The sequence below is a fragment of the Paenibacillus sp. NPDC058174 genome (assembly GCF_042883865.1).
Taxonomy (GTDB): Bacteria; Bacillota; Bacilli; order Paenibacillales; family Paenibacillaceae; genus Pristimantibacillus.
In genome coordinates this window covers 745,780-1,668,525 of record NZ_JBHVUY010000001.1, presented here as the reverse complement: position 1 = coordinate 1,668,525, position 922,746 = coordinate 745,780, and the positions used below count along the sequence as shown (strand labels likewise).

852 protein-coding genes, 1 other RNA gene, 11 pseudogenes, 3 riboswitches and 2 other annotated features (1 of these 869 only partly in view) are annotated in these 922,746 nt (G+C 48.3%); of the genes and pseudogenes, 660 read left to right on the top strand and 204 right to left on the bottom strand.

Annotated features, from left to right (window positions below; genetic code table 11):
* Positions 1–304, bottom strand: partial view of a MerR family transcriptional regulator gene (locus ACFVVF_RS07665; RefSeq protein ID WP_387806860.1) — the 5' portion only. It extends 137 nt beyond the left edge of the window; only the first 304 of its 441 coding nucleotides appear in the window; its start codon is at positions 302–304; its stop codon lies beyond the left edge, outside the window.
* A 452-nt stretch (positions 305–756) separates the two neighbouring features.
* Between ACFVVF_RS07665 and ACFVVF_RS07660 the strand changes: the two genes are divergently transcribed.
* From ACFVVF_RS07660 to ACFVVF_RS07650, 3 genes are read left to right on the top strand one after another with little or no spacing between them, the layout of a single operon-like run.
* On the top strand, positions 757–2,115 hold the full coding sequence (locus ACFVVF_RS07660) for an ammonium transporter (protein WP_387806858.1): 1,359 nt from the start codon (positions 757–759) through the stop codon (positions 2,113–2,115).
* A 41-nt stretch (positions 2,116–2,156) separates the two neighbouring features.
* Positions 2,157–3,224, top strand: coding sequence for a DUF294 nucleotidyltransferase-like domain-containing protein (locus ACFVVF_RS07655; protein ID WP_387806857.1), 1,068 nt, complete (start codon positions 2,157–2,159; stop codon positions 3,222–3,224).
* 17 nt (positions 3,225–3,241) lie between these two features.
* Positions 3,242–3,976: a 3'-5' exonuclease gene (locus ACFVVF_RS07650; RefSeq protein WP_387806855.1), complete on the top strand. Its 735-nt coding sequence runs from the start codon at positions 3,242–3,244 to the stop codon at positions 3,974–3,976.
* Here the strand turns inward: ACFVVF_RS07650 and ACFVVF_RS07645 are convergent.
* Positions 3,950–4,399 (bottom strand): M67 family metallopeptidase, encoded by a 450-nt coding sequence (locus ACFVVF_RS07645; RefSeq protein WP_387806853.1) that lies wholly within the window; start codon positions 4,397–4,399, stop codon positions 3,950–3,952. The two genes, ACFVVF_RS07650 and ACFVVF_RS07645, sit on opposite strands and share 27 nt — an antisense overlap.
* Positions 4,400–4,520: 121 nt before the next feature.
* Between ACFVVF_RS07645 and ACFVVF_RS07640 the strand changes: the two genes are divergently transcribed.
* The gene (locus tag ACFVVF_RS07640) at positions 4,521–5,051 is read left to right on the top strand and encodes a TlpA family protein disulfide reductase (RefSeq protein WP_387806851.1); all 531 of its coding nucleotides are present in this window, start codon (positions 4,521–4,523) and stop codon (positions 5,049–5,051) included.
* A 50-nt stretch (positions 5,052–5,101) separates the two neighbouring features.
* On the opposite strand, the gene cimA is transcribed toward ACFVVF_RS07640, so the two are convergent.
* Positions 5,102–6,715, bottom strand: coding sequence for a citramalate synthase (cimA, locus tag ACFVVF_RS07635; RefSeq protein WP_387806850.1), 1,614 nt, complete (start codon positions 6,713–6,715; stop codon positions 5,102–5,104).
* Positions 6,716–6,930: 215 nt separating this feature from the next.
* Here cimA and ACFVVF_RS07630 point away from each other — a divergent pair, with 215 nt between their 5' ends.
* From ACFVVF_RS07630 to ACFVVF_RS07620, 3 genes are all read left to right on the top strand, one after another.
* Positions 6,931–8,208, top strand: coding sequence for a DNA polymerase IV (locus ACFVVF_RS07630; RefSeq protein WP_387806848.1), 1,278 nt, complete (start codon positions 6,931–6,933; stop codon positions 8,206–8,208).
* A 132-nt stretch (positions 8,209–8,340) separates the two neighbouring features.
* Positions 8,341–8,577, top strand: a complete 237-nt coding sequence (locus tag ACFVVF_RS07625) for a ferredoxin (RefSeq protein ID WP_042162825.1) — start codon at positions 8,341–8,343, stop codon at positions 8,575–8,577.
* A gap of 131 nt (positions 8,578–8,708) precedes the next feature.
* Positions 8,709–10,073, top strand: a complete 1,365-nt coding sequence (locus tag ACFVVF_RS07620) for a L,D-transpeptidase (protein WP_387806846.1) — start codon at positions 8,709–8,711, stop codon at positions 10,071–10,073.
* On the opposite strand, the gene ACFVVF_RS07615 is transcribed toward ACFVVF_RS07620, so the two are convergent.
* Positions 10,074–10,214 carry a hypothetical protein gene (locus ACFVVF_RS07615; RefSeq protein WP_387806845.1) on the bottom strand — a complete coding sequence of 47 codons (141 nt, stop codon included), beginning with the start codon at positions 10,212–10,214 and terminating at the stop codon, positions 10,074–10,076.
* Positions 10,215–10,390: 176 nt separating this feature from the next.
* Between ACFVVF_RS07615 and ACFVVF_RS07610 the strand changes: the two genes are divergently transcribed.
* The 4 genes from ACFVVF_RS07610 (at position 10,391) to ACFVVF_RS07595 (ending at position 14,815) form a co-directional block, all read left to right on the top strand.
* The gene (locus ACFVVF_RS07610) at positions 10,391–11,488 is read left to right on the top strand and encodes a quinone-dependent dihydroorotate dehydrogenase (RefSeq protein ID WP_387808900.1); all 1,098 of its coding nucleotides are present in this window, start codon (positions 10,391–10,393) and stop codon (positions 11,486–11,488) included.
* Positions 11,489–11,505: 17 nt separating this feature from the next.
* On the top strand, positions 11,506–12,309 hold the full coding sequence (yjbM, locus tag ACFVVF_RS07605; RefSeq protein WP_387806843.1) for a GTP diphosphokinase: 804 nt from the start codon (positions 11,506–11,508) through the stop codon (positions 12,307–12,309).
* A gap of 100 nt (positions 12,310–12,409) precedes the next feature.
* Positions 12,410–14,071 carry an RsmB/NOP family class I SAM-dependent RNA methyltransferase gene (locus tag ACFVVF_RS07600; RefSeq protein ID WP_387806841.1) on the top strand — a complete coding sequence of 554 codons (1,662 nt, stop codon included), beginning with the start codon at positions 12,410–12,412 and terminating at the stop codon, positions 14,069–14,071.
* Positions 14,072–14,074: 3 nt separating this feature from the next.
* Entirely contained in the window at positions 14,075–14,815 is a 741-nt protein-coding gene (locus ACFVVF_RS07595; protein WP_387806839.1) for a pseudouridine synthase, read from the top strand.
* A 388-nt stretch (positions 14,816–15,203) separates the two neighbouring features.
* On the opposite strand, the gene ACFVVF_RS07590 is transcribed toward ACFVVF_RS07595, so the two are convergent.
* On the bottom strand, positions 15,204–16,940 hold the full coding sequence (locus ACFVVF_RS07590; protein WP_387806837.1) for a DEAD/DEAH box helicase: 1,737 nt from the start codon (positions 16,938–16,940) through the stop codon (positions 15,204–15,206).
* A 130-nt stretch (positions 16,941–17,070) separates the two neighbouring features.
* Here ACFVVF_RS07590 and ACFVVF_RS07585 point away from each other — a divergent pair, with 130 nt between their 5' ends.
* From ACFVVF_RS07585 to ACFVVF_RS07575, 3 genes are read left to right on the top strand one after another with little or no spacing between them, the layout of a single operon-like run.
* Entirely contained in the window at positions 17,071–17,268 is a 198-nt protein-coding gene (locus ACFVVF_RS07585; RefSeq protein ID WP_387806836.1) for a YwbE family protein, read from the top strand.
* Between the two features lie 12 nt (positions 17,269–17,280).
* Entirely contained in the window at positions 17,281–17,580 is a 300-nt protein-coding gene (locus tag ACFVVF_RS07580; RefSeq protein ID WP_387806835.1) for a hypothetical protein, read from the top strand.
* 40 nt (positions 17,581–17,620) lie between these two features.
* Positions 17,621–18,082, top strand: coding sequence for a VanZ family protein (locus ACFVVF_RS07575; RefSeq protein ID WP_387806833.1), 462 nt, complete (start codon positions 17,621–17,623; stop codon positions 18,080–18,082).
* A 42-nt stretch (positions 18,083–18,124) separates the two neighbouring features.
* Here the strand turns inward: ACFVVF_RS07575 and lplA are convergent, their stop codons facing one another.
* On the bottom strand, positions 18,125–19,117 hold the full coding sequence (gene lplA, locus ACFVVF_RS07570; RefSeq protein WP_387806831.1) for a lipoate--protein ligase: 993 nt from the start codon (positions 19,115–19,117) through the stop codon (positions 18,125–18,127).
* 164 nt (positions 19,118–19,281) lie between these two features.
* Here lplA and ACFVVF_RS07565 point away from each other — a divergent pair, with 164 nt between their 5' ends.
* The 3 genes from ACFVVF_RS07565 to leuS all read left to right on the top strand — a co-directional run bounded on the left by ACFVVF_RS07565 (position 19,282) and on the right by leuS (position 23,618).
* Positions 19,282–19,839 carry an RNA polymerase sigma factor gene (locus ACFVVF_RS07565; protein WP_387806830.1) on the top strand — a complete coding sequence of 186 codons (558 nt, stop codon included), beginning with the start codon at positions 19,282–19,284 and terminating at the stop codon, positions 19,837–19,839.
* The gene (locus ACFVVF_RS07560; RefSeq protein WP_387806828.1) at positions 19,836–20,810 is read left to right on the top strand and encodes a DUF4871 domain-containing protein; all 975 of its coding nucleotides are present in this window, start codon (positions 19,836–19,838) and stop codon (positions 20,808–20,810) included. Before ACFVVF_RS07565 ends, ACFVVF_RS07560 begins: the two co-directional genes overlap by 4 nt.
* An 84-nt stretch (positions 20,811–20,894) precedes the next feature.
* Positions 20,895–21,110 (top strand) — a binding site (T-box leader).
* Positions 21,111–21,173: 63 nt separating this feature from the next.
* Entirely contained in the window at positions 21,174–23,618 is a 2,445-nt protein-coding gene (gene leuS, locus ACFVVF_RS07555) for a leucine--tRNA ligase (protein WP_387806826.1), read from the top strand.
* Between the two features lie 45 nt (positions 23,619–23,663).
* On the opposite strand, the gene comER is transcribed toward leuS, so the two are convergent.
* Positions 23,664–24,503 carry a late competence protein ComER gene (comER, locus tag ACFVVF_RS07550; RefSeq protein WP_387806825.1) on the bottom strand — a complete coding sequence of 280 codons (840 nt, stop codon included), beginning with the start codon at positions 24,501–24,503 and terminating at the stop codon, positions 23,664–23,666.
* A gap of 172 nt (positions 24,504–24,675) precedes the next feature.
* Here comER and ACFVVF_RS07545 point away from each other — a divergent pair, with 172 nt between their 5' ends.
* The 7 genes from ACFVVF_RS07545 to holA all read left to right on the top strand — a co-directional run bounded on the left by ACFVVF_RS07545 (position 24,676) and on the right by holA (position 35,162).
* Positions 24,676–25,455, top strand: coding sequence for a ComEA family DNA-binding protein (locus ACFVVF_RS07545; RefSeq protein ID WP_387806823.1), 780 nt, complete (start codon positions 24,676–24,678; stop codon positions 25,453–25,455).
* 137 nt (positions 25,456–25,592) lie between these two features.
* A complete protein-coding gene (locus tag ACFVVF_RS07540) occupies positions 25,593–26,894 on the top strand; it encodes a homocysteine synthase (RefSeq protein ID WP_387806822.1) in 1,302 nt (433 codons plus the stop codon).
* Between the two features lie 453 nt (positions 26,895–27,347).
* The gene (locus tag ACFVVF_RS07535; protein ID WP_387806820.1) at positions 27,348–27,881 is read left to right on the top strand and encodes a deoxycytidylate deaminase; all 534 of its coding nucleotides are present in this window, start codon (positions 27,348–27,350) and stop codon (positions 27,879–27,881) included.
* Between the two features lie 718 nt (positions 27,882–28,599).
* The gene (locus ACFVVF_RS07530; protein WP_387806818.1) at positions 28,600–31,203 is read left to right on the top strand and encodes a DNA internalization-related competence protein ComEC/Rec2; all 2,604 of its coding nucleotides are present in this window, start codon (positions 28,600–28,602) and stop codon (positions 31,201–31,203) included.
* A gap of 1,175 nt (positions 31,204–32,378) precedes the next feature.
* Positions 32,379–32,927, top strand: a complete 549-nt coding sequence (locus tag ACFVVF_RS07525; protein WP_042162806.1) for an RNA polymerase sigma factor — start codon at positions 32,379–32,381, stop codon at positions 32,925–32,927.
* Entirely contained in the window at positions 32,924–33,901 is a 978-nt protein-coding gene (locus ACFVVF_RS07520; protein WP_387806816.1) for an anti-sigma factor, read from the top strand. The genes ACFVVF_RS07525 and ACFVVF_RS07520 overlap by 4 nt, the downstream gene beginning before the upstream one ends.
* A 91-nt stretch (positions 33,902–33,992) precedes the next feature.
* Complete coding sequence (holA, locus tag ACFVVF_RS07515; RefSeq protein ID WP_387806814.1) at positions 33,993–35,162, top strand: DNA polymerase III subunit delta; 1,170 nt, start codon at positions 33,993–33,995, stop codon at positions 35,160–35,162.
* A gap of 861 nt (positions 35,163–36,023) precedes the next feature.
* Here the strand turns inward: holA and rpsT are convergent.
* Positions 36,024–36,296: a 30S ribosomal protein S20 gene (gene rpsT, locus ACFVVF_RS07510; protein ID WP_042162805.1), complete on the bottom strand. Its 273-nt coding sequence runs from the start codon at positions 36,294–36,296 to the stop codon at positions 36,024–36,026.
* Between the two features lie 206 nt (positions 36,297–36,502).
* On the opposite strand from rpsT, the gene gpr reads away from it, so the two are divergent.
* The 12 genes from gpr to ACFVVF_RS07450 all read left to right on the top strand — a co-directional run bounded on the left by gpr (position 36,503) and on the right by ACFVVF_RS07450 (position 48,645).
* The gene (gpr, locus tag ACFVVF_RS07505) at positions 36,503–37,510 is read left to right on the top strand and encodes a GPR endopeptidase (protein WP_387808897.1); all 1,008 of its coding nucleotides are present in this window, start codon (positions 36,503–36,505) and stop codon (positions 37,508–37,510) included.
* 220 nt (positions 37,511–37,730) lie between these two features.
* Positions 37,731–38,960, top strand: a complete 1,230-nt coding sequence (locus ACFVVF_RS07500) for a stage II sporulation protein P (protein ID WP_387806812.1) — start codon at positions 37,731–37,733, stop codon at positions 38,958–38,960.
* Between the two features lie 14 nt (positions 38,961–38,974).
* A complete protein-coding gene (locus tag ACFVVF_RS07495) occupies positions 38,975–39,415 on the top strand; it encodes a hypothetical protein (protein WP_387806810.1) in 441 nt (146 codons plus the stop codon).
* A gap of 91 nt (positions 39,416–39,506) precedes the next feature.
* The gene (lepA, locus tag ACFVVF_RS07490; RefSeq protein WP_387806809.1) at positions 39,507–41,324 is read left to right on the top strand and encodes a translation elongation factor 4; all 1,818 of its coding nucleotides are present in this window, start codon (positions 39,507–39,509) and stop codon (positions 41,322–41,324) included.
* Positions 41,325–41,456: 132 nt separating this feature from the next.
* Positions 41,457–42,641 (top strand): radical SAM family heme chaperone HemW, encoded by a 1,185-nt coding sequence (gene hemW / locus ACFVVF_RS07485; protein ID WP_387806807.1) that lies wholly within the window; start codon positions 41,457–41,459, stop codon positions 42,639–42,641.
* A gap of 94 nt (positions 42,642–42,735) precedes the next feature.
* Positions 42,736–43,215: an N-acetyltransferase gene (locus ACFVVF_RS07480; RefSeq protein ID WP_387808896.1), complete on the top strand. Its 480-nt coding sequence runs from the start codon at positions 42,736–42,738 to the stop codon at positions 43,213–43,215.
* A 173-nt stretch (positions 43,216–43,388) separates the two neighbouring features.
* Positions 43,389–44,414, top strand: a complete 1,026-nt coding sequence (hrcA, locus tag ACFVVF_RS07475) for a heat-inducible transcriptional repressor HrcA (RefSeq protein WP_387806806.1) — start codon at positions 43,389–43,391, stop codon at positions 44,412–44,414.
* Positions 44,415–44,427: 13 nt separating this feature from the next.
* The gene (grpE, locus tag ACFVVF_RS07470) at positions 44,428–44,970 is read left to right on the top strand and encodes a nucleotide exchange factor GrpE (RefSeq protein ID WP_387806804.1); all 543 of its coding nucleotides are present in this window, start codon (positions 44,428–44,430) and stop codon (positions 44,968–44,970) included.
* A gap of 62 nt (positions 44,971–45,032) precedes the next feature.
* Complete coding sequence (gene dnaK, locus ACFVVF_RS07465) at positions 45,033–46,865, top strand: molecular chaperone DnaK (RefSeq protein ID WP_387806802.1); 1,833 nt, start codon at positions 45,033–45,035, stop codon at positions 46,863–46,865.
* Between the two features lie 111 nt (positions 46,866–46,976).
* The gene (dnaJ, locus tag ACFVVF_RS07460; protein ID WP_387806800.1) at positions 46,977–48,125 is read left to right on the top strand and encodes a molecular chaperone DnaJ; all 1,149 of its coding nucleotides are present in this window, start codon (positions 46,977–46,979) and stop codon (positions 48,123–48,125) included.
* Positions 48,126–48,258: 133 nt separating this feature from the next.
* The gene (locus ACFVVF_RS07455; protein WP_387806799.1) at positions 48,259–48,432 is read left to right on the top strand and encodes a YfhD family protein; all 174 of its coding nucleotides are present in this window, start codon (positions 48,259–48,261) and stop codon (positions 48,430–48,432) included.
* Positions 48,433–48,441: 9 nt separating this feature from the next.
* On the top strand, positions 48,442–48,645 hold the full coding sequence (locus tag ACFVVF_RS07450; RefSeq protein WP_387806797.1) for a hypothetical protein: 204 nt from the start codon (positions 48,442–48,444) through the stop codon (positions 48,643–48,645).
* 94 nt (positions 48,646–48,739) lie between these two features.
* Here ACFVVF_RS07450 and ACFVVF_RS07445 read toward each other — a convergent pair whose 3' ends face one another.
* The 5 genes from ACFVVF_RS07445 to ACFVVF_RS07425 form a co-directional block, all read right to left on the bottom strand.
* Complete coding sequence (locus tag ACFVVF_RS07445; protein ID WP_387806796.1) at positions 48,740–49,585, bottom strand: ABC transporter ATP-binding protein; 846 nt, start codon at positions 49,583–49,585, stop codon at positions 48,740–48,742.
* Between the two features lie 33 nt (positions 49,586–49,618).
* The gene (locus ACFVVF_RS07440) at positions 49,619–50,728 is read right to left on the bottom strand and encodes a taurine ABC transporter substrate-binding protein (RefSeq protein WP_387806794.1); all 1,110 of its coding nucleotides are present in this window, start codon (positions 50,726–50,728) and stop codon (positions 49,619–49,621) included.
* 35 nt (positions 50,729–50,763) lie between these two features.
* Positions 50,764–51,534 (bottom strand): ABC transporter permease, encoded by a 771-nt coding sequence (locus tag ACFVVF_RS07435; RefSeq protein ID WP_387806792.1) that lies wholly within the window; start codon positions 51,532–51,534, stop codon positions 50,764–50,766.
* Positions 51,535–51,553: 19 nt separating this feature from the next.
* Positions 51,554–52,690 (bottom strand): FMNH2-dependent alkanesulfonate monooxygenase, encoded by a 1,137-nt coding sequence (gene ssuD, locus ACFVVF_RS07430; protein ID WP_387806790.1) that lies wholly within the window; start codon positions 52,688–52,690, stop codon positions 51,554–51,556.
* A gap of 192 nt (positions 52,691–52,882) precedes the next feature.
* Positions 52,883–53,476, bottom strand: a complete 594-nt coding sequence (locus tag ACFVVF_RS07425) for a TetR/AcrR family transcriptional regulator (RefSeq protein WP_387806788.1) — start codon at positions 53,474–53,476, stop codon at positions 52,883–52,885.
* A gap of 178 nt (positions 53,477–53,654) precedes the next feature.
* Between ACFVVF_RS07425 and prmA the strand changes: the two genes are divergently transcribed.
* From prmA to ACFVVF_RS07400, 5 genes are all read left to right on the top strand, one after another.
* A complete protein-coding gene (gene prmA, locus ACFVVF_RS07420) occupies positions 53,655–54,647 on the top strand; it encodes a 50S ribosomal protein L11 methyltransferase (protein WP_387806786.1) in 993 nt (330 codons plus the stop codon).
* Between the two features lie 4 nt (positions 54,648–54,651).
* Entirely contained in the window at positions 54,652–55,326 is a 675-nt protein-coding gene (locus ACFVVF_RS07415) for a site-2 protease family protein (RefSeq protein WP_387806784.1), read from the top strand.
* A gap of 50 nt (positions 55,327–55,376) precedes the next feature.
* Positions 55,377–56,159 carry an RsmE family RNA methyltransferase gene (locus tag ACFVVF_RS07410; RefSeq protein WP_387806782.1) on the top strand — a complete coding sequence of 261 codons (783 nt, stop codon included), beginning with the start codon at positions 55,377–55,379 and terminating at the stop codon, positions 56,157–56,159.
* Between the two features lie 6 nt (positions 56,160–56,165).
* Positions 56,166–57,530, top strand: coding sequence for a tRNA (N(6)-L-threonylcarbamoyladenosine(37)-C(2))-methylthiotransferase MtaB (gene mtaB, locus ACFVVF_RS07405; RefSeq protein ID WP_387806780.1), 1,365 nt, complete (start codon positions 56,166–56,168; stop codon positions 57,528–57,530).
* A gap of 130 nt (positions 57,531–57,660) precedes the next feature.
* Positions 57,661–58,092, top strand: coding sequence for an NUDIX hydrolase (locus ACFVVF_RS07400; protein WP_387808893.1), 432 nt, complete (start codon positions 57,661–57,663; stop codon positions 58,090–58,092).
* Here the strand turns inward: ACFVVF_RS07400 and ACFVVF_RS07395 are convergent.
* Complete coding sequence (locus tag ACFVVF_RS07395; RefSeq protein ID WP_387806778.1) at positions 58,089–59,063, bottom strand: Na/Pi cotransporter family protein; 975 nt, start codon at positions 59,061–59,063, stop codon at positions 58,089–58,091. The two genes, ACFVVF_RS07400 and ACFVVF_RS07395, sit on opposite strands and share 4 nt — an antisense overlap.
* Positions 59,064–59,202: 139 nt before the next feature.
* Between ACFVVF_RS07395 and ACFVVF_RS07390 the strand changes: the two genes are divergently transcribed.
* Both ACFVVF_RS07390 and ACFVVF_RS07385 read left to right on the top strand, forming a co-directional pair.
* Positions 59,203–60,579, top strand: a complete 1,377-nt coding sequence (locus tag ACFVVF_RS07390; RefSeq protein ID WP_387806776.1) for a class I SAM-dependent rRNA methyltransferase — start codon at positions 59,203–59,205, stop codon at positions 60,577–60,579.
* A 1,293-nt stretch (positions 60,580–61,872) separates the two neighbouring features.
* A complete protein-coding gene (locus ACFVVF_RS07385; RefSeq protein ID WP_042162782.1) occupies positions 61,873–62,094 on the top strand; it encodes a hypothetical protein in 222 nt (73 codons plus the stop codon).
* Between the two features lie 144 nt (positions 62,095–62,238).
* Here the strand turns inward: ACFVVF_RS07385 and ACFVVF_RS07380 are convergent, their stop codons facing one another.
* Positions 62,239–62,568, bottom strand: a complete 330-nt coding sequence (locus tag ACFVVF_RS07380; RefSeq protein WP_387806775.1) for a hypothetical protein — start codon at positions 62,566–62,568, stop codon at positions 62,239–62,241.
* A gap of 183 nt (positions 62,569–62,751) precedes the next feature.
* Here ACFVVF_RS07380 and addB point away from each other — a divergent pair, with 183 nt between their 5' ends.
* From addB to ACFVVF_RS07220, 32 genes are all read left to right on the top strand, one after another.
* A complete protein-coding gene (gene addB, locus ACFVVF_RS07375) occupies positions 62,752–66,288 on the top strand; it encodes a helicase-exonuclease AddAB subunit AddB (RefSeq protein ID WP_387806774.1) in 3,537 nt (1,178 codons plus the stop codon).
* Positions 66,272–70,126, top strand: a complete 3,855-nt coding sequence (gene addA, locus ACFVVF_RS07370; protein WP_387806772.1) for a helicase-exonuclease AddAB subunit AddA — start codon at positions 66,272–66,274, stop codon at positions 70,124–70,126. The genes addB and addA overlap by 17 nt, the downstream gene beginning before the upstream one ends.
* Before the next feature lie 26 nt (positions 70,127–70,152).
* A complete protein-coding gene (locus ACFVVF_RS07365) occupies positions 70,153–70,746 on the top strand; it encodes a hypothetical protein (RefSeq protein ID WP_387806770.1) in 594 nt (197 codons plus the stop codon).
* Between the two features lie 197 nt (positions 70,747–70,943).
* Positions 70,944–71,285, top strand: a complete 342-nt coding sequence (locus tag ACFVVF_RS07360; protein WP_387806768.1) for a histidine triad nucleotide-binding protein — start codon at positions 70,944–70,946, stop codon at positions 71,283–71,285.
* A gap of 98 nt (positions 71,286–71,383) precedes the next feature.
* Entirely contained in the window at positions 71,384–71,557 is a 174-nt protein-coding gene (rpsU, locus tag ACFVVF_RS07355; RefSeq protein WP_005547957.1) for a 30S ribosomal protein S21, read from the top strand.
* Between the two features lie 15 nt (positions 71,558–71,572).
* Positions 71,573–72,016, top strand: a complete 444-nt coding sequence (locus ACFVVF_RS07350) for a GatB/YqeY domain-containing protein (RefSeq protein ID WP_387806767.1) — start codon at positions 71,573–71,575, stop codon at positions 72,014–72,016.
* Between the two features lie 101 nt (positions 72,017–72,117).
* Positions 72,118–73,527 carry an NfeD family protein gene (locus tag ACFVVF_RS07345; protein ID WP_387806766.1) on the top strand — a complete coding sequence of 470 codons (1,410 nt, stop codon included), beginning with the start codon at positions 72,118–72,120 and terminating at the stop codon, positions 73,525–73,527.
* 38 nt (positions 73,528–73,565) lie between these two features.
* Positions 73,566–74,564, top strand: coding sequence for a flotillin-like protein FloA (floA, locus tag ACFVVF_RS07340; protein WP_387806764.1), 999 nt, complete (start codon positions 73,566–73,568; stop codon positions 74,562–74,564).
* 73 nt (positions 74,565–74,637) lie between these two features.
* The gene (locus tag ACFVVF_RS07335) at positions 74,638–75,120 is read left to right on the top strand and encodes a hypothetical protein (protein ID WP_387806762.1); all 483 of its coding nucleotides are present in this window, start codon (positions 74,638–74,640) and stop codon (positions 75,118–75,120) included.
* A gap of 129 nt (positions 75,121–75,249) precedes the next feature.
* Positions 75,250–75,528 (top strand): sporulation protein YqfC, encoded by a 279-nt coding sequence (gene yqfC, locus ACFVVF_RS07330; RefSeq protein ID WP_042162767.1) that lies wholly within the window; start codon positions 75,250–75,252, stop codon positions 75,526–75,528.
* Positions 75,529–75,539: 11 nt separating this feature from the next.
* Complete coding sequence (gene yqfD, locus ACFVVF_RS07325; RefSeq protein ID WP_387806761.1) at positions 75,540–76,733, top strand: sporulation protein YqfD; 1,194 nt, start codon at positions 75,540–75,542, stop codon at positions 76,731–76,733.
* Between the two features lie 6 nt (positions 76,734–76,739).
* The gene (locus tag ACFVVF_RS07320) at positions 76,740–77,711 is read left to right on the top strand and encodes a PhoH family protein (RefSeq protein ID WP_387806759.1); all 972 of its coding nucleotides are present in this window, start codon (positions 76,740–76,742) and stop codon (positions 77,709–77,711) included.
* Positions 77,712–77,728: 17 nt separating this feature from the next.
* Positions 77,729–79,987, top strand: coding sequence for an HD family phosphohydrolase (locus ACFVVF_RS07315; RefSeq protein WP_387806757.1), 2,259 nt, complete (start codon positions 77,729–77,731; stop codon positions 79,985–79,987).
* Positions 79,984–80,481, top strand: coding sequence for an rRNA maturation RNase YbeY (ybeY, locus tag ACFVVF_RS07310; RefSeq protein WP_387806755.1), 498 nt, complete (start codon positions 79,984–79,986; stop codon positions 80,479–80,481). The genes ACFVVF_RS07315 and ybeY overlap by 4 nt, the downstream gene beginning before the upstream one ends.
* Positions 80,481–80,846 carry a diacylglycerol kinase family protein gene (locus tag ACFVVF_RS07305; RefSeq protein WP_387806753.1) on the top strand — a complete coding sequence of 122 codons (366 nt, stop codon included), beginning with the start codon at positions 80,481–80,483 and terminating at the stop codon, positions 80,844–80,846. The genes ybeY and ACFVVF_RS07305 overlap by 1 nt, the downstream gene beginning before the upstream one ends.
* A 19-nt stretch (positions 80,847–80,865) precedes the next feature.
* A complete protein-coding gene (gene cdd / locus ACFVVF_RS07300) occupies positions 80,866–81,312 on the top strand; it encodes a cytidine deaminase (RefSeq protein ID WP_387806751.1) in 447 nt (148 codons plus the stop codon).
* Positions 81,313–81,337: 25 nt separating this feature from the next.
* Positions 81,338–82,267 carry a GTPase Era gene (era, locus tag ACFVVF_RS07295; protein WP_387806749.1) on the top strand — a complete coding sequence of 310 codons (930 nt, stop codon included), beginning with the start codon at positions 81,338–81,340 and terminating at the stop codon, positions 82,265–82,267.
* Positions 82,268–82,365: 98 nt separating this feature from the next.
* On the top strand, positions 82,366–82,527 hold the full coding sequence (locus tag ACFVVF_RS07290; protein ID WP_387806748.1) for a YqzL family protein: 162 nt from the start codon (positions 82,366–82,368) through the stop codon (positions 82,525–82,527).
* A gap of 48 nt (positions 82,528–82,575) precedes the next feature.
* The gene (gene recO, locus ACFVVF_RS07285) at positions 82,576–83,322 is read left to right on the top strand and encodes a DNA repair protein RecO (protein ID WP_387806746.1); all 747 of its coding nucleotides are present in this window, start codon (positions 82,576–82,578) and stop codon (positions 83,320–83,322) included.
* 103 nt (positions 83,323–83,425) lie between these two features.
* Positions 83,426–84,991 (top strand): MDR family MFS transporter, encoded by a 1,566-nt coding sequence (locus tag ACFVVF_RS07280; protein WP_387806744.1) that lies wholly within the window; start codon positions 83,426–83,428, stop codon positions 84,989–84,991.
* A 357-nt stretch (positions 84,992–85,348) separates the two neighbouring features.
* Positions 85,349–86,236, top strand: a complete 888-nt coding sequence (glyQ, locus tag ACFVVF_RS07275; protein WP_387806742.1) for a glycine--tRNA ligase subunit alpha — start codon at positions 85,349–85,351, stop codon at positions 86,234–86,236.
* Positions 86,229–88,310, top strand: coding sequence for a glycine--tRNA ligase subunit beta (gene glyS, locus ACFVVF_RS07270; protein WP_387806740.1), 2,082 nt, complete (start codon positions 86,229–86,231; stop codon positions 88,308–88,310). The genes glyQ and glyS overlap by 8 nt, the downstream gene beginning before the upstream one ends.
* Positions 88,311–88,400: 90 nt before the next feature.
* Entirely contained in the window at positions 88,401–89,216 is an 816-nt protein-coding gene (locus ACFVVF_RS07265) for a pyruvate, water dikinase regulatory protein (protein WP_387806739.1), read from the top strand.
* 73 nt (positions 89,217–89,289) lie between these two features.
* A complete protein-coding gene (locus ACFVVF_RS07260) occupies positions 89,290–89,760 on the top strand; it encodes a YaiI/YqxD family protein (RefSeq protein ID WP_387806737.1) in 471 nt (156 codons plus the stop codon).
* A gap of 36 nt (positions 89,761–89,796) precedes the next feature.
* The gene (gene dnaG, locus ACFVVF_RS07255) at positions 89,797–91,650 is read left to right on the top strand and encodes a DNA primase (RefSeq protein WP_387806736.1); all 1,854 of its coding nucleotides are present in this window, start codon (positions 89,797–89,799) and stop codon (positions 91,648–91,650) included.
* An 18-nt stretch (positions 91,651–91,668) separates the two neighbouring features.
* Positions 91,669–92,802, top strand: a complete 1,134-nt coding sequence (gene rpoD, locus ACFVVF_RS07250) for an RNA polymerase sigma factor RpoD (protein ID WP_042162754.1) — start codon at positions 91,669–91,671, stop codon at positions 92,800–92,802.
* 80 nt (positions 92,803–92,882) lie between these two features.
* A complete protein-coding gene (locus ACFVVF_RS07245; protein ID WP_387806734.1) occupies positions 92,883–93,740 on the top strand; it encodes a hypothetical protein in 858 nt (285 codons plus the stop codon).
* A complete protein-coding gene (locus tag ACFVVF_RS07240) occupies positions 93,740–94,540 on the top strand; it encodes a tRNA (adenine(22)-N(1))-methyltransferase (RefSeq protein WP_387806732.1) in 801 nt (266 codons plus the stop codon). The genes ACFVVF_RS07245 and ACFVVF_RS07240 overlap by 1 nt, the downstream gene beginning before the upstream one ends.
* A complete protein-coding gene (locus ACFVVF_RS07235; RefSeq protein ID WP_387806730.1) occupies positions 94,507–95,628 on the top strand; it encodes a Nif3-like dinuclear metal center hexameric protein in 1,122 nt (373 codons plus the stop codon). The genes ACFVVF_RS07240 and ACFVVF_RS07235 overlap by 34 nt, the downstream gene beginning before the upstream one ends.
* A gap of 119 nt (positions 95,629–95,747) precedes the next feature.
* Positions 95,748–96,152, top strand: an RNA gene (rnpB, locus tag ACFVVF_RS07230) — RNase P RNA component class A.
* 139 nt (positions 96,153–96,291) lie between these two features.
* Entirely contained in the window at positions 96,292–96,846 is a 555-nt protein-coding gene (locus ACFVVF_RS07225) for a hypothetical protein (RefSeq protein ID WP_387806729.1), read from the top strand.
* Positions 96,847–97,314: 468 nt separating this feature from the next.
* Positions 97,315–97,461 (top strand): hypothetical protein, encoded by a 147-nt coding sequence (locus tag ACFVVF_RS07220; RefSeq protein WP_387806727.1) that lies wholly within the window; start codon positions 97,315–97,317, stop codon positions 97,459–97,461.
* Between the two features lie 322 nt (positions 97,462–97,783).
* On the opposite strand, the gene ACFVVF_RS07215 is transcribed toward ACFVVF_RS07220, so the two are convergent.
* Positions 97,784–99,400, bottom strand: a complete 1,617-nt coding sequence (locus ACFVVF_RS07215) for a S8 family peptidase (RefSeq protein WP_387806725.1) — start codon at positions 99,398–99,400, stop codon at positions 97,784–97,786.
* Between the two features lie 404 nt (positions 99,401–99,804).
* Between ACFVVF_RS07215 and ACFVVF_RS07210 the strand changes: the two genes are divergently transcribed.
* From ACFVVF_RS07210 to ACFVVF_RS07200, 3 genes are read left to right on the top strand one after another with little or no spacing between them, the layout of a single operon-like run.
* Positions 99,805–100,305 (top strand): YpuI family protein, encoded by a 501-nt coding sequence (locus ACFVVF_RS07210; RefSeq protein ID WP_387806723.1) that lies wholly within the window; start codon positions 99,805–99,807, stop codon positions 100,303–100,305.
* 55 nt (positions 100,306–100,360) lie between these two features.
* Complete coding sequence (locus ACFVVF_RS07205; RefSeq protein ID WP_042162746.1) at positions 100,361–100,567, top strand: DUF1540 domain-containing protein; 207 nt, start codon at positions 100,361–100,363, stop codon at positions 100,565–100,567.
* A gap of 6 nt (positions 100,568–100,573) precedes the next feature.
* Complete coding sequence (locus ACFVVF_RS07200) at positions 100,574–101,026, top strand: hypothetical protein (protein ID WP_387806722.1); 453 nt, start codon at positions 100,574–100,576, stop codon at positions 101,024–101,026.
* 563 nt (positions 101,027–101,589) lie between these two features.
* Here the strand turns inward: ACFVVF_RS07200 and ACFVVF_RS07195 are convergent.
* A complete protein-coding gene (locus ACFVVF_RS07195; protein WP_387806720.1) occupies positions 101,590–102,219 on the bottom strand; it encodes a GTP pyrophosphokinase in 630 nt (209 codons plus the stop codon).
* Between the two features lie 174 nt (positions 102,220–102,393).
* Here ACFVVF_RS07195 and ACFVVF_RS07190 point away from each other — a divergent pair, with 174 nt between their 5' ends.
* Both ACFVVF_RS07190 and ACFVVF_RS07185 read left to right on the top strand, forming a co-directional pair.
* On the top strand, positions 102,394–103,194 hold the full coding sequence (locus ACFVVF_RS07190; protein WP_387806719.1) for an ABC transporter ATP-binding protein: 801 nt from the start codon (positions 102,394–102,396) through the stop codon (positions 103,192–103,194).
* On the top strand, positions 103,179–105,500 hold the full coding sequence (locus tag ACFVVF_RS07185; protein ID WP_387806717.1) for an alpha/beta hydrolase: 2,322 nt from the start codon (positions 103,179–103,181) through the stop codon (positions 105,498–105,500). The genes ACFVVF_RS07190 and ACFVVF_RS07185 overlap by 16 nt, the downstream gene beginning before the upstream one ends.
* Before the next feature lie 59 nt (positions 105,501–105,559).
* Here the strand turns inward: ACFVVF_RS07185 and ACFVVF_RS07180 are convergent, their stop codons facing one another.
* On the bottom strand, positions 105,560–106,255 hold the full coding sequence (locus tag ACFVVF_RS07180) for a queuosine precursor transporter (RefSeq protein ID WP_387806715.1): 696 nt from the start codon (positions 106,253–106,255) through the stop codon (positions 105,560–105,562).
* 207 nt (positions 106,256–106,462) lie between these two features.
* Here ACFVVF_RS07180 and helD point away from each other — a divergent pair.
* Positions 106,463–108,810, top strand: a pseudogene (gene helD / locus ACFVVF_RS07175) (RNA polymerase recycling motor HelD).
* A gap of 41 nt (positions 108,811–108,851) precedes the next feature.
* Here helD and ACFVVF_RS07170 read toward each other — a convergent pair.
* Positions 108,852–109,748: a helix-turn-helix domain-containing protein gene (locus tag ACFVVF_RS07170; RefSeq protein WP_387806713.1), complete on the bottom strand. Its 897-nt coding sequence runs from the start codon at positions 109,746–109,748 to the stop codon at positions 108,852–108,854.
* A 665-nt stretch (positions 109,749–110,413) separates the two neighbouring features.
* Here ACFVVF_RS07170 and glgB point away from each other — a divergent pair.
* The 5 genes from glgB to ACFVVF_RS07145 all read left to right on the top strand — a co-directional run bounded on the left by glgB (position 110,414) and on the right by ACFVVF_RS07145 (position 118,102).
* Positions 110,414–112,321 (top strand): 1,4-alpha-glucan branching protein GlgB, encoded by a 1,908-nt coding sequence (glgB, locus tag ACFVVF_RS07165; RefSeq protein WP_387806711.1) that lies wholly within the window; start codon positions 110,414–110,416, stop codon positions 112,319–112,321.
* 16 nt (positions 112,322–112,337) lie between these two features.
* Positions 112,338–113,504 carry a glucose-1-phosphate adenylyltransferase gene (locus ACFVVF_RS07160; protein WP_387806709.1) on the top strand — a complete coding sequence of 389 codons (1,167 nt, stop codon included), beginning with the start codon at positions 112,338–112,340 and terminating at the stop codon, positions 113,502–113,504.
* Entirely contained in the window at positions 113,501–114,613 is a 1,113-nt protein-coding gene (gene glgD / locus ACFVVF_RS07155) for a glucose-1-phosphate adenylyltransferase subunit GlgD (RefSeq protein WP_387806707.1), read from the top strand. Before ACFVVF_RS07160 ends, glgD begins: the two co-directional genes overlap by 4 nt.
* Before the next feature lie 64 nt (positions 114,614–114,677).
* Positions 114,678–116,141 carry a glycogen synthase GlgA gene (gene glgA / locus ACFVVF_RS07150; RefSeq protein WP_387806705.1) on the top strand — a complete coding sequence of 488 codons (1,464 nt, stop codon included), beginning with the start codon at positions 114,678–114,680 and terminating at the stop codon, positions 116,139–116,141.
* Positions 116,123–118,102, top strand: a complete 1,980-nt coding sequence (locus ACFVVF_RS07145) for a glycoside hydrolase family 15 protein (RefSeq protein ID WP_387806703.1) — start codon at positions 116,123–116,125, stop codon at positions 118,100–118,102. The genes glgA and ACFVVF_RS07145 overlap by 19 nt, the downstream gene beginning before the upstream one ends.
* Before the next feature lie 82 nt (positions 118,103–118,184).
* Here ACFVVF_RS07145 and ACFVVF_RS07140 read toward each other — a convergent pair whose 3' ends face one another.
* The 6 genes from ACFVVF_RS07140 to ACFVVF_RS07115 form a co-directional block, all read right to left on the bottom strand.
* On the bottom strand, positions 118,185–118,310 hold the full coding sequence (locus ACFVVF_RS07140) for a sporulation protein YjcZ (protein WP_188887519.1): 126 nt from the start codon (positions 118,308–118,310) through the stop codon (positions 118,185–118,187).
* Between the two features lie 131 nt (positions 118,311–118,441).
* Positions 118,442–118,876 carry a spore germination protein GerPE gene (locus ACFVVF_RS07135; protein WP_387806701.1) on the bottom strand — a complete coding sequence of 145 codons (435 nt, stop codon included), beginning with the start codon at positions 118,874–118,876 and terminating at the stop codon, positions 118,442–118,444.
* Positions 118,876–119,112 (bottom strand): hypothetical protein, encoded by a 237-nt coding sequence (locus tag ACFVVF_RS07130; protein ID WP_387806699.1) that lies wholly within the window; start codon positions 119,110–119,112, stop codon positions 118,876–118,878. The genes ACFVVF_RS07135 and ACFVVF_RS07130 overlap by 1 nt, the downstream gene beginning before the upstream one ends.
* A 42-nt stretch (positions 119,113–119,154) precedes the next feature.
* Complete coding sequence (gerPC, locus tag ACFVVF_RS07125; protein ID WP_387806697.1) at positions 119,155–119,805, bottom strand: spore germination protein GerPC; 651 nt, start codon at positions 119,803–119,805, stop codon at positions 119,155–119,157.
* 17 nt (positions 119,806–119,822) lie between these two features.
* Positions 119,823–120,026 carry a spore germination protein GerPB gene (locus tag ACFVVF_RS07120; protein ID WP_387806695.1) on the bottom strand — a complete coding sequence of 68 codons (204 nt, stop codon included), beginning with the start codon at positions 120,024–120,026 and terminating at the stop codon, positions 119,823–119,825.
* Positions 120,023–120,262 carry a spore germination protein gene (locus ACFVVF_RS07115; RefSeq protein ID WP_387806694.1) on the bottom strand — a complete coding sequence of 80 codons (240 nt, stop codon included), beginning with the start codon at positions 120,260–120,262 and terminating at the stop codon, positions 120,023–120,025. The genes ACFVVF_RS07120 and ACFVVF_RS07115 overlap by 4 nt, the downstream gene beginning before the upstream one ends.
* A 135-nt stretch (positions 120,263–120,397) precedes the next feature.
* On the opposite strand from ACFVVF_RS07115, the gene ACFVVF_RS07110 reads away from it, so the two are divergent.
* The 10 genes from ACFVVF_RS07110 (at position 120,398) to ACFVVF_RS07065 (ending at position 128,291) form a co-directional block, all read left to right on the top strand.
* On the top strand, positions 120,398–120,826 hold the full coding sequence (locus tag ACFVVF_RS07110; protein ID WP_387806692.1) for an Hsp20/alpha crystallin family protein: 429 nt from the start codon (positions 120,398–120,400) through the stop codon (positions 120,824–120,826).
* Positions 120,827–120,980: 154 nt separating this feature from the next.
* Positions 120,981–121,181 carry a hypothetical protein gene (locus ACFVVF_RS07105; protein WP_188887524.1) on the top strand — a complete coding sequence of 67 codons (201 nt, stop codon included), beginning with the start codon at positions 120,981–120,983 and terminating at the stop codon, positions 121,179–121,181.
* A gap of 32 nt (positions 121,182–121,213) precedes the next feature.
* Entirely contained in the window at positions 121,214–121,438 is a 225-nt protein-coding gene (locus ACFVVF_RS07100) for a hypothetical protein (RefSeq protein ID WP_387806690.1), read from the top strand.
* Between the two features lie 147 nt (positions 121,439–121,585).
* Positions 121,586–121,993, top strand: coding sequence for a Fur family transcriptional regulator (locus ACFVVF_RS07095; protein ID WP_387808889.1), 408 nt, complete (start codon positions 121,586–121,588; stop codon positions 121,991–121,993).
* A complete protein-coding gene (gene yidD, locus ACFVVF_RS07090; protein ID WP_387806688.1) occupies positions 121,993–122,262 on the top strand; it encodes a membrane protein insertion efficiency factor YidD in 270 nt (89 codons plus the stop codon). The genes ACFVVF_RS07095 and yidD overlap by 1 nt, the downstream gene beginning before the upstream one ends.
* A gap of 395 nt (positions 122,263–122,657) precedes the next feature.
* A complete protein-coding gene (metG, locus tag ACFVVF_RS07085) occupies positions 122,658–124,661 on the top strand; it encodes a methionine--tRNA ligase (protein ID WP_387806686.1) in 2,004 nt (667 codons plus the stop codon).
* Positions 124,662–124,887: 226 nt separating this feature from the next.
* Positions 124,888–125,877 (top strand): metal ABC transporter substrate-binding protein, encoded by a 990-nt coding sequence (locus ACFVVF_RS07080; RefSeq protein ID WP_387806684.1) that lies wholly within the window; start codon positions 124,888–124,890, stop codon positions 125,875–125,877.
* Between the two features lie 66 nt (positions 125,878–125,943).
* Positions 125,944–126,759, top strand: a complete 816-nt coding sequence (locus tag ACFVVF_RS07075) for a metal ABC transporter ATP-binding protein (RefSeq protein WP_387806682.1) — start codon at positions 125,944–125,946, stop codon at positions 126,757–126,759.
* Positions 126,743–127,552 carry a metal ABC transporter permease gene (locus tag ACFVVF_RS07070; RefSeq protein WP_387808886.1) on the top strand — a complete coding sequence of 270 codons (810 nt, stop codon included), beginning with the start codon at positions 126,743–126,745 and terminating at the stop codon, positions 127,550–127,552. The genes ACFVVF_RS07075 and ACFVVF_RS07070 overlap by 17 nt, the downstream gene beginning before the upstream one ends.
* Positions 127,553–127,574: 22 nt before the next feature.
* A complete protein-coding gene (locus ACFVVF_RS07065) occupies positions 127,575–128,291 on the top strand; it encodes a cytochrome c biogenesis CcdA family protein (RefSeq protein WP_387806680.1) in 717 nt (238 codons plus the stop codon).
* Positions 128,292–128,301: 10 nt separating this feature from the next.
* On the opposite strand, the gene splB is transcribed toward ACFVVF_RS07065, so the two are convergent.
* Entirely contained in the window at positions 128,302–129,372 is a 1,071-nt protein-coding gene (gene splB, locus ACFVVF_RS07060; RefSeq protein WP_387806678.1) for a spore photoproduct lyase, read from the bottom strand.
* A 202-nt stretch (positions 129,373–129,574) separates the two neighbouring features.
* On the opposite strand from splB, the gene mntR reads away from it, so the two are divergent.
* The gene (gene mntR / locus ACFVVF_RS07055) at positions 129,575–130,000 is read left to right on the top strand and encodes a transcriptional regulator MntR (protein WP_387806676.1); all 426 of its coding nucleotides are present in this window, start codon (positions 129,575–129,577) and stop codon (positions 129,998–130,000) included.
* A 77-nt stretch (positions 130,001–130,077) separates the two neighbouring features.
* On the opposite strand, the gene ACFVVF_RS07050 is transcribed toward mntR, so the two are convergent.
* Entirely contained in the window at positions 130,078–130,380 is a 303-nt protein-coding gene (locus tag ACFVVF_RS07050; protein ID WP_387806675.1) for a hypothetical protein, read from the bottom strand.
* Between the two features lie 19 nt (positions 130,381–130,399).
* Positions 130,400–131,371, bottom strand: a complete 972-nt coding sequence (locus tag ACFVVF_RS07045; protein ID WP_387806673.1) for a DUF1385 domain-containing protein — start codon at positions 131,369–131,371, stop codon at positions 130,400–130,402.
* Positions 131,372–131,590: 219 nt separating this feature from the next.
* Between ACFVVF_RS07045 and ACFVVF_RS07040 the strand changes: the two genes are divergently transcribed.
* From ACFVVF_RS07040 to ACFVVF_RS07020, 5 genes are all read left to right on the top strand, one after another.
* Positions 131,591–132,112 carry a YqhR family membrane protein gene (locus tag ACFVVF_RS07040; RefSeq protein ID WP_387806671.1) on the top strand — a complete coding sequence of 174 codons (522 nt, stop codon included), beginning with the start codon at positions 131,591–131,593 and terminating at the stop codon, positions 132,110–132,112.
* A gap of 92 nt (positions 132,113–132,204) precedes the next feature.
* Entirely contained in the window at positions 132,205–132,657 is a 453-nt protein-coding gene (gene aroQ / locus ACFVVF_RS07035) for a type II 3-dehydroquinate dehydratase (RefSeq protein WP_387806669.1), read from the top strand.
* 18 nt (positions 132,658–132,675) lie between these two features.
* The gene (locus tag ACFVVF_RS07030; RefSeq protein ID WP_387806667.1) at positions 132,676–133,749 is read left to right on the top strand and encodes a M24 family metallopeptidase; all 1,074 of its coding nucleotides are present in this window, start codon (positions 132,676–132,678) and stop codon (positions 133,747–133,749) included.
* Positions 133,750–133,785: 36 nt separating this feature from the next.
* Complete coding sequence (gene efp / locus ACFVVF_RS07025) at positions 133,786–134,343, top strand: elongation factor P (RefSeq protein ID WP_387806665.1); 558 nt, start codon at positions 133,786–133,788, stop codon at positions 134,341–134,343.
* Positions 134,344–134,474: 131 nt separating this feature from the next.
* A complete protein-coding gene (locus tag ACFVVF_RS07020) occupies positions 134,475–135,728 on the top strand; it encodes an aspartate kinase (RefSeq protein WP_387806664.1) in 1,254 nt (417 codons plus the stop codon).
* Positions 135,729–135,826: 98 nt separating this feature from the next.
* On the opposite strand, the gene ACFVVF_RS07015 is transcribed toward ACFVVF_RS07020, so the two are convergent.
* Positions 135,827–136,543, bottom strand: coding sequence for a 2-phosphosulfolactate phosphatase (locus ACFVVF_RS07015; RefSeq protein WP_387806662.1), 717 nt, complete (start codon positions 136,541–136,543; stop codon positions 135,827–135,829).
* A 166-nt stretch (positions 136,544–136,709) separates the two neighbouring features.
* On the opposite strand from ACFVVF_RS07015, the gene ACFVVF_RS07010 reads away from it, so the two are divergent.
* From ACFVVF_RS07010 to ACFVVF_RS06870, 29 genes are all read left to right on the top strand, one after another.
* Positions 136,710–136,976, top strand: a complete 267-nt coding sequence (locus tag ACFVVF_RS07010) for a YqhV family protein (RefSeq protein WP_387806660.1) — start codon at positions 136,710–136,712, stop codon at positions 136,974–136,976.
* A gap of 93 nt (positions 136,977–137,069) precedes the next feature.
* Positions 137,070–138,146, top strand: coding sequence for a stage III sporulation protein AA (gene spoIIIAA, locus ACFVVF_RS07005; protein WP_387806658.1), 1,077 nt, complete (start codon positions 137,070–137,072; stop codon positions 138,144–138,146).
* Positions 138,143–138,661 (top strand): stage III sporulation protein SpoIIIAB, encoded by a 519-nt coding sequence (spoIIIAB, locus tag ACFVVF_RS07000; protein WP_387806657.1) that lies wholly within the window; start codon positions 138,143–138,145, stop codon positions 138,659–138,661. The genes spoIIIAA and spoIIIAB overlap by 4 nt, the downstream gene beginning before the upstream one ends.
* Before the next feature lie 15 nt (positions 138,662–138,676).
* Positions 138,677–138,880 (top strand): stage III sporulation protein AC, encoded by a 204-nt coding sequence (gene spoIIIAC / locus ACFVVF_RS06995; protein ID WP_042162702.1) that lies wholly within the window; start codon positions 138,677–138,679, stop codon positions 138,878–138,880.
* A 32-nt stretch (positions 138,881–138,912) separates the two neighbouring features.
* Positions 138,913–139,308 (top strand): stage III sporulation protein AD, encoded by a 396-nt coding sequence (gene spoIIIAD, locus ACFVVF_RS06990; protein ID WP_387808883.1) that lies wholly within the window; start codon positions 138,913–138,915, stop codon positions 139,306–139,308.
* A gap of 4 nt (positions 139,309–139,312) precedes the next feature.
* The gene (gene spoIIIAE / locus ACFVVF_RS06985; protein WP_387806654.1) at positions 139,313–140,584 is read left to right on the top strand and encodes a stage III sporulation protein AE; all 1,272 of its coding nucleotides are present in this window, start codon (positions 139,313–139,315) and stop codon (positions 140,582–140,584) included.
* A 52-nt stretch (positions 140,585–140,636) separates the two neighbouring features.
* A complete protein-coding gene (gene spoIIIAF, locus ACFVVF_RS06980) occupies positions 140,637–141,392 on the top strand; it encodes a stage III sporulation protein AF (protein ID WP_387806653.1) in 756 nt (251 codons plus the stop codon).
* Positions 141,393–141,433: 41 nt separating this feature from the next.
* Positions 141,434–142,066 carry a stage III sporulation protein AG gene (gene spoIIIAG / locus ACFVVF_RS06975; RefSeq protein WP_387806651.1) on the top strand — a complete coding sequence of 211 codons (633 nt, stop codon included), beginning with the start codon at positions 141,434–141,436 and terminating at the stop codon, positions 142,064–142,066.
* Positions 142,067–142,118: 52 nt separating this feature from the next.
* Positions 142,119–142,727, top strand: a complete 609-nt coding sequence (locus tag ACFVVF_RS06970) for a SpoIIIAH-like family protein (RefSeq protein WP_387806649.1) — start codon at positions 142,119–142,121, stop codon at positions 142,725–142,727.
* A gap of 212 nt (positions 142,728–142,939) precedes the next feature.
* Positions 142,940–143,281: a hypothetical protein gene (locus ACFVVF_RS06965; protein ID WP_387806647.1), complete on the top strand. Its 342-nt coding sequence runs from the start codon at positions 142,940–142,942 to the stop codon at positions 143,279–143,281.
* A 766-nt stretch (positions 143,282–144,047) separates the two neighbouring features.
* Positions 144,048–144,548 (top strand): acetyl-CoA carboxylase biotin carboxyl carrier protein, encoded by a 501-nt coding sequence (accB, locus tag ACFVVF_RS06960; protein WP_387806646.1) that lies wholly within the window; start codon positions 144,048–144,050, stop codon positions 144,546–144,548.
* Positions 144,549–144,596: 48 nt separating this feature from the next.
* Positions 144,597–145,940 (top strand): acetyl-CoA carboxylase biotin carboxylase subunit, encoded by a 1,344-nt coding sequence (accC, locus tag ACFVVF_RS06955; protein WP_387806644.1) that lies wholly within the window; start codon positions 144,597–144,599, stop codon positions 145,938–145,940.
* Positions 145,941–146,050: 110 nt separating this feature from the next.
* Positions 146,051–146,458, top strand: a complete 408-nt coding sequence (locus ACFVVF_RS06950) for an Asp23/Gls24 family envelope stress response protein (protein WP_387806642.1) — start codon at positions 146,051–146,053, stop codon at positions 146,456–146,458.
* Between the two features lie 97 nt (positions 146,459–146,555).
* A complete protein-coding gene (gene amaP, locus ACFVVF_RS06945) occupies positions 146,556–147,113 on the top strand; it encodes an alkaline shock response membrane anchor protein AmaP (RefSeq protein WP_387806641.1) in 558 nt (185 codons plus the stop codon).
* 14 nt (positions 147,114–147,127) lie between these two features.
* Entirely contained in the window at positions 147,128–147,358 is a 231-nt protein-coding gene (locus ACFVVF_RS06940; RefSeq protein WP_387806639.1) for a DUF2273 domain-containing protein, read from the top strand.
* A 133-nt stretch (positions 147,359–147,491) separates the two neighbouring features.
* On the top strand, positions 147,492–147,953 hold the full coding sequence (gene nusB / locus ACFVVF_RS06935) for a transcription antitermination factor NusB (RefSeq protein WP_387806637.1): 462 nt from the start codon (positions 147,492–147,494) through the stop codon (positions 147,951–147,953).
* 39 nt (positions 147,954–147,992) lie between these two features.
* Complete coding sequence (gene folD, locus ACFVVF_RS06930) at positions 147,993–148,853, top strand: bifunctional methylenetetrahydrofolate dehydrogenase/methenyltetrahydrofolate cyclohydrolase FolD (RefSeq protein WP_387806635.1); 861 nt, start codon at positions 147,993–147,995, stop codon at positions 148,851–148,853.
* A gap of 7 nt (positions 148,854–148,860) precedes the next feature.
* The gene (xseA, locus tag ACFVVF_RS06925; RefSeq protein ID WP_387806633.1) at positions 148,861–150,231 is read left to right on the top strand and encodes an exodeoxyribonuclease VII large subunit; all 1,371 of its coding nucleotides are present in this window, start codon (positions 148,861–148,863) and stop codon (positions 150,229–150,231) included.
* Positions 150,215–150,469, top strand: a complete 255-nt coding sequence (gene xseB, locus ACFVVF_RS06920) for an exodeoxyribonuclease VII small subunit (protein ID WP_387806632.1) — start codon at positions 150,215–150,217, stop codon at positions 150,467–150,469. Before xseA ends, xseB begins: the two co-directional genes overlap by 17 nt.
* Positions 150,466–151,380 carry a polyprenyl synthetase family protein gene (locus ACFVVF_RS06915; protein ID WP_387806631.1) on the top strand — a complete coding sequence of 305 codons (915 nt, stop codon included), beginning with the start codon at positions 150,466–150,468 and terminating at the stop codon, positions 151,378–151,380. The genes xseB and ACFVVF_RS06915 overlap by 4 nt, the downstream gene beginning before the upstream one ends.
* Before the next feature lie 119 nt (positions 151,381–151,499).
* Positions 151,500–153,398 carry a 1-deoxy-D-xylulose-5-phosphate synthase gene (gene dxs / locus ACFVVF_RS06910; RefSeq protein ID WP_387806629.1) on the top strand — a complete coding sequence of 633 codons (1,899 nt, stop codon included), beginning with the start codon at positions 151,500–151,502 and terminating at the stop codon, positions 153,396–153,398.
* 17 nt (positions 153,399–153,415) lie between these two features.
* On the top strand, positions 153,416–154,249 hold the full coding sequence (locus ACFVVF_RS06905; RefSeq protein WP_387806627.1) for a TlyA family RNA methyltransferase: 834 nt from the start codon (positions 153,416–153,418) through the stop codon (positions 154,247–154,249).
* Positions 154,250–154,445: 196 nt separating this feature from the next.
* Complete coding sequence (locus tag ACFVVF_RS06900) at positions 154,446–154,904, top strand: hypothetical protein (RefSeq protein ID WP_387806625.1); 459 nt, start codon at positions 154,446–154,448, stop codon at positions 154,902–154,904.
* 20 nt (positions 154,905–154,924) lie between these two features.
* On the top strand, positions 154,925–155,377 hold the full coding sequence (gene ahrC / locus ACFVVF_RS06895; RefSeq protein ID WP_387806623.1) for a transcriptional regulator AhrC/ArgR: 453 nt from the start codon (positions 154,925–154,927) through the stop codon (positions 155,375–155,377).
* A gap of 37 nt (positions 155,378–155,414) precedes the next feature.
* Positions 155,415–157,133 carry a DNA repair protein RecN gene (recN, locus tag ACFVVF_RS06890; RefSeq protein ID WP_387806621.1) on the top strand — a complete coding sequence of 573 codons (1,719 nt, stop codon included), beginning with the start codon at positions 155,415–155,417 and terminating at the stop codon, positions 157,131–157,133.
* 123 nt (positions 157,134–157,256) lie between these two features.
* Positions 157,257–158,606: a SpoIVB peptidase gene (gene spoIVB / locus ACFVVF_RS06885; RefSeq protein ID WP_387808880.1), complete on the top strand. Its 1,350-nt coding sequence runs from the start codon at positions 157,257–157,259 to the stop codon at positions 158,604–158,606.
* A 272-nt stretch (positions 158,607–158,878) separates the two neighbouring features.
* Complete coding sequence (gene spo0A / locus ACFVVF_RS06880; RefSeq protein WP_387806619.1) at positions 158,879–159,688, top strand: sporulation transcription factor Spo0A; 810 nt, start codon at positions 158,879–158,881, stop codon at positions 159,686–159,688.
* A gap of 177 nt (positions 159,689–159,865) precedes the next feature.
* The gene (locus ACFVVF_RS06875) at positions 159,866–161,827 is read left to right on the top strand and encodes an ABC1 kinase family protein (RefSeq protein WP_387806618.1); all 1,962 of its coding nucleotides are present in this window, start codon (positions 159,866–159,868) and stop codon (positions 161,825–161,827) included.
* A 379-nt stretch (positions 161,828–162,206) separates the two neighbouring features.
* Positions 162,207–162,530, top strand: a complete 324-nt coding sequence (locus ACFVVF_RS06870) for a YtxH domain-containing protein (RefSeq protein WP_042162691.1) — start codon at positions 162,207–162,209, stop codon at positions 162,528–162,530.
* Between the two features lie 300 nt (positions 162,531–162,830).
* Here ACFVVF_RS06870 and ACFVVF_RS06865 read toward each other — a convergent pair whose 3' ends face one another.
* Genes ACFVVF_RS06865 through ACFVVF_RS06855 form a run of 3 tightly spaced genes read right to left on the bottom strand, consistent with a single transcriptional unit; the run spans position 162,831 to position 164,545 of the window.
* Positions 162,831–163,610 carry a sigma-70 family RNA polymerase sigma factor gene (locus ACFVVF_RS06865; protein WP_387806616.1) on the bottom strand — a complete coding sequence of 260 codons (780 nt, stop codon included), beginning with the start codon at positions 163,608–163,610 and terminating at the stop codon, positions 162,831–162,833.
* Positions 163,607–164,050 carry an anti-sigma B factor RsbW gene (gene rsbW, locus ACFVVF_RS06860; protein WP_387806615.1) on the bottom strand — a complete coding sequence of 148 codons (444 nt, stop codon included), beginning with the start codon at positions 164,048–164,050 and terminating at the stop codon, positions 163,607–163,609. The genes ACFVVF_RS06865 and rsbW overlap by 4 nt, the downstream gene beginning before the upstream one ends.
* Before the next feature lie 39 nt (positions 164,051–164,089).
* Positions 164,090–164,545, bottom strand: a complete 456-nt coding sequence (locus tag ACFVVF_RS06855) for a DUF948 domain-containing protein (RefSeq protein WP_387806613.1) — start codon at positions 164,543–164,545, stop codon at positions 164,090–164,092.
* Positions 164,546–164,677: 132 nt separating this feature from the next.
* On the opposite strand from ACFVVF_RS06855, the gene ACFVVF_RS06850 reads away from it, so the two are divergent.
* Together ACFVVF_RS06850 and ACFVVF_RS06845 are read left to right on the top strand one after the other, a co-directional pair.
* A complete protein-coding gene (locus ACFVVF_RS06850; protein ID WP_387806611.1) occupies positions 164,678–167,422 on the top strand; it encodes a response regulator in 2,745 nt (914 codons plus the stop codon).
* Complete coding sequence (locus ACFVVF_RS06845; protein WP_387806609.1) at positions 167,419–168,291, top strand: CheR family methyltransferase; 873 nt, start codon at positions 167,419–167,421, stop codon at positions 168,289–168,291. The genes ACFVVF_RS06850 and ACFVVF_RS06845 overlap by 4 nt, the downstream gene beginning before the upstream one ends.
* Positions 168,292–168,354: 63 nt before the next feature.
* Here the strand turns inward: ACFVVF_RS06845 and ACFVVF_RS06840 are convergent, their stop codons facing one another.
* From ACFVVF_RS06840 to ACFVVF_RS06810, 7 genes are all read right to left on the bottom strand, one after another.
* Positions 168,355–168,783, bottom strand: a complete 429-nt coding sequence (locus ACFVVF_RS06840; protein WP_387806607.1) for an ATP-binding protein — start codon at positions 168,781–168,783, stop codon at positions 168,355–168,357.
* A complete protein-coding gene (locus tag ACFVVF_RS06835; protein WP_387806605.1) occupies positions 168,780–169,112 on the bottom strand; it encodes an STAS domain-containing protein in 333 nt (110 codons plus the stop codon). Before ACFVVF_RS06835 ends, ACFVVF_RS06840 begins: the two co-directional genes overlap by 4 nt.
* A gap of 88 nt (positions 169,113–169,200) precedes the next feature.
* The gene (locus ACFVVF_RS06830) at positions 169,201–169,683 is read right to left on the bottom strand and encodes a hypothetical protein (RefSeq protein ID WP_387806603.1); all 483 of its coding nucleotides are present in this window, start codon (positions 169,681–169,683) and stop codon (positions 169,201–169,203) included.
* A gap of 69 nt (positions 169,684–169,752) precedes the next feature.
* The gene (locus ACFVVF_RS06825; protein WP_387806601.1) at positions 169,753–170,904 is read right to left on the bottom strand and encodes a SpoIIE family protein phosphatase; all 1,152 of its coding nucleotides are present in this window, start codon (positions 170,902–170,904) and stop codon (positions 169,753–169,755) included.
* Positions 170,905–171,008: 104 nt separating this feature from the next.
* On the bottom strand, positions 171,009–171,413 hold the full coding sequence (locus ACFVVF_RS06820) for a YflT domain-containing protein (protein ID WP_387806599.1): 405 nt from the start codon (positions 171,411–171,413) through the stop codon (positions 171,009–171,011).
* Between the two features lie 56 nt (positions 171,414–171,469).
* Positions 171,470–171,631 (bottom strand): DUF1328 domain-containing protein, encoded by a 162-nt coding sequence (locus ACFVVF_RS06815; RefSeq protein ID WP_387806598.1) that lies wholly within the window; start codon positions 171,629–171,631, stop codon positions 171,470–171,472.
* Between the two features lie 182 nt (positions 171,632–171,813).
* Entirely contained in the window at positions 171,814–172,416 is a 603-nt protein-coding gene (locus tag ACFVVF_RS06810; RefSeq protein WP_387806597.1) for a nitroreductase family protein, read from the bottom strand.
* A gap of 283 nt (positions 172,417–172,699) precedes the next feature.
* On the opposite strand from ACFVVF_RS06810, the gene ACFVVF_RS06805 reads away from it, so the two are divergent.
* The gene (locus tag ACFVVF_RS06805; protein WP_387806595.1) at positions 172,700–173,554 is read left to right on the top strand and encodes an alpha/beta fold hydrolase; all 855 of its coding nucleotides are present in this window, start codon (positions 172,700–172,702) and stop codon (positions 173,552–173,554) included.
* A 233-nt stretch (positions 173,555–173,787) separates the two neighbouring features.
* A riboswitch (cyclic di-AMP (ydaO/yuaA leader) is annotated at positions 173,788–173,959 on the top strand.
* Positions 173,960–174,107: 148 nt separating this feature from the next.
* A complete protein-coding gene (locus ACFVVF_RS06800; RefSeq protein WP_387808876.1) occupies positions 174,108–175,934 on the top strand; it encodes an APC family permease in 1,827 nt (608 codons plus the stop codon).
* 58 nt (positions 175,935–175,992) lie between these two features.
* Here ACFVVF_RS06800 and ACFVVF_RS06795 read toward each other — a convergent pair whose 3' ends face one another.
* Positions 175,993–176,286 (bottom strand): DUF2627 domain-containing protein, encoded by a 294-nt coding sequence (locus ACFVVF_RS06795; RefSeq protein ID WP_387806593.1) that lies wholly within the window; start codon positions 176,284–176,286, stop codon positions 175,993–175,995.
* A gap of 164 nt (positions 176,287–176,450) precedes the next feature.
* On the opposite strand from ACFVVF_RS06795, the gene lpdA (ACFVVF_RS06790) reads away from it, so the two are divergent.
* From lpdA (ACFVVF_RS06790) to lipB, 5 genes are all read left to right on the top strand, one after another.
* A complete protein-coding gene (lpdA, locus tag ACFVVF_RS06790; RefSeq protein ID WP_387806591.1) occupies positions 176,451–177,878 on the top strand; it encodes a dihydrolipoyl dehydrogenase in 1,428 nt (475 codons plus the stop codon).
* 138 nt (positions 177,879–178,016) lie between these two features.
* Positions 178,017–179,048 carry a thiamine pyrophosphate-dependent dehydrogenase E1 component subunit alpha gene (locus ACFVVF_RS06785; RefSeq protein WP_387806589.1) on the top strand — a complete coding sequence of 344 codons (1,032 nt, stop codon included), beginning with the start codon at positions 178,017–178,019 and terminating at the stop codon, positions 179,046–179,048.
* 3 nt (positions 179,049–179,051) lie between these two features.
* Entirely contained in the window at positions 179,052–180,035 is a 984-nt protein-coding gene (locus ACFVVF_RS06780) for an alpha-ketoacid dehydrogenase subunit beta (protein WP_387806587.1), read from the top strand.
* Positions 180,036–180,106: 71 nt separating this feature from the next.
* Positions 180,107–181,384, top strand: coding sequence for a dihydrolipoamide acetyltransferase family protein (locus tag ACFVVF_RS06775; RefSeq protein ID WP_387806585.1), 1,278 nt, complete (start codon positions 180,107–180,109; stop codon positions 181,382–181,384).
* A gap of 39 nt (positions 181,385–181,423) precedes the next feature.
* Positions 181,424–182,146, top strand: coding sequence for a lipoyl(octanoyl) transferase LipB (lipB, locus tag ACFVVF_RS06770; RefSeq protein ID WP_387806583.1), 723 nt, complete (start codon positions 181,424–181,426; stop codon positions 182,144–182,146).
* On the opposite strand, the gene ACFVVF_RS29200 is transcribed toward lipB, so the two are convergent.
* On the bottom strand, positions 182,123–182,221 hold the full coding sequence (locus tag ACFVVF_RS29200; protein WP_483875023.1) for a stressosome-associated protein Prli42: 99 nt from the start codon (positions 182,219–182,221) through the stop codon (positions 182,123–182,125). The two genes, lipB and ACFVVF_RS29200, sit on opposite strands and share 24 nt — an antisense overlap.
* 82 nt (positions 182,222–182,303) lie before the next feature.
* On the opposite strand from ACFVVF_RS29200, the gene ACFVVF_RS06765 reads away from it, so the two are divergent.
* On the top strand, positions 182,304–183,437 hold the full coding sequence (locus tag ACFVVF_RS06765; RefSeq protein ID WP_387806581.1) for a M20/M25/M40 family metallo-hydrolase: 1,134 nt from the start codon (positions 182,304–182,306) through the stop codon (positions 183,435–183,437).
* 88 nt (positions 183,438–183,525) lie between these two features.
* On the opposite strand, the gene mciZ is transcribed toward ACFVVF_RS06765, so the two are convergent.
* Positions 183,526–183,663, bottom strand: a complete 138-nt coding sequence (gene mciZ / locus ACFVVF_RS06760; protein ID WP_387806579.1) for a Z-ring formation inhibitor MciZ — start codon at positions 183,661–183,663, stop codon at positions 183,526–183,528.
* 115 nt (positions 183,664–183,778) lie between these two features.
* Between mciZ and ACFVVF_RS06755 the strand changes: the two genes are divergently transcribed.
* The 3 genes from ACFVVF_RS06755 (at position 183,779) to fur (ending at position 185,620) form a co-directional block, all read left to right on the top strand.
* Positions 183,779–184,339 carry an NUDIX hydrolase gene (locus tag ACFVVF_RS06755; protein ID WP_387806577.1) on the top strand — a complete coding sequence of 187 codons (561 nt, stop codon included), beginning with the start codon at positions 183,779–183,781 and terminating at the stop codon, positions 184,337–184,339.
* A gap of 51 nt (positions 184,340–184,390) precedes the next feature.
* A complete protein-coding gene (spoIIM, locus tag ACFVVF_RS06750) occupies positions 184,391–185,071 on the top strand; it encodes a stage II sporulation protein M (RefSeq protein WP_387806575.1) in 681 nt (226 codons plus the stop codon).
* Positions 185,072–185,158: 87 nt separating this feature from the next.
* Positions 185,159–185,620, top strand: a complete 462-nt coding sequence (gene fur, locus ACFVVF_RS06745) for a ferric iron uptake transcriptional regulator (RefSeq protein ID WP_042162640.1) — start codon at positions 185,159–185,161, stop codon at positions 185,618–185,620.
* 58 nt (positions 185,621–185,678) lie between these two features.
* Here the strand turns inward: fur and ACFVVF_RS06740 are convergent, their stop codons facing one another.
* On the bottom strand, positions 185,679–186,890 hold the full coding sequence (locus tag ACFVVF_RS06740) for a S8 family peptidase (RefSeq protein WP_387806572.1): 1,212 nt from the start codon (positions 186,888–186,890) through the stop codon (positions 185,679–185,681).
* 233 nt (positions 186,891–187,123) lie between these two features.
* Here ACFVVF_RS06740 and ald point away from each other — a divergent pair, with 233 nt between their 5' ends.
* The 7 genes from ald to ACFVVF_RS06705 all read left to right on the top strand — a co-directional run bounded on the left by ald (position 187,124) and on the right by ACFVVF_RS06705 (position 193,640).
* A complete protein-coding gene (gene ald / locus ACFVVF_RS06735; protein WP_387806570.1) occupies positions 187,124–188,266 on the top strand; it encodes an alanine dehydrogenase in 1,143 nt (380 codons plus the stop codon).
* Positions 188,235–188,588 carry a DUF4227 family protein gene (locus ACFVVF_RS06730; protein ID WP_387806568.1) on the top strand — a complete coding sequence of 118 codons (354 nt, stop codon included), beginning with the start codon at positions 188,235–188,237 and terminating at the stop codon, positions 188,586–188,588. The genes ald and ACFVVF_RS06730 overlap by 32 nt, the downstream gene beginning before the upstream one ends.
* Before the next feature lie 110 nt (positions 188,589–188,698).
* Positions 188,699–189,589: a site-specific tyrosine recombinase XerD gene (xerD, locus tag ACFVVF_RS06725; RefSeq protein WP_387808873.1), complete on the top strand. Its 891-nt coding sequence runs from the start codon at positions 188,699–188,701 to the stop codon at positions 189,587–189,589.
* Between the two features lie 60 nt (positions 189,590–189,649).
* Positions 189,650–190,846 carry a phosphopentomutase gene (gene deoB / locus ACFVVF_RS06720; protein ID WP_387808870.1) on the top strand — a complete coding sequence of 399 codons (1,197 nt, stop codon included), beginning with the start codon at positions 189,650–189,652 and terminating at the stop codon, positions 190,844–190,846.
* 49 nt (positions 190,847–190,895) lie between these two features.
* A complete protein-coding gene (locus tag ACFVVF_RS06715) occupies positions 190,896–191,720 on the top strand; it encodes a purine-nucleoside phosphorylase (protein WP_387806566.1) in 825 nt (274 codons plus the stop codon).
* Positions 191,721–191,791: 71 nt separating this feature from the next.
* A complete protein-coding gene (locus ACFVVF_RS06710) occupies positions 191,792–191,998 on the top strand; it encodes an aspartyl-phosphate phosphatase Spo0E family protein (protein WP_387806565.1) in 207 nt (68 codons plus the stop codon).
* Positions 191,999–192,344: 346 nt separating this feature from the next.
* Complete coding sequence (locus tag ACFVVF_RS06705) at positions 192,345–193,640, top strand: thymidine phosphorylase (RefSeq protein ID WP_387806563.1); 1,296 nt, start codon at positions 192,345–192,347, stop codon at positions 193,638–193,640.
* Positions 193,641–193,779: 139 nt separating this feature from the next.
* Here the strand turns inward: ACFVVF_RS06705 and ACFVVF_RS06700 are convergent, their stop codons facing one another.
* From ACFVVF_RS06700 to ACFVVF_RS06615, 18 genes are all read right to left on the bottom strand, one after another.
* A complete protein-coding gene (locus tag ACFVVF_RS06700; RefSeq protein WP_387806561.1) occupies positions 193,780–194,664 on the bottom strand; it encodes a peptidoglycan recognition protein family protein in 885 nt (294 codons plus the stop codon).
* Between the two features lie 31 nt (positions 194,665–194,695).
* A complete protein-coding gene (locus tag ACFVVF_RS06695; RefSeq protein ID WP_387806559.1) occupies positions 194,696–195,187 on the bottom strand; it encodes a phage holin family protein in 492 nt (163 codons plus the stop codon).
* A 48-nt stretch (positions 195,188–195,235) separates the two neighbouring features.
* The gene (locus ACFVVF_RS06690) at positions 195,236–196,921 is read right to left on the bottom strand and encodes a DNRLRE domain-containing protein (protein WP_387806558.1); all 1,686 of its coding nucleotides are present in this window, start codon (positions 196,919–196,921) and stop codon (positions 195,236–195,238) included.
* A 32-nt stretch (positions 196,922–196,953) separates the two neighbouring features.
* Positions 196,954–198,630: a hypothetical protein gene (locus ACFVVF_RS06685; RefSeq protein WP_387806557.1), complete on the bottom strand. Its 1,677-nt coding sequence runs from the start codon at positions 198,628–198,630 to the stop codon at positions 196,954–196,956.
* 36 nt (positions 198,631–198,666) lie between these two features.
* Positions 198,667–199,908 carry an SPRY domain-containing protein gene (locus tag ACFVVF_RS06680; RefSeq protein WP_387806555.1) on the bottom strand — a complete coding sequence of 414 codons (1,242 nt, stop codon included), beginning with the start codon at positions 199,906–199,908 and terminating at the stop codon, positions 198,667–198,669.
* A 31-nt stretch (positions 199,909–199,939) separates the two neighbouring features.
* Positions 199,940–200,734, bottom strand: a complete 795-nt coding sequence (locus ACFVVF_RS06675; protein ID WP_387806554.1) for an SPRY domain-containing protein — start codon at positions 200,732–200,734, stop codon at positions 199,940–199,942.
* On the bottom strand, positions 200,734–201,765 hold the full coding sequence (locus ACFVVF_RS06670; RefSeq protein ID WP_387806552.1) for a galactose-binding domain-containing protein: 1,032 nt from the start codon (positions 201,763–201,765) through the stop codon (positions 200,734–200,736). The genes ACFVVF_RS06675 and ACFVVF_RS06670 overlap by 1 nt, the downstream gene beginning before the upstream one ends.
* The gene (locus ACFVVF_RS06665; RefSeq protein WP_387806551.1) at positions 201,765–202,379 is read right to left on the bottom strand and encodes a hypothetical protein; all 615 of its coding nucleotides are present in this window, start codon (positions 202,377–202,379) and stop codon (positions 201,765–201,767) included. Before ACFVVF_RS06665 ends, ACFVVF_RS06670 begins: the two co-directional genes overlap by 1 nt.
* Before the next feature lie 79 nt (positions 202,380–202,458).
* Positions 202,459–202,923, bottom strand: coding sequence for a hypothetical protein (locus ACFVVF_RS06660; protein ID WP_387806549.1), 465 nt, complete (start codon positions 202,921–202,923; stop codon positions 202,459–202,461).
* Between the two features lie 16 nt (positions 202,924–202,939).
* Positions 202,940–204,106 carry a hypothetical protein gene (locus ACFVVF_RS06655; RefSeq protein ID WP_387806548.1) on the bottom strand — a complete coding sequence of 389 codons (1,167 nt, stop codon included), beginning with the start codon at positions 204,104–204,106 and terminating at the stop codon, positions 202,940–202,942.
* Between the two features lie 16 nt (positions 204,107–204,122).
* Positions 204,123–204,596 carry a PAAR domain-containing protein gene (locus ACFVVF_RS06650; protein WP_387806546.1) on the bottom strand — a complete coding sequence of 158 codons (474 nt, stop codon included), beginning with the start codon at positions 204,594–204,596 and terminating at the stop codon, positions 204,123–204,125.
* A gap of 48 nt (positions 204,597–204,644) precedes the next feature.
* Positions 204,645–205,283, bottom strand: a complete 639-nt coding sequence (locus ACFVVF_RS06645) for a hypothetical protein (RefSeq protein WP_387806545.1) — start codon at positions 205,281–205,283, stop codon at positions 204,645–204,647.
* A gap of 11 nt (positions 205,284–205,294) precedes the next feature.
* Complete coding sequence (locus ACFVVF_RS06640) at positions 205,295–205,930, bottom strand: hypothetical protein (RefSeq protein WP_387806543.1); 636 nt, start codon at positions 205,928–205,930, stop codon at positions 205,295–205,297.
* A gap of 24 nt (positions 205,931–205,954) precedes the next feature.
* Positions 205,955–206,548, bottom strand: a complete 594-nt coding sequence (locus ACFVVF_RS06635; RefSeq protein ID WP_387806541.1) for a distal tail protein Dit — start codon at positions 206,546–206,548, stop codon at positions 205,955–205,957.
* A 29-nt stretch (positions 206,549–206,577) separates the two neighbouring features.
* Positions 206,578–206,853 (bottom strand): HU family DNA-binding protein, encoded by a 276-nt coding sequence (locus ACFVVF_RS06630; protein WP_387806539.1) that lies wholly within the window; start codon positions 206,851–206,853, stop codon positions 206,578–206,580.
* A 270-nt stretch (positions 206,854–207,123) separates the two neighbouring features.
* Complete coding sequence (locus tag ACFVVF_RS06625) at positions 207,124–207,921, bottom strand: SPRY domain-containing protein (protein WP_387806537.1); 798 nt, start codon at positions 207,919–207,921, stop codon at positions 207,124–207,126.
* A gap of 279 nt (positions 207,922–208,200) precedes the next feature.
* On the bottom strand, positions 208,201–210,780 hold the full coding sequence (locus ACFVVF_RS06620; RefSeq protein ID WP_387806536.1) for an RNA dependent RNA polymerase: 2,580 nt from the start codon (positions 210,778–210,780) through the stop codon (positions 208,201–208,203).
* A gap of 233 nt (positions 210,781–211,013) precedes the next feature.
* Complete coding sequence (locus tag ACFVVF_RS06615) at positions 211,014–211,247, bottom strand: hypothetical protein (RefSeq protein ID WP_387806535.1); 234 nt, start codon at positions 211,245–211,247, stop codon at positions 211,014–211,016.
* 192 nt (positions 211,248–211,439) lie between these two features.
* On the opposite strand from ACFVVF_RS06615, the gene ACFVVF_RS06610 reads away from it, so the two are divergent.
* From ACFVVF_RS06610 to ACFVVF_RS06460, 31 genes are all read left to right on the top strand, one after another.
* Positions 211,440–212,777 (top strand): DNA sulfur modification protein DndB, encoded by a 1,338-nt coding sequence (locus ACFVVF_RS06610; protein ID WP_387806533.1) that lies wholly within the window; start codon positions 211,440–211,442, stop codon positions 212,775–212,777.
* Between the two features lie 14 nt (positions 212,778–212,791).
* Positions 212,792–213,772 (top strand): phage lytic cycle repressor MrpR family protein, encoded by a 981-nt coding sequence (locus tag ACFVVF_RS06605; RefSeq protein ID WP_387806532.1) that lies wholly within the window; start codon positions 212,792–212,794, stop codon positions 213,770–213,772.
* Between the two features lie 209 nt (positions 213,773–213,981).
* Positions 213,982–214,560 carry a 3D domain-containing protein gene (locus ACFVVF_RS06600; protein WP_387806530.1) on the top strand — a complete coding sequence of 193 codons (579 nt, stop codon included), beginning with the start codon at positions 213,982–213,984 and terminating at the stop codon, positions 214,558–214,560.
* 50 nt (positions 214,561–214,610) lie between these two features.
* The gene (locus tag ACFVVF_RS06595; protein ID WP_387806529.1) at positions 214,611–214,805 is read left to right on the top strand and encodes a hypothetical protein; all 195 of its coding nucleotides are present in this window, start codon (positions 214,611–214,613) and stop codon (positions 214,803–214,805) included.
* A 93-nt stretch (positions 214,806–214,898) separates the two neighbouring features.
* Positions 214,899–215,276, top strand: a complete 378-nt coding sequence (locus tag ACFVVF_RS06590; protein ID WP_387806528.1) for a hypothetical protein — start codon at positions 214,899–214,901, stop codon at positions 215,274–215,276.
* A 561-nt stretch (positions 215,277–215,837) separates the two neighbouring features.
* Complete coding sequence (locus ACFVVF_RS06585) at positions 215,838–217,016, top strand: D-alanyl-D-alanine carboxypeptidase family protein (RefSeq protein WP_387806526.1); 1,179 nt, start codon at positions 215,838–215,840, stop codon at positions 217,014–217,016.
* A 140-nt stretch (positions 217,017–217,156) separates the two neighbouring features.
* Complete coding sequence (gene spoIIAA, locus ACFVVF_RS06580) at positions 217,157–217,510, top strand: anti-sigma F factor antagonist (RefSeq protein ID WP_387806524.1); 354 nt, start codon at positions 217,157–217,159, stop codon at positions 217,508–217,510.
* Between the two features lie 14 nt (positions 217,511–217,524).
* Positions 217,525–217,953: an anti-sigma F factor gene (spoIIAB, locus tag ACFVVF_RS06575; RefSeq protein ID WP_387808866.1), complete on the top strand. Its 429-nt coding sequence runs from the start codon at positions 217,525–217,527 to the stop codon at positions 217,951–217,953.
* Between the two features lie 19 nt (positions 217,954–217,972).
* Positions 217,973–218,728 carry an RNA polymerase sporulation sigma factor SigF gene (gene sigF / locus ACFVVF_RS06570; protein ID WP_387806522.1) on the top strand — a complete coding sequence of 252 codons (756 nt, stop codon included), beginning with the start codon at positions 217,973–217,975 and terminating at the stop codon, positions 218,726–218,728.
* A gap of 106 nt (positions 218,729–218,834) precedes the next feature.
* Positions 218,835–219,485, top strand: a complete 651-nt coding sequence (locus ACFVVF_RS06565) for a stage V sporulation protein AA (protein WP_387806521.1) — start codon at positions 218,835–218,837, stop codon at positions 219,483–219,485.
* Entirely contained in the window at positions 219,475–219,906 is a 432-nt protein-coding gene (locus tag ACFVVF_RS06560; protein ID WP_387806519.1) for a stage V sporulation protein AB, read from the top strand. The genes ACFVVF_RS06565 and ACFVVF_RS06560 overlap by 11 nt, the downstream gene beginning before the upstream one ends.
* A 35-nt stretch (positions 219,907–219,941) precedes the next feature.
* The gene (locus ACFVVF_RS06555) at positions 219,942–221,594 is read left to right on the top strand and encodes a spore germination protein (RefSeq protein ID WP_387806517.1); all 1,653 of its coding nucleotides are present in this window, start codon (positions 219,942–219,944) and stop codon (positions 221,592–221,594) included.
* Between the two features lie 143 nt (positions 221,595–221,737).
* Positions 221,738–223,069, top strand: a complete 1,332-nt coding sequence (gene lysA, locus ACFVVF_RS06550) for a diaminopimelate decarboxylase (RefSeq protein ID WP_387806515.1) — start codon at positions 221,738–221,740, stop codon at positions 223,067–223,069.
* 54 nt (positions 223,070–223,123) lie between these two features.
* Entirely contained in the window at positions 223,124–223,555 is a 432-nt protein-coding gene (locus ACFVVF_RS06545; RefSeq protein ID WP_387806513.1) for a peptidylprolyl isomerase, read from the top strand.
* Between the two features lie 221 nt (positions 223,556–223,776).
* Positions 223,777–223,980: riboswitch (FMN riboswitch) on the top strand.
* 158 nt (positions 223,981–224,138) lie between these two features.
* Positions 224,139–225,245 carry a bifunctional diaminohydroxyphosphoribosylaminopyrimidine deaminase/5-amino-6-(5-phosphoribosylamino)uracil reductase RibD gene (ribD, locus tag ACFVVF_RS06540; RefSeq protein WP_387806511.1) on the top strand — a complete coding sequence of 369 codons (1,107 nt, stop codon included), beginning with the start codon at positions 224,139–224,141 and terminating at the stop codon, positions 225,243–225,245.
* Positions 225,246–225,260: 15 nt separating this feature from the next.
* Entirely contained in the window at positions 225,261–225,941 is a 681-nt protein-coding gene (ribE, locus tag ACFVVF_RS06535) for a riboflavin synthase (protein WP_387806510.1), read from the top strand.
* A 44-nt stretch (positions 225,942–225,985) separates the two neighbouring features.
* Positions 225,986–227,230 carry a bifunctional 3,4-dihydroxy-2-butanone-4-phosphate synthase/GTP cyclohydrolase II gene (locus ACFVVF_RS06530; protein ID WP_387806508.1) on the top strand — a complete coding sequence of 415 codons (1,245 nt, stop codon included), beginning with the start codon at positions 225,986–225,988 and terminating at the stop codon, positions 227,228–227,230.
* 45 nt (positions 227,231–227,275) lie between these two features.
* Positions 227,276–227,746: a 6,7-dimethyl-8-ribityllumazine synthase gene (gene ribH / locus ACFVVF_RS06525; protein ID WP_387806506.1), complete on the top strand. Its 471-nt coding sequence runs from the start codon at positions 227,276–227,278 to the stop codon at positions 227,744–227,746.
* Between the two features lie 31 nt (positions 227,747–227,777).
* Positions 227,778–228,557: a segregation and condensation protein A gene (locus tag ACFVVF_RS06520; protein ID WP_387806505.1), complete on the top strand. Its 780-nt coding sequence runs from the start codon at positions 227,778–227,780 to the stop codon at positions 228,555–228,557.
* Positions 228,526–229,152: an SMC-Scp complex subunit ScpB gene (gene scpB, locus ACFVVF_RS06515; RefSeq protein WP_387806503.1), complete on the top strand. Its 627-nt coding sequence runs from the start codon at positions 228,526–228,528 to the stop codon at positions 229,150–229,152. Before ACFVVF_RS06520 ends, scpB begins: the two co-directional genes overlap by 32 nt.
* Before the next feature lie 61 nt (positions 229,153–229,213).
* Positions 229,214–229,903, top strand: coding sequence for a DUF2953 domain-containing protein (locus ACFVVF_RS06510; protein WP_387806502.1), 690 nt, complete (start codon positions 229,214–229,216; stop codon positions 229,901–229,903).
* Positions 229,904–229,997: 94 nt separating this feature from the next.
* Positions 229,998–230,456 (top strand): GerW family sporulation protein, encoded by a 459-nt coding sequence (gene ytfJ, locus ACFVVF_RS06505; protein WP_387806500.1) that lies wholly within the window; start codon positions 229,998–230,000, stop codon positions 230,454–230,456.
* 139 nt (positions 230,457–230,595) lie between these two features.
* Positions 230,596–231,777 (top strand): D-alanyl-D-alanine carboxypeptidase family protein, encoded by a 1,182-nt coding sequence (locus ACFVVF_RS06500; RefSeq protein WP_387806498.1) that lies wholly within the window; start codon positions 230,596–230,598, stop codon positions 231,775–231,777.
* 18 nt (positions 231,778–231,795) lie between these two features.
* Positions 231,796–232,491, top strand: coding sequence for a nucleoside recognition domain-containing protein (locus ACFVVF_RS06495; protein WP_387806496.1), 696 nt, complete (start codon positions 231,796–231,798; stop codon positions 232,489–232,491).
* Positions 232,484–233,017, top strand: coding sequence for a spore maturation protein (locus ACFVVF_RS06490; RefSeq protein ID WP_387806494.1), 534 nt, complete (start codon positions 232,484–232,486; stop codon positions 233,015–233,017). The genes ACFVVF_RS06495 and ACFVVF_RS06490 overlap by 8 nt, the downstream gene beginning before the upstream one ends.
* 54 nt (positions 233,018–233,071) lie before the next feature.
* Complete coding sequence (locus tag ACFVVF_RS06485) at positions 233,072–233,812, top strand: pseudouridine synthase (protein WP_387806492.1); 741 nt, start codon at positions 233,072–233,074, stop codon at positions 233,810–233,812.
* A 96-nt stretch (positions 233,813–233,908) separates the two neighbouring features.
* The gene (gene resA, locus ACFVVF_RS06480; RefSeq protein ID WP_387806491.1) at positions 233,909–234,439 is read left to right on the top strand and encodes a thiol-disulfide oxidoreductase ResA; all 531 of its coding nucleotides are present in this window, start codon (positions 233,909–233,911) and stop codon (positions 234,437–234,439) included.
* Between the two features lie 12 nt (positions 234,440–234,451).
* Complete coding sequence (gene resB, locus ACFVVF_RS06475; protein ID WP_387806489.1) at positions 234,452–236,116, top strand: cytochrome c biogenesis protein ResB; 1,665 nt, start codon at positions 234,452–234,454, stop codon at positions 236,114–236,116.
* Positions 236,113–237,372, top strand: coding sequence for a cytochrome c biogenesis protein CcsA (ccsA, locus tag ACFVVF_RS06470; protein ID WP_387806487.1), 1,260 nt, complete (start codon positions 236,113–236,115; stop codon positions 237,370–237,372). Before resB ends, ccsA begins: the two co-directional genes overlap by 4 nt.
* 56 nt (positions 237,373–237,428) lie before the next feature.
* Positions 237,429–238,145, top strand: coding sequence for a response regulator transcription factor (locus tag ACFVVF_RS06465; protein ID WP_188887603.1), 717 nt, complete (start codon positions 237,429–237,431; stop codon positions 238,143–238,145).
* Positions 238,145–239,605 (top strand): ATP-binding protein, encoded by a 1,461-nt coding sequence (locus tag ACFVVF_RS06460; RefSeq protein ID WP_387806485.1) that lies wholly within the window; start codon positions 238,145–238,147, stop codon positions 239,603–239,605. Before ACFVVF_RS06465 ends, ACFVVF_RS06460 begins: the two co-directional genes overlap by 1 nt.
* Positions 239,606–239,805: 200 nt before the next feature.
* Here the strand turns inward: ACFVVF_RS06460 and serA are convergent, their stop codons facing one another.
* A complete protein-coding gene (serA, locus tag ACFVVF_RS06455) occupies positions 239,806–241,398 on the bottom strand; it encodes a phosphoglycerate dehydrogenase (protein ID WP_387806483.1) in 1,593 nt (530 codons plus the stop codon).
* Positions 241,399–241,671: 273 nt separating this feature from the next.
* Between serA and ACFVVF_RS06450 the strand changes: the two genes are divergently transcribed.
* The gene (locus tag ACFVVF_RS06450) at positions 241,672–241,998 is read left to right on the top strand and encodes a rhodanese-like domain-containing protein (RefSeq protein ID WP_387806481.1); all 327 of its coding nucleotides are present in this window, start codon (positions 241,672–241,674) and stop codon (positions 241,996–241,998) included.
* 3 nt (positions 241,999–242,001) lie between these two features.
* Here ACFVVF_RS06450 and ACFVVF_RS06445 read toward each other — a convergent pair whose 3' ends face one another.
* Entirely contained in the window at positions 242,002–242,919 is a 918-nt protein-coding gene (locus ACFVVF_RS06445; RefSeq protein ID WP_387806479.1) for a hypothetical protein, read from the bottom strand.
* Between the two features lie 107 nt (positions 242,920–243,026).
* On the opposite strand from ACFVVF_RS06445, the gene ACFVVF_RS06440 reads away from it, so the two are divergent.
* On the top strand, positions 243,027–243,623 hold the full coding sequence (locus tag ACFVVF_RS06440) for a CPBP family intramembrane glutamic endopeptidase (protein ID WP_387806477.1): 597 nt from the start codon (positions 243,027–243,029) through the stop codon (positions 243,621–243,623).
* A gap of 5 nt (positions 243,624–243,628) precedes the next feature.
* The gene (locus tag ACFVVF_RS06435) at positions 243,629–243,862 is read left to right on the top strand and encodes a hypothetical protein (RefSeq protein ID WP_387806475.1); all 234 of its coding nucleotides are present in this window, start codon (positions 243,629–243,631) and stop codon (positions 243,860–243,862) included.
* Here ACFVVF_RS06435 and ACFVVF_RS06430 read toward each other — a convergent pair whose 3' ends face one another.
* The gene (locus tag ACFVVF_RS06430) at positions 243,863–244,705 is read right to left on the bottom strand and encodes a polysaccharide deacetylase family protein (RefSeq protein ID WP_387806473.1); all 843 of its coding nucleotides are present in this window, start codon (positions 244,703–244,705) and stop codon (positions 243,863–243,865) included.
* A 156-nt stretch (positions 244,706–244,861) separates the two neighbouring features.
* Between ACFVVF_RS06430 and ACFVVF_RS06425 the strand changes: the two genes are divergently transcribed.
* From ACFVVF_RS06425 to ACFVVF_RS06190, 48 genes are all read left to right on the top strand, one after another.
* Positions 244,862–245,185: a hypothetical protein gene (locus ACFVVF_RS06425; protein WP_387806471.1), complete on the top strand. Its 324-nt coding sequence runs from the start codon at positions 244,862–244,864 to the stop codon at positions 245,183–245,185.
* Between the two features lie 199 nt (positions 245,186–245,384).
* The gene (locus ACFVVF_RS06420; RefSeq protein WP_042162601.1) at positions 245,385–245,999 is read left to right on the top strand and encodes a genetic competence negative regulator; all 615 of its coding nucleotides are present in this window, start codon (positions 245,385–245,387) and stop codon (positions 245,997–245,999) included.
* Between the two features lie 136 nt (positions 246,000–246,135).
* Positions 246,136–247,386: a Glu/Leu/Phe/Val family dehydrogenase gene (locus ACFVVF_RS06415; RefSeq protein WP_387806469.1), complete on the top strand. Its 1,251-nt coding sequence runs from the start codon at positions 246,136–246,138 to the stop codon at positions 247,384–247,386.
* A 55-nt stretch (positions 247,387–247,441) separates the two neighbouring features.
* Entirely contained in the window at positions 247,442–248,140 is a 699-nt protein-coding gene (gene prsW / locus ACFVVF_RS06410; RefSeq protein WP_387808863.1) for a glutamic-type intramembrane protease PrsW, read from the top strand.
* Between the two features lie 50 nt (positions 248,141–248,190).
* Positions 248,191–248,346, top strand: coding sequence for a hypothetical protein (locus ACFVVF_RS06405; protein WP_387806467.1), 156 nt, complete (start codon positions 248,191–248,193; stop codon positions 248,344–248,346).
* 72 nt (positions 248,347–248,418) lie between these two features.
* Positions 248,419–249,777: a germination protein YpeB gene (gene ypeB, locus ACFVVF_RS06400; RefSeq protein ID WP_387806465.1), complete on the top strand. Its 1,359-nt coding sequence runs from the start codon at positions 248,419–248,421 to the stop codon at positions 249,775–249,777.
* A 60-nt stretch (positions 249,778–249,837) separates the two neighbouring features.
* Positions 249,838–250,491: a flagellar brake protein gene (locus ACFVVF_RS06395; RefSeq protein WP_387806463.1), complete on the top strand. Its 654-nt coding sequence runs from the start codon at positions 249,838–249,840 to the stop codon at positions 250,489–250,491.
* A gap of 63 nt (positions 250,492–250,554) precedes the next feature.
* Positions 250,555–250,776: a hypothetical protein gene (locus ACFVVF_RS06390; protein ID WP_387806462.1), complete on the top strand. Its 222-nt coding sequence runs from the start codon at positions 250,555–250,557 to the stop codon at positions 250,774–250,776.
* Positions 250,777–250,926: 150 nt separating this feature from the next.
* The gene (gene cmk, locus ACFVVF_RS06385) at positions 250,927–251,622 is read left to right on the top strand and encodes a (d)CMP kinase (protein ID WP_387808860.1); all 696 of its coding nucleotides are present in this window, start codon (positions 250,927–250,929) and stop codon (positions 251,620–251,622) included.
* A 3-nt stretch (positions 251,623–251,625) separates the two neighbouring features.
* Entirely contained in the window at positions 251,626–252,207 is a 582-nt protein-coding gene (locus ACFVVF_RS06380) for a lysophospholipid acyltransferase family protein (RefSeq protein WP_387806460.1), read from the top strand.
* 113 nt (positions 252,208–252,320) lie between these two features.
* On the top strand, positions 252,321–253,565 hold the full coding sequence (rpsA, locus tag ACFVVF_RS06375; protein ID WP_387806458.1) for a 30S ribosomal protein S1: 1,245 nt from the start codon (positions 252,321–252,323) through the stop codon (positions 253,563–253,565).
* Between the two features lie 144 nt (positions 253,566–253,709).
* Entirely contained in the window at positions 253,710–254,351 is a 642-nt protein-coding gene (locus ACFVVF_RS06370) for a YphA family membrane protein (RefSeq protein WP_387806457.1), read from the top strand.
* 78 nt (positions 254,352–254,429) lie between these two features.
* Positions 254,430–255,752 carry a ribosome biogenesis GTPase Der gene (gene der, locus ACFVVF_RS06365; protein WP_387806455.1) on the top strand — a complete coding sequence of 441 codons (1,323 nt, stop codon included), beginning with the start codon at positions 254,430–254,432 and terminating at the stop codon, positions 255,750–255,752.
* A 12-nt stretch (positions 255,753–255,764) separates the two neighbouring features.
* On the top strand, positions 255,765–256,373 hold the full coding sequence (gene plsY, locus ACFVVF_RS06360) for a glycerol-3-phosphate 1-O-acyltransferase PlsY (protein WP_387808857.1): 609 nt from the start codon (positions 255,765–255,767) through the stop codon (positions 256,371–256,373).
* Between the two features lie 4 nt (positions 256,374–256,377).
* Positions 256,378–257,412 (top strand): NAD(P)H-dependent glycerol-3-phosphate dehydrogenase, encoded by a 1,035-nt coding sequence (locus ACFVVF_RS06355; RefSeq protein WP_387806454.1) that lies wholly within the window; start codon positions 256,378–256,380, stop codon positions 257,410–257,412.
* A gap of 115 nt (positions 257,413–257,527) precedes the next feature.
* Positions 257,528–257,806, top strand: a complete 279-nt coding sequence (locus ACFVVF_RS06350; protein WP_387806452.1) for a stage VI sporulation protein F — start codon at positions 257,528–257,530, stop codon at positions 257,804–257,806.
* Between the two features lie 140 nt (positions 257,807–257,946).
* Entirely contained in the window at positions 257,947–258,126 is a 180-nt protein-coding gene (locus ACFVVF_RS06345) for a DUF2768 family protein (RefSeq protein ID WP_387806450.1), read from the top strand.
* A gap of 46 nt (positions 258,127–258,172) precedes the next feature.
* Complete coding sequence (locus tag ACFVVF_RS06340) at positions 258,173–258,469, top strand: 2Fe-2S iron-sulfur cluster-binding protein (protein WP_387806449.1); 297 nt, start codon at positions 258,173–258,175, stop codon at positions 258,467–258,469.
* 15 nt (positions 258,470–258,484) lie between these two features.
* Positions 258,485–259,081, top strand: coding sequence for a nucleotidyltransferase family protein (locus tag ACFVVF_RS06335; protein ID WP_387806447.1), 597 nt, complete (start codon positions 258,485–258,487; stop codon positions 259,079–259,081).
* Positions 259,078–259,428: a 2Fe-2S iron-sulfur cluster-binding protein gene (locus ACFVVF_RS06330; RefSeq protein WP_387806445.1), complete on the top strand. Its 351-nt coding sequence runs from the start codon at positions 259,078–259,080 to the stop codon at positions 259,426–259,428. Before ACFVVF_RS06335 ends, ACFVVF_RS06330 begins: the two co-directional genes overlap by 4 nt.
* A gap of 45 nt (positions 259,429–259,473) precedes the next feature.
* Entirely contained in the window at positions 259,474–260,214 is a 741-nt protein-coding gene (locus ACFVVF_RS06325; RefSeq protein ID WP_387806443.1) for a hypothetical protein, read from the top strand.
* Positions 260,215–260,486: 272 nt separating this feature from the next.
* Complete coding sequence (spoIVA, locus tag ACFVVF_RS06320) at positions 260,487–261,965, top strand: stage IV sporulation protein A (protein ID WP_042162578.1); 1,479 nt, start codon at positions 260,487–260,489, stop codon at positions 261,963–261,965.
* A 286-nt stretch (positions 261,966–262,251) separates the two neighbouring features.
* Positions 262,252–263,361: a sugar ABC transporter substrate-binding protein gene (locus tag ACFVVF_RS06315; RefSeq protein ID WP_387806441.1), complete on the top strand. Its 1,110-nt coding sequence runs from the start codon at positions 262,252–262,254 to the stop codon at positions 263,359–263,361.
* A gap of 38 nt (positions 263,362–263,399) precedes the next feature.
* On the top strand, positions 263,400–264,911 hold the full coding sequence (locus ACFVVF_RS06310) for a sugar ABC transporter ATP-binding protein (protein WP_387808854.1): 1,512 nt from the start codon (positions 263,400–263,402) through the stop codon (positions 264,909–264,911).
* Entirely contained in the window at positions 264,911–265,897 is a 987-nt protein-coding gene (locus tag ACFVVF_RS06305; RefSeq protein ID WP_387806439.1) for an ABC transporter permease, read from the top strand. The genes ACFVVF_RS06310 and ACFVVF_RS06305 overlap by 1 nt, the downstream gene beginning before the upstream one ends.
* Positions 265,898–266,064: 167 nt before the next feature.
* Entirely contained in the window at positions 266,065–266,340 is a 276-nt protein-coding gene (locus ACFVVF_RS06300; protein ID WP_042162571.1) for an HU family DNA-binding protein, read from the top strand.
* 393 nt (positions 266,341–266,733) lie between these two features.
* Positions 266,734–266,973 carry a trp RNA-binding attenuation protein MtrB gene (mtrB, locus tag ACFVVF_RS06295; RefSeq protein WP_387806437.1) on the top strand — a complete coding sequence of 80 codons (240 nt, stop codon included), beginning with the start codon at positions 266,734–266,736 and terminating at the stop codon, positions 266,971–266,973.
* Positions 266,974–267,216: 243 nt separating this feature from the next.
* A complete protein-coding gene (locus ACFVVF_RS06290; RefSeq protein ID WP_387806435.1) occupies positions 267,217–267,798 on the top strand; it encodes a hypothetical protein in 582 nt (193 codons plus the stop codon).
* A gap of 188 nt (positions 267,799–267,986) precedes the next feature.
* Complete coding sequence (locus tag ACFVVF_RS06285; RefSeq protein ID WP_387806433.1) at positions 267,987–268,850, top strand: heptaprenyl diphosphate synthase component 1; 864 nt, start codon at positions 267,987–267,989, stop codon at positions 268,848–268,850.
* Positions 268,851–268,865: 15 nt separating this feature from the next.
* Entirely contained in the window at positions 268,866–269,582 is a 717-nt protein-coding gene (locus ACFVVF_RS06280; protein WP_387806431.1) for a demethylmenaquinone methyltransferase, read from the top strand.
* Positions 269,579–270,454 (top strand): UbiA-like polyprenyltransferase, encoded by an 876-nt coding sequence (locus ACFVVF_RS06275; protein WP_387806429.1) that lies wholly within the window; start codon positions 269,579–269,581, stop codon positions 270,452–270,454. The genes ACFVVF_RS06280 and ACFVVF_RS06275 overlap by 4 nt, the downstream gene beginning before the upstream one ends.
* Positions 270,448–271,113: a UbiX family flavin prenyltransferase gene (locus tag ACFVVF_RS06270; protein ID WP_387806427.1), complete on the top strand. Its 666-nt coding sequence runs from the start codon at positions 270,448–270,450 to the stop codon at positions 271,111–271,113. The genes ACFVVF_RS06275 and ACFVVF_RS06270 overlap by 7 nt, the downstream gene beginning before the upstream one ends.
* Complete coding sequence (locus ACFVVF_RS06265; protein ID WP_387806425.1) at positions 271,064–271,942, top strand: menaquinone biosynthesis protein; 879 nt, start codon at positions 271,064–271,066, stop codon at positions 271,940–271,942. Before ACFVVF_RS06270 ends, ACFVVF_RS06265 begins: the two co-directional genes overlap by 50 nt.
* A gap of 8 nt (positions 271,943–271,950) precedes the next feature.
* Positions 271,951–272,925 (top strand): polyprenyl synthetase family protein, encoded by a 975-nt coding sequence (locus ACFVVF_RS06260; protein ID WP_387806423.1) that lies wholly within the window; start codon positions 271,951–271,953, stop codon positions 272,923–272,925.
* 23 nt (positions 272,926–272,948) lie between these two features.
* The gene (gene ndk, locus ACFVVF_RS06255; protein WP_042162556.1) at positions 272,949–273,392 is read left to right on the top strand and encodes a nucleoside-diphosphate kinase; all 444 of its coding nucleotides are present in this window, start codon (positions 272,949–272,951) and stop codon (positions 273,390–273,392) included.
* A 48-nt stretch (positions 273,393–273,440) separates the two neighbouring features.
* Entirely contained in the window at positions 273,441–274,226 is a 786-nt protein-coding gene (locus tag ACFVVF_RS06250; RefSeq protein WP_387806421.1) for a CheR family methyltransferase, read from the top strand.
* A gap of 67 nt (positions 274,227–274,293) precedes the next feature.
* A complete protein-coding gene (locus ACFVVF_RS06245) occupies positions 274,294–274,467 on the top strand; it encodes a hypothetical protein (RefSeq protein WP_387806420.1) in 174 nt (57 codons plus the stop codon).
* A gap of 169 nt (positions 274,468–274,636) precedes the next feature.
* Complete coding sequence (gene aroB, locus ACFVVF_RS06240) at positions 274,637–275,731, top strand: 3-dehydroquinate synthase (protein ID WP_387806418.1); 1,095 nt, start codon at positions 274,637–274,639, stop codon at positions 275,729–275,731.
* A gap of 5 nt (positions 275,732–275,736) precedes the next feature.
* Complete coding sequence (aroH, locus tag ACFVVF_RS06235; protein ID WP_387806416.1) at positions 275,737–276,105, top strand: chorismate mutase; 369 nt, start codon at positions 275,737–275,739, stop codon at positions 276,103–276,105.
* 543 nt (positions 276,106–276,648) lie between these two features.
* Entirely contained in the window at positions 276,649–278,214 is a 1,566-nt protein-coding gene (gene trpE / locus ACFVVF_RS06230; protein WP_387806414.1) for an anthranilate synthase component I, read from the top strand.
* Positions 278,211–279,263: an anthranilate phosphoribosyltransferase gene (gene trpD, locus ACFVVF_RS06225; protein WP_387806412.1), complete on the top strand. Its 1,053-nt coding sequence runs from the start codon at positions 278,211–278,213 to the stop codon at positions 279,261–279,263. The genes trpE and trpD overlap by 4 nt, the downstream gene beginning before the upstream one ends.
* Positions 279,253–280,047, top strand: coding sequence for an indole-3-glycerol phosphate synthase TrpC (gene trpC / locus ACFVVF_RS06220; RefSeq protein WP_387806411.1), 795 nt, complete (start codon positions 279,253–279,255; stop codon positions 280,045–280,047). Before trpD ends, trpC begins: the two co-directional genes overlap by 11 nt.
* A complete protein-coding gene (locus ACFVVF_RS06215) occupies positions 280,047–280,721 on the top strand; it encodes a phosphoribosylanthranilate isomerase (protein WP_387806409.1) in 675 nt (224 codons plus the stop codon). The genes trpC and ACFVVF_RS06215 overlap by 1 nt, the downstream gene beginning before the upstream one ends.
* A complete protein-coding gene (gene trpB / locus ACFVVF_RS06210; RefSeq protein ID WP_387806407.1) occupies positions 280,718–281,923 on the top strand; it encodes a tryptophan synthase subunit beta in 1,206 nt (401 codons plus the stop codon). Before ACFVVF_RS06215 ends, trpB begins: the two co-directional genes overlap by 4 nt.
* Positions 281,910–282,716, top strand: a complete 807-nt coding sequence (gene trpA / locus ACFVVF_RS06205; protein ID WP_387806406.1) for a tryptophan synthase subunit alpha — start codon at positions 281,910–281,912, stop codon at positions 282,714–282,716. The genes trpB and trpA overlap by 14 nt, the downstream gene beginning before the upstream one ends.
* A gap of 142 nt (positions 282,717–282,858) precedes the next feature.
* Positions 282,859–283,956, top strand: a complete 1,098-nt coding sequence (gene hisC, locus ACFVVF_RS06200) for a histidinol-phosphate transaminase (protein ID WP_387806404.1) — start codon at positions 282,859–282,861, stop codon at positions 283,954–283,956.
* A gap of 4 nt (positions 283,957–283,960) precedes the next feature.
* The gene (locus tag ACFVVF_RS06195; RefSeq protein ID WP_387806403.1) at positions 283,961–285,049 is read left to right on the top strand and encodes a prephenate dehydrogenase; all 1,089 of its coding nucleotides are present in this window, start codon (positions 283,961–283,963) and stop codon (positions 285,047–285,049) included.
* 400 nt (positions 285,050–285,449) lie between these two features.
* Entirely contained in the window at positions 285,450–286,607 is a 1,158-nt protein-coding gene (locus ACFVVF_RS06190) for an eCIS core domain-containing protein (protein ID WP_387806401.1), read from the top strand.
* Between the two features lie 368 nt (positions 286,608–286,975).
* Here ACFVVF_RS06190 and ACFVVF_RS06185 read toward each other — a convergent pair whose 3' ends face one another.
* Together ACFVVF_RS06185 and ACFVVF_RS29195 are read right to left on the bottom strand one after the other, a co-directional pair.
* Complete coding sequence (locus ACFVVF_RS06185; protein WP_387808851.1) at positions 286,976–287,281, bottom strand: MarR family winged helix-turn-helix transcriptional regulator; 306 nt, start codon at positions 287,279–287,281, stop codon at positions 286,976–286,978.
* Between the two features lie 115 nt (positions 287,282–287,396).
* Positions 287,397–287,534, bottom strand: a complete 138-nt coding sequence (locus ACFVVF_RS29195) for a hypothetical protein (RefSeq protein WP_483875029.1) — start codon at positions 287,532–287,534, stop codon at positions 287,397–287,399.
* A gap of 776 nt (positions 287,535–288,310) precedes the next feature.
* Here ACFVVF_RS29195 and ACFVVF_RS06175 point away from each other — a divergent pair.
* From ACFVVF_RS06175 to lepB, 7 genes are all read left to right on the top strand, one after another.
* A complete protein-coding gene (locus ACFVVF_RS06175; RefSeq protein WP_387806399.1) occupies positions 288,311–289,735 on the top strand; it encodes a DHA2 family efflux MFS transporter permease subunit in 1,425 nt (474 codons plus the stop codon).
* Positions 289,736–289,839: 104 nt separating this feature from the next.
* Complete coding sequence (locus tag ACFVVF_RS06170) at positions 289,840–291,024, top strand: FAD-dependent oxidoreductase (RefSeq protein ID WP_387806397.1); 1,185 nt, start codon at positions 289,840–289,842, stop codon at positions 291,022–291,024.
* Between the two features lie 49 nt (positions 291,025–291,073).
* The gene (locus ACFVVF_RS06165; RefSeq protein WP_387806395.1) at positions 291,074–291,757 is read left to right on the top strand and encodes a TetR/AcrR family transcriptional regulator; all 684 of its coding nucleotides are present in this window, start codon (positions 291,074–291,076) and stop codon (positions 291,755–291,757) included.
* 623 nt (positions 291,758–292,380) lie between these two features.
* Positions 292,381–292,644: a hypothetical protein gene (locus ACFVVF_RS06160; RefSeq protein ID WP_387806393.1), complete on the top strand. Its 264-nt coding sequence runs from the start codon at positions 292,381–292,383 to the stop codon at positions 292,642–292,644.
* A 380-nt stretch (positions 292,645–293,024) separates the two neighbouring features.
* Positions 293,025–293,564 carry a hypothetical protein gene (locus tag ACFVVF_RS06155; protein WP_387806392.1) on the top strand — a complete coding sequence of 180 codons (540 nt, stop codon included), beginning with the start codon at positions 293,025–293,027 and terminating at the stop codon, positions 293,562–293,564.
* A 14-nt stretch (positions 293,565–293,578) separates the two neighbouring features.
* Positions 293,579–294,211 (top strand): hypothetical protein, encoded by a 633-nt coding sequence (locus ACFVVF_RS06150; protein WP_387806391.1) that lies wholly within the window; start codon positions 293,579–293,581, stop codon positions 294,209–294,211.
* A 73-nt stretch (positions 294,212–294,284) separates the two neighbouring features.
* The gene (gene lepB, locus ACFVVF_RS06145; protein WP_387808848.1) at positions 294,285–294,956 is read left to right on the top strand and encodes a signal peptidase I; all 672 of its coding nucleotides are present in this window, start codon (positions 294,285–294,287) and stop codon (positions 294,954–294,956) included.
* Between the two features lie 519 nt (positions 294,957–295,475).
* Here the strand turns inward: lepB and ACFVVF_RS06140 are convergent.
* Positions 295,476–297,095, bottom strand: a complete 1,620-nt coding sequence (locus ACFVVF_RS06140) for an FAD-dependent monooxygenase (protein WP_387806389.1) — start codon at positions 297,093–297,095, stop codon at positions 295,476–295,478.
* Positions 297,096–297,217: 122 nt separating this feature from the next.
* Here ACFVVF_RS06140 and ACFVVF_RS06135 point away from each other — a divergent pair, with 122 nt between their 5' ends.
* Positions 297,218–297,892, top strand: coding sequence for a MarR family transcriptional regulator (locus tag ACFVVF_RS06135; protein ID WP_387806387.1), 675 nt, complete (start codon positions 297,218–297,220; stop codon positions 297,890–297,892).
* Between the two features lie 163 nt (positions 297,893–298,055).
* Here the strand turns inward: ACFVVF_RS06135 and ACFVVF_RS06130 are convergent, their stop codons facing one another.
* A complete protein-coding gene (locus tag ACFVVF_RS06130) occupies positions 298,056–298,607 on the bottom strand; it encodes a TetR/AcrR family transcriptional regulator (RefSeq protein ID WP_387806385.1) in 552 nt (183 codons plus the stop codon).
* Positions 298,608–298,751: 144 nt separating this feature from the next.
* Between ACFVVF_RS06130 and ACFVVF_RS06125 the strand changes: the two genes are divergently transcribed.
* On the top strand, positions 298,752–299,852 hold the full coding sequence (locus ACFVVF_RS06125) for a hypothetical protein (protein WP_387806383.1): 1,101 nt from the start codon (positions 298,752–298,754) through the stop codon (positions 299,850–299,852).
* A gap of 632 nt (positions 299,853–300,484) precedes the next feature.
* Here ACFVVF_RS06125 and ACFVVF_RS06120 read toward each other — a convergent pair.
* The gene (locus tag ACFVVF_RS06120; protein ID WP_387806381.1) at positions 300,485–301,372 is read right to left on the bottom strand and encodes a DMT family transporter; all 888 of its coding nucleotides are present in this window, start codon (positions 301,370–301,372) and stop codon (positions 300,485–300,487) included.
* A 167-nt stretch (positions 301,373–301,539) separates the two neighbouring features.
* On the opposite strand from ACFVVF_RS06120, the gene ACFVVF_RS06115 reads away from it, so the two are divergent.
* Positions 301,540–302,412, top strand: a complete 873-nt coding sequence (locus ACFVVF_RS06115) for a LysR family transcriptional regulator (protein ID WP_387806379.1) — start codon at positions 301,540–301,542, stop codon at positions 302,410–302,412.
* Between the two features lie 178 nt (positions 302,413–302,590).
* Here the strand turns inward: ACFVVF_RS06115 and ACFVVF_RS06110 are convergent, their stop codons facing one another.
* Entirely contained in the window at positions 302,591–304,102 is a 1,512-nt protein-coding gene (locus ACFVVF_RS06110; RefSeq protein WP_387806377.1) for an MFS transporter, read from the bottom strand.
* A gap of 115 nt (positions 304,103–304,217) precedes the next feature.
* On the opposite strand from ACFVVF_RS06110, the gene ACFVVF_RS06105 reads away from it, so the two are divergent.
* The 8 genes and pseudogenes from ACFVVF_RS06105 to ACFVVF_RS06070 all read left to right on the top strand — a co-directional run bounded on the left by ACFVVF_RS06105 (position 304,218) and on the right by ACFVVF_RS06070 (position 313,139).
* Positions 304,218–305,036: a MerR family transcriptional regulator gene (locus ACFVVF_RS06105; RefSeq protein WP_387806375.1), complete on the top strand. Its 819-nt coding sequence runs from the start codon at positions 304,218–304,220 to the stop codon at positions 305,034–305,036.
* Between the two features lie 223 nt (positions 305,037–305,259).
* A pseudogene (locus ACFVVF_RS06100) lies at positions 305,260–305,363 on the top strand (transcriptional regulator); the annotation flags it as partial.
* Between the two features lie 423 nt (positions 305,364–305,786).
* Positions 305,787–306,977, top strand: coding sequence for an MFS transporter (locus ACFVVF_RS06095; protein ID WP_387806373.1), 1,191 nt, complete (start codon positions 305,787–305,789; stop codon positions 306,975–306,977).
* A gap of 485 nt (positions 306,978–307,462) precedes the next feature.
* Complete coding sequence (locus ACFVVF_RS06090) at positions 307,463–308,821, top strand: SMI1/KNR4 family protein (protein WP_387806371.1); 1,359 nt, start codon at positions 307,463–307,465, stop codon at positions 308,819–308,821.
* 16 nt (positions 308,822–308,837) lie between these two features.
* Positions 308,838–309,659: an ankyrin repeat domain-containing protein gene (locus ACFVVF_RS06085; RefSeq protein ID WP_387806369.1), complete on the top strand. Its 822-nt coding sequence runs from the start codon at positions 308,838–308,840 to the stop codon at positions 309,657–309,659.
* Positions 309,660–309,926: 267 nt separating this feature from the next.
* Positions 309,927–310,247: a hypothetical protein gene (locus ACFVVF_RS06080; RefSeq protein ID WP_387806367.1), complete on the top strand. Its 321-nt coding sequence runs from the start codon at positions 309,927–309,929 to the stop codon at positions 310,245–310,247.
* Positions 310,248–311,063: 816 nt separating this feature from the next.
* Positions 311,064–312,131 (top strand): Gfo/Idh/MocA family protein, encoded by a 1,068-nt coding sequence (locus ACFVVF_RS06075; RefSeq protein WP_387806365.1) that lies wholly within the window; start codon positions 311,064–311,066, stop codon positions 312,129–312,131.
* An 18-nt stretch (positions 312,132–312,149) separates the two neighbouring features.
* Positions 312,150–313,139: a zinc-dependent alcohol dehydrogenase gene (locus tag ACFVVF_RS06070; protein WP_387806363.1), complete on the top strand. Its 990-nt coding sequence runs from the start codon at positions 312,150–312,152 to the stop codon at positions 313,137–313,139.
* Between the two features lie 19 nt (positions 313,140–313,158).
* Here ACFVVF_RS06070 and ACFVVF_RS06065 read toward each other — a convergent pair whose 3' ends face one another.
* A complete protein-coding gene (locus tag ACFVVF_RS06065) occupies positions 313,159–314,223 on the bottom strand; it encodes a LacI family DNA-binding transcriptional regulator (RefSeq protein WP_387806361.1) in 1,065 nt (354 codons plus the stop codon).
* Between the two features lie 128 nt (positions 314,224–314,351).
* Here ACFVVF_RS06065 and ACFVVF_RS06060 point away from each other — a divergent pair, with 128 nt between their 5' ends.
* On the top strand, positions 314,352–316,676 hold the full coding sequence (locus ACFVVF_RS06060; protein ID WP_387806360.1) for a glycoside hydrolase family 95 protein: 2,325 nt from the start codon (positions 314,352–314,354) through the stop codon (positions 316,674–316,676).
* A 788-nt stretch (positions 316,677–317,464) separates the two neighbouring features.
* On the opposite strand, the gene ACFVVF_RS06055 is transcribed toward ACFVVF_RS06060, so the two are convergent.
* Entirely contained in the window at positions 317,465–317,983 is a 519-nt protein-coding gene (locus ACFVVF_RS06055) for a DUF3231 family protein (protein ID WP_387806358.1), read from the bottom strand.
* A gap of 738 nt (positions 317,984–318,721) precedes the next feature.
* Here ACFVVF_RS06055 and ACFVVF_RS06050 point away from each other — a divergent pair.
* The 3 genes from ACFVVF_RS06050 to ACFVVF_RS06040 all read left to right on the top strand — a co-directional run bounded on the left by ACFVVF_RS06050 (position 318,722) and on the right by ACFVVF_RS06040 (position 320,634).
* Complete coding sequence (locus ACFVVF_RS06050; protein ID WP_387806357.1) at positions 318,722–319,156, top strand: RrF2 family transcriptional regulator; 435 nt, start codon at positions 318,722–318,724, stop codon at positions 319,154–319,156.
* A 96-nt stretch (positions 319,157–319,252) separates the two neighbouring features.
* Positions 319,253–319,546, top strand: coding sequence for a DUF1330 domain-containing protein (locus tag ACFVVF_RS06045; RefSeq protein WP_387806355.1), 294 nt, complete (start codon positions 319,253–319,255; stop codon positions 319,544–319,546).
* A 290-nt stretch (positions 319,547–319,836) separates the two neighbouring features.
* Complete coding sequence (locus tag ACFVVF_RS06040) at positions 319,837–320,634, top strand: DUF2935 domain-containing protein (protein ID WP_387806353.1); 798 nt, start codon at positions 319,837–319,839, stop codon at positions 320,632–320,634.
* Between the two features lie 81 nt (positions 320,635–320,715).
* On the opposite strand, the gene ACFVVF_RS06035 is transcribed toward ACFVVF_RS06040, so the two are convergent.
* A complete protein-coding gene (locus ACFVVF_RS06035) occupies positions 320,716–321,234 on the bottom strand; it encodes a DUF3231 family protein (protein WP_387806351.1) in 519 nt (172 codons plus the stop codon).
* 215 nt (positions 321,235–321,449) lie between these two features.
* Positions 321,450–322,238 (bottom strand): MBL fold metallo-hydrolase, encoded by a 789-nt coding sequence (locus ACFVVF_RS06030; RefSeq protein WP_387806349.1) that lies wholly within the window; start codon positions 322,236–322,238, stop codon positions 321,450–321,452.
* Between the two features lie 123 nt (positions 322,239–322,361).
* On the opposite strand from ACFVVF_RS06030, the gene ACFVVF_RS06025 reads away from it, so the two are divergent.
* Entirely contained in the window at positions 322,362–323,216 is an 855-nt protein-coding gene (locus ACFVVF_RS06025) for a manganese catalase family protein (RefSeq protein WP_387806347.1), read from the top strand.
* A 65-nt stretch (positions 323,217–323,281) separates the two neighbouring features.
* On the opposite strand, the gene ACFVVF_RS06020 is transcribed toward ACFVVF_RS06025, so the two are convergent.
* Positions 323,282–323,620 carry a hypothetical protein gene (locus tag ACFVVF_RS06020; protein ID WP_387806345.1) on the bottom strand — a complete coding sequence of 113 codons (339 nt, stop codon included), beginning with the start codon at positions 323,618–323,620 and terminating at the stop codon, positions 323,282–323,284.
* A 160-nt stretch (positions 323,621–323,780) separates the two neighbouring features.
* Between ACFVVF_RS06020 and ACFVVF_RS06015 the strand changes: the two genes are divergently transcribed.
* The 10 genes and pseudogenes from ACFVVF_RS06015 to ACFVVF_RS05970 all read left to right on the top strand — a co-directional run bounded on the left by ACFVVF_RS06015 (position 323,781) and on the right by ACFVVF_RS05970 (position 336,691).
* The gene (locus ACFVVF_RS06015) at positions 323,781–324,104 is read left to right on the top strand and encodes a metal-sulfur cluster assembly factor (RefSeq protein WP_387806343.1); all 324 of its coding nucleotides are present in this window, start codon (positions 323,781–323,783) and stop codon (positions 324,102–324,104) included.
* Entirely contained in the window at positions 324,101–324,379 is a 279-nt protein-coding gene (locus tag ACFVVF_RS06010) for a hypothetical protein (protein WP_387806341.1), read from the top strand. Before ACFVVF_RS06015 ends, ACFVVF_RS06010 begins: the two co-directional genes overlap by 4 nt.
* A gap of 16 nt (positions 324,380–324,395) precedes the next feature.
* Positions 324,396–325,269, top strand: a pseudogene (locus ACFVVF_RS06005) (alcohol dehydrogenase catalytic domain-containing protein).
* A gap of 400 nt (positions 325,270–325,669) precedes the next feature.
* The gene (locus tag ACFVVF_RS06000) at positions 325,670–326,575 is read left to right on the top strand and encodes a metallophosphoesterase family protein (RefSeq protein ID WP_387806339.1); all 906 of its coding nucleotides are present in this window, start codon (positions 325,670–325,672) and stop codon (positions 326,573–326,575) included.
* Between the two features lie 297 nt (positions 326,576–326,872).
* Complete coding sequence (locus tag ACFVVF_RS05995) at positions 326,873–328,249, top strand: glycoside hydrolase family 30 protein (RefSeq protein WP_387806337.1); 1,377 nt, start codon at positions 326,873–326,875, stop codon at positions 328,247–328,249.
* A 106-nt stretch (positions 328,250–328,355) separates the two neighbouring features.
* Positions 328,356–330,671, top strand: a complete 2,316-nt coding sequence (locus ACFVVF_RS05990; protein ID WP_387806335.1) for a helix-turn-helix domain-containing protein — start codon at positions 328,356–328,358, stop codon at positions 330,669–330,671.
* 211 nt (positions 330,672–330,882) lie between these two features.
* The gene (locus tag ACFVVF_RS05985) at positions 330,883–331,830 is read left to right on the top strand and encodes an ABC transporter permease (RefSeq protein ID WP_387806334.1); all 948 of its coding nucleotides are present in this window, start codon (positions 330,883–330,885) and stop codon (positions 331,828–331,830) included.
* Positions 331,831–331,840: 10 nt separating this feature from the next.
* Entirely contained in the window at positions 331,841–332,716 is an 876-nt protein-coding gene (locus ACFVVF_RS05980; protein ID WP_387806332.1) for a carbohydrate ABC transporter permease, read from the top strand.
* 111 nt (positions 332,717–332,827) lie between these two features.
* The gene (locus ACFVVF_RS05975) at positions 332,828–334,363 is read left to right on the top strand and encodes an ABC transporter substrate-binding protein (RefSeq protein WP_387806330.1); all 1,536 of its coding nucleotides are present in this window, start codon (positions 332,828–332,830) and stop codon (positions 334,361–334,363) included.
* Positions 334,364–334,414: 51 nt separating this feature from the next.
* A complete protein-coding gene (locus tag ACFVVF_RS05970; RefSeq protein ID WP_387806328.1) occupies positions 334,415–336,691 on the top strand; it encodes a carbohydrate-binding protein in 2,277 nt (758 codons plus the stop codon).
* A 113-nt stretch (positions 336,692–336,804) separates the two neighbouring features.
* Here the strand turns inward: ACFVVF_RS05970 and ACFVVF_RS05965 are convergent, their stop codons facing one another.
* Positions 336,805–337,836, bottom strand: a complete 1,032-nt coding sequence (locus ACFVVF_RS05965) for a YheC/YheD family endospore coat-associated protein (RefSeq protein ID WP_387806326.1) — start codon at positions 337,834–337,836, stop codon at positions 336,805–336,807.
* A 232-nt stretch (positions 337,837–338,068) separates the two neighbouring features.
* Here ACFVVF_RS05965 and ACFVVF_RS05960 point away from each other — a divergent pair, with 232 nt between their 5' ends.
* From ACFVVF_RS05960 to ACFVVF_RS05900, 13 genes are all read left to right on the top strand, one after another.
* The gene (locus ACFVVF_RS05960) at positions 338,069–338,725 is read left to right on the top strand and encodes a collagen-like protein (RefSeq protein WP_387806324.1); all 657 of its coding nucleotides are present in this window, start codon (positions 338,069–338,071) and stop codon (positions 338,723–338,725) included.
* 261 nt (positions 338,726–338,986) lie between these two features.
* A complete protein-coding gene (locus tag ACFVVF_RS05955; RefSeq protein ID WP_387806322.1) occupies positions 338,987–340,534 on the top strand; it encodes a spore germination protein in 1,548 nt (515 codons plus the stop codon).
* Between the two features lie 43 nt (positions 340,535–340,577).
* Positions 340,578–341,684, top strand: a complete 1,107-nt coding sequence (locus ACFVVF_RS05950) for a GerAB/ArcD/ProY family transporter (RefSeq protein ID WP_387806320.1) — start codon at positions 340,578–340,580, stop codon at positions 341,682–341,684.
* Entirely contained in the window at positions 341,671–342,837 is a 1,167-nt protein-coding gene (locus tag ACFVVF_RS05945; RefSeq protein ID WP_387806318.1) for a Ger(x)C family spore germination protein, read from the top strand. Before ACFVVF_RS05950 ends, ACFVVF_RS05945 begins: the two co-directional genes overlap by 14 nt.
* A 94-nt stretch (positions 342,838–342,931) precedes the next feature.
* Positions 342,932–345,130, top strand: a complete 2,199-nt coding sequence (locus ACFVVF_RS05940) for a helix-turn-helix domain-containing protein (RefSeq protein ID WP_387806316.1) — start codon at positions 342,932–342,934, stop codon at positions 345,128–345,130.
* 141 nt (positions 345,131–345,271) lie between these two features.
* Entirely contained in the window at positions 345,272–346,231 is a 960-nt protein-coding gene (locus tag ACFVVF_RS05935) for an ABC transporter permease (protein ID WP_387806315.1), read from the top strand.
* 14 nt (positions 346,232–346,245) lie between these two features.
* On the top strand, positions 346,246–347,142 hold the full coding sequence (locus ACFVVF_RS05930; RefSeq protein ID WP_387806313.1) for a carbohydrate ABC transporter permease: 897 nt from the start codon (positions 346,246–346,248) through the stop codon (positions 347,140–347,142).
* A 26-nt stretch (positions 347,143–347,168) separates the two neighbouring features.
* Positions 347,169–348,848: an ABC transporter substrate-binding protein gene (locus ACFVVF_RS05925; protein WP_387806311.1), complete on the top strand. Its 1,680-nt coding sequence runs from the start codon at positions 347,169–347,171 to the stop codon at positions 348,846–348,848.
* A 178-nt stretch (positions 348,849–349,026) separates the two neighbouring features.
* The gene (locus ACFVVF_RS05920) at positions 349,027–349,248 is read left to right on the top strand and encodes a hypothetical protein (protein ID WP_387806310.1); all 222 of its coding nucleotides are present in this window, start codon (positions 349,027–349,029) and stop codon (positions 349,246–349,248) included.
* 32 nt (positions 349,249–349,280) lie between these two features.
* Positions 349,281–349,790 (top strand): collagen-like protein, encoded by a 510-nt coding sequence (locus tag ACFVVF_RS05915; RefSeq protein WP_387806309.1) that lies wholly within the window; start codon positions 349,281–349,283, stop codon positions 349,788–349,790.
* A 122-nt stretch (positions 349,791–349,912) separates the two neighbouring features.
* On the top strand, positions 349,913–351,241 hold the full coding sequence (locus ACFVVF_RS05910) for a spore germination protein (RefSeq protein ID WP_387806307.1): 1,329 nt from the start codon (positions 349,913–349,915) through the stop codon (positions 351,239–351,241).
* Positions 351,238–352,335 (top strand): GerAB/ArcD/ProY family transporter, encoded by a 1,098-nt coding sequence (locus ACFVVF_RS05905; protein WP_387806305.1) that lies wholly within the window; start codon positions 351,238–351,240, stop codon positions 352,333–352,335. Before ACFVVF_RS05910 ends, ACFVVF_RS05905 begins: the two co-directional genes overlap by 4 nt.
* Positions 352,336–352,344: 9 nt before the next feature.
* Positions 352,345–353,445 carry a Ger(x)C family spore germination protein gene (locus tag ACFVVF_RS05900; RefSeq protein ID WP_387806303.1) on the top strand — a complete coding sequence of 367 codons (1,101 nt, stop codon included), beginning with the start codon at positions 352,345–352,347 and terminating at the stop codon, positions 353,443–353,445.
* A 38-nt stretch (positions 353,446–353,483) separates the two neighbouring features.
* Here the strand turns inward: ACFVVF_RS05900 and ACFVVF_RS05895 are convergent, their stop codons facing one another.
* A complete protein-coding gene (locus ACFVVF_RS05895; RefSeq protein WP_387806301.1) occupies positions 353,484–354,011 on the bottom strand; it encodes a GNAT family N-acetyltransferase in 528 nt (175 codons plus the stop codon).
* A gap of 89 nt (positions 354,012–354,100) precedes the next feature.
* Positions 354,101–355,009, bottom strand: a complete 909-nt coding sequence (locus tag ACFVVF_RS05890) for a LysR family transcriptional regulator (protein ID WP_387806299.1) — start codon at positions 355,007–355,009, stop codon at positions 354,101–354,103.
* A 77-nt stretch (positions 355,010–355,086) separates the two neighbouring features.
* Here ACFVVF_RS05890 and ACFVVF_RS05885 point away from each other — a divergent pair, with 77 nt between their 5' ends.
* The 6 genes from ACFVVF_RS05885 (at position 355,087) to ACFVVF_RS05860 (ending at position 360,789) form a co-directional block, all read left to right on the top strand.
* A complete protein-coding gene (locus tag ACFVVF_RS05885) occupies positions 355,087–356,298 on the top strand; it encodes a YbfB/YjiJ family MFS transporter (RefSeq protein ID WP_387806297.1) in 1,212 nt (403 codons plus the stop codon).
* Positions 356,299–356,300: 2 nt separating this feature from the next.
* Positions 356,301–357,380: an NAD(P)H-dependent flavin oxidoreductase gene (locus ACFVVF_RS05880; protein ID WP_387806295.1), complete on the top strand. Its 1,080-nt coding sequence runs from the start codon at positions 356,301–356,303 to the stop codon at positions 357,378–357,380.
* Between the two features lie 180 nt (positions 357,381–357,560).
* Entirely contained in the window at positions 357,561–358,589 is a 1,029-nt protein-coding gene (locus ACFVVF_RS05875; RefSeq protein ID WP_387806293.1) for an NAD-dependent epimerase/dehydratase family protein, read from the top strand.
* Positions 358,590–358,638: 49 nt separating this feature from the next.
* Positions 358,639–358,938, top strand: a complete 300-nt coding sequence (locus ACFVVF_RS05870; RefSeq protein WP_387806291.1) for an immunity 53 family protein — start codon at positions 358,639–358,641, stop codon at positions 358,936–358,938.
* 83 nt (positions 358,939–359,021) lie between these two features.
* Positions 359,022–359,753: a helix-turn-helix transcriptional regulator gene (locus ACFVVF_RS05865; RefSeq protein ID WP_387806289.1), complete on the top strand. Its 732-nt coding sequence runs from the start codon at positions 359,022–359,024 to the stop codon at positions 359,751–359,753.
* Between the two features lie 142 nt (positions 359,754–359,895).
* Positions 359,896–360,789 (top strand): DMT family transporter, encoded by an 894-nt coding sequence (locus ACFVVF_RS05860; RefSeq protein WP_387806288.1) that lies wholly within the window; start codon positions 359,896–359,898, stop codon positions 360,787–360,789.
* Positions 360,790–360,876: 87 nt separating this feature from the next.
* Here the strand turns inward: ACFVVF_RS05860 and ACFVVF_RS05855 are convergent, their stop codons facing one another.
* Positions 360,877–361,311: a hypothetical protein gene (locus ACFVVF_RS05855; protein ID WP_387806286.1), complete on the bottom strand. Its 435-nt coding sequence runs from the start codon at positions 361,309–361,311 to the stop codon at positions 360,877–360,879.
* A gap of 234 nt (positions 361,312–361,545) precedes the next feature.
* Here ACFVVF_RS05855 and ACFVVF_RS05850 point away from each other — a divergent pair, with 234 nt between their 5' ends.
* Genes ACFVVF_RS05850 through ACFVVF_RS05835 form a run of 4 tightly spaced genes read left to right on the top strand, consistent with a single transcriptional unit; the run spans position 361,546 to position 365,742 of the window.
* A complete protein-coding gene (locus ACFVVF_RS05850; protein ID WP_387806284.1) occupies positions 361,546–361,953 on the top strand; it encodes a BlaI/MecI/CopY family transcriptional regulator in 408 nt (135 codons plus the stop codon).
* On the top strand, positions 361,950–364,205 hold the full coding sequence (locus ACFVVF_RS05845) for a M56 family metallopeptidase (protein WP_387806282.1): 2,256 nt from the start codon (positions 361,950–361,952) through the stop codon (positions 364,203–364,205). Before ACFVVF_RS05850 ends, ACFVVF_RS05845 begins: the two co-directional genes overlap by 4 nt.
* Positions 364,206–364,220: 15 nt before the next feature.
* Positions 364,221–365,471, top strand: coding sequence for a hypothetical protein (locus tag ACFVVF_RS05840; protein ID WP_387806281.1), 1,251 nt, complete (start codon positions 364,221–364,223; stop codon positions 365,469–365,471).
* Between the two features lie 25 nt (positions 365,472–365,496).
* Complete coding sequence (locus ACFVVF_RS05835; protein WP_387806279.1) at positions 365,497–365,742, top strand: hypothetical protein; 246 nt, start codon at positions 365,497–365,499, stop codon at positions 365,740–365,742.
* A gap of 49 nt (positions 365,743–365,791) precedes the next feature.
* Here ACFVVF_RS05835 and ACFVVF_RS05830 read toward each other — a convergent pair whose 3' ends face one another.
* The 5 genes from ACFVVF_RS05830 to ACFVVF_RS05810 are packed head-to-tail and all read right to left on the bottom strand — an operon-like array spanning position 365,792 to position 369,378.
* Entirely contained in the window at positions 365,792–366,583 is a 792-nt protein-coding gene (locus tag ACFVVF_RS05830; protein ID WP_387806277.1) for an energy-coupling factor transporter transmembrane component T family protein, read from the bottom strand.
* A gap of 9 nt (positions 366,584–366,592) precedes the next feature.
* Positions 366,593–367,471 (bottom strand): ATP-binding cassette domain-containing protein, encoded by an 879-nt coding sequence (locus ACFVVF_RS05825; protein WP_387806275.1) that lies wholly within the window; start codon positions 367,469–367,471, stop codon positions 366,593–366,595.
* Positions 367,456–368,295 carry an ATP-binding cassette domain-containing protein gene (locus tag ACFVVF_RS05820; protein ID WP_387806274.1) on the bottom strand — a complete coding sequence of 280 codons (840 nt, stop codon included), beginning with the start codon at positions 368,293–368,295 and terminating at the stop codon, positions 367,456–367,458. Before ACFVVF_RS05820 ends, ACFVVF_RS05825 begins: the two co-directional genes overlap by 16 nt.
* Positions 368,296–368,297: 2 nt before the next feature.
* Complete coding sequence (locus ACFVVF_RS05815; RefSeq protein WP_387806272.1) at positions 368,298–368,810, bottom strand: CD3072 family TudS-related putative desulfidase; 513 nt, start codon at positions 368,808–368,810, stop codon at positions 368,298–368,300.
* Positions 368,797–369,378 carry a CD3073 family putative ECF transporter S component gene (locus ACFVVF_RS05810; RefSeq protein WP_387806270.1) on the bottom strand — a complete coding sequence of 194 codons (582 nt, stop codon included), beginning with the start codon at positions 369,376–369,378 and terminating at the stop codon, positions 368,797–368,799. Before ACFVVF_RS05810 ends, ACFVVF_RS05815 begins: the two co-directional genes overlap by 14 nt.
* Before the next feature lie 606 nt (positions 369,379–369,984).
* On the opposite strand from ACFVVF_RS05810, the gene ACFVVF_RS05805 reads away from it, so the two are divergent.
* The 3 genes from ACFVVF_RS05805 to ACFVVF_RS05795 are packed head-to-tail and all read left to right on the top strand — an operon-like array spanning position 369,985 to position 371,492.
* Positions 369,985–370,437, top strand: coding sequence for a MarR family winged helix-turn-helix transcriptional regulator (locus tag ACFVVF_RS05805; RefSeq protein WP_387806269.1), 453 nt, complete (start codon positions 369,985–369,987; stop codon positions 370,435–370,437).
* Between the two features lie 40 nt (positions 370,438–370,477).
* On the top strand, positions 370,478–370,951 hold the full coding sequence (locus ACFVVF_RS05800; RefSeq protein WP_387806267.1) for a GNAT family N-acetyltransferase: 474 nt from the start codon (positions 370,478–370,480) through the stop codon (positions 370,949–370,951).
* Positions 370,944–371,492: a GNAT family N-acetyltransferase gene (locus ACFVVF_RS05795; RefSeq protein WP_387806266.1), complete on the top strand. Its 549-nt coding sequence runs from the start codon at positions 370,944–370,946 to the stop codon at positions 371,490–371,492. The genes ACFVVF_RS05800 and ACFVVF_RS05795 overlap by 8 nt, the downstream gene beginning before the upstream one ends.
* Positions 371,493–371,561: 69 nt before the next feature.
* Here the strand turns inward: ACFVVF_RS05795 and ACFVVF_RS05790 are convergent, their stop codons facing one another.
* On the bottom strand, positions 371,562–374,684 hold the full coding sequence (locus ACFVVF_RS05790; RefSeq protein WP_387806264.1) for a hybrid sensor histidine kinase/response regulator: 3,123 nt from the start codon (positions 374,682–374,684) through the stop codon (positions 371,562–371,564).
* Positions 374,685–374,880: 196 nt separating this feature from the next.
* On the opposite strand from ACFVVF_RS05790, the gene ACFVVF_RS05785 reads away from it, so the two are divergent.
* Positions 374,881–375,162 (top strand): hypothetical protein, encoded by a 282-nt coding sequence (locus tag ACFVVF_RS05785; protein ID WP_387806262.1) that lies wholly within the window; start codon positions 374,881–374,883, stop codon positions 375,160–375,162.
* 76 nt (positions 375,163–375,238) lie between these two features.
* On the opposite strand, the gene ACFVVF_RS05780 is transcribed toward ACFVVF_RS05785, so the two are convergent.
* On the bottom strand, positions 375,239–375,727 hold the full coding sequence (locus ACFVVF_RS05780; RefSeq protein ID WP_387806260.1) for a DinB family protein: 489 nt from the start codon (positions 375,725–375,727) through the stop codon (positions 375,239–375,241).
* A gap of 188 nt (positions 375,728–375,915) precedes the next feature.
* Between ACFVVF_RS05780 and ACFVVF_RS05775 the strand changes: the two genes are divergently transcribed.
* Positions 375,916–376,596 (top strand): phosphatase PAP2 family protein, encoded by a 681-nt coding sequence (locus tag ACFVVF_RS05775; protein ID WP_387806258.1) that lies wholly within the window; start codon positions 375,916–375,918, stop codon positions 376,594–376,596.
* A 374-nt stretch (positions 376,597–376,970) separates the two neighbouring features.
* On the opposite strand, the gene ACFVVF_RS05770 is transcribed toward ACFVVF_RS05775, so the two are convergent.
* Positions 376,971–377,345 carry a MerR family transcriptional regulator gene (locus tag ACFVVF_RS05770; protein WP_387806256.1) on the bottom strand — a complete coding sequence of 125 codons (375 nt, stop codon included), beginning with the start codon at positions 377,343–377,345 and terminating at the stop codon, positions 376,971–376,973.
* 166 nt (positions 377,346–377,511) lie between these two features.
* On the opposite strand from ACFVVF_RS05770, the gene ACFVVF_RS05765 reads away from it, so the two are divergent.
* Both ACFVVF_RS05765 and ACFVVF_RS05760 read left to right on the top strand, forming a co-directional pair.
* Entirely contained in the window at positions 377,512–378,540 is a 1,029-nt protein-coding gene (locus tag ACFVVF_RS05765; protein WP_387806254.1) for an SDR family NAD(P)-dependent oxidoreductase, read from the top strand.
* Between the two features lie 95 nt (positions 378,541–378,635).
* Positions 378,636–378,986, top strand: a complete 351-nt coding sequence (locus ACFVVF_RS05760; RefSeq protein ID WP_387806252.1) for a hypothetical protein — start codon at positions 378,636–378,638, stop codon at positions 378,984–378,986.
* Between the two features lie 89 nt (positions 378,987–379,075).
* Here the strand turns inward: ACFVVF_RS05760 and ACFVVF_RS05755 are convergent, their stop codons facing one another.
* On the bottom strand, positions 379,076–379,891 hold the full coding sequence (locus ACFVVF_RS05755) for a UTP--glucose-1-phosphate uridylyltransferase (protein ID WP_387806250.1): 816 nt from the start codon (positions 379,889–379,891) through the stop codon (positions 379,076–379,078).
* Positions 379,892–380,095: 204 nt separating this feature from the next.
* Here ACFVVF_RS05755 and ACFVVF_RS05750 point away from each other — a divergent pair, with 204 nt between their 5' ends.
* The 5 genes from ACFVVF_RS05750 to ACFVVF_RS05730 all read left to right on the top strand — a co-directional run bounded on the left by ACFVVF_RS05750 (position 380,096) and on the right by ACFVVF_RS05730 (position 385,747).
* Positions 380,096–381,379, top strand: coding sequence for a UDP-glucose dehydrogenase family protein (locus ACFVVF_RS05750; protein ID WP_387806248.1), 1,284 nt, complete (start codon positions 380,096–380,098; stop codon positions 381,377–381,379).
* Positions 381,376–382,314 (top strand): NAD-dependent epimerase/dehydratase family protein, encoded by a 939-nt coding sequence (locus tag ACFVVF_RS05745; protein WP_387806246.1) that lies wholly within the window; start codon positions 381,376–381,378, stop codon positions 382,312–382,314. Before ACFVVF_RS05750 ends, ACFVVF_RS05745 begins: the two co-directional genes overlap by 4 nt.
* Before the next feature lie 17 nt (positions 382,315–382,331).
* Positions 382,332–383,588 (top strand): glycosyltransferase family 4 protein, encoded by a 1,257-nt coding sequence (locus tag ACFVVF_RS05740; protein ID WP_387806244.1) that lies wholly within the window; start codon positions 382,332–382,334, stop codon positions 383,586–383,588.
* Positions 383,589–383,594: 6 nt separating this feature from the next.
* The gene (locus tag ACFVVF_RS05735; RefSeq protein WP_387806242.1) at positions 383,595–384,599 is read left to right on the top strand and encodes a CotS family spore coat protein; all 1,005 of its coding nucleotides are present in this window, start codon (positions 383,595–383,597) and stop codon (positions 384,597–384,599) included.
* A 197-nt stretch (positions 384,600–384,796) separates the two neighbouring features.
* Positions 384,797–385,747 carry a VanZ family protein gene (locus tag ACFVVF_RS05730; RefSeq protein WP_387806240.1) on the top strand — a complete coding sequence of 317 codons (951 nt, stop codon included), beginning with the start codon at positions 384,797–384,799 and terminating at the stop codon, positions 385,745–385,747.
* A 60-nt stretch (positions 385,748–385,807) separates the two neighbouring features.
* Here ACFVVF_RS05730 and ACFVVF_RS05725 read toward each other — a convergent pair whose 3' ends face one another.
* The 3 genes from ACFVVF_RS05725 to ACFVVF_RS05715 all read right to left on the bottom strand — a co-directional run bounded on the left by ACFVVF_RS05725 (position 385,808) and on the right by ACFVVF_RS05715 (position 389,031).
* Positions 385,808–386,770: an alpha/beta hydrolase gene (locus ACFVVF_RS05725; RefSeq protein ID WP_387806238.1), complete on the bottom strand. Its 963-nt coding sequence runs from the start codon at positions 386,768–386,770 to the stop codon at positions 385,808–385,810.
* Positions 386,771–386,989: 219 nt separating this feature from the next.
* Entirely contained in the window at positions 386,990–388,360 is a 1,371-nt protein-coding gene (locus tag ACFVVF_RS05720; protein WP_387806236.1) for a sensor histidine kinase, read from the bottom strand.
* Positions 388,357–389,031, bottom strand: coding sequence for a response regulator transcription factor (locus ACFVVF_RS05715; protein WP_387806234.1), 675 nt, complete (start codon positions 389,029–389,031; stop codon positions 388,357–388,359). Before ACFVVF_RS05715 ends, ACFVVF_RS05720 begins: the two co-directional genes overlap by 4 nt.
* 170 nt (positions 389,032–389,201) lie before the next feature.
* On the opposite strand from ACFVVF_RS05715, the gene ACFVVF_RS05710 reads away from it, so the two are divergent.
* The 12 genes from ACFVVF_RS05710 (at position 389,202) to ACFVVF_RS05655 (ending at position 399,398) form a co-directional block, all read left to right on the top strand.
* Positions 389,202–389,969, top strand: coding sequence for a YHYH domain-containing protein (locus ACFVVF_RS05710; RefSeq protein WP_387806232.1), 768 nt, complete (start codon positions 389,202–389,204; stop codon positions 389,967–389,969).
* Positions 389,970–390,157: 188 nt separating this feature from the next.
* Positions 390,158–390,730 carry a TetR/AcrR family transcriptional regulator gene (locus ACFVVF_RS05705; protein ID WP_387806230.1) on the top strand — a complete coding sequence of 191 codons (573 nt, stop codon included), beginning with the start codon at positions 390,158–390,160 and terminating at the stop codon, positions 390,728–390,730.
* A 1,205-nt stretch (positions 390,731–391,935) separates the two neighbouring features.
* Positions 391,936–392,532, top strand: a complete 597-nt coding sequence (locus ACFVVF_RS05700; RefSeq protein ID WP_387806228.1) for an RNA polymerase sigma factor — start codon at positions 391,936–391,938, stop codon at positions 392,530–392,532.
* Positions 392,533–392,561: 29 nt separating this feature from the next.
* Positions 392,562–393,134: an anti-sigma factor family protein gene (locus ACFVVF_RS05695; RefSeq protein WP_387806226.1), complete on the top strand. Its 573-nt coding sequence runs from the start codon at positions 392,562–392,564 to the stop codon at positions 393,132–393,134.
* Positions 393,135–393,300: 166 nt separating this feature from the next.
* Positions 393,301–394,491 (top strand): hypothetical protein, encoded by a 1,191-nt coding sequence (locus ACFVVF_RS05690; protein WP_387806224.1) that lies wholly within the window; start codon positions 393,301–393,303, stop codon positions 394,489–394,491.
* Between the two features lie 165 nt (positions 394,492–394,656).
* Positions 394,657–394,839, top strand: coding sequence for an IDEAL domain-containing protein (locus tag ACFVVF_RS05685; protein WP_042162387.1), 183 nt, complete (start codon positions 394,657–394,659; stop codon positions 394,837–394,839).
* 159 nt (positions 394,840–394,998) lie between these two features.
* Positions 394,999–395,427, top strand: a complete 429-nt coding sequence (locus ACFVVF_RS05680) for a DUF2487 family protein (RefSeq protein WP_387806222.1) — start codon at positions 394,999–395,001, stop codon at positions 395,425–395,427.
* Between the two features lie 230 nt (positions 395,428–395,657).
* The gene (locus tag ACFVVF_RS05675; RefSeq protein ID WP_387806220.1) at positions 395,658–396,188 is read left to right on the top strand and encodes a QcrA and Rieske domain-containing protein; all 531 of its coding nucleotides are present in this window, start codon (positions 395,658–395,660) and stop codon (positions 396,186–396,188) included.
* Between the two features lie 15 nt (positions 396,189–396,203).
* Entirely contained in the window at positions 396,204–396,875 is a 672-nt protein-coding gene (gene qcrB / locus ACFVVF_RS05670; RefSeq protein WP_387806218.1) for a menaquinol-cytochrome c reductase cytochrome b subunit, read from the top strand.
* 18 nt (positions 396,876–396,893) lie between these two features.
* Positions 396,894–397,769: a c-type cytochrome gene (locus ACFVVF_RS05665; RefSeq protein WP_387806216.1), complete on the top strand. Its 876-nt coding sequence runs from the start codon at positions 396,894–396,896 to the stop codon at positions 397,767–397,769.
* Positions 397,770–397,856: 87 nt separating this feature from the next.
* Complete coding sequence (locus ACFVVF_RS05660; RefSeq protein WP_387806215.1) at positions 397,857–398,489, top strand: DUF1405 domain-containing protein; 633 nt, start codon at positions 397,857–397,859, stop codon at positions 398,487–398,489.
* 42 nt (positions 398,490–398,531) lie between these two features.
* Positions 398,532–399,398: a sporulation protein YpjB gene (locus ACFVVF_RS05655; protein WP_387806213.1), complete on the top strand. Its 867-nt coding sequence runs from the start codon at positions 398,532–398,534 to the stop codon at positions 399,396–399,398.
* Between the two features lie 34 nt (positions 399,399–399,432).
* Here the strand turns inward: ACFVVF_RS05655 and ACFVVF_RS05650 are convergent, their stop codons facing one another.
* Positions 399,433–400,299: a YitT family protein gene (locus tag ACFVVF_RS05650; RefSeq protein ID WP_387806211.1), complete on the bottom strand. Its 867-nt coding sequence runs from the start codon at positions 400,297–400,299 to the stop codon at positions 399,433–399,435.
* 148 nt (positions 400,300–400,447) lie between these two features.
* On the opposite strand from ACFVVF_RS05650, the gene ACFVVF_RS05645 reads away from it, so the two are divergent.
* From ACFVVF_RS05645 to ACFVVF_RS05545, 21 genes are all read left to right on the top strand, one after another.
* Complete coding sequence (locus ACFVVF_RS05645; protein WP_387806209.1) at positions 400,448–400,783, top strand: nucleotide pyrophosphohydrolase; 336 nt, start codon at positions 400,448–400,450, stop codon at positions 400,781–400,783.
* 54 nt (positions 400,784–400,837) lie between these two features.
* Entirely contained in the window at positions 400,838–401,383 is a 546-nt protein-coding gene (locus ACFVVF_RS05640) for a tetratricopeptide repeat protein (protein ID WP_387806207.1), read from the top strand.
* Positions 401,384–401,388: 5 nt separating this feature from the next.
* Positions 401,389–402,189 carry a 4-hydroxy-tetrahydrodipicolinate reductase gene (dapB, locus tag ACFVVF_RS05635; RefSeq protein WP_387806205.1) on the top strand — a complete coding sequence of 267 codons (801 nt, stop codon included), beginning with the start codon at positions 401,389–401,391 and terminating at the stop codon, positions 402,187–402,189.
* A 31-nt stretch (positions 402,190–402,220) separates the two neighbouring features.
* The gene (locus ACFVVF_RS05630) at positions 402,221–402,643 is read left to right on the top strand and encodes a methylglyoxal synthase (RefSeq protein WP_387806203.1); all 423 of its coding nucleotides are present in this window, start codon (positions 402,221–402,223) and stop codon (positions 402,641–402,643) included.
* Positions 402,643–403,335, top strand: coding sequence for a bacillithiol biosynthesis deacetylase BshB1 (gene bshB1, locus ACFVVF_RS05625; RefSeq protein ID WP_387806201.1), 693 nt, complete (start codon positions 402,643–402,645; stop codon positions 403,333–403,335). The genes ACFVVF_RS05630 and bshB1 overlap by 1 nt, the downstream gene beginning before the upstream one ends.
* A 93-nt stretch (positions 403,336–403,428) precedes the next feature.
* Positions 403,429–404,589, top strand: a complete 1,161-nt coding sequence (gene bshA, locus ACFVVF_RS05620) for an N-acetyl-alpha-D-glucosaminyl L-malate synthase BshA (protein ID WP_387806199.1) — start codon at positions 403,429–403,431, stop codon at positions 404,587–404,589.
* Positions 404,590–404,676: 87 nt separating this feature from the next.
* The gene (locus ACFVVF_RS05615) at positions 404,677–405,960 is read left to right on the top strand and encodes a CCA tRNA nucleotidyltransferase (RefSeq protein WP_387806197.1); all 1,284 of its coding nucleotides are present in this window, start codon (positions 404,677–404,679) and stop codon (positions 405,958–405,960) included.
* Positions 405,947–406,924 (top strand): biotin--[acetyl-CoA-carboxylase] ligase, encoded by a 978-nt coding sequence (locus ACFVVF_RS05610; protein ID WP_387806195.1) that lies wholly within the window; start codon positions 405,947–405,949, stop codon positions 406,922–406,924. Before ACFVVF_RS05615 ends, ACFVVF_RS05610 begins: the two co-directional genes overlap by 14 nt.
* A gap of 259 nt (positions 406,925–407,183) precedes the next feature.
* Positions 407,184–408,116, top strand: coding sequence for a 3-methyl-2-oxobutanoate hydroxymethyltransferase (gene panB / locus ACFVVF_RS05605; RefSeq protein WP_387806193.1), 933 nt, complete (start codon positions 407,184–407,186; stop codon positions 408,114–408,116).
* Positions 408,091–408,987, top strand: a complete 897-nt coding sequence (panC, locus tag ACFVVF_RS05600; RefSeq protein ID WP_387806190.1) for a pantoate--beta-alanine ligase — start codon at positions 408,091–408,093, stop codon at positions 408,985–408,987. Before panB ends, panC begins: the two co-directional genes overlap by 26 nt.
* On the top strand, positions 408,980–409,363 hold the full coding sequence (gene panD, locus ACFVVF_RS05595) for an aspartate 1-decarboxylase (protein ID WP_387806188.1): 384 nt from the start codon (positions 408,980–408,982) through the stop codon (positions 409,361–409,363). The genes panC and panD overlap by 8 nt, the downstream gene beginning before the upstream one ends.
* A 131-nt stretch (positions 409,364–409,494) precedes the next feature.
* Positions 409,495–410,265, top strand: coding sequence for a hypothetical protein (locus ACFVVF_RS05590; RefSeq protein ID WP_387806186.1), 771 nt, complete (start codon positions 409,495–409,497; stop codon positions 410,263–410,265).
* A 17-nt stretch (positions 410,266–410,282) separates the two neighbouring features.
* The gene (gene dinG / locus ACFVVF_RS05585; protein WP_387806183.1) at positions 410,283–413,159 is read left to right on the top strand and encodes an ATP-dependent DNA helicase DinG; all 2,877 of its coding nucleotides are present in this window, start codon (positions 410,283–410,285) and stop codon (positions 413,157–413,159) included.
* On the top strand, positions 413,156–413,812 hold the full coding sequence (locus tag ACFVVF_RS05580) for a redox-sensing transcriptional repressor Rex (RefSeq protein ID WP_387806180.1): 657 nt from the start codon (positions 413,156–413,158) through the stop codon (positions 413,810–413,812). The genes dinG and ACFVVF_RS05580 overlap by 4 nt, the downstream gene beginning before the upstream one ends.
* Positions 413,793–415,100, top strand: a complete 1,308-nt coding sequence (locus tag ACFVVF_RS05575) for an amidohydrolase (protein WP_387806178.1) — start codon at positions 413,793–413,795, stop codon at positions 415,098–415,100. Before ACFVVF_RS05580 ends, ACFVVF_RS05575 begins: the two co-directional genes overlap by 20 nt.
* Positions 415,101–415,691 carry a cell wall elongation regulator TseB-like domain-containing protein gene (locus tag ACFVVF_RS05570; RefSeq protein ID WP_387806176.1) on the top strand — a complete coding sequence of 197 codons (591 nt, stop codon included), beginning with the start codon at positions 415,101–415,103 and terminating at the stop codon, positions 415,689–415,691. It begins immediately after the preceding gene.
* A gap of 118 nt (positions 415,692–415,809) precedes the next feature.
* The gene (locus ACFVVF_RS05565; protein ID WP_387806174.1) at positions 415,810–416,355 is read left to right on the top strand and encodes a hypothetical protein; all 546 of its coding nucleotides are present in this window, start codon (positions 415,810–415,812) and stop codon (positions 416,353–416,355) included.
* Positions 416,348–417,844 (top strand): AAA family ATPase, encoded by a 1,497-nt coding sequence (locus tag ACFVVF_RS05560; protein ID WP_387806171.1) that lies wholly within the window; start codon positions 416,348–416,350, stop codon positions 417,842–417,844. Before ACFVVF_RS05565 ends, ACFVVF_RS05560 begins: the two co-directional genes overlap by 8 nt.
* Before the next feature lie 171 nt (positions 417,845–418,015).
* Positions 418,016–418,891 (top strand): 3-hydroxyacyl-CoA dehydrogenase family protein, encoded by an 876-nt coding sequence (locus ACFVVF_RS05555; RefSeq protein ID WP_387806169.1) that lies wholly within the window; start codon positions 418,016–418,018, stop codon positions 418,889–418,891.
* Positions 418,891–420,096, top strand: coding sequence for an acetate/propionate family kinase (locus ACFVVF_RS05550; RefSeq protein ID WP_387808845.1), 1,206 nt, complete (start codon positions 418,891–418,893; stop codon positions 420,094–420,096). Before ACFVVF_RS05555 ends, ACFVVF_RS05550 begins: the two co-directional genes overlap by 1 nt.
* Before the next feature lie 22 nt (positions 420,097–420,118).
* Complete coding sequence (locus ACFVVF_RS05545) at positions 420,119–420,799, top strand: DnaD domain-containing protein (RefSeq protein WP_387806166.1); 681 nt, start codon at positions 420,119–420,121, stop codon at positions 420,797–420,799.
* Between the two features lie 42 nt (positions 420,800–420,841).
* On the opposite strand, the gene ACFVVF_RS05540 is transcribed toward ACFVVF_RS05545, so the two are convergent.
* The 9 genes from ACFVVF_RS05540 to ACFVVF_RS05500 form a co-directional block, all read right to left on the bottom strand.
* Positions 420,842–421,828 (bottom strand): MerR family transcriptional regulator, encoded by a 987-nt coding sequence (locus tag ACFVVF_RS05540; protein ID WP_387806164.1) that lies wholly within the window; start codon positions 421,826–421,828, stop codon positions 420,842–420,844.
* A 144-nt stretch (positions 421,829–421,972) separates the two neighbouring features.
* Positions 421,973–422,623, bottom strand: coding sequence for a methylthioribulose 1-phosphate dehydratase (gene mtnB / locus ACFVVF_RS05535; protein ID WP_387806161.1), 651 nt, complete (start codon positions 422,621–422,623; stop codon positions 421,973–421,975).
* Between the two features lie 69 nt (positions 422,624–422,692).
* Positions 422,693–423,352, bottom strand: coding sequence for a 2-hydroxy-3-keto-5-methylthiopentenyl-1-phosphate phosphatase (locus ACFVVF_RS05530; protein WP_387806158.1), 660 nt, complete (start codon positions 423,350–423,352; stop codon positions 422,693–422,695).
* Positions 423,352–424,572 (bottom strand): 2,3-diketo-5-methylthiopentyl-1-phosphate enolase, encoded by a 1,221-nt coding sequence (locus tag ACFVVF_RS05525; protein ID WP_387806156.1) that lies wholly within the window; start codon positions 424,570–424,572, stop codon positions 423,352–423,354. The genes ACFVVF_RS05530 and ACFVVF_RS05525 overlap by 1 nt, the downstream gene beginning before the upstream one ends.
* Positions 424,569–425,450 carry a pyrroline-5-carboxylate reductase gene (gene proC, locus ACFVVF_RS05520; RefSeq protein WP_387806153.1) on the bottom strand — a complete coding sequence of 294 codons (882 nt, stop codon included), beginning with the start codon at positions 425,448–425,450 and terminating at the stop codon, positions 424,569–424,571. The genes ACFVVF_RS05525 and proC overlap by 4 nt, the downstream gene beginning before the upstream one ends.
* A gap of 47 nt (positions 425,451–425,497) precedes the next feature.
* Positions 425,498–426,748, bottom strand: coding sequence for a glutamate-5-semialdehyde dehydrogenase (locus ACFVVF_RS05515; RefSeq protein WP_387806151.1), 1,251 nt, complete (start codon positions 426,746–426,748; stop codon positions 425,498–425,500).
* Between the two features lie 45 nt (positions 426,749–426,793).
* Complete coding sequence (gene proB / locus ACFVVF_RS05510; protein WP_387808843.1) at positions 426,794–427,900, bottom strand: glutamate 5-kinase; 1,107 nt, start codon at positions 427,898–427,900, stop codon at positions 426,794–426,796.
* A 390-nt stretch (positions 427,901–428,290) separates the two neighbouring features.
* A complete protein-coding gene (locus tag ACFVVF_RS05505; RefSeq protein WP_387806149.1) occupies positions 428,291–429,481 on the bottom strand; it encodes a pyridoxal phosphate-dependent aminotransferase in 1,191 nt (396 codons plus the stop codon).
* Positions 429,482–429,642: 161 nt separating this feature from the next.
* Positions 429,643–430,083, bottom strand: coding sequence for a hypothetical protein (locus ACFVVF_RS05500; protein ID WP_387806147.1), 441 nt, complete (start codon positions 430,081–430,083; stop codon positions 429,643–429,645).
* 136 nt (positions 430,084–430,219) lie between these two features.
* On the opposite strand from ACFVVF_RS05500, the gene ACFVVF_RS05495 reads away from it, so the two are divergent.
* Complete coding sequence (locus tag ACFVVF_RS05495; RefSeq protein ID WP_387806145.1) at positions 430,220–431,014, top strand: carbon-nitrogen family hydrolase; 795 nt, start codon at positions 430,220–430,222, stop codon at positions 431,012–431,014.
* Between the two features lie 1,239 nt (positions 431,015–432,253).
* Here the strand turns inward: ACFVVF_RS05495 and ACFVVF_RS05490 are convergent.
* Positions 432,254–433,144, bottom strand: a complete 891-nt coding sequence (locus tag ACFVVF_RS05490) for a LysR family transcriptional regulator (protein ID WP_387806142.1) — start codon at positions 433,142–433,144, stop codon at positions 432,254–432,256.
* Between the two features lie 212 nt (positions 433,145–433,356).
* On the opposite strand from ACFVVF_RS05490, the gene leuC reads away from it, so the two are divergent.
* The 11 genes from leuC to purT all read left to right on the top strand — a co-directional run bounded on the left by leuC (position 433,357) and on the right by purT (position 450,159).
* Entirely contained in the window at positions 433,357–434,772 is a 1,416-nt protein-coding gene (gene leuC / locus ACFVVF_RS05485; protein WP_387806141.1) for a 3-isopropylmalate dehydratase large subunit, read from the top strand.
* Between the two features lie 31 nt (positions 434,773–434,803).
* On the top strand, positions 434,804–435,403 hold the full coding sequence (gene leuD, locus ACFVVF_RS05480) for a 3-isopropylmalate dehydratase small subunit (protein ID WP_387806139.1): 600 nt from the start codon (positions 434,804–434,806) through the stop codon (positions 435,401–435,403).
* Positions 435,404–435,631: 228 nt separating this feature from the next.
* Complete coding sequence (locus tag ACFVVF_RS05475; RefSeq protein ID WP_387806137.1) at positions 435,632–437,086, top strand: N-acetylmuramoyl-L-alanine amidase family protein; 1,455 nt, start codon at positions 435,632–435,634, stop codon at positions 437,084–437,086.
* Between the two features lie 20 nt (positions 437,087–437,106).
* The gene (locus ACFVVF_RS05470; protein WP_387806135.1) at positions 437,107–437,661 is read left to right on the top strand and encodes a GerMN domain-containing protein; all 555 of its coding nucleotides are present in this window, start codon (positions 437,107–437,109) and stop codon (positions 437,659–437,661) included.
* Between the two features lie 54 nt (positions 437,662–437,715).
* Positions 437,716–440,211 (top strand): S-layer homology domain-containing protein, encoded by a 2,496-nt coding sequence (locus ACFVVF_RS05465; protein ID WP_387806132.1) that lies wholly within the window; start codon positions 437,716–437,718, stop codon positions 440,209–440,211.
* Positions 440,212–440,344: 133 nt separating this feature from the next.
* Complete coding sequence (nth, locus tag ACFVVF_RS05460; RefSeq protein WP_387806130.1) at positions 440,345–441,046, top strand: endonuclease III; 702 nt, start codon at positions 440,345–440,347, stop codon at positions 441,044–441,046.
* Between the two features lie 5 nt (positions 441,047–441,051).
* A complete protein-coding gene (locus ACFVVF_RS05455; protein ID WP_387806127.1) occupies positions 441,052–441,321 on the top strand; it encodes an NAD/NADP transhydrogenase alpha subunit in 270 nt (89 codons plus the stop codon).
* Between the two features lie 3 nt (positions 441,322–441,324).
* The gene (locus ACFVVF_RS05450) at positions 441,325–445,008 is read left to right on the top strand and encodes a dynamin family protein (protein ID WP_387806125.1); all 3,684 of its coding nucleotides are present in this window, start codon (positions 441,325–441,327) and stop codon (positions 445,006–445,008) included.
* 290 nt (positions 445,009–445,298) lie between these two features.
* A complete protein-coding gene (locus ACFVVF_RS05445) occupies positions 445,299–447,083 on the top strand; it encodes an ABC transporter ATP-binding protein (RefSeq protein WP_387806123.1) in 1,785 nt (594 codons plus the stop codon).
* On the top strand, positions 447,080–448,912 hold the full coding sequence (locus ACFVVF_RS05440) for an ABC transporter ATP-binding protein (RefSeq protein WP_387806120.1): 1,833 nt from the start codon (positions 447,080–447,082) through the stop codon (positions 448,910–448,912). Before ACFVVF_RS05445 ends, ACFVVF_RS05440 begins: the two co-directional genes overlap by 4 nt.
* A 65-nt stretch (positions 448,913–448,977) precedes the next feature.
* A complete protein-coding gene (purT, locus tag ACFVVF_RS05435) occupies positions 448,978–450,159 on the top strand; it encodes a formate-dependent phosphoribosylglycinamide formyltransferase (protein WP_387806118.1) in 1,182 nt (393 codons plus the stop codon).
* Positions 450,160–450,290: 131 nt separating this feature from the next.
* On the opposite strand, the gene ACFVVF_RS05430 is transcribed toward purT, so the two are convergent.
* Entirely contained in the window at positions 450,291–451,022 is a 732-nt protein-coding gene (locus ACFVVF_RS05430; protein WP_387806115.1) for a TylF/MycF family methyltransferase, read from the bottom strand.
* Positions 451,023–451,385: 363 nt separating this feature from the next.
* Between ACFVVF_RS05430 and parE the strand changes: the two genes are divergently transcribed.
* Entirely contained in the window at positions 451,386–453,356 is a 1,971-nt protein-coding gene (parE, locus tag ACFVVF_RS05425) for a DNA topoisomerase IV subunit B (RefSeq protein WP_387806113.1), read from the top strand.
* An 11-nt stretch (positions 453,357–453,367) separates the two neighbouring features.
* Positions 453,368–455,824, top strand: coding sequence for a DNA gyrase subunit A (gyrA, locus tag ACFVVF_RS05420; protein WP_387806111.1), 2,457 nt, complete (start codon positions 453,368–453,370; stop codon positions 455,822–455,824).
* Here gyrA and ACFVVF_RS05415 read toward each other — a convergent pair.
* A complete protein-coding gene (locus ACFVVF_RS05415) occupies positions 455,815–455,982 on the bottom strand; it encodes a hypothetical protein (RefSeq protein WP_188887772.1) in 168 nt (55 codons plus the stop codon). The genes gyrA and ACFVVF_RS05415 overlap by 10 nt on opposite strands.
* Before the next feature lie 211 nt (positions 455,983–456,193).
* Here ACFVVF_RS05415 and ACFVVF_RS05410 point away from each other — a divergent pair, with 211 nt between their 5' ends.
* Entirely contained in the window at positions 456,194–456,598 is a 405-nt protein-coding gene (locus ACFVVF_RS05410; RefSeq protein WP_188887773.1) for a MarR family winged helix-turn-helix transcriptional regulator, read from the top strand.
* A 94-nt stretch (positions 456,599–456,692) separates the two neighbouring features.
* On the opposite strand, the gene ACFVVF_RS05405 is transcribed toward ACFVVF_RS05410, so the two are convergent.
* Positions 456,693–457,721 carry a CapA family protein gene (locus ACFVVF_RS05405; RefSeq protein ID WP_387808840.1) on the bottom strand — a complete coding sequence of 343 codons (1,029 nt, stop codon included), beginning with the start codon at positions 457,719–457,721 and terminating at the stop codon, positions 456,693–456,695.
* A gap of 26 nt (positions 457,722–457,747) precedes the next feature.
* On the opposite strand from ACFVVF_RS05405, the gene ACFVVF_RS05400 reads away from it, so the two are divergent.
* On the top strand, positions 457,748–457,957 hold the full coding sequence (locus ACFVVF_RS05400) for a hypothetical protein (RefSeq protein ID WP_387809053.1): 210 nt from the start codon (positions 457,748–457,750) through the stop codon (positions 457,955–457,957).
* A gap of 96 nt (positions 457,958–458,053) precedes the next feature.
* Here ACFVVF_RS05400 and ACFVVF_RS05395 read toward each other — a convergent pair whose 3' ends face one another.
* From ACFVVF_RS05395 to ACFVVF_RS05385, 3 genes are all read right to left on the bottom strand, one after another.
* Complete coding sequence (locus ACFVVF_RS05395; RefSeq protein ID WP_387806107.1) at positions 458,054–458,794, bottom strand: RluA family pseudouridine synthase; 741 nt, start codon at positions 458,792–458,794, stop codon at positions 458,054–458,056.
* Positions 458,794–459,660, bottom strand: coding sequence for a class I SAM-dependent methyltransferase (locus ACFVVF_RS05390; protein ID WP_387806105.1), 867 nt, complete (start codon positions 459,658–459,660; stop codon positions 458,794–458,796). Before ACFVVF_RS05390 ends, ACFVVF_RS05395 begins: the two co-directional genes overlap by 1 nt.
* A gap of 264 nt (positions 459,661–459,924) precedes the next feature.
* Positions 459,925–460,254, bottom strand: a complete 330-nt coding sequence (locus tag ACFVVF_RS05385; protein WP_042162292.1) for a helix-turn-helix domain-containing protein — start codon at positions 460,252–460,254, stop codon at positions 459,925–459,927.
* A gap of 113 nt (positions 460,255–460,367) precedes the next feature.
* On the opposite strand from ACFVVF_RS05385, the gene ACFVVF_RS05380 reads away from it, so the two are divergent.
* Complete coding sequence (locus ACFVVF_RS05380) at positions 460,368–460,559, top strand: hypothetical protein (protein WP_387806103.1); 192 nt, start codon at positions 460,368–460,370, stop codon at positions 460,557–460,559.
* A gap of 62 nt (positions 460,560–460,621) precedes the next feature.
* Here ACFVVF_RS05380 and ACFVVF_RS05375 read toward each other — a convergent pair whose 3' ends face one another.
* Together ACFVVF_RS05375 and ACFVVF_RS05370 are read right to left on the bottom strand one after the other, a co-directional pair.
* Positions 460,622–461,836, bottom strand: coding sequence for an MFS transporter (locus ACFVVF_RS05375; RefSeq protein ID WP_387806101.1), 1,215 nt, complete (start codon positions 461,834–461,836; stop codon positions 460,622–460,624).
* A 16-nt stretch (positions 461,837–461,852) separates the two neighbouring features.
* Positions 461,853–462,308, bottom strand: a complete 456-nt coding sequence (locus tag ACFVVF_RS05370) for a MarR family winged helix-turn-helix transcriptional regulator (protein WP_387806100.1) — start codon at positions 462,306–462,308, stop codon at positions 461,853–461,855.
* Between the two features lie 141 nt (positions 462,309–462,449).
* On the opposite strand from ACFVVF_RS05370, the gene pdaA reads away from it, so the two are divergent.
* Positions 462,450–463,241, top strand: a complete 792-nt coding sequence (gene pdaA, locus ACFVVF_RS05365; protein ID WP_387806098.1) for a delta-lactam-biosynthetic de-N-acetylase — start codon at positions 462,450–462,452, stop codon at positions 463,239–463,241.
* Here the strand turns inward: pdaA and ACFVVF_RS05360 are convergent.
* The gene (locus ACFVVF_RS05360) at positions 463,216–464,328 is read right to left on the bottom strand and encodes a branched-chain amino acid aminotransferase (protein ID WP_387806096.1); all 1,113 of its coding nucleotides are present in this window, start codon (positions 464,326–464,328) and stop codon (positions 463,216–463,218) included. The genes pdaA and ACFVVF_RS05360 overlap by 26 nt on opposite strands.
* A gap of 114 nt (positions 464,329–464,442) precedes the next feature.
* Between ACFVVF_RS05360 and ACFVVF_RS05355 the strand changes: the two genes are divergently transcribed.
* Positions 464,443–465,333, top strand: coding sequence for a LysR family transcriptional regulator (locus tag ACFVVF_RS05355; RefSeq protein ID WP_387806094.1), 891 nt, complete (start codon positions 464,443–464,445; stop codon positions 465,331–465,333).
* 118 nt (positions 465,334–465,451) lie between these two features.
* Here ACFVVF_RS05355 and greA read toward each other — a convergent pair whose 3' ends face one another.
* The 5 genes from greA to ACFVVF_RS05330 form a co-directional block, all read right to left on the bottom strand.
* Positions 465,452–465,919 (bottom strand): transcription elongation factor GreA, encoded by a 468-nt coding sequence (gene greA / locus ACFVVF_RS05350; protein ID WP_387806092.1) that lies wholly within the window; start codon positions 465,917–465,919, stop codon positions 465,452–465,454.
* 162 nt (positions 465,920–466,081) lie between these two features.
* On the bottom strand, positions 466,082–466,507 hold the full coding sequence (locus ACFVVF_RS05345) for a VOC family protein (protein ID WP_387806090.1): 426 nt from the start codon (positions 466,505–466,507) through the stop codon (positions 466,082–466,084).
* Between the two features lie 132 nt (positions 466,508–466,639).
* Positions 466,640–468,979, bottom strand: coding sequence for an MMPL family transporter (locus ACFVVF_RS05340; RefSeq protein ID WP_387806089.1), 2,340 nt, complete (start codon positions 468,977–468,979; stop codon positions 466,640–466,642).
* A 74-nt stretch (positions 468,980–469,053) separates the two neighbouring features.
* Positions 469,054–469,671: a TetR/AcrR family transcriptional regulator gene (locus tag ACFVVF_RS05335; protein ID WP_387806085.1), complete on the bottom strand. Its 618-nt coding sequence runs from the start codon at positions 469,669–469,671 to the stop codon at positions 469,054–469,056.
* A gap of 546 nt (positions 469,672–470,217) precedes the next feature.
* Positions 470,218–470,817, bottom strand: coding sequence for a DJ-1/PfpI family protein (locus tag ACFVVF_RS05330; RefSeq protein WP_387806082.1), 600 nt, complete (start codon positions 470,815–470,817; stop codon positions 470,218–470,220).
* Positions 470,818–470,871: 54 nt separating this feature from the next.
* Positions 470,872–470,952, bottom strand: a riboswitch (ZMP/ZTP riboswitch).
* Between the two features lie 126 nt (positions 470,953–471,078).
* On the opposite strand from ACFVVF_RS05330, the gene ybaK reads away from it, so the two are divergent.
* The 12 genes from ybaK to ACFVVF_RS05270 all read left to right on the top strand — a co-directional run bounded on the left by ybaK (position 471,079) and on the right by ACFVVF_RS05270 (position 489,574).
* Positions 471,079–471,564 (top strand): Cys-tRNA(Pro) deacylase, encoded by a 486-nt coding sequence (gene ybaK / locus ACFVVF_RS05325; RefSeq protein ID WP_387806080.1) that lies wholly within the window; start codon positions 471,079–471,081, stop codon positions 471,562–471,564.
* Positions 471,561–473,534 (top strand): GTP-binding protein, encoded by a 1,974-nt coding sequence (locus ACFVVF_RS05320; RefSeq protein ID WP_387806078.1) that lies wholly within the window; start codon positions 471,561–471,563, stop codon positions 473,532–473,534. Before ybaK ends, ACFVVF_RS05320 begins: the two co-directional genes overlap by 4 nt.
* 120 nt (positions 473,535–473,654) lie before the next feature.
* Entirely contained in the window at positions 473,655–474,554 is a 900-nt protein-coding gene (locus ACFVVF_RS05315) for a LysR family transcriptional regulator (RefSeq protein WP_387806076.1), read from the top strand.
* 903 nt (positions 474,555–475,457) lie between these two features.
* Complete coding sequence (locus ACFVVF_RS05310) at positions 475,458–475,973, top strand: HPP family protein (RefSeq protein WP_387806074.1); 516 nt, start codon at positions 475,458–475,460, stop codon at positions 475,971–475,973.
* Between the two features lie 266 nt (positions 475,974–476,239).
* Positions 476,240–478,048, top strand: a complete 1,809-nt coding sequence (locus ACFVVF_RS05305; protein WP_387806072.1) for a sensor histidine kinase — start codon at positions 476,240–476,242, stop codon at positions 478,046–478,048.
* Positions 478,023–479,444, top strand: coding sequence for a response regulator transcription factor (locus tag ACFVVF_RS05300; protein ID WP_387806070.1), 1,422 nt, complete (start codon positions 478,023–478,025; stop codon positions 479,442–479,444). The genes ACFVVF_RS05305 and ACFVVF_RS05300 overlap by 26 nt, the downstream gene beginning before the upstream one ends.
* A 184-nt stretch (positions 479,445–479,628) precedes the next feature.
* A complete protein-coding gene (locus ACFVVF_RS05295) occupies positions 479,629–480,537 on the top strand; it encodes an ABC transporter permease (protein ID WP_387806068.1) in 909 nt (302 codons plus the stop codon).
* Positions 480,537–481,466, top strand: a complete 930-nt coding sequence (locus tag ACFVVF_RS05290) for a carbohydrate ABC transporter permease (RefSeq protein ID WP_387806066.1) — start codon at positions 480,537–480,539, stop codon at positions 481,464–481,466. Before ACFVVF_RS05295 ends, ACFVVF_RS05290 begins: the two co-directional genes overlap by 1 nt.
* A 52-nt stretch (positions 481,467–481,518) precedes the next feature.
* Positions 481,519–483,159, top strand: a complete 1,641-nt coding sequence (locus ACFVVF_RS05285) for a type 2 periplasmic-binding domain-containing protein (protein ID WP_387806063.1) — start codon at positions 481,519–481,521, stop codon at positions 483,157–483,159.
* An 85-nt stretch (positions 483,160–483,244) separates the two neighbouring features.
* Positions 483,245–484,927: an alpha-1,3-galactosidase-related protein gene (locus ACFVVF_RS05280; protein ID WP_387806061.1), complete on the top strand. Its 1,683-nt coding sequence runs from the start codon at positions 483,245–483,247 to the stop codon at positions 484,925–484,927.
* A 45-nt stretch (positions 484,928–484,972) separates the two neighbouring features.
* Positions 484,973–487,348 (top strand): glycoside hydrolase family 95 protein, encoded by a 2,376-nt coding sequence (locus ACFVVF_RS05275; RefSeq protein ID WP_387806059.1) that lies wholly within the window; start codon positions 484,973–484,975, stop codon positions 487,346–487,348.
* 111 nt (positions 487,349–487,459) lie between these two features.
* Entirely contained in the window at positions 487,460–489,574 is a 2,115-nt protein-coding gene (locus ACFVVF_RS05270) for a DUF5054 domain-containing protein (RefSeq protein WP_387806056.1), read from the top strand.
* A gap of 78 nt (positions 489,575–489,652) precedes the next feature.
* On the opposite strand, the gene ACFVVF_RS05265 is transcribed toward ACFVVF_RS05270, so the two are convergent.
* A complete protein-coding gene (locus ACFVVF_RS05265; RefSeq protein WP_387806055.1) occupies positions 489,653–490,321 on the bottom strand; it encodes a hypothetical protein in 669 nt (222 codons plus the stop codon).
* A gap of 154 nt (positions 490,322–490,475) precedes the next feature.
* Between ACFVVF_RS05265 and iolD the strand changes: the two genes are divergently transcribed.
* The 34 genes and pseudogenes from iolD (at position 490,476) to ACFVVF_RS05095 (ending at position 528,260) form a co-directional block, all read left to right on the top strand.
* Positions 490,476–492,341 (top strand): 3D-(3,5/4)-trihydroxycyclohexane-1,2-dione acylhydrolase (decyclizing), encoded by a 1,866-nt coding sequence (gene iolD / locus ACFVVF_RS05260; RefSeq protein WP_387806053.1) that lies wholly within the window; start codon positions 490,476–490,478, stop codon positions 492,339–492,341.
* Between the two features lie 18 nt (positions 492,342–492,359).
* Positions 492,360–493,271 (top strand): myo-inosose-2 dehydratase, encoded by a 912-nt coding sequence (gene iolE, locus ACFVVF_RS05255; protein WP_387806051.1) that lies wholly within the window; start codon positions 492,360–492,362, stop codon positions 493,269–493,271.
* 1 nt (position 493,272) lies between these two features.
* A complete protein-coding gene (gene iolC / locus ACFVVF_RS05250) occupies positions 493,273–494,283 on the top strand; it encodes a 5-dehydro-2-deoxygluconokinase (RefSeq protein WP_387806049.1) in 1,011 nt (336 codons plus the stop codon).
* A gap of 60 nt (positions 494,284–494,343) precedes the next feature.
* Positions 494,344–495,789 carry a CoA-acylating methylmalonate-semialdehyde dehydrogenase gene (locus tag ACFVVF_RS05245; RefSeq protein ID WP_387806046.1) on the top strand — a complete coding sequence of 482 codons (1,446 nt, stop codon included), beginning with the start codon at positions 494,344–494,346 and terminating at the stop codon, positions 495,787–495,789.
* Positions 495,790–495,819: 30 nt separating this feature from the next.
* Positions 495,820–496,692, top strand: coding sequence for a class II fructose-1,6-bisphosphate aldolase (gene fba, locus ACFVVF_RS05240; protein ID WP_387806043.1), 873 nt, complete (start codon positions 495,820–495,822; stop codon positions 496,690–496,692).
* Positions 496,693–496,697: 5 nt separating this feature from the next.
* A complete protein-coding gene (gene iolG / locus ACFVVF_RS05235) occupies positions 496,698–497,711 on the top strand; it encodes an inositol 2-dehydrogenase (protein WP_387806041.1) in 1,014 nt (337 codons plus the stop codon).
* A 24-nt stretch (positions 497,712–497,735) separates the two neighbouring features.
* On the top strand, positions 497,736–498,551 hold the full coding sequence (gene iolB, locus ACFVVF_RS05230) for a 5-deoxy-glucuronate isomerase (protein WP_387806039.1): 816 nt from the start codon (positions 497,736–497,738) through the stop codon (positions 498,549–498,551).
* A gap of 109 nt (positions 498,552–498,660) precedes the next feature.
* A complete protein-coding gene (locus ACFVVF_RS05225) occupies positions 498,661–499,671 on the top strand; it encodes a LacI family DNA-binding transcriptional regulator (protein WP_387808837.1) in 1,011 nt (336 codons plus the stop codon).
* Between the two features lie 17 nt (positions 499,672–499,688).
* Entirely contained in the window at positions 499,689–500,216 is a 528-nt protein-coding gene (locus ACFVVF_RS05220) for an HAD family hydrolase (protein ID WP_387806037.1), read from the top strand.
* Between the two features lie 179 nt (positions 500,217–500,395).
* On the top strand, positions 500,396–501,883 hold the full coding sequence (locus tag ACFVVF_RS05215) for a spore germination protein (RefSeq protein ID WP_387806034.1): 1,488 nt from the start codon (positions 500,396–500,398) through the stop codon (positions 501,881–501,883).
* A 38-nt stretch (positions 501,884–501,921) separates the two neighbouring features.
* A complete protein-coding gene (locus ACFVVF_RS05210) occupies positions 501,922–503,118 on the top strand; it encodes a Ger(x)C family spore germination protein (protein WP_387806032.1) in 1,197 nt (398 codons plus the stop codon).
* Positions 503,119–503,126: 8 nt separating this feature from the next.
* Positions 503,127–504,221: a GerAB/ArcD/ProY family transporter gene (locus tag ACFVVF_RS05205; RefSeq protein ID WP_387806031.1), complete on the top strand. Its 1,095-nt coding sequence runs from the start codon at positions 503,127–503,129 to the stop codon at positions 504,219–504,221.
* Positions 504,218–504,421 carry a hypothetical protein gene (locus ACFVVF_RS05200; protein ID WP_387806029.1) on the top strand — a complete coding sequence of 68 codons (204 nt, stop codon included), beginning with the start codon at positions 504,218–504,220 and terminating at the stop codon, positions 504,419–504,421. Before ACFVVF_RS05205 ends, ACFVVF_RS05200 begins: the two co-directional genes overlap by 4 nt.
* 115 nt (positions 504,422–504,536) lie before the next feature.
* Positions 504,537–505,217 carry a DUF7002 family protein gene (locus ACFVVF_RS05195; protein ID WP_387806026.1) on the top strand — a complete coding sequence of 227 codons (681 nt, stop codon included), beginning with the start codon at positions 504,537–504,539 and terminating at the stop codon, positions 505,215–505,217.
* A 323-nt stretch (positions 505,218–505,540) separates the two neighbouring features.
* On the top strand, positions 505,541–507,325 hold the full coding sequence (locus ACFVVF_RS05190; RefSeq protein WP_387806023.1) for a glycosyl hydrolase family 8: 1,785 nt from the start codon (positions 505,541–505,543) through the stop codon (positions 507,323–507,325).
* 357 nt (positions 507,326–507,682) lie between these two features.
* On the top strand, positions 507,683–508,036 hold the full coding sequence (locus ACFVVF_RS05185; protein WP_387806021.1) for a hypothetical protein: 354 nt from the start codon (positions 507,683–507,685) through the stop codon (positions 508,034–508,036).
* Positions 508,037–508,762 carry an 8-oxoguanine DNA glycosylase gene (locus ACFVVF_RS05180; RefSeq protein ID WP_387806019.1) on the top strand — a complete coding sequence of 242 codons (726 nt, stop codon included), beginning with the start codon at positions 508,037–508,039 and terminating at the stop codon, positions 508,760–508,762.
* Positions 508,759–510,030 carry a PfkB family carbohydrate kinase gene (locus ACFVVF_RS05175; RefSeq protein ID WP_387806017.1) on the top strand — a complete coding sequence of 424 codons (1,272 nt, stop codon included), beginning with the start codon at positions 508,759–508,761 and terminating at the stop codon, positions 510,028–510,030. Before ACFVVF_RS05180 ends, ACFVVF_RS05175 begins: the two co-directional genes overlap by 4 nt.
* A complete protein-coding gene (locus ACFVVF_RS05170) occupies positions 510,017–510,658 on the top strand; it encodes a 7-cyano-7-deazaguanine synthase (protein WP_387806015.1) in 642 nt (213 codons plus the stop codon). The genes ACFVVF_RS05175 and ACFVVF_RS05170 overlap by 14 nt, the downstream gene beginning before the upstream one ends.
* A gap of 194 nt (positions 510,659–510,852) precedes the next feature.
* A complete protein-coding gene (locus ACFVVF_RS05165) occupies positions 510,853–511,395 on the top strand; it encodes a guanylate kinase (RefSeq protein WP_387806013.1) in 543 nt (180 codons plus the stop codon).
* A gap of 13 nt (positions 511,396–511,408) precedes the next feature.
* Positions 511,409–512,728, top strand: coding sequence for a deoxyguanosinetriphosphate triphosphohydrolase family protein (locus ACFVVF_RS05160; protein WP_387806011.1), 1,320 nt, complete (start codon positions 511,409–511,411; stop codon positions 512,726–512,728).
* 323 nt (positions 512,729–513,051) lie between these two features.
* Positions 513,052–514,221, top strand: coding sequence for a GntR family transcriptional regulator (locus ACFVVF_RS05155; protein WP_387806009.1), 1,170 nt, complete (start codon positions 513,052–513,054; stop codon positions 514,219–514,221).
* A gap of 166 nt (positions 514,222–514,387) precedes the next feature.
* Entirely contained in the window at positions 514,388–515,887 is a 1,500-nt protein-coding gene (locus tag ACFVVF_RS05150) for a Vps62-related protein (protein ID WP_387806008.1), read from the top strand.
* 74 nt (positions 515,888–515,961) lie between these two features.
* A complete protein-coding gene (locus ACFVVF_RS05145; RefSeq protein ID WP_387806006.1) occupies positions 515,962–518,085 on the top strand; it encodes a DUF5054 domain-containing protein in 2,124 nt (707 codons plus the stop codon).
* Positions 518,086–518,365: 280 nt separating this feature from the next.
* Positions 518,366–520,318 (top strand): ABC transporter substrate-binding protein, encoded by a 1,953-nt coding sequence (locus ACFVVF_RS05140; protein WP_387806004.1) that lies wholly within the window; start codon positions 518,366–518,368, stop codon positions 520,316–520,318.
* Positions 520,319–520,331: 13 nt separating this feature from the next.
* Complete coding sequence (locus tag ACFVVF_RS05135) at positions 520,332–521,414, top strand: ABC transporter permease (protein ID WP_387806003.1); 1,083 nt, start codon at positions 520,332–520,334, stop codon at positions 521,412–521,414.
* Between the two features lie 4 nt (positions 521,415–521,418).
* Entirely contained in the window at positions 521,419–522,564 is a 1,146-nt protein-coding gene (locus ACFVVF_RS05130; RefSeq protein WP_387806001.1) for an ABC transporter permease, read from the top strand.
* A gap of 42 nt (positions 522,565–522,606) precedes the next feature.
* On the top strand, positions 522,607–523,650 hold the full coding sequence (locus ACFVVF_RS05125) for an ABC transporter ATP-binding protein (RefSeq protein ID WP_387805999.1): 1,044 nt from the start codon (positions 522,607–522,609) through the stop codon (positions 523,648–523,650).
* Complete coding sequence (locus tag ACFVVF_RS05120) at positions 523,647–524,678, top strand: ABC transporter ATP-binding protein (RefSeq protein WP_387805997.1); 1,032 nt, start codon at positions 523,647–523,649, stop codon at positions 524,676–524,678. The genes ACFVVF_RS05125 and ACFVVF_RS05120 overlap by 4 nt, the downstream gene beginning before the upstream one ends.
* Before the next feature lie 42 nt (positions 524,679–524,720).
* Positions 524,721–525,773: a LacI family DNA-binding transcriptional regulator gene (locus tag ACFVVF_RS05115; RefSeq protein ID WP_387805995.1), complete on the top strand. Its 1,053-nt coding sequence runs from the start codon at positions 524,721–524,723 to the stop codon at positions 525,771–525,773.
* A gap of 15 nt (positions 525,774–525,788) precedes the next feature.
* Complete coding sequence (locus tag ACFVVF_RS05110) at positions 525,789–526,292, top strand: MgtC/SapB family protein (protein WP_387805993.1); 504 nt, start codon at positions 525,789–525,791, stop codon at positions 526,290–526,292.
* A 311-nt stretch (positions 526,293–526,603) separates the two neighbouring features.
* The gene (locus ACFVVF_RS05105; RefSeq protein WP_387805991.1) at positions 526,604–527,080 is read left to right on the top strand and encodes an NUDIX domain-containing protein; all 477 of its coding nucleotides are present in this window, start codon (positions 526,604–526,606) and stop codon (positions 527,078–527,080) included.
* 36 nt (positions 527,081–527,116) lie between these two features.
* Entirely contained in the window at positions 527,117–527,515 is a 399-nt protein-coding gene (locus ACFVVF_RS05100) for a hypothetical protein (protein ID WP_387805990.1), read from the top strand.
* Positions 527,516–527,627: 112 nt separating this feature from the next.
* Positions 527,628–528,260: pseudogene (locus tag ACFVVF_RS05095) on the top strand (hypothetical protein).
* Positions 528,261–528,431: 171 nt separating this feature from the next.
* Here the strand turns inward: ACFVVF_RS05095 and ACFVVF_RS05090 are convergent.
* Entirely contained in the window at positions 528,432–528,989 is a 558-nt protein-coding gene (locus ACFVVF_RS05090; protein WP_387805988.1) for a sugar O-acetyltransferase, read from the bottom strand.
* Positions 528,990–529,205: 216 nt separating this feature from the next.
* Between ACFVVF_RS05090 and ACFVVF_RS05085 the strand changes: the two genes are divergently transcribed.
* Complete coding sequence (locus tag ACFVVF_RS05085; RefSeq protein ID WP_387805986.1) at positions 529,206–530,090, top strand: protein kinase family protein; 885 nt, start codon at positions 529,206–529,208, stop codon at positions 530,088–530,090.
* Positions 530,091–530,187: 97 nt separating this feature from the next.
* Here the strand turns inward: ACFVVF_RS05085 and ACFVVF_RS05080 are convergent, their stop codons facing one another.
* From ACFVVF_RS05080 to ACFVVF_RS05065, 4 genes are all read right to left on the bottom strand, one after another.
* A complete protein-coding gene (locus tag ACFVVF_RS05080) occupies positions 530,188–531,573 on the bottom strand; it encodes an MFS transporter (RefSeq protein ID WP_387805984.1) in 1,386 nt (461 codons plus the stop codon).
* Positions 531,574–531,684: 111 nt separating this feature from the next.
* Positions 531,685–532,335, bottom strand: coding sequence for a TetR/AcrR family transcriptional regulator (locus ACFVVF_RS05075; protein ID WP_387805982.1), 651 nt, complete (start codon positions 532,333–532,335; stop codon positions 531,685–531,687).
* Positions 532,336–532,422: 87 nt separating this feature from the next.
* Positions 532,423–533,880 (bottom strand): MDR family MFS transporter, encoded by a 1,458-nt coding sequence (locus ACFVVF_RS05070; RefSeq protein WP_387805980.1) that lies wholly within the window; start codon positions 533,878–533,880, stop codon positions 532,423–532,425.
* 62 nt (positions 533,881–533,942) lie between these two features.
* Positions 533,943–534,182 carry a hypothetical protein gene (locus tag ACFVVF_RS05065; RefSeq protein ID WP_387805978.1) on the bottom strand — a complete coding sequence of 80 codons (240 nt, stop codon included), beginning with the start codon at positions 534,180–534,182 and terminating at the stop codon, positions 533,943–533,945.
* 472 nt (positions 534,183–534,654) lie between these two features.
* Here ACFVVF_RS05065 and ACFVVF_RS05060 point away from each other — a divergent pair, with 472 nt between their 5' ends.
* From ACFVVF_RS05060 to ACFVVF_RS05030, 7 genes are all read left to right on the top strand, one after another.
* Complete coding sequence (locus tag ACFVVF_RS05060; RefSeq protein WP_387805976.1) at positions 534,655–535,419, top strand: class I SAM-dependent methyltransferase; 765 nt, start codon at positions 534,655–534,657, stop codon at positions 535,417–535,419.
* A 36-nt stretch (positions 535,420–535,455) separates the two neighbouring features.
* Entirely contained in the window at positions 535,456–535,893 is a 438-nt protein-coding gene (locus ACFVVF_RS05055) for an NUDIX hydrolase (RefSeq protein WP_387805974.1), read from the top strand.
* Positions 535,894–536,029: 136 nt separating this feature from the next.
* Complete coding sequence (locus ACFVVF_RS05050) at positions 536,030–536,722, top strand: hypothetical protein (protein ID WP_387805972.1); 693 nt, start codon at positions 536,030–536,032, stop codon at positions 536,720–536,722.
* Positions 536,723–536,770: 48 nt separating this feature from the next.
* The gene (locus ACFVVF_RS05045; protein ID WP_387805970.1) at positions 536,771–537,484 is read left to right on the top strand and encodes a cytochrome c biogenesis CcdA family protein; all 714 of its coding nucleotides are present in this window, start codon (positions 536,771–536,773) and stop codon (positions 537,482–537,484) included.
* Positions 537,485–537,505: 21 nt separating this feature from the next.
* Positions 537,506–538,084 carry a TlpA disulfide reductase family protein gene (locus tag ACFVVF_RS05040; RefSeq protein ID WP_387805968.1) on the top strand — a complete coding sequence of 193 codons (579 nt, stop codon included), beginning with the start codon at positions 537,506–537,508 and terminating at the stop codon, positions 538,082–538,084.
* A 19-nt stretch (positions 538,085–538,103) separates the two neighbouring features.
* Positions 538,104–538,799: a response regulator transcription factor gene (locus ACFVVF_RS05035; protein WP_387805966.1), complete on the top strand. Its 696-nt coding sequence runs from the start codon at positions 538,104–538,106 to the stop codon at positions 538,797–538,799.
* Positions 538,750–539,865, top strand: a complete 1,116-nt coding sequence (locus ACFVVF_RS05030; protein ID WP_387805964.1) for a sensor histidine kinase — start codon at positions 538,750–538,752, stop codon at positions 539,863–539,865. The genes ACFVVF_RS05035 and ACFVVF_RS05030 overlap by 50 nt, the downstream gene beginning before the upstream one ends.
* Before the next feature lie 155 nt (positions 539,866–540,020).
* On the opposite strand, the gene ACFVVF_RS05025 is transcribed toward ACFVVF_RS05030, so the two are convergent.
* Complete coding sequence (locus ACFVVF_RS05025) at positions 540,021–540,896, bottom strand: aminoglycoside phosphotransferase family protein (RefSeq protein ID WP_387805962.1); 876 nt, start codon at positions 540,894–540,896, stop codon at positions 540,021–540,023.
* A 191-nt stretch (positions 540,897–541,087) separates the two neighbouring features.
* Here ACFVVF_RS05025 and ACFVVF_RS05020 point away from each other — a divergent pair, with 191 nt between their 5' ends.
* The 10 genes and pseudogenes from ACFVVF_RS05020 to ACFVVF_RS04975 all read left to right on the top strand — a co-directional run bounded on the left by ACFVVF_RS05020 (position 541,088) and on the right by ACFVVF_RS04975 (position 551,131).
* Positions 541,088–542,470, top strand: coding sequence for an FAD-binding oxidoreductase (locus ACFVVF_RS05020; protein ID WP_387805960.1), 1,383 nt, complete (start codon positions 541,088–541,090; stop codon positions 542,468–542,470).
* Positions 542,471–542,690: 220 nt separating this feature from the next.
* Entirely contained in the window at positions 542,691–543,257 is a 567-nt protein-coding gene (locus ACFVVF_RS05015; protein WP_387805958.1) for a nucleoside/nucleotide kinase family protein, read from the top strand.
* Positions 543,223–543,900, top strand: a complete 678-nt coding sequence (locus tag ACFVVF_RS05010; protein WP_387805956.1) for a DUF4304 domain-containing protein — start codon at positions 543,223–543,225, stop codon at positions 543,898–543,900. The genes ACFVVF_RS05015 and ACFVVF_RS05010 overlap by 35 nt, the downstream gene beginning before the upstream one ends.
* A 283-nt stretch (positions 543,901–544,183) precedes the next feature.
* Positions 544,184–545,470, top strand: coding sequence for a leucine-rich repeat domain-containing protein (locus ACFVVF_RS05005; RefSeq protein WP_387805954.1), 1,287 nt, complete (start codon positions 544,184–544,186; stop codon positions 545,468–545,470).
* Positions 545,471–545,649: 179 nt separating this feature from the next.
* Complete coding sequence (locus tag ACFVVF_RS05000) at positions 545,650–546,057, top strand: VOC family protein (protein ID WP_387805952.1); 408 nt, start codon at positions 545,650–545,652, stop codon at positions 546,055–546,057.
* Positions 546,058–546,297: 240 nt separating this feature from the next.
* A complete protein-coding gene (locus tag ACFVVF_RS04995; RefSeq protein WP_387805950.1) occupies positions 546,298–546,729 on the top strand; it encodes a hypothetical protein in 432 nt (143 codons plus the stop codon).
* Positions 546,730–546,975: 246 nt separating this feature from the next.
* The gene (locus ACFVVF_RS04990; RefSeq protein WP_387805948.1) at positions 546,976–548,958 is read left to right on the top strand and encodes an ABC transporter substrate-binding protein; all 1,983 of its coding nucleotides are present in this window, start codon (positions 546,976–546,978) and stop codon (positions 548,956–548,958) included.
* A 122-nt stretch (positions 548,959–549,080) separates the two neighbouring features.
* Positions 549,081–549,269 carry an NUDIX hydrolase gene (locus ACFVVF_RS04985; protein WP_387805946.1) on the top strand — a complete coding sequence of 63 codons (189 nt, stop codon included), beginning with the start codon at positions 549,081–549,083 and terminating at the stop codon, positions 549,267–549,269.
* Between the two features lie 449 nt (positions 549,270–549,718).
* A pseudogene (locus ACFVVF_RS04980) lies at positions 549,719–550,300 on the top strand (nucleotidyltransferase family protein).
* Between the two features lie 309 nt (positions 550,301–550,609).
* Positions 550,610–551,131, top strand: a complete 522-nt coding sequence (locus ACFVVF_RS04975) for a hypothetical protein (protein ID WP_387805944.1) — start codon at positions 550,610–550,612, stop codon at positions 551,129–551,131.
* 455 nt (positions 551,132–551,586) lie between these two features.
* Here the strand turns inward: ACFVVF_RS04975 and ACFVVF_RS04970 are convergent.
* Positions 551,587–551,673: pseudogene (locus ACFVVF_RS04970) on the bottom strand (IS3 family transposase); the annotation flags it as partial.
* A 110-nt stretch (positions 551,674–551,783) separates the two neighbouring features.
* Between ACFVVF_RS04970 and ACFVVF_RS04965 the strand changes: the two are divergent.
* The 3 genes from ACFVVF_RS04965 (at position 551,784) to ACFVVF_RS04955 (ending at position 553,852) form a co-directional block, all read left to right on the top strand.
* Positions 551,784–552,347 (top strand): sigma-70 family RNA polymerase sigma factor, encoded by a 564-nt coding sequence (locus ACFVVF_RS04965; protein ID WP_387805942.1) that lies wholly within the window; start codon positions 551,784–551,786, stop codon positions 552,345–552,347.
* Positions 552,337–552,840, top strand: coding sequence for a DUF3600 domain-containing protein (locus ACFVVF_RS04960; protein WP_387805940.1), 504 nt, complete (start codon positions 552,337–552,339; stop codon positions 552,838–552,840). The genes ACFVVF_RS04965 and ACFVVF_RS04960 overlap by 11 nt, the downstream gene beginning before the upstream one ends.
* A gap of 178 nt (positions 552,841–553,018) precedes the next feature.
* The gene (locus ACFVVF_RS04955) at positions 553,019–553,852 is read left to right on the top strand and encodes a hypothetical protein (RefSeq protein ID WP_387805938.1); all 834 of its coding nucleotides are present in this window, start codon (positions 553,019–553,021) and stop codon (positions 553,850–553,852) included.
* Between the two features lie 61 nt (positions 553,853–553,913).
* Here the strand turns inward: ACFVVF_RS04955 and ACFVVF_RS04950 are convergent, their stop codons facing one another.
* The 3 genes from ACFVVF_RS04950 to ACFVVF_RS04940 all read right to left on the bottom strand — a co-directional run bounded on the left by ACFVVF_RS04950 (position 553,914) and on the right by ACFVVF_RS04940 (position 556,380).
* Complete coding sequence (locus tag ACFVVF_RS04950; RefSeq protein ID WP_387805936.1) at positions 553,914–554,525, bottom strand: hypothetical protein; 612 nt, start codon at positions 554,523–554,525, stop codon at positions 553,914–553,916.
* Between the two features lie 486 nt (positions 554,526–555,011).
* Complete coding sequence (locus tag ACFVVF_RS04945) at positions 555,012–555,725, bottom strand: M24 family metallopeptidase (RefSeq protein ID WP_387805934.1); 714 nt, start codon at positions 555,723–555,725, stop codon at positions 555,012–555,014.
* Positions 555,726–555,759: 34 nt separating this feature from the next.
* Complete coding sequence (locus tag ACFVVF_RS04940) at positions 555,760–556,380, bottom strand: class I SAM-dependent methyltransferase (protein ID WP_387805932.1); 621 nt, start codon at positions 556,378–556,380, stop codon at positions 555,760–555,762.
* A gap of 286 nt (positions 556,381–556,666) precedes the next feature.
* Here ACFVVF_RS04940 and ACFVVF_RS04935 point away from each other — a divergent pair, with 286 nt between their 5' ends.
* The 5 genes from ACFVVF_RS04935 to ACFVVF_RS04915 all read left to right on the top strand — a co-directional run bounded on the left by ACFVVF_RS04935 (position 556,667) and on the right by ACFVVF_RS04915 (position 566,025).
* Positions 556,667–557,584 carry a putative RNA methyltransferase gene (locus tag ACFVVF_RS04935; protein ID WP_387805930.1) on the top strand — a complete coding sequence of 306 codons (918 nt, stop codon included), beginning with the start codon at positions 556,667–556,669 and terminating at the stop codon, positions 557,582–557,584.
* 222 nt (positions 557,585–557,806) lie between these two features.
* Positions 557,807–558,946 carry a glycoside hydrolase family protein gene (locus tag ACFVVF_RS04930; protein ID WP_387805928.1) on the top strand — a complete coding sequence of 380 codons (1,140 nt, stop codon included), beginning with the start codon at positions 557,807–557,809 and terminating at the stop codon, positions 558,944–558,946.
* 339 nt (positions 558,947–559,285) lie between these two features.
* Positions 559,286–563,266, top strand: a complete 3,981-nt coding sequence (locus ACFVVF_RS04925; protein ID WP_387805927.1) for an AAA domain-containing protein — start codon at positions 559,286–559,288, stop codon at positions 563,264–563,266.
* Positions 563,267–563,309: 43 nt separating this feature from the next.
* Positions 563,310–564,110, top strand: a complete 801-nt coding sequence (locus ACFVVF_RS04920; RefSeq protein WP_387805925.1) for a DUF6602 domain-containing protein — start codon at positions 563,310–563,312, stop codon at positions 564,108–564,110.
* A 520-nt stretch (positions 564,111–564,630) separates the two neighbouring features.
* Positions 564,631–566,025 carry an MATE family efflux transporter gene (locus ACFVVF_RS04915; RefSeq protein ID WP_387805923.1) on the top strand — a complete coding sequence of 465 codons (1,395 nt, stop codon included), beginning with the start codon at positions 564,631–564,633 and terminating at the stop codon, positions 566,023–566,025.
* 1,257 nt (positions 566,026–567,282) lie between these two features.
* Here ACFVVF_RS04915 and ACFVVF_RS04910 read toward each other — a convergent pair.
* The 5 genes from ACFVVF_RS04910 to ACFVVF_RS04890 all read right to left on the bottom strand — a co-directional run bounded on the left by ACFVVF_RS04910 (position 567,283) and on the right by ACFVVF_RS04890 (position 570,239).
* Complete coding sequence (locus ACFVVF_RS04910; protein WP_387805921.1) at positions 567,283–568,176, bottom strand: NAD(P)-dependent alcohol dehydrogenase; 894 nt, start codon at positions 568,174–568,176, stop codon at positions 567,283–567,285.
* A gap of 36 nt (positions 568,177–568,212) precedes the next feature.
* Positions 568,213–568,437 (bottom strand): helix-turn-helix transcriptional regulator, encoded by a 225-nt coding sequence (locus tag ACFVVF_RS04905; protein ID WP_387805919.1) that lies wholly within the window; start codon positions 568,435–568,437, stop codon positions 568,213–568,215.
* Between the two features lies 1 nt (position 568,438).
* Positions 568,439–568,876, bottom strand: a complete 438-nt coding sequence (locus tag ACFVVF_RS04900) for a hypothetical protein (RefSeq protein WP_387805917.1) — start codon at positions 568,874–568,876, stop codon at positions 568,439–568,441.
* Between the two features lie 226 nt (positions 568,877–569,102).
* Positions 569,103–569,759 carry an MBL fold metallo-hydrolase gene (locus tag ACFVVF_RS04895; RefSeq protein ID WP_387805915.1) on the bottom strand — a complete coding sequence of 219 codons (657 nt, stop codon included), beginning with the start codon at positions 569,757–569,759 and terminating at the stop codon, positions 569,103–569,105.
* Between the two features lie 51 nt (positions 569,760–569,810).
* Entirely contained in the window at positions 569,811–570,239 is a 429-nt protein-coding gene (locus ACFVVF_RS04890; protein WP_387805913.1) for a MerR family transcriptional regulator, read from the bottom strand.
* 649 nt (positions 570,240–570,888) lie between these two features.
* On the opposite strand from ACFVVF_RS04890, the gene ACFVVF_RS04885 reads away from it, so the two are divergent.
* The gene (locus tag ACFVVF_RS04885; protein ID WP_387805911.1) at positions 570,889–572,817 is read left to right on the top strand and encodes a hypothetical protein; all 1,929 of its coding nucleotides are present in this window, start codon (positions 570,889–570,891) and stop codon (positions 572,815–572,817) included.
* A gap of 231 nt (positions 572,818–573,048) precedes the next feature.
* Here the strand turns inward: ACFVVF_RS04885 and ACFVVF_RS04880 are convergent, their stop codons facing one another.
* Together ACFVVF_RS04880 and ACFVVF_RS04875 are read right to left on the bottom strand one after the other, a co-directional pair.
* A complete protein-coding gene (locus ACFVVF_RS04880) occupies positions 573,049–574,548 on the bottom strand; it encodes a helix-turn-helix domain-containing protein (protein ID WP_387805910.1) in 1,500 nt (499 codons plus the stop codon).
* Positions 574,545–576,413: a cache domain-containing sensor histidine kinase gene (locus ACFVVF_RS04875; protein WP_387805908.1), complete on the bottom strand. Its 1,869-nt coding sequence runs from the start codon at positions 576,411–576,413 to the stop codon at positions 574,545–574,547. Before ACFVVF_RS04875 ends, ACFVVF_RS04880 begins: the two co-directional genes overlap by 4 nt.
* 57 nt (positions 576,414–576,470) lie before the next feature.
* On the opposite strand from ACFVVF_RS04875, the gene ACFVVF_RS04870 reads away from it, so the two are divergent.
* From ACFVVF_RS04870 to cyoD, 9 genes are all read left to right on the top strand, one after another.
* Positions 576,471–577,790, top strand: a complete 1,320-nt coding sequence (locus ACFVVF_RS04870; protein WP_387805906.1) for an ABC transporter substrate-binding protein — start codon at positions 576,471–576,473, stop codon at positions 577,788–577,790.
* A gap of 111 nt (positions 577,791–577,901) precedes the next feature.
* Positions 577,902–578,846 carry a carbohydrate ABC transporter permease gene (locus tag ACFVVF_RS04865; RefSeq protein WP_387805904.1) on the top strand — a complete coding sequence of 315 codons (945 nt, stop codon included), beginning with the start codon at positions 577,902–577,904 and terminating at the stop codon, positions 578,844–578,846.
* Between the two features lies 1 nt (position 578,847).
* Positions 578,848–579,660, top strand: a complete 813-nt coding sequence (locus tag ACFVVF_RS04860) for a carbohydrate ABC transporter permease (protein ID WP_387805902.1) — start codon at positions 578,848–578,850, stop codon at positions 579,658–579,660.
* Positions 579,661–579,696: 36 nt separating this feature from the next.
* Complete coding sequence (locus ACFVVF_RS04855) at positions 579,697–581,625, top strand: hypothetical protein (protein ID WP_387805900.1); 1,929 nt, start codon at positions 579,697–579,699, stop codon at positions 581,623–581,625.
* A 39-nt stretch (positions 581,626–581,664) separates the two neighbouring features.
* Positions 581,665–584,349 carry a carbohydrate binding domain-containing protein gene (locus ACFVVF_RS04850; protein ID WP_387805898.1) on the top strand — a complete coding sequence of 895 codons (2,685 nt, stop codon included), beginning with the start codon at positions 581,665–581,667 and terminating at the stop codon, positions 584,347–584,349.
* Positions 584,350–585,390: 1,041 nt separating this feature from the next.
* The gene (cyoA, locus tag ACFVVF_RS04845) at positions 585,391–586,356 is read left to right on the top strand and encodes a ubiquinol oxidase subunit II (protein ID WP_387805896.1); all 966 of its coding nucleotides are present in this window, start codon (positions 585,391–585,393) and stop codon (positions 586,354–586,356) included.
* A gap of 18 nt (positions 586,357–586,374) precedes the next feature.
* Positions 586,375–588,366 (top strand): cbb3-type cytochrome c oxidase subunit I, encoded by a 1,992-nt coding sequence (locus tag ACFVVF_RS04840; protein ID WP_387805895.1) that lies wholly within the window; start codon positions 586,375–586,377, stop codon positions 588,364–588,366.
* On the top strand, positions 588,366–588,995 hold the full coding sequence (gene cyoC, locus ACFVVF_RS04835) for a cytochrome o ubiquinol oxidase subunit III (protein WP_387805893.1): 630 nt from the start codon (positions 588,366–588,368) through the stop codon (positions 588,993–588,995). Before ACFVVF_RS04840 ends, cyoC begins: the two co-directional genes overlap by 1 nt.
* Positions 588,996–589,322: a cytochrome o ubiquinol oxidase subunit IV gene (gene cyoD, locus ACFVVF_RS04830; protein ID WP_387805891.1), complete on the top strand. Its 327-nt coding sequence runs from the start codon at positions 588,996–588,998 to the stop codon at positions 589,320–589,322.
* A 72-nt stretch (positions 589,323–589,394) separates the two neighbouring features.
* Here cyoD and pdxR read toward each other — a convergent pair whose 3' ends face one another.
* The gene (gene pdxR, locus ACFVVF_RS04825; RefSeq protein WP_387808835.1) at positions 589,395–590,840 is read right to left on the bottom strand and encodes a MocR-like pyridoxine biosynthesis transcription factor PdxR; all 1,446 of its coding nucleotides are present in this window, start codon (positions 590,838–590,840) and stop codon (positions 589,395–589,397) included.
* Between the two features lie 285 nt (positions 590,841–591,125).
* Here pdxR and ACFVVF_RS04820 point away from each other — a divergent pair, with 285 nt between their 5' ends.
* The 8 genes from ACFVVF_RS04820 to ACFVVF_RS04785 all read left to right on the top strand — a co-directional run bounded on the left by ACFVVF_RS04820 (position 591,126) and on the right by ACFVVF_RS04785 (position 600,523).
* Entirely contained in the window at positions 591,126–592,082 is a 957-nt protein-coding gene (locus tag ACFVVF_RS04820) for a carbon-nitrogen hydrolase family protein (RefSeq protein ID WP_387805889.1), read from the top strand.
* A gap of 1,305 nt (positions 592,083–593,387) precedes the next feature.
* Positions 593,388–594,161 (top strand): SDR family NAD(P)-dependent oxidoreductase, encoded by a 774-nt coding sequence (locus ACFVVF_RS04815; RefSeq protein WP_387805887.1) that lies wholly within the window; start codon positions 593,388–593,390, stop codon positions 594,159–594,161.
* A gap of 46 nt (positions 594,162–594,207) precedes the next feature.
* Entirely contained in the window at positions 594,208–595,122 is a 915-nt protein-coding gene (locus tag ACFVVF_RS04810; RefSeq protein ID WP_387805885.1) for a fumarylacetoacetate hydrolase family protein, read from the top strand.
* Between the two features lie 16 nt (positions 595,123–595,138).
* A complete protein-coding gene (locus tag ACFVVF_RS04805) occupies positions 595,139–596,014 on the top strand; it encodes an NAD-dependent epimerase/dehydratase family protein (RefSeq protein WP_387805883.1) in 876 nt (291 codons plus the stop codon).
* A 51-nt stretch (positions 596,015–596,065) separates the two neighbouring features.
* On the top strand, positions 596,066–597,247 hold the full coding sequence (locus tag ACFVVF_RS04800) for an extracellular solute-binding protein (protein WP_387805881.1): 1,182 nt from the start codon (positions 596,066–596,068) through the stop codon (positions 597,245–597,247).
* A gap of 39 nt (positions 597,248–597,286) precedes the next feature.
* Positions 597,287–598,054: an SDR family NAD(P)-dependent oxidoreductase gene (locus ACFVVF_RS04795; protein ID WP_387805879.1), complete on the top strand. Its 768-nt coding sequence runs from the start codon at positions 597,287–597,289 to the stop codon at positions 598,052–598,054.
* 61 nt (positions 598,055–598,115) lie between these two features.
* A complete protein-coding gene (locus ACFVVF_RS04790; RefSeq protein WP_387805877.1) occupies positions 598,116–599,213 on the top strand; it encodes a mandelate racemase/muconate lactonizing enzyme family protein in 1,098 nt (365 codons plus the stop codon).
* Positions 599,186–600,523, top strand: coding sequence for an alpha-L-fucosidase (locus ACFVVF_RS04785; RefSeq protein ID WP_387808832.1), 1,338 nt, complete (start codon positions 599,186–599,188; stop codon positions 600,521–600,523). Before ACFVVF_RS04790 ends, ACFVVF_RS04785 begins: the two co-directional genes overlap by 28 nt.
* A 120-nt stretch (positions 600,524–600,643) precedes the next feature.
* On the opposite strand, the gene ACFVVF_RS04780 is transcribed toward ACFVVF_RS04785, so the two are convergent.
* Positions 600,644–601,615, bottom strand: coding sequence for an arsenic resistance protein (locus tag ACFVVF_RS04780; RefSeq protein ID WP_387805875.1), 972 nt, complete (start codon positions 601,613–601,615; stop codon positions 600,644–600,646).
* A 161-nt stretch (positions 601,616–601,776) separates the two neighbouring features.
* Between ACFVVF_RS04780 and ACFVVF_RS04775 the strand changes: the two genes are divergently transcribed.
* The gene (locus tag ACFVVF_RS04775; RefSeq protein WP_387805873.1) at positions 601,777–603,180 is read left to right on the top strand and encodes a hypothetical protein; all 1,404 of its coding nucleotides are present in this window, start codon (positions 601,777–601,779) and stop codon (positions 603,178–603,180) included.
* A 71-nt stretch (positions 603,181–603,251) separates the two neighbouring features.
* Here the strand turns inward: ACFVVF_RS04775 and ACFVVF_RS04770 are convergent, their stop codons facing one another.
* On the bottom strand, positions 603,252–604,601 hold the full coding sequence (locus ACFVVF_RS04770) for a hypothetical protein (protein WP_387805871.1): 1,350 nt from the start codon (positions 604,599–604,601) through the stop codon (positions 603,252–603,254).
* A 264-nt stretch (positions 604,602–604,865) separates the two neighbouring features.
* Here ACFVVF_RS04770 and ACFVVF_RS04765 point away from each other — a divergent pair, with 264 nt between their 5' ends.
* On the top strand, positions 604,866–605,282 hold the full coding sequence (locus ACFVVF_RS04765; RefSeq protein ID WP_387805869.1) for a FixH family protein: 417 nt from the start codon (positions 604,866–604,868) through the stop codon (positions 605,280–605,282).
* 62 nt (positions 605,283–605,344) lie between these two features.
* Here ACFVVF_RS04765 and ACFVVF_RS04760 read toward each other — a convergent pair whose 3' ends face one another.
* Entirely contained in the window at positions 605,345–606,235 is an 891-nt protein-coding gene (locus tag ACFVVF_RS04760; protein WP_387805867.1) for a LysR family transcriptional regulator, read from the bottom strand.
* Between the two features lie 185 nt (positions 606,236–606,420).
* Here ACFVVF_RS04760 and ACFVVF_RS04755 point away from each other — a divergent pair, with 185 nt between their 5' ends.
* From ACFVVF_RS04755 to ACFVVF_RS04745, 3 genes are all read left to right on the top strand, one after another.
* Positions 606,421–606,900 (top strand): GlcG/HbpS family heme-binding protein, encoded by a 480-nt coding sequence (locus ACFVVF_RS04755; protein ID WP_387805865.1) that lies wholly within the window; start codon positions 606,421–606,423, stop codon positions 606,898–606,900.
* A 318-nt stretch (positions 606,901–607,218) separates the two neighbouring features.
* Complete coding sequence (locus tag ACFVVF_RS04750) at positions 607,219–608,427, top strand: M20 metallopeptidase family protein (RefSeq protein ID WP_387805863.1); 1,209 nt, start codon at positions 607,219–607,221, stop codon at positions 608,425–608,427.
* Between the two features lie 717 nt (positions 608,428–609,144).
* Complete coding sequence (locus tag ACFVVF_RS04745; protein WP_387805861.1) at positions 609,145–609,810, top strand: YdcF family protein; 666 nt, start codon at positions 609,145–609,147, stop codon at positions 609,808–609,810.
* Between the two features lie 112 nt (positions 609,811–609,922).
* Here ACFVVF_RS04745 and ACFVVF_RS04740 read toward each other — a convergent pair whose 3' ends face one another.
* Entirely contained in the window at positions 609,923–610,354 is a 432-nt protein-coding gene (locus ACFVVF_RS04740) for a pentapeptide repeat-containing protein (protein ID WP_387805859.1), read from the bottom strand.
* Positions 610,355–610,480: 126 nt separating this feature from the next.
* Entirely contained in the window at positions 610,481–611,368 is an 888-nt protein-coding gene (locus tag ACFVVF_RS04735; protein WP_387805857.1) for a LysR family transcriptional regulator, read from the bottom strand.
* 125 nt (positions 611,369–611,493) lie between these two features.
* On the opposite strand from ACFVVF_RS04735, the gene ACFVVF_RS04730 reads away from it, so the two are divergent.
* A complete protein-coding gene (locus ACFVVF_RS04730; RefSeq protein WP_387805855.1) occupies positions 611,494–612,420 on the top strand; it encodes a DMT family transporter in 927 nt (308 codons plus the stop codon).
* Positions 612,421–612,473: 53 nt separating this feature from the next.
* Here the strand turns inward: ACFVVF_RS04730 and ACFVVF_RS04725 are convergent, their stop codons facing one another.
* The gene (locus ACFVVF_RS04725; RefSeq protein ID WP_387805853.1) at positions 612,474–613,061 is read right to left on the bottom strand and encodes a TetR/AcrR family transcriptional regulator; all 588 of its coding nucleotides are present in this window, start codon (positions 613,059–613,061) and stop codon (positions 612,474–612,476) included.
* 181 nt (positions 613,062–613,242) lie between these two features.
* On the opposite strand from ACFVVF_RS04725, the gene ACFVVF_RS04720 reads away from it, so the two are divergent.
* The 6 genes from ACFVVF_RS04720 (at position 613,243) to ACFVVF_RS04695 (ending at position 620,428) form a co-directional block, all read left to right on the top strand.
* Positions 613,243–613,983, top strand: coding sequence for an SDR family oxidoreductase (locus ACFVVF_RS04720; RefSeq protein ID WP_387805852.1), 741 nt, complete (start codon positions 613,243–613,245; stop codon positions 613,981–613,983).
* A gap of 991 nt (positions 613,984–614,974) precedes the next feature.
* Positions 614,975–616,162, top strand: a complete 1,188-nt coding sequence (locus ACFVVF_RS04715; RefSeq protein WP_387805850.1) for a carboxylate--amine ligase — start codon at positions 614,975–614,977, stop codon at positions 616,160–616,162.
* Between the two features lie 56 nt (positions 616,163–616,218).
* Entirely contained in the window at positions 616,219–617,766 is a 1,548-nt protein-coding gene (locus ACFVVF_RS04710; protein WP_387805848.1) for a UDP-N-acetylmuramoyl-L-alanyl-D-glutamate--2,6-diaminopimelate ligase, read from the top strand.
* 1 nt (position 617,767) lies between these two features.
* Positions 617,768–618,553, top strand: coding sequence for a cysteate racemase (gene cuyB, locus ACFVVF_RS04705; protein ID WP_387805846.1), 786 nt, complete (start codon positions 617,768–617,770; stop codon positions 618,551–618,553).
* Between the two features lie 213 nt (positions 618,554–618,766).
* Positions 618,767–619,540, top strand: coding sequence for an SDR family NAD(P)-dependent oxidoreductase (locus ACFVVF_RS04700; RefSeq protein ID WP_387805844.1), 774 nt, complete (start codon positions 618,767–618,769; stop codon positions 619,538–619,540).
* Positions 619,541–619,615: 75 nt separating this feature from the next.
* A complete protein-coding gene (locus tag ACFVVF_RS04695; protein ID WP_387805842.1) occupies positions 619,616–620,428 on the top strand; it encodes an SDR family NAD(P)-dependent oxidoreductase in 813 nt (270 codons plus the stop codon).
* Between the two features lie 51 nt (positions 620,429–620,479).
* Here the strand turns inward: ACFVVF_RS04695 and ACFVVF_RS04690 are convergent, their stop codons facing one another.
* From ACFVVF_RS04690 to ACFVVF_RS04675, 4 genes are read right to left on the bottom strand one after another with little or no spacing between them, the layout of a single operon-like run.
* Positions 620,480–621,589: a GerAB/ArcD/ProY family transporter gene (locus ACFVVF_RS04690; RefSeq protein ID WP_387805841.1), complete on the bottom strand. Its 1,110-nt coding sequence runs from the start codon at positions 621,587–621,589 to the stop codon at positions 620,480–620,482.
* A 25-nt stretch (positions 621,590–621,614) separates the two neighbouring features.
* Positions 621,615–621,857 carry a hypothetical protein gene (locus ACFVVF_RS04685; protein WP_387805840.1) on the bottom strand — a complete coding sequence of 81 codons (243 nt, stop codon included), beginning with the start codon at positions 621,855–621,857 and terminating at the stop codon, positions 621,615–621,617.
* 3 nt (positions 621,858–621,860) lie between these two features.
* Positions 621,861–623,030: a Ger(x)C family spore germination protein gene (locus ACFVVF_RS04680; RefSeq protein ID WP_387805838.1), complete on the bottom strand. Its 1,170-nt coding sequence runs from the start codon at positions 623,028–623,030 to the stop codon at positions 621,861–621,863.
* On the bottom strand, positions 623,027–624,574 hold the full coding sequence (locus tag ACFVVF_RS04675) for a spore germination protein (protein WP_387805836.1): 1,548 nt from the start codon (positions 624,572–624,574) through the stop codon (positions 623,027–623,029). Before ACFVVF_RS04675 ends, ACFVVF_RS04680 begins: the two co-directional genes overlap by 4 nt.
* Before the next feature lie 240 nt (positions 624,575–624,814).
* Between ACFVVF_RS04675 and ACFVVF_RS04670 the strand changes: the two genes are divergently transcribed.
* The 11 genes from ACFVVF_RS04670 to ACFVVF_RS04620 all read left to right on the top strand — a co-directional run bounded on the left by ACFVVF_RS04670 (position 624,815) and on the right by ACFVVF_RS04620 (position 639,386).
* The gene (locus ACFVVF_RS04670) at positions 624,815–625,504 is read left to right on the top strand and encodes a response regulator transcription factor (RefSeq protein WP_387805834.1); all 690 of its coding nucleotides are present in this window, start codon (positions 624,815–624,817) and stop codon (positions 625,502–625,504) included.
* 3 nt (positions 625,505–625,507) lie between these two features.
* Positions 625,508–626,917 (top strand): sensor histidine kinase, encoded by a 1,410-nt coding sequence (locus ACFVVF_RS04665; RefSeq protein WP_387805832.1) that lies wholly within the window; start codon positions 625,508–625,510, stop codon positions 626,915–626,917.
* Positions 626,918–626,980: 63 nt separating this feature from the next.
* The gene (locus ACFVVF_RS04660; protein WP_387805830.1) at positions 626,981–627,514 is read left to right on the top strand and encodes a hypothetical protein; all 534 of its coding nucleotides are present in this window, start codon (positions 626,981–626,983) and stop codon (positions 627,512–627,514) included.
* Between the two features lie 160 nt (positions 627,515–627,674).
* Positions 627,675–628,793 carry an FtsW/RodA/SpoVE family cell cycle protein gene (locus ACFVVF_RS04655; RefSeq protein WP_387805828.1) on the top strand — a complete coding sequence of 373 codons (1,119 nt, stop codon included), beginning with the start codon at positions 627,675–627,677 and terminating at the stop codon, positions 628,791–628,793.
* 36 nt (positions 628,794–628,829) lie between these two features.
* Entirely contained in the window at positions 628,830–629,852 is a 1,023-nt protein-coding gene (locus tag ACFVVF_RS04650; protein ID WP_387805826.1) for an LCP family protein, read from the top strand.
* A 148-nt stretch (positions 629,853–630,000) separates the two neighbouring features.
* A complete protein-coding gene (locus tag ACFVVF_RS04645; protein WP_387805824.1) occupies positions 630,001–630,522 on the top strand; it encodes a hypothetical protein in 522 nt (173 codons plus the stop codon).
* A 22-nt stretch (positions 630,523–630,544) separates the two neighbouring features.
* Positions 630,545–633,700, top strand: coding sequence for a GNAT family N-acetyltransferase (locus ACFVVF_RS04640; RefSeq protein WP_387805822.1), 3,156 nt, complete (start codon positions 630,545–630,547; stop codon positions 633,698–633,700).
* 1 nt (position 633,701) lies between these two features.
* The gene (locus ACFVVF_RS04635) at positions 633,702–634,580 is read left to right on the top strand and encodes an amidohydrolase family protein (RefSeq protein WP_387805820.1); all 879 of its coding nucleotides are present in this window, start codon (positions 633,702–633,704) and stop codon (positions 634,578–634,580) included.
* Positions 634,581–635,099: 519 nt separating this feature from the next.
* Positions 635,100–637,472 carry an SEC-C metal-binding domain-containing protein gene (locus ACFVVF_RS04630; protein WP_387805818.1) on the top strand — a complete coding sequence of 791 codons (2,373 nt, stop codon included), beginning with the start codon at positions 635,100–635,102 and terminating at the stop codon, positions 637,470–637,472.
* 179 nt (positions 637,473–637,651) lie between these two features.
* On the top strand, positions 637,652–638,521 hold the full coding sequence (locus tag ACFVVF_RS04625) for a hypothetical protein (RefSeq protein WP_387805816.1): 870 nt from the start codon (positions 637,652–637,654) through the stop codon (positions 638,519–638,521).
* Between the two features lie 190 nt (positions 638,522–638,711).
* On the top strand, positions 638,712–639,386 hold the full coding sequence (locus ACFVVF_RS04620) for an MFS transporter (protein ID WP_387805814.1): 675 nt from the start codon (positions 638,712–638,714) through the stop codon (positions 639,384–639,386).
* A 57-nt stretch (positions 639,387–639,443) separates the two neighbouring features.
* Here the strand turns inward: ACFVVF_RS04620 and ACFVVF_RS04615 are convergent, their stop codons facing one another.
* Positions 639,444–640,250 (bottom strand): lipase family protein, encoded by an 807-nt coding sequence (locus ACFVVF_RS04615; RefSeq protein ID WP_387805812.1) that lies wholly within the window; start codon positions 640,248–640,250, stop codon positions 639,444–639,446.
* Between the two features lie 166 nt (positions 640,251–640,416).
* On the opposite strand from ACFVVF_RS04615, the gene ACFVVF_RS04610 reads away from it, so the two are divergent.
* The 9 genes from ACFVVF_RS04610 to ACFVVF_RS04570 all read left to right on the top strand — a co-directional run bounded on the left by ACFVVF_RS04610 (position 640,417) and on the right by ACFVVF_RS04570 (position 650,195).
* Entirely contained in the window at positions 640,417–641,421 is a 1,005-nt protein-coding gene (locus tag ACFVVF_RS04610) for an alpha/beta hydrolase (protein ID WP_387805810.1), read from the top strand.
* A 189-nt stretch (positions 641,422–641,610) separates the two neighbouring features.
* On the top strand, positions 641,611–642,777 hold the full coding sequence (locus tag ACFVVF_RS04605) for a hypothetical protein (protein ID WP_387805808.1): 1,167 nt from the start codon (positions 641,611–641,613) through the stop codon (positions 642,775–642,777).
* Between the two features lie 76 nt (positions 642,778–642,853).
* Positions 642,854–643,750, top strand: a complete 897-nt coding sequence (locus ACFVVF_RS04600) for a Swt1 family HEPN domain-containing protein (protein WP_387805806.1) — start codon at positions 642,854–642,856, stop codon at positions 643,748–643,750.
* A 394-nt stretch (positions 643,751–644,144) separates the two neighbouring features.
* The gene (locus ACFVVF_RS04595; protein ID WP_387805804.1) at positions 644,145–644,759 is read left to right on the top strand and encodes a hypothetical protein; all 615 of its coding nucleotides are present in this window, start codon (positions 644,145–644,147) and stop codon (positions 644,757–644,759) included.
* 71 nt (positions 644,760–644,830) lie between these two features.
* Positions 644,831–645,073, top strand: a complete 243-nt coding sequence (locus ACFVVF_RS04590; RefSeq protein WP_387805802.1) for a hypothetical protein — start codon at positions 644,831–644,833, stop codon at positions 645,071–645,073.
* Positions 645,074–645,361: 288 nt separating this feature from the next.
* On the top strand, positions 645,362–646,528 hold the full coding sequence (locus tag ACFVVF_RS04585) for a hypothetical protein (RefSeq protein WP_387805800.1): 1,167 nt from the start codon (positions 645,362–645,364) through the stop codon (positions 646,526–646,528).
* Between the two features lie 49 nt (positions 646,529–646,577).
* The gene (locus ACFVVF_RS04580; protein WP_387805795.1) at positions 646,578–648,140 is read left to right on the top strand and encodes a trypsin-like peptidase domain-containing protein; all 1,563 of its coding nucleotides are present in this window, start codon (positions 646,578–646,580) and stop codon (positions 648,138–648,140) included.
* 211 nt (positions 648,141–648,351) lie between these two features.
* The gene (locus ACFVVF_RS04575) at positions 648,352–649,170 is read left to right on the top strand and encodes a hypothetical protein (RefSeq protein WP_387805793.1); all 819 of its coding nucleotides are present in this window, start codon (positions 648,352–648,354) and stop codon (positions 649,168–649,170) included.
* A gap of 161 nt (positions 649,171–649,331) precedes the next feature.
* Positions 649,332–650,195, top strand: a complete 864-nt coding sequence (locus tag ACFVVF_RS04570) for a YwqG family protein (RefSeq protein ID WP_387805791.1) — start codon at positions 649,332–649,334, stop codon at positions 650,193–650,195.
* Positions 650,196–650,385: 190 nt separating this feature from the next.
* Here the strand turns inward: ACFVVF_RS04570 and ACFVVF_RS04565 are convergent, their stop codons facing one another.
* Positions 650,386–650,940: an SMI1/KNR4 family protein gene (locus ACFVVF_RS04565; RefSeq protein ID WP_387805789.1), complete on the bottom strand. Its 555-nt coding sequence runs from the start codon at positions 650,938–650,940 to the stop codon at positions 650,386–650,388.
* A 104-nt stretch (positions 650,941–651,044) separates the two neighbouring features.
* Here ACFVVF_RS04565 and ACFVVF_RS04560 point away from each other — a divergent pair, with 104 nt between their 5' ends.
* From ACFVVF_RS04560 to ACFVVF_RS04525, 8 genes are all read left to right on the top strand, one after another.
* Complete coding sequence (locus ACFVVF_RS04560) at positions 651,045–652,022, top strand: hypothetical protein (RefSeq protein WP_387805787.1); 978 nt, start codon at positions 651,045–651,047, stop codon at positions 652,020–652,022.
* 214 nt (positions 652,023–652,236) lie between these two features.
* Entirely contained in the window at positions 652,237–652,584 is a 348-nt protein-coding gene (locus ACFVVF_RS04555) for a DUF2294 domain-containing protein (protein WP_387805785.1), read from the top strand.
* 251 nt (positions 652,585–652,835) lie between these two features.
* Positions 652,836–653,912, top strand: a complete 1,077-nt coding sequence (locus ACFVVF_RS04550; protein WP_387805783.1) for an ABC transporter substrate-binding protein — start codon at positions 652,836–652,838, stop codon at positions 653,910–653,912.
* A 63-nt stretch (positions 653,913–653,975) separates the two neighbouring features.
* Positions 653,976–654,911, top strand: a complete 936-nt coding sequence (locus ACFVVF_RS04545) for a nucleoside hydrolase (protein ID WP_387805781.1) — start codon at positions 653,976–653,978, stop codon at positions 654,909–654,911.
* Between the two features lie 27 nt (positions 654,912–654,938).
* Positions 654,939–655,760 (top strand): ABC transporter permease, encoded by an 822-nt coding sequence (locus ACFVVF_RS04540; RefSeq protein WP_387805779.1) that lies wholly within the window; start codon positions 654,939–654,941, stop codon positions 655,758–655,760.
* 5 nt (positions 655,761–655,765) lie between these two features.
* Positions 655,766–656,554: an ABC transporter permease gene (locus ACFVVF_RS04535; protein WP_387805777.1), complete on the top strand. Its 789-nt coding sequence runs from the start codon at positions 655,766–655,768 to the stop codon at positions 656,552–656,554.
* Between the two features lie 15 nt (positions 656,555–656,569).
* Complete coding sequence (locus tag ACFVVF_RS04530) at positions 656,570–657,631, top strand: ABC transporter ATP-binding protein (protein WP_387805775.1); 1,062 nt, start codon at positions 656,570–656,572, stop codon at positions 657,629–657,631.
* Between the two features lie 27 nt (positions 657,632–657,658).
* Positions 657,659–659,380, top strand: coding sequence for an adenine deaminase (locus ACFVVF_RS04525; RefSeq protein ID WP_387805773.1), 1,722 nt, complete (start codon positions 657,659–657,661; stop codon positions 659,378–659,380).
* 81 nt (positions 659,381–659,461) lie between these two features.
* Here the strand turns inward: ACFVVF_RS04525 and ACFVVF_RS04520 are convergent, their stop codons facing one another.
* A complete protein-coding gene (locus ACFVVF_RS04520; protein ID WP_387805771.1) occupies positions 659,462–661,381 on the bottom strand; it encodes a glycosyl hydrolase family 18 protein in 1,920 nt (639 codons plus the stop codon).
* A 182-nt stretch (positions 661,382–661,563) separates the two neighbouring features.
* Here ACFVVF_RS04520 and ACFVVF_RS04515 point away from each other — a divergent pair, with 182 nt between their 5' ends.
* From ACFVVF_RS04515 to ACFVVF_RS04500, 4 genes are all read left to right on the top strand, one after another.
* On the top strand, positions 661,564–662,268 hold the full coding sequence (locus ACFVVF_RS04515) for a methyltransferase domain-containing protein (protein WP_387805769.1): 705 nt from the start codon (positions 661,564–661,566) through the stop codon (positions 662,266–662,268).
* Between the two features lie 14 nt (positions 662,269–662,282).
* A complete protein-coding gene (locus ACFVVF_RS04510; RefSeq protein ID WP_387805767.1) occupies positions 662,283–663,476 on the top strand; it encodes an NAD(P)/FAD-dependent oxidoreductase in 1,194 nt (397 codons plus the stop codon).
* A 19-nt stretch (positions 663,477–663,495) separates the two neighbouring features.
* Positions 663,496–664,011, top strand: a complete 516-nt coding sequence (locus tag ACFVVF_RS04505) for an SRPBCC family protein (RefSeq protein ID WP_387805765.1) — start codon at positions 663,496–663,498, stop codon at positions 664,009–664,011.
* A gap of 64 nt (positions 664,012–664,075) precedes the next feature.
* The gene (locus ACFVVF_RS04500; RefSeq protein ID WP_387805763.1) at positions 664,076–665,308 is read left to right on the top strand and encodes a beta-ketoacyl-[acyl-carrier-protein] synthase family protein; all 1,233 of its coding nucleotides are present in this window, start codon (positions 664,076–664,078) and stop codon (positions 665,306–665,308) included.
* A gap of 101 nt (positions 665,309–665,409) precedes the next feature.
* Here ACFVVF_RS04500 and ACFVVF_RS04495 read toward each other — a convergent pair whose 3' ends face one another.
* Together ACFVVF_RS04495 and ACFVVF_RS04490 are read right to left on the bottom strand one after the other, a co-directional pair.
* Positions 665,410–665,691: a YxcD family protein gene (locus ACFVVF_RS04495; RefSeq protein WP_042161942.1), complete on the bottom strand. Its 282-nt coding sequence runs from the start codon at positions 665,689–665,691 to the stop codon at positions 665,410–665,412.
* Positions 665,691–666,125: a hypothetical protein gene (locus ACFVVF_RS04490; protein WP_387805761.1), complete on the bottom strand. Its 435-nt coding sequence runs from the start codon at positions 666,123–666,125 to the stop codon at positions 665,691–665,693. Before ACFVVF_RS04490 ends, ACFVVF_RS04495 begins: the two co-directional genes overlap by 1 nt.
* Before the next feature lie 154 nt (positions 666,126–666,279).
* On the opposite strand from ACFVVF_RS04490, the gene ACFVVF_RS04485 reads away from it, so the two are divergent.
* Positions 666,280–666,819, top strand: coding sequence for a DUF309 domain-containing protein (locus ACFVVF_RS04485; protein ID WP_387805759.1), 540 nt, complete (start codon positions 666,280–666,282; stop codon positions 666,817–666,819).
* 33 nt (positions 666,820–666,852) lie between these two features.
* Here ACFVVF_RS04485 and ACFVVF_RS04480 read toward each other — a convergent pair whose 3' ends face one another.
* The gene (locus tag ACFVVF_RS04480; protein WP_387805757.1) at positions 666,853–667,425 is read right to left on the bottom strand and encodes a beta-class carbonic anhydrase; all 573 of its coding nucleotides are present in this window, start codon (positions 667,423–667,425) and stop codon (positions 666,853–666,855) included.
* Between the two features lie 34 nt (positions 667,426–667,459).
* Positions 667,460–667,780: an iron-sulfur cluster biosynthesis family protein gene (locus ACFVVF_RS04475; protein ID WP_387805755.1), complete on the bottom strand. Its 321-nt coding sequence runs from the start codon at positions 667,778–667,780 to the stop codon at positions 667,460–667,462.
* 139 nt (positions 667,781–667,919) lie between these two features.
* Between ACFVVF_RS04475 and ACFVVF_RS04470 the strand changes: the two genes are divergently transcribed.
* The 20 genes from ACFVVF_RS04470 (at position 667,920) to glnA (ending at position 694,801) form a co-directional block, all read left to right on the top strand.
* Positions 667,920–669,434 (top strand): carboxypeptidase M32, encoded by a 1,515-nt coding sequence (locus ACFVVF_RS04470; protein WP_387805753.1) that lies wholly within the window; start codon positions 667,920–667,922, stop codon positions 669,432–669,434.
* A gap of 1,336 nt (positions 669,435–670,770) precedes the next feature.
* Positions 670,771–671,781, top strand: a complete 1,011-nt coding sequence (locus ACFVVF_RS04465) for an ABC transporter substrate-binding protein (RefSeq protein ID WP_387805751.1) — start codon at positions 670,771–670,773, stop codon at positions 671,779–671,781.
* Positions 671,782–671,802: 21 nt separating this feature from the next.
* On the top strand, positions 671,803–672,606 hold the full coding sequence (locus tag ACFVVF_RS04460; RefSeq protein ID WP_387805749.1) for an ABC transporter ATP-binding protein: 804 nt from the start codon (positions 671,803–671,805) through the stop codon (positions 672,604–672,606).
* Complete coding sequence (locus tag ACFVVF_RS04455; protein WP_387805747.1) at positions 672,599–673,462, top strand: ABC transporter permease; 864 nt, start codon at positions 672,599–672,601, stop codon at positions 673,460–673,462. Before ACFVVF_RS04460 ends, ACFVVF_RS04455 begins: the two co-directional genes overlap by 8 nt.
* Positions 673,463–673,532: 70 nt before the next feature.
* A complete protein-coding gene (locus tag ACFVVF_RS04450) occupies positions 673,533–674,501 on the top strand; it encodes an aromatic acid exporter family protein (protein ID WP_387805745.1) in 969 nt (322 codons plus the stop codon).
* A gap of 107 nt (positions 674,502–674,608) precedes the next feature.
* The gene (locus ACFVVF_RS04445; RefSeq protein ID WP_188892833.1) at positions 674,609–675,178 is read left to right on the top strand and encodes an outer spore coat protein CotE; all 570 of its coding nucleotides are present in this window, start codon (positions 674,609–674,611) and stop codon (positions 675,176–675,178) included.
* Positions 675,179–675,320: 142 nt separating this feature from the next.
* Positions 675,321–676,772, top strand: a complete 1,452-nt coding sequence (locus ACFVVF_RS04440; RefSeq protein WP_387805743.1) for a putative amidoligase domain-containing protein — start codon at positions 675,321–675,323, stop codon at positions 676,770–676,772.
* 1,045 nt (positions 676,773–677,817) lie between these two features.
* Positions 677,818–680,520, top strand: coding sequence for a DNA mismatch repair protein MutS (gene mutS, locus ACFVVF_RS04435; RefSeq protein ID WP_387805741.1), 2,703 nt, complete (start codon positions 677,818–677,820; stop codon positions 680,518–680,520).
* A gap of 33 nt (positions 680,521–680,553) precedes the next feature.
* Positions 680,554–682,860, top strand: a complete 2,307-nt coding sequence (gene mutL, locus ACFVVF_RS04430; protein ID WP_387805739.1) for a DNA mismatch repair endonuclease MutL — start codon at positions 680,554–680,556, stop codon at positions 682,858–682,860.
* Positions 682,857–683,645 (top strand): class I SAM-dependent methyltransferase, encoded by a 789-nt coding sequence (locus tag ACFVVF_RS04425; protein WP_387805737.1) that lies wholly within the window; start codon positions 682,857–682,859, stop codon positions 683,643–683,645. Before mutL ends, ACFVVF_RS04425 begins: the two co-directional genes overlap by 4 nt.
* Positions 683,638–684,636 (top strand): tRNA (adenosine(37)-N6)-dimethylallyltransferase MiaA, encoded by a 999-nt coding sequence (gene miaA / locus ACFVVF_RS04420; RefSeq protein ID WP_387808830.1) that lies wholly within the window; start codon positions 683,638–683,640, stop codon positions 684,634–684,636. Before ACFVVF_RS04425 ends, miaA begins: the two co-directional genes overlap by 8 nt.
* Complete coding sequence (gene hfq, locus ACFVVF_RS04415) at positions 684,633–684,875, top strand: RNA chaperone Hfq (RefSeq protein ID WP_387805735.1); 243 nt, start codon at positions 684,633–684,635, stop codon at positions 684,873–684,875. Before miaA ends, hfq begins: the two co-directional genes overlap by 4 nt.
* 153 nt (positions 684,876–685,028) lie before the next feature.
* The gene (locus ACFVVF_RS04410; RefSeq protein ID WP_387805733.1) at positions 685,029–687,560 is read left to right on the top strand and encodes a PBP1A family penicillin-binding protein; all 2,532 of its coding nucleotides are present in this window, start codon (positions 685,029–685,031) and stop codon (positions 687,558–687,560) included.
* 58 nt (positions 687,561–687,618) lie between these two features.
* The gene (locus ACFVVF_RS04405; RefSeq protein WP_387805731.1) at positions 687,619–688,257 is read left to right on the top strand and encodes a peptidylprolyl isomerase; all 639 of its coding nucleotides are present in this window, start codon (positions 687,619–687,621) and stop codon (positions 688,255–688,257) included.
* A gap of 181 nt (positions 688,258–688,438) precedes the next feature.
* Positions 688,439–688,996 (top strand): ribonuclease FAU-1 family protein, encoded by a 558-nt coding sequence (locus tag ACFVVF_RS04400; RefSeq protein ID WP_042161911.1) that lies wholly within the window; start codon positions 688,439–688,441, stop codon positions 688,994–688,996.
* 251 nt (positions 688,997–689,247) lie between these two features.
* Positions 689,248–690,243 carry an AAA family ATPase gene (locus ACFVVF_RS04395; RefSeq protein ID WP_042161910.1) on the top strand — a complete coding sequence of 332 codons (996 nt, stop codon included), beginning with the start codon at positions 689,248–689,250 and terminating at the stop codon, positions 690,241–690,243.
* Between the two features lie 21 nt (positions 690,244–690,264).
* The gene (gene hflX / locus ACFVVF_RS04390; RefSeq protein ID WP_387805728.1) at positions 690,265–691,560 is read left to right on the top strand and encodes a GTPase HflX; all 1,296 of its coding nucleotides are present in this window, start codon (positions 690,265–690,267) and stop codon (positions 691,558–691,560) included.
* 103 nt (positions 691,561–691,663) lie between these two features.
* Positions 691,664–692,950, top strand: coding sequence for a methionine gamma-lyase family protein (locus ACFVVF_RS04385; protein WP_387805726.1), 1,287 nt, complete (start codon positions 691,664–691,666; stop codon positions 692,948–692,950).
* A 62-nt stretch (positions 692,951–693,012) separates the two neighbouring features.
* A complete protein-coding gene (locus tag ACFVVF_RS04380; protein ID WP_042161905.1) occupies positions 693,013–693,423 on the top strand; it encodes a MerR family transcriptional regulator in 411 nt (136 codons plus the stop codon).
* A gap of 49 nt (positions 693,424–693,472) precedes the next feature.
* Positions 693,473–694,801 (top strand): type I glutamate--ammonia ligase, encoded by a 1,329-nt coding sequence (gene glnA / locus ACFVVF_RS04375; protein ID WP_387805724.1) that lies wholly within the window; start codon positions 693,473–693,475, stop codon positions 694,799–694,801.
* 69 nt (positions 694,802–694,870) lie between these two features.
* Here the strand turns inward: glnA and ACFVVF_RS04370 are convergent, their stop codons facing one another.
* Both ACFVVF_RS04370 and ACFVVF_RS04365 read right to left on the bottom strand, forming a co-directional pair.
* Entirely contained in the window at positions 694,871–695,494 is a 624-nt protein-coding gene (locus tag ACFVVF_RS04370) for a hypothetical protein (protein ID WP_387805722.1), read from the bottom strand.
* 182 nt (positions 695,495–695,676) lie between these two features.
* Positions 695,677–695,931: a hypothetical protein gene (locus tag ACFVVF_RS04365; protein WP_387805720.1), complete on the bottom strand. Its 255-nt coding sequence runs from the start codon at positions 695,929–695,931 to the stop codon at positions 695,677–695,679.
* A 121-nt stretch (positions 695,932–696,052) separates the two neighbouring features.
* On the opposite strand from ACFVVF_RS04365, the gene ACFVVF_RS04360 reads away from it, so the two are divergent.
* Both ACFVVF_RS04360 and ACFVVF_RS04355 read left to right on the top strand, forming a co-directional pair.
* Entirely contained in the window at positions 696,053–696,274 is a 222-nt protein-coding gene (locus tag ACFVVF_RS04360) for a WYL domain-containing protein (protein ID WP_042161900.1), read from the top strand.
* Positions 696,256–696,621 carry a YhjD family protein gene (locus ACFVVF_RS04355; protein WP_387805717.1) on the top strand — a complete coding sequence of 122 codons (366 nt, stop codon included), beginning with the start codon at positions 696,256–696,258 and terminating at the stop codon, positions 696,619–696,621. Before ACFVVF_RS04360 ends, ACFVVF_RS04355 begins: the two co-directional genes overlap by 19 nt.
* A gap of 81 nt (positions 696,622–696,702) precedes the next feature.
* Here ACFVVF_RS04355 and lexA read toward each other — a convergent pair whose 3' ends face one another.
* Positions 696,703–697,323: a transcriptional repressor LexA gene (gene lexA / locus ACFVVF_RS04350; protein WP_387805715.1), complete on the bottom strand. Its 621-nt coding sequence runs from the start codon at positions 697,321–697,323 to the stop codon at positions 696,703–696,705.
* Positions 697,324–697,483: 160 nt separating this feature from the next.
* Here lexA and ACFVVF_RS04345 point away from each other — a divergent pair, with 160 nt between their 5' ends.
* From ACFVVF_RS04345 to ACFVVF_RS04330, 4 genes are all read left to right on the top strand, one after another.
* Positions 697,484–697,861, top strand: a complete 378-nt coding sequence (locus ACFVVF_RS04345; RefSeq protein WP_387805713.1) for a LysM peptidoglycan-binding domain-containing protein — start codon at positions 697,484–697,486, stop codon at positions 697,859–697,861.
* Positions 697,862–698,021: 160 nt separating this feature from the next.
* A complete protein-coding gene (locus ACFVVF_RS04340) occupies positions 698,022–698,207 on the top strand; it encodes a DUF896 domain-containing protein (RefSeq protein ID WP_387805711.1) in 186 nt (61 codons plus the stop codon).
* Between the two features lie 129 nt (positions 698,208–698,336).
* Positions 698,337–698,843 (top strand): hypothetical protein, encoded by a 507-nt coding sequence (locus ACFVVF_RS04335; RefSeq protein ID WP_387805709.1) that lies wholly within the window; start codon positions 698,337–698,339, stop codon positions 698,841–698,843.
* 27 nt (positions 698,844–698,870) lie between these two features.
* The gene (locus tag ACFVVF_RS04330) at positions 698,871–699,659 is read left to right on the top strand and encodes an HAD family hydrolase (RefSeq protein ID WP_387805707.1); all 789 of its coding nucleotides are present in this window, start codon (positions 698,871–698,873) and stop codon (positions 699,657–699,659) included.
* 67 nt (positions 699,660–699,726) lie between these two features.
* Here the strand turns inward: ACFVVF_RS04330 and ACFVVF_RS04325 are convergent, their stop codons facing one another.
* Positions 699,727–700,266: a 1,2-dihydroxy-3-keto-5-methylthiopentene dioxygenase gene (locus ACFVVF_RS04325; RefSeq protein ID WP_387805705.1), complete on the bottom strand. Its 540-nt coding sequence runs from the start codon at positions 700,264–700,266 to the stop codon at positions 699,727–699,729.
* A gap of 174 nt (positions 700,267–700,440) precedes the next feature.
* Between ACFVVF_RS04325 and metH the strand changes: the two genes are divergently transcribed.
* The 9 genes from metH (at position 700,441) to ACFVVF_RS04280 (ending at position 712,993) form a co-directional block, all read left to right on the top strand.
* Positions 700,441–703,860, top strand: coding sequence for a methionine synthase (metH, locus tag ACFVVF_RS04320; RefSeq protein WP_387808827.1), 3,420 nt, complete (start codon positions 700,441–700,443; stop codon positions 703,858–703,860).
* Between the two features lie 49 nt (positions 703,861–703,909).
* The gene (gene rnz / locus ACFVVF_RS04315; protein ID WP_387805703.1) at positions 703,910–704,836 is read left to right on the top strand and encodes a ribonuclease Z; all 927 of its coding nucleotides are present in this window, start codon (positions 703,910–703,912) and stop codon (positions 704,834–704,836) included.
* A gap of 512 nt (positions 704,837–705,348) precedes the next feature.
* Positions 705,349–707,598 carry a DEAD/DEAH box helicase gene (locus ACFVVF_RS04310; RefSeq protein ID WP_387805701.1) on the top strand — a complete coding sequence of 750 codons (2,250 nt, stop codon included), beginning with the start codon at positions 705,349–705,351 and terminating at the stop codon, positions 707,596–707,598.
* 85 nt (positions 707,599–707,683) lie between these two features.
* A complete protein-coding gene (locus tag ACFVVF_RS04305; protein WP_387805699.1) occupies positions 707,684–709,027 on the top strand; it encodes a ribonuclease H-like domain-containing protein in 1,344 nt (447 codons plus the stop codon).
* A complete protein-coding gene (locus tag ACFVVF_RS04300) occupies positions 709,028–709,846 on the top strand; it encodes a TIGR01457 family HAD-type hydrolase (RefSeq protein WP_387805697.1) in 819 nt (272 codons plus the stop codon).
* 39 nt (positions 709,847–709,885) lie between these two features.
* Positions 709,886–710,701, top strand: a complete 816-nt coding sequence (locus ACFVVF_RS04295; protein ID WP_387805695.1) for an Fpg/Nei family DNA glycosylase — start codon at positions 709,886–709,888, stop codon at positions 710,699–710,701.
* A 3-nt stretch (positions 710,702–710,704) separates the two neighbouring features.
* Positions 710,705–711,544 (top strand): deoxyribonuclease IV, encoded by an 840-nt coding sequence (locus ACFVVF_RS04290; RefSeq protein WP_387805693.1) that lies wholly within the window; start codon positions 710,705–710,707, stop codon positions 711,542–711,544.
* A complete protein-coding gene (locus ACFVVF_RS04285; protein WP_387805691.1) occupies positions 711,541–711,876 on the top strand; it encodes a cyclic-phosphate processing receiver domain-containing protein in 336 nt (111 codons plus the stop codon). The genes ACFVVF_RS04290 and ACFVVF_RS04285 overlap by 4 nt, the downstream gene beginning before the upstream one ends.
* Before the next feature lie 100 nt (positions 711,877–711,976).
* A complete protein-coding gene (locus ACFVVF_RS04280) occupies positions 711,977–712,993 on the top strand; it encodes an SAM-dependent methyltransferase (RefSeq protein ID WP_387805689.1) in 1,017 nt (338 codons plus the stop codon).
* A gap of 1,092 nt (positions 712,994–714,085) precedes the next feature.
* On the opposite strand, the gene ACFVVF_RS04275 is transcribed toward ACFVVF_RS04280, so the two are convergent.
* The 3 genes from ACFVVF_RS04275 to ACFVVF_RS04265 all read right to left on the bottom strand — a co-directional run bounded on the left by ACFVVF_RS04275 (position 714,086) and on the right by ACFVVF_RS04265 (position 717,190).
* The gene (locus ACFVVF_RS04275) at positions 714,086–715,222 is read right to left on the bottom strand and encodes a saccharopine dehydrogenase family protein (protein ID WP_387805687.1); all 1,137 of its coding nucleotides are present in this window, start codon (positions 715,220–715,222) and stop codon (positions 714,086–714,088) included.
* Between the two features lie 25 nt (positions 715,223–715,247).
* On the bottom strand, positions 715,248–716,675 hold the full coding sequence (locus ACFVVF_RS04270; RefSeq protein ID WP_387805685.1) for an MFS transporter: 1,428 nt from the start codon (positions 716,673–716,675) through the stop codon (positions 715,248–715,250).
* Positions 716,676–716,743: 68 nt separating this feature from the next.
* Positions 716,744–717,190, bottom strand: coding sequence for a MarR family winged helix-turn-helix transcriptional regulator (locus ACFVVF_RS04265; protein ID WP_387805683.1), 447 nt, complete (start codon positions 717,188–717,190; stop codon positions 716,744–716,746).
* Between the two features lie 265 nt (positions 717,191–717,455).
* On the opposite strand from ACFVVF_RS04265, the gene ACFVVF_RS04260 reads away from it, so the two are divergent.
* The 8 genes from ACFVVF_RS04260 to ACFVVF_RS04225 all read left to right on the top strand — a co-directional run bounded on the left by ACFVVF_RS04260 (position 717,456) and on the right by ACFVVF_RS04225 (position 726,844).
* Entirely contained in the window at positions 717,456–719,087 is a 1,632-nt protein-coding gene (locus tag ACFVVF_RS04260) for a serine/threonine-protein kinase (protein ID WP_387805681.1), read from the top strand.
* A 167-nt stretch (positions 719,088–719,254) separates the two neighbouring features.
* The gene (locus tag ACFVVF_RS04255; protein ID WP_042161853.1) at positions 719,255–719,953 is read left to right on the top strand and encodes a response regulator transcription factor; all 699 of its coding nucleotides are present in this window, start codon (positions 719,255–719,257) and stop codon (positions 719,951–719,953) included.
* Entirely contained in the window at positions 719,950–721,305 is a 1,356-nt protein-coding gene (locus tag ACFVVF_RS04250) for a HAMP domain-containing sensor histidine kinase (protein ID WP_387805678.1), read from the top strand. Before ACFVVF_RS04255 ends, ACFVVF_RS04250 begins: the two co-directional genes overlap by 4 nt.
* Before the next feature lie 15 nt (positions 721,306–721,320).
* Positions 721,321–722,181, top strand: a complete 861-nt coding sequence (locus ACFVVF_RS04245; protein ID WP_387805676.1) for a carbon-nitrogen hydrolase family protein — start codon at positions 721,321–721,323, stop codon at positions 722,179–722,181.
* Positions 722,182–722,206: 25 nt separating this feature from the next.
* Positions 722,207–722,890 carry a GNAT family N-acetyltransferase gene (locus tag ACFVVF_RS04240; protein WP_387805674.1) on the top strand — a complete coding sequence of 228 codons (684 nt, stop codon included), beginning with the start codon at positions 722,207–722,209 and terminating at the stop codon, positions 722,888–722,890.
* 25 nt (positions 722,891–722,915) lie between these two features.
* Positions 722,916–723,590, top strand: coding sequence for a GNAT family N-acetyltransferase (locus ACFVVF_RS04235; protein ID WP_387805672.1), 675 nt, complete (start codon positions 722,916–722,918; stop codon positions 723,588–723,590).
* Positions 723,587–724,378 carry an MBL fold metallo-hydrolase gene (locus ACFVVF_RS04230; protein ID WP_387805670.1) on the top strand — a complete coding sequence of 264 codons (792 nt, stop codon included), beginning with the start codon at positions 723,587–723,589 and terminating at the stop codon, positions 724,376–724,378. The genes ACFVVF_RS04235 and ACFVVF_RS04230 overlap by 4 nt, the downstream gene beginning before the upstream one ends.
* A gap of 453 nt (positions 724,379–724,831) precedes the next feature.
* The gene (locus ACFVVF_RS04225) at positions 724,832–726,844 is read left to right on the top strand and encodes an endonuclease MutS2 (RefSeq protein ID WP_387805668.1); all 2,013 of its coding nucleotides are present in this window, start codon (positions 724,832–724,834) and stop codon (positions 726,842–726,844) included.
* A 46-nt stretch (positions 726,845–726,890) separates the two neighbouring features.
* On the opposite strand, the gene ACFVVF_RS04220 is transcribed toward ACFVVF_RS04225, so the two are convergent.
* Positions 726,891–727,535 carry a thiamine diphosphokinase gene (locus tag ACFVVF_RS04220; RefSeq protein WP_387805666.1) on the bottom strand — a complete coding sequence of 215 codons (645 nt, stop codon included), beginning with the start codon at positions 727,533–727,535 and terminating at the stop codon, positions 726,891–726,893.
* Between the two features lie 216 nt (positions 727,536–727,751).
* Between ACFVVF_RS04220 and ACFVVF_RS04215 the strand changes: the two genes are divergently transcribed.
* Genes ACFVVF_RS04215 through ACFVVF_RS04205 form a run of 3 tightly spaced genes read left to right on the top strand, consistent with a single transcriptional unit; the run spans position 727,752 to position 729,713 of the window.
* Positions 727,752–728,438 (top strand): trimeric intracellular cation channel family protein, encoded by a 687-nt coding sequence (locus tag ACFVVF_RS04215; RefSeq protein WP_387808824.1) that lies wholly within the window; start codon positions 727,752–727,754, stop codon positions 728,436–728,438.
* Complete coding sequence (locus tag ACFVVF_RS04210; RefSeq protein ID WP_387805664.1) at positions 728,435–728,947, top strand: low molecular weight protein-tyrosine-phosphatase; 513 nt, start codon at positions 728,435–728,437, stop codon at positions 728,945–728,947. The genes ACFVVF_RS04215 and ACFVVF_RS04210 overlap by 4 nt, the downstream gene beginning before the upstream one ends.
* A gap of 34 nt (positions 728,948–728,981) precedes the next feature.
* On the top strand, positions 728,982–729,713 hold the full coding sequence (locus tag ACFVVF_RS04205) for a class I SAM-dependent methyltransferase (protein WP_387805663.1): 732 nt from the start codon (positions 728,982–728,984) through the stop codon (positions 729,711–729,713).
* An 81-nt stretch (positions 729,714–729,794) separates the two neighbouring features.
* Here the strand turns inward: ACFVVF_RS04205 and ACFVVF_RS04200 are convergent, their stop codons facing one another.
* Together ACFVVF_RS04200 and ACFVVF_RS04195 are read right to left on the bottom strand one after the other, a co-directional pair.
* Positions 729,795–730,211 carry a cupredoxin domain-containing protein gene (locus ACFVVF_RS04200; protein WP_387805661.1) on the bottom strand — a complete coding sequence of 139 codons (417 nt, stop codon included), beginning with the start codon at positions 730,209–730,211 and terminating at the stop codon, positions 729,795–729,797.
* Between the two features lie 1,567 nt (positions 730,212–731,778).
* On the bottom strand, positions 731,779–732,516 hold the full coding sequence (locus tag ACFVVF_RS04195) for an alpha/beta hydrolase (protein ID WP_387805659.1): 738 nt from the start codon (positions 732,514–732,516) through the stop codon (positions 731,779–731,781).
* A 280-nt stretch (positions 732,517–732,796) separates the two neighbouring features.
* Between ACFVVF_RS04195 and pdhA the strand changes: the two genes are divergently transcribed.
* The 11 genes from pdhA to ACFVVF_RS04140 all read left to right on the top strand — a co-directional run bounded on the left by pdhA (position 732,797) and on the right by ACFVVF_RS04140 (position 745,527).
* Positions 732,797–733,876: a pyruvate dehydrogenase (acetyl-transferring) E1 component subunit alpha gene (gene pdhA / locus ACFVVF_RS04190; RefSeq protein ID WP_229692413.1), complete on the top strand. Its 1,080-nt coding sequence runs from the start codon at positions 732,797–732,799 to the stop codon at positions 733,874–733,876.
* 56 nt (positions 733,877–733,932) lie between these two features.
* Positions 733,933–734,910, top strand: a complete 978-nt coding sequence (locus ACFVVF_RS04185) for an alpha-ketoacid dehydrogenase subunit beta (protein ID WP_387805657.1) — start codon at positions 733,933–733,935, stop codon at positions 734,908–734,910.
* An 85-nt stretch (positions 734,911–734,995) separates the two neighbouring features.
* The gene (locus ACFVVF_RS04180; protein WP_387805655.1) at positions 734,996–736,321 is read left to right on the top strand and encodes a dihydrolipoamide acetyltransferase family protein; all 1,326 of its coding nucleotides are present in this window, start codon (positions 734,996–734,998) and stop codon (positions 736,319–736,321) included.
* A 3-nt stretch (positions 736,322–736,324) separates the two neighbouring features.
* On the top strand, positions 736,325–737,740 hold the full coding sequence (gene lpdA / locus ACFVVF_RS04175) for a dihydrolipoyl dehydrogenase (RefSeq protein WP_387805653.1): 1,416 nt from the start codon (positions 736,325–736,327) through the stop codon (positions 737,738–737,740).
* A 117-nt stretch (positions 737,741–737,857) separates the two neighbouring features.
* Positions 737,858–738,346 carry an acyl-CoA thioesterase gene (locus tag ACFVVF_RS04170; RefSeq protein WP_387805651.1) on the top strand — a complete coding sequence of 163 codons (489 nt, stop codon included), beginning with the start codon at positions 737,858–737,860 and terminating at the stop codon, positions 738,344–738,346.
* A 75-nt stretch (positions 738,347–738,421) separates the two neighbouring features.
* Positions 738,422–739,381 (top strand): thymidylate synthase, encoded by a 960-nt coding sequence (locus ACFVVF_RS04165; protein ID WP_387808821.1) that lies wholly within the window; start codon positions 738,422–738,424, stop codon positions 739,379–739,381.
* Between the two features lie 18 nt (positions 739,382–739,399).
* Positions 739,400–739,915 carry a dihydrofolate reductase gene (locus ACFVVF_RS04160; protein ID WP_387805649.1) on the top strand — a complete coding sequence of 172 codons (516 nt, stop codon included), beginning with the start codon at positions 739,400–739,402 and terminating at the stop codon, positions 739,913–739,915.
* Between the two features lie 188 nt (positions 739,916–740,103).
* Positions 740,104–741,588: a glutamate synthase subunit beta gene (locus tag ACFVVF_RS04155; RefSeq protein ID WP_387805647.1), complete on the top strand. Its 1,485-nt coding sequence runs from the start codon at positions 740,104–740,106 to the stop codon at positions 741,586–741,588.
* A gap of 98 nt (positions 741,589–741,686) precedes the next feature.
* Entirely contained in the window at positions 741,687–742,010 is a 324-nt protein-coding gene (locus ACFVVF_RS04150; protein WP_387805645.1) for a hypothetical protein, read from the top strand.
* 50 nt (positions 742,011–742,060) lie between these two features.
* Positions 742,061–743,206: a hypothetical protein gene (locus ACFVVF_RS04145; protein WP_387805643.1), complete on the top strand. Its 1,146-nt coding sequence runs from the start codon at positions 742,061–742,063 to the stop codon at positions 743,204–743,206.
* Positions 743,203–745,527: a type IA DNA topoisomerase gene (locus ACFVVF_RS04140; protein WP_387805641.1), complete on the top strand. Its 2,325-nt coding sequence runs from the start codon at positions 743,203–743,205 to the stop codon at positions 745,525–745,527. The genes ACFVVF_RS04145 and ACFVVF_RS04140 overlap by 4 nt, the downstream gene beginning before the upstream one ends.
* Before the next feature lie 48 nt (positions 745,528–745,575).
* On the opposite strand, the gene ACFVVF_RS04135 is transcribed toward ACFVVF_RS04140, so the two are convergent.
* Complete coding sequence (locus ACFVVF_RS04135) at positions 745,576–746,316, bottom strand: HAD family hydrolase (protein WP_387805639.1); 741 nt, start codon at positions 746,314–746,316, stop codon at positions 745,576–745,578.
* Between the two features lie 146 nt (positions 746,317–746,462).
* On the opposite strand from ACFVVF_RS04135, the gene ACFVVF_RS04130 reads away from it, so the two are divergent.
* Positions 746,463–746,603 (top strand): hypothetical protein, encoded by a 141-nt coding sequence (locus tag ACFVVF_RS04130; RefSeq protein ID WP_387805637.1) that lies wholly within the window; start codon positions 746,463–746,465, stop codon positions 746,601–746,603.
* A 41-nt stretch (positions 746,604–746,644) separates the two neighbouring features.
* Here ACFVVF_RS04130 and ACFVVF_RS04125 read toward each other — a convergent pair whose 3' ends face one another.
* On the bottom strand, positions 746,645–746,869 hold the full coding sequence (locus tag ACFVVF_RS04125) for a hypothetical protein (protein WP_387805635.1): 225 nt from the start codon (positions 746,867–746,869) through the stop codon (positions 746,645–746,647).
* A 161-nt stretch (positions 746,870–747,030) separates the two neighbouring features.
* On the opposite strand from ACFVVF_RS04125, the gene ACFVVF_RS04120 reads away from it, so the two are divergent.
* The 10 genes from ACFVVF_RS04120 to ACFVVF_RS04075 all read left to right on the top strand — a co-directional run bounded on the left by ACFVVF_RS04120 (position 747,031) and on the right by ACFVVF_RS04075 (position 757,001).
* A complete protein-coding gene (locus ACFVVF_RS04120) occupies positions 747,031–747,756 on the top strand; it encodes a phosphonate ABC transporter ATP-binding protein (RefSeq protein WP_387805633.1) in 726 nt (241 codons plus the stop codon).
* Positions 747,757–747,836: 80 nt separating this feature from the next.
* Complete coding sequence (locus ACFVVF_RS04115; protein WP_387805631.1) at positions 747,837–748,448, top strand: DUF3298 and DUF4163 domain-containing protein; 612 nt, start codon at positions 747,837–747,839, stop codon at positions 748,446–748,448.
* A gap of 55 nt (positions 748,449–748,503) precedes the next feature.
* Entirely contained in the window at positions 748,504–748,803 is a 300-nt protein-coding gene (locus ACFVVF_RS04110) for a hypothetical protein (protein WP_387805630.1), read from the top strand.
* Positions 748,804–748,885: 82 nt separating this feature from the next.
* A complete protein-coding gene (locus tag ACFVVF_RS04105) occupies positions 748,886–750,502 on the top strand; it encodes an amino acid permease (protein WP_387805628.1) in 1,617 nt (538 codons plus the stop codon).
* Between the two features lie 328 nt (positions 750,503–750,830).
* Positions 750,831–751,493, top strand: coding sequence for an MOSC domain-containing protein (locus ACFVVF_RS04100; RefSeq protein ID WP_387805626.1), 663 nt, complete (start codon positions 750,831–750,833; stop codon positions 751,491–751,493).
* A 38-nt stretch (positions 751,494–751,531) separates the two neighbouring features.
* Positions 751,532–752,542 (top strand): phosphotransferase, encoded by a 1,011-nt coding sequence (locus ACFVVF_RS04095; protein WP_387805624.1) that lies wholly within the window; start codon positions 751,532–751,534, stop codon positions 752,540–752,542.
* Positions 752,543–752,580: 38 nt separating this feature from the next.
* Entirely contained in the window at positions 752,581–753,504 is a 924-nt protein-coding gene (locus ACFVVF_RS04090; protein ID WP_387805622.1) for a polysaccharide deacetylase family protein, read from the top strand.
* Positions 753,505–753,582: 78 nt separating this feature from the next.
* Entirely contained in the window at positions 753,583–754,542 is a 960-nt protein-coding gene (locus tag ACFVVF_RS04085; protein ID WP_387805620.1) for an AAA family ATPase, read from the top strand.
* A gap of 33 nt (positions 754,543–754,575) precedes the next feature.
* Positions 754,576–755,664, top strand: a complete 1,089-nt coding sequence (locus ACFVVF_RS04080) for a DUF58 domain-containing protein (RefSeq protein WP_387805618.1) — start codon at positions 754,576–754,578, stop codon at positions 755,662–755,664.
* The gene (locus ACFVVF_RS04075) at positions 755,661–757,001 is read left to right on the top strand and encodes a DUF4129 domain-containing protein (RefSeq protein WP_387805616.1); all 1,341 of its coding nucleotides are present in this window, start codon (positions 755,661–755,663) and stop codon (positions 756,999–757,001) included. Before ACFVVF_RS04080 ends, ACFVVF_RS04075 begins: the two co-directional genes overlap by 4 nt.
* A 19-nt stretch (positions 757,002–757,020) precedes the next feature.
* Here the strand turns inward: ACFVVF_RS04075 and ACFVVF_RS04070 are convergent, their stop codons facing one another.
* Positions 757,021–757,998: a YpdA family putative bacillithiol disulfide reductase gene (locus tag ACFVVF_RS04070; RefSeq protein ID WP_387805615.1), complete on the bottom strand. Its 978-nt coding sequence runs from the start codon at positions 757,996–757,998 to the stop codon at positions 757,021–757,023.
* Between the two features lie 142 nt (positions 757,999–758,140).
* Between ACFVVF_RS04070 and ACFVVF_RS04065 the strand changes: the two genes are divergently transcribed.
* From ACFVVF_RS04065 to ACFVVF_RS04055, 3 genes are all read left to right on the top strand, one after another.
* Positions 758,141–758,674: an ADP-heptose synthase gene (locus ACFVVF_RS04065; RefSeq protein ID WP_387805613.1), complete on the top strand. Its 534-nt coding sequence runs from the start codon at positions 758,141–758,143 to the stop codon at positions 758,672–758,674.
* 72 nt (positions 758,675–758,746) lie between these two features.
* Positions 758,747–760,495, top strand: coding sequence for an ABC transporter ATP-binding protein (locus ACFVVF_RS04060; RefSeq protein ID WP_387805611.1), 1,749 nt, complete (start codon positions 758,747–758,749; stop codon positions 760,493–760,495).
* A gap of 12 nt (positions 760,496–760,507) precedes the next feature.
* Positions 760,508–762,313 (top strand): ABC transporter ATP-binding protein, encoded by a 1,806-nt coding sequence (locus tag ACFVVF_RS04055; protein ID WP_387805609.1) that lies wholly within the window; start codon positions 760,508–760,510, stop codon positions 762,311–762,313.
* Here ACFVVF_RS04055 and xerS read toward each other — a convergent pair.
* A complete protein-coding gene (xerS, locus tag ACFVVF_RS04050; RefSeq protein WP_387805607.1) occupies positions 762,310–763,455 on the bottom strand; it encodes a tyrosine recombinase XerS in 1,146 nt (381 codons plus the stop codon). The two genes, ACFVVF_RS04055 and xerS, sit on opposite strands and share 4 nt — an antisense overlap.
* A gap of 252 nt (positions 763,456–763,707) precedes the next feature.
* On the opposite strand from xerS, the gene sleB reads away from it, so the two are divergent.
* Positions 763,708–764,370: a spore cortex-lytic enzyme gene (gene sleB, locus ACFVVF_RS04045; protein ID WP_387805605.1), complete on the top strand. Its 663-nt coding sequence runs from the start codon at positions 763,708–763,710 to the stop codon at positions 764,368–764,370.
* Positions 764,371–765,004: 634 nt separating this feature from the next.
* Here sleB and ACFVVF_RS04040 read toward each other — a convergent pair.
* On the bottom strand, positions 765,005–765,391 hold the full coding sequence (locus tag ACFVVF_RS04040) for a hypothetical protein (RefSeq protein WP_387805603.1): 387 nt from the start codon (positions 765,389–765,391) through the stop codon (positions 765,005–765,007).
* A 245-nt stretch (positions 765,392–765,636) separates the two neighbouring features.
* On the opposite strand from ACFVVF_RS04040, the gene ACFVVF_RS04035 reads away from it, so the two are divergent.
* The 14 genes from ACFVVF_RS04035 to ACFVVF_RS03970 all read left to right on the top strand — a co-directional run bounded on the left by ACFVVF_RS04035 (position 765,637) and on the right by ACFVVF_RS03970 (position 775,531).
* Complete coding sequence (locus ACFVVF_RS04035; RefSeq protein WP_387805602.1) at positions 765,637–766,095, top strand: NUDIX hydrolase; 459 nt, start codon at positions 765,637–765,639, stop codon at positions 766,093–766,095.
* A gap of 19 nt (positions 766,096–766,114) precedes the next feature.
* Complete coding sequence (locus tag ACFVVF_RS04030) at positions 766,115–767,356, top strand: hypothetical protein (protein WP_387805600.1); 1,242 nt, start codon at positions 766,115–766,117, stop codon at positions 767,354–767,356.
* Between the two features lie 48 nt (positions 767,357–767,404).
* The gene (locus ACFVVF_RS04025; protein ID WP_387805598.1) at positions 767,405–768,064 is read left to right on the top strand and encodes an HAD family hydrolase; all 660 of its coding nucleotides are present in this window, start codon (positions 767,405–767,407) and stop codon (positions 768,062–768,064) included.
* 60 nt (positions 768,065–768,124) lie between these two features.
* Entirely contained in the window at positions 768,125–768,901 is a 777-nt protein-coding gene (locus ACFVVF_RS04020) for a ferritin-like domain-containing protein (protein ID WP_387805596.1), read from the top strand.
* Positions 768,855–769,559, top strand: coding sequence for a class I SAM-dependent methyltransferase (locus ACFVVF_RS04015; RefSeq protein ID WP_387805594.1), 705 nt, complete (start codon positions 768,855–768,857; stop codon positions 769,557–769,559). Before ACFVVF_RS04020 ends, ACFVVF_RS04015 begins: the two co-directional genes overlap by 47 nt.
* A gap of 16 nt (positions 769,560–769,575) precedes the next feature.
* A complete protein-coding gene (locus ACFVVF_RS04010; protein ID WP_387805592.1) occupies positions 769,576–770,058 on the top strand; it encodes a RidA family protein in 483 nt (160 codons plus the stop codon).
* Positions 770,055–770,912: a GNAT family N-acetyltransferase gene (locus ACFVVF_RS04005; RefSeq protein WP_387805590.1), complete on the top strand. Its 858-nt coding sequence runs from the start codon at positions 770,055–770,057 to the stop codon at positions 770,910–770,912. The genes ACFVVF_RS04010 and ACFVVF_RS04005 overlap by 4 nt, the downstream gene beginning before the upstream one ends.
* Positions 770,913–770,987: 75 nt before the next feature.
* Entirely contained in the window at positions 770,988–771,107 is a 120-nt protein-coding gene (locus tag ACFVVF_RS04000) for a VOC family protein (protein ID WP_387805588.1), read from the top strand.
* Positions 771,108–771,181: 74 nt separating this feature from the next.
* On the top strand, positions 771,182–771,850 hold the full coding sequence (locus tag ACFVVF_RS03995; RefSeq protein ID WP_387805586.1) for a glycoside hydrolase family 25 protein: 669 nt from the start codon (positions 771,182–771,184) through the stop codon (positions 771,848–771,850).
* 24 nt (positions 771,851–771,874) lie between these two features.
* Positions 771,875–772,420 (top strand): GNAT family N-acetyltransferase, encoded by a 546-nt coding sequence (locus ACFVVF_RS03990; protein WP_387805584.1) that lies wholly within the window; start codon positions 771,875–771,877, stop codon positions 772,418–772,420.
* A gap of 14 nt (positions 772,421–772,434) precedes the next feature.
* Positions 772,435–773,001, top strand: a complete 567-nt coding sequence (locus tag ACFVVF_RS03985; RefSeq protein ID WP_387805582.1) for a GNAT family N-acetyltransferase — start codon at positions 772,435–772,437, stop codon at positions 772,999–773,001.
* Entirely contained in the window at positions 773,002–773,169 is a 168-nt protein-coding gene (locus ACFVVF_RS03980; RefSeq protein ID WP_387805580.1) for a hypothetical protein, read from the top strand.
* A gap of 57 nt (positions 773,170–773,226) precedes the next feature.
* Positions 773,227–773,475: a cold-inducible protein YdjO-related protein gene (locus ACFVVF_RS03975; RefSeq protein WP_387805578.1), complete on the top strand. Its 249-nt coding sequence runs from the start codon at positions 773,227–773,229 to the stop codon at positions 773,473–773,475.
* Positions 773,476–773,557: 82 nt separating this feature from the next.
* Complete coding sequence (locus ACFVVF_RS03970) at positions 773,558–775,531, top strand: ATP-dependent DNA helicase (RefSeq protein ID WP_387805576.1); 1,974 nt, start codon at positions 773,558–773,560, stop codon at positions 775,529–775,531.
* A gap of 56 nt (positions 775,532–775,587) precedes the next feature.
* Here the strand turns inward: ACFVVF_RS03970 and ACFVVF_RS03965 are convergent, their stop codons facing one another.
* Positions 775,588–776,034: an effector binding domain-containing protein gene (locus ACFVVF_RS03965; protein ID WP_387805575.1), complete on the bottom strand. Its 447-nt coding sequence runs from the start codon at positions 776,032–776,034 to the stop codon at positions 775,588–775,590.
* A gap of 512 nt (positions 776,035–776,546) precedes the next feature.
* On the opposite strand from ACFVVF_RS03965, the gene ACFVVF_RS03960 reads away from it, so the two are divergent.
* From ACFVVF_RS03960 to ACFVVF_RS03905, 12 genes are all read left to right on the top strand, one after another.
* Positions 776,547–777,485: a tyrosine-type recombinase/integrase gene (locus ACFVVF_RS03960; RefSeq protein WP_387805574.1), complete on the top strand. Its 939-nt coding sequence runs from the start codon at positions 776,547–776,549 to the stop codon at positions 777,483–777,485.
* Between the two features lie 223 nt (positions 777,486–777,708).
* Positions 777,709–779,451, top strand: coding sequence for a WG repeat-containing protein (locus tag ACFVVF_RS03955; protein WP_387805572.1), 1,743 nt, complete (start codon positions 777,709–777,711; stop codon positions 779,449–779,451).
* A gap of 137 nt (positions 779,452–779,588) precedes the next feature.
* On the top strand, positions 779,589–784,157 hold the full coding sequence (locus ACFVVF_RS03950) for a DEAD/DEAH box helicase (protein WP_387805570.1): 4,569 nt from the start codon (positions 779,589–779,591) through the stop codon (positions 784,155–784,157).
* 4 nt (positions 784,158–784,161) lie between these two features.
* On the top strand, positions 784,162–785,916 hold the full coding sequence (locus ACFVVF_RS03945; protein WP_387805569.1) for an ABC transporter ATP-binding protein: 1,755 nt from the start codon (positions 784,162–784,164) through the stop codon (positions 785,914–785,916).
* 94 nt (positions 785,917–786,010) lie between these two features.
* Positions 786,011–787,771, top strand: coding sequence for an ABC transporter ATP-binding protein (locus ACFVVF_RS03940; protein WP_387808818.1), 1,761 nt, complete (start codon positions 786,011–786,013; stop codon positions 787,769–787,771).
* Positions 787,772–787,847: 76 nt separating this feature from the next.
* Positions 787,848–789,122, top strand: a complete 1,275-nt coding sequence (locus tag ACFVVF_RS03935) for a stalk domain-containing protein (RefSeq protein WP_387805567.1) — start codon at positions 787,848–787,850, stop codon at positions 789,120–789,122.
* Positions 789,123–790,185: 1,063 nt separating this feature from the next.
* On the top strand, positions 790,186–791,064 hold the full coding sequence (locus tag ACFVVF_RS03930; RefSeq protein ID WP_387805565.1) for a radical SAM/SPASM domain-containing protein: 879 nt from the start codon (positions 790,186–790,188) through the stop codon (positions 791,062–791,064).
* A gap of 191 nt (positions 791,065–791,255) precedes the next feature.
* Positions 791,256–791,960 (top strand): response regulator transcription factor, encoded by a 705-nt coding sequence (locus ACFVVF_RS03925; RefSeq protein WP_387805563.1) that lies wholly within the window; start codon positions 791,256–791,258, stop codon positions 791,958–791,960.
* Positions 791,957–792,940, top strand: coding sequence for a sensor histidine kinase (locus tag ACFVVF_RS03920; RefSeq protein ID WP_387805561.1), 984 nt, complete (start codon positions 791,957–791,959; stop codon positions 792,938–792,940). Before ACFVVF_RS03925 ends, ACFVVF_RS03920 begins: the two co-directional genes overlap by 4 nt.
* Positions 792,941–793,070: 130 nt before the next feature.
* Positions 793,071–793,841: an ABC transporter ATP-binding protein gene (locus ACFVVF_RS03915; RefSeq protein WP_387805560.1), complete on the top strand. Its 771-nt coding sequence runs from the start codon at positions 793,071–793,073 to the stop codon at positions 793,839–793,841.
* On the top strand, positions 793,816–795,765 hold the full coding sequence (locus tag ACFVVF_RS03910; protein ID WP_387805558.1) for an ABC transporter permease: 1,950 nt from the start codon (positions 793,816–793,818) through the stop codon (positions 795,763–795,765). Before ACFVVF_RS03915 ends, ACFVVF_RS03910 begins: the two co-directional genes overlap by 26 nt.
* Before the next feature lie 142 nt (positions 795,766–795,907).
* Positions 795,908–796,777: an undecaprenyl-diphosphate phosphatase gene (locus ACFVVF_RS03905; protein ID WP_387805556.1), complete on the top strand. Its 870-nt coding sequence runs from the start codon at positions 795,908–795,910 to the stop codon at positions 796,775–796,777.
* Here the strand turns inward: ACFVVF_RS03905 and ACFVVF_RS03900 are convergent.
* Positions 796,767–798,002 carry a chloride channel protein gene (locus ACFVVF_RS03900; protein ID WP_387805554.1) on the bottom strand — a complete coding sequence of 412 codons (1,236 nt, stop codon included), beginning with the start codon at positions 798,000–798,002 and terminating at the stop codon, positions 796,767–796,769. The two genes, ACFVVF_RS03905 and ACFVVF_RS03900, sit on opposite strands and share 11 nt — an antisense overlap.
* 121 nt (positions 798,003–798,123) lie before the next feature.
* Between ACFVVF_RS03900 and ACFVVF_RS03895 the strand changes: the two genes are divergently transcribed.
* The 6 genes from ACFVVF_RS03895 to ACFVVF_RS03870 all read left to right on the top strand — a co-directional run bounded on the left by ACFVVF_RS03895 (position 798,124) and on the right by ACFVVF_RS03870 (position 803,429).
* Entirely contained in the window at positions 798,124–799,179 is a 1,056-nt protein-coding gene (locus ACFVVF_RS03895) for a M42 family metallopeptidase (RefSeq protein WP_387805553.1), read from the top strand.
* An 86-nt stretch (positions 799,180–799,265) separates the two neighbouring features.
* On the top strand, positions 799,266–800,594 hold the full coding sequence (locus ACFVVF_RS03890) for a sensor histidine kinase (protein WP_387805551.1): 1,329 nt from the start codon (positions 799,266–799,268) through the stop codon (positions 800,592–800,594).
* Positions 800,591–801,208, top strand: a complete 618-nt coding sequence (locus tag ACFVVF_RS03885; protein WP_387805549.1) for a response regulator — start codon at positions 800,591–800,593, stop codon at positions 801,206–801,208. The genes ACFVVF_RS03890 and ACFVVF_RS03885 overlap by 4 nt, the downstream gene beginning before the upstream one ends.
* Before the next feature lie 125 nt (positions 801,209–801,333).
* On the top strand, positions 801,334–801,795 hold the full coding sequence (locus ACFVVF_RS03880) for a thiol-disulfide oxidoreductase DCC family protein (protein WP_387805547.1): 462 nt from the start codon (positions 801,334–801,336) through the stop codon (positions 801,793–801,795).
* On the top strand, positions 801,796–802,719 hold the full coding sequence (locus tag ACFVVF_RS03875) for a DoxX-like family protein (RefSeq protein WP_387805545.1): 924 nt from the start codon (positions 801,796–801,798) through the stop codon (positions 802,717–802,719).
* The gene (locus ACFVVF_RS03870; RefSeq protein WP_387805543.1) at positions 802,719–803,429 is read left to right on the top strand and encodes a DUF4166 domain-containing protein; all 711 of its coding nucleotides are present in this window, start codon (positions 802,719–802,721) and stop codon (positions 803,427–803,429) included. The genes ACFVVF_RS03875 and ACFVVF_RS03870 overlap by 1 nt, the downstream gene beginning before the upstream one ends.
* Before the next feature lie 108 nt (positions 803,430–803,537).
* On the opposite strand, the gene ACFVVF_RS03865 is transcribed toward ACFVVF_RS03870, so the two are convergent.
* Positions 803,538–803,759 (bottom strand): hypothetical protein, encoded by a 222-nt coding sequence (locus tag ACFVVF_RS03865; protein WP_387805541.1) that lies wholly within the window; start codon positions 803,757–803,759, stop codon positions 803,538–803,540.
* A 109-nt stretch (positions 803,760–803,868) separates the two neighbouring features.
* On the opposite strand from ACFVVF_RS03865, the gene ACFVVF_RS03860 reads away from it, so the two are divergent.
* A complete protein-coding gene (locus ACFVVF_RS03860; protein WP_387805540.1) occupies positions 803,869–804,765 on the top strand; it encodes a glycerophosphodiester phosphodiesterase in 897 nt (298 codons plus the stop codon).
* Between the two features lie 77 nt (positions 804,766–804,842).
* Entirely contained in the window at positions 804,843–806,072 is a 1,230-nt protein-coding gene (locus ACFVVF_RS03855) for an MFS transporter (RefSeq protein WP_387805539.1), read from the top strand.
* A gap of 104 nt (positions 806,073–806,176) precedes the next feature.
* Here the strand turns inward: ACFVVF_RS03855 and ACFVVF_RS03850 are convergent, their stop codons facing one another.
* Positions 806,177–807,289 (bottom strand): ParB/RepB/Spo0J family partition protein, encoded by a 1,113-nt coding sequence (locus ACFVVF_RS03850; RefSeq protein ID WP_387805537.1) that lies wholly within the window; start codon positions 807,287–807,289, stop codon positions 806,177–806,179.
* Positions 807,290–808,005: 716 nt separating this feature from the next.
* Here ACFVVF_RS03850 and ACFVVF_RS03845 point away from each other — a divergent pair.
* The 4 genes from ACFVVF_RS03845 (at position 808,006) to ACFVVF_RS03830 (ending at position 813,349) form a co-directional block, all read left to right on the top strand.
* Positions 808,006–809,478: a sensor histidine kinase gene (locus ACFVVF_RS03845; RefSeq protein WP_387805535.1), complete on the top strand. Its 1,473-nt coding sequence runs from the start codon at positions 808,006–808,008 to the stop codon at positions 809,476–809,478.
* Between the two features lie 7 nt (positions 809,479–809,485).
* Positions 809,486–810,172 (top strand): response regulator transcription factor, encoded by a 687-nt coding sequence (locus tag ACFVVF_RS03840; RefSeq protein WP_387805533.1) that lies wholly within the window; start codon positions 809,486–809,488, stop codon positions 810,170–810,172.
* Positions 810,173–810,306: 134 nt separating this feature from the next.
* Positions 810,307–811,782 carry an S-layer homology domain-containing protein gene (locus tag ACFVVF_RS03835; protein WP_387805531.1) on the top strand — a complete coding sequence of 492 codons (1,476 nt, stop codon included), beginning with the start codon at positions 810,307–810,309 and terminating at the stop codon, positions 811,780–811,782.
* A 388-nt stretch (positions 811,783–812,170) separates the two neighbouring features.
* Complete coding sequence (locus tag ACFVVF_RS03830; RefSeq protein ID WP_387805529.1) at positions 812,171–813,349, top strand: glucosaminidase domain-containing protein; 1,179 nt, start codon at positions 812,171–812,173, stop codon at positions 813,347–813,349.
* Here ACFVVF_RS03830 and ACFVVF_RS03825 read toward each other — a convergent pair.
* A pseudogene (locus tag ACFVVF_RS03825) lies at positions 813,336–814,208 on the bottom strand (bifunctional 3-deoxy-7-phosphoheptulonate synthase/chorismate mutase); the annotation flags it as partial. The gene ACFVVF_RS03830 and the pseudogene ACFVVF_RS03825 sit on opposite strands and share 14 nt — an antisense overlap.
* Before the next feature lie 624 nt (positions 814,209–814,832).
* Here ACFVVF_RS03825 and ACFVVF_RS03820 point away from each other — a divergent pair.
* Positions 814,833–815,780: an EamA family transporter gene (locus ACFVVF_RS03820; RefSeq protein ID WP_387805527.1), complete on the top strand. Its 948-nt coding sequence runs from the start codon at positions 814,833–814,835 to the stop codon at positions 815,778–815,780.
* Between the two features lie 162 nt (positions 815,781–815,942).
* On the top strand, positions 815,943–816,245 hold the full coding sequence (locus ACFVVF_RS03815; protein ID WP_188889777.1) for a DivIVA domain-containing protein: 303 nt from the start codon (positions 815,943–815,945) through the stop codon (positions 816,243–816,245).
* 104 nt (positions 816,246–816,349) lie between these two features.
* Here the strand turns inward: ACFVVF_RS03815 and clpP are convergent, their stop codons facing one another.
* Positions 816,350–816,934, bottom strand: a complete 585-nt coding sequence (clpP, locus tag ACFVVF_RS03810; RefSeq protein WP_387805525.1) for an ATP-dependent Clp endopeptidase proteolytic subunit ClpP — start codon at positions 816,932–816,934, stop codon at positions 816,350–816,352.
* Positions 816,935–817,091: 157 nt separating this feature from the next.
* On the opposite strand from clpP, the gene ACFVVF_RS03805 reads away from it, so the two are divergent.
* Positions 817,092–817,847 (top strand): RNA polymerase sigma factor, encoded by a 756-nt coding sequence (locus ACFVVF_RS03805; protein WP_387805523.1) that lies wholly within the window; start codon positions 817,092–817,094, stop codon positions 817,845–817,847.
* Between the two features lie 104 nt (positions 817,848–817,951).
* Positions 817,952–818,608 (top strand): SDR family NAD(P)-dependent oxidoreductase, encoded by a 657-nt coding sequence (locus tag ACFVVF_RS03800; RefSeq protein ID WP_387805521.1) that lies wholly within the window; start codon positions 817,952–817,954, stop codon positions 818,606–818,608.
* 132 nt (positions 818,609–818,740) lie between these two features.
* Here ACFVVF_RS03800 and ACFVVF_RS03795 read toward each other — a convergent pair whose 3' ends face one another.
* Entirely contained in the window at positions 818,741–822,085 is a 3,345-nt protein-coding gene (locus ACFVVF_RS03795) for a DEAD/DEAH box helicase (protein WP_387805519.1), read from the bottom strand.
* Between the two features lie 225 nt (positions 822,086–822,310).
* Between ACFVVF_RS03795 and ACFVVF_RS03790 the strand changes: the two genes are divergently transcribed.
* From ACFVVF_RS03790 to ACFVVF_RS03730, 13 genes are all read left to right on the top strand, one after another.
* Complete coding sequence (locus tag ACFVVF_RS03790) at positions 822,311–822,772, top strand: hypothetical protein (protein WP_387805517.1); 462 nt, start codon at positions 822,311–822,313, stop codon at positions 822,770–822,772.
* Position 822,773: 1 nt separating this feature from the next.
* Positions 822,774–823,709 (top strand): hypothetical protein, encoded by a 936-nt coding sequence (locus tag ACFVVF_RS03785; protein ID WP_387805516.1) that lies wholly within the window; start codon positions 822,774–822,776, stop codon positions 823,707–823,709.
* A 135-nt stretch (positions 823,710–823,844) separates the two neighbouring features.
* On the top strand, positions 823,845–824,354 hold the full coding sequence (locus ACFVVF_RS03780) for a hypothetical protein (RefSeq protein WP_387805514.1): 510 nt from the start codon (positions 823,845–823,847) through the stop codon (positions 824,352–824,354).
* A gap of 180 nt (positions 824,355–824,534) precedes the next feature.
* A complete protein-coding gene (locus ACFVVF_RS03775) occupies positions 824,535–825,494 on the top strand; it encodes a hypothetical protein (RefSeq protein WP_387805512.1) in 960 nt (319 codons plus the stop codon).
* Between the two features lie 117 nt (positions 825,495–825,611).
* A complete protein-coding gene (locus ACFVVF_RS03770; protein WP_387805510.1) occupies positions 825,612–825,992 on the top strand; it encodes a tellurite resistance TerB family protein in 381 nt (126 codons plus the stop codon).
* 142 nt (positions 825,993–826,134) lie between these two features.
* The gene (locus ACFVVF_RS03765) at positions 826,135–827,289 is read left to right on the top strand and encodes an acyl-CoA dehydrogenase family protein (protein WP_387805509.1); all 1,155 of its coding nucleotides are present in this window, start codon (positions 826,135–826,137) and stop codon (positions 827,287–827,289) included.
* A gap of 14 nt (positions 827,290–827,303) precedes the next feature.
* Positions 827,304–828,476, top strand: a complete 1,173-nt coding sequence (locus ACFVVF_RS03760) for an acetyl-CoA C-acetyltransferase (RefSeq protein WP_387805507.1) — start codon at positions 827,304–827,306, stop codon at positions 828,474–828,476.
* 29 nt (positions 828,477–828,505) lie between these two features.
* On the top strand, positions 828,506–829,357 hold the full coding sequence (locus ACFVVF_RS03755; protein ID WP_387805505.1) for a 3-hydroxybutyryl-CoA dehydrogenase: 852 nt from the start codon (positions 828,506–828,508) through the stop codon (positions 829,355–829,357).
* Positions 829,358–829,467: 110 nt separating this feature from the next.
* Positions 829,468–830,598, top strand: a complete 1,131-nt coding sequence (locus ACFVVF_RS03750; RefSeq protein WP_387808815.1) for an acyl-CoA dehydrogenase family protein — start codon at positions 829,468–829,470, stop codon at positions 830,596–830,598.
* 21 nt (positions 830,599–830,619) lie between these two features.
* Positions 830,620–831,519, top strand: a complete 900-nt coding sequence (gene prpB / locus ACFVVF_RS03745) for a methylisocitrate lyase (RefSeq protein WP_387805504.1) — start codon at positions 830,620–830,622, stop codon at positions 831,517–831,519.
* Positions 831,506–832,630, top strand: a complete 1,125-nt coding sequence (locus ACFVVF_RS03740) for a citrate/2-methylcitrate synthase (protein WP_387805502.1) — start codon at positions 831,506–831,508, stop codon at positions 832,628–832,630. The genes prpB and ACFVVF_RS03740 overlap by 14 nt, the downstream gene beginning before the upstream one ends.
* Before the next feature lie 13 nt (positions 832,631–832,643).
* Positions 832,644–834,086, top strand: coding sequence for a bifunctional 2-methylcitrate dehydratase/aconitate hydratase (locus tag ACFVVF_RS03735; protein ID WP_387805501.1), 1,443 nt, complete (start codon positions 832,644–832,646; stop codon positions 834,084–834,086).
* A gap of 1,271 nt (positions 834,087–835,357) precedes the next feature.
* A complete protein-coding gene (locus ACFVVF_RS03730) occupies positions 835,358–835,921 on the top strand; it encodes an NUDIX domain-containing protein (protein WP_387805499.1) in 564 nt (187 codons plus the stop codon).
* Positions 835,922–836,020: 99 nt separating this feature from the next.
* Here ACFVVF_RS03730 and ACFVVF_RS03725 read toward each other — a convergent pair whose 3' ends face one another.
* Positions 836,021–836,500: a LysM domain-containing protein gene (locus tag ACFVVF_RS03725; RefSeq protein ID WP_387805497.1), complete on the bottom strand. Its 480-nt coding sequence runs from the start codon at positions 836,498–836,500 to the stop codon at positions 836,021–836,023.
* 187 nt (positions 836,501–836,687) lie between these two features.
* Here ACFVVF_RS03725 and ACFVVF_RS03720 point away from each other — a divergent pair, with 187 nt between their 5' ends.
* From ACFVVF_RS03720 to ACFVVF_RS03625, 20 genes are all read left to right on the top strand, one after another.
* Positions 836,688–838,217: an FAD-dependent oxidoreductase gene (locus ACFVVF_RS03720; RefSeq protein ID WP_387805496.1), complete on the top strand. Its 1,530-nt coding sequence runs from the start codon at positions 836,688–836,690 to the stop codon at positions 838,215–838,217.
* 135 nt (positions 838,218–838,352) lie between these two features.
* Complete coding sequence (locus ACFVVF_RS03715; RefSeq protein ID WP_387805494.1) at positions 838,353–839,135, top strand: squalene/phytoene synthase family protein; 783 nt, start codon at positions 838,353–838,355, stop codon at positions 839,133–839,135.
* 288 nt (positions 839,136–839,423) lie between these two features.
* Positions 839,424–840,239, top strand: a complete 816-nt coding sequence (gene modA / locus ACFVVF_RS03710) for a molybdate ABC transporter substrate-binding protein (protein WP_387808812.1) — start codon at positions 839,424–839,426, stop codon at positions 840,237–840,239.
* A 223-nt stretch (positions 840,240–840,462) separates the two neighbouring features.
* On the top strand, positions 840,463–840,678 hold the full coding sequence (locus ACFVVF_RS03705) for a hypothetical protein (protein WP_387805492.1): 216 nt from the start codon (positions 840,463–840,465) through the stop codon (positions 840,676–840,678).
* 28 nt (positions 840,679–840,706) lie between these two features.
* Entirely contained in the window at positions 840,707–841,438 is a 732-nt protein-coding gene (locus ACFVVF_RS03700; RefSeq protein ID WP_387805490.1) for a hypothetical protein, read from the top strand.
* On the top strand, positions 841,435–842,649 hold the full coding sequence (locus ACFVVF_RS03695) for a glutathionylspermidine synthase family protein (RefSeq protein WP_387805488.1): 1,215 nt from the start codon (positions 841,435–841,437) through the stop codon (positions 842,647–842,649). The genes ACFVVF_RS03700 and ACFVVF_RS03695 overlap by 4 nt, the downstream gene beginning before the upstream one ends.
* Positions 842,646–843,275, top strand: coding sequence for a signal peptide protein (locus ACFVVF_RS03690; protein ID WP_387805486.1), 630 nt, complete (start codon positions 842,646–842,648; stop codon positions 843,273–843,275). Before ACFVVF_RS03695 ends, ACFVVF_RS03690 begins: the two co-directional genes overlap by 4 nt.
* The gene (locus ACFVVF_RS03685; protein WP_387808808.1) at positions 843,269–843,661 is read left to right on the top strand and encodes a DUF350 domain-containing protein; all 393 of its coding nucleotides are present in this window, start codon (positions 843,269–843,271) and stop codon (positions 843,659–843,661) included. Before ACFVVF_RS03690 ends, ACFVVF_RS03685 begins: the two co-directional genes overlap by 7 nt.
* 101 nt (positions 843,662–843,762) lie before the next feature.
* The gene (locus tag ACFVVF_RS03680) at positions 843,763–845,319 is read left to right on the top strand and encodes an ABC-F family ATP-binding cassette domain-containing protein (RefSeq protein ID WP_387805485.1); all 1,557 of its coding nucleotides are present in this window, start codon (positions 843,763–843,765) and stop codon (positions 845,317–845,319) included.
* 228 nt (positions 845,320–845,547) lie between these two features.
* On the top strand, positions 845,548–846,849 hold the full coding sequence (locus tag ACFVVF_RS03675; protein WP_387808805.1) for an Nramp family divalent metal transporter: 1,302 nt from the start codon (positions 845,548–845,550) through the stop codon (positions 846,847–846,849).
* 212 nt (positions 846,850–847,061) lie between these two features.
* Complete coding sequence (locus ACFVVF_RS03670) at positions 847,062–847,778, top strand: YebC/PmpR family DNA-binding transcriptional regulator (protein WP_387805483.1); 717 nt, start codon at positions 847,062–847,064, stop codon at positions 847,776–847,778.
* A gap of 30 nt (positions 847,779–847,808) precedes the next feature.
* A complete protein-coding gene (locus tag ACFVVF_RS03665) occupies positions 847,809–848,081 on the top strand; it encodes a DUF2277 domain-containing protein (RefSeq protein ID WP_387805481.1) in 273 nt (90 codons plus the stop codon).
* A 155-nt stretch (positions 848,082–848,236) separates the two neighbouring features.
* Positions 848,237–849,469, top strand: coding sequence for an MFS transporter (locus tag ACFVVF_RS03660; RefSeq protein WP_387805480.1), 1,233 nt, complete (start codon positions 848,237–848,239; stop codon positions 849,467–849,469).
* A 287-nt stretch (positions 849,470–849,756) separates the two neighbouring features.
* Entirely contained in the window at positions 849,757–850,692 is a 936-nt protein-coding gene (locus ACFVVF_RS03655; RefSeq protein WP_387805478.1) for an alpha/beta hydrolase, read from the top strand.
* 285 nt (positions 850,693–850,977) lie between these two features.
* On the top strand, positions 850,978–852,438 hold the full coding sequence (locus ACFVVF_RS03650) for a sensor histidine kinase (RefSeq protein WP_387805476.1): 1,461 nt from the start codon (positions 850,978–850,980) through the stop codon (positions 852,436–852,438).
* A 2-nt stretch (positions 852,439–852,440) separates the two neighbouring features.
* Positions 852,441–853,136: a response regulator transcription factor gene (locus ACFVVF_RS03645; RefSeq protein ID WP_387805474.1), complete on the top strand. Its 696-nt coding sequence runs from the start codon at positions 852,441–852,443 to the stop codon at positions 853,134–853,136.
* A gap of 177 nt (positions 853,137–853,313) precedes the next feature.
* Positions 853,314–854,099 (top strand): ABC transporter ATP-binding protein, encoded by a 786-nt coding sequence (locus tag ACFVVF_RS03640; protein ID WP_387805472.1) that lies wholly within the window; start codon positions 853,314–853,316, stop codon positions 854,097–854,099.
* Complete coding sequence (locus ACFVVF_RS03635) at positions 854,044–854,787, top strand: ABC transporter permease (RefSeq protein ID WP_387805470.1); 744 nt, start codon at positions 854,044–854,046, stop codon at positions 854,785–854,787. Before ACFVVF_RS03640 ends, ACFVVF_RS03635 begins: the two co-directional genes overlap by 56 nt.
* Before the next feature lie 63 nt (positions 854,788–854,850).
* Complete coding sequence (locus tag ACFVVF_RS03630) at positions 854,851–855,630, top strand: COG4705 family protein (RefSeq protein WP_387805468.1); 780 nt, start codon at positions 854,851–854,853, stop codon at positions 855,628–855,630.
* A gap of 119 nt (positions 855,631–855,749) precedes the next feature.
* Positions 855,750–856,679: a hypothetical protein gene (locus ACFVVF_RS03625; protein WP_387805466.1), complete on the top strand. Its 930-nt coding sequence runs from the start codon at positions 855,750–855,752 to the stop codon at positions 856,677–856,679.
* Between the two features lie 298 nt (positions 856,680–856,977).
* On the opposite strand, the gene ACFVVF_RS03620 is transcribed toward ACFVVF_RS03625, so the two are convergent.
* Positions 856,978–858,384, bottom strand: a complete 1,407-nt coding sequence (locus ACFVVF_RS03620; protein WP_387805464.1) for a glycosyltransferase family 4 protein — start codon at positions 858,382–858,384, stop codon at positions 856,978–856,980.
* A 293-nt stretch (positions 858,385–858,677) separates the two neighbouring features.
* Between ACFVVF_RS03620 and ACFVVF_RS03615 the strand changes: the two genes are divergently transcribed.
* From ACFVVF_RS03615 to ACFVVF_RS03595, 5 genes are read left to right on the top strand one after another with little or no spacing between them, the layout of a single operon-like run.
* Entirely contained in the window at positions 858,678–859,952 is a 1,275-nt protein-coding gene (locus ACFVVF_RS03615) for a nucleotide sugar dehydrogenase (RefSeq protein WP_387805462.1), read from the top strand.
* A 13-nt stretch (positions 859,953–859,965) separates the two neighbouring features.
* On the top strand, positions 859,966–860,928 hold the full coding sequence (locus tag ACFVVF_RS03610) for an NAD-dependent epimerase/dehydratase family protein (protein WP_387805460.1): 963 nt from the start codon (positions 859,966–859,968) through the stop codon (positions 860,926–860,928).
* A gap of 33 nt (positions 860,929–860,961) precedes the next feature.
* Positions 860,962–862,182, top strand: coding sequence for a glycosyltransferase family 4 protein (locus tag ACFVVF_RS03605; RefSeq protein WP_387805458.1), 1,221 nt, complete (start codon positions 860,962–860,964; stop codon positions 862,180–862,182).
* Positions 862,179–863,528, top strand: coding sequence for a glycosyltransferase family 4 protein (locus ACFVVF_RS03600; RefSeq protein ID WP_387805456.1), 1,350 nt, complete (start codon positions 862,179–862,181; stop codon positions 863,526–863,528). Before ACFVVF_RS03605 ends, ACFVVF_RS03600 begins: the two co-directional genes overlap by 4 nt.
* Positions 863,529–863,558: 30 nt before the next feature.
* Entirely contained in the window at positions 863,559–864,794 is a 1,236-nt protein-coding gene (locus ACFVVF_RS03595) for a sialidase family protein (RefSeq protein WP_387805455.1), read from the top strand.
* A 69-nt stretch (positions 864,795–864,863) separates the two neighbouring features.
* Here the strand turns inward: ACFVVF_RS03595 and ACFVVF_RS03590 are convergent, their stop codons facing one another.
* The gene (locus ACFVVF_RS03590) at positions 864,864–865,322 is read right to left on the bottom strand and encodes a hypothetical protein (RefSeq protein WP_387805453.1); all 459 of its coding nucleotides are present in this window, start codon (positions 865,320–865,322) and stop codon (positions 864,864–864,866) included.
* A gap of 124 nt (positions 865,323–865,446) precedes the next feature.
* On the opposite strand from ACFVVF_RS03590, the gene ACFVVF_RS03585 reads away from it, so the two are divergent.
* A complete protein-coding gene (locus ACFVVF_RS03585; protein ID WP_387805451.1) occupies positions 865,447–866,085 on the top strand; it encodes a class I SAM-dependent methyltransferase in 639 nt (212 codons plus the stop codon).
* 93 nt (positions 866,086–866,178) lie between these two features.
* Here the strand turns inward: ACFVVF_RS03585 and ACFVVF_RS03580 are convergent, their stop codons facing one another.
* Complete coding sequence (locus tag ACFVVF_RS03580; RefSeq protein ID WP_387805449.1) at positions 866,179–867,093, bottom strand: NAD-dependent epimerase/dehydratase family protein; 915 nt, start codon at positions 867,091–867,093, stop codon at positions 866,179–866,181.
* Positions 867,094–867,720: 627 nt separating this feature from the next.
* Here ACFVVF_RS03580 and ACFVVF_RS03575 point away from each other — a divergent pair.
* From ACFVVF_RS03575 to ACFVVF_RS03510, 14 genes are all read left to right on the top strand, one after another.
* A complete protein-coding gene (locus ACFVVF_RS03575) occupies positions 867,721–868,737 on the top strand; it encodes a LacI family DNA-binding transcriptional regulator (RefSeq protein ID WP_387805447.1) in 1,017 nt (338 codons plus the stop codon).
* Positions 868,738–868,756: 19 nt separating this feature from the next.
* Complete coding sequence (gene rbsK, locus ACFVVF_RS03570) at positions 868,757–869,671, top strand: ribokinase (RefSeq protein WP_387805445.1); 915 nt, start codon at positions 868,757–868,759, stop codon at positions 869,669–869,671.
* Between the two features lie 141 nt (positions 869,672–869,812).
* Complete coding sequence (locus ACFVVF_RS03565) at positions 869,813–871,324, top strand: sugar ABC transporter ATP-binding protein (protein ID WP_387805443.1); 1,512 nt, start codon at positions 869,813–869,815, stop codon at positions 871,322–871,324.
* Positions 871,321–872,283 carry an ABC transporter permease gene (locus tag ACFVVF_RS03560; RefSeq protein WP_387805441.1) on the top strand — a complete coding sequence of 321 codons (963 nt, stop codon included), beginning with the start codon at positions 871,321–871,323 and terminating at the stop codon, positions 872,281–872,283. Before ACFVVF_RS03565 ends, ACFVVF_RS03560 begins: the two co-directional genes overlap by 4 nt.
* Complete coding sequence (locus tag ACFVVF_RS03555) at positions 872,280–873,218, top strand: ABC transporter permease (protein WP_387805439.1); 939 nt, start codon at positions 872,280–872,282, stop codon at positions 873,216–873,218. Before ACFVVF_RS03560 ends, ACFVVF_RS03555 begins: the two co-directional genes overlap by 4 nt.
* Before the next feature lie 5 nt (positions 873,219–873,223).
* Complete coding sequence (locus ACFVVF_RS03550; RefSeq protein WP_387805438.1) at positions 873,224–874,261, top strand: autoinducer 2 ABC transporter substrate-binding protein; 1,038 nt, start codon at positions 873,224–873,226, stop codon at positions 874,259–874,261.
* 30 nt (positions 874,262–874,291) lie between these two features.
* Positions 874,292–874,801, top strand: a complete 510-nt coding sequence (locus tag ACFVVF_RS03545) for an ureidoglycolate lyase (RefSeq protein WP_387805436.1) — start codon at positions 874,292–874,294, stop codon at positions 874,799–874,801.
* 103 nt (positions 874,802–874,904) lie between these two features.
* Entirely contained in the window at positions 874,905–876,215 is a 1,311-nt protein-coding gene (locus tag ACFVVF_RS03540; protein ID WP_387805434.1) for an ArgE/DapE family deacylase, read from the top strand.
* Positions 876,216–876,298: 83 nt separating this feature from the next.
* A complete protein-coding gene (locus ACFVVF_RS03535) occupies positions 876,299–877,030 on the top strand; it encodes a glutamine amidotransferase (RefSeq protein ID WP_387805432.1) in 732 nt (243 codons plus the stop codon).
* Between the two features lie 145 nt (positions 877,031–877,175).
* A complete protein-coding gene (locus ACFVVF_RS03530) occupies positions 877,176–878,717 on the top strand; it encodes a spore germination protein (protein ID WP_387805431.1) in 1,542 nt (513 codons plus the stop codon).
* Between the two features lie 30 nt (positions 878,718–878,747).
* The gene (locus ACFVVF_RS03525) at positions 878,748–879,974 is read left to right on the top strand and encodes a Ger(x)C family spore germination protein (protein WP_387805429.1); all 1,227 of its coding nucleotides are present in this window, start codon (positions 878,748–878,750) and stop codon (positions 879,972–879,974) included.
* 43 nt (positions 879,975–880,017) lie between these two features.
* Entirely contained in the window at positions 880,018–881,118 is a 1,101-nt protein-coding gene (locus tag ACFVVF_RS03520) for a GerAB/ArcD/ProY family transporter (protein ID WP_387805427.1), read from the top strand.
* 25 nt (positions 881,119–881,143) lie between these two features.
* On the top strand, positions 881,144–881,341 hold the full coding sequence (locus ACFVVF_RS03515; RefSeq protein WP_387805426.1) for a hypothetical protein: 198 nt from the start codon (positions 881,144–881,146) through the stop codon (positions 881,339–881,341).
* Between the two features lie 321 nt (positions 881,342–881,662).
* On the top strand, positions 881,663–881,839 hold the full coding sequence (locus tag ACFVVF_RS03510; RefSeq protein WP_387805424.1) for a hypothetical protein: 177 nt from the start codon (positions 881,663–881,665) through the stop codon (positions 881,837–881,839).
* 973 nt (positions 881,840–882,812) lie between these two features.
* On the opposite strand, the gene ACFVVF_RS03505 is transcribed toward ACFVVF_RS03510, so the two are convergent.
* From ACFVVF_RS03505 to ACFVVF_RS03480, 6 genes are all read right to left on the bottom strand, one after another.
* Positions 882,813–884,096 (bottom strand): hypothetical protein, encoded by a 1,284-nt coding sequence (locus ACFVVF_RS03505; RefSeq protein ID WP_387805422.1) that lies wholly within the window; start codon positions 884,094–884,096, stop codon positions 882,813–882,815.
* A 67-nt stretch (positions 884,097–884,163) separates the two neighbouring features.
* Positions 884,164–885,144, bottom strand: coding sequence for a hypothetical protein (locus ACFVVF_RS03500; RefSeq protein ID WP_387805420.1), 981 nt, complete (start codon positions 885,142–885,144; stop codon positions 884,164–884,166).
* On the bottom strand, positions 885,141–887,027 hold the full coding sequence (locus tag ACFVVF_RS03495; protein ID WP_387805418.1) for an AAA family ATPase: 1,887 nt from the start codon (positions 887,025–887,027) through the stop codon (positions 885,141–885,143). The genes ACFVVF_RS03500 and ACFVVF_RS03495 overlap by 4 nt, the downstream gene beginning before the upstream one ends.
* Before the next feature lie 1,385 nt (positions 887,028–888,412).
* The gene (locus ACFVVF_RS03490) at positions 888,413–889,063 is read right to left on the bottom strand and encodes a lysozyme inhibitor LprI family protein (RefSeq protein WP_387805416.1); all 651 of its coding nucleotides are present in this window, start codon (positions 889,061–889,063) and stop codon (positions 888,413–888,415) included.
* A gap of 687 nt (positions 889,064–889,750) precedes the next feature.
* Positions 889,751–891,517, bottom strand: coding sequence for a CBM96 family carbohydrate-binding protein (locus ACFVVF_RS03485; RefSeq protein ID WP_387805414.1), 1,767 nt, complete (start codon positions 891,515–891,517; stop codon positions 889,751–889,753).
* A 68-nt stretch (positions 891,518–891,585) separates the two neighbouring features.
* The gene (locus tag ACFVVF_RS03480) at positions 891,586–894,192 is read right to left on the bottom strand and encodes a CBM96 family carbohydrate-binding protein (protein WP_387805412.1); all 2,607 of its coding nucleotides are present in this window, start codon (positions 894,190–894,192) and stop codon (positions 891,586–891,588) included.
* Between the two features lie 225 nt (positions 894,193–894,417).
* Here ACFVVF_RS03480 and ACFVVF_RS03475 point away from each other — a divergent pair, with 225 nt between their 5' ends.
* Positions 894,418–895,284 (top strand): helix-turn-helix transcriptional regulator, encoded by an 867-nt coding sequence (locus ACFVVF_RS03475; RefSeq protein WP_387805410.1) that lies wholly within the window; start codon positions 894,418–894,420, stop codon positions 895,282–895,284.
* 373 nt (positions 895,285–895,657) lie between these two features.
* On the opposite strand, the pseudogene ACFVVF_RS03470 reads toward ACFVVF_RS03475, so the two are convergent.
* From ACFVVF_RS03470 to ACFVVF_RS03450, 5 genes and pseudogenes are all read right to left on the bottom strand, one after another.
* Positions 895,658–895,927, bottom strand: a pseudogene (locus tag ACFVVF_RS03470) (CDP-alcohol phosphatidyltransferase family protein); the annotation flags it as partial.
* A 1,037-nt stretch (positions 895,928–896,964) separates the two neighbouring features.
* Positions 896,965–897,291, bottom strand: a complete 327-nt coding sequence (locus tag ACFVVF_RS03465) for a hypothetical protein (protein WP_387805409.1) — start codon at positions 897,289–897,291, stop codon at positions 896,965–896,967.
* A 21-nt stretch (positions 897,292–897,312) separates the two neighbouring features.
* Positions 897,313–897,585 (bottom strand): hypothetical protein, encoded by a 273-nt coding sequence (locus ACFVVF_RS03460; RefSeq protein WP_387805407.1) that lies wholly within the window; start codon positions 897,583–897,585, stop codon positions 897,313–897,315.
* 155 nt (positions 897,586–897,740) lie between these two features.
* Positions 897,741–899,600, bottom strand: a complete 1,860-nt coding sequence (locus tag ACFVVF_RS03455) for an alanine--tRNA ligase (RefSeq protein WP_387805405.1) — start codon at positions 899,598–899,600, stop codon at positions 897,741–897,743.
* A gap of 113 nt (positions 899,601–899,713) precedes the next feature.
* Positions 899,714–899,957, bottom strand: a binding site (T-box leader).
* A 127-nt stretch (positions 899,958–900,084) separates the two neighbouring features.
* On the bottom strand, positions 900,085–900,720 hold the full coding sequence (locus tag ACFVVF_RS03450) for a class I SAM-dependent methyltransferase (protein WP_387805403.1): 636 nt from the start codon (positions 900,718–900,720) through the stop codon (positions 900,085–900,087).
* A gap of 158 nt (positions 900,721–900,878) precedes the next feature.
* Between ACFVVF_RS03450 and ACFVVF_RS03445 the strand changes: the two genes are divergently transcribed.
* Positions 900,879–901,610: an aminotransferase class I/II-fold pyridoxal phosphate-dependent enzyme gene (locus tag ACFVVF_RS03445; protein ID WP_387805401.1), complete on the top strand. Its 732-nt coding sequence runs from the start codon at positions 900,879–900,881 to the stop codon at positions 901,608–901,610.
* A 687-nt stretch (positions 901,611–902,297) separates the two neighbouring features.
* Positions 902,298–902,561: pseudogene (locus ACFVVF_RS03440) on the top strand (cupin domain-containing protein); the annotation flags it as partial.
* Positions 902,562–902,604: 43 nt separating this feature from the next.
* Here the strand turns inward: ACFVVF_RS03440 and ACFVVF_RS03435 are convergent.
* Positions 902,605–904,689 carry a catalase gene (locus ACFVVF_RS03435; protein ID WP_387805399.1) on the bottom strand — a complete coding sequence of 695 codons (2,085 nt, stop codon included), beginning with the start codon at positions 904,687–904,689 and terminating at the stop codon, positions 902,605–902,607.
* A gap of 143 nt (positions 904,690–904,832) precedes the next feature.
* Positions 904,833–905,846 (bottom strand): phosphotransferase, encoded by a 1,014-nt coding sequence (locus ACFVVF_RS03430; RefSeq protein WP_387805397.1) that lies wholly within the window; start codon positions 905,844–905,846, stop codon positions 904,833–904,835.
* A 471-nt stretch (positions 905,847–906,317) separates the two neighbouring features.
* Between ACFVVF_RS03430 and ACFVVF_RS03425 the strand changes: the two genes are divergently transcribed.
* A complete protein-coding gene (locus ACFVVF_RS03425) occupies positions 906,318–906,800 on the top strand; it encodes a hypothetical protein (RefSeq protein ID WP_387805395.1) in 483 nt (160 codons plus the stop codon).
* Positions 906,801–906,867: 67 nt separating this feature from the next.
* Here ACFVVF_RS03425 and ACFVVF_RS03420 read toward each other — a convergent pair whose 3' ends face one another.
* The 12 genes and pseudogenes from ACFVVF_RS03420 to ACFVVF_RS03365 form a co-directional block, all read right to left on the bottom strand.
* Entirely contained in the window at positions 906,868–908,460 is a 1,593-nt protein-coding gene (locus ACFVVF_RS03420; protein WP_387805394.1) for a SagB family peptide dehydrogenase, read from the bottom strand.
* A 57-nt stretch (positions 908,461–908,517) separates the two neighbouring features.
* Positions 908,518–910,455 carry a TOMM precursor leader peptide-binding protein gene (locus tag ACFVVF_RS03415; RefSeq protein ID WP_387805392.1) on the bottom strand — a complete coding sequence of 646 codons (1,938 nt, stop codon included), beginning with the start codon at positions 910,453–910,455 and terminating at the stop codon, positions 908,518–908,520.
* Positions 910,452–912,401, bottom strand: coding sequence for a putative thiazole-containing bacteriocin maturation protein (locus ACFVVF_RS03410; RefSeq protein WP_387805390.1), 1,950 nt, complete (start codon positions 912,399–912,401; stop codon positions 910,452–910,454). Before ACFVVF_RS03410 ends, ACFVVF_RS03415 begins: the two co-directional genes overlap by 4 nt.
* A gap of 139 nt (positions 912,402–912,540) precedes the next feature.
* The gene (locus tag ACFVVF_RS03405; RefSeq protein WP_387805388.1) at positions 912,541–912,771 is read right to left on the bottom strand and encodes a hypothetical protein; all 231 of its coding nucleotides are present in this window, start codon (positions 912,769–912,771) and stop codon (positions 912,541–912,543) included.
* 477 nt (positions 912,772–913,248) lie between these two features.
* Positions 913,249–914,304, bottom strand: a complete 1,056-nt coding sequence (locus ACFVVF_RS03400) for a serine hydrolase domain-containing protein (RefSeq protein ID WP_387805386.1) — start codon at positions 914,302–914,304, stop codon at positions 913,249–913,251.
* 185 nt (positions 914,305–914,489) lie between these two features.
* A pseudogene (locus ACFVVF_RS03395) lies at positions 914,490–914,966 on the bottom strand (DinB family protein).
* Positions 914,967–916,043: 1,077 nt separating this feature from the next.
* Positions 916,044–917,297, bottom strand: coding sequence for a pyridoxal phosphate-dependent decarboxylase family protein (locus tag ACFVVF_RS03390; protein ID WP_387805384.1), 1,254 nt, complete (start codon positions 917,295–917,297; stop codon positions 916,044–916,046).
* Positions 917,298–917,686: 389 nt separating this feature from the next.
* Complete coding sequence (locus ACFVVF_RS03385) at positions 917,687–918,229, bottom strand: DinB family protein (RefSeq protein ID WP_387805382.1); 543 nt, start codon at positions 918,227–918,229, stop codon at positions 917,687–917,689.
* A 68-nt stretch (positions 918,230–918,297) separates the two neighbouring features.
* A complete protein-coding gene (locus ACFVVF_RS03380; RefSeq protein WP_387805380.1) occupies positions 918,298–919,245 on the bottom strand; it encodes a helix-turn-helix transcriptional regulator in 948 nt (315 codons plus the stop codon).
* Between the two features lie 149 nt (positions 919,246–919,394).
* Entirely contained in the window at positions 919,395–919,772 is a 378-nt protein-coding gene (locus tag ACFVVF_RS03375; protein WP_387808802.1) for an SRPBCC family protein, read from the bottom strand.
* Between the two features lie 21 nt (positions 919,773–919,793).
* A pseudogene (locus ACFVVF_RS03370) lies at positions 919,794–920,210 on the bottom strand (NUDIX hydrolase); the annotation flags it as partial.
* A 167-nt stretch (positions 920,211–920,377) separates the two neighbouring features.
* A complete protein-coding gene (locus ACFVVF_RS03365; RefSeq protein WP_387805379.1) occupies positions 920,378–920,953 on the bottom strand; it encodes a dihydrofolate reductase family protein in 576 nt (191 codons plus the stop codon).
* A 422-nt stretch (positions 920,954–921,375) separates the two neighbouring features.
* Between ACFVVF_RS03365 and ACFVVF_RS03360 the strand changes: the two genes are divergently transcribed.
* Positions 921,376–921,813, top strand: coding sequence for a hypothetical protein (locus tag ACFVVF_RS03360; protein ID WP_387805377.1), 438 nt, complete (start codon positions 921,376–921,378; stop codon positions 921,811–921,813).
* A gap of 133 nt (positions 921,814–921,946) precedes the next feature.
* Here ACFVVF_RS03360 and ACFVVF_RS03355 read toward each other — a convergent pair whose 3' ends face one another.
* Positions 921,947–922,588, bottom strand: a complete 642-nt coding sequence (locus tag ACFVVF_RS03355; RefSeq protein ID WP_387805375.1) for an HAD family hydrolase — start codon at positions 922,586–922,588, stop codon at positions 921,947–921,949.
* Positions 922,589–922,746: the final 158 nt, after the last annotated feature.

Genomic DNA, 922,746 nt, shown 5'->3' with positions numbered 1-922,746 from the left:
CCCGCTCCAGCTGGCTCAAATGCTGCTGCAAATCCATCAGCTTCTGAGAAACCTGCTCCTCTGCCGTGACATTGCCCCAAGCCTCTAAGTTTGCTTTGATCTCATCAAGCGTGTATTTTTCTTTCTTCAATTTTTCAATACGTTCCAGACGAAGCAAAGTTTCATCATTATAGAGGCGATAGTTTTTGGCCGATCTTTCGGACGGTTCGATTAGGCCCATGGACGTATAGAAATCAATTGTACGGGCACTAATATTCGCCAGTTTAGCGAGCTCTCCTATGCGGTACAGCTTAATAGCCTCCATGCAACCACCTTCCTTCCTTTTTCATTTCTTTAATATAAGTATGTATAGGATTCTTTTATATACAGGCACTTATATTTCGAAGCGGTAAGCTTCGCTGCTCAGAGGGGCGTTGGGGCGTATTGCCTATACTCTAATGATAATCGTAAAGCAACCATACAGTCAAACGTGTTACATTGCGATGTAATTTAGTGGAATAAATAAGCTTGTACCCAGGCCTATAGTAGGTCAAATAGATTCAATAGAAACAAAATGCGAAGAATAGGGGGTGAGGAGGAGTAAAAATGCTCCCGATTTGTGAAAAAACTTAACATTAAGGTCTTTTGGAGACACGAACGTTAGATTATTTTTGATAAAATGAATAAATTGTATTGTCAAACTGAGCACTTCTGACTATAATGACATTAAGTCTTTCCTAGAATGTAAGGAAACATAACACTAAGGGAGTGGTCGTCGTGGTCAAGAAGTTATTAGTAACATTAGGTGCACTCAGTTTGGTATTCCCGGCAATGGCATTTGCCGATGAACCATCCGTAAAATCATTGGATGTTGGAATCAACTCACTCTGGGTCATGATCGCATTCGTACTCGTCCTGCTTATGCAAGGCGGATTTATTCTTCTTGAAACGGGCTCCACCCGGATGAAAAACGCCGGACACGTTGCTGGCAAAACCATTTTCACTGCAGGTCTTGCGGCACTTATTTATTGGGCAATCGGATATGGCATTGCATTTGGCGGGGACGGCAACGGCTTTATCGGCTGGGGCGATTTCTTCTTCAATCCCGGTTATGCCGGTGATGGCGAAGGCGTACCGCAATCGGTATTCTTCCTGTTCCAACTGGCATTTGCTGCCGTGTCACTTTCCATCGCATGGGGCGGCTTCGCAGAACGCGCCAAATTGTCTTCCTACTTAATTTTTACGGTTATATTTATTGCTGTTATTTATCCGGTAGTCGCTCACTGGATCTGGGGCGGCGGCTGGCTTGCTGAAGACGGCGCGCAAGATTTCGCCGGCTCGACAGTCGTTCACTTATCAGGCGCTCTTGCCGCTTTCGCAGCAACGGTATTGCTCAAGCCGCGTATCGGCAAGTTCAATAAAGATGGTTCCGCGAATGAAATTTCGGGTCACAACCAAGTATTTACGGCATTGTCCGTATTGCTTCTGTGGGTTGGCTGGTTTGGATTTAACGCAGGCAGCACACTTGCTATCGGTGACGGATTCTTCGGTTATGTAGGCTTTACGACGATGCTCGGCGCAGGTGCCGGCGCATTCGCCGCTCTTCTAATCTCTTGGGCAGTACTAGGCAAAGCAGATATTACGACGACTTTGAACGGTACGCTTGCAGGTCTGGTAGCCATTACGGCATCTTGCGCATTCGTTGAGCCTTGGGCTGCTGTAGTTATCGGTTTGGTTGCCGGCGTACTGATCTTCTTCAGTGCTAAGTTTTTCGAAAAAATCAAAGTCGATGATCCAATCTTCGCTTTGTCTGTACACGGTGTTGCCGGTATCTGGGGTACACTCGCTAACGGCATCTTCGCTACTCAAGAACTGGCTGAAAAAGTGGGCGTTGGTCAAGGCGGCCTAATCGATACAGGAAGCTGGAAGCAATTGTGGGTGCAATTCGAATCCGTTGTCGTAGCTGGCGCATTCGTACTTGCAGCATCGTTCCTTGTATTGGGTGTTATGAAGCTGATCATGGGCTTCCGCGTAACAGAAGAGCAAGAAATTATCGGTCTTGACCTCAGTGAGCATGGCGCTTATGGTTATCCTGAGCAATTGAAAAAAGCAGGTCAAAACAATATTCAAGGTTAATCTATTAAACGACGGGCTGACTGAGAGGAGAGGACGAGGGAATGGCTGATCCGGTCCGAATGCAGCTGCTGAAGCAAATCGGCAATGCCGATCATGTGGAGATGCTGCGCGAACTGCGGGATCAAGTACACGAGCAGATGGAAGCTCTTCTCTGGGCGAGTCCAGTCGAACAATTTAATGAGCAATTAAACGAAGTGCATGACGCCTTTATCCGGCGCACCATCGTTATTGCAGAAGCGGAAATGGCACGGTCGGGGAAGGGTTCTCCCCCCGTGCCTTACGCATATTTATTGTTCGGCAGCGGAGGACGGAGGGAGCAGACATTGTCCAGTGATCAAGACAGCGGAATTGTCTATCAAGATCCAGTGTCAGATCCGGCGGCCACTCAGCATTATTTTCGGCAATTATCCGAATTGATCGTGAACATGCTTCAAACGAACGGCTACCCTCCATGCGAAGGCAATGTGCTTAGCAGCACTCCAGAGTGGTGCATGTCCTCCAGCGAATGGAAGCAGCAGTTGAACGGCTGGTTTCAAGAACCGGTATGGGAATCAGTCCGTCATTTGCTTATTATGGCAGACGGACGATCTATTCACGGCAGCACCCGGCTGCTTGACGAGCTAAAGGAGCATTTTTTCACCGATATGCTGAATCATCCGATTATCGTCAAACGGATGCTGGACAATACGATGAGACATAAAGTGCTGTTAGGCATTTTCGGCCATTTGCTCAAAGAGCAGTACGGGGAGGATGCGGGCAGTCTCGATATTAAATATGGCGCATATATACCGATGGTTAATGCGATCCGGCTGCTTGCCATTCAAGCGGGTATACGTGATACGTCAACTTTAATGCGCATTCGCAGGCTGGTAGAGCTGGAGGAATTGCATTCGCCAGAGGCGGCGGCGTATGAGCAGGCTTTCCGCCTTGTAATGAGGCTTCGTCTCATGACAACAGAGCATTACGAGAATGGGCTCTATGGCAATAATGGCAAGCTGCCCAGCAGGAAATTAACGAAGGAAATGACGGAAGAATTAAAGAGTGCCCTCCGGTTGGGGAAGAAGCTTCAGCGCAAAGTATACAAGCAAACGATGGGAAGGCTTACGTAAGGCGGTGGCAGATACTTATGAAGGAACCTAAAGGTGTCGGCAGAATGTGGAACTTATATAAAATGGGCGGATTTACGCCCGCAATCGCTTCGATGCTGGGTTCGCAAAATGCGCAGCAGATGGCGTTTATTCGTTCCGTCAACAGGGAGCAGCGCAAGCAGTCGATGCTGAACACACCGCTTATCGAGCTAGAAGTGGTCATATTCGATTTGGAGACGACAGGCTTCTACCCGTCGAATGGCGATGAGATTATTTCCTTTGGCGCTGTGGTCATGCGCGGAGTTGAAATTTGCGAGCAGGAATCCTTCTACAGCCTTGTCAATCCTAGAAGAAGAATTCCCCGGGCTATCGTTGAGCTGACCGGCATTACGAATGAAATGGCAGAAGACGCTCCTGATTTGATGCAAGTGCTGCATGATTTTATGGAGTTTATCGGCAAACGGCTGCTGATTGCCCATGCATCGGGCCACGATAAGCAATTTCTGAATGCGGCGCTTTGGCGCACGTCCAAGATCAATTTGAACCATCGGGTGCTCGATACGATGCTGGTAGCCAAGTGGCTTGATCCGAGAAGGGCATCCTATGCGCTGGATGATTTGCTTGAGGATGCCGGGATTCCGATTACCGAACGGCATCATGCTCTCCAGGACTCCGTTATGACGGCGCAGTTGTGGCAGCATTATTTACGCCGGATTTTGGAGCGGAACATTACAACTCTAGGCGATCTATATGCTTATCTTAGCAAACATTAAGGGATACGGCATAAACTGCCCGTTCATACGGATATATGGTTGTACGGCCGGAGCAGCGTTTTGAAGCGAAACGATCCAATAACAGAGACCGTCCCCGGCAAGCGGCAGTCCTATTTCATCTTCATGAGAAGGGCGCGCTTCCGATGTGGGATGAGAGTGGAAGAGGCCGGCAATGCGTTGCCGGTTTTTTTGCGTTTCGAAGAAGGCGTTCATCCAGGAGGAGGGCTCGAACAAAAAAGCCTGCTGCGGACGCTCGTGCGCATTAACGATTTCATGAACGCCAGTAATGATCTGCTTTTGCCCGCCGTAATCGGCTGTTAACAATAATCCGCAAGCTTCGTTCGGCAAGGAACGGCTGCAAATGGCAAGAAGATCGTCATGAGCTTCCCTTGTTATAGGTATAAAAGCATTCGTTTGAGCCATAGTGATAACATGCACCTCTCAGACGGCATTGGTTTTCACGGAATTGCCATGGGCGTTGCTTGAGCTTGCATGCCTGACATGGTAACATGTAGGCAATGAATGGACGGAAAGAAGGGACAGCATGAAACGCGCCTCGGCGTTATTTATTGTAGCATTTGTATTGGCAGGGCTGGCTATCTATCAATACATATCCAAGGACGGCTCCTCTACAGCTGCAGCTGTAGATTTCAAGCCGAAAGCAGGATCCGTAGCTGCCGAATTTCAACTGCCCGGACTCGATGAGAAGGATTATGGAGTAGGGGGCAAGCAGGATAAGCTGAGCTTCGTCAACTTCTGGGCCTCCTGGTGTGGTCCATGTGAGCTTGAGGCACCTGACCTGCAGGCGCTTCAAGAGAAATACGGCGACGAGATGAATTTGTATGGCGTGAATGCGACCAAGTTTGATAAAGAGCGGTCTGCCCGTGAGTTCGTGAAGGAGCATGAATTTACGTTTCCGATTCTAATGGACAGAGAAGGAGACGTGACGAAGCAGTATAAAGTCAACACATTCCCGACCACGTTCCTGATCGATTCGGAGGGCGTTATCCGGGAAAGAATCAATGGCGTCATTCCGATTGCGGAATGGGAGCGTCTCATCGCGAAATATAAATAAACGACAACGCCCGACGGAGCAATGGCTCCTGCCGGGCGTTGTTTATGTTATTAATGATTGACAAGTCCAATGCGCTCCAGGCTGTCAGCAGGAGCCGCCGAAGACTTCGGCATGCTGAGCAGGGCATAACGCAGGCTGTCAACGAGAGCTTCCCAGCTGGCTTCGATTACATTGCTCGATACGCCAACAGTGCTCCAAGTCGATTCTGAATTTGTCGATTCGATCAGCACGCGAACTTTAGCAGCCGTTGCATCCTTTTCGTCAAAGACGCGAACCTTATAGTCGGAGAGGTGGATTTCCTCCAGCTTTGGATAATAAGGAATCAGCGCTTTGCGGAGCGCATTGTCCAGCGCGTTAACCGGGCCGTTGCCTTCTGCGGCAGTATATACCGGATGCCCGTCAACATTGAGCTTGACGATCGCTTCAGACATCATATTGCCTTTGGAACTTTCAACGAGCATTTTGAACGAATCGACCTTGATCGTTTCCTTCGTCTCGCCAAATGCTTCCCGAAGCAACAGCTCCAGCGAAGCGTCAGCACCTTCGAACTGATAGCCCTTGTGCTCCAAGTCCTTGATATGATCCATAATTTCTTTCGTTTTCTCATTGTTGGCATTGATATCAAGGCCAAGCTCTTGAGCTTTGGAAATGATATTGCTCTGTCCCGCAAGCTCAGACACGAGAATACGCTGCTTGTTGCCGACGAGTTCCGGCTGAATATGCTCATACGTCTTGGAATCCTTCATAATAGCAGATACGTGAATACCGCCTTTATGCGCAAATGCTGCGTTGCCGACGTAGGCCTGACCTACCGGCATGCTCACATTGGCGATTTCACTCACATATCTCGCTGTTCCAGTCAATGCCTTGAGCTTGTCGTCGGATAGGCAATCGTAGTTCATTTTGAGCTGCAGGTTCGGAATGATCGAGCAGAGGTTGGCATTGCCACAACGCTCGCCGTAGCCGTTAATCGTGCCTTGCACTTGACGGGCTCCTGCTTGTACGGCTGCCAAAGTGTTGGCAACAGCCAGCTCACAGTCATTATGGGTGTGAATGCCGATTGGAGCGGAGAGCTCCTGGCGAACCCGGCTGACGATTTCATGAATTTCTCCCGGCAGCGTTCCGCCGTTCGTGTCGCACAGAACGAGCCAGTCAGCGCCTGCTTCTTGTGCTTTGCGCAGCACAGCCAGCGCATAGTCCGGATTGTTCTTGTAGCCGTCGAAGAAATGCTCGGAATCGAACATCGCTTCCATGCCTCTTTGCTTCAGGAACGCGATGGAGTCGTAGACCATCGCAAGATTTTCTTCCAGTGTCGTTTGCAGCGCAGTGTGGACATGAAAGTCCCATGACTTGCCGACAAGCGTTGCAGCCGGCACGCCAGATTCAGCGATACGCAGCAGGCTCGCATCTTGCTCAGCCAAGCTGAACTTCCGGCGGGTGCTGCCGAAAGCCGTAATTTTCGCTTGCAGATTTAAGCCTTTTACCCGTTGGAAAAACTCGATATCTTTGTTGTTGCTTCCTGGATTGCCGCCTTCAATATAATGAACGCCCAATGCGTCGAGTTTTTGCGCAATTTTCAATTTATCATCCGCTGACAGGCTGATCCCTTCGCCTTGTGTTCCGTCACGCAGCGTCGTGTCAAATATCGAAATGGATGTTGTCATTGCCGGGACGCCTCCTTCACTGATAGCCTTTACAAATCATAATGTATTATTATAACACTTGTTGCACGGAATGTAGAGAGGATGATGCAATTTATTTTCCTTTGCGAGCTTGTCTGCAAGGGCTGCTGCATTGACGCGAACAAGTGATCGGTTGTATGCTGGATATAACTAATTATGACAGTAAGTCGTTCCTCTGTTAACGGTGGTGGCATACAATGAATGTGGAACAAAATTATCCGGCAAAGGGACGGGTCATTCTCCATTTGGATATGAATGCGTTCTATTGCTCTGTCCATGAGGCGGAGAATCCGGAGCTATATAAAGGAAAAGCGACGGCGGTAGCCGGCAGCGTCGAGCTCCGAAAGGGCATTATCGTTACCTGTTCTTATGCAGCCAGAGCTAAGGGTGTAAAAACCGGAATGACGGTGAGGCAAGCGACCAAGCTTTGTCCAGCTCTTATTATTATTCAGCCGGATTTCTATTTATATCGGAAATATTCCCGGGGCTTCATGGCAATTGCGCGGGAATATACGCCGCTTGTTGAACCGATCTCGATCGACGAATGCTATATGGACATTACCGGCTCCAAAATTTTCGGAACACCGCTGGAAATTGCAGAGACGATCCAGAAGCGTATTCAAAAGGAATGGGGTCTGCCCTGTTCCATTGGCGTGGCTCCCAATAAGCTCCTTGCCAAGATGGCGTCCGACATGTTCAAGCCGAACGGCATGACGGTGCTTCGCATACGCGATGTGCCTGGCTTGCTGTGGGAGAAGCCAAGCGACACGCTGTTTGGCATCGGCAAGAAGACGGCGGAGAAGCTGAAGCGGCTTCATATTCATACGATCGGGCAATTGGCGGCTGCAGACGAGCATATGCTGTCGAAGCAATTCGGCGTTATGGGCTCATGGATGAAGGCTGCTGCACACGGCATCGACCATTCCGAGGTCAATCCAGATCGCGGCAGCAATAAATCGATCGGCCATACGACCACACTGCCTCATGACGTGACGGAGCGGGCTGATGTACACCGGATTATGCTCAATTTGGCGGATCAGACGGGCCGAAGGCTGCGCCGGCAAAAGCTGATGGCAGCTACTGTACAGATTACAATCCGCAAACCGGATATGTCGACGATTACACGCTCCAGCACGCTGCGCTCGCCCACTAACACAGCCGATGATATTTATCGGGAAGCCTGCCGGTTATTCGATGAGCACTGGCGCAGCAAAGAACCGGTAAGGCTTCTGGGCATTACGCTGCAAAACTTGTCTCCGCAAGCCGAAACGGCCGTGCAGCTTGATTTATTCGACTATGAACAGCAGCCGCGCAAAGAGGCGCTCACCAAAGCGATGGACCTCTTGCGCGATAAATTTGGCGAGGATGCGGTGCTGACGGCAGGCATGCTGGGAGACGATCCTTCCGCTCTGATCCGCAACAAACGGCTCCGCGGAACCTCCCTGCAGCGAGACGAAGGAGATCCCGTAAATTAACGGTCATTGTTGCCAACAAGCGATAGTTGTTATATATTGATGAGTGAAGGTTTACACTATTCATAAGCAAGCGGAAGACAAGCATATATATGTACTGTATCCGTTTATCATTGCTCGGGAGGGAACTATACGATGGCTAAGTTTACATGGGTAGAGAAAGATACCTGTATCGCGTGCGGCGCTTGCGGCGCAACTGCGCCTGATATTTATGATTATGACGATGAAGGCATTGCGGAAGTTATTTACAATAATGACGGCAATACCGGCAACACAGCAATTCCTGAGGATCTGTTCGATGATCTTCAAGATGCTTGCGACGGATGCCCTACGGATTCCATTAAAATCGCGGACGAACCGTTTAATATGTAATTATTGTATCGGAAAAGCTTCTCGTATAACCGGCAACAGCCGGCTGCGGGAAGCTTTTTTTTGCCGATAAGGATCAAAAGTTCCGCCTGCCTGCCGATATATAAAGATATACTCGGTTTGGAGGGATAGGCGTGGAGACGACAGACGATACACTATATATGAAGCAATATGTCAACCAGCATCCCGATAACAAGATGGCATGGTACTTGCTGGGGAAGCAATATATGCTGCGCGGAATGGATGCAAAAGCGAATTACTGCTTTCTGCAATCCGGTGAAATTTACGATGCGTATGAGAGAAAACGGCATCCGCTGGCGGAGCAGCCGCAAGAGATGCTGCAGCACTGGAATAAACGCCAGCAGCGAAAAAGGCTGGTGCGCCGGGTTGCAGGACTGGCCGCTGTATTTTTGCTGTTCGTCCTCTTGATGCCATCCAACACAGAACGGGTGGAGACGGTAACGGATGATGCAATTGCGATGCAGCCGGTTGCGCCTCCTATTGGAGTTGTGCTCGTTAAGCTGGGGGATCGCGGTCCAATCGGAAGCGCATGGAACGGTATCTTGGCATGGCCGGAGCAGCCCAAGCTGGCTTTGGCCGTCAGATTAGAGGAAGAGGACGGCTGGCGCAAATGGACGGGAACGAAGCGGATTCTGATGTCCGTCAACCGGGAAGAGGGAAGCTCCGCGATGAATGTCCGGATGCATGACTCGGCTGCATGCAACTGCCAGCCTGCTGATTCATCGGTCGCCAAGAAAGAGCTGGACAACTGGGCAGAGGAGCAGGAGCTTCGCTGGACGCTGGCAAGCGCGATTTATCAATATAACCGGATGTATGGCGGCTGGCCGCAGAAGCTGGAGCAGCTGACACGCTCATATCCGTATAATGTCTTATCTGGAGACACGCCGGAGATGCGGGTGATGTTCAGCGCAGTACTGGCAGCGGTGAAGGCAGATCGGGAAGAGAAGGATTCCGGCAAAGGCCAAGTTGATGGGAAGGGACAAGAGCAGACAGCGATGTTCGTGCCCGGAACGGAAGCGGTGCATAAGCAGTGGAGGCAGCCGCTGCAGATTGTCGTAGACAAAGCAACGCATAGACTGGCGGTTGTGAGCGGCGATATTATCGTACGCAGCTACCCCGTCGGGTTAGGCGGTGATGAGACGCCGGAAGGCTCTTTCTACATTAGCGAGAAGGTGCGGAATCCGAATGGCAAGAAGGATGGCCCGTTTGGCAGCCGGGGCATGACACTGTCGAATACGCTGTACGCGATTCATGGCACAGATGAACCGGACAGCATTGGGCTGGACAAATCGCTTGGCTGCATCAGAATGGGGAAAGCCGATGTGGAGGAGCTGTTTGACCTGGTGCCGCTGGGAACGGCTGTCACAATAAAAAACGGGACTCTGCCGTCTAAAGCTGCGGCGCCTGCAGAACGTTTCAAGCTGGAGCCGCAGGCCAATGAAAGCAATCCCGCTAAAGTGTATCGATGGTTGAATTGATTAATTGCTGACAATAAGAAGGACGGCTACAGCGATCACGACGACGCCAATGATGGAGCCGATCCAGACTAGCGCCTTTTTGTTAACCTCTTCTTTAGGTTTGGTTTTCAGAGACGGAGGCATTCTTTTTGCAGAGCTCATCGACATTCAACCTTTCTATTAATAAAGTAGAAACATTACACCTACATTGTAATCGTTTTCGCGGATATCCGCAATGATGGAAGCTTGTCAACATAGCTGACAAGCTCTTTTCTTTTTCATCCAAAAAAGATAAACTGTTCGTTAGGACATACAATTGGGAACGGATGTGAATGCAATTGCTTTATTCTTCATTACTTAAACCTGTACTTTTCCGGATGGACCCGGAGAAAGCCCATCACCTGATCATTGACGGCTGTCATACAGCCGGGAAAATTCCCGGTGTGAATGGCCTCATGAATGCGATGTATGGCGTGAGCGAGGCTCCTGAGCTGGAGGTTAACCTCTTTGGCTTGCGCTTCCCGCATCCGGTTGGCCTTGCAGCGGGACTGGATAAAAACGCGAAGGCGATCGATACGTTTTCCAGCATTGGCTTCGGATTCGCTGAAGTCGGCACCGTCACGCCAAAGGGCCAGCCTGGCAACGAGCTGCCGAGACTGTTCCGGCTTCCGACTGACGAGGCGCTGATTAACCGGATGGGCTTCAACAATGACGGAGCGGAGGCGATGGCCCGTCAATTGGCGCGCCGCACCATTCACCGTGTGCCGGTCGCGGTCAATATCGGGAAAAACAAAGCGACGGCCAATGAACTTGCGCACGAAGATTACCGCGCCTGCATAAAAGTGTTATATCCGCATGGCGACTTTTTTGTCGTCAACATCAGCTCGCCGAACACGCCTGATCTTCGGGCGCTGCAGCATGGCGACGAGCTGCGTACGCTGCTGTCCGAGGTGCTGGAGGAAATGAAGCTTCAGGCAGCCAAGACGGGAGCACAGCCGAAGCCGGTGCTTGTGAAAATTGCGCCGGATATGACGGACGAGCAGCTTGAGCTGACGGTAGCGACCATTAAGGAAAGCGGCGTGGCCGGCATTATCGCAACTAATACGACGTTATCCCGCGAAGGCTTGACTCATGCCAATGCCGGCGAAATGGGCGGTATGAGCGGCTTGCCGCTTAAAGAGCGTTCGACGGAAGTGATACGAACCGTATATAAGCTGACGGAGGGCAAGCTTCCGATCATCGGCTCCGGCGGTATTTTTACAGCGGAGGACGCATACGATAAAATTCGCGCAGGGGCGTCGCTCGTCGAAATTTATACTTCATTTATATATAAAGGACCGGATGTATTGCGTGAATTGACGAATGGTCTGAAGGAAAAATTGCGAAAGGACGGCTACCGCAGCATAACGGAAGCAGTAGGCGCAGATCATCGATAGGAACAGGAGGCGGCCGGATGGACGGAAGAGACTGGAATCTTTTTTTGCAGCCATATGAACAAGCGGTTGAAGAGCTGAAAGTAAAGTTTAAGACGATGCGGGTAGAGCTCAAAATGAGGGAGGCGTATGCCCCAATCGAATTCGTCACCGGCCGGGTGAAGAAAATATCGAGCGTACTGGAGAAGGCAAAGCGTCTAAACGTTCCGGCGGATCAATTGGAGACCGGAATTGAGGACATTGCCGGCATTCGGATTATGTGCCAGTTCGTGGACGACATCCGCCGTGTGGCGGAGCTTATCCGCTCGCGCAAAGACTTGTCCCTCGTATACGAGAAGGATTACATTACGAATTATAAGGACAGCGGCTACCGCAGCTACCATATGATTGTCGAATATCCGGTGCAAACGGCGCTTGGCCAAAAAATCGTGCTGGCGGAAATTCAAATCCGGACGCTGGCGATGAACTTCTGGGCAACGATTGAGCATTCGCTCAATTATAAGTATAAGGAAAGCCTGCCGGAGGATGTGAAGGAAAGGCTGAAGAAAGCGGCGGAGGCGGCTTTTCAGCTGGATACCGAAATGTCGAGCATCCGGCATGAAATATTGGATGCGCAGCGGGGCTTCGAGGAAGGGGCCAATGTGGTCTCCAAGGTGCTGAGCAGCATTCAGGATCTCTACTTCTATCACCGGATCCGGGAAGCGGCGCAATTTCAAATGAAATTCAATGAGCTGTGGGAGCAGAATGATATGTTCGGCTTGAAGCAGCTGGCGATGGATATTGAGGCGGCCATTATTCGCGCCAAGAAGAATAACCAGAGCTGAACGGCTTAAGGCTATTCTTGCTTACCCCCTTGTCATGCCATGCGGCGCGTCGAGGGGGTTCTTTATGGATGGCTTGACCAAATCATCAGGAGGAACTTATATGGCTGGCTTTTTGCCGCTTGCATTTACTAATAAGATGGAGAAGCTGCTCGGCGGCAAGGAATACGAAAGATTCATCGATTCGTATCAGGCTCCGCGCGTTTATGGTCTCCGTATTAACCGGCTGAAGCTGGATACGGCGCATTGGAAAAGTCTGTCCCCGCTTGGCGAAGCCGTTCGGCCGATTCCGTGGGCAGAGGACGGCTTTTATTACGCAGAAGGGGAGAGACCCGGGAAGCATCCGCATTATCATGCCGGCCTGTATTATATCCAGGAGCCAAGCGCGATGGCGCCGGTTGAGCTGCTGGATGTGCAGCCGGGACACCGCGTTCTCGATCTATGTGCGGCACCAGGCGGCAAATCGACGCAAATTGCCGGGAAGCTGCAAGGAAGCGGCGTCATTGTCAGCAATGACAACGCGAAGGAGAGAACGAAGGCATTGGCGAAAAATATCGAGCTGGCCGGTGTTCGTAATGCCGTTGTTCTGAATGAGGAACCTGCTGCGCTTGCCCGAGTGTTCAGCAGTTGGTTCGACCGGATACTCGTCGATGCTCCATGTTCTGGCGAAGGCATGTTCCGCAAGGACGAATCGATGATCGCGGAATGGGAAAAGCATTCCATCGAGCGCTGCTCGGTCATGCAGTGCTCCATCTTGAAGGATGCGGCACAAATGCTCGCTCCCGGCGGGAAGCTGGTCTATTCGACCTGTACGTTCTCACCGGAGGAGAACGAAGCGCAGATTGCATTGTTTTTGGCGGAGCATCCGGATTTTGAAGTGGTGCCGGTTAAGCCGCAGTATGGGTGGACAAGCGGACAGCCCGATTGGCTTGCGGAAAGCGAAACGGCTGGCCTCTCTGATGAGCGGCTTGCGTTTATTGGCGGAACCGTCAGGCTGTGGCCGCAAAACATTGAAGGCGAGGGCCATTACGCCGCTCTGCTTCAGCGTAAAGACAATGGCGAAGGCGGCAGCAGCCGTGAGTTGGAGCTGGAGGAAGCCGGCGATGTATCGTTTGAGCCGCGGCCTTCGCATGGAAAGAGGGCTGACCATCGCGGAGGCAGAGGAGATAACGGTGCCGCGTTGCGGGCATCAGAGAAACGCGGCGGCTCCGGGAAAGACGGCAAGCTTCGCAAGACGGCTGGCGGCAAAGGGAGCGGTGCGTCCCGCCAGTCAGACACGGCCTTGGACCCGTTGGCCGCTTGGCGGGCTTTTGCAGAAGCGCAGCTCTCCGGCGTATTTGATGATGGGACAGCCCGGCTTCAAGCCTACGGTTCCCGTATATATTTACAGCCGCAGGGGCTGCCGCCGCTGGATGGTCTTCGCGTCATCCGCGCAGGCTGGTTCATTGGCGAAATGAACAGCCGCGGGGTGTTCGAGCCGTCGCAGCCGCTGGCAATGGGCTTGCGCCAAGAAGAGGCGCTGCGTACACTCAATTGGAGCGCGGACGATCCGAGTGCGGTACGTTATTTGAAGGGGGAAACGCTATTTGTAGAGCCTCCTAAGTTGAACGTATCCGCGGATGAGGAGAATGAGCGCGGAATTAATACACCCCCTTTTAAAGGCTATGTGCTCGTATGCGTGGATGGATTCCCGCTGGGGTGGGGGAAATATGCCGATGGCAGAATGCTCAAAAACGAGCTCCCGGCAGGATGGAGGTTGATCTAGGCAATGGCGAAGAAAATGAGGCTGGACAAGCTTCTTGCTCATACCGGCTACGGTTCGAGAAGCGAAATTAAAAAGCTGGTTAAGCAGGGCGTTATACAGGTGGACGGAAAAACAGCCAAGGACAGCGGCTTGACGGTTGATCCGGAGGTGCAGGAAGTAACGGTTGACGGAGAGGCTGTCGTCTATCGTGAATTTATTTATTTGATGCTCAACAAACCTCCGGGTGTTATCTCAGCGACGGAGGACCGGCGGGAGAGAACCGTAATTGATCTGCTTGAAATCGACGATCAGATTATGGAGCCGTTTCCTGTCGGCCGGTTAGATAAAGATACAGTTGGACTGCTGCTGCTGACGAACGACGGTCAATTGGCACATGAGCTGCTTTCGCCGCGAAAGCATGTTCCTAAGACCTATGAGGCTCGCGTTGAAGGAGACGTTGGCGCCTCGGATCAAGAGGCTTTTGCAGCAGGCGTAACACTTGATGACGGTTATGTGACGATGCCGGCAGAGCTCGCTATTAACGGCAAGGAACAGGCGGGTGAGAGCGTCGTGTCTTCTATTTCCTTAACGATCATGGAAGGCAAGTTTCATCAAGTAAAGCGGATGTTCGAAGCGGTCGGCAAAAAAGTGATCCACTTGAAGCGGGTGTCGATGGGGCCGCTTGCACTCGATGAGCAGCTTGAGGAAGGGGCTTACCGCGAATTGACGGAGGAGGAGCTGGAGCTTCTTAGGAGGCGCGGCTAAAGGCTTATCAAACCAAAAAAACCGCGGGGAGCTAAACTCCCTGCGGTTTTTTCGCATGTTTTGAGTTCAGAGGGGGTGCTTACCAAATCCCTCTGGAGATGATAACCAGAAGAATGAACAGGACCAGGATGAACCCTGCTGCCGAGCCTCCATGTACACCAGACATGCAAATTCCTCCCCGTACATAAATTCCGGCGGTTATGCAGTCGACGCCTTGCCGCTCGGTATACTCTATCATATGTAAAAAGCCCGGTTTCGAATGGACGGATATCACGGTTCCAATACATTTGGGCATCTGGGGGAGAAAGAGGAGCAGCGTTTCGGGGCAGGGAACTTAAGGACAAATGAACGGGCTCGGCAATTGTACCGAGCCCGTTGTTTGATGTTATTAACTGCGTCCGCGGCGATTGCCGGATGGGCCGGACGGGCGTGTGCCCCGGCTGCTGGAGCGCGGGCCGCCTGACTTGCCGCCGCCGCTACGGCTGCCGCTGGAGGAGCGTTCGCTGCGCTCCTTGCTGGAGCTGCGTGTACCGCCCCATGATGCTGGCCCCTCTGGCGATCCGGCGCTGCGTGCGCCTCTGCCATCACGTGCAGGAGCACCGCTGTTGCGTACGCCCCGGCCTTCGCGTGCAGAAGCGCCGCTTTCGCCGCGCGAGCCTCGTCCTTCACGTGCAGGAGCACCGTTCCGGCCTCCACGGCCAGCAGCGCCTGCGCTGCGCGAACCTCTGGCGGTTTCGCGCTCTTGCTGCCAAGGATTCTCGCTTACGCCGGATACTTCGGCTTCGCTGCGTTTGTTCCTGCTGCTGCCAGTTCCAGTCCGGTTGTCGCGTGCGGTTCTGCCGCCGCTTCTGCCAGCACTGCTGCCGCCGCGACCACGGCCGCGATCATTCGCGCCTGCTTTCGCATTGCGCTCTCCGCCTCCGCGGCGTCCGCCGCGCTCTGCACCGTTGCCGCCTTTGTCGGAAGCTTTGGCTGAAGCTCTCGGCGTGCTGCTTGCAATAAGATTGCCTTCCGAGTCGATTGCTCTCCGTTCGAGAACGGCATTAATGCTGCGCTCGATGTGCTGAATCGCCCCCCGGTCATACGGCGATACGAGCGTTACGGCAACGCCTCGTTGTCCCGCGCGGCCGGTACGGCCGATCCGGTGGATGTAAATTTCCGAATCCTGCGGCACATCGTAGTTGAAGACGTGGGTCACGCCTTCAACGTCAAGGCCGCGGGCCGCGACATCGGTCGCAACAAGAATTTGGAGTCTCGCGTCACGGAACCGCTTCATGACTTGCTCGCGTTTCGCTTGCGTCAGATCGCCGTGCAGCTCATCGGAAGCGAAGCCGTGATCCTGCAGCGCTTCATTAAGTTTTTTCGCGCGTACCTTCGTCCGGCAAAAGACGACCGCCAAGTAAGGGCGGTGCTGCTGAATCAGGTGAATAAGCGCATCCTGGCGTCCGCGGTCGGTCGTTTCGACGACAAGCTGTTTAATGCTGTCCAGCGTAACGTTCGCGCTTTTGATCCGAATGTCGACAGGCGTCTTCATATAATTTTCCGCAAGACGTTTAATGGCGTCCGGCATCGTTGCGGAGAACAGCATCGTCTGGCGCGCGCGAGGCGTTTGATCGATAATGCCTTCAACCTCCGACAAGAAGCCCATATGAAGCATTTGGTCCGCCTCATCAAGTACCAGCATGCGCAGCTTGCCGAGACTGATCGTCTCGCGTTTCATATGATCGATCAGGCGGCCCGGCGTCGCTACAACGATATGTGGCGCATTGTTCAGCTTGCGGATTTGGGCGACGACATCTTGGCCGCCGTATGCGGCAAGCACCTTAGCTCCAACTACAGGTGCAAGCTTTTTTAGCTCGCTCGTAATTTGAATCGCCAGCTCGCGAGTCGGCGTTAAGATGAGAGCCTGCACCTGCTCCTTCGTTACGTCGATTCGTTGCAATATCGGCAAGGCAAACGCGATCGTTTTGCCTGTTCCAGTCTGTGCTTGGGCAATGACGTCTTGTCCTGCAAGCAGCACGGGAATTGCCTTCTGCTGCACGGGAGTCGGCGTTGTAATTCCTTCGTGATGAAGCTTGTCCGTAAGCTCGGGAATGATGCCCATGGTCGTGAATTCGGTTGACATTAGTTTAATTTCCTCATTTCATCTGTTTCGTATGGTGTTTAGTATAACAGTTGTCTTCTAGATGTGCATCTTTTGGCAGCATATGCTATGCTGTTTTTCATAAAATGCTAGCTGTAAAGGAAGGATTGCCGTGAACGGAACAGAACGCGCCCATGTAAAGCCCGGGCTTGAGGTCGATATTGTATTGAAGCAGGATCAGCGGACAGGGAAGCTGACGCGGGGAATCGTTAAAGATTTGCTGACGAAATCGGCGAATCATCCGCATGGAATTAAAGTGAGGCTGGCAGACTTTCAAGTCGGCCGCGTTAAGCATATTCACGGGTCATAAGGAGCGAGCGGCGTGGCATTCGGAATTAAGAGAGCCGAGATGAATGAATGGAAGCGAAAGGTGTCTCAAGGCGAGATTGCATACTTGACCCATTATTGGCTCGATCCCAGGTTCCCAAATATGAAGACCGTCACGAAGGTCGGGTGTTCCGATCTCGACAAGCTGGCGGCGTGGTGCAGAGACAACGGGCTTAATCCCCGTTATATTCATGCCAGAGAAGAATATCCGCATTTCGATCTGCTTGGGCCGAAGCAGATCGAAATTTTGAAGCGCGAGAAACTATTCGACCAGCTGGAACGTTTTCACTTGTAGTTAACAGAGCTTGGACGAGCATACGGAAGTGGGTGGGCGAATGAGAATCGTAGTACGCGCTGCGGCTGCGATCGCAATTTTCTTATATACGTTTCTGTTAGTATATTGGATGTTTGTCGGGTTTGGCAGGCAGGCGAGAAGAGGCGGGGAAATGATGTATAACCTCATGCCGCTGTCCACGATCAAAAACTATTTTATTTACTTTGACCACTATAGCTTTACTACTTGGCTGATTAATATAGGCGGCAATGTGCTCGTCTTTATTCCGTTTGGCGTTTGCTTGCCGCTGGCATTCGGGTGGGGCTTCAAGAAAATGATGATTAATTTCATTGTGTTTATCTCGACGCTGGAAGTGCTGCAGATGGTAACCAGGCGAGGCAGCCTGGACGTAGATGATGTGTTGTTGAACAGCTTGGGTGCGGCGATCGGCTACGGCGTGTACAAGCTAGTCTTCGGAACGCGGTTTATTCCGCAAAAAACCGGACACAGCCGTAAAGCTTGACGCTTTGCGGTTTGTGTCCGGTTTTTTTTGCTGGAAAAGCTATTAAATAAGAAGCTCCAGCCATTGCTCTGGCGTTACGGGTCCGAAGTAGTAAGGCAGGTCCGTATCGGATAAAACGGCCTTTAAAGCTTCAGCATCGTAACGCACGCCGACCAGCTTGTCTGCAAACTCGCTGCTGTCGCCGCGGCCGAAAAAGTCGCCATATACGGAAGCGCCGGCAATGACGCCTTCCTCAACTTGGAGGCGAACGTCGAAGGTACCAGCCCCCTCGATCCGTTTGGTCTGCCGCATATTGAAGGCCGGGGAACGGCCGTAATTCCATTCCCAGCTGCGATAGCGGTCTTCCGCCAGCTTCCGCACATTGGCCTCGTCCTGCTCGGTCAGCTCATAGAACGGAATCTCTTGCTCATCTTCGAAAATCGAAGCGAGAATGCTTTGACGGAACTGCTCGATCGTAATCGGCTCGCTTAAAAATTCAGAAATATTCGCTACGCGGCTGCGAATCGATTTGGTCGATTTAGATACATATTTCTCTGCATTCACTTTCAGCGCCGAGACGACATTTTCGATTTCGGAATCGAACAGCAGCGTGCCGTGGCTGAACATTTTACCCTTTGTGGAGAACTGTGCATTGCCGGAAATTTTCCGTTCTCCGACTTGCAGGTCATTCCGGCCCGTCAATTCAGCTTCAACACCCAGCTTGCGGAGCGCCCGCACGACAGGCTCGGTAAATTTTTTGAAATTATGAAAGGACTGGCCGTCATCCTTCATAATAAAGCTGAAGTTCAAGTTGCCCAGATCATGATAGACGGCGCCGCCGCCGGAAAGCCGGCGAACGACATGGATGCCGTTTTCCTTCACATAATCCGCATTGATTTCCTCAACTGTATTCTGGTTCTTGCCGATAATGATAGACGGTTCGTTTATGTAGAACAGCAAATAATCGTCGTCGTCCGGCAGCGACCGCAGCACATATTCCTCCAGTGCCAGGTTAAGCGTCGGGTCGGTAATGCCTTTGTTGCTAATGAAACGCATATCGGTCTCTCCTTTTTGTATATAAGTCAACAAGCCTTCATTTCAATAGTATAACCTTCCTTTGTCTATATTGCATTTATTAGATGGACACAAGGCACGGTGAAAATAATTATGGTTCAACGGGAACTTTTATTGCTCTTAACCAGACTTAATAATGGGAGGTGTTGAGGCTGGAGACGCATTATTTGCAGCATTTGGCGGCCGGCTATGACCGCGGCGCCGTACTGGAGGAGCTCATGGGGCAATACGGCGGCGATTTGTGGCGCTTCGCTTATTTTCTGACGAAGCGGGCAGATGCGGCGGATGATGTTGTGCAGGAGGTGTTTCTTGCCGTTTATGAGCAGATATATGCTTTTCGCGGCGAAAGCTCGGTGCGCGGGTGGCTGCTTACGATGACAAGAAATAAAAGCTATTCCTATTTGAAAACGGCCTTTGTCCGAAAGGTGACGCTAATGGACGTAATGGACTTCGGCTCCACATCGCCGTCTGCGGAGAACGAGCTGCTGCTCCGGGAGGATGTTCGAGAGCTGTGGGATTCCGTTATGGAGCTTCCGCTAAAGTTTCGCGAGGTGCTCATTCTGGATTACCACTATGGCATGTCCATCCGGGAAATGGCATCCCTTCTTCACTTATCGGAGGGGACGGTCAAATCGAGAAGCCATCGTGCTAAAGGAAAGCTAGCCCGCTTATTGAAGGCGACCAAAGGAGTTGATCGAATATGAAGGACGACAATCAGCCCGGCATACCTGAATGGAGCAGGCGAATGAAGGAGTCGCCGTTCCTGCAGGAGCCTTTTACCGAAAATTTGAAAGAAAAAATTCGGAGCGAAACGGCGAAAGGGACCGTTCGCAAAAAGAAGGCAAACCGGTTACGCTGGCGTGTTGGAGGAATTGCGGCGGCAGCTGCGCTGATCGTTTATGCGGTGTGGCTTGCACTGCCTAATCAGATTGGGCATTTGCTAATTGCGACGTCGGATCCGGTACAGCTTGAACAACGTACAACCTATGCTCGCGAGGGCAGGGAGCTGCTGGAGATGCTGCCTGGCGGCGATTTCGAAGCAGGCACTCCGCAAGGGCTTATCATTTCGTTCAAAGAGCCGTTTAAGGTCTACGAGGGCAAGACGATCTCGATAAAAGCCATACATGCCGAGTCTGGCATAGAGGAGACAATCGTTGCAGGCGATAAAATAACGGAGCCAAGCAGCGGCTACGACACGCTTTCCCGGTACGCGATTGCCGGAGCGGGGGTTCCTTTATCGGGGTATTGGCGGTTTACGGTGGAGCTGGACAGCGTATTTTACGGTGATGCCGTGCTTAAAGCGACAGAGCCTGCATGGGAGGAAAGTCAGACCTTCGTCTCGGGCTCTTATTCGGTACGAGGCATACCTGGACGGCTGGGTGTGACGGATTATCCATTTGTCGCCGGGCAAGCGAATAAATATATGTGGTGGCTATGGGGCGAGGAAAGCGAGCTGCAGGGCGAGTTCAAGGCGGTAGCGGCAAAAGAAGGGGGAACCGGGTTGATTGAGCTGTTCTCTATCCCTAGTACGGGATCCTCCGTAGCCGATTACGCGGACCGGTATTTCCCGTCATCGCTCATGCTTCCAGAGGCCGGCAGATGGCGCATTATGGCGTATGTCGACGGCAAACTGCTGGGCAGTATTACAGTGACGGCTGAGGAGCCGGAGGAATAACGCTGATTGCTTGTCCGATATCTTGACATGAGCGCGCCGCTTCTTTAATATATAAGAAAGCTAAGCTAATTTTTTTGAAAAATATAATTGGCGTTGAAGAGGAACAGTAATGTCGTGTTGCAAGGCTAAGAGAGCCGGCGGATGGTGCAAGCCGGACCTGCAGCGATATGAACTCGCCTTGGAGCCGCGCGTGAACAGCGCGCCGTCTCGGCCTGCGTTAAAGGCATTGAGTGAGCGGAAGGCAAAGCATGCCGGCCGTTAACTAGGGTGGTACCACGGGAGCAATCTCTCGTCCCTAGCGATAATACGCTAGGGGCGGGAGTTTTTTTATTTGACCAGCAGATATGAGAGGAATGTGTGACAATGAGTCAGGAAAAGCAGCAATTTCACAGCTATAATCCGCTTACGGTTGAGCCGAAGTGGCAAAAGTTCTGGGACGACAACAAAACGTTCGCAACGACAGAGGACCCGGGAAAACCGAAGTTCTATGCACTGGATATGTTCCCTTATCCTTCCGGAGCAGGCTTGCATGTAGGCCATCCGGAAGGTTATACAGCTACCGATATCGTATCCCGCTATAAGCGGATGCGCGGTTACAACGTATTGCATCCGATGGGCTGGGACGCATTCGGATTGCCAGCGGAGCAATACGCGATGCAGACGGGAAATCACCCGCGTGATTTCACGGTAGAGAACATCAACAATTTCCGCCGTCAGATTAAAGCATTGGGCTTCTCCTATGACTGGGACCGTGAATTCAGCACGACCGATCCCGATTATTACAAATGGACGCAATGGATTTTCATCCAGTTATATAAGAAAGGTCTTGCTTATGTAGCCGAAGTTCCGGTCAACTGGTGCGAAGCGCTTGGTACGGTTCTGGCGAATGAGGAAGTCATCGACGGCCTTAGCGAACGCGGCGGTCACCCGGTAGTCCGTAAGCCGATGCGCCAATGGATGCTCAAAATTACAGAATATGCGGACCGGCTGCTTGACGATCTGGAAGAGCTCGACTGGTCGGAGAGCATCAAGGATATGCAGCGCAACTGGATTGGCAAATCGACTGGCGCAGAAGTCACCTTTGCGATTGACGGTCATGAAGCTTCGCTCGTCGTATTTACAACCCGTCCGGACACGCTGTTTGGCGCTACTTACTGCGTACTGGCTCCGGAGCACGAGCTGGTTGAGCAAATTACGACGGAAGCACAGCGTCAAACCGTTGTCGACTACCAAAAGACGGCATCGCATAAAAGCGATCTGGAGCGCACGGACCTGGCGAAGCATAAAACCGGCGTATTTACCGGTGCTTATGCAATCAACCCGGCTAATGGCGTAAAAACGCCAATATGGATCGCTGACTATGTACTGGCCGGTTACGGCACAGGCGCTATTATGGCGGTTCCTGGCCATGACGTTCGCGACTGGGAGTTCGCGAAGCAGTTTGATCTGCCGATTATCGAAGTTGTACAGGGCGGCGATGTAACGCAAGAGGCTTATGCAGGAGACGGTCCTCACGTCAATTCCGATTTCCTTAACGGATTGAATAACGAGGCTGCAATTGCAGCAATGATTGAGCATCTGCAGGCTTCCGGCAAAGGACAGGGCAAAGTGACCTACAGACTGCGCGATTGGCTGTTCAGCCGTCAGCGTTACTGGGGTGAGCCGATTCCGGTTCTTCATCTGGAAGACGGAACGATGAAGACGGTGCCGGAAGATCAGCTGCCGCTGGTACTGCCGGATGTCGATGCGATTAAGCCGTCAGGCACAGGCGAATCGCCGCTTGCGAATGTAACGGAGTGGGTTAATACGATCGATCCGGAGACGGGCATGAAAGCGCGCCGCGAGACGAACACGATGCCGCAATGGGCGGGAAGCTGCTGGTACTACCTGCGCTTTATCGATCCGCACAACGACAAGGAAATCTGCTCGCCTGAGAAACAGAAGGAATGGCTGCCAGTCGACTTGTACATTGGCGGAGCCGAGCATGCGGTGCTTCACTTGCTGTATGCGCGCTTCTGGCACAAAGTGCTCTATGATATCGGCGTAGTCAACACGAAAGAGCCGTTCCACAAGCTTGTCAACCAAGGGATGATTCTGGGCACGAACAATGAGAAAATGTCCAAATCCCGCGGCAACGTCATTAATCCGGACGATATCGTCAACGAATTCGGCGCAGACACGCTGCGGATGTATGAAATGTTCATGGGGCCGCTGGAGGCGACGAAGCCTTGGAACACGAACGGGGTGGAAGGCAGCTACCGCTTCCTCAGCCGTGTATGGCGTCTCTTCATTAATGAAGAGGACGGCAGCCTGAATGCGAAGGTCGATGCCGGAGAGCCAAGCGAAGCTTTCAAACGGGCATGGCACCGCACAATTAAGAAAGTTACCGACGACTTCGAAAACTTGAGATTCAATACGGCGATCAGCCAATTGATGATTTTTGTCAACGAAGCGTATAAATCCGAAGCGCTGCCGAAGCAGGCGATGATCGACTTTGTACAAATGCTGTCGCCGCTTGCACCGCATATTGCCGAAGAGTTGTGGGAAAAGCTCGGCGGTACCGGATCGGTAACGTATGAAGCATGGCCGCAATACGAAGAAAAATGGACGGTTGACCAAGAGGTCGAAATCGTCGTGCAAGTGAACGGAAAAATCGTTGAACGCCTGGCGATCGCCGCTGACACGAATGAAGCGGATATGGAGCGTTTGGCCAAAGAAAACGACAAGGTGCGCGAACTGATAGAGGGCAAAACGATCCGCAAAGTCATTGCGGTCAAAGGCAAGCTCGTCAACATCGTCGCCAATTAATACGGCAAAAAAATGAAGAGGTGGACGGTCGAGCAGCTTTAGAAGCTACTGACCGTTCACCTCTTCGCCGTAGAAGGCGATGGAAACTTTGGCGACATCCTCATTATATTTCGCATGCGTTGTGCGGACAAGCCGGTTGAATACGCCGTCGGTTTCTCTGCGGAGCAATTGAAGCGCTTGAGCGGTAATGCCGCCAGGCACGGCTACCTTGGCTTGGACGTCAGCCAGCGACAAGCCGCCTTCCGTCAGCAGCAGACCTGTGCCGAGCAGCATGGAGGCGACAACCTTGCCTGCTTCCTCCCGCGATATGCCGGTCTCTTCTACAGCGGCGTCTACAAATTGCTCCATCAGACAGCTTACAAAGGCAGGTCCGCAGCTGGACAGGTCGGAGACGATTCGGGTATAAGGCTCTTCGATTTGAAGCGGTTTGCTGATGCGATTAAGCAATACTTCCAGCTTGGCTTCGTCTTCGGCAGACAGTCTGCTGCCATATACGCAAAGCGTAGCTCCGCTAAGTACGGAATTCGTTACGCTGGGGATTACTTTTGCTATTTTGCAAGGCAGCAATTCTTCCAGATGAGCGATTAATACAGGGCTCGTGATGGAGACGATCAATTGCTCAGGACGAATAACCGGCAGCAGCTCGTCGACAACTTTTTTGAATTCGAGCGGTTTGACGCACAGAAAAATAATATCGCTGTTCGCAGCGCAAGCCGCATTCGTAGGTACGGCGCTTATTCCGATAAAACGGCCGGCCAAAGCCAGCGCTTTCGTGTAGGTGCGATTGCTGACGGCGATTTGGCTCGGCTCGAGCGCTCCAGACGTGACGAATGCTTCGATAAGCAGGCTTCCCATCGTGCCCGTTCCGATGAATCCGACCTTCATGTCCAGCCCTCCCGTAGTTGAATGATTTAGCTGAAGCGGATGCGTGTCATTCGCCAGCATCGTGTTCGCTCTTTTACTCTATTCATCAAGACTTGCCCGATATGTCATGATTTCGACCATTTTTTTACTTTTTTATGAAAGGTGGATGACGGAGATGAAAATGAAGGCATCAATGAACAGGAGGACAGAGCGGACTAAGATGTACATTTTGGCTGCTTTGTTCGTATTGGCCGCAGTTATGTTTACGGTTGCTTTTGCACTGCCCAAGGAGGAGAAGGCCAGAGGCTGGGAGCCGCTGAACCGGCCGGTTGAGCAAGCGCTGCTGGAGCTGGAGCCTGATGCAAAGGCGCTGAAGAGCGGGGGAGTGCAGGCTGGAGAGAGTGCGGATAACCAGAATACGGTGAGGGGGCAGGCTGGGGACGGCGCGGAGACCCAAAATACAGGGAGAGGGCAAGCTGGAGAAGACGACGAGGTTTTAAATGCTGGGAAAGCGCAAGCTAGTGGCGGCGAAGACAGCTCAAATGCCGGGAAAGTACATGCCGGGGCGGATGAGGATGATCAGAATGTGCAGAAAGCTCCGCATGGCGATGGAAAGGCTGAAGGCGTTTCCTTCGGGCAGCCCGATACGAAGGGCTCTGGAGGGAAAGAACCGGCTGGACAAGCTGCAGCCGGCGGTGTGAACGGAGAGCAGAAGGCAGCGAATGGGCAAGCGGGCAATAATTCCGGCACTGCCGAAATTGCCGACGCGGATCGCGGGAAGCTGGATATCAATCGGGCGACGGTCGAGCAATTGAAGGGGCTGAAAGGGATTGGTCCGGCCAAGGCGCAGGCGATTGTGAATGAACGGGAACAGCGGGGATTTTTCTCCTCGGCAGATGATCTGCTCCGGGTAAAAGGAATAGGTCCAAAGCTGCTTGCAGGATTGAAAGATAGCATTGTAGCCCGTCCATAAATATGAGAGAATAGGAGAAGGCTGGAGGAAATGTATCCCAGTCCAACCGCGTTCCGGGCAAGGCGCATAGCGTCAAGCGTAGACAGCTGAAATGTCTGTCAGGATCAGCACAAATTATGTTTGAGGAGTTGTCAGTGATGTCAGAACAAGAACAACGCAAGCTCTCACTCGAAACGCTTTCCGTTCACGGAGGCCAGGAAATCGACCCGACTACTTTTTCTCGTGCGGTGCCAATCTACCAAACGACTTCTTACGGTTTTCGGGATACCGATCATGCGGCGAATTTGTTCTCGCTGCAAGAGTTCGGCAACATTTATACCCGTATTATGAACCCGACAACGGATGTATTCGAGAAGCGCGTCGCATTGCTGGAAGGAGCTCCGGCCGCTCTGGCTGTAGGTTCGGGCCAAGCAGCGATCACGTACTCGATTTTAAATATCGCCGGTGCAGGCGACGAAATCGTATCGGCAGCCAGCCTTTACGGCGGAACGTACAACCTGTTCTCCACTACGCTTGCCAAGCTGGGCATTAAAGTAACTTTTGTAGATCCGTCTGATCCGGAGAACTTCCGTGCAGCGATTACGGACAAGACGAAAGCGCTTTACGCTGAGACGATCGGCAACCCGCGCGGCGATATTCTTGATGTAGAGGCAGTTGCTGCCATTGCGCATGAGAACGGCATTCCGCTCATCGTCGACAGCACGTTCTCCAGCCCGTATTTGCAGCGTCCAATCGAGCAAGGCGCGGACATCGTCGTTCATTCGGCGACGAAGTTCATCGGCGGACACGGTACGTCCATCGGCGGCGTTATCGTTGACGGCGGCAAGTTCGACTGGAAAGCAAGCGGTAAATTCCCTGGCTTGACTGAGCCGGACCCAAGCTACCACGGCGTTGTGTACACTGATGCAGTAGGTCCAATCGCTTACATCATCAAAGCAAGAGTACAGCTGCTTCGCGATATGGGCGCTGCGCTGTCGCCATTCAATTCCTTCCTGCTGCTGCAAGGCTTGGAGACGTTGCACCTGCGTATGGAACGCCACAGCTCCAATGCGCTGGCAGTTGCGAAATACCTGGAAACGAATGAAGCGGTAGAGTGGGTTAGCTATCCGGGTCTGGAAAGCCATCCTTCCCACGAGCTAGCGCTCAAATACTTGCCGAACGGCCAAGGCGCGATTCTGACCTTTGGCATTAAAGGCGGGGTTGAAGCCGGCAAAAAAGTAATCAATTCCGTGAAGCTGTTCTCGCACCTCGCGAATGTGGGCGACTCCAAGTCGCTGATCATCCACCCTGCGAGCACGACGCATCAGCAGCTTTCCGCTGACGAGCAGATTTCGGCTGGCGTAACGCCAGGTCTGATCCGCCTTTCGATCGGCACAGAAGGCATCGGCGACATTTTGGCCGATCTGGAGCAAGCGCTTCGCATTAGCCAAGAAGGCTAATCAGCTATTATAATAGTAATAACTAAGCGCAAGCAGTGTCATCTAGAATAGATTTCCGGCGGGCAGCAGGGCTGAAAGAGGCTGAAGGCTAATTGGCTGGCTGGCAGTTATGAGCTGAGGTAAAGAGCTGATGGCTGGGGCTGGAAGCAATAGCTTATGCAAGGGCACCAGCAGATAATCTTAAGCTAAGAGTAGGCCGGAAGCAATCGCTTAGATGAAGTGCAAAGGCGAAGAGCGAGAGCTAAGTGCCAAGAGCGAGAGCTAAGTGCTAAGAGCGAGAGCTGAAAGCCAAAAGCCAAAAGCCAAAGCCCAAAGCCAAAGCCCAAAGCCCAAAGCCCAAAGCCCAAAGCCCAAAGCCCAAAGCCCAAAGCCCAAAGCCCAAAGCCAAACACTTACAGCCGCCTGCTGCCCCTACTGGAGATCTAGCGCAACATGGAAAGGAAGTCGATTCAAATGGCAACGGGTCGTTCGCAGGAAGCGGAACGCAAAGATTGGGACACCTATTTTATGGATATCGCTTATATGGTCTCGACCCGCTCTCGCTGCTCACGCCGTCATGTCGGCGCTTTGCTGGTACAAGGCAAGAAGCTTCTTGGCACCGCATATAATGGCGCGCCAATGGGCGTGCCTGACTGCTCGGAAGCGGGCTGCATGATTGCAGAGGAGCTGGAAATGACTATCGAGAATGGTCAGGAGAAGATGATCAAGAAGCAGCGCTGCATCCGTACGATTCATGCCGAGCAAAATCTGCTATTGTTCACGGATCCGGTAAATCGGGAAGGCTCATCAGTGTATGTGACGGACCAGCCTTGCTGGACCTGCGCGAACATGCTGGCCAACAGCGGCGTCCAAGAAATTGTGTACCATCGGCCGTATCCGAAGGATAGCGATAAAGTATCGCTTCTAATGGAGCAGAAGGGTATTGTTTTCCGCTCCGTTACGGATTACGAACCGCCGCCTCAAGCGGCAATGAGCGTCATATCGTAGCCGGATCGATTCCGGAACCTAACAGTTAACAGAGGAAGAACCTCTGAACCGTCCAAGCGAAAGCTTTGGCCGTTCGGGGGTTCTTTTTTTCGTGCTGAGGGGTAGAGAAGATTTGAGATGTCTGTAGGTAGGGGGGCAGCCAGGCTTGGATTGGCTGGAGGCAGGTTCGTTGCCCTCTGTGCGTTTGGAGTGAACGAATAAGTTGGCTTGATTGTCCGCCCGGCCTTCTGTTGTCCACCATTTGGAGGCGAAGTAAGCCGAAATTCGAGGTAAGCAGTTACATTATAGGCGGTGAGCGGCTTCAAGAGAGAATCAAAATGTAAAAGTACATTTTGATTAGACGAAAATTGCAGAAAAGCACCGTCAAAATGTAAAAATACATTTTGTTTCTAGAAAAAGTCCACTTTTGGCTGTTTTTGTGCTCAACAAACTGTGTTTTTGCATTTTGAAGCGGTAAAACGGCTATTTAAAGCTTTTCAAAATGTACTTTTACATTTTGTTTTGGGATACGTAAGCTAGTGGAGCCGGATATAAGAAAGAGAGACTGTGACGTTGGTGGATTAAGGGTAGTGGTGAGAGAGAATGGGATTGCTTAAGTGAGATGGGGTAGGGGTAGGGGCAAGGGCCGGAGCAGAATCAGGGTAGGGCCGGAGCAGAGCAAGAGCAAGAGCAAGAGCAAGAGCAAGAGCAAGAGCAAGAGCAAGAAGGAGTGAATGGGATGTTGAACCGAAGACCGATTGTATGGTTCGCCGTCTGCTGGGTGTTTGGCAGCGCGGCTGCGGCGGCAATGTCAGCAGCCGCGATGGGGCTTGCAGTTGCAGCGCTAGTTGTAACAGCGCTGGCGCTTGTGCTTTGCAGGCAGGCGACGCCGCGTCTAGCCGTCGTATGCCTGCTAGGCTGCTCGGTCGCCGCAGGGGAACGGTTGTGGGCGGATGCCCGCAACGTGACGGCGCTGCCAGAGCTGCTCTCCGCCGCAGAGGCGGCAACGCCAAGCACTTCCTACCAAGTGGAAGTGCTTGGCGTCATAGGGTCGCCGGTCGAAATCGACGGCGACCGTGCGATGTTTCGCGTGACGGCGGAGACCGTCAGCGTTGGAGGCGAAGCGGCGCCGCGGCAGCTGCGCGAGCGCCTGCTTGTGCATGTGCGGCTGGAGCAGCAGCCGCACCAGGCGGTCGCCGCCGAGTGGCAACGCGGCGACCGCGTGCGCATAGCCGGCGAGCTTACGCTGCCGGCAAGCTCATCCAACAGCGGCGGCTTTGATTACCGCCGCTATCTGAGCAGCCAGAAGATACACTGGCTGCTCAAAGCAAAGGGCATCGGCGCCGTCGAAGTGTCGCCGGGCCCCGGGTGGTCCGCGGCCGCGCTGCTCGGCCGCGTAGACCAAGCGCGCGGATGGCTGGGCGCACGCCTTGGCAGCATGTATCCGTCCGATCAGTCCGGATACATGCAAGGCCTGGTCCTCGGCATTCGCGAGGACCTTGATCCCCAGCAGTTCCAGCAATTTTCACGCCTCGGCTTAACGCATATACTGGCTATCTCTGGTCTTCATGTCGCTGTGTTTATGTACGTGCTTGGAGCTGTCCTGCGCTTTATGAGAATGACTCGGGAGCGTATGCTTGTGACGCTTATGTTCGCCGTACCGGTCTATGTGATGCTTGCCGGGGCATCTCCTTCCGTCATAAGGGCCGGTCTGATGGCAGTGCTCGGATTGCTGGCCGCGCGTATGGACAAGCTGAAGGACGGTCTGCATCTACTTGCGGCAGCAGCGGTTCTGATGCTGGCATGGGAGCCCTACTATATCGGAGATGTCAGCTTCCAGTTAAGCTTTATTGTAACGGCAGGGCTGATTATCGGCGTACCGCGACTGCGAAAAACGATGCCCGATTGGAAAAGGGGAAGATGGCTGCTTGATTTGACAGCCGTAACCGTTGTCGCCCAAGCAGCTTCGTTTCCGGTTTCCATCTATTATTTTAACCAGTTTCATGTGCTCTCGCTGCCCGCAAATTTACTGCTCGTCCCGTTTATTAGTTCCATCGTTATGCCGATTGGCGCGATAGCATTATTCATTGGCTCATTCTGGTATCTGGGCGGCAAGCTGCTGGCGATAGCAAGCATCTATGGAAATAATGTTACCTTCTGGCTTGTCGATCAAATGGCTCAAGTCGACTTTTTACGCTCGATATGGGCGACTCCGCCAATTTGGTGGATTGCAGCCTGGTATGTACTGTTTATAGCTGCTGTCAGGCTTCTCCCGTCAACTAAGACCAGCTTACAAGCTCAAATGGAGCAGCCGGAAGAAACAACAGATCTTTCTCTCCCGGCTGAAGAGCAAGAGGCGCTTACCGCACATCCAGGCACGAAATGGCGAAGCCGAGCTTTATGGCTGGTCGGATTAGGAGCAGCAGTCCTTCTTTTTTACGCTTATTACCCTGATATGCTGAACCGGGACGGCACAGTGCACATACTTGACGTTGGCCAGGGAGATGCCATTTATGTTCGGACGCCAGAAGGGAAAAGAATGCTGATTGACGGGGGAGGCACGTTGAGCTTCCGCAAGCCGGGCGAGGAGTGGCGGGACAGAAGTGACCCGTTTGAGGTTGGAAAAAAGGTGCTCGTTCCTTTGCTGATGAAACGCGGTGTACATAAGCTCGATCTGCTCGTCATTTCTCATTTGGACAGCGATCATATTCGGGGTTTGACGGCGGTGATCGAGACGATTCCGGTAAAAGGAATATTGTGGAACGGAAGCATGAAGAAGGTTGAGGATGCACAAAGCCTGCTGAAGCTTGCGGTAAAGCAAAAAATTCCGTTATACCGTGCAGAGGCCGGCCAGCAATGGAAGCTTGGAGATGATACGGCATTAACAGTTTTGTGGCCTGAAGCCGTCTCTCCAAACGAGCAAGCAGATATTCCAATCGAGAAGGATCAAAATCCGCGAAGCGTTGTCCTGCATTTGAGCATGTATAACAGTAGCTTCCTATTGACGGGCGATATTGATTCTCCGACTGAAAGCGCCATTAATCGTCTATGGCGCGATGCGCCGCCAATATCGGGTAATTGCTGCAGCAGCGTTGATGTGCTGAAGGTTGCCCATCATGGCAGCCGATATTCAACTTCAGATGAATGGCTCCGATTTTGGCATCCGTATCATGCAGTGGCCTCTGTTGGCGCAACCAATACTTACGGTCATCCTCATCCCGATGTTATCGGCAGGCTAAAATCCGCAGGCAGCGATTTTTTGCGAACCGATGTCTATGGAGAAGTTAGTTATAAAGCCAATAAGAAGGGACTGTTCGTCAGCACAATTAAAAATAGCAACTAGCCGAGCCCGGATTTTGGCATTTGAGGATTTATTGAGTATGTCTCGTGTGATCAGCTTATTGTAACAAGCTGCTTTATTAGCGTGGATTGCCGTTTTTTGACGATAAAATCGTGTTATTAGTCTGTGAGCAACCAAGGGGCTGCACCGCGCGCCTCCAGGCGCGGTTTTCTGTCACGCGTCGGCTGTCAAACCAGCATAGCACTTGAATCAATGGTTTAAACCTTAACGGCGATCGGAACATCCTTGAACAACCGATAGCGAAGCTGATTCGCTATACAACGAATGAAAATTCGTTATCGAGAGTGCTTGCACCCCTCAATTTCTCTGTAACGAATCAAATTTCGCTATTCATGAACTTCGATTCGCGAATAGCGAAAATTAATTCGTTCTCTTGGGGATCGTTGGTAATATTCTGGGCACTAACGAATTCGGCTTCCTTAAATAGCGAACTGGGTTCGCTCCATAATAATCTCACCCATCAGCAACATCACTCCAATCCAAAAAAGTCCATTGAATGGACATCAGCATTAAAATAAGCCTGATATAAGAGATTTGACCACCGCCGACATGCGACTGAGCACCATGTGCCGCGATAGTATTGCTCGCCGGGAGAGCACATGCTGCACGGAAAACGACATTTTACACGCCATGAATCATTCGATATGCCCCAATGATCGCTCTAAATGCTCGCCAATACAGATCTGACGCATCTGGATGGCAATATCATTCACCTTGGCAAAAGTCATGAGATGCTCAGTACAGCACGTTCAACGCAAATTCATGATCATATATGTACAAACATGTCTGGTGACGTTTACTAAAAATGACTGCCGTATCTTGCATACCATGCACGATATACTATCTACAACACACCTATCACGAGTGCACAATATGTCCGCCTTCGCTTCCATAATAAGCTCCAGAAGACAATTTATAGCTTCATTACGCCTTTTCCACTAGCAACTCCCTCTATACGGAGTTGTTTTTTTTTGATATCCTTTACTGTGGAGTTTTCTATTTAGTACAGCACAAAACGAGCCTATTGAACTAGATTTCTCGTTTGAATATGCAATCCATAACATAGGACTAAATAAAATAAAGTAATAATTCATTCATTAGTGCAACATTCATTGCAGCCTGCTCGTCAAAGAGGTTGCAAGAGAGGAGGAGCCCTCGTGGTGGAGCCGGATCTCATTAGAGCCGCTCAGTCGGGTGATCGCGACGCTTTAATTACTCTTTTGCGAGAGATTGAAACCCATGTTTATCGGACAGCCTACTATATATTAAATAATGAGCAGGATGCGATGGATGCAGCGCAGGAAGCGCTGATTCGAATTTATACGAAAATCGGCTCATATGAGGAAAAGGCTCAGTTCAAAACATGGATACAACGAATAGTAACGAATATTTGTATCGACAAGTTTAGAAGAAGCAAGCCAACCGTATCCATCGAGGAGCATGATATGGTTTTTCGAGAAAAGCAAAATGTGGAGAACGAGGTTATGTCCGCATATGCAATTCAAGATATTCGAACTGCCATTGACAAGCTGCCTGAACATCATCGTGCTGTCGTCGTCCTTCGCTATTTGCAGGACTTCTCTTATAACGAGATTGCAGATTCCCTTGATCTGCCGTTGAATACGGTCAAATCCTACTTATTCAGAGCTAGGCAACAGCTTCAAACGTTACTTCAAGATTATCAGAAAGGTGGTGTCCGGGGATGAATTGCCAAGAGGTGATTGAATTAATGCATAGGCAGCTTGACGGTGATCTTGACGAACAAGAGCATCAGCTTTTACTCAAGCATACCAGGCAATGTCCGGACTGCGCTGCGATGTTTGAACGGCTTAAGAAGCTGTCGTCCGAGCTTGAAAATTTACCTAGAGTAATGCCTAGCTATAGTTTGGTCGATGCGATTATGCCGCAGTTGGAACAGCTTGAATCTCACCGCATTTCGGAAGCGGCATCCATGGAGACTTCTGAAGTGAAGCCGGGCGGCAGAAATTCGGCGCCAAGGCGAAGAAAACCGGGATGGCGGATGTGGAGCGGTGCAATCGCAGCAAGTGTAGTGGCAGGTATGTTTATCGTCTCTTATAATGCAGGACTATTTGACAACAGTTCGAGCGATAATATGAGCCTCAGCAATACTGTAGCGGATTCAGCTACTGCTGATTCAAACAAATCACTTTCGCGAGAAGTGAAGAAGTATGCGTTCGATGAGCAGGCGGCTGGCGAAGTGAACGTAGAATCCTTCAATCATGAAGCTGCTAATGCGCCGGCTAGCAAAGAGAATCCGATTCCAGAGTATCCACAGAAAGATGATACTCAGAAGATTTTTACAGGTGGCGTGATCGACAAAAGCGGCGGCAATTCTTCTTCTAATGGCGGAGGAACCGGAGACGCAGCTGGTAGCGAGCAGGGACAAAAGCCAGAGGGACTTGCACCCGACAACTCTGCACTGCTTACAGCAGCTTCGGCAGACGGTGTCTATGTCGCACAGTCATCAGGCTTTGTGGTTCGTATTTCGAAGGCGGACGAAGTTGTATTTGAAACGCCGCGCAAAAACGGACAAATATCGAAGATGACCTGGTCGGAAGACAATAATCAATTGACTTACGAAATTCAGCTGGATCAAGGCGGCATGGAACGCTATGTCGTGGACGTAGCACAGTTGAAGGAAACGAAAGCGGATCATTGATTTGAAGAAAACGGCAGGTTATTCGCACACTTTTCGGTTCAGGCGCGTATAGTGTAGAACAAAGAAGTCTGCGGCGAACCTTGATCGTCGTATGACCATCCGCAGGGACGGTACCATGGACCTGCCTGCCGGTGTTTATATAGATGTTCAGGGACAAAGGGATGAGGCCGAACAGGCGCATCCCTTTGTTGCCGTTCAATTGCAATTGAAGGGAGTAAGCGGCGAAATGGATGCAAAAGAAGCGTTGAAGGAAATAAAAAACGGCAAGTTTCGTCCGGCCTACGTGCTCTACGGCAGTGACCGGTACCGGATACAGCAGTTCGCCGATACGCTGGCGGAAGCGATGTTCACGCCGGATGAGCGGGAGTTTGGCATCGTTAAATTCGATACGTCGGAGACGCTGATTGATGAAGCGGCTCTTGAGGCAGAGACGCTTCCATTTTTCGTTGAGCGCAAGCTCGTTATCGTTAAGGACGCGGCCGTATTTGCTGCTGGCGGCAAAGAGGGCGGCAAACTGGAGCATAAGACGGAACGGCTGCAGCAATATCTCGATATTCCTTCGGAAACGACGGTTATGCTGTTTATCGTGAATGCTGAAAAGCTGGACGAGCGCCGCAAGCTCGTGAAAATGCTGAAGGACCGCAATGCGCTGCTGCCATTCCAGGAGCTGGATGCCTCAGAGCTGAAACGCTGGGTCGTGAAGCGGGCGGAAGAGCAGCATCGCAGTATGACTCCAGATGCGGCTGACCTATTGCTTGCCCGGGTTGGCGCACATATGCAGCAGCTGGCGATTGAAATGGACAAGCTCTGCCTGCATGCCGGGGAAGGCGGCGTTATCGGTGTTGAACAAGTTGAACTGTTAACCGCTTCTACCGTTGATGAGGATGTTTTTGCGCTTGTAGATTCCATTGCGGAGCTGCAGGTGGACAAAGCGCTGCGTTTGTATCGTTCATTGTTGTTGCGGCGTGAGGAGCCGATTAAGATCGCAGCCCTTATCGCCAGGCAGCTCCGCATTATGCTGCAGATTAAAGAGCTGGAGCAGCATCGCTATACGCCGCAGCAGATGGCGGGACAGTTGGGGCTCCATCCATATGCGGTGAAGCTGGCAGCCGAGAAAAGCCGCAAGTTTGCGGTGTCGCGCCTTGGCGTCCTGCTGGCATCCATAGCCGATCTCGATTTTCGAATGAAAACCGGTGCTGTAGACAAAGTATTGGGTCTTGAACTCTACTTACTGGCGCTTGGGACGAAGCAAGGGGCTTAGCAGACAGCTGCAGCTAGGCTTGTTTAGATTGCGGAGAAACCGGCACATTACGAATTTATCTTGTTTTAACGAATGTCGGGCAAATGAGCATTACAAGTGCCATGGCTTAAAACGGCATGAAGCGGGGGACAAACAGGGTATCACTGACCTCGATTAGCGCGCAGCAGACATTCAGATGTGAAATCTAGCCACACTACCGGTCTCTCCCGCTATCAAAATGCAAAAGTGCATGCTGATCAGCCTAAAAAGGCCTAAAACAGCGCTCAATGAAATGACTCGATTTCATGTTTTAACAGGTTTTTGAGCCAATCAAACTGCACTTTTGCATTTTGATGCGGAAAATCGTCGAAATATGAGCCGACAAACTGCAGATTTACATTTTGATTTTTCCACACCTTGTGCCTCCCGAAGAGAGGTGCCATCACGACACGAAGCTTGGTCGCACGTCGGCAGTCAAACCTTTGTTTTGTTATCCCTGTTATCCCTGTTAGCCTTAGCTAGCTTTGCAATAAAGCAAACGATAATGGCTCCCAGCGCGAGGGTTGACATTACATAACGGTGGTCCGTCACATGTTGGATACCAAACAGATGGCGGTAAATCACATATACATATTGATAAGGTTGAACGTTTATCGCCTTAGAAATTGTCACAGCAGATTCTATCCAAGCAATATCTGCGCGAAAATCCGTCTCACAACAATCAGAGCCTAGCCGCCAGCTAGGCTCTTTTCTTCTGCGCAGAAACAACCGCATGCGCTGCTAATCCTTAAAACATCCTGCCCGACTCAATCAAACTAAAAAAAGGCTTCACATCTCGGTAACCCGGGATGTGAAGCCTTTTCCGTAAAGCGGTATCGCTTATTAAGCTTGTGCCGAAAGGGCGTTCAGCTTTTTAGCAAGACGAGATTTTTTGCGGGAAGCCGCATTTTTATGAATCAGGCCTTTAGTAACCGCTTTGTCCAATTTTTTCGTTGCAGCGACGAGAGCAGCTTTAGCTGCGTCTACATCAGTGCCAGCGATTGCTTGGTCAGCAGATTTAACAGCCGTACGAAGCGCGGATTTTTGGGAAGCGTTCAAAGCGCGACGTTTTTCGCTCGTTTTAACGCGTTTGATTGCGGATTTAATGTTTGGCATCGAGTTTCACCTCCTACATAGTTTGCCGAAAAAGCATAGTGCGTAAGTTGGTTCTATTCTAAGTAAACAACTTAAAATATATTACCATGCGCACGTCTTAAAAGCAAGAGCTGGAAGGATGTCTAAGGTGAAAGTATGAAATGCCGCCACTTGCAAACAATAACGGAAGACACTTCGCACTTCTTCGAAGGGAGACAGACATTATCGTGAGCAATCTGGACTTGCAGCAATATAATGTACGCACCGATCTGGCGCTGGAGGCAAAGGAAATAGCGGAGCAGTCGGGCGCTAGCGGCCCGATACCGGGCATCGTATCCAAGACGTTTGAGGATAATGGCATTACGATTACAGAGCTTGAGGTGCAAACAGAGCAGGGCTCGCAAGCTATTGGCAAAGTGCTCGGCAACTATGTAACGCTGGAGGTGCCGGAGCTTCGCAATCAGGATACGGAGCTTCAGGACCGGGTAGCTACACATTTCGCCAAGCATTTCGAAGCATTTCTGCAGCGGGTGAATGTAGGCAAGACAGCGAAAGTACTGATTGTTGGTCTCGGCAACTGGAACGTAACACCGGATGCGCTAGGACCACTTGTTGTGGAAAATGTGATGGTTACCCGTCAGTACTTCGAGCTGATGCCCGATCAGGTTGCACCCGGATATCGTGCGGTCAGCGCCGTAGCTCCTGGCGTGCTTGGCATCACGGGCATTGAATCCAGTGAGATTGTGCATGGCATCGTCGAGAAAACGAAGCCTGACGTCGTGATTGCGATCGATGCCTTGGCATCCCGGTCGCTGGAGCGCGTCAATACGACGATTCAAATTGCCGACATCGGCATTCACCCCGGCTCCGGCATCGGCAACAAGCGGAAAGGGCTGACGAAGGAGATTTTGGGCATTCCGGTCATTGCGATAGGTGTTCCGACGGTGGTCTATGCGTCCACGATCGTGAACAGTGCAATTGAGCTGATGCGCGGGCATATGGCTGCCAACAAAGCGGACAACAATCAGGTGTTTGGCCTCATGAATCAGATGGATGAAAGGGAAAGGCTGCAGCTTGTAAAAGAGGTGCTGCATCCGATCGGTCATGACCTGCTTGTGACGCCAAAAGAGATCGATCAGTTTATCGAGGATATCGCCAATATAATTGCCAGCGGCTTGAACGCCGCCTTGCATGATGCGGTAGATACCGATAATGTAGCTGCATATACGCATTAAACGTTCAGTTAATTATTCTACTAACGATCCAGCCGGCGCCCGTTGCAACAGCATACGGCAACGTCGGTTTTTTGCCGTACTGACCTATGCTTGCAGCTAGCTGCTGTATATGAATCTATTAAAATTTCATTTTTACTATATTCGTATATTCAGTTCTATCAGCCCGCCGAAGTTCATAGATTAATAGCATCTAACCTATGGACAACGGCGGGAGGTCATTATGAGACGAATTATGTTGCTGGATGTTGCGCGGGAGAGCAGAAGACTGCGCCAGTTGCTTGTAACGGGAAAAACGTTTGTCATCTTATCGTTTTGCTCGATGCTGTTTTTTGTCGCGATTGGACTAGCCGGTATGGCGCATCAACGGTCGGATGCGGCGCCGATATCTTCGATGAAAGGTTTCGCAGCAGCTGTTTCAAGCGGCCTTTTTGGGGACATGCTGGAAATGGAGATGCCTGCTTTTCAAAGCGAGACCAAATCGGAACCGTTGAACAATAAACAAATCAGCAGCTTTCTTATTCGGCTGATGACTGATATTAATCCAAGCGATCCGAAGAGCCTGCTGGCCGGAGAAATGCCCGGCATGGGCGCGAATAAATCATTTCTGATCCGCAAGGGTGTTGGTACGGATACGGCAGTCGGTCCGGAAGACAATGTCCCGATTCCCGGCACGGAAGGGGATGGCAGCGAAGTTGCCCAGCCTGATCCTGGCGATTCTACTGATCCGACGACACCTCCGGTTCAGACACCGGAGCCAACTGAATCGCCTGATCCCGAGCCTAACAGCAGCGGTCATTCGACGAACGGGCGAAAGATCGCCTTCATCTATCATTCTCATAACCGTGAATCCTGGTACCCGGAGCTGAAGAGCACGGCGAAGGACCCTAATTCCGATACGAAAAACATTACGCTCGTCGGCAAACGACTGGCTTCCAAGCTGGAGGAGCAGGGCGTTGGGGCGATGCATTCCGACACCGACTATCCGACAGCGATTAAAGATTACCGCTGGGAGCTTTCCTACAAATATTCGATGAAGACAGTCAAGGAAGCGATGGCAAGCAGCAAAGATTTGAAGTTCTTCTTCGACATCCACCGCGATTCGCAAAAAAGGAAGTATACGACGGTCGATATCGGCGGCAAAAGCTATGCTCAGGTCTACTTCATTATCGGTCATAAAAATCCGGACTGGCAGCAAAACGAAACGTTTGCGACCCAAATTCACGATAAGCTGGAAAAGCAATATCCTGGCATCTCGCGCGGAATATACGGCAAGACAGCTGCTACCGGCAATGGCGAGTACAACCAGTCGCTTGCCGAGGACAGCGTTCTGATTGAAATCGGCGGCGTCGACAACACGCTGGAAGAGAGCTACCGGACGGCCGATGTGCTGGCCAAAATCATTGCGGATATTTATTGGGACGCAGAGAAGGTAACTGCGCCAAAAAGCTAAGAGGGGGCTTGGATATGAAACGGAGCGCGATAAAGTGGGCAATAATGGGAGGAGTGCTCGTTTTTATCGTTCTGTATGCGATGGAAATGTCGCAAACCGGCATCGAACGGATTTATGGGCCGATCGAGGGCGGACAAACCTCTGTTACCTTGCCGTCAGCACAATCTCCGGGTAAGGGCTCAGGCGTTGAAGGTGTAGTTGACGGCAGCTCGTCTTCCCCCTCCGGCATGTCGGCGGCCGCCGAAAAGAAGATCGCCAAGCTGGAGAAGGAATTGGCGGAAGTAAGAGAAATCGCAGAGCGCGGCAGCCGCCGGGAGAGGCTTCCCGGCATTGACGGCGGGTCGAATGAGCCGGCTGTCAATAAGCTGGCGGACGGCACCTCGGGCTTCCTGCAATCCATCACGACCGGAGGCATTAAATTCGTCGTTTCCCTGTTCGATTCTGTAACGAACTAACCTCAGCCAAATCGCATTATGTAATGCGCATTGCTGGCAAACCTCCGAACTGATATAATAGATGGAATATTGGACTGTGTGGGGGTTAGGCATGACTGACGTTCGTGACCGGCAAAAGAAAATAAGAAATTTTTCAATTATTGCTCATATTGACCATGGCAAGTCTACGCTTGCGGACCGTATTCTCGAGTTTACCGGGGCTTTGACCTCGCGCGAGATGCAGGAGCAGGTATTGGACCAAATGGATTTGGAGCGGGAACGCGGCATTACGATAAAGCTGCAAGCGGTTCGTCTTACATACAAGGCGGATGACGGTGAAGAATATTTGCTCAACCTGATCGATACGCCGGGGCATGTCGACTTTACTTATGAAGTATCCCGAAGCATGGCTGCCTGTGAAGGCGCACTGCTCGTCGTGGATGCGGCGCAAGGGATTGAAGCGCAGACGCTGGCTAACGTATATTTGGCTCTGGAGAGCAACCTCGAAATATTGCCTGTAATTAATAAAATCGACCTTCCAAGCGCCGAACCGGAGCGTGTGAAGCAAGAGATCGAAGATGTAATTGGCCTTGACGCCAGCGACGCTGTGCTTGCCTCGGCTAAAGCCGGTATCGGCATTAAGGAGATTTTGGAGCAGGTCGTTCAGAAGGTTCCAGCTCCAACTGGCGATCCGGACAATCCGCTCAAAGCGCTTATTTTCGACTCGCACTACGACCCTTACAAAGGGGTAATCGTTTACGTACGGGTTATTGACGGCAGCATTAAAGCGGGTAAAAAAATCCGCTTCATGGCAACTGGCGCTGAGTTCGAAGTCATCGAAGTAGGTGCGTTCAAGCCGCGCATGTCGATTGTCGATGAGCTGGCTGTTGGTGACGTTGGATTTGTCGTCGCAGGTATTAAGAACGTTAAGGACACTCGCGTTGGTGATACGGTTACAGAGGCGAAGCGTCCTGCACCAGAGGCGCTGCCGGGCTACCGGAAAATCAACCCGATGGTATTCTGCGGTCTGTATCCAATTGAGACTCAAGATTACAATGATCTTCGAGAAGCGCTGGAAAAGCTGGAGCTTAATGACGCATCTCTCCGCTACGAGCCGGAGACGTCTACTGCGCTTGGCTTTGGCTTCCGCTGCGGCTTCCTCGGATTGCTCCACATGGAGATTATTCAGGAACGTATCGAGCGTGAATTCAACATTCCGCTCATTACGACAGCACCAAGCGTTATTTACCGCGTGACGCTGACGAACGGAACGGTTATTGATATCGACAATCCGTCCAACTATCCGGAAGCGGGCAAGCTGGAATATGTCGAAGAGCCATATGTTAAAGCAGCTATTATTGTGCCTAATGATTTTGTTGGCGCCATTATGGAGCTTTGCCAAGGCAAACGCGGCGAATTCGTTAATATGGAATACTTGGATACGAACCGCGTTACGCTCACGTATGAGATTCCATTGTCGGAAATCGTTTACGATTTCTTCGATCAATTGAAATCCAGCACGAAAGGCTATGCTTCCTTCGATTATGAATTATCGGGTTACCGTCGTTCCAATCTGGTCAAAATGGACATTATGCTCAACAGCGAACAGGTTGACGCCTTGTCCGTTATCGTTCACCGCGACCGTGCCTATCACCGCGGACGGATTATTTGCCAGAAGATGAAGGAGCTCATTCCGCGTCAAATGTTTGAAGTTCCGGTTCAGGCTTCGATCGGCACGAAGGTTATTGCCAGAGAGACGGTCAAAGCGATGCGTAAAAACGTATTGGCCAAATGTTATGGCGGCGACATCAGCCGGAAGCGGAAGCTGCTCGATAAGCAGAAGGAAGGCAAGAAGCGCATGAAGCAGGTAGGCAGCGTTGAGGTGCCGCAGGAAGCGTTCATGGCCGTTCTGAAGATCGACGAGGATTAAACTTAAGGCATACAATCAACAGGCTTACGGGAGAGCAGATTGCGGCCTCTCCGTAAGCCTGTCGTTTTTTTCATATCCAAAGAAAGCAGCAAGCAGCCGGTTAAGGCTGTTCGGAAGAGAGGAGGATTTGCAATGACTGCGATTCATACAGCGCCTAGAGCGCTTTATATTCACATACCGTTCTGTACGAACAAATGCCACTATTGCGATTTCACTTCCTATGTTCTTAAGGGCCAGCCCGTCGATGAATATTTGGATGCGCTCGAAAGAGAGATGGTCCTGACGACCGCTGCCCTGCCTCCGCAAACCATCGATACTGTCTTCGTTGGTGGCGGTACGCCGACGGTTCTGACACCGCCGCAAATGGAGCGTTTTCTCGCTTCAGTCAAGCGGCATTTCCCGCTGTCTGAGCAAGCGGAGTTTACGATGGAGGCCAATCCGGGGACGACAGATCCTGAGAAGCTGGCTGCCATGTTCGCCGGCGGGGTGAACCGGATCAGCTTCGGGGTACAGTCGTTCAACAACGCTTTGCTGGAGAAGATCGGCCGTATTCATAATGTGGACGATGTCTATAGAAGCTTGGAGAACGCTCGCGCGGCGGGCTTTACGAATTTATCGATCGACTTGATGTTCGGATTGCCGGGTCAAACGGTGGAGACGCTGGAGGACAGCGTCGAGAAAGCGCTGGCACTCGACCTTCCGCATTATTCGCTGTACAGCTTGAAGGTAGAAGAAAACACGCTGTTCCATAAGCTCTATCAGCGTGACGAGCTGCCGCTGCCGTCGGAGGACGAAGAGTTCTCGATGTATACGCATCTGATGGACCGTCTGAAGGGTGCCGGCTATCAGCATTATGAGATCAGCAACTTCGCCCGTCCTGGCTACGAGGGCCGGCACAATTCCACGTACTGGCGCAATGAGCCGTATTATGGACTGGGAGCCGGAGCTCATGGCTATGCGGGCAGAGAGCGTCATATTAATGTAAAAGGCGTTCAGCCTTATATTGATTATACGCAGACGAAGCTTCCTCGGCTGGAGACGAATGCCGTATCCGAGCTGGAGGCGATTGAGGACTTTATGATGGTTGGCTTGCGGCTGCTTGAAGGCGTACGCGCCTCGAGCTTCGCTAAGCAGTTCCCAGGCAAGACGCTGGAGCAAATTTTCGGGCCGATTATCGATAAGCTGTTGAAAGACGGCTTGCTGGAACGCATTGAAGAGGCTGAAGATTATGGCTACAGACTGACGGAAAAAGGCGTTTTATTCGGCAATGATGTGTTTGGCTCTTTCATCGGATTGGAAGAGGAAGCAGCCCGCTAAATTTTTGTGAAATTGCCTCTTGATAAAACATGCGTACCGCTGTATATTTATTCAATAGATTAAATATGCACCGGGTGGAGGCGAAGGCGGAGTGATGGCAACGGAAAGTTTGCAGGCAGTATGCAGAGTCGCGACAGCGGACGATGTGGAAACGTTATTTGAATTAATTAAAGGCTACGCGGAACAGGGAATCATGTTGCCCAGGTCCAAGGAGGCGCTCCTGCGTCAGATCTCAACCTTCGTTGTAGCTGAGGTCGGACAAGAGGTTGTCGGCTGCGGCGCGCTTACCCGGCTCGGATCTGAGCTTGTAGAAATTCGCTCGCTTGGCATGACGGAAGGCTATAAGGGGCTTGGGATCGGCAGCAAGCTGGTCGACTTTCTTATTGCGCAAGCCAAAGAGCAAGGCATTCCAAAAATTATGGCATTAACCTATGCAGTTCCGTTCTTCTTGCGGAATGGCTTCAGTATCGTCGATAAAGAGATTTTCCCGGAGAAGGTATGGACCGATTGCGTCAATTGTCCGAAGCAGCATGCCTGTGATGAAATTGCGGTGCTGCGGGTCCTTAGCGAATAGATAATTAGCCATGTGAAAATCGGATAAAAGGCCAAAATGCCGAACCGACTTGACAATCGTCAAGCTGGTTTGGTATTTTTGTATTAATGATTAGCACTCGACTTTAATGAGTGCTAACGATGAGGCGAGAACGGCCGAATTGAAATAGGCATATAATTGGGGAGGGAATTGGAATGTTGACGGACCGGCAACGAATGATACTGAATGCGATAATCGACGACTACATCCGCTCGGCGGAGCCTGTCGGATCACGAAGCATATCTAAAAGAGGCGACGTTGGCTTCAGTCCTGCTACGATTCGCAATGAAATGGCGGATCTGGAGGAGCTGGGCTTTCTGGAGCAGCCGCATACGTCGGCAGGCCGTATTCCCTCGACCAAAGGATATCGCTATTACGTCGATCATCTCGTCAATTTGAATGAAGTCAATGAACAGGACCTGACGAAAGTACGTTCTTTTTTCTCTGAAAAAGTGAATGAAATGGAGCAGGTCATCCAGCATGCTGCCATGATTTTGTCTAATCTGACGAATTATACGTCGATCTTGCTTGGACCGGAAATGTTCAGCACCTCGCTTAAGCATTTCAGTCTGGTGCCGCTCGACGCTAGTTCGGCTGTAGCGATTATCGTTACGAATACCGGACATGTGGAGAACCGGACGATCCAAATTCCGCCGGGCGTCAGCATGGAGGAAATGGAGAAGGTCGTACGGATCTTGAACACGAAGCTGGTAGGCGTTCCGCTTATTCGCTTGAAGTCCAAGCTGCATGCCGAAATGGGGCAAGAGCTGGACCGTTACATCGATCATTGCGAAGAAGTGCTGGGCGTGCTCGACAAGGCGCTGCAAAGCGACGATGAGCACCGCATCTTTCTTAGCGGAACGACGAATATGCTGACGCAGCCGGAGTTCAAGGACGTCGACAAGGTGAAGACGATTCTGGATTTGCTGGATGAAAGACCTGCGATCATGAAAATGTTTTCTGCGCTACCCTCGGGTATACAAGTGCGCATCGGAACAGAAAATGACCAAGAGGCAATTGCGGACTGCAGTCTGATTACGGCCACCTATTCGGTAGACGGCCAGTCGCTTGGCACGATCGGCATTCTTGGACCAACAAGAATGGAATACGGGAAAGTCATTAGCTTGCTTAACATTATTTCAAAGGATATGGCGCTAATGCTAGGCCGTTGGTATAAATAAGGAGGTGAATTGGGTGAGTAACGAACATAACGAAGCGGTTGAGGAAACCGTAACGGAGCAGGAGCAAGCAGGACAGGAAGCAGAGGCGCAAGCCGGGCTTCAAGAGGATCCGCGCCTCTCTGAGCTTGCACAGCAGGCAGAAGAGAGCCAGCAGCGATACTTACGCGTGCAAGCGGATTTTGATAATTTCCGCCGCCGCACCATGAAGGAAAAAGAAGAGCTGGGACAATATGCATCGATGAAGCTGATCGGGCAATTGCTTCCGGTTGTTGATAATTTTGAACGGGCGGTTGCAGCAGCTTCTGTCAATGGCGATTATGAATCGCTTTCGAAAGGCGTGGACATGATTTTCCGCCAGCTGGAGCAAACGCTGCAGCAGGAAGGCCTGCAAGCGATGAATACGGTAGGCGAGCCGTTCAACCCTGAATTCCATCAAGCCATTATGACGGTGGAATCCGATGAGCATGAAGAAGGCATCATTGTTGAAGAAGTGCAAAAAGGCTATGTACTGAAAGATAAAGTGCTTCGTCCTGCAATGGTTAAAGTCAGCGGTTAATGCTGCTGTTCAATAATAATAATCAGGCTGATGACAGCCTATAAATTAGGAGGAAACTGACGATGAGTAAAGTAATCGGTATTGACCTGGGTACAACAAACTCTTGCGTTGCAGTAATGGAGGGCGGCGAAGCCGTCGTTATTCCGAATCCGGAAGGCAACCGTACGACGCCATCCGTTGTAGGCTTTAAGAAAGATGGAGAGCGTATTGTCGGCGAAACGGCAAAACGCCAAGCGATCACGAACCCTGACCGTACGGTTAGCTCGGTAAAACGCCACATGGGCACGAACCACAAAGAAACGATTGACGGCAAAGACTTCACGCCGCAAGAAATTTCGGCAATTATTTTGCAAAAGCTGAAATCCGACGCAGAAGCTTACCTGGGCCAGCCTGTAACGCAAGCTGTTATTACGGTTCCTGCTTACTTCAATGACAGCCAGCGTCAAGCGACGAAGGATGCGGGTAAAATCGCAGGTCTGGAAGTGCTGCGTATCGTCAACGAGCCAACAGCGGCAGCTCTTGCTTACGGCATGGAGAAAACAGAAGACCAAACAATTCTCGTCTATGACCTTGGCGGCGGTACGTTTGACGTATCCATCCTTGAGCTGGGCGACGGCTTCTTCGAAGTTAAAGCAACGAGCGGCGACAACAAGCTCGGCGGCGACGACTTTGACCAAGTGATCATCGACTATCTCGTAGCTGAGTTCAAGAAAGAGCAAGGCATCGACCTGTCGAAGGACAAAGCGGCTGTACAACGCTTGAAAGATGCGGCAGAGAAAGCGAAGAAAGAGCTTTCCGGCGTATTGACAACTACAATCTCGCTTCCGTTCATCACGATGGTTGACGGCGTTCCTCAGCATTTGGAGACGAACCTGTCCCGTGCGAAATTCGAAGAGCTGTCCGAAGGACTTGTAGAGCGTACAATGGCTCCAGTTCGCCAAGCTTTGAGCGATTCCGGCTTGTCCACAAGCGAAATTAATAAAGTCGTTCTTGTAGGCGGTTCGACTCGTATTCCAGCCGTTCAAGAAGCGGTTAAAAAACTGATCGGCAAAGATCCGCATAAAGGCGTTAACCCGGATGAGGTTGTAGCGCTTGGCGCGGCTGTTCAAGCCGGCGTTCTTACTGGCGATGTTAAGGATGTCGTATTGCTCGACGTTACGCCTTTGTCCCTCGGTATCGAGACTGCAGGCGGCGTATTTACGAAAATGATCGACCGCAACACGACGATCCCTACAAGCAAATCGCAAGTGTTCTCGACGTATGCTGACAATCAGCCGGGCGTAGAGATCCACGTGCTGCAAGGCGAGCGTCAAATGGCTAACGGCAACAAAACGCTTGGCCGCTTCACGCTTAGCGACATTCCGCTCGCGCCGCGCGGCGTTCCGCAAATCGAAGTAACCTTCGACATCGATGCGAACGGTATCGTTAACGTATCGGCTTTGGATAAAGGTACAGGCAAAAGCCAAAAAATTACGATTACTTCGTCCGGCGGCTTGAGCGAGGAAGAAATCGAAAAAATGATGAAGGATGCTGAGCTGAACGCTGAGGATGACCGCAAACGCCGTGAGCTGGTTGAAGCGAAAAACGCAGCTGACCAACTTATCTACTCGGTTGACAAAACGATCAAGGATCTGGGCGACAAAGTTGACGCTTCCGAAATCGACAAAGCGAATGCAGCAAAAGAAAAACTGACTGCAGCAGTCGCTGCAGACAACATTGATGAGATCAATGCTGCTTCAGAAGAGCTGACGCAAATCGTTCAAGCGCTGTCCGTTAAGCTGTATGAACAAGCACAGCAAGGCGCAGAAGGTGCAGAACCGCAAGACGGCGGAGCAGCTCCGAAAAAAGACAATGTCGTAGACGCAGACTACGAAGTGGTTGACGACAACAAATAATTAGCTTAAGCTTGCTACCGAGGTGAGGTCAAAGTCAGGGGCTTCCTGTCTTTGACCTTCTTCGCGCACTTATAGCTTTTGCAATGGAACATGGGTGGAGGTGAGAACCAGTTGGCAGACAAACGCGATTATTATGAGGTGCTTGGCTTAGGCAAAAGCGCTTCCGATGATGAAATTAAAAAAGCGTACCGGTCGCTTGCGCGCAAGTACCATCCGGACGTGAATAAAGAAGCGGACGCAGAGTCGAAGTTCAAGGAAGTCAAAGAGGCTTACGACGTGCTCAGCGATGAGGGGAAACGGTCGACCTATGACCGTTACGGCCATGTAGACCCGAATCAGGGCATGGGCGGCGCCGGCGGCTTCTCCGGAGACTTTGGCGGAGGCGGCTTCGGCGATATCTTTGATATGTTCTTCGGCGGAGGCGGCGGCCGCCGCGATCCGAATGCTCCTCAGCGGGGCAATGACCTGCAATATACGATGACCGTAGAGTTTAAGGAAGCCGTATTCGGCAAAGAAACCGAAATTACGATTCCGCGTACGGAAACTTGCGATACTTGTACGGGATCGGGTGCGAAACCGGGCACGAAGCCGGAAACTTGTACCGTCTGCAAAGGCAGCGGCCAGCAAGAGGTTGTGCAAAATACGCCGTTTGGCCGTATGGTCAATCGCCGTGCTTGTACGAACTGCTCCGGTACAGGTCGTGTCATCAAAGAAAAATGCGGAACCTGCCATGGCGCAGGCAAAGTGAAAAAACAGCGTAAAATTAATGTCCGCATTCCTGCGGGTGTTGATGATGGCGCTCAAATCCGTCTCTCCGGCGAGGGTGAAGGCGGCCTTCGCGGCGGTCCTTCCGGCGATCTCTATATCGTGATCCGCGTGAAATCGCATGAGTTCTTCGAGCGTGAGAACGACGATATTTACTGCGAGGTTCCGCTTACCTTCGTGCAAGCGGCGCTGGGCGATGAGATTGAAATCCCGACGCTGACGGAAAAAGTGAAGCTGAAAATTCCTGCGGGAACTCAGACGGGCACTTATTTCCGCCTGAAGGGCAAAGGCGTGCCGAAGCTTCGCGGCTACGGCCAAGGCGATCAGCACGTGAAGGTAACGGTCGTTACACCAACGAAGCTGAACGACGAGCAGAAGGATTTGCTGCGTCAGTTTGGCGGCGGAACAGCAACGACCAGTTCGGTTGCCGAAAACAATACCGAGCATCATGAATCGATTTTCGATAAAATGAAGAAAGCGTTCCGCGGCGAATAGCCCGGAACGTTTTTTCTTTTCTTTTTAAATCGGGGTATGACGGGATGGAAACGAATAATTAGGGATGATTAGGCAAAAGCTAGGCGGGTTGGTTTCTATCCAATGAATCTAGAAAATAAAGGAGCTGCCAATCATGCCACAAAATAATGAGCAAAACGAGCTGGAAAAGCAAAACTTCGCAACCTTGCCGATCGGTGAAAACGAGGATGTAGAGTTCTCGGAAGAATTGGCCGACGAAGCTGACCGCAAAGCTGCGCAGCGTGCCGCTCAAGCGGATCAGCGCGCGCACGAACAGCAGCAAGAGTAGGACTTCCAGATGAATCAAATTGAACTCCGGGCGAATTTCTCCGGGCCGGAAGCGGCGCAAGAGGCGCTGCATAAGCTGCAGGCGCTGCGCGCATTTGAAGTGAACGGCTTGTATGAACACGGATGGCTGACGGCCACGGTGGATGCGGATATCGTCGACCGTGCCGTTCATCTGATCGAACAGATTGGCGGATCAACGGAAACAATCGGTTAATTATCAGTGTTTACAAACAAAACAGGGCAGTTCGAAGGCCGGCGACGACCTTTGAACTGCCCTGTTTTGCTTGATAGACTGCTATGCATGCCGCTCAATCCTGCCAGCCCTGGCCGGAAGGACGAAGCGCTTTGAGCAGTTGCTCTCGCGTCTCCCCATAGCGCAAGTGCTGGCGGGCGAATGCGAACGGCTCCGATGCCCGGTTGAGGCTGTTCGGCATATCGATTTCGATGCGGCCGGGGCCGCCTTTCATTACGATCAACCGGGAGCCTAGCAGCAGCGCTTCCTCGACATCATGCGTAATGAATACAATCGTTTTACCGGTCTCTATCCAAAGCTTGCGAAGCAAGTATTGCAGCGACTCCCTCGTAATGGCGTCAAGTGCGGCAAAGGGTTCATCCATGAGCAGCAGAGCCGGATTGGCCGCTAGCGCACGGGCAATCGCGGCGCGCTGCTTCATCCCTCCCGACAACTGATGCGGCAGCAGGGAAGCGGCGGAGCTCAAACCGACCTGATTCAAGGTTTCGGCGGCTATTTGGCTCCGTTCGGCGCGTTTTAATCCGAGCATTTTCAGCCCGAATTGCACATTCCGGTTCACGGACAGCCAAGGGAACAGATTGGCATGCTGGAAGACGACGCCGACCTTCGGGTTAGGACCGGGATGCGGCTGGTCATACAGCGTCACTTCGCCTTCCGTGGGCTTCTCGTAACCGGCTCCAAGTTTAAGCAGTGAGGTTTTGCCGCAGCCTGACGGTCCGAGTATGCAAACAAACTCCCCCTCCTGAATTTGAAGCCGAACCGAGCTGAGCACATCTGCACTGCTGGCCGCTTTGCCGCCGTAACGAAGGGAGACGCTATTGAATACAACGGCATCCTTAGCAGATACTTCGCATTGCTCCCCGGACTTCCAAATCTCATCATCAATAGCGGCTTCTATCATTCGCAAGAGCTCCTTTCGTTATTGGCGTTATGGTTACTTGCCCGTCAGCGCTTCGTTGTAGATGCCCTGCTGATAGACCGCCGCATCCGGCGCGGAAGGAATCGTCTGCTGCTCCACGAGAAACTCGCCTGTCGCTTGAAGGACCTCCGCAAATCCGCTGACACCCGTTCCTGAGCCCAAATAGCTGTCTGCCGATTGCTCGGAGGATAAGAGCCATACAAGCTCATTCATTTGCGAGAGCGTGTCGGCTTCAGGCTGGCTAAGCAGCGGAGCAAGCGACTTGGCCGCTTCGTTCGGGTTTGTACGGTACAGTTGCACGGCCTCGTCCAGGAGACCAACGTAATCTTTCAGAAACTGCGGATACTGCTTCGCAAATTCGCTGCGTACAACGCCGACATCTGCCGTAATGCTGCCTTTCTCGGCCAGCGCTTTGGCTGAGATGATAATTTTGCCGTCGTCGGCGACGAGCTTCGCCAGCGAAGGCTGCCAGACGAAGGCGCCATCGATATCTTTGCGCTGCCATGCCGCTACAATATCGGGTGGCTGCAGGTCGAGAATCGTAACCGACTTCGGATCGACGCCTTCTTGTTTTAAGGCAGCAAGCAGGCTGAAGTGAGTAGTCGAGCCGAACGGAACGGCGATTTTTTTGCCGGCCAAATCTTTGACCCCTGCTATATTGGAGCTGTTCCGGACAGCCAAAGCCTCATTGTCACCGATAACATCATGCAGGAAATACACTTGGTAAGGCAATTGGCTCGCAAGTCCGATCGCAACGGGAACGGAGCCCGCTAAACCGAGGTCGATGCCGCCGGATGCGATGGCTGTGTTGACGTCCCGGCCGGAATCGAATTGCAGCCACGTTACTTTAATATCGGGAAATTTCTTCTCGACAAGTCCTTGTGCTTTCACAAGAAGCTCGGCGTTAGGAATGATTTGAAAGCCGATTTTGACTTCTTTAGGCTGCACAGGAGCAGCTTCCGCCGGTTTTTCTGACTCCGCTGCCGGTGAAGGCGAAACTGTAGCAGCAGCAGCTTCTTTTGCCGGCGTATTGCTGCTCTTATCGGCTCCGCATCCGGCAAGCATGCTTGCCAATACGATTAGAATGATAGACAAAACGGTAAAATTCCGGTGCTTCGATCTCATAATTAATTCCACTCCTATTTATTATTGGCTCCGGTCTATTCTTTGCCGCCCCATGGCACCCATCGCCGCTCCATCCAGCGGATCATGGAGTCAATGGCAATGGCGATGAGGCCCATAAGGATGATTCCGGCAAATATAATATCGCTTCTTAAAAACTTGCTCGCATCGAGCACCATCCAGCCGATTCCGGAAATGGCCGCCACCATTTCAGCGGCGACAAGCGTCGTATAGCTGACTCCAATCGCTGTGCGAATGCCGGTGAAAATTTCCGGAAGCGCGGATGGGAGCAAAATATAGACGAACAGCTTGCGCCGGTTGGCGCCCAGCGATCTCGCCGCATGAATGCGGTCCAGCGGCACTCGGCGTACGCCTGCGACGACGGCGATGTACAGAGGTGCAAAAGCTGCCAAGTAGAGCAAAAAGACTTTGGAGGAGTCGCCGATGCCGAGCCACAGCACGAGAATGGTGTAGTAGGCGAGCGGCGGCAGCGGCCTGTAAAACTCAATGAAAGGGTCAAGCAATGATCGAACGACAGATGATGATCCGCTGATGAGTCCAAGCGGGATGGCTGTTACAAGCGCCAGCGCAAAGGCGCATCCCAGCCGGAATAGGCTGGCCAGCAGGTGGTGAAGAAGGGAGGTGCCTTTATATCCGTCATGGAAGATTTGGATAAAGGCCGCCCATACTTTGCCCGGAGAAGGGACGAATAGCGGGTTGACCCAATTCCTGCTTGTAATCAGCCACCAGAGAAGCAGAACGAGCAGTACCGATAGCGCAGAAAGTGCGGGGCTATATATTTTTTTCAATAGGGAGTTCCTCCTCCGCCTAACGATGGCTTCCAGGCTTGTAGCTGTATGCGATCATTTCGCCGCTTGGCCTGTCTAGGTGAGAGCCTGGCAAAGCGTCTCCTGCAGCAGTGCGAAGCTTCGGAAACAGCAGCTCAGCGACCCGGTACGATTCTTCCAAATGCGGATAACCGGATAAAATGAAAGTATCAATGCCAAGCTCCCGGTATTCGTTCATCCGCTCCGCTATCGTATCGGGATCTCCGACAAGCGCAGTGCCCGCGCCGCCGCGGACAAGACCGATGCCGGCCCACAGGTTGGGTGCGATCTCCAGGCTGCTGCGGCTACCGTTGTGCGCAGCCGTCATGCGCTGTTGGCCGTGGGAATCCATCCGGGCGTATACTTGTTGAGCTTTGGCGATCGTCTCGTCATCCAAATGCCGGATCAGCCGGTTAGCTGCAGCCCAAGCTTCTTCAGCCGTCTCCCGGACGATGATATGCAGCCGGATGCCGAATGTAACAGTTCGTCCTGCTGCTTTCGCTCTTTCCTTAACGAGAGCTACTTTCTGCTTGACTTGCTCAGGCGGCTCGCCCCAGGTCAAGTAACAGTCAGCATGTCTTGCAGCAACGCTGATCGCAGCCGGCGAGGAGCCCCCGAAATAAACGGGAGGGTGAGGCTGCTGTAAAGCCGGCAATAGATTGACGGCCTGAGTGACCTGCAGATGCTTGCCGTTCAGCGTAACCGTCTCCTGCTGCAGCAGCCGGCGCCAGATGGCCATGAATTCATCCGTAAGCTCGTAGCGCTCGTCATGATTAAGATAAAGCCCATCCGCCTCCAGTTCGACTGGATCGCCTCCGGCGACGACGTTAATGAGGAGTCTCCCTTCGGAGCTGCGGTCGAAGCTCGCTGCCATCCGGGCGGCTAACGTCGGGGATACGAGGCCGGGCCGCACAGCGATGAGAAATTTTAGCCTTTTGGTAACGGGTATCAGCGTCGAAGCGGTCACCCAAGGATCGTCGCATGAGCGGCCTGTTGGCAGCAGAACGCCGTCATAGCCAAGATCGTCCGCCGCAACGGCGATTTGCCGGTAGTAGGCTGGGGATGTCTCTCTAGCCCCGATGCCGGTGCCGAGATAGCGTCCGTCTCCGTATGTCGGAATGAACCAAAACAGCTTCATTGTGCACATCCTGTTCGTCAGATTGTTTAATTATTCCCATTGGTTAAGTTGGTTTAAAGGATATAAAAAAAGCATAACAACTCTTTTAAATAAAGTAGTCGTTATGCGCCTCCGGCCTTCCGGTAGGCTGACGATGAATAATTATTCACTATGTAAGCATGATAGCAGCAATTGCCATTAATAGTCAATCTTTTATTTCAACAGCAGGGCTATCATTTTCTCCGGAGTTAAGCTGGCGATTTCCCGAATGCCAGGAATGTCATGCAGAATTAGTCCTTCCATCATGGAGACATACATGAGTGCAAGCTCCATGCTGTCGCCGGCTTTGAAAATGCCGGAATGCTGACCCTCCGCTATAATAGCGGCCATGGGGCGTAAATTGTCGATAAACCTTGCGCTTACCGCTTGGGTCAATTCCTCGGGAACCGCCTCGGACGTCCGGGCGTATTGCAAAATAACGGTAATGGCCCAGCCATTGCTATAGGTCAGCCAATTGCTCGTGTACCAATGAAGCTTGTCATAGGAGGAAGCGGGAAGAGCAAGCGCTTCTTCTACAAATTCACGGTATTCGCGCTGCCCGCTCTCAACAAGAGCGCGGAAAATTTCATCCTTGGAGCTGAAAGATTTATAGACATTGCCTACGCTGATGCCGGCGGCAGCGGCAATATCGGCAATTTTGGTGGCGGGAAGACCTCGTCTGGCAATTACATGCATGGCCGCGTCCAGCAGCTGGCGCTTGCGTTCGTCGCGAAGCTTCTGATCCTTAATGACGTTGCGGGGTGACATATCGGCTAGCCCTCCTGAATGCTGCGTAATGGGCGGGATGAGAAGCGGCCCGCTATATTTTCCAACAATTAGACAATATTGTAGCACAACCATTGCAAGGGCGCTGCAATCCCTTTTTGTGCAAGCATGCCGATTAGTGTACAATAGATGTTAGTTTTTCACACTGGAGGGTAATAAAATGAAATGGCATGAAATTACAATTTCGACAACAGAGCAGGCGATTGAGATGATCTCGAACTTCCTGCATGAAATGGACGCAGGCGGCGTATCCATTGAAGAATCGGGAACGCTGAACAAAAAGCGTGACACCTCGCTTGGACAATGGTATGAAACTCCGCTTAACGATATACCGGAAGGCCATGCTGTAATCAAAGGCTACTTTGTTGAAGGCGTCGACGGAGATGAGCTGGAGAAGGCGCTCAGACCCCGAATTGATCAGCTGCGGGAGTTTGGCATCGATCCCGGCGATTACGAGATCAGCTCCAAGCTTGTTGACGAAGAAGATTGGGCAAATGCATGGAAGCAATATTTTAAACCGATCCGCGTGTCCGACAAGCTGACAATCAAGCCGACATGGGAGCATTATGAGGCGGCACCGGATGAGAAAATTATCGAGCTGGACCCGGGCATGGCGTTTGGCACGGGCACGCACCCGACGACTGCACTTTGCTTGAGAACGCTGGAATCGGTAGTTCAAGGCGGCGAAGAGATTATCGACGTTGGTACGGGTTCTGGTATTCTCGCAATCGGGGCGATTAAACTGGGAGCAAAGCGTGTACTCGCGCTTGACTTGGATCCGGTAGCGGTCACTAGCGCAACTGAAAATGTACGGCTGAACGGATTGTCCGATACGATTGAAGTGGCCGAGAGCGATCTGATGGGCGTGCTGGGCGGAAAAGTGGTGTTTGAGGCCAATGAAAGCGAAGCGCGGCAAACGTCTGTAACGCTGCCAGTTGACCTTATCGTCGCTAATATTTTGGCAGACATTATTTTGCTTTTCACCGACGATGTATACGCAGCGCTTAAGTCAGGCGGTATTTATATTGCATCGGGTATTTATAAAAACAAAGAGACGGATGTTGAAGAAGGCCTTATCCGCTCCGGCTTTGAGATTGAGCATAAACACCGTGACGAGGACTGGATTGCATTCGTCGTACGAAAGCCGAGGTGAGTAAATGAACTGGGACAGCATTCTCGCTTATCCGCTGCAAGACCTGCCGTTTGTTGCACTTGTTCTTATTATCGCGTTTACGGTGCATGAATTCGCTCATGCCTACAGCGCCTATAAATTTGGTGACAATACGGCTTATGATGCTGGCCGAGTTACGTTGAACCCGCGGGTACATATCGATTGGCTGGGAGCTATTCTGATTCTAATTGCCGGATTCGGCTGGGCGAAGCCTGTGCCGGTCAACCAGAACCGATTCAAACATCCGCGCTTGATGGGTGTAGTGGTGTCGGCTGTCGGGCCGCTCAGCAACCTTGTAATCGGCATTATCGGCTTGGTGCTTTTGTACGCACTGGATTCTTCAGGTGTGCTTGCCAGCAGTTCCAGAGGTGTAAGCCTTGCCCTTACTACTTTTTTAGGTTATTTGATCAGTCTCAATTTCTTGCTGTTTGTATTCAACTTGATTCCGCTGCCGCCGCTGGACGGCTACCGGATCATTCAAGACCTTGTTCCGCTTAAGGTTCGTTATAAAATGGATCAGAATGTCCAGTGGGGCGTGTTCTTTTTCTTGCTTATCGTTTTCATTCCGCCTTTAAGAAAAGTGACGCTTGACCCGGTGCTGGGCATGATTAGTCCATTGATCGATTTTTTTGCTAGTATTATCCGGCCGATGTTCTATTAAGGACTCATGGATTTTGACCGCTAAAACATGCTATGATGAAGGATGATTGTATGCAGCGATATTTTGTAGCCGCGGAGCAGTTCGACGGCTCCGGCGTACGCTTGTTGGGCGAAGACGCCTTTCATGCCGTTCGCGTCATGCGGATGAAGGAAGACCAGAAATTTATCGTCAGCGACGGACAGTCACGCGTTGCGCTTGCGGCTGTCGTAGAGGCTAGTGCGACCGAGGTTACAGCCCGGATCGTGGAGGAGCTTCCGATGGACAGCGAGCCTGCATGGTCGGTTACGATCGCACAAAGCTTGCCCAAGGGCGATAAAATGGAGCTCGTCATTCAAAAAGGAACCGAGATCGGCGCTTATTCGTTTGCGCCATTTCAGTCCGAGCGGATGATTGTGCAGTATGACGGCAAAAAAGAAGCGAAGCGTCTGGAGCGCTGGAGCAAAATCGCCAAGGAGGCGGCGGAGCAATCGCACCGCTGCCGGGTTCCGGCGATCGAAGCAGTACGCAGCTGGCGCGAGCTGATTGATTCGATATCGAATTATGATTTAACGTTGTTTTGTTATGAACGGGAAGGCGACGGAGCAGCGGGCAAGGGCGTAAGGGATGCGCTGCTGGAGTGGAAGCAGGCTTCTGGAGGGCAACTGCCAGCCAATCCCAAGCTGCTCATCGTCGTTGGTCCCGAAGGCGGCTTTACGGAAGCAGAAGCAAGCGGCGCGGAGGCGGCCGGCGCGGTCGTCGTCGGTCTGGGCAAACGGATATTGCGGACCGAGACCGCAGGCATCGTGGGCTTGACCTGCTTGCTGTACGAAGCCGGAGAAATGGGAGGAGCGTAAGCGATTATGCCATCGGTAGCATTTTACACCTTAGGATGCAAAGTTAATTTTTACGACACAGAGGCCATTTGGCAGCTATTTAAAAACGAAGGCTACGAGCAGGTTGATTTTGAATCGACTGCCGACGTCTATCTGGTCAATACATGTACGGTAACGAATACTGGCGACAAGAAAAGCCGCCAGATTATTCGCCGTGCCGTTCGGCGCAATCCGAACGCTGTCATTGCAGTAACCGGGTGCTATGCGCAAACGTCGCCGGCTGAAATTATGGCGATCCCGGGCGTAGATCTTGTTATCGGTACACAGGACCGCGAGAAAATTATTTCATTTGTCGATCAGATTCACGCTGACAGGACGCCGGTGAATGCTGTTCGCAACATTATGAAGACGCGTCAATTCGAAGAGCTGGACGTGCCTGATTTCTCAGAGCGTACCCGTGCTTTTCTGAAAATTCAAGAAGGCTGCAACAACTTCTGCACCTTCTGCATTATCCCTTGGTCACGGGGCTTGTCGCGCAGCCGCGAGCCGCAAAGCGTAATCGAGCAAGCGAAGCAGCTCGTCGCTTCCGGCTACAAGGAAATTGTGCTGACGGGCATTCATACAGGCGGCTATGGCGATGACATGGAGAACTACCGTTTGACTGATCTGCTGTGGGATCTCGACAAGGTGGACGGTCTGGAAAGAATCCGGATCAGCTCCATCGAAGCGAGCCAGATTGACGATACGATGATCGACGTCTTGAAACGTTCGTCCAAAATGTGCCGTCATCTTCATATTCCGCTGCAAGCGGGGGAAACCTCGGTGCTTAAGCGGATGCGCCGCAAATATACGACAGAGGAATTCGCTTCGAAGCTGCAGCGGATTCGCGAAGCGATGCCGGGCGTTGCGATTACGACAGACGTTATCGTCGGCTTCCCTGGCGAGACAGATGAGATGTTCGAGGAAGGCTACAAATTTATGGAAGCCGTCGGCTTCTCTGAAATGCACGTTTTCCCTTATTCGAAGCGGACAGGAACGCCTGCCGCAAGAATGGAGGATCAGGTCGATGAAGAAGTGAAGAACGAACGCGTTCATAAGCTGATTGATCTGTCTGAGAAAATGCAGCTCCAATACGCGCAGCAGTATGTCGGTACAGTTCTTGATATTATTCCGGAACGCGACTACAAAGGTGCGCCCGGAACTGGACTTGTAATGGGCTACTCCGATAATTACCTGCAGGTTATTTTCGAGGGCGATGAGTCGCTGATCGGGAAGCTCTGCCGCGTTAAAATTACGGAAGCGGGCGTCAACGAAAACCGCGGCCAATTGATTCGCGTGCTGGATGAGAGCGGGCTGAGCAATTTCGGACATCCGGAAGCGCTGCGGGCTTAATCTTACTGCGGTAATTGCCGTTAAAGAGAATGATAGCGAGGTTTCCGGCCCAGCCGATTGTCGGCTGGACGAGGGAGCCTCGTTGTTGCATAAAGCAAAAGAATGCCAAGCAGGACAGGGGGAAGCGGGCGTGAAGGAAATTTCTGCTGGCGGCGTCGTCTACCGCCGCACGGAAGCGGGAGAGCTGCAAATTCAGCTCATACAGGATCGGTATGGGAAAGTATCGCTTCCTAAAGGGAAAATGGAGCCCGGCGAAACGGTCGAACAGACTGCGCTTCGGGAAATTGCAGAGGAAACCGGCTTGACCGGCGTCATCGTCAAGCCGATTGATCAAATTAAATATCAGTATCATGACGAGGCAAAAGGAACGGTGGACAAAGAGGTTCATTATTATTTAGTGGAAGCGGTCGGAGGTTCACTTCAAGCGCAGGTTGAAGAAATTCGCGGCGTCGACTGGTTTGAGCCGATGGACGCCTGGCGCCGTCAAAAGCAATCCGGCTACGATAACAATAACCGGATTTTGTCCGGCGCGCTGCACCTGCTTGGCTTGAAAACGGATTAAGCTGCCTGAAGTCTTCGGAAGACTGGCAGATAGCATAAGGGAAGTGCGATCAGCGAGCTTGCGATGTTGAACAGCGTTTGCGAATGGGCGATCTGGCTCGCGGGCGAATGGGCAAGCCATCCCGATGCCGCGGCAAGCTCGCCGATGAACGGCATGAACAGCAAGGCGCCGCCTGCATTCAGCGCTACGTGAGACCAGGCGACAAGCTGGCCGCTTTTGGAGCCGCCGATGGAGGCGAGCAGCGCCGTGACGCAGGTGCCGACGTTGGCGCCCAGCACGACGGCAACGCCAAGCTCCAGCGGCATTGCGCCGATGCTGGCGAAGCCCATGATGATGCCAATGACGGCAGAACTGCTATGGACGACGGCAGTAAGCAGGGCGCCAGCGGCAAGTCCCCACCATAGGCTGGTTTGCGATTGATCCAAAAACCAGCTGAACATGCTGCTTTGCTGTACGTCCGGACCAACCGATTGCATGACGGCCATTCCAGCCAGCAGCATGCTGAAGCCTCCGAGTGCGACAGAGCTGGAGCGGATGATTGCCAGCCTGCGCAGGGCGGTGCTGCGTAAGGAAGCTGCCCGAAATTCGGTAAGAGGCACGGTTATTAGCCATATGACGAGAGAAACAGCAAGGAGCGGCAACGCCAGCTTATTTAAGCTAAGGCCGATTAGTTCGGTCGTGAGACAGGTGCCGATGTTCGTGCCTAATATAATGCCAAGCGTTCGCGGAAAAGTGAGCAGACCGGCATTCACGAGTCCGATGGCAATGACCGTGACGGCAGTACTGCTCTGCAAGAAGGCAGTCGTGGCGGTGCCGACAGCGAGTCCGTGCAGCGGTGTTGCGGTGGAACGGTGCAGCACCCGGTTCAAATGCGGTCCGGCCAGCTGTTGAAGCGCGAGCTCCATCAGCTTCATTCCGCTAAGAAAGATGGCGAAACCAAGCGCCATCGGAAGCGCAATTGCGATTAACATGAATATGAGCTCCTTTGAACAGCGTCGCTTTTTAGTATCTATACATATGCTTTTACAAGGACAGGCATGACAAGCGCCGGCTATGTGAGGCGGCGCTGCACTGCAGTAACAACAGTGCAGCGGGACAGAGAGAGGAAGAATGAGTGAAGTGAGCGAAAATAAAGCAAAGATTTGGCTGCAGCGGGGCCGGAAAAACAGGCTGGAGCTTGGCCATCCATGGATTTATGCGAATGAAATCGAACGGGTGGAGGGCGATGCGGCCCCGGGCGATATCGTCGACGTCGTTTCTCATAAAGGAAAGTATCTAGCATCGGGCTACTATAATTCCCAGTCGCAGATTACCGTTCGTATCGTATCGTACAAGCCTTTGGCGGAGATGGATGCTGATTTCTTTCGCGAGCGGCTGCAGCAATGCGCCGATCATCGCAGCCGGTTCGTACCGGATCGCGATTGCAGACTCGTGTACGGTGAAGCTGACTTTTTGCCTGGATTGACGGTGGACCGGTTCAACGATGTACTGGTCGTTCAATTGCTGACGCTGGGCATGGATATAAGACGCGAAGCATTAATAGAAGCGCTTATTGATGTGTTTCAGCCGAAGGGCATCTACGAGCGCAGTGATGTTGGCGTAAGACAGCTGGAGGGCTTGGAGCAGCGTACTGGTGTGCTTTACGGCGATTGTCCGCCGATTATCGAGATCGAGGAAAACGGCTTGAAGCTGGAAGTCGATATTGTTGAAGGGCAAAAAACGGGTTATTTCTATGATCAGCGTGAAAACCGCGCTTCGATTAAGCCGTTAATGACCGGCTGGGGCGCCCGCAGCGGCATTCACCTGCAGCAGCAGGAGGCTGGGGACGGACAGTTCCGGTCGATACCAGTTAATGCGAATGGCAAAGAAGTGACGTTCCCTTATTGGGACGGAGCTACCGTGCTGGAATGCTTTGCCCATACGGGAAGCTTTACGCTGCATGCTTGCAAATATGGCGCAAAGCGCGTAACCTGTCTGGACGTATCGCAGCATGCGATCGATACGGCGCAGCGGAATATGGAGCGCAACGGCTTTACGGACCGTGTCGAATTTGTCGTAGCTGATGCCTTCGAGTACTTGCGTACGCAGGTTAAAGGCTTGGAGGAAAAGGCGGAGCGGAACCGGGCTGGATCGGATACGTCGAAGCCGCTCAGCGGCAACGGCCGTACGTGGGATGTTGTCATTCTCGATCCGCCGGCATTCGCGAAGACGAAAAGCGCCGTGCCGGGCGCTTGCCGAGGCTACAAGGATATTAACCTTCACGGACTTAAGCTTGTTAATGAAGGCGGGTATTTGGTGACAGCGAGCTGCTCCTACCATATGCGGCCGGATCTGTTCCTGGAGACGATCCAGGAGGCGGCATCCGACGCTGGTAAGCTGCTAAGACTGGTAGAGTGGCGGGCAGCGGGCAAAGACCATCCGCAGCTTCTCGGTGTGAGCGAGGGCCATTATTTGAAATTTGCGGTTTTTGAGGTTCGGAGCAAATAAAATTTTGATTTAGTTCGGCTGTCGAGATTGTCTCGGCAGCTTTTTTTATATGTGGGATGCGATCGGCTGCGCGTCTTGGTTCATGCTGCCATGCTTGATTCCATTTACCCTGAGGGTAAATGGACAGAATCTGCACAAAGTCATCCTGAACTCAAGACGCTCCGCTCCTCTAAATGCCGCAAAACCAGCCAATAAATCAAAGAAAAACAAAATAAATTCACAAACAAGACGAACTCGTCAAACAAGAGGAACTCATCAAGCAAGTCTAACTCATCAAAAGAGTCGAACTCATCAGGCAAGGCGAACTCACAAACAAGTCGAACTAATCAACGAGATGAACTCATCAGGCAAGACGAACTCATCAAGTAGCAAAATGAACTCATCAAACGAGAAAGAGCGATAGGCATTCACAACCAATCAAATGCATAACGCCCAGTGACACAATACCGTCTAACAAAACTCATATGCAGCGAACTTTGATACATTGTTTAGTGAAGGAAGTTCGTTAAAGGGAGCCGCTTCACCAATCAAAATGTAAAAATACATGTTGTTCGCCGGAATTTCGGCGATTTACTGCTTCAAAATGTAAAAGTGCAGGTTGATTGGCTCAAAAAGCCCCAAATAGACGAAATGGAGTGATCTCAAATGTACTTTTGCATTTTGAGGGCTGTTTTGGCTGATTTTTGGGGTTTCAAAATGCACTTTTGCATTTTGTTCACTTTCTTAGCCGTTGGATAAGTGTTAGGGGTTACTCATGTCAACAACTGTTGGAGTGAGGAAGTAGGGAGTTGCTCAGTTACCCTATGTGCTAGTGCAGCAGGAGGGTTAAATAGGGAGTGTGAATGCTTTTTGAAGTGGGAAAGGATAGTGCAGGTATGTGAGAGTAAGTGCCTTTATGCAGCGGAAAGGATAGTGCAGGGTATTTACTTGTGTTAGAGAAGAAGAGTAGGCTGATGTTGGTCTAGGAGCTAGTCAACCCTGGTTCTGTTATTGTTTCGCCATTTAGCGTGGTGTATTAGTTTCAAGCCTGTCGTCGTTTGGGAGGTGGAGGCAGGCTGGTGTAGAAAGTAAGTAAAAAGCTCTTTTTGTATGTGCCCTCGAAGGTTTCTTTCGCTATAAATCCGACAAAAGAAATAAACCCAAGGGGAATTATTGGTTAACCCGAAATATTTAATAATAGCACAGAACAAATTTCGAAAGCAATCTTTTTTTGAAAAAAGTATTGATTTTTATCTGGGAATGGGATATCCTTCTAATTGAGCAAAGGAAATGAGCGGAAAGGAGGCAACAACGATGGAAATGATGAGCATGAAGATGATGATGACGATGTGCATGGAAGAAATGATGTGCAAGATGAACAACATGAAAATGATGATGGACGGCATGATGGAAATGAAGCAAATGGACATGATGGGTATGGACATGGATCAAATGATGGCTAACATGCAGCAATGCGACGAAATGATGACGATGATGATGGGCATGATGCGTGAAATGAAACAAACCGCTATGTAATTAGCCCCCACGGCCTACATAACGGTTTTATAGAAATGGATGATGTCCGGCAAAGCGGTCGACCGCATGCGGGATTTTTTTATTTTTGCAGATTACTATTGAAAACCTCACTAGGCCAAAAAGCGAAGCAGGATGGACCTGCATTTACGCTTGCTGCTTCAGCAAATTGCTAAGCTCCAGCCGTTTCAGCTTCAGCGCCCATACTTCCTCTTTCAGCGAATGAATTTCTACGGCGTCATTCGTGCCTCTCAATTGGTTGTACAGCTCCAGCATTTTTGCATTAATACGGTCGAACTGCCGCCAAAGCTCCTCAGCCTTTACGTTCATTACGAGCTCTTTCGTCTGCTGCTCGGATTGCTTAAGCACTTCTATGATTTCACGCTGCCACTCGGCATCGCCAATTTGTCTAGCATAATTTAACAGGTCCAGGTGGTCATCGACCCATTGCTTTACGATTGCTGTTGTCGAGCGCATCTTCCGCATCCCCATTCTGTTTATCTATTTACCAAGTATTATACTCGGAATATTTGGAATTTCAATAGGGTATGATCCGATTTCGAAAAAATATTCCAGAACATACGTTTGTTCTCGAAGTGAAAAAAAGCCGCTAATATGATACTATAGTAGATTATGAGAATGTAACGGGAGGTGGCGGACTTGGCGCTTCGATTCGTGCTGGGCCGATCCGGTTCGGGAAAAACAACCTATTGTCTCGAAGAAATTCGCGGCAGGCTGCGGAAGGAGCCCAAGGGCTCGCCGCTTATTATGCTTGTGCCAGAGCAAGCGACCTTTCAGACGGAATATTCACTGTTGAAAGAAAGCGGCCTTGACGGCGCAGTGCGTGCACAGGCATTGAGCTTCAGAAGGCTTGCGTTCCGGGTCATGCAAGAGACGGGCGGTACGGCGCTTGTACCCATCGGCGACACAGGCAAGCATATGCTGCTGTACAAAATCGTTCATCGGCTCGGCAATGATCTGGAGCTGTTCCAAAGCGGCGCCGGTCAGCCGGGCTTTATCGAGCGTCTGGGCGAGCTGTTAACCGAATGGAAGCGTTACGGAATCGATGCTGACAGCGTCGACGGAGCGTTGTCGGATCAAGGCTCGCAGTTGGCAGAGTCTTCATTGCTGCGGCGCAAGCTGCATGATCTGCAGTTAGTATATGGACAGTTAGAGCGGGAATTGACGGGGTTGTATATCGATTCCGAGGATTATTTAACGAGGCTGACTGAGGGTTATGCTTCGGCTTCCGCTATGCGGGGAGCAGAGCTTTGGATCGACGGCTTCCACGGCTTTACGCCAAAAGAATACGAGGCGCTTGGCGCATTGATCGCCAGCTCGGCTGAAGTGACGGTCGCGCTAACGCTGAATCGGGCTTATGCGGAAGGGGAAAAGCCGCATGAGCTGGAGCTGTTCCATCCTACTGCGGATACATACGGCAAATTGCTGGCGCTTGCCTCGCAAGCCGGTGTAGAAGTGCTAGAGCCAATTGTGCTTGGCGAATCATCCATACATACCCGATACGCCGATAGCCCGATGATGGCCCATTTAGAGCGGCATTATGGCAATCGGGTGCCGATGCTTTTGCCTGATCCGAGCTTGCTGGAGGCCGAAAATCCAGCCTGCGGCTTGTCGCTGCATGCAGCAGCCAACCGCCGTGCTGAGGTTGAAGCCGTTGCACGTGATATCGTCCGGCGAGCAAGAGAGGAAGGGCTCCGCTGGCGGGATATGGCTGTAATGGTACGGAACGCTGCCGATTATAACGACTACATCGAGGCGGCATTCCGCGATTATGAGATTCCGTATTTCCTCGATCAGAAAGAATCTGCCGTCCATCATCCGCTCGTCGAATTTATCCGCTCTGCATTGGAGACGGTGCTGCATGGCTGGCATTACGAAGCGGTGTTCCGCTGCATCAAGACGGAGCTGCTGTTTCCATTTGACGGCAGCATGACGCGGGAGCGGTTCGACCTGCTGGAAAATTACGTGCTGGCAGCGGGAATCGACGGCTGGAAGTGGCAGGACCGGAAAAGCTGGCGGCCGATTATGGTTCAATCGCTGGAGGAAGAAGCGGCTGCCGAGCCTAGCGCCAGAGCGGCGCGAGAGCTGGAAGCTGTAATGGAAGCGCGCGAAGCGATTGTGCCGCCGCTGCGGCGATTCGGCAATGCGCTGAAGCAGGCGCCGGATGTGAGGACGATGTGCGAGGCGCTTTACCGGCTGCTTGACCATAGCGATGCCGCCGACCGGTTGGAGCGATGGAGCCGGGAGGATGCAGCAGCAGGCAGGACACAGCGTTCCCGCGCTCATCGCCAGCTTTGGGACGGCGTGATGCAGCTGCTGGACCAGCTTGTTGAGATGGCGGGCAGCGAAGCGATGCCGCCTGAGCTTTTTGCCGGCATGGTGGAGACGGGACTTGAGAGCTTGAAGCTGTCTGCTGTTCCTCCGGCAATCGACCAGACGCTGGTGGGCAGCATGGACCGGACAAGGTCCGGCGACGTCAAGGTATGCTATGTACTAGGCGCGAACGACGGCGTGATGCCGAAGCGCATTCAGGAGGACGGCATCCTGACGGAGCAGGAGCGGGAGCGCCTTGCGGACGAAGGACTGACGATGGCTCCTGGCGTAAGGAGAAGGCTGCTGGACGAGCGGTTTATCATTTATAACGCGTTGACGACGCCAAGCTCTCATTTGTGGATCAGCTGGGCGCAAGCCGATGAAGAGGGCAAAAGCCTGCTTCCGTCCGAAGTGATCCGTCAGGTCAAGCAGCTTTTTCCCGGCATTCCGGTGGGTGAGGCGAATGGAGAGCCGACGCCGGGTATGGCGGAGAAGGAGCAGCGGAGCTACATTGCGCATCCTAACCGGACGATTTCCCATCTTATTACTGAGCTTCGGGCTTGGCGGCAGGGAGCCGATATTGCGCCGTTCTGGTGGGATTTGTACAACTGGTATGCGATCCGCCCGCAATGGCAGGACAAGCTGTCACTGCTTGCGGCTTCGCTTGGATTTTCCAATCAAGAGGAGGCTCTTACCGTCGATACGGCGAGAGAGCTGTACGGTGAGCATTTGAAGGCAAGCGTGTCGAGAATGGAGCGTTTCGTCTCCTGTCCGTTCCAGCACTTCGCCATTCACGGCCTCAAATTGCGCGAGAGGCAGCAGTACCGGCTGGAGGCCCCAGATATGGGCCAGCTGTTCCACGCGGCGCTCAGTCGACTGGCTGGCGGTCTTGGAACACGCTTTGGTTCGATGGCGGAGTCGGATATTCGTGCGGAAGCGGCGAAGACAGTCGATGAGCTTGCACCGCGGCTGCAATCGCAAATCTTGCTTAGCAGCGGACGCTTCCAATACATTGCCCGCAAGCTGAAAGAAATCGTTGCGCAAGCTGCTGTCATGTTAAGCGAGCATGCTAGACGAGCACAATTCCAGCCAGTAGGGCTAGAGGTTGATTTTGGTCCGGACGGCACGCTTCCATCGCTCGTTATTCCGCTTGCGGACGGCCGCTCGATGGAAATTATCGGCCGGATTGACCGGGTTGATGCGGCCGAGACGGAGCAGGGTCTGCTGCTTCGGGTGCTCGACTACAAATCGAGCGCGACGCAGCTGCGGCTGGAAGAGGTGGCGCACGGGCTGTCGCTTCAAATGCTCACTTATTTGGACGTGTTGATTACGCATGCCTCGGAATGGCTGGGCCAGCCGGCTTCACCTGCCGGGGTGCTGTATTTCCACGTACATAATCCGCTTCTGGCTGTCTCTAACGGCATCAGTGGTGCGGAAGTGAACGCCAAGCTGCTGAAGCGTTTCAAGCTGCGCGGGCTGGTGACGGCTGAAGCGGAAACGGTCCGGCTTATGGACGACCAGCTGGAAACCGGGTATTCGGAATTGCTGCCCGTTGCGCTGAAACGGGACGGCGGGTTTTACAGCAGCTCTTCGGTCGTTACCGATGGCCAGTGGGATGTGCTGAGGAGCTCGGTCAGACGCACAATCGCAAGAATCGGAACAGATATCGGCTGCGGCAAAGTGTCAATTGAGCCTTATCGGCTGGGAACGAAATCCCCTTGCCAATATTGCGATTACAAGCCGGTATGCCATTTTGATCCGTTATTTGACGGCAATTCTTATGTGAAGCTGAACAAGCCAGCCGGAGAGGAAGTTTGGCGGCAGCTGGAAGGGAAGGAGGACGAGCATGGAGAGAACGATTGATATGCCGGCAAAACCGGAGAACAGCACATGGACGGATGACCAATGGCAGGCGATCGTAACGGAAGGCTCGGACGTCCTTGTCGCAGCTGCCGCCGGCTCTGGGAAGACGGCAGTGCTTGTCGAGCGGATCATTCGGAAGATCTCCTCCTCGTCCGACGTGGACCGGCTGCTCGTTGCTACCTTTACGAAAGCGGCCGCGGCGGAAATGAAAGACCGGATTCGCCTGGCGCTGGAGAAAGAACTGGAGCGGCAGCCGCAATCCGAGCATTTGCGCCGTCAGCTTGCGCTTATGAACCGCGCGTCAATAACGACACTCCATTCCTTCTGTCTAGACGTAATTAGACGGTACTATCCGCTGATTGGTCTTGATCCCGGCTTCCGCATCGCGAATGAAACGGAAAGCGAGCTGATGCGGATCGATGTTCTTGATCAGCTGTTTGAGGATAAGTATGAAGGCGCCGGCGATGGTGGCGCGTTTCTGCGTCTTGCCGATCGATTCGGCGGCGAGCGCGGCGATGAGCCGTTATACCGGCTTGTCCAGCAGCTGTATGATTTTGCGCAAAGCCACCCTTGGCCTGCCCATTGGCTGCGACTGATGGCGGCCAGCTTTGATGTGAGCGGAATTGATGCGCTAAGGGGAAGCGAGTGGATTGCCAGCTTGCGGCTTGATGTCGAGCTAACGCTTGCGGGTGCTGAGTCGCAGCTGCTGCAGGCGCTGGAGCTTACGAAAGCGCCTGCTGGTCCCTCGCCTTACGCGGTAACATTTGAGGATGATCTGCAGCTCGTGTCGGGCTTGCTGGAGACAGTGCGGTCGTCGGATTGGGAGCAATGGTTTGAGCCGTTTCAGGCGGTTGCCTTCGGGAAGTTGAAGGCGATGCGCGGCGATGATTATGATAAATCGCTGCAGGAGCAGGCGAAGGAGCTCCGTGAGCAGGCCAAGAAGCTGGTTGGCTCATTGGCGGACGAGCTGTTTGGCCGTTCGGCAGAGCAATTTGCGGCAGAGCTGCAGGAGCTGGCGCCGTTAATGAGCGCGCTGGCGGAACTGGTCATTGATTTTGGCATCCGCTACGAGTCGGCAAAGCGCGAGAAGGGCCTGCTTGATTTTGGCGATCTGGAGCATTACTGCCTGCGCATTTTGCGCGATCCGGCATCGACGCCGGAGCAAGCCGTGCCTTCCGCTGCTGCGCTGGAATATCAGCGGCAATTCGATGAAATATTGCTGGATGAATATCAGGATACGAATATGGTTCAGGAAGCGATCGTCTCCTTGATCGCTAATCCCGAAACCGGCAACCGCTTCATGGTTGGCGACGTGAAACAGAGCATCTACCGGTTCCGGCTGGCCGAGCCGGGACTGTTCATGCACAAGTACCGGACTTACGGCACGGGCGGCAGTCACGGTCTGCGCATCGATCTGGCCCGCAATTTCCGCAGCCGGCAAGAGGTTGTTGACGGCGTCAATGACGTTTTCAGAGCCATTATGCGTGAGTCGGTGGCAGAGATGGATTATGACGAGCGGGCAGAGCTGGTGTGTGGCGCTTCCTATCCTGAGCCTGCAAGGAAAGACAGCTTCGAGGTGGAGCTTGCTGTTATCGACAAATCCTCCTCTATGCCCGACAGCGAATTTGAAGAGCCGGCAGCAGATGAGGAGGGGGATGCCGAAGGCGAAGGCGAAAACCGGCAGGATTCGGCGGCCGATCTGCAGACAGCGCAGCTCGAGGCCCGCTGGATTGCACAGCGAATTCGTTCCCTGCTGGACGAAGGCTTCCGGGTCTATGACGGAAAGAGACGGGAGAGTCGACCGCTGCAATGGCGTGATATCGTTATTCTTCTTCGTGCAACGCAGCAATGGGCGCCGATTATGATCGAAGAGCTGCAGGCGGCCGGTATTCCGGCTTATGCCGAGCTCAGCAGCGGTTATTTCGACGCAACGGAGGTCGAGACGATTCTGTCGCTATTGAGGGTCATTGACAACCCCTATCAGGATATTCCCCTTGCAGGCACGCTTCGCTCACCGCTGTTTGGCTTGAATGCGGAAGAGCTGGCACTCATACGGATCAGCGGCGGACGCGCCTCCTATTACGACGCGGTACAGCAAGCGACAGCGGATATGAGGCTGCCGGAAGAGACGAGGCGCAAGCTGATGCTCTTCCTGGAGCGGCTGGAACGGTGGCGCGGCGAAGCCCGGCAGGGAGCGTTGGCCGATCTGATCGCCAGCATCTACCAAACGACCGGCTATTCCGATTTCGTTGCCGGACTTCCTGGTGGAGCCCAGCGGCAAGCCAATCTGCGGGCGCTTTATGACCGGGCACGGCAGTATGAGGCGACATCCTTCCGCGGCTTGTTCCGCTTCCTGAGGTTTATCGAGCGGATGCGCGACAGCGGCGGCGATCTCGGTACGGCAAGAGCGCTGGGCGAGCAAGAGGATGTTGTACGGATCATGTCGATTCATAAAAGCAAAGGGCTGGAGTTCCCGGTCGTATTTGCTGCGGGGCTGGGCAAAGGCTTTAATCAGCAGGACTTGCGGGCCGCTTTTCTGAAGCATAAGCAGCTCGGCTTTGGTCCCAAATTTATCGATCCTGATCTGAGGATCAGCTACCCGACCTTGCCTTATCTCGCTATACGGCGGCGTATGAAGCTGGAAATGCTGGCGGAGGAGATGCGGATTCTATATGTCGCATTGACCCGGCCTAAGGAAAAAATGTTCCTTGTCGGAACGGTGGCGGATGCGGCAACGAAACTGCGCCGCTGGGAAGCGGCGACCGATGCTGCAGGCCGTATGACGGATTTCCGCATAGCAGCAGTGACCACTTATCTTGACTGGCTTGGTCCCCTCGCGTCTGCAAGGTTCGAACGGCTGGATGAAGCGGATCAGCAAAGTAGGGCTGGACAAACCGAATCCGGCCAAGTCCATGCCTTTCAATGGCGGGCCGGCGTGCTGGAAGCTTCGATGTTCGGCATCGAAGCGGCGGCAGGTACCGAGCCGGGGGATGTTTGGGGGGACAGCCGCGAGTCCACCTTGCAAGGCGTCACTTCTCTTGCGCAGCTTGATGGAATCCAGCAGGACGAAGAGCTTCGGCGCAGGCTGGAATGGTCCTATCCGTATGCGGCTACTGCGGGCATTCCGGCAAAAACCTCAGTTACAGAAATGAAACGGCTTCATGCGGAAGCGCTGGAATCGATGGAGGAGAGTGCCTTTACTGCAGGTCTGCTGCCCCAGTCGCCGCTGCCTGCGGCAGATAAATCCGAGAAGTCAGCTGGCGGCAGCAGCGGAACGTTCCGGCTTCGCCGGCCCCGGTTCATGGAGGAAGAGAAGCTTACCGCAGCGGAAAAAGGAACGGTCAGCCATTTGCTGATGCAGCATATTCCGCTTCAGAGCGGAACGGTGGACGAGGCGCTGCTGGCCGAGACGATTGCATCCATGAAAGATCGCAAGCTGCTCACCTCGCATCAAGCGGAAACGATTGATCTGAAGGCAGTCGCTGCGTTTTTTGCAGGCCCGCTCGGACAGCGGCTGCTTGCTGCACAATGGGTGCAGCGCGAAGTTCCGTTCAGCTGCATGCTGCCGGCAAGCCGGGTTTATCCGGGTGCCGCCGGGGCAGAGCAGGAGCCGATTCTCATTCAAGGTGTTATCGACTGCTTGTTTGAAGACGAAGCGGGACTGGTGCTGCTCGATTATAAAACCGACCGGATCTACATGAAGGAATGGGAGCGGGCTGCCGAGCGGCACCGCTTCCAGCTGGAGCTGTACGCCGAAGCAATCAGTGCCGTTTTGAAGCGGCCCATTGCGGAATGCCATGTTTTCTTTTTCGATGGGGGACAGTCGGTCAAACTTTAATACGATGAAGGCGGGGAATAAAGACCATGGAAGAACAAGCAGCGGGGAAACGATCCCTCGCGCTGCCAATTACGCTAGTGCTTCTTGTGTTCAGCTTGATTGGCAACGTATTTTTCTACTCGCAGTATTTGCAAGGCAAGCAGGATACGCGCTACCGTACCGGACAGCATATCATTGAAACGGCAGTGCTGACGAAGGTACAGTATGAGACGCTGCTGAATGAAGCAAACCGTTTGCTGGAGCTGAATGAGCTTGGCGTGCTTCCAGGAGCAAGCGCGGGGAAAGGCGATTTGACGACGATCCGGAGCACCGCGGATTCGGCTTTTATTGCTGAAGCTTACCTGCTCAAGGGTAAGAAGCCAGACTTAGAACGCGTCGATTCCTATTTTCAGCGGATTCGCCAGTCGCTCGATGAGCTGGAGCATCTCAAGCAGCCGATGACCGAGCAGCAGATCACTGAGCTGACTAAGATCAAAGAAGCTCTGAGCGCGCAATATGAAATCATTCAAAAGTTTAACTTCGATGCAGCGGAGACCCGCATTTCGACTATACAAGTTGCAAGCGGCATTGACTGGCTGGAGCTTGCTGATCAGCTTGAAGCGAGCATAGTAAGCCAGTAGCGGCTGTCAAAATGCAGTCGGACGCCCAGTGCTGCAAACGATGCAGCAGATAGGAACATCGTTTATTTCGTATCGTTTGATTGAACGCTCATGCAGGCCGGCTTAGGAACAGCCGCAGTCAGCCGGCTTGATGCAGCGGGACGAGTCCATTATAATAATGAAAACAGGACATAATAACGGAGGAGGAAGCGGCAATTATGGATTGCATTTTTTGCAAAATTATTGAAGGTTCGATCCCGTCGACCAAAGTGTATGAGACTGAAACCGTACTGGCGTTTAAAGATATCCAGCCTGCGGCCCCCGTACATACATTAATCATTCCGAAAAAGCATATTCCGACGATGAATGACGTAACGGCGGAAGACGGACCGGTCATTGCGGAACTGTTCGCGGCAGCAAGAGAAATCGCCAAGCAGGAAGGGATTGACGAGGCGGGATACCGGCTGATCAACAACGTGAACAGCGATGGCGGCCAGGTCGTTTATCACCTGCACGTCCACCTTTTGGGCGGCGAAAAACTTGGTGCGCTGCTGCCTTAATAACGTAAGTTGACCTGCCATTTGTTTTGACATATAATGAAATTTGATAAACCGTGTTTAATGCTCTGGACGGTCTGTTTCGGAGGGAGGGAAAACTGGTGTCTGAAACTAAAGTTCGCAAAAACGAAACTATCGATGCTGCGCTTCGCCGCTTTAAACGTTCCATCGCAAAAGATGGTGTTTTGGCTGAGGTGAAAAAACGCAAGCATTATGAAAAGCCAAGTGTAAAGCGCAAGAAAAAGTCCGAGGCTGCGCGTAAGAGAAAGTTTTAGGAGGATCTATTTATAATGAACCTGAGCGAACGATTGAACGACGATATGAAAACAGCCATGAAAAATCAGGACAAGTTCAGACTGACCACGATTCGTATGATTCGCGCGTCGATCAAAAACTTGGAGATTGATTTGAAACGTCCTGTTGAGGATGTTGAAGTGCTGGAAATTCTGGGTCGTGAGGTCAAACAACGTAAAGATTCCCTCCAAGAATTTAGCAAAGCCGGCCGTGATGATCTGGTTACAGATCTTCTCGCAGAAATTGAAATTATTAGTCAATACCTTCCCGTTCAGTTGACCGAAGAAGAGATAAAAGCAATTGTACAGCAGACCATCCAGGAACTCGGTGCTTCTTCTAAAGCCGAGATGGGAAAAGTTATGGGTGCACTTTTGCCAAAAACGAAAGGGCGCGCTGACGGTAAACTAGTAAATCAATATGTACAACAATTTCTGCAATAACATATGCATATGTTCGGACGAAAACACCCCTTTACGGGGTGTTTTTTTGCTATTTCCGCCGAAAATGAAACGAAATGGCCATATTTGCGTATTAGGGTATAATGAAAAGAAAAAGGGAGGAGCCTTATTTGCAGATGATAAGGTGGCGCAAACGAGTAGCCGCATTCATCCCGATGCTGATGCTGGCAGCGTTGATGCTTACTGCGGCAGGCAGTCTGATTGTTGTTCCCTCGCAGGCGAAAGCCGAGACCACAGCCGATATCGGCACCGCCGTCTACGTCGTTCCAGTGAAGCAGACTGTAGAATCCGGCTTGAAAGCGTTCTTAGAACGGGCTTACAAGGAAGCAGAGGAAGCAAAAGCCGAACGGGTTATTCTGGTTATTAATACGTTTGGCGGAAAGGTTACAAGCGCGGAGGAAATTGGCGAGCTTATCCGCAAGAGCAGCGTTCCCACTACAGCTTACGTAGAAAGCAAGGCTGTATCAGCGGGAACCTACATTGCACTAAATGCGGACAGCATCATTATGGAGCCGCACAGCATGATTGGCTCTGCGTCTGTTGTGAACGGCTCAGGCGACCTGATTCAGAATCCGAAGATCATTTCGCACTGGGTGAGCGCAATGAGTGAAGCGGCGAAGATGAACGGACGCAATCCGGACGTCGCAGCGGCGATGGTTGATCCCGATATTGTGCTGAAGCTGCCGGAAATCGGCCGTGACAAAGCGAAAGGGCAAATTCTTTCACTTTCAGCAGACGAAGCCGTTAAGCTCGGTTATGCGGAGCATCAGGCTGGCTCCGTCCAAGAATCAATAAAGCTGCTTGGACTGGACAATCGGAGAGTCGTTGATTTTGAGCCTTCGCTTGCCGAGAAAGTATCGCGATTTCTGGTTAATCCTTATGTCATGACCGCGCTGCTCGTATTGGGCATAGCGGGAGTAGCGTTAGAAATGATCATACCAGGCTTTGGAGCTCCGGGAATCGTAGGCATTTTATCATTCGGTTTATACTTCTTCGGTCACTACATTGCCGGGTTCGCCGGTATGGAATCGGTCGTTCTCTGTGTAGTGGGCTTCGCGTTTCTTGTGATTGAGGTATTTATTTCGAGCTTCGGCATATTGGGCATTCTCGGAAGCATCGCTCTCGTTGCAGGCGTCGTTACGGCTTCGCCGGATCCGATGAACGCGTTCATCTCACTTGTCGTAGCATTAGTGCTTGCAGTTATCATTTTGTATTTCGTAATCCGCAAATACAAAACGAAAGGCATTTGGAACAAATTTATTTTGCGCGAGAAGCTGACTACCGAGCAAGGTTATGTGTCGGCGGACAGCAAGACGGATTGGCTTGGGCAAGAGGGTATTGCCGTAACGCCGCTTAGACCGTCAGGTACAGCGCAGATCGGCGACCAGCGGATTGACGTTGTGACTGCGGGCGAGTTTATCGCATCCGGAAAACCGGTTAAAGTGGTCAAGGCGGAAGGAACATGGGTTGTTGTAAAAGAAGTATTAGAATAAAGCATTCTAGAAAATAGAAAAACGGAGGGTTATCGCTTATGGGATTGGATCCAATTGTAATGGTATTAATTATTGCGGTTGCAGCGATCGTCATTTTATCAGTATTTTTCAGCTTTTTCCCGGTTATGCTCTGGGTGTCGGCGATCGCTTCCGGCGTTCGCGTCGGCATTATTACGCTCGTCGCGATGCGTTTGCGGCGCGTCGTTCCAAGCCGTATCGTCAATCCGTTGATCAAGGCAACAAAAGCGGGACTTGGCCTTAATATTAATCAGTTAGAGAGTCACTTCCTGGCCGGCGGCAACGTTGACCGAGTCGTCAACGCACTGATCGCGGCACAGCGTGCCAACATTCCGCTCGTATTCGAACGTGCGGCGGCAATCGATCTTGCAGGCCGTGACGTGCTTCAAGCGGTACAAATGAGCGTTAACCCGCGTGTCATCGAGACACCAACTGTCGCAGCTGTAGCGAAAGACGGTATTGAAGTAAAAGTTAAAGCGCGTGTAACGGTACGTGCCAACATTGAAAGACTGGTCGGCGGCGCCGGCGAAGAAACGATTATCGCCCGTGTCGGCGAAGGTATTGTAACGACAGTAGGTTCGGCAAATTCGCATAAAGACGTTTTGGAAAATCCGGACCTCATCTCGCGTACGGTGCTTGGCAAAGGTCTTGACGCTGGAACTGCGTTTGAAATTCTGTCGATCGATATTGCGGACGTAGACGTAGGCAAAAACATCGGCGCACATCTCCAAACGGAGCAAGCGGAAGCCGACAAGCGGATTGCCCAGGCGAAGGCTGAGGAACGCCGCGCAATGGCTGTCGCGCAAGAGCAGGAAATGAAGGCCCGCGTCGTTGAGATGCGCGCTAAGGTTGTAGAGTCGGAATCGCAAGTTCCGCTTGCTATGGCTGATGCTCTTAAAAACGGAAAAATCGGCGTAATGGATTATATGAACTTGAAAAATATCGAAGCTGATACGCAAATGCGGAGCTCGATCGGCAAGCCGGAATCGGCGTCCAACGATCCGAAAAATGAAAACTAAGGAGCTCTGGCATTGTAAAGCTAACTAATTTCATGCCAGGTTTCCGAGGCTTCATTTTGGAGGTGAAGACAGCTTGAAACTGATTGAGTTTTTACTAAACAACATTTACTTTGTCGTCATCATTGGCGGGGTGCTGTTCTCGATCTTCCGGAAGGTTGGAGGGTCGGCCCGCAGCGGCAATCCGGCAATGCCTACTTTCGGCGGCGGCAGAGGAGGCGAGCCCCCCCGCAGGACAGAGGAGTATGAGGAAGAGGAGCAGCCGCAGTGGATAGATGGGCGTTACGCCTCTTTTCCCGAGCCAGAACCTGCACCTGCACCTGAGCCTCCTAAGCCGGTCATTATCCGTCAGCAGGAACGGGCTGAGAACGCCCCTGCGGGCGCTCAGCGTCCTCGTTCACCATTCCCTTCGCCTACTGCGGCTCAGGGCGGTGGAGCCTCACAGCGGCCTGCTAAGGCTTCCTTGAGCGCGCTGTCTGAAACCGACGAGCTTAAGAAAGCGATTATCTGGTCGGAAATACTTGGTCCGCCAAGGTCGAAGCGGCCATTTGGCAAATAAAATGAAGAAGCGTCAGTACGCGCAACCTTGCGCCGTGCTGACGCTTTTTTCATATTTGCCGCCTGCCCCGCATATTTTGAAAGGTAACAAGGTTTGCAGACACTGCAGCAAGGGGGCAAAAGACTGACTATGGGCCGTATTAACCGTAGATTGCGCAAGTGGACCGCGGATGTATTGGATTTGCCCCAGGATGTCGTATACGACCTGCCGCGGCTCACGATGATCGGTGACCGCCAGCTGTACATTGAGAATCATCGCGGCGTCATTCATTTCTCAAGCGAGAAGCTGAAGCTTGCACTCAGCAAGGGGGAGCTTGAGGTGACCGGGACGTCGCTCGTCATACGCACGATTTGGACGGAAGAAGTGTTTATCGAAGGCACAATTAAAAGTATCGAGGTAAGAGAATAGGAGGGGTTCGAATGGACGGGCAATGGCTGCAGTGGATTAGAGGTATGGTGACGGTTCAAATCCGGGGCGGACAGCCGGAGCAGTTGGTTAACCGGGCGCTGGAGGGAGGGCTGCAGCTGTCGTCCATCCAGTGGACAAGCACGGACAGGCTGCAATTTGAGCTGTCGGTCAACGACTTCTTCCGTTTGCGCAAGTATTTGAAAAAGACGGGCTGCCGCGTGCATGTGACAAGAAGATCAGGTCTGCCGTTCTGGCTCGTTAAAATGCAGAAAAGAAAGCTGTTCGCGGCCGGTATTCTTCTCTTCTTCGTCGGCGTCTACTTGCTCTCGTCGCTTGTATGGTCGGTAGAGGTGAAAGGAAATATGAAGCTGACCGATGAGCAAATATTTGCCGCTGCTAAGCAGGAAGGGCTGTATCCGATGCAATGGACGTTCCGGCTGCAGGATGCCGGCTTGTTGTCCAAGCGTCTGGTGAACAAGCTGCCTGGAGCGACGTGGATCGGCGTTGAACGAAAGGGAACCAAGGTCATCATTCAAGTCGTGGAGACGACTGAGCCGGACAAGCAGGAGCTGCAAAATCCAAGGCATCTGGTCGCATCCGCCGACGCTGTTGTCACGGAAATCTATACCGAGAAAGGCCGGGCGGTCGTTAAGAAAAATATGAAGGTCCGGGAAGGACAGACGTTAATCTCCGGCACAATTGGCGGAGGCGCTTATACACAGACCGTTGTAGCGAAGGGCTCAGTCCGCGGGCTGGTCTGGTACGAGTACGACATTGCATCGCCGCTGACGCAGCAGACTAAGGTCTATACCGGGGAGAAAAAGACCAAGTGGTATGCGATGATCGGCGGCAGAGCGCTGCAGGTCAGCGGCTTCGGGAGCAACCCGTTCGAGAAGTTCGAGACCGTCGTCTACGAGGAGCAGGCCGCATGGCGCAGCTGGCATCTTCCTCTCGGAAGAATGAAGAAAACGATCATGGAAGTGCGGGCAGAGGAGCGGGAGCTGACCGAAGATGAGGCGAAGAGCGCGGGAATGCTGCAAGCCAAAGCCAATGTCATGTTGAAAGCGGGCGCGGATGCGGTCATCCGGAACGAAATTGTTTTGCATGAAAAGACGGACAATGGTAAAGTTTATATGAAAGTTCATTTTGAGGTCGAGCAATCGATTGTGAAAGAAATGCCCCTAGTCCAGATGCAAGGAGAATGAGGTTGTTTGCAGAGTGAGACGAGAACAGTCAAAATTCCGCTCCTGAACGCAGCGGAGGGACTAGCGGTTTTTGGTCCCCAGGATAAGTTTTTGAAACTAGTGGAGCAGCAGATGGAGGCTTCCATTTCGTCGCGCGAAGCGGAAATCGTAATTTCCGGCGAGAAGCAAGAGGTGGATTCGCTGGAACAACTGTTCAACGTGCTGCTGCAGCTTTTCCGCGGCGGCTACAATCCTTCTGAACGCGATATCATGTATGCGCTTGATCTGGCCCGGACGATGCAGGCTGAAGAGCTGCTAGACTTGTTTAAGGCCGAAATTACGAGCACATTCAGAGGCAAGCCGATACGTGTTAAGACGATTGGACAGCGCCATTATGTGAAAACAATTAAGAAGCAGGATATCGTATTTGGTATCGGCCCTGCCGGAACAGGTAAAACCTATCTGGCCGTCGTGCTGGCGGTTGCTGCTTTGAAGGAAGGCTCCGTCAAGCGTATTATGCTGACGCGCCCTGCAGTCGAGGCGGGAGAAAATCTCGGTTTTCTGCCGGGAGATTTGCAAGAGAAAGTAGATCCATATCTGCGGCCTTTATACGATGCATTGCATGATGTGCTTGGCCCGGATCAAACGGCTAAAGCATTCGAACGCGGCACCATTGAGATCGCGCCGCTCGCCTATATGCGCGGACGGACGCTTGACGATTCTTTCATCATTCTGGATGAGGCTCAGAATACGACGCCCGAGCAGATGAAGATGTTTCTTACGCGTCTTGGTTTCGGCTCCAAAATGGTCATTACGGGCGACGTGACGCAAATCGATTTGCCGCGGGGCAAAAACTCCGGCTTAATCGAAGCGCAGCGCATTTTGCGAGACATCGAGGAAATCGGCTTTATCTTCTTCTCCGAGCAAGATGTCGTCCGCCATTCGCTAGTCCAGAAAATCATAGTCGCTTACAACTGGGACGCCGATAACAAAGCATAGAGAGGAATGTCCGCTCCATGAACCAGAACCAGAATCAGAATCAGGTCGGTAAACAGGGGAACTTGCAGTCGTTAAGAACTGCGGGGTGGAAGCAGAGCGCGGCGGTACGCCTCGTGCTCTTGTTTCTGTTTGTATTGCTGTTTTATTTCAGTTTAGCACCGCATGTCGTGCCTGAGACTTATAACATTCAAGAGGGAGCGGCCAGCGAGAAAGATATTCTCGCTCCGTTCCAAATCTCGGACAGCAAAGCGACGCTGCAAGCGCAAGAGGAAGCGGCGAATCGCATAGATTCAAGCTACTCGAACGTCGCTTTGCGCAGCGACCAGCTTCTGGACCAAATTTTGCTGCGGATTGAGCAGCTGAATTTGGACGACCAGGTAAGCCAGCAGAACAAAATCGACATCTACCGCAATGAAATTCCAGGGCGCTACGGCGAGTTCGTCGAAAACTTTGTCAAAAAGAACGCCGGTGGCGGCACCTATAACGATACGCTGCTGACCGAAATGGCGGAAGTCATTAAGGAGCAGGAGTACACGATCCCTGAAGAAACCTTTTACAAAATGCCTAGGCTCACATCCGAAGAGATAGCAGACATGAGAAGCGTTGGACAAGAAATCGTCCGCAAGCTGATGGGCGAGCAGCTCCGTGATGCGGAGACGGCTAGAACACGGGTTGCGGAGCTGGTAAACGGCAGCAAGCTGTCCGGCCGGACAAGCCGTGAAATTGTTCAGGAGCTGGCGCGGTTTGCGATTATGCCGAATCGTTTCATCGACAAGGAAGCGACGGAAGAGGCCAAAATCCAAGCGAAGAAAAATACGCCTCCGGTCATGATTCAGGAAGGCGATCTCATTGTAAAGCGCGGGCAAATCATCACACCTGAGGTGTATGAGCTGCTTAAGGATTCCTCGCTGCTGCATGACAAGCGCAATTACTGGCCGCAGCTTGGACTGCTGCTCATGTGTTTGATGCTCATTCTTGGCATTTATGCTTATCTGCATCAATCGGGCGGCAAGGACGGCTTGAAGCCGAAATACAACAACTCGCAGCTGTTTATGCTATGGCTCATTTATTTAATTAATATTTTAACGATGCAGGTCATTTCGCTGACTCAGACGCATGCGGCTCCGTATGCCGGATATTTGGCACCGGCAGCGCTCGGAACGATGCTGATTGCATTGCTGCTTGATATGCATCTTGCGCTAATCAGTTCTATTATTTTCTCGCTGATCGGCAGCGTTGTGCTGAATACGCAGCAAAATCAAATTTTTGATTTTAATTTCGGCTTTGTCTTTATCGTCGTGTCGATCGCCGCGATTTTTTCCATTCACCGTGCGAGCCAGCGGTCAACGATATTAAAGGCCGGTATTATGGTCAGCCTGTTCGGATCGGCTTCGGTGCTGGCTCTTATGTTTCTGAGCGAGCAGCTCGATCAAGGCCCGCTTATTTATTCACTGGCATTCGCCTTTGCGAGCGGACTGCTGACGGCAATTCTCGTAATTGGCCTTATGCCGTTTTTCGAGATTACGTTCGGCATTTTATCGGCATTGAAGCTGGTAGAGCTGTCGAACCCGAACCATCCGCTGCTGCGCAAGCTGCTGACGGAAACGCCGGGAACCTATCACCACAGCGTAATGGTCGGCAATTTATCAGAAGCTGCAGCAGAGTCGATTGGGGCGGACGGACTGTTATGCCGCGTAGGCTCGTTCTATCATGATATTGGCAAGACGAAACGGCCAAACTATTTTATCGAAAATCAGACGAATATCGAGAATCCGCATGATACGATTGATCCAAAGCTGAGCAAATCGATTATCGTCGCCCATGCCCGCGATGGCGTGGATATGCTCAAGGCGCATAACATACCGAAGCCGATTCGGGATATTGCGGAGCAGCATCACGGGACGACATCGCTGAAGTTCTTCTACATCAAAGCGTTGAAGCAAGCCGAGGAGCAGGGTGCCGAAGTTAATTTCACCGAGGATGATTTCCGTTATCCGGGACCGAAAGCGCAGTCGAAGGAAGCTGCTGTTGTCGGCTTGGCAGACTGTGTAGAGGCAGCTGTTCGCAGCTTGAGAAACCCAACGGTCGAGCAGGTGGAAGCGATGATTCAAAAAATTATTAAAAGCCGCGTTGACGACAATCAATACAATGAATGCGACTTGACGATGAAGGAACTGGACAAGATTGCGCACTCGCTGAAAGAAAGCGTAATCGGCATTTTCCACTCGCGTATTGAATATCCGGAAGATGTGAAACCAAAGGAGCGTATGGCATGAGCTTGCAACTCGACTGGAGCAATGAGCAGACTAAATTTGAAATTCCCGAGCAGTGGATTGAACGCTTGCAAGAGCTGTTAAAGCTTGCAGGCGAAGTTGAAGGAATGGAGGACGGCGAAGTAACGCTAACCTTCACCGACAATGAGCAAATCCATCAATTGAACCGCGAATACCGCGGAATTGACCGGCCGACGGACGTTCTGTCATTCGCTATGCAGGATGACGGAACGGACGAGCTGGACATTATTTTTGAGGTGGAGAGCGAAGACGAGCTTGATCCGATATCCGGCATGCTTGGCGACATCGTGATCTCGGTTGAGAAAGCGAAGGAGCAAAGCGAGGATTACGGTCATTCGCTGGAGCGTGAGATCGGGTTTTTGTTCGTACACGGTTTTCTTCATCTGATCGGCTACGATCATCAGGATGAGGAGAGCGAAGCGGAAATGACGGCCAAGCAGGAAGCCGTGCTTCAAAAAGCCGGCTTATCGCGATAATGCTCGCGAAGTTCATCCGCAGTTTAGGCTATGCATGGTCAGGGATACGGTTCGGCATCCGGACGCAGCGGCATGTGAGATTTCACTTGCTGACTGCGTCTGTCGTGTCCATTCTGGCGTCCTTTCTTTCGTTGACACGAATGGAATGGGCGGTGCTGCTTCTCACCTTCGCATTGGTTATTGCGGCTGAGCTTGTGAACACTGCGATTGAGCAGGCGGTCGACCTCGCCAGCCCCGGTCTGCATCCCGTCGCCAAGGCGGCAAAGGATGCGGCTGCCGGAGCTGTATTGGTAACGGCCGTGGCTGCTGTTATAATAGGGCTGCTCATTATTGGGCCGCCCTTATGGCATATATTGATGAAGTAGATGAGAGGAGAGCCGGAGAATGACATTGGCGTATGAAGGACTGTCCGAAGACTACAGCGCACTGCTGGCGGATGCGAGAGAAGCGATGGCGAGAGCCTACACGCCTTACTCGCAGTTTCAAGTCGGCGCAGCGCTGCTAGACGACCAAGGACGTATCCATTACGGCTGCAATATTGAGAATGCTGCATACGGGCCAACCAATTGTGCCGAGAGAACTGCGTTGTTCAGCGCAATTGCAGCCGGTCTTCGTCCCGGACAATTCAAGGCTATCGCAGTCATCGGGCGTACGGACGGGCCGATTGCGCCATGCGGCGTTTGCCGCCAGGTGCTCGTCGAGCTTTGTCCGCCGGACATGCCGGTTGTCATGGGCAATCTGCAGGGCGATTGGTCAATCGCCACAGTAGCAGAGCTGCTGCCGGGCGCATTTACGCCGGCTTCTCTGGAGACAGATTCAAAAGGGTTATGAAACGAAAGGGGCAATTAAGTTCACAATGAGTCAACCAACATCCCAAGGCCGTGACGGCGACAAACAGAAGTTCAAATCAGGCTTCGTAGCGATTATCGGCAGGCCCAACGTCGGCAAATCGACGTTAATGAATCACTTGATTGGGCAAAAGATCGCGATCATGTCCGACAAGCCGCAAACGACACGCAACAAAATTCATGGTGTATACACGACGAATGATTCGCAAATCGTCTTCCTCGACACGCCGGGCATTCATAAGCCGACCTCCAAGCTGGGCGACTATATGATGAAAACAGCGGAAAGCGCCTTGAAAGAAGTAGAGGCGGCTCTGTTTCTCGTTGACGTAGCGGAAGGAATCGGCGGCGGCGACCGTTTTATTATCGAGCAGCTGAAAAAGGTAAATACGCCTGTATTTCTTGTGATGAACAAAATCGACAAGGTCCAGCCTGAGCAGCTGCTGCCGATCATTACGCAATATAAAGATCTGTATCCGTTCGCGGAAATTATTCCGATTTCTGCGCTGAACGGCAGCAATGTGGAGACGCTGCTGGCGCAGCTGACGAAATATTTGCCAGAAGGGCCACAGTATTATCCTGCCGATCAAGTGACGGATCATCCGGAGCAATTCGTCGTAGCGGAGCTTGTACGCGAGAAGATTTTGCATATGACGCGTGAGGAAGTGCCGCATTCCATTGCTGTCGGCATCGAGGATATGCGTGTACAGGAGAATGGCGTAGTCTACATTGGCGCGGTTATTTTCGTCGAGCGTGATTCGCAAAAAGGGATCATTATCGGCAAAAAGGGCGCCTTGCTGAAGGAAGTCGGCAAGCAGGCCCGCAAAGATATCGAAGCGCTGCTCGGCTCCCGGACATTCCTTGAGCTTTGGGTTAAAGTGAAGAAGGACTGGCGCAACCAGGAACGTGTGCTGAAGGATTTCGGCTTCAGGCATGATTGATCATTTTGACGTAATTTGTAAAGCATAGCATTCGGCTAATTATCGCATCCTATTATCGTCTGGAGCTTCATTTCCGAGGCGGAAAGGGATGAATACGAATGCGAAATTTTTCGTGGAAGTATTTTACGTTGACCGGTGATGTGGAGTCTTATATGCTCTACAAGGAAATGGATCAGTTTGGCGATAACGGTCATCCGAATGATGTGCCTGATGACGCTGACGAGCTGGCCGTAGAGCTGGAGCAGCAGTCTGCACCATAAGGGTGACGCAGCAGCCGGCTGTAGCGGTTCAAGCATGGGGGAGAGCAAATGCTTTATCGCGTGGAAGGCATCGTAATCCGCAGCATGGATTACGGAGAAGGCAATAAAATCGTTACGCTGCTGACGAAAACAAACGGCAAAGCGGGTGTCCTCATCCGCGGCGCGAAAAAAGTGAAGAGCAGGCATGCTTCACTCGCGCAGCCGTTTACATACGGGGAATTTGTTTTTTTTCGAAAGAGCGGTTTAGGCACGTTGAATCATGGCGAGATTATCGAATCCCATCATCGATTGCGTGAACAGCTGGATTTGGCGGCATACGCCTCGTATGCCGCTGAACTAACCGATAAGGCGCTTCAGGAGGATGAATCCGGTTCTTTTCTGTTCGAGCAGTTTCATGCCGGCTTAACAGGTCTGGAGGAAGGCAAAGATCCGCAAATCATATCTCATTTGTATGAAATGCGGATATTGGAAGCGTCGGGATATGCGCCTGAGCTCGATTTTTGCGTGAATTGCGGCAATGAACAGGGGCCGATGCGTCTAAGTCCATATGCGGGAGGGGCGTTATGTCCGCGCTGTACGGGACAGGATCCCCATGCGCTTAAGGTTGGGGAAGGCGCCTATAAGCTGCTGAGATTGTTCCGGCGAATGGACTTGCGAAGATTAGGCGCTATACAGGTAAAGCCAGAGACAAAGCAGGAGCTGAAGAAAGCGATGCGTGCCTTAATGGATGCTCACTTGGGCATTCCGTTAAAGTCGAGGTCGTTTCTGGATCAGCTTGACAAATATAACCTATGAAAAAACGAACGTGCTCAGTCTGCAGACTGAGCACGTTTTATTTGGAATCGGTTATGATTATCCGTGTTGGTTTTGAGGAGAGATTACGGGAGGGAATAAGGACATGAACGCACAAGCGCAGCAAAGCCGGTTAGGCTTTGTCGTAGCCGGGCTTTTGCTCGGCATTCTGGTCGCTTCGATCGACAATACGATCGTTTCGACCGCTATGGCTACCATCGTTAGCGATCTGGGAGGCATGGACAAATTCGTATGGGTAACGTCAGCTTACCTCGTAACGGAAATGGCAGGCATGCCGATTTTCGGCAAGCTGTCGGATATGTACGGAAGGAAACGGTTTTTCGTATTTGGTATTGCGGTGTTCCTGCTTGGTTCGATATTGTGCGGAACGGCGGAGACGATTACACAGCTCAGCATTTACCGGGCGATTCAGGGCATTGGCGGCGGAGCGATGATGCCAATCGCTTTTACTATCGTATTTGATATTTTTCCGGCGGAAAAAAGAGGCAAAATGGGCGGATTGTTCGGAGCGGTATTCGGCACGTCCAGCTTGTTCGGACCGCTTGCCGGCGCTTATTTCACCGATCACTTGGACTGGCGCTGGATTTTTTACATCAACATCCCTGTCGGGATCGTAGCTCTGCTCTTTATTATTTTGTTCTACAAGGAATCGCATGAACATTCCAAGCAGCGGATCGACTGGTGGGGAGCTGCAACCTTGGTTGGCGCGATCGTCTGCCTCATGTTCGCACTGGAGCTTGGCGGCAATGAATATGCTTGGAATTCGGCACAAATTATCGGCTTGTTCGCCGGGTTTGCGGTATTGTTCCTTGCTTTCCTCTTCATCGAGTCGAAGGTAGAGGAGCCTATCATTTCTTTCGCTATGTTCCGGAAGCGGCTGTTCGCTGCTAGTACAAGTGCGGGATTGTTTTACGGGGCAGCTTTCATTACTGCAGCGCTGTATATCCCGATATTTGTTCAAGGCGTATTTGGCGGCACTGCGACAAGTTCCGGCTTGATGCTGCTGCCGATGACGCTGGGTTCAGTGTTTGCAGCTCAAGCGGGCGGTATTTTGGCGAATAAAATGCCTTACCGGAACGTTATGATTTTATCGGCCGTCATTTTTATTACCGGTGTCGCACTACTGTCGACGATTACACCGGATACGACGAAATTCGTATTGTCGATCTATATGCTCGTTACCGGCTTCGGCATCGGTTTCTCGTTCTCCGTTCTCGGCATGTCGTCGATCCATAGCTTCGATATGCGCCAGCGAGGCTCGGCCAATTCCACGATGGCATTCATCCGGTCATTGGGCATGACGGTAGGCATTACGATCTTCGGTATCATTCAGCGCAACAGCTTCTCAAGCGGCATGGCAGAATCCTTCAGCGGCGCAGGCACAACAGGTGCGCCTATGTCCGACAACGCCCGCCAGTTGCTTGCACCGGAGAGCAGAGCGGAGATTCCGAAGGAAGTCATGGATAAAATTATCGATGTGCTTTCGGGCTCCATATCGACGACTTTCTTATGGTCGATCGTTCCGGCTGCATTGGCTCTCGTCTGCGTATCCTTGATGGGCAAAGCTTCGATGAAGGATTTGATACAGCAAAATAGAAAACAGAAGCAGGATGCAAGCGGAGAGACAGCGGCTGAAGTACACGGCCACTAATTCGCCGTATTATATTTTCGTTTTCGTTTGACTTTGTCATTAAAATTATTTAATATATATGAATATGAATATCGGGCAATGATGGAGAAAGTAGCCAATCCGGCCGGCAAAAGAAGCGATTCGGGGATAGTGTGAGCCCGGACAGGTCGATTAGCGAAAAGGCACTCCGGAGTCATGTTGAACAAAGCGGATTTTCCCGCAGCACTGATAAGATGCTGCACAACAGGAAAATCAAGTAGGGTGGAACCGCGGGAGCTCACAGCTCTCGTCCCTATGTCTGGAAGCAGGCGTAGTGACGGGAGCTTTTTTGCGTCCATGCAACGCCTAGCATTATATGAAAAAGGAGCGGGGACGGTTATGAATTTTCAAGGTATGATATTGACGCTGCAGCAGTTTTGGGCAGAGCAGAACTGCATTCTCGTGCAGCCTTATGATGTGGAGAAAGGCGCGGGAACGATGAATCCGATGACGTTCCTGCGTTCAATTGGCCCTGAGCCGTGGAACGTAGCTTACGTAGAGCCTTCCCGCCGTCCGGCAGACGGACGTTACGGTGAGAACCCGAACCGGCTGTATCAGCATCACCAGTTCCAGGTTATTCTTAAGCCATCGCCGGATAACATTCAGGAGCTGTATCTGGAAAGCTTGAAGCGGCTCGGCATCGATGCCAAGCATCATGATATCCGCTTTGTTGAAGACAACTGGGAATCGCCGACACTGGGCGCTTGGGGTCTTGGCTGGGAAGTATGGCTTAACGGCATGGAAATTACGCAGTTTACGTACTTCCAGCAGGTTGGCGGCATTGACGCTAATCCGGTAGCGGTTGAAATTACGTACGGTATGGAGCGTCTTGCTTCTTATATTCAGGAGAAGGAAAACGTATTTGATCTGGAGTGGCTAGACGGCGTCACTTATGGCGACGTGTTCCTGCAGCCGGAATATGAGCATTCGAAATATACGTTCGAAACATCCGATGCTTCGATGCTGTTCTCGCTGTTTAATATGTACGAGGAAGAAGCGAAGAAGACGATTGCCAACAAGCTGGTATTCCCGGCTTATGACTATGTATTGAAATGCTCGCATGCATTCAATCTGCTTGATGCACGAGGCGCAATCAGCGTCACGGAGCGTACCGGCTACATTATGCGCGTCCGCAATTTGGCTCGCGCTTGTGCAGCAACCTACTTGGAAGAACGGGAAAGACTCGGCTTCCCGCTGCTGAAGAAAGGAGTGGAGCAAAATGGCTAAAGATTTATTGCTGGAGATCGGTCTGGAAGAAGTGCCTGCCCGTTTCGTACGCGGCGCAATGAACCAGCTTCAAGAGAAAATGGTTAAATGGCTGGCGGATTCCCGGATCGGCCATCAAGCCGTAGAAGTGTTCGCTACACCAAGACGTCTTGCCGTGCTCGTGCATGGTCTGGAAGAAAAGCAAGCTGACGTGAACGAGCAAGTGAAGGGTCCTTCTCGTAAAATCGCTTTGGACGATCAGGGGAATTGGAGCAAGGCCGCTTTGGGCTTTGCCAGAAGCCAAGGCGTAGAGCCGGAGCAGTTCTTCTTCCAAGAGCTTGCTGGTGTTGAATATGTCTATGCGAATAAAAGCAGCGTAGGTACGGAGACGGCTTCTGTCTTGCCGGAAGGCTTGACGACCCTCATAACCTCGATGTCTTTTCCGAAAAATATGCGTTGGGGCAATTACGAGCTGAAATTCGTCCGTCCGATCAAATGGATGATCGCGCTGTTCGGGCAAGATATCATTCCACTTGAGCTTGCTGGCGTAACAAGCGGCAATGTAACGCGCGGCCACCGTTTCCTTGGCGGCGAGACTGTCGTTAGCCAGCCTTCGGAATATAAAGAGCGTCTGCGTGAGCAGCATGTCATTGCTGATGTTGCGGAACGCGAAGCGCTGATCGTATCGCAAATCAAAGGGCTGGCGGAAGAGCAAGGCTGGGAAATTGCCATTAAAGAAGATTTGCTGGAGGAAGTGCTGTTCCTGGTCGAGTACCCGAATGTATTGTTCGGCAAATTCGATCCTTCCTTCCTGGACATTCCGCAGGAAGTGCTGATTACCTCCATGCGCGAGCATCAGCGTTATTTCCCGGTGCTTAATGCGGAAGGCCAGCTGCAGCCGTTCTTCGTAACGGTCCGCAACGGCGACCGCACATCAATTGAGCAGGTAGCCAAAGGCAATGAGAAGGTGCTGCGCGCCCGTCTGTCCGATGCGAAGTTCTTCTATCAAGAGGATCAGAAGCTGCCGATAGCAGATGCGCTCGCCAAGCTGGAAAATATCGTATACCACGAGGAGCTGGGAACGGTTGCGGATAAAGTGCGGCGCATCCGCGATACGGCCGACCGTATTGCAGGCCTGTTGAAGGCAGATGCCGACACCGCTGCATTCGTCAGCCGCGCTGCTGATATTTGCAAATTCGATCTTGTCACTCAAATGGTCTATGAATTTCCTGAGCTGCAAGGCATTATGGGCGAGGATTACGCGCTTAAAGCCGGCGAGAGCCAGACAGTTGCTCAAGCGATTAACGAGCACTATCAGCCACGCTTTGCCGGGGATCAAGCGCCAAGCAGCCTGACGGGAGCGATCGTTAGCTTGGCTGACAAGATCGACACCATTGTTGGCTGCTTCTCGATCGGCATTATTCCGACAGGCTCCCAAGATCCTTACGCGCTGCGCCGTCAAGCTGCAGGCATCGTTCAGATCATTCTGGCACAAGGCTTGAACCTGAAGCTGGAGGAGCTGTTCGAAGCCGCGCTTGCCGTACATCAAGCCCGCGGGATGAAACGAAGCGAGGAAGAAGTGCGTAAAGAATTAGGAGAGTTTTTTGCACTGCGTGTGAAAAACGTGTTGTCCGAGCAAAATGTACGATATGACGTAGTCGATGCGGTTATGGCATCGGGCTATGACGATCTTCGTCTGACTGTAGAAAGAGCTTCGCTGATTCAGTCATTGGCTGCTGGCGGGGAGCGTGCTGAATTCAAGCTGACGGTTGATGCATTCAACCGCGTATGCAATCTGGCTTCGAAAGCGGCAACCCGTTCCGTCAATCCGGCTCTGTTCGCGGAAAGTGCGGAAGGCGTGCTTCATGAAGCGTGGAAGACCGCTCATCCGTCGGTTGTTCAAGCGTTGGCTGCTGGTGATGTGACAGCTGCGCTTGCGCAATTGTCTGCTCTAAGAGAACCGATTACCGGCTATTTCGATGGCGTTATGGTTATGGCGAAGGAAGATGATGTCCGGGAGAACCGCCTGGCTACTCTTGCTCTGATCGCCGACGATATTGCAGGCATTGCCGATTTCGCCAAGCTGGTCTGGTAGTTTGATGTCTTTGCATGACAAGCACGCTAGCTTTAACGAGCGAATCAGCGATGTCAGTCTCTCCGATCTGAAATTGAGGAGGTTGATGGAATGACGGCTAAGATGAACGATGTAATTATTTATGTCATATCCGACGCGGCGGGCGACACGGGGGAACTCGTCGTCCGCGCAGCGGTTGCCCAATTCCATCCCCTGCATGCAGAAATCCGGCGCGCTCCATTCGTAACGGACATTCCGACCATCGAACGGTTTGTCCGGCTGGCGAAGGAAGCAGACGCAATCGTGCTGTATACGCTCGTTATCCCGCATCTGCGGGAAGGACTGCGCAAGCTGGCCGAACAGTATGAGGTTACCGCCATCGATCTGCTGGGTCCGTTAATTGAAAGTCTGGAGAGGCAAACGGGAAGACAATCCAGGCATGAGCCAGGTTTGAACCATGTGCTTGATGAGGATTACTTCCGGAAAGTCGATGCTGTGGAATTTGCCGTCCGTTATGATGACGCCAAAGATCCGTCCGGCGTTCTGAAGGCCGATATTGTGCTGGTCGGCGTATCGCGAACGTCAAAAACGCCGTTGTCGATGTATTTGGCCCATCAGAAATATAAGGTGGCCAACATTCCGTTGGTGCCGGAAATCAAACCGCCGCAGGAGCTGTTCCTCGTTCCGCGCCGGAAGATTATCGGACTTACGATTGGCGTGCCTTATTTGAACATTATCCGCAAGGAACGGTTAAAGGCGCTGGGACTTCCCAACAGCGCATCTTATGCCGCAGAAGAACGGATTGAAAGAGAGCTGCTGTACGCCGAATCGATTATGAAACAGCTGGACTGTGTCGTCATCGATGTCTCCCACCGGGCGGTAGAGGAGACGGCCAGTTTAATTATGGAGCATATTCGGGCTTTCTAAGGCGTATGAGGCAGGAGTTTTGGATTATTTGCCGTATATATAATTCGAACGAGAAGAATGAGCGGTGATCCGGATGCAAGCTAATAAACCGACAATTGTTGTCGACGGCGACGCTTGTCCCGTCAAATCGGAAATCGCGCAAGTCGCCAGGGCGCATGAAACTCCGGTGCTCATGGTCTCTTCTTATGATCATCGGCTTGAGGCTCAGCCTGGCGTTGAGGTCGTGCAGGTCGACAGCAGCAATCAATCGGTCGATCTGTATATCGTCAATCATATTGTGAGGGGCGATATCGTCATTACCCAGGACTTTGGGCTTGCTTGCATCGCGATCGGCAAAGGCGCTGTCGTTTTGTCGAACCGGGGAGAAACCTACTCGGACGCCAACATTGATTACTTGATGGAACGCCGGCATGAGTCGGCAAAAAAACGGCGCGGCGGAGGCAAGACGAAGGGTCCCAAAGCGATGAAACAGGACGATCGGGACCGGTTTCAACAAAAGTTGACAAAAGTTTTACACGACTTGCAGGAGAAACAGGACATTTAGCGAATATTACTTACGTATTACTAGAGGTGATGAACGATGGCGACATACGGTAAAATACCGGAGGATGTCATTGAAGCGGTTCGCCGACACCATGATATCGTAGATACGGTTGGAAAATACGTTCATCTCTCGAAGCAAGGCAAATATATGAAAGGGCTCTGTCCCTTCCATTCTGAGAAGACGCCTTCCTTTACCGTAACCCCGGAGCTGCAAATCTTTCATTGCTACGGATGCGGGAAATCGGGGAACGTCATCCGGTTTGTGGAAGAGCTCGAAGGTTATTCTTTTCCTGAAGCGGTCCGTGTGCTCGCAGAGGATGCGGGAATTCCCGTTACCTGGGCCGGATCGGACGGCAGCAAGCCGTCGGCTGAAGATACAGAGCGGACTGTCTTGATCGAGGCGCATGAACTGTCGGCCAAGTTTTACCACTATCTGCTGAACAACACGCAGCATGGCAAAGCGGCCAAAGATTACTTGCGCGAGCGCGGTTTGGGTGATAAACTAATCGATCACTATATGATTGGTTATGCCCCGGAGCAATGGGATACGCTCAGCCGGTTTTTGGACAATCGCAAATTTGATCCGGCATTGATGGAGAAGGGCGGTTTATTGTCGGCCAAGCATGACGGAAGCGGCTATGTCGACCGTTTTCGAAGCCGCATTATGTTTCCAATTTGGGATCGGGACGGTAAAGTAACAGCTTTCGCAGGACGCATCATCGGCGATGGGCAGCCGAAGTATTTGAACTCTCCGGAGACGATGCTGTTTACGAAAAGCCGTACCTTGTACAATTTGCATCATGCGCGGCCGGCCATCCGGAAGCGCAAGCAGGTCGTTATTTTTGAAGGGTATATGGATGTTATAAGATCTTGGAGTGCAGGCGTTAAAAATGGCGTTGCGACGATGGGAACGGCATTGACGGCAGAGCATTGCCAGGTGCTCGGAAGGCAGGCGGATGAAGTCCTCATTTGTTATGATGGCGATGACGCTGGACAAGCCGCCGCAATGAAGTCAATTCCGATGCTGGAAGCAGCCGGAATGAGAGTCATGGTGTCCATGCTGCCAAAGGGCAAGGATCCGGATGAATACATTGCCGAATACGGCCCGGAAGCTTTTATGCGGGAAGCGATTGACGAGCCTGTCTCCGTAACAAAATTTAAGCTTATATATTCGAGAAAAAACCATATACTGCTAAAAGAAGAAGGACGAAAAAACTATCTGCTTGAAGCTGCCGGAATTGTGGCGGAGCTTGATTCAGCTATTGAACGCGAAATTTATTTGCAGGAATTGTCCCGCGAATTTGAAGTTCCGCTTGAGGTATTGAAGCAGGATTGTCTGATTAAGTATCAGGAACTGCAAAAAAAGAAGCCGCAAAGGGATAATAACGACAATTCGTGGAATAATGGTAGGAATGAAAATCGCCGCAAATCGGGTACCCCTGCGGTATTGCCTGCTTACGTCAAGGCGGAGCGGCGTTTGCTTCACGTCATGATGCGTGATAGCGAAGTTGCCCAGACGGTGCACGACAAATTAGGCGACGCGTTCAATATAGAGGATCATGCAGCGCTTGCTGCTTATTTATATGCATTTTACGCGCAGGGCTATGATCCGGATGCCGGCAGATTCATCGCAACCCTTCAAGACGAGCGTCTGGAGAGAGCGGCTGCCACTATTTTAATGATGGACGGCGATTTCCCCTTTAATGAAGACATACTGGCTGCCGATATACAAGATATCGTTAAAGTGCCGCAATTAAGGGAAGTCGACCGGAAAAAAGAAGAAATGGTGCAGGCAGAACGTGCCGGAGATCACCTGCTTGCTGCGCAAATGTTAAGTGAGATTATAACCCTAGAAAGACAGCTCAAAGGTCGACAGGACGATCGGTTCTAGGGAGGAGGGAGTCGGAAGATGGCGAATGATCAGCATACTGAACTAGAAGCCGAGCAAAGATTAGATCATGTGAAGGATCAGTTAATTGAACAGGGCAAGAAGAGAGCCTCTTTAACGTATAAAGAAATTATGGAGAAGCTTTCGCCTTTCGATCAGGATCCGGAACAGATTGATGAATTTTTCGAACAGCTCGATGATTTGGGTATCGAGGTACTGAACGAAAATGATGAGGAACGCGATAATCCGCTCCGCAGCAATGACGATCAAGAAAGAGAACAGGACGAATTCAATTTCGATGACGATCTGGCTCTTCCTCCAGGGATCAAAATCAATGATCCGGTTCGGATGTACTTGAAAGAAATCGGGCGTGTTCCGCTTCTTTCGGCAGATGACGAAATTGAATTGGCAAGAAGAATTGAGAACGGGGACGAGGAAGCGAAACGCAGACTTGCGGAAGCCAATCTACGTCTCGTTGTCAGCATCGCGAAGCGTTATGTGGGACGCGGCATGCTGTTCCTGGATTTGATTCAAGAGGGCAATATGGGCTTGATCAAAGCGGTTGAGAAATTCGATCACCAAAAAGGCTTCAAATTCAGTACGTATGCGACATGGTGGATTCGTCAAGCCATTACACGGGCTATTGCCGACCAGGCGCGGACGATCCGGATTCCGGTTCATATGGTGGAAACGATCAACAAGCTGATCCGCGTTTCCCGTCAATTGCTGCAAGAGCTGGGGCGCGAACCAACGCCTGAAGAAATTGCGGCTGAGATGGAATTAAGCACGGACAAGGTTCGGGAAATTATGAAAATCGCACAAGAGCCGGTATCGCTCGAGACGCCTATCGGCGAAGAGGACGACTCCCATCTGGGCGACTTCATTGAGGACCAAGAAGCGCTCGCTCCTGCGGATGCGGCAGCTTATGAGCTGCTGAAGGAACAGCTGGAGGATGTGCTCGATACGCTTACTGAGCGTGAAGAGAATGTGCTCAGACTCCGTTTCGGTCTGGATGACGGACGTACAAGAACGCTCGAAGAAGTCGGCAAAGTGTTCGGCGTTACGCGCGAACGGATTCGCCAAATTGAAGCGAAGGCGCTGCGCAAGCTTCGTCACCCGAGCCGCAGCAAACGGCTTAAAGATTTCCTCGAATAAAATTAAATGTATCGATAACGACCTTCTGCTCATGCAGCAAGGTCTTTTTTTCCACAAAACCGAGAGGAACCTATTCGGCCATGAATGAAGAGCGCAGGCAAATCATTGTGAAAGAAATCGAGCATTGGAGCAGAAGCAAACTATTACCCGATCAATATTGCGATTTTTTATTAAATCTGTATGCCGATCAGGAACAAAGGGAGCAGGAAGGGAAAAAGCCGGGCGCTAGACGCGAATCGTCTTATGCGGTTGCCAAAGCCTTAATGGCGGCACAGCGTGCATCCGGTAAGTACTGGCTCCTTACATTTGGTTTTTTTACCTTAATTTCCTTTGTTGTGCTTTATTTTAACGCTTTTCATCCGCTATTGCAAATTGGGGTTTCGCTCTTGGGCGTTTCCGGTTTGATGTGGGCTGGCAGCCGGATACGGCGGCGCAGCGAGGCGGGCGGATTGGCGTTATCCGGTGCAGCTATGCTGCTTCTGCTGGGCTCAGGCCTCTATATGCTGGAGCTGCATGAGTTGAGTGAATGGGGCTGGAAAACAGCGCTGCTGGCTTTTTGCGCTATATTTTGGATCATATATGGCATTGCAGCGAAAATTCAGACCTTCCATTTTTGCGGCTGGATTGCGGCTGTTCTAGTCTATGCCTGGCTGCTTTCCTCTTTCCTGGGAACGCCTTCTTGGTACGAGCCGCAGCTCTATTGGCTGCCGATTGCCGGGATCTTCGGATGGGCAAGCTGGTTTATTCACCGGTCGTCCAAGCCGGTATCGGCTGTGCTATTTGCGATGTGTGCAGTGCTCTGGTTCATGCCGGAGCTGTATGCGATGTTGTTTATTGATGAACCGATTTTATTGCAGATTCAATTGCTGTTAAAAATCGCGATTGGCGGAGGACTGCTGTTCGCCTTGCGAAAACAATGGATAGTGTGGGTTGCCTAATGTTAAAAATATCTAAGCGTCTGCAGACGATTGCAGACTTCGTTACACCAGGCTCGCGTACAGCTGATATTGGCTCCGATCACGCGATGCTTCCGGTTTATCTGCTTCAGACAAACAGGGTTCCTTCGGCAATTGCCGGAGAGCTCAATCAAGGCCCTTACGAGGCGGCGCGCAAGCAGGCTATGGATGCAGGACTGCTGAAGCGGCTTGATGTACGCCGCGGAGACGGCTTATCCGTCCTGCAGCCGGGAGAAGCCGATACGGTTACGATTGCCGGCATGGGCGGCGCTCTGATGAGCGACATTTTGGAAGCGGGTTATGGACAAGGCAAGCTGGAAGGCGTCCGGGAGCTTGTGCTCCAGCCTAATGTAGGCGAGGATATCGTTCGGAACTGGCTGATAAAGCGCGGCTGGTATTTGCAAGCGGAGTTGATTTTAGAGGAAGACGGCAAGATCTATGAAGTGCTGCATGCGGTGAAGCTGCAAGACGACCCGACAGGAGCTGCTCTAACGGCTCTCGAGGAGCGTCTCTATGACAGTTCCTTTTTGCCCATTGAGCTGAATGCTGAGCAAGGCAAAGCGCTGCTGCTGCAAATGGGGCCGCATTTGCTGCGTCAGCCTACTGATGTGCTTGTGGACAAATGGCGTTTGGAGCTGGAGAAGCTGGAGAGAATTTGCGCACAGCTGGCGCTTTCTGAACTGCCGCAGGCAAGTGAAAAGAGGGAGCAGTTCCGTGCACAAATGAAAGCAATTGAGGAGGTGCTGCATTGTTTGCCAACGGTCAAACGGTCGTTCAGTTAATGGAGCAGCTTGCTCCTAAACATTATGCAGTCGAGAATGATAAAATCGGCCTGCAATTAGGTACCTTGAATAAAGAGGTCAAGAAAGTATTCGTTGCGCTGGATGTGACGGAAGAAGTCGTAGATGAGGCGATTGCGGCAGGTGCGGAGCTTATTATCGCGCATCATGCGATCATCTATCGTCCGCTGGCGAAGCTGGATACATCAACGGTTGCGGGCAAGCTTTACGAGAAGCTGATCAAGAATGATATTGCCGTATATATTTCGCATACGAATCTGGATGTAACCGATGGCGGCATCAATGACTGGATGGCGGACATGGTTGGCATCGTGCCTGATGCACGTCAATGCCTCGAAGAGATACATACAGATAAGCTATACAAGCTGGTCGTCTTCGTACCAGAGAGCCATCATGAGACAGTACTGAATGCAATGTTCCAAGCTGGTGCCGGAGCCATCGGCAATTACAGTAAATGCAGCTTCAATATTGAAGGGACCGGCACATTTCTTCCGGGCGAAGGGACGTCCCCTTTTATCGGAACGGCAGGAAAGCTGGAGCGAACGGCGGAAATCCGGATCGAGACGATCGTTCCACACAGCGTTCACCGCAAGGTGGTGCAAGCTATGCTGAAGGCACATCCTTATGAGGAGGTAGCCTACGATCTGTATGCTGTCGATTTAAAAGGACGTTCCTTCGGTCTGGGACGGGCAGGAAAGCTGAAGGATGCTGTGACGCTTGGAGAACTGGCTGAACGCGTTAAAGCGGTATTCGACGTGCCTATGCTGCGTCTGGTAGGTGAACCTGACCGGATCATCCGCAAAGCAGCTGTACTTGGGGGCTCCGGATCGAGATACATCCGCCATGCGATGTTCGCCGGTGCTGACGTCCTCATTACAGGCGACATTGATTACCACACCGCGCATGATGCGTTAGCCGCAGGGCTGGCGATTATTGATCCCGGACATAATGTGGAGAAAATTATGAAGCAGCGTGTTGCAGACTGGCTTAACGGCGAGCTGGAGCAGCGCAAATACCAAACGGCAGCTGTGGCGTCTGCGCTGAGCACAGAGCCTTTCCGTTTCGTATAAGCTAAGCTAAGTAAAGTAAAATAAAGAAATAGGCTTATGTAAAATTAACGGATTTACATTGGCAACATATTTAAGGTTGAGCTTTTGCTCAATACCTTGTATACTTATTCGTGCATCGGAAAGTTTGACAGACAATCGCTGGCGGCCTTGTTGCCGCGAGAGGAAAGTCCGGGCTCCACAAGGCAGGATGCTGGATAACGTCCAGTCAGCGCGAGCTGAAGGATTAGTGCCACAGAAATGGACCGCCGATGGCCGGCTTAGCCGGTACAGGCAAGGGTGGAACCGTGGTGTAAGAGACCACGAGGAATGCAGGTGACTGCATACCTGGTAAACCCCATCTGGAGCAAGACCGAGAGAGCGCAGCAGCCTAGAGCTGCAGCCTTAGCCTGAGGCGCGTTCGGGTTGGTTGCTGGAGCCGTTCAGTAATGACCGGCCTAGATAGATGATTGTCGCTTCGTCGTGGGAGGGTCGTTCCCGTTTGGACCACTGGAAGTACAGAACCCGGCTTAAGGCAAACTTTCCGCACGGAACAACAAACAAGCACCTCTTGGCGATAGCGCCTGGAGGCTTTTTTGTATTTGTGTGCGGGAGCGGGGACAAAGAGATTTTTTCGCTGTCCATCCGTGCGCAAAAGATGTGTTGAAATAGGAGATGACTTCATTTATGACCTTATTCTATTATATAGCTTCGGCACATGAGCTGCCGACAGGCTCATTTGGGCAGAACAAAACTGTTATGACGCTTATTGATTATGTTACCCATGTGAATCCTGCGGCGAAGGAACAACATTTTACACAATTGATGCTGGAAAGAAATCCACTTAAACTTACGGAGGTTTATGATACGGAGGAGGATGCTGCGGGTTTGTACATAGCAGGGCCAATGACCGGACAAAACTATTCACATTTATTCGATCATCCTTACGTTTACCAGGTAAACGCTGAAGCAGGAGATTTCAAGATTGATGATGAAATGAAGCAGTCGTCTCCACAGCATTATCAGACAAGCATAAAGTGCTTAACCGAACTACTCGATTATTTACGCTCAAATTTGAGAACAGGAGAGTACTTAGAGCTGTTTTCCTGCTGGACGGATGGGATGGACCGCTTCAAGAACGCATCGAAGAAAGAAATGGATCTCGAACTCGATCTTTCATCTTTCCAATTGGGGAATGAGTTTGAGTGGAAAGAATGTCAGTACATAAAAGTAATACGATGAAGCTACAAGCTGAAGGTAACAAGATGAAGGGAACAAGCTGAAGGAACAAGATAAATTAAGCAGAATGCTCATTAAAGACAGGCAAGATCCCATTGCATGTGAGGAGAAGACTCAACGTAATGGAAAAGAGTGTCCCAAGGGATATATAAATCTTTAAGAGGATTGCGGCCATCTTCCTCATTTTGAGAAGGCTGGCCGTTTCGCCAAAGATGTCATTCAATTTGTTTTGGAACGAAATTATTAGGGTGATATCGAGGGCTTTGTATGTCTTCAACCGCGAAGGAGCGAAGCGAAACGAGTTCATGCTGACTTTTCGAAGATTCACAAGATGTTCCAAAGCGGGAGCGAGGGAACAAGGAATCAAGAACGGCAGCATGAACCGGTTCGCGCAGTGACTGGCCTTGTAATTGTCCATTGAACCGCCAAGGAGCGAAACGAGTACATGCTGACTTTTCGAAGATTCACAAGATGTTGCAAAGCGGGAGCGAGGGAACAAGGAATCAAGAACGGCAGCATGAACCGGTTCGCGCAGCGACCGATCACTACACAAAGCGTCAAAATGCAAAAGTGCAGGTTGTACGCCGGTTTTTTGCCGATTATCGCATCAAAATGTAAATATGCAGTTTGATTGGCCTAAAATGACTCAATTGAGCGAAAATGAGCGATTTCAAATGCACTTTTGCATTTTGAGAGCTGTTTTGGGCTTTTTGGGGCTCATCAAAATGTACTTTTACATTTTGTCTCTCTCTCTGGGCGTGAAGAGGGGAGTAAGACGCAGTATAAGCTCGCACATCGAGATATGTGGCTGTAAACCCCGGCCGCTCTAAAAGTCTAAAAGGACCTCAAATCCCGCTTGCAGCGGAATTGAGGTCCCTTCATTTTATACGGATGATATTCAGCTGTTATGTGAGTACGTTCAAGACAGTCTGTTCAAGATTTACTGCTTGCTGTATTTTTGGGTAATGGCATTGAGCCGTTTCTTCACCTGCATCGGATAGGTTTGTAGCGACGCTGCCCCGTATTGGGATGCGGCTTTCAACGCTGTATCAATATCGATAAGCCCATAGCCGAAATAGTTGTCTTTGCCGGCTTCGCCCAAATCCTCAGCCGATTTGCGCATGATGTCCATGACCTCGACATTGGTCAAATCGGGATTGACCGACCGGATCAGACCAGCCAGCGCAGCTACATGGGGAGTGGCCATCGAAGTGCCGGATAAAGCGGCATACTGGCCGCCAGGATAGGTGCTGGCGATGCTGTCCCCAGGCGCGGCAACGTCGATGTAATCACCGTAGTTCGAGAAAGAAGCTCTTTGTTTTTTGGCATCGGTGGCTGCGACCGCGAAAACTTCCGGATAGGCGGCAGGGTAGCCTGGACGCTCCGTGTTGTCGTTGCCGCTGGCTGCAACAAGAACGACGTCGTGATCATAGGCGTATTTGACTGCATCATGAAGGAAATCAGCTTGCGCGTAGTTGCCCAGACTCATGTTAATAACCTTTGCGCCATGATCGGTTGCCCAAATGATGCCTTGAGCAACGGAATAGGCCGAACCGGCGCCGCTGCTGTCCAGCACTTTGACCGGCATCACTTTGTTGTACCACGAAAGCCCTGCCACGCCTTCTCCGTTGTTGACGGTGGCGCCTATAATGCCGGATACGTGAGTGCCATGGCCTACATCATCATTAGGAGCAGCCGCACTGTCTACGATGTTCGTTCCGCCACTGAGCTTACCTTTAAGATCCGGATGATCGGCCTGAACCCCTGTATCCAGCACTGCCACGAGTACATGGTCATTGCCTTTGGATATGTCCCAGCCAAGCTCTGTTTTAATGGAGGGCAGATTCCATTGGTATTCGGAATAAAGCGCGTCATTAGGCGCTGCCTCATTTGTCATATACAAGTAATGCGGCTCAACATATTCTGTTTTCCAGGACTTGCGGAAATATTTAATCATTTTCTCCGCATCCATGCTTTTTGAACGGAATACATACGTATCGCCAATTTGCTGAACCGCATGGGCATTAATTTTAGATTTAATTTGTTTCATTTGCTGCTCAGACGGCTTATTGGCAAAATGAACGACGACGTCGCGTACATGGTAGTGACTGGCATTGCCATTGTCTTCACCGGTCCGTACGGTTATGTCGGTCGTTGAATTCGGCTTGACCGACTCAATCCGGTAGTTGCCTTCCGCCGGATACGGAACAAGCCGCAGATTGCGTTTTTGATGCCTTTCCACCTGTGTGACGATATCCTGCTTAATGACGCCGATTACGGCAATCCCTTGATGCTTCGAATCAGGTACGCCAAGTACGATGAATCGGCTGCCATTTTCTCCGACAAAAGCTTTAGAAACATATTTATGTCCTTGTTTGACATGGGTCTTCGCTTCAGTCACATAACGTTCCGCTATTTTGTCTGATGTTTTCGGCAAAGTGCCCCGATCGACGCTGCGGTCTCCGGAAAGCCAGCTGATGTAGGACATATGCTTATGGGTGTCCATCATCTGATCAATTTTGCCTGTTTTTCCTTTGCCGCCTTCGGTTGAGGACATAAGTTTGTAAAATTCTTTAGAGCATTCGCTTGTACAAAGCAAAGATGTAGCTTCCATATCGTTGTTTAATGTTTTAAGTTTTTGTGCGTGTTCGTGCTTCACCGATAAAGTTGACGACTTTGGCGCTGTGGGTGTTCGATCAGGAATAAATAGGGGGGCTGCAGGTATAAGCAGCGTAGCTGCTGCCAATACCGAGAATACGCCGATCCACTTTTTTTGCATGTTTGTACGGCACCTCCTGTGCAGATAACGATTATGATCGCTCTCCCTATAGATTCCGATTGCGCAAGCAAAAATATGCGGCCACATTGTCTGAAACGCCAGTACCATCCGAAAGCAATTTGTGGTACTATGTTGATGCCTGAGTTTTTTTGTTTTGGATGAAGAAAGGGGAACTACTTACGATGCCATCGACAAATACTAAAGCGCTTAGCGAAGCGACAAGAAGCAAGCTGAAGGATGCAATCAATGGGCTGGAACCGTTTCTAAACCAATACGCGCTCAATCAACTGGCCGGTGATGATAACGGCGACGAAGCACAAACCTTTTATAAAGGACTGCTGTCCGATCTGAGACATTTGCTGGTGTTTTCTGAAGTTTCGGTTGAGAAACTTGGCGTATTGCTCAGAAGACCCAATTTCGATAATGACTTTGCAGAGCGTGCGTTGTATGAAGTGTATCATCAATGCGTCAATGCGTTTTTCTATCCGAAAAACGAATGCTACTCCGAAGACGGCCGTTATGCATACACGGGCCAAGATGCGATTCGCTTCCGCTTCAAGCCGGTACGCGAAGCGCGCAATATCGTGCTGAGCATGTCCAAAATATACGAAGAGCTGCGAGATGAATTGGCCTACTATGAGAATGACTACATGACGCAGCGCCGTATGCAAGGGCAAAAATAAGGCAGAATGAATCACCTCCGATCAGGGAAACTTGATACCGGAGGTGATTTTGATTATGCCAAAAGGCGTAACCTGCAGCGTATCGAATTGCTCGTTCTGGAAGGAAGGAAATAATTGCAACGCTGAATCTATTTCCATCGATATTGATCAGCATGCCGGATTCGGCGAAGAATTTGCTTCTGACGATCTGGGACTGTTTCATCAGGATCAAGCGACTCAATCGTCCGCGACTTGTTGCGACACATTCAAACCGAAGGGGTGACCAGGAATGGCTACAGACCGTAGGGATGAACGCGAGAAGGACTGGAACGACGAAGACCGGCCCGAAAAGACAGATTTTCCGACTTATAATGTAGCAGCTCCCAACGGGCTGCCAGGCATAAGCAATAATTATTATAATGATCTTAATGAAGAGATGGCTTCCGACTTCGCTGTCGGCAGCACCGTCTCCTATGTGCCACGGGAAGAAAAGCAGCAAAGGGAAGACACGGTTGTCGCGAGAGAAGCAAGCGGCGGGACAGCGCTGGGATGGGTTTCACTGGTGTTTGCAGTCGCATCCTGGTTCCTGTGGCCGATTCTGATGGGCTTATCATCAGTTGCTCTTGGCTATATGGCATATCGTCAAGGAGCCCGAGCGCTTGGCGGCTGGGCGATTGCGATCGGCCTAATTGCTGTATTGCTCTCCGCCGTTATCGTCCCGCTTTATTACGCCGTGACCTAAGTTGAAGTTCAGGTCAACGTTATTCCGAAGCCCATAATGGCTTCAACGTATAAATGTTTCTAACCAAAAAAAAACCCTGCGTTCGCAAAAACGCAGGGTTTTTTTTGATTGGAAATTGTCTTTGTAACACGCCATTAAGGTTCGAAAAACAATCAAAATGCAAAAGTGCAGGTTGATAAACCCCAAAATGCGAAAAACACCGATCAAAATGTAAAAGTACATTTAAAAAACGCTCAATTAAGCTAATTCTGTGCTTTTTAAGCCGATCAACCTGCACTTTTACATTTTGAAGAGATAAATCGTCGAATAATAGCTGAACAGCATGTACTTTTACATTTTGACTGTTATCAATTCGCGCAAACCCTGCTCGTTATGGCTCAAACCCAGTTCGAAGGTCTGTGTCGTTCAGGGCCGGCCTAAGGGAGAGCGGAGCGCTTTGAGTTCAGGATGACTTTTTGCCGATTCTATCCATCATTCATCGTGTAAGCGATAGGAGATGGAATCAAGAATGGCAGCATGAACCAAAGCGCGCAGCGACCCCTGGGTTAGCTCGAATGCTCCGATTACTCAATCGTAAGCGCAAAATGCTGAAGCACCTTCTCGTTCAACGAAAGCATCCGCTGATCGAGCGCACTGATCATGTCCGCCGATTCCTTCAGCTGTTGTCTAATTTCCGGAGGGATGCCCTCATGAAATTTGTAATAAATTTTATGCTCCAGACTGGCCCAGAAATCCATCGCACTTGTCCGGATTTGGATCTCCACTAAGACATTTTCCATACGATTTGTAAGAAACACAGGAATCTCTACAATCAGATGAACGCTTTTGTAGCCATTAGGCTTTGGATTTTTGACATAATCCTTCACTTCAATAACCTTGACGTCGGATTGCTTGCAGATCATGTCGAGAATGTGGTAGATGTCGTTGGAGAAAGAACAAATGACCCGTACTCCGGCAATGTCCCGAATGTGGGATTTAGCATTTTCCAGCGAAATATCGAGATTTTTGCGTCTAAGCTTTTCCATTACACTCTCTGGCGTCTTGATCCGCGTCTTTACATGCTCAATCGGGTTGTAGTCATGAATGAATTGAAATTCCTCGTTCAGTATGTTGAGCTTCGTCTCAACTTCATCAAGTGCAAATTTATACGTAAGAAAAAAGTGCGCCCATTGCTTTAACTGATTTGGCTTCATCGTAAAGGTTCACTCCTAAATAATTTACTTCGAATCTATTCTGTACGCTCTATTGTACCATGTTCCCGGACAGATTTCCTTTCTGCCGAAAACGCGTTCCTGTATTGACATTAAATTTGGATTGAATGGTCTGCGAAATTTACCTATAATTCTCTATATGGGAGGGAACGGACGATGATAATTGATATTCATAATGCTTGTTGGGAACGCAATGATGAAAAGATATTAAAGGATGTAGACTGGCAGGTTAAGGATGGCGAGCACTGGTGTCTGCTTGGTCTTAACGGATCGGGCAAAACGACGCTGCTCAATATGATTAATGGATATATTTGGCCAACGAAAGGTCAGATTGAAGTACTTGGCAAAAAATTCGGCGAATACGATTTGCGCGAGCTTCGCAAAAGCATCGGCTGGGTCAGCACATCGCTTCAGCAAAAGCTGTATGGCAGCGAGACAGCGCTTCATATCGTGCTTAGCGGAAAATTTGCCACGATTGGTCTATATGACCAGACGGATGAAGCAGATAAGGAGCAGGCGCTGTCATTGATGACAAGCCTTGGCTGCGCATCGCTTGTCAGCCGCACCTACGATACGCTGTCCCAAGGACAGCGGCAGCGGATTCTGATTGCGAGAGCTTTGATGGCGAAGCCTCAATTGCTTATTTTAGATGAACCTTGTACAGGTCTGGACGTGTTTGCGAGAGAGCAATTGCTGGGGATGATCAATAAAGTCGTCGCTCGCGAGGATGCCCCAACTGTCATTTACGTTACCCATCATGTAGAGGAAATATTGCCTTGCTTCAATAAGACCTTGCTGCTGAAGCAAGGAGAGGTGTTTGATTCCGGTGCAACGGAGCAGGTATTAACGTCGGATGTTATGAGCCGTTTTTTTGATGTACCAGTAGAAGTGGAGCGCAGAGACGGGCGCAATTGGCTGTTTGTCAAACAAACGGAGCCGTTATGGACCTCCAGCTAAATCTAGCTCCGCCAAGAAAAAAGAGATTTGCGCACTGGCTGAGCAATCGGATCGCCAACCGTCTGGAGCATGACAGCTATATTTGGCGATGCAGCTCGGCTGCACTGCTCATTTTCAGCTCGTTTATATCCGGTCTTGCAGCGCTTGGAATGCCCACGGGCTTTGGCGCAGTTGCTGATATTGGAGCGTTTGTTCTGGCAAGCGGGTTCGTGCTTATTTTTGCTACCCAAGCGATTGCCATACTGCTGTCATTGATGTACTTGCCGGTGCCGCGGTTATTTCTCGGATTTCTAGGCTATACGGCGACTTTAGCTTATTTCGTCTTCTTCCACTTATCATTTGGCGTCTGGCCTTCCATATGGATGGCCGGAGCTTTTGCCATTGTAGGCGCGTTTATCGGCATTGCAGCGGGCTGGATCTGGCGTTATAAGCTCAAAGGCGTGAAGTGGGTAGCTGCAGCAGCTGCGATATCAGCCGTTTCGGCGGCCGCTATCCTATATCCGCTGGGAGAAGGAGTAGCAGAGCCCTCTTCAGCCATCCAGCATGATGCTGATTCAGCAGCGGCAGACGTTAGCGTCCCGGCGGTTATCGGACCGGAGCACCTTCAGCTGGCGGATCCTTCGGAGCCCGGGAGCTTCCAATACCGGGAGTTTACTTACGGCAGCGGTGATGATCGCCAGCGCAAGTCATTCCGCAGCGGTACAGAGCTTATTACCAGCTCTGTAGATGCTTCCGGCTATATAACAAAGTGGCCGTGGCTGAAAGAGCTGTTTTGGGGATTTGACGAGGAGAAGCTGCCTGTAAACGGTACGGTCTGGATGCCAGAGGGAGAAGGAGAGTTCCCGCTGGTTCTGATCGTTCACGGCAACCATCTGATGGAGGACTTCTCTGATGGCGGCTATCGCTATTTGGGTGAGCTGCTGGCAAGCCGGGGGATGATCGCTGTTTCGGTAGATGAGAATTTCCTGAATTATTCCGCGTGGTCGGGCATTCCGGATCAAGATTTCAAAGTCCGGGCGTGGATGCTGCTGAAACATTTGCAGCAGATTCAGACGTTTAACGAGCAGCCGGACAGCGCTTTTTACGGGAAAGTCAATTTGGAGCAGGTTGCGCTTATTGGCCATTCCAGAGGAGGCCAAGCGGTAGCGATGGCCGCAGACAGGAACCAATGGTTCGCTGAGGACAAGTCCTTGGATAGTCTGGATTCGCTCCATATTCAATCCGTTGTCGCACTGGCGCCAACGGATAAGGAAATTGATGATAAGCTGGCAATGCTTCAGGATGTCAATTATTTGACGCTGCAAGGTGCGCGCGATGCCGATGTGAACAGCTTTTATGGCGACCGGCAATACAGCCGGACTAGTTTCTCCCAAGAGACAGCGAATCACTTCAAAGCCTCGTTATATATTGCAGAGGCCAATCATAGCCGGTTCAATTCGGATTGGGGTACGATGGATGAAAGCTTGCCGGGAGGCTTGCTGCTAAATCAGAAAGGAATGCTGAAAGCCGAGGAGCAGAGGCAAATTGCCAAGGTTTATGTATCTGCCTTTCTCGAAACGACATTGAACGGTCAAGAGGGCTATGAACCGTTATTCCAGGATTATCGTTCTGGAGCGGATTGGCTGCCTGCATCGACCGGGTATGTGAGCCGTTACGAGGATTCCAGCTTTGCCGCAGCCGCAACATTCCCCGAAGATTCGAACAAGGCAAAGCTTCCGGCAGGCGGAAAGCTTGAGACCGACGGCATGCTTCAGATGTCGGATTCCAGCTTGATGGATGATGGCAGTAAAGGGTCAAAAGGCGTCGTTATCGAGTGGGAGGACAGCGGATCTTTGACATTAAATCTTCCTGAATCGTACAGTACTGCAGTCGCGGAGGAGGAACAGCATGTTCTTACGTTCTCGATTGCCAATCTTGCGATGGAACTGGAGATGGAGAGCCCGGGAGAAGCGTCTGCGGACAGCGCGGTGGATACCGCTGCGGCATTACCGCCGCAGCCAAACATCGCGATCGAGATTGTCACGACTGATGGCAGCACCGTAGAACTGCCGCTCGATCAGTTCATGGAGGTTCCGAATCCGTTCGATTCTACCTATCTGAATATTCCTTGGCTGGAGAAGCGAATTAAAGACGGCAAGTACAAAGATTCCGCAGAACCAGTGTTCCAAACCTACCGGTTGCCGCTGGCTCACTTTGCCGAAGAAGCGGGAGTTCCATTATCCGATCTGCAGGTCTCTGAAATTTCGTTCCGTGTGGAAGAAGGCCCGGGCAAGGTAGTGCTGGGCGATATCGGTTTTTCACAATAAACAGCAAAAAGGCAATTCGTCGCAATGACGGTTGCCTTTTTTTGGATACACGGGCCGTTCTACTGCCCCTCTTTGAACTTAAAGCTCCTAGCCGCATAGAGGAATGGAGTAGAGCAAACCGAGACGAGGAATTTAATGATGTAGGTGGATAAAAATACGGACAGCCACACCTTCATCTCATACATGCCAGCGAATGCAATCGTGCAGAAAATAAGCGTATCGACAAGCTGACTGACAACGGTGCTTCCGTTATTTCGAATCCAAAGCTGATTAGGCGCGGGGAAAGCCCGCTTCAGCATGGAATAAATACGAACGTCAAGAAACTGGCTGACAAAATAAGCGCATAGGCTGCCAAGCGCAATTTGCGGCAGCAGGCCAAAGATCGTCTGCATCGCATCTTGCGATTGCTGCGCCATTTCATTGGAAGACGGCTCGAACAGAAGAGCCAGCTGCATAATGGCTGTTGAAGCGAGCAAGGTGAAGAAGCCGAACCATACCGCTTTTTTGGCTGCTTTCTCGCCATACTTCTCGTTCAGCAGGTCGGAAGCCAAATAGATCGTGCCGTACATCGTATTGCCGAGTGTAATGACGATGCCAAAAGGCATATCAATCGTCTTGACTACTTGAATATTAGCCAGCACAGTGGCCATGCCAATCCAGGCGTAGACGCCGATCCGGCCGAACAACCGGTAAGACAGAAGAAAAAGCGAGAAATGGACGAGCATAAAGAAGACACCTAACGACAAATTAAACATAGTGAAACGAAACCTCCTAGTTTTGATAACGCGGGAGTTTGCGAACCGCGGCTTGCTGTGGCACAGAGCAACGTGTATGATAGTATTTCTGCCCTAGTCATTATAATCGCTCGTCCGGTTAGGGGCAATAGCAAAATCCTTTCCTTAGGACAAATCGGCAATGATACAATATTTCAATACTTAGGCATAAAGGAGCGATTAGGAACGATGGAGGATGAACAGATTAAGGCAGAACAGAAACGCGTCGACCGGGTCGTTGGCTGGATAAGCGAACAAATTAATACGCTGCGGGAGCAGACTGGCGAAGTGCGTACAGATATAGTCGACATTAGGCGTGATTTCTGGGACGACGTGACCGTCAACTTCGAAGATGCCGCAGAAGCAGCGGAGACGGCGGCCAGCTTGAAGCAGCAGGCAGAGGTGCTTATCGAGCGCGAGCACGCGCATGGACGCGCGGAGCGCCAGCTGAAGCTGCTGCTGAAGCTGGAGCAATCGCCTTACTTTGGCCGTGTCGACTTCGTTCAAGAAACGAATGGGGAAGACGAGGCTGAGCTTGAGTCCATTTATTTAGGTGTCGGATCCTTGCTTGATGAGAGCGGAACGAATTATTTGATTTATGATTGGCGGGCACCTGTGTCCAGCCTGTATTACGATTACTCGCCGGGTCCGGCGAAATACGATACGCCCACAGGGGAAATTGAAGGCGAGATGACGCTGAAACGGCAATATGTCATCCGTCGCGGCAATATTGCCGGCATGTTCGACACCGGTGTTACGATCGGCGATGAGCTGCTGCAAGAGGTGCTGGGCAAACAGTCGGATGCGCAAATGAAAAGCATCGTCGCTACCATTCAGCGGGAGCAGAACCTAATTATCCGCAATGAGCGGGCAAAGCTGCTGGTCGTGCAGGGAGCGGCTGGCAGCGGAAAAACATCGGCGGCACTGCAGCGGATTGCCTACTTGCTGTACCGTTACCGTGATACGCTGACGGCTGATCAGGTCGTTTTGTTCTCGCCGAACCCGATGTTCAACAGCTACGTATCGACTGTATTGCCGGAGCTTGGCGAGCAGAACATGCAGCAGACGACGTATCAGCAATACGTGGAACACCGGCTGGGCCAGTCGTTTGCGCTGGAGGATCCTTTTGCTCAAATGGAATATACGCTTGGCGCGATCGGCCAGCCGGAGTATGAAACGCGGCTGGCTGCGATCCGTTATAAAAGCGGCGCATCGTTTATGTCGCTGATTGTCCGTTACGCCGATTCGTTGAGCGGCACTGGACTAAGGTTCAAGGCGATCAAATTCCGCGGCCGGAATCTGATCTCCGCAGAGGCGATACAGGAGCGGTTTTATAGCTTGAACGGCACGCTGTCGCTGTCGAACCGGATTCGGATGGTCTCGGAATGGCTGCTTAAGGAGCTGACCATTCTGAGCCGCAAAGAGCGCAAGAAGCAATGGGTCGAGGATGAGATGGAGCTTCTGGACAACGAAGCCTATATGCATGCATTTAATGAGCTGCTCCGTAAGGAACAGCTGACGGACGATTCCTTCGGCGATCTGGACCGGGAGAAGGATATACTGGCCGCGATGATCGTTCAAGAGCGCTTCAAACGGCTGCGCAGCAGAGTGAAGAAGCTGAAGTTCATCGACCTGCCTTCGATTTATCGCGAGCTGTTCGCAGATCCGGCCAAAGCGAGCAGCCTGTTGAATGACGAGCAATCATCGATTCCTGAGAACTGGAAGCAAATTTGCGGGCTAACGCTTGATCAGCTTGCTGCAGGCGTTCTGCATTATGAGGACGCAACGCCATACTTATATCTGAAAGATTTAATCGAAGGGTTCCAGACGAATACTTCAGTCCGTCATGTATTCATTGACGAGGCGCAGGATTATTCGCCGTTCCAATTTCATTACTTGAAGCGCATCTTCCCAATGGCTAAAATGACGGTGCTCGGCGACGTCAATCAGTCGATCTTCGCCCATGCAACGGTTTTCAGCCGCTTTCCGAACTATTCACCGAGGCAGAGACGGAGAAGATTATCCTGAATCGCAGCTATCGCTCGACTCGGGAAATCATTGACTTTACGAGCCTTATAATCGAGGACGGAGAACAGATTATTCCCTTCAACCGGCATGGTGAAAAACCGGCCTTTACGGTTGTACATGACAAGAACGAGCAAATCCGTCTGATTGGGGAGAAAATTGCCGAATTCCAGAAGGACGGGGCGCAGTCGATTGCGGTCATTGCGAAGACGGCTAAGGAAAGTGGGGAGGCTTACGAGGCATTAAAGGCGGCGAACCCTGAACTTCGCCTTATTGCCAAAGAAACCGTCACCTTTGAGCAAGGGACGGTCGTTATTCCTTCGTATTTGGCAAAGGGCGTGGAGTTTGACGCGGTCATTATTTTCGATGCTTCGAATGATGTCTATAACCAAGAAAGCGAACGGAGACTGTTCTATACCGCTTGTACCCGGGCGATGCATGACTTGCATATATTTAGTACCGGCGAGCCGACAAGGTTTTTAGACCGTGCGCTCCCAAGCTTAGCTCTATAGCACATGGGATGAGAGCGGGATGGCCGGAGCTGCAGGGCGGATTAGCGGCCGCGCCGCACCTCCGGCCATATTTCTGCCACATCCACTTTAAGCTCCGAAGCGATCAGCTCAGCTGTGAGCCGCTGGGGCTTTTCAATTTTCCCGTTTCTGAGCTTTGATATCGTCTGAAGCGAAATGTGGGTAGCTGCTGATAATTGATTTGCACTCATATCACGTTTCGCCATCCATATTTTCAGCCGCATAGAGGAATCGACACCTTCGCTAACGGGCTTCAGATCCCAAATGATGAATGCATATTCCTTGACGCTGCCGAAGCCGTCGTAAATAGGGGTGAACGTGATCGAGAGCTCAAACTCGACCCCGCCAAGCTTGTTCGTCTTCACTTTAATATTATTCGCTTTTTTTAATTTGCCGGCGGTTTCCAGCGCTTTCTGAATCCGTTCAAATTCCTGCTCGGAAATAAACTGCAAATAGTTTTCGTCTTCCAGACTATTTTCCGGCTTAAGCAGCAGCGGCGCGTAGAAATCTCTCAATATGCGGATGTGATAGGTAGAGTCGACAATTCCGCTGATGAGCACTTTAGTGTGCTCAAATTGCTCTTCGATCCATCTCTGCGCGCTAAGATCCTCGACTTGGAGGAGGGACAGGCAGCCTGTTTCCCCGCTAATGCCGGGCAATGGCGTATGATCCATGCGGATTGGCGTGCGGCGCTTGCCTGTGCAGAGATAGGTTTCCCTTTGATAAGGCCGGGCAGCAGCTTGTACGGAATACTGCTCAATGATGCTGCGTGCACAGTGCCCTTTCAATTCTTCTATCGAACAGCCCATTAAACGGCTGAAAGCATCGTTGGCTTCGACTAAGCTTGCGGTATTGTGCAGATTGCGGATGATGGCCATCGGCCGGTCCAGAATTAAAAAAATATGATGATACAAATCCAAAGACAGCCTTCCTCCCAGTTTCGTTTATTACTAAACGAGTATAAGAGAAGTTATACCCCTATACAAGTAAATTGAATTAATTAGCGGGTTTAACAGGAATTTCATGACCGCTTGTTTAATTATTTAAACTTAGGAGCTTCAGAGGCAAGCTGTCGCCGGAAAAACAGCGGCTTATGCGTTATAAGTGGTATTTTCCGCTTTTTGAACACTTTATTTCCTCTTAACATCCTTATACTATTGTTAGAGACAGAGATGTTTTGTACATAATTGGAGGGGTAGTCTTACAACATGGATATTTGCAGCATGGAAAATTGCAACAAACCGATCAAAGCAAAACAGTTATGTTCCATGCATCACCAAAGAATGCTTAGACATGGTGATCCGATGACCGTAAGACCAAGAAAGGAGAAAATCAAAACGACCTGCAAATGGGTCAGCTGCACGAAGGAGGCAGCGACAAAGGGTTACTGCGCCAAACATTATTACATACAGAGAGTGATGGCGAACGGTAAAGGTTAGATTAATGTGAGTTAATCTGACACGTTTTGAAAATGGGGTGTCATTTTTCAAGGGAAGATGTATAATGGTATTAAATCAGTCTTGCTTTATAGGTATATCATCCTGATACTGCAGTACAAATCAAACTGCGGAGGTGAACGTCCAACTTGATCCAAACGGCACCTTACGGCTTGTCTATGAGCGATTTGTATTTGTTCAACGAGGGAAGCGCCTATCACAGCTACCGGTACATGGGCGCGCACCCGATTGCATTGAACGGCGTTTATGGCGTCAGATTTGCAGTATGGGCTCCTAATGCCGCTGAAGTTCATATCGTTGGCAGCTTTAACGATTGGGACAGCGGTATTCACGCTATGGAGCGAATCGGCACCACCGGTATTTGGGCTTCTTTCATTGCCGGCATTGGCGAAGGCGAGACTTATAAGTACGAGATTACAACCCCGAGCGGGGAGCGGCTGCTTAAAGCTGATCCCTATGCTTTTCTGGCGGAGAGGCGGCCCTTGACCGCCTCCGTCATTACCGATTTGAACGATTTTCCTTGGCGTGACGAGCGATGGGTCAACAGCAAGGAAGGACGTTCCGCGTATACAAATCCGCTGCTTGTATATGAAGTGCACGCCGGATCGTGGAAGACGAAAGGCAAGGAGGTTTTCCTCACTTATGATGAGCTTGCATCCGAGCTGGTTCCTTATGCGGCCGAAATGGGCTATACGCATATTGAATTAATGCCGCTTGCCGAACACCCTTTCGATCAATCCTGGGGCTATCAAATTACGGGCTTTTATGCTCCGTCCAGCCGTTTTGGCAGGCCCAAGCAGCTTATGCATTTCGTCGACTGCTGCCATGAGCGCGGAATCGGCGTTATTCTGGACTGGGTGCCCGGTCATTTCTGCCGGGACGATCACGGGCTGCGTCTATTCGACGGCATGCCGATTTTTGAAGGGCCTGACGAAAAGCTTGCCGATAAGCCGCTATGGGGGACATTGGCTTTTGATTTTAGCAAAAACGAAGTAGTAAGTTTCCTGATTTCCAATGCTGTCTATTGGATGGAAATGTATCATATCGACGGCCTTCGGGTCGACGCGGTTGCCAGCATGATCAATCTGCATATGGACAAACCGCGGGAGCAATACACCTGGAATAAGCTTGGCGGTACGGACAATTTGGACGCGCTGCGCTTTTTGAAACGATTGAACGAAACGGTATTTCACTATTTCCCTCACACACTGATGCTTGCAGAAGATTCTTCCGCATGGCCCGCAGTCACCTCTCCTACATACTTAGGCGGGCTAGGATTCAATTTCAAATGGAATATGGGCTGGATGAACGATATTCTCCGTTATATGTCGCATGATCCGGCTGACCGCCCGCAATACCACCACTTAATTACTTTCTCTCTGCTATACGCTTTCTCTGAAAACTATTTGCTTCCGCTTTCACATGATGAAGTTGTACACGGCAAACGCTCGCTGCTTAACAAAATGCCCGGCACTTATGAGGAGAAATTCGCTCAGCTCCGGTTGTTTTACGGGTATTGGATGACTCATCCCGGCAAGAAGCTGCTCTTTATGGGCGGTGAATGGGGACAATTCGATGAATGGAAAGATGCCGAAACGCTAGACTGGATGCTGCTTGATTATGATTTGCACGGGAAAATGAAGCACTACGTCCAGACGCTCAATACTCTCTATGTATCGGAGCCTTCGCTCTGGGAAAGAGACTGCGATGCTGCGGCATTTCAATGGATTGACGTTCATAATGCTCAGCAATCTATCATATCCTTTATTCGTTATGGCAAAAAAAGATTTTCCATCATCGTAGCGAATTTCTCTCGCACCGGCTACGCCAGCTATCGGATCGGAGTTCCGGAGGCAGGCATATACCGGACGATTATGAACAGTGATGATGAGCGCTTCGGAGGCTATGAAACTCAGCATTCGCTGAAATTCGTCAGCGAGAACGTTGCTTGGCACGGCTACAACCAAAGCATTTCACTACATCTCCCCCCTCTATCCTTCCAATTACTCAGCTATGATCTGGGGGACACACATTAAGAAGGAGTTGGTGTCCATGGGCCGTAAAGAAATGGTTGCAATGCTGTTGGCCGGAGGAGAAGGAAAAAGACTTGGCGTATTAACCAAGGATCTGGCCAAGCCAGCCGTCTACTTCGGAGGGAAATACCGGATCATAGATTTCACGCTTAGCAATTGCGCCCATTCCGGGATTGATACGGTAGGGGTGCTGACGCAATACCAGCCGCTTGAGCTGAACCGCTATTTAGGTATCGGCACGCCGTGGGGACTTGACCGCAAGGATGGCGGGATGGCTATTTTGCCTCCTTACGTGAAGCAGAAAGGCGGTGTCTGGTATACGGGAACCGCGAATGCCATCTATCAAAATATGGCGTTTATCGAGCGCTACAATCCGGGCTATGTGCTCGTCATTTCGGGTGATCACATTTATAAAATGGACTATGATCTGATGCTGCAGCATCATAAACGCAGCGGCGCGGATTTAACGATAGCGGGAATTGAAGTGGACTGGAAGGAAGCGAGCCGCTTTGGCGTCATGCATGTAGACGACGAGGATCGGATTACAGCCTTCGAGGAGAAGCCGAAAGCGCCAAAAAGCAATATCGCTTCGATGGGCGTCTATATTTTCTCATGGGCGCTGCTGCAAAAATATTTGGTGTATGACGAAGCGAACCGCAGCTCCAGTCATGACTTCGGCAAAGATATCATTCCGGCAATGCTGAAGGACGGCTTGCATCTTAGCGCTTATTCCTTCAAGGGTTATTGGAAGGATGTGGGTACGATCGAGAGCTTATGGGAGGCCAATATGGATTTGCTGGCCGATGAGCCGTCGCTCGACCTCGCCGATCCGGAATGGCGCATTTATTCCGTCAGCCCTAACCGGCCGGCGCAGTTCGTCTCGCCCGATGCGAAGCTGTCGGCGTCGATGGTGACGGAGGGCTGCATTATTGAAGGGAGCATCGAGCGCTCCGTGCTGTTCTACGGCGTTCATGCGGGGAGAGACAGTGAAGTAAGCGAATCGGTTGTCATGCCAAACGTAAGGATAGGCGAGGGTGCGAAAATATACCGCGCCATAATCGGAGAAGGAGCCATTATCGAGGACGGCGTCACGGTCGGCAATCCGGAGGATGATTCTATTACGGTTGTGGCGGTAGGTGAATTTGTCGGGAATGACCATATGCTGCTGGAGGTGGAGCCGTCATGAAGCACCGGGTGATGGGCGTCATTAATTTGATTCATGAGACGGATGAACTGGAGCGGCTTACGCAAAGCCGCTGCCTTGCAACGGTGCCTTTTGGCGCCAGATACAGATTGATCGACTTTGCGTTGTCCAGCATGGTCAACTCCGGCATTCATAAAGTAGCGATTTTTGCCCATAAAAAGTACCGCTCGCTAATGGATCATGTAGGCTCCGGAAGCCATTGGGACTTGAACAACCGCCAAAGCGGCTTGTTCCTGCTGCCGCCGGCAACCGATGATATTCAGGAAATCAGCCGCGGCGATCTCTACCATTTCTATCAGCACCGCGATTACTTTAACCGCTCGACACTGGAGTATGTCGTGATTACGCGCAGTCATATGGTATGCAACGTCGATTTTGGCCCGATTATCGAATACCACCAGGAGCGGGAGGCCGATATTACGATCGTCTGCAAGGAACAGGCCGAACAGCTGCTCGGAAGAGCGCGTAAGGTAAGGATGGACGACGATGGCCGGATTACAGCCATTCAGGATCACTACGGCCGGATGCTGAGCGACACCATCTCTATGGAGATGTACATTATGAAGAAGGAACTGCTGATGGAGCTTGTGGAAACTTCACTGGCACAGGGGCAGGATCATCTGGTCCGGCATGCGATTTTCTCCCGGATCGACCAGCTTCGTATTTACGGTTACAAGTATGAGGGCTATCTGGGCGTCGTCAATACGCTGGCCAGCTACTACGATCATAATATGAGCCTGCTGCGGCCGGACGTATGGCGAGAGCTGTTCTTCCAGCCCGGGACCGTATTCACGAAAGGGAAGGATGAACCGCCCGCCCGCTATCTCGGTACCTCGAAGGTGGTCAATTCCCTTATAGCCAATGGCTGCCGGATTGAAGGGACGGTGGAGAACAGTATTATTTTCCGCGGTGTCCATATTCGAAAAGGGGCTGTCGTCCGCAACAGCATCATTATGCAAAATGGCGATATCGGTGAAAACAGCATCGTGCAGTACAGCATTCTGGACAAGGATGTCCGCGTGCAATGCGACCGTGATATCCGCGGCACGATGACGAGTCCGTTTCTGGCAGGCAAGCGTAAAATTATATAGTTCCAGGCTCGCTTGATGTGGCAATAGGCGGCCAAACGATTGCGGACATAACGGGGTGAATGCAATGAACCTATTATTTGCAGCTTCAGAGGCGGTGCCGCTGGCCAAGACGGGCGGACTCGCGGACGTAGCCGGGGCGCTTCCGAAGGCTTTGCGGGAAAGCGGAGCGGATGCGAGAGTGATCATGCCGAAATATGAGGAAATCCCGACGGTCTACATGGATCAATTCGAGCGGATTGCGGAGTTTAACGTGTCGTTCAGCTGGCGCAACCAATATTGCGGCCTGCTGAGGGCGGAGATTGACGGCATTATCTATTACTTAATCGATAATGAGCACTATTTCAAACGCAGAGGCTTGTATGGCTATGGCGACGACGCGGAGCGGTTCGTATTTTTCTGCTTTGCAGTGATGGAGGCTTCACGTTATCTGGATTTCCGGCCGGACATCGTTCATTGTCATGACTGGCAGACAGGGCTCATTCCTTTCCTGCTCCGGACAAGATATGCATACGATCCAGCCTGGGCAGGAGTGAAGTCGGTATTTACGATCCACAATCTCAAGTACCAGGGCTTGTTCGGAATCGATCTGCTGAAGGATTTGCTTGGCGCCGGAGATGAGTTGTTCGGTCCGGACGGCCTTGAATTTCACGGGGCTGCCAGCTGCATGAAGGGCGGACTTGTGTATGCGGACAAGCTGACGACGGTTAGCGAGACCTATGCGAAGGAGATACAGGGCTGGGAGTACGGTGAGCTGCTGGACGAGCTGCTACGCTACCGGTCGGGCGACTTGAGCGGCATCCTTAACGGCATCGACGAGCAGCTGTTTGATCCGATGAATGATGCTGCTCTGCATACACCGTACCGCAATTCATTGAGCCGCAAGCGGAAAAACAAGCTGGATCTGCAGCGGGAGATGAACTTGCCGCAATCGGAGGATGTTCCGCTTATCGGCGTTGTGACCCGTCTTGTGGAGCAGAAGGGATTTGACCTCATTGCGGCCAAGCTGGAGCTTCTTATGCAGGAAGACGTGCAGCTCGTTGTACTCGGCTCGGGAGAGCCGCAATACGAAGCGTTGATGAACGATACGGTCCGCCGTTATCCGGACAAAGCGGCAGTATGGCTCGGTTATAACGACCGGCTTGCGAGAAGGATATACGCCGGCTCCGACTTGTATCTGATGCCATCCCGCTTCGAGCCTTGCGGATTGAGCCAGCTGCTGGCGCTGCGCTACCGCTCTGTGCCTATCGTTCGTGAAACTGGAGGGCTGAAGGATACGGTTCGCGCCTTCAATGAATATACTGGCGAGGGGAACGGTTTCAGCTTTACGTATTACAATGCAGACGATTATTGGCATACCGTCAAGAGAGCTCTGCAATTCTACAGGGATGAGAAGGCTTGGAAGCAGATTGTCGCCAATGCGGCAAAAGAGGACTATAGTTGGAACCGTTCGGCTAAAGCCTACATGGCACTGTATGAACTACTTCTTGCGGATCGAAAGGGGAAAGAGCTATGGCCCGTCATCTCGTAATCGGCAACGGCAAGCTGCTGCTAAATCTCGATCAACACTGTTATATCCGGGATATTTATTATCCCTATGTCGGACAGTTGAATCATGTGGGCGGTCATTATTGCAGATTCGGCATTTGGATCGGGGGGCAATTCTCCTGGCTGGATGAGCCGGAATGGAGGTTCGAGCTCGACTATATCGAGGATTCGCTCGTTACGAACATTATTGCAAGGCATGACGGGCTGGACGTCGAGCTTCATATGAACGACGGCATCCATCAGCGGGAATGCATCTATATCAAGCGTGTCGTCATCCGCAACCGGAGAAGCGAGCCCCGTGAAGCCAGACTGTTTTTCCATCAGGATCTGATGATTGAAGGCTCTGAGGTAGGAGATACGGCGGCTTATTATCCGGAAAACAATACGTTATTCCACTACAAGCGGTCGAACTATTTCATGTTCAGCGGCTCTACCGACGAAGGCGGAATGATGCAATATTCAACCGGCATCAAACGTTTCCACTCAGCAGAGGGGACGTGGCGGGATGCTGAGGATGGCGTGCTGATGGGCAATACGATTGCACAAGGCTCGGTCGACAGTACGATCAGCTTCCGCACGATTATTCCGCCAAACGGAGAAAAGACGATCTATTATTGGATGTCGATCGGCAAAAATCTCGAGGAAGTCAAAGCGCTGAACCAATATGTACAAGACAATAATCCCGAGAAGCTGCTCAGCCGAATGGTTATCTATTGGAAGCATTGGCTGCGCCGTGCGGAGACGGAGCTTGGCGATTTGCCGAAGCCGATCGTACGTGCCTTCAAGCAAAGCCTGCTGCTCGTCCGGACACAGGTGGATGAACGGGGAGCAATACTGGCTGCCAATGATACCGATATCCTGCAATACAACCGGGATCATTACAGCTATATGTGGCCGCGTGACGGAGCGCTGATTGCGGAGGCAATGTCGCTTGCCGGATATCAGAGCGTGATCGCGCCCTTCTTCCAATTTTGCGCGCAGGCGTTGTCTCCGGAAGGCTACTTGTACCACAAGTACAATCCGGACGGAACGGTTGGCTCAAGCTGGCATCCGTACATTGTGCAGGGCAGCCGCAGACTGCCGATTCAAGAGGATGAAACGGCGCTTGTCCTGTTTGCGCTCTGGCAGGATTATTCGCGGAATCAAGTGATTGAGCTGCCGCAATCGCTGTACAGCAATCTCATTCGCAAGGCGGCTTCCTTCCTGAGCGAATATATCGATCCGTCGCTTTCGCTGCCGAAACCAAGCTATGATCTGTGGGAGGAACGCTATGGCATCTGGACGTATACAGCCTCCTCAGTATATGCGGGTCTGATGGCGGCAGCCTTCTTCACCGAGCTGTTCGGCGATTATGAACGGAGCGATCATTACAGAGATACGGCAAGCACGATTAAACAGGGCATTCTAACTCATCTGTGGGATGAAGAGTCCGGCAGATTCGCCCGCGGACTTATTCAGAAGGATAACCGCTGGGTGAAGGATATGACGCTGGAGAGCAGTGTGTTCGGCATCTGGGAATTTGGCGTGCTGCCGGTGCATGACGACAAAGTGTCCAGGACGATGCGCGCGATTAAGGATGGTCTGCAGATTCGGACGGATATCGGCGGAATCGCCCGCTACACCAATGATTATTACTTCCAGCAATCGGGCGAGATTGATAAAGTTCCGGGCAACCCGTGGATCATCTGTACGTTGTGGGTAGCCAACTATGAGATTGAATCGGCTTTGACGCTCGCGGATCTTGAAGGGCCGAAGCGGACGCTGCAATGGGTTGTCGATCATGCGCTGCAAAGCGGTTTGCTGCCGGAGCAGCTGAATCCGTATGATGGAACGCCGTTATCCGTTGCGCCGCTCACATGGTCGCATGCGACCTTGGTGCAAAGCGTCAGCAAATATGCGGAGAAATATAAGGAGCTGCAAGGGAAGCAACAACCACAGGAGTAGCACAGCAGCTGTACCATAACAAAAAGCCGTCCCGGCTGGAAACGCCGGGACGGCTTTTTGTTATACCTGTATAGTTATTGAATTAGAACAGCCAAGAGCGCGATATGATGACGAGCAAAATGAAAAGAACGAGAATGATGCCTGTACTCGTCCAGAGACCGCCTACCGGTACGCAACCTACATTAGCACCTGCTACAGGGTATCCCACCGTTCATAACCTCCCGAATGTGAATTTTGCGATGCAGTGAAGCACATCACATGGTTAATGTATGAAGGCGGCGCCCGTAATTATTGGACGTTTGTACCGGTACAAATGTAATTGTGGCAAATGCCCAGTGCTTACCTTCGGCCCGGAGACTGCGGCTTCCTCCGAAATTGGCGGATATGCTTAATCCGGGCTTCAGCTACCGTTTCCATCGTATTGCCGGCCTGCACGCTGGAGGAGGCGCCGACCGCAGTAACGAAGATGCAGCCAACATTAATGCGTGGAGAGCAGTTGGTTCGATGGATAACGACAGCTTCTTCTGCTTCGAATGCTGGATCATTCAAAACCGGGAGCGGCCGCTCAAATATTTCGTATGACTCGAAATAGACCGAGCCAGCCGTTTCATGTCCTTCCTCCCGCTGTACGGCAAGCGCCCGGAGTTTGGGTGTATAGTATCCCCGATCACCCAGTTGAATGATAGAAGACAACGAGACATCAATGAGGGCAAGGCCGCAAATCTCTGCTGTCCGTACGGGGTAGCCGGCGTCTTGACGGTTGTCTGGCGGCATCAGGATTCGTTTTCCGATTCCGGCTCTGCCGTTTCGCCGATAGCCTGCGAAGCTCCCTCTGGGCTTGGGAAAGGGACGAGCGGGCCGACGATGACGGATTCCGGTGGTGTATCGAACATGGAATATAGCGTCATATAATCAGTATCCCCCACTTGCAGAGAGGAGGAGCTGGCAACACCAAGCACTTCGATGGAGCCAACGACAAGTGCATGGTTATATACGTGGAAATGGATCATTGTGAGCGACCTCCATATTGCATATTCAAGATCAGGCCGATGCTAGGAGCTTTGCAGCTGGCGTAAGTACTGCTGCAGGGCCGCGTCGGTGTCACGGGATGTTTTGGCAATGACATCCGCTTTGAATGCGGCCTCGCTTTCGGCGTTAAGCGGCGCTCCGTCTTGCTCTTTGGCTGCCGTCTGCATATAGTAGTGAATCCGGGTAGGCAGCTGCTTGCGAATATCGTTAATAATTAAACGGCGGTGGTACGGATCAAGAGATAGCCCCATATCGGATTCCATCTGCATCAGCTTCTGCGGAGCAGTTGTTTCTAAATATTGATTCATTTGCGCCTGCACATCGCTGAAAGGGCCTCCTGGAGGCGGCGGCGAGATGCCCGGTGCGGCTGAAGGGAAGACGTTCTGTTTGGCTGCAGAAAGCTGCTCGATTTCCCCCGGGGGCGACTCTGAGCCCGGCGGTGTCATGCCGATATTGAGCGTACCCTCCAGCTTCTCTACCTTCAACTGATCGAAATGGTATTGCAGGTTTTCGATCTTGTAGGTTGGTTTTGCTTCCAGCTGCTGCAGCTGCTCACATACGGCGGACAGCTTCGATTCAAGGGAATGGATTTGCTCCTCCTGCCGGCTAAGCTTGGTTTGAACTTCATGCAGCCAAGCATGCCAAGGGGAGTAGCCATTCGGTTGCTGCTGCATGTTGGATGGCCTCCTGTCTATGAGGGATTAGGCAGCGGAACGAAGGAAAGCGGATTCTCCTGGCCAAGCTGCGCGGCTGGACCCGTAAAGCCTCCCGTATTATAAAGCTGGGACAATGAACGGATCGAACCTGCGCTCCCGATCTGAAGCACAGAGCTGTTCGAGACGCTGTCGACACGCAGCTGCTTAATCGTAATCGTCTGATGAATCGTCCAGTTCATATAACGTTGACTCCCGTGCCGATCTCGTTCTGTGTGCTGTCCTGTACGTCAGGATCAAGCGTATTGGTTGCGCTGACAGCGTTGTTCGCATTGGCGAGGCTGCCTGTCAGGAAGGAGCCGGAGCCGGCATAGGTTTTGGAAGTGCTTGATGGCGATAGCTGTACGGAATCGCCGAATTGTACGATAGAGCTGGAGCCTGTGCTGACGATTTTGACAAAACCGACGATGGATGGCATGCGCGTTCACTCCTTTTACGGTATTACGGTATGCTACATCGTATGCGGCATTCGCCTAGAGGTTCCGTGAGTCCGATGCTGTAATGTGGCGCTAACGCCCAGACCGGCATATGTTGTGAGAGGGAGGTGAATGCGATGACGTCCAAGTGGGATGATCTTGAACGATGGATGGAGGGGCAAAAGCTCCCAAAAGGGTTCGACGTGCTCAAAGAGCCTGATTGGGTGGAGCAATTTGTCCGTAAAATGATGACAAAAGCGCTGCCTGAAGCGGCTGGAGTGATGACTAGCCAAGCGGATGATCCTTCTTTTTTTGAAACCCATCACTTCGTCATCGTTAAATTTCCTTTGCCGCCCGGTGTGAAGCGCGATGAGATGAAGCTTTATGTAAGGGAGGACCGGATTCGCATTGAGGGACTGCCGGAAAACCGGACCGAGACGGTGAAGCTGCCGAAGCCTGTGAAACCAAGAATATGCCGGGCACTGGTTAAAAACGGCATTTTGCAGGTGAAGCTGCGCAAGCGCCCGGGCGCCCGCACTTATTATGAAGCGGATATTCGCTGGTAGCGTGGCTATAGCTGCTAAAGCTGCTCATACTGTCACGAAATCTACCGGATTGCGGCTGGATAAACCTTGCATAATCCCTTATAATGCTATATAGCGAGCGGAACGGCAAAGGCTTACAAAGCCGTTTCTATCATTACATAGGGGAGTGTAGGGCGTGTCTTTAGTCGATGTCAGCAGCGTATCGGCGACTTTATTCATACTTGGGGTCGTCTTCTTATTGCTTATATTCGGATTGCTTAGCTTTGGAATATTGCGAATGTTCCAGCAGCGCTTCCGCGCGGGGTGGATCAGCTTCGCAGGCGCTATCGTCAGCTTTGTCGGGTTTATGCTCATATTAAACAAGTGGTTCCTGTGACGGACCCGTCTTGCTGATTGGAGGGGTCAACTATGCTATGGACGGCTATATGGTTTTTCATTAATATACTGTTTGTCGTCTCCCTGATCATGTTCTTATTCATGCAGCGCTCCGTATCGGAAGCGGCGGCGAACACAAGCGAGCCGGACAAGCTGCAGCGTGCCAAGGCGCGCCGCAATGCGACGGCGATCGTCTCCATCGCCCTGCTGATTGCGATGAGCGCCAGCTTTCTGATCAATATGCGGCTTAACGGGTAGCGTTATTAAAAGGCCGCGGAGGTCTATGAAAAGAGTTTTACGGAGGGCTCTCATTGACGAGAGTCTTTTTTTTCGTCATTATGGAGAGAGAATATCTATATGCGGAGGTTTTATTCATTGCATACGTATGAAGAAATCGTGCAGAAGATGGCAAGCCAAGGGCTGCGCATAACCGATCAACGAAAAACGCTGGCGAAATTGTTCGCGGAGTCTCCGGGATATTTGGCGCCTAAAGCCGTTTACGAATATATGGGCAAGTCCTATACCGGACTCAGCTTCGATACCGTCTATCGCAATTTGCGCGTGATGGAGGAACTGGGCGTACTAGAGCAGGTAGTGTTCGAGGAGGGCGTCAAGTTCAAGCTGCATTGCCGGGAGCATGACCATCACCATCATATGATCTGTTTGCAGTGCGGCAGAACGTATCCGATTACGTACTGCCCGATGGAGCAGACGATTGTGCCGGATGATTTCAAAGTTGTAAAGCATAAGTTCGAGGTGTTTGGCTACTGCAAGGATTGCGGGCAAGACGAGCCGGCTCAGGGAGAAGGCTAATGTCCGGGCAGCCGAAAGCGAGAAGGGTGCTGCAGGCGCCGATCGTCTTTTACCGCAAGGTGCTGTCCCCCTTGAAGCCCCCGACGTGCCGGTTCTACCCCACTTGCTCCGCTTACGCGCTTGAAGCGCTGGAGAAGCATGGCGCCGTCCGCGGGTCATGGCTTGCGGCGAAACGGATCGCACGCTGCCATCCCTTTCATCCCGGCGGCTTCGACCCGGTCCCGCCGGCACCCGGCGAGGAGCAGCCGAATGGCCATGAGGGAGCTTGACAGGCTTGCAGGTTGCGGTTATATTTTGAACTATAAAGGTTAATAATTGCAAAATAACAGTCCGATGAACGGATAAGTACGATGATGATTGTGAATGATCGTCCTAGAACAGAGAGCCGGGCAAGACGCTGCAAGCCGGTATAGGACAACATCGGAAAATGGTCCCGGAGGAATCATTTTCGAGCCGCGATGGCGTGGTAAGGGAATGGCGCTAAGCCAGTGATAAAGGCTATGCCGTCTACATCGACGGCACACGAAGCAATGATGCGCGGTTTATCCAAGCGGATAGGCACGCATGATTGGAATTTGGGTGGTACCGCGTGAGTTCGTAACTCTCGTCCCATGTTGGACGGGAGTTTTTTGCGTTCTGTTTTTAATATTAAGGAGGAATAGAGATGACGGAATCTAACAAAAGCTTTTATATTACGACGCCGATTTATTACCCAAGCGACAAGCTTCATATCGGTCACGCCTACACGACTGTGGCAGGGGATGCAATGGCCCGCTACAAGCGGCTGCGCGGTTATGATGTCTGGTATTTGACCGGTACGGATGAGCATGGACAAAAAATTGAGCGCAAAGCAGAAGAGAACGGGAAAACGCCGCAGCAATTCGTTGATGACATTGTCGTTGGCATTAAAGAGCTGTGGGCAAAGCTGGAAATTTCCAATGATGATTTCATTCGCACGACAGAGCCGCGCCATAAAGTCGTTGTAGAGCGAATTTTCGAGCAGCTGCTCAAGCAGGATGATATTTATAAAGGGGAATATGAAGGCTGGTACTGTACACCATGTGAATCGTTCTTCCTGGAACGCCAGCTTGTGAACGGCAACTGTCCGGACTGCGGACGTCCTGTTGAGCTTGTGAAGGAAGAAAGCTATTTCTTCCGGATGAGCAAATATGCAGACCGCCTGCTGAAGCTGTATGAGGACAACCCTCAGTTCATTCAGCCGGAATCCCGCAAAAATGAAATGATCAACAACTTTATTAAGCCGGGCTTGGAAGATCTGGCCGTATCGCGGACGACCTTCGACTGGGGCGTTAAAGTGCCGGGCGATGCGAAGCATGTCATCTATGTATGGATTGACGCGCTCTCCAACTATATTACGGCATTGGGCTACGGACAAGAGGGCGAGGAAAGCGCGAAATATGCGAAATACTGGCCTGCAGATGTACATCTTGTGGGCAAGGAAATTGTACGCTTCCATACGATTTATTGGCCGATTATGCTGATGGCGCTTGGACTGCCTGTGCCAAAAAAAGTGTTTGCTCATGGCTGGCTCCTTATGAAGGACGGCAAAATGTCGAAATCGAAGGGCAACGTCGTTGATCCGGTGACGCTGATCGACCGCTACGGTCTGGATGCGGTTCGTTACTACCTGCTGCGAGAAGTGCCTTTTGGCGCGGACGGCACGTTCACGCCTGAAAACTTTGTCGACCGGATCAACTTCGATTTGGCGAATGACCTTGGCAATTTGCTTAACCGGACAGTGGCGATGATCGACAAATATTTTGATGGTGCAATTCCGGCATTCGCAGGCAAGGTAACCGAATTCGACGAGCAGCTGCAGCAGCTTTCCGTACAGACGGTAGAGCAAGTAGAGGCGGCGATGGAGAACATGGAGTTTTCCGTGGCGCTTGCTGCGATCTGGCAGTTTGTAAGCCGTACGAATAAATATATCGACGAAACACAGCCTTGGGCGCTTGCGAAGGATGAAGGCAAGCGGGAAGAGCTTGCTTCGGTTATGCATCATTTGGCGGAATCGCTCCGTATTGCCTCGATCCTGCTTCAGCCGTTCCTGACTCATGCGCCGCGTGAGCTGTGGAAGCAGCTTGGCCTGGAAGCGGGAGAGCTGACAGAGTGGGAGAGCGCGAAGCAATTCGGGCAGCTGCCTGGCGGTACGCAGGTTAGCAAAGGCTCACCGATATTCCCGCGCTTGGAATCGGCTGAAGAAGTGGCCTACATCGCAGCAGCGATGGGGGGAGGCGCTTCGGCTCAGGCGGAAGCTCCGGCTGCCGCTCAAGCTTCTGCGGCTAATGGCGCTGCGGACGAAGAGGAAGAGATCGAGCATAAAGAAGAGATTGGCATTGACGAATTCGCCAAGGTGGAGCTTCGTGTAGGGCAAGTTATCTCTGCCGAGCCGGTGAAAAAAGCCGATAAATTGCTGAAGCTGCAATTGGATCTGGGCTATGAGCAGCGTCAAGTCGTATCCGGCATTGCTAAGTTCTACACACCGGAGCAGCTGGTTGGCCGCAAGGTGATCGTCGTAACGAACTTGAAGCCGGTCAAGCTTCGCGGAGAGCTGTCGCAAGGGATGATACTGGCGGCATCCAAGGGCGAGCAGCTGACGCTTGCTACGGTACCGGATGACATGCCTAACGGCGCAATCGTGAAGTAAATCGTAATCGCAACTAGCAGCCGTCAAAGGGGCAGAAGCTCCTTTGACGGCCTTTTTTTGCCTAATTCTAATTGTATGGTGCGAAGTGTATAGGCTGGAATGGAGGCGAGTATAGTAAAAATAGTTATGAGATTTAGGGTTGACAGTGTCTATTAGCCGCTTATATAATGTAAATCGTAATAGTAACGATTACTAACAAGAACATAGAAATGGGAGAAGCCTACTTATGAGAAATAAAACTGCAAGCTCAATTCGAATTTCTGCAGCTGCGATGCTGCTGGCTGCTTTTGCACTTGTTATTGCCGCATGCGGCAGCGGCTCGGGCGGTAAAATAGTGGAAGGCAAGACAAACGTGGTTACGACCTTTTACCCGCTCTACTACTTAGCTTCCGAAATCGGAGGCGACAAGGTAAATGCCGTCAACTTGGTGCCGGCTGGTGTGGAGCCGCATGACTGGTCACCGAAGAGTCAGGATTTAGATCTTTCATCCAAGGCGCAGCTGTTCCTGTATAACGGTGCCGGACTTGAAGGCTGGACTGATAATTTTCTTAAAGGCTTGTCGAAGAAAAGCGAGCTCGTGACGGCCGAGATGAGCAAGGGCATTACGCTTATTAAAGGCAATCCGGAGGAAGAGCACGAAGAGGAAGGGCATGAAGGCGAAGAGCATGACGACCACGGACACAGCCATGATCTCGACGTTGATCCGCATACATGGGTAAGCCCGAAGTCGATGATGCAAATGGCGGAAAATGTGAAAAACAGCCTCGTCGAGGTAGATCCGGCCAACAAAGCAAGCTATGAGGACAATTACGCTGCGCTGCATGCGAAGCTTGAAGCGTTGGATCAGCAATTCCAGACAGAGCTGTCCAAAACTTCGAAGAAAGATATCGTAACGTCTCATCAGGCGTTTGGTTATCTGGCTAGAGATTACGGCTTGAGACAGACTGCGGTTATGGGACTGTCCCCGGATGCGGAGCCGAGAGCGCAGGATTTGCTCCAAATTGCGAAATTCGTCAAGGAAAATGATATTCGCTACATTTTCTTCGAGGAGCTGGTGTCCCCGACGCTTGCGAATACGCTGGCAAGCGAAGCAAAGGTCGATACGATGGTCCTTAATCCGATCGAAGGCCTGACACCGGAGCAGGAAAAGCGCGGAGATGACTACATTACACTTATGGAAGCCAATTTGCAAAATTTGATTAAGGCATTACAATAGGATGATAGGACAAAACTCGGCCGACGCGCCGGGTTTGTCTGCTTTGAATAGAGAAAGAGGTGTACTATGCTGCAAAATCAAACGGGCGATGCCTGTCATCAAGATATCATTTCACTCGAAGGCGTAACCTTCTCCTACCAGCAGCAGCGGGTCATTACCGGCCTCGACTTCTCAGTCAAGGAACGGGATTTCGTCGGTTTAATCGGCTCTAATGGTGCTGGCAAAACGACGCTGCTCCGCATGATCGTCGGACTGCTGAAGCCGGAGAGCGGCGTTATCCGCCTGTTCGGCGAGCCCGTCTCGCGCTTCAAGGCCTGGGACCGCATCGGCTATGTGCCGCAAAAAAATTCGTTCAACCCGCTGTTTCCGGCCACGGTTCGCGAAGTGGTGCTGTCGGGACTATACGGGCGCAATAAAATATTCCGTTCGATCGGCAAAGCCGATCAAATCAAATGCGAGGATGCGCTGCATGCGATGAATATTGAAGATCTGGCAGGCAAGCGGATCGGCCAGCTTTCCGGAGGACAGCAGCAGCGTGTCTTTCTGGCAAGAGCTCTGATCAACAATCCGTCTCTGCTCATTCTGGATGAGCCTACAGTCGGCATCGATACCGAAACGCAGGAAGGCTTCTTCCATATGATCAAGCATATGCATCAGCATCATAATATTACGTTTCTGATGGTATCCCATGATATGGATATGATCCGTTCTTACTTGGGAGAAAGACCGGTTGCCGAAAGCGGCAAGCTGAAATTTTACAAAAAGCATTCTCATGAGCTTCAGGATTGTGTGGAGAATGATTTAACGCATAGCTTGAGAGGGCTGCGTCAGCAAATGGAGAGCAGGAAAGAGGTAGTTGCGGTTGTTGGAGATATTGGGTAGTGAGTTTTTTCAGCGTGCGCTCATCGGAGGCGTGCTGATCGGTATTACAGCGCCGTTGATCGGCATTTTTTTAGTGCTTAGACGGTTGTCGATGATCGGCGATACGCTGTCTCATGTATCGATAGCAGGGGTAGCGCTTGGTTTTCTAATCGGCGTCTATCCGGTTGCAGTCGGCTTGCTGTTCGCCATCGCTGCTTCCTTCGCCATTGAGAAGCTGCGCAAAGCTTATAAGACATATGCAGAGCTGTCCATTGCCATTATAATGTCAGGCGGCGTTGCGCTCGCTTCGATTTTATTTACGCTTGGCAAGGGGTTTAACGTCAACGTCAACGGTTATTTGTTCGGCAGCATCTACACGCTCGGCAATATTGACATTGTCACGATCGCGATCGTGACAGTTGTTGTTCTTGTTGCCATGCGGACGCAGGTCAAAGAGCTGTTCCTGCTTACGTTTGACGAGGACGCAGCAGCTGTAAGCGGCTTGCCCGTCCGGTTCTATAATGTTATGATTAGCGTGCTTACCGCGCTCGTTATTAGTGCATCTATTAAGATCGTTGGCGCCTTGCTCGTATCGGCATTGCTGACGATTCCGGCAGCATGCAGCCTTATTATCGCCCGCAGCTTCCGGCAAACGATCTTTGCAGTTGTTATCATCGGAGAGTTGGCTGTTGTCTTTGGCCTTCTGATCGCCGGAGTATGGAATTTGGCGCCCGGCGGCACAATTGTACTGCTTTTGATTGCAATTTTACTCGTCCTGATCCTGTTCAAGCCAGGCCTGAGGACGGGCAGTTAACTTCGACAGAGGTGCATAACCATTGAGTGACATCAATATTTGGCTGGCGTTCGGCGCCGGCTTGGCTTCTTTTATCTCGCCATGCTGTCTGCCCTTGTATCCGTCTTATTTATCTTACATAACCGGTATTTCTGTAAGTGATCTTAAGCAAAATCAGCAGACGAAAAAAATGCGCATCCGCACGATGACGCATACGCTTTTTTTCATTCTCGGATTTTGCACCGTCTATTACACGCTGGGCTACGGCTCTAACGTGTTCGCGGAGTTTTTCAGCGAATATGCAGATGTCATTCGCAAGCTGTCCGCGATTCTGATCGTTTTAATGGGGCTGTTTCTCGTTGGCATTTTCCAGCCGCAGGTTCTGATGAAAGAGCGGAGATTTAACATCGATCCGAACAAAAGATCCGGCTTTATCGGCTCGTTTATTTTCGGAATCGGCTTCTCTGCTGGCTGGACACCTTGTATTGGTCCTGCACTTACTGCCATCCTGGCGCTTGCCGCATCAGAGCCGGGCACTTGGTTCCAGTTGACGACGGCTTATGCTTTGGGCTTTGCCATTCCGTTTTTTGCATTGGCCTTTTTCCTCGGCTCCGCCCGCTGGCTGCTTAAATATTCTTCGCTCGTTATGAAGATTGGCGGCGGTGTTATGATTCTGATGGGTATTTTGCTGTTCACGAACCAAATGACCAAAATCACCATCTGGCTGAATCTGGTTACACCAGATTGGCTTAAGTTTTAAGACCGGCAAGCTATGTGAAATACTCGATCTTCGCGTTCGGGAAATACTCGAATATGCGCTCCGATATAAACATGCGGAGCGCATAGGCTTGTTCATCAGGGTATACATATTTGCCCTGCCCCCAGCGCCCCCACTTATACTTCCGCTTCTCGATATCCATCTCCAGCTTCGTCTTCGGATAACGCTTCTCAATTACATTTTTCGCAGTCTTTGTGAACCGGTGCTGAATAAGCTCAAAGGTCAGGTCGCCGTTTTTGGCTTCTTCAGGAAGCGCCTCGGCTAATGTCTTCAGCAGCTCGGCATAACCCTCTTCCCAGCCGTCATGCCAAATAATCGGCGCGATTATAAAGCCCATCGGATACCCTGCTTTGGCTACTTTGGCAGCTGCTTCAATCCGCTGCTCGAAGCGGGAGGTCGCAGGCTCGAAATGCTTGATGACATATTTGGAATTGACGCTGAAACGGATACGGGTATGCCCGTTATGCTTGGCATCCAGCAGCGAATCAACATGATGGAACTTGGTCACGAACCGGAGACGGCCGAGCGGCTGCTCTCCCATATATTCGATCAGCTCGCGCAGACTGCCGGTAATGGGCTCCAGACCGACAGGGTCGGAGGTGCAGGCCGCTTCGAAACGGGTAATTTCCGGTTCACGCTCGTCGATATATCCTTGAGCCGCTTGCAGAATCTCATCGATATTGACGTATACGCGAATGTAAGGCTTGGAGCCTAACGTCGTCTGTAAGTAGCAATAATGACAGTGCCCCATGCAGCCTGTCGCGATGGGAATCGCATATTCAGCGGAAGGCTTCGATTGATCGAATTTCAACGTTTTCCGCACGCCGACAACAAGCGTTCGTTTGGCAATGCGGTATTGCTCCAGCTCGCTGTCGCCTGGCAGGTTCGTTATCCGGTTATGGGAGGTGGTCATCCGGAAGGGGATGCCTTCCTTTTCAACCCATGCCATAATCCGCTTGCCCTTCGGGTATTCCAGCGCACCTGGCTCAAAGTAAACAAGATCGGGAATGAAGGAAAGCTCGCTTCGGTCGACGTTTGGCTTTTCAATTACAGTTGTTGCCATCGGATACCCTCCCGTTAAATAAATGATTTCTTTAGTGTGGGACGCCAGCGCCTTTGGCAAACAGGGAGTTACAAGAAATAACGCTGTCGGCGAAATGGCAGCCAATTGAGAATAAGTTGCAGAGCGGATTGAAAACGGTGTATGATACTAAGAGTAACGCCTGAGAGACAAGGTGTAAGAAGTTGGGTTAGGGGGTTCTTCATTGCCGACTCCGAGCATGGAAGACTACTTGGAACGTATTTATAAGCTTATCGACGAAAAGGGGTACGCACGCGTATCAGATATCGCGGAAGGGCTTGAAGTTCATCCGTCGTCTGTTACGAAGATGATCCAGAAGCTGGACAAAGACAACTATTTAATTTACGAGAAATATCGCGGGCTTGTTCTTACGAGCAAAGGGAAGAAGATGGGTAAGCGTCTGGTTGACCGCCATCAACTGCTGGAGTCGTTTCTGACGCTGATTGGCGTACAGGAAGAGAACATTTATCGCGACGTGGAAGGCATTGAGCATCATTTAAGCTGGGATTCGATAACCTGCATTGAGACGTTGGTTGAATATTTCCACCGCGATCCGGCCCGTATGGAAGAATTAAAGGGCATTCGCGAAGAGCTGGAAACCTCAGAATAGCGATGACAAAACGAAAGAAGCCTGCCGGATTGGCAGGCTTCTTTCGTTTTGTCATGTGTAACGCTTCTTGCGAAGCATCAATGATATTTCGGCGTGTCGTCATCGTCCTTGCCGCCGTTAATGACACGAAAAGGAACGGTGCGGGATTTCGGCTTTTGCCGCGGCTGTGTCCGGTTCTGCTTCACATACGGCTGCTTTGGATTCGCGCCTCTTCCCCAACTGGAGGGAGGGAATTTATAGAGCAGGAAAATACCGCCCAGCACGACGATCGGAATGAGATATGCTGCAGGGTTCGACGTGAAGCTGTCTAACAGCCCGATCGCGAACAAGATGACGACGATGACGGTCGTAATACTCCACCCTCGCGGAAGATTAGCCATATGCTTCCCGTCCTTTGCCTTAGTTTTTAGTCATTTGCTGGTCAAGCTCACGCATCCGGTTGAAGGAAGCGATGGATACTGCAACCTGATCGTCCTTAGGCTCTTTAGTCGTAAGAAGCTGGAGCCAAAGTCCAGGATAGCCAAGGTAACGCAGTACAGGCGTTTCACGCAGTGCGTTCGTCCATCTCAGCACCTCGTAAGAAATGCCAAGTACAAGAGGGAGCAGCAGAATGCGGATATAAATCCGTTCCCAAATCGTATCCCAAGTGAAAATCGGAAGCGAGTAGATAATTACGCCTACGATAACTGTGAAAATAATGAAGCTGCTGCCGCAGCGATAATGGAGACGGCTGTATTTTTGCACATTTTTAACCGTTAAATCCTCGCCTGCTTCGTAGGCTGTAATGACTTTATGCTCAGCACCATGATATTGGAACAGCCGTTTGATAATCGGCGTCATCGACATCAGGTAGAGGTAGGAGAGCAGCAGAATGATTTTAATAAGTCCTTCTAACAAATTATGCCCGACTTTGTTTTCGAATACATTCTCGAACAGAAGACTTTCGAGCGCAGCCGGTACCGCCGTGAAGATGAGCTTGCCGAATACGAAGGACAATACGCCTGCGACGGCTACGCCGACAAGCATGCTGAGACTCCAGCCCGAGCCTTCTTTTTTCTTCTCGGCTTGTTTCGCTGCCGCTTCCGGGTTTTTCGCTGCTTCATCAGCGGCTTCATCCTCCGCATAGTTCTCCATAGAGAAGTTCAAATGCTGCGAGCCCTTGGCGCTGGATTCGATAATGCCAACCACACCGCGTACAAGCGGAATTTTTTTCAATCGCTGTACCCAATTACGAGTCGTTCTCGGAACCTCAAGAAAGACGATTTCGTCATTTTTACGCCGAACCGCCGTTACATTCACATGTTTGCCTGCGAACATAACGCCTTCAATTACCGCTTGTCCGCCGTAAATGCTTTTGGAGTTTTGAGACAAGAGACAGGTCACCTTCCTTAAGTTGCTTGAATCCCGAACGGAACACAAGTTATCGTTGTCATTATTGCTTTGCTTCTATTGTACTTGATCTATAGGCCAATTGCCAACGGCATCGTTTGGCTTGCGGGGCGCTGCGGACTTTCCTTCCAAACGGTTAGCCGACTATCGTTTTTCACATAATAGGGCTATAACCTTTAAACGGAAAGCAGGGATACATACATGGCTAACAAAGCTGCTGACCGGAAATTGGCGGGAAGCAAAGAAGACAGGCTGCATCACCATACGAACCCTTTTCTGTTCGAACTGACGATCGGTTTTTTTGCCGGACTAATCTGGGGCCTGATCCGCTGGATGCTGTACGAATTCAAATTTACGAAAGAGCTGCCGGGCATTATGGCGGATCCTTTTTTCCGCAGCAGCTTTCTTAAGACGTATTGGGGGATGGCTGTAGGTATTGGCTGCTACATCCTATTCTCTATTATTGCCGCACATTTGTATTACTTTTTATTCCGCAGGCTGCGCGGTCCATGGCCGGGTGTACTGTACGGCTTCCTGTGGTGGATCATCATTTTCGTGTTTGCCGGTCCCATGCTCCATATTTCTCAGCCGATCAGGATGGCGGGCTGGAATACGTTTGTAACAGAGCTGTGCGTATTTCTGCTGTGGGGATTGTTTATCGGCTATTCTACGGCCTTTGAATTTACCGATGAAGCTTCTCGTGAGCCTGTTGGAGCGTACTAAACAGTTTCAGCTTCTCAAGCGGCGGGCATTTGTGGTAAAATGTCTTGTGATCTTTGGCGACAGGCCATAATCGGCTGGTTGGGGGTGCGAGTATGCTGAAAATTGTAGTATTGAACGGACCGAACTTGAACATGCTGGGCATTCGCGAGCCTGGCGTATACGGGACGGAGACGCTTGCCGAGATCGAAGCCGCGCTGTTAAGCCAAGCTTCCGAGCTGGGCGTTGAGCTGGATTTTTTCCAGTCCAACCACGAAGGCGCGCTCATTGACCGGATACATAGCGCATTTGGCAATGCCGACGGCTTCCTGATCAATCCGGGAGCGCTGACGCATTACAGCTACGCGTTAAGAGATGCTTTCTCGACAGTGGCGCTGCCCGTCGTTGAAGTGCATCTGTCTAACATTCATAAACGGGAAGCGTTCCGGCATACGTCGGTTATCGCGCCCGTTGCCGTAGGCCAGATTGCCGGCTTCGGCGGACAAAGCTACGAGCTGGGACTGACGGCGCTTGTACGCAAGCTCCAGCAGGATCGGAATACAGCTTAAGGAAGGAAGGGATAGCAAATGGCGAATGCGAGAGTCGAACGACTGCGTCAATCGATGGCTGAGCAGGGCTTTGAAGCAATCCTCATCGGCAGCAGCCACAATCGGAATTATTTAAGCGGCTTTACGGGATCTTCCGGTACTGTGGTCATCACGAATCAGGACAGTTTTTTGCTGACCGACTTCCGGTATATGACGCAAGCTCCGCAGCAAGCGGCCGGGTTCAAAGTCATTGAGCATGGACCGCGTGTTATGGACAGCGTACGCGAGCTGCTTGCAGCAAGCGGAATTTGCGAGCTTGCGTTTGAGCAAGATCAGGTGTCATATGGCGAATATGCTGCCTGGAGCGAGCAGCTTGACGGAGTTGTGTTAAAGCCGGCGGCTGGTCTGGTAGAGCAGCTTCGGATGATTAAGGATGAAGATGAGCTGCGCATTATGAAAGAAGCGGCGGATTTGGCCGATGCGGCATTTAGCCATGTACAAAAGCTGCTTCAGCCGGGAGTCAGAGAGTCTGACATCGCACTGGAGCTTGAAATGTACATGCGCAGCCATGGCGCTTCGTCAACCTCGTTCGAGACGATCGTAGCGTCGGGAGAAAGATCAGCGCTGCCTCATGGCGTTGCAAGCGACCGGCTGATCGGCAAGAATGAATTCGTAACGCTCGACTTTGGCGCTTATTACAGGGGATATTGCTCGGACTTGACCCGTACGGTCGTCGTAGGCGAACCAACAGCTAAGCACCGGGAAATATACGGCATCGTGCTGGAAGCTCAATTGCATGCGCTGGAGCATATCCGGCCGGGCATGACAGGCAAAGAAGCGGATGCGCTCGCAAGAGACATCATTGCGAAATACGGCTATGGCGATCAATTCGGGCACAGCACCGGACACGGCCTTGGCATGGAAGTGCATGAGCAGCCTAGATTGTCCAAGCTTAGCGACATGATTTTAACCCCCGGCATGACGGTGACGGTTGAGCCCGGCATCTATCTCCCCGGCTTCGGCGGAGTACGGATCGAGGATGATATCGTCATAACGGAATCCGGTATTAAAATATTAACCTCATCCCCGAAAGAGCTTCTTACTCTGGGTTAAGGACTATTCCAAGCAAATATCAGGAGGGAAATACAAGTGATTTCAGTAAATGATTTTAAAACAGGCTTGACCGTCGAAGTGGACGGCGATATTTTCTCGGTAACTGAGTTCCAGCACGTTAAACCGGGCAAAGGCGCAGCATTCGTGCGCTCCAAATTGAAAAACCTGCGCAACGGCAACGTTGTGGAGAAAACTTTCCGTGCGGGCGAAAGCATTGGCCGTGCCATCATCGAAAACCGTGAAGTACAATACCTGTACAACTCGGGCGATGAGTACACGTTCATGGACAACGAAACTTACGACCAGTTCGCTCTGAGCCAGAAGCAGCTGGAATGGGAGCTTAACTTCCTGAAAGAAAATATGAACGTAAATATTTCCAGCTACCAAGGCGAAATTATCGGTATTCAAATGCCGAACAGCGTTGAGCTGAAAGTAACAGAAACAGAGCCAGGCGTTAAAGGCAACACGGCGCAAGGCGCTACGAAAAGCGCGAAGGTCGAAACTGGCCTGAACGTTCAAGTGCCGCTGTTCATCAACGAAGGCGACGTTCTGTTGGTCGATACACGCGAAGGCAAATACATCTCCCGCGCTTAGTATCGGGGGCAGTGACCGTCCAATCCTGAGGATTGGGCGGTTTTTTTATAGTTGCATATACCCAGACAGGCGGTTAATGTGATATAATATCGACTTGTATGTATATGTCAAGGTTGGGGAGTGAATCAGCTTTGTCGTTGATAGTGATGAAGTTTGGCGGAAGCTCGGTAGGAACACCGGAGCGGATGCAGCGGGTTGCAAAACGGATAATTGAAAGCCAGCAGGCGGGTAACCGCGTCGTGGTTGTCGTATCCGCAATGGGAGATACAACGGATGATTTAATTGACCAGTCTAAGCTGCTTAATCCGAATCCGCCGGCGCGTGAGATGGATATGCTTCTTACGACCGGTGAACAAATATCGGTTGCGCTTTTGTCGATGACCATTCATCAGCTTGGCCATAAAGCGGTATCGCTGACTGGCTGGCAAGCGGGCATCCGTACGGAAGCGGTACACAGCAAGGCGAAAATTACGGACATTCGTCCGGAACGTTTGCACAAGGAGCTTGATCAAGGCAATATCGTCATCGTGGCAGGCTTCCAAGGCATGTCGGAGGATGGCGACATTACGACGCTCGGACGCGGCGGCTCCGACACGACTGCAGTTGCGCTTGCGGCTGCTGTTGAAGCGGATGTATGTGAAATTTTTACAGACGTCGACGGCGTTTATTCGACAGACCCGCGCGTCGTGAAATGCGCACGCAAGCTGAATGAAATTTCGTATGACGAAATGCTGGAGCTGGCCCATCTCGGAGCGGCGGTATTGCACCCCCGCGCGGTGGAATATGCGAAGCATAACAATGTAAAGCTTGTCGTTCGTTCCAGCTTTACGCATAACGAAGGTACAAGTGTGAAGGAGGAAGCGGTCATGGAGCAGGGAGTTGTCGTTCGAGGCATCGCATTTGACAAAAACGTAGCAAGAATCAGCATTCTCGGCGTTCAGGATGTTCCGGGCGTACTCGCAAATGTATTCGGCGAATTGGCGAATAACGGAATTGATGTAGACATTATCGTGCAAAGCGGTGTGCAGGACGGCAAAGCCGACTTCTCCTTCACTTTGTCCCGCGACGACAAGGAAAGAGCGGTTGAAGTCATTTACAGCATCCGCGAGAAGGTGCCTTTCCGTGAAGTAACCTCGGAGGACGATCTGGTGAAAATTTCGATCGTTGGCGCTGGCATGGTCAGCAATCCTGGCGTTGCTGCAACGATGTTCGCAGCGATTTCCGAACTGGGCGTTAGCATTAAGCTGGTCAGCACGTCGGAAATTAAAGTTTCCTGTGTAATCGCATCTGAGCCGCTGGTTGATGTTGTGCGCGCGCTGCACACGGCTTACGGCCTGGATACGGCAGAGCAAGCTTTCGTCGGCGGACCGCAAGACCGCAGATAATTGGAATGAAATAAAGAAGAGGCCATCCGCTTGCCGCGGGTGGCCTCTTTTTTCGCTTCTGATGCGCAGCTTCCGGATCGCCGGACCTTTCGTTCCGTTTAGCCGCAATTGCTTATCAACATATCGCCGTAAAGTCTCGGCACCTCTTGATAACGGTCGATGGCGGCGCAGCTCTCCAAATCTTTGCGCAAGCCGAGCTTCAGCAGTTTTTTGCCGGTCATCCCCTGTTGAATCGTCTCTTTGACGGCATGGGAGCGGTCGCCGTATAGCGCGAGCATGGCACAGCCAAAATCGTCGAGCTCAAGCGCTCCCCCCGTCATCCCCTGCAATCTCTCCAGCAGAAGACCGGCGCAAAGTCCGTCCTCCAATGCAAATTCATCATTGCTGCCCGCACATAAAATAACGATATCCCGCCGAAGCTCCAAAGCAGCTTTTGCGCAAGCCGAAGCATTAAGAAGTGCTCCTGCCAGTACAAAATCCGCTTTTGCCGATTTCACTATGGCGCGGGTTCCGTTTGTCGTCGTTAAAATAATTTTCCGGTCCCGCACCTCTGGACTCGTATATTCATCTGGAGAAGAGCCAAGGTCGAAGCCCGGGATTTTCCGGCAGAACCGCTCTCCTCCCAGCAAATCGCCAGTCTGCCGCGCTGCCCGTGCCTCTAGGACTGTCTCTACCGGAACGACGCCGATGGAACCTGCCGCCAAAGCGGTAACGATGGCGCTGGATGCGCAAAGCACATCGACGATGAGTGCTGTTTTATGGTGAAATTGCGCCGAGCTCGCTTCATTGACGCTTGAAATGACCTGAACCCGCATTTCAAAGATCCGCCTTTCTCTTAATGGCATTTGCTATGATCCCTTTCATACAATACGAATCATGCAAGCAATATATGCAGGTTTTGCTGGGCATGTGCCCGTTATTATCGGAATGAATAGGAGACAAGCCCGCATAGAGTAATAGAGAAGGAAGGAGGACAAGGCAATGCTGAATAAAATTGTGCTCAGTATGGCATCGCTTCGCATTACTTCAGGAATGATCGAAATTTGTGCCGCGCTTATTATGCTGAGGCTGAATCAGATTGACAAGGCGCTGCTCGTCAATTCCTCGCTTGCTCTGGTAGGCCCGCTGATACTAATAGCGACGACAACAATCGGCTTAGTCGGCCTGTCGGATAAGCTGTCATTCGGGAAGCTGGCTTGGATTGCCGCGGGAATCGCCTGCCTATTCATCGGCATTTTGAAAAAATAATAGAATCGATTCTAGCAAATAGGTGGACATATTATTGGGGTCCAAGCATACAAATGTAACTACGAAGGACAAACATCCGGGAGTGATGAGGGGATGCTGAACCGAGTGGTTCATTTGCTGCCATTGGAGTTGAAGGCGGTGCTTGAGAAGCTGCCTGAGACGGCTCTTGCGCAATTGGAGGAGATCCGGATCCGGGAAGGCCGGCCGCTGGAGCTTGGGCTTCGGGGCCAGTCCCGGTTTGCCGGAACTGACGGCACGCTGCGCATGACGGCTGATGGGGCTTACAAGCCAACGGGAGATATTTGCCGCAAGCTGCTTGAACGCATTACGAACTATTCGTTATATGCAATGGAAGAAGAGCTGAAACGAGGGTTTATAACCGTCGCCGGCGGACATCGCATTGGACTGGCTGGCAGAACGGTGTTGGACAGCGGAAGCGTTCGGGGCATCCGCGATATCGGCGCATTCAATATTCGGATTGCCCGGGAGGTAATCGGCTCAGCCAATCATTTGCTTCCTAAGCTGCTCGACCGAAGCCGGAAATCGGTTCACTCGACACTTATACTTGCTCCCCCTCAACAGGGGAAAACAACGCTCGTACGTGATCTTGCCCGTTCGATCAGCTATGGCTTATGGGGGCAAGGCGAGGGGGCCGGCTGGCAGGGGAGGAAGGTTGGCGTGGTGGACGAGCGCTCTGAAATTGCGGCTTGCGTACGCGGCATCCCAACCTTTGACATCGGTCCGCGAACCGATGTCATGGACGCTTGCCCGAAGGCTGAGGGCATGATGATGCTGCTTCGGTCGATGTCGCCCGAGGTAGTTGTAGCGGACGAGATCGGACGGGATGAAGACGGGGAAGCGATCCGGGAAGCGAGCCACGCAGGCGTGAGCGTCGTCGCCACTGCCCATGCTTATGACGTACAGGATGCGCTTGGCCGTCCGGTGCTTCGCCGCCTGCTGGAGGACGGCTCCTTCCAGCAGATCGTCGAGCTGCGCCGGACGACTGCAGGCTTTATGCATCGGATTATTAGCGCAGAGTCTGCGGTCCGGAGTCCGGCCGCCAGGGAGCCAACAGCAGCGTTGACTGCTGCTTCGGCTTCCACGTTCAGGCGGAGCAGTGCGGATCCCTCACCGGTCGAGAGCGGCCTGCAAAGAGGCGGTGCGAGTTGATCAAACTGCTAGGTGCCGTTCTCATCCTGTTTGCCGGAACGCTGATCGGCTTCCAGCAGGCGGCGAGATTTGCCGCAAGGCCGCGCCAGCTTCGCCAACTCGCCCATGCGCTGCAGCGGCTGGAGACTGAAATCGGCTATGGCCATACGCCATTGCCGGAGGCGCTCGGCCGGATCGCAGCGGTTGTGCCGTCACCTATCGCAGATCTGTTCTTGCTGGCTGCGGAGGGTGTTGCGCATGACGACGGCTTGTCTTTTCGCGAAAGCTGGGAGCAGGCGATGAGGCAAGGATGGGAGGCAACCGCGATGCGGGCAGGCGAGCAGGCGGTCATGCTGCGGTTAGGCTCCGCGCTTGGCATAAGCGACAAGGACGATCAGCTGAAGCACTTGAAGCTGGCGCTGCTTCAGCTGAAGGCGGAAGAGGACGCAGCCAAGGAGGACCAGGGACGCTATGAGAAGATGTGGAAAAGCCTTGGCGTGCTGATCGCTGTGCTCGTCGTCATTTTGATGGTTTAGTGGGGTGCCGCGGAAATGAACATGGATGTGAGCGCCATCTTCCAAATTGCAGGCATTGGCATCATTATCGCCATGATTCATACGGTGCTGAAGCAGATGGGAAAAGAAGATATGGCGCATTGGGTTACCGTAATCGGATTTGTAGTCGTGTTGTTCATGGTCGTTCGGCTGCTGAACGATTTGTTCCAGGAAATTAAGACGATTTTTTTGTTTCAGTAAACTTTTAGGGAAGCCGCGAGTAGGTGAACGAAGTGGAAATCATTCAAATCGTCGGACTTGCGCTGATCGCGACCGTCCTGATTCTTGTCGTTCGAGAACAGAAGCCCATGTTCGCTTTCCTGCTTGCGGCCTTTACCGGCATTTTTATCTTTCTCTATCTGATCGGCAAGATCGATACCGTCATAACGGTATTGGAAGATTTAGCGAACCGATCCGGCATTCCGTCCATTTACTTGAAGACGATACTGAAAATTATCGGAATCGCTTATATCGCCGAATTCGGCGCACAGATTGTCCGGGATGCCGGTCAGGAAAGCATAGCTTCCAAAGTAGAATTTGCCGGCAAGGTGCTCATTCTCGTTATGGCGGTGCCGATTATTAGCGTCATTGTAGAAACGGTAATCGGATTGCTGCCGGCGGGGGGGTAAGAGAATGATTCACGCGACGAGCAAGGGAAGCACGTCCCGTATGATCCGGTTTGTCATTGCCGTATTCGTCATTTGGCTCCTGACCGCTGCGCTTCCCTTTGGCAATCCGGAACAATCGGCCTTTGCAAATGAGGAGCCGGAGGCTAGCGCCGCCGGAGCGCCGGCTGGGCAGCAGGACGTGCTGCCTGAGGGGCTGATCGGCAACGGAATGGACGGGGTCAGTACCGATGCGGTGGAATCCTTTTGGAAAAAGCTGAAGGATGAATACGGCGGTTACTTTCCTGACCAGCAGATGCCAAGTTTTATGGAAATGATTATGCCGGGCGGTGAAGGGCTCAAGCTGGAAACGGTTATTAAAGGATTGCTGAGCTATTTCCTGCATGAGATTCTTTACAACGGAAAGCTGCTGGTCACGATCGTCATGCTCACCGTTTTCAGCATGGTGCTGGAGACGCTGCAGAACGCATTTGAACGCAATACGGTCAGCAAGGTGGCTTACTCGATCGCTTATATGGTTCTGGTCATCTTGGCGGTGAACAGCTTTCACGTCGCTATCGGCTATGCGAAGGACGCCATCGGCGGCATGATCCAATTCATGCTCGCGATGATACCGCTTCTGTTGACGCTGCTGGCATCGATGGGCAACGTTGTTACCGTCTCGGTGCTGCATCCCTTGATCATTTTCATGATACATGCCGTTGGCACTTTGATCTATACAGTCGTCTTCCCGCTGCTGTTCTTCTCTGCGGTCCTTCATATCGTGAGCGCCCTGACGGAAAAGTTCAAAGTTACGCAGCTCGCTAATCTTCTTCGCAATATAGGCGTTGGCGTCATGGGCATACTCGTGACCGTGTTTCTAGGCGTCATTTCGGTTCAAGGAGCGACCAGCGCAGTGACGGACGGCATTACGATGCGGACAGCGAAATTCGTCACAGGCAACTTTGTTCCTGTTGTGGGCCGGATGTTTTCTGATGCCGCGGACACCGTGATTTCGGCTTCCATGTTAGCCAAAAATGCCATCGGCATTGCAGGCGTCATCATCTTGCTGTTTCTATGTGCTTTTCCAGCGATCAAAATATTGACGCTTGCGCTCATTTACAACGTAGCTGCCGCAGTTATGCAGCCGCTTGGAGATTCGCCTATCGTGGAGTGCCTGCAAACGATCGGCAAGACGATGATCTACGTATTTGCCGCGCTGGCAGCCGTCAGTTTAATGTTTTTCCTGGCTGTTACGATCGTGCTTACCGCCGGCAATGCGGCGATTATGGCGCGTTGACGACGGGTACGGGCGTGAAGCGGGACGGGCCTTTCGGAAAGGAGCTGCTGCTTTGGTTACATGGCTGGGCGATTGGCTGAGAGATATTATTGCGGTTATTATGCTCGCCGTCTTCATGGAGCTGCTGCTTCCGAACAAAGCCATGCAGCGTTACGCCAGACTCGTCATCGGGCTGCTGATCCTGCTTACCATTCTCTCTCCGATACTGAGACTGCTTCAGGGTGATTTCAGCGCCAGGCTGGGTGACAGCGTCCGGCAATGGGAAATGGGCTCTGGAACGCAGGAGATCAAAATGCCGACGCTGCAGGACATTCAGAAGGATGCGGAAAACCTCAGCAAGCAGCGGGACAACCAAGCGGCTGCACTTACACAGCAAACGCTGGAGAAAGCGATGGCTAAGGCGGTTGGGGAGCGGACGAAAGCAAAGGTGCAGCAGGTGGATGTCGAATTGAAGTGGGCGGTGGAAGGCAGCCGGCGAACACCTTACTTGAACAAGGTGACGGTTACGCTGGCGGCAGCTGAGGCTGCGCAGTCTGGCAAGGGTGATGCAGGCGGGGATGCGAATCGGGGGGGCCAGGTGGATGAGGTACAGCCGGTCGATGTGACGGTCAAGGTAGACGCTGGGGCAGCAGAGGGTTCTAGTGGTGCGGGCGGAGCAAGCGGAGGGGATACGAATGTGGATGCGGATGCGGAAGAGGCTTGGGTCAAGGTGAGCCCTGCTTTGGGAGACAAGGTGCGCAGCGTACTGGCCGACGGCTGGGGAGTCAGTCCGGAAATTGTACTTGTCCGTCAGCCGGCTGCCGGGTGAACGAAGGCATATAGAAGACGCAGCAAAGGAGGGTTAGGCAGTTGGCCAAATGGTTGCAAGGGCTGGAGTCACTCATTGGCGGGGGCGGACCTGGCGGGAAGAAGCGCATAAAGACGCTGCACATTCTGCTCGTTATAGGCTTGATTGGCGCGGCTTTGATGGTGATGAACTCCTTTCTCTCCTTTAATAAGGTCGAGCCTTCGGCACATGATCCGAACCCGGCACCAACCGAGGAAGCGGCATGGAGCGCCGGCGCCAAGGAGGGCAGCACATTCGATTTGATCGAGCAGCCGCTGGAGCAAAGGCTGAAGGAAATTCTGGAGAAAATCGTCGGTGTCGGCACCGTCGACGTTCTCGTAACGGTTGATTCCACCGAGGAAATCGTCGTGAAGGAGAATGACAAGGAGTCGCAATCGGTTACAGATGAGAACGACAAAAATGGCGGCCGCCGTCATATCACCTCCATAACGAAGGAAGGACAGGTCGTCATAACCGAGGTGTCGGGCGATCAGAAGCCCATCGTAACGAAGACGATAAACCCGCGTATCCGCGGCGTGCTCGTCGTTGCCAAAGGCGCGGAGAATGCGACCGTAAGACGCTTAATTATAGACGCGGTGGAAAAAGGCGTGAACGTGCCGGCAAATCGGATATCGGTTGCGCCAAGCAAGCAGTAGCCAGCAGCTTTTAGCAGTGCAAAAATTAATTTGAATTGGGGAGGGTGTTCTCATGAACACGAAAAGACAAACGATTTGGCTCGTATCGATGCTTAGCCTGATGGTGGTATTATCTGCTTACTATCTGTTTACACAAGACGGCAAATCGCCGGATTTGGTAACGGACGGCTCGCAAACGCAGCAAAAAGGCGGGGACGCAACAGAGGTGGCAAAAGGGGATAACAGCATTATCATCAATGAAGTGGAGCACAAAGACAGCGGCGCGAAAACGGATAAGGAAGTTATCGAACAGTTGGAGAACGGAGGCGGAGCGGCAACGAGCGTATTTGCTGAGGTACAGGAGAAACGCCAGCAGCAATTCAATCAGGAAGAGGATAAACTGTATACGACAATTTCCAATACCCAAACGAATCCGGAGGAATCGTCTGAAGCGATGAAAGCCCTCAACTTGCTGGAAGAAAAGCGGGAGAAGCTGAACACGATCGAATCCGAGCTGATGAAGCAATTCCACACGGCGATCGTGGACGATCAGAATGAACGCTATAAAGTAGTTGTTGAGAGCGAGAAGCTGGATAGGGCGCAGGCGGTTGGCATCATCGATCTGGTCATGAAAACGATGGACGTGAAGGCCGACCAAGTGACAGTACAGTTCGTGCCTTAAGCTGCGGCCGACAGCTGACAGCTGATAGAGACCGGAAGCGGATGCTTCCGGTCTTTTGGTTGTTAGGGATGCATGGTGGGGGAGAGGCGGTCTGTTGATTATTAAATGTGAAGGCGGGTAGGTCGCCCTCTTGAATAAAGTTTTACGCTGCAATTATTACGTTGGAAAAATCCAACGTAAAAGCGGAAAAGCAGCAAATAAAGCGTCCCACGTTGGAAATATCCAACGTAGAAGCGGAAAAGCAGCAAATAAAGCACCCTACGTTGGAAATATCCAACGTAGAGGTGGAAAAGCGGCAAATAAAGCACCCTACGTTGGAAAAATCCAACGTAGGGGTGGGTAAGCAGCAAAGAATGCACCTTACGTTGGAAATATCCAAAGTAGAGGCGGGAAAGCAGCAAATAAAGCACCCTACGTTGGAAATATCCAACGTAGAAGCGAGAAAGCAGCAAGTAAAACGTCCTACGTTGGAAAAATCCAACGTAGAAGTGGAAAAGCAGCAAAAAAGAATACGCCCTACGTTGGAAAATTCCAACGTAAAGGCGCTAAACTAGCTGAGAATAAGTCCTGCAGCAGCAGGCCCGATATATGCTTTTACATTTAACAGTGCATGTTATTGAATGGGAAAAAAGATATTGGTGTATTGAAATAATTCTAACTGCAGATTATCATTTTGATAGGTCAGCTGTAGGTTTGTTTACCTTATCGGAGTAGAGGGAGCGAAAAGCAGGAAAGTATGTTTAATTATGAGATAAGGTTATTAGTAATACGATTGTATGCTACGTACTGCTGAGGGAGTAATAACATAATGCGCTCTTTCTTTAACCCTTTATTTTACAAGAGAATAGGGCCAAAATAGCGTGAAAACGGGGCGTATAAAAAATTGGTTCGTGTTCGCTAAGGTTTATGATATAATGTTAAACGTTATGTAAAAGAAAATGGGTAAAATGGGCTTATGAGCCGCAATGGCCGCCCGACTAAATGCCCGAATTTACGGAGCAATTTGCCCGGGCATCGGCAAGCTTGTCCATAAGGAGCTATTTGCTGTCGCAGTACTGCAAGAAAGCGGAAGCTGACAGAGTAATTTTGCTATCGCAAATTTACGAGCTAGTACTTATGGAGTAGTCTTGCTGCTGCAAAGATTAAGCGAATGTTAACAGAGCAAATCTTGTTACCGCAAAATCAAGCGAATGCTAACGGAGCAAATCTTGCTGCCGCAAAATCAAGCGAATGCTAACGGAGCAACTTTGCTACGCAAACTCAAGCAAAAGCTAACGGAGCGATTTTGCTACCGCAAAATTTAAGGAGTGAAAATAATTCATGTTCAAATTGAGCGAGATTAAAGAATTGATCAAACTGGTTGATCAAACTTCCGTTCATGAGCTGGAGATTGAAAATGAAGGGGCACGCCTGCTCATCCGCAAACCCGGCAAAACAGAAGTGGTGAATGTACAAGCAGCCCCAATCACCCATACATATTCGCCTGCGCCGGTTCCAACTGCTGCGCCGCAAGCTTCTGCAGCACCTGCTGCTCAGCCAGCTGCGCAAGAAGCGCCAGCCGCAAGCCCAAGCAAGGAGAATCTCCATTCCATTACTTCGCCGATGGTGGGTACGTTCTACAGCTCGCCATCACCTGACGCTTCCGAATTCGTAAAAGTAGGCGATCGCGTCAACGAGAAGAGCGTCGTGTGCATTCTTGAAGCAATGAAGCTTATGAACGAGCTGGAAGCAGAAGTTCGCGGAGAAATCGTTGAGATTCTCGTTACGAACGGTCAACTGGTTGAATACGGACAGCCGCTTTTCCTCGTTAAGCCGGAATAGCATTTTTCTCCCTGATTGGAGAATCTGTCGCCTGAAAGGAGTAACCACGTGAAATTTCAAAAAGTATTAATCGCCAACCGCGGCGAGATTGCAGTTCGCATTATTCGTGCCTGCAGAGAGCTTGGAATCTCGACGGTAGCCGTTTATTCCGAAGCTGACCGTGATTCGCTTCATGTTCGTCTGGCGGATGAGGCTTACTGCATTGGGCCTACTGCTTCTAAGGACAGCTATTTGAATTTGACTAACCTGATGAGCGTTGCGACGATCACAGAATGTGATGCGGTTCATCCGGGTTACGGCTTCCTTGCCGAAAATGCGGATTTCGCTGAAATCTGCGAATCCTGCAATATTACGTTTATTGGCCCTTCGCCTGAAGCCATCAGTAAGATGGGCGACAAGGCTGTTGCCAAAAAGACAATGCAAGCAGCGAACGTTCCGGTCATTCCAGGCTCTGACGGCCTGGTTGAAGACATGGACGAAGCGATTACAGTTGCACGCAGCATCGGTTATCCCGTCATCATTAAAGCTACAGCAGGCGGCGGAGGCAAAGGCATCCGTATAGCCGATGACGAATCGGCACTTGTCCAGCAAATTACGACGGCTCAGCAGGAAGCGCAAAAGAATTTCGGTAATGGCGGCGTCTATCTGGAGAAGTACTTGACTGGCATGAAGCATGTCGAAATTCAAATTATGGCTGACAAGCATGGCAACGCGGTTCATCTGTTTGAACGCGACTGCTCTGTACAGCGCCGCCGTCAGAAGCTCGTAGAGGAAGCGCCGTGTCCGGTATTGAAGCCGGAGCAGCGCGAACAGATGGGCCAAGCGGCTGTCCGCGCCGCGCTTGCGGTTAACTATTCAGGAGCGGGCACGCTGGAGTTTTTGCTGGGACCGGACGGTAATTTCTATTTCATGGAAATGAACACCCGGATTCAGGTCGAGCATCCTGTTACGGAAATGATTACAAACGTTGATCTTATCAAAGAGATGATCTCCGTTGCGGAAGGCAATCCGCTGTCCTTTAAACAAGAGGATCTGCAGATCAACGGCTGGGCGATTGAATGCCGGATCAATGCTGAGGATTCCGAGCGTAACTTTATGCCTTCGGCTGGTCACATTCCGTTCTATCTTCCGCCAGGCGGAACTGGGGTACGGGTTGACAGCGCGGTATATCCGGGCTACACGATCTCGCCGCATTATGATTCCATGATTGCTAAGCTGATCGTATGGGGCAGAACGCGGGAAGAAGCGATTGCGCGGATGAAAAGAGCGCTATCCGAATTCGCAGTGGAAGGCATCAAGACGACGATTCCTTTCCATCAGAAGCTGCTGAATCACCCGAAATTCGTTGAAGGCGACTTCGACATTAAGTTTTTGGAAGACCATGAAATCTAAGCCGGACAACTGTTTGTCATAATTCGCGTCGAATGTTATAGTATAGAAATAAGATGCGGTAGAAGCTTTGATAGGCTGAGAGCGCAACTTTAGGGAGGTGTACAACCATCATGAATACGATTGCTGCAGATTATGAGAAGACGGACATTGGCACGATTCAAATCGCACCGGAAGTTATCGAAGTCATTGCTGGACTAGCTGCCGTTGAAGTCAAGGGTGTAGCAGGTATGAGCGGCGGGCTGGCAGGCGGTATCGCTGAGCTGCTCGGGCGTAAAAACTTGTCCAAAGGTGTGAAGGTAGAAGTCGGACAGCGTGAAGCTGCGGTTGATGTTTCGATTATCGTGGAGTACGGCAACCGAATCCCGGAAATCGCCTCGGAAATTCAACGCAATGTGAAGCACTCAATTGAGATGATGACAGGTCTTCATGTCATTGAAGTGAACGTACATATTCACGACGTCCATTTCAAGGCAGCGGAGAAGCCGGAAGAAGAAGAAAGCCAACTGCGCGTGAAATAGTATAGCAGGTACAGAATTGATTATAACCCCCTCGTGATGGGCATGCCGCATTCGCGCAAGGGGGTTTTCATTCGCTCAGACGAAAGGAGGCGTTTCGTTGATTAGAATCGTGGACAAGCTGCTTTTATTTTTTTACAGCATCATTGTTGGCGCATTATCCGTTTTTATCGCATGCATCGGATTCAAATGGATATCGATCGACGATTTGAATGGTATTTTTGATAATGTGTATCGAATTTCTTCCATCCAAATTACAGTCATCGTCATCGGATTGCTGCTGCTGCTTATGAGCCTCCGTTTCTTTTTTGTATCCTTGTATCGCGGATCTGCTGCTGCGCCGTCCATCGACCAGCGCACCGATTTTGGCGACATTCGCATTTCGATCGACACGATTGAGAATCTGGCTCTGAAGGCGGCTTCCAAGCATCGCGGTGTGAAAGATTTGAAGGCGCGTATCCGGGCAACGGATGCCGGCTTGGATATCGTACTGCGGGCGGTAGTTGACGGAGAAAGCTCGATTCCGGCGTTGACCGAAGAGATTCAGCGTGCTGTGAAAGAGCATGTCGAAGATATTGCGGGCATACCGGTAACCAATGTTGCCGTCTTTGTCGCTAATGTCATCCAGTCCGGAACGATTAAGAGCCGAGTGGAATAGAGGTGAATTTGCCGATGTGGAGAGAGTTCTGGGCAACCTATGGGAAACGTACGGTCGGCGCAGCGGCTGGACTTTTTTTCGGATTCGTGTATTTGTTTGCCGGCTTCTGGGACATGCTGTTTTTCATACTGCTCGTCTCGATCGGATATTGGATTGGCAAACGCAAGGATTTGCGGGAAGAACCTGTTTTCCAGTGGCAGCGGATTTGGAATTGGTTGATGGAAAGATACAGACCGTTTAGATGATCCTGTGGTCTCCTCCGTACTCCGGAAGCCGGAATGCCGCCAGTTTTCGGGCAGGGAGGAGATCATAGTTTTTTTTTGGTGCTAGAGAAGAATTAATTCAGCTAGGCACAGCTCAAAATGCCATGGAGGTTGTATGAAACGAAGATTAGCAAGAGAAATAGCAGTATCCAGTCTATATCAAATGGAAATGAATGAAGTAACGGCGGCTGAAGCAATTGATATGCTGATGGAAGAAGCGCGCTCTGAGAACGAGATTGGCGCTGAATTTGTTGAGAATGAAAATACGGACAGCTACGTACGTGAACTCGTAAACGGGGTAGCAGAGCGTAAAGCGGCTATCGACGATATGCTGCAGCAGCATTTGACCGGCTGGCAGGTAGATCGTCTGTCCCGCGTTGACCGGCAAGTGCTGCGCCTTGCATGCTACGAGATGGTTTTCCGCGACGATATCCCTCACAAAGCTTCCATTAACGAGGCGATTGAGCTCGCGAAGCATTTCGGAACGGATGAATCGGGGAAATTCGTAAACGGTGTGCTAGGCAAGCTAATGCAAAGTCTGGAAGAAGCGAATAAGGATACGGAAACGAATCATTGATCGCCGTTCATTGACGGATCGGCAGAAGGGGAGAGAAGTATGAGCGCACAAATTATCGAGGGTAAAAAAATATCGGATTTGATTAGAGAAGAAATCAAACGGGACGCGGAAGCGTTGAAAGAGCAAGGTGTCGTACCCGGCTTGGCGGTTGTGCTTGTCGGCGAGGACCCGGCTTCCAAAGTTTATGTAGGCTCGAAAGAAAAGGCATGCCAGCAGCTTGGCTTTTACTCTGAGGTACACCGCCTGGCGGAAAACACTTCGGAATCCGAACTGCTTGCCTTGATCGACAAGCTGAACAATCAAGCTTCGATTAACGGTATTTTGGTGCAGCTTCCGCTGCCTAAGCATATCAATGAAAAAGCGGTTATTGATGCAATTGACGTCAATAAAGACGTTGACGGCTTCCATCCGGAAAGTGTCGGCAACCTCGTTATCGGCGATGACAGCCTGCTTCCATGTACACCTGCTGGCGTTATTGAACTGATTAAGCGCAGCAGCGGCGATATTTCCGGCAAGCATGCTGTCGTAATCGGACGCAGCAACATTGTCGGCAAGCCTGTTGCAATGCTGCTGCTGAGAGAAAATGCGACGGTAACGATCTGTCATTCCCGTACGGCAAACATGGAAGAGATTGCGAAGCAGGCTGATATTCTAGTCGTTGCCATCGGCAAAGCGAAAGCGATCGGAAGCAAGTATGTGAAACCGGGTGCAGTCGTTATCGATGTCGGCATTAACCGTCTGCCTGACGGCAAGCTTGCCGGAGATGTCGATTATGAAGATTGCCTGGAGACGGCAGGATATATTACACCTGTACCGGGCGGAGTAGGTCCGATGACGATAACAATGCTGATGTCCAACACGATTACAGCGGCGAAAAGAGCTAATAAAATCGGGGAGTGACGCTCAAATGGCGAATCAGCCTCGCATTTACACGATAAAAGAAATTAATCGATATATCGGGATGAAGCTGGAGTCGGATTCGCTGCTCGGAGACGTATGGCTGCGGGGTGAAATTTCAAATTTCACCCACCATTCCAGCGGCCATATGTATTTTACGCTTAAGGATAAAGACAGCAGGCTGAAATGCATCATGTTCGCATCACATAACCAGCGTCTCCCTTTCATTCCTCGCGAAGGCACAAAGGTGATGGCTAGAGGCAATGTGGCGGTGTATGAACGGGACGGAAACTACCAGTTCTATGTCACGGCGATGCAGCCGGACGGAATCGGAAGCCTGTACCTTGCTTATGAGCAGCTGAAGAAAAAGCTGGAAACGGAAGGCTTGTTTGCCGAATCGCGCAAACGGCCCATTCCGCGTTTCCCGAAAGCAATCGGCGTCATCACATCGCCTACAGGGGCGGCGGTTCGAGATATTGTGATTACGCTTCAGCGGCGTCATCCATCGGTGCCTGTCTACATAATGCCTGTGCTTGTACAAGGCAATCAAGCTGCACCGTCAATTGTGAAAGCGATTGAATCGGTGAACCGTTTTGGCGAAGTCGACGTATTAATTGTAGGTAGAGGCGGCGGTTCACTGGAGGAGCTGTGGGCTTTCAACGAGGAATCAGTTGCGAGGAGCATAGCGGCTTCGGCGATTCCGGTTATTAGTGCAGTTGGACATGAGACCGATTTCACCATTTCGGACTTTGTGGCTGACTTGCGTGCTGCAACTCCAACGGCAGCTGCCGAGCTGGCTGTGCCGCATGCGGCGGAACTGCGTCAGCATATTGAGCGCCAGCAGCAGCGTCTGGAGCATGCGCTTCGTAAAATGCTGCAGGGAAGAAAAGAAAGACTGCTTCGTGCACGCAGGTCGCCATTTTTCGTTCATCCGCGTAAATACTTGCTGGAGCAAGCGCAAAGGCTGGACCGGCTGCAGGAAATTTTGCAGCAGCGAACGCTGCGTACAGCTGAGAAAGGCCGGTTCAGGCTAGAGCAATTAAGCCGGTCTTTGCAAGCGAACCATCCAGGCGAGCAAGTGGCGTTTGCAGCCAATAGGCTGCAGGCAGCTGTCAAAAGACTGGAACAGGCGATGAGCGCGGCGGTGAAAGTGAAAAAACTGCAGCTTCATGGCAATATCCGTCAGCTTGATGCGTTAAGTCCGCTGAAGGTGATGTCCAGAGGCTACAGTCTTGTATATAACGAACAGGAATCACGACTGATCAAATCGATCGGGCAAGTCCAGCCGGGTGATCTGATTAAAGTTAAAGTAGCGGATGGTCAACTGGACTGCCATGTCTGGTCGATGAAAGGAGAGGGAAACGATGGAAGCAGCGAATGAGCTAAGCTTTGAAGAAGCGATGGAGCAGTTGGAGCAAATCGTGGAACAGCTGGAGAGCGGCGATGTACCTCTGGAGAAGGCGATCGATCTGTTCCAGCAAGGCATGAAGCTGTCACAGCTTTGCGGCGGAAAGCTTGAGCAAGTGGAGAAAAAGATCGAGCTTCTGATCGAAAGCGAGCAGGGCTTTCAGAAAAAACCGTTTGCTCCGGTAAACGAGGATAAAGGGGAATCATTTTGAGCGACGTTACGGAAATCAAATCCTACTTAAATCATTGCGCGTCGCTCGTCGAGCAAACGCTGGCAACGGCGCTTCCTGCGGAATGGGATGTTCCTGGTCTGCTTCGCGAGTCGATGATGTATTCGCTTGAAGCGGGTGGCAAACGTATCCGTCCCGCACTTGTGCTGGCAGCAGCTGAAGCGATACAAGGAAATGCAGCAGCAGCGGAAAACGCTCTGTCGATTGCAGGCTCTATCGAATGCATCCATACGTACTCCCTTATCCATGATGATCTGCCTGCCATGGATAACGACGATTACCGCCGAGGCAAGCTGACGAATCATAAAGTGTTCGGTGAAGCGATGGCGATTTTAGCTGGAGATGCGCTTCTGACCCACGCCTTTCATTTGATTCCGCAAGCAGCTCGCAAAGGGAAGCTGGATCCTCAGGTAGCGCTTGATATCGTTGAGGATCTGGCGAAGTTTTCCGGGGCGAGCGGTATGGTCGGAGGCCAAGTTGCCGATATATTGGGAGAACAGGGGATAACCTCAATTGAAGATCTCGAGTATATTCATTTGCATAAAACGAGCGATTTGGTCGTATTCTCCGTTAAGGCAGGCGCGAGGGTTGGCGGGGCTACGGAGAGCCAGCTGCAGCTGCTCGAGCAATATGGCCGCAATATCGGCCTTGCTTTTCAAATCCAGGACGACATTCTTGATTTGATCGGCGACGAGGCGAAGCTGGGCAAAAAAACGAACAGCGACGTCGCACAGCAGAAAGTGACTTATCCGTATTTGATCGGCATCGAGGAAAGCAAGGCGCAAGTGAAGCGTCTTACCCGCGAAGCGAAAGCGGCTGTACTGGACGCAGAGCTCGCAATGCCGCAGCGGCTGCTTGAAATCGCCGATTATTTGGTACAACGGGATTTTTAAAGGACAGATTCCCGAAGCGTCGATTGGGAAAAGAATAAGCAATATGTTATAATTGTTGCATTATTCGACGTCTTTGGACAATGGAATGCATGATGCATTTCAGAAAGCGAGGAAGTAACGTGCTGCTTGACCACATTAACGGACCTCAGGATTTGAAAGGTCTCACTATCCAGGAGCTCCAGCAGCTGGCTGAGGAAATTCGCCAGTTTCTGATTGAAAAGCTTTCTGTTACGGGCGGTCATCTCGCTCCTAACCTGGGTGTAGTGGAGCTTACGCTTGTGCTCCATTATTTGTTTGACAGCCCGAAGGATAAGTTTATTTTCGATGTGGGCCACCAATCCTATGTTCATAAAATTTTGACCGGCCGCATGGACCGGTTCGATACACTGCGCAAATATAAAGGGTTAAGCGGTTTCGTCAAACGCTCGGAGAGCGAGCATGACGTATGGGAAGCCGGCCATAGCAGCACCTCTTTGTCTGCTGCGATGGGAATGGCGCTTGCCAGAGATCTGAAGGGCGAGAGCAACCGGGTCGTGGCTGTAATTGGCGATGGCGCTCTTACTGGCGGGATGGCGCTGGAGGCGCTTAACCATATCGGCGACGAGAAGAAAAACTTGATCGTCGTGCTTAATGACAATGAGATGTCGATCGCGCCAAACGTTGGCGCCTTGCATCATTATTTGAGCAAAATCCGTACCGACCGGCATTACCAGAAGGCTAAGGATGAGTTGCAGCATTTTCTGAATAAAATCCCGGCAATTGGCGGTAAGCTGGCCAAAACTGCAGAGCGCTTCAAGGACAGCTTGAAGTATTTGCTCGTCAGCGGCATTTTATTCGAGCAATTCGGCCTCACCTATCTGGGTCCGGTTGACGGGCATGATATGGAGCAATTGCTTGAATTGATGAAGCAAGCGGATTCCATTGAAGGACCGGTGCTCGTTCACGTCATTACGGTTAAAGGAAAAGGGTATTCCCCGGCGGAAGAGGATTCCTTCAAATGGCATGGAGCTACCTCCTACAAAATCGAATCCGGACAAATGCTTAAGGCAGTTGGTCCGCCGATGTACACGGAAGTATTCGGCAGCACGCTGATCGAGCTTGCGGAGAAAGATGAACGCATCGTTGCGATAACGCCGGCAATGCCAGGCGGCTCAGGCTTGCTGAAGTTTGCCGACCGTTTTCCGGAGCGGATGATTGATGTGGGCATTGCCGAGCAGCATGCCGCTACGCTGTCGGCAGCACTTGCAATGGAGGGATTAAAGCCGGTATATGCGGTATATTCGACCTTCTTGCAGCGCGCTTACGATCAAGTTGTTCATGATATTTGCCGGCAGAACGCCAATGTTGTATTCGCGATTGACCGGGCGGGATTTGTCGGGCCGGACGGCGAAACGCATCACGGCGTTTACGATATCGCTTTCCTGCGCCATGTCCCGAATCTTATCATTATGATGCCTAAGGATGAGAACGAGCTGCGCAGAATGATGAAAACGGCAGTTGATTATAATGAAGGTCCGGTCGCAATTCGTTATCCGCGTATTAACGGTCTCGGCGTACAAATGGATGAAGAGCTGCTGCCTTTGCCGATCGGCAAATGGGAGACGGTAAGAGAAGGCGATTCGGCGGTTATTTTGGCCATTGGGCCGATGCTGCAAATCGCTCATGATACGGCGGAGCTTTTGAAACGGGAAGGTTTGAACGTTAGAATTATCAATGCCCGTTTTATTAAGCCGCTGGATGAGCAGATGCTGCTTGAGCTTGAAGAAGAAGGCAAGCCGATTGTCGTACTGGAGGAAGGCTCGGAGCTTGGCGGCTTCGGCAGCTCCGTACTTGAGTTTTATTCGCTTCGGGGGCTGTATGGCGTGCCGGTTCGCATTATCGGCATTCCGGATGAGTTCATCGAGCATGGCTCCATTAAAGAGCAGCAGGCAGAGGTCGGATTAACGACTGACCGTGTTGCTGCTGAATTGAAAAATATGCTGCCAAGCCGCAAAAAGCGTGCTTCAAGCCAGCATTAGTAAGCTAGAGGAGAACAATGACGACAACACCGAAAGAAAGAATAGATGTTCTTCTCGTGGAACGTGGCTTTTATCCAAGCCGGGAGAAGGCAAAAGCCGCGCTTATGGCGGGACTGGTGCTGGTTGATGACGAGCCCGTCGATAAGAGCGGAACGAAAGTGGCACGCACGTCGGAAATCCGGGTGAAGGGCGCTGTCCACCCTTATGTCAGCCGCGGGGGATTAAAGCTGGAGAAAGCGATCAAATCGTTCGGAATCGAGCTGAAGGACCGCGTTATGCTGGACATCGGGGCATCAACAGGAGGCTTTACCGATTGTGCGCTGCAAAACGGAGCTTCATTCGTCTATGCGATTGATGTAGGGTATAATCAGCTGGATTGGGCGCTGCGGCAAGATGAGCGTGTAAAGGTGATGGAACGGACTAATTTCCGCTACATGACACCGGCCGATCTGGATGGACCGCCGCCAACCTTTGCATCGATAGACGTATCATTTATTTCCTTAAAGTTAATTTTACCCGCGCTGGGAACGCTGCTGTCGGAAGGTTCGGGCGTCGTTGCGCTCATCAAACCGCAGTTTGAAGCAGGCAGGGAGCAAGTCGGCAAGTCGGGCGTCGTTCGCGAGCCTAAAGTTCATGCTCAGGTGCTTCGGGGCGTATTGGCCGCAGCATCGGAAATCGGCTTTGAGCTGAAGAATTTGACCTTTTCCCCGATAACGGGCGGAGAAGGAAACATTGAATTTCTTGCGCATTGGAGCTGGGCGAATCGGCCGCTTGCAACGCTGCCTGACGAGAATCTGATCATGGCTGTCGTAGAAAGCGCAAGCGAGACGTTTACCGTTAAGAAAAAATAAACTGTAGAGTCTTGTCGCTTAGATGGCACAGACTCTTTTTTTTTTCGCATTTTGGACTTTACAGAACGGGTGTTCGTTTGATAAACTAGGGTTACCAAACACGCGTTCGCTTTATGCGTGGAATTCGGAAAACAGGATTTTCCCCTATCCGCATCGAACATTTTAGGATGGTTTCAAATGTGATGGGGGGATGCATATGGACAAATTCGGAGAATGGTTCGTTATGCTTGTCGCTGGCTTGCTGCTTGTGATTTGGCTGTACCGATCATTTTACCGATGGCTGCATACGCCTTTGGCCGTTAATCGCTTAACGCTTGGCAAAGGCGGAGAATTGGATGCTAATGATGAGAATATTACTTTTTTGGAGCAGGCGGGATATGAGGTCATATCCGGAAAGCACCGGGTGCCAATCGGCATCGAGCTGGACGGACAACCGCTGGGCAGCCGATTGTATATCGATTATATTGCCGAACTTGACGGCACAATGTATATAGTAAAGATAGCGCGCGAACGCATGCCCATGGATTGGACGGGAAGCGGCGTGAGGGACAGGCTGCTGGTCTATTCGCTGCTATTGCCGGAATGCGCCGGTGTCCTATTTGTGGATGTGAAGGAGAAAGCGATACGAACGATCCACTTTCAGGTGGGGGAATAGAAAAATAACGGAGGAATGTTATGAAGGGCATCCGACAATATCGAATTAAAGAATTGATATCCAATCAAATTATTGAGACGCAAGAGGAACTCGTTGAGGCGCTTCGGGAAACCGGCTTGCAAGTGACGCAGGCAACGGTATCACGGGATATGAAGGAGCTTATGCTGATCAAGACTCCGGCGGGAGACGGCAAGTACCGGTATGCTTTGCCGCAGGATCAGCAGCGTCACAATCCGATTAACAAGCTGAAGCGGGCATTGCTTGACCATTTTGTCCATATCGACTTTACTGACAATCTGGTCGTTATGAAGTGTTTGCCTGGCACAGCGAATGCGATCGGCGCCCTTATCGACAATATGGAGTGGGGCGAGGTAATGGGAACGATCTGCGGAGACGACACCATTCTTATTATTTGCCGGAACAAAGAAACGAGCAATGAGCTTGTGGATAAACTTTTGGATCTGTTGAATTAACATAATTAGCACAAGATGCTTAGGAGGTATTTGAACCATGCTGCGTGAGATGTCCATTCGGAATTTAGCGGTTATTGAAGAAGTAAACGTTTCGTTTCATCATGGATTTCATGTGTTGACGGGTGAGACTGGAGCGGGAAAATCGATTATTATCGATGCGCTTAGCTTAATCGTCGGGGGGCGCGGCTCCGCAGATATGGTCAGATACGGCTGCGACAAAGCAGAGATGGAAGCAATGTTTGATTTGAATCGCAATCATCCGGTATGGCGTGTGCTGGAGCGTCTAGGCGTTCATGCTTCGCCTGATGAAATGCTCGTCGTCCGCCGGGAGCTGTCGTCGCATGGGAAGAGCAGCAGCCGGGTAAACGGTCAGCTCGTTACCATGACGATGCTGCGCGAGATTGGCGAATGTCTTGTTAACATTCACGGCCAGCATGAGCATCAGTCACTGCTGCGTACAGAGCAGCATATGGAATGGCTCGACATGTTTGCAGGAGATTTGCTAATTGAGCGCAAACAATCTTATCGTCAAGTGTACCAGCAGCTGATGAAAGTGAAAGCGGATCTTCGCGAGCTGGAGGAAACGACGCGGCATAATGTGCAGATGCTTGATTTGTACCGGTTTCAGATCGAGGAAATTACGAATGCCAAATTAAAGCCAGGCGAAGATGAGCGCTTAACGGAAGAGAAGCGCAAGCTTCAATACGCGGGTAAGCGGATGGACAGCGTCTCGGAGGCTTATAATTTGCTGCACGGGGGCAAAGGACTGGATGCGCTTAGCAAAGCAATAACGAAGCTTACAGACATTCAAGCCTATGACCCGAGCCGTATTGCACCGCTTCTGGAGCAGCTGCAGTCGGCCTTTTATCAAGCGGAGGATGCAGCATTCCAATTGCGTGATTACCGCGACGGGATTGATTCCGATCCGGAGCAGCTTGCTATTATTGATGACCGTCTGGATCTCATCCACAGCTTGAAGCGCAAGTATGGGGAATCCATCCCCGATATTCTTGCCTACCTGGAGAAGACATCCCTGGAGCGCGACAAGATCGAAAACCGAGACGAATATATAGACAAGCTGCGTCAGGAACAGCAAGTTTTGTACGAACGCGCATTGGAGCTCGCAACAGAACTTTCTCAGCTTCGGGCACATGCTTCCAAGCGGCTTTCCGAATCGATTGAAAGCGAGCTCAAGCAGCTGCAAATGAACAATACGATATTCTGCGTACATATGGAAAGAATCGGCGGGAATAATACGCATAGCATATCGGAGTACGTTCAGTTGAACAGCAACGGCATGGATGAAGCCGTGTTCATGCTCTCCACTAACCCTGGAGAACCGTTGAAGCCGCTTAGCAAGATTGCTTCGGGCGGGGAAATGTCGCGTATTATGCTGGCATTGAAATCAATATTTGCTGAAATCGATCAAATTCCTGTTCTTATATTTGATGAAGTGGATACTGGTGTCAGCGGCCGTGCAGCACAGGCAATTGCTGAGAAAATGTCGCATCTTTCTGCCCGCTGCCAAATTTTTTCGATTACTCATTTGCCGCAAGTCGCCTGCATGGCGGATCATCATTATGAAATAAGCAAAAGTGTCGTGGGACAAAGAACTTGCACTTCAGTAGCGATGCTTAATTTAAATACACGGATTGAAGAACTCGCCCGTATGCTGGGCGGTGTGGAAGTAACGGAAAAAACCCGGCATCACGCACAAGAAATGCTTGATTTGGCGAGCCGGCAGAAAGGAGCCTAATGGAAGGCATTCAGGGAATGTTTTTGCGGTCATAAAACAAACGGTGCAGGGTAACTTAAAGGTACGCCAATGGCGACAATGCCTTTCTCGTCATGCGATGGAATAACAGGGAGCGTGAAATCATTGAACTCCAGCTCAAGGAAGAGATGGTTTGGCCTGGTTCTCGTCTTCTTCGTCTGCATGGTCGGGCTCTCCGCACCGTTTCAGCATTTTGCCGCATTTCCGAATGAACTCCGTTTATTCTCCGGCCAATTGAAACGACTACAATATGGAGTACCCGTACATGCCGAAGTAACGGTGGACCCACATATGCTTCAAGTTAACGGATCAACCAATCAATCACTGTCCGTGAACCTGAATGAACCGTTGTCGCTTCAGCCGCATCATAGCGGCACAACAAGCATGAAAGTGAAATTATTTGGTAAAATCCCATTCAAGACCGTCAAAGTAAATGTAATGCCCGATTTAAGGGTTATTCCAGGCGGTCAGACGATCGGTGTGAAAGTGAAATCAGCTGGCATTTTAGTTGTAGGTCATCATCAAGTTTCATCTGATAATGGCGCGAAGAAATCGCCGGGGGAAGAAGCAGGATTGCGATTAGGCGATCTGATTGTGAAGATTGACGGCAAACCGATTAATGAAGTACGTAAGATTGCTGATTTGGTGGAACAAGCGGGTAATGCGCATCGGCCCCTAGCAATTACTTACAAGCGAAATGGCACATATGCCGAGACGCAGCTGAATCCGGTTATGGATGCTCAAGAGCATAACTGGAGGCTTGGCCTCTATATCCGCGACTCAGCAGCAGGTGTAGGTACATTGACTTTTTACGCTCCTGAACAAGGCGTGTACGGTGCATTAGGTCATGTCATTACCGATATGGACACTCAGACGCCGATTGAGGTTGGTGAAGGGCAAATTTTGCAATCCAGTGTTTCCTCCATCAACAAAAGCCAAAATGGCGATCCAGGTGAGAAACGGGCCAACTTCGTTAAAGACAGCAAGGTGTTAGGCAACATTGAACGAAATACGCCATTTGGCATCTTTGGTAAAATGCACGAGAATCCGAATCACAGCTACAGTGACAAATCGATTCCAGTCAGTTTTGCTGAAGAGGTAAAAGAGGGACCAGCTCAAATATTAACCGTTGTGAACGGGCAACGAGTGGAACGGTTCGATATTGAAATATCGCATGTAACGAAGCAACCTGCTCCTGCCACTAAAGGCATGGTCATTAAAATTACGGATAAACGTCTGCTCGATAAAACGGGCGGCATTGTCCAAGGCATGTCGGGCAGTCCAATTATTCAGAACGGAAAATTGGTCGGCGCAGTTACTCATGTATTCGTAAATGATCCATCTTCCGGCTACGGATGCTTTATTGAATGGATGCTGCAAGATGCAGGAGTATTGATGAAATCAAATGAATCCAAAACCGAAAATAAACCTTCTGCGACCGGTACGGCCGCATGACATAGATGACCGCTGATGGCTTAATTTACAGCTATCAGCGGTTTTCTTTTTGTGAGGGACAAAACGACATTTTCACGCTGATGATGTCGAAATTGTACGAACGAAATCAATAAATGTAATAAATTATTTATTATAACGAAAAACGGTAAAAAAATAAAGAGAAATAATTTTCGACAGAAGGAATTTGATTTAGCATGTCGAAACCTTAAAGCAAGACAACTAGGGGAAGGTAATCGTGATTTTAATCTAACCATTTAAGGGAGGACCAGACCTTGCACAAGATCGAAGTATTGTTGGCAGATGACAACCGTGAGTTCACTAACCTGTTATCGGAGTACATATCAGAACAAAATGATATGAGCGTATGCGGAGTCGCGTACAACGGAGAAGAAGTTTTGGCTCACCTTGAAGAGACGGGCAAGATTCCGGATGTGCTTATTCTCGATATTATCATGCCTCATTTGGATGGACTCGGTGTACTGGAACGTTTGAAGGAAATGAATTTGTCGCCAATGCCTAAAATTATTATGTTAACGGCATTTGGCCAAGAAAATATTACGCAAAAAGCGGTGCAGCTTGGCGCTTCGTATTATATTTTGAAGCCATTTGATATGGAAATCTTGGCTAACCGGATCCGCCAGCTCGTCGGCAATTCGACTTTCTCGACGGCTTCCTACGGCTCCAGCTCGACAACGATCAAATCGAATGTCGTACCGCTCGCGAAAGGTAAAAATCTTGACGCGAACATTACGAGCATCATTCATGAAATCGGAGTTCCTGCACATATTAAAGGATATCAATATTTACGAGAAGCTATTACGATGGTGTACAACAACATCGAAATTCTTGGCGCTATCACCAAGACACTGTATCCGGCTATTGCTGAAAAGTTCAAAACGACGCCTTCCCGCGTTGAACGCGCAATCCGCCATGCAATCGAGGTTGCCTGGACACGGGGCAACATCGACAGCATTAGCCATCTGTTTGGCTATACGATCAATATCAGCAAGTCGAAACCAACCAACAGTGAATTTATCGCGATGGTTGCCGACAAGCTGCGGATTGAGCATAAGGTTTCTTGAAAGGGTAAGGAGCAATTGACGTAGCTTTGAACAGCAAATACCGTCTCATTATTGGTTTGTTAGAATCCAATAATGAGACGGTATTTTTTTATTAGAGATGTAGAGTCGACGGCCCAAGTGCAGATTACCAAAATCATGTATAATAGGTGGATGATCTTGTAATCTGGGAGTGAATCCATGTATTTTCAGTATATGCTGCTCGCTGTTATTATGATTTTCATTATCGGGCGCTTGATCGGGACAAATATTAGCTTTAAGAAACAAGTGTTGGCCTCGCTTTTCAGCGTTATCGTAACCTCTACCGTATACTGGTATTTGTATTTACGTGGCCGCGAAGATACCGATACCTTTGGAATTGAAGGCTGGTTATGGCTGCTGAGCATGGCTGTCTTCTCATTGATTTCCTATCTATTGTTTGAAATATTTGACCCCATACCGTTTGGCGAGCGGGGTGAGCGTCTATCAGATACAAGAAATCCAATTCGCAGAGTAAACGCATGGTTTCGGCGGCAGCGCCGTTATATGCAAGTGCTGTTGATCGCGATCAGGCATGGTGTAGGCAAAAACCTGGCAGTCAAACGGACGCCAGCCTCTGATTTAAAGCTGGCTGTTTCCTTTCGCAAGACGTTAGAGAGCTGCGGCGGTTTTTTTATCAAATTTGGACAGGTGCTGTCGACCCGATCAGATCTGCTGCCCCATGCCATCATTGAAGAGCTGTCACATTTGCAGGAAAACGTCGCCCGCTTGACGCAAGACCAAGTAAAGGAAATATTGGCTAAAGAGCTTAATAGACAGCAAGACGAAATTTTTGAGCATTTTGAAATGGAGCCTATTGCTGCTGCTTCTATTGGACAAGTCCACCGGGCTACGCTGCGAGAAGGAGGACAGCAAGCGGTCGTTAAGCTGCTTCGCCCTGATTTATCTTCAAAGCTTCAGCTTGATTTGGATATTTTGGTACGCTTCGCAGCTTGGACCTCTAAGAAATCGTCCTGGGCCAGAAATATAGGTTTTCTTGATTTAGCGAAAGGCTTCTCTGCAGCGATGAAGGAAGAGACTGATTTCCGTATTGAGGCTAGAAATTTCGCACAAGTATCCGCTTCGCTAGAAAATAACGGTTCAAAGGTGAAAATACCTCACGTATATCGGGAGCTTAGCAATGCAAAGGTTCTCGTTATTGAATATTTGGAAGGGGCAAGCGTTAAGAGCGGTGCAGCTATTTTGGATAAACGCGGCATTGACCGGCTGGAGGTCGGGCGCCGGATTTTCGATTGTATGCTGGAACAAATTTTTATCAAAGGCATTTTCCATGCCGATCCTCATCCGGGCAACGTTTATATTTTGCATGACGGAACGCCTGCACTGCTGGATTTTGGTTCAGTCGGAAGGCTAGGAACGCTTCAATTGGAGGGGCTCAAGCGATTGCTCCTCGGATTCGAACAACGTAATCCTTATATCATTATGGATGCGTTGATGCAGCTGGTCGAACCGAGGACAGAGCTGGACGAAACAGGAATGGAGCAAACGCTCAGCCAATTGCTGGTTCAGACGGCTTACAATACGGCTGGAAGCACGGATGCGTTCATTCAAGGATTGTTCCGCATGATCAGGGAATATGGTCTAACGTTCTATCCTAATGTGGCGGGTGCGTTCCGCTCGTTAATTACATTGGAGGGCACGATGCTGCAACTGAACCCTTCGTTTAATCTGATGGAGGAATCGCGCCGTTTTGCGCAAGAGCATCCAACGGAGTTTATTGCTGTCGGTGAGGTCTCGGATTTGAAAAAGACGGCGACGAATGAACTGTTGGAGCTGCTGACTGTGATCAGGCGGCTGCCAAGAAGGCTCGATCATATTGGCTCGATGCTGGAGAAAGGCGACATGTCCGTAAAGGTCGGCTTTTTCTCCGACAAGGCGAATACATCATTCGTGACCAAATGGATTTCGCAGGCTTTGCTGGCGTTCGTCGGCACAGCAATTGGCGGCATCTCCATCGGGTTGTTAAGCTTAAGCGGCCTTTCTTTCGGAAGCGACATCCAAATCGTGACGATGTTCGGTTATGCCGGAATATTAATCAGCGCGATTTTGCTCATCCGGGTTGCGATCTATGCCGTACGCAATCTGAAGCAAATTAAGGAGTAGGAGCAGACAGTATGCTAGCGCTGGAACGAATCAAAATGTAAATGTGCATGTTGTCAGCTGCTTTAAGGACGATATATTGCTTTAAAATGCAAATGTGCATTTTGATAGGCCGAAAAATCGACATTTGAGCTGAAATGAGTATTTTCAAATGTATTTTTGCATGTTGATCGTTATTTCGGGCCATTATGGGCTCATCAAAATGCACTTTTGCATTTTGTGCTTCGCGCAGCTCAGACTAGTAAGCATATGGAGACCGGGACACACTGTCCCGGTTTTTTTCGTTTCCTTGTTTCAAATTGGCCTTATCGGTTTAATACCACTCAAGAGGTTATGGACCTTATGATCAATGATCAAGTTGACGAAAAAGGAGAGATATCACATGCCAAAGGAAAACACAGGCAACGGAATTTTACTCGGTACACTGATCGGAACTGCGGTAGGCGCGGCGGCAGGACTGCTGCTAGCCCCTAAATCGGGTGCTGAGCTGCGGGAGGATATTTCGAACAAGGTTCAGACGCTCAGCAGCAAAACGCAGGAGCTGGCTTCAACCGTCGGCAGTAAGACGAAGGAGCTTGTCGCGGATGTGAAGGAAGAGGTTACCGGGCTCGCCGATCATGCGAAGGAATCGAATCAGAACATTAAAGATTCGCTAGCTTCGAGCACAGATGAAATTAAGGAACAGCTCAAATCATCAGCCAACTAACTTTATAAAAATAGCAAGCAAACCGGAGGAGACAAAACCTCCGGTTTTTTATGTGCCGACTACAAATTGAAAAAGTATTAAATGCCGATAAGGGCAGCCTTGTTGTATATGCACAAAAAAGGGGCTAATTACGATATGAAAAAAGGCTAGACTCGTCTTACGGGAACGAGTGCCAGCCTATTCAAGAGAAACGGAGGGGACTTGCCAGTATTGTTTTTGCTCAAACAACGCAAGCCCTTGCCCTAGGAAGGATAAGAGCTATCAGGAGGACGGCTCTCCAGGTAAGGATGGCTTCTCATTTCAGCCATCCTCACTCCCCGTTCGGTCCTGGAGCAGCCGCTTTAGCTTCTCCAGTGCCCGCTTCTGGAAGCGGGACACGCTCATTTGCGAGACGCCCAGCTGATCGGCGATATCACGCTGAGATTGCCCATGCTGATAGGAGAGGATGAGAACCGTCCGTTCTTCATCCTTCAAATGAGCGAGAGCTTGCTCCAGATCAAGCCGCTTTTCAACGAGGCCATAGTCGTCCTGCTGATCGCCGATGACGTCACCGATCGTTGCACTATCGGCTTCACTGGAAAGCGGCGTATCCAGCGAGACGTAATGATAAGATTCACGCGAGGACAAAATCTCGATCGTCTCCTCCTCAGAGAGCTCCAGACGGCGAGCAATCTCATCAATTCGAGGCGAACGTTCAAGCTCGGTCGTCAGCTGGTCGATAGCCTTCTGAATGAGAAGACCCTTTTCTTTAATTCGCCTTGGCACCTGGATGTACCAGGATTTATCGCGCAAATAGTTTTTAAGATGACCGATGATGCTTTTCATCGCATAGCCTTCGAACGGAATTTCTTTGGAACGGTCGAATTGCTTAAATAGACGAAGCATCGACAGCTGGCCGACCTGATAGAGATCCTCATACAGATCGGGCCGGTTCCGTGACATTTTGGCCGCTGCTATTTTCACAATAGACTCATAATGGGCTAACAGCGCAGTGGCTGCATCATTGCAATTAAACTCTCTATATTGATTCATCATTTCCAGCGTTTGCTGCTGATTCAGGCAGGATGCATCTGAATTCATGCCATCTCCTCTTTCCTTGCGAGCCGCTTAGTGAGAATCACCTCGGTGCCTAATTCGGTTCGAACTTCTACTTGATCCATTAATGCATGCATCAAGTAGATGCCGAGACCTCCGGCATTCGCTTCGCTTAATGACCTGTTGTGCAGAGAGGCCGCTTTATTCACTGCTGGATTGTATGAAAAGCTTTCTCCCGAATCTTTTATCCGAATATGAATGCTATCAGCTATATGCTCGAATACAATTTCAATCACGCCGGTTTGTCCGTCCTCATAGGCATGAAGGACAGCATTGTTGCAGGCTTCGGTTACTGCTACTTTCATATCTTCGATGTCTTCATAGGAGAAGCCTGCTTTGTTTGCAAAGCCAAAAAGCGCCAATCTGACCATATCGACATATTCGGCCTGAGCCGGAATCGTCAAACTTATCCACGGTTTTATCATTTGTTTTCTACCCTCTCTATTCCTGATTCCTATTATAGCTTATATTTTTTTGATTTTATTCCAGATTCGCAACGAGGAAGAGACGCCATCGATAACGGCACTAGCCAGTGAATGGGAGGTGTCCTGCCGCTCTCTGCCGGATTCCAGGGCTGCCGGGCGGTCATCCGCTTTAATTGAAGAGACGACGCTGGCCGCCGATTGCTTGATGACGCCTGTGAAGCTGTGAAGCGCTTGTCCAATATCATTTACGGTAGTAAATACGACGTCTAATGCACTTAATTTGCCGCGGACGTCCAGCGTCATCGCATTCGTATTATGAATCATCTCTTTCACGTCTACTGTAATTTGAGAGACATCCGTTCGCAGCTGTCCAACGGTCAGCCGCAGTTCGTCGAGCGTTGCTTTCAGCACTTTCATCGTCTGGATAACGGAGTACATGAGGATGATGAAGGCGACGGCGATAACGGCAACGCAAATTTGAATGAATAGATCCATTTGTGCATCACTTCCTCTTTTTTCATTAGTTACCCGCAGGGAAAGGTTTTGAAACAGCAAGAATTAGGAGGCAGTTGGTGGTATACTGGAAGGACAAGTCTGGACTATGAAGGAGAAGCTATGTTTCGGAATATGAAGTTCAATATCCGCACCAAAATTGCAATCGGATATTTCCTGATCATTTGTTGTCTCGGAGTAGCTATAGTAGTCGTGACCGACCGTATCTCCGCTTTGCAGAATGAAGTGGAGACGATAACGAGCCGGGATATCGACATTCATAATTTCATTGCATCCATTCAATATGATGCGATAAGCATGGAATCCGGCCAGCGCGGCTATATTTTGACCGGGGATGAAGCGTACTTGTCGCCCTATAATAAAGGGAAATCCCAATGGGAGGCCAATTATAACAGCCTCTATGCATTTCTGGCCAATGATCCCGCCAGGCAGCGGGACTTGGAAGAAATCAAGCTGACGATCGTGAATTGGATCAACACGGCTGCCGAGCCTACCATTACGATGAAAAAGCAAAACCGGACGAATGATATCGTTGCCTTTTTTCAGGAGGATGTCGGGAAAACGTATATCGATCAGCTGAGAAGCCAGTTCGAATCGTTAAGAAGTAAACAAATTCAAACGACGAAGCTGCATATCGTTGCGTTGGAAAACCGCAATCAATTGTTGACTATTGGCATTTATATCATGCTTATTATCGTTACGGTCATCGCTTTCATGATCGTTGCAGTCGTCTCCGGCTCCATTGTCAAGACGATTAAGCAGGTGGCTAGAACGATTACCGAAATTGCTTCGGCCGGCGGAGATTTAACCGCTAGAATCAAGGTGAACACGAGGGATGAAATTAAGGAGCTCGGCGATGCAACCAACCGCCTGCTTGCGAGCCTGGAATCGCAAAGCTGGATTCAGACGAAGGTGGCCGAAGTGGCCACGATGAATCAGGGCATTAATGACTTAACGACGCTGGCGGAGTCTTTTCTAACGAGAGTGGCTCCAATGGTTAATGCTTCTTACGGAGTGTTTTATTTGCGGAAGGGCTCTGGCAGCCAGCAGCTGCTGGTCAAAACAGCCTCTTACGCCAGCTATGGCGACGAGAAGGGCATAGCGAGCTTTCGGATGGGAGAGGGGCTCGTCGGACAATGCGCGCTGGAGAAGCGTGTCTTTCTGCTCAATCAGCCGGAGAACCATTCTGCAATCATTACTTCAGCGCTGGGTACTATAGAGCCGCAGAGTATTCTAATTGTTCCGATTGAATTCGAAGATAAAGTGGAGGCCGTCATCGAATTTGCTTCGATACAGCCGTTCACTGCACAGCATTTGAAGCTGCTGGAGGAAATTGAGAAGGACTTCGGCATTGCGGTTAACAATGTGACGGGCCGGATGGAGGTCGAAAGGCTGCTAAGCGAGTCTCAAGTGCTGACGGAAGAGCTTCAGGCACAGACCGAGGAGCTGCAGACGCAGTCGGAGGAGCTCCAAATGCAGCAGGAAGAAATGAAAATGACGACCGAGCATCTGGAGGAGCAGAACCTGTTCGCCGAGCAGAAGACGAAAGAGCTGGAGAAGGCGAAGCGGGAGCTGGAAATTTATTCGGAGAAATTAAAGCAAAGCAGCCAGTACAAAACGAATTTTTTGGCGAACATGTCGCATGAGCTGCGAACACCGTTGAACAGCATATTGATCCTATCGCAGCTGCTCACTGAGAATGAGCACGCTCATTTAAGCGAAGATGAAGCAGGCTATGCCAGTGTTATCCATACATCGGGCCAGGACTTGCTGAAGCTGATCGACGATATTTTGGATTTGTCGAAAATCGAGGCGGGCAAGGTTATTCTGACGGTAGACGAAGTTAATTTGACGGAAATACCGGAGCTGATAAAGCCTGTATTTGATCCCATTGCTGCTCAGAAAGGGCTGGCGTTCAATGTTCATGCCGAGCCTGGACTTCCAAATCTATGGCAGACAGATGGGCAAAGGCTGCAGCAGATATTGAACAATTTATTGTCCAATGCATTCAAATTTACCGAAAGCGGTTCAGTGGAACTGAAGCTAGCGTTGGCTGATCCCATTAAGGCGGGCCAACTGCGGAAGGGGCAGGACGGCGATGCATGGCTGGCTATTTCGATAACGGATACGGGCATTGGTATTCCTGCCGACAAGCAGCAGCTTATATTCGAAGCGTTCCAGCAGGTGGACGGCGAGACAAACCGTCAGTATGGCGGTACAGGACTGGGACTGTCCATTTGCAATGAGTTTGCTAAGCTACTGGGCGGCAGCATTCAACTGGAGAGTGAGCTTGGCAACGGCAGCACCTTTACGCTTTATTTGCCTCGGATGAACCGTGATGCTGTCACGGAAATGATGAGCGCCAGCCAGGAAGCGACGATAGCTGCCGATTATGCTCGTACACATGAATATGAGGCATCTCTCCAGGCAGATCTGAATCCGTTGGGGACGGAACAAGGGGAAGCATCGATTTTCAGCGGGAAAAGGGTACTGCTTGTAGAGGACGACGCAAGGAATGTATATGCGCTGTCGAGTGCGCTGGAGCAGCAAAACATCGAAGTGACGGTAGCGGGCAACGGCAAGCGCTGTATGGACATTTTGGAGCAGGACAAAGATTTTGATCTGGTGCTTATGGACATTATGATGCCTCTTATGGACGGCTTCGAGACGATGCGGGAAATTCGCAAGCAGCCGCTTCTGCAAGAGCTGCCGATCATCGCGCTGACGGCGAAAGCGATGAAGAGCGACCGGGAAAAATGTCTGGAGGCGGGAGCTTCGGATTATATTAGCAAGCCGATCCAGATAGAGCAGCTATTCTCTCTAATGAGAGTATGGCTGACGAAGCAGGTGGGCAAATGAGTGAGTCTGATTTCATAGAACCTAGCCATGAACTAGAGGAAAATGAAGAGGAACAGCAGCATCATTTGGAGGAGATCGAAATTCAGCTGCTGCTGGAGGGCATTTATCTCGCTTACGGCTATGATTTCCGCCACTATTTACGCTCCTCAATCCACAGAAGAGTGCGCAGCCGCGTCAATCTCGACAATTTGCCGTCGATAACGGCTCTCTTGGATAAAGTGCTGCATGAGCCCGAGTATTTTCATCTGCTGGCCAATGATTTTTCGATTAAAGTAACCGAGATGTACCGGGATCCTCATTTTTTTCGGCTGTTTCGAGATCAGGTTGTTCCACTCTTACGCAATAAATCTGAAATTCGGATTTGGCATGCGGGCTGCTCGACCGGTGAGGAAGTGTACTCGATGGCTATTTTGCTGCTGGAAGAGGGGCTGCTTCACCGGACGAAACTTTATGCGACGGATATGAATGAACAGGCGATCCAGAAAGCGAAGCTGGGGAAATTTCCGCTTAAGCGTATGCAGTCTTTTACGAAAAACTATTTGCAGGCAGGCGGAGTGAAGGAGTTTTCTTCCTACTACACGACAGACCGGGAGTACGCAATCTTTCATCCGGAGCTTGCCGATCACATCGTATTTGCCCAGCATAACCTGGCTACGGACAGTACGTTTAATGAGTTTCATGTCATCCTTTGCCGCAATGTGCTTATTTATTTCGATGCCACACTGCAGCAACGCGTACATCAGCTGTTCTATGAGAGCCTGGGGGAAGGCGGCATTTTGGGATTAGGCAGCATGGAGTCTTTGCTGGCCGCCTATAAGCCAAGCTATGAAGAGCTTGCCCCGGCGGAACGGATATTTCGCAAACGATAAGCGGGAAATCAAAAAGAGGGTGACCCTAGGAGCCTGTCTATGGCTTCAGGGTCACCCTCTTAATTACGAGGAAGGCGCGTCCAAATATTTGGTCAGCACAACTTCCGTTCCATGGTCAATCGCAATGACATCCACTTCGTCCATCAGCGCTTGCATGAGATAAAGCCCTAATCCGCCAACACGCAAATCGCCGACTTCGTCAGCTTGAATCGGTGATGCTCCGTTAATGGCGTCCGAATAAACAAAAGGAGGACCCTCATTGCTGATTCTTATGGTCAAAGAGGTCTCGTCAGACAGGAAGGAGATCGAGATCATGCTGTCAGGCTGAGCACCATGAAGCACCGCATTATTGCATGCTTCTGATACGGCGACCTTCATATCTTCGATGGCTTCGTAAGAAAATCGCAGCTTGGAAGCCAAGCCATAAAGGCAAACCCGGACAATATCGATATAATCTGCATGAGCAGGGATTTGCAGCCGAATTTCACTCATGCCTTATTCTCGGTCCCTTCCGTCAAATAGGCAGAAATGCCGGTTAGATCAAACAGCCGCTTAATCGAAGGCGGAATATGTTGTACGGCGAAAGGGGCATTCAAGCCGTCGCGGATTTTCAGGACGGATACGATAATGCCAATGCCGGTACTGTCAATATACGTTAAATCCTGCAGATTCAGGATGAGCGCCCGATCCGTCTGATGGACGACCGGTTCCAGCACCGCTCTCAGTTGAGGAACGACGGACAAGTCCAATTCTCCGCGTAACGATAATAAATAAGCATTCGTTGTTTCTTGTTGTTCAATCTGAAACGGTTCGACTCTCATTCATTTCACTCCGGTCTCAATAGTTTAATAAATCATACCAAATCGATTGCAAGATGCACAAGCGCAAGGCAGCATTGCAGCTGCCTTGCTATACAGAAGCGATATGATAATAGGCAATCGATTGCAGCTTACCCGTATCCGGGTCGATAAACAGCTTAAGCAGCGCTTCACCCCGTTGAAAGACGATCCCGTCCTCCGCGATAAAGTCCGGCTCGCCAAGCGCTTCCTTGATGGCAGCCTCCGTTGCCGACAATTCATTATCGTCTATCTGGAGTTTATTTGCGCCCCCGGCAATCTCGACATAATCAAACCATCCGTCACGGAATGCAATATCCATGTCTGGATATTCGTAAACTTGCAGCTCCGGCAGCCATTCATCCTGCACAACGCTTTGCGGCTGGCCGAGCTTGTCTGCCACAGCGGCCGGATCATCGTCGAGTGTAAGTCCGTTCACGGAATGAAGCGGGTATGGCTCTCCCTTACTTGCCTGCAAAGGGGGCATGGAAGCGGATGCCGGTAGTTGGCTGACAAGCGCGCCTAACAGACAACCAATCAGAATGATATTCTTCATATGCAATTCCTCCCGCAGCGTAATGGGTTGCTGTTAACTACTTAACCCGTTCTGCTCCGCTTGAAACAATTATTCCGGAATCATTGCTTTGGTCTGCAGCCTGACGAGGCAAATATCATCTTTTTGAATACCGTTGCAAGGCTCGGGAACGATGGTTCGTACGAGTTCATTGGGCTCTGTTTGACGTCCATCGGCGAACTGCTTGACGAGCCGCCCGATCGGAATCTCTTTGCCGTTGTCTATAGCATCGGTTAGACCGTCCGTATACAGTGTGATAGCAACCTCTTGATCGTAATGGAGCTCTTTTTTTTCGACGTTCAAGCTGTCAAACAAGCCAATTGCCCCGCAGCTTTGCTCCAGCAGAACTGTTTCGCCATCAACGAAGGCGACGCCGGTCGGATGACCCGCATTGACGTATTCCATCGTTTTACGCTCCGTATCCAGCACCAGATAGATCGCCGTAAAATAATAATTGATCAGCTCATCCTTCATATGAAGCTGATTCATATACCGGTTCAGCTCCAGCATCACCTGCTCCATATCGGAAATGCGGGTAATCGTGTCCCGCAGCACGGAAGAGATGTACATGCACACAAGGGAGGAGGAGATGCCATGTCCCATCATATCCAGCAAAATAACGCCGTAACGATGCTTATCGATGCGGTACCAGGCATAGAAATCGCCCGCCAGCTCTGATGAGGGCTGATAGGCAGCATAGATCGAGACATTCTCATCGTCGATCGGCTTGCTTAACACGCTAAGCTGAACCTGCTTGGCAAGCTCCAGCTTATACTTCATCCGTTTGTCCCGCTCTTTATGCCAGTCGATTTCTTTCTTCAGCCGCAGCGCCGAACGGATACGGGCCAGCAGCTCCATCCGATTGATTGGCTTCATGACGTAATCGCTCGCGCCGGCATCCAGAGCCTCTGCCATCTTGTTGGAGTCGCCGACAGCAGTAACGAAAATAATCGGCACATCCTTATAACGTGCGTCCTTCTGAATGACCCGGCAAGCTTCAAGACCGTCAATGTCCGGCATCATCATGTCCATGAGAATCAATTCAACATCGGGTTCTCTCATGACGGCGGAATGGATGCCCAGCATCTCGTAAAGCTCGTGAGCGGAAGAAGCGGTTTTCAGCTGGGAGTAACCGGCTTTGTTTAATATTGTTTTAATAATGAGCTGATTAGTGGCATTGTCGTCTACGATTATGATGCTCATAGAAAGGCCCCTTTGGATTGGAATCTGTCTTCTTACTATATCATAGTACAAAGACCTACCCCGGGAGGATAGGTCTTTGCTCCGGAAATGGATTTGGAAGGGGACTAAATCATATAGTGCGGATAGTAGTAGACGGCAGGGTCAAATTCATCTCCGGCATATTCCCGTCCGCCCCAAGCGATGACCAGAATTTTGTCGCGGTCCATTTCCGATTCGAGATGCTCGGCATACTGCTTAGAGATGCCAAGCGATCTCATCTTGGCACGAAGCTCGTCGCCGCTGGAGCGGAAAATGTTGGCGATTGCCGTGCCTAATCCTTCCGCAGATACGCCGATTTTCTCCGCGTCCGTATTGTCGGCGATGCGGGCCGTCCGGTCTTTGTCATGGGTCAATACGAAAATGTTGTCTTTCAGGTAGCCCTCCCGCTGGAAGCGGTAAACCTGCTCTTGAACCTCAACAATGCTGTTCACTGTGTGCACCTTCGTCTGAGTCGTTGTTTGTGTTGTCATTGTAATTCCTCCTCATAGGATTGATTAGTTAGTTGCGCCTGTTACGGTTATTGCGGTTAAACTCGTCGTCTTCCCAGAATAAGCGATGCAATGAAAAGAACGATGAAGACGATAAACAAGATCTTGGCTATTCCCGCCATGGCGGAAGCTATGCCGAGAAAACCGAATATGCCTGCGACGATTGCGAAGATGAAAAATAATAATGCCCATCCCAACATTGGAACCACCTTTCTTTCTGTTTAAGTTGCCTCTGTGTTGTGGTGTTGCTTGCTTTGTATTAACCGCTAGGGTGCAAGTTGAAACTATTTTCTTAGCGCTCTATAAAAAAATAGCCTCCATCCCGTTCAGGATGAAGGCTATTTGAGGTTAAACATTCTATTCATAAGTCATGAATCTACAATTACTTATAGGAACCTTCGAACACGACTTCGCTTAGCGATTTACGGCCGCTTGGTACTTCTCTTTCTTGAATCGGAACAGGCAGGCTGCTCTTATCGCCCTGGTAGCCAATCGCAATAACGGCATGAAGCTCATATTGCTCCGGCAAATTCAAGGCTGCTTTCGCTTGCTGACGGTTAAATCCGCCAATCGCGTGTGTTACCAGTCCTTTGAGCGTCGCTTCAAGCGCCAAATGTCCCCATGCTGTTCCTGCATCAAAGGCATGTGCGCCGTTCGGATCGCCATTCTCGCGTTTGGAATCGGAAGCAACGAGTACGAGCACAGGCGCTTTTGTAGCCCAAATCTGGTTGAATTCACCCAAAAAATTATGGAATACAGCGAGCTGCTCTTCTGTCTTAGCCACTACAAACCGCCATGGCTGATCATTAAAAGAGGAAGGTGCCCAATGAGCGGCTTCCAAAATCGCGTTTAAATCTTCGTCCGCCACTTTGCGGCTGTCATAGGCGCGCGGCGACCAGCGATTGAGAAACAAGGAGGATACACCATGCTCGGCGTTGCGATGAGACTGTACAGCTTCAGAAACCTGTTCTACAATATGGGTCATTTAAGACACACCTTTCCAATGGGAATTATTTGTTTTATTCTATTCTAGCATTTTGATTTTGATAAAACAAGATTACCTATTATGTACCGGTTACAGCGAATAAAGCAATCGGTTTATCCATTGAGATGAATCACATTCCTTCATATTAAAGTAATCTCCTGAATAAAGGCTAGCAATTATGAGTCGCATTTTTGACTTGAAGAATAACTGTTTCAATGCAGCCTGAATCGTTTAAGAGAATGTACAATCGCATAACCAAATTAGAGAAGGATGGTGTTCATCGATGGAAAAACATACGGTTCATGTTAATGGCATCGATATGGTCTATGAAGAGTGCGGCAGCGGCAACAAAAAAACGGTTATTTTACTGCACGGCTTCTGCGGTTCTTCTCGTTACTGGCATAAAGTTTGTCCTTTGTTAAGTGATAACTATCGCATTATTATGCCGCAGCTTCGCGGCCACGGCGAGACAACCGCCCCTGAAGGTGCTTATACAATGGAACTGATGGCAGACGATGTTTTATGCCTGATGGACAAGCTCGGCATACACAAAGCATCACTGTTTGGCCATTCTCTGGGCGGGTATATTACGCTTGCCTTTGCAGACCAGTATCCCCACCGGCTTGCAGGACTTGGTCTCATTCACTCGACAGCACTTCCGGATTCGGAGACGATGAAGCAGAAGCGTCTGGAAGATATTGATACAATTCGCGAAGGCGGAATCGCTGCCTATATCAGCGAGCTCATTCCGAAGCTGTTTTTGGAATCAAAGCGCGAAGAAAAGCAAGAGGATGTGGATGAATTCATTAGGGCAGGCAAGCGGATGAAGCCCGAGGGGGCGATTCATACGCTTGAAGGGATGATGCAGCGTCCGGATCGAAGCAAAGTGCTGGCGAAAGCGAACTTTCCGATATTGCTGGTCGCGGGTGCAAAGGATGATGTTATTTCACCGATTGCGACATTTTCCCTGACGGAATCGGGCGCCTACAAGTCGACGTACGATTACCCGCATATTTCGGAAAATACGTTTGAAGGCGTCGCGCATATGAGTCTGGTGGAGGCGCCGGATCAGTTGTCCCGTGTGATCGCAAACTATTTGAAAACGCTTAATGAGAAGGAAACGGTACGGACAAAATAACCGCTAGCGGATTGCGCCGCCGGGTTCGGGATGGATGGAATACTCCCGAACCCGGCGGCGTTGTTCATAGACTGCGAGAAATCGCAATAATTGGAGCTTTGGAGCGCGGCATTAGTATGTAAGCGCTTTTCCGTATGCTTTCTAATCCGAATTGAACGAAAAACGAATTAAAGCAGGTTTTACATTAGTTGGCTGCAGGCGTAATATTAGTCCGTAATCAATCGAATAGGGTTCAATTCTAATCGCTAAATTTCCGTTCAGGAAAACGGGGGAACCAATCATGATGCGGCTTCATTTGAAGCTGTGCCATACGGGGTGAATCCTTATGCTTACCAGCATGGGGTAGGGCGACTCTCGCCGTCCGAATCCGTCAGCTAACTTCGTCAGCGTTGAATGAGAGAGGGTTGTGAACCGGTGTGAAAAACACAGGCTTCCTGCCTGTGTTTTTTGTATGCAAAAAAAGGGATACGTCGATTGGGGGATGGCGCGCTCTGGATTGTTCATTCAGGTAAAGGGAATTATAAAAAAACTAAACTATGCGGCGGTGAAAGAAGTGCTATCTTCCCTTAAACGATTTCTAATTGGAAGACCGTTAAAATCAACACAATTGGGCGAGCAAAAGCTGAACAAAACAAAAGCGCTCGCTATTTTATCTTCAGACGCGCTGTCATCTGTCGCTTACGGGCCGGAGCAAATCCTGATCGTACTCATGACAGTAGGCGCTGCAGCCTTCTGGTATTCGATTCCGATTGCCATCGGCGTGCTGGTGCTGCTGCTCGCTCTTATTTTGTCTTACCGGCAAATTATTTTCGCATATTCGCATGGCGGAGGCGCTTACGTCGTATCCAAGAACAATCTCGGGATGTTCTCCGGTCTTGTTGCCGGCGGCTCGCTGCTTGTCGACTATATATTGACCGTGGCCGTCAGCGTATCGGCGGGTACAGATGCGGTTACATCGGCTTTTCCAAGCCTGCATCCTTACAACGTGCCCATTGCTATTCTGTTCGTCCTGTTCATTACGACGCTTAATCTGAGGGGCGTAACGGAATCCGCATCCATATTAGCTTATCCCGTATATTTGTTCGTATTAGCATTGCTGATCTTGATTGGCGTTGGCCTCTTTAAAATATTGACGGGTCAAGTGTCACCGGAGCTGCATACTGCAATTGGAACGCCGGTTGCCGGTATTGGATTATTCCTTATCTTAAAAGCATTCGCCTCCGGCAGCTCGGCTTTGACCGGTGTTGAAGCAATATCGAATGCGATTCCGAACTTCAAACAGCCGTCACCGAATAATGCGGCCAAAACGCTAATCGCCATGGGCTCGCTGCTGGCTATTCTGCTCTCGGGCATTGTTTTTCTGGCCTATTATTACGGCATTAGCCCGAGGGTGGAAGTAACCGTCGTATCGGATATTGCCGAGCAGGTATTCGGGCGCCACTTTATGTATTACTTCATCCAGGGAACGACAGCTTTAATTCTGATCCTGGCGGCCAACACCGGCTATTCAGCGTTTCCGCTGCTGGCTGTGAACTTGGCGAAGGATAAATTTATTCCGCGAATGTTCACGATTAGAGGAGACCGGTTGGGCTATTCCAACGGCATCATTAGTCTGGGACTGCTCTCGATTCTGCTTATTCTGGCATTCGAGGGACGTACCGATCAGTTGATTCCGCTCTATGCAGTAGGCGTGTTTATTCCATTCACCCTGTCGCAAACGGGCATGATGGTGAAGTGGCTGCGGGAAAAACCAGCCGGCTGGGTGCCGAAGTTCATTATCAATACGACGGGAGCGTTAATCAGCTTACTCGTCAGCCTGATGTTTTTTCTGACGAAGTTCGGTCAAGTCTGGCCGATTCTGGTGTTCCTGCCGCTTATTCTCTGGTTCTTTTACCGGATTAGAAAGCATTATGAGGCTGTTGCCGATCAGCTGCGGATAACGACCTGCGAGCCGGCTATTCCAATTGAAGGCAATGTCATCATCGTGCCCGTAGCGGGAATTACTCATGTCGTCGAAAATTCTTTAAATTATGCAAAATCATTGTCTGCGCATCAAATTATTGCCGTCCACATTCCGTTTGAGCGGGAGGAGGAAGCGATCTTTGAGGAGAAATGGAGCAAGTGGCAGCCCGATGTGAGGCTGGTTACACTGCATTCCCCTTATCGGAGCCTGATCGAGCCGCTGACTAAATTTATCGATACGGTACAGCGCAAAGCGGGAGAAGCGAACTATCAGGTCACAGTCATTATTCCGCAGTTCATTCCGAAGAAGGCATGGCATAACATTTTGCACAACCAATCCAGCTTTTTGCTGCGGGCTCACTTGCTGTTCAGGCGGGACGTTATCGTAACGACAGTTCCTTATCATTTAAAGAAATAAAGCAAACAAAAAAACGGGCCGCAGCAAAAGTCTGCGATCCGTTTTTTTAACGTACATATTAAGCTTGCGGCTTAGGCGGACGCGGGCGTTTCTGCTTGAACCGGGGGGCAACATAGTTGCGCTTGCGGTCGCGGAAAAAAATCCAGCCGCCGATAAAGCCGACCCCGGCGAGGAACATGACGAGTCCGAGCAGAAAGCTAAGCCATTGAAAGTCGGGAACGACGGCATCATTGCCGAATTCGGAAAAGTAATGAAACAAATCATTTTTCATCCGAAGAAAGCCAAAGCAGGCAAGCAAGCCTGGAATGACAAGAAATAGGACGGCGATCAAACGGGCAGCTACCAATTTCATGAAACGCTATTCTCCTTGTGACTATGTAATAGCATTATGATACCTTTTTCACCGGAGACTGTCTATTTCAGTTAAGGGGCAGCCGCAAATAGGGATGAAAATAACTATGAAAAAAGGTACAATAGGTGAAGTGACCATACGTAAATGAGTGGAGGTAATCATAGATGGCGATACAAGTAGATGTAGCAATTCTTGGCGGCGGCGTAGGCGGATACACAGCAGCGATTCGCGCTGCGCAATTGGGTAAAAGCGTGGCACTCGTAGAGGCGGACAAGCTGGGCGGCACCTGTCTTCATAAAGGGTGCATACCAAGCAAATCGCTGCTTCGCAGTGCGGAAGTATATGCGACGCTGCTCGAAGCGGATACATACGGCATTACTTTACAAGAGGGCGCGGTTGCGCTCGACTTTGCCAAAGTGCAGGGACGCAAGGAAGCGACAGTTGACCAGCTCTATAAAGGGCTGCAGCATTTGATGAGAAAGAACGGCATTCAAGTTATTCAAGGCAAGGGACGAGTGATCGGCCCTTCGATATTCTCCCCCCGCAGCGGCTCGCTTGCGGTAGAGCTGGCGGACGGAGAGATGGAGTCGGTCGTGTCAACCAATCTCATCCTTGCGACAGGCTCCAGGCCGCGGACGCTGCCAGGTATTACACTTGACGGGGAAACGATTCTGACTAGCGATGACGCGCTGCGGATGGAAGAGCTGCCGGAATCGATCCTGATTGTCGGAGGCGGAGTGATTGGTGTCGAGTGGGCTTCGATGCTGCAGGACTTTGGCGTTCAGGTGACGCTCGTAGAGTCCGGTATTCGATTGCTCCCTGGGGAAGATGCGGAAGTTTCAGCCGAGCTGACCCGATTGCTCAAGCGCCGGGGCGTTCGCGTGCTGACAAGCGTACAATTAATTACAGAGGAGCTGGCAGCCGGCGAGGGCGGCATAACGGTTCCTGCTGAGACATCGGACGGCAAGGTGCTGCTGACGGCGGACAAACTGCTGCTTTCCGTAGGCCGCCAGGCGAATATCGAAGGCATCGGCCTCGAAAATACCGATATTAAAACGAAGGACGGCTTTATTCACGTCAATGAATTTGGCCAGACGAGCGAGCCGCATATTTATGCGATCGGCGATGTGATCGGCGGCGTTCAGCTGGCTCATGCGGCAGCCCATGAAGGCCTGCATGCGGCGGAGCATATCGCCGGCGAGAAAAAAGCAGCTGTGCCTGCTCATCTCATCCCGCGCTGCATCTATTCCCGGCCTGAGATTGCCTCTTACGGCTTAACGGAGGACGGCGCAAGAACGAAAGGCTATGATGTGAAGACGGGCAAAATTCCGTTCCAAGCGATTGGCAAAGCGATTGTTCTTGGCGAGACTGACGGCTTCGTTAAAGTAATCGCTGATCGTAAAACCAATGACATTCTAGGCGTTCATATGATTGGCGCTCATGCGACGGACTTAATATCGGAAGCGGCGCTGGCGGGCGTGCTTGATGCGACGCCATGGGAAGTCGGAAGCATGATTCACCCGCATCCAACGCTGTCAGAGGCGCTTGGCGAAGCGATGCTGGCGGTTGACGGCAAGGCGCTCAACTTCTAATTTTGCACAGTCCCATGATAAGTGCAGGTTAAATCTATTACATTTGTCAGGTTTTCTTTTTCGCCTGAATGGGTTTATAATATATAACATCAAGTCTTAGTACCTGGTTATAAATGTAGGTTAAAGGAGGCATTCCTCATGACCCAATCCGGATCAACCAAACAAACTTTTCAACATACGGAATTAGGCCTTTCACATGAGCAAGCCATAGAAATGTATGCCACCATGCAGCTCGCCAGAAAATTTGACGAGCGCAATTTATTGCTGCAGCGGGCAGGCAAAATCAATTTCCACGTGTCCGGCATCGGACAAGAGGTCGCACAGGTTGCAGCCGCATTTGCGCTGGACCGGGAGAAAGACTATTTCCTGCCGTACTATCGGGATTACGGCTTTGTCTTGGCCGTTGGCATGACGGTTAAGGAACTGATGCTTTCGGTATTTGCCAAAGCGGAGGACCCGAACAGCGGCGGCCGCCAAATGCCGGGCCACTTCGGCAGCAAGAGGCTGCGCATCGTAACGGGCTCCAGCCCGGTGACGACGCAGGTGCCGCATGCCGTAGGCATCGCGCTCTCTGCCAAGATGAAGAAGCAGCCGGTCGTTACCTTCGTCACGTTTGGCGAAGGCTCAAGCAATCAAGGCGACTTTCATGAGGGCTGCAATTTCGCAGGCGTTCATAAGCTGCCGGTCATTCTGATGTGTGAGAACAATCAGTATGCGATTTCGGTACCTGCACACAAACAATTAGGCGGACGTGTGGCGGACCGCGCAATCGGCTACGGATTCCCGGGCATTCGCGTGGACGGCAACGATGCGCTTGAAGTATATCGAATTGTGAAAGAAGCCCGTGAGCGTGCCATTGCCGGCGAAGGGCCAACGCTTATTGAAGCGATGATGTACCGTCTGTCGCCGCATTCCACTTCTGATAATGATCTGGCTTACCGGACGAAGGATGAAGTGGACGAGAACCGGTCGAAGGACGGCATTCCAAAATTCAAGCAATATTTGATCGATTGCGGCATTTGGGATGAAGAGCGCGACGCGGAGCTGCTTGCGGCGATCCGCAAGCAAGTGGATGAAGCGACCGAATATGGCGACAGAGCGCCGTTCCCGGCGCCTGAGTCGGTACTGCACCATGTGTATGCCGATGATGCCGGTCAAGGGGAGGGATAACGGATGGCCGTTATGGAATATATTGATGCAATTCGTCTTGCGATGAAGGAAGAGATGGAGCGGGACGAGGATGTATTCGTGCTTGGCGAGGATGTTGGCGTTAAGGGCGGCGTGTTCACGACAACGAAAGGGCTTCAAAATCAGTTTGGAGAATTGCGCGTAATGGATACGCCGCTGGCAGAATCGGCGATTGCAGGCGTTGCGATTGGCGCGGCTATGTACGGCATGAAGCCGATTGCGGAAATGCAGTATTCGGACTTCATGTTCCCGGCGACGAACCAGATTATTAGCGAAGCGGCCAAAATCCGTTACCGCTCAAATAACGACTGGAGCTGTCCGGTCGTCATCCGTGCGCCAATCGGCGGCGGTATCTTCGGCGGCTTGTATCACTCGCAATGTCCGGAGTCGGTGTTCTTCGGAACGCCTGGCCTGAAGATCGTTGCGCCTTACCGGGCATACGATGCCAAAGGGCTGCTGAAAGCGGCCGTTCGCGACCCGGACCCCGTCATCTATTTCGAGAACAAGAAGAGCTATAAGCTCATTACCGGCGAAGTGCCGGAAGACGATTATATCGTGCCGATCGGCAAGGCCAACGTGCTTCGCGAAGGCGAAGACATTACGGTCATCGGGTACAGCATGCCGCTCCTGTTCGTGGAGCAAGCAGCTGAGGAGCTGGAGAAGGAAGGCATCAGCGCTCATATTCTCGATTTGCGTACGATTCAGCCGCTGGATAAAGAAGCGATTCTTGAAGCGGTACGCAAGACAGGCAAAGTGCTGATCGTTCACGAAGACAATAAAACCGGCGGCGTAGGCGCTGAAGTGTCAGCAATTATTGCGGAAGAGCTTCTGTTCGAGCTGGACGCCCCGATTCAAAGACTTTGCGCACCGGATGTGCCGGCAATGCCGATCAATCCGCCGGGCGAGAAGTTCTATATGCTGAATAAAGAAAAAGTGTTGGAAGCAATGCGCAATCTAGCATTATTTTAAGTTAAAAACCGCATGGCAGACCGGAAGTATTCGCATGTTTACCAGACTGCGGGTTGGGAGATGGATGTTTAATGAAGGTAGAGAAGGAAATCGTCATACCGCAGCTTGCCGAATCGCTCGTATCCGCGACAATTGACAAGTGGCTGAAGCAGCCCGGCGATCATGTCGATCTATATGAACCGATTTGCGAGTTAATAACTGACAAAGTCAGTGCGGAGCTGCCTTCCACGGTATCCGGCACGCTGACTAAAATCGTCGTCGGAAGCGGAGAAACGGTACCGGTGGGCACCGTCGTCTGTTATATTGCGACGGAGAGCGATGAAGCAGCGCCTGCAGCATCGGCTGCAGCTGCTGCAACTGGCCGACACGAAGACGGACCTTCCACGGAAGCCGCCGAAGAGGGAGGCTCTATGCGCAACCGCTATTCCCCTGCGGTACAGACGCTTGCTGCTGAGCATGGCGTCCGGTTGGCTGACGTGACTGGGACAGGCATGGGGGGACGCATTACGCGCAAGGACGTGCTTGCCTATGTCGCTTCCGGCGTCCCAAGTGAGAGCAGCGTCGATATCTCGAAAGCGGATGTACGTTCTTCGGGCCTGCATCTGGCGGAAACGCCGCGCATCCCGACTGTACAGCCGACCGAGCAGGGACGCGGCGAGGATTACATCGATGTTACGCCGATTCGCGGCGCGATTGCCCGCAATATGAAGCAAAGCGTTACGGAAATTCCTCATGGCTGGATGATGATCGAGGTGGATGTGACGAATCTGGTTGCTCTGCGCAACAAGCTGAAGGATGAATTTATGAAACGGGAAGGCGTCAATCTGACCTACCTCGCTTTTGTCCTGAAGGCGGTCGTCAATGCGATCAAGGATTTCCCGATTATCAACTCCATGTGGGCTGCCGACAAAATTATCGTGAAGCGGGATATTAATATTTCGCTGGCGGTGGGTACAGAGGAATCGGTAGCAACGCCGGTCATTAAAAATGCCGACCACAAAACGATTGCCGGACTTGCCAAAGAAATCGACGATTTGGCCCGCCGCGGGCGAGAAGGCAAACTGACGCTGTCCGATATGCAGGGCGGTACGTTTACCGTCAACAATACAGGTTCGTTTGGTTCCATTATTACGAATCCGATTATTAACTATCCGCAGGCGGCTATCATTACATTCGAATCGATCGTGAAGCGTCCTGTTGTCATTAATGATATGATTGCGATACGTTCGATTGCGAATATGTGCTTCTCGCTTGATCACCGTATTCTGGACGGCATCATTTGCGGCCGTTTCCTGCAGCGTGTGAAGGATAATTTGGAGAGCTTCAATACGGATACGAAGCTGTATTAAGCGAAGCTATAGTCTGAAAGACAGAAATGGGGTATACAGATGACTGACGCAGCTAAGCAGCATGGCGCGAGGACGACACTGGAAGCCCGTTATATTTCGCTGATCGATTATGCCCAGGCTTGGGATTTGCAAAAATCGATCGTAGCGCAAGTTGATAAGGAGGAGCGTCCAGAGACGCTTCTCCTTCTTCAGCATCCCCCTACTTATACGCTTGGCTCGGATCGCCATCCGGAGCACTTGCTCCTGGATGAAGAGCAACTGAAGGAACGGGGTATAACGGTATTCGAGATTGACCGGGGCGGCGATATTACCTATCACGGGCCGGGTCAATTAGTTGGTTATCCGCTGCTGTTTCTTCAAGCAGAAGGACTTGATTTGCATGGCTATCTGCGAAGCGTGGAGCAGGTTCTCATTAATTGGCTGGCCGAGTACGGTATAGAAGCGGGAAGAAAACCTGAATATACCGGTGTCTGGGTTGGCGATGAGAAGATTGCGGCAATCGGGGTAAAATTCAACCGTTCCCGGGGGCGGAAAGGCTTCATTACGTCACACGGCTTTGCCTTGAATATTGAATCGGGCATCGGCCAGACGGGGTTTAGCGGTATTATCCCATGCGGGATTGAACAGTATGGCGTAACGTCGTTTAACGATTTAACGGGGAAGAATATGACGGTGGCCCAAGCGGCACGGGAAATCGTGCCGCATTTCAGCTCTGTATTTAAGTATGGGCAGCATACACTAGTAGAAGAGCCAGCCGAGTGAGGCAATAACCGTGGATAGCAGAACCGCGCCTGCGACAATCATCGCTACGAGGCGGATCATTTTCTGTGAGTTCATCTTAAAGCGCTCCTTTCCTGAGATTGGACGTGCTTCTTTAAACAAGTCTATTCTATTTTAAACGAAAACGGCGAAGGAGGAAATGGCTGTGGTCAATGAGGAACGAATTGTGAAGGAGTTCATGGAGCTGGTGCAGGTCGACAGCGAGACGAGACATGAGCAGGAAATCAGCCGCGTGCTTCGCAAAAAATTCGAAGAGCTGGGTCTTACTGTAGAAGAGGACGATGCAGCGGCCCGAACCGGGCATGGCGCAGGCAACCTGTTTCTGCTGCTGGAGCCGTCCGGCGCCGAGTCTGCACCAACGATATTGTTCACCTGTCATATGGATACCGTAACGCCCGGCGTTGGCATTAAGCCGCAGCTGGACGATGACGGGTATATCCGCAGCGATGGCACGACCATTCTGGGCGCTGACGACAAAGCCGGAATAGCTGCGCTGCTGGAGGCCATTCGGGTGCTGAAGGAGCAGCAAATTCCGCATGGGCGCATTCAGTTCGTCATTACGGTTGGCGAGGAATCCGGTCTAGTAGGCGCTGCGGCAATTGATCCGGCGAGACTGCTGGCGGATTTCGGCTATGCGATCGACTCGAACGGCGCAATTGGCGATATCGCGATCGCCGCTCCTGCACAAGCGAAGGTAACGATTAAGCTGCATGGCAAGTCTGCGCATGCCGGCGTCAATCCGGAGGATGGCATAAGCGCTATTCAAGTGGCCTCCAAAGCGATCAGCCGGATGCCGCTTGGCCGGATCGATAAGGAAACGACGGCCAATATCGGACGTTTCGAGGGCGGGGGCGCAACGAACATCGTCTGCGACTTCGTGCGGCTGGATGCGGAGGCGCGGAGTATCGTGCAGGAGAAATTAGAGCGCCAGCTGGATGCGATGCGTGAAGCGGTAGAGAGTGCAGCTAAAGATTGCGGTGCGAAAGGCGAGTTTGAGAGCAGCATCGTATATCCGGCCTATGCGCATGACGAGCAGTCGCATGTCGTGCAAGTGGCGCAAGCTGCCGCTCGAGCGATTGGCTTGGAGCCGCGCGGCTTTCATTCCGGCGGCGGCAGCGACGCCAATATTTTCAACGGACTGGGGCTGCCTACCGTCAATCTAGCTGTCGGCTATGAGCATATCCATACGACCAAAGAACAAATAAAGGTATCGAATCTGGTCAAAGTTACCGAGCTTGTCGTCTCTGTCATTCAACAAGCGGCAAAGGGCTAAACTTGTTTGATATGACAAAAAGGCTTCCCGTCCATGCGTGAGCACGGGGCGGAGAAGCCTTTTTTTATTGGATCCAGCATTATGGTCACTACTCTTGTTTCGCTGCCAGCAGCTTGCGAAGTGTCTGTTCTGGGGCGTGAGTGGCGGTCAGCTTGCGAAGCTTGTGACGTACTTCCCAGGCCTTTCCTACCAATCGAAGCTCTTTGCCGCTCATATATTGTTTCATCCTTATCGCACCCCTCGTCATTTGATATAATGATAACTATGTCCAGAGCGGACAAGTTATACCCATTAAATGCAATGAATACATCAAGGATTTGAAAAATAAGGAGCGGATTGAATTGGGACAAGATGAGCTGAAGCAATGGCGCGAAGAGACGGTAAGCACGGAATCTATTTTTGACGGGAAAATTATTTCGTTGCAAGTAGATACGGTTGCACTGCCTGACGGCAAGACGGCAACGAGAGAAATCGTGAAGCATCCGGGCGCTGCAGCTGTCATGGCGCTGCTGGACGGCAAGCTGCTTGTCGTGGAGCAGTTCCGCAAGCCGCTCGAGAAATTCCAGATCGAAATTCCGGCCGGCAAGCTTGATCCCGGAGAAGATCCGGCAGTTGCCGCTGCGCGCGAGCTGGAGGAGGAGACTGGCTATCGGGCAGAGGAGCTGAAGCTTGTCAGCGCCTTCTATACGTCGCCAGGGTTCGCTGACGAGAAGCTGTATCTGTATTTTGCCGACAAGGTCGTTCCTGGTACTTTAAATCCGGATGAGGATGAATACTTGGAGATCGAGGCCATTACGCTGGAGCAAGCGGAGGCCTATATCGCTGAAGGACGCATCAGCGACGCGAAGACAATACTGGCTGTATACGCCTGGAAGCTGTACCTGGCAAACGGCAGCATCTAATAGATTAGGTAGGGCAAGCTCCCGTCATAGAAATGGACATCGGATCATACAATGAACGTATATCTTGTCCGAAGGGAGTGGCTGATTTTGCGCACCGCTATGCTGCAGGGAAATGGCAGAAATCCGATTACGCTGTATGTTTTTGTCGCGGTATTATTCGTTGTGGGCGTCATTTTTGGCGGGCTGATGGTTCAAGCGCTGACGCTGGAGCAGCAGCAGGATCTGGCCTCCAACGTCAATCAATATATTCATTTGGTCAATAACGGAACCGTTGCGGACGAGGCCCATTCCTTCTGGGAACGGTTTATGTTTTACGGCAAATGGCTACTGCTGCTGTGGTTGCTTGGCATAACGGTAGTCGGGATTCCTTTTGTGCTGGCGCTTGATTTTCTAAAAGGGGTGCTTGTTGGCTTCTCCATTGGCACTTTAATTAGCCAGCATGCCTGGGAAGGACTGCTGTTCTCGCTTGTTTCCGTAGCGCCGCCGAATCTGATCGTCGTTCCCGCTCTGATGGTGGCGAGCGTCGCTGCCATCTCGTTTTCGACATATGTCATCAAAAACCGGCTGTTCCAGCAAAAAGGCAGTCTGGCGCCGCAAATAGCAGCTTTTTCATCAACCGCGCTGCTTATGCTTATTCTGCTCGCTGGCGCGGCGCTGCTGGAAGCCTACGTTTCGCCTGTTCTGATGCAGTGGGTAGCCCCGATGATGACAGCAGCCGACTCGGCGTTATAAAGCCAAAACGTTTGACTTTTTCCGCCATTAACCCCTATAATGAAAGCAAACCGGAAGTTGGCGCAGACATGTGGTAGGGGGGAAATCATGGAAGCCCGGATTGAGAAGATCAAACAACAGTTGCAGTCGCAGGGCTACAAATTAACCCCGCAGCGTGAGGCAACAGTTCGAGTATTGCTCGAAAACGAAGACGATCATTTGAGTGCAGAAGACGTATTCATGCTCGTTAGAGACAAAGCGCCGGAAATCGGTCTAGCTACCGTTTACCGGACATTGGAGCTGTTGAGCGAAATGCATGTGGTGGAGAAGCTGAACTTTGGCGACGGCGTTGCCCGTTACGACTTGCGTACGGACAGCAGCAAACACCACCATCATCACTTGATATGCGTGCAGTGCGGATCTATGGATGAGATCAAAGAGGATTGGCTTTTGCCGCTTGAAGAGCGCCTTGAGCAGGAGTTCGGCTTTACCGTACTCGATCACCGACTTGATTTCCAAGGCATTTGCCACCGCTGCAACGCAAAAAACGACAAACCTAACGAACAATAAACGGCTTTGCTGCCCAGTTAACTGGACGGCGAGCCGTTTTGGCGTTTTTAGAGGATTTTTATAGAAAATCAAGCTTCAGCAGACCGGAGCCTTGTGCAAAAGAAGGGAATCCGTCTAGTGTGAGCGCCTGCTTCTTCAACAACGCTTTGATCTCGCTTGGGCTGAGGCCGGGTTTAAGCGCCAGCAGCAAAGCAGCTCCTCCCGTTACATGAGGTGAAGCCATGCTCGTTCCCGACACGGTCAAATAATTTCCATTCAGCCAGGTTGAACGAACATCCTCACCCGGCGCCGCAATTGCGATCCCGTTGCCTCTATTGCTGAAATTCGCAATCCGGTTTTCTCTTGTCGTTGCCGCAACGGCGATCGTCTCCGAGAAGGCGGCTGGTTCATCCAGCCGGAACGTATTTGGACCGGAATTGCCGGCAGAGGCAACGACGACAATGCCTTTTCGGACCGCTTTCTTAATCGCGTTATGAAGAGCTTCGCTCGAATCTCCTCTCTCTAAGCCAAAACTCATATTAATAATCGACATTTTGTTGCGGATACACCATTCGATCCCGTCGATAATATCGGATACATAACCAGCCCCCGCATAATCGAGAGCTTTAACGGCATACAGCTTCACTTTCGGTGCTACCCCTTTGCAGCCTCTGGCGCCGGTTGCCGCTGCGATGCCTGCTACATGCGTGCCATGGCCATTGTCATCGGCATAGCTGCGGCCGTCAACGGTATTGATTCCGCCGGCAATACGCAGGCTGGGATGCGGGGAAATGCCGGTATCAATGATCGCAATTTTCACGGAATCGCCGTCTGAGCGTTCCCATGCTTTATGCGCCTCGATCGCACATAAGTTCCATGGCACATCTGCCGGACAAGCATCCGACAGCACCGAGGCGCGAGTATTTCTTCGAGCGCTGTGCTTACTTGCCGATTTTAACCGCGGTGTACGGGCCGGTCTGGACTTTCCTGATGCTGATGCTGTTGCAGGGCGAGTTGGCTGAATGGCATGTGTTCTTATTTTTTGATCCGGTTCGATCAGTTTGACGCTGGGATGCTGTTTTAGCTTCTCCCATGACAGCCGGCTGTCGAAGAGACAGCCAATAAGTCTGCTTCCGGGAATACGTTTAAAAGGCCGAATGCCGCTCAGCCTCAAATGCCGGATACAGCGTTTATAGGAATTACCCGTCTTAAAAGCGATAAGCTTACGAACAGTATACTTTGAGGGAGCTCTCCTGGAGTGAATGGTGAGCAGTTGTTCAAGTCTGGGCATTGAAGGGAACCTCCTTGTCATTGTCCGCATTAGTTTCAGATTATGAACGGAGGCAACCGGACGGCAGGGGTATACGTCCAAATGCACATAATTTGCATGAAAATAAGACAGCATATGGGTGGCTGACGCCAATTGGAGAGCATCGGATTCTGCTTTATTTACATGCAGAATGGACATTCAGATAGAACGAATCATAAATCATATTAAGACCACTACGGAAGGCGGGTCAGATTATGAAAATCGGGATACCCAAAGAAATTAAAGCGAGCGAGTACCGCGTCGCCTTGACGCCGGCAGGTGTTACGATGCTGACGGCCGCAGGCCACGAAGTGCTCGTGGAGACGGGAGCCGGCGAAGGAAGCGGCTTTGAGGACCGGGACTATGAACGGGAAGGAGCAGTCATCCAAGCGACAGCTTCGGAGGTATGGGCGCAGGCCGATATGATTATGAAGGTGAAGGAGCCGCTTGCTGCTGAATTTGGCTATTTTCGCGCAGGTCTTCTATTGTTCACCTATCTTCACCTGGCGGCAGCTCCGGATTTGACGCGGGCGCTTGCCGACAAGCAGGTGACGGCGATTGCTTATGAGACGATTCAGCTGGCGAACGGGAGCTTGCCGCTGCTTACGCCGATGAGTGAAGTGGCGGGCCGGATGTCGGTTCAGGTCGGTTCGCAGTTTCTTGAGGCGTTCAACGGAGGGCGAGGCGTTCTGCTTGGCGGCGTACCGGGTGTGCCTCCCGCAGATGTTGTCATTGTCGGTGGCGGTGTCGTAGGTACGAACGCAGCTAAAATCGCTATGGGCATGGGTGCTAATGTTGTCATTTTGGAGAAGAGTGCTGATCGGATGCGTTATTTGGATGATATTTTCGGCGGCAGAATCAAAACGGTGATGTCAAGCCCTTATCATATAGCGGAAGCGGTCAGCAGAGCGGACTTGCTGATAGGGGCCGTGCTCATTCCGGGCGCCAAAGCGCCTCATCTCGTCACGGATCAAATGGTGCAGGGAATGAAGAAGGGCGCTGTTATTGTCGACGTAGCTGTTGACCAGGGAGGTTCAATCGCAACGGTCGACCGGCCGACGACGCATACCGATCCGATCTATATTAAGCATGGCGTTATTCATTACGCTGTAGCCAATATACCGGGTGCTGTTCCGCGCACATCGACGTTTGCCTTGACGAATGCCACGATTCCTTATGCGCTGGATCTTGCTAACCGCGGCTGGGAGGCTGTAAAGGGCAGCGTGCCGCTGCAGAAAGGCGTTAACACGCATGCAGGGGCTGTCACCCATGAGCAGGTTGCCGCCTCGACGGGGATGGCCTATACGCCGCTGGAGCGCTGGCTGGATGCGATTGCTTACGACCGGCTGGAGCCATAGTTCGAACATAATGCGGCTCCCTTTTTCATATGGTGGTACGGACGAGCATTTTTTTTCAACCGTACAATGGAAAGGGGAGCTGCCGATTATGGTGCTGTCGCTTCGCAAATGGGTTAGCCGCATAGTATTCGCTATCATCTTCTCGATGCTGCTTATACTTGCAACCGGCGGATACAGCTGGCTTGTAGATGTGATATCGCCGGTGCATCCGTATCATAAGCCGAAGGGCGCTGCAATGAAAGTGTTTCAAGCCGATCCGACGATTCCGGGCAACGGAAGCTTAGCGGACCGGCTTCGCTGGTTTTATTGGTATGGAGAATAACGGGCGGCATCCGGTTCTTAGAAAGCAGGATTTGCACGGTTTGGCGTGGAATATATGGATAGCATTTTTTATAAGCCATAGGAACGCCGATGAAAGGAATTGCCATTGCAATGGAAGATTATGTACAGTCGTTTATTCGGCATTTAGCGGTGGAACGGTCACTGTCGCCAAGCACGCTTGAATCATATGGACGTGATTTGAGCGGCTTGGTGGACTACTTGTCAGAGTTTGACGTTAGCCGTCCGGCTGATGTGCAGCGGCATCATCTGTCTCATTATATGCTGCAGTTAAAGGAGACCGGCCGCAAAGCGGCTACTCTGACGAGACATATCGTATCGATCCGTGCTTTTTTTCATTATTTGGCGCTGGAAGGCGTCATTGCGCATAACCCTGCGATTTATTTGGAGTCGCCCAAGCAGGAGAAGAAAGCGCCTAGCGTGCTATCGGTAGAAGCGGCTGGCCTGCTCCTGGACGCACCTCAGCCGGTAACGACGGCGGGCATTCGGGACAAGGCGATGCTGGAGCTGCTGTACGCAACAGGCATTCGGGTGACGGAATTAATTATGCTGAACCTCGACAGCGTCAATCTTCAGCTCAATATTATCCGGTGCGTGGGAAGCGGGATGAAGGAGCGGATTATTCCGTTCGGCCGCATGGCGAAGGATGCGCTTGAGCACTATTTGGAAGCTTCAAGGAGCGAATTGCTTAAGAGGTCGCCCGGCGAGGAAGCGCTGTTTCTTAATGTGCTGGGAACGAGAATGACGCGGCAGGGCTTTTGGAAAATGATCAAAAAGTATGCAAAAGCAGCAGGAATCGTAGAAGATATTACGCCGCATACGCTGCGTCATTCCTTTGCCGCGCATCTGCTGGAGAACGGGGCTGATCTGCGCGCTGTTCAAGAGCTGCTTGGTCATGCGGACATATCGACTACTCAAAGATATACCCGGCTTGCAAAGGTACGGATGAAGGATGCCTATACGCAGGCGCATCCGCGCGCTTAATTTGCTGTCAGGCATTAGGATTGTTATACATACATAGCGGGAAGGGAAGTAGCTATGCCAATGAAATTTGACCGTATCGCAGTAATTGTACTGGACAGCGTAGGCATCGGGGAGCTTCCGGATGCAGAGTCTTTCGGAGACAAGGGCTCCCATACGCTTGGACATATCGTAGAGCGCGTTCCTGCAATTCAGCTTCCGAATTTGCGCCGCTGGGGGCTGGACCGGATCGCTCCAATCAGCGGGTGGGAGCCTGCTCAGGGAGAAGCGGATGCTTATTACGGCAAAATGGCGGAGGTGTCCGTCGGCAAGGACACGATGACCGGCCATTGGGAGCTGATGGGCCTGAAGCTGACGGTGCCGTTTCAGACTTTCCCCGGAGGCTTTCCTGAGGAGCTTATCGCTGCTTTCGAGGAGCGTACGGGGCGTAAGGTGATCGGCAACAAGCCGGCAAGCGGGACGGAAATATTGGACGAGCTTGGCGCACAGCAGATGGAGAGCGGCGATTGGATCGTGTATACGTCTGCGGATAGCGTTTTTCAAATTGCGGCGCATGAAGATATCATCCCGCTTGAGGAGCTGTACCGTGCCTGCGAGATCGCCAGAGAGCTGACGCTGGATGAACGCTATGCCGTCGGACGCGTCATTGCCCGCCCTTATATCGGAGCGCCAGGCGCTTTCCAGCGGACGCCAAACCGACATGATTATGCCGTAAAGCCGCCTGAGCCAACCGTCTTGAACGCATTGCAGGACGGCGGTTATGCAACGATTGCTGTCGGCAAAATCAATGATATTTTTGACTGTGAGGGCATCGGGGCGGCGACGCCGACCAAAAGCAATGCCGACGGCATCGCCAAAACGCTGGACGCGCTCGACAAACCGTTCAAAGGGCTGCTGTTTACGAACCTGGTCGACTTCGACTCGCTATATGGACACCGCCGTGATCCGGAAGGCTACGCTAGAGCGTTGGAGCAATTCGACCTTGCGCTGCCGGAGCTGGAGAAGCGAATCGGGGAGCGTGATCTGCTGATCGTGACGGCCGACCATGGCAATGATCCCGTTCATCCGGGAACCGATCATACCCGTGAATATGTGCCTCTGCTGCTCTATAGTCCGTCATTCAGCCAACGCGGGCAACTGCAGACGAGAGCGACCTTTTCAGATTTGGGCGCCACAATTGCTGACAATTTCGGCGTACAAGCTCCGCCTAACGGAACAAGCTTTCTGGATCTGTTGATTACGGATACGAATACGGAATGAGGACTGAAATTTACAGAAAATTGGGAATAGAGAGGTAGAGGTGAATGCGATGCAGCCATTGACAGCAGTGCAAATTAAGGAGGCGGCAGCCTATATTGCCGGCCTTACTCCGCTTAAGCCGGACATTGGCCTCATTATGGGCTCAGGTCTCGGCGTTCTTGGTGATCATTTGGAGGATGCTGTCGTCATCCCTTACGAGAGCATTCCGCATTTTCCGGTATCAACTGTTGAGGGTCATACAGGAGAGCTGCTAGTGGGAAGCTTGTCGGGACGGCCCGTTGTGCTTATGCGCGGACGATTTCACATGTACGAGGGTTATGGGCCTGAGCTGACGGCTTTTCCGGTTCGGGTGATGAAATCTCTTGGTGCGAAGGCGCTGCTGGTAACGAATGCCGCAGGCGGCGTTAATACGAGCTTCGAGCCAGGCGACTTGATGGTCATTTCCGATCATCTGAACCTGACAGGCAAAAACCCGCTCGTTGGTCCTAACGACGATGAGCTCGGCGTACGATTCCCGGATATGTCGGAGGCCTACAGCAAACGATTGCGTTCGGCAGCGCGGGAGATTGCGGCAACGCAGGGTCTAACGCTGCGGGAGGGTGTATATGCCGGTCTGCTTGGGCCTAACTATGAGACGCCGGCCGAGATCCGGATGCTGCGTATACTGGGCGCGGATGCGGTCGGAATGTCGACGGTTGCTGAGGTTCTCGCCGCCAGACATACGGGTCTTGAGGTGCTCGGCATCTCCTGTATAAGCAATATGGCAGCAGGTATTTTGGACCAGCCCTTGTCGCATGACGAGGTAATGGAGACGACTGAACGTGTGAAATCGCAGTTTTTAGCGCTTGTTAAAGCCATAATCCCTCGATTTTAAGATTTTGTAACACAATTGTAATATTTGCCTCGACTTATTGTGACAGTTTTTGTGATGGCGCTCGTCGTATAATGTCCATGATTACAGAACGATGGAGTGAAGTGGACATGGACAAGCAATTGCTCTTCGAAATGGAGAAATTGCGCGGAAAAATGGTGGAAACGGCGTTATTGAAGCAAAATTTGCTGAATCGTGAGGTGCTTCTGCTAAGCCAATCTTTGGACAAGCTCATTGTCCGGGCGCAAGTAGAGCAGCGGGAATTGGCAAAAATGAGATGAGACTTGACTTCAAGTTCTGCGGACGGGAGAGAATGACCGGGGCTATTGCAAAGGCGATTTTCCTGATTAACCAGATGTCGGTCTGGGCGATGGCCGTTCTCATTCGCTGTAGGTAGGAGGGTATGATTACTCTGCTGAATCTCTAGGCGGATTAAGAGTTCCGATTCAGCTCTTAATCCAAATCAGAATTTATCTGTTTTATCTAAACTTATTATGTAAATTTACTCAAATATGCCTTATACAAAATGGCGAATTTGAGTTTATTGATAGGTGTTGATAAAATATTTGCAATAATATTTGGAATTTGAACAACTAGACAGCTGCAAAGGGTGTGAAAAGCTTGAGAATGATTGATTTAATTCAAAAGAAGAAAGATGGACAAACGTTAACTTTTGATGAAATCCAATTCTTCGTTAATGGCTATGTGTCAGGTGAAATACCCGACTATCAGATGTCTGCGATGTTAATGGCAATATGCTTTAATGATTTATCTGCTGATGAATCTTATTATCTAACGAAGGCTATGGTGGAATCAGGAGAAACAGTTGATTTGTCCGAAGTAAAGGGTGTTAAGGTTGATAAACATTCCACCGGCGGAGTGGGGGATAAAGTATCCCTTATCATTGCTCCGATAATTGCTTGCTTTGATGTTTCTATGGCTAAGATGTCCGGCAGAGGCCTGGGCAGCACCGGAGGAACCATCGACAAGTTGGAATCCATTCCAAATTTTAAGGTTGAACTATCCAGAGAAGATTTTATTTCGGTAATCAATCGGATAGGATTTTCAATAATCGGCCAATCGGGAAATATTGTTCCGGCAGATAAGAAATTGTATGAGCTGCGGGATGTTACTGCAACGGTTGATTCGATACCATTAATCTCTAGCTCAATTATAAGTAAAAAAATAGCGTCGGGTGCGGATGCTATTTTACTTGATGTTAAGTTCGGCAGCGGGGCGTTCATGAAAGATGTTGATTCAGCGCGATTGCTGGCAGACTCAATGATCAAGATCGGAACGAAATTCGGCAAAAAGTTCATGGCAGTGCTTACAGATATGAATCAGCCATTAGGACGTATGATCGGAAATTCGCTTGAGATTTATGAAAGCATGGAAATATTAAGCGGTGAGGGTGACACTCGATTAAGAGAGTTTTGTGTGGACATTGCTGCTCATTTATTGGTTCTTGCCAATAGTTATCTGAACTATGATGATGCGGTTGCAGCGATTAATAAAGTGATTAGCCAAGGGCTTGCCTACAATAAATTTATTGAATTTATAAAGGCCCACGGCGGTAATTCGGAAGTTTTGCAAGATAAGAAGTGGTTTTTTGAGTCGGGTGACAAAATAGAGGTACTCGCGCAGCAAGAAGGATATCTTGCGTCAATTGACGCAAGCATTATTGGCCAAGCGGCAATGCAGGCAGGAGCAGGCCGGAATAAAAAAGGCGATCAAATTGATTATAAGGCTGGCATCGAGTTGAAGAGGACAGTTGGCGACAAAGTAGCTGCAGGAGATGTTTTATGTCAGGTGTATACGAATAAAAAGAGAGAAGACATTAACATTGAATATTTAGAATCTGCATTCATACTGTCAGCAGATGACGTTGGCAAGCCTGACTTAATTTTTGACGTTATTAAATAATCGGGTAATGAGACCTGATTATCAAACGTATTAGACCGATGAGCAGGAATGAAAAATCTCCCTCAAGCATTTAATTCTTATTTGTAACTAGGATGACATTTTGCTTGAGGGAGGAGAAAACTTATTTTGGATGACAATTTTAGATTAATTTTTTACGGTAGAGTACGGTTAGCAAGCGATAGAAATCTTCCGAGCCTTTGTTAGGTGTGTCGATAATTTTTGCGTTAACAGCTGATTCGACAGCTAATTCAGCCCAAGAAGGGATAGGCATCTCATGCTTATCATTCAATTTTGACACTTGATCGATTAAATTATTTAGTACCTTGGCTTGTGCGGTTACAAGCGCTTTTACAGCCTCAAACTCCTTTTTTTCCTCGCTGGTCATTGATTGATCTGCCTCCGTTTTAGTTTTGTCACATTCTCTAATTTTAGGTATAAAGTTTTTTTGTGCATCAAGCACCGTATTCCCGCCAAAGAATTGAGTTCCAGGACATGATTTTGCAGAAATTCCAGACAGCTTCTTTCCTGAAACAAAATCATATACTCTAGTTCCGTCTGTAGAGTACCAGTGATGGTAAACGACGTGAGCGGTATCAATGGGCAAGTTGAATTTTATGCATAACAGATAATTTAGCTGTAGAATAGCCTCTGAATGCTGATCATTCATAATGTCTCCATTGGCATCAAAGTTACCAAAGTGTTCAATGCAAATACCTTGTGAATTCGCACCTTTAATTCCAGCCGGCGCTGTATTGAATGGTCTCTTTATTGAGTAAGCAATTGTACCGTCAGGGAACGTGGTAAGATTTTGGGCGATGTCGGTAAAACTTCGTTCTTTCATATGAAACGACCTCATGGATTCAAGCCGTTCGAAATGGTTTCTTCCATTGAAGTTAGAGTAATCCGGTTTCCAGGTGTGGTGGTTCTGGATCCATTGAATGGTTCTAGACACTTTCTCATGCTGCAGCCAATTATCGAATTCCACATGGTTTTGAAATAAGATGAAATTTTCGTTTGATTGCATTTGTTCGCTCCGTTTCTATACAGCAATGCCTTTATGTATTTTCGTTATTTTGATCCTTATTTTCTAATGCTTTGCCTTTGAAAATAGAGATTTTATCTTTAATGACATCGGGCATAGGAAGCCCCAGACGTGCATAATTTTCAGTTAACGAAATGACCTCATTTGCTACCCAAAACCAGATCGAGCCGATCATGACTCCGTTCATGCTTAAGGCTAGATCGATATGATGGGCAATCAGAATCGACAGCAGCATTAAGCCTTTTTTCATTAAGCCCCAAAAGGACAGTGCACTTTTAATCCCTTTTTGCTCTTTCAAACTTGCTAAAATACCGGTAATGTAATCCGCACCAATAAGAATACAAAATAGCGTAAACAATGGGCTCCACCCTCCAAATAACTGCGCAATATAGCCTCCTATTAATGCTATGGAGCCGTACACACTTAACTCTTTTATTGTCAAAAATCTAATATAGGTATTTACTTCATACATAGATATAGCTAGCTTAATATTTGACCAAATCAAAAAATATCACTCTCCGTTTTATTAAAAAAGAGCGTCTTATCGACGCTCCTACATGATATAAACATAACCGCCTGCAAGATTATCTCCGCCTACAGTGATAGTGCCGTTAATCTCTTTAATATATTTCGCTCTAACTTTCATGGTGGCGATTCGATCATCTTGACCATATGCAGGAATGACAATTCTACTCCTGAGATAGCCGGAAAGAACCTTCATTTGGGATGGAATGTGGTCAGCATAGACGATATCTATCTGCCCAGGCAGGTTTTTTCTTTCCGGAATGGTAATATGACCGTCCATATGATCCGTTTGTTTTACATGGAGGCTGCCATTCACATGACGTGAATAGGATACGATAAGACTTCCAATTACATCAGGTCTGTTGATATGAATAGAAGAGTTTAAATGTTTATGTAATTTAGGCTGAATGGATCCCGTGATGGAACTGCTGTCTTTTTGCCTAATAATGATACTAGATTTTACTAAGGTTTTGTTTATTGTGATTTTTGAGTTTAATTGCCTATAATCCTTGCTCCATACTCTTACATGAATCTGCGAAGGGATTGAACTATTAGAAGGTATTCTAATTTTACCGATTTGGTCTCTTGCATTAACGATAATTTTGCCAATCCGATTATCGCTTGGTAAATACCCCCCCTTCACCCTCACACTAAGTGTTGATGGAAGTGCAGAATCTTCTTTCTGTCTAATCGAGATTCTCGATGGTAGACTCGGTTTGTTAATAATGATCGATTCTTCAAGCATCCAATTCAAGTTTCTGACATGGATGCGAGAATCTAAATCGCTACTAGAGTTATATTGAGGGATATTGATTGTACCTTTAATCGTTGAACTGCCTACAGCTTTAACGAAAATTGCAGAATTGATATCGCTTCTGCCAAAGCTGTATATAATGTCAAGCTTATATGTAATCTCGAGTAGAGGTTTGTTGACAGGGCTCTCTCGAGTCGAAAACTGTTCGCTTTGACCATAGTTTTCATTCATTGCTTTTATAATAAAGCCGTTGTTGCTTTCATTGTTACTATACCAGTCTAGAACTCTGTCCGTAACATCGAAGCTGGCATACCCAATTTCCCCTATACGCGAAATCGAAACAATATCTTTTATTGCAGGCTGATTAGCCCAGGTCACACCATATTCATCCCAGGGGGTAGACGAAGTGAACACACCAACTTGATGAACACCGGAATTAACACGATTGTTATAGAGCTTTAAGGCGGCATGTTTAATTTTCGCATTGGGAGGAATCTGAGAGATGTCGAATTGAACAAGCGATCTGAATTTTTCATCATTCTGTATGGAATAACCGACTACCATGGACTGTTCTGTGCCATAGTTTAGAGTTGCAATGTTGCTCCTGATAAATGCATCTTTTTTCGCATCCAGCTCCATATGGTAGGTAGGAGGTTCGATGACGGTTACCTTAGCACTCATTTTATTTTTCGGGCTTATTGAGATCGTGCTTGAAACATCTTTCCGAAAAGGAATACGTATTGATCCTCTTTTCTGATTACCCAATGTTGGGGGATAGGATGGATTAATAACGATCTGATCACTATAGACTACTAATTTACTTGTCAGATCTATATAATTAGCAACTGTAATTGTTGATCGAATCTCACTCATGCCTAATCCGATAATTCGAACTTTACCTGACATCCGGTTGCTAAGCGGAATGAAAATTTTATCTGACACATTTTCTATATCATTCAAGAATATACCTCCAGTTTCATTGTATTGAAACCTTAAACAGGATCAGCTTCCACTTTAATATCGAACGTACCATCGCCAACTGCAGTCTCTTTCACATTTAATCGAACATAGAACTCAAGCTTGTCATCAAACACTAATGGTTGATCATAGGTAAGTGACTGCTTAGCTATAAATGGATTGTTTGATTTGCTAATTTCCACATTCACATCGCTGATATTATTATCTACAAGTAATTTAATATTTTTAACGTCAAAAGGATATGTGTTAGTTAAAATAACTTTTAAATCCAGAGACGCTTGTCCAGCAATTAGTGTACCAAAATCAAGATACTTCAGGATTTCTCCGATGGAGGTTGAGTAATATTGTTGAGACGTGTCCATGAACATGAGTCCGGAATATTTCTCGTCTAATTGATTGTAATTGATCGTTAATGCAGACAGAGTTGGTGTTTCTCTGCTTGTTGTTGCTATTGCATATAGTTTGGTTAATGATGCAATATCATCTATATCAAATTGAGACATGTAGTAAGCAATTCGAAAAGTTTGATTCGGAAATAAACTTTTAAATTCTTCTGCAGTCAGCAACGATAGAGTAGAAGGTGAGGCACCATATTTTTTTACATTATCAATATTTAAAGTTTGGATTGGATTTATCGTATATTTACCTTCTTCTTGGTAATGCTTAATCGTATTCCAGGTGAGGCCCTTGTCATAACTAAAAACAAATTTAACTACACCTGGGTTAGACATAGATGACATTAAATGAAAACTTTTGGGTAGTATGGACAGATTAACATCATGTAATGGAATAATTAATTGTGGTTTTGGCACAGCGTCTATAGATATTGTCTTGCTAGCTTGGGTATTATCTTGTCCCCATATTAATAGGGTAGGATCATTTAATTCATCTATTGGAGAATAGTTCGCTTTTAGCTGCATAGTTGCGGAAGTCTGGATAGGGTTATCCGAATAGTAAAGAACATCAATATCTTGACCAAATGAATCATATAATGTAAATGGATCAGTTTTTATTGAGTATGTAAGATATTTTGTAGTTTTATCGTAAAGATATGAATAAATATCAATACTCCCGTGTAGTTTTTCCCATGCACTTTCCGGTATCTCTTCTAAATCCTCTATATGCATTCCATTTCTATAGTCCTCGGCTGTAGGCTCGGAACCCGTTACAGTATGCCAGTTGTTTGATGAAAACTTTTTATAAACACCTTCATGTTTAATAAAGGCAGTGCCAATTAGACCTTGAAACAGTTCCATTTCGCTGATGTTTAAGTAATTTCCGCCATTAACATTAATAACATTCAATCTATACTTTAAAAATTTTTTCTTATTGTCAAAATCAAAAAATTTCTTTTGTTGTGCACTAAAAGTTTGATTAACTTTAGTATCTAGAACAAACCAATTAACTCCATCATTACTGCCTTCAAATCTCCAGTCTTTTGGTGTTAAAGCAGGGAGAGTATGATGTGCTGTAATCGAATATCTGACAATAAGAATAGACACAGGAAACTCATATTCAATCCAACCAGACGTAACGGAATCATTCGTTGTCCAGCCAAATCCATCAGCCGTTACTCTGTCAAAACTCTTCCACGCAGGAAAGTCAGATTTAAAGGAGCTGCAGCGAACTTTCCCTGAAGGAGATTCATTTGAAGTCATCTGAGGAATAGCATTCTCAACTGAGATAATCATTTATTATTCCCTTCTTAATCGACCCTGAATAAGTATTCAGTTGATTACTATTTTTTTTATTGGAGTTTCATTTACATTAATTTGGTGCTGAAAAACAATTCCGGAATCTAATACATTGCTTTGGGATGAAACATATAATTTATTATTCATATATTCTCCGGGGAGCAGCGCAACATTATTCTGTAAACCCCAATCAAGAAAAGTGTTTTCTGTTAGGTCCTTCGTGTCTAGTTTAATAAATCTAAATAATCCTTCATATAATTCTAATAGTTTTATGGCTACACGGCCATTTGGAGTAGCAGTAACATTTAATCGATACGACTTATATTTTTTACTACTATTGATTACATATTCTTTTTTCTCTCCGCTAGTAAATATTATATTGCTCTTAGCGTCTATTACATCCCAGATTGAATTGTCATTTAAACCTTCAAAGGTCCACATTTTAGGTGATTCATTTGGGTTTGTATGTCCTGTAATAGAATATTTGCCTATAAAAATATTTTTGTCGAAATCATAAGATAACCAGCCTTGTGATGCAGTAGTAGAGGCCCATGCAGAAGTCTGAAGTCCGTCAAAGGCTTTCCATGGTTCATATCCTGACAAAAAACTGCTGGCATTTACTGATCCACTCGGCATTTTATTTGAAGTCATTATAGGTACTGCGTTATTTTTGTAGCTTGAATAAATCAACGAATAAAGTTCGTTTTCCTTTGTGGTGAATATAATTCTACTTTGTGCTCCGTATTGACTTCCATCATAGGAAAAATACCCCAATGGAATTTTATATACAAAAGGAGATGCTCCAAAGTTTATGGTGCAGATATCACTGCCTGATGATGAACCTCTCTCAATGGCAGGATAGAGGGTACCCATTGATTTAAGATCAGTATAGGCTACGCCTTGGCTGATTCCATTGTTCCAGAATTCAATTTTTCCGATATCTAAATCGATTAGCACGCTGACAGTACTACCTGCCAGAACGGGAGCCCCGTATGCTGATGTAGTTGGATACTTGTTTCCGTTGACATTAAAATAATAGCGTATATTATTTGTACTATAATTGTTTGCTGCCAATAATGCGCTGTTATTAGCCACACCCATAAGAAGAGAACTTTGAGTATTACATGTTATTTCCCAATAAAATTTACCTGTGGATCTGCCTAACGAGGCTCTTGCAAAAGAGTTTGCAACACCTGATGTACTATAAGTCAGGTTATTATTGGACAATGCAACAGCAGTCCCTTTATTAACTGTATCCCATGTTACCAAGGGCATACGAATTCACCTCCATATTTATGTTGTCATTCTAGTTTGTAATATTAATTCCCAGTAAATCGAAATATTTACTTAGATTAATGTTACCTTTAAAGACCTTACCAGAACCAAATATATCCCCACCAGCGCTGGATGCATTCATTGGAATACCTATAGTTGTCAGAGTTCGATTAATAACAGATAGTTCGATCCCATAAGTATCAAACATTTCTTTTGTGACCGGAATACTGCCAACATTTTGTAGCGTGTTGTTGTTGTACGTGAATAGTTGAGAACCTTCCATAAATAATGCCTTTTCATCATGTGCATATGGACGATATCCAGTTGGAACAGCATATTTAAAAGGCTTGTTCCCAAAATTCACATTCACTATTCCACCGCCACTACCAGAAGCAGCGGTTACAGAAGGAAATACTATTCCCATTGTTAACAAATCTGAAAATGCAATGCCAAAGCTTGTGTTATTTTTTAAAAACTCTATCGTTCCAATTTGTAAGTCAAGAAGAATTCCTATCGTGTCAGAAGTACCATAACTCGATCCATAGGGTTGGCCTGTAGGCCCACCCATTTTTAATCCACTGTAAGAATAGAAGCCCCTATGATTGGTTGAGGAAACTGTTGATGCTACGCCGGCGGCTAAATTAACTATACCAACCACAATATTAGTTAATGCACTAAAAGAAATTTCCCAATACCATTTGCCTGAATTTCTGCCAAGTGAAGCTCTTGCCGTATTATTATAGTTAGGAATACTTGCGGTCATATTATTATTAGTTAACGTTACTGAACTCCCTTTATTAACGTTATCCCATGTAACAATAGCCATTAGATCACCTCAATTTTGTTGACTTTAAAATAAGTACCTTTATTCAAATTTAATTGATACAACAAACCAGATTCATTCCACGTACTATCGTTATTCAAAGTTTTAATGAAATTTGTTTTTAATTGCAAATCTCCATTGAAAACAACAAAGGGATTAGGTTCATATTTGCTGCTATCGGCGGAGTAAAAGGTATTAAAGTCAATAGTGTCTTCCAAACCTATTCCATTAAATTCGATCTTAATTTTTATATATCTGGCTCTTGGAGATGTAGCATTTCCATTCGAATCTATTGGATACCACTCTGAAAAATCATAGATAGTTTGGGATGAAGAAGTAAATATAACCATAGAAGTATTTGGAGAAACATTTAAATCCAATTGAACTTTTGTAGTTCCAACCTGATATCTGCTTAAATCAATAATGTCTGATTCATAATGCCCATTGTCGATGTATTGCAATATTTTCTGTTCTTCAAAAAGTTCAAATTCGTAAATATATGCACCAACCCCACTACCTTGCACTACATCAGATATTAAAATTCGATAAGATAAATAGGCTTTGCGATTTTTGAAGCGAAAAGTCTTTTTCTCACTAATTCCCCATGTTGCTTCAGTAATCGAGTGTAAATCATCCCAGACTTGACTGTCGCTTGAGCCTTGAAGAATCCAATTTTTAGGAGGGATAAGTGTAGATGCTGCACCACTTCTGATACTGTATTGAACAATTACTTTTGGAGATGTAAAGGTATAGGCCAGCCAATGTGAACCACCCCAACCATCTGTTCTCCACAAACTATTGATATTGTTATCAAATGCTCTCCAGGGCTGGCTATTATTATCATAGGATGCATTTGCGCTTGCTATTCCATTTGGTGTTGTGTTAGAGGTCATTATAGGAACAGAGGTCTTGTCAGGTATAATATTTGCTTCTCCAACTACTTTCAGGGTCAGTTTTGAATCATCGAATACAGTATCAATATGCAGTCCTTTACTTAAATCCAATTTTTGGGATTTGTTTAATATGACAGCCATTATGTCACCTCCCAATTCAGTTCATAAGTCTCGTTGGCATTCATGGCTGCAGCAAGTTCAAAAATTTCTGCTCCATTTTTTTTGATCATAATAATGCCATTATTAAAAGCTCTATCAGCAACGAGGTGGAGATTAAGGTATATATTTCGTCCATATGGAACACCGCAGATAGCTTTAAAATAGAAATTGATATCATGTATATTTAACTGCTGTTTATAACCAAAATTGTATTGTGTGATTTGGGAATCAAGATTTCCTCTATTATCTGACGGGTTGAAGATAGCTTCTGCATTTTTGAACTGAATAATATCGTTGTAGGTTACCATAGGTTGTCCAGTCAGATTGTACTGTTTCCCCGTAGCATTGTCTTGATAGAGTATTTCAATTCTTCTACCAGCGATATTAAAAATACCTGACATCACATCAAAGTGCATATTCATGCCCATACCGATTAGACCAAATCGAAGCAGTTTAGTTCTATCAATATCTTGAAAGTTATTTTCATTCACACCATCATAGGAGATTTCAGGAAAGAAGGTCGCATCCTTATATTCGGCCAGCCAAATGAAATCCTGTGTATCTACAGGACTATTCAATAGCGAGTTATAGCTCATGTAAATTATCCTCCATTGTATTGAAGTTTAAATAAAGTAAGGACTAGCCAGGCTAGTCCTTGACCGTAGTAAGTTATACTTATTGGAAGGTATACGATAGCCGCAACAAGAAGTCCAGTTTGCCAGCCGTTGCTGTTACAGAGGGAATAGCATAAGCGGTAACCTTGGCAAAGTTGGAAGGAGAGTTTTCCATGACTCCGTCATTAATTGCGCCGCTAATGACGCCTGCAGGAGCTGAACCACCAGCCTTAACTGCCCTGGTAGCTGTTCCTCCAACTCCTGTAAAACCAATTTCAGACATTGTATCGACTCTTACTTTGATCCATTTTTCAGTGACTAGGTCTCCAGTATCGCCTCCGGCAATATCCTTAGTTGTGATTGTACAAGTTTCAGCATTTTTTACTGCTGTAGATCCGCCTCTGTTATTCCAAATTAAGAAAGTTTTCGAGGAAGATTGAGAGCCAGCGTCAACAGTACCAATATCCCAATTTTTAATACTGTCTGTATTCGTTTCATTCATCCAACTGATTTGCGGGTTTGCCATAATAAATTACCTCCGGTTATTTTATCGTTTTAATGTCTAATTGAACGGTTATTCCTTTGATGCTATTGTCGAATTGAGAGATGTTTATTCGAAACAAATCTCCTTTTGTACAGATTGTATCTTCGATTACTCCGCCAGACGAACTATGTTCACCAGCTGGAATGTTTATATTTGTTTTGAAAATATTGTCCCAGATCCCTGACGATACAAAGTCTTGTTCGGATATTTTTTCGATGGAAATTTCTGTTCTATCTAAGAGTCCTTTTTCTACACAATAGGCCTGTGCTTTTATGAGCTGACCGTCGAAGGGGATTTTTCCAAGTCCAATCGTTTGAACGCCTTGAGACAGTACTTTAGGTATGGAGAAAAACATGCTTCGCACAATAAAATTCTGATAGTCTTCTTTGTGGAGGAGGCCATCTGAAGTTTCCGAGGCAAAGGGAATTGTTCCTCCCAAATAGTTGCCTACCAGCTCCCACGTACCTGAATGACCACTGTAACGATAAATATCTCCCGTAGTATTAATTGTAACTTGCCAGCCATTCTCAGGCTCAGGATAGACTGTAGCCAGATCTTTATAGGTATCGACTGGATCTTTCCGGATTACGATCGCACTGTTTGCTGCTTCGATAGCTGCGATTGTCGCTTTCTCTGTTTTTTCAGTAGCTGCTTTGGCATTGTCGGTTGCAACATTGGAGTCAGTCGTTGCTTGTATAGCGTTTTGGATAACTTGGTTTACTTCAATTATTTTTAGATCCAAGTTATAGTTGATGCTTTGAAGTTCATTTATGTAGTCTTGTAGAGTAACTACAATATCGGGCTTTCTTTGAACCATTGCATAGATCCGTGAAGCAGGGTAGGAGATAAGCCCACGGCCATAATAGGAGCAAGCGAAGGTTTTGCCTTCATGACTAGGATGAAATTGAATACTCCCGTTCGAATAGTTCACCAAGAACTCATTATCATTTAAATGTACAAGGTTTCGATACCGGTCCATCGAGATCTCGGTAAGGCCATGGATTTGTACTTTATGAAGCTCCGAGGGAACCTCAAATAGAGTTATGACATTATTAATAACGGGAAGGGAGTCAGTTCTTTGTTTAAAAGGATCATCCGGAGTACCAGCTCGATGAACAATTAAGAGCGGATCATTGTACTCCAGAAAGGTTTGTAAGCTCGCCAAATATTTTTCACCTCCTTTAACTGTTGAAACTCAGTTTTGAATTTCCATTCGAGATTGTGGTCTCTGTTCCGAGCATCGTCCTTACTTGGGAACCAATTAGTGCAATAGGCTGCCCGTCAAGCTTGCCCTTTGAACTGCCAGTAATGATTTGACCTTCACCGCTGCCTGATGTTGCTCCTCTTGTTGTATATATAGTGTCATTTGTATTTGCTGGAATAGGGGGATATACAACCCAGGTTTCGATTGTTTTATCACCGACTTTAGCTATACCTGCTCCGTTAAGTTTCATATTGGAGGATGAAGCTTTCACTGTTCCAGTTATTTTTGCATCTCTTGGTGGTAACGGAGAAGGGGATGTCCAATAGTAAGAATCACATAATCCTGTTTCTTCATCATAATGACCACATTGCCTATACTGAACGTAGTATTCTACATGATTAGGTTTTATCGACTCCACAATAGTCGCTCCGTGCAAGGCTACTCCTGTCATTTAATCACCTCCAACTGGAATGAAATAAAATGTTTTATTCCAATTAATTTAGATAAGCTTAAATTGCGAACGCCATTGAACTTTTGCTGAACCATTGACTCTAAAGAGGTTAACACCGGCAGGCAACGACAAATAATGATCGTTAAAGTTTTTATAACGGTAGATCGTATTAATATCTGACTGAATATATTCTTTTTCATTATTTACATAGACGGTTTCATTGGCGATTAAGCCTTTGAACTCAAATACCTCACTGCTGTTACTTAAATTAGTTAATTTGAAGTCGCCATTTTCATTCATCGTAATCCAGATTTCAGGGCGGCAAGCGGTGTCGCCCTCGTTCACAAAAATAAGCACAGGTTCAAATTCCAATTTGATTTCCTTCAGCAAAGGCAAATCTAGCGGCTCAGTCGTTTGTACAAACGCCCGATATCGTAATAAGGCATTTCTTAATGGGAGCGTGGCAGTGATGTCTGGAACTTTGCCGCCGTTGTCAGCCTTTTTCCACTCCGACCAATCATTTCCTCCATTAAAGGATAGGGAGGTATAGATCGATACGGAGTGGTTCGGACTCACAGACTGCGACCAGGTGATGACTGATAGGGTGCCATCGCCCTCCAAGGACACCGGAATATTTTCCGATTGATAGTAGCCTTTCATTCCTGCCAGTTCAAGCCAGGTTGTCATGGATGCATCACCTACTCAATCTTGCCAAACGGTCTGAAATTGACGGATGGTCCCGATTCTTTCCATTTCACGATACGATATGACATCCAAACGACTCCGCGATCGGAAGTAGCTATTCCATCTTGAGCAGCCCAATCGGGTTCATTTGTACCCGAAGTTCCTGCTACTGTACAGACATAAAACCTGTCATTTGGCACACTTGGAATAACGATATCATATAGCTCATACGCCTTTGTCGGCTCCCAGTAGCTCTTATTTTTCGTATCTTCTGTAATCGTTCCGGAAGCAACAAGCCATGCTGGTTCATAAGGAGAGCTATGTCCAGCTTGAATGCAAGTATAATAGTGACCGTTATTTGCTGTAGGCGTAATTTTTTGTCCTGTTGTATAGGCAGTCAAAGAATCCCAGACAGGTGCAGCTTCACCAGCTCTAATATTAATGGCACCTACAAAGCCGCCAACAAAAGTGTTTGTATAATAAACACGTTGATTGATTTTCCAAGCTCCTGAAGTAGGAGTACTTGAAACAGTCGTTTCCAGTGCATCGTCAATGATTTGAAAATTATTTGCTAGATCTAATATCGTTTGATGAATATGATCGCTAGTGCCAGGTTTAGCTAAATTGTATTTTTTAGTAGTAGTCGACATGTGATATACCTTCCTTTCTTAAAATTAATAATCGCTCCACAGGGCGGATGAAGGGAGGCTGCCCCAAGTAGGCGATGCTGTAGCCAATGTAATCTGATCATCCGTATTTAGTACGACACCATTTAATTGTCCATTGTTAAAACGCTTCTGTGTGATGACCAAAGGAGATTCATCCCAATCATAAATAGGGGAGAGCATTAATGGCGAGTAGGCATAAGCGTCATTACAACGGAAATTAATGGTTATGTAGCCTTGAGATAATGAATTATGCAGAAGCTCAGGCTCATCTACATATAGCGCATAATAAATCTTTTCATTGTTATTCGAAAATTTAAGTGGGGCATAGTAGGTGGGCTCAGTCAGCCATTTTCTTATGCTGCGTAGGCTGGTCTCATCCCAGCCTTCTTCAAAAGCAAATGTAACACTAATTTTCAAAGGATCCTTTTCAACACTTTGAAAATAGGATTTCGTTTTCCCTCTGATTTTCACTTCGTTGATGGATTGAGAGGAGGCAAAGTACTGGTTATGCATGCCTCCATCTAGATTTACATTTAGCATTTTTAATTCTTTACTCTTAATTCCATCAAATTCAAAATAAAGCGAATCATGAATGGTCATGTTTTTCACCCCCTTTCACGAGATTCGTCTTAATATTTAACTGAATTTTTCAGTGCGCTGTAAGGAGTGATTTTTAACTTTTGTCTGTTAGGGATATTTAAAGATTCTCCTGTTCGTGGATCTCTTGCAATACGTGCTGGCATTTCTTTTGGCTCAAACTTTGCAAATTTAGCGATATCAACCTGTTCTCCAGCTTGAAGTGTCTCGATAATGGTTTCAATAAACGCTTTAAGTGCTTTTTCGGAGTCACCTTTAGTCAAATTTGTTTTCTCTGCAACTTTGGAAGCTAGTTCAACTTTATTCATTTGCATAATCCCCCTTTGCTTTAGAAGTAATTGATAAAGATAATGTTTGTTTAAGTGAAAATAAATTGTATGTTTTCCTTTAAAGAGTGTTTTATTTTTAATAATTTAAATGATTAACTCTTAAACGAGACGCATTTTATATGATTATTAAGAAGATAATTTATCTGATGGTAAAGAAGAGAGAAGGGATAAAATATTCAATGTTTTTATGGTTACTTTAGTTGATTTTCTAAAGCGTTACACATTCTAAATGAGTCAAACTTTATACAGTTATATGTCCTTTATGCTTATTCCTTTTATGTCAATAAATTTATTTAAATCTATTTTCTTTTTGAATACCTTGCCAGATCCGAGTAACTCAGTACTAATATTGCTTTTATCCATTGGGAAGCTTAAAGTAGTTAAGGTTCTATTTATAGCTGCTAATTCAACGCCATAAGTAGAAAACATATCCTTAGTGACTGGAGCATCACTGACATAATTAAGAGTTTTATTTACGTAGGAGTATATATTCTTACCCTCCATAATCAGGACTCTTTCATCAATTGCATAAGGACTATATCCTAGAGGAACAGTATATTTAAAAGGTGTTGCCCCGAAATTTGCATTCACTGTACCTCCACCACTGCCAGAAGCAGCTGTTATTGAAGGATATACTGTTCCCAGAGTTAACAAATCAGAGAAGGCGATCCCAAAGCTTGTGTTATTCTTTAAAAATTCTATTGTTCCCTGATCCAAGTTAAGTAAAATTCCTATAGTGTCAGCAGCGCCAAAACTGGAGCCATATGGTTGACCAGTGGGACCAATAATCTTGTTTCCGCTAAAAGAATAAATGCCTCTATGATAGATAGAGTTGTACGTTTGTTCTACTCCTGCAGCTGAATTTACAATTCCAACCATAACATTGCGTAATGCGTTGAAAGTAATTTCCCAATACCATTTTCCGGAATTTCTACCGACAGATGCTCTCGCTGTGTTAGACAGGTTGGGAACCATAGCTGTCATATTATTATTGGTTAACAAGACAGAGCTTCCTTTATTTGTTATATCCCATGTAACCAGAGTCATAAAATCACCTCAATTGTAATTTTCTTTCACGATTTTTCTATGACGTCATATCTGTGATTGAGTGTAATTCAGTCCAGAGATGTCCGTCACTTGAACCTTGAAAAATCCAGTCTTGTGGAGGAGAACCTAAGGATCTTGCGCTCCTTATGCGACTTTAAGCAAGCTATTGCTGCAACAGATAGGGGACAGTGTTATATTCGATAGGTTCACCTCCTTTTAGTGAATTGCAGAGTTGGTCATTGTAATTGTTGATTTGAAAATTTAATTATTCTATACTTTCTATTTTTGTCTGTGATATTGAACTCTTCTTCTAGTCTGCTCTCTGCTTCGCTCCTTGGAACAAGTTTCGCAGTACTTAATTCGACTGTTTATTTTTGTTATTTTTAATCCACAAACTTCACATCTATTTAGAAGCCCATTTGCGTGATCAGATATATTTGAAGAAATATTTTTAACGATAATATCGCCAAAACTGGACCATAGAGTAGTTTTGTAATTGCTTTTTTTGTATAGGTATAAATATTTAACAAGAACATCAACAATATAATCAATGCTAAATTGCTTAAAAGTTTCGGTTATTTCATTTCTGATCTTTGTATATATATATAGGTTGTCTCCAGTGTAGTACTCTTTTTCAGTTTTATTGTTATTACTTATAAACTTTTTATTCAAATCCAACTTAGTGTACATTTCCACTATATTCTCATTGATACTGACTTCTTTATTTTTCATAAGAACACTATAATCAAATTCTCCAAGATTCATTGTTTTAAATTGCAATCGGGGATTCGTAATGATCTTCTCTAACCTGTTCATAGTGCTGGTGTTCCATTTTTCAAACTGAGCATCATTTTCGTTATTTGCATGTTTTAAAAAATATGGTGACTTATTTCTAGTATATGAACTAATAATTATCTTTTTCTCTTTTGGCCTAGTGGGTTTATACAGTGTTTTGGCAAAGTCTATCGTGTAGTTATTTTCTGCGCAAAGCCATTTAATAGCATCTAGATTTATAGATTCACTATTCCATATTTTTGTTATGTCATTGCTGATAGTGCCAATGTTTCCACCAGTATATGCAGTTACTAGTCCATCATATATATTTGCATGGTTCAATTGTTGTTGTTGAGAAACTTTCATATCATAGAGAAGGGGAACAACATCCTTCATATTTCTTTTAGCAACGGAAACTAGCGTTTCATCGGAACACACTAAAGCCTGATCTCCGTCGACATCAAATTGAAGCAACTTACTGATTAAATCATGAGAACTTGTATATAATCCCTTGGTTATAAACCATTTTTTTTTATTGTCATCAACGACGTTGCATCTAATTGCATGTTCTTTATAGAGATGAGGACTTCTTAAACAATCGAGTTCAGTTTCACTTTCATACAAGGAACAAAATACTTCCCCGTCATTTAAAAGACCATTAGGCTTTTTTTGACCAGTGAATAGATATTCACAAAATGCATATAAATCAGGACAAATAAATGTATACTTTCCGTCAATGTGAATCTTACCTAGTTTGGCCTCAGAGACTAGACTCTTTTTTATTTGTTTAAGAATTGCTCTACTATAGGTGTCAGTTAATATTTCTGGATAGATATTCACAGCTTGTTGGAAATGATTTAGTGATGGTTTTGTTTTGTCGACACCTAGAACCTTTAACATCGTTTTATAGTTTGTTCCAATACTCTTAATTTCGTTTCTTGATTTTTCACTTATCTGTACTAATTCTTCATCTGTGAAGTCGGATAATGTTTGGATCATTTGATAATTAATTCTCTTGTTATGTATATGTGATTCTTCTTCGTTGCACTTAGCAGCATGACATTGAAATTGTTTGAAGTAAGTTTTGTATTCATCCCATGACTCGTAATATTTATGCATTTTAAATTGACTTCGAGTAAGAATAATTTGAATATCGTCCTTAATTACATCATATTCTTTTCCATAAATATCTTTTACTCTTGATGCGTTCACGCCTTGCTCCTTAATAAACTTGTCAAAAGGAAAAGCTACTAAAAGCCCTTTAACCCACGGTAATCGTATCATAAAGTTTTTCTTACTGATTTTTGGCAACATCATTCCACAACCATCTGTGTGGTTGATAAGGACATTCATTTTCTTTCTGGTTATGTCGTAAGTTTCGTTGTGTATATAGTCAACAACACCTGTAACCATAGTTTCCATGTCTTCTACAACTATCGTTTTATCAATATTGAAATGATCCCAAATTTCCGTAGTACTGTTACATAAAGCAAGATAAGCTAAAAACTTATTAATATTAACCCCATTCATATGATTTATTTTGTTATTTGATAAACCACACATAAGAGTTTCCGAATGCTTTAAATAAGAACTTTCCTTAATAAATAATGTTTTCTTAGTTCTTATCTGACCCGCACTTGCTGTGAAGAATATGTATTTTTCATTGTTGTAAGTAAATCCATTATAAATAATATCCTTTAGGATGTTAAAATGATAAGTTTGAACCACAAACAAATCTTTCGTTAAAATATTTGCAGGTAATTCAAGTGTTCTAGTCAGAACGGATTCAAATGCAGAAATAATTTTATTATCTTGCAGATTATGATCGTGAAGCACTCTTATATTTTTGTTTTCATTAAATTGATTGATAAGAAGTTCCTTCTTAGATTTAATTCTCTTATTTAGATTAGTACGATATCGACTAGCTTTTTCTTTTTTTTCTTCTAGCATATTAGTTTGATTTATTATTTTTTTTAAATAGCTTCGATAGAAATAGTATCGAGAAAGTTTTTTGTGGATTTTTAACTCACTTTCATTATAAAAGTCGCTAGTATCCAAACTATAAAGCTGGATCTGTTTATTCAAACTGTATTCAACTCCTATGGCAGTAATTAATGATGATAATTTAGAATTGCAATATTTAATCTTTTTGAAACAGTGGGAGTCATATGTACTGATAATTAAATTATCATTTTAAATTATTAATAGTCAAGTAAATTGTTTTTTTAACATTTTTTATTGTTTATGAGAAGACAGTTTGATCAGTGAAACAGGAATATGAAGATAGAGGGCAAGTATGAGAACATGCCCTCTATACATTAGATAATCTCTTCTTGGTCAATAACATCATACCATTCGATTCTTAACCTATTAGCTAGTATAGGATATTCTTTTCCATCCCAAGTAGATAGATCTCCTTGTAAAGTTGCGATAGTAGCATTATTTAATAGAGTTTGAGCATGAGTTAGAGCAGCGTTGCTATCTGTATTAGATACTTCCATGTAAATTGGAATTGTAATGCTTCCAGTAGCGTAAAGTTTGTTTTTGTTCACATAATCATCTCCCAATGATAAAGTAACTAGTAGTTAACGGTATTATAAATACCATTCTATCACAATTACCGAAAAAATCAAACATATGTTCTCATACGGAAAATACCTTTCCGCTTATTGTTTTCATATATATAATCCATATGTTATAATCAAATTTAGGATAAATAATTGTATTTTTAAGGAGTGATTGCATTGGCAGTAGGTATCAAGAGTGCAGATGATCTTTATGTGATCTTGCTGGATACATTAACTGAAATCGCCAAACATAGGGATCAACAAAGAGCGATTGAAGATTTTCTTGCGGAAAATCATAAAATGCCAAGAGGAACATTTTTAGAGTTGGTTGCACAACCTGACAAGGTTAGCAATTTTGAGAGAGAAGAGCTTGCTGCTATCATAAATGCTGTTTTTGCAATCACTCAAAATGATGACATTAATCCGGAACATTTTTTAAAAAGTAAAGAAATTAAAGATTTAAATCAATTTGAATTTGAAAGACCTTTTGAATATCGTTTTCCTTTTACATTCGCACCCACGATCAGGGTCACAGACGAGGACTATTTAACGGCTGTTTCGTTCAAACAACTGGCAGCGCTTGAAGTGAACGGATTATTAACGTACAATTTCGACACCCAACGTTTGGCTAAAAAATCAGTTTCGAAAAGAACAGGCGAAGTAAAGAAGAAAAAGAATATTAAAAACGCTAGTGTTAATAATATTGTTAAATTGATGAAAGAGGGAGTATATAACCCTTCTACTTTATTATTCAATGTTCTAGTTGATGGAAAGAGCAGTATTAGCTACTCTGACGGAGAGTTAACGATTAATGAAGGTTCAACTCTTAATATTATAGATGGTGCACACAGGCTGGAAGCAATTGTGCGGATAATTGAAGAAGATCCTGATTTTGATGGTTATATGAATATCGATATTAAGCACTATCCGCTTGAAAAAGCACAGCATTTATTAGCAACGACGAATACAGTCAATCCATTTGATAAAACACTTGTTAAATATTATGGCGGAAATGAGTACGGACAAGAGATTACAAAGTATTTGATGACGTTGCCTGTTCTTCGAGACAGAATTGAAATAAAAACGGCTCTCAGCAAGGGAATTTCGATTACGAACTTTGCTATTATTTCTGAAGCTATACAATCCATTTTTGATCCAAAGGACACAAAGGATAAATATGATGTCCAAGATGTAATGAAAAAAATGTATGAGTATTTAATTCCTTCGTTTCAGGATGAACTCATCAAAAATAGAGTGGAGCATTTGAAGGTTAGCTGGTTTCCGCATCATAATATGCATGTTGGCTTTGTTGTCATTGCTAAAAAATTGTTTGACAAGTATGGCAAGGATTATCCTGTAGATAAAATTATTGAGATTATCAACCGTATAAACTTTAATAAGAGTGATTCACCTCTAACTGAAATTATGAGCGGTCAGGGTAAAACCAATTCAGATAAAGTTAAAGTGCAAATTAAAAACTTTGTTAAATCAGAGGTAGACAAAATTTTAGAATAAGGGGGAGCAAGTTCATGTCGAATACCATCTTCGATGATAAGATGTATAATGAATCTATTAAATTAGATTATATGTCGATTCATAAAGACGGCTATCGCAATAATCTTAAGCGAGTGTTCAAAATAACTCGGAGTGCTGAAGAAGACTATAATAAAGATTTATATGCGTTCACAAGAGAAGAGCTAAGAAAGCTTTTTTACACGTTCATGGCTACAACCCCAACAACCTCCAAAACCTATGTGCAATATGTGTCTGGTTATATCGATTGGGCTATAGAAGAAGGACATTACAAAGGCACGAATCCTTTAGAGATTGTAGACACGGCTTGGAAGAAACAGTTTGTAATCAAACCTGAAAAGGTGCATCTTACGGATATCGAAGTAAAAGATATGTTGAAGAATATTGTTGAACCTCAAGTCGCTGTGGTTTTTTATGCTCCATATCTTGGTATAAGGAGCTCGAACAACTCAGAGATCGTGAATTTGAAAAACGGCGATATTGACACTGTCAATAAAACAGTTAAGGTTTATGATGAGAACAAGAATGAAAGAACTGTAGAGATTGACGATCAGTTCATTGATCTTTGCAATGACGCTATGAAGAGTAACGAATATACAAAAAGTAACGGTAATCCAGATAAAAACTTAAGAGCACAAGAAACGGCTGATTTGATATCGAATCAATACGTAGTACGAGCTGTGGATACAGCTACTACAATTAATACAGATGAATCGGATGGAGCTGCCGTATACAGAAGGTTCCAGACTATTCAAAAGGTATTCGACGAAATGGATATGAAAATCACGCCCACTATTATTATGCAATCTGGAATGATTGCAATGGCTAAGGATTACCTGTTGTCAAATGGAAAGCTGGATGAAACTCTCTACAGTAAAATTAAAACCCAATACAACTTAAATGATCTGGCTCTAAAGCGTATAAAAAACGAATTTTTAAATAAAGATTTTGTTAGTACTTTGTATGAAATATCCTAGGGACCATCCCTAGGATATTTCATTTGAGATAAAAATATTATTTTTTCAAACTTATTGACCTTATTGGATGGTAGATGTTATATTGATTTTGCTTGGAAATTGTTGTAGCACAGGACTACACTTTTGAAGTGCCAGTTATTTTTACTATAGTTTTATGAAAAATATTATTATGATAAGGCAGGTGTTCAAAGAGATAATTGGTGTCGAATGTGAATGAAAGATTTAAAGATTTAGAAATACATAAGAGAGTGAAGTGTGTAAATAATCTATATTTAGCAGGGAAATTGTGTATGTCTATAGCAATGTTAGTTCTAGCAGGCGGTTTATCGATAAAATCTTTTGATAATAGGATTGAGTTTAGTCAGTATACAGAATCACTTATACCTATTTCCTTAAAAACGTCTGTCGCTGACGATAACACATCTTTAAAAGAATTGATAGTTCCGGATAAAAGGGTATTTTCCGATGATGTAAAGCATGATAAATATGATATTTATGAAATAACAGCATATACTTCAGGCAAGGAAAGCACTGGAAAGACTCTCTCTCATCCGGAATACGGAATAACCGCTAGTGGCAGCAAAGTTAAGGAAGGCAGAACAGTTGCTTGTCCAAGGTCCATAGCTTTTGGCACAAAAGTTTATATCCCATCTCTAAATAAGGTCTATGTGTGTGAAGATCGTGGAGGGAAAATAAGAAATAAACATTTAGATATATATATGGATAACTTATTGGAGGCAAAGGAATTTGGACGTAAGAAACTAAAAGTTATATTTCTTTATGATTAGTTGAGGGCCGCAGTTTTATTAATTTGAAACATAAGGAGAGGATGATCAATTTGTATGAGCAGCAGCTTAAAGAAGCTATCCTTAATCTGCTATTTAGTTACAGTACAAAAGAGTTTGAAAAGCCTTCAGTATATGAAGTTATGTCTGTCGAGCAGGCTCTCCCCTATATTAAGAATGATATGGATGAGGCTACCTACAGAAGCTACACGGAGTGGATTAATCGCTACAAGGAAATTGAGTCGTAGATTAAAGGGATAAAGATTTTAATTTATTAAAAATATATAGGAATTTGAATGAGTTTATTACTATACTAAAGTACTTATAGGAGGATTAATTTAATGGCAATTAGCTACGGTACACAAGTGTGGGGAACAGCAGATTTGAATGGAGATATTGTAATTGGTGATAATAATAATTCATTTGCATTTAATGTGGATGATAGCCTGGTATCTATTATTATTCCACAAGGCACTTATAAAGGTAATCGGGATCACTTTGTATCGGATATTATTTCGCTAATCAATACAGAAGTTCAAGCGGTGAATAATAATGTTTTTGTGAGATTAGGCGGAGTCCACTTGGATAACTATACGAATGTTTTAATAATTGAACACAATGATAAAAATAATTCGCATTCGATTAGCAACTTCGCAGGTACGGCTATGAGTACTATTTTTGGATCGGTTCAATTTTCATTAGCTCCCCGGACAGTTTGATAAAGAGAAAAGGAGTTAACAAATAATACATAGATTCAAGCGTAGATTATTCTACGCTTTTTTTATCAATATTTTTTTATAGGAGGGGATGTTTTATGGGGTTTGTTTGCAGCAAGTGCGGTAGTATATACCTAAGAGAAGAATTAATGACCCAATGCAGGGATAGAACGATCGATAAACCGTTAATTAATCTTGGGAAAATATTAATATCAACATTATATGGGGTAGAAACTGCATTAAGATGCTATGGGATTAGTCTTAGAGGACATAGTATTATGTACTATTTTGAGTCACAGAATGAAGTAGGGCAGTGGGTATCTGCGTTTGTCGTAAACGGCAATCATTGTTTGCTTAAAAATTTTCAAAGTCAATTAACTTAAAGTATGAAACTTGTAATGGAATGAGGTCGCTAGCAAATGCTAGCGGCCTTTTTTACATATTCCACTCCCCGATATTATTTCAAACGTGGAATAATTTTCTACAAACAAGCCGACACTGTAGAGGAAAAATTAGCCGAATTGCGGTCATGACTGGCCGCATCATCTTTTGGAGGGACCTGCCATGAAAAAACGATGTATGAGACTATTTATGCTAGCAGCCGCACTATGTATGGCGATGCCTGTTGCGGCATTCGCTGAAGAGAAAGCACCGGCGAATGCGGGCTCGGCCGCCGACCTGGCTCCTTCCGCTAGATCAGCGATCTTGATGGATGCAGACAGCGGTACGATCATCTATGAAAAAAACAGCAATGATAAACTGCCGCCTGCGAGTATTACGAAAATAATGACGATGCTTCTTATTATGGAAGCCATTGATGACGGAACGATTAAGCTGACAGACAAAGTTCAGGCCAGCGAATATGCATCCTCGATGGGCGGATCGCAAATTTTTCTCGAGCCCGGCGAGGAAATGACGGTAGACGACATGATTAAAGGAATTGCGCTGGCATCCGGCAATGACGCATCCGTTGCGATGGCGGAGAAACTGGCCGGTACGGAGCAGCAATTTGTGGCGAAAATGAATGAAAAAGCGCAGCAGCTTGGACTGAAGGACACACATTTTGCCAATTGCAACGGCCTGCCGACCAATGATCATTACTCTTCCGCTCATGATATTGCGGTAATGTCGAGAGAATTGCTCAAGCATTCGGAAATTACGAAATATACGGGTCTCTACCAGGATTACCTCCGGAAAACATCGGAGAAGCCATTCTGGCTTGTGAATACGAACAAGCTGGTCCGCTTTTATAGCGGGGCAGACGGGTTGAAAACCGGCTTTACGAGCGAGGCGAAATTTTGTTTGTCCGCAACAGCTAGACGCGACGATCTGCGGATCATTGCCGTCGTAATGGGCGAGCCCAATACGAAAACAAGAAACAACGAAGTGGCTCAAATGTTCGATTATGCTTTTGCCCAGTATATGACCCATTCGATCTTTAAAGAAGGCGATCCGATGGGCAATGTCAACATCGAGAAGGGCGCTGTCGCACAGATGCCGATCGTTGCCAAGCATCCGTACAGCGTGCTGTTGAAAAAAGGAACACCGACGACGGATATCCGTTACGAGTTGCAGCTTGAGCCGCTGAAAGCGCCGGTGAAGATCGGCCAGCCGATTGGCAAGCTGATTGTGTTCCAAGGCGATCAAGTGCTTAAGGAGTTTCCTGTGGACGCGCCGCAGTCGGTTGACAGAGCGGGCTGGTGGAAAATGTTCCAGCGTTCCTTAGGCGGATTATTCACTTAAAATCCTGACCCATTTTCCGGCGTAAATTGTCGCCTTCTAGCGGTATGCTTCTAGTTTTGTCGCCATGCAGGAAACCGGCTCCAGCTTGGAGAAATGCTAGTTCGATCCAAATGCGTAGCAGAAGGAGATGAACAGCGATAATGAGTTTGCAAGCGGAATTGGAGCATTACCGGAACGTGCTTATCGTACGTCTGCGAGGTGAGCTTGACCATCATACCGCCGATATTGTCCGGTTCAAAATGGAGGAAGCGATCGCTCGCGGCTCGAGCGTTCATATTCTCTTAAGCTTGAAAGAGCTGCAATTTATGGACAGCTCCGGGCTCGGCGTCATCCTCGGCAGGTACAAGCAGGTGAAAAGCAAGGGCGGCAAGATGGTCGTCTGCGATGTAAATCCGAATGTGTATCGGCTGTTCGAAATGTCAGGCCTGTTCAAAATATTGGAGATTCATGACAATGAGCGAACAGCGATATCAAGTCTGGAGGTGGTCTCGTGAACGGACGGAATGAAATGACGCTGACCTTTAGCGCGCGCTCAGAGAACGAAGCTTTTGCGCGTGTCGCCATCGCGTCCTTCGTATCTCAGCTTGATCCGACTCTGGAGGAGCTGAATGATTTAAAAACCGCGGTGTCGGAGGCGGTGACCAATGCCATAATTCATGGCTATGACAGCGACCCTGCCGGCAAAGTAACGATTGAAGCCTCGATTGAAGGCGACTCCGTCTCCATTATCATCAGCGATAATGGACATGGCATTGAGGATTTGGATTTGGCCCGCCAGCCGCTTTATACGTCAAAGCCGGAGCTCGAGCGCTCGGGCATGGGATTTACGATTATGGAAAATTTTATGGACCGTTTCGACGTTTCCAGCGATCTTGGCGGGGGCACCCGTCTGTCGATGCTGAAACGAATCGAATCGAAAAAAGCGCTATACAACTAGCGCATAGGGGTTGAACCTCATGGATGTCGATTTGAAGCAAACGGCTCAGCCGTATTTGGATGACGCAGAAGTAAAGCGGCTTATAGCGCTAAGCCAGTCTGGCGACACGTTGGCAAGAGATACGCTCGTGCAATGCAATATCCGGCTCGTATGGTCGGTCGTGCAGCGGTTTATCAACCGCGGCTACGAACCGGAGGATTTGTTCCAGATCGGCTGTATCGGACTGTTGAAGTCCGTGGACAAATTCGATTTGTCCTATGACGTGAAGTTTTCTACCTATGCGGTTCCGATGATTATCGGGGAAATACAGCGGTTTTTGCGCGATGACGGTACGCTTAAGGTGAGCCGCTCGCTGAAGGAAACCGCGAACAAAGTACGGAAGATGAAGGATGAGCTGTCCAAGACGCTTGGCCGCCTGCCGACGATTAGCGAGGTAGCGGAGCGCCTTGGAATCACCCCGGAGGATGTCGTGTTCGCCCAAGAGGCGAATAAGCCGCCAACCTCGATTCACGAGACGGTATTCGAGAATGACGGCGATCCGATTACGCTGATGGATCAGATTGCGGACGATTCCCAGGAGCGCTGGTTCGATAAGCTGGCGCTGGTAGAAGCGATCGAAGGCCTCAACGAGCGGGAGCGGCTGATCGTCTATCTCCGGTATTACCGGGATAAGACACAGTCCGAGGTTGCCAGCAGGCTTGGCATTTCTCAGGTGCAGGTATCGCGTCTGGAGAAAAAAATATTGCAGTCGATTCGAGACCAGATCGCCCAATAGGCGGTTTGGTCTTTTCAATTTTTTACCTAGATAAGCATGACTATCCGCCGCCGCCTTTTCTCATACTAAAAGGGAAGTGAATCCAATACGTTAGGAATGATGACAGATGGACGTACCCCGTCAATCGGCTCTCTATCTGCGTCTCAAAAAACGAATTTCGATTCGTCCCGGACATCAAGTAACGCTAGGACAAGTAGCCCGGCTGCTGGCTGCGAGTGACGAGCAGGAGCAGCGGCTTGCGGACCTGGTGCTGTATCGCCATGCGAAGGCGGACGGCAACCGGGTCGTTATCGACCTGCTGCAAATCGTCAGAGCGATTCGAGAGGCTGAACCCGGTCTTTCCGTCGAAGCATACGGCGATCCGCAAGTGCTGATCATGGTATCCGAGAAGCCGGTGAAGCCGCGCATTGTTGTGCTGCTGTTCGCCTGGCTGTTGTTATTTTTCGGTGCGGGGCTGGCGATTATGAATTTTCACACTGATGTCAGTATGAGAGAGGTTCATATTCGGATCGTGGAGCTCATAACCGGTGAAAGAACAGAGCATCCTCTCTGGTTTCAAATTCCTTATTCGCTCGGCATCGGTCTTGGGATGATCCTGTTCTTCAATCATTTGTTCCGCAAACGTTTCAATGAAGAGCCGAATCCGCTTGAGGTGGAGTTGTATACGTATCAGGAAAATGTAAATGCCTACGTCATCGCCGACGAGATGCGCAAAAAAAATACGATGAGCGAAGGGCAAGCTGCCGATGATCATTGATCTTGCCCGTAATTTGCTGGCTGCGCTAATCGGCTTGTCCGGCGGACTAGCTGTTGGCAGCGGGTTAGTAGCACTGCTAATTGTATTTGATCTGGTTCCGCGGCTGGCGCAGGTGGCGAGAGCCTACCGGATGTCGGCTTGGTTCGAGACCGCGATTGTCGGAGGCTCGATGTACTGGACGTTCGCCGATTTTCTCGATTGGCGGCTGGCGCTGCCTAAAGCAGCTTTTCTAATCCCATCGGGTCTGCTGGAAGGCATTTTTGTCGGCATGCTTGCCGCAGCGCTCACGGAGGTCATGAATGTGCTGCCGATTTTGGCCAAACGAATGAATCTCTCCGGCTATTTAGTCAGTCTCGTGATGGCGATGGTGCTTGGCAAAACGCTCGGTTCATTGTTTGATTGGCTCTACTATCAATGGTAATTTGCAGGATGACGAAATGAAGGGGGCTAAGCAGCATGACGGATTTCGATAAAGAGCGGCAAGGCAATGACACGGACTCTATGCCGCCGGCAGGCTATGTGCCAAGGGAGCAGCTGAATGAGGAGACGGGCTTATCTCCTGGGGCAGCCCAGTATTCTCAATCCGAATATAAGCAAACGAACGGCCCATCTAGAGGCGGCAGTCAAAGCGGAAGCAAGGAAAAGAAGGGCTCAGCCATTCCTAGCAGCCTGGATGAGGTGCTGGAACGGTTGACCCATGATATCGGCTATAAAACAAGCTTTGACATTGTCGTCCGCGAGATGACGTTCGGGGAGCACCGGACTGCGATGTTTTTCATGAACGGCCTTTCGCAAAGCGTGCTGCTGACCGACATTTTGAAGAGGCTGACTTATCTGCATCCGGATGAGCTGTCCGGCCATGCCTTCCGATCCTTCTTTGACCTGTATGTTCCAGCCGCGCAGGTGACGCCTGTCGACGATTGGAATGATGTGCTGACCCATGTTATGTCCGGCGACACCGCTTTTTTCATTGACAAGGAATCAACCGCACTCGTTATTGATGCCAAAAACTTTCCGTCACGAGGCCCGGAGGAGCCGTCTCTTGAACGGGTAGTGAGGGGGAGCAGGGACGGATTTACGGAGACGCTGATGGTTAATATTTCGCTCGTGCGCAGAAGGCTGCGCGATACCCATCTTCGCTATGAGCTCGTAAGAGTAGGTGAACGGACGCAATCGGACATTTGTATCGCGTACATCGACGATCTGGTTGACAAAGAGCTGCTGAAATCGATTAAAGACAAAATCAGCCTCGTCGAAATCGACGGATTGCCGCTCGCGGACAAGCAGCTGGAGGAGGCTACCGTGAAGCGGGGCTGGAACCCTTATCCGCTAGTCCGTTATTCGGAGCGGCCGGATGTCGTCGCTGCACATTTGCTTGAAGGCAACGTTACGGTCTTTGTCGACACGTCGCCCAGCGTCATGATTTTGCCGACGACATTCTTTGATCTGGTGCAGCATGCGGAAGAAAACCGGCAGACGCCTTTTATCGGAACCTACTTGCGCTGGGTTCGTTTTCTCGGGATTTTCGCCTCGCTGTTTCTGCTGCCGATGTGGCTGCTGTTCGTCATGCATCCGGAGCTCAAGCCGGCCGTTCTTTCTTTTCTAGGTCCGCAAAAGACGGGCATGATGCCGCTTGTCCTCCAGTTTCTGCTCGTGGAGATCGGCGTCGACTTGCTGCGGATGGCTTCCGTCCATACGCCAACCTCGCTGGCAACGGCGATGTCGTTGGTTGCAGCGATCATGATCGGGGACATTGCGGTAAAAACCGGGCTGTTCATAAATGAGGTTGTACTCTATATGGCCATCGCTGCAATCGGCATGTTCGCTACGCCAAGCTATGAGCTTGGTCTTGCCAACCGCATCGTCCGGCTCATCTTGATTGTTGCTGTCGCCGCCTTCCAGGTGCCGGGCTTTATGATTGCTACGACTGCTGTCATGATGGTGCTGTGCATGGAGCGCTCGTTCAACAGACCTTACATGTGGCCGTTCATTCCATTCGATCCAAGGGCAATGTGGAACATTATCGTACGCCAGCCGGTGCTGAAAAACCGGACAAGGCCAAATCTGCTTCGCCCGCAGCAGATGGACAAGATGCCTCGCCGCAGATGATTAAGGCTAAAAAAATGCAAATGAATTGTGAAATTATCCATTTCTCTCGGCGATATATTGCGATATACTGTTGATATTCGTTCGAATCGCATCGATTCGTACTCTATCCATTGGGATAGAAGAAATCCGAGGGGGATAATTAAATGTATTTGCATGGAACGAGCAAAATCAATGCCAAAGGGCATTTGGAAATCGGCGGTGTCGACACAACCGATCTGGCGAAGGAGTTCGGTACGCCGCTATATATCGTTGACGAAGCGCTTGTGCGCCAGCGCGCATCCGAATACGTGGAGGCGTTCAAAGCTTCCGGCCTGAAATTCCAGGTTGCTTATGCGAGCAAAGCGTTCAGCGTTATGGCAATGTGCGCGATTGCTGAGCAGGAAGGACTCTCCCTTGACGTCGTATCCGACGGCGAGCTGTATACGGCTCTGCAAGCCGGCTTCCCGGTTGAGCGTATTCACTTTCACGGCAACAACAAAACGCCTGACGAGATCAACATGGCGCTTGAAGCGGGCATTGGCTGCTTCGTTGTCGACAACTTTGTCGAGCTGCACCTTCTCAACGCACTGGCTGCGGAAAAAGGTCTGACTGTTAAGATCCTGCTCCGTATTACGCCAGGTGTAGAGGCGCATACACATGAATACATTTCGACGGGACAACAGGATTCCAAGTTCGGCTTTGACCTTGCGAACGGCGCAGCTAAGAAAGCGATTCAAGAAGCGCTTTCTCTTGCCAATCTTGAAGTGCTTGGCGTTCACTCCCATATCGGATCGCAAATTTTCGAAGTGGACGGCTTCCGTATGGCTGTAAACAAAGTTTCGCAGTTTGCAGTTGAGATCCGCAATGAACTGGGCCTGACTTTCCAAGTTGTCAACCTTGGCGGCGGCTTTGGCATCCGTTATGTGGAAGGCGACACGCCGCTTCCAATTGCCCAATATGTTGGCGCAATTACCGATGCCATCATCACGAACTTCACGGCTGCAGAATTCCCGCTTCCTGAAATTTGGGTCGAGCCGGGCCGCAGCATGGTTGGCGACGCCGGCACGACGCTGTACACAGTCGGCACAGCGAAGGAAATTCCTGGCGTGCGCAAATATATCGCCGTTGACGGCGGGATGACAGACAATCCGCGTCCGGCACTGTACCAATCCGTATATGAAGCGATACTGGCGAACCGCGCTAACGAAGCGAATGAAGAGACTGTAACGGTTGCAGGCAAAGCTTGCGAGAGCGGTGACAAGCTGATTATTGATCTGGAGCTGCCGAAAGCAAATATCGGCGACCTGCTCGCTGTATTCTGCACAGGCGCATACAACTATGCGATGGCGAGCAACTACAACCGTATCCGCCGTCCGGCTGTCGTATTCGTTAAAGACGGGCAAGCTGACCTGGCTGTTCAACGCGAATCACTCGACAACATTGTCGTTAACGACGTTATTCCTGCACGCCTTCGCAAAGCAGAACTTGCGAAGTAAGGGCGAAATTTGGTAACGTAGAGTTATTCGATGCAGAAAGGTTGATGTTTACACATGGCAAAACAAGCAAAAATCACATTAGAAAACGGCGCAGAGGTCGTAATCGACCTGTTTGATCAAGACGCTCCCAACACAGTAGCTAACTTCGAGAAGCTGGCTAACGATGGTTTCTATAACGGTCTCGTATTCCACCGTGTTATTCCGGGCTTTGTCGCGCAAGGCGGCTGCCCTAACGGTACTGGTACTGGCGGCCCTGGCTACCAAATCAACTGCGAGATCAACCCGAATAAGCATGAGCGCGGAAGCCTTGCAATGGCGCATGCCGGCCGTAACACTGGCGGCAGCCAGTTCTACATCGGTTACCAGCCGCAACCGCACCTGGACGGCCAACATACCGTTTTCGGCAAAGTAAGCAAAGGCATGGAGCATGTAGATGCATTCAAAGGCCGCGATAAAATGCAAAAAGTTGAAGTGTACGAAGTTTAATTCACTTTAACAAATGTTTAAATAAGACTGTGACGTGAGGGGACAACCCTTGCGTTGCAGTTTTTTTGTTAGCAACTAAACTTTCGAGAGATGAAAAACCTTGCAATTTCATTTTTACAGTGGTAACATTTCATCAATGTAATCGTTCTTGTTGCAGTTTGACTTTTACGCTGCAGAAAGGCATGATTTTAACATTAGCAGTATCAATTTAAAAAATAGCAGTTTTCCTTCGGGGTCGGGTGAAAGTCCCAACCGGCGGTGATCGGGCGATGCGGGCATTTGAGGTCAACCTCTATGCGGCGGCGCTCGTCAGTCCGTGACCCGGGCTGTACCAGATTGGAGCGCTAGCGCGCACACTGGCACGGAACGGTGGACCTGGTGCAAATCCGGGACCGACAGTAAAGTCTGGATGGGAGAAGGAGATCTGATTCGCATGCATATCCATACATGCTTATTTGCTTGTGCCGGTTTTCACAAGTGACATAGGTTTGTTTGAATTGATCTATTCGTTATGCAATCGAAGCAGTCTCATCACCTGTCACCCCGTTTGGCGAACTCAGCCGATTGGGGTGTTTTTGCGTTCATGGAAGTTTTGAATGATTCTTACTATATGGGCCTAGCGCTTGAGCTTGCGGCCAAAGCGGCGGGACAGACCGGCATTAATCCGGTTGTTGGCTGCGTAGTTGTGAAAGAAGGACGAATCATCGGGGTAGGCATGCATCTGAAGCGGGGAACCGGGCATGCCGAGGTGCACGCCCTGCAGATGGCGGGTGACGAGGCAGAGGGAGCAACTGTCTATGTGACGCTGGAGCCTTGCAGCCATTTCGGCAAAACGCCTCCATGCTGCGAGCGGATTATTGCCGCCAAAGCAGCCCGCGTCGTCGTTGCCGCTACAGACCCTAACCCGCAGGTAGCAGGCCGCGGACTGGAAAGGCTGCGGGAATCGGGAATTGAAGTGACGGTGGGCTTGCTGGAGGAGAAATCTCGTTCGATGAACGAGAAATTCAACAAGTACATTACGACAAAGCTGCCTTTCGTCACGTTGAAGACGGCGAGCACGCTGGACGGAAAGATCGCTTCCCGTACTGGCGACAGCCGCTGGATCACCGGCGCTGCAGCCCGGGAGCAGGTTCATACGCTGCGCCATCAGCATGAAGCGATTATGGTCGGCATCGGAACGGTGCTTGCTGACGATCCGATGCTGACGACAAGGGCGGAGGTGCCGGCGATTCATCCGGTACGCATCATCGTCGACAGCAAGCTGAGACTTCCATTGGACGCTAGAGTGGTTACCGACCGTTCGGCACGAACTCTTGTGCTGACGACAGAAGGAGCGGATCAAGCTAAAGGAGCTGCGCTTGAAGAGGCTGGAGTAGAGCTTGTAAGAGCTGGCGAAGGCGAGCATGTTGATTTGAAGGAAGCGATGAGAAAGCTAGGCGAAGCGGAAATCGGCTCGATCCTGCTAGAGGGCGGAGGCAAGCTGAACGGCGCGATGCTGGAAGCGGGACTTATCGACAAAATCATGATCTATATGGCAGCCAAAATTATCGGCGGTCTGCAAGCTCCGGGAACCTTTACGTTCGACGGCTTCGAGAAAATGGCGCAAGCCATCGAGCTGGAACGTGTAGCAGTGGAGATGGCAGGCGAAGATATATGTATTGCCGGTTATCCGGCGTACAGTCAACACTAGTTAGGAGGGCTGCCCATGTTTACGGGGCTTATCGAGGAAGTCGGCACGATGCGTCAGGCGTCGAAGCGGGGCGAAGCGATGGTGCTGACGATAGAGGCTTCCATCGTAACAGACGGCGTGGCTCTGGGCGACAGTATATCGGTTAACGGCGTATGTCTGACTGTGACGGAATATGCCAAAGGCTCTTTTACGGCAGATGTTATGCCGGAAACGTACCGCAAATCGAATCTGGACCGCCTTCGTCCCGGGCAGGCTGTCAATTTAGAACGGGCAATGCTTGCGGGCGGCCGCTTTGGCGGACATATCGTGCAAGGGCATGTGGACGGAACCGGTATTATAACGGGCCGGGAGCCTTATGCTAATGCCGTCGTGTTCACGATCCGGCTGGCGGACAGCGACCTGCTGCGCTATATCATTCCGAAGGGCTCCGTCACCATTGACGGCATCAGCCTGACGGTCATTGACGCCGGGAAGGATGGCTTCTCGGTTTCCATCATTCCGCATACGCTTAAGGAGACGGCGCTTCTCGGCAAAAAGCCGGGAGAGACAGTCAATATCGAATGCGACGTTATCGGCAAATATGTCGATCATCTGCTTCATTTCGGCAGAGGCGATTCGCATGGGGCCGCATCTCCGACCAAAAGCGGAAACGGAAAACTGACGGCTGCTTTTTTAAGCGAAAACGGATTTATATAAGAGAGACGGGTTGCAGAAGATAGAGGGACGAGGAGGGATGCAGAATGAGCCGACAAGAAGAAGGGCTGCAAGAAGGCTTGTTTGATACGATTGAAGCAGCATTAAAGGACCTGCTGGACGGTAAGCCTGTTATCGTTGTAGATGATGAAGATCGCGAGAATGAGGGCGATCTGATCGCCTTAGGCGAGAAAGCGACACCGGAAGTTATCAACTTTATGATCACGGAAGCAAGAGGGCTTGTATGTGTGCCGCTGACACAGGAACGCGCCGAACTGCTCGATCTGCCGCCGATGGTTGCTCAAAATACGGATTATCACGGCACGGCCTTTACGGTATCGGTCGATCATATTTCGACAACGACGGGAATCTCGGCATTTGAACGGTCGGAGACGGTTAAATCGCTGCTTAATCCGGAGACGAAAGCTGGCGACTACCGGAAGCCGGGACATATTTTCCCGCTTATTGCGAAGGATGGCGGAGTACTCAGAAGAGCTGGACATACAGAAGCTGCAATCGATTTGGCGAAGCTTTGCAATTCCGAGCCGGTAGGCGTCATCTGTGAAATTATTAACGAAGACGGCACGATGGCTAGAATGCCTCAGCTTGCCGCGTTTAAAGAAAAGCATGGCCTGAAGCTCATTACGATTCAAGGGCTGATTGAGTATCGCAATGAAACAGAAAAGCTTGTGGAGCGTGCAGTTGAAGTAAACCTGCCGACCGATTTCGGCGTATTCCGCGCAGTCGCTTTCACGAATGAGTTAGACGGTAAAGAGCATGTTGCGCTCGTGAAGGGCGAAATCGATAGTTCGAAGCCTGTACTCGTCCGTGTACACTCGGAATGCTTGACCGGAGACGTCTTTCATTCACACCGCTGTGATTGCGGTCCGCAGCTGGACGCAGCTCTGAAGCAAATCGATGCAGAAGGCTCGGGCGTGCTGCTTTATATGCGCCAGGAAGGCCGGGGAATTGGCTTGATCAATAAGCTTAAGGCTTATGCGCTTCAGGAGCAGGGACTCGATACAGTCGATGCGAACTTGAAGCTTGGTTTTGCGCCTGATTTGCGGGATTATGGTATCGGTGCACAAATACTAAAGGATCTCGGCGTGCGCAAAATGCGATTGCTGACGAATAATCCTCGCAAGATCAAAGGGCTTGAGGGCTACGGACTCGAGGTTGTAGAGCGGGTGCCGATTCAGATGGAAGCCAATGAGAGCAACAACGGCTACTTGCGCACCAAGCAATCCAAGCTGGGGCATCTGCTTCGTTTTGAAGGGCAAGAACAGCAATAACGGGTTAACACTACAATAAAAGTGATTAATAGGAGGAAATTAATTATGCCGCATGTTTATGAGGGACATTTAGTATCGGAAGGTTTGAAGTTTGGAGTTGTAGTAGGCAGATTCAATGAGTTTATTTCCAGCAAGCTGCTGAGCGGAGCGCTTGACGCATTCAAGCGCCACGGCGCACAAGACAGCGATGTCGAGGTTGCTTGGGTACCGGGAGCTTTCGAAATTCCGGTGATCGCGCAAAAAATGGCGGAGAGCGGCAAGTACGATGCCGTTATAACGCTTGGCGCTGTTATCAGAGGATCAACACCGCATTTCGATTTCGTCTGCAATGAAGCGGCGAAAGGTGTAGCGGCGATTGCGCTGAAGACTGGTGTACCGACAATTTTCGGCGTGCTGACAGTCGATTCTATCGAGCAAGCGATCGAGCGCGCGGGGACAAAAGCCGGCAATAAAGGCTATGAAGCAGCAGCATCTGCAATTGAGATGGCAAATTTAACGAAAATGCTGCATAATTAAGGGATAGACGATTGCCGGGAGGAAATACGAAGTGACAGTGCTTTACAAGCTTGAATCATTCGAAGGGCCGCTCGATTTGCTGCTGCATCTCATCGACAAGGCTGAGATTGATATCCATGAAATATCGATCAGCGAAATTACCGATCAATACATGGAATATTTGCATGCAATGAAAGAGCTGGAGCTGGACGTGACGAGCGAATTTCTTGTGATGGCAGCCACGCTGCTGTCGATGAAGAGCAAGCAGCTGCTGCCGAAGCCTCCCGTATTTGAGGATGAATATGAAGATTGGCAGGATGACGGACTTGATCCGCGCGATGAGCTGATCCAGAAGCTCGTGGAGTACCGGAAGTTCAAGCAGATTGCCGAACAGCTCCGGGAGAAGGAGCTGGAGCGGAGCCTCGTCTATTCACGCGAGCCTGACGATATGACGCCCTACCTGAAGAAGGAGGACGTGAATCCGCTTGAAGGGCTTCACGTCTCTGATATTGTCGCCGCGTTCCAGCGGGCGATGCGCAGAGCGGCACGCCGCAATATCGTAGCGACTGTTCAAAGGGATGAAATATCGGTCAAGGACCGCATTCGCGATATCGTTGAGGTGCTGCGCCAGTTTGAGACGGTGCGATTCTCGAAGCTTATCCGTGAGAATATGGACAAGCATGAGGTGGTCGTTACGTTTCTAGCCATTCTGGAGCTGATGAAAATGAAACATATTCGCTGCTTCCAGCACACTTTATTCGAAGATATCGTCATTCATTGGAGAGGGGAAGCTGCGGACAGTGGATTATCCGAAATTGAAGTCGATTATTGAGGGCTTGCTCTTTATGGCCGGCGACGAGGGATTGAACAAGCGCCAGTTGGCCGATATTATGCAGCTGGACGCCGATTTGGCAGCCGATCTCGTGTACGAGCTTCACCGGGATTTGGCAAGAGAAGAGCGGGGCATTCAAGTCGCGGAAGTTGCCGGTTCCTATCGGCTTACGACGCACCCGGATCATGCCGCTTATTTCGAACGGATGGCTTACACGCCTACCCGTTCCCAGCTGTCGCAAGCCGCGCTGGAGACGCTGTCAATTGTAGCTTACAGACAGCCGCTTACGCGCATCGACATCGAAGAGATTCGGGGCGTTAAGAGCGACAGAGCGATCCAGTCGCTCGTATCCAAAGATTTAATTGAAGAAGTAGGACGGGCAGAGGCGATTGGACGGCCGATTCTTTACGGAACGACGAAATCATTTTTAGATTATTTCGGCCTGCCAAGCATTAAGTCATTGCCCGAACCGAAACAGGTGGACATGGAAGAGGCGCTGGAAGAGCAAACGCAAATGCTGTTCGAGCGTCTAGGCGAGAGACAGACGACGATTGATGAATTTATACCGATTACCGGAAACAAGCCCGCTGAATAAAGCGGGCTTGTTTTTTATCATACTAAGATAAATCCAATTTCGGAAAACGGAGGAAGCATGGATGTACGGTTCCCTTTACGGCTGGATTGCGGCGGCCGTTCTTTTTTTGCTGATCCTCTTAACGATTGTGTACGTTTCTCCAATCGTGATCCACGGGCATTTCCGGAAGACAGGCAGCAATGACGATATCGAATTTGATGTAAAAGGTTTGTTTGGACTGGTCAGCTATCAAATGCATATCCCGACTGTAGAGTTCTATGGACGTGTGTTCAAGCTGCATCAAGAAATGACGGGCAGCGGAGCGGGAATGGTCAGCAAGCAGGAAAAGGATGACGAAGTAGGAATCGAGCGGATTATGAAAAGCATAGAAACATTTAAGCAAATCGTCCAATTGACGCGCCACTTGCCAAGCTGGGTGAAGCAGACGTTAAGCAAGGTGCAGCTGAAGCAATGGTACTGGTCGACAGAGATCGGCGTCGGTGATGCAATGTGGACAGCGATGGCGACAGGAGGCGTGTGGTCGGTCAAAACGACGATGCTTGGCGTTATGTCGCAATTGCTTAGATTGAAGACAGATCCGCAGCTGCAGGTTCAGCCAAACTACAGTAAAGCTTCATTTTCGACGGAATGGTCCTGTACGGCGCAAATCCGCTTTGGCCATGCCATCGTGGCAGGCATCCATTTGCTTAGAAGTGCGAAAAAGTCAAAAGGCGGTATGAAGGAGTGGCAGAATATATTGTCCAAAGCTTAAACGCAAACGTACATACTCCGTCCCAAACTGTGCACAATACAAAAAGCGTAGGTAAGTCCTTATCCTATAAGCGCAAAGAGGAGGCTTCAACAACATGGCTGCTGAACATCCAATTCAAGGCTTGATGCAAACAGCAATGGAAAACATTAAGGAAATGGTGGACGTAAATACGATTGTTGGCGATCCGGTACAGACGCCGGACGGCAGCATTATTATGCCAATATCCAAGGTTGGCTTCGGTTTTGTCGCCGGCGGCAGCGATATCCGTATGGACGGCTCCGAAGGCGCGTCTCACTCGGACGGGCATAACCATAATGCTTCTGTTTCCCTTCCTTTTGGCGGGGGCAGCGGCGGCGGTGTTTCCATTACGCCAATCGCTTTTCTTGTCGTAGGCACGCAAGGCGTCAGAGTCGTTCCGCTGGACAATCAAACGCATTTGCTGGAGCGTATTATCGATTCTGCGCCGCAGGTATTCGATAAAGTTCAATCGATGATGAAGTCGCCATCCCGGTCCCATGATTATATATCGGACGGAAGCGACACCCTTATCTGAATGAGGGAATGACTGCCCGTAAGGGCAGTTTTTCATTTCAAGATCGCGGCAAAGTCTGTTTTCGCCCCATAATGCATATAGATGTACAAGACTCTTAATTTTGCACCCGAGAAATGACAACGAAAGGAGCTGCAATACGATGTTGCGAAGACAGCTGCGGCGGCTGCCCATCTTATTTCTTGCAGCGCTGCTTGCCGGGACAAGCTTTCAGAAGACGGCAAACGCTGAGATCAAACCGCTCAAGACAAATGCCAAGGCTTCCGCTTTGATAGACGTCAATTCAGGGAGACTGCTCTACAGCGAAGAAGGAGATAAGCAAATGCGCATTGCCAGCTTAACCAAAATTATGACGGCGATCGTTGCGATCGAGCATGGCAAGCTGTCAGACACGGTTAAGACCAGCAAACGCGCAGCGCACCGGGAAGGCTCTTCGATTTATTTGGAGCTGGGGGAAGAAATGACGCTGCTTAATATGCTGTACGGGCTCATGCTTCGTTCAGGCAATGATGCAGCGACAGCGATTTCTGAGCATGTCGGCGGTTCGGAGGAAGGCTTCGTGCTGCTGATGAATGAGAAGGCCCAAATGCTGGGATTGGAAAATAGCCAGTTCAAAAATCCTCATGGGCTGGATGAGGACGGGCACTATTCGTCTGCTAACGATTTGGCCAAGCTGACGGCGTATGCGCTGCGTAATCCGGTATTCGCCGAGATCGTCAGCACGAAGGTGAAGACGGCACCGAATCCGCATGAAAATTGGCAATACAGCTGGAAGAACAAAAATAAAATGCTGACTATGTACGAAGGTGCTGACGGGGTCAAAACCGGATATACCAAGCTAAGTTTTCGGTGTCTGGTCAGCTCCGCAACACGCAACGGACAGCAGCTTGCCGCAGTAACGATTAATGATGGCGATGATTGGAATGATCATCGGGCGATGCTCGATTGGGGGTTTAACTATTACCCTCTGATGGAAATCGCCAGCAAAGGGCAAGAATTGGCTGGCTATCCGTATATAATCGGTCAAACCTTTAAATATCCGCTGGCTGAAAATGAAACGCTGCAATCTAAACTGGTTGTCGAGGATACGAGTTCAACACGCTTTGCGTTAGGGGAACGGGGCGCTATTGAATGGTATCTGAATGGGGGTAAGGTCGCGGCGATTCCGATTTACGAGAACGGCAGCAGACGTCTTCATTTGCCGGAAAAGCAGCCGATGACCAAATCGGCGCTTGCGGATTATAAGAAAGCGCAATACAGCAGCAACGGGAAACCAGCATTTATTCAATCGCTGGCGTCTGTCGTTAACGCATTATTTGGCTAATCGGGGGAGGCGGCCACATTGGTAAACTGGATATGGTTGTTTTTTATTGTAGTAAGCGTAATAGCGGCGGCGGCGAACGGTCAGATCGACGCCGTTACGCAAGCTGCGTTCGATGGCGCCAAGTCGGGCGTCACGGTAAGTTTTGGGCTTATCAGCATTATGGTGTTTTGGCTGGGCATGATGCGTATTGCCGACGATGCAGGGTTGCTTAAGAAGCTGGCACGGCTGCTCAGCCCTGTCGTCCGGCTGCTTTTTCCGGATGTACCGAAAAATCATCCCGCTTTAGGCTACATTATGAGTAATTTGAGCGCCAACTTATTTGGACTTGGCAATGCGGCTACGCCGATGGGAATCAAGGCCATGCAGGAGCTGCAGAAGTTGAACCCGGATCCTCAGACCGCCACGCCTGCCATGTGCACGCTTCTGGCGCTTAATACATCCAGTATAACGCTCATCCCGACCACGTTAATTGCGATCCGGATGAATTACGGCTCTGCCAACCCGACTGAAATTGTCGGTACAACGCTTGCTGCTACGATTATCGCTACCGGAGCGGCGATTGCCGCCGACCGCTGGTACCGCAGCCGCAGTAAATCGGCACCGCCGCCTTCCATAAATAAAAAGAAGACAAAGCTGGACAAGAAGCATGCTGCACCGCATCCGGCAGCCGATAGTCTGTCCGCCGCCTCGCCGGGAGGTGGAACAATTGCTTGAGCTCTTTACACGGGCCTCTTCATGGCTAATTCCTGCTATTATCGTATTCATTCCTTTATATGCGGCTTTCCGCAAGGTTCCCGTGTACGAAACCTTTGTAGAGGGAGCCAAAGACGGCTTCGGTACGGCGATTAATATTATTCCTCATCTGGTTGGCATGATGGTTGCCATCAGCATGTTTCGCGCATCTGGCGCGATGGATATGATGCTGGGAGCCGTTCAGCCTCTGTTCGACTGGCTGCATGTTCCTAGCGAAATATTGCCGCTCGGCATTCTTAGGCCGCTGACTGGGGCGGGATCACTTGCTTTTACAGCAGATCTTATTCAGACGCATGGTCCCGATTCCATGATCGGCCGCATCGCTTCTACGATCCAAGGAAGCACGGATACTACACTTTATGTATTGACCGTATACTTCGGAGCGATTGGCATCCGAAAATCGAGATATGCTCTCAAAGTCGGCCTTTTTTCCGATCTTGTCGGATTTATTGCGGCAATTGTGATTTGCTTGTACATATTTGGTTAACGGTGCTTGTGCTTTGCTCTCCATATCGGTATGATGGAGTTTGAGGTGAAAGCATTGGAACGTTTACAAAAAATATTAGCGCAAGCGGGCATCGCATCCCGGCGCAAATGCGAAGAAATGATTTTGGCGGGCCAGGTGGAAGTGAATGGAGAGAAAGTAACGACCCTTGGCGTCAAAGCGGATTCGGCAACTGATATGATTACCGTTAATGGCAAGCCGATCCGAAGCGAGAAAAAAGTTTATTTGATGCTCAATAAACCTAAAGGTGTCATCACAAGCGCAAAGGATCCGCAAGGGCGCAAAGTGGTGGCTGATTTTTTGCCCGGCATTAAAGAGAGAGTCTATCCGGTAGGGCGGCTCGATTATGATACGGAAGGGCTTCTGCTGCTTACGAATGACGGCGAATTCGCCAATCTGCTGACGCATCCGAGCCATCATGTACCGAAGACGTATTATGCAACGGTAGAAGGCGTACCGCATGGTTCTCTGCTTGACCAGCTGAAGAAGGGTGTAATGCTTGAAGACGGCATGACGGCACCTGCTGAAGCGGAATATCAGGACGTTGATCCTGAAGGAAAGCAGTCCACAATCCGGATTACGATCTATGAGGGGCGCAACCGTCAGGTACGCCGGATGTTTGATGCGATCAAGCACCCTGTTATCCGGCTGCGGAGGGTGAAATTCGGAGATCTGGGCCTCAATAACATGGCTCGCGGGCAGTTCCGGCACTTGACTCCGGTAGAAGTGAAAGAGCTGCGGGAAGCGGCGCGCAAGACACACAAAATTCATAAATAGTAAACGGCGGCAACGGTAATTGCCGCCCAATTTTCGTTATAATGGAACTATTCAAATTGCAAAGCTGACAAAGAATGAAATGCAGGTGAAGGCAAGATGGGCAAGTACCGAAGACCCGTTCAAATCGTTATTTTGCTTGCCGTATTAATAGTCGGAGGTTATGCGATCGGCACAAGCCTGTTCGCAGCCAAAGAGGACGGCATACCGAAGGTCGGCGGAACGCCGCCGGACTTTACGCTTGTCGATTTGCAAGGCAACACGCATCAATTGTCGGACTACAAGGGCAAAGCTGTCGTCATCAATTTCTGGGGCACCTTTTGTCCGCCATGCGTAAAGGAGATGCCGGAGTTCGAGCGCCAATTCGCCAAATGGAAGGACGAGGGTCTGGAAATATTGGCCATCAACTTGAGCGAGGATACGCTGACGGTTAACAATTTCGTCCGCCGCTTCGAGCTGAACTATCCCATCTTAAGAGATATCAACAAGAAGACGGAACGCAGCTACGGGCTAAGGTCGTATCCAACGACATTTTTCGTGAAGCCTGACGGAAAGATCATGGAGATCAAGGTCGGCGGCATGACGGAACAGGATATTGATGAGCGGGTTATCGAGCTGCTGAAGTATTAGGAGGTTTCACAGGTGTTATCGCTACATAACACGAAATGCGAATGCGGGCATCAGAATGCTGTAGGCACGGTGCTCTGCGAAAGCTGCGGCAAGCCTCTGATGGAGAATGCCGAATCGGATACACCTCTTGAGATGCGTTATGACGGGGTTGCCCGCCGATCGCAGAAGAGCAATCCAAGCATCATCGACCGGGTCTGGAATTTCTTCTCCTCGGTCAAAATCGCCGTTTATTTAATTGTATTGACGCTCGTCTCTGCAACTCTTGGAACGATCTACCCGCAAGAGGATTCGTTCTTGAACAATTTCGAGCCGTCCACCTACTATAAGGAGCAATACGGCATTCCTGGCCAGATTTATTATAAGCTCGGATTGTCGCATACTTATGAATCCTGGTGGTTCATTACGCTGCTCGTAATGATCGGAACCTCGCTCGTCATTTGCAGTCTCGACCGTGTCCTGCCGCTGTACCGTGCGCTTAGCAAGCAGCAGGTCCGCAAGCATCTGCGGTTCATCAATCGTCAAAAGACGGTGTATGCCGCTCAAATTGACGGCAGTGCAGAAGAGTGGGTGCAAAGCTTCGGCAATAAGCTAAAGCGTAAGCGCTACCGGATCTACTCGGACGGGACGGCGCTGCTGGCAGAGAAAAACCGTTTCAGCAGATGGGGACCTTACATTAACCATATCGGCCTAATCCTATTTCTGCTGGCTATTCTGGCAAGAGGGATTCCCGGCTGGCAGATGGACAGTTATGTAACGATACCCGACGGCGATATCGTTCATATCGATGGTACGAATTATTATGTGAAGAACGAGAAGTTTACAGTGACCTATTACTCCGATGACGAGCTGCCGGAGGAGCTGCAAGGAAAAGCCCGCGCCAAGCTTTATGAGACGAAAGCGGTGCTTTACACCTGCGAAAGCCAGTGCGGAGATCTATCAGCCAAGCCTGAATTGCGTGAGGTTGAACGGCATGATATTGTGGTCAACAGTCCGCTTCAGTATAATGGCTTGAAGCTCTATCAGTTCGATTATGACGTAACGCCAAAGCTGAAAGGAGTCAAGCCGGTACTGATTAATAAAGCAACTGGCGAGACGTATGGACCTTTCGATTTGCCGATGAAGGATGCGCCGCTCGAGTATGATCTGGGCGCCTATCATTTGAAGCTGGTGGCGAACTACATGGAGTTCGCGGTAGGGGACGACGGCGAGCCGGTAACACTCAGCCGCGAGCCTAATGCCCCAGCCTTTATATTCCTGATTACCGGACCGGGCTTGCCTGAGAAGGGACAGCCTTATATGTACTTCCCGATGCAGAAGGATAAGGAAAAGTTCGGTCAGGATCAATTGAACGCCTCGATCGCGGACAAGCTGGAGATCAAAGTGCAGGGCATGGAAAATGTAGATTTCTCAGAAGCTTCCACGTATTTGAACGTCCGTATGGATAAAGCTCTGCCGTACGTATGGATCGGCGCGGCGATTTCTATGATTGGATTGCTGATGGGTTCGTACTGGCAGCACCGGCGCATTTGGCTCCGCATTGACGAGGGCCAGTTGTCTCTCGGCGCACATACGAACAAAAACTGGTATGGGATGCGCGCGGATGTCGCGGCAGCACTTCGCCAGCAAGGCATTACTGTAGATCCAAAGTCGCTTGATAACGGAGGGAACAACGCGTGAGTTTAATCGATTTCAGCAGTGATGCGTTTGTCGCTGCATTCTTCCTATACTGCTTTGCATTTCTGTTCTACGTTATTGCAATTGCAGGCAAGAAATGGAGCAATCGCGACCCTGAGAAGCACGAGAAAAAATGGGGGCGCATCGCCTTTATCACTTCCTCGCTTGGTCTGGTTGGCCATTTAACCTTTTTCTTTACCCGTTGGATCGGAAGCAAGCAAATTCCAACGAGCAATATGTATGAATTCATTACGTTTCTAGGCATGGCCATTATGATCGCATTCACGATCGTCTATGCGATTTATAAAAAACCGCTGCTCGGGATGTTCGCTTTGCCTTTGACCGTTATCGTCATCGCTTATGCGGCGGTGTTCCCGCAAGAGGTTCAGCCGCTTATTCCTGCGCTTGACAGCATTTGGCTGAAGATTCACGTTACGACCGCAGCGCTCGGCGAAGCGTTCTTCGCAGTCGGCTTTGCGGCTGGCCTCATGTATCTGCTTCGCGTCATTGATTTTACCGACAAGTCGAAGAAAGCGAAACGCGGGCAGTTCTGGGTAGAGTTTTCTCTTTATACGATTATTGTCGTCGTCGGTTTCGTCGTTGCGGTATTCGCATTCCGGGGAATGGGCTATGAAGCGCATTTTGTCCAGGAAAAGTCGATCATTGACAGCAAGGGCGTTGAATCGACGAAGAAGGAGACTGTAGACTATACGCTCCCTCCGATCGTGAAGCCTTACAACAGCCAAGCTGAATCGGTGGATTCCTTTTTAGGAATGGATAAGGCCGTATTTGAAGCACCCTATTGGATGAACGGCGTGAATGCCGGACGCAAGCTGAATACGGTAATCTGGTCTGTCATTGCGGGTTCGATTCTTTACGGTCTGCTTCGTCTGGCTTTCCGCAAGCCGCTTGCAGCTGTCATCCATCCGCTGATGGACGGCATTGACCCGGAAGATTTGGATGAAATCAGCTATCGCGCTATTGCAATAGGATTCCCGATCTTTACTCTAGGCGCTCTCATCTTTGCAATGATATGGGCCGAGAAAGCGTGGGGCAGGTTCTGGGGCTGGGATCCGAAAGAGGTCTGGGCGCTCATCTCCTGGCTGTATTACAGTGCCTATTTGCACTTCAGACTGTCTCGCGGCTGGCAGGGGAAACGCTCCTCGTGGCTGGCGGTTATCGGCTTCGTCGTTATTTTGTTCACACTGATTGGCGTTAACCTTATTATTGCAGGCTTGCATTCCTATGCAGGCGTATAGAACTTACAACGAAAACTTACAACTAACTTGAGAAGAATGGAAAGGAGCATTCCACTATGTCCGACTTTGCCAGCCGTATTCTGGTCGTTGATGATGAGGAACGGATTCGCCGCCTGTTGAAAATGTATTTGGAGAAAGAAGGCTATGTCATTGATGAAGCGGAGGACGGAGAAACAGCGCTGCGCCTCGCGACAGCAACGGACTACGCCCTCATCCTGCTTGACGTCATGCTTCCGGGCATTGACGGCGTGGAGGTATGCTCCAGACTGCGCCAAGTAAAAGCGACTCCAGTCATTATGCTCACCGCAAAAGGCGAGGAGATGAACCGGGTCCAAGGCTTTGAAGTAGGCGCTGATGATTACGTTGTGAAGCCGTTCAGTCCTAGAGAAGTCATCTACCGGGTGAAGGCGATACTGCGCCGCTCGTCGGCTACCGCTTTCTTGACGAAGGAGATCAACTCCAGCAATAATATCGTGTTCCCGCATCTCGTTATCGAGCATGATGCGCACCGGGTAACAGCTGGGGGCCAGGAAGTAAGCCTGACGCCGAAGGAATACGAGCTGCTCCATTATTTGGCAGTATCGCCTGACAAAGTGTTCTCGCGTGAAGAGCTGCTGAAGGATGTCTGGAACTATGAATTTTTCGGCGATCTTCGTACGGTAGATACTCATGTTAAAAGACTTCGCGAGAAACTGAACAAGGTGTCGGCGGATGCAGCTTCGATGATTACGACGGTATGGGGCGTCGGCTATAAGCTTGAGGTTCCGAAGTAATGGGTTTTTTCCGTAAAAGCTGGCTGGGCAATTTGCTGCATAGCGTCGTAGGCAAGCTGTGGGGGACGATTATGCTGCTCGTTGCCCTTGTCCTCATTATCCTTGGCGTGTTCCTTCTGCAATATATCGATATTGCGTTTGTGGAGGATCAGCGGAAAATTAAAGTTGTGTTTATCGTGGTCGGCATTATCGGCTTTCTATTGTCGACCTTCTTTGCCTTCTTCCTATCTTCCAAAATCCAGCAGCCGCTCCTTCAATTGAAGAAGGCTGCTGATTCCATTTCGCAGGGTGATTACCGGACCCGCGTGAACATCGTATCCTCTGATGAAATCGGCCAGCTTGCCAATACGTTTAACCATATGACAGGCCAGCTCGATAAGCTGATCCATGACTTGAGCCATGAGAAGGAGCATTTGTCAAGCATACTGCGTTCGATGGGGGATGCGGTTATTACCTTTGACGCAGAGGGGAAAGTGATCCTGACCAACCCGCCTGGACAAATGCTGCTCGGCAGATGGTCCGATATCGAACGCTCCTGGCATGATGATATGGAAGACGGCGAATTTGCCGATGTGCCGGGGCCGCTCAGGGATACGTTCCAGACCGTGCTTCAAGAAGGCCGGGACACTGCACACAAGGTTCAAGTCCATAACAACGTCTGGTCTGTAGCGATGGCGCCATTGAAGACAGACGGCATTAGCCGGGGCGCAGTTGCTGTAATCCGGAACGTGACCGAGGAGCATAAGCTGGAGAAGCTGCGCCGGGATTTCGTGGCCAACGTATCGCATGAGATTCGAACACCGCTGTCTATGCTTCAAGGCTATAGCGAAGCGCTGCTGGACGACATCGTCGCAACGCCAGAGGAGCGGAAGGAGCTTGTTCAAGTCATCTATGACGAATCGCTGCGTATGGGCAGGCTCGTTAATGACTTCCTCGACATGGCGAGGATGGAAGCCGGTCATGTCGAGCTCAATCTGCAGCAGGTCGATTTGCGGCAAATTGTAAAACGGGTTCACCGTAAATTCCAGGTGTACGCGAAGGAGAGAGACGTTTCCCTCGTTGCCGGATTACCGGAACAGCCGCTTGCTGTCATGGGCGCGGACGAAGACCGGATCGAGCAAGTAATGACCAACCTGCTGGACAACGCATTGCGTCACACACCTCCAGGCAAGTCGATTACGATCTCAGGTGAACAGGCGGATATTAACGGACTCGGTTATGTGCTGCTGAAGGTGAAGGATGAAGGACAGGGCATTCCAAGCGAAGACGTGCCTTATATATTTGAGAGGTTCTACAAGGCGGATAAAGCCCGGAAACGCGGTTCATCGGGCGGCACAGGCTTGGGGCTGGCCATTGTTAAGAACATTATTACGCAGCATCACGGCCGCATAGAGGTAGACAGCGTCCTTGGGAAAGGTACGACCTTTACGCTGCTGCTGCCTGTCGAAATTAGACAATAGCTGTCATGGCGCTCCTTGCGAGGAGCGCTTTTTTGTTGAAACGACAGAAATAATCTTGTTGCTCGTGGAACAAACCCTCCGGAAATGTGACAGATCGACGCATGATTGGAACGTAAAAAGACATCGCTCGCATAGGCTAGCTTATTGCAAGCTTGGCCCATGCGAGCGATGTCTCGTCATGCCATCTATTCAAATCTTAATTATTTCAGCGTAATTTCTTTCGCCGAGTTCAGGTCAGACAAGGATACCAATTGCTCCAGAATCGCTTTGTCAGCGCCTTTATCGACGGTCAGAACCATGATAGCGGATCCGCCGACAAGCTGGCGGCCTACTTGCATCGTCGCGATGTTCACATCATTCGTGCCCAGCAGCGTGCCAACGCGGCCGATAATGCCCGGTTTGTCGTTGTGCGAGATCAGAATCAGGTTGCCTTCCGGTGTAACGTCTACAGGGAACTTGTCGATCTGTACGATACGCGGACCGTAGCCAGTCAGCAAAGTGCCTGCTGCATTGCGTTCTTCTTTTTTCGTGCGAAGCGATACGGACACAAGGTTCGTAAAGTCTTTCGCAACATGCGATTTATTAACAGTGATGTTAACGTCACGTTCTTTCGCCAAATGCATGGAATTGACGACGTTGACATTCTCGGCGCCCAGATGATGCGACAGCACGCCTTTCACAATGTAACGGGTCAGCGGCTGCGTATCAACCTCAGCAAGCTCACCGGAGTAGCCAACTGTAATTTCTTGAACAGCGCCATCCGTAATTTGAGCGACGAAGTTGCCCAGTTTCTCGCCTAATGCATAGTAAGGCTGAAGCTGGCTTGCAAGGTTCGCTGGGATCGGAGGCATGTTGACAGCGTTGCTGAACGGCTCGTCACGCAGAATGTGAAGCACTTGCTCCGATACGTCGATCGCTACATTTTCTTGAGCTTCAACGGTCGAAGCGCCAAGATGCGGAGTCACGATGATCTTCGGATGTGTCAGGAACGGGTGGTCAGCAGCCGGCGGTTCAACCTCGAATACGTCGAACGCAGCGCCAGCAACAATACCATTGTCAACCGCTTCAACAAGCGCAAGCTCGTCGATGATGCCGCCGCGTGCACAGTTGACGATACGCATGCCTGGTTTCATAACTTCAAATTGTTTTTTGCCGATCATATGGCGCGTTTCAGCCGTCAGTGGCGTGTGCACCGTCATAAAGTCAGCATTCCGTACGATTTCATCTACAGTTGCAAGCTTGATGCCAAGCTTCTCTGCGCGTTCTTCTGTCATGAACGGGTCATAGCCCATAATTTCCATACCAAACGCTTTAGCGCGAAGCGCAACCTCGCTGCCGATACGTCCCATGCCCAGTACGCCGAGCACTTTGTTGCGGAGCTCTACGCCGAGGAAGGATTTACGATCCCAAACGCCGCTTACCGTTTTGGCATAAGCTTGCGGGATATGGCGGGCAACGGCCATAATCATGGCGAAAGTATGCTCGCAAGTTGTAATCGTGTTGCCGTCAGGGGCATTGATAACGATGATGCCGTACTGTGTCGCGGCTCCCAAATCGATATTGTCGACGCCAACGCCAGCACGTCCAACAACTTTCAATTTTTTGCCGGCTTCCATGATGCGTGGCGTAACGCGCGTCTGGCTGCGAACGAGCAGGGCGTCATATTCACCAATAATGGCGACGAGCTCATCTTCGCTTAGACCGGGTTTTTTGTCGACAGTGACATCCGCTGCTTCAACAAGCTGTTGAATGCCTAAATCGCTGATCGGATCGGATACAAGAACTTTAAACATATGCAGATTGCCTCCTAAACGTTTTGCATGAATTCAAATTAATTTCATATGAAAGGCGAGAAAACAAAAAATCCCGTCTCTGCACGAAAATGTGAGAGCCGGACAAAAAGGTTCGCCTTAAATAACCGTCATAGTTCGACCTAAATCGTTATGGACAACCTTTTCTATTTTATAGCAATAGGGCGTTCAATTGCAATGCTCAACTTGCTCAAAAATGAAATTTTCGTTATGATTCAACCATTATACCTCCCTAAAATGAAAGGAAGTGACGAAATGAATGAATGGCAAGATATAAGCGCAGGCGAGCTGTTGAAGCTTATGGATGAAGGCAAGCTGCAGCAGGAGCAGGTAATCGATGTGCGCGAGCTTCATGAATGGGAATATTATCATTTGGAATCGTCGCTTCTCATTCCGATGAACACAATACCGCATCGCCTTGGCGAGCTGGATGATGACAAGCCTCTATATATCGTATGTGCACACGGTGTGCGAAGCGCTGCCGTATGCCGCTACTTGCAAGAACAAGGCTACGGCAGTCTCCATAATGTTGAGGGAGGAATGGCTGCCATAGCCTTGCTTCAGGGATTTCAGTATGATTAAGCTTTATTCGGCTTCAGCATAAAAGAAAGGCAGCTGCGGGAGCGTCTCTTTCTCATATTGCGCTGCTTTGCTGGCCGTAAAGTCGCCGCTGCGAACCGCTTTGGTATTGACCATAAGCTCTGCAATTGCCGAGATGGAGCGAACCTTCATCTCAGATTGCTGACCTGTTTGAATGAATTCGTCCACACGGCTGGTCAAGTCTTGCGGATAAAAGGCTGCCAGCTGATTTCTCTTCTGCAGATGATCGGCCATCAGCTTGTTTTTAACGATTAACGGAAGCTTCTTCCATTGATTGATCTCCATGATGTTCGGAGAAGTGAAATCACGAGGGATGTCCGGATTAACCGTAGCGCCCCATTTCAGCATTGCGTTAAAATAAGCTTGCTGGGCGTCGAGCGTGCTATTTACCGCCTTTTGGTAGGAAGTTTCTTTTTCGATAGCATCAATAAGCGGTTTGTTTTTTAATGTTTTCGCATGGACGGCTGCTTTGCCGGCAGCTTGCTCGAATTGTTCCAGGCTGCGAATCATGCTGGCTTGCGCTTGTCCAAGCAGCGGTGATTTTTGCATATCAAAGGAAGAAACTTCCTTGCTTTTCCGATTTGCGAGATCGCCCAGCCCTTTGAAAATAGCGACGGGTTCACTCAACTGGCCTTGCTGCAATTTGTTGATGGATTTGATCCATTCCGTTTGAAATTCACGGTAAGGCAAAAATACGGTATGATAGAATGATACAAGGTCTTGCTGTTGATAAGGAACCGCATTTTCATTGGACTGGCTTTTCAACTGTTTCATCTCATACTTGGTTTCGGCTTTGTCCGTTCCGATCTTCAATCCGAAGAAGAAGGCGCCGGCAGCGAAAGCGACCATAAATACGAAGCCAACGCTGAAAAACATAGCGGTTCTAGTTAATCTTTTCTCCATCACAAATCTCCTTCTATGTAATAAATGGATGCTGTCGTTTGTGCCCTACCAGTATAGGCGAAATGATCATAAAAGGAAATATGAACCTTCAAGACAGGCGGGAAGACATGAAAAAATTCGACATCCGTAAAATACGCGTGCGCAAGGTGAGCGTAGATGAGCTTGACGACCGTATGCTGCTCATCAATTTGTACATGACCCAGGCACTTACTCTTATTATCGGTTTGATCTGGGTATTATTTCAGCGTCAGAACATAATTCATTTATTTCATATTCCGCAAAACCTTCAATTTGTATGGTGGGGACTAGGTTTGGCAGGGGCTGTAGTCGCAGTTGACCTGTTAATCTCAAGATGGGTGCCTGAGGAAGCGGGCGATGACGGCGGCGTTAACGACCGGATCTTCCGATTGCGACCTGTCTGGCATATCGCCGTAATATCTTTTATAGTTGCTGTCTGTGAGGAAATGCTGTTTCGCGGAGCCATTCAGCATTCAATAGGGGCCTATTGGACTAGTATTGTGTTCGCAGCAATCCATGTCCGGTACCTAAAGCACTGGATACCAACGGGACTTGTCTTTTCGATCAGCTATGGGTTAGGCTGGATTTATACTATGACGGACACTTTATGGGCGCCAATTATTGCGCATTTTATGATCGATTTCATAATGGGGCTCATTATTCGTTTCAGGAGGGAGCAAGAATAGCAGTCATGAGCAGGGTAGAAAAATTCGGGAGGTCAAGGAGAAGACAACAGCATGAGAAGGCGGCAGCGCCGCCTCGCAACGACACCGTAACGAATGCCGAGGCGCAGCTGCCGCCTAGAAGAAAAAAATTCCCTTCCCAAGCTCCAAAGATTACGAAATGGTATTATAATGTATTGTTTCTTTTATTCGTGTCGCTTGTGGCCGGATTGTTCTGGTACGGCATCAAATATACGCAATAATCAGGATTGGGCCGGCAGCTCAATGGTTGCAGGATCGATGAAGCCGTAGCCTTTATCCTCCAGCTTCGTCAGCAGCCCGTCGAGCGCTTCCGCCGTCCATTTCAATTCATGCATTAATATATTTGCGCCGGGATGGAGCTGCTCCAGCACGTTGGCGATTACTTTATCGGGATCGCCAGGCGACTTTTGCTCCCAATCCAGCGAACCATTCGACCACGTCATGAACAACAGGCCGTGGTTTTTTGCTATCTCCTTCACTTTATCTCCTCCGGAGCCGTATGGGGGACGGAAGAATCGCGGCGGTTCGCCCGTGATGGCCTCTACATCCTTTTGCACGTCACCGATTTGCTGATCGATCTTCGCTTCGTCTTCCTTCTTCAGATCGATGTGATCCCAAGAGTGATTGCCGATCGTCTGTCCGCGCTCGTGAATAAGAGTCAGCAGTTCAGGATGTTCTTTCACCCGGTAGCCGTTCACGAAAAATACCGCTTTCGCATGATGCTTGTCGAGCGTATCGAGAAGGCTGGTCAACACTTCTTTGTTATGCGGGCCGTCATCAAAGCTGAGCAGTACAACTTTCTTATCCGTCGTTTCTTCGATTGGGACAAAACGGTAAACGTTGTTCATTTTGTAGAGTGTCTTAACTTCTGCTGCAGCAATCGTCTCGGTCGCCGTAGGAGATGGCAGCGGAGAAGCAGTCTCCTGCGCCGGGGTGGCCGTAATTGCCGGGGCGGTGTGCGCTGTGTTGTTGTCTTTGGATACTGTACTGCCGCATGAGGCGAGAAGAAAGGCCGCAGCGGCTGCGGCCGCGATGGCTCCAATTGATTTCACTGCTGCGTTCATAAGTAAGGGATCCCTCCGGTGCTTGTATACTCGATTCCATTGTAGCATATTCGAAATTCGCTGCCGTTAAGCAAGTTTCCTTTATTTTAGCAGGATGGCTTACAGCCTGAAGAGCCAAAATATCGGGGAAACGATATTTATAAGGAGGTTTGCTTAATGAGGCTAAGGGGTTTTATAGTCGGTGGCGCAATTGGCGCAGCTGCGGCGCTCTATATGGCACGCAAGCGCCCGGGTACGGCAGCATGGCTGTCGGCGACGATGTCGAACGGGCTAGCGAAGCTGGGACGGAAATCATTGTCGATGATGATGATGAATGACTGGAAGACGAAGGCGGTTGTATCCGCCCCAAAGCATACAGACGGTACCGCCGCAAAATCAGAAGGAAACTGGGAACGGATTGAAGCGATCATTAACAGCGACCCGAAACTGAAGGAGCAGGCGAATCAGGTTATGGCGGAATCGTCGTCCCGCATGCATTAATTAGGAACGGAAAAGATGGAATCGCTTGAACGGGCAACGATGCTGCACGTTTCAACCGATTCTTTTTTTGCCTAATTTAGGTGCAATCCATGGTTAGACATGATAAAGTAGTTACATAGCACGATTTGATCAATTTGATCACATCTTCTCAATAATTTCATACGCTGTTACAACAGATGCTGCAGAGGAGGATCCTGTCATGAAAATCGAGCGGCTTAGTCAGGACAAGATTCGGATTTTCCTGACGTTCGACGACCTGCTGGAACGTGGGATCCAGAAGGAAGACATGTGGCGCGAAATTCCAAAGGTACACGAGCTATTCAGCGAAATGATGGACCAAGCATACAGTGAACTTGGATTCGATGCCAGCGGCCCGTTAGCGGTCGAAGTATTTGCCTTGCCTGCCCAGGGAATGGTCGTCATTGTAACCCGTGGCAAAATGAACGGTCAATCCGACGAGCGGGCAACCGACGATGAAGACACGGAAGACGAGATATACGAAATGGAAGTGACGATGGAGCAAAGCGATATCGTAATGTATTCCTTCCGGGATTTTGAAGACGTCATCAGCGTTTGCAAGCAATTGCAGGCTGCCGGTCTGACGGAGGATGGACGCTTATATTCCTATAACGGGAAGTGGATATTGGCGCTGGAGCCAGCACTGATCGATTCTTCCCGCCATAACGCCGTAATCGCCTTGCTGGCGGAATACGGCGAAGCGACATCGGTTACTTACGCGATGCTCGAGGAGTATGGAAAGGTCATCATGCCGTCGGACGCTGTACGGGAAGTTTGCACTCATTTTTATAACTGAGAAGCACATGGAGAAGAGCATCGGAGGACCATATTTGTCCCCCCGGTGCTCTTCTTGCTTTAAAAAATTAAAATAATCGAATATGGTCGGGGCTGCTAGTTCATATTACATGTAGACAAAGGCGGTGAGCTTCATCATGGCGGATATACATGCACATGATATTTTGAAATCTACACAAGTAGTAATTGAACAAGCATTGCGCAAGCTTGGACATCAGGACTCAATGATTGAGCTGCTGAAGGAGCCAATGCGCGTCCTGACGGTACGCATTCCAGTAAGAATGGATGACGGGACCACGACCATATTTACGGGATACCGTTCCCAGCATAATGATGCTGTGGGGCCAACCAAAGGCGGTGTAAGATTTCATCCTGGCGTAACAGAGCTGGAGGTTAAGGCGCTTTCGATCTGGATGAGTCTCAAATGCGGCATTGCTGATCTGCCTTACGGCGGGGGCAAGGGCGGCGTTATTTGTGATCCGCGAAAAATGTCGTTCGGCGAGCTGGAGCGGGTAAGCCGCGGTTATGTTCGAGCTGTCAGCCAGATTGTCGGCCCCACCAAGGATATTCCTGCGCCTGATGTGATGACGAATTCACAAATTATGGCCTGGATGCTGGATGAATACAGCCGGATCCGTGAATTTGACTCGCCTGGCTTTATTACCGGCAAGCCGATCGTGCTTGGCGGATCAAAGGGGCGGGAGACTGCGACAGCTAGAGGCGTCGTAATTATGATTGAAGAGGCGCTTGCGCTCAAAGGGATCGAGATCAAGGGTGCGAGAATCGTCATTCAAGGCTTCGGCAATGCAGGCAGTTATTTAGCCAAATTTATGCATGAGGCCGGTGCGCGCGTAATTGGTATATCCGATGTGAACGGAGCGTTGTATAATGAAGAGGGACTGGATATCCCCTATCTGCTTGACCGCAGAGATTCATTCGGCAATGTTACGAATTTATTCCCGCAGACGATTACGAATGATCAGCTGCTGGAGCTGGATTGCGACGTGTTGGTGCCGGCTGCAATCGAGAATCAGATTACGGAAGCCAACGCTCCGAATATTCGCGCCTCTATTGTTGTCGAAGCAGCCAACGGCCCTACGACGCTTGAAGCGACGCAAATATTGACGGATCGGGGCATTCTGATCGTGCCTGACGTTCTGGCAAGCGCTGGAGGCGTCATCGTCTCTTACTTCGAATGGGTTCAGAACAATCAAGGCTACTATTGGGATGAGAACGAAGTGGATTCGAAGCTGCGGATCATGATGATCCGGGGCTTTAAGCAAGTATATGAGCTTCATCAAACGAGAAACGTCGATATGCGGCTTGCCGCTTATATGACGGGGGTTCGCAAAATGGCGGAGGCGGTTCGTTACCGCGGCTGGGTATAACCCGGCTTGCCGCCAGGCGTTAGGCGCGGCCCCGATGCTGGAGGTGATCGACGAAATGTTCTTGTTTTCCGTGTTAACGGCAGCGGTGGCGCCCGGCGTTTCGCTGCTCACCTATTTATATCTGAAGGACCGCTACGATTCCGAACCGATTCATATGGTCGTTCGAATGTTTCTGCTGGGCGTATTGATCGTAGTGCCCATCGTCGTTATTCAACGCGGACTGCAGCTCTGGTGGGGAGAATCACCTCTCGTGCTCGCTTTTGCCGAATCGGCAGGCGTAGAAGAGCTTGTGAAATGGTTCGTGCTGTATCATATTATTTATAATCATACCGAGTTCGACGAGCCCTACGACGGTATCGTCTATGCAGCCTCCATCTCGCTTGGCTTTGCGACGCTTGAGAATATTATGTATGCCGTATTCTCGCCTGCGACCTTCGGTACGCTGCTCATGCGTGCGCTGCTTCCGGTGTCCGGGCATGCGCTATTTGGCATCATGATGGGCTACTATGTAGGCAAGGCCAAATTTGCAATCAGCAAGCGCAAGCGCAATTTGTATTTGGCTATCTCGCTGCTGCTTCCGTTCGGACTCCATGGCACGTACGACTACATCATGATTACCCAGCAGCAGAACTGGATGTACTTCATTATTCCGTTCATGGCGGTGCTTTGGGTATGGGGATTGCGGAAAATGCAGCGCGCCAACGAAAGGTCGCCATTCCGGTTTCTATCCCGTGAGGACGAGATTAAATTGTAACCGATCCGTCCATACTGACTTCTAAAAGGCTACCCGCTTAGGAGGTAAGGATGGAAGCGAGAGTGAAAGTAACAATCAGGTGCAATGTATGCGGAGAGAAGTTCGTGCTGCGCGGCCGGCGCGATAAAGGCTCGATCGACACGGGCTTCAAGCAGTGTATTTGCAATAACACCAACGACCTCGATGTCGAAGAACACAGTATTTAGAACAGATGTATAAAGCTCCCTTGCTGAAACCAAACTAACGCTAGGTTTCGACAAGAAAGGAGCTTTTCTGTTATGTATAAACGACTCAGCGCTGTGCTGTTCCCCATCATGACCCTCTTATTGATTGGTGCCGCTTATTGGGGCTATCAGGAGCATCAAGAGAAGAATGCGATATTGCTCAAAGCCGAAAACCAATATCAGCGGGCCTTCCACAATCTAACCTATCACGTTCAGCAGCTGCATCAGCAGCTGGGCAACACGCTGGCCGTGAACTCAACCTCCCAAGGTTTTCACCGCAAAGGGCTTGTCAACGTATGGCGGCTCACAAGCGAAGCGCAAAACGAAATTAATCAATTGCCGCTGACGCTGCTTCCGTTTAATAAAGCGGAGGACTTTTTATCGAGAATTTCAAACTTTGCTTATAAAACCTCAGTACGCGATTTGACGAAGCAGCCTTTGTCCAAGGATGAATTCAACACGCTTAAGACGCTTTACGCCAAGTCGGAGGAAATATCGAATGATCTGCAGGGGGTTCAGGAGCAAGTGCTGGGCACGAAGCTGCGCTGGATGGACGTTGAGACGGCCCTCGCTGCACAAAACTTGAAAGGCAATAATGGCATTATCGACGGCTTCAAGACGGTTGACAAAAAAGTCAGCGAATATCCTGAGATCAACTGGGGGCCTTCCGTCAGCAGCATGTATCAGAGCCGTACGGTTAAAATGCTGGGCGGCAAGCTCGTTACCGCCGATGATATCAAGAAGCATGTAGCCGAATTTGTCGGCAAAAACGCCGGCGAGATTAAAGTAATAGAGAACGGCAAAGGAACGGAGTTCGCATCCTACAGCGCAACGGTGACAGAGCCGAAGAACGGCAAAAAGCTGCAGATGGACTATACGCAAAAGGGCGGCCAGCTGATCTGGTTTATGGATTCCCGGGACATCGGGGAGCAGCGGCTGGACACGGCGAAAGCTAAGGAAGCAGCTGATAAGTTTTTGAATGATCATGGCTTTAAAGGGATGCAGGCGGTCACCTATGATGCCTTCAACAATGCCGGCACATTAACTTACGTCGCCAGCCAGAACGGTGTGCTTATTTATCCCGAGAAGCTGACGGTGAAGATTGCGCTCGATAACGGCGAAACGGTTGGCCTCCAAGCTAATGATTACGTCTATGAGCATCATGAACGCAACATCAAGGCTCCGAAAATTACGCAGGCTGATGGGCGCAAAGCGCTTAATCCGGAAATGAAAGTGTCCAAGGAGCAGAAAGCGATAATTCTGAATGACCTGGGTCAAGAAGTGCTCTGCTATGAATATACGGGTAAAATAAACGGAAGCATCTACCGCATCTATATTAATGCGGATACCGGTATGGAAGAATCGATCGAGGAAATGTCTCCGCAAGATCGAACAGCTGCTGCATCTAAATAATGATATGGCTCCCCTCAAATTGAGTGTGATATAATGACACCATTATGGGAGGGGAGCCAATTGTTGCCTAGAGTAAACCAAATGTTGTTTTTCGAGATCGCTTCCTCGGATGAAGCGGAAGCAGCCGTCGAGTACAAGGCGAGAATCGCCGACGAGCTTGAAGACGGGCTGTTGATCGAGACTCCGTTGAACGAAAGTACGGGCCGTATGAAGAGACTTTATCTGGGGGACGAGCTTTCCGTTCATTTTGTGACGGAGGACGGCATTAAGAACTACTTTGATTCGCATGTCATCGGTTTTCGCGAGGATACGATTAAGCTGATCAAGATCCGCAAGCCCGATCCGGACCGAATCACGAAGGTACAGCGCCGCCATTTTCTGCGCGTGCCTGCCGAGCTGGAAATTGCAGTTACCGCTATGGGGCAGATTCGTTTCGTGACCCATACTGACGACGTCGGGGGCGGCGGCATCTCATTTCTGTGCGACGGCAAGTGGGCGATCACCCGCGAGATGGAACTGGATTGCTGGCTGCTCGTCCCTTACAAGAACGGATCGCTGGAGCATGCTTCATTCAAGGCGGAGGTTGTTCGCGTCGTCGAGCATACGTCAGGCCGGAAGCAGGTTATGATTAAATTTGTGAGCATCAGTGATTCGGAACGGCAAAAAATCATTCGTTACTGCTTTGAAAGGCAGCTGGATTTTCGTAACCGGTAATGAATAATCTGTCCGCAGCATAGGCATGCTAACTTGATAAGGGAAATAAAGGAAGTGTGCCGGATGCCAGACAGAAGCCATAGAACAAAGGATAAGATAAGTCGCGGAAAGAAGCGGGGGTTCCGCTACTTCCGCGACTTGTCGGACGCTGTCAGCAGCAGGCTTGCCAAGCTGGCGATCCTGCTGCTGATTGCTGTCGTTTTAACGCAAATCGCGCTGCAAAACGACACAATAAGACGGTGGATAACCGATATAGAGCGTTTGGAAGGGACGGCTCCGGAGTGATGGAAGCCTTTCGTTCTTTTGCATCTATGTCCATAGTGTGGTATAATTTTCACGTTCGCAGGCAAAGCCTGCTTTTTTCTTGAGAGGTTTGAGTCGCAATTGCTTCAAGCATCGGCCAGCCGTCTCTATTAAGGGGGTTGACTGTTCGTGATGCAGCAAGACGGTGACAGCGACCGGATTAACATTGCTATCGACGGCCCTGCAGGCGCAGGGAAAAGTACGGTTGCACGCAAGGTTGCCGAACAGCTAGGGTACATTTATATCGATACCGGGGCGATGTATCGGGCCGTAACGCTTAGTGCGCTTAAGGCTTCCATCGAGCCGCAAGATAGCAAGGCATTGGCAGCGCTGGCAACATCGCTGGACATTGAATTGCTTCCCGGTGACAAAGGGCAGACCGTATTGCTGAACGGTGAGGACGTAACGGATTCCATCCGCTCCCGTGAAGTAACGCTTATCGTCTCCTTAATCGCAGCAAATGAAACCGTAAGAGAAGTGTTGGGCGCCATGCAGCGCAAGCTTGCTGTCAGGAAAGGCGTCGTTATGGACGGACGGGACATCGGCTCGCATGTATTGCCGAACGCGGAGCTGAAAGTTTTTCTGACCGCAACCGTAGAAGAACGCGCATCTCGCCGATTCAAGGAAATTTCGGGCAAACAGGACGTAACGCTGGAGCAGCTGGCTCAGGAAATTGCTGACCGCGACCGGCTGGACGAGCAGAGAGAAATCGCTCCGCTCATTTGCGCACCGGATGCGCTCGTCATGGACAGTACCGCGATGACGATTGATGAAGTCGTCGGGGCAATTGTCAAATTAAGCCGAACCAAATTGGCGGAGGCGAAGTAAACTATGTTATACCGCATTTGCAGATTCCTTCTCCTCGTCATCTACAATGTAATCTTCCGGCTAGAGGCGGTAGGCAAGGAGAACATACCGGCGGAAGGCCCGGTTGTGCTTGCCTCGAACCATCTGAGCAATTTTGATCCTCCAACCGTAGGTATTAAGTTGAAGCGGAAGGTTCATTATATGGCGAAGCAAGAGCTCTTCGACGTTCCGGTATTCGGTCCGTTGATCCGGGAGCTTGGCGCATTTCCCGTGAAGCGGGGCGGCGTCAGCAAGGAAGCGATTCGTTCTGCCATCGGACTTCTTCAGCAAGGCGAAGTGATGGGCATTTTTCCCGAAGGAACGAGAAACAGCGCGGAAGGCGCAGCAGCCAAGAAAGGCGCTGCTATGATTACGATGCGCAGCGGAGCGACAGTTGTTCCAGTAGCGATTATCGGAAGCTACAAGCCTTTTCGCAAAATGAAAATCATTTACGGCAAGCCGGTAGATCTTACTGCATTTATTGATGATTCATCACCGGATATGCTTGAGCGCGTGACGGAGGCCATTATGGTCCGCATCCGCCAAATGATTAAAGAAAATCAATAATTCCCGTCAGGGAACCGGCGAAAGCCATTTGCGATGTTTTAAATGCTGTACGCCGTCAGGGACGGCTGCAGGTTTAAATAAAGTTGGGGTATGAATTGAGGAGGTTATTTCAAATGTCAGAAGAAATCAATGTTCAGGACTCCGTAGCTCAAGAAAATCAAGAGGCTATGGACAATTTTGTGTCTTTGAAAAAAGGCGATACCGTTAAAGGCACGATCGTCAAAATCGAAGATAACCAAGCTTATGTAAGCCTTGGATATAAATATGACGGTATCATTCCGATTCGCGAGCTTTCCGCAGTTCAGCTTGAAAATGCATCCGATGCGGTTCAAATCGGTCAAGAGGTTGAGCTGAAAGTGGTAAGCATCGACGACGAGAAAGAAAAACTCGTTCTGTCGAAGCGCCAAATCGACGGAGACCGCGCTTGGGACGTGCTGCAAAGCCGTTTCGAAAGCGGAGAAGTATTCGAAGTTGCAGTAGCTGACGTTGTTAAAGGCGGCCTTGTCGCTGACGTTGGCGTACGCGGTTTCATCCCTGCTTCCATGGTTGAGCGTCATTTCGTTGAAGATTTCAGCGATTACAAAGGCCGTACGCTCCGCGTGAAAGTGAAAGAAATCGATCGCGAGAACAACAAAGTGATCCTGTCCCAGAAAGAAGTTCTGGACGCTGAGTTCGAGCAAAGCAAACAACAAGTTATGAGTTCCCTGCAAGTGGGCCAACAACTCGAAGGCACTGTACAACGCCTGACGCCATTCGGCGCATTCGTTGATATCGGCGGCATCGACGGTCTGGTACACGTATCGGAGCTTTCGTGGCAGCATGTCGCTCATCCGAAGGATGTTGTATCCGAAGGTCAAGCGGTAACGGTTAAAGTGCTGAAAGTTGATCCGGCTGCGGGCAAAATCAGCCTGAGCTTGAAAGCTGCTCAACCTGGTCCTTGGGAGTCGGCTAACGGCCAATTCGCAATCGGCGATATCGTTACAGGTACTGTACGCCGTATCGTAACGTTCGGCGCATTTGTTGAAATCGCTCCTGGCGTGGAAGGCCTTGTGCACATTTCCCAAATCGCACACCGCCACATTGCAACGCCTTACGATGTTCTGAAAGAAGGGCAAGAAGTACAAGCGAAAGTATTGGACTTCAACCCTGCTGAAAAACGCGTAAGCCTGAGCATCAAAGAAACAGAAGAAGCTCCAGAGCAACCGGCTGAGCAAGCGCCACGTTCGAGCAAACCGCAACGCGAGCGTTCGCCTAAGCAAGAGGATCTGGGCAACAACCCGAATGTTAGCTTGAGCAACCAAAGCATGAGCTACTCCTTGGCTGAGCGTTTCGGCGACAAGCTGAGCAAATTGAAATAATATCAGGATCTAAGATATATGGCAAACAGGCTGTACCCGTGTACCGGGTACAGCCTGTTTTTTTTACAACATTTGCATATAGTCCGGCATAGCCGTTCCCGCTTGGGTGCATAATAGGTCGATGAGAGTGAGAGGTGAGGACTTGTGAATCCAGGATATATATCGTTATGGATTGTCATGATCTTATTCATATTAATGGCAACAGGCTGGTCGGAATGGGTAGGTGCAGCAAGCTTTAACAAGCGGATATTAGCAATAATCGCAGCGGGCTGCATCATATTGCAGCCTCTACAGCATACGACAGCAATCGGGAATGTCAGCGTCGTATGGCATGCCAGTGCGATCTTGCTTATGCTTGCGGCCCTATCTGCCGTTCATGGACAAAGCTTGGCCGAATCGAAATGGTATTTGCTTCTATGCGCCTTGTTGACAGGCGTTATTTGGGGTTGCCTGCAAAAGATGTATTTGGCTGATCCTGTATTTTATTGGCTTGATCCGAGATGGGATGCCCCCTTGCTTGGCGGATTATTGGCCGCTGCATTTTCCTCCAAGGCTAAACATCAATTTGCAGTACTCGTGTTTTCCGCTGTCTTTGCAGAAATAAATTTCGCAGTGCTGAGCGGAGGAAGGTATATCGGAGGAGTTGGCGAATTAGCATGGTGGGACGGCTTATGGATTGCATTCGGCGCAGCAAGAGTTTTAAGCTTATCTTTCGGCATTTTACGATCGGTTATGGAAAATTTAGCTGTTTTCTTCATGAAAAACAAGCGAAGCAGCCCGGAATAAAGATGAAAAGTTAGCCAAGTACGTCGTTTTTTGCTATGATGTTAAACGTGAGTATTTCTGAAGGAGTGAACATCAACTATGGCAAGACCCGTTATCGCCATCGTCGGGCGTCCGAATGTGGGCAAATCAACCATATTCAACCGTATAGTCGGCGACCGGCTCGCAATTGTAGAGGATAAACCGGGGGTTACCCGCGATCGATTGTATAGCGCCGGTGAATGGAACGGCGTCGCTTTCAGCATTGTAGATACCGGTGGTATCGAAATCGACGGCGAAGATGAAATTATGAAATCAGTCCGCATGCAAGCGGAGCTGGCTATTGAAGAGGCGGACGTCATTATTTTCATGGTGGATGCCAAAGCAGGCCTGACGCATTCGGATGATGAGGTTGCGCAAATGCTTTTCCGTTCCCGCAAGCCTATCGTGCTGGCGGTTAATAAAGTAGATAATCAGGACCGGATGGATGAGATTTATGAGTTCTACGGTCTCGGATTTGGACAACCGATTGCTATTTCCGGCGCTCATGGTATCGGAATTGGCGATTTGCTTGATGCCGCGGTTGAGAAGCTGCCAATTCTTGAGGATGACGGCTATGATGACGATGTGATCCGTGTTGCGCTGATCGGTCGTCCAAACGTAGGCAAGTCCTCGCTCGTCAACGCTTTGCTTGGTGAAGAGCGCGTTATTGTAAGCAACGTGGCCGGTACAACCCGCGATGCGATCGATACGCCGTTCGAGCGTGACGGCCAGCGTTATGTTCTGATCGACACTGCCGGCATGCGCAAACGCGGCAAAGTGTATGAAACCACGGAAAAGTACAGCGTGATGCGTGCGATGAAAGCAATTGAACGAGCGGATGTCGTGCTTGTGCTTATTAACGGAGAAGAAGGCATCATCGAGCAGGACAAGCATATTGCCGGTTATGCGCATGAAGCGGGGAAAGCTTCGATCTTTGTCGTCAACAAATGGGATGTCGTCGACAAAGACGATAAGACGATGAACGCTTTTACGCAAAACATTCGTGATCATTTCCTGTTCATGACCTATGCACCGGTCGTATTCCTGTCGGCGCTTACGAAGTCGCGTCTTCATAAGCTGCTTCCGGTTGTTAATCATGTATCGCAGCAGCATGCGATGCGCATTCAGACGCATTTGCTGAACGATGTCGTTGCTGACGCGGTTGCCTACAATCCGCCGCCTACCGATAAGGGAAGACGTCTGAAAATCAATTATGTAACGCAAGTGGCGACGAAGCCACCGACGATCGTTATTTTTGTCAACGATCCGGATATGATGCATTTCTCATATGAGCGCTACTTGGAAAATAAAATCCGTGCGGCTTTTGACTTTGAAGGCACGCCGGTTCGTCTGTTTACACGGAGGAAGTCTGACGAGGATTAGGGGAGAATGATTTTGCTGAACGCTATTATTGCGGTTGTCGCTAGTTATTTATTAGGTTCGATTTCATTCAGTATCGTAATTGCAAGACTGGTTAAGGGGATCGATATCCGGGAGCATGGGAGCGGCAACGCCGGAGCGACGAATACGATCCGGGTTCTGGGCAAAGGGCCTGGACTGCTCGTATTCTTTCTGGATATCGCCAAGGGTATCGCAGCGGTCGTAATAGGGTGGCTGCTGGGTCCTGATGATTTGGGCGACTGGACAGCAGTACTTAGCGGTCTTGCTGCCATTGTCGGCCATAACTGGCCGGTATGGTTCCGCTTCAAAGGCGGGAAGGGCATTGCAACTACGGTCGGTGTCATGGCGACTTTGGCCTTTGTACCTGCGCTTATCGCCGGAGTTATTGCGATCGCATCGATTGCCATCACGCGTTACGTAAGCTTGGGATCGCTGCTGTTTGCGGCTTTTGTACCGTTATTGATCGGCCTCATTCATTATTCATTGCCTTTATTGCTGGTCAGCTTATTGCTTTGCGTATTTGCCTTCGTCCGCCACCGGACCAATATCGTCAAGCTTGTGCAAGGAACGGAGAACAAGCTTGGCGCCAAAAAAGGAGCCTGACAAGATGACGGAAACTAAAGCGCAGGCGGGACGCCGCGCGGCTGTGTTCGTTGCCGGGAGCTGGGGCACGGCTCTGGCTTCCGTCTTGGCGCAAAACGGATTTGACGTGCTGCTGTGGACACGTAATGCTGAACAGGCGGAGCAAATAAACACAGTGCATGAGAATTCGAAGTATTTGCCTGGCGTGGAGCTTCCTCAGTCGCTGCGGGCGACGACGGAAATGAAAGAAGCGCTGCAGGATGCCGAGCTGGCTCTGTTTGTTGCGCCTTCCGCTGCGATGCGCGAAGTAGCAAAGCAGGCGGCGCCTTTTATGAAGGAATCGACATTGTGCATTCATGCGACGAAAGGCTTTGAGACCGGCACGCTGAAAAGAATGACCACGGTGCTGGCCGAGGAGCTTGGCCGTTCGCCGGATCAGATTGCCGTATTGTCCGGTCCAAGTCATGCTGAGGAAGTCATCCGTAAGCAGCCTACGACGGTTGTCGTCGCATCTGCTGATCAGGAAGCGGCTGAACAGGCTCAAGACGCGTTTATGAACGGATACTTCCGGGTTTACACGAATCCGGACGTTGCCGGTGTAGAGGTCGCAGGCGCAATCAAGAACATTATTGCGCTTGGCGCCGGTCTGTCCGACGGCTTGGGCTTTGGAGACAACGCCAAGGCTGCGCTTATTACTCGGGGGCTGGCCGAGATCAGCCGGCTTGGCACAGCGATGGGCGCTAATCCGCTCACATTCGCGGGTCTGGCTGGCGTTGGCGATCTAGTCGTTACTTGTACAAGCAAGCACAGCCGCAACTGGCGTGCCGGGTCGATGCTTGCAGACGGCTCACCGCTTGATGAAGTGCTGGAGCGTATGGGAATGGTTGTAGAGGGCGTGAAGACGACCCGCGCCGCCTATGAGCTTGCCAGCCGCTATGAGGTAGAAATGCCGATTACCGCGCAGCTTTATCAGGTACTGTTCGCGGGCAGTTCACCGCGCACGGCCGTCGAGAATTTGATGGGCAGACTGAAGACGCATGAGATTGAACAGATCGAATAGTCCCGTTCAGGCGGTATGACCGCCTACACCAATCCCAGACCCCTCTCATATGATGGTTTTAGGCAATGCTTACGAGTTAGGTATGCTGAAGCGATCGCTGCGGGAGGGGAGAAGCATGGAAAAGAAAAGTCTTTCCAAAGATGTGCTGGGGGCAATCAACAAAAAAACGGGCAAAAACATTACCGAAAACTCTGTGAAGAAGCTGGCCAGTACTGTAACCAACACAACGATGCAGAACGAAGCGGAGCTGCGCAAGCTTATTAAGCAGGTTTCGGAGATGGCCAAAGTTCCCGTGTCGGATTCGACAATGAATGATATTGTCAAAGCCGTAAAGGCGAGCGGGATGAATATGAACAATATCGAATCGTTAATGAAAATGATGATTAAACGATAACGTATGATCGGATACGGCGCTCCGGACGAAATTTGTATTTCATCCGGGGCGCCATTTTCCGTTTTTGTCCTTTTTTGCTGTCGATGCTATAATGAAGGCTGCAAGATTTATTATTTTGTAGATTAGGAGAAGATAGACACATGGATCCAATGTCGAAAATGTGGGTTTCTTTTATCGGTATCGGACTGATGGCTATTGCCGCAGTCATCATTACATTCGCCCGTTTGAAGACCAAGGGCGTCGTGAAATTTATTTTATCGCTGATTGCGTTCTTATTGCTCGTATTCGGCTTTATTTACGGTCTTTTTTCCATCATATAAGCAGCAAGAAGAATGCCATACATAAGCAGTAGAAAGGATTATTGAAATGATCGAGCTGAAGGGAAGAACAAAGACGGCTGTCGCGGAACCGGAAGTCGGCGAGACGCTGCTTCGTTTGGCGCTCAAGTATAAGGTCGACTGGTCCTCTTCCTGCACGCGGGGCACCTGCGCTCGCTGCCGCTGCATGGTTACGGAAGGTTCGGAAGCGCTCGAGGGCATCACGGACGCCGAATGGGACCGTCTGGAGCCGGAAGAGTTCGAGGAAGGCTATAGACTGGCATGTCAGGCTGTCATTAAAGACAGCAGCGTTGTCATCAAAGCATACAACAAACCTTATTTCTAAAAGGAAGTGCCAAATATGAGCGTTAGAGGTCGACTCGAAAGCGCACTCGCTTCTGTCGCACAATTGGGCAGCGGGATCGATTGGGTTGTCGGAGGCAGCACGGGATTAATGCTGCGGGGTCTGCCGCTGGCCAGCGAGCCTAATGATCTGGATCTATATATCGATGAGGCCGATTTCGATCGTCTTTACAACCTGCTGCGCCCCTATGCGATCGACAAGCCAGTGCTGAGCGAGACCGATATATACCGGTCGACGTTATGCCATTTTGAGCTGGAGGGGGTGTCCGTTGAGCTGGTAGGCGGATTTATCGTGAGCGCACATGGATGTCGTTATGAGACCAAGGTCGCGGAATTGTTGAAACCGCTAGCAGAGCGGGTCATCGTGGACGGCAACTATTTCGTTCACACTGTACCTCTCGCTCACGAGCTATGGTTTAATGTGCTGCGGAATCGTCCTGACCGTTATCAGCTCATTATGGACGCTTTCGTACAAGATGAAGCGAAGCATGGAGAAGCGTTGAAGCAGCTGGAGTCTCATCATACATTTACGCCGGAGATGGTTCGGAAGGTGCATCAGATGATTGCGGAGAAGCGGACTGGTGTGCTGCGATGAATGGTGAGGTCCGGTTTTTGCCATCCGGCAAAACAGTCAAAGTAAGACGGGGAACGACGCTGCTGGATGCAGCGAGGCAAGCAGGATTGACTATTCGTACGCGATGCGGCGGCAAAGCGGCTTGTTTCATGTGTAAAATGAGCGTGCTGCCTGGCAGCGAGCTGCTGCCGATTGCAGACAATGAACGGCATAAGCTGGCCGGGCTGGAAGGCGAACATATCCGCTTGTCCTGCCAAGCCAGGGTCGCCGGAAAAGTGACCGCAGAAATTCCGCCTGATCCGCTCCGCTCCGCCGTAGAGAAATTGCTGGCCAAGCAAGCGGAAGAGCTGGACGACAAGCTGTGGTAAGTTTGATCGGCGGTTGCCAATTCTGAAATTAGGAGGACAACGGAAATGATGAATCATGCAATGCGGCGCGGCATCCGTTCCGCGCTGCTCGTTATGGCTGCTGTGACCCTGGTGGTGCTTAGCGGCTGTATGTATCCTAAGAAACAGTTGAAAGAAAACCTGATTCCGCCAAAGGAAGCAGTCCGCAATGTTCAGGCGGCAATCGAGCAATATCAGTCCGAGACGGGAGTGCTGCCGATCAAGAACAGCACATCGGATACTCCCGTGTATGAAAAGTTTCAGATCGATTTCCATATGCTTCAAACGCAAGGCTACATAAGCGACATTCCATCAGCAGCTTTCGAAAAGGGCGGCAATTATTATTTTCTGATTATTAATGAAGATACGGAGCCTGCCGTTAAATTGATGAATCTGGTCAATTTCCAGCAGCTCGTCGATATTCAGACAGCGGTGCGCACGTATTCAAGCAGCCATAACGGTGAAGTGCCAAAAGGCGGGGCAGCTTATCCGGGTTTTCACTATATCGATTTTGATGCGCTGAAGCGGAAAGCGCCTGCTCTGCGCAGCGAGTTTTCCGGCCAGTCGCTTGCCTTGATGACGGACGAGAAGGGCAATGTGTACGCTGATTACGGCCCAGATCTCATGCAAGCTGTACAGAAAAGCGGCAGCGTGCCCGCTGAAGGAGCAGATGCACGAGAGGTGCTCGTAGCCTCCGATCTGTTCGTGCCGGTCAAATCGCCTGTCTACCATTGGAAGGACGGCGAGCCGCTGGCAATCGCTCCATAGCCTATTAAAGCAAAAATCCTCATTGACCCCTGCGAAGGGCGTTAATGAGGATTTTTTGGTATAGAAAACCTTCCGCCCTCATATAACTCAGTCTTGGAAGGGCAAGAGGTGTGACCCGATTAAAAAGATTTCTAGAAAGGAATCGGCATAATCGGAGAGTATGGACAATATGCTATTACTAGTCCAAAAAGCTGTACGAGTTGCGTCGCTGGCCTGCCCTCTTGTCCGGTGGAAGGCGGCGAACCGGAAAATCAATTGGGAGGGGATATTCAGTGGAGAAAGTGGACATTTTCAAGGACATTGCCGAACGTACCGGCGGGGATATTTACCTCGGGGTAGTAGGGGCAGTCCGAACGGGCAAATCAACGTTTATCAAACGGTTTATGGAGACGGTTGTGCTTCCTAACATTGCTAGTGAAGCCGAGCGTGTTCGTGCCGTTGACGAACTTCCTCAAAGCGCCGCAGGTAAAACGATCATGACAACCGAGCCTAAATTTGTGCCGAATCAGGCAGTTCAACTACGTGTCAGCGAAGGCCTTGAAGTCAATGTAAGGCTGGTTGATTGTGTAGGCTACGCAGTCGAGGGCGCCAAAGGCTATGAGGACGAGAACGGTCCTCGCATGATTACGACACCTTGGTTCGATGAGCCGATCCCGTTCCAGGAAGCAGCCGAGATCGGCACTCGCAAAGTGATACAAGAGCATTCGACGCTTGGCGTCGTCGTGACGACCGATGGTACGATCGCAGAAATTCCGCGCAGCTCCTATGTGGAAGCGGAAGAACGGGTTATCAGCGAGCTGAAGGAAGTCGGCAAGCCATTCGTGCTGATCATCAACTCGACGAGACCGCGAAGCGAGGAAGCGCTCAACCTGCGCGGCGAGCTTCAGGCCAAGTACGATATACCGGTTATTACGCTCAGCGTAGCTACGATGGGAGAAGAGGAAGTAGTCTCCGTGCTTCGCGAAGTGCTCTACGAGTTCCCGGTACATGAAGTGAATGTGAACCTGCCAAGCTGGGTTATGGTTCTGAATGAGCAGCACTGGCTGCGCAGCAATTATGAAAATTCCGTTCGCGATACGGTCAAGGACATTCGCCGTTTACGGGATGTTGACCGCGTCGTCTCGCAGTTCATGGACTACGACTTTATCGCAAGAGCCGGCCTCAGCGGCATGAACATGGGGCAAGGCGTTGCGGAGATCGATCTGTACGCACCGGACGAATTGTACGATCGCATCTTAATGGAAGTCGTTGGCGTCGAGATTCGCGGCAAAGACCACTTGCTGCAGTTAATGCAGGAGTTCTCGCATGCCAAGCGGGAATACGACCGTTTCGCTGAAGCGCTAGAGATGGTGAAGGCTACAGGCTACGGCATCGCTGCTCCTACATTAGCGGAGATGGCGCTCGACGAGCCGGAGCTGATTCGTCAAGGCTCACGCTTTGGTGTAAGGCTGAAGGCGACTGCCCCTTCGATTCATATGATCAGGGTCGATGTTGAGTCCGAGTTTGCACCGATTATCGGTTCAGAGAAGCAGACGGAAGAGCTGGTGCGTTACCTGATGCAAGACTTCGAAGCCGATCCGATTAAAATTTGGGAATCTGACATCTTTGGCCGTTCGCTGCACTCGCTGGTCCGGGAAGGCATCCAGGGCAAAATCGCAATGATGCCGGACAACGCGCGCTACAAATTGCAGGAAACGCTCGGCAGAATTATTAATGAAGGCTCCGGCGGCCTCATTGCAATCATCTTGTAATTCATTCAATAAGGGCTGTCTCTGAGATCTTACAAGATCGATGGGGCGGCCTTTTTGTTGAGGTTGCGGACACATAATAAACGTCTGCAAGGAGGCTGTTTTTTAAAAAATGAGTTGTGTATCGGCTCACATCGGTTTTATAATGACATATGTCACTTTGATTCGCTATTATTCGACATCATTTTCTTATATCCCGAAATTCCGATTGACATAGTAGGAGAAAATGATATGATAGCAAAAGAATAGCAATTTATTACTAGGTAAATAGTAGGGGAGAGAGAAAGAAATGAAGAAACAGAGTAAGGTTTATTTAACAGTTCTGCTTGCAGCTATGCTATTGGTATTGGCAGCTTGCGGCGCGAAACAATCAAATGAAGGAACTAACGCTCCAGCGGCGACAGAGCCTGCGGCTACGGAGCCGGCAGCGAACAATAATGATATTTCTTCACTCAAAGGCAAAAAAGTTGCACTCGTTATGCAATTCAATACAGGAACATTCTCTTCGCAATACGTGGAAGGCGTAAAGGAACAAGTTGAGAAATTCGGCGGCAAAGTAACGGTATTTGCTTCGGATAATGATCTGGGCAAAATGGCTTCCAACCTGGATGCAGCGATCAACCAAGGCTTTGACGGCATTCTGATTGACCATGGACAAGCATCTGCACTGGAAGCAGGCGTTAAAAATGCGGTTGCCAAAGGCATCTCGGTCGTTGTATTCGATGCTGACGTGAAGGTCGAAGGCGTACCTGTCCTACAGCAGGATGATAAGAAAATGGCGGAGCTTACGCTGGAGCAGCTTGCTAAAGATGCTGGCGGCAAAGGCAAGATTGTAAAGGTTTGGGTTGCAGGCTTTGCACCAATGGAACGCCGCCAAGTGGCATACAAAGAGTTCCAAAGCAAGTATCCGGAAATTACAGAAATCGCAGCGTTTGGCAATGCCAACAATCCTGCCATCGATACACAAGCTCAAATGGAAGCCATTCTGAAGCAGAATCCGAACAAAGGCGACATTACTGCGGTATGGGCTGCATGGGATGAATTTGCAAAAGGCGCAGCACGCGCTATTCAACAAGCAGGAAGAACTGAAATTAAAGTATACGGCATCGATATGAGTGACGAGGATCTGCAAATGATTCAAGATCCGGCTAGCCCATGGGTAGCTTCGGCAGCGGTAGATCCGAAAGATATCGGCCGCATCCAAGTGCGTGCGCTGTACAAAGAATTTAAAGGCGAAGAAAATGAGCCGGTTATCGTACTGAATCCGGTCTACGTACAACGTGACGCTTTGCCAACTGAGAAAGTAAACACGACGCAGCTTGCACAGTATATCGAAGGCTGGGGCAGCAGCGAGCAAGGCTATGAAGAATGGATGAAAGAGCTGGAAGGCGCGAAGTAAACCCGTTAACGGGACGTTGGAGAGGTGCGGTTGACCAAATGAGTACAAAGCAATTGCAAATGAAGGGGATCCGGAAAGCATTTTCCGGCGTCCCCGCCCTCCGCGGCGTTGATTTTACAGTACAAGGCGGCGAGGTGCACGCACTGCTTGGAGCTAACGGAGCGGGCAAGAGCACGTTGATGAAAATATTGTCTGGAGCTTATACGCAAGATGAAGGAGCCATTGTAGTTGATGGTTCGCAAGTTCATATCGCTTCGCCTGGGGATGCCAAAAAAATGGGCATCCATTGTGTTTATCAGGAGGTAGATACCGCTCTTGTTGCGGAGCTTAGCGTAGCGGAAAACGTTATGCTGGATCGCATCTCAGCGAAAGGCAGCCGGTTGTGGCTCAACTGGGGTAAGCTGGAGAGGGAAGCGGAAGCGACGCTAGCAAGACTTGGAGCTTCTATTCCTGTACGCAAGAAGGCGGGCGAGCTGAGTCTCGCTGAAAAACAGCTGGTGCTTATAGCCCGGTTATTGACGGAGCAAGCGAAATACGTTATTTTCGATGAGCCGACCGCCCCTTTGAGTCTGGATGAAGCGGAGCGGTTGTTTCGCGTCATCGAGCAATTGAAAGAGGAAGGCATCGGTATCGTTTTCATCTCCCACCGTCTGCCGGAAGTGTTCCGGATTTGCGATGGGATTACGGTAATGCGGGACGGTGAACGGGTATTCACAGAGCCGACTGCCGGTACAAATGTGGATGAAGTCGTACATGCGATGCTGGGCCGCGTGTTTGAGGAAGAGTACCCGAAATCGGACGTCCTGATCGGTGACATCTTGCTTCAGGTGGATGGGCTTGTCAGGGGCAGAAGCGTTCGCAATGTTAGCTTCGAGGCGCGAAGCGGAGAAATCGTAGCCATTGTTGGATTAGTTGGCGCCGGGAAAACAGAGCTGTCGCGTCTGCTGTTTGGCGCTGACCGGGCGGATGCCGGAACAGTGAAGGTATCGGGCCGTCAAGTTCGAACTACGGAGCCAGCGGATGCGATTAGAGGCGGTATTGCATTAGTGCCTGAAGAACGAAGAACGCAAGGCATCTTGGTAGGCGATACCGTTCAGCATAATTTAAGCTTGCCTCTGCTCAACGCCTTTTCCCGATTCGGCTTTATGTCAGGGAAGAAGGAGAGCAATAACGCGCATGCCGTTATCGGCAAGCTGGGCATTAAAACCTCTTCGCCTCAGCAGCAGACTGCTTTCCTTAGCGGGGGCAACCAGCAAAAGGTTTCTATTGGCAAATGGCTGCCGACGGAAGCATCTGTCTACCTGTTCGACGAGCCTACTAAAGGCGTTGATATCGGGGCGAAAAGTGATATATTCCGCATCATCGGCCAATTGGCGGAGCAAGGTAAAGCAATCGTCTACTTAACATGCGAATTTACCGAAGCAATCGGTATAGCCGACCGGATATTGGTTATGTGCGACGGGGCGCTGGTGAAACAATTTATGCGCGGCGAAGCGACGCAACAGCAGCTGCTGCTGCATGCCAGCGGCGGCAAGGGGGAGCAAGCATAATGGATAAGGCTTTGCATTTTATTTTCAAATACGGGTCGCTGATCGTTATCGGCCTCGTCATTTTGTTTTTCTCGCTGTGGGACAAGCACTTTTTTACCTACGCGAACATCTCGGACATTTTGCGTTCGATCTCAATCGTTACGTTTGTAGCAATCGGGGTTACGTTTTCCTTAACGGTTGACGGCTTTGATTTGTCAGTTGGTTCTACCGTGTCGCTGACAACCGTTCTGACGGCTGCCATGATGGTGTGGTATCAGCAGCCGGTCGTATTCGTCATTCTGGTCGCACTTGCTTCTGGCGCAGTTGTAGGACTTCTTAACGCGCTGCTCATTGTGCGTGTCCGAATTCCCGACCTATTGGCTACACTGGCTGTCATGTATATTATCGCGGGCATTCATAAGACTTACACGAAAGGCTACTCGATCTACAACAATATGCCGATGCCTGACGGTTCCACAGCACCAGGTACTTTCGACCCTGCTTTTCTATGGCTCGGTCAAGGGAAGCTGCTTGGTGTGCCGGTACCGGTTATATTAATGATTGTTGCAGTAGCGGCGGTGCATCTCTTCTTCAAATATACGAAGTGGGGACGGCAAATGCATACGACTGGCGGCAATGAAGAGGCTGCCCGGTTGTCCGGCATCCGGGTTCGCCGCATTCGTACATTTGCTTACGTCGCATCTGGTATTTTCGCAGCAATTGGCGGCATTTTGTATGCGGCTCGTGTAGGCACAGGGCAGATTGACGCAGGCGCACCTATGATGATGGAGGCGGTTGCGGCCGTATTCGTCGGATACTCTGTATTTGGCGCAGGCAAGCCGAATGTCATCGGTACGTTCTTCGGGGCGATTCTGATCGGCGTGCTCTTGAACGGTATGACGATGATGAAGGTTCAATACTACGCGAATGACATCGTAAAAGGAACGGTGCTCGTTCTGGCGCTGGCGGTAACCTTTATCCATTTGAACAGACGGCGGAACGGATAGCCCTTTCTTATGCAAATGGAATGAAAACAGCGGAATCCGATTCAGCTACTTGAAATTGCGAATCGGCTGTATTACTATAAGTTTGTTCAAGAAAGGTATATTTTTGAAGTTTTCAGTTAATAAGAGGGATAAGATGACTCTTTATTGTCTATTAGGGAGGTGAAACAATGAACAAAACTGATTTGATCGCCAAAGTGGCTGAACTGTCCGATCTTTCGAAGAAAGATGCGACTAAAGCAGTTGACGCTGTATTCGACGCTATTTCCGATGCGCTGCAAAGCGGTGATAAAGTACAACTGGTAGGTTTCGGGAACTTTGAGGTTCGCGAGCGCCAAGCCCGTAAAGGCCGCAACCCGCAAACCGGCGAAGAGATTGATATCGCGGCAAGCAAAATGCCTGCATTCAAACCGGGTAAATCTCTTAAGGATCTCGTTTCCAATTAAGCATACACTAGCAAGCCAGAAAGCGTCCGGACCTACTGTTCGGGCGCTTTCGCTGTCTATTGGGCTTTAGTATTAGCTTTCCTTTACAAGTAGAAAGCTCCCTCTTATAATAAATAAAGCATTGTTGTTGCATATACATAGCAAGTTTTATTTTGTAAAACTGAGCGTATGCTTACGAAGTAAGTTTTACTTCGCAAAACTGAGCGTATGCTTACGAAGTAGTTTGCGTAGTAAATTTAAGTTAAGCTTGCGTAGCCACTACGCAAACTGAGCATATGCGCTTACGAAGTAAGTTTTACTTCGTAAAACTAAGCTTATGCTTACGAAGTAGTTTGCGTAGTTAAATTAAGATAAGCTTGCGTAGCCACTACGCAAACTTTTAGGAGGAACCAGATGGAAACCAACCCTAGCGCTAATAACAATCATGGCGAATACGTCGTGATTAAAGCGAAAGACCATGGCGTACAAGTCATCGGCCTGACACGCGGACAAGATACAAAATTCCATCATACCGAAAAGCTGGACAAAAACGAAATTATGATTGCCCAGTTTACGAATCATACCTCGGCGATAAAAATTCGCGGCAAAGCGATTGTAATGACGAAGTACGGTACGATGGAGACCGATCAGTAAGATGAGCCGGCTCCCTTTCTGCGAATAGGCAGAAAGGGAGCTTTTTCGTCAGCAAAGCGGATATAACCTCTCGAAGAGTTCATCAGCTTACACTCCGCATATTCATTCCCTTCTTAGTGAGACCTCTCTTTTAATAACAGGCATAGCCTGACTCATTTGTTTGTACAATGGGGTATGAGGTTATCGCGGATCGTCCAAACTTGAAGTACAAAGCGGATGGATCCCGCAAGGGAGGGAACGGCAATGAACATGAGGATGGCAAAGCCTTATTTGGCGGGCTTGCTTGCAGCGCTGGCAGTAACGCTCGTATTGGCCTGGCTGCCCCATTTACATAAAGAAACGGGCAGGGACGTGTCGGTGTTTCATCCGACTCCTGCTACGAAGCTGACGAACAGCAATCTCGTTGATGCTATGGTAGGCTTGCAGCTCTCGGGGCAATTGGCAAAAATAGAATGGAAGCAAACGATCTTGTCGGTTGAAATGAAACTGCCGGATGATGCCGGTCAAAGCCAGCGCTGGGCGGAAGATATGGAGAAGCTGATCCGTCTTTCTTTTCTGCAGATGGACAATGTCAGCCGTATCTTGCTTCGTTATGTAGAGGGAGACGGACAAGGCACATCCCGATTGCTGTTCGCCATAGATGTCAGACGGGGCGACAATTGGCTGCTGGAAGATATCGATCAATTGAGTCAAGCCGATCCGATTCATGACGAGCGCTGGAGAGAACGGCTCCGCATCAGCTTTACCTCGGCATGGGAGCAGCGCTTTGGGCCTGCCGACAGCTACACTGCCGTACCGCTGCAGAAGCAAGAGGCAGCGGAGTAGCGGACGGCAGCTTCGCTTTGCTCGCAATCGTATGCTCATTTCTAAAGTTGTGCTATAATAGTTTAGATTATTGAACGGACGTTTCGTTTTTTATACGTGCTGCAGGAAATACAACATTTTATCATCGGAGATAAGAAACAACTTTGCCGCACTAGGCGGCATAATGTTAGGCTTGGGAGGCTTACCCCATGATACCAAATCGTATCCATGAAATCGCGAAGAAATATGTCGAGTACGACATGATTCAGGCGCATACGGAATTGCCGGCTTTTCCCGATTTGCGGGTGCGATTGCTTTTCGCAATTTTGAATCAACAATCGGTCGCCCAAAGCGAGCTGTATTCCTTGGTCGTATCGCTTGTACAGCTTGGAATGGACACTCATGATCTGATCGATCTTGAAACGGATAAACGATCGGAGAGCGAAATGCGCTCAAGGCAGCTGAAGGTGCTGGCCGGCGATTATTTCAGCTCGCAGTTCTACCGCTTGCTTGCACAGGCCGGACAGACGGACATGATAGCCGCAATTAGCGCTGCTGTATGTGAAGTAAACCGGATGAAAGTGAAATTATACATCATGATGAGCCGGTCGGATGTGACGGCAGAAGATTATTTCGCTTGGATGGCCGGAATGAAAAGCAAGCTGTTCGAGGTGTTTGCGGGCAAGATGGCAGGCCAGGCATCAAGCCATTGGCCGGTGTTGCTCCAAGGGATGTGCCGGTGTGAGGTAGCTCTGGACGAAATGGAAAGATGCGAGTCGCCGACCCGGTTTTATCAAAGCTGGGCCTATTGGCATGTCTTGGAGAATGGCAATGAAGAGGAGCGCGAAGCGCTTGAACAGCAGCATCCCGATCCGGCTTTTCTTTCCAGTCTTCTGAAAAAGTATGAGTTTCGAGGCAAGCTCGGCGTGATGCTGAATGCAGCAGCTGATGAAGTTCAGGCAGCGGCAGCAGGCTTAGGTGCGGACATGCATGTGCAGGAGCTCCTCCAGACGCTGGAGTCGTACACAGGCAGATGGGCGGGAGCGGTTCCCGCCCTTAACGAGACAAGATAAGGGGACGAGAAAGCGATGGAAGCAGATTCCAAACAGCATGTGCATGCCGTATTTGAGAGCATCGCACCGAAATATGATTTGATGAATGATTTGCTAAGCATGCGCAGACATAAAGCTTGGCGCAAATTTACGATGAAAAAGATGAATGTGCAGCCCGGACAGACGGCACTTGATCTTTGCTGCGGAACCTGCGATTGGACGATTGCACTGGCGAAGGCAAGCGGAAGCGGCAAGATCGTCGGTCTGGATTTCAGCCAGAACATGCTGGATGTCGGCGCAGCCAAAATCAAGGAGCAGCAGCTCGAGCGTCAAATTAAGCTCGTTCAGGGCAATGCGATGGAGCTGCCTTTCGAGGATAATTCCTTCGATTACGTGACAATCGGCTTCGGACTCCGGAATGTGCCGAATTATTTGCAGGTGCTCAAGGAAATGGAACGTGTCGTGAAGCCAGGCGGTCAGGTTGTATGCCTGGAATTGTCCAAGCCCGGCTGGCAGCCGTTCAAGGCGGTCTATTACTTGTACTTCCAGCAAATTCTGCCTCTCCTCGGCAAGCTCGTGGCGAAACGGTTCAAAGAATATAAATGGCTTCCGGATTCTTTAAAATTATTTCTCGACATTAAGCAGCTTAGCGAACTGTTCAAAGAAGCAGGGCTGCAAAACGTAAAAGCATATGCATTGTTTGGCGGTGTCGCCGCGCTGCACATCGGCAAAAAGGAGATTAATCAGCAATGATCCGCAAAATTCGCATTATTTTGGAAATGATCAAGTTTGAACATACTGTATTTGCTTTGCCGTTTGCCTTTTTGGGCGCTATTCTGGGAGCGGTTGTCATGCAGGGGCATCTGCCATCGTGGGCGCAAATCGGCTGGGTTACGCTCGCCATGTTCGGCGCACGCAGCGCAGCGATGTGTCTAAACCGTCTCATTGACAAAGCGATCGATCTGCGTAATCCGCGGACAGCATCTCGTGCGCTGCCTGCCGGATTGCTAAAGTCGGCGGAGGTGCTGCTGTTCACGCTTGTGTCCTTAGCTTTAATGTTCATTGCGACAGCCAATCTGGCTCCGATTGCGATGAAACTAATGCCAATCGCAGTTGCAATGCTCGTTCTGTACTCTTATACGAAAAGATTTACATGGCTGTGCCATGTGGTGCTGGGATTGACGATTGGTCTTTCTCCGCTTGGCGCATGGGTGGCCGTAACCGGTGAGTTCCATCCGGCAGCGTGGCTGCTTTATATAGCAGTTACCTTTTGGCTAGCCGGCTTTGACATTGTATATGCCACGCAAGATTTCGAATATGACCGCGGTGCGGGGCTGCACTCGATTCCTGCAAAATTCGGCATTGCCGGCGCATTGTGGATTGCACGCTTCTTCCATGTCATCACGGCGATTTGCTTTATTGCGCTCTTCTGGACGACGGGATTGAGCTGGGCTTATTTGGCGGGAACGATTATCTCCATTGCAATATTGTTTTATCAGCATTGGCTCGTCCGTCCAAATGATTTGTCCCGTGTTCAAATTGCCTTCTTCGGGATGAACGGGACGCTGAGCGTCTTGCTGTTTGTGTTTGCTTTTGCAGATTTGGTGGTGCTGCATCAATGGTAGAGACTGTGAAGAAAAAAAGATGGGTCGTAGGCATTACAGGCGCAAGCGGCGCCATTTATGGCATCCGATTAATCGAAGAGCTGATCAATGCCTCGTATATTGTTCATCTGGTTGTTACCGAAGCCGGCTGGCGGGTGCTTAAGGAAGAGCTGGGCTGGGAAACCTCACGCAGGCAGGCAGCACTTGAGCATCGTTTTGCCGAGGAGATGGCTTCCGGTCAGCTCGTCTTCCATCCGAACGCCGACATTGGCGCGACGATTGCAAGCGGCTCTTACCGGGTGGAAGGGATGGTCATCATTCCTTGCTCCATGGGTTCGCTCGCCACGCTTGCGAACGGGATATCGGATGATTTGCTGGCGAGAGCCGCAGACGTCATGCTGAAGGAAGGCCGTCCGCTGCTGCTGGTGCCGCGCGAAACGCCGCTCCATGCGATCCATTTGGAAAATATGCTGAAGCTGTCCAGGCTGGGCGTTCGCATCATTCCGGCGATGCCGGCTTTCTATTATAAGCCGCAATCGATGGAGGAAATGATCAATTTTCTAGTCGGCAAAGTGCTGGATAGCATGAACATTGAGCATTCGTTGTATAGAAGATGGGGAGATGAACAGCTTGAACAGCAAGAGCATGCGGAACGAAACGGTAAACTTAGAGAATCATAAGGACACGCTCACAGTAGGACGGATCGATTATGCCAATGCATGGCCGCTGTTTCATCATCTGGCAGCCCCGAATATGGAGATCGTCTCGAGAGTGCCGTCGGTGCTGAACCGTCTGCTTCAGGAGGGCGACATTCAGGTGTCGGCGATTTCTTCTTTCTCCTATGGAGTCAATGCAGATAAGTATTTGCTGCTGCCGCATCTGTCCGTAGGTTCCGAAGGCAAGGTCAATTCGATCTATTTGTTCCTTAAGGAGCCGCTTGAGAAAGTGAAGCCAAAGCGGATAACGGTAAGCGCGACCTCTGCGACCTCCGTCAATCTGCTCAAAATCATTATGTCGAAGCGCTTCGGCCTGCAGCCGGAATACGAAACCGCCGAACCGGTGCTGGAGGATATGCTGGCACATGCTGATGCCGCGCTTCTGATCGGTGATCCGGCAATTCATGCTTCATGGGAGCAAAATGGCCTGTACCGCATGGATTTGGGTGAGCTGTGGAATGAGTGGACCGGTCTTGCGATGACGTTCGCTGTCGTAGCGGTCCGTAAGGAAGCGGCTGATGCGGCTCCGGAAGCGCTCGCTGTGATCTATAAGGCATTTCTCGAAGGCAAGCGGCAGAGCCTCGCCGACCTGCAGCCGTTGATCGATAAAGCCTGTACAGAATTGGGCGGCGAAGCTGCCTACTGGCAAATGTATTTTACAAGTCTTCAGTATGATTTTGGACCCAAGCAGCAAGAAGGTTTGGCTTTATATTTCCGGTACGCGAAAGAGCTTGGGCTGCTGGAGCATGATGTGGAGTTAAGGTTTTATCAGTATGATCAATCTGCCGAATAGGTGAACGCATGAAACTACTAGACATTTTTGCAAAATTAAAAGGGGATATCAACCAAATTGAGCGGGAGCTTGAGCGGAGCGTTACGTTTGATGACGAGCTGCTCAGCGAAGCGTCGCTTCACCTGCTTAAAGCGGGCGGGAAGCGGCTCCGTCCCGTATTTGTGCTGCTTGCCGGCAAGTTTGGGCATTATAACCTTGACGTTCTGAAAAAAATAGCGGTACCGCTTGAACTTATACATATGTCTTCTCTCGTGCATGATGACGTAATCGATGATGCCGCCACCAGACGGGGCCAGCAGACGGTAAAGTCGAAGTGGGACAACCGGGTGGCGATGTATACGGGCGATTATATTTTTGGCAAGGCACTGACGATTGCGACGGAGCTGAACAATCCGTTCATTCATCAGATGCTGTCCAAGGCGCTCGTACAGATGAGCATCGGCGAAATGGAGCAAATTCGCGATTTCTTCAATACGAAGCAATCAATCCGCAACTACTTGCTCCGCATCCGGCGCAAGACGGCGCTTCTGATCGCGATCAGCTGCCAGCTGGGCGCAGCGGCCGCTGATGCTGACCGGCAGACGGTAAACCGGTTGTACCGGTATGGCTATAACGTAGGGATGGCGTACCAGATTCGCGATGATTTGCTTGATTTGTTCGGAACGGAAAAGCAAATCGGCAAACCGCCAGGGTCGGATATCCGCCAAGGCAACATTACGCTGCCTGTCATTCTGGCTCTCCAGGATGATAACGTTCGTGAGCCGCTATTGAAGGAAATCGACGCCATCATGCAATCCAATGGCACGTCGGATACGTCGGCTGCGATCAAAATGATCAAAGCTAGCAGCGGCATTGAGCTCGCAGACAGGCTCGCAACCCGATATATTGAAAAAGCGCTTCATGCTTTAGAGGGATTGCCTGGTATCGGGGCGAAAAAGAACTTGATCGATATCGCGTACTTCACGGGTAAGCGAAATTACTGATAAATAGAGAGGGATGGATAACGATGGAAAGAACTTTTCTGATGATTAAACCCGATGGCGTACAACGCGGCTTGATCGGTGAAATCGTAGGCCGATTCGAGCGCAAAGGGCTGAAGCTGGTCGCTGCGAAGTTTATGCAGGTTGACCGCGAGCTGGCAGCCAAACATTATGCCGAGCATGAAGGCAAGCCGTTTTATCCGCCTCTGATTGATTTCATTACCTCGGGTCCCGTATTTGCAATGGTATGGGAAGGCGATAACGTTATTGCATTAACGAGAGCGCTTATTGGCAAGACGAATGGCGTAGACGCTGCGCCAGGTACGATCCGTTCGGATTTTGCCGTTCATACGAATTTGAATCTGATTCACGGCTCCGATTCTCCGGAGAGCGCTGAGCTTGAGATCAACAATTATTTTGCGCCAAGCGAGCTCGTCAGCTATGAGCAGACGATTCAACGCTGGGTTTAAATACCGCCTCGCAAGCTAAAAGCAACATCTACATAACAGGAGGCGGCTATGACCGAGGATCGCGACTTTTCATTGTTTATTCAACGCATGAAGGATAAGACGAAAATCGATTTGGCTCAATATAAGGAAGCGCAGATGAAGCGAAGGCTGACGACTCTGCGAATGAAGCATGGCTATGATACCTTCGAGCAGTATTGGGCGGCAATTGAGCAAAACCGCGCGCTGCTGCATGAATTTCTGGACCGGATGACCATTAACGTCTCCGAATTTTGGCGCAACCCGAACCGGTGGGAAGTGCTGCAAAACCGCTTTTTGCCCGAGATGCTGAAGTCTGGCGGACGGCTTAAGCTATGGAGCGCCGCTTGCTCGACAGGAGAGGAGCCCTACACGCTTGCAATGATTTTGGCGGAGATGGGTGTGCTCAACCGGGTGTCGATCGATGCGACGGATCTGGATGCTATCGTGCTGCAGAAGGCTATGGAAGGGATCTACCTGGAGCGCTCGCTGCGGGATGTCCCGGCCGTTATGCGGCAAAAGTATTTCAAGTCCGACGAGGGAGCCTTTGCCGTCGCAGATCAGTTGAAGCAAGGCATTCGCTTCAAGCAGCAGAATTTGCTGCACGACACGTTCGACGAATCCTTCGATCTGATCGTATGCCGGAACGTTATGATCTATTTTACCGAGGAAGCCAAGCACTTATTGTATCATAAATTCGCCAAAGCGCTTCGTCCTGGCGGCCTGCTCTTCGTGGGCAGTACGGAGCAGATTTTCTCGCCGGCGCAATACGGATTCGAAACGGCTGACACGTTCTTTTACCGACGATTGCCTCAATAAGGTATACCGGTATCTATCTTCTCCTATACTAAGGACAATGGACATGTTAAGGAACGGGAGGATAGGAATGGATAAGCGGAAAGTAATTCACGCATACCGGAGCGGTTACATATCGATTCAGGAATGCGCGCAAATCATCGGGCTGGACAGCCGTCAAATTCCAGGGCTTCTGAGCGGTATGCCGGCAGCCGATGAGAAAGCCGGTAAAAGAAAGATTCCTGTAACGGGAGCTACCAGCTAGAGAAGCGGCGATGCCATAGAAATGCGGGATGCAGCGGGCAGGGGCATCCCGCTTTTTTTATGGCGAAAAAGGCTTTGTGCTGCGGGGGTGGCGATTGTCAAACCGGCAGTGCTGTACTATAATGAGCAAAGATGTTTAGGCTGTTGACAAGCAATGGGAGAGGTAAATTATGAGAGAATTAATGGTTGATTTAGGCGAACGCTCTTATCCGATTTATATTGGCGAGGGTCTCCTGCCGGAGGCCTCCTCCTATTTCTTGAAGCATGGAATTAGTACGAAATCTCCGCTGTTGATCGTGACGGACAGTGAGGTTGCCACACGTCATTTGAGCACGCTGGAGGACAGCTTGCGCAGCGGCGGCTTCACGGTTGCCAGTGCAATCGTGGATTCGGGCGAAAGCTCCAAATCGTTGGCTGTATTGGAGAAGCTGGTAACGAAGGCGCTGGAAGCAGGCTTGGACCGCAAGTCGACGATCGTCGCGCTTGGCGGCGGAGTAGTAGGTGATCTGGCGGGCTTCGTCGCTGCGTCCTATATGCGCGGTGTGAAGTTTGTTCAAGTACCAACGACAATTCTTGCGCATGACAGCAGTGTTGGCGGCAAGGTAGCGGTCAATCATCCGCTGGCGAAAAATATTATCGGCGCTTTCCATCAGCCGGAGCTGGTGCTGTATGATCTGAATACGCTTCAGACGCTGCCGCCAAGAGAAGTGAAAGCGGGACTTTCCGAAGTCGTAAAGCATGGACTGATCTGGGATGCGGAATTCGCGCAATGGTGCGAGGATCATGCGGAAGAGCTGCTTGCGCTTGATCCGGACGCACTCGGATATGCGCTCTATAAAGGCTGCAGCGTTAAAGCTGCTGTTGTATCGCAGGATGAGCGGGAGAATGATCTTCGCGCCATACTGAATCTCGGCCATACGATCGGTCATGCGCTGGAGGCCGTTGCGGGCTATGGCGAGCTGCTGCACGGCGAAGCGATCTCTATCGGGATGATTGGCTCGGCAAAGCTGGGGCTGCGCTATGGAGCGCCTGAGGACGTCTATACGACAACGAAGCGTGCATTGTCCAAATGCGGCTTGCCGGTGAAGCTGCCGGAGCATTTCGACGTTGATGCGATTATGGAAGCCATGATGCATGATAAGAAATTTAGCGAGAATACGATGGTATTCGTCGTGCCTACTGCAATCGGAACAGTCGAGATCAAGAAGGATGTACCGACAGCTTGGGTGCGGGAAATTGTTGAGCAATTGAAACTGGAGGCGTAAACGGGATGAAAGTCAGAGGAATTCGCGGCGCGATTACGGTTGATGTCAATGAGAAGCAGCCGATTTTGCAAGCAACCATTGAACTGTTGAACGGGATTGTGCAAGAAAATGGGATTTTGCCCGAAGATATTTGCAGCGTGATGATTACGGTCACTCATGATCTGGACGCTGCGTTCCCGGCGGCTGCAATTCGCCAGCTGAATGATTGGGAGCTTGTGCCGCTGATGTGCGCGCTGGAAGTGCCGGTTAAAGGAAGCCTGGAGCGCTGCATCCGGTTCCTGCTCCACGTCAACACGGACAAAACGCAAGCCGAAATCAAGCATGTATATCTCGGCGGAGCGCAAGTGCTTCGTCCCGATTTGTCCAAAACATAAAGTTGACGCAGCGCTGTTACTTATTGTATAGTGAAATCAGTTAAGAAGAGTGTAGACTAGGTTTTATAGCGAAGATAGTGAGCGAGCAGGTTTTTAGTTGAGTAGAGTCGAGCAGAGCAGAGTTGAGCGTAGTTGAGAAGAGAGTGAGCTCCTTGGGGAAGGTGTATTTGCCTGATGCCCTGATGCAGCTTTATTCCTTATTCACTTGCCATCCATTTCGGCGTACTTATTTCAACTAATCAAGCCCCTGCTGCTGCAGGGGCTTTTCTTATGTCCCTCCCGCAACGCTCGTTGAAAGTTCCATCCATCCCACAACGAAAAAAGGTTATGCTTTTGCATGGCAGGCATCTGTGTGGAGCGGAGGAGCGGGCTGATCGTTCTGAAGAAGCGTGAGCGTTCGTTTTTGTGAACAGATTGGAATCCGGTTATCCGCTTAGGATAAGAAGGGATCTGTGAGCAATACGATCGGAAGAATGATCAGCCGGCGCAGCCGAATCCCGTTACAGAGCAATCATGCAGTGCATCACATTTAGGAGGCCCTCTATGTACAGTGAAATTCAGCAAGTTAAAAAGCTGGCAGGCCAATACAATCTCATACCGATCGTCCGTCACATTATGGCGGACACCGAGACGCCAATCCGGCTGTTCCAGCATTTTGCCAAGGAAAAACACGCCTTTCTGCTGGAAAGCGTAGAGGGCGGCGTGAAATGGGCGCGCTATTCGTTCATCGGAACGGACCCGTTCATGATGCTGTACGGCAAAGACGGTAAAATGGTGCTGGAGCATAACGGCAGCGCTCAGACATTCGACGACCAGCCGATTGATCTATTGAAGGCGCATTTGCGTTCCTTCCGCAGCCCGGCCATTCCGGGACTCCCGCCGTTCACGGGCGGAGCGATCGGATTTTTCGGCTATGATCTCCTTCAATATTATGAGAAACTGCCAAAGCACCGGGTAGACGATCTGCAAATGAATGATCTGCAGTTCATGTTCTGCGATCAGGTTATCGTCTTCGATCACTTCAAGCAGCAGCTGCAAATTATTGGCAATGTTCATATTCCTAAGGTCGCAACAGAGTCAGCTGTAGAGGAAGCTTATGCACAAGCGGCAGCTAAAATCGATGCAACGATCGAAAGATTGCAGCAGCCGATCGCCATCCCGGTCATGTCTGGCGCATCGGTGACGGTTGACCCGGATCTCGGCGATGTGCAGTCGAATGTGACGAAGGAGCAATTCATCGCCAATATCGAACGGTCGAAGGAATATATTCGCGCCGGCGACATTTTCCAAGTGGTATTGTCCCAGCGCTTCAGCATTGAGACGGACATCGATCCGCTGCATGTATACCGCGTTCTGCGCACGATGAATCCTTCTCCTTATATGTACTATTTGAAAATGGGAGACGAAGTGATCGTCGGTACGTCGCCAGAGGCGCTCGTGAAAGTCACTAACGATAAAGTGGAGACCCGTCCAATCGCCGGCACGCGCCCAAGAGGGAAAACGCCGGAAGAGGATCTGGAGCTGGAGCGTGATCTGCTGGCCGACGAGAAGGAACGAGCAGAGCATCTGATGCTAGTCGATCTGGGCCGCAACGATATCGGCCGCGTCTCGGAGTTTGGCTCCGTTCATTGCGATTCCTTTATGGAGATTGAAAGGTATTCACATGTGATGCATATCGTCTCCAACGTGTCCGGCAAGCTTCGGGAAGACAAAGATTTCTATGACGCGTTCCTGTCCTGCTTGCCGGCTGGTACGGTATCCGGCGCGCCAAAGCTGAGGGCGATGGAGATTATTGCAGAGCTTGAGAATGAAGCACGCGGCGCCTATGCCGGCGCGATTGGCTACTTGGGCTTTGGCGGCACGCTCGACACTTGCATTACGATCCGCACGATTATTTTCAAGCATGGCAAAGCGTATGTGCAAGCAGGGGCGGGCATCGTGTGGGATTCCGTTCCGGAGAGCGAATATATGGAGACGGTCAACAAAGCGAAGGCGAGCTTGAAGGCGATTCGCACAGCCGAGCAAATATTCGGCACGAAGCGCTCACATGAGCAAAGCGCAGTCAATACCGACTATTACGTTCAGGCGGGAGAGGGGAAAGGGCAATGACATTCGTAACGGAACCAATGACGATGCAAAGCGCGCTGAATCAATTGATCAGCGGCGAGAATCTCTCGAGAGCTGCAGCGCGCTCGGTCATGGAAATTATTATGAACGGCGAAGCTACTCCCGCTCAAATCGCAGGTGTTGTAACGGCTTTGCGGATGAAGGGCGAGACGAAAGAGGAAATTACCGGCTTTGCCGAAGTGATGCGCGCTTTCTCCAGCCATGTGCAGACGAGACAGGAAGGGCTGCTGGATACTTGCGGAACAGGCGGTTCGGGCATTCATAAATTCAATATTTCGACCGCTTCTTCCATTATTGCATCTTCGGCTGGCATTCGCGTGGCGAAGCACGGCAATCGGGCAATGTCGGGCAAGGCGGGCAGCGCTGACGTGCTGGAGGCGCTGGGCGTGCAAATTACGCTGACGCCGGAGCAGGCTTCGGAGTGCTTGAACCGCATCGGCATCTGCTTTATGTTCGCACAGCTGTATCATCCGTCGCTGCGCCACGCCGCTGTACCGCGCCGTGAGCTTGGCGTTCGTACAATCTTCAATATGCTGGGCCCGCTGACCAATCCGGCAGGGGCTGATCGTCAGCTGCTCGGCTTGTATGACCGGACGAAAACAGAGACGATCGCATCCGTGCTCAGTGAGCTTGGCGTGAAGCGGGCAATGGTCGTGAGCAGCAACGACGGCTTGGACGAGATTAGCATTTCTGCTCCAACGCGCATTTCGGAGCTGCTGGACGGCGAAGTTCGCACGTATGAGCTGACGCCGGAGGAGCTCGGCTTAAGCCGTTATCCGATCAGTGAAGTCATCGGCGGCGACCCGCAAGTGAATGCAGCACTGATCCGGAAAATATTCAGCGGCGAGCAGCGTGGTGCTTACCGCGACATCGTGCTGGCGAATGCCGGGGCGTGTATTTATGTAGGAGGCTTGGCTGGCTCTCTCCGCGAAGGAGCGGAAATCGCAGCCGAAATGATCGATTCCGGCAAAGCGGAGCAGCAGCTTCATTCGCTTATTCAAACGACAGGAGAGTTGGCGCATGTTTCTTGATAAAATTGTAGCAACCAAACGGAATGAAGTAGCAGCACTGGCCGAGCAATTTCGATTAGCGGAGTACGAGAAGCGGATTTCGGAGCTTGCGGCATGCCGCGGCTTCGAGAACGCTTTGAATGCGGGCCGCAAGCGGGATATGGGGCTTATTGCCGAAGTGAAGAAGGCATCGCCTTCGAAAGGGCTGATCCGCGCGGATTTCCACCCGGCGGAGCTGGCAGCGGCCTATGAGAAAGCGGGAGCGGACTGCATCTCGGTGCTGACGGACCGGGATTATTTTCAAGGCTCGAATGATTATTTGACGCTGGTGCATGAGACGGTGTCTGTTCCTTTGCTCCGCAAAGATTTCATTATCGATTATAAGCAAGTGTATGAAGCCCGTGTTATTGGTGCGGATGCCGTGTTGCTGATTGCAGCGATCTTAACGAAACAAGAGCTGAGCGAACTGTACGATATCGCGAAATCACTGGGAATGGACGTATTGGTCGAGGTACATGACCGCCAGGAGCTGGAGCAAGTGCTGGAGCTGGACAAGGCGTCGCTCATCGGCGTCAACAACCGTGACTTGAAGTCATTCGTTACGGATCTGGCCACAACGGAGCAGTTGATTGCTCTGATGCCGGACAACGTTACGGTCATAAGCGAAAGCGGCATTGCAGGCCGCAAAGATATGGACTACTTGCAGTCGATAGGGGCGCAAGGCGTGCTGATCGGCGAGCACTTCATGCGCCAGCCTGACGCTGGAGCTGCCGTCATCGAGCTGATGGGTCCGGTGAACGCGTAATGAAAGATCGGCCACGGATTAAAATTTGCGGCTTGAAGGATGCGGACACGATAGGCTTGATGGACGGCTTGCCGTTCCATGAAATGGGCTTCGTGTTTGCACCCAGCAAACGACAGGTTGCTCCTGAGGATGCTGCGCTGCTCGTGCAGGCAGCCAAGCAGCTTCGCGCCGCTGGTGATCAACCACCTCAGACGGTTGGCGTATTCGTTAATGCCAGCGTGGAGGAACTGCGTCATGCAGTCAGCACGGCCGGACTGGACGTCGTTCAGCTGCATGGTGAGGAGTCCGCTGCCTATTGCCGCAATGTCAAGCAGGAGCTCGGCGTGGATGTGTGGAAGGTGTTCTCGATCAAGCCTGAATTGTCGGCTCCGCAGCAAACAGCTTCCGAGAAGCTGGCGCCGTATGAAGGAGCAGTTGATGCGGTGCTGATCGATACGGCTGGCGGCGGAACCGGCGTCGCATTTGATTGGGAAGTGATCGCCGAATACCGCGTTGCTGCGAATGCAATCGGTGTTCCCCTCTATGTAGCAGGAGGCCTGCATCCCGGCAATGTAAACGAGCTGCTGGACGGCTATATGCCGGATGGCATCGACGTATCCAGCGGTGTGGAGACGGATGGGCATAAGGATATTGATAAAATCAGATTATTCGTTGGAAAGGTGATAGAGCGATGAACCAAGTACCCGATGAGAAAGGGCGTTTTGGCAAGTTCGGCGGACGTTACGTTCCCGAGACGCTAATGAACGCACTGCTTGAGCTGGAAGAAGCGTATAACCATTATTCGAAAGATCCGGAGTTTCAAGAAGAGGTCCGTTATTTGCTTCATAAATATTCGGGCCGTCCAACTTCGCTTTACTATGCAGAGCGTCTGAGCAATCACTTGGGCGGTGCAAAGGTTTACTTGAAGCGTGAGGACTTGAACCATACCGGTGCTCATAAAATCAACAACACAATCGGCCAGGCCGTATTGGCGAAGCGTATGGGCAAGACGAAGATTATTGCGGAGACAGGAGCAGGCCAGCATGGGGTTGCTTCGGCAACAGTAGCGGCTCTCCTTGGCCTCGAATGCAAGGTGTTTATGGGCGAGGAGGACATGAAGCGGCAGCAGTTGAACGTGTTCCGGATGCAGCTGCTCGGCGCTGAAGTTGTTCCGGTTACTTCCGGTACGAGAACGCTGAAGGATGCTTGCAATGAAACGCTTCGTTACTGGGTCAGCCATGTTGAAGATACGTATTATATTCTCGGCTCGGCAACGGGCCCTCATCCGTACCCGATGATCGTACGTGATTTCCAGCGTATTATCGGCGACGAAGCGCGGAAACAGATCGTTGAGAATGAAGGCCGTCTGCCGGACTATGTCGTTGCAGCGGTTGGCGGCGGCAGCAATGCGATCGGCATTTTTTATCCTTTCGTAGGGGACGAATCGGTTCGTTTGGTCGGTGTAGAGGCTGCTGGACGCGGTGTGGATACGAATGAGCATGCTGCTACGATGACGAAAGGCAGCCATGGCGTATTCCAAGGATCGCTCAGCTACTTGCTGCAGGACGAATTCGGCCAGGTACAGCCGGCTCACTCCATCTCGGCTGGACTGGACTATCCGGGTATCGGACCTGAGCATGCTTATTTGAAAGATTCGGGACGCGCGCAATACTTCCCGATTACCGATGCGGAGGCGCTGGAGGCGCTCCAGCTTCTCTCGCGTACGGAAGGCATCATTCCGGCGCTGGAATCGGCGCATGCTATCGCTCAGACGATGAAGCTTGCACCAACACTGTCGAAGGATGAGATTATCGTGGTCAGCTTGTCTGGCCGCGGCGACAAGGACGTAGAAGCAATTATGGGTTATCTCGGAGGTGAGCAGCATGAATCTCATTGATCAGACATTTGCCAAGTTGAAAGAAGAAGGCAAGACCGCACTTATTCCGTTTCTGACGACGGGAGATCCCGATCTGGAAACGACGATCGCCATCATTCAGCAGCTGGAGCAGTCAGGTGCCGATCTCATTGAGCTCGGCGTTCCTTACTCCGATCCGCTTGCGGACGGACCAGTTATTCAGAGAGCTTCTGAGCGGGCGCTGGTGAACCGCATTTCGATCCGGGACTGCATCGACACAGCGGAAAAAGCCCGTCAAGCTGGCGTGAAGCTGCCATTCATTCTGTTCACTTACTTCAATCCGGTGCTGCAATTTGGCCTTGAAGCGTTCATGGAGCTTGTCAAAGCGAAGGGAATCAGCGGCCTCATTATTCCGGATTTGCCGATTGAGGAGGATGAAGATGTCCGCACGCTGGCGGAAGCGGCAGATATTCATCTGATTCCGCTTGTTGCGCCAACGTCGAAGGACCGCGTCGTGCGTATTTCACGCAAGGCTAGAGGCTTCGTCTATTGCGTATCTTCGCTTGGTGTAACTGGCGTTCGGGCTGAATTCCACAGCGGCATTGACGACTTCCTCACTACTGTACGTGAAGCGACGGATCTGCCGATTGCCGTAGGCTTTGGCATTTCGAGCCGCGAGCAGGTTGAGCGGTTCTCCAAATCCTGCGACGGAGTCGTAGTCGGAAGCGCCATCGTGCGCAAGATCGAAGAGGCTTTGCCGCTGCTGGCTGATGCTGGCAAACGTGAAGCGGGACTTCGTCAAATCGGCGAGTTCGTATCCGAATTAAAGGTTTAATCGTATAGGACTGCCTCGAAGGTTCGAAAGAACCCCGGGGCGGTCCTTCTTTTCTAATGCGAACCCTTTCAAACAGCAGGAAGATGTGAGACAATAGATGACATGCAATAGACAGTTAATTCGATGAAGAGGTGAACGGCACATGCAGCCAAAAAGCAATATCGTGCATCTTCCCGTCTACCAGCCGGGTAAACCGATTGAAGATGTAAAGAGAGAGCTTGGTCTTACAGAAGTCATTAAACTTGCTTCCAACGAAAATCCGCTGGGCTGTTCCGAGCAGGCTCGGGCGGCGGCGATCCAGGAGCTGGGGCAATCTAATATTTATCCAGACGGCGCAAGTGTCGAGCTGACCGCTGCGCTTGCTGAGCATCTGTCCGTTCAGACGAACCAGATTATTTTTGGAACGGGCTCCAGTGAAATTATTCTAATGGCTGCCCGCGCTTTCCTCGCCCCGGGCGATGAGACGATTATGGCGGATGAGACGTTCTCCCAGTATAAACATAATGCCGAAGTCGAAAACGCGAGATTGATTGAAGTTCCGCTTGCAAACGGCAAGCATGACCTCCCTGCAATGCTCGCGAAAGTAACGGACCGTACGAAAATCATCTGGGTATGCAACCCCAATAACCCGACAGGTACAATCGTATCGAAGGACGAGCTTGTAGCCTTCCTTGATCAAGTGCCTAAACATGTGCTGGTTATTCTCGACGAGGCATATTGTGAATTTGTAGAAGACCCTGACTTCCCGGACGGGCTGCAGCTGCTGGACAGCTACCGCAATTTGCTCGTATTGCGGACGTTCTCCAAAATTTACGGACTTGCTTCGCTGCGGATCGGTTACGGTGTGGGACATCCGGACGTCATCAAGTTTATCAATCAAGTCCGCGAGCCGTTCAATACGACACGTATGGCGCAAGCGGCAGCTAAAGCGGCAATTGCCGACCAAGCGTTCATCGACCGCTGCCGTCAGCAAAATGCAGAGGGCATTGCCTTTATGGCAGGCCGCTTCGACGAGCTTGGCCTTGCTTACTTCCCGGCACATGGCAATTTCATTATGGTAGACGTGAAACGTCCATCGATGGAGATGTTTGGCGCTCTGCTGCGCAAAGGCATCATTACTCGCGCAGGCTGGACTTATTACCCTACTCATATTCGCGTCTCGATCGGTACGAAGGAGCAGAACGAGAAGTTTATGACAGCATTGGAGCAAGTGCTTCAGGAATCGGCGGTGCACGGATAATTTTATGGCGAAAATAGCGATTTTTGGCGTAGGCTTGATCGGCGGCTCACTGGCATTATGCTTTAAAGGGAAGCCGGAACTTACAGTTGTCGGCTATTCCAACCGCGAGTCGTCGGTACATAAATATATGGAGCGCGGCGTCGTCGATTATGCGACGACCTCGCTTAAGGAAGCGGCAGAAGGTGCCGATTTTATCTTCCTCTGCGTGCCGGTAGGCATGCTGGAGCAATATGTAGATGAGCTTGGCAAGCTTGATTTGAAGCCCGGCTGTATCGTGACGGACGTTGGCAGCACGAAGGCCTCCGTCGTGGAATGCGGCCGCCGGCTAAACGGGCGGGGTGTATCGTTCATTGGCGGGCATCCGATGGCCGGCTCGGAGAAATCCGGCGTAGAGGCGGCTACGAGTATCCTGTTCGAGAATGCTTTCTATGTCCTGACACCTGATGCCACAACGCCGCAGGAAGGACTGGACAAGCTGAAGGCGCTGCTCGTGCATACGAAGGCGCATATCGTGTCTGTCGATGCGGAATCCCATGATGAGATCGTCGGTGCGATCAGCCATTTGCCTCATATCATTGCGGTAGCGCTTGTCAATCAGATCCGCGGCTACAACGAGGAGAACGGACTCTACGAATCGCTCGCGGCAGGAGGCTTTCGGGACATTACCCGTATCGCATCCAGTGATCCAGTCGTATGGCGGGATATACTTATTAACAATCGGACGGTGCTCTTGAAGCTGTTGAAGGACTGGCAGGCGGGTACGGAGAAATTCGTACACATTCTGGAATCCGAGGACGGCGAAGCGATCGAGGAGGAATTCAAGATCGCTGGAGAATTCCGCGGCCGGATGCCGGAGCGCCGTAAAGGCATTATTTTATCCACCTACGAATGTTATGTTAATGTGGCGGATCATCCTGGCATTATCGGCTCGATTGCGACTGAGCTTGGCAACGCCCGTATTAACTTGAGCAATATTCGCATTATCGAGAGCAGGGAGGATGTTCCCGGCGTGCTGCGATTGTCTTTCCGCACCCAGGAGGATCTCGACCAAGCGCTCGTGCTGCTTTCTCCAAATTACTCTGTTCATCTTTAAGATGAACAGAGTAATCGTTTTCAAAAAAAATGAAAACGCTTATTGACAATTTGGAAGCGTATACATATAATAAAAGTACAGTATGGTTTCTCTCCACTCCTATCCAAATCTATAGCGCTCATCATGAGCGCTGACCACTCCTCTTGGAGTGGTTTTTTTTTGTGTAAAAATAGCACCTCAGATTTGTATTTCGTTGAGGTGGTAAATTTGTATTTCTTTCTTGATCCTTGTTCATAGCAGAACAACAGTATATTTTTTCAATTTTGCGTGATTTAAGTCGGTGAAAATATGCACTGCCTGTAAGAAAATTACATAAGACATTTACAACGAGACCGGCGGGGTGGGACAAAAGACGAAATGTTGCCGACAAGAAGGAGAAACAGCGACCGCGGTAGAAGTAGTGACAAAAAACGTACCGCATGAAGGGAGAAGTTTGATGTTCACCTCATCACGGAAACCGGCGAGAGCCTCGCAGGCGCCGGCGGCGCAGCTATGCTCTACACAAAATAAAAGCATTGGGGCGAGTGCAGGGCTTACGTCGTCCAGCATCGTGCAGATGCAGCGAGCGTTCGGCAACCGGGCAACCATGCAACTCATCAAGTCGCAAGCGCAAATGCCTGTTAAGCCACAGTCCACAGGCAAAACCGGCATACCGGACGAATTGAAAACCGGGTTGAAGCACTTGTCGGGCATGGACTTGTCTGATGTGCGCGTGCATCGGAATTCACCGGATCCGGCCAGGTTGAACGCACTCGCTTACGCACAGGGCAGCGATATCCATCTGGGCCCCGGTGAAGAAACGCATCTTCCGCACGAAGCGTGGCACGTAGTTCAGCAACGGCAAGGGCGCGTAACGCCATCCATGGAGATGGGTGGCATCGCGGTTAATGACGACGCGTCATTGGAACAGGAAGCCGATACAATGGGAGCCCGGGCGAGCGCGATTGGCATGAAAGGTGCATCGCCGTCCGGCAAAGGGACGACCGACGGAGCTGATAAGGACGAGCAGACGAATGCGCTGGCTCAGGTAAACGGACAGGCGACGGCTCAGTTAATGTGGAACGGCCTGGGCAACAAAAAAATCGAATCTTTGGTCGACCTGAATGCCGAATTAACGCTGCTAAGCGTGTCGAACTTGACGCAGGCGGATTTCAACGGGGCAACGCCCGCTGCCATCGACAGCTTCATTGCCGCATCCGATATGAATGCCTATGCAGTGCAGGATGAATTGGCGGCTGCCGTTGCCGATCATTTTGTACCACCGGCAAATTGTACGCTTGAAACGCACGCCGGAAAGCAGGCTTGGGTGAATGCGACCAACAAAAATGTTACGGCCAAAGCATTGAATGATTTAGTCGACATCGCGAACGGCGACAATACCAAAATCCACAGGTCAGAAAAAATGAAAGGCGCCCCCAATCAAACGCCGTATGTACATGATTTGGGCAACAATTACGTATGCACCTTCACGATTCTTGGCACCAATTGGGACGGGCACCCGATCATCCAGGTCGATCTGGACGGCGACGTCAATAACGGCTTTCATCGCTTCAGTTAAAGGAGCAACCGAGAGGACTCTCTTCCTTGCAGGGCGAAACGCTGCATTTCAGCCGTACGGAAATTCACCAGCATTCTAATCGTTATGCCGTAGCCGTGTCGATATCTGAATAATTTTGTCCCTTAGTTGGCAATGGAGGTATCTAAAAATAGGTGCACTAAATCTGCAAATGCTAGAAGGTTTTCTTTTTGGATGATAAATATGCTAATTAAGCTAAGTCGAGCCAGGCCTTTGGAACTCGGGTGGCAGAACAACAGATGATGCAAGCTATCTTACCATAAATTGCTCCAGTAGCCTGCATCATCTGTTAGTCCAACTTCTATCCAAATCTATAAGTATGAAAAAAGATCCCTATAGAAGGGATCAATTCATAAGAGTAGTTTGTTTATAAGCTGTCTTAGTTTTGACAGTTCTTCTGCGGAATATTCGGTGAATAGTCCTTCTATATCGGCGTAATATGCCTTCAGAATGGAATCGGTCGAAGTTTGCCCTTTCTCCGTAACTAGGATCTGAAAGCTTCTGCGACTAGTCGGATGGGGTTGGCGGGTTATCAGCCCTTGTTCCTCCAGTTTGTCTAACAGATACGAAACGGCTCCGCGAGTCAGTCCCACCTCACCTGCAATATCCACAGCTATTAAATCGGGCTTCTTCAGAAGCAACTCCAACGTATCCATCATTACCGGCGATATTTCATAATGGGATCTCCCGGTGCTTTTGATTTTCTTGTGATTCAAATAGTTCCTTTATTTATCCCTTGCATTGAGGGTGGATTTATGCAAAATAGAACCATTATGCTAATCGACCGCCAATCATTTTACGCATCGATAAAGAAGGCTGCTCATCCTGAATATAAAGACGCTCCAGTTGTGGTTGCAGGCGATCCCTCCCGCCGAGGCACATAGCTTCAGGCAACAACTCTACTTTCATGGTTTTGGGCTTCGCACAAGTTTTCGCCTTTTGGGTCGAAGCTTGTATCGGCGATCTAAAAAAATACAACTCCGATTCCCTTGCCTTTGCGGCCTTTCTGGCAATCATATTATCATGATGAACTAGAATGGCACTTAGATAAGCCTTTTGAAGGCTGCCCTATTTGAACTCCGTTATATCGGTTAATCACTTCTCAATCGTTGCTACGGTATGAAATTCGCGGTTTAACCGATTCTCAATAACCTGGACAGGACCCGATGGGGTACAACGTCTATTCGACGGCTCCAAGGGCGAAATTTTACTTTGTTGGAATTTTCTACCAACTCTCCCTTCGCTCTCTTTCCGAATTATCGAATGAAATTGATTCAATTGCAGATTATTTCATTTGATTACTACAAATATTCTAGTCATTTCCTAAATTTCATTCTAGATTACAGGCTAAAAACTTTTACAGTACACGTACTTCGTTATCCTAAAGTATCCTGCAATCATAAGATTCTTGAAGCAGTCCCTTCATTATCAGTCCAATTCGTCGTCTTGAAACAACGTTTGAAATGGTACCCTACATTCTTTTAATATCACTTATTGTTTTGGCTGTTTGGAATAAGTAATGAAAAAGTGTGAAATTAAAAAACATTGTTCTTTACGAACTATGTTCGTTGTGTTATAAATGAGTAGTAAATTCTTTTACCTACAGCAGAGGGGGTTGAAAAATAATCATTGAATGGATAATCTTGATTGAATGGTAAATACTAAAAAGGAAAGGGGAAGGTACGTTGAACACACAAGCAAAAAGTGAACAAGCTTCATTTTCAATTAAGTCAATATTGCCAATCTTACTAACTGTAGCTATAGGCATGTTTCTAATCATTTTGGATAGTACCATCATGAACGTAGCGTTACCAAAGTTGGTCAGTGCCTTTAACTCTAATTTAAGCACAATTCAATGGGTGATTACATCCTATACTTTGGCACTTGCGGCCATCATCCCACTTGCTGGATGGTTCTCAGATCGCTTTTCACCGAAACGAATATTTTTAACTAGTATCTTGTTATTTGTCCTTGCATCAGCGTTATGTGCAATAGCACAAACCCCCGAGCAACTGATTGCTTTTCGTATTCTTCAAGCTTTGGGTGGAGGTATGGTTACTCCAATTGGTATTGCTACCGTTTTTAAAGTATCGCCCCCAAATAAGCGAGGCGCTGTTATGGGGATTCTTGGTATTCCTATGCTGCTTGCACCTATTCTTGGTCCGGTCTTATCGGGCTGGCTAATCGAATTTATTAATTGGCATTGGATTTTTCTAATTAACCTGCCTATTGGAGTAATTGCTTTTTTCATGGCTTGGAGGTATTTTCCAGCGTCAAAACCAAGTAACAAAATGAAACTTGATGTAATAGGAGCATTATTAGCGCCAATAGCATTTTCTTCTTTGATTTATAGTGTACATCAAGCAGGAGAATCAGGTTGGTCAGATCCTTGGACACTTGGCTCCTTGCTGGTAGGAATTGTGGCTTTACTTTTGTTTATATGGAATGAATTAAAACAAAAGGAGCCATTGTTAGAACTCCGAGTATTTCGCTCACGTGCCTTTACACATGGGATTATTCTAGCCTGGATGAATCAAATATCTTTATTCGGAAGCATTATTTTGTTTACTTTGTTTCTGCAACAAGTAAAGGGATTATCTCCTTTAGAAGCAGGGCTATATGTTATTCCTCAGGCAATTTTGTCAACTATTGGGATAAATGTTGGAGGCAAGCTTTTTGATCGATTTGGTGTTCGACTCGTTGCGATATTAGGAGTACTGTCTATATCTGGAGCTTTGGTTGCTCTTGCGTATATTACAGCTTCGACTAGTGCACTTTATATCATGACCAGTTTCGCTTTTATCGGATTAGGTCAAGGTTTAACTATGATGCAAATTAATACGCATGTATTAAAGTCAGCTCCAATAGAACTTATGAATCGTGTAACTCCAATTACAACGTCGGCCCAGCAGATTATGTCCTCTTTCGGTGTAACAATGATCATTACCTACCTAACTGGAAAAATTAAAGAGTTACCCCTACAACATTCTACCGAACAATTGGGGCCTGCTTTCGCAAATTCGTTTTTGCTTGCATTGCTTTTTTCGCTTATCGCTTTGTTACTTAGTATTTTCCTAAAAAGCGCTAATGAAGTTCAAGAAAAAACCTGAAGATAGCTTATAGAAAAAAATTTTTTATTCTATGTTTTACAATAAAACGAACATAGTTCGTAAAGAATTGTGTTCTGAAAATCACAAAAGAGGAGCTTGATACTATGTCCACAACAATGACGAACAGAAAAAAAATTGCAATTATTGGCGGGGGTCCTGGAGGCTTAACACTTGCTTTAATTTTACAAAAAAATGGAATTCAACCTATCGTATATGAAAAAGAAACTCATGACCTTAGTCATGAAAGAGGAGGCTCTCTAGATCTTCATGAGGAATCAGGTCAAAGGGCGCTTAAAGAAGTGGGATTATATGAAAAATTCAAAATCCATGCTCGTTATGAAGGACAAGAATTTAAAGTAGTCAATAAAGACGCTAAGGTATTTATCGATGTTGATGAAGAATCAAAAGGACACTCGCACGAAGCAACAGATGGTGGTCGTCCCGAAATTGATCGTGGTATCCTGTGTGATATGTTGTTAGAAGCTCTTGCACCGAATACTATTCAATACGGACATAAGCTTAAAAAAGCTGTTTTGCTTGACGGGGGTAAAACTGAACTTCATTTTGAAAATGGCATTGTAGATATAGTAGATTTGCTAGTCGGTGCGGACGGGGCCTTCTCTCGTGTTCGTCCGTTACTTACTGAGGTTGATGTAGAGTATTCTGGTCTTACCATGATTGAATTAAACATTGATAATGCAGTAGAAGAACATCCAGAAATAGCAGCTTTTAATAAGCGCGGCTCTATGTTTGCCCTTGATGAAAACAAAGCTATTATGGGTCAATTTAATGGGAATGGACGAATACGGATATATGTCAACCTAATGGTAGAAAAGGACTGGATAGAAAAAAGCGGCATACCTTTTGATCAGCCCGTAGAGGCTAAAAAACATTTACTTGATATGTTCCATGACTGGAATGAACAGATAACAAACTATATTGTCTCTGCCGGGGATAAAATTGTTACAAGACGAATCTATACATTGCCAATCGGATTTCAATGGGCTCACAATCCTGGAGTTACCTTAATTGGTGATGCTGCACATGTTATGTCTCCTTTTGCTGGAGAAGGTGTGAACATGGCTATGTTTGATGCATTGGAACTTGCACTTGGGATTGTTGCCCATCAAGATGATTATGGAAAAGCTCTTCAGCAGTATGAAGAAAAAATGTACGCTACATCTAAAGAGAAAGCTGAAGAGTCTGCTAAAGGGCTGGAACTTTGTTTCTCCGATAATGCTGCATCTAATATGAGATCATTTATGGACTCTGTAATGGAACAGCACTAACAGGGATAAATATGTTGCTATTTGTTGCAGGTTGTACTATAAAAGAAGTATGAAAAATACAAATCGTGTAATCGTTAGTCGACGCGGACGACCAGCAAAAGAACCACTTAGCCGCGAGCTCATTATTCAAACAGCTTATGAGCTTCTAAAGCAGTACGGTATTGATGGCATGAGCATGAGAAAGATAGCAAAAGCACTTGATACAGGACCTGCTTCATTGTACGTTTATTTTCAAAACCTTGAAGAATTAAGCTCGTATGTTTTCGACTATGGGCTCGGAAGCTTACAATTACCCGTTGATAATAATGATAGCTGGAGAGAGAAATTGATTGAGGCACTAACGATGTATTTCCAACTACTTATTGATCAGCCTGGCCTTGCAGAAATCTCTTTTACAACCATGCTCAGAGGAGAGCGGTATATTGATTTATTTGAATACCTTCTAGCGCAGCTGTTAGAAGGGGGAATGACACCTACTGCAGCCGCATGGGGGGCGGATGCGATTTTACTGTTTGTAAATTCACATGCTTACGAAAAGTATTCTTGGAAAAAACACCAAGTTGCAACACCAGCGGATGTAAAGGAGGAATTTAAAAAACTTAATCCTGATCGTTTTCCGCTTTTTCATCGTTTGAATGAACATTTATTCTCAATGAAGTCTGTAAATATTGATCGTTTTCGTTGGGGACTTGAAGTATTTCTCGAGGGCATTAAACTAAATCCTTTAGAATAGTTGTTAATTGTTTATGAGATGTTTTCAATTAAAAAGGCGAAATTACGTTCAGATTAGGACGGAATTTCGCCTTTTTTATTCTTATACCTTAATTCTTTTATTAAAGTAATGATGATTCATTTAGAGCCGCACTCAGGTACTATTAGTTCATCAACACGAATATGGCTGATCGTAATCATTATAACCCATTCAGCATCACTGCTTGATTTCATTCGCTCACCACAACCCGAAATTGGAAATGCCAGTAAACATAAGATTAAGGTCATAATTGACCTTTTCATTTTCGCACCCAACTCCTTTCGGTGTCCGTGCATTAAGATAGACGTAATAAAATGACAATGGAGTTGCGCCTTCCTGACCGATTTCCACATCTGGACCAAGCCTATTCAAGAAATATTTGGAGTGGGCTCGCGTATGACGGCTCATTTTCATCAGATGGGCATTTATACAATCGGTGACCTTGGCCGTATGGCACTCGTTGATTGCACGACCGATATAACATCAAAGAGCTCAATAATTTACAAATTGATCTGATATGCAAATTAAGCGATACCGATGCCGAACGATTTAAAGCAGTAAATGATACGCTATTTAGAATATCAGAACACCTACCAAATGCCATTATGACTGACAATGAACTAGTTGATATTATTCATAATGCCAATCAGAACCTTTTGGATTTTAATATACTGTTCTCTAAAAATGAAAATCTGGATAAAAGTATTTATGTAATTGTTATCAATTCGCACTTAGAGGGAATCGTCAAAAAATGCAAAGCGATTCAGCAAGAAATTATTGATACTAGAAGAACAGGACGTAGAAAATATAAAATTAACTTATCATTTTTTATTAGAAAAAAAGATAAACCCGAAACGACCTCTAATTAAGAGAGGTCGTTTTTATTACTTGGGCAGTGGTTATATGAATTCATAAATAGTGAGCATGTTACCAAATTTGAAGGCGTTATTATTATTGGAAAATATAGAAAGTTGTAAAACAGGAATGAGGAATTTAAAGAGCATCTTCCTTAACAAAATTATTCGACAATAGCAAGCCTATATAAGAATAATAGTAAGGACTCAAGACAACTGATAAAATGATTCTTGAACTTATTGATCTTAAGTAAGAAAAATGTCGATCAATAAGTTCTTTTGGCTTATTCCATTGCACTTAAAATATACTAATAATGATATTATAGGAAATTAAAACTGAAAATGGAGGTATATGATATTATTATTTATTCTTGAGAAAGAGGGAGGTACTGAAAATGAAAAAAAGATTTGTAAGTTTACCCTTAATTTTATTCTTGCTGCTATTATCCGGAAATGTTTTTGCTGCAACGTCAAACCCCGCCGAAACAATTCCCTATCCTTATGGTCAATATGACTGCGGAAGTCTTCCACAACGACAGTGTGAGTATTATTATGCTGAAACTCATTTTGATGGGAAAGTGGCATGGAATGGTGTTGCACCTACAACAAAAATTAATATTTCAGAAGTTAGAGGAACTTATACATCATCCACTAGCACATATGATACATGGGAGCTTGAGAGAGTTTCAATTTATGAATATGGAACTCTAATACCTCCGACATTGCCTACTTTGAAATATGATAGTACAGCCCATGATGGCGAAAAGCTAAGAGATTCATATTCAAGTAATTGGGTGAAATATTACCCAAATACAGTAGTTGCTAATGTTAATAACAGAGTGATTCTATACTATGAACTCAGGCTTTACACTATTGCTGGCTCACCTAATCAAACCTTATTTCCCAAAAGAACAGTTTCAGGTATTACTCTTTAATGGGAGGCATTAAAATGAGATTAAATAAAAAAATTATACTTTCTTTATTCGTAACGTTATCAGTATTATCAGCTATTGGATTTACAACCCATGTTTATAGTAAAGATAAAGAGTCGAAACTTCCATACTATTCTAAACACATCAAATTTACAGAAAAAACACTTCAAAGTGATGGTAATTATCTTGCTGTCGATTATGAAGCTTGGATCAATGATGTAGGTGAATTTAGATTTAATGTCGTATCTGGTCCGTTAGCAGGGGATTACCAAGTATGGGATGGAATTAAATATTACCAGTATTCAAAATCATTTAATGATTTAATGATAAGGGATTTCTATAATGATGGAGATAAAGGAGTTCCCATTCCACATGAATTTTTAAGTGAGCAGGCAAGAGTCGCAATTGTTGATGGAATTAAAAATCAAAACCTGCGAAAAGTAGAAGGAAGACATTACATTAATAAGACTGATAGGGGTAAAATGGATTTCATTATAAATAATGAGAATATGGTGATACAATCAAGCTATGAGGTCGATGGAAGACAAGTTCATGAGATAGTAGCGCCTATCGTTGAACAAATAGATAAGTTTGATAAGAGCCTACTAAGTGTAGATGCAAAAAATGCTAAATTAACCTATATGAAGTAGTTTTATTGAAGGGCGGATAATATTCCGCTCTTACTTATTTATTCATAAGTTTTAGGAGGCTATAGACTTGAAAATGAAAATAAAGCATCTTAAATATATACTATTTTTAATTCTATGCTTTTGTTTATTTACATTAGGTTGTCGTAATGTAAACGAAACACAAGTTCAATTTGAATACCCTTCAAGTGTCGAAGTCAAAGATGGAATGTATACAATTAATAATGATTTGGATTCAATGACATTAACAAAAACAGAATATTTATCTTCTCCAAATGGAGAATTAGTAATAGACCCGAATTATTATCAGACCCACGAACTGAAAAGAGGAGACGTGATCTATTATAAGACCCCTGCTAATTTCCTTAACGAATTCTCATCTATTAATTATCCACAAAAAAATATAGCTCGTATTGTTGGTCTGCCCAATGAAAAATTTGCAATAGGAAAAGGGCAAATATATATTCATAACAAAAAATTAGAAGCTTTCTATGGAAAGGCATTAACAGCAGGCCTTTATAAGAAAGAGTTCCTTAAAATGATTAAAACAGCTCCCGGTAAATGTGAGGTAGACTGTTTATACTCCTATAAACAAACCTTTGATTTGGACTTAGAAGAGTTTTTAATACCTAATGATGATGTTTTTATCATAGGTGATAATTGGTCAAGAAGTCTCGATAGCAGACTGTTTGGTTCATTACCTGTTGATCATATATTAGGAAAAGTTATGGGCTATAAGAAAACTTAGATATTGGAACAAATTATTAGGGGCAATCTAAATCATCTGATCTTCATCTAAGAATTATTCGAATAGAATAAAAAGCACTTTCTTGTTTAACTTCTAATCGTTATGCCGTAGCCGTGTCGATATCTGAATAATTTTGTTTCTTAGTTGGCAATGGAGGTATAGTAAAAATAGGTGCACAACAGGCTTCAGTTACCAATACGAGTGATGGTCTTATGGATCAGTCGCTCTCGGAGCTTTAAGTCCACAAAAGTGACGTGAAATATTAAGTGAAAAAATTACAGTTTCAGGATAGGACTCTCTCCACTCCTATCCAAATCTATAGCGCTCATCATGAGCGCTGACCACTCCACTTGGAGTGGTTTTTTTTTGAGAAAAATAGCACCTCAGATTAGTCTTCAAAGAACTATTCAGTATTGAGTCACTATCTAGTTCATACTAGAAAAATCGCTATTTGTGACAGTGAGACTTGCTCTATTTGAGTCTTTCTTGCGAATATCAGAGGAAGTGTGCCGTACTGGATCATGATGGAGTAATCATACTCTTCATTTTATCGAAGGCTGTTAACCAATCCGTCATTATAATGCTTCCAATGTAACCGTCTGGTCGAATCAACACCAATGTGTCGCAATAAATACCGTAGATGCTTGTTAGTTTACCAGTTGTGTCCTTGAGATATTCGTGTTCCACTTGCTGCTCTGTACTCACAGAATAGCGGCGTAATTCGGCTCCACTGTTGGGCCAGGTCAATTCAGAGAGAGCCATAGAGGCATGGATACCGAAGGCCACCAACGTGAAATGCGGCCCCTGGAACACGTCGAACAGCCGTTTAATCCCACCGGGTCCTGTGCAGGCCGCATCTGGCGCTCGGTCTCCTACCTTTAAGGTCTTTGTAGCAGGGGTATCAATGCGGGCAAGTGGGCCAGCGTGGTAAGAGATTCCGAGTTGTCGCTCCTCATCTCCACGCTTGAGGCTGGAAAGACGCTGCTTATCGAGACCGGAGTACAACTCGCTGGACTTCCCAAGGACGCGTGCAGCGATTGGCTGCCTTTCGGCCTGATAGCTGTCTAGGAGGCTGTCGGGTGCTCCTGTGATAACCTGTCCAAGTTTCCAACCGAGATTGTAAGCGTCCTGCACGCCGGTATTGAGGCCCTGCGCGCCAGCGGGGGTATGAACGTGTGCAGCGTCGCCGATTAGAAAGACACGATCCATGCGGTAGTTCTCAACGAGCCGGACATTAGGCCGGAATACCGACGTCCAGGTAATATCATGGAGCTTGTAGCCAGTGAGCGTCTTGAACTGAGCAGCCATCGCCGCTTCGTCAAGTTCTGATGATTCGTCTGCGTTCAGACGTATCATGATTTGGAACTGGTCGGAGTGGGGCAGTGGACATGCTCCAACCGATTTGCCGTGTGTGCGTGGCCACATATGCCACCGATTGCGTGATAATCCATCAATCGTGCCGTCGATTATAAGTGTACGATCGGAGTTGTCGGTTTCTCCTACGAACCGTATGCCTGCGCCTTTGCGGACGGTGCTCGAACCGCCGTCGGCCCCGACCAGATATCTGCTGGTGACCGTTTCTCCTGAAGAGAGTGTCGCCGTTACTCCATCTGCATCCTGTTCGAAACCAACTAATGCGGTGTCGAACTCGATACGCAAGCCAAGGCGAAACAGCAAGCGGTGCAAGATGGCGTCGGTGTGGTGTTGAGCTAGCAGAAGAATATTCGGATATGGCACGTCGGACGTAGCCCTGTTCCGCTTTTGCATCCGCCAAGGTATAGTGAATGGTCCAAGATGGAAACCCGCGAGAGGGTATGGGGCACCCTCCTCGTGAGCCTCATCTAGGATACCGAGATCTTCGAAGACTTCTTGTGTGCGTGGCTGGACTCCCTTGGCACGTGAGCCCTTGAAGGCATGCGGTGCTTTGTCAATTAGCCGAACTCGAAGTCCCCGCCTTAGTAAGTCTGCCGCTAACGTAGAGCCGGAAGGACCAGCTCCGACGATGAGCACATCAATGTCGTGTTGTTTTGTCATGTAAATCGACCTCGTTTCATCTTGAATTTTATAGTAGCCATTTTCTTTTTTGTTTCTATAAAACAATAAGTTTCCTAGAAATAATAATGAGTGATTCGCCTTCACTTGTCAATATTGTTTCGAGGAAACTTTAGTTGTGACTTTCTCTTTGGTATACTGATATTAAATCAACTATCGGAGGGGAATTAATCATCTGTTACTCAAAAGAAAAGCAGAATAAAGATTATTTGATTAAAGAATTTCTGGAAACTGCAAATGAAATACAGCGTAGATTCCAAACAGAAGACGATGAAGAGAAGCAATGGATGATCCAGAATAGTCCTAATCCTGTTATTGCAGAGTTGATGAAAGATTTAACCGTTTTGAGTCTTCATGTTCTGGACGCGATTGGCAAGCTTGAGCCTGTAAACGGCAATACTATTTCAAAGCAATTCGGCATTCCCAAAGGGAGTGTCTCCAAAATTACGAGAAAACTTGCTGATCGACAAATCATCCTAATTGAACATCTTCCGGATAACAAAAAAGAAATTTTATTCCGTACTACCTCATTGGGCAGAGAGATTTACTTTTTGCATGCAGCATTACATAATCAAATTGATAGCAATGTGAATCGTTTCATGCGGCGTTATGAAGAAGATGAATTGAGACTTATTGTGAATTCTATAAGAGAAATTGCTCATACATCATGGATTCATCCAAACACAATTGTGGAATCAAGCGCTCCTAGTCAAAATAATTCACTCATAAATGAAGATATAGAACGAAACCTAAATCTTCATTCGTTAGTGGTCAATCAGGATATGAACGAAATTATGGTGATGCTTGGCAGGTTAGATTCACGAAGCTTAAAGAAGGCAAAAACGATTCTTAACGATGTGTTTTTTACCGTTTATGAGGGTTAGGATCACGAAAGTCTAAACTAGACTGAGCGACACATCAATTTAAATAAACGCTATGCTTAGGATGTAAGTGACGGTCGTTATAAATAAAAACAGCAGGATTCTTTGTGTATACAAGAATCTTGCTGTTTTCTATTACGTAATGCTTTAATCCAAACAAAATTACTTAAGAGTTGCTCTTCTCTATAAAATCATCAGCATTAAGAATATCACTTACCAACAATGCCAACTGTTCAATTGGCATTGTTTTATTGTGTTTAAACCAATATACGAGCATTCCCACTAAACCGGAGGAAATAAAAGCTGTCGCATAATCGGAATGACTTTGGTTATGCTTAAGAACATTATGAATTTCGCTTAAATAAAAATGAAACTTTTGATTCAAAATGTTGATTAAGTCATTTTCAATAAGTTGATGAATGAAATTTTCGTTATTGTGAAAGAAAAGAAAATATAACCTAGCTAACTCGGTCGTAGTTGCGACTTCTAAACTTTGTATTTCAACAAGATATTCATGAAATAAATGATCGAGGTGGTATTCTAGAATTTCTTCTTTGGAATTAAATAATTTATAAAATGTTTGTCTTGCAAGATCCCCTTGTTCAGTAATTTCTTTTATAGATATTTTTTTATATGGCTTTTCCTTCAACAATTGCAGCAATGAATCTCTAATCCATTTTTGTGATCGTATTGCTGATGGGTTATTTCCAGTATACAAGACAATTCCTCCAATCTGTCATACTTGTCAGATAACATTGACATATGTCACCCTTTGTAAATATACTTTATCCATAACAGTTACACATGTCAATTTTATGGCGATTGTAAGGGAAGGAAATATAGACATATGGAGGTTAATGTGATGGGAAAAACCTTTGAAAAAGCAAGATTAGCAAACTCGGATTCCGATTACAAAAAATTAAATATTTTGCCAGGCCAGGTGCAGCCTAGAGAAGATGGAATGAGAACTAAAGGTCGTGAAGGTTCTTATGAATGGTGGTACACTGATGCGGAATTTGAAGACGGAACGACAATCGTCACTATTTTTTATACTAAAAATTATTTTGACGTGCCTGGTCCCGCTCAACCGACTGTGGATATTGATATTACGCATCCTGACGGAACAAAGACTTCGAAGTCTTTTCAAGAATCTAAGGGGATGCTTATCAACGCTCATACAGAAATATGTGACGTTAACATAGGTAACTCTTATCTAAAATATATTGACGGAAACTACATCTTACATTTTGAAGAAGGGGATATTGAATATCATGCAATCATGACTTCAAAAATACCCATGTGGCGTCCAGATACAGGACATTGGTATTATGGTGATCAGGATGAGTATTTTTTTGCGTGGTTCGTAGCTCAGCCTGCTTCTGTAGTTGAAGGTAATTTAACAATTGGGAATAGTACAATTAGGCTTAAAGGAACGGGCTATCACGATCATAACTGGGGAAATATCGGCATGAATAAGTTGATGAACCACTGGTATTGGGGGCGTGCAAAAGTAGAGGGCTTTGATATTATTGCTTGTGACATTATTGCAGAGAAAAAATATAATTACAAACGTTTGCCTGTATTCATGATTGCAAGAGATGGTAAAATCTTATCCGATGATCAATCTCAAACTCAAATTACAAGGCAAGAAACATTCGAACATCCTAAGACTAAAAAATTTATGGATAACCATTTAATTTATAAACAACCAATTTCCAATAAGGAAACTTATACGGTTGAATTTATCAGAAAAAGAGATATTATCTCGGTAAGTCTTTTGGGTAAAGTCGCGCGTCTTAAAGCTACAATCGCAAAATTATTAGGCGCGAATCCAACTTATACCCGTATCCTTGGTGAAGTTCGTTTGACTCATGACAAGAATGGAGTAAAGACTGTTTATGTACACGAAGGTTTATGGGAACAAATGTTTTTTGGTAACAACAAAAACTCTAATATTAATTGAATAATTACCAAGACAAAAAAAAGTCAATACCATGCGAGAAAATTAGGAATTGAACAAATCGTGCACACCTCGTTCGCCACCAGCAATTTATTCTTTGGTGGGATAAATATGAGTTAATCGTTCAGACTTATGTGAATAAACACGTAATAAGAAAGCTAGGTAACGGCGGTTTCCCATAATGAACGATTATACATCCTTGCTGGTTGATGGAGAATTTATTGGAACCTCATTCAGACTACATGGCACTGTAACTTAGTATGGAGTTTTGTTTGGCACAATGAAAGCAGAATCCTTGAAATTGAATTCCGCGGAGGATACAGCCTAATTCTATCGTGCAGCTTTTTACATGTTATCCCTTACAAATTGAACGTTCTTTAATGATCACATTGTTGGTTAATCAAAGAATACAGTTTCAGGATAGGACTCTCCACTCCTATCCAAATCTATAGCGCTCATCATGAGCGCTGACCACTCCTCTTGGAGTGGTTTTTTTTGATGTAACCCTCTGAAAAGCACGTACTGCTTCTCCTAATATAAGATGAGCAAGGATGATAGCTAGCACAGGTTCAAATAACACCCGCAGAAACTGTAGTTGCACCGATAGACAGCATAATTCATTGTTGTGAATGCCTTTAAAGGGTTCGTAATCCCCGTCTTTTTTTCTTCTCTCCGCCTGCTTCACTTATCCATATGGAGCCCAGCAGTAAGACAGCGCCGATAAGTTGTTGCACAGTCATCCTTTCTCCTATAACAAGAGTTGAAATAATTAGTGAAGTTAGCGGATCGATGTAACTCAATATAGCGATGCTTTGACCGTTAAGTCCTTTCATTCCAGCAAAGAAAAGATAAAATCCAATACCGCCATGAACGAAACCCAGTACTAGCATCAATAGAATGGTGGAACTGCTGAATGCAAAGAAATTGATGCCATCCGTAAATAGAACAATTGGGAACAGTATCATAACCGACAAACCAAGCTGCAACAGTGTATTTGCCAGTCCATCCAGATCCCGAATGAATTTGTTAACCAGTGTTAGTGCAGCATAAAAAAACGCTGCAGTTAATCCATAGCAGATACCTAGTAAATGGAGTCCGGTCGTTTCCAGCTTTCCGTTTTGTAAAATGAAGAACAAACCCATAAGAGCAATACCGATACAAACCGCCTTTCTGAGAGACAGCTTTTCTTTCAATAGGAGAGGCGAGAGCAAAATGACCAGAACGGGTGCAAAATAGTAGCTTAATGCAGCATTTGCAATCGTTGTTACTTTAAATGCTTGAAACAGAAAAATCCAGTTGCCGATCAAAGCAATGCTTGCAATCACTAGAGCGGCTGCGTTCTTCTTTATCGCAGTCCAAGATATTTTTTGCTTCGTCCATACAAAGATGAAGAATAGAACCAGAGCACCAATGAAGCATAAACACAATGCAATTGTACTTGAAGGCATATCGATATATTTTGCAAATACGCCTATTGCACCGAAAATGATCATCGATAACATGAAATAAATTTTTGATTTCATTTGTAATTCCTGCTTTCCACGAAGTGATTGATGAAATCTGTTACATACAGTTTTTCTTTACAATTGAGCTCAATTGCGTTTTAGTGTATCATCCTATTTATTATTACAAAAGCGAATGTTTATCATGAATATGATGAGAAAACCAGATAGTTAAAGGTGGGCATAATATGGAAAAGAATATCCAGAAATATTTAGCACTAGTTCATACAGTAGAGCACGGAAGCTTTACCAAAGCGGCGGAGGTATTAAATTATTCACAATCGGGAATTAGCCGAATGATTAGCGATTTAGAAGCGGAATGGAGAGTATCGCTCCTTGTACGCGGACGCTCTGGAGTAAGTCTGACCTCTGAGGGGATGAAGGTACTTCCTTACGTCAAAAGTGTGTGTAATGAGTATCAGAAGCTGCATACGCAAATTGAAGATTTACATGGACTCCAATCAGGATTAATTCGAATTGGGACATTTTCAAGTGTAGCTACCCATTGGCTGCCGAATATCATCAAAGAATTTCAAAAAAAATATCCGAACATTGATTATGAGCTATTGCTTGGCGACTATACGGAAATTGAGAGTTGGATTTGGGAAGGACGTGTGGATTGCGGGTTTCTCCGGCTTCCCGCACAAACTAAACTGGATACAATTTATTTGGATAAAGACAAGCTGCTTGTAATCTTGCCTGAAAATCACCCGTTTGCAGATTGTGATCGTTTTCCTTTCAAACAATTAGGCGATGAGCCATTTATGCTCATGGAAAAAGGTGCAAAGGCTGAAATATCGGAAATATTTGAGCAATATCATATTACTCCAAAGGTACAGTTTACGACGTGGGACGATTATGCCATTATGTCGATGGTGGAAAGCGGTTTAGGTATTAGTATTTTACCGGAGCTTATTTTGAAGCGTATTCCCTACCGAATTGTAGTGAAAGAGCTTGAAATACCGGCTTACCGTCAGATCGGCTTGGCTATGAAAGATAGGAAATCCGTATCACTGGCGGTCAAGCGGTTTTTAGATTATCTACAATACAGGAGCATCTAAGAAGTATTTCCGATTACAGGTTTATATTTGTGGTCGAAACGGGAGAATAATCGGCGTCTCAAAAAAATACAGTGAAACTTAAGATGCGGTCACTGTTCCTATTCATGCAACCAGCCTATCCCCTTGCAGCAATATAGATTTATTGCTTGTTTGACATTGAAGTTCTGTACAGCGTGCCCTAAACTTCTCTTTTCGAATTCTTTGTATGTGTATGAATAGAATAATTGCCGAGCCGGTAAATCACTATTGATGTAACCGCAAGAAATATAGCTACTCCTGTCACGACTATAAAAAAGGATTCATTAAAAGCATTCCGGCCGGCTTCTTTTAATATTTCAGAGACGTTTGCAGGCAACGATTCTGATACAATTAAAGCTTCATCCAAACTATCTCTCACTTTATGCGTAACGTTCAGCTCGTTAGGAATCTTCATAGCTAGAGTATAAATAAAGCCGGATAGACTTCCTATAATTGCGATACCCGAAGCCCCGCCTATTTCAAAAGCGACTTCTTCTATAGAAGCAGCCATACCTGCTTTTTGTGACGGGGCAGCGTTCATTATCGAGTGAGAAGATGTCACTGTTGTTGCTCCTAGGCCTGCTCCAATAAAGGTTAAACCAATCATCTGTCCGGCAATACTTGATTCTAAATGAGCAAGATATATTCCTATTCCGAAAGCTGCGATCAATAACGCTGTGATTTTAATGTGCAGAACATTAAATCGATGCATCATCATGCCTGCTATTGGGCCAGTAATTAAAGATGCAATAGGCATACCTAGTATAAAAATTCCAGCCTGTAGCGGACTTAGTCTATCAACCAATTGGAGCTTCTGCGTAATTAAATATTGGATTCCGATTAATGTAAATGAACTCATGACCGCTGTAATAAATCCAACAGTAAATGGGGAGGACTTGAACAGCGACAGATCGATAAGCGGATCAGATAATTTTCGCTGACGTCGTATGAAAATGATAAATGCGATGATCCCAATAATTGCAGCGATAACTGCCAATATAGTTGAACCGCCACGCCGTGTAATTTCTTTAATGGCATATACAATCGTCACTAAGGCTATCATGATTTGAATGGAGCTTAACAAGTCCCACTTTTTATCTTTGTTACCGTTATGCTTCGGAATGTAAATAAGTGTTAATGCAAGTGCTATTAAAACGATAGGGACATTAACCAAAAATGCAGAGCCCCACCAGTATCGTTCCAAAAGGAGTCCGCCTAAGACCGGGCCTAGTCCAGCGCCTCCGGCTGATACAGAGCCCCAAATACCGAGAGCCAATCCTAGCTCGCGTGCTTCTGTAAAGGTTACTCTGATAATAGATAGAGTTGCCGGCATCATCATGGAGGCTCCTACGGCAAGCAGCACACGTGATGCTACCAGAATACCAGGTGTGGGGGAAAATGCAGCTATTAAAGAAGCCAAGCAAAATACAATCAAGCCCAGTATGAATATCTTTCTATAGCCTAAACGGTCACCTAGTGTACCCATAGCAGGTAGCAGACCAGCCATGACAAGTGAATATCCATTCAAAATCCATAGCTTCTCCGATGCTGATGCACCCAAATCATATACCAGGTTAGGTAAAGCAGTATAAAGAATGGTCATATCCATTACGATTAATATTAGTGCACTGGAAACGATAACCAGTATCATCCAGCGTTTAAAAGTAGACATGCTTGTTGTTCCCCCACATGATTTTTATGTTGTATTTCGAATGTAAACTATAGGGTAACCCTATAGTCAAGACTGAATTTAAAGCGGTACAATAGAAATCAAGGAGTGATGAGTTATGTCAAATATGCAACCCCAGTTTTTTACAACTAATGAGATGGCCAAAATATGCGGAGTTACGAAGCACACCCTTTTTCACTATGATGAGATTGGACTACTAAAACCTGAGTTTATTAATGGCAAGGGTTATCGTTATTACACCACTAAGCAGTGTTTCACTTTGGATATTATCAACGTACTCAAAAAAGCCGGAAGTTCCCTTGAAGAAATCAAACAATTTTTTGAAGATCACAATACAGAGAAGTTTGTAAATCTTGTTCAACAGAAGCAGTGCGAGCTTGAAGTTGAGCAGCTAAAAATAAAACGTATGCAAAATTTTCTCAGGAGTGCAGTCGAAATGCTGGAGAAAGTGAAGAATGATTCGAGGGACACTCCAGTGATAGAGATATGTGAAGCGTATTATTTTATAACGACGGCAGTGGGTGATCAAAGTAACGATCATGAATATGCTAAGAGACTAAGTGAGCATCGGGATTATTGCGAGAAAAATATTATTATGAATGAATTTTCATTGTGGTCGATTATAAATAAAGATAACTTTATAGCTAGTAATTACTTTCCAAAATTCATAGCCAATAAACTGATTGATCCGATAGATGGAAACAAGGTAGTGGTAAAACCTAAAGGCACTTACGTCGTAATGGATCACAAAGGATCATGTGAAACGAAGTCCAGCACCTATTCGAAAATAAAACAATTCATCAAAGAAAAGGGGCTGATTATAAGTGGGGATGTATATGAAGTGGAAATAATGAATCATCTCGCAGAAGAAAATCCAGATAAATATGTGATCAGAATTTCAGTAGGGGTCTCTTGAATATAAATACGGAACGTTGTTTAGATTTGATTTTGTTAATCGACTAATGTTTTCTTATTGGTTTTGAAATGGGAGACAACTTTTATAAGCGACAACATTTTTTCACTATTTACATTCCAAAAAAGGTGTGATACATTACTTCCACACACATAGAAATAACTCAATTTGGAAAAAGGTGTATGTACGATGGCAGAAAAGTGCGAACGTGACTCAAGCTGTTTAAGTATACAAAGCGCTTGGAGAGCCCACGAGAATCAAAATTGCACTACTCATTACTGAGGAGGTAATTTGTGTTGCTCGAATATCGGATTCAAGCTGGAATCAGTGGGGAAATAGCACATAAATATGCGCCTTATTTGCTGGAGTAATTTTTTTCTGTTGTATTTCTATGGGTTTAGAAATATCGAAACACTTTGTAGTGGAGAGAGGAGCTTGGCTTGTATGTCCAACACATGATGAATTTTCAATGACAGAAAAAAGTGCGAACTTGAGTCAACTATTTAAAGTTTACAAAGCACTCGGAGAACTCAGAGAATCAAAAATTGCCCTGCTCCTTATTAAGGGTTAATTTGTGCTGCTCTTCTATCGAGTTCAAACTGTAATCAGTGGCCGAAGTAACAGAGTTTAAACCACGAAATGGGACAAAAGATGCGCTATATTTGTTTGTTAGAGTAATTTTTTTGACTATGATTCTATAATTTTAGAAATATAGAAATAATATTTTTTAGTGGAGAGAGGAGTTTTACTTATATGTCGAATACATTGAAAATTTATATGCTGGCTATGATCTGCTTTCTTGTTGGGACATCTGAATTTATTATTGCAGGAATTTTGGATAAGGTGGCTGCAGATTTAGGTGTATCCGTGTCGGCAGCCGGTCAGCTGATTACCGTTTTTTCACTGGCTTATGCCATCGGTACACCGATCCTCATGGCAGTCACCGCACGTATGGAGAAACGCAAGCTTCTGCTTTATGCACTTACTGTATTTGCGGTAGGCAATCTAATTGCCGTCGCGTTACCCGGCTTTACATTCTTGCTCGTATCACGTATTGTTCTCGCGATTAGTACCGGTGTATTTGTCGTAACCTCATTGACAGTTGCCGCTCAGATTGCTGCGCCTGGCAAACAAGGAGGCGCGATTGCAACCCTTATAATGGGCTTCAGTATCTCCTTAATTATCGGTGTTCCTCTTGGAAGAGTTGTCGCTTCGGTCTATGATTGGAAGCTGATTTTCGGCGTCATCGGTCTGCTGGGATTGCTTTCAATGTTGATTATCGTATTTACCATTCCCCGTTCTAATGGTGAGGCGCCTGTTCCTATTCGCAAACAACTCGCGTTGCTGAAGCAGCCCAAAATTGCGATCGCACTTGCTGTCACCTTTATGTGGTTTGGTGGTTATTCGGTTGTCTACACCTATATTTCTCCCTACTTGCTAACTATAAATAAATTAAGCGAGCAAGGTGTAAGTATCGGCCTTTTCGCTTTCGGTATCGCCAGCTTGTTTGGCTCAAAATTCGGAGGCTACAGTACCGATAGATGGGGAGCTCCCCGCACATTAGTCAGCGGTTTGCTGTTTCATAGTATTGCGCTTTTGCTGCTATCGTGGGCTGGACAATCACCATACATTGTATTCCCGTTGCTGATGTTATGGTCTTTCTCAGCGTGGTCTACTGGTCCTACCCAACAGTTTCATTTAATATCGCTTGTTCCAGAGGCTTCTGGTATTATGCTAAGTCTGAATACTTCCGTGATTCAGCTCAGTATGGCTGCAGGTGCTGCACTTGGGGGTGTTGTTGTTGAACAGGTATCACTCAGTTCTATCAATTGGATTGGTGCAACAATTGTCATTTTAGGTGCTGCAATTGCCGCTACATTCTTCCGTATTTCCTACTCGCGCAAACGCCGCGAAGAAATGAATTGCAAGCTCGTCGAGACGTAAGCGTAATTCCAAGTGTTAAAACGAGTGGCCGTACCATAAGCTAAGCAATCAGCGAGCGCCGATTCTCAAGGCTCTCGCTGATTGCATATCAACTACTGATTACTGGAGAAGGTAAAATTCTTCATATTAATAATTTGAAAAAAGGATTAATGAAAAAGTTATCCATGGATGTATAGCAGCTAAAGAAGCTCATCCAGTTTCTAATGGGAAGGAATACAGTTTCAGGATAGGACTCTCCACTCCTATCCAATCTATAGCGCTTATCATGAGCGCTGACCGAATGCTTTAAAAAGCATGCTTTTTGACATTGCGATAAAATGCTAGTTAACTTAATGTAGAATATCTCATTTCCAAGTCACAATTATTGAAATAAAATAGGGTTTGAAGAATATGGATGACTTGATGACGGTTCGCTGCGTTTGTACGTGGTGTGCCGTGGCGGGTAAACGCTTCAAGCTTGAAAATTGAAATAAGGAAGTGACGAAATGTCAAAAGAAAGATTGGACACGCTGCAAAGCTGGTATGCTGACGATCAGCACGACAAAATTGTTGAAGCGGTCGAGCAGCTGCCAGAATCGGAGCGGGATTACGAAATAGTGGGGCATTATGGCCGAGCACTTAACAACTTAGGGCGCTACATGGAAGCGTTGCAGCAGCTGCTGTCAGTAGAACATCAAGGAAGACAGGATGCAACATGGAATTGGCGCATCGGCTATTCTTATTTTTACCTGCACCAATGGGAAAAGGCGCTGTCCGCATTCGAGCAGTTTGATCGTTTGGAGCCTGGCGATGCAGATGTGGATCAGTACATAGAGGCATGCCGCGATTTTATGGAGAGACAAGCTGTGGCGGTCAAGGAGATCGCCCGTGTTCCTTTTCGCGAGCGCGACTTCAGTCAGTTCTGGGAAACCAGCGATTATGCAGACAAAAGTTATGTAGAGGCACCGCCTACTGCCGAGATGATTGTTTCTATTGAAGAGGAACTGGGATACAAGCTTCCGGCAGACTATATTTGGCTGATGCAGCAGCAGAATGGCGGCGTACCGGTCAATACTTGTTTTCCGACTGCTGTTTCGACCTCCTGGGCGGAGGACCATGTAGCCATTACGGGTATTATGGGAATCGGGCGCGAGAAAGATTATAGCCTGGGCGGCAGTTTGGGCAGCCGTTTTATGCAAGAAGAATGGGGCTATCCAGATATTGGGGTTGTCCTGTGTGATTGTCCGTCAGCAGGGCATGATGTCATTATGCTGGATTATCGTGTATGCGGCCGGGACGGCGAGCCTGCAGTTGTACATGTGGATCAAGAGGCTGGTTATTGGGTTACCTTCCTTGCGCCTAACTTTGCGACCTTTATAACTGGACTGGTCAATGAGGAAGTATTCGACACCTCGGAGCAGGACAAGCTCGATGATTTGGACAAGGTGGAGCATGCGCAATTCTCTTCTTTATTGCAATCTTTATGCGAGAAAGCCGGCGGAATAGATCGGATTGAAGCGGTCATTCGCAATATTTGTACCCGGATCGTAGAGGACAAAGGCTATTTCGCTTTTCATGCGGACGAGTTGTCGATGCTGATGTATGATATTCAGTTCTGGTTGTACACCGGGTCAAACCCGGAAGTGACGCGAGCGCACTATTTAGCGGAGTATGAAAAGATGATCGCTTTTGCGCAAGGCTTTAGCACTGGGGGCTACGCACCGGATTTTGTTTCTGGCTGGCTGGATGAACGAATTAAACAGGGAGCTATCGTAGACAGGGGAGGTGTGCTGAGCTTTACAGCGGTTGCAAGGGAGCAGCTAGTGGATAAGCTGACAGCGATCGAATCCGGCTTAGGTAATTAAGGGGGAACAACTACAGATGACAGAAACCACTAATAATGAAACCTTGCATCATGCTTGTTATAACCAAAATGTGGATCGGGTACGAGAGTATGTAATGAACGCGAAAGCGAATAGCCTAAATAAAAAACTAACGGATTATTCGAATCCGGTAAATGGAACCCCCTTGCAAATCGCGTGCAGAGTAGGGAATTTGGATATCGTGAAGCTGCTAATCGAAGCAGGGGCGGATAAAGAAATGAAGGATGTCGGCAGACAATCGCCCTTATCCATTGCCATTAGTAACAATCACTTTGAAGTAACTCGTTATTTAATTGAAGCAGGGGCCGATGTCCATTCGAAAGGGCCGAACAATCTGCAACCGATACATTTTGCATGTGAACGCGGAAGTAAAAAAATGATTGAATTACTATTATCGCAAGGAATTGATATCAACCAACTGGATAGTCTCAAAAGCTCGCTTCTTGATTTCACAACAAATCTGAATGGAGGAAATCTGGAAGCGGCAAAAACGCTTATCGAAAATGGAATCGATCAGAAATATACTTCTGCAGCGTTTAAATGGGCCTGCTGGAGAAATAATGTGGAAATCGCTGCATACTTACTCGAAAATGGAGCGGATTATGAGAGTCAAACAACCCCGAAGTCCGAATTGTTATTTTGGATTTGCGGGTTAGGTTACAAAGAAATAGTGAAGCTGTTGCTTGGAGCAGGTGTCAACTTTACTACCCCCGTTAAATTTAAGGGCAAAATGCGGTCATACAATGGCAGCCCGCTGGAAAGAGCTATTGAAACACAACAATATGAAATTGTAGAAATCATTCATTCTTTTAAAAGATAACAGGCTCTTTTTTTGCTGAATTCACGTCGAATCTCCTAGATACCGTAATAAAATCCATGATACAATTATCCTGGTTTCGCATCCAAGAGTGAGAGAGGTGACTAGATGAAACTGTACACCAAAGCTGCAACAGCTGATTATTTTAGCGTATTTGGTTGCGGAGATGTTTGGTGGAATCAGTCTACTTATACATAAAGCAGTTGAGGAGATTTACGAGAATCTAGAAATTAATTTGGAATTTATAACTTACTAAGAGGGTGTAATCGATTGTCAACAAATATATCTTATAAATTGCCCTGCGGCTCAAAAATGAACTACCCTGAAAAATTAGGGTATCTGACACGTAAAGGGAATCTAGTCGTTTTTCATAGTACGTCATCAAAGGATTATGAGTCCTACCTAATCGTACCTACAACCAAAGGTATTCATATAATGAAAAAGGGCTCAATGCTTGAAATCGCCTTACTATACGAAAACTTGCCTTTAGAGGAGTCTGAAGTCAAAGACTCTTCCGGTGTGTTTAACTATAAGCTCGGGACAACACTTGAGGAATTACAGGACTTGTTGGCTCAATCTTTTGCAAACTAGAATATTCAATCCGGCCAATGAGCCGGATTTTTTTGTATCTTGCGTAAAATCGTTGATCTTTATCGTTTTGGAATCTGAATAGATTGGAAAAAGGGTCTGTTGCAATGATTATCTGAATCTGCATTCCATCGTTCAACAGTTTCAATGTTGGAGAGATAGTATGTGTTCCCTCATGTGGAGTTGGGCAAGAGTCACATCATACGACTTCTCGGAGTAGTAGCAGCTGCTTGCAAGTTGCTACAGATCAGATGAAGAATGCTGAAGTTACTTTAAATTATTTATAGATACAGTTTCAGGATAGGACTCTCCACTCCTATCCAAATCTATAGCGCTCATCATGAGCGCTGACCACTCCTTTGGAGTGGTTTTTTTTGGATAAACAACACCTCTGATGTATTTTCGTTGAATGTGGTCATTTGACTGAAAGCACACGTTCCGATAAAAAGTAGCTGGCTGACAGGATTTTTTCATTTCAAATGCAGAAAATATTGGATTGACGGGAATCCTGCCTCCTGGATGAATAAGTAAATCATGTGCTGATTGGATATGTCCGTATACGTAGTTAACCCGAGAGAACTGAAGTTTGTAATTGGTTGGACAGGAACTTTATATGTTCGGCAAGTTAAGGTACATAGAGAAACATCGTCTCCTCTGGCTCAATAAATTAATCTTTTAACTTTAGTAATAGGGGGAAACTTTTTTACTTTACAAATGTAAAGTAGATTATTATAATAACAAGTAAGAAATGAAGTTTTGTCAATTGTTTTGTCAATTATTTCGTAAAGTAAATTAGATGAAATAATAGGAGGAATAAAATTGATCAAATTAGCAATGCTTGGATCAGGAATCATTACCGAATGTCATTACTTCGGACTGACAGACGCCGACGCCCAGATCGTCGCGATCGCTTCCACAGATAAGGAACAGGCAACGGAAGCTTGCACAAAGTACGGTGCAAGGTACTATTCGGATTATCACGAATTGCTGCAAGCGGAGAAAGGCCAAGTAGATGCGATTATCGTCGCTTTGCCGAACTTCATGCATTATGAGGCGTGTATAGCCGCGATTAACATGGGCTACAAGAACATTCTCTGCGAGAAGCCTATGTGTACGCGCGAGGAAGACGCAGACAAACTCGCTGCACTTGTCAAACAGGAAGGCGTCTTTTTTCAAACGGGATACATGAAACGGTTTAATCCTGGATTTCAGCGAGTGAAATCCGCGCTGGAAAACATAGGAACGCCGAGCTTTGCGACCTTCAGCATTTATTTCAGTTCGCCAGAGCCGGATCCGAATCCGCAGAAAGGTGAGCCAGGAAGCTGGTACGGGGTCGTCGAGAAAACAGGGGGGGCTGCATTAACACATAACGGAAGCCACCATATCGATCTCATGCGCTATATGTTCGGCGATGTAACAGCAGTTACAGCTAAAATGCGATACGATGTACACAGCGGCGGAGAATACTATATTAGTGCGAAGCTTGAAATGACTGACGGCGTTGAAGTAGACATGCGTATAGGAAGAGTGGACGTTCCGAATATGGGGCCTGATTTCTCCGTATTCCGCGATGGCTGGAATGAAACGGTGGAGGTTATTGGCTCGCGAGGCTATATTAAATGCGAAAATCCGACATGGCAAGGGTATGAGTCTCTCCAGGTTAAAGAGTGGCGGCAGCACGCACCTGGACCAGAAACTATCTATCTGGAGTGCAACGAGCAGTGGAAAAAAGAACTGCATGCATTCGTGGAAAGTGTAAAAACCGGTAAATATGATCCAGCTGCATCTACTGTTATAGATGGCTATCGTACGGATGCGATTATTGCAGCGATGCACCGAAGCGCCAAGCAAGGCGGTCAACGGACCATGCTTGATTACAAGCATTGAGTAAAGGAGAGATGGCCATTGATAGCAGCCATAGTTAAAGGTAACTGTTTAGTAGAAATCGCTGAGATTGCAGAACCATCGATTGCAAAACCTACTGAAATTAAAATTAGAGTCATTTCTGGCGCGATTTGTAACACCACTGACAATAAAATTTATGCAACAGATCATCCGGAAAAGAACTGGCCGTTTAAGTCGTTTCCGTTTGTGCTTGGTCACGAATGTAGCGGTGTTATAGTCGAAGCAGGCGAAGAGGTAAATGAACTAAAGGTTGGCGACCGAGTGGTCTATTGGACTGTGGAGGGCGGTGCGTTTGCCGAGTATTTGATTCTGGATACCGCCGATTCAACCGTGAGCAAGATTAACGATGCCGTTGAAGACGACACTGCCGCGATGATGGAGATGGTCATCGGCAGTGCTAGGCTGCTGTTCTCCGCTAATGGAGAACAGTACATTAATCAAGACAGCACAGTGTTAGTTATCGGACTAGGACCGGCTGGACTAATTTACACGCGCTTAGCTTTACTCATGAATGCGCGCCGAGTGGTATGTGCGGGACGTGGAGAACTTCGGATCAACACAGCAAAGTCGCTAGGGGCAGATGCTGTTATTGACGTGAACGCGGAAGGGTACCTCGATCACCTTCATGAGTCACTGGAAGGCGGGGCGGACATCATCATCGACGCCACGGGAGGCGATGTTGTTTCCCTAATGACAGCTATGGGTAAAAAAGGTGCTCGAGTCATTCCTTATGGCATAACACCGTTTGATTGGAATGATCGTTTGTCTGAGTTGACAAAGGCAGGACTTCTCAGCCCTGATTTCTCAGGTCATGAAACCGCGCGTCATGCGATTCGTTGGTGTGTTGAGAAAGCGGAAGCCGGACTGCTTGGACTCTCATCTATTATTTCTCATCGACTGCCTCTAGATCAGGTCGGGAGGGGCTTGGACCTCTGCCGATTGGAGAAGGACAAGACTCTAAAAGTGATCATCCAAATTTCGGAGTTTTGATACAAGTGTTAAAGCGTTTTTAATTCTGTTGCAGGTCTTTCACGGAGTCCCCTTGTACTAATTCACATATAACGGATACTGTGACCGGATGCCATTGCTCAGGATGGTTGATATGTTTAATCAACAAATCCACTGCTTGACGACTTAAGACATCGCGTTTTGTATCCATTGTTGTCAATGTTGGTCGCACGATAGAAGCATGTTCTGTTCCGTCAAAGCCTGCAAAAGAAATTTCATCAGGAACGGATATATTGCGTCGTTGGCATTCATTAATCAGCGAGACTGCTAATGCGTCATTTCCACATAACCATGCCGTTGGTCCGTTTTCTAGAGTTAGCATTTTGTCTACGAAGGCACTTATCTCATCACTGGTCAACGGACGGCTGTCGCCGGGGTGTATAGTGGGACTGTAGTTGATTTCCGTAACTATCGAATGTTCAGGTACAATTGGCAACCCAGCGGTGTGCATGGCAATCTGATAGCCCTGCCACCGCTGATAAAAGCTGCGGTAGCTGTACAGATATGAAATGTAGCCTATTTTACGATGTCCCATTGAGATCAAATGGTTTACAATTTGAAAAGCGCCTTGGACATTGTCGGACAATACAAAATCTGTCTCTATATTCATAACTTGATTTACAAGCATCACCAGTGGAAAGTTTAAATCCATAATTTTCTGCAAGTAAGCATCGTTTAGCAACCCCATTGACAAAACACCGCAAACTGGAAACTCATAAATAATATTTGGCAAAGCAAGGTCTTTTTGCATCTCTCTCGTAACTCCTGAAATAAGTACTTGATAACCCTGCTGATGCGCATAGTTCATCACTTCGGAAAATATCGGATAATAAAAACCGTCGTGAAACTGTATGAACTCATCAACCACAAATAGAATATACATTTCATTCTTTGCGGACGATTTGGCGGCCAAGTAGCCCATCCGCTCAGCGGTGGCCACGACGAGCTTGCGTACATCTTCGCTGACGCCGGCTTTCCCAGAGAGTGCTAGCGATACAGCATTTTTGGAGATGTTGAGTTCGTCTGCGATAGTCTGCATTGAGACGCTTTTACGATGTCTTGCCATGTAAACCCCGCCTATTTCTCATTTTTTTGTATTATACATTTGTCAAGTTATTTTGTCAAGTGATCGAATGGTTGATTTAAATCAAATATCGTCAAGAATGCTACTTCACATCTGAAAGGAAGGACATTATGAATGATATTCTTTGGTACAAAACTCCAGCAACTAATCTCCATGAAAGTCTACCTGTTGGCAATGGACGCATAGGAGCGATGGTTTTTGGAGGCGTTTACAACGAGATCATACAGATCGACGAATCCACATTCTGGTCAGGCAGCGCCTCGGAGAACGATGACCGTGAAGGCATGCAGGAATTGTCTGATCAGTTGCGCAAACTTCTTCTAGCCGGGGAATACGACGAGGCCGACAGACTGGGTCATCACTTCATTGGCAACAAAGGGAATTATGGAACAAGTCTGCCCATAGGACATCTCCACATCAATCTAGCTGGCTCTTTAACTCAAACGAATAGGATATTTAGCGATTATCGAAGGCAACTCAACTTCAGATCAGGTCTTGCGATTACTGAGTTCACCTTAGCTGGTACATTGCACACTAGAGAGACGTTCGTCTCCAATCCTGCTGGGATTTTTGTAACCCGTTATTATGCAAATGGAGCGGTCTTTGATCTTGAAATATGCCTTGAAGGAATAGAAAATAATGTGAAAATAACTGGATTTTCTGGAGATAACTACACCATTTCCGGGGACGCATTTGAAGAGCTTCACAGCGACGGTAAGACGGGTGTTCACTTGACTGGGAGCATACGTCTGAAATCGGACGGCCTTCTAAAGTTTAACGATAGAGCTTCGGTGACCGCAGCTACTTATGTTGAAATCTATTTGGATATGGCGACAACCATGTTTACAGCCACGCCTGAAACCGAGTGCAAAGCTAGACTAAACGCAGCCTATGCCATGGGGTATGAGACCCTTAAGACCCAACACATCGCTGACCATACATCGTTATACAGCCGTATGGAATTTCACTTGGAAGATGAGGATCTTTCTTATCTAACAACAGACAACCGACTAAAAAGATTGGTTGACGGAAGCAGGGACTTAGGTCTTATCTCTACTTTGTTTAATTATGGACGCTATTTGCTCATCGCAAGCTCCCGTGAAGATTCACCATTACCTACACATATGGGCGGAATCTGGAATGACAATATATACGCGCGTGCCGATTGCGCTCAGGACATGCACATCGATATGAACTTGCAAATGCAATATTGGCTGGCCAATCCGTGCAATTTGAGTGAATGCTCAACGCCGGTTTTTCGTTGGCTCCGTGACATCGTCGTGCCCAAGGGGCGGGTCACTGCGGACAAAACGTATGGCGCGAATGGTTTCGTGGCTCATGTCGTTTCTAATGCGTGGGGTTATACGGCGTTAGGCTGGTCATATAATTGGGGGGTGTGGGCGTTTGGAGGCCTTTGGACGGCAACGCTTTTGTGGGAACATTACCGATACACTCAGGATGAGAAATTTTTAAAGGAGGATGCATTTCCGATTCTATTCGAAGCAGCCCGGTTCGCGTCAGATTACTTGTTTTATGATGAAAAATCTGGTTATGCTATGTCAGGACCGGCATATTCTCCTGAAAATCATTTTATTTATGATGGCAAAGCATATTGTCTGTCAGTGTCCAACACCTGTGATATTCTCATGATAAGAGAAATTTTTAACATCGTCCTACAGGCGGCACCTTTGGTTGACGATCAAGAGAACCCGATAGATCATGACGTTCTGTTGAAAATACAAGATCAACTTATAAAACTTCCTCCCTATCGCGTAGGTAAGAATGGGCAGATACAGGAATGGTATTCTGATTTTGAAGAGGCAGATTCGGGGCACAGACATACGTCACATCTGCTTGGACTGTATCCGTTCCAGCAAATTATTCCTGAAAGGGACTTAGAGCTTGCACAGGCAATTCACGTTACACTTCAGCGCAGATATGCAGACTGTGAGCTTTCATCCTGGACGATGGCCTTTTTCATCAGCTACTATGCCCGTCTTCTGGATGGTGAGAATGCGTATGAAATGCTTCTTAATACTTTTAACCGAACTGTTGAGCCTAACCTTACGTCTACAATGGGCAAAGCGCTTGAAATGTGGGGTAATACCTGGGAACTCGATGGAAACACCGGCTTAACTTCCGCAATTTGCGAAATGCTTCTACAGACGATTCCCGCTGAGGACGGGGATACTGATACACTGCTGCTCCTGCCTGCGCTCCCGAGCGCTTGGGATAACGGTCATGTCCACGGAATATGTGCTGCTGGAGGTTTCGAAGTGAGTATGGAGTGGCAAGACGGGCAGCTTACTAAAGTTAAGCTGCGTGCGAATTCTGCCAGACATATTAGAGTACGATATGGTGAAAATTGTTGTTTGTTGACAACAGAAGCCGGCGGTTACTACATCGGGGGGCCTACACTGGTTTTTGGAAATTGAATATATATATATATATATAAATGGAATAAATAGTTTTAAATCTATAGCACTCAATATGATCGCCGATCACTCCTATGGAGTGGTTTTTTTTGGATAAAATAACACCTCTGATGTAAATTTCACTAATCCAGGTTAAACAACCTGCCGTTCGGCCCGCACTCCAATTTGATGGATAATTCGAATAAGCAGGAAAATATAGGAGAAGCTATAAGACAGATAACTTATGATGAACAAACAGTTTCATTATTGCGGTTGAAAATGGAATCTGACGGAAATTAGGGCTGTATCTAGATGTTTACGACTATGATATGAACTTACTGCGTTCTGTTGACGTGTCAGCGATTCCATCCAATTCTACTGATTCTCCTGAGATTTTCGGGTTTATTTTATCAATCGTTTAGCAAAAACAATAACTTATATCTACTAAATTACGCAGACGGCACATTAAGAAAAACGACGTTTAATGCGGATGACGAAAGGTATTACCTGATTAACATTGCGAGAAATACAAATGACAATCTCTTAATTACAATGAAATATAGTCACCCCGACACAGGAGAGGAACTTGAGCCCAAGTTATACTATGTTAATTTGTCGGATTTGGAATTTTCAAAAGAAGATCAATTGAGGAATCTAGGGGCCAGCGTGCAGGTTGCAAAACGGTAATCCGGAAGCCGTAAGCTGGAGTTATTGAAGATGAGGCGTGGTCGGGACGCCACTTTGATTGGGTGGAATTGCTCTTGCAGGGTCCCGCCAACGCCGCTTAACAACATACGATCTGCTCTAACCTATACTTTGGCTGTCTCCGGCCGTTTTACTTGAAGCGGGGGGAAGATGAGCCATCCTTTTTCTTTAAGCATTTCCAGTATTTTAACGCCTTGAGCTGCCTTGGCGAGATGATATTTAGCAAACAGTGCACCGATATCTATTCTGATCGATTGACCCATAGCTTGGCTGCATGCAACGATGCCCATAGATGTGTCTGTGGCAATTTTGATAGCGATCTCAGGATCAGTAAATCTTGCACCAGCAGGAATATCTTCGAGCTTAACAGTTGGTCTTTCTGGCATAGTAGGAGCTGGAGTGATTCCATTGTTAATCAGCAAAGCATCAAGCTCTTTACTTTCTGTCTGGGCTTGATCGATAAGGTCCTCCAAAATTTTTTTCAAATCTTTATCGCCGGAGTGGTTCAAATATGCTTGGTAGCACGAGATTGCGCCTTTAGCTGCTGATGAGGCCATAAATACATTAGAAATTTCGCCGTAATGCATAGGCTCATCTTTTGGATTACCGCTTAAAATGCCCATTAATTTCAGCTCCTCTTAATTTAAGTGTGAACATCAGAGTTATAGTGCCCAGGAAAAAGAAATTAAATTAAATTAAATGTAAGGTGAATTTTCTTATCCAAGTCGGCATGAGCCATAATGAATAGGGCACAATTTAATGAACGTTCTGGAACCTTGTTAGTTACAGGACATTCATTATCAGTGCCAATTGATGCGGAAATTATTAGACGGAAAGGCGCTGTTTAATGTCTACAGCGAAGCTGATTCGCTATATTAAGAAGCCAAATTCGCTATATTTTTAAAAACATCAGCATGTAGTTCAATTAGCGAAGTAATCTTCGCTTTTCATGAACCTTGGTTCGCCAATTGCGAAATTCGCTTCGCTCCGCTACCGTAACGATCCGCATTGCCTCCTGTGACGAAGTTCTTTTCGCTAATTTGCGAAGCTGCTTCGTTGCAGACTAATCGGAGGGCAGCCATTTTCTGTAGGTTGTCACAAGGTTAAAAATATACAAGTTCAACTTGAAGATCCTTCAATTGTTGAAGTCCACGACGAAATGTATAAGAAAGGCTAGATGTTAGCGAGAGTCATGACAGCGGGAGATAGGTTATTCTTTGACTAAGTTCCATGATTGTCTGCTCTTATATGAATATTAGTAATAGATTTTATGAAAATTATAAATTGGACGCACAGGCTGGTAAAGCTTAAAATGTTCCTAATCATCCTAACTAACCGTAGAGGATTTGGAGAACATAACAATGAATTCGAACAATCGGGCTAGCCAAATCGGACTAACGCGTTTCTGTATTGCTTTACATGCTCTCTTTTGGCTTGGGCAAAGAAAATGTGTTGTACCAAGTGCCTCCATTGCCTATGAAGTTAATTTGCATGCCACTGTTTTACGTAAAGTAATGAAAAGGCTGGTGCAAGCCGGAATCGTTGAAGCAAAAGAGGGGCGAGACGGGGGATACCTGTTGAAAGTGCAGCCCAATAAATTAGCTCTTGCCGACGTGTATGTTGCGATGAAACTAGATGCTGCAGAGATGGAAAGTACAATAAACGGCGGGGAATCAAGCAAGAAAGCCGAAGTCATATTGGTGGAACTCATGCAGGAGATCGAAGGTAACACGATTGCGTTCTTATCGGACTATACGCTTGCGGATCTAATGAATCGGTGTGACGAGCTTATCTGAAGAGAGTAATAATTTGATACTGCACTTTTGACTGCGTGGATATACAGAAAATTCTGGTTGAGTGTTATGAATAAAATAAAAAGGAGCTGTCGATACATGTCAGCATACATCGTTTTTGTAAGAGATAAAATAAATGACCCTGAAGAATTAGATATTTATGCTAAACTCGCACCCCCTAGTCTAGCTGGACATCCAGTGAAGCCTCTAGCAGCGTACGGTACACATGAAGTAATTGAAGGTCCGCCAATTGAAGGAGCTGCTATACTGGAGTTTCCGAGCTTCGAGGAGGCCAGAGCTTTTTATTACAGCCCTTCTTATCAAGAAGCAGTGAAACATCGACTAAAAGGAGCGGCATACCGGAGCTTTATCATCGAAGGAGTTTCCAAATAAGTCAGTTATTTCGGCAAATAAGCAATAAGTACAAGTAAGGATACAGTTTGTGGATAGGACTCTCCATTCCTATCCACAAACTGTATTGCTCATCATGAGCGCTGACCACTCATCTGGTTTTTTGTGGAATAAAGTACTTAGCAAATCGGCATCAGACTTCCCGATGTAGGCTCCGGTACTTCGTTTTTTATCCTTAGGCACTCTTGGGCCTAGATATGATTTGTAAGTACTAACTAAATGAATTTTGTCATACCTTTCCTTAGCGACAATCCTAAAGGAGGGATCTGAGTTTGAGTCAAGCTGCATTATTTGAGAATCGATTTTGGCTGCAGATTTTAGGGGATCATGCCAGGTTTATTTATAACACCCTTTCGCCATCTGAAAAGCAAGATATTCAAATCGCAGCTTATTATATTCCAGCTTTCGATCAGCTATTAGAACAGGCTCGAAGTGTAAGCTCAGAAGCGGAGATCAGCAATCTAAATAAACAAGCTTACGAGCTGACTGTTGAATTTAGAAAGTTTAAGCTGGATTTACTTAGCAGAGCCATTCTCGGGAAAGTTAAGATCGGACTAACACCAACATTTATCAATCATATGGTGAATGAGCTGGAAGAGTATCTGCGTATTTTGACCGAACTGGTTGCTGGGAGACCCGTTCCTGTTTTTGATGCTTTGCATCATGATTTTCTTTGGTTGCCCGATGCTGCCGGCCATGCCGCAGCGATTGCAAGTGATCTGGATATGGTAGAGAAATCATTGCTGAATCGAAGTAACCATTTCGAGAAGCATTTTCAAGACTTGTATTTAAAAAGCATTGAGATGGCTGGTTATATGAGAACCAATCTTAAGGATTTTCCTGCATTCCGTCGATTGCACAAGGAAGTTAATATTGAGATGAAGCTGTTCATGGGATTCTTGAATGAACTTGAAGAGATGGAATTAACGGCTGAAGTATTAGATCGGATAAGTCCGTTAATGCCGGACCATATGTATAGAGAAGAATGTTATTTTTTAGGTAAATTGGCCGAATTGGACTTAGTTCCGAATCCAAACTGTCAGGCGGATAAACCAAGAATTCAAGATTAGATATGGTCAGAAGCATAGCAGTAAAAAAAGCAGTGGCCTATGGGTCACTGCTTTTTTGCGGATTTTTAAGTGTAAACGATTTTACACATTAACACTTTCCGGACGCTTAATTTGTAATGGAGGTGGTATGAGCCATCCTTTTTCTTTGATCAATTGAAGAATTTTCAAACCCAATGCGGCATTGGTCAAGTGATATTTGGCATATAATGCGCCAACATCCTCTCTAATTGATTGTCCCATTACCTGACTGCAAGCAACTAGACCTAAAGAAGTATCCGAAGCGATTTTTGCAGCTATTTCCGGGTCAGTGAATCGGGCGCCAACGGGAATGTCTTCGAGTTTTACTGGTGGTCTATCAGGCAGTATAGGAGCTGGAGAAATGCCATTGTCGGTCAGCAAGGCATCACACTCTTTTATTTCTAGCCTAGCTTGATCAATTAATGCCTCCAAAATTTTCTTCAAATCTTTGTCTCCTGTATGATTTAAATAAGCTTGGTAACAGGAGACTGAACCTCTTGCTAATGTCGAAGTCGTCCATATACTGAAAATTTCACCGTAGTGCAATGGTTCGTTTTTAGGATTGCCGCTAAGAATACCCAATTTAGTCTAACTCCTTCTCATATTTTATTTTTATAGTATCTCTTTTTTTCATCTATTAAGGTGTCCTTTATTGTAGGGGAATATTCAGCTAATTGAATATCATTATGTCAACGAACTTTGATAATGTTGCATATGTAGCACTTATAATTCTTCCCTTTTATTTGTTTTATGTTATCGCAATAAATACATTTCATCTCTAAATTACCTCCGTATTATTATCTAGGTATGGCCATACGATCAAACTCTTCTGCTAATCGCTGTAAGCCTGCTTGCAAATCGCCTCCGAACATAGGATGTCCATGTCCAGTTATTGCTGTTAGGGGGTTCAACTCCGCTAATTTTCTAACAGAAGCCCACGATTGTTGCCAATTGAATGTAAAATAGGCCGGAGGCCCATGAATTTCTTTCTCTTGTGTCAGAACTGCCAATGCAGATTCTTGTTTTACTGTTATAAATGCGTCACCCGCTATAATTATTCCGTCACGCTTACGAAACAAGGAAACATGCCCTTCGGTATGTCCGGGTGTATGCAGCCATTGCCATTCGGGAAGTCCAGGAATAACACCGTTATCCGGTAATGGTTGCAGCCAGAGTCGGACATCTATACCCTTATGCGGATATAATGGCGATAAAGCAGCCATTAGCCCGCCTCCGACGGAAGGATTTCCAGGCGGATAATCTGCTGTACCATTCAAAAAAGGTACCTCTAGAGGGTGTGCGTAAACGGGCACATCCCAGTGTTTAAGTAAATCAACTAATGAACCTACATGATCAAAATGTCCGTGTGTTAATAATATAGCCTTGGGTTTGCTTGAACTGAACCGTTTGGCTGCGAAGCTTCTGATATTGTCACCAAAGGTAGAAATTCCGGTATCGACTAATACCCAATCCTCGGAACCAGGAGCTCCGATAAAAATCACATTGGATATAGCTGCTCTAAGGTAATCAACATCTTCAGGCATACTATTCATTAATTTTTTTGTCTCCTTTCCTTTCTTGCTCATTAAAATACGATATTAATTTTCCCTTTAAAGTCGAGAATATCCAACTTAACTATTTTGAAATTTGAATAGTGATATCGTATCGAGGTCATTTTAAGACAAAGAAAGATGAAGGAGGAATCAGAGATGTACTATTATAAAGAAGAATTGATCAACAAAATCGTGGTTGACCAACCTGATCCAGCAGCTGCAAAAGTATTGCAGGAAACACTGGGTGGACAATTCGGTGAAATGAGGACAATGATGCAATACTTTTTTCAAAGCTCCAATTTCAGAGGGAAAGAGAAGCAATTCCGCGATTTGTTACGAGGAGTTTTCCTAGAGGAGATTGCCCATGTTGAGCTTGTTCAGAATACGATTAATCAGCTGCTTAATGGAGCTGGAGAATCCATACCGGGTAACGCTGGAGTGGATTCGGCACCTATAGATGAGGCGATTAAGCATGCGAATCCGCATCATTTCATTATGGGGGCGAAAAGTTCCCTTCCAATAGATGCAGGCGGGAATCCATGGAATGGATCATGGGTTTACAGCCACGGGAACCTCATTAGTGATATGTTGAACAATGTCGTTCTTGAATCAACAGGTGTATTGCAGAAAACAAGAATTTATGAGATGAGCTCCAACAAGTCATTTCGTGAAACGCTTGGTTTCTTAATTGTCCGCGATAATGCACATCAAAATGCATTTGCCAAAGCTCTAGAAATATTGGGAGTGGACTGGGGTAAATTATTCCCTGTTCCTAATTACGATATCAACAAATATCCGGAATGCCGTAAATATGTAGATATGGGCTTCCATAATGTTCAGTTTGATTTTAGACTCGATCAATCCCGGATTTCCGAAATTTTTAATGGCAAAACCCCTAGCAGGAATGGCGGGGAGCTAAAGGTGACTCCACCGCCTGTCGGTTATGAAGTTCCTCAGCTTCCGGATATGCCAAACGAGCATAGCCCAGGCTTAGTTGACATGTTTAGGTAGTAAACATTTAAGAAGGACGCCAAAATTTTGGCGTCCTTTTTTCAATCGATGACTTCAATTAATACTTATTGAAAACCTCTTGTGTATTGGGTGGAGTAATTTGTTTGAGGCTGGTTGAATGTTGAAGTTAAATTGCTTTGAACGGATTGTTCAAGCTGTCTACACAGCTGGGAAATTTGCTGCATTTGCTGCATGGCTACCTGATGGCCGTGAAGAGCTGTTTGGATAGTCTGGGATGCTTTTTGTTCTCTTTGCGCCAGTTCTTCCAACGTTCTTGCATTTTGTTGTTCTTGTTGAAGTAATTGCTGATACATTTGCGATGCTTGTTGAGTTTGGTTCATCATTTGCTGGATAATGTTTTCACATTGATTAATTTGGGAAGACAAATTTTGATTCTGGTACATTTCATATTCCTCCAATTTATGTTGTTTGTGGCACTGGCTATTCTTTTCTTAGCTTCTCTTTATTATTCACAAGTTGAATATTATTGGCGATTCAGGTAAGCATACAATAGTAGAATAAAACCGTATTATTCAGATTAAAAAAGAAGGAGGCGAGCTGATAATGAACAGTGAGAATGCGATATGGGGAGCCTTAGAAGAAGTAATTGATCCTGAGGTTGGAGCCAATATTGTCGATTTAGGACTTATTTATGACATAAAAGTCGACAAAGAAGGTAAGGCGAACATTCAAATGACTCTTACTATCCCTGAGTGTCCACTCGCTGATGTGATTGTCAAAGAAGTGAAGGAGAAAGCATCGGCAGTAGAGGGTGTTAATAATGTGGATGTTCATTTAGTTTGGGAACCGAGGTGGTCGCCTGCAAAGATGAATGATCGGGCTCGTGAAGAAATTAGAGCACGTCAATCTTTGGAGGGGATTTTATGAGCGAAAAATTTTTGAATGAAGAAAGAAAAAGCTATACGGATTTATCAACAGTTGAATCACAACGAAATGATCTAACATTTGAAGAATTTCCTGAAGGACCATATGGATCACCAATCAATAGCGAGCGGCTTGGGAAAAGCTCTCCCTGGCGTATTGATCAGCGATCGGCATCAACCCGTTTTGATTATGAGAACCATCAGCTTCATGAAAATTTACAACGTGAATATCCTGGACAAGATGTATTTGAAGAAACGGAGACTGTTCCGGATGAATGAATAAGGGGGTTATAACATGAAAGCCGTCACGTATCAAGGGCCACAGAATGTTGTTGTTAGTGAAGTGAAGGACGCTGTGCTCCAAAAAAAGGACGATATTCGATATTCTCGTTAAAATTACAAGCACTGCAATATGCGGGTCAGATCTGCATCTTTATCAAGGGAATTTTCTGTTACCAGAGGGTTATGTCATTGGTCATGAGCCAATGGGTATTGTAGAATCCGCATTATGATTCAGGCGGCTACTTTGGGTATTCGGAGAAGTATGGTAATTACCCTGGCGGTCAAGCTGAGTATTTGCGGGTTCCGTTTGGTAACTTTACCCCTTTTGTTATCCCGCCATCCTGCGAACTTGAAGATGAATCCTTACTTTTGCCGTCGATTATTTGAAGTACAGGCTGGAGCATGCCAAAAAAATGAATCATGTTGAAGTTTTTGATTTTACCGAATATGACGATATGGGTGAGCATATGAAAGAAATTACGCATGGAGGAGCAGATGTAGTTATTGATTGCGTGGGCATGGACGGTAAAAAATCCCCGCTTGAATATATAGAGCAAAAATTGAAGTTACAGGGAGGCACTTTAGGTCCGATTCAAATCTCGACGAAAGCAGTGCGCAAGTTTGGAACCGTACAAATAACAGGCGTATATGGAGGCAATTATAATGTCTTCCCGTTAGGTGCTTTTTTTGCACGTAATATTATGCTAAAAATGGGGCAGGCACCCGTTGTTCATTTCATACCGGAACTTTACGAAAAAATTATCTCCGGAAAATTCGATCCGAAGTCAATCATTGCGCATCGCATGACATTAGATCAGGCCGGGGAGGCTTACCGCTTATTTAACAATCGAGCAGATGATTGTATTAAGGTGATATTAAAGCCTTAATGCAGCCGTACCGATCTCTTTGGGATGGATAGAGCATGGTGAAACTTTAGGAAGGGTACTAATTAAGCGGGTTCTGTAAAATAGCAATGACCTCCCATCTTTTTGAAGGGGGGTCATTGCTATTTTTGAGAGCGTCTTAGAAATTATTATTTTCTGTATACTTAACTACTGCAATGGGGGGAGGAGCCAGTTAAACCTAATGCAGTATCTTTTTGTTTGCAGTAAGCGTTGCGTCTTATTATACTTTATTTCTGAGCCGCTATTGCATCACCCACTGCAGATTATCTAACGGTTTTTTTTCCTGCCATCTGTACGGTTTGAACATGCAAGCGCTTTCGAATGGAATGGTGTGTCCATTATAGCGATAGCTGGCGGATTATTTAATAAGGAGGCATACAGCTTGAATAATGAACTGAAATTTCGTCCGGACGGGACCTTTAAAATTGTACAGCTGACCGATTTGCATATTGGAGATGAACACGCGAAGGAGCGGGCTGATGATGATAGAACGGTACAGCTTATCGAACAAATTTTGACCGCGGAACAGCCGGATCTTGTCGTGCTGACAGGCGATCTGAACTGGAGCCATGATATAACGGACCCGCTGATTTCGTGCCGTAAGGCGCTTGAGCCGGTTGTCCGTTCGGGAATCCCTTGGGCTGGCGTATTCGGCAATCATGATGCTGAAGCAGGTGTAACTAGAGAGGAACTCCTGGCTGTCCAGCAAGAATATGCCGGCTGCTTGACGGTGGCTGGACCTGCCGGGATCCATGGAGTGGGCAATTATACGCTGCCTGTGAAGCATTCAGAAGGAGGCGGCGACAGTTTGATGTTGTACTTTTTCGACTCTGGCTCGTATGCGCCTGAGCGGATTGGCGGATACGAATGGATTCATCATGATCAGATTCATTGGTATATGGAAAAGTCCCATCAGTATAAAGAGCTTAATGGAGATCCTCTGCCTGCACTTGCATTTTTTCATATCCCGTTGCCTGAGTACGAATTGGCATGGACGGGAGAGCAGGTTACCGGAGTAAAGGGAGAAGACGTTGAATGTCCGAAAATCAATTCTGGATTATTCAGTGCGATGGTTGAGATGGGTGATGTGATGGGAACCTTTGTTGGTCATGATCATGATAATGACTACTGCGGAACATGGCAGGGCATACGTATGTGCTTTGGCAGATCGACCGGGTATAACGCTTATGGCAATCTCCAAAGAGGGGCGAGAGTCATTAACCTTCAAGAAGGCAAGCATTCATTTGACACCTGGATCAGACAAGATGATGGAGAGATAATTCGATAAATGTTGTTTTGGTTCAAACATGGACATCAAATGGAAAAAGGGGTAGAGTGTCTCGCTGAGAGCCGTCGTCCATTTTTATGAAAGGAAAGCTGCCGCTACGTTAGCTTTCCTTTTTACTACCATTTTGAATGAAATCGATTTCAGAATGTGTGCCTTCTTCTAGATCACTTTTTACTATATAGTGAAGTGCTAAAGTAGAGAAATATACAATTTGAGCAGTAGCCCAGACCTCTCCATGCTGTCATGCTGGGAAGAGAAAACAGAATTCATCCCTTGTAAAGGTAAAAGGAGATTAAGATGACAGCAACTAAAGTCGAGGTATGGTGGAGCTCTGAGCTGGAGCCGAGAGATCGCAGCTGGTTTTACGAATCTAAGGAAATTGAGTATAAAGGTGAAGCAAGACCTCCGCTATGGACACATGCTCCGCGTCCGGAGAACCGGACGACCATTACAGTCTTTCCGGAGATGAAATATCAGGAGATGCTTGGAGTTGGATCCTCCATGGAGGAAAGCACGGTATACAATCTGGCACGCATGTCTCCTGTGAAGCAAGAGGAGGTTATTTCCTTTTTGCTTGATCCGGTAAACGGCGCGGGTTTTTCGTTTATACGGCTTACGCTCGGTACCTCTGATTTTACAGCACAAGCCTTCTATAGCTATAACGATCTGGAAGACGGAGAAACGGATTTTGCGATGGAACGGTTCTCGATCCGCAAGGATATAGAGTTTGGCATTATTCCGATTGTCCAGCGAATGCTGACCGTTAAGCCGGATCTGAAATTTTTCGCATCCTCTTGGTCACCTCCGGCCTGGATGAAGACCTCGGGCAGTTTGTGGCGGGGAGAGCTTAAGGAAGGAAAGGCCTATATCGACGCCCTGGCTCTTTATTACCGTAAAGCTATTCAGGCTTACAAGGAGCAGGGGATCGAGCTCTATGCAATTACGGTACAGAACGAGCCCTTGCTGGAGATCGATTATCCAAGCTGCTATATGAGCCCGGAACAGCAGAGAGAGCTGATTATCGCGCTCCGAAAAGAACTGGATGCGCATCAGCTGGACACAAAGATCTGGATCTTCGATCATAACTTTCAGGATGCGTGGATGTACGCTTGCCCGATTCTTAACGATAAGGAAGGACGTTACGCCTCAGACGGCATAGCCTTTCACGATTATGAAGGCGAGCCTTCCGTCATGACCGAGCTCAAAGCCGCTTATCCCGATCAGACGATCCATATGACGGAGAGGTCGATTTGGGGAGTGGCTGCAGCCGACCGGATTGCGCAATATTTTCGCAACTGGGCCTCCAGCTACAACGCATGGGTGACGATGCTCGACAGCCGGATTGGCAAGCATCAGTGGGTAGGCATTCCGGATCCAACGCTGCTGGTGCTGCATGCAGACCGTCCGGATGAATATTGGATGACACCGGAGACTTATATGACGGCTCAGTTTGCCCGATATATTCAAAGAGGGGCTTGGAGAATTGAGAGTAACTATGGTTCTCCAGATACGGTAACGAATGTGGCATTCTTGAACCCGGATGGTCATGTCATCGTAGTTGTCATTAATCAGACGCTGGAGGAGCAGCCCATACGTGTTGTATGCGAGGGCAGGCAGTTTGAGGCCAATGTCCCGGCCAAAAGTGTTGCGACTTACCGCTTTTCACAGCGTTGATTCGAATGAATTGCATAAGGTAATTTTTCAAGGGCTGTTCCCTGCCAGGGATAGCCCTCTATGCTTTAGAAAGCGATGACTTCAGTCTGCCAGGAGGAATTGTAAGATGTTGATTTCATTTCGTTCCCGCAAATATTTGCAGCGTATCTTATGGTCTCTAATTGCCTTTATTGTCGCTATTCTATGTGTATTCGCTTCTACTTTATATTGGAATATGAAGAGTTCGACGCTCCGTATCCAGACCGAGGCGAACCGCAAAGTACTCGCGCAGGTCAAGTATAACGTAGAGTACATGGATGAAATTTTGAAAAATTTAATGATGTCCCTTTACTTTGACAATGAGGTCATCCCGATTTTATATAGCAAGACATTTAGTTATGAGGATATTGCCATTAAGCTGGCGAAGCTGGACAAGGTGGCCGATTCCTCTACTTATTTGTATTCTATTATTCTGTATAACTGCTATACCGATACTTATCTGTCCACTAACCGCAAATTCCAGGATAATCTGCATGGCGAAATCGAGCGGTTCGAAATGCAGCTGGGCAATAAATCCAATTTGCAGAAAATGCGGCTTGTCCCGATGAAGATTACGGGAGATTCGCAGGCAGCTATCGATTTCTTCTCCTATATGATGTATGACGATAAGGCCAATCAGACGGAGCAGAGCAAGCTGATTCTGAATGTAAAGCCGGAATGGATTTTTAACAACATCAAAGTCATTAACGATCTGGCTTATGACAAAAGCAGCTCGGTGCTGCTGATGGACGGCAATGGCTCGCTTTATTCCAACGATAACCGGTTGGCGGATTTCCTGCCTGATCGTATTACGAGCCGGATTCAGGAAAGCGAAGCGGAGTTCGAGACGTTCACCTATGGCCGGGGAGACAACAAGTCAATCGTGACCGTCATGTCGCTTGGCAAATACAATTGGAAGGCGATCAGCATCCAGTCCTATGATTATGCGTTCCGCGAGCTGTATGGAGTCCGCAACATGCTCATTGTTGTAACCGCTTTATTTTTGCTGATGTCAGCGATAATTGCTCTTATTATTTCAACAAGGCTTTACCGTCCGGTTGATACGATGGTGAGGCAGGTACGGGGAGCACTTCCTCCGGAAGCCAAATCCGGTCTGCAAAAGGATGAATGGTCTTATCTTGCCGCCAGCTACGCCTCTATGGCTGATAAGGCGGACAGCGCGGAACGGCATCATGTCCGAAACCGGAAAATTATCGAGGATTTTCACATTCGCAGTATATTGAGCAGAGGCTCCGGGCTAACGGAAGTGAGATTCAGACAGCTGCTTGAGGAGTATCAGCTCCCTTTGGATGCAGAAGGGCCGTTTCTCATCGGAATTTGCAAAATTGATCAGTTCGAGCAATCTATGCTACAGGCGAGCACGGAGGAACAGCGAATTTACCGGTTTGCGCTGGGCAATATCACCGATGAGCTGCTGTCCCGGCATGGGAAGCCAGCATGGATTGAGATGGGGGATAACCAGTTTGTTTTTATTGTCTCTCTATCAAGGAATGCAATAGAACCGATTAAAGCGGCCATTAGTGAAATGCAGGATATCATTCAAAGTTATTATAAGCTGTCTACGACGGTGTCGCTTGCCCGTCCATTTGAGAGCTGCACGGAGATAGCGGGGGCATACCTTGAAGCGCAGCAATTGATGCAATACCGGATGCTGCTGGGCAGCTCTGTCCTTATTACAGCGGATTTGGTGAAGACAGAGGAGCGGCATGAGGATTTGCATCAGGCGACTCACATTGAAAAGCTGATGACTGAGCATCTCCGTATGGGGAACAGCACGGAGCTGACTAAAGATTTTGATTCCTATTTCGCATACGCTTCGATGCTGACCTACACGCAGTTTATGAATGCTGTTATGCATATGACGGTGACCGTAACGAAGACGATCAGTGAAATGAATGAACACAGGCTGCGGCCTCTCGAAATCGATATCCGGGCTTTCCACCTGGAAGTGCTTAAGCAGGAAACGGCGGAGGAGATCAAGGCTTTGTTCCAGTCTCTTGCACTGCAGCTGTCCGAGCAGGATAATCCGGCAGAGGCGGAAAAGGCTGACATTCTGGCCCGGACGATGAAGGATATGATAGCCGAGAACAGTATGGACCCGGACTTCAGCCTCCATGCGATGGCTCAGCTGCTTAAGATGTCTTCTGCATATATCGGAAGGCAGTTCAAACAAAGCACGGGAATGACCGTTACTGAATACCTGAATGATTTCCGTCTGGAGCGAGCCCTCGAGCTGCTTGAGACGAAGGATATCACCATCAATGAAGTGATGGAACAGGCGGGCTACCGCTCGCAAAGCTATTTCTTCAAACTATTTAAGAGCAAATACGGCACCTCGCCGAAAAACTACAGGCTCCGCAAAGTCATTGCGCCTGATAAATAACGATCTGTAAGCCCTGAATCTCAATAGAATCGCGAGAATTCAGGGCTTCTTTTTCCCCTCGCAAGAGATAGGAGAAATATGTCGATAGTGCAAGCCAAAACAGAGTAAAGTGCAATATGTTCAGTAGAAGAAAAGCCCTCCCGTCTGCTTAAATGGGCCTATGACAGCTGCGGATTTCAAATATGGCAGCAAGGGGAGGTGAATGTAAAACGTGAAAAACGAAGCGATCATACTCAGCAAGCCCAACAAGCCGAATCGCAAAGGGCATTTCCGCAGGAACAGGGATCTCTTTATTCTGAGCCTGCCGGCGCTGCTGTTTAAGTTGATTTTCAGCTACTTGCCTTTGATTGGACTAATTGTTGCATTCAAGAAGTTCCGGTTCGACAAGGGGATTTTCGGGAGCGAATGGAACGGCCTTGATAATTTCCGTTTCTTCTTTATTTCCGATAATGCGTGGAGAGTTACCCGTAATACCGTGTTGTACAACAGCGGTTTTATTCTCATTACATTAGTGTGCGCGCTGCTATTGGCCTTGCTTCTGAATGAGATGAGCGGCAAGGCGGTGAAGTTCTACCAAAGCGCGTTGTTCCTTCCTTACTTCTTGTCTTGGGTAGTGGTCGGCTATATCGTGCTGGCTTTCCTTGAACAGGACCGGGGGCTGCTGGATCATATATGGAAGCTGTTCGGACATGAGCCAGTCAGCTGGTATCAGGAGCCTGGCCGCTGGCCGTATATTCTGAACGCTGTTAACTTATGGAAGACGTTGGGCTTCTCAACGCTTGTCTATTACGCCGGAATGATCGGAATAGACCCGAGCTATTATGAAGCGGCGAAAATCGACGGAGCGAACCGGCTGCAGATGATCCGCAAAATTACATTGCCACTACTGACGCCATTAATTGTCGTACTGCTTATCGTGGCGATTGGAGGAATGTTCCGGGCAGATTTTGGTCTGTTCTATTTCATTCCGAACAATTCGAGCTTCCTTTATTCGACGACGGATGTTATCGATACGTATGTGTTCCGTGCGTTAAGGACGGTTGGCGATGTCGGAATGTCGGCGGCTGTAGGGCTGTACCAGTCGCTTGTTGGCTTTGTGCTTGTCATTGCAGCCAATACGATTATTAAGAAATCGAATTCGGATCACGCATTGTGGTAGGGGTGTTCTTATGAGAAAAAATGTCGCTCGCCTGTTAAGCCATGCCATTCTGGTGATCGTGGCTGCCATCATGATCTATCCCTTGCTGCTGGTTGTATCTATTTCCTTCTCGGAGGAAGGTTCCGTGGTCAAGCATGGTTACCGCTTCATCCCAGAAGAGTTTAGCCTTGACGGATATGCAGCTGTATTCAACAACCCCGGCATTCTGCTTAATGCCTACAGTATAACGATTGCGGTAACGCTTCTCGGAACAATAATGGGTCTGCTGCTTACAGCAATGATTGCCTATGTCATGTCCCGCAAGGAGTACCGCTATAGAAAGGCGACAACTTTATTTGTCGTATTCACGATGCTGTTTAACGGCGGTCTCGTTCCATTCTATATTCTCGTTGTAAAATATTTGCATCTGAAGGATACGCTGTGGGTGCTCATTATTCCGTATTTGATTAATCCGTTCTACGTCATGATTATGAAGGGCTTCCTTGACCGGATGCCGGCGGAAGTCATCGAATCTGCCAAGATAGACGGGGCCAGCGAGTATCGTGCTTTCTTCACGATCGTATTGCCGCTGTCCACTCCGGCGCTTGCAACGGTTGGCTTGTTCATCTCTTTCATCTATTGGAATGACTGGTGGCTAGGGCTGTTGTTCATCGATCAGGATCGTCTCGTTCCGCTGCAGCTGCTCTTATACCGGATTATGAGTACGATTGAATTCTATGCCGTGAATTCACAGCATCTTAGCGGCAGTGTGGATGTCACTAAATTTCCTAGCTTAACAACCAGGATGGCATTAGCGGTTCTTGGAGCGGGACCGATGCTTTTTATTTTCCCGTTCTTCCAGCGTTATTTTGTCAAAGGGCTGACTGTCGGCTCGCTTAAAGAGTAATTAGCACTCGGGAACACACGGCTTGGACTTGACCATGGCTTGTCCACAGCCGTATTCCATAAATAGTTGGGGAGGTCATCAATAAAGATGGGATACAACAACAGAAAAGGCATGAACAGAAAAGCTATGCTTGCGTTTATGATCGGGTTAATGCTGGTGCTGTCTGCATGCAGCAGCGGAAACAACGCGAGCAGTCCCGCAAGCAGCAACAAGCCGGCAAACAGCACTCAGAGCACGGCGGGATCAGAAAGCCCAAAGCTTAATCCGGTACAGCTCACCTGGTATTACCCGCAATGGAGTACACAGCCGGGTACGAAGGAAGTAGAGGATGCCATCAACAAAATTACACAGGAGAAAATTAACGCCACCATCAAGCTGATGCCGACAGACGGAGGAAGCTACGAGCAGAAGCTCAATACGATGGTTGCCGCCAATGAGGAATTCGATATCGCTTGGACCTCGTTCTGGATGTTCAACTATGCGCAGAATTCGCGGCGCGGCGCGTTTGTCGAGCTGGGACCGCTGCTGGATAAGAATGCACCTGAGCTGAAGAAGCTGTTCCCGGATATGGTATGGGAAGCGCTGAAGGTGGATGGTAAAATCTACAGCATTCTTAACTACCAGACGATTACGAACAAAGAGGGCTTCCTCATCCAGAAGCGCTTCGCGGACAAGTACGGCCTCGATCCAAGCGCAATCAAGTCCATTAAGGATATCGAGCCATTCCTTGTGAAAATCAAGGAGAACGAGCCGGACATCATTCCGTTTGGCATAACACGCGCCGGCAACTTCGAGAATATGAAGACAACCTACAACAACATCGAATATATCTCGAATGAAGCTATCGTGGGTCTCTATCGGGATGACGCCCAGTCCAAGGTCATGGACGTCATTCAATCACCGGAGTATAAGGAGTATCTGACTCTGATGCATGACTGGTACAGCAAGGGTCTGATTAATAAGGATGCGCCTACGGTGAAAGCGCTGGATGACCGGAAGAAAGCAGGCCAGATCGCCGTATCCTTCCATAACGTGCTGAAGCCGGGCCGTGAAGTCGAAGAGAAGAATGCTTCCGGCGGACAGGATATTGTCATCGTTCCTACTTCGGAGCCGTTTGTCGGAACAAATACGATTATTCAGTCGATGCAGGCCATTAGCCAAACGTCGAAAAATCCGGAGCGCGCTCTTATGTTTCTGAACCTTCTCAATACGGATAAAGAGCTGCTCAATCTGGTGAGCTACGGGATTGAAGGCAAGCATTATACCAGAATCTCGAATGACATGATCAAGATGAATGAGAACAGCAGTTATAACCCGAATATCACTTGGGTGTTTGGCAATACGTTCCTCGCAGATATGCAGGAAGGCCAGGATGCAGCGGTGCGCGAGCAGACGCTGAAGGAAAATAATGAAGCGAAGTCTTCCCCGATTCTGGGCTTCACCTTTGACCCGGAGCCGGTGCAGACGGAAATCGCCAATATTCAAGCCGTCAACGACGAATTTGGACCGCCGCTGAACACGGGGGCAGCAGACGTCGAGCAGAAGCTGGCTGAATATATCGAGAAACGTAAAAAAGCAGGCATCGAGAAGGTGGTAGCAGAGGTACAGAAGCAGTTGGACGACTGGAAGCAAAAAACGGGCAAATAAGGCATCAAAGCTTCTCAATCATTTGCAGTAACAAACAAAGGAGGCAATAAAATGGCTAATTTGTTTAAAGGTATGGCTGCGGCAGCACTGGTCACCTCGTTGCTGGTAACTTCATTATCGCTTGCAAAGCCGGAGATAGCAGCCGCGGCAGGAGAAACGGTAAGCGTATGGCGTACGAATGAATCATTAACGGAAAAGCTGGCCCCGCAGAGCAATCTGACATTTGCAGCGGACACAGCCTCGAGTACAAATACCATCTTTGTGGATGAAAATTCGACCTTTCAGACGATTGACGGCTTTGGCGCTTCTATTACCGACTCCTCGGCTTATCTGATGAATCAGAAGCTTACAGCAGCCAATCGCAATACGCTGATGACGAATCTGTTCAGTCCGACAAGCGGGATCGGAATCAGCTGGCTTCGTCAGACGATAGGTGCATCCGATTTCTCCCATGTTGGCAACTACAACTATAAGCCGACACCGACTTCAACATTCTCGATTGCGCAAGACGAGATCGATATTATTCCTCTTCTGCAGCAGGCGCGGACATTGAACAGCAATCTGAAGATCGTTGCCAGCCCATGGAGCCCGCCAGGCTGGATGAAAAACAATAATTCCATGCTTGGCGGAGATACGGCTACCCTGAAAACGGAGCATTACGGTGATCTTGCTGCCTACTTTGTTAACTTCATCGATGCCTATGCGGCCAAAGGCGTGCCGATCTATGCAGTGACCCCTAATAATGAGCCGCGCTGGGCTTCAACGGGATATCCGGGCATGTATATGACGCCGCAGGAACAGGCCAATTTCGTGAAAAATAATTTGGGTCCGGCGCTCAGCGGCAAAAACGTCAAAATCTTCGCTTTTGACCACAACTGGGATATCGATTTTGTTCCTGCTTACTATAGCGATTCGGCTGCCGCAAGCTACACTGCCGGTACCGCATGGCATTGCTACGGCGGCGAAGCAACGATTATGTCGACCATGCATTACTTGTTCCCGACCAAGGACACGTATGAGACCGAATGTACAGGCGGTACTTGGACGGATACCACAACAGGTCAGTTTGACGTGGATATGAAAAACTTGACGAAGACGCTTCGCCATTGGTCCAAAAACTTTATTGCATGGAATATGGCACTGGATACAGCTAATGGCCCGACAAACGGCGGCTGCACTACATGTACAGGACTGGTTACGATTAACCAAGGCACGGGTGCAGTAACATATGGACCTTCGTATTATGCAATGGGTCACCTCAGTAAATATATCGTTCCAGGAGCGGTGCGAATCGCCTCCACCGGCTATGCCAATGGTATTCATAACATAGCAGCGAAAAATCCGGACGGCAGCAAAGTGCTTGTCGCATATAATGAAACGACTTCCAACAATACCTTTAAAGTGAAATGGGGCGGCCAGTCCTTTACTTACACGCTGCCTGGCAAATCTGCCGTAACCTTCAAATGGTCCGGAACGCAGTCGACAACACAAACGATTATTCCGAACACGTATGGGTTGAAAGCCTCGGCATATAACGAAGCATTCTCGATCAAACCGGAAGCAACAAGTGATACAGGCGGAGGCCTGGATATCGGCAATGCATCCAACGGCAGCTGGATTATGTTCAAAAATGTCGATTTGAACGGGGTAACAGGCGTTAGCGCACGTGTTGCAAACGGTTATACAACGGCTACTTCGCTTGAGATTCGTACAGGAAGCCCAACTGGAGCCTTGCTCGGAACGGTGCCTGTAGGCGGAACTGGCGGTTGGCAGACTTGGGCAACGAATAGCGCAGCCTTGACCGGAGCAGCCGGTACGCAGGATGTCTACGTCGTTTATAAAGGAGCATTAAATCTGAACGGCATTGGTTTTACGGCATCCTCTTCAACGTCGAATCTGCTGCTCAATCCGGGATTCGAAGCAGGAAGTTTGAGCAATTGGAGTGAATGGCGTCCAACTGGCCAAGCTGTTGCGCAAAGTGTAGATACAGATACACCACGTACAGGTTCCTATAAGCTGACGCACTTCGCGGCAACCGCGTATCAGCAGACGACTTTCCAAGCTGTATCGGTGCCTAACGGTACGTACAAAGCATCGGTATGGGTGCGCTCCAGCGGCGGTCAAAGCGCTCTTCGCCTGGAAGCAAGCAATTATGGCGGATCGACTGTCTACAGCACGAACCTGACTGCAGCTTCCACGGGCACCTGGGTGGAGTTAGTAATCGACAATATTAATGTAACGACCGGCACGATTACCATTGGGGTTCACTCCAATGCCGCAGCAGGCAATTGGGCTGCATTTGATGACTTCACGTTAATTAAAAAATAACAAAAAAAGCAGCTGGTTCTTCGGAATCTGCTGCTTTTGTCTGCAATTAATGAAGGAAGTAAAGGCATGTAACCATGCCAAGCCTGTAACCATATAATGGCGATTAGGAATGCTCAATGTGTACGTAAATAGTGAGCATATTCCAATGGCCGCTTAAATACCTCAACCTGGTTGCGGAGTCCATTATATAAATTTTTTTGCGGCTGACCGTTTAATTCAATAATCCAGGGATGTTCGTCTTTGTCCAACGTAAAATCTACACTGAATTCTCCAAGATGATAGCTGGTATTTGAATCTATAATTTCAGCTGCCTTTAAGCTTATGTCATGAATAGAATCGAGAATTGCTTTAACCTTATCCGGTGGGTACAGGCGACTAAGGATATCAATCGTTAAACAAACCTGTTCGCAAATGCTAGTATTATAGCTGCCTGCATATGCTATACGGCTAATAATATTGGTTACTTTCCACATGCCTTTTTCATTTTTTTGCAAGAGAGCCCGGATATCAAAGCTTTGTTCGTTTATTTGCTGAACATCGACACCTTGTTGAATGATGTAGCGAGTTGAACCGATCAGCTTTTGAATGTTGTCTTGGAATTCTGACAGGTCTCTTACTATTATTTTGGGCGAAAAATAATGGTGACATAGGTGGATTTCATCTGAATCTTTCATCTCCACACGATAGACCCCTTTTCCTTTATTCCCGAAGCAAGGTTTAAGGTAAAGGGTTTTGTGAGCTTCTAGCAGTTGGACTGCTTGCTCCTTATCGTAGGTAAAGGTTTCTGGTAAATAGTCTGCGAGCAAATCTTTTAAATGGTTATAAATTTCAATTTTATTGAATTGATTAATCCGGTTGAAGCATTTACGACTTCCGATTACGGCTCTCAATCGTTCAATTGTTTCTTGATTTGTGTCATAGCATCGGTTGTACACAACCTGAGGGAAAGGGAATCTGCTTAGCACCAATCTCCCATTTACACGATGAAGTCCAAGTATACTTTTGCTTTTCCACCGGATGGACGAGGGAGTGAAGCAAAATATTTTCATTTTGGTTGTATTGTGTTGATGATACAGCTTAAGAACATTTTTTCTTTGAATACGGTTTGCAACTAGAATACCTACCAAACCGTTTTTATTGTTCATTATATGCCTCCAATATTAGTAAAGAGAGTCGTAGTAGTAGAGTATGTAGCTAAAAGAGAAACGTATGGACAACAATACAACTACATAATAATTTTTTGATCAAAGATATTTGCACGAACTGGTATCTACTGGAATAACATGGGTTGGAATACAAAAGGGGTGAGCGGTTATGCCGGTTGTCAATTTTTAATCGGCCACCGATCCTCAGTACATTAAAGGAGTGTGTGCAAAGATGGGTAGATTACCGGGGCCTCCAGGCCCTCCGGGTCCCCAAGGCCCACAAGGTCCACAAGGTCCTCAGGGGCCGCAAGGTGTTTGTCCTCCATGTCCTCCGGGAGCACAAGGTCCCCAAGGTCCAGCCGGTCCTGCTGGTCAAACGGGTCCGCAAGGCCCTCAAGGTCCCCAAGGTCCGCAGGGTCCGCAAGGTCCTGCTGCAGTAGCATCTTTTGCTTTTCTGTGCAGCACTGTGGATCAAGCTGTTGAAGCGGCACCAGCTCCCGGCGGTCAAGGCGGAGCGGTTACCTTTAACGATTCTTTAATTAACTCAACTGCACTATCTTTCACTTCACCATCTACCATTAATATTTTACAAAGCGGATTCTATCGGGTTACATGGGAAGTATTCCCTATGGCAGGGAACTCTGCATTTGGATTGTTCTTTGATCCGGATGGCGGAGGGCCAGCTGCAGCATCTTTGGTTCATTGTAGCAACTATGGATCAGGGGCAGGCAATAATCCGTATCCCGGTCAAGTTATCGCCCAATTAACAGCCGGAGGCACGTTAACATTAAACCGGATTGATAATACAGGTGCTCAAACCTTACAGGGAAGTATTGGCGGAGGAACGCCTACCGTTAGTGCATCTATCATTATTGAGAAATTAGCGTAAAAAAATATAGGGCTGCTTCAAAAGGTTGTAAAAATCCTCTGGGCAGCCCTGCTACTATTATGGATCAAATAAGGGTATGCAGACGTCGAAAGGCGATGCTTGCATACCTTTTTTGCGTGATGCAGAGAACGTCATACGCTGGCGTATCTGTACATGCTTACTTACATGAAGAATGGAATTCCATAAATGGGTTAAGCTAACAAAACAAATTGAGGAAAGAGCTGCAAGTTGTAATGCCAAGCTGACAGGGGGAGGTGCCTTATGGCTAAGGGGGAAAACATCCATAGAAATGACGATGTGCCAGAGCAGCAATTAAATCCCTCGCTTTACCAAAATGAAGCCTATTTGAAAGAGATTTTTCAAAACTGCTCGGATGTCGTATTTCGTCCTCTCCATATCGAAGGCAGAATGCATGTGCTGGTCATTTATGTAAATGGTTTGGTGGACACAAAGGGATTAGAGGAAATGCTTCTGCAGCCAATTGTTACAGCAGGACATAATCCGGAGTTGAACAAGCTATCTTTCTTTAAAGAGTTAATTGCTCACCAGGCGCTCGCCATCCGGCAAACTGCGCTGGTAAGCGACACCTCGCTTGTCGTACAAGGAATCCTCAATGGACAAATCGCTCTGCTTACCGAGGGAGAAACAGAAGCTCTGCTTGGCAACATGAGTGAATATGAGAAGCGTCCCATCGGGGAGCCGGGTACGGAATCCGTCGTTCGGGGTCCAAGAGAAGGGTTTACGGAATCAATATTTACCAATATAACACTAATACGCCGCAGAATGCGCAGTTCAAAGCTGAAATTCGAAATGACCACTGTCGGTGAGATGTCGCAGACCGGAATTTCCATCGCCTATATAGAGGGAATAGTTAAACCTAGTATATTGCAGGAAGTACGCAAGAGGATTGCCCGCATCAAGACAGATGCCATATTAGACTCGGGATATATTGAGGAATTTATCGAGGATACGCCGCATTCGCCTTTTCCTTTAGTTCAAAATACGGAGCGTCCGGATGTTGTAGTTGCGAGCTTGCTGGAGGGCAGAATTGCCATTATGGTGGATGGTACGCCCTTTGTGCTGATCGTTCCGATGACCATCTGGTCTGCGATCCATGCTGCTGAGGATTACTATGAGCATTTCATCTATACAAGCGGTATTCGCTTACTGCGCTTTATCCTGCTCAGTGTCTCCTTTCTTCTTCCGTCTCTTTATGTTGCGACCTCAACCTTCCACCCTCAGCTTATTCCAGAGGCGCTGCTGTTAACAATCGCTGCCGCTCGCGAGAATGTTCCTTTTCCGACTGTCGTTGAGACGCTTCTAATGGAAGTTATTTTTGAAGCGCTGCGTGAAGCGGGAATTCGGCTGCCCAAGCCGGTTGGCTCTGCTGTAAGCATGGTTGGGGGGCTGGTTCTTGGAGAATCTGCAGTACGTGCAGGGATCGTATCAGCGCCTACTGTAATTGTGGTTGCTTTTACCGGGATTGCATCGTTCTCTTTGCCTCGGTACAATCTGGGATTAGCATTTCGGCTGTTACGGTTTCCTCTCTTACTGCTGGCTGGCAGCTTGGGCATTTACGGAGTGGGTTTTGGCGTTATCGCACTCATTATCCATTTAGTCAATCTCAGCTCGTTCGGGGTTCCCTACTTAGCGCCTGTTGCACCTAACTTATCCAGCAATTTGAAGGATATTTTTATTCGTATGCCCCGCTGGAACATGAATAAAAGGCCTGCTTTTCTAGTTGATGAGAACATAATCCGTACACCGGCAGGACAAGATCCCGCTCAGAACAAAGAGAGCCGAAAATAAAGCTAGGGTGCAAAGTAACATCAAAGAGAGGAGAACAGCAGATATGCAAATATCCGGCAGGCAGTTGTTTTGGCTCGTCTTCAGTATTGAAATCGTGCTGACGATGCTCTATGCGGTATCTGCCGCAGCGATAGAAGCGAACCAAGATGCATGGATTTCCATGCTGCTTGCCGGACTTATGGGATTCGGAATTGTATTCCTGATTGTGAAATTGAGCATGAGGTATCCTCAGCAAACCTTTGTACAATACAGTCAGACGATTTTGGGCAAATGGGGGGGCAAAATCGTTATTTTGCCTTACTTTATTATGTGGATGTACTTGAACAGCATGGTGCTGCGCAATTCTGCTGACTTCGTCTACATAACTTTGTTTACGAAAACACCGTTATACGTCATTATGGTAACCTTGCTTATTCTTGTTATCTATGTGATTTTTGTTGGAGGACTGGCGGGGATTGCGCGCTGCGGGGAGCTGATGGGACCCATCATTTTAGTCGTTATTGTGGGTACATGCCTGCTCAGCAGCAATCATTTGGACTGGCATCATTTGACGCCCGTATTCATAGATAGCGGCTGGAAGAACATCATAAAGGGATCGATTTCGGGCGTTGCTTTCTATGGCGACATCATTATGTTCACGATGATTTTTGCTTTTATGTCCAATTCGAAGCAGGCATTACCGATAACGATGTGGGGAATGGCTCTTACAGCTGTGTTAGTAGTGGCGGCTTCAATGATGGTTATTATGACATTTGGCCCTATTTTACCTACGCGTATGTGGGCGCCTTTTTTTGGGATGACCCGTTTTATATCGGTTCTCGGGTTTATCCAGAACGTCGATATTCTCTTCGTTATCATTTGGCTGTTCTCCGCTTTTATCAAACTATCGTTATTTCTATTTATAACCGTGTATGGGACGGCCCAATGGCTGAACATAAAAAACTGGCGAATCTTATTATGGTTTTTTGCCCCGATTATGCTAGTGCTGGCGCTGCTGCCGCAGAATGCGACGGCCCCCATTAAAGAATATGTCCAGCATTTCTGGATTCCGTTTGTCATACCAGTCAATGTGATAGGCATTCCGCTGTTATTATTGCTGGTTTCCGTCATACGCGGCAAGAGTATGCAGAGAAAGGATGAGTCAAATTAAACTGGGCTGGCGATGGATGACTCTTATCATTCTAGCATTACTCCTTACAGGCTGCTGGGATCGCAGGGAACTGAACAATCAAGCGCTCATCTTTGCTTGGGGAATGGACTTGAAGGAGGATGGCAGTTATCTGGCTACTGCGCAGTTTCCGATCCCGCGAGAATTGGGGGACAGTGAATCGGCAGCCGGGAAAGCTTCATTCACTATTACGGGAAGCGGGAATAGTGTCTACGAGGCAGCTAAAGATCTTCAAACGAAAGTATCCCGTTCCTGGTTTGCCGGCCACCGGCGTGTCATCCTTGTTGGCGAGACACTGGCAAAGAAAGGTCTCTCCAACATCATCGATGAATACAGCCGCAACCCTATTGTTCGCCTGCGTACGGATATTCTTGTTGTGAAGGGAAATACGGCTGCGGAGCTATTATCATTCGAATATCCGTTGGAGCAGGTGCCTGCCAATGCTTTCTTCAGAATTCATGAGGCAGCAGGCACAACTCCTGATTTAACTTTGCTGAAGTTTTTAATGGCGAGTGCAAGCGAGGAAAGCTGTCCGGTGTTACCCGTTATTACAACGCAAAATGATTCGAATTCGAAGCTGAAGCTGTGGGGAACAGCTGTTTTTAATAAAGATACCAAACTAGTAAGTTATTTGACCTTGAAGAAAGGCATGATTGTAGAATGGATCAAGGGAGAGCTTGACAGTACGATCCGCACAGTCAAAATTCCTTCGGAAGAGGGAAATATCGTGGTGGAAATCAACCATTTATCGGCTAAAATTCAAACTTCAGCAGATGAGAATGACAACATTGGCATTCATGTCGTGCTTGGCGCTAAAGGCGTTCTGAGAGAAAACAACACGCATCTCGATTTATTTCAAACGAAAAATATTGCAATGGTGCAGCAGTACTTAAATGAGCAAACCTCATCCGAGGTAAAGCGTGTGATACAGGAAATACAAGCGCGCAAAACAGACATTCTCGGGTTTGGCGTGTCCGTACACCGTCAGCATCCCCGGCAATGGAAGTTGTTGAAGAAGGAATGGCCGCAGCTGTTTCAAGACGCAAAGGTTGAAGTCGAGGTTAATATTAACCTGGAGGAGTCAGGAATGACAGGCCCTTCGATTGGTCAAAAGAAAAGCGAAATCCGTTCATAGGTTGACAATTACATCTCTCCCCGATACGATGCTGTTAGTTCATATATATAGTCTAAGCAAGAGAACATGGACTTGGAGGGGGAAACGTTTAAATATGAATCAAGTCATCGGCAAGCATGTTTGGTTTATGCGTCTTCTGGTGCCGTATATGCTATTCTTGTTTCTTGCTTTGACGCTTGGCTGGCTGATTTACAATAATACGCTGGAGCTGCTGGACAATGAAGCAAGAAGAAACAACCTGCATATGCTTGAACAGGTCAAAACAACGCTGGATGGAAGATTTACTGAAATCGACACCATTGTAAAGAAAGCGGCCAACGATCCCAAGCTTCTTCGTTTTCAGCAAGTGAAAGAGCCATTCGAAGGAACGAATACGTATAAACTGCTGGCTACACAAAAGGATCTTTATAATTTCAGCATTTTCAACAAATATATTGTGAACTACATGATTTATTACCGGAATAGCGATATCGTCATTTCGCCTTCCCAATTATACAAAGCGGATCAATTTTATGAGCAAGTGCTGAAGTATGACGATATGAGCTACGAGCAATGGCATCAGTTGTTTTTTGAAGGGGAAAATAGTAAGCGCTTTCTTCCTGCTGCAGATGCGCTCTACCTTCACAAGCCCAAATCTGTTATCACCTACAGCTATCCATTAGGTCTCATCCCCAGTCTATCACAAGGAAGCATTGTCGTTCTGATTGACAACAATGAGATCTTGAAGCTTCTAAGCGGACTGGACATCAAGGACGGCGGCTGGGCTTATATCGCGGACGACAAAGGAAATATTATTTCTTCTACGGGTGAATACAACAAGCTGGACCTAGCAATGCTTAGCCAGAACAAAGGCTTCATTACAGAATCGCAGCATACGGGGCAGAAAATGATTACGTATGTTCATTCCTCGACAAACGGATGGTATTACGTGCTTGCTCAATCGCCGCATGTCGTGCTTGAGAAAGTAAATTACGTCAAACGGATCACTTTTGGCTTTACGTTGGCTTTTTTGGTGATCGGAGTCGTTGTGGCCTACTTCTTTACCTCGCGTAATAGCCGAAAGGTATCGCATGTTCTGAACAATAATAAGGCGCTTCAGGAAGAAATAGAGAAGCAGGCTCCTTTACTCCGGGCAACCTTCTTCGAACGGCTATTGAAAGGCGAGCTTGTGTCAGGTCATGAGATGGAGGCGATGCTGAAGCGTCAGCATTTATCGGCGCACATTACTTCCTCTGCCGTAGTGATCGTGCAATTCTCTCCTAATGATCGCTATGAAGGGGATCAATTGAAGGAATTAGACCGTCAGCGGGTCATCATCAAGGAGACGCTTCGGGCGAATAAGCAATTTCCGATTCATTATCATGATGTAGCGGAGGATAAGATTGCATTGTTATTCCTGGAAAGCGATATAGCTTCTGATGCTTGCAAACGAAAAATTGATGATCTTGCAAAAGAAATAACGGATGTTATGCTTCAACAGTTCCAGATTCCGCTTAATATCGCTGCAGGCGGAGTGTATGAGTCACTGCTCGACGTATCCCGATCCTACGGGGAGGCCAAGCATGCCCTACATTTTTCGCTGCGATTGCAGCAGCAAGGTTTAGTTTGGTTCAATGAGCTTCCTCAGCAATCAGATGTCCATTATTATCCGGGCGAACTCGAAACACGGCTGATGAACCATGCGAAAAATGGTGATGCGGACGAGGTAAATCTGCTATTAAACGATATCTATGAACGGAACTTCGTACAGCGTCATTTGTCTCCATCTATTCAGAGGCTGCTTATATACGATATGGCAAGCAGTCTACTGAAGCTGAAAGAACAGCTGTCTCTGGATAACGAGACGGATATTTCGTCCTTGCTCAGCAAAGCCGGCAGCTCCGATGATCTGGCAGCGGTCTTTCGGTTCTCTCAGCGGTTATATGGAGACATTTGCGAAGGGATGCTTGAGAGAAAAATGAACTCGAATGTCAAGTTGCTGGAGAGCATCCTTCACTATCTCCACACGATGTATAGGAATGCTGATTTGAATTTGGATAGGGTCGCGGACCAAGCAGGAATTTCTAAAGTATATCTGTCCCAATTATTTAAGGAGAAAACCGGCAGCAATTTCTCCGATTATTTGGAGAGCTTGCGAATGGAGCAATCAAGGAAGCTTCTATCGGACACCACCTTGTCTGTCAATGAGATCGCCGTTCAGACGGGCTATAATTCCACGAACTCGTTTTGCCGGGCTTTCAAGCGGATAAACGGAATTAGCCCGACGGCATACCGGACTTTTACACCCGAATGACTGCAATTTCTTAATCATTGTATAACCGTTAAGCAAATGAATATAGCCAAATGATAACAAAAGTATACAGCCATATGGAGTGTTGATATTATATTTCGCCCCCTCCCGGTATAGTGAAAGCAAACGAGAGGGGGTGAAAAAATGAAAGCGCTACAATTAAGGACGCTGACGAAACGTCCTTCTGTTCCTTCTGCTTCACCATTCCGCAAAATGCTGCGTGTCTGGCAGTTGTACGTTCTCATTGCTCTTCCGCTCCTTTATATTGTTGTATTCAAGTACATTCCCATGTACGGAGCGCAGATTGCCTTTAAAGATTTTATCGTGACTAAGGGGATCTGGGGGAGTGATTGGGTTGGTCTAAAGCATTTCGACCGGTTTATTCATTCCTATGAATTTGGGAAAGTGATGCGAAATACGCTCGTGCTCAACTTCTATAATCTGCTTGCCGGTTTTCCTTTCCCTCTTATGCTTGCTCTTAGCTTGAACTATGTACGAATCCACTGGTTCAAAAAAACAGTTCAAATGGTAACCTATGCCCCTCATTTCATCTCTACGGTCGTTATGGTCGGCATGATGTTTGAGCTGCTCAACCCGCGAAACGGACTCGTCAACAACATTTTGCAGGCGTTCGGTTTGGATGCCATCAATTTTATGGGTAATCCTGATTTGTTCAAGTCTATTTATGTATGGTCTGGAGTATGGCAAAGCGCAGGCTTTAACTGCATTATCTTTCTGGCCGCACTCTCAAGCATTGATCCTTCTTTGCATGAGGCTGCAGTAGTGGATGGAGCGAGCCAGCGTCAGCGCGTATGGCATATCGATTTGCCGGGCATATTGCCGGTTGCGATGATTTTGCTCATTCTGAATATGGGAAGCATGCTGGATGTCGGATATGAGAAAGTGCTGCTGATGCAAAATCCGCTTAACACTCGTACTTCGGAGGTCATCGATACCTATGTCTATAAGGTCGGTCTGGTCTCGCAGGCGATGAATTATTCCTACTCAGCGGCGATAGGTCTATTCAAATCCGTCATTGGCTTCATTCTCATCCTTACAGTAAACCAGATCGCTCGCAAAGCAAACCAGACAAGCCTGTGGTAAGGGGGTTCTCTCGAATGGATTATGCCAGCATAAAACCGTCATTCGGCGATCGCATGTTTACCATCATTAATTACTCGCTGCTGTCGTTGTTTTTCCTGATGGTGCTTTATCCTTTAATTTTTATTGTGAGCGCTTCCATTAGCGATCCGTCTGCCGTTGTTGCCGGGAAGGTATGGCTGTGGCCGGTCAAACCCAATCTAATGGGGTACGAGGCAGTCTTCAAGCACAAGCTGATCGGTTCCGGCTTCCTTAACTCCATTTATTATACGGTGCTTGGGACGATCATTAATGTCGTGATGACACTGCTTGCCGCTTATCCGCTTGCCCGCAAAGATTTTTATGGCAAGAACGTCATTATGCTCCTATTTGTGTTCACGACGATGTTTTCCGGGGGCCTTATCCCTGGTTATCTGATCGTTAAAGATTTAAATATGCTGAACACGGTATGGGCTATGGTGCTGCCAGGAGCGTTGAGCGTCTGGAATGTTATCATTACGCGCACTTATTTCCAAACTTCTATTCCACCTGAAATGCTGGAGGCTGCGCAGATAGACGGGTGCAATGATTTTAAATTTGTATGGAAAATTGTGATTCCGCTTTCGGGTCCAATAATTGCGGTTATTACTTTGTTTTACGCTGTCGGACACTGGAATCAATTTTTTAGTGCCTTGATTTTCTTGGATAAGCAGCATATGTACCCTTTGCAGATTATTTTGCGTGACATTCTTATTCAAAATGATGTAAGCGCAATCATGCTTAGCGATATTCAGGATGCTGCGAGGCGGGAGGCGCTTCGTGTCCTATTGAAATATTCGCTGATCGTCGTCTCAACGGTACCGCTGATGCTTGTATATCCATTTGTACAGAAACACTTTGTAAAAGGCGTCATGATTGGCTCACTGAAAGGTTAATCCGAAAAACCTGGGAGGGGTATTCATTGAAACAGAAGATCATGGCATTATGTGTGGTGTTCCTGCTTGCCACTACGATTCTAAGTGCGTGTTCCGGTTCGAGCAGCAATAATATCGGCGAAAATAATACCAATACAAGCCCGGCAACGGCTGCTGGCGCGGATAATGTCACACCAGCGGGGCAGCTGCCGATTACCAAAGAAAAAACAACGATTCGTGTGATGGTGCCGGCTAATGGTATCGTTGAAGATTTTGCCACCAACGAATTTACGAAGTATTTGGAGGAGCAGACGAATATTCACATTGAATGGGATATCGTGCCGAGCACATCCTCCGCGGAGAAGCTGAATCTCGTCTTGTCTAGCGGTGAAGATTTGCCCGATGTCATTATGGGCTTCGGGGTGTCCAACACTCAGCAAATGATCTTCGGCAGTCAGGGAATCTTCCTGCCGCTGAATGATCTTATCGATAAATATGGCTTTGAGACTACGAAGATGTTCGAGGCGATGCCGGTAGTCAAGGATACAATTACCGCGCCTGACGGAAATATTTATGCGCTTCCTCATACGAACGAGTGCTATCACTGTACGCTTCCGCGCAGAATGTGGATCTACGAGCCGTGGCTGGAGAAGCTTAACCTTTCCATGCCTACAACAACTGATGAGTTCTACAATGTGCTCAAGGCGTTTAAGGAAAATGATCCGAATGGCAACGGAATTGCGGATGAAATTGCGATGTCGGGCTCACCAACAGGCTTCTATTCCAGCATTGATTCCTTCCTTATGAACGCCTTTATCTATAACCCGGGCGGCGATCGGATCTATTTGGATAATAACAAAGTGGTCGTACCGTTCGACAAACCGGAATGGCGGGAAGGGCTGCGCTTTCTGAATAAGCTGTATAAGGAGAAGCTGCTTGATCCACAGTCATTGACTCAGGACGAGAACCAGCTGAAGCAGCTAGGCGAACATCCCGATACCGCTATTCTAGGCGCTACTGCGGGTATGCATATGGGCGTGTTTAGTGAATTTTACGGGGCAAGCAACCGCTGGATGGAATATAAAACAATCCCGCCGCTTAAGGGACCAAATGGTGTTCAGATCGCGCCCTACGAGGCGTATCACTTGGTTGGTGTCGGTGCTTATTTGATCACCAAATCAAGCAAAAACCCTGAGGCGGCATTCCGCTTAGCCGATTACTTGTATAATCAAGAGGTTACGCTTCGATCGATTATTGGGCGTCCAGGTACGGAATGGGTTAAAGCTGAAGAAGGCGAAATTGGCATTAATGGCAAGCAGGCGATCTGGAAGCAAATTGCAGATTGGGGACAGGTTCAGAACTTCAACTGGGGCCAAACGGGTCCGTCGCTCAGAACGAATGACCTGAGACTCGGCGAAGTCGCAAACAAAGAGAAGCCGCTTGAGATTATTATGTATGAGGAAGCGAAAACCAAGTATGAACCGTATATGCAGAAGCTGGAAAACGTACTGCCTCCAATGTTTTTTACCAACGATCAAGCGATTGAAATTGCCGATTTTTCTAAAACAATTAATGATTATGTAAATGAGATGGTCGCACGATTCGTCATTGGAGATGCAGATTTGGATAAAGAGTGGGACAGTTATCTGAACAATTTAAAGAAAATGCAGCTGGACAAATACTTGTCTATTTATCAGGACGTATATGACAGCAAGTACAAAAAGTAGATGACAGCAGACCATTTTTATTAGATATTCGTTCATAGTGGGTACTAGTCCACAATCTTGCCCGCTGCCTTCATATGGTAAGGTATCACATATGGAGGTGCTGGTATTGGGATGTCTCAAAAAGCATCGTAAGCGGTTAGGGAAAAAACGCAGAAGAAAATGCTGCCGTAAAATAATTGTGAAGAAAATTATTAAAGCAGCTCGCGGACCGCAAGGGCCTCAAGGGCCGCAAGGTGCGGCCGGTGCACAAGGGAATCTGGGGCAACAAGGACTGAAAGGGGAACTAGGCCAAATCGGTCTTACCGGATTGACTGGTCTGACAGGGGCTACAGGTCAGACGGGCCAGACAGGCCAGACAGGTGAGACAGGACCAACGGGACCGGCTGGACCTGTTGCATAGGCCCTGCCGGCCCAGCAGGGATCGCTGGACCAATGGGACCGGCTGGACCTCAAGGGCTAACGGGGCTTACGGGAGCTACAGGTCCAGAGGGTCCGCCATTCACGCCTTCTTCCTTATTTGTTAGCAGCACTCTCGAACAAAACCTGTCATCCGGTCCCGATGGAGGAGGCGAAGGCGGGGCTGTCGCGTTTAACAATAACCTTGTTAGTGGCACGGCATTGTCCTTCACTGGCCCTTCCACGATTAACATACTGGAGACCGGGATCTATAGTATATCGTGGGAGATTTATCCGCTTCCTCCGGAGGAACCGGGAGTCAGTATTTTTGCATTGTTTGCTGATTCTGTACTAGTAACAGGGAGCAATTACGGTACCAATAATGAAACAAGACCTTATACCGGTCAGACTATTGCTGCCTTGACGGCTGGTACAGCCTTAACGCTCAACCGTTTTGACGATACCGGCGGCGGTGTAGTATTGAATACAACGATTGAAGGCAATCCCATTATTAATGCTTCAATTGTCATTATAAAAATAGGATAACCATTTAATGAATGAAGGCTGTTGATCATGATCAACAGCTCTTTTTTATATGAAGAATTATAAATCTAATTACATAATTTATGGATGAATTAGGCAATCTATCATGGATAGGAGTGGAGTCCATGAAGCCAAAGTTTCTCGAGCAAATTCAAGCAAGGCTGTATTATACAGAAGACTTGATCGTCCGTGAATTTGATCTATATGGAAAGCCGGCTGTATTAGTTTATGTAGAGACACTTTGTGATACGGAGAAGCTGGAGATCAATTTGTTTAAGCAATGGTTTCGTACGAACTCGGATGATTACCATAACCTTAAAGTTGATGGGCTAATTACTTCGTTGGATGTACATTCTTGCACCAGCCCGGAGGAAGCCGTTAAAGCGATATTGCAAGGGAAAGCATTGGCAGGGTATGAGGAAAGCTGGTATGTCTTCAACGCACAGCAGGCCAATGTCCGTTCTATTCAAGAGCCCGTGAATGAAAGCTCCATTATTGGTGAGCGGTCAGGCTTTATTGAGCATCTGAATGTCAATATTAATCTCATTCGGAACCGGGCATCCTCTCCTCAATTGAAAGTTCGGTATTTGAGGGTGGGCCATTATTCGAATCACGAAGTTGCAGTACTATGGCAGGAGGGAGTAGCAGACGCGCGGATCGTGAACGAAGTCACACAACGTTTGAGAAGACTTGGTACGGGAAGGGAAGTGCATCCCGGCCGTCTGCAAAAGGAGCTGTTGAAAGCGGAGAAGCGGTCTGTATTCCCCCAAGTGTTCGGTACAGAGCGGATTGATACGGCAACAAATTTGATTATGCAGGGACGTATAGCCGTATTGTGTGAGCAGAGCTCTACTTGCCTAATCGTTCCAGTGTCTTTTTATACCTTTCTCCGTACGATCGATTCTATGCTTATGGAGGATAAAGGAGCGCTTATCTTACAAACATTGAGAGCGATAGGGCTAATGCTCAGCTTGTACATATGCAGCCTGTACATCGCGATAGTCAGCTTTCACCATGAAGTACTCCCATCACAAATGGCGATCAGTATTAAAGGCTCCTTGGAAAATGTACCCTATTCGCCCATTGTAGAAGCGGTTCTTATGATTATTATTTTTCAGCTGATTGCCGAAACGACGATTCGCCTGCCTTCTCAGATTGCGCAAATGGTAGGCGTAGCGGGCGGAATAATCATTAGTGAAGCTCTCGTTAAAATCGGCTTTGTGTCCAATATTTATATTGTCATCGTTGCTTTATCCGTTGTTGGATCTTTTATTATTCCAACCTATCAGATGCGGATATTGATTTTGATTTTGCAATTACTATTTGTTTTTGCTGCATGGATCGTAGGCTTTTATGGCATTACGCTCCTTACTGCTGCTTGTCTCGTGCATTTCTTTTCTCTGGAACCGTTTGGTGTACCGTACTATTCGCCGATTAGGAGCAAAGCAGAATGAAATCGAAACTGGGATTATTCCAGCTCTATTGCATCATCATGCAAGCGCAATTTGGATCAGCAATCATTTCGATTGCGAATGCGGTAAGTAAAAAGTCAGGTTCAGGCGGCTGGTTGTCCTGCTTAATAGGGGGTGCGATTAATAGTCTGTACATTTATATGTTATGGAGACTGATGATGTCAGCTGGCGAACGAAATGTATTCCAATTTTTGATGCAGCGTTTGGGGGGATTTGGCGGCCGGATAATCCTGACGCTAAGCGTATTGCTCTATACTTTAATTTTGTACATTATTTTAACCGGCTGGTTGTATACCACGGAACTTTGGGCTTACCCGCGGACGCCTGAATGGTTTTTAATGCTTACGCTTTTTGGAGTCTGTATCTATTTGGCTCTTCAGCCTTTTCGGGTATACGCCCGTTTTGCGGTGTTTTGCACATTGTTTATGCCATCCTTTATTGTGCTGTCCGGGTATATGCTAAAGGATTGGAACCCTTATCATTTGCTGCCTGTTTTCGAAGCGGGACCACTCTCCATCTTGGACGGGGCATTCGTTGCGTTATGGGGATTAACGGGTGCTGAAATTATGCTGTTGCTGCCGGGTCATTATGCCCATGCAGATAGAGTGAAGGTTCTGAGAATGGCGATGTATGCCAGTTGGACGACGACATTTTTCTATGCCTTTTGTGTATTCTCCTCGATGGCGTTATTCGGGAAGGAAATGATTGTATTTATTCGGGAACCGCTGCTGTATCAGATGAAGGCCATCTCCTTAAATATAATTGAGCGATTTGACCTGATTGTCCTTTCCCTCTGGATTTTGTTTATTCTTACTTCTTTTTATTCGTATTTCATGCTTATTGTGTCCTCGATGTCGGCGATGTTTAGAACACAGCAGGAGGCGGCTAAACCCATTACGTATGTTTGTGGAATCGTTCTATTTGCCATTTGCCTTTACCAGCTAACGGCTGAGCAATTGGATCAATTGCAAAGCGTGACCAACCGCTATGCAGCACTTATTTCTTTTGGACTGATTGCATGTATGATGCTGCTTCTATGGCTGACCGGGCTGAAGAATAAACTTGGGGGGAAGTAATTCATCATCATGAGATATAAACGGCGGGTTATCGTGCTGCTGTCACTTGTTCTACTGTTAAGCGGCTGCTGGGATCAAAGACAGCTTAAGAACATCAGAATGGTGCAAACCGTTGGCGTTGATTTATTGGGTGAGAATAAGGTGCGATTGTCGGTTGCGATTCCAACGATCAAGACATCCATAGAAAGCCAGGGCAAGGTTGTTACGCCTAAGGTGAGCGGTGTAGGACATTCGGTACAGGAAGCAAGCTTAGAGCTTGAGAAAATGATCTCTCAGCATATGGATTTGAGAGAGACAAGGGTTCTGCTTGTCAATAAAGCTTTTGCCGATAAAAGTCTGTATGAGACACTGGACTATTTTTATCGTGAAGCCCAGTTTCCTATCAGTATATTTGTCGCCATTACAGATGGTCAGGCTCAAGACGTCGTTGAACTAACAGTAGAAGACCGTTCGCTAATTAGCGAATATTTATATGATTTGCTGGAGAGCAACGAGGAGGAAGGTATCATACCAGGAGAATCGCCGTTCTTGATTTCATCAATCATGATTACCCCTGGCTTTGATAATGTACTGCCTATGATAAACGCCTTGCATCAGAAGGAGCGGGCAAAAATATCCGGCTTGGCCTTATTTCATGGAAAACAAATGACCGGAAGACTTGATACGAATCATTCGCGTACTTTTGTGATGCTGACCAGACATATGTCTTATGGGACGATGACGGAACAAATTGGCCCTAAGCAAAGTTATTTGACGTTTATGTATAAACGTGCAAAGCATAAAGTGAAGATTACAATAAAGGATCAGATTACGGCAGATATTTACATTACACTAAACTGCTTTTTAGTGGATAATCCTACTGGTACCACATTAGACAAGACGATGATCGCTGACATTTCCCGCAGTCTGGAAAAGGTGCTGAGTACGCGTGCAGAAGAGACGATACGCCAGCTGCAGCAAGCTAATTGCGACGGGCTGGGCATTGGACTTCAAATGAAGGCCTTGCATCAGCATACCTGGAAGACGCTGGACTGGAACAAAGAATATTCAAAGATAATCATCAAACCTCATGTTGAAGTCAAGATGAAAAATCACGGGTTGCTGAATTGATTCGTGCTGCTCATCATTGGTTTGAAAAATAGAAAGCCTTATTTGCTGATATGAAATAAAACATGTTTGCTCAAGGGGCTGCTTTTCTCAACTTTCGGGTGATGGAACGTTTTAATAAAGCTCATGCCGATTTTCGTCATTACGCTTTTCGAAGGATGATTAAGATCAGCGGTAAAGCTATAAACGTCTTTAAAACCTAGTGTGTCAAATCCATACTGCAGGCAAGCTTTCGCTCCCTCTGTTGCATAGCCTTTTCCCCAAGCTTCTTTTTTCAGCCGCCATCCGATTTCTATACATGGTGTAAAATCAGCCTCGAAGGCTGCCCTGTGAAATCCAATAAATCCAATAAACTCTTTGTTTTCTTTGACTTCTACAGCATATAATCCAAATCCGCATTGCTTAAACTCGGATACAATGGATTGATAGAACAGATTTGTTTCCTCCATGGATAATGTTTTAGGAAAAAACGTCATGACCGTTTCGTCAGCATTTAGTTGGTAAAATGACTCTAAGTCCGTTTCTTCCCATTCGCGTAATAGTAATCTCGATGTCTCTATGTACATCATGCTACACCTCCAATGAAGTATTAATGGACAGCTTTACATACGATTCCCGGAGCGGTAATACGATAACTAGGCAAATGCTGCGGAAGTCATTAGCCGTTGAATTTTTCAGTTGCTATCCTTATAAGCTCAGATACTGCCGGAGTAACGTATGAGTCTTTGCGCCGAATGAATAAAGTCTCCGTGTTGAATGCTGACTCTGTTAGTTGATGAATATGAAGCTTATAGTGCGCATTCGCTCTCTCTACGACTGAACGAGGCAACAGCGAGATGCCAAGCCCGGCATGAACACATCCAAGGATTCCATCAACCGTTCCGAACTCCATTATTTTGGCAGGCCGGAGCCCTTTCGCATTCAGCCAATCCTCATATTTTTGACGGTATGAGCAGCCGATTCTAAAAACGAGCAGTGTTTGATGCTGCAGCTCTTCCATTTGTTCTACTGATAGATGTTGACCGCCTGACACGATGACAAGCTCTTCATAACCGATCACCGTCGTTTCTAATTCTTCATGCTCAACGGGTCCGGCAACGAATGCGCCGTCCAATTCAAACTTCAGGACTAACTTCGTTAATTCATCTGTTGTGCCGGTTTTCAATGTTAAGTCAACCTCTGGATAAGAAGGATGATAATCGGCGAGAATATTTGGCAGACGAATTGCGGCTGTCGTTTCCAGACATCCGATTCGAAGCGGTCCTTGCGGCGTTGATCGGTCCGATACAACTTGCACAGCCTCTTGCGTGAGAGCTAAAATCTTCTCTGCATAAGATTTAAAGATTTGTCCCGATGTCGTAAGCTGGACGCCTTGGCGCTGCCTGATGAATAACACAGTATGCAGCTCATTTTCAAGCTGCTGGATTCGTATGCTTATGCTCGACTGAACGTATTCCAATTTTTCAGCTGCCCGTGTAATACTGCCTTCGTTTGCCACAGCCAAAAAGATTTGCATGTCGCGGATCTCCATAACTACATTCTCCGTTCCAGGTATTGATTTTTTCAATGTTAAATATCTTTTAGTTTCATTTTACACAATATCAGGCTGACGTTACAATTGATACTGAAAGGGGAGACGCTAAATTGTCACGTTCAGCAGATTTACAAGGACAGGGAAAAGCTGCTTCCACAAAAATCTTAATTGGCGGATTTGTCATGCTGACGATTGCAATGGGTATCGGCCGTTTTTCATATACCTCGATACTTCCGGTCATGCAGTCACAAATTCATTTGTCCATAACAGAAGCTGGCTATCTGGCGGCTATCAATAACTTAGGCTACTTAGTGGCAGCCTTTGGAGCGGGCTTCCTGACATTGGGAGCGCGAAGATCTGCTCATTTGCGTATTCATTTGGTTTTATGTATTTTAACAACGGGATTGATGGCAGTCACGGCTTCATTCTCTTGGTGGATGCTGCTGCGGTTCATCTCGGGAGTAAGCAGCGGTTCGATATTTGTCCTCGCATCGGGTTTTGTTCTAGATGCGCTTCTCAAAGACAAGCGTGAAGAACGGATCGGTATTTTTTACGGCGGGGTCGGATTCGGCATTGCATTATCCGGGTTGCTCATACCAATGCTCAGTCTCCAATCCTGGAGAGGAGCATGGATCGGCCTCATGGCTGTTAGTATCCTTTTTGCCTCCGTTATATGGAGATATATCCGGGAACCGCAACAGCACCCTATGTCCCAAAATGCAAGTCATAATCCTGCTAAAAAAGAATCCAATTTATTCGTTTTCCTGCTTATTGTATACGGCCTTGAAGGGCTGGGTTATATTGTTAGTGCGACGTTTTTAGTTGCTTATGTGAAGCAAGTTCCGCATATGGCGTTTTTTTCTGATTATAGCTGGATTATCGTTGGAATTGCGGCGGTGCCATCGTCCATATTCTGGTCCTGGTGCATGGGGAAACTCGGCTATGTGAAGCCATTAACAGCCGCGCTTATTTTACAAGCTATAGGGGTTATATTGCCTGTATTCCTGCCTAATATTATCGGTATAGCTCTGGGTTCAGTTCTGTTTGGCGGAACCTTTATGGGCATTTCTATGCTTGCCATTACAGCGGCCCGTGCACTGAAACCAGCGAGCGGCAATCAAGCCATCGCGTTAATGACCGGTTTCTTTGGAACCGGACAAATTATTGGTCCAATAGGTGCAGGTTTTGTCCTGGATGCAACAAAAAGCTACAGTGTTTCCTTGGCTCTTGCTGCCCTGGTGCTTGTTACAGCTGTAGTTGTCATGATACTGGGCAGTATTACTTCGAGTGGCAAAAGTCTAATCGTAAAGGAGACTCTCTAGACATGTTCGAGAATGATTTCACACGCCGGTTAAACATTCAATTTCCGATTATTCAAGCTCCTATGGCGGGCGGCCCAACAACAGCTGAACTTGTAGCTGAGGTTTCAAATGCAGGGGGACTAGGCAGTCTTGGAGCCGCTTATTTGAAGCCAGAGAAATTAAGGAATACGATTCAGGAGATCAGACAGCTTACGGAACTGCCCTTTGGCGTTAATTTGTTCGTGCCAGAGGAAGCGGCTGAATCGCCAGATATCATTGAACAAATGACATCCCATTTGAATAAATATCGTGTGGAGCTGGGAATTAAGGAAAATCCGCCGATCGATAGCGCATCAGAATCATTTGACGAGCAGATTCAAGTATTGCTTGATGAGAGCATTCCGGTCGTTAGCTTCACATTCGGCATCCCTCCTAAAGAGGTGATCCAGGCTCTGAAGGATCAGGGAACAACCGTGATTGGAACAGCGACTACTGTCGAAGAAGCCAAGCAGTTAGAGCTTGCAGGGGCAGATGCAATTGTGGCGCAAGGCAGTGAAGCTGGAGGGCATCGAGGATCGTTTCTGAAAAATGCTGCAGATTCTTTAGTAGGCACGATGGCTCTAGTTCCTCAGATTGTTGACCAAGTATCCGTTCCCGTAATTGCTTCCGGCGGAATTATGGATGGCAGAGGCCTTGTTGCAAGTCTTGCATTAGGAGCAGTTGCCGTACAGATGGGTACTGCATTTCTAGCGAGCGTGAAGAGCGGAGCTCACCCTATTTATAAAAAGACCCTTCTTTCAGCAAATGAGGATACCACTGTAGTTACGCGTGCATACTCAGGCAAACCGGCTCGCGGCATTCAGACAACGTTTATTAAAGAGATGGAACAATATGCTGGAGCAATTCCTGCGTTTCCGATTCAGAATGCGATGACTAGAGATATTCGCCAAGCAGCAGCGCAATCAAATAACCCGGAGTATATGTCGCTATGGGCAGGCCAGGGGCTTCGATTAGCAAGCGAGCATCCCGCAGCTGCAATTATTAAACAGACGATATCACAAGCGCATGCGCTTGTTGAGAGCAGGTTCCGGACTAAGGATTAATGCAGTTTCGACCAAACCATTCCTCGGAATGGTTTTTTATGTAGAATAATATTGTCCCAATTGCTTGCTGCTTACAGAGCCTTTTACACGAAAAACAATACCTTGACTTAAACCCAACTTTAAGCTGTATCGTATTTGTATTGTTTATTTCTAATGGCATGGAATGGGGATATGTAAAAGATGGAACGAAACGATAAGATTGTTATTATAGGAGTAACAGGCTACATCGGCGCTTGGATTGCCAAACAGTTAACAGATATGGGCTATAGCCAGATTACCGGAACATACCGTAATGAAGAGAAAGCGCAACAGCTTCAAACTTTGCTGCCCAACTTGAACTTATACAAAGCGAACCTTGAGGAGCAAGCCAATTGGCAAGAAGTGTTGAGTGAGGCGAAGTGTGTTTTTAATCAGGGGAGCGCCTATAATCCAAAGGATACGACGTTTAAAGAGAGGGGCCGGACGAAAGAAAAAGGCATTCGTATGCTCTTGCAATTAGCAGTTGAAGCGGGTAGCGTGAAAAAAATCGTCCATACCAGCGCAGAGTCTACCATTGCTTACGCTAATGAAGACCCATCCAAAACGACATTTACCGAGGATGACTGGACAAATGAAAACCGGGAAGATTTATTTGACCTCCATATGGTTTCAAAAACGATGGAAGAAAAGGCGGCCTGGTCGTTTATACGTTCCCGTGAAAATATAACAAACATAAGTATGACGACGATACACCCTACGCATGTCATGGGGCCAAGCTTTGTACCGTGGCATCATGATATGATTTATTCGATGCTGCACGGCGATAGGGCGATGGCAGATTCGCAGCTGTACGGGGTTGATGTCCGCGACGCAGCTGCAATGAATATTGCGTTGATGAAATCGGCTGAAGCGGATGGAAGGCGTCATTTTGCAGCCGGATTCAAAACCACCTATTCTGCCGTTCAAGACGTTATTAAAGATAATTTTACAGCAGAGCAGATTAGGACTGTGTTAGGCGATGTTGCCCGGATTATCCCCGGAGATGTCGTGGCGGATTTATTGAGTCCGGTTCAGTCCACATCGTATTATCAGGATATGGTGCCTCGTATGTTCAACCGTGTCGTGTACAAAACCAACTATCCTGAAGCGTATGCGTATGAGTATAAGGATCCAAACATCACGGTCATGGAAGCCATGGAGAAAATGCTGAGAGATAGAAACGAAGGATAAAATTTGAAAAAAGAAAATATACAAAATGTCCCATGAAGAGGTTGAGACGATGGATACGATAAAATGGCTTCAGAACTGGTATTATCAAAATTGTAATGGTGATTGGGAACATTCTTATGGTGTGAAAATTGAAACCGTTGATAATCCCGGCTGGTATGTTGAAATCAACTTGGCTGAGACTTATCTAGAGAATGTGCCTTTCGTTTCGATAGAAGAGGAGAGAAACGAACAAGATTGGTACTACTGCATAGTGAGGGACGGAGTATTTCATGGTGCAGGCGGAGCAATGAATTTAGAAGAAATAATAATTTATTTTAGACAATGGGCTTCAAGTATAGAGAGGAATTAGTCATTAGCCGGATACTTACAGTGTATATTGCTCTTTCTAGCTGGTATGATAGATTTAACAAAACGAAGAGAGGGCGACAGAGAGTGGACACGTTCAACGACATCGTAGCAGAGAAGCGTACATATTCGGCGACGCAGGTGACGCATTCCCATCACCATGCTCATTTAATTATGCCGTTGCGCGGAGAGCTGACGATAGCAGCAGGAGCCAGCCATCATCGGGTGAACGAACAGACTTTGCTATATGTTTCGCCTAACTACGAGCATGGCTTCTATGCGACTTCCAGAAATGAGTTTTTGGTTCTTGATATTCCAGGCGGCATGGTATCCGCAAATGATATGCGGGGATACAGCTCAGGCTGTGAAGCGCATGCCTTAAATAATCAGTGGAAAAGCATCCGGCATTTGCTTCTGCATGAGCTGGAGCAGCAGCAATACTCCCGTTCGGCCCTTAGAGATCTGTTTCCTTATATTTCACGCTGCCTGCAGCAGGAGAAGCGAATCCAGCCAAGATCAATTCAATACATTCATGAACATTATGACCAGCCGATCTCCGTCCAGATGCTTGCTGAACTTGAGAATTACAACCGTACGTATTATTCGAGCTGGTTTATGAATGAAACGGGTAAAACGCCATCCGCTTATATTCAGGAAGTGCGAGTAAACGAAGCGAAGAAGCTGCTGTTGAACAGTGATATGCCTGTGCTCCATATTGCCATGCAGGTAGGGCTGGAGCATCAGTCTTCTCTGACCAGACTATTCACCAAGCATGAGCAATTGACGCCCAGCCAATACCGTCAGAAGTATAGAGGCTAGCGCCAACATCAGACAATAGGCTAAAACAATCTGATAACAAGTCAAATCCCCTTGGCATCCAATCATTACAATGAATATGCAGCCTTTCCAGATATATCGGCTGTGAGTTCATCATATTTGGATCGCTAAGGGGATTTGTGCAATGAAGAACGTAGCATTAGGTTTGCTCTTTACTCTATTATGGTCATCTGCGGCCATTGCAATTAAGCTGGGGCTGCATGCGACTACACCGCTGCTGTTAGCTAATATTCGCTTTCTGATAGCGGGCGGATTGCTGTTTATTTATGTTTATTGTGTGAAGCGGTCTTATCGTTGGCCAAGCAGAAAGGAATGGCGGCCGCTCATTATTTTGGGAACGCTCAATACAACGCTCTATTTAGGCGCAACAAGCCTGGCTTTGGATAAAGTGTCTGCCGGCATGTTCAATCTCTTCGTTACGGTAAATCCTTTTCTGGTTGCCTTGCTTTCTTCGGTCTGGCTAAAACGCAAAATAACCGGAAAAGAATGGATTGGCATGATTGTGGCGGCCGGCGGCTTGTTCATTGCTACTTGGCCCGCTCTTGCCGACAGTCATTTTCAGCTGGCGGGGATTATCATTCTGGCTGCAGGCATGACAGCGATGGCGCTGGGAAGTGTATATTTTAAAAAAGCCAATTTAGCACTTCCCGGCCTTGTCATTAATACATGGCAGCTCGTAATCGGCGGCGTGCTTTCTTTGCCAGTGACCTACTTCTTCGAGCGTGACAAGTATGTTCTACACTTTAATTATTATTTGGCAGGGTCGCTTTTCTGGCTTGTTTTTATTATATCAATCGCTACGATGCTGCTCTGGTTCTACTTGCTCAAGCAAGATGCAGTCAAAGCGAACAACTGGCTGTTTATGACCCCGATCTTTGGTTTCATGCTCTCCGCTGCTATTTTGAACGAAACGGTTACCGCATATGATTGGATAGCGACTGCCTTTGTAGTGGCGGGGCTGCTGATCTCGGGCAATATTGCTGTAAAAAGGGTTAGACAACCAAAGGTGCAGCAGTAATCGGCCGTTTTATATGAATCTCTTAAATAAACGAAAAAAAACGCCATCAAGGCGTTTTTTTTCGTAGAACATTGAATTGGCTAATGATTAGCAGCCAGGGCCAGCTGCAACAGCGTTAACTTGTTTGAAGCTGATGAATACGATGGAGCCTGGTTGGAAGAGGTGGTTGCGGTCGCCGCCGGATCTGCCGCCAGATCTGTGGTTTTCGACAATTGTCATTTCAAAGCCGTCGCCGTCAACGCTGATAATACGACCGCGAATGACGAATTTGTCAAGAACGACAGTTACGATTGTGCTGGCTTTAGCCCAGCCTCTCAGACGTTGTCTAAGAGAAGGTCCAAAGAACGGATCGTTGGACTCTTCGTTCCGGTTATTGCGATTGTAGTTGCTATTGTTGTTGCAGCCGCTGTACCCTCCAACACTGCCGCCATAACCCGAGATTTTGACTTTGCCTTTAGCTGCAACTTTAGCAGGAGCGTTTTTAACGATGGCTGCATAGTTATTGACTGTCAATTTCTTCATTCATGAATCAACCCTTTCAATTAGTATACGTTATTCTATGAATCTGTCAGTGAAATGGTATAGACTAATAGCTTTATAGATTTGCGGAGTTTCCATGAAAGATATTAGCAGAGTGGAAGCGGAGGAAATTGTTTGTAAAATAGGCAGTTGACTTTCTAAATCTACAAATGTAATATCAATATAAGGACTTGAATTACATTTGTAGATTTAAAACTAAGGAGGGATCCCAAAGGCATGAGCAGTGTACCCAGAATATCGGAATCGGAATGGGAGATCATGAAAATTATTTGGATCGGCCATCCCATAACGGCGGAGCATATTGCCGCCAGACTGCCTAAAGGTATCGAGTGGAGCGAACAGACCGTACGTACATTCATCACGAGGCTGCTTAAGAAACAAGCGATTGATTTCAACAAGGAAGGCCGGAGCTATCATTACTATCCGCTGGTCTCCGAGAAGGATTGCGTAAAGACGGAGAGCCAGTCCTTTATTAAGCGTGTTTTCGGAGGGGCAGCGGGTCTGATGGTCACGAATTTTTTGGAGGAGGCCGAATTCTCAGAAGCCGAAATCGAAGAGCTGCAGCGGATCTTAACGGAGAAGAAGCTTAGTAAACAAGATAAGTCTTCCGGTGAACAAGAATGAGAGTATTTTACGGGGGATTTGCATTGCTTCTAGAGGGAACTCTTGCCGCCAGTGTTGTCATTCTTATAATTCTGGCTATCCAGCAGCTGTTTCGAAAGATGCTTAGTCCCCGTATACGGCATCTGCTGTGGCTGCTTGTCATTATTCGTCTGCTGCTGCCGGTATTCCCGGAAAGTACAGTGAGCATTTTTCAAATCATCGATTATGGCCGTACCTTGCCCGAGCAAGTATGGCACTTAGGGGGACAGTCGGACACTCTCGCGGGAGCAGCTTCAAGTCAGCCATCCGGACTTGTAGCCCAGCAGGGTATTGAAGAGCAAGCAGCTGCGCCCGCATCAACCGAGGGGAGTCAGCAAACAAAAGGGCAAGACAATGGGACAGCCGGCCCCATGGCTGCTTCTCCAGTATTGAAAATAGCAGCCTTCGTATGGCTTGCGGGCATGCTGGTATTGCTGGCTAATTTGCTGATTTTTGTGCGGCGGATGGCGAGCTTGAGAAGCCAGTTAACCCGAGTTGCTGATTCTAATGTGATTGCTGTGCGGAACAAAGCTTTGCGAAGCTTTAAAATTACAAAAGAAATACCGCTATATACCGGAGAATCCGCTTCAAGCCCCTATCTGTCGGGTCTGCTGCGGCCGTGGATATTTATTCCTCAGAAGCTAATCCAAGATCTGGACTCTGAACAGCTGTATCACATATTGGCCCACGAATTGGCGCATTACAAGCGAAAAGATATGCTGTGGAACCTTCTTGGCAGCCTTGCGGCCGCGATTCATTGGTTCAATCCGTTAATTTGGCTGGTTATGCGACGTATGAAAGCAGACAGAGAATTAGCTTGTGATGCCTATGTGCTTGAAAAGGTGGGCGAGGAGGAAGCGGTAGCTTATGGGATGACCATGCTCAGCTTTCTCAAACGGTATGCGGTTGCCGGAGAAAGCCGGGGGCTGCTGTACTTTTATAACTCGCGCGGGCAGCATGAAATGGTAAGAAGAATTATGATGATCAAGTCGTTTAAGAAAGGTTCTTATAAATTTACGATTGCTGCTGTTCTATTTATTACGGCGCTTAGCGCAATGACCTTAACGAACGCATCTGCAAGTACCTTGCCGCCTGCAGGCATAGACGAAGCTTTGAAAGCTAAAGAAGACTTTATTACGTCCAAAGGATTTAGAATATATAATTCACTGGACCGGACAGTGAGCAGATCGGATTTTGCCTTTGAGGCGCCTTCGGCGCTGCCGTCCGGTTATCTGTTCCGTGAGGCCGGGCTTTCCGGTACCGTCACTCCTGATGGATACGAACGTATTGATCAAGTCTCATTATCCTTTTATACAGACGGCAGCAAGCTGAATAGCGGATGGAGTCATTACGGACCGATTCGCGTTCAAGCAACGAACTTGAAATTTACAAAAAGTCACCTTGAGCTCGTGGACAGTCTGAAACAAAGTCTGCAGAATAAAAAAACGAGTCTGGCCGAAAAGGACATCATTGTTGGGGAACGAAAGGTACACCAAATGATGGTCACAATCGATTTTGACACCTCTAAATCCCATGATTATTATTTCTTATGGGAGCACAATGGGGTCAGCTATAGACTGGATTTGGCCGGATTTTCATCAGAACAGCATACAAATGAGCTTGCCTCCTTATTAATTTCCTCTATGAAGCTTCCCGATGACAACATGAAAAGCACGTATATCAATAAGGACGCGTTAACGGTAGATGTTGTGGACGTTGAAGATCTGAAACTGGCCCAGTCTGCAATTGGTTTCATGCCTAAGCTCCCCCTGACAGTGTCAGCCTTTACATTAAAAAGCGCTTTTGTTACCAGCAAAATAAATTTCAGCTCTCCAAGAAATGAACAAGAAGCATTGACCCGTGTATTGGCTAGCGAATATGAAAGTCCGGTCTCTGCTGTTAACCAAAACCCGCAATCGTTCTGGCTGTACCAGATCAAGGATGATGGACAATATGCAGACTTTAAGGCTAATAAGAAGGCACAGTTTTTTCGTCTGGATGGCGGCCAGGTTCAAGTGCCTGCGCAGCTCATCAGCATTGACGGTAAAGAGCTGCTCCGCACGTCACCGTACCAGTCGGACGGCAGTCTAGGCAATAGTACAGCCCCGGCGTGGATCAGCTGCTTCTGGATTGATAGAGGGGTCACGTACCGGCTTGCATTTAAAGAGGGTCAGGTTGATGATCCGCTCGCCTTGGCAGCCGCGTTAATCAAAGCTTCCGCTGTGAAGCTATAGGGAGGAATACAGGAGATGAGGAAATCGTTTGACAAAAGCGTATGCCGGCTTGCTGTCGCTGTTATTGTACTAGCAGGCTCGCTTCATACAGGTGCTCTAGGTCAACCCGATACAGCGGTTGCGGCAAGCTTGAGCGAACCCGTAAAAGCGAATCAAGAAATAATAAAATCAAGTGGCGTCCGATTTTATAATTCACTGGAGCGGGCGGTGCAACGGGCAGACTTTGCCTTTGAGGCGCCTTCGAAGCTGCCTTCCGGCTATCTGTTCGGCCAGGCCAGCTTATCGGGTACGGTGACAAGCAGCGGATATGAACGAATCGATGAGGTATCACTTTCTTTTGATGTGGACGGCAGTAAGCCTGCCAGCACTAATACATTCGGGCAAATCCGTATTCAAGCTGTTAATTTGAAGTATACAAAGGGACAGGATGCAATAGTGGACAGTCTGAAGCAAAATTTGCTTAAAAATAAAAAGGCTGCCCTGGAAGAAAAAGATATCGTCATCGGAGAACGAAACGTCCGCCGGATTGAGGTCACGACCGATTTCGATACGTTTAAATCCAAACAAAATTACTTCCTATGGGAGCGCAGCGGCGCCAGCTATAGGCTGGACCTGAACGGGGATTTGTCAGAACAGGATGCGAATGACGTTGCTGCCTTATTAATTTCCTCCATGAAGCTTCCCGATGACAGCATGAAGAAGACCTATATCAATAAAAATGCGCTAACCGTCGACGTCATTGACGCCGAGGATTTGAAGCTGGCTGCAGCTGCGATAGGCTTCACACCTAAATTTCCTTTAAAGGTATCCGGGTTTGCCTTAAAGAGCGCTTTTGTGACCAGCAAAATCAATGTTAGTTCACCAAGAAATGATAAGGAAGCATTGACACGAGTTCTAGCCAGCCAGTATGAGAAGGCGGAGCCAGATAAGAAAAATCCGCAATTGTTCTGGCTGTATCAGATTAAGGACGACGGTCAATTTAAAACCTTTAAAGCCAATAAACAGGTGCATTTTTTCCGGATCGATGGCGGTCAGATTAAAGTGCCTGCGGCGCTGGTCACTATTAACGGCAAAGAGGTGCTGCGAACCTCCCCCTACCAATCTGACGGCAAGCTAAGCAAGTCCGGCGAAGCGGGCTGGATCAGTTACTTCTGGGTGGATAAAGGCGCAGGCTACCGGGTTACCTTCAAGCAGGAGCAAGCGAAGGGCGCACAGGACATCATAACTGCGCTGATGAAGACTCAACCTGTGAAGCTGCAAGCTTAATAGCACATCAGCGAGGGTTGTGTACATGGATATTCGGGAAAAAGCAGAGCTGTTGAGACAGCATGAAATCTTTTGCTATCAGATTTCATTTTACCTGGTGCAGGATGAACAGCTCTCTATCAAAGCAGCGTCTGCCGCATTGCTGGAACTGGCTTGCGATCCTTATTTTCTGAAGGGCAATGCGGAATTACAGAAGGGAAAGGCCAAGCAAGCGGCGATTCGTTCCGCACTGAGGGTGAAAGCAAAGGCGTCGATTGAAGCTGTATGTTAAGCGCAAAAAGAGAGACCAGCTGGAGCTGATCTCTCTTTTTTTTTTGAAATTAAACCATAAAAACAAGCAATAAATTGATAGCAGAGAAAGCTAATACAGAATAGTCTCTGCGATGCATCCGGTACAGCCTTATTGGCGTACGCCCTTCATCGCCTTGGTAGCAGCGGGATTCCATGGCTACAGCAAGCTCCTTAGCCCGCAAGATGGATAGTACAAACAGCGGCATGAGCATCGGGAATACGCCGCGGAAGCGCGATAAAATTCCTTTGCGGTGAAAGCCGCCGCCCCGCGCCATTTGAGCCTTGCGGATTTTATCGACTTCTTCAATGAGAATCGGCAGAAAGCGCAGGGCAATCGTGAACATCATCACCATTTCATGAACAGGGAGTCGCAGCTTCTTGAACGGCTGCAGAATCATCTCCAGTCCTTCCGCCAAAATAATGGGAGAGGTGGTGCGAACGACTAAGGATAAGAGCAGAACGATGCCGGCAATTTGCTCGCACATTAGAATTCCGCTGATAGCTCCTTGCTCGGAGTAGGTAAAGGCTCCAAGGCGGATCAACGTATCTCCGGGATTCGTCATCAGCATAGAACGATAGATCATCGTTGAAATAAAGAAGATCGTTAAGCTCAGAAAGGTGAATACGAGTGCCCGCCAGGACAGCTTGGCTACCCACCAAAGAGCGATCAACAGCACAAGCTGAGCGGTCTTTAGAATCAAGCTATGATTAAGCAGCAGGCTTGCAGCAAATATCAGACTTACCGTAATCTTCATTCGCGGATCCCATTGTTCCAGCCACGTGTTTTGCTTTTGAAACAAAAGAAAGCTGTTATTCGCCATAATCGTTCCTCATTTAGTTATAATTTGTTGCTGGTTGAGTGCAATTGAGATCACATCGGCGGCTTGCTCCGGCGACAGCTTCCTATTGCCGGAGGAAATGCCGAGCTGCTGGAGCAGACGAGACACAACTAATGAAGACGGCTCCTCCCAGCCGAAGGCTTCGAGCAATGCAGGATCAGAAAGCGTGTTTTCAGGCGCCCCGTCTGCAATGAAGATGCCGTTCTTTAGAGCCAATAGTCTGGAAGCGTGATTGACGATTTCGTCAAGCTGATGGCTTACCCAAATAATTGTCAGTCCCTGCTTCTCGTTCAATTGATGAAGAAGCTCGAACAAAGCGGTTCGGGATGGAAGATCCAGGCCAGCCGTCGGTTCATCCAGAATGAGCAGCTTTGGCTCGAGCACAACAACTCCAGCGATAGCAACCCGTCTTTTCTCCCCGCCGCTTAGTTCAAACGGACTGCGGTCCTTGAACGCCTCATAGTCCAGTTCGACCGATTCCATCGCTTTCCGAACCTTTTGTGCAACGATTTCTGCTGGCAGCTTGGCACTTTGCAGTCCGAATGCAATATCATCAAATACGGTCGTTGAAAATAACTGATGCTCCGGATACTGAAAAATAAAGCCGACCTGATCGAATAGCTCCGGACGCTTGGAGGTGTTGGGATCAACACCGTCCAGCAATACGCTGCCTGTTGTCGGAGCGAGAAAGCCTTTGAGCAGCTGAAGGAAAGTGGACTTTCCGGAGCCGGATTTTCCGGCAATCGCCAGCATCTCGCCGCTGTCAATCGTAAGATTCAATTGATTCAGAACGGTTGGTGCTGAAGTAGAAGCTTTTTTCCTTTTCTTCTTCTCATAAATGAAGGAGACATCGCTTAATTGAATTTGCATAGCAATTCCCTCAATTCTTCGATCCCGAAAGAGGCGGGGACAGAAATTCCTTTGGCTTGCAGCGCAAGCGCAAGGGCATGATAATATGGCAATTCCAGCCCGCACTCCGCCAAGAGAGCCTCATCATTTAGAAATTGTGCCGGAGGCCCATCCAGATGAATATGACCCTCGCGGAACAGAACCCAGCGATCTGCCTCAAGAACCTCTTCGAGATGATGGGTAATATAGATGAGAGCGAAAGGATGCCGTTTACGCGCTTCGTGCAGCGACGCAACAAATTGCTTTCTGGCTAAAGGATCCAGCATGGACGTGGCTTCGTCCAGAATTAAATATTTCGGCGACAGGGCCAGTACAGAGGCCAAAGCCAGCTTTTGCTTTTCCCCGCCGGAGAGACGGGTTACAGGACGATCTTCATCCGCATCAAGCCCTACAAGATCGATAGCCCAAGCTATCCTCTCCTGCATTTGCTGCTGCGGATAACCGATGTTCGACAGGCCAAAAGCGATGTCCTCGCCAACCGTCATCCCTACCTGCTGATTCTCAGGATTCTGGAATACGATCTGCACAGCACGTCGGATGAGCGGAATACTCCGGGGATCATGTGTGAATTTCCCCTCCACCTGAACCGAACCTTCAGACGGCAGCTCAATTCCGTTAAGCAAGCGAGTGAAGGACGATTTGCCGGACCCGTTGCGTCCAAGCAAAGCGACAAATTCATTTGCCGCAATGCTAGCCGTTACTTGGTGAAGCACGCGAGAAGTGTGCTGTGTATCCTCATCGTCCTCGTCCGTGTAAGAGAAGGAGGCGTTTCGAATATCAAGCATGACTACTTCACCGCCTCGTTATCTTTCCCGGTTGCGCGTGACACCGGACCAAATACGCTCTTCGGATGATTAGGATCGAATTTGCCGGTCTTCGTATTCGGAATTTGCCAGAAGAAATCGATGTTTACGCCAAGCTCAGCTGCAAGCTGAACAACATCCTTCATGAATATGCCCTTACCCGGGTCGCATGAAGGGCTGTCTTGAATGCCCAGGCCTCCGATGATTTCATACCCGTGATCCTGATACACTTTAAGCTGCTCCATATACGGAAGTAATATTTTACGATTATGGGCATGAAATTCCGGCGTATCATATTGCTCTACCGTCATTGGAGGACGCTCAGGACCAAGAAAAGTAAACTCGGGGCATGGCAATTGGAACACGCCGTACCCTTGCTTGTAGGACCAGTCAACTGCCGCTTTCATGATGCCTGGGCTACGAGCCTCGCCTTCTACGACTGCGTTCTGATTAATGACGCAGTGCGAAACGACAAGAAGCTGTTTACTGCGCTTCAATGGACGGCGCCTTCTTTTTATTCGACTTTTTAATCAGTGATTGCGGCAGGTTTTTAATAACAAAGAACACCAGGATAGCGGATAAAATTTTATCGACTAGGTTTTCAGCCAGACGGGGCAGGAATGCGGAAGTGAAGAGGCTGCTGCCGGCTTGTTTAAGCCACAGGATAGCAACGTCATGCGCTCCGCCTGTTAATCCGCCGAACAGTCCGATGGCAATGATTGTGCCGATCGACGGGCAAAGGACGGCAAGAATTGCGCCGGAAGTTAGTGCTGTCGATAGGCGATATCCTTTTTTTCTAGCCAATAGACCAACAACAAGACCAACAACGGCATTAACTAGGCCAAATGGAATGGCGGTGTAGCCCGATGTTACCCCTAGAACGAGGTTAGTAACGACGCCGACTAGAATTCCCCATACCGGGCCGAATAGTGCGGCGGTGAAAAACGTTCCTACTGTATCGAGGAATAGGAATGGAATTTTTAAGCTGCCCACAATCGTACCGGCAATAACGTTAATAGCTACAGCCAGTGCGCTGATGGTGATGATTTGAGTTTTTTTGTTCATCTCGTTTTCTCCTTAAATTCGATTGTGAAAGAATAGCTTACTGCAGGCGGTGCTCATGTCTTGCACTTTCTTGCCGGTGAAACTCAACTATTGTGAAATCTCTGAATGAATCGGTCTCCTCCTTTGTACATAACGAGATGTTTTCTAAACTGTGCAGAAAAGAGGGCCAGCGAAACATCTACAGACGATTCAAGTTCAATCTCCACTAAAACCATTGGTTTAGTAAATTTTATTCTAGTTAAATATCTGCATCTGTCAAGATAAATAATTGTTAGGCCGGATTTCGACTTGCTGACGACAATGATCATGCAGTGTTTAAGCGGGTTTGAGCGGTTTTAACTTCCAAAAAGTGCTAGAAGAGAGCAAGCTCTCTGCTGAAGAAAGGGATGATTTTTTACTGCTATGAAGGTTTGAGAAACAGCTGCTTGAGGAAATTCAGTAGAGGAATACATTATTAAATTAGGTTATATATGTATTTATACATTTATAGCTGATTTATTGATAAACAAGAATCGCGAGTGCTGCAGCGGTTCTTTTTTTGCAGTGATTGCTATTTCCTAGTGAATATATTATATTGTAAATGCAACAAAAATCGGAGGTCATTTTATGAGAGAAATTCTTCGTGAAATCGGGATGATTGCCAGAGCATTCGATTCCATCAGCAATATTGAATTTAAAGAACTGGATCTGACGAAGGGGCAATATTTATATCTGGTTCGGATCTGTGAGGAACCGGGGATTATTCAAGAAAAGCTTGCGGAGATGATCAAAGTTGATCGTACGACCGCTGCCCGTGCAATTAGCAAGCTTGAGATGCAGGGCTTCATCGAGAAAAAAATGAATGAAGAAAATAAAAAAAACAAAAAGCTGTATCCGTCAGAGAAGGGGAAAGAAGCGTATTTATTTTTAAAAAGAGAGGCGGATCATTCCGATCAGGTGGCGCTGGCCGGACTTTCCGATAAAGATAAGGAAGCTTTGCTCAAGCTGCTTCATAAGGTTCGAACGAATATAGAGGGCGATTGGGAATTTGTTAAAAAAGGCGGTAAAAGGCACTATTAAGGCTGCCTCAGAAGCATACATCGCATAAGGAGTGAACAGAATGGAACAACTAACTTTGAAAATTGTAGATGCCGGTAATGAGGATTTACGGGGGCTGATAGCCAAGCTGGATGACTACTTATATGCTCTCTACCCATCGGATGAAGTGCATGGCGTAGAACTGGAAAATGCTGAAGCCGAGCGCATCGTCTTCGTCGTTGCGTATTGGGGTCATACTGCTGTCGGCTGCGGGGCGTATCGTCCGCTTGATGAACAAGGCTGCGAGCTGAAACGGATTTTTGTTGATCCCTCCTATCGAAACAAAGGATTTGCATCACGTGTTTTATCGTTATTGGAACAAGAGATCAGGCAAGCCGGATATCAATCGATACTTCTGGAGACGGGACTGATGCAGCCTGAATCTATTGCGCTATACAAAAAATTCGGGTTTGTGGAAGTTGAACGTTTTGGCCCGTATGTCGATTGTTCCAGCAGCTATTGTATGGGAAAGGCTTTATCCCCGCACCATGCATAGAATAGGGCCGAATTTAGATATGGAACACTGGCATCAAGGATTGGCCATTCGTCAGCTTGGTCATACTGAGATCCCGCAAATGTACGAGCTGATGCAGGACGTTCTATCGAGGCTGCCGGATGCTGTCTTATTCGCTGCAGATGAAGCATCGTATTTCGGTGATGTAATCCGCCAGCGCGGAGAAATCTACGGAGCCTATGAGCAAGAAAAACTGTTGGCGTACACGGTACTGGTATGCCCGGGAAGGGCAGAGAGTAATTTAGGAAGAGAATTCGGCGTACCGGAAGATGAGCTGCCGCGAGTGTGGACCCTTGACTCAACGATTGTACATGAGTCTGTTCGCGGCCGGGGCTTGCAGCGTTATTTCAATCAGCTGCGTGAAGATCGTGCCAGAGCTTTAGGCGGTTTATATCTTTATTCAACGGTTCATCCGGATAACGAAGCGAGTATCCGCAATTTAAAGGCCGCCAAGCTTGAACTGCAATTCACTAGACCCATGTACGGAGGCCTGCCGCGTCATTGCTTTGCGAAAAAGCTATAGCATTAGTTATAAAAGAGCGTGATTTCCTCATACGGAAATCACGCTCTTTTCATCATATCCACGCTAGTGCTAAGCATCTGCTGCCATCGGAATCAGGAAGGACACGGTCGTGCCTTTCCCAGGTGCACTGTCAATGGAAAGGCCCTTTCCATACAATTGAATTAACCGGCGGTGCGTGTTGGCTAATCCGATACCGCCTTTTCCCTTCATTGCAGGCTCCAATAGAGAAGAAAGGGTAGACGGGTTCATGCCTTGACCATTGTCCGTCACTTCAATGAGGACCGAATCACTCTGAAGAGCAACCCGGATTTGGATTGTGCCGCCTACTTGGCGAGTGAGCAGTCCATGCTTAACCGCATTTTCTACAATCGGCTGAATGGATAGGGGCGGTATAAGAATGTTCATGTCCGGCTCTACCTCCAAGATGACGGACAACCGCTCTTCGAAGCGTGTTTGTTCAATATGCAAGTAAGCTTCTACCAGCTCTAATTCATGGGACAGCTCGACCAGCTTTCCTGTATTGAGAAAGTCGAAGCTGATCCTCAAGAAGGAAGAAAACGCATAGATCAGATCCTCAAGCTTCCTCGAATCCTGATGGATGAGTGCCGTTATGGAATTCAAGGTGTTGAACAGAAAATGCGGCTGAATCTGTGCCTGCAAATAAGCCGCTTCTAAACGCAAACGCTCATTCATCGATTGCTTCATCGCCGTTAAGGCGCGAATACGGTATTTGAGCTCCATCGCATCTACCGGCTTTGTAACATAATCATTGGCCCCTGATATAAATCCGGTGTACATATCCTCCGGCTGACTGCGTGCAGTTAACAGCAATATCGGGAGCTCGGATAAGGAATAGCTCTCCCGCACCGTTTGCGTTAATTCATATCCCGACATATGGGGCATCATCACGTCAGCAATTAGCAGATCCCATTTCTTTTTATCCAGCCAATTAAGCGCCTCTAAGGCCGAATTCACAGTCGTAATGGAATAGGATTCATGGGACAAAATTCCTTTGAGGACGTTCAGATTAACCGGATCGTCATCGACGACCAGAATGTTTACCTTGCTGTCCGTCAGCAGAGGAGGCATCTCCTCATAAATAACAGACCGGCTCGTATCCTGCTTGATTAAAGTCCACTCTTTCATTCGGCTCATTTGTTCATCTGCTGCCGCAACCAACCGGGATGGCTCTATAAGTGTTGTCAGCCTATCTGCTGCTTCGGCAAGCGGTAAATTAAAGCTGAACACAGACCCTTTGCCGGGCTCCGATTGAATGGACAAGCTGCCTCCATGAAGTTCGACCAATTGCTTGCAAATGCTGAGGCCAAGCCCGATGCCGCGTCCGTCTTGCTGGCCGTCCGGGCCTTGTTCGTAAGGGAGGAAAACCCGCTCTATCGTTTCTTCTGTCATGCCAATTCCGGTATCTGTCACATGGATAAAGACCTTGCCGTCCCGTTCCTCAGCCGCAAGGGCAATCACTCCTTTTTCCGTGTATTTAAGCGCGTTATGTACGAGGTTATATAAAATTTGCACCAGTCTTTTCTCATCGGCAAGGACAGTCGGCAGAGCTTCAGGAATAGCCATGGTCAACCGTAATGGCTTGCCCTCGGTCATATAATTAAGCATGCTGATAACGCCAGGCACAACCGATTGAATAGCGATAGGCTCCTGCTGCAGCGTAATCCGATGCTCCTGAAGACGGGCGACATCCAGCAAATCGCCAAGCATACGGGACATCCGGTGGCTGATCGTAATAAGCAGTTCCATATCCTTGCGGCTGCTCTCGTACAGTCTGCCTGCTTCTTTGGTCACCACATTTTGTGCAATATTCAGGATCCCGTGCAGCGGCGTCCGCAGCTCGTGAGACGTATTGGCAAGGAACTGATCCTTAAGCTTGTCCGTTTTTTTCAATTTTGTAGTTAAATCCATAATTTCTTTGACGTTGCGAAAATATTTTTTGAACCAGTATGCCGAGAAGCCGACGATGGCAGCGATAATATCCAGCGGATAGTAGACGAGCATAAATTGTCCGCTATAATTCCAGAAGCTCCATAGCAGATTCGAGATAATAGCCGCCCCGGACAGGAGCAGAAACACAATATCTTTATCCTCCTGTTTCTTAAACAATAGCCGTCCCAAGCTGTAAATCAGCCAGATGAAAGGGATATACTGAAACGCTTGAACGATGCCCAGATGATTGAAGTCACTGATTAGAGAAGCAGGGGACATCACAATAAAGGCGGTATAAAGGGCAAGACATCCTCCATACAAGCGTAACCCATAGTTAGATTTAGCGGTTGTAGTGAATTTGCGGAAAACGAGCAAAATAAATAAGTTTTGCCACAAGAAAGCAATCAAACGGATTTTAAAAGACCAAGTATAGTTTATCGGCAGCAGCGTAAGCAGCAGGCTATCATTCCTCACCATCAGAATTACAGCTACCGAGATCGTCATCAGCCCAACCAAAAACAAAGCACGCTCTTTGGTGTTGAATAAGTAAAGAATGCAGGCATAAAGCCCATGCAGCAGTAAAATAATGATGGCAATCATTTGAGTGCTGATGTTATAAAAGTAGCTCTGGTCAACTGCATTCTGGGAGCCGACAAAAATAGGGCCGGCAATGCCGCCCTTATGCGGTTGATCATAGTTTGCTGCTTGAATAAGAACTTCTATTACAGTCGTATCTTTAGCAAAGTAAGACGCGGTATACGAAGTAGTCTTTGGTGTATACGCTTCAGCATTTTGCGATACTCTGCCGTTCGCAGGCATTGGAGTTCCATTGATTTCGACAGCTGAAGCAGATTGAATTTTGTTAAACCATAAGGAAATCGGCTGCTGAAGCGGGTCGACTAGTATTTGTAACCGGTACGTTCCATAACCATATGAAGAGCTGCTGTCCGTTCCTAATGCATGCCTCCAGTCTCCGGGAACTTGAAGCGGAATTGCAGCGTCAGGCATCGATAACAGATCATTGTAAGAAATCAATTGAGAAGGGTAGAAGTTCCATTTACCCTTAGTTCTGAATAAATGGGACTCCTCTAAATTGCGGTCACGCAAATCCATTACACCATTGACCACAGGAATGGACTCTGTTTGTGAAAATTGGTTTTGCCATACTACGCGCAAACCAAGTAAAACTCCGATAAAGAGCAAAATAATGATGATCTTATGGACAACAGGATTAAGTTTCATACTGGTATCATATCAAAATCCAGTTTTGTTTTCTAACCTATTTCATGATTCAGATTGCTAGGAAGGGGATATTTATCCCGGCCGTACTGCCGCGATTCTATTGAAGGCTATCGCCTTCCATGTCAAGAGTACAGGCCGCATGCTTCTTCTGTGAATAGGATATGTTGTATTCAAAAAACGGAAGGAGATTGTTATTTTGAAACGTAACGGTTACTATAATGTGGGCAATGAAATGAATGAGGCTGGTTTTTGTCCGGACTGTCCAACGCAGACGATTTACGATCCTCCAATCGTTCAGTATGAGGATTATTACCATCCGCAGCTAGTGAATGTCGTGCAAAACATCGAAACAATCAAGCAGCATCACTGTTGTCCGGTATACAAACACTATTACACGCATAGCGAAAAAAATGTGATGGTGTCGAGCCGCAGAGGCGGCAAGCCAAAAGCATCGTCCAAGAAACGCTCTAAAAAATAGTTTTTAATAGTAGAATGACCCGCTCGAATGGATACTCCTGTAATGGAGCGTTCAATCCGGCGGGTCATTCGTTTGTTTATTTGAGTGAAAGGATTTGCTCGGTGTGCCGCTGTTCATGCAAATACAGCAATTCGATCCATTGATCTAAGGGCAAATCGCCGAAGCGGGGATGATTGACGGCTATTTCTTTTAGAATAGAAGGATCTTCGATCTCATCAAGGAGTGCAATTAATTTAATTCTGGAGTCGTTCAATTGTTCAACAAGCTGCGGAACTTGGAAGGGTCCGGGATCAGGCTGTGAAACTTTAGGCGCTTCATATTTCTCAGACATATCGATCACAATTCCTACGTTTTTTCTTTCGGTTTGAGAGAGAAGCTTATGTTTCAGCCCATACATAATGGCTTTTCTGAACAGCGTCTCTGTCAGCCATAAATGATGGCAAATCTGAGCAATACTCCATTTGTCCGGTTCAATTGTACGATTAAACACGCCTTCATCGAGAGATGATATCTCTTGCAGCAACCGCTCTCTAGCTGCAGCTAAATATGATTTAACTTCATCCATTCAATCCCCTCCATTAATTGGCAATTGTCTCCATCATTATAATTCAAGATGCTTGGACTGCGTAATGTAAATTTTATCCGTCATGCTCTGACATTTTTAAACAGGCAATCGATGTGTTATATTATTTTAATAAGGTTTTGTAAATGAATTATTTCTAGCGAGAGAATGCAGAATTGAAGGAGAGTTTTATGAAGTTGAAGTTCGTCTTTACAGCATCCATTATTGTTAGCCTGATCGGGGCTATCGGTTTTACCTTAATCGCTGTTTTAATCGGCAAAAACAACATGGAATGGTTTGACAGCCGGGTTATTGCTTTTGTCCAGCAATGGGAGAGCCCCGGGCTGACGAAGGTTATGAACGGACTTTCCTTACTCGGAGCGGGTACTTTAAATATCATTCTTACTGTTCTTATTATGCTCATGCTCTATTTTGTATTTAAGCATCGCTGGGAGCTGCTGTTTTTTATCGGAGTTATAGCGGGTTCTGCTTTGCTGAATGTATTGCTGAAGGCCATTTTCCATCGTGATCGTCCAACGCTCCATCGCCTTGCGGATGCGACGGGGTATAGCTTCCCGAGCGGACACTCCATGGCCGCTTTCGCCCTATACGGCGTGTTATGTTTTCTGTTATGGAAGCATGCCCGCACAGCACTGGCCCGGACACTGCTTATCGTTGCAGGCACTGTAATGATTCTGGGGATCGGAATCAGCCGGATCTATTTGGGCGTTCATTATCCAAGTGATGTGGTGGGCGGCTATTTGGCTAGCGGCACGTGGCTAGCCGTTATAATCTGGTTTTACCAGAGATGGCTGGAAAGACGGAGAGATAGAGAAGAAATGCTTGTTCTTCGAAGACCAAGCAGAGTTTAAGCAGCCTGACAGGTTGGCCTTTCCCATGTGGAGGAAGACAAAATGTAAAAGTGCAGGTTAAAAAGCAAAAAAACGGAGCAAATTGGCGTTCAAAATGTAATAGTGCATTTGACATGACTGCATTTCATCCTAGTACGTCTTTTTAGCTCAATCAAAATGCACCTTTGCAGTTTGATGCAATAAATCGTTAAAAACACAGCCGACAACATGCATATTTGCATTTTGATTCATAATAGCAGTTGCTTAACGCTTGAGCGAATTGTGGAGCTAACCTGCTTATTTTCTGATATGCAATAAAATAGGTTCAAGTAAAAGTGCCGACGAGGTCCAATGGACTTCCCTGCACTTTTTTTACATAACAGCTTCTGTGTTCCTTACTTTGTAAGATTGTTTTTTATTTCCGCATATCTCGCAAGCTTAAATTCCACTAATTGCAGCGCCCGGCTGATCTGTTCTTGCTGCTCCAGCAGTTTTTCCCGCTGCTCCTTAACAATCTGCTCCCGGTGTTCGATGGAGAAGGTTGTATCCTCCAATGGTGTAATCATCACCTTTTTCATATCCTTAATGCTCATTCCGATTCCTTTGAAGCACTGAATCATCTGCAAATTGTACAGATCCGTTCCATTGAACAAGCGATAGCCGTTTTCATCCCGTTCCAGTCCAGGCAAGAGCCCGGCTTTGTCGTAATATCGGATTGTATCGGTCGACATGTTGATTTTTTTGGCTATTTCATTGATTGTGAATGACAACGTAAACCCTCTCTTTCCGCACATTCAATTTAAAGGGACTCGTTATTGAATCATATCGGCTAATGAATGAACGGTCAAATCTCAATTATTATGGTTGCATTGGAGTTTACTTCAAGGTTTAGAATACGCACAAGGAAGAAAAATCAACAGTTTGGAGATGACGAAGATGAGCAGACAAATGCCCATTCATTCCGCATATGGAGCAAAATCTACCGCACAGGAAGTTGTAAGCAGCATCAGTCTGAAAGGGAAAAATGTAATCGTGACAGGCGGCTATTCAGGAGTTGGATTAGAAACAACCAGAGCTTTAGCGCATGCGGGTGCTCAAGTATTTCTGCCGGTACGAAGCGTGGAAAAGGCCGGACGATTCGTTCAGGGAATACCTAACGTCGAGATGCATCCAATGAATTTGATGGATCCGGATTCTATAGATGACTTTGCCAATTGGTTTCTGGAGAAAAAGCTTCCGCTTCATATTCTGATCAATAACGGAGGAATTATGAATCCGCCACTGACAAGGGATGCAAGGGGCTATGAATCTCAATTTTCGACGAATCATTTGGGGCACTTCCAGCTGACTGCCCGATTATTTCCCGCTTTAAAACAAGCACAAGGGGCACGTGTAATTACGGTTTCCTCAAGGGCTCAACGTATAGGCGGTGTTTTATTTGACGATCCGCACTTCCAGCATACGGAATATGAAGGGATGAGAGCTTATGCACAATCCAAATCGGCCAATGTGCTGTTTACCGTCTGGCTGGATCAGCTAGGCGCGCGTTATGGAATCCGGGCTTTCGCCGTTCATCCGGGGCTGATCCCAACGACAAATATAGGGACAAGAAACCATAAATTCGATGCCTCGATCTTCAAAAAGAAAATGATTCGGCTCATCCCAGCCATTATGAGAGCCTTCCATATAACTGAATTGATCAATATAACTAAAAGACTGAGAAAGCAGAGCGTTTCTGATCAGTTCAAAACAATCGAACAGGGCGCAGCAACGACCATATGGTGTGCGGTTAGTCCGGAATTGGACGGGAAAGGCGGCGTTTATTGTGAGGATTGCAATATCGCCGTTGCTGTTGGAGTCGACAGTGACAGTCCATTTGGCGTTCGTCCATGGGCAACCGATATTAATTTGGCTGCAAAGCTATGGAAGTTAAGTGAAGAGCTTACGGGGATCACTATTGAATAATCAAAATAAGAAGACTATAAAACAATCAATCGCCTTGTTACGAACGATAGATAGAAGTCATATATTGTAACTATCTACAAGGAAGGGGATTGATCATGTCACAATTTATATTATATTGCGGTTCAGGAGGCAACCGTAAGAGAGGGAGCCGTACTGGAGGCAACCGTACCGGAGGCAGCCGCACGGAAGGCAACCGTACCGGAGGCAGCCGCACGGAGGGCAACCGTACTGGAGGCAACCGCACGGAGGGTAACCGTACCGGAGGCAACCGCACGGAGGGTAACCGTACAGGGGGCAATCGTACCGGAGGCAACCGCACAGGAGGCAGCCGTACGGGAAATAACCGTCCGTATGATCCTAATCATTCCTATCACGCTCAACGCTCGTATGGCAGCTCGACTCAAGCCGAACAATTCGATAAAGACTCGGATGACGATGTCGAATAAAATAAACCGCACTTAAACAGACGGAGCACCTTCTGCATCATTGAAGGAGCTCCGTCTGTTTGTATTGTCAAATTCAGCTTCCTTTGCGATTAATCATGCTGTTTACTCTTCCTATACGCAATAAGCTGCGCTTTCATGTATTCCCTTTCAATGCTGGTATCATACCATTTCTCCTTAAAAACATAACCATAAGCGGAATTGTTTTGACATAGAAGATTCAAAGCATCTGTTAGTTGAATTTCACCTGCCCCATCCTTTTCGATTTGATCAAGGGCAGCAAAAATATCGGATGTTAAAATATATCTCCCCATGATAGCGAGATTAGAAGGCGGGTTATATTTAGGCTTTTCGATAATGGAATCGATTTGGTACACCTGGTTTTGAACGGGTTTACCTGACACCACACCATAATTTTGCAGAAGCTCTTGCTTAACGGAATGCAGCCCGATAATCGGACGGTGATATTGCTTGTACAGCCTAATCATGTTCACTAGCGGGGGCGGCTGATGCAAACATAGCTGATCCGGCAGCATTACGACAAACGGATCATTGCCGGCGAATGATTTTCCCATTTGAATGGCATGGCCAAGTCCTAGAGCCTCTGGCTGTCTTATATATTGAATATTTACTTTTGGAGGCTCGATCTCCTTAATCAGTTTACTTTTCTGATGGTTGGCTAAGTACCACTCCAGCTCGATTGAGCGGTCAAAGTAATTCATAATTTCTGTCTTGTTGCGGGATAGAATAATTAATATTTCTTTCATGCCTGCGTGTATAGCTTCTGAAACAATGTAGTCTATCACTGGCCGATCATGAATCGGGAACATTTCTTTTGGAATGGATTTAGTAATGGGTAAGTTGCGAGTTCCATATCCGGCAGCAGGAATGACAGCTTTAACTACCAAAAGAATCACCTCTTTGTAAAGAAAATCCAATATCTAGTCATAGTATATTGCCAAAAATGAATTTGAAGCTTGTCCTCTACTATAAATAGGTAAATACATCCACCCATTTCATAGTCCTATCATTCTCTAATAGATATAGCCGTGACCGTTATTAATAGAATCTTAATATAGTAGTTGTAGCAGAGTCGAAAGGGGAAGCAAGTCATGGATATTTGTATAATCGGAGCGGGTTATGTCGGTCTGACTACAGCGGCTGTATTAGCGGACATCGGTCATACCGTTTATTGCACGGATGTGAATGAACAAAAAATCAATAAGCTCCAGCAAGGAATCATTCCCATTTACGAACCGGGATTAACGGAAATGATTACGAAAAATCAGGATGAGGGAAAGCTCTTTTTCGATACAGATAGTGAACGGCATATGGCGGATTGCCCCTTCATTATGATTGCGGTAGGCACCCCATCAGCGAGAGACGGCAGTGCCGATATGGTGTATGTGAAGAGCGTCATAGCCGCACTATCACAAACGATTCATTCCCCGAAAATTATTATAATGAAAAGCACGGTTCCCCCTGGAACAGCTGACTGGATGGAAGCTGAATTGCAGCAGCTGGGTGTGGACAAAGGTTTATTCGAGATCGTCTCTAATCCTGAGTTTCTAAGGGAGGGTACAGCTATCGAGGATACGGTTCATCCCGACCGGATCGTTATTGGTGCTAAGCAAAACGAAGCTGCGATGAACGTACAGGAGCTCTATCATACGCTGCAGACTCAATTTCTAATAACGAATCGCTTGGAGGCTGAGCTAATCAAATATGCTTCCAACGCATTTCTAGCAACCAAGATTTCTTTTATCAATGAAATTGCCCGGATTTGTGACGCATACCACGCAGATATAATGGAGGTTTCGAGAGGTATAGGCATGGATCAGCGCATCGGAGCCAGGTTTCTGCATGCAGGCTTGGGCTATGGCGGGTCTTGTTTTCCTAAGGATGTGAACGCCTTGAATGATGCTGCACAAGCGAAGGGGATCAGATTGAATCTGGTACAGGCAGTTAAGAAAATCAATCGTTCACAAGTAGACATTTACCTGAATAAAATAACTCATTCTTTGGGCAAACGCTCAGATAAGCCGAGAATTGCGGTATGGGGGGCGACATTTAAAGAAAATACGGATGATATACGTTATTCCCAAGCTATTGCTTTAATGAAAAAGTTAGTGCGGAAAGGGTATGGAGTGTATGCGTATGACCCGCTCGTATCATCTGAGCTTTCTTCTGTTGTCTGGTGCTCCAATCCTTATGAAGCTGTGGAGCAAGCGGACTTATTAGTCATCGCAACTGCTTGGTCAGCCTTTATTGAAGCAGACTGGCCTAAGGTAAAGGCGTTGATGAAGCGTCCCGTTATTGTTGACGGAAGAAATTGCTTAGATAAAAGCGCGTTAGAAATGTACGGATTTGATTATATCGGCGTTGGCCGGCCATGAAGATCGTCGTAACGGGAGCAGCAGGTTTTATTGGATCACATCTTTGCGAGCATTTGCTTGCGAGCGGTGACCATGAAGTTATAGGAGTCGACGCGTTTGTCCGCGAAGAATTGCAAATTATCGGCAACAAAAATATAGAAGGTTTTTATAACCACCCTAATTTTCAAATGATTACAGCAAATATACTGGATATCGATTGGCATAAAACGCTTGAAAATGCGGACATTGTTTACCACCTTGCCGGCATCCCTGGTGTTCGCTCCAGCTGGGGCGCCGATTTCCGCAGTTACGTAGATACGAATATACTTGGCACACAACGGCTGCTGGAAGCTTGCAGTTCATTAGCACTCCAAAAGTTTGTGTTTGCATCCACCTCATCTGTTTATGGAGAGACGACAGGACAAGTGTCTGAAGACAGAAAGCTGGCACCGTTAGCGCCTTATGGCATCAGTAAATTAACAGGTGAGCATTTGTGCCGTGTCTACAGCGACAGGGTTCCTATCGTTATTTTACGCTACTTTACGGTGTATGGACCGCGCCAACGCTCCGATATGGCGTTTCACCGTTTTATCAGGCAGCTGCTGCATAACGATCCCATCACTTTAATTGGAGACGGCTCGCAATCACGGGACTTTACGTATATTAAGGATTGCGTGGAAGCAACTGCAGCTATCGTTAATGCCGCTAATGTAATAGGAGAAACGATTAATATTGGCGGCAAAGAGAGAGCAACCGTTACAAATGTTATTCAATCCTTGGAGCTATTGACGGGGAAACAGGCCAATATTATTCAAAGCGGCATGATGCACGGAGAGCCTATGCACACTTGGGCCGATATATCCAAAGCCAATAAGCTTTTGAATTACGAGCCCAAAATCAGTCTAATGACTGGATTAGCAAGAGAAGTCGAATATTTAAGCCACTATTACAAATGACAGGAGACTATCCTCGCATGAGACTGGCATTCATATGCACGGAAAAACTCCCTTCTCCCGCTATTAAAGGGGGAGCCATTCAAATCATGATGGACGGAGTATCACCTATGTTATCCCGCAAGCATAATTTAACAATTTACTCCGTTACAGATGAGGCATTGCCGGATGAGGAAATACGAAATGATGTTCAATACATCAGATTTCCGAAGGAAACCTATGTGAAAGATGTAAAACGGTCATTGAAGGCTCATGCTTATGACGTCGTTCATGTCTTTAATCGTCCTAAAAACGTCGCAATATATAAGGAAGCTTCTCCATCAAGCCGTTTTGTCGTCAGCTTGCATAACGAAATGTTCGATGAGAAAAAAATATCGGATACTGAAGCACAGCTTTGCGTTCAGTATGTTCACAAACTAACGACCGTCAGTCATTATATTAAATCGACTATAACAAGACGTGTGCCAGACGCAGAGGATAAGACGGAAGCGATTTACTCCGGATTTGACCCCAACAGCTATTTTCCAATCTGGACCTCTCGCGGCATGAATATACGCAATCAATTGCGTACGCAATATGACGTTCAAGACAAGAAAGTTATTTTGTTTGTCGGGCGGCTTAGTGTCAAAAAAGGCCCTCACTTGCTTATACAGGCCATGAGCAACGTGCTGGAGGAACATCCAGATGCCGTCCTTGTTATTGTCGGGGGCAAATGGTTCAGCGACAACACCATCGACAGCTATGGAAAATGGTTATTGAAGCTGGCTAAGCCGTATGGCAGCCAAGTCCTATTTACGAAGTTTGTTCCAGCGAATGAAATCCAGAATTATTTTTCAATGGGTGATGTGTTTGTATGCAGCTCACAATGGCAGGAGCCTTTGGCTCGCGTTCATTATGAAGCGATGGCAGCGGGAGTTCCGGTTATTACAACCGATCGCGGCGGCAATGCCGAGGTAATCCGGCATAAGTGGAACGGTTATATCGTTCGGGATTACACGTCTTCGGACTCTTTTGCCGATGCAATTAACTATATGCTGACTAACAAGGAAGAAGCCGGCGAAATGGCTTCCCGAGGCAGGCAAATGGTCAATGATTTCTATACATTCGAGCATGTAGCAGACCGGCTGGATAAAATCTACATGGAAGCTTACAATAGTGAGCCAACACCCTTATCGGCCATTACGGTGTCAAAATACAAAAGCGCACATACACGTCTTCAGCGAAAAAAAAGAAAAAGCTACCCTGAGCTTAAACGAATTGAACAAAGGGGCAGATAACTAATTATGGGGACAATAACTGAATTGATGGCCCAGTATCCGCTTCAAATGAAGAGTATTAAGCTGATATCGGATAAAGGGAAAAAGGCGACGTGGAGCTTGGAGACGAGCGAAGGCAGCAAAATATTAAAAAAAGCGCCCGTCTCCAAGCAAAGGCTGCTTTTCCTTATTCAAGCGATTAAGCATCTGCAGCGAAACGGAGCACCTATTCCTGAAATGGTCGCTACAACGACTGGAGCTTATTATTCAGAAGACAGCAGCGGGAGCTGTTACGTATTGTCTGATGCAGTTCAAGGTACATCGCCAACTTACGGAGCGGCAGATCTCATCGTTATTATGAAAGAGCTTGGCAAGTTTCATTTAGCTTCCAGAGGATTTTACTCCGAACATAAGTCGGCCAATGAGAGGGAGCATCTTGGCGGATGGCAGCAGAGCTACATCAAGCATCTCGATCAATTGGAGGCTTTTAAAGCGTTAGCCCGAAGCGGCGGTGAATTCGATAAGCTTTTTCTTCTTCATGCCGATCACTTTATCGACCAAGGCAAAGAAGCGCTGCGATGGATTGAGAGCAGTTATTACACAGATTGGGTGAATAAAGTAAGAGTGCAAAGAAACCTTTGCCATCAAGATTTTGCGGCAGCTAATTTGATCAAATCGAAGCAGGGTCTAGTCATCATTGATATGGATTCTCTGACCTTCGATTTACCTGCAAGGGATATACGTAAAATCTTCAATAAAGTGATGAAAAAGCATGGGTGGAGCGCGGACAAAGCCGTTACAATGCTGAAGGCCTACCGTGAGGTTCATCCTTTAAGTGCAGAGGAATGCAGCATCGTTTATGCAGATTTGATGTTTCCCCATCTCTTCTATGGTTTATCCAGCAAGTACTTCAACAAACGATTGGAATGGGATGCTCCTCAAACGCTGAAGAAGCTGAAATCGTTAATAGCATCTGATCGAGAGCGCCAGCAGGTTCTTGCGTCCTGGAGCAGTATTATCCAGCAATCTTAGATAGAGAACAACGGAGGTAGTAGTTAGCATCGTGAAATACGGTGTTAATTGCTATTTTTTTATTGCTTTATGCAGACTACCAACAAAGGAATCATGCAATTGCTTTGCGTGGTTAAGAAATTTGCAAACAGGTGTTATAAAACAGTCACGGATACCGTCTTACATAAATAAAGAAGAAGACTACGAAGGAGAATCTAATGGAAGCTAAGCATCGCAAGCTGATTTGCATCATCACGATTTTGTACACAATTGCTGTTTTGTATTTTATGTTTCTGGGCTTCAATAGACCGGGAGCGGCTAAGCACACAGTGGGCTACACGTTTTATTTCATACCAGATGTCGTATTTAAGTATCCGACGGGATTTATTTTTCGTTCCTTTACGCTGATGGACCTGGTGGGCATCGGAAACCTGGCCGCTTTTGTGCCCTTTGGCATTTTCATTCCTTTATTGTTCCGAATTCGTTTTACCGTATTTATATCGTTGTTTTTCATGTCCATCTTGGTGCTGGAGACACTTCAAGCCATAACGCTGCTCGGCAGCTTTGATATGAATGACGCATTTCGGAATACGATAGGTGCAGCGGCAGGCTTTGCCGCTTACAAGATCGGCTTTCGTTCCGCAAACTTTTGGAGAAACGGTCTTGTTACGATTTTGTCCAGCATATTCCTCGTCATTGTGATATTAGGATTGTCTCAGCTGATCGACAAAGCGTTCTTCACTAAGGCTGAAAGTCCGGTAATGGCTTTGACGGAGAAACAAGAGGAGAACGGCCATCTTCCAATGGAGCATTTGAAATCGATGGAAATTGGAGGCAAGCGCATAACGCCACAATTCAATTTCTATAGCAGCGACGGGAAGCAAACCGAAACCTATCAATATTCATTCGACAATCATACGACTATTATTGAAGGATATTGCGGCATACCGGATGGAGCAGACGCTGCCAAAGCGGGAGTTGTTTTTACCGCTGAAGGCTTTGAGGAGAACTATACGGATTTTTGCCGCCCTGCAGACGGTGAACAGAAGGAGCCTTATCAGTTTTATGTGCATCTCGACAAAGTGAAGGAGCTGACGATAACGCTTGAGGGCAGTCAGATGCTCTGGGACGTTACGTTTAAAGAGCTGAAATACAAGTGGGCTTCGTAGGAGACTTCAGCCCGCATTAGAACAAGCCGCGGGGAAGGGTCCCCGCGGCTTGTTCGCTTGCTATTTAATGCCGTTCATAAACGCTCTAAATTCCTCGGCGATTTCTTTGGATTTCGTATGATGCAAATAGTGATCCCCATCCATTGTGATTACTTTTCCATGAACAGAATCTTTAATTTGCTCTTCATGCAGCGGTACCCATGTGCTTATTGCCGGGTTGTTTGCTTGGATAAAGAAAATAAGCGGAAGCTCTTTCGGGAATGTTAAATGTTGGGCTGCTTGGAAGTTGGGATAAATGTTTACCATTTCATTTAAGTAGTTGGATGTGTAAGCATTTCGGAGCGTAATCAATTGTAACTGCTCCTTTGTTTTATCGTCATACGGCAATCCATCATAAGCGCTGCCGCCAATCTTCAACAGCAATCTGCCGAAACCGGATTCTCGGAGCAGTTTTAGTTTGCCTGTATCAAATTTAACATCCATACCTGGCTGTGTTGGAACACTGCTGTCAATTCCGGCAAAAGCGATCACTTCGTTCTCATATTTATTTACATAATCGATTCCGTAAATACCGGCAATGGAGTGCCCCATTAGAATGTAACGGTCAATTTTTAGCGCCTGTAAAGCTTCATGAACTTCACTGACAATATTGGCCGTGTTCCTTTCTTTATCCGTCATATCACTTAGTCCATAACCAAAGGGCTCAACAACAGCGACTCTGTAATAAGGTGCCAGCTCTTCAATCAGCGGCTTGAAGTCAATGGCGGGTGCGGCTGTTCCAAACCCAGGAAGGAGCACGATTGTTTCTTCGCCTTCCCCTAGAATGGTAACGTTCATTTTTTTACCGTCTACCGGAACGAGTTGACCATAGGTTTCAATTTTCTTCTGGTCCGTTTTGTTACTGATTACATTAACGATATATACAATAGCTATAAATAGTACGATTGCTATCGCGATACCGCCTACAATTTTAAGCAGGATACGAAGCGCTTTGTTTTTCTTTTTGCCTTCTTTTTGGGTCATTCTCATCTACTCCTGTCTCTATCTGTATAATTGGGCTGTCTTAACGAGCCGTTAATGAAACATTACACGACGAAAATGTACTCCCAATGACGGCAATATGAACGGAATATGAACGAGCTAAAAAAAGCTGCGGCTTCACATGCAGGAATGTTGCATTTGCATGTGAAGCCGCAGCTTTTTCGATATATAGAGTTTGCATTCATAATATTAGATTTGCTGCTAATTTTCCGGTGTTGTTGTAATGGGCAGTGTGATGATAAAAGCTGTTCCTTGACCAGGCTCGCTTTCCACTCGAATGTCGCCTTGATGAAGCGATACGATCTGTTTTGCAATGGCCAGTCCCATGCCGCTTCCGCTATACTTGCGGCTGTGAGAACGATCGGCCTTGAAAAACCGTTCGAATATCCGCTTCTGATCTTCGTGAGAAATGCCAATGCCTTTGTCGGATATCCGGACGATCACACTCTTAATATCTTGCTTCATACTGACGGTGATCACACCGCCATCCATCGAAAATTTGATGCTATTGCCAATAATGTTCGTCCATACCTGATTTAATTGATCGTGATCCGCGGTAACCCGAATCGCTTTCAGATTGAGCTCGAAGCGGATATTGCGGGCCGACCACTGCGGCTGAATCGCCACAATGACCCGTCTGATCTGCTCATCAAGGCTTAAAGTAACCAATCGCAGCTGTTGGGATGGCGATTCGAGCAAGCTAAGCTTGAGCAGGCCGGCGCTCATCTTCGACATGCGATTCGCTTCGGCGATTATAATATCGAGATAACGGCTTCGATCGGCAGCAGAGATGTCAACTTGCTTGAGTGCCAGAGCATAACCGGATATTGAGGTGAGCGGGGACTGCACTTCATGCGACACGTTCGCTACGAATTCTCTGCGCATATGCTCAAGCTGCTGCAAATCGTACATCATCTCTTCAAAGCTGCGCGCCAGCGTGCCCAGTTCGCCTTTTTGCTTAATATTGATCTTCACGTTGAAATCTCCGTCTGCAATATGCCTTGTCGCAATTGTCAGCTTCTTGATCGGTCTGACCAGGAACACGGCAGCTATGACAATAATGAGACTTCCTGTTATTAGCGAAAGGGAGGAAAAGTTCAATAGCCACTTGACGACAAAGGAGGTGGAGGGAAAAGCTCTCGGTTCCACAAAGATCGCTTTCGTTCCTGTTTCAGTAGTCAATCGCAGCCCTAACAAAGTAGTCGAAATACCAGTTGGATTGACATGTACAATTTCCCCGTTCAGCACTCGATGGATTTGTTCCTTAGACACAGCAGCAGCAGTACGTCCGTTAAGCGTTCCGAAAGACTGGTATTGGCCATTTTCATCGAACATTCGAATGTGATAGGAATTGAGCAGTTGCATTCCACTTACATAAGCATCGGCTTCGGCTGAAGGTAAGGCCTCGTAAACCCGGGCGACGTCCTGGGCAAAGTAAAGCAAGGGGAATTTCAAATTTTCGTTTAGTTGATCTTTATATGCCCAAGTGGCCACAAAATAAGCAATGACCGTGCCCGCGGTGACTGAAATGATAAAGGTCAATACGACTCGTGTATATAAGGATCGGATCATTCATCGACCTCAAGCCGATATCCAAGTCCGCGTACCGTCTCAATCCGGAAATCCGGTGTCGACGCGAATCGTTCGCGCAAACGTTTGATGTGGACATCAATTGTCCGGTCATCGCCGGCGTAATTGATTCCCCAGATTTGATCAATCAGCTGCTCCCGGGTATATACTTGGCCCGGCGTTCCGGCCAGCTTGTACAGCAGTTCAAATTCCTTGAGCGGCAGTGTGAGCGACTCTGAGCCTCTCATCACCTTATAGGTTTGACGATCAAGCGTAACATTGCCGAACTGAATCGTCTGCGTGGAGCCAATCCGGTACCGTTTCAGCAAGGCCCGAACGCGGACCGTCAGCTCTAGCGGATCAAACGGCTTCGTCAGGTAATCATCCGTACCCAGCTCGAACCCTTTTACTTTCTCCCATGTCTCGCCTCTTGCAGTTAACATGAGCAGCGGAAGATCAGGATTGGCTTTTCTAAGCTCCTTGCATAACGTCCAGCCATCCATAATCGGCATCATAATATCAAGCACGACAAGATCGACTTGTGTCGAGTCATATACGCTCAGTGCTTCCTTGCCGTCTGCGGCTTCCACTGTTGTGAAGCCGTCATTTCGAAGAAATAAGCATACAAGTTCGCGAATGTTCGCATCGTCGTCGGCAACCAGTATCGTAGGCATTCGTTCCCTCTTTTCCTATTGTTCATTTTAACCACTATACTATAAATCGGTATCATTGCCTAAATCGTAAAACCGGGCAGGTTAACTTTAACATTTTTGTGAAAACTGCCATCTGTATAGAGAAAGCTGGTACAATTTAACTATTATACAGAAGATATGGGGGATTTATTTTGCAAAAAACAGTGGTCAGCTCTATCATTCTTGCTCTATTAGTTACGATGTTAATGCCGCTTGCCGCTTTGGCCCATTCCGGCAGAACCGACAGCAACGGGGGACATAACTGTTCCGAAAAGTCCAAGCGCAAAGGGTTGTGCACCGGCTACCATTACCATAATGGGGGCAAAAGCTCGGGCAGCATCTCTAGTTCTAGTTCGGGTTCAAGCTCTGGTTCCAAAAGCAGCGGCAGTACCAGCTCATCCGGCTCCAAATCAAGCAGCTCGGCTTCCGCTCCGAAAGTAAAAATCATTTATAATGAGACGGCGCCTTATCCCCATTGCAAAAAAGTGAAGGATGTCTATCGTTCAAGCAGTGGAAGCTATGTATACTATGACCGGGAATGGGACTGCAATAAGTATACCGAAGGCGGCGCAGTGTATACGGAGAGCAGTATGAGCTTATACGTAAACGACAAGTATTACAGCCTGCAGCAAAGCTTTATTAGCATCAAGGATTCAAGCTATATCTATATTAGAGATTTCAGCCAGGCGTTTGGATTTGAGATCGAGCTTGATCAATCGAAAAACGTTACTTTGAAATCAAAAGATACGACCATTAAGGTGTATGCGGAAAGCAAAAAGATTTATTTGAACGGGACCTACACCGGCTTCAATGCGGTTAAGGCTGACGGGCAATATTATTTGCCGTTCCGTGCTTCCTTGACATGGGCTAAAGCTAAGATTGATTCCATAAGCAGCTCAGCTGTTTATGTGTCTAGATAAGAGGACTCGGCATCGCCATTCAGTGGGATCTAGATATTAAATCGCACATGCTGCGAAGTCAGATGTTATCTCTAATGAAAAGCGCCGGCCTAATCGTGGGTTTCACGACTTGGCCGGCGCTTTTTGATAGTATGCTGAATCATTGTCTGCAAGTTGACATTTTACTTACTGGATGGTAGGTTCATGATATGAATACGAAAAACAACACCCTACAAAGTATTATGGATATCGGTCTTCAGCTCGTTCAGGAACGCGGATATAACGGATTTAGCTATGCGGATATTGCGGAAGCAGTCGGCATTCGCAAGGCAAGCATCCACTACCATTTTCCTTCAAAGCAGGATTTGGTGCAGGCCGTACTCATCCGATACCGCATGGATTTTATCCAAAAGCTCGAGCAAATAAATCTTCAACATATAAATGGAAGGGAGAAGCTGCAGCTATTTTTCAATCTGTACCGGGAGACTTTGGAAAACAACACGAAGCTGTGTTTATGCTCCATGATGGCTGCCGAGCTGAATTCTTTTCCCGAAGAAATTAGGAATGAACTGAATATTTTCTTCCGGGCTAATGAGAAATGGCTGGAAGAAGTGTTGGAGCAGGGGAAAAAGGATGGCGATTTCGAAGCGTCAATGAGTGCAGGCGAACAAGCGAAGATTCTCATCGCTTTTGTGCAAGGCGCGCAATTGTTGTCCAGAACATCGGGCGAAATGAGCTTCTATGATGCTTTGGTTGCGAATGTGATGGGGAGCTTGAGGTGAACTGCATGAGGTGCATCAGCCCCGGGTTCGCTGCGCATTTTGGTTCAGGCTGTCGTTCTTGATTCCATTTTCCCATCGCTTATACGATGCACTAATGAAAAGAATCATCGAAAAGCCATCCTGAACTCAAAATGCTCCGCTCTCCCTGATGCCGCTGCACCAACTGAGTAAACCATATATTGGTTAGTAAAGTTCATATAGCGCGGTGCCATTGAGGCACGCGGTGCTCGGTCGCACGTCAGCGGTCAGTATCCGGCATCCAGAGCACTAGTGAGTATAGGTATCCACCTGCAATTAGCGATAGCAGCAGTCCGCTGGGGGAGTTAGGTTAGTGAGGTATAGTTAGCTCGGATGAATCAAAATGTAAAAGTACATGTTAAGAGGCGCTTTTTCGGCGATTTATTGCATCAAAATGCAAAAGTGCAGGCTGATTCGGCTAAAAGGCTCCAAATGGCCGAAATCGAGCGGTTTCAAATGTATTTTTGCATTTTGAAGGCCATTTTGGCCTGTTTGAGGCCCAACAAAATGTACTTTTACAGTTTGTTCCTTATCTGCACTCTAATTTTCATCATTTGCGCGAGGATAGCGGCTAGTGAACTCATTTGAGTTATGTTGAGCTGCTCCACAAGTCATGTTGAGTGAGCGACAAGCTGCTTCAATGAGAGGAAATTAATATTAGTGCTTGGTGAGGGTAAACGAAGCGGGGAGCAGGCCGAATTGAAAATCCCAAACAGCGTCCAAGCACATTAGCAGCAGCTTTACCATAAGTTGATGGCGAGAAAATACGCATAGCCGCGCGGCAAGTCAGCCATCAGCATTAGCGGTACTATGGCAACAATAAGGACACTGCCGTCCATCAAAAAAATGAAATTTCACGCCGTTTTTGCTGCGTTTTTCTATACCAGCTAACCACCTTGAAAAAGGTGGTTTTATTTTTCTCATTTTCAGGACGTATTAAGGTTGCTATGTTACAATACTTAGGAATGCTTTGTCTGTAAAATAATGGGTGACCGACCATTTGTCGAAGCTAGCAGGAATTTGATAGAGCAACTCGAATAATTGGTAATAGGCCGATATCTTGACGGTATCGTCTACATATAATCATTTTTTTAATCTAATGACCGCAACTTTTCGCTTCCGGTTCGGTACAATGATACATAATCGAACTGGGAAGAAGAATTCGCAGGTGAGGAGGTTCGCCTGTCATGACTGATTCCCAATTAATAAGAGAAATTAAAGACGGCAATATTGAGCTGTATTCAGAGCTCATGCGCCGGTATCAACGCAAGATTCTATCATTTATCTATCATATGCTGAAGAGCGCAAAGCTGGAATTGCTGGCGGAAGACTTGTGCTCGGAAACCTTTTATAAAGCGTATCGAAGTTTGCATTCCTTTCGCGAGGTGGATGCTTCTTTTTCGACGTGGCTGTATACGATTGCACGCAATACGGTGCTGAGCGAGCTGCGCAAGCAGAAAGCGGCGAACCTGCCGCTCGAGGAGTCGGGACATATCCCGATCGCCTCGCCGGAATCAGCTCCTGAGCATCTCGTATTGCGCAATGAACGTATGGCGATGGTTCGCGACGCGATCAACAATTTGCCGGAGAAGCAGCGCTCGGCACTAATTCTTCGGGAATATGACCAATTAGACTATCAAGAGATTGCCAACATTTTAGGACAGACGGTCAGCTCCGTAAAATCGCTGCTGTTCCGGGCTAGAGCAAGCGTCAAAACGCAGCTTGAGCCTTATTTCGGTGATACGCAGATGATGGAGGAATTCGAAGGGATGAAAACGCGATGAACTGCGAGGACGTTCAACACAAATTCAGCATGTATTGGGAATTGTCCGAGGAGGATCCGGTAAGGGAGGAGATGGAGGCCCATCTGCTGGAGTGCGATCACTGCACCGAGCAGTTCCGTCTTTGGGAAGAAAGCGAATCTTTGATTCGTTTCATGCCAGAGGTGGAGGATGAGGACCATCTTGGCCCAATCGATCATGTGAATCGGAACGTAATGGATCGTATATATGCGGAGCAGTCATGGCTCATGCCGGTTGCTCAGAAAAGCTATCATTTCTCCAAGTCCTTCCGGCGCAACTTGGCCATCGTGATCGCCGGGTGCATGGCTATGTTCACCTGTGCGCTTATCTTTTTTGTGATCGACTATGAGAACCATCCCTCTGATGAGAAAATGGCTCAGTTAACCGGTCTGATGGACACGGCCAATGCGTCCGGCAGCGGCTTGGTCATTAGTGCGGAGTATGAGGTTCCTGTAGCAAGCATCAGCGATCCCTTCGTGTTGAAAGTCGTCCCTGCATTTCCGCAATATTGGGCGGCGCTGGCTCTGTTAGGCATTATTATTACTATGCTGATTCTGAACTGGCTGTCGCGGACACGCAACTGACAAGCAAAGATGAACTGTATATACCCATTAATATCTAACGTAAAGCCGATCGGGCGAAATAACCCGTATCGGTTTTTTTGCCGTTCCTTCGTTTGAAAATATAAATTTTTCCCCATAATGGTACTAATTCACGATGATGCAGGCATTACGGAGAGGGGGAGTGGCGATGAATTTTTCAGATATGCTCAGTTACGCCGATATCGGTCAGCTTAGCAGAATTGCTTCCGTGTACCGCTGCGAATGCAACGGGCACTCGAAAAATGATTTGATTCAATCAATTCTCTCAACAATCAGCAGAAACGATGTATTTGAGGCGCAAATTAACGGAATGAATGTCGAGGAGCTGCGCTTTCTGAATTCATTGATGTTCGAGACACGGGATTCCTTCAGTCTTGAGGAGTTGATCGCACGCGTTCAACAGAGCAAGTTCGGAGAAGCCGAACCGCAGAACAAGCAGGCCGAGCAGCCGGTACAGCCCGTCAAGCCGAAACGCTCCCGGAAAAAAAGCGAGCCGCTGCCGGTAAAGGAAACGACTCCTCGCGATATCATTGCACGGTTTAAGCATCAGGGCTGGCTGTTCAATGGCTTCAGCGGCCCTAACCGTTACTTGTTCCAAGTACCGCATGATTTGCGCACCCGGTTCCGCGATACGCTTAAGCGCAAGTTTGCCGCCCAGCTGCAGTATACCGATGAGCCGCATATGTACAGAGATGAACAGCAGCTGATGTCGGGCGATATTCGCCAGACGCTTCATTACATTCATCACAACGCGGTTCAGCTTGCGGCAGACGGTTCCATGTACAAACGGTTCAGCATGCAATTGCTCGACAGCTATGCCGTTCGCGAAGAGCTCCCTGCGAAGGGAGAATGGCGATTCGGCTACGGACGGCATTTCCACCATTACCCGAACCGGATGTCATTGCTTTTCGATTATTGCACCTCGATGCGTTACTTCGAGGAAAACCAGCTTACACTGGTACTGACAACGGCGGGACAAGAACGGCTGGCGGGCACTCCCGGCAACGAAATGGAATTGCTTTATAAGCTGTGGCTGAGGCTGTACAAAATACCGATGCCTAATGTGCTTGCACTATCGCAATGGATTAACGGTTTGGCGGAGCAATGGGTCACGCTGTCCTCACTAAGACCTGTGCTCATCCCTTTCATCAAGCCCTACTACTACGACGACGCAAACAAAATACTGGAGCATCGCCTAATTGGTATGATGGTTCATCTTGGATTGCTAAGAATCGGCGATCATCAGGAGCATGGAACCGTCATCCGGATGACGAAGGCGGGCAGAGCGGTTATGTCGGGTATCAGCTTGGAGAACAACGACAAGATGTTTCTATTATAATGAGCTGCCGGTATAGGCTGGAGCATATTCAGAGATAGGAAGGGCAATCGCACTCTACCGTTGCGACCCTTCTGAATATGCTTTAGTAGGAGCCGGAAATGGTGTCGGAGCTTTGAAAAACTAATAATCGGGGAAATTACGAGCACCGGTATGGAGGTGTATCCTATGGACAAAATGAAGGTAACGTATGAAGCCATGTTGGGGCTGGCGGCTGAAATGGTTCTGGATGAAGCCGTTCTGAAATTTCGCACGGAGCAAACGTATAAGGCGATCGACCAGGCGCTGGCGTCTGGGGACGAGGATACGTTCTACCGCTTGGCGAAGCAATTAAATGAAATGAAGCGATAAATGAAATGAATGTACAACTTCCGCGATGCGTGGCAGGCGACCGGCCTTCACCGCTAGCGGAAGTTTTTTTGTTGGAGACGATTGGCATTCTGTCCGATTGCGGTTAACATAGTAAGAATAGGCAAATAATAAATCACTGCAAGAAGGAGCCAATGTTTCATGAAATTCAGCGATATTGCGGCAGATCAATGGGAGGAGCTACGGCCCTACCTGGATACTTGTCTGCTCCCGGTGACCGGAATGACGGGAACGGAACAGCCCTATGAGGCGACTCAGGCGCTGGAAAAGCTAAGGGACGTCATGGATTTGATCGAGATCCCATTTAAAGGGAGGGTAGTTACGTATCCGGCATTGCATTACATAGAAGAAACAGATAAATCGGCGGCGGTGGAGAAGCTTTGCGCCCGCATGAAAGGCATCGGCTTTAAGTTCGTCATTGTCGTATCGGCAGCCGAGCAGAACGATTTAATTTGTCCGAGTGCAGATCTGCTGTTCACACCTGATGCGTCAGGGGCTATTCCTGCAGCACCGGCCATAGCCGAGGCTATTCAAACGGCTTGGAATGCAGGAAAGGATACGGACAATTAAATAATATTTGTATAATAAAATAGGCTTTTGGGGAAAACATATGGCATACAAGGTCAAATGTGACAATTTGACAACAAATTTATGAACGACATTTTATAGGTAAACAAATCTCCAGCCATATTCTTGACGCTCCCAAGCACCTAGGCTATTATAGTTATGTCCTAGTTCGTCATGTGTTTTATCGATGGGTAAAACACGAGAAATGGTTGGCAAAGGGGGTAGAACAGAAGATGAGTAACCACGAACATCACGAGACCGCGCATCGTCCGGTTCAGCGCAAAGAGATGTCCCGGCGTCAATTTTTGTCGTATACGCTCGGTGGTACGACTGCATTTATGATGGGCGGCGCGGTTTTGCCAATGGTCCGTTTTGCAGTGGACCCGCTGTTAGAAAAAAAGGGCGAAGGTACTTGGGTTAAAGTAGTAGAGGCATCAAAAATTACGAATGAACCGCAAGAATTTAAGTTCCAAATTCATCAGATCGATGGCTGGTACGTAAGTGATCCGGAGCTCGCAGCCTGGATTTCCAAGGATGCGAACGGAGAGATTTTCGCACTTTCGCCGGTATGTAAGCACTTAGGCTGTACAATCGGTTGGAATACGAAGGGCAAGAATGAATACGATTGCCCATGCCACGACGCGCGATATACGAAGGACGGCAAAAACCTTGCCGTTGCCCCGAATCCGCTTGATGAGTATGAAGTGAAGGTTGAAGACGGAACCGTGTACGTAGGTCCAATTAAAGCGAATTCACGAGTATAGGAGGGCGTATTTCAGATGTTTAAAAGCGTGTACAACTGGATTGACGAGCGTCTTGATATTACGCCGCTATGGCGGGATGTCGCGGATCACGAGGTGCCTGAGCACGTCAACCCTGCACATCACTTCTCCGCCTTCGTTTATTGCTTTGGCGGCCTGACGTTTTTCATCACTGTAATTCAAATTTTGTCCGGCATGTTCTTGACGATGTACTACGTACCGGATATTCTCAATGCTTATGCAAGCGTTGACTATTTGAACCATAAAGTTGCATTTGGCGGAATCGTCCGCGGCATGCACCACTTTGGGGCAAGCTTAGTTATCGTAATGATGTTCTTACATACCTTGCGTGTATTCTTTACCGGCTCCTACAAGGCGCCGCGCGAAATGAACTGGGTTGTAGGGATGCTGATTTTCTTCATTATGTTGGGTCTTGGTTTTACAGGCTACCTGTTGCCATGGGACAACAAAGCTTACTTCGCGACTAAAGTCGGCGTTCAAATTGCAGAATCGGTTCCTTACATCGGCCCTTATATCGCGCAATTCCTGTATGGCGGCGATATCGTAGGCGCGCAGACGCTGACTCGCTTCTTCGCGATTCACGTATTCTTCTTGCCTGGCGCGCTGATCGCTATGCTTGCGGCTCACTTCTTGATGATTCGGAAGCAAGGCATTTCAGGACCACTTTAAGCGAAGGGAGGACTCACTATGGCGCATGGTCATAAATCAAACGAGAAAGTCGTTTTTGTCGGCGACTCTCGTGTAAAGAAGGGCGCAGGCGTTCAAGTTCCGCCTGACTATACGTCCTACCCCGGTAAATCGGAAGCGTTCATCCCGAACTTCTTGCTTAAGGAATGGATGGTTGGCTGCGTCGTGCTGGTCGGCTTCCTCGTATGGACGATTGCAGAGCCGGCACCGCTGGGCTACCCTGCAGATCCAACAAACGCATCTTTCATTCCGATGCCGGACTGGTACTTCTTGTTCCTGTATCAATTTTTGAAATATCCATATGTATCGCAAGACTACATCGTACTTGGTACGATGGGTGTTCCGGCTGTTTTGTTCGGAGGCCTGCTGCTCGCTCCTTTCCTTGATACAGGCAAGGAACGCCGCTTCTACCGTCGTCCGATCGCTTCGTCGCTTATGTTCCTTTCACTGATTGCTGTTGTGTATCTGACGATTATTTCGTGGACGCACTACACGCATCAGCTGGAAATAACGAATACGATTCCTGAGCATCATGTCCGGGAAGAGAAAGCGCGTGAAGCAGCTGAGAAAGGCCAAGAGCCGCCTAGCACGGTGAAAAAACCAGAGGCAGCTGTTGCACTCGTTGATGCGAAAGATCCGGCAATGGATATTGCTAAGAAAGCACAGTGCGTGAGCTGTCACGCAGCTGACTTGAAAGGCAATCCGCCGCAAGTACCAGCATTAACCGGTGTTGGCGACAGACACTCGAAAGAAGAACTTGTCGATATCGTAACAAATGGTAAAGGCGGAATGCCTGAATTCGGCAGCAAATTGTCGGCTGAAGAAATCGATCAATTGACAACTTGGCTTGCTAAACAAAAGGCTCCAGCCAAATAATAGCTGCAACTTCAAAAAACCTGATCGTATCTGCGGTCAGGTTTTTTCTCGAATTTTTACAGAGCTTATGCAAAGGGAGAGTACGACGTGAATCTATCATGGTTTTGGAGCCGCTCTTTTCTCATGAACCGGGGGATGCTGTGGCTGTTGTTTGTTGTGAACCTGCTTGGCACAATTTACGGTTATATATGGTACGGCAATCAACTGGAGGATACGCTGGCGAATAATCCGCTGTGGCAGATCGTGTTCGTACCGGACAGCCCGACGGCCAGCTTGTTTTTCACGCTAGTGCTGCTCTATTTCTTGTTCCCGCCCAAATCAAAATCCAAATGGATTAACGGCACCCGGATGATCATTGAAGGTTTAGCTGTCGTTACCTCCGTTAAATACGGTATTTGGGCGGTTGCGATGATCGTTGCCGGAGGCTGGCAGGGTGATCCGCTCAATTGGCAGCATGGGATGCTGAGTGTCTCCCATCTTGGCATGGCACTGGAAGTGCTGCTTTATGCGAGATTCATGAAAGCCGGAGGAATTGCCGCATTCATCGGAACGTTATGGCTGCTGCTAAACGATACGGTGGATTATCAATTTGGCGTGTTTCCTTGGCTGGCAGAGGAACTGATGGATGACTTGCCGCAAGTCGAGCTGTTTACCTATTGCTTGTCGATATTCAGCTTCATCGTCGGTTGGCTTGCTCTAAGAGCAAGAAAACAGGAATAAACATGGACATCCCCTCATAGAGTTTTCTATGGGGGGATGTCCATGTTCATGAAGATACGTATCGTCATACCTATGCTGTTCTGTATCGCCATGACGATCGGTTCCGTAACGTCTGTTTTTGCTGCGCCCGCGTCCATTCGGGCAGTTGACTATACGAGCGCTGTCAAGCAGGAGCTGTTGAAGCTGGACGAAACGGCCGATCATTTGTACGAAGCCGCTTATACGAATAACCGCCAGGCGGGATTTAAATATGCGCAGCAGCTTAAGAGACAGATGAAAAGGGACGAGCTGCATCGTTTCGGACAAACGGCAGGCTGGCGTCTATTAGAGGAAAGCGTGCAGTCTGTCGAAACGACACTGCGAAGCGGTAAACCGACAACGGATTGGCTTATTGCATCGGCGCGTATCCATTTGACGACAGATGCTTTGCTGCGCCCGCAGCATGCGTTATGGCTTCAATATGAGAAGGTGATGCTGGAGGATTTGCGCAGAGTTAATCAGGCTTGGAACCGGCAGACCGGGGATGGAGCGGTAGCGGCAAGGGCGGCCATGCACAGCTTTACCGATCATTTATCCAAAATTGAAGCGGCTGCAGCCATGCAGCGGCCAAGTGAACGCATTACGGAGCTTAAGGAGCGGATGAAATATACGAATGTGCTGCTGGAGGCGGGAATGAAAGAACAGACGAAGCAGGATTGGACGGGTGATTCGATCCACGATTTGCAATCCGCCTTGGCTAATTTATTTGCTGATCGGCTGGCAGCCAATGACGAGCCTGTGTTCGCGCCGCCTGCCGCCGCTAATCCGATTACCTGGAGCCTTCTGCTTGGAGCTATTATCACCGGGGCGCTTACTTATACAGCATGGAAGAAATACAGACATGTGCCTTACGGAGTGAAAAAGCTTTAGCTGCTTCTCTTCTCTTCATTTACCTAAATATGACTTACTCTTCCTTAAAGCCTTCGCCCAGCACGTCATGGACTTCGCTGATAACGGTAAAGGACCTGGGGTCGATACTGCGGATGATCGATTTCAAACGGCGCATTTCCTGCCTTTGAACGACGCAGTAGACGACCTCTTTTGCATGTCCGGAGAACGCGCCCTTTGCAGGCATCAAGGTGACGCCGCGTTCGAGCTCCTGCGCAATGCGGTCGGCCATCGCTGTGCCGTGATCTGTTATAATTGTGAACGCCTTGGCGGAATAGGCTCCGTCTTGTATGAAGTCGATCAGGCGGGAGGCGACGAATACAGCAACGAGTGTATACAATACTTTTACGGTCGGGATGTATAGGAGTGCCGCGCCGATTATGACCGCATCAAAGCCCAATATGACCTGCCCCATACTGAATGTTTTTTTACGCGTGGCCAGCCGGGCGATAATATCGACGCCGCCGGTCGTTCCGCCGAAGCGAAATACGATGCCGAGTCCGGTACCCAAAGTCACGCCGGCATAGAGGGCCGCCAGAATATAATCTTGGGAAGTATGAAATGGGACGAGCCAGCCTTTATGAATCAATCGTTCAAGCAATGCAAGAAAAAGCGACAGCGAGCCGACGCCAACGACGGTGTAGGCCATCTCCGGGCGGCTTAGCGTTCTCCAGCCGACGATAAACAAAGGAATGTTCAGAAGCAGCGTGGATAGTGACAAGGGCCAGCCGAGCGCATAATTGAGCAGAACGGCGATGCCTGTCACACCGCCTTCCGTCAACTGGTTGGGGATGACGAAATAATGCAGTCCAAATGCATAGATGGCGGTGCCGACCATTATAGGGAGTATAATTTGCAATTGGGCAGTCATTTTACGCAGCATAAATAGGCTCCTTTTCGCCGGTTATGACATATAATTGATAGTATGGCTCAAATCAAGGCATCTCAAAAAACATTGTTTTCATCGTCACGATACGTTAACATATGAATTGTTATATGTTGTTGAGAATAGTGGAGAGGGATCGACGTGAATGACTGAAAAATCGTTAGCTGACATTCAGCGTGAAGTGGATGCATATATTTCCCAATTCAAAGAAGGCTATTTCAGCCCGCTTGCTTTAATGGCCAGAATGAGCGAAGAAGTTGGAGAGCTCGCCCGCGAGGTCAACCATTTCTACGGGGAAAAGCCGAAAAAGGCCGATGAAGCCGATAATTCGGTGGAAATGGAGCTTGGCGACATTTTATTTATTTTATCATGCTTCGCCAATTCGTTAGGCATTGACCTGACGGAAGCTCACAATAAAGTAATGGATAAATTCAATACGCGGGATGCGAACCGGTGGACGAGAAAAAACGCTGAACAGTAGACTGCCTCTATACATATGCTGTACCATCACCCTGTGTACAAGGAGGATGGGCAGATGGACGGCGAAAGCTGTGTGAAAAAGGCGTATGAGCATATTCTGAACAGTGATTTCGAGCAAGCGATCGAATGGTTCGAGAAGGCGATTGCGGCGGACCCCGGCAATGCCAGTTATCATTATAAGTGTGCAATTTCTTGTTCCCGAAGCGGGAAATGGAGCAAGGCGCACCGATATGCGCTGCTGGCCGTCGAGCTTGACGGCAGCCATCCGGAATACGGATTTTATTTGCAGACGATCGAAGCGAAGCTCGATGTTATTGCCGCTGAGCAGTACATCAAAGCGGTACCGCCGCTTCATGCAGAAGCTTTGACTTTGCTGCGGCAAGCGGCGGAGAAGGACCCGTTAAGCTTTGAAGCTTTTTTTCTAATGGCAATGGTCTATGCCGAAATCGGCGATTTGGATGCGGCAGCGATGAACGCGCGTGAAGCGATCCGGATCGACCCGGGTCACTCTGCAGCACGGCGTTTGTTCGCAGATGTGAACCGGAAACGGCGCACGCTTCGCGACCGGATTAAGGAAAGATATCGGAAAAGGAACAGGTGAATACAATGGAAAAGATTAGAGTAGCGGTTGCAGGAGCAAATGGCAGAATGGGCCGCGAGGTTGTAAAAATGGTGCTGGAGGATGAGACGCTGGAGCTCGTCGCCGCTGTCGCTCCTTCAGCAGGCGCTGTTGACGCCGGGATATTTGCAGGCAAAGGCAATACCGGCGTCATCGCCAGCAAGACTTTGGAAGAAGCGCTCAGCAGCGCCAAAGCCGATGTTCTTGTCGATTTCACCGTGCCTCAAGCTGCCTACAGCAATACGAAGACCGCGATTGAGTATGGCGTTCGTCCAATTGCAGGTACGACTGGCTTTACTCCTGAACAAATCGAAGAGCTGGACAAGCTCAGCAAGGAAAAAGGGATAGGCGCATTGATCGCTCCTAACTTCTCGATTGGCGCGATCTTGATGATGAAATTTGCGGCGGAAGCCTCCAAATATTTGCCTCACATTGAAATTATCGAATATCATGGCGACCAGAAGCTGGATGCTCCATCAGGCACATCGATCAAAACGGCGGAATTAATCTCGCAAGCCCGCGGGGAGCTTCGTCAAGGCAATCCGAACGAGCATGAGATCATTGAAGGCGCCCGCGGCGGTTACTACAATGGCTTCCGTATACATAGCGTAAGATTGCCAGGCGTATTCGCTCAGCAGGAAGTCGTGTTCGGCGGCTACGGGCAAACGCTCAAAATCCGTCATGACTCCTATGATCGCGCCGGCTACATGCCAGGCGTAAATGTTGCTGTCAAAAAAATTATGACCTACAGCGGTTTAATTTATGGCTTTGAGCATTTAATGGATTAATTAAGAAGCAGGCAGAGAGGAGAACAGCATCGTGTTGAACATTGCATTTATCGCTCATGACCGTAAAAAAGAGGAAATGGTCAATTTCGTTATTGCCTATGAGCATGTTTTCGCGCCTCATCGACTTTATTCGACCGGCACAACCGGTACGCGCATTATGGAACAAACGAAGCTAAGCATTCACCGTTTTATGTCCGGGCCTCTGGGAGGCGACCAGCAGATTGGCGCTTTGGTAGCACAAAATGAAATGGACTTCATCATCTTCCTGCGTGATCCGTTGATGGCGCAGCCGCATGAGCCGGATATTATCGCCCTGTTGCGTCTGTGTGACGTTCAAGGCATTCCGGTTGCGACTAACGTTGCAACGGCTGAGCTGCTTGTTAAAGCGCTGGAGCGAGGCGACTTCGGCTGGCGCGAATTGGTGCATAAATATAAGCCGGGAGAGCCGGTCTAATGACACAGCTCGATATTCTAATCTTTGGAGCGCATGCAGATGATGCGGAGATCGGAATGGGCGGTACGATCGCCAAGCATACGGCAGCCGGTCTGCGCGTTGGCATATGTGATCTGACGAAAGCTGAAATGTCATCCAACGGTACAGTTGAGCTAAGGCTGCAGGAGGCGGAAGAGGCTTCCTCGGTGCTTGGCTTAGCTTCGCGTACCAATTTAGGGCTGCCCGATCGCGGACTAACGCTGTCACGGGAGCATATCGATGCCGTTGTAGCAGAGATTCGGCGTGCTCAGCCGCGCATCGTGTTCGCGCCTTATGGCGTAGACCGTCATCCGGATCATATCGCTTGCAGCAAAATCGTCGAAGAGGCGGTATTCAACGCCAAGCTTCGCCGCTATATGCCGGAGCTTCCCGCCGTACAGGTGCAGCAATTGATCTATTACTACATAAATGATGTGGACGAAGTCTCGCTAGCCATAGATGTGTCCGATTACTATGAGGCCAAGCTGGCTTCACTCAGCGCCTACCGGTCGCAATTTCAATCGGCCTCTGAAGGCGACCGGGTAGCTACACCGCTTACCGACCGCTATATTGAGCGGGTTGCGGCGCGTGATTTGCTTCTCGGCCAGTCTAAGGGCTGGAAATACGGGGAAGGCTTCGCGATCAAACAGCCATTCGCCGTCGATTTGTTCTAGCTTCCAAGCCTTGGGGGCTTGATAACGCGGCATATTATAACGAATAATAAAATATACAATGTAATGCAACATGTGAAACGGAGGTGCGACAAAGTGGCGCGAAAGTTGAAAATTGGAATTACCTGTTATCCGACCCTAGGAGGCTCGGGCGTCGTCGCCACCGAACTGGGCAAATTGATGGCCGAACGCGGCCATGAAATTCATTTTATTACACATAGCATACCGTTCAGGCTCGGTAAATTTCATAAAAATATTTATTATCATGAAGTGGAAGTCAATGATTACTACGTCTTCAGATATCCGCCTTATGACCTGGCATTGGCAAGCAAGATGGCTCAAATCGCCAAAAGAGAAAAGCTGGACCTTCTCCATGTTCATTATGCCGTTCCTCATGCTGTCTGCGCTCATTTGGCTAAACAAATGGTCGGAGATGACTTGAAAACGGTGACGACACTGCATGGCACTGATATTACAGTACTTGCACAGGATGAATCACTCAAAGATCTGATTCGTCTTGCTATTAACGAGAGCGATGCCGTTACAGCCGTATCGCAGGACTTGATTAATGAGACGCGGTCGCTGCTGGACATTTCAAGAGCGATCGATCTTACGTATAATTTCGTCGACAAGCGGATCTATTATCCGCGCGATGCGGTTTCGCTCCGCGCAGATTACGCAGCGCCGCACGAGAAAGTGCTTATGCATATTTCCAACTTCCGTCCGGTAAAACGGGTTGGAGACGTGGTTGAAATATTCGAGAAGGTTGCAGCGCGTATGCCTGCCAAGCTGCTTCTTGTAGGCGAAGGACCGGAGCTGTCCAAAATTCAATGCCGCATTACGCAAATGGGGCTGGAGGACCGCGTTCATTTCCTTGGCAAGCAAGAGGATGTCGCTCAGGTCATCTCCATTGCCGACCTGCTGCTGCTTCCTTCGGAGAAGGAAAGCTTTGGTCTTGTCGCACTGGAAGCGATGGCCTGCGGTGTTCCGACAATCGGCTCGACGGCAGGAGGCATTCCCGAGCTCGTCACGCACGGGGAGACTGGTTACTTATGTCCAATCGGCGATGTGGAAGGAATGGCAGGCTATGCCGTTCGCCTGCTGTCTGACGAGCAGCTGCACGCAAGCTTCAAGGAAGCATGCATTCAGCGCGCGAGATTTGAATTTTGCAATGATAAGATTACGACAGAATACGAGGAAATTTATTACCGTACGTTAGGCATTGAAGCGCAGCTGCCTGTACCGGTATGCGATTAACTACAGAAAGCAAAGAGAGAACAGGCAGCCAAGCAAGCTGCCTGTTTTGTTGCCTGCCGCAGGTGCGAGAGCGAAGGAGGTGATCCGATGAAGGAAGCCAGATTACTCGATATGCCCGGGATGATGGCGGGTGCGCTGCCCGTATTGGAGCAATTAAATGGGCAAGGGTATGAAGCAGTGTTTGTAGGGGGCTGCGTTCGCGATACGGCAATGGGACTGCCCATTCATGATATCGATATCGCTACCGCCGCGCTGCCGGAGCAGGTGATGGCGATTTTCCCGGACAGTATCCCGACAGGTCTGCAGCATGGTACAGTGACGGTCCGTTTTCAGGATGAGCTGTATGAGGTGACGACGTTTCGAACCGAATCGGAGTATGAACAGCATCGCAGGCCTGCTGGCGTCCGTTTCATCGCCAGCCTGGAAGGCGATTTGCAGCGCCGGGATCTAACAATTAATGCAATGGCTTTGAAGGCGGACGGCACGCTGCACGATCCATTTGGCGGATTGCTCGACATTGAACGCAGATCGATCCGATGCGTCGGGGATGCGGATGCCAGATTTCAGGAGGATGCCCTTCGTATGCTCCGGGCGGTTCGATTTGCTGCTAAGTTCGGCTATAGCTTTGCCTATCGGACATGGAAAGCGTTGCGCCGCCATCATCATCTGCTTCGGCATATTGCAATGGAGCGGGTAATGGCTGAGCTTGACCAAATGCTCGGAGGACCTCGTCCGGCGGCCGCAATGAAGCTGCTTAGCGAAAGCGGCTTATTGCTGCAGACGGCTAAGCCACTTCCGGCATTAACCGGTATTCAGCCTAGTCCGCGATGGGACAAATTGGCAGGGCTTAAACCAGAGCTTCGATGGGCTGCGCTATTCGCATATTGCGGAACAGCTGTGGAACAGATGGAGACGACAATGGAATCGCTGCGTTTTCCAGGCAAGCTCAGGAATTCTGTCAAGAGCGTTATCGGTGTGCAATTACGGATGCAAGCTGTGCTGGATATTGCTTCACAAGATAAAGAACAGCAGTTAGTCAGAGGAGAATGGACGAGCTGTGTACTGGAATATGGAGCCGAAGCGGCCGCAGATTGGCTGAACATTCTAATGCTGGAGGAAATCTATCCTGAATTTGCAGCAGCTTTCAGCGAGTGGCTCGAGGAAATGCCGGCAACGGCATTGAAACAATTAAAGATCGATGGACATGCATTGGCGCAAGGCGTGAACCGGCAGCCGGGCAGCTGGATGGGACCTATGATGAAACGGCTGCTGCTTGCGGTTGCGATGAAGCAATTGCCGAATGAACCGGAACATTTGCTGGAACAAGCAAAACTATGGATAGCAAAGGATAGGATAAATGACGATGAGTAAATTGCTGGAGCTGTTAGCCGCCCATTCCGGACAATATGTGTCCGGAGAGATGATCAGCCGTGAACTGAACGTTAGCCGAACGGCGATTTGGAAGCAAATTCACAAGCTGGAAGACCAGGGATATGAGATTGAGGCGTCCAGACGGCTCGGTTATAAGCTGCTGGCTGTGCCGGACAAGTACTCCCTTGACGAGCTTGACGAGCAGCTGCAGACCACAGCGTTTGGCCGTAATATTCATCTGTTCGAGCAGGTGGATTCAACGCAAAATGTCGCGCAAAAGCTTGCGGACGAAGGCGCGCCGGAAGGCACGCTCGTTATTGCGGAGCAGCAAGTAAGCGGGCGGGGCAGAATGGGACGCTCCTGGGTGTCGCCAAAGGGCAAAGGGGTATGGATGAGCCTCATTATGCGGCCCACCGTTCCGGTTCATTTTGCACCGCAGCTAACGTTATTGACTGCAGTGGCGCTTTGCCGAAGCCTAATGAAGCTGACTTCATTGCCAATCGGCATCAAATGGCCCAATGATTTATTAATTGACGGAAAAAAAATTAGCGGCATCCTGCTGGAGTCGACAGCGGAAGACGCCCGTCTTCGCTATGTTATTGCAGGTGTAGGAATTAGCGTCAACCTCGCAGCCTCCGATTATCCGGAGGAGATGCAAGACCGCGCAACTTCACTGCGTATCGCCTCGGGATCAAGACTTAGCCGGGAAGCGGTCATTGCTGCTTTTATGCTGGAGTGGGAGCAGCTTTATACTTTGTATCAAGAGCAGGGATTTGCCCCTGTCGTCACCCTGTGGGAAGCACTCTCCGTCTCGCTTCACAAGCCTGCACGGCTGACTACGCCACAAGGCATCATAGATGGTACGCCGGTAGCGCTGGATGAAAGCGGAGCAATTGCCGTCAAGCTGGAGGACGGCAGCTTCGTTCTTGTCTTTTCGGCGGAAATGGGCGAGCCTGTAACGTAATCGACACATTTACGAATGTTTGTTTTTTTGTTACTATGAATGTAGCAGACGGCATTCTCATGGAGGAGCTGTACTCGCTGCATTCATACAAGCAAGGTTTGACAAAGCAAGGCAAGCAACACTCTGCTCTGAGCCGTAGGGACCGAGACAGAAGGAAGCCAATAACAAGCTATCGTTTCCTTTTTCGTTCGAGGACCTTTTTAGCAGCGGCTAAAAGGTTTTTTTGTGTTTATCCTAACACTGAAGGGAATGAAGCGTAATGAGGAAACGGTTAACGATAACCGCATTAAAGACCATGAAGCAAAAAGGCGATCCGATTTCCATGCTGACTGCCTATGACTATCCGTCGGCCATTTTGTCAGAGGAAGCGGGAATTGATGTTATTCTTGTCGGGGATTCGCTCGGCAATGTCGTTCTCGGCTATGACACGACGATTCCTGTCACGCTGGAGGATATGATTTATCATACGAAGGCGGTCATGAGAGGGGCTAAGCAGACATTTGTCGTCACTGATATGCCCTTTATGACTTATGGTGTCGGACGGGAAACGACGATGCGCAACGCAGCCAGACTGATGCAGGAAGGCGGAGCGCAGGCGCTTAAGCTGGAAGGCGGAAGTGAAATCGCGGATGATGTGACCGCATTAGTTCAAGCGGGTATTCCAGTAATGGGACATATCGGCCTGACGCCGCAGTCCGTTCACCAATTGGGCGGTTTTCGCGTTCAGGGCAAGCTGGACCGTGAAGCGGCCAAGCTGATGGAGGATGCGAAAGCATTGGAGAAGGCAGGCGCATTCGCAATCGTGCTGGAGCTCGTTACAGAGCCGCTGGCAGAGGCGATCAGCAAGGAGCTTTCGATTCCGACGATTGGCATCGGGGCAGGCCGGGGCTGTGACGGACAAGTGCTGGTCTACCATGATCTCATTCAATATTCCTCGCCATATTACGAGAAAAAAATGGTTAAAACCTATACAAACGCAGGGGAATCGATTCGCAATGCGATCAAATCCTATGTGGATGAAGTGAAAACAAAAGCTTTTCCGGCTGAGGAGCATTCATTTGGTGTTCTGAACGCGGACAAACAGGAGCAAGTAACGCAACTTTATGGCGCCGCTGCCGCAATCAAGGATTCAGAAGGCGGCGTCAAAGGAGAGGGGCAAGACAAGCGTGATCGTGTGCCGAACCATAGCTGAGCTGCGTGCTGCTCTCCTTGAGGGCAAAGCGCAATTGTCCGGAAGCAAAGTATCCGTAGGACTTGTGCCTACGATGGGCTATTTGCATGAAGGGCATGCCAGTCTAATGAGAAAAAGCGCGGAGGAGAACGGTTTAACCGTTTTGTCGATTTTCGTCAATCCGCTGCAATTTGGTCCCAATGAAGATTTTGAACGTTACCCGCGCAACGAAGAGCGCGATTTGGCGCTGGCGGAGCAGAACGGCATCGACATTGCCTTCCTGCCGTCGGTTGATGTGATGTATCCGGTGAAGCCTCTGACTACCGTTCTTGTAAATCAGCTGACGGACCGGCTTTGCGGTGCATCTAGGCCAGGACATTTTGATGGCGTAGGCACTGTAGTCAGTAAGCTGTTCCATCTGGTTCAGCCGGATCGCGCCTATTTCGGAATGAAGGATGCGCAGCAGGTTGCGGTCATTCAGCAAATGACCGATGATCTGAATTTCCCGGTCACCATCGTTCCTTGTCCGACGCTTCGCGAGCCGGACGGTCTTGCGCTTAGCTCACGCAACGTTTATTTGACAGCCGAGCAGCGTCAGCAGGCGATCGTATTGTCGCAATCGCTTAATCAGGCGGGGGAATGGGTTCGCGAGCCGGGAATAAGCGCTGAGGAGCTCGTGAAGCGCGTTAAGGATGCCATTCGCAAAGCGCCTCAGGCGGATATCGATTATGTTGAATGGCTTCGTTATCCAAGTCTTCAGCCTATGGAAGCATCTGAGCCGATTAGGCTGGAATCGGAACGTTATATTTTGGCGTTAGCCGTAAAGTTTGGATCTACCCGATTAATTGACAATCATTTGTTTGGTTCCTCCGGAGGTGACTACCATGTATAGAACGATGATGAAATCTAAGCTTCACCGCGCAACGGTGACAGAAGCGAATTTGAACTATGTGGGAAGCATTACGATCGACGAGAATTTGATGGATGCTGCCGATATATGGGAGAACGAAAAGGTGCAAATCGTCAACAACAACAATGGCGCCCGGTTTGAGACGTATGTTATTACCGGCGAGCGCGGCTCCGGCGTTATTTGCTTGAACGGCGCAGCAGCGCGCCAAGTGCAGCCTGGAGATCAGGTCATTATTATTTCATACGCTTCAATGAGCAATGAGGAAGCACGCAGCCATAAGCCGATTGTTACGATTCTGGACAGCGACAACCGTCCGCTCAAAAGCTTGACTGAAGAAATTCACGCAACCATTATCTAATGCTGCCTGAGACTGGCGAATCAGCTTCGTTCCAGCGCTATGTAACGGCTGGCACCGGGTATGAAAAGCACCCCCGAAACAAAGAATGAGCATATCACTCCTCAATTCTTTGGTGAAGGCGGGATGCGACCATGTTCCAACATCTATTCGATACGATGAACGAAATGCTTGATCAGCTCATTTGTAATTATCCGACAGCCGAAGGCGCGCAAAAGCTCCAGTATGACGAACAAATTCAGCTGCTGAAGCAGATGAGTGATTCGCTGGTGGAGCAATGGATCGATTTCGAGGAGAAGCTTTCCGGTTTGATGGAATGGGATCAGAATACGGCAGAAGCAGGCGTGATGGCTGCTTCTGCTGCACCTTCGGCGATGGCGGTATTCGCACAGCCGCTTGCCGTCGCCACTGTTGAAGCTGGCGCCGCCGCTCCCGAGACAGGGAATGCGAATGACCAGCAATTGTATGATGCGGAGTTGAATATGGAGGTTCCGTATGAAACGGCGGAGCTGCTCTCCAAAGGACAGGGCTATTATAAACTTTTTATGTTTACCAACGCGGCAGCGCAATTTCAAACAGCGGTCAGTCAAATCCCGGAATGCAATTTGGCACGCTTGTTCCTTGCAATGACTTACATGCATCTTCAAGAATGGAGCGAAGCGCAGCGGCATTTCCAGCTGTTAGTTGCGTTAACGGACTATCCCAAATGGCGTGCTTTAGGCTATAATGCCCTTGGGTGCATTCAAGCGGTTCATATGAATTTGGAGCATGCGGAGCAGTTTTTTCTGAAGGCTCATGAGACATGCCCAAGCTTTAAGGATTCGCTTGCCAACTTGAAATGTTGTAAAGAAACGCCGCAGCAATTGTCTTTGTTTTTTGGAAGCACCGAGCTTTGCTGCTTGTGAGGAGATCGGTCATTACAATGAAATATGCAGTATTGGATCTGGAAACGACAGGGCACAGCATAAGCGATGAGATTCTGCAGGTCGGACTCGTCATTGTCAATGACGAGCTCGACATTGTAGACAGCTTCAATTCATTCGTGCGCCCTACTATCGAAATACCGGCTTTTATAACACAGCTAACCGGTATTGATGCCGGGCTTGTAGCCGATGCGCCGGAACTGGACGAAGTTCTGATGCAATTGATACCTTATTTGGACGATGCGGTATTGGTCGCCCATAACGTTAACTTTGACGCAGGCTTTCTTAATCAGGCACTGGACCGCTGCGGCTATCACACGTTTACCGGCCGCAGATTGGACACCATCGAACTGCTTCGCATTTTATATCCTTCCATAACAACGTACCAGCTAGGTGCGGTTTCTGAACTGTTTGGCATCACGCATGACCAGCATCACCGTGCTGACAGCGATGCGATGGCCACGGCAAAGCTATTCGCCGAATCGGTCCGGAAACTGCGCCAATTGCCGCTGCTTACTTTGCAGCGGCTATCTTTTCTTGTGGACAACGGCTCCGATTTGAGCTGGTTCCTTGCCTTGACTCTTCAGCAGGCCGAGCAGCAATCCGCTATTGATTTGAATGCGTATCAATATTTCAATCAGTTTGCGATGAAAGCGGGAGAATGGACGGAGGAGCAGCCTGCTCGTGCCGATTCCATTGAAGACGCGCTTAGCGATATGTCGTTCAAGCAATATTTGGACAGCATTAAGCAGCGTTTTATCGAGAAATTCCCCAACTACGAAGAGCGTGAAGCGCAAACGACGATGTTCCGCGAAGTATTCGATTCCCTGCAAGCCGATCGTCACTTGCTGATCGAAGCAGGCACCGGAACAGGCAAATCATTGGGCTATTTGATTCCTTCTCTCTACTACGGAGTTAAGGAAGAGAAGAAGATCGTCGTCAGCACGCATACGATTAACCTGCAGGAACAGCTTCGTCATCGCGATATTCCTTTGCTAAAGGATGTATTGCCGTTTGAATTCCGTGCATCCATCTTCAAGGGGCGGGGCAATTATTTGTGTCTGCGCAAATTTGAAAGTAAAATTAATGCAAAGGATATGGTTGCTCCCGTCGATGATGCCATTACTGCATCGCAAATGGTTGTATGGCTTGGAGAGACGGAAACCGGCGATCAGGAAGAGCTTAATTTCGGCGGCAAAGGCGCTGATTTCTGGTCAACGGTTGCAAGCGACGCCGATTCCTGCCTGAATCGGGCTTGTCCATGGTTCAAACGCTGTTATTATCATCGCGCCAAGCATGAGGCTAACATTGCAGATGTGTGCATAACGAACCACTCCATGCTGTTTACAGACGTGCAGGCCGATCACCGCTTGCTGCCGACTTATAATCATCTGATCATTGACGAAGCCCATCATGTCGAGGAAGTGGCAAGCAAGCACTTGGGTATGCAGATCAATTATTTTTCGCTGTCCCATACGACGACACGTTTGTTCAAAGACGCGCGGACCGGGCTGCTGCCTACATTGCGTCATCGTCTGCAGCAGGAGGGCCATGAGTATTCCGAATCTTGGGTGGAGACAATCGATACAATTATTCCGGTGTTCAGCGAAATTAAAGAGCATTGGGAGAAGCTGTTCGAGCTGATGTACAGCTTTGTCGGCACATCTGTAGAGGGAAATTCGGAGAATGGCCAATCCTCTGTCTGCCGTCTGCGCAGCGAAAGCATGCCTTCAGGATGGGAGGATGCGGTTACGGTTGAGGGCAACGTATCTTCAGAGATTAGCCGCGTCATTCGCTTGGCCGAGAAAATGGGCTCCAACATCAAAGATAAAATCGACGATACCGGCATTCAAGGCCTTGTCACCGATTTGAACGGCGCTTTGCGTGATTTGACACGGATTAAAGATGATTTGAAGCAATTTATGAAGATCGATCAATCGACCGATGTCTTCTGGATTGAAGCAAGCGCACAGTACCGCTACAGATCGGTTCAATTGTACGCGGTGCCGATTGATGTGAGCCGTCAGCTCCAGCAATATTTCTTTAACGTTAAAGATAGCATTGTCATGACCTCGGCCACTTTATCCGTGCAGAAATCGTTCCAGTATGCGGAAGAGCAGCTGGGTCTGGAAGGCTTTGAAGCGAGCAACCGGCTCAAAACAGTGCAATTGCCGTCGCCGTTCAACTACCGGCAGCAGGCGCTGGTCATGATTCCGCGCAATTTCCCGACGATGAAAGGCGCTTCCGGCGATCCTCAATTCGTCTCCATGCTTGTGCAGTCGCTAGCGGAGACCGCGAGTGAAACGAATGGCAGAATGCTCGTACTGTTCACTTCGTACCGGATGCTCAAGCAGACCTACGAGCCGTTGAAAGAGGCATTGGCCGGGAAAGGCATTCAAGTGATCGGGCAAGGCATTGACAGCGGCAACCGGACCAAGCTGACGCGGAGATTCACGCAGCAGCCGCAATCGGTGCTGCTCGGCACGAGCAGCTTCTGGGAGGGCGTAGATATCCCTGGGGATGCGCTTACTTGTCTTGCAATCGTCAGATTGCCGTTCCAGCCGCCGAATCATCCTCTGGTGGAGGCGAAATCGGAGCTGCTGCAGAAGCAAAAGCAGAATCCGTTCATGAAGCTGTCCATTCCGCAAGCGGTCATTCGTTTCAAGCAGGGCTTCGGCCGGCTTGTACGCACGGCAAATGACAAAGGCATCGTCATTTTATATGATACGAGAGTCATCGACACGTATTACGGCAAGCATTTTCTCTATTCGCTGCCCGGTCCGAAAATCGAAACGATGCATACAGATTTGATGGTACCGAGAATTCGGGAATGGCTTGCTGGATCCCAAGCTGAGATGGAAGGAGCGAGCAAATGAAGCAGACGAAAATATCGGAAGCGGTCGTTCGAAGGCTGCCGATCTATTTGCAGGTGCTGAAGGAGCTTCAGCACCGGGAGATCCAAACGATTTCCTCGCAGGATCTTGGCCTGAAGCTCGATTTGAATCCTGCGCAAATTCGTAAGGATTTAGCTTACTTCGGCGATTTCGGGCGCAAGGGCATCGGTTATGACGTTTCTTATCTAATGGACAAAATCAATCAAATTTTGAAGCTGGATCAAGTGATCAATGTCGCACTTGTCGGAGCGGGAAATTTAGGCCATGCCCTGTGCAATTATAATAAATATTCGAAAGACAACATGAAGATCGTCGCCGTCTTTGACGCCCATCCGAGCAAGATTGGAAGCCAAATCAACAATTTATCAGTGCTTCCGATGGATGCGCTAAAGGCGACGGTCAAGCAGCTTGGCATTCGCATCGGCATCATTACAGTGCCGGCTTTCGAAGCCCAAAACGTCGCCAACCTGTTTGTAGAGGCTGGCGTTGAAGGCATTTTGAACTTTGCTCCCGCTATTCTAAGGGTACCGGATGAAGTTCGGATTCATCATGCCGATTTCACGCAAGAGCTGCTGAGCCTTGCTTATTATTTGGAACGAGAGAGGAACGGGATCGATGAGTCAAATTTGGATTGATAACGGATTGTTTATTCCGATGAATGATAACGCCTTGCAATTTCGCGGTCACATGGTCGTAACGGATGACCGGATTTCCTATATTGGAGCAGAAACTCCAAATCCGGCTGAGCTGTCCCCGGATGCAGAGCGGATCGACGGCAGCAAGCTTGCCTTCATGCCGGGCCTTATTAACACGCATGGCCATGCAGCGATGACGCTGCTGCGCGGCTTCTCCGACGACCAGAACCTGCAGGTGTGGCTGGAGCAAAAGATGTGGCCGATGGAAGCTAAATATGTCGACAAAGATACTCGTGCGGGAAGCGCGCTTGCCATTGTCGAGATGCTGAAGAACGGAACGACGGCTTTCGTCGATATGTACGACCGGATGGATCAGGTTGCGCAAATGGTAGAACAATCTGGTATTCGCGGCGTCTTGACGCGAGGCGTTATCGGCCTGTGTCCAGAAGATGTGCAGCAGGCAAAGCTGGCAGAAGCAATCGCGTTCGCACGCGACTGGAACGGCAAGGCTGACGGCCGCATTACGACGATGATCTCGCCGCATGCTCCGTACACATGCCCTCCAGATTATATCGAGAAATTTGTTCAAGCTGCGCATGACTATGATCTTCCGCTGCATACACATATGTCGGAGACGATTGCGGAAGTGGAGCAAAATGTTCGAGATTACGGCTTGCGTCCGGTTGAGCACTTGGACAAGCTAGGCTTCTTCTCCCGGCCATCGCTTGTCGCGCATGCTGTCCACTTGACGGATGATGAGATCGCTTTGCTTGCAGAACGCAGCGTTGCAGTCTCCCATAATCCTGTAAGCAACTTGAAGCTTGCAAGCGGTGTGGCGCGCGTTCCCGAGCTTCTTCGCGCAGGTGTAACGGTATCGCTTGGTACGGATAGCGTGGCAAGCAACAACAATCTGGATTTGTTCAAAGAGATCAAGTTCGCTGCGTTGCTTCATAAAGGCGTAAGCGGAGATCCGACGGTCATTCCGGCGATCGAGGCTTTGCGCATGGGTACGGTGTACGGCGCGAAATCGATCTGGCAGGAAGGTCAGCTTGGCGCTTTGACTGAAGGCATGAAAGCGGATTTCATCGCTATCGATTTAGAGCAGCCGCATTTCTACCCGCAGACCGACATCGTATCTCACCTCGTATACAGCGGCTCCGGACGTGATGTGAAGCATGTCTGGGTGGATGGACGTCAGGTCGTTAAGAATGGCCAGTGCACACAGCTGGATGAGGAGAAAATTCGTTACGAGGCGGCAGCCAGCTTTGAACGGCTGCTGAATGGATAGATGAGAGCGGTCACGAAAAAACGCAAGCCGCTCATGTCGGCTAAGCGATGGGTAACCCTCTCTATTTTGCTCCTACTTGCTCTGCTTGCGGCGATATTTATTTACTATCGTTCGGTCCAGCTTCCGTACTGGTCGCAAGAAGCTTCGATCCGCAAAGAGGCAGTCGAAGCTGCTGAGCTGAAGACTGTGACAAAAGCAACGAAGCATGTATGGGATCGTGCGTATTGGGTCATCGAAGGAACTGACGAAACCGATACAGAGGTATACGTGTGGATGGCAGTCCCGGAAAAAACAGAGAATGAGGCCAGTAATGTTGCAGCAGATGGCTCAGTAAAAGCAGATGCAGCACCGCCGATTATTATTAAAACCTCAGAGGCGGCAAACAAAGATTCGATAAGAGAAAGCTTTTTGCAAGCCAAGCCGGATGCTGATATCAAGCGGATGCAGCCGGGTATGCTGAATGGCGAACCCGTGTGGGAGATTTATTTTTCCCGTGAAGAGCATACAACGAAATACTACTATGAATTTTACCGTTTCCGCGACGGTTCATTCATAACGGAATACCGATTGCCAGCGCGAATTGCCGCCTAGCAGGGTCTGTTTCCTGTTTTTACACCCCCTGATTAACGCTAAACTATGATATACTTCCGTATAGCAGAGATGATATACGCGCCGTATAACATATAGCGTTTGGAAGGGGGATTTTTCATTGTTGCACAAAATTAAAATGATTCCCGTATTGCTGACTGCCGCGGCTACTGCCCTTGTCTTGTTTGGCGGATGGCTGCTCTATAATAAAGTTGCGCTGGAGGCTCCGCTCGACAAAGCGGTTCAAGGCGTACCTGGCATTGAATCGGCGAAAGCGCCAGTTATCGAACGAGACCGCGTGTCGATCTCGCTGACGCTGAAACCGGATGCCAGTCTGAAGCAGGTATATGATGCCATTCAGGAGAATGGGAAAGACGTAATTGGCAGCAAAGAGCTGAAGCTGAATATAGATAATGCGAAATCGAGCGATAAGCTGGACAATCTGTGGTCGACTGTTCTGTTTGATGTCGCGCAAGCGATGGAGACGAAGGCCTATTCCGATATTCCGAAAGCGATGGACCGGCTTTCTCAGGAGCATGCCGGCATAACGACAAATACGGAGATGGATGACAATAACGTCTATGTTACGATTATGGACGGCACTAACCGCAAATATGTCGTATTGCCGCGTACGCCAGTGATGCTGGAGGTGTCCGCACATGCGTAAATATTGGCTGGAGATTGTTATCGGTTTTGTGCCTGTACTGCTGGTATTCTTGATCGTAGCAGGCGTCAATGTGATGCCGTTCCTGCTGCTCGCCGCTTTGGCGGCGGGCGTTGCTTTTGCTTACAGAGGCAGAGGCAGGATGGCAGCCGCACAAGGCGGCAAGCAAAGGATGGATCTGTCGAAGTCCACAATGAGCTTCGAACAAATCGGCGGACAAGAGCGTGCCAAATCGGAGCTGATTGAGGCGCTGGATTTTCTGGTTAAGCATGAGGAGATTAAGAAGCTGGGCATTCGTCCGATGAAGGGCATATTGCTGACGGGCCCTCCCGGAACAGGCAAGACGCTGCTGGCGAAAGCGGCTGCTGCTTATACGGATTCGATCTACTTAGCCGCTTCCGGCAGTGAGTTTGTTGAGATGTATGTGGGTGTCGGCGCCGGCCGTATCCGTGACATGTTCAAGGAAGCGCGTCAAAAGGCGAAAAAAGCCGGCAAAAGCAGCGCCGTTATTTTTATCGATGAGATCGACGTCATTGGCGGAAAACGTGACGGCGGGCAGCATCGTGAATATGACCAGACGCTTAATCAGCTGCTGACGGAAATGGACGGCATTCGTTCCGACGAAGCGCCGCGTATTTTAATTATTGCCGCGACGAACCGCAAGGAAATGCTCGACAGCGCCTTGCTTCGTCCGGGCCGCTTCGACCGTCATATCGGCGTCGAGCTGCCGGATAAGAAAGGCCGTCTGCATATCCTGAATCTGCATGCTGCGAACAAGCCGCTGGACCCTGAGCTTAACTTGGAACGAATTGCTTCCGAATCATTTGGTTTCTCGGGCGCGCAGCTTGAGAGCGTCATGAATGAGGGCGCAATTTATGCGATGCGCGAAGACAGCACGTTTATTAACGAGCAGCACTTGGCGATGGCGATCGATAAAGTCATGATGGGCGAGAAGACGGACCGCGAGGCGACGAAGGAAGAAAGAGAGCGCGTCGCCCTGCATGAGCTGGGACATGCCATTGCAGCAGAGCTTGTACGGCCGGGCAGCGTCTCGCAGGTGGCATTGTCGCCGCGCGGACAGGCGCTAGGCTATGTGCGCCATAACCCGCAGCAGGATAAATATTTGTATACGCGGGAGTTTTTGGACAGCCAAATTATGATTGCGCTTGGCGGGGCAGCTGCTGAAGAGATTTTCTACGGCGGACGAAGCACAGGCTCGCGCAATGATTTCGAGCAGGCAATGGGCATTGTGCGGACGCTTGTGGAATCGGGCTTGACGGAGCTTGGCATTATCGATGCGCAAATGATGACGCCGGAAAGCTGGGCGAAAGTGAATCGTTCAATCTTGGATGATTTGATGGCCCGGACAAAGGAAATGCTAACGGCGAAACGGCAGGTTTTTGTTGATGCGTTAGATGTGGTTATCCGCGAAGAAACGATAAGCGGTGACGATTTCCGGAGCTTGCTCACCAAACTGTCGCAAAGCGCGTAACTATTTTCAACAATTTGAAGGCAGACGCCCCGTCTGCCTTCTTTTTTTACTAAAATTCGTTATAATGAAAGGTGGCATACATATGCCAGGAAAGAAGATGAAGATAAAGGCTACCCCACAGCTGCGGACGAAAGCAGCTGCGAGAGGATAAAGCCAAACAAGGAGAGAACTATGTCAATTAAAAAAGTTGGAGTAATCGGTGCCGGCACAATGGGCCAAGGCATTGCCGAGATGCTCGCATCAAACGGGTTGGATGTTTACCTGATCGAAATATCATCCGAACGATTAATATACGGCAAGGAAATGATCGAACTAAGCTTGGACAAGCAGATCGAGAAATGGGCGCTCACACAAGCGGAGAAAAAGTCCATCTTCAATCGTATCCAGTTTGGCGAGAGCTACGACGGCTTAACGGATTGCGAGCTGGTCATCGAGACCATTACAGAAGACTTGGACAGCAAAAAAGCGGTGTTTGAACAGCTTGACCGCATTTGCGGCCCTGATGTCATTCTGGCCAGCAACACATCAACGCTCAGTTTGACGGAGCTCGCAAGCGTAGCCAGCCGCCCGGAACGGGTCATTGGCTTGCATTTCATATATCCGGTATTCAAGATCAATATGGTTGAGATTGTACGTGGATTGAAAACTTCCGAGGATACGTTTGCCCGTACGAAGTTTTTTGTGGAGAACGTTATTAACAAAAAAGGCGTTATGGTATTTGAGTCACCAGGTTTCGTCACCTCCAGACTGATCTGCCTCTTCATAAATGAAGCGCTTCACGTTCTGGAAGAAGGGGTCGCCTCAGCAGAGGATATCGACAGCGCGATGCGCATCGGTTATTCCTTCCAGCACGGACCGTTCGAAATGGCTGACCGTTTCGGTCTCGATTCGGTGCTGGCAGCGCTTGAGCGCATGTTCCGCGAATACGGCGAGCTGAAATACCGTCCGTCCATCGTGTTGAAGAAGATGGTCCGCGCAGGACATCTTGGCGCTAAATCAGGCGTAGGCTTTTTCAAATATGATAAGGATGGAGACCGACTGCTATGATGAAAGTACTCGTAATTAATGCCGGGAGCTCCTCGTTAAAATATCAGCTGTACAATATGGAAGATGAATCGGTGCTGGCAAGCGGCCGTGTCGAGCGGATCGGGATGGATTCCTCAATCGTGACACATGAGCCAGCTGACGGGCCGGAAGTGCGCACCGTCGATGAAATTCTGGACCATGTTTCCGCGGTGAAAAAAGTGCTGGCTGCGCTTATGCATCCGGAATACGGCGCGCTCAAATCGATGAGTGAGATTCAGGCTGTAGGCCACCGCGTCGTACACGGAGGCGAAGTGTTCAAATCCTCCGTACTCGTTACGAATGAAGTGAAGCTTGAAATCCGCAAGCTGTTCGATCTGGCGCCGCTTCACAATCCTGCTCATATGATGGGGATTCTCGCAGTGGAGACGAATATGCCGAACATCCCGCAGGTCGTAGTCTTCGATACGGCCTTCCATCAGACGATGCCAGAAACGTCTTATCTCTATCCGATTCCGAAGGTGCTGTATCGCCGCCATAAAGTGCGCCGTTACGGCTTCCACGGTACATCGCATCAATATGTAAGCGAGCAAGCGGCTGAGTTTCTCGGCGCTTCGCTTGAATCGCTGAAGATCGTATCCTGCCATATCGGCAACGGCGCAAGCTGCACGGCTATTAAAGACGGCAAGTCATTTGATACGAGCATGGGCATGACGCCGCTTGAAGGCCTGATGATGGGTACTCGGAGCGGTGATCTTGACCCGGCTATCGTCCCTTATGTTATGAACAAGGAAGAGCTGACGCTGAACGAAGTGAATTCCATGCTGAACAAGCATAGCGGTATGCTCGCGATTTCGGGAGTTAGCAGCGACATGCGCGAGGTACAGGAAGCGATAGCGGACGGCGACCGCAACGCTCAGCTTGCATTCGACATGTACACGTATCGCATGCGCAAATATATCGGCGCTTACGCCGCGGCTATGAATGGCATAGATACGCTGATTTTCACTGCCGGTGTAGGCGAGAATTCCGCTGTATTGCGGAAGGCAGTATGCGAAGGCTTAACGTTCCTTGGCATAGAACTGGATGAAACCCGCAACGCGGAACGGAGCAAGCATCCCCGTTATATTTCGACGGACAGCTCGCGTGTCAAGGTGCTGGTCGTTCCGACGAACGAAGAGCTGATCATTGCGCGGGATACGTACCGGATCGTGCAAGCAACAGTATAAGCATAGAGAGGATCTGAGGACAGTGAGCAATGACGATATGTGGAAAGCGTACTCGAGAGGCATGGCTGCCGTCTTGAATGAAGGCGGCATTCATGTGTCGGCGCTTTTGCTGCGTTCCTATCGCCAGTTGGGACTGTCCGATACGGAAGCGATGCTTCTTCTTCAATTAACGCTGTTCAGGGACAATGAGGGGATCGAATTTCCGACACCTGCCCAGCTTGCAGACCGGCTCGGAATTACGGGCCAGAAAGCAGAGCAGCATTTGAGCAAATTGATGAAGGAAGGGTTTCTGGCCATCGACGATCAGATTGATGCGGAGACCGGCATTCAATCCGAGCAATACAACTGGAGCGGCTGGCTGCTGAAGGCAGCGGAATGGGCTGCAGGGGAGAAGCGGGATACGAAACGGGCGGAGCGGAAGACGCCTAAGCGGTCTGCTGATCCGAAAAATCTGTTCTCTGTCTATGAACAGGAATTCGGGCGGCTGTTGTCTCCGATGGAATGCGAGACGATCAGCACTTGGCTTGATCAGGACGGTTATGCAGACGAGCTGATCCGTTTTGCCTTGAAGGAAGCGGTGTTTGCAGGCAAGCTCAATCTGCGCTATATTGACCGGATTTTGTTCGAATGGGGCCGCAATCGCGTGACGAATGTGGACGAAGCGAGAGCCTTCACCCAGAAGTTTAGAGGCGGCCGCAGTTAAGCTGCTGATTCATAGCAATATAGTAAAGCCCTAGCCGATCGGCTAGGGCTTTACTGCGTACAAGAGCATGAGGCCGCCGTCCAATTCCTCCGTAACGATGGAGTAGTGATGCTGCTCCAGCCAGCTGCGAAGCGGGGAGACTGTATCGCAGCGATCGGTTATGGCGAGCCTTCCTGCGGGCAGCAGGACGCGGTCGGCTTCTATAAGGGCAAGGAGCAGCTGGTTAGGCTCCAGATGGCGGAAAGCGAAGCTGGAGGCAATGAAGCGGTACGAGGGGCCAGAGACTGGTAATGAGAGCAGATTGCCGAGTCGGGGCTCTACTGCAGGCAGCCGTGCGCGCAGCACGGCGAGCATCTCCTGTGACTGCTCTACGGCGGTCATAACGGCTCTCTGAGCGGTTAGAAGTGCTGTCAGGTTGCCAGTACCCGCCCCTAGCTCCAAACCCGGCTCCTGGGGTCTGGGATCGAGCCATTCGACAATTTGGAGCAAGGCGTTCTCGTATTGCTCTAGCGTAAGCTCGTTGGTGAGCGCCACAATCGGTGCGTCTTTGCCATGAACGAGAGCCAGCTCATCATAATGCCACCGGTCGCTCCAGGTCATCCGCTCGATCCGGGATTGTTTGAGCTGCAGCGCGTTTGACTCAGCGGCCTCCAGCTCAGGGCCGTCCTGCTGCGACCGCCAGACGGCTATCGCCTTGTCGAGCGACTGCAGCCGCCTTCCTTGCTCGATCCATTCGGTGTACAGCTCGGCCCGCACTTCATCGGCTTGGCGAATAAAACTGCCACCGCCAGCGGGAGCAGTCAATTCCACGTCTATAGCCAAGGCTTCAAGCACTTTGCCGATCGCTGTAACGGGAAGCCCTAGCTCCCGCAGCGCAATAATCCAGCGCAGCTGGACGATGTTATCCTCGCTATAGTCGCGATAGCCGTTTTCTTCTGCTTTTTTCGGCTTCAGCAGCCCCTTTTCCTCATAAAAGCGCAATGCGCGGGGCGTGACGCCAAGCCGTTTGGCCGCTTCATGTACTTTCATTCGTTCCAGCTCACCGCCTTTTCTTTCCTTCACTATATACATTAACGCAGCGTCAAGGTCAATATGGGACTGGACAAAACGCTGCACTGCAGGCAGAACGAGCTCGGCCCCTAACCGCAGAGAAGCGATAGGGGCCGAGTCGTTTTATTTATTGCCTTTAAGAAGCTCGAGGCGGTATACGTATTCAAAGAGGAATTCGAACGATTCCAAGTGGCGCTTCGCTTCGAACGCATTGGCGCCCCAAGCATAAATGCCGTGGTTGCGGAGCAGAATGCCAGGAATCTTCGCATTGAGACGCTCCGTAACTTCCGGAACGATTCGCGGAATTTCTGCGAAGTTGGAGACGATCGGAATGTCGATTTCAGCGTCTTCTTCCCAGATGTTCAACCCTTTAATCAGCTCTACCGCTTTAACCGGAACGGCTTTGCGGTCCCAGAACCATTCGGAGACGATGCTGTTGTAGACGGAATGAATATGGAAAATAGCTCCTGCGCCCGTCAAACGATAGATCTCCGTATGAATCAGCGTTTCGGCCGAAGGACGCAGTGTCGTCGCTTCGACAGGCTTGCCGTCTTGGTCAACGATCAAATAATCCTCTGGCGTATGGACCGTTTTGTCCTTGCCGCTGGCAGTCACGGCAAATTGAAAATCATTTGCCGCATAGTCGCCAACGCGAACGGACAAATTGCCGCTTGTGCCCGGAAACCAGCCGCGTGAAGCGAATAATTCCTTTACGTCGCGCAGCTCCGCGAATGCTTGTTGCTTCTGCTCCAAAGTTACATTTTGATAAGCCATGCTACAGTTACCGTCCTTCCTGAAGTCCAATCCTATGTGAATGCCTCTCTGCTGCAGGGAGGCGGGATGCTAGGTTTGCTTCAACTGCTTTATAATGTCGTGGAAATCTTGAAATTCGAAATGCGGCAGCCCAAGCTCGCGACACTTCTCAGTGAGTATAGAACGGGAGAATACCGTATCTGCCAGCTTTGCTCCTTCAAAATCGGTTACGCTGTCTCCGATGAGAATCCGCTCGTATTCACTGTCCGGGAAGCGGCGCATAATCGTCGTCTTGCACATGCCGCAATCGTTGGTGCAATGCCCGTCACAAGGATGCGGCCATGTAATTTCGATATGCTCGCCGCTAAAGTCGCTGCCGTTGCAATAAATATGATCCTGCGGAATGCCGAACGGCTCCAGAATCGGATAGACGAAAAATTCAATGCCGCCGCTGGTTACATAAAATTCGATATCGGCTTCTTTGCAATAAGCCAGCAGATCAGCGAAGCCGTCACGGATTTTGGCATTGGTAATGCCGAATTCCACAACTTCCTTCTGCATCGAAGAGGGCAGCAGCCGGAACATTTGCCCGACTCCGTCGCGGATGGAAATTTCTTGCCCAATCACTTTAGTGGCAATAGCTTCCCAGCCCGGCGGATTGAAGTGGCGGATGATCGCTATAATGTTGTCATTCACCGTGATCGTACCGTCAAAATCGCAGAAGATGATGCGTTTCTTAGCTGCTGTCATTATTCTTTAACTCCCCATGCGTCAATTGCCGCCTGCAGCGGCTCATTGCCCGGTTGTGCTGCCGCCTCGCACAGCGGCGTACCGTTAAGTGAAGCGTCGATCGCGATGCGGAACGCTTGTCCGCCCGCTGCTGTGCCCATCGGATGGCCGTGAATGCCGCCGCCGGCATTTACAACGACGTCAGTGCCGAAGTCGCGTAAAATAAGCGAAACGAGTCCCGGATGAATGCCGGCCGACGGAACCGGAAAGCTGGTACGCAGCTTGTCCGACGGTGCGAGCAGCGCGTCTTTGACCGCCAGATTCTCTTCCTTCGGCATCACGACCGAGCCGTAAGGGGAAGGGAAGAGGACGAGATCGGCGCCTGCCAGCCGCATCAGCTTGCCAAGCAGCACGGATGCGCCGATGCCGTAATGCGGCGACGGATAGAAGGCGCCTGCCATAGCCGGATGCGCAGCGATCGGAACGTTGATCGAGCTGTCTTTGCTAAGCTCATGCAATACATCATAGCCGTAGGCCAGCACGTTGAACAACAAAGCATTGGCGCCTGCATTGATCGCTTTGCGTGCATTGTCTGCGAGCTGTGAAGTTGGCCCCGTAAGGTTTACGGCATAGAGCAGCTTTTGTCCTGTTTCCTGCTGCGCGCGCTGTGCTGCCGCCATGCAGACTTCAACGCGTTTCTCCAGCGGGGTCAGCGGATTCTCGAACAAAATTTCATCGTCCTTGATCAGATCGACGCCGCCGAGCGCCTGTTTGAAGAACTGATCCTCCAGATTGGCCAGATCATGGCCGACTACCGACTTGAAAATGCTCATCAGCAGCGGGCGGTCGTGTACGCCAAGCAAATCACGGACACCTTGCAAGCCAAATGCCGGACCCGGGAATGCCGATTGGAACTGCTCGGATACGTCCAGGTCGATCAGCTTGATCTTGCCGTCCATGGACAGCTTGCCGAAGATCGTAACGAGCAGCGCAGGGATGTCCCGGCTAAAGTTAATGTCAGGGTAGGCGATGCGAATGTCCGCATAACGTTCACCGCCGGCTGGTTCGTGAACATCGACCGACAGCACTTTGCCCAAGTGCTTTTCCATATCTGCTTTGCGTGCTTCCGGCAAGTCCGTCCAACTGCCGACCGTCAGGCCGACGGCAATGGATTGCGCTTTTTTATGAAAATCCGCTTTGTCATCATAGCTGCGGTAAGTAGCGATACATACTTGGCTCATTTCATGATGCTCCTTTCGATTTCAGCACCCAATTCTGCAGCGCGTTCCGAAGAGCGGAGCATGCCTTTAATGATCGTCTCGGCTAATTGGCCCGCCGCCATCGTCTCAATGGCCGCTTGCGTCGTGCCGTTAGGCGACGTTACTTTGCGTCTCAGCTCCGCCGGCTCCTCGCCAGTCGTCCGGACCATCTCAGCGGCGCCAAGCACCGTTTGCACGACGAGATCTTTAGCCGCTTCCGGTGGGAGTCCCAGCTTCTCAGCAGCAGCGAGCATCGCTTCCATGAAGTAATAGACATAAGCCGGACCGCTGCCGGACACGCCTGTAATGGAATCTTGAAGCGGCTCTTCGACGACGGCAGTAATGCCAACCGATTGGAAAATCGTTTCAGCAAGCTGGCGCTGCTCTTCCGATACGGTGCTAGAGAAGCTGATGCCTGTAGCGCCGAGTCCAATTGTGCTGGACGTATTCGGCATGGTGCGAACAATCGCATATTGGCCGCCCAGCAGCTTTTCGATCGAGGCGATTGAGATGCCCGCGATAACGGAAACGATAAGCTGTTTCTCGTTGACATGAGGGCGGATAGCTTCGATCGCTGCGACAGCGTCTTTAGGCTTCATCGCCAGAAAGATAACGTCTGCTTGCTTCAAATAGTTTTCGTTCGTCGAGCCTTCCAGCGTTGTTGCAATGCCGTAGCGCTGCGACAGCTCGCGCAATCTTTCGGTGTTGGAACGGTTAAGCATTGAGATCTGGGAAGGCGAAGTCAAGTTTTGATTCAAAATGCCGCGCATAATGGCCTCGGCCATCGAGCCGGCTCCGTAGAAGCTGAGCTGCAGCGACTGGATCGCCGCCGCTGCTCCGTTTGTTGCTGATCCTACCATTGTGGCAACCTCCATCTGGTTTATTGATGTGTTGTGTCCTATTTTAATTAACCGCGAATTTGTCCGTTTCCGTAAATGCGGTATTTAGTTGAAGTAAGCGCAGGCAGTCCCATTGGACCCCGTGCATGAAGCTTTTGCGTGCTGATGCCGATCTCTGCGCCGAAGCCGAATTCAAATCCGTCCGTGAAGCGGGTGGAGGCGTTGTGATAGACCGCTGCTGCATCCACTTCCTCCAGGAAGCGTTCCGCGTGTTTCACATCTTCCGTTACGATACATTCCGAGTGCTTCGTTCCGTATTTACGGATATGATCGAGTGCTTCGTCCAGATTCGAGACGATCCGGATATTCATGATATAGTCGCTGTATTCCGTCGCATAATCCTGCTCGGTAGCCAATACTGCTTGCGGCAGCAGCTTCAGCGTCTTGTCGTCACCCCGCAGCTCAACGTTAGCTGCTGTAAATTTATCAGCAAGCTGAACGAGGTAGCGGTCGGCAAAAGCCTCATGAAGAATAAGCGTCTCCATGGAGTTGCAGACAGATGGGCGCTGCACCTTGGCATTGTAAGCGATATTCGCTGTCATTTCATAATCAGCGCTGCTGTCGGCGTAGGTGTGGCAGATGCCAGCACCCGTCTCGATGACAGGAACGGTCGCATTGTCGACTACATTGCGGATCAGCGAAGCTCCGCCGCGCGGAATAACAACATCAAGCAAGCCGTTAAGCTTCAGCATCTCATTGACCGAAGCGCGGTCTGAATCCTCAATCAGCTGAATAGCGTCAGGCGGGAGGGCTGTCTGAGACAAAGCTTCCCGCAGCACCTTCACAATTTCACGATTGGAGTCGAGTGCAGCTGAGCCGCCGCGCAGTACGACGGTGTTGCCGGTTTTGAGACATAGGCCAACTGCGTCTACCGTAACGTTAGGGCGGGCTTCATAGATCATGCCGATGACGCCAAGCGGCACTCTTCTTTTCTCAACGCGCAGTCCATTTGGCCGGTCAAATTGCTCCAGCAGCTCTCCGACTGGATCTGGAAGCTCTATCACTTCCCGCAATCCTTCAGCAATAGCGGCTACACGCTGTTCATTCAAGGCAAGACGGTCAAGCAGAGAAGAGCTTGTGCCTTGCTCGCGGCCGCGTTGAAGATCCAGGCCGTTTGCCTCAATGATGGACGCCTGATTGGCGATTAGTGCATCTGCCATTGCATTCAGCGCGGCATTTTTTTGTTCAGTAGTCGCTTTGTTCATAAGTCCTGTTGCATTCTGAGCTAACGTCGCTTTCTGTCTAACTTCGCTTATCATATCGAAAACCTCCGCTCTTTATGTTGAATTCATAAGTATTTCTGATTATCGCAATGAAATCCATTCATCCCGGTGGATAACCTCGATGCGGGCAACATCAACCCGGCGCCGTACTTCCTCGGTGCTTAGCCCGGCAGCCGCTTGCACTTGCCAAGCCGCATAGCTGACGACGCCGCGTCCGATTGTCTCGCCGCTCTCGCCAACGACCTCGACGACATCTCCGGGATGGAACTCGCCTTCAATGTCGCGGATGCCGGCAGGGAGGAGGCTTTTGCCGCCGCTTAGAAGTGCGTGCTCCGCGCCGTTGTCGACAATGATTTTGCCCTTCGGCATGGAGTGGAAGCCAAGCCATTGCTTCTTCATCGGCAAGCTGTCAAGCTGCGTATCGAAGTAAGTGCCTCTGCCTTCTCCTGCGACAGCCAGCGCCAAATCTCCGGGCTGCTGCACCTTGCCGATAAAGGCATGTACGCCGCCGCGCATTGCGATTCTCGCCGCTTCGATTTTGGAGCGCATGCCGCCGGTTCCGACGGAGGAGCCGGAGTCTCCAGCGAGCTTCATAATCTCTTCGGAGATTTGATCGACACGCTCGATTTTGACCGCTTCCGGATTTTTTCGCGGGTCCTCCGTGTAGAGGCCATCCATATCGGTTATCATGACGAGCTGGCTCGCTTTGGTCATCGCGGCAACGAGAGAGGACAAATAATCATTGTCGCCAAACTTAAGTACAATTTCATGTGTAGATACCGTATCATTCTCGTTGATGATCGGTATCGTCCGCAGCCTGAGCAGCTCTTCAATCGTCATCAGCGCATTGGAGATGCGCTTGCGGTTGGAGAAGTCGGCGCGTGTCAGCAGAATTTGGGCGGCAACGATGCCATATTGGCTCATTGCCTCCTGGTAGGCCTGCATCAGGAGCGCTTGGCCAACTGCCGCTGCGGCTTGTTTTTCATGTACAGCCTTTGGTTTGGCAGGATACCCGATCTGGCGGAAGCCTGCGGCTACGGCGCCGGATGTTACTAATATGACGCTTGTGCCTCGCGCATGCAGGGCAGCAAGCTCTGAAGCGAAATAAGCAATCCGCTCGCGGTTCAGACCGCCTTCATCGGAGGTAAGCGAGCTGCTTCCGATTTTTACAACAATTCGTTCCGGCATCATCTGTCTCATCCCATTTCCTGACAAAATAAAAAGGCCCTCGTCCATAAAGGACGAAAGCCTGTGCTTCCGCGGTACCACCTTTGTTGACTGCCGGTTATGCATCTATCGCTGGCGATAGGCATAGATGTGCTGCAGTCCTGCTTCATGCCTCGTAACAGGAGGCGCTGTCCGGCTCATCACCGGCCGTTCAGGGGCTGGTTCGGCGAGCGATCGGGGTAAATTCTTGCAGCCTAAGGAATTTACTCTCTGTTCACGACCTGTTCAAGCTTACTATTCCCGTCATCACGTTACATGTTTAATTAAGGAATAGCATATCATGATCCGGCATTGCTGTAAAGCAAGGCAGATGAAGCATTTACGCGATTTTTTACAGTAAAAATAAGGCGTTTAGAACAAGCCAAGCTTGCCGATTCGCTCGACGGCTTCCACGAGCCGCTCTTCGCTTGTAAGCAGGCCCAGGCGGACGTAACCTTCGCCGTTCGTGCCGAAGCCAACGCCAGGTGCAACAACAACATCTGCTTCTTGGAGTACAAGGTCGGCGAAAGATTCCGAGGTATGGCCTTCCGGAACCGGAAGCCAGCAGAAGAAGGAGCCGCCGGGGCGATCCGCCTTCCAGCCGATACGGTCTAGTGCGCCAAACAGCGCTTCGCGGCGGCTTTCGTAAGTCGCATTGAGCTCTGTTACGCACTGCTGCGGGCCGGTGAGCGCTTCGGCTGCCGCTTCCTGAATGCCGCCGAACAAGCTGCAGTAGTAATGATCCTGAATCAAATTGATTAAGGAGACGATTTGGGGATTTCCGATGGCAAAGCCAACCCGCCAGCCGGCCATATTGTACGACTTGGACAGCGTGTAGAACTCGACACCAACCTCTTTGGCCCCCGGCGTCTGCAGGAAGCTGATCGGCCGTTTGCCGTCAAAGCCAATGGCACCGTAAGCGAAGTCGCTTGCGACACCGACGCCAGTCCGGCGGGCAAAAGCAACCGTTTCTTCATAAAAAGCCGGGGTTGCGACTGCGCCGGTCGGATTGTTCGGGTAATTCATGAACATCAGCTTGGCCCGTTTTAGCGTTTCCTCATCAATTGCGCTGTAATCCGGAAGGAAGTCCCGGTCAGCAGTCAGCGGCATAAAGCGCATTTCCGCTCCTGCCAACGCCACGCCAGACCAGTAGTCGGGATAGCCGGGATCAGGCACGAGGCAGACGTCACCGGGATTAAGCAGGCATTGGCTAATTTCGACCAGTCCTGTTTTGCCTCCGAATAGGATAGCGACTTCAGTCGCCGGATCTATGTCGACGTTGTAATCTTCTTTATAACGCTTCGCAACGGCTTCCTTTAGAAAAGGAAAACCGCTGAATGGCGGATAGCGGTGATATAACGGATTGGCCGCTGCTTCCTGCAGCTTTGCCACGATATGCGGGGGAGTCGGCTGATCCGGATTGCCTTGGCCCAAGTTAATAACGTCGCGGCCTTTCGCAACCTGTGCATTCGCTTTAGCTACGAGCTTGGCGAAAAATTGCGTCGGCAATCCCGTCATCCGCTCCGCGGGTTTAATTGTATGTTGTCCGATTTGCGTTTCCATTCCCTCACACTCCACAAATAGTTGCTTCTCTCATAAGATCGACATTGAATTTAATGTAGCATGCGAAAACCTTTTATGTCGAGTATATTAGTCGGCATGAGAGGGAATGGAGCCGGATTAGTGGTATCGTATCCGCAGTCTGGCCGGATGCTCGGCTTAGCCTAAGGCAGCCCGATTTTTTGAATGAATGGTTTAATGTCCGCGCTGAAAAGAAGCAAGTAAGGTCTGCGCTGCTCGTCGAATACGAGTAAGAGCGGCGGCTTGTCATCGCAATAAAAGAGGAAAACGTCTTCCGCGGCAACCTTGATGCCGTTCACTTTAATCGTGGCGGGCTTTTCAAGCGGAATGCGGTATACATAGCTGCAGGTGTCGTCATTTTTGAGCTGCGGGGCGAGACCCGTTACGGAACCGATCCAGCTATGGGCAAAGCTTTGGAATTGCTTGTCATTGGGTACGCTTTTTACAACCTTTCCTGCTTTGACATCAAATACTTGAACGGGCTTGAACGGCTCATCCTTCGGAGCCTCCGCCGATACGGACATTGCAAAGCCAAACATCATGCCTACTGCGAGCAGCATCGCTGCTATACGTTTGAGCGGCATAAACATCTCTCCTTTTTAAGTGGGGGATTCAGATTCAGGTCAGGCATCGAAATTAGAATTCCCAACTTGACAGAGAACCATGAGAGGGTATCATTAGGGAAAAAATAATAATGTTTTGTGAAGGGAAGTTTTACCCATGACATCATCATTGCGGATCGCGCTTCTGCAAATGCATATCGAGGTTGGCCAGCCGGAGGCTAATTTCGCGAAGCTTACAAGCATGCTGGAGGAGACGGTTGCCGGGCCACGCAAGCCCGATGTAATCGTCTTTCCGGAGATGTGGAATACCGGTTATGCATTGACAGAAATCAATGAGCTTGCAGATCCTGAGGGCGAGCGGACGAAGGCGTATATTTCAGCATTCAGCCAAAAACATGGCGTCTACGTTGTTGCCGGCTCTATTGCGGAGCAGAAGGCTGATGGCGTGTACAATACGATCTATGCTTTTGACCGTGAAGGCCAGGAAATCGGCGACTACTCCAAAATCCATCTGTTCCGTCTTATGGATGAAGAGAAATATTTGGCGGCAGGCGACAAGCTGGGCCAGCTGCAAATTGAAGGCCATCAAGCAGGAATGATGATTTGCTATGATATCCGTTTCCCGGAGCTGTCGCGCAAACTTGCGCTGGAGGGTGCCAAGCTGCTGTTCGTTCCTGCGGAATGGCCGCATCCGCGCCTTCATCATTGGCGGACGCTGCTTACGGCCAGAGCGATCGAGAACCAGATGTACGTTATAGCTTGCAACCGTACAGGAACAAGCGGCGAAACGGCGTTTTTCGGCCATTCCATGGTGCTTGATCCATGGGGCGAAACGATCGTCGAGGGCGGCGAGGAAGAGGCGATTCTATACGCCGATATTGATCTGTCGCTAGTCGATTCCGTGAGAGCGAAAATTCCGGTGTTCGAGGATCGCCGGCCGAAGCTTTATTAGGCGGTTGTTGGGATTGAAAGAAGTGCAGTGCAGTGCAGAGCGAGGTTCTCCAGTAAATGGAGAACCTTGTTTGCGTTTGTGGGGGAAGAGGGAGTGGGGAAAGAAAAAGTAGATAGAAAGGTAGATAGTTAGACAGAAAGTTCGGGTATAAGTAAGTTGGTTGGATCATTCGTGTACAGTCAGAAAGTGGCTATGAAAGTCTGGGTGCGAGCGTTGTGATAATCTGAATCTCATCAAAGTAAATAAACCGGACAGTAGCAGAAATCTCCTCGCAGCTTTCGATTAACGAACCAGCTTCGCTATTTAATGTAAGTAACTTCGCTGCCTTGCTGTACTTTCGGCAATTTTGAGACATTAGCTGAACAACAATGCACATTTTTACTCTACTAGGAAATGCGTTGACACTATAGCGAAAAAACATGCGTTATAGGGGTTTTCAGACCAAATGCGGGCGTGTATAACGAAAAAAGCTCTGTTAAATAGCGAAGCTGGTTCGTTATTTCTGATTAATGAACCAGCTTCGCTATTTAACGGAAGAAATTTCACTACCTTTCCGATCGTTCGGTGATTTTGAGCCATTAGAGGATCAATAATGGATATTTTTTCTCAATAAGGAAATGCGTCTACACTATAGCGAAAAAACATGCGTTATAGGCCTTTTCAGGCTGAACGCAGGCATGTATAACGAAAAAAGCTTCGCTATTTAACGGAAGTAACTTCACTACCTAGCTGATCTTTCGGCGATTTTGAGCAAATAGAGGATCAGTAATGCACATTTTTTCTCAATAAGGAAATGCGTCTACACTATAGCGAAAAAACCTGCGTTATAGACGTTTTCAGTCCAAATGCAGGCATCTATAACGAAAAAAGCTCCGTTAAATAGCGAAGCTGGTTCGTTGTTTCGGATTAGCGAACCAGCTTCGCTATTTAACGTAAGTAACTTCGCTACCTTACTGTACTTTCTTCGATTTTGAGCCATTAGGGGGTCAATAATGGACATTTTTTCTCAATAAGGAAATGTGTTTACACTATAGCGAAAAACCTGCGTTATAGACGTTTACCGGCAAAATGCGGACATGTGCAACGAAAAAAGCTCCGCAAATTAGCGAAGCTTCTTCGTTAGAATAGTTAGTTACTAGGTGGAGTCAGTTACGTGAAAGCCAATTTAGAGTTAGGTTAGAGCATAGAGCATTACAGTTACAGCTAAATCACAGCCAGAGCTATCACAGCTCCATCACTCTAATACTGGCTCATCGTACTATTCATCGTCCGGATGAAAGCGTCGGCCGCTTTCGAGAGGTAGCGGCCCTTACGGTAGGCGATGACCAGCGTGCGTGAAGGGTTGTCAGCTAGCGGCAAGTAAGCGGGAGCGAACTCGCTTCCCCGGTAGCGGGTGAGCATACGGGGTACGAAGGCGATGCCCATGCCGCCGGCGACTAGTGATTGAATCGTCTCCATGTTGCTGCTTTCGAAGACGATATTCGGCGTGAAGCCGGAGCGCTGGCAGAGCTCGACCGTAATTTGCCGGAAGCCCTGTCCCTTTTTGAGGCCGATGAAGGATTCATCCTTCAGCTCTTTAATCTTCAGCGGAGCGTCAGCTCCGGCAAGGCGATGCTGTGGAGGCACAGCCAGACAGATTTCTTCTTCCATTAATACTTCCCATGCGAGGGAGGAGTCCTCCAAAGGCAAGGAGAGCAGGCTGATGTCGGTGCCGCCGCTGGCGGTCAGCTGCTCAAGCCTCGCCGAGGTTTCCTCCATCAGCACCACTTCAATTTGCGGATACAATTCGCCGAACACAGGCAGCACGTGCGGCAAAATATGTGCACCCGTTATTGGCATCGTCCCGACGACGAGACGGCCGCGCCGCATTTGCGCCATATCGTCCATTTCCTGCTTCAATTGCTCGACGGCGTCGAGAATGGTCTGTGATTTGGTGATGAAAACTTCGCCCGCCTGAGTTAACTCGACAGAATTGGTCGTGCGCCGGAATAGAAGCACGCCCAGCTCTTGCTCCAGCTTGGACAGCTGCTGGCTGAGAGAAGGCTGGGCAATATGGAGCTTTTCGGCAGCGCGGGAGAAGTTTTTTTCAAGTGCAATCTGTTTGACATACTGAAGTTGTCTAAGTTCCATAGCGGAAAAATTCTCCCTTTCAAAAATAGGTTTTCTCTCTATTCTCACTGATAGATGGGGTATTCTCATTCATACGCGCTTACGCAACTTCTATAGCTGATACCTATAAACGTTATAGATATTATATCTTAGATCAATCAAGAAAGAAATGCTATGCTAGTTCCATCTTAATAAGAGCTATAGAGAAACATTGATAAGACGGGGTGAACATAATGACGAAAAGAACAATGTTTGAAAAAATTTGGGACAATCACGTCATTCATCAAGAGGAAGGCCAGCCGAGCATCATTTATATCGATCTGCAGCTGGTGCACGAAGTAACTTCGCCGCAAGCTTTCGAAGGACTTCGGATGTCGGGCCGCAAAGTGCGCCGCCCGGATCTGACTTTCGCAACGATGGATCACAATGTACCGACGAAAGATCGTTACAATATTACAGATCCGATCTCCAAGCAGCAAATCGACACGCTTACGCAAAACTGTAAAGATTTTGGCGTAAAGCTGTTTGACCTCGATAACATCGACCAAGGTGTCGTTCACGTTATGGGTCCGGAAATCGGCCTGACGCACCCGGGCAAAACGATCGTTTGCGGCGACAGCCACACTTCGACACACGGCGCGTTTGGCGCACTTGCTTTCGGTATCGGTACATCCGAAGTCGAACACGTTATGGCTACGCAATGCTTGCAGCAATCGAAGCCAAAAACGATGGAAGTCCGCTTCAAAGGCAGCCGCAAACCAGGCGTAACGGCAAAGGACTTGATCCTGGGCGTTATTGCGCAATACGGTACTGACTTTGCAACAGGCTACGTAATCGAGTACACAGGCGAAGCCATCCGTACTTTGACAATGGAAGAGCGTATGACGGTCTGCAACATGTCGATCGAAGGCGGCGCGCGCGCTGGTCTGATCGCACCGGACGAAACGACTTTCAACTACCTGAAAGGCCGCGAGTACGCACCTGCGAACTACGATGCAGCAGTTGCAGAATGGAAACAGCTGACGACTGACGAAGGCGCAAGCTATGACACCATTGTGGACTTCGACGTAGACTCGCTGATCCCGCAAGTAACTTGGGGCACAAGCCCGGGCATGGGTACGGACATTACGTCCAAAGTTCCATTCCCTCAAGATCTGCCTACGGAAAACGAGCGCAAAGCAGCAGAAAAAGCGCTTGAATATATGGATCTGAAACCAGGCACACCGATGACTGAAATCGAAATCGATTATGTATTTATCGGTTCCTGTACGAACGGACGTATCGAAGACCTTCGCGCTGCAGCGGAAATCGCTCGCGGCTACAAAGTCAGCGACCGCGTAACAGCTATCGTCGTTCCAGGCTCTGGCCGTGTTAAAATCCAAGCGGAAAAAGAAGGCCTCGACAAAGTATTTATCGAAGCTGGATTCGAATGGCGTGAAGCGGGCTGCTCCATGTGCCTTGCGATGAACCCGGACGTGCTTCAACCGGGCCAACGCTGCGCATCGACTTCCAACCGTAACTTCGAAGGCCGTCAAGGCCGCGGCGGACGTACGCACCTTGTATCGCCGGCAATGGCAGTGGCTGCAGCGGTTAACGGACGCTTTACCGATGTACGCGACTGGAACGTTAAATCCGAAGTGTTGAACTAATTGAACGTGTGAAGAGAGGGGTATTACCGATATGGAACCATTCAAACAACTAACGGGCATCGTTGCCCCGGTCGACCGCGTAAATGTCGACACGGACGCTATCATCCCTAAACAATTTCTGAAACGCATCGAGCGCAGCGGCTTTGGCCAATTTCTGTTCTTCGAATGGCGCTTTCACGAAAACGGTGAAGTAAACGCTGATTTCGAGCCCAACAAGCCGCGTTATCAAGGCGCTTCCGTCTTGATCTCCCGTGCCAACTTCGGCTGCGGATCTTCCCGTGAGCACGCGCCTTGGGCGATTTTGGACTACGGCTATCAAGTCGTAATCGCGCCTTCGTACGCGGATATTTTCTACAACAACTGCTTCAAAAACGGCATTCTGCCAATCAAGCTGAGCGAAGAGCAAGTCGAAGACCTGTTCCAGCGCACGGCGAAAAACGACGGCTACAAGCTGACTGTCGATCTGGAAAACAAGCGCCTTACGGATGAGTACGGCCTGGACCTTTCCTTTGATCTTGACGAGCACCGCCGCCAATTCCTGCTGCAAGGTCTGGACGATATCGGCCTGACGCTGAAGCATGAAGACAAAATTACGGCGTATGAGCAAAAAATCGCCGCTAAACTTGGTTAATACGCAGCTTATGAGAAGACGGTCCCCCCAAACAGGGGGCCGTTTTTGTTTATAATCGTTAATTACTGGGTAAGGAACCAGTGTGTGCAACGTTTTCCGGGACAGGAAAGAAAAACCTAAAACATTGTCCAAGCACGCAACTTTTTCTGCCTTCATGCGTCTAAAAATTGTCTGGTTAAGTCGAATGAGCACATTCGATGCGGGCAATTTCAGTCATCGAGGTGGAAAATGAAGAAGTTTGTACCCATTTTGTTGTTTATGTCGGTATTGTTCACTTTATTTGCCGGCGTCGGACAAGCCGCTAGCGCGGCTGTTGTTCCGAAGCTGTATTTGAACGATCAGCTGTTGAAGCCAACAGTAGATCCGCAGATCGTTCAAAAAGGGTATACGATTGTTCCGATTAGACTTGTATCCGAAAGCATTGGTTACAAGGTAACCTGGATGGAGCAGTCGCAGACAGTCATCATACATAGTGAAACTGACGAAATCATCTTGAAGATCAACGACAGCATCGCATTGGTAAACAACGAAAAAGTGCAAATGGACACGCCTGCAGTCGTGCTGAAAGGGAATACCCTTATCCCTCTCCGCTTCATCGGGGATAATCTTGGCATTAAGGTCGTATGGAACAACGACTCCAAGTCCGTGTATATGTACAAGGATGACAAGCCGGTAGACCCTACAAACCCTACGGAGCCTTCTACGCCGTCAACAGATCCGCTAGGCAAGCTGACTTCTATCCAGTATGACGGGATGAACGGTATCGTAATCAATTATGAAGGAGCGGCAACGGCAAAGACGCCGTTCAAGCTGGACAACCCTAAGCGGATCGTTATTGATTTTCCGAACGTAGGGTATACGGATGAGCTCGCCGCGCAATTTAGCGGTGCTGAAGGGAAAATTCCGGTAACGGGACATGCTACACTGACGCAAATCAGATATTCCTTGTTCTCCAATAGTCCTGTAACTGCGCGTATCGTGCTTGATCTGTCAGCCGATGCAGGTGTTGAGTTGACGCCGGGTACCAATGAGCTGCGCATTAGCATGACGGATGGTGCGACAACAACGCCTACTGATCCGACAACACCTACCGATCCAACAACTCCAACAACGCCAGTGGATCCGAATCCTCCAACGAATAAGATTTACAACGTCGTAATTGACGCTGGCCATGGAGGCACCGATCCGGGCGCGAAAAGTATTTTGACTGGCAAATGGGAGAAGGAATTCAACTTGGCTTTGTCGTTGAAGGTGAAAGCGCTGCTCGATAAAGAGAAAAATATTAAGCCGCTGCTCAGCCGGCCGGATGACAATTTTGTAACCCTTGCGAACCGCGTCACGTTTGCAAAAAACAATAAAGCGGACTTATTCGTATCCATTCATGCGAACAGCAATCCGAAAGCGGATGTTTCGGGCTCGGAAACCTATTATTATCGCGAAGACAGCAAAGCATTCGCTAACGTCATTCACAAGCATTTCGCGAAAGGGACAGGCCTCAAGGACAGAGGTGTGAAGAAGGAAAGTTTCCATGTAATCCGGGAGACGACAATGCCGGCTGTGCTGCTGGAAGCAGGCTTCCTCTCCAATCTGTCGGACTCTAACACATTGTTCAGCGATGCTGCCCAGACTAAAATGGCGCAAGCGATCGTAGCGGGCATTAAAGAGTACTTGAAACTTTCATAAGAAAGCGAGTGAGCAACATCATGCGTAAACCGATCAAGTGGGTACTGCCACTGCTGCTGCTGGCAGCTATTACAACAGCATGCGGCGGCAACTCTGCAACGAAAGGCGGCTCGGCTCCCACGGAGGAGCCGACAGCAACGCCAACCGCATCGCCTGAGCCTACGGAGCCGGCTAAAAAAGAGGCAAAGATTGACGTCTATTTTGCCGATAAAGAATTTAACGCTGCAATTAAGCAGCAAGCGGACGTTGAATACAGCGATGATGCCGAGTTAGTGGAGCAGGCCGTTAAGGCATTGCAAGCGGAAGGCGAGGGAGAAGCCCAATCGCTGTGGAAGCCCATCGAGCTATTGTCGGTTAAGCTGGAGAACGGCCAGGTAACGGTCGATATTCACTTGCCGGATGAAGCAAGACTTGGGGCGCCGGGTGAAGCCATGGTGCTGGATAACTTGGAGCAAACGCTGTTCCAATTCGATTTTGTCCAGTCCTATGATCTGCTGGTAGACGGCCAGCCTGCTGAAAGTCTTATGGGCCATATTGAATTGGAGCATCCGACGCTGCGTTCCGCACAAGAATAGATAATAGAGCAGTTGCCTATAGAAACAGCAATATTATAAGGAGGAAATTCATACATGCCATCGCAATCTTCCCGTACCAAATTAGTAGCCAGTGCACTAGCTTTTACTTTGCTTGCCGGCGGTGTGCCAGCCATCCTCCCCGCTCAATCGGCGTTTGCCGCAGCGGTTGGAAATACTCCTTTTACTGACGTTAGCGCCGGTCACTGGGCCGAGAAGCACATTGCCAAGCTTGCGCTGCAAGGCATCGTAAACGGATATGTGACTGCTAACGGAACTTCGGAATTCCGTCCAGCCAAAAGCGTGACGCAGGAGGAAGCCATTGTAATGGCGCTTCGGTTCGCCGGACTCCAGAACGAAGTGCAAGTCGGAGGTACGGTAACGTTCCCGGATACTTTCAAAGTAAGCGCCTATTTCAAGCCTTACGTGAAATATGCCTTGGATAAAGGCATTTTGGATGAGAAAGAAGAGTTTGCTATCGCTGCCGGCAACGGCGGCAAAGGCTGGGGCGATATTGCCGCTTCCAGGGAATGGATAACGAAGCTGCTTGTTCGCGCAATTGGCGAAAACAATAAAGCACTTCAACTTGCCAATACGAAATCAGCCTTCAACGACGATGCTCAAATCGCCTCCAACTATCGCGGTTATGTGAATGCAAGCGTGTCATTAGGGCTGGTAAAGGGTGTAACTGCGGATAAATTCGATCCGAAGGCGCCGGTCAACCGGATGAGCCTGGCAGCGCTGTTCAGCCGCGCCGAAGCTCTTTTCCCCGTGCAGTACGAAGGGCAAATTAACGGTATCGTAACGAAGCTGAGCAGCAGCTCGGTTACGGTATATAACGGTGGTACCGAGCAGACGTATACAGTTGGTTCGGACACGTTATTCTACCGGGCAGACAGTGATACGGCGATATCCGCTTCGGCTATTAAGCTGTATACGAAAATTTCCGCTATTGCGAAATCCGGCAAAGCACTGTATTTGGAGTCGCTCAGCGATGAGCAGCAGGTCGAGACGATTACTGCAAAGCTGGACCGCGTGAATGCGGCAGGCAAATATATTTATGTATGGATCAATGATGAGCCAGTTAAAATCAACTTTGGCGATGATTTGACGATTCTCGATCTGTCGGGCAATACGCTTAAGCTTGCTGATTTGAAACGCGACAGCAGCTTGACAATTACCCTCGATAAATTCCGTGACCAACGTCTGGCCGTGAAGTTGGTTGCTGATCAGCAGACCGGAGCTGGAACGGTTAAAGGACAATTTTTCAACGCGGACAATACGATTATTACTTATATGGATGCGAACAAAGAGCTGGTCACCAAGTTTTTGGCCAGCAAGGTTGATGTGACGATTCCTGGCATCACCTCAGCAACGATCGATGATCTGGTGAAGGAAGCCGATGAAATCGAGCTGACGATCAATGACAATGACCGGGTTACGGCTGTGAAGGTCGTGAACCGCAATGTAGAAACGTTGAACGGGGCAACGGTAGAGAGCTACTCGCCAGACAAGAAGATGATGGTTATCATTGATGCCTCCGGCAAAAATGCTTCTATTATTTACTTGAATGATAAAACGAAAATCGATTATAACGGCAAAGCCATCTCCATAGCAGATGCAGCTGAATATTTGACAAAAGGGCGGAAGCTCAACATTAACGCATCCGGCCAAGCTGCTATCTCGGTACAATTTATTTATAAGCAAACGGGCGTTATCACTTCAATTAATACGTCCAGCAACACGATCAGTTTGAACGACGGCAAAGCGATCATCAGCGTACCTTACGTTAGCGGCCCGACTGTTGAGCTGGGCGGTCAATCTTACGGTACTTTGACTGATCTGAAGGTTGGAGATACGATCACTGCGCTTTTGGATTCCAATCAAACGAAGGCGTCGACGATCCAATTGCATAAAACGTTCCAATATACAGTTACCTCTATTAACAGCCAGAACAAGAGAGTAACGGTATCGACGGGAGTTGGCTCTGCAACTCGTGATCTGGATCTGTCCGGTATTGATATTACCGATGAGAAGGGCACGAAGCTGTCAGTCGACAAGCTTTCGCTTGGCACGAATATTAATGTTGCGTATATCGGCAAAGCGATTCAATACGTGAAAGCGATCGAATACACGTATGGGACGATTCAATCCGTTAATACAACAGGCTTTGTCGTAGCCTTTAAGAACGGTACGACTAAGTCTATTTCGGTAGGCGGCAGCTTTAAAGTAAACAAGGGAACAAGCTCGGCTGCGAATCTCTCGCTGCTGCAAGCGGGGGACATTGTTGAGGTGTACTTGGATGCAGGGGATACTGTCATCGTGAACGTTGCGGTAGGCGAGCAGCGTACATTTACTTCGTACAGCGCATCGGACAGCACGTTATGGACGTTAATGACATCCTCGGCTGACAATGCCAACTTCTTCCGTGTGACGGAGGAGACGAAAGTGACCTATAAAGGCGATAACATTGCAATCAGTACGCTGAAAAGCGGAGATGCCATCATCGTTTACGGGTTCCGCAATAAGGCCTATGAAATTAAAAAAGTGTAAAATCGTAAGGTTATGTGAAAAAACTGCCCCTCCGGGCAGTTTTTTTCTTTATTTACCGCTTATAATGGTTGCGCACCGTGACAAATTTCGCTACACTTTGAACGATAGTGTTTGGATGGGGGAGCGAAGGACGATGAATGCGAAGCAGAAGATGCGCCATATACTGGATACATTGGCAGAGATGTTCCCCGATGCGCATTGCGAGTTGCGTCACAGCAATCCATTCGAGCTTACGATTGCGGTATTGCTCTCCGCGCAGTGTACGGATGAAACCGTTAATAAGGTGACTGTATCTCTGTTCGAAAAGTATAAAAAACCGGAAGATTACTTGGCTGTACCGTTGGAAGAGCTGGAGCAGGATATTAGGAGAATTGGCCTATTCCGCAGCAAGGCGTCCAACATACAGAAGCTTTGCCGCATTCTGATTGACAAGTACGACGGCGAAGTGCCGTCCAAGCATGAACAGCTGACGGAGCTTCCGGGTGTAGGCCGGAAGACTGCGAATGTGGTCGTCTCCAACGCATTTGGCGTACCGGCCATTGCAGTGGATACACATGTGGACCGGGTATCAAAACGGCTCGCTTTGGCTAAACCGGATGATACAGTGCTTGAAGTAGAAAAGAAGCTGATGAAGCTGGTGCCGATGGACGAATGGACGCTAACGCATCACTGGCTGATCTTCTTCGGCCGGTATCACTGCAAAGCGCAAAATCCGCAATGCCCCATTTGCCCGCTGCTGGATTTATGCAAGGAAGGTCAGAAACGTATGAAGCCGGGCATCGTGAAGAAAACTAAAAATAAGGCAATGAAACCGAAAATAGCCAATGAAGGATGATGAAGATGAAGTGCATTTCCGTTTACACGAACAATTTTGAGCTGTTCTCCGATATTTATGAGCAGGTGCTGGAAGCTCCTCCTGAAGAGAACGAAGACATCCTCGTGGAAGGCGTAACGGTTAGCGGCTCCGGCGATGTACCTGATCAATACATCGAGCGCATGCGCCAAAAACCAGAGGTAGTTGTAATGAAGGAGAAAGAGCGCAACATTATGATTTTGCAGCATGGCAACGTATTTGAAATTTGCCTGCCTGCTGAAGAGGAAGCTGTATAAGCCATGGTAGAAACGACGCTCAAAAGCATGGCGGATGCAATCGCCTTTGCGGCAGACCAGATGGCTGCTGCCGGAGATGCGCTTCATGCCAGCCAAGCGTTGGAGCTGAACAGTAAGCTGACCGAGGGTCGGCTTACTGTTGCTTTTTGCGGCCATTTCTCCGCCGGCAAGTCAACGCTGATCAACAGGCTGTGCGGCGCGCAGCTGCTGCCTTCAAGCCCGATCCCGACGAGCGCTAACGTCGTCTCGATCCGGGGAGGGGAAAAGGCGCAGGCCAGCATCGTACAAATTCAGAATGGAACGAGTAAGCATGTAGAGGTGCCTTTAGACGAACTTGACGCTTACTGCAAGGACGGGGAAGGCATCGCATCGGTCGCCATTACCTATCCGACGGAACGGCTAGGCAATCATACGGTACTGCTTGATACGCCGGGTATCGACTCGACGGATGATGCACACCGGATGGCTACGGAATCGGCGCTGCATTTGGCCGATGTCGTGTTCTATGTAATGGACTACAACCATGTCCAATCTGAAATTAATTTCGCTTTCGCCAAACAGTTGAAAGACTGGGGCAAGCCCTTATATTTCATAGTGAATCAAATCGACAAGCATCGTGAACGGGAGCTTTCTTTCGAGCAATACCGGAGCAGTGTAGCAGAAGCGTTCCAAGCTTGGCATTTAGAGCCGGCAGGGATCGTTTATTTGTCGTTGCGCCAGCCGGATCATCCGCATCAGCAATGGGATGAGCTATTGGCGCTGCTGGGACGTCTGGCAGAGCTTCGTGAGCCGTTGTCCGAGTACAGCGTGGATGCTTCGCTAAGACATCTGCTGGCTGAGCATGCCAAGACGCTTGAACTGAAATCGGAGCCGGAGCGTGAGCGTCTGCTTGCAGAAGCGGGAGGCGAAGAAGCAGCAGCACTCGTGCAATCGGAAATTGACGGGCTTCGGACTGAGCTGGAGCGGCTGAAGGCGGAGCCGGATAACGTTCGCGTCGAATTCCGGCGCGAGCTGCAGGCGCTGATTGATAGTGCGATCATTACGCCAGCGCCGATTCGCGACAAAGCGCATGCGTTTCTAGAGAGCCGCAAGCCGGGCTTTAAGGCCGGCCTGTTGTTTGCAGGCGCAAAAACCGCCGCGGAGCAGGAACGGCGGCTGGAAGCTTTCCGCACTGATTTCAGCGGTCAAGTGAACGCGGCTATCGATTGGCATGTGAAGGACTATCTGCGTAAAGCGGCGGAAGGAATCGGCTTTCCAGCGGATCGTCTAGAGCCGCTGTTTGAACAAACCTTCAACTGGCAGCCTCAGCCGCAGTGGCTGATCGAGCTTGTGAATACTGGTGCCGTATTCGGCAATGAATACACGATGACTTATTCCCGCGAGCTGGAAGGTCAAGTGAAGAGTGTGTACCGCAAACGAGCATTTGAACTTGTCGATGAGCTGGTTCAATACGCGGCAACAGCGAGCGAGACAGCAGCGGCAGCTGCGCAAGAGCAGCTTGCTTCATTAGGCTCGCAAGCGGGCGCCTTGGCGCAGCTTGAGGCGCTGGAGGCGCTAGCGGCTTCGCACGCAGCGCGTCTCGCTGATGCGCTGCCGCCGCAGGCGCCTCGCCCGGCGCTGCCGGCGCCAAGCGCAGCCCGCAGCGCTGCCGGCGCGTCTGTGCAGCCGGCTGCCGTGGACGCGGCAGCGGCTGCTGCTGCGCCAGCGCCACAGGCGACGCAGCCTGCACGCGCGCCGCAAAGCGCCGCTGCACGCGCCAGCGCGGGCGCAGCGCTCGCTGGCGGAGCGGCGCTTGCGCAGCAGCGCGGCGCCGCCGAGCGGCTGCAGCGCGCGGCTGCGCTGCTGGAGCCGCACGCGCTGCTGGCAGCTGCGGGCAGCGCTATGCGCGACAAAGCGAACCGGCTGCAGCAAAGCCGGTTCACGATCGCGCTGTTCGGTGCATTCAGCGCGGGCAAATCATCGCTCGCGAATGCGCTGATCGGCGAGCCGGCGCTGCCGGTATCGCCGAATCCGACGACCGCGGCGATCAACCGGCTCGTGCCGCCTACGGCGGAGCACGAGCATGGCACGGCGACTGTCGTAATGAAGTCGCGCGACGCCATAATTGAAGATCTGCGCTACTCGCTTAACCTGCTTGGCGAGGATGCTTCTGCCAGCGCGCTGCCGGACGCTGCGGCGATTATGCGCGCAATCGACAAGCTGTCGCCTGACGCGATTCACGCAGGCGGCAGACCGCACTACAGCTTCCTGCGCGCTGCACGCAGCGGCTGGGAACGTCACGAAGGGCAGCTTGGCCAATCGTTGACCGTATCGCAAGCGGAATACGAGCTGTTCGTAGCGGAGGAATCCCGTTCCTGCTTCGTAAGCGAGATCGAGCTCTATTATGATTGCCCGCTTACCCGGCAAGGCATCGTGCTCGTTGATACGCCGGGAGCGGATTCGGTCAATGCCCGCCACACCGGCGTTGCCTTCAATTATATTAAAAACGCGGACGCTGTATTGTTCGTGACCTATTATAATCATGCTTTCTCGCAAGCTGACCGGCAGTTCTTAATGCAGCTCGGCCGCGTGAAGGATCAATTTGAACTGGATAAAATGTTTTTCCTCGTCAATGCTGCCGATCTGGCTGCAGATGAGGAGGAGCTGCAGGGCGTGCTGAAGCATGTCGGGCAAAACCTCCTGCAGCACGGCATCCGCAATCCGCGTCTCTTCCCGGTATCCAGTCTGGACGCCCTGGATGCGAAGCAAGCGGGGGACGAAGGCAAGCTGGAGCAATCCGGCGTTGCTGCATTCGAGCAATCATTCCTTCAATTTGTACAAAATGATCTCGGAAAGCTGGCTGTCGATGCAGCGGAGCAGGAAATTGCCAGAGCGGCTGCGACTGTTCAAGGCTGGCTGAACAGTGCGGCTGGGGATGCGGCTTCCCGTCAGCGGGAAAGTGCGCTGCTGACGCAAAGACAGGCCGAAGCCGCTACGGCCGTCGACGGGTTCAAGTCGGCAGCCGCGCCTGCTCAGCTGGCGCAAGAGCTGAACGAGCTGCTGTACTACGTCGTGCAGCGTATCCAGCTGCGTTTTGGAGAGTTTTACAATTATGCGTTCAACCCTTCGACGCTGCAGGATGACGGCCGCGATTTGCGCAAAATGATATGGACGTCATGGCTGGAGCTTCAGCGCCTTGTCCAAATGGAGCTGTCGCAGGAGCTGCAGGCGACCACGCTTCGTATGGAGCGCAATTTGAACAGCCTGCTTCAGAAGCAGTATGCGGGATGCTCGGAGAAGCTGGAATTGCTCATTAATGGCTATTCCGGCATTCCATACGAAACGGCGAGCCTGCCGACGCCGGACGCGGTTGCTGAATGGACACCGTCCGCAGCGATCGATGCCAAGTGGCTTTGGGGCAGGTTCAAATCGCCTCGCCAGTTTTTTGAAGGCGACGGCAAAGCGACGCTCCGCAAAGAGCTGGAGCCGTTCGTAACGCCTGCGCTGCAAGCGTGGATGAATGCTCACAGTGAAAGCTGGACGGAGCTTTATGGCGAATGGTGGTCACAAGCGGCTGCGGCTGCAGGCGACGCCCTGTTGTCCGATTTGTCCAGTTTTGCAGCAGGCATGCAAAAATCTTTAGCCGATAATGCGAATGTTGAAGAGCTTCAGACGCTGCATCAACAATTAATTGATATCCAAATGTAAACGATCTTTCAATATCTATATCGTTATTCGCTTAATGCATCCGGCTGCTCACAAGAGCGGCTGGGTGCATTTTTTTATAGACAGTGTGATTCTGTGCAAAAATGGAGCAATACACACACCTAAGGGACGATTTTGGACGATTTGGGAGCATTACCCCCTCCACTGTTCTTATTCGCCAAATTGGGCTCATATAGTCAAATATTCGGAAATTTCTACAGTTTGCTCCTCCTAGATGATGCTGATAATATTCAACTCATACTTATAAAAATAGAACGGGGAGATGGATTTACTTGGACGTCTTTAGACAGCTAAAGCGATTTTATTGGGTGGAACGAAAGTTTCTGCTGACTTCCATCATCTGTCTGATGTGTGCGACGGCGCTCGGTCTGGTGTATCCGAACATGCTTCGCATCCTCATCGACGATGTCATCAAGGAAAGCAAGTTTGAAAAGGTGCCGGCGCTCGCTTTAACAGTCGTGGCCGTCGTTGCTTTCAAAGGCTTTATGCAATTTTTGCACGGATTTTTTGGCGGCCGGCTGGGGAACCGGGTTGCGCTGCGTCTTCGGAATGCCTGTTACGACAAATTACAAACGCTTTCTTTCCAATATTATGATAAAGCGAAAACAGGCGATTTGATGTCGCGGCTGACAGCCGATCTGGAAGCCATCCGCAACTTCATCGGGTTCGGCTTTGCGCAAATTTTGAACGTTGTACTGATGGTGGTATTTGGCGGGGCGATGATGATGTCTATCCACTGGCAGCTCACGCTTATTACGCTGGTTACGATTCCGCTACTAGCTTTCTCGGCCATCCGGTTTGAGAAGAACATTCACCCGGCCTTCCGCGAAATGCGGAAAGCGATGAGCAACCTGACGACTGCTGTGCAGGAAAACATCACGGGTGTAAGAACCGTTAAGTCCTTTGCAAGAGAACCGCATGAAGTGACTAAGTTCGCGGTCCGCAACGAAGCGTACAAAACGAACCAGATTGGCGCCGCGACGATATGGGCGAAGTTTTTCCCTTACATGGAGCTGTTCGCCAACCTGAGCGTCGTGATTCTGCTCATCGTAGGCGGTTCCTATGTAATGAGAGGAGACCTGAAGCTCGGCGAGCTTGTAGCCTTCTTCAGCTTGATCTGGTACATTATCGGACCGATGTGGGGCATTGGCTTCCATATCAACAACTACACGCAATCGAAAGCTTCCGGCGAGCGGGTGCTTGGCCTGCTGAACGAGCATGTCCATGTCAAAAACATCGAGCATGCGATCGTACTGGAAAGCGAAGCTGTTAAAGGACATGTCCGCTTTGACCGCGTGACGTTCAATTATCCGGATAAATCGCCAGCTCTGACAGATGTATCGATTGATGCGCCTGCAGGCTCGGTTATTGGCTTGCTTGGTGCTACGGGCTCCGGCAAATCGACGATTATTCAACTGCTGATGCGTGCTTATAATGTAAAAAACGGCACCATCACGCTGGATGGAATCGACATCCGCAATATGGATACGGAAAGCCTGCGCAGCCAGATCGCGCCTGTATTCCAGGAAACCTTCCTGTTCTCGGCTTCCATTCGCGCTAATATTGCTTACGGCGTTCGTGACGTGACCGAGGAACAAATCATTAAAGCGGCGAAAATGGCAAAAGCGCATGATTTCATTATGGAGCTTCCGCTTGGCTACGACACCGTCGTAGGGGAACGCGGCATGGGCTTATCCGGCGGCCAGAAGCAGCGGATCGCCATTGCCCGCGCTTTGATCAAAAATCCGCGTATCCTGATTCTCGACGACGCGACGAGCGCGGTCGATATGGAAACGGAGCATGAAATTCAAGCGGGCTTCAAGGAATTGATGGAGGGACGCACGACGTTCATCATTGCGCACCGGATATCCTCCTTGCGTCATGCCGACGAAATTATTGTTCTTGATGAAGGCCATATCGTACAGCGCGGTACCCATGAACAACTGCTGAAGCAGGCTGGGCCTTACCGCGATACTTACAACATTCAATATGCGGATCATCCTTATATCGATCAGCAGCTCTCAGAGTCGGAGCGGAACAGGAGCAGCGTACAATGAGTGCCAATAAATCGAATGTAAACGATAAAAACTCCAGGTTCATATACAAGGACGATGATGCGATCGAAAAGCCGTTTAACTGGGCGCAGGTCCGCCGCTTGCTCGTCTATATGAGCCCTTATAAGAAAGAACTTATTCCAGTCATTATTATGATGATTCTAGGTACATTGACCCGCCTTGGCATACCGGCTCTCGTCATTCTGGCAATCGATCAGGCGATCGCTCCTGACAATGGGAATGGGCCGACAAGCTTTCCGAAGCTCTATTTGATTGCCGGAATCATGCTCTTGCTGTTCATCGTGCAATGGGCGTCCAATACGTACCGGATTAAGTACACGAACATTATCGGCCAGAAGGTCATTTACGATCTGCGCCATCATTTATTCCAGCATATTCAGAAGCTTTCCTTCCGGTTCTATGACAAGCGGCCTGCCGGCTCCGTCCTGGTCCGGGTAACGAATGACGTCAACGCGCTGCAGGATTTGTTCACGAACGGCGTCGTCAACTTGCTTATGGACTGTGTTCAGCTCGTCGGGATCGTCATCATCCTGCTCGTATGGAACTTTAAGCTGGGTCTGGCGATTATGATTACAGTGCCGCTCATGTTCATCGTATCAACTGCACTCCGCAAAAGAATCCGTTTCGCGTGGCAGACGGTGCGGATGAAGCAGTCCCGGATCAACGCTCACCTTAATGAGAGTATTCAAGGGATGAAGATTACGCAGGCGTACGTACAAGAGAAAGACAACATGAGCTTTTTCGAAAATATGAACGAAGACAACTTGAAGTCATGGAACAAAGCATCGGCGCTTAACCAGATGTTTGGTCCGGTCATTGAGGTAACCTCTGCGATCGGTACGCTGATCTTGTTCTGGTACGGCGCGCATCTTATTCAATCGAATGAAATTACAATCGGTGTTCTTGTCGGTTTCGCCAATTATATCGGCAACTTCTGGGACCCGATCAACCGTCTGGGGCAAATGTACAACCAATTGCTGATCGCGATGGCTTCCTCGGAGCGGATTTTCGAATTTATCGATGAGGAGCCTACCGTAGGCGAGCAGGGTTCTGCCAAGCCGCTTCTCAGCATTCGCGGCGACGTGAAGTTCGACAACATCCTGTTCGAGTACGAGAAGGGAAGGCCGGCACTCAAGGGCATCAGTCTCGATGTGAAGGCAGGGCAGTCTATCGCGCTTGTCGGCCATACGGGCTCAGGTAAAAGTACCATTATCAATCTGCTCTGCCGGTTCTATGATCCGGTGGAAGGACGCGTTCTAATCGATGGCAAAGACATCCGTGACGTGACCATCGACAGCTTGCGTTCGCAGGTTGGTATTGTCCTTCAGGATACGTTCATATTCGCTGGAACGATCCGCGACAACATCCGTTATGGACGATTGGATGCGACGGATCACGAAATTGTAGAAGCAGCCAAAGCTGTTCACGCCCATGATTTTATCATGAGCTTGCCGGACGGCTATGACACGGAAGTTGAAGAGCGCGGCAATGTGTTGTCCATGGGACAAAGACAACTGCTCTCCTTCGCACGGGCGCTGCTGTCCGATCCGCGTGTCCTCATTCTGGACGAAGCGACAGCCAGCATCGATACGGAAACGGAGCTTCACATTCAAGAGGCGCTTAAGACGCTTCTCGCTGGACGCACATCCTTCATGATCGCTCACCGGCTCTCGACGATTCGCAATGCTGATGAAATTGTCGTGCTGGATCATGGCCGCATCGTTGAGCAAGGCACACATGATCAGCTGATCGCCAAAGGCGGCGTTTACAACGGTCTGATCGAAGCGCAATATCGATTCTTGTCGGCATAACTATTGATTTTTGCATAAAGAACCTCCACAATGGAACTAAAACTTCCGGGAGGTTCTTTTTCGTTATGTATGGATCACCATTGTCATCGCAAGCTCGTAAAATGCTGCTGCTAGGTTCAGGAGAACTAGGCAAGGAAGTTATTTTGGAGGCGCAGCGGTTAGGCGTCGAGACGATCGCGGTCGACCGGTACGCGAATGCGCCGGCTATGCAGGCTGCGCATCGTTATCATGTCGCCGATATGCTTGACGGGGCAGCCATTAGACGCATTATCGAAGAGGAGCGTCCGGATTATATCGTGCCGGAGATTGAAGCCATCGCAACGGAAACGCTGCTGGAATTGGAGCAGGAAGGCTTCCGCGTCGTTCCTACAGCCCGCGCGGCGAGACTGACGATGGACCGCGAAGGCATTCGCAGGCTTGCGGCGGAGACACTGGGTCTGCCAACAGCGCCTTACCGCTTTGCCGATTCCTTGGACGAGCTGAAGACGGCCGTGAAGGAGCTCGGTTTGCCTTGTGTCATTAAGCCGATTATGAGTTCCTCCGGCAAGGGCCAAAGCGTCTGCCGTACAGAAGAAGATATCGAAGCTTGCTGGCAGTATGCAATGGAGGGCGGACGCGCCAAAAAACAGCGGATTATCGTGGAAGGCTTCATCACGTTTGAATCCGAAATTACGCTGCTTACGATTCGTTCGGTATCCGGTACAAGCTTCTGCGCCCCAATTGGCCATGTGCAAAAAGAGGGGGATTATATCGAATCGTGGCAGCCGCATGCGATGACGACCGAGCAGATAAAAGAAGCGGAGCATATTGCACAGCGCATTACCGATGAGCTGGGAGGCCATGGCCTGTATGGCGTAGAGCTGTTCATTACGCAGGATGGCGTATTGTTCAGCGAAGTGTCGCCTCGTCCGCATGACACTGGAATGGTGACGATGGCGACGCAGGATTTGTCGGAATTTGCGCTGCATGTCCGGGCCATTCTCGGCTTTCCGATCCCGACCATCCGTCTGCTGTCGCCTGGCGCATCCCACACGCTCAAAGCGGATCGTGAGCATACCGATTTCCGTATCGGCGGAATCGAGAAAGCATTGGCTTTGCCAAATACACAGGTTCGCGTGTTCGGCAAACCGGAGACGAAGGTCGGCCGCCGGATGGCGGTAGCCTTGAGCACAGCGGAGGATACTGATCAAGCCCGTGATGTTGCCCGCCAAGCGGCGGAATCGCTATGGATTGAATACAAGGAATAATTAGGCGGCAATTGGCTGCCTGAGTTTTACAAGCAAGAAGCCTTCACATCCGCGCCTTAGGCGTGGAAGGAAGGCTTCTCTGCTGTTTAAGCTGGTATTTTGCATGTTTTTCATAAAGCAGCAGCTTACCGTTATTTCGTTTTGCGCCAGTAGACGCCGGTAATATCAATCGGAATGATCGGATCGGTAATGTTGTGCAGAGCCCGGAAATCATGAACGGCCGCGGCACAATATCCGATCGAATAGTCATCAACGATGAGGAATCCGCCGATAGACAGTTTAGGGTACAAATTATTCAAGCTGTCCATTGTAGAGGAATACATATCGCCGTCCAGTCTTGCAATAGCCAGTTGGGTAATCGGCGCGACAGGGAGCGTGTCTTTGAACCAGCCTTTCAGAAACGTAACTTGACGGTCAAGCAGGCCGTATTTACGGAAGTTGTTTTTAACTTCCGGCAAGGATACACGCAGGAAGTCTTCGGTATGAAATGTAGAGGTGGCGTCAATCGGATATTGCGGATCTGGCGCGGGCAGCCCCTCGAACGAATCAGCAACAAATACCCGGCGGTCATTCATGCCGTGCGCCTTCAGAAATCCGCGCATAAAGATGCAGGCGCCGCCCCGCCAAACGCCGGTTTCGATGAAATCGCCGGGAATACCTTCACGCATCACGGTATTCATAGCATCATGAAGCTGGTTCATCCGCAGTCTGCCGATCATGCTATGTGCTATTTTCGGCCAATCCAATCCTTCCCAGCGGTTCGTGGGGGTTGCATTGCCGCCTTCATGCTCCAGCCAGATTTCGAATAAGATTGTTTTTTTCAGCAGTTCCAAATATAATTGCGTTCCCGCGTCATTCGTCATGGATGGCTTGCTCCTCACATTGTCTTATTAGACCTAATATATTGAGGGGCGAGCAGGGTGGTGTGTGCATACGCCATTGAAGGCGATACCCAAAATCAGCCAATTGGCGGAGGAACGTGAAGCCAGGCAGGCTTATAATTTGATTTTACGGGAAAAACTGATGCTTACAGCAGATTGAAGGCATTTATTTCGACCGTTCAATAGGCTTGTCTTTGAATTTATCAATCTTCTTATCCCTTGCCGGGCTTAGGATTTGGGCGATTAGCGCATGCTTCATTCGTGAAGATGTCTTTACTAATCGGGACAATTTGCATTAAAATACTTGAAGTATGGAAACGCAATAAATAAGGAGGGCCAGGCCCTATGGCAGAACAACTTGATTTTTCCCCGAATTCGACAGCGGCTGATCGCAATTATGAGGCTGACGATATACAGGTTCTGGAAGGATTAACGGCTGTGCGCAAACGGCCGGGCATGTATATCGGAAGTACCAGCAGTTCGGGCTTGCATCATCTTGTTTGGGAAATTGTCGACAACGCGGTGGACGAGCACTTAGCCAAGTTTTGTTCGGCTATTGACGTCACCTTACATAAAAATGGTTCTATAACAGTTCAAGACAACGGCAGGGGCATTCCGACAGGCATGCACAAGACGGGCATTCCAACGCCGCAAGTCGTTTATACGATTCTGCATGCAGGCGGAAAGTTCGGCGGAGCGGGCTATAAAAAATCCGGCGGTCTTCACGGCGTTGGCGCATCGGTAACGAATGCGCTGTCTGAGTGGCTGGAGGTCGAAATTTTCCGTGACGGCAAAATACATAAAATGCGTTTTGAGTATTGGGTTGATAAAAAAGGCAAGGAGCATGTCGGCGAGCCTGTGACGGGGCTTGAAATCGTCGGCTCGACGAACCGTACAGGGACGAAGGTAACGTTCAAACCCGACGTGCGCGTGTTTCAAAACGGCATTTCGCTCAACTACGACACGCTGGCAGAGCGCTTGCAGGAAATCGCATTTCTTAACTCCGGCCTTAAGGTGACGATTAAGGATGACCGCAGCGGCAAGCAGGACGTGTTCCATTACGAGGGCGGCGCCAAGCAGTTCGTCGAATATTTGAACGAAGACAAAACCGTTCTTCATGACGTTATTCATTTTACAGGCGAGCGGGACGACATTGAGGTCGAGGTTGCGCTGCAATATAATGACGGTTACACGGAGACGATCGCTTCCTTCGTCAACTCCATTCCGACACGAGGCGGCGGTACGCATGAGACCGGCTTCAAGACGGCGTATACGCGGGTCATGAATGACTACGCCCGTAAAGCGGGGCTGCTCAAGGAAAAGGATAAAAACCTTGAGGGCAATGATTTGCGTGAAGGCATGATGTCTGTCATCAATATAAAGATGGGCGAGGTCGAGTTCGTCGGGCAGACGAAGGACCAGCTCGGCAGCGCTTCCGCGAGAAGCGCGGTAGATGCGGTTGTAACGGACAAAATGCAGGTTTTCCTCGAAGAAAATCCGCAGGTAGCCCAATCGCTGCTCAAGAAGGCTGTACAGGCCTCCAAGGCGCGTGAGGCGGCTCGTAAAGCCCGTGAGGAAATTCGCAGCGGGAAGAAAAAGAGCGAAAGCTCCAATCTGAACGGCAAGCTGACGCCGGCGCAATCGAAGGATTTCAGCCGTAACGAGCTGTTTATCGTCGAAGGCGATTCCGCCGGCGGTTCGGCGAAGCAAGGCCGTGATTCGAAATATCAGGCGATTCTGCCGCTTAAGGGCAAGCCGATGAATCCGGAGAAAGCGAAGCTGCTCGACATCCTGAAGAATGACGAGTATAAAGCGATTATCGCTTCGATCGGAGCGGGCGTTGGTCCGGAATTCGACGTTGAAGAATCGAACTACAGCAAGATTATCATCATGACCGATGCGGATACGGACGGCGCGCATATCCAAGTGCTGCTGCTGACGTTCTTTTACCGCTATATGAAGCCGTTGATTGACACGGGCCGGATCTATATCGCGCAGCCGCCGCTGTACAAAATTTCCCGCAAATCCGGGAAGCTGGAAACGGTGCGCTATGCTTGGACGGACGAGCAATTGCAAAATTACTTGAAGGAATTTGGCAAAAGCTTTGAGCTCCAGCGCTATAAAGGACTTGGCGAGATGAATCCGGAGCAGCTGTGGGAGACGACGATGAATCCCGAGACGCGCACGCTGCTGCAAGTGCAGATAGAAGATGCTGCCAAAGCAGAGCGCCGGGTATCCGCTTTGATGGGCGATAAGGTCGACCCGCGCAAACGGTGGATTTTAGAAAATGTCGACTTCACGGAGTATGAGGAATAGGGGGCAACGACATGGGTATGCTCGAACAGTTTTTACCGGCGTATTTGGAAGAGGTCGTCGGTGACCGCTTCGGACGCTATTCGAAATATATTATTCAAGACCGTGCCATTCCTGACGTTCGGGATGGCCTCAAGCCGGTTCAGCGCCGGATTTTATATGCGATGTATGATTCCAGCAACACGCCGGACAAGCCATACCGCAAGTCAGCTAAAACAGTCGGCGACGTAATGGGCAACTATCACCCGCATGGCGATTCTTCGATCTATGAGGGTATGGTGCGGATGGCGCAGCCTTGGAAAATGGGGCATGTCCTCGTTGACGGCCACGGCAACTGGGGTTCGATGGATGATGACCCGGCTGCAGCTATGCGTTATACAGAAGCCCGTTTGTCGCCAATCGCAATGGAGCTGCTGCGCGACATCGAGAAACGGACCGTCCAGTTCAAGGACAACTTCGATAACACGACGAAAGAGCCGGTCGTGCTGCCGTCGCGTTATCCGAACTTGCTCGTGAACGGCGTATCGGGCATTTCCGCCGGCTTTGCAACGGAGATTCCGCCGCATAATTTGCGCGAGGTAATCGACGGTTGTATTGCGGTGATGGATCGTCCTGAGCTTCAACTGGAAGAGCTGATGAATATCATTAAAGCGCCGGATTTCCCTACGGGCGGCGTCATTATGGGCGAAGAAGGCATTCGCGACGCTTATGCGACGGGAAAAGGCCGGATCTATATTCGTTCCCAAGTGAAGATCGAAGACATGCGCGGCGGACGCCAGCAGATTACGATTACGGAAATTCCGTATCAGGTCGTCAAATCCCGGCTCGTTACCGCGATGGAAAATATCCGTTTAGAGAAAAAGGTAGAAGGCATTGCTGAGGTTCGCGACGAGAGCGGACGCAATGGCTTGCGGATTGTAGTCGAGCTGAAGAAAGAAGCCGACGCGAACGGCATACTTGCCTATCTGCTCAAAAAGACTGATCTGCAGGTCACGTACAACTTCAACATGGTGGCGATTGTCAACAAGGCGCCGCAGCAGCTTGGCATCAAGCAAATATTAAGCGCTTATATTGAGCATCAGAAAGAAGTTGTGACGTTCCGGACGCAATATGATCTGGAGAAGGCGGAAGACCGGGCTCATGTCGTGGAAGGCCTCGTTAAAGCGCTGAATCTGCTGGATGAAGTCATTGCGACGATTAAAGCATCGAAAAACCGGGCGGATGCGCAAAACAACCTCGTCGAGAAATTCGAGTTCAGCGAGCGCCAGGCCGATGCGATTCTTACTTTGCAGCTCTACCGCTTGACCAACCTTGAGATTACCTCGCTTGAGAAAGAGCTCAAGGAAATGATGAAACGGATTGCTTACTTGCGCTCCATCCTCAACAGCGAGAAGAAGCTGCTGTCCGTTATCAAGGAAGAGCTTATCGAAATTCGCGACAAATACGGCATCGACCGCCGCAGTGAAATTCGCGGAGAAGTGGAAGAGCTGAAGGTTAACCTGGAAGTGCTCGTAACGCCGGAGGATGTACTCGTGACGCTAAGTCATGAAGGCTATATGAAACGGACAAGCATGCTGTCGTTCACGCGCTCCGGCGGTGATCTGGACAACGCCGGCGTGAAGGAAGGCGATATGATCAGCAGCTTGTACGAAGTGAATACGATCGACAACCTGCTCCTGTTCACCCGGAAAGGCCAGTATTATATGCTGCCTGTCCATCAGATTCCGGAGTTTAAATGGAAGGATACCGGTACGGCGATCGTTAATATCGTGCCGATTCCGAAGGATGATTCCATCATCAGCATTATCCCGGTGAAGGATTTCAACGCTTCTGACGTGTCTCTCGTCTTCGTAACGAAGCGCGGACAAGTGAAGCGGACCGAGCTGAAGGAATACATGACGACGCGTTCTACGGCTATTACAGCCTGCAAGGTAGCGGACGGCGATGAAGTGATTCGCGTCGAGGTCAGCGATGCTTCACAGCAATTGCTGCTGGTCAGCAAGCAGGGGATGAGCATCCGCTTCTCAGAGAGTGAAGTCAATCCGATGGGGCGTGTGGCGGCAGGCGTTCGCGGCATGCAGCTTAAGGATGACGACGAGCTTGTTGCAGCGCAGTGGGTCGCAGACGATGAAGGCGAGCTGCTTGTCGTAACCGATATCGGCTATGCAAAGCGGACGCTGCTGCTGGATTATCCGGTTCAGGGCCGGGGCGGAAAAGGCGTACAGACCTTTGAATTTAAAGAAGGCAAACGAGTGAAGCCGAACGGTGATGTGCTTGTTGCCGCATTGTATTGCAAGGAAGCTGCTGATATTATTGCGCTGACGGCGTCTGGCGCGCATTTGCCCGCTTCAACGGAGAAAGCGCCAATCGAAGACCGCAAGTCAATCGGCAAGCTGCTAGTGCCGGTAGAAAAGAATGACTCGATTGCATCGATCATTATTCGTCCGGCGCTCTCGTCTCATCAATCGTAAGGACGGTTCGGCGGATCGAAGCGCTCGATCAATTTGACCATCGCGTCAAGCATGACCCACAATGGCACCAGCTCATCCGGGCGGTCAAGCCATTGTGGGTCTTTTATGATGCCGTAAGCTTTTATTTTCCGAATGATTTCCGCTTTGTGCTCTTCCATGGGATCACTCCTTCAATCCGGCGTTAGGGGTATACGATACATTGACAAATAGGGAGACCGCCTATGCTCATTGTATGTCTAGTCTTGTCAAAACGTTCGGAACTATCGCGATTAATGACTCAAATTATTAATTGGGTTAACCTTTTATTCGACATTGCCGTTTGGTATAATTGGTAATAAGGAGAAAATCGGACAGGAAGCGGGTGTCGATATGGTTTCTGAAGAATTTACTCGATTATGGACGAAGTTAACGAGAGAGTGGAAGATGAGTCTGGAAGAAGGGTTGGCCCCTTTGACGGAAGGCCAGCTTAACGTGCTCGAACTGATGCTGCAATTTGAGCCAATGAAGCCATCCGATCTGCTGCAGCATTTGTCCACGACGCCAGCAGCGATTACGACGCTGCTTGACCGGATGGAGCGCAATGAGCTGATTGTGCGTACACGCGACGACAATGACCGCAGAATCGTGTGGGTATCCGTATCGGAGAAGGGACAAGCTGAGGCGGAGCGGGGCAGAGAAATCCGCTCTAAGCTGTTTGAGGAGTCGCTGGACCGGATATCGGCCCATAATCAGCAGCTGCTCGTCTATTTGCTGGGCAAAGTGGCAAACGCCTAATGGCAGCCTGATTAAGCTGCCTGAACAAAAAGCCGGCCGTCCGGATCAACCCTGTTGGGTTGTATCCGGGCGGCCGGTTTTTTGTTTATATCTGTTATTTCATCGTGGACATCCGTTTGCGCAGCTGCTTCAGTGTGCTCTCCATCGCGCTGTAGTCAGCGGGCGAGAGCAGCTCGTCTTTCGTCCCGGAGGCGAATGCCTCTAATGTCTGTTCGACCGGCAGAATTCGGTAGCGGTAATTGCTGTCCGGCTGGTAGCGATGAACCCATGTAGGAATGGTCTCAATCTCGCCAAACTGGATGGTATGATCGGCGATATTTTTACGAATAAGAACTTTATAGATAATGCCGTAATCCTTCGTCTCGTCCCGCTGGTTGGAAATGAAGTTGCCCATAGAATAAATGATGAGTCCATGTCTGGTCTTGCCTGCTTCATCGGTCGTTTCCAGCACCTCGTAAGGCTGAATGACGTGTGGGTGGGAACCTGCTATAATGTCTGCGCCAGCAGCTATGAGCTTGCGAGCCAGCCGTTTCTGCTCCTCGTTAGGCTGCGTCTGGTACTCGATACCGAAGTGGAGAGCGATCGTAACGAAATCAGCGCCGGCTGCTTTTGATTTGGAAATGTCCGCTATCATCTTCTTCTCATTAATTAGCGATACCATGTAAGGTTTGCCTTGAGGAAGCGGGATACCATTGGTGCCGTAAGTATAAGAGAGCAGCCCCATTTTGATGCCGTTTTTCTCCACGATCACATTTTTGTCTGCTTCAGCTTGTGAGGCAGCCGTTCCTTTAATTGCGAACTTGTATTTCTTCAAGTTGTCGAGCGTACGCAGCAGTCCTTTACCGCCTTTGTCGAGCGAATGGTTGTTAGCTGTCGTCAGAATGTTGAAGCCTGCATATTCCAGTGCATCCAGCAGCTCGACCGGTGCATTAAAGCTTGGATAGCCGGTATAGCCGTAAGAGCTTCCTGCCACCGGAGTTTCCAGATTGGCTAATACCCAATCACCCTGCGATAAAATCGGCTTCACTAATGTGAAATAAGAATTGAAATTATAGGTTTTGGTCTTGGCGTCATAAGCTCCGGGTACTTGCGGCTTATGCATCATCACGTCGCCGACTGCAATCCATTCCGCTTCTGCAAATTCTGGTTTTGATGGAGGAGACGGAGAAGGCGAAGCTGTCGGTGATGGGGGTAGTGATGGTGATGGCGATGGTGTTATGGCGGGCGGAGAGGATGAGGCAGCTTCAGGCTCCTGTATCCCTATCGTTGAAGTGGCATCTGGCTGTCTGGCGCCCGGAGATGCGGAATCGGCTGTTTGGCCGCTCGCAGGCTTTGCGGGTGAATCGTCCATCAGTGTAGCGATGATGATAAAAGAAACTCCTGCTGCCGCAAGGAGCAGGAGGATAAAACTGAGAAAGACAGGTTTTTTTTGTCGCTTTCGACGCATTAATTCCTTCATCCTTCCTTTATGAACCAATTGGCCGCTTGCTCCAATTGGGAAGGTGTCCACCACGTCCATGCGGCCGAGCCGAAAGGAAGCGAGCGGAAAAGCATGCTTTCTTTGCTGACGGGATGCGGCACGGATATAGAGGTTGACCATAAAGCCGGGTCTGTTACTCCGCTGGTAGCAGGGGCGCCGTATTTGCGGTCTGCAACGAGCGGACAGCCGATATGGGCCATCTGAGCGCGAATTTGATGCGGCCTGCCTGTGTGCAGTCTGATTGCCACGAGCGAGCGGCTGCCTTGACTGTCGATGACAGCGTAATCGAGAATCGCTTCTTTCGCTTCAGCGGCAGGCGCGTTATACACCGTCACCTGGTTACGCTTCGCGTCCTTGCGGATATAGTGGCGCAGCTGCGCCTTGGCGGCAGCAGGAGACCCATGCACGACGCACATATAAGTTTTGCCGAAGCTGCGGTTGCGGACCGATTCGGACAATCGGGATGCGCCTTTGGATGTTTTGGCAAAAACCATGACGCCGCCAACTTGCCGATCCAGCCTGTGAACAAGGCCGAGAAACACATTTCCCGGCTTGTTATGGCGTTCTTTCAAGTCTTCTTTAATGAGGGTGAGCATGTCGGGATCGCCTGACTCATCTTCCTGAGAAGGGATGCCGGGCGGCTTCACGACCGCGATCATATGGTTATCCTCGTAAAGAACCTTTATGGATGGCAAAGGCGCTTTAGAAGCGGCCATTACTTCGACTCCCAACGGCCTAGTATACCGCATGGAAGATTCAGTCCGGATGCTGTAATCGGCAAGCCGATTTCGCCGCAGTTGATGTCCCCGCCGTATTTGCCCTTCATCGTCATATGGAGCAGATTGTGCAGCACAGATGGCGAAAGACCTGTCGTGTAAGAGTTGATTAGCATGAACAGAGGGTTGTCCGACAAAATCGACGTACAGAACTCAACGAACGGGTAGAGATTCTCTTCTAGCTTCCACGTCTCGCCGTTAGGACCGCGGCCGTAAGAAGGAGGGTCCATAATAATAGCGTCATACTGGCGCCCGCGGCGCTGCTCGCGCTGCACGAATTTGAAGACATCATCCGTAATGTAACGAATCGGAGCACTTTCAAGGCCGGACAATTGGGCATTTTCCTTGGCCCATTGAACCATCCCTTTCGAAGCGTCAACGTGAACAACTTCAGCGCCTGCTGCAGCAGCGGCTACTGTGGCTCCGCCTGAATATGCGAACAAATTAAGGACGCGTATCGGACGTCCTGCGTTTTTAATTTTGTCCATCATCCAGCTCCAGTTGACGGCTTGCTCCGGGAACAAACCGGTGTGCTTGAAGCTGGTCGGTTTAATGTGGAATTTCAGATCGCCGTAAGCGATCGTCCAGCGTTCCGGCAGGCTTGGCTTCATCTGCCATTGGCCGCCGCCGGAGGAGCTGCGGTGATAGTGGCCCTCCGCTTGCTTCCACAATCCGCTTTCATTGCTGATCGGCCAAATAATTTGCGGGTCCGGTCTGCGCAAAATATGGGAGCCCCAGCGCTCCAGCTTGTCTCCCGCCCCTGTATCGATCAGCTCATAATCATTCCATTTATCTGCAACGTACATGGATATAGCAATCCTTCCTAAATGCAATTTTTGTATTATAATGAAGTCATCAGATAATTATAGCGAAGGTGGAAGGATGAATCAATTGAAAGCAAGCATTTATTAGAAAAATATATAACCTTTTTTGAAGAAAAATAACACGCATGGATCGGATAAAGGAAGGTTGAGTTGCTGGAGGAAAATTAATCTGATACGATTTGTATCTTGAAGGTGAGGTTGCCGAACGAGGAAAGCCCAGGAAGCCGCGTCGGCTGGCGACAACGGCTATTCGGCCTCGCGGATGACATCCATCATTTTATCGATCGACTGCTTGCGTTTCGTATGGTCCATGTTGTTCAGCAGCCGAATGATTTCAATCGTATCCGCCGGAGCGTCATGGTGCTGGTTCTCGCGGGAATCGCCATGTATAATATAGTCTGTCGTCACATGGAAAAAGCCGGCGAGCTTTATCAACGTATCGTATACGGGCTGCCGATTGTTGATCTCATAATGACTGTAGGCGGAACGGGTAATACCGATAATGCGGGCAACGGCTTCTTGAGACAAGCAATTGCGAATGCGAAGCTCCCTTAAGCGATCTCCCATCGTCGTCATTTTCCCATAGCTCCTTACGTTTATAAATACACCTACTATTAGTAATTTATGATACGAATTGTATCGTTGTCAAGCTTATTCTAAAATTATGACTATGAAATGAGGTTTTTTTAATGGTAATGAAATTTGAATGTGAATGCGGCAATCGTACGGGATTGTTCGCGACGGGAGATCAGGATGAGAGCGGAAGAGAATATTTGGAGCTGGAGGATGATGACAGTATGACGTATATCATTGGAGAAAACAGCATTCTGTTCAAATGCAAGTTTTGCGGCTATACGTACCGGCTGGACAAGCTGGAATAGATAGGGGGAGCAAAAGAGGCTTGAGCCGGATCTTCATTGATCCGAGCTCAAGCCTCTTTCGTTTATTTGCTCACTGCAGCAGATTGGCTGTTGTTCTTGCTTTTCCGGCTCATGATATGCTGGATGAAGTAGACGATTAGGAACAGCACCATCACGCAAGCGGCGTACCGGTACATAATCGAATAGCTGGATGCCGAAGCAATAATGCCAAGCAGCATGGAACCGGCGGCAACGCCAAAGTCGGTTGAGTTGTAATAAAGGCTGTTAGCTGTACTGTGGCGCTCTGGAGAAGCTTCGCGAAGCATCCAGGCTTGTGTAGTCGGCTGGATGGCGCCAAAGCCAAGTCCGTAGAGCAGGGCGGCAACAATAACTAGCAGCATGGAGTCGGCATAGGAAAGAATGATCAAGCTGGCGATAATAATAAAAGCGCCAGGGATCAGCACGAGAGCTGGGCCTCTGCGATCAAATATACGGCCCGAAATCGGGCGGATAATGAGCACGGTACAGGCGATGAACAGAAAGAATAAGCCAATGCCGTCTAAATGCTTTTCCTGGCCGAACAGCGCCAAGAAGCCAAGCAGGCCGCCGTAGGAAACGGACATAAGCATATTGAGTAAAGCAGGAACAAGCATATTGCCTTTCTTTGCTTTGCCGGTGCTGCTTATTGCAGCTGTGGCTGTGCGCTGGGCTGGCTTTTCCGATTGTGCCGGAATGCTTCGTGTCAAGAGCAGCAAAGGAATGATTGCAAAGGCTGCGATAGTGCCCATCGCCGAAAGGGTCTGAAACCCGTAGTCTTTAATGACCGATAAGCCAATCATTGGACCGATGGACATGGCAATGCTGGTTGATAGGCCGAAATAGCCGACACCTTCGCCAAGCCGTTTAAGAGGAATAATTTGCGAGACGAGCGTCGGAAGCACTGTACTCGTCATCCCGAAGCCGATGCCGAAAAATACGCGCAGCACAAGAAGCTGTGTCATCGTAGCCGCATGGGGATACAGGAATGTAGTCGCTGCCGCCAGAACGATCCCGGTGAGCAAAATCGTATTGCGGTGTACGAAACGAAGCAGGCTGGCCGTCGCAAAACGGGTCGCAATAGCGGATAAGGCGAATAAACTTGTCACCAGGCTAAGCGTGAAATTTCCGGGATGAAACTGCTCCTTGGCATAAGCGGGAAAAGGAGACAGTAGCATTTGCAAGCTCAAAAACAACAATAAGTAGCTGACTGTCAGCATAATGAAGCTTTTCGTCCATAGTTTTTCTTGGTTTGTGTTCATGATGTCATTCATTTCTTTACTCCTTTTCCTGTTCAAGCAAGCTTGCTGCCTGACTGCTTAGCTTGTTCAACATGTTGATCATGAGCGCGTACTCCTCATCCGTTAACACATCGGACACGTCACGCAGTACTTGATACTCGATTGGCGCAATCTCATCAGCAGCTTTTATACCGGCCTCGGTAATATGAACATGATAGGATCGCCGGTCGTTTTTGCCGATTTTTTTTGTCACATAACCTTTCGCTTCGAGCGAATCCAAAATCCGGGTCGTCGTGGGTTTGTCTTTGCCCGATTTCTCAGCGATATCCTTCTGGATCATGCCGTCCTGCTCTCTTATCCGGTAAAGTACCGACCACTGCTCCGGCGTGAGATCAAAGGATTTAATGCGCGTCATGAATAATTGGTTCATTCTACGGTACGCGATACCCATTACAAATCCCAAGGAATGATCTAGCCCTTTTTGCCGCATCATTTATTGCCTCCATCTATAAATTAGTTGTTTAAACAACTATAAGTTAGGCAACTTTATTTGTCAATGACATCCGTCATTTATACAAAAAGCCGGCATGGGGAAAAGTAAAGGAAACACTTCATGGCAAAGGGGAAGATAAAGATGTCAAAGACAATGCTCCGTTCCTTCTGGATTGCGGCGTTTGTATTTTTATTAACAGTAGGAACAGCATTTGGCGCTTCGGGAGCCTTTCATTTTGGCTTCAAAAAAAGTGTAGGCGGGCAATTACCTTCAATTAATGAAGAGGGCTTCAAGGACATCGTGATGAAGCACGGCGCTATTTTTCTCGGCAATACGGAGCAAAAAGAGCTGTATTTGACCTTCGACAACGGTTATGAGAACGGATTTACGTCTAAGGTGCTTGATGTGCTGAAAGAAAAGCAGGTGCCTGCCGTATTTTTCGTAACAGGTCATTATGTGAAGGATCAGCCGGATTTGGTGAAGCGGATGGCGGCAGAAGGCCATTTGGTCGGCAATCATTCCTGGAGCCATCCGGATATGACGCAATTGTCGGCGGAGCAGATTCGAAGCGAACTGGAGAAGGTGAAGGAGGGTGTGACCGCATTGACCGGTCAGCCTACGATGTCGTATTTAAGACCGCCAAGAGGCATTTTTAACGACAACGTGCTTGCCGTAAGCAAGGATTCGGGGTATACGAATGTATTCTGGTCTGTCGCTTACAAGGATTGGGATGTGAACAGCCAAAAAGGCCCCTCCTACGCTTACGAGCAAGTCATGAAGCAGCTTCATCCTGGAGCAGTCATATTACTGCACACGGTATCCAAGGATAATGCCGGAGCGCTCGGGGCGATTATAGAAGAGGCCAAAAGGCAAGGCTATGTGTTCAAAAGCTTAGATCAGATGGAGACTAAGACTTATGGGACTGAGCGTTAGCGGATACGCCGGTTGCTTCCCGGTCATCAAGGACAGTAATCCAGCCGAATGGATCCTCTACCGTCCCTTTTTGAATGCCCGTTAAATTGTTATACAGCTTGGCAGAAAGCTCACCGGTCTCGCCATTGTTGATCGACAGCTTATGGCCGAGCCAGAGCAATTCGCCGATTGGTGAAATAACGGCGGCGGTTCCTGTACCGAATGCTTCAATCAGGGAGCCGTTGCCATGTGCTTCAACGATCTCATCGATGGAAACCGTACGTTCCTCAACCGTAATGTTCCAGTGCCTCAGCAGCTGGATGATGGAGTCACGGGTGATTCCGTCCAAAATGCTGCCGTTCAGCGCCGGTGTTACAATTGTGCCGTTGATGTTGAAGAAAACGTTCATGCTGCCGACTTCTTCGATATATTTCCGGTGAACGCCGTCCAGCCAAAGGACTTGTGAGCTGCCTTGCTTCGTGGCGTTCTCTTGCGCTTTCAATCCCGCCGCATAATTGCCGGCGGTTTTTGCGTTGCCTACGCCGCCTTTAACAGCTCGTACATATTCGGATTCAACGAAAATTTTAACCGGGTGGATGCCCTCAGCATAATACGAGCCGACAGGCGACATGATGATCATAAATTTATATTGTGTAGACGGATTAACGCCAAGCGCTGCTTCCGTAGCAATAATGAACGGACGAATGTAAAGCGAAGTGCCTTCTGCAGAAGGAATCCAATCCCGATCGGTCAAGATCAGCTGCTTAAGCGCTTCCAGCGCAAGCTCTTCATCGAGATGCGGAATGCTGAGACGCTCGTTGGAGCGATTCAGTCGCTCGAAGTTTTTACGCGGACGGAACAGCCGGATAGCGCCGTCTTCCGTTAAATAAGCTTTAAGTCCTTCAAATACAGTCTGGCCGTAATGGAACACTTTTGCGGCAGGGTCTAACGTGATCGGCTGGTACGGAACGACGCGAGCATCATGCCACCCGATGGATGCGTCATAATCCAAAATCACCATATGATCGGTATAGTATTTGCCGAAGCCTAGCTCGGACACTTCAGGCTTTTGTTTTTTATTCGTGGACAGTTCAATACGGATGTTCATCCCAACACATCTCCTCTGCGGATACTTAGTTGAATCGTAACATTACATTAGATATATTAAAAATATCAGTTTTATCGGAGAGCCATACCTTATAGGTATGGAGTGGAGGTAGAGATGGATATTCGGCAGCTGCGTTACTTTTTGGCAATTGCAAATGAAGGACAAATTACGAGAGCGGCCAAAGCGCTGAACATGGAGCAGCCTCCGCTTAGCAGGCAATTGAAGCTGATGGAGGAAGAGCTTGGCGTTACGCTGTTCGACCGGAGCGGGAAAGGCCTGCTGCTGACGCACGCTGGCGAACTGTTAAGAGACAAGGCCGAGCAGCTGCTTCACCAGTTCGGCGAGACGCTTAAAGAAGTGAAGGAGCTGGACGAAGGCGTGCAAGGCGTACTCGCTATTGGCTCCGTCGTCTCCTGCATCTCTTTGCTGCCTCCAACCATTGAGCGTTTCCGCAAGCTTTACCCCCAAGTTACGTTCAAAATTGCAGAAGGTGATCATTATTTGCTTGGCTCCCAGCTGGAGCGCCGCAGTATCGAGCTGATCGTGGCACGGCTGCCTCTGGAGTCATCACCGGAGATGAAACCGTTATCCGTCCTGAAGCTGCCGTCCGACCCGTACGTAGCCGTCATGCCGGCGTCGTGGGTGGATGATCCTGCAAAGCAGACCATGAATATGAGAGAGCTGGACGGACTGCCGTTCCTTACACTGAAGACAGACCGGACAACCGGTATGCATCACCAGGTTATGATAGAAGCCAGATCGCATGGCTTCGAGCCAAAGGTCATTTGCGAATGCTCCAGTGTGGCCGTTATTATGGCACTTGTAGCGGCTGGTATAGGCGCGACTGTCTTTCCGAAGTCGGTAATGGCTTCATTCCCGCTGCCGACGATTAAGATGCTGACGATCGCCGACGCTGACTTTGAGTCAGATGTCGGTATATTGTGGCTCAAGGACCGGTATTTATCCAAAAGCGCGCGGCATTTTATCGAGCTGTTTATGGATTGACCCAAGGATGAAGAGAAGGAAGGTCCCGGAAGCGCCAAAGATGAAAATACGAAAAAGCGAAGCCAGGTTCAGGAAAATGACCGGCTTCGCTTTTTTCAATGTGCTGCTGCAGGAAAAATTAAGCTTTAATTTCGAGTAGTTCGTATTTAATCGTGCCAACCGGAGCTGCGACATTAATTTCGTCGCCGACCGATTTGCCGATCAAAGCGACTCCAAGCGGGCTTTCATACGAAATTTTATTGTTCAATACATCAGCTTCAGCAGGGCCGACGAGTCGATATTCAATTTTTTCCGCCATCTCAATGTCATTCAACACGACAATCGAGCCAATCTGTACTTTGGAGGTACCCGCGTTTTCGACAAGACGGACGTTCTTCAGCATTCGCTCAATCGTCTGGATTCTCGTTTCCATAAACGCCTGATCGTCCTTGGCCGAGTGATATTCACTGTTTTCCTTCAGATCGCCATAGCTGATTGCTACTTTAAGACGCTGCGCGAGCTCCGCCCGCTTGACTGTTTTGAGTTCCTCAAGTTCTTGCTCCAGCTTGTTCAAGCCTTCCGCGGTCAATAAAACTTCATTAGACATATGTTTCATACAGCCCCTAACGTTTTAATAGATCAATTCTACACTAAAAAGTCCAGGGATGCGAAAAAGATTGAAAAAAGTTATTTTTCAAGGATTGAAGGCAGGAATCAATATAAAAAAGCGATTGACCGGGAGGTTCCGATCAACCGCTTGGGTTGTTGTTTAGCCGTTTTGATTGTCTTCATGGTTGATTTGCCATTGAATGCCGAACTTGTCCGTCAAGTTGCCATACAATTTAGACCAGAACGTCTCCTGGAGCTCCATCCCGATTGTTCCGCCTTCTTTCAGCTTATGGAACACAGACTTCAGCAGCTCGATATCTTTGTCGACGATAGACAAGCTGATGTTGGTGCCAGCCGTATAGGGCATACCCGGGAATACATCAGAGAACATGACATTGCTGCCTAGAATGTTCAACCGTGTGTGCATCACCAGGTTTTTTGCTTCTTCTGGAAGCGGATAATTCGGATCTGGAGGCGTTTCTCCGAAAGTCATGATCGAAGGGGGTTCCGTCCCGAACACCTCTGCATAAAACTCGACCGCTTCACGGGTATTACCGTTGAAATTCAGATAAACGTCAACTGACATTCCATTCACTCCCTGTGGTTAATTGGACTGGCACGCCTATTGTAGCATGTTCGACAGCACATATCGAGTGTCCGATTAACAAATCCAAACCAGACTGTAGAATCTGAATAAACTTTCATGAAAAGCCGATGATTAAGCAGGCTTATTCGCCTTTTTCTTCATACCGCTGCTGCTGTCTTGAGCATTAAGCGCGCTGATCAGCTTGTCGCCCTCAACATCCAGATTCGGGAGCAAACGGTCGAGCCATTTTGGCAGCCACCACGCTTTATCTCCGAAGACCGCCATGACAGCTGGAACCAATGTCATACGAACGATGAAGGCATCGATAAGAATACCAGCGGCGAGCGCGAAGCCGATTTGCTTGATCATCGCATCCGGTGCGAAGATGAAGCCGGCAAAGACGGATACCATGATGACAGCGGCAGCTAGAACGATGCGGCTTGCCAAGTCATAGCCGTGAACGACGCTTTCTGTTCCTCGATGGCCATGCACATAAGACTCGCGCATCGAGCTGACAAGGAATACCTGATAATCCATCGCCAGGCCATAAAGAATACCCGTAACAAGGATAGGCATAAAGCTGAGCAGCGGGCCGCCGGTGTCAAAGCCGAACAGGGAATGCATCCATCCCCACTGGTAGACAGCCGTAGTCAGGCCAAACGTTGCCAGTATGCTGAGAATGAATCCAACCGTCGCTTTAATAGGGACGATGATCGACCGGAAGACGAGCAGCAGAATAATAACGGATAGAATAACGATGATGCCGACATACAGAGGGAAAGCCTCTGCCAGCTTAGACGACATATCAATGTTAATCGCGGTGAAACCGGTCACGCCAAGCTTCATATCCAAATTTTGTGCAATGCTTGAATCGGAAGCACGAAGATCGTTAACGAGATCCTTCGTTGCAAGGTCAGTTGGTCCTGTTTTTGGGATCAGGCTAATAATGGCCATATCACCGGTTTTATTTACGCCTATCAAGGAAACGAGCGAGACATTCTCATGCTTTTGCAGCTCTTGAACGAGGCTGCCGAGTTTCTCAGGCGTGAACTTGTCGGAACCGTTTTTCGGTTCGCCCACTAGAAGCAGAGGGCCGTTAAAGCCTTCGCCGAAGCCTTTGGAGATCGCGTCATAGCTTTGTCTAGCCGTCGTATCCAAGTTAGCTGAAGCGCCGGAAGGAATGCCGAGCTCCATTTTCGCCACTGGAATGGCTGCCGTGCCGAGAACGGCAATCACTCCGATAATGATGAACCAGCGGAATTTCACAGTGCCTTTAGCCCAGCGAATTGAAAAGCCTTGCTTTGTTTTGCGGTCAGAGCTGTTTGCTTTCGTTCGGGCTTTAGGAGAGCAGATGCGTTCGCCAACGAAGCCGAGCAGGGCGGGCAGAAGAGTCAGCGCCAGCAATACAGTGACGAACACCGTCACACCTGCGACTATTGCCATCGTAGACAAGAACTCAATACCAATGACAAGCATGCCGAACAACGCAATAATAACCGTTAATCCGGCGAAAAATACCGCGCTGCCAGCTGTGCCTACAGCTCGGCCGGCTGCTTCGCGCGCGCTTAATCCCTGATCCAAAATCATGCGGCGCTGACGATTGACGATAAAGAGCGAATAGTCGATGCCGACAGCTAGTCCAATCATGACAGCCAAGATCGGCGTAATGTCATTGATCGCAATGAATTTCGAGAAAGCAAACGCGCCTCCGATGCTGATCGCCACGCCAAAAATAGCGGTAAGCAGCGGCAGGCCTGCTGCAACGACAGAGCCAAGTGTAATAATGAGTACAACGGCTGCGACGAGAAGCCCGATTACTTCTGTGGAGCCGATGGCAGGTGTGCTTTTCAGCGAATCACTAGGTATTGCAGTAATGCCCGAATTGTTCTGTTCGGCTGCCATCGCAGCGTCGATTACGGCGTCCGGAACGGATTTGGGCAGCGATGCCTGTTGAACGGTAAATTGGAACTGGAACAGGGCGAGACTGCCGTCCGATGAGAGCAAGACGCCTGGTACAGGCATGCCATTTACCATCAATGGGCCATAAGGAGGCATCTCAGCCGGGGTTGCCTGATTCGTGTCTGCACCTTGAGCCGTTTGCGGGGCCGAGGCGCCCATCTGGCTAGGATCAGAACCTGCTGCAAGACCAGCTTCCGCTGCTAATTTGGCAGGATTAATGACATATTCTACATTATAAACGTCTTCAATTGCTTTTTGGATTAATGCTAATCGTTCCGGTGTATCCAGACGTTCTCCTTTAGGAACAGTAAATGCAATACTGGCTTGTCCGCCCGAAGCCTCTGGAAGCTCTTTCGTTAGCTGATCTAGCACCTTTTGCGATTCTGTGCCGGCAATTTTCATTTCAGAGCTGGAATGTATGCCGTTGACTCCAATCAGGGTACCTACAATTCCTAGAATGACGACCCATGCGATAAGAAATTGCCATGGCTTGGCGTATGCGGATTTTCCCAACTTGTACAAAAATGTTGACATGTAATGTGTTCTCTCCTTTGTATCATGCTGACTGGCAGGGCATATGAATGATGTTAAAACCCGTTGCGTAAATATTCGAACATCGCGTTCAAGTATTGCTCGAATGGAATCGCATCGGTTGGTTCAGCTTCGTTCTCTCCGGGGAGCAGCACATTCAGACTGCCATCGAGGATGGGCACAAACGCGCCGTAAACCGCTCCAGCTAGCAGATGAGTATATCCGGCCTTATAGCGTCCTCGAGTGAAAGGCTCAAGTGCTTCTTGCGCGGATATTTGCAAGCGTCGGAATACTCCCAGAATGTAAGGTTCAAGCGTCGGATGCTGCTTCGACAGTGAGACGAACTGACGCAATTTAAGCAGAAACTCCGCGGTGAACTGCATCTTCATTAAGCTGTACAGCAGATCAAGCGGTGTTGCATCTTGCGGCATGCTTTTAATTAATTTGTCATATTCGTCTACACTCGTATAAGGGACTGCAACGGCAGCAACCGCTTCTTCTTTACAGGAAAAGTAGTTGGCGAACGTCCGTCGAGAATAACCGGCCTGCTGCACGACATCGTCGACAACGAAGCCATCCAAACCTTTTTCAAGCGCGAGCTCGAAGGCAGCTTCGGCTAAGGCAGAGGCCGTGGCTTCTTTTTTCTTGTCACGCAAGGTTTGTTTAGCAATCAAATGACTATACCTCCTTATTGAATTCGTATATTATTATGATTGCCCAAAATGCAAACATGCACAATGGGCAAGTTTTTCGAAATTGTGAACTTTGGGATGAAACAACATCCGTAGACTGGTGTCTAGATAGCCGAGGATGAATGGTTTGCGAAAGCAAATGATAGCGTGTTAGCGAACCAGCTTCGCTATTTAATGCCGGAAATTTCCTTCATACATACAAATCAAGCGTAAAATGCCGTTATTTTGATGGATAAGGGTAAAAGTTTCTCTATTGAGAAAATGATATCCGCTATAGCGAAACTGAGTGCGTAATTGTCTTTCTCAAAAAAGAACAGCTAAATCTGATTCAGATTCAGCTGTTCTTTATGCGTTTTTGGTCTTTGAAGGTGGGGGGCGAGCGGAGCGGTTCGAGTTCATGCTGACTTTTTGAAGATTCTATCCATCATTGGAGTCGCGGAGCGACAAAAAGGCTGGAATCAAGAACGGCAGCATGAACCGAAACGCGCAGCGAGCCCTTGCCTTGCTTTGCCTTGCCGAGCCGAAGTCTTAAATCGAATTATAATTGTACTCCATAAGCGTTGCCGTTAACTGCGCTCTGTCCGCTCCCAATAATCGCCCTACAACGTACAACGACATATCGATTCCTGCGGACACTCCCGCTGATAGAATGATTTTGCCGTTATCGACGTAACGCTTATCCGCTATAATAACTGCCGATGCCGGAGCTGCAGCTTTCAATTCTTCGAGAGCCCGATGATGTGTTGTGATGTTCAGGTCTTCGAGCAGGCCTGTTTTTGCAAGAATAAGTGCACCCGTACATACAGATAGGACAAGCTCCGCGGTCGCTGCAGTTTGGGCGATCCAATCAGTCAGCGCTGAATTGTTCATTTCCGTTCTAGCGCCCGGACCGCCAGGGACGATAATCAGATCGGGAGGCGGACAATTGTGAATGGTGTAAGCAGGGTTTATGCTTAACCCGCCTAATACAGTTACGGGGCCTTCATCCGGTGCGACCGTATAGATTTGAAAGTCTTTTCCGCCGCCGCTGCTTGTCAGAAACACTTCAAAGGGGCCTGTAAAATCAAGCGCTTCAATCTGGTTGAATACGACAATCGCTACTTTTCTTGCGAGGCATACCTGATCCATTCAACATCTCTCCTTTGGAATGAAAAAAAAGCATTTGGCCGCAATCGACCAAATACCTTTTGCCCAGGCGTACGGCTGTATGGCCTGTGTGCTTCCCCGTGGTTATCCACGTTTACGCCAGTCACACCCAGGTGTTGCTTAATCATTTTATATCAAAAGTTACATAAAAAGGCAACGGGTAATGGCAGATAGAGAATATGGCTTGCTCCTGTTAAAATAGATACAGCTCAAGATGATTACGATTAGAATGGGGAAGCAGCAATGGCCGAGACGAAAACAAATGCGATGCGGATGCTCGACAAGTCCAAAGTGCCGTACAGCATCATGACCTATGACAATGAAGATGGACAAATACATGGCGCAGCTGTCGCCGAAAAAATCGGAAAACCGCCGGAGATTGTATTTAAAACGTTAGTTGCCCATCAAGGGCCGAGCCTCTTCGTGTTTGTCATTCCTGTCGCAGAGGAGCTGGATCTGAAGCTGGCGGCTAAAGCGGCTGGGGTGAAAAAAATTGAGATGCTTCCGGTAAAGGATCTGCTAAAGTGGACCGGTTATGTACGCGGGGGATGCTCGCCAATCGGAATGAAAAAGCTTTATCCTACCTTTATTGATAGTGGAGCAGAATCATTAGCCCATATGTTAGTGAGCGCCGGAAAGATCGGCTTCCAGATGGAGCTCGCGCCGAAACAGCTTGCCGAGCAAGTATCGGCTGTATTCGTTCCGCTCATTAAGGCGGGTACTGCATGAACGCAAAGCGCAACGTAACGATTGGATTGCTGGCACATGTCGATGCGGGGAAAACAACTTTTGCAGAGCAGCTGCTCTATCATACAAACAGTATTCGAAGCCGAGGGCGTGTCGATCACCAGGACGCCTTTCTCGATAGCCACGAGTTGGAGAAAGCCCGCGGCATTACGATATTTGCCGACCAGGCGGTGATGAGCCGCGGCAATACGGATTATTATTTAATTGATACCCCTGGCCATGCCGATTTTTCTGCCGAGATGGAGCGGGCGCTTCAAGTAATGGATTATGCAGTCATTATTGTCAGTGCAGCCGAAGGGATCGAGGGACATACCGAGACGGTGTGGCAGCTGCTGCAAAGCCATCGCATTCCGGTATTTTTCTTCATTAACAAAATCGATCGAAGCGGAGCTGACGGGGATGCCGTTCTGGAACAAATTCGAGAACAACTGACGAAGGATGCCGTGGAGATGAGCGGCAGCTTGTCGGAAAACGTTCAGGATTCGCTTATTTCATTTGCGGCAGAGCGGGATGATGAGCTGCTCGAGGCTTATCTGGAAGGAAACGTGGAGCCAGCTAAAGTGATGGCCTCGCTTCGTCAATTGATGAAGCAAAGACTCCTTTTCCCCGTGATGCGGGGATCGGCGTTAATGGATATCGGCATTGCCGATTTTCTGAGCAATTTGGAGCTGCTGGCTGAAACGGATTATGACGATTCGGCTCCACTCGCCGCCAGAGTATATAAGATTGGACATGATCAGCAGGGTACGCGTTTAACCTATATGAAGGCGCTCCATGGCAAGGTGTCGGTACGGGAGGATATTCGTTACATCGATCGAAATGGAGAGGTCAGACAGGAGAAAATAACAGCGATCCGGACTTTTAACGGCAGCAAGTCTGCACTTGTTAATGAGGCAGCTGCCGGGCAATTATTTGCCGTGACGGGGATAACTTCACTAGCTGCTGGAGACGTTGTGGGGGAGGGGATGGAACGGTCCCATTACGAGCTTGTACCCGCGCTTCAGTCCAAGGTGCTTTTCGCTGCTTCGATTCCGCTCAAGGAAGTGCTGCGATGCTTTAAGCTGCTGGACGAGGAGGATCCTTCGCTTGGCGTCAGATGGGACGAGCCGCTTCAGGAGCTTCATGTTCATGTGATGGGTGTTATTCAGCTGGAGGTGCTGGAGCATGTTGTGAAGGAGCGGTTCCAGCTTGCCGTAGCCTTCGGCGAACCTGAAATTTTGTATAAGGAAACCGTTGGCGGAACGACGATAGGCGCCGGCCACTTCGAGCCGCTTGGGCATTATGCGGAGGTTCATTTGCGGATAGAGGCGGGGGAGCGGGATAGCGGAGTAGAATTCAGGAATGAATGCCATGTCGAAGATCTGAGCATCGGTTATCAGAACCTGATCGGCCAGCATGTAACGGAAAAGGAGCATCGCGGGCTGCTGACAGGATCGCCGCTTACCGATGTTGTCGTTACTTTGCTCTCCGGCCGTGCGCATAACAAGCATACTTCAGGGGGCGATTTCCGCGAGGCAACGCTAAGAGCGCTTAGACAAGGGCTGGAGAAGGGGGATAATATTTTGCTCGAGCCCTACTATGCCTATCGTATAAAAGTCGATATTGAGCATGTCGGCAGAGTCATGTCCGATATTCAAACCGCCCACGGCAGCATTGAGCCGCCGGAAATTTTAGCTGACACTGCGATTTTCACGGGTTCGGTCCCGATTGCTTCCTTTATGAACTATGGCGCAGAGCTGGCCTCCTATACGAAAGGTAGAGGCGTTTTGACGCTAAAGCCTGACGGCTATAAGCCATGCTTCCAGACTGAGAAAATAATTGCAGAGCGGAATTATGATAAAAACGCCGACCCTGCCTATACGTCAATGTCGATTTTTTGCGCGAAAGGGAAAGGCTTCAGTGTCGCTTGGGAAGACGCGGATTCTTATATGCATATTGAATTGAACAAGTAGATGGCTAGAGCTAATATTGATGATATCTATTATAATGATAGAAACGATCATATAGACCTATGATGAGTTGCTGATTACAATGGAATGAACATTTAGAGGCGACAAAGGGGGGATGGGCTCATGGAGTTTAGGCAGCTCGAATATTTTAAATTGCTGTGCGAGGAATTGCATTTTACGAGAACGGCGGAGAAGCTGGGCATTACACAGCCGACATTAAGTCATCAGATTAAAGCGCTGGAGGATGATATCGGCGTTCCGCTTTTTGACCGGATCGGCAAAAGGATTGCCGTCACCGAAGCGGGCAGCATTCTCTATAAACAATGCAGCAATGTTTTTGGGCTGCTCCAAGGCGCGCGGGAAGAAATATCAGAGCTGCAGCGGATGGAGCGGGGCTCGCTGTCGATCGGCGCGCTTCCGGGCGAGCTTAACCATCTGGCCTCTTCGCTGCTCGTCCAGTTTCACCGCAGCTATCCCGGTATTCGCATCAAGCTGCATAGTATCGAAGACAGCGTAGAGCGAATTCTTGCCAATGAGCTGGATTTGGCTATTACGATTTTGCCGCAAGAGGACGATAGATTGAGGAAACAGACACTTTACCACGAAAACTTTTACTTTGTATGCAGGTCCGATCATCCGCTTGCTTCACAGGAGTCGTTGAACCTCACGGACATTCAGAAGCAGCCAATCGTTATGTTTCCAGAGACGCATCATTGCCGCCAACTGATTGACGGCGTGAGCGTATCCGCCGGTCTTCTGATGGAGCCCTTAATTGAAACGGCCTCTATCGAGTCATTATTTAACTTGATTCGTTCGGGGACAGGCTCCTCCATCTTGTCCAAGACGTTAATCGAAATGCAAAACGATCCCGAGCTGAAGGCGATTCCGATCGATCACCCAAGCCTGCGCCGGGAAGTCGGCATTATTACTCATAAAGACAAGTACATTGGTAAGGCTGCAAAAGGGTTCATCGAGCTGCTGACGGACTACGTGTGCGGGCTGAAGTCTGCTTCCCCGGTCTGATTCTGGTGGGACTGCAGATTTTGGTTAGATTTAGCTTAAGCCTAAGTTTAAGTCCCCCAGAGGGACTTACTCCATGTATAGTGGAGTATTCGGCGTGAGTTAAGACCCTGGTAGGGTCTTACACTGAACGAAACTGGCGAAAGCGCGGTAGAATACTAGCTGGTTAAAGAGGTTAAGACCCTAGCAGGGTCTTATACCGTGGAAAATGGGTCTCTGAAAGCGAGTTAAGACCCTGGTAGGGTCTTACACTGGACGAAAATGACGAAAGCGCGGTAGAATACTAGCTGGTTAGTAAGGTTAAGACCCTGAAAGGGTCTTATTCCATGTAAAATGGAGTATTGGGCGTGCGTTAAGACCCTGGTAGGGTCTTACACTAGACGAAATTAGCGAAAGCGCGGTAGAATACTAGCTGGTTAAAGAGGTTAAGACCCTAGCAGGGTCTTATACCGTGGAAATTGGGTCTCTGAAAGCGAGTTAAGACCCTGAAAGGGTCTTACACTAGATGAAATTAGCGAAAGCGCGGTAGAATACAGGCTGATTAAAGAGGTTAAGACCCTAGCAGGGTCTTATTCCAAGTAAAATGGCTCGTCGAAAGCGCGTTAAGACCCTGAAAGGGTCTTATGAGCTTGATCATAAGTGTTCAGCAGGCTGCAGCGAAGAATCATAATGCAAATCTGCATGTTGATATCCATTTTTTGAGCGATTTATCGCATCAAAATGCAAATCTGCAGTTTGATACGCCCAAAAAGCCTCCATCACGTGAATGGAGCGATTTCAAATGTACTTTTGCATTTTGATGGCCATTTTGGAGCATTTCGGGGAAATCAGCATGTACTTTTACATTTTGTTGCTCTTTTTAGCATGAGCAGCACTCTAGCAAACTTCAACGAAGGAGTTATCATCATGAGCAGTCAGAATTATTGGGGAAAGATGAAGGGGGCAGGCAGAAGTCCGCTGAAGGCAGCGCCCAAAACGGCGTTAATTAGCGCGGCGGGAGGTTTTGCAGCCATTGCGATACTGGCCTGGCTTACCGGACTGACCGGCCAGCCTTGGATTATGGCGCCGTTTGGCGCAAGCTGTGTGTTGGCGTTCGGCGTATGGGAATCGCCGTTGTCCCAGCCACGGAACATTATTGGCGGACATTTCATATCGACGATGACCGGACTTATTTTATTTCATCTATTCGGACAGGGAATAATTGTTCTTGCAGCCGGTGTCGGGCTTGCCATATTGTTCATGATGCTGACCAAAACAACGCATCCGCCAGCTGGAGCTGACCCGATTGTCGTAATACTGGCGGGGAGCAGCTGGTCATTTCTCTTCACCCCTGTGCTTGCGGGATCGGCGGTCATTGTGGTTATAGCTTTGCTTGTAAACAATGCCATCCGTCAGCGAAGCTATCCGACCTTCTGGCTCTAGCATCCGTATTGGCCATACCACACACGTTGGGAGTACATGCGGCAAAAAAATTCAGTATCGCAAGCACAGCAAGACGGCTTTGCCACACTCGGCGAAGCCGTCTTGCTGTGTATATAGCGGGAATATGATCGTTGCACTCGAATTTTTTTTCAAAAGAGACAATTCCCACATATTGAAAAATGCGGAGTATCCGCTCCTTGACTTGCTCCTATTTCCGCTTGATAATAAGCGATATGTTTACACTACTTCCTTGAGGATGAATTCCTATGGCGTTTCTTAGAAAATTGTCCATTCGATCGCAGCTGCTGATTTTAGCTATTTCGACCGTACTGGTTATCTTGGTTATCGTGTATCATACCTACTCGACGATGTCGGCTATGGTCACCCGCAATCATGAGGAATACGTGCAGCAGACCGTAACGGAGATCAAGAAGAACGTAACGTCGAACAAAGACGTGCTGTTCCGGCTTATGCAAACGATTTCTTATAATGCGGACGTGCAGAGCTATCTGGTGGAGCAGAACGCGATTACCCGGTTTGAAATGTTCAAAAAGCTGAACGTACTCATTTCGAACCAGCGGGAGCTGAAGGACGGCATTCTCGATATTATCATTTCCGGCGATAACGGCTTCTCGGTCGATATTAACGGGGGAAGTCCCTATGGCGAGGATCTCAAAAAATTGCTGCCTGGAAAGGTAAACGCTTACTACGCCGGCATGCAGCAGTTCGGAACGCTGTATGGCTCCGCGACGGGTCTGGTGTTCGCAACGACGATATCCTATGTGCAGCAAGGCGAATCCTTTAATCAGAAGCTGGGCACGCTGTTTTTCATCGTCGATCCCAAGGCGCTGGTGGGGGAGAAGGAGTACAACTCCAAGCAGACGAATACGCAAATTTATTTGCTGGACCGCTCCAATAAGATCATTACGAGCAATACATCGTCCATTACAGGCAATCAGGGACCGGAGCTGGAGAAGCAAAGCGCCGAGGGTGCTGACCAGAACGTGCTATGGCAGGGGAAAAAATATGTCTCGCAAACGATTGCCATCCCCGACATGGATGCGAGAATTGTCAGCGTTGCCCCTAAGGACGAGCTGCTTCGGGACGTACTCGTTCTACGCAGGCAGGAGCTGCTCATTCTCGCCGTTGGCTTATTGATTCTCGCCATTCCGTTCACGATGATCATGAACAACATCCTGCGGCCGCTCAAAAAGATGATCTTCTTCATGACCTCTGTAAGCCGGGAGGACAATTTGAAATTCAGCAAGCGGATATCGCTGAAGGGCTATATGGAAATCAGCATGATGGCGGATGAGTTCAACAGCATGCTGGACGAGATTGAACGCTTGTCTCATAAACTGCTGGAGACGAACACGCGGCTTTATGGGACGGAGCTTGAGAAGCAGAAGTCCGAGCTCGCTTTTCTGCGCAGTCAGATTAACCCGCATTTTCTGTACAACACGCTGGAGGTCATCACGGGTATCGCCGCTGTGGAAAAGCAAGACAAGATAAAAAAAATGACAAGGTCGTTGTCCAGCATTTTCCGCTACAGCATTAAAGGCACGGACGAGGTTGAACTGGGGCAGGAAATTCAAATGATTCAGTCGTATGTTCAAATTCAGCAAATCCGGTTTGCCGACCGCTTCACAGTTCACTATAGCTTGACAGAAGAAGCATTGCGGCATACTGTGCCGAAAATGATCCTGCAGCCGCTTGTGGAAAATGCCGTTTATCATGGCATTGAAACGACGCTCAAGCCTTGCCGTCTAGAAATTGGAGGCTTTGTGGATGACAGCGGCACCTTGATTATAGACATCAAGGATGACGGCGTGGGCATCGAAGCGGAGCGTCTGGAAGAAATCAGGCGGATGCTAGACCAGCCGCGGTCCGGCTTTGACGACCCTAGCGGCTGGCAAAGCATTGGCCTTGTGAATGTCAACAACCGCATACGTCTAATGTTTGGCGGAGAGTACGGCATGCGCATCGAAAGCGCTGACGGCGAAGGTACGCACATCCGCTTAAGGATCGGACAACGGAGGGATAACATAAATGTACAAAGTATTGATCGTAGATGATGAGAGCTGGGTTGTGGAGAGCCTGAAGGATTTGGTCGACTGGGGGCAGTACGGCTTCGAGGTTGCCGGTCAAGCGGCCAATGGGGGCGAAGCGCTGATTGCGATAGAAGCCTTAAATCCTGACGTCGTGTTCACCGATATCCGAATGCCGGAGATGAACGGACTTGAGCTGATCCGCCGGGGAAAAACGATGGGCAAAGCGATTCGTTTCGTCGTTGTGAGCGGTTACGCAGAGTTTGCCTACGCCCAGAAAGCATTGTCCTATGGTGCGGCCGCCTATTGCCTGAAGCCTTTCGATGAAATCGAGATCGGAGGCGTGCTCGCTAAGCTGAAGGAATCATTGGACAATGCACGCCCGGTAAGAGAGGACATGATGCAGCTGCTGCTCGACGAGTCGGGCGGACGCAATGAGGAGAAGCTGCTTGGCATGCTGGCAGAGCAGGGCATTCTACAGTGGATTGAGCAGGGTATCGTTCCGGTCGTAGCGATCGGACTGTCTGAGCTGCCGCTGCCGCCGGGCCGGGTTATCAAGCTGATTACCGGGACGGCCAAAACCGCCTACCTGATGAGCGAAGAACAAGCGAAGGCGATGCTGGGCAAGGATACAGCTTCTTTCCCGGAAGATATATTGGGAATCGGGCTGGGAAACCGGCTCACGGACTGGAAGGCCATTAAAGGAGCCATTGAGGAGGCGGATATTGCCGCATACCAATGTTTCATAGCAGGCAAGCCGGGCGTATATTCGCTGCCGGAGACGAAGGACACAGAGCTGAAAAGTTGGATGGCGGAAATTCATGCCGCGATCGGCAGCAAGGACAGCGGGATTGTCCAGCGCAATCTGGACCGGATCGGAGCTTTGTTCGAAGAAGGTGTTCTGACAATTCGTCATGCTTTCCAAGTGTATAATTTGACGATCTCGTTCTTGTTCGACCTTGAACGGAAAGAAACGATTCTCTACAGCTATGAACAGTTAGTTCGCTTGTTCAAGAACGTCAATGAAATGATGGCCGAGCTGAAATCGCTAGCCGGTCAATACGTGCAGCAAATGTCATCCCATGCGCCGGAGTCGAAAAACCAGACCTTTAACCCGATTCTGCAATTCGTCACCGAAAATTACCGGCGTGATCTATCCTTGCAGGAGCTGGCGGATCAATTTTTTATGAATCCCAGCTATATTAGCCAGCTGTTCAAAAAAGAGGTCGGCGAGACGTTCACCGCCTATGTAGCGAAGCTCCGCGTCGCGCAGGCTTGCGAGCTTCTGGAACGCAGCGACAGCACGGTTCAGGACATTGCGGACAAAATCGGATACCGCGATTATTTCTATTTTACGCGTATTTTCAAGAAATTGACCGGTCAGACGCCAACGCAATACCGCGAATCGCATTCCCGGAATTGAGACCATGCATTAATTTTAGATGTTTATGGATTAATTTTAGAAAACCTCCGTTTGGAGGTTTTCTTTTTTATGTTAGCGATTTCATTTTCTATACATTTCAATAAATTCCGTGTATACCTCATCGGCCAATGTAAGCGCATAATTAAGCCTATCAACAGAAGTTAACGCTTACAGGAGGGACATTATGAGAACTACGCTAGGGAAGGAAATTTACAAAAATAAGTATTTATACATTCTACTCCTTCCAACGCTGCTGTACTTTGTGATTTTTCAGTACTTGCCGATGTACGGCGTTCTGCTGGCCTTTAAGGAATATCACATTCGCGAAGGCATACTGAACAGTCCATGGAACGGTCTGAAAAACTTTCAAGAGGTTGTTGGACAAAGTGATTTCTGGAGAGCCTTCTGGAACACGATTATTATCAGCGTAGGACGCATCGCGCTGGAGTTCCCGGCGGCAATCGTTCTTGCACTGCTGATTAACGAGGTTGCAAGACAGAAGCTGAAAAGACTGTATCAGACGGTCTATACATTCCCGCATTTTATTTCTTGGGTAATTGTAAGCGGCATCATGTTCAACTTTCTTAGCAATGATGGTGTGCTTAATCAGATTTTCGCATTTTTCGGCCATGAGAAAATGACCTTCCTGACGAATCCTGAATTGTTCAGACCGATTATTTTCCTGTCGAACATCTGGAAAGAGGTCGGCTGGAGCGCCATTATCTATCTGGCAGCGATTGCTGGTATTAATCCCGAGCTTTATGAGGCTGCCCGCGTCGACGGCGCAAGCCGGTTCCAGCAGCTTCGGGCGATTACATGGCCGTCCATTCGCGGCACGGCGGGAATTTTGCTAATCCTGGCAGTCGGCAGCACGATGAACGGCGGCTTTGAGCAAATATTCAACCTGTATAATGCGGCTGTATACAGCACGGGCGATATTATCGACACGTATGTGTACCGCTCAACCTTTGCGGAAGGAAGTAGCTTTGGCGTATCAACAGCAGTTGGCCTGTTTAAAGCGATTCTGAACTTCGCTTTGCTGTACTCCGCGAACTTCATCGTCAAAAAATTAGGGGAGGATGGGCTGGTTTAATGGATACGATCAAACAAACAACGAAGATAGAGCCGCTGTCGCCCTCCGTCAAGAAAGACAAGAGAAAATTCAATGTCGCAGATCTGATCATTCATTTGATTCTTATATTTCTTACGGTATGTACAATCTTTCCGTTCTACAACGTACTGCTGATGTCATTCAGCAACTCGGTGGCGATTTCCAAACAAGTCGTGTACTTGATTCCGACCACCTTCGATATTTCGGCTTACAGCTACATTTTCAATGAGCCGCGGTTTCTGAAAGCGTTCCTCGTGACGTTGTTCGTCACAGTAGTAGGCACGAGCGTCAACCTGTTTGCAACGCTTACCGGTGCGTACGTATTGTCTAAAAACGGTTTTCCGGGACGAAAAATCGTTATGTCGGGCATCATTTTCACCATGTTCTTCAATGGCGGTCTGATTCCGTTCTACCTGACGATGAAAAACCTTGGCCTGGTGAACAATCTGTTCGTCATGGTGCTTCCCGTTGCGATCAATACGTTCTACATGATTATTTGTATCTCCTTCTTCCGGACACTGCCGGCTGGCCTTGAGGAATCGGCCAAAATCGACGGCGCGAACGACATTCAAATTCTTTACAAAATTATTTTGCCAATCTCGATGCCTATGGTTGCAACGATTACGTTGTTCTACGCGGTTGACCGGTGGAATGAATGGTGGCATGGGGTGCTCTTCATGACCGATATCAATTTGCTTCCATTGCAAGCGCTGTTAAGGGAACTGCTCACCAATTACCAGCAAGTTTTATCCAGTATTTCGACGAACATTATCGTTCAAAATACCGGACTCCATCCAGAGATGCTCAAAATGGCCGTGCTGGTCGTGAGCGTGCTGCCGATCGTCTGCTTGTATCCTTTCATGCAAAAATATTTTGCAAAAGGCGTTATGATCGGCTCCATCAAAGGATAATAGAAGCGAAGCCGCTTTTATTATAGAATAACAATATAAGGGGACATGAGAAATGAAGAGAATGAAGCTTTTCGCATCAATCGGCCTGTCAGCAGTTCTCATTGCAACATTGCTTTCCGGTTGCGGAAGCAGCAAGTCGAATGGCAGCTCATCGAATGATCCTGGCAAAGCGGTAGATCCGAACAACCCGTATGCGGAGCACATGAACATCTCGCTTTCCTGGTGGGGCATTGGTGTCGGCTTCGAGCCGCATGACGAGGTGGTTCAAAAGATTGAAAAAGATTTCAACGTAACCTTCAAACCGGTTGATATCGGCTGGGATAACTATAAAGAGAAATCCCAGGTCTGGGCAGCTGCCGGACAATTGCCGGACATTATTACGCACAGCATTACAAGCGACACGCCTGCCGTATACAATGAGTGGGTGAATCAACAGCTTATTCATGCGCTTCCTGAAGATATGAGCAGCTACCCGAACCTGAAAAAAGTGTTTGAAGTAGAGGGCGTTGACGGAATCAAGCGCGACGGCAAGCTGTATGCCATTCCGCGTATGACGTTCCCTACTGACGATATGTGGGCAGTATGGGCTGTTGACGGCGCCGTATTCGTCCGCAAAGACTGGATGGAGAAGCTCGGCATCTCCGACCCGCAAAACTTTGATGAGTTCAAAGCGATGCTGAAAGCGTTTGTGGAGCAAGATCCAGACGGCAACAAGAAGAACGACACGACCGGTATTGTTATGAATACTTTCGGTTATTTCAAAAACGTATTCGCAGCAACTTTCCCTGAATTCGGCAACAAAGGCTGGGTGAAGGAAGACGGCAAATGGATGCCGTTCTATGCTTCGCCGAAAATGGACGAGGTGCTGCGTCAAGCTCGTGCGCTCTACAAAGAAAAAGGCTTGGATCCTGACTTTGCAGTAGCGAAAGCCGGCGAAAGCAATCAAAAGTTCTATCAAAACAAAGCAGGCGCGTTGGCCTTTACAACGAACAGCGTCTTTGGCGCCAATGGCGTTAAAGCAGAGTGGGAGAAAAACAACCCGGGTCAGAAGTTCTTCGACCATGTTAAAATTATGCACCCTTGGGCTGATGCAAACGGCGTGAAATACCGCAACGTAAACAGCGCTTGGTGGTCCGAGAGCATGATTAACGCTGATGTTGATGACAAAAAGCTGGACCGTATTCTGCGCATCTATGATTACCTGTTGTCGCCTGAAGGCAAAGAGCTGTTCGACTACGGTATTGAAGGCAAGGACTACACGAAAGACAGCGCAGGCAAAGTGACGATTACTCGTCCGAAAGAAGGCGATCAATTCGTCGATCTGAAAAAGTACTATCCTTCGATGGATATCATTTCCCAGCTAGCCGCTTGGAGAAATGCTGCAATTCTTGAAGACAACGAAGCCAACAGAGCCGCATTTGGCAAAGAGTCGGTCGAATTCGTCCAGAACGAACTGAAGTGGATGAAGGACAATACGCAGCCAATTCCGACTGCATTCGAGATTGCAACGATGAGCACACCAGCGAAAGACAAGCTGTCGACGATTAATTTCGATGACGACTTCACGCGTGTAATTCTTGGCAACGAAGATCCGGTTAAAATGTGGCAGGATGTACTGAAAGTTTACAACAGCAAGGGTCTTCAGAAAGCAATTGACGAAGTAACGGCTGAGATGGCAAAATTCAATAAGTAACACTAGGTAACAATCGTATATCGGATGCTCCGCCTGGAATCGGGCGGAGCTTTCCGTGCATCGTGGGAGAGAGGGGAAGTTATCTATGGCAGCAGTGGATCAAACTTTATTATTCAGCACGTTCGGAGGGATTCCCGATACGGGAGCGGACGCGACGCCTGCTATGCAACAGGCGCTTCAAGCAGCCAGTGAAGCAGGAGGTCCTGTTAAGCTGGTGGTGGAGCCGGGCAGGTATGACTTCTATGCGGAATCCGCAACACGCGAGACGTATGCGATTACGAATACGGCAAGCGAGACGGAAAATCCGAACCCGGTCAAGACGATTGCGATTTATTTGAAAGGACTGACCGATTTCACGCTTGAAGGCAGCGATGCGCTGTTCATTTTCCACGATAAAATGACGCTGTTAGCCTTCGATGAATGCGAGCGGGTGGAGATCCGCAATTTGCGGACCGATTTCGCTTGGCCAACCGTAACAGAAATGACAATTGTGGAAAAAGGAAGCGCCTACATGGATATCGTCGTCCATGCTGATTCCCGTTATGAAATCCGCGATGAGAAGCTTTTCTGGATCGGCGAAGGCTGGAGCTTCCATGATGGTCCGGTGCAGGCTTGCGATACCGTTCGCAACACAACTTGGCGGATCGACAACGTCATTGAACAAGCTTTGAAGGCGGAAGAGCTGGAGCCAGGGAAGATCAGGCTTCATTATGCGCATGTGCCGGATTTGGCTGAAGGACTCGTTCTGCAGGCAAGAGACGGCATTCGGGATCAGGTAGGCGCATTTATTCATGAGAGCCGGGATATTCGTCTGGAGCGCGTAGCGATGCACTTCATGCACGGTCTTGGAATTGTAGGCCAATTCAGTCAAAATATCACTTTAAAAGAAATAAATTTATCTCCCCGCGAGGAAACAGGACGTACGGCGGCGGCCTTTGCCGATTTCGTTCATCTCTCGGGCTGTAAGGGGAAAGTATCGGTAACGAAAAGCTATTTCTCAGGGGCTCATGACGATGCGATCAACGTCCATGGCACCTACTTGAAGCTTGCAGCGATTCCTTCCTCCCGCGAGGTGCTCGTTCGCTTCATTCATCCGCAAACGTTCGGCTTCATGGCCTTTCATGCCGGGGATGAGATTCAGTTCGTAAACCCTCATTCGCTTGTGCCCTATAGAGGCAATCAGGTGAAGGAAGCGAAGCTTGTGAATGCCAGAGAAATGCTGCTGACGCTGGACGAGCCGGTGCCTGCAGAGGCCGAATTAGGCGACGTGATCGAGAATATTACCTGGACGCCGGAAATTGAAGTTGCCGACAACCATTTTGCGCGAATTCCGACAAGAGGTGTGCTGGTCTCATCTCCGCGGCGTACGGTTGTAGAACGCAACGTCTTCGAGCGGATGCAGATGAGCGGCATTCTTGTATCGGCCGACGGGTCGGCTTGGTATGAATCCGGTGCAGTGAAGGATTTGACCATTCAGGGCAACAGCTTTATCGAATGCGGAAACGCAGAGCTGCCTGTCATATCGATTTTGCCGGAAAATGAAGAGATGAGTTCGGAGACTCCCGTTCACTTTGGCATCCGAATTGTCGATAACAGTTTTGAGATGGGAGAAGCGCTGCTGATGCATGCGAAAAGCACGCGTTCGCTTACGTTCAACAACAACAAGATTACCTTCAAGGGCGAGGCGCTGGCTTTAGAGAATGCTATCCGATTAACGGCTTGCAGCGATATCGAAATAGAGAGAAATGTTGTCACTGCGGGTGAGTAATTCCGGAATAAGTTTTACACAAATTTATTAACAGAGGTGCAAGCGATGAAACTGCAATTTAACAAGCCTGCCGCGATTTGGACGGAAGCGCTTCCGCTCGGTAACGGCCGTATCGGTGCGATGCAATTCGGGGGCGTTGAACGTGACCGTTTTGGCCTGAACGAAGACACGCTTTGGTCGGGAATGCCGCGGGAAACGAACAATGCGAAAGCATTGGAGGCGCTGCCGCTAGTAAGAAGTCTTGTTAAGGAAGGCAAATATGCCGAGGCGGACGAAGCCAGCAAAGCGATGTTCGGTTCGTTTACACAATCTTATCTTCCATTCGGCGAGCTGATCCTGAACTTCGGACATGGAGATCTGGCTAAGGATTACTCACGCTCCTTGGATTTGGAGATGGCAATTACTCGAGTAGAGTACCGGATCGGCCAAGTGAAATATACGAGAGAGACATTCATCTCACATCCGGATCAGACGATGGTTATCCGTCTTGAGACCAGCGTTCCGGGGATGCTGGAGGTTCATGCGCGCCTGGACAGCACGCTGCGTCATCAATTGTCGGCGGAAGGCGAGCGGTTCCTGCTTCGCGGCATGGCGCCTGAGCATGTGTCGCCGAACTATTACGAGGTGAATCAGCCGATCGTCTATGGGGATGAGCAAACCTCCGAAGCGATGCGCTTTGCCGGATATATTCATGCCGAGGCAGAAGGCGGATCCGTTCGTACCGATGCTGCGGGCATTCATGTAACGGGAGCTGACCGCGTTACGTTCTACTTCAGTGCGGCGACAAGCTTTAACGGTCAAGACAAGCTGCCGTTCAGTCAAGGCAAGGATGCGACTGCATCTGCACTCGCTCATCTGGAAGGCGCACTCGGCAAAAGCTATGATCAATTGCGGGCTGCACATATAGCGGATTACAAAACTTTGTTTGACCGGGTGAAGCTTGAGCTAGGCGAGCCGCAAGCTTCTGAATCGATGCCAACCGACGAACGGCTTACACAGTATGGGGCTGGCGACGCATCGCTCATCACGTTATTATTCCAATATGGCCGTTATTTGCTGATCGCAAGCTCGCGTCCCGGAACGCTTCCGGCTAACCTGCAGGGCATCTGGAATGCTGCAACCCGGGCGCCTTGGAGCAGCAACTGGACGCTGAACATTAATGCGCAAATGAATTATTGGCCGGCGGAAACAGCGAACTTGGCGGAATGCCATGAGCCGCTGCTCGACTTTATTGGCCAGCTTGCTGTAACAGGCAAACGAACTGCCGAGATGCATTACGGCGCACGCGGATGGGTCGTACATCACAACACCGATATTTGGGGACATGCCGCTCCAGCAGGCGGATGGGGCGAAGGCGACGCCGTGTGGGTATTATGGCCGATGGGCGGAATTTGGCTCGCTCAGCATCTGTGGGAGCACTTCTCTTTTGGAAGAGATCTTGATTATTTGCGCAAACAAGCTTATCCTACGATGAAGGAAGCTGCTTTGTTCTGCATCGATTTCCTGGAGGAGGACGGCCAAGGCCGGCTCGTAACTAATCCTTCCACTTCGCCGGAGCACAAGCTGCGTTACGGTGACAAGCTTGCCGGCATCAGCCAAGCTTCTACGATGGATATGTCGCTCATCTGGGATTTGTTCACCAATTGTATCGAGGCGGCGGAATGGCTTGGCGAAGACACTGCGTTTGCTGCGGAGCTGCAGCAATTGAAAGACAAGCTCTACCCGCTGCAAATCGGCAGTCATGGCCAGTTACAGGAATGGTCCGAGGATTTCGACGATCAGGACGTTTATCATCGTCACGTTTCCCATTTGTTTGGTGTATATCCAGGACGGCAAATTACAGAAGAAAGCACGCCTGAGCACTTCGCAGCGGCAAGACGCTCTCTGGAAAGACGGGGAGACGAAGGCACGGGCTGGAGCTTAGGCTGGAAAATCGGTTTCTGGGCCCGCTTCCGCAATGGCAACCGCTCGCTGCAGCTGCTGTCCAACTTAATGCGGATTGTGCGGGAAGACTCGGAAAACTATGAAAAGGGCGGTCTATACCCGAACCTTTTTGATGCGCATCCGCCGTTCCAGATCGATGGCAACTTTGCAGTGACGGCCGGTATTTCCGAAATGCTGCTGCAGTCGCATCAGTCATTCATGGAACTGCTCCCGGCGCTTCCAGACACATGGCAAGCAGGCAAGATAGAAGGATTGCGCGCCCGGGGCGGATTTGAAGTTCACATTCGCTGGCAGGACGGCAAGCTGGATGAAGCCGAAATTATTTCGCTGCTTGGCGAGGATTGCGCGCTGGCATCCGCTGCTTCATTGACCGTTACAGAGGACGGCACCGAGGTTGAAGGGGTACTGTCTGCTGACGGCGTATTGCGTTTCGCAACAAAAGCAGGACAATCATACAAGATCCGCGCATCCCGGTAGCCTGACGTCGTCAGGTTTCTGGCGGCTGCGCACTTGTATTAAACCGGTTTAATAACGGTTGGTGAGTCGCTGGACAAAGACATCAGGATAGTTGGAGGTAGACGAGAAAGCATGACAACGACAAAAAAAGTACATGTTATTTTTAAAACACATCTGGATATCGGCTTTACACATCTGGCTGAGCACGTAACGAAGCAGTACATGGAGGAATATATTCCGAAAGCGATCGAGCTGTCCGAGAAGCTGGAAGCAGAGGGCGGAAGCGAGCGCTTTGTATGGACGACGGGATCATGGCTGATCCATCACTATCTGGAAGTGTCCTCCCCCGAGGACAAAGCACGGATGGAGAATGCAATTAATAAAGGCCATATCGCATGGCACGGCTTGCCTTTCACGACGCATTCCGAGCTGATGGACCCTGAGCTTCTGCAATTTGGCCTCTCCCTCAGCCATGAGCTGGACGAGCGTTTCGGCAAAAAGACGATTGCTGCGAAAATGACTGACGTGCCTGGGCATACGCTCGGCATGGTGCCGTACATGCAGCAAGCGGGCTTGCGCTATATGCACCTGGGTGTCAACCCGGCTTCGACGCGTCCCGACGTGCCGCGGCTGTTCCGTTGGCAGGCAGATGACGGTTCGGAAATTATTATCAACTATGCAGGAACCTACGGTGAAGCGGTTGAAGTGGACGGCTTGAATGATGTGCTCGTCTTCGCACATACAGGCGACAACTGCGGACCGCCAAGCACAGATGAAATTCGCGAGCAGTTCGACCAGTACCGCAAGCGGTATCCGGGAGCGGAAGTCGTTGCATCGACGATGGATGCATTTGCAGAGCGTCTTCTGGAAGTGAGCGGCAATCTGCCAATCGTCCGCGAAGAGCTGGGCGATACTTGGATTCACGGCGCAGGTACAGATCCGCTTAAGCTGGCTCGTTACCGTGAGCTGCTTCGCTTGCGCAAGCAATGGCTGGCAGAGGGCCGGATCAAGGAATCCGACAAAGCATACAAACAAATGAGCAAAGCGCTGCTTCTGGTTGCAGAGCACACGTGGGGTCTGGACGTGAAGAAATGGCTGCCTGACTTCCGGAACTATGCGAAAAAAGACTTTAACGCAGCTCGCGAGAAAGACATTATCGACGTCAACGATCTTCCTGCGAAGTTCGCCTATATCGGCGCGTTTGCGATGGATGAATTCGACAAGCATTCCAGCGATCTGTTCGCTGCTGAAGAAAGCGTCCGTTCCTATTCGATGATCGAGAAATCATGGGCTGAGCAGCGTCAATATATCGATCAAGCTATCTCCTACTTGGATAAGGATCTGCAAGAAGAGGCGAAGCGCGCACTTGATGGTCTGACTCCGGCTAAAACGGATGTTACTGGCTTCGAGTCCCGCAATACTCGCACAACGTACAGCAGCGGCGGCTATGAGCTGGCATTCGGCGAGAATGGCGCATTAATCCGTCTTGTTGACGGCAACGGCAAAGTATGGGTTGACGAGGCGCATCCGTTTGGCGCTTATGTGTACGAGAACTTCGGCACGGATGACTACAACCGTTACTTCCGGACTTACATGCGGAATCTGCCGGTGACGCATCCATGGGCAGATGCGGACTTCAGCAAGCCGGGCTTTGAATTTGTACGTCCGCTTCCAAGCAACAAGAAATACCATCCGCAAGTGACTGACCTGAAATGGTCGGGCAGCGAGTCCGTTGAACGCTACGTATTGAGTCTTCGTATGCCGGAAGAGGCCTACGAGCAGTACGGCGCTCCAAAAACGTTGGAGCTTGAGTACGCGTTCCGCAGCACAGGCGAAATTGATGTTACGCTGCAATGGTTCGATAAAGACGCGAATCGTCTGCCTGAAGCGAGCTGGTTCGGCACATCGCTGAAGCTGGATAATCCTAACCTGTGGACGATGGATAAGCTCGGCTCTGCGATTTCGCCGCTGCGCGTCGTTAGAGACGGCAACCGCAACCTGCATGCCGTGAACAACGGCGTTTCCTACGAGGGTACGGATGGTTCGGCGTTCATCTCGCCGGTTGATTCCGCTCTTGTCGCTCCAGGTCACAAAAGAATGCTGCAATTCGACAATTCGTTTGTATCGCTGGATACAGGCTGGGATTTCAACCTGCACAACAACAAGTGGGGTACGAACTTCCCGATGTGGTATGGCGACGACGCGAAATTCCGTTTCGAGCTTCGCTTGAAATCGAACCTCAAATAATACATTTGAATAAAATGGCATGAAAAAAGCAGCCGTCTCGGGAACCAATCCTGAGGCGGCTGCTTTTTTTGGGGCATATTAAAGCTCGGCGAGCAATGCTTTCATCCGAACGGGAATTTCTTTGGTCAGCTCCGTCCATGAGACGAAGGCATCCGAAGCCCATGTATGCGGGATATAGTCAAACGAAGGCTGGAAGCTGAATTCGCGCAAATGCTTCTCAGAGCGCTCATCGATGTCATCGCCGAATTTGAATTGTCCGCTGAACATTTCAGGTTCCAATGTGCCGTCAACGCCGGCATCTGCTTGGCAGCAGCTTTCAACATTAGGCAGCAGGCGGAAGAAGTCCGCAATCGGAATCATCGCATGCTTGCCCGGTTGAACGTACAGCTTAACTTGTCCTTGCTCTGTCATGTTGCTGCGGTCCGGCAGCAGGCTGAGGAAGTACCGTCCGTGGAAGCTGGCTTCGGCAGACACGACTTGGCCTTTATGGTCAAGATATACCCATACATGCTCCAGATCGTAAATATGCTGGATGTCGTAGTCATAATAGATCGCGTACTCAATAACGGTGCCTATGCGGGATGTATCGAACTCGATGCTGCGGTCGAATGAGGGAGACGGGCCAGGGGTATCGAATACGGTAACGCCGACGCGTATCGGCTGGAACGGCTCAAGACGGTCCATGTATAGAATCGGTGAAACACGAAGCACGGTATCCCAGTGCAGCTGAAGGTCGGAAATAGCCATGTAAGAAAATTCCTCCTTAAATTGTGATTGATTTGCGTTGCGCATATGTGTAAAATATAGATTAAGCGCTTTACCTATTATTATAATATAAAGTGTGTTTGTTTTGGAAGCGTTAATAAAATAAGCGCTTAACTCAGTAGTCGAGGAGGATACTATGAGCACAATCCGTTTAACAATGGCACAAGCCTTACTGAAATTTCTCGATCAACAGTACATTTCCATTGACGGTGTGGAAACGAAATTCGTAGCCGGTGTGATGGGTATTTTCGGTCACGGCAACGTTACGGGCATTGGTGAAGCTTTGGAGCGGAGCCCGGGCAACCTGGCATTCGTGCAAGGCAAGAATGAACAAGGAATGGCGCATGCGGCAACGGCTTATGCCAAGCAATTGAACCGCACAAGCATTTACGCTTGTACGACTTCGATCGGCCCTGGCGCTTTGAATATGGTTACTGCAGCCGGAACGGCAACGGTTAACCGCATCCCTCTGCTTCTGCTTCCGGGAGACAACTTTGCATCCCGCCAGCCCGATCCGGTGCTGCAGCAGGTCGAAGCAGGCCATGATTATACCATTTCGGCAACCGACTGCTTTAAACCTGTCAGCAAATATTGGGATCGCATCGTGCGTCCTGAGCAATTGATGACGGCAGCTCTTCAGGCGATGCGCGTATTGACAGATCCGGCTGATACCGGAACGGTTACGCTGGCACTGCCGCAAGATGTTCAAGCAGAGGCTTACGATTATCCGGCGTCGTTCTTCGACAAACGCGTACATGTCGTAGATCGTCAGCAGCCGTCCCCGGATGCTGTGAAGCGCGCGGTTGAGCTTGTTGCGAAAAAACGCAAACCGCTGATCGTAGCAGGCGGAGGCGTGCAATATTCCTTCGCGACAGAGGTACTTAAGGCATTCGCTGAGAAATTCGGCATTCCAGTTGCAGAGACGCAAGCCGGCAAAGGCTCCTTGCCTTGGGATCACCCGCTGAATGTCGGTGGCGTTGGCGTAACTGGCTCATTGGCAGCTAACAAGCTGGCGAAAGAAGCCGACCTGATCATTGGTGTTGGAACGCGTTATTCCGATTTCACGACATCGTCCAAATCGGCCTTCCCTCATCAGGATGTCCAATTCCTTAACATCAATATCAACCGCTCCGATGCAGTTAAGCTGGAGGGCACTGCGCTTTCAGGCGATGCGAAGGTAGCGATTATGCAACTTACTGAAGCACTTGCAGAAGCAGGCTATGCTTCCGGTTACAAAGACGGCGAGATTGCGGCTGTCAATGCAGAATGGAATGCTGAGATTGACCGCTTGTACTCGCTGGAGCGCGAAGACGGCTTCGTACAAACTCAAGCTCTTGGCGTCATCAACGAAACCATTGATAAAGATGCGGTAATCGTCTGCGCGGCAGGCAGCTTGCCGGGCGATCTTCAGCGGCTGTGGCGGGTTGGCTCGCCGGGCGGCTATCACATGGAATACGGCTTCTCCTGTATGGGCTATGAAGTAAGCGGCGCATTTGGCGCTGCGATTGCTGAGCCTAACCGTGAAGTTTACTCTCTCGTAGGTGACGGCAGCTATTTGATGCTCCACTCCGAGCTGGTAACGAGCTTGCAGGAAGGCAGAAAGCTGACAGTGCTGTTGTTCGACAACCATGGCTACCAATGCATTCATAATCTGCAGCGCGGCAACGGAAGCGACGGCTTCGGCAATGAATTCCGCTACCGTGAGCAGCCTACAGGCGGTTATACAGGCGCACCTTTGCCAATCGACTTTGCAGGTCATGCACGCAGTTTGGGTCTGGCAGCTTATAAAGCGACCAACGCGGAAGAGCTTCGCGAAGCGCTGAAGCAAGCGAAAGCAGAAACTCGCACGACGCTGATCGAGATTCCGGTTCTTGCCGGCACAAATACAAGCGGCTACGAATCCTGGTGGAACGTTGGCGTTCCAGCGGTATCGGAAAGCGAAAAAGTCGTTGCTGCACATCACGAAATGAACAAAAAGCTGGCACAGGCGAAGGCCTACTAGAATTAGGAGGAATTAGAAATGGCATTGTTTCCTTTTCATTTAGGCGTTCATCCGATCAACTGGGTCGGCGAAGACGTGAAGGAGCATGGCGATAGCACGACATTCGAGCAAATCGTCGACGATATTCAGGCGCTTGGCCTGAAAGGCACGGAGATGGGCAGAAAGTTCCCGACGGACATCGAGGTTCTGAAGCAAGAGCTAGCAAAGCGTGATATCCAGCTCGTCTCCCAATGGAAATCGGTATTGTTCTCCGATCCGGCTTACCGCGAATCCGAGCTGGAAGCATTCCGCAAGCATGCTCAGTTTCTGCAGCAAATGGGCAGCAAAGTAATCAGCACTTGCGAAGTCGGAGGCTCCTTGCACTTCGATCCGCGCCGGACGCCTAACGAGACTGAGATCATCCCGCTGGATGAAGCAGGCTGGGCAAGTCTGGTTGAAGGGCTTAATGCAGCTGGTAAAATCGCACTCGAATACGGCCTCAAGCTGACGTATCACCATCATGGCGGTACGGCAATCGAAACGCCGGAGGAAATCGACAAGCTGATGGAGCTGACGGATCCGAATGCCGTGTTCCTGCTGTTCGACTCCGGCCACGCGCTCTATGGCGGTGCGGAGCCAGTAGAAGTACTGCGCAAGCATTATGACCGTGTCGCTTACATCCACTTGAAGGATGTTCGCACGGACCTGCTTAAGCAAGCGAAAGAGTCCGGCGTTGATTTCGTTACTTGCATCCGCAATGGCGTATTCACCGTTCCAGGCACAGGCAATATCGATTTCCGTCCGATCGTAAGCGAGCTGCTGGATCGGAAATATGACGGCTGGGCGCTGCTTGAAGGCGAACAGGACCCGGGCAAGGCTCCGGCTCGCGAATACGCGGCCAAAGCAATCGAGTACCTTAGCTCCTTAATTAGCGAGAAGGAGAGTGAATAAATTGTCTACCATTTCTTTCCCAACTGGCAGAAAGTTTGATTTTACGGCGATCGGCCGTCTTTGCATCGACCTCAATGCCAACGAGATCAACCGTCCAATGGAGCAAACGATGACGTTCACGAAATATGTTGGCGGTTCGCCGGCAAACATCGCGATCGGCATGAGCCGTTTGGGCAACAAAACAGCATTCATCGGCAAAATCGCCGATGACCAAATGGGCCGATTCATTCAAGGCTATCTTGAAAATGAAGGCATTGACACGAGCAACGTTGTGACTGACAAAACAGGCGCCGTTACAGGTCTTGCTTTTACAGAAATTAAAAGCCCGTCGGAATGCAGCATTCTGATGTACCGCGACAACGTAGCGGACTTGCTGCTCCACCCTCTGGAAGTGAACGAGTCGCTTATCGCAGACAGCAAAGCGCTGCTGATTTCCGGTACAGCTCTTGCTTCCAGCCCGTCTCGTGAAGCGGTGCTTTTGTCGCTGGATTATGCACGCAAGCATGGCACGACTGTCATTTTTGACATCGACTACCGTCCTTATACTTGGGTTTCTCCAGAAGAAACAGCTGTATACTACAACTTGGCGGCTGAGAAAAGCGACATCATCATCGGAACGCGCGAAGAGTTTGACAGCATGGAGCGCTTCGAGAACAACGTTGAGCACAGCGACCGCTACACGGCAACGAAGTGGTTCGACTACTCCGCAAAAATCGTTATCATCAAGCACGGCAAAGGCGGTTCGATCGCTTATACGCCAGACGGCTCCGAGCACCGGGCGAAATCTTACCCAGCTAAAGTCGTTAAAACGTTTGGCGCAGGCGACTCTTACGCTGCTGGCTTCATCTACGGCATTATGTCGGGACTGACGCTTGAGAAAAGTATGGAATTCGGAAGCGCTGCTGCTTGTATCGTCATTTCCAGCCACAGCTGTTCGGATGCTATGCCGACAGTAGAGCAAGTTAAAGATTACATCGAACGTTGCAATCGCGGGGAAATTACAGCTAACTAAACGGTTTTTCGAATGATCGCTTTGCAAAATTTTCAACTCCAAGAAACGAGGGAATTACACATGACGACTACACTTAAAAACTGGATTGGCGGACAATGGGTCGAGGCTACTGGCGACAAGTTCGACAACGTTTATAACCCTGCAACTGAAGAAGTATTGGCACTAGTTCCGCTTTCCTCTGAAGCAGACGTAAACGCAGCTGTTGAAGCAGCAGGCAAAGCATTCGAAAGCTGGGGCAAAACGGCAGTGCCGAAACGTGCTCGCGTATTGTTCAAATACCAGCAGCTGCTCGTTGATCACTGGGATGAGCTTGCCCGCCTGATCACGACAGAAAACGGCAAAAGCTATGCAGAAGCTTACGGCGAAGTGCTTCGCGGCATCGAGTGCGTAGAGTTCGCTGCTGGCGCGCCAACGCTGATGATGGGCAAACAGCTTCCTGATATCGCGACGAACCTGGAGTCCGGCATGTACCGCTATCCAATCGGCGTTGTAGGCGGCATCTCGCCATTCAACTTCCCGATGATGGTTCCTTGCTGGATGTTCCCGCTTGCGATCGCTTGCGGCAACACATTCGTACTGAAGCCATCCGAGCGCACGCCGCTGCTGGCTAACCGTCTTGCTGAGCTGTTCCACGAAGCAGGCCTGCCGGCTGGCGTACTGAACATCGTTCATGGCGCGCATGACGTTGTTAACGGCATTCTGAAACACCCGAATGTGAAAGCTATTTCCTTCGTCGGCTCGCAGCCGGTTGCGGAATATGTATACACAACTGGTACTTCGTACGGCAAACGCGTTCAAGCTCTTGCTGGCGCTAAAAACCACTCCATCGTTATGCCGGATGCGGATCTTAACCTGACGGTTAAAGAAATCGTCAGCGCAGCATTTGGCTCCGCAGGCGAGCGCTGTATGGCTTGTGCAGTCGTTATCGCTGTTGGCGACGTTGGCGACGAGCTTGTTCGCAGACTGTCTGAAGCTGCTGACAACATTACAATCGGCAACGGTCTGGAAGAGGGAACGTTCCTCGGTCCAGTTATCCGCGGACCGCATAAAGAAAGAACGATCGGCTACATCGAATCCGGTGAAACAGAAGGCGGAGTTCTCGTACGCGACGGCCGTAAAGACGAAGCGACTGCTTCTGCAGGCTATTTCGTAGGACCAACAATCTTCGACCAAGTTAGCTGCGAGATGAAAATTTGGAAAGACGAAATCTTCGCTCCAGTTCTGTCCGTAATGCGTGCAGCAACACTGGAAGAAGCAATTGAGATCGCTAACCGTTCCGAATTTGCTAACGGCGCTTGCTTGTTCACTAGCAGCGGCGGCAGCATGCGTCAATTCCGTGAGACAATCGACGCAGGCATGCTGGGCATCAACCTTGGCGTACCGGCTCCAATGGCGTTCTTCCCATTCTCGGGCTGGAAAAAATCGTTCTACGGCGATCTTCATGCGAACGGCAACGACGGCGTAGAGTTCTACACTCGCAAAAAAATGGTAACGGCTCGCTGGTAGTCGCAGCATAAGCTTGGAGGCTGATCCGAAATGACATTAGTATCGATGACTGACATGCTTCGCACGGCCAATAAGGGCGGCTATGCCGTCGGACAATTCAATTTGAACAATCTTGAATTTACGCAGGCAATCCTGACTGCCGCTCAAGAGGAAGCTTCACCTGTTATCCTCGGCGTCAGCGAGGCTTACATTCCTTACATGGGCGGACTGCCTTATATCTATGGCATGGTAAATAACTTGATCGACCATTACGGCATTACAGTACCAGTCGCTTTGCATCTGGATCACGGTTCCTCTTATGAGGTATGTATCAAGGCGCTTAAAGCAGGCTTTACTTCGGTCATGATCGATGCTTCTCATCATTCCTTGGAGACGAACATTCAGACGACGCTGCGCGTAACGGAGGCTGCCCACGTACTGGGCGCTTCCGTTGAAGCGGAGCTCGGCCGAATTGGCGGACGCGAGGATGATCTGGAAGTATTGGAAGCGGAAGCTTCCTATGCGGAAACAGCGGATTGCGTTCGGATGGTGAAGGAGACGGGCATCGATTGCCTGGCACCTGCACTTGGCTCCGTCCACGGCCCGTACCGGGGACAGCCGAAGCTGGGTCTGGACCGGATGAAGGAAATTCATGCGGTTACGGGCTTACCGCTTGTCCTCCACGGAGGAAGCGGCATTCCCGAAGCGGAAATCCGCGAAGCGATTGCCTCGGGTACGGCGAAGATCAACGTGAATACCGATAACCAATCCGCATTTACACAAGCGATCCGGGAGTTTTTGAACAACAATCCGGAAACTTATGATCCAAGACATTATTTGAATCCGGCGCGCGAAGCGATCAAAGCTGCCGTGCGTGATAAAATGCGGCTGTTCGGCAGCACGGGACAAGAGAAGGGCGGATAAGAAGTATGAAGAAGATTAGAATCGGCATTATTGGCGCCGGCAGAATCGGCAAAATCCATGCCGACAACCTGAGAAGACACCCGCAAGCAGAAATCGTAGCAATCAGCGATTTGTTTGCAAGCCCTGAATTGCAAGCATGGGCAGATGAAAGAGGCATTGCTATCGTAACGAAGGACAGCAACGAGCTGTTGAATAATCCGGATATCGATGCCGTGTTCATCTGTTCTTCTACAGATACGCATGTTCCGCTTATTAAGCAAGCTGCGCAGCAAGGCAAGCATATCTTCTGCGAGAAGCCGGTTAGCATGGACATTCGTCAAACGGAAGAGGCGCTGGAAGAGGTTCGCAAAGCGGGTGTTCAGCTGCAAGTTGGCTTCAACCGCCGTTTCGACCATAACTTCAAGGCAATCCGTGAGCATGTAAAAGCAGGTTCAATCGGCGAGACGCATCTGATTAAAATTACGTCCCGCGACCCTGAGCCACCGCCAGAAGCTTACATTAAAGTATCCGGCGGTATCTTCATGGATATGATGATCCACGACTTCGATATGGCTCGTTTCCTCTCGGGCTCCGAGGTTGAAGAAGTATACGCGCAAGGCAGCGTGCTGGTTAATCCGGTATTTGGCGATCATGGCGACGTGGATACAGCGATCGTTACGCTTCGTTTCGCGAACGGCGCGCTTGGCGTTATTGATTGCAGCCGCAAAGCCGTATACGGTTATGATCAACGTGCCGAAGTATTCGGTTCGAAAGGTTCTGTAGCTTCGACGAATGACCAGGCGAATACTGCTGTGCTTAGCACAGAACAAGGTGTTATTAGCGAGAAGCCGCTTCATTTCTTCCTCGAGCGCTACAACAATGCTTATATTGATGAAACAGAGCAATTTATTAATGTGCTGCTGCAAGGCGGAGAAGTTTCCGTCAGCGGCGAAGACGCTTGCCAAGCAGAACGTATTGCGCTGGCTGCAAAAATTTCCCTACGCGACAACCGCAGCGTGAAGCTGTCGGAGCTTAAGTAATTGAAATAGAGAGGATGTAATCGAATGAGCAAATTGATCGTAAGCCCGCAGCAGCAAGCAGCGGGAACAGATCCGGTACTTTCGATTACTCCGGAATCGGCAGGCTGGGAGTATGTCGGTTTCGAAGTATACCAGTTGAATCCGGGAGATAAATTGAGCCGTGAGACAGGCGGCAACGAGGTTTGTCTCGTTCTGCTTGGCGGATTGGCGAATGTGAAGACGGCGAAAGAGTCGTGGAGCAACATTGGTCAAAGAATGAGCGTCTTTGAACAGACGCCTCCATACTCCGTATATGTTCCGAACGATGATCGTTACGAGCTGGAAGCTTTGACTAAAGTGGAGCTGGCTGTATGCGAAGCGCCGGGCAAAGGCAATCATGCTGCGCGCCTGATCGCGCCTAGCGACGTTGGCGTTGAAGTTCGCGGCACTGGCACGACGCAGCGCTTCATTCATAACATTTTGCCGGAGCAAGAGGCTGCCGACAGCCTGCTGGTCGTAGAAGTGTTTACGCCTGAAGGCCATTGGTCAAGCTACCCGCCGCATAAGCATGACCGCGACGCGCTTCCGGAAGAGTCGTTCCTTGAAGAAACTTACTACTTCCATGTGCAGCCGGAGCAAGGCTTCGCAATGCAACGTGTCTATACGGACGACCGCTCGCTGGATGAGAACTTGGCTGTTAAGGACGGCGAAGCAGTGCTGGTGCCGAAAGGTTATCATCCTGTTTCCGCGCCTCCGGGCTACCAAGTCTACTATCTCAACGTGATGGCCGGTCCGCACCGGGTCTGGAAGTTCAATAACGATCCGGATCACGCATGGATCGCAACGAGACAACAGCCGTAATCTCCGTAACGATTTACAAATCGTTTGCAAATCGAGCGGATAAATCGGATAATATCCGGGTAGGGGGGCGATTGCCTGTCCTTAACATCCGACGATAATGAGGTTGGGCATGAAAGCGACCACGATATATGATGTTGCCAAGGAGGCGGGCGTCTCCATCGCGACCGTCTCCAATGCGATAAACGGCAAGGGAAAAGTAAGCAAGAAAAAGCGTGATGAAATATTTAAGGTGATGGAGCGTCTGCAATATCAGCCGAGTGTGATCGCCTCGGCTTTGATGGGCAAAAAGACGTACACGATCGGGCTGCTTATTCCCGATGTATCCAACCCCTTTTTCTCTGAAATTGCCCGTACGGTAGAGGATCTGGCGCATTCCGAAGGGTATAGCGTCATCGTCTGCAGTACGGACAATAAGGATGACCGGGTAGAGAAGTATATCCGGCTGCTGGAGCAGAAAAGCGTGGATGGCATTCTAATCGGTACCGGAGTGGAGAACGCAGATATTTTGACGCAGCTCGCAGAAAAATCGCTGCCGATCGTCATGATCGCAAGGGAAGCGGTTGCGATGCCGGTACACAGTGTATTAACGGACGACTTTAAGGGCGGGGCGCTTGCAGCCGAGCATTTGCTGGGCGGCGGGCATCGCCAAATTGCGGTACTGTCCGAGAATTTCAAAGTTACGAGCAGCTATGAGCGGGTCAGAGGCTTCCGATTCGCTTTGTTCGAGGCTGGCATTGCCGTCGAGGATGACAGCATTATTTCATGCGATTCCAGCATCAGAGACGGAAAACGGGCGGCAGCGGCGCTAATCCGCGGGGAAAACCGTCCGTCGGCGATATTTTGCTGCAACGATCTGCTAGCGATCGGGGCATTGCAAGCCGCCAAAGAAGCAGGAGTACGAGTACCGGAGCAGTTGTCGATTATTGGCTTTGACGATACGATTCTGTCTACCGTGACGAACCCGGCGCTTACAACCGTTGCCCAGCCGATGGACCAGATGGTCAAGCTGGCTTTCGACTTGCTGATACGCAGCGCAGAGAACACGGATGAAATTAAGCAAAGGATCGTTATGCAGCCGGAACTGATCGTCAGAGAATCGACAAGCACGCCGGCAAACTAAAAATGGGGGTTGCACAATTGGAAAAAAGATTGATCGTATTTTTTGATAGCGGAGACACAATTGTCGATGAATCAACGGAAGTAAGGGACGAAGAGGGAATTGTAATTAGCGCTGATTTGATTCCCGGCGCGGACGTTATGCTCAAAACGTTGGTCGAGAAAGGTTACACGCTGGCGCTGGTTGCCGATGGCGACGCGCAATCGTTCAAGAACGTATTCAAGCAGAACGGGCTTTACGATTATTTTACGACCATGATCTATTCCGAAACTGTGAAAGCAACCAAACCGAGTCCTCGTATGTTCAAAGCCGCTGTAGGCGCTTTGGATCTGTCTGAGGCTGATTACCCGCGCATCGTGATGATCGGCAACAATTTGAGCCGTGATATGAAAGGCGCGAATGCGCTGGGCATCACAAGTATCTTCCAAAGCTGGACGCCGCGCTACCCGCATACACCTGCTGATGAATCAGAGCGTCCAACCTATACCGTGAAGGAGCCGCTGGAGCTGATCGAGCTGCTTGATCGCTTGAATGCTGAGCTTGCTTAATTCACGGACCAGCTATTTTGCACTTATACTTCATATTTAAAGGAATGGATAAGTCCCTCAGGCTAACTGAGGGGCTTTTTGTTATGGCTTGAACTGGAGAGAAAAGGGTATGAGGGGCAGGGGCAATGGAAATAATGGAATCAACTTCATTGAGAAAATTGAGAAAGGGGCAACGATGGATGAATGGCTCCAATAGCAAAAGCAGCAGTGTACAATTCAATAAATACGACCCGGAATCGTTCATTAAAAGCATTCAGGAGTTGCTTGGCAATCCTCCCGATCTGAACCATCATCCATTCGCGCTGACGCCTGACCGGCAAGGGCATTGTTTATTTATAAATACGCTAGTTGATAAAGGGAAAATTGAAGATACGATTTTGTGTTTTTTCACGGAAAAGTTTGCAACAGCGGAAGCAGCCAACTGGACGATTAATGAGCTGCGCTATCAAATCCCGATATCAAACTCATCAACGGTCACGGATCTGAATGATTGCGTGTTAGCGCTGATGGAAGGAAGCTGCCTGCTGCTGCTGAAAGGCGAGGGCGAAATTTTGCAGCTGGATGTTTCTATGCAGTCACAGCGTCCGATTCCGAAGCCGGAGACAGAGATGACTGTACGCGGGCCTCAGGAAGCATTCAATGAGGATATGGCGACCGCCTTGAGCTTAATCCGCAAAAGAATCAGAGCAGCAGATTTGCGGTTTGAACAATTTACAATCGGCTCCAAAACCGAATCCCGCGTCGTTATCATCTATTTGGAGGAGCTTGCACCAGCGGAGGTTGTTGAAGAGTTTCGACGGCGGCTGAATGCGATTGATACGGACAGCATTCTGGATGTTTCCTATGTGGAGGATTTTATTTCCGACCGGACCTTTATTCCGATGCCGATGATGCAAAAGTCGGAACGGCCGGACGTTACCGTATCCCATATACTTGAGGGAAGGGTAGCAGTTATTGTGGATGGCAGCCCGCTTTCCCTGATCGGCCCCATTACCTTTTTTCAGTTTTTTTCCTCGCCGGAAGATTATTTTCAGCGGGCGGATATCGCAACCTTCATGCTGTGGATTCGCTTCATTTCTTTCCTGCTTGCAATCTTCGTTCCAGCGCTCTATATCGCCGTCACCATCTATCAGCAGAGCTTATTGCCTCCTTCGCTGCTAATTAGCATTTCCGCGCAAAGGGAAGGTGTACCGTTTCCGTCCTATATTGAAGCTTTTCTAATGGCGGGAAGCTTCGAGATTTTACGGGAAGCAGGTCTGCGTATGCCAAGAATCGCCGGACAGGCCATCTCTATAGTTGGGGCGCTAGTACTGGGAGAGGCGGCCGTACAAGCCGGCTTGGTCTCCGCAGCGATGGTTATCGTCGTTGCGGTAACCGCTATTGCGAGCTTTGTGGCGCCTTACTATAACTTTGGCCTGTCGCAGCGGTTTCTGCAATATTCCTTTATGCTGCTGGCCGCCTTTATGGGGCTGTTCGGCATATTGTGCGGTGCGCTATTTGCAGTCGTTCATTTTGCTTCGCTGCGGTCATTCACCGTTCCGTTTCTCGCGCCAATCGCACCTACATATGTTTCTGACTGGAAGGATGTGCTTGCACGCCGGGGACGGTCGAAAATTAAAACCTATCCCGCTATGAACCGGACGAAGCGGAAGCGGAGAATTCCATAAGATATGCCCCGCATACTAGACCCGGAGAGGTGAGCAGCATGAATGTCAAACGCCGGATATGGAAGCATAGGTTCATCGCCAGTGTAATGGCGCTGCTGTGCTTGACGGGCTGTTGGGATATGATCGAAGTGAATCGGCTGGCTATCGTCAATTTCGTCGGCATGGATCTGAATCCGGAGCAAGGCGGCAGTATGTTCTATTACCAGATTATTAATCCAACCGGGATTGCCGCGCAAAAAACGTCCGGCATCAATGCCCCGGTCTACACCTACAGCATACGTACGTCTGATTCGACGGAAAATCCGTCGAAGTTAACGGACGGTATTTCGAAAACGCCGTTCTTCGCACACTACAATGCAATGGTTGTCACAGAGCGTGCAGCGAGGAAAGGGCTAGTTGACCAGCTTAATTTTTTGGAAAAACAGAATGATCGTCAATCGACGATTCCGATGATTATTACGGATTCACCGCTTCAGGCTATTATGAGAACGTATACCTCGCTGGAAAGACTGCCTGGGCGCAACGCCCGCTTGATTATCGATAATGGCATTTATCAGACAGGTGAAGCCAGCCCGCGCTCGCAGATCAAGCATGTAGCTGAGAATCTGGAGAGCACCATATTAACCGTGCTCCCCATCATTTCGCTTTCGGGGGAGGATGTCTCCAGCACCGATACGAAAAAATATGAAATGATCGACGCCAATAAAGGCAGCTTCTTACTGAAGGGAGGGGCGTTGATCAAGCAGGGTAAAATGATCGGGCGGCTGAAATCATCAGAGATGCCGTACTATAATTTGCTCAATGGGCAAATTCATATATTCCATCAGTCGGTTCCCTTGCATGAAGGGCATGTCGATTTGCGAGTGGAGGATTTTACGGTCCGAAAAAAACTGGTGATGGAGGAGGGCAAGCCAGTATTGCGCATTCATTTGAAAGCTGAAGTTCATATGGAGAACAATACACAGGATGTAAAGCTGGATGAAGCAAATCTAAGGGAAATCAAATCGCAGCTCGATAAGCTGATTCGGGAGAAGTGTGAGCGGCTATTTGCAAAAAGCAAAAAAAACAGCTGGGACATAACGGGTCTCGAAGCAATGATGAAGCAGAAGCGGGGACAGCCTTGGGCGGAAGCAAAACGAAACCCGGAGAGCTGGAAAGAGACTCAGTTGGATGTGACCACCCAGTTCATTATCCAAACATTTGGCAATACATTGGATCCGTATAAAACAAGGTGAGTGGTACATTGAAGGAGCACATAAGCGGTTGGCAGTTTTTTCTGATCACCGTTAACTATTCTCTTGGAACGGCTTTTTTCATCCGGCCGGGGAGCATGATTGCTTCAAGTAAACAAGATGGATGGATGATTCCGCTGCTGGCCAGCGTCTTTATGCTTGCAGTGTTATGGATATGGCTGGGGATGGCAAAGGTATATCCCAATCTGAGTATCGTGCAGCTGGCTGTCGAAGTGGCGGGCAAGCCGATTGGCGGGTTTATTGCCCTGCTTTATATTTGGTACTTCATACAGACCTCAAGCTGGGTAACGCGCAATTTGGGTGATTTCATGAAGACGATTCTAATGCCAAATACGCCGATCACCGCGTTCCATATTATGTTTCTCGCCATAGCCTGTTACGCTGCCATAAAGGGTGTCGAGACTATTGCCAGAACGAGCGAAATATTAACCCCCTTCGTCATTCTCGTCATGCTAACCATCTATGTATGCGCCTTGAAGGAGTGGGATTGGGGGAAGCTGGAGCCCATGTTTCAGAGCAGCTTTAATAAGCTTATGAAGGATACTGGACCCGTAATCGGTTTTCCCTATCTCGAGACGGTAACGATTATGATGCTCGCACCTCATGTCAAAAGCAGGCTGAAATCGGCGCTGCTCCTTGGCATGACGGTAACAACCCTGCTGCTGAGCGGCATCGTTCTGATAACAGTGGGGGTTCTAGGCGCCTCGCGCAGCTCGCATCAAGTATATCCTTTGTACACCATTGTGAAGGAGCTTCAAATTGCCGAATTTATCGAGAATCTGGAGTCTACAATCGTCATAAGCTGGACGATCTGGATTTTCCTTAAGCTCTGTATCGCTTACTACTGCGCTGTAATCGGCATTTGCCAGCTGTTTAAGCTTAAGAATAGGACAGGTGCCGCGATTCCGCTCATTTTCCTGATTGCAGGCATCGCTATTACTTTGAATGACAATGTCATTGGCAACATTGCGTGGGATAAACGTTATATTTTCCAGTACTCCTGTTTCTATGGAATCGTGCTTCCGCTGTTTCTATGGATGCTCGGGAAGTTCAAGAAGCGAAGAAGAAAGGGACCGGCTGCATGATCAAATATATGCTGATGATTTCGGGAGGGCTGCTGATTGGTCTTATCTATTTGATCAGGACCCGCAAACCGATGAAGGAGATCGTCGTGTATCTGGTGCTGTCTCTATTTGCTCTGGTTAGCTGGTGGGATATTTTTAGCGGCCATTTATTCAATCCGAACCGGTGGATCGGCTGGATAATCACATGGATGGGCCTATAAGGCGGCAGAGCTTGCTGCGCATATAAAGAAACAGCCGGGATAAGGAGTATCTCCTTGTTTCGGCTGTTTCTTTATGGTTGCGCCTATGAGAAAATGTAATTTGAGGGGGATTCGTATGGACGTTATTCAGACGATCACGAGAACGGAAAATAGAAAAACGCTCTACCATTTCACGAGAGCGTCGAACTTGAGGGCGATTGCGGCACTGGACAAGCTGCTGCCGAGCGGTGTAATTCGGCCTGAATTTAGCGGCGAGCGGCGGACGGAGCAATTACAGATCGAATATGAGGACTTTGTTATGACGTTAAACGCTCATCTCCGAATTCCGGATAAAATGATGGATGTCTCCGTCAGCCAACAGCAATTCAGAGCGTTTCTGGATAGCCATGTGTTTTTCTGGCCGACCTTAAGGGACTGCAGAAAAATGCTGGATATGTATTCGAGAAGAGAACCGGAAGAAAGCTTCGCTGTGCTGGCATTCGATGCGCAGTCTTTGCTGCGGGCAAACGCCGGGTCCATATTGTTGACAAAATATGATTCAGGCAGCTCTCCGAGATTTCCGGACCGCTGCGGTTACAGGAAGAGTCTGAATATCTTTTTACCGATAGAGCAGCTTGGTACCGTTAATCGGCATGATGTGCCTGTAAAGGTTTCAGATATAAAGGAAGTATTAGTCGCTGGAGGAGTAACCTCGATCTCATTGCACTTGAGAGCCTTGTATGCTGACCATCCCGGAGCAGATATTCCGAAGCATTGGCAGGCTCTGCAGCAGCCGCTTTCGATGCTTAAGACGTAAGAGAATCGGGCGTAATCTGCATGAAGATTACGGCGGGATCTTGAGTTAGACGTATAGAACAGATCGTCATATCTGGCATTAAAGTTTAAGCGCTTTAATTTATTTATTGACAATTCAATTGCCGGGACACTACAATACGGTGTATGAAGCCAACAGCAGGCATGGACTGAACTTTTGTGATAGCGCAATCTTTTCGTCTGGGAGAGGAGGGACGCAACCGCTATTGCAATTGACTTTGTCATGCCATAAAGTTAAAGCGCTTAAATACATGCTTTCATCATCCTTAGAGGCTTCCTTACCTATTCCGCGAAAGGCAGTGATGAATGATGATTATCCGTAAACCCGGCATGCCTGCTGCTATGCTGAGCGCTATTTTGTCCATCGCAGTAGTTCTCATGCTAATTCCTAGTGCAAGCAGTTATGCTGCTGCCGGTTCCGCTTCCTCTGAGACGTCGCTTAGGCCGTTTCCGCAGCATATGAATTATGCAGCAGGCTCCATTAAACCAAATCATGTATCACAGAAGAAAATGGACGCTGAGGTTGGCTTGCTTTACGATCAGTTCAAGAAAAAGTACATAAAGGCCAATCCTTACGATGCCAGCCAATATTATGTCTGGTACAATGACGGCGGCTGGAACGGCGATGCGATCACCGTGTCCGAAGCGCATGGCTATGGAATGATGATTACTGCCATTATGGCCGGACATGATCCGGAAGCGAAGAAGCTGTTCGACGGCATGTACCGTTACTTCCGTGCACACCCAAGCACATTGCATCCCGATCTGATGGCTTGGCAGCAAGCGGACCGGGACGGCGCTATCATTGACGTTAACGGTACGGATTCAGCGATCGATGGCGACATGGACATTGCCTATTCGCTGCTGCTTGCTGATAAGCAGTGGGGCAGCAAAGGCACAATTGATTACCGGGGCGAAGCTGTCAAAGTAATCAATGCCATTATGGACAGCGAGGTTCATCCTGAGCATTTCCATCTGCTGCTGGGCGATTGGGTGCTGGGCTCCGACAGTGATCCTAGCTTCAAGCCCGCTACCCGGCCTTCGGATTTCATGCTGCAGCACTTGAAGGAGTTCCACAAGGCGACAGGCGATGATCGCTGGCTGAAAGTCATCTCAACTACTTATGGCATTATTAATGACCTGCATAAAAACTACAGCCCAAAAACCGGCCTGCTGCCGGACTTTGTCTACCGCGATTCTGCAGACGGCAAATATAAGCCGGTCTCTGAGTTCGAGTGGAAGACGGAAAGCGGACATTTCCTGGAGTCGGGATTCGACGGCGCTTACAACTATAATTCATGCCGCACGCCATGGAGAATTACGTCTGATTATTTGCTGACAGGTGATAAAAGCGCCTATAATCAGCTGGCTGCATTGAACGCCTTCGTTCAAAGCAATCATGCTGATCCGAGCGCAATCTGGTCGGGTTATTCGCTTGACGGCAAGACGAAGTTAAGCGAATGGGATGGCAATCTGGAGTTTACGGCTCCGCTTATGGTCGGCGCAATGATCGACAAGCGCAATCAGCAATGGCTGAATGATCTGTGGGATTACCATACGGAAGAAGCCAATTCCACGGCACTGGAATACCGTTATTACTATGGCAACTCCATTCGCTTGCTGAGCATGATCGTCGTTTCCGGCAACTGGTGGTCGCCTACAGGTATTGCTGCCACAGATATTTCCGGACATTCGGCTGAAGCGGCTATCCAGCAAGCGCTGGCTGCAGGCATCGTTAATGGCTATCCAAATGGCACATTCAAGCCGGAGGAAGCGGTCACGCGTGCCGAGTTCACGGTCATGCTGGCCAAGACGCTTAAGCTGGACGGGGAAGGGGCAGCCCTTGCTTTTGCCGATGCAGCTTCCATCGCACCATGGGCTTACCGCTCTGTTGCTCAGGTCGTGCAAGCAGGATGGACGGACGGCGTATTTGTTGATGAATTCCTTCCGAACCAGAAACTGACGAAGGGCGAAGCGGCTGCTATAATCGCCTTGGCGACGAAAACAGCTGCTGTGGAAACGATAGATGCTAATGCCGCTGTGACGCGGGCGGATGCGGTTTCGCTGCTGCTTGCACTTAAAGAGAAGTAGCTTAGTGTAATCATTAATTAAGAGGGTAGTTCTGGAGCCAAATCGTTGGCTGATGGAACTACCTCTTTTTGAATTGGAATATCGGTTGTTTGTTAGTTAGAGAATATTTTAATAATCTTATACCTGACCCTTACCTAATTTATGATCAGTTTTGTCATGACGTAAATACTTCAAAATCTATATTGGTTCTAGTTATAGATCATCCTTGGAATAATAACTGCACATTATTTTACAAAATTTTAAAGAAGATTGCTCTAGAGTTATTTGCTTACTCTTACTATATTAACCTATAAATTGGAGACAAGATTACCCAATTTAAGTTATTATAGTACTATATAACTAGAAGGAGGTTTTTTTATGGGAAGCGGAGGATATTCAGGTGCGATTTATAGTAGTTTGGGCGGAGGAGCTGTTAATAAATGCGGAGATACAATAATTACTCAGATAATTGTTAATCAAAATAAAAGTACTATTTGGTTAAATTCTTCTATTCAAGATATGGTATACATTAACCTGAATAGAAGTTCTTCTTTACCTATTTTAGAAGTTTTAAATCAAGTAGACGGTATGCTCATTGGATTACTCCCCCCAAATTGTGGATGGGTGATTAATTGTATTGAAAATGGATGGAAGTATCAAGGAATTATTATTAAAAAAGAAGGTAGCCAGTATGATCCTAAGATAACAGTAAATTTAAATGGTGTAATTTGAATGGAATATACTCAAGCTATTAATATTTTAAAAGAATTATGGGAAGTATACGGTTCATCAATAGAGCAAGAATATGTTTTGTTTTATAAATCAAAAGAGCAAGTACTCGATGAGTTCTTTTTTGTTTTATTAGGAGGATTCGGAATAAGTTATGAATTAAATTTATCTGGTCTTCAGATACTTAAAGATCAAAACTTATTTAAGAAAGATTATTATAAATGCAAAGATAAATTGTTGATTATCGAAGAGAAAATTAGAGAGCAATTTTCCAAAAAGCAATTTGTTGGTGCCAATTTAAATGGACATTTAAGAAAATACAGGTATCTTGATACGAAACCTAAGATTATTTCAAATGGGGGCTATTGGCTATGGGAAAAATGCGAGTGGGAATTATATGACAAGTTACATGATCTTAATGCATCTGCATCAAGATTGTGGTTATGTAATTGTCCTGGAATTGGGATGAAATCAGCAAGTTGGTTATTAAGAAACACAGGGTTTAATGAGGACTGTGCAGTATTCGATGTTCATATTTTAAGATTTTTAAGTTATTTAGGGTTTCATGTTCCAAATCAATTAACAGAAAAAGTATATCTAAGTTTAGAAGATGCACTACGTAGAGTGTGTAATAATGTTGGAGTTACTTTAGGGAAAATGGATTATTTGCTGTGGTTATTATCCAGAAACGGATTTCTTAATTATGCTGATCGGAGGGATGGGATTTGAGTCTTTCTGTATATGGAGAGATTGGGATAGATCTCTTACTTGGTGATAATTCTAGAATAATTAGCAGAAATGGTGGAGCAGGTTTGTACGCGGCTATCGCAGCCGCAAGACAGGAAATGAAAATTGATTTCTTAACTGTCTATGGACCTGAAATTGATAAATATAGTCTTCAATTTTGGGAGACAATGGGGGTATCTATTGAAAATTCAATATATTTAGAAAATTACAGCGTGCCAAGGTACATAGTAACGGGCTATAAAGCATTTGAGCATAAGATTAGTACTCCCATTACTGATATTAAAATGGGAATTCAATATGTTCCTTCATTGAGTAAGGATTGTGAAGGATTATTACTTTTCCCGGTTGACCACTCTTTCCCTGAATCATTATTTGAGCAAGCGATAGAAAAAAATATACCAATATTTTTAGATCCTAAACCTAACAATAAATCAATAAATCGAACAAGAGAGATATTGAAATATGTTACGGTGCTTTTAGTAAATGAAGAAGAAGCTTTATTATTATCTGAAACAAACGAGATTGAAGAGGCGATTAAAAAGCTAGAAAAAATGGGGCCCAAATATATAATTGTAAAAAAAGGATTTAAGGGTTGCAATTTGCTATACGATGGACATAGATTAGAATTACCTGCATATAAAAGTAAAGCTGTGTGTACCCTTGGGTCCGGAGATGTCTTTGGAGGTACCCTAGCTGTAACTTTTTTGAGGTCAAGAGATATTGAATATAGTGTACGTATTGCAAACTGTGTTGCTGCTAATTTTATTGAAAGTATGACTGTTGAAACTGTTATTGATAAATCAGGAGTTGAAAAAGATCTTTACCAGCGTGAAATGTTTGTTCTAGATGAAAATCTACCGAAAAAGGTCTATTTGGCGGGTCCATTCTTTAATAAACAAGAAATATACTGGGTAATTCATATTAGTGAAAGATTAAAAAATGCCCAGTTTACTGTCTTGTCTCCTTTGCACGAGAACGGAGTTATTAATGCAGATACCTCTTTTGAACAAAGGAAAAAGGTTTTTCAAGCTGATATTGATCTAATAAATGATGCTGATGTTGTGGTAGCTTTAATAGATCAAGACGATACCGGCACTTGCTTCGAAATGGGATATGCTTTTAAAAAAGGAGTTCCTGTATATGGTCTAAAAACTTCAGAAAAGAAATTAAATAATATGATTCAATTTGGTTGCAATCAATTATTTGAAAATATAGAAGAATTGATAGAGGTATTATATGGGAAAAAATAAAATTGTTTTACTATTTTCTGGTGGCATTGATTCAACTGTGCTATACTACTGGCTTAATGCTACTGATTATGATGTGTTTCCTATTCATATAAACTATGGACAAACAACTTATCTAGGTGAAATTAATGCAATTAAAAGAATAACTGAAGGAATGTTTAAAAGAGATACATTATTTGTGGATGTACCTAATCTTAAAGAAATTGGCCAGGGATCATTAGTTGGTGAATTACCGGAGAGTGTATATTCGCAAGATGAATGGATGAAAAATGAGTTTTTTCCAAATAGGAATATGATTCTGATATCTATTGCTGCTTCATATGCCTATAAAATGAATATAAATAAGTTAGCTATTGGAGTAGCAGGAGAAAATTCTTATAAAGATACAGGGAGTGCATTTATTAAAAGTATTACAAACACTCTATACGAGTCCTTAAATTTATTTGAGATAGTAACACCGTTTGTAGATAAAGATCGTAAGTTTGTGGTTAACGAGTCTCAAATATTAAATGTGCCTATAGAAAAAACCTTTTCATGCAATAGTCTCGGAGAAAGACATTGTATGCTGTGCAATAGTTGTTTGGATAGACAACATGCACTGGACTTGCTAGGAATTGCTAATGCATTCTAAAACTGAAAATTTTGAATATTAAACATTTTTATAAGATATTCACTAAAAAAGCTTACAATCTTAAAAAGGATTGCAAGTTTTTTTAGTCTTTCAAACTAGATAATAATGTAAATAATCAGCAAAAATAAGTTCGAATTTATATATGAATTGGTGTAGAATTAGTAAGAAGATTTTACATTCTTGGGGGAGTTTGAATGATTAAACTAATTGTATTTCAAGGGCCAAGTGGATCAGGCAAGACTACTCTACAGAAAAAATTTGGTGCTCCCAAAATTATTACATGTACAACTAGAAGTCCCCGTACTACAGAAAAGAATGATATTGATTACCATTTTATGAATCGTGAATCTTTTGAATTACTTATAAAACAAGGGAAGATGTTAGAAGTTACTCAATACAAATCTAATCTATATGGAACTCTTTTAGATTCTGTTACTAATATTGAGGATGAGGTTAAATCAATTGTTCTTGACTATTCAGGCGCGAAAAGAGTTAAAGAATTATTGAAAGAAAAATGCTTTCGAATTGGTGTATATGCTAATAAGAATGATTGCGAAAAAAGGTTGTATAAGCGACAACATAATCTTGAAGAAGTCAGCCAAAGAATGAATAGTTATGATTTTGAAGTTAAAGCATTGAACGGATGTGAAATTATTATTAATAATTCCGATTCCTATTGGGATAATGTTGAATGGATATTGCATTCCTTGAAGGAAGAAATACAAAAATATAATTGACGGGGGCATGAAAGTGGATAAAAAGATATTGATTGATGAACTGTTAGCATTAGGAGTAGAAGTTTCAGATCCAAATAATGATGAGCATACTACTCGTAAACACGACGATCCATTTATTGTACAAAAAAAAGATACCGATAGTCGTGATCCATTTGAACGTGATTACGCTCGAGTTCTTCATTCTCCTTCTTTCCGTAGACTGCAAGGTAAGATGCAATTACTAGGAACTCAGACGAATGATTATTATCGTACAAGATTGACTCATTCCTTGGAAGTAAGCCAAATAGGAGCAGAAATTGCAACCAAAGTTTATGCTGATAACGATTCTAAAATTAAGGTTAGCAAAGCGTTAGTTACTATGGCTTGTTTGACTCATGATATTGGGAATCCTCCATTTGGTCATTTTGGAGAAAAAGCTCTAAATATGTTAATGAAAGATCACGGAGGATTTGAAGGAAATGCGCAGACCTTAAGAATTGTATGTAATTTGGAACAAAAGAGTCAGGATTATAAAGGGCTTAATTTAACGTTGGCATCTAGATTAGCACTAGTTAAGTATAATGTTACAGCACAACAAAAAAACAAAGAAGGGAAATTGAAGGAGGGCAAGTTTCTGTATGATGACTTAACTAGTGAGATAAATACTAAAAGTAAATTGAAAACGCAAACATTGGAATGTCAAATAATGGAGATATCTGATGATATTGCATATGCTTGCCATGATCTAGAGGATTCTCTCAAATCTGGTGTTTTAACTCTTGAAGATGTAATTTGGTCTTTAAAAAGCAAAGATAAAAGTGCTCATAGTCAATTTACTGAGATATTGGAAATATCAAAAAAGTTATGTGGGAATTCACATGGGGATATTTATCTTAAATCAATTACTTCAGTACTAATTAATACTTTTGTTAATGATATTAAGGTCATAGATTTAAATAAAGAGGAAATGTTAAAGAAGGGAACTGTTTATTCAAAAGGACTGGGACTAAAGGAATATAAAGGATTGTTGAAACAACTTAAAAATGTAGTTTATGACTTATTAGTTAGGCAACCTTCGGTGGCTGAATACGAAATAAAAGGAGGGATTATTGTTAGACAATTGTTTACCATGCTAGTAGATGAAAAATACAATTATAATAATAGATTATTCCCACTTGAATATCAAAAAATAATTGAGAATAACCCGGAGGTTCCTACTGTAAGTTTATATCGGACAGCAAGTGACTACATATCTGAGATGACAGATTCATTTGCAATGCGTTTATATAAAAAGCATTTTGGTAAAGATATGCCGAGTTATAATGATTGTGATTGGAATGATAGTATAAATTAATAACAAATAAACTTAAAATTTATAGGGCCCAATTAGGTCGGTGCTCTATAAATTTTTTTTGTAGTGTAATAAACGAATTAGCTTAAAATTGATATTTAACAACTCTTTTGATAATTAGTATACGAATTCAGTATAGCATGTTTCAGTTTTTCTCTTCTCTAGGAACTAATGCCGAACTGGTTAAAAATAGAAAATAGCAAAGTGTTTTATTAGATATGAAGTGAATTTTGATTTCAGGTAAAGATTTGGGTTTCAATTTTTTTGATTAAGAAGGATTTTCAACGAATAGACCGAACGTATGGGCACACCATGTATGCCGCTTTATGCAGAAAACGGGAGGCGATGTTCAAATGAAGCTGCGGGATGAAGAGACAAAGCCGTTGCTTTATAAACAGATGGTCGTAAAGGTGCTGGAGCTGATTCGAAGCCGAAAGCTAAGGCCGCATGATCCCGTACCCTCGGAGGGGGAATTGGCCAAGCTGTATGGGGTGAGCCGAATGACGGCAAAGCTTGCGCTTGATATTCTAGTCAAGCAGGACGTTGTTTATCGGCTGGCGCGCAGAGGAACGTTTTTATCTGCCGGATATGTGGAGGGAGCAGAGGAACCGGCACTGCCGAGAATGACGCTTCAAGCTGAGCAGCCAGCTAAAAGAAAAATCGCAATGGTGTTTCCCAATATGGATGATTACACGGCGCGTATTATCGCTTCGGCGGAGCAGGAAGCCCGCAAGCTGAACTGTCAGCTGCTTATTCGGATCTCACTGGATAAGGAAGATGAGAGCGAATGTTTGCAGGAGCTGTACGAGGATCGGGTGGACGGCGTTATTTTATATCCAAGGGGACGTATGGCTTGCAGTGAAAAGGTGCTGGAGCTGAACCGGCTCCGATATCCTCTAGTCATCATTGATCGTATTTTTCGCGAGGTGCAAATCGATTGCGTCTATCACGATCACTATCAGGGCGCCTACAATCTGGTCGAATACCTCATCAGCAGGGGGCATAGGGAGATCGGTTATATATCGATGTCATTTGACGGGGTGACGAGCCGGGAGGATCGTTACAAAGGTTATTTGCAGGCGCTTCGGGATCATAAGTTGACGGCGAATGAAGGATATGCCGAGCTCCATTGCTCTGAGGATTATATGAATCGGCTGAGTGAAGTTAATCCGCAGCTGGAAGCTTTTATAGGACGGAATCCTTCGCTGACAGCCGTCGTTTGCGCCGATGATTACTTGGCTACATCCTGTCTGTATACGGCTCTTAGTATGAATGTGCCGGTTCCGGATCAGCTCTCGGTTATCGGCTTCTCCGATATTCAATTATCAAGTCTGCTGCCGATACCGCTGACGACCGCAAGGCAAACGACCGAGCAAATCGGACAAGCAGCTATTAATCTGCTGTTCAAGCGAATGGATAAATCAAGAGAGGGGGCAGTTACGATAAAAGTAAAAACCTCGATCATTGAACGCAGCTCGGTCAAAACAATTGGTTGAATATGTCAATGACATATCCTAACATTTGATTTGTGCTGCCGGCAGCATGTTGAGAGTGAAGGGAGGAATTGATTTGAAAGCGCTAACATGACGGGGTTGAACGATATGTCAGGCAAGGCAAGCTGTTTAGCAAGTGAAATCTAAAAACGAAATGAGGAGCTCGATTATGAAAATATTCAAGTTGTTTGTTTTAGTTTCACTGTTGGCCTTAACTGCACCTGTATTCTCGTACATGAAGACGGAGCCTGCCAGCGCGGCAGGACAGCCCCCTGTAACGGCCTATAGGGATGGCAATTTTACCGGGGTCACGCAAGATTTCGAAACGGGACTTTACAATGTAGATCAGATCAGCACTGTGGGAAATGACAAGATTTCCTCGATCCGGATTGCACCAGGCTACCGGGTCACCTTGTATAAGGATTACAATTTCTCCGGTTCCTCCAGAGTGCTGTATGCCGATACGGCCTGGCTGGAGGATTTCAACGACGAGACCTCCAGTATGAAAGTAGAGCTGATTGGCGCGGCCCGCAAGCCGGTTACAGCTTACACGAATTCACCATACGGCGGCTTGGAGCAAGCCTTCGATGTAGGCAGCTATGATTGGGCGGAGCTGCAAGCTGGTGTAGGCAATGATTCGATCTCCTCGGTACGGGTCGCACCGGGCTATAAGGTTACGCTGTACAAAAACGCCAACTTCTCCGGCGCTTCCAAGGTGCTGACGGCAGATGCGATTTATGTAGGCAGCGACTTCAATGACACAGTGTCGAGCTTGAAGGTAGAAGCGATTTCGCCGCTGGATGCAACGAGCGTCGCCGTTCCGAACAATGCCTACAGCGATACTTCCAAGCGCCAGCTGCTGGAAACCTTCGCTCCACGGATTTGGATGGCACAGGGAGAGTCGTATTTCCCGTCCTCCGTTGAATTTACTTTCCCGTATGTGGACCGTTACTTGAATCCAAGCTCGGGCAAATATGAAATCAAGACGAAAACGCCGCTCGATCCTTATACGCTCAAGCTGCCATACTTCTCGGGAGATTTGGCGAATGCGCCAATTTACGCTTTCTGGGTCGAGAAGGATTACAACAATGTGGACATGGTCTTCTTCCAGTTCAGTCCTTATGACTTAGGGAAAACGGTCTTCGGTACAGAGGTTGGCGATCATGTAGGCGACTGGGAGCGGATTACGGTTCGTCTGGCCAAGTTTGTCGACAATAACACGAACTACTTGAAGCCGGTTCAAGTCTTTTACGGCGCACACTCCTTTGGTACCGCTTACAACTGGGATGAAGTAACGAAGATCAATCAGACGCATCCAGTGGGGTATACTGCATTTGGCTCGCACGGCATGTGGAAGGATGCAGGAACCCATGTCTATCAGGAGCTTGTCGTCACCCAGCTGACGGATGTAACGAACCAGGGAACAGCATGGGATACTTGGAACAACGTTCAAGCGTTCCAATACTATCCGCATTTGTCGACAGGCAATGGGCTAGGAAATCCTTGGCCGACTTGGCTGGACAAAGATTATACGAATCCGAACAGTGACTCGGTTTACCGGTTCGGCAATCCGGCACAAGGCTCGTTCTTCGGTCAGCCGCTGCTTGCAGGCGGACCAACGGGTCCTCAGGAAAAAGGCGCTTTGACGAATGATGTCGTTCTAGACTAAAGGTTGGAGTTGGATAGGAAAGATCGGGAAATTTGAGCGGTACGAAGCCATATTTTACGGAGGCAGGACAACGAATGAATAGCAATAGAACGGTTCACGTCGTCTTTAAAACGCATTTGGATATCGGATTTACACATTTGGCTGCCCATGTGCTGAAGCAATACAAGGAGGAATATATTCCGAAAGCGATTGCGTTAGCCGGGCAGCTGGAAGCGGAGGGCGGAGCTGCGCGCTTCGTGTGGACGACAGGCTCTTGGCTGATCCGCCATTATCTGGATCAGGCCTCGCCGGACGAGAAACAAGCGATGGAAAAGGCGATAAGAAGCGGGCATATTGCTTGGCACGGCTTGCCCTTTACAATGCATACGGAGCTGCTGGACCCCCAGCTGCTCCAGTATGGTTTGTCGATCGGACATGAGCTCGATCAGCAGTTCGGCAAGAGAACCATCGCTGCCAAAATGACCGACGTGCCCGGTCATACACTGTCCATGGTCCCTTATTTGCAGGCAGCGGGGATTAAATATTTGCATCTTGGCGTGAATCCCGCTTCCAAACGTCCTGACGTGCCAAGGCTCTTCCGCTGGCAAGCGGAGGACGGAAGCGAGATCATCGTCAATTACTCAGGAAGCTACGGAGAGCCAGTAGAAGCGGAAGGAATGGACGATATTTTGCTGTTCGCTCACACCGGAGACAATTGCGGACCGCCAAGTGCCGAGGAAATTCAGGAGCAGTTCCGGGACATTCAGGAGAAATACCCTGATGCGAGAATTATCGCTTCTACGCTAGACGCATTCGCAGAGCGTCTGGCTCAAGTACGTGAGAAGCTGCCCGTATTGCGGGAAGAGATCGGAGATACTTGGATTCATGGAGCCGGCACGGACCCTTATAAGGTTGCCGGGCTGCGCGAGCTGCTGCGTTTGCGAAGCGAATGGACTGATAGCGGAAGAATGACGGCTGGGAGCAGCGAATACAACAGGATGAGCGATGCGCTGCTGCTCGTCACCGAACATACATGGGGATTGGACGTCAAAAAATGGCTGCCCGATTTCCGGAACTATGCGAAAGCAGATTTCAATCAAGCGCGAGCAGCCGATGAGATTGATCTCGATGACATGCCGGCCAAATTCAGCTATATCGGCGCTTTCGCGATGAATGAATTCGATCTTCATTCCAGCGGGTTGTTCACAGCCGAGCAAAGCCGGCGCACCTATTCAAGGATTGAGAGCTCTTGGGCGGAGCAGCGAGCTTATTTGGAGCAAGCCGTGTTCGGATTGGAGGATAGCAAGCGGGAAGAAGCCGCTCAGGCGCTGGCTCAGTTGAAGCCGTCGCGATTACCTCAAGCGGCTGATGAAGAGTCAATAAGCGCAGGTGAAATCTATCAGACGAGCGGAGGCTATCAGTTGGCTTTCTCCGAGCAGGGAGCTCTTATTCACTTAAGCGATGAACAGGGAAAGGTATGGGCAGATGCCGCTCATCCTTTTGGAGAATACAGCTATGAAACGTTTGGTACAGAGGATTATGCGCGGTATTTCCGCAACTACATGCAAAACCTGCCGGTGACACATCCGTGGGCAGATGCTGATTTCAGCAAACCGGGCTTTGAATTTGTCCGCCCGCTGCCAAGCTATCAATCGGTCAAACCAATTGTCTCGTCCATGTATAGAACATGCGGGGAGCGTGAGGACCGTTACGTGATCCGAATGAGAATGCCAGCCCATGCCTATGAGAATTACGGAGCACCGCGGGAGCTGGAGATTGAGTATACGTTCCAGCATCGGAGCGGGATTATTGGCGTTTGTCTGCAATGGTTCGGCAAGGATGCCAATCGTTTGCCTGAGGCGAGCTGGTTCAGTTGCGGCCTGAAGGTGGACAATCCGAACAGCTGGCAGATGGATAAGCTCGGCTATGGAATCTCTCCGCTTCGGGTAGTGAAAGGCGGCAACCGCAATCTTCACGCCTTGGGACGGGGGGTGTCTTATGAGGGGGCAGACGGCTGGGCAGAGATCGAGACGCTGGACGCAGCACTGGCTGCGCCAGCCGAGCGAAGACTGCTGCAATTCGACCAATCCTTCGCATCCTTGGAGGGCGGCTGGCATTTCAATCTTCACAACAACATCTGGGGAACAAACTTTCCGATGTGGAATGGGGAGGACGCCAAGTTCCGTTTCCGGCTGCATTTGAAGTCGAATACTATGTAGTTTAAATATGAAATATACCAATTCATAAAATGTCAATAGAAAAATAAATATTTACAAAATCTTAACAATAGGTATTGATTACAAGATATATCCAATGTATTATACAAATAAAGCGTTTACATTAAGCGCTTACATTTTTACCGAGGTATTAAACCGGTTTAAACATCACGAGAGACACAGCCTACATAATCCAGGATTTCACATCATCCGCTTTTAAACCGGTTTAACCAGAGAGACAGACCAGGTTCAAAGATGTCATTTCAACTATGGAGGGGTTAATTTGAAACGAAGCAAAATGATGTTAATGCTGCTCGTGGTGATTGCGGTTATTGCCGCAGGATGTACGAATGGCAACTCCGCGCCAAAGGCAACGGAGAAACCGGCAGAAACGGTCGTACCTGTCGACAACAATCAGTCAGGGGCTAAGGAAGCTCCGGCGCTCGCCGCATTAGTGAAAGACGGAAAGTTGCCGAAGCTGGAAGACCGGATGCCGGTAGCGGCAGATATTAAGATCGAAGATGTCGTTGAAGAGATCGGCCAATACGGCGGCGACTGGAAAATGCCTTGGAATGGTCCTGCCGACAAATGGGGCGTAGGCCAGCCAACAGAGGAAGCGCTTTTCCGTTTCAACAAAGAAGGCAACAAGGTTGAGCCAAACGTAGCTAAAGGCTACGAGGTCAACGAAGATTCCACGGTCTTTACGATTCACCTTCGTGAAGGCATGAAATGGTCGGACGGCGTGCCGTTCACAACGGATGACGTTATCTTCTACTGGGAGCACATGCTGAAGAAAGAAACGTTCGGCAAAAAAATCTATGACGCTTACTACTCTGTAGATCCGGTAACAGGCGAAAAAGCATTGGCCGAAGTGAAAAAGGTTGATAACTATACCTTCACAGTGACGCACAAATATCCAAGCGTACAGTTCCTGGAGCGTGTGGCGATCGACAATAAATGGTTCTTCGCACCGAAGCATTTCCACGAAACAATTCTTCCTGAATTCGTAGGCGATGCGAAAACGCTGGAAATTACGAAATCATGGGGCTACGAGGATCCGAAAGTGTTCCTGGTAGAAACAGGCTACTACGATTGGCTGCACAAAGAAATTCCAACGCTCAGAGCGTGGATGCCAACAACAGATCCGAACAGCGACCAATTCGTAATGGAACGTAACCCGTACTTCTGGAAGACAGATGCTGAAGGCAATCAGCTGCCATACATCGACCGCATCGTAGCGACGAAGATTCAAGATCCAAGTCAGAAAGTGCTGGGCACATTGGCTGGCGACTACAACTTGGTTACTTTCGACGCTAGAGACTTTACGGTTCTGAAGGAAAATGAGAAAAAAGGCAACTACCGCATCATTCCTTGGACGCAGCCGGCTTGGAGCAGTGCAGGCATCCAATTGAACCAAACGACACAGGATCCGAACCTGCGCAAGCTGTTCCAGGATATCCGCTTCAGAGAAGCATTGTCCATCGGCGTTAATCGCGTAGAAATTTCCGAGATCGTAACGAACGGATTGGGCGAGACGGTTCAAGCTTCCGTACCGGAAGGCGTAATGGGTTATCAAGAAGGCTGGAAGGATCAATGGACAGAATTCAATCCGGAGCGCGCGAACCAAATTCTCGACGAGCTGGGATTGACGAAGCGTGACAAAGACAATTTCCGTATGAACGCGGACGGCTCTGAACTGACGCTTACGATCATTGAATCCAGCACAGATACAGCAGCATTCCTGGAGCTGTTGAAAAAGTATTTTGAAGACATGGGCTTGAAAACGAACTTGAAGGTCGTTGACGGCGGTACGCACTTCGATATGAAATATGCGAACCAAATTCCGATCACAACTGAGAACATTTCGGTAGCGAACGTAGCGTTCCGTCCGGACACGCTCGTACCGCTTCGTGTTATTACGCCATGGTTCGGCCACTACGGTCTGTATTCGCAATCGGGCGGCAAAGAAGGCGTGAAGCCGGAAGGCGACGTTGCCAAAATTCTCGAGTATTGGGACAAAATCAAAGCGAGCAAAACGCAAGAGGAAATCGATCAATACGCAGACGAGATCGTTAAGCTTCATATGAAAAACCAATGGGTTATCGGTTATGCAGGCCCTACGCCTGTACTGATTGCAGCATCAAACAACCTTCACAACATTCCTGGCAAAATGATTTGGGCAGATGAATATCGCTCGTTGGGTCATGGTCATCCATCGCAATTCTTCATTAAATAAGCAGATGCAGTAAATGACGGCGGCAATGGCGGGGAAGCAGCTTCCCTGCCATTGCCGCAATAAGATTCAGCTAGTAGCGGAGAGGAACGGATATGAGATGCTTCAATATATAATAAGACGAATTCTGTTAGTCATACCCGTTGTTATATTTATTTCCTTTGTCGTCTTCTACATCATTCAGCTTCCGCCAGGCGATTACGTATCCAGCTATTCCGCTAAAATGTCGGCAGCAGGGGACGTTATGACGCAGGCAGAAATGGATGAAATGAGATCGAATTTAGGTTTGGACCGTCCGGTGTATGAACAGTATTTTGTATGGATGAAAAAAATCGTGCTGCATGGAGACTTCGGCTTCTCGTTCAACTACAATAAGCCGGTTCTTGCAGTCGTGAAGCAATACATGGGATTAACCTTAGTCGTGTCACTAGTTACGATGGTCTTCCAATATCTCGTTGCGATTCCGGTCGGTATCTATACGGCTGTCAAGCAGTATTCGCCAGGCGATTATTTCTTCTCCGGATTGAGCTTTATTGGAATGGCCACGCCTAACTTCCTGCTTGCTATCATCTTAATGTTCTTATCCTATACCTGGTTTGGCGATCCGTTGCTTGGCTTATTCTCCAATGAGTACGTCAACGCGCCATGGTCGATGGACAAAGTCATTGATTTGGCGAAGCATCTGGTCATTCCAGTCATCGTTATCGGTCTGGCAAGTACAGCCGACCTGATCCGTGTCATGAGGGGGCAAATGCTTGATGAGCTGAACAAGCCCAACGTCGTGACAGCAAGAGCGAAAGGTGTATCTGAGACGAAGATTTTGCTCAAATACCCGACTCGTGCCGCTTTGAATCCGATTGTCAGTACGTTCGGCTGGTCGTTGTCCTCTGTATTTACAGGCTCGACGATTACCGCTATCGTATTGAACCTGCCGATTCAAGGGCCGGTTATGTACAATGCCTTGCTCGGCCAGGATATGTATCTTGCTGGCTCGTGGCTGCTCTTTATGGCATTGTTGACCGTTCTGGGCACATTGATCTCGGATATTCTACTTGCATGGCTGGATCCAAAAATTCGTACAGAATTCAGGGGAAATTAATACGATGAGAACATTACCTGCATTCAAGAAACCAACGTCGGAAACCACTCGTCCCAAAGCAGAAAAAGATTCCAATTACAGCTCGCAATGGCAGCTGATGTATCTGCGATTCAAAAAGCATAAATTAGCTCGTATGAGCTTGTATATTTTATCCTTCTTGTATATTGTTGCGCTGTTCGCGCAATTCATTGCCCCTTACGGGCTGCAAAGCTATGACAGTAAATATGTAAACGTGCCGCCAATGGGCCTCAGATTTGTGGATGCGGAAGGCAAATTTCATATCCGGCCGTTCGTCTACGAGCTGAAGTCGGAGCGCGACCCGGAGACGATGCGGAAAGTATTCGTTCCGGATACGGAAAAGCGGCATAACCTGAAGTTCTTTGTTAAAGGCGAGGAGTATAAGTTCCTTGGCATGTTCAAGACTTCGCTTCACTTCATTGGTGTCAATGAACCGGGCCGTATATTCTTGCTCGGTACGGACGGCATGGGAAGAGACTTATTTTCCCGGATCGTACTTGGAAGCCAAATTTCACTCAGCATTCCGCTCGTCGGCGTAGGCATCAGCTTCGTCATCGGTTTGTTTATCGGAGGTGTCTCCGGTTACTTCGGCGGCTGGCTGGATTCGCTGATTCAACGGGTAATTGAAATTATCCGGTCCTTCCCGACGCTGCCGCTGTGGATGGCATTGTCTGCGGCTATTCCGCCGCGAATACCTGTCGTCACCATGTATTTGTACATCGTGATTATCTTCGCCTTTATCGGCTGGACTGACCTCGCGAGGGTCGTACGGGGCAAGTTCATCTCGCTGAAAAATGAAGATTATGTCGTAGCGGCAAAGATTGCCGGTGTCAGCGATACGAAAATTATCGTCAAACACTTGCTTCCCGGCTTCATCAGCTACTTGGTTGTAGCGACAACGCTTGCTATTCCTGGCATGATTCTTGCTGAGACGGCAATGAGCTTCCTCGGACTCGGCATTCGTTCGCCGGCAACAAGCTGGGGCGTATTGCTGCAAGAGGCTCAGAAGATCGAGAACGTCGCATTGTATCCGTGGAAGCTGTTCCCGCTCGGCATCGTTGTTCTTACGGTACTGACCTATAACTTCCTTGGCGACGGCTTGCGTGATGCCGCTGACCCTTACAAGAAATAAGAGAACGCATTGGTATAAATAAATGGCAAGCGAGGCGATAGCATGACGACTCAAGCTGCTCAGAAAGAGCAACCTTTATTGTCCGTTCAGAACTTGAGTATTAAGATCAAAATGGACAACGGAACCATGAACGCGGTAGACGGAGTCGATTTCGAAATTCATAAAGGCAAAACCTTAGGTCTGGTTGGTGAATCGGGCTGCGGTAAAAGTCTGACGAGCCGCTCGATTATAAGCATCAATCCGAAAGAATGCGAAACGACCGGAGAGATCATATACAACTCGGATTCGGAAGCTTGGCTGAATCAGCTCAATATATTGTCGCTTAAGCCGGCGGGCAAACAAATTCGCTCCATTCGCGGCCGGAAAATCGCAATGATCTTTCAGGAGCCGATGACGGCATTCTCGCCAATGTATACGATTGGCAATCAAATGATGGAAGCGATCCGTATCCATCGTACGAAAAACAAAAAAGAAGCGAAAAAAATCGCGCTCGAAATGCTCGCGAAAGTGGGTATCTCCGATCAGGAGAAGCGGTTTGACCAATATCCGCATGAATTTTCCGGCGGGATGCGGCAGCGGGCGATGATCTCGATGGCGCTATCCTGCAACCCGGAAATTCTCATTGCCGATGAGCCGACGACAGCGCTTGATGTAACGATTCAAGCGCAGGTGCTGGAGCTGATGAAGAAGCTGCAGTCCGAGTTCGGCATGGCGATTCTGCTCGTCACGCATGATCTGGGGATTATTGCACAAATGTGCGATGAGGTCGCCGTTATGTATTTGGGCAAAATCGTCGAGCAGGCGCCTGTAAAAGAAATTTTCGCGAACCCGAAACACCCGTATACAAAAGGGCTGATGAAATCGATGCCGCGGCTCGGCGGCGGCAAGACGAAGAGACTGGATTCTATCGAAGGATCGGTTCCGATCCCAATCGATATGCCGCCGATGTGCGGGTTCTATGACCGCTGCAAGGATCGAATTGAAGGCGTTTGCAATATGAGTGCGGTGCCGAAAACCCAGATTTCCGACCAGCATTCCGTCCGATGCTTCCTGTATTCGGATCAGCGTGAAGGAGAATCACAATGACCAAGCCGAAACCAATACTCAATGTTGTCGATATGAACAAAAATTTTCAAGCTAAATCCAAAACGACCCTCTTCAAAAAGCCGGCGCCAGTTCGCGTGCTGAATGACATCTCCTTCGAGCTGATCGAAGGAGAGACGCTCAGCATCGTGGGTGAATCCGGGTGCGGGAAGACGACGCTGGGCCGCTGCATCGTAAGGGGGATGGATCCTTCCTCCGGACAGGTCGTCTACCATACCGAAGACGGGCAGGAAATTGATTTTCTGAAGCTGAAGGGGAAAGGCTCCAAGACGTACCGCCGGGAAATTCAAATGATTTTCCAGGATCCCTATTCCTCGCTTAGTCCGCGGATGAGCGTATTCGATATTATCTCCGAGCCGTTAATCGCCAACTTCAAACTTAGCAAAGCGGAGGTGGAGGAGAAGGTTACCGAAATTGCCGCGAAGACGGGTTTGAACGTAAGCTATTTGCGGCGGTATCCGCATGCTTTCTCTGGCGGACAACGGCAGCGGATCGCGATAGCCAGAGCGCTGATTACGCAGCCGCGTCTGATTGTATGCGATGAAGCTGTATCCGCACTCGACGTATCGATTCAAGCGCAGATTATTAATTTGCTCAAGGATTTGCAGGATCAATTCAAGATTACGTATATTTTCATCTCGCATGATCTGTCTATCGTACAGAACATTTCCGACCGGGTGGCGGTTATGCACTTAGGCCGAATTGTGGAGTTGGCTTCGAGCGAGTCGCTGTTTGACCAGCCAAAGCATCCTTATACCGAAGCCTTGATGTCCGCCGTACCGCAGCCGGATCCGGATTACAAGAAAAGCCGGATCATCTTAGAGGGAGAGGTTCCGAACCCGGCAAATCCGCCTAGCGGCTGCCATTTTCATCCAAGATGCGCATATCGCACTGAAAAATGTGTGAAAGAAGTTCCCGAGTTGCGCGAAGTAGGCTATAATCATTTCACAGCCTGTCATTACGCGGAGGAATTAAAGCTGAAGGGCGTTAATAGCGAACTCGCAAACTAGGGGACCAGGTTTAGCATGCCGTGAGAGGATGTTAATGCAGAGATGGCAAAAATCGATGATGTCGCTCGTCTGGCGGGCGTCTCAAAAGGTACGGTTTCTAATGTATTCAGCCAGAAAAGGCCCACAAGCAAAACCGTGAGGGAAAAAGTGCTGCAGGTTTCCCGCGAATTAAATTATGTCCCAAACCATATTGCAAGAAGCTTGGTGACGAAAAAGACGATGGCGATCGGGCTGACGATCCCGCACGGCAACTTCTTTTTCAGCGTATTCCACAATCAATTTATTAACGGCGTTGTGCTAGAGGCTTCTACTTACGGCTATCGTGTCCTGCTGGATATGATTCCCGTTGAGGAGGTTAAAACCCCGTCATTGGCCAGTTATCCGATTGATGGCGCCATTGTGCTCGGTCCAATGGAAGAGGATGAGCGGATCGATCTGCTGCATCAGAATCAAGTGCCGTTTGTGACCGTAGGCAAGATTATTAATGAAGGCTTGTACGACGCGACAACGGTTAACAATGATAATGACCAGATTATGCGGGATATATGCGGCTATCTGGTCGGGTTTGGGCATCGCAATATGATGTTTCTTAACGCCGGAAGGTATAGCACCGTATCCATCGAAAGGACGGAAGCGTTCGTCCGGGCGCTTCAGGAGCATGAAATCGAGCTGCAGCCGCATATGGTACATTATAAGCCTGGTATTCACTCCGATCAGTATATGACTTATGGCTATGATGAGACGATCCGTATTCTGGGCGAGCGCAAGGAAAGGGTAACGGCCATCATCGCCGATGACGACCGCACGGCCTTCAGTGTGATGAATGCCATCAATGAGCTGGGCTTCAGCGTACCTGATGATATATCTCTATTCGTCATTTGCGGTGACTTGTCGATGATGCATCAAGTAACGCCATCTCTGACCGGCATGGATTTGCAGCCTTCGGAGCTCGGTGCGCAATCCGTCAAGCAGCTCATGCATAAATTAGATGTGCTAGAGGGCGATTACCCGGACAATTGTATCGTAAGCAGTACTATTATTGAAAGAAGCTCTTGTTCGCCGGTCTACAGCCGGAATGAGAGTGTTTCAACGTAAAAGAGGCGAAAGGGCATGACAGCATTTTTTGAATTTATCGGTGATTTTTTCACCCAGCATGAAATTTATTTCCGTATTCTAATTAGCGCCATACTTGGCCTGCTGATCGGGTTTGACCGGACGCATAAGCACAAACCCGCAGGTGTAAAAACGTATACGTTCGTAACAGTCGCTTCAGCGCTCATTACAATCGTATCGATTGAGAGCGTAGAAGTATACGGTCATATGCATGACCGGACGATGATGGACCCGATGCGGTTGACCGCTCAAATCGTATCCGGTCTTGGCTTTCTCGGTGCCGGTCTCATAATGAAGACCGGTTTCGAAGTAAAAGGACTGACTTCCGCGGCGATGATCTTGTTCGCAGGCGGAGTGGGTATCGGGATCGGAGCCGGCTTCTACGGCATCGTTATTTTCACAATCGTTACAGCCTTCTTCTTCATTCGGGTAGGCGGCTGGATCGAGAAGAAAGAGCAGAACCGGCTCCATGTCAAAGACGATATCGATCTATCGGCTTAGCGGGAAAGGAATCCTGGTTGCTGAAAAAGTGCTTATTGCGCTTTCTCAGCAATCGGGATTTTTTTTATAGCTTGACATAGCCATAGGTTGTGGTTATTATTTCCATAAAGTATGTGGAATGGGGCAATGAAAATGTATAAGCTGGTTTTGCTACAATCTCATCATCATGAAAGGCGTTAACACGTTCCTGCTAGATTAGGGATGGGTTAACGCTCTTTGCGCTTCCCATCCTGCGATATAGGACGCGCAGGACCAACGGGTCTTGCGCGTTTTTTTGTTGCAGCACAAAAAGAGAGCGGAGGATTAGTGGAATGGCGATTATGACGGATGCGAAAGGGAATGTTTTTTTGGAGTTTATACAAATTGAAGAAGATCAATTGGAGGCTGTCGTACGGGATGGCGATGCCCCGCTGACACATGCTTTAATTGTCGTGGAATGTCAGGGTAAGCATCTTCTCTTGCATAATAAGTGGAGGAACAGCTGGGAATTGCCCGGAGGCATCATTGAAGCAGGTGAAACGGCCAGGCAATGTGTAATTCGAGAATTGTATGAGGAGACTAATCAGACAATTGCGGAAGTCAGCTTCAAAGGGTTAATGAAATTTAGGCTGCAGCCGAGCTTTCATGGCCCGGAGAGGACAGAGTATGGCGCCTTATTCGCAGGCCGGATAAATCAGCTGGATGATTTTGTTGAGAATGAGGAAGCGAAGGCGATTATTTTGTGGGACGGTATATTAGAGATTGGAGAGATTGCAGAGATAGATAGGAAATTGATTGAGTTTGCTTAAAAGTAACATTTTGAAATAGGAGTAAAGCGGTTTGACTTGTCTTTAAAAAGGGGGGAGAGTTATCTGTACTTTAGATTTCATGGGAATTATTCAAGTCCCTATACCAATCAACCTTATGGCATCTTTGTTGTGATTTTTCACCTGCAGCGTGATGGGAAATTATCTGATGAGGATAGTAAACTATATGATGAAACAGTGGGTTGGTTTGAAGAACATCTTCCTAACCCGCCATTTTATGAAGGTGGTAATCCAATTAGAGCGGTCACGTGGTTTAAGGAAAATAATCATTCAAAAATAATGATTGAGAAATTAACTGCATTTTTAAATATCGCAAAGAATTATGGCGTAGAAATAATAAAATCGGTCTCACAAGAACCTCCTGGTGAAATTGTTTATGAGGACGAATACCAGATAGGGGTAGTAATGGCCACTTGAACGATTATTTTTTTAGACAAGCCTTGTGATCAAACTGTACTTTGTTTTAGATACGTTACACTGAAAAATACCATGAATCCTATCAGGAAGGGGAATGAATCCTTTACCAACGATGGAAAATCACATGAATATTTTAACTGAGAGAACAGACTGTATTCTATATTATGCGGAATCAGGCCTAGCGAACGAACATGGTAAAGGCTGGATCGGCGGGAATGCACCTGACTTCTTTGATGATCAAGCAGAGCTCATTCACGAAGATAACCAAAAATATTGCTTTTACTTGAGTCTCGTCCATCCCTTTAAACCTGAGAGTATGATTTCGATCTTCATTCCTGAGGACTATGAGGAATATTTGGAGAACAATTTCCTAATTGCTCGATAAAGGTGTTTGAGCATCCCATTTCAACTGAGAGCGTCAAAGATAGGTTTACTAACCCAGGTCTAATAAAACATGCAATTTCAGACGGGGTACTAAGCAATGACGAGGAATCGATGGCTCAGTCTTTTTTAATTAAAGTAGGGGGGGAACCCGAGGCTTATTCAACAAGAAGATTATTATTTTACGAAGCTGAAGGAGGAGTCATTTTCGTTTTTGTTGCAAGTAGATGAAGAGGGTTACCCCGACACCTTGCTTCAAGATGATTACAGTTATCCTTTTGGTTTTGGGTCTCTTTATATTTTCGCTAAATTCGAGAAGGATGAGATACAAAATTTAGCAGCAGGTTTTTGGCAATTCTCATGATTTGGAGCAGGTGTGATTGTCGCCGGCTTTCAATATCATGATATGTAAGGCGGAATTTGGCGTAAAAGCTGAAGTATGGTTCCCTGGGGAGGTACTGCTGATACAACAGTTACTCCCCACAGGACTTCTTTCTCTCTATTTTGTTCTTAAATAAAGGCTACTTGACTATAGTTATTTTTTCAAAGAGCGGATGACCTTGCACGGATTACCGACAGCCAAGCTGTCTGGCGGGATGTCTTTCGTAACGACACTGCCGGCCCCAATCACGCTGTTCGCTCCGATCGTCACGCCTGGAAGCACTATAGCACCTGCACAAATCCATACATTATCACCAATAGTGACTGGATGTGTGTATTCTAATCCTGCTACCCGCTGTTCTACATCCATTGCATGCTCTTCAGTTATAAGGCAGACGTTAGGCGCAATAAATACGTTGTTGCCAATTGTAATTTTCCCGCTGTCCATGAGCTTGCAGTCAACATTGAGAAAAAAATTGTCTCCAACCGTAGTGTTATACCCGTAAGTACAGAATAGCGGCTGTTCCACAACGCAATTATCTCCGGTCTTTCCCAGCAGTCCGCGAATGGCGACCTGTCTTGCTTCGCGGTCCAGCGGGTGTATATTGTTATATTCGTATAGCTTTTTCACGGTAACGGCACGGTCTGCGACCAGCTCAGGATCGCCAGGCTGGTATAGCATTCCAGCATGCGATTTTTCTTTTTCGTTCACAACATCAACTCCTTTATTCGTAACAGCGGAATAATTCTAATATAAGGGGCGTTAAGTATCAACTCTAAAATTGCGACATAGACATTATCAAGTATTGAAAGGAGGCGTTTCCTATGAAAACAAACATTATAGTAAGCAGGGCGCATCTTAATAAGGGGAAAGCGTATATCTAGCCCAGTAAACTGCGTAATTCCCCAGAATGCGAGAGGGAAGTGTATGGATCATTTATATTTTACAAAAGTTGTTTTTTCTTTCGACGGTGTTACCTTCCAGCTTCAAGAGCATCACGATTTTGACTGGTTGCGGTCTCTTGGAAAAGTGTTCTGTGTATTTGACCAACAGGACTCAGGTAATATCTGTTTCGGAATTGAGAAGGAGGGGAAGAAAAAGTTTGTTAAATATGCGGGAGCCAGACCGTTGGAGTTTACGGGAGATCCTCAAGATGCCGTGTCACGGCTGTCTGATGCAATTCCGTTGTACCTGGTTTTAAATCACCCGCATCTTATTCAACTGATTGATCACTTCCGTACGGCTAGCGGATATGCAGCAATTTTCGAATGGTTCGAAGGTGAATGTCTGCATTCGCATTGGTCCTTTGCAGAAGTACAAAAACACACTCATCCTGATTCACCGTTCTACAAGTTCAAACAGATGCCTATTGAAAAGCGGCTGAAATCTCTAGATGCCATTTTTTCTTTTCATACTTACGTTGAATCAAAAGGGTATGTTGCCGTAGATTTCTACGACGGAAGTATTCTTTATGATTTTTCAAACCATGTGACGAAAATATGTGACATCGATTTTTACCGGAAAGCGCCTGCAGTAAATGATATGGGAGAAAATTTTTGGGGTTCAAAACGGTCAAAGGCGCCTGAAGAATTCGAATTAGATGCCTCGATTGACGCAAAAACCAACGTTTTCACAATGGGTGCAATTGCATTTGGTTTGCTGGGTGGAGAAATGGATCACTCATTCTCCAAATGGGAAGCAGGGGACCTGCTCTACGAAGCAGCTTTACGGGCCGTTAGTGAAGATCGTGAATCCAGATTCGAGAATGTGAGCACATTCAAATCTATTTGGGATGAAGCAAAAGGTTTTTAGAATACTAACCCATATAAATAGGATACCACTCCATAATGGGGGTGGTTTAACCCTCGAAAAACCTTGATTTCAAAAGTTTTTCGAGGGTTTTAAATTGCTATTTTTGAACGGGTTGCATCCTTGTTGCTGCCGCCTTGGGCAGGATGCCCAGTGCTGCAACCGCTCCAAGCAGAGAGAGAACGACGGCAATCCACCAACCGTTATAATAAGTCTCAAGGGAAGGTGCTGACGATGAACTAAGGGCAATGACCAGCAGCGTCGTTCCAACAACAGAACCAATCTGCCGGGACATGTTCACCACTGCACTGCCGGTTGATGCCTGCTGTCTGGGCAGTTCAGAAGTAGCGGAAGAGACTATAATTGGCAGAGCAAATCCGTAGCCAATGCCGATTACCAGCCAGCCAGGCAAAACTTGCAGCCAGTAGTTCGGCGTGGTCTGTATAGACAAGATAAATAGCAGCGGTCCTACACCGATCAGCAGGTTGCCAAATGCCGCAAGCTTGTTGATTTGAATAGATTTAGAAAGTCGTTGAGCAAGTATAGCTGAAGGCCATACCAAACAAGGACCTATCGTAAGAGCAAGACCAGTGGCCAGAGTAGACCAATTCCATACATTTTGGAGATACATGATGACAGACAGGAGCTCTAGAGCAAAAGCTGCATTTATCAGAAAGGCAGCCATGTTCGACCTAGTGAATGGTCTGCTGTGAAATAAAGAAAACTCAATAATCGGGAAGGGATGCCTCCGGGATTGTAAAATGAACCACAGCAGAGTCGCAGCAAATACGATAAAGCTGGCCCAGGTATATACGCCGCCCCATCCCCAATCAGGCGCTTTGTCTAGTCCGAGTGATAGTGAGCCAATAGCAATAATTAGCAGAAGACCGCCCCAAAGGTCAGGTAGCCGTGAAGCCTGATTCGGCCTATCTTTTGGAATATAGCGGAGCGCAGCCAATATGGTAAGAATGCCAATAGGTACGTTGACTACAAAAATCCACTCCCATGAGAGCTCCAGCAGAAAGCCTCCAACGGCTGGACCTGCGGCAGCTGCAAGTGAGCCGCTGCTGGCCCATATCCGGACTGCACGTTTTTTGTGTTCGTCAGGCATATTCGTTAGCAGCAGACCTAAGCCGCTTGGCGTTAGCAGTGCACCCCCGGCTGCCTGAAGGCACCGGAACATGACCAGCAGCCACAGATTTCCGCTAAGTGCTGCGCCCAGACTGGAGGCTGTAAAGAGTACTATTCCCCAGACGAATCCGCGCTTTTGTCCGTAGCGGTCGGCTAGTTTCCCGGCGGGAACTAACAGTGATGCATAAAAAATGGCGTAACCGTTAAGCACCCAGCTCAGATTGGAAAGTGAGCTTTGCCCGATGGATTGTCCGATATTGTGCAGAGCCACATTGACGATAAAAACATCCAGACTAGCCATGAACACGGTGATACAAGTGATGAACAGTATGATTTTATGGGAACGATTGTACATTTTGGCTAACACCCTTTTCTATAAAATAAAGAAAGACTGCATTTCGATTTTATTATTATTGAACGTGTGGTCAATAACTTGGGATAAAAAAACCTCTCCTCGAGAGGTGGATTAGATTAAAAGTAATTCAATAGCCGTATCCAATTGACTTTGCAACTGCTCATTGGGAGCACCGGAACGCACCATGACTCTTAACCCAATGATGGTGTTTACCAAATGGGCGGAGATTTGATCGCTCGAAAGCTTCAGAGTAACGGAGCCTTCTTGTTGGCCTTTTGCAATAACAGCTTCAAGCATCTCTTTCATCTGCTGGCACATAAGATTAAACTCTATTTTGACATTGCTGGACTCAGAGTTCTGTAACTCTAGAGCTGAATTTACAATTAAACAGCCATAATTGTGCTCACGACGGGAGGGAAGAAAATGCAATTGCCAATAGCGCAGCGTCTCCAGTGCGGTCGTACCATGACTCAGTAATTGCTGAAACCGTTCAAGGAAATCTGCATTGTATAAGGACAGCGACTTGTTGAACAAAGCTTTTTTATCGCCGAACGCGCCATAGAGGCTCTGTTTGTTCAGTTTGGTTCCTTTCGTTAGAATGTCATACGATGAAGCGTTATAGCCATATTCCCTAAAAATGTCGATTGCGGTATGCAGCACGGTATCATAATCAAATTCTCTTGGTCTGCTCATGGCTACATCATAACTATTATGGAATGTGTAGTCAATAATTAAAATCTGCTTCGGGTTATTCCCTTGCAATATGGTTTATTTTATTTTGCTCGATTTCTATGGCATTTATGACTTTTGGGATAAGCCCTTTGTCTTAAAATGGATAGGATTCAAACCCTAAGGCAACAAGTTTTTAGGTTCTTTCTTTTGAGAAAAATCGGCATTAAGACGGTCATTAATAAACCAACCCAGTGCCAAAACAAGTATTGCAAGAATAAATTCGATCCTGAAAACCGTTTGCAAACCGGCAACGATATTTTGTGTTTGGTTTTGAAACGCAGCGGGATCAAGCGAATGTTGAAGTGAACTATTAGTTCCTGATGACATAATGCCCACGAACAAAGCGATGCCAATTCCCCCAGCAATCTGTTGGAGCGTATTGTATATGGCCGTGCCATGGGGGACCAGGTGATGCGGGAGTTGATTCATTCCTGCCGTCTGCGCCGGCATGACGACAAACGATATGCCTAAGAATAAGAGGATATGATTGAACAGAATGGAGCCTCGGGTTATATCGCTATCGATACCAGCAAACAGCCACAGCGATAGGGTGATCATAACCAGTCCGGGCATTATGACGAATCTTGGCCCGAATTTATCGAATAATTTTCCCGTCACAGGCATCATTATGGCGTTTAAAATGCAGCCTGGCATTAGAAGTAAACCTGTCGCGAATGCTGACAACTGCATTACATCCTGCATATAGATCGGGAGCAATGTCGTGGTCGCGAATAAAACCATCATCAGTACTACTATCAATACCGCTACTAAAGAAAAAGCAGGATTCCGGAATACAGAAAGATTAATCAAAGGTTCTTTAATCTTGAGCTGCCGCCAAATAAGCAAGAGCAAGAAGAGGCCGCCTATGGCAATCAAACTGTAACTCCCAAGACCAGCAGAGATACCAGTCTGACTAAAACCGTAGGTAACACAACCAAACCCGACGGTTGATACAATAATGGATAAAAGATCGACCCTTGGCTTGGTTATTTCTGTAACATTCTTTAAGTAAATGAATGCATAAATAATCGAAAACAAAGCGACAGGAATCACCATGTAGAACAGCCATCGCCAGTGTAAGGTATCGATAACCAACCCCGACAAAGCTGGCCCGATGATAGGGGCGACCATGATGACAAGTCCCATGAGACCCATGGCAGCTCCCCTGCGTTCCGGAGGATAGAGGGAAAGAATCGTATTCATCATCAACGGAATCAATAATCCTGTTCCGCAAGCCTGAACAACCCTGCCTATTAGCAAGACTTCGAATCCAGGGGATACTGCACACAAGCAGGTACCTGTTAAAAATAACGCCATCGCAGACATAAACATCCGGCGAGTCGTGAACCATTGCATCAGCAATGCGGTCACCGGCACCAGTATGCCGATCATCAACATATAACCGGTCGATAACCATTGTATGGTCGAAGCAGCAACGTTAAACTCACGCATTAATCCAGGAAATGTATTGGTAAGTAAATTTTCGTTGAGAAACGCAATAAATGCACCGATGAGCAGGGCCGCTAATATCGGCCCTCTCTTTATTTCGCTTGGCTCTTGAACCTGTTTGTTCATCTTCTACCTCCAGAGAATATTCATTGCGTTCCACGTCGAATTTTCACCTGTATGTCGTGCGGTTATCCTACACCATCACTTTCTAATAAGGAGTAAAAATTATCGCGGTCTTCATTATCGAATTTGCCAAGCGCCCGTACCCTGACGAATTCATGTCCGCCAAACATGTCGATTTCTTCGCCGTAACTATTGTAGAGAGCGATCATATTGCCATCCCGATTCAGCTCCATATACCCGTAACAAGCTGCCTCGGGCGCTTCGCCGTAAAAGAGTAAAAATCTGATTTTGTCCACGCTGTTCATGCAGATCTCCTTTCCATATTCCTCATCAATCTGAACAATATTTTACGTGACACCGGAAGAATTGGAAAAAGCGATATAGCCCTGCATACTCGGAAATTCATTCCTATTTAGAAAGCGTTAGGGGGGTTCCCCTCTATGTCGCTCATTTGCACATTTTCTCTTGACGAGATGCGATTTGGCGATTATGATAACGTGCCGGTTCATTCAACAAGAGTAAATCAATAAAAAGATCCGTAACGACGCTGAAGCTCGAGTTAGAATGCAAGCTTGGTGTATATTCAGGGACAGATTTCATAGGCCTCCTTTAAATAAATGAATTCATGCTAGCGATCATATTTTCCGCAGGGCAAAATGACCATCAAAAAAAGGGGTCAGCGTACTGTTCACGAATAGGTTATAGGTCTAAAAAACGTCTAGGCTAAGACGGAATTACAATCTTCTTCAATCTAAATTTGGAAAGGGTTGACAATGAATGTCGATTACAACACAGGAGGAGTTTATTCAATCCAACAAGAAGAGCTGGGATGAAGTGGCTCCTCGATTTTTTGGCAGAACTGCGCTTCCAACCTTTGGACCATTTGCACCATTGGAAAGTGACTTAAACTTATTTGGAGAAGTAGCAAATTTACGTGTTCTGGATATAGGGTGCGGTAGCGGCCATTCTCTTGAGTATATGGCATCTCGCGGGGTATCTGAGCTTTGGGGAATTGACTTATCAGATACACAGCTCGAAGCTGCCCGAAATCTGCTTAAGGCGAATGAATCCATCTTGAAATTATTTCAAGGACCAATGGAAAACGATCATGGCCTCCCGCATCATTATTTTGACGTTGTCTACTCGATCTACGCAATTGGCTGGACTGTTGATTTGCGACAGACATTACATAACGTTTTCAATTACTTGAAGCCAGGCGGGGTCTTCATTTTTAGTTGGGAACATCCTCTGCATAACCGCATTAAATACGAAAATGATTCTTTTGTCGTTAAAAAGTCTTATCACGAAGAGGGGATTCATCAGAGCGAGGCATGGAACATTCCGGCTATGATGAATCAAATGAAACTCAGCACTTATATCAATGAATTAATACAGACCGGATTTCAAATTGAACGAGTGGTTGAAGATGTAGTTATACCCGAACAGACAGAACCGGATAATCCAATGAGATGGTATTCACTTGAAAAAGCAGCATTAATTCCTCCGACATTTATTATTAAGTGTTCCAAACCTCAAAAATAAAGCAACATCAGAAAATATAAGAGAGGATGGGTTATAGTGTTGAAAAAAATTGATAAACTTCCAATGGATAAACGAATCGCTGGCGTGCATTGCGTACCGCTTTTAGAAGATGGTTCAATCGTTATGGTATGGGATAAGGATGAGCAAGTTTTGACGACCATTGGCGGGCGAATCGAAGGTAATGAAAGTATCGAGGAAGCATTGAATCGTGAAGCAATGGAGGAAGCGGGAATTATTTTAGAATCCAATCGAAAACCGTTTGCATCTTGGTATTGGGACGAAACGGATACCTATACGATTTATTTTGTTGCTAGGGTAGATCAAATGCAGGAGATTCCAGAAGGATTTGAAAAGACAGGACGTGTTACTTTCAATTTTGAAACGGCACGTCAAATCGTGACAAAGGTTGAAGGCCGAGCAGAACGTATTCAGATTTTAACTTATGCCGAAGAGGCAGCAAAAACGTTTAAATAAGCTCTACAAAGATAAAACCACTCCTACCGTTAGGAGTGGTTTTATTCTTTGTAGGCAGGTACAGACTTGTGGTTATTCAAGTTAAACGAATCTTAACAATCAGGCTATACAGTAATGGTTATAGGAAGGAGGGAGCATGATGCAAGATGCTATCGTTTGGGGGCCGCTGATTATTAAATATAATTGGATCGCGGTTGCCTTTTCTGCACTGGCAGCTTATGCAGCCATGAAATATTGGCTGAAAGACAAGAATGATATAAGCAAGCCTATTCTAGAAGATATAACCAATGCTTTTTTGTGGGCATTCCTGATTTGGAAGTTTAGTGTCATTATTTTTAATCCCGTCACTGTTTTGAATAATCCGTACTATATTGTTTATTTTACCGGGGGCTGGCGTGGGATCATACTGTCGGCAATCGCACTCCTTTTGTTCATTGCTATTCAAAGCAAGAAGCGCAAAATTACTTTTTGGATATACACGGCGGTGTTGGCGGCAGGCTTGTTATCCTATACATTTGTCTATTCTTTGTTCCAGCTCAGCTTTAACTATCTGACACAATCATTTCTATATGATCTTAGTCAGCTTGTAGTAGTAAGCGTATTATTGATTTGGCTATATAACAGAAAAGAGCGATTTGAAAAGCCGCGAGAGATCAATCAGGTCATTCTTTGGTTCAGCATCGGGCAAATTTTCGGTTATTTTTTAAAACATTCTTCTACAGTAGTGTTCTTAGGACTATCCAGTGAGCAGCTTGTTTTTTTGGCTGTTGCTCTATTTTGTTTGTTTTCTCAAAGTTTTAGAAAAAAAGCGAGCTTAAATGAATCTTAACAATCCTGCGTTACGGTTATTAGGAATACTTTGCTGGAGGAATTACAAATGGACAATATTTCAATTTTATTTGCTGTTGCTGCAGGTATGCTATCCTTTTTTTCACCCTGCATTTTCCCGCTTCTACCCGCTTATCTTGCTAATCTCACAGGTTCTTATGGAAGTGGAGGGCAACAAGGTGTTTCCATTAAAACAATGATGAATCGCTCCATTCTCTTTATTTTAGGTTTTACTGTAGTGTTCATGCTTATGGGTGCTTCCGCAAGTATGATCGGACAAATATTCGCTGCGAATCGAGGGCTGCTAGAAAAAATTAGCGGGCTGCTTATTATTATATTTGGTCTACAGATTGCAGGGATTTTAAATCTTCGTATTCTTATGTTTCAAAAGCAGTGGGAAACCAAAGTTCCAAAGAACAGAAGCGGGTGGAATTCATTTGTCGTTGGAATTGCTTTTGGAACGGGCTGGACACCTTGCGTCGGTCTGGCTTTATCTTCAATTTTACTGCTGGCCGGATCCTCTGAAACAATGTATAGCGGAGTCTTTTTATTGTTATTTTATTCGCTGGGCCTAGGTATTCCTTTTCTATTGTTATCATTTTTGATTACGAAATCTAAGGGGATCATGAAAAGAATAAATAAAATGTTACCGCGCTTGTCGCTGCTGAACGGCTGGATTTTGATCGCGATGGGCTTGCTCTTATTCACGGGGCAATTGCAAAAGTTAAGTGCGTGGCTCGCTGCGTTTGGGCCAACGTTATAATAAGAGAGGATGATGTTCCCTATGAAAAAAAATATGATCGTGGTTGTTATTCTGCTGGGTTTGGTTGCGTGGGGAATTAACGATACAATGAAGAAAAATGATGAACGAGAAGCAAGCTTAGCTGGCAGTGAACAAGCAATTGAGGGAATGGATATGTCCTCACTTACCATTGGTATCAATCAAGGAAACATTGCACCGGACTTTGAGTTAAATACACTGGAGGGTGACAGTTTTAAGCTTTCTGACTTCAGAGGAAAAAAGGTAATCGTCAATATGTGGGCAACCTGGTGTCCGCCGTGCAGAGCTGAAATGCCGGACATGCAAAAATTTTATGATAAACATAAAGATGAAAATATTACAGTGATTGCGATTAATATGACTACCTCAGAGAAAAGTGTGGACAGCGTTCCTAAGTTTCTAAATGAATTTGGTATTACATTCCCGGTTTTATTGGATGATACAAATAAAGCAGGAGATATTTTTCAGGTATATGCGCTCCCTACAAGCTTTATTATTGATTCAAAGGGCATTATTCAGCAAAAGGTTACCGGTCCAATGAATTATGAAATGATGGAAAAGCTAGTTTCACAAATACGCTAAGCAAATTTGGAGGTTTAGAATGGCTGCAAATGGCACCGGGATTTTAGTCGTAGAGGATGATGTGAAAATCCGAAAACTGATCGTCCTGTACTTGGAGAAGGAAGGGTATGAAACCTATGAGGCTGCAGATGGGGAGGAAGCTCTAGATGCCTTTAAAAAATACGACCCTTGTCTCGTAATTCTTGATTTAATGCTTCCGAAAATAAGTGGTGAAGAAGTCTGTAAGAGCATTCGAGCAGAGTTGAAGGAAGACATTCCTATTATTATGTTAACTGCAAAAGTTGAGGAACAAAACCGGATTGAAGGATTGAAATCAGGAGCCGATGATTATGTAACGAAACCGTTTAGTCCGGGTGAATTGGTTGCGCGGGTAGAATCTATTTTGCGGAGAACAAACCAGCGGTGCAGCAAACTTACATACCGCGGAGTAACCATCAAGACGTTACGGGGGGAAGTACACTATAAAGGGGAAACCATACAACTTACACAGCATGAGTTCCGTCTTTTGTATTTTCTGATGATACATCCGAATCAAATTTTAACACGAGAACAGATTATTGATGAATTGTATCCTAATAATGAAAAGGCAGTAACAGAAAGGTCAATTGATGTTCATATTGGCAGATTGAGAGAAAAACTGATGTGGGATGGGGACAGCGAATTAATTGAAACCATCCGAGGAATGGGGTATCGCTTTGTTGCTTTTCAAAAATAATCCGTTGCGAATCAACATCATGTGGAAATTTACATTACTCAATGTAGCGGTCATTGGTATTGCTATTTGGGTCGCAGGAGTTTCGGTAAAGGACTACGCTTGTATGTTGTTTTCTAATTCCCCGTCTGTGACTCCGGAAGAGAGCGCCATCTTCACTCAAACCATGCAGACCTTTTTAATTAAAGCCAGTCTAACCGCTGTAGCGATTGCATCAATCTTCCATTACTTTATTGTTAAAAAGCTGCTTCTTCCGCTTAAGGAATTGGGTCATGCGACGCGACAAATGGCTCAAGGTGAAATGCCAAATCCCCTATCGATTCATGTTCAAGATGAAATTGGCCAGTTAACGGCTGATTTTAATCATTTAAGCCTGAAATTGAAACAAGTAGAGGAATTAAGAAAAAAAATGCTGTCTGATATCGCACATGAACTGCGAACACCATTAACGAATATAAACGGATATTTGGAAGCTTTAAGCACGGGGATCATTCAAGGTAATAAAGAGCTCTTCCAATCCCTTCACGAAGAATCGATACGCATTACCCGTTTAGTTGAGCAGCTGCACCAATTGAATGTATGGCAAGGAAAGAAGATTTCCAATGAGCATAAACGGAATGTACTCTCTATAGAAAAGGTGATTGAATCCTGTGTCGATCACTTTTCACTGGAGTTCGAAAATAGAGGAGTCACTATAAATCTCAATACTGAAGCAGCAAAAGTAGTAGGGGATGAAGACGGCCTAAAACAGGTGCTGCATAATCTTCTGACTAATGTACTGCAATATGACCAGGGTGGCTGGGTAGAGATTACAGGGAAGCAGAATAAGTCCGGCTATAAAGTTATCGTCCAAAATTTAGGTCAGCCGATACCCGAGGAACATAAATCTCTAATATTTGAGAGATTCTATCGGTTAGATTCTTCCCGCAGCAGGGATTCGGGAGGATCAGGATTAGGGTTGTCCTTAGTGAAGGAAATTATAGAACAACAGGGTGGAACAGCAGGGTTGCTGTCAAACGGTAATCAGCATTCTTTTTGGTTTACTGTAAACCTATACGAAGGCAATTGATTCTGTCGAGGGGGATTGCTGTCACCGTTGGTAACAGATTCATATCAGATTCGGCACTGCGCTTCCGAAGCCCCATAGAGGTTGCATTCTCGCTATAGGAATTGGGAAGATCTGAAAAGAGTAACCTCCGTCGTTGGCGCCGGAGGTCTTTATATTCACAGCCGTTTGTAGTCCTCGATGATGGTGTCTAACACACGCTTTCCCCAGATTGAAGCTTCTGAGTCCTTCTCATTCCCTGCGCAGGTAATGAGAGCTTTCCACAGCGCCCAGCCTCGCGCACGATCTACGGTATCCTGATCAACGTTCATATTGGTGAGGAAGATTTCACGGCTTCTATCATCAAAAAAGTTCCATGCCATCACTAGGTCGCTTGCGGGATCACCGACGCCCATCGTTCCAAAATCGATGACGCCTGACAGCCGTCCATTTTGCACAAGCAGATTGCCTACAGCAATGTCGCCATGCAGCCAGACCGGTGCCGATTGGCAGGTTGTTGCAAGGGCAAGCTCCCATATTTCCGTCAGCAGCTGTTTATCGTATAGGCCAGAAAGCGATTCGATGACCGGTCTCGTCTCAGGATCGTATACAGCAAGATTTCCCCCGCGGTGAAAATTTTGGATGCCTGCTGGTATGCCGCGACTTGCATCGATCGCTTCCAACTCTTGCAAGAATCCTGCAAGGTCCTCTGCAAATTCATTGAGATCACATACATTGTTAGGCGTGACAGTATCGCCTTCAATCCACCGGTTAACGGACCATGGAAGCGGGAATTCGTCCGTAGGCTCACCTTTTGCAATGGGTACCGGGATCGGTAAGGAAATTAGAGGCTTGAAAATCGGAAGCCAAGTCAGCTCTTTCTCAACTGCGGAGGCGTAGCGTTCATGGCTCGGCAGACGAACGGTCATTTCGTTGCCCAGCCGGTATGTACGGTTATCGTGTCCGCTTTTTTCTACAGGCCTTATCGCAACATGCCTCCACTGCGGATATTGGCTGGAAATTAATCGGTATACCAGTTCAGTCGTAATCTCCATCCGCAACGCTCCTCTTTCTGGAAACTAGTACTTCTACCTTATCTTTTTCACTAAACGAGGTCAATGCAAAGAATAACTATTAAACATTTACGGTACCAACAAGGCGTTTGCCGTTACTAGGTCAAGTGTCCCTACATAGAAATAAGCTAATGAGGCAGGCTTATTCCATGAACAGGGAAGGTGTAAAGCGGATGGCACCAAACAGGAAAAGGACACGTACACGATTAACCGGGAGGATCGTATTCCCAGGCAATCCATCATATAATGCAGCCAGAATGGAGTACAATAGACGCTTCTCCAAATTTCCCAGGGTCATTGTTTTTTGCAGACGAACCCAAGATGTAATCAACGCAGTGAAGTGGGCTCGTGAGAGGGGCATTCGCTTGCGAGTTCGAAGCGGGAGGCATAGCTATGAAGGCTTTTCGTCTGTAAATGGCGGTATTATTATCGATGTGAGCGAGATGAATAAAGTTAAGGTTAACCGCAAAAAAATGGAGGCAACTGTACAGACAGGAAATCCGCTTGCCCGTGTGTATAGAAAATTGTGGAATAAGCGAGTAGCACTTCCGGCGGGGACTGCACCCGATGTAGGCGTAGCTGGGTTAGCCCTTGGAGGCGGCATTGGACTGCTGTCCCGCAAATATGGACTCACATGCGATAACTTGAAGCAAGTAAAGATGGTTGTAGCTTCGGGGCGGTATGAGGCGAAGACGATTGTGGCAAACCGGAGGAAGCATTCCGATCTGCTGTGGGCATCACGAGGCGGCGGGGGCGGAAACTTTGGCGTTGCTACAGCCTATACATTTCGGATTAGACCCATTTCAACGGTTTCGATATATAGCGTCAAATGGAAATGGGCAGATCTGGAGAAGGTGCTGCCGGTTTGGCAGCGCTGGTCCCCGGCCGTCACGAATCGTCTAACCTCAACAATTGAGATATCTGCCAAGCAGACGGGTACGATTGTATCTACGGGACAATTGCTTGGTGGTGCTGATGAGCTGCGTCGATTGATTAGACCGCTCTTGCGAGCAGGCACTCCGGTGAAGGTGATGGTGAAGACCGTACCTTTTATCGAAGCAACCAAATTTTTCGCCGAGTCGGATCTAAATTTGGAGCCAAAGTTCAAAATTACCGGGGCATATGGACTGAAACCTTTGCCTCGTGAAGGTGTACGAATAATACGTGACTATTTATCCAAAGCGCCCAACAAGCATTCTAGCGTGTGGAGTCAGAGCTTAGGCGGTAAAGGAAGTGCGGTAAGCCGGGTATCGCCTACTGCAACGGCCTATCCTCACCGGAAGGCTGAGACGATCTACGAACTGTCAGCCCGCTGGAGGAATAACGGGGAGCAGCAGCGGAATATTCAATGGGTGGAGAGATTCCGTAAAGCGTTAAGTCCCTTTGTTAAGGGGGATTATGTGAATTTTCCTGATTTGCAGATTAAGAACTGGCCTAAAGCGTATTATGGTGTAAACTTTAGAAGATTGGAGCAGGTGAAACGAAAATACGATCCGCATAATGTGTTTCGTTTTGCTCAGAGTATTCCAGTAGGTAGACGGGGCAGAAAAAAATAAAACTAATAAAGGAGCTGACAGCGGCAGCTCCTTTATTGGTTTTCGCAAGGAGATCCGATTCGCCTTATGACAAAAGTGCTTTTTCAAAAAGGGGGCGCGGCAGCAGATGTCGAATTTGATATATTCCAAAACTTTCTTGGACAAGCTGACAGAGATTAGCGGGTGAAGCTGATTAAGGTTATACCAGAATAAATAATGATAACAGAGAGAAGGTTGGGAGATGGGAATTACAGTCGTTTCCATTAGCGGACCATCAGGCTCAGGTAAAAGCAGTTTAGTGAATACCATTGTTGCGCTGCTTCCGAATTCTATATCACTTCACTTTGACGACTATAAAGCTACTACAAGGTTCCCTGAAGATTTATCACAATGGGTAAAGGCTGGCTGCGAGCCAGATGAATTTCAAACCCCGAAAATGATTGAGGACTTGAAAGTGCTTCGGTCTGAAAGTCATTATGATTGGGTTATTGTCGAGGAACCTTTTGGCCGAGAGCGAACTGAGATAGCTGAGCTTATTGATTATGTCGTTTGCATTGATATACCGCCGGAGATTGCTTTAGCCCGGACAATTAAAAGAGCCGCTCTTAACGTCCCTGAGAGTACTGAGACATCAGCTTTGTTAAGCAGCATTGTTGAGTTTATTGATCAGTATCTGCAAGTCAGCAGGGAGACCTATGCAATTGTGAATGAGAATGTTAAGAAGGATTGTAACCTGATTGTAGATGGTACGAAAGACACCGAACTTTTAGCTAATGAAATTATTACAGTTATCGCTCAAACGCATTGAAGAGTTGTTGAGCTTCCACTTTTTAAAGGGAGGTTTGATTAGGATTACTATGCAGAATGTATTTAAGCAACTTGTAAAAGAAACTATCACTCCCTTGTTTAAGGCAGCGGGATTTAAGAAGCAGGGCAATAACTTTGCTCATGAATGCTCTGATTTTTCTACAACAGCAAACATTCAGTTATCGAAGTGGAATACACAAGATGAAGTTGAGTTCTTTTTCAATACAGGCATTTATATAGAGAAATTATTCGGAACAGTTCATCTATATTCAAAACCATCTTTTCCAATGGTAATAAACTCAGTTTTACAGATTCGTGGTACAGAACTAACTAAAAACGATAGTTGGTACAGATTGACATTTGATACTAAAGAACTTAAACAAATGATAAATAAAGATATTACAGATTATATACTCCCTCACTTTCGGCAATTTAAAAGCATCAACGATGTAATCAGAATAATGGAATTACGTGAGAAAGATGGGATTTACGAGAATTCACATCATTTAACGGTACTCTATTGCTCAATAGGTGACTTGGAAAAAGCACAGGCACGCATGACAAGAGTGTTTGATGAATTAAAGCTAGACTCGCAAAAAGAGTTTACTACAGGATTAGCTGGCCGTTTAGGTCTAAGAGTGTAATTTGAAAGCGAAAAGCAATTCATTATCATGATATCTGATCCCGAGAAGTTAGCACAAAATCCAATTTCAAAACCATGTTAAGAGATTTTGAATTATACTCGATATTTATCATATAACTGAGGGTTCGCATATGGGTTTTTCGTATGTAGGAGGGCTCTAAGACAGAATTAAATCATCCGACAGGGGATGAAAGTTTAAAATAGACTCTAGTTTGTCATTGCATAACTGATACGTTTATCAAGGGCAAAATATCTAAACATGATTAAGCCAAAGGAGAAGAGCAATGAATATCACGCATGATTTTGTTGATGAACAATTTAGAAGCTTCGTACTCGAAAACTTTTGCGATAATCGTGAAAGTATTCAAAAGAGTGATGTTAGTAAGATCATCTCGCTTAAAATTGCTAATCAGAATTTCTACAGTTTACAGGGAATTGAACACTTCGCATCGATTGAGGAGCTGGATTGCTCATTTAATAAATTAACAGAGCTTGATATTAGTAAAAATGTAAACTTGATAACGTTGGATTGCGGGGCAAACCAATTAACCTCACTGGATGTAAGCAGCAATTCAAATTTGCAAAAGCTGTCCTGCAGATATAACCAGCTTATCAGTCTTGATGTCAGCCAAACTCTATTATTGAAAGAGCTGGACTGTAATAAAAATGAGATCCATTCATTAGACTTAGCGGCAAACTTACAATTAGAAGTGCTGGATTGCGGCTTTAACCGGATTAGAAATCTTGATGTCAGCCAAAATGTCATGTTCGCTAAGCTGGAATGCTATTGGAACATCATCTCAGAATTAAAGCTTGAACAAAACACCAATTTAAGAGAGCTAAATTGCAATCATAATTCAATATTTAGTTTGGAGCTTGTTCAAAACGCACTGCTTACTCGCCTTGATTGCGGAAGCAATTATTTGATAAGTCTTGATGTGAGCAGCTGTGTTGACTTGCTGGAGCTTCGCTGTAATCATAATCATTTAACAAATCTGGTTGTCAGTCAAAATACGGCTTTACAGAGTTTAAGATGCTTTAATAATCATATTTCGAAGCTGGATATTAGCAATAATACGCTTTTAACTGAGCTTTACTGCTCTGAAAATAAAATTTCGAAACTGGACACAGAGCATAATCCACAGCTGATAAAGCTAGATTATTCAAATAATCTCATCGTCGAACCAGACCATTCAGTTGAGGGTGTAGGAACTTTTCAATACGATACTTCGCTGTCTCACTATGTAACAGAACTCAGTTACCAGGGCAGAGAGCTTTCTGTTTCGGTTGATATGCCCGCCAAGGCTGACATGAATCGGCTATCGCCTGCAATTAGGAAAGCCTGGGACAACCTTAGCGAGCTTGCTCAACGAGCATTAGACCATATTGCAGAATTGAATCCGGATGAGGACGTAACTGAACTGGTGCTAGCTAATTTGGTATTTGAAGGGGATGACTCCATTAAGGTTGGCTACGATGCAGGTGATACCCCGGCAGGACACCTTTACATTTATGTAGAGTTTAATGACAAGCTGGATATGAACCCTGAACTCATTTATGAAACTTATTAAAGGACTTTTGTTGAATGAAAAAAATGTTAAAACGCTACTGACATAACGTTGTCAGTAGCGTTTCTATATAATCGGGATGTAACCGTAAAGGAGTGGTGAGGTCATAGCGAAGCTTCGCTGGTATTGGCCCGCGATAGGATACGGTATTATTTCATTTAGTATAGGAAGGATGTTAGGTTATGAATTTTGTTTCTGTACGCATAATTACCGACGACGTGGATCGTCTTGTTGAGTTCTACGAGAAAGTCATCGGTGTAACGGCGGAGCGCCCGGCACCCGTTTTTGCCGAACTCGTTATGCCATCCTGCAATTTGGCAATCGGCCATTCCCAGACGGCGCAACTATTCGGCGCTGGTTCCGTAGTAGCAGCCAACAATCACACGGTCATCATCGAGTTCCGCGTTGATGATATCGAGGCTGAATATACGCGTTTAAAGCCATTTGTCGAGAGTTGGGTACAGGAACCGACCACGATGCCGTGGGGAAATCGTTCTGTGCTTTTCCGCGATCCCGACGGCAACCTCGTTAACCTCTTCCAGCCTGTGACCGAGGAAGCGATCAAACGGTTCAGTGAGAGGTACAGTTAATGTGAGCAAGGCTTCTATTTTTACGTATGCAAAAGTGGAGTTGAAGAGGGGCGCAGGCTCCTCTTTTTGTTTTACTTAAGCCACTAATTGATGACACAACTCAGTGATTATGTTAGAGAACCCGCAAGGAATATGAGAATGCTTAGTAGAATAAGAAAGATGTTAGTCACATCATGCCTGTTTGCCGTGACTGATACTAACAAGAAGCTTCTGTTTAATTTTATTTAAGAGGAGAAGATTATGAAATTCAGGCTACCGTTAATTATATTTTTATCTCTAATTATATTAACAGCTGCTGTATTGCTTATTAATCATCGGTCGAAGAGCACACAAGTCGTCTCTAACCCTTCAAAGATGCAAAGATGTGATGATACGGGAATATTCCAAAGACTATCAGATACAACAACCAAGGCTTGGGGTTTCGGGACTGGCGGTAATATGATGTTTAACGGTTCTGTGGTTTGCATATATAACAGTTTTGGCAAGCCTTCGATTAGTAGTATTATTTTCTCTGATAATAAGAAGGAAGCACAAATTTATGTGAAGACGGATAATAGCATATTGAACCAAGAACGGGTCGCAGTTATCTTACCTTCTATCCACTCTGTTCAAGTTTTCGATGATGAAACGAAATCTAGCTTTGAAATCTACCCCGACGCATTCCGAGAATAAACTACAGGGAGCTACCGGATTCAAATTTACATTCTAATATTAATATAGTCTATGATTAATAAGGAGATGATTGCTTGTCATTCATTAACAATCGTATTGTTGACCTTTATAGTTCATGCGAAGATGAAGAACGTGCTAAGGACTGGTACTTAAAGCTTATTAATTGTTTGCAATGAGAATAATAATCAATATAATTGAAAAAGGAGAATAACCGCAGTTTGCGGCTGGAGGGAACGATACGCTGCAATGAATTTGAATGACCATATTACGTTATGGAACCACGCTTCAATTAAAATGATGGATGTACGTTATGTGCTTCTGGAGCAAGGAGAAGTAGTGCAGGAATATCTTCTTCCAGCCAGCGCCTTTCTAAGTGCTGTTCGCGGCCGTGCAAAAATCCGGCTGGATGATGAGACCCATAGTGTGAACGGGGTTCACGTGCTGCACGGAGGGAAGGGAGCGCGTCTTGATGTAGCAGCTGAAGAGCGGTTCGAATATTATTTGATCCTATACAAAGCTTCGTTGACATTGCCTGCCTCTCAAGAATGGCTGAGGTTTATAGCGTTGAACAAGCCGTTTCAGCTTCAATATGGCTTCATGCCGCAGTATCCGCTTTCCTTGCAGGATAAGGCGAGATATATATTTGAAGATTGGATGAAGCAGGAGCCGTTGGATAAATTCCATGCGAGGACGCTTTTTTACCAATTTGTACACGAATTATTATGGCAGATGCAGCGTCAAGGTGTCGAGCCTATGCGTCCCGATTTGGCTTCGCAGGCGCTTCGTTTCATGCATGAACGCTATATGGAGCCTATAACGCTCGATATGATGGCGGATTTGCTGGATTGCAGCACTAGATATTTGACCAAGCTGTTCAAAAGCAAAATGAATGAAAGCCCGATTCGCTTTCTCACGCAAATTCGCATGGACAAGGCCGCACAGCTGCTAACGGAAACAGAGGCTCCGCTGCAAGAAATTGCTCAACTGGTTGGTTATCCCGATGCGCATACGTTAAGCCGCAGTTTTAAGAAATACTACGGTGTATCGCCTGCGACATTTAGAACGAAGCATCTTAGTGCAGATCCGGTTCTGAAATTGCCACGTATTCGTTCCCAATCTGCCATTGTGTCTAGTCGTCCTCTTCGATATATTGATAATGTATATGAGAATCATTATCAGATAAGGGGAAAGGAAGATTTACGAATGTTTAAAGGAAAGAAGTCAGCCTCTATGGCTGCGGCTGCATTGCTATTATGTTTGACATTATTGCTTACTGCATGTTCTAGTGGCCCGAATGCAGGAAATATCAGTACAAGCAAGGAAGGAACGAACGTATCGGGACAGCAGTCTGCGGGACAAGCTTCTACAAATACGGCCCCGGATGCAACGACTAAAACCTATACAGATAGTCAAGGTACTGTTGTCATTCCTATGAATCCCAAACATATTGTAGATTTGACAGGCAGTTTTACTGGTAATTTATTAGCGCTTGGCGTTAAACCCGTAGGGGTTCAAGCTGATTTGCTGAAGAATCCGTTTCTGGAGGGGATGCTGGACGGAGTCCAATCTGTAGACAGTTCCTTCTCGCCGGAGAAAATCTTGAGCTGGCAGCCTGATCTTATCATTGTAGTCGCAGCAGCCGAGTTGGAGCCAGTCTATAAAGAGCTAGACAAGATTGCTCCGGTGGTTAGGCTGGAATACGGCAAGTATTCTTACAAAGACTTGATGCTCGAATACGGAAAGATTGCAGGTAAAGAGCAGGCTGCCCAGGATTGGGTCAAAAATTGGAATGAGAAAATCAATGAATACAAACCGCAAATTACTCAAGTCGTAGGCGATAAAACCGTCTCCATCCTTCAACCTTACGCGAATGGAATTTATGCATTTGGCGATTTTTACGCTAGAGGCGGAGAAATTCTATATAAAGAGTTTGGCTTGAAGGCTCCAAAGCTTATTCAGGAAGAACTTATGGACAAAGGTGAAGGAGTTATCCACCTATCTCTCGAGAGACTGCCAGATTATGCTGGCGATTATATTTTCACAAGCAACTGGGGCTGGGACAACGGCGATCCGGAAGTTGTATATGGCAGCAGCCTGTGGAAGAACCTTCCTGCCGTAAAAGAAAACCGTGTGTTTTTCATTAACGCAGAAGGCTCTTACTACAATGATGCTGTATCGCTGGAAGCCCAACTGGATTTTATTGTTGAAAGCTTTCTTGGAAAAAAATGATTACTGATCTGCAGATTAAACAGCGGCCTTATGGCCGCTGTTTGTTTTTTGCTGATAGTGCGGTTCAGTTGAAACTTAGCACATCCAAAGGGAAATGCTTTCAATGCAGCGAATTCATAATTATGAAAAATACAACAGAAATAGATGCTCATTCGAGAAATAGAACAGCAGCAAGAGCCGTAATAATAAAAGATGATAAATTGCTTGTACTAAGGAGAAAGGGAGTTCAAGGGGAGTTTTTTGTTCTACCGGGAGGAGGGCAACATCACGGTGAAAGCATACAAGAACACAAAAAAGTGAAATCAATTTGATGCATCTCCGGTTCTAACTCTGGAAATATCGAATCTCTCTTGGCGATAAATTCATTAATAAAGAGCATTTCTCGAAGTTCAACCCTTAGATTTACTTCCTCAAATACTTCTCTAATCAATGTTTAATATTATTTCTCAGAACGAAGCAAAGGTCGGGGAATTGCCTGACGTACATCAGGTGGGGATTGCTTGGATCCCATTAAATGAAATAACCGATTACCATCTGCATCGAAAGACTGATAATAATTTTATTATGGGAGCGCCATCAAGGGATGCATTGGCACAGTGGATTTTAAATCGCGAAGGCCTCCGAACACCAACATTTATTGAAGGTTGAATGAATTCAAATAGAATTCATTCAAAGAAAAGGCTACCCTTCAAAATAAGAATTCCTTCCAATTTTCTTATTATCAGCTATAATGAGAATGTATGTTCGGAAGGCGACGATGTTGAAATTAGAAAATGAGCAAGACATAATCCAACTTGTAAAAGATGATGAATGGATGATGGAAATCTTATAAAATGCCAAATCTCTGAATTTGCCAGACTGGTGGGTATGTGCGGGTTTTGTTCGTTCAAAGATTTGGGATACACTTCATGATTATACTGAACGGACACCAATGCCCGATGTTGATGTCATTTATTTCGATAATAGCAATCTCGATGAAAAAGTAGAAAAGCAATTGGAACAAAAGCTTAAAAGTATAAATCCTAAAATCCCTTGGTCTGTCAAGAATGAAGCGAGAATGCACGTTGTAAATAACATACCGCCATATTCATCATCAACTGACGCTATCTCAAAATTTCCTGAAACAGCAACAGCACTAGGGCTTACATTAGATGAGCAAAACAACGTTGACTTAACAGCCCCTTGTGGAATTGAAGATGTATTAAATTTATTGTTAAAACCAACACCTTATTTTGAAGAAACAAAAGAAAGAGTAAAAATCTATGCAGAACGTATGGTTAAAAAGAATTGGAAGAGCATTTGGGGCAAGGTAAAGGTTCATCCTATTCAACAAACCTACTAACCTATGTAAATATGTCAAAAAGCTAGCGTATTTATGCTGGCTTTTTGAGTTTTCTTGCGTCAAAATCTAAGTTTAACTATAAATAGTACAATAAGGTTTGCTTGTTGTATCGTAAAAATCATCTCCGTATGAATCTGACATGAAAAATAAGCTTTTAGTCGGATTACAAATTCAGACAAACATGTAAAACTAGGAAAATACCCAAGATAGTGTATGGGTTATAGATATATGTGCAGATTATGGAATCTGTAATGTGCACTTGACAACATTGTTTGGAGAGGAGATGGAAAAATGCCGATGCCAACCGAAATGGAAATGTCGTTACTGTTCGAAAGAAATAACGTCCTGCTGGATCATTTTATAAGTGAGCATAAGGAAAAGCTTAAACGCCGCATGATTTCCGAAGAGGAGCTGAAAGCTTCGTCGGATGAGGAATTCGAGGATAAGATTGTACAAGCGTTTGTGAACATTTATGGAGTAGCAGTGGATTGGCGAGATTATGACGAAGATATCGTCAGCCAGTTCGGACGTGTCATTCCTCAAGAGGTGGATGTCGAAAATACCGAAGAGGGGCTGAATGTTTCCTATAACGGCGAGAATTTTGTTATCAAGCTGAGCTTCTCGCCGAAGGATCGTTACATAACGGTCAGAGGGTTCCAGTCAATCGTACGCGAGCGGTATGAATTGAGGTTGTTCGAGTCGACCTTCATGTCGGATACGCATGTATTTATGATTTTGCCTAAGGAGACTTGGGCGGACCTGGACCAGCGTTTCCCGGAAAAAGTCTGGAAAGTATTTCGAAAAATCGACGATGAGTTGGACTTCCCATGAGAGTTCGTTGAACCCCGCAGCAAGCCGGGAACCGGAATAACCGTAACTAGGCTTGCTGCAAGTTTTCTTCTGGCGGCAAGGCTTACCTGTTCACCGGGTATTTGTCCTTGGAACGCATACCTTGATTCCTTATCCATGTTGGAAGGTCATCGGGATTATATTTAATACTAACAAAACATATAGAAACAAGGAGCAGTTTGCCACGGCAACTGCTCCTTGTTTTATTAAGCGAAAGGGCCGATTTTAATATAAGTTGATAAAAAAGACACAGACCGGGATCTTACGTATGTTAATATTTAGTAAGAAAGAAGGTAATAGGACAACTACATAAACCTAAAATTCCCGAAGGGTGGGGGCTTTCAATAAACGGTGAAATTGAAAAACTTTGGCCTTGCTTTAACACTAGTTTCTTGTATTGAGGACATTGATGTGACCACAAAGTTAGACACTGTAGATTAGGCTTCTAGGGTGTGAGTTCGGTACTGTACCGGACTCGTGCCCTTTAGTTTTGCATGAATCCGCTTGTGATTGTAGTACGTTATACATGGACTAATTCACATCTCACGGAATGTCAAAAAAGTTTATTCTCTTACTGAACCTTTTTCCCCGCTAGAGCGAATTAAGGGGTGTAACACATCAGGGAGGGGCCCCTATGAATGATAAAGAGTTAGTACCTTGGCTTGAAAAAGCCACGTTGGGCGACGAGTCGGCCTTCCAGCTTGTCTATCAGGCGACTCACCAAGACGTCTATCGGACGGTCGCATTTCTCGTCTACAACAAACAGGACATTGAGGATATCGTGAATGAAATTTATATGCGCATGTGGCGATCATTTCACACATACGACTCGAACCGGCCGTTCCGGTATTGGCTGCACGGGATCATTGTCCGTCAGGTTCAGGATTGGAAAAGAAAGGCCTGGCGGCGAATCCGGCTTTTTGAACGAAACCGTCAGATGACTTGCGAACAGTTCGAGTGGACGGACAAAGCTGTCCTGCATTCCGAAATGCAGTATGAATTGTTCAGCCTTGTCCGCCAGTTGTCGTACAAACAACGTGTGGTCGTCATCCTGCGCTATTTTCACGACTATGCTCTGGAAGAAATCGCAGATATGCTGCAGATCCCTGTTGGCACAGTGAAATCCAGACAGCATTTGGCTCTGAAAGAACTCCGTAAACGTTACGAAATGACGGGAGGAGACGTGTATGTCCATTGACAAGGAATTGCGTGAAGAACTGCGCCAGGTGGCAGATTCGATGCACTGCCCGTCAGATTTGTATGGGCGTGTCCAACAGTCCTATCAACACTATATAAATGAAAAGAGAGGTAGATCTACCGTGAAAAAACGTATACTGGCAGGTATTGCTGCAGTAGCAATCCTGATTCCGTCTGCCGCATTTGCTGCTTCCTATCTGGCCGATGATATTTTCGGTTCCGCTGCGACCATTGAACAGCGCGGTGGTACACAGAAAGATTATCAAGAGATTGAAGGAATGCTTCAGGAAGCAAAAGGAAAGCTTACGGAAGACGAATTCAAGGAGTATATGGAGCTGACCAAGCAGTTAATGCAATTAAAGCTGAAGATTACCAATGAAAATGGGGTCAAGCATGAGGAGAATTTGACTCAAGAAGAGCAGCAGCAGTTTGAGCAGTTGGCCTCCAAGCTAGCCCCGTACTTTGAGAAGATCAACGGAAGCTCCAAACCATAAGGAAACGAAGCAGGGACTCATCCGATCTGGATGGGTTCCTTTTTGAAATAAGAGTATAATATCGTAATATTCATCTAGACATTAAATAATTAGGAAGTTGGAAGCTGATTCTATTGTTTTTTAAGTGATACAATAAGTACAAAGGTTAGAAGTTTGCAATAAGGAACGGAGGGAAAGCTTGCTTAAATGGAATAGCGACGTATGGGGAAAACTGACTGGACCGTATGGTTATGCAGACAATGTACCTGTGTTATTGCAGCAGTTACTGCAGGAATATAGTCAGGAAGTTTTTGACGAACTCTTTCAGGAGTATTTGTACCATCAGAATACGATATATACGGCTTCCTACGCGGCGATGCCGTATTTGGCACAGCTAGCTTGCTCAACATCGGATGCGGAAGTGCGCAAAGAACTGTTTATCAATTGCGGAATCATCGAGGCAAGCCGCGATGGACGAGATGAGGCGCCATTTCCAGCATCTTGGGCTGAACTAGCTGAGGACGCAGGCAACTCCGTTTGTACGGAATTGTATCGTGAATATGTAGATGCAATTGGCAAGCTCAGGACGCTTACAAAGGAAGTATTCGCCTACACAGCCCAACACACCATAGATGAGATAGAGAAGCGTTACATTCTTATTGCGGATGCTGCTTATCGCGGCTCATATAGCCCTGCCAACATGCTGATGACGTTTACTAATGGTGATGAGTATGTGGCCGTGTGTCCGGCTTGCAAGGAAGATGTGTTCATATGGCCTAATGAAGATCATGCAGAAATTCTTCAAGCCTATGAACACGATCCCGTATTTAACACCGACCAGGAATCTCATCTAATCGTTCCCGCAGCGTCATTTGCAGATGAAGAAATAAGCGGATTAGCGGAGCGGGTTGCAGCGATTGGAGAGCAAACATTAGCTGGGCATCTGCGTTATTTAGCGGGAGAAACGGTATGTCCGTCCTGCCGTGAAAAAATGTCTGTATGGCCGTCTTTACTTCGCACATTTACAATGTAGAACGAGGGCCGTCCCGTAAAGGATGGCCCTTGAACTTGCTATTATAGACAGGGCCAATCGTCTACAATCCGGCGATCATACGATTCCAGGCGTTATAAGGGAAATCAGGGTTGTCGGCATTGCGCAAGGAGTAAGAATCTTTCCCCTCTAAGATCCACCCGTACGGCGCCTCCAGCAGCCATTTGCGATCTATGCTGTTCAAAAGAGTCTCATCTTTAAGCATCGGATGCTCGGGCCAGTTTTCTAGCTCTGTTGGAGTATACAGTCCGGATTGCTGACGCATTTCCATCCCCAGCCTGATAACCGCCTTCAACTCTGAAAGGGATGAGTACCCGACGAAACGCTGTAGCAGCAGTGCAGGTATCCACTGTTCAGTATTATGCTGAGCGGCGATATGCCGGGAGAGCAGCTCCCATTCCTCCATACGCAGGACAAATGGGTGAAAATAAGCTTCATCATCCCAAGCAATTTCCAGCAGTTCCTTTCCTTTTTCCTCAAAGAGCAATGAAAGGTAGGAAAAGTCGTCTCCTGTGTCAATCAGTAAGGCGGCCTCTTCCGTAATGTTCATCTTAATCGGATGATCTTCTAACGCAGAGTATGTAAAATCATCCTGAAGCCGCCATTCATAACGTGCCCAGAATTTTTTGGAATTTGCCAGTTTCTTGTTAAGCATTTGGATGGGTAGCCTCCTGTCGCTATATTCTTATTAGGGTTGTAAAGCTTATAAATAGTATAGCTATTCTATCAACCAGAGTGCCAGAGATGGCTATGAAGGATTATCTCTATAGATCCATTATTATCGTCACAATAACACAAAAAAACCAAATATAGTATAATTCAATCTAGGGTTCAAAGGCGTTTCAATGAAGGAATAGAAGGAGGCAGTTGAAAGTTGAGTAATACTGAAAGATTGTATGAATTTCAAGCCCTAGCGTATGAAACGTTAGAATCACTCGTTTTAGCCTTTAATCGAAAATCAATCGTTAACAGCATAACGCCGTTAAGTGGAGGTGTGAGTACAAGCAGATCACTGATGTAGCGACCATGCTCCATCTGATAAATAAACCTGATATCCCTGAGGGGTGGGGGATGGCAATTGACGGTGAAATTGAAAATACTTTGGCCTTACTTGAACAATCATTTTAAGCGTGAATAACAATCATAGAACATGCGCCTCTCCATTTTTGAAGTAATAAATATCTTCTCTTTTATACCCGTACGCTCCGTCCTTAAGTTTAATATGGGGTTCAAATGTAAAGTAAGAGACCTCATTCAATCGAGTTTTGTTTCCCAGCTCAAAATACTTTCTATGATCTTTATTAAATTCAATCGAATGTCCTAAATTTCCAGAAAAATCGAGATTGATGTATCCAAGGTTTTGAATAACCTCATTCATATGTAAATAAACTTCCTCAAACGTCATGTCCGGCTTAATGTAAGCCATAAAAACGTTATGAAGCTTCTTTACGGTATTGATTCCATGCAGAAATTCCAACGCGGATTGATTATCTTCGGTATGTTCTTCATCAATCACTTTCCCATCAATGAAAGTTAATGTTCGGGCGTAGTCTCCCCAATAGTTGCTTATCTCAGGACTAAGGTCGATTGTGACAATGTCATTCCGGCCTACAGCAATTTCAGAGAGCGAATAATGTCTTCCAGACTCCGATATCGTTGTTCGCTTTCCGACATGAACAAAGGCTCCGATACCGTAATACCAAAAGTGCTCGATTCCCTTGTTCCGCATGATTTTTTCCGTTATAAAAACAATTTCTCTTTCCGTCATACCGGCTTTGATCAGTTGCTTCAGCTCATCAATGGTAGTCTTTGCTATTGATTGTACATGATGGTACAGTGTGAGATGCTCGGGCAAAGTTATCCTGCTCCTTTTCGGATATGCTCTTTCATCAATGCTTCCTAGCAACAATGAAATATTCTTGAGAGCTTTTCCTCAAGTAATCTGCTTCGACAATCGAGAAATTTGCTTTCTTAATTGCTTCAACTAGATGGGGGATTTTAAAAGCTTTTATGCTGGGCATTACACCGATTTTGCCTGCAAAGGACAGAAGTTGACCTAGAAGTAACTTTTCTCCTACACAGGGTGTTGCAGAAATCAGTAAGCCGCCCGGCTTTAACAGTTCATTTATTCTTTGCAGAACAATATGTTCATCCTCCAATAGATGCAGAACATGAAAGGCCAAGACGACGTCAATTGATCCTTTCGTGTACCTTTCATCAAAAATGACCGCATGAGCGTAATTGATATTAGTGAGATTACGTTCATTGGCTTTTTTCTCGGCAATTGCAATCATATTAGAAGAGATATCAATGGCATGAATCGTTTGTACATCTGCGGCAATTTCATTGGCTATTAACCCCGTCCCGCAGCCGTAATCCAGCAGCACGTCATTTTGGTTCAGATGCGATTTCGTCCGTTGTATGAGATGGAGATAGGTATCTTGATCCTTCTGTTCAATTTGATTATATTGACTTGCAGTTTTGTCCCAAAACCGTTCTGTTTTATTCAATTCCGATACACCTCTTTTTAAAAGTATTTTTGCAAAACGCTCATATTTTGTATAAATAGTGATATGTACAAAACCTTTTATCATGGTTATACTGACAGATGGTGTGAATCGCCCTTCTTATATAATTGTTAATAGGAGATGTTTTTCATGATCATCAAATTCATTCGTTTACGTTAATGAAAGGTACAGGATAATTATACTCACGTCATTTTTTCAAATGATGACCTGGGTCTATTTAACTGTGCCTTTTTCATTTTCTAAAACGAATGAATGAGGTGTTTTTATTTTGTCTGAAAACAATCAAAGGATTATATTTCTCTCTGAATATGAAGACATTTTTATATGCCCAATATGTTCACATCCAGTTAAGGTAATGGATTTAAGAAGTTTAATTTGCTCCAATCATCATTGTTTCGATATCTCAAAGCGGGGATATGTTAACTTATTGTCACAACCGCATAAAACAAAATACGATAAAAAACTGTTTGAATCTCGAAAAGTGATCAGCCAAAGCGGCTATTTCGATCCATTGATTGCTCGGATTAGTGAGAATATGCTAGCAGAGCTGGAGCCAGCAGGTAAAATGGTGAAAATATTAGATGCTGGATGCGGTGAAGGCTCACATCTGTCGGATATACAGCAAAGGATATTGGAACAAGCGCAATGTGATTCGTTGGGGATAGGTGTCGATATTTCTAAAGAAGGAATTGATATGGCCTCGAAAGGGCCTTCCAAAGCAATCTGGTGTGTAGCGGATCTCGCAAATTGTCCATTTGCTGATAAACAATTCCATTTCATATTGAATATATTATCGCCATCCAACTATTCTGAGTTCCATAGAATACTTGCAGATGATGGAATGGTAATAAAGGTTATTCCCGGAAGCAAGTATTTGCAAGAGATAAGAGGGATATTTTACAAGAAAACCGCTAGATCGGTGCATTCAAATGAAAATACCTTTGAGCTTTTTATTCGTAATTTTGATCTTGTTGATACTCAGCACGTTCAGTACAGTGTAACACTTGATCATAAGTATAAGGAACAGCTGATCCATATGACTCCTTTGTCTTGGGGAGCAGCGGAAGAGCTTATTCAACAAGTGCTGAGCAACAATAAATTAGAAGTCACCTTTGATTTTACAATCTTGCTGGGGAAGAAAATGAATGCTCCTATTATTTGGAAATCTATGATCTATGAAGCGTAGGATAGAACGATCCGCCTTGCATATGCTTGGTGGATCGTTTACATTTAGACCGATTTGAACATACGCTCGTCCTAATTTTTGAAGATTGTGGAATTATTTTGATTGTTTTATTAAATAGTATGTTATCATAAAAAAGCTTCAGTTAGTAGAATATGCACATAGGAGTTGGCAGGTTAAATCATGATCAGATCACTGAAAAAAAACATGTTGATTGTATGTTTATTGCTAATTTTAACGCAATCCGGCTTTGTAGAATCATATAATCCTGCTATGGCTGCATCATCCGACAGTGCATCTTCGAAAGTGGTATTTCCCATCGCGTTCAATCGAGCTACGGGCGACAGTATTATATCTACGGCAGCAGACGAGAAGGGCACCATCCTTATCGTGACGAATAAGTTTCTTAATATTACGCATGATTATGGGAAGACCTGGGTATCACATTCCCTCCCGTCATCCGGCATGTATGCGGTTCGCTATTTGAAAGGGAAGTTCTATCTGTCTACCATGCACGTTGACCAGCAATACTCGGTGATTCGTATTTATGTGTCTAGTAATGGCGGTGACGAGTGGACGAAGATGACGCTTGAAGCTAAGAGCGGCGGACCAATCACGATTGGCAACTTGCAATATTTGAAAGGCAGCTATATTCTGCTTGGCAAACAGATGCTCAATGAACGTACACCCGTATTTACGTCCACGGACGGCATAACTTGGACAGAGGCTGGCTCCATACCGTTCGGCATTGAGTTTCTGACTTGGAATGGGATTCGTTATACGGCCTATGGTGCGGGGTATCAATTGTCTCCGCAGGACAAAGCTCAGAAGCTGGCCCGCAATCAATTCAAACTAAAAAATGGAAATTGGGCTGAGCTGATTATATTTACTTCAAATGATCTGCGCGAATGGACAATGCAATCCGGTGCAATTAAGAAAAACTTTTATTATGATTCGATGTATGTCAATAACAAGCCGATCCCAATTTACTACTACGAGGAAGAGCAGCCGGTTACGGATGGAACGATCTTCTTATTTGATTCATACGGGAATACGTTGAAATCAACCAACGGCATTACGTTCTCGATGTCGAGCCGGCCCGATCTGTTCCCAACGAACGATTATCGCTCACCGATGTATAAGGTTGGCAAGCAGTATATGATTTTCACCCAGTATTGGTATGCCTCCGGTGTTATGCGTTTAAACGTGCTGACGTCCACGGACAAAGTGAAGTGGAAAACGACTAAGCTGAGCCGCAATACGGATAATATGTTCGTCACGCAAGCGGGAAGCATGCTGCTTGGTATCGCCGATAAGAAAGTTCTGCTATCGAGCAACGGTATTGACTGGAAGGTTATTCGATAAGCTGTAGACAGATAGAATAAGGCTATAAATGAAGTGGCGATGGCATCCTTGATTCAATAAGGGGGCGGTCGCCCTTTTTTTGTGAAAAGGCTCGTGGGGTGCAGCACTTAACGATTTTTAATGTAGCCGCGGCACATAGAGTCGATTATTATTGATGGTTCGAATTAGAAAAGAACGTTGATTTGTCAAATTCAAATTAATGTTTTTTTCTTTTTTTTTTGCTATGAAATAAAGAAGAATTGCATCATCATCTATTGTATTAGGTAATTAGGAGGAAGTATTATGTAATAATATAGATATATTTAGCAGGTAAAAGTAACAGAAATACGGAGGGTATATATGTCTACTGGCTTAAGAGAAGTGTTGCAATATTTTATCCGATATGAGGATTACTCGAGGTTCATGAATACCTCTCTTAGTGCAATAGATGGTGAGCACCTTTCTGAAGAGACGTTAATAAAATTACAAGAAATCCAGGACATGCTGGATCGAAAACAAAAAGATGCTATATTACGGAAATTGGAAAGTTATCGTGATATCAGAAAAAAAACAAATAAGATCATGTTGAGCAGATGGAATGAATCTATATCAAGTGTTCTGTCTGGAATAATTGATATTGAAGATTTTATAACCAATCTTCCCTTTCAGTATCCAGATAATCGTGACCAATTCAAATCATATGTGAATCAATTAGTTACCGAAGATGAATTTACGATTTGCTATCCATTAATGATTAAGGACTTACCTACTAGTAAGAAAGATAGGTTAGTCAGACCTGTTATTACTTTTAAAAGCAGATTAACAGAAGATGGAATACAAGTAAGTTCCTTTGTTATAAATCGTGCAAGTTTAGAAATTATTTTGGCAGAGGCGGAAGGCTGCCCAGTTGAAGATGTGCGTGTAATTGCAGATAAAACATATACAGACCTCTGCACAAAAATTGATAGTATAGAATCAACGCAGCTTAATCAGATTATTTCTTTGATTGATCAATGTCTTAATGAACAGATAACGAATTGGAAATATAAAAGTTTACTGGACTTTAAAACTTATAGCGGTTGGTTAATGTCTAGACGATTGTTTATTACTAAAGAAGGTCTTAAGGAAATGAAGGAGACTATATTTAAAAGTGAGCTAGAACGTCTTCTTGAGAGGCAAGCCAATTGCACTTCCTCCATCTTGAATAAGTATATATTTGGAAACAGGCTCGCTGTTGATTATACCTTAGAACCTAGTGAAATTTCTCACCATTTAGGTAGTTATACAGCTGATTACCCGGTCAATAATAAGCAATGGAGAATTATTCAGTCTCTACAAAACTCCCAATTACTTGCTATAAATGGACCACCTGGCACCGGCAAGACAACTTTAATAAAGGAAATGATTGCAGATGCTATAGTCAGAAAAGCATGTTTATTGATAAATGTGTGGGATCAACCTTGGGAACTCATTGATGCAGGACAAATAAGGGCCTATTATCAATCACCACTTGCGGGAAAAAATCCATTTTCAATGGTTATTACGAGTACAAATAATAAAGCAGTAGATAATATTGGAATAGAGCTAACAAATGACGTGAATTTCCTGAATGCCGTAGCTTTGCTCATCGATAAGGACCTTGATAATGATATCCTATCAACCAAGGTTTCTAGTGATGAAGAAAGTGGAGAATATGGCGAGGAATTAAATCTTGTTAGTGATGATGAGGAAGAAGGAACAAATTCAAATGGATTTATGATCTCTGATCGGATTAAGAATGAATCTAAAAGTCAAGGGTTTTTCTGTGCTCGTTTAGGAAACATGACAAATATGAATGAGTTTCGGAGTAATATGTTTGAGGTGCTTACAAAGGGGCTAAAGCATCCTCACATTACTTCTTTGAAAAATGAGGAAGTCCGGATCATGTTTAAGTCATCTCTAACCAAGATTGAAGAAATTCATAAGTTAATTGATCATTTCTGGAAATTGCTATTAATATGTCTCGAAAATGGAGATCTTGATGACAACAGAGATCTTCTTGCAAGCATTGAAAATAGAAAAAGAGAAGTTGAGAAATTAAATGAGGAATTCAATGATCAAGTAATTAAGCAAGGAGAACTAATTCAAATCAAGCTTAAAAGAGAAGATGATATTTTCAAGTTGAAAAAGCTAATTTTAGAACTAGAGTCAGAGCTAAAGGCGGTTGAGGAAAATCGTCGACAAGCATATGCGGATAAGGAAACCTTGACTAAGTGGAAGAGATTTCCCCAAAAATTGTTTAGTTTTTTACCGAAGCGGAAGTTGTTCTTAACTTCAAATCCAACGCTAGAATTCATACAAGGCACTCGTATTAATCCATTAACGCAGGATATTAAGAGCATTGCAGAAAGTTTGAAGCAGTCACAATTTCAGATCACTAATTACCGATCAGATTTATTACTCGTAAATGAGCAACTAATAGATGTAAGTCAAAGGCTTGAGTTGCTTGATCAGAGTAAAGGGTTGTTACAAAAAAGTTTGAGTAATTTGGAAGTATTATTTAAGCAAGAACGGAATCTAAAAAAAGAATTGCAAATAGAGAAAACATTAAGTTCATACTCATATTTTGAGTTAGCTAATGCCCCTATAGTTGTGGATTTAAGGAAACGATTATTTGAGGAGGCGCTAGCTGTTAATGAGCAATACGTCATTAAATATAGTAACGAAATTGTATTTAACCTAGAAAAGATGGGGGAGCAACAGAGGTGGTTTAAATCATTTTATAGCGAGAAAGGGAGGAGGTTAGATCAATATCAGAAAGGTATTCGTGCAATATGGGAATCGTTCTTTCTTTGTTTTCCTGTTGCGACAACGACTTTGCATTCTTTTTCTGAACGGTTATTTCAGTCTCTCCCTGGCTTAATTGATACATTGTTTGTAGATGAAGCTGGACAAATTATGCCTCATTACTTGTGCGCGCCATTATTTCGGTCGCAAAAGGCAGTTGTTGTTGGTGATCCGGAACAACTTGAACCTGTGCGGACTTTTTCTCTAAATCTCATTGAGGAGAGTAACGTAAAGGAAGAGCTCCAAGATACTATTTGTATTTTGCAAAACAGTGCCCAGGATTACGCTGATCGTGGTAGTGAATTCTTTGAATATATGGGAATGAAGAAAAAAGGAATTATTCTGAATGAACATAGACGTTGTGAATCTAACATTATGAGATTTTCAAACTTCCATGTTTACAATGAAATGCTTTCATTAACTAAAGAAGATAATGTAGACAAACTTTTTGGTGGGAATCTAGTAGCTTTTGATATTCGAGGTTTAAAGGATAGCTTTCTTCATCGCAATTTTTCAGAGATATCTGCATGTCATAAGATTGTTAATCTCTTGGTGCAAAGATATGGAACACATATACTGGGGGATATTGGAATAATTACCCCCTTCTCCTCTCAAGCTAAGGAATTAGCTTCAGTTGTTACTGGTGTAGAGGTAGGGACTGTACACACTTTTCAAGGGAAAGAGAAACGATTCATTTTATTCAGTTCTGTTATTGATGGTATTCACATTAAGAACGCGGGGCTTTCATTTGTAATAGGTAGTAAGCCTAATATGTTAAACGTTGCTTTCTCCAGAGCCAAGGAGCAGTTTATTTTTGTTGGTAATCTAGAAACAGGATTAGCAAGTGGCAACTATCTTGCCAAAGCAATTCAGATGATTCAACAACATGGTGTCAGTTACAGCTTATTTAATGGGGAATATGAGAATGAAAAAAGTATTTCTAGACGAAGTGAAGCGTACGCAGTTTATCAAGATCATCATGAAATTAATGGTATTGATTCAAGTTTTATTGATTCTGTGAATGATCTGCTACATGCTAATGTATTATTAAGCCCTAAACGTCATCATGCTCTAATGATTAAAGCTATTGAATATTGTCGAAGTTCCCTTGGCATTGTTTCACCTTGGGTGAACAGTAATGTAATGAATGAATCCTTCTTTTTGTTATTAAAAGCCGCAAAAGATCGCCAGGTAGATATAAGAGTAAGATTTGGGTATTCGAGCTCAAAGTTGACTATTAATGAAATAGACAAAATTGTAGAGCGAGATAATTTTAGTTATGGCAATAAGGAATCTATTAAGACAGCTTTAAAGGAACTTCACGGTCAACTGGGTCAAAATCTCGTTTATATGCCACCACTTCATACAAAAGTGCTTTTAATAGATAATAAAATTCTTTTTATTGGTTCATATAATTGGTTATCAAATCCCGGCAAGCTTGCTCGAGAGGAGATAAGCTATCTAATTACTGACAAACAAGCAATCGACTATGTTAAACAAAGATTTGGATTGTAATTGGATATGAGTAGTTCATAACTGTGATTGGAGGTTCTTGTAAATGCCGGTTGAAAGAAGTTTACCTAATTATTATCAGAGTTTTAGCAAGGAGTTAGAGGTTACAAAAGATCGAGTAAGGAACATTATTGGAAAAGCTCACTGGGCATCCGATGGAACGCATAAAGAAGCTATATTACAAGATGTGTTGAAACGATTTATCCCTCAGAAATATGCAATATCAAGCGGGTTTATCCTTTCAAATGATGGAGCAACCTGCAGTAAACAATTAGATATTATTATCTATGATCAAGCCTCGCCCCTATTGTTTAATAGTTCAAATTTTGTGATAATCCCAGATCAATATGTTAGAGCAATAATAGAAGTTAAAACCAGTTTAAGCGTGGGAGCGAAGCTAACAGATGCCTTAGAGAATTTGTACAAGGTCCAAACAATAATGGATCGCTATTCGGATAACGTTTATTTTGGGATATTTTCATTTGGTTATCAAGATTATAGTAATATTGGTCCAGAAACAGTTGCTCAACGACTATTTGCTCAAATTGCGAAATTCTATCAAAATAAGAGATTACAAGACACGTACCTGTCTAATCTTGAGTACTTGCAGAGACGAACATTAACATCTTTATGTATGAATGGGCAGCTCTATGGTCTTCATTGGAACGATAGCTCTCAAAGGGATCCTGAATTTGGATTCTATAATACAGAAGAGCAGTCTTTTAATTTTTTTGTATCCAATTTGTTAAGTACGCTGGATAATAATGCGATTACTTTATCTAAGCCATTATGGTTTCCTGAATCCAAACAATCTAGAGTACTTTTAAAAGAAAGGATAAGCCTCTAGTAGATTTAGAAAAATAAATTGGCTCAAGACTGTTAGTCCCCAAGCACGTAACACATGAGGAGTGCTTAGTATTAATGGTTCTGAATAAATGAGATATGACAGTATTGTTCAAATTACAATCGGTGCACCGCTTCACTAATGGAATAATACTTCATCTAGAGTCCTCCAAAATTTCATCCGACAATGTCGACAGGAATAAGATACGACTTAAACCATGGTTTAAGTCAACAAACACATTTAAAATTGCAGATAGCGATTTAATAAGGCACCGATTAATGGCAGTAATTAAACGCTATTTTCATTAGAAGCCTTGCTGAGCAGGGCTTTTTTCTTTTGAAACCTTTCATAGCTATCGGTCTGCTTAGATTGACAGAATCAGCTGCCAGTGCTATTGTCCAATTAAACGCTTTCGAACGTTTCGGCATAGTTGTAATCAGGGGATAGATGATCCTTAGCAAAAAAATGCAAGTGAGAAGCTCTTCGCGAGAAGAGTTTTTTCCATTTCAATGAAAAGAATGTGATGGCAGTGAGTCAGGCTCGATTACGAACGAGAACAGAATTTTATTTGAACAAATATTTATCCGGGGAGTCGATGGATTACCGTCAAATATTGGCTTTGTTTTTCCCGATCCTGATCGATCAGGCCTTTATTGTCGGACTCAATCTGGTCAACACAGCGATGATCAGTTCCTCAGGGGTATCGGCGGTCAGTGCAGTCAATATGGTGGATTCGCTGAACATTTTTCTGATTAACGTCTTTGTCGCCGTCGCTACCGGGGGGACGGTCGTGGTCGCGCAATATAAAGGCAACGGAAACAGCCAGATGGTATCCCGCGCCACCGCGGGAAGCATTACGTCTGTATCCATGATCGCTCTAGGAATCGGACTGCTTATCATCGGATTCCACAATCCGCTGTTGCAGCTGCTGTTCGGCTCCGCCTCGCCGGAAGTGTTGGACAGTGCCAGAGTTTATTTGATCGGCAGCAGCATTTCCTTCCTTGGCATTGCGATTGTTCAAGCTGTGTGCGGCGCACTGCGAGGAGTAGGGAAGAGCAGGGCATCGTTGTTTCTATCGCTCATTATGAACATTTTGTATGTGCTGCTGAATATCGTCTTTATTAATTTGTTGAACATGGGCGTAATGGGGATGACGATTGCCATCAATATTGCCCGGTTCGCAGGTGCCGCATGTGCATTGTATTACTTGTTTAAGATAGATGAGACACTGCATATTCGCGTCCGTCATTTATTTCATGTGCCAATTGCTATGCTGCAAAAAATATTGTTCATCGGCGTACCGTTTGCGGCAGAGCAGATGTTTTTCAACGGCGGCAAGCTGTTGACGCAAGTGTTTATCGTCAGCTTGGGCACGTATGCCATCGCAACGAATGCGATTGCTTCATCGCTGGCCGGCGTTTTTCAAATTCCAGCAGCAGCATTGTCCTTAACCGTCGTTACTGTCGTTGGTCAATGTATCGGACGCGGAAACGTAGCGGATGCCCGCAAATTCGTACGCTCATTTCTTTGGCTGGGCTCCTTGTTTTTGGCGGTTGTTGGTCTGGTAATGATGCCGTTTTTCCATCTGTTAGTTGGTTTGTTCTCACCGCCTGCGGAAATTGTTGACGATATTTTCTGGGTGCTGCTCATGACGGCAATCATTCAAATTCCGCTTTGGTCCGTGAGTTTTATCCTGCCATCTGCACTTAGAGCGGCGGGGGATGCCCGGTTTACGTCTATAACGTCGATGCTGACGATGTGGCTGTTCCGTGTCATCTTGGGCTATGTTTTGGGCATAACGCTTGGCATGGGAATTTTCGGCGTATGGCTTGCGATGAACAGCGAGTGGGGCGTGAGAGGCGCAATCTTTATGTGGCGCTTTAGAGGGAAGAAATGGTATAAGCATAAGCTCATATAATTACGAAAAGTACCCATGCAACGCACAAATTGTTGTGCGTTGCATGGGTATTTAGTTAGCTGTAGACGAGAGGCATGCTGGGCATTGGTCGTGGAACGAACCTGCCTTCGAAAAATAGCGAACTAGCTTCGCTGTAAGGCAGCTAATCACTTAGAACGAAGCAGGTTCGCAATATTACGAACCTAATTTCGCTAATGGGTGCAAGCCAGCCAGCCAATTTGTGATTAGCGAACTTATTTTCGTTACTCGAGAACCTAGGTTCTCGAGTAACGAAAATAAGTTCGCTGCAGGCGAGAGGCATACTGGTCATCGGTCGCGTAACGAACCTGCCTTCGCAAAATAGCGAAGCAGGTTCGCTGTTTGTCATCGTCCCTGCGTGGAACGAATCTGCCTTCGCAAAATAGCGAATTAGGTTCGCTGTTGGCGTCGTCCCTGCGCGGAGCGAACCTGCCTTCGTAAATAGCGAACTAGGTTAGCTGTGAGGCAGCTAATCACGTAGAACGAAGCAGGTTCGCAATATTGCGAACCTAATTTCGCTAATCAGTTCAAGCTAGCCAACCAATTTGTGATTAGCGAACACAATTTCGCTACTGGAGAACCTAGATTCTCCAATTGCGAAAATAAGTTCGCTGTAGGCGAGAGGCAGACTGGTCATCGGCCGCGGAGCGAACTTGCCTTCGCAAAATAGCGAAGCAGGTTCGCTGTTTGGCATCGTCCCTGAGTAGAGCGAACCTGTCTTCGCTAAATAGCGAAATAGCTTCGCTGTGAGGCAGCTAGTCACTTAGAACGAAGCAGGTTCGCAATATTGCGAACCTAATTTCGCTAATCGGTACAAGCCAGCCAACCGATTTGTGAGCAGCGAACCTAATTTCGCTACTGGAGAACCTAAGTTCTCCAATTGCGAAAATAAGTTCGCTGTAGGCGAGAGGCAGACTGGTCATCGGTCGCGTAGCGAACCTGCCTTCGCAAAATAGCGAATCAGGTTCGCTGTTTGTCGTCGTCCCTGCGTGGAACGAACCTGCCTTCGCAAAATAGCGAATCAGGTTCGCTGTTTGTCGTCGTCCCTGCGTGGAACGAACCTGCCTTCGCAAAATAGCGAAATAGGTTCGCTGTTTGTCGTCGTCCCTACGCGGAACGAATCTGCCTTCGCAAAATAGCGAAGCAGGTTCGCTTTCAGGCATCACTTCCGCGTGGAGTAATTCCGTCTCTCGCTACAGCGGAGCTGCATCGCAATCCAGCTTCGCTATACGGCTCATTTTAGTTTAGTGTAATGACGACATTCCCTTTTTTATGACCTTGTTCAACGTAGGCGTGGGCACCAGCAATTTGTTCAAACGGAAAGCTGCGATCAATGACTGGCTTGAACGCTCCAGTCTCAACAAGCTGCTTCAGCAAAAGTAAATCTTCCAGATTTTCACGGGCAAGCCCGCCCTTAACCGAGATAAACTTGCCGTTTGCTGTTAAGGCAGCTTTGCTGGCGGATTTCGAGCTTTTGCCAACTGCATCAAAGATGAGATCATAGCGTTTGCCGGACTTCGTAAAATCTTCCTTCGTATAGTCAATAATGTGGTCGGCCCCCAGCGTTTTAACCCAATCGACGTTGCTGCTTCCGCATACAGCGGTAACCTCAGCTCCAAAATGCTTCGCAAGCTGTACGGCAGAAGATCCTACGGAGCCGGATGCTCCATTAATGAGGACGCTAATTCCTGCTTGAACCTTTCCTTTGCGGAGAAAATGTAAGGCGGTCGTGCCTCCGAACGCAATTGCTGCTGCTTCTTCATGCGTAAGAACGGCAGGTTTTATTGCCAGTGCGCCGTGCTCGGCAAGCGAGATATATTCAGCATGAGCTCCTAGTTTCATTCCTCTATAGGCAAATACCTCATCACCTTTTTTGAATTTCGTTACACTGCTGCCGACTTCTTCGATGGTGCCGGACAACTCGCTGCCCAGTATCTGCTTTCGTGGTTTGCTAATGCCAAAGAACAGCCGCATCAGGAGCATTTTACTGGATCGGATAACGCAGTCCCCGGGTGTAACGGTGGCCGCATGCAGCTTGATCAACACTTCATTGTCTTGCACAGAGGGCATGCTAATTTCTTGAATTTGAATGACTTCCGGCGGGCCGTACTTGGTGCATATCGCAGCTTTCATCAGCATTCCTTCTTCCGTATGTATGTGTAAGATTGTTTACTGTTCATTGCCGGGATGAAAAGTGAAAATTTGCTCGAGCGGCACCCCAAACACATGGGCTATAAGAAAGGCTACCTCTAAAGAAGGCGAGTATTTTTCCTTTTCAATCGCGACAATGGTCTGTCTGGTGACACCAACGAGGTCCGCCAACTGCTGCTGTGTCATCTCGTTATGCATGAATCGCAATTGCCGGATGTTATTTGTAATCGAGCTTTTCTTCATTTCAAAATCCTCTCTGATAGTAGAAAATAAAGGACAGGTTCAAGACCAGGCCAGAAATAAAGAAATCAAAGGCCATAATGTGAAACATCGCGGATAACGGCTGATGGAGCATTAACGCGGCCATTGCGGCAAAAAAACCGGCACAAAAGACGAAGCAAAAGTTGCGTATCGCCTTCAGTTCAATCCCTCGATCCCGTTCATCGGAAAAGGAAGGCGAGCTTTCCTTGGTGGCCAGCTTGTTCACGAGATTAAAGATCATAATAATGATGAGGTTTGCAATCACCTCGGCCACAAGCAGCTTGATGAAGAATGCTCCCCATAAACTTGCCAGAGTGTCCAATTCAGCGTTGGCAGTCCCTTGCATCCCCATATAGAGGAAGAAGAATACAAGGATGGATGTTGCAATTGATACCGAAGCTTTCTTAGCGTGATAGGTCATTACGCATCTCCTTGATGTTAAATTTAATATACTTAGAGTAAAATATTATATACACAATGTATAAAATTTTTGACATGAAGTCAAATGTTTTTAAGATGACATGCTGCCTATTTCCCATGGGGCTGAGGTTGAGAGGAACGGAAAACAGAAAAAAAGGATAGCCGTCCTCGCATCAAACGAAGAGGGCTATCCTGTAAATAAGAGATGAACAAATGATAACGGTACACTAGCGCTGCTGTAAATACTGATCAATATGCTCGTAGGCATGGTGAACATCTTTGCTGTGTGTAATGCTGACAAGACTTGGCCTGAGCTTTTTCACAATTACACCGCTAGCAATCGCTTCAGTCATGTCGGGTGTAAAAATCTTCGCAGGTTTCTGCAGCTTGCCTCGTTTGGAGGTGAACAAATCTCCGCTAATTAATACGGAATCCACGGGATGATAATAAACGACATGTCCGGGTGAATGACCGGGTGTTAGATACGGAATAAGTCCTTGTATCGGCAGTAATTGATTGTTCTCATCGGTCGGCAGCGGCTGTACGAGACCAGCTCCCACCAGATTCTCCGGTTTCTTTTTGCCCGGGAACGGTATTTCGCCCTCAATATACGGAAGCTCTATCTTGTGTGCATATACAGGAATGTGTTCCTCTCTAGCAATGTAAGGCAATCCCCCAACATGATCGCCGTGCCCATGAGTAAGCAGGACAGCTTTTACCTTTCCGAGCTTTCTCGCTTCTCGCAGAATGGCTTTTCCCATAAACGGAAGACCCGCATCAATAATCGTCACACCGTCTGCAGCTTCCACAAGCCATGCGCTAAATTTAATGCCGATCGTTACTTCGAGCTTCGTAATATGACTGGATATTTTTCGGACTTTCATACTTGATGCCTCCTCCATTAATTTGAATAGGTCAGATGCAAAAAAATGATACTAAGAGTTAGCTTCGCTGTTCATACTGCTGTACATTTCAGTGAATAAATGACGGAGCATTTGCTGATTTTTCTTATACTGTCCTTTTTCCATTAAGCTTGTGACCAGTTCTAAAGCCTTCAGAGCTGACTGATAAAATAAAACTTGCTGTCTGATGTAATCCATTTTGACAGAGAACATCGTCTGCGAAGTTACATCACATTGTGCAGAGATCGGGTTTTGCTCAAACTGCAGCATCGATTTTATTTCTTGCAGAGAAAATCCTAATTTTTTTAGCACGATAATAAACTTTATCGCTTGCTCACAGCCCTCATCATAATCCCGATATCCGTTCTCCAAACGAAGCGGCTGCAGCAAGCCTTCATCCTCATAGTATCTGGCTGTATCTCCGGAAATCCCATATTTCTCGGTAAATTGTTTAATTCGCATCCAAGATTCCTCCATATGAATAAAGCTTTCGCTATTTCTTGTTAACTATGCGTGACCTTATGCAACTAGCGTATCATTGGAGCATACTCCAAGGTCAAGCAGTAAATCTATAGACTGATTTTGTTAAGAATGCTGCATAAAAGGGAAGCGAGTATGTAAAAATCTTCTGAAGTATGTCATTATCGCCTCCATTACTGCATATTCACTTGCCAGACACAGAACAAGATGGAATAATTTCATTTATACCGGTTGCAGTTCTTGTCTCAATATTCCGTTGCTTACGATTCAGGTATCCCTGTATAACTAGTCGTTGGTATGGGAGGCATTAGTAGATAATAGTCGGCTTAATATTCACGTTCGTGAAACCGATTACAGCGGCTATCATTATTTCAATTGGTGTTCAAGTGCGGGATGACTGCTTGCAATCTATGTTATTTTCTGCAGCAGAAAAGTATTCAGACAGTGCAAGCTGCATTGTTCATCTTACAGTTTCTAAGCAATAGGAACTGGGTAGAGGCAGAAGGCGTGATCAGCATGCTGCGGATTACGGTCTATGATTTGTTTTTGAGAAAGTTACTTATTAAATGTATAGCCGACGTTGCGATTAGAGATTAAGCGCATTGTCAGGCACTAACGGAGGCAGACAGCTATGGAGCTACAAAATAGTACAAGATGGACAATTGGCAAGGATGAAATTGTTTGGGAGGTTGCGGGAAGCAGCCGGCAGCCGCATGAAGATCATCTGGAGATGAGCGGCAAGCAGGTCTCGATGATTGTACGCTACGGCGTGGACGGGGATGGCAAGCTTGTATTGTCCCGCACAGTTATCTGGCCGGGGCTGCGGACGATCCCGAATGATACGCATGGCAGTCTTATGCAGGATTTTGGGCAGGAAGCGTTGCCCTTCCTTCAAATAAACGGCAAACAAAGTGTAAATGAGCGTCCGATCCGGTTCCAATTTGACGGATTGCTTCGTATGGAAAGCGAAGCCGAAGAGGGCCTAATCATTGTACGCACGTTTTTCCCGTCAACGGAAGCGAAAGCGGCGCTTGAGAAAGTGACGCTGACAAATACGTCAGACAAGCCGGTGAATGTGCAAGTTGTCGACCATAAGGAAAGAACATCTGTGAAGGGGGCTTACGGCATTTATTTAATCGCTGCAGCTCATGATGCTGAAGACGGCGAGCAAACGATCGAGCCGGGGCAGTCGCTGCAATTTGGCATTCGAATCACGGCAAAGACGGTGAAGGAAACGGACATTCTGATCAATATTGCTGATGAAGAAGGCAAGCGGCAGCAACTGATCGGGCAGAGCCGCAGACATCTGCGGTTGGAGACACCGGATACGGTGCTGGATCAGATGTTTGCTTTTGCTAAGCTGCGAACGGCAGAAAGTATTTTCGAGACGAGAAACGGTTTGATGCATAGTCCAGGCGGGGGCCATTACTACGCGGCCGTATGGACGAATGACCAAGTCGAATATGCAGGGCCTCTATTCCCTTATTTGGGATATGCGCCGGGCAATGAAGCGACGCTGAATGCACTTCGGCTGTACACCAACTTTATGGGGCCGGATTATCAGCCGATCCCAAGCTCGATCATTGCCGAAGGCATTGACATTTGGGAGGGCGCAGGAGACCGCGGTGATGCGGCGATGTACGCATACGGAGCTTCACTGTTTGCTTTGTCGTCAGGGGATCTGGCAATTGCTGAGGAATTATGGCCTGCGATCGAATGGAGCTTGGAATTCTGCGAGCGGCAGAAAACCGAAGCAGGCGTCATCGCCTCCGATTCGGATGAACTGGAGAACCGATTCCCGAGCGGTTCGGCCAACTTGTCCACCTCCTGTCTGGCATATGCAGCATATCAGCATGCTGCGGATTTAGCTGTATCGCTGGGCAAGACAGAGGCGCAGGCTGCGTATACAACTGCGGCGGAAGCGCTGTATGCCGCGATTGAGAACTATTTTGGCGCTACGGTAGAAGGGTTCGAGACTTACCGGTATTACGACGGCAATGACGTTTTACGGTCATGGATCTGCATTCCGCTGACGATGGGAATTGAGATACGCAAGGCTGGAACGATTCAAGCGCTTTTGTCGCCAAGGCTTTGGACGGAAGACGGACTGGCGACGGAAGCGGGAGATACGACGTTCTGGGATCGTTCAACGCTATACGGCTTGCGCGGCATGTACGCCGCTGGCGAGACGGAAATTGCGACCGCTTATCTTAAGTCTTATTCGGTCCGGCGGCTGCTCGGTGATCATGTTCCTTATCCGGTGGAAGCTTATCCGGAAGGCAATCAGCGTCATCTGTCAGCGGAAAGCGCACTCTACTGCCGTATCGTTACGGAAGGATTATTCGGTATTCAACCAACCGGACTATCCGCGTTCAGCTGTGTTCCAAGATTGCCGGAGGGCTGGCGTACAATGGCTCTTCGTTCCATACAGGCGTTTGGCCGTCAATTCGATCTCGTCGTCAATGCGCTGACGTCAGGCATAGAACTCGTTGTCTCGGATGAGAACGGAAGCAGACGTTATTCGGGAGAGAATGGCGAAGCTTTTGAAGTGAAGTGGTAAATTCCGGGCAAGCAAGATAATGTCCAGGTATAAAAGGGAAGCGGAGGCAATGTCATTAAGTTAAGCTCAAAGACAAGACCGGAAATAATAATGGAATTTAAAACGGCACAGGGAAAATCCCTGTGCCGTTTTCTTTTCGGTAACTGCTCTTTTTCCTAATTTTTGACCCTGTGCCTTAACTTCATGACATTGCCCGCTAAGGGCGCTCTTTGTTTCTACAGGCTGCCGGCATTATTTGCCGAGCAGCTGCTCTCTGAATTGGGAAGGGGAGGCACCATGGAACTCGGAAAATATTTTAATGAAATGACTGCTGCTGTAGTAGCCAAGCTGCTTGGCGATATCTTGAACCCGCATTGCCGGGTGTTCGATCAGCAGCTCGTTGGCTTTGTGCATCCGGATTTGTGTGATGTATTTCGAGAAGGTAACGCCGCATCGTTTGCTGAACAGCGTACTTAAATAATTGGGCGTGATATGAAATTGTGTTGCTAATTGATGGATGCTGATATCGTCCATATAATGCTGCTCGATATGGCGAATGACTTGGTTGATAAGGTCTTGATGGGCCTGATCTTTGTTAGCCGAAGCTGGCAGCAGCTTCTCGCCTAGCTCGCGGAGCTTGCCGATCCAGCTTTTCGCAGGAAGATCCGCATCGAGCACCTTTTTCATATTCAAGTTGAAAAAAGTGATCAAAGCTTGTCCCGTCTTGAGCTGATGCGGGGGAAGAGCGAGCAGTTGACGTTCCAGCCCATCAATCTCCTTCTTATAGACGAGATAATCATTGCTCTGATAGGCTCTGACGATGCGATCCGCTGCTTTGCCTAATTCCGTGAGAGCCTGATCCTTGGCCTGATAATAGTCCAATTCCTTCTTGAACCACAGACGGTTTTCCGGCATTACGGCACGGAGCGGGGCTACGGCCAGCATGGCGTTGAACTGTTCCACCAGCGATTCCAAGTTGTCGCAAATATCGCTTTGCAGTGCCGTTAATGCGAAGTATTCCGTCCCATACTCCATCATCTTAGATTCAATAAAGAGGTTCAGCTCCGAACGAAGGGATGCCATTGCATCGTGATGCGAGGGACTCCATGCCGTAATGATCGCGTCTTCTCCGTTGCGCAGCGTAATTCGGGCGTAGCGAATCTCTTTATGATTCATCACTTTGCGCATATAATCATACAGCTCTTTCAACCACGTCTGAATAAGCTGCAGCTTTAATGATTCTGACAGGGAGCTGTCCATACAGATTAGTGTGCCCGCGTAGCGATAGGAAGGGAGCTCGGCCAAATCCTGAAGATTGCGGTTCCCCCATACATAAGAGGAAGTCAGAAATTCGAATTGCTCATTTCCTTTCACGAGGTCTTGATTGTAATCGGCTAAAATGTCTTCGACACAGGCGGATAGAGAGGAGGAATCCACCGGCTTGAGCAAATAATTTTTGACGCCAAGTCGGATAGCTTCCTGCGCATATTGAAAGTCGGCAGAACCGGATAGAATGACCCATCTCGTTCGCGGAGATACGGTTTTCGCTGCGCGGATGGCGGCAATGCCGTCCACCTTCGGCATGTGAATATCGATGAAAGCAAGCTGTGGCTGCAGATTTTCTGCCATGGCAATCAGTTCTTCGCCGTTGCTTGCCTCGCCAGCAATTTCGAGCGGAATGTCCAGCGTCAACAGCATGTTTTTAATGGCACTCCGGACCCAGGTTTCATCATCGGCAATAATAACTCTCATAGCTGTGCTCCTTTTAGAGGGATGGTAATGTAGACACTTGTTCCGGAGCCGGGACTGCTCTCGATTCGGAATTCGGCTTCGTCATAGAGCATCTCCAACCGGGTCTTCACGTTAGCGATTCCGAGATGCTGTCCAGGCGAGGGAGCAGCTTCGGGCTGGAAGCCAACCCCAGTGTCCCTTACTTTAATCTGAATATATTCGCCTTCTTCATCGACATAAATAAACGCTTTCACTTCTACGAGGCAAGGGGTTTCGCTAGGCTCAATGCCATGAATAATTGCATTTTCTACAATCGGCTGAAGAAGCAGTTTAGGAATCGAGAATGATCCGACCGATTTCTCGAAGTGGATATCGAGCTGCAGCTTCTCATCGAAACGCAGCTTCTGTAGCAGTCCATAGCCTTGTAAAATTTGAAACTCCTGGGCAACCGTCGTATTCTGATTGTCCGCCAAAATATAGCGGAGCATGCCGCTTAAGGCGAAGATAGCATCCTCCAGCTTGCGTTTTTCCCCGGCTTGATTCAGTCCGATAAATCCAGTCAGCACATTGTATAGAAAATGGGGCTGGATCTGCGATTGCAGCGCTTGATATTCCGCCTTTTTCAACGAAAGCGCCGTTTTATATTCCCGGTTAATCATGTCGTCGAGTTGATAGATCATCTTATTCAAGGATTGCCCCAGCAGCGATATTTCGTCCTTGCCGACCGAGGTGAATCGCGCCTGCAAGTTGCCGGTCCGGGCTTGCTTCATCACCTCGATGATGCGCTTGAACGGCGTTACGATCCATCTTGTCAAATACATAAAGAGGATGAAGGTAATGGCAATGCCTCCGGCGGATACGATGACAGCAACGTTGGAAATCCAGCGGATTTTGCCGTTCATTTCGGATTCCGACAGCAGCACAATAATTTGCCAATCCGCAGACGTTAAATTTTTGGTCAACGATACATATTTCTGATCACCAATCGTTATTTTTTGATGATTTTTTAGCTGGGATTTTAGCGAAATCGGCACTTCTTTATTGGAATATACCGGCTCGCCGCTCTCATCCATAATGATGATCATCGACCGGCTGCTGAATGCGATATCATCGATGATTTTATTCAGAGCGCCATAGTCGGCATCTGCAATAATGACGGATATCGGCTGCTTGGAATCTGGGTCCTTAATGAGACGGGCAACCGAAAAGACGCGCCTATTCATCGTGTCCGACAAATAATCCTGTTTATGCGAACCGATGAAGGCTGCTTTGCCGTCGGCGTCTACGGCCTTCCGGTACCAGCTTTGCTCCTGGTAGGGGAACCCTTGTACAAGCTTATTTGCTTCGAATTTGCTGCTCAAATAGCCTTTGCCATCTCTAGTAATCATTACAGTGTTTATAATTTCTTTACGCGTATTGAGCAAGTAGCTAGGCAGAGTCCCGTTGAGCGCGCGATAGGTTTTGAGTTTGGTATAATCATCAAGGCTCGACTCAGATTGGTAGGCGGTAATTTTGAGCGCTTGGATCAGTTCATCATTATAGTAGGGCAGTAAGGTCAGGCGATCCAAGTCATCCAGATACGTCTCAATGTTCCGGGATAAAGAGTTCATGGCACCGGATGTAACATTTTGAGTTTCTTCGCTGATCAGTCCTTTGAAGTAGGTGGGCAGAATGATCGCCAGCGTGAGAAACGGCAAAATGATCGTCGCGATAAAAATGACCATTAATTTATTGCGAAGCGAGAAACTGAACGGCATGCAAAAGCCTCCTGAAAGCAGTTGAATAACAACAAGCATAATGGGAGGCTGCGCGCGCGTCAATGCAAAATGAGCATTGTAGAAAACCGCATCTAGATTGTAGATATCCATCATTGTAAACGCAATCATGCATGATACGATGATTTTGTAAGCCGTTACATTACAGATTTCAAGGGGGAAACAAGAATGAAATTCATGAAATGGCAGTCCCTGTTAGTCGTTATGATCGTCCTTGTCGGCATCTTGTCGGCATGCGGATCCAGCAATCAGGGCAATGAAAAGAAACCGGCTGAGAACAACGGGAACAAGCAGGCAACCGAGCAGGATTCGGGCAAAAAAGTAACGATCAGCGTAGCGACGAACGTTGTCGGCGAGCAAGCCAAAGTGCTGCAGGCGATCGCGGATAACTTTATGAAAGAGAACCCGACGATCAAAGTCGACTTCAGTGCGCCGGGCAAAGATTACGAGAATATGATGAAAATCAAAATGGCAAGCAATGACTTGCCCGACGTGTTCTCGACGCATGGCTGGGCTAAGCTCCGCTATGGCCAATATCTGGCGGACTTGAAAGACGAGGCTTGGGTAGCGACGCTGGATGAAGCGATCAAGCCTGCTGTAACGGATGATGCCGGCAAAGTGTACGTATTGCCAATGGATCAGGATAAATCGGGTATCGTCTACAACAAAGACGTGCTGGAGAAATACAACATCGCGATCCCGCAAACCTATGCGCAATTGATGGAAGCGGCGGAAACGATTGCGAAGGAAAGCGGAGGCGCAATTGCTCCTTTCCATATGGGAGGTTCAGACAACTGGCCGGTGGGTCAATACTTTGACTACTTCGCCAATCCGCTGTACATTAGCGCAGCACAAAATCAATCCGCACAGCTGCTCGACGGAAGCTTCGACTGGAGCAACTGGGATCAATTCGCGGAAATGTTCGCGGATTTGTACAAGAAGGGATATTTGAACAAAGATGTCCTGACTGCAAAATACAATGATGATGCAAAAGCTTTGGCAGAAGGCAAAACAGCGTTCCTGTTCTATGGAGCATACGCAATTGAAGAAGCGAAAAAAATCAATCCGGAGCTGCATGCAGGCTTCATGCCGATCCCATCTATCGTAGAGGGTGACACGCCAACCTTCGTAGGCGGCGAGAAAACGACTTGGGGCGTATCGAAAGATTCTAAAAACATAGAAGCGGCTAAAAAGTTTGTCGCTTACTTCGCAAAACCGGAAAACGCGCAGCTGGTTGCGGTCTCCAACGCCCTACCTTCCGGAATTAAAGGCACTGCAGTTGATGCAGGTGATCTGAGCACTTATTACGAGCAATATAAAGACATTCGTGTATTGCCGTATTTTGACCGCGTCTTTTTGCCAAACGGCATGTGGGATGTGATGTGTAAAAATGGTCAGGATCTCATCTCTGGCGGCATTACCGTCAAGCAATTCTCCGAAAATATGGAGAAGGAATATAATCGTCTGAGAGCGGCTGCTGTTAAGTAGCTTTTCTTATTCGGAGTCACAAATGATAACCTACGGCCCTTATCGTTAACAGGATCAGGTAGGGGCCGTACCTTGTTCAGCTAGAAGCGTTTCCGGAAGGAGAGAAGGAAGTTGAATACTGTAGAGACAAAGAAAAGCGTAAACGCGAACCGAATGACGCTGCGGCAGCCAAACGCGCTGCAAAAGCTGTTTTTATCGCCGAAAGCATTAAACCTGATGTATGTGCCAGCGCTGCTTCTGTTCGCTTTGTTTATTTTTTATCCGATGGTGAAAGGCATTCGTATATCGTTTACAGATTGGGACGGCTATTCACCTTCATTCAATTGGGTCGGCTGGGATAAATATACGCAAATGCTGACTGATAAGAAAATCTTTATTACATTGAAGAACACTTTGATCTACGGCTTTGGAAGCACCATTTTTCAAAACCTGCTTGGTCTCATCTACGCCTTGTTTCTGGATCAGAAATTGCGCGGCGTTGGATTGGTAAGAACGATCGTCTATCTTCCGGTCATTATTAGCCCGCTTATTATGGGTTACATTTGGTACTTCTTCTTCCAATACGACGGCGGAGCGATCAATGATATCCGGATTTTGTTTCATATGGCGCCAAGCGACTGGCTCTCCAGCGGTCCTGTAGCTGTAAATATCATTACCTTCGTCAATACGTACCAGTTCATGGGCATTGCGATGATTATTTATTTGGCAGGCTTGCAGTCGATTCCGAAAGACTATTATGAGGCCGCTTCCATTGACGGCGCACGCTGGTTCGACCGGTTCAAGAGTGTCACACTGCCGCTGCTTATGCCTTCGATAACGATTAATGTAGTCGTCAACATTATCGGCGGATTGAAGCTGTTCGACGTTATCGTCGCGTTGACGAACGGCGGACCCGGCTACGCATCGCAATCGTTATCGACGATGATGTACAACTTGTACTTCGCGAGGCAGGATGCAGGTTATGCGGCCGCGCTGGGCAATGTCATGTTTATTCTAATCGGTATCGTCAGTCTGACCTTGTTGAGAATGCTGCGTAAAAGGGAAGTGAGTATGTAAGATGGGGAAGAATCTGCTGAAGTATATCATCCTCGGTCTCATCGTCGTCGTTCATATCATTCCCTTTTACATTCTGATCAACTTGTCCTTCAAGGGCGCAGGAGATGTCGGCTCCAAATGGATTCCGGCTGAATCCTTGGACTTTGGCAACTTTATGGACGTCTGGAGAGAAGCTGAGCTCGGCAAAGCGATCCTGAACAATGTGATCATTACGGGCATCGTATTGCTGCTTGTTATCGTTATTGGCTCGATTGCCGCTTACCCGCTTGCCAGACGAAGAACAAGATGGAATAACTTCATTTATACCGTTTGCATCTCCTGTCTCATTATTCCGCCGCTTACGATTTTGGTGCCGCTCTATAAACTGGTCGTCGATCTGGGTGGCATTAATACGTATTGGGCAATCTCGCTGGCGCAAGTGACTTTTGCGCTGCCGATGACGATCTTTCTGTATACCGGATTTATTAGCGGTATTCCGAAGGAGCTTGATGAGGCGGGAGTCATAGACGGCTGCAACCAATACAGCATCTTCTTCCGCTTAATCTTTCCGCTCGTGAAACCGATTACAGCTACTATCATTATTTTGATCGGCGTTCAAGTGTGGAATGATTACCAGTTCTCTTTGTTTTTCCTGCAGCAGAAAAGCATTCAGACAGTGCCTGTCGTATTGTCGATGTTCATCTCGCAGTTCCAAAGCAATATTAACTGGGTAGCCGCAGGCTGCTTGATCGGTATGCTGCCGATAACGGTCGTCTATTTATTTCATCAGAAGTTTTTCATCAAAGGCATGGCCGACGGTGCGATTAAAGGCTAAGCGCATCGTCAGGCATTAACGGAGGCAGAGACAGCTATGGAGCGACAAACAGATGCAAGGTGGCAGCTCGGGCAAGACCATATTATGTGGGAAGTTGCGAAGGATCGCATACAGCCGCATGAAGATCATCTGGAGATGAGCGGCAAGCAAGTTTCGATGATTGTGCGCTATGGCGTAGACGGGGAAGGCAAGCTTGTATTGTCCCGCACAGTTGTCTGGCCGGGGCTGCGGACGATCCCGAATAATACGCATGGAAGTCTGATGCAGGATTTCGGGCAGGAAGCGCTGCCGTTCCTTCATATAAACGGAAAGCAAAGCGTCAACGAGCGTCCCGTCTGGTTTCAGTTTGACGGCATGCTCACGATGGAAAGCGAAGCGGAGGACGGCCTTGTTATTGCAAGAACGCTTTTCCCGTCTGCTGATGCCAAAGCAGCGCTGGAGAAGGTAACGCTGACGAACATGTCGGACAAGCCGGTTAAAGTGCAGGTTATCAATCGCAGCGCAAGAAATTCTGTAAAAGGCGCCTATGGCATCTATTTAATCACTGCGGCTCATGATGCCGACGGAGATGAGCGTACGCTTGAGCCGGGGCAGTGGATGCAATTCGGTACTGCCCTAACAGCCAGAGCTCTGAAAGAGCAGGAATACGGCATGGACATGAAGGAGGAAGAGGGCAAGCGGCAGCGGCTGATTGCACAGAGCCGCAACCATTTGCGTCTAGAAACGCCGGATGCGGTGCTGGACCGGATGTTCGCGTTTGCCAAGCTAAGGGCATCGGAAAGTATTTTCGAGACGAGAAACGGGCTGATGCATAGTCCAGGCGGGGGCCATTACTACGCGGCCATATGGACGAATGACCAAGTCGAATATGCAGGACCTCTATTCCCTTATTTGGGTTATGCGCCGGGTAATGAAGCGACGCTGAATGCGCTCCGGCTTTACACCAACTTTATGGGGCCGGATTATCAGCCGATCCCAAGCTCGATCATTGCCGAAGGCATTGACATTTGGGAGGGCGCAGGAGACCGTGGTGATGCTGCGATGTACGCATACGGAGCTTCACTTTTTGCTTTGTCGTCAGGGGATCTGGCAATTGCTGAGGAATTATGGCCTGCGATCGAATGGAGCTTGGAATTCTGCGAGCGGCAGAAAACCGGAGCAGGCGTCATCGCCTCCGATTCGGATGAACTGGAGAACCGATTCCCGAGTGGTTCGGCTAACTTGTCCACCTCCTGTCTGGCATATGCCGCTTATCAGCAGGCTGCGGATTTAGCTGGCTCGTTGGGCAAGACAGAGGCTCAGGCTGCGTATACAGCTGCGGCGGAAGCACTGTATACGTCAATTGAGAACTATTTTGGCGCTACGGTAGAAGGGTTCGAGACTTACCGGTATTACGACGGCAATGACGTTTTACGGTCATGGATCTGCATTCCGCTGACGATGGGAATTGAGACACGCAAGGCTGGAACGATTCAGGCACTTTTGTCGCCAAGGCTTTGGACGGAAGACGGGCTGGCGACGGAAGCGGGAGATACGACGTTCTGGGATCGTTCAACGCTATACGGCTTGCGCGGCATGTACGCCGCTGGCGAGACAGAAATTGCGACCGCTTATCTTAAGTCTTATTCGGTCCGGCGGCTCCTCGGCGATCACGTTCCTTATCCGGTGGAAGCTTATCCGGAAGGCAATCAGCGTCATCTGTCAGCGGAAAGCGCACTCTACTGCCGTATTGTTACGGAAGGATTGTTCGGCATTCAACCGATCGGATTATCCGCGTTCAGCTGTGTTCCAAGATTGCCGGAGGGCTGGCGTACAATGGCTCTTCGTTCCATACAGGCGTTTGGCCGTCAATTCGATCTCGTCGTCAATGCGATGCCGTCAGGCATAGAGCTAGTTGTCTCGGGTGAGAACGGGAGCAGACGTTATTCGGGAGAGAATGGCAAAGCTTTTGAAGTGAAATGGTAAATTCGGCAAGATAATGACCAGGTACAAGGGGGAAGCAGTATGGGAGCAAGGCAGAAGGGCAAGACGTGGAAAAGGTTGTTGAGCTTTGCGGTTGTAGGCACTGTTGCATCATCGCTTGTCGTATCCTCCCCAGCTTACCCGCTATCGGCTGCTGGAGCAAACAGCGTGCAAAATCCCGGCTTTGAAGCCGGCAATCTTACGGGATGGGCGGATTTTTCTGGCGCCAATGTCGTGACCGCATTCGACCAAGTCCGTTCCGGCAGCTATGCGGTTCGTACCACCGGTTTAATGGAGCAGACAATTGGCGGCTTGTCGCCTAACACGACCTATATGCTGACGGGATGGGCTAAGGGAAGCTCGATCAATGTTGACGGCAGAATCGGTGTTAAAGATTATGGCGGCAATGAGCTTCAGAAAGAAATTAGAAGCGTTTCCTATACGAATGCGGTGCTTGTTTTTACGACGGGCCCGTCGGACACGAGCGCAAAAATTTTTCTTTGGAATGCCAATGGCGTTGGAGAGCTGTACGGTGATGATTTCACTCTGGAGCAGGTAACCAACTACGCAGTCAACGGCGGCTTTGAGAGCGGTTCTGCTGCTCCTTGGAGCGCTGGTGCTTCAATCGTCAGCAGCGGTCAACGAACCGGAGCGAAAGCGGTATCGACGAGTAACAGCGCCGAGCTTACCATTACCGGTCTGAGTCCGAATACGATGTACTCGCTTATTGGCTATGCGAAGGCGGGATCGGCCGGCGTCACAGCCCGGATCGGCGTCAAAAATTACGGCGGCAGCGAAAATAATTTGCCGGTAACTAGCACCGGCTGGACACAAGTGTCAATTCCTTTCCTGACGGGCGGCTCCAATACGAGCGCAACGATTTATTTGTGGAATCCGGCCGGTTCCGGGACTGTTTTCGGAGACGACTTCTTCGTTACGAGAGTGAAGACCGACTACAACACGCCGAACCAGGATATCAGCTTCACTTCCTCGGATTCCGTTCTGAACGACAACTTCGCCTGGGCAAAATCGCAAGCGAAATCCTATATGACCTCCGGCCTGGGCAATAACTTTGCTTCCTATTGGAATGGATATACGTTCCGCTCTGCGCTATATTCCCGTGATTTCGCCCATGCTTCCTTAGGTGCTCATCTGCTGGGAATGGACGCGGAAAACTATCAAACGCTGCAAAAGTTCGCCGCTTCGGCGAATGCCAGCCGCAAATGGTATCCGCTGTGGGCGTTGAACTTCAGCGATGTTGTCCCATATTATACCGACTATAATAGTGACACCAGTTTCGTGAGAGAAATTCCTGCTGTATTCGAGCTCACGGAAAAGGGCTATAAGCAATATTTGTGGACGGGGAATACTGACTATATTAACGATCCTGCTCTAGTAACCTATTATGAGAAGTCGGTTAATGATTTTATTGCCCTTCATGATGCGAACGGCAACGGCATTGCTGACGAAGGCGGAACAGGGGATATTTTCAAAGGGACGGCTACATACAACGAGAATCCAAGCGCTCACTTGAAAGAGGCGGGCGACGCCATCGGTTCCCAATATCAAGCACTTCTTGCCTACTCGCAAATTCAGTCCGCTCGCGGCGATTCCGCAGGCAGCGGCGTAACAGCAGGTAAGGCGAGCAGCTTAAAGTCACTGTTCAACTCTACCTGGGTGAATACGTCAAGCAACCGCTTTATTCGCGGCTGGTATGACTCCACCAAATACGATAACTTCGGCAAAGAGAACAGCTGGTTTATGCCGATGAAGCTCATTACGAATCCAGGCAGCACAAACAACAATTACTTGGATTACATCGATAACCAGGTGAAAGGTTTAGCGCCGTTCAATATCGAGGCTTACACGTACTTGCCGGAAACCTTTTTCCCGTATCAGCAAAACGACCGCGGCGTCTATTGGCTGAAATATATCGGCAACAGCCGCAGCACTTATCCAGAGGTAGGCTTTACAGTTGTCGGCCATACGGTGGAAGGCTTGATGGGCGTCGTTCCAGACGCGCCGAATCATAAGGTCGAGACGCTGTCGCATTTGCCGGAGTCGGTCACTTGGGGCGAGGTTAATCACGTCGCAGTTGGCAATCATGACTTGAAAGTAAAGCATGAGGGCGTAGGTCGGACGACCTTGACGCATAACTATGGCTCACAGCCTCTTCAATGGGAGGCGTCCTTCCCAGGCACGCACAGTCAGCTGTTCGTTAACGACGTTGCGCAGCCGGCAAGCACCAAAGTCGTTAATGGTGTTGCGGTTAGCTCAGTGACCGTCAGTGTGCCGGTCGGTTCTTCCGTCGTCGTAAGAGCCAATATCGCGGCTAATTTGATTAAAAATGCCGGATTCGAAGCAGGAACAGCGGATTGGACCTTTACTGCCGGTACGGGCATCGCAACCAACTTGCCGCATAGCGGCTCCAAGCTGGCGTACCTGGATGCAGGGACGGCGAAGCAAATCTCGCAAAGCTTTATGATTCCCGAAGGCGGTACCTACACGTTAAAAGCATGGGTAGCCGCGGGCGGCTCTGGCGGCGTGCTGGGCGTCAAAGTCAATGGAAGTGCGGCGGGCAGTATCGCGATTCCTAATGTGACGGCCTACAACGAGCGGTCGATTACGGGCATCGTTCTTAATGCCGGCGACAGCGTTCAGGTATACGTAACCGGCCCGACTTCCCAGTGGATCAACGTGGATGATTTTAGTTTTATGAAGCAATAAGGCTGGGTAGGTAGGCACATTCGGCGACTATGATCATTCGTAAAAATAAAAGCAACTCTGTTCCAAGGCTCGGCTGATTCTATCAGCGGCGCCTATGGAGCAGGGTTGCTTTTTTTATTTGCATCGAAAGTAATGAGCTTACGCTAAATAGCGAAGCTGATTCATTGTCCGACTTCGCTCATGCGCCGAACGAACTTTCCTTAACTAACTAGAGAACTCATTTGACTGTACGTTTTCTCTCGCTCATCGAACGAACTATCCTTTCCTAAACAGCGACTCTGCTTCGTTGCTCGACTTAGCATATGCGACGAACGAACTTGCTTTCACTAAATAGCGAACTAACTTCGTTGTCCGATCTTGGTGACTACTGTGCGACATTTACTGCACTAAATAGCGAAGTTGCTTCGTTGTATCGCTTCACATACACCGAACGAAGCGGGTTCGCAATATTGCGAAGCTGTTTTCGCTAATCGCCCCCAACCTGCATGCCAATCTGGGATTAGCGAACTGAATTTCGCTATCCGTGAACCTAGGTTCTCCAACAGCGAAATTGAGTTCGCTGCAGATGAGTAGCACTATCGCCATCGGCTGCCGAGCGAACTTGTCTTCGTTAAATAGCGAACCTGCTTCGCTGTGTGCCTTCGCACATGCGTCGAGCGAACTTGTCTTCGTTAAATAGCGAACCTGCTTCGCTGTGTGCCTTCGCATATGCGCCGAATGAACTTTCCTTGAATAAATAGCGAACTTACTCGCTGCACGTCTTCGCTCGCTCATCGAACGAACTATCCTTCGCTAAATAGCGAGCTGCTTCACTGTTCAGGTTGCCGGCTCCGCCGGGCAACCGACCCAATCCGGCTTCGCCGTGCTATTCCGCGCAAACGCAAGACGCACTGACTATTCGACCCGCAACATTAATGTTGCAATTTATTGAACATGGCTGGTGGGACGTTGGCGCTCAGCGGCTGGTGACACGTCCGTGGTTCTCTTATAAAGTGAGGAGGATTCACGAACCATGGAAGCGGACAGGAGCTGAAACAGACAATGAAAGTTACGAAAGCCGTCAGACGGCTGGCCGTCGTTCTTGCACCGGCTTTGCTATTTCTTGCTGCCGGATGCACGGACAATATGGCGGTGCTGGATCCAAAAGGGCCGATTGCCGCGCAGCAGCGGGATTTGATGATCATTTCGACGATATTGTGCTGTATCGTCGTTGTACCGGTACTGCTGTTAACCGCATTTATCGTATGGCGGTATCGCGATAAGGAAGGCCGAAAAGCGGCATATACACCGCGCTGGGAGCACAGCTTCAAATTGGAAGCCATTTGGTGGGGCATTCCGATTGTGGTCATCCTCATTTTGGCGGTGATTACGGTAAAAGGCACGTATGCGCTGGAACCGTCCAAGCCGCTGGAGTCTGCGCAAAAACCGATAACCGTTCAAGTGACCTCCTTGAACTGGAAGTGGCTGTTCCAATACCCGGAACAGGGAATTGCAACGGTCAATGAGCTGAAGATTCCGCAAGGCGTGCCAGTCCGGTTTGAGATCACGGCTGACTCGCCGATGAATTCCTTCTGGATTCCGCAGCTTGGGGGACAGATGTATGCGATGTCCGGAATGGCGATGACGCTCTATTTACAGGCTGACGAGGCAGGGGAATACTGGGGCTCGGGCGCAAACTTCACGGGCACTCATTTTTCCAGCATGTACTTTGAAGTGGAATCCACATCACAGACGGAATTTGACCAATGGGTAAAAGAGGTTCAAGCAAAGTCGCCCGCACTTACAAGCGAGGGGTATGAGCAGTTGGCGCTGCCTTCAACGGAGCAGAAATTATCCTTCTCTTCTTTTCCAGAAGGGTTGTTCGAGAGAACGGTGACCAAGTATGCTTCCGGCCATAATCATCACCAATCTCTGTCTAATGAGCAAGCGCCGCAAGGCTCGCCAACAGAGCTGGAGCCTGCTGCTGCACATAGTGAACATTCTGCAGAGGGACATCAACATCAATAGAGAAAGGGGAGGATTGCGATGTGGGAGCAAGTAAAAAGCTTTGCGTCCGAGTTTTTTGTAACGGGCGATCCACTGATTTATGGAGCTGACGTCAGCATTGGACTGACATTAATTGTAGTAATCGTCGGTATGACCTACTTCAAGAAATGGAACTGGCTATGGCGGGAGTGGCTGACTACCGTCGATCATAAAAAGATCGGAATCATGTACATTTTATCGGCATTCCTGATGTTGTTCCGCGGCGGGGTCGATGCGCTGCTGATGCGGACGCAGCTCGCTATGCCGGAGCTTAGTTTCTTGGAGCCGGATCATTATAACCAAATTTTTACGACGCATGGTGTCATTATGATTTTGTTTATGGCGATGCCGTTTATGTTCGGCTTGTTCAACGTCATGGTGCCGCTGCAAATCGGGGCCAGAGATGTGGCCTTTCCGTTTCTGAACTCGCTCAGCTTCTGGCTGTTTTTCGCCGGGGCGATGCTGTTCAATTTATCGTTTGTTATCGGCGGTTCGCCGGATGCAGGCTGGCTTGCTTACCCGCCGTATTCGGAATTGATGTACAATCCGGGCGTCGGGCAGGATTTTTATATTTGGGGCATTCAAATTTCAGGGATTGGCAGCTTGATGACCGGCATCAATTTCATCGTAACGATTCTGAAAATGCGTGCGCCGGGCATGAGACTGATGCGAATGCCGATGTTTCCATGGTCGGTTTTGTCCAGCTGTATTGCGATCATTTTTTCGTTTCCGATTTTGACGGCTACGCTGGCGTTGCTGTTTCTTGACCGTTATGCCGGAGCACATTTCTTTACGCTTGACGGCGGCGGCAACCCGATGATGTACATCAACTTAATCTGGATGTGGGGACATCCCGAGGTTTATATTATCGTTCTGCCAGCCTTCGGCATCTTTTCGGAAATCGTATCGACCTTTTCGAAAAAGAAGCTGTTCGGCTACAAGTCAATGGTATATGCCATGATGATCATCAGCGTGTTATCCTTTCTGGTCTGGGCGCATCATTTCTTCACAATGGGCTCAGGCGCAGATATCAATGCCTTCTTCGCCTTGACGACGATGCTGATCGCCATACCGACGGGTGTAAAAGTGTTCAACTGGCTGTTCACGATGTTCAGAGGAAAAATCACCTTCGAAACGCCAATGCTGTGGACGATTGGTTTTATCCCATGCTTCGTCACAGGCGGTCTGACCGGCGTGCTGCTGTCAGTCGCCCCGGCGGATTTCCAGTTCCATAACAGCTACTTCCTGATCGCCCATTTCCACCATGTTATTATCGGCGGTGTCGTATTCGGCTATTTCGCAGGCTTGTACTACTGGTGGCCGAAGCTGTTTGGCTTCAAGCTGAACGAGCGTATTGGCAAGTGGGCGTTCTGGTTTTGGAATATTGGCTTCTATCTGTGCTTCATGCCGCAATATGTGCTTGGCCTGATGGGCATGACGCGTCGCGTCGTCTCCTATAGCTGGGATAAAGGCTGGTGGGAGATGAATCTGGTGTCCACAATTGGCGCTGCTTTGATGGGGATTGCGTTTCTGTTCCAGGTTTGGCAAATCGCGCATGGCGTCAAGCATAGTGCAGCCAATCGCGATGTAACCGGCGATCCCTGGAACGGCAGAACGCTGGAATGGTCGATTCCTTCTCCGGCGCCGTATTATAACTTTGCAGTTTTGCCTAATGTCAGCAGTCAGGACGAGTGGTGGGAAGAGAAGCAGCGAATGAAGCAAGGCGGAGCCAAGGCTCAGTCTCAGCTGTATACAGGAAAGCTCGAACCGATTCATATGCCTAAAAATTCAGCCATCCCTATTCTGATGTCTGCTTGCTGCTTTGTGGCGGGCTTCGGATTTGTTTTCCACTGGTTATGGTTTGTCATTGCAGGCATCGCGGGTATTGCCTTCTGCATGCTCAAGCATTCATTCAATCATGATACGGATTATTATATTCCCGTTGAAGAGATTAAACGCTCTGAGGCGAGTATAGGCAGGTGGAATCAATAATGGCTTCAAACCACTCCGTGAAAACGGCGCTTAACGCCGGCATTCAGCATGAGGAGCACCATGATCATCCGGATATCGAGGAGATGCGCACCTTCGGCTTCTGGATTTACCTGATGACGGATGTCCTTATATTCGGTACCTTTTTCGCCGCATATATCGTTCTTCGCGGCAATACGAATGGCGGCCCGGGGCCATCCGAGCTGTTCGAGCTGAACGGCATCATCGTCAGCACATTTCTGCTGCTCGCCAGCAGTTATACTTGCGGACTGGCCGTATTGGCAATGAATAAGGGCCGGAAGCGGGCGCTGATAGGCTGGCTTGCTTTTACAGCGATGCTTGGTGCAGCCTTCATCGGCCTTGAGATTAATGAATTCGCGCATCTTGTAAATGAAGGCGCAACGATGGGAACGAGCGCGTTTCTATCTGCCTTTTACACGCTGGTCGGCACTCATGGCTTGCATGTCTGCATCGGATTAATCTGGATGGCTGCGGTCATTCGTCAATTGGCAAGCAAAGGGATTACGCCCGTTATGAAGCGCAAGGTTCATACGATCAGCTTGTTTTGGCATTTTCTTGATGTTGTCTGGATTTTTGTATTTACAGTCGTCTATCTCATGGGGGTGAGCTAAATGGTAGGCTTGGAATCGAATCACCGGTCAGAAGAGGCGCATGGCTCTGTGCGATCGTACACGATAGGGTTTGTATTTTCTATTGTCCTGACGGTCATTCCTATTGCAATCGTACGCAATGGCTGGCTGGAGGGGACGGCGAATGCGGTCATACTGATGGGAGCAGCAGTGCTTCAGCTAATTGTTCAGCTGCTGTTCTTCATGCATCTGCGTGAGGAGAAAAGTCCGCGATACAACTTGCTGTCATTAATATTTGGACTTGTCATTCTGCTTGTCGTTGTAGCCGGTTCGATGTGGATAATGATGTTCAACCAGGTGGCAGGCTAGGCATTACGTTAGAAAATAAAACAACCGCGAAAGCTTCGATCATTCGTTGAAGCTTTCGCGGTTGTTTTTGTTTTATTGGGCGGCATCCAGCAGGCTGCGCAAAGCTTCGGCAAACTTGGCAACACCAGGAGCGATCTCTTCGGCCCTAGCCCTCGCAAATGTAAAGCGGACATAGCCGGATTCCGAGCCATACACACTTCCCGGTACGAACACGACGCCCCTGCGGATCGCCTCGTCCAGCAGCTTGCCGTCATGAACCTCCGGCACCAGCTTGCACCACAAATGCAATCCACCTTGCGGCACGCTAAAAGTGATCAAGCCCGTAAGCTCTTTTCTCAGCGCTTCAATTAACAGGTCCCGCTTGAATTGAAGCTGCATCCGCAATCGGTTCAAGTGCGGCTCGAGGTATGCCGAATTCAGAAACTGGGCGGCTACCTGCTGCGGAATGACGCTTAATCCAAAGTCCATCTGCTGTCTGGCGTCAGCCAGCCTCTCCACAATGGCGTTCGGGGCAACCATCCAGCCGATTCTTAGACCGGAAGCAGCGACCTTGGAGAAGGAGCCGATGTATAAAATGGAACCAAGCGGGTCCATCGATTTGAGCGGCGGGGGAGGTGAACCCTCATAAGCTGTCAGACTAAAGGGATCGTCCTCAACGATTGGAAGCCCCAGCTCGCTGGCCGCACCGAGAAGCTGATTGCGCCGCTCCGTATTGGGAACACTTCCTGTCGGGTTCTGAAAATTCGGGTTCAAGAAAACCATTTTGATCCGGTGCTTTTTATACAAGGAACGAATATCCTCGGAGCGCGCTCCATATTGGTCAACCGGCAGACGGAAGAGCCGAAGTCCAGCCGATTGGAACAGAGGCAATGAATAGCAATAAGACGGATCTTCGATAGCGACGGCATCTCCCGGCGATAACAGGCATTGCGTAATTAAATAGAGGGACTGCTGGGAGCCCGACGTGATCAGAATGGAGGATTCCGTCGTTCGAATCCCTCTTTGCTGCTCCAGATGGGAGACAAGCGCTTCCCGCAGAGGCGTATAGCCTTGGGGATTGTCGTAGCCTAAGTACGAGGTATAGCGATGCTCGCCCATTAATGCTGTAATTTCCTCGATCGGGGCCAAATCTGCGGCTAATTCGCCGCTCGCCATATCGATGAGCGAGGGCTGCTGCGCCAGCGACTCACGGATTTTTCGCATAAAAGGCAAATTCGGCAGGAAGCTTCCGCCTTCCGCATAACGGCTCCAATTCGGTGTATGCTTGGGCGTAGCCTCCCATTTACTGGTGCTCACGCGTGTTCCGCTGCCTGTCCGGCTTTCGATAATGCCCATCGCTCTAAGCTCTGCGAAGGCTAGAATGACCGTGCTTCGGTTGACGCCTAGCTGCTCAGCAAGCTTCCGTTCGGAGGGAAGCAGACTGCCCGGCGGAAATTCGCCATATGAAATTCGCCGCTCCAGATGATCGGCGATCTGTTCGTAAATCGGTTTTTTAACCTTACGGTCGGGTTTCCACATCATTTCACCTCATTGATTGCTGCAGTTTTACAAGTTGCGAATGTTATCATACCACCGATAGCCAGCATGCAAGGAGCCGTATTGCATCCTTGCCTTGACAAATTGATTTCGAATCTATGAACATGGAGGGTCAATCTGGCCGAAAATCTGATGGTCGCAGGCTCCGCTCTCCCTTTATCCCTCAAATTGGATGGTTTTTATTCATCCAGTTTTGGATGGTTGTTTTTGGCGCTTATTCTTTTATGATCAAGTTAAGATTATACGAACAAAGCGAGGGATGCCAGGGTGAAAAATAAACAAATCCATGTAGCCGTAGTTCAATCTGCGCCTATCTTATTCAACAAACAATCTGCGATGGACAAAATCGCCAGCATGTCGAGGGAGGCAGCCGGACAAGGCGCGCAGCTGATCGTATTCCCGGAGGTTTTTCTGCCCGGCTATCCGCGAGGCTTAAGCTTTGGCGCCCGTGTCGGCAGCCGCACAATCGAGGGGAGAAAGGACTTCGAGCGTTATTGGGAAAGCGCCATTGAGGTGCCGGGAGCCGAAACCGACATTTTCGGAGAGCTGGCGAAGGAACTAGGCGTGTACCTCGTAATTGGCGTTGTAGAACGCGATCAGGAATACAGCACCGGCACGTTATACAACACGATGATCTATGTCGGGCCGGATGGCAGATTGCTGGGCAAGCATCGAAAGCTGGTTCCGACGGGTTCTGAGCGCCTTTTGTGGGGACAAGGTGACGGCAGTACACTGACCGTGATCGATACGCCTTTTGGACGAATCGGGGGACTGATTTGCTGGGAAAATTATATGCCTCTGGCTCGGACAGCCATGTACGCGCAAGGCATTGATCTGTACATCGCTCCGACTGCGGATGCCAGAGATACGTGGCAATCGACGATTCGCCACATTGCCTGCGAAGGCCGCTGCTTTGTCATTTCGTGCAACCAGTTTGCAACCAAGGCTTCATACCCGGATGATTTGGCATGTTACGCGGACATAGAGGGGGATGATGAAATATTGAGCCGCGGGGGAAGTACAATTGTGGGGCCGCTTGGCGACTATGTCGTTAAGCCGCTGTATGACCAGGAGGGTATCATGATGGCGACGCTTGATCTTTCGCATGTTGCGCAGAGCCGCTTCGACTTTGATGCTGTCGGGCATTACAGCCGGCCTGATGTTTTTCAGCTGGTTGTGAATGATCGAAAGCAGGAGATTGTGAGGAGGGCGACGGAGAGGTAGGGGGAGCTGCGCGTGCGCATCAGGGACTGCATCGCTGCGCGTTTTGACTCCAATGGCTACAAGTTCAGGGTCGCTGCGCGTTTTGGTTCATGCTGTCGTTCTTGATTCCATAACCCCATCGTTTACACGATGATATGGATAGAATCTGCAAAATGCCATCCTGAACTCAAAATGCTCCGCTCTCCATGCTTGTGCAAATGATGCAGCATTCCACACTCTCCAGAACAATATAAAGGGAGGGAGTGTCTCTCTTTGCAATAGGAGAAAAGGTAGCGGAGAAACTCGAAAATGCACGTTTATTTTGCTGAAACCATTGTGAAACCTATAACTGCCACTATTAATCCGTTCTCGTATAGATTACCATACAGATATTTTTAGCATTACCTTTCACGAAGGGGAAGCTAAGGTGTCAAAATGTAAAAGTGCAGGTTGTGAGGCCGAATATCGGCGATTTATCGCATCAAAATGCAAAAGTGCAGGTTGATTGACTCAAAAAGGGCCAAAACGGCGGAAATGGTTGATTTCAAATGCACTTTTACATTTTGAGGGGGATTTGAGGCGGTTTTGGGCTAAACAAAATGCACTTTTGCATTTTGTTTCATGTTGAGCATGAAGAGACTAGTATTTAGTTGGTGAGAGGTACGTAGAGGATGCATACTATGGCGGAATAGAGCAACAATGGAAATGTGGTCACTATCAAGACTACATTGTATAGGAGAAGCTTGGGGATGTTAGTGTGCATATATGCTGACTGAGGCTATATAGACCATCGTGTTCAATATAGGTGTAGAACAATGACTCCAAATTCAAAAAAACGCCAACTGGCGTTTTTTTTATTGCCATGAGTGCGTAAGAAACGATGTAAACGATAAAAATTACCGGACTAATCATCAAATAATTGGAGCGCCGGATAAATACGACTTTGAACGTTAGTGTTAAACTATTGTTGTCATTAACAAAATTACCGCTTCTAAAAATAGCGGACTATTTAGCAATATTTAAGAATGGATGGCGACAGCGGCTACAAACGCGAGATATGCGATGAAGCGACGTTGATCACATGCTCAAACATACGATTGAGCAACGTAGACTGCATATGCGGATAACGTGATTGATTAACGTAGGCGCATGTACGAATTGCAGGATTGCGTAATGCCAGCGTTGGTGGCGCGAACCGCGCGATTGCGGAAGGCTGATCACATGCTCGCACATGCTATTATGCAATGCCATCTGCATGCGCTACTCAAGCGACTGCGTGCCGCCAGAGCTTGCTTAATCATTCGATTGTGGAATGGAGGTTTTAGGATGAGGCTTCAAGGAAAGGTCGCGCTCGTTACCGGAGCCGGCTCCGGTATCGGACGAACGACAGCGGAGCTGTTCGCCCGGGAGGGAGCATCTGTCATCGTTAACGATATCGATGAGACAGCGGGTGATGAGACCGTCCAGCGGATTAACGCCGCAGGCGGGCAGGGAATATTCATCCACGCCGATGTAACGGATTCGGACTCGGTGAAGGGGATGGCGGAAAAAGCGATTGAGGCGTATGGCGTAATTGATGTGCTGTTCAACAATGCAGGCGTCAGCGGCGTGGGGGCTATTCACGAGCTGGAGCCGGAAGCATGGGATCGAGTTATTCGTGTGAACCTGCGTGGCGTGTTTCTGCCCTGCAAACACATCCTGCCTTATATGATGGAGAGGAAATCGGGCGCTATCATCAATATGTCTTCTTGCGTCGCGGAGATCGGACTTGCCCGCCGGGCATCGTATTCGGCCTCCAAGGGTGCCGTGCTTGCCTTGACCAAATCGATGCAGGTCGATTATGCGAAATACAATATTCGCGTTAATGCCCTGCTGCCTGGCACGATTATGACGCCGTTTGTTGAGCAATATCTGCAAAGCGCATATGAAGATCCGGTTGCCGCGATCGAAGCCATCAAAACGAGACAGCTCAGCGGGGAGCTGGGCAGACCAGAGGATGTGGCGAATGCGGCGCTGTTTCTGGCATCGGACGAGGCTTCGTTTATGATGGGCTCGCCGCTGTATATTGACGGGGGAGTCGTATTCGGCAAGGATGCTTAATAGCATGAATTAATTGAATATTCTAACGACAGGATGTGGACAAACAATGAAACTGGTAACGATTGAACGTAACGGAACAAACACGCTGGGGGTTAAGCATGATGACGGGATCGTCGATATCCAATCGGCGCTGCAATATTTGCCGGCAGATGGAGTATCTGCCGACGTAATGGACGTTATCGGCGGCGGGGCAGAAGCTTTATCCGCATTGCAAGACTATTTACAGCGTCTGCAGCAGACGAATGAAGGCAAAGCGGACTGGCTGTTGAACGAAGCGGACATTTCGTTTGGTCCAAGCGTAACGAAACCGGGGAAAATCATCTGCGTCGGTCTTAACTACCGGAAGCATGCGGCAGAGACCAATGCAGCCATCCCGGAATATCCGATTCTGTTCAATAAATTTAGCAATTCGCTGACCGGACACGGGAAGGATATCGCTTTGCCTGAACGCGTGACGAGCGAGGTTGACTACGAGGTGGAGCTAGTCATCGTCATGGGCAAATCCTGCAAGTATGCAAGCAAAGACGAGGCGCTGAGCCACGTGTTCGGCTATTGCAACGCCAACGACCTGTCGGCGAGAGACTTGCAGATGCGGACCCCGCAATGGCTGCTTGGCAAAACTTGCGACGGCTTTGGTCCAATCGGCCCTTACCTCGTTACAGCAGACGAAGTGCCCAACCCAAATGATCTGGAAATGAAATGTACGGTCAACGGGGAAGTGAGGCAGCACTCGAACACATCGGATATGATCTTCCATTGCGATGAGATCGTTAGCTACATTTCCCAGCACATGACGCTGGAGCCTGGCGATTTGATTTTGACCGGTACGCCTGAAGGTGTCGTGCTTGGTTATCCGGCAGACAAACGGGTTTACTTAAAATCTGGCGACGTCGTGACCGTGGAGATTGAACGTCTCGGAACGTTAACGAACCGCATGGTCAGCGAGCAGGAATTGGTGTAAGGGAGGCTGCAGCCGTATGCATATCCTCATTACTGGAGCATCAGGCTTCATTGGGCAAAGATTGATTGAGCGTCTGGGAGAAGCGCATGTCATCACGGTTATGAGCCGCAGCACAGTTGACGATATTGAACGCAGCCACATCCGGCAAATACTAGGTTCCTTCGATCAGGTGGAGACCTTGCAAAAGCTGGACGACAAAACGATAGATGCGGTTATTCACCTCGCTGCGGTCACTGGCGGCAGCAACGAAGAGGATGCGCTTTCGGTTAATGTAGCGGGTACCAGGAGGCTTTATCGGTATTTGCTGGACCGGGGCTGCCGAAAGTTTATAACAGCCAGTTCTATTGCGGCTGCAGGCGTACTCGACCCATCTTTCGTCCCAGTGGAGCTTCCTATTCCAGATGACCATCCGTGTCTCGCAACCGATGCGTACGGTTTAAGCAAGGCGATGGCAGAGGAACTGACTCGTTACTTTCATCGGGCGGAGCCAGAAACGGATTTCATCAATGTTAGATTGGGAGCTGTCATGCCTGATGAGAGCTTTGAGCTACCCATCATTGATACGGCAACAGAGCTTTCCGTTCCTTACGTAGAGCTTGGCAGAGTTTATGCGAGCGATGTCGTGGATGCGTTTGCACACATGCTGGAGACGCCATTTCAGTCCCGGTGCATCACTTGCAATCTCGTAGCTCCCGACACCGGCGCCTCTGTGCAGACCATCGAGCTGCTTCGCTCCTGGTACGGGGATAAAACGGACAATATTCATCTGGAACCCTACATGGGTAAAGAAAATGCCTATAGACCACTGTACTCGATGAATCGCTTGGAGTCTGAATTTGGCATCGTTCCGAAAAAAAGACTGAGGCCGTCAATTGATAGCGCCAAGGACTGAAAATAACGTCCCCGATATCGGATACGAATTCAAATCGGAAGGAGGAATAATATGACTGGCCAAACTTTACGAGTGGCCTTAATTGAAGGCCCTGCATACAATCCGCTTTATCATATTTTCGACAAATTCGAGAGGCATACGGGCATTCATGTAAGCGTTTCATTTCTGGGGGCGCATCCTGATCTCAACCGCCATGTGGGCGAATTATTCGATTCCGGCGAATGCGATTATGATTTGATATCGACGCATACGAAATATGCGCCGTCTCAAGCATCCCATCTGCTGGATCTGGATGATTACTTTTCCGCTGAGCAATTGAGTGATTTCTCTCCTTCGCTGATCGAGCTGGCCCGTGTACAAGGAAAGCTGAAAAGCATTCCCCGCAATTTCGATGCCCGGCTGCTTTTCTATCGGACAGATCAGCTTCAGCAATTGGGGTTAGATGTCCCGCAAACCTGGAAGGAGCTGTATGAAGCAGCTGCGGCAGCGAAAGGGCAGGGCTGGACTGGATTTGCTTATCCTGGTATGGAATCAGGCCTGTTCGGCACCTTCTTCGAGCTGCTTGTTAGCAGAGGAGGGGAGTTGTTCGACGAACGGCTTCAGCCGGCATTTGATAGCGAGGCAGGGAGAGAAGCGTTGCGCTATTTGAAACGGATATACGAACAGGGACTTACGCCGCAAAATCTGCCAAACATGCATTATGACGAGGTATCGCAGAGTTTCCGCGATGGCGGATGCATGATGGTGACGGATTGGCCCGGCTATTATCAACTGCTGCTTGATCCGTCGCGGCCGGCAGCCGGACGCTTCGGACTCGCGCTAACGCCTGCCGATGACAGCGGGAAACGATCCGTTTACTGCGGAAGCCATTCCTTTGCCGTAACGGCTTCGACGCAGAAGCCGGAGCAAGCGATCTCCTTATTGAAGTTTTTCACTTCCTATGAGGCTCAAAGTATCGATGCCCTTAATGGACATGTACCAGTTCGGGGATCGGTGATGGATGCGCAGAAAAAAAGCGCACCAGCCGGCTCGCTGGAAGCGCTGCGCTGGTCGCTGCTTGACGAGACGATGGCGACGAGCGTTATCATCCCGCCGAAATTTCCGGAATATCCGGAAACGGAGGATCTATTATGGAAAGCGCTGCAGGACGGCATAACCGGCAAGCTGTCCGTTGAAGATGCGCTTAAAGGCGCTGCCGCCGATATCGGCGGTATCGTCAGCCGATATGCGTAGCTGGTATATGAACACTGCAATTTGGAAGGACGGATCGGAATGCTAGTAGAAGGAAAAGTATGTCTCATTACCGGAGGCGGCTCCGGAATCGGAGAAGTGACAGCGCTGCGGTTTGCTGAAGAGGGTGCTATCGTCGTCATCGCCGACATCGACTCGGCGGAAGGCCAAAGAGTGGCGGAGGCCATAAAGATGGCTTACGGTGAGACGGCAGCCGTGGCATTCCCCGCAGACGTTTCATCCGAAAGCGATGTGCGCCGCTTGATCGAAGCGATTGCCAGCCAATACGGAAGACTGGATGTGCTTGTTAACAATGCGGCCACCATATTGCCGAAGTTGATTGAGGACGTCGAGGAGCGGGAATGGAGCAAAGTTATAGACGTCAATCTGAAAAGCGTCTTCTTATTGACCAAGCATTCACTTCCGCTGCTCAAGCAATCAAAGGGAAGCATCGTCAATATGGCCAGCTTGAACGGCTTGGTCGGGCAAAAGCAAAATGCAGTATACGCTTCGACAAAGGGAGCGATCGTTGCGATGACGAAGTCGCTGGCGCTGGATTATGCGCCTGATGGCGTAAGGGTCAATTGCATTTGTCCGGCAGGGGTATCCACACCACTCTTGGAGAAATGGACGGAGGAGCAGGATGACCCTGCCCGCACCCGCGTCATGCTGGACGATATGCATCCGCTTGGCAGACCGGCCAAGCCACATGAAATTGCGGATGCAGCGCTGTTCTTCGCAAGCCGCCTGTCGCAATTCGTAACCGGCGTCGCACTTCCCGTGGACGGCGGCGCTTCCTTAGGCTATTAAACCTAACCTAAGCCTGCTTTGCAAGCATCGATAACCTAAACGATCATATGGAGGAATCGCAATGAAAATTACGAAAGCAGAAAGCTTTATTTTACATGTGCCTATTACACCGCCTATTACGGATGCGATCAACGTTGCTACACATTGGGGCGTAACCGGCGTCCGGATCGAGACAGATGAAGGCATTACCGGTTACGGCTATACAGGCACCTGCGCTAAAGGCGATGAGATGATTGCGGACACGATTGACCGCTACTACGCGCCAGCTTTAATCGGCAAAAATCCGTTTATGGTCAAGCAGCTGTGGGAAGAAATGCGATTTGGACCGATGCACTGGATCGGCCGCGCAGGTGTAACGCACATGGCGCTCGCCGCTGTCGACATTGCGCTGTGGGACATTATGTCCAAAGCGGCCGAAAAGCCGCTGTGGCAGTATTTGGGCGGACATAAGCCCGAAGGAATTAAGGCGTACAACACGAACGGCGGCTGGCTGAACTGGAGCAAGGAACGGCTGATCGAGGACATGAGCGCCATACTGGACCAAGGCTTTACCGCTGTGAAAATGAAGGTCGGCAAGGAGAATCCAAGGGAGGATTTCGAGCGGGTCGAGGCGGTTCGCCGGGCAATTGGCGACCATACCGGTCTGATGATCGATGTCAATCAGCAGTGGAATATTACGACCGCTATGACTTGGGGCAAAAAGCTGGAGCAGTTCGACCTCATCTGGCTGGAAGAGCCGCTTAATCCGGACGACATTGCCAATCATAAGAAGCTTGCTGATGAGCTGAACGTGCCGATCGCCTTGGGCGAGCATGTGTACAACAAGTATGCTTTCCGTGATTATATCGCGCAGGGTGCGGTGGAATACGTTCAGGTGGACGTAACCCGCGTGGCGGGAGTAACGGAATGGCTTCAAGTAGCGGGACTTGCAGCGGCATATGACTTGCCGGTATGCCCGCATGTCGGCGACATGGGTCAAATTCATCAGCATCTCGTCGCGGCTACACCGGGCGCCGTTATGCTGGAGTACATTCCTTGGATTCGCCATATTTTTGAGGAGCCGGCAACGGTAAAAGACGGCTTCTACGTGCTTCCGCAGCAGCCAGGCGCGTCGACGACCATTATCCCGCAATATTTCGAACAATACCGCGTTCGATAACAGATAACGATTACAAACAAGAGGAGAGCGATACTATGAAAGCCTTACATCCAGAAGCACAGTGGTTTGACGAAGCAAGATTTGGCGTGTTTATTCATTGGGGACCTTATGCACTGCGGGAAATTGAAGCCTCTTGGCCGCTTATGCCTCATTTCCATCAGCACACGGACATGGAATCCTACGAAAGCATGGCCGATGAGTTCAATCCCGATCAGTATGATCCCCGTGAATGGGCAAAAGCGGCGAAGGAAGCCGGTGCCAAATATATCGTATTGACGGTAAAGCATCATGACGGCTTCTGCCTCTTTGATACGAAGACAACTGATTACAATGCGGTGAAGCGCGGTCCAAAGCGGGATTTGGTCGCACCGTTTGTAGAAGCGGCAAGAGCCGAAGGGCTGAAGGTAGGGCTGTATTTTACGACGATCGACTGGTATGATCCGGATTTTGCTACGATTCCAGTAACTTCGCACATTCAATCACCAAAGCCGAATGTCTACGATCCTCAGCGCTGGTGGGAGTTTCACAAGCGTTTTGTTGAACAGCTTCGTGAACTGCTGACCAATTATGGACGAATCGACCTGATCTGGTTCGATGTTCCCGGCTTTGGCGCTGATCGCTGGAGAAGCAGTGAAGTGAAAGCAATGATGCTTAACCTGCAGCCTCATCTGATCATTAATGACCGGCTGCCGGAAGCGGGCGATTATGAAACACCGGAGCAATTCGTGCCGCTACATCCGCCGGATGAGTGGTGGGAAACCTGCATGACGATGAATAATCAATGGGCCTATCATTCGGACACATCTGCGTATAAGAGCACGGTTACGCTGCTGAATACGCTGCTGGAGGTTACGTCAAAGGGCGGCAATCTGCTGCTGAATGTAGGGCCGCGTGCGGACGGAACGTGGCCGGAAGAAGCGAAGGAGCGCTATGCGGCAATCGGCAGCTGGCTGGCTCATTCCGGAGAGAGCATCTATGGAACGAGCCGCGTTCCTATGCATTATCCGCCATGCTTCTACGGACCGATGACGACGAAAAACAACACGATCTACCTGCATGTGCGTGATGTGCCGCGTACTCCGGTGGAGCTGCGCGAGGTAGGCGGCAAGATCAAAGGCGTTCGTTCGCTGAAATCAGGTAAGGAGCTGACTTATCGCGTCGAAGAGACGCACGGCTTCTTCGGCGGTGTAGACGGAGATTACTGCGTCAGCCGTGTATGGATTGATCTAGCGGCAGAGGATTGCGATGAGTGGAACAGCGTAGTGGCCGTCGACTTCGAGACGGCTCCAGTATGGCCGGGACGCCGGTAATAACAGAGGCAAAAAAAGTCTAATGGCTTGAGATTTGGGACTGACCCTTGTATGTAAGACAGGGGTCAGTCCCTTTCAAGTTATTAGGCTTTATTAGGTTTGTCTTTCTATTTAGCTTTCTTAGGGCTTAGCATCCCTTAATAGGAATGAAGGCACTAACCGGATATAGAACAGCTCGGCGATGAGTTCCACTATCGTTTGAGTGACGATAACAGCGGCCGCAATCGTTGCCCAATCATCCGGCAAAGCAAGCGCCAGCGGGAGGACGACGAGCGAATTACGCGTTCCTGAGCTGAATAGGACAGCTCGTCCTGCGCCTGTATCGAGACGAAACCATTTGACGACGAAGCGCGAAAACAACGGCATCACGAGATGAAACCCGATGTAGATGGGAATTACTTGAAGCAATAGGTCAATATCATCGATAATTTTGCCAATTTGCGAAGCGACAACGACGACGAGGACCAGAGCCATAAATGGAACAGGCAGCCATGCGGTTGCTTGCAGAAAGGCTGTGCCTGTTGACTGTTTGTTTGCCCATAGCTGGGTAGCGACCGCAAGCAGCAGCGGAATGACGATCAGGTAGAAGAACGCTTCAGCGAACGGACCGGCTTTGACGATGACGGTTGTATCTTTTCCAAGAAAAAGCCACAGATATAAGGGCAGGAGAACCATCTGAACGACGAATAAAATTGGTGTTGCGGCGAGCAAAAGCCGCTCATTGCCGCGTCCGAGCTGCGTAAAGACGATGACATAGTCGATGCAAGGCGTTAGCAGCACGAGAAATACTCCAGCAAGGACGGCTTGTGATTGCGGAAAAAATTGCGTCAACATCCATACTAAGACTGGAACGACGACAAAATTGGATACGAGCAAAGCGCTGATAAATTTGGCGTTGGATAAGGATTCCCGCAGCTGCAGGAATGGAATTTGGGCGAACATGCTGTATAACAAAATGGCAAGCAGAGGGGAAATCGCGATATGCAGTGCATTACCGGCCCCCGGGCTGTACGCTCCATAAATGCCGCCGATGACCAGCGCAACGACATAGACCCAGATTTGATGCTGTTCTAGCTTCTCTCTTGTAATCAAAACCTTGAAACTCCTTTTTTAAAATAAATTATACCATGAAAAGAAAACGGCGTTCCCCGGTTTCTGCAACTTTAAAGCGTATGCCGCCGTTTCTATTATATGTAAATTAAAGAAGCGGAATGTAATCATGTGCAAGTATCCGTAAAACAAGGAGGGATCGTATGCGATATTTTGTTAGTCTGATCGTCGTAATGTTCGTATTGACGGGATGTACGAGTACGGAACAGCCGCCCGTTAACAAAATTTCTGACATTAGCACTGAAGCTGTAAAGGCAGCTCCGTCTCTAACTCCAACCCCATCTCCGTCACCATCTCCAGCTAAAGCAACAATACAACCGGACGAATTAGTTGAGCCGTCTTTATACTTCGAGCAGTTTGAAACGGTACCCGAACATCAACGGGTTGTCATGGTAAGGTCGAATGTGGATATGCAGAAGGACTCGTTCAATAGGGTGCTGGAGAGTACCTTGAAGAAAAGTGATGAGAAGGCTGAGTTGAATTACACACTGGAGTGGGGAACGCCGCAATTGTTGCAAATCCGTTTTCAATTTGATAAAGAGGCCCTTACGTTTATGTTCAACTTAGACGAGGCCAAAACCGTCGATGGAAGGACGTTTGCCCGTAAGGATCAGCCGAATACCAATAAAGTGGTCGTGCGCTATAACGGCCGACAGCCTAGCCTTACGCTGAAAAATCCGCTTACCAACAAGCAGAGCATCATCCCGGTCTGGGATACCAATTGGATCAAGACGATCAAAGCGAACGGGGGAGACGAGCCGTCGTTTTTATTTTACGGGAAAGACCAGCATCATTTGTTCACGATCTCAAATAGTAAAACGGTTAAGCTCCCTGTCGTGCTGGATAAGCAGAAGGATGATTACGGAAATGATTATGGATACAATGATATGTACTCCGATCAATTCTATTCGGGGTACACCTACTTGGTACAAGGCAATAAAAGGCTTTACAGAGTGGATCTGAAGGACGGGAATCGGGAGCTTCTGCATCAGTTCGAGAAGCCGGTTTACGGCTTATCCTCATCACCTGACGGGAAGAAAATTGCCGTGTTGTACGCGCATGACGATTTGATTGGTCCAGTTGCCGATTTGAAAGTGTTTGATGCAAAAGGAAAGCCGATCTATACGTTGGAAAATGCGTCTCATGTGTCCCACAGTGACGGATTTCTATTCGTCTACCCGCTAAGCTGGGCGGATAATTCGCATCTGATTCTTCCAACAGACGTTGGGGAAAACAATCCTCTAGGCAGAATTGTGCTGGATTTCGAAAGCAAAAAACAATCGGTTCTCACGGATAAGCGTCTGACGAAGCAAGTGATTGCTGATCTATTCGCTCATGAGAAAAACGAGGATTACTACACTGTATCTAATCTCCGCTGGTCTCCAGATAGCAAGCTGGCAGCTTTCCAAATAAGCGATGGCCAAATCTGGATCTACAACACGAAGGATCGTTCCTTCCAATTTGCCGGAGCAGGTACACTGCTGGATTGGATGCCGAACGGACAGCTGGCATGGGCAAATACGCTAAATGCAGCCTACCGGTTCTGAAAATGCATAAAAAAACAAGCCGCCTATTTCGATAACTTCGAATAGGCGGCTTGTTTAATTAAAGGCTATTCTTACAGGCCTTCACCGTTCAGGTAGTTGAAGAAAGGACCGTCAACCCAGAACGTGTAAGTGGTAACTTTTACAGATGGATCTACAGTAGCAAAGCCTTTAGCAATTGCATCTGTTTTGTCTGGCAGGGAGAAGGTTTGTGCATAGTAATGACCGTCAACGATTTTGTTGTTGGCAATTTCTTTGTAGCCTTCCGTTTTTGTCAGCGAGTAGTAGAGCGGTTGGAACCACGAGCCCGCAATCAGACCTTTTTGGCCAGCCACGTCTTTCTTCGCATAAGACCAAATCATTTTGTCGAACTTCACTTTGTCAATCGTGTTCGCAAATTCAAACTTAATATCATACTCTTTCGCATAGTTGATATAGTTGCCGTTCTCCGTCAATACCGCTTGGTTGGTATCGTCAATCGTTGGCGTGCCCCATTCTTTCATATGAATGAAAGCGGACGTTTTTGGCTCGAATTGTACTTTAGCATCAATGCCTTCGCTGCGAAGCAAGCCGATCAGTTGAAGCGCATGCTTCACATTGGAGTGACCGTAAGTAACGGACAAAGATTCAACGAAGTTCGCGTCAAAACGGGAATCTTTCAAGTTGTAGCCTGTAACGATATCTTGTTTCAGCGCGCGGTCTACAACCTCTTGCAGTTTAGGGATTTGAATGATGTTGGAAGTCGTGTAAGCCGTATAGAACTTGGAGTAGATATCAGCGTCGCTGACATAACCGATATACTGCTTGTATTTGCCGTTAATCGTCAACACTTTGCCAAGCAGTGCTTGCGTCAAAGCGGTGGAAGCAGCGGCATTGGTTTTGAATTCGCCGTAAAAATCAGTAGGGATAAGTCCAGTATCTACAGCAGCTGCAAGCTCTTGAGCAGTCGTGCCAGTTACCGACTTCGTCGATACGCCGAGCTTAACGAGCGCTTTGTCAACTTTATCCTTCGGATAAGTCAAAGCCAGCTCTTGCAGATTGGCTGCACGAAGCGAGATCAGCGCTGCAACCAGCGGTTTCAGCGGCTGCTTAGGCTCAACTGTAGTTCCACCGAGGATACCTTTGCCGTGCAGAGCAGCTGCACTTGCATAAAGCGGGTCAGTAGCAGCAATATCTGTGAAAGCAACTTCTTTATCCGCTTTCGGATTGCCCAGAATTGCAGCTGTGTATTGAATGAAATCGCCTTTCGTAGCTTTAGGCGCGACAGTCAAGTTGTACTTGTCCTTGAGGAAAATGCCGTATTCCGCAGCGGTTTCGGATTTTGCGGCAGCACCAGCAGGCAAAATTGCGGCATTGAGCAAAAATGCTGCTGCTAGTAGAAAGGCAACCATATACTTGGCTGCAGGTGATACTGATCTTTGCATAGTAATCTCTCCCTTTTTGAATTCCGACAATTGTAGTCGACATTAAGAGAGATACTAGCATTGCTATGCCCGATGTGTCAATAGTTTTGCAGGAAAAAAAGAGCAGATTGCGAGATCATTTCCTCTCCGATTGCATTTATGGATTTTATCGTTTTTTCTGGTGGGATAAAGGAATCTATTACTTTTATATATAGATAGCAGAAATCTTATATTATTCATTCTATAAATGTATAGGTATACTTAGGTGGCAAAGGAGGCTATGACATGAAAAAAACGATAATTGGCATTGCCATGCTGCTCATGACGTCCGCATGTTCCATAGCAAATGACGAACAAAGCGGCGGCAGGAATCATAAGGTTGAGGTGGAAGTAAAGCCGGTTCAGGAAGTGCTTTTGCCGGGGCGCGCTATTTTGGTAGACGCTCATGTTACACAGGGGAACGACAACGTTGCAAATGCCGAAGAGGTACAGATCGAAATCTGGAATGGGGACCGCACGACGCATGAAGTGGTGACGGCATCACATTGGCGGGATGGCGTGTACCGGGCCAAGACGATTTTTCCGGAAAGCGGAACTTATTATATAAATGCTAATGTGAAAAATACAGACGGAAGCGCAACTGCTCCTGAACAGAAATTGATTATTCAAAAAGTGTTGGGCGAACCGCAGCAATCATCCTGAAGCTGACGCGAATCCTCGAATGCCGTCCCGATTTCGTCCAGTTAGGGCGGGATCGGGGCGGCTTAGCGCGCTTGTATGGTCATGTCTGTTCGAACGATCGATATAAAAGCTTTAACAAACGCTTCAAGTTTATCCTCTTTGTGTGCGCATAGCAGAATGGTGTTCGTAAAACGCACCCTTGGCACATCAACCTCGGCCAATTCTCCCCGTTCGATAAAGGAGCTGGATACAAGCGAGGATACAAAGCTCACTCCATAGCCTGCCGCAACTGCCTGAATGGTCTCATTCAGCCCGTTGAACTGCAGCTCGATCTTTGGCGGCTCCACGTTGTTGTTATGGCAAATTTCCAGAAGCCTCATCTTCGTAGCGCTTCCTTCTTCCCGCATAATAAACGGTTCATTCATCATCGCTTCCATCGAAACGCTTTGATTGGCGTATTTATGGGTTGGCGCGACGACAAACCGGAATTCATCCCGGTACAGCTCCAAGCAGTAGAGCGCCTGATAGTCTTCGTCGGTAATATCGCTATTACCGAAAATCGCGATGTCCGATTCATAGTTTTTCAAGCTATGAAGTGCTTTTTGCGAATTGACCGTTGAGATTTCGACCTCAACATCGGGATATTTCTGCTTGAACAGAGCCGCCCATTTCGGAATAAGCACGCTCGTCGCCAAATAATTGCCGATAATTCTCAGCTTGCCTCTAGGGTGATTCCGATAATCTGCAATCATCGCCCCAATCTGCGGCTCCAATTCGAATAGCTTTGCGGTTGGCTGCATCAGTCTTTGTCCGAAAGGAGTTAGGACGAGATGCCTTCCTTTTTTCTCAAACAGAACGATATGATGCTGTTTCTCAAATTGCCGGATTTGCGAGGAAATCGCGGGTTGGCTGATGGCCAGTCTTTTGGAGGCTTCGGTCACGCTGCCGGCCTGAGCGACTTGATAAAAAAGCATTAGGGCATGCAAATTAATGGACATCAGGGCACCTTCCATGGCTTTCTTTACTGCTTAAGGTGAATGCAGTGCTGTCTTTTTATACATGAATTTCGCAAAATAATGAGCTGTGAGCTGGGTTATTATCACGGTTTTCTCTGCTGCAACATATGGTGTAGGAGAGTTCAGGGAGGAGCGATTATTTCGTGCTAACTTTGGAGGCAGCAAAGCACTTGGCGGAGGTTGGGGAGAATAAGGCCCGGCAAATGGGATTGCGGATTGCAATTTCAATTGTGGACGACGGAGGGCATTTGCTCGTTTTTCATCGGGTGGAGCGGGCCCGGATTGCCGGCATTGAAATTTCGAAAAACAAAGCTTGGACAAGTGTCAGCATGCAGCAGCCGACCTCGAATTTGGCGCAATCGGCGCAGCCTGGAGGGCCGGCATTTGGCATTAATACGACCAATGAAGGCAGAATTGTCATACTAGGAGGCGGCATTCCGTTAAAGGTCGGAGACCATATCGTAGGCGGAGTTGGGGTGAGCGGCGGAACAAGCGCCCAGGACATTGAAGTGGCGACTGCAGTCGTTCAAGCCTTCGAATCGATGGTTGCAGGGATGTCGAATGGAGCGAATGCTAACGCTAATGCCAACGCCAACGCGCGTATTGGTTCGTACAGGTATTAAGGAGGATAACGGGCAGATTAACTTGCAGACCCTTCGGGTAACCGGGGCCTGCTTCTGCTTGCCAGCGAGCAGGACAAGCTCTTATTTTCAACTTGGCGGTAGTGTGCTAGACTAGTGCTGAGCAGCAGGCAATACTTGTGCCGGACTCATTACATCCTAAAAAGCATGATACGCGATCGCGATCAAAATAGTTGTTGACCGTTCAAACGGAAACATCCCGAAGGCTAGCATATTAGTTGGGATGTTTTTTTGTTTTTTGTGAGCAAATTAAATTCTTGATTCAGGACGATAACGCCATGTTGGGAAGGAATGAATGAGATGGAAGCCGTCTTACAATACGTTGATACATTAAAGGAAGAGCTGATTGCGCTTCGCAGAGAGTTTCATCAGCATCCGGAAATTTTATTTGATGTGGACCGGACAGCGGGGAAGGTCGCCCGTTATTTGAAAGAGCTTGGACTGGAGGTTCAAGAGCAGGTAGGCCAGCATTTTGGCAAAGGGGTAGTCGCTGTGCTGAACAGCGGCCGGCCGGGTCCGGCGATCGTGCTTCGCGCCGATATGGACGCTCTGCCCATTACGGAAGAGAATACGGCCGATTATCGCTCTAAGCAGGAAGGTGTCATGCACGCATGCGGGCATGATGCGCATATGACGATGCTGCTTGGCGCGGCCAAGGCTCTCAGCCGGCATCGTTCGGAAGTTAACGGAATTATTAAATTCGTCTTTCAACCTGCTGAAGAGAGCGCACTGCTGAGTCCCATTGATGGACGGATGATTAGCGGCGGACGCGACATGATTGAAGCGGGGGTGCTGGAAGGGGTTGATCTGTGCTTTGCGATGCATGTTTGGCCAGAGCTGCCGAAGGGCGTAGTTGGCATACACAGGCGGGAGGCGATGGCGGCATCTTCACATTTCCGAATCGCTTTTCAAGGTGTTAACGGACATCACAGCACGCCGCATCTTGCCGTGGATGCTCTCTCGATGTCCGTCCAATTCATTACCGACGTGAAATATGCGCTGGCGATGGAGGTCGATCCCTTCCAGACGTCGGTGCTTTGCTTCGGAACGCTGCATGCCGGGACAGCGACCAACGCCATTGCCGGAGAGAGTGAGCTAAGCGGAACCTACCGTGTCTTTGATACGGAGCTAACGGCTAAGATTCACCGGATACTGGAGAGCAGGGCAGAGGCAATAGCGAATACGTACGGCGGAAGCTATTCTTCGCACTACCGGCTGGGTACTCCGCTCATAAACGATGCAAAGGCTGTAGAGATTACTTTGCAAGCCGGGAAGCAAGTGCTTGGAGAAGAACAGATCATGCAGTTGGAAAAGCCAAGCTTAGCCGGTGAGGACTTCGCGCTCTACTTGCAAGAGGTGCCTGGCGTATTTGCTTTTCTTGGCATCGCTAACCCGGAGCAGGAACAGAATTATCCCCTTCATCACCCGAAGTTTGATATTGACGAGGATGTATTGACTACCGGAGCGAAGCTGTTTGTTTCGTGGGTGAGACAGGCGCAGGCACAATAAAGATGGTGCTAGTGGCAGAAGCAGGAAGGCTGTCGAGAGGTCTCCGCAGCCTTTTTTTTTGTTTTTGTGCATGGCAAAGTTGAAGGGGTGTCAATCAGATTCTCATAGAGTGCCAAGGCTTTTTAACCTAACGGTTATTGGCGGACCTCTTCGGAAATTATGAAGCTCCAGCATTCTTGTTTATTTGGCTGAATCATGTCACTTGCTACGACGAAATTGCATCAAAATGTAAAAGTGCAGGTTGTCAGCCGTTAAATTGGCGATTTATGCCATCAAAATGCAAATGTGCATTTTAATTGGGTTAAAAAGGCTATTTTTCCTAAAATACAGCGATTTCAAATGCACTTTTACATTTTGAGCGCTGTTTTGGGCCTTATTACGCTAATCAGCATGCACTTTTGCATTTTGATTTGGGATGGAATGACTGGAGCTGATTTCCTGCTGAAATAGGTCAGCGAAATTGAAGTTGCTTGGCTCCGTTCCTATTGTCTCCCGTGTAGTTTAGTGCTGATTAGGCGTTGTTTCACTTTTAGAAAGCAAGGAGTTTACGGACGCACTATCGAATAAGGATTATAGGTTGATTAGAGTATTAGTCAGATAGAACTTTTTGTATAAAAGGATGAATTCGAGATCGCTTTAAGTCATTTGTAACTAGCATAGAATAGCAGCTTCTCATTACATATGGACCAACCCAAATCAACATGAGGAGGATTCGAATTGCAGCCACTAATCCCGAAAGAGCCGCAGGTACCTGAGTTAAACGATTATCAAATTGAGAGATTGACCGAGATTACTTTCATGCCCATAACAAAACCTCAACCTTGTGATGTCCTATTTATTTTCGCTGGAACGCATCCTGGTCATTGGCTAAAAGCAATTGAAGCATACAAGCTAGGTCTGGCCAAGCAGATCATTGTTACCGGTGGGGTAAGTCCTACGGGAGTGAAACATCCGGATTGGAAAGACCCGCTTACACCGGAAGCTTATGTCATCGTGGAGGAGCTGGTAAAGTCCGGGATAAGCAGATTGGTCATGTCCATTGAAGACAGGTCGGGAAATACGTTGGAAAATGTATTGTTTGCTAAAGATGTATTTGATTTTGAAACAATACGATCTGTCCTGTTTATTTGCAAGAACCATACAGCTGGAAGGCAGTATAGAACGCTTGCAAAGCATATCACGAACCCTATAACCTACATTCCCTTCGGTTTCGATGCTGCTTATAAGGGAGTGACCATATCAAGAGAGAATTGGATGGAGACGGAGATCGGAAGGTCGAGGGTTTACGGCGAGTTTTTGAGAATCCAGCACTTGGGAAAGATCGGACATATTTTGCCTATAGAAGAGCAGGTGTTTGGATTGGATGAGGGAGCAGAAGGGTAATAATATCATACCCAATAAACGTTTTTTGTTATATCTCAATATTGGAAGTTTAGCCAGGAATAAGCCGCCACTTTCGGGCGGCCTGTATTAAGTTTTATCAGTAGCTTGTTAATTAAATTTGATTTCTGGCTTCGTCATATGATTTTTTTTGAGGGACCGATCCCTCATTCAATCGGTAATCGGGATGATTTTCAATCAATTCTTTTATTGCAACACCGTTTATTATTAGTCCATCGATTACACAATTTTCGAACGTTAGATTAACAAGATGCGAATTGGAAAACTTGGCGCCTTCCAAGGTGCCGGCATCAAAATCCAATCCGAAAACATCGCACTGATTCATGGACATGTCCCACCATGCATTACCTTCCACTTTCATTTCCGATAAATTGCTTGCTCGAACCGTGGAACCCGTTAAGTCAACATGAGTGAGTTGGGCGTTCTTCATGTTTGCATATTTAATGGTTGTCTCATTCAAGTTGGCATTTTCAATTGTGGAGTTCGTCAAATCTCCAGAATAATATTTGCCGTTTGTTTCATTCATTTTCGAGCCTCCCCCTAATACGGAATGATTTCCCGCTCAGACAGTTCGCTTCACATACTCATTATTCCTGCATAAAAGCTCATCAGTAAGCCGTTCGGCCGCGCCATTTCATTACTCTAACCTTGCTTATTTCATAAGACGGATATAGTTTTCTTTGTTTTCAACAACGAAATCCAGGAAGCATCTCACTGCGATTGAGGCTTGTTTTCTGCTCTTTATCGCTATGCCAATGCTTCTGGTGAAACTGGGCGATGTTTCTTTGCTGATGATGTTATACGAGGTTCTTCTAAGAATAAGTTCAGCCAAGATGCTTATGCCGAGCCCGTTTTCCACCATGGCAATGATCGTGTAATCATCATCGAGGCGGTATTCAATCTTCGCTTTAATATGATGCTGGCGAAACATTTCCAGCACTTCTTTTTTTGTCCCTTCCTCCAAAAGGATCATAGATTCCTGTTCGAAAATGGTCAGAGGCACAGACTCTTCATGCGCATAAGGATGATTTGCTGGCAAAATAGCGAGCATCCGGTCCTCCATGATCGGGATCACTTCAAATTCTTTTAAAGTAGGCAAATCCACAAAACCGAAATCGACCGTTCCTTCCGCAATCCAGATTTCGATCTGGCGGTAGTCTCCTTGAATCAGCTCGAACTTTATATTCGGGTGCCTGGCTTTAAAGTCTTTAAGAAGGGGAGAGAGCAGATGGCAAGATATGCTGGAGAACGTGCCGATCCGGATAAGGCCGCTTTCTATGCCATGCAGTTCAGATACTTTCTCCGAGAGCTCGTTGTGGGCATGGCTTAGTTTTTGAATAAAAGGCAGCAGCTCTTCGCCGTCTGAAGTAACAGAAACGCCAGCATGGCTTCGATTCAACAGCTTGATGCCAAATTCATTTTCCAATGCGATAACAATTTGGCTGACGGCCGATTGCGAATAGTTGCAATAATCGGCTGCTCGAGACAAGCTTCCGAATTCTATGATTTTCATAAACACTTCATATTTCGTCTTTTTCATAAATTAGCTCCGCTTTGGATATTAGATATTCTTATTTTCAATATACCATATATTCGCTTCTCTTATGTTCCCGGCATATGTAAGATACTGTTCGTGTAGGATTACAGGAGCTAAGGGGAATCAGAATGACACAGAAACAAGCGAATTTAGTTTTAGCTACAGTATCCATAGCCTGGGGACTGTCTTATATTTTTATGAAGCTTGGCATTGACGGAATGCCCCCGGCAACGATAGTGGCATTGCGCTGCGGCATTGCTTTTCTAGTGACTGTACTGATTTTTGGTAAAAAACTGCCGAACATCAATAGGAAGCTTTTGAAGTATGCCTCGATTTCCGGTGCTTTACTGGCAGGCATTTTTGCCATGCTGTTGTATGGGATTCAGAATACATCTGCTACCACTGCAGGCTTTTTGACGAGTACGACGGTAATAATGGTTCCTGTCATTCAAGCGGTACTGCATCGCAAGTTCCCGTCCCGAAATATCATGGCTGGCATTGTGATCGTATCCATTGGATTGGTGCTCATGACTGTTCACGATCAGTTGACATTTGATGCAGGCGCAATCTATTGCTTGGCTGCTGCGCTGCTTTATGCTGTTCATATTATGGTCTCGAACCGTTTTGTCCGAGAGTCCGACCCCTTACAGCTGGGGATTTTTCAGCTTGGCTTTGCTGCTCTGTATGCCACTGCATTTACCTTTATGTTCGAAGCACCACAATTGCCAGACAGCCCTATTCATTGGATAGCGATTCTTGGATTAGCCCTAATATGCAGCGCTTATGGTTTTGTCATGCAATCTGTCGCTCAAAAATATACAACAGCGGTCAGTGTCGCATTTCTATTCTCGCTTGAGCCTATTTTTTCAGCGATCTTTGCCTTTTTCTTTTTGAAGGAGATTGTCGGACTTAACAGTTATGCAGGTGCTGCACTCATCATTGCTGGGGTTTTAACAGCGAATCGAAGCATGAGTTCCAGTACGGGGAAAGAACGCGAAGAGAAGCTTCGCTTCTCGCAGAACAACAGGGGAGATAGACACTTTTTGCGAAAATAATGCAGTAAAACTTCTGCCTGGCGGACAGAAGTTTTTTTATTGCTGAAGATTAACTATGTTATGCGAGGGAAGGGGAAAACCTCATTTTTTTCGTACAGTTTTCGAACCTGATTGGCCATATATTCGGGGGAATGCGGCATTTTGTTGCGAATCCACCACTCGAGTATGCCGGTGAATGCTGACGCCATAAACTGTGCATTTAGTTCATTATCGATCTCAGGCTGTGAGTTTTGCTTATCGAGCTTCTCTTTAATGTTAACTGCTACAAACTGCAGCAGTCTCTCCCGGAACAAAGATGCTCTCTGATTCGAAAAAATAGCCGTAAAAAATAATGCGTTCCCTTCAAAATAATCAAATACCGGCTTTAGATCGCTAACCATCGAGGTGAGTTGGGAGCTTGATTCATGCTCACCGCAAAACGCGATCAATTGGTGAATGTGCGCCTCGATGCATTTATCGAGCAGATCATACTTATCCGTATAATGCAGATAGATCGTTCCGCGATTAACGTTGGCCAGATCGGCAATATCATTAATCGTAATTTGCTCGAGCTCTTTTTCGGAAAATAACGTCAGAAAAGCCTTGTTAATCGCTTCCTTGGTCCGAAGAATTCGTCTATCGAGCTTGGCTGTTGTCTCCATATTCGCTTCCAGCCTCCAGTTTAATGAACAGTTTGATGGCATCTGTTGCATATGTAACAAATGCGCATGGATTAACGATTGAACGATGCGTTGTTGTCTATATAATGTTAATCAACGGCCGTTATTTAATCAACATGAATTCAATAAAATACACGAGTTCATTAAAAGGAGAGGTAATGAGATGGAAAACATCAAAGATAAAGTGGTCATTATAACAGGGGCATCAAGCGGAATTGGAGAAGCGACAGCCAGGCTGCTTGCTCAACACGGAGCCAAAGTTGTATTGGCTGCTAGGAGAGAAGACCGGCTGCAGGCTGTGGTGAAGGAAATCGAGCAAGAAGGCGGAACGGCTGTATATAGGAAAACTGACGTTGTCTCCTCTGACGATATGCAGCAGCTGGCACAATTCACTTTGAATGAATATGGCCGCATTGATGTATTGGTGAATAACGCTGGCATTATGCCGGTATCCAGACTGAACGAGCTGCGAGTAGCAGAATGGGATCAGATGATTGACGTGAACATTAAGGGTGTACTGTATGGTATCGCTGCTGTTCTTCCCACAATGCGCGAGCAGAAGGGCGGACATATCATTAACGTATCTTCCGTTGCCGGTTATGAGGTCAGTCCGACTTCGGCTGTATACAGCGGCACTAAGTTTGCTGTTCGTGCAATTTCGGAAGGTCTTCGCAAGGAAGAATCGCCTTCCTCCAAAATTCGTTCCACTATTATCGCTCCGGGCATGACGGAAACGGAATTGCTGGGCACGGTGAAAAGTCCTGAGGTTCAGGCAATGGCAGCTCATATCGGTGCGCTGGCGATTTCGCCGTACAGCATTGCACGCGCTATTGCTTATGCGATTAATGAGCCGGAAGATACGGGGGTTAATGAGATTATTATTCGTCCGACTGCGCAACCTTAAACGTGGGGTTTGGCGATTGGCGATTGCTTCTTGGGGCGGTAAGGCTGTCGAGATTTTACTCGACAGCCTTTTTTAAACCCAAGGGCCGCTGCGCGTTTTGGTTCATGCTGCTATTCTTGATTCCATTATTCCTGCCGCTCCGCAGCGGAAATTGGATAGAACCTTCGAAAAATCATCCTGAACTCAAAACGCTCCGCTCACCCTCCGCGCTCCAAACCCCAAGCCTCGCTCCGCCAGTCCACTGTTTTCATTGCAGGGGTCAGGGGCCGCTGCGCGTTTTGGTTCATGCTGCTATTCTTGATTCCATTTTTCCTGCGCTCCGCAGCGGAAATTGGATAGAACCATCGAAAAATTATCCTGAACTCAAAACGCTCCGCTCACCCTCCGTGCAAAGCACAACATTTAAAGACAAAAGCCAAGAGCCCGAAACCCTAATCTCCAAAGTCCAACCCCCAAAGTCCAACCTCCAAAGTCCAACCTCAGAAGTCCAACTTCCAATGGCCAACTCCTAAGCAATACCGCGAACCCACCATTGTCATTGTCTAACTCACATTTACCGAAGCTAGCTTCACTGTTTTGCGAAGCAGGTTCTCTATAGGCATCGGCTTGTCCCATCAAAATGCAAAAGTGCAGTTTAGCGGCCGAATTTTTGGCGATTTAGCGCTTCAAAATGCAAAAGTGCAGTTTGATTGGCCTAAAAAGCCCCGAATAAGCCGATTTGGGCGATTTCAAATGTATTTTTGCATTTTGAGGGCTCATATGGCCATTTTTGGGCTTATCAAAATGTACTTTTACATTTTGTTCCTCATTTAACTTAAGGGAAAACATAGCATGCCCCCAATTTATAAGACCTTCGACCCTTGCGGCAACAAATTTACAATGTAGATACAAGTTCGAAATATGTATCTGTTTAAATACATACAGGACCAACAAGCTACGCAGGTCAACAATTACGCAAAATATTTATTACTTGAAAATAGGATGTGCTTACGTGAAACATAAAGCGGTCATTTTGGGCTGTAATTATTATATTGGCCTCAGCACGATTCGCTGTCTAGGCCAGTACGGCATTCATACGGTTGCCGTGGATTATGCCAGCAAGCAGGCATACGGAGCCAAGTCGAAGTTTTGCTCAGAGCAGCTGATCGCTCCTCATTATAAGGAGGACAAAGAAGGCTTTGTCCGGTTTCTGATCGATTATGCCAGCAAGCAAAGTCACCCGCCAGTTCTTATTCCTTGCCATGATTCTTATGTGGAGATCGTGGATGAGCATTTGACGGAGCTGAAGCGCTATTACTTGATTCCGCAGACGGAGCAGGGGCTGTATACGAAGGTTATGGACAAGGGGACGCTTCATCTTCTGGCGACGCAAAACAATGTTCGTGTGCCCGAGACGGTGAAGCTGAATGAAGAGCATTTTTTCGAGAAAATTGAAAATATTATTCATTATCCGTGCATCGTTAAACCGGTGGATTCTCCTGCCTTTGTTGCCCGCTTTCGGCGCAAGCTGTTCAAGGTACATAACAAGGAGGAGCTGACACGGGCGTTAGATGAAGCAGAGCAGGCGGGGCTGGAAGTGATTGTGCAGCGCATTATTCCGGGGTTTGACGACCATATGCACACGTTTGACGCTTACCTTAACCAGCAGTCGCGGGTGACGCATTGGGTAAGCTGCCGGAAGCTCCGCCAGTATCCCGTTAATTTCGGAGCCTCGGTCTATACCGAGTATAAGAAAGTACCGGAATTGTATGAGATCGGCGCGAGGTTTCTGGAGCAGATCGGATGGAAGGGCTTTGCGGAAATTGAGTTCAAAAAAGATGCGGAAAGCGGCCAATTTTATTTAATCGAAATTAATGTCCGCATTACAAATTTGAACGTCCTGCTCCATAAGGCGGGGATGAATATTCCGTACCTCACTTATTGTGAATTGACTGGTACCGAAGTACGTCAGCCCGCAGAAATAAAAGCAACGAAGCGTGTATTCTGGTATGCCTACGAGGATTTGCTGGCGATACGCGATTATTGGCGGACAGGACAGCTGACGCGCGCTCAGGTTATTCGTTCGCTGCTGTTCCGGCCAAAGGCTTACGCGATATGGGACTGGAAGGATCCGCAGCCAGCCCTCGCATACATGGGGATACTGCTCGGCAAATTTCTAAGGAAAGCACGCAAAGACTAACCCATATGACACAGATGCTTACACAAGTTACAAAGGTTACAAAGGAGGTTCGCTTTATGTTGTTGTCATCCATCACTGCCTGTCTTGAACATACTCTGCTGCAAGGTGATCCGCAAATCGAGATTGCTGCGATTGCCTTCGATTCCAGGGAAGTGAAGCAGGGAAGCCTTTTCGTTGCCATCAGCGGTTTCGAAACAGACGGTCACAAATATATTGAACAGGCGATCGAGTGCGGAGCCGTAGCCGTCGTGGTCGAAAAGAAAGCCGATGTTAGAGCCGGAATTCCAGTTCTAATGGTACAGGATGCAAGAGATGCCCTCGCTAAGCTCTCGGCTGCCTTTTACGGCAATCCTACTGCTGCAATGAATCTGATTGGCGTGACAGGGACGAATGGCAAAACCTCCATCACGTATCTCATTCAAGCCATTCTGGAGCAAGCAGGCCGTTCGGTCGGGCTGATTGGCACGATGGGCAGCCAGATCAAAGGCATCGCAGTTCAGACCCGTAACACGACGCCTGAATCGCTGCATTTGCAGCAATTGTTTGCAACGATGAGGGAGTCCAGGGTAGAGGATTGCGTCATGGAGGTCTCCTCCCATGCTCTGCATCTGAAGCGTACGGCGTACAGCCAGTTCAAGACGGGCATCTTTACAAATTTAACTCCAGATCATCTGGAGCTTCATCAGTCTATGGAAAATTATTTCGAGACGAAAGCCCAGCTATTCGATCAAGCGACAGAATGGAACATCATTAACGCAGATGATCCTTATGGCCAGCTCCTCATCAAGAGGTTGAATGATCGCAACAGCAAAACTCCAGTCCTGTCTTATGGCATTCATTCAGAATGCGACATTTACGCGACTCAAATTCAATGCTTTGAAAATGGTTCAGCCTTCACAGCCCATACTCCAGCTGGCGAGATTGCCATTCAGATTCATTTTCCAGGGATGATCTATGTGTATAATGCATTAGCTGCAATTGCCTATGGGGTCAGCCAAGGTATCAGCCTCTCAACGATTCAGCTTGGACTTCAGCACCTGACCGGTATTCGCGGTCGAATGGAGACTGTGTACGAGGATGCAGCCAATAAAGTCATTGTTGACTTCGCTCATACGGAAGACGGCTTGGAGCAGGTGCTGACGACGATACGTTCCTTTGCAAGCGGCAGAATCATTCTTGTATTCGGTGTCTATGGAGCGGATGGCATTCATGGGGAGCGAAAGCGGAGAGCGATGGGCCAGGTGGCAGGAACGTATGCGGATTTGTCAGTCGTAACCTCGGACAATCCGAAACGCCAAAATCCGGTGCGTCTCATTCATGAAATCACAAGAGGCGTAAAACAAGCGGGGGGCAGCTATCACTCCTTCGTTGACCGCAAGGAAGCGATTCATTATGCCCTATCCAAATGTCTGCCGGGAGATATCGTACTGATTACAGGCAAAGGCCATGAGACAACGCAGCTATTAGGCAATACGCAAGCCCCTTTCAATGAGAAAGAAATTGTTAATTCATTTATGGCTGCGAGAAGCCTCGCTGGAGCTGAAGTTATTCATTCCGTTCACGCAGCAGAACTGGACACGCTAGAAATTGTCAGGGGGAAATAGGATGGTGTCTCGGGGAAAGACAATGGCTGCGTCACGGCTGCGGTTAGGTGTGCTAGGCGGAATGGGACCGCAAGCTACGGCTGTTTTTATGGAACGGATCGTTGCACGAACTGCTGCGAAGCAGGATCAGGACCATGTTGATATGGTCGTACTCAATCATGCCTCGCTGCCTGATCGAACGGACGCGATAATGAGCGGTGATCATGATAGATTTATAGAGGCGGTGCGCCGAGATCTGGAACTGCTTGAGCTGGCGGGAACGGCAAACATCGCAATACCTTGCAATACTTCGCATTTTTTCTATGAACAGATGCAGCAGCTGACTGCTGTCCCCATCATTCATATGGTCAATGAAACCGTTCAGACAGTTAACAAGCCGGGCGACGGGGTTAGACGTGTCGGTCTGCTGGCAACGGACGGCACGATCAAGAGCGGTGTATATGCCGAAAGCTGTGAGCGTAGTGGCTTGGAATACGTCATTCCGGCACAATCACTTCAGCGAAAAGTGTCGCAAATTATATATGAGCAGGTCAAGCGAGACGGAATTTTAAACGCTGCTGAATTGATCAAGGTTGTGCAGCAAATGAGGGAAACCTATTATTGTGACCGGATCATTCTGGCCTGTACAGAGCTGTCGTGCATCCCGCTTCCCCTGCAATTCAGAAGCTATGTAGCAGACGCGATGGATGTTCTGGTAGAGCGCGCGATTGAACGATCTGGAGGCACTTATACAAACAGGAGCAGCAATCGCCGGGACGCTTCAGCTTATGAAGCCGGCATCATTTAACATATTGAGAACAATCGGTAAAAAATAATTATTTACTGATCGTTCTCAATATGCTAATATCATTTCTAGAAGAACGAAGGCGGCCTTCAACGCCAGCATTTTTCTTCAAATTAATATGGTGGAATATTTTTTTTCATCTTTTTAGAATGATCGTTCCCATTGGGGCGATTAATACAACTGTTGTTCATAAAAAAAGCAAGGGAGAGAGTGGAAATGGGAAGATTATACGGTAAAGTCGCTTTAATTACTGGCGGAAATAGCGGTATTGGACTCGCGACTGCAAAATTGTTTGCAGCCGAAGGAGCAAAGGTTGTTATTACAGGACGGAATCAGTCCACGTTAGATGCGGCTGTTCAGCAGCTTGGTCCTGACGCTTTGGCTGTACAAGCGGATGCTTCAGATCCGGCAAGCGCCGAGAAAGCAGTAGCTGCAGCAGTCGATAAGTTTGGCGGTCTGGACATCGTATTTGCGAATGCCGGGATTTCGGCTCAGACACCAGTAGGCGGAACGGAATTATCCGTTTTCGAAGAGGTGCTTAAAGTGAACGTAACCGGCGTATTCTTTCTGGTTCAGGCGGCATCGGCACATTTGAAGGCAGGAAGCTCCGTCATACTGAACACTTCGGTTCTGGCCAAAGCGGGCAGCCCTGGCTACGCGGCATATGCAGCTAGCAAAGGCGCTGTGAGCAGCATGGCACGGGTGCTGGCATCAGAATTGTCGCCGCGAGGCATTCGGGTTAACTCCGTTTCCCCCGGCGCAACACGTACTCCAATCTGGGGACAGTCGACGGATGAAGGTTTTGCGAAGCTGGAGTCCGTGCTTTCGCAAAGCATTCCGTTGAAGCGCTTAGGTGCGCCTGAAGAAATTGCGAACGTTGCGCTGTTTCTGGCATCCGATGAATCCTCATTCGTTCAAGGCGCTGAGATTAGCGCAGACGGAGGCGCGGGTGCATCTCCGCTGGGAGCTCCGATCTATCGCCAAGGTTAACGAGCTTCTGCCGCTGCAAGCATTCAATTAATGACATTAATAATCACAATATAGGATAGAAAAGGATGATACGAAATGAGTAGAGTATGGTTTATTACAGGCACATCTTCAGGCTTTGGCCGTAAATTCGTCGAGCAATTGCTGGATTCCGGGGATAAAATCGTAGCAACCGCGAGGAAGCTGGAGGACATTGCCGATCTGAAGGAAAAATCGCCTGACAATGTTCATCTCGCAGTATTGGATGTAACGAATAAAGAGCAAATTCAAGCTGCGGTTCAAGAAGCGGTTGACAGATTCGGCACCATTGATATTGTCGTCAACAATGCCGGCTATGGCCTGTTTGGGATGCTGGAGGAATATACGGACGAGCAAATCCGCCATCAATTTGACGTCAACGTATTCGGCATGCTTGATGTTATCCGCGAGACGCTGCCAGTCTTCAAGAAACAGGGCTCAGGCCATTATGTCAATCTCTCATCGGTCTTCGGCGTTTGGGCTGTACCGGCCTACAGCATTTATGCCGCTTCCAAGTTTGCCGTTGAGGGCTTCTCGAAAGCGATGTCTCAGGAGCTTGCTCCGTTCGGCATTAAGACAACGCTCGTGCAGCCGGGTGTGTTCGAGACGGAATTTATGGGACAATCCCAAAAGCTGTCGAGCCCGCTTCCTGAATATGCACCAGTCTATGATGCGTTCTACCAAAGCTACAATTCGCTTCAGTTAGGCAAGCAGGAAAAAGCGGTGGAGGCGATGATTGCGATGATCAACAGCGACAATCCTCCATTGCATTTCCCGGTTGGCTCAATGGCTACCTACAGCATCAGCGATGCGCTAAGCAAACGGCTCGATGAAGTGAAGGAATGGGAGAAAGTATCCCTCATTGCTGAATAAGTTAAATGCACTGGGCATAATAACAGCCGCTCCGCGAATATGGAGCGGCTGTTATTGCTTTTTATCCCGATTGCTATGATGCCGAATAGCTGTTACTGCCAGAATGAGCAGAACGGGAACGGTGTAAGCTAGCGTATTAAGCAGCGGCCATGTCACATTGACGAACTCCTCCAGCTGCGACTCCTTAATGTAGGTGGTTAACGAGAGCAGGAGGCAAATGAAAGCTGCGGGAAATACGATAATCCGTTCATTTTTCAAGCCTAGAAGCTCTTTCAGCAGCTTAATCAGGATGAGCAGCAGAATAGACGCTTTGAAATAAAAGCCGACGATAAGCGAGAAACCGATGACCGATTCGATTCGCTCAATGACTTCCTGGAACGAGATTAATCGCGCTAATTGGTATAAGGAGTATTTCAAATCTCCAGACAATGGCCCAAGCACCATAATGCTGCTGATGACGGAAGCAATTAGCGTCAAGGAATTGATAATCAGGGCAATATACATATGCTTGCGAAGCTGGGCGTTCTCGTCCTTGCGTACAAACGCTAAGATAACCGAGAAGACGACAAGCTCAGAGTAGGGAAAGCCATACACCACATAAGAGGCGTTAAGAATCGGCCCTATTCCATCAGGCATTATGGGCAGCAGATATTGCGGATGATACAGGTTGGCGACCAGAATCCAGATCAGAACGATACAGCCGAACATGAGAAACATAAACACGGCGGCCATCCGGGCGATGACCTCAATGCCTGCCATCGCGGTCAATCCGATCATAATGAAAAATAAGGTGCTTACAGCGTAGGTAGGGGTCTCCTTCAGCATCGTATTTTTGAAGAAGATTCCGATCTCGATGACGACGCCTGCAATATTCCAAGTTAATACGAAGACGAAGGGGATAAGCACAAGGAAGGTAAGTCCTTTACCCAATGCGGCACGGCCTTGCCCGACAAGTGAAAGCTCAGGGGCCAGCCGGTTCAAATAAAGTACTGCCGCCAGCAGAATCATTCCCATGGCCGTAGCAATGAGAAGAGAGATCCATGCTCCATTGCCTGCAATGTTCGTTAAGGGCGCAGGGACGATAACGATGGAGGAACCCGTCATGAAAAACAGAAACAGCATGGACATTTGAATTGAACTAACTTGTTCTTGTTGTTTCATAGGTTCTCCTCCGGAATTAATGAGCTTACGTATGTACAGGGTTGAGCCAACGAATGAATAGTTTCGCCGGCCCGGTAAACAAATTGAAGATCATATCCAGGTTAGGCCATGGCTGGGCTGTCAAGAAGAGAACAGCAAGATAGAGAAGCGGCGCCAACATGGCGATGTATACAAGCCGGTCCCGGTTGCTTGCCTTCTTCACTTTCGGGATATCATGGATCAGCATCGCGGAGGCGAGCAGCAAGACGCAGATGAATTTTCCCAACATCCTCTAATGCTCCTTTTTCCCAAATATCGTGCCAGCGTTCATGCCTGTACTTAACACATGAACTTGAACATGGGTCTGGAATTGCATTTGGGTAAGCTTATCCGTCCAATCGGGCTCCAGCTGCTTCCAAAGCTTCGGATTTTTTCGGTAAATTTGATTGCCAATTCCGAGCACGTCCACTTTTTTTGCTTTAATGGTCCGAATTGTATGCTGGATCTGATGTTCTACTTGCTCTTTAATCATCTGTTCGAAGCGCTCCATATCCTGCTTGGTCTTCAGGTCGGAGCAGCGCAGCTCTCCGGTCGTGCCTTCAATCGACATATGGACATCGACGGTTACTTTATCATTTTTCACATTGGCGACTAAGTGGCTGTTGAAATTGACGATTTCCAGCGATTCCTTGTTATAGATCTGCTTTTTCTCATTATTCATGCAAGGGAACTCAAATACGCCGTACTTATAACGGTCGGTCAGCATCATCAGCGTTTCGGTATCCTTCTCCTTGAGAAGTCCTACCATTTTCCCGTCTTGAATTAATGCGACACCGGATATTGCGGCCTTTTTATCCAATTTGTTTTTATGAAGGTAGGGCATGGCAGAAGTTTTGGACGGGCTGCTTAATTGTATCGCGAGATCATATAGCGGAAGGTTGGACGTTTTTGCCGAATAGAGAGAGCCGGTCGTTTCCATCTTTCTATACTGTTGACCAATGGTCTGTTCAATAAACGGTTTAATATCCAAAAAATCTGCGGCCGATTTCTCAGCAATGATAGGAAGGATCGTGCCCCGCGGTTCATGATCTCTTGAGAAAAAATCAAGCACTTCCCGGATATTCAGCGTTCTGGCTAATTTCTCCCCGATAATAATGACACGCATATGATCCCATTTGGCTTTTCGTCCAAATTTCGTAGGGATTTCCCGCATCGCTTCAAAGAAGGTTTCGCCTGTCGTGCGAATATTAATCCCTCGAGCTGCCGCACTCGTCGTAACATCGGTTTGCATTTTGCTGGATGGATTATAGAAGTGAGTCGTAATATCGATGAAGTCTCCTTCGCCTTGATCAATCGATATCGCCTGCACATAGCCATACTCGTCCAGTTCATTATTATCCCAGCATCCGCTCAACAAGCATAGAATAAGAAAGGAGGCGAGAAAGGAGCAGAGTGGCTTCACTGTGATCTCTTCCTTCCTGCAGATTTTTTATTCAGCTGCCGGCTTCGGGGGGAATGGACGAGCACCTTTCTTGGCAGGACGAGAATCATCTCTCTCAGCTTTTTTACATGCAACGGAGCCAATGAATCCATATAAGGCTCTCCGAGGGACCGGAGAGTCGCTAAGTGAAGATAGATGAGAATAAAGCCGACCATGATGCCCAGCCCTCCAAACGTTGCGGCCAGAAACATTAACGGAAAGCGCAAAATTCGCAAAGCGATGGCCAAATTGTATTGAGGCAGCGCGAAGGAGGCAATGCCCGTCAAGGCAACGACGATGACCATAACCGGTGAGGCAATCTGTGATTGAATGGCTGCTTGGCCAATTACGAGCGCCCCAACGATGCTGACGGCGGAGCCAATCGGCCGGGGCAGACGAATGCCCGCCTCGCGCAGCAGTTCAAAGAAAAACTCCATAATCAACGCTTCAATCATAGCCGGGAAAGGGATGCCTTCCCTTGTATCTAAGATGGCTAGCAGAAGAACCGTTGGGATGAGTTCAGAATGGAACGTAGACAACGCGATATAGGTGCTGGGCAGCATAAGCGCCATAAGAAACGCAGCAAGCCGGATCAGACGAATTAATGAAGAGAAAATCGTCCGGTAGTAATAATCTTCGCTGTTCGTAAAGAACTCGACGAATTTCCCTGGACAGATAAGCACCGCAGGGCTGCCATCCACTAACGCAATGATTTTGCCATCCAGCAGCGAGGTAACTGCCGTATCCGGACGTTCCGTATAGCGGACTTGCGGAAAGGGCGAGTAGTTGGAATCATTCACCCACTCTTCCAGATAGGACACTTCAATAATTTCTTCTTGTTCAATACCTTCAATCTTTTGTTTGAACGCTTCTAGCGTTTCCGGCTTAACGGCACCGTCCAAATAACCGTAAGATACGGTTCTGTGCGCTTTCTCCCCGGTAATCATATACTCGAATTTGAGCTCAGGCGATTTCAGCAAGCTTCGAATCACCCCAATATTGCGGTCCAAGCTTTCAATAAAGCTGACATGCGGCCCTTGAACCGTAGGCTCTGTAATGGGCTCGGATGTTTGACGCTGCTCGACATCAAGGGCGAAATAGGCGATAGCTTTAGGCCATCCGTTGAAAAAAATGACGACTTTGCCATCCAGTATGCCCCGGACAGCTTCCTGCATATTGCTCATAAGCTCCACGTTAGGGGAGGCTATGCCATGGTTCTCAAAGTAATGGATAACATCATGAATCGTAACGGTCTCAGCAGGGCCAAGCTCATGTGGCACCAGATTTTGCAGCGTATCCTTGGCAAAATTCGTGACGGTTGTTTTGGTCAGCGTATCGAAATAGACCGTAAAGGCCGAATGCTCCAATTGCTGTCCGTAATTCCAAGAGTGAATTGTCAAATCTCTGCAGTTGACAAAAAAGCCTTCGATCAACATCAAGTTTTCTTCCAGACGAGCCGAAATGTCCGGGTAGGAAGGCTTGGCGGATGAAGTAGAGGCAGATGATGGTGTAGTCATTTTCCGCATGCGAGTCTCCTGTCTGAAGGGGATGTCGGATCATTTACATCTTTTCCCTGAGGAGGGAAAGATATTCGGAAGCTTATTGGTGCGGGGGAATCGGGGAAGCGGGCGTTTTGACAACTCCGTTGTTTTAGAGTAATATCCACATGTAATAATTTCGTAAGCTATCGAATGTGAAGCTCTCTTTAGCAGGAGAGCTTTTTTTCATTTTGCTTGATAGATGGGAGGGTGACAATCATACAGAACGTGAGTCGTAATCAGGTGCTTATTGTTGAAGACGATGCGAATATTAGACGCTTTATTTCAATTAATCTAATAAACAACGGGTTTGTAGTGAGCGAGGCTGCATGCGGAGAAGAGGCGCTTCAGCGCTTCATGGAGCACCGGCCCGATGTTGTCGTTCTGGATATTATGCTGCCGGATGCGGACGGGTTTGAGATTTGCCGGCAGTTAAGAGAACGGGAACCCGCTGTCATCATCGTCTTCTTAACGGCGAGAGGGCAAGATCTGGATAAAATCAAAGGACTGGAAATCGGTGCGGATGATTATATCGTCAAGCCATTCAACCCGCTGGAGCTTGTAGCCCGGATAAAAGCGATTTTGCGCCGGACAGAGACGGCTCTTAAGCCTGTGAGCTCCGTCATTGAATCCGGTTCGATCCGAATGGATCTGAATGCGAATAAAGTGTTTAAGCATGACAGTATCATTGAATTAACACCGAAGGAATTTCAGCTGGTCCGCACCTTCTTAGAACGCCCGGATACTGCACTGTCCCGTAACGAGCTGCTTAATCTCGTATGGGGAGAGGATTATGTCGGAGACCCCAAGACAGTGGATGTCCATGTGCGGAAGCTAAGAGAGAAGCTTGAAGAGGACAGCTCAAAACCCGAGCGGATTGAGACGGTATGGGGACTAGGATACCGGTGGAGGAATTAAACAGTGAGTATTCAGAAGCGATTAGTCGGCAGTTATGTGGCGGTTATCTGTGTTACGGTTCTCATTCTTGAAATTTTTCTCATCGTGTACGTCCGGTATTACTATCTACATAATGTAGAGCGGAGCCTGATGAATCAAGCGGAGCTGTCCGCTTCCTTCTATGAGCAATACTTTGCAGAAGCGGATCTGGAGGAGCAATCGGAGCGATTGTTAAAAGGATTTGCCCATAATTCAGATGCGCAAGTTCAGATTATAAGCAGTTCGGGCAGGCTCCTGCAGGATTCCATAGGTATTCATCAAGGTGATCCCAGCATGACGAAATATGTGGATGTAAGAGCGGCTCTTCAAGGACATGCCGGCACTTGGAGAGGGAAGGACCCGGCGACACAGGAGCCGATACTAGCGGTATCTTTTCCGCTGCGGTCGCATGACGTCATCGTGGGAGAAGTCCGGTTCGTTACTTCCCTGACGGATACAATTAACACGGTTAAACATATTGCCGTTGTATTAATTAGTGTCGGGCTGCTCGTTATCGCTATCGTTACCGTTCTTGGCCTGCTGCTGTCCTGGACGATTACGAGGTCGATTAAGGATCTTAAGCTGGCCGCAGACCGGATGACCGAAGGAGACTTTAGCACAAGGGTGCACAAACGCTATGAGGATGAGCTTGGTTCCTTAGCAGATACTTTAAATATGATGGCGAGCCGTATTACGAAAAGCGAACAGTTGAAAAATGATTTTATTTCCTCGGTTTCCCATGAGCTGCGTACGCCACTCACTTCAATTAAAGGCTGGATTATTACGCTCAAGACAAGCGGGCATGACAATAAGGCGCTCCTTCACGAAGGACTTGATATTATGGAGTCGGAAGGCGACCGGTTGAATCATATGCTGGAAGAGCTGCTGGACTTCTCTAAGCTGGATAATGGACGAATTGTCATCCATCCGGCCCCCGTCCAGGTGGTACAATTGCTGCATCATATCGGCAAACAGCTTGCTCCAAGAGCTGCCCGTCAAGGCATCGCCTTGGAAATTCAGGCTGCGGATAATCTGCCGGTTCTTCAGGCAGACGAGAATCGCTTGAAGCAGGTGTTCATTAATTTAATTGATAATTCACTCAAGTTTTCAGAGTCTTCGGGTCGGATTCTTGTTCAAGCAAGTACAGCCCCGGATCAGCAACATATCATCATTACCGTCGAAGATACAGGAATTGGCATTGCGGAAGAGGATCTTCAGTACGTGCTGCAAAAGTTTTATAAGGCCGATCAGCATGCCACAGGCAGCGGCTTGGGCTTGTCTATTGCGAATCAGATCATTGGACTGCATCAAGGAGAATTGCGGATTACGAGTGAGGCAGGCAAAGGAACGACCGTCCACATTCATTTACCGGTAAAAAATTTAACTATTTCATAACCACTTCGTTCTCATTCGAAGCTATTATAGTAAATAATGTTGTCAGGAGAGTAGGGAGTCAGGATGCTCAATAAACACATTACAAGCGGTATGCTGCTGGTTGCGTTATTGCTGCTAGGAGGCTGCGGAATTCCGACTACTCCTGCAGATACGATCAAGCCTCCCGTGTCAGAAGCGAGTATACAGCGCGAGCAAATGAACCGTGAGTTTATGAAGCTGCTGCCCAATAAGGCTCAGTTAGTGGTTCCGCTGCAAGGAGAAGAAGGCAGTGATATTACGTTCGGAGACATGGATGGGGACGGAATCAATGAAGCCGTTGTCGTATATGAAGAGAAGAAAGGGACAGGCAGAACGCTGAAAGCGGCACTATTCAAGCAAAGCAACACACAGTGGAAAAAGATTTTCGAGGTGAAAGGCTTTGGTTATGGTCTGGATTTTGTCGGATTTCCCGATCTCAATCATGACGGTTCATCTGAGCTTGCGCTTGGCTGGTCATTAGGCGCCGCAGGTAATGGCCTTGATATCTATGAACTGAGCAAAGACAAACTCGAATTACTATCCAAGAAAGAGTATCAAGACAATCTGCAGCTGGAGTAAGGCTGTTCAGCGCAGGCAGTCACAAGTAACAGCTGTCACAGTCACAAAAGGAAAAATATCCTATAGTCCGTAGCACTGCGTCCTCTCATGACGTATTTGCGCTCATCGGATTATTTGTGATGCCCATTTTATACCATTCAATAGATATAAGAGGTCGTTTATGATGTTCACCCGCTTTGCTGCAAAACTCGATAAGTTTACACTTTTCATCATGGTGTGCCTTGTTGCAATTGGTACTATTGCTATCTATGGAGCTACATCGGATACGAAATTAGATGGCTTACATATTAGTTATTTATATTTATTCGGCGCATTTTGCATTCCGCTTCTGCTGCTTGCCTGGTTTGACTACCGTATTCTGTTAGGGAAACTGAGCTATGTTTTCTATACATTCGGCATTGGAATGCTTATTCTCATTAAGTTTACCGGAGAGAATATTAACGGTGCAGTACGGTGGCTCAGCATTGGCAGCTTTCAGCTTCAGCCTTCGGAATTAGTCAAAATCTTTACGGTAATGCTGATCGCTCATGTACTTGGGAAGCGGGAGGGACAAAGGCTCCGTCTAATTCAGGATATTGTTCCGGTGAGCGTGATCTTTATGATACCGATTCTATTAATTATGCAGCAGCCTGACCTCGGCACCGCTCTTGTTTTTATAGGCGCACTGGTTAGTCTGCTATGGATGGGCAACATTCGCGCCGTCTATCTGCTTTCATTGCTTGGGGTTATTGCCGTCATTATTGGCTCTATATTGTGGCTCTACACGGCCAACTTCGAGCTGCTGTCCCAGATTGTAAAACCCCATCAAATGTCGAGAATACAAGCTTTTCTTGACCCGGCCAGCGATCCGGATAAGTCATGGCATGTGAAGAACGCGATGTATGCGATCGGCTCGGGAGGCATGATGGGCAGCGAAGCGCATTTTGTCCGTAAGGGGTTCATTCCCTACGCCTATTCTGATTCGATCTATGTTGTGATCGGCGAGCAATTCGGCTTCATTGGCTCCGCTGTGCTTATGCTGCTCTACTTCCTGCTCATATACCGGATGATCCATATTGCCAAATCGAGCCGAGACCGTGAAGGCGCATATCTCGTAATCGGACTGATGGGCATGCTCGTTTTTCAAATATTCGTGAACATTGGCATGCATGTCGGACTGGTTCCTTTGACTGGAATATCCTTGCCGTTCATCAGTTACGGGGGAAGCTCACTGCTCAGCAATATGATTGCGATTGGCCTTGTATTAAGTGTAAACGCTCATAAGAATGATTTGTACTGACGAATAGAAGACGAAACGAGTGGAGTGAAGGAAATCATGTCTACCGAACCAAAAAGAAAGAGAAAGAAAAAAACCAGCAGCAAGCCTATTATAATCATTGGGCTGACGCTTGCAGCTCTGCTGCTTGGAGTTGGAGGATATGCAGGTTATCTGTATTTGAAAGCGAATGAGGCGATTCAAAGCATTGCTGCGCCTAAGCCTGTTGATGCCCCGGACAATTATGTGAAGAAGGATTCCTTCGAGCCGGTCACATTCCTTCTTGCAGGCGTAGACAGCCGCGACGGGGGCGATGGCATGATGAATGCAGATGTGCTGATGCTCGTCAGTATGAATCCGCAAACCCATTCTGCCAGCATGCTGTCGCTGCCGCGTGATTTGCTGCTCAAGCCGTCGGGCTTGCCCTCCCGTAAAGCCAATTACTATTACGCGCATTTTTACTTAAAGGACAAGGAACAGGTCATTCCGAATACGAAGCAATTTTTCTCCGATTTGACCGGTTTTCCGCTGGACTATATGGTCGTCGTCAACTTTGACGCGCTGCGGCAGACCGTTGATGCGCTCGGCGGACTTCAGATTGATGTCGATATGGATATGAAATACCGGGATACCGTAGACGGTACGAATATCGATCTTAAAAAAGGTCTGCAGACACTTAATGGGCAACAAGTGCTCGACTTTGTCAGATATCGCAAATCTAATCGGGGCACACAAGAGTCTTCTGATTTCGCGCGCAATGAAAGGCAGCAGCAAGTCATTAAGCAGATCATTGAGAAGCTCGGCAACTTTCAAGGCATTTCCCAATGGGGAAAAGTGCTGGAAATTATCGGCGACAATGTGAAGTCCGATATTCCTGAGCCTGAGCTTCAACAGTGGATTTATAGCTTCAATAAAATCAAGCCGAATCAGATTCATACGCTGCAAATGGATTCCGTCTGGAGAAGTCCTTTTGTCTATGTGAAGAAAGAAGATTTGCAGCAAGCGCTGCTGGATTTGGGTAAGGAAGCGGAGATTCAATCGGAAATTTCGTTCAAAGAAAATAATTTCGGTCTAATGAATTGACGGGAAGAGAGCAGGCTGGAGCGACAATGGAATTTCGCTCTGGTTTGCTTTTTGTTTTTTTCATGGAAGGATAGGAAAGACCGTTATTTATTATATTCCATTATATGGTATGATAGATTTGTCTCTATTTTTATGGAGGAGGTGAAGCATGAAATATTGTCTGGATCGTGGCGACACGAATTTTATTGCTTTAGTCAATGCAGACCGATATGATTCATTCGTAGATGAAGATTGGCAATTTGAAGAGCTTTTGCAGCATTTCTCAGACGAGATGCAAGCTGGCCGCATACTGGTCTTTCAAATGACCGAAGAAGGAATTGAACATTCCTGGAAGATAGAAGTTAAGCTTGGAGCCAGCTTAGACGATATTGCGTGCTTCAGGAAAGCGGAAGGATATATCGAGGTCACGGCTAATAAATTGTATATTGCCGATTACGACTGCCTGACGATGGCCGCACAATTTAGAGATGAGACGATTCCTAATTCGAATAGCGCGAATCGCGTCATTGAATTGAGCAACGGCTTTTATCATGCAGAGGTTGTGCAATTCTATAATGCCGATCAGAATGCGTATACAGGTGAAAGTGAAGTCGATATCGTCATAAATTTCAAGGAAGTACATGAGCTTGGAGCGAATGGCGATCAAGTGGTCTGGTGCAGTTATAGGTAAAAAGAGATAAGGGGATGAGAGCATGACGACGAATACCGCTGCGGAGCAAATCCGCATTGTTGAATACGATCCTTCCTATGCGGGAGCGCTCGCGGATATGTGGAATTTGAGCAAGGAAAGCTGGGGAGGCGGCAATGATCAGAGAACGGAGGACACGGTGCGCCGGGAGATGGAGACATCGTCGAATCTTCATGTGTTTCTCGCTGTCGATGGCAAGGAGGTTGTCGGCTTCTGCAGCTTCGCCCACTATCGTCAGGACGAAGGGGCGCTCTATGTGCCTCTGTTGAATGTAAGGCCCGATTATCACGGTCATAAGATTGGCCGCAACCTGATTCTGAACGCCGTTCGCAAAACAGTGGAAGCGGGCTGGCCGCGCCTCGATTTGTTTACTTGGGCTGGCAATACGAAAGCTGTGCCTATGTATAAGAAATGCGGCTTCTTCTGGGAGAAAAATGAAGATTACGTTCATCTGATGAACTTCATTCCGACCGTCCTGCAGACCGAAGCGCTCGCTCCTTATTTCGAAGAGCTGGACTGGTACGCAGACAGCACCCGTGAGCTCGTGATCGAGCCCGACGGCCGCCGCGAACGCGGCTTCGATTTCATGGAATATACGTGGAGCAAGGGAGATGTCTCTGTACGGGCAGAGTTTGAAAAGTCCGGCCGCGGATTGACTGCGCTCGATACGCCTGATTATACGATCTCTACTGAAATAGATAATCACGGGCTCGTATTTGGCTCTGCCTACCCGGTACGCTATCGGATTACGAATAAGAAGGACGCCGAGCTTGCCGTTACGATTAAAGGCGAGAACGATAAAAATATCCGTTTTGCTCTCGATGCTGCAAGAACGCTCGCACCTGGCGAAACCGCCATCATAGAGGGAGAATTCGCCCTTGATCCGATTCACGAAGAGCAGAATGATAAGAAGACCCATCCTGTCGTCAGAAGCCATTGGATTATTGACGGCAAAGGGGCTGAATTCCGTATCGGCATCGCCCCGAAATTTCCGGCCAAAATAAGAGTGGAGCTGCCCGGTCAAGCGCTTCATCCGGGTATTCCTGCAGAGCTGTATTTGAATGTGGAGAACAACTTTGCTGTGGAAGCGGAGTTCGCTTTTGAGCTGCCGGAAGCGGAATGTGTGGAATGGACCAATCGGAGCATACGCTTCACTGTTCCAGCGAAGGGCAAGACTACGATTACGGCGGCCTTTATTTTACGATCCTATGGGCTATACTCAGAAGAGCTTGAGGTGTCAGCCATTCCGGCAAACGGGCAAACCGTTACCTATACAAGCAAACAGGGTGTCATGTTAAAGGGAACGCATGGGCGCTTTGGAGGGGAAAACGGAGGCCAATGGGTTGCTGTGAACGGTGCAATGTCCGTCCATCTCAGCAAGAACGATAACATCATGTGGATCGAATACCCAGGCTCGCAGCATAGCTTCTGGTACACTTATCCGAAGCTGGGCAAGCCATTCGCCGAAGAATTTTCCAAGAAGCAAGCGAAAGAAGTGAAGGTCTACTCTGAAGGGGATAGTCAGATTCTTGAAGCGCTCTACGAATCGGAAGATTTCCCCGGACTCGAGATCAAATCGTTCGTCAAGCTGTTTGCAAGCGGCGTTGCCGAGTTTTATCATGAAATCAGCAACACGATGGGAGAGGCGCTTCAGGAGAAGGCGTATCTGCTGACGAGCTTCGGATTTTTCGGCAATCGGCTTATTCTTCCGTATCAGGGTCATTATGTAGATATGGGCAGCTCTTACACCAGTGATCCGAGTCTATGGGACAGCGCTCAAATTACGGAGAACTGGCTATTCAACAAGGATGCTAACGGCGCTTGCGGCATCTGCTGGGATCCATCCTTGAAGCTGCTCCGGCCGGAATATACACTAGGACTGGAGCACGAGCTTGGCACTCTGTCTGACGGAAACGTCGTGCGGACGAAACCGATTGTTTTCGCACTGAATACATTCGCTAAGTGGTGGGATTTCCGTTCCTTCGCTCAGAAGCGCTATGACCGGATCGTACCCGTGCTGGACGACCATCTTGGATTTAAGCTAGGCGGCGGCAATCCGTTCGAGGCAGGCACGCTGCAAGCAGAATTAACCGAAAGAAAGATGATTCCGCTCGCCGGCAGCTTGGAGCTGTATGTTCAGAACGGTGAGGAAGCTGAGCTGAAGGCTGCGGATATGGAAATCAAGCGGGAGCAGGATCTGCGGTCAGCAGGCTTTGAATTCGATCCGCAGGAAAGCTCTGCTTCTGTGGATGATCCATCCGGCTGGAAGGTTCGGGCTGTCTATCGCGGCGAGGATTGGGTTCAGGAACGGTCGGCGTTATGGTTCCCGCAAACGGAAGGCAATGTTGTTCGTGAGATAGAAGAAGGTGCTGCTGGACCTGTCTATACGGTGAACAATGGGGTGCTCTCTTTAGCGGCTGCCCCCGGATTCGACAGCGTTGTGCACTCCTTGAAGTATCAAGGTGAAGAATGGCTGGACAGCTCGTATCCGGAAGCGGCTCCCAATTCATGGTGGAATCCATGGTACGGCGGACTTGGTGTCAACATTTCGGGCTTGAACGGCTTCAGCCGTCAGCAGGAGCCGAGAAGTGCGGCATGGACGGAGCGTACCGATGCGTTCGGAAATGTCTGGAAGGGCATCCGATTGACGACCGCCATCGAAAAGCAGGAAGCAAACCGGGGAATTAAGATCCATCAGCATTATCTCATGCTGCCTGGCGTACCTGTTCTGTGCATCCTGCATGCGGTAACCAACGACAGCGGCCTCACTTTGCCTCATTATTGGCTCTCTGACCAGCATTTCCTCAAGCCTTCACCTGAGTTCTCGGAAGGATGGCTGGAATTGCCGGGAGAAGAAAGATACTTTGTCGGGAAGCTGTCGGCACATCTTACTACGAAGGGAATACTGCGGCTTGGCGGAGCCTCGCGCCAGAATAAGCTGCATGCCGTAAGCAGCACATATAATCATAGACAATCCGCGTATGCGAACAATAAAGTGTGCAGCCATGAAGTGAATCATCATGTTACACTTCAGAACGGGGAAACTGCCTGGACGCAGCCGACATTTCTCATCTTAGGCCGTATAGATGTCACGGCAGAGGAGGTTCGGGACTTGCTGAAGCTGACCTTCCCAAGCACAGCTGACATAAAGGAGACTTAATATGCCTATCATCGACGTTCATATCCATTTGTCGGATATCGACAAGTTTCATTACACCGCGAAAGAATTAGCTAAAGTCGATTACAGCGCCGCCGGACTTAAGGCGGAGTTCGACAAGAACGACGTTATCCTGGGTATCGGGATGGGCGTGACGGAGCAGACGAAGGGAGCATTTCCCGATGCCAGTTCGCCCAATCCGATGAGGCTTGATCTAGAGGAGAGCGTTCCGTCGTTTCTAATGGAGTGTGTCGGCATCAATCCGAATAGGCTCACCGGAGCAAATGCGCAAGAGGAGCTGGACCGTATCGAAGCTCGGCTGAGAGCGCCAGAGGTAGCCGGAATTAAAATTTATGCAGGCTATTACCACGTTTACGTCTACGACAAAGTGTATACACCGGTCTATGAGCTAGCTGCCAAGTACAATCTGCCTGTGGTCATTCATACCGGCGATACTTACTCCATGAACGGCTTGCTGAAATACTCGCATCCGCTCACTGTTGATGAACTAGCTTACCAGCAGCGTGGTGTTAACTTCATGATCTGCCATCTGGGCGATCCTTGGGTGATGGATGCGGCCGAAGTCGTGGCTAAGAACCCGAACGTCTATGCCGATTTATCCGGCCTGGTCGTTGGCGACCGGCCTCATTTCGAACGGTTCATGAACGAGCAGCTCTACATGGATCACTTCCGCCGGGCGCTGATCTATTCGGATCACTACGAGAAAATGCTGTTCGGCACCGACTGGCCGCTCGCCCCGATCGGCCTGTATGCGGAGTTCATCCGCCGGCTCGTGCCGGAGCAGCATCACGAGAAAGTGTTTTATGAGAATGCGTTTGGCGTGTTTCCTAAGATTAAGGAGCGAATCGCTCAGTTGAAGTAGACATTGAAAGAGGAGAGCCATCCCTTGGTGAGTTGGGGGATGGCTTTTTGTGTGCAGATGAGTCGAGTTATGGATTGTGTATGGACGGGGTAGCCTTCTTTACCAGCTTGCCGCCATTATACTAGCGTCCATGCTTTTTTACATAGGAAGTGATTTTTTCCGGGGAGGATATGGAATCGGTATATTCCCAGGTCAAAAAGTAAGACTGTACAGAGTCGCTATAGAATACCCAACTGAAAAATTTTCGCGCGAAGTTGTGCCAGCAGTTCGTTCGAAAACGATTCATTCCTTGCCGTGCCTCCAAATCTTCATCGTTTACCCGATAGCTCCTTGTAATTGACCCGACAACTCCGCAAATAACAGATCATCATTTTTGATCATAGCTTTCATGATAAATTGATTGATGGCGCCATTAATTGTTCAGAGTATGGAATTAGTAATCGTCATAATCTTCCATTTTATAGTATAATGGAACTACAGTTCACAGGTAGATTGTCAGTCTTTTAAGAGGTGATAGTTGTGGTAAATATAGAATTAGACTATTTTGCTATAGAATGTGCTAATGGACACCTAAATGAATGTATTAATGATGTATGCAAGGAATGCGGTATTTCGCTTGAGGATCAACAACAATTTATTGACCCTTATGTAGAATCTCGTAAATTGTTATTGGAGAATGTATTATCAAGCATTGAAAATAGAGAATCAGAATATAAAAAGTTAAAAAAAGAAATAAAAAAAAGTGTTATATCTAAGGATTTTTATGAAAATGAAATGGAAAAAATTTCGGAGTATATAAATATACTAAGTGATGAATTAAGCTTTGATATTTTCTACTCAATTAATATGACACAAGAGGGGATCAAGTTAGTTGAAACTGTTGAAATTATTAATCAAATAAACACATTCATCATTAAATTGTATGATCTATTACGTGGAATTACTTTATTTGAGCCTACCAAAGTATTTAGAAATATTCACAAAAGGCTTCTACTTACGGTAATTGCTTACAAGGAGTCTGTTGTTGAACTAATCATGGCAACTATTGCTTTGAACATTGAAGACGCTATGAAATTGAAAGATACTTCTCAAGTTAAGTTGGATAATTCTACACAAGAAATAAGAATATTTGGAAGTATATTTGGTGCTCATAATATTGGGAATTCAACTGATTTGTTTCAGAATGGTGAACTGAACTACTCAGCAATATTAGGAATGGTGTGGCAAACATCCAATGAAGGAACGATTGAAGATAGAGTTAGTGATGTGTGCGAGCAAACAAGTTACTATTTTCGATCAATTTTATCTAGAGATAAAGAGCACTATTCAAATGATGATCTATTAAAACTGTCTATCTACAAATATGTTGGTACTATAGCGTTTGATGATGAAAGTTTCTTTAGAAAGGTAAATGTTGCATACAAAACTTATGAGAAAGCTTTTGAAAAGAATAATATCTTAGTTTGTGAGTTTCTTAGCAGATATACTGAGAAATACAAGTATATGTCCAAAAAGTTAAGTGACCTTTCGATAGCAATTGGATTTGTTTTTGGTAATAATCCTTCTGATTATGTTCTTATGACAAACGGACTGAAATGGTACAAAGATCTATGTGAGGGAATATATCGTGACTCTATGATTTTTCTATTACTGGCGAGTTACATAGATAGAGACAAGAGTTTTGATATCGATGAATTAATTGAATGGACTGGATTTGGTGATATTTGTGGTCAGTTTGCGTCGCTAACAAAGCTCAAACTTAATTACTTTGTTGAAGGTGTGGATAGTACCATACGTCACTCCGAAGCGCATGTAGATTATGATATAGATATCGACAATCAAAGGGTAGTACTAAGGAATAGACAAAAGAAAACTAAAATTATCTCCACAAAAGAATATAGCTTTGATGATTTCTTCGAACAAATGAAACTACTATCAGAGACAGTATATTCATCGATTGCAGCGTTTACTGTATTTCTAATTAACAACAAGTTTCAAATTGATAATGTAGATTCTTATTTTAAAGAAGATGAAGTGACAAACAAATCACTTGAATTATATGCGGTCTTGAGTTTATATGGTATTTTAATAAATCAAGAGAATGAGAATGACAGTTCAATGGAGTTATCTGGGGTTTACATTGGAGAAGTTGAACAGTTCTCGTTTGAGTCGATTCGTGCGGTTTTTGCACCATTAGCTCAGGCAAAACCTCATTTAACCGATGCTAAACTTGAATTGAGTGATCATAAAGGGGAAAAGTTTGGGCAAATTAAAGTTAGAACGGACTATATTATAAACTCAATCAATGAAACCGGAATTAAAAAAGATTGTTGGGTTTTAATGTATATGCTCACTACTAAAATTGAAAGCATATATGAGTTTGAAGAAATAGAGAATAAAAAAGATGATAGATTCATGTCAGTTATTTTTCAGTTCATACTTCCTATTTTAAAAGAAATTGATAATGAGAAGAAAAGAATTATTCGAACTGGAAAAGTGTCCTCTATTGGTTTCAGGTCGATAATTGATCTTACAAAATATGTTGAAATGATTGCAGGAGAATACTTAGAGCATTCAATTGAGCCGCGTTTAATCCGACATTTTATTCAAATATTCAAAAATATTAATGCCGCAATAAATGTTATTATGCAGTACAATTCTAACCCCAGTATTAACTTAGATCTAGAATTTAAGAAAATATCAAAAGAAATGTTGAATGTAGTACATTGCTCTAAATACTTATCAGGAGAAATTAGTGAAATGGAACTTTTCATTAATTATTCAGAAGAAGGTAAGAAATTGTACAAGAATGTTACGGTTAATTCACCTTGCCCTTGTGGTAGCGGGAAAAAATACAAGAAGTGTTGTAAGAAGTATATACTAACGAACTAGAATATCATATAACACGACAGTTTACTACATTCCTTCCGAAGAAACAATCCTTGCGAAGTAAAGACGTGTGGCACTTTTTCCAACGCGTATGAGAGTATTGTAAAAGAGAATTTACAGCTCTTAAAGTTCAGATTTGTAGAACTTATAATTATTCATTGTGAGGTGTCAGGAAGACAATTATGAAGATTATTAAATTAAAACCAGAGGATAATGAACATTTTAAATTGAATGTAGCTCAGTTTGAAAATAGGACACATAAAGCTCACCCTTACTTTCAACAGCATGGAAAAGAAATCAAACAATACGCAATATGTCCTGCTTGTAATAATCCTGTAATAATAATTAACCTATATGTTGATAAAAAGCTTGATGAGAATGCTAATAAAATGCCGTTGCATGCTAGGCATACTCGAGGTGATGTTGATGGGATAGCTCAGTATAATCAAGAAAATTATGATGAGTGTCCTTTCAAGAATCCTATTTCTTTTAGTAGTTTAGAAAAGAAAGAAAATAAAGATAAAAAAAATGAATTACTATCAATTATCAAAGAATTTCCAGAAGTATTACTAAAAAGTATTCGTGACTTTACTAAGATTAACTTGTCTGAAGAAAAATTTGCCGAAATGCTTTCTAATTTTATGAGCATGGAAGGTTACTACTACAGATATCTAAATAAGTTTAATCTACCCTATTCTTTTTTTTACATGCAAAAAAGCATTCAGATTTCGTATCAAAAAATAGTTCAATATCAAAGTGAATCGTTAAAAAATGCTATAAAAAGTAAATCTGAATTGTTTACGATAAACTTTGATCGTATTGTGAAAAAAGAAGGAATTAGCGGATATGTAACTATGAATGCTTACTTTGCAAATCATCGATTTGCTCAGGAAACTGAGTTTATAGATTACATTATTACTGAGAAGCATGGAAATGAAACAGAGGTCATTATCCTACGGGAAGTGTTGGAAATTGACTATGAAAAATTCTTAAATTCAATAAACAAAATTAAAAGATTAAAGAATATTGTAAATAAGTATATTTCATATTGATATCTGACTCATGTAACCTATCTTCCCGAAATTCTTAACGAGGGCGGATTAAACCTACTGGGAAGCTTGATCCTATTTGTTTTTCTCATACAATTAGTTTGAAAATCATAGAGTGTATAATTTATTGATTTTTCTGGGTTTGTATTGAATCCTAGTTATGTTATACCGCGGAATTCCAGATGTAGCTCCAATGTACGTGGCAGCTATCTTGCTTTTCCTATTGGCGATTATCTTTCTAATCTATATTCCGCAAGAGCGGAACAGGGATATCAACCGGCAATCGATTGCAATGTCACCTAATGATTCTCGTATCCGCCACTACTTATGGATTGGACTGGTGCTTTCTTTCGCGTTGAATATCGTGCAGGTTACGATCGGATTTTTCGTACAGGACCACTTAGGTTATGATGCAAGGCAAGCGACCCAGTTGATTGGGATTGGGCTGGCAATTTCAGGTGTGATGGTTGCTTTGTCCCAAGTGGTCATTAGCAAATATCTGAAATGGCATCCTAAGCAGGTGCTGTGCGTCGGATTATTGTTTGTCACTTTAGGGTTGCTTGGATTATTACTATTCATCCGCTTTGCGTACGTCGATTTTGCGATCCTGGGTATCGGCATCGGCTTTACGCTGCTTGGTTATAGTGCAGGGGCATCTATAGCCGTTCAAGATCATGAGCAAAGAAGCGTGGCTTCCTTTATTGCCGCTTTGCAAGGCTGCGGATCGTTCTTGGGACCAGTTGCCGGTACAGCCTTATATACCGCTAATACGGCGTTTCCCTATTCATTCTGCGTACTGTTGATCTGTGTCTCAAGCATCATTGTTGTGAAGAAAAGGTCAGCTGCTGCTGTAAATCTAACTCGTTGAGAAAATGGGAGGAAGAAAAAACAATTCATTCCCGCTTTTTTATCAGCTTAAAGTCAGTTATTTATCGGGAATGACCTCAACGTTCGGGCAGAAGCCGGGCGTCGCCATACACATCTCAGCGGAAAAGATCGGCTGGAGCTTGGAGAGTTCGGCGAAATAGCTGCCGAGCATATGATTAGCCTTTATCGATCCATTCTGGATGGACAGCGATACTAAGGTCGGCACATGATTGTAATCGTATTTTTTCTCCTGCAGGGGCAGCTTGTAGACGGCAGGAGGGGCATAAGTAACGATATCGAAAAGATTGGCGATGCGGAGGCTGCTTGGAACATACGCTGTAAAAACCTTTACAAATTCAGGATTGCCTGCCCTGGGAGAGCCATATGTAAACAGATTAGGGGCAGTGTGATTGGTGTTGGCAGCAGCATCGACAGCGCACAAGGTTGCGAGCGCGCCGCCTAGACTATGGCCGGTAATATATAAGGTCTTGTCTGGGGACAGCTCTCCCAGGCAAGCTATAATCTGCTCACGTGCCGAAGAGTAAATTTCAGTAAAACCATAGTGAGTAAGACAATCTTCTTCAGCAAGATAAGGAAACTGTATTTGCGAGGCAAGAACATCAGAGATCCAATCGTTTGTTGAGCTGGTGCCTCGAAAAGCAATAATGATGTCTTGCTCGGATTCAAGAATAAACCCGAAGCGTTCCCAGACATGGCTGACGGATTGCGCATGAATGGTATCGACGAGTATATAGTTGGAAGGAACGACGAAGAAGCCGTCACTATTGGTATATTGGGCATAAGTCTGCTCACAGATTGCAGCCAGGAAAATTGCCCATTGCTCTTGAATTACATTGTTGGTCATAGGTGTCCCGCCTTTCTTTCCCTACACTATATTAGCGGGATGAGGGCGGGGTGCATTTATATTTGGTTGCCGGGACAGCTTTCATGCTGTCTTTTTTGTTGATTAGAGGACTGTGAATACATACATAATGATAAATAAAGGCGGATTAGAAAAGAAGGTGAGGACAGTGAAACGTGTGAAAAAGGCGCTGCTGATTTTGTTCACTGTTGTCTGCGTATTGCTGATCGTCGGTATCGGTTATGCGGCTACGCCGCTGTCGTCATGTCCGTTCAAGAATCAGGTGGTTTCAGATGTATCATCTGAAGGCGTAGGGAGGAGCGGGACAGCAACGGGAAGCCGGTTAGTCAATGAGCATGTCCAGTATGCAGAGGCTAGTGATCATACGAGGCTGGCATATCGGAAATATACGCCTGAAAGTCCAAAGGCAGTGGTCATCTTTTACCACGGATCAGGGGCCAATAGTGCGGCGGGTTATGAGCCGATAGGTGAGGGATTAAGCGGAGATTATAATGTTGCGGCTTATTTGCCTGATATCAGAGGACATGGATTGTCCGGCGGGCCAAGAGGAGATGCTCCAAGTCAGCAGCAAGTGTATGACGATGTGAGTTTGCTTATTAACCAGGCGCGTGAAGAATTTCCTTCTGTGCCATTATACATAGGCGGCCATTCCGCAGGTGCGGGATTGATAGTGAACTATATTAATTCCCCTGGTCACCGGGATGTGAACGGGTATGTTTTTGTAGCGCCAGATTTCGGGCTGAAATCCATGACCATGTACGAAGGCAATGGCAACTTTGCAACCGTATGCACTAAAGCTTATGTCGTTAATGGGATAACGGGAGGAATTTTCAAGGGACATGCAGTTGGCGTCCGGTATAATTATTCGGAAGAACAGCTGAAGTCGGATATAGGACTTGTGTCGACGAACAGCGTCATTATGTCGCTGGCACTTAATCCTAGAAACCCGGAGCAAGAAGTTGCTGCAATCGACAAACCTTTTGGCTTATGGGTCGGGGCTGATGATGAGATCATGAACCCGCAAAAGGTCGTCCAGTTTGCAGACAATGCCAAGCAGGTAAAGGGGCAATCGTTCACACAGATCGTACCGGATGAGAAGCATCTCACGATCCTGAATGATACTGCACAATTAATTGGAGCTTGGTTGAAGTGAATTTAGCAGAATAAGAAGAATAAGCCATATAACACGAAGCTATGGGACGATCAGCTCATTTGGCATGAGTTATCATCCCGTAGAACTATTGCTTTTGTAATATTTATATGAAAATTGTCCCTATTATGGTGTAGTATATATACATGCAGAAAATATATATATTTACATCTTAGGGGGTTCTTTGAGGAAATGAATGCTAGAAGGTTATTGCTAGGAATAATAATTGCTGTTTTGCTGCTCGTACCTGCACAAGCTTTTGCACGAACATGGATAAGTATGCCGGAAGCAGAGTGGAGCTATACCGATCCTAAAACAGAGGACTACTATAGATACATTAGTCTATCTTCTTCGGAAATTCGCAAAAATAATTTGTACTATTTCTCCAGTGATAAATTACATATCATCAATACAAATACAGGAAAACATAAAGCAACCATCGATTACTTGAAAAATTCAAACGTTAATTATTCTTTTTTCGGCTCATTGGCTCAGGTTGATAATAAAGGCAACGTATATGCGATGACAGCTGTTAAAAACAGCTCAGGCAACTATGCATACAAGCTTACTGCCTACAATGATGCTGGCACGAAGCTGTGGGAAAAACCTTATAAAGAAAAAATCCGCTCGATTGCAGGTGTACTGGTATTAAACAACGGCAATATCGTGACTTACTTGGAGACCGCATCTGAAAAATTTGTTACTTATACTTATGATGCTAAAGGTCAGCAGAAAGAGAAAAAAGAATGGAAAAGCTTTATTAACGGATATCAAAATGGTTATCTCGTAACCGTTAATATTATTGGAAAACAAGCTTCCCGGTTTTCCTTCTATGATGATTCCATGAAATTAAAATTTTCGCTTAATGTTAATTTCAAAGATGGCTACTACTCAGGAATTACAGCTGAGGGGCTCATTATTTTCTATAAATACAATAATGCTACCAATAAAACGACATACTTTGCAAAAGATCAAAAGGGGAAAACGGTTTGGAGTAAGGAGCTGACAGGGCAAGCTGGCCGAGATACCTTGTATGATCATCACCATCATGGAGAGGGCACATTTACCAAATGGTATGGCGGAAATGTGGGGGACAAATTCTTTTTGATAGATCGCAAGGGCAACACACAGCAGCTGACCGTTGGCGATTTTGAATTCCAGACCGCAAGTGATGAGACGGTTATGCTGAAAACCAATAAGAAAGTAGTCATCTATAAAGCGTCCAATCTATCCGTTTTACATTCTATTGCTTTGACCGAGGCTAATAAAGAGGATCAATTCTTATACGCTGGCGGCGGCATCGTCTATCGGATTGATGAGAAGAATGTGATTTTTAAGATGGATTTGGGGAAGGGATGAGAAGTAAGAGGAGCAGATTGCCTACAATACAAGTAGGTTGAGAAGGCTAGAAATGTGAATTGGAGTGATGACAGTAATGAAGCTTGAATTTAGAGAGGAAATGCTTATTCCACAGATTAATGGGGATATATATTTTTCTATATATGATCTTGAAAATTGGCTAAGAAGAATCTGTTTAACAGTTTACATGGTTGAATATGGTGGTAATTGGGCAAATCATTTGCCAAAGAAAATAAAGGATAGTATTAAACAAAAAAACGATCGAAATCGAGAGCTGATTTATTTAGATGTTGACAGTGAGGAAAATATAATTTGGTCATTAACTCAAAGTGAATTATCCCAGTTACTACTAAACCCAACGATATGGGCTAGAGTTCAAGAATTAATAGGCTTTTCTCAAGAGAGATTAGCACAAAAACTTATTGAATTAAGAGAAATTAGAAATCTTTTAGCACATAACAGAGCGCTATCAGAACGAACTTACATAATTACAAAGGGAATAATTGAGTCGCTTTATTCAGCTATCCATAGATTTAAAACTAATTTTATATATAACGATTCTAAAACTATCATGGAAGATATGGATGATGACCTTTCTATTTATTTCTCTAGCAAGATGGAAGGAAACGATTGGGGGGGATTTCAGGCTTTTTTAGAAAGTAACGAGATAATTTATTCGTTAGTATGTCTGCCTGTTAATCGTAAATGCAACTATCCGAGTGCATATAAATTGCTAAGTAAATTTAATGAGGTAATAGATAATGTCATAGCGATTCAGGTAAATAAAACAGGTGATGAATTCATAGTTATGATACCAAAGAAGCTACCTAATGAGATTAGTTATAAAATAATAGATCTATTTCTTGATAAAGATGATTTATTTACTTGTAAAGAATTTGAAAGTCAACACCCCAAGTACATTTGTAACCCTAAGATATGGTTTTATGAGAATAGAAGGCCAATTATTGAATAGAGTAGGTGCTATGTGGATTTTCAATTTGTATATACTACTGTCTAAGTGAGCAAGCACTCAATGCTATGTCCTTCACCGAATCATTCTTGATTAATAGGTAATAATGAATAATCAAACTTAACATAGACTACAGTTAATCTGTGTAAACATGTTATAGCTTTTTACGATTGAATAAAAATATCGTTAGATAAGGAGAATTGAATTCAAGAAATTGCTCATATTTATTTACTAGAATATTAGTGATGATAACAATTTTGTTCGTGCTTATGTATTTCGTCTCATTATTGTTTAATAACAAAAATGTTAGGGAAGTTGAATATATAAGTCTATGGTAATGAGTTATTTGAGGACAAATGTTATCGGGTTTGATAAGTGAAACTAGGAGGATTTAAAAGTGAAAGAAAGTCTAATCTACATAACGGATGATATTACTTTTCAAGATATTAAAAATGACAAAGTGAAAAAAACAGAGGTTTATTTAAAGCAAATGAATAACTGGTTTATTAAACCAGCAAAATTACTACTTGATAGTAGCAGGAAACAAGGTAACTACGAACAAGAGCTTGCGTTATTGACAATACTGATTACATTCTTTGAATCCCATGGACAATACTTAAAAGGAAAAAGTAGCCAAGTTAGCTCGAAAAAAGTTTTTACATATGCTTTTAAGGCTTACTTGGATTATCTTGTTAATGTCAAGAAGCATAGCGCAGAAATTTACCAACAATTAGATCTTACGAAGTTTTATTCTTTAGTTAGATGTGGATTGCTACACAATGGATATATAAGAAATGAAGGAGTTAGCTTTTTTATTGATAGACTTAAATTAGATAAAGTTCATGTCGTATATCCCAACAAAATTATCTCCAATAGCTGGTTGATAAATACTTATTGCATGTTAGAGGGACTTGAAGATTATTTGATGTATTATTTAAACTTGGTTGAATATGATATGGAGTATAAAAGTAACTTTGAAAAAATGTTTGAGTCATTTTATACATTAGATTAATAGATGTTTTTACAATTATAGAAATTATTTATATAAATTCATAAAGAGTCAGCAAAGGCAATAAATCCGAAGTGGCCGACAGCATGGCGTTCCCATTGAAAGTGAATCATAACGGAAAAAGCATCGAAATTAAGTCCAAGAAAGAGTTTATTGCCAAATATAATAAGATCATGACTCCTAAAATTAAGAAAAAGCTATTAGCTCAAAAAGCGGACAAAGTTCTCGTCAATTGGAAAGGTGTTATGGTTGGTGACGGTGAGCTATGGATTGGACAGACCGGGAAACATATCAAGGTATTCGCATTAAATCAATAATTGGTACGCTACACATTAATACGAAAAGAATAACGGCGCTTTAATTGAACTGCAACTTCAATGTTAGACATCATCTAACATTGAAGTTGCAGTTTTTAGTTCTCTTTTCAAGAGGGTTAAACTGCATCGTGTATGAAAATATAGGAATATTGTTTCATTAGCAATGAGTAATGAATCTCTAGAAATCTTAATAAAAAAATATTTATATGAAAATTGTCCCTATTTTGGTGTAGTATATATACATGCGTGTTATATGATTATTTACATCTTAGGAGGCAGTTTGAGGAAATGAAAGCTAGGAAATTAATACTGAGTACAATAATTGTTGTGTTGCTGTTATTACCCACATCAGTTTTGGCACGCTCATGGACGAGTATGCCAGAAGCGGATTGGAGCTATACCGATCCTATTGTGGAGGAAGGATTTTATGACTATATTACCTCATCCAGTACATTAGTTCGTAACAGTAATTTGTATTATTTCTCAAATAATAGATTACATATTGTAAATACAAAAACAGGAAAACATATAGCCAGCATTGACTACTTGGGAAATTCAAACATGCGGTATTCATTCTTCGGCCTGTTTGCTCAAGTTGATAATAAAGGCAATGCATATATGATGACGGCTACCAGAAATAGCTCCGGTAACGATGTGTATAAGCTCACGGCCTACAATGATGCGGGCAAGAAACTTTGGGAAAAAGCATATCAAGAGAAAATTCGTGCCAACGCAGGCTTATTCGTATTAAACAATGGCAATATCGTAACTTACTTGGAGACCGCATCAGAAAAAATTGTTACCTATACGTATGATGCTAAAGGTCAATTAAAAGATAAAAGGGAATGGAAGAGCTTTATACAAGGCTATAAGAACGGTTATATTGTCACCAGAAATATCATCGGCAAACAAGCCTCCCGATTTGCCTTCTATGATGATTCCATGAAATTAAAGTTTGCGCTTAATTTCAATCATGACGAAGGTTACTATGCAGGGATTACTCCTGAGGGGCTTGTAGTGTTCTATAAATACAATAGCGCAACAGGCAAAGCTACTTTTTTTGCGAAAGATCAAACGGGAAAAAAAGTGTGGAGTAAGGAACTGTCAGGACAAGCTGGACAGTCTACGTTTGATGATCAGTATCAGATTGGGGAAGGTGTTTTTACAAAGTTTGGAGTGAAGATAGGGAAACAATTGTTCTTAATTGACCGAAAAGGTACGATGCAGCAGTTAACCTTTGGTGATTTCGAGTTTCAGACAGCAAGTGATCAGACTGTAATGCTGTATAACAAAAAGAAAATAGAGATCTATAAAGCCTCCGATCTATCACTTTTACATTCCATTACATTGTCAGACGCTAACAAAATGGATGAATTTTTATATGCTGGCGCAGGTGTTGTCTATCGAATCGATGAAAAAAATGTGATTTCTAAAATAAATGTTGCCAAAGCATGAAATAGAGATACGGCTAATTAGAGGAGAGTTTAAATTGGGAGGAATTCATATGCAAAGAATTGGAATGGCAGCTCTTATACTTTCAGTAACATTATTTCTAACGTTTGGCGTGAGCGGAAAAGTAAACGCGGCTGAAGGTTTGTATCAAGTTTATGTGGATGGAAAACTGGCAGCACCTAAGACTATCGCTAAAGACAATGTTACGTTCGTACCCTATAAAGACATTTTGAAAGCGATGAGTTTTCAAATCTCTTACAATAGTGCGACTAAAACGATTGTTGCTAGCAAAGGAGATCAAAGCATTATATATAAGGGTGGTGATAATAAAGCCATCGTAAACGGGAAATCAAAGACAATGTCTAAAAATCCGATATCCGCAGATGGAACAAATTATGTTCCGCTTCGTTTTTTGACAGAGTCAACAGGCTATAAGATTACAAAAATTGATGGTAATACTCATATTATTTATGTAAATGATCCATTCTCGGATTCACCAGGCGGGGGTACAATCCCGGTAACGACAAAGCCGCCCGTATCTTCGAATATAACCCTTCCATACCCGACTAACAACTTAACGACAGAAATTAGCACAAAGAAAATTACGGAAATAAATGATAGTAAAGTAGCAATGGTAATGATGGACACCGCACAAGGAAGCGCTGTTAGCTTAGGCGACGGTGTGTTTGTTACCAACTACCATGTTATCGAAGGACAGAAAAATGGCTATCTATTGGATATTAAGGGTAACAAGTACCCGATAGGCGGGGTAATATCTGTAAATAAAGCAGCCGACCTTGCTCTTATTAAACTCAGTAATAAAACGACAGCATGGGCTTCAGTGGAAATAGGGAATCCAAAAGAACTGGTAAAAGGAGATAAAGTTGTCGCAATAGGAAGTCCGAAAGGCATACAGAATACGGTTTCTGAAGGTGTAATTAGTAATATCATTGCAACAGCAGGTGTGGGTTATATTCAAATTAGCGTTCCAATTGATCACGGCAGCTCCGGAGGCGGGTTGTTTAATGATAAAGGACAATTAGTAGGTATTACAAGCATGGGCAGAGATGACAGTAATGCTAATTTAAATTACGCAGTATCTATAATGGAAGCTATCCCGATGCTTCAAGAGATTTCGGGGAAAGAGTTTAATAATATTTCGACTTCACCATTGTCTTCATATCCTGCGAGTTCTGATAATAAAGGAATCACAGACAACGAAGAGTTAGGCGAAGTACTAGCGGGTATACTTGATAAGTCCATGACGAGTATTCCTGGTAACATCCCTTTAGAAGACAATTGGGATTATTTTGTGGATGAGGATGGAACCATTGTTTTGTTTAATCGGGTGGATGTGGATGGTTATCAATCCTATTCGAAAAGCTTTTCTTATACTAAAAACCAGTACCAATCTTGGGCGGATGGGCTAGGCAAAATCTTTTACGATAAATTCCCTGATAAGGACATAAATATTATGATATACGTTGAGGGCTTTAGCAGAACGTATCCAACCGGATTTGCTCCTTCAGAGATCAAGGCTGTAGATGGAGGATACGAGGTAACACATATCTTCATCTTTATTATCTCAGGTGGTAAAGCAATTATTCGACAATAATTCAGAACGTTTTCCCATAAAGAAGCACTCCTGTGCAGGCATTTGCCTTCGTTGGAGTGCTTCTTTCATTATACAATTTCGGAAGTTTTGAAATTCCGATGATGATGCAAATACAACTCATTAAAAAGACCTTGAACCTACACCCCAAATACACCTGATGGACACATCTAAATTATATACTCGGAGTATAAATTGACTTGGAGGTTACAACATGACAAACATCAGCATGAAAAAAGCCGCAATTATTTTGAGTGCTTCAATCGTTCTCGCTACATTTTCCGGGCAAGCCTGGGCTAATCAAGGTACAACTGCTTCAGCACCTGCAGCTATAACGAAAGCAGACACCAAGAATCCTTATTACGTAGCTGGAATTGACAATCCTGCAGAGTTCACGACTTATTTTGCCAAGCTACAGAAAGCCGTAAGAGATAATAAACCGGAAGAAGTAGCCAAGCTGATCTCTTACCCGATGAATCTGAACAAAGACAACAAAACTTATGCAATTTCGAGTAAGGATGAGTTTATTAAGAAGTACGATCGCATCTTCACTACCCGTGTTCGTGAACAGCTGCTAGCTCAGAAAGCTGATCAGGTTTTCGTGAATTGGAAAGGTATTATGGTGGGAGAAGGGGACTTGTGGATCGGCAAACAGGACGATAAGCTAGGCGTTATTGCAGTTAATATCATTAACAATCCGTATGAAGCGGCAGGTATTAAGAATGCGATCGAATTCGAGCATTTCTTGAACAAGCTTCAGAAAGACGTCAGCAAAGGCAATAAATCTGAAGTGGCCAATAGCATAGCGTTCCCATTGAAAGTCAACCATAAAGGAAAAAGCATCGAAATCAAAAGCAAGAAAGAGTTTATTTCTAAATATGATAAAATCATGACTGCTAAAATTAAGAAAAAGCTTTTAGCTCAAAAAGCAGACAAAGTTGTCGTCAATTGGAAGGGTGTTATGGTTGGTAACGGCGAACTCTGGATTGGACAGATCGGGGCGCAAATCAAAGTTTTCGCTTTAAACCAGTAATCAATCATTTACGATAACAACATTCTTTGAAAAAGCCGCCTAAATGGGCGGCTTTTTTGTTTCTTGCTATCTATGAGCGCAACCTGCGGCAGGAATAGTCTGGAAAAATGTCGAAATAAACGTTGTAGCTTACCAATATTTTTATTTTGGAGGGAAATACAATGAGTGCACAGGAAATTCTCGATTTACTTGAACAATCAGGACTTGAACAATATAAAACGTCAATTGCTCAATGGATATTTCCAACGGCGCAAATAATACTGGAGCCGAAGTCAGATGCACTTTTTCAGATTGGCGAGAGCAAAATAGGCGGTGATCCTGATCTTCTGGAAGAGGTGGATTGGCCGAAATGGAAAAGCTATGACATGACCTTTATCGGTCAATTGAACTTAGCGCAATGTCCATCCCATCTGTCGCTTCCATCAGCTGGCTTGCTTTCATTCTTTTATGCTGTAGAGGGCATGTATGAGGACCCGGATTTTTATGGTGATCCGCATACTTGCCGTGTAATTTATACAAGTCCCGATCAGCTCGATCACTTAGTCCGCAGAAGCGCTCCTGCTTCATTGAAGGAAGGAGTGAAAATGCAGCCTAACAGCATTTCGTTTTTACCGAGTTTATCAGTTCCAGCGACTGAATCAGCCTATTTGGAGAGTATTGGATTGGGCTGGAATGAAGACCAGGATGATATCAATAAGTATTGGGAGATCTTTTTGCCGAAAACAGAAAAGCTATGGCAAAGAGAAGGATATATTAACCGTCTTATGGGGCACCCGGATCAAATTCAGGGAGATATGCAAAGAAGTTGTGAAATTGCATACGGCTCCTACACTGATAATGAATTAGACAAGGCTGATTTCATAAAATCCGCACTGAAGTGGCGGCTGCTCCTGCAAATTGACTCCGAGGAAGAGAAGACAGGCATCATGTGGGGTGATGTAGGCCGTATCTATTATTGGATTCATGAAGATGATCTTGCGCAGCTCCGCTTTGACCGGGTGTTTTGCGAGATGCAGTGCGGCTAGGTCTTGTACGTAAAAGTACAATTATAAAGTCGACTTATATTAGCGGTCGACTTTTTTCTTATATAGCTGGCAGTAAAGTCGTTATAGTCACTTAATCATTTCATTTTTTCTGCAGACGATATGAAATCGCTGCTATATTTTAATGAAGCCTAAAAAAGTTTATTACAGAGGCTGCTATCGCGCCATCTAACTACCCATGCAGCTCCTCATCCGAAGAGGTAGTCCCAAGACACAGCTCCACAAACGTATCTGCAAAATGTATACAATCCTCATAACCGAGATTGCCGGAAGAGGCAACAAGAATCGGATATTCCCGGTCATCCCGATCATTGCGCATATCCCACGCGTAATGATTGCCGCACCCGTCCATAGCGAATGACACTGCACCCGGCATGTATTGGGGGAATTCATAGGCAAGCATCATGGATCTAAATATTTCCGTACTGAAAAATTGAAGGTACCGGTCGCCATTGCCAAACTCTCCGCCATTGGAAAAGCGAAGAAACGCCAAATAACTTTCAGGCAGCGGCTTCTGCGGAATTGACCATAAGCTTGGATCAAATGGTTTATACAGTCCATACAGCGGATCATTAGTCGGAAAAGGATTGTGCTGCCGGTTGAAGATTTCCTGAATTTCCAGGTCAGACAGCGGCGCATGCCAACTGTGCTGGAATTGAAGCAGCTCAGCTTCAGTGAGACCGGGGTACGACTGATAGTTTTTTTCGAATAAGGTGTCCCAATTCATATGTAATTGCTCCCCTTCTCCTAGTCTAGTTATATAAGTTAAGATTAATAGAAGCGTGCAGCCATTGCAAAACAAAGATTCCCCGGAAAGGAAGAGGATGCAGAATGACCGCATTGAATCGTCAAGCTTGGAGCGAATTGTCCAGTACGGAGAAGGAAGCTGTGATGCAGGATCTCGCCAGCAAGCTGCCCCAAGGCTTCCAGTTCCAAGGGCTCCAAACCTTTCAACGTTATGGAGTCACTAATGAAACGGGGATTTTCACCTATAAGGAAGCCGAATTTGTATTCGTGCCTGGCAATCAGGTCACTTTGGGCTGGGAAAGCTGGGATCAGGGCATGGACGAAGCCACCCGGGAAGACCTGCTCGAAACACTCGGCGAATACGATATCGAAGATGCAGATCAATATTTGCGGGATCAGATGTCGCCGGTTAGAGAGGCCGCTATTGGAGCTATGCTGGTAGAGCGGGCCGCCCGTTCGGCCGGCTGGCAGCAGGTTCCTCTGCAGGACTTGCCGTTACTTGATGAGCCTGAAATAGAGGAAGAGCTGACTAAATTCCGTGCTTCCACATACAGCAAATATGAGCAGTATCAGCATTTTCGCCTCGTTCGGCAGGAAGAGGATATTAGGCTGTTTCTGTTCAATGAAGATCTGACTTGGGAGCAGGCGGTAGCTGACGTACATAATGAAGGATTCAGTTTGCTTACGGAAGAGGAATGGGAATATATTTATGGCGGCGGCTGCCGGACTTTGTTTCCATGGGGTGACAGCTTCGATTATAAGATGAAGGTCAAGCACTTTGAGGAGCTGGTTGAGGAAGATGACTCCAGAGAATACGATCTGAGCCTGCCGAATGCTTTTGGGCTATTGTTTGACGGTGATCCGTATCAGTATGAATGGACGATCCGCGAGGGAGAACTGATGCCCAAAGGGGGAGACGGAGGCAGTCTGATTTGCGGCGGGTCCGGCCTGGTGGTCGGTTATTTGCCGGTGGCTGCTTATTTCCGGGATTCTTACTTTGAGGAGCTGGATTGGGAAGAGATTATGGGGCATTTATGGTATAGACGAATTGTGCGGCTGTAGGTGAATATCCGCCTGTTTTTTATAATTATCATTGATACTTCGCAAACGTAACCTTACATCCTTCGTTAATTAAGTCGTTTTTGGACAGAAAAAATGATTTTTTTTGCTTTTTTTCATCTGAAAACCGAACTATCTCTTGATTTATTAGAAATTGTTATGTACGATATGAATACTAGTTTTATTAAAGATTTATTTTATTTCAGAAGGTGATCTCATGCCCCTGATCGACTCTAACGAGAACAGGAAGAAGCTCAGTCACATTTACAATGAGGTTGCCAAAGAGCTGTTCGGGTTTGGCACGACGATGCTGAAGGTGTCCATGAATCATCAGATGATAACGATCCAAGCCAAGCACCGCAGGTCACCGCGTTCATCTGTATTAGAGGGAGAGGTTCCATCCTTGAAGCATGAGGTGGATTACCATATGTCCTCCATCTATAAGAAGAAGGTTCGCGAGAGGCTGGAGCAGGAATTGGGACTGGACATTGAGGCGGTTTTAAGAGATTATGATCCTACGACTCAATGGGCCATAACGAATGTCATACTGGTTGAAACCGAATAGGTCATCGGAGTTTCTCTTTTGATTTATCTTAAGAGGAAACCGAATAGGTTAGACGGATGTCTCTTTATGTTGTTTACAACGAAAAGTGCTCTTGTTTAGAAGATTTCTTTCTATTACAAGTGTGCTTTTTTTTATGGAATTTTTTTGCGAAAATGTATAGTTTAGAGGCTCGCACCAATAATAAGCAAGCTAGTAAACGGGTTTAAAGATTGACCAACATAGAGCATGACAATAAGGGGAGGAAGAAACGGATGAAACACAAATGGGTAAAAGGTTTGGCCGTATTGACAATTGCAGGACTGGTAGCTGCAGGCTGCAGCAGCAAAACGAATGAGCCAAGCAGCAACGGGAATACGCCTGCAAAAGGCGAACCGACAAAGCTGGTCATCTCGACTTGGGGTTTTTCGGCTGACTTCTTTAATAAGGAAGTATATGCGCCATTCGAAAAAGAGCATAACGTTAAAATCGTTGTCGAGGACGGCAATAACGCCGACCGTCTTAACAAAGTGAAAATTGGCGGTTCTTCTGTTGATTTGATCTATCTCTCCGATTATTATGCACAGCAAGGTATTGAAGCGGGCTTGTTCGAGAAAATCGACCGCAGCCGCATTCCGAACTTGAACGAAATTTATGATGTAGCTAAAGCTCCGCTTGGCGAAGATTACGGTCCAGCTTACACAATTGGACAATTGGGAATTGCTTATAACGCCAAAGAAGTCGGCAAAGAATTGACGTCGTGGAATGATCTGTGGAGCCCTGAGCTTGCAGGCAAAATCACAATGCCTAACATCACATCGACTTCGGGTCCAATGATTCTTGATGCAGCTTCGCTGGCAGCAGGAAACACAACCTTCAACGAAGATCAGGCGATGGCTAAGCTGAAAGAGCTTAATCCTTCGGTCGTGAAATATTACAGCAAGACGTCGGAATTCGTAAACATGTATTCCCAAGGGGAAATTGTTGCCGGACCGATTATGGAAATGTATGTGAAGGATCTGAAAGACGCTGTACCTGATACGAAATTTTTGGCGCCAAAAGAAGGCGGCTATGCGATTATGAATACCGTCAACATCGTCAAAGGCAGCAAAAACAAAGAGCTGGCGGAAGACTTCATCAACTGGCACCTGAGCAAAGAGGTTCAAGAGAAATCCGCTAAGGCTAAGATCGATTCCCCGGTTAATACGACATTGGAGCTGACTGCTGAAGAGGCAGAAGGCATCACGTATGGCGCAGAAACGATCAACAAGCTGCACAAGCTGGATATGAAGTTCGTGAACGAGAACTTGAAAAACTGGATCGACCGTTTCAGCCGTGAAGTTTCGAAATAAGAGGAAGCTAACTGAGAGACAAGAGTATTCATACTCTTGTCTCGTTTCCTGAATGGGAGGGGGATGATGATGAACAAGAAGGTGATTCTCGATGTCGATACGGGAGTGGATGATGCGTTAGGCATTCTGCTCGCGATAAAGAGCGGTAAGCTGGACATCCTCGGTATCACAACGGTGAACGGCAATGTTTCGTTAGAGCAAGCAACGCTGAATACTTGCAAAGTGCTTCAACTGGCCGGAGCGGAGCATATTCCAGTCATTCAAGGTGCGGACAAGCCGCTGCTGCGCAGCAGTTACTTCGAGCATCGGGTTCATGGAAAAGACGGACTCGGCGGCGCACTAAAGGATATGCCTGTGCGAAAGCAAGCGGAGAATGGCCATGCGGTTGATTTCCTCATCGATCAAATTCAGAAGCATCCGGGGGAAGTTACGCTCGTCATGACAGCTCCTTTAACCAATCTGGCTCTTGCTGTGATGAAAGCTCCCGAATTGGTTCACCAAGTGAAAGAGGTCATCGTCATGGGCGGCGTTGTTCTAGGCTTCGGCAATGTAACGCCAACGGCCGAGTACAACATCTATGTTGACCCGGAAGCAGCCAAGCTCGTATTCAAGGCCGGATTTACATCGCTGACGCTAGTCGGACTTGATGTTACCCGTAAAGCGCTGCTTACCGAGGCCCACATCGATTCCATGGGCGACTCGCCGCTCGCGGGTTACGTCCGAGAAAGCACGGCCGATTATATGCAGCGCTACTATGAGCGGAACGGAGTCCGGGCTTGCGCCATGCATGATCCGCTTGCAGTAGCCGTGGCGCTGAATCCGGAGCTGGTCGGCACCAAGCATTATTATGTAGATGTCGAAACACGCAGCGAGCTCTGCGATGGCCAGACGGTGTGTGATTTTCAAAACCGATTATTGCAGCAGCCGAACGTTCATGTAGGCCTGGACGTAGCGGATGAGGAATTCATCAGCCTATTTATCCGCACTTTGCGCGGCTAGCGAACTTAAGAACAGGAGAACCGTGACATGAAGAAATCGTATTTGACTTTATTGCTTCTGCCAGGGCTAGTGTTCTTGGCTGCCTTCATGGTGATACCGATACTCCTGACGGTAGGCTCGACCTTTTATCATGAGAGCCGGTTCACGCTTGAAGGTTATCTTTACTTTTTCAAGGACCCTTACTTTCTGAAAATCCTATGGACAACCTTGCGCGTCAGCTTGGTGACCACATTATTATGTATGCTGCTTGGTTTTCCTACGGCGTACTTTATCTCTCAGCAAAATCCGCGGAAAAAAGCGCTGCTGCTCGCGCTGGCAATCTTCCCGCTGCTGACCAGCTCGGTCGTTCGCTCGTTTAGCTGGACAATCATTTTAGGGAAAAAGGGACTGCTTAACAATATGCTCCTGTCCGTTGGTCTCATTCAGGAGCCGCTTAACATCCTCTATACACCGACAGCGATGATGATCGGTCTTATCCATCTGTTCTTGCCGCTGATTATTATTACGCTGGTAGGCGTCATGGAAAATATCGATACGGATCTGGTTAAAGCTGCTGAAAGCTTGGGCGCTAACCGGTTCGCCGCGTTCTGCAGAGTCGTTATTCCGCTCAGCGTGCCGGGACTCATCATTGGCGGTATTCTCGTATTCGTGGGAAGCCTTACAGCCTATACGACTCCAGCGTTGCTGGGCGGCAAGCAGCAGGTTATTTCAACATTCCTGTATCAGAATGCGATCACGCTGAATGACTGGTACTTGGCGTCTGTCGTTGCGACGATCATGATGGTGATTACGTTTGTGATCATTATGCTGATGAACGTACTGGCCAAAAAATTAAATCCGAAGGGGTAGAAGACATGCGGCAGAAAAACCGTGGACTCGGCCTGTTCACATTTTTTATTTACTTGTTTCTGCTTGGGCCGCTGGTAATTATTGCTTTCGCGTCGTTCGAGCCGGGAAGTGCAATGAAATTTCCGCCCCAAGGCTTTTCTTTAAAGTGGTATCAAAATATTTTTGAAGTGTCGATGTTCAAAACATCGTTCATCACTTCCATTGTCGTATCGCTTGTAGGCAATTTGCTAGCGCTGCTGCTGGGATTGCCGGCTGCCTATGCGCTAAGCCGGTTCCAATTCCGCGGTAAGGATGCGCTCAATGCCATCTTTATCTCGCCGGTACTCATACCGGGTATCGTGCTCGGTTTTACAATGCTGAAATATGTGATCATTACCTACAATATCCCGGTTTATAGCGCGCTGCTGATTGGCCATACAGTCATCATGCTGCCCTTTATTATTCGGGTTATCGCATCCAGCTTGGCTAACTTCGACTTTGCAGTGGAGGAAGCTTCACTAAGCCTCGGCGCGGGAAGATTGAAGACATTCTTTACCGTCGTGCTGCCGAATATTAAATCCGGCATTATTGCCGCCGTGCTTATCGCGTTCCTGGAGTCGTTCAACAACGTAGACATTTCCGTGTTCATGACCGGTCCGGGCATCAGCACGTTCCCGATTCAGATGCTGCTTTATGTCGAGAACAATTTTGACCCGACGATTGCTGCTATCTCCGTATTGCTTATGCTGTTCACAGCGGTGCTGATGTTCGTTATTGAGCGCCTGATGGGGTTATCTTACTTTACCAAACGATAATGGAGGCTTGCGTCCATGGCCATGCTAACTTTAGAAAATATAGCGGTATCCTATGATCAACAATATATTTTGAAAGATTTCAATCTGTCCGTCGAGAAGGGGAGTCTCATCTCGCTTCTTGGCCCAAGCGGCTGCGGCAAAACGACGACGCTTCGTCTGATCGCCGGTTTTCTTGATGCCAAAGAGGGCAAGTTTGCGCTGAACGGCAAAGATTACACGCGTGTTCCGGTTAATAAGCGTAACTTCGGCTTTGTGTTCCAGAGCTATGCGCTGTTTCCGCATTTGTCGGTCTACGACAACGTAGCCTTTGGCCTGCGCTTGCGGAAGGTTAATAAATCTGATATCGACAGCCGTGTTCGCAGAATGCTGGATATCGTCAACCTGTCGGGCTTTGAGCAGCGGTATCCGAAGGAGCTCTCCGGCGGCCAAAGACAGCGTGTTGCCATAGCGCGTGCGCTTGTCATTGAGCCCGACCTGCTGCTATTTGATGAGCCGCTCAGCAATCTGGATGCCAATCTCCGTGTCAATATGAGGGTGGAAATCCGCCGCATTCAGCAGGAGCTGGGCATTACGACGGTCTACGTATCTCACGACCAAGAGGAATGCTTCTCGATATCCGATCAGGTTGCTGTTATGAACAAAGGCATTATTGAGCAGCTGGACAAGCCGTCGACGATCTTTAAGTTTCCGAAAACGGAATTCGTCGCACGCTTCATCGGCTTCAACAATTTTATCTCCTTCGACAGCAGACAAGAGAACGGCAATGTCATTGAGCTTCAGACGAAAGGCTTCACTTTCCGTGCTCTTCACGGAGAGGGACGCGGCGCTCAGAAAGGGTTGAAGGGCGCTATTCGTCCGGACGACCTGAAGCTGGGTACGCTGGAGGAGCTGGGTGTGGATTTCAATTTATTGCCCGGCAAAGTGAAGGTAAGCACCTATCTCGGACGAAGCTACCAGTATGTCATCGAGACGGCGCTTGGAGAATTTACAGTCAATAAAGAAATGGAACAACCTTATATAAGCGGTCAAGAGGTGCTGGTGCACTTTCCGATAGAGAAATTGATCGTCGTGGAATAGCTTAGTTTATTTGGAGGTGCAGACAACATGCGTGCAGATCAATTCATCGAAAACGTCCAGATATTCAACAGTTATTTCAAGCGGTTTGAGAACGGAAATGCAGCTGTACTGGATGGCAAATTTATATATATCGGCAAGCTGGGAGCAGAGAGCTTCGAGGCTGCCGAAATCATAGACGGGCAAGGGCGATACATGATCCCGGGCCTTATCGATATTCATCTTCATATTGAAAGCTCGATGATTACACCGAAGGCGTTCTCGCATGCCATTATTCGGAACGGTGTAACGACAATTGTACCGGAGCCCCACGAAATGGCCAACGTCTTCGGATTAGACGGGGTCAAGGAAATGATCAAGGCGAGTCAGGATTGCGCAGCCGATATGTTCTATGCGATTCCAAGCTCGGTTCCGGCAACATCGATGGAGACGACAGGCGGATCTATCGAGATTGAGGACATTGATGAGCTGCTGCGTACGGAGCGCATCATCTGTCTAGGGGAGATCATGAACTATGTGGATGTGATCACGGACCCGGATTGCAAGACGAATCAGATTCTGAAGCATATCACGGCTAATTATCCGCATTTGATCATTGAAGGCCACGTGCCGAAGCTGCTGGATCTCGATCTGCATCAGATGATCGTAAGCGGCGTAGACTCCGACCATACCCACCAGACGATTGAGGGGATGGAAGCTAGAATCAGCGCGGGCATGTTCATTGAACTGCAGGAAAAATCGATGACGCCAGAAGTGATCAATTATTTGATCCAGCATGACGTATCCGAGCATTTCTGCTTCGTGACCGACGACGTGATGCCGGATTCGTTCCAGAAGCGCGGCCATCTCAATCATATCGTGCGCAAAGCGATCAAGATGGGCTTGGAGCCGGAAAAAGCGATCTATGCCAGCACATTTACCCCGGCGAAAAGAATGCGTATGCATGACCGCGGTGTTATTGCACCCGGTAAAATTGCCGACTTCGTCCTTCTTGCTGATTTGAATGAGCTGACGATTAGCCAAGTGTTCAAGAGCGGCCGCAAAGTCTATGATATGAACGAGGCTTATGAGCCATCGGCAAGCGAGCGGGCGTTCCCGCAGCACTTCTACGAGAGCGTGAAGCTGGACGCTTTGACAGCCTCGGATTTCCGAGTGTCATCAGCCGAAGCGGACGGGAAGTATATCGGCCGCGTGATGATGGTGAAGGATGGCTCGACCTTTGTTGAGGAGCATCAGGCTGAAGTTGAAGTTCAAGGCGGGCAATTGCTGTGGCAGGAGAGCGGTTATGGACTTATTGCGACGTTCGAGCGTTACGGGAAAAATGGCAATCGCGCCTATGGCCTGATTGGCGGAGATACCATCCGCCGCGGTGCTGTCGCGACGACCTATTCACATGACAATCATAATCTGCTAGTCGTTGGTCATAATCCGGCCGATATGATGCTGGCAGCTAATGAGGTTATTGCCAATCAAGGCGGTTTCTGTGCAGTAGAGGATGGAGAAATTCTCGCCAGCCTCAAGCTGCCGATCGGCGGCATTCTGACAGAGGAGCCGCTTGAGCAAACGGCGCAGGAGGTTGAGCGGCTGCTGAATGCGATGAAGGCTTTAGGCTATCGTCATTATAATCCGATTATGTCCATCAGCACGCATTCCCTGGCTGTAAGCCCAGCACTTAAAATTACTGATTTCGGCCTGATTGACGTCAATAAAGGGAAGGTTATTCCTTTGTTGATTGGGCAGGCGCCTAACTAACAAATAAAACAAACCAAAACAAAGCAAAAACCCCGGTTTCCATCAAATGGATGGGAACCGGGGTTTTTGCTGTTTTATTACTTACGACTGATTGCGAAGCATCATCGTCCAGAGGTCTGAGCTTTCATAGCCGAGACGCCAAGCGCCAATGCCGGCCAGATCGTATTTTTTGGCGATGTCGATTCGGGCTTGTACCGTTGCGTTCGTTTCCGCCCAGAACACGTAAGTGAAGCCATCCTTCACATACGTATATTTCGTCATTCCGTATTCAGGGTCGGCCGTGCCTGTAGCACCGGTGTCGGCAATCAGCTTCGGAACATCCTTCATGTAGACGGCCCGGTTGCTGACCAGCTTGCCGCTGCTATCCAGCTTCCATTCCCTTACGTAGAACGGGATGCCCAGCATCAGCTTGTCGCGCGGTATCCCATAGGACAGAAACTGCTGGACGCCTTCCTCAACCCACTTCAGGCCGGCAACCGGACCTGGGGAAGGGCTTGTGCTCCAGAATTGATCGTAAGCCATGATGATGATCGTATCGACGATCGTCGCTAATGCGGCATGATCATAGGCCGTCAGGTGATTCCAGCTTGCGCTGCCGCGCGGCAGGTCGATAGACAGCTTCATTCCTTTATCATGCACGGCCTTAGCCAGTGCTTTGACGAAAGCGGTATAGGCTGCGCGATCCGTTCCTGCGACCTCCTCGAAGTCGAGGTTAAGGCCGTATACGCCAAGTACAGAAAGCCGGTCAACGAGACGGGCAATGAAGTCCTGCTGTGCTTTCGCATCCGCTAAGAACGCCGTCGTCATCTTCTTGTCGAACTGGTTGTGCAAGAGCGGCATGACGAGAATGCCTTTCTCCTTCAGCGTTGCGACAACAAAAGGATCGGAATTGTCCTTCAACGTGCCGTCGGCAGCGCCAAGCTCGAACCACGTTGGCGAGTCAATGTTAAGCCCTTGCGTATTGGCAACATGGCCTAATATTACAGAGGTACTGGAGCTGCCGTTCCAGCCCAGATAGACGAGCGCTTTCGTATTGCTCCAAAGCTTGCGATCGTCCGGATTTCGGATCGAGCTGTTGGAGTAGCCTTTGGCATAAGCCAGCGCGGATTTCAGCGTATGAAAGCTTTTCAGCTTCTTATCGCCCTGATATACCGTTAAATAAGCAGTGTTCGTCCACCAGACTGCGCCTTGGAAGGAAACCTCCGAGTTGGCATAGTAGGTCGCGAATTGAATCGCTTTGTCCAGGCTCACAAATGCCTTGAGCGGCTTGCCGCTTTGCGAGACGTTATAAGCCGGTACGTTGGAATGAACGGTTTTACCCGTCTTCGTATTCACGACGGAGCTGCCTGCTATGGAAGAGGCGGCCTTGATTGCATCGTATAAAAAAGGATAGGACTTCGACTGATCAGCAGTCTGGCCATCGACGGTGATCTCATAAACCGAGCTGCCTTGGCGAAGCTTCGTTTTCTGGGCAGCGGTCAAGTTATCCCACACCCATTCATTGGTAGAGAGCTCCATCACATGGGAGCCAGTCCACTTCGCAGCTTCTTTCTTCGCTGCCGCGAGCGTCGTGAAGCCCCAGCTATCCTTCGTATTGTCGCCTTGGTAAAGCTGATATTTGGCATAGGACTGATAGATCCAGCCCGGTTTCTCCAAATCTCGAATATGTACGCCAGTCAGCTTGGAGGCGGCTGCCAAAGCTTGCTCATAAGTGCGGAATTCCCATTTCGTACTGGATTTGCTTCCTTGATAGATTTTGTACCGCGGGAAGTTGTCCCATACCCACGTACGGCCGGTAATCCCCTCGACATGGCTGTACTCGAATCCGCTCGCATAGGCGATCGCCTGCTTCTCAGTAGCGAATTCTTTCAATGCTTTGTCGTTCTGATAGACACGATACTTCGTCATTGCGGCAACGGATGGGCTGGCTGCGTTTGCCGCTGCAGCGGTTAAGGTATAGGCGGCGAACAGAAGCAGCACCATCGCTGTCATTCTCCTCATCAACACTTGCTTTCATCACTCTCCTCTCAGTACTCCTATTAATAGACGCGCTAGATTCGCAGAGGTTGCGGCGAATGCTGTCGAAAGGGCTCGGTGTAAATAATTCCAGCAAATGTCCGGCAATGACGGATAAAAAAAGTGGAAAACAATAACAATAAGCAAAACGAGAAGGAGGCTGCCTTGTGAATCGGCTTATGACAAAGGAGTGGCTGGACGATGATGAGGGCGATCAACGCGTCGCGCCGGAGGAGCTGGAGTTCAGCTTGGGCGAGGTTTGGGATGTCAACCGGTATTTGGGCGGCAATCCTGCTTTATTCAATCATTTGGACCGGCTGCTGCTCCGCGTCGGACGGAAGGAAGATATAACGGTGCTGGATGTCGCGACCGGCCTTGCAGATATTCCGCTGGCGCTGGCAGAGAGGTGCCGCAAAAAAGGATTGGCCGTCTCTATCGTCGGCATCGATATGCATCCCGAAATCGTGAAGCTGGCGGAGCGAAGGACGGCGGAGGATACGGCCGTACAGGTAAGACAAGCGGACGGCACTGCCCTGCCATATGCTGATAACAGCTTTGATATCGCATTCAGCAATTTGGCGCTGCATCATATGGACGATGAGGCGGCGGTCAAGCTGGTGCAGGAAATGAACCGCGTCTCGAGAATCGGCTGGGTCATTACCGATCTTGAACGGCATACGGTCGCTTATGCTGCAGCTAAGCTGTTGGCTCGGTACGTCTGGCAAAGTCCCGTGACGAAGCATGACGGTCCGCTGTCCGTTCAGCGCTCCTTCACAGCTGGCGAGGCTCGGGCATTAATTGACCGGGCAGGTGTCGTGGCTTCGGTTCGACGGCATTTTCCATTTCGGCTCGCGTTAGTGGGAGAGAGCTGATGTCTAGCGGGGCATTGGAACGCACATATGATGTTGTCGTTGCCGGAGCCGGTCCGGCGGGAAGCGTGCTTGCCAGGCTGCTGGCACTGCAAGGCGCCAAAGTGCTGATGGTAGACGCCGCGCCTTTCCCGAGACGCAAGCCTTGCGGCGAATCGCTTAATCCGGGTGCTGTAGAGACGTTGAGTCGTCTATACGATGGTAGGCAAGCGGATGAATGGCTTCATGAAGCCTCTATTCCGCATTCGGTGCTGACCGGCTGGCAGCTGAACAGCGCTGCTTCAGGTTCGAGCCGGATGACGACACTGGCTGCTTCGTTTGGAGATAACCGCTATGGCATCGGCTGCAAGCGGGAGCTGCTCGACGGCTGGCTCATTGAGCAGGCTTATCGTGCGGGTGTCGTATTTGAGCAGAAGACGAGAGCGGAGCGTCTGATCTGGGAAAAAGGCCGTCTAATCGGCGTCGAGGTGCGACGAACGGGCGAGCAGCAGCGATCGCAAATGGTGCGCACACAAATGGTCGCGGGGGCAGACGGCATCCGGTCTGCTGTCGCCCGGAGCGCAGACCTTAGCCGGTTTGGAAAGCTGCGAAAAGCGGCATTGACAGCCAGATTAAATGGCGTTGAGGGACTGAGCGGCAAAGTGGAGCTCTATGTAAGCGGAGACCGTGTCATTGGACTTGCGCCGATTGGCGGCGGACAAGCCAATATGACGGTTGCGCTGAGAGGGCGCAAAGCGATGGAAGGTGCCGCAACGGGAAAGGCCGCTTACTTGATGAACGAAGTAAGACAGTGGGAGGCGTTGAAGGACAGATTCCATCATGCCGAAATTGAGGGCGAGGTGCTGGCCTGCGGCCCCTTCGAACGTATCGTACGCTCTGCTGCGCTTGAAGGCATGGTGCTGGTAGGCGATGCTGCCGGCTATTACGATCCGATGACCGGGCAAGGCATTTACCGGGCATTAAGGAGTGCAGAGCTTGCGGCGCCGGCTTTGATCGACGCGCTCCAGTCAGGAAGCCACCGTGCCTTGCAGTGGTATAACCGGCAGCGGTTAACGGAATTTGCCGGATCACTGCGGCTGCAGAAGCTTATTGAGCAAGCGAGCCGGCATGAGCGGCTGTGGCGGGCAGGGCTGCGGGTAATCGGCGCTTCGGAAACGCTGACGAACAGGCTGGTTGCGGCTATCGGCGACACCCGTCCTGTACATAGATAGAGGAAGGAGGCTCAGCACCATGTATACCTATAACGAAGTGATTATGAATTGTCCGGCGGAAACGGCCTTTCGTTACGCCCGGGAAGTTGAACGCTGGCCGGAGCTGCTGCCGCATTACCGCCGGACATCCTTTGAACAGGGCGGCAGCGGTGTTGGCGGAAAAGTAGAGATGGCGGCCTACCGGCCGTTCAAGCCGTTGAAATGGCCGGTATGGTGGACTAGCGACATGGAAGTAGACGAGGTGAAGCAAGTTGTCCATTACAAGCACATCAAGGGCGTGACGCGAAATATGGAGGTGGAATGGCGGCTGGAGCCGATGTCAGAAGATGCGGTAAAAGTCTCGATTGTCCATCGCTGGTACCGTCCGCCGTTTGGCCGCAGGCTGATAGCTGGCACGATTTGCGATCAGTTTGTTCACGCAATCGCTGACTTGACGCTTCAAGGCTTGAAGCGGCATGCGGAGCAAGAGCAGCTGGAGAAGCAAGAGCGTGTAAGGCGAGCGGGGATAGAAGGTATGCAGGTTGTGAGAGTGTAGGAAGGGCAAGAAGAGCAAGACAGCCCCATTGGTATGGTTTGTACGAAACAAGGAGGAATAACGTATGAGTCCTATAAAAGCAGTCATTACCGGCATCGGATGTGTCACCCCAATCGGCATTGGCGTACAGTCGCTTTGGGAAGGGGTGCAGAAGGGAGCAAGCGCGGTCAAAGCTATTGACCGGTTTACACCTGAGGGGCTTCGCAGCCGGATTGCCGCACAAATTGACGGATTCAAGGCCGAGGATTACATGGACAAGAAAAGAGCACATCGCATGGACCGTTACTCCCAGCTTGCCGTTGCAGGGGGAAGGCTGGCGCTTCAGGATGCCGGTTTGAGTGCGGATAGCGTGGATGCGGAGCGGGCAGGCATCTTTATGGGCAGCGCCTTGGGCGGCATTGCATACGCGGAGGAGCAATGCGGGCAGTATTTCAATGGCGGATTTCGTTCCGTATCTCCGACGCTGGGCTTTTCAGTGTTTGGGGGAGCCGCATCCTGCAATTTGGCGATGGAGTTTGGCTTTCAAGGCACGAACGAGACCAATGCGATGTCCTGCGCGTCCGGTGCCGTCGCAATTGGACGGGCTATGCAGGCCATCCAGCGGGGCGAAGCCGATGTGATGCTGGCCGGCGGCTCGGAAGCGCCGCTTGCGCCGCTCTCCTTCGGCGCGTTCGATATGCTGCGGGCGATGTCGACGCGCAATGAATTGCCGTCGGGCGCAAGCCGGCCTTTTGACCGTAATCGCGACGGCTTTGTGATGGGGGAAGGCTCAGCGGTTCTCGTTATTGAAGCTGAGCATCATGCCAGAGCACGCGGAGCCGTCATTTATGGCGAAGCGGCAGGCTTTGGGCTGACCAATGACGCTCATCATATGAGCGCTCCGCTGCCTAGCGGCATGCAGGCGGCAAGGGCTTTGAGGCAAGCGCTCGCTGCCGCTGATCTGTCGCCGGACGACATCGATTACGTCAACGCCCATGGATCTTCTACTTTGCTCAATGACGTAACAGAATCGAAGGTCATCCGCGAAGTATTCGGCAGCCGTCCTGTAGCCGTCAGCGGAACAAAAGGGCTGTACGGCCATCCGCTTGGCGCATCCGGCGCTATTGAGGCAGCGATTACATTATTATCGTTGCGGAATGAATGGCTGCCGCCTACGACGAATTTGGATGAACCCGATCCGGCAGCCGATATCGATCTCGTCGCCCGGCATGCACGCGAGACGCGGGCAAATGCCGCCGTTTCGAATTCATACGGCTTCGGGGGCGTTAACGCCGTGCTCGCATTTCGCAGAGCGTAACACCAGCCCCAATATGAAAGCACAAAGAAAGAGGGCATTTGCTTGGCTGCCGTATGTAACGGCTGCTAGCGAATGCCCTCTTTTACACGTAATTTGAAGTGTTATTCCGTAATGTCGGCGAAAAACTCTTCGTCTGCATCCAGCTTAATGTTGGAGCGGAATACACGCTGATTGTATTCGGTATACATATACTGTTCGATCGCTTCCAGCAGGTTGGATTCGATCAAGTATTGGCTGCGTCCGTTCACCCATACTTCAGCAGTAAAGCCGTATTGTTCTTCCCATGATAGCTGTACTTCCACGTCCTGCGGCTTTACGCCTTTACGTTCTGCCATATGCAGGCATACGGCATTAATAATTTCATCCGTGTAAATCCGAGTCATTAATAAGGACCCCGCGGATTAGGCGTTTTTTTGTTGCGAATATACTTAAATGCGGCCACGATAACCATAACGATGGCAGCGATAGCAAGCAAGTTTACCAAGAAGCCGAGTGCTTGGCCAAATGCGCCCATACCGCCAAACATACCGCCGAACAACATGCCGGCCAAACCGCCGACAAGCATACCCTTCATGAAGCTTCCGCCAAATCCGGATGTTTTTGTTGCAGCTCCTGCACCAGCAGCTCCGCCTGTTTTAGTACCTGGGTTGGATTGGCTTACGCCGCTGCTTTGATCCGCTTTCTTAGGGGTTTGCGTGTAGCTTTGCTTTGGAGATTTCATTCCGCCGCCGCCACGTTTTGCCGCATCTGCAACTTGTCCAAAACCAAGCGTCAGAAACAACATCATAGCCAGCATTAAAACTAACCCTTTCTTCATTGCTATTCTCCTCCTAGATCTCTGTGTAGTGGATTCATTGCTATCATATACATTTACGGCTATGATTAACGAAGGTTTCAAATTTTTTTTCTTTAATATGCTATTATGCATCGATTTGAAAAAAATTAATCATTTTGCAATGGGGGAGTGCGGTATGGAAGAGCGCTATCCGGACGCTTACTTGCATTATTTAATGGAATATCATGCTACACGCGACTTTTTCGAATGCCATGAGCTGCTGGAGGAATATTGGAAGGAGCATCCCGGCGATTCGCGGGCAGAAATTTGGGTGGGCTTGATTCAACTGGCTGTTGGTCATTATCACTTGCGTAGAGGCAACTATAACGGCGCCCGTAAAATCTACGCGAATTCGCTGCAGCGTCTAAACCTGCAAGCACTGGAGGAGCTCGGAATTGACGGCAGCAAGCTGCTGCATGCACTAGAGCACCGGCAAGAGAAGCTTCTAGCAGGTGAGTTAGTCGGCTATGAGGAGATGGATTTTGACCTCATCGATCCGCAGCTTGCGTCAGAAATGCAGAGTCGCTGCCAGACGGCGGGACTGCAGTGGGGAATAATAGAAGGCATCGAAGCCGCAGTCATCCATCGTCACAAGCTTCGCGACCGCAGCGAGGTCATTGCTGCAAGAGCAGCAGCTGCAGAATTGAAAAAGAAGAGCCGCCCTGGCGCAGTATAGCGCAGTGGCGGCTCTCTTTTTTATAGAAGCAAATTATGCTTTAAGGTTTTTGTAGCCATCGACAATCAGATCCAGCTCACCGGTCTCAGGGTTGATTGCCAAGCCGTGTACAGGAACATTTGCCGGCAGCAGCGGGTGGTTCCGCACGATGCCAACGCTTTTTTCCACACTTTCCTTGACGTTGTCAAAGCCAGTCAGCCAGCGCATCAGGTTGAGGCCCGAGTTGCGGAGTGTCTCGATTGTATCTTCGGAAATGCCGCGTTCAAGCATATGACCAACGACAACTTCCGGATCAAGACCAGTCATGCCGCAATCGTGGTGGCCGATGACGAATACCTCGTCCGCTTTCAGCTCATAGACAGCGACCAGCACGCTTCGCATCAGGTTGCCGAAGGGCTGCGTAATGATGGCGCCCGCGTTTTTAATAATTTTGGAATCGCCGTTTTTCAAATTCATTGCTTTTGGAAGAAGCTCAGTCAAGCGAGTGTCCATACACGTAACGATAACCATTTTGCGATCCGGAAATTTGGTCGTCAAATATTGCTCGTATTCTTTTTTCTCGACAAAGTTGTTGTTGTACTCCAAAATTTGCTCCAATTTGTTCATTTCCAGTTCCTCCTTGAGCTGTTGTACAGTAGCGTTAGTTTTTCACAAAACGCAGATCAAGCGTGTAAATCTGGCTGTCGCTTTTCAAACTGAGACTATCCCGGTCCGAGTTATAATCGATTCGCATTTGCGGCTCAAAAAAAACCTCGTGACGAGGTTCGAAAAGAAACGGGAAAGGGTCGCCTTCGGCCAGCTTGTCATCAACTGTCGTCTCCTTCACAAGCTGAAGGGCAGGCACGCCGCTCATAACGCAGCCGCAGCCTTCCGTGTCATGCAGCAGCTTCAGCTGCCGGCTGCCGTCAGCTATGTATGGCGCCAGATAATCGACTGCTGAACGTGTGAATGAAATATGCATGGACAATTCCTCGCTTTCCTTGCCGCCTCGCCCATTCAAGTGTAACGGCTAAGGTTGATTATACGTTTTGTTAACGGTAAGATCAAGATAGGCAACCCTGCTATTTCTTCAACTCCAATATGGAAAGGCGGCTTGTAAAATGACCGTACATAACGAGAAAACGCTTCCTTTATTTATGGAAACGATTCGCAAAGTAAAGAGCTACGAGGAAGCGCTGGGCGTGCTGTATTGGGACCTTCGCACAGGCGCACCGCGCAAAGGAATGGACACCCGTTCGGAAGCGATTGGCGCGTTGTCCGGCGACATGTTCAAATTGTCCACTTCGCCTGAGCTGGGCGAGTATCTGACAACGCTTGAAGAGCCGCAAACCTTCGAGAGCTTGTCCGAAATCGAGCAGCGGCTAGTGACGGAAACGCGCAAGGATTACGACCGCAGCGTCAAAATCCCGCAAAAGCTGTACCAAGAATATGTCGTATTGGCCGCACAAACCGAGAATAAGTGGGAAGAGGCGAAAGCAAACAACGACTTTGCTGGCTTCCAGCCTTATTTGGAAAAGGTGATCGGCTACCAGCAGCAATTCATCGATCTATGGGGAGCGAAGGAGACGCGCTACGACACACTGCTCGATCAATATGAGCCAGGCATGACGACGAAGGAGCTGGACCGCGTATTTGGCGGGCTCCGTGAGCAGCTTGTGCCGCTGGCGGCAGCGATTGCGGCTTCTCCGCATCAGCCGGACACGTCCTTCCTTCAGCAAAATTACGACAAAGAGGCGCAAAAGGCGTACAGCAAGTTTATTTTGAACGAGATGGGCTATGATTTCGACGCGGGGCGTCTGGACGAAAGCGTTCATCCGTTTGCGACCGGACTTAATCCTGGCGATGTACGTATTACGACGCGCTACTTGGTAGACGATGTGACGAGCGCTTTGTTCGGTACCATTCATGAAGGCGGCCACGCGCTCTATGAGCAAAACATTATGCCGGAGCTTATCGGTACGACGCTGTGCACAGGAACGTCCATGGGCATTCACGAATCGCAGTCCCGTTTCTGGGAAAATGTAATCGGCCGCAGCAAACCGTTCTGGGAACGGTACTACGGCGATTTGCAGCACAAATTCCCGGGACAGCTGAACGTCCCCGTAGAGCAATTTTACCGCGGCATCAACGTTGTGCAGCCTTCACTCATCCGGATTGAAGCCGACGAGCTGACGTACAACCTGCACATTATTATCCGTTATGAGATTGAGAAGCTTATCTTCAATGAGGGAGCTAAAGCTGCTGATCTCCCGGCGATTTGGAACGATAAGTACAAGGAGTACCTCGGTATCACACCGCCAAACGATGCGGAGGGCGTGCTGCAGGATGTACACTGGTCAGGCGGTATGTTCGGCTACTTCCCGTCCTACTCGCTGGGCAATATGTATGCGGCGCAAATCGCCGATACGATGGAACGCGAACTGCCGGACTTCTGGGGAAGCGTTGGCCGCGGCGAGCTGCTTCCGATCAAAAACTGGCTGTCGGAGCGGATTTACAAGTATGGCAAGCTGAGAACGCCATCCGAGCTCATCCAGAACATTACCGGCAAGCCGCTTGATCCGCAGCATCTGGTTCATTATTTGGAGCGGAAATATAAGGATATTTATAAGCTGTAGAAGAGCGGAAGTAACGTACGTGAGGCGCTAGGTTAGGGGAAAGAAGAGGCTATTGTGATGAAACTGATCAGAGATCAGTTTTGTTGCGATAGCCTTTTTTGTGTTATTGCGGGAAAAGATGCTGCTTCGTCTAACGTGGTGCTAATGCGCTGAAGGAGGACAGGTAAAAAAGTTAGTTTGGGCTACTGGCTAGGTGCAGCTGAAACTAAGTTTGGCAGGCATGAGGATGGTACAGCGAAGCGGGTTCGCTTAATTGCGAACCGGGTTTCGCTCTGCTGGTAGCAGAAACTAAGTTTGGCAGGCATGAGGATGGTACAGCGAAGCGGGTTCGCTAAATTGCGAACTGAGTTTCGCTGTGCGAGTAGCTGAAACTAAGTTTGGCAGACCAGAGATGGTATAGCGAAGCGGGTTCGCTAAATTGCGAACTGAGTTTCGTTCTGCAAGCAGTAGCAGCAAGCTATTAATCTATTAACGAAGCTAGATTCGCTTTTGGAGAACCAAAGTTCACGGATAGCGAATCTAGCTTCGCTATAGCCGGTAAGTCGCAACTGTTGAACGTCTACAGCGAAATTTGCTTCATTAAATAGCGAAGCAGGTTCGCTGCGGCAACGACAGACGCGTTAGAGAGAGGTGAACGGAGGGGTGGAGCGTGTGCAAGCATTGCGAGGAAGCGATTAGTGTGTTGAAGGGCCGAGCAATGAGCAGCGTAGGAGCATTTTATGAACATAAGTTGTGAACGTTATTGTGTCAGACTAGTTGAAGGGAATGCATTGCGGGTAGCGAAGCAGGTTCGCTAAATTGCGAACTGAATTTCGCTATGCAGGCAGTCGCAGCAAGCTATTAATCTATATAACGAAGCTAGATTCGCTTTTGGAGAACCGAAGTTCACGGATAGCGAATCTAGCTTCGCTATAGCCAGTAAACCGTAACTGTTGAACGTCCAAAGCGAACTTTGCTTCGTTAAAAAGCGAAGCAGGTTCGCTGCAGCAACGACAGACGCGTTAGAGAGAGGTGAACGGAGGGGTGGAGCGTGTGCAAGCATTGCGAGGAAGCGATTAGTGTGTTGAAGGGCCGAGCAACGAGCAGTGTAGGAGCATTTTCCGACAGCTGCAAGAGGTTCAATGTGCCTTAAACAGTGATCCGAGGATAGCAAAGCAAATTCGCATTTTTGAGAGGCCGCTCCGTTATGGTGTGAGCAGCAAGGGTGTGGTCCGCACAGAGTCGAACACCCCGGCACGCAAGTCCTCGCGTCAGCCTCATGTCAATTCACCGCCGGGCGTTTCGCTGCATAGGCTGAAGTACTAACGACATGTGAAGAAAAACGGGAGGAATCAACATGGGCAAACGGGTGTGGATGGCGCTGCTGCTCTCTGTCGTGCTGCTGACCACCGCAGTGCTGGCCGGCTGCGGGAACGGCAGCTCGGAGAAGACGAAGGTAACCATAGGGGAAGTGACGCGGTCACTATTTTATGCGCCGCAATACGTAGCGCTGGCAAAAGGATTTTTCAAGGATGAAGGGCTCGATGTGGAACTGACGACGACAGCAGGCGGCGACAAGACGATGACGGCATTGCTGTCGGGCGTAATCGATGTCGCATTGGTCGGCTCGGAAACTTCAATTTATGTGTATCAGCAAGGTGCGGATGATCCGGTCATCAACTTTGCCCAGCTGACACAGACGGACGGTACGTTCCTGGTGGCGCGAAATGCTGACGATGCGTTTGATTGGAATAAGCTGAAGGGGAAAGTGTTCCTTGGCCAGCGTAAAGGCGGCATGCCGCAAATGGCCGGCGAATTCGCACTCAAAAAACACGGCATCGATCCTCATAATGATCTGGAGCTGATCCAGAACATCGATTTTGCCAACATATCGGCCGCTTTCGCTTCAGGCACAGGTGAGTATGTACAGCTGTTTGAGCCAACGGCTTCGATTTTTGAAAAAGAGGGAAAAGGCCATGTTGTCGCATCGTTTGGCGTGGAGAGCGGACATTTGCCATATACCGTTTTTATGACGAAGCAAAGCTTTATTAAGAAAAATAAAACGACCGTTCAGAAATTTACGAACGCCATTCACAAAGCGCAGCTTTGGGTAGCGGAAAATGACGCTGCGACGATCGCGGACGCTGTACTCCCTTATTTCGATAACGTTGACCGCGATATTCTGATTAGCTCCATCGATCGCTACAAGCAGCAAGGCTCTTATGCATCAGATCCTATCATTGATGAAGCAGAATGGAATAATCTGCTGGATGTCATGACGACAGCCGGGGAGCTGAAGGCTCGCACGGAGCATAAAGCGATCGTTGACAACACGTTTGCGGAAAAGTCTATCGAATCCGTTAAATAACCCGATATCGGAGGGAGAACAATGGCTGACGATCATCGAATGCTGGAGCTGATAGGCGTGTCCCATGTATATGTCAATGATAAAGGGGCATCGCTTGCCGTTGAACAACTCGATATCGCCGTGAACCGCGGAGAATTCGTCAGCCTTGTCGGCCCAAGCGGCTGCGGCAAGACGACGATTCTAAGCATGCTCGCCGGTTTGATCTCGCCGACGAAGGGGCAGGTATTGCTTGGCGGGGATGCCGTTTCGGGTCCGTCGACGAAGGTCGGTTATATGCTTCAGCAGGATTTTTTGTTTCCATGGCGCACCATACGTGACAATGCCGCAATCGGTCTGGAAATAACCGGCCGCAAAACGGCAGAAGCGCTGCAAAGGGTCGATGAGCTGCTTGCCGAGCTTGGGCTGCCCGGCTCCGGCAGCCGCTATCCGCATGAGCTTTCCGGCGGCATGCGCCAGAGGGTTGCGCTGGCTCGAACACTTGCGACGGAGCCGGACATTTTGCTGCTCGACGAGCCATTCTCTGCGCTTGATCTTCATATTAAGCTGCAGCTTGAGGATCTCGTGCAGCAGACGCTGCGCCGTTTGGGCAAGACGGCTATGCTCGTCACGCATGATTTGGCGGAAGCAGCGGCGATGAGTGACCGCGTTATCGTACTCGCTGCCAATCCCGGCCGTATTGTCGCCGAGCATGTCATGCCGGATGAGCTTCGCTCGGCTTCGCCTATGGACGCGCGCCGGCTTGCCGGCTTTCAGAATATATTTGATCAGCTATGGGCGGAGCTGGAAGCAGCTGAGGGAGCGGAAGGGGGCGATACAGATGACTAAGGAGCAGGATGAACTAAAAGCCGAAGTTTCCGGCATTCAGGAAGACCGCGTCAATTGGATGGAGGACCTGCATCTCCGGTTCAAAAAAAGGGCGCAGCGGCTGACTGCAGCTGTAGGAGCTACACAAATCGCCATCCTCGTGCTGTTCATTGCGCTCTGGGAAGCAGCAGGCCGGTTAAGATGGATTGATTCGCTGCTGTTCAGTTATCCGTCCAAGCTGCTTAACCAAATATGGACCACGCTGGCGGACGGTTCGCTTTGGCCGCATATCGGTATGACCGTATCGGAGACAGCGGTAGGCTTTGCGCTTGGAACGCTGCTTGGCACGGCGCTTGCCGCTGCGCTGTGGTGGTTTCCTTTTTTATCACGCGTGCTTGATCCCTATCTGGTCGTGCTCAACAGCCTGCCGAAGGTCGCGCTTGGCCCGCTCTTTATCGTGCTGCTTGGCCCCGGCTTCGTGTCGATCGTCGCGGTGACACTGTCGGTCACGGTCATCATTACGACGATTAACATTTACAATCAGTTTCGTGAAATCGAAGCCGGATTCATTAAAGTCGTCCGGCTGTTCGGGGCGAGCAGAGCGCAGCTGTTCCGGCTCGTTATTTTACCCGCGTCCTTCCCGGTCATTATCTCTGCGTTGAAGGTCAATGTCGGGCTTGCGTGGGTCGGGGTAATCGTCGGGGAATTTCTCGTGGCGAAGCTGGGTCTCGGCTACTTGATTATATACGGCTTCCAGGTTTTCAATTTCACGCTTGTTTTGTCCAGTCTGGTCGTAATTGCAGCTGTGGCTACAGTGATGTATCAGCTGGTTGCGATTCTGGAGCGGAAGTTGACGGATGGCTGGCGGGAACGGTAGGATTAAGACGTGAATGGCGCTGTGCGCCTAACGGCTTGTTGAAAATTCTATCACTGCAAAGAGGTCATCTATGGGTATTCGAATTATTAAAACTGCCTTAGCGACGATTGCGGCGATTTATACCGCTGTATATTTCGGACTGGAGCCGCCGCTCGGCGCAGGCATTCTTGCAATTCTCGGCGTTGAAGTGAGCCGGTTGAAGGGACTAAAAAGTGCCCTCGTCCGGTTTGTCGCTTCGGTGCTGGGACTTTTTTTCGCCTCGTTCATCTTTACGGTGTTCGGTTTTCATATTTGGGCGGTGGCTTTGTTCATCCTGCTTACGTTCCCGGTGCTTTCGCGTTTTCAATTAAAGGACGGAATCGTCACGAGCGCGGTTATCGTCTTCCACCTGTTCGGAAGAGAAGAGGTTAGTGTCAACGTCATTAGCAACGAGATCATGCTGTTGTTTGCCGGTCTTGGGTGGGCGACGATCATTAATATGATCTATATGCCGAAGGACAAGCATCTTCTTCAAGGCTTGAAAGAGACGGTGGAGCATAAATTTGACGTTATTTTTACCGAAATGGCGCTGACGCTGCGGGATCCCTCCCATATATGGAACGGAAGCGAGCTGCTGGAGGCGCATAATGCCATTGAAGAAGGGGCGCGCCGCTCGGTGCTTAACCGGGAGAACCGGCTTTGGGGGCAGGAGCTGTATTGGTTGAATTATTTCGAGATGCGGAGCCAGCAGCTTGAGCTCATTCAGCAGATGCTGGTGGATTTGGCGCTGGTCTATGAGCGGTGGCCGCAGAATGACCACATTGCCGAGCTGATGGAGCAGCTGTCTGAGGATGTGAAATCGGAAGTGTATACCGGTCTGACGGAAAAGCGGATGGTGGAGCTCTCGCAGCAGTTTAAGGCGATGGATCTGCCGCGTACGCGTGAGGAGTTCGAGGTTCGTGCCGCATTGCTCAAGCTGATGCATGAGCTGAAGCGTTATTTGGAGGTTGCAAAAAGACTTAAAAAAAGAAAAGTTATTTTAGAACGAGCAGAGTCATAGAATAAAGAGGGAAAAAATTCGTTGCGGCGCGGGAAAAGAAACAGTCACCCTAGACGAATGTCCTGCATACACTTTAAATGAATGATTGTATGGAGGAGGTTAAATCGATGACTATTGCAGATAAACAGCTTCAAGCTAGAGAAATAATAACGAAAGCTGTCTGCGGCAAAGGTCGTAAGTTTTCCACTGTAACCCATACCGTAACGCCGCCTCATCATCCGACCAGCATTCTGGGCGCATGGATTATCAACCATCAATATGAAGCGGTTCGATCGGGCGACGGCATTGAGGTGATCGGTACTTACGATATCAACATTTGGTATTCGTACAGCAAAAACTCCCAAACAGACGTAGCAAAAGAATCCGTACATTACGTTGAGCACATTCCGTTGTCTTATGTAGACCCGCGGCATCGGACTTCAACGGAGGAAGTTTCGGCCGAGGCGCTTCAAGAGCCGAACTGCATCGAAGCTAACATTTCGAGCAGCGGCTCCGGTGTGGTCATTCGCGTTGAACGCGAATTCGCGGTGGAAATGATTGCAGAGACGAAAGTGTTTGTTGCCGTTTTTCCAGGCGGTGCGGACGGTCTGGATGGCAAGGATCTCGACTTCAATTTGGGCGATGGCGACGGCGATTACGAGGATTTGGATCCCGATCTGCTGGACGACGAGCTGTAACTCGTGCCCTCAAGCTTTACTGTATCTTATGCTGCGAGAGCGGCAGATTCGAGGGCGAAAGCCCTCTTTTTTTTGAAAAAATTAGACGTTTGGCATCATCGGAAGCAATCGAGTGGAAGCCCGGATAAAGAAGGTGGCGGCAATGACTGCGACATGGATCTGGGATGGCGACGACGACCGGCTGGAGCGTGCAGAAAAGAATGCGCCGCCGCTGTCGTCTGCAGCTATAAGGATCTGCGGTTCATATCAGGATGTGGCGGAGGGCGATGCGGTAATCGTATTGTCCATGGGGAAAAAAATAACGCCAAGCCGTTTTCCAGGCGCCGTGCTAGTCAATGAAGGCGCCGCGGCTGCCGCTGCGATGTCCGCTGCGGAGAAGGAGCGGCGCTGGCGCCGCGCGGGGCTGGCGCGCGCGGCACAGGAGGACGAGCGCTTATACCGCGTCGTCCTGTTTCAGTTGGAGCCGATTGAGCTGATGCGATTGGATCGGCAGGGGCGGCCCTTGGGCGGCGGCGATGGCAGTCCGCAGCGCCCGGAGGGCCGTGTTTGGGGAGGGGCCGGCCGAGCGGGTGCGGCTATGCCATGGCCGGCCGATCCTGTGCTGCGGCGCGTCGTCCGGGCGGCGACGAGCGGGCTTTATGTGCTTGGCCTCGACATCGGAGAGGCCGATGTGGCGCTTGGAGCGGACGGGAGGGCAGCTGTCCGCGCGGCAAGGGCTTTGGGCAAGGCCGAGCTGTTGCGGCGATGGCCGGATGCGCTGGCGGGCTATGCCGCTGGTTATGAGGCGGCGTGTCGCTATCATTCGGATCGGACTATATTGATTGGGGCCGATCCGGAATTTGTACTCATTCGGCAGGACGGACGGGTTGCGCCGGCCTCGCGGTTTTTGGGTGAGGGAACAGGGGGAGCTGCGGGAAGCGATGCCTTGCTGGTCGGGCGGCGCATCGTCTATCCCGTTGCGGAGCTCCGTCCGGAGCCTGCGGCGGATCCGGCTGCGCTGGCAGAGCATGTCAGGCAGCTGCTGCGCCGAGCTGCCGCACGCATTAGCGACCCTTCGCTCCGCTGGGCCGCGGGCGCGATGCCCGTACCGGGGCTGGCGCTCGGCGGGCATATTCATCTGAGCGGCGTGGCGATATCGGGCCGGCTGCTGCGATTGCTCGACAGCTATACCGCATTCCCGCTTGCTCTTGTGGAGGACGCTGCCGGCCGCGGGAGAAGGCCCCGCTACGGCGCGCTGGGTGACTTCCGCCAGCAACAGCATGGCGGATTTGAATACAGGACGCTGCCGAGCTGGCTTGTGTCGCCGGCCGCGGCCAAAGCCTGCTTCGCGCTGGCGCTCCTGTGCGCCCGCGAAGCGCAGACGCTTTCGTACATACCGGCTCTTGATGAGCGGTATGTCGAAGCCTTCTATGCCGGCGACCGGGCGGAGCTCGCCGGCTGCTTGGACGGAGTTGCCGCGGCTGTTGCGGCAACGCCAAGCTATGCCGCGCTGGCGCCTTACATCGAGCCTTTGCTCGATGCGGCGCGGCGCGGTATCACATGGGATGAGCGGGCTGACATCCGGCTCAAATGGCGGATCCCGCTGCGGCTTTGATACGTTGCCATGCCGCAGCGAAGCTCGCAAAAAGAAGTGCCGGGCGCGATACCCGCCACTTTTTTTTGTGCTGTCTAGTGTGCTGTCTAGTGGCAGCAGAGGAACGCAGCTGCCCCACACTTGAAGAAACCTAGCTTCTAACACGTTGGAGTTTTAGTCGCAACAGCATTTGCCGTACTAGCATCCATCATTTAGCTCGTAGCGAACTTTGCTTCGTTCCTTAACGAACCTGCTTCCTTCCTTAGCGAACCTGTTTCGTTTTTAACGAACCTGTTTCGTTTTTAACGAACCTGTTTCGTTTTTAGCGAACCCGCTTCGCTCTTTAGCGAACCTGCTTCGCAATTTTGCGAAGCACATTCACTAATCACTCCAGCTTCGCAAATCAAAATGTAAAAGTGCATTTTGTTAGCCCCGTTTTCGCCGATTTCTCGCAACAAAATGCAAAAGTGCAGGTTGATTGGCTCAAAACGTCCCAATTAGGCGAAATCGGGTCATTTCAAATGCACTTTTACATTTTGAAGGCCATTTTGGCCTGTTTTGAGGGTTTCAAAATGTATTTTTGCATTTTGTTCCTCGTTCGGCGCTACTGAAGGCGAGTTATAGATAGGCGAAGTCAATAATCGCTCTGGAACACACTCTGCGAGATGCATTGGAGATCAGTCCGAGAGTACGCAGCCGATCAGCTGATCACACTATTTACCATCGCTGCCAACTGTGAAGCCAACTCCAAACTGTAAATCGTTACTCACTCCCGCCGCTCCAATCACCTTTCAGCTAACCTGCCCCGAGGAAGTTTCTTCTTATTCGTCCGGCAAAGGTTGGCGGCGGGAGGAATGGCTTGGTATAATAGGTTAGTTAGTGTTGCAGCTAGCTGCAGTCAGGAACGAGGCATCCGCCTTGCAATTTGTGTTGCTAGCGCCCTTGCAATTATGTTGTTAGCCGATTTGTTCGTAGCGATACGACCAGAATAGCAGCAGCGCATAGATTTGTTTATCATCTTTCAGCGCTCGTTCATCAGTTCATTTATATATAGGAGGGGCACGAAATGGCCGGCTATACCCCGATGATTCAGCAGTATCTAGCCATTAAGGAAGAGGCGAAGGACGCCTTTTTATTTTTTCGGCTGGGCGATTTCTATGAAATGTTTTTTGAGGATGCAATTGCAGCCTCGCGTGAGCTAGAGATTACGTTGACCGGAAGAGAGGGCGGTACTTCGGAAAAAATTCCGATGTGCGGTGTGCCTTATCATTCCGCGGAAAATTACATAGCCAGATTGGTAGACAAAGGCTTCAAGGTAGCCGTGTGCGAGCAGGTTGAAGATCCTGCCGCTGCGAAAGGCGTCGTTAGACGCGAGATTGTACGCGTTATTACGCCTGGTACGGTTATGGAGTCGAAATCGCTGGCGGAAAAAACGAATAACTTTATCGTCGCCGTCTCCGCTATATCGAATTCGACAGTTGGATTGTCCGCGTGCGACTTGTCCACAGGGGAGTTTTATGTAACCTCGCTCTCGTACAATATCGATGCTTTGCTCGATGAGATTAACGTGTACCAGCCGGCAGAGATCGTTGGCGACGAGAAGCTGCTGGACAAGCTGCGTGAGACGGCGGTATGGAACCGTCCCGTTCTGTTGACGCCGCGGGAGCCGATGGCGGAAGAGAAGCTGCGGCAGCAATACGAGGAAACGCAGCTGTCTGGATTGAATGAGGCACGGCACCGGGCGGTAAGCCTGCTGACCGGCTATTTGGACGACACGCAAAAACGTTCGCTCGGGCACATCCGTACGATCCGCGGCTACGAGCCGAATCAATATATGATTTTGGACCACTATACCCGCCGTAATCTGGAGCTGACCGAGACCGTTCGCGACCGCAACAAAAAGGGCACGCTGCTCTGGTTGCTTGACCGGACGCAAACGTCGATGGGAGCCCGGCTGCTCCGCCGCTGGATTGATAAGCCACTGCTTAACCGTTCGGCAATCGAATCCCGCTATGAAGCGGTGGACACGCTGTACCGCAACCTTATTCTCCGAGAAGATATCCGCAGCGAGCTGAACCATATTTATGACTTGGAGCGGCTTGTCGGCCGCGTTGCTTTCGGCAGCGCCAACGGCAGAGATATGAATGCGCTCAAGGGCTCGATTCGCCGTGTGCCGCAATTGGCTGCGCTTTGCGAAGCGTCTGGCTCGGACCGGCTGCGCAAGCTTGTTGCGAAGCTGGACGACTGCAGCGATCTCGCTGAGATGATCGAGACCGTAATCGTCGACGAACCTCCGGTTTCGATTCGCGAAGGCGGTCTGATCCGTGCCGGTTACGACGAATACCTCGATCAGCTGAGAGAAGCGAGCACGAACGGCAAAAAATGGCTGGCCGAACTGGAACGCCAGGAGCGTGAAGCGACTGGCATCAAGTCGATCAAAATCGGCTTCAATAAAGTATTTGGCTATTATTTGGAAGTTTCCAAGGGCGCGCTGGCTCAGCTTCCCGAAGGCCGCTACGAGCGGAAGCAGACGCTTGCCAATGCGGAACGCTTCGTCACGCCGGAGCTTAAAGAGAAGGAACGCCTCATTCTCGAAGCCGAGGACAAAATGGTCGATCTCGAGTATTCGCGCTTTATAGAACTGCGCGACCATCTGGCACTGCAGCTTCACCGCTTGCAAAAGCTGGCCGAGGTCATCGCCGAGCTCGACGTCTATCAATCATTCGCCACAGTAAGCGCGGAGCGCAGATTTACGCGTCCCACTGTTACGGAAAACTATAATCTCGTTATCGACGAAGGCCGGCATCCCGTTGTGGAAGCTGTCGTTGAAGACGCGCAATTTATCTCCAATGGCACTTCGCTTAAGCAAGAGGAGCAATCGATGCTGCTCATTACCGGTCCGAATATGGCCGGCAAAAGCACGTATATGCGCCAAGTTGCGCTCATCTGCATCATGGCGCAAATCGGCTGCTTTGTCCCTGCCAAATCGGCGGAAATTCCGCTGATTGACCGGATTTTTACACGTATAGGCGCGGCAGACGACCTGATTGGCGGACAAAGCACGTTCATGGTCGAGATGAAAGATATTCAGCTCATGACCGAGAAAGCGACTGTTAACAGTCTGGTCATTATTGACGAACTGGGCAGAGGGACCTCTACTGGTGAAGGGATGGCCATCGCCCAAGCGGTTATTGAATATGTCCATCATCACATCGGCTGTAAAGCGCTCGTCTCGACTCACTTCCACGAGCTGTCCCATCTGGAAGCATCACTGCCTTCGCTTGCGAATGCCTGTATGGCGGTGCAGGAGAGCGGCGATCATGTCACGTTCCTGCGCAAGCTCATTCCAGGCGCTGCCGGTACGAGCTACGGCATTTATTGCGCCCGACTGGCTGGCTTGCCGGAATCGGTGATCGGCCGGGCATACGAGCTGCTGGAGGGTGCGGAGATCGAAGCTGCTTTATTTGCGCAAATGCCTCGCCGTTCATCTGGCGGTTATACGATATTCGCGCCTTTGAATGAAACAACTGCTCCAGCGCAAGTAGCGGAAGCCGTTCGCGAGACTGCATCCGCAGCAGCCGTTCAGCTCTCTATCTTTGACGAGCCTGCTGTTGAGAAGCCTGCCGCAAATTCGGACGCAGGGAAAAGGAAAGCGAGTCCAAAAGCCGAGCAGCTGGCAGATCAGCTGCGCAAGCTGGATTTGTTCAACATGACGCCAATGGAAGCGATGCAGTGGCTTAATGATATGAAACGCAAAATCAATGAATAACGGCTGATGCCAAGCTGAAGGGAGGATTATCGCATGGGCAAAATAAAGGTGCTGGACGAGCAATTGGCCAACCAAATCGCCGCAGGCGAGGTGGTTGAGAGACCTGCTTCCGTCATTAAAGAGCTGGTCGAGAACGCCGTTGATGCGGGAAGCTCTCAGATTGACATTACCGTAGAGGAAGGCGGATTAACTTTAATCCGCGTCACGGACAACGGCTCCGGTATTGAAGCCGGGGATATCGCGACCGCATTCCAGCGGCATGCCACGAGCAAAATTGCGACGAGCAGCGATCTGTTCCGGATTGCGAGCTTAGGCTTCCGTGGCGAAGCGCTGCCGAGTATCGCGGCGGTGTCCCGCTTAACCGCTGTCTCCTCGACAGAAACGACGGGGCTGGCGCACCGGCTCGTCATTGAAGGCGGAGAGATCAAGACGGATGAGCCGGCAAATGCGCCGCAAGGAACCGATATGACCGTTCGCGATTTATTCTTCAACACGCCTGCCAGGCTGAAATATATGAAGGCGATTCAGACTGAGCTGGGGCATATTTCCGATTATATTTACCGGATCGCTCTTGCCCACCCTGGTATTGCTTTCACGCTTAAGCATAACGGCAATACGCTGCTGCGGACGCTCGGAACAGGAGACCGGCTGCAGGTTATTGCCGCTGTATACGGAACAAACACAGCGAAGTCGATGTTATCCGTCGAGGGGGAAAATCCGGATTATGATCTGCGGGGCTACATTTCCAAGCCGGAGCTGACGAGAGCTAACCGCAACGGTATGACGGTCATCGTGAACGGGCGGTACATACGCAGTCATGCGGTGAACCAGGCGATACTGCAGGCTTATCATACGCTGCTGCCGATTAACCGGTTTCCGCTTGTAGTGCTGGAGCTTGGCATGCATCCGAGTTTGTTAGACGTCAACGTCCATCCGTCGAAAATGGAGGTTCGGTTCAGTAAAGAAGCCGAACTGCGCGCGCTGATTGAGCAGTCTGTGAAGGCTGCGCTGGGACAGTATCGCTATATCCCGGGACCGGAGGCTTCGCTGAAGCAGGAACGGTCGAAGCCATTGTTTGTGCAGGATGCAATCTCTTTCCACCGGCCGCTGCCGGAAGATGCTGCGGGAACTCCTTCTGCATTGCCGACGGGGCAGCAAGCGCAGCCTCAATCGGGGCTGCAATCGCAATCCCAGTCTCAATCTCAATCGCAGCTAGAATCGCAGTCGCAATTAGGATTGCAATCCCAGTCTCAGCCACAACAATTGGAGTCACAGTCATTCTCCCAATCTATACCTCATTCGCAGCCGCCATGGCAGCCAAGCCGTTCCGCTGGGGGAAGCAAGAACGGAAGCGGGATGGGCCGAAGCAGCTACAACGGCTACAAGGAGCAGACAACGGAGTCTGTTCCTCCTGATGCAACAGAGCGGCTTTATCGGCCTGCAGAGCCGCAGAACTCGGCTTTGCGCGAGCGTCAAGCCTTCTGGGATCAAGCGGCGCCAGCGGTTCAATCCTCATCAGAAGCAGCTTTAGGGGCCGATTCATGGATGGAAGAAGCGCATATAGAGGCAGCTCCAGCCGCACAAGCACCTTCTGTCCCTTACGGAGCTGATCCTGCTGCACAAGCACCGTCTGTTCCATCCGGAATAGACGCGATTGCGCCAGCACCTTCGACTCCATCCGTAACAGTTCCGTCAGGCAACACAGCGATAGCCGGAATTGCCTCCCCCGAGGCAGCTGGGCCGGCTTCATCAGCTTTCCCGGAGCTGTATTGGATTGGACAATTGCATGGCACCTACATTGTCGCTCAAGCGGAGGACGGCCTCTATTTGATTGACCAGCATGCGGCGCATGAGCGGATCAATTACGAATATTACTATATGAAATTCGGCAACCCTGCTGCGGCAAGCCAGCAGCTGCTGGTACCGCTGACGCTTGAATTTACGCCCGGCGATGCCCAGCAACTGCGCACGATGATACATCTATTCGCCGAGGCAGGAGTGGAGATCGAGCCGTTCGGGCAGCAGACATTTTTAGTCCGCTCGTACCCCGAGTGGCTGCCGGACGGGGAGGAGCAGAGCATCATCGAAGAGATGGCGGAGCTTCTGCTTAGCGAGCGCAAAGCGATCGATATTGCGAAGCTCAGGGAGAAAGCCGCCATTATGTGCTCCTGCAAAGCGTCGATCAAGGCGAATGACCGCAAGACGAGGGAAGAGGGCGAAGCATTGCTCGCGCGTCTTGGGGCATGCAATCAGCCGTATACTTGCCCTCACGGCAGGCCGATTATCGTTCATATGTCGACCTATCAGCTTGAAAAAATGTTCAAGCGGGTGATGTCATGATCGTAACGACCAGCGATAAGCCGTCGCTAAACGCAAGCACGCAGGCGAAGCGGCTTGCTGTCGAGCTTGGTGCATCCTATAGGCCTCGCGGACGTGACACACTGCGCCAGATTGCCAGCAGTATGGAGGATTGCCGTCTGCTCGTCGTGACGGAGAGAGAGGTGCGCTTCTATGAAGGGCAGACGGAATCTCCGTTATATTTTCACCCCAGCATGGCTTTCGTACGGGTGAAGCGGCTGCGCAAAGGCGAGACTGATCCGATGATCGAGCTGTCGGGCTGCCGCGCGGGCGACCGTGTTATTGACTGCACAGCCGGCCTCGGCTCGGATTCGCTTGTCTTCTCTTATGCAGCTGGAGAATTGGGGACGGTAACGGCGCTCGAAAGCGAGCCGGTGCTTTGTGCGATCGTACGTGAAGGACTGTCGATGTATAAAAGCGGTCTTGCAGACGTGGATGCTGCGCTGCGGCGGATTGAGCTGCTGAACAGCCACCATTTGTCTTATTTGAAAGGACTGCCGGACAACAGTGTCGATATCGTCTATTTCGATCCGATGTTCCGGCAGCCGATCCATGAATCAAGCGCGATCCAGCCGCTTCGTACCTTGGCTAACGCCAGCGCATTAAGCGAGGAGGCAGTCGCTGAGGCGATCCGTGCCGCCCGCAAAACCGTCATGCTGAAGGAGCACCGGGACAGCGGGGAATTCGCCCGTCTCGGCTTCGAGAGACGGCATGTCAATACGTCGAAAATAGCTTATGGAGTGATTGAAGTTGCAAGTCATAACTAGCCAATCAGGCAAACAGCCGCTGCTCGTTCTAATTGGACCTACAGCAGTCGGCAAAACGCAGCTAAGCCTCATGCTGGCTAAGCAATACGGCGCCGAAATCATTTCCGGTGATTCGATGCAAGTGTATCAGGGCATGGATATCGGCACCGCCAAGCTGCCGCTTGCGGAACGCGAAGGCATTCCGCATCATTTGATCGATATTATCGGGCCGGAGACGCCTTATTCGGTAGCGGATTTTCAAGCTGGCTGCGTGACACATATTCAAGAAATTGCCGGACGGGGGAAGTTGCCCTTCATTGTTGGCGGTACCGGTCTATATGTGGAATCGGTGTGCTACGGCTTTCAGTTTTCGGAGAGCGGCTCTGACGAAGTGTTTCGCGCGGAGCAGGAGCGCTATGCCGAAGAATTTGGAGCGGAGGCACTGCACCGCAAGCTGGCCGAAGTGGATCCCAAGTCAGCGGAGAGGCTGCATCCGAATGATCGCAGAAGAGTTATCCGGGCGCTTGAAATTCATCATCTGACTGGCGGAACTCTTTCAGATCAGCTGGAAGGACAGAAAAAAGAATCGCCCTATGAATTATGTATTCTTGGCCTTACGATGGATCGTGCCTTGCTCTATGAGCGGATCGAGCAGCGTATCGATCTGATGCTGGAGCAGGGGCTGGTGGAAGAGGTGCGACGTCTGCTGGAGCGGGGCACGCCGCCGGGTGCTGTTGCGATGCAGGGGCTAGGCTACAAGGAAATTGCAATGTATTTGCGCGGCGAATGCAGTCTCGAAGCGGCAGTAACGCTGCTCAAAAGAGATACGAGACATTTTGCCAAACGGCAATTGTCATGGTTTCGACACATGAAAGACATCGAATGGATCGATATGGGGGAAAATTTTCACAACAATTTGCATCGGATTCATGGTATAATAGCAGGAAAGTTTCAAGTCAATCTTGAATATACTTCTAATCAATCTTTTTTAGACGGAGGTAACGTCCAATGAACAAATCGATCAATATTCAAGATACTTTCTTGAACCAACTGCGTAAAGACAATATTCCGGTTACGGTTTTCTTAATGAATGGTTTTCAGATCAGGGGCGTTATTAAAGCTTTCGACAACTTCACAATCATTATCGATAGTGAAGGCCGTCAACAAATGGTGTACAAGCATGCGATTTCGACGTTCACCCCGCAGCGGAACGTATCGCTGGCGCAAGACAACAGCGGGTCAGATTCTTAGGGCGTTGCGTCCGTTATGAAACTTTCTCATAACGATTAACGTTTAACTAGATAGCGGAAAAGCAAGAACAACCCGCTCCATGCGGGTTGTTCTTGCTTTTCCGGGGTATAAATAGAGATATTAAAGCAGCGATTAGGAGGGGAAACATTCAACATGGTGGAACAACGACCTCGGGGAAAGCAGTCCTCGAAAAAAACAAAGGGCAAGAAGCGTATGACACCGCGTAAATGGTTTTTCGGCTTATTCTTTACAGCGGTCATTGCGATTGTGTGCGGTATTATCGGTTATCTCTTTATTGTATTGAACGGCGAGCGCATACTGACGGAAAAAGCGGACATGCTCGTCCTTGGCGAAGCATCCATCATATACGATGTTGACGGAAATGAAGTAAGCAAGCTGTACAACGCCAATGAAAATCGTGAAATCGTGGAATTCGACCAAATTCCGAAATTGATGATGGACGCGGTCGTGGCGACGGAAGACCAGCGTTTCTATGAGCATAAGGGGATTGACTTCTGGGCAATCGGACGTGCGGTTGTGAAAGACGTGATCGCCCGAAGCGCGGTAGAGGGCGGCAGTACGATTACACAGCAGCTCGCTAAAAACATGTTTTTGACAGCGGACAAAACGCTGTTCCGGAAAGCGACGGAGGCTTCAATTGCCGTAGCGCTGGAGAATAAGAAAACGAAGCAGGAAATTTTGACGATGTACCTGAACGGCATCTTTTTCGGCAAGCGGGTATACGGCATTAAAAATGCGGCTAACTACTACTTCGATAAAGATCCGAAGGATTTGGAGCTTTGGGAGATGGCGACGCTGGCTGGTATGCCGAAGGGGCCTAACCGTTATAATCCGATCGACAATCCTGAGCAATCGGAATCGCGCCGGGCAGTGGTTCTCAAGCTGATGTTCGATCAGGGCTACATTACGAAGGAGCAGATGGATGAAGCGGTTGCAGTCAAGTATGTTGCTCCGAAAAAACTGGATGACAAGCAGACCGATCCATACAAAGCCTATATCGATTATGCAATTGAAGAAGCGATCAAGGTTATGCCGGGGGGAGTGACGGAGCAGGAGCTGCGCACTGGCGGTTACCGGATCTATACGACGCTGAACACGAAAGCGCAGACGGTTGTCGAAGATGAATTCGATAATGACTCGAACTTTGAAAAAAGCGTGGACGATCAGAAGGTGCAAGGCGCGATGATTATTATGGACCATCGTGACGGCTCGATTCAGGCGATGGCCGGAGGCCGGGACTATGTAAGAAAGGGCTTGAACCGCGTCGTAGTGCCGCGCCAGCCGGGTTCTGCCTTTAAGCCGATAACCTCTTATGGTCCGGCGCTCGAGACCGGCAATTTCAAGCCGTTCACAATATTGGCCAATGATAAGAAGTGCTTCGGCAACTATTGTCCGAAGGATTCCAAGGGGGCAACCCCGATTTCAATGACGGAAGCGATCAAGCAGTCCCGCAACCTGCCTGCGGTCTGGACGTTGAATGAAGTTGGCGTGAAGAGCGGACTGGATTTTGCGAAAAAACTGGGCTTTGATCTGGACAGTACGCAGGACCGCAACTTGACCATTGCGCTAGGCGGTCTGACACACGGTGTTACACCATTGCAAATGGCAGAGGCGTACAGCGTATTTGCAAACGGAGGCAAGTCCGTTGATGCGCATGCGATTACGAGCATTACAACGTCGAAAGGCAAAAGTTTGTTTGCCTATCATGCGCCGGCTTCGAAGCAGCTGATGAAGCCGGAGACAGCGTGGTATATGACGCAAATGCTGCAAACGGTGCTTGAGAAGGGCGGCACAGGTACAGGGGCCCGCATCGACCGTCCAGTAGCAGGTAAAACAGGTACGACGCAGCACGGCATACCAGGCTTTAATTCCAGCGGCAACCGCGATGCTTGGTTTGTCGGTTACACGCCGGAGTGGACAGCGGCCGTGTGGATGGGCTACGATAAGACAGATAAGGAACATGTGCTGAAGAAAAGCAGCTCGCAATCTGCAGCGATGTTCTCGAAAGTCATGTCCAAGGCGATGAAGGGTGTACCGAAAACAAGCTTTAACAAACCAAGCGGTATACCGGATGAGGTTAAATCGCTGGGCGCGGTCACGAATTTCAATGCCATTTATGATGCAGAGCACAATAAGGTACAGCTGTCATGGGAGCCTTCTGCTGGCGCGAAAAATATTACCTATGAGGTGTACCGCAAAGAGTCTGCGGAATCGGAATTTAAACTGTATGTAGACTCGCTTTCTTCAACTGGTGTTGATGATATGAGCATTTTCGCGGGCATGACTTATCAATATTATGTCGTGGCCTATGATGCCGAGAATGATCTGAAGAGCAAACCTTCGGATACGATTACGGTTCAAGTGCCAGAGACCCAGATTGACATTCCTGAAGTTCCGATGGAGCCGGATGATCCAAGCGGCGGAACGGATATCCCGGGCTTGCCTGGCGACGGGGGAGAAGCGACTCCTGACCCTGGCATTCCGGTTGATCCTACGCCGCCTCCTGTAGAAGGCGGCAATGAGACGCCGATTCCGCCGGATGACGGCAGCAATCCAACCGGCGGAACGCCAACGGATAACGGCAACCACGGCAATAACGGGAATGGCGGAAATAATGGCAACGCGGGCAATCACGGCAATGCTGGGCAAAGCAATGGCGTTTAAGGATTAATCAGCCGAATCAGCAGGCGGCAAGATGCAAGTAAGGAGCTGGATGCAAAGGATGGGCAAAAAGAATGTAAGCGGCTGGAGCACCATCATTATGCTGCTAACAGCAGCCGCTTTATTTACTGGCTGCAGCGCAAGCGCGGGAGGCAAGCCTCCCGCAGAGCAGCATGAGAAGACGATGCATTGGGACAAGATGCCTGAGATGACCATCGATCTGGACAAGTCGTATACGGCAAAGTTTACGACGAGTATGGGGGATTTCACCGTCAAGCTGTACGCTGAGGATTCGCCGATTACGGTGAACAACTTCGTGTTTCTGGCTAAGCAGGGCTTCTATGACGGATTGACCTTTCATCGCGTCATGGAGACGTTTATGATCCAAGGCGGGGACCCGAAAGGAAACGGTACAGGCACACCGGGCTATTCGATACCGGACGAGCTGGATACGGAACTGAAATATGAGCCTGGCATCGTAGCGATGGCCAATACCGGTAAGCCGAACTCCGGCGGAAGCCAATTCTTTATCAGCACGGGCAAAGATTCGGAGAATCTGAATCAGATGCCGAACTATACGATCTTCGGCAAAGTGACGGAGGGCATGGATACGGTACTTGCCATTGCAAAAACTCCGGTTAAGGAAACGAAGCCGATCGAACCGGTCATTATCGAAAAAGTCGTTATCGTACAATCATAGTTATACAGTGCCGCCGTCCTTTCATAGGGCGGCGGTGTTGTATCTGGAACAGGCAGGCTTGGTTTATTTTGCAAGGCCGCTGGAGAAGAGCGTTAAGTTATGGTAAGCTTTTTACAACGCTATCCATCAACATTGAAAGCCATCCGTTTGTGGCTTATCTCAACGGAAAGGTACGTTCCGTATGAAACGAAAATTTTCGGACCGTGCGAACTGGCGCCGCATTTTGCGGAAGAGCTATTCGTGCTTGGCGCTCGACAATGAGGAGTTCAAAGGACTGGTGACCTTCTACCGGATCCATGAGCTTCGGGACCCGCTTTGGAAAGAGTATAATGGGCGCAGGCTTTGCCTGGCGGACCGCGGCTATTTGTGGATGCAGCATTTCCCCCGGGGCGAGCATTTTGTCGTGACGACGATGTTCGATGATAAAGGTCGGGTCGTACAATGGTATATCGATATTTGCAAGACGCAAGGGTTGACCGATCAACAGGTTCCTTGGTTTGACGATCTGTATCTGGATGTCGTGGTTCTGCCGTCTGGAGAGGTGTTCCTGCTTGACGAAGACGAGCTGGAGGACGCTTTAAGACAGGGCGATGTAACGGGCAAGGAAGCCGCATTAGCACGAAAGACAGCCGGAAGGCTGCTTTCTAGCATTCGCAACGGAAGGTTCCGCTATTTTACAATGAGCCTGAAGCATCGCAAGAGCTTGTCGGAGCGAACCGGAGAACTAAGCGAATCATGATGGAACGTAATGAGAGGAGCAGCTGACGCATATAACGAATGCGATTTCGGGTTCGTTGGCGGCTGCTCCTGTTTCTTTTTGAGTCAGAAGGCATACATAGACCGATCTCGAATTTCACCTGTTAAATCTGTTAATATGGCTCATTCCGATAGAATACACTTGTAATGCGGGATTTTGCCGGACATCTCTTCGAGAGTGTTCGCGGGCAAAGACCGGCACAGCGAAGGTGCAAAGGATGGGGGATGCAACAGATGAGCGGACATGTCATTTCGGGATCGAATAGTAACGGATCAAGACCGTCCCGTCAAATTAACGTTGTGCTTAGAAGCCAGGAGCCTTACCAAATGGCGGCAGCCGCGCCGGCTCAAGCGCCGGAGAGCGAGGCGCTGCCAGCGGTAAAGCCGCTGCCGGCCACGGACCATTTTGCCGATATTCAGAAAGAGCTTGAGCCGATGGTTGGCATGGATAATGTGAAATCGCTCGTCTTTGAAATTTATGCTCTGCTCTATATTAGCCGCATGCGATCCGAGGCAGGGCTGGTTGGGGGCTCGCAGGTCTATCATATGATTTTTAAAGGGAATCCGGGGACAGGGAAGACGACGATCGCCAGAATTGTCGCCAAGCTGTTTCAGAAGATGGGAGTTCTGTCCAAGGGCCATTTGATCGAAGTGGAGCGGGCCGATCTCGTTGGCGAATACATTGGTCACACTGCTCAAAAAACGCGGGATCTTGTGCGCAAAGCGATCGGAGGCGTTCTGTTTGTCGATGAGGCCTATAGCCTGGCACGCGGCGGGGAAAAGGATTTCGGCAAAGAGGCAATTGATACGCTGGTAAAAGCGATGGAGGATCACCGCAATCAGTTCGTCCTCATTTTGGCGGGGTATCCAGCGGAAATCGATCTTTTTCTCCAGACGAATCCCGGCCTGCCGTCGCGATTTCCGATCCAAATCGATTTTCCAGATTATACGGTCGATCAATTAATTCAAATTTCCGAGCTGATGACGAAGGATCGGGATTATTATTTGATGCCGCAGTCCATATTTAAACTAAGGCAGCATTTGATTCAAGAAAAATTGAATGACCTGTTCTCATTCAGCAATGCTAGATATGTGCGCAACATCATCGAGAAGTCGATCCGCCATCATGCGGTCCGGCTGTTGAATCAATACGCTAGCGGCGTTCCGCCGAAGCAGGAGCTGATGGCAATCAAGCCGGAGGATCTGCGGTGGGAGCCAGCTTCGAAATAAAGCGCTGCAAAGGAGCCATCGATGCGAGAGAAATCGTATGATACCGGAACGGACCTGCAGGAGAAGGCCGTTCTGGTCAGCTTAATTACGCCTGAAATAAAGAGAGAGCAAGGTGACCCTGAGCATTCTCTTCAAGAGCTGATTCAGCTTGCGGAGACGGCCGGCGTCGAAGTATTGACCACTATGGTGCAAAACAAGGAAGCGCGTGATACGAAATGGTTTATCGGCAAGGGTAAGGTGGAAGAGCTGCGTGCCATTGCAGAGGAGCTTGGAGCGACTACGGCTATATTCGATCAGGAGCTGTCCGGCGCACAGGTGAGAAATCTGGAGGAGTCGCTTGATCTGAAAATCGTAGACCGTACGCAGCTGATCTTGGATATTTTCGCACAGCGGGCGAAAACCCGTGAAGGCATTATTCAGGTCGAGCTTGCTCAGCTCAGCTACTTGCTGCCGAGGCTTTCCGGCCATGGCAAAAATCTGTCCAGGCTGGGCGGCGGCATCGGTACCCGGGGACCGGGCGAATCCAAGCTGGAGACGGACCGCAGACATATTCGCGGACGGATTTCCGATCTGAAAGCACAGCTTGAAGAAGTCGTGCGCCACCGCAAGCTGTACCGGCAAAGACGGAAAAAATCCGGTGCGATTCAAGTGGCTCTTGTCGGCTACACGAACGCTGGCAAATCTACTTTGCTGCGCGTGCTGACGAATGCGGATGTCTATGTTGAGAATCAGCTTTTTGCAACACTGGACCCTACTTCACGCATACTGGAGCTGCCTAACGGCAGAGAAGTGATTTTGACCGATACGGTCGGCTTCATTCAGAATCTTCCCCATGACTTGATCGCCGCTTTCCGGGCGACGCTGGAGGAGGTCAATGAGGCCGATCTTGTTCTGCATGTCGTAGACAGCAGCTCACCAATGCGTGAGGAGCAGATGGCGGTTGTAGACCGTATTCTGGAGGAGCTTGGCGCCTCGGGCAAGCCGACGATTACACTGTTCAACAAGAAGGATCTGTACGAAGGCGATATGCGGCAGATGCTGCGCGGCACGAGCGGCGATTCCATTCTGATGAACGCGTATGATCCGGGAGATCAGGAGACGCTGCGCCAGCGTATTCAGGACAAGCTGACTGGAGATACGATTACGTTTGTACTGCCTGCCGACCGGGGCGATTTGATCGCTTTGGCTTATCGCAGCGGAGAGGTCGTTGGACAAGAGGTTGATGACGATAACGGCAGCCTGCGCTTGAAGGTGCTTGTGAGCCGCCAGCAGTATGAGATAAATGGTTATCGGCTGCGGCCCTACATTCAAGTATAATTTTGGATATGAAGATTGAAGCGGCAAACGCCGATATATGGATTAGCAGACACGAGGGAGAGAGTAAGCGAGTATGAAAGAGCAGCATGGATTTATTGAGGGAATGGAACAGGCAGAAGATGCCGTATGGCAGCAATTAGAGCAGCTTGCAGAAGGGGCGGAGGCGCTTGCTCAAGAGCAGCTGAAGGCGGTTGACCGCATTGCGGAGCGCAATCAATGGAAAGTGATTCAAGCGTTTCAACGCCATAAGGTGAGTGATTTTCATTTTACGGGCTCCACCGGTTACGGCTACAACGATCGCGGGCGGGAAGTGCTCGATCTCGTATATGCCGACGTTTTCGGTGCCGAGGCCGCTTTGGTGCGCCCGCATTTCGTGTCCGGCACGCATACGATTGGCGTTGCTTTATTCGGACTGCTGAGACCCGGAGATGAGCTGCTGTACATAACGGGCACGCCATATGACACTTTACATAAGGTCATTGGCAAGCCAGGCGATGGGACAGGCTCCTTGCAGGATTGGGGAATCGGCTACAACGAAGTGCCTTTGCTGGAGGGCGGGGCGCTGGATTGGGAGCGTATAGAACAAGCCATTAACGGGAACACGAAGGTGATTGGCATCCAGCGTTCCCGCGGTTATAGCTGGCGTTCGTCTTTCACGGTTGCAGAAATTGGCGAGATGGTGCGGCGGGTTAAGGCGATTAAATCCGACGTTCTTGTCTTTGTCGACAATTGCTATGGCGAATTTACCGAGCTGACGGAGCCTACACAGGTTGGCGTCGATTTAATGGCTGGCTCACTGATTAAAAATCCGGGAGGCGGCTTGGCAGCGACAGGGGGCTACATTACCGGGACAGCTGCCGCAGTAGAAGCTGCTGCTTACCGTCTGACCGCTCCCGGCATTGGCGGGGAAGTAGGCGCAATGCTGGATACGCTGCGTGCTATCTATCAGGGGCTGTTCCTGGCGCCGCATCTCGTCGGACAAGCTGTGAAAGGAAGCGTATTTGCGGCAGCCTTGTTCGAGCAGCTTGGCTTTGAGACGCAGCCGCGCTGGAATGCGCCGCGTACCGACTTGATTCAAGCGGTTCGTTTCGGAGGCGCCGAGCATCTGATTGCCTTCGTGCAGGGCATTCAGCAAGCAGCCGCGGTCGATTCACATGTAACGCCCGAGCCGTGGGATATGCCGGGTTATGAGCATCCCGTCATTATGGCGGCAGGAACCTTCATTCAAGGCGGCAGCCTGGAGCTTTCTGCGGACGCGCCGATCCGCGAGCCGTATATCGCCTATATGCAAGGCGGGCTCACTTATGCGCATGCGAAATATGGCGTTTTGACCGCGTTAAAACGGTTAATTTCGAGTGATTTAATTGTGATTAAACCTTACATATCTTGACACGTATTTGGAAGGGATGTTAGAATGTACGTATAAAAGAGATACTGGAAGGTTGATGCGACATGGGTGATGATATACGTAGAAATATGGCCTTGTTCCCAATCGGCATCGTCATGAAGCTGACGGATCTAACGGCCCGCCAAATCCGTTATTATGAGCAGCATGAATTGATTGTGCCTGCTAGAACGGCAGGCAATCAACGTCTATTCTCATTTAACGACGTGGAAAGACTTCTTGAAATAAAGGCGTTAATTGAGAAAGGTGTTAACATTGCCGGGATTAAGCAAGTGATGAATCCGGTTTCGAAGGAATCCGACGATGCGACGCTCGTGAGCGAGCAGTCGGAGACGAAACGGAAAGAGCTGTCGGAAGCGCAGCTTCACCGTCTGCTGAAGCAGCAGCTGCTGGAGAAGCGCCCTGGTCAGGCCTCCCTGATTCAAGGCCAGCTGTCGCGTTTTCTGCATAAACGCTAGAAGAGAAGAAGATCAGGGAATGATTAAAGCGATTTAAGGAGATGATCTTGTGAGCTACACGAAAGCTGATATCAAACGCATTGCGGAAGAACAAAACGTTCGTTTTATCCGACTTCAATTTACGGACTTGCTCGGAACGATCAAAAACGTAGAAATTCCTGTCAGCCAGCTGGACAAGGCGCTGGACAACAAAATGATGTTCGATGGATCTTCCATTGAAGGTTACGTTCGGATCGAAGAATCTGACATGTACTTATACCCGGATCTTGATACTTGGGTTGTCTTTCCTTGGGTTTCGCAAGACCGCGTAGCCCGTCTTATCTGCGACATTTACATGCCGGACGGCACTCCGTTTGCAGGCGACCCTCGCGGCATTCTGAAGCGTGCGCTGAGGGAAGCTGAGGAAATGGGCTATACAGCGATGAATGTTGGTCCAGAGCCGGAGTTCTTCCTGTTCAAAACCGACGAGCGCGGCGAGCCAACGACTGAACTCAACGACCAAGGCGGCTACTTCGACCTTGCGCCGATGGATCTTGGCGAGAACTGCCGCCGCGAAATCGTATTGACGCTGGAGGAAATGGGCTTTGAAATCGAAGCTTCTCACCACGAAGTGGCTCCAGGCCAGCACGAGATCGACTTTAAATATGCGGATGCGATTAAAGCAGCCGATCAGATCCAAACGTTCAAGCTCGTTGTCAAAACGATTGCAAGACAACATGGCCTGCATGCAACGTTCATGCCGAAGCCGCTGTTTGGCGTAAACGGCTCTGGCATGCACTGTCACCAATCATTGTTCCAAGGCAATACCAACGTATTTTACGATGAGAGCGACAGACTTGGCCTTAGTGCTACGGCTCGTTACTATATGGCGGGGATTCTGCAGCATGCCCGTGCAATGGCGGCAATTACGAACCCGACAATCAACTCCTACAAGCGTCTGGTGCCTGGCTACGAAGCGCCTTGCTATGTAGCTTGGTCCGCGAGCAACCGCTCGCCGATGATTCGGATTCCGGCTTCCCGCGGCCTCAGCACGCGTGTTGAAGTTCGTAACCCGGACCCTGCAGCCAATCCTTATCTGGCGCTGGCTGTTATGCTGAAAGCCGGTCTGGACGGCATTCAGAACAAAACGCAGCTTCCGGCTCCAATTGACCGCAACATCTATATTATGTCGGAAGAAGAGCGCATCGAATCTGGTGTTCCTAGCTTGCCGGCCGATCTTCGCGAAGCGCTTGACGAGCTGCTCCGCAGCGAAGTCATCTGCGACGCGCTGGGCGACCACGCGCTGGCTCACTTCTACGAGCTGAAAGAAATCGAGTGGGACATGTACAAGACGCAAGTTCACCAATGGGAGCGCGATCAGTATCTGACGCTCTACTAATACAGGAAATCCCCGGAGCTGGAGCTCCGGGGATTTTTTCTGTCCATTAAGGTAACTGGCTCGTTACTTCTATTGTTGCTCCAGAGTATCAGGATACACGATCGTATCGAACACTTCTCCGGATTTCTCGTCCTTCACTTTGATCGTGACTTTTGTTTTGTCGGAGTCTACGCCTTGGAAAATTTGATAGTACATGCCTTGCATCCCAAATCCGAGGGCGGCAAAACCGTCCATACTGCCTTCATAAGCAGCTTTATCGACAATCATCTCATACTCATCCATCGATTTGTTATAGGTTACATCTTTGATAGAAGCGAACGTACCTTCTTCTTTCAGCGTCTTATTCGAGTCCGCTATGCCGTCTTCCATCTCTTTCAGCATTTTTTTATGGTCGGATTTGGACATCGTATACGTAAGGGAGCCATCCTCATTTTTTGTAGCTTCCTTGACGCCATCTTTCTTCGCTTCAGCGATCACTTGGTCTAGGTCAGCATCTTTAAACATGGAGGCAGGCAGCGTAATTTTTACGTTTGTGAGGTTTTTATCAACCTCGACACCTTTCTCTTTGTCCGTTTTCTCTGCATTATTCGTTTGTTTTACAGGCTCGGATGTGTTTTTCCCGTCGCTCGAGCTCGAGCATCCTGTAAGAATAATGGCGGCAGCGAATAGTGCGATTGCAAGTTTTTTCATCATTTCCTCCTAAAATTTGTGTCCCTAGTATTCTACTATAAAACCCACATGTTTCCTATTATTTTCTGAAAATAATCGAATAATGTCCGATAATGGAAAACTAAATCACGTTTAATCGCTGATAATTGTCTGCACTCATAAAGCGGAGCCTGCCAAGATTGTGATCCAGATGTTGGTGTACTAAATCATTTACGCTTGGTATCGTCGGCTTCACAGTTAATCTTCCTGTGATTGAGATTGAGAAGAAACAAAATGCAAATGTGCAGGTGAATGAGCCTGAAAAGGGCTAAAATCGCGATCAAAATGCAAAAGTACATTTGAAATCTCTCTTTTTCACTCAGAAGCGGCTTTTTGGGCTGATCAAACTGCACATTTGCATTTTGAAGCGGAAAATCGACCAAACAGCGGCGCACAACCTGCAGATTTGCATTTTGATCCATAGAGCCCAGCTTGAACCGAGCAGATTCAGCAGCAGATGCTGGAACTTTTTTTATCTTGCATCAAGAACGTATGTTTGGTGTATAATAGGAACAAACGTTCTATGCGAGGCGATGAGATGAGATGGAGAGATATATCGGTAAAGTAGTACAGCTTATTTACTTGGATCGGAAGCGCAATGTAAGCATACGCAACGTTCAGGTCATATCCGTGAAGAACGGCCGAATGAAAGGCTACTGCTTGTCGGCGCAAGCGATTCGCATTTTTAATTTGGATGGCATCGTGGACGTTGAGCTAGCGGGAAGAGGCGGGGGAGGCGGCTTGTTATGGGAGCGCAAAGCATAAATGAAGAAGAATATCGTCTAATCCAGGATTATTGCATTTTGCCGTTTGTCAGGGATGCGGTTATGAATAACTCGAAAGCGATGATGGAGTCCGGCTATTCCATGAAAATGCTGTACGTGAAGAGCAGTGAAATGGTGCTTCGCATAATCGAAGAGGATATTCGCAGCGTTCGTTCGCAAGTGCGGAAGCTGAAGGCAAGCATTGCGGAAGTAAAACGGAATGACGATGGCATATTGTATGAAGTTATTTTGCGGGGATATAAATCGGAGTACGCACTGCTTCGCCATGTTGTCAAAAAAGAAATGGCGAATAAGCTGCAGCGGTATATCGGCAGCCTGTTCCGTTAATGATGTATTGAAAAAAGACTGTCCCTGCTAGCGGATGCCTAATCGCATCTGCTTTAGCGGGGACAGTCTTTTTGGGCCAGCTTAGTGGATATCGCGGAAAAGTCCGATTACTTTACCGAGAATGGTCACGCTGCGGAGGCGAATCGGCTCCATCGTCGAGTTCTCCGGCTGCAAGCGGATATGATCCTTCTCGCGGTAGAAGCGCTTGACGGTCGCTTCGTCTTCCTCAGTCATTGCAACGACGATATCGCCGTTGTTAGCCGACGGCTGCTGGCGGACGATGACGTAGTCGCCGTTATGTATGCCAGCTTCGATCATGCTTTCACCGATTACGTTAAGGATGAAGACGTCGTCATCACCGACGAACTGCGTCGAGATAGGGAAGTATTCTTCAATATTCTCCGTTGCGGTAATAGGTACGCCAGCCGTAACCTTCCCGACGACCGGGATTTGAGCTACGGAAGGGCGGATGATGCCGTCCACATCTTCTTGATCTAAAATTTCAATCGCGCGCGGCTTCGTCGGGTCGCGGCGGATAAGGCCTTTCTTCTCTAAGCGATCCAGATGGCCGTGAACTGTGGAGCTGGATGCTAGACCGACCGCTTCGCCGATTTCACGGACAGAAGGCGGATAGCCTTTCTCCCGGACCTCATTCTTTATAAATTCAAGGATCGACTGTTGACGGTTGGAAATCTTCGACATGAGATCACTCCAAAAAATAGATTTGTAAAAAATTATAGCACAGAACCGGAGTTCGTACAAACATAAGTTCCTAAAAACAAAAGTTCGCATTTTTCTATTGACTGCAAACACCTGTTCGTGTAATCTGAGAACAGAACAAATGTTTGGGGTGCTGATAATCATGATGATGAATATTTCGAATCCTTCTTTTTACAAGACCATACATAAGGACACGCCGGCTAGCCGCGCTGTGTTAGAGACAGTGAAGCAGTCTGCTCGCCGTCATTTACTCAAATGGGTCGTATGCGCAGCATTAATGGCGCTGTTGCTTTCAAGCTTCTTGTTGATGCAGACGAACGCTTCGGGCGGACATACTATACCTGGAGCAGATGAACAATTAATTGTAGTCTCTTCAGGCGATACGATTTGGGGCATCGCTCAGCGGTATACGAAAGACGCAGACGATATCCGGTTCAATGTCTATAAGATTAAGGAACGCAACCAGCTTGCCACTGTAACGATTACGCCGGGACAGAAGCTGATCGTTCCGAAGCTTTAATATAGAAAACAAGCGTTAGAACTGATAGGACAGAGCGGGGCCGATACGGCTTTCGACTGTCCTTTTTTGCTTCTTCCTGTCCTTGCCTTGACAATTGAAGGCGTGAAAAGTCAAAATAGGTAAGAGTGTTTAATTAGACAGCAAGTGGGGTGAGCATATAATGGGTCAATTAATCGATCGAATCAACGAGCTTTCACGTAAAAATAAAACCGTTGGGTTAACGAAGGAAGAGCTCGCCGAGCGCGACGAACTGCGTAAGAAGTATTTAGAAAACTTCCGTAACAATTTCCGGCAGCAGCTGGATAACATTGAAATTGTAGATGAACCGGATGCGAACAAGCAATAATCCAATACGAAGGTTATGCCGGATTTTGGAATTGGAGGGGAACGGCCTGCGCTCGCATGAGCAACGGTCATTTCCGCCGCCGGCTGCGCTGCATATACACACTACATATTTAATAGGAGGAAAACGGAAGTGTCACGATCGTGGGAGCGCAAAGTGCGCAAAAATATGAGTCAGATCAACAAAGCCCGCAAAAAACAAGGTTCATCGGGCATCGTGCTGGGCTCCGAGAAAAAGGACCGCTATACCGGAAGAAGCTTTATTGCACCGATTCTGTTGATTTTGTTTATCGGCATGTACGTCATTCTTGTAAGTTCCGACCCTTCATTTAAGGCGGGAACGATGTTCTATGTGACAGTAGGCTGTTATGTGCTGCTGGCGCTGGTATTCTTCTTCCGCAAGCCTTATCTTACTGTAGGCAAGGATTATGTGCAGACCCGCAAGCTGACAGGGGACAAGCGTCTGAATCCAGCCGCAATTAAAGGCATCAGCGTACAACGCGGTTATGTCGTTATTGAGCAGCATAAAGGCGGGAACTGGGTATTCTCCCGCGTTATGAACCGTTATCCGACAGATGAAATGGGTGCACGGCTTCAAGAGTTTGCTAAAGTGCATAACTTGCCGTTTGAACAAAAATAGATAATGAGTGGGAGAGTTTAGAGAACGATGGCGAAACAAGCAGTTTTATTCGATCTGGATGATACCCTGTTATGGGATGACCGCAGTGTAAAAGAAGCTTTTGAGACAACTTGTCAAGCAGGTGCCGATGCAGCAGGCGTTGATGCCGGTGAGCTGGAGGAGGCCGTCCGCCGCGAGGCTCGTGCTTTGTATGAATCGTACGAGACATTCCCGTTTACGAAAATGATCGGAATTAACCCGTTTGAAGGACTATGGGCGAACTTCCGCGAAGGCGAGCAAGAGGAGTTCCGCAAGCTGGAGCAGCTCGCTCCAACCTACCGCAGAGAGGCTTGGACACGCGGATTGAAATCGCTTGGCGTCGACGATGCTGAGCTGGGCGCAAATCTGGCTGAGCAATTTCCAGCGGAACGTCGTAAACGTCCGATCGTCTATGAAGAGACATTCCGTGTGCTAGATGCGCTGAAAGGCAAATATAAGCTTCTGCTTCTTACGAACGGTTCGCCGGACCTGCAAAGAGAGAAGCTTGCAGGTGTGCCGGAGCTCGTTCCGTACTTCGACCATATTATTATTTCCGGCGAGTTTGGCGAGGGTAAGCCAGCGGCTTCGATTTTCCATCATGCGCTGGAGCGTCTTGGCATTGAAACCGAGCATGGCATTATGGTTGGCGATAAACTGACAACCGATATTTTAGGTGCCAATACGGTAGGGATGACTTCCGTCTGGATCAACCGTCATGGTGCGGTTCGCAATGACGAAATCGTTCCGGCTCATGAAATTTCTCATCTGGAACAGCTGCTGACGCTACTTGAGCAATAGCAGAACATGAAGAAGCCCCCGCACCATCCGAAGATGGGAGCGGGGGCTTCTTTACTGGTTGCATCTATTATTTGCTGAATTGAGGATCCTCGAAAGGATGAGCGATCCAGCCCTCTGTCTCAATGAAGAGACGGACAGCGACGATCTGACGGTTTTCCATCAAAGTGAAGAAGTGAGGAATCGTCTCTGGAACAGAGATGACGTCGCCAGCTTCAAGCTCAACGTCGAAATAGCCTACGTCTTCGGAGCCTTTAATAACGAAGATTCCTTTGCCTGCAGTAATTGCACGGACTTCATCTTCGGTATGGGTATGAACAGACTCGAATTTTTTAAGCAGCTCATCCAGGTTTGGAGTCGCATCGGACAATGCGATCAAATCCCAAGTTTTATATCCGCGGCGGGAAGCAAGATCACGAATTTCTTCATCAAAAGTAGATAGAATTTCGGCTTTTTCTTCATCGGAGAGAATGAATTTATCTTTTAAGTTCGCTGGAAGCTTATCAGCATTCCAATGCTCGTAGAGTACCTCTTGATTTTCTAAAAATTGACGAACATTCTGTTCGCCTGTGATGCGTTCGTCCGTGTTGCGGATTCGAATTTCAGCCATACTCATTCCCTCTTTTCCAATTGAAATTTACTGATATTTTGAATTATAGCGTAAAAGTCGCGGATTGTCGATGGATTACCTTTTCACAATGCGGTGATTCTGTTACACTAATTGTTAATGATTTTTCGGAAAGAAGGGTGCAGAACTTTGTCGAATCCTACGATTCAGGAATTAATGCAGCAGCGTATCCTCATCCTCGACGGTGCGATGGGAACGATGATTCAACAGGCAGATCTACAGGCTGAAGATTTTGGCGGCGAGGAGCTGGACGGCTGTAATGAAATGCTCGTTCTGACTCGTCCTGATGTTATACAGCGCATTCATGAGGAGTATTTGGAAGCGGGCGCGGATATTATCGAGACGAATACGTTCGGAGCGACTAGCGTCGTTCTGGCCGAATACGATATTCCGGAAAAAGCAGTTGAAATCAACATTGCTGCCGCAACGCTGGCCCGCAATGCTGTTGATAAATATTCGACCCCAGAACGTCCTCGCTATGTAGCGGGAGCGCTTGGGCCAACTACCAAAACGTTGTCAGTAACGGGCGGCGTCACGTTCGACGAGCTTGTAGACAGCTACTACGAGCAGACGGTAGCGCTCATTGAGGCTGGTGTTGACCTTATCCTGCTGGAGACGTCACAGGATACGCTGAACGTAAAGGCCGGAAGCATCGGCATACGCAACGCTTATGAGAAGACGGGCAAAGAGCTGCCGCTTATGATCTCGGGTACGATCGAACCGATGGGAACGACACTGGCAGGCCAAAGCATTGAGTCCTTCTACATTTCACTGGAGCACTTGAAGCCAGTTTCCATGGGTCTAAACTGTGCGACCGGCCCAGAGTTTATGCGTGACCACATTCGTTCCTTGAGTGAGATTGCGGATACAGCGATCAGCTGTTATCCGAATGCCGGCTTGCCGGATGAAAACGGCCATTACCATGAATCTCCCGAATCGCTTGCGGTGAAAATGTCAGCATTCGCCGAGCAGGGCTGGCTGAACATCGCTGGCGGCTGCTGCGGTACGACGCCTGAGCATATTCGCGTCATGGCAGAGACAATGGCGAAGTATAAGCCGCGGACGCAGTATGGCGTTCATGCGCCTGCCGTGTCGGGTATCGACACCGTTTATATCGAACCGGAGAACCGTCCAATTATGATCGGTGAACGGACGAACATATCGGGCTCGCGTAAATTCAAACGTCTCATCAAAGAAGGCAAGTTCGATGAAGCGTCGGAAGTTGCCAGAGCGCAAGTGAAAGGCGGCGCCCATGTCATCGATATTAACCTTCAAGACACGGATATTGATGAAGCCTATGCCGTGCATCAATTCATTCCTGAGGTTGTTAAGAAAATCAAAGTGCCGTTAATGCTGGATTCCACTTATGATCATATTATCGAGCTGGGCTTGAAATATTCGCAAGGCAAAGCGATTATTAACTCCATTAACCTTGAGGACGGCGAGACGAAGTTCGAGAAAATTTTGCCTCTCATCCATCAATACGGAGCAGCCGTCGTCATGATTCTGATCGATGAGCGCGGGCAGGCTGTATCGCGTGAGGCCAAGATGGAAGTAGCAGAGCGTTCGTATAACTTGCTGGTTGATAAATACGGGATGAATCCCGACGATATTATTTTTGATCCGAACATGTTCCCCGTTGGCTCCGGCGACCCGCAATACATCGGTTCGGCTGTAGAGACGATCGAAGGCATTCGGATGATTAAAGAGAAGTTTCCGCGCGCGAAGACGATTCTTGGCTTGAGCAACATTTCATTCGGTTTGCCGGATGCGGGCCGCGAAGTGCTCAACTCCGTCTATTTGTACCACTGTACGAAGGCCGGATTGGACTATGCAATTGTCAATACGGAGAAGCTGGAGCGCTATGCTTCCATACCAGAAGAAGAGCGCAAGCTGGCGGAAGAACTGATCTACAACACGAATGACGATACATTAGCCGCTTTTGTTGCCGCTTTCCGGGAGAAGAAGGTTGTTAAGAAGGAGAAGATCTCCAACCTGACGCTGGAGGAACGGCTTGGCTCCTATGTAATCGAAGGCACGAAAGAGGGACTTATTCCCGATCTGGAGCTGGCGCTGCAGAAATATTCGGCTATGGACGTCATTAACGGCCCGCTTATGCGCGGAATGGAAGAGGTCGGCCGGCTGTTCAACAACAACGAGCTTATCGTAGCGGAGGTGCTACAAAGCGCCGAGGTCATGAAAGCTTCGGTAGCTTATCTCGAGAACTTTATGGAGAAGGACGAGACCGCAGTCAAAGGCAAAGTTATTCTAGCAACCGTAAAAGGCGATGTGCATGATATCGGCAAAAACCTTGTTGAGATCATTTTGTCCAATAATGGCTACAAAATTATAAACCTCGGCATAAAAGTGCCGCCAGAGAAGCTGATTGAAGCGTACCGCAACGAGAAGGCAGACGTTATCGGTTTGTCGGGTTTGCTTGTTAAATCTGCGCAGCAAATGGTTATTACAGCGCAGGATATGCGGGATGCGGGCATCGATGCGCCTATCCTTGTAGGCGGAGCGGCTTTGACCCGCAAGTTCACCAAGACGAGAATCGGCCCGGAATACGAGGGTCTCGTTCTCTATGCCAAGGATGCGATGGACGGGCTCGATATCGCCAACAAGCTGATGGACAAAGAGCATCGTGCGCGTATGGAGCAAGAGATGGCAGAATATAAAGCATCCGGCGGAGAAGAAGTGGAAGAGAAGAAGAAGCTTCCGGAGCTCTCCAGAGCTGTTCGTTCGAAAATTTCGACGGATGCGCCGGTCTACATCCCGCCGGATCTGGAGCGCCATGTGCTTCGCAACGTACCAATTCCGCATATTATTCCTTACGTCAACATGCAGATGCTGCTAGGCCATCATCTGGGTCTCAAGGGCAACGTCGAGAACCTGCTGAAGGAAGGCAATGAGAAGGCGGTACAGCTGAAAGAAACGGTGGACGGCATCCTGCATGAAGGAACGGTTGATGGCATTATTCAGGCCCATGGCATGTACCGGTTTTTCCCGGCACAGTCTTCCGGCAATGATATTATCATCTACGATCCGCAGGATCACACGAAGGAGATCAAGCGCTTTACGTTCCCGCGTCAGCAGGTTGATCCGTTCCTCTGCCTCTCCGACTACTTGAAGTCGGTTGAGAGCGGTGTGATGGACTATGTCGGGTTCCTTGTCGTTACTGCCGGCTACGGCATCCGTGAACTGGCGCAGGAGTGGAAGGAAAAAGGCGACTATCTCCGTTCCCACGCCCTGCAATCGGTAGCGCTGGAAGTTGCAGAAGGCATGGCCGAGCGTGTCCATCATATGATGCGCGATGTATGGGGTTACCCTGATCCGCCAACAATGACTATGAAGCAGCGCCATGGCGCCCGCTATCAAGGCATTCGCGTATCGTTCGGCTATCCGGCTTGCCCGAACTTGGAGGATCAAGAGCCTTTGTTCGACTTGATGAAGCCGGAGGATATCGGCGTAGAGCTTACGGAAGGGTTCATGATGGAGCCGGAGGCATCGGTATCCGCCATGGTATTTGCCCATCCAGAGGCGCAATACTTCAATGTAGAAAAGGTTGAAAGATAACAGCCAACGAAACAGCCTGCGACTCGAGCCATAGTGAGGGGTAAACGAGATGGATATTTGGTTTCTGGGTACTGGAGCCGGTAGGCCGATGAAGGAACGGAACGTTACTTCAATCGCGCTGAGGCTTCCTGAGCCTGACTGCGCGCTATGGTTGTTCGATGCAGGGGAAGCGACGCAGCATCAATTCATGCGCACGCCGTTAAAGCTGAATAAGCTGGAAGCATTGTTCGTCACGCATCTGCACGGCGATCATACCTTTGGCATTCCGGGTCTGCTCAGCACGCGTTCTTATGTCGGGGGCAACGGTCCGATGAAGGTTTTTGGGCCGCCTGGCGTTCGGGAGCTCGTGGATACGTCGTTACGGCTCAGCGGTACGCGGCTGGACTATGAGATTGCTTATACGGAAATCGAAGAGGGCATTATTTTCGAGGATGAGCGATTTGTCGTGGAAGCAAGGGCGCTGGAGCACAGGCTGCCTTGCTTCGGCTACCGGATTACAGAGCGTGACCGCCCTGGCAAGCTCCAGGTTGAGAAGCTCAAGGAGCTTGGTGTGCCTGAGGGTCCATTGTATGGCCTCTTGAAAAAGGGGCAAAATGTGCAGCTGCCTGACGGCACTGTTATACGTGCCGAAGACGTTGCTGGAACACCGATTAAAGGACGAATTGTCACCATACTGGGCGATACGCGTCCATGCGACAATACGGTCGTATTGGGACGTGATGCGGATCTGCTCGTGCATGAAGCGACATTTGCAGACGGTCAGCAGGAGAAAGCGCATCTATACGGACATTCTACGACGGTAGAAGCTGCGGAAGCGGCACGGGCCGCTGGGGCCAGACGGCTTGTGATGACTCATTTCAGCACGCGGTTCACATCGGATCAGATGCCTGCGCTTGAACAGGAAGCGCAGGCGATTTTTCCCGAGTCTACAGCGGCTTATGATCTGTATCATACGAGCATTGCATGCCGGCAATAGGCCAGCATCAGCGGTAAGATGCAATGCCAGCAGCTCCGGCTGCGTGCCGGCTGCTGTCTGACAACGACGGTGAAGCCGGTGAAGAGCAAGGCGCATTCCTGCAAAGGGATGCGCTTTTTTGCTGCCGATGGAAAGTTATACAAGCCGGAACCGGCAAATAGCAATTGCCGGGCGAACGTGTATTCTGTACAATGAACAATAGAATAGATTCGTATGCTTCAATCACAACGATATTCTGGAATCCGTAATCCGTGTTTACCTGCGACTGTTTCCGGGCACTGCCGCTGCCGCAGCTGCCGAGAAGTCGGACTATTTGACTACTACCGGGTAATGTTGAAACACCCAATAACTGGGGAAATAGAAGAATACACAGTTACAATTTTCTAGGGATACGAACAAGAGATCGAAATAGCATAGAGCGAAGAAAAAGTCTGTTAAAAAAAGGGCTTTTTTTATTTTGTCCCGAACATATATAATGAGGGGAACAGCCGTTCTAGATTAGGAGTGATCATATGTTACGAAAGAAAAACCTTTCGCAACTCATAGAGGGATTAAGAACGAATGAAAATGTAATCAACTGGCACGAAGTTGAACCCATAGAAGCAAAAACAAGACTCATGCCTGAAAGCGTAGACGATCGGATAAAAGCTGCCCTGATTAAAAGAGGAATTGAACAGCTGTACAGCCACCAGTACACAGCGTACGAAACCATTCGTAAGGGCGAAAATGTCGTAGCAGTAACCCCGACGGCTTCCGGGAAAACACTCTGTTATAACCTTCCTGTTTTACAGGCGATAGCGGAAGACGATGCCAGCAGGGCGCTGTATTTATTCCCCACGAAGGCACTGGCGCAAGACCAAAAAAGCGAGTTAAACGAAATCATATCCGAAATGGGTATAGACATTAAAAGCTTCACTTACGACGGCGACACTTCCCCGGCCATTCGGCAAATAGTAAAGAATGTCGGCCATATCGTAATAACGAACCCGGACATGCTGCATTCAGCCATTTTGCCGCATCATACGAAATGGGTAAGCTTATTCAGCAATCTTAAATATATAGTCATAGATGAACTGCATACATACAGGGGGGTATTCGGCAGCCATGTAGCAAACGTAATCCGCAGGCTGCAGCGTATATGTAAATTTTACGGCAGTAATCCGCTATTTATTTGTACGTCGGCGACGATCGCGAATCCGAAGGAGTTAGCGGAACAGTTGACAGGTAAACCTATGCGGCTGATTGACGACAATGGCGCGCCAAGGGGAAGAAAGCACTTTGTTTTCTATAACCCGCCGATAGTTAATAAGCCGTTAAACCTTCGGAAAAGCGCAACGGTTGAAGTCAACCAACTGGCGAAAGAGTTTTTATCGAATAAAGTACAGACAATTGTTTTTGCCCGCAGCCGGGTAAGAGTAGAGTTGATACTGAGCCACCTGCAGGAAATCGTAAAAAATGAATTAGGGACCAAGTCCATAAGGGGCTATCGCGGCGGCTACTTACCGAACCAACGCCGGGAAATCGAACGCGGCTTACGGAACGGGGAGATATTAGGCGTTGTCAGTACAAACGCTTTGGAACTGGGCGTTGATATTGGGCAGTTGCAAGTCTGCATTATGTCGGGGTATCCGGGCAGCGTAGCCAGCACCTGGCAGCAAGCAGGCCGGGCGGGGCGGCGACATGGGGAAGCCGTAGTAGTTATGGTAGCCAGCAATACACCTATAGACCAGTACGTAGTGCAGAATCCCGAATACTTCTTTGAGCGTTCTCCGGAATCCGCGCGCATCAACCCGGAAAATTTATTGATTTTGGTAGACCACATGCGCTGCGCGGCATATGAACTTCCCTTTAAGAAAGGGGAGGAATTCGGTCCGGCAGAGATAACCGACATACTGGAATACCTGGTTGAAGAAAGGGTACTTACCCAGGCTGGGGGTACGTTCTACTGGGCGAATCAATCCTTTCCTGCCCACGAAGTAAGCCTGCGTTCCGCAGCGCAGGAAAACGTCGTAATAATTGACCAGTCGGACGTAGCAAATGTAAGGATTATAGGTGAAATGGACAGGTTTAGTGCTATGACTCTTTTACACGATGAAGCTATATACTTGCATGAAGGCGTACAGTTTCAAGTCGAAAAGCTGGACTGGGAACACAAGAAAGCGTACGTGCGCGAAGTAGACGTAGAATATTACACCGACGCCAACCTAGCCGTTAAGTTAAAAGTGCTTTCTATCGACCGAACCGAAAGCAGGCGCACGACTTCAATAAATCAAGGCGATGCGGCTGTAAATGTCATGGCAACGATGTTTAAAAAAATTCGTTTAACGAGTTTTGAAAACATCGGATACGGCCCCATAAAACTGCCGGAAGAAGAACTGCATACTAGCGCGACTTGGGTAGAAATAAATGAGGTGGATTCATCCATAGAAACGAAAACGCTTGAACAGCTGCTTATGGGTATAGCCAATGTGATACGGCATATCGTTCCAATTCATGTTATGTGCGATCGTAACGATATTCATGTAGTCTCACAAATAAGGGCCGAACATTCGCAGCTGCCCACGATTTTTATTTACGATCATTACCCTGGTGGCATCGGCTTAGCAGAAGACGTTTATAAGCGATTCGACGAGATAAAAGCAGCAGCCATAAACTTAGTTCGCCGCTGCCCATGTGAAGATGGTTGTCCTTCATGTATTGGAACTGAAATAGAAGGAATGAACGCAAAGAAAAAATCCCTTCTATTAATGGAGGGATTATAATGGCTTATGTTGGACCGATCGAGGAGGTTGGCTTGCTCGGCAAGGAGCAGGCGCTGCAGCTGCTTGAAGAAGCGGAGGGGACGCGATGAGCGGACTTAGAGACAGGATGAACCGGCTGCGCGGCACTAGTGCAGCCGCTGGAACTGGCATTGGCACGGATGCGGCGATTTCTTCCCCGGAAGAGACGGTTAAGCGACTGGAGCCGGAAACAGAATCGGTGACTGCAGCTGAGACAGAAGAGGATGAAATCCTCCATCCCGGCTGGCAGCCGATCGGCGTGAAGCTTCAACGTAATGCGGAAGGGACTTTCCTGCTGCGACAAATCCGCTATCCTCTCGAATACAAGCACGGCACTCATCGTCTGAATGAGCTGGGCGCTGCAGCCTCCGGTTTGTCGGCATTTCACGGCGAACCGGTGGAGCCGGAGCAGGTGTTGTTTCTGGATCTAGAGACGACCGGACTTGGTATTGGCGCTGGCAATGTGCCGTTTATGGTGGGGATTGCCTACATGCAGCATGGACAGTTTATCGTCGAGCAAGCGTTAATTCGTCATCCTGCGGAAGAAAGGGCAATGCTGGCGTACATCGAGAGCAAGCTGCCTTCGTACCGCTATTTGGCGACTTATAATGGCAGAACGTTTGACTGGCCGGTCATGCAGAACCGTTTTATTATGAACGGACGAGGCCGGAGGACATGGGAGCCGCTGCATCTCGATTTTCTTCATCCCTCCCGGAGCATTTGGAAAAATACCTTAACCTCCTGCAAATTAAGTCATGTCGAAGAGGAGCGGCTGGGCATTGAGCGAGTGGACGATGTGCCTGGCTCGCTGGCGCCGCAGCTGTACTTTCAATACTTAGCGGAAGGCGACCCGGAGCCGCTTGCAGGCGTCTTCCGGCATAACGAGATTGATATGCTGTCACTCGCCTGTCTGGCGATCCGGTTCGGGCATTTGCTTCATTCGGACGAGGAGCAGGGCGCATTTGGTGTGTTGCCGATCCCTTCGGAAACGGAAGAGCAGGTGCGTACCGGTTTGTGGCTGGAGAAAATGGGACTGCCTGACCGGGCGGAAGCGTTATTCGCCCTGGCATTGGATACGGAATCAGCGGCAGTATCTGCACTATTGATGCTTGCCGGAAGGGATAAGAAGGCTGGAAATTGGCAGCGAGCTGTGTTATTGTGGCAGAAGGCTGTAGAGCATCCTTATACATATGGATCTTCGGCAATTGCTGCGTACATTGAACTTGCCATGTTCTATGAACATAAGCTGAAGGATTACGTTTCGGCTTTACAATACACGACAGAGGCGCTGGAGCTGGCGCTGGGGAACCCGCTGCTGCAAAAAAGGGATGCGAAGAAAAGGGCAGAGCTCGACGGTCTTCGCAACCGGAAGGAAAGGCTTCAGCGCAAGGCGGGAAGGATGCATGGGTAGATGAAGGAACAAGGACAATTACCGGCTATGGGCGGCCTGCTGCTTGATTTGGACGGTACGCTGTACCACGGGACGAGACGAATTGAAGGCGCTGATCGTCTGATTCGGTTTTTGAAGGAACGGGAGCTGCCTTACCGCTTTGTGACCAACAACTCTTCTGCAACCCCTGAAGCGGTGGCCGACCGGTTGCAGGCGATGGGAATTGAGGCAGAAGCCAGTGATGTGTGTACTTCGGCGCAGGGCGCAGCAGGGCATATTGCTCAACTGAAGCCTGGCGCTTCAGTATTTGTTGTAGGCGAGGCGGGGCTTCGTCAAGCAGCAGAAGAAGCGGGCTTGAGATTGACGGAGGAAGAGCCTGACTTTGTGCTGCAGGGCATCGACCGCGGTTTGACGTATGAACGTTTGGCTGCGGCTGTACGCCATATTCATAACGGAGCTAAGTACGTTTTGACCAACCCGGATCTGCTTCTGCCAACCGAGAATGGACTTATGCCTGGAGCGGGCTCAATCGGAGCGATGCTTAAGGCGGCTGGGGGACAGGAACCGATTCTCATTGGCAAACCGTCGTCGATTCTGATGGACTATTCGCTGGATAAGCTTGGCTTGTCGGCTGATCAGACTTGGGTCGTAGGCGACAATTTGGCTACGGATATTGCGGCAGGGCGCGCGTCGGGCTGTGGAACAGTACTGGTTCTGACAGGACTTACAACAGAGGACAATTTCGAAAGCTACGCAGACAAGGCCGGCTGCAAGCCGGATGCAATTTGCGCAAATTTAGATGAGCTGATCTCGTATATTTCCGGTTCAACCGGGAGATAAGAGAAGGAAGCGAACGGACAGGAAGGAAGCGAGCTGCAAATGCCTGAATTACCGGAAATGGAAACGTATCGGCTCATGCTCTCAGAGCGTTTGGCCGGTGCTCAAATTATCGGAACGGAAGTAACGAGAGAACAGTCCGTTCATATGACAGCAGAACAATTTGACAATGCGCTGATCGGCAGAACGATCTGGTTCGTTGAACGCCGGGGCAAGCATTTAATATTTCATCTCGACAACGGCAAAAGGTTGCTGCTGCATCTAATGCTGGGCGGATGGATGTTCTATGGCACCGACGAGGAACGTCCGGAGCGAACCGTGCAGGTGACGATTAAATTTACGACGGGCAATCTTTATTTTATCGGGCTGCGGTTAGGCTATTTGAAGCTGATGTCGGTCAAAGAAATCGACACGGAGCTGGCAAAGCTGGGTCCAGACCCTTTTGATAAAAGGCTTATACTGGAGCGCTTCAAGGGGCTTTTCGCCAAAAAACGCGGCAACATTAAAGCGGCTTTAGTTGATCAGCATGTAATCGCAGGTATCGGCAATTGCTATGCTGACGAGATCGTGTTTGCTGCCGGACTTCGGCCGGATGCAAAAATTCCCGCTATCGAGCAAGCGACCTGGGAACGGCTGTATGAAGCGATGCATAGAGTGCTAATGGAAGGGCAGGCTCGCGGCGGTTATATGGATGATCCATTTACTTCGGGAGATGAGATTACCGGCGGCTATAATGGACATATGAAGGTGTATGATCGCGCGGGAGAACCATGCCTGCAATGCGGCACGCCTATTGAACAGATCGAAATTTCGTCGCGCAAGGCTTTCTTGTGCCCGAATTGTCAGAAGGAACAATAAACGATGGTCCGCGTTGGCCGGCATTTAAGCATTAGAGGCGGTTATGCTGCTGCTGCGAAGGAAGCTTATAGCGGCGGCATGCAGTGCTTTCAGTATTTTCCGAAAAATCCGCGCAGCTTGACGATTAAGCGATTCGACCGCAATGATGCGGCTCGCTGCGCTGACTTTTGCCGGGAGCATGATCTGAAATCGATTGCCCATACGCCGTATCCGACAAACCTGGCGGCTGAAGGAGAAACAGCACGGCAGCGGGTCGTGGAGTCGTTGTTGAATGATCTTGATATTGCCGATACTTGCGGTTCGGTAGGTGTAGTCGTTCACTTCGGGATCTATAAAGGCTCAGAACCGCTGCAAGGCTATCAATCGATTATCTATACCCTTAACGAGGTTACATCCCGATGGGATAGAAGGGCAAAGCTGCTGATCGAAATTCAGTCCGGCGAGCATGCGTTCATGGGAACGACGTTCGAGGAATTGGCGCAGATTCGCAAGCTGTGCCAGCGTCCTGAACAGCTCGCTTACTGCCTGGATACCTGTCATATGTTCGCCAGCGGCATGTGGCAAGGAGCGGGGGATGAGAAATGGCTGGCTGCAGGGGAACGCCTGGAAGTGTTGGGCGACGTAGCTGCCGTTCATTTCAACGATTCGCTGTTTCCTTCCGGTTCGAGAAGGGATCGCCATGCGCCGGTCGGCAAAGGGTATATTGGAGAAGAAGCGATGAAATGGATGCTGACGCTTCCGCAATTGGAGGATGTGCCTTTTGTTCTGGAAACGCCTCCAGATGAGGACGGAAGCTACGAAAGGCAACTGAATCTGATGCGCGAATGGGGGAGTCAATCATGATTTATGTTTACTTGGATGATTACAGAACCTGCCCGCCAGGCTTTGTCCTGGCCCGCAACGCGGAGGAATGCAAGCTGCTGATCGATTCGGAGTCGATCGGCATTTTGTCATTGGATTATGATTTGGGCTGGAGCGAGCCTACAGGCTACGAGGTCGTGCGCTATTTGGTCGAAACGGGAAAATATCCCGAGCAAGTCTATTTGCACACGTCCAGCGCGGCCGGAAGAATGCAGATGTACCATATGCTTTCCTCCAATGCGCCAATAGAGCTGAAGCTGCATAACGGTCCGATGCCATCGACGTTGCTGGAGGAAATTGCAAGAGGATCTTAAATGGAATGGAACTGCCGCACCGCCCACAGCTTTTGCAGTGCGGTGTTTCGCAGCATGACGGCGGTCGGAAGGTCGGTCGATCACAGATGGAGGTGTTGGCGTGAGCCAATGGATTGGCACGGCTAACCAAGGGTATTCACCCTATGCAATAGAGGAGCTTCGGCGGCTGCTGCCGGAAGTGAAAGTAGCGCAGCTGGTCGCTGGAGAGATTTTTAGATTTGATACGGCTCTTACGAAGGAGGAGACGGTCGCAACGATTCAAAACAATCGTCCGACCTTCCTCCGGCATATGCAGCCGATAGACCACAGCATTCCGGTTAGAGGCGATGCGGATGATTTGCAGGCGCTATCGGAATATATTCGCGGGGCGGAGTCTGTATTGTCGGACAAGCGTGTGTCAATTCACGTGAGAAAAGCGAAATCGACGAGCTTCACCTATTCGACAGCCGACACAAAAGGCGCGCTTGACGCTGTTCTTGGGGAGCTGAACGCAGAGTTGGTGTTCCAGCAGCCGGATTTCATTATCGCAATCTTCGCGGGCGAGAACACGATCGATGCAGGGATCGGCACACCGTCGGACATGCTGTCCGATTGGCCTGGCGGTGCTGTTCGTTTTCAGCGGGAGGAAGGGCAAATCTCCCGCGCCAAATTCAAGCTCCTTGAGGCGGAGCGGGAATTTGGGCTCGATTATTCATCGTATCGCCGCGCGCTAGACGTTGGTGCAGCTCCTGGCGGCTGGACATCACTGCTGCTGGAGCGGGGATTGCAGGTAACCGCTATCGATCCCGGCGATCTGCACCCGTCGCTGCAGAGTCATCCGTCGCTTACCTATTTGAAAAAGAACGCTTCCGAGGTGAAATTCGGGGCAGGAACTTTCGATCTGCTTGTGTGCGATATGAGCTGGAGCCCGATGCAAATGTGTCGGCTTGTGCTGGACCTGGAGCCAGCGCTTGCAGCGCATGCAACGGCTGTCATTACCGTGAAGCTGATGCACCGCAAGCCGCTGCAGACGATCCGCGAGGTGAAGGAAAGGCTGTCTACCTCGTTCATCATTGAGCAATCCCGGCAGTTGTTCCACAACCGGGAAGAGATTACGCTGCATTTGATTAAGAAGTAAAGTTTGGATATGTAATACGAAATGGGAGAGGCGGACATTTTTGTCCGTCTTTTTTGATTTTACAAGTTGTTTATGCGGGTGGGGGGCGGTGCACGTTGTTCGCTTTCAGCGAACCTGCTTCGTTAAATAACGAAGCTTACTTCGCTGTAGACAGCTAGAACGCTGATGGATGATGGAAGGGATGTCTACAACGAACCTGCTTCGCTAAATAACGAAGCGAAGTTCGCTGTAGATAGCTAAAAATGCAGGTTGATGATGGATGGAGAGCCAGCAACGAACCTGCTTCGCTAAATAACGAAGCGAAGTTTGCTGTAGATAGCTAAAATGCAGGTTGATGATGGATGGAGAGCCAGCAACGAACCTGCTTCGCTAAATAACGAAGTGCAATTCGTTGTAGACAGCTAGAATGCTGAAAAATGCTGGGCGGAGAATCTGCAGCGAACCTAATTTCGCTATTCGAGAACCTAGGTTCTTGAATAGCGAAGAAAGATTCGCTGTAGTGCTTTGCGTGCTGAAAATGGTATGTTTTAGCGAACTTAGCTTCGTTAAACAGCGAAGCAGGTTCGCTGTGGGTCCGTTACCGAATGGGGACGAGCTTTTGATTGACGCTGTCGGGTGCATGCTTGGTGAGTATGGCCGATAATGGTTGGTAGTAGAATTGGTACCCGCAGCCCAAGTATCCAGCGAACCTGCTTCGCTAATAACGAAGCGAAATTCGCTAGAGATAGCTAAAATGAAGGAGGATGATGGAGGGAGCGCTACAACGAACCTGTTTCGCTAAATAACGAAGCGAAGTTAGCTGTAGACAGCTAAAATGCAGGTTGATGATGGATGGAGGGCCTGCAACGAACCTGCTTCGCTAAATAACGAAGCAGAATTCGCTGTAGACAGCTAAAATGCTGAAAAATGCTGGACGGAGAATCTGTAGCGAACCTAATTTCGCTCTCCGAGAACCTAGATTCTCGAATAGCGAAGAAAGATTCGCTGTAGTGCTCTGCGTGCTGAAAGTGGTATGTTTTAGCGAACTTAGCTTCGTTAAACAGCGAAGCAGGTTCGCTGTGGGTTCGTTACCGAATGGGGATGAGCTTTGACTCAATTCGTTATAGTAGCTGCTGTTCCCTCTAAGTTAATGCCGTTAAATATCTTCCTCGTCCGATTGTTGACTTTCATTTCGAAGTGGAGAATTTCTTGTATAGCTGGCAGCAGTGTGTCCAGTTGGATCAGCTTATGGCTGTGATACACCCCGGCAGGATGACGGTTCTCGTTCAGTAGCAGCTCAACGATAGCAGCTCCAGTTTTACCTGTAATTTGCGCTTCATTGTGGCCATGGAGCAGACATTCCACATGAACAGCCTCTCCCGACTTGCTGCCCCAAGCTTCAACTTTCGCAGCGTATCGATCGGAACCGAAACGCAGCCGTCCGAACATAGCAATCGACAATCGGCGAATGAATGGCAGTCGTAATAACCGGGTCAAGCCGATGCTTCTCAAGAATGCAAGCAAATCGGTAACTAGAGAGGAGTCAAAGCAAAGTCGTGTCGAAACCGACGGCAGCTGCAAAGTCCGCATGAGAGCGTGCTGATCGGAAAAGTTGAATCGGTACGCTTTTTTCCAGCCTATATCGGCTCCTAAATCGGTTCGTTTACCATCTGTGAAGCTTTTAACCATAGTTTTGCCTCCGTCCCGAACAATCTCGAAATCCTCGGCCAGATTATCGATCGTCCATTCAATTGCGGCTTGGCCATGACGGTCTCCGAGCCCCAGCATGATTGTAATATCAATAACATCGGTATGGTCCATCTCCATCATAGCTCGGGCAGCCATAAGATTCGTCAATCCTGGGGCTAGTCCGATACTCAAAACAGCCGTTGACCCGGAAGCCGCTGCTGTCTCGTTCAAGCCCTCCACTTGGGACAAAAAAGCATCGTTTGCGGATAAATCTATGTAGTGGATGCCAAGGCTTAAGCATAGCCGCATAAAAGTATCGTCCTGTTGATCCAGACATATAATGACGAGCTTGAACGGCTTCAGCAGTTCTGGTGTTATTGGCCTATTTATCTGGATTTGCATCGGAAGAACACGGCCTCCGGTAGAACGGCTAAACGCTTGAGCCTTATCAATACTTCTCCCGGCTGCATAGACTTTTCCCGGAAATTGTGCGGCCAATCCTTTGCAAATTGTTTGTCCCACATGCCCGTAGCCCCCGACAACGAGTATTTGATCTTTCATTGTTTATTCCTCCTAGTAGGTGAAGTTACTTAACTGAGTTGCGATAAGATAATGACGTTAAACGTTTCGCCAACTGTTCCCGCGTGCTCCAGATAATTAATGCCATTAATATAACGCACAGTCCGATTAGGAGAATCATAACCATATGGAAAAGCGTCCAATTTTGCTCTCCTATAGAAGAACCCTTTACTGTACCTAGCCCTAATGAGGCCCCGATGACTAAACCCAGATTTCGTGTTAAGGCGATTAAGCCTCCAACCGATCCGATATGCTCCTTTGCCGTATGGCTCATGATAAAGTTCATATTCGGAGAGGCGATAAGCGCCATTCCCAACCCGCAAAGCGCAAGTCCGGCAATAGCGGATATCATCGGAAAATTTGCCAAAGTTAACGCGAGTACTGCCATTCCGCTGCCCATACTCAATAGCCCAATGAGCAGGAGTCGGCGCGAGCCTAGACGGTCGGACCAACGACCTGCGATTGGGCCTGCAATGGCGAGACATGCCGGATAAATGGTCATCAGCAGTCCGACGGATGAAGACGATAAGACGGCAAAACTGTAGAAAAAGAATGGAAGACTGACAATAACGGTATTCGCCGCCATAAATGTTACCGTGCTAATCAGCAAGCCAATAGATACTGCAGGGACAGCGAGTGCACGCATTGGGAGAAAGGGAGTGGGATGCTTTCGCTCCCATAATAGAAAGACGATTAAAGCGGCCAGACCGATACCTCCCGTATAAAAGAACGAAGCCCTCATCACGCCGTTCTCCGTCCCGCTGTGAGATAAACCCGCCACAAGCAATCCAATTGCGCTCATGAACAACATCGCTCCCGTGACATCGAATGAACCATTACGGTCTGTCCTATGATGAAGTAAAGGGATGAAGCGAAAGGCCAGAAGCGAGGCGACAGCCGCAAATGGAACTTGGATGATGAAAAGCCAATGCCAGCTTAAGCTCTGACCAATGAGGCCGCCAGCCGCAGGTCCCGCCATTCCGCCAATCGCCACTGCCCCGCTGATGATACCGAGCGCCTGTCCGCGTTTCTCCGCAGGCATCAGCTTTGCAAGCAGTGCCATATTTGTGGCTTGGAACATAGCTGCTCCAACGGCCTGGATAAAGCGGAATGCGAGCAGCGAGCTGATGCCGGGGGAGAAGACGATAAGCAGTGAGCTCAACGTAAACAGTCCAAGTCCGGCATTATGAATAATTCCAGAACCAAACCGGTCTCCAAGCTTGCCCATCAGCGGCAGCAGTATGGTGATGACAAGCAAGTAGCCTGTCGTAATCCATTGCACCGTATCAAGTCGACTGTTGAAGCTATCGGCAAATTGGGGAAGGGAAACATTCACGATCCCGGCTGTAAAATGAGAAAGGAAGGCGCCCAACGCAATCGCGATCATTAGTTGTCGTCCGGAAGCCACAGGCAGTTGAGAGTCAGATGTAACCATGATGAACATAACCTCGCAATTCTTTTTCGGAAAATAGTATAGTATCTAAACTAAATGATCAAAAAAAATTAATGATCCAACGCAAATATAAATTTATCTATTGTTTTTGCAAAAACCGCAATTTCTTCCGGGCTCATTTGCGTCTGTAATTGATTGTAAAACGCTTGATGAAGCTCTTCATGCATCGTATAGGCGGTTTTTCCTTGAACAGTCAGCGATATTAGCGTGCTTCTATGATCTGTCGGGTGCATGGAACGAACGATTAACTCCTTTGATTCCAGGCGGGCAATCAGCTGGGTAACGGCGCCCTTCGTAATGCCAAGACGGGCTGCCAGCTCGCTCATCAGGACGCTGCCTTCCGGGCCGATCGCATCAATCGTATGCATTTCGCTGGGCGTTAGCGGTCCAATGCCCTCAAAGGTACGGGGCTGGCGCTCCAGCTTTCGGAGCTGCAAAATCAAACGGCCAAAGCTGTGGCTGAGCGACGGGGTTTCGTGTTTGTTATTGTTGTCCATGGAGTTAGTATAGTAACTAAACTTATAGTTGTCAAACGGTCATTATTTCCTGCAAGTGAAGTGAATCATGTTGCGGTTCAATAGACAGTTAGCGCCGCGTTTTCATACAAAAAATGCAGCTGGCAAACGATCCGCCCATCATGTTAAAATCAATTTATATTAATGCGGGAAAGCATCCCGATTTGCAGCTGCCCACTTCTTATTGAAGTGCGGTGTACTGTGAATCGGGATTTTTTTATGGCCCAAAATAGGAGGCGCATGCAGTATGGAAAAAGAATGGAGTACGATAGAAGCGGGCATGGTGTTGAACGGCAGATACCGCTTGCTGGAAAAGCTGGGCAGCGGGGGAATGGGAGCGGTATATGCAGCCGAGGATACCAAGCTTCATGGCAAGCTGCGAGCGGTAAAAATCACAACAGCTTCAGCGAGCTGGAATGGCGGTCAGCAAAGCTCCAATGCAGAGGAAGCCTGGATGCTTGCCCGGCTCAGTCATCCCAATCTCCCGCTAATCGTCGATTGCTTCGCCATTCCTGCTTGGCAAGCTGACGTCATCATTATGGATTACATACAGGGAGAGACTGTGAAGCGCCGTTTTGAGCGGAACGGGCAGAGGATGTCTTTTCCCGAAGTAATCAGTATCGCCATTCAGCTTTGCTCGGCGCTTTCATATCTGCACCGGCAGACACCGCAGATCATTCATCGGGATTTGAAGCCGTCCAATGTAATGCTGGAGGAAAACGGGCATGTCCGGTTAATTGATTTTGGCATTGCACGTCAGTTCAAGAACGGCTCAACACAGGATACAGCACTGCTCGGAACGCCCGGCTTTAATGCGCCTGAGCAGGCCAGCCCTAATGGGCAAAGCGGTCCCCGGACCGATATCTATGGGCTGGGCGCGATGCTCTATTATTTATTAAGCGGCGGAACTTATTTCCCCTCAGGCCGGCATGCAAGCCGTCTTGATCCTATGATGCAGCTTCTGCCGGATGTGCCTGCTGTCTTCAAAACGCTATTAGGAAAAATGACGCAGGAAAAGGAGGAGAACCGGCCGCTCTCTATGTCTGAGGTAGAGGCTGCTTTAATCCGGCTGCGAACGGATGATTATGACAGGGATAGAGAGCGTCTTTCCCGCATCTATTCCATGTCGCAAAATCCAGTACAACAATCGAATCGTCAAGTACTCGCTGCGTTTGTCTCGCTATCTGCAGGCGCAGGGGCAACCTTCGCATCCATTACGACAGCGAAGCTGCTCGCAAGGAAGGACATTGCTGTTACGGCGGTGGAATTCCCATCCGCTCAACCGGAATGGCTGGCGCTGCTTGGCGCAGGTGCTAAACAACCGGCTAATGAAAAATCTGGCGGTTTCATGGAATGGCATACCGGATCTGTACGCTGGCTTGCGCAGCGCGGGGCGTTTTTCCAAGCACAGTATGGCGAATTGGAAAGACAGCTAAGAAATGATAGCGAAACAGGAATTGCGCTGCTGGATATGGGCATTTTGACGGGTGCCGGGGAAGAGGAGGGCTGGAACCTGCTGGCATCCTGCCAATTGGTGTATGTCGTAGCCGATCCCTATCCTTCCAGATGGAGCAATGAAAGATTGCAGCGGCTGTACCGGCTGAAGGTTGAACTTGAAGCAAGGGGAGGCAAGCTGCTTTGGCTTGCGAATAAGTCTGTCCGGTTCAATCGGCGCTCGGAATGGATAACGATGCTCCCAGGCAATCCGCAAGCGATAATACCGCTGCTGCCTCAGGATCGATGGCTTCAAGTGCTATGGTCCGGCCGCTGGGCGACGGAGGATCCGGCTCTTCGCAAGCCTCTGGAGAAAGCGCTAGAACCGGTACTATCCGACCTTGAAAGGGTGCTCCATACAATACAAAAGAAATCCGTGTTATAATTATACGGATGACCTACGGTCCTACTTGGCCGGGGTGCTGCGAACTATTAGTATGGTGGGCAAGTAAGTCTGGTGACCTCCGGGCTGCTTGCATTTGAATAATAGCTTCATTATGATGAAGAAAAAAAGAGTCTATAGGACAATTAGGGAAGCAGGTGAACATCAAGATGAGCGATCGCGTATTAGTTGTCGAAGATGAAGCGGGGATTGCCCGCGTATTACAGCTGGAGCTGGAGCATGAAGGTTATACGGTCGGCTCGGCGGCAGACGGCAGAACCGGTTACGAAATGGCTTCGTCGGGTGACTGGGAGCTCGTGCTGCTGGATGTTATGCTGCCGGAGCTGAATGGTATCGAGGTGCTAAGAAGGCTGAGGCAGGCGGGAAATCCGGTGCCGGTTATTTTGCTGACGGCGAGGGATACCGTTCCCGACAAGGTTAGCGGCTTTGAGCATGGCGCCAATGATTATATTACGAAGCCTTTTGCAATGGAGGAGCTTCTGGCTCGTGTCCGCAACATTTTGCGCATATTCCAGCAGTATCCGAAGGAGTCCGAAGGCTCAGACCAGATTAAAGTAGGCGACTTGACGATTGAGCTTCGAACCCGCAAGGTGTACCGCAAAGAAATTGTGATCGAGCTGACGCCGCGGGAATTCGAGCTGCTCGTCTATTTGGTCGAGAACAAAAATGTAGAAAAATCGCGTGAGGACATTTTATCCGAAGTATGGGGTTATGATTTTATCGGCGAGACGAATCTTGTGGATGTGTATATCCGTTATTTGCGCCAAAAGCTGGACAAGGGGTACCGGCATAAGCTGATCCATACGGTTCGCGGAGTCGGTTATATGATTAAGGAGCCGGATGCATGACGCTGCGCAAAAGGTTTACACTGTTTACGATCTTTTGGCTCATCTTCATCCTGATTTTATTTAATATTTTCGTCTATTTCTATGTGATTAAGATTACGACGGAAAGCGAAGAACGGGTAATCGGAAATAAAGTGAACCTCATGTTGGAAAATCCGCTCATTCAGCACGGAAAAGGGATCTATGATCCCGATTTGCTGAGTGAGTACTATAATGTAAATGAAATGATCCGGATCGTGCAGCCTGATAACAAGGTTGTCAACATAACCGGCTCAGATCCGGTTCTGCTCAACCTGCCCGTACAGTTCCAGCGTCAGCATGATACGGGCATGATCTCCAAAGGCAATGAGCGCATTCTCTATATGCGCGTTCCGATCTTCAACGGCCCCGATATCGTGGCGATGCTGGAAGTGAACCGGGTGCTTAACGAGCTTGACGATTATTTGCAAATATTAGTGGCCGCATTGACTGTAACGAGTGTTGGCGCTATTTTATTTGCGATCTTCGGCACGTACTGGTTCACTTCGCGTTTGACCGCGCCCATGCAGCAGATGGTCAATACGATGCGGGAGATCGACCGAAGCGGCAAGCTTCGTAAAATCGAATCGTCCAGCCAAGAGGAATCGGCAGAGCTGCAGCAGCTCGTCCGGGCGTTCAATCAAATGATCGAACGGCTGGACCGGACATTTGCCCGGCAAAAGCAGTTTGTTGCCGATGCTTCTCATGAGCTGAAGACTCCGCTTACAGTTATCAGCAGCTATGCCGGCATGCTGAAACGGTGGGGCCGCGACGATGAGAACATAAGGAATGAAGCGATCGAAGCGATCGACCGCGAGACGACGAGACTGCAAAGCTTAACGAAGTCGATGCTTATGCTCGCCGAAGCGGAGCAGGAGGATTGGCTGCGTCAAGAGCTGTTCGACGTGGTACATGTCGTGAACGAGCTGGCAGGCATGCTGCAGACGACGTTCCAGCGCCCGATCCGGGTGAAGGCGATGTCCAAGGTTGTAAGGATGTACGGTGATAAAGATAAAATTAGACAGCTGCTTGTCATCCTGCTCGATAATGCGATCAAATACAGCAAGGACCCTATCGAGGTGTCCGTATCGCTGATGAAGAACATCGTCAAGATTGAAGTGAAGGATAAGGGGATTGGCATACCGGAAAACGAGATTCCGCATATGTTCGAGCGATTCTATCGTGTAGACGGCGCGAGAAGCAGGGCAACAGGCGGTGTTGGCCTTGGCCTGTCTATCGCCAAGCGGATTGTCGACTTGCATGAAGGCAAAATCGACGTATTCAGCTTGCCGGATCTCGGAACGACGATTGCCATTCAGTTCAAGCAGCGTAAGTAAAGGGGAACGGGGATCATGAAATACCGGGTAGCTTCGGTTCAATATCAACTGGCGGATATTAGCTCCTTCGAGCAGTTCGCGGAGCAAGTTACGCACTATGTTCGCAATGCTTCGGAATATGGAACACAGTTTCTGCTGTTTCCGGAATTTTTGACGACACAGCTGCTGTCTATCGGGGATGAGAGCGGGAAAGCACTGCCGATCGGCAGACTTCCCGAGTTTACGGACCGTTATGAGCAGCTGTTCCAGTCGCTCGCTTCTGAATACAATATGTATATTGTCGGCGGCACGCATGTTGTGGAAGCCGGAGAGGGCCGGTGGCAAAACACGGCGCATCTGTTCCATCCGGGCGGCAAAATCGACCGGCAGCCCAAAATCCATCTGACACCTACAGAGGTTTCTGAATGGAATATGACGCCGGGTGACGGTCTGCAAGTGTTTGAGACGGAATTCGGAACGATCGGCATGCTGACCTGTTACGATATTGAATTTCCGGAAATCGTCCGTATGGCGAGAGCCAAAGGGGCGGACGTTATTTTCTGCCCATCCTGCACGGATGACAGACATGGCTTCTACCGTGTTCGTTATTGCTGCCATGCGCGTGCCGTGGAAAATCAAATCTATATCGTCACGACAGGTACAGTCGGCGCGCTGCGCAAGGTTGATTTCATGCGCGCGAACTTCGGGCAAGCGGCAATTATTGCGCCGAATGATATTCCATTCCCGCCAGCGGGCATCTTGAGCGAAGGCATAATTAACGACGATATGCTCGTCGTTGCCGATCTGGATTTGCAATTGCTGGAGGATGTGCGTGCAGGCGGCTCCGTAACGACCTGGCGCGACCGCCGCATCGATCTCTACTCTGATTGGTCCTAGAGCTAGCGTGAAGGAGGACAATGCGATGCATAAAAGCTTCTACGTATTTAACGGGATTAACGGAAAGGCTGTTCCTGTTAAAGCGGTGATCCGCCAGTACACGGAGCGTGATTTCGAGGCTATGATCGACGTGCAGCGGGTAAGCTTTCCTCCTCCGTATCCGGAGGAGCTCTGGTGGAGCAGGGAGCAAATGATCGAGCATATCAGCCGATTTCCGCAAGGCGCTTTGTGCGCGGAAATAGACGGACGCATTGTCGGCTCCATGACGGGATTAATGATCGACATGAAGAATTATGGCCATGATCACAGCTGGGAAACGATAACGGACAACGGTTATATCCGCAATCATAATCCGAACGGCGATACACTGTACGTCGCTGACATTTGTGTCATACCAGAATACCGGAAGACGGGTATCGGCAAGTGGCTCATGCAGTCCATGTATGAGACCGTTGTACAGCTTGGTCTAGGCAGATTGCTTGGGGCAGGCCGGATGCCGGGTTACCATCTTCATGCTGCCGAGCTTAGCCCAGATCAATATGTCGAACGGGTTATGACAGGTGAGCTTCAGGATCCGGTCATCAATTTTTTGCTGCGCTGCGGAAGAACGCCAGTTGGCATTGCCGCCAATTATTTGGATGATGAGCAATCCGGCAATTATGCCGTACTTATGGAATGGAGAAATCCGTTTACTACATACTCGGAATGAGGAACATCAGAGAGGAGCTTAAGTCATGATCTATCATCGTATTACCTCGATCGAGGACTCTTATTTTGCAGCGCTCCACAGCTTGCTGGGACGTATTTTCCCGCCGGAGGAAGTTCTCGCTTATGAGCTTTGGAAGGAGCCTTTGGAGGATCCAACGATTCATGTCTATGTCGCTGTGGAGAACGGAGAGGTTGTCGGCTCCACCGAATACCGCTATTACCCCGACCTTCGAGTTGCGATGACGGACTTTACGATTATCGGCGAGCATTCCAAAGGAATCGGCCGCTTTCTGATGCGCAAACGGGAGAAGGATTTGGCCCGGCTTGCAGAGCAATCCGGAACGGAATCTATCGGCATGTTTGCGGAAATCTACAATCCTTATGGCAGCGAGGAACAGCACAGCTTCGGCGGTGTGACGCCGATGAGCCCGTTCGTACGCCGCGAGGTGCTCTCGCATATGGGCTATAAACAATTGGCAATCAACTATGTTCACCCGTCCTGGGATCATGAGGGGCAAGCGGTTGAAGGCTTGAATCTCAGCTTCCTTCCGGCTGACGAAGATCGGACTTCGATACCGGCTGCACTTGTAGCCGCGTTTCTGGAAGAATACTACTCGGCGCTGCCTAACAAGCCGGAGGCTTGGCTGGCGATGATGGACCGGCTCCGCGGAATGGAGCAAGTCGAGCTGCTGCCGATATGACGAAGCTGATTTTCCGCGGCACGGGCGATTCGATGGGCGTGCCTCGCGTCTACTGCGATTGCGAGGTTTGCTCGGAGGCGAGAGCGGGAGACGGCGGTGTAAACCGCAGACTTCGCTCGCTCGTTCAGATTGAGGACACCGACAGCGGAACGACGCTGATCGATTGCGGTCCCGACTGGGGCAAACAAATGGAAGCGGCGGGCCTGCGGACAGTTGACCGAATATTGCTCACCCATGCGCATTTCGACCATATAGGAGGAATTGTGGAGTGGGCGGATGCCTGCAGATGGCTGGGCAAAACAGGGCAAGCTTATGCACCTGCAGAGGTTATTGCGGAAATCAATGAACGTTTCCCGTGGCTGCATCGTCAAATTCAGTTCACAGCTAATGACGAGCCGATGGAACTGGGAGAATGGCGGGTTTCTTGCTGGCGGGTTAATCATGGCAAGAACGGTTATTCCTACGCCTATCGTTTCGATCATCTGTCGAGAGCATATAGCTGGGCGTATTGCTCAGATGCGATCGGGATGACGGAGGAGCAGCAGAAGCCGCTATACGGACTTGATTTGCTCGTGCTTGGAACTAGCTTCTACAAAGAAAACTTCGCTTATGAGACGAGATCAGTCTACGACGTTACTGAGGCGCTGGAGCTTGTGAAGCTTTGGACACCGGGATGCGTCTATTTCACTCATATGTCTCATGATATTGATCTCCGCCGGGACTATGGTCTGCCGGCACAGCTGCAGTTTGCAGAAGCCGGCATGGAGATTGTTCTGGAATCTGTTTGACATCCGGCACGAATTAAATTAAATTGAATATATAGTTTTAGCTGTCATTTGGAAGGGGAAATTTTAATGATTACAGGTGTTCTTAACTCCTAATTGGATAAATCGGATTTAATCCGGCGAAGCATTTTTTTATTTAGGCTTGCTCAATTCGTATGAATCGGCATGCTTCTATTGCTTTGTCCCATGTTAAATTCCGGTACCAAGGGTTAAGAACATGTGGATTCCGCCTAAATGACATTAGTCAGCGGCCCAATCACCGTGCTCTTTCGAGCACGGTTTTTTTATTTGCATATACGAGGGACGGGATTAGCCTAGAGTAGAGAAAGGCTATATTCCCGTCGTATCGTCTGCATCTAACGGGAGAGCTGGCAAATGGAACAGGAATGGAGCGCATAGCGTTCTGTTCCTGTTTTTTTATTTTTCAGATGAAAAAAAAGGAGCTGAAATGTACAAATGAACGAAGCGACATGGAAAAGACTGGAGTATGACAAAATAAAGGAAAAGCTGATCGGCTATACGGTATCGCCTGGCGGCAGAATGCTAGCCGAAAAACTGGAGCCAAGCAACCAGCGGAATCAGGTAATGGCGTGGCTAAACGAGACGCAGGAGGCAGCCGATCTGCTGGCAACTGGCGCAAGCGTCCCGCTTTCGGCAATGGAAGGGATTGATCCGTTCCTTGTGCTGCTGGGCAAAGGCAGAGTCTATAACGAGACGGAGCTGGAACAGCTGCTCATCTGGCTCGTATCGATTGCACAAATGAAGCGTTATATGGACAGCAAGCGGCAGACAGCGCCGACAATTGCCAGCTATGCAGATTCTATAAGGGATTGCCCGGAGCTCCGTAGCGAGCTGGAACGCTGTATCCGGTTCGGCCGATTGACGGATCAGGCCAGCCCTGGCCTGGCATCGGTACGCCGTCAGATCATCGTTGTCGAAGACAAAATCGAACGCAAGCTTCAAGGAGCGCTGTCGAAATACAAATCAGCACTTCAGGAGTCGTTCATCAGCAAACGGAGCGGGCGTTCCGTTATTGCAATCAAGCGTGAGCTTCGCAAGCAGGTGCCGGGAACGGTATGGGATGAATCGGCAAGCGGCCAGACGCTTTACGTAGAGCCGATCGATGTAGCGGACTTGCAAAGCGAGCTTCAGAGCTGGGCTGCGGAGGAGGAACGCGAGCGAACCGTTATTTTATCCGGATTATCGGACCTCGCAGATGCGCATGTGCAGCAGTTGAAGGGCAACCGAGAGGCGATGGCAACCTTTGATTTCATTATGGCGAGAGGAAAGCTGTCGCGATCCTATGACGGCAGGAAAACGACGCTGAGCGACAATCCCGTCATTCGGCTCGTTGAAGCCCGCCATCCGCTGCTTGGCAGCAATGTCGAACCGCTAACCGTCGAGCTGGGCTTGAGATGGAAGCAATTGATTATTACCGGACCTAATACTGGCGGGAAGACAGTTGCTTTGAAGACAATTGGCTTGCTTGCGGTGATGGTGCAATCCGGTCTGCTCGCACCGGCAGGCGAAGATAGCCGATTCGGGCTGTTTCAAGAGATTATTGCCGATGTCGGAGACGGACAAAGCGTTGAGCAGTCGCTCAGCACATTTTCCTCTCACCTGGCGGTGCTGAAGCAAATGCTGGACTCGGCAGGAGAACGATCGCTGCTCCTGCTTGATGAAATGGCTGCCGGAACCGATCCGAGTGAAGGAATTGCGCTTTCTATAGCCGTACTTGAAGAGCTGCTGCAGCGCAAATCGCTTGTTGCGGCAACGACGCATTTTAACGAGATAAAAACCTTCGCCTCACGCACGCCAGGCTGTATGAATGCTAAGATGGCATTTGACGCAGAAACGCTGCGTCCTCTTTATCGGTTGGAGCTCGGAGAGGCGGGAGACAGTCATGCTTTTGCCATCGCCAGACGCTGCGGACTGCCCGAGCATGTGCTTCTAAGGGCTGAACAACTGACCGTAAGCCGTTCTTCCGCTGTAGATATTGCGGCTGTTGAAGGGGCTTCAGTAGATAATATGGCAGATTCTCCAAAACAGGGGTTAAAGCCTTATTTTAATTTAGAGGAAGAAGGTAAGTCGGAATCATCGCTGGATGTCTCTGAGACAAGGGAACAAAGAGGGCAGATGACAAGCGATTCAATCAAGGGAGTTCCTGCGAAAAAGAGGGAGCTGGAGGTTGGAGACGCTGTATGGATTTACCCGCTCAAACGGATTGGCATCGTCTACCGTGTCGCCGACGCCCGTGGAGAAGTGATCGTCCAGGTACAGGGCGAGAAAATGAAGTTCAACCGGAAGCGGCTCAAGCTGTCTATATCGAGAGAGCAGTTGTATCCCGGCGAAGACTATGATATGGATATTGTCTTTGATACGAAGGAGAACCGCAAAATCCGCAAGCAGCTTAATCGCAAGCATGTTGAGGGGCTGAAGATCGAGACCAAGGGAGAAGATCTCATGTAGCTACACGCGGCAGCTAAAAAGGACTAGGGAGCAGCTGCACAGCTCTCTAGTCCTTGCTTTGTATGACGAGCAATAGCCCTTCTGCAAATTGAATGATGCCGCTGTCAACAAGAATGACATTGCTGATTCCGAGTGATTGACCGATTCGCAGCGTCGCGTCGCCAAGCGGATATTGAAAGCCTGTCAGGTAGATGCCTGTAACCCGCTGGCTTAACGGAAGCAAGGATACATGTGCATAGTCACCTTTGTTCAAGGGAAGTGTCTGCGGTCCTTGTGCCAAGCGGATTTGATTGTGCTCATCAATAATGGAGGCGGCAATTCCTTGCTCCAGTGCAAGGGATAGAAGATGAACGTTTGCCAGCGAATGGTCGAATCTCGTGCCTAACGCGCCAATTAGCGCAATTTCCGCAGGCTGCTGCTCCAGCGCCCGCCGGAACGCCATCTCGGTATCGGTAAAATCTTTATCGATCGGATCACAGTCGATGAGTACTTTGCTATGTATGCGGATTTCCGCTAATTCATCCCCGGTAACGGAATCGAAATCGCCGATGGCAATGTCCGGTGTAAACCCGTTTCGGATCAGGAATAGAGCACCGCTGTCCGCGCCGATCAAATAGTCCTGGGGCTGGACTAGCTTCGTCGCCCAGTCGCCTAACCGGCCGCCGGTAAAAATCAATATACGCTGTTTCATAGGAAACCGTCCTTTCGTTCGAACGAAGGCTAATCTTTTGCAATTACTTTTGTCAGTATAAGCCTACAGCCGCTTCTGCACAATGCTATTTATAGCCGCAAAGCGCCGTGTCTGCAAGGAAGGATGTCTCCAGTTAAGGTGGAAAATGTCGATTTGCGTCAAACTTGTCATTGCGAAACGGAATAACCGCGGCTAAAATGGGGAATGACACAACCGATGCGCCACTCGGGCGATCGGGATACGGAAGCGGAGGAGTATCAGTTGGAAGTTGATATTTTTGGCGTATTCAGCATCATCGGAACGGTAGCTTTTGCAGTCAGCGGCGCCGTTGTCGCGATGGAGGAGGAATACGACATCTTGGGCGTATTCGTGCTAGGCCTCGTTACAGCATTTGGTGGAGGCGTCGTGCGAAACTTGCTGATCGGCATGCCCGTAACGATGTTGTGGAGCCAAGGGCATTTGTTCAAAATCGCCATTATTGCGATGACGATCGCTTTTCTGCTTCCGGCAAGATGGATTTTAACCTGGCGAAAAAGCGAGGCTTTTTTCGATGCGATCGGACTCGCGGCCTTTGCGATTCAAGGAGCGCTTTATGCTACGCAAATGCAGCACCCGATTAGCGCAGTGCTCGTCGCTGCTATGCTGACAGGCATTGGAGGAGGCATCATCCGGGATGTGCTGGCTGGACGGAAGCCGCTCGTATTGAAAGACGAGATTTACGCGGTCTGGGCGATGCTGGCTGGTCTTGCAATTGGAAAAGGCTGGTTCCACAGTACGGTGGATTTATTGTTCCTTTTCGTCATTATCATTACACTTCGTATGTTATCGGTTCATTACAAATGGAAGCTGCCTAGAAGGTCGCTTACGAAAAAAATCATTCAGAAGGAAGGTAGCGCATCATGACAGACCGGGCGCGCGTACTATTCGTATGCCTCGGCAATATTTGCCGGTCACCGATGGCGGAAGCGGTATTCCGCAATAAGGTTCAACAAGCGGGGCTGGAGCAGGTCATTGAGATCGATTCGGCTGGAACCGGGGATTGGCATATCGGCCACCCGCCGCATGAAGGGACGCGTAAATTGCTGGACAGCAAAGGCATTTCCTACAGCGGAATGAGAGCGCGGCAATTTGCAAAAAGCGACCGCGAGCACTTCGACTACATCGTGTGTATGGATACGAAAAACGAGAAGGATGTCCTTCAAGTGCTGGGATTAAGCTCTACGGTGAACGGTGTGACTAATGCTGCTGGTAGCGGCGCACGCATATTTACGTTTATGAGCTTGCTGCCGGATGCGGATATTGCGGACGTTCCCGATCCTTACTACACGGGAAATTTCGATGAGGTTTATGAATTGGTCGAGCAAGGCAGCGCGAAGCTGTTAGAACGGGTTCGTTCTGACCTGTCGGTGTAGCCGCCGAATTTAGGGACGGGAGGCCAGCAAGCTCGTGAAGCAAAACAAATACGATGATGACGTTTTTTTCGAAAAATACGCTCAGATGGATCGTTCTCAAAAAGGGCTGGAGGGCGCCGGAGAATGGCAAGCGCTGCAAAAAATGCTGCCGGACTTCGCAGGCAGACGCGTGCTTGATTTGGGCTGCGGCTATGGCTGGCATTGCCGGTACGCGCTGGAGCAAGGCGCATCGTCTGTCGTTGGCGTTGATATTTCCGAGAAGATGCTGCAGGAAGCACGGGCCAAGACGGAAGCGGGCAAGGTGCAATACCTGTGCCTTCCGATTGAAGATATTGATTTCGAGCCGTCATCTTTCGATGCAGTCATAAGCTCTCTTGCTTTTCACTACCTGGAATCATTCGATGGCATTTGCCGCAGCGTTCATCGCTGCTTGGCTGCTGGCGGAGATTTTGTGTTTTCGGTGGAGCATCCTGTATTTACGGCTAACGCCAAGCAGGATTGGCATTACGATGAGCAGGGAGGACGGCAGCATTGGCCGATCGACCGGTATTTTAACGAGGGGCTGCGCGAAACGGAGTTTCTGGGCGAGAATGTGATGAAATATCATAAAACGCTGGAGACCTATGTCACCGCTCTTATCCAGTCTGGGTTTGAGATTACGGGACTAGTAGAGCCTCAGCCGCCGGAAAAACTGCGGGATGTCCCAGGCATGCTGGATGAATGGAGACGTCCTATGATGCTCCTGATATCTGCTCGTAAAAAATAAAAAAAGGAGATCTCGGCGCGGCCTGCTTCCATCTGCGCGTTGAGATCTCCTTTTTGTTGTTCTGGTGAATAGTGAATAGGGTTAGGAAACGATAATTTTACCCTTCATTTCCTCGTGACCGGAGCCGCATTGGATCGAGCATCTGAATTCATAGGTGCCGGCTTTGTCTACTGTAAAGTTTGCCGTTTCGCCATCCTTGATGTTGACCTTCAGGTCGGGAATTTCCAGACCGTGGTTGCCGCTTTTATTTTTAAGAGTCAGCTTCACGTTGTCGCCGACCTTTAATTTAATGTCAGTCTGATCAAACTTCCAGTTTTCAGCGTTGACTGTAATGTTTTGTGTACCGCCTGCTGCGCCTCCGCCATTGCCTGCGTTTCCACCAGCAGCCCCGCCACCGTTGTTGGACTGATTATTGTTGGTGCTTTTTCCGCAGCCGCCAAGCACGAGCATAACCGCGATCAAAGCGATCAGGGCAACCGAATACCATCTCTTATTCATCTTATTTCCTCCTGTAAGTAGGTAGTGTAAGGCTGCAAGTTCGAACGGCCAATTGTGCATCCGTGCAGTTCCTTAGTCAATACTACATTTCCCTAATCCTTCCCGTTTTAACCCTGTAGTCCTCTACAAGCGTGGAAAAGCAGTGAGTTGGGCGAAAGGGCTGGGCTTTTGATTTGTTGTTGGAATTTCCAAAGTGTAACTCCTCTGCGCCTAAGTGTTGGAAATTGGCATAACGTCTGCTCTTGCAGGAGTTCCAAAGTAAAGTGAAGTCTTATGTTCAAAGCAGTAACCGTTGCTTTCTGGAAAATAGCGAAGCGGGTTCGGTTCGTTTGTTCTCAGAGGTTTGAGGTTTTATGTATTGACCATATCGCTTAATTGCATAATTGCATAGCGTTAGTGCTTTAGAACGAAGCAGGTTCGCAAAAAAGCGAATCAAAGTTCGCAGCAGGAGGGTCAAGCACCACCGTATGAGGCTGCAACGAAGAGAATTTCGCTATTCGAGAACTTACCTTCTCCAACAGCGAAATTCTCTTCGCTAATGCTGGACAGCCGCTCAATACTGCCTGTTTTTGAGTAACATTTACGAACTGGCCCTCGCTATACAGCGAAGCAGGTTCGCTATCCGTCGTTCTCAGGGTTTTGAGGTTAATGTGCAGCATTAGAGCCAAATAACGAAGCAGGTTCGCAAAAGAGCGAATCAAAGTTCGCTGCAGGAGGGGCAATCACTACCGAATGAGGCTCCAGCGAAGAAAATTTCGTTAACCGAGAACCTAGCTTCTCCAAAAGCGAAGTTCTCTTCGTTAATGCTGGACAGCCGCCCAATACTGCCTGTTTTGAGTAACATTTGCGAACTTACCTTCGCTAAATTGCGAAACAGGTTCGCTATCTTTTGTCCTCAGTGGTTTGAGATTTATGTACAGCATTAAAGTTAAATAGCGAAGCGGGTTCGCAAAAGAGCGAATCAAAGTTCGCTGCAGGAGGGTCAAGCACCGCCGTATGAGGCTGCAATGAAGAGAATTTCACTATTCGAAAACTTACTTTCTCCAACAGCGAAGTTCTCTTCGCTAATGCTGGACAGTCGCCCAATATCGCCTGTTTTGAGTAACATTTGCGAACTTACCTTCGCTAAATTGCGAAGCAGGTTCGCTATCCGTCGTCCTCAGAGGTTTGAGGATTATGTGCAGCGTTAGAGCTAAATAGTTAAGAAGGTTTGCTATCCAATATCTTTGGCGGTTTAAGTAGGTAATAGAAGAGCAATATTCACAATTAAAGCAAGGGCAGCAGCGTGTAATGAAGAACGCAGGGTTATCTTGGTGCTGTATGCTAAAGAGTGAGTGAGAGGAGTGATCCGAGTTCATGCTGACTTTTCGATGGTTCGATCCATTATCATCGTGTTAGCGATGGGGGAATGGAATCAAGAACGGCAGCATGGACCGAAGCGCGCAGCGATCTCATGATCTGCAGCACGCTGTAACACATAGCAATCTTGTGGACTGTAGCATACTGTACCAGTGCATAAAAAAACGCCGCAAAAGTCATCAGACTCCCGCGGCACCATCACGCTCTACTACTCCTTCTCTAAAAAATACATCAAAGCATCCGGAATCTCCTGCTGCCAGAAGCCCCACTGATGCATGCCGTTCATTTCCGCATAAGAGAGCTTCGCGCCACGTTCAGTCAGCAGCTTCCGTGCATGGCGGTTGATCTCCACAAAATTCATCGTTCCGTGGTCTGTTTCATAAGCGGTTTCCTGCAGCCCTACGATCATATACAGCTCCAGCCCCCCAAGATCGGTCTGACTCTCCATAATTTCGCGAGACCGGTCATAGTAAGCACCTGAAAGCGACATAATCCGCGTGAACAGGTGCGGGTACGTCAGCGCCAGGTGGAAGGAAACTGTACCACCCAAAGAGTCGCCGGCCAGCACCCGCTGATCCGGATCACGGCGTACCGGATACTTGGCTTCAATAAATGGAAGCATTTCTTCTCCGAAAAACTTAACGTAGTCGGCATGCCGTTCGCCGTCCGGGGAATACTCGGAAGTGCGGTGCGTCTTGTCGACATCGACGCCAACGATGATGAACGGCTCGATGCCTTCATCGAGAATAAGCCGGTTCGCAGTCGTCGCGATTCGTCCGAAATTGAAGAAATCTTCGCCGTCTTGGCAATAGACGACTGGATAGCTAAGCAATTCGTTATAGCCAGGAGGGAGGTACACGCGCAAATTACGCTCGCCCTCAGGCAAATAACGGCTGGATACGGTCTCTTTTAATACGGTGCGTTTTAAATATCGTTCATCTGTCATCACTGAATCCCCCATGAAATTGAATGGAATTGCCGGCTTGTGGGTAAACAATAGTAAGGTACCCCGCCAAAAAAATGATAGCGCTATATTGTATTATGCTGTTATACCGAATATTCAACTCTGTTACATATACAATTTCTTAATATAATCTGTTGAGAAAGCGAAAAAACAGCGGTTTTTTTGTTTTTTGCTTTGACCATTTTCGATAAACAGGTTTATAATAATTCTATAACAGAGCACTGTAATATTCAAATAATAATGACTGAGGTGAGCGTTCAAAATGAGCAAACTGCTTAGCAAACTGCCATATGAAGTTCAAACGGAACCCGTAAAACCGCTGTCCGTGTTGTCGCTCGACGGTGACGTAGTGAATCCGGACCTGATGCCGGAGCTTTCTGACGAGCAATTAAAAGAAATTATGTACCGCATGGTATTTACGCGTACTTGGGATGAGCGCGCAGTAAACTTGGGCCGTCAAGGACGCCTTGGCTTCTATGCGCCGGTATCCGGACAAGAAGCTTCCATGATCGGCAGCGAATATGCCGTTAATAAAGATGACTTTATCTGCCCGGGCTACCGCGATATTCCGCAGCTCGTATGGCATGGATTGCCTATGTACCAAGCATTCCTGTACTCCCGTGGCCACCAGCACGGCGGACAAATTCCAGAGGACGTACACGTTCTGATGCCGCAAATCATTATCGGCGCACAAGTGCTGCATGCAGCTGGCGTTGCAATGGCATTCAAAAAACGCGGCGAGAAACGCGTTGCGATCACGTATACAGGCGACGGCGGTTCATCCGAAGGCGATTTCTACGAGAGCTTGAACTTTGCTGGCGCATTTAAGCTGCCAGTCATTTATGTCGTTCAAAACAACCGTTTTGCGATTACGACACCTTACGAGAAGCAGACGGCTGCACTCTCCGTTGCTCATAAATCGGTAGCTGCAGGCATCAAAGGCGTACAAGTAGACGGTATGGACGTGCTTGCCGTTATTAAAGCCGTATCCGAAGCTGCTGAGCGCGGCCGCAACGGCGAAGGGGCTACGCTGCTTGAACTGCTGACATACCGTTTCCGTCCGCACTCGCTGTCCGATGATACGACGAAATACCGGACTAAAGATGAAGAAGCTGAATGGGCGCTGAAAGATCCGCTGATTCGTTTCGGCAAATTTTTGGAGAAAAAAGGCCTCTGGACGGAAGAAGATACGAACCGCGTAAAAGAGGAAGCGAAAGCTACCGTTAACGAGCAAATCAAGAAAGCGGAAGCGACTGAGAAAATGACGGTTTCCGGCTTGATCGACTCGATGTTCGAATCGACGCCTCAGCATCTGGAAGAGCAAAAGGCTGACTTTCAATAATTAAACGCTGAAATGGGATTTTGCACCAAGCAAAATTGAGGGAGGATCTGACGATAATGGCTCAAATGAATATGCTGGAAGCGATCCGCGACGCATTGCGCGTGGAGCTGAAACGTGACGAGAACGTGCTTATCTTCGGTGAGGACGTAGGTAAAGTCGGCGGGGTATTCCGCGTAACGGAAGGTTTGCAAGAAGAATTCGGCGAGGAGCGCGTATTCGATACGCCGCTTGCAGAATCCGCTATTGGCGGCTTGGCGGTAGGCATGGGTATCCAAGGCTTCCGTCCGGTTGCTGAAATTCAATTCGTCGGCTTCATTTATGAAGCGATGGACCAAATGTTTATCCAAGCGGCACGTATGCGCTACCGGTCGGGCGGCCGCTACAATTCGCCAATCGTATTCCGTACGCCATTCGGCGGCGGCGTAAAAGCGGCTGAATTGCACACGGATTCCCTGGAAGGCTTGGCTGTTCAAACGCCGGGTATCAAGGTTGTTATTCCTTCGAACCCTTACGATGCGAAAGGTCTTATGATCGCAGCTATCCGTGATAATGACCCCGTCTTTTTCATGGAGCATTTGAACCTGTACCGCGCATTCCGTGCTGAAGTGCCAGAAGGCGAGTATACGGTTGAGATCGGCAAAGCTAACGTTGTCCGTGAAGGCAGCGACGTAACGATTATCGCTTACGGCATGATGGTTCACACTGCAGTGAAAGCAGCTGAAGAACTTGAGAAAACAGGCGTGAAGGCAGAGGTTATCGACCTTCGCTCGCTCGTTCCGCTCGATATCGATACAATCGTAGCTTCCATTAAGAAAACAAACCGAGCTATCGTTGTACAAGAAGCACAAAAAACTTCCGGCATTGCAGCTGAAGTAATTGCGCAAATCAACGAAAAAGCGATTTTGCATCTGGAAGCGCCAGTGCTTCGCGTTGCTGGTCCGGATACTGTATATCCATTCGCGCAAATCGAAGATACTTGGCTTCCAACACCAGCCCGCATCGTTGCGGCGGTTAACAAAGTAATGACATTCTAATTTATTGCCTCCTCTCTGGGGGAGGCGCAATTATATACCTATATATCAACAAAGATTGGGCAAATACGTAAAGGAGGTACTCAACGTGGCGAAATTTGAATACCGGTTTCCAGAACTGGGTGAAGGTTTGCACGAAGGCGAAATTATTAAAGTGCACATCAAGCCAGGTGATAAGGTAACGGATGACGACATTATTATGGAAGTACAAAACGATAAGGCGATTGTCGAAGTGCCGTGTCCAGTAAACGGAACGGTTCTCGAGGTGCTTGTGAAAGATGGACAAGTGTGCCATATCGGCGAAATCGTCGCATTGATCGATGCGGAAGGCGACCTGCCTGAGCAAGACGCTCCTGCAGCAGAAGCTTCACCGCAAGCGGCTGCACCAACAGCAGCTCCAGCTGTAGAAGCTGCAGCGCCTGCACCGGCTCCTGAAGCTCAAGCAGCACCAGCTGCGGCAGCGCCAAAAGCAACAGGCGGACTCGTTCTTGCAACGCCTAGCGTTCGCAAATTTGCCCGTGAGCAAGGCGTTGACCTGACAACGGTCAGCGGAACTGGCAAAAACGGCCGCATTACGCGTGAAGATGTAACAAACGGCGGAGCAGTGGCTCCAGCGGCAGTAGAAGCTTCCGCACCGGCAGCTTCGCAAGAAGCAGCAGCTCCAGCAGCGAAAGAGGCAGCAGCGGCTCCAACAGCAGCTGGCACGCCTTACCGTCCGGAAGAGCGCGTACCATTCAAAGGCATCCGCAAAGCGATTGCTAATGCTATGGTTAAATCGGTGTACACCGCTCCTCACGTTACGATTATGGATGAGGTTGACGTAACTGAGCTGGTTGCACTGCGTGCGAAATACAAACCTTATGCAGAGAAGAAAGGCGCTAAGCTCACTTACCTGCCTTTCATCGTGAAAGCATTGGTTGCGGCTTGCCGTCAATTCCCGATCATGAACTCGACACTGGACGAAGCGAATCAAGAAATCGTCTACCGTCAATATTACAACATCGGTATTGCAACAGATACGGATAACGGTCTTATCGTTCCGGTTATCGAGGATGCTGACCGTAAAAATATTTGGATGGTTGCCGACTCCATCCGCGATCTTGCTGTTCGCGGCCGCGACGGCAAACTGAAACCAAACGAGCTGAGAGGCAGCACGATCTCCATCTCCAACATCGGTTCCGCTGGCGGTATGTTCTTCACTCCAGTTATCAACTTCCCTGAAGTTGCGATCCTGGGTACAGGCCGTATTTCGGAAAAACCAGTTGTACGGAATGGCGAAATCGTAGCGGCTCCTGTTATGGCATTGTCCCTGAGCTTCGATCACCGTCTGATCGACGGCGCAACGGCACAAAACTTTATGAACTACATTAAACAGCTGCTGGCACAGCCAGAGCTATTCATCATGGAGGTGTAAGTCATGGTAGTAGGAGATGCTTCATTAGATATTGATACTCTAGTCATCGGTGCAGGTCCTGGCGGTTATGTTGCTGCAATTCGCGCAGCTCAATTGGGCAAAAGCGTTCTTGTCGTAGACAAAGAATACGTCGGCGGCGTTTGCTTGAACGTAGGCTGCATTCCTTCCAAAGCCTTGATCTCTGCTTCTCATCAATACGAATCCGTTAACCACGCGTCGGCTTTCGGTATTTCCGCTAGCGACGTTAAAGTTGACTGGAGCAAAGTGCAAGAATTCAAAAACGGCATCGTTAAAAAATTGACCGGCGGCGTTGCTTCCTTGCTGAAAGCAAACAAAGTCCAATATTTCAACGGTGAAGTGATGTTCATCAACGAAAACGAAGCACGCGTCTTCAACGATCAAGAAGCGCCGCGCTACCGTTTCAAAAACTGTATCATTGCAACAGGTTCCCGTCCGATCGAACTGAAAGCATTCCCTTTCAGCAAACGGATCGTATCCTCGACAGGCGCTCTGTCGCTGCCTGAAATTCCGAAAAGCCTGATCGTTATCGGCGGCGGCTACATCGGTATCGAGCTGGGCCAAATGTACTCGAAATTCGGCACGAAAGTGACGGTTATCGAGGGCGGAGACACGATTCTCCCTGGCTTCGACAAAGATATGTCTTCGATCGTTGTGAAGAAGCTTAAAGGCACTAACGTAGACATCGTTACCGGCGCTATGGCACAAGGTGCAGAGCAAACCGACAACGACGTAACGCTCACTTATAAAGTTGGCGACAAAGAAGAGAAAGTAACGGCTGACTACTTGCTCGTTACTGTTGGACGCCGTCCAAATACTGATGGCGACCTTGGTCTGGAGCTGGCTAACGTTAAAGTTAGCGAGCGCGGCCTGGTTGAAGTTGACGGCCAATGCCGTACAAGCAACCCTAACATCTTCGCAATCGGCGACATCATTGCAGGACCTGCTCTTGCGCACAAAGCGATGTACGAAGGCCGCGTTGCTGCTGAAGCAATTGCAGGACTGCCTAGCGTTATCGATTACAAATGCGTACCAGCAGTTTGCTTCTCCGATCCGGAATGCGCAAGCGTGGGCTATTCCGAGAAAGAAGCGAAAGAAAAAGGCCATGAGACGAAAGTCGGCAAATTCCCATTTGCAATCAACGGCCGTGCGATGTCGCTTAACGCAAACGAAGGCTTCGTGAAAATCGTTGCCGACAAAAACACGGGTCTCGTGCTCGGCGCGCAAATTATCGGTACAGAAGCTTCCAACATGATTGCTGAGCTGGGTCTGGCAATCGAGATGGGCGCTACGCTGGAAGATATCGCGCTCACGATTCACGCGCATCCAACGCTTGGTGAAATCGTGCTTGACGCTGCTGAAGTAGCGCTGGGTCACCCGATCCACACAGTTGTAAAATAAATAATAGTTACATGCGGCTATGCCGCAATGGGGAGGCTTCGCGGCTGTTTCAGCACGCGAGCCTCCTTTTGCATATATGCATATACTAACGAAAGCGAAACCAAAGGGGCGGAGCCAATGGAGAAGGCCGGGAAAAAAGCGAAGGAATCGAGAACGGTAATGACGCAAATTATTTTTCCGCTGGATACGAATCATCACGATACGATGTTTGGCGGCAAAGTGATGGAGTATATGGATAAAGTGGCCGCCATCGCGGCGATGCGTCATGCCCGGATGCAGGTCGTAACCGCTTCGACAGACAGTCTGGACTTCGTAGCTCCTATCAAGGTCGGCGAGGTCATCGAGATCGAGGCTTACGTGACGAGGACGAATCACAGCTCAATGGAAGTATATGTATCCGTCCAATCTGAAAATTTGTTTTCGGGCCATAAGACGACGACGGTTACCGCTTTCTTCACATTTGTAGCTCTGGATGATTACGGCAAGCCCGCCCAGGTCGCGCCGATTATTCCGGAGACTGAAGAGGAATGCAGCCTGTACGAGAGCGCTCCAGAGCGTTATATGCTGCGGAAAAAAAGAATCAGACAGCGAAATCTCACCGTCTAGTGGCTCGGATTGGACGTGACATGATAGAATAGAAGGACGAAAGCTTTTTAGCAGGGGGAAACAGAGATGGGAAACATATTGACTAGCGAGAACGAATATTTGCAGCTGCTGAGGCATGTGCTCAAGGATGGAGCGAAGAAGGAAGACCGTACGGGGACGGGAACGATCTCCGTATTCGGCTATCAGATGCGCTTTAACTTGCAGGAAGGCTTTCCGCTGCTGACAACGAAGCGCGTGCCTTTCAAGCTCATTGTGAGCGAGCTGCTGTGGTTCATTAAAGGCGATACGAACATCCGTTATTTGCTGGAGCACAACAATAACATTTGGAATGAATGGGCATTTAAGAAGTGGGTGGAGAGTGCTGATTACAGCGGTCCTGATATGACGGATTTCGGCCTTCGCTCCCAAACCGATGAAGCGTTCAATGCGTTGTACGAGGAACAGATGTCGGCATTCAAGTCTCGGATCTTGACCGATGATGCTTTTGCAGCCCAATACGGCGAGCTAGGTAACGTTTACGGCAAACAATGGCGTGAATGGCAGACAACAAGGGGAGACAGCGTCGACCAGCTGAAGGACGTTATCCGCACGATTAAAAGCAATCCGGATTCCAGACGACTGATCGTTTCCGCGTGGAATCCGGAGGATGTGCCGACTAATATGGCACTGCCGCCATGCCACACGATGTTTCAGTTCTACGTATCGGAGGGCAAGCTCTCCTGCCAGCTCTACCAGCGCAGCGGCGACATTTTCCTCGGTATCCCGTTCAATATTGCTAGCTACGCGCTGCTGACGCATCTTATTGCGCATGAATGCGGGCTGGAGGTTGGCGATTTCATCCATACGCTGGGCGATGCCCACATTTATTTGAACCATCTGGAGCAGATTAATACGCAGCTGGAACGGGAACCGCGTGACCTTCCGCAATTAAAAATTGACCCGTCAGCGGGATCGATTTTTGATATCGGGGTGGAGCAATTATCCATCGAGAACTATACGCCGCATCCGACGATTAAAGCGCCGGTAGCGGTGTAAGCGGGAGGGAGAAACGACATGTCTATTACGATGATAGCGGCGATGGACCGCAACCGTACGATCGGCTTCGGCAATCGGCTGCCTTGGAAGCTGCCCGCTGAAATGGCGTATTTCAAAAAAATGACGACCGGCAAGACGGTTGTTATGGGCCGCAAAACGTTTGAATCGCTGCGCAGCAAGCCGCTGCCTAACCGCCGAAACGTCGTCTTAACGAGACAGGAGGAAGCTTCCGAGGAAGCTTCCTTCGAGGGCTGCGAGACGGTACGTTCGGTGCAAGAAGCAATTGACCGTTTTGGCGATGAAGAATTAATGATTATCGGCGGGGCCGAAATTTACGCGCAATTTTTACCTGTTGCAGACAAGCTTTTGCTGACTGAGGTACAGACCTCCGTTCCGGAGGGAGATGCTTATTTTCCGGCATTTTCACTGGAGGAGTGGACGCTCGTTCATCAGGAACCGGTAGCGGGTGATGAAGCTAATGCTTACTCATTTACTTTCCAAACCTTTACACGTACGGGACAGACTGGCTTGTAATACGAACGTTATGTCAGAAAGTGCAAATGATTGTACGGATAATCCATATGCGGTTTTAAGCTGGAATGATACGATTTTTAGAAACACTAGGAAACAAATTGTTGTTGAATATTAGTCGTATTCCCGCTATAGTTTGAGAATAAAAAACCGCATAAGCTACGGGAATAACGGATGGAGGAAATGCGAGCATGTCTACACCTACTGGATTTATGGAATATAAGCGCGAGCTCCCGGTTGACCGCGATCCGCTGGAACGGATCAAGGACTGGGATGAATTTCATAAGCATATGTCGAATGAGCAGCTCCGGACGCAAGGTGCGCGCTGCATGGATTGTGGAACGCCATACTGCCATACGGGTATGGAGCTTGCCGGCTCCGCCTCCGGTTGCCCAGTCAATAACCTGATCCCGGAATGGAATAATCTGATCTATCGCGGCTTGTGGCGTGAAGCGCTTGACCGCTTGCACAAAACGAATAACTTCCCAGAGTTCACCGGCCGTGTATGCCCGGCTCCATGCGAGGGTTCATGTACAGTTGGCCTGATCGGTGATCCCGTTACCATTAAGACGATCGAGCAAGCGATTATCGATCGCGGCTTTGAAGAGGGCTGGGTCGTTCCGCAGCCGCCAAAAATGCGCACAGGCAAACGCGTAGCCGTCGTTGGCTCCGGTCCTGCAGGCATGGCTTGCGCGGCGCAACTGAACAAAGCAGGCCACTCCGTAACGGTATATGAGCGTGCAGACCGCATCGGCGGATTGCTCACTTACGGCATCCCAACGATGAAGCTGGACAAAAAAGTCGTACAACGCCGCGTAGACCTGATGACGGAAGAAGGCGTCGACTTCGTAACGAATACCGAAATCGGCAAAGACATTACAGCGACAGAATTGAAAGAGCAGTTTGATGCTGTTGTCCTTTGCGGCGGTGCAACGAAAGCGCGCGACGTAGAGATCGAAGGCCGCGACCTGCAAGGCGTTCACATGGCGATGGATTATTTGAACGGTACAATTAAGAGCTATCTGGACTCCAATCTGGAGGACGGCAACTATATTTCGGCGAAAGACAAGCATGTAATCGTAATCGGCGGCGGCGATACCGGTACAGACTGCGTTGCAACTGCTCTGCGTCACGGCTGCAAATCGATTACACAATTCGGTACGCATGCGAAAGCTCCGCTGGAGCGTGACAGAGTGAATAACCCGTGGCCGCAATTCCCGAACGTGTACACGCTGGATTATGCGCAAGAAGAAGCTAAAGCGCTGTACGGTGAAGATCCGCGTGCGTTCTCGGTGCTGACTAAGAAATTCGTAGGCGAGAACGGCGTTTTGAAAGAGCTGCACACGGTTCAAATCGAGCGTACGGTGGATGAAACCGGCCGCAAAATTTATAAAGAGATTCCAGGCACTGAAAAAGTATGGCCTGCCGATCTCGTCTTTATCGCAGTAGGCTTCGAAGGTCCTGAGAACACGCTGATCAATCAGCTTGGCCTGGATCAAGACCGCCGTTCGAACGTAAAAGCCGCTTATGGCAAATACACGACGAACGTGGACAAAGTGTTTGCAGCTGGCGATATGCGCCGCGGCCAAAGCTTGGTAGTCTGGGCGATTAACGAGGGCCGTGAAGCGGCTCGCGAGGTTGATAAATATTTAATGGGCTCCACTCAGTTGCCTTAATAGCCAACCTGCATTAGTATATTTAATAGCATGAAATGATAAGAAGCGCCTTCGGGCGCTTTTTATTGCTGTAAGCTGAAACAGGAGGCTATTCATTCATGATCAAGTATGGTCTGGACCGTGTGACTGAATTGAAATTTAAAGCGTATGACGTATCGATGGAGAAAAGAGATGGCGGACAGTGGATTGACATCACGCTGCGTTTCGAACTGGACGAAGCTACGCCTGCTCCAGATGATTTGATCGATTTCAGCGGGCTTGTGATTACAACGCTGGGTGGCGCTATCGCTCAAATTGTACCGCAGGATGAGGATACCGATTGCGAATATCAGTTTACGGCATTTGAGAAAGAACAAATACGGACGTATATCGAAAGTGCTGAAATCCAGCACCAGATTGCAAATCTATCTTCCCCAAGCTAAGGAAAGTTGTGGTAAAATCGGTATGAGATGACGTGAAGGAGCGATTCGTCATGACTTCCGAGAAAGCCTACGTATTGTCGCCCTCGGATGTGAGCAGCATCAGGCGTTACGTACAGCATAAATATGCTGCAATGCCGCAGGAGAAGAAAGCGGAGATCGTCGCCGATGCCGTAAACCGCACGATACATAGACAGCTGCCGGCGTTCGATGATGAGGTGAAACGGAGCCTGACGGCTTCTTTGATACGTCAAATTGTCGTTGAACGGCAAATGCCGGTACGCACGGATGATATATTTGAAGCTTGCTTGGACTTGAATCGGGAAGAGGCTGCCATAAGGGAGCCGCTGAGACTATGGATTGAGCAGCAGGCAGGCGCCAGCCTGTCTCCGGAAAGGTTCGACTCGCTAATGGACGAGCTGGCCTCTCCGGAGCCTTTGCATGCGCTTGGAAGCCATGCCGCTTGGGAACGTCTCAAGTCGATGTTGAGCGGTACGGAAGCTTTGCCTGCAAATTCCGGCTCCGGCGTTCTGGCGGATGTGAAAGATCTTCCTGTGCCCAAAAAAATGCTGGCACCGGCCACTCGTATTCGGCCAGTTGTCTATTCTTTGCTGTGCCTGCTGCTTTTTGGCGCTACCTTGGCCTATGGATGGTCCGCTGCATCCAGCAGATTGGGTGACAAAACGGCTGAGCAGCTCAATGAGCCAGCAGGCCCTTTGGCCAAGCCGGTTATAGACGGCTTGCCTGATGAGCTTCGTTACACGAAAGTGGATGAGAAGAAGCTGGCATCCTATCTGAAAGGGAAATCGTCCGTGCTGGCGGAGCAGCCTTATTTGGGGGCCATTATTGCGGCAGCCGAGCAATTTGATATTCATCCTCTGATCTTGTTCGCGATAACGGGACAAGAGCAAGGCTTCGTTCCGACAACGAATAAGCAGGCGAAGCAAATTGCCAATAATCCCTTTAATGTGTTCCACAGCTGGCAGGAGTATAATACAACCATTGATGATTCAGCAACGATAGCCGCAAGAACGATCTTTAATTTAAGCAAAGGACGTCCGGAGGATGTCGACCCGTTCACATGGATCAACCGCAAATATGCGGAAGATCCGGGCTGGTCCAAGGGAGTCCGAACGATATTTGGAACGATGAAGCGTCACTTGGAGACGCCAAGCCAAAGTAAAGAGGCGATAGATTGAAAACGTTAATCATAGCAGAGAAACCGGATATGGGCCGGACGATTGCGTCGGTTATTGAACCGAAGGCAGCGAACCGCAGAACGTACCTGGAGGGCGAACGCTATATCATTACGTGGGCGATCGGTCACTTGGTTGCATTGGCCGAACCTGATCAATATGACGCCCGTTATAAAAAATGGAATGATCAAGATTTGCCGATCATTCCCCAGTCCTTCAAGCTGTGGCCTAACCCCCGCACGAAGGATCAATTGAAGCAAATCGGCGAGCTGGCAAAGCGCTGCGGCAAGCTCGTTAACGCCTGCGATGCGGGGCGTGAAGGCCAGCTTATTTTCCACTATATCCGCCAATATTTGAAGCTGTCGCAGCCGGCTGACCGGTTATGGATTTCGGATTTGACGCCGGAGACAATCCGCAAAGGATTTGATTCGCTGCGCAGCGATTACGATTACGAGCCGCTGACGAAGGCGGCGCGGGCACGAAGTGAAGCAGACTGGCTAATCGGAATGAACGCCTCCAGAGCGTTTACGATTCGCCATAAGGCTTTGTTGTCGGTTGGCCGCGTTCAGACGCCGGTACTGGCTCTGCTTTATGATCGTCATAAGGAAATAACTGCTTTCAAGTCGGATAAGTATTTCGTTGTGAAAGCCTCATTCGATCAAGAAGGCTTCCTCTATTCCGGCATCTGGCAAGGAGACCGTTTAACAGATAAGGAAAAGGCAGAAGCTTTGGCTTCGAAGACGAAGAACAAGCCAGGCGTTATTACCGATTATCAAGTGGCGGAGTCTAAGGAGTATCCTTTCCGGCTGTACGACTTGACCCTGCTCCAACGGGAAGCGAACGGCAAGCATGGCTACTCGGCAAAAAAAACGCTGGATATCGCACAAGCGCTATACGAGAAGCATAAGGTCATTTCTTATCCGAGAACGAATTCCAACTATGTGACGGAAGAGAATCTTCCCGTCATGCAGAAGGTGCTTTCTATGCTCCAAGGAACAGAAACGTATAAGGAGCTGGCAGGGGGAGCGGACCGCAGCCGGGTGCATAAGGGAAACAAAGCAGTGTGCAATCCGGCTAAGGTTGAAGATCACCATGCTATCATGCCAACTCCAAAGCGAGCTTCCGGGCTGAGCCAGGAGGAGCAAAATATATACGACATGATCGTGAGGCGGTTTCTATCGCATTATTATCCGCCCGCGGTTTACAAGAACCATACCGTATTGACGGTAGTGGAAGGTGAGACATTCCGAACCAAGGCGAAGGAGCAGCTGGAGCCAGGCTGGAAGGTCGTGCAGCAGCAGGATGCTGCTTCATCTAATCGTAAAAGCAAGCGTAAAGGAAGCGACGACTCTTCTGGCTCCGATGAAGAGGAACTGGAGACCGATCAGCCCTTCCTGCTGCGGCCGGAGAAACCCGTTCATTGCGTGAAAGCGGAAGCAGCGGAGAAGGAAACGCAGCCGCCGAAGGCTTTTACGGAAGGTACGCTGCTGAAAGCGATGGAGGGTGCGGGCAAGTCGATGGAGGATGACGAGCTGCGCGAGGCAATGAGGGATACAGGTCTTGGAACACCGGCGACAAGAGCGGCAACGATCGAGAGATTGAAGTATGTCGGCTACATTCATCTGGCCGGCAAACGGCTGGATATTACGCCTAAAGGCTGTGCTGCAATTGAACTGATTCGCGGGGCCGGTGTCGAGCTGCTCGCTTCTCCGGAAATGACAGGCAGATGGGAGCAGCGACTTCACCAGATTTCCAAAGGCGAAGCTTCCGATGATCAATTCATTGCCAAGGTGAAACAGTTTGCGACGATGATCGTGGACAAAGTACGCCAGCAGCGTCCAGCAGCTCCGGGGACCTTCGAGGAGCGTGCTTCAACAGGCAACGGCAAGCGGGGAACCAAGGAACGCAGCAGCGGCAGGTCTGGTCAGACCTCGAGAGCTGCGAAGGGTGAGAGCAGCAGCTCAAGGGCAAGAACGTCTTCTTCAGCTTCCTCAGCTGCTGCTAAGAAGACAGCAACAGCTGCTGCGCCTGCCAGCCGGACCGCAGTTGGCGCATGTCCGCGGGCAGGCTGCGGAGGTACGATTATTGAAGGCAATCGCGGCTACGGCTGCAGCTCCTATCGCGAGGGCTGCAAGTTTGTCATTTGGAAGGAACAGCAGGGCAAATCCGTATCGCTTACGATGGTGAAAGCTTTGCTGGAGAAAGGCTCGACCAGCGTACTTGCTTTCAAGCAAGCCAATGGCGAGAGCATAAAGGGAAGACTGGTATTAACAGATCGGAATAACGGAACGGTTATCCAGCAGTCAGCGGATAAGAAGGTTTAAACGAACAAAGAACCGATTCGGGATTGTCATCCCTGATCGGTTCTTTATTTACGTCTGGCGAGAAATATAGCCTTCAATAGCAGTCGGTACTTCAACCAGCTTATCTAATGTAAGGAAGGCGCCCTTTGGCTGGACATCAATCTGAACAACATTGTAATGCCACTCCGATTCCGTCCTCATATGGATAGCGTGAATGCCTGCTGTTAGGGCAGGGACGACATCGGTTCGAATGGAGTTGCCGATCATCCATGTATGGCCGCGGTCAAAGCCGCCGTCCGCCAATATATGCTCAAGCGCCTCGCTGTTTTTATGCTGCCGAATATAAATGCGCGAGCCGAAATAGCTCTCCAGCTGCATTTTTTCGATTTTCCGGCGTTGAATGACGATTTCTCCGCCCGTATATAAATGAAGCTCATGTCCGCTTTCTGCAAGAGAATCCAAAGTCTCTAACATATTCGGATAAGGCTCGGTGTCATGCTCGTAAACGCTTAGTCCCAGCTTCCATAAAAAATCCTGTTCTTTAGCGGAACGCTTGCGTCCGGTCGTATTGCTGAAATGCACGTAAGTATCCACGAAAGATTGAGGGAAATGCTCGCTTTTGAATCCAAATACCGATATGCCTGCGATATCGATCTCGACCTGCTTCGCCCGGATGGCTTCGGCGTTGACGCCCCCATAGCCTTGGAACCAGGTGGATAGCGCATCGGCAAACTGATCAATAACGAGGTAGAAGTATTTGTTGCAATGGATGAGCGTATCGTCCAAATCGAAGAATATATGCTGCTTCATCTTGTAGCACGGCTCCTTTTGACAGTGATTGTCGTATCAACAATCTACCCTAAAGGAAAGGTTTCGTCAAATGAAACCGAAGGAGTACTATACAATTTGTTACATAAAACATGCCATTCCTCCTCATAATGAGGATGGAGGTGAAGATGATGCCATTCAATAAAAGCGATAAAAAAGACAATCAGCATAACCAATCCAGCATTAAAGAAGAAGCGATAAGCACAAAGGAAAACAAAGCGGCGAACCGTCCTCCCAGTCTTAACGGAATAAACAAGCAGCTGCCGTAATGAACGCAGCGGGGGCGGCGAATGACGGCAACTGCCTCCGCTTAGGCATATTTCAATTGCGATGCGGTTAATTGGTTCTTGATGAAAATAATGCGGCGGCGGATATAGAAGTCAAGGCTGTCGCCTTTCAAGTCCTTGGGCGAGATCACCTCCTCCGAGCGGTTGTCGATAATCGTTAACTTTCCGTCCGAGTAGAACTTGAAAGTCAAGTCCCGACGCGGCCAAGCTTTTTCCTCATACCGAAAGTTCTCACAAGTGCTCTTCATGGTGATCCAGCCTCCTTAATATTCAAATGGATGATTTATAAAGTCAGAACATTTGTTCTATTTTCATTATAGCAAACATTTGTTCGGGTGGAAACTATTTTTTGTTTCCCTTAAACTAGATTCATAGACTCAGCTTGTGAGTGACGGAGGGGCGCAAACGAATGATAAATGTAATCAATCTTTCTAAAGTAATACCGGGCGGACCGAAAGTGCTGAACAAGATCAGCTTCGAGGCTTATCCCGGCCAATTCATTGCGATAAAGGGTGCCAGCGGCAGCGGGAAGTCGATGTTGTTGAAATGCTTGGCCTTGCAGGAGAAATGGACGAGCGGAACGTATCGTTTTGACAATGTGGATGTGTTGAAGCAGGGCTTCACGGCAAGAATGAAGGTTAAGCGTGAAATCGCTTACCTGGAGGAGAAGCCGCAGCTGTTCCAGTCGAAAACCGGATTGAAAAACGTCATTATTGGTTCCGTCACACAGACGCCGGCATGGCGCAGATGGACAGGCATGATGCGCAACGACGACTATATGGGCGCAATGGATACGATCGAAAAGCTGGGTCTTCTGGATAAGGCCCATCAGCAAGCGCAAAAAATGAGCGGCGGCGAACGCCAGCGTATCGCGATTGCCCGGGCGCTTGTCCATGGAGCGAAGGTGATTGCAGCGGACGAGCCTGTTGCTGGTCTTGATCCGCATGCGGCAGACCGTGTTCTCGGCGACCTGAAGAAGCTTTGCCAGGAGCAGGGCGTTATCGTCATTGCGGTCATGCATCAGGGGGATTGGGCCGAACGTTATGCCGACCGGATACTGGGGTTGAATAACGGGGAGCTCGTTCTAGACATTAGAGGCAGACGGCTGACCGAACGGGAGAAAATGATGCTGTAATTTGCCAATTGCATGGCATGAGCTTTGACATCCGCCGCATAGAATACACCATCTACTTAAATGGGGCAGGTGTCGAATGAATGGCATTTCAATCTCCTGTAGTCGTACAATCTTCCCGGGCTGCTTTTCCGAAAGCGGTATTATGGCTCCCTTATGTGAGCGGCGGACCGAATGAAGCGGCGACGAAGCAAATGAACGAGACGATTCGGCTTGGCGCCCAGCAGCTTGTAGCCGATCAGGGCTCGCTGGATGATCCCCGGTCTGAGATGCAAGGCTTCTACGAAGTGAAGACTAACGAAAAAGATATATTAAGCCTGTCGCTGTACAACTATGCTTATACAGGCGGTGCGCATGGCTTAACCTTGCAGAAGCCGCTGACATTCCGCGTATCGACGGGCCATTCCTATAAGCTTAGCGAACTGTTCAAGCCGGGGAGTGATTATATCAGCCGGTTGTCTGAGCTGGTAAAGGCGCAAATTGCGGCGAGAGATATCAGTACGCTGGAACCGTTTAAGTCCATCCGGGCGGATCAAGACTTCTACGTCGCCGATCGCGCACTCGTTATTTTTTTCGCATTGTATGAGTTAACGCCTTACGCTTACGGCTTTCCATATTTTCCGATTTCGGTATTTGACATTCAGGACATTATCGACGAGAACGGTCCGCTTGGTCCAATGGTGCAGAACAACTAGAGGATCCGGTTCAATGGACCGCCTATAATGCCATACTGCAAAGGGGCTGGTCCGCATGAGCAGGCTTTCCTGGCTCGGAATCATTCTGAACGTACTGCTAGGCCTTATATTCCCTTTCGTTCTGGTCGGAGGCATCGTGCTGATCTACGGCTTTATGTCACCGCCAACCGGAGTTCAACGGATCGAAGGCGTTGCCATCTTGCTCGTCTATCTATCGTCGCTGATTGCGATTAATGTAACCGTGCTTCGTAAGCTGTCAACGGCTAAAGAGCGGTGGTACAGGCTGCTTATTCATGCGATGTGGTTCATTGCAGCCCTTATAGCAAGCTTTATCTGGCTTCGCATCAGAGGATGATGCGAAGCTTTTTCGTTTGCTGCCAGCGCTATATCATGAACATCAAAGCGCCCTCATACATTAGTCGCATGGGGGTGTTGCGATGGTATTCGTATGGCTAGGCATGCTGCTGTTCGTGTTCGTCTGCGTGATTGCAATGGCTATTGCTTTCAAAGTGCAGCAAAGCATCCGGGCAACCCGTCATTGGAGTATGACCAGCCGTGCCGCGTATATTCAGGCGCAGCAGGATAAGCATGATTTGAATTTATTCGGCATCGCCCAGCAGCTTCGCCGCAGATTCGGCGGGTTCAGTGTATTTGGCTTATCATTCAATACCTTAGGCGTTATCGCCGCTTCAGTATTGTTTCTTGGACCTGCTTTGCAGAAGGGAGGACCGTCCGTCGTTGCCATTGGCTTGCCGATTGCCGCGCTGTTCGCGCTTGCTGTGAGCGCCGCATTGGCTCAGCTGGCGTCAGCTGTACCGACCTCTGGAGGCGTCTATCACTGGGCATCGGCCATAGGCAGAAGAGTATGGGGCTGGTATGCAGGCTGGTTCCAACTGGCTGGCAGCCTGGCGATGAATGCGCTTATGAGCGGTGCTTGCGCATATGTTCTGGATCAGGCCTTAGCTGCTAAATTCAGCTATGCGAGCCAATGGTGGACGACAGGCTTGCTTGCGCTTGCGGTCATTGGGACACAGGCGGCGGTTAACCATTGGGGAGTAGCTGTGTCAGCAGCCATTCAACAGGCAGGCGTGTGGCTGCAAATCGTTGTTGTGCTTGCTATATTGGCCGGCTTGGCGTATTTATTCTGGCCGGGCGTCTATTCACCGGCTTTGCTCTATACGTTTCAGAATGCAAGCTTGGATGGTCATGTCGGGCTGTGGCCGTTTATAGCTGGCTTACTGCTGCTGCAGAAGCTGTTTATCGGGATGGATGCAGCCGCCCATACTGCGGAAGAAACACATGATCCGCGAATACGAATTCCTTGGGCAATCTTTTTATCTACCGTATACAGCTATATTATTGGGTTTGTCCTCCTATTATTCATCCTGCTTGTTTTGCCCGCAGTGCTTCCCTCGGAAGAGGGGGGAGGAGGCATGTTTCTGAATGCGGCGCTGCAAGCAGTTGGCGGTTCACCCGCCATTATTTATGTGATTGCAGCCGTTCTCTGGTGCAGCGGCTTCGGATCACAGGCAGCAGCCTCCCGGTCTATCTTCTGCATGGCCCGAGACAATGCGCTGCCATTTACCCGCATCTGGATTAGGCTGACGGTCAGCCAGTCGCCGAAAGACGCCGTCTGGCTGGCTGCAGCGCTGAGCATCGGCTTTCTGAGCTTCGCTGCAATGGTCAGAGGCGATCAATATCCAATCGTATTATTCAGCTTTGCGCTGCTTTGCCTCCATGTTTCTTACGCGATTCCAATAGCTATGCTGCTAAAGCTGAAAGGCAAGCATAAGCTGCTGCATGATGCTCCCTGGCGGCTGGGCGGGTGGGGTATGGCTGTATACTGGATCGCTTTTGTCTGGCTTGCTATAACAGCCGCGCTGTCTGTTGCTGCCGTTAGCTATTGGGGAATATGCGGCGCCGTCTTGCTGCTGGGGCTGACCGCTATGGCAGATCGCAAGTACCGTCATCGTCATCTTGCCAAGCTGCAAAGCCGGTTAAAAAGGCCTCGTGGCGAAATCATCCGAATTGAGCGAAAATTCCATCTACATTAATTAGCTGCTGCAGGCGGGAAATGTCAGAGGGGAAATTGGGAAATGATCCGATTTTCTATTTCCCGGGGAAGCGCATAAAGTTACAGGATGAATAGCTTTTCGACAGCGCATGATGGTTTGATACTAATAGTGTCGAAAGCGGGATGGCGCATTCAACATGTATTTTATTTGATTAATAATTAACAACATTAATCAGTATACAAAAAGTCTATATTAGCAGTGACGGGCTTGTCTCCATTTCTTTTGCCATCTTCTCCCTTATACGATTATAATAGGGATATGGATTTGCTGGCAGAAAGGGGATTGTCCATTGCTAACGAGTGCGGAAATGAGCAGTATTGTATCATTGAATGTCGGAAAACCGGTAGAAGCGATGCATGGCAATAAACCGATAATGACCGGTATTTTCAAAACGCCATCGCAGGCTGCCCATCGATTGAGCAAGACCGGATTGAATGGCGACGGTCAAGCCGATACCGTGCACCATGGCGGACCTGACAAGGCGGTGTGCGCTTACTTTGAAATTCATTATCCCTATTGGGAGGAGCATCTGGCTGCAGCACTTCCTTACGGTGCGTTTGGGGAAAACTGGACGGTATCCGGCTGGTCGGAGCATGATCTTTGCATCGGGGATATTATTCAAGCCGGCCAAGTAACCGTTCAAGTCAGCCAGCCCCGTCAGCCTTGCTATAAATTAGGGGTCAGACATAATCGTCCCGCTCTGACCGCGGAGGTACAAAGCACCGGTTATACCGGTTTTTATTTCCGTGTGCTGGAAGAGGGGCCAATATCCGCGGGCGTCGCCCTTTCTATTCTAGAACGGCATCCGGCAGGCATTACAATTGCCGAAGCTAACCGGGTTATGTACACGGCGAAGCGGGATCGTGCCGCTCTTGAAGCGCTGTTAGCGGTAGATGCGTTGGCAAGCAGTTGGAGAGAGACGTTGAGTGCCCGTTTAGAGAAGCTGGTACAAGAGCAAGCCGGGGAATAGCAGCAATTTGGATTAGCGGAATAGGGAGGCAGCATGATTTGACAGAAGACAGATTTGCCGTTTATATCGATCAGTTCGAGCTAGAGGCGGAATGGTCGATCATACCCGGCGATAGCGGCATGAATAATACGACCCGAATGATTCAGGCGGGAAATCGCCGCTATGTACTCAGGGAATACAACAATCATCGGGATCGGGGGACGGTTCGGCTGGAGCATGAGCTGCTGCAAGCGCTGCATAAGCTCGATAAGCCGTTTCAATCCCCCGTACCGGTTGCCAAGCGAAACGGCGAGACGATCGCGGAATCGCCAGACGGAACGCTTGCCGCTCTGTATGTATTTATAGAAGGCTCACGGCCTCAGGCCGCGAATAAGACCCACATTCGGTCACTTGGCCGCAGAGTCGCCGATCTGATGCAGGCGTTAGGCCGCATATCGGTATCGTATTCAGGACCTTACTCGCCCTATTATGAAATCGAACAGGTCTATGGCGGATTGACAACGGAAGTGTTGAAATCGCTTGCTGAGAAGCATCCGCAGGTTCAAACGGCCGAAGTGAAGCTATTGGAGCTGCAGAAGTTAAGGGAGCAATTGCGGAACGGATGGGAACATTTGAAGCTGCTGCCTCGTCAATGGATACACGGAGACGTAAATTTCAGCAACGCTGTGGCGATTGGCGATGAAGTCGTGGGCTTGCTGGATTTTGAGTTTTGTACAGTAGATGTGCGTGCGATGGAGCTCGCAGTTGTCATTACGGATCTCATTGCAGAAGAAGATCAGCTTGCCTGGGAGCAAATCCGTTGTTTTTGCGAAGGCTTTAGCGGCGGTCTGCATCTTACGGAACAAGAAATGATGGCAATTCCAACGTTAATTAAGCTGCGGATGCTCGATGTAGCGCTGCACTTTGCAACCCGCCTAGAAGAGCGGCTGGACGATGCTTCCGTATTCGCGCGCATTATTGAACAATGTCATCGGATATGCTGTTGGACTGGCGAGCACGAACGGGAGCTGCAGCGGCTTTTCCTTCATACTCTCGTTCGCCAGCAATAACTCTGATCGATTAAAAACTTGTGAAGGAGCGGATGAAAATGAATGTCGCAACAGCACTTGGGTATGGCAGCGAACAACGGCTGCTCATCATCAATGCGGACGATTACGGCTTGTGCAAATCAGTTAACTCCGGCATTCAGCAGCTGCTTGAGGAACGGGCGGTCAGCTCCGCCACTTTGATGGTGCCGTGCAGGGCTTTCAAGGAAGCCGCTCAGTGGAGTGCCATTCATCCTGAATATGACGTTGGCATTCATTTTACGTTCACAAGTGAATGGGACTCTTACAGGTGGGGGCCGGTCAATAAAACGGCGTCTACATCGTCGCTAGTTACACCAGATGGTTCCTTTCCAAAAGATAGCAAGACGTTTGAGCTGCAGGCGGATCCCGAGCAAGTACGCGGAGAACTCGTTGCCCAGATCGAAACGGCGCTTTCTTGCGGCATGAAGCCAACCCATGCTGACAATCATATGGGAAGTTTATACGGTCTTGAGACCGGCCGGCATTTCTTGCCGCTGGTATTCGAAGTATGCGCCAAATACGGCCTGCCGTTCCGGATGCCGAGATCATTGTCGCTGACTGAAGGCGAAGTTGCGCCTCCAGAGCTTGCTGAGCAAGCCAGGCAGTTAGGTCTGCTTGCCGATTCGATGGGGGTCGTCGTGCTCGATTATTTGGCAGGGCTGCCATTCCAGCTTCAGGCGGGGGAGACGTACGAGACGCTAAGAGCCGACATGCAGCTGCTGCTGCAAAATCTTAAGCCTGGCGTAACGGAGCTTATTATCCACCCGTCACTCGTTACCGATGAGCTGCTTGCCTTTCATGGGCAGCCGGAGAAACGAGGTATGGAATTTCAGCTGTTTCGAGATAAAGCGATTCAACGTACGTTAGCCGATCAAGACATTCGAGTGATTCATTGGCGTGATCTGCAGCAGCTGCAGCGGAAGCAAAGCGGCTGGAGAGGCTAAAGGAAAGTAACAATTATGCAATCGGTTACACTTAATTGATTTCATTGACTACTCATTCGCCGCAGAGGAGCTGCTTATATGTCATACACACCTATTACTCAGTTAGCCGAGCAATTAAAGGCCAATATCGGCAAAGTTATCGTCGGAAAAGAAAATGTAGTTGAGCTGTTGTTCATCGCGCTCGTTACCTCGGGACATGTATTGCTGGAAGATGTGCCGGGAACGGGCAAGACGCTGCTCGCCAAATCAATGGCCAAGTCGCTGCAGCTGCAGTTCCGGCGTGTTCAGTTCACGCCGGACCTGCTGCCTTCCGATCTGACGGGCATTCAGTTCTACAATCAGAAGGAAGGCGGCTTCGAATTTCGCCCCGGTCCGCTATTCACGAATTTGCTGCTTGCCGATGAGATTAACCGGGCAACGCCCCGCACACAGTCCAGCTTGCTGGAATGTATGGAGGAGAGGCAGATTAGCGTAGAGGGCGAAACAAAACGACTGGACAAGCCGTTTATGGTTATCGCGACGCAAAACCCGGTCGAGCATCAGGGCACGTTCCCGCTTCCGGAAGCGCAGCTGGACCGTTTCTTGTTCAAAATCGAAATGGGCTATCCGACGACAGAAGAGGCCGTTCAAATTTTGAAGCGCTTCAAAGAAGGCGATCCGCTGGAAGAGTTGGAGCCTGTAACTGGCGCAGAACGGATTGCCGAGGCTCAAAGGCTGTACAGCAGCGTTCGAATAGCTGACGATGTGCTGCTCTATATGCTGCAGATCGTTGAACAGACGAGAACTCGCGACGATGTGCTGATTGGCGTCAGTCCCCGGGGCAGCCAAGCATTGCTTCGCGCAGCTCAGGTTCATGCAATTCTGAGGGGACGGGATTTCGTAACGCCGGATGACGTAAAGGCGATGGCGGCACCGGTTCTTGCGCATCGGCTGGCGCTGCGGGGGCTGCAGCGGACTCAGCACAATGCACAGCAAATCATTCAAGATATTATCCGGCAAACAGCGGTTCCGGCAGAAGCCGGCATTGCTTCCCGATAGGCGAAATCGATGATCATCCTATGGTTCGGTATCATGGCAATCATCGTATTGTTTATACAAGCGAAGCTGTTCGGCAGGTATGCCTTGCGAAGCATCGGGTATACGAGGCATTTTCAGAATCGCAGCTGTTACCGCGGGGAACAGCTAGAACTCGTCGAGCAGCTTACGAACGAGAAGTGGCTTCCTGTTCCATGGCTGCGGGTGGAATCGCAGCTGTCCGCGTCTTTACAGTTTCAGCATCAGGAAAATCTCGACGTCAGCAGCGGACAGCTATCTCAGAATCATAAAAGTTTTTTTGCACTTATGCCATTTACGAAAATAACGCGGAGACATCGCATAACGGCTGCCAAAAGAGGCTTGTATCAGCTGCAGACCGTGACGCTCACCGGAGGAGATTTGCTCGGCATCGGTCAGCAATCGCGGCAAATTCCGTTAGGCGGCGTTCTCGTTGTCTATCCGCGGCCAGCAGAGGTTCCTGTGAATGAGCTGCCTTCACATAGCTGGCAAGGGGAGCTTTCGGTACGCCGCTGGATCATCGAGGATCCTTTCGTCATAACTGGTGCCCGGGATTACCGGACAGGAGACGGTTATAAGCAGGTTAACTGGAAAGCGACTGCGCGTGCGGGACGGCTTCAAGTCCATCAATATGATTTTACGGCTGACCGCAAGCTGATGGTGTATCTGAATGTGGAGGATCGCGAAGCGATGTGGCGCTCCGTGACGTCAGAAGCGACCATCGAGCGTGGAATCGAAATGGCTGCAGGCGCTGCGCAATCCGTCATTCAATCCGGCATGGAGGCAGGCTTTGGCTGCAATATGCCTATGCTTGGAGGAATAGAAAGTACCATACTCGAGCCTCGCGGCGGCAATGGACAGCTTATCGAGCTGCTGGAGACGATGGCCAGACTGGAGCTGACACGGACGGAGCGGTTCATAGAGCTGCTTCAGCGGGAAGCGGATTACGCTTATTCGCAGCGGGACATTCTCATTATTTCTGCTTATTGGAATGCGGAGATGGATGTGCAGGCTGAACGTCTGCGCAGCAATGGAAACGCTGTCGTGCACTGGGTGCTGGCGGACATGCCCCGCAGCCAGGAAGCGAAGGCAGGTGCAGCCGGATGACAAGTAAATTGAGCTCCAAATCACCGGTAGCTTCTATTCTCAAAGGCGGAGTCGAAGTGTTGTTCGTCTTGCCGCTGTTGCTGTTGATCGCCGTTCATGTTTTTTCTGGCCAAGCCGTTCTCTTGTGGCTGCTGACACTTCCGCTATGTTATGGAATTGGTGCATTTCTCAAAAAGACTTTAAAGTTTAACCGGCTCATCTTCCGTCTGCTGGCGGCGATTGCCGTTGGAGCAGCACATGGCGGTTTTATCGCAGCATGGGATTTAGGGGACGGAGCAGCGGGTACCGATTTCGTGCTTGCTGCAATGCTGGTACTTATCAGTATGTTTGCCGTTTTTAGAGGCATCAGCCAAATGATGAACAGCTGGGATACACTGTTCCCGAATACCGTGATGATGTTTTGCATTTTCGCATTTGTGGCGATCCAGCCTTTTAAGGGGATGTTAGATCACGTCACGCCGTACGGGAACGCATTGACGGTATGCGGTATCGCAGCTGTCATTCTATTTTTCTTTCTAACGAATGAAAGACTGATTTCAGGTGAAGCGGGGAATGAATTCAGAAGCAGGACGGCCGCAGGGTTCCGCAGACAAAACCGGTGGATGACAGCGCTTGTCGTACTTGTGCTGATCGTGTTCAGCTTGTTCCGTCAATTGCAGCAGCTGCTGGAATCCGCTTTCCGGGCAATCGGCGATGCGATTATGAGATGGCTGAATCGTCCGACGGAGCCAGTTGAACCGTCTACAGAGCCGCCTCCGGCATTAGATCCCGGGGTGCCAATTGAACCGACAGAGCCGTCAGCATTTGTTTTGCTGCTGGAAGCGATATTGCGAATTGCCGGTACAATTCTATTAATCATCCTAATAGTTGTCGTAATGTTCTTTATTGGACGCGCCTTATACAGGCTGATTCGTCAGACAATGGACCGGCTGCTGGCACGTACCAATGAAAGCCGCGAAGCTGAGGGCGGATACGTCGATGAGGTTGAGAGCATCATGTCTTCGTCGAGATGGGGCAGAGGCCGGAGGAACAAAGCGGAGAAAGAGCCGGGCTGGAGCGAGCTTCGTACAGGTGCGGATCGGATTAGATACTTGTATCGGCGGCTCATTAAGGGGCAAATTGAACAGGGTTATGCTTATCAGCCGCATTTGACGCCGCAAGAGACGGCTGCTGACCTGTTGTCCTGGCAAAAAAGACAAGGGGCAACGGAGGAAGAGATAACGCTGGTGCGTGTCTATGAGGAAGTCCGGTACGGGGAGCGGGAGATGGATGCTCAATCGGCCGAGCAATTAAAAAAGCGGCTTGACGAATCAAGCCGCAAGTCTCCCAAAAAATAAATAAGGCCTTTGTGCTACGCTAGCTGCGCTGCTCGACAATATGATTGGCAATCTTAGTGCCATGATATCGCCCGGATTCAATGAAGATCTCGTTTGCCTCATGCTTGGAGGCGACAACCCCGGCAAGATATAGGCCAGGAACGTTCGTCTCCATCGTCGTTTCATCAAAGAACGGGAAGCCTTCTTCTGCAATCGCTACGCCTGTATGAATTAAGAAATCGCGGTCAGGATGGAAGCCGGTTAGCGCCAGTACAAAATCATTCGGGATGGAATATCGTTCGTCCGGACCTTGAATGACAACGCTTCGCTTGTCGATCTCAACGACTTGGGATTGGAACAGCATCTTAATGCTGCCGTTCTCGACCTTTTTCTCCAGACCCGGACGTACCCAAGGCTTAATACTGCGGGAATAGGTGTCGCCCCGGTAGATGATGGTTACTTTGGCGCCAGCGCGCTCCAGCTCTAGAGCCGCATCTATCGCAGAGTTGCTGCCGCCGATAATTGCGACCTCCATGCCAGTATAGGGATGGGATTCGCGGAAAAAGTGGCTAACCTTCTCCAGCTTCTCACCAGGAATGCCCAAGTAGTTCGGATGGTCAAAATAGCCGGTTGCGATTACGACATAGCGTGCCGCATATTTGCAGTTATCGCCAAAGCGGTTAACGCTATGTACAACAAAACCGCCGTTTTCCCGTTCTACCCGCAGGACTGTCTCGTAAGCATGGATCCGTACCTCATGACGAAGCGCAGCGGTTCTGTAGTAGTTGATCGCCTCGAGGCGAGACGGCTTTTCATTGGGCGAAGTGAAAGGGATATCGCCGATTTCCAGCCGGTCTGCCGTGCTGAAAAAATGCATATACGTGGGATATTGGGCAATCGAGTGTACCATATTGTTCTTCTCGATAATGAGCGGGCGCAGCCCGATTCGCTGCAGCTCAATGGCGGCTGCTAGTCCGCACGGACCGGCCCCGATAATAATTGCTTCTTCTCGTTCCATTGCGTCAACCTCCAGATTGATGTCCAACCTATTTTACAGCGGAGTGCGGATTTAACGCAAATTTTGGCGTTTGGCTATCTTGTACACCGGATGGATTATTGTATAATAATGTGGAACCGTTTGTACCGAAGGAGGAGCGAGCATGCGACGGCGATTTGTAATAGAAGCAGTAATGGTAGCAACCTACGGGCATCTTCTCGTTCCGAGCCGTCCGATCGACTATGTCGTGCCTTATTCTTCCGTTCTCGAACTTTATGATATGCGCGACGGGTCCGATCCGGTTATGGAAGACCCTGAAGATGATTCCCACGTCCGGTCAAAAATAGCGGAGCTGATCGCTTTTTTCGAAGATCCGCTCAACCGCAAAAAAATTGAGAAAGCGATGCAGTTGCCATGGAGGGAAAGCTCGCCGCTAATATTGAATGACCGTATTCAGTTTACAGTCGTTCATGCAGTCGACAATGCCCATTATGGCGAATATTTCGATCCGATTGAGACGGAATTGCTGCTAACCAGCTCGAAGCTAAGCGTTCCGCTATTGTCGGACCAGTTCGAGTTTCAAGATAAACTGATCGAAGCTGAAGTGCCTGTACAGATTTATGACATCGAAGATTTTGAGTTTGCGGTCGAAGAGGGAATATCAACGGCAGATGCCGGATTGTTCAACGATCGTTAACGCTCGAAAGACCTTGGGCTGTTTGCGGCTTGGGGTCTTTTTTTCTGCTTATTTTGAAAGGGGGATTGTCTCTTGAAGACGCTGATGAGGCTTATGATCTACGTAAAGCCAAGCGCCAGATGGGTAGTTGCTGCTGTCGTTATTATGATTCTGGCTACATTATTCGATTTGATTGCACCCTGGATATTGAAGGAAATATTTGATAAAGGCATTGCCGTCAAAAACATGTCGGTCGTCATATCGCTAACATTGCTGCTTGCAGGCGTTCAAGCGCTGAAGAGCGCGGGAATGTTCCTTCAAGGCTACTCACAGGAGCTGGTAGGGCAAAACGTTGTATTTAAGCTGAGGGAAGAGCTTTACGCCAAGCTTCAGCGGCTGTCATTCACTTATTATGACAAAGCGCAAACGGGACAGCTTATGTCGCGTATGACGGGTGATATCGAAGCGGTTAAAAACTTCGTCGGCTTTGGCGCTATGGCCTTATTCACAGGCTTGCTGACCTTTGTCGGTACCTTTATCTTCATGCTATGGATGCAATGGCAAGTGACGCTGATCAGCGCCGTAACGATCCCGCTTATTTTACTCGTCTTGTGGCGTTTCTACCGCAAGGTTGGGCCGGCCTGGTCCAGCATACGAGAGCAGATGGGCAAGCTGACGACTACGCTGCAGGAGAATATCTCCGGTATTCGCGTCGTGAAGTCATTTGCAGCCGAAAACTCCGAGAAGGGCAAGTTTGCGGCACGCAACAAGCAAAATTTCGAGACGAACATGGAGCGTGCGAAGCTGGAGGCGAAGTCGTTCCCGCTTATGGGTCTGTTTGGCGGCTTGACGTTCGTGCTCATGATCTGGCTTGGCGCAATCTTCGTCGCCCGTGGAGAGATGACGATGGGAACGTTCATGGCTTTCCAATGGTATACATGGGGGATGATCTGGCCGCTCAATATGCTTGGCTGGCAGATCAATATTATGCAGCAGGCGGTTAAAGCGGCGCCGCGCGTGTTCGAAGTGCTGGATGAGGCTGTCGATATTGAGTCGCCGGAAGCGGGACGGGAAACGAAAGGAATGAAGGGGGTTGTGACCTTCGATGGTGTAAGCTTCTTCTTTGCCGATCAAGACCGCAAATCGGATGAGCCGATATTGAAAGATATCCATTTCAAGGTGAATCAGGGTGAAGTAATAGCCGTGCTTGGCGCGACGGGCTCGGGTAAGAGCAGCCTTATCGGCCTGCTGTCTCGGTTCTATGATACTTCCAGCGGCCGTGTACTGATCGACGGCACGGATGTGCGAGATTACGAGCTCGACGGTCTTCGCCGGAGCATTGGCATTGTACCGCAGGAGACGTTTCTGTTCTCCGCAACGATCCGGGACAATATCGCTTATGGATACCCGGGCGCTACGCAAGAGCAAATCGAGCATGCGGCAGCGAAGGCGCAAATTCATTCCTTTATCGAAGGATTGCCTCACGGCTACGATACGCTGATCGGTGAACGGGGCGTAGGGCTATCAGGCGGGCAGCGCCAGCGGGTTGCGCTCGCGAGGGCTATTCTAATGGACCCGCCGATTCTCGTCTTGGACGAAGCGACGGCAAGTGTGGATACGGCCACAGAGTCTGCCATTCATGAGGCGCTGCTTGAGGTCATGAAAGACCGTACTACCTTTATCATAGCCCAGCGGCTGTCATCCATTCAGCATGCCGACCGCATTATCGTGCTGGAGCGCGGCAAGCTTGTCGAGCAGGGAACGCATAGAGAGCTGAGCGAACGGAATGGATTTTTCCGCCAGCTGTTCGAACGGCAGCAGAAGCAGCAAGCTTCTTTATAAGGAGGAAAGCAAATGAGCCAAGTGGAGTGGGATGAGGAGGAAATCGAGGAGAAGCCGTTTAACATGGGCTATATGCGCAAGCTGTTCGGTTATCTGACTCCTTATCGTAAAATATTATCTTTCGTCGTCGTCGTTGTCCTCATTAATATGCTGCTCAGTCTGGCCGAACCGCTGCTGCTTGCCTATCTTATCGATAATGGCATTAAGAATGGCGATTTTACAGCGATACATATATTCGGTATTTCGCTTCTCGCTATTAAGCTGATCGGCTGGGGCTGTGACTGGGTTCGGACTAAATATATCAATTTTACAGGCCAGCGGATATTATTCGATTTGCGTCAGCAATTATTCGACCATTTGCAAAAGCTGAGCTTCCGTTTTTTCGACGGCAGACCGGCCGGCAAAATTATGTCCCGTATAACGAATGATACGAATGCGATCGGAGAGCTTATTAACGGCGGCTTAATTACGACCGTTATGGAAGTGACGCACCTGGTTGGCATTATCGTTATTTTACTCTGGATGGACTGGCAGCTTGCCTTGTTATCCTTCGTAACGATGCCGCTGCTCTACTTTGCCGTAGGCAGAATGCGGCCGCGTATTGAAGGCGCTTGGACGCGCTCGCGCCAAACGATGTCTGCCATTAACGGCAACTTGAACGAGACGATTCAAGGCATTCGCGTCATTCAAGCTTTTTCGCGGCAGCAGCAAAACAACGAAAAGTTTGGCACAATCAATACAAGAAATAAAAAGGCCTTTATGCGTGCAGTTACGCTTGAATCGCTGGTCTATCCGTTTGTCGAGATGATCGGCATGATCGGTACTTGCGTCGTCATCTGGTTTGGCGCAACTCGGGTAATGGATGATGTGCTGACCGTAGGTTTTATTATGGCTTTCATCAATTATTTGTGGAGATTTTGGGGGCCGCTCAGCGCCTTGTCGAAGGTATACAGCCAAGTGTTGTCGGCTATGGCGTCGGCAGAGCGGATCTTCGAGATATTGGATACCGATCCGGAAGTGACGAACGCAGCTAATGCGAAACGTCTGCCTGCCGTTCGCGGAGACGTCTCATTCGAGAACGTATCGTTCCGCTATGCGCCAGACAAACCGGATGTTCTTCATAACGTGAGCTTCAATGTACGTGCGGGACAGCGTGTTGCACTTGTTGGTCCTACCGGAGCGGGGAAGAGCACAATCGTCAATTTATTAATGAGGTTTTACGATTCAACTGATGGTCAGGTAAAGATCGACGGTGTCGACGTCAAGGATGTGACGCTTGAATCGCTGCGTCAGCAGATGGGTATCGTACTGCAGGACTCCTTTATTTTCTCCGGAACGATCGAGCAAAATTTGCGTTACGGCAATGATAACAGCACAGAAGAGCAGTTGATTAAAGCAGCGGAAAGCGTTAGACTTGACCGGGTCGTTGCGGGGCTGCCTAACGGCTATGATACGGAATTAGAGGAGCGCGGCTCCAAGCTGTCTGTGGGACAACGGCAGCTGTTAGCTTTTGGACGGGTGCTGCTGTCTGATCCACGGATTCTTATTCTGGATGAGGCGACCTCCAGTGTCGATACAGAAACCGAGCAGCATATCCAGGAAGCACTGGAGACGCTGCTCGGCGGCAGAACGGCATTTATAATTGCGCACAGGCTGTCTACGATCAGAGAAGCCGACGTTATATTGGTCGTGCAGGATGGCCGGATTAGCGAGCAGGGCTCGCATGACGAGCTGATGCAAAGAGGCGGCACCTATGCCAACCTCGTGCAGACGCAGCAGCAGATGCAGGAAGCGGTCATGTCGCAAGCTCTGCTCTAGGAGGTAGAAGTAGAAGTAGAAGTAGAAGTAGAAGTAGAAGTAGAAGTAGAAGTAGCCTCGCTATTTCGTTTAATCCGGTCGATCGCCTCGGCCATCGTCTTATCGGTCAGATGGGCATAAATTTGCGTCGTTTCCGGCGATGCGTGGCCCAATTGCTCTTGGGTCATATAAATATCGTTACGGAGGTAATAATCCGTCGCGAAGGAATGGCGCAGCTTATGTACGGAGAGATAAGGCTTGCCGAAGCGCTTCGCATATTTGATAACCATTTCCTGAATAGCCCGTTTCGTCATTCTAGAGCCTTCTTTTTTGCCATTCGCAATGGCGAGAAAGAGGGCTTTTTCACGTTTTGGCGCTTTGTAGCGGGTATCGCGCATTTGCAAATAGGCATTCAGATCATCCGTCGCTTCTTGTCTAAAGTAGACTGGCGTTTTGAACGTATCGTCGTTTTTACCTTTGCGGTACACATAACACAGCTTCTTCTTCACATCGATGTCGTCGATATTGAGATTCACCAGCTCTGATACGCGAAGTCCGGAATGAAGAATGAGACTGATGATGCAAGCGTCACGGGTTTGATTCAGTTTATAAGAATAGAGCGCTTGCTTATTGGCCGCAATATCCTGCTCATAATAATGGCCGATGTAAGCCAGAAACTCTGCAATCTCTTCCTCCTGCAGCAGCTTGCCCTCCAGCTTTGCAGCCGTATCCTTCGGCTTATGCGTCCGTTTGATCGATACCTTTGCCATTACGTTGCGCTTAAGCAGCGGATAAAATTCATCATCCTCGGCAATTTGGCTCAAATAATGAAATAGCGAGCGCAAGGACGACAGTCGTCTTGTGATCGTTGTTTTCGTATTGTGATGGGTAGGGTGGGTCGCAAGAAACATTCGAAAATTATCAATGCTCTCCATATGCAGCCGTTCAAGCTCGATCAGCTCGACTTGCTTGACTTCAACTGCACTTGACAAGCCTTCGGCAATCAGCCATTTCATGAACAGCTCATAGTCGCGGACGTACTCCAGCAGGGAGGACGGCGATAGATCAGGCAGCTTATAATTGACGAATTTCTCTACATACCACGGCATGGACGGCAGCTTGCGGTCCAGCTCTTGACGGTCTTTCACTTTTAAAATATTCAAGGGTCGTGCACCTCGCTTCTGTTCAAACCTTTCTATATTGTACCAACTGGGTCCGCCTTGGACAATGCGAACAAGCCATTATGAAGCTGATCATTCACTTCCAGAAGCTTCATTAGCAAATAAATGTAATTTATGGTTTAGGGTTACTTAATAAAAGATAGTATGTTAAACTCTTAAAATGTTAGCCGAATCCATTAAAATTCCATTAATTCATGATATGAATTATTAAAATTATGAGGAGGAAAATTAAAAATGATAAATAATCGCATAATGCGTAAAAGTATCATATATATATTTGCATTTATTATTGCTATTGCAGTTCCTCTGCAGGCTGTACAGGCGGCAGCTCCTGCGACGCTGCGTTACGGCGATAGCGGCGTAGACGTGCCTGACTTGCAGTTCAGACTGAAAACGCTGGGCTACTTCACCAATGATGCCGTAACCGAATTTTATGGCAAGCTGACCGAGGATGCCGTTCGCCGCTTCCAAGCCGATTATGGCTTGAAGAAGGACGGAATTGCCGGCGAAGACACATGGAACAGCTTGAAGAAGGTTTCGGCCAATGAACGCGAGCTGAATTTGCTTGCCCGCATCATCTACGCGGAAGCGCGCGGGGAATCCTATAAAGGACAGGTAGCCGTTGCTGCGGTTGTACTGAACCGATTGCAAGCGCCAGGCTTCCCGGATACGATAGAAGGCGTCATTGAGCAGTCTGGCGCGTTCACAGCAGTCGATGACGGTCAATATTACCTGCAGCCGGATTCGCAGTCTTACTGTGCGGCCATAGACGCGCTTCGCGGCGACGATCCATCTAAAGGCGCGCTGTACTACTTTAATCCAAAAACAGCTACATCCAAATGGATTTGGTCCCGCCAGCAGATCGTGACGATCGGCAATCATATCTTCGCGAAATAATAGAACTGAAATGGATATCGGAAAATAAAAGGATACTGCCTTGCATGAATTTTAAGGCAGGAAGATCTGGAGCCGTCTGACAAGACGGCTCCTTTTGCTGTCTAGGGGCTAGTATGCACATGGTGGGAGTTGTAACGAATGAGGACTACGCAGCAACCTGAATGCGGGCAGGTTCTCTCTACTATAAAAATCTCCTCTATGTGGCAGTTTGTCAGATGAGAAACTTACTTTGCCAAACCTTACTCAACTCTACACAAATTCAATGCCAGTCTTCTATGTATTATCCAAACTATCGAATATATCGAAACAAAATGCAAAAGTGCAGGCTGATTGGCCCAAAATGACCCAAAACAGCCTTCAAAATGCAAAAGTACATTTGAAATCGCCCAATTTCGCTTTTTCGGGGCTTTTTAGTCCAATCAAAATGCACATTTACATTTTGATGCGATAAATCGTCGAAAAAGCGGCTTACAACCTGCACTTTTACATTTTGATTCCTCATAGCGTGATGCCATTTGCAGCAAGTGTTGTTGCTCAGTTACCAGACGGTTGTCAAACATTTGATGTTGTCCAGCTACAATCACTGGGAATTTGGGTTACTCATACATTATTGTACGGGCAGCGTCTCATATGTTCACTGTTGAGCAGGGTGAGCGGAGCGATTTGAGTTCTGGCTGACTTTGCGCAGATTCAATCCATTATCCATCGTGCAGGTGATGAGAGTCATGGAATTAAGTACGGCAGCCAGAACCAAAACGCGCAGCGATCCCGGTTGTACGATGTTGAGAAGTGTAGGGTGAGCGAAGCGATTTGAGTTCTGGCTGACATTGCGCAGATTCAATCCATTATTCATCGTGAAGGCGATGAGGATCATGGAATCAAGTACGGCAGCCAGAACCAAAACGCGCAGCGACCGCGGTTGTACGCTGTTGAGGAGTGTAGGGTGAGCGGAGCGATTTGAGTTCTGGCTGACTTTGCGCAGATTCAATCCATTATCCATCATGCAGGTGATGAGAGACATGGAATTAAGTACGGCAGCCAGAACCAAAACGCGCAGCGATCCCGGTTGTTTTTATTCCTATCAGATTGGAATGTTGGTACAATGAAAGAAATATAGGAATTGGAAGATATTTCTGTCGCATTTCGCTGCACATTATGCACGCTACCGAGCTTTGCCGCGTAAAATGCGAAATTAATAGGCGATAACTTTCTCTTTTTATTCCTATTTTATAATTTACAATTAGTGTATAGACAGGGGGTTGTTCAATGGGGTATATCGAAGAACTTCGGGCGTTGGTCGGCAATCAGCCGCTTATACTGGTTCGGCCGAGCGCTGCTATTGTCAATCAAAGAGGTCAAATTTTGCTGGTTCAACATAATGATCATACATGGGGCATTCCCGGCGGCTTGATGGAATTAGGAGAATCCACCGAGGAGTGCCTGCGGCGCGAATTGAAAGAAGAATTGCAAATTACGCTAAAGCAGCTTCGGCTGGTTGGCGTTTATTCGGGGGAAGCGCTGTACACCCGACTAAAGAACGGACATGAATACTATAACGTCGTCATTGCTTATCTGTGTACGGAGTACGAAGGCGAGCTTCTTCCAGACGGCATTGAAATATTGGATGCTGCATTTTTCTCGCTGAATCAGTTGCCTGAGCAACTTAACCCTTTTATCCGGGAGAAGCTTCTGCAGCTAGGTCCAGCTTTATTAAAGCAAAAGTAAATCGGATAGGGGAATGCGAATGGATAGTGAATCGCAATGGCGATTTGTCGTAATATCCAAGTATCGAATGGCTAAACATTACTTGCCTAAGCTTCAAATTAGCATTGCTTCACTAAATCGTGAACAATTATGGAGCAAAGAGTCTGAACATTCAAACAGCATTGGCGGTATTGTACTTCATCTGCTGGAGCATGTGGAGCGGAATAAAGCTCGGATACTTGATCCAGATATCCAATTTCATGGTGGAATTGAACGCTATTTCCCGAATGAAGAGCTCGAGCCTTCAGTTCTTCTCTCCAAAGTGGATGCTGCTTTTACCGCTTGGAAGCAGGCTGTCTATGATGCAGATATCGATTATATGGACATGTTCAGCCTCTATCATCTTATTGAGCATTTCAGCTATCATCTCGGCCAAATTGTGGATCGGGCGCAGCGACTGAACGGAACTCTGTTTCAATTTGTTCAAAATGGCCTAAACGAGAAGAATCTATTGCGGTCGGTCGATCAGGAGATGGGGACAGCACCACTGGATATACAAGCAGAGGCTCCGCTTAAAAAGCGGCGAACCCTTGTGTACCTGTACACAGAGGGAGACTCGGTGATATCCACGGGTATCAGCTTTCAAGATTTTCTCGCTGGTGTTGGTGCAATCCCTAATCTGCTCATATTGAATCCGTTTGAGGAAGTAGCGGACGCTGAATATCATTCATCACTTCGACTATATTATCTGGCCGGTGAGGAAAAGAAACAGATTGATCCCAACATGTTCGGTGACTTCGTATGGATAGATGTTGAGGAGCTAGACGATTTAGATAAACTGACAGATCGGGAAAAGGCGGAGCTTCTGTATTTGGGGCACTGCTTAAAGCCGATGAACAGTCCGTTTAGCCCTACTATTCGCAACCGTTACGCCTATATAAGTCACGACGATGACTGGTACAGCCGGGTTTATATGAAAAACACAGCTGATTATCTTGCTGTCATTCAGCAGCTGTTTGAAAGTCATATCGATTCGATAGCCCGAGTATTAATGCCATTAACTATCGCTGAAGCTCTGCTTCATTACGCAAATAATGGAGTCGCATTTGACTTTGAACGCTTGAAGCTGACGGCAGACGGATTTGAGATCCCGTTGTATACAGAGCTTTCTTTTCAAGTAACCGATGGTATGGATTATTTAATTAATCATTTCGATCATATTGCAACGTCATCCGTACGGAGAAAGCTGTGCAAGAAAAATCAGACTTGGGAGATTGTTTAATCTATCTAATATTTAATCTAGTTAAATATATGTTCAGGGGGTAACCACATGATAAAAGCAGTCATTTTCGATTTGGACAACACATTGCTGGACCGGACGATAACCTTTGGAAGCTTTACGGATTCATTGGTTCGAACCTACTTCAGCCACTTGGAAAATACACAGTTTATCCGCAATCGGATTATCGAACTGGATGAAGACGGCTATAAAAACAAAAACGAACTGTTTGCCGAGCTGCTGGAAGAACTGCCTTGGTCATCAACAAAGCCGACTAAAGCAGAGCTATTGTCTTTCTACAGTGAGGAATATGTCAAATGCGCAGTACTGATGGAGCAAGCGCTAGAGGTGCTTCAGCATGCTCGTTCCAAATATTTAACGGGGTTAATTACAAATGGTCGAACGATGATTCAATACGGCAAAATCGACCAAGTAGCGATCCGTGATGCATTCGATCTCATTCTTGTATCCGAGGAAGCCGGGTGTAAAAAGCCGGACCCGACGATTTTTCAAATGGCGCTGAATCGCTTGCAGGTGCAGGCCGATGAATGTCTGTTTATTGGGGATCATCCGGTCAATGATGTGGAAGGAGCAGCGAAGTCTGGCATGCATACCGTCTGGTTGAAGGTCAATCAGCCATGGAGGGAAGACTTGCAGGCGAAGCCGCTGCATGAGATCGATAAGCTTTGCGAATTGCTGGAATTGATCTAAGGTGAAGTAATGGCCTATAAATATCGGGATCATCAACCATGCTTTAAGGAGAATGCGATAATGGAAGTTCAATTTGCGAAATGGCGGGCGTATTTTCTGTACAATCAGGATCATTTGCAGCGGATCGACTGGGGAGACGAGTATCGTCTTACCGCCAGTGAGCGAAAAGCGATTACGAGATCGATTCAGCAGTTTCAACTGGGCGAGAACTCGGAAGGCAAGCATCTGATCAGCAATGCGAAGGCTTACATCGATAAAACGAAGGACGAGGCCTACTTCGGGGCTATCGTTGAATTTATTCGGGAGGAGCAGCGCCATGCGAGAGATTTGGCTAAGTTTATGCGGCTGCAGCAAATTCCGATCATTCGCGAGCACTGGGTTGATGGCGTTTTTCGCAAGCTGAGGAAGTTCGCCGGGCTGGAACAATCCATTATCGTTCTCATTACAGCAGAGATTATTGCGAAAATTTACTATAAAGCGCTGCGCGACAGTACAAGCTCTACCATGCTCATTCAGCTCTGCGACCAAATATTGTTGGATGAAGACAAGCATGTCCAGTTCCAGTCGGAGACGTTACATAAGCTTTCTTACAAGCGCAATCCGTTCATCAACAGCTGCTACAGAGGGGTGCACCGGTTTCTGCTGGAAGGGACGCTGGCCGTCGTCTGGAGGCAGCACCGCTCGGTGTTCAAAGCAGGCGGATACCGCTTGGGAAGCTTCTATCGGGAATGCCGAAAAGAATTCGCATTATCCAATGCCATCATCGCTGGTGAGGGGAGCTCCTTCGATTATGAACCGATTTCTGCAAGCCCGTCAGAAAGAAATGGCTTATCATGAGCAATTTTATGCGGTAACCCAGCTGTTCGAACCGGGTAATTGGATGTCTCGTCCCGTCCCGATCGTAATGGAGCTGCTGAAGCGATTCGAGCATGAAGCCGTTCAGGTGCTGGATCTTGGCTGCGGAGTTGGGAGAAACAGCATTCCCATAGCCGAACAGATACAGGCCAGCGGTGGACAAGTAACCTGTGTGGAATTGCTGCCAATGGCAGTGGAACGTTTAATTGCCAATGCAGAGCATTATGGAGTAACCGATACGATTGTACCGTTTGTGCAGGATGCAGAATTTTTCCCTATTGAAGGGAATTGCTACGATTATATCGTTGCCTGCTGCTGCCTGGAGCATCTTAGCTCGGAAGCTGCATTTGCAAGTATGGTTCTCCGTATGCAGGAGGGGACGAAGCCCAGTGGTATTCATTGCATTCAAATGAGCACGAGTGTTGAAGAAATCGAGACAGAGTCGGGCGTAATCCATGACGGACTAATTGAATTGAATGTGAGTACGAGTCATGCCTACGAGCTGTTGGAGCAGCTTTATGCCGGCTGGGAATTGATTGATAGACAGTGGAGTGAGAGAAGGGTAAATGAAACGAAAGACGGGAAGAGCATTATTTTCAAAGGCAATTTACTGACCTGGGCAGTACGGAAAATCGGCTAAAACAAAAAAGGGGAGAATGACGATGTCCATCGAAAATAGATTGCAGCAATTAAACATTGTTTTACCAGATGCAAGTGATCCGGCCGCTAAATACGTGAATTACGTCTATTTAAACGGACTGTTATTCGTTTCTGGCAAAGGGCCTTCTGGCCATCCAAGAGGGAAGCTGGGGCTTGACTACACGACGGAGCAGGGATATCAATTTGCGAGACTTGCCGGTATCGAGGTACTGGCAGTGCTCAAAAACGCATTAGGGTCTTTGGATAAAGTGAAGCGAGCGGTAAAAATCCAAGGCTTCGTCAACGCGACTGCAGACTATGAGGAGCATCATAAGGTGCTGAACGGTTATTCCGATTTGCTGATAGACGTTTTCGGAGAAAAAGGCAAGCATGCAAGATCGGTGCTAGGTGCCGTATCGGTAAGAGACAATTTGCCGATCATTGTCGATTCTATCTTTGAAGTGGAAATGGACAACGACGGGAACGGAGTGGAGCAATGAGCATGCTGCTGCCAGCCCAAGAGCTGACCTCCGACATGGAAAAGGCGGAAATTCATTACATGGTTGACCGCATGCTGGCGATCCAAGAGCGGGAAGGCAATCCCGAGGGTATTGAGATCGCCGAGTTTGGCGGTGCCGTCTGCTTCTATAGCAGGACGATGCCATGGCCGGCCTTTAATACGGTCAAAGGATTCCGATCTGCCGATGCAGCTCATATAGCCGACATCGTCGCTTTTTTCAAGTCACGTGACCGCCAGCCGCAAATTGAAGTGCTTCCCTCGCTTGTGGATGGGGCTGCTCTCGGAGCACTGTCAGGACAAGGTCTGTACGCTTCTTCCTTTCACGTCACGATGTATATGGGATTGAATGAATATCTGTTCACTGACAATGAGATAGAAGGTAGCAATAGCAATAGCAATAGCGGTACAGACAATATAAAAGTCGTCGTGGAAGAACTGCAGGCGGATGAGTTTGATACATACGCAACGATCCATTGCCGGGCAACAGGGCTGCCAGATGCAGGTATTCAACCGGTAGCCAGCAACAACAGGGTGCTGTATAATCGCCCAGGCTGGGTGTTTTTGCTGGCACGGGTGAACGGTATTCCGGCCGCGACGGCCGTCATGTACATGAAGGATGGAATCGCTTCGCTGACATTTGCTGCAACGCTGCCCGAGTATCGCAATCTTGGCTTGCAGCGGCAGTTAATTGACAAACGATTCGAGATCGCGAGAGCGAATGACTGCAAGCTCGTGGTCAGCCAATGCGCGTATTTATCCCAGAGCCATCGGAACATGGAAAGAAGCGGGATGCGGATCGGATACATCCGCTCTGCCTGGACAGAGCAAAAATAATTGCTAAGCCCGTCTTTACTAGCGAACAAATGTGCGCTATTATGGATAAATATACCACTAATGGAGGCGGGTAACGTGGGCAGAGTCGTATTATTTGATTTGAGCAGTCAGGACCCGGACAAGACGGCATCCTTTTATTCATCGGTTCTGGTCGATCCGGTTGGCAATGGCATTGGCCTAATTCAATATAAATAATCGAGCCATCGATATGATAAGGAGAGGCCATGAAGCATCGAAAGCGAATAACAGCAGCCGCAATAATCCTCAGTATGATGATTATTGCGGTTTTTTTAGAATTTAAAGGCTATATTTGGCATAACAGTCTCTTTGCGTCGCGATATGAGGTGAAGGGGATTGACGTTGCGAGATATCAAGGCGATATCGACTGGCCAAAGCTGCAAGGTACGGGAAGGTTCCAGTTCGTCTACATCAAGGCTACGGAAGGCCGGGATTGGATCGATCCTTATTATAAGGATAACTGGACGGAAGCGAAAGCGAGTGGTCTCTTGATCGGCGCCTATCATTTTTTCACGACGCAAAGCACGGGTGTGCAGCAGGCGGATCATTTTATCGCAACAGTTCCCAATGATGCTAACATGCTCCCTCCGGTCATTGATATCGAAATTGCGCTGGATAAGGATGTCTCCCGTATCCGGCAGGAGTTGACCGATTTAAGCAGCAGGCTGGAGCGCCATTACGGCCAGCGTCCGATGTTGTATGTGACCTATGCTACGTACAAGACGTATATTGCTGGAAGCTTCGAAGACTATCGGATTTGGATTAGAGATATCGTCAAGCATCCGAACTTAAAGAAGGGCCGGCAATGGGAGTTTTGGCAATATAGCAACCGGGGCCGGACTGACGGAATTGATGCTTATGTCGATCTGAATGTTTATAATGGAAGTCTGGAGCAATTCGATGCGGCCTATAGAAAATAATAATTCATACAGAAGGTGATCGTCATGACAGAGAGCAACAATCCGATTGAAGTTCGGCCAGCCGTTCTTTCCGACGGCGAGACGATTTTATCACTCTGGCAGACTGCAGCCAGATGGCTGCTGGCAAAAGGAATCGAGCAATGGAAGCCGGAATATTTCAATATCGGACAAATCAAGGAATGGATGGACAGCGGCGCGGACATTTTTATCGCCAGCATTGACGGGGAAGCAGTTGGCACTTTGCTTATCTGCTGGACTGATCCTAGTGTATGGGAAGAACTGAACAGCGAGGATGCGGGCTATATTCACCGGTTTGCGGTGAGCCGGACACATACCAACGCCGGAGTCGGCCGGTATTTGCTGGCTTGGGCTGAACGGGAGATTGAAGCGCGGGGTAAAAAAATGGCCCGTCTGGATTGCATGGCCGACAATACGGCCTTGAATAGCTATTATCAAAGCAACGGATATGTTCAAGTCGCCACGAGACATTGGTCCAACGGATGGCGTGCGAATCTGTATGAGAAAGAGATAGCGAAAAGCAATGAAGTGCAAGCAAATTCATTTACATAAGGCGAGGTGCAAGCTTGACCTTTTTTCCTATACTAGAAACTGACCGTCTGCTGCTTCGCCAATTGACGCTGGATGATGCCGATGCTCTATTTCGTTATTTTTCACTAGCCGAGGTTACCCGGTATTATGATCTTGAGAGCTTTACAGAACAGAGCCAGGCGGTTGCCTTGATCGAGACATGGAACAGCAGCTATGAGCTTGGACTGGGCATACGCTGGGGGATTACGTTGAAGGATACCTCCGAGATGGTTGGCACCATGGGCTATCATAGCTGGCAGAAAGAACATTTCAAATCCGAAATCGGCTATGAGCTGTCACCTTCACATTGGCGGAAAGGGTATATGTCGGAAGCGATTGCGGCGATTTTGCCATACGGCTTTGAGATTATGGGGCTGAACCGGATTGAAGCGATGATTGACCCCGCTAATGACGATTCTAGACGTTTGCTGGAGAAGGCCGGCCTGGCGGAAGAGGGATTGCTCAGAGATTATTATTTGGAAAAAGGACAATTTGTCGATGCTGTCATATTCTCGTTGTTAAAAAGGGAATATACAGCAAAGAATGGAGAAGGAGATGTATAAATGGAAACTGTTATTGCTGTCCTTCTTGTCATTATTATCGTAATTTTATTGCGTATTAACAGCAAATTGCCAAAAGCGGATAGGCCTGACCACGTCAAGGAAGCGATGGAACGGGACCGGCTAAGACGGCTGCGGGAAGAGGAAGCGGCGCGGCAGCAAGATTCATAGATAAGACCTTTGACTTAGTCCGTAGGAAAATGATATATTTATCGGGATTTGTTTTTTATGCGGTTAATGAAAGGGATGCGACAACATTTGGCTACAAGCGAAGACATAACGAAACCGAAATTATTGCCAACGAAAATTTTGAAATGTAAAAACCCGGAGTGCAAAGCGTGGGTACGCGATGAATTTGCATCGTCGGAGCAAAGCTGTCCGATCTGCAAAGGGCCGATGGCAAGAAGCATGAAGCATTTGCCTGCTGTGCAGAACAAACCGAAAAGACAGCCGCGCAAGCCAAAGTCGGATTTTTAACATTGTAAAGTAAATAGGGGATCTGGTGAAACGGCTGCATGCTTGCATGCGGTCGTTTGCAACTAATGGGGGATACAGAATCGTGAATCAATATCCGTTTTCGTTCGACCCAAAGGAGCCTTTCATTCAGCAAGCAAGCGATTGGATCGCTGATGTGTTTTATGAGAAGCTGCCTGAAGCGGGCTTTGAAGTGAGGGACGAGCAGATTTTCATGGCGTTCCAGCTGGAGCGTTCCTATGCGGAAAAGCAGACGATTTTTGCCGAGGCCGGTGTCGGTACGGGCAAAACGCTTGCTTATTTGCTTTATGCCATCACCTATGCCCGGTATACAAGAAAGCCTGCCGTTATTGCTTGCGCGGACGAATCGCTGATCGAGCAGCTGGTGAAGCCGGAAGGCGATATTGCCAAGCTGGCGCGTCATTTGGACCTGGTTGTCGACGCCCGCCTGGGCAAGTCGGCCGATCAATATTTGTGCTTGAACAAGCTCGATGACGCCAGAGGCGCATTCGAGGACGAAATCTATGACGATATCTTCCGGGAATTGCCGAGCTTTGTCCATAAGCCGGAAACGATGCAGGTGTTCCACCCTTACGGAAACCGGACGGATTACCCGGAGCTGAATGATGAGCAATGGGGCAAAATCGGCTGGGACGTCTTCCAGGATTGCCTCGTCTGCGACCGCCGCCACCGCTGCGGGCAAACGTTATCGCGTGACCATTACCGGAAATCGGCCGATATCATTATTTGTTCGCATGATTTCTACATGGAGCATGTATGGACTTATGAGGCTAGGAAGCGTGAAGGGCAGCTGCCGCTTCTTCCGGAGCATAGCTCGGTCGTATTCGATGAAGGCCATTTGCTGGAGACAGCGGCACAGCAGGCGCTTACGTATAAGCTGAATCATAGCGTGTTCGAATCGATTATTACCCGTTTGCTGCAGGACGAAATTCGCGAATCGCTGGCTGTCGCCATCGAAGAAGCAATTTCACAAAGCGAGCATCTGTTCCGGATGCTGGGCAAGCATAGCGTGAGCGTGCAGGCTTCGAACCGCAAGGAAATTCAATGGAACGAGTCGCTGACCCGAGAAGTAAACCGGCTACAATCGATCATTGATTCCATTGAAGAGGAGCTCGTCTTTGAAAGCGGCTTGTTTACGATCGACGAGTATCAGCTCAAAATCGTCGAGGAGCATTTGGAGATGATCCAGTTCGCACTCAATCTGTACAAGAGGGAAGAGAAGCCGATCAGCTGGGTGTCGGAGGACAAGGAAGGCATCTCCTTGGTCATCATGCCGAAGTGGGTGAAGGAAGTGCTGAAGGAGCAGGTATTTTCCCGTAAAATGCCGATCGTCTTCTCCTCTGCTACGCTTTCTGTCGACGGTTCTTTCGATTATATGAAAGCAAGCCTCGGCATCCAGGAGGCGCTGCAATTCACCGTAGCTTCTCCTTATGATTACGAGAACCGGATGCAAATTTTTGCGCCGGAGCAGGGTGAAACGATGTCGGACGCTGCGAAGCTTAGCCAAGCTTGCAAGCTGATCGAACAATCGGGAGGAAGAACATTGCTTCTGTTCCCTTCGATGGAGGAATTGGGGCAATTCCGTACAGCAATGGAAGGACAGCCAGTAGGCGATAAATATCGATTCCTGTATGAAGGATCGGCGGAAATCAGCCACTTGATCGCACAGTTCCAGCAGGAGGAAGAAAGCGTGCTTTGCGCGGTAACGCTGTGGGAGGGGCTTGATATTCCCGGCCCTTCACTGTCGCAAGTGATCGTATGGTCGCTGCCGTTCCCTCCGAAGGATCCGGTATTCGAGGCGCGCCGCGCCGATTCCGACAAGCCTTTCGAGACGGTGGACATGCCGTATATGCTGTTAAGGCTGCGGCAAGGCATTGGCCGGCTCATCCGGACTTCGGACGACAGCGGGCGTATCGTTATTTTCGGTGATGAGCTGAATAATGACGAGGTTAGAAAGCAAGTAGTTCGGGTTTTGCCGACAGGCGTGGAGTTACAATCTTTAACGGGGTTAAATATAGAAACGACGAAGCTCGCATAATGCGAGCTTCTTTTTTTGGAGGGTATGAGCGATGTTTATTGACTTTGGATGGTTATTTATTCGACAGGAATGAATAGCTCGACTTTCTCTTCATCTGCTTCTTCAATATAAAAAGTTTCAATGGAACACGCACCGTTTAGCTGTTTATGGCCATTTTTTTGAATCCAGTCAAAGACATGACCGTATCCGTCATGGATTGTTTTGTTGGTGCAAGTTACTTTTACATAAGTATGACCCGGCAGCTTAAAGCTCACCATCCCTTCTGGAATTACACTGCCTTCAGGCACTTCATAACAGGCAAAATAGGTAGCCAGATTGTCACACACATAGTACGGACTAAAAACGACGTTAGTATTGATGTCCGAAGAAAATTCTGACTTTCTGCTTCCCAGTTTTTGTTGAACTTTCACAGCTTCAGCAGGAAATGAATGCGGGAAAGGGCCGGAGAAGCTGAATCCGGCAAAATGACGGACATCTCTTATAATGAGTTCACATTCAAACATGACATAAATCACTTCCTTATATTTTGTTTGAAATTTCCACAACCAATATACTAGTCTATTTGATTATTATTGTAAATTATTTATAAAAAAGGATGGAGTGGACGAATCGCTAGCGACGCCAATAGTTGTTCCTGATTTCGTGGATTGCGTCAACAAACGATAGTTTTGTTGAATTGGCTGGTGCATGCGAGAAGAACAGCATCATTTGGACAGTATGAAACGAATCTTGCAAGCGATAGTAGGATCTCGGCTGTTGAAATGTATTAGTTTTTATAAAAGCAAACCAGTAGTAGGGATGAAGGCAACCTCGGAACGAGAGGCTGTCTTTTTTTGCGTTAATGAATTTCTGCAAAGCCGTTTTTTGAGGGGGATAGTTAGCCATGAGAGACTCAAAAAAATTGCGCGAAATACATATTTCACGCAATTTGTATTGTGCGCTGTTTTTTTGATAGGATAATAGGGCATAATGCATTAAATTCAACTTGTTTTTTACATAATCTGGAGGGATTCCGTTGGCAATACGAAAGCATGAGTTGACAGACAGCTATGGTATGGAATTGGAGCTATTTCTGATCTGGATGAAAAATAGAGGCATGACCAAAGCGACACAGAAAGCTTACTGGCAGGATGCGCAAAGTTTTCTGAGCTCGGTACATCCGGCTGAAATTTCACAGCTTGGAAAAATGGATGTGATGCGTTATTTGGCATCCGCCAGGGAGAAGGGCGCGGGGGATGAAGCTCGCAATCGCAAGCTATCCTCGCTGCGGGCATTTTTTAAGGCGCTAATCGAGATGGAGGCGGGCACGGCGAACCCGGCGGCGCTAGTCGCAAAATCCAAGCAAGAAAAGCACCGGATACCGGTGTACTTGGAGGAGCAGGAGCTGGAGGAGCTGCTCCAGACGATACAAGGCAAGTATTACGCCCGCAATCTGGCTATCGTGCTGCTGATGGCGTACGCAGGCCTCCGGGTGGGAGAGATTCACCGGATGAACATCCCGGATTTGCGTCCAGACGGCGTCATTCACATTCTGGGCAAAGGCCGCAAATGGCGCGTTATCCCACTCCCTGAGCCGCTTCATCGGGTGCTGCGCAAAGCGCTGGAAGAACGGATTGATTCACGGCAGGGCAAGGAACAGCCTTTTTTTGTATCGCAGTTTGGGCGAAGGCTATCGATACGCATGATACAGACGGTGGCCGATCAGACGATCGCATTGCTCAAAGAAGAGCGGCCTTCGCTTGCTGACAAACGGATTTCCAGCCATAAGCTGCGCCATTCCTTCGCAACGATGCAAATTCGCAGCGGGACGGATATTAGAACGCTGCAGGAGCTGCTTGGACATGCGAGCATCGAGACGACACAAATTTATACGCACATTGACAATAAGCAGCTGCAAACAGCTATGGGGAATATATCCAGCAAAATTCCAAGCGGATTACTAGGTGAAAGATAGTTACCATAAATATAGTTATGTAAACTTAAATCGAAGTAGGCGACATAATTATAATTATGTAAACTAATTCGGTTATAATCTACATAATAAATATTATGTTAACTTTTAACCGTTAGAAATACATAACATATATTATGTAAACTATCATGCAGTCAGTCATAATTCCCGATTCCGTGCATACGATTATTTAGTTGCGTCGCAATGACGGAGAGGGGTGCTTGGAATGGCTGTGAATCGCTTTTTCAGTGTCCGGTCACGAGTGTTATACCCGATCACGGTAAAAACGACGGCTGGCACGAAATGGGGGTACATCAACAGCAACGGAACGGTTGCAATCCGGCCGCAATACGAATATGCGAATCCTTTTCAACTGATTGGTTACGCTGTCGTTCAGCTAAACGGGAAGCAAGGCTTAATCGACAGCTCGGGGGCGTATGTGGCTCAGCCGGTCTATGACTATATCGGAAGCTTCTCAGAGGGTCGTGTACCTGTCATTAAAGGGAGTAATTATCGGTTAATGAATGAATCAGGCGAGCTTGTTGGCGAGCAAAGCTTTACTTATATGGCGGGGATGCATGATGGACGTGCAGTGGTCAGCGCCACGCAAGATGGCGGCGACAGCAAATACGGCTATATCGACAGGCAGGGTGCAGTTGCGATTCCGCTTCAATATGAGGATGCAGGTGATTTTTCGCATGGCCGTGCCCTCGTTAAGGTGAAAGATCATGAATTTGCACTTATATTGCCTAACGGAGTGAAGCTGGCCACCTACAATTATGCCTTTGTCGGGCAGCCTGGTGACGGTTACTTGCCATTTCGGCAAACGGAGAACGGAAAAACCGGCTATATCAATGAATTGGGTGCAGTCGTCATTCCGCCTCGCTACGCGATGGCGCTTCCTTTCGAATCCGGCCGCGCGATAATCAACATGTCGGAGGGTGTCGACAATCAGTATGGTGTCATCGACCGGCAAGGGAATACGGTTATTAAGCCAATCTATAACGATATTCAGCAGCTTGGCAACGAACGGTTTGCGGTTGGAAAAGCAAGAAATACGAAGCAGCCGTATATCGGCTCCATCTATGCGCTGTTTGATAACGCTGGCAAGCAGCTTACTGATTTTATTTTCACAGAAATTGATTCCTACAAGCATGGTGTAGCTTCGGCATCGGACGGTAAAACGACTTTCTTTATCGATGGAAGCGGAAGGGCTGCGCAGGATTTTCCTGTTTTTAACGGGAGCGGAAATCTTGTATTAATGGATGATGGGATCATACAGGTCAACATCGATCAGCGTACGCTGTATGCTCTCCGCAATGGAAGAATCGTATGGCAGCCGCCAACAACGATTCCGCTTCGCACGCCTTATCGGGTAAAGGAAGAGAAATACAAGCCGAACCGGGATTATCTCGTCTACTATCCTGTATTGGAGGGGATGGGGGATGAGGCGGCGGAGAAGCGTGTTAACAAGAAGCTTCGAGAGCTGTCGCAGGTGAAGCCTATCGATCCTGAGGCCCAACTGGATTATTCGTATACCGGAGATTTTGACGTTGCTTGGTTTCACAAAAGTTTGCTTGTGCTTGAGTTGACCGGATACAATTATCCATTTGGCGCCGCTCATGGCATGCCGAGTCAAATCTATTCCCATATTAATGTCACGAACGGACAGTTTTACGAGTTGAAGGACCTGTTTAAGCCGGGCAGTGATTATGTCAAAACCTTAAGCCGGATAGTTGGAGAACAGATTAAAAATGATCCGCAATATGATTATGTGTTTCCCGGTTCGTATAAAGGTATTAAGCCGGATCAGCCTTTTTATGTAACGGAGAACGCGTTGAAGCTCTATTTTCAGCCCTATGATATTGCGCCTTATGCTGCAGGCTTTCCGACCTTCACAATTCCGTATACGCAAATCGAATCGCTGATTAACCGGCAGGGCGATTTTTGGCGGTCTTTTCACGGATAGAGACGGTTCATATCAATAGGTGAATAATGACCCTTCCATTCTTTATGGTGGAGGGTCGTTTTGCTTTGGCTTATCGAATGGGCGGCTGGTATAATAAGGGATAAAGAAAGTTACTTTAGTTATGGAGCTGAGGAAGGTTGCCGAATTCATCGATGAAAGCGTTCCATCCCGCTATAGCACAGTGGTTTCATTCCTCTTTCGGAGAGGAAACCGACGTCCAGCGACAAGCTTGGCGGTCGATAGCAGCAGGGGAACATACGCTTATAGCGGCTCCCACCGGATCAGGCAAAACGCTGGCTGCGCTGCTTCCTTGTCTGGACAGCGTCGTGAAGTCCAAGATATGCGGCGTTATACCATCACAGTCAGGGGTCCGCATCCTGTATATTACGCCGTTAAAGGCGTTGAACAATGATATTTTTGATCATCTGATTCGTTTTGTGGAAGAAATCGACGCGGCGGCAGGCGCTGCCGAGCTGGAATGGCCGGGCATCCGCTGCGCCGTGCGAACCGGCGATACGACAAGCTCTCAGCGGGCTGCGATGTTAAGGAAGCCGCCGGAAGTGCTCATTACGACTCCGGAATCGCTCTACATTTTGCTGACATCGGAGAAAGGCCGCCAGCTGCTGCAGACTGTCGAATATGCCATCGTCGACGAGATCCATCAGCTAGCAGCGGATAAAAGAGGCTCGCATCTGTCGTTGTCGCTGGAGCGGCTAGAACGACTTGGCGGCCGCCGGCTGCAGCGGATTGGTGTATCGGCTACTCAGAAACCGATGGAGCGAGTGGCCCGTTTCCTGGGAGGCTGGTCGGCTGAGACTGAGGAAAGGGCTAGCGCGTCGGAAATTGCCAGTGAGGTGCATCCCCTAGGCTATACGCCTCGGCCGGTTACGATTATTGAGAGCTTCATGCGCAAAAGGATGGCTGTACTGGCGACGATGCCTGATCACAAGCAGCCCATGCCGACACGGGAGTCGGTATGGTTTCCGCTGCTCGACCGGCTGTTCACCTTGATGGCGGACAGCCGGTCAGTGCTGCTCTTCGTCAATAGCCGCAGACTTTGCGAGCGGCTTTGCTTGCGGCTAAATGATCATGCAGGCTACGAGATTGCTCGCGCGCACCACGGCAGCATGGCGAAGGAACGGCGGCTGGAAGTCGAGCGGCAGTTGAAGGCCGGGGAATTGCGCTGTATTGTCGCGACCTCCTCATTGGAATTAGGCATCGACGTCGGCCATGTCGACCTTGTCATTCAATTGGATTCGCCTCTTGATCCTGCCGCGGGCATTCAGCGCATCGGCAGGGCGGGTCATGCCGTCGGAAGCGTTAGCCGCGGCGCGATCGTAGCCCGCAACCGGGGTGTTCTGCCGGAAGTCGCGGTGCTAAGCAAGCTGATAACAGAGCGTGAAATCGAGCCGATCGAGATTGCCGCGGATCGGCTGGATGTGCTCTCCCAGCAGACGGTATCTATTGTGGCAGCCGAAAATGTGACGCTGGAGCAGCTTCACCAGCTGATCGCAGGCAGCGACAGCTATCGGAGCTTTACGAAGGACCGGCTGGAGGATATGGTCAAAGTGTTGTCGGGCATGTATCCGTTCGCTAAACCATTGATTGACTGGAATCGTGCAACGGGATTACTGAGCAAACGGGGAAGCACCTCTGTTGCCGCGTTAACTGGAGCCGGGACGATCCCGTCCAGCTCGGCTTATCCCGTTCATCACGTGGACAGCCGTGTACATCTGGGCGAGCTGGATGAAGAATTTGTGCAGGAGAGCCGGGTTGGCGATGTATTCCAGCTGGGAACGAACGCATGGATGATCCGCCGCATCGACAAGGACCGGATCTATGTGGCAGAGGCGGCGAATTCCTTTAGCGAAATTCCATTTTGGCGCAATGAAGGGCCGGGCCGCAGCTACGCGCTTGGAGTGCAGGTTGGTTCTTTTCTCGCCGAGCTGCAAAGCCGTTTAGGACTTAAATACGAGCCTGGAAAAGACAGGTTTGAAGGGGAAATCTCGCAGTCTGATCTGCAATCTAACCCCTCTGACTCTCTGAACGAAAAGCCGGATCAGGACGTTATCGACTGGCTGAACAGCGAATATTATCTGGACGACTATACGGCAGGCCAGCTGATTTCCTTAGTCCGTTCCCAGCTTGCCTTCAGCGAGCTGCCGACTGATCGTCGGATCGTTATCGAGCATTACCGGGACGTGATGAATCAGACGCATGTCATTATGCATAATCCGTTCGGAAGAAGAGTGAATCGAACGTGGCTGCTTGCAATTGAGCGTCAATTCGAGCAATTGCTGCCTTATCGTCTATATGGAAACGCCAAGGACAACGGCATTGAATTTGTACTGCCGGAATGGGACGAGTCCTGGCTGCAAGCGATCTGGCACGTCGTTCCGGAAAATGTAGAGTCGCTGCTCATGGAGGGAATTACCGGTTCTCCGCTGCTGGCAATCGCTTTCCGGCATATTGCAGAAACGTCGCTGCTGCTGTCGCGCAGCTTTACCCGGACACCGCTGTGGCAAAAACGGCTGCGCAGCGAGGAGCTGCTTCGGGAAGCTTTGCCTTATGCCGACCGTTTTCCTTATCTGACGGAGGCGGTAAAAGAATGTCTCCATCATTATTTGGATTTGGACAGACTTCGTGACCTGCTTGGGCAAATTCGCAGCGGACAGATCGAGGTCGTCATTCGCGAGACGAATTTCCCTTCGACGCTCGCTACCCAATTTCTATCCGATTATGTGAATATGCGGGTTTACGAGGGTGATGGACTTGACGCCGCAATTCAGATGCAGCTGATGAGCGTCAGCAAGGATCTCGCCGGCCGGCTGTTCGGCGATGAGGCGGTTCGCAAGTCTATTCCCGAGCAGGTGCTTGAGATGGAACGAAAGCGGCTGGAAGAAGAGCATGAAAGAATGGCCGGACCGGAGGATCTGTATCGCCTGCTGAAAAGCAGAGGTGATATGAGTACAGCTGAGCTAGCTAAGATTGCCGGAGAGAAAGCTGGCCAATCGTTGGATGTGCTGCTGCATTCGGGTCAAGCTATTTGTCTTGAATTTGGCAATTCGCTGCAAGGAAGTCCTGACAGCGAAAGGTGGATTTGCAGCGATGAGGCGGAAGTGTATGCGGAGTTCCCGGACACGAACACAGCTGCTGCATTTATTATTGGCAGATACGCCGAGCAGGTGCTGTCCTTCACGGAAGTGGAGCTGTGCGAGCGTTATCCGATGCTCGATCTGTCAGCAGCGAGGCGATGGGTCGATGTGCTGCGCGAGCAGGGCGTAATCGTACAAGCTCCGTTTGCGGGAAGCGCAGAGGAGCGGCTGTGGACGGGCCGGCGCGCTGCTTCGAGAATCGTCAAGCTGTCGATTGGAGAGGCGCGGAAGGCGACGGCTCCTGTTCAGCCGATGCGCTGGTGCGCGCAAATCGCGCTTCAGCAGTATGCGCTTCAAGGGACGCAGCTGCGAGGCGGCGAAGGCTTGCGCGCCATCATCGAGAAGCTGCAGGGACTCTATTTTCCATTATCGCTATGGGAAACCGTTATTTTTCCTTCGAGGCTAGCCGACTATCGCAAGGAAGAGCTTGATTTGCTTTGCGCAACGGGTGAAGTGTTATGGCTGGGACAGAAAGGGACGGGAGAGAAAGAGGGGAAGGTCGCTTTCTTCCTCACGGAGAACAAGCCGCTGTATGAACCTTATGTGCAAGCGGGACTGACGCGGGAGACTGCACATCCCAAGCTGCTCGAAAGCTTGCGCACTAACGGTGCGAGCTTTCTTACCCGGCTAAGCCGGGATGCAGGGCAATTGCCTACGGAGACGCTGGCAGAGCTGCTTGAGCTCGCATGGGCGGGGCAGGCATCCAATGACCAATTCGCACCGCTTCGGCTTACGACGGCTAAGAAAGGGAAGGATTGGGCTCGCAGCGGGTCGGGACTTGGACGCTGGTACTGGACGGGTTCGCTGCTTGAGGAACAATCCGTCAATGGCCGGGAATCGGAGAGTGAGCATACGGACAAAGAGCCGTCTCCGGCTTATTGGATTAGACATTTGCTCGATGGCTACGGAATTGTGACGAAGGAGCTTGTCACCGCTCTAACACCATATAGCTGGGAGCATTTGCTGCCGGTTTTGCGGAAGCTGGAGGAATGGGGAACCATTACACGCGGTATTTTTATCGAAGGTACAATGACGATGCAGTTTACGACGCCGGAGCTTGCTCAAGCGATTCGCGCGCCAATTCTGCAAGGAGGCAGCCCGGCCATCACGTTGCTGTCCGCAGTAGATCCCGCGAATCCTTTTGGCTTGCTGATCGATTGGCCGGAGAAGGAAGGCTGCGCCTTTGCCCGCAAGCCGGGCAATTATCTCGCTTTCAGAGGGGAGCAGCTCTTGTACTGGATGGAGGGCAACGGCAAACGGGTGTTTACGTTCGATTCAAGTGTTGATCCGGGGAAAATAGCCGCAGCCGGGGAAGGGAAATCAGGAGAAACGGTTGCGCTGCAAGAATTGCAAGCCGTATTCGGCGAGCTGCTTCGCCGGCAAAAATTAACGAAGCTTGTAATCGATAAGTGGAACGGCGAAGAAGCGGTTGCATCGGAGGCAGGGAAAAAGCTGGAGCAGCTGGGCGCTGAACGTGACCGGAAATCACTCGTGCTTTGGCTGAGTCAATTCAATACGAAATCAAACCCCGCCCTCCAAGAAGGGGAGTGACAGCATGCGTTACATGACCAAGTATATCCGCAAATACGGCTTACTGTTTACGTTCTCCGTTCTGCTCGTGTCGGGCGAAGCGTTTGTTGATCTGCTGCAGCCGACTATAATGGCCCGGATCGTCGATGAAGGCGTTGCTGCAAGGGATATGGATATTGTGCTTCGGCTCGGCGGGTGGATGTTGTTCATTACCGCCATTGGCGCGATCTGCGCATCGAGCCGAAATATCGTATCCAGCTGGGTGTCGCAGCGATTTGGCTCGGAGCTAAGGGAGGAGCTGTTTGAAAAAATTCAGCGGCTCAGCTTTGCTCAGATCGACCGTTTCGACCGGGCATCACTCGTGACCAGGCTGACGAATGATGTCACGCAGGTGCAGAACTTTGTTAACGGCATGATGCGCGTTTTCGTGAAAGCGCCGCTGCTTGGCATCGGCGGCATCATTATGGCTTTTCGGCTTAATCCGTATTTATCTCTGGTGTTAGTCGTCGTTATTCCGATTGTCGGCTTGCTTATTGTAATGAATATGCGGGTCGGATTCCCGCTGTTTTTGAAGGTGCAATCTGCGCTCGATAAGCTGAACAGCGCCATGCGCGAATATTTGTCCGGAGTTAGAGTGGTGAAAGCTTTCAATCGCTTTGACTATGAGGTCGACAAATTTAATGACATTAACAATCAGTATGAAAAACGCTCCATCCGCGCACAGCGGCTGATGGCCTTATTCAGCCCCAGCGTTACTTTTGCTATGAACGCCGGAATCGTTGCGGTCATCTGGCTGGGCGGAATCCGAGTGAACGGCGGCCATATGCAAGTGGGCCATATTATTGCGTTCGTCAATTATATGACGCAAATTCTGTTCTCTCTGACGACGATGACAATGATTACCAATATGTTCGTTAGGGCTAAAGCATCCACAGGCAGGATCACAGAGGTGCTGGCGGAGAAGGACGGAATGGAAATAAATGCTGCAGCGGACATGTCAGAGGCTGGAGAATACCGAGAGCATCAAGGCGCTATTGAATTTGACCGGGTATCGTTTTCTTATGAAGGCGCGGACGGCGAACCGGCGCTGAAGGCGATCAGCTTCCGCTGCGAGCCCGGAGAGACGGTGGCGATCATCGGCTCGACCGGTTCCGGCAAAAGCAGTCTGGTTCATCTCATTCCGAGGTTTTACGATGTCACTTCAGGCATTGTTCGCATAGATGGCGTAGACGTCCGGGAGATGGAGCTGGAAGAGCTGCGCGAACGGATTGCGCTAGTGCCTCAGCAATCCATTCTATTTACGGGAAAAGTCGCCGACAATATCCGGATCGGCAAGCCGGACGCGACAATGGAAGAAATCGAAGAAGCAGCAGTAATGGCTTCAGCCCATGATTTTATCTCGAAAATGCCGGAGGGTTACGATACGCTGTTGGGCCAAGGCGGCGTCAATTTCTCCGGCGGACAGAAGCAGCGGGTGTCTATTGCCCGGGCACTCATCCGCAAACCGGATATTTTGCTGCTGGATGATTGCACAAGCGCGCTGGACAGCAAGACGGAAGCTTCCATTAAGCAGTCGATTCACCAATTAGCCGGGCAGACGACGACCTTGCTCGTTGCGCAGCGCATCTCTTCCGTCAGGGACGCAGATAAAATCATCGTGCTCGATGATGGGGAAATCGTCGGCAGCGGCACGCATGACGAGCTGATGACGCAATGCGGCGTGTATCAAGAAATTTACCGTTCCCAGATCGGCAAGGAGGCAGGCAGCCATGCAGGATGATCGGAATCGCAGCAAAGGACCGGAAACCGGACAAGGTGCTGCACCGGCAGGACAGGAACGAATTCAACTGACCCCTGGCCCTGGACGGCATGGCATGAACCGGGGAGCGGTGCAAAAGCCTAAAAATTTCAAAGGAACGCTGCTAAGGCTATGGAGCTATATGGGCAGCGAGCGGAAGCGGCTTGCGCTCGTATTCTTATTTATTCTGGCAGGCACAGTAGTCGTGCTGCTTGGCCCTTATCTGATCGGCAGAGCCATTGATGCCATGACGATAGAAAATCATGTCGACTTTAACCTGCTGCATACCGTGCTATTTGTTCTGTTGGGCGCATATGTAATTGACGCTGCACTCAACCTGGTGCAGGGCTGGCTGATGGCCGGAATTTCGCAGCGTATCGTCAGCAGGCTCCGTAAAACGCTTTTCGGCAAGCTGCAAAAGCTGCCGCTTGTCTATTTCGATACGCGCAGGCATGGAGAGCTGATGAGCCGGCTGTCCAACGACATCGACAATGTCAGCACTTCCGTCTCACAGACGGCGGCACAGCTGATGAGCGGCGGCATTATGCTGCTCGGCTCGCTGATCATGATGCTGGTGCTCAGCCCGCTGCTCACGCTAGCGAGTCTCATTACCGTTCCGCTCGTTTATTTGCTGGCGAGAACGGTAACGCGGCGAACGAAGCTGCTGTTCAAGCAGCAGCAGGCAGAGCTTGGCAAGCTAAACGGGCAAATGGAGGAGACCGTTTCCGGTTTTCTGGCAGTTAAGGCTTTTAACTATGAACGTACCGCCATTAAGGAATTTCAAGGTGTAAATGAACAATTGCGGAAAGTAAGTACGCAGGCGCAGATTTGGTCGGGCTTTATGATGCCGCTCCTCGCCGTCATTAACAACCTCGGCTTTGCCGCCGTTGCGATTGCAGGCGGGATTATGGCGGTCAAAGGGATGATTACCGTCGGCGTCATTGCCAGCTTTTTAAGCTATTCACGGCAGTTCGTCAGACCGCTCAATGATCTGGCTAACGTATTCAACGTGCTGCAATCAGGCATTGCGGGAGCGGAGCGGGTATTCGAAGTGCTGGACGAACGCGAGGAAGAGGACGATCCTCCTGGGGCGGTAGAGCTTGTCAATCCGCACGGCAAGGTCGAATTCCAAGGCGTCCGCTTCGGCTATCGCAGCGATTCACCGATCGTGCAAAATATGAGCTTTACAGCGGAGGCTGGCAGCAGCACGGCACTCGTTGGACCGACAGGAGCAGGCAAGACGACCGTTATTAATCTGTTGACTCGTTTTTACGATGTATCCGGCGGCTCCATATCTATCGATGGCGTCGATATCCGCAATTATACGAGAGACAGTCTGCGGCGAAGCTTCGGCATCGTTTTGCAGGACACTTATTTGTTCTCGGGCACCGTCAAAGAAAATATGAAATACGGCAAGCCGGAAGCGACCGACGAGGAAGTGAAAGCCGCTGCGCGTATGGCGGGAGCTGAGGGCTTTATTCGCAGGCTGCCGCTGCAGTATGATACACCGCTGACGGAGAATGGCGGCAACTTGAGCCAAGGTCAGAGGCAGCTGCTCGCGATCGCCAGAGCAATGCTGGCCAATCCGTCGATTCTCATTCTGGACGAAGCGACAAGCAGCATCGACACCCGGACTGAGCTGAAAATCCAAGAAGCGATGCTGAAGATGATGGAGGGCCGTACCAGCTTTGTCATTGCGCACCGGCTGTCGACGATTCAGAATGCGGATACGATTATTGTTATTGACCGCGGTCATATCGTAGAGCAGGGCTCTCATGACGAACTGATGCGGAGAGCGGGCGTTTACGCCGATATGCATCGCAGTCTATCAGTCTAGCAGCTCCATCTATTTGGTTCATAGCCGATCCTCTGATATACTAGACAAATATTAGTATATTTGGAGGGAGACTAACATGCGAAAATGGGGAAAGACCGCAGTAGCTGCTGTACTAGCCGCTGTCGTGCTTCAAGGCTCGGTTCCGTCGCAGGCAGCCACTGCCGCAGCTTCGGCGACGATTCTATTAGATGATGTGCCGCTGGCATTCGACTCACCGCCAATTATCGAGAAGGGCGTGACGCTTGTGCCTTTCCGGACAATCGGCGAGGCGCTTGGCATTGGGGTGAAGTGGGAAACATCCAGCAATACAGTAACGGCTGAAGGCAAAAAGGACGGCAAAGCCGTCACAGTGAAGCTTCAGGTCGGCTCGAAAACGGCAATCGTCAACGGGCAAAAGGTAAATTTGCCTGCCGCCGCCGTGATGCGCAGCAATCGTGTCCTCATTCCGCTAAGCTTTTTCAGCACGCAGTTCGGCGCGACGGTAGGCTGGAAGCAGGCGACCTCGACGGTTACAATTGTATCTCCGCAAAAAGAGATGCATTTGCGTGCTTTCTATGCGCTGCAATCTTTTAAAGAGAAGGATTTAATAGATTCGATGAATTCAGTTGCGTTCGGCTGGAGCCGGATCGACCGGGACGGGAAGTTTACGCTGACTGGCGCGGAATACCGGATTCCAGAAGCAGCGGGGGAGACGACGGCGCAATCGCTGATTGATGGTGCTGGTCAGAGCGGCATCAAGCCTTATCTGATGGTCTATTCGGTCGACGGGCAAGGCGAATTGACGAAGATGCTGAGCAGCGAGACGCTTCGTGCCGATTCGATAGCAGGAATAACCGCCGCAGTGGCCGATTACCAATTTGGCGGTGTTGTACTCGATTTCGAGGGGCTGGGCTTCAAGCTGGATAAGCAGGAGCAGCAAAAGCTGCTGAACAATTATGTGAAGCAGCTGAGAGCGGCGCTTCCTGCCGATATTGCATTATCCATTGCTGTCCATGCGCCAAACAGCGCTTACTTGGGCTATGACTACAAGACGCTGGCGGCTATTGCAGATGATTTGATCCTAATGGCTTATAAGTTTAATCCGGCGGGAACAGCGTCCCAAGTTCCTGAGCCGAACAGCAAAGTGAATGAAGCGATTGAAATGACGTTGAAGGCCGGTGTACCAGCGAATAAGCTGCTTCTTGGCATTGACATGAGCGCTGAGAAGCCTGACTCTATCGACGACAAGCTTGGTCTTGTCAAGCGAAATGGTCTCAAAGGCGCGGCATTCTGGCGGCTTGGCTTATTCAGACAATACACGGACGGAATGGAAGCAGCAGTGTCTGCATCCGCTGTGAAAGAGAAATCATAGAACGAATGTAGGGAGGGGCGGCCTAGATCAGGGGCTGACCCCTCTTTCTTTTCTCTACGCGCCTATTGACGCATAAAAGCAAGAAATAAAACTAACTAATTCCTCGGACATTTCTCCTCGCACATATGGCTGGATGGCAGCAGAATTTACTAATTAGACCAACTTCACACACTCTTCTCGTCTTGAATGCGTATCAAAATGTAAAAGTGCATGTTGTTTAGCCTTAAAAGGGCCAAAAGGGGCATCAAAATGTAAAAGTACATTTGAAATCCTTCGATTCCGCCTGCGAGGAGCTTTTTTCACCGATCAACCTGCACATTTACATTTTGACGCGATAATTCGCCGATAATGCGGCCAATAACCTGTACTTTTACATTTTGATTAAGGAACTGCCGCCTGCAGCGAACCTGCTTCGCAAAAGAGCGAAGAAAAATTCGCTAAATGTTAGTTGGATGGAGGCAGTCAACGCTACAGCGAACAGAACTTCGTTGTTGGTGAACCTAGCTTCTCCAATAACGAAAATCTCTTCGCTAATGCTGGTGAGGCCGCTACAGTCTGCAGATTTCGAGTACAATTTGCGAACTTGCCTTCGTTAAATAACGAATCGGGTTCGTTGTATAGCAACTTAGCAATTTATCAACCTAGCTAACTTCCCACAGCGCGAGATGTGAGGTCCGGCGTCACCTCACCTGCAAGTGTCTAGGCAGATGCGAGAGACAGTTAAATTAAATGGAGGAATTCTGCAGCCGTTACCTTCAGGCCGATTGTTTTTTCGCAATATTGTTTTTAATTATTGTTTTAAATGTTAGTTTTCTGATGAATTGCTGCGGATGTAGGGTGAGCGGAGCGTTTTGAGTTCAGGATGGCATTTTGCAGATTCTATCCATTAGTCATCGTGTAAACGATGGAGACATGGAATCAAGAACGACAGCATGAACCAAAACGCGCAGTGAGCCCGGGGTATCGTACATTAAAAGTAAAACATAGGCCGAGTGACGTTGAAGATGGTATAATAAATCAATAGGCATAGAAACAGGCATTTATCAGAATGGAGCATTCCGGCATGAAGAAGTTCAAAAAGTTCTATATGGAAATAACGAGCATCTGTAATTTGGCATGCAGCTTTTGTCCGCAAACCCAGCGGGCGAAAGGTTTTATAGCAGTGGAAGATTTCACAATGCGCTTGGATCAGATCAAGCCTCATACGGACTATATTTATTTTCATCTGAAAGGCGAACCGCTGCTTCATCCGAAAATCGATCAGCTGCTTGATATCAGCCATGAGAAGGGCTTTAAGGTCAACATTACGACGAACGGCACGCTGCTGCAGAAAAATAAGCAAAAGCTGCTGACGAAGCCTGCGATTCGCCAAATGAATTTCTCTTTGCACAGCTTTGACGGTCATGAAGGCTCTGTAGACAAAGACGGTTATATTGGAAGCGTGCTGTCCTTTGTCCGGGAGGCGTTGGAGCAGACGGATATGCTGATTTCGTTGCGTCTGTGGAATTTGAGCGAAAATAATATTACGAATGCGCAGCGCCAACGCAACCGCGAGATCCTATCGGCTATCGAAAAGGAGTTTGAGCTCGATTACTTGATCGAGGAGCGTGTATCGCCGGGAAGCGGCTTGAAGCTAACCGACCGCGTATATCTCAATCAGGATTATGAGTTTGAATGGCCGGATCTGAAGGCGGAAGAGGATGACGGAAAAGGCTTCTGTCATGGTCTGCGAAATCAGGCGGGCATTCTGGTAGACGGTACAGTTGTGCCATGCTGTCTGGACGGCGAAGGTGTTATCGATCTGGGTAATATTAACGAGAAGCCGTTCTCTGAAATTGTAGAGGGCGAGCGGGCCACCCGGCTCTATGAAGGGTTCTCGAGACGGGAAGCGGTTGAGGAGTTATGCCGCAAATGCGGATACCGCAAACGCTTTGGAACCTAGCGAAAGCGATGAATGAAAATAAGCAGCTGCGGATACTCGCGGCTGCTTATTTTGCCTGGCAAAGCGCAAACGCCTATTCGTGGGAGAGGTTCAAGCACAAAGCAGACGCATGCCCGCCTAAACATTTGCGGAGGAACGCTTATTTGTGAATAATGAAAGAGATAGGTTTAGAGAGAAGGGTAGGGAAGCGGGTGTTCAAATTATTTATTGTGGAGGATGACCAGCATCTCGTCCGGCTGCTGGAGGATCATCTGCAAAAATTCGGCTACGAGACGCATGCCGTCCAGGATTTCGATACGGTCAAGCAGCAATTCGAGCAATACTCGCCTCATCTCGTTCTGATGGACGTCAATCTTCCCCGGTTCGACGGTTATTATTGGTGCAGGCAAATTCGGAGCTTGTCGACTTGCCCGATCCTGTTCATCTCCGCCCGCGAGGGCAAAATGGATCAAGTGATGGCGCTGGAGAACGGTGCAGATGATTACATAACAAAACCATTTGATTATGAAATTGTAACCGCCAAAATCAACAGCCAGCTTCGCCGTGCGTACGGCAGCTATGCTGCTGTACAGGCTGACAACCGGCTGCTGGACGTTGGCGGCCTGGTGCTGGATACGGAACGGCTGCAGTTGAACTATCAATCGCAATCCGTAGAGCTGAGCTTTACTGAAATGAAAATAATGAATGAATTGATGAAGCGTGCCGCTGTCGTCGTCAGCCGCGACCGGCTGCTGGAGACGATTTGGGACGATCAGGCTTTTGTAGATGACAATACGCTTAATGTCTATATGACCCGTATACGTAAAAAGCTATCGCAGCTCGGAATTGAGCATGCCTTGCAAACGATACGCGGCCAAGGCTACCGGCTTAATCCTGACTGGGGGCTGGCGCAGTGAAGCTGTTTCTCCGCGAGCAAAGCTCGCTTATTCTCATTTATGTATTCCAGCTGCTGGTTACGGGGCTCGTCTATTGGCTCGACGGCTTTCATAAGCTGGACACGGCCATTTACGCGGCTTTGCTAAGCGGATGTATTCTTCTGCTCTATTTGGCATATCGCTATTTATCGAATAGGAGCTTCTACAAACAATTGTCTGTGCCTGCGGGTTCACTGGAATCCTATTCAGCAGGGGCAGCAACTGCGAAGCAATATACACCGCTTGCCGAGGCGCTTCATCAGCTGCAAAAAAGCCAATTCCGGCTTTATCAGTCCGAGCTGCTTCAACTGAAGCATAAAAATGAGGAGCACAGCCATTTCGTCAATCAATGGGTTCACCAGATGAAGACGCCGATCTCGGTTATTCATTTATTGATTCAAGAAGAGGACGACAGCCGGTTTCGTGCAATCGGCGACGAGCTGGACCGGCTTCGCAAAGGGCTGGAGACGGTTCTCTACACGTCAAGGCTCGATCGTTTCGAGCATGACTTGCACATCGAGCAATTGCAGCTTGAAACCGTCGTTCGCAATGCAGCTTCCAGTCAGAAAAGGCTGTTTATCCGCAGCGGTGTTTATCCCCAAATCGATATCGGCAAGCAATTAACAGTCGCGTCGGACGACAAATGGCTAAGCTTCGTCATCGTTCAGCTCATTACGAATGCGGTCCGCTATACGGCAGGCAACGGCACAAAGGTTTATTTTACCGCTTATCGAAGCGGGGAGCAGACCATTCTCGAAGTAAGGGACGAAGGCATCGGCATTCCGAAAAGCGATCTGCCTAAAGTGTTTGACGCCTACTTTACAGGAGAGAATGGAAGAAGATATGAAGAATCGACGGGCATGGGCTTGTATCTGGTCCGGCAAATATGTGAAAAGCTAGGGCATGATGCCGCCATTGATTCTGTAATCGGCGAGGGAACGACGGTAACGATCCGATTTTAACGAGCGTTCCTTCGAGAATGGCATTGAACCTTACAATATAGTAAGAAAACTGTAAGCTGCATGAATAGAAAGAGCGCGCCCGTGTCCGATATACTGGTTGCAAGAGGGCGGCAGGGGGTGAAGCGGCGAGTTGGCATTGCTTGAGGTGAATCAATTAACGAAAATTTACGAGGGCAAAGTAGCCCGGACAGCGCTGGATCATTTGCATTTTTCCGTTGAGGAGGGCGAATTTGTCGGCATTATGGGGCCTTCCGGCAGCGGGAAAACGACGTTGTTGAACGTGATTGCAACGATCGATGAACCGACGGCTGGTTCAGTCAGCCTGCGCGGGCATGACCCGCATTCGCTAAATAAGGAAGAGATGGCGCTTTTCCGCAGACGGGAGCTTGGCTTCGTCTTTCAGCAGTTCAATCTGCTCGATACGCTGACCGTGGAGGAAAACATCGTGCTGCCGCTGCTGCTTGACGGCATTCCGGTGCAGGAGTCGGAGCAGCGCTTGCAGCAAGTAATGCAGAAGCTGTCGCTTACTGCCAATGGCGGACAATTTCCATACGAACTGTCAGGCGGGCAAATGCAGCGTACCGCAATCGCCAGAGCGATTATTCACCATCCCGCTTTGCTTCTGGCCGATGAGCCGACAGGCAATCTGGATTCCAAATCGGCAGGCGATGTGATGGCGTTGATCTCGGCCTTGAATGCAGAGGAGAGAACAACGGTATTGATGGCGACACATGATGCGGTGGCCGCAAGCTACTGCAGCCGGGTTATTTTCGTAAAGGACGGACGGTTCTATAACGAAATTTATAAAGGGGACAGCAGACAGCAGTTTTTCCAAAACATCATTGACATGCTGTCTCTGCTCGGAGGCGACATTCGTGACCTTCCTTTCGTTCGCCCTTAAAAACGTCATCCGCAACAAGCGAACCTATGCCGCTTATTTCGTCAGCAGTGCCTTCTCCGTCATGATCTTTTTCGTATGCGCGCTGTTTACGAGCCATCCGGCCATTAAAGACGGTCTGCTGGCAGACTCGGCTGTGAACGCGATGGTGGGCGCAGAATGGATTCTTTATGCGTTCGCCTTTCTATTCGTGCTGTATTCGGTCAGTTCATTTCTGAACAGCCGCAGCCGGGAATTTGGCATTTACCGGATGCATGGGATGACAACTAAGCAGCTCGGCATCCTCGTCTTCTGGGAAAATATGCTGATCGGGCTCGCCGCTATCGGACTCGGTATCGTGGCAGGCTTATTGACTGGCAAGCTGTTCTTAATGGTGTGCAGCGCCTTTCTTGACATTCCGTCCCTGTCGTTCCAAGTAACAGCGTCACCGCTGTTTTGGACTATCGGCGCTTTCGCAGCATTGTTTGGGGCGATCTCGCTCATTACGTCCGTCATGCTGGGCTCCAGCAGGCTCGTCGATCTGTTTCAGGCCGGACAGCGGCCAAAGGCGAGCCAAAAGCCATCGGCAGCGCTTGCCCTGCTGGCGGTTGTACTGCTTGGGACCAGCTATGTGCTGGCAGCTACATCAGCTGCAACGACCGTCTATTATCGGGTAATTCCCGTCGTGGCGATGACAGTTGTCGGAACGTATTTGCTGTATGCTCAGCTGATTGGCTTAGCCGTTCAAAGGCTGAAGCAGCATCGGCCGCTGTCCTGGCGGCGCACCAATATCGTCACGATTGCCAGTCTGGCCCACCGGTTCAAGGACAATTCCCGTATGTTTTTCATGGTGACGATTTTATCGACAGTCTCATTCTGTTCAGTAGGGGTATTCGCGTCTACTCACACGCTGCTGCGTTCGTTTCTGGAAGATTATCCGGCGGCGATCGCTTATGTGGCCAAGCAGGGAAGTCAGGTGGAAGAGGAGCATGTAGCGCAATTGAAAGCGGAATTGGCGTCGAAAGAAATTCATTACAAGGTTGCAGAGATGCCGATCCGCTATGTCGATGTCCGCTCTGCGAACGCGCCCAAGCGGCAGCAAACGCTCCCGATCATCCGGTTCTCAGACTACAGGACGGCGGTTGAGCTGGCAGGGCATACTTTCGATGAAGACCGACTTCAGGACGGGGATGGGCTCGTTATTCTAACGACGCAGCGCGAGAGAAGCTTCATATCCGCCCGCAAAAAGGACAGCTATCTGCTCTTGGACCAGCCCGATATAACAATACGTGAAGTCGGCTATACATCGCATGTGCCGATTCCGAACTATTTGTCAGCTAAGCTGGATATTGAGCTTGAGGTCGAATTCGGCGGCATCGTCGTGAGCGACGAGCTATTCGAACGCATCGTGCCGGAGTCAGCAGACCGTTACACCGGGTTCTATGTGGCGGATTATAGGGAGACGGCGGGCATAGGCTCACAACTGGCGAAGGACGGACTCGTCCGCTATCAAACCGAGGCGCCCTATGCGATTACGGTAAGCGGAACGCTGTATGAAGTGCAAAGGAGTCTATACAGCATGATGCTGCTGATCTCGCTGTTGATAGGAGCGATGTTCTTCCTTGCGGCGGGAAGCTTCCTTTACTTCCGGCTGTACTCCGATCTGGACTATGACCGAAGGCAATACACCATGATTGCCAAGCTGGGCTTGACGGACAAAGAATTGTCCGCAATCGTCACCAGGCAGCTTGCCATTCTGTTCTTCGTGCCAACGGGCGTAGCTGTCGTGCACAGCCTGTTCGCATTCGCCGCGCTGCAGACGATGTTCTATCTGTCGATCGCTGCAGAGCTCGGAATTGTGCTGGCAAGCTTTGTTGCCGCTCAGCTGGCCTACTTTTATTTTATCCGGCAGCGGTATTTACGCAATTTGAGGAAAAGAATGAGCTGACCGTAGAAGCCTTAGTTATGCATTCGCAAACTGTCCGCAAGCTCGAAGGAGAGCGCAGGCAATCGCAATATGCTATTATGAATAAGGAATTGCGCGACAGCGCAAGGAATATAACCCGTTAAGCAAAGGAGATCAAGCAGCAATGGATTTTATTGAACTTTTAAAAGCATTTATTCTCGGCATGGTCGAGGGACTTACGGAGTTTGCGCCAGTCTCGTCAACGGGGCATATGATTATCGTCGACGACATGTGGCTGAAATCCGAGGAATTTCTAACGAAATATGTAGCAAATACGTTTAAAGTCGTGATTCAGCTTGGATCCATACTTGCAGTTATTATCGTATTCCGTCAAAGATTTATTGATCTGCTTGGTTTAAACAAGCTGTTAGGCAATAAGAAAGGCCTTAGAGGCGGAGAAGCGGCTCCAACAGCAATCGAAGGTCAAAAGCGTCTAAAGCTTGCGCAAGTTATCGTTGGGTTAATCCCGGCTGCTGTTCTTGGCCTCATGTTTGAAAATTATATCGATGATTATTTGTTCTCGACAGCTACTGTATTGATTGGCTTAGTCGTCGGAGCAATATTGATGATTATCGCCGATTTTTACAGCTCGAGAAAACCGAAGGTCGATACGGTCGACCAAATTACGTACAAGCAGGCGCTCGTTATCGGCCTCATTCAGTGCTTCTCGCTGTGGCCAGGCTTCTCCCGTTCCGGCTCAACGATTTCGGGGGGCGTTCTGATGGGGCTAAGCCACCGTACGGCGGCTGACTTTACCTTTATTATGGCCGTGCCGATTATGTTCGGCGCCAGTATCTTGTCGCTGTACAAAAACTTGGAATACTTTACGATGGATGCGCTGCCGTTCTTCATCGTCGGCTTTATTGCGGCGTTTGTTGTGGCGCTGATCTCGATCCGTTTCTTCCTGAAGCTAATTAACCGCATTAAGTTATTGCCGTTTGCGATTTATCGGATCGTACTTGCGGCCGTTATCTACTTCGTATTTATTTTCTAAGATCCATGAACTGAAAGCGGGGCCGCTGTGAGCTGTAAATCCCGCGGCGGCCCGAGCAGAAGTAGGCGACGGTGCAGCCGATCAGCATATAAAGCGGTCCAAAGCCGTCGATTCCGAACAGCTCGATGCCCATCACGACGCTTGCAAGAGGGGTATTGGCTGCCGCTCCGAACACGGCGATTAAGCCGATCCCGGCAAGCAAGGGCACAGAAGCGGAGAGCAGACCGCCAAGCGTGCTGCCGAGCGTAGAGCCGATCACGAACAGCGGCGTAACCTCTCCGCCTTGAAAGCCTGCTCCAAGTGTAATGGAAGTGAAGAGAAGCTTCGCTATGAACGCTATAGGAGAAGCGGCTTGCTCGAAGGACTGCTCTAGTAAGGGCAAGCTTAAGCCCAAGTAATCCCGAGTGCCAAAAGCAAAGACGAGCGCGATAATGATTGCGCCGCCGATGAAGCTTTTAAGCGGGGTATTCGGAAACCATTTTGTCATCATAGCCTTTATCCTGTGTGTCAAAGAGCTGAACAGCCACGCTGTCAGCCCGAACAGGATGGAGGCTATTATTATTTTCAGAAGAAGCATAAAGCTGAATACGGGAACTTCGCCCCAGGAATAGGAGGCATGCCGGACACCCCATGCAAGCACGGTGAAGTGGCCTGCAAAGCTGGCCAGCAAGCAAGGGATGGCTGCGCGATAGTGCACAAAGCCGAGGGCGACGACCTCCAGTGCGAATATGGCGCCGGCAAGCGGCGTGCCGAATACCGAGCCGAAGCCGCTGCTGATGCCGCACATGATCAGGATTTGGCGTTCGACGGCGCTTAGCCCAACGCGCCGGCTTAGTCCGTCCGCCAAACTGCCGCCCATTTGCACGGCTGTGCCTTCCCGGCCGGCCGAGCCTCCGAACAGATGGGTAATGACCGTGCCGAACAGGACGAGCGGCGCAATCCGAAGCGGTACCGCGGTACCGCCGCTTTCATAGACTCGTTCGAGCAGCAGGTTGTTGCCTTTGCCAGAATCTTTGCCATACCGTGTATAGACCCAGCTGACGAAAGCTCCCCCTATCGGGAGCAGCCACAGCAGCCAGCCATGTGTAAGGCGAATTTCGGTTGCGCCTTCCAGAAGCGCCAGAAAACCGGCGGATGCCGTCCCGGCGAGCAGACCGGCAGCGAGCGCTAAAGCGAGCCATTTAATGGCTGTAAATACGTATCGTTTAGGTTGATTGAGCAGCATAAGAAGTCCCCCGCGAAGTAGTCATACAATGCATAAGTGCAACAAAGTGATTTTACTCCATATTTTAGCCGGTGCATAGGATATGGTAAAATGACGGGATAGAGCCGAAGGAGTGAGTAAGATGACAAACACATTACAACCTGACTTGAATAGAGCTTATATATTAGAGCGATTGGCTGAGCTTCTCGCTACACCAAGCCCGAGCGGCTACTGCATGGCGATCATGAAGCTGCTGGAAGCGGATGCCGCCAAGCTGGGCTGGACGATGGAGCGCACGCCGAAAGGCAACGGCATCGTTACTATTCCGGGCACTTCGGAACTAAACGGCAATACACTCGCCCTCACCGCCCACGTCGATACGCTTGGCGCAATGATTCGCTCGGTAAAACCAAATGGCATGCTGCGCTTTACGCCAATAGGCGGTTATGCGATGCAGACAGTGGAAGGCGAATATTGTCTGGTTCATACACGCGACGGCCGTCAATATGAAGGGACGGTATTGTCGACCAAGCCTTCCGTCCATGTCTATCCGGAAGCTCGTGATTGGAAGCGCGAGGAGGCGAATATGGAGATTCGTCTTGACGAGGAGGTAGCCTCTAAGGCAGATGCTGAGAAGCTTGGCATCCAGCCGGGCGATATCGTCTCTTGGGACCCGCGCACGCGGTTTCTGGAGAACGGCTGGATCAAGTCCCGCCATTTGGACGACAAAGCCAGTGTAGCCGCGCTGTTCGGCGTGCTGGAATGGCTGTCGCGGTCAGGCATTCGGCCGGCGCGTACCCTTAAGCTTATCTTTTCTACTTATGAAGAGGTTGGTCACGGCAACGCTTATATGCCTTCCGATATTACAGAGCTCATTGCAGTCGATATGGGAGCGATTGGCGACGATCTGACGACGACGGAGCACGATGTGTCGATCTGCGCCAAAGATTCCTCCGGACCGTATGATTATGAAATGACTTCGAAGCTCATTGATCTGGCTAAAAAAGCGGGCATCAAGCATGCGGTCGACATCTACCCGCAATATGGCTCTGACGCCTCCGCAGCCTTGCGTGGAGGAAGCAATGTCCGTGCTGCGCTTATCGGCCCCGGCGTACATGCCTCCCATGGAATGGAGCGTACGCATGCCGATGCGGTTGTGAATACGGCTGCTCTGCTCATCGCCTATATGATGAGTTAAATGCACAAAACTTGAAATAACAGGTGATGGCTGTAATCGCTTATGATACGATTACGCTATCACTTACTTGAATAGGCGGTATCGCTATGCTTTTTTATTTTTTCGCACTGCTTGCTGCAGCGGCCGTCGTTGCTGTTGCGAATCCGCGCAGCGAGCCGAACCGATGGGCGGCAGCCTTCTTGATCTTCGCTTCAATCGGCGGCGTTGCAGATACGCTGTATGAAGCCGGTTACGGGGCGGCGGGACATGCCGTGCAGCTGTTGAATCATACGATTACACCATACGGTGTGCTCTTATTCAGCATCGTATATTCGGAATCGATCCGGAGCAAGAAGGTACGGCTGTACGCCAAGCTGCTGCTGCTTTTACCTCCGGCAGCTACAATTATAGCAGCAACAGCCCGGCAGGTATTTGAAATTCCTTACGGACTGCTGCTAACATGGACCGCACCTTATTATTTAACGGCATGCTTTCTGCTGCTTAGAGCATTATGGCAGGAAACGGACAGGAGAAGGCGGAAGAGCCGCTTAATTGTTACCGTCATAATCGTTCCTACTGTTATCGCGGTGCTCGTCTTTATTAACGTTGCGAATGCCTTTATTCCGGACTTTCAATTTTTCCGCTACATATCATTTTTTATATTGTTCTCGCTGACCGTTGCGCTGCTGGGCAGCTTTGCGATCGGAGTGCTTGGCGTGAAGCTGCGGTTCGAGCGTGATCCGCTGGAGGAAGCAATGAAGACCGCAAGCTCCGGGACGACGCTGCTTAACCATTCGATCAAAAACGAAATCGGCAAAATCGCCTTAAGCTCAGAGAATCTGAAATACTCGCTGGCGGAGAGTGACACCGTCTCCAAGCAGCATTTGCAGATCATTGCCAATGCATCTGAGCATTTGCTGCAAATGGCAGAACGGATGCATAGCCAGACTAAAGAGCTGGTTTTGGCTAAGCAGCGTTATCAGTTGTATGAATTAATAGATCGCTGTCTGCTGCAGCATAAGTCCGTTCTCGAGCAAGCGGGAATTGCCGTGTCGGTTGACTACGCCGTACGGCCGTCGCTCTTAGGCGATCCGCTTCACGTCAGCGAAGCGCTTGGCAATGTTCTGATGAATGCCATTGAAGCGATGCCGGATGGCGGCTTGCTTACGATCAGGCTGACTACAGAGAAGAAGATCTTCAGATTGACTGTTCATGATACAGGAGAAGGCATACTACCGGGTGAGATTGCACAGGTGTTCCAGCCCTTTTACAGTACGAAAAATCGGGGCAGCAACTTTGGCCTTGGACTTTCTTACGTTTACAATGTGATGCGTAAGAGCGGAGGAACGGCCGAGCTGACCAGCGTGCCTGGCGCGGGAACCTCTGTCGCTTTGCTTTTTCCGGCCAAACTAGCAGGAGCGGAGGATGGGAAATGAGCCATATTAAAGTGCTGCTCGTTGAAGATGATCCCGATTGGATCAAAGCGATGACTGCTTATTTGAATAAAGAAGAGGATTTGCTTGTCGTTGGAGCTGCGGAAGGTGCGACAGAGGCGCTGCAATTGGCAGGGACGCTTGAGTTCGACGTGGCTCTTCTCGATATTCAGCTGAGCGGCAGCCGGCTGGACGGCATTCAGCTTGCGATCGAGATGCAGGATATCCATCCCGCCAAGCTTATTATGCTGACCTCTTTGAGCGATGAAGCGGTTATGACGCAAGCGTTCACGGCAGGTGCAATTAATTATATCCAAAAGGCGAACTTTAAGGAGCTGCCGCATGCGATCCGAAGCGCTCATCGGAATCCGGCCGCGATGGAAGCCTTGCTGAAGGAACTGTCGCGGTTGAAACGGGAGGAACAATTGAACGTTCTTACAGCGGCAGAACGCGAAGTATTTGAATTGATCGAAGAGGGCTATACCCAGCCGCAAATTGAGAAAAAGCTGTTCAAAGCAGAGAGCACGCTGAAAAATCAAGTGAACAAAATGCTGAAGAAGCTGGGAGTCCGCAGCAGCAAGGAAGCGGTGGCGAAAGTGAAGCGCAAAGGCTTGTAATGACCGTTCCATAGAGGAGGGTACTACGGAATGTAGTACCCTCTTTCTATACCGTCCTATAGAAGTTGGAACTGCCGCTTGGGGGAATATCCGGATACACTTAGAACAGAAAGGAAGCGATTGGGATGAGCAGGGGCAAGGTAGAAGGAGATGCAGGAGGGGGAACAGGCCAGATCACACTGCTCGTTGACGGCGAATGTGTATTATGCCACTGGATAACCCGTTTCGTAACGAAGCGGGACACCAGGGAACGGTTCCGCTTCGCAGCCCTTCAGTCAAAGGCAGGTCAGCGGCTGCTCAAAGCAGGCGGTCTATCAACAGAAGACTTGGATACGTTCGTCATGATCGACGGCAGCCGCTACTATACGAAATCGGACGCTGCGCTGCGCGTGCTTAGGCAGCTGGATGGCGGATGGCCGCTTTTGTATGGAGCTGTCATCGTTCCCGCTCCGCTCCGTAATATTGTGTACACGCTCATTGCAGGAACTCGTTATAAGCTGTTTGGCCGTGTAGAGGAGTCTTGTCCGCTGCCGACGGCAGCTATGCGGAACCGATCGCTGGAAGATGAAGAGCAGGGAGCGGATTGAATGCGCAATAAACCGGTCTATGTCGAGATTGAAATTGAAGCTGATATAGAGGCGCTTTGGCGTCATACCCAATCGCCGGATTTGCATCAGCAATGGGATTTGCGGTTTTCGGAAATTGTTTATTTGCCCAAGCCGAATGATGAGGAGCTTCCGCAGCGTTTTCTATATCGGACTAGAATCGGATTTGGCATGGCTGTATCCGGTACGGGTGAGACGAGTGCGATCTTTCACAAGCGAAGCGGGGAACGGACTTCTACGCTGCGGTTTGGTTCAGTGGAACGGGTCTCGCTTATAAAGGAAGGCTCAGGCTTCTGGAAATACCGGCCGCAGGGCGATAGGGTCACCTTCTTGACACAATATGATTATGAGACGAGATGGGGAGCAGCGGGCCGATGGTTTGACCGTATCGTATTCAGACCGGTGTTCGGCTATGCCACCGCCTGGAGCTTCGACATGCTGCGCATCTGGCTGGAAGAGCGGATACCGCCTTCTGTCAGTATCCAACGGGCCATTGTCCATTATGTTTCGCTAGCGCTGCTTGCCATGCTATGGCTCTATGAAGGGATTGTACCGAAGCTGCTATACCCGGAGTACGGGGAATTGGCGCTGCTAGAGCAGTTAGGCTGGTTTACTGGCTTAGAGCGTATTACGTTACAGTTGCTTGGCGCAGGTGAAATCGTTATCGCGCTGCTGACGGTGAGATGGCATCGGAAGACGTCCATATTTGTCTGGCAATCCGTACTGCTGTTGCTGCTGCCTCTGGGGGCGATATTCGGCAGCCCCGCAATCGCTTTATCGCCATTCAATCCGTTCACGCTAAGCTTGCCGATGATTGCACTGGCTTTTTTTACGGCATTGACTGCCCGTCAGTTGCCGCAGGCAAGCCGTTGTTTGCGCAAACCGAATGATAGGAGTGTTGGATAATGGCCATTCTTGCTAAAATATTCGAAGCTACCCCGGCTCCAGTCTCCATTTATGAGAAAATGCTGGGCGAGGAGTTCCGCCGGCTTCACCCGCGTATTCAGGAGCGCTTTGGCTTCAGCAGCTCGGACGGCGTTGCTTCTATCGGGAGCGGGGAGATGGATTTTATCTGGTACAATAAGCTAGCCTATTTCCCGCTGATGCTGGGCGCTTCCCGGCACATTATGTTTCCGCAGGGCGGCAGACGAATTCCTTTTTCGATTGAGAACTTTGCTTATCGCGACCGTTATGGACGAGAGACGGTCACTTGGATCCGCAAATTCAAATTCAATAACAAAGTGCGGCGATTCGATGCGACGATGGTCTATAGCGAGGAGAGACAGCAGATCGTCGATTACTTGGGGGATAAGCAGCATCTGGCTGTCGATCTGACATTGTCGGTTACGGATAAAGGAGGAATTCGTATCCGCTCCGGCGATCAGCGTTTTTATGAAGGGATGCTGGGGTTCACATTCCCGAGAATACTAACGGGAATCGCCGATGTAGAGGAGTGGTATGAGGATGCAGCTGAGCGTTATTGCATTTCGGTGAAAGTGACCAGTCCGCTGATCGGCACGATCTTCTGCTACCAGGGACATTTCACAGCGGAAAAGCGGCAGGCGAAGCTTCTGCCGGCTGATGTCAGGCCGCTGCGGGAAGAGCGCCGGGAGTAGTCTGGTGTAAAAAGCGAATAAAGCAGGCAGCGGGTGCTAGAAACCTGCGCCTGCTTTATTCTTTTTTTGAAAGCCTCATATGATTGCAATCCCTTATACGTCCCATTGCTACGCGGCACGCGATTTCAATCGGCCGCGAAACATAATCGACTGGCGGATAATCATTGGGGCAACCATGCTGCCGGCCGTCGCTGCGATTAAGGAGTGGGACGGAATTTTCAACGCATAGTAGATGAAAGTGCTGGCGATGAAGTCAATCCAGATAAATTTTTTAATGTCAGACATCGAAATAAAAATGCAAATATAAGGCTGCTGCTTGGTGCTTTTCATAATCGCCTCCCTGACGGCTCATCATATTCATGTTATTGTATTTAAAGGCAGCATTGTCTCATACCAACAAACAAGCATCTATGCTTCAGGATCAGGAGGAATTATCGTTTTGCGCAAAAAGCAGGTACCATCTTTGTATTTTTACAGCCTTCATGTATTGCTCGTTCTGGCTCTTATTGCGGCCGTATTTTCCTTTATAGGGAAACCGCTGTCGATTCAGAGCTGGTTCTCGAATCAGATTCAGGTGGCCACCATCGCCCATCGCGGCGCCTCAGGCTATGCTCCAGAGCACACTTTATCGGGTTATCGGATGGGCATCCGGTCCGGCGCTGATTATATTGAAATCGATCTGCAAATGACGAAAGACGGCGAGCTCATCGCGATGCATGACGAGACGGTCAGCCGCACGACCAATGGCAAAGGCAAAGTATCATCGTTGAATTTAGCTGATATAAAAGAGCTGGATGCCGGATCATGGTTTAATGAGCTATATCCGATGTACGCCAGAGATGAGTTTGTCAACGCCAAGGTGCCAACGCTTCGGGAAATATTCGAAACCTTTGGCAGCGAGACCAACTACATGCTGGAGACGAAGGCGCCAGAGACGAATCCCGGCTTAGAGGAAAAAATGATTGCGCTCATTGAGGAATTCAGATTGGCCGATCATGTTGTCGTACAGTCTTTCAGCAAGAGCAGTCTGCGAAAAATTCACAAGCTGAACGCGGACGTCGATCTTTTCCAATTGATGTGGTATAACACACCGGCATTTATAAGCAGCTCAGCGCTTCAGGATATTAGCTCCTATGCCTCCGGCATCGGCTTGAACTTCCAACAGATCAACCCTTCCTATATTCAGAAGGTGAAAGGGGCAGGGCTACTCGTATACGCCTATACCGTCAATTATCAGATCAATATGGAGAAGGCGGTCAATTGGGGAGTAGACGGCGTACATACCGATTACCCGGATCGATTCAACGAGGTACTGCAGCAGCTTTCAGAAAATTAGATTTGTATACGTGCATATTCACATAATAAAGCCGGGCAAATTACAGCAAAAATGATCTTTTGCTGGAGGCTGTTTATATGCGCAATGATACGGCGGTAGCGTTATTCCGTGATGCAAAGCTTCGCAAACTGCTGGTCAGCACTGGCTTAAGCTGGCTGTTCGATGCGATGGATGTCGGACTCGTCTCGTTTATTGCCGCTGCATTAAGCGTAGAATGGGGACTCGGAGCCCAGCAGATCGGTCTGATGACCGCTATAAATTCTGTTGGCATGGCTGTCGGCGCAGCAGTAGCAGGCTCGCTTGCAGACCGTTATGGCAGACGCTCGATACTGCTATGGACCTTATTGATATTCTCAGTTGCCAGCGGCTTATCCGCACTGGCAGTGAGCTTTGTGGTGTTATGCATACTGCGGTTTATTGCCGGCTTTGGCCTAGGCGGAGAACTGCCAGTGGCTTCTACGCTCGTATCCGAATCGGTGCCGGTTAAGGATAGGGGACGAGCCATCGTGCTGCTGGAAAGCTTTTGGGCGGGCGGCTGGATTTTAGCAGCGTTGATCTCTTATTTCGTTATTCCTCGTTTTGGCTGGAGAATGGCGTTTGTTATCGGGGCGGTTCCGGCCCTGTACGCCTTGTACTTGCGGAAAGCGATACAGGATTCACCCCGTTTCTTGCAGCAAGCCGGTAAAAAGCTCAGCTTCCGCGTTCGCCTGAGCTCTGTCTGGTCAAGTCCCTACCGGAAATCTACTGCTGCGTTATGGGTGCTATGGTTTACGGTTGTCTTCTCTTACTATGGCATGTTTTTATGGCTGCCGACTGTTATGGTATTGAAGGGCTATGGCTTGCTGAAAAGCTTCCAGTATGTATTGATCATCACGCTTGCTCAACTGCCAGGCTACTTTACAGCTGCCTATTTTATCGAAAAATATGGCCGGAAATTCGTTCTGGTCACGTATTTGACAATGACCGCCGTCAGCGCGATCTGGTTTGGAATGGCAAGCTCGGAAGCGATGCTTGTAACGGCTGGAATTAGCCTATCCTTCTTCAATTTGGGTGCCTGGGGCGCGATGTACGCATATACGCCGGAGCTGTACCCAACTTCGGTACGTGCAACAGGCGTTGGTTTTGCAGCGGCATTCGGAAGGGTAGGGGGCGTTATTGGCCCTTATCTTGTCGGTGTGCTCGTTACAGCCGGCGTTTCCTTGACGGCCGTGTTTGTCGTCTTCTTCATCGCGATTCTCATTGGAGCGGCAACGGTGCTGCTATTCGCTCCTGAAACGAAGGGCATCGATCCTGACCGCCATCTATGACGTCAAAAAAAGCCAGCCCCCATTGAGCTGTACCCCATTTGTTAATCACGTTAACAATAGAGGGACGGCTCAGCAGGGGCTGGCTTATTAATAATGCGATGCCGTTATGGCGTTTGCGTCAAGCTCTTGATTTTATTCCATTCTGTCAGATGGCTTTGCAGGTTCATAAGCAGCGAGTCGATGCCTCTTAGCAAAGCTTGTCTCTCTTCGGGACTAAGCTCTTGAAAGGATTGCAGCGCCTCCGGCAGCAGAGCCGAATGGGGAGGAAGCGCGGTGAGCAGCTGCTGAAGCTGCCGCGTAATCAACGGCGAATCTACTTCTGGAACCTTCGCAGGCTTGGTCGCAGTGATTGCAAGATCCATTTGCAGCGTTGATTCCGGTTTGTCTGTATTTCTTATTGCTGTATCTGTTATGACTGCATCAGGTTTGTCTGTATCCGGTTTGCCCGCTTCTGGCTTGCTGCTTGGTTTCGGTTTTACTTCCGCAGGCTGCTTAGCTTTCTCCGCCTTATTATGCTGAATCGTATACCAGGTTTCGAGCAGCCCAGGACCAGACTTATAAAGCAGCTTGTCCTTCGTGGAAGCGGTAATTTCACTGTCTTTAAACAGCTTGGCGATTTTTTTCACATCACTTACCGGCATTTCATCCCGGGCCATAATCAGCGCAAGCGGGTCACGATGCTCCATCGGCAAGTCTTTGAGCGGCAGGAGCTGATCTTCCGTAAGCTTGTCCTTGCGGATTTCCGTACCGCTGACGATAAGCTTTTTCACCGCATTGCTGAATTTCAGCAGCTCGCATTTGTTTTTGATATAGGACTCAGGCTTGCCAAGCTTGCTGGATAGAAACTTCGTCGAGCTGCTGAATTTCGGGTCATGCAGCAGCTTATGGAAAGCTTCCGCCTCTTCAATTGGGGAGAAGCCTTCACGCGTCAAATTTTCCGCGATTTGCTCCAAGTAAATGTCCAGCTCATTTGTCACCGTCGAGACAATGCAAGGAATAGAAGGACGGCCGAGCGTCTTGCAAGCTTTGTAGCGTCTGTTGCCATATATAATTTTGTACCGGCCGCCTGCGGTTTCTCTTACTTTAATAGGAGAAAGCAAGCCGAGCTCTTCTATGCTGTTCATTAATTCCTGCAGCGCTTCTTCGTCGAATTGGTACCGGGGCTGCTCCGTATCTTCGTCAATTAAGTGAGTGGCAATTTGAACAATATCCATCATTATCCTCCTATCGGCTGAATAGCCCGCACAACGGCAGGCTCGTAAACACGACTGTTCTATTATAGCATGAATGCTGGAAAATGGAGGGCTGCGTTCGGTTTATGGCTGAAAGAAAGAGGAGTGGAGCGGCTGTAGACAGCATTATATTATTAATCTAATTAATAATTAGCGACATTTAACTTGTCGCACGTACTCGCACTCGCATTCGCATTCTCATAGTGCCGCCTAACAGCTGAATGAACGCGATACGCTCGTTATTCCACGCCCAGTAACAATCAAAATGCAAAAGTGCATTTTGATGAACCTGAAACTAGCCAAAACCGCCCTCAAAATGCAAAAGTACATTTGAAATCGCTCCGATGTACATTATAGGAGGATTTTAGGCCAATCAACCTGCGCATTTGCATTTTGATGGCCTAAATCGCCGAAAAACCGTCCAACAACCTGCAATTTTACATTTTGATTCGCTTTTGATGTATTCAACCCTAGGCCGAAATAACATTACGATGCGGTTCTGCTTGAGTTCGTTGAGTTAGTCCGCGTATCGCCGACTTTTCATTGAGCTACTAAAAGCTGTCGCGATTTTACCATCCGCCTGATCCGCCTACCTCCAAGGCGTGATTTCCACATTGTGGGACAACCGCCTTTGCTAATAGATTTCTAAGAGTCGGGATAGTACAATAGGGAACAATAGACTTTTGAAGGAGGCGCCGGCATTGTCCATTCGCTTTCGGCTGCTGCTGTCGTTCATGTCGGTCGTCGTCGTGTCCGTTATCGTGTTCGCGCTGGCTGCATATTCATTGTCGGTTGCGGTAACCGGCGATTTCCGCAGCATCAGCCGATTTTATAAAGTACACTATTCCGTTCATCCGCTTTCTGATGAAGAAGATAATCTGTTCATTGACCTCAAATATTTGGCCAAGCATGACCCCAAGCGTCTGAAGGAGCAGCTGCTGCTTGAAGATTACGACCAGCAGTTGAAAATGGTGCAGGCCGGTCTTGTCGTTCGTGACGACGAGGGTATTCTCTATCAAACGCCAACGCTCCATGATGTCGATATGGAGTCAGCTTTGCCTGCGTATGATTTGAGCAATCGTTCAATTCGCAATACGATGAATGTCGGCAATCGTTTTTTCTCCTACGCCAAATTTGATTTTTACTTCTCGTCCGAAACCGGCGAGAAAGGCAGCATCTTCGTTATCCGGGAGCGCAGCCCGTTTGCAGAGATGATCCGCACGCTGCTGCCGATACTGATCGGAATGCTGGCTGCCATTTTACTGCTGACCGGCTGGCTGCTGTACCGGTATGTGACTCGCAAAATCATCAAGCCGCTTGATGCGCTGCGGCAGTCTGCCGAGCATATTACCGAAGGAGATTTAACGTTCCGGCTGCATTCAAGCTCGCGCGATGAGGTGGGGCAGCTTGTGCTCACCTTTGACCAAATGCGCAGGCAGCTTTACGATTCTGTCCAATTGCAGCTTCATTACGAAGAGAACCGGAAGCAGCTGTTATCGAATATTTCGCATGATCTCCGGACACCGATTACAACCATTAAGGGGTACGCGGAGGGCATTCGTGACGGAGTAGCGAATACGCCGGACAAGCTGGACAAATATGTAGAAGCCATCCATACCCGGGCATCGGATATGGAGCAGCTCGTTGATGAACTGCTGCTTTACTCCAAGCTGGATTTGAACAAGGAGCCGTTCTCGTTCGAGCAATTGCTGCTGCTTCCTTTTCTGAAAAGCATCGTTGAGGCGCTGGCGATTGATTTCGATAACGAGCAAGTAGAGGTCAGCTGGCTGGCAGAAGGGGCAGAGGAGCTGTTCGTGTTGGCGGATCAGGAGAAGCTCAAGCGTGTCGTCGTTAATTTGCTCAGTAATTGTCTCAAATATATGGTCAGTCATCCGAAACGGATTACGATCGGAGTGGAAGTGAAGGACGGCTTTGCCGTCGTGAAGATCAAAGACAATGGTCCTGGCATTCATCCTGATGCACTGCCGCATATTTTCGAGCGGTTTTACCGGGAAGAGCTATCTCGCAGCAAGGCAGCGGGTGGCAGCGGGCTTGGGCTTGCCATTGCCAAGCAAATTATTGAAGGGCATGGCGGGGAAATTGGGGCGGAAAGCTTGCCGCAGCAAGGAACAAGCATTTATTTTACATTAAAAATATTTGAGGATCGTCGGTGATACAGATATGAAGCGGATTCTAATTATTGAGGATGACCCTTATATCGCGGAGCTTCAGCGCGATTACTTTCAATTGCATGACTTTGCGGTGGAGATGTCGCATGACGGCCGGGAAGGCTTGGCGCTGGCATTAAGCGGAGGCTTCCAGCTGATCATTCTGGATCTTCAGCTGCCGGGAACGGACGGATTCGAAATATGCAGGCAGATTAGGGAGAAGCTTGATGTTCCGGTGTTGATCGTGTCGGCTAAAAAAGAAGAAGTGGATAAAATTCGCGGCTTTGGCCTCGGTGCCGATGATTTTGTGACGAAGCCGTTTAGTCCTAACGAGCTGGTGGCGAGGGCAAAAGCCCATTTGTCGCGCTATGAACGGTTTACTGACAGCAAGAAGGAGCCTGACCGGATCGAGATCCGTGAGCTGTCGATCGATAAATCGGCGCGCCGCGTCTTCCTTCACGGGAAGGAAATCGCATTAACGGCAAAAGAATTCGAGGTGCTGGCCTATATGGCGGCAAATCCGAACCGTGTGTTCAGCAAAGAGGGCTTGTTTGAAAAAATATGGGGACTGGAATCGACCGGCGACATCGCGACGGTAACCGTCCACGTCTCGCGCATTCGCGAGAAGATCGAGGCTGACCCGTCTAATCCGCAATTTATCGAGACTGTGTGGGGAGCCGGATACCGCTTTACCGTCTGATCCCGCTGCTTGTTTGAACAAAATTATGACCTTGTTTATAAAAAGTTTATACATCTTTATGCTCCGTTTTAGAGTGCTGTTCTATCATGAATGCAGGTACCGAACAACACTATGAGCGAGAGGAAGAGATAAAGATGAACATCATTCAGCGGAAAACGGCAATCGCAGCTTTAACAGCAATTATTGGCGGAGGAGCGCTGCTCCCCTTTCATATGACAACAGCTTCGGCAGCAGGGGCAGCACCACAGTCAATAGTCGCTGCGTTCAACCAGCAGGTCGACCAAGCCATACAGCATCTGGTGAAAAAAGGCGTGCTCCAAGGCTATGAGGACGGCAAGCTGAGAGCAGAGAAGGATGTTACGAATGCCGAGCTTGTGAAAATGATCGTCTTAACGCTCGGGTCGGCGCCTGAAGCCTCGGAATCAGGCAAATGGTATACAAAATATGTAGAGAAAGCCGTTGCGACCGGCCTGATTACAGATGAAGAGGGCTTCCAGCCTAACCAGTTGGCTGACCGCGGGGAGGCTGCGGCGATGATCGCAAAAGCGCTGCAGCGCGACGTCAATTCGGTTCGTTACTGGATGGACGGTATCGGTATCGGCCAGACGAAGCTGACTCGTGGAGAGACCGCACAGCTGCTGGTGCTGTCTGAGCAAGCGATCCGTAAAGAAACGGCTCAAATTCAATCTATCAAGGCGCTGAATGCGATCACATTCGAAGTTACATTTGATGCTCCGCTTATGCTTGCGGATGAGGAAACCGCTGTTGCAACAGCTAATTTTGCCTTCGATAACGGATTGAAGCTTAATAACCAGCCACGGTTGAAGACAGGCTCTATCGCGACTTACATCGTACCGGTTCAGACGATGAAAGCCGATACGGTGTACACTTTGAACTATAAAGGCAAGCAAACGTTCAAGGTCGATTCCAGCCAGCAAAAAATTACGCTGAACGCAACCCGTCAAGTAGCGATGGATACGTTCGAGGTCGACTCGTTCCGTACGGACGGCGTGATCGATTACGGCTACCTGATCTCGGCTTATGCCGGCGGCCGCGGCGCGAACGCGGTGGTGATGGGCGAGAACAATACGCTGGGTGGCAAAGCGATGCAAATCATTTCTTCACTGGCTTCAAGGCAAGCCGTATTGACGCCGGAAGGCGGGGAGCCGATTACGGTCAATTATGTCGGCTTTACACAATCGACTGACGGCAAGCAAGAGCCGAAATTCCGGCTGCCTGCAGGGATGACGCTGCAGCCTGGGGTGAAATACACCGTATCGTCGGATTGGTTCACGCTGAATAACGACAGTTTTGTAGCGGGAACCATCGAGCCGCTTGCCATTGAGTCGGTATCGCAGACTGATTCCGCGACTTTGAACGTTACGCTTAAGGCCGATCCTTTGGATGAGCTATTTGCTTATCGTTCCATTCAATTGAAAGGCTCGGACGGAACAACATTAACCGCTCAATACAAAGTTCAGACGCGAAAAGGCGCTGTTGGCGTATTTGAGCTTCAGAACGGCGGCAAGCTGGCGGCAGGAGTCTCTTATGAAGTAACGCCAGTCGGCAGCTGGGCTACAGCAAGCGGCATTTCTTTCACAGCTAAGTAAAACCTTACAAATAAAGGAGTAGAGGAATTTCCTCTGCTCCTTTTGCTGTTTATGCTGTATAAGCCGGGTACGGGACGGTTCTTCTCCGAATTTTCTAATAATTTTAATGTTCGCCATTCGCGCTTTTTGTTGAAAGATTTCAATCTGATAGAGCGGGGCGGACAACCGCAGACGGGGAAAGAGCTTTCTGCGGCCAATCTATCAGTATTTGCTAGGTTCCGGCAAGACGAAAATTTAAAGCTGCGTACATTTGTCATTATCGGCCATAATACAGCTTGTTTATCGACAAATATACTAACCGCGCCATCAGAACGTTTGACATGCTTCGCAATATCTCGTGTGTACAATCTATCCTATATCGCAAGGTGATGAAGGGAGAGGTACGAATATGCGTAAAAAACGGAATCTGCAATGGTTCGTTTATGTGCTTTGTGCAGCCTTACTCACGACTTTAGGTATGCAATTTCCCGATCCATATAGCAAGTCAGCCGCTGTTGAACAGTCTCAAGGCGTTTCCTTAACGGCTTCTCTAGATCAAGAATGGCTGTCCCCGCCTACGCTGGAGTCACCGGCTGACAGCTTCTCATTCTCAGCTCCTGAGCCGGAAAAAAGACCATCCGTACATATAGCGAGCAGTTCCGATGAATCCGTTTCGTCAGCTTCTACGGAACCGCAAGCTGCTGGCGACTTGCCAATAGATGGAACGAGCGAGGCTAACACTAACGCTTTGAATCAATCCCCTGCTAATAGCGAGTCTTCAAGCAGCATACCTGCCGATGAGGCTGCAGGCAACAAGCCTGCTATTGATCCGCCGCCCGCTGATTCTGTTTACGAAGTAACTGCGCATTACTTGAACATCCGTTCTGAGTCCAATGCCAATTCAGAAATCGTTCAGGTTGTTAAGCAGGGGACGAAGCTTGCCGTCGACCAGCCGCTCGAGAATGGCTGGGTTGCTCTTAAAGACGGGGGCTTTGTGCATGGCCGCTACGTCAAGGAGCTTCAGCAGACCGCCTCAGCAGCAGAAACCCCGGAACACCTGCAGCAAGTCATTGAACAAGCCTTCCTGCGCAATGAGGATACGCTGCGTATAACCATTCCGCAGCCGCTTCCAGAGGAGGAAGAATCAGAACCTCTGAAGCCGTCTTCGATTGTTGGCGCTGATTCAGGACTGACCGAATCGCATATCGCCGAAATTCTTGACAATACGGCACTCGCCGGACAGAACTTAGAGCAAGCGATACTAAAAATCGAAGAGGAATATGGTATCAACGCCTATTTTACCATTGCCGTCATGAAGCTTGAGAGCGGCAACGGCAAAAGCAAGCTGGCTAAAAACAAAAATAATCTGTTCGGCTTAAACGCTACCGGCAGCAATCCCCATAACCGCGCATTCACTTTTGAGACGAAGGGTGACAGCGTACTGAAATTCGGGCAGCTGCTCTCTAAAAACTACGTCAACAAAGGCTATACAACGGTGGAGAAGATCGCCCGCAAATATTGTCCAGCGAACCCGGAATGGCCGAACCTCGTGCTCAAAATTATGAAGAGCGACTTCAAGAAACTGTAATTCCGGCTGAAGCAGCCGGGGAGAGCAGCCCAGACCGCTTGACTTCACTGTAGAAAGCCTCGAACTGCTCGAAGTCCAGCTGTTGGGCGGAATCGGAGAGGGCAGCAGCCGGATTCGGATGCACCTCGACCATAACGCCGTCTGCGCCTGCTGCAAGGGCAGCTTTGGCGCAAGGCGCCATAATTTCTTTGCGGCCGGTGGAATGTGTCACATCAACTAATACTGGAAGATGAGTCTCCAGCTTGAGCAATGGAACCGCCGAAATATCGAGTGTATTGCGCGTCGCCCGTTCATAGGTGCGAATACCTCTTTCGATAAGCATGACCTGTTTGTTGCCGCCGTACAAAATGTATTCCGCAGCATGGAGAAATTCATCCAGCGTAGCCGAAAGTCCGCGTTTGAGCAGAACTGGCGTGGACAATCGTCCGGCTTCTTTCAACAGCTCGAAGTTATGCATATTTCTGGCGCCGATTTGAATGACGTCGATATAATCGCCAGCCAGCTCCAAATGTCTAGGGTCGACGATTTCGCTAATGGTAATTAAGCCAAACTCATCGGCCACCTCCTTCAGCAGCTTCAGACCGTCAAGGCCAAGTCCTTGGAAGTCGTAAGGAGAGGTTCTCGGCTTGAAGGCGCCGCCGCGAAGGACGTTAACGCCCGTCTTTTTCAGCAATGCTGCCACAGAACGCAGCTGCTCATAGCTTTCCACGGAGCACGGGCCGGCGATCATCGCCGGTTGTCCGCCCCCGATGATTGTAGACCCGAGGTGAATCGATGTATTTTCCGCTTGTTTGCCGCGGCTGACGAGCAGATGGTTATAGCTCATATTTGAACAGCTCCTTATCGTTTTGTTATGAAAATGGACGCAAAAAAGGCTCCTCTCCGCAAGGGACGAGAAGCCGTGGTACCACCCTAATTAGACCGGCTGGCCTTGAGCTCTAAGGCGGCGCGCGATCTCACTTTGATCCCTTTAACGCAGAGAATACGGGGAGCTCTACTGCAAGCCGCATAGGACTTGCCTTCAAGTTCCGGCTCAGGAGTGAACTTCGGCCAGGACATTCGCTCGGCGGCTCTCAATCGGTGGCGCACCGTCCCTGTCAGGAATGTAACCTTGCTTACTCTCTCCGTCATTGCCTGTCAATGCTATTCGAATAACGCTTGATTAATGAGCATTCTATACCCTTTTCAAACGAACTGCAAGTTTTTTTATTTCTGCTTGCCGGCACGGGGAAATCTTAACGGATTGACAATAACTCACCTGTCATGTAACATGTGACGAAGTGAAGATGATTAATTTGTGAACGAATTCATGTCTCGTATAACCCCGCATATGGATGCAAGAAGGGCGGGGGTCCTACAGGGAGCCTTAACTTCCTAACTGCGAATGATCGGAGAGAGCCGCCAGACGGTTCGTCCAGTCGCGGTTAGGTTTTTTTGCGTTTTATAGAGGCATGGCGTACTAGACAGGAGGAAATTTAACCCCATGAAATACTTTATAGCCGTTCTAGCGGGAGCTATGAGTTATGGTATTCTATCGACCATCGTTGTACACGCCTACGACCGAGGATTTACGCTAGGCGAGGTGGTTGGCAGCCAGCTGTCATTTGGCTTTTTGCTGGCGTGGCTGCTCGCAGCCTTTATCAAGTTTAAGCAAAAACGCGGCGTGCCTGCGGGCAATTCTTCTGAACAGACTGCAACGTGGCGAAAGCTGGAGTGGAAGCACAAGCTGCTGCTGATACTGGCAGGTGCGCCTTCTGCAGTAACCGGTTTGCTGTATTACCACTCCCTTAAGTATATACCGGCATCGCTTGCTATCATTATGCTATTCCAATTCACTTGGATCGGTGTCGTTATACAAGCCGTTATTCAGCGCAAACGGCCAAGTAGGGCGATCCTGGCCTCTCTTGCCGTCCTGTTGACCGGAACGGCATTGGCAGCTGGATTGGCAGCTCCCGGAGGGGCGGCCTTCAATCTGACGGGCATGGGACTAGGGCTGTTGTCCGCCATCAGTTATTCCCTTATGATTTTGTTCAGCGGCAAAGCGGTGCCGGATGCGCACCCGGCATATCGCAGCGCATGGATGAGCACTGGCGCGGTTGCTTTAGTATTTATTTTATTTCCTCCGCATTTTTTGTTTAACGGGCATTTATTCGATGGGCTGCTGCTATTTGGAGCGCTGCTCGGATTTTTTGGAGCGTTTATACCACCGTTGCTGTACGCGGTTGGCATTCCCCATATCGGAGAGGGAATGGCCAGCATCCTGGGTGCAGCCGAGCTTCCGGTGGCGGTGCTGCTGTCGACATTCGTCCTGCATGAGCATGTCAGCGGTATCCAATGGGCCGGCGTCGTGCTGGTGCTCGCCGGCATTGCTTTGCCTGAATTGCTGAAACGGAAGCGGCGGCATTCGGGTCCGCATTCCCTTCAGGCCTAATAGTTAAAATCTTCCTCATATTGCGCTGTTGCGCGGTTTTTAGACATTTTATACGTCCGAAAGGTCAAAGATTTGGCAAAACACCCTCAAACATCGTATAGTTAATAATATAAAGCTTTTATTGATTGATTTGAAAAGAGCTTGAAAGGGGTATTACGTATTATGAGCGAGTTGGTCAACTATGGCATTACACTAACTGCAAACGCTGTTCATGCAAAGCAATTCGAGAAAAAATTCCGCGGCTACAATCCGGATGAGGTGGATGATTTTCTTGATGAAATCATAAAGGATTATAGCCGGATGCAGGATCTGATTCTCAAATATGAAGCGGATCTTGCCGCTATTCATGTTGAACTGCTGAAGAACAAGGAATCATACGATCAATTTATGATTAAACGCCGGATCGAGGATCTGGAGATGAAAGTGTTCGGCGAGAAAAGAGAGCTTTTGCGCCCGCGGGTGTAAGGTGAATTTTCGGCAAGCACTAACTGTAAAAAGAGGCTGTCACGACTGGCGTTTTCGCGCCAGGCCGAGACAGCCTCTTTGTGTTATCAGGCAACTATTAGGGGTTACAGTGATGTAATGATTTTGTCAATCATGCCGTACTCGACGGCCTCCTGCGCTGACATGAAGTAATCGCGATCCATGTCACGGTCGATCCGCTCCAGCGGCTGGCCGGTCCGTTCGGCGGCGATCCGGTTCAATCTGGCGCGTGTATCCAGGATCCGCTTAGCACTGATGGCGATATCGGACGCTTGCCCCTGTACGCCGCCATGCGGCTGATGGATCATAATCTCGCTGTTCGGCAGCGCAAACCGATTGCCTTTTTCCCCTGCCAGCAGTAGAATAGCGGCAAAGGAAGCCGCCATACCGATACAGATCGTATGAACGGGAGGCTTCACGTATTGCATCGTATCGTAGATTGCGAAGCCTGCTGTCGTCGAGCCCCCTGGACTGTTAATGAACAGCGAGATCTCTTTCTCCGGATCTTCCGCAGCTAGAAACAGCATTTGTGCGATGATGCTGTTTGCGATCTGATCATCGATGGCGGAGCCTAAGAAAATGATGCGATCCTTCAGCAGACGGGAATAAATATCGTAGGAGCGCTCACCGTTTTTCGTCTGCTCCACTACGTAAGGGACATATGAACTCATTTGACATTCCTCCAGGTTCGTAATTGGTTTTCGCTAGGAAGACGATTAAACGGCCTGACAGGATACGATTTTTCACGAAAAAATTCCGGTTTATTTTTTTATCGCAGGCGTATCTTTTGAAGCGGGTAAATCGTTTACTGAATAAGGGGGTGCTGGAATGAACGGATGGAATCAAGCTGAAGCTGAACATGCTGCTGCCCGGCTGGGCGAGGAGACGACAAAGCTGCTCGATGCGGCACTGCGGCGATATTGCATGGCGATTACTGCTTCCCGTTATGAAGCTGAAGATTTAGCACAGGAAACTTGGCTAAAGGCGATAAGCAAGCTGAGTGGTGAAGGGCATGACAATGCGGAAGCCTATCTGCTGCGTATTGCACGTACGACTTGGGTGGACCGGGTCCGGAGAAAAGCCAGAAGTGCCCGTCTGGAAACGGATAGCCTTCTCGCAGATATGCGGGCAGAGGATGATTTTGCCGAGATCGAAGCGGTATTGCATGTGCTTCAGAAGCATCTGTCGCCGCTGCAGCTGCTTGTGTTCATGCTTCGTGAAACGATGGGCTACTCCATTGAGGCAACGGCAGCTCATCTTCAGACGAGTGCAGGTGCCGTGAAGGCAGCGCTGCACCGGGCCCGCAGATCATTAGATGCTATCCGGAAGGAGCTTCTCAGCGAAGGGCTGCCGGAGCCGAAGGAAGAGGGAATGAAGCTCTACATTCGATCGCTTGCGGCCGCTTACCGGTTAAACGACACCCATACGCTGATCGCGCTCGTTCAGCATGACGCTTCGCATGCAGCCATTGCGGTTGGCCTTATGCAGAATAAAGCGCTGCAGCTGCAGCAGGCTGTACGGGAGAAGGCGCATATGCAGCATACGGGTCCAAGTGCCGGCTTCAGCGCAATAATGGCTGCTTAGTCGGACTTGCATTGAAAAATATAATCGCACTCACAAATTTTCTATTAGATTAATTCCGATTGGAATGGTAAGTTATAGAAAATAATGCAAGGGAGTGCAGAGAGATGAGTAAACCGCTAGTCGTAATCGTAGGTGCAGGTCCTGGAGTAAGCGCAGCAGTGGCGCGCAAATTCGGGGATAACGGATTTCGTATCGGGCTTGTTGCGCGCAGGGAGTCGTCACTGGAGGAGCAAGCTGGTGCGCTCCAAGAGCTGGGTATCGAAGCATTTGGCATAACAGGAGACGCCGGAAATCCGGCATCGATCGCCGAAGCCTTCCAGACCATTAGGGAGCAGCATGGAGAGCCGGATGTCCTCGTGTACAATGCAGCTGTCATCTCGTCCGGACAGCCGTCCCAATTGGAGGAAGAACGATTGATCGACGAATTTAAAGTCGATGTAGTGGGCGCCTTGACTAGCGTCCGGCAGGTTGTTCCTGGATTCGTCGGCCGCAAGGAAGGCACCATCTTGATTACGGGCGGCGGTTTCGGTATCTATCCAAACGCTGCGTACGCCTCATTATCGATCGGCAAAGCGGGTGTCCGGTCATTCGCTTATTCGCTGGCTGAGGAATTGAAGCCGCATGGCGTATACGTTGGCACCGTTACGATCGGCGGCTACGTTGCGAAGGACACGTTCTACGATCCGGATGTGATCGCTGAGAAGTACTGGCAGCTGTATCAGAATCGTGATGAAGTGGAAATCGTATTTTCTCAACCGTAAAGGAATCATTCCGTTAAGGCGCGCCGGGAGCGGCTTGGCGGACATTCGCATCAGCCAGTTTTCTGGCTGATTTTTTTTGCATTGAGCGGTAAAAAGACAAACAGCGCTGCCATCCGGCAGCGCTGTTCCAATCTAGACTCCTATTTGCAGAAGCTCGCGGATATCCTGCTCCGTTAAAGCGGACAGCGCTTCTTCGCCAGGCTGTACAAGATTATCCAGCAAGTTAAGCTTCTTCTGCTGAAGCTCGTACATTTTCTGCTCAACCGTTCCTTGCGAGATCAGCCGGACGACTTGGACGACGTTTTTCTGACCCATGCGGTGGGCGCGGTCAGCGGCTTGCTGTTCAACAGCCGGATTCCACCATAAGTCGTAGAGAATGACAGTGTCGGCCCCTGTCAGATTCAGACCGGTTCCGCCAGCTTTGAGCGAGATGAGAAACAAATCCCGTTCGCCTTCGTTGAATCGGTTGCATAGCTCTACCCGCTCCGAAACCAGAGTCTGTCCATCGAGATAAAAGAACGGGATGCTCGTTGAAGTCAGCTCGCGGCCAATCAATTTCAACATCTCGGTAAATTGGGAGAAGATGAGCATGCGCCGCCCGGATGCCCGGCATTCCTCAATCAAGTCCATCAGCTGCTCCAGCTTGGCAGAGCCGCCGGCATAATCCTCGACGAACAGGGAAGGGTGGAGACAGAGCTGACGAAGCCGGGTCAAGCCGGCCAAAATTTTGATTTTGTTGCGCTCAAACGTTTTATTGTTCAAATGCTTCAGCGTATCTTGCCGGAGCTTGGCCAGATAGGCGGCATACAGCCGCTTCTGATCCGGCAGCAGCTCGGAAATTTGCTGCGTCTCGATTTTTTCCGGCAATTCCTTCAGCACGTCCGCTTTCCGCCTGCGCAGCAGGAACGGCCGGATACGCTTCGCGATTAGCTCTGGACTCATTTCATTAAACGTCTTGCGGTCCGGCAGCAGAGCCGGAAATACAGCCTCGAAGATCGACCACAATTCCTCAAGCCGATTCTCTATTGGCGTGCCGGAGAGAGCGAAGCGGTAATCAGCATTCAGCAGCTTGACGGCCTGCGCTGTTTGCGTCAGATGATTTTTGAAAAACTGTGCTTCATCGACGATTAGCGTATGGAAACTTTGCCGCGCATACCGTTCGATATCCATCCGCAGCAGCGGATACGAGGTAATGATGATATCTGCTGCTCCGCTTGGCGCGTTGTCAATAAACGCATGGCGTTCCGCCTTGGTTCCGTCTGCGACGATGACGCTAATGTCTGGAGCGAAGCGTTCCAGCTCGTTGCGCCAATTGTAGACGAGAGAGGCAGGGCAGACGATCAGTGCCGGTTTCTTCTCCGCCCGAATTTGCGGAATGACCGAGAGCAGGTACGCAATGCTTTGCACCGTTTTTCCCAGCCCCATGTCATCGGCCAATATGCCTCCGAACCGGTAATTCGCCAGCGTCTTCATCCATTGGAAGCCAAACTTCTGATATTCCCTCAATGACGCATGAAGTCCGGCCGGCAGCTCGAATTCGAATTGATCCGGATTGCGCAAGTTTTCCAGCAGCTCTCGCAGGCTTTTATCGAGCTTGACGACGCCTCTAGACGATGTATCGGCATCGATAAGCGGAAGGCCGCGGACGATTGGCAGGCGGACGCCGTTGCCGTCCAAATCGCCGGAGCGGATACCGACCTCGTTCAATACGCGAATCATCGCAAGCAGCTGCTCCTGCTCAAGCGGCATTAAAGCCCCGTTTGGCAGCCGGTAGTAGCGGCGTTTCTCCTCCACGGATTGAATAACCTCGCGAATTTCGGACTCGGGAATGCCGTCTATCGAGAAGGTGAACTGCAGCCAGTGCATTCGCTCATCGGAGCGAACCGATATTTTCGGAGGTATGTTGCCCGTATGCAGTCTGATCTTAACGGCTGTCGTCGCATATACCCGAAGCAATTTCTCCAATTGCGGCACGATATGATACAGAAAATGATACTCCGTCTCTTCCTCGGCGGTGACGTAGCCGCTTTCCGTCTTGAGGAAGCCGCTGCTGTCCATCAGCTCCAATATCCGCCGTTCCTGCTCGCCGTCACGCATCAGAATGCGGTCAGTAGAGCGGGAACGGCCGGATTCGGCTTCCAGCGGATTAATTACGATCTCCCCATAGTGAAATTCAAGTGCCGCCAGCAGTCTGTCCTTCACACGATCCAGAAATAGCTTCGCTTTCAGCGGGGTATGAACAATTTTCTCAGCGACCGGCTCCGCGATATGAACGGATCCCAGCTTCATTAACCCGGGCACGACCTTTTCCATAAAAGGCTCAATGAGCGGTGCCGCAATCTGCACTTGAGCTTTGAACGAGCTCTCCAGCATGAGCTGCAGCTCAAACAATCGGGCAAGCTGCTCTGGCGGCAGCTGGAACAGTTCGCCGTCGGCACCGATTACAGCGCCGTAATCACCCAGTACAGTCAGCTGCTCTATGCCGTCTGCTGTTAATTGATAGCCGCCAGCATCGGATTGGCGACTGGACTGGTCAAACTGAAACTTCACAGGCAGAGCTTGATCGCTAATCCGGATACCCTCTGTGATGCCATGGTCGTGAACAAGCAAAACTCCCGGGGAGCTTATAAGCAAAGGCAATACGGCGTTCCACCACAATGGCGGAATAAGGAGCATCCGTTCATTGCCCGAGCCCGATTTGCGGGAAGGATATATCGAAGATCTGCCTGGGCTCATGGCTGATCCGCGAAGCAGCTTTTCTTGTTTGGTGATTTGAATGAGCAGCTGCAGCACGGCATCATGCTCCGGTCGGAAGCAGTACTGCTCAGGATCATAGACGAAGCTTTTCGTAAAAATATAAGGCTGCCTTTGCTCCAGCCGCTCCAGAAAATCTTGAATATGCTGGACAATATACAGCCGTTTCGGTCCGGCTTTCAGCTCGATGCCAAGCACATGCTTGCGGTTGCCGTAGGGTACCGTGTGAACGGCAAACTCTACTTCAAGCGGGATGCGGGAATCGAACAGGCGGCCGGCGCCGCTTGCCGGGAGCCGCTTATTTTCAAACAAACGGATGATACTGTCCGCTGCTTGCTCCTCGTCGTTATACCGCGGGGTTAAGGCCGCCGCTTGCTCTTGGGGCTCAGGATGAAGCAGCGATGGATAAGCGCGGACAGGGACGAAGCCTTTTTCCGCCTCGTTATGAAGATGGATCAACAGAGCGGCAATATGCTTGCAATAGGTAGAGCGCGAATAAAAGGGCGGGCAGTTGCAGGTGGCGTGCACATCACCGTTCATATCAATCTCCGCGTTGACGCGGTAACGGCTGCCGCCTCCGGCAACCTCTGCTTTGTAGCGATGGGAATCGGGGTCGCTCATAATCATGGCGATTTTATGTTGGCTTGCGAAATGCTCGCCTTCGTTGTAGGCTTCATTTCCGCACAGCAGCTTAATAATTCGTTTGGAAACGATAAAGCTCATGAAATCAATCTTCCTTCGAAATATGTCGTATACCTACAATGATACCAGATATCGAAGAGAGGCTGACAGGAGAAATGGATTTTCGCCGATATGGACACTAAACACTAGCCTGGTTACTAGAGGGACTACGAAAGATAGAACTGTTCGCATGGCCGTTCCCGTTGATAAGATGTAACAGAAAGCTGCACCTTTGCAGCGTTTGGTTACAAAATGGGAGGGAATAAAATGCGTATTGACGATAAGGTTGCTGCCATTGCGATTTCGATCTTTGCGGGCAGTTTTACCAGTGCACTATTGATTTCATTATTGTGTTTCAATTTTGGAGCTGTACTTATAGTCTGTATGTTTTGTTTTGTGTTGACGACTGTAGTCGGCGTACCGCTATCGCTGATCATTCATAGCATGATTCGGAAAAGCGATTCATTAAGCGCATTTTTTCGCATTGCTGCGCATATTGTTGCAGGTTATGGAGCCGTTATGATCTTTCATCTATCGGTAGGCACGTCGTTCGAGAGCAGCTTTAGACTGGAGGATTCACTGTTTACGTTATCGGGAGCCATTAACGGTCTAGTGTATGGTTCGATTTACGAGTTGTATAAACTTGGAGTGTGCAGAGCTGCACCCTTTTTCCAGCTTATCTCGTCTGAAGGGGTAATTAACGCAGGATTGAATCGTCGGGGGGATTAGGTTGAAGAAGTTATGGATTACTTTATGTGCAGCTGTATTGGTTTTATCGGGGTGCGGGACAGCGAGTCCAAAAGCAACAAGCAGCGTTTCTCCATCGCCGTCAACAGCTGTAAGCAATGAAACGCCGACGCCTGCTTCAACGCCGGAACAAACACCGGAGCCGTCCGAAACGCCGAATTCTCCCGACAAGCTTGCGGATCTTTCGGTTCTTTCGAAAGGGATCTTCGGATTTGCCAATTCCACGGGCAGCAAGCTGCTTGCCGAGTGGGGCGACGGCGGGGAACCGCCGAAAGGGAATTTAATTGCAATTGGGGATCAGGGCCGCGTCGTTACTGTCACATATGCCGGCAGCCAGGAAGAGACGGAGGCAGATAACGGAAGACAGACCTCGCAAAACTTTGACCAATCAAGAGGGTGGCTGTATGACGTCATCGGGGGTAATGCGACCGATAATGAGAGCTACTTTATAATAGATAAAACCTTATTGAACGAAAATATGCTTCTCCCGCTTCGTGGAGCAGAGCAGCAGACGGAGCCCGCTGCCTTGAAAGCGGATATCGAGAAGCTTAAAGGCCGCAAAGTTGAATCGGTGTCACCCTTACAGCAGATCGGTGCGGATCAACACGCTTATCTCGTCGTATTCGCCAGGGAAGGCGATGATATGCTGGCAAGCCTCGCCTTCAGCGATGGCGTACAATGGGTGTTTCATGATTTTCCCGCTACTTATGATGAGAATTCGACGTGGCGGGTTGATGACGGCGGTGTTATCGAGCCTGAGTACTTTTCGTTTCTGCTTGCAGCTGCCACAGAGAGCGGCTTTCTAGTGGGCTATAAGTGGATGGGGGCAGAAGGGGAGAATGTCGATTTTCTATCAATTGCAGACGGAAAAGCGACGGAGATTAAGCCGGGATACGGCAGGTACATGTCGCCAATCTAAGGGGGAGCTTGTGTTTGATAAATCTTTTTTATGGACTGTAGCTTTTTTGTAACTTCTTGCAGCCCATGAACGTTATATTCTATAAGTAAGACGAATATATAAATCTACACCCCCTAGAAGGAGCGGCTGTTCCCTATGAAAAAATATACGATGTTTGCCCTCGTTGCAATTGTTTGTTTAACTTCTGTCAGTCTTGTCATGGCTGGAAGCCGTGAATATGCACCCGTCGTTCAGACGCCAAGCATGGAGACTGGTTACGTGGAACGGCTTGTCCATTCCGATAATGGCTATTCGCTAGATTTCGATTCGATAGAATGGTATGAAGGCGACGCTGCGACTGTCAAGTTCAGAGAGAGAGAAGGAGATTCCGGTTTGGACGCTCCGCCGGATGGTTATTATATTATTAACGATAATCCTTCGGTAAAAACGCTGCCCATCGCAGACGACGCTGTTGTGCTGATGCAAATCTATGATCGCGATGGCCATGCTGCAAATGCAGACATCGAGTGGGATGAGCAAATTTCGCTGGCGGCATTTGCCGAGCATTTCAATAAAGATGAATCGATCAAGCTGAAAGATTTCCCTTATCACATCACGGTAAAAGACGGTAAAGTGGTACGTATCGTCCAGCAATACATTCCATAATTTCGCTTCAACATTAATGAATGAGTCTAGCAGGAGCCTTCGCTTAGAGGGCTTCTTTTTTATAGGAGGAAATGATAGGAATTTGTAAAATTGGATAAAAACCGTAACCTTTGAGGCGGCCGATTCGTCTGTATAGATACGAAGCCTGCAAACGCGGGTGATAAAGGAGGACTTTCCAAAATGAAAGCATTCAATCAACCACATCAACTTTTGAAAAAGACACTCGTATTAGGTTTGGCGCTTTCGCTGACGGCTGGTACAGCTGTTATTGCAAAAAGTCCGCTGCATGCAGCAGCAGCTTCAGCAACGGCTAGCGGCACTGTCAATGCCAGCGTTGCAGCTTCCATCTACAAGCAATTCGAAAAATATGTGAGTAAGCCTTCGACATTAGCGAAAGCGCGCGCTTACCTGATTAATAACATTAGCCGCGTAAGCAAAACACAAGCGACAATCATGACGCTGCATCTGGAAAATGCACAGCTGGCGCATTTGCCTGCCTTTTCCGAAAAGCTATACCCGCAAAACATTCAGAAGGAAATTGATAAAGCATATCGTAAAAAAGGGATTTCGCTGGACGCGCTGATCGGAGCAACGACCGATGCGAAAACGAAAGCTCTGCTAATCGAAGCCAGAGACAAAGGCTATAAGCTGGAGACGAGCGAGGGAATGTACTATCCGGTTATGCATTACCAGAGCTTTAAGCAGTTCCAAATTCATATCAACAAAGATATAGCATCATACATCGATCTAATGGCTGTCGCGTCCAACAGCCCCGTCGCTTTCGATGGTGCGATTGTAATCGGCTGGGATGAGCTGATCTCACGTACGGTGGCTTTGGAAAACTTTCTGAAGCAGTATCCGAAATCGAACCGGGCGACCGTTATCAAGGAGCATTTCCGGCTGCTGAAGTCCCGGACATTTTACGGCGCGAGCAATACACCGGTCTATGACAGCTATGGTCCAAAAGGCGAGACAGCCATTAACCCTAAAGTTCGGGCGGCCTATGAGGCAGCGGTCAAGAAAGGAAACGGCGGCAGCGTGTTTCTCTCCTCGATCCAGAGCCTGCTGAAGCTGCTGGATGGAAGCAACAACCTGCAGACGGCTGAAATTAATCGTTTTTTAGAGAAACAGGTGGAATAGTTCAAAAAATCTGCTCCCAAGAGTAGGAAACAGGAATCCGCATGTCGAAACTCTATACAGACATTTATTTTCGACATAGGAGCGTGAACGCTAATGTTTTTGCACTTTCTTCATCATATGGAACATAAAATAGCATTTCTGGATTTGGCGAATCGGGTGGCAAAAGCTGACGGCTGCATCAACACGAAGGAAAAGGACTATATCCGGCTGTTTATGAACGAAATGAACATCTCGGAAGCAGACTACCAGTGCCAGGATCATCGTGACATAAAAGACATTATCGGAAATTTGCAGGATGAGCAGGTAAAGCGTATCTTTTTCGCAGAAATACTGCTGCTCGTGTTCGCCGATGGGGATTACAATGACGATGAGAAGCAATTGGCTAGAAAGCTGCAGGAGCTGTTCGGTTTATCCGAAGAGACGTATGAAGCGTTCAAAGATTGGGTGGTCCGCATGGATCAGCTGAAGCTGGAAGGTTTGAAAATAATATTGGCTTAAGGATAGAGGGCGCATGCCCTCTATTTTTTTTATGCCGGAACCGGGTTATTTTCACGATTGTCCGTCTCATATCCTATATTATCCGCAAAAGCCGTCGATCCTTGTCCGCCAGTGAGGTTACAGCAATGAAGGGGGTGGGATAGTGCGCTTCCAGCTAAGCGAGGAAACGGAAATGCTGCGGGTGGCGGTTCGCGCTTTCGCGGAGAAGGAGCTTGCTCCCTTTGTTCGGGAGCGGGATGAACGCGGAGGTGTGGATCGGAGCGTATGGGGCAAGATGGCGGTGATGGGGCTGACAGCAATTCCGCTGGAGGAGCATTACGGCGGCGCTGGCGGCACTGTACTCGACTATGCGGTTGTGCTAGAGGAGCTTGCAGCTGCATGCCCATCATCGGCGGCCATGCTGGCGGCTCACACCGGTTATGCAGTGTGGCCGATTCGACATTATGCCTGTCATAACGGTAACGGGAAGTTCAACAGCAGGCTCGCCGCATTGGCGGAAGGCCGTCTTCTTGGCGGATTTGCTGCGCCGCCGATGGACGAAGGTTCGCTTATCGCAGTGCCTGATGGTTTGCTCCAAGGCGGTTATAGATTGAATGGCGCTGTCCCTGTAGCTGTAAATGCAGAGACAGCCGATTTGGTTATTATGTTTGCCCGCATTCATAGACAGGGAGGGCAGCGGGGGAGGCTTACTGCATTTGTCATAGAAAAAGGTATGCCAGGCTTTCATGCTGTTCCCGGTGCTGCCAAGATCGGTCTGAAGGGCTTCAGTACAGGCTCGCTTCACTTTGACAATTGCCGGGTAGCTTGGGATACCGATCAGCTGGGGCGGAAAGGCCAAGGGCGCGCGGTTGCAGCTTCTGTCGCTGAAATCGGCAATATCGGGGCAGCTGCCCAAGCGGTAGGTGTTGCTCAAGGAGCGCTTAGCGCAGCTGTCGATTATGCCAAAACGCGCAAACAGTTCGGCAAGCTGATCAGCCGGCAGCAAGGCATCGCCTTTAAGCTTGCGGATATGTTAACGCAAGTGGAGGCGGCGCGGCTTCTCGTCTACCAGGCTGCATGGCGCATGAGCGAGGGGATCGCATGTACGCGAGAAGCTGCTATTGCGCGTAACATATCCGCCCAAACGGCAATTGCCGTAACGCTGGAGGCCGTTCAGCTGTACGGCGGCTACGGTTATATGAAGGAATATAGCGTGGAGCGGATGCTGCGCGACGCGAAGTGTCTGGAGTCGGATTTTGCAACTGGCGGAATGGAGCTTGCGAGCATCTCAAGCATCCTGACCGGTCCAACCGATTAAGGGGGAGATCGCTCTTGCGCAATACGGTCATCGTTGGCGGAAGCCGCACGCCCTTCGGCAAGCTGGGCGGCATATTGAAGCAAGCACAGGCCGTTCAACTGGGTGCTGCGGCGATTGACGGAGCGCTGCAAAGCAACGGGCAAATTGCACGAACCGATGTCGAAGGCGTACTGATGGGAATGGTTCTGCAAGGGGGTGCGGGTCAAAATCCGGCGCGCCAGGCGGCTGTTCTTGCCGGCTTGCCTTGGAGCACGCCATCCGAGACTGTGAACAAGGTGTGCGCCTCCGGGATGCGTGCCATTACACTGGCGGATCAGATGATCCGCTGCGGAGATGCCGAGCTGCTGATCGCCGGCGGCATGGAGAGCATGAGCAATGCGCCTTACGCCATTCCAGATGCGCGGTGGGGCGCAAGAATGGGAGACCGGACTATAATCGATCTGATGCATCGTGACGGCTTGCATTGCCCGTTCGATCAAGTTGCAATGGCTGTTTATGGCAATGATGCTGCATTGCAATTTCATATAAGCCGGACAGAGCAGGATGAATGGGCGCTGCGCAGTCAACAGCTTGCAGTTGCAGCAATAAATCGGGGTGCTGCGGCTGAGGAAATCGTTCCTGTTGCTGCACTTCCTGGTGCGCCGGACAAGGATGAATGTCCGCGGCCTAATACGGATGCCGCACAGCTGGCGAGGCTTAAGCCGATTGGCGGCTCCGGCGGGACAGTTACAGCCGGCAATGCGCCAGGCGTAAATGACGGGGCAGCAGCGGTGGTCGTCATGGATAAAGCCGCCGCATTGCGCGGAGGGTATAAGCCGCTTGCGGAGATTGCCGGTCATGCTGCTGTCGCTCTGGAACCGCATCGCCTAGCGGAAGCTCCGGCGCTGGCGATGCAAAAGCTGTTTGCACAAACGGGAGTATCGCTTGCCGCAATCGATCTCATTGAGGTCAATGAAGCTTTTGCTGCTGTCACGCTGACGTGTGGCAGGCTGCTCGGCTGGCAGCCGGATAAAGTAAACGTGAACGGCGGCGCGATTGCGTATGGTCACCCCATCGGAGCGAGTGGAGCCCGTATCGTGTGGACGCTGATACAAGAGCTCCGGCGGCGCGGCGGCGGGCTAGGCGTAGCTGCGATATGCAGCGGCGGCGCGCAGGGCGACGCTCTATTGCTTCGTGTGGAGGGGTAAACGGCTTGCTCGAAGGGAATGGAACGGATATGAACATTTCTCGAATCGGGGTTATCGGCGCCGGGCAAATGGGCGGAGGGATTGCGCAAGTATTTGCCGTTCACAGCTTCTCGGTCACCCTCTATGACATTGACATGCAGCTGGCGGGGAGGGGATATGCAGCTATCGAAGCTTCCTTAAAGCGGCTTGTGGGAAAGGGCCGGTTGACGGAGGAAGCAGCAGCTTTGACGTTAGAGCGGCTGTCGCCAACCGCAGATCTGGCACAGCTCCGCGATGCAGAGCTTGTGATTGAAGCTGCACCGGAGCGGCTGGATTTGAAAAAGCGGCTGTTCGCGGAGCTGGATCAGCTGTGCGGGCAGCATACGATATTGGCAACCAATACATCTTCCTTGCCAGTAACGGAGCTGGCTGCAGCGACGAGCCGGGCGCACCGCGTCATCGGGATGCATTTCATGAATCCGGTACCGGTCATGCCGCTCGTGGAAGTGATTCGCGGTCTTGCCACCTCGGAGGAGACGTTTGATACCATCGTTGCTATAACACAAGCCATCGGAAAAACCGCCGTGCCGGTACGGGACTATCCCGGCTTTGTGTCCAATCGGGTGCTCATGCCGATGATCAACGAGGCGATTTACGCTGTCTACGAAGGGGTTGCAGCCCCGGAGGGTATTGATCAAATTATGCAGCTTGGCATGAACCATCCGATGGGACCGCTGAAGCTGGCTGATTTTATCGGGCTGGACACTTGTCTAGCCATTATGGAGACGCTGCATCAGGGCTTTGGAGACAGCAAATATCGGCCATGTCCATTGCTGCGCAGTTACGTGCAGGCGGGTTGGCTGGGGAAGAAAACGGGCAGAGGCTTCTACACATACAGTTGAATAGTTTGATTTCACAATTATAAAGCAGCTTCATTCAGAACTGTACTTCATAATCACCTGCTTCTATCCTATCAAAGGATTCGTCTGCAGAAAGGGTGTTGCCGGTGGATTTGCGATTGACGAGCGAGCAGCAGCAGCTTCGGGATGAAGTCAGAACGTTTGCCCGGGAGGAAATCTTGCCTTGTGTCGCTCTAATGGAAAAGGATGAACGATTTCCTTCCCAGCTAATAAGGAAGATGGGAGATAGAGGCTGGATGGGGATTCCGATCCCGCAGTGTTGGGGCGGTCTCGGCGGCGATTTCATTTCCTATATCCTTGCTATTCATGAACTATCGAAGGTAAGTGCTGCAGTAGGCGTTATTTTGTCCGTGCATTCTTCGGTTTGCACGCTGCCTATTTTACAGTATGGAACGCAGGGGCAGCATGAGAGCTATTTGAGCAAACTTGCGGGAGGAAGCTGGCTTGGCGCATTTGCCTTAACCGAGCCGCAGGCTGGATCGGATGCCGCTGCGATTCGGACGAAAGCAGCCCGGGACGGTCGAGATTATGTGTTGAATGGCACGAAGCTGTTCATTACGAACGCAGGCGCAGCCCAGCTTTATTTGACCTTCGCCGTTACAGATCCATCGGAAGGAGCGAAGGGTATTACTGCTTTTCTCGTAGAAAGCAGCTTCCCCGGCCTGAGTGTCGGGAATAAAGAACGGAAAATGGGATTACATGGCTCCAATACTTGCGAGCTTGTGTATGAGGATCTCAGGTTGGATCAAGCTCAACGATTAGGTGCGGAAGGCCAAGGTTTTGCGATTGCGAAAGGCTCTCTCGACGGCGGGCGAATCGGTATTGCCGCCCAAGCGCTCGGTATTGCCGAAGCTGCACTGGAGCTTATGACTCACCGCTTTGGAGGGAAGGTGAAGCTGAGAAGCGCGGCTGCAAGGCAGAATCAAAGGGAGCTGGCTGAACTCACCGCCATTACGGACGCGGCAAAATTGCTCGTCTATCGGGCTGCCTATATGAGACAGGAAGGTCTTCGCTGTACGAAGGAGTCGTCAATGGCAAAGCTGTACGCGTCTGATGCTGCCGTACGTATTGCAGGAGCAGCTGTAAAGATGCTTGGAATGGAAGGATACCTTGAAACTGCGGGTGCCGAACGTCTGTTCCGGGATGCGAAAGTAACGCAAATTTATGAAGGCACGAATGAAATCCACCGGATCGTCATTAGCGGACAACTGCTGCGATCCTAGGGAGGAAGGCGGTGAGGCAGCATGAGTCGAACACCGGGGCAGCGGTTCCGGGAAGGCGTTGCAGCAGAACATCCGCTGCAAATTGCAGGTGTCATACATGCGTATGCGGCTAAGCTTGCAGAGCGAGCCGGCTTTCGGGCTTTGTATGTATCGGGAGCCGGCGTGGCGAATGCCTCGTTTGGCTTGCCCGATCTCGGTATTACGACGCTTAGCGACGTTGCGGAGGATGTGCGCCGTATGAGCGCAGCGACCGGGCTTCCCCTGCTCGTAGATGCGGATACCGGTTTTGGCGGGGCGTTCCAAATTGCCCGTACGGTTCGCGAGCTGAGCCGGGCGGGTGCGGCAGCCATTCATATTGAAGATCAGGTCGCAGCCAAACGGTGCGGGCATCGTCCTAATAAAGCGATCGTCAGCCAAGCGGAAATGGTAGACCGTATCAAAGCAGCTGTAGATGCGAGATCGGACAGCTCATTCGTCATTATGGCCCGGACAGATGCGCTTGCCGGCGAAGGGCTGAATGCGGCAATTGAGCGGGCTTGCGCTTATGTGGAAGCAGGCGCAGATATGCTTTTCCCGGAAGCGGTAACGGAATTGGGGCAATACAGCCGATTTGCCGAGGCGGTGAACGTGCCCATACTCGCCAATATGACGGAGTTTGGCAAAACGCCTCTTTTCAAAACCGGGGAACTGGCCGCCTATGGCGTCGACATGGTGCTGTATCCATTATCCGCTTTCCGGGCGATGAACGCCGCTGCTGTCCAGGTCTACGAAACGATTCGCAAAGAGGGCACGCAGCAGCAGGCGCTACCGGTAATGCAGACACGGGAGGAGCTCTACGATTATCTTAACTATTACAGCTATGAACAGAAGCTAGACCAGTTGTTCGGCGCAAAGGGGGAGAGCGAGGATGACGGCTCGTAAATCCGGAGGGTTGGCGAATACGATTGCTGGAGAAACGGCAATTTCGACGGTTGGCAAAGAAGGCAAAGGACTCACTTACCGAGGATATTCTATTCATGATTTAGCCCATTACGGCACGTTTGAGGAAACGGCTTATTTGCTGCTATACGGAAAGCTGCCGGACGAGGATGAGCTGCTCGGCTACAAGCTGAAGCTCAACCGGCTCCGTTATTTGCCGGATGGCTTGCGGCCGCTGCTGGAGCAGCTCCCTGCAGCTATGCAGCCGATGGACGTACTGCGCACCGGCATTTCCGCGCTGGCCGCGTTTGAACCGGAGACGGCGGATCGCGGGCCGCGGCATATAGCTGACCGGCTGCTCGCTTGCGGTGCATCGGTGCTGTTGTACTGGCATCATTTTCACACGAGCGGTTTGCGGATTGATACCGAGGCGCCGGAGAGCGCCAGCATCGCTGGACATTTCTTGCAATTGCTGCATGGAAGGCCGCCAAGCGAGTTGCATGAGGAGACGCTGGATGTTTCTTTGATTTTGTATGCGGAGCATGAATTCAACGCCTCGACTTTTGCCGCAAGGGTGACAGCTTCTACACTCTCTGACTTCTACTCTTCAATTACAACAGGAATTGGAACACTTCGCGGTCCTCTGCACGGCGGCGCTAATGAAGCTGCGATGGAGCTAATTGAGAGCTTTGCTGATGCCGACGAAGCGGAGAAAGGGATCTTGAAGCTGTTGGAACAGCGGCAGCTAGTTATGGGCTTTGGACATCGTGTCTATTCTGTCTCCGATCCCCGCTCCGATATCATTAAGCTGTGGTCGGCGACGTTGTCTAAGGAAGCAGGAGATACTCGGCTCTATCCGGTATCGGAGCGGATTGAAGAGGTGATGCAGCGTGAGCGGCAGCTGTTTCCGAACCTCGATTTTTACAGCGCTTCAGCTTACCGGTTTCTGGGCATACCGACGAATTTATTTACCCCTTTATTTGTTCTATCGCGCATAAGCGGCTGGTCTGCCCATATTATCGAGCAGCGGGAAGGAAACCGGATTATCCGGCCTTCGGCTTTGTATGTTGGCCCGGAACCTCAGCAGTGGGTCGAGCTCGCAGACCGCAAATGAAGGGGGAAAGCGCATGTCCCAAATTGCAAATAATGACCGGCCTGCACCGGACACTCTATTAGTAGAGATTGCGGAATATGCAGCCAATGCGGTAATAGAAAGCACTGAGGCATACGAAACGGCGCGATATTGCCTTCTTGATACGATCGGCTGCGGCTTGCTGGCGCTGCGCTATCCGGAATGCACGAAGCTGCTTGGACCAGTCGTGCCGGGCACGATCGTGCCGAATGGCGTCCCGGTTCCCGGCACTTCGTATCGGCTGGACCCGGTGACTGCTGCTTTCAACGTCGGCTGCATCATACGCTGGCTGGATTTCAACGACACTTGGCTGGCGGCAGAATGGGGGCATCCATCGGATAACTTAGGTGCAATCTGGGCCGTGGCGGATTACGTCAGCCGGATACGCGCCGTCAACGGTGATCCGCCACTCCTTATGCGTGATGTACTAACAACCATGATAAAGGCACATGAAATTCAAGGTGTGCTTGCGCTGGAAAACAGCTTCAACCGAGTCGGACTGGATCATGTCCTGCTAGTCAAAGTTGCTTCCACGGCAGTTGCGACGGCGCTGCTAAGCGGTACACGCGATGAAATCATTCATGCAGTATCCAATGCCTGGATTGACGGGCAATCCTTGCGGACATACCGCCATTCTCCGAATACCGGCACTCGCAAGTCGTGGGCCGCGGGAGACGCAACCAGCCGGGCGGTTCGTCTGGCGCTGATGGCTGTAAAGGGGGAAATGGGTTATCCCTCTGCATTAACGGCCCCTGTCTGGGGCTTCCAAGATGTATTGTTTAAGGGCCAGTCACTGGCGCTGAATCGTAAGTTTGATTCGTATGTGATGGAGCATATATTGTTCAAGCTGGCGTATCCCGCTGAATTCCATGGGCAGACTGCCGTAGAATGCGCAGTAAAGCTGCATCCGCTTGTGAAGGATCGCTTGGAGGAAATCGACTTTATCAAGATTACGACACATGAATCTGCAATACGTATCATCGATAAAAGGGGGCCGCTGCATAATCCGGCGGACCGCGACCACTGCCTTCAATATATGACAGCTATCGGCCTGCTCTTCGGGCAATTGACCGCCGATCATTACGAGGACGAAGCGGCAAGCGATCCGCGCATCGATGCGCTGCGCGGGAAGATGACGGTGGAGGAGGATATCCGGTATTCCGCAGATTATTTGGATGAAACGAAGCGGTCTATTGCGAATGCAGTGCAGATCTTTTTCAAGGATGGGAGCGCTACGGAACGGGTGGAGGTGGAGTATCCGATCGGCCATCGCCGGAGGAGGAGTGAGGGGATTCCTTTACTGAAGCATAAATTCGAAGCAAATTTGCGTACGAGGCTGGCGGACCGGCAAGTGCGGGAGATACTGGCGATTGGGGATGATCAGCAGCTGTTGGAGCAGACGCCGGTACATCGTTTTGTTGATTTGTTTGTTTTGTAGTGTTGTGTGAGTAACTTGGGATCGCTGCGCGCTTTGGTTCATGCTGCCGTTCTTGATTCCATTGCTCCCATCGTTTGCACGATGCAAAAATGGATATAATCTGCAAAATGTCATCCTGAACTCAAAACGCTCCGCTCACCCTAAGCCGCACAAAACACAATAACAAACCAATTTCTGCTACTGCACCATCTAAATTACTATGCGAAGACGATCCGGTGATTTATTCCACGCCTAATGTTTAACTGGTCAACGTCTTACTGTGAATGTTTAGTTGGGAAGAACTTGCTCATCAAATTTGCGTATTCAAGGTTTGCGAAATAGTTGCGAAATAGATTAGTTACCCGTGTATAGCGAAGTTAGATTCGCTGTATTGCGAAGCAGGTTCGCTATTCATAGCAACTTTTCGGATCAAAATGTAAATCTGCATGTGGATATCCAATTTATAGGAGATATTTCGCATCAAAATGCAAAAGTGCATTTTGATCAGGGGAAAAAGCAGGTTTTGGGCGATTTTCAGCGATTTCAAATGTATTTTTGCATTTTGAGGGCTAATTAAGTCCGAATAGGCCTAAACAAAATGTACTTTTACATTTTGTTTAGCCATAGGAGACGGCGAGGAGCGGGTTAAGGCAACAACAAAGGTTAGTTAGCCCCATGTATTCTTGTATCCATCAGTCAGGTAGGTGGAGATTAGCTGGTGCTCATAATTCAGTATAATTGAGGTTGAGAAGGATGCTCGTTTAGCGGAACGCTGTTACGTTAGATGAGATAACCTATTAGTGCTTTGAGGGGCGATTAAACGGAGCAATATCCGATCGAATCACACCGCTCGTGCCTTCTGGCGCGCGTTGCTTGGTCGAACGTCGGCTGACAATTCTGCAGCACAATAAAAAACTTAGTAATTATAATTCGCCACTATTTCTCAACAGACCCGTTCGGGTCTGTTTTTTTGTGTCGCACAATGCCTCCAACTGCAAGTGTTGCGGGGCAACGCCCGCATCAATCGCGGCTCCATCGTCGTAAGCGGCAGGAGGTCGCACATAGGGGGACGATTCTACTCACCGTTGCAGTTTTCTGTCTCAATAAGTTAAGGTGCATCGTTTCCAAATAATTGGCTGGCGATCTGGGCGGTCAAGGACTATCATGAGTTTAGGAATGAACATTAAGCATGAAGTTAGGGATGAATGGCAAGTAACAGCCCATAACTAACATTTCATAGCAAGTTGCATAGGCAGCATTATAGGCAAATGACAAAAGGACGGTTGAGCAGGATGGCGGTAAATTATTGTACAGTATGCGGTCAGCCGATGGAAACCCGCGACATAGACGGTACGGCTCGCAGAGCCTGTACCTCGGAAAGCTGCGGGCATGTTCATTGGGGCGATTACAGTGTAGGTGTAGGCGCGCTTGTGATGAAGGAGGAGCGGATTTTGCTCGTCCGCCGTGCTCAAGAGCCGGGAAGAGGTTATTGGACGAATCCGGGCGGTTATATTGAGCAGATGGAATCGATCGATCAGACGATCATTCGCGAGGTGCTGGAGGAAGCAGGCGTTCATGCAACCGTAAAAAGCATCGTTGCGGTTCGTGACCAGCCGCGAAGCATTCACAACGTCTATATCGCGTTCGATATGGAGTATACCGGGGGCGAGCCTGTGCCAGATGGCGTCGAGGTCGATCAGGCAGGCTTTTTCAGCTTGGAGGAAATGAAAGAAATGCAGGTCGCCGATTTCACCAAATGGCTGATTGACGTTGCGATGCAGCGTCGTGCTGAAGGCTTGACGGCTGACGCCAATCCTGTCGTACCTGGCAACGCCAGCGTTTTCTTCCGGACATAGAAGTTTCGTGTAATTAATTGCATTAATTAAATGAAATAAAGCAGCGTCTATTTCAAAATGGATGAGTGTCCATGCTGGGATAGACGCTGCTTTATTGCTTTAGAACTGGCTGCCGTTGTAAGGCGAGGATGGTTTAACCGCAGAGTTTGCTCCAATGTTCGCCGTGTTCGCGCCAACGTTGGCTGTATTCGCCGGAACTTCCATTTCCTTCTCAAAAAATGACTTGTGGCAGTGAAGATGCGAGATTCGCGGTACATGCACGTTGGTACCAGGCTGGAGTGCAGCATCTGCCGTCAATTCCGGGTTGGCCTCTTCCAGAAATACGCTCGGAATATTGTACATATGCGCTACATGGTGAAGCGTCTCGCCGCCTCTTGCTTGATGGGTTGCATAGTATGGATCATTGCGGAACTCAGACTCTTCCCCCTCACGGAACGGAAAGAACGGGAAAGCAAACGGGGAGAAGAAGAAAAACGGGAACAATGCACGCCCTGGGAAAAACGGATGTGGAAACGGGCGAAACGGGGGACGGAAACCTCCGCCAAAGCCTCCGCCAAAATGGTTAAAGCCGCGGTCCATAAGTAAGCCTCCATTACTGTATAGTCATTTGACTATATAACCTATGACGAAACGGATAACTGGTTCATCGCCTAGGAGAAAATGGGCTTGTTCTTTTGAACGCAGCAGCTCGGACGATTGGAATAATTTGTGTGGAAACAGCGCATGGTATGGTTAGGAAAACCATTGAATAGGAGGTATGGCTAATATGACGGAGCATGAAGCTTTACCGCAGTTTCCACAGTCGTACTGGATCGGGACAAGCAAGGAGAGACAGCCTTACCCTAAGCTGGGTCGTGATCTGGAAATCGATGTCGCTGTCATTGGCGGCGGCATTTCGGGAGTAACAACGGCTTATGTGCTTTCGCAGCGGGGATATAAAGTTGCGCTAATTGAAGCGGGAGAGCTGCTGGGGGGGACAACCGGCCATACAACGGCAAAAATAACCGCACAGCATGATTTGATTTATGACGAGCTGATTACCCAGCAAGGCAAGGCGAAGGCTGAGCTTTACTATCAAGCTGCGGAGGAAGCGGGACGATTCATTAAACAAACGATTGAAGAACATAACATTCATTGCGGGTTTTCCCATCAGAATGCCTATTTGACGGCTGATACGGAAGACGGCGTTGAGAAGCTGAAAACGGAATGGTCTGCCTATCAGGAGCTTGGGATCAATGGCGAGTATCTAACTGACGTACCGCTGAACATCCCCTGCAAGGCTGCTCTTGCGATGCACACTCAGGCTCAATTTCATCCGCTCCAATACTTAAGGTCATTAATTGATCAGATTACAGAGGCTGGGGGCATTATCTGCGAGGGTACGACTGCGGTTGATCTTACAGAGGGAAAGAGGCCGGTCGTCCTCACGAATGCAGGTCACAAAATTACGGCAAATCATGTCGCGATCTGCACCCATTTTCCGTTCCATGACGGCCTTGGATTTTATTTTGCCAGAATGCATGCGGAACGCTCCTATGTTCTGGGTATTGAGACGGAGGAGCGTTATCCGGGCGGAATGTACTTGAGCGCAGAGGAGCCTAAGCGTTCCATTCGGGTCACGGCTGATGAGCCAGGCGGTATCGTTCTTATCGGCGGGCAGAGTCACAAGACTGGGCAGGGGATGTGTACGTTCAATCACTATGAAGCGTTGCAGGAATACGCGGAGCAGCATTTTAAGGTGAAAAAAATCGCTTTCCGCTGGTCGGCTCAGGATCTGGTCACCGGAGACAAGCTCCCATTCATTGGCCGGATAAAGGCTTCAACTCCAAACGTGTATGTGGCGACTGGCTTTCGCAAATGGGGAATGACGACCGGGACGGCTGCTGCCTTGCTGATTCGTGATCTAGTAGAAGGCATCGATAACCGTTATGAAGAGCTGTTTTCTCCATCCCGCGGAATGACTACTGCAGCATGGAAGGATCTCGTCGTAGAGAATCTGGACGTAGCCAAGCATTTAATAAGCGGAAAGCTTGGCACTCCGAAGCGATGGGCTGAAGAGCTGTCGGATGGGGAAGGAAGCGTAGTCTTACTGCATGGAAAAAGGGCCGGAGCATACAGAGACCCGGAAGGCAAGCTGCATCTGGTCGATACGACCTGTACTCATCTGGGCTGTGAGGTGGAATGGAATGACGGAGACCTGAGCTGGGATTGCCCTTGCCATGGCTCCAGATTTTCGATTGACGGCGAAGTGATGGAAGGTCCTGCGGAGAAGCCGCTGAAGAAGCTTACTCTGTAAACCCGCTTCTGCAAGTGCCAAGACAGCCAAAATATTCAGGCCGACTTGGGTACAGTCTATATCCTATGGTATAGTAGAAGAAACGCTGACCTTTTATTGGAGGGAATTAACATTAATACCGAAGTCCTAGACGCAATGTCCATGCTGCAGAAAACCAGCCGCACCTTTTATATTCCGATAACCCGTCTGACGCCGGGACTCAAGGAAGCGGTGAGCTCCGCCTATTTGTGCATGCGCGCCATCGATGAAATTGAGGATCATGAGGAGCTCGCCGATGCACTCAAGGCAAAGCTTCTGTATGAAGTACAGGATGCCTTGCTTGCGCCAAACATGGCTGAGGCTGTTGAGCAGACGCTCGCCCCGCATGCGCATGAACTTCCGGAAGTGTCACTGCGTCTAGCAGAATGGGTACAGCTATGCCCCGAGAGCGCCAGAGACACAGTTATCCGCTATACGGCCAAGATGTCGAAGGAAATGGCCGAATGGGTAGAAGTCCAATGGAAAATTAGCACGGAAGCTGACTTGGACCGCTATACATACAGCGTAGCCGGCATGGTCGGCGAATTGCTGTCGGAGCTTTGGTTATGGAATGACGGGACCGTTACGGATCGCGAGAAAGCGGTTGCTTTCGGCAGAGGACTGCAGGCAGTCAACATTTTGCGCAATCAACTTGAGGACCGGCAGCGCGGTGTAAACTTCTTCCCTGAGGGCTGGGATTCGAAGGACATGATCAAATATACGAAGCGGAATTTGAAGCTTGCCGATGCCTATATTGCCGAACTTAACAAAGGGCCTGCACTGGATTTTTGCAAAATACCGCTGCAGCTGGCACACGCCACGACTAAGCTGATTGCGGCTGGCGGAAACAAGCTGACACGCGATGCGGTACTGAAAATTGTGAACAAAATTTCGGGTTAATGCCGAAGTCAGAGGCAGCCATTTTGGAATGGCTGCTTTTTTATCGTATTTTAGTTTACATAATTATTGTTATGTCGCCTTTATGCGAAGGAACAACTTTCGATGCGGTTCGTTTATCATTCATCGCTCCTTTCATTATTACGGCTTACCAGCTTCTTTTATTGGGATAATAGTCCCATCTATTGGGCCATCCAAGCAAAAGCAGCAACATTGACAATACGCATGAACCTCATCAATAATAACTAAATATGTCTAACTATATAGATAGGGGAGAAACGTACTGTGAGAATGAAATGTAATATAATCGGGCTGGCTGTCATCGCCATATCCATTATGTTGGCGGGCTGCGGCTCTAATGGAAATGCGCCGGCGAATCAGGCCCAGCAAACGGCGGAGCCTGCTGCAAAAACGGTAGAATTAACGATTTCGGCAGCTGCAAGCCTGACGGATGCCTTAAATGAGATCCAAGGTCTCTATGCAAAAAGCAACCCGGCCGTCAAGTTGAACTTTAATTTTGGCGCATCCGGCGCCCTGCAGCAGCAAATTGAGCAAGGAGCTCCCGCTGATCTGTTTCTGTCTGCCGCTCCGAAAAATATGAAGGCGCTCGTTGACAAGCAGCTGATTGATGAGAATAAGCAAATCAATTTATTGAAAAACGAGCTGGTCGTTGTTGCACCGGCTGATTCGAAGACGAAGCTTGAAAGCGTGAATGACTTGACTAAGGCGGAAGTAAAAACGATCGCGATCGGCATTCCCGAAAGCGTTCCAGCGGGAAACTATGCTAAAGAGGCTTTAACGAGCGCGAAGCTATGGGATGCGCTGCAATCCAAAAGCGTACAAGGCAAAGACGTACGCCAAGTCTTGCAATACGTGGAGACAGGCAACGCCGATGCTGGCTTCGTCTACAAGACGGATGCGTTAACCTCACAAAAGGCTGTTATCGCCTTTGCCGTTGATCCGGCAAGCTATTCGCCAATTCAATATCCTATTGGTGTTGTCAAAGCGACAAAGCATAATAAAGAAGCGGAAGATTTCTATGCCTATCTGCAAACAAAAGAAGCGTTAGATGTTTTTGTGAAATACGGGTTTTCCACACAACAATAAGTGCCGGTTATACCGGAAATATCATTCGAATATAGGCCTATCCACTCGTAAGGAATCTCCTTCGCATGGATAGGCTTTTTTGCGGCTGCTGAATACTTAAATTTTCTTATTTACAAGATTTCCAAGTATAGTATGATGATAATCATGTGTATTATCGAAACATTTAATCGGGTCAGCACGTAACTAGAACATGTGCTTTTTGGGAAATGGAGGAAATGATGGCATGGAAAGCGGAATGAAGGTTAATCTCGTAGAAAAATTGACTTCCGGCGGGTTGTTCACGCTGGACGAACGGCTCTGGAGCAAGGAAATGATTGAAGCGCTGCATCATATCAATTATTTGACGATTAACGGTACGGAGTACGAGACGATCGAAGGACGGCTCAATTTGGATGAAGGCGTTATGGAGCTGCTCGTACAGAAAGTAGCGCATCGTTAATGGAATAGCAGAGGGGCGGGAGTCATGTATGGAAAATAAAAATGAAACGAACCATTCACAAAGCCGCAAACGGGAAACGGTGAACCGGTTCTTTACAAAAGAAGGAAAGCCAATCCGGGTGCTGTCGACCTCGCTGGGCATTGCATTGATGGCGAATGCACTGATCGGTTTAGCTCCAAGTGCTCATTCAGCTGCAGTGGCGACAAATACCGCTTCGGCAGAAGAGCCCGCTTTGGTGGAATGGTCGACAGAAGCTGTGAAAGCCTACTATGATCCGGCCGTAGATTGGAACATCCCGGTTTTGCTTGCGGAGAGCGCAGGCGAAGGAAGCGGAAGTGCTTCGGGCGGCGGCGGTACTGGGGGAGCCAGCGGATCGGGAGGCTCAGGCGGCACGACTATTATTCATTCGGGCGGCGGCTTCGGCTGGGATGATCTATTGCTCTATCATCTGATTTTCAACCGGGGCAATTCCTACTCATCCGGAGTTTGGCACAACTCTCACAATTCCTATTATCAGGGAAGCAGAACGGCCTACAAGCCTAATTCTTATGATTCCGATAAGTTTCAAAATAAAGCGGTTGTCGGCTCGGCAGTCCGGCCAAAAACCTCGAATAAATCCGGCTCCATTACAAGACGCTCTACCTCCTCATCGCCAGGCGGGATCGGCGGCAAATCAAGCGGTATGAGCTCATCGGGTTCCGGCTCCAGCTTTAGCTCATCCGGCTCCAGTCACAAATCAAGCGGCGGCTTCGGCGGATGACAACGAGGGGGCAGCAGCAGGCTTTCGAAGTGGTCGGCAACCCTGGCGAAAATCGCGAGGCGCTCGTGGCAGAGCTTGCTGAGCTCGGATTCACATGGGCCGATCTGGAAGGCGAGCCTTATTGGATCGATCAAGCGGTTGCCATGCGCCGTGAGGTGTATGAGGAGCTGGAAGAAGCTGCTTCGCGGCTGTGGCGTATCTTTGACCGGGCATGCCGGTTTGTGCATGGACGGCATGATTTGTATGCGATGCTGGGCATTCCGGAGCTTTTGTGGCCAACCTTGGACGCAATTGAGCTGGAGGGCGAGGGCGTAATTAGCCGCTATGCAAGATTTGACTTTGCTATATCTGATGAAGGGATCATACAACTGCTTGAGCTAAATGCAGATACGCCAACCGGATATGCCGAAGCAGCAGTTGCAACTCCATGGCAGTGTGAACGGCTTTCGCTGGAATCGCCTAATGTGCAGATGCCTGCTCTAGTAGCCGCTGCATGGGAGGAAGAGCAGCCGGATACGGCAGCCTGCGCAGCTTACGGGGAGCATCTGGAGGATTCCGGTACGATTGATATGCTCGTCAAGCACAGCGGTCAATCAGTTGATTGTGTTGATTTGCTGGAGCTTTGGGTCGATGAAGGCGTGCTGCGGAAAAAAGACGGGCAGGCTATCGATCGGATATTCGCCCTGTACCCGAAGGAATGGATGGCGATCGACGAAGGCGGCGAGGCGTTGGCCTACGCGATTGAAAGCGGCCAATTGCAGCTGTTCAATTCTGTCCATTCTATTATTTTGCAATCCAAAGGAATGATGGCTTTAATCTGGGGATTGTATGAGCTGAACATGCTGTTTAATGCGGAGGAGCGGTCGGCAATTGAGCGCTACATGCTGCCCACTTATAATAAAGCTTTATTTGATGGGAGCTACGTGTCCAAATCGATGTTCGGACGGGAAGGCGGCTCTGTCGTGCTTTACGATGAGGATGGACAAATGGAAGTGAAGGATGAAGACGGCTTCGACACGAGCAGCTTATTCCCGCGGGTCTATCAGAAGCGAGCAGAGCTGGCCAAGATCGAGCTGGAGGCGGGGCAATTCAGCCTGCTTACGGGAATGTTCGTCATCAATGGCGTGCCATGCGGCATGCTTGGACGCGCAGGCGGATTAATTACCGGCAATACAAGTCATTTTGTGGCGATAGGAGTGAAAGCTTCATGAGAAAAAGAAAGATAGCTTTGCTATCGGCTGTACTCGCAACGGCCATTATGCTGGGCGGATGCGGCACGTCATCCGGGGTATGGTCAACTTCCAGCGGGTCTGCGGCGGAATCATCAGCAGACGAGACGCTGCTGCCATGGGATTATAGGCTCATTGAAAGCACAGTCGGGGATTTGATTGGCAGCGACATGGCGATCTTGCCGGACAACAAGCTGCTTCCGAACGATAATAATTACGCGACGAATGATAAAGTGTGGACGCTGCAGTATATGGAAGCGAAGATGACCGTTAATGCAGAAGGCCGCAACGTGGTGACGCTGACCGAATGGACGCCGATCAAATCGTTCAAGACGGAAAAGGAAGGCAAGAAGGATTTCGAGCTGCTCAAAGTACAGCTTACGACGGACGTTGACCTGGTGGGGGTATACAAAACGACATACAAAGAAGAATCACGTTATTTCGCCGTGATTTCTTTGCCTACAGGCAATGAGATCAAGCAGCCCATTGACGAGAAACGTTACGCCAGCATGAAATCAAAGAAGCAAGTGAATGTCTTATTGGAAGAAGTACATGATTACGAAAATTACGATTTGGCGTACGCCAAGTTCAGGGGGTGGGCATCTTGATCGCCATTAATATTATTAGCAGCATCGCTGTTATCGTAGTGCTGCAGCTGCTCGGCATGGTTATTTTCAGCTGGATAACGCCTTATAAGGATATGGAGGAACTGAAGAAGGGGAACGTTGCCGCGGGGCTTGCAATGGGCGGAAAGTTTCTTTCTACAGCTATCATTCTCGGCGTTGCCGCTTATACGAATACGTCTATCTGGCATATGATGCTCTGGTTTGCAGTGGGTTACGTTTGTCTCGTGCTCGCTTATTTCATCTTCGAGCTGGCGACTCCGGGCATTAAAATTGGCGAAGAGCTGCGCAAAGGCAACACTGCGATTGGCATATTGCTTTGCTTCGTTTATGTCGGCACAAGCTTTGCGATTAGCAGCCTGATCGTTTAGCTATAATTAATGTCATTAATTTTAGAGGAAACGTTGAGTTGCAGCACCTCTACCGCTTATAATATAACGGAGAAAAAAGTCAAACAGAAAAGGTGTCATTAATGAGTATCTTAAACGTAGAGCGATTAAGCCATGGCTTTGGGGACCGTGCGATCTTCAACGACGTTTCCTTCCGCCTCTTGAAGGGCGAACACATCGGACTGATCGGCGCCAACGGCGAAGGCAAGTCCACATTTATGAATATTATTACCGGCAAGCTTCAGCCAGATGACGGCAAGGTGGAATGGTCCAAGCGGATGCGCGTCGGTTATTTGGATCAGCACGCTGTGCTGAGCAAAGGAATGACGATCCGGGACGTATTGAGAGGCGCTTTCCAGTACCTCTTCGATATGGAGAATGAAATGAATGCGATGTACGGTCGCATGGGAGAAGTGTCGCCGGAGGAGCTGGAACAGCTTCTTGAAGATGTCGGCACGATCCAGGATACGCTGACTGCTCAGGATTTCTATATGATCGATGCCAAAGTCGAGGAGACGGCGCGTGGTCTGGGCATTACCGATATTGGTCTGGATAAAGACGTCAACGATCTAAGCGGCGGCCAACGGACCAAGATTCTGCTGGCAAAGCTTCTGCTTGAGAAGCCTGACGTTCTGCTCCTGGACGAGCCGACCAACTATTTGGATGAGCAGCATATCGAATGGCTGAAGCGTTATCTGCAAGAGTACGAGAATGCCTTCATTCTTATCTCCCATGATATTCCATTCCTCAACAGCGTCATCAACCTGATCTACCATATGGAAAATCAGGAATTGAACCGCTATGTTGGCGATTATGAGCACTTCCAGCAGGTGCATGAAATGAAGAAGCAGCAGCTGGAATCGGCATTTAAGCGTCAGCAGCAGGAAATTTCCGAGCTGAAGGATTTTGTTGCCCGCAATAAAGCGAGCGTTGCAACGAGAAATATGGCGATGTCGCGCCAGAAGAAGCTCGACAAGATGGATGTTATTGAGCTGGCGAAGGAAAAACCGAAGCCGCAATTTAACTTCAAGGACGGACGCACATCAGGCAAGCTGATTTTTGAGGCGACAGAGCTCGTGATCGGCTACGACAGCCCATTGTCCAGACCGCTTAATCTGCGGATGGAGCGCGGCCAGAAAATCGCGCTTGTCGGTGCGAACGGTATCGGTAAGACGACGCTATTGCGCAGCATACTGGGCGAAATACCGGCGATCTCCGGTCAAGTCCAGCTGGGCGATCTGCTCAGCATCGGTTACTTCGAGCAGGAGTCCAAGGATGCCAACTATAATACGTGTATTGAAGAGATTTGGAATGAGTTCCCTTCCTACACGCAATTTGAAGTCCGTGCTGCACTTGCGAAATGCGGCCTGACTACAAAGCATATCGAGAGCAAAATCGCAGTACTGAGCGGCGGCGAGAAGGCGAAAGTGCGCCTCTGCAAGCTGATCAACAACGAGACGAATCTGCTCGTGCTCGATGAGCCGACCAACCATTTGGACGTTGATGCGAAGGACGAGCTTAAGCGCGCTCTGAAGGCCTATAAAGGCAGCATTTTGCTGATCTCTCACGAACCTGAGTTTTACCGTGATGTCGTTACAGAAACATGGAACTGCGAGACTTGGACAACAAAGGTATTCTAAATTAAATGTATGCGAAAAGCCCGGCAGATCTCCGCGATCAGCCGGGCTTTTCGCATGTCACGGGAACCTGATAGGCAGAAGCTGCATACGATAGCAGGCAGTAGTACTTACTTTATTAGGGGACCTAAGAATTACGGATAAACAACTGTTTACTTTTAGCGATAAGAGGACTATAATCAACTTAAAAGTTGCACTAAGCCAACAAATATAGCTAAGGAAAACTTTTATATAAAAAGAGCAAAAGGAGGAGAGACTATGGCGAACAACAACAGTGTCGCGGCAACAAATAAACTCTCCGCAGAAATGGTGCTGAATCGCAAAGTGAAAGGCTTCAAACGGCTGCTTCCTTTTCTAGGTCCCGCATTTATCGCTGCGGTCGCTTATCTGGATCCCGGCAATTTCGCTACAAACATTACGGCAGGCTCGAAATACGGGTATATGCTGCTATGGGTTATTGCAGCTTCGAACTTAATGGCGGTGCTAATTCAATCTCTGTCCGCCAAGCTTGGCATTGCAACAGGGAAAAACCTCCCGGAGGTTGCGAGGGACCGCTTCTCCAAGCCGGTGTCCTTCCTGCTATGGATTCAAAGCGAGCTTGTCATCATCGCCACCGATCTTGCAGAATTTCTTGGTGCCGCATTAGGACTTTATTTATTATTCGACATTCCGATGCTTCCCGCCGCCTTAATTACCGCCGCCGGTTCCTTTGCCATATTGGAGCTGCAGCGAAGGGGAGTGAGAGCATTCGAGGCCGGCATCGCCGCCATGATCTTTATCGTTGTGCTCGCCTTTACTTGCCAAGTCGTGCTTGCACAGCCTGACATGGCTGCAGTGGCCGCTGGTATTGTAACCCCTAAATTCGACGGTGTAGACAGCGTACTGCTGGCAGCAGGCATACTTGGAGCAACCGTAATGCCGCATGCGATTTATCTGCATTCGTCGCTCACGCAGAAACGGATCGTCGGCCGGAACGATCAGGAGAAAAAACGGATCTTCAAACTGGAGTTTGTCGATATTATTATCGCCATGCTCATTGCCGGAGCTGTCAATATGGCGATGGTAGTCATTGCAGCGGCTTTATTTTTCAAGAATGGCTTGATCGTCGAAGAGCTGGATGTTGCTTATCGCCAATTTGGCGAGTTAGTCGGGCCAGTTGCAGCTATTTCCTTCGGATTGGCTCTATTGATTGCCGGACTCGCTAGCGCCTCCGTCGGCACAATGGCAGGGGATGTCGTGATGCAGGGCTTCATTAAGCGCAGAATCAATCTGTACTTGCGCAGAGCCATTACAACGATTCCGCCGTTGCTCATCATCATGTCTGGGGTTAATGCGACTAAAGCTTTGATAATGAGCCAGGTTGTTCTTTCGTTCGGTATCGCATTTGCACTTATTCCGTTAATTATCTTCACCAGCAACAAGTCGCTAATGGGCGGACTCGTTAACAAAAAGGCGACAACGATCCTGGGCTGGATTATCGCCGTAATCGTCGTCGCGCTTAACTTATTTCTTGTATACGAGAGCTTTACTTAATTGCAAATGTATCTATATAAATGTATAACAGGATCGTACCTGTCTTCCTGAAAGGAGGAGAGATACGATCCTTTCGCATGTTGTAAAGCATGAATCATGCCGAATAACAGCTGGTTCTGACGATTTCTTACGGCAGCCCTTTCGATATCGGTAAAAAATCGGTTATAATAGATAGAGTTGATGTACAAGTTCATGAAGAAAGTGGGAGCAGTATGGGTCGCAAGTGGAATAATATTAAAGAAAAGAAAGCGTCCAAGGACGCCAATACAAGCAAGATTTACGCGAAGTTCGGTTTGGAGATTTATGTAGCAGCCAAGAAGGGCGAACCTGATCCGGAGTCCAACCGGGCGCTTAAGGTCGTACTTGAACGGGCAAAAACATATAATTTGCCAAAAGCGATTATTGACCGTGCTATCGAGAAAGCTAAAGGCAGCGGCGACGAAAACTATGTTGAGCTTCGTTATGAAGGCTTTGGCCCTAGCGGCTCCATGGTTATTGTTGACACACTGACGAATAACGTGAACCGGACAGCTTCCACTGTACGTGCTGCATTCAGCAAGAACGGCGGAAACCTTGGCGTTAGCGGTTCAGTTGCTTATATGTTTGATGCGTCTGCTGTTATTGGCGTGCCCGACAAAACGCTCGATGAAGTCATTGAGATTTTGCTCGAGGCTGATGTCGATGTGCGAGACGTTACGGAAGAGGACGAGAACATTATGGTGTACGCCGCTCCAGAGCAATTTCATGCTGTACAAGAAGCTTTCAAAAATGTGGGCATTACCGAGTTCACAGTCGCTGAGCTGACGATGCTGGCACAGAACGACGTAACGCTTGCAGCAGACGCGCAAGTCCAATTCGACAAAATGATCGATGCTCTGGATGACCTGGAGGATGTTCAACAGGTTTATCATAACGTCGAGTTTGAATAAGCCATACGGGCCTAATAAGGAGAGTAAGCCATGTGCCGCAACATTAAGACACTGTTCAACTTTGATCCTCCCGCGACCGAAGATGAGATTCAAGCCGCTGCCTTGCAGTTCGTAAGAAAGCTCTCCGGATACAATACTCCTTCCAAGGCGAATGAAGAAGCGTTTAATCTTGCCATTGACGAGGTAGCGCAAGCTGCCCGCAAGCTGATGGATTCACTTGTCACGAATGCAGAGCCAAGGAACCGGGAAGTCGAGCTGCAGCGTGCACGGGCAAGAAACGCACAGCGGTTCGGAAGCAATTAGGCCTTTATGCTGAAATGAAGAACGTACCTGGCTAGCCGTTTTGAACGGCATGCTGACGGTACGTTCTTTTTATTACCGGAATGAAAACCAAGCGCTAATGGACAGATTAACGGGGTAGTGCATTTTTTAGGATGAGGAAAGAGGATAAGCACCCCATGCAGGAAAAAAAGAAACGTGATCTAGCTGCACTTGCTTCAATTCCGTTAATTATGACGCTGGCGAACTCCATGCTTATCCCAGTACTTCCGCTTATGCAGAAAAAATTAGGCATCACTTCTGTCATGACCAGCTTGATTATTACGGTATATGCTGCCGTATCGATCGTCTGCATCCCAATAGCCGGATATTTGTCAGACCGATTTGGCCGGAAGCTGATCATCATATTCGGCTTGTCCATTGCTGCAGCCGGCGGGGTCGTGTCCGGACTGTCCGCTTGGTTTCTGGAGCATCAGATGGCGTATGCAGGGATCCTCGCGGGGCGATTCATACAGGGGATTGGCGCGGCGGGTGCTTTCCCAATCGTTATACCGCTCGTTGGGGATATGCTCAAAAGCGAGGAAGAGGTGAGCAGCGGCCTTGGCATGATTGAGACCTCTAATACCTTCGGCAAAGTGCTCAGTCCGATTCTTGGCTCTGCGTTAACGCTTATCGTATGGTTTCTTCCGTTGGCCGTTATCCCGATTATCTGCGTATTATCCATTATCGCTGTAGCAGTGTTTGTGAATGCTCCGAAAAAAAATGGCAAGTCCCCGCAGGTCACGTTAAAGGAGTTCGTTCAAGGCATAAAAGCCATATTAGCCAAAGAGGGCTGGCTTTATGCGATATTTGCAATCGGCGGCTTGGCGATGTACTTAATGTTCGGTTTTCTGTATTATTTATCCTCCATATTGGAGGACCATTATAATATTGAAGGGATATGGAAAGGAGTATTACTGGCCATTCCGCTTAGTGCAATATGTCTGGCTTCCTTCATAACCGGCAAGGCTGTTGGCGTCAGTAAAGTGAGGATGAAATGGCTCACGGTCGCCGGTACAGCGATAACGACGGCAAGTATGGCCGCCTATGCGATCTTTCCGTCGAAAGGGCTGTTCTTCCTGCTGCTGCTGTTATCGATTGCCGGTGCGGGAATGGGGCTTATTCTGCCTTGTCTAGATGCCTTAATCACGGAAGGCATTGATAAGAAGAAGCGAGGCACGATCACATCGATTTATAGCAGCATGCGTTTTATCGGAGTTGCGGCAGGGCCGCTTATTTCTTCCCTGCTGCTGAAGAAGGAAAATCTGCTCTTTTATGTTTTCGCAGCGGTTGGTTTGCTCTGCCTTGTTATCGCATTATTCGCTATTCGGACCGGAAAGAAGAAGTTCAAGAGGGTCAGACCGATGTTCTGATGACCCCAACAACGATGAACAATTAAACCGTGGTGATGCCACGGTTTTTCTTTGCAATAAGCGAGACGGCCATTTGCACAGTATTTGTCGGTATAATGATTACATAATGAAATGCAAGCTTTATTTTCACAAAATGCCTTAATGGAGTCTTAAGTTTCTGAATCCTTTTGCTTCCGAGAGTTAAGACATCGTTAATGCTCAGTTAACTGTGAACTAAAACCCGCTTGTTACAATGAAGCAGACAGACAGGAAGTCAAAATGCGGAACATCAGAAAGGAATATCAGCTATGAAAAAATGGATAAAAGTCATCGCTATTCTACTCGCCGTCATCATTCTATTTCTAGCCACTGTATTTGTTGTAAACGTCATTTGCAATAAGATAGAGAAAGGCAAGATACAGACCTATGGCCAGCTTGTACCTGTAGACGGGAAACAAATGAACGTCCTCATTCAGGGATCGGGCGGAGAAACCGTTGTTCTGCTTCCGGGTTATGGAACTGGAGCGCCGGCGCTTGATTTCAAACCGCTGATTGAGGAGCTGTCCCCCCATTACAAAGTTGTTGTGATTGAGCCTTTCGGCTATGGGTTAAGCGATGTAACCGATAAAGAACGCACGGTTGAAAATATCGTCAATGAGACGCATGAAGCGCTGCAGCAGCTGAATATTAACCGTTACATTCTAATGGGGCATTCCATTTCGGGTATCTACGGACTCGATTATGTGAACAAATATGAAAATGAAGTGACAGCATTTGTCGGGATCGACAGCAGTGTGCCGACCCAAGGCGGCACCGATGAGCCAGTTCCAACCGGCACCTATAAGCAACTCAAGCAATCCGGATTTTTCCGCTTGTTGATGAAGCTTACTCCCAGTCAGCTTATTGCTCCAGACGTTGATGATGCAACAAAAGAGCAAATCCGCATCATTTCGCTTAAAAACTCATTTAATAACAGCGTCTTGAACGAGAGCGAGCATATCGCTTCTAACTTTAAAGCGGTAGAGAAGCTGTCATTTCCTAAAAATCTGCCGCTGATCTTCTTCCTGCAGGCCAATGATACGGAGACGGAAGGATGGATCCCGTTGCATGAGGAGCAGATCAAAAACTCGGTACACGGCAAAGTGATGACCTTTGAAGGCGATCATTACTTGCATCATACACGTTCCAAAGAAATCGCGGAAAACTTTAGAAGCTTTATGCAAGAAGTTAAAGACGTTAAATAAATCTATCTGTCCGTTTAAAATCGAACGCATCGCCTCATGGTGATACGTTCGATTTTTTTAATTAATATTTCGTTAAGAATTGATTCATAACTAGTTTATACTATTGCTCTACATTAGATTAAACCGATTACTTCATACGAGGAGGCTTGTCGACCATAATTGAAAACTGAATCACCTTCGGCCTTACATCATTAGTTTTGTACTTTCGTATGGTGACTAAATTGTCGTATGATAATCAAAGTATAGGTATATCTTGGAACAATAGAGGCAGGGTGATTGGCTGTTATGTCCATACGTGTGAAATTTCTGTTGTCCTATGCAGCAATGCTGGTAGTTCCGCTGCTTCTCATAGTGATAACAGCCTTACTGTTGAGCATTGTTTATCATGGTGATGTGCAAAGTTTGAAAAGCGCTTATGAAAGCAAATTTGAAGGGATGGAAGAGAGCAATACCCGCAATCTAATCAAGCACACCTTTCTGCAAAATAAACAATTATTGACGGATACTGCTTTTCTGGACGATTTATCCAAAGATATGTTTAAGAAGAATACATCGATCTATATTCGTTCAGGCACAAAATCGCTTTATGCTTCGGATGACCTACGGCATAATAAAGGATTAACCAGCGTATTGCCTGACTTCAAACAAGCCGGTTCTTATAACGAACCTTTCCGGCAGAAATTTAATAATGACTGGTACCAGATTGCTCAATACGATTTAATGTCTAACGAGGGTGAGCCGGTCAGTATTTTTCTAGTGAGCAAGGTTGATCCTTTGGTTCAATTCGTACGGACTTTTTTTCCGATTCTGTTTCTGTCAACAGTGATTGTCCTCTTGTTAACGCATACTTTATTGACAACCTACATGTCAAGGCGATTCATTCGCCCTTTACTTGAGCTTCGCAAAGCGACAAGGCTAGTGACGGAAGGGAATTTGGATTTCAAGGTGCAAGTTGACGGCAAGGACGAACTGGGACAGCTGGGGATGGCTTTTGAAGAAATGAGGTCTAGGCTCAAGGAGTCCATTCAGCTACAGCAACAATATGAGAATAACCGGAAAGAGTTAATTACTAATATTTCCCATGATTTGAAAACGCCAATTACGGCCATTAGAGGCTATGTGGACGGGATTCTGGAAGGCGTGGCGGATTCGCAGGAAAAGAACGAAAAATACATGCGGACCATTGCCGCCAAAGCCGGTGAAATGGATCACCTGATCAATGAACTGTTTCTGTACTCCAAGCTGGATATGCAAATGCTGCCGTATTCATTCGAATCAGTGCCGATTGTTCCATTCATGAACGACTGGACAGAGGAGCTGGAGGTAGAACTGGACAAACAGGATGTAGAACTGGAGATATCCATACAAGGCGGCGAAGACGAACGAATATCGGTGGATCGTGATTCCTTCAAGAGGGTGCTAAGCAATATCATACAGAACAGTCTGAAATATATGGATAAGCCTGGAAAACGGATTACAGTCAACACAAAGGTAGAAGGGCAACAATTTATTTTGGCAATCGGCGACAATGGACAGGGCATTGCTTCAGATGCAGTAAAGCATATCTTCGAACGTTTCTACCGCTCCGAGCAATCAAGAAATATGAACACCGGCGGAAGCGGTCTCGGTCTAGCCATAGCCAAGCAGATTATAGCGGGGCATGGAGGCGATATTTATGCGGACAGCAAGGAAGGCGAAGGAACGGTCATTCATATTGTGTTACCGATCGAAGAAGGAGGCGCATAGGTATGCAAAGAACGATACTGATCGTTGAAGATGAGCCTGCGATTGCGGAGCTTCAGCGGGATTACCTGGAGATGAACGGCTATCAGACGGAAATCGCAATAGATGGAGAAAACGGCTTGGAGCTTGCGCTTAGCGGCAAGTTTGAACTAATCGTGCTGGATGTCATGCTTCCCAAGCTGAATGGCTTTGAGGTATGCAAAAAAATACGTGAAAAGCTGGATCTGCCTATCCTGATGGTCACGGCGAGACGGGAGGACATCGACATTGTGCGCGGACTTGGTCTGGGCGCGGATGATTATATAACGAAGCCCTTCAAGCCTGCGGAGCTGGTCGCCCGGGTCAAAGCCCATCTATCGCGTTATGACCGCCTAAAGGGAAGCGGATTATCGACAACTGAATTGGAGATCAGGGGACTGCGGCTGAATCCAGACTCTCGACGTGCTTTCGTCAGAGATGAGGAGGTTACGCTGACGACCAAGGAATTTGATCTGCTCTATTTTCTGGCGCAGCATCCGAACTATGTATTCAGCAAGGACCAACTGTTCGAGCGGCTATGGGGGATTGACTCGCTCGGAGACACGCAGACGGTAACGGTGCATATCCGCAAGCTGCGGGAGAAGATTGAAGTGGATTCGGCCAATCCCGTCTACATCGAGACGCTTTGGGGCGCTGGTTATCGTTTTCGTTCCAAATACTAGTATAGTAAACAAGCCAGAGTTCATCTGCGGATGATGCTTTGGCTTTTTTTTGCTGTCCGGCGACTTAATAATTATTTAATGACCTGTTCACAGCCTTTTTAGATTTCGCTTGTAATCTTAGGTGGCAGAATAAATTCAGGTAAAAAGACTTTCTATAAGCTAAGGGGGGGAGAAGGCATGACAGTGATAGCCAAGCTAACAGGAGTAAGCAAACAGTTCCGGAATGGCAGAGGCATTCAGGATGTGAACATGGAGCTGCGCAAAGGCGATATATACGGATTGCTTGGGCCTAATGGCGCCGGCAAGACAACGCTTTTAAAGCTGCTGACCGGACTGATCTCGCCAAGCGAAGGAACCCTATCCTTATTTGGACAAGATCTGGAGCAGTCCTTCTCAGCGGGGATGAGAAAGGCAGGGTGCATGATTGAATCAGCTGATTTCTACGATTATGTCACAGCGGGCCAATATTTGAAACTGAACGCCAGCTTTTATCCGGATATCCGGCAGCAGCGAATTGATGAAGTGCTTGAGGCGGTGGGGCTGTCCCCGTTTACGAAAGAAAAAATAAGACATTTTTCAACCGGCATGAAGCAAAAGCTTGCGATGGCTGCATCTATTCTGCATCACCCGGAGCTTGTGATCTGGGATGAGCCGACGAACGGTCTGGATATTGAAGGTGTCGTTCATTTTCGCACACTCGTTAAACAATTATCGTTCGAACAAGGAATTACTTTTCTGATCTCCAGCCATATGATTCATGAATTGGAGCAGCTTTGCAACAGAGTTGGCATCTTGAATCAAGGTATTCTGATTAAAGAAGGGAATGTGCACGAATTGCTGACGGATAATCTATCCCTCGAGCAGTACTACATGGAGGAGCTTCAAAAAGGAAAGGAGGGGATTGAGAATGGACGGTTTGACAGCGGGATTAAAAAACGAACTCCAACTGATGCTCTATCGTAAAAAAACAATCTTTTTCTTCGCTGCTTCCGTGTTCATTCCTATCCTGCTCATTTTATTATTCCATACGCTTCAACCTGTTATGGGACTGATTCCGGTCAGCTCATCCTATCCCGTGCAGATGCTGGAGATGTATACGATCTTTTTAATCCCGCTGTTTCTCTTCCTGGAAATCGCCGATTTGTTTCCGCAAGAAATATCGTCGCGCACCTTGAAACTGGCGTTGTTGCGGCCGATTACGAGGCTAGGCGCCTATCTGGCCAAGTTTCTAGCTCTCGGTATTGCCATTGGGGCATTGCTTCTTCTGCTGGGCACGGTGAGCGCCTTGTGCAATCTTTGGTTTGGAAGCTGGGGAAGCGTCGACACTTTCGGATTGCTGAAAGCCTATGCGGCGGCCTTCTTGTCCATGTGGTCCCTTGCAGCTTTGTTTGTATGCATTGCTCAATTTTTCCGGAGTGCGGGCGGTTTTGTGGTATTCGCTATTCTAATATATGCCGGAGCTAAAGTCGCTCCATACTTTCAGCAAGGATTCTCTTCATTCTCTATCACTTCTTATACAGGCTGGTATTCGCTATGGCTGGGCCATTCCATTTCAGCCGGCAGACTCGCCACAGGTTCGTTATTTCTGTTATCCGGCTTAATTTTGTTTCTGGCGATCGGCTACTTCTTCTTTGAGCGGAAGGAGGTATAGTTCGAAAGCAGTTCGTATTTACAAAGTCAAATCATCCTATTGTTAACGAAAGGGGAAATTGCCATGCAGCATGCAAGCGTATTAGTAGAGGATAAGCAGTCATTATGGAACAAGGTTCCGCAGGTCACGATTTTTTTCTGGATCATCAAAATTATGGCCACCACTGTAGGGGAGACCGCCGCTGATTATCTTAATTTTAATTTGAAATGGGGATTGACCACTACGACATTGGCGATAACAGGGCTGCTCATCGTGGCCTTAATTATTCAAATGTCCGCGACGACCTATATCCCTGCCGTATATTGGCTGACTGTGGTGCTAATCAGTGTCGTTGGTACGTTAATTACTGACAATCTCGTCGATAATCTGGGCGTTTCACTGGAAACAACAACTATTTTCTTCTCTATAGCGTTGGCTGTAACCTTTGTTGGCTGGTATGCGAGCGAGAGGACTTTATCGATTCATTCCATTACGACGAAAAAACGAGAGGCCTTTTACTGGCTGGCTATTCTCTTTACCTTTGCGCTGGGAACCGCGGCCGGCGATCTGGTGGCCGAAAGCATGGATCTGGGATACCTGGTCTCCTCGGTGATTTTCGCCGCTGTTATTGGAGCTGTTACCTTCGCGCATTTCCGTCTAAAGCTTAATGCTGTCACCGCATTTTGGATTGCGTATATATTGACCCGGCCAATGGGTGCATCACTTGGCGATTATTTGTCACAGCCCCGCGTCGAAGGTGGACTTCAGCTCGGCACGACCGGAACCAGTATTATATTTATCGTAATCATTCTAGCACTGGTCGCTTATTTGACGAAATCCAAGAGGGATCAGATTTCTCGATAAGAGCCCGATAAGCGAGAAGCGCTTAAGATTTATTTAATAGACTTTTCACGGTGAGTTTAGAAGTATCCCTTAGGCTTGATTATGTAAGACAAATTTAGTTGTGAAGGGAAGGAAAGAAGATGAAGAAGAAATGGCTGTTAACCGGAAGTGCAGTAGGTATTAGCGGCGCCGTTATGTTGGCTACGGGAATTACCGCGTTTGCGGGAACCTCGGGATATGAAGATTATAAAGCTGCACTGAAAAACACCGTGCAAACTATGGAAAGTGTAACGGTACAGGCTGATGCCGTCCTGAAGGATAACGGGACGCTGCTTAGCCAGGCCCAGTCCAGCTTGAAGGCAAATCTGCAAAACGAAGCGGTCAGCGGTACGATCAAGATTACGGGTAAAACAGGTTCACAGCATATTAGCCTCTATAATCAGGCTGATGGACAAGTCTGGAAAAGCGATTCTTCAGACACTTATTATATGAAGCGAGACAAAGCAGAGAAGGATGATCAGGAGAAAGGAAAAGAAACGAATGATGGAATCTGGTTCAACAATCAGGAAGAGACGGTAATCGACGCACTAATCGGCAACTTGAAAAATCAAATTACATCGCATTCGCAATCTGATGGGTCCAAGACGATATCGCTGCAACTGGAGAATGCGCAAATCCCGGCTGTAGTACAAGCTCTCGCTCCTGTCGCTTTCAAGCATTTGTCGGATCAATCTGATAAGGGAGTTGAACTAGACAGCAGCAATAAAGCTCAGCAAAACGATGCAGAGGATCTATTCCAGCTTAACGTCAAAGATATCGCTCTAACGGAGGCTGTGCAAATTCAAAGCATCCGCTTGAATGCGCTCATCAGCCCGGCCAATGAAATTCAGAGGCAGCAACTGGAAATTACGTTTACTGGCAAGGATGCGCAAGGGGTTTCTCATACATTGACCGGAAGTGTAGATATCCAGTTATCCAATGTGAATGAAACAACACCAGATTCAATTGATTTGAGCGGAAAAAAAGTGCAGCAAGTTCAGGGTGACCATATAGGCAGACACCACGAATAAACGAAGTGTTAGATAACGATCACCTGAAGAAGCGGATAAGAACATAATGTTCTTATCCGCTTTTTTATGACGCGCTATGTTTATTGGCTTTGGATAAGCGGCTGGACAATGCCAGGGTCAGGAATCGTATATCCCTGGGGCAGAGATTTAAGAATAGGATTCCATACGGCTTCGTCTACAGGGAGTGAAGGGTCCAGCGGCAATCTGAAGATTGAAGCGAGAGCTTTGGCAGATTCGCTGGCTGGAGACAATATTGGATGGTTAATGGAAATTTTCCGCCTGTAACGGCGAATTCGTCTTACTTTCTTTTTCTGGCGATGTGTCTGCTTCTTCTTCTGAATTTTCGCCTTCTTGTTCCGGTAACGGCTGAACGTCTTTTTCTTCGCGCGTTTCTCCATTTTTTGCGCCTCCTTCGCGGAATCACTTTAATGGTTTCCTGCTCCACCCGATGAACCTCGGGTGCAGGTTCAATAGCTTGAACGGGATACTTGCTTCGTGCCGTATTATAAAGATCCATTACACGAGAGGTCATTGCCGGCAAGGACCAATGTTTCTCACCGTATGCCTTAGCTTGATTCGCCATGCTGCTTAATAAAGAAGCATCGTCTAGTGCCGTTTTCAAACAGGCATACAGCTGATCGATATCGCCAGCATGAAATACAAGGCCATTCCATAAATGGGTGACCATTTCCGGTATTCCTCCTGCATTGGAAGAAATGACCGGTCTTCCTGCGACTTGCGCTTCTATGATGGCAAAAGGCTGGTTATCCTGCATGCTCGGCAGAACAACAAAATCAGCGAGTCGAATCAATTCAGGAATATCGCTGCGGTTCCCTAAGAAAAGAATATGATCTTTGAGTCCAAGCTGGTCTGTTAATTGCATCATCTCTTCTCGAAGGGCGCCATCCCCAACCAGCCAGCAGATCCAGTCTGCCCGTTCCTCTTTCAGCTTAGCGAAAGCATGAATGAGATGGGTATGGCCTTTAACGACATCAAATCTTGCCGGGCATATGAAAACTTTCTCCGCCGTGGGCTTCACAATTGCTGAAGTACGCAGCATCTGTTGTTGGAACTGTTCAATATCTATACCATAATGGCTGACTAGAAGACGCTCCTCCGGCACGTTGAAATCTTCCATCAAAACCCGTTTCAGCCATTGCGACGGTGAAATCGTTATATCGCTTACAGTCGCGCCTAAGGATTCACGCAGAGCGGAATAATGCCAGAGCGGAGAACTGGTAGTCTGGTCTGTCAGTCCTAATGTCTTCAATCGAACAAACCATTCCTTCGTCAGGCAGCCATGAATGGTCGTTACTAGTGGCGTATTAGGAGGCTTAACCCGTGACATAGCATGAGCGCTTACGATGTCTTGCGCATGGATGAGGTCGTATTCGGACAAACCGCAATATGCCGCTGCTGCTTCGAAGCAGTATCTTTCAATTTCACTTTCTATAATCCACGGGTCCGTTCCCGGAAGCTGCTGCTCCAGACTTCGGACTGCTTGATCGGCTATAAGCGGCTTGAGCTTGCCTTTGTCAATCATCATCTCTTTGCCTGGAATATAATAGCCCTGTCCATCAGGCGTTGGAGAGAAGATATCAACGAGATGACCAGCGCGCTGCAAGCCTTTGACCAGTTGGTTAATATACGTGTTCACGCCGCCGGCATGAGGCAATGACCAGCTGCAGGCAATTAAGATTCGCATCGATAGGTTTCCTCCGATTGGTCCGTCGTCCCCATATCATATGAGTATTGCAGGGTAAAGTTAACGTACATCAACCTATTTATGCGCCGAACTTGAATAGGCAAAAGCCCGTATCCTTATAATCGCCTCTATAAATTCCCCGGTTCACCCTAGTAAAAAATCCGCCTATATCTCTTACTACCATCTACTTCGTGACACTCTACCATTTTTTACTAAAATAGACACAACACTAATGCAGCTTTGATTGATTGGCGTATGATGCTAGAAGATCAAGCAAAGGAGCTGTAAATGTTATGGAGCATACCCCTAACTACAAAATTGCCATAGTTGGCTTGGGGTACGTCGGACTTCCATTGGCCGAACTGTTTCTCGAAAGGGGAAACACCGTGTACGGCATCGATGCAGATGAACGCAAGATTGATATGCTGCAGAAGCGTCAATCCTATCTTTCCGACTACAACAAAAACGATATCCGGAAGCTTTTCAAACAAAATAGTTTTCATGTCGGCAGTTCCTACGAGGTTATAGAGAAAGCTGATGTCATCATTTATTGTGTGCCCACTCCGCTGGATGAGCACCACCAGCCCGATCTGAAATATGTGACAGGCGCAGCGCAAAGCTCGCTGCCTTATTTGCGAAGGGGTCAGCTTGTTGTACTGGAAAGCTCTACATTTCCCGGAACGAGTGAGGAGAAGCTCAAGCCGATTCTGGAATCGACTGGACTGCATATCGGCAAAGATATCTTTCTCGCATATTCGCCAGAACGTATCGATCCCGGTTCGAAATGGGAGCTTCCGCAAATTCCTAAAGTAGTGGGAGGTCTAACGGCTGCTTGTACAGCTTATGCACAGGAAGTCTATGGATCGGTATTTGACCGGGTGGTTGTCGTATCTTCTCCGCGTGTAGCCGAGATGACAAAGCTGCTGGAAAACTGCCAGCGTTTTATCAATATTTCGTTTATGAACAGTCTGCTGAAAATGTGCGAAGAATTGGATATCGATCTATGGGAAGCTATCGAAGCAGCAGGCACGAAACCGTTCGGATTTACGAAATATTATCCCGGTCCGGGCATTGGAGGACATTGCATTCCGGTTGACCCTCTTTACTTGTTATGGAAGGCACGGGAGCATCATATGGAGCTGCCTTTCATTGAGCTCAGCCATCAAGTCAATGAGGGAATGCCAGGTTATATTGTGGAACGGATTTCGAAGAGTCTGCAGCCCAAGCAGTTGAAGGAGAGCAGCATTCTCGTCATTGGCGTTACGTATAAGAAGGATGTTAATGATATGAGAGAATCCGTCTCGATTCCGATCATGGAGCTGCTGCAGCAATCCGGCGCCAAAGTAGCGTTTTTCGACCCTTATGTGAAGGCTCTGAATATCGGCAGCACGCTTCTTCAAGCAACACCGCTTACAGCTAGAAATATGAAAAACTTTGACTGCACTTTAATTCTGACGGATCACTCAAATCTTCCTTACGAATTGTTAATCGCACATACTCCCATTGTCATTGACACGCGCAACGCTACTGGAAAAATAGCAAATCGTAAGAACGTTATTTTACTATAAGGAGGGAAGTTCATTGAAAATAGTAGTAACAGGCGGTGCAGGATTTATCGGTTCTCATCTAGTGGAGCAGCTGTTGAAAGCTGGCCATACCGTATGGACGCTTGATGATTTCTCGAATGGACGGCCCGAGTTTCTATCCAGCCTGAAAGACGAGAAGCGCCATACGCTCATTCAAGGCTCTGTTCTGGATCGAAAGCTTCTTAAACGATTAATTGACAAAGCGGATGCCGTCTGTCATCTTGCCGCTGTACTCGGCGTCAAAAATACAGTAGACGATCCCCTCAAAGTTATAGAAGGCAATATTGACGGGACTCGCAACGTTCTGGAGCTGGCCTATCCTCGCAATGCGAAAGTTATTTTCTCATCAACTTCTGAAATCTATGGCAAAAACGAGATCGTACCGTTTCATGAATTGTCCGATCGCTATTATGGCGCACCATCCGTTCACCGCTGGTGTTATGCAACAGCAAAGTCACTGGATGAACATATGTGCTTCGCTTATTCCTCCAAAGGACTTCCTGTCACAGTTCTCCGCTATTTCAACGCATATGGCCCAAGGCAGACGAATTCGCAATATGGGGGGGTTGTTCCTCGCTTTATTACGGCCGCTCTACGCGGGGAGCCTTTAGAGGTGTATGGGGATGGAACACAGATGCGCTGCTTCACCTACGTAGACGATACGATACAAGGCACCATAGCCGCTATTAATGCCAAAACCAACGGCTTAGCTATAAACATCGGATCCAACCGCTCCATTACAATTAACGAGCTCGCGCAGCTGATCATCAAGCTATGTGATTCCAATTCTCCAATCGTTACGAAAAGCTATGCTGAAGCTTACGGCCCGGGTTATGAGGATATGCCAGCGCGTCAGCCGGATTTGACACGAGCGGCATCCTTGCTGGGTTATCAGCCATCGGTCATTTTGGAGCAGGGACTCAGCCAGACTATTGCTTGGTATCGCGGCCGGTCTTAAACGGATATTTTGCACCCAAATGGAGAGTGAACCATGAGAATTGCACTTGTTTCGTATTGGTGTGTTCCTTACACAGGCGGAGTATCGACCTATGTCTTGGCGCTGCGGCAGGGGCTGGAAGCGAGAGGGCATGAGGTGGACATAATCTCACATGATGGTACCGGCCTGAACTATCACATCATTGATAAAGGTAAATCGATGGATAAGATGACATTGTTGAACCCCATTATGCAGGAAATTCATTCCAAGTATAATGAGAAATCACTTCACTACGACCCGTGGCTTGCTCAAATGAAAGGGGAACAAATTGCTTTCAAGCAAGCATTGTCCGCTTTCTCTCTAGCAGGATACGATCTGATTCACGCGCAAGACGTCATTTCTGCAGCCAGCGCTTATGAAGTTAAGCCTCAGGGTACGCCGTTAATTGTTACGCTTCATGGGAAGCTTGCCGCCGAATGGCAGCTGCAGAAAGTCATCACCGCCCAATCTCCCGCTTGGCACTGGGCAAATGCGCTTGATCATTATGGCAGCACCGTCGGTGATCGCTATATCGTTCCGTCAAAATGGCTGAAACAGCAATATAAAGAAGCCGTGCGCTCTGGAAAGCCTGCGTTCGAAATCATCCCCTACGGGTTCGATACCTTATCCTTTGTACGTCAATCCGCAAGCCTGCCGCCGGTCACGCCGAAAAATGGAGGGAAGCTGATTCTTTGTCCAGCGCGATTGGATGCGGTAAAAGGGCATAAGGTATTGCTGCAGGCGCTTGCGCTTCTCAAGAAGAGCCGGACGGATTGGGTTTGCTGGCTCGCTGGAGACGGCCCGCTCCGCGCAGAGCTTGAGCAATTGAGAAATCAGCTGCAGTTGCAGCATCATGTACAGTTTCTTGGACATCGGAATGATATGGCGGCTCTCTTGAAGGAAGCGGACATCGTCGTCCTTCCTAGTATTCATGACAACCTGCCTTTTGCCATTATGGAGGCACAGACAGCAGGCAAGGCTATCATCGCTTCAGACACAGGTGGGATACCGGAAATGATTGCGGATGGAAAAACCGGTCTGCTGTTCCCGCCTGCCCGAGCAGAAAAGTTGTGCTTGCGAATCAATAAACTGTGCAATGATGATTCGCTTCGAAAGCGGCTTGCAAATGATGCCCGCTATTATGGACTTAGACAATGGCCTCTCTATCGAATGATTGAGCGTACGGTTGATCTCTACGACAATGCACTGCAATCAAAGCCGGGTTATGGCGGATGAAGATCCTTCTTGCGACGTACTGGCTGCTGCCGCATGTCGGCGGCGTCTGGGTATATATACAGGATTTAAAAGCCCGATTAGAAAAACTCGGACATGAGGTAGAAGTATTAGCAAGGCATCCTGATGACAAAAGCTATTATATTCTCAATACAAATAGGCGAGTAGAGAAAAAATATTTCAAGCAGCTGGTTAGTCGGGAAATAAAAGCAATCTATGCATCTCAACCTAAACCGATTGATCCTTGGATCGTTGATCAAGAGATCGAATTTTGTTGCTATGCCCTGGCAGCAGCTTATTTCGGATTGCAGCATTATGATTTGATCCACACGCAAGATGTTATCTCATCCCGGGCGCTCTGGCAGATTAAACCGGAGCATGTTCCGTTAATCAATACCATTCATGGATGTCTAGCTACCGATTATATCGTGTCCCTTGAAGGTAAGGCGCCTTCCGCAACGATTTGGAAATATGCATGTGCCAGAGAGTATTACGGCGCAACTTCAAGTGATTTGGCTATTGTTCCGACTCATTGGCTGCAGCGGACGCAAGGCGGTTATATGGTTCCGCAAGCGCATATGAGAGTCGTTCCTTACGGGCTGGACATTGAAAGCTATTCCTGGAGAATGAATCAAGCAACGTCTTTAAGCTTGCCTTCAAACGTTCGTATCCTTGTCTGTCCGGCACGGCTGGATAAAGTAAAGGGACATAGCTGTTTGCTGGATGCTTTGTACAAATTGAAACAGCTGAGGAGCGACTGGATCTGTCTGTTTGTAGGTGATGGAAATCTTCGATCGGAGCTGGAAGCCAAGGCTGCACGTTTGGAGCTGCAGCATCATGTCAAATTTACAGGAAGCAGAGCCGATGTTCCCGCAATCTTGCAGCGCTCCGATATCGTTATTCTTCCGAGTCTGAATGACAACCAGCCTTATGCTGTAATGGAAGCGCAAATCTCGCGAAAGCCGATCGTCGTCTCCGATGCGGGAGGCATTCCGGAGATGGTAACGCACGGCCTCACCGGGTTAATGGCAAGAGCAGGGGACAGCGATGAGTTGTCACTCTACCTGCTCTGCTTGCTGGAAAATGAGGCACTACGCCAAAGCGTAGCTTCAGGCGGCTACAATTGGGGGATCTCGCAATGGTCGATTCACACGATGATTGCGCGGACAACTGCACTATATACAGAGCTTCTCAACAACCGGGGCATACGCAAAGTCAGTCATCCTCCGAAGCATCCAGGCCGGCATGGCCTGGGAATCTGCACATGGCTGCGGACAAATCAGAACATGTATATTCCAAGCGCTTATTCTATTGTCGACGACCATATTGTCGGTTCGATTTTATTCTAAATTATATCTAGAAAAGAAGGAGGCATCAGAATGGCCAATAGTCAAATCACCCCTACAGGACCGCAGCAGGAGCCTTCTATTGCGCTTAACTCTTTAGATCAGAGCACAATTGTCGTTACGACGAATGATTTGCGTTCCGGGAACAATATGACAACAATCTATCGATCTATTAATGGAGGAGGCTCATATACGCAAACGCTGTTGTCGCCTCCTGCAGGCTTTGCCGCATCAGGGGATGGTGTCGCCGCTTTTGGCTATCCCAATATCTTTCTAGTTGCAGCAACGGCGCTGAATGTAAATCCTGTGCGCGACTCCTCCATCATTGTTTATCGGTCTACTGACAATGGCGCTACCTTTTCAACTCCTGTTATCGTTAACCAGGGGTTTGGCGTATCTGTCTATAATGATAAACCGGCGTTAGACATCGATACGGCAAACGGGAGTCCCTATCTTGGTCAGGCGTATATTGCTTATACTCGCTATTACAACAATTTTACCGGTTCGGAAACGTTGTTTCAAAGGTCACTTGATCAGGGATTAACTTGGTCAACGCCCATTTTATTGACCAATCAGGTACAGGGTGTGACGAGCTTCGGATCGACAATCGCCATTGGTCCGCAAGGCGACATCTATGTGGGATGGATGCAATATGGCCCAGGAACTCCGCAATTTCTGATGCGAAGATCGCTTGACGGAGGCGTCACCTTTGAACCCATTACTACAATCAGCACCGTTTCGCTCGTATCTACACCGCTGCCGGTTCCGACCTTTGGCTTTCGTGTACTGACAATCGCTTATTTGGCGGTGGATATCTCGCCGTTTAATGGTCAAGGCATCGTTTATGCCGTGTGGCAGGATAACCGGACCGGCAGTGCGCATATTTTCCGTTCACGTTCAACGAACAGAGGCGTGTCTTGGTCGGCTTTACAGCAAGTTGATGATAGTCCAGCTGGCACGCAAAACTTTCTGCCCAACCTAACCGTTTCACGTGACAATGGCGGGGTAAAGGTTATGTATTATACAAACCGCGTCACCAGCTCGCTGTTGGATGTATTTCTGGCGGAGTCCAATGATGCCGGGACCACATTCTTACCTAACCGCCGTGTAACAAGCGTTTCTTTCGATCCGAATGCAGACCCGTCGCTTGGCGAACCTACACCATCAATTGGCGATTATAACGATCTGGTTGTGAATGCTGCCGGTACTCCTATTATAGTGTGGATGGATACCCGTACCGGATCTCAATTAATATTTCAAGACCTTTAACATAAAGAGCGATCAGCTTCTATTGTCATAGAGAGCTGATCACTCAGTTACTATCAAATGTGAAGGGATTTACAGATAAACAATTCCGTCAAAATGTACTGGCCCAGTAATCGTAGCCGAGTTTTGACCGATATGCTCTACAGTGAGCGCATACTGCTGGAAGGTGCCAACAAGCGGAACCGAAGCTGTTTCCGTATGCTGAAAGGAAGTTGTGAAATCCAGAGGAACCCAGGGGCCTTCTGTAGCCGTTCCTAAGAAGGCGGAGTCCGTCGTTTGAAAAACAACCGGTGCCGGGGCGCCTATGCCTCCGCGCCTTATTCGAAAAAGCAGCTTTGGCACAATATTCAACAGCAGCAATTGCGCTTCCCAGCCAATTGTGGCCTTTAATTCAATTCGGTTGCTAATATTGTTAATCTGAAGAAAGAGAGAGGTTAGAAGAACTTCCGATCCTGGAGAAATGATAAAGGGAAGGGAGCCCGTACCAACTGCAACCTCTTGGTATTGGTAATCTACTATTGTAACTGTCATAAGTAACACCCCCTCTCCGAAGCCCTTCTTATAGTAGATTCAAAGATGAGGCAGGATGCCATGTACAGCTATACCGGAAAAATGACGGGATACGACCATTTTCAAGTTAATGGAGGATGAAAGAATGGATGAAGAAATCGATCAGATGGAACGAATGTATGCGACTTCCTTCGACGATGTGATGCTGGATCATCATTATCGTTATCATTACGCTACACGATTTATCCGTGAGGGAGATTTCATATTGGATGCAGCTTGCGGTTCCGGTTATGGAACGCATTATATGGCCGAGCACTCATCATGTTCGATTGCAGTTGGAGTGGACCGTTCCGATCATGCGTTAGATTGGGCTGTTGACTATTTCTCTCATGCCAAAACCGTCTATTTAAACAGTGACTTGACCGGCCCGTTTCGCGATGATCTGCCTATTCACTGGTTCGATGTCATTACTTGCTTTGAGACGGTGGAGCACTTGAAGGAAGATCAGGCATTTATTAAAAAGCTTTACGATGCCTTGACTCCAAACGGCATTCTTCTCATCTCCGCACCCAACGAGAACGTAATACCGTATTTGGAAAATCCTTATTATTTAAATGGGGTGAACCCGTATCACTACCGTCATTACCGTCCCAATGAGCTGAAGCGGCTGCTGCTGAATTGCGGATTTCGAATTCAGCAAGTGCTGACCCAGGATAATGACACGTATGAGCTCATTCCCGGACGCACCGACGGATTCTCGACGGTACTCGTAGCAGTTAAGTAATGATTAGAGCAAGGCTTTCTACAAACATTAAAAGCCGATAAAACTGCTAAGCATTAGAGATTTATCGGCTTTTTCACGTCCTATTAAATAAAATTAACGCTGAAAATAATGCTGGCAGGTATACGTTAACCCTTCTGTTAAGCTGACCTGCGGACGCCAGCCCAGTATCTGCGCGGCTTTGGCATTGTCAAGGCAGCTGTCTCGAATATCGCCTGCGCGTTCGGCGTCATAATGAATGTCAACGTTCCCGCCGTGAATTGTTTTTACCGTATGCATTAAGCTGTTAATTGAAGTTCTTAGTCCGGTACTGATATTGATCGTTTCTAGATGACCCTGATCAATAGCAGCTATATTGGCATGAACAACATCCTGGACATAAATGAAATCCCGGGTCTGCTCACCGTCGCCATGTACGAGAAGAGGAAGACCTTTTGCCAGCTTGTTCATCGCAATTGCAACGACTCCGCCCTCTCCTTTAGCACTTTGAAGAGGACCATAAACGTTGCTGTAACGCAATATCGTATAGTTCATGCCGTACAGCTGATGAAATAAACGAATATAGCGTTCGCCCGAGTACTTGGAGAGCCCGTAATAGGAAATCGGAGCAGGGGTGTTGTTCTCCCAATTCCGTTCATCATTAGTCTCTCCATATACAGCAGAGGTAGAAGAGAAAATGATCTTGTTCACACCAGCTTGCTGGCAAGCTTTCAGGAGCCGGACCGTTCCGACGATGTTGACACTGGAATCGAAGGCAGGGTCGGCCAGTGAAAGTTGAACATCTACCTGTGCCGCCATGTGAAAGATAACATCAGGACGTACCGTTTCAATAATTGTGCAGCTGGCTTCGCTATTTATATCTTCAACATGCAAGGTTGCGGCAGGATTCACTTGAATTTTGTTCCCGGTCGATAAATTATCAATAACATGAACTTCATCACCGCGCTGGATCAGCGAATTCACAAGATGAGAACCTATAAATCCAGCTCCTCCGGTAACTAACGCTTTCATCACTCCACTCCTCATTAAGGCGATATGCATCATAGTACGCGCTATACAGAGATTGGAAAGATGTATTTACCCTGTAGGTGAGAGCCAAATTATTGATTGAGGGCTATAAGGATATGGCGAGAGGAGGAGGGAGGAGTAACACGTCGTCGAGTGTCGTAATGTCTTTGTTTTATTGTAATTTGCGTAAACGGTTTCGCAACTTCCTCAATGGTAATTCACCCCTTGATTGGGAGGATTATCAGCTGATTTCTTCCGGGGAGCTTCACAATACAAATCATTGCAGTCGATCAACCATCCACTAGCTGTTCATTGAAAATGCTCAAATTCATCCAAAAAAACCTAGTTAGTGTGATGTAATATGACATATATGAATCGATATTTTAATGTAAATATCAAAAATGTATCATAAACCTTACGCAATAGAGTTACATCTACAAAATGTAAACGTTTTATTTTCTAATTTTCGAAAAAACCTATTGTAATCTGATTTGGCATGTACTAATATAAAGCTAGAAATTGCGTAAACGATTTCGCACTTTGACATCATAGCTAAATTTATTTCACAGACAATGAATGAATGGTAATTGCGGAAACGTTATGACAACCTTTTTGAGGAATGAGGTAGCTATGTTTAACAAGGAAATCACGATTAAAGACGTAGCAAAGCACGCCAATGTGTCCGTAGCTACTGTATCCCGGGTCATGAATGGACGGGATCGTGTAAGTGATGCAACTCGGAAGAAAATATTAAAGATTATCGACGAGTTGAATTTTGTACCGAATACGATGGCAGCCTCTATGGTTAATAAAAAAACCAACATGCTCGCCGTCGTTGTACCGGAAATCCAGAATCCATTCTATACCGCAGTCATTGGAGGGATGGTGGAGGTAGCGAAGAAAGAAGGCTTCTTCACAATGGTCGTTGCGACGAATAGTGACGAGGCGGAAGAGGATGAGTTTTTCGACAGCTTTCTGGGGAAAAATGTAGACGGCATTATTCTAATCGGTACACATAAGGATGCTGAGTTTTACAGGAATATCCGCAAGCCTACTATTCTGGTCGACCGCTACATTAATGATTGCGGCCATGACGGCGTCTTAATTGACAACTTCCGCGGAGCCTATGAAGCGACCAGGCATTTTGTGGATTATGGTCATGAACGTATTGCCATTATTGACGGGGCGCATGATTTCAACGACGGCAAGGATCGTTACTGGGGTTATCATCAAGCGATGCATGAAGGCGGCCTGACACCAAATCCCAAGTACCACAAACAGGGAAATTGGCTAGAGGAGGACGGTTACCGGTTTACGATGGAGCTTATGCGATCTGAACAGCCGCCGACCGCCATATTCGCAGCCAACAACGTAATCTGCACTGGCGCGATCAAAGCGATTCGTGACTTGAATCTCCAGATTGGAGAGGATATTTCATTAATTGGCTTCGACGACAATGAACTCGCCGGCTTTGTTCAGCCCCGAGTGACTGTCGTGAGCAGACCGACTAGGGAGATGGGGATCCAAGCGGCAGAAATGCTTATCCAAAAAATTAAAGGCGAGCCATCCGAGCAGACAAAGCTGAAAAAGGTAGTATTGGACGTTGAGCTAATGAAATACGGCTCGGTCAAAAGGCTAAAGGCGTAATCTCAGGGGGAATAGTCCTATGGCAAAAATCTTGGTAGTGGGCAGCATGAATATGGATATTGTCACGCAGGTTGAACGTCACCCGATTCCCCGTGAAACGATACATGGCAATGAGACCCGCTTCTTTATAGGGGGCAAGGGAGCGAATCAGGCGGTTGCCGCCGCCCGCTCCGGCGCAACGGTTGCTATGGCAGGAGGACTCGGGACAGATTCCTTCGGCGCAGACATCCGCAAGCAATTAGCGGAGGATGGAATTGATCTTGATTACGTGTCCGGGCAACCGGCCGCGACGGGGATCGCAATGATTACGATTGATCAGACGGGCGAGAACAACATTATTTTATCAGCAGGCGCGAATGGCAAATATGGGGAAGACGAGGTGGATACACTAGATCTATCCGGCTTCGACGTCATCCTGCTGCAGAACGAAATTGCTCAGGCTGTTAATGAGAGGGTGCTTGATAAAGCGGCAGCGGCCCAGATCCCGGTGTTTCTGAATCCCGCTCCAATAGCCGGGTTTGATCCCGCTCAGCTGAGCAAGGTCAATTTCCTCATTCTGAATGAAGTTGAAGCGGAGGAGCTGAGCGGCATTCGAATAGACGGATTTAGTGAGGCACTACAAGCCGGAAAACAATTGCTTGAGGCAGGTCTTTCGCATCTCATTATCACTTTAGGGAGCAAAGGCTCACTCTACATGGATCAAGCCGGAACGCAAATCGAGACGCCTGCATTCTCAGTTGATGCAGTAGATACGACAGCGGCAGGAGACACGTTTATCGGAGCGTTTGCAGCCAAATATATCGCAGGAATTCCGTTAACAGAAAGCTTGCGTTATGCAACCGCAGCTTCAGCGCTGGCCGTGTCAGCGGCAGGAGCCCAGAGCTCGATTCCGGAACAAGACCAGGTACATGAATTTCTTCAGCGTAACCAATAACATTGTGGTTTGAAAATGTGATAGGAGGAATTTCTTTCTCTGAAAGAAATTCCTGCATACCAGGACTTTGACGATTTAACGCTTAGTCTTGTTAAAGTTACCCAAAATTCAGTCTGACGCAGGTGAATGGGAGGTCGAACAATGAGACATCCGGTATTGACAATGGAAGGCATCAGCAAGGAGTTTCCAGGCGTGAAAGCGTTGTCCAATGTAGGGTTTGAGCTGTATCCGGGCGAGGTTCATGCACTTATGGGTGAGAACGGAGCAGGAAAATCGACGTTGATGAAAGTTTTGTCTGGCGTATATTCGCCAACACAAGGGAAGATCCGTCTGAAGGACAAGGAAGTGACATTCCGCAATCCGCTGGATGCTCAGCGGCAGGGAGTGTCGATCATCCATCAGGAATTTAACCTATTCTCCAATCTGTCCGCAGCGGAAAATATATTTATCGACCGTCCGGAAATGATGAACCGGTTCGGAAGAATAAGATGGTCCAAAATGTACGAAGAGGCGCAGCGTCTGGTCGATTCGATCGGCGGCGGCGAGATCGATGTCCGCAAGGAGGTCCGGCATCTCGGTGTCCATAGCCAGCAAGTTATCGAGATTGCCAAAGCGTTGTCCTTCCAGGCTGATGTATTGATTATGGACGAGCCTTCGGCAGCACTGCCGGAAAACGAAGTAAAGAAAATGTTCGATGTCGTCAATCGGCTGCGGGCACAAGGTGTAGCCATCGTGTATGTTTCCCACCGGATGAAGGAAATATTTGAAATTGCGGACAAAGTAACGGTGCTAAGGGACGGGGCCAAGATAGATACTCGAATGATTGGAGAGGTTACGGAGCAGAGCTTGATTCAAATGATGGTGGGCAAGGCGGTTGGCCAGTTGTATCCAATGAAAGAGCAGCAGCGCGATCAGAAGGTGGTGCTTCAAGTTAAAGAGTTGTCGCTTGATTCGAAGCATCAGGTTTCTTTCGAATTGCGAAGGGGAGAAATTCTCGGATTGTTCGGCGTTCCGGGCTCTGGTACGCATACGATTGCCGAGCGCCTATTCGGGCTTAAACGGGGAACGGGCGAAATCAGCATTCATGGTGCAGCTGTGAAAATCAACAGCCCTAGTGAAGCCAAAGCGAAGAAAATTGCCTACGTTCCTCCAGATCGTCACCGTCAGGGCATTATTAAGCCAATGTCGATTCGGCAGAACCTGTCGATTCCCATTCTTCCTCAGCTGTCAAAGGGCTTAGTGCTTGACGAAGCTCGGATTAAGCAGATGAGCACAGAATATATGGAGAAGCTTCGGATTAAAGCGCCAGGTGATGGTCAAAGTGTAGATTTTCTGAGCGGCGGCAATCAGCAGAAGGTTGTCATCGGCAAATGGCTTGCGGCGAATCCCGATATTCTCATTCTGGAAGAACCGACTCGGGGTGTTGATGTCGGGGCCAAGGCGGAGATTTACAACATTATTCATCAACTGGCCCAGGAAGGACTCAGCATTCTGCTCATATCTTCCGAAATGCCGGAGGTTATTGGGCTCAGCGATCGTATTCTGGTGCTGTATAAAGGCGAAATCGTACATGAATTTGCGCATGGCGAGGCGGACCAGGAGCAATTGCTGCAGAGGGCTTCACACCCGGTCGCAGAAGGAGGCAGCTTATGAAACGCCTGTTGAATGTGCATGAAGCGCCTATTATTTTGTTCACGATTATTGTTACGCTTTTGTTTGCGGTCATTTCTCCCGATTTTCTGCAATTTGATAATCTGAAGCTGATTCTGGATCAGAACATCTCCATGTTTATCGTGGCGATCGGGATGACGATGGTCATCCTGCTGGGCGGCATGGATCTGTCTGTCGGCTCTGTTCTAGCTGTAACCGCAACATCAGTTGGTCTGTTTCTCAGCCACGGCATCCACCCATGGATTGCTGCCGCTATGGGGATAGCAATTGGTGTACTATGCGGAATGGTCAACGGCTATTTCATCGCGGTGAGGAAGATTCCGGATATCATTGTGACCTTGGCCACGATGTACATCTTCCGAGGCATTGCGGTAGGGATCAGCGGAGGAACGTGGATGACGAACTTTCCCGCCGACTTTCGCTTCTTCGGACAAGGTTATCTGCTTGGTATATCGTTTCCGCTGCTAATCGCTATCATTCTTATTGCAATCTTTATCTATCTATTGAAATTCACCCGTCCGGGCAGAAGAATCTATGCCATCGGCGGGAACAATTCCGCAGCCAAGCTCGCGGGAATCAGTGTAGCCAGATCCAAATTTATGGTCTATGTATTAACCGGACTGCTGGTCGGGATCGCTTCGGTCATTTTCGCAGCGAAGGTAGGCAGCGTACAGGCCTCGACAGCCGGCAACAGTTTATCCTTCGAAGTGATGGCAGCCGTTCTAATCGGCGGAGGAAGCATATTTGGCGGCGTTGGTACGATAGCCGGCACAATGCTTGGCGTACTCTTTATGGGCATCATTAAAAACGGGCTGATCATATCCAAGGTCTCTCCGTTCTGGGTAGATGCCGCCACTGGTTTTCTGATTATTCTGGCAATTGGAATTAACACACTGCAGCGTATTCGACAAAACAAAGGCAAAGAGGAGGATTTGGTATGAGTACATGGACTATGTCGCTCCGGACGAATAAGCTGCTCGTTCAGCTCATTCTGCTGTTCGTCATTCTCATCCTGTTCAGCTTCTTGTCTCCTTACTTCCTATCCGTCACCAACTTTATGAATGTGCTGAACCAGATGGTAGAGGTGGGACTGATCGCGATTCCGATGACGATGATCATCATATCCGGCGCGATGGATCTATCGGTCGGCTCCATTCTGGCCTTCTCCGCTGTATGTATGGGTGTTGCATTCGAGCGAGGCCTAAACGTCTGGATCAGTATGATCATCGGGCTGCTGGCAGGCTTGTTATGCGGGGCTGTTAACGGCTATCTCATTGCGAGGCACCGGATGCAAGCGATTGTCGTCACCATCGGGATGCTGGTCATGCTGCGGGGACTCGTCTACGTCATTAATCAGGGCAGACCGGTCAGCGGCTTCCCGGACGCCTTCTACTTCATGGGACAGCAGTATGTTGGAGGCATTCCCGTTAATGCGATTTTCCTGGTTGTGATGTTCCTTATTGCGAGCTTCGTCATGAAGAAAACAAGATTCAGCACGTATGTGTACGGGATTGGCAATAATGAAGAGGTCGTCCGTTATTCAGGCATTTCGGTTGTCCGCATCCGGTTCCTGCTCTTCATGCTCAGCGGATTGTTCTCAGCGTTAGCGGGTGTATTCCTGGTGTCTCGTCTGGCAAGTGCGGAGGCGACATCGGGTACCAATATAGAGCTGGATGTTATTACAGCTACTTTAATAGGGGGCACACATATTTTTGGAGGGAGGGGAAGTCTTTCAGGCACATTTGTCGGGTTGCTCATCATCGTGTTCTTGCGTAATGGATTGAATTTGTTAGGCGTATCCGTGCTTTATCAGGCAGTTATACTAGGGGCGCTGCTTCTGCTTGCTGTAGGAAACAAAAAATTCAACGGAGTGTGAGACCTATGAGAAAAATGACATTGGCAGTACTGACGGGTGTATTGGCTTTGAGTCTGGCAGCTTGCGGAACTACAGGCAACAAACCAACGAATGCTGGAAACGGTGAGAATCAAGGGAATTCTGCTTCGGGTACAAGAACCTATTTTATGAATCCAAAATCCATTGGTCCAGCGTACTGGGCAGCTGCAGAAAAAGGAGCCAAAAAAGCAGAAGCAGATCTCAAGGTCAAAGTATTGTTTAATGCACCGACAGAAGCCGATTCTTCCAAACAAATCAATATGATTCAAGATATGCTGACGCGCAAAGTTAGCGGGATCGGTGTATCGCCTAACGATGCGAAAGCGGTTGGACCGGTATTCAAGAAAGCGGCCGGACAAGGCGTCAACATCGTAACCTGGGACAGCGACGCGCCAGAAACGGATCGGCAATATTATGTTGCGCCGGCTACGGACAAAGAAGTCGGAGAGCTGCTGGCCAAAACGATCGGCGAAGAAATTGGCGGCAAAGGACAGGTGGCGTTCATGGTGGCAGGTCTCGGCTCTCAGAACCAAATTGCCAAATCTGATGCGGCAAAAGCTTATTTTGCAGCCAATTATCCGGGAATTGAAGTAGTCACGACTGTAGCCAGCGACGATGATCAGCAAAAAGCTTATGCCAATGCGCAAAACCTGATTCAAACTTACCCTGAGCTCAAAGGTATTGTCGGATTTGCAGGCGGCGAACCGCCAGCAGCAGCTGAGGTGGTAGAGCAAGCTGTTAAAGCCGGCACTTTGAAGAAAAATCAAATCGCAATTACCGGAATCGCTGTTCCAAGCGTCGTGAAGAACTATATTAAGAACGGTACGATCACAACAGATATTATTTGGGATCCAGGCAAGCTGGCTTATGTGACCGTCTATATTCTGGATCAGCTGGCTCAAGGCAAAGCGATTACAGACGGGATGGAAATTCCGAACGTAGGAACGATTAAAGTCGATGGTCAAAATGTATTTATCGGTACACTTCAAGTAACCAACGAAAATGTAGACAGCTTTGATTTCTAATCATCATCCCTATAACAGGAGGCAGCTTGAATGGAGCATAAAGTGCAAATCGAAGATTTGACGGAGCAGGCCTTTGCGCCCTATGGCAAAGTTATTGATCTGCCGGCGATTGACCCCTCGAAATCCGGAGACGGGTGGGATTGCTGGAGCTATATTCAGATGCTGGACGTATCGGAGCCCATTGGTTTCGGTCTGGTCGTCACGAAGCAGAGAGAATTTGTCGTCACCGCAATGGAGCGGCATGTCAGCCGCGAGGAGCTGCTTCTTACGTTTGACCGAGAACTCGTACAGCCGGTAGCGAAATGTATCGATATTGAAGACCCGGATGAAAGTCCAGACCCTGCCACCGTCAAGTGCTTTAGAATCAAGCCTGGACAAGCAATCGTCATCAATCGCGGTGTCTGGCATAGTCCGGCTTATCCGGCCTCGGAAGATGCCCGCTACCTGTTCGGCATTGAGAAGAAAAAGGATAAGTTTGGCGATGAAATGATTAATCCATGGGTAGATTTCACAAACGGCCATACCATTCGATTCGAATAAATCGAGCAGGCATTGCTCCTGATCCTTATAGCTTGCAGCAATCATCTATTTCTCCAGACTTCTTCGGAATCAGGAGCATGCCGCTTACAAAGGAGCAACAGCGATGAACCAAGAGAAGCAAGTGATGGAATGGATCGACAATCATCAAGATGAAATTATTCATTTTCTGCAGCAGCTTATTCAAATTCCGAGCATCAATCCCTGGTTCTTTGAGGAACCGGCGCCGTCCAAAGAGAAGGAGCTTCAAGAGCTTATTGCTAGTAAACTGCAGGGCCTAGGCGCGGACATTGAGCTCTGGGAGCCTGTAGCAGATGAACTGAAGCAGTATGAGGGCATGGCCGGCTATTATCCGGGAAGAGACTTCACAGGCAGACCTAATCTGGCCGCGACGTTCGGCAAAGATACTTCTGGAAAGTCCTTGCTATTATTCGGTCATATCGATGTCGTTATGGCGGGTTCGAAATGGACGATGGACCCGTTCGAGGGCAAGATCATTGACGGCAAAATGTACGGCCGGGGTACCGTCGATATGAAGGGCGGCGTCGCCGCGATGATTATGGCTGTCGAAGCGATACTGCGCAGCGGCTTCAAACTCAAAGGGCCCGTCATCGTTGGTACGGTTGTCGATGAAGAAGCCGGAGGCATGGGAGCACTAGATTTCATTCATCACGGCTACCGGGCGGACGGCTGCATTTTAACCGAACCAACGTCACTAACGATTGCTCCGCTCTGCAGAGGTATCTTATGGGGCAAAATCAAAATTCAAGGCCGCAGCGGCCATATCGAAATGCCGCAAGCAGACTGGAAAGATGGCGGTGCGGTCGATGCGATTAAAAAAGCGAGATATATTTTGGAGCAACTGGACCGGTTGAACGAAGAATGGGCCGTTAACAAAACACATCCTTACCTGTCTATCCCTTGTCAGGTACATGTAGCGCAATTGAATGCCGGGGAGTACCCGACTTCGTTTGCGAATGAAGCTGAAATCGTCTTCAATGCGCAATACTTGCCTTCGGAACGTGATGAGAAGCTGGTAGGCGGCAATGTGAAGAAGGAATTGACGGATTTCCTGCGCCAAGCAGCGGAAGCGGATCCATGGTTAAGCGAGCATATGCCGGAAATTGAATGGCTCGTAGACGCCGATTGCGCAGAGACAGCTGTGTCGCATCCATTCGTACAGACTTGCGTGGAGTCATTAAAAGGAATTGGCGAAGAAGGCAAAATCGAAGGGCTTGGCTTCCATACCGATATGGGCTGGCCTGTAAACGTTGGTATTCCTACCATTAACTTTGGACCTGGCGACCCGAGCCTCGCTCATCATAGCGATGAATTTACGCCGGTCGCCGAAGTCATTCAAGCCGTTAAAATGATTGCCAAGACGATCGTGGACTGGTGTGAGGTGGAGGAAGCTTAAGCAGCATTATATTGGAAAATGGAAAATGGAAAGAACTGGCCGTTTACGGCCTTGGATATATAAAACACGGAGGTGCCAAACAGATGAAAATTTTGTTTATTGGAGAGTCCTGGGTTGTGCATATGATTCATACGAAAGGCTATGACAGCTTTACTTCGACGAAGTACGAGGAGGGAGCAACCTATTTGCTGTCCTGTCTGCGCGAGCAGGGGATCGATGTTACCTACATGCCTGCACATGAGGTGCAGGTCCGTTTTCCGCAATCGTTGGAAGAACTGAAGGCTTACGATGCGATTGTACTGAGCGATGTAGGCGCTAATACGTTCCTGCTCCAGAATCCGACCTTCTATCAAATGCAAATCATTCCGAATGCTCTTGAGCTAATGAAGCAGTATGTCGCAGAAGGCGGCGGTCTGCTGATGGTTGGCGGCTATTTGACCTTCATGGGCATTGAAGGAAAAGCGAATTATAGAAACACAGTTTTGGCTGAGGTGCTGCCGGTTGTTATGGAGGATAAAGATGATCGCGTAGAGATGCCTAGCGGCTTTTCACCCGAAGTATCACAATCTCATCCGTTGGTGAATGACTTGGGCCAGTGGCCAAGGTTGCTGGGCTACAACAAGCTGTCGGCCAAGTCTGATGCAGAAGAGCTGCTCAGTCATGGCGGCGACGCCATTCTGACAGTCGGAACCTACGGCCAAGGAAAAACAGCCGCGTTCGCAAGCGATTGCTCCCCGCACTGGGGCTCGCTGGAGTTCATGAATTGGGAGCACTACCCGGCATTCTGGTCTAATCTGATTAAATATTTGAAATAAGCGCAGCAACTGAAAGCAATAGCGCCTGTCAGCCTTTGAGCTGGCAGGCGCTATTGCTATGTTCATGGTAAAAAGTGTATAGCGTAAAAGTAAATGGATCATACTATTCGAAACTACAGTTGCCCAAATAAAGGAATGAATCTGAATGGTGAAAAAAATACAGCTGGAGCATCATTATGATTTCATTCTAAGCAGCGATGTGAATGAGGATTTAACTCACTTCAAAGCTGTATTTGATAACTGTATCGATATCAAATATCGTGAATTTGTCATTCATGGCGCTAGGAGAGGCGCCCTTATATTTTTAAGCGGCCTGGTCAGCACCCAGACGATCGATTTTGAAATTATGAAGCCGCTGGTCGAGTCTGATGAACGTTTATTTCAGAACTCCTCCGACGGGCTGAGTGATGATAATATTACGCATTTGCTTGAAAATAGACTTCTATTTGCTTCACAGCTGAGCTGGTTCGAAGAGTTCCCGGACATTGTGGAGCATATTTTATCGGGCAATGTCGCCTTCCTCATAGATGGATTGAAGCAGGTATTGGTCATCAATGCAAAGGATTGGGATAAACGCACCGTTGAAGAGCCGGCAACCGAAGCGGTCATTCGCGGTCCGCGCGAAGGCTTTCAAGAAACGATCAGCACGAATATCAGTCTAATTCGCAGAAGGCTCAAAACACCGCAGCTCAAGATGGAAGACATGAAAGCAGGACGGCTTTCCAATACGCAAATCGTCATTACCTACATAGAAGGGATCGTTGACAAAAAATTAGTAGATGAAGTGAAAAGTAGAATCGGGAAGATCAAAATTGACGCCATCCTGGAGAGCGGTTATGTCGAGGAATTAATTGAAGACAATTCCTTTTCCCTGTTTCCGCAAGTATTGATCACCGAACGGCCGGATCGGGTGGTCGGTAATTTATTAGAGGGCAAAGTCGGAATTATGATCGATAATACGCCTTTCGTTATTATTGTGCCGTGCACCTTTTTCCAATTGCTGCAATCGCCCGAGGACTATTACCAGAGATATTTCGTCGCTTCCGCAATTCGAATGCTGCGTTTTTTTGCAGTTCTTTTCTCGCTGCTGCTGCCCTCGCTATATATTGCTTTGACGACCTACCATCAGGAAATGATTCCCACTATGCTCTTGATCAGTATAGCGGCATCCCGTGAAACCGTTCCTTTTCCTGCTTTTATTGAAGCGCTTGTGATGGAAATTGCATTCGAAAGCTTGCGGGAGGCAGGGGTGCGCCTGCCTCGCCCGGTCGGCCAAGCTGTCAGTATCGTTGGCGGTTTAGTTATTGGCCAGGCTGCTGTAGAAGCCGGAATTGTGTCATCGCCTCTTGTTATCGTTGTCTCAATGACCGGGATTGCTTCATTTATATTCCCAAGCTTCCAGCTCGGACTCGCGTTCCGCTTGCTTCGGTTTCCGATGATGGTTGCCGCTGCTACCTTTGGGCTTTATGGCATCTTGATGATGCTGTTACTGCTGCTCATTCATATGCTGCGTCTTCACTCCTTCGGCGTGCCTTATTTGACGCCAATGGCTCCGCTGCGTATTAGCGGGCTTAAAGATGTCATTGTTCGTGCTAGCTGGCCGAAGCAGTCGACGCACGCAGAAGAGCTGAAATCTCAACGATACCATAATCCGTTTAAACGCCTTCGACAGAGACATAACAGATAATGTGGTTTGCGTCAGAAAAGGAAGGTTTTGATGAGAAAACAATTGACCGTTTTCCTTAGTCTCTGTGTACTCATGTACATGATTACGGGCTGCTGGAGCCGTATAGAATTAAATGATATTGCGATCGTTACAGCTGCTTCTCTGGATCTCGTGGATGATCAAAAAATCCAGTTAGGTGTTCAAGTGATGAAGACGAAAATGACGAAAGGTACGGCCGGGAAAGGGGACTCTAGCGACAATACGACATTAATCTTTTCGGAGCAAGGGGATTCGGTTATGGATGCCTACCGGAAAATTCAGAAAAAGATACCGCGGAATCTTATTTTCTCGCATAATCGGATTGTAATCATTGGTGAAAAGCTGGCACGCTCAGGAATTACTCCCATTATTGAGTTTTTCTCCAGATACCGGGATGTTCGGGGGAACAGCTATTTGCTGACGACAAAAGGGAAAGCGTTTGAGTTATTGAATGTTGGCCCTAACTTTGAAAAGTTCTCGGCAGAAGAAATCAGAGAAGAGCAAAAAGCAAGGGTGATCGATAATGCAACGATTAGAGACTTCGCCTACCGTTTGCTGGAGGCCGGAATTGAACCGATTACATCTCAGCTTCAAATCATCCCTGCCGGCGAGAAGAGTACAGAGACGTCTGATACTGATTCTGAAAAGAAAAACAAAAATAATGAACTCTCCTTGGCACTTGTTGGTGTAGGTGTCTATCGCAAGGATCGATTGGTTGGATGGATGAATGCCCAGGAGGCTGAGACTTTACTGTGGCTGCGTAATAAAATGAAAGACTCTGTCATTACCGTAATGATTCCTGATGAAAACAAGCTGTTCGGCAAATTAAGTGTACAGCTGATGAAATCGAAAGCGACCATTAAATCCAATATCACAAATGACCAGGTCCAGTTTCATATCAACATTGAAATGACAGGTGATTTATTTGAGAATACGACGAAATTAAGTACAAATAGCAGTAAAAACTTGCACACGGTACAGCAGCTGTTTGAAAATGAGGTTGAAAGGCGAGTGCGATTAACGATTCAAAAGTCGAAAAGAAAATTTAAAACCGACATTATCGGGTTTGGAAGTAAACTGCATCGGCAAAACAATAAAGTATGGAATGAAAAATATGCAGACCGTTGGGATGAAGCATTTTCTAATATTGAGGTAGATGTTACAACGAAGTTTACGATTATCGGGACTGGCCGTATTAACGATTCGTTAATCTGGGAAGAAAAAGAGATGCAAAAATAGCCAGTCAGCTAAAATTTGAACAAAGAACAGGAATCGCGATACTATGGAAATCATTTCTCGTCACCAGCTGCTCACGATATCCATTATTTATCAGATCGGGACGACGATCATATTTGGTTTTGCTGCGGGCGCAGGCAGAGACTCGTGGCTTGCTGTTCTGATCTCTACCTGTTTTGGCACAGCAGTTGTCTGGATCTACACGAGGATTACTCACTTTAACCCCGGTCTAACCTATATAGAATGTTACCCGGCACAGTTCGGCAAGCTGCTGGGGACTCCGATCGCATGGATGCATCCGCTGTTGTTCCTGTATATTTCCGGACGAATCGTCGCCGACATTAAAAACCTGGTGCCGACAACCATATTACCCGGTACGCCTCCTTGGGTCATTCTGCTGTTTTTTATGCTGGTCATCTCCTATGGGCTTTTTGCCGGAATAGAGGTGATGGGCAAACTGACCGAAATCATTTTACCCATCATTCTGCTAATCTATCTGCTCGAAGTCATCTTGATCTTCAGTTCCGGTGTCGTACACTTCGACAACTTAGCTCCATTGCTGGATAAGGGGTGGGGACGCATATGGGAAGTCGTGTGGCCGCTTGGCATTATCCAATCCTTTGGCGAGTCGCTGGCGCTGGCTTTAGTCTGGACGTTAATGAATGACCGGAAAACAGTGGGGCGAACGATGATTATTTCTTCATTGTTTGCCGGCGTATTCATCTCATTCACGGATGCCTTGGCTGTTTCTGTATTCGGAGAGGAGATTTTCAAACGGGCTACCTATCCGATGTATGCCTTGATACAATCTATATCCGTGAGTGATTTTATTACGCAGCTTGATGCTACAGGCGTCATCTATTTTTGCTTCATGGCTTTTTTGAAAACCTACATTTATCTGTTTGCCACAATTCGTAGTATGCAGAAGCTAACCTATTCGAAAAGCAGCCGTATTTACATATTCCCGGTCGTCATTATCGCTCTATTCCTGGGACTGACGATGGCACCCAATGTCGTGGAGCATATAGCTGTGGTCCAGAAAGTGATCCCGTATAACCCGATCTACTTATCTTTAATGATTATATTTCCGGTTTTACTGTTCGTGGTGTCGTGGATTCGCAATAAAGTGGGAACAGCGGCGGGTTAACTATGAGTGAATTGGAGGAGCTAGTATGCGCGATTATATCTGGCCGTGGCAATCCAATGTGATGCTGAAGCATCCATGGGCGCTGCCGATTTTATTTCTGATACTGTCAGTGATCTTGTCATTTGTTACGTGGTCTAGGAGCAAGCATGCGTCCCAGGGTCAGGGACAAAAAGAGCAGCAACAGCCACAAGATATGCAGCAAGAACAGCAGAAAGGAAGTTGAGAGGAAAGCAAGACATAATAATTGCAAATACCATTCAGTGATTGCAAGAAAATATATCCTATACAGTAACTTCCAGATCTATAAAAGCGTCTATTAATTTGTTCGCTTTCTTATAGAGGATGTGATAAACAAGGAGTCATAAGGCTTTGAATTAATGAATGAAAGCGCTTTACAAAAAGAATCACGATGCATTAAATGAACTGATGCTGGCAAGGTACTGAAAAAATAACAACGGAGTTTAAAAAGTAACAGTGAAAATTTAATAAATATATAGAGTGTTATTATTACGATATATTCTCACAATCAATTAGGAGGATTAAAATGGTAAACGGAATTAAGTTAATTGGTTTAGGAATATTGTGTGTTACGATAGCTGTGTACTTAAATACATCTGGCATAGTCAGTAATCAATATGAAGTTTTTCTTGTTTTTGCGGGCATTGTTTTGGGAGTTGCGGGTTTCTTTAAGAAAGATACTGTAACTGTAAACGAAGAATGAACCAGGAGAGATTGGTTTAATACAAGAAAGAAAAGAAAGAAGTTTTAATGAGAAAGTCGAGTCCAAGAAGATACCAAACAATTTGAAGAGTGATGAACTAACAATTTCAGTGTGGGCATATCTTTTTCCTAATAACATTTTCACAAAACTCGTATTTTATACAAATGTCAGTAAATCGATATCTAGCCTTTACAATGCATAAAGTCGTATTTTTTGATTTACGAATTTCAGGTCATCTCTGTAGCCCTCATCATGTCTAAATATGCTTTCAATATCTCTTGGATCCAAAAATGTCTGTATATAAACGCTTTAACGAATTGTATTGAGAATGGTACCTTTGTTTTTCACTTCTTGAATACAACGATGAAACGACTAAGAAAAGAAAAGAAATCACTAGTATGCCATATGAAATAGCTTCAATCTCTTTAGTAAAAATAACCTTCCCTTTACTGCTTAAAACATTAAAAATAACTATGGTGATAAAATAAGTTAGAAACAACATATTATTATTTTTTATAGCACCAGCAAATGATGCGACAATTCAGGCTCTAAACATGTCGTTTTCTGAATTTCTTAGGTTTGGAGAAATCGAAACATCGGATAAACTTTCGAAGGAAGATTTGATTGAGGTATTTAGTGCGGAGTTACTAACTAGGAACATTTCAGACGTAAGAAAAATTATTGAAATTTATAATATAGTAAAAAGAGGTAAGTAATCACTAACCATGTGAGTTACTTACCTCTTTCTCTAGCTATCTAACTTCAGTGCCGGCGGCTGATTCTACAATTTCTTTCACCTTTACAACTTTCCATCCATTACCTATTGCAGCATTAACATTCTCCTCAGTAATATGCTTCGTTTATCGCTATTCCTGCAAAATGAGTAGATCTGCTTAATGCAAAGTAGGTCTAATTCAGTTTTTTGTCTTCACAGCAACTTTCAGATAGAATCAGCAAACTATATTAATTGAGTTTACAGTCCGTTGTGTTCCCACTGCATTTTACTGTTTTCATATTCTATTTCTGCTTGTAGCTCATTTTGATGGGACATCATTAAAACAACACCGAACAAAAAATTGGCTAATTCACCAAAAAATTCGGATACAGTTATAAAATCAAGTTTCATTGGTTTTCTGAAGTGAGCTGATAGATTTTTATCAGTAGGATACCGAAATTTATCTGCCTCTGTATCAAAATTATGTAGTTGTGAAACGTAGTCCCTTACATAATCTATCGTATTATTATTCTCAGAAGGTTTTGCATGGTTAATAATATCATTCTCAATTAAATTCCAAATTCCAAGAAGTTTATGTTTCTTTCGATTTACCTTCCTAGCTGCTTCCTGAAAATCAAATGAGCATTCCTCAAACAAAATCTCCTTCATTGCTAATTCAATACCGTTTCTGAATAAATAACCCATTGGCATAAATAGAGATTTCATGTAGTTTGGATTTGTTTTAGAATATTTCACTAAAAATTCAGCTGATCCCGTGTAACCTTTGACATATGGACCGAATTTTTTTCTGTTATAGGAATATCCTAAGACACTTTGTCCATAGTAACTGCCCCCAACCTCAAGAAAAATTGGTTTGTATTTTTTATATTTCACGCTATTTATATGTGTGCTCTTATAATAAGCATTAAGAATATTGAAAGCTATTTCCATTTTAGATGCCAGAGCAACTAAATTTATATGTGTCTGTTCTTCAAAAAGTAGACGAATTGCAAATACTTTTGTCCCCTCATTAAAAGGATCCTCATCCCGTATAAGACTTAGACTGAATGGATACCTAAATGAATCAGAATCCCGATCGATGTTACTCATATCTTCAAATAGATTCTGTAGCCATACATATTCCCCCTTATCTTTGCCGAAATTTCCTCTTATAAAGGGCTCAATCTTTGTTAAGATTTCTGATAAATTATGAAAAGTTTCCTTTAAAAATAAACGTCCCTCTGCTAAATCTGTAATGTTTTTTAAAGCAATAGCCTTAAGGATTAGCTCAAGGCTATGTCTATATAGAAAAGCAATTGGAAAGAAATATGTATCAAGATTCTCTATCCGTGGATGCTCTAAAACATGTGAGGTTAGAATATTTGCTGCTTTTCTAAAGTCCAATGCATACCCAAAAAATTCTTCATCTTTATTCGGATTACTCTTTAATATAATTGTATTTTCATTAATGCCTAGTTTAAACAAATCAGCATTAGGTCTAGGCCATTTATTCTCTGTTTCGAATAAATTAGTTTCTTCCACTTAGTTATTACTCCCTACGTTTAATTTATGAAATTGTTGAGACTTGTTTATGCTAAACATAATTAAATTAATAAATATTTAAGCCCAATTCTCTGCTAATGTCGCGAGCTAATTTGGCGAGCACACGCTTATCCAGGTGATCTAACGACACATAGTTGGATAAAATCGTTTGAATTACGTCTTCTCGGCTAGAGAACAAAAGTCCTTCGTAGCGATTAAATAAATCATTTATGTGCGAATCAGGGTACATTACCCTTTTCTTAATTAACTCAACAACGTAATCCTTATGCATATTATAGAATTCATTAATTTTAAAGACATCTCTGTTATGCTTAGCTTTGGATTTGAGGCTATCATCCAGGCAAAGTTCGTCTCTGATAACAATGTCGAACTCATCTCCTGACCCGGTAAGAAAGTTAATTTGGTACTCTTCTCCCACCTTAAGCGGATTTCCATTCTTTAACTCTACTCCAAAGCGAATCGTATCTCCAAACTCCTCAAAATATGGATGTAGATAGTCCTTCTCCATAAAGTCTTTCGTGTTCTTTAGATCAGAATTACAAGTCTTACAGGATGGAATTAGGTTATACATGGATAAACCTAGAAAAGGATAACGTGTCTTATCAAAAAAATGATCCAGAGACCCTCTTGTTCTTCCTGAGTCAGAACATACTGTGTATATATATTGTCGATTGCAATATGGGCAAATCTTTACATCAAGTTCTTTCACAAATTGATACGCTCCCCAATTAGGGGGGAGCGCTCGTCTAAATGAAGAGTAATCAAATATTCTCTTCAGATCATCCTTTAGCATTTTTTCGTTAGTTGCTGGTGGAAGATCGCGAATCAATTGGGCCAGAACATCTGGTTTACCAAGGACAACATCCTTAATTCGCTGTCTCAGGAAGCGGTATGTTCTCCGATTATACGTCCTAGATCTCGCTAGAACGTCTTCCAGTTTGGGTAAATGGTTATCCTTAAAATAACTCCAGTGTTTTAGTTCTATAGTATAAAGGTCTGCTCTTCCGTCTACATTGATCCTGATCATTTGTTGCGCTCATCCTTGAGTTGCTTAAGTTCACGCTGCAGTTCCTTGACCATATCCAACAACTGCTCATTGATAGAATCCTTTTCGAAATACAGGCTGGTTTTCTCCCGGTACATGCTATAAAGCTTACTTCTCAACACTGGTTCACCGATCTGGGAAATAAGAGCTTCAATCGACTCTCGTTTGGAAACGAGAATGTCCGCACCATTATTTTTAATCTGTCCTATGAGTTTGTTCACCTTATGGGCAGCGAAATCCCCGATTAGTCCTTTTTTCATAAAGAATGCATCTGAAAGAAGTGTATGAATATTCGCTGCAAAAGTCTGTTTGTCCTCAGATAACCCATCGATCACCTCGCAGCCTTCGGCTGTTTTGTCGATAAATATAAGATTTGAATTCGGCAGATCGGATGCAATGAAGGGCGAATTGGATGTCAGTACGACTTGAATATTTCGCTCCTTATAAATCTTTGGCAAAAATGACAGCAATCCAGCTAGAAACCCTTTCTGCCATTCTGGATGAAGGAACAGCTCTCCTTCGTCGATTAAAATCAGTACATTCTTTTTGAGACGGGTGTTTTCAATTCTTTCCACCTCATCTGAGATGGAGTAAAAGCGTGCATATGTGCTGAGTAGCGCTTTTTGGCCAGAACTTAGATCTTGCCATTCGAATTCTAAAAATGACAAGAAGCCCACTGTGTCGGCATACGTATCTACAAAGGAAAGAATGTCTCTTCCGTTCCCTTGATGAGACGTCGGAAGACTGAACCGATTCCCCTCGGCTATATTGTCCTCTGTGATGCTCTCATCCAGTACCTGAAGAAAATTAAGAAATTTTCTAACTCGTTCGATTGCGAATTCGGGCTCCTTCTCCTCTATAAAAATATCTAGTATTTTATGGACGAATTCGCTCAGTTGATTATATGTGCTTAATGCCGGATCGATATTCTTTTGATACGTATTCCGTAAGTTTAAAAAAGAATCCGATAGCAAGTAATCATCAAAGTTACTTATCTCATATAAAAATGTGTTAATCGCTGCGATGAAATACGGAGTTTTGATTGAATCGATGTTTTTTGCATTCAGATGCTTTTCAGCTAACCATTGATGTACATTTTGTTGGAGTATATTAGCTTTTTGTTCCCTCATGGACAACTTTTTTTTGTCTCTTTCACTAATCTGTTCAACCTGCATAGCAACAGTGTTCGGAAGGATAAGTACTCTATCTGGCATTAAAATAGGAAGAGAAAAATCATGATTATGGTTTCTGCGAATAAGTCGCAATTGCTTTAATATTTCCTCTCGACGATAATAAGTTGTCTCGCTGAAATTTTCGTGTACTCGTTTTAGTTGGAGAGCCTTCAGTTTAGAATGGACAACTAAGTAATTTGTTGAAATATTGCGCATGCCCATCCACTCTTTCTCGCTCTTAGTATCAAAAATATTAGAGAAGAATACAACGGTGGTATTCTCTAGAGGCGTTATATTTGGCCTCTTTTCTTCATTGCCATAGTTAACGACCTTAAATCCATACTCCTTGTAGTTCCCTTGAAGAGGCAGAGTTTGATGGGCGTAGATCAATCTTGAGGTGCCATTAGCTACCACGATTAAAGCAGGGCTATAGGGCTCTACTGCACCTTCGACTAAATTCTCTTTAATAAAATCTAATACCGTGGTCTTACCAGCACCATTTTTCCCCACGACCCCCGTAACGTTAATTACACGGCCGTTGTCCTTCTCCGCATCTGGTAATTTGAAGAAATCTTCAAGATGAAGTTTATTTTTTTCTACAGATAAAGAACCACTGCTATCGTCATAATTAAAGCGCCACTCACTACTTAGATTAAATTGTTGTTTCTTGAATGTATTCCGAAAATTGCTCATGTAAATGTATAAAAGTTCCATAAGTTCCCTCTCATTAAATACAAATGCCTGTGAGTGCGTAACAATTATCAGACATTTGTAAATTGTTTTTATTATTGTACTCTATACAAGCTGTAATACGATTTTTCACCTGAAATAAAGTGGTACTAGTAATACATTGCTTTTCTCTTTAAATTGAATGAAGGATTTCTCCCCGTCCGTTTTTACTTCATTAGAAAGTGTATACTCCATTAAACTAAATAGCTTGGCAAATAAATTGATATCCATAGCTGCACCATCCTTTTCAGGCTAGAGATATTCATATTAAACTTCCACATATTTCGAGAAAAGCAACTTAAACTATTCTAATAGGAAATTCTACCATAATTTTTAATAGTAAAATAGTTCTAAAACAACAAAAAGGACAGCGTAGCTGCTGACCTCTCTTCAGAGATATTTAATTGTGTCACAATCCATAGATCAATGGGTACAAAAAACGTGTGTGGGTTAATAGATAACGAATGGTTGTGCCAGCTATCACGTCATCGTCGAGATCGTTTAAATAGTCAGAAATAGAGCAGTTAGCTTAACGAGGCTGCCGATCATCTGCGACAGCCTCGTGTATTTTATTGAGCTATCGTTGCCGGTTAGCTTAACGAAAGGTAACCCTTATTATAGTCGTATTTTAGCTAATCTATTCTAATGAGTGGATTACTATATGTAGAATTACGCTTTGGTTGCAAATTAATCGGCTGAAACCAATGGCATGCACCTTCCTTCGTTTGACAAGAACTTGATATTATAAATGTAAAAGCCGAATAATTAGCGACATCCGATGTTACTATGTTTTTGTCACCGGGCACTTCTTCTTGCCTTTGTCCCACTTCCTATTACGGTTCTCATAGGACCTCTATATTGTGTCCTACTCTGCATTGACAGACAAAAAAGAATGCACTTTATCTGTCCCTAGCTTTGCTTCAGATATTTTGTGTCACAATCCATAAGAATTAGTACCATATCTAGAACTTTGAGTCTTTTTAGTAAATGTAGATTACATATTATTTTGTACATATGTCTATAAATCGATTTAATACCTTATGTACCAAGTCTTCTCCTTTATTGTTATCGATATTAAAGGATTTGCCTTGAACATCGTTTCCTCTCTACAATGTTGGTTGATTTGTGTCTTGCAACGACTATGTAGGTACTTTTATGCTTTTTTAAAAGACACAACAGTACCTACATAAAAAAATAAAAGCCTGATATTTCAAGGCTTTTTATTTACTCTTTATGTTGGCACTTTTGTGTCGCTGGACATAAATCGGACATAATCGAATCCAAACCCGTTTATGCGCCGTTACTGTCTTCGAAGCATCACCTAAAAACCTTTGATCAAGATTCCAACTCTATCTTTTACTTTGGTATAAAAACTCAACTTCACCATCTAGCAAATATCGATATTCAAATAATTGCATTGTTCTTTCCCTAATTCTCTCCCGTATAACAGTGCCTAGGCTTACCGATCCTTGTGATCCGAGGTAACCATTATAAATAAATGTCTTCTCTACAAATTTTGTTTCCCTTAAGTGATACTGTAACCATTCTTTCTGCGATTCAATTAGTGCTTCTCTTGGTTCTCTATCCAACTTAGAAAGAAGCTTTTTATATATTTGATTCAACTCTTTATCCCAAATCTCTGTATATTTGCTTTCCAAAGCCCCCCATCCCAATGTAGTAATCTCTTTCGAATTTTGAAATTCATTAAATTCCACTTCATAATCATGATCTATAGGATTTCGAAGCATTTCATCATAAAATTCTCCAGTCAAATCATAGTTCCCAATGTTCATGGATAACATTTCATTGTTAGAAGGAGCTGATCGACCTTCAGTTATTTCTTTCGATTCTTTTCCATTACCTGTACTCACTACATCAGGAGGCATTTCAGAATTCATTATTGATTTAGTTTCGCTGTTCAAAGTAGTCGATTGACTAATATATTGACAAGATGAAAACATTATCGTAATAAGAAATAATAAGAGTATCTTACCTTTCATAAATTATCTCCTTAAATATTTATCTTTAATATTTACCGGTAAAAATGGTTCACGACGTTATTTCCTTTCTCAGTAATAGTTAGAGATACTCAAGCACAATATTAGACGAACACGAGGGAGAATTGTTGCGTTAATCTGCCCGTTACTTCAATGAGAAACGGCAGCTGAGCATTAAGCCAGCTGCCGTCGTGTTGTATTGAACAATTGTTCAAGCCGCTATTTAAGCGACTTTCATTGTATAGCTGTTCTTGTCATCCGACAGGAATTTTAGTTATTGTCGGACGACAACAAAAACGACAAGAATTTCTATACATACATGAATGAATGCTTTGCTTTCTCCTCGCTCATGTAGCTCGATTGAAAATATAAACAAAAATCAGCGTTATCGCTATCCGAGTTCAGCAGCTACGCCATCCCAAAAATGAGCATCCGCCCAGGAGCCATGCACAAGTACGAAAGTAAGCTTCTGAGATGGCAGTAATCGGTAACTCCCCCTCCATTCTATTGGATGATGGCCCCAGAACCATCCCATGTGAGCATAAGGGTTGAAATACGGCGCTTGGGGTATATATCGGTAGTATGGATTTGATAATGGAAAATCCACTGGTTGGTAAGAATACAAACTCCCCTTGCAGCAGACAGGCGAATGCAATACCTGTCGCTGCAAGGGGAGCATTTTTAAACGAATTAATATACCGAATATTTTCCTTTGTACAGATTGGATGATCCGTCGGTGCGCGTATTTCCATTTACAATTGCCGAACCGTTAACGGCATTAACGATATAACCTACGCCGTCGAGATGGACGGTGTTGCCCTTGAAGTCATTGTTCGTGCCGGTCGGAAAACCCGTTCCATGCGTACGGTTCTGGAAAGCGTCGACGACAAAGCTATTGCCGTTACGGCTGCCGCTGTTGTAATAAATTTTGGAATTGACGCCCTTCACATCGATAAAGCTGTCTGCCGAGTTGGCACCGCTGATGCCAGTGCCATTAAATGTGCAGTATTCCACGATTGTGCCGTCAGCGCCTTCTTTGATATCAATGTGTTCGGCTGTGATTCCTGGTCCAAAGTCGGTGCTGCGAATAATGTTGCCAATAACCGTATGCTCATAAGCTGCACTCGCATCCGAGCCGACATAAGCTCCTTCGCCATAGCCAGCCTGATAGTTGCCGGTATCATGAATTTTGGACAGCTCCAGCGTATTGTACGAACTGCCGTCGCGGAAATGCACGCCTTCGTCACCGACATTGTGCACTTCTACTCCGCTGATCCGATTGTAGTTGCCGTTATCGATCATAATCCCCTTCTGTGCTCTCGTAACGACCAGATCGCGAATCTCCCAATAATCGCCTGTCAGATGAATCCCATAAGAACCGTCGTTCACCGCTGGCCCTTGCAGCACTGGCGGATTATTCGCATCACAGCCGCGCAGCACAATAGGATTAGCTGCTGTGCCGCTATTGCCAGAATAGAACACTCCGGTCGGCACGCCGTTTGCGTCCAGCCGCGGATCGCCGCCCGTTGCGCGAACGCCGTTATAAGTGCCCGGCGCAATGAGAATGACTGTTCCCGGCGTTGCATTCAGCATCGCCGTTTGGATCGATGCCGCTGTGTTCAATGCGGTGGAACAGTTAGCTGCGCCGCTGCCAGCCAACGTGGTGACTGTTACCGTATTTCCTGCCGCCGACTGATTCCCCGCAGCATCCTTTGCTTTCACATAATAGCTATAAGAGGAGAGCGCCGCCAGCCCCGTATCGCTGGCCGAATTCGTTGTCACTGATTTCAAATAGAAGCCGCCGCGGTAAATATCATAACCGGTTACGCCAACATTATCGGTGGATGCCGACCAGCTCAAATTAATCTGGCTCGATGAGGCAGCAGTTCCCGTCAGTCCCGCAGGTGCTGACGGCGGAGTCGTGTCGCTGCCCGTACCCACGCCAGAGGCGTCGATCACCAGCTGCGGTTTGTTGCTTGCGTTCTCATTACTCGCAATTTCTGTATATTTGCCCGCTGTCTCAGCCAGTACGAAAGAAGCGATGCCGTCTCCCGCAGCTTGCGCCTGAATATATGCGGTCACATCCAGCTCGATGTACTGGAATGTGTTGGTCAGCGGTTTAGAATCGATCAGGCTGCCCGTTGACGGCTTGTTGTTCCAAGTAAGCGCAGCTTGATTCCAGCCATCCGTTGTTTCGGAAGCTGTTATGGTCGATATGGCGGAAGCTTTGGCATAGACGCGCAGCTTAGCGCTGGCAATGCCAGAGTAGCCGGTTACATTAAACTTCAGGAAAGCAAGCCGCTGCGCGCTGCTGTCTGACTTCACGAACATCGAGGTTGCCGATCCGTAGTTGGTTGAAGCGCTGCTCTGATAAACGTAGGTGTCATCTGCTGGATTAATCGTTGTTACGGCTCCAAACACAGCCACAAGCGGCACGCTCATCAACACTAAACTCATACACAACATTGCAGCAATTGTTCTGATCGATCTCATCAACATGGCTAGTTCCTTCCCTTCTTCATCTCTTAATACGTAATGACTAACTGCGGTTGATTTGTATTACTCTCACTTGTATTCAGCGTAGTGTATTTGCCCGACGATTCTCCGAGAATAAACGATACAACGCCATCTCCCGTTGCCTGCGCCGCCACATAAGCCGTAACATCGATCTCGTAATAGGCTGCCGTAGCACTCATTGTCGTTGAGCCTGCCGAAGCTCCGGTAACCGGCTTGTTGTTCCAGGTTACGGCTGCTTCTGTCCATGTATCCGCTGCGGCATATGCCGTTAATGTGGTGGCAGCCGAAGCATTGCCGTACACGCGCAGCTTCGCACTGGCAACTGCACCTTGAAGCACGCTGACATCAAACTTCAACAGCGAGAGCCGCGACTGTGAAGTATCCGTCTTCACATACATCGATGTGGCGCTGCCGTAGTTCTTGGTTACATTGCTCTCATGTACATAAGAATCGTCGGTTGGAGCTAGCGTAACCGTACCGCCACCCCCGCCGGTGCCTGCCGGCGTTGTTGCCGCCGCAGCAGGGCTAGCAGATGAGCGATTGCCTGCCGCATCGACGGCTTTGACCGTATAGGAATAAGCGGTGCTCGGCGTTAGTCCCGTATCGCTGTAAGTCGTCGTTGTTGGTGTACTGATCAGTTGCGCTCCGCGATATACCTCATACCCGGTCACGCCTATATTATCCGTTGCCGCTGGCCAGTTTAGATTGATTTGCGTACTCGATACTGCCGTTGCAGTTATGGTTGCCGGTGCCGAAGGCGGGACGGTATCCCCGCCGCTTGTGCAGCTTTGCACTGCGGTTCCTGACTCAAGCAGCGAATTGCCTGTGTACGTTAGACATGCATACACGCCCTTATTCGGAGCAGAGGTGAAATTCGTCTTCTCGTTACTGCCCCAAGTGCTGATAAACGTGCCGTCCGGCTTCTGCAGATGCGTCCATACCAAGCCGTCCCAGCCGAACTGATAGATACGGTGTGTGTCATTATATGGAGCGTAAGTAACATAAGGGCCGTTCTTAGTCTCTTGCTTCGACATCGTATTGTTGAAGAACACGTTCTGCTCGCCTGTCGCACCCGACCACTTGGTTGCATGCGGGCCAGCGCCGTACCAGATCGGATACCAGGTGCCCTCAAGTATATCCTGACCGCCTTCACCTTCCCCCCATGAGCTGTGCTCAAACGGAATTGTGATCGTATTCTTCTCAATGAGATTACGACGCTCCCAACCGCCATGCAGGTTCATATCGGCTGTTAGTATATTGTTCTGGACTACATTGCCTGTTGCCGACCATTGCAGTGTCAGATGGCGTACCCGATCAATGGTGTTGCCGATAATTTTACTGTCATACAGCTTGGAGCCCCGCACATAACCATGTCCGCCTTTCCCTTTATTCCACGAGCCAAAAATGATATTGTCGCGAATCTCCATGTTTTTGGCGAATTCCGTTACGATTGGATGAGAGCCCGTCATGTATGTACGAATACCCTTCACCCAGCCGTCTTGGGACCATTTGAATAAGATGCCGTGAACCGCATATTCCAGCGCCTCGTTCTTATATTTAAGCCCGACGCCGCCTGGATTCGTAACCGGATCATAATCATTGGCATTCACAGTTGAAGCGTAAGGAGTGTAGGAAATATCCTGCGTGAAGTAAAAATCCTCGAAGCCAACCCCTTTAACGGCCGTCACCTTCATGACTTTGCTGTAATAGGTCGAGTTCGATCCGCCAGGATCAGCCGGAAGCAATCCCCCGTTGCTAAACGGTACATCAAACTCCAGCGGTTTATCGATCGTTAGCGTATCACCGCTGACGCTGACAACTTTGAACATCTGCGTCCGCATGTGGCCGTTATAGCGGTATTCCTGAGGGCCTTGCATTTCGTTGTAAAATTCTACTGTATTCGCAGCGCCTACATAGATCGTGTCGCCAACGGCAAAAGTACTGCCCTTGCCGGATGCCACTTTCACCTGCGTGCTGCCCTTCGTACCGCCTCCGCTTGAAGCGACTCGCTGTCCGCTTAGCCAATGGAAATTAATGCTGCCCTCATATGTCGTATCGCTAGTATGCTTTGTCCGATCCTCCACCCTGAACGCCGCATAGCCTGGCCAGAGCTTGCCATCAATCAGCGGCGCACCCGGATTGGCTGGATCTTCGCTGTAGGTTGCCGTAGGCTTGAATACGATTTTTGTGCCAGTCGTTGGACTATTGCCTGCACCCCGAATCGTCACATAGCTGGCATCAACGCGGATCTGCTTATCTAGATCTATTTGGCCAACGGGCAGCTTCAGAATCGCCCGATTTGTATCACTTACGTTTTGTCCGTTCACTTTAAGCGTTCCGCTGCGAATATCATCAATCACCTGCTGCAGCGCATTAGAGTCGTCAATGCCGTCATTCGCTTGAATTCCTTTTGTCGTCAAATCAATGATTGTGCCGCCGGTCGGCAGCGCCTGCCCGCCCTTATATCCAGCTGTCGACCAATTCGGCAGCGACGCGTGGACGGCGGCAACCGCTGGAACTGGCGATAAACTCGCCGAAGCAAGCACAATAAGTGCGGCAGTACCGGCGGCGGTCCATTTTTTCAACCTGTCTGTTACAGAGAAAACCTCTAACATTTCAACTCCTCCTTTGTTTGTGGGTCTTGACCAACGGAACCGACTTACCTCATCAATGACTCAGCAGCACCTCAATATTTCAGAAATATTTTCCAAGCACACCGAGCATAGCATAATATAAGCGCTTTAATTTTCACGTAATTGCTTGAAAATGTTATTTTATTGCTGTATTTTAAACATTAAATGAAAGTGCTTTCATAAAACCAGACAAAGCGGGGGATCGGCATGAAGCTTAGCACAACTGTCGATGTTAGGAAGGAGCCGTTTCATCTGAATTACTGCAAGACAAGCAATCAGCAAACCTGGGAGGTATTCCACGCCCACCAGAGCATGGAACTATTGTATGTCCACGAAGGGGAAGGAGATGCCTATATCCACGGAAAAGTGTTTCCAATCCAGCCGGGTACGCTGCTCTTGTTCCAGCCCTTCCAGCTGCATCGGCTGGAGATGAACAGACTGTACGTGCGCACCATTCTCATGTTTGATCCTTATCCCGTTGATACCGCACTAGTAGGGTTCCCGGCGTTGCAGCATTTCTTCAAAGGGCTATGGAAATCCAAGTTGGCAAACCCTGTCCTGTATTTCTCCCCGACTAACAATGAGCTGTTAGTGTTATATGAACGTCTTCATCAGCGCCTGCAGCACGTGCCCTCGCATAAGATACAAGAAGAGTACATGCTGTTTCTACTGTCGGCGTTGCAACTGCTCCGCCTCAGCGAACAGCAGCTTGGTCTCACTAAGCAAACAGCGCCGGAACAGGAAACCTTCCAAACGATCAAACGTGTTCTCAGCTGGGTCGATACGCACTATCGCGACAAGTTTGTGCTAGAGAAGCTAGCCGATGACTTGCATCTTTCCTCCTACTATTTGTCCCATAGTTTCAGCGATAAAACAGGCAGCAGCCTGACGCAATATATTAGCTCGCGCCGGATTAAGGAAGCATGCCTGCTGCTCGAAACTACGACCAAAAGCGTCGGCGCAATTGCCGACGAGGTTGGTTTCCAGCAGGTATCGTACTTCTGCCGAGTGTTCAAAGGCATGTTAGGTGTCACACCGAAACGCTATCGCACCGCAGCTTGGGACAAACGCTAAATTCAGCGGCCCGAACACAAAAAAGAGGCATTCGAACCTCGTTCGAATGCTCCTCTCTGTCCCTACCTATTTTATCTTTTCAGATAGGTTTATGATCCTAACTTTGCCCGCCAATTGTCTACAACCTAAAAATGACTTACCGTACATTGCTTGCACGAGAATATGTATTCGTCTTCTATGAAACACTAAAATTTCTTTTTTTTAATTTCTTAACCGACAACCGTTCAAAAACCATTTCGAAAACAATACTTTTGGAATAATAACTACCATCTGGGTTTTCAACAGATAGTAGATGGACGTGCCGCCCGATTCTACAGTATTTAAAACCACATGGTGTTACATTCCATGTGGCTGTAAAATGTTTTCAATCTTGTGCAACTGAAACTAATAGCTTATCGGCGAGGGGGTCCAACAACTTTCCCAAATTGGTTATCTGATTATACTTACGAGCAATGTAGCCATCCAATTTATCGGTAGCAGATGCAAGTATAAATATTCCAACTGCCCAGTAGGTTCCATATTGATTTATGTAATTCAGAAACCCTATGTGCTCTACTAACCAAGATGGATATTGTTGAAAGGCGAAAAGAAAAAGCGGAATCATCCCAATTCTTACAATTGTAATTTTATTAGCAAGGTTCATTTATTCATCACCTTCCCAGTTGTTTTACTTCTCAATTTTACCATATTTAAGCAGTGTCTTGCCTATATATTGAAATGATGTTTGGAACTATCTTGCCCGTTAGTTTAATAAAACTGCTGCTAATTTTGTTGTCTGCAGTAACCAATGAAAGAGCTTGTCGGGTATGTTACCAAGTTCTTGTCATTTCATTTTGACAACAACTTGATAACATAAAACAAAAAAGCCGCAATTTATGCGGCTCTCAATGTTACTATGTTCTTGTCACCCGATATCCTCTGATTAATTATACACCACCAATGTAGATTATCGAGGATTTGCCCATTTGCACTAGAAATCGCTTCATGGTTCTGACCCCAACAAAGCAGTGACTTATGCTCATACCACCATTTTTGCCGTTCTTAATAGTCTCATAAATGCAAAAAGCCGCGATTTTCGCGACCTTTAATGAGATAACGTTCTTGTCATCCGATATCAACACTTTAATACCCTAATTAAGCTTCCTTCATATAATAAACTGTAAAAAAGGCATCCTCGTTAAAACCAAATTGCCTGCTTTCAATTACATAACTGACATTAAAAATGTCAATCACATCACCAGGTATCAAGACAGGCAATGAAACTTTTGTTTCCTGTTCAAACAAACAATTATCGCCAACAAAGAACCGAGTTATAAAAAATTCTATTGGCGGAAACTTAGGTTTGTGCTTTATAAACATTAGTCACCCCGTTAATTTTCTATAAGAAGACAGTGGCTACCTCTGAGTATTGAGCTATCGTTTATCGTTAGTGAAATTAATTACTCAACTTTAGTTCCTTCTTCTGAGAGTACATTTGCTGATGACCTCTCTGCCCACTAATATTTAATTTTATATTAGCACATATTCGAAGTTTCTTGCCCTTTACTTCAAGAAAAGCCGCAAGTTTGAACTATCCTCTCAAAAGCATCAAGAGGTTATCGAACTTACCGATAGCCTCTTCTACTTGTCTTATGAAACTAACGTTCTCCCGTATACCCATTAACTCGATATTGGTTACTGTTATACGCCGCGCTGAAGCAGATTCACTACTTCCTCTCGCGTAAGTGACATTTTTTTCATCATTGACTCAATCAGTTCTTCCGTGAAAACCAACTTCACATCCCCCCGGAAACGAGCTATATCTTCCGAATAGGCTTGCAGCGCCTCCTCCCTGTTGGTGGGCTCAATAAATGAAATATGATCAGCCTCTAGATCAAGAAAATCGCGGCTAACTTCCCTGACACATGATTCTATGACCGCCTCATTAATACCCTCACTCGGATACCATATTTCTAATGAACGAGGATACATGCCATGCTCATTACACGGCAACTTCTCATAAGGCAACTCATAAAGATCCTCGTCTCCTTAACGATCATAATAGTAGTGATAGAAGACCTTATCTCCGTCAAGGAAAGCTTGTATTTTCTGAACGAAGTCCGCCTCATCAGGATCATCCTTTAACTCCTCGACCGCGTTTCGAAAGTAATTTTTCGTGCTAACACAAATTGCAATCAGCTTATTCCTCTGCTTGTTATCTTTATACAGCACGATATCTTCCCATCCTGTTAGAGATTCCATGCCATAGACGCCCCACCAGAAATCATAAGAACTTGTTTTTACGTAAATAGTTGTTGTCACAAGTTTGAACTCCTTCCGTTACCTTCTCTAAAGATGATTACTGCTTCAACGGATTAATTCAGAATTGCTTTATTCTTTGAATTCTGCGGTACCTCCAACGGTAAGCCCAAGCGATAGCAATCCTAAAACATCAGCTATTGTTCCGAGTACTGGAATTATTTATTAATTACTCCTTTAATCCTTCTAACTCCAGCAGCAGAAGATTGTTCTTTCTTAATACTGAACTTTCCTAAGTTTGTTGTGTCTTCCACATGAGGTCCTCCACATACTTCTCGACTCCAAACTTTCCCTTCATTATCTTTGATTGTATACACCTTAACGATATCCGGATATTTATCCCAAAAATTCCCTTCAACATTACTTTCTTTCGCTTCAATTTTAGGCAGTTCTGAAATATAGGTAACTGCTTTTGATGAAATCGCATCATTCACATACTTTTCCACCTCAGCTATTTGCTCTGGTGTAAGTTTTTCATCATGGTTGAAGTCAAACCGTAATCGTTCTGAAGTAATATTACTTCCTTGTTGATGAACGTGATCACCTAAAACTTCCCTTAAACCAGCAAGTAATAAATGAGATACCGTGTGCAGCGCTGTTGTTTCTGTTGAATGTTCAGCTAATCCGCCTTTAAATTTACCCGCAGAAGCAGTTCTGCTCTTGTCAGCATGTTTCTTGGCCGCCTCTATATAAGACGCCTTGTCCTCCATGCTGTATCCACTTTCAGTTAGAAACTCTTCCGTCAACTCCAAGGGAAACCCATATGTTTCGTAAAAATAAAAGGCATCTGCACCTGTAACTTTCCCCTTATTCTTAAGATGTTTTTGTATTTCAAATTCTCCTTGCTGTAAAGTTCTATAGAAAAGATTTTCTTCCTTATTTACTATTTCGATAACTTTCTTTTTGTTACTGATCAAATCTTCATAAGCTGTTGCTTCATCTATATAAACCTCAGACAACTCACCCACAAAACTTCCTTGTATACCAATTTTTTTACCTGCACGAATCGCCCTTCTTAATAACCTTCTTGTTATATATCCTGCATCACTATTAGCTGGCTCAGCACCATCATTAATTAGAAAAGTAGCCGCTCTCACATGATCGAGTATGATTCTAAACGACTTTAAATCGTCAGTATATTGTTTACCACTTAACTCCATCAATTTTTTCTTGGGATTAAGGAAGAAAGCCGTATTATAAATATCCTTGTCGCCATTAAGGGCTGTTGCAACCCTTTCTAATCCGCCTCCATAATCAATATTCGGATTTTGCATTTTTACAAATCCTGTGTCTTCTTTTTTGTAACACATAAATACGTTGTTCCCAATTTCTAAAAACCTTTCGCTCACAGAAGCAGGATGATCCAGTGCATCACCGCCTGGCTCAAGATCATAGAACATTTCACTATCAGGCCCACCCGGTTCACCAATAGGCATATCCAATGGACTCCCGGCCCGACTCCACCAATTTTCTTTTTCATCGTATAAAAATATTCTCCCACCTCTAGATGCTCCATATTGATAGGGATCATCTTCAATGATAGGTTCTATATCAACGGATTTAAATTTTTCTGACCAGATTTGAATGGCTTCCGTATCTTTCTGTATATTCAAATCATCACTTCCTACAAAAGCACTGATATACAGCCTGCCAGGATCAATTCCTAATTCGATAATATGCCAATTCCAAATGGCATCGATTTGCTTTTTCTTATAGTTATTTTCATCTGCTTTAAACTCCCATCGGCCTATCATTTCAAAAAATGTCAGATGCGACGTATCACCTACTTCGTCAATATCCACTGTCCTTAAACACTTCTGAATATTAGCAATATCATTACCTATCGGATGCTTTTCCCCCAATAAATAGGGAACCATAGGTTGCATTCCGCTTCCTGTAAACAACGTTGAGGGATCATTTTCTGGTAACAAGCTAGAAGAGGGCACTTGGCTAGCCCCTATTCCTTTCATAAAATCAATATATGATTTTCTTAACTCATCTGGTGTCATTTTCACCATGCTCAATACCTCCATTTAAATTATTATTTATTATTGGTAAATTGTTAATTTTGCAAATATTCAAACGATAAGAAATAAAATAAAAAAGCCCTAAGCTGACGTATTTCTTGTCAACTTAGGGCGAACTATTATGTCCGTGTTACCACCTAATTTCAGATTTCTCTGCACTCTATCAATACGGGATTTCTCCGATATTGTTTCCTGAATAACGGTGGAACTCCGTTGAAGCCTACTAAGATTCCTCTGTTCGGTTCACAGCTCCGAGACTGCTTCACTATTAGATCAATGAAGATTCGCACCAACCATCTTCTCTCTGAGAGATCCTTAATAGTTACTATTTCTCATCATAGCCTTTTCGTTTTAAATTAAAGCAATGCTATCACACTTAACTTGCTCTGTCAATTAATTCCACTGTTTTGTTAGCGGTGCCTTTAACGAAACAACCTTCCTTGCTTCCACCGACTGCCGCCAGCAGAATGTTGAGCTAACAGCTCTGACGGCCTTTTGCTTTCCTGAGTACAATTTTACGATACATCCCGCGCATCAGAAGTGGTCGCTCCTCGGTAAGGTGCAAGCGCTCCTGATGTGGAAGAAAAAGAAGGTTAAAATCCCGGCCAATATCCGTTCCAAGTACTGATGCCAATGGACGGAGTGCTTTCATAAACAGAGATAAACCGCCATTAGCTGCGAATTTATCAAAAATAACAATTTTTCCACCCTCTCCTGTTACACGAACGATTTCTTGCATGCACCGTACCGGATCCGGTACTACCGATATGATCAGGTTTGCAATGACCACATCGAAGGCTTCGTCTTCAAAATCAAGATTTTGCGCGTCCATCTCTAAAAATGTGACCCTCTCGCCTTCCATGACTTTAGAACGGGCTTCAGCCAGCATTTCCGGAGAAAGGTCAGTGGCAGTGATCGATAGACCGTAACCTGAGAGTAGAGGTAAATCCGCACCCGTTCCGGCTCCAACCAGCAATACACGCTGATCTGGCCTTAAATCAAGTCCGGACAATACGGTTACCCGCGCCTGGGCAAAGGCACCTGAATTGAAAAACCGATCGTACAAAGGAGCCCAAAGCTTATAGATAACTCTGTTCCAGCGATTGTTCATAATATCACCGAATGAATTTTTATTTCACATGTAGTACCACAAATAACTTCCAGCTCCTGCGTTCGCCTGTCCTTTTCTAAATGGATTTTCAAACGTATTCCCCCTAAACATTATATGAACGATTGCTCATGTTTTCATTATAATACTTAGGAAAATCAGTGTGCAACAATATTAAACAACTATTTGTGACCGATACCTTCACCTATCCCAATTTTATAAGTCTTGCAAACATGCTCAATATTCAGCTAATCACCCTTCGAAATGACGAGCATGGCATGATTCCTTCAGAGCTAGACAGCATATGCAGGAACAATAAAATAAATGGAATCTATCTGATGCCATCTGTAGCAAACCCGACGAATATTTCAATGAATCTTAAGAGAAGAATCGATATAAGCAGACTTATAACAAGGTATGGGCTAATCTTGATTGAGGACGATGCATATGCGTTTCTTGCTGAAGAAAAGATTAAACCGATGGCCATGCTAGTTCCCGAACAGTCCGTATATATAAATGGGATTTCTAAAGCAATAAGTGCCGGACTTCGAATTGCATACATGCGCTTTCCAGAAAGATATAGGCAAGTGATCGAAAATGCGATATATAACATTAATCTGAAAACGCCGGCACTTAATTTGGAAATCGCCACTGAAATCATTAGACTTGGTATTAGCAATGAGTTAATACTACAGAAAAAACAAGCAGCAAAAGAAAGAAACAAGCTTTTTGCTGATTATTTTGGAGATATGGTCGCGCCCATCAAAATGTTTTCGCATTTTCAATGGCTCCCTCTCCCCGAAGGGTGTTCCGGTAAAGTATTTGAATTTATCTGCACAGGAAAAGGAGTGAACTTATACGGTTCAGAAAGGTTTTCTGCTGGAGATAACTAGGGCATCCAAGCAGTTAGAATTGCAACTAGCTCTTCAGAAAGTGTAAGCGAGCTTGCCAAGGGACTTGAAATTGTTAAGGAGGTTTACGATTCGGTTCAATCAGAAGCTGGTACGGAGTTTATTTTACAGCTAGACCCTTACTGCTAGTCATCAACACATAGGCGCAGCTGAAAATAAAAACAAAGCGCGAACAACCGGAGTAAGGGTCGTTCGCGCTTTGTTTTTATCCTTCTATTGTCTCAAGCTGCCTGTAGAGTTCAAAAATCTTCCTTGGAAACGAATCGTTTCGGCTGGACATAGCTTCCTGGCCACAGTTTGTTCTTTACCTAGATGCCTTTGTAGCAGCTATCGAAGGATCACAAGGTCGATCTATTTAACTCCGTCGGGATTGTTACAAAGTTCTTGTCACTCATCGGAAATTAGATCAAGTTCTTGTCATTTCATTTTGACAAGAACTTGATAACATAAAGCAAAAAAACCGCAATTTATGCGACTTACAATGTTAATATGTTCTTGTCACCCGACACTTTTCATTTGTTTAGAATATTATTTTAGAGTGACTGCTATGAATGATAATCTGTATTTTGATTTTTATCAGGATAAATTAAATGATTCTGTAGAAAAGCAGCCCTAGACAACCGGTTGAATTTAATTGTTACCTACTCTAGGCAGCTGCATACGATAAATGGCCTGGAAGTACATCCGACAACTGACCAATTTATACGGATTGAACAAGGTCAAGGGCTTGTTCAAATGGGCGACAGCAAAGATCATTTAGATTTTCAAGCTATGGCTTATGAGAATTATGCAATTGTAGTACCAGCTGGAAAATGGCACAATGTGACCAATGCAGGCAATGTTCCTCTTAAAGTTTATGTGATTTATGCCCCGCCTCACCATCCGTTCGGAACTGTTCAAGAAGTGAAACCAAGCGCTCAAGAAGCAGAATAATGAGGAGGCCCACACCTAGTGGTGCGGGCTTCTTGGATTCACACTACTTTATCGGAGATGGTTGAAGCAATCGATCCCAATGCCGATGCTGGGCAATTGCATCAATAAATGACTTAAAGAAGTCTGTACTTTCTTCTTTGGCGATCAAAACGCCATTCATCCGTGTATCTCTCACTTCTGCATCTTCTACGGCGCCTGCGGATATAAGCAGACGAACACCGTCGCCTACTGCGGCAATCGTCTTGTAATGCTGAAACGCTTCACGAACAAAACCCGCTGATGTCACGTCGCTAAGCAGCTCGTCCACACCTTGAGCTCCCCCGGAAACATAAACGGCATCATATAACACGGAAGCAGCCGTAAGTAACGATTGCTGTGGTTCGATAAGCGTACCGTCATCACCTTTTACTGGTGCAATTGTATTGCTCACAATCTCCGCTGTTATTTTCGATGCGGTCAACTCTTTGAGCAGTGCTTGTGCCGTTGCCGTCTGATATCCCGTTCCGAGCATCACTGCCACCTTACGTGTAGCCGGTGACTTCGCCTTAGTCATCATACTAAGCGCAGGAGATATTGCGGCCGGCGACACAGCGACGCCCTTGGTAGGCGTTGCTCCGATCCCTTCGGCTATCCCCACTGCAAGATCCTCTGCCACCTGGCTGAACACATCCACTACACGCTGCCTGATTTCTTTAGACATGACTTTACCTAACTCGAACCGGAATGCGTCAACGATCTGACTTTGCTCGATCGGAGACATGCTATGCCAGAACATGGAGGCTTGGCTAAAATGATCTTCAAAGCTATTGCTTCTAGCCTTGATTTTCCTACCTTCCACCTTCTCCTCGTAATGGCGATAACCACCTTCACTTGATGGTACTGGCGCAGGCGCATTGTTGGCCAAGCTGTTTTTATGATAGCTCGTCTGCCCCTGATTGATAGTCATCCGATGCATGCCGTCCCTTTGATTGTTATGTACTGGAGCGATTGGACGGTTAATGGGAATCTCCGGAAAATTCGGCCCGCCGAGGCGAAGTAGCTGCGTGTCGGTATAAGAAAAAAGTCTTCCTTGGAGTAATGGATCATTCGTAAAATCGATGCCCGGTACAAGATGGCCGACATGGAAGGCGACCTGTTCAGTCTCTGCGAAGAAATTATCCGTGTTCCGATTGAGTGTCATTTTCCCAACAATTCGCACCGGTACAATTTCTTCTGGCCATAATTTCGTGGCATCCAGTATATCAAAGTCGAAGTTAAATTCATCTTCCTCGCTCAAGATTTGAACGCCTAGCTCGAATTCAGGGTAGTTCCCCTGTTCGATCGCATCCCACAGATCGCGGCGATTAAAGTCTGGGTCTTTGCCAGCTACCTTTTGCGTCTCATCCCATACCAGGGAGTGTACACCTAGCTTCGGTTTCCAATGGAACTTTACAAAATGTGACTTGCCTTGCTCATTAATGAATCGGAACGTATGAACGCCGAACCCTTCCATCATGCGAAAACTACGAGGAAGCGCACGTCCTGACATGACCCACATGATCATATGAGCAGATTCAGTATTCATACTTACGAAATCCCAAAACGTATCATGTGCTGATGAAGCTTGTGGAATTTCGTTTGGCGGTTCAGGTTTAACCGCATGTATAAAGTCGGGAAACTTCACCGCATCCTGTATAAAGAACACTGGTATATTGTTTCCGACGAGATCATAGTTTCCTTCTTCTGTATAGAACTTAACCGCAAAACCTCGTACGTCTCGTACAGTATCACTTGAGCCCCTTGAGCCTGCCACGGTGGAGAATCGAACAAACAAAGGCGTCCGTATCGACGTATCGGTTAAAAATTTCGCTTTTGTGTACGCAACGAGCGATTCGTATAATTCAAATTCTCCATGCGCGCCGAAGCCTCTCGCATGTACGACACGTTCAGGTATACGTTCATGATCGAAGTGAGTCATTTTCTCCCGAAAATGAAAATCCTCCATGATGGTTGGCCCTCGGGGACTAACTTTAAGAGAGTGTTCGTCATCCTCCACTCTCAATCCTTGATTTGTTGTTAGAGCCTCACCTTTATCCGTAACACGATAAGTATCCAACTGCTTTTGTTTTACGTTTTCTTCATCGTTCACATCGGACTCCTCCTACTTCAAGAATAGGCATATGATCCGCAATCGCACTCAAATTTATCCATATTTGGACAGAAGCATGAATTTAACCGGCCTTGGCAGACTGCTAGTCACTCACGCCAGCAGCCTCCAATTGTAAAGTAAACTTAAGTCTCATCAATTAGCCATGTTTCTAACTCTGAAATCTTATCTGCATAATTAATAATGGCATGTATTGTTCCCACAGCTTGCTCAGTACCCATTTTCTGTTCATTTTCATCGGAACATTCGATCCATAAGGAACGTTTCAAGCTATATTCTAACCATCCTAATTTACCCAGAAAGCCATTCTCTAAGACCACTTTCCAGTTTGCATGAATTGTTTCGCATTTCTTTTTATAGCCGCCTATAACAGCTAAAAATCTTTCTTTGTCCATATCACCCGTCTCATTTTCAGACCAGTAAATAGCAGTGTCAGTCAAGTCTTGCATCGGATTTATATAGCCAGCTGCTTCCCAATCAATAATAACAGGACTATCTTGATGCCACATTACATTTTTAGAATCCATATCCCTGTGGCTAATAACCATATTCGCTAAAAGCAGCTCCGAAGCATGATTTGCTTGAAAATTCCATTCATTCAGCTGATCCATATTTTCGCGCAGTAAGTTAACCCACACTGCATTCTGTTTTTGTCCTTGTTGCACATATTGATTCCAATCCGTCAATTGTAAATGACTTGAACCATTATTATGAATGCCTAGCTCCGAAAAATTTGTCATATGGATACCTGCAACAATTTCCCCGATTTTCTCACAATGAGTTTTATTAATTTCATTCGGCTTCAGGCTTCTGCCTTCTATCCAATCAAACACAAGGAAGTATTGATCGTCTATTTTTTGCAGAGAATCGCCATTAAATTGTTTAGCTGGCAGAGCAGGTACATTATCAGCTGCAATACCGGCAATTCTTTCTGAATTGATGTAATTTTGCAACGCTTTAGGTCTAATCATTATTTGAGGATTTAATGCTTTTATTGCGTACTTCCCTAAATCCGTTTCAATCCTATACATTCTGTGTAAAAAGCCACCTGATATCACCTCGGGAACACCGATAATTTCGCCAAGTTGCAGAACAGTACATAACTTGTTAAATTGTAGATTGTATTGAGTAGCACTCATTTGCTATCTCCCTTTTTTAGAAATCATCCATATTGTTCCAATCATTCCTGTCAGCTTAATTATAGAGTCATCTATATTGTTTGCAAACAAAAAAACAGTAAGACCGCCAAGCGTTGCTTCGGTCTTACTGTTTTTTTTAATAATCGAGCGACTCGACTCTCTTCTTTACTACTATTTGAGATCATTCTCCTGTACCTGCAGATATATAAATGAATAACGAGGTACCGAACCCCAAGTCTCAAGCTGCATGTAGAGTTCAAAAATCTTCCTTGTACTTGCTCCTATAGGTGGCTTTTCCAGCGATAGTAGGTGCACGAGAAATCCCGATCCATGTACACTCTGCTGGCCAAGCTGCTCTAAGATACTTTATTATAAATTAAGCTTTATTATGGTTGTAGCCCATTTTACAGGGATAAGTGCCCTTTTTTCGTTCAAAGCATATTGTAGTGTATAATTAAAAGGAGGCGCACCATGATAAGCAATCAGCCTTATATGCAACAATCTGCTGTTCAGCCCGAGTATTACCAACAAATGAAATCAAGTCCAAACCAGGCACATTGGGGACCTCAAACGATACAATCAAGCTCGAATCAGACCAATTGGGGACCTCAAGGCGGTAATGAACAGCCTGTTCTCCCTAATCACCATTACGAAGTTGATTTTAGTCAGATGCATCACTTTCCTTACATGTACGACTACCACCATATGCATCACTACCATCCCATGATGGATGGCTATCATCATATGATGCATGACTACCATCCCATGATGCATGAAATGTGGGATGACCACATGCTCCACGATTATCATCACGATGGATGGGAGCTCGAAACATTAGATTACCATCATGCTTGGATCTATCCCACGATGCATGTGCATCATCACCTGTATTACCCTGTCACATGCCAACAAACCGATGAGTTCCAGAAGAAGGCAGCAGTTCACCAGCCTTAAGGCTGCAAATTATAAAAGGCAGATTGAATGGTCATGACATTCAATCTGCCTTTTATTGCAAAAGCAATTATTGTGACAAACTTCCCTCAAACCGTGAACGACTCCGACATGGGCCGACCGGGATTTGAATCAAGCTCGTTTGTCCGAGCGGAGTTAATCCATAAAGTTCATTCACGGAACTAACGTCAAATCCTAGCAGCGGACGTCCTCCCATTCCAGATGCACTAGCTGCGAGCAGTAAGCGCTGAACCAACATTCCCGCTTCCATTTGCTGAATCCGATAGCCGCGATAACCAAGCTCGGCGTTAAGATGTCTCTGATCACCCGCCACATGAAAAATCAGCGGCACCTGGAATAAGTTCACGTTATCCAACGACATCCCATTCTGAAGCCTTGACCGTTGATCACCGGCCCTGATAAGCTGCAACGTATGCGCTATTTCATTATACAGATAGGCACCATCACGAATGCCTTCAACGCCATAAAAGCAGCCAAATAATTTTACTCGAGACATTGGACTCTCGGTCGATCCATCCAGATCGTTTCGATAGCGGTAGGATAGCATAACCTCTTGCAATAGTGCCACTAAATCCGACTGACTCACTGATCCTAATACAAACTCAATTTCTGGCGAGTAACGCTGCCTGCACGACTCTGCTAAATCATATGTCAATCGATTCACTTGAGGCAACATATGAACATCGGTTTGAGGGACTGCCCTTTGCTCCCTTCCAAGCTGTTTAAATGAAAAGGTGGAATTCATTATGGATGCTTCATTTAACTGGGTCAGCATTGGATAGTCCGTTACTTTTCCTGAACGCATATAGTGATCGTGCTTAATGATTGGAAGCTCACTACATAACTCTGCTGATGAAATCCGATTTTTATTGTTTGTGTCTTGGTGGAACCATTCAATGCTTGAATCTGCTGCAAGCGGAATTACAGCATATACACTTTCCTCCGCTTCAGAAAATCCAAGCAAATGGTTGAGGGCACGGTCAAGAAACTGAAAGTACACCCCTGCTTCAAAGTGAAAGCGTTTGGCAACCTCACACAACTGGCCCAATAACAAACCTGCATCCAGCCCCTGTAAACGATACGAAAAATTATTGTATTTGAAAAAGTTTTTCCAAAATACAGTCGAGACAAAACCAACTGCGAAACAGCTGGTTATATCGCAGCGATTGCCTAAGGCCTTGCTCACATAGGAATCAATTTGGCCTTCACGCAATAAAATCAAACGATGATGAGCCACATCATAATGATATATACCGCAAGGCAATTCCTCCAGCTTCAAATACAAATACAATTCGCTCGGATAAAGACCTCCACCTGAAGGAACGAATCGTCTGCAAAGATGCAAGGGGCTTTCCCATTTCTCCCCCGTATATTGCTCAATAACAGATTGACTAAGCTGTGCCAGACCAAAGGTGTTCCAAAGAAAATACCCGATATCCCGAAGGGTTGGTTTTTCTTGTCCGTGTCCTTGTTCTTGCTTCCCCGTTAATTCTAGTGGGACATCGGAAGCAAGAGGAAATACAGGCAAATGACGATATAACTTATACGGCAGTGGTGCGTTCTCCCAATCCACCTCCACATCTTGCGGTTTCGTTTTGTCCGGCTCGTATTGCAAGTGGTACAAAAATTCCTTCAAACTCATTTCTCCTCCTCCTAAGTCCCAATGCTAGGAATATTAACGTTTATGAGAAGAAACTGCTTATGGAAACGGATGCGGATGGCTATTTAGTTCTTCTTGCTTTAGCTGCTCCTTCACATAGCCCAGTTCTGCCGGTATTCGCAGCACCCGCTCTAAGCCAGTCAAGCGGACAAGGTGTTGGCCGAACGTCATAGGAAGCATGCCGGGAATGAGCACCTTCACACAATGAAGACCATTTCTTAGTGTCTCTGGCGTTGACTGATTAACAACAATGACCTCCAGATCAAGATTGCTGAACGTATTGATCAACATGTTCAAGTCATCAGTTAAATCCGCATGCTGCGCCCGTAGTTTAAAAGCTTCTTTAAATGAAAGGACCGGACGATCATTATCAAGCAGGAAATTCAGACGTTCTTCTGCTTCCTTCAAGCCGTACAGCATGGAATGGTCTTCCATTTGCCTAACGAGAAAAGGATCATCCAGCATTTGCAGATATTCCCCACGGTTCGCCTCTAATTTTTCGTTAAATCCAAGCAGCATGCCCGCTATCTCATGTATTGCACCTTTTGCAGCCCTTACGGGATCAAGATGCGCCCCTGCGGCGCAAATCATATTTATGCCTTGATTTGTTCTGTTTTTGGCAAGCGCCCATACGCTTGGAATGCCGTTCTCCATTGTCGAATTGAACAAATGCACATCATAACCGACGACATCGCGCAGCCGCTCTACCATTAAATTCATTTCAAGATCACCCGAGGAATAGGGATCTAAAGGTACGAGCGGCAGCTTCGCATACCACGTCATTAGGAAAGAATCCCGTTCTACAACCTCCAATATGCCGTAAAATATAGCTTCCTCCAAGCTTCCTCCTAAAGCGCATCCATTTGAGGTTTCATAGACAAAGCCGTGACCGCAGCCGGAGCTGTAATAAGCGAGCAGTTCTGGCACAAGAATCGGCTTCTCCTGCAAGAACGAATACCCCCACACCCAATCCATTTTCCTGCTTGGATCAAAGGGTTGAAACGGAAAATCAAGTCGCTCATACTGCATCTTATCATGTGTTCCTACTCGAGAGGGGTCCAGCGCAATGTCTGTTAAACGATCGAAACTGTCATGAACCGTTGTCTTTTTTCCTCGCGGTGATATGCCGCAATGACGTTCCAGTCCTTCCAATATCGCTGTCATTTCACTGTCTGCAAAAGAATGTGTACGCCCTGCGCAGCCTTCATCCCCTGAGAACATCGGTAAAATGATGCTGGCGTCGGCAAATGGTGACATAAGGTCAATCATCTTTCCGTTCAAAAGTCCGCTGCGATTGTCCAGATAATCATGGGAAAGAACCGCCTTCAACTCAACCATTGAACGAGTGCGGAAGCTACTTTCACTGATTTTCGGACTGGATTGCAGCTTTATTCGTGCAGCTATAGCCGTGTCATCCGGTATTTCCCCGCACACGGTACACTGCGGATCTGGTAAAAAGAAATGAACCGAGCTGTTGAGTGTTTGCAGGTGAATGAGCTTAATATGATTTTCAAGCTGAGCCGTATGACGGATAAGAAAGTTGTGGACTTCTGCTGCAATATGATGAGCCATATGCAAGAGTCCGCTGCGAGAAGACCAACTATCAGGGAAAACTTCTCCATGCATGAACTGCTGCAGCTCCCACATGTCCTTCCGATCATTTCCAGCCATTAAAAGCCGCAAATCAGCGCATTGTGAACAGCCCGCCTGCCTATGAACGACAAGCGGACCAATAACGCCTTCACCAAATGCTACAAACCCGCGCAGCCACGAAATACCGGATTTCTTGAAAACGTTCTCTGCGATAAGATGAGAGGATGCATCGTTGCCATCGCTAAGCACGAGCGCAAGTTCAGTCGTTTCTGGTAACTCGGAAGCCAGTTCATTTACTCTCACAAGCTGATAACTTGCAGATAATATATCGTTTACATAGTCCGCAAGCTGACCTACGCCAACAATCGCCACAATAGCGCTCATTCCTCAACCACCTCTCGAAGCGAGACGCCGTACACGCCTGCCAGTCCCTCTCTCAAAAAAGGTTCTGGTGTTAAGTCAAATACGAGCAAACGCTTGTGAATGTGATTCAATTGCTGCATAGCCATCTGCAAAACCTCTCGATGCTCGAATGGATCACAAGCGGGTATCGAAATAGAGTCCGTAATAGATTCTTTTACATGTATTGCACTATGATGCGCTCTTACTGCCATTAGATTAGTCTTATTCTGAGCATCAAATAAGGCACTCATTAATACGCTCCGAAGAGCCCGCGTTACATTAAGATCAGCGGCATCATACCATCGGTGATTTGCATGTAACCATACAATAGGAAAACCTAATACATCCTCACCCAGTCCAAACGATAGTGCCCCTTGCATCGTAGTTAGGGCATTAATATAATAACGGCATCGTTCATCGTCTACATGACTTAGTTTCACCAGCGAAATCGACGGAGTTTGAGCTTCATACAACTTTATCCGTGCATTCATTAAATACTTTTGCAAAGCGCGGCAAACGCCCTCCTCCATCGTCTCACCAGCACCTGCATGAGCAATCTCATCGAATCTTGGAACGTCTGAAATTCCGCTTTCTTCATAGACCTGCTTGATTTGAAAATTTGCAATACGCGACACGTAAGCTTCGATTCCCTTAAGACCCGCTTCTCTTCGTGCCTCTTCATGCTTATAACCATTACATATAATTTCAGGAAGCAGATGCGCAGGGCCAACTGAGAGCGGGTCAACAGGCTGAACACAGCACTGCGAAAGCGGAAGCTGTCCGAGCGTCCCTTCCTCCCAGATATGAAAGATGCCTGTCTCCGTTGATGTTAGCTGACTGAAGAAAGGCAGCAATTCACTTGAAGCTCGTTTCTCTATACCCGTTCCCGCCTGTAGCCGGGCATCTTCAATCCTCTCGATGAATCGGTGACCATTAACTAATGGATGGGGAAGATACGAATGCCAGTTTCCTTCCAACGTCTCTAAATTCAGCAGAAACAGTTTATTATTTTCCTCAAGCTTTGTTACTTCTGCTGCTGTTTTCAACCATTCGAAGACGATGATATTAGCGAGCAGCGCTTCCGCAACGGATGAAGCCGTATGAACCTCCGTATCCTTATAAATCGCAGAATGATGAACTCTGCGCCATGCTGATTCCAGATCATCTTCCGAATTAGAATAAGACAATGGAACCGCTAGGCCAGCTTGCTCAAAAATAACAGCCAGCAGCAGAACCTTGTTTTTTTGCCGGCAAATTTCATTAAGTAATCTCAACTCCTGTTCTCTGTCTTGATTAGAGACGAATAGTACAGCTTCATAAGGCTCTACAATTGAAGGCCAATCCATTCCTGCATTATTCGACAAACTGATCTCGTCCAACTTGACCTCTGAATCAAATTTACGATAATGCTGCTCCAGCTCCAAAATCCGTGTTCGATTCTCGGGTTCCGAATTCAAGCTTAAATAGTGGAATTGCGGCAAGCCAGACTCAAATAATGATTTGACAAGTGAAACTAAAAAAGTGCCAGTTCCAACAACGAGCACGCTGGACTGACGATACAATTGAAATCGGTATGCACCTGACCCGTCAAAGCTGTCCAAAAACTCAATTTGAGCATCATATTTCTTAACGATGCTTTCCTGCAGCTGATGCGGACGATCTTGACTTACATCTTGGACATAACCGTTCGCATGCAATACTTTAGCAATCTCATAAATATGATCACGGTATTGTTCCGGCAATCCATCCGTTAAATCATGCATCGTATGTTCACCATTAAATACAGGTATTAACTTTTCAATCCATTGAGCGATTGTGCTGCCTTCCATCCGGAATGAACCGATATTGTTGCGGAAATAGACGCTTCCGTCCGAGCTGGGAAGAAAAAAAGTATCGCCTCTCACTTTAAGGCGTGTAGTAGGATTCAAGTATTATTCCTCCTTATTATGAAATCAAACCATTCGTAACAGGGCTTCCTATTTAAAGGTATGTAAGGCTACTTGTCCGTCATACCCGCACATGGATAGAAAGACACCCCCGCAGCCCAAAAGCGTTTGCAGAGGTGTCTTAACCTTTTATTATATTCAATAGGTACCTTTTAACGACAACGCGCACAGCCTCCGCAACGGGCGCAACCTCCGCAGCGTGCGCATCCGCCACAGCCTGCACATCTAGCACAGCCACCACAACCGCCACAGCCGCCACAACCTCCGCATGAACAAAATCCGATGCATACGCCGATGCAAAAGCCAATACATAGACGAGCATTCTTAGGATCCACTTGACCTTGACCCGCATTCGGCGTCATGCCGCTCGCTTTAAACGCATCCGTATTCAAATTTTGAAGATCGTTCTTAAATTCATTCATTTTTAGTAAGCCTCCGTTATATGTTCATGTGATGATCATCAGCACCGACAAAATAAGAAATACAAATGAGAACATCCCAAACTGGTCATATGCTGATAATCGTTCATGACATATACGTATGAAAAAAGCTCCGCTAGTGTTACTAGTCCATTTACCTACACTTGCTTAAAATAGAATTGACACTGGGTGAATTTTATACAAAAAAATAAAGCCGCAGTTTATACGGCTATCGTTGTATATCCCTCATGTACAACAAGGAGCAAGATCCACGGCGATCTTGCTCCTTGTTTGTTGTGTTTAGGTTGTTTTGGAATATGTCTCGGAATTCCACATTCAACTTTATCCTGGTTGAACACTGGCTGCCGCGGTGTACATTCAACTACCGGTTTCCGTTGCTTTAATAACATTTATCTCTGCATGATTACTTCCATTATTTTCTTACCTATAGAGTCTATCATAGTTCCTTGAGTAGGCTCTTTTCTAGTAATCAATTTTCTTAATTGAGCAAAATAATAATCTATAAGAGAATTCGAGAAAAAAGAATAATTTGATAGTAATACAATCCCTAAACTAAGTTCCTTATTCCAAGCTAGATAACTATTAAAACCAGATGAAGCTCCATTATGCCAGACGATAGATTTATCTAGAAGCTTATCCTCATGCCAGCCAAAATAACGGTTTGAATTTCCGATCCATATTGGGAGATGACTTTTTTGAAGTGTAGAAGCTATCGGATTATCATCATTTAGATTGGCTTGGACAAATAAACTCAAATCGCTAACAGATGACTTAATCCCCCCAGCTCCTTCATAGATAGAAAGATCCCAATGAGGGACTCTTTTACCAGTTGAAGCATGTCCATTCAAGAACCTGCCATTTTGTTCTGAATCAAGCATAACGGCTGTCTCATTCATTTTTAATGGGCTCGTTATATATTTTTTTAACAGTTCGTCATATGTATTTCCCGACACCTTACATAGAATGTTTCCCAGTAAGCCCATACCGATATTGGAATATTCAAATGAATCAATGCGATCCGTGTAGTCAGCATCAGATAAAAAAGCAATTAAATCTTCCTCAGTATAAATGGAATAAGGATTCGATCTATTTTTAGATAAAATATGATTTGCTGCCAACACAGGTAATCCTGAGGTGTGTGTAGCAAGACTTTTCAAGCTAATCTTATTCAAATAATCGTTTTTAACGTTTTGAACGTACTTGCCAACAGTGTCATCCGAGGATATCAGTTTTTCCTGTTCCATTGCTAATAAAAGTATTGATGTAAAAACCTTGGTTATGGAGCAGATTTCAAACAACCTATTTTCAGGTGGGATCATACTTTTCTTTTTATCATTACAGAACGAAAAGTATTCAATATCTCCCTCCCTAATAATCCCGATAACAAGCTGTAAATGTTTCTTATCTTTCGTGTAATCTGAAACAAAGCTTTGTAAATCCTTCATAGTAAAAGGTACTCCCTTATATTTTTATGATTCAATCATTACTCTAAAGATGAATCATTTTAATCAACCTATTTTTGGAAATGAAAATTATGTATTCGTTACCAACTCTCAATTATCCTGCCCTGTTGGCTTAATGTTCCCAAACAAAAAGGACAGCGTCGCCGCTGACCTCTTCTCAGAGATATTTAATCAATAACTTCTCTGTTATTATCAGACAGCTTAATCCTTTTAATAATCCATCTGATTTGTCCGCGATGATTTATTTCATCTTCAAAAACGTGAAATTATCGAAAGTAATTGTTTGAGGGCTGTTGATTAAAAGGCCGTTGAATATTTAACCAATCATCATCCTTTGCTCTTAATGCTGCGATTGTGTCTGATCGTACTTTATTGAGTAAATCTATATAGTACTCTAAACTTTTTCCATGTATCAGCTCTCTAGCTGTGTTTCCCAGCTTGATACCTGGTTCCCAGAATTCATACTCAGCAGGTGTTAAATCCCTTTCTTCTGCTGTCCATACTCTATATGCAAACTCAACAGAAGCAATATGAAACAATAATGCACCAATTGTATTACTTTCCGAATCATATAAGTAATCTAATTGCTCGCTATCTAGACCAGAAATACTTTCGATGGTAGTGTGTCTCGCATAATTCATCATTGAGACTAATCTACTGATATGAGGCGTGAACCCATCAACATCTGAAATTAGATAGGATTTTTCCACAGAGTTCCCTCCCGTCTCGTGATGCAAACCATATTGGAAGCATCCTGCCCGTCCAGTAAGCTGCATAATGCTCTCAATATTTTAGAATTCTATTCTTCATAAGAATAGCTCTCAATATTAAAATAACAACTAATGTTACATAAGCATATACCATTTTTGAATATAGTTTAGTAATGTCTGCCGATGTAACTGGTTTATCAAAAAAAACAAAGTATCCTATATAGATTACATATCCAACTGAGCAGAATGTAATGATATTTACAATTAATTTTAAGAGTGTTTTAGACATGTAATCACCTCCAGAAGTTAGTAGACAAACATCCGATTTATGATACCCGGCGATACCTTGCTCTTTTTTATTCTTGAGTGAGCCGTCATTGCGACAGGTGTAATTGCTGGTAACATATATCCGTTTCGAAACGGTTCTCTTTCGATGTTCAATCTGTTCTTTGCTTTAATATAAGCTGGCCATTGAATGTACTTTAGTTCACCCTTCAGCATTACTTCCTCCCAATGCGTCTGGCGAAAAATGATTGAAGTCTTCCCGGCCTTTTCCGCGAATCTGAACTCATTATACAACCGATCTGATCATTGTCTATTAGTTCATTTGTCCATATTTCTGAAAGTGCTTTTGCAGTGGTTAATGCTCATATACTGTTGAAGCTGGAATATTGACGGTCCTATAAGTGCTCGATATTTGCCATATTTCTCATTCCCCTTCTTTAAAAGGATTTAAAATTATGTAATTATTTGTATACGAATATTATATCATGGTATGTTTGATATGATTTCTTTTCAATTGCTCATTTTGAAATAATGCATTAGGGAGCATGGTTTGACTAGGCTGCCCGTTAGTTTTTCATGGTAAATAGCAAAGGAATGGCGATGCTCAGGGGGTTCATCCTTGCATCGCCATTCCTATTTTTTGGTCTATTACTGTCTTCTTGAAGAAATAGTAGGCGAACGAAAGCCACTCGACCTTAAGATTAATCTACATTACAACACTCAATACTACTTAAGTTCCATATTAGCGAGCACACGGGCGACTGCAGCTACTGTCGCATGTACATCAGCATCCGATGTGCGCCAGTTGACAACGCTGATCCGCATTGCACGCCGTCCACTCCAAACGGTACCGCTGAAAAATGCCGTTCCTTCGGCGTTGATAGCGGCAATTACAGAGGTGGTACGAGCGTCATGATCTTCTTCTGACGCGTTAGGCTCTGGCGATAGAAATCTGACCAGTGCCTGATTCAGCGTAGGTGCGAACACAAGCTCTGCCCCTTTTAACGCTGCGATACCTTTTGCAAGCGCTGCGGCATGAACGCAACTCCGATCAATGAGCTCGGCAACACCATCTCTGCCAAGCTCACGCAACGCTGCATAGACTGCAAAGCCTCGCGCGCGCCGAGTCCAATCAGGTGTCCAGTTGATTTGATCGCGCGTTTCCGCATCATGGGTCAGATAGTTTGCACTAATCCCCATTGCTGCTTGATGTGCATCGGAGTCTGTAATTAGGGATATGCCTATGTCCTTCGGTGTGTTGAGCCACTTATGCGCATCCGTCGCCCATGAATGGGCCAGCTCGACTCCTGCCAATTTGCTCCGATGTTGTCCACTTGCCCGTGCCCAAAGTCCAAACGCACCGTCAACATGCACCCATGCCCCTGCTGCTCGTGCGATGGGGATGAGCTCGCTGAACGGATCGATCGCGGCCACGTTAAGATCTGCTGCATCAAGAATAACAATCGTTGGGCTGTCAGAAGCTTTAAGCGCTGTAGACAGCACATCTGCAGTGACACGTGCGTCTGCGTCGGTTGTGAGTGGCACCAAGGCAGCTGTTCCGATACCGAGGAAGCGCAGTGCTCGTTCGATACTTCCATGGCGCTGTTCCGTGGCCAAAATACGTATTGCGGGAGCTCCAGTCAACCCGTCCCGCTCCACATTCCATCCTCTATCTCGAAGGAGTGAATGCCGTGCTGCTGCGAGGCAGGTGAAGTGTGCCATCTGACAGCCGGTGGTAAATGCGAACGATGCTGTGCTTGGCAGATCAAGCACTTCCTTAACCCATGCTCCGGCAACCTCTTCCGCTACAGAAGCGGCCGGACCGCAAGCATATAAAGCGGCGTTATTGTCCCAGGTGGAAGTGAGCCAATCTGCTGCAAGTGCTGAAGGCAGTGCACCGCCAATTACCCAAGCAAAAAAACGTCCTCCTGCAGAGCCCAAATGTCCGCCTTCGGTGGCAGCTACCAACTCGTCTATCACACGCTCGGCGGGAATGCCATCTTTGCCAAGGGGTATGCTCAAACGATGCCGTAATGTAACTAAGTCTGTGGTTGCGCTAACAGACTGTGTGTCCAGGCTGTTGAGAAAATTCACAGCGTGGATCTGGGTACGCTCAAGCAGAGCGCGAAAATCCGACATCAAAAAACCTCCATTCACGTATAGATTTAAGACAGAATTAGTTTAGCACTACTATTCTTTTAAAATCTTGCTCATCTACTCGCACACCTCACAAGGTTTCAATTTAGTATTCGCTATTGGAAAAGAAAATAATAAAATTCTCGGGCATCTCAGAGCTCTAGAATCTCTAAAAACTAAAAAAGCTCGCTAGCAGACGAGCTTTCGGTTTAAACCTTTTGGAGTAAACAACATCACTGACATATTCCTGGAGTCTTTTTCAAACGTTCCAATTGCAGCAGATGATGCCTATAATGCATTTCTACGAGCAAAAACCACTCTGTAGCGTTCAGCGCGCCTAGCCCTGGATGAAGGATTTTATTTCCATCCACTGCCTCACTCAAAGCGATTTCGGTACGTTTCATCCGTTCCGCTACGCCACGAAGTCCTTCTATCAGCTGTTCCTTACTTTCCGGCTGCTGCGGTGTATACTGTGGTGAAGCCGGGACCCGTATCCGAATGGGCGGAAGACTGCCAAGCTCAAATGCGGCCCTGCCATTCTCCGTTTTTTCCCCTGTGCTGCCCAGCACTGCTTCGCTTCCCGCCAAGCATTCGTCAACATTACGCAGCTGCATGAATTGAGCCGACTGGATCAAATGCATATACATTTGCCCAATCGACCATTCCTCCTCGTTTGGCTTTGCAAGCAGCTGATCCATTTCAAGGTTATCCAGCTCAGCTAAATACCGATCAACCGTCGCCTCAAACACCTGCAATGCTTCTGTTGTACTTCTCATATAAACAACACTCCTCATTCATCTTGGGTATAATCCAAGTATAAAAAAACGCTGCTGACAACAGTATGTCAGTAGCGTTTTAAAATTTTTTCGGCCTCTTCCCTAACCCGGCAGCGTAAAGACTCCGGTTCCACCACCTCGACATCTCCTCCCCAGCTAAGGATAAGATGCAGCAGCTCCTCCGGCGTTCGAACACGAAAGTGAATCCAAACACCGTCTAAACTCTCCTCTACCGCTTCCATATAAAAATTACCGGTCTCGGCGATTTTATCGGCTATTTTGGGATTGGCCCGAATCAGCACGCGTTCGTTGCGGTCATCCGGCGGACGGTAATCGCTCAAGTTAAAGCCATCCGGCATAACGAAGTGCTTATCCAACACGACCAAATCAGTCATTCGCGACAAGCGGAAATGCCTGATATCCTGCCGCAGGTCACAGCGTCCGAGCAAAATCCAATTGCCCTGAACGAGCGCCAGTCCGTACGGATCGACTTCACGCATACTATTCCTATTGCCGTCCGATTCCGGAATCTTTTTCTGGTACGAAATCTTAATTTTTCGCCTCTCCAGAATCGCCCGCCGCAATTGTCCAAGATATTCTTTTTCCCTCAAGCCAGTTAACGGTTCACTGACATGAAGAAGCCTCATGGTTTCCCGAACGCGTGCCGACTCAACACGCACTGGCTCCGGCAGAATCGCTTCAATCTTGCGTTTGGCGGCCCGTGCCACAGTTCCATAAATCCCATCCAGCCTCTGTTCGATAAAATCTGTTCCTATAAGCAAGGCCACAGTCTCTTCCACCGAAAAACTGACCGGCGGGAGGAAATATCCGTCGATCAGAGAATACCCTTGACCGGGAGCTCCTAATATTGGGATTCCCATTTCGCTCAGGGCCTGAATGTCTCGATAGATCGTCCGCACGCTCGTCTCAAATAAAGAAGCCATATCTTCCGCTCTCACTACCTTGCTTCGTTGTAGTTCAAGCATTATGGCAAGCTGTCGTTCGGTTTTATTCATTTTCTTTCCCTCGCTGCTCCATCATCCAGGTTCATTTCATTTATTCTAACATAGCAGGCTGCCTTGATTACTTGATGCTATCAGACTTCAAAATGGTTTAAAACTTCCGTTTATGATACGGCAGGCCCTCGCCTTCTTCGCAATACTGTTTAAGACTGTACAAAAAAAATCGCCCAGTTATAATTGCATAAGCGATAAAATGCGGTTACTTTCTGCCAATTCATCTGACGAAAAATGATTGAAGTCTTCCCGTTTTTTTCCTCCATATCAAAAGAAATTGTCGTACCTATCCATTCAGGATTTGAATCCACACACTGCCACAAAATCTTTTTATCGGTAATAAGCTCATCAACTCGCATCTTTGTTAGCCCTTTTCCGCCGAATCGGAACTCATTTATATAGCCGATCTGATCACTGACTATTAGTTCACTTGTCCATATTTCTGAAAGCCCTTTGGCAGTGGTTAATGCTTCATATACCGTTGAAGCTGGAGCATTCACGGTCTGTAAGTGCTCGATATTTGCCATATTGGACAATTTAACCTTATGCAGCAAAGCTTCTGCTTCCTGTATACTATCTTTCAACCAGATTGGAGATCTTGGATGTCTAAGTATTTCATCAGTTGTCATCCAGTATACAGCATCCACTTCATCTGGACTTTTGGAAAAAGCTTCCCCTTCTTCAAATTCACATAGAAAAACAATATCAATAACTTCACTGTCATCTTCTAATGAAAAGGAAGTGTTTCTTACAACTTTCATTTTTTGTTTCACCTTTACGCCGACTTCTTCAAATAACTCTCTTCTTATAGTTCTTTCTAATATGTCCTTCGAATTACCCTCGTTTTCTACCGTACCCCCAACAAGAGAAAGAAGTCCTCCAGCGTGTGCCTCTTTCTTACTACGTTCAATTATTAACCACTTATCTTTTCTGAAAACAGCTCCTTCTACATTCACATGAAACATTCTTCTCCTCCTATGAGTTACAGTTTACCATTACTTTAAATGATTATTTTGTTGCGCTACCCTGTACCTTAGTTCAACAAAAACGCAGCCAAACGTGTAGTACGCTGGCTGCTGTCGTATTACTGAACTATCGTCTCCCGATAGCGTAATCACCTTAAGTGACAACGTCATCTTACCGTCTGGTAAGCGAGAGCTATGGCTCCAGAATCAAAGGTCTTATTTTCGATTAGCTTAAGATTGACCTTCTCCTTAATGCCTTGGAATAGCGGCAATCCCTTACCGATCAGGACGGGAGAAACCGTAATTTTATACTCATCAATTAAATCAAGCTGCATAAGTTGGTGTGCGAACCTGGGACTCCCGAGAATGACCATATCCTTGCCTGGCTGCTGTTTGAGTTTATTGATCTCTTCCTCGACATTTTCTTTCACGAGTCGGGAATTATTCCATTCAACTTGGTCCAGTGTCGTGGAAAAAACGAGTTTGGCTGTCTTTTCGATCCACTCGGCATGATCCCGTTCATGCTGCGAAGCTGAAGGGTTCGAAGGCACAGATGGCCAGTAGCTGTGCATCATCTGATAAGTCCCGCGTCCCCAAATGACAGTGTCGGCAGTACTCAGAATCTCTTTCGCGTGTTTCTCCAAATCAGCATCGTAGGATACCCAGCCAATGTCCATTGCACCATTCGGCCCTTCTACAAAACCGTCAAGCGATGCGTGCAGAAATAGAACGAGTTTTCTCATTTACAGCTCTCCTTTGTTCATGAAGGATATCTTGCATTATACATTAACTATATTTTAGCAGAAATCCGCTTAAATTGTTTATTGTGAATTGCTAATCCGGAAACTTGCCCTCTTTCCTTGAAAAACTACCTTTTTGCGCAGCATTAGATAGACCGTTTTCGTACGATTTCTTGCAAGTTAAATTTCCCCCTCCTGAAAGGTGAAAATTCACCCATTTTCCTATTGTGTATAAAATATACACAAAATAGAATATATGTAATCGTTCTCCTTTCACTCTCTCACTTTGATAACATACTTCTATCCATTGAAGGGCTGGACAATGAACTTCTTCAGAAAGGAGAATATGGAACTTATTGATTTCAGATGAATTTGCAAGATGACTCAATTTAAAACAAAATTCAGTTCTAAGGAGGAATCATTTAATGATGATGCAACAGCAAGTTATTACTGATCGAATGATCAGAGGTTCTGTGATGAAAAGAGCTTTTATCTCCGTCCTGCTGGTGATCGCCCTGTTGGCTTCATTCGCGCCTTCTGTATTCGCTGCCTTTTCTTACACGAGCCCGGTTTACAATCTCAGCGGCGGTACCATCTATTTCGGCAACGGTGTAATCGTCAACACCGGCACAAGTTACGACACCCTTACCGTCAAGGTGTACAAAAAGGAATGTACCACAACATCTTGCACGAACGTATTGGTTGGCTCCAAAACCATCTCCCTGTCCTCACAGCAATACACCTATCCTGGAGCATCAGGCGCGCCTCTTATTCCTATTGTTACAGGAACGACAGCAGGTCAATATTTTTATACGTTGTCCGCTTCCGGCAGCTGGCATGTGATGGCCAGCATCCACAATTAGGTGTTAAAAAGACCCACCCATGTAAAATAACGCTTGTTTAAAACAGCAAAATAGGAAAGGCGATGCATATGGAGGTACATCCCTGCATCGCCTTTCCTGGTTTTTGGTCTACAAAGATTCTATTAATGCTCGCTCAGGTTACATTCAGGATAATGTCCTTTAGTTCAATCAGAGTCTTGATTCGATAGCTGGCCTGTGAAAAATCATGTGTTTTTGTGAAGTCGTTATGGACAATAGCACAGTCGATACCAGCCGCCACAGCTGCGCTCAATCCTCTGTTTGAATCCTCTACAACCAGAGTCTCTTCTTTGGTGGCTCCAAAGCGCTTTAGGCCGGTCAAGTATGGTTCCGGGTGCGGCTTGGTGTGCTCGTAATCTTCGCGAACAAGGACGAAATCCATGAATTGTTTAATCTGGCGCGTTTCATGAATAAGTTGAAAGTCTGCACGTTTCGCAGTCGTTACGATTGCCATGCGGACGTATTTTGACAATTCGGCTAGAGCTTCAATTACGCCTTCTATCTCTATGGCTTCTGTTCTTAGATATTCTTGATAATAGACGTTGCGGACCTCACGCTGCTTGCTGATGGTCTGTTCATCAATACCTGCCGCTCTAGCTTGAGACCAAGTGCCCAATGACTGGGTCATGTCGCGGAGGTATTGTTCTTTATCCAAGGTAAATCCAATGTCAGCCAGAGCGCGTTCTCCTGCTTTGAAATACCAGAATTCAGTATCAACCAGAACACCATCATGATCGAAGAGTATGTACTTTTTCATTGATTTGTCCTCCTTTATCAGCCGCCGCAACCATGCCTACAGATTCTAATTCACTGTCTGAATCTAATTTTACTGTTCGGATATAAGGTAAGTAAACAATGATTCAATTCCATAGCAGAACTAGTAGATCGCAAGAAAAAGCTGCCGAAATAGTGCCG

What these genes read in the sequence shown, in the direction of transcription:
- ACFVVF_RS07655 (WP_387806857.1), top strand. Translation starts at nt 2,157, where the DNA reads ATGGCTGATCCGGTCCGAATGCAGCTGCTGAAGCAAATCGGCAATGCC.
- ACFVVF_RS07650 (WP_387806855.1), top strand. Translation starts at nt 3,242, where the DNA reads ATGAAGGAACCTAAAGGTGTCGGCAGAATGTGGAACTTATATAAAATG.
- ACFVVF_RS07645 (WP_387806853.1), bottom strand. Translation starts at nt 4,399, where the DNA reads ATGGCTCAAACGAATGCTTTTATACCTATAACAAGGGAAGCTCATGAC.
- ACFVVF_RS07640 (WP_387806851.1), top strand. Translation starts at nt 4,521, where the DNA reads ATGAAACGCGCCTCGGCGTTATTTATTGTAGCATTTGTATTGGCAGGG.
- cimA (WP_387806850.1), bottom strand. Translation starts at nt 6,715, where the DNA reads ATGACAACATCCATTTCGATATTTGACACGACGCTGCGTGACGGAACA.
- ACFVVF_RS07630 (WP_387806848.1), top strand. Translation starts at nt 6,931, where the DNA reads ATGAATGTGGAACAAAATTATCCGGCAAAGGGACGGGTCATTCTCCAT.
- ACFVVF_RS07625 (WP_042162825.1), top strand. Translation starts at nt 8,341, where the DNA reads ATGGCTAAGTTTACATGGGTAGAGAAAGATACCTGTATCGCGTGCGGC.
- ACFVVF_RS07615 (WP_387806845.1), bottom strand. Translation starts at nt 10,214, where the DNA reads ATGAGCTCTGCAAAAAGAATGCCTCCGTCTCTGAAAACCAAACCTAAA.
- yjbM (WP_387806843.1), top strand. Translation starts at nt 11,506, where the DNA reads ATGGACGGAAGAGACTGGAATCTTTTTTTGCAGCCATATGAACAAGCG.
- ACFVVF_RS07600 (WP_387806841.1), top strand. Translation starts at nt 12,410, where the DNA reads ATGGCTGGCTTTTTGCCGCTTGCATTTACTAATAAGATGGAGAAGCTG.
- ACFVVF_RS07595 (WP_387806839.1), top strand. Translation starts at nt 14,075, where the DNA reads ATGGCGAAGAAAATGAGGCTGGACAAGCTTCTTGCTCATACCGGCTAC.
- ACFVVF_RS07590 (WP_387806837.1), bottom strand. Translation starts at nt 16,940, where the DNA reads ATGTCAACCGAATTCACGACCATGGGCATCATTCCCGAGCTTACGGAC.
- ACFVVF_RS07575 (WP_387806833.1), top strand. Translation starts at nt 17,621, where the DNA reads ATGAGAATCGTAGTACGCGCTGCGGCTGCGATCGCAATTTTCTTATAT.
- lplA (WP_387806831.1), bottom strand. Translation starts at nt 19,117, where the DNA reads ATGCGTTTCATTAGCAACAAAGGCATTACCGACCCGACGCTTAACCTG.
- ACFVVF_RS07560 (WP_387806828.1), top strand. Translation starts at nt 19,836, where the DNA reads ATGAAGGACGACAATCAGCCCGGCATACCTGAATGGAGCAGGCGAATG.
- leuS (WP_387806826.1), top strand. Translation starts at nt 21,174, where the DNA reads ATGAGTCAGGAAAAGCAGCAATTTCACAGCTATAATCCGCTTACGGTT.
- comER (WP_387806825.1), bottom strand. Translation starts at nt 24,503, where the DNA reads ATGAAGGTCGGATTCATCGGAACGGGCACGATGGGAAGCCTGCTTATC.
- ACFVVF_RS07545 (WP_387806823.1), top strand. Translation starts at nt 24,676, where the DNA reads ATGAACAGGAGGACAGAGCGGACTAAGATGTACATTTTGGCTGCTTTG.
- ACFVVF_RS07540 (WP_387806822.1), top strand. Translation starts at nt 25,593, where the DNA reads ATGTCAGAACAAGAACAACGCAAGCTCTCACTCGAAACGCTTTCCGTT.
- ACFVVF_RS07535 (WP_387806820.1), top strand. Translation starts at nt 27,348, where the DNA reads ATGGCAACGGGTCGTTCGCAGGAAGCGGAACGCAAAGATTGGGACACC.
- ACFVVF_RS07530 (WP_387806818.1), top strand. Translation starts at nt 28,600, where the DNA reads ATGTTGAACCGAAGACCGATTGTATGGTTCGCCGTCTGCTGGGTGTTT.
- ACFVVF_RS07520 (WP_387806816.1), top strand. Translation starts at nt 32,924, where the DNA reads ATGAATTGCCAAGAGGTGATTGAATTAATGCATAGGCAGCTTGACGGT.
- holA (WP_387806814.1), top strand. Translation starts at nt 33,993, where the DNA reads ATGACCATCCGCAGGGACGGTACCATGGACCTGCCTGCCGGTGTTTAT.
- rpsT (WP_042162805.1), bottom strand. Translation starts at nt 36,296, where the DNA reads ATGCCAAACATTAAATCCGCAATCAAACGCGTTAAAACGAGCGAAAAA.
- ACFVVF_RS07500 (WP_387806812.1), top strand. Translation starts at nt 37,731, where the DNA reads ATGAGACGAATTATGTTGCTGGATGTTGCGCGGGAGAGCAGAAGACTG.
- ACFVVF_RS07495 (WP_387806810.1), top strand. Translation starts at nt 38,975, where the DNA reads ATGAAACGGAGCGCGATAAAGTGGGCAATAATGGGAGGAGTGCTCGTT.
- lepA (WP_387806809.1), top strand. Translation starts at nt 39,507, where the DNA reads ATGACTGACGTTCGTGACCGGCAAAAGAAAATAAGAAATTTTTCAATT.
- hemW (WP_387806807.1), top strand. Translation starts at nt 41,457, where the DNA reads ATGACTGCGATTCATACAGCGCCTAGAGCGCTTTATATTCACATACCG.
- ACFVVF_RS07480 (WP_387808896.1), top strand. Translation starts at nt 42,736, where the DNA reads ATGGCAACGGAAAGTTTGCAGGCAGTATGCAGAGTCGCGACAGCGGAC.
- hrcA (WP_387806806.1), top strand. Translation starts at nt 43,389, where the DNA reads ATGTTGACGGACCGGCAACGAATGATACTGAATGCGATAATCGACGAC.
- dnaK (WP_387806802.1), top strand. Translation starts at nt 45,033, where the DNA reads ATGAGTAAAGTAATCGGTATTGACCTGGGTACAACAAACTCTTGCGTT.
- ACFVVF_RS07455 (WP_387806799.1), top strand. Translation starts at nt 48,259, where the DNA reads ATGCCACAAAATAATGAGCAAAACGAGCTGGAAAAGCAAAACTTCGCA.
- ACFVVF_RS07450 (WP_387806797.1), top strand. Translation starts at nt 48,442, where the DNA reads ATGAATCAAATTGAACTCCGGGCGAATTTCTCCGGGCCGGAAGCGGCG.
- ACFVVF_RS07445 (WP_387806796.1), bottom strand. Translation starts at nt 49,585, where the DNA reads ATGATAGAAGCCGCTATTGATGATGAGATTTGGAAGTCCGGGGAGCAA.
- ACFVVF_RS07440 (WP_387806794.1), bottom strand. Translation starts at nt 50,728, where the DNA reads ATGAGATCGAAGCACCGGAATTTTACCGTTTTGTCTATCATTCTAATC.
- ssuD (WP_387806790.1), bottom strand. Translation starts at nt 52,690, where the DNA reads ATGAAGCTGTTTTGGTTCATTCCGACATACGGAGACGGACGCTATCTC.
- ACFVVF_RS07425 (WP_387806788.1), bottom strand. Translation starts at nt 53,476, where the DNA reads ATGTCACCCCGCAACGTCATTAAGGATCAGAAGCTTCGCGACGAACGC.
- prmA (WP_387806786.1), top strand. Translation starts at nt 53,655, where the DNA reads ATGAAATGGCATGAAATTACAATTTCGACAACAGAGCAGGCGATTGAG.
- ACFVVF_RS07415 (WP_387806784.1), top strand. Translation starts at nt 54,652, where the DNA reads ATGAACTGGGACAGCATTCTCGCTTATCCGCTGCAAGACCTGCCGTTT.
- ACFVVF_RS07410 (WP_387806782.1), top strand. Translation starts at nt 55,377, where the DNA reads ATGCAGCGATATTTTGTAGCCGCGGAGCAGTTCGACGGCTCCGGCGTA.
- mtaB (WP_387806780.1), top strand. Translation starts at nt 56,166, where the DNA reads ATGCCATCGGTAGCATTTTACACCTTAGGATGCAAAGTTAATTTTTAC.
- ACFVVF_RS07395 (WP_387806778.1), bottom strand. Translation starts at nt 59,063, where the DNA reads ATGTTAATCGCAATTGCGCTTCCGATGGCGCTTGGTTTCGCCATCTTT.
- ACFVVF_RS07390 (WP_387806776.1), top strand. Translation starts at nt 59,203, where the DNA reads ATGAGTGAAGTGAGCGAAAATAAAGCAAAGATTTGGCTGCAGCGGGGC.
- ACFVVF_RS07385 (WP_042162782.1), top strand. Translation starts at nt 61,873, where the DNA reads ATGGAAATGATGAGCATGAAGATGATGATGACGATGTGCATGGAAGAA.
- ACFVVF_RS07380 (WP_387806775.1), bottom strand. Translation starts at nt 62,568, where the DNA reads ATGCGCTCGACAACAGCAATCGTAAAGCAATGGGTCGATGACCACCTG.
- addA (WP_387806772.1), top strand. Translation starts at nt 66,272, where the DNA reads ATGGAGAGAACGATTGATATGCCGGCAAAACCGGAGAACAGCACATGG.
- ACFVVF_RS07365 (WP_387806770.1), top strand. Translation starts at nt 70,153, where the DNA reads ATGGAAGAACAAGCAGCGGGGAAACGATCCCTCGCGCTGCCAATTACG.
- ACFVVF_RS07360 (WP_387806768.1), top strand. Translation starts at nt 70,944, where the DNA reads ATGGATTGCATTTTTTGCAAAATTATTGAAGGTTCGATCCCGTCGACC.
- ACFVVF_RS07350 (WP_387806767.1), top strand. Translation starts at nt 71,573, where the DNA reads ATGAACCTGAGCGAACGATTGAACGACGATATGAAAACAGCCATGAAA.
- ACFVVF_RS07345 (WP_387806766.1), top strand. Translation starts at nt 72,118, where the DNA reads ATGAAAAGAAAAAGGGAGGAGCCTTATTTGCAGATGATAAGGTGGCGC.
- floA (WP_387806764.1), top strand. Translation starts at nt 73,566, where the DNA reads ATGGGATTGGATCCAATTGTAATGGTATTAATTATTGCGGTTGCAGCG.
- yqfC (WP_042162767.1), top strand. Translation starts at nt 75,250, where the DNA reads ATGGGCCGTATTAACCGTAGATTGCGCAAGTGGACCGCGGATGTATTG.
- yqfD (WP_387806761.1), top strand. Translation starts at nt 75,540, where the DNA reads ATGGACGGGCAATGGCTGCAGTGGATTAGAGGTATGGTGACGGTTCAA.
- ACFVVF_RS07315 (WP_387806757.1), top strand. Translation starts at nt 77,729, where the DNA reads ATGAACCAGAACCAGAATCAGAATCAGGTCGGTAAACAGGGGAACTTG.
- ybeY (WP_387806755.1), top strand. Translation starts at nt 79,984, where the DNA reads ATGAGCTTGCAACTCGACTGGAGCAATGAGCAGACTAAATTTGAAATT.
- ACFVVF_RS07305 (WP_387806753.1), top strand. Translation starts at nt 80,481, where the DNA reads ATGCTCGCGAAGTTCATCCGCAGTTTAGGCTATGCATGGTCAGGGATA.
- cdd (WP_387806751.1), top strand. Translation starts at nt 80,866, where the DNA reads ATGACATTGGCGTATGAAGGACTGTCCGAAGACTACAGCGCACTGCTG.
- era (WP_387806749.1), top strand. Translation starts at nt 81,338, where the DNA reads ATGAGTCAACCAACATCCCAAGGCCGTGACGGCGACAAACAGAAGTTC.
- ACFVVF_RS07290 (WP_387806748.1), top strand. Translation starts at nt 82,366, where the DNA reads ATGCGAAATTTTTCGTGGAAGTATTTTACGTTGACCGGTGATGTGGAG.
- recO (WP_387806746.1), top strand. Translation starts at nt 82,576, where the DNA reads ATGCTTTATCGCGTGGAAGGCATCGTAATCCGCAGCATGGATTACGGA.
- ACFVVF_RS07280 (WP_387806744.1), top strand. Translation starts at nt 83,426, where the DNA reads ATGAACGCACAAGCGCAGCAAAGCCGGTTAGGCTTTGTCGTAGCCGGG.
- glyQ (WP_387806742.1), top strand. Translation starts at nt 85,349, where the DNA reads ATGAATTTTCAAGGTATGATATTGACGCTGCAGCAGTTTTGGGCAGAG.
- glyS (WP_387806740.1), top strand. Translation starts at nt 86,229, where the DNA reads ATGGCTAAAGATTTATTGCTGGAGATCGGTCTGGAAGAAGTGCCTGCC.
- ACFVVF_RS07265 (WP_387806739.1), top strand. Translation starts at nt 88,401, where the DNA reads ATGACGGCTAAGATGAACGATGTAATTATTTATGTCATATCCGACGCG.
- ACFVVF_RS07260 (WP_387806737.1), top strand. Translation starts at nt 89,290, where the DNA reads ATGCAAGCTAATAAACCGACAATTGTTGTCGACGGCGACGCTTGTCCC.
- dnaG (WP_387806736.1), top strand. Translation starts at nt 89,797, where the DNA reads ATGGCGACATACGGTAAAATACCGGAGGATGTCATTGAAGCGGTTCGC.
- rpoD (WP_042162754.1), top strand. Translation starts at nt 91,669, where the DNA reads ATGGCGAATGATCAGCATACTGAACTAGAAGCCGAGCAAAGATTAGAT.
- ACFVVF_RS07245 (WP_387806734.1), top strand. Translation starts at nt 92,883, where the DNA reads ATGAATGAAGAGCGCAGGCAAATCATTGTGAAAGAAATCGAGCATTGG.
- ACFVVF_RS07240 (WP_387806732.1), top strand. Translation starts at nt 93,740, where the DNA reads ATGTTAAAAATATCTAAGCGTCTGCAGACGATTGCAGACTTCGTTACA.
- ACFVVF_RS07225 (WP_387806729.1), top strand. Translation starts at nt 96,292, where the DNA reads ATGACCTTATTCTATTATATAGCTTCGGCACATGAGCTGCCGACAGGC.
- ACFVVF_RS07220 (WP_387806727.1), top strand. Translation starts at nt 97,315, where the DNA reads ATGTTGCAAAGCGGGAGCGAGGGAACAAGGAATCAAGAACGGCAGCAT.
- ACFVVF_RS07215 (WP_387806725.1), bottom strand. Translation starts at nt 99,400, where the DNA reads ATGTCCTCAACCGAAGGCGGCAAAGGAAAAACAGGCAAAATTGATCAG.
- ACFVVF_RS07210 (WP_387806723.1), top strand. Translation starts at nt 99,805, where the DNA reads ATGCCATCGACAAATACTAAAGCGCTTAGCGAAGCGACAAGAAGCAAG.
- ACFVVF_RS07205 (WP_042162746.1), top strand. Translation starts at nt 100,361, where the DNA reads ATGCCAAAAGGCGTAACCTGCAGCGTATCGAATTGCTCGTTCTGGAAG.
- ACFVVF_RS07200 (WP_387806722.1), top strand. Translation starts at nt 100,574, where the DNA reads ATGGCTACAGACCGTAGGGATGAACGCGAGAAGGACTGGAACGACGAA.
- ACFVVF_RS07195 (WP_387806720.1), bottom strand. Translation starts at nt 102,219, where the DNA reads ATGAAGCCAAATCAGTTAAAGCAATGGGCGCACTTTTTTCTTACGTAT.
- ACFVVF_RS07190 (WP_387806719.1), top strand. Translation starts at nt 102,394, where the DNA reads ATGATAATTGATATTCATAATGCTTGTTGGGAACGCAATGATGAAAAG.
- ACFVVF_RS07185 (WP_387806717.1), top strand. Translation starts at nt 103,179, where the DNA reads ATGGACCTCCAGCTAAATCTAGCTCCGCCAAGAAAAAAGAGATTTGCG.
- ACFVVF_RS07180 (WP_387806715.1), bottom strand. Translation starts at nt 106,255, where the DNA reads ATGTTTAATTTGTCGTTAGGTGTCTTCTTTATGCTCGTCCATTTCTCG.
- ACFVVF_RS07160 (WP_387806709.1), top strand. Translation starts at nt 112,338, where the DNA reads ATGGGCCGTAAAGAAATGGTTGCAATGCTGTTGGCCGGAGGAGAAGGA.
- glgD (WP_387806707.1), top strand. Translation starts at nt 113,501, where the DNA reads ATGAAGCACCGGGTGATGGGCGTCATTAATTTGATTCATGAGACGGAT.
- glgA (WP_387806705.1), top strand. Translation starts at nt 114,678, where the DNA reads ATGAACCTATTATTTGCAGCTTCAGAGGCGGTGCCGCTGGCCAAGACG.
- ACFVVF_RS07145 (WP_387806703.1), top strand. Translation starts at nt 116,123, where the DNA reads ATGGCCCGTCATCTCGTAATCGGCAACGGCAAGCTGCTGCTAAATCTC.
- ACFVVF_RS07135 (WP_387806701.1), bottom strand. Translation starts at nt 118,876, where the DNA reads ATGCCGCCAGACAACCGTCAAGACGCCGGCTACCCCGTACGGACAGCA.
- ACFVVF_RS07130 (WP_387806699.1), bottom strand. Translation starts at nt 119,112, where the DNA reads ATGATCCATTTCCACGTATATAACCATGCACTTGTCGTTGGCTCCATC.
- gerPC (WP_387806697.1), bottom strand. Translation starts at nt 119,805, where the DNA reads ATGCAGCAGCAACCGAATGGCTACTCCCCTTGGCATGCTTGGCTGCAT.
- ACFVVF_RS07120 (WP_387806695.1), bottom strand. Translation starts at nt 120,026, where the DNA reads ATGAACTGGACGATTCATCAGACGATTACGATTAAGCAGCTGCGTGTC.
- ACFVVF_RS07115 (WP_387806694.1), bottom strand. Translation starts at nt 120,262, where the DNA reads ATGCCATCCATCGTCGGTTTTGTCAAAATCGTCAGCACAGGCTCCAGC.
- ACFVVF_RS07110 (WP_387806692.1), top strand. Translation starts at nt 120,398, where the DNA reads ATGACGTCCAAGTGGGATGATCTTGAACGATGGATGGAGGGGCAAAAG.
- ACFVVF_RS07100 (WP_387806690.1), top strand. Translation starts at nt 121,214, where the DNA reads ATGCTATGGACGGCTATATGGTTTTTCATTAATATACTGTTTGTCGTC.
- ACFVVF_RS07095 (WP_387808889.1), top strand. Translation starts at nt 121,586, where the DNA reads ATGGCAAGCCAAGGGCTGCGCATAACCGATCAACGAAAAACGCTGGCG.
- yidD (WP_387806688.1), top strand. Translation starts at nt 121,993, where the DNA reads ATGTCCGGGCAGCCGAAAGCGAGAAGGGTGCTGCAGGCGCCGATCGTC.
- metG (WP_387806686.1), top strand. Translation starts at nt 122,658, where the DNA reads ATGACGGAATCTAACAAAAGCTTTTATATTACGACGCCGATTTATTAC.
- ACFVVF_RS07080 (WP_387806684.1), top strand. Translation starts at nt 124,888, where the DNA reads ATGAGAAATAAAACTGCAAGCTCAATTCGAATTTCTGCAGCTGCGATG.
- ACFVVF_RS07075 (WP_387806682.1), top strand. Translation starts at nt 125,944, where the DNA reads ATGCTGCAAAATCAAACGGGCGATGCCTGTCATCAAGATATCATTTCA.
- splB (WP_387806678.1), bottom strand. Translation starts at nt 129,372, where the DNA reads ATGGCAACAACTGTAATTGAAAAGCCAAACGTCGACCGAAGCGAGCTT.
- ACFVVF_RS07050 (WP_387806675.1), bottom strand. Translation starts at nt 130,380, where the DNA reads ATGGCTAATCTTCCGCGAGGGTGGAGTATTACGACCGTCATCGTCGTC.
- ACFVVF_RS07040 (WP_387806671.1), top strand. Translation starts at nt 131,591, where the DNA reads ATGGCTAACAAAGCTGCTGACCGGAAATTGGCGGGAAGCAAAGAAGAC.
- aroQ (WP_387806669.1), top strand. Translation starts at nt 132,205, where the DNA reads ATGCTGAAAATTGTAGTATTGAACGGACCGAACTTGAACATGCTGGGC.
- ACFVVF_RS07030 (WP_387806667.1), top strand. Translation starts at nt 132,676, where the DNA reads ATGGCGAATGCGAGAGTCGAACGACTGCGTCAATCGATGGCTGAGCAG.
- ACFVVF_RS07015 (WP_387806662.1), bottom strand. Translation starts at nt 136,543, where the DNA reads ATGCGGGTTCAGGTCATTTCAAGCGTCAATGAAGCGAGCTCGGCGCAA.
- ACFVVF_RS07010 (WP_387806660.1), top strand. Translation starts at nt 136,710, where the DNA reads ATGCTGAATAAAATTGTGCTCAGTATGGCATCGCTTCGCATTACTTCA.
- spoIIIAA (WP_387806658.1), top strand. Translation starts at nt 137,070, where the DNA reads ATGCTGAACCGAGTGGTTCATTTGCTGCCATTGGAGTTGAAGGCGGTG.
- spoIIIAC (WP_042162702.1), top strand. Translation starts at nt 138,677, where the DNA reads ATGAACATGGATGTGAGCGCCATCTTCCAAATTGCAGGCATTGGCATC.
- spoIIIAE (WP_387806654.1), top strand. Translation starts at nt 139,313, where the DNA reads ATGATTCACGCGACGAGCAAGGGAAGCACGTCCCGTATGATCCGGTTT.
- ACFVVF_RS06970 (WP_387806649.1), top strand. Translation starts at nt 142,119, where the DNA reads ATGAACACGAAAAGACAAACGATTTGGCTCGTATCGATGCTTAGCCTG.
- accB (WP_387806646.1), top strand. Translation starts at nt 144,048, where the DNA reads ATGTTCAAATTGAGCGAGATTAAAGAATTGATCAAACTGGTTGATCAA.
- ACFVVF_RS06950 (WP_387806642.1), top strand. Translation starts at nt 146,051, where the DNA reads ATGAATACGATTGCTGCAGATTATGAGAAGACGGACATTGGCACGATT.
- ACFVVF_RS06940 (WP_387806639.1), top strand. Translation starts at nt 147,128, where the DNA reads ATGTGGAGAGAGTTCTGGGCAACCTATGGGAAACGTACGGTCGGCGCA.
- nusB (WP_387806637.1), top strand. Translation starts at nt 147,492, where the DNA reads ATGAAACGAAGATTAGCAAGAGAAATAGCAGTATCCAGTCTATATCAA.
- folD (WP_387806635.1), top strand. Translation starts at nt 147,993, where the DNA reads ATGAGCGCACAAATTATCGAGGGTAAAAAAATATCGGATTTGATTAGA.
- xseA (WP_387806633.1), top strand. Translation starts at nt 148,861, where the DNA reads ATGGCGAATCAGCCTCGCATTTACACGATAAAAGAAATTAATCGATAT.
- xseB (WP_387806632.1), top strand. Translation starts at nt 150,215, where the DNA reads ATGGAAGCAGCGAATGAGCTAAGCTTTGAAGAAGCGATGGAGCAGTTG.
- ACFVVF_RS06905 (WP_387806627.1), top strand. Translation starts at nt 153,416, where the DNA reads ATGACGACAACACCGAAAGAAAGAATAGATGTTCTTCTCGTGGAACGT.
- ACFVVF_RS06900 (WP_387806625.1), top strand. Translation starts at nt 154,446, where the DNA reads ATGGACAAATTCGGAGAATGGTTCGTTATGCTTGTCGCTGGCTTGCTG.
- ahrC (WP_387806623.1), top strand. Translation starts at nt 154,925, where the DNA reads ATGAAGGGCATCCGACAATATCGAATTAAAGAATTGATATCCAATCAA.
- recN (WP_387806621.1), top strand. Translation starts at nt 155,415, where the DNA reads ATGCTGCGTGAGATGTCCATTCGGAATTTAGCGGTTATTGAAGAAGTA.
- ACFVVF_RS06875 (WP_387806618.1), top strand. Translation starts at nt 159,866, where the DNA reads ATGTATTTTCAGTATATGCTGCTCGCTGTTATTATGATTTTCATTATC.
- ACFVVF_RS06870 (WP_042162691.1), top strand. Translation starts at nt 162,207, where the DNA reads ATGCCAAAGGAAAACACAGGCAACGGAATTTTACTCGGTACACTGATC.
- ACFVVF_RS06865 (WP_387806616.1), bottom strand. Translation starts at nt 163,610, where the DNA reads ATGAATTCAGATGCATCCTGCCTGAATCAGCAGCAAACGCTGGAAATG.
- rsbW (WP_387806615.1), bottom strand. Translation starts at nt 164,050, where the DNA reads ATGATAAAACCGTGGATAAGTTTGACGATTCCGGCTCAGGCCGAATAT.
- ACFVVF_RS06855 (WP_387806613.1), bottom strand. Translation starts at nt 164,545, where the DNA reads ATGGATCTATTCATTCAAATTTGCGTTGCCGTTATCGCCGTCGCCTTC.
- ACFVVF_RS06850 (WP_387806611.1), top strand. Translation starts at nt 164,678, where the DNA reads ATGAAGTTCAATATCCGCACCAAAATTGCAATCGGATATTTCCTGATC.
- ACFVVF_RS06845 (WP_387806609.1), top strand. Translation starts at nt 167,419, where the DNA reads ATGAGTGAGTCTGATTTCATAGAACCTAGCCATGAACTAGAGGAAAAT.
- ACFVVF_RS06840 (WP_387806607.1), bottom strand. Translation starts at nt 168,783, where the DNA reads ATGAGTGAAATTCGGCTGCAAATCCCTGCTCATGCAGATTATATCGAT.
- ACFVVF_RS06835 (WP_387806605.1), bottom strand. Translation starts at nt 169,112, where the DNA reads ATGAGAGTCGAACCGTTTCAGATTGAACAACAAGAAACAACGAATGCT.
- ACFVVF_RS06830 (WP_387806603.1), bottom strand. Translation starts at nt 169,683, where the DNA reads ATGAAGAATATCATTCTGATTGGTTGTCTGTTAGGCGCGCTTGTCAGC.
- ACFVVF_RS06825 (WP_387806601.1), bottom strand. Translation starts at nt 170,904, where the DNA reads ATGAGCATCATAATCGTAGACGACAATGCCACTAATCAGCTCATTATT.
- ACFVVF_RS06820 (WP_387806599.1), bottom strand. Translation starts at nt 171,413, where the DNA reads ATGACAACACAAACAACGACTCAGACGAAGGTGCACACAGTGAACAGC.
- ACFVVF_RS06815 (WP_387806598.1), bottom strand. Translation starts at nt 171,631, where the DNA reads ATGTTGGGATGGGCATTATTATTTTTCATCTTCGCAATCGTCGCAGGC.
- ACFVVF_RS06810 (WP_387806597.1), bottom strand. Translation starts at nt 172,416, where the DNA reads ATGACCCATATTGTAGAACAGGTTTCTGAAGCTGTACAGTCTCATCGC.
- ACFVVF_RS06805 (WP_387806595.1), top strand. Translation starts at nt 172,700, where the DNA reads ATGGAAAAACATACGGTTCATGTTAATGGCATCGATATGGTCTATGAA.
- ACFVVF_RS06795 (WP_387806593.1), bottom strand. Translation starts at nt 176,286, where the DNA reads ATGAAATTGGTAGCTGCCCGTTTGATCGCCGTCCTATTTCTTGTCATT.
- lpdA (WP_387806591.1), top strand. Translation starts at nt 176,451, where the DNA reads ATGGCGATACAAGTAGATGTAGCAATTCTTGGCGGCGGCGTAGGCGGA.
- ACFVVF_RS06785 (WP_387806589.1), top strand. Translation starts at nt 178,017, where the DNA reads ATGACCCAATCCGGATCAACCAAACAAACTTTTCAACATACGGAATTA.
- ACFVVF_RS06780 (WP_387806587.1), top strand. Translation starts at nt 179,052, where the DNA reads ATGGCCGTTATGGAATATATTGATGCAATTCGTCTTGCGATGAAGGAA.
- ACFVVF_RS06775 (WP_387806585.1), top strand. Translation starts at nt 180,107, where the DNA reads ATGAAGGTAGAGAAGGAAATCGTCATACCGCAGCTTGCCGAATCGCTC.
- lipB (WP_387806583.1), top strand. Translation starts at nt 181,424, where the DNA reads ATGACTGACGCAGCTAAGCAGCATGGCGCGAGGACGACACTGGAAGCC.
- ACFVVF_RS29200 (WP_483875023.1), bottom strand. Translation starts at nt 182,221, where the DNA reads ATGAACTCACAGAAAATGATCCGCCTCGTAGCGATGATTGTCGCAGGC.
- ACFVVF_RS06765 (WP_387806581.1), top strand. Translation starts at nt 182,304, where the DNA reads ATGGCTGTGGTCAATGAGGAACGAATTGTGAAGGAGTTCATGGAGCTG.
- mciZ (WP_387806579.1), bottom strand. Translation starts at nt 183,663, where the DNA reads ATGAAACAATATATGAGCGGCAAAGAGCTTCGATTGGTAGGAAAGGCC.
- spoIIM (WP_387806575.1), top strand. Translation starts at nt 184,391, where the DNA reads ATGAACGTATATCTTGTCCGAAGGGAGTGGCTGATTTTGCGCACCGCT.
- fur (WP_042162640.1), top strand. Translation starts at nt 185,159, where the DNA reads ATGGAAGCCCGGATTGAGAAGATCAAACAACAGTTGCAGTCGCAGGGC.
- ACFVVF_RS06740 (WP_387806572.1), bottom strand. Translation starts at nt 186,890, where the DNA reads ATGCCCAGACTTGAACAACTGCTCACCATTCACTCCAGGAGAGCTCCC.
- ald (WP_387806570.1), top strand. Translation starts at nt 187,124, where the DNA reads ATGAAAATCGGGATACCCAAAGAAATTAAAGCGAGCGAGTACCGCGTC.
- ACFVVF_RS06730 (WP_387806568.1), top strand. Translation starts at nt 188,235, where the DNA reads ATGCGATTGCTTACGACCGGCTGGAGCCATAGTTCGAACATAATGCGG.
- xerD (WP_387808873.1), top strand. Translation starts at nt 188,699, where the DNA reads ATGGAAGATTATGTACAGTCGTTTATTCGGCATTTAGCGGTGGAACGG.
- deoB (WP_387808870.1), top strand. Translation starts at nt 189,650, where the DNA reads ATGAAATTTGACCGTATCGCAGTAATTGTACTGGACAGCGTAGGCATC.
- ACFVVF_RS06715 (WP_387806566.1), top strand. Translation starts at nt 190,896, where the DNA reads ATGCAGCCATTGACAGCAGTGCAAATTAAGGAGGCGGCAGCCTATATT.
- ACFVVF_RS06710 (WP_387806565.1), top strand. Translation starts at nt 191,792, where the DNA reads ATGTCCATGATTACAGAACGATGGAGTGAAGTGGACATGGACAAGCAA.
- ACFVVF_RS06705 (WP_387806563.1), top strand. Translation starts at nt 192,345, where the DNA reads ATGATTGATTTAATTCAAAAGAAGAAAGATGGACAAACGTTAACTTTT.
- ACFVVF_RS06700 (WP_387806561.1), bottom strand. Translation starts at nt 194,664, where the DNA reads ATGCAATCAAACGAAAATTTCATCTTATTTCAAAACCATGTGGAATTC.
- ACFVVF_RS06685 (WP_387806557.1), bottom strand. Translation starts at nt 198,630, where the DNA reads ATGATTATCTCAGTTGAGAATGCTATTCCTCAGATGACTTCAAATGAA.
- ACFVVF_RS06680 (WP_387806555.1), bottom strand. Translation starts at nt 199,908, where the DNA reads ATGCCCTTGGTAACATGGGATACAGTTAATAAAGGGACTGCTGTTGCA.
- ACFVVF_RS06675 (WP_387806554.1), bottom strand. Translation starts at nt 200,734, where the DNA reads ATGGCTATTGTTACATGGGATAACGTTAATAAAGGGAGTTCAGTAACG.
- ACFVVF_RS06670 (WP_387806552.1), bottom strand. Translation starts at nt 201,765, where the DNA reads ATGGCTGTCATATTAAACAAATCCCAAAAATTGGATTTAAGTAAAGGA.
- ACFVVF_RS06665 (WP_387806551.1), bottom strand. Translation starts at nt 202,379, where the DNA reads ATGAGCTATAACTCGCTATTGAATAGTCCTGTAGATACACAGGATTTC.
- ACFVVF_RS06660 (WP_387806549.1), bottom strand. Translation starts at nt 202,923, where the DNA reads ATGGCAAACCCGCAAATCAGTTGGATGAATGAAACGAATACAGACAGT.
- ACFVVF_RS06650 (WP_387806546.1), bottom strand. Translation starts at nt 204,596, where the DNA reads ATGACAGGAGTAGCCTTGCACGGAGCGACTATTGTGGAGTCGATAAAA.
- ACFVVF_RS06645 (WP_387806545.1), bottom strand. Translation starts at nt 205,283, where the DNA reads ATGACAACCTGGCTTGAACTGGCAGGAATGAAAGGCTACTATCAATCG.
- ACFVVF_RS06640 (WP_387806543.1), bottom strand. Translation starts at nt 205,930, where the DNA reads ATGTCGACTACTACTAAAAAATACAATTTAGCTAAACCTGGCACTAGC.
- ACFVVF_RS06635 (WP_387806541.1), bottom strand. Translation starts at nt 206,548, where the DNA reads ATGACCATTCATGATTCGCTTTATTTTGAATTTGATGGAATTAAGAGT.
- ACFVVF_RS06630 (WP_387806539.1), bottom strand. Translation starts at nt 206,853, where the DNA reads ATGAATAAAGTTGAACTAGCTTCCAAAGTTGCAGAGAAAACAAATTTG.
- ACFVVF_RS06625 (WP_387806537.1), bottom strand. Translation starts at nt 207,921, where the DNA reads ATGACTCTGGTTACATGGGATATAACAAATAAAGGAAGCTCTGTCTTG.
- ACFVVF_RS06605 (WP_387806532.1), top strand. Translation starts at nt 212,792, where the DNA reads ATGTCGAATACCATCTTCGATGATAAGATGTATAATGAATCTATTAAA.
- ACFVVF_RS06590 (WP_387806528.1), top strand. Translation starts at nt 214,899, where the DNA reads ATGGCAATTAGCTACGGTACACAAGTGTGGGGAACAGCAGATTTGAAT.
- ACFVVF_RS06585 (WP_387806526.1), top strand. Translation starts at nt 215,838, where the DNA reads ATGAAAAAACGATGTATGAGACTATTTATGCTAGCAGCCGCACTATGT.
- spoIIAA (WP_387806524.1), top strand. Translation starts at nt 217,157, where the DNA reads ATGAGTTTGCAAGCGGAATTGGAGCATTACCGGAACGTGCTTATCGTA.
- spoIIAB (WP_387808866.1), top strand. Translation starts at nt 217,525, where the DNA reads ATGACGCTGACCTTTAGCGCGCGCTCAGAGAACGAAGCTTTTGCGCGT.
- sigF (WP_387806522.1), top strand. Translation starts at nt 217,973, where the DNA reads ATGGATGTCGATTTGAAGCAAACGGCTCAGCCGTATTTGGATGACGCA.
- ACFVVF_RS06565 (WP_387806521.1), top strand. Translation starts at nt 218,835, where the DNA reads ATGGACGTACCCCGTCAATCGGCTCTCTATCTGCGTCTCAAAAAACGA.
- ACFVVF_RS06560 (WP_387806519.1), top strand. Translation starts at nt 219,475, where the DNA reads ATGATCATTGATCTTGCCCGTAATTTGCTGGCTGCGCTAATCGGCTTG.
- ACFVVF_RS06555 (WP_387806517.1), top strand. Translation starts at nt 219,942, where the DNA reads ATGACGGATTTCGATAAAGAGCGGCAAGGCAATGACACGGACTCTATG.
- lysA (WP_387806515.1), top strand. Translation starts at nt 221,738, where the DNA reads ATGTATTTGCATGGAACGAGCAAAATCAATGCCAAAGGGCATTTGGAA.
- ACFVVF_RS06545 (WP_387806513.1), top strand. Translation starts at nt 223,124, where the DNA reads ATGGCAAAACAAGCAAAAATCACATTAGAAAACGGCGCAGAGGTCGTA.
- ribD (WP_387806511.1), top strand. Translation starts at nt 224,139, where the DNA reads ATGGAAGTTTTGAATGATTCTTACTATATGGGCCTAGCGCTTGAGCTT.
- ribE (WP_387806510.1), top strand. Translation starts at nt 225,261, where the DNA reads ATGTTTACGGGGCTTATCGAGGAAGTCGGCACGATGCGTCAGGCGTCG.
- ACFVVF_RS06530 (WP_387806508.1), top strand. Translation starts at nt 225,986, where the DNA reads ATGAGCCGACAAGAAGAAGGGCTGCAAGAAGGCTTGTTTGATACGATT.
- ribH (WP_387806506.1), top strand. Translation starts at nt 227,276, where the DNA reads ATGCCGCATGTTTATGAGGGACATTTAGTATCGGAAGGTTTGAAGTTT.
- ACFVVF_RS06510 (WP_387806502.1), top strand. Translation starts at nt 229,214, where the DNA reads ATGTACGGTTCCCTTTACGGCTGGATTGCGGCGGCCGTTCTTTTTTTG.
- ytfJ (WP_387806500.1), top strand. Translation starts at nt 229,998, where the DNA reads ATGGCTGCTGAACATCCAATTCAAGGCTTGATGCAAACAGCAATGGAA.
- ACFVVF_RS06500 (WP_387806498.1), top strand. Translation starts at nt 230,596, where the DNA reads ATGTTGCGAAGACAGCTGCGGCGGCTGCCCATCTTATTTCTTGCAGCG.
- resA (WP_387806491.1), top strand. Translation starts at nt 233,909, where the DNA reads ATGGGCAAGTACCGAAGACCCGTTCAAATCGTTATTTTGCTTGCCGTA.
- ACFVVF_RS06465 (WP_188887603.1), top strand. Translation starts at nt 237,429, where the DNA reads ATGTCCGACTTTGCCAGCCGTATTCTGGTCGTTGATGATGAGGAACGG.
- ACFVVF_RS06460 (WP_387806485.1), top strand. Translation starts at nt 238,145, where the DNA reads ATGGGTTTTTTCCGTAAAAGCTGGCTGGGCAATTTGCTGCATAGCGTC.
- serA (WP_387806483.1), bottom strand. Translation starts at nt 241,398, where the DNA reads ATGTTTAAAGTTCTTGTATCCGATCCGATCAGCGATTTAGGCATTCAA.
- ACFVVF_RS06450 (WP_387806481.1), top strand. Translation starts at nt 241,672, where the DNA reads ATGAATGAATGGCAAGATATAAGCGCAGGCGAGCTGTTGAAGCTTATG.
- ACFVVF_RS06445 (WP_387806479.1), bottom strand. Translation starts at nt 242,919, where the DNA reads ATGGAGAAAAGATTAACTAGAACCGCTATGTTTTTCAGCGTTGGCTTC.
- ACFVVF_RS06440 (WP_387806477.1), top strand. Translation starts at nt 243,027, where the DNA reads ATGAAAAAATTCGACATCCGTAAAATACGCGTGCGCAAGGTGAGCGTA.
- ACFVVF_RS06435 (WP_387806475.1), top strand. Translation starts at nt 243,629, where the DNA reads ATGAGCAGGGTAGAAAAATTCGGGAGGTCAAGGAGAAGACAACAGCAT.
- ACFVVF_RS06430 (WP_387806473.1), bottom strand. Translation starts at nt 244,705, where the DNA reads ATGAACGCAGCAGTGAAATCAATTGGAGCCATCGCGGCCGCAGCCGCT.
- ACFVVF_RS06425 (WP_387806471.1), top strand. Translation starts at nt 244,862, where the DNA reads ATGAGGCTAAGGGGTTTTATAGTCGGTGGCGCAATTGGCGCAGCTGCG.
- ACFVVF_RS06420 (WP_042162601.1), top strand. Translation starts at nt 245,385, where the DNA reads ATGAAAATCGAGCGGCTTAGTCAGGACAAGATTCGGATTTTCCTGACG.
- ACFVVF_RS06415 (WP_387806469.1), top strand. Translation starts at nt 246,136, where the DNA reads ATGGCGGATATACATGCACATGATATTTTGAAATCTACACAAGTAGTA.
- prsW (WP_387808863.1), top strand. Translation starts at nt 247,442, where the DNA reads ATGTTCTTGTTTTCCGTGTTAACGGCAGCGGTGGCGCCCGGCGTTTCG.
- ACFVVF_RS06405 (WP_387806467.1), top strand. Translation starts at nt 248,191, where the DNA reads ATGGAAGCGAGAGTGAAAGTAACAATCAGGTGCAATGTATGCGGAGAG.
- ypeB (WP_387806465.1), top strand. Translation starts at nt 248,419, where the DNA reads ATGTATAAACGACTCAGCGCTGTGCTGTTCCCCATCATGACCCTCTTA.
- ACFVVF_RS06390 (WP_387806462.1), top strand. Translation starts at nt 250,555, where the DNA reads ATGCCAGACAGAAGCCATAGAACAAAGGATAAGATAAGTCGCGGAAAG.
- cmk (WP_387808860.1), top strand. Translation starts at nt 250,927, where the DNA reads ATGCAGCAAGACGGTGACAGCGACCGGATTAACATTGCTATCGACGGC.
- ACFVVF_RS06380 (WP_387806460.1), top strand. Translation starts at nt 251,626, where the DNA reads ATGTTATACCGCATTTGCAGATTCCTTCTCCTCGTCATCTACAATGTA.
- rpsA (WP_387806458.1), top strand. Translation starts at nt 252,321, where the DNA reads ATGTCAGAAGAAATCAATGTTCAGGACTCCGTAGCTCAAGAAAATCAA.
- der (WP_387806455.1), top strand. Translation starts at nt 254,430, where the DNA reads ATGGCAAGACCCGTTATCGCCATCGTCGGGCGTCCGAATGTGGGCAAA.
- ACFVVF_RS06355 (WP_387806454.1), top strand. Translation starts at nt 256,378, where the DNA reads ATGACGGAAACTAAAGCGCAGGCGGGACGCCGCGCGGCTGTGTTCGTT.
- ACFVVF_RS06350 (WP_387806452.1), top strand. Translation starts at nt 257,528, where the DNA reads ATGGAAAAGAAAAGTCTTTCCAAAGATGTGCTGGGGGCAATCAACAAA.
- ACFVVF_RS06345 (WP_387806450.1), top strand. Translation starts at nt 257,947, where the DNA reads ATGGATCCAATGTCGAAAATGTGGGTTTCTTTTATCGGTATCGGACTG.
- ACFVVF_RS06340 (WP_387806449.1), top strand. Translation starts at nt 258,173, where the DNA reads ATGATCGAGCTGAAGGGAAGAACAAAGACGGCTGTCGCGGAACCGGAA.
- ACFVVF_RS06335 (WP_387806447.1), top strand. Translation starts at nt 258,485, where the DNA reads ATGAGCGTTAGAGGTCGACTCGAAAGCGCACTCGCTTCTGTCGCACAA.
- ACFVVF_RS06330 (WP_387806445.1), top strand. Translation starts at nt 259,078, where the DNA reads ATGAATGGTGAGGTCCGGTTTTTGCCATCCGGCAAAACAGTCAAAGTA.
- ACFVVF_RS06325 (WP_387806443.1), top strand. Translation starts at nt 259,474, where the DNA reads ATGATGAATCATGCAATGCGGCGCGGCATCCGTTCCGCGCTGCTCGTT.
- ACFVVF_RS06315 (WP_387806441.1), top strand. Translation starts at nt 262,252, where the DNA reads ATGAAGAAACAGAGTAAGGTTTATTTAACAGTTCTGCTTGCAGCTATG.
- ACFVVF_RS06310 (WP_387808854.1), top strand. Translation starts at nt 263,400, where the DNA reads ATGAGTACAAAGCAATTGCAAATGAAGGGGATCCGGAAAGCATTTTCC.
- ACFVVF_RS06305 (WP_387806439.1), top strand. Translation starts at nt 264,911, where the DNA reads ATGGATAAGGCTTTGCATTTTATTTTCAAATACGGGTCGCTGATCGTT.
- ACFVVF_RS06300 (WP_042162571.1), top strand. Translation starts at nt 266,065, where the DNA reads ATGAACAAAACTGATTTGATCGCCAAAGTGGCTGAACTGTCCGATCTT.
- mtrB (WP_387806437.1), top strand. Translation starts at nt 266,734, where the DNA reads ATGGAAACCAACCCTAGCGCTAATAACAATCATGGCGAATACGTCGTG.
- ACFVVF_RS06290 (WP_387806435.1), top strand. Translation starts at nt 267,217, where the DNA reads ATGAACATGAGGATGGCAAAGCCTTATTTGGCGGGCTTGCTTGCAGCG.
- ACFVVF_RS06285 (WP_387806433.1), top strand. Translation starts at nt 267,987, where the DNA reads ATGATACCAAATCGTATCCATGAAATCGCGAAGAAATATGTCGAGTAC.
- ACFVVF_RS06280 (WP_387806431.1), top strand. Translation starts at nt 268,866, where the DNA reads ATGGAAGCAGATTCCAAACAGCATGTGCATGCCGTATTTGAGAGCATC.
- ACFVVF_RS06275 (WP_387806429.1), top strand. Translation starts at nt 269,579, where the DNA reads ATGATCCGCAAAATTCGCATTATTTTGGAAATGATCAAGTTTGAACAT.
- ACFVVF_RS06270 (WP_387806427.1), top strand. Translation starts at nt 270,448, where the DNA reads ATGGTAGAGACTGTGAAGAAAAAAAGATGGGTCGTAGGCATTACAGGC.
- ACFVVF_RS06260 (WP_387806423.1), top strand. Translation starts at nt 271,951, where the DNA reads ATGAAACTACTAGACATTTTTGCAAAATTAAAAGGGGATATCAACCAA.
- ndk (WP_042162556.1), top strand. Translation starts at nt 272,949, where the DNA reads ATGGAAAGAACTTTTCTGATGATTAAACCCGATGGCGTACAACGCGGC.
- ACFVVF_RS06250 (WP_387806421.1), top strand. Translation starts at nt 273,441, where the DNA reads ATGACCGAGGATCGCGACTTTTCATTGTTTATTCAACGCATGAAGGAT.
- ACFVVF_RS06245 (WP_387806420.1), top strand. Translation starts at nt 274,294, where the DNA reads ATGGATAAGCGGAAAGTAATTCACGCATACCGGAGCGGTTACATATCG.
- aroB (WP_387806418.1), top strand. Translation starts at nt 274,637, where the DNA reads ATGAGAGAATTAATGGTTGATTTAGGCGAACGCTCTTATCCGATTTAT.
- aroH (WP_387806416.1), top strand. Translation starts at nt 275,737, where the DNA reads ATGAAAGTCAGAGGAATTCGCGGCGCGATTACGGTTGATGTCAATGAG.
- trpE (WP_387806414.1), top strand. Translation starts at nt 276,649, where the DNA reads ATGTACAGTGAAATTCAGCAAGTTAAAAAGCTGGCAGGCCAATACAAT.
- trpD (WP_387806412.1), top strand. Translation starts at nt 278,211, where the DNA reads ATGACATTCGTAACGGAACCAATGACGATGCAAAGCGCGCTGAATCAA.
- trpC (WP_387806411.1), top strand. Translation starts at nt 279,253, where the DNA reads ATGTTTCTTGATAAAATTGTAGCAACCAAACGGAATGAAGTAGCAGCA.
- ACFVVF_RS06215 (WP_387806409.1), top strand. Translation starts at nt 280,047, where the DNA reads ATGAAAGATCGGCCACGGATTAAAATTTGCGGCTTGAAGGATGCGGAC.
- trpB (WP_387806407.1), top strand. Translation starts at nt 280,718, where the DNA reads ATGAACCAAGTACCCGATGAGAAAGGGCGTTTTGGCAAGTTCGGCGGA.
- trpA (WP_387806406.1), top strand. Translation starts at nt 281,910, where the DNA reads ATGAATCTCATTGATCAGACATTTGCCAAGTTGAAAGAAGAAGGCAAG.
- hisC (WP_387806404.1), top strand. Translation starts at nt 282,859, where the DNA reads ATGCAGCCAAAAAGCAATATCGTGCATCTTCCCGTCTACCAGCCGGGT.
- ACFVVF_RS06195 (WP_387806403.1), top strand. Translation starts at nt 283,961, where the DNA reads ATGGCGAAAATAGCGATTTTTGGCGTAGGCTTGATCGGCGGCTCACTG.
- ACFVVF_RS06185 (WP_387808851.1), bottom strand. Translation starts at nt 287,281, where the DNA reads ATGGATACGTTGGAGTTGCTTCTGAAGAAGCCCGATTTAATAGCTGTG.
- ACFVVF_RS29195 (WP_483875029.1), bottom strand. Translation starts at nt 287,534, where the DNA reads ATGAAAGTAGAGTTGTTGCCTGAAGCTATGTGCCTCGGCGGGAGGGAT.
- ACFVVF_RS06170 (WP_387806397.1), top strand. Translation starts at nt 289,840, where the DNA reads ATGTCCACAACAATGACGAACAGAAAAAAAATTGCAATTATTGGCGGG.
- ACFVVF_RS06165 (WP_387806395.1), top strand. Translation starts at nt 291,074, where the DNA reads ATGAAAAATACAAATCGTGTAATCGTTAGTCGACGCGGACGACCAGCA.
- ACFVVF_RS06160 (WP_387806393.1), top strand. Translation starts at nt 292,381, where the DNA reads ATGACTGACAATGAACTAGTTGATATTATTCATAATGCCAATCAGAAC.
- ACFVVF_RS06155 (WP_387806392.1), top strand. Translation starts at nt 293,025, where the DNA reads ATGAAAAAAAGATTTGTAAGTTTACCCTTAATTTTATTCTTGCTGCTA.
- ACFVVF_RS06150 (WP_387806391.1), top strand. Translation starts at nt 293,579, where the DNA reads ATGAGATTAAATAAAAAAATTATACTTTCTTTATTCGTAACGTTATCA.
- lepB (WP_387808848.1), top strand. Translation starts at nt 294,285, where the DNA reads ATGAAAATAAAGCATCTTAAATATATACTATTTTTAATTCTATGCTTT.
- ACFVVF_RS06125 (WP_387806383.1), top strand. Translation starts at nt 298,752, where the DNA reads ATGGGAAAAACCTTTGAAAAAGCAAGATTAGCAAACTCGGATTCCGAT.
- ACFVVF_RS06120 (WP_387806381.1), bottom strand. Translation starts at nt 301,372, where the DNA reads ATGAAATCAAAAATTTATTTCATGTTATCGATGATCATTTTCGGTGCA.
- ACFVVF_RS06115 (WP_387806379.1), top strand. Translation starts at nt 301,540, where the DNA reads ATGGAAAAGAATATCCAGAAATATTTAGCACTAGTTCATACAGTAGAG.
- ACFVVF_RS06110 (WP_387806377.1), bottom strand. Translation starts at nt 304,102, where the DNA reads ATGTCTACTTTTAAACGCTGGATGATACTGGTTATCGTTTCCAGTGCA.
- ACFVVF_RS06105 (WP_387806375.1), top strand. Translation starts at nt 304,218, where the DNA reads ATGTCAAATATGCAACCCCAGTTTTTTACAACTAATGAGATGGCCAAA.
- ACFVVF_RS06095 (WP_387806373.1), top strand. Translation starts at nt 305,787, where the DNA reads ATGTCGAATACATTGAAAATTTATATGCTGGCTATGATCTGCTTTCTT.
- ACFVVF_RS06090 (WP_387806371.1), top strand. Translation starts at nt 307,463, where the DNA reads ATGTCAAAAGAAAGATTGGACACGCTGCAAAGCTGGTATGCTGACGAT.
- ACFVVF_RS06085 (WP_387806369.1), top strand. Translation starts at nt 308,838, where the DNA reads ATGACAGAAACCACTAATAATGAAACCTTGCATCATGCTTGTTATAAC.
- ACFVVF_RS06065 (WP_387806361.1), bottom strand. Translation starts at nt 314,223, where the DNA reads ATGGCAAGACATCGTAAAAGCGTCTCAATGCAGACTATCGCAGACGAA.
- ACFVVF_RS06060 (WP_387806360.1), top strand. Translation starts at nt 314,352, where the DNA reads ATGAATGATATTCTTTGGTACAAAACTCCAGCAACTAATCTCCATGAA.
- ACFVVF_RS06055 (WP_387806358.1), bottom strand. Translation starts at nt 317,983, where the DNA reads ATGGGCATTTTAAGCGGTAATCCAAAAGATGAGCCTATGCATTACGGC.
- ACFVVF_RS06050 (WP_387806357.1), top strand. Translation starts at nt 318,722, where the DNA reads ATGAATTCGAACAATCGGGCTAGCCAAATCGGACTAACGCGTTTCTGT.
- ACFVVF_RS06045 (WP_387806355.1), top strand. Translation starts at nt 319,253, where the DNA reads ATGTCAGCATACATCGTTTTTGTAAGAGATAAAATAAATGACCCTGAA.
- ACFVVF_RS06030 (WP_387806349.1), bottom strand. Translation starts at nt 322,238, where the DNA reads ATGAGCAAGAAAGGAAAGGAGACAAAAAAATTAATGAATAGTATGCCT.
- ACFVVF_RS06025 (WP_387806347.1), top strand. Translation starts at nt 322,362, where the DNA reads ATGTACTATTATAAAGAAGAATTGATCAACAAAATCGTGGTTGACCAA.
- ACFVVF_RS06020 (WP_387806345.1), bottom strand. Translation starts at nt 323,620, where the DNA reads ATGTACCAGAATCAAAATTTGTCTTCCCAAATTAATCAATGTGAAAAC.
- ACFVVF_RS06015 (WP_387806343.1), top strand. Translation starts at nt 323,781, where the DNA reads ATGAACAGTGAGAATGCGATATGGGGAGCCTTAGAAGAAGTAATTGAT.
- ACFVVF_RS06010 (WP_387806341.1), top strand. Translation starts at nt 324,101, where the DNA reads ATGAGCGAAAAATTTTTGAATGAAGAAAGAAAAAGCTATACGGATTTA.
- ACFVVF_RS05995 (WP_387806337.1), top strand. Translation starts at nt 326,873, where the DNA reads ATGACAGCAACTAAAGTCGAGGTATGGTGGAGCTCTGAGCTGGAGCCG.
- ACFVVF_RS05990 (WP_387806335.1), top strand. Translation starts at nt 328,356, where the DNA reads ATGTTGATTTCATTTCGTTCCCGCAAATATTTGCAGCGTATCTTATGG.
- ACFVVF_RS05980 (WP_387806332.1), top strand. Translation starts at nt 331,841, where the DNA reads ATGAGAAAAAATGTCGCTCGCCTGTTAAGCCATGCCATTCTGGTGATC.
- ACFVVF_RS05975 (WP_387806330.1), top strand. Translation starts at nt 332,828, where the DNA reads ATGAACAGAAAAGCTATGCTTGCGTTTATGATCGGGTTAATGCTGGTG.
- ACFVVF_RS05970 (WP_387806328.1), top strand. Translation starts at nt 334,415, where the DNA reads ATGGCTAATTTGTTTAAAGGTATGGCTGCGGCAGCACTGGTCACCTCG.
- ACFVVF_RS05965 (WP_387806326.1), bottom strand. Translation starts at nt 337,836, where the DNA reads ATGAACAATAAAAACGGTTTGGTAGGTATTCTAGTTGCAAACCGTATT.
- ACFVVF_RS05960 (WP_387806324.1), top strand. Translation starts at nt 338,069, where the DNA reads ATGGGTAGATTACCGGGGCCTCCAGGCCCTCCGGGTCCCCAAGGCCCA.
- ACFVVF_RS05955 (WP_387806322.1), top strand. Translation starts at nt 338,987, where the DNA reads ATGGCTAAGGGGGAAAACATCCATAGAAATGACGATGTGCCAGAGCAG.
- ACFVVF_RS05950 (WP_387806320.1), top strand. Translation starts at nt 340,578, where the DNA reads ATGCAAATATCCGGCAGGCAGTTGTTTTGGCTCGTCTTCAGTATTGAA.
- ACFVVF_RS05945 (WP_387806318.1), top strand. Translation starts at nt 341,671, where the DNA reads ATGAGTCAAATTAAACTGGGCTGGCGATGGATGACTCTTATCATTCTA.
- ACFVVF_RS05940 (WP_387806316.1), top strand. Translation starts at nt 342,932, where the DNA reads ATGAATCAAGTCATCGGCAAGCATGTTTGGTTTATGCGTCTTCTGGTG.
- ACFVVF_RS05935 (WP_387806315.1), top strand. Translation starts at nt 345,272, where the DNA reads ATGAAAGCGCTACAATTAAGGACGCTGACGAAACGTCCTTCTGTTCCT.
- ACFVVF_RS05930 (WP_387806313.1), top strand. Translation starts at nt 346,246, where the DNA reads ATGGATTATGCCAGCATAAAACCGTCATTCGGCGATCGCATGTTTACC.
- ACFVVF_RS05915 (WP_387806309.1), top strand. Translation starts at nt 349,281, where the DNA reads ATGGGACCGGCTGGACCTCAAGGGCTAACGGGGCTTACGGGAGCTACA.
- ACFVVF_RS05910 (WP_387806307.1), top strand. Translation starts at nt 349,913, where the DNA reads ATGAAGCCAAAGTTTCTCGAGCAAATTCAAGCAAGGCTGTATTATACA.
- ACFVVF_RS05905 (WP_387806305.1), top strand. Translation starts at nt 351,238, where the DNA reads ATGAAATCGAAACTGGGATTATTCCAGCTCTATTGCATCATCATGCAA.
- ACFVVF_RS05900 (WP_387806303.1), top strand. Translation starts at nt 352,345, where the DNA reads ATGAGATATAAACGGCGGGTTATCGTGCTGCTGTCACTTGTTCTACTG.
- ACFVVF_RS05895 (WP_387806301.1), bottom strand. Translation starts at nt 354,011, where the DNA reads ATGATGTACATAGAGACATCGAGATTACTATTACGCGAATGGGAAGAA.
- ACFVVF_RS05880 (WP_387806295.1), top strand. Translation starts at nt 356,301, where the DNA reads ATGTTCGAGAATGATTTCACACGCCGGTTAAACATTCAATTTCCGATT.
- ACFVVF_RS05875 (WP_387806293.1), top strand. Translation starts at nt 357,561, where the DNA reads ATGGAACGAAACGATAAGATTGTTATTATAGGAGTAACAGGCTACATC.
- ACFVVF_RS05870 (WP_387806291.1), top strand. Translation starts at nt 358,639, where the DNA reads ATGGATACGATAAAATGGCTTCAGAACTGGTATTATCAAAATTGTAAT.
- ACFVVF_RS05860 (WP_387806288.1), top strand. Translation starts at nt 359,896, where the DNA reads ATGAAGAACGTAGCATTAGGTTTGCTCTTTACTCTATTATGGTCATCT.
- ACFVVF_RS05855 (WP_387806286.1), bottom strand. Translation starts at nt 361,311, where the DNA reads ATGAAGAAATTGACAGTCAATAACTATGCAGCCATCGTTAAAAACGCT.
- ACFVVF_RS05850 (WP_387806284.1), top strand. Translation starts at nt 361,546, where the DNA reads ATGAGCAGTGTACCCAGAATATCGGAATCGGAATGGGAGATCATGAAA.
- ACFVVF_RS05845 (WP_387806282.1), top strand. Translation starts at nt 361,950, where the DNA reads ATGAGAGTATTTTACGGGGGATTTGCATTGCTTCTAGAGGGAACTCTT.
- ACFVVF_RS05840 (WP_387806281.1), top strand. Translation starts at nt 364,221, where the DNA reads ATGAGGAAATCGTTTGACAAAAGCGTATGCCGGCTTGCTGTCGCTGTT.
- ACFVVF_RS05835 (WP_387806279.1), top strand. Translation starts at nt 365,497, where the DNA reads ATGGATATTCGGGAAAAAGCAGAGCTGTTGAGACAGCATGAAATCTTT.
- ACFVVF_RS05830 (WP_387806277.1), bottom strand. Translation starts at nt 366,583, where the DNA reads ATGGCGAATAACAGCTTTCTTTTGTTTCAAAAGCAAAACACGTGGCTG.
- ACFVVF_RS05825 (WP_387806275.1), bottom strand. Translation starts at nt 367,471, where the DNA reads ATGCAAATTCAATTAAGCGATGTCTCCTTCATTTATGAGAAGAAGAAA.
- ACFVVF_RS05820 (WP_387806274.1), bottom strand. Translation starts at nt 368,295, where the DNA reads ATGCTTGATATTCGAAACGCCTCCTTCTCTTACACGGACGAGGACGAT.
- ACFVVF_RS05810 (WP_387806270.1), bottom strand. Translation starts at nt 369,378, where the DNA reads ATGAACAAAAAAACTCAAATCATCACCATCAGCGCACTGGCTGTAGCT.
- ACFVVF_RS05805 (WP_387806269.1), top strand. Translation starts at nt 369,985, where the DNA reads ATGAGAGAAATTCTTCGTGAAATCGGGATGATTGCCAGAGCATTCGAT.
- ACFVVF_RS05800 (WP_387806267.1), top strand. Translation starts at nt 370,478, where the DNA reads ATGGAACAACTAACTTTGAAAATTGTAGATGCCGGTAATGAGGATTTA.
- ACFVVF_RS05795 (WP_387806266.1), top strand. Translation starts at nt 370,944, where the DNA reads ATGCATAGAATAGGGCCGAATTTAGATATGGAACACTGGCATCAAGGA.
- ACFVVF_RS05790 (WP_387806264.1), bottom strand. Translation starts at nt 374,684, where the DNA reads ATGAAACTTAATCCTGTTGTCCATAAGATCATCATTATTTTGCTCTTT.
- ACFVVF_RS05780 (WP_387806260.1), bottom strand. Translation starts at nt 375,727, where the DNA reads ATGGATGAAGTTAAATCATATTTAGCTGCAGCTAGAGAGCGGTTGCTG.
- ACFVVF_RS05775 (WP_387806258.1), top strand. Translation starts at nt 375,916, where the DNA reads ATGAAGTTGAAGTTCGTCTTTACAGCATCCATTATTGTTAGCCTGATC.
- ACFVVF_RS05765 (WP_387806254.1), top strand. Translation starts at nt 377,512, where the DNA reads ATGAGCAGACAAATGCCCATTCATTCCGCATATGGAGCAAAATCTACC.
- ACFVVF_RS05760 (WP_387806252.1), top strand. Translation starts at nt 378,636, where the DNA reads ATGTCACAATTTATATTATATTGCGGTTCAGGAGGCAACCGTAAGAGA.
- ACFVVF_RS05750 (WP_387806248.1), top strand. Translation starts at nt 380,096, where the DNA reads ATGGATATTTGTATAATCGGAGCGGGTTATGTCGGTCTGACTACAGCG.
- ACFVVF_RS05745 (WP_387806246.1), top strand. Translation starts at nt 381,376, where the DNA reads ATGAAGATCGTCGTAACGGGAGCAGCAGGTTTTATTGGATCACATCTT.
- ACFVVF_RS05740 (WP_387806244.1), top strand. Translation starts at nt 382,332, where the DNA reads ATGAGACTGGCATTCATATGCACGGAAAAACTCCCTTCTCCCGCTATT.
- ACFVVF_RS05735 (WP_387806242.1), top strand. Translation starts at nt 383,595, where the DNA reads ATGGGGACAATAACTGAATTGATGGCCCAGTATCCGCTTCAAATGAAG.
- ACFVVF_RS05730 (WP_387806240.1), top strand. Translation starts at nt 384,797, where the DNA reads ATGGAAGCTAAGCATCGCAAGCTGATTTGCATCATCACGATTTTGTAC.
- ACFVVF_RS05725 (WP_387806238.1), bottom strand. Translation starts at nt 386,770, where the DNA reads ATGACCCAAAAAGAAGGCAAAAAGAAAAACAAAGCGCTTCGTATCCTG.
- ACFVVF_RS05720 (WP_387806236.1), bottom strand. Translation starts at nt 388,360, where the DNA reads ATGATCCGATCCTTATATACACGAGTCGTATTGACCTTTATCATTTCA.
- ACFVVF_RS05715 (WP_387806234.1), bottom strand. Translation starts at nt 389,031, where the DNA reads ATGCCTACGATACTGGTTGCCGACGACGATGCGAACATTCGCGAACTT.
- ACFVVF_RS05705 (WP_387806230.1), top strand. Translation starts at nt 390,158, where the DNA reads ATGAATACGAAAAACAACACCCTACAAAGTATTATGGATATCGGTCTT.
- ACFVVF_RS05700 (WP_387806228.1), top strand. Translation starts at nt 391,936, where the DNA reads ATGACTGATTCCCAATTAATAAGAGAAATTAAAGACGGCAATATTGAG.
- ACFVVF_RS05695 (WP_387806226.1), top strand. Translation starts at nt 392,562, where the DNA reads ATGTATTGGGAATTGTCCGAGGAGGATCCGGTAAGGGAGGAGATGGAG.
- ACFVVF_RS05690 (WP_387806224.1), top strand. Translation starts at nt 393,301, where the DNA reads ATGAATTTTTCAGATATGCTCAGTTACGCCGATATCGGTCAGCTTAGC.
- ACFVVF_RS05685 (WP_042162387.1), top strand. Translation starts at nt 394,657, where the DNA reads ATGGACAAAATGAAGGTAACGTATGAAGCCATGTTGGGGCTGGCGGCT.
- ACFVVF_RS05680 (WP_387806222.1), top strand. Translation starts at nt 394,999, where the DNA reads ATGAAATTCAGCGATATTGCGGCAGATCAATGGGAGGAGCTACGGCCC.
- ACFVVF_RS05675 (WP_387806220.1), top strand. Translation starts at nt 395,658, where the DNA reads ATGAGTAACCACGAACATCACGAGACCGCGCATCGTCCGGTTCAGCGC.
- qcrB (WP_387806218.1), top strand. Translation starts at nt 396,204, where the DNA reads ATGTTTAAAAGCGTGTACAACTGGATTGACGAGCGTCTTGATATTACG.
- ACFVVF_RS05665 (WP_387806216.1), top strand. Translation starts at nt 396,894, where the DNA reads ATGGCGCATGGTCATAAATCAAACGAGAAAGTCGTTTTTGTCGGCGAC.
- ACFVVF_RS05655 (WP_387806213.1), top strand. Translation starts at nt 398,532, where the DNA reads ATGTTCATGAAGATACGTATCGTCATACCTATGCTGTTCTGTATCGCC.
- ACFVVF_RS05650 (WP_387806211.1), bottom strand. Translation starts at nt 400,299, where the DNA reads ATGCTGCGTAAAATGACTGCCCAATTGCAAATTATACTCCCTATAATG.
- ACFVVF_RS05645 (WP_387806209.1), top strand. Translation starts at nt 400,448, where the DNA reads ATGACTGAAAAATCGTTAGCTGACATTCAGCGTGAAGTGGATGCATAT.
- ACFVVF_RS05640 (WP_387806207.1), top strand. Translation starts at nt 400,838, where the DNA reads ATGGACGGCGAAAGCTGTGTGAAAAAGGCGTATGAGCATATTCTGAAC.
- dapB (WP_387806205.1), top strand. Translation starts at nt 401,389, where the DNA reads ATGGAAAAGATTAGAGTAGCGGTTGCAGGAGCAAATGGCAGAATGGGC.
- bshB1 (WP_387806201.1), top strand. Translation starts at nt 402,643, where the DNA reads ATGACACAGCTCGATATTCTAATCTTTGGAGCGCATGCAGATGATGCG.
- ACFVVF_RS05615 (WP_387806197.1), top strand. Translation starts at nt 404,677, where the DNA reads ATGAAGGAAGCCAGATTACTCGATATGCCCGGGATGATGGCGGGTGCG.
- ACFVVF_RS05610 (WP_387806195.1), top strand. Translation starts at nt 405,947, where the DNA reads ATGACGATGAGTAAATTGCTGGAGCTGTTAGCCGCCCATTCCGGACAA.
- panB (WP_387806193.1), top strand. Translation starts at nt 407,184, where the DNA reads ATGAGGAAACGGTTAACGATAACCGCATTAAAGACCATGAAGCAAAAA.
- panD (WP_387806188.1), top strand. Translation starts at nt 408,980, where the DNA reads ATGTATAGAACGATGATGAAATCTAAGCTTCACCGCGCAACGGTGACA.
- ACFVVF_RS05590 (WP_387806186.1), top strand. Translation starts at nt 409,495, where the DNA reads ATGTTCCAACATCTATTCGATACGATGAACGAAATGCTTGATCAGCTC.
- dinG (WP_387806183.1), top strand. Translation starts at nt 410,283, where the DNA reads ATGAAATATGCAGTATTGGATCTGGAAACGACAGGGCACAGCATAAGC.
- ACFVVF_RS05580 (WP_387806180.1), top strand. Translation starts at nt 413,156, where the DNA reads ATGAAGCAGACGAAAATATCGGAAGCGGTCGTTCGAAGGCTGCCGATC.
- ACFVVF_RS05575 (WP_387806178.1), top strand. Translation starts at nt 413,793, where the DNA reads ATGAGTCAAATTTGGATTGATAACGGATTGTTTATTCCGATGAATGAT.
- ACFVVF_RS05570 (WP_387806176.1), top strand. Translation starts at nt 415,101, where the DNA reads ATGAGAGCGGTCACGAAAAAACGCAAGCCGCTCATGTCGGCTAAGCGA.
- ACFVVF_RS05560 (WP_387806171.1), top strand. Translation starts at nt 416,348, where the DNA reads ATGCGTAAATATTGGCTGGAGATTGTTATCGGTTTTGTGCCTGTACTG.
- ACFVVF_RS05555 (WP_387806169.1), top strand. Translation starts at nt 418,016, where the DNA reads ATGTCAATTAAAAAAGTTGGAGTAATCGGTGCCGGCACAATGGGCCAA.
- ACFVVF_RS05550 (WP_387808845.1), top strand. Translation starts at nt 418,891, where the DNA reads ATGAAAGTACTCGTAATTAATGCCGGGAGCTCCTCGTTAAAATATCAG.
- ACFVVF_RS05540 (WP_387806164.1), bottom strand. Translation starts at nt 421,828, where the DNA reads ATGAAAGTACATGAAGCGGCCAAACGGCTTGGCGTCACGCCCCGCGCA.
- mtnB (WP_387806161.1), bottom strand. Translation starts at nt 422,623, where the DNA reads ATGGCTTATCAAAATGTAACTTTGGAGCAGAAGCAACAAGCATTCGCG.
- ACFVVF_RS05530 (WP_387806158.1), bottom strand. Translation starts at nt 423,352, where the DNA reads ATGACAGCAGCTAAGAAACGCATCATCTTCTGCGATTTTGACGGTACG.
- ACFVVF_RS05525 (WP_387806156.1), bottom strand. Translation starts at nt 424,572, where the DNA reads ATGAGCCAAGTATGTATCGCTACTTACCGCAGCTATGATGACAAAGCG.
- proC (WP_387806153.1), bottom strand. Translation starts at nt 425,450, where the DNA reads ATGGTAGGATCAGCAACAAACGGAGCAGCGGCGGCGATCCAGTCGCTG.
- ACFVVF_RS05515 (WP_387806151.1), bottom strand. Translation starts at nt 426,748, where the DNA reads ATGATAAGCGAAGTTAGACAGAAAGCGACGTTAGCTCAGAATGCAACA.
- proB (WP_387808843.1), bottom strand. Translation starts at nt 427,900, where the DNA reads ATGCCGGAACGAATTGTTGTAAAAATCGGAAGCAGCTCGCTTACCTCC.
- ACFVVF_RS05505 (WP_387806149.1), bottom strand. Translation starts at nt 429,481, where the DNA reads ATGGAAACGCAAATCGGACAACATACAATTAAACCCGCGGAGCGGATG.
- ACFVVF_RS05500 (WP_387806147.1), bottom strand. Translation starts at nt 430,083, where the DNA reads ATGCCGCTCAAACGTATAGCAGCGATGCTGCTCGCAGTAGGCATGATG.
- ACFVVF_RS05495 (WP_387806145.1), top strand. Translation starts at nt 430,220, where the DNA reads ATGACATCATCATTGCGGATCGCGCTTCTGCAAATGCATATCGAGGTT.
- ACFVVF_RS05490 (WP_387806142.1), bottom strand. Translation starts at nt 433,144, where the DNA reads ATGGAACTTAGACAACTTCAGTATGTCAAACAGATTGCACTTGAAAAA.
- leuC (WP_387806141.1), top strand. Translation starts at nt 433,357, where the DNA reads ATGACGAAAAGAACAATGTTTGAAAAAATTTGGGACAATCACGTCATT.
- leuD (WP_387806139.1), top strand. Translation starts at nt 434,804, where the DNA reads ATGGAACCATTCAAACAACTAACGGGCATCGTTGCCCCGGTCGACCGC.
- ACFVVF_RS05475 (WP_387806137.1), top strand. Translation starts at nt 435,632, where the DNA reads ATGAAGAAGTTTGTACCCATTTTGTTGTTTATGTCGGTATTGTTCACT.
- ACFVVF_RS05470 (WP_387806135.1), top strand. Translation starts at nt 437,107, where the DNA reads ATGCGTAAACCGATCAAGTGGGTACTGCCACTGCTGCTGCTGGCAGCT.
- ACFVVF_RS05465 (WP_387806132.1), top strand. Translation starts at nt 437,716, where the DNA reads ATGCCATCGCAATCTTCCCGTACCAAATTAGTAGCCAGTGCACTAGCT.
- nth (WP_387806130.1), top strand. Translation starts at nt 440,345, where the DNA reads ATGAATGCGAAGCAGAAGATGCGCCATATACTGGATACATTGGCAGAG.
- ACFVVF_RS05455 (WP_387806127.1), top strand. Translation starts at nt 441,052, where the DNA reads ATGAAGTGCATTTCCGTTTACACGAACAATTTTGAGCTGTTCTCCGAT.
- ACFVVF_RS05450 (WP_387806125.1), top strand. Translation starts at nt 441,325, where the DNA reads ATGGTAGAAACGACGCTCAAAAGCATGGCGGATGCAATCGCCTTTGCG.
- ACFVVF_RS05440 (WP_387806120.1), top strand. Translation starts at nt 447,080, where the DNA reads ATGAGTGCCAATAAATCGAATGTAAACGATAAAAACTCCAGGTTCATA.
- purT (WP_387806118.1), top strand. Translation starts at nt 448,978, where the DNA reads ATGTATGGATCACCATTGTCATCGCAAGCTCGTAAAATGCTGCTGCTA.
- ACFVVF_RS05430 (WP_387806115.1), bottom strand. Translation starts at nt 451,022, where the DNA reads ATGACGAATGACGCGGGAACGCAATTATATTTGGAACTGCTGAAAAAA.
- parE (WP_387806113.1), top strand. Translation starts at nt 451,386, where the DNA reads ATGGCAGAACAACTTGATTTTTCCCCGAATTCGACAGCGGCTGATCGC.
- gyrA (WP_387806111.1), top strand. Translation starts at nt 453,368, where the DNA reads ATGGGTATGCTCGAACAGTTTTTACCGGCGTATTTGGAAGAGGTCGTC.
- ACFVVF_RS05415 (WP_188887772.1), bottom strand. Translation starts at nt 455,982, where the DNA reads ATGGAAGAGCACAAAGCGGAAATCATTCGGAAAATAAAAGCTTACGGC.
- ACFVVF_RS05410 (WP_188887773.1), top strand. Translation starts at nt 456,194, where the DNA reads ATGGTTTCTGAAGAATTTACTCGATTATGGACGAAGTTAACGAGAGAG.
- ACFVVF_RS05395 (WP_387806107.1), bottom strand. Translation starts at nt 458,794, where the DNA reads ATGGCCGCTTCTAAAGCGCCTTTGCCATCCATAAAGGTTCTTTACGAG.
- ACFVVF_RS05390 (WP_387806105.1), bottom strand. Translation starts at nt 459,660, where the DNA reads ATGTACGTTGCAGATAAATGGAATGATTATGAGCTGATCGATACAGGG.
- ACFVVF_RS05385 (WP_042162292.1), bottom strand. Translation starts at nt 460,254, where the DNA reads ATGACGACGATGGGAGATCGCTTAAGGGAGCTTCGCATTCGCAATTGC.
- ACFVVF_RS05380 (WP_387806103.1), top strand. Translation starts at nt 460,368, where the DNA reads ATGGTAATGAAATTTGAATGTGAATGCGGCAATCGTACGGGATTGTTC.
- ACFVVF_RS05375 (WP_387806101.1), bottom strand. Translation starts at nt 461,836, where the DNA reads ATGAACACAAACCAAGAAAAACTATGGACGAAAAGCTTCATTATGCTG.
- ACFVVF_RS05370 (WP_387806100.1), bottom strand. Translation starts at nt 462,308, where the DNA reads ATGATGCGGCAAAAAGGGCTAGATCATTCCTTGGGATTTGTAATGGGT.
- pdaA (WP_387806098.1), top strand. Translation starts at nt 462,450, where the DNA reads ATGTCAAAGACAATGCTCCGTTCCTTCTGGATTGCGGCGTTTGTATTT.
- ACFVVF_RS05360 (WP_387806096.1), bottom strand. Translation starts at nt 464,328, where the DNA reads ATGAACATCCGTATTGAACTGTCCACGAATAAAAAACAAAAGCCTGAA.
- ACFVVF_RS05355 (WP_387806094.1), top strand. Translation starts at nt 464,443, where the DNA reads ATGGATATTCGGCAGCTGCGTTACTTTTTGGCAATTGCAAATGAAGGA.
- greA (WP_387806092.1), bottom strand. Translation starts at nt 465,919, where the DNA reads ATGTCTAATGAAGTTTTATTGACCGCGGAAGGCTTGAACAAGCTGGAG.
- ACFVVF_RS05345 (WP_387806090.1), bottom strand. Translation starts at nt 466,507, where the DNA reads ATGTCAGTTGACGTTTATCTGAATTTCAACGGTAATACCCGTGAAGCG.
- ACFVVF_RS05330 (WP_387806082.1), bottom strand. Translation starts at nt 470,817, where the DNA reads ATGGATCAGGTATGCCTCGCAAGAAAAGTAGCGATTGTCGTATTCAAC.
- ybaK (WP_387806080.1), top strand. Translation starts at nt 471,079, where the DNA reads ATGGCCGAGACGAAAACAAATGCGATGCGGATGCTCGACAAGTCCAAA.
- ACFVVF_RS05320 (WP_387806078.1), top strand. Translation starts at nt 471,561, where the DNA reads ATGAACGCAAAGCGCAACGTAACGATTGGATTGCTGGCACATGTCGAT.
- ACFVVF_RS05315 (WP_387806076.1), top strand. Translation starts at nt 473,655, where the DNA reads ATGGAGTTTAGGCAGCTCGAATATTTTAAATTGCTGTGCGAGGAATTG.
- ACFVVF_RS05310 (WP_387806074.1), top strand. Translation starts at nt 475,458, where the DNA reads ATGAGCAGTCAGAATTATTGGGGAAAGATGAAGGGGGCAGGCAGAAGT.
- ACFVVF_RS05305 (WP_387806072.1), top strand. Translation starts at nt 476,240, where the DNA reads ATGGCGTTTCTTAGAAAATTGTCCATTCGATCGCAGCTGCTGATTTTA.
- ACFVVF_RS05300 (WP_387806070.1), top strand. Translation starts at nt 478,023, where the DNA reads ATGTACAAAGTATTGATCGTAGATGATGAGAGCTGGGTTGTGGAGAGC.
- ACFVVF_RS05295 (WP_387806068.1), top strand. Translation starts at nt 479,629, where the DNA reads ATGAGAACTACGCTAGGGAAGGAAATTTACAAAAATAAGTATTTATAC.
- ACFVVF_RS05290 (WP_387806066.1), top strand. Translation starts at nt 480,537, where the DNA reads ATGGATACGATCAAACAAACAACGAAGATAGAGCCGCTGTCGCCCTCC.
- ACFVVF_RS05285 (WP_387806063.1), top strand. Translation starts at nt 481,519, where the DNA reads ATGAAGAGAATGAAGCTTTTCGCATCAATCGGCCTGTCAGCAGTTCTC.
- ACFVVF_RS05280 (WP_387806061.1), top strand. Translation starts at nt 483,245, where the DNA reads ATGGCAGCAGTGGATCAAACTTTATTATTCAGCACGTTCGGAGGGATT.
- ACFVVF_RS05275 (WP_387806059.1), top strand. Translation starts at nt 484,973, where the DNA reads ATGAAACTGCAATTTAACAAGCCTGCCGCGATTTGGACGGAAGCGCTT.
- ACFVVF_RS05270 (WP_387806056.1), top strand. Translation starts at nt 487,460, where the DNA reads ATGACAACGACAAAAAAAGTACATGTTATTTTTAAAACACATCTGGAT.
- ACFVVF_RS05265 (WP_387806055.1), bottom strand. Translation starts at nt 490,321, where the DNA reads ATGGCTATTTCCGACCTTCAGCTGCACTGGGATACCGTGCTTCGTGTT.
- iolD (WP_387806053.1), top strand. Translation starts at nt 490,476, where the DNA reads ATGAGCACAATCCGTTTAACAATGGCACAAGCCTTACTGAAATTTCTC.
- iolE (WP_387806051.1), top strand. Translation starts at nt 492,360, where the DNA reads ATGGCATTGTTTCCTTTTCATTTAGGCGTTCATCCGATCAACTGGGTC.
- ACFVVF_RS05245 (WP_387806046.1), top strand. Translation starts at nt 494,344, where the DNA reads ATGACGACTACACTTAAAAACTGGATTGGCGGACAATGGGTCGAGGCT.
- fba (WP_387806043.1), top strand. Translation starts at nt 495,820, where the DNA reads ATGACATTAGTATCGATGACTGACATGCTTCGCACGGCCAATAAGGGC.
- iolG (WP_387806041.1), top strand. Translation starts at nt 496,698, where the DNA reads ATGAAGAAGATTAGAATCGGCATTATTGGCGCCGGCAGAATCGGCAAA.
- iolB (WP_387806039.1), top strand. Translation starts at nt 497,736, where the DNA reads ATGAGCAAATTGATCGTAAGCCCGCAGCAGCAAGCAGCGGGAACAGAT.
- ACFVVF_RS05225 (WP_387808837.1), top strand. Translation starts at nt 498,661, where the DNA reads ATGAAAGCGACCACGATATATGATGTTGCCAAGGAGGCGGGCGTCTCC.
- ACFVVF_RS05215 (WP_387806034.1), top strand. Translation starts at nt 500,396, where the DNA reads ATGAATGGCTCCAATAGCAAAAGCAGCAGTGTACAATTCAATAAATAC.
- ACFVVF_RS05210 (WP_387806032.1), top strand. Translation starts at nt 501,922, where the DNA reads ATGAATGTCAAACGCCGGATATGGAAGCATAGGTTCATCGCCAGTGTA.
- ACFVVF_RS05200 (WP_387806029.1), top strand. Translation starts at nt 504,218, where the DNA reads ATGATCAAATATATGCTGATGATTTCGGGAGGGCTGCTGATTGGTCTT.
- ACFVVF_RS05195 (WP_387806026.1), top strand. Translation starts at nt 504,537, where the DNA reads ATGGACGTTATTCAGACGATCACGAGAACGGAAAATAGAAAAACGCTC.
- ACFVVF_RS05190 (WP_387806023.1), top strand. Translation starts at nt 505,541, where the DNA reads ATGATGATTATCCGTAAACCCGGCATGCCTGCTGCTATGCTGAGCGCT.
- ACFVVF_RS05185 (WP_387806021.1), top strand. Translation starts at nt 507,683, where the DNA reads ATGGGAAGCGGAGGATATTCAGGTGCGATTTATAGTAGTTTGGGCGGA.
- ACFVVF_RS05180 (WP_387806019.1), top strand. Translation starts at nt 508,037, where the DNA reads ATGGAATATACTCAAGCTATTAATATTTTAAAAGAATTATGGGAAGTA.
- ACFVVF_RS05170 (WP_387806015.1), top strand. Translation starts at nt 510,017, where the DNA reads ATGGGAAAAAATAAAATTGTTTTACTATTTTCTGGTGGCATTGATTCA.
- ACFVVF_RS05165 (WP_387806013.1), top strand. Translation starts at nt 510,853, where the DNA reads ATGATTAAACTAATTGTATTTCAAGGGCCAAGTGGATCAGGCAAGACT.
- ACFVVF_RS05155 (WP_387806009.1), top strand. Translation starts at nt 513,052, where the DNA reads ATGCAGAAAACGGGAGGCGATGTTCAAATGAAGCTGCGGGATGAAGAG.
- ACFVVF_RS05150 (WP_387806008.1), top strand. Translation starts at nt 514,388, where the DNA reads ATGAAAATATTCAAGTTGTTTGTTTTAGTTTCACTGTTGGCCTTAACT.
- ACFVVF_RS05145 (WP_387806006.1), top strand. Translation starts at nt 515,962, where the DNA reads ATGAATAGCAATAGAACGGTTCACGTCGTCTTTAAAACGCATTTGGAT.
- ACFVVF_RS05135 (WP_387806003.1), top strand. Translation starts at nt 520,332, where the DNA reads ATGACGGCGGCAATGGCGGGGAAGCAGCTTCCCTGCCATTGCCGCAAT.
- ACFVVF_RS05130 (WP_387806001.1), top strand. Translation starts at nt 521,419, where the DNA reads ATGAGAACATTACCTGCATTCAAGAAACCAACGTCGGAAACCACTCGT.
- ACFVVF_RS05125 (WP_387805999.1), top strand. Translation starts at nt 522,607, where the DNA reads ATGACGACTCAAGCTGCTCAGAAAGAGCAACCTTTATTGTCCGTTCAG.
- ACFVVF_RS05120 (WP_387805997.1), top strand. Translation starts at nt 523,647, where the DNA reads ATGACCAAGCCGAAACCAATACTCAATGTTGTCGATATGAACAAAAAT.
- ACFVVF_RS05115 (WP_387805995.1), top strand. Translation starts at nt 524,721, where the DNA reads ATGGCAAAAATCGATGATGTCGCTCGTCTGGCGGGCGTCTCAAAAGGT.
- ACFVVF_RS05110 (WP_387805993.1), top strand. Translation starts at nt 525,789, where the DNA reads ATGACAGCATTTTTTGAATTTATCGGTGATTTTTTCACCCAGCATGAA.
- ACFVVF_RS05105 (WP_387805991.1), top strand. Translation starts at nt 526,604, where the DNA reads ATGGCGATTATGACGGATGCGAAAGGGAATGTTTTTTTGGAGTTTATA.
- ACFVVF_RS05085 (WP_387805986.1), top strand. Translation starts at nt 529,206, where the DNA reads ATGGATCATTTATATTTTACAAAAGTTGTTTTTTCTTTCGACGGTGTT.
- ACFVVF_RS05080 (WP_387805984.1), bottom strand. Translation starts at nt 531,573, where the DNA reads ATGTACAATCGTTCCCATAAAATCATACTGTTCATCACTTGTATCACC.
- ACFVVF_RS05070 (WP_387805980.1), bottom strand. Translation starts at nt 533,880, where the DNA reads ATGAACAAACAGGTTCAAGAGCCAAGCGAAATAAAGAGAGGGCCGATA.
- ACFVVF_RS05065 (WP_387805978.1), bottom strand. Translation starts at nt 534,182, where the DNA reads ATGAACAGCGTGGACAAAATCAGATTTTTACTCTTTTACGGCGAAGCG.
- ACFVVF_RS05060 (WP_387805976.1), top strand. Translation starts at nt 534,655, where the DNA reads ATGTCGATTACAACACAGGAGGAGTTTATTCAATCCAACAAGAAGAGC.
- ACFVVF_RS05050 (WP_387805972.1), top strand. Translation starts at nt 536,030, where the DNA reads ATGATGCAAGATGCTATCGTTTGGGGGCCGCTGATTATTAAATATAAT.
- ACFVVF_RS05045 (WP_387805970.1), top strand. Translation starts at nt 536,771, where the DNA reads ATGGACAATATTTCAATTTTATTTGCTGTTGCTGCAGGTATGCTATCC.
- ACFVVF_RS05040 (WP_387805968.1), top strand. Translation starts at nt 537,506, where the DNA reads ATGAAAAAAAATATGATCGTGGTTGTTATTCTGCTGGGTTTGGTTGCG.
- ACFVVF_RS05035 (WP_387805966.1), top strand. Translation starts at nt 538,104, where the DNA reads ATGGCTGCAAATGGCACCGGGATTTTAGTCGTAGAGGATGATGTGAAA.
- ACFVVF_RS05025 (WP_387805962.1), bottom strand. Translation starts at nt 540,896, where the DNA reads ATGGAGATTACGACTGAACTGGTATACCGATTAATTTCCAGCCAATAT.
- ACFVVF_RS05020 (WP_387805960.1), top strand. Translation starts at nt 541,088, where the DNA reads ATGGCACCAAACAGGAAAAGGACACGTACACGATTAACCGGGAGGATC.
- ACFVVF_RS05015 (WP_387805958.1), top strand. Translation starts at nt 542,691, where the DNA reads ATGGGAATTACAGTCGTTTCCATTAGCGGACCATCAGGCTCAGGTAAA.
- ACFVVF_RS05010 (WP_387805956.1), top strand. Translation starts at nt 543,223, where the DNA reads ATGAAATTATTACAGTTATCGCTCAAACGCATTGAAGAGTTGTTGAGC.
- ACFVVF_RS05005 (WP_387805954.1), top strand. Translation starts at nt 544,184, where the DNA reads ATGAATATCACGCATGATTTTGTTGATGAACAATTTAGAAGCTTCGTA.
- ACFVVF_RS05000 (WP_387805952.1), top strand. Translation starts at nt 545,650, where the DNA reads ATGAATTTTGTTTCTGTACGCATAATTACCGACGACGTGGATCGTCTT.
- ACFVVF_RS04995 (WP_387805950.1), top strand. Translation starts at nt 546,298, where the DNA reads ATGAAATTCAGGCTACCGTTAATTATATTTTTATCTCTAATTATATTA.
- ACFVVF_RS04990 (WP_387805948.1), top strand. Translation starts at nt 546,976, where the DNA reads ATGAATTTGAATGACCATATTACGTTATGGAACCACGCTTCAATTAAA.
- ACFVVF_RS04985 (WP_387805946.1), top strand. Translation starts at nt 549,081, where the DNA reads ATGAAAAATACAACAGAAATAGATGCTCATTCGAGAAATAGAACAGCA.
- ACFVVF_RS04975 (WP_387805944.1), top strand. Translation starts at nt 550,610, where the DNA reads ATGGAAATGTCGTTACTGTTCGAAAGAAATAACGTCCTGCTGGATCAT.
- ACFVVF_RS04965 (WP_387805942.1), top strand. Translation starts at nt 551,784, where the DNA reads ATGAATGATAAAGAGTTAGTACCTTGGCTTGAAAAAGCCACGTTGGGC.
- ACFVVF_RS04960 (WP_387805940.1), top strand. Translation starts at nt 552,337, where the DNA reads ATGTCCATTGACAAGGAATTGCGTGAAGAACTGCGCCAGGTGGCAGAT.
- ACFVVF_RS04950 (WP_387805936.1), bottom strand. Translation starts at nt 554,525, where the DNA reads ATGCTTAACAAGAAACTGGCAAATTCCAAAAAATTCTGGGCACGTTAT.
- ACFVVF_RS04925 (WP_387805927.1), top strand. Translation starts at nt 559,286, where the DNA reads ATGTCTACTGGCTTAAGAGAAGTGTTGCAATATTTTATCCGATATGAG.
- ACFVVF_RS04920 (WP_387805925.1), top strand. Translation starts at nt 563,310, where the DNA reads ATGCCGGTTGAAAGAAGTTTACCTAATTATTATCAGAGTTTTAGCAAG.
- ACFVVF_RS04915 (WP_387805923.1), top strand. Translation starts at nt 564,631, where the DNA reads ATGGCAGTGAGTCAGGCTCGATTACGAACGAGAACAGAATTTTATTTG.
- ACFVVF_RS04910 (WP_387805921.1), bottom strand. Translation starts at nt 568,176, where the DNA reads ATGAAAGCTGCGATATGCACCAAGTACGGCCCGCCGGAAGTCATTCAA.
- ACFVVF_RS04905 (WP_387805919.1), bottom strand. Translation starts at nt 568,437, where the DNA reads ATGAAGAAAAGCTCGATTACAAATAACATCCGGCAATTGCGATTCATG.
- ACFVVF_RS04900 (WP_387805917.1), bottom strand. Translation starts at nt 568,876, where the DNA reads ATGACCTATCACGCTAAGAAAGCTTCGGTATCAATTGCAACATCCATC.
- ACFVVF_RS04895 (WP_387805915.1), bottom strand. Translation starts at nt 569,759, where the DNA reads ATGAAAGTCCGAAAAATATCCAGTCATATTACGAAGCTCGAAGTAACG.
- ACFVVF_RS04890 (WP_387805913.1), bottom strand. Translation starts at nt 570,239, where the DNA reads ATGCGAATTAAACAATTTACCGAGAAATATGGGATTTCCGGAGATACA.
- ACFVVF_RS04885 (WP_387805911.1), top strand. Translation starts at nt 570,889, where the DNA reads ATGGAGCTACAAAATAGTACAAGATGGACAATTGGCAAGGATGAAATT.
- ACFVVF_RS04880 (WP_387805910.1), bottom strand. Translation starts at nt 574,548, where the DNA reads ATGAGAGTTATTATTGCCGATGATGAAACCTGGGTCCGGAGTGCCATT.
- ACFVVF_RS04875 (WP_387805908.1), bottom strand. Translation starts at nt 576,413, where the DNA reads ATGATTGCGTTTACAATGATGGATATCTACAATCTAGATGCGGTTTTC.
- ACFVVF_RS04870 (WP_387805906.1), top strand. Translation starts at nt 576,471, where the DNA reads ATGAAATTCATGAAATGGCAGTCCCTGTTAGTCGTTATGATCGTCCTT.
- ACFVVF_RS04860 (WP_387805902.1), top strand. Translation starts at nt 578,848, where the DNA reads ATGGGGAAGAATCTGCTGAAGTATATCATCCTCGGTCTCATCGTCGTC.
- ACFVVF_RS04855 (WP_387805900.1), top strand. Translation starts at nt 579,697, where the DNA reads ATGGAGCGACAAACAGATGCAAGGTGGCAGCTCGGGCAAGACCATATT.
- ACFVVF_RS04850 (WP_387805898.1), top strand. Translation starts at nt 581,665, where the DNA reads ATGGGAGCAAGGCAGAAGGGCAAGACGTGGAAAAGGTTGTTGAGCTTT.
- cyoA (WP_387805896.1), top strand. Translation starts at nt 585,391, where the DNA reads ATGAAAGTTACGAAAGCCGTCAGACGGCTGGCCGTCGTTCTTGCACCG.
- ACFVVF_RS04840 (WP_387805895.1), top strand. Translation starts at nt 586,375, where the DNA reads ATGTGGGAGCAAGTAAAAAGCTTTGCGTCCGAGTTTTTTGTAACGGGC.
- cyoC (WP_387805893.1), top strand. Translation starts at nt 588,366, where the DNA reads ATGGCTTCAAACCACTCCGTGAAAACGGCGCTTAACGCCGGCATTCAG.
- cyoD (WP_387805891.1), top strand. Translation starts at nt 588,996, where the DNA reads ATGGTAGGCTTGGAATCGAATCACCGGTCAGAAGAGGCGCATGGCTCT.
- pdxR (WP_387808835.1), bottom strand. Translation starts at nt 590,840, where the DNA reads ATGTGGAAACCCGACCGTAAGGTTAAAAAACCGATTTACGAACAGATC.
- ACFVVF_RS04815 (WP_387805887.1), top strand. Translation starts at nt 593,388, where the DNA reads ATGAGGCTTCAAGGAAAGGTCGCGCTCGTTACCGGAGCCGGCTCCGGT.
- ACFVVF_RS04810 (WP_387805885.1), top strand. Translation starts at nt 594,208, where the DNA reads ATGAAACTGGTAACGATTGAACGTAACGGAACAAACACGCTGGGGGTT.
- ACFVVF_RS04805 (WP_387805883.1), top strand. Translation starts at nt 595,139, where the DNA reads ATGCATATCCTCATTACTGGAGCATCAGGCTTCATTGGGCAAAGATTG.
- ACFVVF_RS04800 (WP_387805881.1), top strand. Translation starts at nt 596,066, where the DNA reads ATGACTGGCCAAACTTTACGAGTGGCCTTAATTGAAGGCCCTGCATAC.
- ACFVVF_RS04795 (WP_387805879.1), top strand. Translation starts at nt 597,287, where the DNA reads ATGCTAGTAGAAGGAAAAGTATGTCTCATTACCGGAGGCGGCTCCGGA.
- ACFVVF_RS04790 (WP_387805877.1), top strand. Translation starts at nt 598,116, where the DNA reads ATGAAAATTACGAAAGCAGAAAGCTTTATTTTACATGTGCCTATTACA.
- ACFVVF_RS04775 (WP_387805873.1), top strand. Translation starts at nt 601,777, where the DNA reads ATGCGATATTTTGTTAGTCTGATCGTCGTAATGTTCGTATTGACGGGA.
- ACFVVF_RS04770 (WP_387805871.1), bottom strand. Translation starts at nt 604,601, where the DNA reads ATGCAAAGATCAGTATCACCTGCAGCCAAGTATATGGTTGCCTTTCTA.
- ACFVVF_RS04765 (WP_387805869.1), top strand. Translation starts at nt 604,866, where the DNA reads ATGAAAAAAACGATAATTGGCATTGCCATGCTGCTCATGACGTCCGCA.
- ACFVVF_RS04760 (WP_387805867.1), bottom strand. Translation starts at nt 606,235, where the DNA reads ATGCTTTTTTATCAAGTCGCTCAGGCCGGCAGCGTGACCGAAGCCTCC.
- ACFVVF_RS04750 (WP_387805863.1), top strand. Translation starts at nt 607,219, where the DNA reads ATGGAAGCCGTCTTACAATACGTTGATACATTAAAGGAAGAGCTGATT.
- ACFVVF_RS04740 (WP_387805859.1), bottom strand. Translation starts at nt 610,354, where the DNA reads ATGAATGAAACAAACGGCAAATATTATTCTGGAGATTTGACGAACTCC.
- ACFVVF_RS04735 (WP_387805857.1), bottom strand. Translation starts at nt 611,368, where the DNA reads ATGAAAAAGACGAAATATGAAGTGTTTATGAAAATCATAGAATTCGGA.
- ACFVVF_RS04730 (WP_387805855.1), top strand. Translation starts at nt 611,494, where the DNA reads ATGACACAGAAACAAGCGAATTTAGTTTTAGCTACAGTATCCATAGCC.
- ACFVVF_RS04725 (WP_387805853.1), bottom strand. Translation starts at nt 613,061, where the DNA reads ATGGAGACAACAGCCAAGCTCGATAGACGAATTCTTCGGACCAAGGAA.
- ACFVVF_RS04720 (WP_387805852.1), top strand. Translation starts at nt 613,243, where the DNA reads ATGGAAAACATCAAAGATAAAGTGGTCATTATAACAGGGGCATCAAGC.
- ACFVVF_RS04710 (WP_387805848.1), top strand. Translation starts at nt 616,219, where the DNA reads ATGTTGTTGTCATCCATCACTGCCTGTCTTGAACATACTCTGCTGCAA.
- cuyB (WP_387805846.1), top strand. Translation starts at nt 617,768, where the DNA reads ATGGTGTCTCGGGGAAAGACAATGGCTGCGTCACGGCTGCGGTTAGGT.
- ACFVVF_RS04700 (WP_387805844.1), top strand. Translation starts at nt 618,767, where the DNA reads ATGGGAAGATTATACGGTAAAGTCGCTTTAATTACTGGCGGAAATAGC.
- ACFVVF_RS04695 (WP_387805842.1), top strand. Translation starts at nt 619,616, where the DNA reads ATGAGTAGAGTATGGTTTATTACAGGCACATCTTCAGGCTTTGGCCGT.
- ACFVVF_RS04690 (WP_387805841.1), bottom strand. Translation starts at nt 621,589, where the DNA reads ATGAAACAACAAGAACAAGTTAGTTCAATTCAAATGTCCATGCTGTTT.
- ACFVVF_RS04685 (WP_387805840.1), bottom strand. Translation starts at nt 621,857, where the DNA reads ATGTTGGGAAAATTCATCTGCGTCTTGCTGCTCGCCTCCGCGATGCTG.
- ACFVVF_RS04675 (WP_387805836.1), bottom strand. Translation starts at nt 624,574, where the DNA reads ATGCGGAAAATGACTACACCATCATCTGCCTCTACTTCATCCGCCAAG.
- ACFVVF_RS04660 (WP_387805830.1), top strand. Translation starts at nt 626,981, where the DNA reads ATGCTCAATAAACACATTACAAGCGGTATGCTGCTGGTTGCGTTATTG.
- ACFVVF_RS04655 (WP_387805828.1), top strand. Translation starts at nt 627,675, where the DNA reads ATGATGTTCACCCGCTTTGCTGCAAAACTCGATAAGTTTACACTTTTC.
- ACFVVF_RS04650 (WP_387805826.1), top strand. Translation starts at nt 628,830, where the DNA reads ATGTCTACCGAACCAAAAAGAAAGAGAAAGAAAAAAACCAGCAGCAAG.
- ACFVVF_RS04645 (WP_387805824.1), top strand. Translation starts at nt 630,001, where the DNA reads ATGAAATATTGTCTGGATCGTGGCGACACGAATTTTATTGCTTTAGTC.
- ACFVVF_RS04640 (WP_387805822.1), top strand. Translation starts at nt 630,545, where the DNA reads ATGACGACGAATACCGCTGCGGAGCAAATCCGCATTGTTGAATACGAT.
- ACFVVF_RS04635 (WP_387805820.1), top strand. Translation starts at nt 633,702, where the DNA reads ATGCCTATCATCGACGTTCATATCCATTTGTCGGATATCGACAAGTTT.
- ACFVVF_RS04625 (WP_387805816.1), top strand. Translation starts at nt 637,652, where the DNA reads ATGAAGATTATTAAATTAAAACCAGAGGATAATGAACATTTTAAATTG.
- ACFVVF_RS04620 (WP_387805814.1), top strand. Translation starts at nt 638,712, where the DNA reads ATGTACGTGGCAGCTATCTTGCTTTTCCTATTGGCGATTATCTTTCTA.
- ACFVVF_RS04615 (WP_387805812.1), bottom strand. Translation starts at nt 640,250, where the DNA reads ATGACCAACAATGTAATTCAAGAGCAATGGGCAATTTTCCTGGCTGCA.
- ACFVVF_RS04605 (WP_387805808.1), top strand. Translation starts at nt 641,611, where the DNA reads ATGAATGCTAGAAGGTTATTGCTAGGAATAATAATTGCTGTTTTGCTG.
- ACFVVF_RS04600 (WP_387805806.1), top strand. Translation starts at nt 642,854, where the DNA reads ATGAAGCTTGAATTTAGAGAGGAAATGCTTATTCCACAGATTAATGGG.
- ACFVVF_RS04585 (WP_387805800.1), top strand. Translation starts at nt 645,362, where the DNA reads ATGAAAGCTAGGAAATTAATACTGAGTACAATAATTGTTGTGTTGCTG.
- ACFVVF_RS04580 (WP_387805795.1), top strand. Translation starts at nt 646,578, where the DNA reads ATGCAAAGAATTGGAATGGCAGCTCTTATACTTTCAGTAACATTATTT.
- ACFVVF_RS04575 (WP_387805793.1), top strand. Translation starts at nt 648,352, where the DNA reads ATGACAAACATCAGCATGAAAAAAGCCGCAATTATTTTGAGTGCTTCA.
- ACFVVF_RS04570 (WP_387805791.1), top strand. Translation starts at nt 649,332, where the DNA reads ATGAGTGCACAGGAAATTCTCGATTTACTTGAACAATCAGGACTTGAA.
- ACFVVF_RS04565 (WP_387805789.1), bottom strand. Translation starts at nt 650,940, where the DNA reads ATGAATTGGGACACCTTATTCGAAAAAAACTATCAGTCGTACCCCGGT.
- ACFVVF_RS04560 (WP_387805787.1), top strand. Translation starts at nt 651,045, where the DNA reads ATGACCGCATTGAATCGTCAAGCTTGGAGCGAATTGTCCAGTACGGAG.
- ACFVVF_RS04555 (WP_387805785.1), top strand. Translation starts at nt 652,237, where the DNA reads ATGCCCCTGATCGACTCTAACGAGAACAGGAAGAAGCTCAGTCACATT.
- ACFVVF_RS04550 (WP_387805783.1), top strand. Translation starts at nt 652,836, where the DNA reads ATGAAACACAAATGGGTAAAAGGTTTGGCCGTATTGACAATTGCAGGA.
- ACFVVF_RS04545 (WP_387805781.1), top strand. Translation starts at nt 653,976, where the DNA reads ATGATGATGAACAAGAAGGTGATTCTCGATGTCGATACGGGAGTGGAT.
- ACFVVF_RS04540 (WP_387805779.1), top strand. Translation starts at nt 654,939, where the DNA reads ATGAAGAAATCGTATTTGACTTTATTGCTTCTGCCAGGGCTAGTGTTC.
- ACFVVF_RS04535 (WP_387805777.1), top strand. Translation starts at nt 655,766, where the DNA reads ATGCGGCAGAAAAACCGTGGACTCGGCCTGTTCACATTTTTTATTTAC.
- ACFVVF_RS04530 (WP_387805775.1), top strand. Translation starts at nt 656,570, where the DNA reads ATGGCCATGCTAACTTTAGAAAATATAGCGGTATCCTATGATCAACAA.
- ACFVVF_RS04525 (WP_387805773.1), top strand. Translation starts at nt 657,659, where the DNA reads ATGCGTGCAGATCAATTCATCGAAAACGTCCAGATATTCAACAGTTAT.
- ACFVVF_RS04520 (WP_387805771.1), bottom strand. Translation starts at nt 661,381, where the DNA reads ATGAGGAGAATGACAGCGATGGTGCTGCTTCTGTTCGCCGCCTATACC.
- ACFVVF_RS04505 (WP_387805765.1), top strand. Translation starts at nt 663,496, where the DNA reads ATGTATACCTATAACGAAGTGATTATGAATTGTCCGGCGGAAACGGCC.
- ACFVVF_RS04500 (WP_387805763.1), top strand. Translation starts at nt 664,076, where the DNA reads ATGAGTCCTATAAAAGCAGTCATTACCGGCATCGGATGTGTCACCCCA.
- ACFVVF_RS04495 (WP_042161942.1), bottom strand. Translation starts at nt 665,691, where the DNA reads ATGACTCGGATTTACACGGATGAAATTATTAATGCCGTATGCCTGCAT.
- ACFVVF_RS04490 (WP_387805761.1), bottom strand. Translation starts at nt 666,125, where the DNA reads ATGAAGAAAGGGTTAGTTTTAATGCTGGCTATGATGTTGTTTCTGACG.
- ACFVVF_RS04485 (WP_387805759.1), top strand. Translation starts at nt 666,280, where the DNA reads ATGGAAGAGCGCTATCCGGACGCTTACTTGCATTATTTAATGGAATAT.
- ACFVVF_RS04480 (WP_387805757.1), bottom strand. Translation starts at nt 667,425, where the DNA reads ATGAACAAATTGGAGCAAATTTTGGAGTACAACAACAACTTTGTCGAG.
- ACFVVF_RS04475 (WP_387805755.1), bottom strand. Translation starts at nt 667,780, where the DNA reads ATGCATATTTCATTCACACGTTCAGCAGTCGATTATCTGGCGCCATAC.
- ACFVVF_RS04470 (WP_387805753.1), top strand. Translation starts at nt 667,920, where the DNA reads ATGACCGTACATAACGAGAAAACGCTTCCTTTATTTATGGAAACGATT.
- ACFVVF_RS04465 (WP_387805751.1), top strand. Translation starts at nt 670,771, where the DNA reads ATGGGCAAACGGGTGTGGATGGCGCTGCTGCTCTCTGTCGTGCTGCTG.
- ACFVVF_RS04460 (WP_387805749.1), top strand. Translation starts at nt 671,803, where the DNA reads ATGGCTGACGATCATCGAATGCTGGAGCTGATAGGCGTGTCCCATGTA.
- ACFVVF_RS04455 (WP_387805747.1), top strand. Translation starts at nt 672,599, where the DNA reads ATGACTAAGGAGCAGGATGAACTAAAAGCCGAAGTTTCCGGCATTCAG.
- ACFVVF_RS04450 (WP_387805745.1), top strand. Translation starts at nt 673,533, where the DNA reads ATGGGTATTCGAATTATTAAAACTGCCTTAGCGACGATTGCGGCGATT.
- ACFVVF_RS04445 (WP_188892833.1), top strand. Translation starts at nt 674,609, where the DNA reads ATGACTATTGCAGATAAACAGCTTCAAGCTAGAGAAATAATAACGAAA.
- ACFVVF_RS04440 (WP_387805743.1), top strand. Translation starts at nt 675,321, where the DNA reads ATGACTGCGACATGGATCTGGGATGGCGACGACGACCGGCTGGAGCGT.
- mutS (WP_387805741.1), top strand. Translation starts at nt 677,818, where the DNA reads ATGGCCGGCTATACCCCGATGATTCAGCAGTATCTAGCCATTAAGGAA.
- mutL (WP_387805739.1), top strand. Translation starts at nt 680,554, where the DNA reads ATGGGCAAAATAAAGGTGCTGGACGAGCAATTGGCCAACCAAATCGCC.
- ACFVVF_RS04425 (WP_387805737.1), top strand. Translation starts at nt 682,857, where the DNA reads ATGATCGTAACGACCAGCGATAAGCCGTCGCTAAACGCAAGCACGCAG.
- hfq (WP_387805735.1), top strand. Translation starts at nt 684,633, where the DNA reads ATGAACAAATCGATCAATATTCAAGATACTTTCTTGAACCAACTGCGT.
- ACFVVF_RS04410 (WP_387805733.1), top strand. Translation starts at nt 685,029, where the DNA reads ATGGTGGAACAACGACCTCGGGGAAAGCAGTCCTCGAAAAAAACAAAG.
- ACFVVF_RS04405 (WP_387805731.1), top strand. Translation starts at nt 687,619, where the DNA reads ATGGGCAAAAAGAATGTAAGCGGCTGGAGCACCATCATTATGCTGCTA.
- ACFVVF_RS04400 (WP_042161911.1), top strand. Translation starts at nt 688,439, where the DNA reads ATGAAACGAAAATTTTCGGACCGTGCGAACTGGCGCCGCATTTTGCGG.
- ACFVVF_RS04395 (WP_042161910.1), top strand. Translation starts at nt 689,248, where the DNA reads ATGAGCGGACATGTCATTTCGGGATCGAATAGTAACGGATCAAGACCG.
- hflX (WP_387805728.1), top strand. Translation starts at nt 690,265, where the DNA reads ATGCGAGAGAAATCGTATGATACCGGAACGGACCTGCAGGAGAAGGCC.
- ACFVVF_RS04385 (WP_387805726.1), top strand. Translation starts at nt 691,664, where the DNA reads ATGGAACAGGCAGAAGATGCCGTATGGCAGCAATTAGAGCAGCTTGCA.
- ACFVVF_RS04380 (WP_042161905.1), top strand. Translation starts at nt 693,013, where the DNA reads ATGGGTGATGATATACGTAGAAATATGGCCTTGTTCCCAATCGGCATC.
- ACFVVF_RS04370 (WP_387805722.1), bottom strand. Translation starts at nt 695,494, where the DNA reads ATGATGAAAAAACTTGCAATCGCACTATTCGCTGCCGCCATTATTCTT.
- ACFVVF_RS04365 (WP_387805720.1), bottom strand. Translation starts at nt 695,931, where the DNA reads ATGGATCAAAATGCAAATCTGCAGGTTGTGCGCCGCTGTTTGGTCGAT.
- ACFVVF_RS04360 (WP_042161900.1), top strand. Translation starts at nt 696,053, where the DNA reads ATGGAGAGATATATCGGTAAAGTAGTACAGCTTATTTACTTGGATCGG.
- ACFVVF_RS04355 (WP_387805717.1), top strand. Translation starts at nt 696,256, where the DNA reads ATGGGAGCGCAAAGCATAAATGAAGAAGAATATCGTCTAATCCAGGAT.
- lexA (WP_387805715.1), bottom strand. Translation starts at nt 697,323, where the DNA reads ATGTCGAAGATTTCCAACCGTCAACAGTCGATCCTTGAATTTATAAAG.
- ACFVVF_RS04345 (WP_387805713.1), top strand. Translation starts at nt 697,484, where the DNA reads ATGATGATGAATATTTCGAATCCTTCTTTTTACAAGACCATACATAAG.
- ACFVVF_RS04340 (WP_387805711.1), top strand. Translation starts at nt 698,022, where the DNA reads ATGGGTCAATTAATCGATCGAATCAACGAGCTTTCACGTAAAAATAAA.
- ACFVVF_RS04330 (WP_387805707.1), top strand. Translation starts at nt 698,871, where the DNA reads ATGGCGAAACAAGCAGTTTTATTCGATCTGGATGATACCCTGTTATGG.
- ACFVVF_RS04325 (WP_387805705.1), bottom strand. Translation starts at nt 700,266, where the DNA reads ATGGCTGAAATTCGAATCCGCAACACGGACGAACGCATCACAGGCGAA.
- metH (WP_387808827.1), top strand. Translation starts at nt 700,441, where the DNA reads ATGCAGCAGCGTATCCTCATCCTCGACGGTGCGATGGGAACGATGATT.
- rnz (WP_387805703.1), top strand. Translation starts at nt 703,910, where the DNA reads ATGGATATTTGGTTTCTGGGTACTGGAGCCGGTAGGCCGATGAAGGAA.
- ACFVVF_RS04310 (WP_387805701.1), top strand. Translation starts at nt 705,349, where the DNA reads ATGTTACGAAAGAAAAACCTTTCGCAACTCATAGAGGGATTAAGAACG.
- ACFVVF_RS04305 (WP_387805699.1), top strand. Translation starts at nt 707,684, where the DNA reads ATGAGCGGACTTAGAGACAGGATGAACCGGCTGCGCGGCACTAGTGCA.
- ACFVVF_RS04300 (WP_387805697.1), top strand. Translation starts at nt 709,028, where the DNA reads ATGAAGGAACAAGGACAATTACCGGCTATGGGCGGCCTGCTGCTTGAT.
- ACFVVF_RS04295 (WP_387805695.1), top strand. Translation starts at nt 709,886, where the DNA reads ATGCCTGAATTACCGGAAATGGAAACGTATCGGCTCATGCTCTCAGAG.
- ACFVVF_RS04290 (WP_387805693.1), top strand. Translation starts at nt 710,705, where the DNA reads ATGGTCCGCGTTGGCCGGCATTTAAGCATTAGAGGCGGTTATGCTGCT.
- ACFVVF_RS04285 (WP_387805691.1), top strand. Translation starts at nt 711,541, where the DNA reads ATGATTTATGTTTACTTGGATGATTACAGAACCTGCCCGCCAGGCTTT.
- ACFVVF_RS04275 (WP_387805687.1), bottom strand. Translation starts at nt 715,222, where the DNA reads ATGAAAGATCAAATACTCGTTGTCGGGGGCTACGGGCATGTGGGACAA.
- ACFVVF_RS04270 (WP_387805685.1), bottom strand. Translation starts at nt 716,675, where the DNA reads ATGGTTACATCTGACTCTCAACTGCCTGTGGCTTCCGGACGACAACTA.
- ACFVVF_RS04265 (WP_387805683.1), bottom strand. Translation starts at nt 717,190, where the DNA reads ATGGACAACAATAACAAACACGAAACCCCGTCGCTCAGCCACAGCTTT.
- ACFVVF_RS04260 (WP_387805681.1), top strand. Translation starts at nt 717,456, where the DNA reads ATGGAAAAAGAATGGAGTACGATAGAAGCGGGCATGGTGTTGAACGGC.
- ACFVVF_RS04255 (WP_042161853.1), top strand. Translation starts at nt 719,255, where the DNA reads ATGAGCGATCGCGTATTAGTTGTCGAAGATGAAGCGGGGATTGCCCGC.
- ACFVVF_RS04250 (WP_387805678.1), top strand. Translation starts at nt 719,950, where the DNA reads ATGACGCTGCGCAAAAGGTTTACACTGTTTACGATCTTTTGGCTCATC.
- ACFVVF_RS04245 (WP_387805676.1), top strand. Translation starts at nt 721,321, where the DNA reads ATGAAATACCGGGTAGCTTCGGTTCAATATCAACTGGCGGATATTAGC.
- ACFVVF_RS04240 (WP_387805674.1), top strand. Translation starts at nt 722,207, where the DNA reads ATGCATAAAAGCTTCTACGTATTTAACGGGATTAACGGAAAGGCTGTT.
- ACFVVF_RS04235 (WP_387805672.1), top strand. Translation starts at nt 722,916, where the DNA reads ATGATCTATCATCGTATTACCTCGATCGAGGACTCTTATTTTGCAGCG.
- ACFVVF_RS04230 (WP_387805670.1), top strand. Translation starts at nt 723,587, where the DNA reads ATGACGAAGCTGATTTTCCGCGGCACGGGCGATTCGATGGGCGTGCCT.
- ACFVVF_RS04225 (WP_387805668.1), top strand. Translation starts at nt 724,832, where the DNA reads ATGAACGAAGCGACATGGAAAAGACTGGAGTATGACAAAATAAAGGAA.
- ACFVVF_RS04220 (WP_387805666.1), bottom strand. Translation starts at nt 727,535, where the DNA reads ATGAAACAGCGTATATTGATTTTTACCGGCGGCCGGTTAGGCGACTGG.
- ACFVVF_RS04215 (WP_387808824.1), top strand. Translation starts at nt 727,752, where the DNA reads ATGCGCCACTCGGGCGATCGGGATACGGAAGCGGAGGAGTATCAGTTG.
- ACFVVF_RS04210 (WP_387805664.1), top strand. Translation starts at nt 728,435, where the DNA reads ATGACAGACCGGGCGCGCGTACTATTCGTATGCCTCGGCAATATTTGC.
- ACFVVF_RS04200 (WP_387805661.1), bottom strand. Translation starts at nt 730,211, where the DNA reads ATGAATAAGAGATGGTATTCGGTTGCCCTGATCGCTTTGATCGCGGTT.
- ACFVVF_RS04195 (WP_387805659.1), bottom strand. Translation starts at nt 732,516, where the DNA reads ATGACAGATGAACGATATTTAAAACGCACCGTATTAAAAGAGACCGTA.
- pdhA (WP_229692413.1), top strand. Translation starts at nt 732,797, where the DNA reads ATGAGCAAACTGCTTAGCAAACTGCCATATGAAGTTCAAACGGAACCC.
- ACFVVF_RS04185 (WP_387805657.1), top strand. Translation starts at nt 733,933, where the DNA reads ATGGCTCAAATGAATATGCTGGAAGCGATCCGCGACGCATTGCGCGTG.
- lpdA (WP_387805653.1), top strand. Translation starts at nt 736,325, where the DNA reads ATGGTAGTAGGAGATGCTTCATTAGATATTGATACTCTAGTCATCGGT.
- ACFVVF_RS04170 (WP_387805651.1), top strand. Translation starts at nt 737,858, where the DNA reads ATGGAGAAGGCCGGGAAAAAAGCGAAGGAATCGAGAACGGTAATGACG.
- ACFVVF_RS04160 (WP_387805649.1), top strand. Translation starts at nt 739,400, where the DNA reads ATGTCTATTACGATGATAGCGGCGATGGACCGCAACCGTACGATCGGC.
- ACFVVF_RS04155 (WP_387805647.1), top strand. Translation starts at nt 740,104, where the DNA reads ATGTCTACACCTACTGGATTTATGGAATATAAGCGCGAGCTCCCGGTT.
- ACFVVF_RS04150 (WP_387805645.1), top strand. Translation starts at nt 741,687, where the DNA reads ATGATCAAGTATGGTCTGGACCGTGTGACTGAATTGAAATTTAAAGCG.
- ACFVVF_RS04145 (WP_387805643.1), top strand. Translation starts at nt 742,061, where the DNA reads ATGACTTCCGAGAAAGCCTACGTATTGTCGCCCTCGGATGTGAGCAGC.
- ACFVVF_RS04135 (WP_387805639.1), bottom strand. Translation starts at nt 746,316, where the DNA reads ATGAAGCAGCATATATTCTTCGATTTGGACGATACGCTCATCCATTGC.
- ACFVVF_RS04130 (WP_387805637.1), top strand. Translation starts at nt 746,463, where the DNA reads ATGATGCCATTCAATAAAAGCGATAAAAAAGACAATCAGCATAACCAA.
- ACFVVF_RS04125 (WP_387805635.1), bottom strand. Translation starts at nt 746,869, where the DNA reads ATGAAGAGCACTTGTGAGAACTTTCGGTATGAGGAAAAAGCTTGGCCG.
- ACFVVF_RS04120 (WP_387805633.1), top strand. Translation starts at nt 747,031, where the DNA reads ATGATAAATGTAATCAATCTTTCTAAAGTAATACCGGGCGGACCGAAA.
- ACFVVF_RS04115 (WP_387805631.1), top strand. Translation starts at nt 747,837, where the DNA reads ATGGCATTTCAATCTCCTGTAGTCGTACAATCTTCCCGGGCTGCTTTT.
- ACFVVF_RS04110 (WP_387805630.1), top strand. Translation starts at nt 748,504, where the DNA reads ATGAGCAGGCTTTCCTGGCTCGGAATCATTCTGAACGTACTGCTAGGC.
- ACFVVF_RS04105 (WP_387805628.1), top strand. Translation starts at nt 748,886, where the DNA reads ATGGTATTCGTATGGCTAGGCATGCTGCTGTTCGTGTTCGTCTGCGTG.
- ACFVVF_RS04100 (WP_387805626.1), top strand. Translation starts at nt 750,831, where the DNA reads ATGAGCAGTATTGTATCATTGAATGTCGGAAAACCGGTAGAAGCGATG.
- ACFVVF_RS04090 (WP_387805622.1), top strand. Translation starts at nt 752,581, where the DNA reads ATGAATGTCGCAACAGCACTTGGGTATGGCAGCGAACAACGGCTGCTC.
- ACFVVF_RS04085 (WP_387805620.1), top strand. Translation starts at nt 753,583, where the DNA reads ATGTCATACACACCTATTACTCAGTTAGCCGAGCAATTAAAGGCCAAT.
- ACFVVF_RS04080 (WP_387805618.1), top strand. Translation starts at nt 754,576, where the DNA reads ATGGCAATCATCGTATTGTTTATACAAGCGAAGCTGTTCGGCAGGTAT.
- ACFVVF_RS04075 (WP_387805616.1), top strand. Translation starts at nt 755,661, where the DNA reads ATGACAAGTAAATTGAGCTCCAAATCACCGGTAGCTTCTATTCTCAAA.
- ACFVVF_RS04070 (WP_387805615.1), bottom strand. Translation starts at nt 757,998, where the DNA reads ATGGAACGAGAAGAAGCAATTATTATCGGGGCCGGTCCGTGCGGACTA.
- ACFVVF_RS04065 (WP_387805613.1), top strand. Translation starts at nt 758,141, where the DNA reads ATGCGACGGCGATTTGTAATAGAAGCAGTAATGGTAGCAACCTACGGG.
- ACFVVF_RS04055 (WP_387805609.1), top strand. Translation starts at nt 760,508, where the DNA reads ATGAGCCAAGTGGAGTGGGATGAGGAGGAAATCGAGGAGAAGCCGTTT.
- sleB (WP_387805605.1), top strand. Translation starts at nt 763,708, where the DNA reads ATGATAAATAATCGCATAATGCGTAAAAGTATCATATATATATTTGCA.
- ACFVVF_RS04040 (WP_387805603.1), bottom strand. Translation starts at nt 765,391, where the DNA reads ATGTCTCTCATCACCTGCATGATGGATAATGGATTGAATCTGCGCAAA.
- ACFVVF_RS04035 (WP_387805602.1), top strand. Translation starts at nt 765,637, where the DNA reads ATGGGGTATATCGAAGAACTTCGGGCGTTGGTCGGCAATCAGCCGCTT.
- ACFVVF_RS04030 (WP_387805600.1), top strand. Translation starts at nt 766,115, where the DNA reads ATGGATAGTGAATCGCAATGGCGATTTGTCGTAATATCCAAGTATCGA.
- ACFVVF_RS04025 (WP_387805598.1), top strand. Translation starts at nt 767,405, where the DNA reads ATGATAAAAGCAGTCATTTTCGATTTGGACAACACATTGCTGGACCGG.
- ACFVVF_RS04020 (WP_387805596.1), top strand. Translation starts at nt 768,125, where the DNA reads ATGGAAGTTCAATTTGCGAAATGGCGGGCGTATTTTCTGTACAATCAG.
- ACFVVF_RS04015 (WP_387805594.1), top strand. Translation starts at nt 768,855, where the DNA reads ATGAACCGATTTCTGCAAGCCCGTCAGAAAGAAATGGCTTATCATGAG.
- ACFVVF_RS04010 (WP_387805592.1), top strand. Translation starts at nt 769,576, where the DNA reads ATGACGATGTCCATCGAAAATAGATTGCAGCAATTAAACATTGTTTTA.
- ACFVVF_RS04005 (WP_387805590.1), top strand. Translation starts at nt 770,055, where the DNA reads ATGAGCATGCTGCTGCCAGCCCAAGAGCTGACCTCCGACATGGAAAAG.
- ACFVVF_RS03995 (WP_387805586.1), top strand. Translation starts at nt 771,182, where the DNA reads ATGATGATTATTGCGGTTTTTTTAGAATTTAAAGGCTATATTTGGCAT.
- ACFVVF_RS03990 (WP_387805584.1), top strand. Translation starts at nt 771,875, where the DNA reads ATGACAGAGAGCAACAATCCGATTGAAGTTCGGCCAGCCGTTCTTTCC.
- ACFVVF_RS03980 (WP_387805580.1), top strand. Translation starts at nt 773,002, where the DNA reads ATGGAAACTGTTATTGCTGTCCTTCTTGTCATTATTATCGTAATTTTA.
- ACFVVF_RS03975 (WP_387805578.1), top strand. Translation starts at nt 773,227, where the DNA reads ATGCGGTTAATGAAAGGGATGCGACAACATTTGGCTACAAGCGAAGAC.
- ACFVVF_RS03965 (WP_387805575.1), bottom strand. Translation starts at nt 776,034, where the DNA reads ATGTTTGAATGTGAACTCATTATAAGAGATGTCCGTCATTTTGCCGGA.
- ACFVVF_RS03955 (WP_387805572.1), top strand. Translation starts at nt 777,709, where the DNA reads ATGGCTGTGAATCGCTTTTTCAGTGTCCGGTCACGAGTGTTATACCCG.
- ACFVVF_RS03945 (WP_387805569.1), top strand. Translation starts at nt 784,162, where the DNA reads ATGCGTTACATGACCAAGTATATCCGCAAATACGGCTTACTGTTTACG.
- ACFVVF_RS03940 (WP_387808818.1), top strand. Translation starts at nt 786,011, where the DNA reads ATGAACCGGGGAGCGGTGCAAAAGCCTAAAAATTTCAAAGGAACGCTG.
- ACFVVF_RS03935 (WP_387805567.1), top strand. Translation starts at nt 787,848, where the DNA reads ATGCGAAAATGGGGAAAGACCGCAGTAGCTGCTGTACTAGCCGCTGTC.
- ACFVVF_RS03930 (WP_387805565.1), top strand. Translation starts at nt 790,186, where the DNA reads ATGAAGAAGTTCAAAAAGTTCTATATGGAAATAACGAGCATCTGTAAT.
- ACFVVF_RS03905 (WP_387805556.1), top strand. Translation starts at nt 795,908, where the DNA reads ATGGATTTTATTGAACTTTTAAAAGCATTTATTCTCGGCATGGTCGAG.
- ACFVVF_RS03900 (WP_387805554.1), bottom strand. Translation starts at nt 798,002, where the DNA reads ATGCTGCTCAATCAACCTAAACGATACGTATTTACAGCCATTAAATGG.
- ACFVVF_RS03895 (WP_387805553.1), top strand. Translation starts at nt 798,124, where the DNA reads ATGACAAACACATTACAACCTGACTTGAATAGAGCTTATATATTAGAG.
- ACFVVF_RS03890 (WP_387805551.1), top strand. Translation starts at nt 799,266, where the DNA reads ATGCTTTTTTATTTTTTCGCACTGCTTGCTGCAGCGGCCGTCGTTGCT.
- ACFVVF_RS03885 (WP_387805549.1), top strand. Translation starts at nt 800,591, where the DNA reads ATGAGCCATATTAAAGTGCTGCTCGTTGAAGATGATCCCGATTGGATC.
- ACFVVF_RS03880 (WP_387805547.1), top strand. Translation starts at nt 801,334, where the DNA reads ATGAGCAGGGGCAAGGTAGAAGGAGATGCAGGAGGGGGAACAGGCCAG.
- ACFVVF_RS03875 (WP_387805545.1), top strand. Translation starts at nt 801,796, where the DNA reads ATGCGCAATAAACCGGTCTATGTCGAGATTGAAATTGAAGCTGATATA.
- ACFVVF_RS03870 (WP_387805543.1), top strand. Translation starts at nt 802,719, where the DNA reads ATGGCCATTCTTGCTAAAATATTCGAAGCTACCCCGGCTCCAGTCTCC.
- ACFVVF_RS03865 (WP_387805541.1), bottom strand. Translation starts at nt 803,759, where the DNA reads ATGAAAAGCACCAAGCAGCAGCCTTATATTTGCATTTTTATTTCGATG.
- ACFVVF_RS03855 (WP_387805539.1), top strand. Translation starts at nt 804,843, where the DNA reads ATGCGCAATGATACGGCGGTAGCGTTATTCCGTGATGCAAAGCTTCGC.
- ACFVVF_RS03850 (WP_387805537.1), bottom strand. Translation starts at nt 807,289, where the DNA reads ATGATGGATATTGTTCAAATTGCCACTCACTTAATTGACGAAGATACG.
- ACFVVF_RS03840 (WP_387805533.1), top strand. Translation starts at nt 809,486, where the DNA reads ATGAAGCGGATTCTAATTATTGAGGATGACCCTTATATCGCGGAGCTT.
- ACFVVF_RS03835 (WP_387805531.1), top strand. Translation starts at nt 810,307, where the DNA reads ATGAACATCATTCAGCGGAAAACGGCAATCGCAGCTTTAACAGCAATT.
- ACFVVF_RS03830 (WP_387805529.1), top strand. Translation starts at nt 812,171, where the DNA reads ATGCGTAAAAAACGGAATCTGCAATGGTTCGTTTATGTGCTTTGTGCA.
- ACFVVF_RS03820 (WP_387805527.1), top strand. Translation starts at nt 814,833, where the DNA reads ATGAAATACTTTATAGCCGTTCTAGCGGGAGCTATGAGTTATGGTATT.
- ACFVVF_RS03815 (WP_188889777.1), top strand. Translation starts at nt 815,943, where the DNA reads ATGAGCGAGTTGGTCAACTATGGCATTACACTAACTGCAAACGCTGTT.
- clpP (WP_387805525.1), bottom strand. Translation starts at nt 816,934, where the DNA reads ATGAGTTCATATGTCCCTTACGTAGTGGAGCAGACGAAAAACGGTGAG.
- ACFVVF_RS03805 (WP_387805523.1), top strand. Translation starts at nt 817,092, where the DNA reads ATGAACGGATGGAATCAAGCTGAAGCTGAACATGCTGCTGCCCGGCTG.
- ACFVVF_RS03800 (WP_387805521.1), top strand. Translation starts at nt 817,952, where the DNA reads ATGAGTAAACCGCTAGTCGTAATCGTAGGTGCAGGTCCTGGAGTAAGC.
- ACFVVF_RS03795 (WP_387805519.1), bottom strand. Translation starts at nt 822,085, where the DNA reads ATGAGCTTTATCGTTTCCAAACGAATTATTAAGCTGCTGTGCGGAAAT.
- ACFVVF_RS03790 (WP_387805517.1), top strand. Translation starts at nt 822,311, where the DNA reads ATGCGTATTGACGATAAGGTTGCTGCCATTGCGATTTCGATCTTTGCG.
- ACFVVF_RS03780 (WP_387805514.1), top strand. Translation starts at nt 823,845, where the DNA reads ATGAAAAAATATACGATGTTTGCCCTCGTTGCAATTGTTTGTTTAACT.
- ACFVVF_RS03775 (WP_387805512.1), top strand. Translation starts at nt 824,535, where the DNA reads ATGAAAGCATTCAATCAACCACATCAACTTTTGAAAAAGACACTCGTA.
- ACFVVF_RS03770 (WP_387805510.1), top strand. Translation starts at nt 825,612, where the DNA reads ATGGAACATAAAATAGCATTTCTGGATTTGGCGAATCGGGTGGCAAAA.
- ACFVVF_RS03755 (WP_387805505.1), top strand. Translation starts at nt 828,506, where the DNA reads ATGAACATTTCTCGAATCGGGGTTATCGGCGCCGGGCAAATGGGCGGA.
- prpB (WP_387805504.1), top strand. Translation starts at nt 830,620, where the DNA reads ATGAGTCGAACACCGGGGCAGCGGTTCCGGGAAGGCGTTGCAGCAGAA.
- ACFVVF_RS03740 (WP_387805502.1), top strand. Translation starts at nt 831,506, where the DNA reads ATGACGGCTCGTAAATCCGGAGGGTTGGCGAATACGATTGCTGGAGAA.
- ACFVVF_RS03735 (WP_387805501.1), top strand. Translation starts at nt 832,644, where the DNA reads ATGTCCCAAATTGCAAATAATGACCGGCCTGCACCGGACACTCTATTA.
- ACFVVF_RS03730 (WP_387805499.1), top strand. Translation starts at nt 835,358, where the DNA reads ATGGCGGTAAATTATTGTACAGTATGCGGTCAGCCGATGGAAACCCGC.
- ACFVVF_RS03725 (WP_387805497.1), bottom strand. Translation starts at nt 836,500, where the DNA reads ATGGACCGCGGCTTTAACCATTTTGGCGGAGGCTTTGGCGGAGGTTTC.
- ACFVVF_RS03720 (WP_387805496.1), top strand. Translation starts at nt 836,688, where the DNA reads ATGACGGAGCATGAAGCTTTACCGCAGTTTCCACAGTCGTACTGGATC.
- ACFVVF_RS03715 (WP_387805494.1), top strand. Translation starts at nt 838,353, where the DNA reads ATGTCCATGCTGCAGAAAACCAGCCGCACCTTTTATATTCCGATAACC.
- modA (WP_387808812.1), top strand. Translation starts at nt 839,424, where the DNA reads ATGAAATGTAATATAATCGGGCTGGCTGTCATCGCCATATCCATTATG.
- ACFVVF_RS03705 (WP_387805492.1), top strand. Translation starts at nt 840,463, where the DNA reads ATGGAAAGCGGAATGAAGGTTAATCTCGTAGAAAAATTGACTTCCGGC.
- ACFVVF_RS03700 (WP_387805490.1), top strand. Translation starts at nt 840,707, where the DNA reads ATGGAAAATAAAAATGAAACGAACCATTCACAAAGCCGCAAACGGGAA.
- ACFVVF_RS03695 (WP_387805488.1), top strand. Translation starts at nt 841,435, where the DNA reads ATGACAACGAGGGGGCAGCAGCAGGCTTTCGAAGTGGTCGGCAACCCT.
- ACFVVF_RS03690 (WP_387805486.1), top strand. Translation starts at nt 842,646, where the DNA reads ATGAGAAAAAGAAAGATAGCTTTGCTATCGGCTGTACTCGCAACGGCC.
- ACFVVF_RS03680 (WP_387805485.1), top strand. Translation starts at nt 843,763, where the DNA reads ATGAGTATCTTAAACGTAGAGCGATTAAGCCATGGCTTTGGGGACCGT.
- ACFVVF_RS03670 (WP_387805483.1), top strand. Translation starts at nt 847,062, where the DNA reads ATGGGTCGCAAGTGGAATAATATTAAAGAAAAGAAAGCGTCCAAGGAC.
- ACFVVF_RS03665 (WP_387805481.1), top strand. Translation starts at nt 847,809, where the DNA reads ATGTGCCGCAACATTAAGACACTGTTCAACTTTGATCCTCCCGCGACC.
- ACFVVF_RS03660 (WP_387805480.1), top strand. Translation starts at nt 848,237, where the DNA reads ATGCAGGAAAAAAAGAAACGTGATCTAGCTGCACTTGCTTCAATTCCG.
- ACFVVF_RS03655 (WP_387805478.1), top strand. Translation starts at nt 849,757, where the DNA reads ATGAAAAAATGGATAAAAGTCATCGCTATTCTACTCGCCGTCATCATT.
- ACFVVF_RS03650 (WP_387805476.1), top strand. Translation starts at nt 850,978, where the DNA reads ATGTCCATACGTGTGAAATTTCTGTTGTCCTATGCAGCAATGCTGGTA.
- ACFVVF_RS03645 (WP_387805474.1), top strand. Translation starts at nt 852,441, where the DNA reads ATGCAAAGAACGATACTGATCGTTGAAGATGAGCCTGCGATTGCGGAG.
- ACFVVF_RS03640 (WP_387805472.1), top strand. Translation starts at nt 853,314, where the DNA reads ATGACAGTGATAGCCAAGCTAACAGGAGTAAGCAAACAGTTCCGGAAT.
- ACFVVF_RS03635 (WP_387805470.1), top strand. Translation starts at nt 854,044, where the DNA reads ATGGACGGTTTGACAGCGGGATTAAAAAACGAACTCCAACTGATGCTC.
- ACFVVF_RS03630 (WP_387805468.1), top strand. Translation starts at nt 854,851, where the DNA reads ATGCAGCATGCAAGCGTATTAGTAGAGGATAAGCAGTCATTATGGAAC.
- ACFVVF_RS03625 (WP_387805466.1), top strand. Translation starts at nt 855,750, where the DNA reads ATGAAGAAGAAATGGCTGTTAACCGGAAGTGCAGTAGGTATTAGCGGC.
- ACFVVF_RS03620 (WP_387805464.1), bottom strand. Translation starts at nt 858,384, where the DNA reads ATGCGAATCTTAATTGCCTGCAGCTGGTCATTGCCTCATGCCGGCGGC.
- ACFVVF_RS03615 (WP_387805462.1), top strand. Translation starts at nt 858,678, where the DNA reads ATGGAGCATACCCCTAACTACAAAATTGCCATAGTTGGCTTGGGGTAC.
- ACFVVF_RS03605 (WP_387805458.1), top strand. Translation starts at nt 860,962, where the DNA reads ATGAGAATTGCACTTGTTTCGTATTGGTGTGTTCCTTACACAGGCGGA.
- ACFVVF_RS03600 (WP_387805456.1), top strand. Translation starts at nt 862,179, where the DNA reads ATGAAGATCCTTCTTGCGACGTACTGGCTGCTGCCGCATGTCGGCGGC.
- ACFVVF_RS03595 (WP_387805455.1), top strand. Translation starts at nt 863,559, where the DNA reads ATGGCCAATAGTCAAATCACCCCTACAGGACCGCAGCAGGAGCCTTCT.
- ACFVVF_RS03590 (WP_387805453.1), bottom strand. Translation starts at nt 865,322, where the DNA reads ATGACAGTTACAATAGTAGATTACCAATACCAAGAGGTTGCAGTTGGT.
- ACFVVF_RS03585 (WP_387805451.1), top strand. Translation starts at nt 865,447, where the DNA reads ATGGATGAAGAAATCGATCAGATGGAACGAATGTATGCGACTTCCTTC.
- ACFVVF_RS03580 (WP_387805449.1), bottom strand. Translation starts at nt 867,093, where the DNA reads ATGAAAGCGTTAGTTACCGGAGGAGCTGGATTTATAGGTTCTCATCTT.
- ACFVVF_RS03575 (WP_387805447.1), top strand. Translation starts at nt 867,721, where the DNA reads ATGTTTAACAAGGAAATCACGATTAAAGACGTAGCAAAGCACGCCAAT.
- rbsK (WP_387805445.1), top strand. Translation starts at nt 868,757, where the DNA reads ATGGCAAAAATCTTGGTAGTGGGCAGCATGAATATGGATATTGTCACG.
- ACFVVF_RS03565 (WP_387805443.1), top strand. Translation starts at nt 869,813, where the DNA reads ATGAGACATCCGGTATTGACAATGGAAGGCATCAGCAAGGAGTTTCCA.
- ACFVVF_RS03560 (WP_387805441.1), top strand. Translation starts at nt 871,321, where the DNA reads ATGAAACGCCTGTTGAATGTGCATGAAGCGCCTATTATTTTGTTCACG.
- ACFVVF_RS03555 (WP_387805439.1), top strand. Translation starts at nt 872,280, where the DNA reads ATGAGTACATGGACTATGTCGCTCCGGACGAATAAGCTGCTCGTTCAG.
- ACFVVF_RS03550 (WP_387805438.1), top strand. Translation starts at nt 873,224, where the DNA reads ATGAGAAAAATGACATTGGCAGTACTGACGGGTGTATTGGCTTTGAGT.
- ACFVVF_RS03545 (WP_387805436.1), top strand. Translation starts at nt 874,292, where the DNA reads ATGGAGCATAAAGTGCAAATCGAAGATTTGACGGAGCAGGCCTTTGCG.
- ACFVVF_RS03540 (WP_387805434.1), top strand. Translation starts at nt 874,905, where the DNA reads ATGAACCAAGAGAAGCAAGTGATGGAATGGATCGACAATCATCAAGAT.
- ACFVVF_RS03535 (WP_387805432.1), top strand. Translation starts at nt 876,299, where the DNA reads ATGAAAATTTTGTTTATTGGAGAGTCCTGGGTTGTGCATATGATTCAT.
- ACFVVF_RS03530 (WP_387805431.1), top strand. Translation starts at nt 877,176, where the DNA reads ATGGTGAAAAAAATACAGCTGGAGCATCATTATGATTTCATTCTAAGC.
- ACFVVF_RS03525 (WP_387805429.1), top strand. Translation starts at nt 878,748, where the DNA reads ATGAGAAAACAATTGACCGTTTTCCTTAGTCTCTGTGTACTCATGTAC.
- ACFVVF_RS03520 (WP_387805427.1), top strand. Translation starts at nt 880,018, where the DNA reads ATGGAAATCATTTCTCGTCACCAGCTGCTCACGATATCCATTATTTAT.
- ACFVVF_RS03515 (WP_387805426.1), top strand. Translation starts at nt 881,144, where the DNA reads ATGCGCGATTATATCTGGCCGTGGCAATCCAATGTGATGCTGAAGCAT.
- ACFVVF_RS03510 (WP_387805424.1), top strand. Translation starts at nt 881,663, where the DNA reads ATGGTAAACGGAATTAAGTTAATTGGTTTAGGAATATTGTGTGTTACG.
- ACFVVF_RS03500 (WP_387805420.1), bottom strand. Translation starts at nt 885,144, where the DNA reads ATGATCAGGATCAATGTAGACGGAAGAGCAGACCTTTATACTATAGAA.
- ACFVVF_RS03495 (WP_387805418.1), bottom strand. Translation starts at nt 887,027, where the DNA reads ATGAGCAATTTTCGGAATACATTCAAGAAACAACAATTTAATCTAAGT.
- ACFVVF_RS03490 (WP_387805416.1), bottom strand. Translation starts at nt 889,063, where the DNA reads ATGAAAGGTAAGATACTCTTATTATTTCTTATTACGATAATGTTTTCA.
- ACFVVF_RS03485 (WP_387805414.1), bottom strand. Translation starts at nt 891,517, where the DNA reads ATGAGTTTAGTGTTGATGAGCGTGCCGCTTGTGGCTGTGTTTGGAGCC.
- ACFVVF_RS03480 (WP_387805412.1), bottom strand. Translation starts at nt 894,192, where the DNA reads ATGTTAGAGGTTTTCTCTGTAACAGACAGGTTGAAAAAATGGACCGCC.
- ACFVVF_RS03475 (WP_387805410.1), top strand. Translation starts at nt 894,418, where the DNA reads ATGAAGCTTAGCACAACTGTCGATGTTAGGAAGGAGCCGTTTCATCTG.
- ACFVVF_RS03455 (WP_387805405.1), bottom strand. Translation starts at nt 899,600, where the DNA reads ATGGTGAAAATGACACCAGATGAGTTAAGAAAATCATATATTGATTTT.
- ACFVVF_RS03450 (WP_387805403.1), bottom strand. Translation starts at nt 900,720, where the DNA reads ATGAACAATCGCTGGAACAGAGTTATCTATAAGCTTTGGGCTCCTTTG.
- ACFVVF_RS03430 (WP_387805397.1), bottom strand. Translation starts at nt 905,846, where the DNA reads ATGAGTGCTACTCAATACAATCTACAATTTAACAAGTTATGTACTGTT.
- ACFVVF_RS03425 (WP_387805395.1), top strand. Translation starts at nt 906,318, where the DNA reads ATGATAAGCAATCAGCCTTATATGCAACAATCTGCTGTTCAGCCCGAG.
- ACFVVF_RS03420 (WP_387805394.1), bottom strand. Translation starts at nt 908,460, where the DNA reads ATGAGTTTGAAGGAATTTTTGTACCACTTGCAATACGAGCCGGACAAA.
- ACFVVF_RS03415 (WP_387805392.1), bottom strand. Translation starts at nt 910,455, where the DNA reads ATGAGCGCTATTGTGGCGATTGTTGGCGTAGGTCAGCTTGCGGACTAT.
- ACFVVF_RS03405 (WP_387805388.1), bottom strand. Translation starts at nt 912,771, where the DNA reads ATGCGGGTCAAGGTCAAGTGGATCCTAAGAATGCTCGTCTATGTATTG.
- ACFVVF_RS03400 (WP_387805386.1), bottom strand. Translation starts at nt 914,304, where the DNA reads ATGAAGGATTTACAAAGCTTTGTTTCAGATTACACGAAAGATAAGAAA.
- ACFVVF_RS03385 (WP_387805382.1), bottom strand. Translation starts at nt 918,229, where the DNA reads ATGAGAAGTACAACAGAAGCATTGCAGGTGTTTGAGGCGACGGTTGAT.
- ACFVVF_RS03380 (WP_387805380.1), bottom strand. Translation starts at nt 919,245, where the DNA reads ATGAATAAAACCGAACGACAGCTTGCCATAATGCTTGAACTACAACGA.
- ACFVVF_RS03375 (WP_387808802.1), bottom strand. Translation starts at nt 919,772, where the DNA reads ATGGCAAATATCGAGCACTTACAGACCGTGAATGCTCCAGCTTCAACG.
- ACFVVF_RS03365 (WP_387805379.1), bottom strand. Translation starts at nt 920,953, where the DNA reads ATGAGAAAACTCGTTCTATTTCTGCACGCATCGCTTGACGGTTTTGTA.
- ACFVVF_RS03360 (WP_387805377.1), top strand. Translation starts at nt 921,376, where the DNA reads ATGATGATGCAACAGCAAGTTATTACTGATCGAATGATCAGAGGTTCT.
- ACFVVF_RS03355 (WP_387805375.1), bottom strand. Translation starts at nt 922,588, where the DNA reads ATGAAAAAGTACATACTCTTCGATCATGATGGTGTTCTGGTTGATACT.